Annotated in this window: 881 protein-coding genes, 8 tRNA genes, 3 rRNA genes, 2 other RNA genes, 33 pseudogenes, 4 riboswitches and 2 other annotated features (2 of these 933 only partly in view); of the genes and pseudogenes, 456 read left to right on the forward strand and 471 right to left on the reverse strand. The window is 62.9% G+C overall.

All coding sequences use genetic code 11. From position 1 onward, the window contains the following. The 31 genes from fusA to rplQ all read left to right on the forward strand — a co-directional run. A protein-coding gene (fusA, locus tag NQE15_RS02190; protein WP_265946095.1) for an elongation factor G crosses the window boundary here: on the forward strand, positions 1-1,453 show its 3' portion. It extends 641 nt beyond the left edge of the window; 1,453 of the gene's 2,094 nt are visible here — the last part of the coding sequence; the start codon falls outside the window, past its left edge; it ends in the stop codon at positions 1,451-1,453. A 21-nt stretch (positions 1,454-1,474) separates the two neighbouring features. After that, entirely contained in the window at positions 1,475-2,665 is a 1,191-nt protein-coding gene (gene tuf, locus NQE15_RS02195; protein WP_265946079.1) for an elongation factor Tu, read from the forward strand. Positions 2,666-2,728: 63 nt separating this feature from the next. Continuing rightward, positions 2,729-3,040 (forward strand): 30S ribosomal protein S10, encoded by a 312-nt coding sequence (gene rpsJ, locus NQE15_RS02200; protein ID WP_028994183.1) that lies wholly within the window; start codon positions 2,729-2,731, stop codon positions 3,038-3,040. Between the two features lie 110 nt (positions 3,041-3,150). Then, positions 3,151-3,789: a 50S ribosomal protein L3 gene (gene rplC / locus NQE15_RS02205; RefSeq protein ID WP_265946104.1), complete on the forward strand. Its 639-nt coding sequence runs from the start codon at positions 3,151-3,153 to the stop codon at positions 3,787-3,789. Positions 3,790-3,798: 9 nt separating this feature from the next. Continuing rightward, positions 3,799-4,422: a 50S ribosomal protein L4 gene (rplD, locus tag NQE15_RS02210; RefSeq protein WP_265946106.1), complete on the forward strand. Its 624-nt coding sequence runs from the start codon at positions 3,799-3,801 to the stop codon at positions 4,420-4,422. Beyond that, a complete protein-coding gene (gene rplW, locus NQE15_RS02215; protein ID WP_265946108.1) occupies positions 4,419-4,721 on the forward strand; it encodes a 50S ribosomal protein L23 in 303 nt (100 codons plus the stop codon). Before rplD ends, rplW begins: the two co-directional genes overlap by 4 nt. Next, positions 4,721-5,548, forward strand: a complete 828-nt coding sequence (rplB, locus tag NQE15_RS02220; protein ID WP_265946110.1) for a 50S ribosomal protein L2 — start codon at positions 4,721-4,723, stop codon at positions 5,546-5,548. Before rplW ends, rplB begins: the two co-directional genes overlap by 1 nt. A gap of 9 nt (positions 5,549-5,557) precedes the next feature. Continuing rightward, the gene (gene rpsS / locus NQE15_RS02225; protein ID WP_234086942.1) at positions 5,558-5,833 is read left to right on the forward strand and encodes a 30S ribosomal protein S19; all 276 of its coding nucleotides are present in this window, start codon (positions 5,558-5,560) and stop codon (positions 5,831-5,833) included. A 9-nt stretch (positions 5,834-5,842) separates the two neighbouring features. Then, positions 5,843-6,172 carry a 50S ribosomal protein L22 gene (gene rplV, locus NQE15_RS02230; RefSeq protein WP_168657806.1) on the forward strand — a complete coding sequence of 110 codons (330 nt, stop codon included), beginning with the start codon at positions 5,843-5,845 and terminating at the stop codon, positions 6,170-6,172. Between the two features lie 9 nt (positions 6,173-6,181). Then, positions 6,182-6,967 carry a 30S ribosomal protein S3 gene (gene rpsC / locus NQE15_RS02235; protein WP_265946117.1) on the forward strand — a complete coding sequence of 262 codons (786 nt, stop codon included), beginning with the start codon at positions 6,182-6,184 and terminating at the stop codon, positions 6,965-6,967. Position 6,968: 1 nt separating this feature from the next. Then, positions 6,969-7,382 (forward strand): 50S ribosomal protein L16, encoded by a 414-nt coding sequence (gene rplP, locus NQE15_RS02240; protein WP_265946119.1) that lies wholly within the window; start codon positions 6,969-6,971, stop codon positions 7,380-7,382. A gap of 2 nt (positions 7,383-7,384) precedes the next feature. After that, positions 7,385-7,579, forward strand: coding sequence for a 50S ribosomal protein L29 (gene rpmC, locus NQE15_RS02245; RefSeq protein WP_027456670.1), 195 nt, complete (start codon positions 7,385-7,387; stop codon positions 7,577-7,579). After that, the gene (gene rpsQ, locus NQE15_RS02250) at positions 7,576-7,842 is read left to right on the forward strand and encodes a 30S ribosomal protein S17 (protein WP_265946124.1); all 267 of its coding nucleotides are present in this window, start codon (positions 7,576-7,578) and stop codon (positions 7,840-7,842) included. Before rpmC ends, rpsQ begins: the two co-directional genes overlap by 4 nt. A gap of 157 nt (positions 7,843-7,999) precedes the next feature. Beyond that, complete coding sequence (gene rplN, locus NQE15_RS02255) at positions 8,000-8,368, forward strand: 50S ribosomal protein L14 (RefSeq protein WP_028994194.1); 369 nt, start codon at positions 8,000-8,002, stop codon at positions 8,366-8,368. A 7-nt stretch (positions 8,369-8,375) separates the two neighbouring features. Then, positions 8,376-8,696, forward strand: coding sequence for a 50S ribosomal protein L24 (gene rplX / locus NQE15_RS02260; RefSeq protein WP_265946127.1), 321 nt, complete (start codon positions 8,376-8,378; stop codon positions 8,694-8,696). A gap of 9 nt (positions 8,697-8,705) precedes the next feature. Then, a complete protein-coding gene (gene rplE, locus NQE15_RS02265) occupies positions 8,706-9,245 on the forward strand; it encodes a 50S ribosomal protein L5 (RefSeq protein ID WP_265946129.1) in 540 nt (179 codons plus the stop codon). A 7-nt stretch (positions 9,246-9,252) separates the two neighbouring features. Next, complete coding sequence (gene rpsN / locus NQE15_RS02270) at positions 9,253-9,558, forward strand: 30S ribosomal protein S14 (RefSeq protein ID WP_265946131.1); 306 nt, start codon at positions 9,253-9,255, stop codon at positions 9,556-9,558. Positions 9,559-9,573: 15 nt separating this feature from the next. Continuing rightward, positions 9,574-9,969, forward strand: a complete 396-nt coding sequence (gene rpsH / locus NQE15_RS02275; protein WP_153146755.1) for a 30S ribosomal protein S8 — start codon at positions 9,574-9,576, stop codon at positions 9,967-9,969. A 12-nt stretch (positions 9,970-9,981) separates the two neighbouring features. After that, positions 9,982-10,512, forward strand: a complete 531-nt coding sequence (gene rplF, locus NQE15_RS02280) for a 50S ribosomal protein L6 (RefSeq protein ID WP_265946134.1) — start codon at positions 9,982-9,984, stop codon at positions 10,510-10,512. Between the two features lie 9 nt (positions 10,513-10,521). Beyond that, a complete protein-coding gene (rplR, locus tag NQE15_RS02285) occupies positions 10,522-10,878 on the forward strand; it encodes a 50S ribosomal protein L18 (protein ID WP_265946136.1) in 357 nt (118 codons plus the stop codon). Between the two features lie 26 nt (positions 10,879-10,904). Then, entirely contained in the window at positions 10,905-11,432 is a 528-nt protein-coding gene (rpsE, locus tag NQE15_RS02290; protein WP_226418152.1) for a 30S ribosomal protein S5, read from the forward strand. Between the two features lie 3 nt (positions 11,433-11,435). Further along, entirely contained in the window at positions 11,436-11,618 is a 183-nt protein-coding gene (rpmD, locus tag NQE15_RS02295; protein WP_265946140.1) for a 50S ribosomal protein L30, read from the forward strand. Positions 11,619-11,621: 3 nt separating this feature from the next. After that, positions 11,622-12,056: a 50S ribosomal protein L15 gene (rplO, locus tag NQE15_RS02300; RefSeq protein ID WP_265946142.1), complete on the forward strand. Its 435-nt coding sequence runs from the start codon at positions 11,622-11,624 to the stop codon at positions 12,054-12,056. Positions 12,057-12,076: 20 nt separating this feature from the next. Further along, positions 12,077-13,399: a preprotein translocase subunit SecY gene (gene secY / locus NQE15_RS02305; RefSeq protein ID WP_265946143.1), complete on the forward strand. Its 1,323-nt coding sequence runs from the start codon at positions 12,077-12,079 to the stop codon at positions 13,397-13,399. Positions 13,400-13,406: 7 nt separating this feature from the next. Beyond that, positions 13,407-13,625: a translation initiation factor IF-1 gene (infA, locus tag NQE15_RS02310; protein ID WP_265946145.1), complete on the forward strand. Its 219-nt coding sequence runs from the start codon at positions 13,407-13,409 to the stop codon at positions 13,623-13,625. Positions 13,626-13,700: 75 nt separating this feature from the next. Continuing rightward, the gene (rpmJ, locus tag NQE15_RS02315) at positions 13,701-13,814 is read left to right on the forward strand and encodes a 50S ribosomal protein L36 (RefSeq protein ID WP_028994206.1); all 114 of its coding nucleotides are present in this window, start codon (positions 13,701-13,703) and stop codon (positions 13,812-13,814) included. Positions 13,815-13,865: 51 nt separating this feature from the next. Further along, positions 13,866-14,228 (forward strand): 30S ribosomal protein S13, encoded by a 363-nt coding sequence (rpsM, locus tag NQE15_RS02320; RefSeq protein ID WP_265946149.1) that lies wholly within the window; start codon positions 13,866-13,868, stop codon positions 14,226-14,228. Between the two features lie 12 nt (positions 14,229-14,240). Then, on the forward strand, positions 14,241-14,630 hold the full coding sequence (gene rpsK / locus NQE15_RS02325; protein ID WP_066880003.1) for a 30S ribosomal protein S11: 390 nt from the start codon (positions 14,241-14,243) through the stop codon (positions 14,628-14,630). 12 nt (positions 14,631-14,642) lie between these two features. Beyond that, entirely contained in the window at positions 14,643-15,272 is a 630-nt protein-coding gene (gene rpsD / locus NQE15_RS02330) for a 30S ribosomal protein S4 (RefSeq protein WP_265946153.1), read from the forward strand. Between the two features lie 24 nt (positions 15,273-15,296). Beyond that, complete coding sequence (locus NQE15_RS02335; protein WP_265946155.1) at positions 15,297-16,271, forward strand: DNA-directed RNA polymerase subunit alpha; 975 nt, start codon at positions 15,297-15,299, stop codon at positions 16,269-16,271. Positions 16,272-16,330: 59 nt separating this feature from the next. Next, complete coding sequence (gene rplQ / locus NQE15_RS02340; RefSeq protein ID WP_265946157.1) at positions 16,331-16,732, forward strand: 50S ribosomal protein L17; 402 nt, start codon at positions 16,331-16,333, stop codon at positions 16,730-16,732. A 142-nt stretch (positions 16,733-16,874) separates the two neighbouring features. Here rplQ and NQE15_RS02345 read toward each other — a convergent pair whose 3' ends face one another. The 9 genes from NQE15_RS02345 to NQE15_RS02385 all read right to left on the reverse strand — a co-directional run bounded on the left by NQE15_RS02345 (position 16,875) and on the right by NQE15_RS02385 (position 24,428). Beyond that, positions 16,875-17,090, reverse strand: coding sequence for a hypothetical protein (locus tag NQE15_RS02345; protein ID WP_265946160.1), 216 nt, complete (start codon positions 17,088-17,090; stop codon positions 16,875-16,877). Between the two features lie 68 nt (positions 17,091-17,158). Then, on the reverse strand, positions 17,159-17,671 hold the full coding sequence (locus tag NQE15_RS02350; protein WP_265946161.1) for a hypothetical protein: 513 nt from the start codon (positions 17,669-17,671) through the stop codon (positions 17,159-17,161). 140 nt (positions 17,672-17,811) lie between these two features. Further along, the gene (locus tag NQE15_RS02355; protein WP_265946163.1) at positions 17,812-18,540 is read right to left on the reverse strand and encodes an amino acid ABC transporter ATP-binding protein; all 729 of its coding nucleotides are present in this window, start codon (positions 18,538-18,540) and stop codon (positions 17,812-17,814) included. Beyond that, positions 18,537-19,211, reverse strand: coding sequence for an ABC transporter permease subunit (locus tag NQE15_RS02360; RefSeq protein WP_265946165.1), 675 nt, complete (start codon positions 19,209-19,211; stop codon positions 18,537-18,539). Before NQE15_RS02360 ends, NQE15_RS02355 begins: the two co-directional genes overlap by 4 nt. 2 nt (positions 19,212-19,213) lie before the next feature. Further along, a complete protein-coding gene (locus NQE15_RS02365) occupies positions 19,214-19,951 on the reverse strand; it encodes an amino acid ABC transporter permease (protein ID WP_265946167.1) in 738 nt (245 codons plus the stop codon). Positions 19,952-20,020: 69 nt separating this feature from the next. Then, complete coding sequence (locus NQE15_RS02370; RefSeq protein WP_323054943.1) at positions 20,021-20,917, reverse strand: glutamate/aspartate ABC transporter substrate-binding protein; 897 nt, start codon at positions 20,915-20,917, stop codon at positions 20,021-20,023. Between the two features lie 22 nt (positions 20,918-20,939). Continuing rightward, positions 20,940-21,497 carry a PP2C family protein-serine/threonine phosphatase gene (locus tag NQE15_RS02375; protein WP_323054977.1) on the reverse strand — a complete coding sequence of 186 codons (558 nt, stop codon included), beginning with the start codon at positions 21,495-21,497 and terminating at the stop codon, positions 20,940-20,942. Next, the gene (locus tag NQE15_RS02380) at positions 21,419-22,444 is read right to left on the reverse strand and encodes a response regulator (protein WP_265946169.1); all 1,026 of its coding nucleotides are present in this window, start codon (positions 22,442-22,444) and stop codon (positions 21,419-21,421) included. The genes NQE15_RS02375 and NQE15_RS02380 overlap by 79 nt, the downstream gene beginning before the upstream one ends. A 166-nt stretch (positions 22,445-22,610) precedes the next feature. Then, positions 22,611-24,428 (reverse strand): ABCB family ABC transporter ATP-binding protein/permease, encoded by a 1,818-nt coding sequence (locus NQE15_RS02385; protein WP_265946171.1) that lies wholly within the window; start codon positions 24,426-24,428, stop codon positions 22,611-22,613. Positions 24,429-24,528: 100 nt separating this feature from the next. Between NQE15_RS02385 and NQE15_RS02390 the strand changes: the two genes are divergently transcribed. From NQE15_RS02390 to NQE15_RS02405, 4 genes are read left to right on the forward strand one after another with little or no spacing between them, the layout of a single operon-like run. Next, complete coding sequence (locus NQE15_RS02390; protein WP_265946173.1) at positions 24,529-24,942, forward strand: acyl-CoA thioesterase; 414 nt, start codon at positions 24,529-24,531, stop codon at positions 24,940-24,942. Between the two features lie 45 nt (positions 24,943-24,987). Then, on the forward strand, positions 24,988-26,166 hold the full coding sequence (locus NQE15_RS02395; protein ID WP_265946175.1) for an OmpP1/FadL family transporter: 1,179 nt from the start codon (positions 24,988-24,990) through the stop codon (positions 26,164-26,166). A 10-nt stretch (positions 26,167-26,176) separates the two neighbouring features. Further along, entirely contained in the window at positions 26,177-26,677 is a 501-nt protein-coding gene (locus NQE15_RS02400) for a DUF2802 domain-containing protein (RefSeq protein WP_265946177.1), read from the forward strand. Positions 26,678-26,685: 8 nt separating this feature from the next. Beyond that, positions 26,686-27,447 (forward strand): SPOR domain-containing protein, encoded by a 762-nt coding sequence (locus NQE15_RS02405; protein WP_265946178.1) that lies wholly within the window; start codon positions 26,686-26,688, stop codon positions 27,445-27,447. Here the strand turns inward: NQE15_RS02405 and NQE15_RS02410 are convergent. Further along, on the reverse strand, positions 27,444-27,776 hold the full coding sequence (locus NQE15_RS02410) for a hypothetical protein (RefSeq protein WP_265946180.1): 333 nt from the start codon (positions 27,774-27,776) through the stop codon (positions 27,444-27,446). The genes NQE15_RS02405 and NQE15_RS02410 overlap by 4 nt on opposite strands. Positions 27,777-27,863: 87 nt before the next feature. Beyond that, the gene (locus NQE15_RS02415; RefSeq protein WP_265946182.1) at positions 27,864-28,193 is read right to left on the reverse strand and encodes a tetratricopeptide repeat protein; all 330 of its coding nucleotides are present in this window, start codon (positions 28,191-28,193) and stop codon (positions 27,864-27,866) included. 52 nt (positions 28,194-28,245) lie between these two features. On the opposite strand from NQE15_RS02415, the gene NQE15_RS02420 reads away from it, so the two are divergent. Together NQE15_RS02420 and recG are read left to right on the forward strand one after the other, a co-directional pair. Beyond that, the gene (locus NQE15_RS02420; RefSeq protein WP_265946185.1) at positions 28,246-28,626 is read left to right on the forward strand and encodes a RidA family protein; all 381 of its coding nucleotides are present in this window, start codon (positions 28,246-28,248) and stop codon (positions 28,624-28,626) included. Next, positions 28,626-30,676: pseudogene (gene recG / locus NQE15_RS02425) on the forward strand (ATP-dependent DNA helicase RecG). The gene NQE15_RS02420 and the pseudogene recG overlap by 1 nt, the downstream one beginning before the upstream one ends. 29 nt (positions 30,677-30,705) lie before the next feature. On the opposite strand, the gene NQE15_RS02430 reads toward recG, so the two are convergent. Further along, positions 30,706-31,170 (reverse strand): glycine zipper 2TM domain-containing protein, encoded by a 465-nt coding sequence (locus NQE15_RS02430; RefSeq protein WP_265946187.1) that lies wholly within the window; start codon positions 31,168-31,170, stop codon positions 30,706-30,708. A 77-nt stretch (positions 31,171-31,247) separates the two neighbouring features. Next, positions 31,248-32,036, reverse strand: coding sequence for an alpha/beta fold hydrolase (locus tag NQE15_RS02435; RefSeq protein ID WP_265946189.1), 789 nt, complete (start codon positions 32,034-32,036; stop codon positions 31,248-31,250). 333 nt (positions 32,037-32,369) lie between these two features. On the opposite strand from NQE15_RS02435, the gene NQE15_RS02440 reads away from it, so the two are divergent. Continuing rightward, positions 32,370-32,711: a hypothetical protein gene (locus NQE15_RS02440; RefSeq protein WP_265946191.1), complete on the forward strand. Its 342-nt coding sequence runs from the start codon at positions 32,370-32,372 to the stop codon at positions 32,709-32,711. A gap of 116 nt (positions 32,712-32,827) precedes the next feature. On the opposite strand, the gene NQE15_RS02445 is transcribed toward NQE15_RS02440, so the two are convergent. The 8 genes from NQE15_RS02445 to gspG all read right to left on the reverse strand — a co-directional run bounded on the left by NQE15_RS02445 (position 32,828) and on the right by gspG (position 40,077). Continuing rightward, a complete protein-coding gene (locus NQE15_RS02445; RefSeq protein ID WP_265946193.1) occupies positions 32,828-34,261 on the reverse strand; it encodes a choice-of-anchor I family protein in 1,434 nt (477 codons plus the stop codon). Between the two features lie 158 nt (positions 34,262-34,419). Continuing rightward, positions 34,420-34,923 (reverse strand): secretion system X translation initiation factor, encoded by a 504-nt coding sequence (locus tag NQE15_RS23770; RefSeq protein WP_323054944.1) that lies wholly within the window; start codon positions 34,921-34,923, stop codon positions 34,420-34,422. Next, positions 34,920-35,492, reverse strand: coding sequence for a GspMb/PilO family protein (locus NQE15_RS02455; RefSeq protein ID WP_265946195.1), 573 nt, complete (start codon positions 35,490-35,492; stop codon positions 34,920-34,922). Before NQE15_RS02455 ends, NQE15_RS23770 begins: the two co-directional genes overlap by 4 nt. Then, positions 35,474-36,004 carry a PilN domain-containing protein gene (locus tag NQE15_RS02460; protein WP_265946196.1) on the reverse strand — a complete coding sequence of 177 codons (531 nt, stop codon included), beginning with the start codon at positions 36,002-36,004 and terminating at the stop codon, positions 35,474-35,476. Before NQE15_RS02460 ends, NQE15_RS02455 begins: the two co-directional genes overlap by 19 nt. Then, positions 35,997-36,764 carry a hypothetical protein gene (locus tag NQE15_RS02465; RefSeq protein WP_265946199.1) on the reverse strand — a complete coding sequence of 256 codons (768 nt, stop codon included), beginning with the start codon at positions 36,762-36,764 and terminating at the stop codon, positions 35,997-35,999. The genes NQE15_RS02460 and NQE15_RS02465 overlap by 8 nt, the downstream gene beginning before the upstream one ends. 150 nt (positions 36,765-36,914) lie before the next feature. After that, positions 36,915-38,438: a GspE/PulE family protein gene (locus NQE15_RS02470; RefSeq protein ID WP_323054945.1), complete on the reverse strand. Its 1,524-nt coding sequence runs from the start codon at positions 38,436-38,438 to the stop codon at positions 36,915-36,917. 8 nt (positions 38,439-38,446) lie between these two features. Further along, positions 38,447-39,631: a type II secretion system F family protein gene (locus tag NQE15_RS02475; RefSeq protein ID WP_265946201.1), complete on the reverse strand. Its 1,185-nt coding sequence runs from the start codon at positions 39,629-39,631 to the stop codon at positions 38,447-38,449. A gap of 11 nt (positions 39,632-39,642) precedes the next feature. Then, entirely contained in the window at positions 39,643-40,077 is a 435-nt protein-coding gene (gene gspG, locus NQE15_RS02480) for a type II secretion system major pseudopilin GspG (protein ID WP_265946203.1), read from the reverse strand. A 114-nt stretch (positions 40,078-40,191) separates the two neighbouring features. Here gspG and NQE15_RS02485 point away from each other — a divergent pair, with 114 nt between their 5' ends. Further along, on the forward strand, positions 40,192-40,821 hold the full coding sequence (locus tag NQE15_RS02485; RefSeq protein ID WP_265946205.1) for a lytic transglycosylase domain-containing protein: 630 nt from the start codon (positions 40,192-40,194) through the stop codon (positions 40,819-40,821). Here NQE15_RS02485 and NQE15_RS02490 read toward each other — a convergent pair. Genes NQE15_RS02490 through NQE15_RS02505 form a run of 4 tightly spaced genes read right to left on the reverse strand, consistent with a single transcriptional unit; the run spans position 40,818 to position 44,129 of the window. Beyond that, complete coding sequence (locus tag NQE15_RS02490) at positions 40,818-41,321, reverse strand: type II secretion system protein (RefSeq protein WP_265946207.1); 504 nt, start codon at positions 41,319-41,321, stop codon at positions 40,818-40,820. The genes NQE15_RS02485 and NQE15_RS02490 overlap by 4 nt on opposite strands. Further along, the gene (locus NQE15_RS02495) at positions 41,315-41,695 is read right to left on the reverse strand and encodes a type IV pilin protein (protein WP_265946209.1); all 381 of its coding nucleotides are present in this window, start codon (positions 41,693-41,695) and stop codon (positions 41,315-41,317) included. Before NQE15_RS02495 ends, NQE15_RS02490 begins: the two co-directional genes overlap by 7 nt. A 2-nt stretch (positions 41,696-41,697) precedes the next feature. Then, positions 41,698-42,177: a type II secretion system protein gene (locus NQE15_RS02500; protein WP_265946211.1), complete on the reverse strand. Its 480-nt coding sequence runs from the start codon at positions 42,175-42,177 to the stop codon at positions 41,698-41,700. Continuing rightward, on the reverse strand, positions 42,177-44,129 hold the full coding sequence (locus tag NQE15_RS02505) for a secretin N-terminal domain-containing protein (protein ID WP_265946213.1): 1,953 nt from the start codon (positions 44,127-44,129) through the stop codon (positions 42,177-42,179). Before NQE15_RS02505 ends, NQE15_RS02500 begins: the two co-directional genes overlap by 1 nt. A 301-nt stretch (positions 44,130-44,430) precedes the next feature. Here NQE15_RS02505 and NQE15_RS02510 point away from each other — a divergent pair, with 301 nt between their 5' ends. The 6 genes from NQE15_RS02510 (at position 44,431) to NQE15_RS02535 (ending at position 51,977) form a co-directional block, all read left to right on the forward strand. After that, positions 44,431-45,786, forward strand: coding sequence for an alkaline phosphatase PhoX (locus NQE15_RS02510; protein ID WP_265946216.1), 1,356 nt, complete (start codon positions 44,431-44,433; stop codon positions 45,784-45,786). A 406-nt stretch (positions 45,787-46,192) separates the two neighbouring features. Next, positions 46,193-46,504, forward strand: a complete 312-nt coding sequence (locus NQE15_RS02515; RefSeq protein ID WP_265946218.1) for an ArsR/SmtB family transcription factor — start codon at positions 46,193-46,195, stop codon at positions 46,502-46,504. Beyond that, the gene (gene aas / locus NQE15_RS02520) at positions 46,504-48,645 is read left to right on the forward strand and encodes a bifunctional acyl-ACP--phospholipid O-acyltransferase/long-chain-fatty-acid--ACP ligase (protein ID WP_265946220.1); all 2,142 of its coding nucleotides are present in this window, start codon (positions 46,504-46,506) and stop codon (positions 48,643-48,645) included. Before NQE15_RS02515 ends, aas begins: the two co-directional genes overlap by 1 nt. Continuing rightward, a complete protein-coding gene (locus NQE15_RS02525) occupies positions 48,645-49,877 on the forward strand; it encodes an amidohydrolase family protein (protein ID WP_265946222.1) in 1,233 nt (410 codons plus the stop codon). Before aas ends, NQE15_RS02525 begins: the two co-directional genes overlap by 1 nt. A 139-nt stretch (positions 49,878-50,016) precedes the next feature. Continuing rightward, complete coding sequence (locus NQE15_RS02530) at positions 50,017-50,349, forward strand: hypothetical protein (RefSeq protein ID WP_265946224.1); 333 nt, start codon at positions 50,017-50,019, stop codon at positions 50,347-50,349. Positions 50,350-50,369: 20 nt separating this feature from the next. Then, positions 50,370-51,977, forward strand: a complete 1,608-nt coding sequence (locus tag NQE15_RS02535; RefSeq protein ID WP_265946226.1) for an MFS transporter — start codon at positions 50,370-50,372, stop codon at positions 51,975-51,977. Positions 51,978-52,575: 598 nt separating this feature from the next. Here NQE15_RS02535 and NQE15_RS02540 read toward each other — a convergent pair. The 5 genes from NQE15_RS02540 to NQE15_RS02560 all read right to left on the reverse strand — a co-directional run bounded on the left by NQE15_RS02540 (position 52,576) and on the right by NQE15_RS02560 (position 58,027). Then, positions 52,576-53,436, reverse strand: a complete 861-nt coding sequence (locus NQE15_RS02540; protein WP_265946228.1) for a ComEC/Rec2 family competence protein — start codon at positions 53,434-53,436, stop codon at positions 52,576-52,578. Next, positions 53,433-54,113, reverse strand: coding sequence for a hypothetical protein (locus tag NQE15_RS02545; RefSeq protein WP_265946230.1), 681 nt, complete (start codon positions 54,111-54,113; stop codon positions 53,433-53,435). The genes NQE15_RS02540 and NQE15_RS02545 overlap by 4 nt, the downstream gene beginning before the upstream one ends. 125 nt (positions 54,114-54,238) lie before the next feature. Further along, positions 54,239-54,973, reverse strand: coding sequence for a hypothetical protein (locus tag NQE15_RS02550; protein ID WP_265946232.1), 735 nt, complete (start codon positions 54,971-54,973; stop codon positions 54,239-54,241). A gap of 134 nt (positions 54,974-55,107) precedes the next feature. Then, positions 55,108-56,336 (reverse strand): IS3 family transposase gene (locus NQE15_RS02555; protein WP_265941681.1). Its coding sequence is split into 2 segments (ribosomal slippage): positions 55,108-56,048 and positions 56,048-56,336, totalling 1,230 coding nucleotides; the frame shifts between segments, so codons are not numbered across the junction. Then, positions 55,942-56,058 (reverse strand) — a sequence feature (AL1L pseudoknot). It overlaps the preceding gene by 117 nt. A gap of 1,265 nt (positions 56,337-57,601) precedes the next feature. After that, the gene (locus tag NQE15_RS02560; protein ID WP_265946234.1) at positions 57,602-58,027 is read right to left on the reverse strand and encodes a hypothetical protein; all 426 of its coding nucleotides are present in this window, start codon (positions 58,025-58,027) and stop codon (positions 57,602-57,604) included. A 147-nt stretch (positions 58,028-58,174) separates the two neighbouring features. Between NQE15_RS02560 and NQE15_RS02565 the strand changes: the two genes are divergently transcribed. After that, complete coding sequence (locus tag NQE15_RS02565) at positions 58,175-58,423, forward strand: helix-turn-helix domain-containing protein (protein WP_265946236.1); 249 nt, start codon at positions 58,175-58,177, stop codon at positions 58,421-58,423. 216 nt (positions 58,424-58,639) lie between these two features. Here NQE15_RS02565 and NQE15_RS02570 read toward each other — a convergent pair whose 3' ends face one another. From NQE15_RS02570 to NQE15_RS02595, 6 genes are read right to left on the reverse strand one after another with little or no spacing between them, the layout of a single operon-like run. Next, positions 58,640-60,898 (reverse strand): ATP-dependent DNA helicase, encoded by a 2,259-nt coding sequence (locus NQE15_RS02570; protein WP_265946238.1) that lies wholly within the window; start codon positions 60,896-60,898, stop codon positions 58,640-58,642. Beyond that, on the reverse strand, positions 60,895-61,326 hold the full coding sequence (locus NQE15_RS02575; RefSeq protein WP_265946240.1) for a VPA1267 family protein: 432 nt from the start codon (positions 61,324-61,326) through the stop codon (positions 60,895-60,897). Before NQE15_RS02575 ends, NQE15_RS02570 begins: the two co-directional genes overlap by 4 nt. Beyond that, entirely contained in the window at positions 61,326-61,805 is a 480-nt protein-coding gene (locus NQE15_RS02580) for a hypothetical protein (RefSeq protein WP_265946243.1), read from the reverse strand. The genes NQE15_RS02575 and NQE15_RS02580 overlap by 1 nt, the downstream gene beginning before the upstream one ends. Further along, a complete protein-coding gene (locus NQE15_RS02585; protein WP_265946245.1) occupies positions 61,799-63,865 on the reverse strand; it encodes a hypothetical protein in 2,067 nt (688 codons plus the stop codon). Before NQE15_RS02585 ends, NQE15_RS02580 begins: the two co-directional genes overlap by 7 nt. 3 nt (positions 63,866-63,868) lie before the next feature. Further along, positions 63,869-65,731: a hypothetical protein gene (locus NQE15_RS02590; RefSeq protein WP_265946247.1), complete on the reverse strand. Its 1,863-nt coding sequence runs from the start codon at positions 65,729-65,731 to the stop codon at positions 63,869-63,871. Continuing rightward, positions 65,728-67,065 carry a tyrosine-type recombinase/integrase gene (locus NQE15_RS02595; RefSeq protein ID WP_265946249.1) on the reverse strand — a complete coding sequence of 446 codons (1,338 nt, stop codon included), beginning with the start codon at positions 67,063-67,065 and terminating at the stop codon, positions 65,728-65,730. Before NQE15_RS02595 ends, NQE15_RS02590 begins: the two co-directional genes overlap by 4 nt. A 347-nt stretch (positions 67,066-67,412) precedes the next feature. Here NQE15_RS02595 and NQE15_RS02600 point away from each other — a divergent pair, with 347 nt between their 5' ends. Then, a complete protein-coding gene (locus NQE15_RS02600) occupies positions 67,413-69,140 on the forward strand; it encodes an MFS transporter (RefSeq protein ID WP_265946250.1) in 1,728 nt (575 codons plus the stop codon). A gap of 37 nt (positions 69,141-69,177) precedes the next feature. Here NQE15_RS02600 and NQE15_RS02605 read toward each other — a convergent pair whose 3' ends face one another. From NQE15_RS02605 to NQE15_RS02635, 7 genes are all read right to left on the reverse strand, one after another. Further along, on the reverse strand, positions 69,178-69,654 hold the full coding sequence (locus NQE15_RS02605) for a hypothetical protein (protein WP_265946252.1): 477 nt from the start codon (positions 69,652-69,654) through the stop codon (positions 69,178-69,180). 178 nt (positions 69,655-69,832) lie between these two features. Further along, complete coding sequence (locus NQE15_RS02610) at positions 69,833-71,824, reverse strand: cytochrome C (RefSeq protein ID WP_265946254.1); 1,992 nt, start codon at positions 71,822-71,824, stop codon at positions 69,833-69,835. A 129-nt stretch (positions 71,825-71,953) separates the two neighbouring features. Beyond that, on the reverse strand, positions 71,954-74,020 hold the full coding sequence (locus NQE15_RS02615) for an MtrB/PioB family decaheme-associated outer membrane protein (RefSeq protein WP_265946256.1): 2,067 nt from the start codon (positions 74,018-74,020) through the stop codon (positions 71,954-71,956). A gap of 19 nt (positions 74,021-74,039) precedes the next feature. After that, positions 74,040-74,981: a DmsE family decaheme c-type cytochrome gene (locus NQE15_RS02620; protein ID WP_265946258.1), complete on the reverse strand. Its 942-nt coding sequence runs from the start codon at positions 74,979-74,981 to the stop codon at positions 74,040-74,042. Positions 74,982-75,091: 110 nt separating this feature from the next. Beyond that, positions 75,092-75,442: a c-type cytochrome gene (locus NQE15_RS02625; RefSeq protein WP_265946260.1), complete on the reverse strand. Its 351-nt coding sequence runs from the start codon at positions 75,440-75,442 to the stop codon at positions 75,092-75,094. Positions 75,443-75,599: 157 nt separating this feature from the next. Beyond that, complete coding sequence (locus tag NQE15_RS02630; protein ID WP_265946262.1) at positions 75,600-76,250, reverse strand: response regulator transcription factor; 651 nt, start codon at positions 76,248-76,250, stop codon at positions 75,600-75,602. After that, the gene (locus NQE15_RS02635) at positions 76,219-78,306 is read right to left on the reverse strand and encodes a cache domain-containing protein (RefSeq protein ID WP_265946264.1); all 2,088 of its coding nucleotides are present in this window, start codon (positions 78,304-78,306) and stop codon (positions 76,219-76,221) included. Before NQE15_RS02635 ends, NQE15_RS02630 begins: the two co-directional genes overlap by 32 nt. Before the next feature lie 123 nt (positions 78,307-78,429). On the opposite strand from NQE15_RS02635, the gene ubiA reads away from it, so the two are divergent. The 6 genes from ubiA (at position 78,430) to NQE15_RS02665 (ending at position 83,557) form a co-directional block, all read left to right on the forward strand. Then, positions 78,430-79,305: a 4-hydroxybenzoate octaprenyltransferase gene (gene ubiA / locus NQE15_RS02640; protein WP_265946266.1), complete on the forward strand. Its 876-nt coding sequence runs from the start codon at positions 78,430-78,432 to the stop codon at positions 79,303-79,305. Next, a complete protein-coding gene (gene ubiD, locus NQE15_RS02645) occupies positions 79,302-80,765 on the forward strand; it encodes a 4-hydroxy-3-polyprenylbenzoate decarboxylase (protein ID WP_265946268.1) in 1,464 nt (487 codons plus the stop codon). The genes ubiA and ubiD overlap by 4 nt, the downstream gene beginning before the upstream one ends. Positions 80,766-80,795: 30 nt before the next feature. Beyond that, positions 80,796-80,985: riboswitch (cobalamin riboswitch) on the forward strand. Between the two features lie 84 nt (positions 80,986-81,069). Then, complete coding sequence (cbpA, locus tag NQE15_RS02650) at positions 81,070-81,225, forward strand: modified peptide precursor CbpA (RefSeq protein ID WP_265946270.1); 156 nt, start codon at positions 81,070-81,072, stop codon at positions 81,223-81,225. Then, positions 81,222-82,592 (forward strand): peptide-modifying radical SAM enzyme CbpB, encoded by a 1,371-nt coding sequence (cbpB, locus tag NQE15_RS02655; protein ID WP_265946272.1) that lies wholly within the window; start codon positions 81,222-81,224, stop codon positions 82,590-82,592. Before cbpA ends, cbpB begins: the two co-directional genes overlap by 4 nt. Before the next feature lie 24 nt (positions 82,593-82,616). Beyond that, on the forward strand, positions 82,617-83,141 hold the full coding sequence (locus tag NQE15_RS02660) for a GNAT family N-acetyltransferase (RefSeq protein ID WP_265946274.1): 525 nt from the start codon (positions 82,617-82,619) through the stop codon (positions 83,139-83,141). A gap of 8 nt (positions 83,142-83,149) precedes the next feature. Then, on the forward strand, positions 83,150-83,557 hold the full coding sequence (locus tag NQE15_RS02665) for a DUF4870 family protein (protein WP_265946276.1): 408 nt from the start codon (positions 83,150-83,152) through the stop codon (positions 83,555-83,557). Between the two features lie 4 nt (positions 83,558-83,561). Here the strand turns inward: NQE15_RS02665 and NQE15_RS02670 are convergent, their stop codons facing one another. The 3 genes from NQE15_RS02670 to NQE15_RS02680 form a co-directional block, all read right to left on the reverse strand. Next, positions 83,562-84,173 (reverse strand): YitT family protein, encoded by a 612-nt coding sequence (locus tag NQE15_RS02670; protein ID WP_265946278.1) that lies wholly within the window; start codon positions 84,171-84,173, stop codon positions 83,562-83,564. Next, entirely contained in the window at positions 84,170-85,633 is a 1,464-nt protein-coding gene (gene dacB / locus NQE15_RS02675; protein WP_265946280.1) for a D-alanyl-D-alanine carboxypeptidase/D-alanyl-D-alanine-endopeptidase, read from the reverse strand. The genes NQE15_RS02670 and dacB overlap by 4 nt, the downstream gene beginning before the upstream one ends. Before the next feature lie 153 nt (positions 85,634-85,786). Further along, complete coding sequence (locus NQE15_RS02680) at positions 85,787-87,871, reverse strand: methyl-accepting chemotaxis protein (RefSeq protein WP_265946282.1); 2,085 nt, start codon at positions 87,869-87,871, stop codon at positions 85,787-85,789. Positions 87,872-88,515: 644 nt separating this feature from the next. Here NQE15_RS02680 and NQE15_RS02685 point away from each other — a divergent pair. Further along, on the forward strand, positions 88,516-88,875 hold the full coding sequence (locus tag NQE15_RS02685; RefSeq protein WP_265946284.1) for a hypothetical protein: 360 nt from the start codon (positions 88,516-88,518) through the stop codon (positions 88,873-88,875). 198 nt (positions 88,876-89,073) lie between these two features. Here the strand turns inward: NQE15_RS02685 and NQE15_RS02690 are convergent, their stop codons facing one another. Then, a complete protein-coding gene (locus NQE15_RS02690; protein WP_265946286.1) occupies positions 89,074-89,655 on the reverse strand; it encodes a PEP-CTERM sorting domain-containing protein in 582 nt (193 codons plus the stop codon). Next, positions 89,640-90,044: a hypothetical protein gene (locus NQE15_RS02695; RefSeq protein ID WP_265946288.1), complete on the reverse strand. Its 405-nt coding sequence runs from the start codon at positions 90,042-90,044 to the stop codon at positions 89,640-89,642. The genes NQE15_RS02690 and NQE15_RS02695 overlap by 16 nt, the downstream gene beginning before the upstream one ends. Before the next feature lie 461 nt (positions 90,045-90,505). On the opposite strand from NQE15_RS02695, the gene NQE15_RS02700 reads away from it, so the two are divergent. From NQE15_RS02700 to tnpC (NQE15_RS02710), 3 genes are all read left to right on the forward strand, one after another. Continuing rightward, positions 90,506-90,880, forward strand: coding sequence for a transposase (locus tag NQE15_RS02700; RefSeq protein ID WP_265942633.1), 375 nt, complete (start codon positions 90,506-90,508; stop codon positions 90,878-90,880). Beyond that, positions 90,823-91,206, forward strand: a complete 384-nt coding sequence (gene tnpB / locus NQE15_RS02705) for an IS66 family insertion sequence element accessory protein TnpB (RefSeq protein ID WP_265942632.1) — start codon at positions 90,823-90,825, stop codon at positions 91,204-91,206. The genes NQE15_RS02700 and tnpB (NQE15_RS02705) overlap by 58 nt, the downstream gene beginning before the upstream one ends. A 62-nt stretch (positions 91,207-91,268) precedes the next feature. Continuing rightward, entirely contained in the window at positions 91,269-92,777 is a 1,509-nt protein-coding gene (gene tnpC / locus NQE15_RS02710) for an IS66 family transposase (protein WP_265950075.1), read from the forward strand. An 867-nt stretch (positions 92,778-93,644) separates the two neighbouring features. On the opposite strand, the pseudogene NQE15_RS02715 reads toward tnpC (NQE15_RS02710), so the two are convergent. The 7 genes and pseudogenes from NQE15_RS02715 to NQE15_RS02745 all read right to left on the reverse strand — a co-directional run. Then, positions 93,645-93,953, reverse strand: a pseudogene (locus tag NQE15_RS02715) (JAB domain-containing protein); the annotation flags it as partial. 293 nt (positions 93,954-94,246) lie between these two features. Continuing rightward, positions 94,247-94,549: a HigA family addiction module antitoxin gene (locus NQE15_RS02720; RefSeq protein ID WP_265946290.1), complete on the reverse strand. Its 303-nt coding sequence runs from the start codon at positions 94,547-94,549 to the stop codon at positions 94,247-94,249. Between the two features lie 10 nt (positions 94,550-94,559). Beyond that, positions 94,560-94,838 (reverse strand): type II toxin-antitoxin system RelE/ParE family toxin, encoded by a 279-nt coding sequence (locus tag NQE15_RS02725; RefSeq protein WP_265946292.1) that lies wholly within the window; start codon positions 94,836-94,838, stop codon positions 94,560-94,562. Between the two features lie 60 nt (positions 94,839-94,898). After that, positions 94,899-96,116, reverse strand: coding sequence for a tyrosine-type recombinase/integrase (locus tag NQE15_RS02730; RefSeq protein WP_265946294.1), 1,218 nt, complete (start codon positions 96,114-96,116; stop codon positions 94,899-94,901). Between the two features lie 44 nt (positions 96,117-96,160). Next, positions 96,161-96,502: pseudogene (locus tag NQE15_RS02735) on the reverse strand (IS66 family transposase); the annotation flags it as partial. Between the two features lie 791 nt (positions 96,503-97,293). Continuing rightward, a complete protein-coding gene (locus tag NQE15_RS02740; RefSeq protein ID WP_265946296.1) occupies positions 97,294-98,511 on the reverse strand; it encodes a tyrosine-type recombinase/integrase in 1,218 nt (405 codons plus the stop codon). Positions 98,512-98,677: 166 nt separating this feature from the next. Next, a tRNA-Ala gene (locus NQE15_RS02745) sits at positions 98,678-98,753 on the reverse strand. 129 nt (positions 98,754-98,882) lie between these two features. Between NQE15_RS02745 and NQE15_RS02750 the strand changes: the two genes are divergently transcribed. Beyond that, positions 98,883-99,218 carry a 4a-hydroxytetrahydrobiopterin dehydratase gene (locus NQE15_RS02750; RefSeq protein WP_265946297.1) on the forward strand — a complete coding sequence of 112 codons (336 nt, stop codon included), beginning with the start codon at positions 98,883-98,885 and terminating at the stop codon, positions 99,216-99,218. A gap of 5 nt (positions 99,219-99,223) precedes the next feature. Here the strand turns inward: NQE15_RS02750 and NQE15_RS23775 are convergent, their stop codons facing one another. The 8 genes from NQE15_RS23775 to NQE15_RS02780 all read right to left on the reverse strand — a co-directional run bounded on the left by NQE15_RS23775 (position 99,224) and on the right by NQE15_RS02780 (position 105,281). Next, positions 99,224-99,607, reverse strand: coding sequence for a Sua5 family C-terminal domain-containing protein (locus NQE15_RS23775; RefSeq protein WP_323054978.1), 384 nt, complete (start codon positions 99,605-99,607; stop codon positions 99,224-99,226). Next, on the reverse strand, positions 99,586-99,777 hold the full coding sequence (locus NQE15_RS23780) for an L-threonylcarbamoyladenylate synthase (RefSeq protein ID WP_323054979.1): 192 nt from the start codon (positions 99,775-99,777) through the stop codon (positions 99,586-99,588). Before NQE15_RS23780 ends, NQE15_RS23775 begins: the two co-directional genes overlap by 22 nt. Continuing rightward, positions 99,720-100,217, reverse strand: a complete 498-nt coding sequence (locus NQE15_RS23785) for an L-threonylcarbamoyladenylate synthase (protein ID WP_323054946.1) — start codon at positions 100,215-100,217, stop codon at positions 99,720-99,722. Before NQE15_RS23785 ends, NQE15_RS23780 begins: the two co-directional genes overlap by 58 nt. Next, on the reverse strand, positions 100,214-101,356 hold the full coding sequence (locus NQE15_RS02760; protein ID WP_265950094.1) for a 5-(carboxyamino)imidazole ribonucleotide synthase: 1,143 nt from the start codon (positions 101,354-101,356) through the stop codon (positions 100,214-100,216). Before NQE15_RS02760 ends, NQE15_RS23785 begins: the two co-directional genes overlap by 4 nt. Positions 101,357-101,373: 17 nt before the next feature. Next, on the reverse strand, positions 101,374-101,874 hold the full coding sequence (gene purE / locus NQE15_RS02765) for a 5-(carboxyamino)imidazole ribonucleotide mutase (protein ID WP_265946299.1): 501 nt from the start codon (positions 101,872-101,874) through the stop codon (positions 101,374-101,376). Next, positions 101,871-102,725 carry a bifunctional methylenetetrahydrofolate dehydrogenase/methenyltetrahydrofolate cyclohydrolase FolD gene (gene folD / locus NQE15_RS02770; RefSeq protein ID WP_265946301.1) on the reverse strand — a complete coding sequence of 285 codons (855 nt, stop codon included), beginning with the start codon at positions 102,723-102,725 and terminating at the stop codon, positions 101,871-101,873. The genes purE and folD overlap by 4 nt, the downstream gene beginning before the upstream one ends. 73 nt (positions 102,726-102,798) lie before the next feature. Next, entirely contained in the window at positions 102,799-103,410 is a 612-nt protein-coding gene (locus NQE15_RS02775; RefSeq protein WP_265946303.1) for an indolepyruvate oxidoreductase subunit beta, read from the reverse strand. Next, entirely contained in the window at positions 103,407-105,281 is a 1,875-nt protein-coding gene (locus NQE15_RS02780) for a thiamine pyrophosphate-dependent enzyme (RefSeq protein WP_265946305.1), read from the reverse strand. Before NQE15_RS02780 ends, NQE15_RS02775 begins: the two co-directional genes overlap by 4 nt. A gap of 291 nt (positions 105,282-105,572) precedes the next feature. Between NQE15_RS02780 and aceE the strand changes: the two genes are divergently transcribed. The 3 genes and pseudogenes from aceE (at position 105,573) to lpdA (ending at position 111,702) form a co-directional block, all read left to right on the forward strand. Then, the gene (gene aceE, locus NQE15_RS02785; RefSeq protein WP_265946307.1) at positions 105,573-108,257 is read left to right on the forward strand and encodes a pyruvate dehydrogenase (acetyl-transferring), homodimeric type; all 2,685 of its coding nucleotides are present in this window, start codon (positions 105,573-105,575) and stop codon (positions 108,255-108,257) included. Between the two features lie 15 nt (positions 108,258-108,272). After that, positions 108,273-109,908: pseudogene (gene aceF, locus NQE15_RS02790) on the forward strand (dihydrolipoyllysine-residue acetyltransferase). A gap of 12 nt (positions 109,909-109,920) precedes the next feature. Next, positions 109,921-111,702: a dihydrolipoyl dehydrogenase gene (gene lpdA, locus NQE15_RS02795; RefSeq protein ID WP_265946309.1), complete on the forward strand. Its 1,782-nt coding sequence runs from the start codon at positions 109,921-109,923 to the stop codon at positions 111,700-111,702. A 72-nt stretch (positions 111,703-111,774) separates the two neighbouring features. Here lpdA and NQE15_RS02800 read toward each other — a convergent pair whose 3' ends face one another. The 3 genes from NQE15_RS02800 to NQE15_RS02810 are packed head-to-tail and all read right to left on the reverse strand — an operon-like array spanning position 111,775 to position 113,647. Beyond that, on the reverse strand, positions 111,775-112,239 hold the full coding sequence (locus NQE15_RS02800) for a TssQ family T6SS-associated lipoprotein (RefSeq protein WP_265946311.1): 465 nt from the start codon (positions 112,237-112,239) through the stop codon (positions 111,775-111,777). Positions 112,240-112,250: 11 nt separating this feature from the next. Continuing rightward, complete coding sequence (locus tag NQE15_RS02805; RefSeq protein ID WP_265946313.1) at positions 112,251-112,487, reverse strand: PEGA domain-containing protein; 237 nt, start codon at positions 112,485-112,487, stop codon at positions 112,251-112,253. Positions 112,488-112,501: 14 nt separating this feature from the next. Further along, the gene (locus NQE15_RS02810) at positions 112,502-113,647 is read right to left on the reverse strand and encodes a serine/threonine-protein kinase (protein WP_265946315.1); all 1,146 of its coding nucleotides are present in this window, start codon (positions 113,645-113,647) and stop codon (positions 112,502-112,504) included. A gap of 98 nt (positions 113,648-113,745) precedes the next feature. On the opposite strand from NQE15_RS02810, the gene NQE15_RS02815 reads away from it, so the two are divergent. From NQE15_RS02815 to NQE15_RS02825, 3 genes are all read left to right on the forward strand, one after another. Beyond that, entirely contained in the window at positions 113,746-114,615 is an 870-nt protein-coding gene (locus NQE15_RS02815; RefSeq protein ID WP_265946317.1) for a PP2C family protein-serine/threonine phosphatase, read from the forward strand. 15 nt (positions 114,616-114,630) lie between these two features. Further along, on the forward strand, positions 114,631-115,329 hold the full coding sequence (locus tag NQE15_RS02820; protein WP_265946319.1) for an FHA domain-containing protein: 699 nt from the start codon (positions 114,631-114,633) through the stop codon (positions 115,327-115,329). Positions 115,330-115,450: 121 nt separating this feature from the next. Further along, positions 115,451-115,942, forward strand: coding sequence for a thioesterase family protein (locus NQE15_RS02825; RefSeq protein WP_265946321.1), 492 nt, complete (start codon positions 115,451-115,453; stop codon positions 115,940-115,942). A gap of 17 nt (positions 115,943-115,959) precedes the next feature. On the opposite strand, the gene ppk2 is transcribed toward NQE15_RS02825, so the two are convergent. Together ppk2 and NQE15_RS02835 are read right to left on the reverse strand one after the other, a co-directional pair. Next, positions 115,960-117,078, reverse strand: a complete 1,119-nt coding sequence (gene ppk2 / locus NQE15_RS02830; RefSeq protein WP_265946323.1) for a polyphosphate kinase 2 — start codon at positions 117,076-117,078, stop codon at positions 115,960-115,962. A gap of 86 nt (positions 117,079-117,164) precedes the next feature. Beyond that, positions 117,165-117,620: a SixA phosphatase family protein gene (locus NQE15_RS02835; RefSeq protein ID WP_265946325.1), complete on the reverse strand. Its 456-nt coding sequence runs from the start codon at positions 117,618-117,620 to the stop codon at positions 117,165-117,167. A 311-nt stretch (positions 117,621-117,931) separates the two neighbouring features. On the opposite strand from NQE15_RS02835, the gene NQE15_RS02840 reads away from it, so the two are divergent. The 9 genes from NQE15_RS02840 to NQE15_RS02880 all read left to right on the forward strand — a co-directional run bounded on the left by NQE15_RS02840 (position 117,932) and on the right by NQE15_RS02880 (position 131,314). After that, positions 117,932-118,891, forward strand: coding sequence for a TerC family protein (locus NQE15_RS02840; RefSeq protein ID WP_265946327.1), 960 nt, complete (start codon positions 117,932-117,934; stop codon positions 118,889-118,891). Between the two features lie 130 nt (positions 118,892-119,021). Continuing rightward, the gene (locus NQE15_RS02845; protein WP_265946329.1) at positions 119,022-119,606 is read left to right on the forward strand and encodes a CBS domain-containing protein; all 585 of its coding nucleotides are present in this window, start codon (positions 119,022-119,024) and stop codon (positions 119,604-119,606) included. 19 nt (positions 119,607-119,625) lie between these two features. Next, a complete protein-coding gene (locus NQE15_RS02850) occupies positions 119,626-121,026 on the forward strand; it encodes a sigma-54 interaction domain-containing protein (protein ID WP_265946331.1) in 1,401 nt (466 codons plus the stop codon). Positions 121,027-121,213: 187 nt separating this feature from the next. Continuing rightward, positions 121,214-122,611 (forward strand): GntP family permease, encoded by a 1,398-nt coding sequence (locus NQE15_RS02855; RefSeq protein ID WP_265946333.1) that lies wholly within the window; start codon positions 121,214-121,216, stop codon positions 122,609-122,611. Positions 122,612-122,639: 28 nt separating this feature from the next. After that, positions 122,640-124,643: an acyl CoA:acetate/3-ketoacid CoA transferase gene (locus tag NQE15_RS02860; protein ID WP_265946335.1), complete on the forward strand. Its 2,004-nt coding sequence runs from the start codon at positions 122,640-122,642 to the stop codon at positions 124,641-124,643. Between the two features lie 110 nt (positions 124,644-124,753). Further along, a complete protein-coding gene (locus NQE15_RS02865; RefSeq protein ID WP_265946337.1) occupies positions 124,754-125,887 on the forward strand; it encodes an efflux RND transporter periplasmic adaptor subunit in 1,134 nt (377 codons plus the stop codon). Next, positions 125,884-128,979, forward strand: a complete 3,096-nt coding sequence (locus NQE15_RS02870; RefSeq protein ID WP_323670666.1) for an efflux RND transporter permease subunit — start codon at positions 125,884-125,886, stop codon at positions 128,977-128,979. Before NQE15_RS02865 ends, NQE15_RS02870 begins: the two co-directional genes overlap by 4 nt. Positions 128,980-129,051: 72 nt before the next feature. Next, entirely contained in the window at positions 129,052-130,611 is a 1,560-nt protein-coding gene (locus NQE15_RS02875) for a hypothetical protein (RefSeq protein ID WP_265946339.1), read from the forward strand. Continuing rightward, positions 130,514-131,314 (forward strand): ATP-binding protein, encoded by an 801-nt coding sequence (locus NQE15_RS02880; RefSeq protein WP_265946340.1) that lies wholly within the window; start codon positions 130,514-130,516, stop codon positions 131,312-131,314. Before NQE15_RS02875 ends, NQE15_RS02880 begins: the two co-directional genes overlap by 98 nt. A 26-nt stretch (positions 131,315-131,340) precedes the next feature. On the opposite strand, the gene NQE15_RS02885 is transcribed toward NQE15_RS02880, so the two are convergent. From NQE15_RS02885 to NQE15_RS02895, 3 genes are read right to left on the reverse strand one after another with little or no spacing between them, the layout of a single operon-like run. Then, on the reverse strand, positions 131,341-134,988 hold the full coding sequence (locus NQE15_RS02885) for a translocation/assembly module TamB domain-containing protein (RefSeq protein ID WP_265946342.1): 3,648 nt from the start codon (positions 134,986-134,988) through the stop codon (positions 131,341-131,343). Between the two features lies 1 nt (position 134,989). Further along, positions 134,990-136,669 carry an autotransporter assembly complex protein TamA gene (locus NQE15_RS02890; RefSeq protein WP_265946344.1) on the reverse strand — a complete coding sequence of 560 codons (1,680 nt, stop codon included), beginning with the start codon at positions 136,667-136,669 and terminating at the stop codon, positions 134,990-134,992. Between the two features lie 9 nt (positions 136,670-136,678). Beyond that, complete coding sequence (locus tag NQE15_RS02895) at positions 136,679-138,751, reverse strand: site-specific recombinase (RefSeq protein WP_265946346.1); 2,073 nt, start codon at positions 138,749-138,751, stop codon at positions 136,679-136,681. 164 nt (positions 138,752-138,915) lie between these two features. On the opposite strand from NQE15_RS02895, the gene NQE15_RS02900 reads away from it, so the two are divergent. The 4 genes from NQE15_RS02900 (at position 138,916) to NQE15_RS02915 (ending at position 145,174) form a co-directional block, all read left to right on the forward strand. Further along, positions 138,916-139,578 carry an OmpA family protein gene (locus NQE15_RS02900; RefSeq protein WP_265946348.1) on the forward strand — a complete coding sequence of 221 codons (663 nt, stop codon included), beginning with the start codon at positions 138,916-138,918 and terminating at the stop codon, positions 139,576-139,578. A gap of 67 nt (positions 139,579-139,645) precedes the next feature. Further along, entirely contained in the window at positions 139,646-141,838 is a 2,193-nt protein-coding gene (locus tag NQE15_RS02905; RefSeq protein ID WP_265946350.1) for a patatin-like phospholipase family protein, read from the forward strand. A 58-nt stretch (positions 141,839-141,896) separates the two neighbouring features. Next, positions 141,897-142,475, forward strand: coding sequence for a ComEA family DNA-binding protein (locus tag NQE15_RS02910; protein WP_265946352.1), 579 nt, complete (start codon positions 141,897-141,899; stop codon positions 142,473-142,475). Positions 142,476-142,501: 26 nt separating this feature from the next. Further along, a complete protein-coding gene (locus NQE15_RS02915) occupies positions 142,502-145,174 on the forward strand; it encodes a PD-(D/E)XK nuclease family protein (RefSeq protein WP_265946354.1) in 2,673 nt (890 codons plus the stop codon). 36 nt (positions 145,175-145,210) lie between these two features. On the opposite strand, the gene NQE15_RS02920 is transcribed toward NQE15_RS02915, so the two are convergent. Further along, positions 145,211-146,323 (reverse strand): tetratricopeptide repeat protein, encoded by a 1,113-nt coding sequence (locus NQE15_RS02920; protein WP_265946356.1) that lies wholly within the window; start codon positions 146,321-146,323, stop codon positions 145,211-145,213. A 45-nt stretch (positions 146,324-146,368) separates the two neighbouring features. Beyond that, positions 146,369-147,220, reverse strand: coding sequence for a PEP-CTERM sorting domain-containing protein (locus tag NQE15_RS02925; RefSeq protein WP_265946358.1), 852 nt, complete (start codon positions 147,218-147,220; stop codon positions 146,369-146,371). Positions 147,221-147,564: 344 nt separating this feature from the next. Between NQE15_RS02925 and NQE15_RS02930 the strand changes: the two genes are divergently transcribed. The 6 genes from NQE15_RS02930 (at position 147,565) to NQE15_RS02955 (ending at position 157,612) form a co-directional block, all read left to right on the forward strand. After that, a complete protein-coding gene (locus NQE15_RS02930) occupies positions 147,565-147,720 on the forward strand; it encodes a hypothetical protein (RefSeq protein ID WP_265946360.1) in 156 nt (51 codons plus the stop codon). A 74-nt stretch (positions 147,721-147,794) separates the two neighbouring features. After that, entirely contained in the window at positions 147,795-148,673 is an 879-nt protein-coding gene (locus NQE15_RS02935) for an alpha/beta fold hydrolase (RefSeq protein ID WP_265946362.1), read from the forward strand. A gap of 28 nt (positions 148,674-148,701) precedes the next feature. Beyond that, positions 148,702-152,079: a UvrD-helicase domain-containing protein gene (locus tag NQE15_RS02940; protein ID WP_265946364.1), complete on the forward strand. Its 3,378-nt coding sequence runs from the start codon at positions 148,702-148,704 to the stop codon at positions 152,077-152,079. A 318-nt stretch (positions 152,080-152,397) separates the two neighbouring features. After that, a complete protein-coding gene (locus tag NQE15_RS02945) occupies positions 152,398-154,356 on the forward strand; it encodes a diguanylate cyclase (RefSeq protein WP_265946366.1) in 1,959 nt (652 codons plus the stop codon). 13 nt (positions 154,357-154,369) lie between these two features. Continuing rightward, positions 154,370-155,611, forward strand: coding sequence for a sensor histidine kinase (locus NQE15_RS02950; RefSeq protein ID WP_265946368.1), 1,242 nt, complete (start codon positions 154,370-154,372; stop codon positions 155,609-155,611). 87 nt (positions 155,612-155,698) lie between these two features. Further along, a complete protein-coding gene (locus NQE15_RS02955; protein WP_265946370.1) occupies positions 155,699-157,612 on the forward strand; it encodes an LTA synthase family protein in 1,914 nt (637 codons plus the stop codon). 6 nt (positions 157,613-157,618) lie between these two features. Here NQE15_RS02955 and NQE15_RS02960 read toward each other — a convergent pair whose 3' ends face one another. From NQE15_RS02960 to NQE15_RS02970, 3 genes are all read right to left on the reverse strand, one after another. Next, positions 157,619-157,990 carry a diacylglycerol kinase gene (locus NQE15_RS02960; RefSeq protein ID WP_265946372.1) on the reverse strand — a complete coding sequence of 124 codons (372 nt, stop codon included), beginning with the start codon at positions 157,988-157,990 and terminating at the stop codon, positions 157,619-157,621. Beyond that, a complete protein-coding gene (gene uvrA / locus NQE15_RS02965; protein WP_265946374.1) occupies positions 157,987-160,812 on the reverse strand; it encodes an excinuclease ABC subunit UvrA in 2,826 nt (941 codons plus the stop codon). The genes NQE15_RS02960 and uvrA overlap by 4 nt, the downstream gene beginning before the upstream one ends. Before the next feature lie 182 nt (positions 160,813-160,994). Next, on the reverse strand, positions 160,995-161,192 hold the full coding sequence (locus NQE15_RS02970) for a hypothetical protein (RefSeq protein WP_265946376.1): 198 nt from the start codon (positions 161,190-161,192) through the stop codon (positions 160,995-160,997). 235 nt (positions 161,193-161,427) lie between these two features. Between NQE15_RS02970 and NQE15_RS02975 the strand changes: the two genes are divergently transcribed. Beyond that, positions 161,428-162,615: an MFS transporter gene (locus NQE15_RS02975; RefSeq protein ID WP_265946378.1), complete on the forward strand. Its 1,188-nt coding sequence runs from the start codon at positions 161,428-161,430 to the stop codon at positions 162,613-162,615. Positions 162,616-162,626: 11 nt separating this feature from the next. After that, positions 162,627-163,088: a single-stranded DNA-binding protein gene (ssb, locus tag NQE15_RS02980; RefSeq protein ID WP_265946380.1), complete on the forward strand. Its 462-nt coding sequence runs from the start codon at positions 162,627-162,629 to the stop codon at positions 163,086-163,088. A gap of 85 nt (positions 163,089-163,173) precedes the next feature. On the opposite strand, the gene NQE15_RS02985 is transcribed toward ssb, so the two are convergent. Further along, complete coding sequence (locus tag NQE15_RS02985; protein WP_265946382.1) at positions 163,174-163,467, reverse strand: hypothetical protein; 294 nt, start codon at positions 163,465-163,467, stop codon at positions 163,174-163,176. A gap of 54 nt (positions 163,468-163,521) precedes the next feature. On the opposite strand from NQE15_RS02985, the gene NQE15_RS02990 reads away from it, so the two are divergent. The 21 genes and pseudogenes from NQE15_RS02990 to NQE15_RS23995 all read left to right on the forward strand — a co-directional run bounded on the left by NQE15_RS02990 (position 163,522) and on the right by NQE15_RS23995 (position 184,618). Continuing rightward, on the forward strand, positions 163,522-163,722 hold the full coding sequence (locus NQE15_RS02990; protein WP_265946383.1) for a hypothetical protein: 201 nt from the start codon (positions 163,522-163,524) through the stop codon (positions 163,720-163,722). A gap of 16 nt (positions 163,723-163,738) precedes the next feature. Further along, positions 163,739-164,881: a 6-bladed beta-propeller gene (locus tag NQE15_RS02995; RefSeq protein WP_265946384.1), complete on the forward strand. Its 1,143-nt coding sequence runs from the start codon at positions 163,739-163,741 to the stop codon at positions 164,879-164,881. Between the two features lie 145 nt (positions 164,882-165,026). Then, on the forward strand, positions 165,027-165,353 hold the full coding sequence (locus NQE15_RS03000) for a hypothetical protein (protein WP_265946385.1): 327 nt from the start codon (positions 165,027-165,029) through the stop codon (positions 165,351-165,353). Beyond that, complete coding sequence (locus tag NQE15_RS03005) at positions 165,341-166,666, forward strand: acyl-protein synthetase (protein ID WP_265946387.1); 1,326 nt, start codon at positions 165,341-165,343, stop codon at positions 166,664-166,666. The genes NQE15_RS03000 and NQE15_RS03005 overlap by 13 nt, the downstream gene beginning before the upstream one ends. A 46-nt stretch (positions 166,667-166,712) precedes the next feature. Then, a complete protein-coding gene (locus NQE15_RS03010; protein ID WP_265946389.1) occupies positions 166,713-168,143 on the forward strand; it encodes a B12-binding domain-containing radical SAM protein in 1,431 nt (476 codons plus the stop codon). A gap of 90 nt (positions 168,144-168,233) precedes the next feature. Next, on the forward strand, positions 168,234-168,698 hold the full coding sequence (locus tag NQE15_RS03015) for a CopD family protein (protein ID WP_265946391.1): 465 nt from the start codon (positions 168,234-168,236) through the stop codon (positions 168,696-168,698). A gap of 109 nt (positions 168,699-168,807) precedes the next feature. Then, positions 168,808-171,381 carry a cytochrome c3 family protein gene (locus NQE15_RS03020; RefSeq protein ID WP_265946394.1) on the forward strand — a complete coding sequence of 858 codons (2,574 nt, stop codon included), beginning with the start codon at positions 168,808-168,810 and terminating at the stop codon, positions 171,379-171,381. Continuing rightward, on the forward strand, positions 171,369-172,391 hold the full coding sequence (locus NQE15_RS03025; protein WP_265946396.1) for a hypothetical protein: 1,023 nt from the start codon (positions 171,369-171,371) through the stop codon (positions 172,389-172,391). Before NQE15_RS03020 ends, NQE15_RS03025 begins: the two co-directional genes overlap by 13 nt. Next, the gene (locus NQE15_RS03030) at positions 172,388-173,230 is read left to right on the forward strand and encodes a formylglycine-generating enzyme family protein (protein WP_265946398.1); all 843 of its coding nucleotides are present in this window, start codon (positions 172,388-172,390) and stop codon (positions 173,228-173,230) included. The genes NQE15_RS03025 and NQE15_RS03030 overlap by 4 nt, the downstream gene beginning before the upstream one ends. Continuing rightward, positions 173,227-174,195 (forward strand): formylglycine-generating enzyme family protein, encoded by a 969-nt coding sequence (locus NQE15_RS03035; protein ID WP_265946400.1) that lies wholly within the window; start codon positions 173,227-173,229, stop codon positions 174,193-174,195. Before NQE15_RS03030 ends, NQE15_RS03035 begins: the two co-directional genes overlap by 4 nt. Further along, positions 174,192-174,995, forward strand: a complete 804-nt coding sequence (locus NQE15_RS03040) for a tetratricopeptide repeat protein (protein ID WP_265946402.1) — start codon at positions 174,192-174,194, stop codon at positions 174,993-174,995. The genes NQE15_RS03035 and NQE15_RS03040 overlap by 4 nt, the downstream gene beginning before the upstream one ends. Beyond that, the gene (gene ccsA, locus NQE15_RS03045) at positions 174,992-175,813 is read left to right on the forward strand and encodes a cytochrome c biogenesis protein CcsA (protein WP_265946404.1); all 822 of its coding nucleotides are present in this window, start codon (positions 174,992-174,994) and stop codon (positions 175,811-175,813) included. The genes NQE15_RS03040 and ccsA overlap by 4 nt, the downstream gene beginning before the upstream one ends. 7 nt (positions 175,814-175,820) lie before the next feature. Next, positions 175,821-176,798 carry an AAA family ATPase gene (locus NQE15_RS03050; RefSeq protein WP_416336525.1) on the forward strand — a complete coding sequence of 326 codons (978 nt, stop codon included), beginning with the start codon at positions 175,821-175,823 and terminating at the stop codon, positions 176,796-176,798. After that, positions 176,795-177,748 carry a DUF58 domain-containing protein gene (locus NQE15_RS03055; RefSeq protein WP_265946408.1) on the forward strand — a complete coding sequence of 318 codons (954 nt, stop codon included), beginning with the start codon at positions 176,795-176,797 and terminating at the stop codon, positions 177,746-177,748. The genes NQE15_RS03050 and NQE15_RS03055 overlap by 4 nt, the downstream gene beginning before the upstream one ends. A gap of 31 nt (positions 177,749-177,779) precedes the next feature. Then, entirely contained in the window at positions 177,780-178,199 is a 420-nt protein-coding gene (locus tag NQE15_RS03060) for a DUF4381 domain-containing protein (protein WP_416336496.1), read from the forward strand. Positions 178,200-178,201: 2 nt separating this feature from the next. After that, positions 178,202-179,143: a VWA domain-containing protein gene (locus NQE15_RS03065; protein WP_265946412.1), complete on the forward strand. Its 942-nt coding sequence runs from the start codon at positions 178,202-178,204 to the stop codon at positions 179,141-179,143. Continuing rightward, entirely contained in the window at positions 179,144-180,616 is a 1,473-nt protein-coding gene (locus NQE15_RS03070) for a tetratricopeptide repeat protein (protein WP_265946414.1), read from the forward strand. 145 nt (positions 180,617-180,761) lie between these two features. Continuing rightward, on the forward strand, positions 180,762-181,565 hold the full coding sequence (locus tag NQE15_RS03075) for a hypothetical protein (protein ID WP_265946416.1): 804 nt from the start codon (positions 180,762-180,764) through the stop codon (positions 181,563-181,565). Positions 181,566-181,790: 225 nt separating this feature from the next. Next, positions 181,791-182,639: an HDOD domain-containing protein gene (locus tag NQE15_RS03080; RefSeq protein ID WP_265946418.1), complete on the forward strand. Its 849-nt coding sequence runs from the start codon at positions 181,791-181,793 to the stop codon at positions 182,637-182,639. 84 nt (positions 182,640-182,723) lie between these two features. Beyond that, positions 182,724-184,078: pseudogene (locus NQE15_RS03085) on the forward strand (potassium transporter Kup); the annotation flags it as partial. 75 nt (positions 184,079-184,153) lie between these two features. Continuing rightward, the gene (locus NQE15_RS23995; protein WP_416336526.1) at positions 184,154-184,618 is read left to right on the forward strand and encodes a KUP/HAK/KT family potassium transporter; all 465 of its coding nucleotides are present in this window, start codon (positions 184,154-184,156) and stop codon (positions 184,616-184,618) included. Positions 184,619-184,652: 34 nt separating this feature from the next. Here the strand turns inward: NQE15_RS23995 and NQE15_RS03090 are convergent, their stop codons facing one another. From NQE15_RS03090 to NQE15_RS03110, 5 genes and pseudogenes are all read right to left on the reverse strand, one after another. After that, the gene (locus NQE15_RS03090) at positions 184,653-184,850 is read right to left on the reverse strand and encodes a hypothetical protein (RefSeq protein ID WP_265946420.1); all 198 of its coding nucleotides are present in this window, start codon (positions 184,848-184,850) and stop codon (positions 184,653-184,655) included. A 106-nt stretch (positions 184,851-184,956) separates the two neighbouring features. After that, a complete protein-coding gene (locus NQE15_RS03095; RefSeq protein ID WP_265946422.1) occupies positions 184,957-185,268 on the reverse strand; it encodes a hypothetical protein in 312 nt (103 codons plus the stop codon). Positions 185,269-185,443: 175 nt separating this feature from the next. Next, a pseudogene (locus tag NQE15_RS03100) lies at positions 185,444-185,931 on the reverse strand (adenylyltransferase/cytidyltransferase family protein). A 39-nt stretch (positions 185,932-185,970) separates the two neighbouring features. Then, on the reverse strand, positions 185,971-187,575 hold the full coding sequence (locus tag NQE15_RS03105; RefSeq protein WP_265946426.1) for a sensor domain-containing diguanylate cyclase: 1,605 nt from the start codon (positions 187,573-187,575) through the stop codon (positions 185,971-185,973). A gap of 70 nt (positions 187,576-187,645) precedes the next feature. Then, positions 187,646-188,551: a MerR family transcriptional regulator gene (locus NQE15_RS03110; RefSeq protein WP_265946428.1), complete on the reverse strand. Its 906-nt coding sequence runs from the start codon at positions 188,549-188,551 to the stop codon at positions 187,646-187,648. A gap of 108 nt (positions 188,552-188,659) precedes the next feature. Between NQE15_RS03110 and NQE15_RS03115 the strand changes: the two genes are divergently transcribed. Genes NQE15_RS03115 through NQE15_RS03155 form a run of 9 tightly spaced genes read left to right on the forward strand, consistent with a single transcriptional unit; the run spans position 188,660 to position 195,991 of the window. Then, positions 188,660-189,217, forward strand: a complete 558-nt coding sequence (locus tag NQE15_RS03115) for a glutathione peroxidase (protein ID WP_265946430.1) — start codon at positions 188,660-188,662, stop codon at positions 189,215-189,217. Positions 189,218-189,249: 32 nt separating this feature from the next. Then, a complete protein-coding gene (locus NQE15_RS03120; protein WP_265946432.1) occupies positions 189,250-190,560 on the forward strand; it encodes an NAD(P)/FAD-dependent oxidoreductase in 1,311 nt (436 codons plus the stop codon). 5 nt (positions 190,561-190,565) lie between these two features. Continuing rightward, positions 190,566-191,327: a DUF1365 domain-containing protein gene (locus tag NQE15_RS03125; protein WP_265946434.1), complete on the forward strand. Its 762-nt coding sequence runs from the start codon at positions 190,566-190,568 to the stop codon at positions 191,325-191,327. Next, entirely contained in the window at positions 191,324-192,508 is a 1,185-nt protein-coding gene (locus NQE15_RS03130; protein WP_265946436.1) for an SAM-dependent methyltransferase, read from the forward strand. The genes NQE15_RS03125 and NQE15_RS03130 overlap by 4 nt, the downstream gene beginning before the upstream one ends. After that, positions 192,477-193,022, forward strand: coding sequence for a chalcone isomerase family protein (locus NQE15_RS03135; RefSeq protein ID WP_265946439.1), 546 nt, complete (start codon positions 192,477-192,479; stop codon positions 193,020-193,022). The genes NQE15_RS03130 and NQE15_RS03135 overlap by 32 nt, the downstream gene beginning before the upstream one ends. A gap of 31 nt (positions 193,023-193,053) precedes the next feature. Continuing rightward, positions 193,054-194,271 carry an MFS transporter gene (locus NQE15_RS03140; protein WP_265946440.1) on the forward strand — a complete coding sequence of 406 codons (1,218 nt, stop codon included), beginning with the start codon at positions 193,054-193,056 and terminating at the stop codon, positions 194,269-194,271. Between the two features lie 2 nt (positions 194,272-194,273). After that, positions 194,274-194,795 (forward strand): DUF3833 domain-containing protein, encoded by a 522-nt coding sequence (locus NQE15_RS03145; protein ID WP_265946442.1) that lies wholly within the window; start codon positions 194,274-194,276, stop codon positions 194,793-194,795. A gap of 10 nt (positions 194,796-194,805) precedes the next feature. Further along, entirely contained in the window at positions 194,806-195,567 is a 762-nt protein-coding gene (locus tag NQE15_RS03150; protein WP_265946443.1) for an SDR family NAD(P)-dependent oxidoreductase, read from the forward strand. 1 nt (position 195,568) lies between these two features. Beyond that, entirely contained in the window at positions 195,569-195,991 is a 423-nt protein-coding gene (locus tag NQE15_RS03155; protein WP_265946445.1) for a nuclear transport factor 2 family protein, read from the forward strand. Here NQE15_RS03155 and NQE15_RS03160 read toward each other — a convergent pair whose 3' ends face one another. The 7 genes from NQE15_RS03160 to NQE15_RS03190 all read right to left on the reverse strand — a co-directional run bounded on the left by NQE15_RS03160 (position 195,992) and on the right by NQE15_RS03190 (position 200,705). Next, on the reverse strand, positions 195,992-196,507 hold the full coding sequence (locus NQE15_RS03160; protein ID WP_265946447.1) for a DUF2242 domain-containing protein: 516 nt from the start codon (positions 196,505-196,507) through the stop codon (positions 195,992-195,994). Between the two features lie 64 nt (positions 196,508-196,571). Next, the gene (locus NQE15_RS03165) at positions 196,572-198,269 is read right to left on the reverse strand and encodes a potassium channel family protein (protein WP_265946449.1); all 1,698 of its coding nucleotides are present in this window, start codon (positions 198,267-198,269) and stop codon (positions 196,572-196,574) included. A gap of 9 nt (positions 198,270-198,278) precedes the next feature. After that, complete coding sequence (locus NQE15_RS03170) at positions 198,279-198,662, reverse strand: DUF6394 family protein (protein ID WP_265946451.1); 384 nt, start codon at positions 198,660-198,662, stop codon at positions 198,279-198,281. Between the two features lie 33 nt (positions 198,663-198,695). Next, the gene (locus NQE15_RS03175) at positions 198,696-199,364 is read right to left on the reverse strand and encodes a BON domain-containing protein (RefSeq protein ID WP_265946452.1); all 669 of its coding nucleotides are present in this window, start codon (positions 199,362-199,364) and stop codon (positions 198,696-198,698) included. Then, on the reverse strand, positions 199,364-199,954 hold the full coding sequence (locus NQE15_RS03180) for a phosphoheptose isomerase (protein WP_265950100.1): 591 nt from the start codon (positions 199,952-199,954) through the stop codon (positions 199,364-199,366). The genes NQE15_RS03175 and NQE15_RS03180 overlap by 1 nt, the downstream gene beginning before the upstream one ends. Positions 199,955-199,996: 42 nt before the next feature. Beyond that, positions 199,997-200,362, reverse strand: coding sequence for an HIRAN domain-containing protein (locus NQE15_RS03185; RefSeq protein WP_265946454.1), 366 nt, complete (start codon positions 200,360-200,362; stop codon positions 199,997-199,999). Next, entirely contained in the window at positions 200,340-200,705 is a 366-nt protein-coding gene (locus tag NQE15_RS03190) for a YraN family protein (RefSeq protein ID WP_416336497.1), read from the reverse strand. Before NQE15_RS03190 ends, NQE15_RS03185 begins: the two co-directional genes overlap by 23 nt. A gap of 7 nt (positions 200,706-200,712) precedes the next feature. Between NQE15_RS03190 and rsmI the strand changes: the two genes are divergently transcribed. Further along, positions 200,713-201,552, forward strand: coding sequence for a 16S rRNA (cytidine(1402)-2'-O)-methyltransferase (gene rsmI / locus NQE15_RS03195; RefSeq protein ID WP_265946456.1), 840 nt, complete (start codon positions 200,713-200,715; stop codon positions 201,550-201,552). Here rsmI and NQE15_RS03200 read toward each other — a convergent pair. Continuing rightward, positions 201,539-202,495, reverse strand: a complete 957-nt coding sequence (locus tag NQE15_RS03200; protein WP_265946458.1) for a hypothetical protein — start codon at positions 202,493-202,495, stop codon at positions 201,539-201,541. The genes rsmI and NQE15_RS03200 overlap by 14 nt on opposite strands. A 69-nt stretch (positions 202,496-202,564) precedes the next feature. Further along, positions 202,565-203,053 (reverse strand): GlcG/HbpS family heme-binding protein, encoded by a 489-nt coding sequence (locus NQE15_RS03205; protein ID WP_265946460.1) that lies wholly within the window; start codon positions 203,051-203,053, stop codon positions 202,565-202,567. 93 nt (positions 203,054-203,146) lie between these two features. Between NQE15_RS03205 and pyrC the strand changes: the two genes are divergently transcribed. The 3 genes from pyrC to NQE15_RS03220 are packed head-to-tail and all read left to right on the forward strand — an operon-like array spanning position 203,147 to position 205,401. Then, complete coding sequence (gene pyrC / locus NQE15_RS03210; protein ID WP_265946462.1) at positions 203,147-204,178, forward strand: dihydroorotase; 1,032 nt, start codon at positions 203,147-203,149, stop codon at positions 204,176-204,178. 10 nt (positions 204,179-204,188) lie between these two features. Beyond that, the gene (locus NQE15_RS03215) at positions 204,189-204,629 is read left to right on the forward strand and encodes a hypothetical protein (RefSeq protein ID WP_265946464.1); all 441 of its coding nucleotides are present in this window, start codon (positions 204,189-204,191) and stop codon (positions 204,627-204,629) included. Between the two features lie 7 nt (positions 204,630-204,636). Continuing rightward, entirely contained in the window at positions 204,637-205,401 is a 765-nt protein-coding gene (locus NQE15_RS03220) for a DUF3025 domain-containing protein (protein ID WP_265946466.1), read from the forward strand. Here the strand turns inward: NQE15_RS03220 and infA (NQE15_RS03225) are convergent. The 4 genes from infA (NQE15_RS03225) to NQE15_RS03240 form a co-directional block, all read right to left on the reverse strand. After that, complete coding sequence (gene infA, locus NQE15_RS03225) at positions 205,398-205,658, reverse strand: translation initiation factor IF-1 (RefSeq protein ID WP_265946468.1); 261 nt, start codon at positions 205,656-205,658, stop codon at positions 205,398-205,400. The genes NQE15_RS03220 and infA (NQE15_RS03225) overlap by 4 nt on opposite strands. A gap of 32 nt (positions 205,659-205,690) precedes the next feature. Beyond that, positions 205,691-206,569, reverse strand: coding sequence for a transglutaminase-like domain-containing protein (locus tag NQE15_RS03230; RefSeq protein WP_265946470.1), 879 nt, complete (start codon positions 206,567-206,569; stop codon positions 205,691-205,693). 289 nt (positions 206,570-206,858) lie between these two features. After that, the gene (leuA, locus tag NQE15_RS03235) at positions 206,859-208,553 is read right to left on the reverse strand and encodes a 2-isopropylmalate synthase (RefSeq protein ID WP_265946472.1); all 1,695 of its coding nucleotides are present in this window, start codon (positions 208,551-208,553) and stop codon (positions 206,859-206,861) included. A 147-nt stretch (positions 208,554-208,700) separates the two neighbouring features. Further along, on the reverse strand, positions 208,701-209,279 hold the full coding sequence (locus NQE15_RS03240; RefSeq protein WP_265946474.1) for a MarR family winged helix-turn-helix transcriptional regulator: 579 nt from the start codon (positions 209,277-209,279) through the stop codon (positions 208,701-208,703). Between the two features lie 120 nt (positions 209,280-209,399). On the opposite strand from NQE15_RS03240, the gene NQE15_RS03245 reads away from it, so the two are divergent. From NQE15_RS03245 to rnpB, 4 genes are all read left to right on the forward strand, one after another. Then, on the forward strand, positions 209,400-209,876 hold the full coding sequence (locus NQE15_RS03245; protein ID WP_265946476.1) for a cytochrome P460 family protein: 477 nt from the start codon (positions 209,400-209,402) through the stop codon (positions 209,874-209,876). A 93-nt stretch (positions 209,877-209,969) separates the two neighbouring features. Then, on the forward strand, positions 209,970-210,431 hold the full coding sequence (locus NQE15_RS03250) for an Lrp/AsnC family transcriptional regulator (protein ID WP_265946478.1): 462 nt from the start codon (positions 209,970-209,972) through the stop codon (positions 210,429-210,431). 119 nt (positions 210,432-210,550) lie between these two features. Further along, positions 210,551-212,641: a hybrid sensor histidine kinase/response regulator gene (locus NQE15_RS03255; protein WP_265946480.1), complete on the forward strand. Its 2,091-nt coding sequence runs from the start codon at positions 210,551-210,553 to the stop codon at positions 212,639-212,641. A 108-nt stretch (positions 212,642-212,749) separates the two neighbouring features. Then, an RNA gene (gene rnpB, locus NQE15_RS03260) (RNase P RNA component class A) lies at positions 212,750-213,132 on the forward strand. Between the two features lie 24 nt (positions 213,133-213,156). Here rnpB and NQE15_RS03265 read toward each other — a convergent pair. Next, a complete protein-coding gene (locus NQE15_RS03265) occupies positions 213,157-213,819 on the reverse strand; it encodes a hypothetical protein (RefSeq protein WP_265946482.1) in 663 nt (220 codons plus the stop codon). A 281-nt stretch (positions 213,820-214,100) separates the two neighbouring features. Here NQE15_RS03265 and NQE15_RS03270 point away from each other — a divergent pair, with 281 nt between their 5' ends. The 5 genes from NQE15_RS03270 (at position 214,101) to NQE15_RS03290 (ending at position 218,052) form a co-directional block, all read left to right on the forward strand. Next, the gene (locus tag NQE15_RS03270; protein WP_265946484.1) at positions 214,101-215,249 is read left to right on the forward strand and encodes a class I SAM-dependent methyltransferase; all 1,149 of its coding nucleotides are present in this window, start codon (positions 214,101-214,103) and stop codon (positions 215,247-215,249) included. 78 nt (positions 215,250-215,327) lie between these two features. After that, a complete protein-coding gene (locus NQE15_RS03275; RefSeq protein WP_265946486.1) occupies positions 215,328-215,714 on the forward strand; it encodes a hypothetical protein in 387 nt (128 codons plus the stop codon). A gap of 8 nt (positions 215,715-215,722) precedes the next feature. Continuing rightward, complete coding sequence (locus tag NQE15_RS03280; RefSeq protein ID WP_265946488.1) at positions 215,723-216,223, forward strand: RNA polymerase sigma factor; 501 nt, start codon at positions 215,723-215,725, stop codon at positions 216,221-216,223. Continuing rightward, positions 216,220-217,023, forward strand: coding sequence for an anti-sigma factor family protein (locus NQE15_RS03285; protein WP_265946490.1), 804 nt, complete (start codon positions 216,220-216,222; stop codon positions 217,021-217,023). Before NQE15_RS03280 ends, NQE15_RS03285 begins: the two co-directional genes overlap by 4 nt. Positions 217,024-217,050: 27 nt before the next feature. Then, complete coding sequence (locus tag NQE15_RS03290; protein ID WP_265946492.1) at positions 217,051-218,052, forward strand: catalase family peroxidase; 1,002 nt, start codon at positions 217,051-217,053, stop codon at positions 218,050-218,052. Between the two features lie 7 nt (positions 218,053-218,059). On the opposite strand, the gene NQE15_RS03295 is transcribed toward NQE15_RS03290, so the two are convergent. From NQE15_RS03295 to rpsU, 9 genes are all read right to left on the reverse strand, one after another. Continuing rightward, the gene (locus NQE15_RS03295; RefSeq protein ID WP_265946494.1) at positions 218,060-218,269 is read right to left on the reverse strand and encodes a hypothetical protein; all 210 of its coding nucleotides are present in this window, start codon (positions 218,267-218,269) and stop codon (positions 218,060-218,062) included. A 54-nt stretch (positions 218,270-218,323) separates the two neighbouring features. Then, on the reverse strand, positions 218,324-218,512 hold the full coding sequence (locus tag NQE15_RS03300) for a type II toxin-antitoxin system HicB family antitoxin (protein ID WP_265946497.1): 189 nt from the start codon (positions 218,510-218,512) through the stop codon (positions 218,324-218,326). Between the two features lie 3 nt (positions 218,513-218,515). Further along, on the reverse strand, positions 218,516-218,710 hold the full coding sequence (locus NQE15_RS03305) for a hypothetical protein (protein ID WP_265946499.1): 195 nt from the start codon (positions 218,708-218,710) through the stop codon (positions 218,516-218,518). Between the two features lie 164 nt (positions 218,711-218,874). Beyond that, on the reverse strand, positions 218,875-219,132 hold the full coding sequence (locus NQE15_RS03310; RefSeq protein ID WP_265946501.1) for a transcriptional regulator: 258 nt from the start codon (positions 219,130-219,132) through the stop codon (positions 218,875-218,877). A gap of 117 nt (positions 219,133-219,249) precedes the next feature. After that, positions 219,250-219,326, reverse strand: a tRNA-Ile gene (locus NQE15_RS03315). Between the two features lie 7 nt (positions 219,327-219,333). Further along, positions 219,334-221,304, reverse strand: coding sequence for an RNA polymerase sigma factor RpoD (rpoD, locus tag NQE15_RS03320; protein ID WP_416336498.1), 1,971 nt, complete (start codon positions 221,302-221,304; stop codon positions 219,334-219,336). Positions 221,305-221,350: 46 nt separating this feature from the next. Next, positions 221,351-223,087 (reverse strand): DNA primase, encoded by a 1,737-nt coding sequence (gene dnaG / locus NQE15_RS03325; protein WP_265946505.1) that lies wholly within the window; start codon positions 223,085-223,087, stop codon positions 221,351-221,353. Between the two features lie 12 nt (positions 223,088-223,099). Continuing rightward, positions 223,100-223,546: a GatB/YqeY domain-containing protein gene (locus NQE15_RS03330; protein WP_265946507.1), complete on the reverse strand. Its 447-nt coding sequence runs from the start codon at positions 223,544-223,546 to the stop codon at positions 223,100-223,102. A gap of 93 nt (positions 223,547-223,639) precedes the next feature. Then, positions 223,640-223,852, reverse strand: a complete 213-nt coding sequence (gene rpsU, locus NQE15_RS03335; protein WP_265946512.1) for a 30S ribosomal protein S21 — start codon at positions 223,850-223,852, stop codon at positions 223,640-223,642. 137 nt (positions 223,853-223,989) lie between these two features. Here rpsU and tsaD point away from each other — a divergent pair, with 137 nt between their 5' ends. Beyond that, on the forward strand, positions 223,990-225,021 hold the full coding sequence (gene tsaD / locus NQE15_RS03340; protein WP_265946514.1) for a tRNA (adenosine(37)-N6)-threonylcarbamoyltransferase complex transferase subunit TsaD: 1,032 nt from the start codon (positions 223,990-223,992) through the stop codon (positions 225,019-225,021). Positions 225,022-225,040: 19 nt separating this feature from the next. On the opposite strand, the gene NQE15_RS03345 is transcribed toward tsaD, so the two are convergent. Together NQE15_RS03345 and NQE15_RS03350 are read right to left on the reverse strand one after the other, a co-directional pair. Then, positions 225,041-225,328, reverse strand: coding sequence for a cupin domain-containing protein (locus tag NQE15_RS03345; RefSeq protein WP_265946516.1), 288 nt, complete (start codon positions 225,326-225,328; stop codon positions 225,041-225,043). 162 nt (positions 225,329-225,490) lie between these two features. Next, positions 225,491-226,117: a DUF3422 family protein gene (locus NQE15_RS03350; RefSeq protein WP_265946518.1), complete on the reverse strand. Its 627-nt coding sequence runs from the start codon at positions 226,115-226,117 to the stop codon at positions 225,491-225,493. Between NQE15_RS03350 and NQE15_RS03355 the strand changes: the two genes are divergently transcribed. Both NQE15_RS03355 and NQE15_RS03360 read left to right on the forward strand, forming a co-directional pair. Further along, positions 226,104-226,352, forward strand: a complete 249-nt coding sequence (locus NQE15_RS03355) for a hypothetical protein (RefSeq protein ID WP_265946520.1) — start codon at positions 226,104-226,106, stop codon at positions 226,350-226,352. The genes NQE15_RS03350 and NQE15_RS03355 overlap by 14 nt on opposite strands. Positions 226,353-226,379: 27 nt before the next feature. Continuing rightward, a complete protein-coding gene (locus tag NQE15_RS03360) occupies positions 226,380-226,961 on the forward strand; it encodes a sensor histidine kinase (RefSeq protein ID WP_265946522.1) in 582 nt (193 codons plus the stop codon). On the opposite strand, the gene plsY is transcribed toward NQE15_RS03360, so the two are convergent. Further along, on the reverse strand, positions 226,958-227,554 hold the full coding sequence (gene plsY / locus NQE15_RS03365; RefSeq protein WP_265946524.1) for a glycerol-3-phosphate 1-O-acyltransferase PlsY: 597 nt from the start codon (positions 227,552-227,554) through the stop codon (positions 226,958-226,960). The genes NQE15_RS03360 and plsY overlap by 4 nt on opposite strands. A gap of 75 nt (positions 227,555-227,629) precedes the next feature. Here plsY and NQE15_RS03370 point away from each other — a divergent pair, with 75 nt between their 5' ends. Next, complete coding sequence (locus NQE15_RS03370) at positions 227,630-227,980, forward strand: dihydroneopterin aldolase (RefSeq protein WP_265946526.1); 351 nt, start codon at positions 227,630-227,632, stop codon at positions 227,978-227,980. Here the strand turns inward: NQE15_RS03370 and NQE15_RS03375 are convergent. The 8 genes from NQE15_RS03375 to NQE15_RS03410 form a co-directional block, all read right to left on the reverse strand. Further along, positions 227,977-228,852, reverse strand: a complete 876-nt coding sequence (locus NQE15_RS03375; RefSeq protein ID WP_265946528.1) for a ZIP family metal transporter — start codon at positions 228,850-228,852, stop codon at positions 227,977-227,979. The two genes, NQE15_RS03370 and NQE15_RS03375, sit on opposite strands and share 4 nt — an antisense overlap. Before the next feature lie 91 nt (positions 228,853-228,943). Then, positions 228,944-229,435, reverse strand: coding sequence for a Cys-tRNA(Pro) deacylase (gene ybaK, locus NQE15_RS03380; protein ID WP_265946530.1), 492 nt, complete (start codon positions 229,433-229,435; stop codon positions 228,944-228,946). 41 nt (positions 229,436-229,476) lie between these two features. Then, the gene (locus NQE15_RS03385) at positions 229,477-229,713 is read right to left on the reverse strand and encodes a hypothetical protein (protein WP_265946532.1); all 237 of its coding nucleotides are present in this window, start codon (positions 229,711-229,713) and stop codon (positions 229,477-229,479) included. Positions 229,714-229,831: 118 nt separating this feature from the next. Further along, positions 229,832-230,737: a site-specific tyrosine recombinase XerD gene (gene xerD / locus NQE15_RS03390; RefSeq protein ID WP_265946534.1), complete on the reverse strand. Its 906-nt coding sequence runs from the start codon at positions 230,735-230,737 to the stop codon at positions 229,832-229,834. After that, complete coding sequence (locus tag NQE15_RS03395; protein WP_265946536.1) at positions 230,718-231,209, reverse strand: methylated-DNA--[protein]-cysteine S-methyltransferase; 492 nt, start codon at positions 231,207-231,209, stop codon at positions 230,718-230,720. The genes xerD and NQE15_RS03395 overlap by 20 nt, the downstream gene beginning before the upstream one ends. Before the next feature lie 32 nt (positions 231,210-231,241). Next, positions 231,242-232,417: an acyl-CoA dehydrogenase gene (locus NQE15_RS03400; protein ID WP_265946538.1), complete on the reverse strand. Its 1,176-nt coding sequence runs from the start codon at positions 232,415-232,417 to the stop codon at positions 231,242-231,244. Continuing rightward, positions 232,414-232,875, reverse strand: a complete 462-nt coding sequence (locus NQE15_RS03405; RefSeq protein ID WP_265946540.1) for a bacteriohemerythrin — start codon at positions 232,873-232,875, stop codon at positions 232,414-232,416. Before NQE15_RS03405 ends, NQE15_RS03400 begins: the two co-directional genes overlap by 4 nt. 37 nt (positions 232,876-232,912) lie before the next feature. Next, positions 232,913-234,169: a glutamate-5-semialdehyde dehydrogenase gene (locus tag NQE15_RS03410; RefSeq protein WP_265946542.1), complete on the reverse strand. Its 1,257-nt coding sequence runs from the start codon at positions 234,167-234,169 to the stop codon at positions 232,913-232,915. On the opposite strand from NQE15_RS03410, the gene NQE15_RS03415 reads away from it, so the two are divergent. Then, complete coding sequence (locus tag NQE15_RS03415; protein ID WP_265946544.1) at positions 234,168-234,521, forward strand: hypothetical protein; 354 nt, start codon at positions 234,168-234,170, stop codon at positions 234,519-234,521. The two genes, NQE15_RS03410 and NQE15_RS03415, sit on opposite strands and share 2 nt — an antisense overlap. A gap of 12 nt (positions 234,522-234,533) precedes the next feature. Here NQE15_RS03415 and NQE15_RS03420 read toward each other — a convergent pair whose 3' ends face one another. The 10 genes and pseudogenes from NQE15_RS03420 to NQE15_RS03465 form a co-directional block, all read right to left on the reverse strand. Continuing rightward, complete coding sequence (locus tag NQE15_RS03420) at positions 234,534-235,445, reverse strand: diguanylate cyclase domain-containing protein (protein ID WP_265946546.1); 912 nt, start codon at positions 235,443-235,445, stop codon at positions 234,534-234,536. Then, the gene (locus NQE15_RS03425) at positions 235,442-236,623 is read right to left on the reverse strand and encodes a response regulator (protein WP_416336527.1); all 1,182 of its coding nucleotides are present in this window, start codon (positions 236,621-236,623) and stop codon (positions 235,442-235,444) included. Before NQE15_RS03425 ends, NQE15_RS03420 begins: the two co-directional genes overlap by 4 nt. Next, a pseudogene (locus tag NQE15_RS03430) lies at positions 236,621-238,068 on the reverse strand (ATP-binding protein); the annotation flags it as partial. The gene NQE15_RS03425 and the pseudogene NQE15_RS03430, both read right to left, overlap by 3 nt. Continuing rightward, the gene (locus tag NQE15_RS03435; protein ID WP_265946550.1) at positions 238,065-238,598 is read right to left on the reverse strand and encodes a YfiR family protein; all 534 of its coding nucleotides are present in this window, start codon (positions 238,596-238,598) and stop codon (positions 238,065-238,067) included. The gene NQE15_RS03435 and the pseudogene NQE15_RS03430, both read right to left, overlap by 4 nt. A 6-nt stretch (positions 238,599-238,604) precedes the next feature. After that, positions 238,605-240,611 carry a TonB-dependent receptor plug domain-containing protein gene (locus tag NQE15_RS03440; protein WP_265946552.1) on the reverse strand — a complete coding sequence of 669 codons (2,007 nt, stop codon included), beginning with the start codon at positions 240,609-240,611 and terminating at the stop codon, positions 238,605-238,607. Beyond that, on the reverse strand, positions 240,605-240,799 hold the full coding sequence (locus NQE15_RS03445; RefSeq protein WP_265946554.1) for a hypothetical protein: 195 nt from the start codon (positions 240,797-240,799) through the stop codon (positions 240,605-240,607). The genes NQE15_RS03440 and NQE15_RS03445 overlap by 7 nt, the downstream gene beginning before the upstream one ends. Before the next feature lie 33 nt (positions 240,800-240,832). Next, positions 240,833-241,864, reverse strand: coding sequence for a DNA polymerase III subunit delta (gene holA / locus NQE15_RS03450; RefSeq protein ID WP_265946556.1), 1,032 nt, complete (start codon positions 241,862-241,864; stop codon positions 240,833-240,835). After that, entirely contained in the window at positions 241,864-242,388 is a 525-nt protein-coding gene (lptE, locus tag NQE15_RS03455; RefSeq protein ID WP_265946558.1) for an LPS assembly lipoprotein LptE, read from the reverse strand. The genes holA and lptE overlap by 1 nt, the downstream gene beginning before the upstream one ends. Positions 242,389-242,399: 11 nt before the next feature. Continuing rightward, positions 242,400-245,009, reverse strand: a complete 2,610-nt coding sequence (gene leuS, locus NQE15_RS03460) for a leucine--tRNA ligase (protein ID WP_265946561.1) — start codon at positions 245,007-245,009, stop codon at positions 242,400-242,402. Positions 245,010-245,236: 227 nt separating this feature from the next. Continuing rightward, the gene (locus NQE15_RS03465; protein WP_265946563.1) at positions 245,237-245,593 is read right to left on the reverse strand and encodes a hypothetical protein; all 357 of its coding nucleotides are present in this window, start codon (positions 245,591-245,593) and stop codon (positions 245,237-245,239) included. Between the two features lie 251 nt (positions 245,594-245,844). Between NQE15_RS03465 and NQE15_RS03470 the strand changes: the two genes are divergently transcribed. Next, positions 245,845-247,989: a UvrD-helicase domain-containing protein gene (locus tag NQE15_RS03470; protein ID WP_265946565.1), complete on the forward strand. Its 2,145-nt coding sequence runs from the start codon at positions 245,845-245,847 to the stop codon at positions 247,987-247,989. A 13-nt stretch (positions 247,990-248,002) separates the two neighbouring features. Here the strand turns inward: NQE15_RS03470 and eutC are convergent, their stop codons facing one another. Both eutC and NQE15_RS03480 read right to left on the reverse strand, forming a co-directional pair. After that, positions 248,003-248,794, reverse strand: a complete 792-nt coding sequence (gene eutC, locus NQE15_RS03475; RefSeq protein WP_265946567.1) for an ethanolamine ammonia-lyase subunit EutC — start codon at positions 248,792-248,794, stop codon at positions 248,003-248,005. Further along, positions 248,791-250,185: an ethanolamine ammonia-lyase subunit EutB gene (locus tag NQE15_RS03480; RefSeq protein WP_265946569.1), complete on the reverse strand. Its 1,395-nt coding sequence runs from the start codon at positions 250,183-250,185 to the stop codon at positions 248,791-248,793. Before NQE15_RS03480 ends, eutC begins: the two co-directional genes overlap by 4 nt. A 129-nt stretch (positions 250,186-250,314) precedes the next feature. Here NQE15_RS03480 and NQE15_RS03485 point away from each other — a divergent pair, with 129 nt between their 5' ends. The 3 genes from NQE15_RS03485 to NQE15_RS03495 are packed head-to-tail and all read left to right on the forward strand — an operon-like array spanning position 250,315 to position 253,231. Beyond that, positions 250,315-251,289 carry a quinone oxidoreductase family protein gene (locus NQE15_RS03485; protein WP_265946572.1) on the forward strand — a complete coding sequence of 325 codons (975 nt, stop codon included), beginning with the start codon at positions 250,315-250,317 and terminating at the stop codon, positions 251,287-251,289. Beyond that, the gene (locus NQE15_RS03490) at positions 251,286-252,608 is read left to right on the forward strand and encodes a TAXI family TRAP transporter solute-binding subunit (RefSeq protein WP_265946574.1); all 1,323 of its coding nucleotides are present in this window, start codon (positions 251,286-251,288) and stop codon (positions 252,606-252,608) included. The genes NQE15_RS03485 and NQE15_RS03490 overlap by 4 nt, the downstream gene beginning before the upstream one ends. Then, entirely contained in the window at positions 252,605-253,231 is a 627-nt protein-coding gene (locus NQE15_RS03495; protein ID WP_265946576.1) for a ParA family protein, read from the forward strand. The genes NQE15_RS03490 and NQE15_RS03495 overlap by 4 nt, the downstream gene beginning before the upstream one ends. Positions 253,232-253,241: 10 nt before the next feature. Here the strand turns inward: NQE15_RS03495 and NQE15_RS03500 are convergent, their stop codons facing one another. Continuing rightward, positions 253,242-254,444: a YbfB/YjiJ family MFS transporter gene (locus tag NQE15_RS03500; protein WP_265946578.1), complete on the reverse strand. Its 1,203-nt coding sequence runs from the start codon at positions 254,442-254,444 to the stop codon at positions 253,242-253,244. A gap of 99 nt (positions 254,445-254,543) precedes the next feature. On the opposite strand from NQE15_RS03500, the gene NQE15_RS03505 reads away from it, so the two are divergent. Beyond that, positions 254,544-255,401: a LysR family transcriptional regulator gene (locus NQE15_RS03505; protein WP_265946580.1), complete on the forward strand. Its 858-nt coding sequence runs from the start codon at positions 254,544-254,546 to the stop codon at positions 255,399-255,401. Between the two features lie 9 nt (positions 255,402-255,410). On the opposite strand, the gene NQE15_RS03510 is transcribed toward NQE15_RS03505, so the two are convergent. The 7 genes from NQE15_RS03510 to NQE15_RS03540 all read right to left on the reverse strand — a co-directional run bounded on the left by NQE15_RS03510 (position 255,411) and on the right by NQE15_RS03540 (position 265,184). Continuing rightward, on the reverse strand, positions 255,411-256,256 hold the full coding sequence (locus tag NQE15_RS03510; protein WP_265946582.1) for a DMT family transporter: 846 nt from the start codon (positions 256,254-256,256) through the stop codon (positions 255,411-255,413). A 182-nt stretch (positions 256,257-256,438) separates the two neighbouring features. Continuing rightward, a complete protein-coding gene (locus NQE15_RS03515; RefSeq protein WP_265946584.1) occupies positions 256,439-259,621 on the reverse strand; it encodes a type I restriction endonuclease subunit R in 3,183 nt (1,060 codons plus the stop codon). 106 nt (positions 259,622-259,727) lie between these two features. Further along, complete coding sequence (locus NQE15_RS03520; protein ID WP_265946586.1) at positions 259,728-260,783, reverse strand: ATP-binding protein; 1,056 nt, start codon at positions 260,781-260,783, stop codon at positions 259,728-259,730. After that, a complete protein-coding gene (locus NQE15_RS03525) occupies positions 260,780-261,136 on the reverse strand; it encodes a helix-turn-helix domain-containing protein (RefSeq protein WP_265946587.1) in 357 nt (118 codons plus the stop codon). The genes NQE15_RS03520 and NQE15_RS03525 overlap by 4 nt, the downstream gene beginning before the upstream one ends. A gap of 127 nt (positions 261,137-261,263) precedes the next feature. Continuing rightward, complete coding sequence (locus NQE15_RS03530) at positions 261,264-262,586, reverse strand: restriction endonuclease subunit S (RefSeq protein WP_265946589.1); 1,323 nt, start codon at positions 262,584-262,586, stop codon at positions 261,264-261,266. Then, complete coding sequence (locus tag NQE15_RS03535) at positions 262,576-264,165, reverse strand: type I restriction-modification system subunit M (protein WP_265946591.1); 1,590 nt, start codon at positions 264,163-264,165, stop codon at positions 262,576-262,578. Before NQE15_RS03535 ends, NQE15_RS03530 begins: the two co-directional genes overlap by 11 nt. Before the next feature lie 107 nt (positions 264,166-264,272). Next, entirely contained in the window at positions 264,273-265,184 is a 912-nt protein-coding gene (locus NQE15_RS03540; protein ID WP_265946593.1) for a LysR family transcriptional regulator, read from the reverse strand. A 105-nt stretch (positions 265,185-265,289) separates the two neighbouring features. Between NQE15_RS03540 and NQE15_RS03545 the strand changes: the two genes are divergently transcribed. Beyond that, complete coding sequence (locus NQE15_RS03545; RefSeq protein ID WP_265946595.1) at positions 265,290-265,844, forward strand: flavodoxin family protein; 555 nt, start codon at positions 265,290-265,292, stop codon at positions 265,842-265,844. A gap of 112 nt (positions 265,845-265,956) precedes the next feature. Further along, positions 265,957-266,760, forward strand: a complete 804-nt coding sequence (locus tag NQE15_RS03550) for a response regulator (protein ID WP_265946597.1) — start codon at positions 265,957-265,959, stop codon at positions 266,758-266,760. Here the strand turns inward: NQE15_RS03550 and NQE15_RS03555 are convergent. The 3 genes from NQE15_RS03555 to NQE15_RS03565 are packed head-to-tail and all read right to left on the reverse strand — an operon-like array spanning position 266,738 to position 270,023. After that, positions 266,738-267,286 carry a hypothetical protein gene (locus NQE15_RS03555; protein WP_265946599.1) on the reverse strand — a complete coding sequence of 183 codons (549 nt, stop codon included), beginning with the start codon at positions 267,284-267,286 and terminating at the stop codon, positions 266,738-266,740. The two genes, NQE15_RS03550 and NQE15_RS03555, sit on opposite strands and share 23 nt — an antisense overlap. Further along, positions 267,283-268,416 carry a sialidase family protein gene (locus tag NQE15_RS03560; RefSeq protein ID WP_265946601.1) on the reverse strand — a complete coding sequence of 378 codons (1,134 nt, stop codon included), beginning with the start codon at positions 268,414-268,416 and terminating at the stop codon, positions 267,283-267,285. The genes NQE15_RS03555 and NQE15_RS03560 overlap by 4 nt, the downstream gene beginning before the upstream one ends. Continuing rightward, entirely contained in the window at positions 268,413-270,023 is a 1,611-nt protein-coding gene (locus tag NQE15_RS03565; RefSeq protein WP_265946603.1) for an ArnT family glycosyltransferase, read from the reverse strand. The genes NQE15_RS03560 and NQE15_RS03565 overlap by 4 nt, the downstream gene beginning before the upstream one ends. 191 nt (positions 270,024-270,214) lie before the next feature. Here NQE15_RS03565 and NQE15_RS03570 point away from each other — a divergent pair, with 191 nt between their 5' ends. Then, a complete protein-coding gene (locus tag NQE15_RS03570) occupies positions 270,215-272,773 on the forward strand; it encodes a GGDEF domain-containing phosphodiesterase (protein WP_265946605.1) in 2,559 nt (852 codons plus the stop codon). On the opposite strand, the gene NQE15_RS03575 is transcribed toward NQE15_RS03570, so the two are convergent. Beyond that, positions 272,774-273,562, reverse strand: a complete 789-nt coding sequence (locus tag NQE15_RS03575) for an enoyl-CoA hydratase (RefSeq protein ID WP_265946607.1) — start codon at positions 273,560-273,562, stop codon at positions 272,774-272,776. A 107-nt stretch (positions 273,563-273,669) separates the two neighbouring features. Between NQE15_RS03575 and dnaE the strand changes: the two genes are divergently transcribed. Beyond that, entirely contained in the window at positions 273,670-277,113 is a 3,444-nt protein-coding gene (dnaE, locus tag NQE15_RS03580) for a DNA polymerase III subunit alpha (protein ID WP_265946609.1), read from the forward strand. A 21-nt stretch (positions 277,114-277,134) separates the two neighbouring features. Here the strand turns inward: dnaE and NQE15_RS03585 are convergent, their stop codons facing one another. The 4 genes and pseudogenes from NQE15_RS03585 to chrA all read right to left on the reverse strand — a co-directional run bounded on the left by NQE15_RS03585 (position 277,135) and on the right by chrA (position 281,637). Beyond that, positions 277,135-278,652: a methyl-accepting chemotaxis protein gene (locus tag NQE15_RS03585; RefSeq protein WP_323054947.1), complete on the reverse strand. Its 1,518-nt coding sequence runs from the start codon at positions 278,650-278,652 to the stop codon at positions 277,135-277,137. 124 nt (positions 278,653-278,776) lie between these two features. Then, complete coding sequence (locus tag NQE15_RS03590) at positions 278,777-279,364, reverse strand: response regulator (protein WP_265946611.1); 588 nt, start codon at positions 279,362-279,364, stop codon at positions 278,777-278,779. Between the two features lie 130 nt (positions 279,365-279,494). Beyond that, positions 279,495-280,094 (reverse strand): peroxiredoxin, encoded by a 600-nt coding sequence (locus NQE15_RS03595; RefSeq protein ID WP_265946614.1) that lies wholly within the window; start codon positions 280,092-280,094, stop codon positions 279,495-279,497. 179 nt (positions 280,095-280,273) lie between these two features. Then, positions 280,274-281,637, reverse strand: a pseudogene (chrA, locus tag NQE15_RS03600) (chromate efflux transporter). A 255-nt stretch (positions 281,638-281,892) separates the two neighbouring features. Here chrA and NQE15_RS03605 point away from each other — a divergent pair. The 9 genes and pseudogenes from NQE15_RS03605 to NQE15_RS03645 all read left to right on the forward strand — a co-directional run bounded on the left by NQE15_RS03605 (position 281,893) and on the right by NQE15_RS03645 (position 288,299). After that, entirely contained in the window at positions 281,893-282,507 is a 615-nt protein-coding gene (locus NQE15_RS03605; RefSeq protein WP_265946616.1) for a CDP-alcohol phosphatidyltransferase family protein, read from the forward strand. Between the two features lie 152 nt (positions 282,508-282,659). Then, a pseudogene (locus tag NQE15_RS03610) lies at positions 282,660-283,255 on the forward strand (alpha/beta fold hydrolase); the annotation flags it as partial. Positions 283,256-283,372: 117 nt separating this feature from the next. Further along, complete coding sequence (locus NQE15_RS03615) at positions 283,373-284,278, forward strand: class I SAM-dependent methyltransferase family protein (protein WP_265950109.1); 906 nt, start codon at positions 283,373-283,375, stop codon at positions 284,276-284,278. Further along, positions 284,275-285,075: a phosphatase PAP2 family protein gene (locus NQE15_RS03620; protein WP_265946618.1), complete on the forward strand. Its 801-nt coding sequence runs from the start codon at positions 284,275-284,277 to the stop codon at positions 285,073-285,075. The genes NQE15_RS03615 and NQE15_RS03620 overlap by 4 nt, the downstream gene beginning before the upstream one ends. Positions 285,076-285,146: 71 nt before the next feature. After that, positions 285,147-285,629, forward strand: coding sequence for a dual specificity protein phosphatase family protein (locus NQE15_RS03625; protein WP_265946620.1), 483 nt, complete (start codon positions 285,147-285,149; stop codon positions 285,627-285,629). Then, entirely contained in the window at positions 285,622-286,098 is a 477-nt protein-coding gene (locus tag NQE15_RS03630; protein ID WP_265946622.1) for a hypothetical protein, read from the forward strand. The genes NQE15_RS03625 and NQE15_RS03630 overlap by 8 nt, the downstream gene beginning before the upstream one ends. Further along, complete coding sequence (locus tag NQE15_RS03635; RefSeq protein ID WP_265946624.1) at positions 286,088-286,714, forward strand: lysophospholipid acyltransferase family protein; 627 nt, start codon at positions 286,088-286,090, stop codon at positions 286,712-286,714. The genes NQE15_RS03630 and NQE15_RS03635 overlap by 11 nt, the downstream gene beginning before the upstream one ends. A gap of 5 nt (positions 286,715-286,719) precedes the next feature. Then, complete coding sequence (locus NQE15_RS03640; protein ID WP_265946626.1) at positions 286,720-287,664, forward strand: phosphatidate cytidylyltransferase; 945 nt, start codon at positions 286,720-286,722, stop codon at positions 287,662-287,664. A 41-nt stretch (positions 287,665-287,705) separates the two neighbouring features. Continuing rightward, the gene (locus tag NQE15_RS03645) at positions 287,706-288,299 is read left to right on the forward strand and encodes a YybH family protein (RefSeq protein ID WP_265946628.1); all 594 of its coding nucleotides are present in this window, start codon (positions 287,706-287,708) and stop codon (positions 288,297-288,299) included. A gap of 3 nt (positions 288,300-288,302) precedes the next feature. Here the strand turns inward: NQE15_RS03645 and NQE15_RS03650 are convergent, their stop codons facing one another. Both NQE15_RS03650 and NQE15_RS03655 read right to left on the reverse strand, forming a co-directional pair. Beyond that, on the reverse strand, positions 288,303-288,644 hold the full coding sequence (locus tag NQE15_RS03650) for a zinc ribbon domain-containing protein YjdM (protein WP_265946630.1): 342 nt from the start codon (positions 288,642-288,644) through the stop codon (positions 288,303-288,305). Positions 288,645-288,657: 13 nt separating this feature from the next. Then, the gene (locus NQE15_RS03655; protein WP_265946632.1) at positions 288,658-290,349 is read right to left on the reverse strand and encodes a SulP family inorganic anion transporter; all 1,692 of its coding nucleotides are present in this window, start codon (positions 290,347-290,349) and stop codon (positions 288,658-288,660) included. 104 nt (positions 290,350-290,453) lie between these two features. On the opposite strand from NQE15_RS03655, the gene NQE15_RS03660 reads away from it, so the two are divergent. Next, entirely contained in the window at positions 290,454-290,648 is a 195-nt protein-coding gene (locus tag NQE15_RS03660; protein WP_265946634.1) for a CopG family transcriptional regulator, read from the forward strand. A gap of 1 nt (position 290,649) precedes the next feature. On the opposite strand, the gene NQE15_RS03665 is transcribed toward NQE15_RS03660, so the two are convergent. Further along, entirely contained in the window at positions 290,650-290,982 is a 333-nt protein-coding gene (locus tag NQE15_RS03665; RefSeq protein WP_265946637.1) for a hypothetical protein, read from the reverse strand. Between the two features lie 456 nt (positions 290,983-291,438). Continuing rightward, complete coding sequence (gene metG / locus NQE15_RS03670) at positions 291,439-293,529, reverse strand: methionine--tRNA ligase (RefSeq protein ID WP_265946639.1); 2,091 nt, start codon at positions 293,527-293,529, stop codon at positions 291,439-291,441. 184 nt (positions 293,530-293,713) lie between these two features. On the opposite strand from metG, the gene apbC reads away from it, so the two are divergent. From apbC to NQE15_RS03685, 3 genes are all read left to right on the forward strand, one after another. Beyond that, complete coding sequence (gene apbC / locus NQE15_RS03675) at positions 293,714-294,805, forward strand: iron-sulfur cluster carrier protein ApbC (RefSeq protein WP_265946641.1); 1,092 nt, start codon at positions 293,714-293,716, stop codon at positions 294,803-294,805. 72 nt (positions 294,806-294,877) lie between these two features. Next, entirely contained in the window at positions 294,878-295,444 is a 567-nt protein-coding gene (gene dcd, locus NQE15_RS03680; protein ID WP_265946643.1) for a dCTP deaminase, read from the forward strand. Positions 295,445-295,515: 71 nt separating this feature from the next. Next, positions 295,516-297,744 carry an arginine/lysine/ornithine decarboxylase gene (locus tag NQE15_RS03685; RefSeq protein WP_265946645.1) on the forward strand — a complete coding sequence of 743 codons (2,229 nt, stop codon included), beginning with the start codon at positions 295,516-295,518 and terminating at the stop codon, positions 297,742-297,744. 95 nt (positions 297,745-297,839) lie between these two features. On the opposite strand, the gene NQE15_RS03690 is transcribed toward NQE15_RS03685, so the two are convergent. The 8 genes and pseudogenes from NQE15_RS03690 to glgC all read right to left on the reverse strand — a co-directional run bounded on the left by NQE15_RS03690 (position 297,840) and on the right by glgC (position 308,857). Continuing rightward, entirely contained in the window at positions 297,840-298,331 is a 492-nt protein-coding gene (locus NQE15_RS03690) for a dihydrofolate reductase (RefSeq protein WP_265946647.1), read from the reverse strand. Between the two features lie 10 nt (positions 298,332-298,341). Next, on the reverse strand, positions 298,342-299,799 hold the full coding sequence (gene glgA / locus NQE15_RS03695; RefSeq protein ID WP_265946649.1) for a glycogen synthase GlgA: 1,458 nt from the start codon (positions 299,797-299,799) through the stop codon (positions 298,342-298,344). Beyond that, positions 299,796-301,379 (reverse strand): glucose-6-phosphate isomerase, encoded by a 1,584-nt coding sequence (pgi, locus tag NQE15_RS03700; protein WP_265946651.1) that lies wholly within the window; start codon positions 301,377-301,379, stop codon positions 299,796-299,798. Before pgi ends, glgA begins: the two co-directional genes overlap by 4 nt. Then, positions 301,376-303,955, reverse strand: coding sequence for an alpha-glucan family phosphorylase (gene glgP / locus NQE15_RS03705; protein ID WP_265946653.1), 2,580 nt, complete (start codon positions 303,953-303,955; stop codon positions 301,376-301,378). The genes pgi and glgP overlap by 4 nt, the downstream gene beginning before the upstream one ends. After that, positions 303,952-304,638 (reverse strand): alpha-amylase/4-alpha-glucanotransferase domain-containing protein, encoded by a 687-nt coding sequence (locus tag NQE15_RS03710; RefSeq protein WP_323054981.1) that lies wholly within the window; start codon positions 304,636-304,638, stop codon positions 303,952-303,954. The genes glgP and NQE15_RS03710 overlap by 4 nt, the downstream gene beginning before the upstream one ends. A 194-nt stretch (positions 304,639-304,832) precedes the next feature. Next, positions 304,833-305,933, reverse strand: a pseudogene (locus NQE15_RS03715) (alpha-amylase/4-alpha-glucanotransferase domain-containing protein); the annotation flags it as partial. Positions 305,934-305,940: 7 nt separating this feature from the next. After that, positions 305,941-307,596 carry a glycoside hydrolase family 57 protein gene (locus NQE15_RS03720; RefSeq protein ID WP_265946655.1) on the reverse strand — a complete coding sequence of 552 codons (1,656 nt, stop codon included), beginning with the start codon at positions 307,594-307,596 and terminating at the stop codon, positions 305,941-305,943. Next, entirely contained in the window at positions 307,589-308,857 is a 1,269-nt protein-coding gene (gene glgC, locus NQE15_RS03725; RefSeq protein ID WP_265946657.1) for a glucose-1-phosphate adenylyltransferase, read from the reverse strand. The genes NQE15_RS03720 and glgC overlap by 8 nt, the downstream gene beginning before the upstream one ends. A gap of 114 nt (positions 308,858-308,971) precedes the next feature. On the opposite strand from glgC, the gene glgB reads away from it, so the two are divergent. Both glgB and NQE15_RS03735 read left to right on the forward strand, forming a co-directional pair. Then, positions 308,972-310,837, forward strand: coding sequence for a 1,4-alpha-glucan branching protein GlgB (gene glgB / locus NQE15_RS03730; RefSeq protein WP_265946659.1), 1,866 nt, complete (start codon positions 308,972-308,974; stop codon positions 310,835-310,837). Positions 310,838-310,911: 74 nt separating this feature from the next. Further along, positions 310,912-311,376, forward strand: coding sequence for a tRNA (cytidine(34)-2'-O)-methyltransferase (locus NQE15_RS03735; protein WP_265946661.1), 465 nt, complete (start codon positions 310,912-310,914; stop codon positions 311,374-311,376). Here the strand turns inward: NQE15_RS03735 and NQE15_RS03740 are convergent. Genes NQE15_RS03740 through NQE15_RS03765 form a run of 6 tightly spaced genes read right to left on the reverse strand, consistent with a single transcriptional unit; the run spans position 311,373 to position 314,310 of the window. After that, entirely contained in the window at positions 311,373-312,362 is a 990-nt protein-coding gene (locus tag NQE15_RS03740; RefSeq protein WP_265946663.1) for an NAD(P)H-dependent glycerol-3-phosphate dehydrogenase, read from the reverse strand. The genes NQE15_RS03735 and NQE15_RS03740 overlap by 4 nt on opposite strands. Next, positions 312,359-312,805, reverse strand: coding sequence for an SH3 domain-containing protein (locus tag NQE15_RS03745; protein ID WP_265946665.1), 447 nt, complete (start codon positions 312,803-312,805; stop codon positions 312,359-312,361). Before NQE15_RS03745 ends, NQE15_RS03740 begins: the two co-directional genes overlap by 4 nt. A gap of 4 nt (positions 312,806-312,809) precedes the next feature. Continuing rightward, positions 312,810-313,274: a protein-export chaperone SecB gene (gene secB, locus NQE15_RS03750; protein WP_265946667.1), complete on the reverse strand. Its 465-nt coding sequence runs from the start codon at positions 313,272-313,274 to the stop codon at positions 312,810-312,812. Positions 313,275-313,301: 27 nt separating this feature from the next. Further along, positions 313,302-313,568 (reverse strand): glutaredoxin 3, encoded by a 267-nt coding sequence (gene grxC, locus NQE15_RS03755; protein WP_265946669.1) that lies wholly within the window; start codon positions 313,566-313,568, stop codon positions 313,302-313,304. Next, positions 313,565-313,990 carry a rhodanese-like domain-containing protein gene (locus tag NQE15_RS03760; RefSeq protein ID WP_265946671.1) on the reverse strand — a complete coding sequence of 142 codons (426 nt, stop codon included), beginning with the start codon at positions 313,988-313,990 and terminating at the stop codon, positions 313,565-313,567. Before NQE15_RS03760 ends, grxC begins: the two co-directional genes overlap by 4 nt. Further along, positions 313,990-314,310 (reverse strand): ArsR/SmtB family transcription factor, encoded by a 321-nt coding sequence (locus NQE15_RS03765; RefSeq protein WP_265946673.1) that lies wholly within the window; start codon positions 314,308-314,310, stop codon positions 313,990-313,992. The genes NQE15_RS03760 and NQE15_RS03765 overlap by 1 nt, the downstream gene beginning before the upstream one ends. A 45-nt stretch (positions 314,311-314,355) precedes the next feature. On the opposite strand from NQE15_RS03765, the gene NQE15_RS03770 reads away from it, so the two are divergent. From NQE15_RS03770 to NQE15_RS03790, 5 genes are all read left to right on the forward strand, one after another. Then, a complete protein-coding gene (locus tag NQE15_RS03770) occupies positions 314,356-315,618 on the forward strand; it encodes a murein hydrolase activator EnvC family protein (protein ID WP_265946675.1) in 1,263 nt (420 codons plus the stop codon). Beyond that, a complete protein-coding gene (locus tag NQE15_RS03775) occupies positions 315,522-315,818 on the forward strand; it encodes a murein hydrolase activator EnvC family protein (protein WP_265946677.1) in 297 nt (98 codons plus the stop codon). The genes NQE15_RS03770 and NQE15_RS03775 overlap by 97 nt, the downstream gene beginning before the upstream one ends. Continuing rightward, positions 315,815-317,242, forward strand: coding sequence for a S41 family peptidase (locus tag NQE15_RS03780; RefSeq protein WP_265946679.1), 1,428 nt, complete (start codon positions 315,815-315,817; stop codon positions 317,240-317,242). Before NQE15_RS03775 ends, NQE15_RS03780 begins: the two co-directional genes overlap by 4 nt. A gap of 20 nt (positions 317,243-317,262) precedes the next feature. Further along, the gene (locus NQE15_RS03785; RefSeq protein WP_265946681.1) at positions 317,263-317,664 is read left to right on the forward strand and encodes a hypothetical protein; all 402 of its coding nucleotides are present in this window, start codon (positions 317,263-317,265) and stop codon (positions 317,662-317,664) included. A gap of 69 nt (positions 317,665-317,733) precedes the next feature. Further along, positions 317,734-318,561 carry a HesA/MoeB/ThiF family protein gene (locus NQE15_RS03790; protein WP_265946683.1) on the forward strand — a complete coding sequence of 276 codons (828 nt, stop codon included), beginning with the start codon at positions 317,734-317,736 and terminating at the stop codon, positions 318,559-318,561. On the opposite strand, the gene ribD is transcribed toward NQE15_RS03790, so the two are convergent. From ribD to NQE15_RS03810, 4 genes are read right to left on the reverse strand one after another with little or no spacing between them, the layout of a single operon-like run. Beyond that, positions 318,476-319,564, reverse strand: a complete 1,089-nt coding sequence (ribD, locus tag NQE15_RS03795) for a bifunctional diaminohydroxyphosphoribosylaminopyrimidine deaminase/5-amino-6-(5-phosphoribosylamino)uracil reductase RibD (RefSeq protein WP_265946685.1) — start codon at positions 319,562-319,564, stop codon at positions 318,476-318,478. The genes NQE15_RS03790 and ribD overlap by 86 nt on opposite strands. Further along, the gene (gene nrdR, locus NQE15_RS03800) at positions 319,561-320,025 is read right to left on the reverse strand and encodes a transcriptional regulator NrdR (protein ID WP_265946687.1); all 465 of its coding nucleotides are present in this window, start codon (positions 320,023-320,025) and stop codon (positions 319,561-319,563) included. Before nrdR ends, ribD begins: the two co-directional genes overlap by 4 nt. Before the next feature lie 6 nt (positions 320,026-320,031). Further along, positions 320,032-321,282: a serine hydroxymethyltransferase gene (gene glyA, locus NQE15_RS03805; protein ID WP_265946689.1), complete on the reverse strand. Its 1,251-nt coding sequence runs from the start codon at positions 321,280-321,282 to the stop codon at positions 320,032-320,034. 39 nt (positions 321,283-321,321) lie between these two features. Next, the gene (locus NQE15_RS03810; protein ID WP_265946692.1) at positions 321,322-321,978 is read right to left on the reverse strand and encodes a histidine phosphatase family protein; all 657 of its coding nucleotides are present in this window, start codon (positions 321,976-321,978) and stop codon (positions 321,322-321,324) included. Positions 321,979-322,080: 102 nt separating this feature from the next. Between NQE15_RS03810 and NQE15_RS03815 the strand changes: the two genes are divergently transcribed. The 3 genes from NQE15_RS03815 (at position 322,081) to NQE15_RS03825 (ending at position 324,834) form a co-directional block, all read left to right on the forward strand. Continuing rightward, positions 322,081-322,674: a TRAP transporter small permease subunit gene (locus NQE15_RS03815; protein ID WP_265946694.1), complete on the forward strand. Its 594-nt coding sequence runs from the start codon at positions 322,081-322,083 to the stop codon at positions 322,672-322,674. Further along, positions 322,671-324,167, forward strand: coding sequence for a TRAP transporter large permease (locus NQE15_RS03820; protein WP_265950113.1), 1,497 nt, complete (start codon positions 322,671-322,673; stop codon positions 324,165-324,167). The genes NQE15_RS03815 and NQE15_RS03820 overlap by 4 nt, the downstream gene beginning before the upstream one ends. A 196-nt stretch (positions 324,168-324,363) precedes the next feature. Then, entirely contained in the window at positions 324,364-324,834 is a 471-nt protein-coding gene (locus NQE15_RS03825) for a Dps family protein (protein ID WP_265946695.1), read from the forward strand. Positions 324,835-324,901: 67 nt separating this feature from the next. On the opposite strand, the gene NQE15_RS03830 is transcribed toward NQE15_RS03825, so the two are convergent. The 3 genes from NQE15_RS03830 to pmbA form a co-directional block, all read right to left on the reverse strand. Next, on the reverse strand, positions 324,902-325,990 hold the full coding sequence (locus NQE15_RS03830) for a TRAP transporter substrate-binding protein (RefSeq protein ID WP_265946697.1): 1,089 nt from the start codon (positions 325,988-325,990) through the stop codon (positions 324,902-324,904). A 169-nt stretch (positions 325,991-326,159) separates the two neighbouring features. Continuing rightward, positions 326,160-327,248: a TRAP transporter substrate-binding protein gene (locus NQE15_RS03835; protein ID WP_265946699.1), complete on the reverse strand. Its 1,089-nt coding sequence runs from the start codon at positions 327,246-327,248 to the stop codon at positions 326,160-326,162. 167 nt (positions 327,249-327,415) lie between these two features. Continuing rightward, positions 327,416-328,759 carry a metalloprotease PmbA gene (pmbA, locus tag NQE15_RS03840; protein ID WP_265946701.1) on the reverse strand — a complete coding sequence of 448 codons (1,344 nt, stop codon included), beginning with the start codon at positions 328,757-328,759 and terminating at the stop codon, positions 327,416-327,418. Between the two features lie 69 nt (positions 328,760-328,828). Here pmbA and yjgA point away from each other — a divergent pair, with 69 nt between their 5' ends. After that, the gene (gene yjgA, locus NQE15_RS03845) at positions 328,829-329,353 is read left to right on the forward strand and encodes a ribosome biogenesis factor YjgA (protein WP_265946703.1); all 525 of its coding nucleotides are present in this window, start codon (positions 328,829-328,831) and stop codon (positions 329,351-329,353) included. After that, positions 329,340-329,930: a molybdopterin adenylyltransferase gene (gene mog / locus NQE15_RS03850; RefSeq protein ID WP_265946706.1), complete on the forward strand. Its 591-nt coding sequence runs from the start codon at positions 329,340-329,342 to the stop codon at positions 329,928-329,930. The genes yjgA and mog overlap by 14 nt, the downstream gene beginning before the upstream one ends. A gap of 38 nt (positions 329,931-329,968) precedes the next feature. On the opposite strand, the gene NQE15_RS03855 is transcribed toward mog, so the two are convergent. Both NQE15_RS03855 and NQE15_RS03860 read right to left on the reverse strand, forming a co-directional pair. Further along, a complete protein-coding gene (locus NQE15_RS03855; RefSeq protein ID WP_265946708.1) occupies positions 329,969-330,904 on the reverse strand; it encodes a hypothetical protein in 936 nt (311 codons plus the stop codon). Next, positions 330,838-331,503, reverse strand: coding sequence for a hypothetical protein (locus NQE15_RS03860; protein ID WP_265946710.1), 666 nt, complete (start codon positions 331,501-331,503; stop codon positions 330,838-330,840). Before NQE15_RS03860 ends, NQE15_RS03855 begins: the two co-directional genes overlap by 67 nt. Before the next feature lie 129 nt (positions 331,504-331,632). On the opposite strand from NQE15_RS03860, the gene NQE15_RS03865 reads away from it, so the two are divergent. The 3 genes from NQE15_RS03865 to NQE15_RS03875 are packed head-to-tail and all read left to right on the forward strand — an operon-like array spanning position 331,633 to position 333,359. Next, a complete protein-coding gene (locus NQE15_RS03865) occupies positions 331,633-332,427 on the forward strand; it encodes a thymidylate synthase (protein WP_265946712.1) in 795 nt (264 codons plus the stop codon). Positions 332,428-332,430: 3 nt separating this feature from the next. Further along, positions 332,431-333,186, forward strand: a complete 756-nt coding sequence (locus NQE15_RS03870) for a glucokinase (RefSeq protein WP_265946714.1) — start codon at positions 332,431-332,433, stop codon at positions 333,184-333,186. Next, a complete protein-coding gene (locus tag NQE15_RS03875; protein ID WP_265950116.1) occupies positions 333,090-333,359 on the forward strand; it encodes a glucokinase in 270 nt (89 codons plus the stop codon). Before NQE15_RS03870 ends, NQE15_RS03875 begins: the two co-directional genes overlap by 97 nt. Before the next feature lie 24 nt (positions 333,360-333,383). On the opposite strand, the gene NQE15_RS03880 is transcribed toward NQE15_RS03875, so the two are convergent. Continuing rightward, on the reverse strand, positions 333,384-334,079 hold the full coding sequence (locus NQE15_RS03880; RefSeq protein WP_265946716.1) for a ComF family protein: 696 nt from the start codon (positions 334,077-334,079) through the stop codon (positions 333,384-333,386). Between the two features lie 107 nt (positions 334,080-334,186). Here NQE15_RS03880 and bioB point away from each other — a divergent pair, with 107 nt between their 5' ends. Further along, positions 334,187-335,170 (forward strand): biotin synthase BioB, encoded by a 984-nt coding sequence (gene bioB / locus NQE15_RS03885; protein ID WP_265946718.1) that lies wholly within the window; start codon positions 334,187-334,189, stop codon positions 335,168-335,170. Then, positions 335,167-336,045 carry a methyltransferase domain-containing protein gene (locus tag NQE15_RS03890; RefSeq protein ID WP_265946720.1) on the forward strand — a complete coding sequence of 293 codons (879 nt, stop codon included), beginning with the start codon at positions 335,167-335,169 and terminating at the stop codon, positions 336,043-336,045. The genes bioB and NQE15_RS03890 overlap by 4 nt, the downstream gene beginning before the upstream one ends. On the opposite strand, the gene NQE15_RS03895 is transcribed toward NQE15_RS03890, so the two are convergent. The 4 genes from NQE15_RS03895 to NQE15_RS03910 form a co-directional block, all read right to left on the reverse strand. After that, a complete protein-coding gene (locus NQE15_RS03895; RefSeq protein ID WP_265946722.1) occupies positions 336,046-336,717 on the reverse strand; it encodes a sulfite oxidase heme-binding subunit YedZ in 672 nt (223 codons plus the stop codon). After that, positions 336,717-337,562, reverse strand: a complete 846-nt coding sequence (locus NQE15_RS03900) for an HDOD domain-containing protein (protein WP_265946724.1) — start codon at positions 337,560-337,562, stop codon at positions 336,717-336,719. Before NQE15_RS03900 ends, NQE15_RS03895 begins: the two co-directional genes overlap by 1 nt. Before the next feature lies 1 nt (position 337,563). After that, complete coding sequence (locus NQE15_RS03905; protein WP_265946726.1) at positions 337,564-337,998, reverse strand: CBS domain-containing protein; 435 nt, start codon at positions 337,996-337,998, stop codon at positions 337,564-337,566. 123 nt (positions 337,999-338,121) lie between these two features. Further along, positions 338,122-338,757: a c-type cytochrome gene (locus NQE15_RS03910; RefSeq protein WP_265946728.1), complete on the reverse strand. Its 636-nt coding sequence runs from the start codon at positions 338,755-338,757 to the stop codon at positions 338,122-338,124. A 107-nt stretch (positions 338,758-338,864) separates the two neighbouring features. Between NQE15_RS03910 and yihA the strand changes: the two are divergent. Together yihA and hemB are read left to right on the forward strand one after the other, a co-directional pair. Further along, a pseudogene (yihA, locus tag NQE15_RS03915) lies at positions 338,865-339,526 on the forward strand (ribosome biogenesis GTP-binding protein YihA/YsxC). Between the two features lie 135 nt (positions 339,527-339,661). Further along, on the forward strand, positions 339,662-340,663 hold the full coding sequence (gene hemB / locus NQE15_RS03920) for a porphobilinogen synthase (RefSeq protein WP_265946729.1): 1,002 nt from the start codon (positions 339,662-339,664) through the stop codon (positions 340,661-340,663). Between the two features lie 45 nt (positions 340,664-340,708). On the opposite strand, the gene slmA is transcribed toward hemB, so the two are convergent. From slmA to NQE15_RS03990, 14 genes and pseudogenes are all read right to left on the reverse strand, one after another. Continuing rightward, a complete protein-coding gene (slmA, locus tag NQE15_RS03925; protein ID WP_265946731.1) occupies positions 340,709-341,317 on the reverse strand; it encodes a nucleoid occlusion factor SlmA in 609 nt (202 codons plus the stop codon). Positions 341,318-341,354: 37 nt separating this feature from the next. Continuing rightward, complete coding sequence (locus NQE15_RS03930; protein WP_265946733.1) at positions 341,355-341,996, reverse strand: pyrimidine 5'-nucleotidase; 642 nt, start codon at positions 341,994-341,996, stop codon at positions 341,355-341,357. Continuing rightward, positions 341,997-342,884, reverse strand: coding sequence for an acetylglutamate kinase (gene argB, locus NQE15_RS03935; protein WP_265946736.1), 888 nt, complete (start codon positions 342,882-342,884; stop codon positions 341,997-341,999). 100 nt (positions 342,885-342,984) lie between these two features. Continuing rightward, positions 342,985-343,437 carry a dihydroneopterin triphosphate diphosphatase gene (nudB, locus tag NQE15_RS03940; protein ID WP_265946738.1) on the reverse strand — a complete coding sequence of 151 codons (453 nt, stop codon included), beginning with the start codon at positions 343,435-343,437 and terminating at the stop codon, positions 342,985-342,987. Continuing rightward, positions 343,434-343,913: a barstar family protein gene (locus tag NQE15_RS03945; RefSeq protein WP_265946740.1), complete on the reverse strand. Its 480-nt coding sequence runs from the start codon at positions 343,911-343,913 to the stop codon at positions 343,434-343,436. Before NQE15_RS03945 ends, nudB begins: the two co-directional genes overlap by 4 nt. Next, positions 343,876-344,232 (reverse strand): ribonuclease domain-containing protein, encoded by a 357-nt coding sequence (locus tag NQE15_RS03950; protein WP_265946742.1) that lies wholly within the window; start codon positions 344,230-344,232, stop codon positions 343,876-343,878. Before NQE15_RS03950 ends, NQE15_RS03945 begins: the two co-directional genes overlap by 38 nt. 6 nt (positions 344,233-344,238) lie before the next feature. After that, positions 344,239-346,044, reverse strand: coding sequence for an aspartate--tRNA ligase (aspS, locus tag NQE15_RS03955; RefSeq protein ID WP_265946744.1), 1,806 nt, complete (start codon positions 346,042-346,044; stop codon positions 344,239-344,241). A 17-nt stretch (positions 346,045-346,061) separates the two neighbouring features. Further along, positions 346,062-346,676: a DUF502 domain-containing protein gene (locus tag NQE15_RS03960; protein WP_265950120.1), complete on the reverse strand. Its 615-nt coding sequence runs from the start codon at positions 346,674-346,676 to the stop codon at positions 346,062-346,064. After that, positions 346,676-346,939 carry an FmdB family zinc ribbon protein gene (locus tag NQE15_RS03965; RefSeq protein ID WP_265946745.1) on the reverse strand — a complete coding sequence of 88 codons (264 nt, stop codon included), beginning with the start codon at positions 346,937-346,939 and terminating at the stop codon, positions 346,676-346,678. The genes NQE15_RS03960 and NQE15_RS03965 overlap by 1 nt, the downstream gene beginning before the upstream one ends. Positions 346,940-347,009: 70 nt before the next feature. Next, a complete protein-coding gene (locus NQE15_RS03970; protein WP_265946747.1) occupies positions 347,010-347,858 on the reverse strand; it encodes a prepilin peptidase in 849 nt (282 codons plus the stop codon). Beyond that, positions 347,858-349,084 carry a type II secretion system F family protein gene (locus NQE15_RS03975; protein ID WP_265946749.1) on the reverse strand — a complete coding sequence of 409 codons (1,227 nt, stop codon included), beginning with the start codon at positions 349,082-349,084 and terminating at the stop codon, positions 347,858-347,860. The genes NQE15_RS03970 and NQE15_RS03975 overlap by 1 nt, the downstream gene beginning before the upstream one ends. Before the next feature lie 15 nt (positions 349,085-349,099). Beyond that, a pseudogene (gene pilB, locus NQE15_RS03980) lies at positions 349,100-350,813 on the reverse strand (type IV-A pilus assembly ATPase PilB). Positions 350,814-350,889: 76 nt separating this feature from the next. After that, positions 350,890-352,161 carry an HlyC/CorC family transporter gene (locus NQE15_RS03985; RefSeq protein ID WP_265946751.1) on the reverse strand — a complete coding sequence of 424 codons (1,272 nt, stop codon included), beginning with the start codon at positions 352,159-352,161 and terminating at the stop codon, positions 350,890-350,892. Positions 352,162-352,164: 3 nt separating this feature from the next. Further along, positions 352,165-353,004: a cytochrome C assembly family protein gene (locus tag NQE15_RS03990; RefSeq protein WP_265946753.1), complete on the reverse strand. Its 840-nt coding sequence runs from the start codon at positions 353,002-353,004 to the stop codon at positions 352,165-352,167. A 29-nt stretch (positions 353,005-353,033) separates the two neighbouring features. On the opposite strand from NQE15_RS03990, the gene ffh reads away from it, so the two are divergent. Continuing rightward, the gene (ffh, locus tag NQE15_RS03995; protein ID WP_265946755.1) at positions 353,034-354,401 is read left to right on the forward strand and encodes a signal recognition particle protein; all 1,368 of its coding nucleotides are present in this window, start codon (positions 353,034-353,036) and stop codon (positions 354,399-354,401) included. On the opposite strand, the gene NQE15_RS04000 is transcribed toward ffh, so the two are convergent. Both NQE15_RS04000 and NQE15_RS04005 read right to left on the reverse strand, forming a co-directional pair. Beyond that, positions 354,402-355,013, reverse strand: coding sequence for a lytic transglycosylase domain-containing protein (locus NQE15_RS04000; RefSeq protein ID WP_265946757.1), 612 nt, complete (start codon positions 355,011-355,013; stop codon positions 354,402-354,404). It lies immediately after the preceding gene. After that, the gene (locus NQE15_RS04005; RefSeq protein WP_265946759.1) at positions 355,001-356,728 is read right to left on the reverse strand and encodes a proline--tRNA ligase; all 1,728 of its coding nucleotides are present in this window, start codon (positions 356,726-356,728) and stop codon (positions 355,001-355,003) included. The genes NQE15_RS04000 and NQE15_RS04005 overlap by 13 nt, the downstream gene beginning before the upstream one ends. A gap of 111 nt (positions 356,729-356,839) precedes the next feature. Here NQE15_RS04005 and NQE15_RS04010 point away from each other — a divergent pair, with 111 nt between their 5' ends. Genes NQE15_RS04010 through coq7 form a run of 3 tightly spaced genes read left to right on the forward strand, consistent with a single transcriptional unit; the run spans position 356,840 to position 358,530 of the window. Then, complete coding sequence (locus tag NQE15_RS04010; protein WP_265946761.1) at positions 356,840-357,379, forward strand: RNA pyrophosphohydrolase; 540 nt, start codon at positions 356,840-356,842, stop codon at positions 357,377-357,379. A 4-nt stretch (positions 357,380-357,383) separates the two neighbouring features. Further along, complete coding sequence (locus NQE15_RS04015; protein WP_265946763.1) at positions 357,384-357,902, forward strand: CNP1-like family protein; 519 nt, start codon at positions 357,384-357,386, stop codon at positions 357,900-357,902. 4 nt (positions 357,903-357,906) lie between these two features. After that, positions 357,907-358,530, forward strand: coding sequence for a 2-polyprenyl-3-methyl-6-methoxy-1,4-benzoquinone monooxygenase (coq7, locus tag NQE15_RS04020; RefSeq protein WP_265946764.1), 624 nt, complete (start codon positions 357,907-357,909; stop codon positions 358,528-358,530). Positions 358,531-358,545: 15 nt separating this feature from the next. Here coq7 and NQE15_RS04025 read toward each other — a convergent pair whose 3' ends face one another. Continuing rightward, on the reverse strand, positions 358,546-358,974 hold the full coding sequence (locus NQE15_RS04025) for an OsmC family protein (protein WP_265946765.1): 429 nt from the start codon (positions 358,972-358,974) through the stop codon (positions 358,546-358,548). 502 nt (positions 358,975-359,476) lie between these two features. On the opposite strand from NQE15_RS04025, the gene rplM reads away from it, so the two are divergent. The 10 genes from rplM (at position 359,477) to rrf (ending at position 368,285) form a co-directional block, all read left to right on the forward strand. Beyond that, positions 359,477-359,905 (forward strand): 50S ribosomal protein L13, encoded by a 429-nt coding sequence (gene rplM, locus NQE15_RS04030; protein ID WP_265946766.1) that lies wholly within the window; start codon positions 359,477-359,479, stop codon positions 359,903-359,905. A 9-nt stretch (positions 359,906-359,914) separates the two neighbouring features. After that, positions 359,915-360,307 carry a 30S ribosomal protein S9 gene (gene rpsI, locus NQE15_RS04035; protein ID WP_265946768.1) on the forward strand — a complete coding sequence of 131 codons (393 nt, stop codon included), beginning with the start codon at positions 359,915-359,917 and terminating at the stop codon, positions 360,305-360,307. Positions 360,308-360,500: 193 nt separating this feature from the next. Continuing rightward, positions 360,501-361,235, forward strand: a complete 735-nt coding sequence (locus tag NQE15_RS04040) for a DUF6776 family protein (protein ID WP_265946770.1) — start codon at positions 360,501-360,503, stop codon at positions 361,233-361,235. Positions 361,236-361,243: 8 nt separating this feature from the next. Next, the gene (locus tag NQE15_RS04045) at positions 361,244-361,642 is read left to right on the forward strand and encodes a bactofilin family protein (protein ID WP_265946772.1); all 399 of its coding nucleotides are present in this window, start codon (positions 361,244-361,246) and stop codon (positions 361,640-361,642) included. 64 nt (positions 361,643-361,706) lie between these two features. After that, on the forward strand, positions 361,707-362,057 hold the full coding sequence (gene erpA / locus NQE15_RS04050) for an iron-sulfur cluster insertion protein ErpA (RefSeq protein ID WP_265946774.1): 351 nt from the start codon (positions 361,707-361,709) through the stop codon (positions 362,055-362,057). 1,156 nt (positions 362,058-363,213) lie between these two features. Beyond that, positions 363,214-364,749 (forward strand): 16S ribosomal RNA (locus NQE15_RS04055). Positions 364,750-364,811: 62 nt separating this feature from the next. Next, a tRNA-Ile gene (locus NQE15_RS04060) sits at positions 364,812-364,888 on the forward strand. Positions 364,889-364,898: 10 nt separating this feature from the next. Continuing rightward, positions 364,899-364,974: transfer RNA gene (locus tag NQE15_RS04065), tRNA-Ala, on the forward strand. 210 nt (positions 364,975-365,184) lie between these two features. Continuing rightward, positions 365,185-368,066 (forward strand): 23S ribosomal RNA (locus tag NQE15_RS04070). Between the two features lie 106 nt (positions 368,067-368,172). Continuing rightward, a 5S ribosomal RNA gene (gene rrf, locus NQE15_RS04075) occupies positions 368,173-368,285 on the forward strand. Together the 16S, 23S and 5S rRNA genes with 2 tRNA genes alongside form the textbook arrangement of a ribosomal RNA operon. A 130-nt stretch (positions 368,286-368,415) precedes the next feature. Here rrf and tnpC (NQE15_RS04080) read toward each other — a convergent pair. The 3 genes from tnpC (NQE15_RS04080) to NQE15_RS04090 form a co-directional block, all read right to left on the reverse strand. Continuing rightward, entirely contained in the window at positions 368,416-369,924 is a 1,509-nt protein-coding gene (gene tnpC, locus NQE15_RS04080) for an IS66 family transposase (protein WP_265950075.1), read from the reverse strand. Between the two features lie 62 nt (positions 369,925-369,986). Then, on the reverse strand, positions 369,987-370,370 hold the full coding sequence (tnpB, locus tag NQE15_RS04085) for an IS66 family insertion sequence element accessory protein TnpB (RefSeq protein ID WP_265942632.1): 384 nt from the start codon (positions 370,368-370,370) through the stop codon (positions 369,987-369,989). Continuing rightward, positions 370,313-370,687, reverse strand: coding sequence for a transposase (locus NQE15_RS04090; RefSeq protein WP_265942633.1), 375 nt, complete (start codon positions 370,685-370,687; stop codon positions 370,313-370,315). The genes tnpB (NQE15_RS04085) and NQE15_RS04090 overlap by 58 nt, the downstream gene beginning before the upstream one ends. Before the next feature lie 285 nt (positions 370,688-370,972). Between NQE15_RS04090 and NQE15_RS04095 the strand changes: the two genes are divergently transcribed. Next, positions 370,973-371,218: a CDGSH iron-sulfur domain-containing protein gene (locus NQE15_RS04095; protein ID WP_265946776.1), complete on the forward strand. Its 246-nt coding sequence runs from the start codon at positions 370,973-370,975 to the stop codon at positions 371,216-371,218. Positions 371,219-371,291: 73 nt separating this feature from the next. Continuing rightward, positions 371,292-371,939, forward strand: coding sequence for a methyltransferase domain-containing protein (locus NQE15_RS04100; protein WP_265946778.1), 648 nt, complete (start codon positions 371,292-371,294; stop codon positions 371,937-371,939). Here NQE15_RS04100 and NQE15_RS04105 read toward each other — a convergent pair. Further along, positions 371,899-372,498 (reverse strand): ACP phosphodiesterase, encoded by a 600-nt coding sequence (locus tag NQE15_RS04105; protein ID WP_265946780.1) that lies wholly within the window; start codon positions 372,496-372,498, stop codon positions 371,899-371,901. The genes NQE15_RS04100 and NQE15_RS04105 overlap by 41 nt on opposite strands. 10 nt (positions 372,499-372,508) lie before the next feature. After that, a complete protein-coding gene (locus NQE15_RS04110) occupies positions 372,509-373,390 on the reverse strand; it encodes a pirin family protein (protein ID WP_265946782.1) in 882 nt (293 codons plus the stop codon). A gap of 197 nt (positions 373,391-373,587) precedes the next feature. Here NQE15_RS04110 and NQE15_RS04115 point away from each other — a divergent pair. The 3 genes from NQE15_RS04115 to NQE15_RS04125 all read left to right on the forward strand — a co-directional run bounded on the left by NQE15_RS04115 (position 373,588) and on the right by NQE15_RS04125 (position 377,218). Further along, a protein-coding gene (locus NQE15_RS04115) for an IS3 family transposase (protein WP_265946783.1) occupies positions 373,588-374,816 on the forward strand; the annotation gives its coding sequence in 2 pieces (ribosomal slippage) (positions 373,588-373,876 and positions 373,876-374,816; 1,230 coding nt in all). Next, positions 373,866-373,982, forward strand: a sequence feature (AL1L pseudoknot). It overlaps the preceding gene by 117 nt. 153 nt (positions 374,817-374,969) lie before the next feature. Beyond that, positions 374,970-376,466 carry a class I adenylate-forming enzyme family protein gene (locus tag NQE15_RS04120; protein ID WP_265946784.1) on the forward strand — a complete coding sequence of 499 codons (1,497 nt, stop codon included), beginning with the start codon at positions 374,970-374,972 and terminating at the stop codon, positions 376,464-376,466. Positions 376,467-376,567: 101 nt separating this feature from the next. After that, entirely contained in the window at positions 376,568-377,218 is a 651-nt protein-coding gene (locus tag NQE15_RS04125; protein ID WP_265946785.1) for a protocatechuate 3,4-dioxygenase, read from the forward strand. A 22-nt stretch (positions 377,219-377,240) separates the two neighbouring features. Here the strand turns inward: NQE15_RS04125 and NQE15_RS04130 are convergent, their stop codons facing one another. The 4 genes from NQE15_RS04130 to NQE15_RS04145 all read right to left on the reverse strand — a co-directional run bounded on the left by NQE15_RS04130 (position 377,241) and on the right by NQE15_RS04145 (position 379,773). Then, positions 377,241-377,804, reverse strand: a complete 564-nt coding sequence (locus NQE15_RS04130; RefSeq protein ID WP_265946786.1) for a DNA-3-methyladenine glycosylase I — start codon at positions 377,802-377,804, stop codon at positions 377,241-377,243. Positions 377,805-377,888: 84 nt separating this feature from the next. Next, positions 377,889-378,440: an NADPH-dependent FMN reductase gene (locus NQE15_RS04135; protein ID WP_265946787.1), complete on the reverse strand. Its 552-nt coding sequence runs from the start codon at positions 378,438-378,440 to the stop codon at positions 377,889-377,891. Continuing rightward, the gene (locus NQE15_RS04140; RefSeq protein WP_265946788.1) at positions 378,437-379,054 is read right to left on the reverse strand and encodes an exonuclease; all 618 of its coding nucleotides are present in this window, start codon (positions 379,052-379,054) and stop codon (positions 378,437-378,439) included. The genes NQE15_RS04135 and NQE15_RS04140 overlap by 4 nt, the downstream gene beginning before the upstream one ends. Further along, positions 379,051-379,773, reverse strand: coding sequence for an FAD-dependent oxidoreductase (locus NQE15_RS04145; RefSeq protein WP_265946789.1), 723 nt, complete (start codon positions 379,771-379,773; stop codon positions 379,051-379,053). The genes NQE15_RS04140 and NQE15_RS04145 overlap by 4 nt, the downstream gene beginning before the upstream one ends. Positions 379,774-380,079: 306 nt before the next feature. On the opposite strand from NQE15_RS04145, the gene pssA reads away from it, so the two are divergent. Beyond that, a complete protein-coding gene (gene pssA, locus NQE15_RS04150; RefSeq protein ID WP_265946790.1) occupies positions 380,080-380,706 on the forward strand; it encodes a CDP-diacylglycerol--serine O-phosphatidyltransferase in 627 nt (208 codons plus the stop codon). A gap of 23 nt (positions 380,707-380,729) precedes the next feature. Continuing rightward, positions 380,730-381,644 carry a tRNA glutamyl-Q(34) synthetase GluQRS gene (gluQRS, locus tag NQE15_RS04155; protein WP_265946791.1) on the forward strand — a complete coding sequence of 305 codons (915 nt, stop codon included), beginning with the start codon at positions 380,730-380,732 and terminating at the stop codon, positions 381,642-381,644. On the opposite strand, the gene clsB is transcribed toward gluQRS, so the two are convergent. From clsB to NQE15_RS04175, 4 genes are read right to left on the reverse strand one after another with little or no spacing between them, the layout of a single operon-like run. After that, positions 381,619-382,830: a cardiolipin synthase ClsB gene (gene clsB, locus NQE15_RS04160; protein ID WP_265946792.1), complete on the reverse strand. Its 1,212-nt coding sequence runs from the start codon at positions 382,828-382,830 to the stop codon at positions 381,619-381,621. The two genes, gluQRS and clsB, sit on opposite strands and share 26 nt — an antisense overlap. Continuing rightward, positions 382,820-383,578 (reverse strand): endonuclease/exonuclease/phosphatase family protein, encoded by a 759-nt coding sequence (locus NQE15_RS04165; protein WP_265946793.1) that lies wholly within the window; start codon positions 383,576-383,578, stop codon positions 382,820-382,822. Before NQE15_RS04165 ends, clsB begins: the two co-directional genes overlap by 11 nt. A gap of 6 nt (positions 383,579-383,584) precedes the next feature. Beyond that, a complete protein-coding gene (nadA, locus tag NQE15_RS04170) occupies positions 383,585-384,682 on the reverse strand; it encodes a quinolinate synthase NadA (protein ID WP_265946794.1) in 1,098 nt (365 codons plus the stop codon). A 43-nt stretch (positions 384,683-384,725) separates the two neighbouring features. Continuing rightward, positions 384,726-385,178, reverse strand: a complete 453-nt coding sequence (locus tag NQE15_RS04175) for a rhodanese-like domain-containing protein (RefSeq protein ID WP_265946795.1) — start codon at positions 385,176-385,178, stop codon at positions 384,726-384,728. A 47-nt stretch (positions 385,179-385,225) separates the two neighbouring features. Between NQE15_RS04175 and NQE15_RS04180 the strand changes: the two genes are divergently transcribed. The 3 genes from NQE15_RS04180 (at position 385,226) to NQE15_RS04190 (ending at position 388,559) form a co-directional block, all read left to right on the forward strand. Then, positions 385,226-386,398 (forward strand): cation diffusion facilitator family transporter, encoded by a 1,173-nt coding sequence (locus tag NQE15_RS04180; protein ID WP_265946796.1) that lies wholly within the window; start codon positions 385,226-385,228, stop codon positions 386,396-386,398. Positions 386,399-386,585: 187 nt separating this feature from the next. Next, positions 386,586-388,001, forward strand: a complete 1,416-nt coding sequence (gene glnA, locus NQE15_RS04185) for a type I glutamate--ammonia ligase (RefSeq protein ID WP_265946798.1) — start codon at positions 386,586-386,588, stop codon at positions 387,999-388,001. Between the two features lie 111 nt (positions 388,002-388,112). Next, positions 388,113-388,559 (forward strand): DUF4124 domain-containing protein, encoded by a 447-nt coding sequence (locus NQE15_RS04190; protein WP_265946801.1) that lies wholly within the window; start codon positions 388,113-388,115, stop codon positions 388,557-388,559. Between the two features lie 81 nt (positions 388,560-388,640). Here NQE15_RS04190 and NQE15_RS04195 read toward each other — a convergent pair whose 3' ends face one another. Next, complete coding sequence (locus tag NQE15_RS04195; protein WP_265946803.1) at positions 388,641-391,781, reverse strand: efflux RND transporter permease subunit; 3,141 nt, start codon at positions 391,779-391,781, stop codon at positions 388,641-388,643. Positions 391,782-391,784: 3 nt separating this feature from the next. After that, on the reverse strand, positions 391,785-392,873 hold the full coding sequence (locus NQE15_RS04200; RefSeq protein WP_265946805.1) for an efflux RND transporter periplasmic adaptor subunit: 1,089 nt from the start codon (positions 392,871-392,873) through the stop codon (positions 391,785-391,787). Positions 392,874-392,962: 89 nt separating this feature from the next. On the opposite strand from NQE15_RS04200, the gene glnL reads away from it, so the two are divergent. The 10 genes from glnL (at position 392,963) to NQE15_RS04250 (ending at position 403,716) form a co-directional block, all read left to right on the forward strand. Further along, a complete protein-coding gene (glnL, locus tag NQE15_RS04205) occupies positions 392,963-394,033 on the forward strand; it encodes a nitrogen regulation protein NR(II) (protein WP_265946807.1) in 1,071 nt (356 codons plus the stop codon). Positions 394,034-394,082: 49 nt separating this feature from the next. Beyond that, positions 394,083-395,495, forward strand: a complete 1,413-nt coding sequence (gene ntrC, locus NQE15_RS04210) for a nitrogen regulation protein NR(I) (protein ID WP_265946810.1) — start codon at positions 394,083-394,085, stop codon at positions 395,493-395,495. A 10-nt stretch (positions 395,496-395,505) separates the two neighbouring features. Next, entirely contained in the window at positions 395,506-396,324 is an 819-nt protein-coding gene (locus tag NQE15_RS04215; RefSeq protein ID WP_265946812.1) for a biotin--[acetyl-CoA-carboxylase] ligase, read from the forward strand. Then, the gene (locus NQE15_RS04220; RefSeq protein WP_265946814.1) at positions 396,321-397,037 is read left to right on the forward strand and encodes a type III pantothenate kinase; all 717 of its coding nucleotides are present in this window, start codon (positions 396,321-396,323) and stop codon (positions 397,035-397,037) included. Before NQE15_RS04215 ends, NQE15_RS04220 begins: the two co-directional genes overlap by 4 nt. A 161-nt stretch (positions 397,038-397,198) precedes the next feature. Beyond that, positions 397,199-397,600 (forward strand): DUF350 domain-containing protein, encoded by a 402-nt coding sequence (locus tag NQE15_RS04225; RefSeq protein WP_265946816.1) that lies wholly within the window; start codon positions 397,199-397,201, stop codon positions 397,598-397,600. An 18-nt stretch (positions 397,601-397,618) separates the two neighbouring features. Next, a complete protein-coding gene (locus NQE15_RS04230) occupies positions 397,619-398,653 on the forward strand; it encodes an SPFH domain-containing protein (RefSeq protein ID WP_265946818.1) in 1,035 nt (344 codons plus the stop codon). Between the two features lie 10 nt (positions 398,654-398,663). Continuing rightward, the gene (locus NQE15_RS04235; RefSeq protein WP_265946820.1) at positions 398,664-400,598 is read left to right on the forward strand and encodes a DUF4178 domain-containing protein; all 1,935 of its coding nucleotides are present in this window, start codon (positions 398,664-398,666) and stop codon (positions 400,596-400,598) included. After that, positions 400,598-400,741, forward strand: coding sequence for a hypothetical protein (locus NQE15_RS04240; RefSeq protein WP_265946822.1), 144 nt, complete (start codon positions 400,598-400,600; stop codon positions 400,739-400,741). The genes NQE15_RS04235 and NQE15_RS04240 overlap by 1 nt, the downstream gene beginning before the upstream one ends. 106 nt (positions 400,742-400,847) lie before the next feature. After that, positions 400,848-401,270, forward strand: a complete 423-nt coding sequence (locus NQE15_RS04245; RefSeq protein ID WP_265946824.1) for a hypothetical protein — start codon at positions 400,848-400,850, stop codon at positions 401,268-401,270. A gap of 397 nt (positions 401,271-401,667) precedes the next feature. Then, entirely contained in the window at positions 401,668-403,716 is a 2,049-nt protein-coding gene (locus NQE15_RS04250; protein ID WP_265946826.1) for a diguanylate cyclase, read from the forward strand. A gap of 83 nt (positions 403,717-403,799) precedes the next feature. Here NQE15_RS04250 and aroE read toward each other — a convergent pair whose 3' ends face one another. Together aroE and NQE15_RS04260 are read right to left on the reverse strand one after the other, a co-directional pair. After that, the gene (aroE, locus tag NQE15_RS04255; RefSeq protein ID WP_265946828.1) at positions 403,800-404,624 is read right to left on the reverse strand and encodes a shikimate dehydrogenase; all 825 of its coding nucleotides are present in this window, start codon (positions 404,622-404,624) and stop codon (positions 403,800-403,802) included. After that, positions 404,621-405,028: an energy transducer TonB gene (locus NQE15_RS04260; RefSeq protein WP_265946830.1), complete on the reverse strand. Its 408-nt coding sequence runs from the start codon at positions 405,026-405,028 to the stop codon at positions 404,621-404,623. Before NQE15_RS04260 ends, aroE begins: the two co-directional genes overlap by 4 nt. 116 nt (positions 405,029-405,144) lie before the next feature. Between NQE15_RS04260 and NQE15_RS04265 the strand changes: the two genes are divergently transcribed. Continuing rightward, entirely contained in the window at positions 405,145-405,441 is a 297-nt protein-coding gene (locus tag NQE15_RS04265) for a hypothetical protein (RefSeq protein ID WP_265946832.1), read from the forward strand. A 53-nt stretch (positions 405,442-405,494) separates the two neighbouring features. On the opposite strand, the gene NQE15_RS04270 is transcribed toward NQE15_RS04265, so the two are convergent. The 10 genes from NQE15_RS04270 to NQE15_RS04315 form a co-directional block, all read right to left on the reverse strand. Next, positions 405,495-407,396 carry a ribonuclease catalytic domain-containing protein gene (locus NQE15_RS04270; RefSeq protein ID WP_265946834.1) on the reverse strand — a complete coding sequence of 634 codons (1,902 nt, stop codon included), beginning with the start codon at positions 407,394-407,396 and terminating at the stop codon, positions 405,495-405,497. Between the two features lie 7 nt (positions 407,397-407,403). Then, positions 407,404-407,973 (reverse strand): YqiA/YcfP family alpha/beta fold hydrolase, encoded by a 570-nt coding sequence (locus tag NQE15_RS04275; protein WP_265946836.1) that lies wholly within the window; start codon positions 407,971-407,973, stop codon positions 407,404-407,406. Beyond that, positions 407,958-408,782, reverse strand: a complete 825-nt coding sequence (locus tag NQE15_RS04280) for an undecaprenyl-diphosphate phosphatase (RefSeq protein ID WP_265946838.1) — start codon at positions 408,780-408,782, stop codon at positions 407,958-407,960. The genes NQE15_RS04275 and NQE15_RS04280 overlap by 16 nt, the downstream gene beginning before the upstream one ends. Positions 408,783-408,815: 33 nt before the next feature. After that, positions 408,816-409,055 (reverse strand): YkgJ family cysteine cluster protein, encoded by a 240-nt coding sequence (locus NQE15_RS04285; RefSeq protein WP_265950122.1) that lies wholly within the window; start codon positions 409,053-409,055, stop codon positions 408,816-408,818. Positions 409,056-409,190: 135 nt separating this feature from the next. Continuing rightward, positions 409,191-409,733: a Spy/CpxP family protein refolding chaperone gene (locus NQE15_RS04290; protein WP_265946840.1), complete on the reverse strand. Its 543-nt coding sequence runs from the start codon at positions 409,731-409,733 to the stop codon at positions 409,191-409,193. 166 nt (positions 409,734-409,899) lie between these two features. Further along, the gene (locus tag NQE15_RS04295; RefSeq protein ID WP_265946842.1) at positions 409,900-411,108 is read right to left on the reverse strand and encodes an ABC transporter permease; all 1,209 of its coding nucleotides are present in this window, start codon (positions 411,106-411,108) and stop codon (positions 409,900-409,902) included. After that, complete coding sequence (locus tag NQE15_RS04300; RefSeq protein WP_323054948.1) at positions 411,105-411,803, reverse strand: ABC transporter ATP-binding protein; 699 nt, start codon at positions 411,801-411,803, stop codon at positions 411,105-411,107. Before NQE15_RS04300 ends, NQE15_RS04295 begins: the two co-directional genes overlap by 4 nt. Positions 411,804-411,912: 109 nt before the next feature. Further along, positions 411,913-413,214 carry an efflux RND transporter periplasmic adaptor subunit gene (locus NQE15_RS04305; RefSeq protein WP_265946844.1) on the reverse strand — a complete coding sequence of 434 codons (1,302 nt, stop codon included), beginning with the start codon at positions 413,212-413,214 and terminating at the stop codon, positions 411,913-411,915. Beyond that, on the reverse strand, positions 413,211-414,569 hold the full coding sequence (locus tag NQE15_RS04310; RefSeq protein ID WP_416336499.1) for an efflux transporter outer membrane subunit: 1,359 nt from the start codon (positions 414,567-414,569) through the stop codon (positions 413,211-413,213). The genes NQE15_RS04305 and NQE15_RS04310 overlap by 4 nt, the downstream gene beginning before the upstream one ends. Before the next feature lie 269 nt (positions 414,570-414,838). After that, positions 414,839-415,330 carry a Spy/CpxP family protein refolding chaperone gene (locus NQE15_RS04315; RefSeq protein ID WP_265946848.1) on the reverse strand — a complete coding sequence of 164 codons (492 nt, stop codon included), beginning with the start codon at positions 415,328-415,330 and terminating at the stop codon, positions 414,839-414,841. Between the two features lie 243 nt (positions 415,331-415,573). On the opposite strand from NQE15_RS04315, the gene NQE15_RS04320 reads away from it, so the two are divergent. After that, positions 415,574-416,062: a hypothetical protein gene (locus NQE15_RS04320; RefSeq protein WP_265946850.1), complete on the forward strand. Its 489-nt coding sequence runs from the start codon at positions 415,574-415,576 to the stop codon at positions 416,060-416,062. Beyond that, positions 416,035-416,685: a GSU2403 family nucleotidyltransferase fold protein gene (locus NQE15_RS04325; protein ID WP_265946852.1), complete on the forward strand. Its 651-nt coding sequence runs from the start codon at positions 416,035-416,037 to the stop codon at positions 416,683-416,685. Before NQE15_RS04320 ends, NQE15_RS04325 begins: the two co-directional genes overlap by 28 nt. A 67-nt stretch (positions 416,686-416,752) precedes the next feature. Here the strand turns inward: NQE15_RS04325 and thiC are convergent, their stop codons facing one another. Next, positions 416,753-418,669: a phosphomethylpyrimidine synthase ThiC gene (gene thiC / locus NQE15_RS04330; RefSeq protein ID WP_265946854.1), complete on the reverse strand. Its 1,917-nt coding sequence runs from the start codon at positions 418,667-418,669 to the stop codon at positions 416,753-416,755. A 57-nt stretch (positions 418,670-418,726) separates the two neighbouring features. After that, positions 418,727-418,822, reverse strand: a riboswitch (TPP riboswitch). A 122-nt stretch (positions 418,823-418,944) separates the two neighbouring features. Here thiC and NQE15_RS04335 point away from each other — a divergent pair. The 5 genes and pseudogenes from NQE15_RS04335 to NQE15_RS04355 all read left to right on the forward strand — a co-directional run bounded on the left by NQE15_RS04335 (position 418,945) and on the right by NQE15_RS04355 (position 423,448). Continuing rightward, positions 418,945-420,384: a carbonic anhydrase gene (locus NQE15_RS04335; protein WP_265946857.1), complete on the forward strand. Its 1,440-nt coding sequence runs from the start codon at positions 418,945-418,947 to the stop codon at positions 420,382-420,384. Positions 420,385-420,437: 53 nt separating this feature from the next. Beyond that, complete coding sequence (locus tag NQE15_RS04340; RefSeq protein ID WP_265946859.1) at positions 420,438-421,070, forward strand: TetR/AcrR family transcriptional regulator; 633 nt, start codon at positions 420,438-420,440, stop codon at positions 421,068-421,070. A 60-nt stretch (positions 421,071-421,130) separates the two neighbouring features. Further along, positions 421,131-421,783 (forward strand): annotated as a pseudogene (locus NQE15_RS04345) (protein-L-isoaspartate O-methyltransferase family protein). Beyond that, entirely contained in the window at positions 421,783-422,106 is a 324-nt protein-coding gene (locus tag NQE15_RS04350) for a rhodanese-like domain-containing protein (RefSeq protein ID WP_265946861.1), read from the forward strand. The pseudogene NQE15_RS04345 and the gene NQE15_RS04350 overlap by 1 nt, the downstream one beginning before the upstream one ends. Before the next feature lie 7 nt (positions 422,107-422,113). After that, entirely contained in the window at positions 422,114-423,448 is a 1,335-nt protein-coding gene (locus NQE15_RS04355) for a TolC family outer membrane protein (RefSeq protein WP_265946863.1), read from the forward strand. Here the strand turns inward: NQE15_RS04355 and waaA are convergent. Further along, positions 423,414-424,673 carry a lipid IV(A) 3-deoxy-D-manno-octulosonic acid transferase gene (gene waaA / locus NQE15_RS04360; protein WP_416336500.1) on the reverse strand — a complete coding sequence of 420 codons (1,260 nt, stop codon included), beginning with the start codon at positions 424,671-424,673 and terminating at the stop codon, positions 423,414-423,416. The two genes, NQE15_RS04355 and waaA, sit on opposite strands and share 35 nt — an antisense overlap. Then, entirely contained in the window at positions 424,673-425,611 is a 939-nt protein-coding gene (gene waaC / locus NQE15_RS04365) for a lipopolysaccharide heptosyltransferase I (RefSeq protein ID WP_265946865.1), read from the reverse strand. Before waaC ends, waaA begins: the two co-directional genes overlap by 1 nt. Before the next feature lie 55 nt (positions 425,612-425,666). Between waaC and NQE15_RS04370 the strand changes: the two genes are divergently transcribed. From NQE15_RS04370 to NQE15_RS04385, 4 genes are read left to right on the forward strand one after another with little or no spacing between them, the layout of a single operon-like run. Then, entirely contained in the window at positions 425,667-426,437 is a 771-nt protein-coding gene (locus tag NQE15_RS04370) for a glycosyltransferase family 2 protein (RefSeq protein ID WP_265946867.1), read from the forward strand. A gap of 31 nt (positions 426,438-426,468) precedes the next feature. Further along, positions 426,469-427,476 (forward strand): NAD-dependent epimerase, encoded by a 1,008-nt coding sequence (locus NQE15_RS04375; RefSeq protein ID WP_265946870.1) that lies wholly within the window; start codon positions 426,469-426,471, stop codon positions 427,474-427,476. Between the two features lie 9 nt (positions 427,477-427,485). Continuing rightward, the gene (gene glmS, locus NQE15_RS04380; protein ID WP_265946872.1) at positions 427,486-429,309 is read left to right on the forward strand and encodes a glutamine--fructose-6-phosphate transaminase (isomerizing); all 1,824 of its coding nucleotides are present in this window, start codon (positions 427,486-427,488) and stop codon (positions 429,307-429,309) included. Next, positions 429,309-430,139, forward strand: coding sequence for a symmetrical bis(5'-nucleosyl)-tetraphosphatase (locus NQE15_RS04385; RefSeq protein WP_265946874.1), 831 nt, complete (start codon positions 429,309-429,311; stop codon positions 430,137-430,139). The genes glmS and NQE15_RS04385 overlap by 1 nt, the downstream gene beginning before the upstream one ends. Positions 430,140-430,377: 238 nt before the next feature. Here NQE15_RS04385 and NQE15_RS24000 read toward each other — a convergent pair. From NQE15_RS24000 to NQE15_RS04435, 11 genes and pseudogenes are all read right to left on the reverse strand, one after another. Further along, positions 430,378-430,644: pseudogene (locus NQE15_RS24000) on the reverse strand (lysophospholipid acyltransferase family protein); the annotation flags it as partial. Between the two features lie 206 nt (positions 430,645-430,850). After that, complete coding sequence (locus tag NQE15_RS04395; RefSeq protein WP_265946876.1) at positions 430,851-431,609, reverse strand: GNAT family N-acetyltransferase; 759 nt, start codon at positions 431,607-431,609, stop codon at positions 430,851-430,853. Between the two features lie 80 nt (positions 431,610-431,689). Next, complete coding sequence (locus NQE15_RS04400; protein WP_265946878.1) at positions 431,690-432,139, reverse strand: glycine zipper 2TM domain-containing protein; 450 nt, start codon at positions 432,137-432,139, stop codon at positions 431,690-431,692. A 9-nt stretch (positions 432,140-432,148) separates the two neighbouring features. Then, entirely contained in the window at positions 432,149-433,084 is a 936-nt protein-coding gene (locus tag NQE15_RS04405) for a carbohydrate kinase family protein (protein ID WP_265946880.1), read from the reverse strand. Positions 433,085-433,090: 6 nt separating this feature from the next. Then, a complete protein-coding gene (locus NQE15_RS04410) occupies positions 433,091-433,651 on the reverse strand; it encodes a DUF3426 domain-containing protein (protein ID WP_265946882.1) in 561 nt (186 codons plus the stop codon). A gap of 407 nt (positions 433,652-434,058) precedes the next feature. Continuing rightward, positions 434,059-434,142 (reverse strand): annotated as a pseudogene (locus tag NQE15_RS24005) (zinc-ribbon domain-containing protein); the annotation flags it as partial. Continuing rightward, positions 434,118-435,008 (reverse strand): 50S ribosomal protein L11 methyltransferase, encoded by an 891-nt coding sequence (gene prmA / locus NQE15_RS04415; protein ID WP_265946884.1) that lies wholly within the window; start codon positions 435,006-435,008, stop codon positions 434,118-434,120. The gene prmA and the pseudogene NQE15_RS24005, both read right to left, overlap by 25 nt. 3 nt (positions 435,009-435,011) lie before the next feature. Then, positions 435,012-436,370, reverse strand: a complete 1,359-nt coding sequence (accC, locus tag NQE15_RS04420; protein ID WP_265946886.1) for an acetyl-CoA carboxylase biotin carboxylase subunit — start codon at positions 436,368-436,370, stop codon at positions 435,012-435,014. Between the two features lie 7 nt (positions 436,371-436,377). Continuing rightward, positions 436,378-436,821, reverse strand: coding sequence for an acetyl-CoA carboxylase biotin carboxyl carrier protein (gene accB / locus NQE15_RS04425; RefSeq protein ID WP_265946888.1), 444 nt, complete (start codon positions 436,819-436,821; stop codon positions 436,378-436,380). Between the two features lie 56 nt (positions 436,822-436,877). Further along, on the reverse strand, positions 436,878-437,357 hold the full coding sequence (gene aroQ / locus NQE15_RS04430; RefSeq protein ID WP_265946890.1) for a type II 3-dehydroquinate dehydratase: 480 nt from the start codon (positions 437,355-437,357) through the stop codon (positions 436,878-436,880). A gap of 39 nt (positions 437,358-437,396) precedes the next feature. Beyond that, positions 437,397-437,987: a hypothetical protein gene (locus NQE15_RS04435; RefSeq protein ID WP_265946892.1), complete on the reverse strand. Its 591-nt coding sequence runs from the start codon at positions 437,985-437,987 to the stop codon at positions 437,397-437,399. 50 nt (positions 437,988-438,037) lie between these two features. Between NQE15_RS04435 and mpl the strand changes: the two genes are divergently transcribed. Then, positions 438,038-439,384 carry a UDP-N-acetylmuramate:L-alanyl-gamma-D-glutamyl-meso-diaminopimelate ligase gene (mpl, locus tag NQE15_RS04440; RefSeq protein WP_265946894.1) on the forward strand — a complete coding sequence of 449 codons (1,347 nt, stop codon included), beginning with the start codon at positions 438,038-438,040 and terminating at the stop codon, positions 439,382-439,384. 64 nt (positions 439,385-439,448) lie between these two features. Here mpl and NQE15_RS04445 read toward each other — a convergent pair whose 3' ends face one another. Next, entirely contained in the window at positions 439,449-441,725 is a 2,277-nt protein-coding gene (locus NQE15_RS04445) for an NADP-dependent malic enzyme (protein WP_265946897.1), read from the reverse strand. Between the two features lie 195 nt (positions 441,726-441,920). On the opposite strand from NQE15_RS04445, the gene NQE15_RS04450 reads away from it, so the two are divergent. Both NQE15_RS04450 and NQE15_RS04455 read left to right on the forward strand, forming a co-directional pair. After that, complete coding sequence (locus NQE15_RS04450) at positions 441,921-442,718, forward strand: MFS transporter (RefSeq protein ID WP_265946899.1); 798 nt, start codon at positions 441,921-441,923, stop codon at positions 442,716-442,718. Positions 442,719-442,732: 14 nt separating this feature from the next. Further along, positions 442,733-443,167 (forward strand): MFS transporter, encoded by a 435-nt coding sequence (locus NQE15_RS04455; protein ID WP_265946901.1) that lies wholly within the window; start codon positions 442,733-442,735, stop codon positions 443,165-443,167. 9 nt (positions 443,168-443,176) lie between these two features. Here the strand turns inward: NQE15_RS04455 and NQE15_RS04460 are convergent, their stop codons facing one another. From NQE15_RS04460 to NQE15_RS04480, 5 genes are all read right to left on the reverse strand, one after another. Beyond that, complete coding sequence (locus NQE15_RS04460) at positions 443,177-445,207, reverse strand: TonB-dependent receptor (protein ID WP_265946903.1); 2,031 nt, start codon at positions 445,205-445,207, stop codon at positions 443,177-443,179. A 78-nt stretch (positions 445,208-445,285) separates the two neighbouring features. Then, the gene (locus NQE15_RS04465) at positions 445,286-446,095 is read right to left on the reverse strand and encodes a nickel transporter (RefSeq protein ID WP_265946905.1); all 810 of its coding nucleotides are present in this window, start codon (positions 446,093-446,095) and stop codon (positions 445,286-445,288) included. Between the two features lie 115 nt (positions 446,096-446,210). After that, the gene (locus NQE15_RS04470; protein ID WP_265946907.1) at positions 446,211-447,557 is read right to left on the reverse strand and encodes a PAS domain-containing sensor histidine kinase; all 1,347 of its coding nucleotides are present in this window, start codon (positions 447,555-447,557) and stop codon (positions 446,211-446,213) included. Then, entirely contained in the window at positions 447,532-447,996 is a 465-nt protein-coding gene (gene nikR / locus NQE15_RS04475) for a nickel-responsive transcriptional regulator NikR (protein WP_265946909.1), read from the reverse strand. Before nikR ends, NQE15_RS04470 begins: the two co-directional genes overlap by 26 nt. A gap of 74 nt (positions 447,997-448,070) precedes the next feature. Next, the gene (locus tag NQE15_RS04480) at positions 448,071-448,520 is read right to left on the reverse strand and encodes an Rrf2 family transcriptional regulator (protein ID WP_265946911.1); all 450 of its coding nucleotides are present in this window, start codon (positions 448,518-448,520) and stop codon (positions 448,071-448,073) included. A gap of 102 nt (positions 448,521-448,622) precedes the next feature. Between NQE15_RS04480 and ccoG the strand changes: the two genes are divergently transcribed. Beyond that, positions 448,623-450,032, forward strand: a complete 1,410-nt coding sequence (gene ccoG / locus NQE15_RS04485) for a cytochrome c oxidase accessory protein CcoG (RefSeq protein ID WP_265946913.1) — start codon at positions 448,623-448,625, stop codon at positions 450,030-450,032. A 125-nt stretch (positions 450,033-450,157) separates the two neighbouring features. Further along, complete coding sequence (locus NQE15_RS04490; RefSeq protein WP_265946915.1) at positions 450,158-451,123, forward strand: AAA family ATPase; 966 nt, start codon at positions 450,158-450,160, stop codon at positions 451,121-451,123. Between the two features lie 96 nt (positions 451,124-451,219). Here the strand turns inward: NQE15_RS04490 and NQE15_RS04495 are convergent, their stop codons facing one another. Continuing rightward, positions 451,220-451,471 carry a hypothetical protein gene (locus NQE15_RS04495; protein WP_265946918.1) on the reverse strand — a complete coding sequence of 84 codons (252 nt, stop codon included), beginning with the start codon at positions 451,469-451,471 and terminating at the stop codon, positions 451,220-451,222. Between the two features lie 220 nt (positions 451,472-451,691). On the opposite strand from NQE15_RS04495, the gene NQE15_RS04500 reads away from it, so the two are divergent. Beyond that, entirely contained in the window at positions 451,692-452,843 is a 1,152-nt protein-coding gene (locus tag NQE15_RS04500; protein WP_265946920.1) for a GNAT family N-acetyltransferase, read from the forward strand. An 18-nt stretch (positions 452,844-452,861) separates the two neighbouring features. Here NQE15_RS04500 and NQE15_RS04505 read toward each other — a convergent pair whose 3' ends face one another. Continuing rightward, positions 452,862-453,440 (reverse strand): SCO family protein, encoded by a 579-nt coding sequence (locus NQE15_RS04505; RefSeq protein WP_265946922.1) that lies wholly within the window; start codon positions 453,438-453,440, stop codon positions 452,862-452,864. Between the two features lie 77 nt (positions 453,441-453,517). Between NQE15_RS04505 and coxB (NQE15_RS04510) the strand changes: the two genes are divergently transcribed. The 5 genes from coxB (NQE15_RS04510) to NQE15_RS04530 are packed head-to-tail and all read left to right on the forward strand — an operon-like array spanning position 453,518 to position 457,978. Next, the gene (gene coxB, locus NQE15_RS04510) at positions 453,518-454,744 is read left to right on the forward strand and encodes a cytochrome c oxidase subunit II (RefSeq protein WP_265946924.1); all 1,227 of its coding nucleotides are present in this window, start codon (positions 453,518-453,520) and stop codon (positions 454,742-454,744) included. A gap of 10 nt (positions 454,745-454,754) precedes the next feature. Then, positions 454,755-456,359: a cytochrome c oxidase subunit I gene (gene ctaD / locus NQE15_RS04515; RefSeq protein WP_265946926.1), complete on the forward strand. Its 1,605-nt coding sequence runs from the start codon at positions 454,755-454,757 to the stop codon at positions 456,357-456,359. Continuing rightward, positions 456,356-456,493, forward strand: a complete 138-nt coding sequence (locus NQE15_RS04520; RefSeq protein WP_265946928.1) for a hypothetical protein — start codon at positions 456,356-456,358, stop codon at positions 456,491-456,493. Before ctaD (NQE15_RS04515) ends, NQE15_RS04520 begins: the two co-directional genes overlap by 4 nt. Before the next feature lie 4 nt (positions 456,494-456,497). Then, positions 456,498-457,109 carry a cytochrome c oxidase assembly protein gene (locus NQE15_RS04525; protein WP_265946930.1) on the forward strand — a complete coding sequence of 204 codons (612 nt, stop codon included), beginning with the start codon at positions 456,498-456,500 and terminating at the stop codon, positions 457,107-457,109. After that, entirely contained in the window at positions 457,106-457,978 is an 873-nt protein-coding gene (locus tag NQE15_RS04530) for a cytochrome c oxidase subunit 3 (protein WP_265946932.1), read from the forward strand. The genes NQE15_RS04525 and NQE15_RS04530 overlap by 4 nt, the downstream gene beginning before the upstream one ends. On the opposite strand, the gene NQE15_RS04535 is transcribed toward NQE15_RS04530, so the two are convergent. Continuing rightward, complete coding sequence (locus NQE15_RS04535) at positions 457,966-458,166, reverse strand: twin transmembrane helix small protein (RefSeq protein ID WP_265946935.1); 201 nt, start codon at positions 458,164-458,166, stop codon at positions 457,966-457,968. The two genes, NQE15_RS04530 and NQE15_RS04535, sit on opposite strands and share 13 nt — an antisense overlap. Before the next feature lie 79 nt (positions 458,167-458,245). Here NQE15_RS04535 and NQE15_RS04540 point away from each other — a divergent pair, with 79 nt between their 5' ends. From NQE15_RS04540 to NQE15_RS04585, 9 genes are all read left to right on the forward strand, one after another. Continuing rightward, positions 458,246-458,932 (forward strand): SURF1 family protein, encoded by a 687-nt coding sequence (locus tag NQE15_RS04540; protein WP_265946937.1) that lies wholly within the window; start codon positions 458,246-458,248, stop codon positions 458,930-458,932. Next, complete coding sequence (locus NQE15_RS04545) at positions 458,929-459,483, forward strand: hypothetical protein (protein WP_265946939.1); 555 nt, start codon at positions 458,929-458,931, stop codon at positions 459,481-459,483. The genes NQE15_RS04540 and NQE15_RS04545 overlap by 4 nt, the downstream gene beginning before the upstream one ends. 10 nt (positions 459,484-459,493) lie before the next feature. Continuing rightward, positions 459,494-460,390, forward strand: coding sequence for a heme o synthase (gene cyoE / locus NQE15_RS04550; protein WP_265946941.1), 897 nt, complete (start codon positions 459,494-459,496; stop codon positions 460,388-460,390). Positions 460,391-460,409: 19 nt separating this feature from the next. Continuing rightward, positions 460,410-461,465 (forward strand): COX15/CtaA family protein, encoded by a 1,056-nt coding sequence (locus tag NQE15_RS04555; RefSeq protein ID WP_265946943.1) that lies wholly within the window; start codon positions 460,410-460,412, stop codon positions 461,463-461,465. Between the two features lie 99 nt (positions 461,466-461,564). Next, entirely contained in the window at positions 461,565-462,368 is an 804-nt protein-coding gene (locus NQE15_RS04560) for a DUF2189 domain-containing protein (protein ID WP_265946945.1), read from the forward strand. A gap of 145 nt (positions 462,369-462,513) precedes the next feature. Next, positions 462,514-463,005, forward strand: coding sequence for a DUF2244 domain-containing protein (locus NQE15_RS04565; protein ID WP_265946947.1), 492 nt, complete (start codon positions 462,514-462,516; stop codon positions 463,003-463,005). 18 nt (positions 463,006-463,023) lie between these two features. Then, on the forward strand, positions 463,024-464,157 hold the full coding sequence (coxB, locus tag NQE15_RS04570) for a cytochrome c oxidase subunit II (protein WP_323054949.1): 1,134 nt from the start codon (positions 463,024-463,026) through the stop codon (positions 464,155-464,157). A gap of 18 nt (positions 464,158-464,175) precedes the next feature. Beyond that, on the forward strand, positions 464,176-465,747 hold the full coding sequence (ctaD, locus tag NQE15_RS04580) for a cytochrome c oxidase subunit I (protein WP_265946949.1): 1,572 nt from the start codon (positions 464,176-464,178) through the stop codon (positions 465,745-465,747). 14 nt (positions 465,748-465,761) lie between these two features. Next, complete coding sequence (locus tag NQE15_RS04585; RefSeq protein WP_265946951.1) at positions 465,762-466,592, forward strand: cytochrome c oxidase subunit 3; 831 nt, start codon at positions 465,762-465,764, stop codon at positions 466,590-466,592. Positions 466,593-466,824: 232 nt separating this feature from the next. On the opposite strand, the gene NQE15_RS04590 is transcribed toward NQE15_RS04585, so the two are convergent. Beyond that, positions 466,825-467,031: a heavy-metal-associated domain-containing protein gene (locus NQE15_RS04590; protein ID WP_265946954.1), complete on the reverse strand. Its 207-nt coding sequence runs from the start codon at positions 467,029-467,031 to the stop codon at positions 466,825-466,827. A 172-nt stretch (positions 467,032-467,203) separates the two neighbouring features. Between NQE15_RS04590 and NQE15_RS04595 the strand changes: the two genes are divergently transcribed. After that, positions 467,204-469,612 carry a heavy metal translocating P-type ATPase gene (locus tag NQE15_RS04595; RefSeq protein ID WP_265946956.1) on the forward strand — a complete coding sequence of 803 codons (2,409 nt, stop codon included), beginning with the start codon at positions 467,204-467,206 and terminating at the stop codon, positions 469,610-469,612. Positions 469,613-469,631: 19 nt separating this feature from the next. Then, positions 469,632-470,027 (forward strand): Cu(I)-responsive transcriptional regulator, encoded by a 396-nt coding sequence (gene cueR / locus NQE15_RS04600; protein ID WP_265946958.1) that lies wholly within the window; start codon positions 469,632-469,634, stop codon positions 470,025-470,027. Between the two features lie 96 nt (positions 470,028-470,123). Here the strand turns inward: cueR and NQE15_RS04605 are convergent, their stop codons facing one another. The 5 genes from NQE15_RS04605 to NQE15_RS04625 are packed head-to-tail and all read right to left on the reverse strand — an operon-like array spanning position 470,124 to position 476,106. Beyond that, the gene (locus NQE15_RS04605) at positions 470,124-470,507 is read right to left on the reverse strand and encodes a hypothetical protein (RefSeq protein ID WP_265946959.1); all 384 of its coding nucleotides are present in this window, start codon (positions 470,505-470,507) and stop codon (positions 470,124-470,126) included. Between the two features lie 43 nt (positions 470,508-470,550). Then, positions 470,551-471,972 carry a nickel-dependent hydrogenase large subunit gene (locus NQE15_RS04610; RefSeq protein WP_265946960.1) on the reverse strand — a complete coding sequence of 474 codons (1,422 nt, stop codon included), beginning with the start codon at positions 471,970-471,972 and terminating at the stop codon, positions 470,551-470,553. After that, positions 471,969-472,964: a HupU protein gene (locus tag NQE15_RS04615; protein WP_265946962.1), complete on the reverse strand. Its 996-nt coding sequence runs from the start codon at positions 472,962-472,964 to the stop codon at positions 471,969-471,971. The genes NQE15_RS04610 and NQE15_RS04615 overlap by 4 nt, the downstream gene beginning before the upstream one ends. Then, positions 472,961-474,433: a sigma-54-dependent transcriptional regulator gene (locus NQE15_RS04620; protein WP_265946964.1), complete on the reverse strand. Its 1,473-nt coding sequence runs from the start codon at positions 474,431-474,433 to the stop codon at positions 472,961-472,963. Before NQE15_RS04620 ends, NQE15_RS04615 begins: the two co-directional genes overlap by 4 nt. Then, on the reverse strand, positions 474,430-476,106 hold the full coding sequence (locus tag NQE15_RS04625; protein WP_265946966.1) for a hydrogenase maturation protein: 1,677 nt from the start codon (positions 476,104-476,106) through the stop codon (positions 474,430-474,432). The genes NQE15_RS04620 and NQE15_RS04625 overlap by 4 nt, the downstream gene beginning before the upstream one ends. A 173-nt stretch (positions 476,107-476,279) precedes the next feature. On the opposite strand from NQE15_RS04625, the gene NQE15_RS04630 reads away from it, so the two are divergent. Beyond that, positions 476,280-476,486 (forward strand): hypothetical protein, encoded by a 207-nt coding sequence (locus NQE15_RS04630; protein ID WP_265946968.1) that lies wholly within the window; start codon positions 476,280-476,282, stop codon positions 476,484-476,486. Here the strand turns inward: NQE15_RS04630 and hypE are convergent. From hypE to NQE15_RS04745, 23 genes and pseudogenes are all read right to left on the reverse strand, one after another. Next, complete coding sequence (gene hypE, locus NQE15_RS04635; RefSeq protein ID WP_265946970.1) at positions 476,483-477,535, reverse strand: hydrogenase expression/formation protein HypE; 1,053 nt, start codon at positions 477,533-477,535, stop codon at positions 476,483-476,485. The two genes, NQE15_RS04630 and hypE, sit on opposite strands and share 4 nt — an antisense overlap. Then, the gene (hypD, locus tag NQE15_RS04640) at positions 477,528-478,652 is read right to left on the reverse strand and encodes a hydrogenase formation protein HypD (RefSeq protein ID WP_265946972.1); all 1,125 of its coding nucleotides are present in this window, start codon (positions 478,650-478,652) and stop codon (positions 477,528-477,530) included. Before hypD ends, hypE begins: the two co-directional genes overlap by 8 nt. After that, entirely contained in the window at positions 478,652-478,891 is a 240-nt protein-coding gene (locus NQE15_RS04645; protein ID WP_265946974.1) for a HypC/HybG/HupF family hydrogenase formation chaperone, read from the reverse strand. Before NQE15_RS04645 ends, hypD begins: the two co-directional genes overlap by 1 nt. Next, positions 478,860-479,516 (reverse strand): [NiFe]-hydrogenase assembly chaperone HybE, encoded by a 657-nt coding sequence (gene hybE / locus NQE15_RS04650; protein ID WP_265946976.1) that lies wholly within the window; start codon positions 479,514-479,516, stop codon positions 478,860-478,862. Before hybE (NQE15_RS04650) ends, NQE15_RS04645 begins: the two co-directional genes overlap by 32 nt. Then, the gene (locus NQE15_RS04655) at positions 479,513-479,785 is read right to left on the reverse strand and encodes a HypC/HybG/HupF family hydrogenase formation chaperone (protein ID WP_265946978.1); all 273 of its coding nucleotides are present in this window, start codon (positions 479,783-479,785) and stop codon (positions 479,513-479,515) included. The genes hybE (NQE15_RS04650) and NQE15_RS04655 overlap by 4 nt, the downstream gene beginning before the upstream one ends. Then, the gene (locus NQE15_RS04660; protein WP_265946981.1) at positions 479,785-480,267 is read right to left on the reverse strand and encodes a HyaD/HybD family hydrogenase maturation endopeptidase; all 483 of its coding nucleotides are present in this window, start codon (positions 480,265-480,267) and stop codon (positions 479,785-479,787) included. Before NQE15_RS04660 ends, NQE15_RS04655 begins: the two co-directional genes overlap by 1 nt. Positions 480,268-480,347: 80 nt before the next feature. Continuing rightward, positions 480,348-482,060 carry a nickel-dependent hydrogenase large subunit gene (locus NQE15_RS04665; RefSeq protein ID WP_265946983.1) on the reverse strand — a complete coding sequence of 571 codons (1,713 nt, stop codon included), beginning with the start codon at positions 482,058-482,060 and terminating at the stop codon, positions 480,348-480,350. A 21-nt stretch (positions 482,061-482,081) separates the two neighbouring features. After that, the gene (hybB, locus tag NQE15_RS04670; protein WP_265946985.1) at positions 482,082-483,236 is read right to left on the reverse strand and encodes a Ni/Fe-hydrogenase cytochrome b subunit; all 1,155 of its coding nucleotides are present in this window, start codon (positions 483,234-483,236) and stop codon (positions 482,082-482,084) included. Between the two features lies 1 nt (position 483,237). Continuing rightward, on the reverse strand, positions 483,238-484,272 hold the full coding sequence (hybA, locus tag NQE15_RS04675; RefSeq protein ID WP_265946987.1) for a hydrogenase 2 operon protein HybA: 1,035 nt from the start codon (positions 484,270-484,272) through the stop codon (positions 483,238-483,240). Between the two features lies 1 nt (position 484,273). After that, the gene (locus NQE15_RS04680; RefSeq protein ID WP_265946990.1) at positions 484,274-485,458 is read right to left on the reverse strand and encodes a hydrogenase small subunit; all 1,185 of its coding nucleotides are present in this window, start codon (positions 485,456-485,458) and stop codon (positions 484,274-484,276) included. Between the two features lie 209 nt (positions 485,459-485,667). Further along, positions 485,668-487,953: a carbamoyltransferase HypF gene (gene hypF, locus NQE15_RS04685; protein ID WP_265946992.1), complete on the reverse strand. Its 2,286-nt coding sequence runs from the start codon at positions 487,951-487,953 to the stop codon at positions 485,668-485,670. Continuing rightward, positions 487,950-488,978, reverse strand: coding sequence for a hydrogenase nickel incorporation protein HypB (gene hypB, locus NQE15_RS04690; RefSeq protein ID WP_265946994.1), 1,029 nt, complete (start codon positions 488,976-488,978; stop codon positions 487,950-487,952). The genes hypF and hypB overlap by 4 nt, the downstream gene beginning before the upstream one ends. A gap of 20 nt (positions 488,979-488,998) precedes the next feature. Continuing rightward, a pseudogene (gene hypA, locus NQE15_RS04695) lies at positions 488,999-489,339 on the reverse strand (hydrogenase maturation nickel metallochaperone HypA). Then, entirely contained in the window at positions 489,332-490,228 is an 897-nt protein-coding gene (locus tag NQE15_RS04700) for a hypothetical protein (protein ID WP_265946996.1), read from the reverse strand. Before NQE15_RS04700 ends, hypA begins: the two are co-directional and overlap by 8 nt. Next, positions 490,225-490,692 (reverse strand): [NiFe]-hydrogenase assembly chaperone HybE, encoded by a 468-nt coding sequence (gene hybE / locus NQE15_RS04705; RefSeq protein ID WP_265946998.1) that lies wholly within the window; start codon positions 490,690-490,692, stop codon positions 490,225-490,227. The genes NQE15_RS04700 and hybE (NQE15_RS04705) overlap by 4 nt, the downstream gene beginning before the upstream one ends. Next, positions 490,689-490,886 carry a rubredoxin gene (locus tag NQE15_RS04710; RefSeq protein WP_265947000.1) on the reverse strand — a complete coding sequence of 66 codons (198 nt, stop codon included), beginning with the start codon at positions 490,884-490,886 and terminating at the stop codon, positions 490,689-490,691. Before NQE15_RS04710 ends, hybE (NQE15_RS04705) begins: the two co-directional genes overlap by 4 nt. Positions 490,887-490,895: 9 nt before the next feature. Further along, positions 490,896-491,756, reverse strand: coding sequence for a hydrogenase expression/formation protein (locus NQE15_RS04715; protein WP_265947002.1), 861 nt, complete (start codon positions 491,754-491,756; stop codon positions 490,896-490,898). Continuing rightward, positions 491,753-492,211, reverse strand: coding sequence for a hypothetical protein (locus NQE15_RS04720; RefSeq protein ID WP_265947004.1), 459 nt, complete (start codon positions 492,209-492,211; stop codon positions 491,753-491,755). Before NQE15_RS04720 ends, NQE15_RS04715 begins: the two co-directional genes overlap by 4 nt. Further along, the gene (hypC, locus tag NQE15_RS04725) at positions 492,208-492,510 is read right to left on the reverse strand and encodes a HypC/HybG/HupF family hydrogenase formation chaperone (RefSeq protein ID WP_265947006.1); all 303 of its coding nucleotides are present in this window, start codon (positions 492,508-492,510) and stop codon (positions 492,208-492,210) included. The genes NQE15_RS04720 and hypC overlap by 4 nt, the downstream gene beginning before the upstream one ends. Continuing rightward, entirely contained in the window at positions 492,510-493,124 is a 615-nt protein-coding gene (locus NQE15_RS04730; RefSeq protein WP_265947008.1) for a HyaD/HybD family hydrogenase maturation endopeptidase, read from the reverse strand. Before NQE15_RS04730 ends, hypC begins: the two co-directional genes overlap by 1 nt. A 64-nt stretch (positions 493,125-493,188) precedes the next feature. Continuing rightward, complete coding sequence (gene cybH / locus NQE15_RS04735) at positions 493,189-493,893, reverse strand: Ni/Fe-hydrogenase, b-type cytochrome subunit (protein WP_265947010.1); 705 nt, start codon at positions 493,891-493,893, stop codon at positions 493,189-493,191. Positions 493,894-493,903: 10 nt separating this feature from the next. Then, positions 493,904-495,700 carry a nickel-dependent hydrogenase large subunit gene (locus NQE15_RS04740; protein WP_265947012.1) on the reverse strand — a complete coding sequence of 599 codons (1,797 nt, stop codon included), beginning with the start codon at positions 495,698-495,700 and terminating at the stop codon, positions 493,904-493,906. Position 495,701: 1 nt separating this feature from the next. Beyond that, the gene (locus tag NQE15_RS04745; protein ID WP_265947014.1) at positions 495,702-496,793 is read right to left on the reverse strand and encodes a hydrogenase small subunit; all 1,092 of its coding nucleotides are present in this window, start codon (positions 496,791-496,793) and stop codon (positions 495,702-495,704) included. A 256-nt stretch (positions 496,794-497,049) separates the two neighbouring features. On the opposite strand from NQE15_RS04745, the gene NQE15_RS04750 reads away from it, so the two are divergent. Next, entirely contained in the window at positions 497,050-502,056 is a 5,007-nt protein-coding gene (locus NQE15_RS04750) for a PAS domain S-box protein (RefSeq protein WP_265947016.1), read from the forward strand. Positions 502,057-502,066: 10 nt separating this feature from the next. Here NQE15_RS04750 and NQE15_RS04755 read toward each other — a convergent pair whose 3' ends face one another. Both NQE15_RS04755 and NQE15_RS04760 read right to left on the reverse strand, forming a co-directional pair. Next, positions 502,067-503,464, reverse strand: a complete 1,398-nt coding sequence (locus NQE15_RS04755) for a HAMP domain-containing sensor histidine kinase (protein ID WP_265947018.1) — start codon at positions 503,462-503,464, stop codon at positions 502,067-502,069. Between the two features lie 3 nt (positions 503,465-503,467). Then, positions 503,468-504,154: a response regulator transcription factor gene (locus NQE15_RS04760; protein WP_265947020.1), complete on the reverse strand. Its 687-nt coding sequence runs from the start codon at positions 504,152-504,154 to the stop codon at positions 503,468-503,470. A gap of 475 nt (positions 504,155-504,629) precedes the next feature. On the opposite strand from NQE15_RS04760, the gene NQE15_RS04765 reads away from it, so the two are divergent. From NQE15_RS04765 to NQE15_RS04835, 15 genes and pseudogenes are all read left to right on the forward strand, one after another. After that, positions 504,630-504,971: a c-type cytochrome gene (locus NQE15_RS04765; protein ID WP_265947022.1), complete on the forward strand. Its 342-nt coding sequence runs from the start codon at positions 504,630-504,632 to the stop codon at positions 504,969-504,971. A 55-nt stretch (positions 504,972-505,026) separates the two neighbouring features. Then, positions 505,027-505,887 carry a cytochrome c3 family protein gene (locus NQE15_RS04770; RefSeq protein WP_265947023.1) on the forward strand — a complete coding sequence of 287 codons (861 nt, stop codon included), beginning with the start codon at positions 505,027-505,029 and terminating at the stop codon, positions 505,885-505,887. 11 nt (positions 505,888-505,898) lie between these two features. Further along, complete coding sequence (locus NQE15_RS04775; RefSeq protein ID WP_265947025.1) at positions 505,899-508,070, forward strand: MtrB/PioB family outer membrane beta-barrel protein; 2,172 nt, start codon at positions 505,899-505,901, stop codon at positions 508,068-508,070. A 99-nt stretch (positions 508,071-508,169) separates the two neighbouring features. Then, complete coding sequence (locus tag NQE15_RS04780; protein WP_265947027.1) at positions 508,170-510,155, forward strand: cytochrome b/b6 domain-containing protein; 1,986 nt, start codon at positions 508,170-508,172, stop codon at positions 510,153-510,155. Between the two features lie 138 nt (positions 510,156-510,293). Continuing rightward, a complete protein-coding gene (gene ccmA / locus NQE15_RS04785) occupies positions 510,294-510,902 on the forward strand; it encodes a cytochrome c biogenesis heme-transporting ATPase CcmA (RefSeq protein ID WP_265947029.1) in 609 nt (202 codons plus the stop codon). Next, positions 510,902-511,569 (forward strand): annotated as a pseudogene (gene ccmB / locus NQE15_RS04790) (heme exporter protein CcmB). The gene ccmA and the pseudogene ccmB overlap by 1 nt, the downstream one beginning before the upstream one ends. Next, positions 511,566-512,312, forward strand: coding sequence for a heme ABC transporter permease CcmC (ccmC, locus tag NQE15_RS04795; RefSeq protein ID WP_265947031.1), 747 nt, complete (start codon positions 511,566-511,568; stop codon positions 512,310-512,312). Before ccmB ends, ccmC begins: the two are co-directional and overlap by 4 nt. A gap of 70 nt (positions 512,313-512,382) precedes the next feature. After that, entirely contained in the window at positions 512,383-512,496 is a 114-nt protein-coding gene (locus tag NQE15_RS04800) for a hypothetical protein (RefSeq protein WP_265947033.1), read from the forward strand. Further along, a complete protein-coding gene (ccmE, locus tag NQE15_RS04805; protein ID WP_265947035.1) occupies positions 512,493-512,984 on the forward strand; it encodes a cytochrome c maturation protein CcmE in 492 nt (163 codons plus the stop codon). The genes NQE15_RS04800 and ccmE overlap by 4 nt, the downstream gene beginning before the upstream one ends. A 2-nt stretch (positions 512,985-512,986) precedes the next feature. After that, the gene (locus NQE15_RS04810) at positions 512,987-514,981 is read left to right on the forward strand and encodes a heme lyase CcmF/NrfE family subunit (RefSeq protein ID WP_265947037.1); all 1,995 of its coding nucleotides are present in this window, start codon (positions 512,987-512,989) and stop codon (positions 514,979-514,981) included. Further along, the gene (locus tag NQE15_RS04815; protein WP_265947039.1) at positions 514,978-515,562 is read left to right on the forward strand and encodes a DsbE family thiol:disulfide interchange protein; all 585 of its coding nucleotides are present in this window, start codon (positions 514,978-514,980) and stop codon (positions 515,560-515,562) included. The genes NQE15_RS04810 and NQE15_RS04815 overlap by 4 nt, the downstream gene beginning before the upstream one ends. Next, on the forward strand, positions 515,559-516,047 hold the full coding sequence (locus NQE15_RS04820; protein WP_265947041.1) for a cytochrome c-type biogenesis protein CcmH: 489 nt from the start codon (positions 515,559-515,561) through the stop codon (positions 516,045-516,047). The genes NQE15_RS04815 and NQE15_RS04820 overlap by 4 nt, the downstream gene beginning before the upstream one ends. Further along, positions 516,044-516,898 carry a c-type cytochrome biogenesis protein CcmI gene (gene ccmI / locus NQE15_RS04825; RefSeq protein ID WP_265947043.1) on the forward strand — a complete coding sequence of 285 codons (855 nt, stop codon included), beginning with the start codon at positions 516,044-516,046 and terminating at the stop codon, positions 516,896-516,898. The genes NQE15_RS04820 and ccmI overlap by 4 nt, the downstream gene beginning before the upstream one ends. A 4-nt stretch (positions 516,899-516,902) precedes the next feature. Continuing rightward, positions 516,903-517,382 (forward strand): ferredoxin-type protein NapF, encoded by a 480-nt coding sequence (gene napF / locus NQE15_RS04830; protein ID WP_265947046.1) that lies wholly within the window; start codon positions 516,903-516,905, stop codon positions 517,380-517,382. A 92-nt stretch (positions 517,383-517,474) separates the two neighbouring features. Beyond that, positions 517,475-518,407, forward strand: a complete 933-nt coding sequence (locus NQE15_RS04835; protein ID WP_265947048.1) for an exopolyphosphatase — start codon at positions 517,475-517,477, stop codon at positions 518,405-518,407. On the opposite strand, the gene NQE15_RS04840 is transcribed toward NQE15_RS04835, so the two are convergent. Continuing rightward, positions 518,408-518,674 (reverse strand): hypothetical protein, encoded by a 267-nt coding sequence (locus NQE15_RS04840; RefSeq protein ID WP_265947050.1) that lies wholly within the window; start codon positions 518,672-518,674, stop codon positions 518,408-518,410. A gap of 29 nt (positions 518,675-518,703) precedes the next feature. On the opposite strand from NQE15_RS04840, the gene NQE15_RS04845 reads away from it, so the two are divergent. After that, positions 518,704-520,239, forward strand: a complete 1,536-nt coding sequence (locus NQE15_RS04845) for a hypothetical protein (protein WP_265947052.1) — start codon at positions 518,704-518,706, stop codon at positions 520,237-520,239. A gap of 105 nt (positions 520,240-520,344) precedes the next feature. On the opposite strand, the gene accC (NQE15_RS04850) is transcribed toward NQE15_RS04845, so the two are convergent. Genes accC (NQE15_RS04850) through scpA form a run of 4 tightly spaced genes read right to left on the reverse strand, consistent with a single transcriptional unit; the run spans position 520,345 to position 527,107 of the window. Further along, complete coding sequence (accC, locus tag NQE15_RS04850) at positions 520,345-522,348, reverse strand: acetyl-CoA carboxylase biotin carboxylase subunit (RefSeq protein ID WP_265947053.1); 2,004 nt, start codon at positions 522,346-522,348, stop codon at positions 520,345-520,347. 21 nt (positions 522,349-522,369) lie between these two features. Further along, positions 522,370-523,905 (reverse strand): acyl-CoA carboxylase subunit beta, encoded by a 1,536-nt coding sequence (locus NQE15_RS04855; RefSeq protein ID WP_265947055.1) that lies wholly within the window; start codon positions 523,903-523,905, stop codon positions 522,370-522,372. A 33-nt stretch (positions 523,906-523,938) separates the two neighbouring features. Further along, a complete protein-coding gene (gene meaB / locus NQE15_RS04860; protein ID WP_265947057.1) occupies positions 523,939-524,949 on the reverse strand; it encodes a methylmalonyl Co-A mutase-associated GTPase MeaB in 1,011 nt (336 codons plus the stop codon). A gap of 7 nt (positions 524,950-524,956) precedes the next feature. Then, positions 524,957-527,107 carry a methylmalonyl-CoA mutase gene (scpA, locus tag NQE15_RS04865; RefSeq protein WP_265947059.1) on the reverse strand — a complete coding sequence of 717 codons (2,151 nt, stop codon included), beginning with the start codon at positions 527,105-527,107 and terminating at the stop codon, positions 524,957-524,959. Between the two features lie 160 nt (positions 527,108-527,267). Here scpA and NQE15_RS04870 point away from each other — a divergent pair, with 160 nt between their 5' ends. After that, positions 527,268-527,942, forward strand: a complete 675-nt coding sequence (locus NQE15_RS04870) for a GntR family transcriptional regulator (protein ID WP_265947061.1) — start codon at positions 527,268-527,270, stop codon at positions 527,940-527,942. 107 nt (positions 527,943-528,049) lie between these two features. On the opposite strand, the gene NQE15_RS04875 is transcribed toward NQE15_RS04870, so the two are convergent. Together NQE15_RS04875 and NQE15_RS04880 are read right to left on the reverse strand one after the other, a co-directional pair. Beyond that, a complete protein-coding gene (locus tag NQE15_RS04875) occupies positions 528,050-529,723 on the reverse strand; it encodes a cation acetate symporter (protein ID WP_265950133.1) in 1,674 nt (557 codons plus the stop codon). Next, positions 529,723-530,043: a DUF485 domain-containing protein gene (locus tag NQE15_RS04880; RefSeq protein WP_265947063.1), complete on the reverse strand. Its 321-nt coding sequence runs from the start codon at positions 530,041-530,043 to the stop codon at positions 529,723-529,725. The genes NQE15_RS04875 and NQE15_RS04880 overlap by 1 nt, the downstream gene beginning before the upstream one ends. 126 nt (positions 530,044-530,169) lie before the next feature. On the opposite strand from NQE15_RS04880, the gene NQE15_RS04885 reads away from it, so the two are divergent. Further along, positions 530,170-530,946, forward strand: coding sequence for an enoyl-CoA hydratase/isomerase family protein (locus NQE15_RS04885; protein WP_265947066.1), 777 nt, complete (start codon positions 530,170-530,172; stop codon positions 530,944-530,946). A gap of 21 nt (positions 530,947-530,967) precedes the next feature. Here NQE15_RS04885 and NQE15_RS04890 read toward each other — a convergent pair whose 3' ends face one another. The 11 genes and pseudogenes from NQE15_RS04890 to dctP form a co-directional block, all read right to left on the reverse strand. Continuing rightward, positions 530,968-531,768, reverse strand: coding sequence for a sulfite exporter TauE/SafE family protein (locus NQE15_RS04890; protein ID WP_265947068.1), 801 nt, complete (start codon positions 531,766-531,768; stop codon positions 530,968-530,970). A gap of 38 nt (positions 531,769-531,806) precedes the next feature. Further along, on the reverse strand, positions 531,807-532,724 hold the full coding sequence (gene mdcH / locus NQE15_RS04895; RefSeq protein WP_265947070.1) for a malonate decarboxylase subunit epsilon: 918 nt from the start codon (positions 532,722-532,724) through the stop codon (positions 531,807-531,809). Positions 532,725-532,726: 2 nt separating this feature from the next. Beyond that, positions 532,727-533,617, reverse strand: a complete 891-nt coding sequence (mdcB, locus tag NQE15_RS04900) for a triphosphoribosyl-dephospho-CoA synthase MdcB (protein WP_265947073.1) — start codon at positions 533,615-533,617, stop codon at positions 532,727-532,729. A 22-nt stretch (positions 533,618-533,639) separates the two neighbouring features. After that, complete coding sequence (mdcG, locus tag NQE15_RS04905; protein WP_265947075.1) at positions 533,640-534,305, reverse strand: malonate decarboxylase holo-[acyl-carrier-protein] synthase; 666 nt, start codon at positions 534,303-534,305, stop codon at positions 533,640-533,642. A 4-nt stretch (positions 534,306-534,309) separates the two neighbouring features. Then, positions 534,310-535,032: a biotin-independent malonate decarboxylase subunit gamma gene (mdcE, locus tag NQE15_RS04910; protein WP_265947077.1), complete on the reverse strand. Its 723-nt coding sequence runs from the start codon at positions 535,030-535,032 to the stop codon at positions 534,310-534,312. Then, the gene (locus NQE15_RS04915; protein WP_265947079.1) at positions 535,029-535,931 is read right to left on the reverse strand and encodes a biotin-independent malonate decarboxylase subunit beta; all 903 of its coding nucleotides are present in this window, start codon (positions 535,929-535,931) and stop codon (positions 535,029-535,031) included. Before NQE15_RS04915 ends, mdcE begins: the two co-directional genes overlap by 4 nt. Further along, the gene (mdcC, locus tag NQE15_RS04920) at positions 535,928-536,242 is read right to left on the reverse strand and encodes a malonate decarboxylase acyl carrier protein (RefSeq protein ID WP_265947081.1); all 315 of its coding nucleotides are present in this window, start codon (positions 536,240-536,242) and stop codon (positions 535,928-535,930) included. Before mdcC ends, NQE15_RS04915 begins: the two co-directional genes overlap by 4 nt. A gap of 5 nt (positions 536,243-536,247) precedes the next feature. Beyond that, a pseudogene (gene mdcA / locus NQE15_RS24010) lies at positions 536,248-537,911 on the reverse strand (malonate decarboxylase subunit alpha). 18 nt (positions 537,912-537,929) lie between these two features. Next, the gene (locus NQE15_RS04935; protein WP_265947085.1) at positions 537,930-539,270 is read right to left on the reverse strand and encodes a TRAP transporter large permease; all 1,341 of its coding nucleotides are present in this window, start codon (positions 539,268-539,270) and stop codon (positions 537,930-537,932) included. After that, the gene (locus NQE15_RS04940; RefSeq protein ID WP_265947087.1) at positions 539,267-539,851 is read right to left on the reverse strand and encodes a TRAP transporter small permease subunit; all 585 of its coding nucleotides are present in this window, start codon (positions 539,849-539,851) and stop codon (positions 539,267-539,269) included. Before NQE15_RS04940 ends, NQE15_RS04935 begins: the two co-directional genes overlap by 4 nt. A gap of 45 nt (positions 539,852-539,896) precedes the next feature. Then, a complete protein-coding gene (gene dctP / locus NQE15_RS04945; RefSeq protein ID WP_265947089.1) occupies positions 539,897-540,922 on the reverse strand; it encodes a TRAP transporter substrate-binding protein DctP in 1,026 nt (341 codons plus the stop codon). Positions 540,923-541,112: 190 nt separating this feature from the next. Between dctP and NQE15_RS04950 the strand changes: the two genes are divergently transcribed. Next, positions 541,113-541,799 carry a GntR family transcriptional regulator gene (locus tag NQE15_RS04950; RefSeq protein ID WP_265947091.1) on the forward strand — a complete coding sequence of 229 codons (687 nt, stop codon included), beginning with the start codon at positions 541,113-541,115 and terminating at the stop codon, positions 541,797-541,799. Positions 541,800-541,805: 6 nt separating this feature from the next. Here the strand turns inward: NQE15_RS04950 and NQE15_RS04955 are convergent, their stop codons facing one another. The 5 genes from NQE15_RS04955 to zapB form a co-directional block, all read right to left on the reverse strand. Next, positions 541,806-542,606: a sulfite exporter TauE/SafE family protein gene (locus tag NQE15_RS04955; protein ID WP_265947093.1), complete on the reverse strand. Its 801-nt coding sequence runs from the start codon at positions 542,604-542,606 to the stop codon at positions 541,806-541,808. Then, entirely contained in the window at positions 542,606-543,070 is a 465-nt protein-coding gene (locus tag NQE15_RS04960; RefSeq protein WP_265947095.1) for an EVE domain-containing protein, read from the reverse strand. The genes NQE15_RS04955 and NQE15_RS04960 overlap by 1 nt, the downstream gene beginning before the upstream one ends. A gap of 54 nt (positions 543,071-543,124) precedes the next feature. Then, a non-coding RNA gene (ssrS, locus tag NQE15_RS04965) (6S RNA) lies at positions 543,125-543,304 on the reverse strand. A gap of 34 nt (positions 543,305-543,338) precedes the next feature. Further along, a complete protein-coding gene (locus NQE15_RS04970; RefSeq protein ID WP_265947097.1) occupies positions 543,339-543,662 on the reverse strand; it encodes a cell division protein ZapA in 324 nt (107 codons plus the stop codon). 1 nt (position 543,663) lies between these two features. Then, positions 543,664-543,861 carry a cell division protein ZapB gene (gene zapB, locus NQE15_RS04975; RefSeq protein ID WP_265947099.1) on the reverse strand — a complete coding sequence of 66 codons (198 nt, stop codon included), beginning with the start codon at positions 543,859-543,861 and terminating at the stop codon, positions 543,664-543,666. 115 nt (positions 543,862-543,976) lie between these two features. Beyond that, positions 543,977-544,184: riboswitch (cobalamin riboswitch) on the forward strand. A gap of 108 nt (positions 544,185-544,292) precedes the next feature. Between zapB and NQE15_RS04980 the strand changes: the two genes are divergently transcribed. The 13 genes and pseudogenes from NQE15_RS04980 to NQE15_RS05035 all read left to right on the forward strand — a co-directional run bounded on the left by NQE15_RS04980 (position 544,293) and on the right by NQE15_RS05035 (position 559,653). Next, a complete protein-coding gene (locus NQE15_RS04980; RefSeq protein WP_265947101.1) occupies positions 544,293-546,149 on the forward strand; it encodes a TonB-dependent receptor domain-containing protein in 1,857 nt (618 codons plus the stop codon). 6 nt (positions 546,150-546,155) lie between these two features. Further along, positions 546,156-547,133 (forward strand): FecCD family ABC transporter permease, encoded by a 978-nt coding sequence (locus NQE15_RS04985; RefSeq protein ID WP_265947103.1) that lies wholly within the window; start codon positions 546,156-546,158, stop codon positions 547,131-547,133. Further along, positions 547,130-547,282 (forward strand): annotated as a pseudogene (locus NQE15_RS23795) (ATP-binding cassette domain-containing protein); the annotation flags it as partial. The gene NQE15_RS04985 and the pseudogene NQE15_RS23795, both read left to right, overlap by 4 nt. A gap of 50 nt (positions 547,283-547,332) precedes the next feature. Further along, positions 547,333-547,902, forward strand: a complete 570-nt coding sequence (locus tag NQE15_RS04990; protein ID WP_323054950.1) for an ABC transporter ATP-binding protein — start codon at positions 547,333-547,335, stop codon at positions 547,900-547,902. Positions 547,903-547,904: 2 nt separating this feature from the next. Continuing rightward, on the forward strand, positions 547,905-548,492 hold the full coding sequence (gene cobO, locus NQE15_RS04995; RefSeq protein ID WP_265947105.1) for a cob(I)yrinic acid a,c-diamide adenosyltransferase: 588 nt from the start codon (positions 547,905-547,907) through the stop codon (positions 548,490-548,492). A 10-nt stretch (positions 548,493-548,502) separates the two neighbouring features. Next, on the forward strand, positions 548,503-550,128 hold the full coding sequence (locus NQE15_RS05000; protein ID WP_265947107.1) for an adenosylcobinamide amidohydrolase: 1,626 nt from the start codon (positions 548,503-548,505) through the stop codon (positions 550,126-550,128). Continuing rightward, positions 550,125-554,462: a cobaltochelatase subunit CobN gene (locus NQE15_RS05005; protein ID WP_265947109.1), complete on the forward strand. Its 4,338-nt coding sequence runs from the start codon at positions 550,125-550,127 to the stop codon at positions 554,460-554,462. Before NQE15_RS05000 ends, NQE15_RS05005 begins: the two co-directional genes overlap by 4 nt. 16 nt (positions 554,463-554,478) lie before the next feature. Further along, positions 554,479-554,913 (forward strand): MotA/TolQ/ExbB proton channel family protein, encoded by a 435-nt coding sequence (locus NQE15_RS05010; protein ID WP_265947111.1) that lies wholly within the window; start codon positions 554,479-554,481, stop codon positions 554,911-554,913. Next, complete coding sequence (locus tag NQE15_RS05015; protein ID WP_265947113.1) at positions 554,910-555,239, forward strand: DUF2149 domain-containing protein; 330 nt, start codon at positions 554,910-554,912, stop codon at positions 555,237-555,239. The genes NQE15_RS05010 and NQE15_RS05015 overlap by 4 nt, the downstream gene beginning before the upstream one ends. Positions 555,240-555,253: 14 nt before the next feature. Next, entirely contained in the window at positions 555,254-556,840 is a 1,587-nt protein-coding gene (locus tag NQE15_RS05020; RefSeq protein WP_265947115.1) for a TonB-dependent receptor, read from the forward strand. Further along, positions 556,795-557,346: a TonB-dependent receptor domain-containing protein gene (locus NQE15_RS05025; RefSeq protein ID WP_265947117.1), complete on the forward strand. Its 552-nt coding sequence runs from the start codon at positions 556,795-556,797 to the stop codon at positions 557,344-557,346. The genes NQE15_RS05020 and NQE15_RS05025 overlap by 46 nt, the downstream gene beginning before the upstream one ends. Before the next feature lie 55 nt (positions 557,347-557,401). After that, entirely contained in the window at positions 557,402-558,682 is a 1,281-nt protein-coding gene (locus tag NQE15_RS05030) for a cobyrinate a,c-diamide synthase (RefSeq protein WP_265947119.1), read from the forward strand. A 101-nt stretch (positions 558,683-558,783) separates the two neighbouring features. After that, positions 558,784-559,653, forward strand: coding sequence for a Tim44 domain-containing protein (locus NQE15_RS05035; protein WP_265947121.1), 870 nt, complete (start codon positions 558,784-558,786; stop codon positions 559,651-559,653). Positions 559,654-559,710: 57 nt separating this feature from the next. Here NQE15_RS05035 and NQE15_RS05040 read toward each other — a convergent pair whose 3' ends face one another. Beyond that, on the reverse strand, positions 559,711-561,210 hold the full coding sequence (locus NQE15_RS05040; protein ID WP_265947125.1) for a protein adenylyltransferase SelO: 1,500 nt from the start codon (positions 561,208-561,210) through the stop codon (positions 559,711-559,713). Positions 561,211-561,511: 301 nt separating this feature from the next. Here NQE15_RS05040 and NQE15_RS05045 point away from each other — a divergent pair, with 301 nt between their 5' ends. Together NQE15_RS05045 and NQE15_RS05050 are read left to right on the forward strand one after the other, a co-directional pair. Next, positions 561,512-562,324 (forward strand): PEP-CTERM sorting domain-containing protein, encoded by an 813-nt coding sequence (locus NQE15_RS05045; protein WP_265947127.1) that lies wholly within the window; start codon positions 561,512-561,514, stop codon positions 562,322-562,324. Positions 562,325-562,514: 190 nt separating this feature from the next. Then, complete coding sequence (locus tag NQE15_RS05050; protein WP_265947129.1) at positions 562,515-562,736, forward strand: hypothetical protein; 222 nt, start codon at positions 562,515-562,517, stop codon at positions 562,734-562,736. On the opposite strand, the gene NQE15_RS05055 is transcribed toward NQE15_RS05050, so the two are convergent. Further along, positions 562,733-563,836 (reverse strand): YeeE/YedE family protein, encoded by a 1,104-nt coding sequence (locus NQE15_RS05055; RefSeq protein WP_265947131.1) that lies wholly within the window; start codon positions 563,834-563,836, stop codon positions 562,733-562,735. The two genes, NQE15_RS05050 and NQE15_RS05055, sit on opposite strands and share 4 nt — an antisense overlap. A gap of 2 nt (positions 563,837-563,838) precedes the next feature. Then, positions 563,839-564,516, reverse strand: coding sequence for a 7-cyano-7-deazaguanine synthase QueC (queC, locus tag NQE15_RS05060; protein WP_265947133.1), 678 nt, complete (start codon positions 564,514-564,516; stop codon positions 563,839-563,841). Positions 564,517-564,615: 99 nt separating this feature from the next. On the opposite strand from queC, the gene NQE15_RS05065 reads away from it, so the two are divergent. From NQE15_RS05065 to NQE15_RS05085, 5 genes are read left to right on the forward strand one after another with little or no spacing between them, the layout of a single operon-like run. Beyond that, positions 564,616-565,782 (forward strand): ABC transporter substrate-binding protein, encoded by a 1,167-nt coding sequence (locus tag NQE15_RS05065; RefSeq protein WP_265947135.1) that lies wholly within the window; start codon positions 564,616-564,618, stop codon positions 565,780-565,782. Beyond that, entirely contained in the window at positions 565,779-566,705 is a 927-nt protein-coding gene (locus NQE15_RS05070; RefSeq protein WP_265947137.1) for a branched-chain amino acid ABC transporter permease, read from the forward strand. The genes NQE15_RS05065 and NQE15_RS05070 overlap by 4 nt, the downstream gene beginning before the upstream one ends. Beyond that, entirely contained in the window at positions 566,705-567,652 is a 948-nt protein-coding gene (locus NQE15_RS05075) for a branched-chain amino acid ABC transporter permease (RefSeq protein WP_265947139.1), read from the forward strand. The genes NQE15_RS05070 and NQE15_RS05075 overlap by 1 nt, the downstream gene beginning before the upstream one ends. Further along, entirely contained in the window at positions 567,645-568,400 is a 756-nt protein-coding gene (locus NQE15_RS05080; protein WP_265947141.1) for an ABC transporter ATP-binding protein, read from the forward strand. The genes NQE15_RS05075 and NQE15_RS05080 overlap by 8 nt, the downstream gene beginning before the upstream one ends. Next, positions 568,397-569,107: an ABC transporter ATP-binding protein gene (locus NQE15_RS05085; RefSeq protein ID WP_265947143.1), complete on the forward strand. Its 711-nt coding sequence runs from the start codon at positions 568,397-568,399 to the stop codon at positions 569,105-569,107. Before NQE15_RS05080 ends, NQE15_RS05085 begins: the two co-directional genes overlap by 4 nt. A 118-nt stretch (positions 569,108-569,225) precedes the next feature. Here the strand turns inward: NQE15_RS05085 and NQE15_RS05090 are convergent, their stop codons facing one another. From NQE15_RS05090 to NQE15_RS05135, 11 genes are all read right to left on the reverse strand, one after another. Further along, a complete protein-coding gene (locus NQE15_RS05090; RefSeq protein ID WP_265947145.1) occupies positions 569,226-569,588 on the reverse strand; it encodes a PilZ domain-containing protein in 363 nt (120 codons plus the stop codon). 13 nt (positions 569,589-569,601) lie between these two features. Continuing rightward, positions 569,602-570,240, reverse strand: coding sequence for a 7-carboxy-7-deazaguanine synthase QueE (queE, locus tag NQE15_RS05095; protein WP_265947148.1), 639 nt, complete (start codon positions 570,238-570,240; stop codon positions 569,602-569,604). Continuing rightward, the gene (gene ybgF / locus NQE15_RS05100) at positions 570,241-570,990 is read right to left on the reverse strand and encodes a tol-pal system protein YbgF (RefSeq protein ID WP_265947150.1); all 750 of its coding nucleotides are present in this window, start codon (positions 570,988-570,990) and stop codon (positions 570,241-570,243) included. It lies immediately after the preceding gene. 2 nt (positions 570,991-570,992) lie between these two features. Next, positions 570,993-571,538: a peptidoglycan-associated lipoprotein Pal gene (gene pal, locus NQE15_RS05105; protein WP_265947152.1), complete on the reverse strand. Its 546-nt coding sequence runs from the start codon at positions 571,536-571,538 to the stop codon at positions 570,993-570,995. Positions 571,539-571,556: 18 nt separating this feature from the next. Beyond that, positions 571,557-572,828: a Tol-Pal system beta propeller repeat protein TolB gene (tolB, locus tag NQE15_RS05110; protein WP_265947154.1), complete on the reverse strand. Its 1,272-nt coding sequence runs from the start codon at positions 572,826-572,828 to the stop codon at positions 571,557-571,559. A 31-nt stretch (positions 572,829-572,859) separates the two neighbouring features. Continuing rightward, positions 572,860-573,069 (reverse strand): energy transducer TonB, encoded by a 210-nt coding sequence (locus tag NQE15_RS23800; RefSeq protein ID WP_323054983.1) that lies wholly within the window; start codon positions 573,067-573,069, stop codon positions 572,860-572,862. Continuing rightward, positions 572,997-573,629, reverse strand: coding sequence for a protein TolA (locus NQE15_RS05115; RefSeq protein ID WP_323055004.1), 633 nt, complete (start codon positions 573,627-573,629; stop codon positions 572,997-572,999). Before NQE15_RS05115 ends, NQE15_RS23800 begins: the two co-directional genes overlap by 73 nt. A gap of 6 nt (positions 573,630-573,635) precedes the next feature. After that, positions 573,636-574,037, reverse strand: coding sequence for a protein TolR (gene tolR, locus NQE15_RS05120; RefSeq protein ID WP_265947156.1), 402 nt, complete (start codon positions 574,035-574,037; stop codon positions 573,636-573,638). 3 nt (positions 574,038-574,040) lie between these two features. Beyond that, a complete protein-coding gene (tolQ, locus tag NQE15_RS05125; RefSeq protein ID WP_265947158.1) occupies positions 574,041-574,718 on the reverse strand; it encodes a protein TolQ in 678 nt (225 codons plus the stop codon). Beyond that, positions 574,715-575,137: a tol-pal system-associated acyl-CoA thioesterase gene (ybgC, locus tag NQE15_RS05130; protein ID WP_265947160.1), complete on the reverse strand. Its 423-nt coding sequence runs from the start codon at positions 575,135-575,137 to the stop codon at positions 574,715-574,717. The genes tolQ and ybgC overlap by 4 nt, the downstream gene beginning before the upstream one ends. A gap of 95 nt (positions 575,138-575,232) precedes the next feature. Continuing rightward, positions 575,233-575,844, reverse strand: a complete 612-nt coding sequence (locus NQE15_RS05135; RefSeq protein WP_265947161.1) for a c-type cytochrome — start codon at positions 575,842-575,844, stop codon at positions 575,233-575,235. 69 nt (positions 575,845-575,913) lie between these two features. Between NQE15_RS05135 and NQE15_RS05140 the strand changes: the two genes are divergently transcribed. Further along, complete coding sequence (locus NQE15_RS05140; protein ID WP_265947163.1) at positions 575,914-576,387, forward strand: c-type cytochrome; 474 nt, start codon at positions 575,914-575,916, stop codon at positions 576,385-576,387. A gap of 15 nt (positions 576,388-576,402) precedes the next feature. Here NQE15_RS05140 and ruvB read toward each other — a convergent pair whose 3' ends face one another. The 7 genes from ruvB to NQE15_RS05175 all read right to left on the reverse strand — a co-directional run bounded on the left by ruvB (position 576,403) and on the right by NQE15_RS05175 (position 581,892). Then, positions 576,403-577,458 carry a Holliday junction branch migration DNA helicase RuvB gene (ruvB, locus tag NQE15_RS05145; RefSeq protein WP_265947165.1) on the reverse strand — a complete coding sequence of 352 codons (1,056 nt, stop codon included), beginning with the start codon at positions 577,456-577,458 and terminating at the stop codon, positions 576,403-576,405. After that, complete coding sequence (locus NQE15_RS05150; RefSeq protein ID WP_265947167.1) at positions 577,455-578,510, reverse strand: AI-2E family transporter; 1,056 nt, start codon at positions 578,508-578,510, stop codon at positions 577,455-577,457. Before NQE15_RS05150 ends, ruvB begins: the two co-directional genes overlap by 4 nt. Beyond that, positions 578,510-579,088: a Holliday junction branch migration protein RuvA gene (gene ruvA, locus NQE15_RS05155; RefSeq protein ID WP_265947169.1), complete on the reverse strand. Its 579-nt coding sequence runs from the start codon at positions 579,086-579,088 to the stop codon at positions 578,510-578,512. The genes NQE15_RS05150 and ruvA overlap by 1 nt, the downstream gene beginning before the upstream one ends. Before the next feature lie 49 nt (positions 579,089-579,137). Then, the gene (ruvC, locus tag NQE15_RS05160) at positions 579,138-579,671 is read right to left on the reverse strand and encodes a crossover junction endodeoxyribonuclease RuvC (RefSeq protein ID WP_265947171.1); all 534 of its coding nucleotides are present in this window, start codon (positions 579,669-579,671) and stop codon (positions 579,138-579,140) included. Beyond that, positions 579,668-580,519, reverse strand: coding sequence for a DMT family transporter (locus NQE15_RS05165; RefSeq protein WP_265947173.1), 852 nt, complete (start codon positions 580,517-580,519; stop codon positions 579,668-579,670). Before NQE15_RS05165 ends, ruvC begins: the two co-directional genes overlap by 4 nt. A gap of 123 nt (positions 580,520-580,642) precedes the next feature. Further along, positions 580,643-581,056 carry a bacteriohemerythrin gene (locus NQE15_RS05170; RefSeq protein ID WP_265947175.1) on the reverse strand — a complete coding sequence of 138 codons (414 nt, stop codon included), beginning with the start codon at positions 581,054-581,056 and terminating at the stop codon, positions 580,643-580,645. A 110-nt stretch (positions 581,057-581,166) separates the two neighbouring features. Further along, entirely contained in the window at positions 581,167-581,892 is a 726-nt protein-coding gene (locus tag NQE15_RS05175; RefSeq protein WP_265947177.1) for a YebC/PmpR family DNA-binding transcriptional regulator, read from the reverse strand. Between the two features lie 175 nt (positions 581,893-582,067). On the opposite strand from NQE15_RS05175, the gene NQE15_RS05180 reads away from it, so the two are divergent. Both NQE15_RS05180 and NQE15_RS05185 read left to right on the forward strand, forming a co-directional pair. Beyond that, the gene (locus tag NQE15_RS05180; protein WP_265947179.1) at positions 582,068-583,696 is read left to right on the forward strand and encodes a helicase HerA-like domain-containing protein; all 1,629 of its coding nucleotides are present in this window, start codon (positions 582,068-582,070) and stop codon (positions 583,694-583,696) included. 55 nt (positions 583,697-583,751) lie between these two features. Next, entirely contained in the window at positions 583,752-584,336 is a 585-nt protein-coding gene (locus NQE15_RS05185; protein ID WP_265947181.1) for a hypothetical protein, read from the forward strand. A 1-nt stretch (position 584,337) separates the two neighbouring features. Here NQE15_RS05185 and NQE15_RS05190 read toward each other — a convergent pair whose 3' ends face one another. Beyond that, entirely contained in the window at positions 584,338-585,252 is a 915-nt protein-coding gene (locus tag NQE15_RS05190) for a serine aminopeptidase domain-containing protein (protein WP_265947183.1), read from the reverse strand. Beyond that, positions 585,249-585,506, reverse strand: coding sequence for a DUF2917 domain-containing protein (locus tag NQE15_RS05195; RefSeq protein WP_265947185.1), 258 nt, complete (start codon positions 585,504-585,506; stop codon positions 585,249-585,251). The genes NQE15_RS05190 and NQE15_RS05195 overlap by 4 nt, the downstream gene beginning before the upstream one ends. A 130-nt stretch (positions 585,507-585,636) precedes the next feature. Here NQE15_RS05195 and NQE15_RS23805 point away from each other — a divergent pair, with 130 nt between their 5' ends. The 6 genes from NQE15_RS23805 to NQE15_RS05220 all read left to right on the forward strand — a co-directional run bounded on the left by NQE15_RS23805 (position 585,637) and on the right by NQE15_RS05220 (position 591,403). Then, positions 585,637-586,218, forward strand: a complete 582-nt coding sequence (locus NQE15_RS23805) for a LysR family transcriptional regulator (RefSeq protein ID WP_323054951.1) — start codon at positions 585,637-585,639, stop codon at positions 586,216-586,218. 2 nt (positions 586,219-586,220) lie between these two features. Next, the gene (locus tag NQE15_RS23810) at positions 586,221-586,568 is read left to right on the forward strand and encodes a LysR substrate-binding domain-containing protein (protein ID WP_323054952.1); all 348 of its coding nucleotides are present in this window, start codon (positions 586,221-586,223) and stop codon (positions 586,566-586,568) included. A 2-nt stretch (positions 586,569-586,570) separates the two neighbouring features. Continuing rightward, on the forward strand, positions 586,571-587,440 hold the full coding sequence (locus tag NQE15_RS05205; protein ID WP_265947187.1) for a LysR substrate-binding domain-containing protein: 870 nt from the start codon (positions 586,571-586,573) through the stop codon (positions 587,438-587,440). A gap of 293 nt (positions 587,441-587,733) precedes the next feature. Further along, positions 587,734-588,276, forward strand: a complete 543-nt coding sequence (locus tag NQE15_RS05210; RefSeq protein ID WP_265947189.1) for a hypothetical protein — start codon at positions 587,734-587,736, stop codon at positions 588,274-588,276. A 37-nt stretch (positions 588,277-588,313) separates the two neighbouring features. Continuing rightward, positions 588,314-588,724: a hypothetical protein gene (locus NQE15_RS05215; RefSeq protein ID WP_265947191.1), complete on the forward strand. Its 411-nt coding sequence runs from the start codon at positions 588,314-588,316 to the stop codon at positions 588,722-588,724. Positions 588,725-589,066: 342 nt separating this feature from the next. Next, positions 589,067-591,403 carry a penicillin-binding protein 1A gene (locus tag NQE15_RS05220; RefSeq protein WP_265947193.1) on the forward strand — a complete coding sequence of 779 codons (2,337 nt, stop codon included), beginning with the start codon at positions 589,067-589,069 and terminating at the stop codon, positions 591,401-591,403. Positions 591,404-591,703: 300 nt separating this feature from the next. Here NQE15_RS05220 and NQE15_RS24015 read toward each other — a convergent pair. After that, a pseudogene (locus NQE15_RS24015) lies at positions 591,704-591,928 on the reverse strand (class I SAM-dependent methyltransferase); the annotation flags it as partial. Between the two features lie 973 nt (positions 591,929-592,901). Between NQE15_RS24015 and NQE15_RS05230 the strand changes: the two are divergent. The 5 genes from NQE15_RS05230 to NQE15_RS05250 all read left to right on the forward strand — a co-directional run bounded on the left by NQE15_RS05230 (position 592,902) and on the right by NQE15_RS05250 (position 597,099). Beyond that, positions 592,902-593,396, forward strand: a complete 495-nt coding sequence (locus tag NQE15_RS05230; protein WP_265947197.1) for a hypothetical protein — start codon at positions 592,902-592,904, stop codon at positions 593,394-593,396. 23 nt (positions 593,397-593,419) lie between these two features. Next, positions 593,420-593,977: an NUDIX hydrolase gene (locus NQE15_RS05235; protein WP_265947198.1), complete on the forward strand. Its 558-nt coding sequence runs from the start codon at positions 593,420-593,422 to the stop codon at positions 593,975-593,977. Between the two features lie 312 nt (positions 593,978-594,289). Next, positions 594,290-595,267, forward strand: coding sequence for a polysaccharide pyruvyl transferase family protein (locus NQE15_RS05240; RefSeq protein ID WP_265947200.1), 978 nt, complete (start codon positions 594,290-594,292; stop codon positions 595,265-595,267). A 297-nt stretch (positions 595,268-595,564) separates the two neighbouring features. Then, positions 595,565-596,479, forward strand: coding sequence for a branched-chain amino acid transaminase (locus NQE15_RS05245; protein WP_265947202.1), 915 nt, complete (start codon positions 595,565-595,567; stop codon positions 596,477-596,479). Positions 596,480-596,532: 53 nt separating this feature from the next. Then, positions 596,533-597,099, forward strand: a complete 567-nt coding sequence (locus NQE15_RS05250) for a Tll0287-like domain-containing protein (protein ID WP_265947204.1) — start codon at positions 596,533-596,535, stop codon at positions 597,097-597,099. Here the strand turns inward: NQE15_RS05250 and NQE15_RS05255 are convergent. Next, on the reverse strand, positions 597,083-597,745 hold the full coding sequence (locus NQE15_RS05255) for a LysR substrate-binding domain-containing protein (RefSeq protein ID WP_265947206.1): 663 nt from the start codon (positions 597,743-597,745) through the stop codon (positions 597,083-597,085). The two genes, NQE15_RS05250 and NQE15_RS05255, sit on opposite strands and share 17 nt — an antisense overlap. 113 nt (positions 597,746-597,858) lie before the next feature. Continuing rightward, positions 597,859-597,993: pseudogene (locus tag NQE15_RS05260) on the reverse strand (helix-turn-helix domain-containing protein); the annotation flags it as partial. Positions 597,994-598,153: 160 nt separating this feature from the next. On the opposite strand from NQE15_RS05260, the gene NQE15_RS05265 reads away from it, so the two are divergent. Further along, positions 598,154-599,068: a DMT family transporter gene (locus tag NQE15_RS05265; RefSeq protein ID WP_265947208.1), complete on the forward strand. Its 915-nt coding sequence runs from the start codon at positions 598,154-598,156 to the stop codon at positions 599,066-599,068. A 49-nt stretch (positions 599,069-599,117) separates the two neighbouring features. Here NQE15_RS05265 and NQE15_RS05270 read toward each other — a convergent pair whose 3' ends face one another. Continuing rightward, positions 599,118-600,212: a hypothetical protein gene (locus tag NQE15_RS05270; RefSeq protein ID WP_265947210.1), complete on the reverse strand. Its 1,095-nt coding sequence runs from the start codon at positions 600,210-600,212 to the stop codon at positions 599,118-599,120. A 143-nt stretch (positions 600,213-600,355) separates the two neighbouring features. Here NQE15_RS05270 and NQE15_RS05275 point away from each other — a divergent pair, with 143 nt between their 5' ends. The 4 genes and pseudogenes from NQE15_RS05275 (at position 600,356) to sugE (ending at position 603,109) form a co-directional block, all read left to right on the forward strand. Next, positions 600,356-600,745: a PTS sugar transporter subunit IIA gene (locus NQE15_RS05275; RefSeq protein WP_265947212.1), complete on the forward strand. Its 390-nt coding sequence runs from the start codon at positions 600,356-600,358 to the stop codon at positions 600,743-600,745. A gap of 1 nt (position 600,746) precedes the next feature. Beyond that, complete coding sequence (locus NQE15_RS05280) at positions 600,747-601,016, forward strand: HPr family phosphocarrier protein (protein WP_265947214.1); 270 nt, start codon at positions 600,747-600,749, stop codon at positions 601,014-601,016. Positions 601,017-601,020: 4 nt separating this feature from the next. Next, entirely contained in the window at positions 601,021-602,766 is a 1,746-nt protein-coding gene (gene ptsP, locus NQE15_RS05285; protein ID WP_265947216.1) for a phosphoenolpyruvate--protein phosphotransferase, read from the forward strand. A gap of 5 nt (positions 602,767-602,771) precedes the next feature. Then, positions 602,772-603,109: pseudogene (gene sugE / locus NQE15_RS05290) on the forward strand (quaternary ammonium compound efflux SMR transporter SugE). A gap of 1 nt (position 603,110) precedes the next feature. On the opposite strand, the gene mgtE reads toward sugE, so the two are convergent. The 3 genes from mgtE to NQE15_RS05305 form a co-directional block, all read right to left on the reverse strand. Next, positions 603,111-604,553, reverse strand: coding sequence for a magnesium transporter (gene mgtE / locus NQE15_RS05295; protein WP_265950138.1), 1,443 nt, complete (start codon positions 604,551-604,553; stop codon positions 603,111-603,113). Positions 604,554-604,644: 91 nt separating this feature from the next. Beyond that, positions 604,645-605,340 (reverse strand): monofunctional biosynthetic peptidoglycan transglycosylase, encoded by a 696-nt coding sequence (gene mtgA, locus NQE15_RS05300; protein WP_265947218.1) that lies wholly within the window; start codon positions 605,338-605,340, stop codon positions 604,645-604,647. Positions 605,341-605,391: 51 nt separating this feature from the next. Further along, positions 605,392-606,846 carry an NAD-dependent succinate-semialdehyde dehydrogenase gene (locus NQE15_RS05305; RefSeq protein ID WP_265947220.1) on the reverse strand — a complete coding sequence of 485 codons (1,455 nt, stop codon included), beginning with the start codon at positions 606,844-606,846 and terminating at the stop codon, positions 605,392-605,394. A 63-nt stretch (positions 606,847-606,909) separates the two neighbouring features. Between NQE15_RS05305 and NQE15_RS05310 the strand changes: the two genes are divergently transcribed. From NQE15_RS05310 to NQE15_RS05370, 13 genes are all read left to right on the forward strand, one after another. After that, positions 606,910-607,404, forward strand: coding sequence for a C40 family peptidase (locus NQE15_RS05310; RefSeq protein ID WP_265947222.1), 495 nt, complete (start codon positions 606,910-606,912; stop codon positions 607,402-607,404). Positions 607,405-607,461: 57 nt separating this feature from the next. After that, a tRNA-Arg gene (locus NQE15_RS05315) sits at positions 607,462-607,538 on the forward strand. A gap of 367 nt (positions 607,539-607,905) precedes the next feature. After that, the gene (gene pflA, locus NQE15_RS05320; RefSeq protein WP_265947224.1) at positions 607,906-608,688 is read left to right on the forward strand and encodes a pyruvate formate-lyase-activating protein; all 783 of its coding nucleotides are present in this window, start codon (positions 607,906-607,908) and stop codon (positions 608,686-608,688) included. Positions 608,689-608,943: 255 nt separating this feature from the next. Beyond that, positions 608,944-609,234, forward strand: coding sequence for a co-chaperone GroES (locus NQE15_RS05325; protein ID WP_168655118.1), 291 nt, complete (start codon positions 608,944-608,946; stop codon positions 609,232-609,234). Between the two features lie 39 nt (positions 609,235-609,273). Next, positions 609,274-610,926: a chaperonin GroEL gene (groL, locus tag NQE15_RS05330; RefSeq protein WP_265947228.1), complete on the forward strand. Its 1,653-nt coding sequence runs from the start codon at positions 609,274-609,276 to the stop codon at positions 610,924-610,926. Between the two features lie 236 nt (positions 610,927-611,162). Continuing rightward, positions 611,163-611,414, forward strand: coding sequence for a DUF485 domain-containing protein (locus tag NQE15_RS05335; protein WP_416336501.1), 252 nt, complete (start codon positions 611,163-611,165; stop codon positions 611,412-611,414). A 1-nt stretch (position 611,415) separates the two neighbouring features. Further along, positions 611,416-613,095, forward strand: coding sequence for a cation acetate symporter (locus NQE15_RS05340; RefSeq protein WP_265947232.1), 1,680 nt, complete (start codon positions 611,416-611,418; stop codon positions 613,093-613,095). A 321-nt stretch (positions 613,096-613,416) separates the two neighbouring features. Beyond that, entirely contained in the window at positions 613,417-614,088 is a 672-nt protein-coding gene (locus NQE15_RS05345) for a response regulator transcription factor (RefSeq protein WP_265947234.1), read from the forward strand. A 54-nt stretch (positions 614,089-614,142) separates the two neighbouring features. Beyond that, positions 614,143-615,573 carry a sensor histidine kinase N-terminal domain-containing protein gene (locus NQE15_RS05350; protein ID WP_265947236.1) on the forward strand — a complete coding sequence of 477 codons (1,431 nt, stop codon included), beginning with the start codon at positions 614,143-614,145 and terminating at the stop codon, positions 615,571-615,573. A gap of 82 nt (positions 615,574-615,655) precedes the next feature. Continuing rightward, a tRNA-Phe gene (locus NQE15_RS05355) sits at positions 615,656-615,731 on the forward strand. Beyond that, complete coding sequence (locus NQE15_RS05360) at positions 615,699-616,079, forward strand: hypothetical protein (protein WP_265947238.1); 381 nt, start codon at positions 615,699-615,701, stop codon at positions 616,077-616,079. The genes NQE15_RS05355 and NQE15_RS05360 overlap by 33 nt, the downstream gene beginning before the upstream one ends. Positions 616,080-616,222: 143 nt before the next feature. Continuing rightward, positions 616,223-616,411 carry a hypothetical protein gene (locus NQE15_RS05365; protein ID WP_265947240.1) on the forward strand — a complete coding sequence of 63 codons (189 nt, stop codon included), beginning with the start codon at positions 616,223-616,225 and terminating at the stop codon, positions 616,409-616,411. A gap of 85 nt (positions 616,412-616,496) precedes the next feature. Continuing rightward, entirely contained in the window at positions 616,497-617,300 is an 804-nt protein-coding gene (locus tag NQE15_RS05370) for a class I SAM-dependent methyltransferase (RefSeq protein WP_265947242.1), read from the forward strand. 13 nt (positions 617,301-617,313) lie between these two features. Here the strand turns inward: NQE15_RS05370 and NQE15_RS05375 are convergent, their stop codons facing one another. The 11 genes and pseudogenes from NQE15_RS05375 to NQE15_RS05425 form a co-directional block, all read right to left on the reverse strand. Next, on the reverse strand, positions 617,314-618,435 hold the full coding sequence (locus NQE15_RS05375) for a response regulator (protein WP_265947244.1): 1,122 nt from the start codon (positions 618,433-618,435) through the stop codon (positions 617,314-617,316). Further along, positions 618,432-621,815, reverse strand: a complete 3,384-nt coding sequence (locus tag NQE15_RS05380; RefSeq protein ID WP_265947246.1) for a hybrid sensor histidine kinase/response regulator — start codon at positions 621,813-621,815, stop codon at positions 618,432-618,434. Before NQE15_RS05380 ends, NQE15_RS05375 begins: the two co-directional genes overlap by 4 nt. Positions 621,816-621,829: 14 nt before the next feature. Further along, positions 621,830-622,810 (reverse strand): extracellular solute-binding protein, encoded by a 981-nt coding sequence (locus tag NQE15_RS05385; RefSeq protein ID WP_416336528.1) that lies wholly within the window; start codon positions 622,808-622,810, stop codon positions 621,830-621,832. Then, a pseudogene (locus NQE15_RS05390) lies at positions 622,735-623,310 on the reverse strand (extracellular solute-binding protein); the annotation flags it as partial. The gene NQE15_RS05385 and the pseudogene NQE15_RS05390, both read right to left, overlap by 76 nt. A gap of 86 nt (positions 623,311-623,396) precedes the next feature. Next, entirely contained in the window at positions 623,397-623,675 is a 279-nt protein-coding gene (locus NQE15_RS05395) for a type II toxin-antitoxin system HicA family toxin (RefSeq protein WP_265947248.1), read from the reverse strand. A gap of 55 nt (positions 623,676-623,730) precedes the next feature. Continuing rightward, complete coding sequence (locus NQE15_RS05400; RefSeq protein ID WP_265947250.1) at positions 623,731-624,225, reverse strand: phosphatidylglycerophosphatase A; 495 nt, start codon at positions 624,223-624,225, stop codon at positions 623,731-623,733. Further along, the gene (gene thiL / locus NQE15_RS05405; RefSeq protein WP_265947252.1) at positions 624,194-625,177 is read right to left on the reverse strand and encodes a thiamine-phosphate kinase; all 984 of its coding nucleotides are present in this window, start codon (positions 625,175-625,177) and stop codon (positions 624,194-624,196) included. Before thiL ends, NQE15_RS05400 begins: the two co-directional genes overlap by 32 nt. Positions 625,178-625,181: 4 nt before the next feature. After that, a complete protein-coding gene (gene nusB / locus NQE15_RS05410; RefSeq protein WP_265947255.1) occupies positions 625,182-625,670 on the reverse strand; it encodes a transcription antitermination factor NusB in 489 nt (162 codons plus the stop codon). Continuing rightward, complete coding sequence (ribH, locus tag NQE15_RS05415) at positions 625,667-626,140, reverse strand: 6,7-dimethyl-8-ribityllumazine synthase (protein ID WP_265947257.1); 474 nt, start codon at positions 626,138-626,140, stop codon at positions 625,667-625,669. The genes nusB and ribH overlap by 4 nt, the downstream gene beginning before the upstream one ends. Positions 626,141-626,143: 3 nt before the next feature. Next, the gene (ribBA, locus tag NQE15_RS05420) at positions 626,144-627,265 is read right to left on the reverse strand and encodes a bifunctional 3,4-dihydroxy-2-butanone-4-phosphate synthase/GTP cyclohydrolase II (RefSeq protein WP_265947259.1); all 1,122 of its coding nucleotides are present in this window, start codon (positions 627,263-627,265) and stop codon (positions 626,144-626,146) included. Between the two features lie 83 nt (positions 627,266-627,348). Then, complete coding sequence (locus NQE15_RS05425; protein WP_265947261.1) at positions 627,349-627,852, reverse strand: YceI family protein; 504 nt, start codon at positions 627,850-627,852, stop codon at positions 627,349-627,351. A 179-nt stretch (positions 627,853-628,031) separates the two neighbouring features. Between NQE15_RS05425 and NQE15_RS05430 the strand changes: the two genes are divergently transcribed. Next, a complete protein-coding gene (locus NQE15_RS05430) occupies positions 628,032-629,531 on the forward strand; it encodes a polyamine aminopropyltransferase (protein WP_416336502.1) in 1,500 nt (499 codons plus the stop codon). Here NQE15_RS05430 and NQE15_RS05435 read toward each other — a convergent pair. The 9 genes from NQE15_RS05435 to NQE15_RS05475 form a co-directional block, all read right to left on the reverse strand. Then, positions 629,521-631,269, reverse strand: a complete 1,749-nt coding sequence (locus NQE15_RS05435; RefSeq protein WP_265947265.1) for a putative bifunctional diguanylate cyclase/phosphodiesterase — start codon at positions 631,267-631,269, stop codon at positions 629,521-629,523. The two genes, NQE15_RS05430 and NQE15_RS05435, sit on opposite strands and share 11 nt — an antisense overlap. A gap of 7 nt (positions 631,270-631,276) precedes the next feature. Then, positions 631,277-632,368 carry a redox-regulated ATPase YchF gene (ychF, locus tag NQE15_RS05440; protein ID WP_265947267.1) on the reverse strand — a complete coding sequence of 364 codons (1,092 nt, stop codon included), beginning with the start codon at positions 632,366-632,368 and terminating at the stop codon, positions 631,277-631,279. A gap of 23 nt (positions 632,369-632,391) precedes the next feature. After that, the gene (pth, locus tag NQE15_RS05445; protein ID WP_265947269.1) at positions 632,392-632,970 is read right to left on the reverse strand and encodes an aminoacyl-tRNA hydrolase; all 579 of its coding nucleotides are present in this window, start codon (positions 632,968-632,970) and stop codon (positions 632,392-632,394) included. 69 nt (positions 632,971-633,039) lie between these two features. Next, positions 633,040-633,648 (reverse strand): 50S ribosomal protein L25/general stress protein Ctc, encoded by a 609-nt coding sequence (locus NQE15_RS05450; RefSeq protein ID WP_265947271.1) that lies wholly within the window; start codon positions 633,646-633,648, stop codon positions 633,040-633,042. A gap of 55 nt (positions 633,649-633,703) precedes the next feature. Beyond that, entirely contained in the window at positions 633,704-634,654 is a 951-nt protein-coding gene (locus NQE15_RS05455; RefSeq protein WP_265947273.1) for a ribose-phosphate pyrophosphokinase, read from the reverse strand. Between the two features lie 91 nt (positions 634,655-634,745). Continuing rightward, positions 634,746-634,822: transfer RNA gene (locus NQE15_RS05460), tRNA-Gln, on the reverse strand. Positions 634,823-634,900: 78 nt separating this feature from the next. Then, entirely contained in the window at positions 634,901-635,746 is an 846-nt protein-coding gene (gene ispE / locus NQE15_RS05465) for a 4-(cytidine 5'-diphospho)-2-C-methyl-D-erythritol kinase (RefSeq protein ID WP_265947274.1), read from the reverse strand. Next, positions 635,743-636,318, reverse strand: a complete 576-nt coding sequence (gene lolB, locus NQE15_RS05470) for a lipoprotein insertase outer membrane protein LolB (RefSeq protein ID WP_265947275.1) — start codon at positions 636,316-636,318, stop codon at positions 635,743-635,745. Before lolB ends, ispE begins: the two co-directional genes overlap by 4 nt. Next, the gene (locus NQE15_RS05475) at positions 636,315-638,030 is read right to left on the reverse strand and encodes a tetratricopeptide repeat protein (RefSeq protein WP_265947276.1); all 1,716 of its coding nucleotides are present in this window, start codon (positions 638,028-638,030) and stop codon (positions 636,315-636,317) included. The genes lolB and NQE15_RS05475 overlap by 4 nt, the downstream gene beginning before the upstream one ends. Before the next feature lie 88 nt (positions 638,031-638,118). On the opposite strand from NQE15_RS05475, the gene mutM reads away from it, so the two are divergent. Beyond that, positions 638,119-638,952, forward strand: a complete 834-nt coding sequence (gene mutM / locus NQE15_RS05480) for a bifunctional DNA-formamidopyrimidine glycosylase/DNA-(apurinic or apyrimidinic site) lyase (protein WP_265947278.1) — start codon at positions 638,119-638,121, stop codon at positions 638,950-638,952. Positions 638,953-639,018: 66 nt separating this feature from the next. Beyond that, positions 639,019-640,968 (forward strand): dynamin family protein, encoded by a 1,950-nt coding sequence (locus tag NQE15_RS05485; RefSeq protein ID WP_265947280.1) that lies wholly within the window; start codon positions 639,019-639,021, stop codon positions 640,966-640,968. A gap of 82 nt (positions 640,969-641,050) precedes the next feature. On the opposite strand, the gene NQE15_RS05490 is transcribed toward NQE15_RS05485, so the two are convergent. From NQE15_RS05490 to NQE15_RS05510, 5 genes and pseudogenes are all read right to left on the reverse strand, one after another. After that, positions 641,051-641,308, reverse strand: a complete 258-nt coding sequence (locus NQE15_RS05490) for a YfhL family 4Fe-4S dicluster ferredoxin (protein ID WP_265947282.1) — start codon at positions 641,306-641,308, stop codon at positions 641,051-641,053. 17 nt (positions 641,309-641,325) lie between these two features. Then, positions 641,326-641,820, reverse strand: coding sequence for a pantetheine-phosphate adenylyltransferase (gene coaD, locus NQE15_RS05495; protein ID WP_265947284.1), 495 nt, complete (start codon positions 641,818-641,820; stop codon positions 641,326-641,328). Then, positions 641,817-642,359 carry a 16S rRNA (guanine(966)-N(2))-methyltransferase RsmD gene (rsmD, locus tag NQE15_RS05500; protein ID WP_265947286.1) on the reverse strand — a complete coding sequence of 181 codons (543 nt, stop codon included), beginning with the start codon at positions 642,357-642,359 and terminating at the stop codon, positions 641,817-641,819. The genes coaD and rsmD overlap by 4 nt, the downstream gene beginning before the upstream one ends. Next, positions 642,356-643,683 (reverse strand): annotated as a pseudogene (locus NQE15_RS24020) (M16 family metallopeptidase). Before NQE15_RS24020 ends, rsmD begins: the two are co-directional and overlap by 4 nt. Continuing rightward, on the reverse strand, positions 643,683-645,035 hold the full coding sequence (locus tag NQE15_RS05510; protein ID WP_265947290.1) for a M16 family metallopeptidase: 1,353 nt from the start codon (positions 645,033-645,035) through the stop codon (positions 643,683-643,685). Before NQE15_RS05510 ends, NQE15_RS24020 begins: the two are co-directional and overlap by 1 nt. 114 nt (positions 645,036-645,149) lie before the next feature. Here NQE15_RS05510 and ftsY point away from each other — a divergent pair, with 114 nt between their 5' ends. The 5 genes from ftsY (at position 645,150) to NQE15_RS05535 (ending at position 650,167) form a co-directional block, all read left to right on the forward strand. Continuing rightward, positions 645,150-646,112, forward strand: a complete 963-nt coding sequence (gene ftsY / locus NQE15_RS05515) for a signal recognition particle-docking protein FtsY (protein ID WP_265947292.1) — start codon at positions 645,150-645,152, stop codon at positions 646,110-646,112. Then, positions 646,109-646,759 (forward strand): cell division ATP-binding protein FtsE, encoded by a 651-nt coding sequence (gene ftsE / locus NQE15_RS05520; protein ID WP_265947294.1) that lies wholly within the window; start codon positions 646,109-646,111, stop codon positions 646,757-646,759. The genes ftsY and ftsE overlap by 4 nt, the downstream gene beginning before the upstream one ends. Continuing rightward, positions 646,756-647,655 (forward strand): permease-like cell division protein FtsX, encoded by a 900-nt coding sequence (gene ftsX, locus NQE15_RS05525; protein ID WP_265947296.1) that lies wholly within the window; start codon positions 646,756-646,758, stop codon positions 647,653-647,655. Before ftsE ends, ftsX begins: the two co-directional genes overlap by 4 nt. A gap of 121 nt (positions 647,656-647,776) precedes the next feature. Further along, positions 647,777-649,270, forward strand: a complete 1,494-nt coding sequence (locus NQE15_RS05530; RefSeq protein ID WP_265947298.1) for an FAD-dependent oxidoreductase — start codon at positions 647,777-647,779, stop codon at positions 649,268-649,270. A 105-nt stretch (positions 649,271-649,375) separates the two neighbouring features. Then, a complete protein-coding gene (locus NQE15_RS05535) occupies positions 649,376-650,167 on the forward strand; it encodes a M48 family metalloprotease (RefSeq protein ID WP_265947300.1) in 792 nt (263 codons plus the stop codon). Positions 650,168-650,260: 93 nt separating this feature from the next. Here the strand turns inward: NQE15_RS05535 and NQE15_RS05540 are convergent, their stop codons facing one another. Together NQE15_RS05540 and NQE15_RS05545 are read right to left on the reverse strand one after the other, a co-directional pair. Beyond that, complete coding sequence (locus NQE15_RS05540) at positions 650,261-651,478, reverse strand: DUF1343 domain-containing protein (protein ID WP_265947301.1); 1,218 nt, start codon at positions 651,476-651,478, stop codon at positions 650,261-650,263. Next, complete coding sequence (locus NQE15_RS05545; protein ID WP_265947303.1) at positions 651,475-652,020, reverse strand: DOMON-like domain-containing protein; 546 nt, start codon at positions 652,018-652,020, stop codon at positions 651,475-651,477. Before NQE15_RS05545 ends, NQE15_RS05540 begins: the two co-directional genes overlap by 4 nt. A gap of 217 nt (positions 652,021-652,237) precedes the next feature. Between NQE15_RS05545 and NQE15_RS05550 the strand changes: the two genes are divergently transcribed. The 5 genes from NQE15_RS05550 to NQE15_RS05570 are packed head-to-tail and all read left to right on the forward strand — an operon-like array spanning position 652,238 to position 655,955. Beyond that, on the forward strand, positions 652,238-653,602 hold the full coding sequence (locus tag NQE15_RS05550) for a TrpB-like pyridoxal phosphate-dependent enzyme (RefSeq protein ID WP_265947305.1): 1,365 nt from the start codon (positions 652,238-652,240) through the stop codon (positions 653,600-653,602). Between the two features lie 3 nt (positions 653,603-653,605). Then, positions 653,606-654,310 (forward strand): SPOR domain-containing protein, encoded by a 705-nt coding sequence (locus NQE15_RS05555; protein WP_265947307.1) that lies wholly within the window; start codon positions 653,606-653,608, stop codon positions 654,308-654,310. Then, a complete protein-coding gene (coaE, locus tag NQE15_RS05560; protein WP_265947309.1) occupies positions 654,307-654,930 on the forward strand; it encodes a dephospho-CoA kinase in 624 nt (207 codons plus the stop codon). The genes NQE15_RS05555 and coaE overlap by 4 nt, the downstream gene beginning before the upstream one ends. A 60-nt stretch (positions 654,931-654,990) precedes the next feature. Continuing rightward, the gene (zapD, locus tag NQE15_RS05565) at positions 654,991-655,749 is read left to right on the forward strand and encodes a cell division protein ZapD (protein WP_265947311.1); all 759 of its coding nucleotides are present in this window, start codon (positions 654,991-654,993) and stop codon (positions 655,747-655,749) included. Next, complete coding sequence (locus tag NQE15_RS05570) at positions 655,749-655,955, forward strand: DNA gyrase inhibitor YacG (RefSeq protein ID WP_265947313.1); 207 nt, start codon at positions 655,749-655,751, stop codon at positions 655,953-655,955. The genes zapD and NQE15_RS05570 overlap by 1 nt, the downstream gene beginning before the upstream one ends. 1 nt (position 655,956) lies before the next feature. On the opposite strand, the gene NQE15_RS05575 is transcribed toward NQE15_RS05570, so the two are convergent. Both NQE15_RS05575 and NQE15_RS05580 read right to left on the reverse strand, forming a co-directional pair. After that, positions 655,957-656,901 carry a Nudix family hydrolase gene (locus tag NQE15_RS05575; RefSeq protein ID WP_265947315.1) on the reverse strand — a complete coding sequence of 315 codons (945 nt, stop codon included), beginning with the start codon at positions 656,899-656,901 and terminating at the stop codon, positions 655,957-655,959. Beyond that, entirely contained in the window at positions 656,901-657,788 is an 888-nt protein-coding gene (locus NQE15_RS05580) for an ATP-binding protein (protein ID WP_265947317.1), read from the reverse strand. Before NQE15_RS05580 ends, NQE15_RS05575 begins: the two co-directional genes overlap by 1 nt. 46 nt (positions 657,789-657,834) lie before the next feature. Between NQE15_RS05580 and NQE15_RS05585 the strand changes: the two genes are divergently transcribed. Further along, on the forward strand, positions 657,835-659,070 hold the full coding sequence (locus NQE15_RS05585; RefSeq protein ID WP_265947319.1) for a murein transglycosylase A: 1,236 nt from the start codon (positions 657,835-657,837) through the stop codon (positions 659,068-659,070). Positions 659,071-659,227: 157 nt separating this feature from the next. Beyond that, entirely contained in the window at positions 659,228-660,430 is a 1,203-nt protein-coding gene (locus NQE15_RS05590; RefSeq protein ID WP_265947321.1) for an ammonium transporter, read from the forward strand. 134 nt (positions 660,431-660,564) lie between these two features. On the opposite strand, the gene NQE15_RS05595 is transcribed toward NQE15_RS05590, so the two are convergent. Beyond that, a complete protein-coding gene (locus NQE15_RS05595; protein WP_265947323.1) occupies positions 660,565-661,044 on the reverse strand; it encodes a VOC family protein in 480 nt (159 codons plus the stop codon). Positions 661,045-661,144: 100 nt separating this feature from the next. Here NQE15_RS05595 and NQE15_RS05600 point away from each other — a divergent pair, with 100 nt between their 5' ends. Together NQE15_RS05600 and msrA are read left to right on the forward strand one after the other, a co-directional pair. Continuing rightward, a complete protein-coding gene (locus tag NQE15_RS05600) occupies positions 661,145-661,291 on the forward strand; it encodes a hypothetical protein (protein WP_265947325.1) in 147 nt (48 codons plus the stop codon). After that, entirely contained in the window at positions 661,291-661,809 is a 519-nt protein-coding gene (msrA, locus tag NQE15_RS05605; protein ID WP_265947327.1) for a peptide-methionine (S)-S-oxide reductase MsrA, read from the forward strand. Before NQE15_RS05600 ends, msrA begins: the two co-directional genes overlap by 1 nt. 114 nt (positions 661,810-661,923) lie before the next feature. On the opposite strand, the gene NQE15_RS05610 is transcribed toward msrA, so the two are convergent. Beyond that, positions 661,924-662,259: a hypothetical protein gene (locus NQE15_RS05610; protein WP_265947329.1), complete on the reverse strand. Its 336-nt coding sequence runs from the start codon at positions 662,257-662,259 to the stop codon at positions 661,924-661,926. Positions 662,260-662,414: 155 nt separating this feature from the next. Here NQE15_RS05610 and hflX point away from each other — a divergent pair, with 155 nt between their 5' ends. The 3 genes from hflX to NQE15_RS05625 all read left to right on the forward strand — a co-directional run bounded on the left by hflX (position 662,415) and on the right by NQE15_RS05625 (position 664,829). Beyond that, positions 662,415-663,749, forward strand: a complete 1,335-nt coding sequence (gene hflX, locus NQE15_RS05615; RefSeq protein WP_265947331.1) for a GTPase HflX — start codon at positions 662,415-662,417, stop codon at positions 663,747-663,749. A 5-nt stretch (positions 663,750-663,754) separates the two neighbouring features. Continuing rightward, positions 663,755-664,510 carry a pteridine reductase gene (locus tag NQE15_RS05620; RefSeq protein WP_265947333.1) on the forward strand — a complete coding sequence of 252 codons (756 nt, stop codon included), beginning with the start codon at positions 663,755-663,757 and terminating at the stop codon, positions 664,508-664,510. Positions 664,511-664,643: 133 nt separating this feature from the next. Beyond that, positions 664,644-664,829 (forward strand): hypothetical protein, encoded by a 186-nt coding sequence (locus tag NQE15_RS05625; RefSeq protein ID WP_265947335.1) that lies wholly within the window; start codon positions 664,644-664,646, stop codon positions 664,827-664,829. 116 nt (positions 664,830-664,945) lie between these two features. Here NQE15_RS05625 and NQE15_RS05630 read toward each other — a convergent pair whose 3' ends face one another. Beyond that, a complete protein-coding gene (locus tag NQE15_RS05630) occupies positions 664,946-665,554 on the reverse strand; it encodes an OmpA family protein (RefSeq protein WP_265947337.1) in 609 nt (202 codons plus the stop codon). A 191-nt stretch (positions 665,555-665,745) separates the two neighbouring features. Between NQE15_RS05630 and NQE15_RS05635 the strand changes: the two genes are divergently transcribed. The 8 genes and pseudogenes from NQE15_RS05635 to grxD all read left to right on the forward strand — a co-directional run bounded on the left by NQE15_RS05635 (position 665,746) and on the right by grxD (position 673,182). Further along, positions 665,746-666,744: a sulfate ABC transporter substrate-binding protein gene (locus tag NQE15_RS05635; protein WP_265947339.1), complete on the forward strand. Its 999-nt coding sequence runs from the start codon at positions 665,746-665,748 to the stop codon at positions 666,742-666,744. Then, a complete protein-coding gene (gene cysT, locus NQE15_RS05640) occupies positions 666,745-667,617 on the forward strand; it encodes a sulfate ABC transporter permease subunit CysT (RefSeq protein WP_265947341.1) in 873 nt (290 codons plus the stop codon). It begins immediately after the preceding gene. Continuing rightward, positions 667,614-668,476 (forward strand): annotated as a pseudogene (cysW, locus tag NQE15_RS05645) (sulfate ABC transporter permease subunit CysW). The gene cysT and the pseudogene cysW overlap by 4 nt, the downstream one beginning before the upstream one ends. Next, positions 668,476-669,543 carry a sulfate/molybdate ABC transporter ATP-binding protein gene (locus NQE15_RS05650; protein ID WP_265947343.1) on the forward strand — a complete coding sequence of 356 codons (1,068 nt, stop codon included), beginning with the start codon at positions 668,476-668,478 and terminating at the stop codon, positions 669,541-669,543. The pseudogene cysW and the gene NQE15_RS05650 overlap by 1 nt, the downstream one beginning before the upstream one ends. 72 nt (positions 669,544-669,615) lie before the next feature. After that, a complete protein-coding gene (gene hemA / locus NQE15_RS05655) occupies positions 669,616-670,866 on the forward strand; it encodes a glutamyl-tRNA reductase (RefSeq protein WP_265947345.1) in 1,251 nt (416 codons plus the stop codon). A gap of 82 nt (positions 670,867-670,948) precedes the next feature. Continuing rightward, positions 670,949-672,031 carry a peptide chain release factor 1 gene (prfA, locus tag NQE15_RS05660; RefSeq protein ID WP_265947347.1) on the forward strand — a complete coding sequence of 361 codons (1,083 nt, stop codon included), beginning with the start codon at positions 670,949-670,951 and terminating at the stop codon, positions 672,029-672,031. Positions 672,032-672,033: 2 nt separating this feature from the next. After that, entirely contained in the window at positions 672,034-672,846 is an 813-nt protein-coding gene (prmC, locus tag NQE15_RS05665) for a peptide chain release factor N(5)-glutamine methyltransferase (RefSeq protein ID WP_265947349.1), read from the forward strand. Between the two features lie 12 nt (positions 672,847-672,858). After that, positions 672,859-673,182, forward strand: coding sequence for a Grx4 family monothiol glutaredoxin (grxD, locus tag NQE15_RS05670; RefSeq protein ID WP_265947351.1), 324 nt, complete (start codon positions 672,859-672,861; stop codon positions 673,180-673,182). A 62-nt stretch (positions 673,183-673,244) separates the two neighbouring features. On the opposite strand, the gene NQE15_RS05675 is transcribed toward grxD, so the two are convergent. The 3 genes from NQE15_RS05675 to argH form a co-directional block, all read right to left on the reverse strand. Continuing rightward, complete coding sequence (locus tag NQE15_RS05675; RefSeq protein WP_265947353.1) at positions 673,245-673,592, reverse strand: carboxymuconolactone decarboxylase family protein; 348 nt, start codon at positions 673,590-673,592, stop codon at positions 673,245-673,247. Between the two features lie 72 nt (positions 673,593-673,664). Beyond that, positions 673,665-674,948: a serine/threonine-protein kinase gene (locus tag NQE15_RS05680; protein WP_265947355.1), complete on the reverse strand. Its 1,284-nt coding sequence runs from the start codon at positions 674,946-674,948 to the stop codon at positions 673,665-673,667. A gap of 3 nt (positions 674,949-674,951) precedes the next feature. Further along, the gene (gene argH / locus NQE15_RS05685) at positions 674,952-676,337 is read right to left on the reverse strand and encodes an argininosuccinate lyase (protein WP_265947358.1); all 1,386 of its coding nucleotides are present in this window, start codon (positions 676,335-676,337) and stop codon (positions 674,952-674,954) included. A 45-nt stretch (positions 676,338-676,382) separates the two neighbouring features. On the opposite strand from argH, the gene NQE15_RS05690 reads away from it, so the two are divergent. Beyond that, positions 676,383-677,396: a sensor histidine kinase gene (locus tag NQE15_RS05690; RefSeq protein ID WP_265947360.1), complete on the forward strand. Its 1,014-nt coding sequence runs from the start codon at positions 676,383-676,385 to the stop codon at positions 677,394-677,396. Then, on the forward strand, positions 677,375-678,151 hold the full coding sequence (locus tag NQE15_RS05695; RefSeq protein WP_265947361.1) for a LytR/AlgR family response regulator transcription factor: 777 nt from the start codon (positions 677,375-677,377) through the stop codon (positions 678,149-678,151). Before NQE15_RS05690 ends, NQE15_RS05695 begins: the two co-directional genes overlap by 22 nt. 6 nt (positions 678,152-678,157) lie before the next feature. Here the strand turns inward: NQE15_RS05695 and NQE15_RS05700 are convergent, their stop codons facing one another. The 5 genes from NQE15_RS05700 to NQE15_RS05720 all read right to left on the reverse strand — a co-directional run bounded on the left by NQE15_RS05700 (position 678,158) and on the right by NQE15_RS05720 (position 684,377). Continuing rightward, entirely contained in the window at positions 678,158-678,715 is a 558-nt protein-coding gene (locus NQE15_RS05700; protein ID WP_265947362.1) for a response regulator, read from the reverse strand. A gap of 160 nt (positions 678,716-678,875) precedes the next feature. After that, positions 678,876-681,479 (reverse strand): aminopeptidase N, encoded by a 2,604-nt coding sequence (gene pepN / locus NQE15_RS05705; protein WP_265947364.1) that lies wholly within the window; start codon positions 681,477-681,479, stop codon positions 678,876-678,878. Between the two features lie 208 nt (positions 681,480-681,687). Then, positions 681,688-682,677, reverse strand: coding sequence for a WD40 repeat domain-containing protein (locus NQE15_RS05710; protein WP_265947366.1), 990 nt, complete (start codon positions 682,675-682,677; stop codon positions 681,688-681,690). A gap of 196 nt (positions 682,678-682,873) precedes the next feature. Next, complete coding sequence (locus tag NQE15_RS05715) at positions 682,874-683,725, reverse strand: putative RNA methyltransferase (protein WP_265947368.1); 852 nt, start codon at positions 683,723-683,725, stop codon at positions 682,874-682,876. Between the two features lie 28 nt (positions 683,726-683,753). Continuing rightward, positions 683,754-684,377, reverse strand: a complete 624-nt coding sequence (locus NQE15_RS05720) for a methyltransferase domain-containing protein (RefSeq protein WP_265947370.1) — start codon at positions 684,375-684,377, stop codon at positions 683,754-683,756. A gap of 41 nt (positions 684,378-684,418) precedes the next feature. Here NQE15_RS05720 and hemC point away from each other — a divergent pair, with 41 nt between their 5' ends. From hemC to NQE15_RS05745, 5 genes are all read left to right on the forward strand, one after another. After that, on the forward strand, positions 684,419-685,354 hold the full coding sequence (gene hemC, locus NQE15_RS05725) for a hydroxymethylbilane synthase (protein WP_265947372.1): 936 nt from the start codon (positions 684,419-684,421) through the stop codon (positions 685,352-685,354). Next, on the forward strand, positions 685,351-686,133 hold the full coding sequence (locus NQE15_RS05730) for a uroporphyrinogen-III synthase (protein ID WP_265947374.1): 783 nt from the start codon (positions 685,351-685,353) through the stop codon (positions 686,131-686,133). Before hemC ends, NQE15_RS05730 begins: the two co-directional genes overlap by 4 nt. Before the next feature lie 80 nt (positions 686,134-686,213). Then, complete coding sequence (locus NQE15_RS05735) at positions 686,214-687,173, forward strand: uroporphyrinogen-III C-methyltransferase (protein ID WP_265947377.1); 960 nt, start codon at positions 686,214-686,216, stop codon at positions 687,171-687,173. Next, positions 687,170-688,354 (forward strand): heme biosynthesis protein HemY, encoded by a 1,185-nt coding sequence (locus tag NQE15_RS05740; RefSeq protein ID WP_265947378.1) that lies wholly within the window; start codon positions 687,170-687,172, stop codon positions 688,352-688,354. The genes NQE15_RS05735 and NQE15_RS05740 overlap by 4 nt, the downstream gene beginning before the upstream one ends. A gap of 55 nt (positions 688,355-688,409) precedes the next feature. Continuing rightward, positions 688,410-688,649, forward strand: a complete 240-nt coding sequence (locus NQE15_RS05745; protein WP_265947380.1) for a hypothetical protein — start codon at positions 688,410-688,412, stop codon at positions 688,647-688,649. Here NQE15_RS05745 and hemF read toward each other — a convergent pair whose 3' ends face one another. The 10 genes and pseudogenes from hemF to NQE15_RS05795 form a co-directional block, all read right to left on the reverse strand. Then, entirely contained in the window at positions 688,650-689,546 is an 897-nt protein-coding gene (gene hemF / locus NQE15_RS05750; RefSeq protein WP_265947382.1) for an oxygen-dependent coproporphyrinogen oxidase, read from the reverse strand. A 104-nt stretch (positions 689,547-689,650) separates the two neighbouring features. Next, positions 689,651-690,927, reverse strand: a pseudogene (gene purD / locus NQE15_RS05755) (phosphoribosylamine--glycine ligase). A gap of 97 nt (positions 690,928-691,024) precedes the next feature. After that, positions 691,025-692,616 (reverse strand): annotated as a pseudogene (gene purH / locus NQE15_RS05760) (bifunctional phosphoribosylaminoimidazolecarboxamide formyltransferase/IMP cyclohydrolase). 93 nt (positions 692,617-692,709) lie between these two features. Then, entirely contained in the window at positions 692,710-692,946 is a 237-nt protein-coding gene (locus NQE15_RS05765; protein WP_226417293.1) for a Fis family transcriptional regulator, read from the reverse strand. Then, positions 692,943-693,956, reverse strand: a complete 1,014-nt coding sequence (gene dusB / locus NQE15_RS05770) for a tRNA dihydrouridine synthase DusB (RefSeq protein ID WP_265947389.1) — start codon at positions 693,954-693,956, stop codon at positions 692,943-692,945. The genes NQE15_RS05765 and dusB overlap by 4 nt, the downstream gene beginning before the upstream one ends. Positions 693,957-694,024: 68 nt before the next feature. Then, complete coding sequence (locus NQE15_RS05775; RefSeq protein WP_265947391.1) at positions 694,025-694,903, reverse strand: 1,4-dihydroxy-2-naphthoate polyprenyltransferase; 879 nt, start codon at positions 694,901-694,903, stop codon at positions 694,025-694,027. Then, positions 694,900-696,045 carry an FAD-dependent monooxygenase gene (locus tag NQE15_RS05780; protein ID WP_265947393.1) on the reverse strand — a complete coding sequence of 382 codons (1,146 nt, stop codon included), beginning with the start codon at positions 696,043-696,045 and terminating at the stop codon, positions 694,900-694,902. Before NQE15_RS05780 ends, NQE15_RS05775 begins: the two co-directional genes overlap by 4 nt. Next, the gene (locus NQE15_RS05785) at positions 696,038-697,336 is read right to left on the reverse strand and encodes an aminopeptidase P N-terminal domain-containing protein (RefSeq protein ID WP_265947395.1); all 1,299 of its coding nucleotides are present in this window, start codon (positions 697,334-697,336) and stop codon (positions 696,038-696,040) included. The genes NQE15_RS05780 and NQE15_RS05785 overlap by 8 nt, the downstream gene beginning before the upstream one ends. Beyond that, a complete protein-coding gene (murU, locus tag NQE15_RS05790; RefSeq protein WP_265947397.1) occupies positions 697,333-698,019 on the reverse strand; it encodes an N-acetylmuramate alpha-1-phosphate uridylyltransferase MurU in 687 nt (228 codons plus the stop codon). The genes NQE15_RS05785 and murU overlap by 4 nt, the downstream gene beginning before the upstream one ends. 6 nt (positions 698,020-698,025) lie before the next feature. Continuing rightward, positions 698,026-699,051 carry an aminoglycoside phosphotransferase family protein gene (locus NQE15_RS05795; protein ID WP_265947399.1) on the reverse strand — a complete coding sequence of 342 codons (1,026 nt, stop codon included), beginning with the start codon at positions 699,049-699,051 and terminating at the stop codon, positions 698,026-698,028. Between the two features lie 91 nt (positions 699,052-699,142). Here NQE15_RS05795 and NQE15_RS05800 point away from each other — a divergent pair, with 91 nt between their 5' ends. The 4 genes from NQE15_RS05800 to rsmA are packed head-to-tail and all read left to right on the forward strand — an operon-like array spanning position 699,143 to position 704,740. Further along, positions 699,143-701,683 carry an LPS-assembly protein LptD gene (locus NQE15_RS05800; RefSeq protein ID WP_265947401.1) on the forward strand — a complete coding sequence of 847 codons (2,541 nt, stop codon included), beginning with the start codon at positions 699,143-699,145 and terminating at the stop codon, positions 701,681-701,683. A gap of 5 nt (positions 701,684-701,688) precedes the next feature. Next, positions 701,689-702,993, forward strand: a complete 1,305-nt coding sequence (locus tag NQE15_RS05805) for a peptidylprolyl isomerase (protein ID WP_265947403.1) — start codon at positions 701,689-701,691, stop codon at positions 702,991-702,993. Next, positions 702,993-703,976, forward strand: a complete 984-nt coding sequence (pdxA, locus tag NQE15_RS05810) for a 4-hydroxythreonine-4-phosphate dehydrogenase PdxA (protein WP_265947405.1) — start codon at positions 702,993-702,995, stop codon at positions 703,974-703,976. Before NQE15_RS05805 ends, pdxA begins: the two co-directional genes overlap by 1 nt. After that, positions 703,973-704,740 (forward strand): 16S rRNA (adenine(1518)-N(6)/adenine(1519)-N(6))-dimethyltransferase RsmA, encoded by a 768-nt coding sequence (gene rsmA, locus NQE15_RS05815; RefSeq protein WP_265947407.1) that lies wholly within the window; start codon positions 703,973-703,975, stop codon positions 704,738-704,740. The genes pdxA and rsmA overlap by 4 nt, the downstream gene beginning before the upstream one ends. A 55-nt stretch (positions 704,741-704,795) precedes the next feature. Here the strand turns inward: rsmA and NQE15_RS05820 are convergent, their stop codons facing one another. The 10 genes from NQE15_RS05820 to NQE15_RS05865 all read right to left on the reverse strand — a co-directional run bounded on the left by NQE15_RS05820 (position 704,796) and on the right by NQE15_RS05865 (position 715,477). After that, positions 704,796-704,987, reverse strand: a complete 192-nt coding sequence (locus NQE15_RS05820; protein WP_265947409.1) for a DUF2892 domain-containing protein — start codon at positions 704,985-704,987, stop codon at positions 704,796-704,798. Between the two features lie 73 nt (positions 704,988-705,060). Next, positions 705,061-705,759 carry a Crp/Fnr family transcriptional regulator gene (locus NQE15_RS05825; RefSeq protein WP_265947411.1) on the reverse strand — a complete coding sequence of 233 codons (699 nt, stop codon included), beginning with the start codon at positions 705,757-705,759 and terminating at the stop codon, positions 705,061-705,063. Positions 705,760-705,763: 4 nt separating this feature from the next. Beyond that, positions 705,764-706,528 (reverse strand): exodeoxyribonuclease III, encoded by a 765-nt coding sequence (xth, locus tag NQE15_RS05830; protein WP_265947413.1) that lies wholly within the window; start codon positions 706,526-706,528, stop codon positions 705,764-705,766. A gap of 83 nt (positions 706,529-706,611) precedes the next feature. After that, on the reverse strand, positions 706,612-707,115 hold the full coding sequence (locus tag NQE15_RS05835) for a glutaredoxin family protein (protein ID WP_265947415.1): 504 nt from the start codon (positions 707,113-707,115) through the stop codon (positions 706,612-706,614). A gap of 23 nt (positions 707,116-707,138) precedes the next feature. Beyond that, positions 707,139-709,193, reverse strand: coding sequence for a M3 family metallopeptidase (locus NQE15_RS05840; protein ID WP_265947417.1), 2,055 nt, complete (start codon positions 709,191-709,193; stop codon positions 707,139-707,141). 64 nt (positions 709,194-709,257) lie between these two features. Beyond that, positions 709,258-710,031 carry a DUF2189 domain-containing protein gene (locus tag NQE15_RS05845; RefSeq protein ID WP_265947419.1) on the reverse strand — a complete coding sequence of 258 codons (774 nt, stop codon included), beginning with the start codon at positions 710,029-710,031 and terminating at the stop codon, positions 709,258-709,260. A 71-nt stretch (positions 710,032-710,102) separates the two neighbouring features. Then, on the reverse strand, positions 710,103-711,035 hold the full coding sequence (locus NQE15_RS05850) for a phosphoribosylaminoimidazolesuccinocarboxamide synthase (RefSeq protein WP_265947421.1): 933 nt from the start codon (positions 711,033-711,035) through the stop codon (positions 710,103-710,105). A 36-nt stretch (positions 711,036-711,071) separates the two neighbouring features. After that, complete coding sequence (locus tag NQE15_RS05855) at positions 711,072-712,385, reverse strand: DUF3422 family protein (RefSeq protein ID WP_265947423.1); 1,314 nt, start codon at positions 712,383-712,385, stop codon at positions 711,072-711,074. 53 nt (positions 712,386-712,438) lie between these two features. After that, positions 712,439-713,395, reverse strand: a complete 957-nt coding sequence (locus tag NQE15_RS05860) for a LysR family transcriptional regulator (protein WP_265947425.1) — start codon at positions 713,393-713,395, stop codon at positions 712,439-712,441. 702 nt (positions 713,396-714,097) lie between these two features. Further along, the gene (locus NQE15_RS05865) at positions 714,098-715,477 is read right to left on the reverse strand and encodes a ribulose-bisphosphate carboxylase (RefSeq protein ID WP_265947427.1); all 1,380 of its coding nucleotides are present in this window, start codon (positions 715,475-715,477) and stop codon (positions 714,098-714,100) included. A gap of 262 nt (positions 715,478-715,739) precedes the next feature. On the opposite strand from NQE15_RS05865, the gene NQE15_RS05870 reads away from it, so the two are divergent. Further along, positions 715,740-716,750 (forward strand): hypothetical protein, encoded by a 1,011-nt coding sequence (locus NQE15_RS05870; RefSeq protein ID WP_265947429.1) that lies wholly within the window; start codon positions 715,740-715,742, stop codon positions 716,748-716,750. A 68-nt stretch (positions 716,751-716,818) separates the two neighbouring features. Here NQE15_RS05870 and NQE15_RS05875 read toward each other — a convergent pair whose 3' ends face one another. Next, positions 716,819-717,523 carry an HAD family hydrolase gene (locus tag NQE15_RS05875; protein WP_265947431.1) on the reverse strand — a complete coding sequence of 235 codons (705 nt, stop codon included), beginning with the start codon at positions 717,521-717,523 and terminating at the stop codon, positions 716,819-716,821. Positions 717,524-717,701: 178 nt separating this feature from the next. Here NQE15_RS05875 and NQE15_RS05880 point away from each other — a divergent pair, with 178 nt between their 5' ends. From NQE15_RS05880 to rpe (NQE15_RS05905), 6 genes are all read left to right on the forward strand, one after another. Beyond that, the gene (locus NQE15_RS05880) at positions 717,702-718,775 is read left to right on the forward strand and encodes a class 1 fructose-bisphosphatase (RefSeq protein ID WP_265947434.1); all 1,074 of its coding nucleotides are present in this window, start codon (positions 717,702-717,704) and stop codon (positions 718,773-718,775) included. A gap of 23 nt (positions 718,776-718,798) precedes the next feature. After that, the gene (locus NQE15_RS05885) at positions 718,799-719,671 is read left to right on the forward strand and encodes a phosphoribulokinase (protein ID WP_265947436.1); all 873 of its coding nucleotides are present in this window, start codon (positions 718,799-718,801) and stop codon (positions 719,669-719,671) included. Between the two features lie 21 nt (positions 719,672-719,692). After that, positions 719,693-721,729: a transketolase gene (gene tkt / locus NQE15_RS05890; RefSeq protein ID WP_265947439.1), complete on the forward strand. Its 2,037-nt coding sequence runs from the start codon at positions 719,693-719,695 to the stop codon at positions 721,727-721,729. A gap of 152 nt (positions 721,730-721,881) precedes the next feature. Then, positions 721,882-722,886 (forward strand): type I glyceraldehyde-3-phosphate dehydrogenase, encoded by a 1,005-nt coding sequence (gap, locus tag NQE15_RS05895; RefSeq protein WP_265947441.1) that lies wholly within the window; start codon positions 721,882-721,884, stop codon positions 722,884-722,886. Positions 722,887-722,896: 10 nt separating this feature from the next. Continuing rightward, positions 722,897-723,934, forward strand: a complete 1,038-nt coding sequence (fba, locus tag NQE15_RS05900) for a class II fructose-bisphosphate aldolase (protein WP_265947443.1) — start codon at positions 722,897-722,899, stop codon at positions 723,932-723,934. 85 nt (positions 723,935-724,019) lie between these two features. Then, positions 724,020-724,724, forward strand: a complete 705-nt coding sequence (gene rpe / locus NQE15_RS05905) for a ribulose-phosphate 3-epimerase (RefSeq protein WP_265947445.1) — start codon at positions 724,020-724,022, stop codon at positions 724,722-724,724. Between the two features lie 35 nt (positions 724,725-724,759). Here rpe (NQE15_RS05905) and NQE15_RS05910 read toward each other — a convergent pair whose 3' ends face one another. The 3 genes and pseudogenes from NQE15_RS05910 to NQE15_RS05920 all read right to left on the reverse strand — a co-directional run bounded on the left by NQE15_RS05910 (position 724,760) and on the right by NQE15_RS05920 (position 727,326). Beyond that, the gene (locus NQE15_RS05910; protein WP_265947447.1) at positions 724,760-725,347 is read right to left on the reverse strand and encodes a diheme cytochrome c-553; all 588 of its coding nucleotides are present in this window, start codon (positions 725,345-725,347) and stop codon (positions 724,760-724,762) included. 39 nt (positions 725,348-725,386) lie between these two features. After that, entirely contained in the window at positions 725,387-726,355 is a 969-nt protein-coding gene (locus tag NQE15_RS05915; protein WP_265947449.1) for an alpha-ketoacid dehydrogenase subunit beta, read from the reverse strand. 9 nt (positions 726,356-726,364) lie between these two features. Then, a pseudogene (locus tag NQE15_RS05920) lies at positions 726,365-727,326 on the reverse strand (thiamine pyrophosphate-dependent dehydrogenase E1 component subunit alpha). Positions 727,327-727,549: 223 nt separating this feature from the next. Here NQE15_RS05920 and NQE15_RS05925 point away from each other — a divergent pair. Beyond that, entirely contained in the window at positions 727,550-728,854 is a 1,305-nt protein-coding gene (locus tag NQE15_RS05925) for an HD-GYP domain-containing protein (RefSeq protein WP_265950143.1), read from the forward strand. Between the two features lie 12 nt (positions 728,855-728,866). On the opposite strand, the gene NQE15_RS05930 is transcribed toward NQE15_RS05925, so the two are convergent. The 12 genes from NQE15_RS05930 to NQE15_RS05985 all read right to left on the reverse strand — a co-directional run bounded on the left by NQE15_RS05930 (position 728,867) and on the right by NQE15_RS05985 (position 743,837). Continuing rightward, positions 728,867-730,204 carry a GAF domain-containing protein gene (locus tag NQE15_RS05930; protein WP_265947451.1) on the reverse strand — a complete coding sequence of 446 codons (1,338 nt, stop codon included), beginning with the start codon at positions 730,202-730,204 and terminating at the stop codon, positions 728,867-728,869. Continuing rightward, positions 730,201-730,710 carry a hypothetical protein gene (locus NQE15_RS05935; RefSeq protein WP_265947453.1) on the reverse strand — a complete coding sequence of 170 codons (510 nt, stop codon included), beginning with the start codon at positions 730,708-730,710 and terminating at the stop codon, positions 730,201-730,203. The genes NQE15_RS05930 and NQE15_RS05935 overlap by 4 nt, the downstream gene beginning before the upstream one ends. 118 nt (positions 730,711-730,828) lie before the next feature. Then, a complete protein-coding gene (gene fba, locus NQE15_RS05940) occupies positions 730,829-731,893 on the reverse strand; it encodes a class II fructose-bisphosphate aldolase (protein WP_265947455.1) in 1,065 nt (354 codons plus the stop codon). Positions 731,894-731,935: 42 nt separating this feature from the next. After that, positions 731,936-733,369, reverse strand: a complete 1,434-nt coding sequence (pyk, locus tag NQE15_RS05945; RefSeq protein ID WP_265947457.1) for a pyruvate kinase — start codon at positions 733,367-733,369, stop codon at positions 731,936-731,938. 83 nt (positions 733,370-733,452) lie between these two features. Then, the gene (locus NQE15_RS05950; RefSeq protein WP_265947459.1) at positions 733,453-734,637 is read right to left on the reverse strand and encodes a phosphoglycerate kinase; all 1,185 of its coding nucleotides are present in this window, start codon (positions 734,635-734,637) and stop codon (positions 733,453-733,455) included. Between the two features lie 19 nt (positions 734,638-734,656). Continuing rightward, positions 734,657-735,709: a type I glyceraldehyde-3-phosphate dehydrogenase gene (locus tag NQE15_RS05955; RefSeq protein WP_265947461.1), complete on the reverse strand. Its 1,053-nt coding sequence runs from the start codon at positions 735,707-735,709 to the stop codon at positions 734,657-734,659. Positions 735,710-735,777: 68 nt separating this feature from the next. Next, entirely contained in the window at positions 735,778-736,806 is a 1,029-nt protein-coding gene (gap, locus tag NQE15_RS05960; protein ID WP_265947463.1) for a type I glyceraldehyde-3-phosphate dehydrogenase, read from the reverse strand. A gap of 31 nt (positions 736,807-736,837) precedes the next feature. Then, entirely contained in the window at positions 736,838-738,844 is a 2,007-nt protein-coding gene (gene tkt, locus NQE15_RS05965; RefSeq protein WP_265947465.1) for a transketolase, read from the reverse strand. A 108-nt stretch (positions 738,845-738,952) separates the two neighbouring features. Then, a complete protein-coding gene (locus tag NQE15_RS05970) occupies positions 738,953-739,612 on the reverse strand; it encodes a hypothetical protein (protein ID WP_265947467.1) in 660 nt (219 codons plus the stop codon). 44 nt (positions 739,613-739,656) lie between these two features. Then, positions 739,657-740,670, reverse strand: a complete 1,014-nt coding sequence (locus NQE15_RS05975) for a class 1 fructose-bisphosphatase (RefSeq protein ID WP_265947469.1) — start codon at positions 740,668-740,670, stop codon at positions 739,657-739,659. A 33-nt stretch (positions 740,671-740,703) separates the two neighbouring features. Continuing rightward, positions 740,704-743,196 (reverse strand): EAL domain-containing protein, encoded by a 2,493-nt coding sequence (locus tag NQE15_RS05980; RefSeq protein ID WP_265947471.1) that lies wholly within the window; start codon positions 743,194-743,196, stop codon positions 740,704-740,706. Positions 743,197-743,270: 74 nt separating this feature from the next. Then, on the reverse strand, positions 743,271-743,837 hold the full coding sequence (locus NQE15_RS05985) for a thioredoxin family protein (protein WP_265947473.1): 567 nt from the start codon (positions 743,835-743,837) through the stop codon (positions 743,271-743,273). Positions 743,838-743,877: 40 nt separating this feature from the next. Here NQE15_RS05985 and NQE15_RS05990 point away from each other — a divergent pair, with 40 nt between their 5' ends. The 4 genes from NQE15_RS05990 to NQE15_RS06005 are packed head-to-tail and all read left to right on the forward strand — an operon-like array spanning position 743,878 to position 747,746. After that, positions 743,878-744,615: a 16S rRNA (uracil(1498)-N(3))-methyltransferase gene (locus tag NQE15_RS05990; protein WP_265947475.1), complete on the forward strand. Its 738-nt coding sequence runs from the start codon at positions 743,878-743,880 to the stop codon at positions 744,613-744,615. A 4-nt stretch (positions 744,616-744,619) separates the two neighbouring features. Further along, the gene (gene pap / locus NQE15_RS05995; protein ID WP_265947477.1) at positions 744,620-746,128 is read left to right on the forward strand and encodes a polyphosphate:AMP phosphotransferase; all 1,509 of its coding nucleotides are present in this window, start codon (positions 744,620-744,622) and stop codon (positions 746,126-746,128) included. Next, a complete protein-coding gene (gene argA, locus NQE15_RS06000; RefSeq protein ID WP_265947479.1) occupies positions 746,125-747,444 on the forward strand; it encodes an amino-acid N-acetyltransferase in 1,320 nt (439 codons plus the stop codon). The genes pap and argA overlap by 4 nt, the downstream gene beginning before the upstream one ends. 29 nt (positions 747,445-747,473) lie before the next feature. Beyond that, positions 747,474-747,746: an oxidative damage protection protein gene (locus NQE15_RS06005; RefSeq protein ID WP_265947481.1), complete on the forward strand. Its 273-nt coding sequence runs from the start codon at positions 747,474-747,476 to the stop codon at positions 747,744-747,746. A gap of 46 nt (positions 747,747-747,792) precedes the next feature. Here NQE15_RS06005 and NQE15_RS06010 read toward each other — a convergent pair whose 3' ends face one another. Next, positions 747,793-747,963 carry a hypothetical protein gene (locus NQE15_RS06010; protein WP_265947483.1) on the reverse strand — a complete coding sequence of 57 codons (171 nt, stop codon included), beginning with the start codon at positions 747,961-747,963 and terminating at the stop codon, positions 747,793-747,795. A 14-nt stretch (positions 747,964-747,977) separates the two neighbouring features. Beyond that, positions 747,978-749,936, reverse strand: coding sequence for a PhoX family protein (locus NQE15_RS06015; RefSeq protein WP_265947485.1), 1,959 nt, complete (start codon positions 749,934-749,936; stop codon positions 747,978-747,980). Between the two features lie 106 nt (positions 749,937-750,042). Here NQE15_RS06015 and NQE15_RS06020 point away from each other — a divergent pair, with 106 nt between their 5' ends. Beyond that, complete coding sequence (locus NQE15_RS06020; RefSeq protein WP_265947487.1) at positions 750,043-752,019, forward strand: methyl-accepting chemotaxis protein; 1,977 nt, start codon at positions 750,043-750,045, stop codon at positions 752,017-752,019. Between the two features lie 3 nt (positions 752,020-752,022). On the opposite strand, the gene NQE15_RS06025 is transcribed toward NQE15_RS06020, so the two are convergent. Then, the gene (locus NQE15_RS06025) at positions 752,023-752,262 is read right to left on the reverse strand and encodes a hypothetical protein (protein WP_265947489.1); all 240 of its coding nucleotides are present in this window, start codon (positions 752,260-752,262) and stop codon (positions 752,023-752,025) included. A 134-nt stretch (positions 752,263-752,396) separates the two neighbouring features. Between NQE15_RS06025 and NQE15_RS06030 the strand changes: the two genes are divergently transcribed. Beyond that, positions 752,397-754,232, forward strand: coding sequence for a GGDEF domain-containing protein (locus NQE15_RS06030; protein WP_265947491.1), 1,836 nt, complete (start codon positions 752,397-752,399; stop codon positions 754,230-754,232). A gap of 16 nt (positions 754,233-754,248) precedes the next feature. Here NQE15_RS06030 and NQE15_RS06035 read toward each other — a convergent pair whose 3' ends face one another. From NQE15_RS06035 to rpiA, 4 genes are all read right to left on the reverse strand, one after another. Next, a complete protein-coding gene (locus NQE15_RS06035; protein WP_265947493.1) occupies positions 754,249-755,262 on the reverse strand; it encodes a patatin-like phospholipase family protein in 1,014 nt (337 codons plus the stop codon). A 25-nt stretch (positions 755,263-755,287) separates the two neighbouring features. After that, entirely contained in the window at positions 755,288-756,067 is a 780-nt protein-coding gene (locus tag NQE15_RS06040) for a DUF4239 domain-containing protein (RefSeq protein ID WP_265947495.1), read from the reverse strand. Between the two features lie 156 nt (positions 756,068-756,223). After that, positions 756,224-756,412: a hypothetical protein gene (locus tag NQE15_RS06045; protein WP_265947497.1), complete on the reverse strand. Its 189-nt coding sequence runs from the start codon at positions 756,410-756,412 to the stop codon at positions 756,224-756,226. A gap of 64 nt (positions 756,413-756,476) precedes the next feature. Further along, positions 756,477-757,145, reverse strand: a complete 669-nt coding sequence (gene rpiA / locus NQE15_RS06050) for a ribose-5-phosphate isomerase RpiA (RefSeq protein ID WP_265947498.1) — start codon at positions 757,143-757,145, stop codon at positions 756,477-756,479. Between the two features lie 108 nt (positions 757,146-757,253). Between rpiA and NQE15_RS06055 the strand changes: the two genes are divergently transcribed. The 8 genes from NQE15_RS06055 (at position 757,254) to phoR (ending at position 764,418) form a co-directional block, all read left to right on the forward strand. Continuing rightward, positions 757,254-757,871, forward strand: coding sequence for a hypothetical protein (locus NQE15_RS06055; RefSeq protein ID WP_265947500.1), 618 nt, complete (start codon positions 757,254-757,256; stop codon positions 757,869-757,871). A gap of 96 nt (positions 757,872-757,967) precedes the next feature. Continuing rightward, positions 757,968-758,969: a PstS family phosphate ABC transporter substrate-binding protein gene (locus NQE15_RS06060; RefSeq protein WP_265947502.1), complete on the forward strand. Its 1,002-nt coding sequence runs from the start codon at positions 757,968-757,970 to the stop codon at positions 758,967-758,969. A gap of 93 nt (positions 758,970-759,062) precedes the next feature. Then, positions 759,063-759,998 (forward strand): phosphate ABC transporter permease subunit PstC, encoded by a 936-nt coding sequence (gene pstC / locus NQE15_RS06065; protein ID WP_265947504.1) that lies wholly within the window; start codon positions 759,063-759,065, stop codon positions 759,996-759,998. Continuing rightward, positions 759,998-760,930: a phosphate ABC transporter permease PstA gene (gene pstA, locus NQE15_RS06070; RefSeq protein ID WP_265947506.1), complete on the forward strand. Its 933-nt coding sequence runs from the start codon at positions 759,998-760,000 to the stop codon at positions 760,928-760,930. The genes pstC and pstA overlap by 1 nt, the downstream gene beginning before the upstream one ends. An 11-nt stretch (positions 760,931-760,941) precedes the next feature. After that, on the forward strand, positions 760,942-761,721 hold the full coding sequence (pstB, locus tag NQE15_RS06075; RefSeq protein WP_265947508.1) for a phosphate ABC transporter ATP-binding protein PstB: 780 nt from the start codon (positions 760,942-760,944) through the stop codon (positions 761,719-761,721). A gap of 14 nt (positions 761,722-761,735) precedes the next feature. After that, entirely contained in the window at positions 761,736-762,437 is a 702-nt protein-coding gene (phoU, locus tag NQE15_RS06080; RefSeq protein ID WP_265947510.1) for a phosphate signaling complex protein PhoU, read from the forward strand. Next, positions 762,434-763,120, forward strand: a complete 687-nt coding sequence (gene phoB / locus NQE15_RS06085) for a phosphate regulon transcriptional regulator PhoB (protein ID WP_265947512.1) — start codon at positions 762,434-762,436, stop codon at positions 763,118-763,120. The genes phoU and phoB overlap by 4 nt, the downstream gene beginning before the upstream one ends. A 5-nt stretch (positions 763,121-763,125) precedes the next feature. Beyond that, positions 763,126-764,418 carry a phosphate regulon sensor histidine kinase PhoR gene (gene phoR, locus NQE15_RS06090; RefSeq protein WP_265947514.1) on the forward strand — a complete coding sequence of 431 codons (1,293 nt, stop codon included), beginning with the start codon at positions 763,126-763,128 and terminating at the stop codon, positions 764,416-764,418. A gap of 33 nt (positions 764,419-764,451) precedes the next feature. Here phoR and purT read toward each other — a convergent pair whose 3' ends face one another. Further along, the gene (purT, locus tag NQE15_RS06095; protein WP_265947517.1) at positions 764,452-765,651 is read right to left on the reverse strand and encodes a formate-dependent phosphoribosylglycinamide formyltransferase; all 1,200 of its coding nucleotides are present in this window, start codon (positions 765,649-765,651) and stop codon (positions 764,452-764,454) included. A 147-nt stretch (positions 765,652-765,798) separates the two neighbouring features. On the opposite strand from purT, the gene NQE15_RS06100 reads away from it, so the two are divergent. The 6 genes and pseudogenes from NQE15_RS06100 to NQE15_RS06125 all read left to right on the forward strand — a co-directional run bounded on the left by NQE15_RS06100 (position 765,799) and on the right by NQE15_RS06125 (position 772,189). Beyond that, a complete protein-coding gene (locus tag NQE15_RS06100) occupies positions 765,799-766,638 on the forward strand; it encodes a phosphate/phosphite/phosphonate ABC transporter substrate-binding protein (protein ID WP_265947518.1) in 840 nt (279 codons plus the stop codon). Positions 766,639-766,706: 68 nt separating this feature from the next. After that, positions 766,707-768,869 (forward strand): annotated as a pseudogene (locus tag NQE15_RS24025) (EAL domain-containing protein); the annotation flags it as partial. 157 nt (positions 768,870-769,026) lie between these two features. Further along, positions 769,027-769,121: riboswitch (glycine riboswitch) on the forward strand. Between the two features lie 144 nt (positions 769,122-769,265). Next, a complete protein-coding gene (locus tag NQE15_RS06110) occupies positions 769,266-769,934 on the forward strand; it encodes a trimeric intracellular cation channel family protein (RefSeq protein WP_265947522.1) in 669 nt (222 codons plus the stop codon). 80 nt (positions 769,935-770,014) lie between these two features. Next, on the forward strand, positions 770,015-770,800 hold the full coding sequence (locus tag NQE15_RS06115) for a UDP-2,3-diacylglucosamine diphosphatase (protein ID WP_265947525.1): 786 nt from the start codon (positions 770,015-770,017) through the stop codon (positions 770,798-770,800). Next, complete coding sequence (locus NQE15_RS06120) at positions 770,801-771,982, forward strand: glycosyltransferase (RefSeq protein WP_265947527.1); 1,182 nt, start codon at positions 770,801-770,803, stop codon at positions 771,980-771,982. Positions 771,983-771,994: 12 nt separating this feature from the next. Beyond that, positions 771,995-772,189, forward strand: coding sequence for a hypothetical protein (locus NQE15_RS06125; protein ID WP_265947529.1), 195 nt, complete (start codon positions 771,995-771,997; stop codon positions 772,187-772,189). On the opposite strand, the gene NQE15_RS06130 is transcribed toward NQE15_RS06125, so the two are convergent. Further along, the gene (locus tag NQE15_RS06130; RefSeq protein ID WP_265947531.1) at positions 772,186-772,878 is read right to left on the reverse strand and encodes a hypothetical protein; all 693 of its coding nucleotides are present in this window, start codon (positions 772,876-772,878) and stop codon (positions 772,186-772,188) included. The two genes, NQE15_RS06125 and NQE15_RS06130, sit on opposite strands and share 4 nt — an antisense overlap. A 101-nt stretch (positions 772,879-772,979) precedes the next feature. Here NQE15_RS06130 and NQE15_RS06135 point away from each other — a divergent pair, with 101 nt between their 5' ends. Then, complete coding sequence (locus NQE15_RS06135) at positions 772,980-773,396, forward strand: diacylglycerol kinase (protein WP_265947533.1); 417 nt, start codon at positions 772,980-772,982, stop codon at positions 773,394-773,396. After that, positions 773,396-774,523, forward strand: coding sequence for a glycosyltransferase family 4 protein (locus NQE15_RS06140; RefSeq protein WP_265947535.1), 1,128 nt, complete (start codon positions 773,396-773,398; stop codon positions 774,521-774,523). Before NQE15_RS06135 ends, NQE15_RS06140 begins: the two co-directional genes overlap by 1 nt. A gap of 1 nt (position 774,524) precedes the next feature. On the opposite strand, the gene NQE15_RS06145 is transcribed toward NQE15_RS06140, so the two are convergent. From NQE15_RS06145 to glyQ, 8 genes are all read right to left on the reverse strand, one after another. Further along, positions 774,525-777,932, reverse strand: a complete 3,408-nt coding sequence (locus NQE15_RS06145; RefSeq protein ID WP_265947537.1) for a PAS domain S-box protein — start codon at positions 777,930-777,932, stop codon at positions 774,525-774,527. A 10-nt stretch (positions 777,933-777,942) separates the two neighbouring features. Next, the gene (locus NQE15_RS06150) at positions 777,943-778,731 is read right to left on the reverse strand and encodes a substrate-binding periplasmic protein (protein WP_265947539.1); all 789 of its coding nucleotides are present in this window, start codon (positions 778,729-778,731) and stop codon (positions 777,943-777,945) included. A gap of 89 nt (positions 778,732-778,820) precedes the next feature. Beyond that, a complete protein-coding gene (gene gloA / locus NQE15_RS06155) occupies positions 778,821-779,204 on the reverse strand; it encodes a lactoylglutathione lyase (protein WP_265947541.1) in 384 nt (127 codons plus the stop codon). A 16-nt stretch (positions 779,205-779,220) separates the two neighbouring features. Further along, positions 779,221-779,943 (reverse strand): M48 family metallopeptidase, encoded by a 723-nt coding sequence (locus NQE15_RS06160; RefSeq protein WP_265947543.1) that lies wholly within the window; start codon positions 779,941-779,943, stop codon positions 779,221-779,223. Continuing rightward, the gene (locus NQE15_RS06165; RefSeq protein ID WP_265947545.1) at positions 779,921-780,673 is read right to left on the reverse strand and encodes a lysophospholipid acyltransferase family protein; all 753 of its coding nucleotides are present in this window, start codon (positions 780,671-780,673) and stop codon (positions 779,921-779,923) included. The genes NQE15_RS06160 and NQE15_RS06165 overlap by 23 nt, the downstream gene beginning before the upstream one ends. Continuing rightward, a complete protein-coding gene (gene gmhB / locus NQE15_RS06170; protein WP_265947547.1) occupies positions 780,670-781,215 on the reverse strand; it encodes a D-glycero-beta-D-manno-heptose 1,7-bisphosphate 7-phosphatase in 546 nt (181 codons plus the stop codon). The genes NQE15_RS06165 and gmhB overlap by 4 nt, the downstream gene beginning before the upstream one ends. Next, positions 781,212-783,320 carry a glycine--tRNA ligase subunit beta gene (glyS, locus tag NQE15_RS06175; protein ID WP_265947549.1) on the reverse strand — a complete coding sequence of 703 codons (2,109 nt, stop codon included), beginning with the start codon at positions 783,318-783,320 and terminating at the stop codon, positions 781,212-781,214. Before glyS ends, gmhB begins: the two co-directional genes overlap by 4 nt. A 2-nt stretch (positions 783,321-783,322) precedes the next feature. Next, positions 783,323-784,255, reverse strand: a complete 933-nt coding sequence (gene glyQ / locus NQE15_RS06180) for a glycine--tRNA ligase subunit alpha (RefSeq protein ID WP_265947552.1) — start codon at positions 784,253-784,255, stop codon at positions 783,323-783,325. 375 nt (positions 784,256-784,630) lie between these two features. Here glyQ and NQE15_RS06185 point away from each other — a divergent pair, with 375 nt between their 5' ends. Next, the gene (locus NQE15_RS06185; RefSeq protein WP_265947554.1) at positions 784,631-785,323 is read left to right on the forward strand and encodes a transglycosylase SLT domain-containing protein; all 693 of its coding nucleotides are present in this window, start codon (positions 784,631-784,633) and stop codon (positions 785,321-785,323) included. Between the two features lie 134 nt (positions 785,324-785,457). After that, entirely contained in the window at positions 785,458-786,930 is a 1,473-nt protein-coding gene (locus tag NQE15_RS06190; protein WP_265947555.1) for a YiiX/YebB-like N1pC/P60 family cysteine hydrolase, read from the forward strand. Here the strand turns inward: NQE15_RS06190 and NQE15_RS06195 are convergent. From NQE15_RS06195 to miaB, 7 genes are read right to left on the reverse strand one after another with little or no spacing between them, the layout of a single operon-like run. Then, a complete protein-coding gene (locus NQE15_RS06195; protein WP_265947556.1) occupies positions 786,908-787,282 on the reverse strand; it encodes an apolipoprotein N-acyltransferase in 375 nt (124 codons plus the stop codon). The genes NQE15_RS06190 and NQE15_RS06195 overlap by 23 nt on opposite strands. Beyond that, a complete protein-coding gene (locus NQE15_RS06200) occupies positions 787,279-787,686 on the reverse strand; it encodes a nitrilase-related carbon-nitrogen hydrolase (RefSeq protein ID WP_265947558.1) in 408 nt (135 codons plus the stop codon). The genes NQE15_RS06195 and NQE15_RS06200 overlap by 4 nt, the downstream gene beginning before the upstream one ends. Before the next feature lie 23 nt (positions 787,687-787,709). Further along, positions 787,710-788,372 (reverse strand): hypothetical protein, encoded by a 663-nt coding sequence (locus tag NQE15_RS06205; RefSeq protein ID WP_265947560.1) that lies wholly within the window; start codon positions 788,370-788,372, stop codon positions 787,710-787,712. After that, positions 788,350-789,198 (reverse strand): HlyC/CorC family transporter, encoded by an 849-nt coding sequence (locus NQE15_RS06210; RefSeq protein ID WP_265947562.1) that lies wholly within the window; start codon positions 789,196-789,198, stop codon positions 788,350-788,352. Before NQE15_RS06210 ends, NQE15_RS06205 begins: the two co-directional genes overlap by 23 nt. A gap of 5 nt (positions 789,199-789,203) precedes the next feature. Further along, entirely contained in the window at positions 789,204-789,581 is a 378-nt protein-coding gene (ybeY, locus tag NQE15_RS06215) for an rRNA maturation RNase YbeY (protein ID WP_416336503.1), read from the reverse strand. Between the two features lie 55 nt (positions 789,582-789,636). Next, positions 789,637-790,626 carry a PhoH family protein gene (locus NQE15_RS06220; protein ID WP_265947566.1) on the reverse strand — a complete coding sequence of 330 codons (990 nt, stop codon included), beginning with the start codon at positions 790,624-790,626 and terminating at the stop codon, positions 789,637-789,639. Next, positions 790,607-791,944 (reverse strand): tRNA (N6-isopentenyl adenosine(37)-C2)-methylthiotransferase MiaB, encoded by a 1,338-nt coding sequence (gene miaB, locus NQE15_RS06225; protein ID WP_265947568.1) that lies wholly within the window; start codon positions 791,942-791,944, stop codon positions 790,607-790,609. Before miaB ends, NQE15_RS06220 begins: the two co-directional genes overlap by 20 nt. A gap of 132 nt (positions 791,945-792,076) precedes the next feature. Between miaB and NQE15_RS06230 the strand changes: the two genes are divergently transcribed. From NQE15_RS06230 to NQE15_RS06245, 4 genes are all read left to right on the forward strand, one after another. Further along, positions 792,077-792,153, forward strand: a tRNA-Met gene (locus NQE15_RS06230). Positions 792,154-792,369: 216 nt separating this feature from the next. Then, complete coding sequence (locus NQE15_RS06235; protein ID WP_265947570.1) at positions 792,370-793,086, forward strand: hypothetical protein; 717 nt, start codon at positions 792,370-792,372, stop codon at positions 793,084-793,086. Positions 793,087-793,360: 274 nt separating this feature from the next. Next, positions 793,361-794,475, forward strand: a protein-coding gene (locus tag NQE15_RS06240; protein WP_265950145.1) for an IS3 family transposase whose coding sequence is annotated in 2 segments (ribosomal slippage) — positions 793,361-793,607 and positions 793,607-794,475 — 1,116 coding nt in all. Because the reading frame shifts where the segments join, the coding sequence is not laid out codon by codon here. Between the two features lie 419 nt (positions 794,476-794,894). Then, complete coding sequence (locus tag NQE15_RS06245) at positions 794,895-795,152, forward strand: hypothetical protein (protein WP_265947572.1); 258 nt, start codon at positions 794,895-794,897, stop codon at positions 795,150-795,152. Between the two features lie 6 nt (positions 795,153-795,158). Here the strand turns inward: NQE15_RS06245 and gstA are convergent, their stop codons facing one another. From gstA to ahpC, 3 genes and pseudogenes are all read right to left on the reverse strand, one after another. Continuing rightward, complete coding sequence (gstA, locus tag NQE15_RS06250; protein WP_265947574.1) at positions 795,159-795,764, reverse strand: glutathione transferase GstA; 606 nt, start codon at positions 795,762-795,764, stop codon at positions 795,159-795,161. A gap of 97 nt (positions 795,765-795,861) precedes the next feature. Then, positions 795,862-797,406, reverse strand: a pseudogene (gene ahpF / locus NQE15_RS06255) (alkyl hydroperoxide reductase subunit F); the annotation flags it as partial. Between the two features lie 102 nt (positions 797,407-797,508). Then, positions 797,509-798,072, reverse strand: coding sequence for an alkyl hydroperoxide reductase subunit C (ahpC, locus tag NQE15_RS06260; protein WP_265947576.1), 564 nt, complete (start codon positions 798,070-798,072; stop codon positions 797,509-797,511). 298 nt (positions 798,073-798,370) lie between these two features. On the opposite strand from ahpC, the gene NQE15_RS06265 reads away from it, so the two are divergent. The 25 genes from NQE15_RS06265 to NQE15_RS06385 all read left to right on the forward strand — a co-directional run bounded on the left by NQE15_RS06265 (position 798,371) and on the right by NQE15_RS06385 (position 823,104). After that, on the forward strand, positions 798,371-798,628 hold the full coding sequence (locus NQE15_RS06265; RefSeq protein WP_265947578.1) for a chaperone NapD: 258 nt from the start codon (positions 798,371-798,373) through the stop codon (positions 798,626-798,628). After that, positions 798,625-801,138: a nitrate reductase catalytic subunit NapA gene (gene napA, locus NQE15_RS06270; protein ID WP_265947580.1), complete on the forward strand. Its 2,514-nt coding sequence runs from the start codon at positions 798,625-798,627 to the stop codon at positions 801,136-801,138. The genes NQE15_RS06265 and napA overlap by 4 nt, the downstream gene beginning before the upstream one ends. 73 nt (positions 801,139-801,211) lie before the next feature. After that, positions 801,212-801,655 (forward strand): nitrate reductase cytochrome c-type subunit, encoded by a 444-nt coding sequence (locus tag NQE15_RS06275; protein WP_265947582.1) that lies wholly within the window; start codon positions 801,212-801,214, stop codon positions 801,653-801,655. Then, on the forward strand, positions 801,655-802,293 hold the full coding sequence (locus tag NQE15_RS06280) for a NapC/NirT family cytochrome c (protein WP_265947584.1): 639 nt from the start codon (positions 801,655-801,657) through the stop codon (positions 802,291-802,293). The genes NQE15_RS06275 and NQE15_RS06280 overlap by 1 nt, the downstream gene beginning before the upstream one ends. Before the next feature lie 221 nt (positions 802,294-802,514). Further along, positions 802,515-802,814, forward strand: coding sequence for an HU family DNA-binding protein (locus NQE15_RS06285; protein ID WP_265947587.1), 300 nt, complete (start codon positions 802,515-802,517; stop codon positions 802,812-802,814). 55 nt (positions 802,815-802,869) lie between these two features. Then, entirely contained in the window at positions 802,870-803,211 is a 342-nt protein-coding gene (locus NQE15_RS06290) for a hypothetical protein (RefSeq protein WP_265947588.1), read from the forward strand. 40 nt (positions 803,212-803,251) lie between these two features. Further along, entirely contained in the window at positions 803,252-804,415 is a 1,164-nt protein-coding gene (locus tag NQE15_RS06295; protein WP_265947590.1) for a UbiH/UbiF family hydroxylase, read from the forward strand. Positions 804,416-804,424: 9 nt separating this feature from the next. After that, positions 804,425-805,123: a DsbC family protein gene (locus NQE15_RS06300; protein WP_265947592.1), complete on the forward strand. Its 699-nt coding sequence runs from the start codon at positions 804,425-804,427 to the stop codon at positions 805,121-805,123. A gap of 359 nt (positions 805,124-805,482) precedes the next feature. Continuing rightward, positions 805,483-805,929, forward strand: coding sequence for a division/cell wall cluster transcriptional repressor MraZ (gene mraZ, locus NQE15_RS06305; RefSeq protein ID WP_265947594.1), 447 nt, complete (start codon positions 805,483-805,485; stop codon positions 805,927-805,929). Further along, positions 805,926-806,852: a 16S rRNA (cytosine(1402)-N(4))-methyltransferase RsmH gene (gene rsmH, locus NQE15_RS06310; protein WP_265947596.1), complete on the forward strand. Its 927-nt coding sequence runs from the start codon at positions 805,926-805,928 to the stop codon at positions 806,850-806,852. The genes mraZ and rsmH overlap by 4 nt, the downstream gene beginning before the upstream one ends. Beyond that, on the forward strand, positions 806,852-807,142 hold the full coding sequence (ftsL, locus tag NQE15_RS06315) for a cell division protein FtsL (RefSeq protein WP_265947598.1): 291 nt from the start codon (positions 806,852-806,854) through the stop codon (positions 807,140-807,142). The genes rsmH and ftsL overlap by 1 nt, the downstream gene beginning before the upstream one ends. Beyond that, on the forward strand, positions 807,142-808,890 hold the full coding sequence (locus NQE15_RS06320) for a peptidoglycan D,D-transpeptidase FtsI family protein (RefSeq protein ID WP_265947599.1): 1,749 nt from the start codon (positions 807,142-807,144) through the stop codon (positions 808,888-808,890). Before ftsL ends, NQE15_RS06320 begins: the two co-directional genes overlap by 1 nt. After that, positions 808,887-810,368 (forward strand): UDP-N-acetylmuramoyl-L-alanyl-D-glutamate--2,6-diaminopimelate ligase, encoded by a 1,482-nt coding sequence (locus NQE15_RS06325; protein WP_265947601.1) that lies wholly within the window; start codon positions 808,887-808,889, stop codon positions 810,366-810,368. Before NQE15_RS06320 ends, NQE15_RS06325 begins: the two co-directional genes overlap by 4 nt. After that, complete coding sequence (locus NQE15_RS06330) at positions 810,365-811,735, forward strand: UDP-N-acetylmuramoyl-tripeptide--D-alanyl-D-alanine ligase (protein WP_265947603.1); 1,371 nt, start codon at positions 810,365-810,367, stop codon at positions 811,733-811,735. The genes NQE15_RS06325 and NQE15_RS06330 overlap by 4 nt, the downstream gene beginning before the upstream one ends. After that, the gene (mraY, locus tag NQE15_RS06335) at positions 811,735-812,838 is read left to right on the forward strand and encodes a phospho-N-acetylmuramoyl-pentapeptide-transferase (protein WP_265947605.1); all 1,104 of its coding nucleotides are present in this window, start codon (positions 811,735-811,737) and stop codon (positions 812,836-812,838) included. Before NQE15_RS06330 ends, mraY begins: the two co-directional genes overlap by 1 nt. Continuing rightward, positions 812,838-814,190 carry a UDP-N-acetylmuramoyl-L-alanine--D-glutamate ligase gene (gene murD, locus NQE15_RS06340; RefSeq protein ID WP_265947606.1) on the forward strand — a complete coding sequence of 451 codons (1,353 nt, stop codon included), beginning with the start codon at positions 812,838-812,840 and terminating at the stop codon, positions 814,188-814,190. The genes mraY and murD overlap by 1 nt, the downstream gene beginning before the upstream one ends. After that, positions 814,187-815,350 carry a putative lipid II flippase FtsW gene (ftsW, locus tag NQE15_RS06345; RefSeq protein ID WP_265947607.1) on the forward strand — a complete coding sequence of 388 codons (1,164 nt, stop codon included), beginning with the start codon at positions 814,187-814,189 and terminating at the stop codon, positions 815,348-815,350. Before murD ends, ftsW begins: the two co-directional genes overlap by 4 nt. After that, complete coding sequence (gene murG / locus NQE15_RS06350; RefSeq protein ID WP_265947609.1) at positions 815,347-816,405, forward strand: undecaprenyldiphospho-muramoylpentapeptide beta-N-acetylglucosaminyltransferase; 1,059 nt, start codon at positions 815,347-815,349, stop codon at positions 816,403-816,405. The genes ftsW and murG overlap by 4 nt, the downstream gene beginning before the upstream one ends. After that, complete coding sequence (gene murC, locus NQE15_RS06355) at positions 816,402-817,793, forward strand: UDP-N-acetylmuramate--L-alanine ligase (RefSeq protein WP_265947611.1); 1,392 nt, start codon at positions 816,402-816,404, stop codon at positions 817,791-817,793. The genes murG and murC overlap by 4 nt, the downstream gene beginning before the upstream one ends. Further along, a complete protein-coding gene (locus tag NQE15_RS06360) occupies positions 817,790-818,707 on the forward strand; it encodes a D-alanine--D-alanine ligase (RefSeq protein ID WP_265947613.1) in 918 nt (305 codons plus the stop codon). Before murC ends, NQE15_RS06360 begins: the two co-directional genes overlap by 4 nt. Positions 818,708-818,715: 8 nt before the next feature. Then, positions 818,716-819,456, forward strand: a complete 741-nt coding sequence (locus tag NQE15_RS06365; protein ID WP_265947615.1) for a cell division protein FtsQ/DivIB — start codon at positions 818,716-818,718, stop codon at positions 819,454-819,456. Between the two features lie 4 nt (positions 819,457-819,460). Continuing rightward, the gene (gene ftsA, locus NQE15_RS06370) at positions 819,461-820,690 is read left to right on the forward strand and encodes a cell division protein FtsA (protein WP_265947617.1); all 1,230 of its coding nucleotides are present in this window, start codon (positions 819,461-819,463) and stop codon (positions 820,688-820,690) included. A 35-nt stretch (positions 820,691-820,725) separates the two neighbouring features. Then, on the forward strand, positions 820,726-821,913 hold the full coding sequence (gene ftsZ / locus NQE15_RS06375; protein WP_265947619.1) for a cell division protein FtsZ: 1,188 nt from the start codon (positions 820,726-820,728) through the stop codon (positions 821,911-821,913). Positions 821,914-821,994: 81 nt separating this feature from the next. Beyond that, positions 821,995-822,909 carry a UDP-3-O-acyl-N-acetylglucosamine deacetylase gene (lpxC, locus tag NQE15_RS06380; protein WP_265947621.1) on the forward strand — a complete coding sequence of 305 codons (915 nt, stop codon included), beginning with the start codon at positions 821,995-821,997 and terminating at the stop codon, positions 822,907-822,909. A gap of 6 nt (positions 822,910-822,915) precedes the next feature. Continuing rightward, positions 822,916-823,104, forward strand: coding sequence for a hypothetical protein (locus NQE15_RS06385; RefSeq protein ID WP_265947623.1), 189 nt, complete (start codon positions 822,916-822,918; stop codon positions 823,102-823,104). Here the strand turns inward: NQE15_RS06385 and NQE15_RS06390 are convergent. Next, a complete protein-coding gene (locus NQE15_RS06390; RefSeq protein ID WP_265947625.1) occupies positions 823,091-823,588 on the reverse strand; it encodes a DciA family protein in 498 nt (165 codons plus the stop codon). The genes NQE15_RS06385 and NQE15_RS06390 overlap by 14 nt on opposite strands. Positions 823,589-823,703: 115 nt before the next feature. Between NQE15_RS06390 and NQE15_RS06395 the strand changes: the two genes are divergently transcribed. From NQE15_RS06395 to argJ, 3 genes are all read left to right on the forward strand, one after another. Next, a complete protein-coding gene (locus NQE15_RS06395) occupies positions 823,704-824,453 on the forward strand; it encodes a M23 family metallopeptidase (RefSeq protein ID WP_265947627.1) in 750 nt (249 codons plus the stop codon). A gap of 102 nt (positions 824,454-824,555) precedes the next feature. After that, positions 824,556-827,270 (forward strand): preprotein translocase subunit SecA, encoded by a 2,715-nt coding sequence (gene secA, locus NQE15_RS06400; protein WP_265950149.1) that lies wholly within the window; start codon positions 824,556-824,558, stop codon positions 827,268-827,270. 48 nt (positions 827,271-827,318) lie between these two features. Further along, complete coding sequence (gene argJ, locus NQE15_RS06405) at positions 827,319-828,545, forward strand: bifunctional glutamate N-acetyltransferase/amino-acid acetyltransferase ArgJ (RefSeq protein WP_265947629.1); 1,227 nt, start codon at positions 827,319-827,321, stop codon at positions 828,543-828,545. Between the two features lie 48 nt (positions 828,546-828,593). Here the strand turns inward: argJ and NQE15_RS06410 are convergent, their stop codons facing one another. After that, the gene (locus NQE15_RS06410) at positions 828,594-829,232 is read right to left on the reverse strand and encodes a c-type cytochrome (RefSeq protein WP_265947631.1); all 639 of its coding nucleotides are present in this window, start codon (positions 829,230-829,232) and stop codon (positions 828,594-828,596) included. 367 nt (positions 829,233-829,599) lie between these two features. Here NQE15_RS06410 and ydiK point away from each other — a divergent pair, with 367 nt between their 5' ends. Beyond that, positions 829,600-830,724 carry an AI-2E family transporter YdiK gene (ydiK, locus tag NQE15_RS06415; RefSeq protein WP_265947633.1) on the forward strand — a complete coding sequence of 375 codons (1,125 nt, stop codon included), beginning with the start codon at positions 829,600-829,602 and terminating at the stop codon, positions 830,722-830,724. Here the strand turns inward: ydiK and NQE15_RS06420 are convergent. Both NQE15_RS06420 and apaG read right to left on the reverse strand, forming a co-directional pair. Next, on the reverse strand, positions 830,680-831,225 hold the full coding sequence (locus tag NQE15_RS06420) for a class I SAM-dependent methyltransferase (RefSeq protein ID WP_265947635.1): 546 nt from the start codon (positions 831,223-831,225) through the stop codon (positions 830,680-830,682). The genes ydiK and NQE15_RS06420 overlap by 45 nt on opposite strands. Positions 831,226-831,269: 44 nt before the next feature. Next, positions 831,270-831,653, reverse strand: a complete 384-nt coding sequence (apaG, locus tag NQE15_RS06425) for a Co2+/Mg2+ efflux protein ApaG (protein ID WP_265947637.1) — start codon at positions 831,651-831,653, stop codon at positions 831,270-831,272. A gap of 36 nt (positions 831,654-831,689) precedes the next feature. Here apaG and rpe (NQE15_RS06430) point away from each other — a divergent pair, with 36 nt between their 5' ends. The 3 genes and pseudogenes from rpe (NQE15_RS06430) to trpE all read left to right on the forward strand — a co-directional run bounded on the left by rpe (NQE15_RS06430) (position 831,690) and on the right by trpE (position 834,668). Next, on the forward strand, positions 831,690-832,391 hold the full coding sequence (gene rpe / locus NQE15_RS06430) for a ribulose-phosphate 3-epimerase (RefSeq protein ID WP_265947639.1): 702 nt from the start codon (positions 831,690-831,692) through the stop codon (positions 832,389-832,391). Next, positions 832,391-833,071: a phosphoglycolate phosphatase gene (locus NQE15_RS06435; protein WP_265947641.1), complete on the forward strand. Its 681-nt coding sequence runs from the start codon at positions 832,391-832,393 to the stop codon at positions 833,069-833,071. Before rpe (NQE15_RS06430) ends, NQE15_RS06435 begins: the two co-directional genes overlap by 1 nt. 122 nt (positions 833,072-833,193) lie before the next feature. Further along, positions 833,194-834,668 (forward strand): annotated as a pseudogene (trpE, locus tag NQE15_RS06440) (anthranilate synthase component I). 74 nt (positions 834,669-834,742) lie between these two features. On the opposite strand, the gene NQE15_RS06445 reads toward trpE, so the two are convergent. After that, positions 834,743-835,885 (reverse strand): ABC transporter substrate-binding protein, encoded by a 1,143-nt coding sequence (locus NQE15_RS06445; RefSeq protein ID WP_265947643.1) that lies wholly within the window; start codon positions 835,883-835,885, stop codon positions 834,743-834,745. A gap of 155 nt (positions 835,886-836,040) precedes the next feature. On the opposite strand from NQE15_RS06445, the gene NQE15_RS06450 reads away from it, so the two are divergent. After that, positions 836,041-836,979: a nucleoside recognition domain-containing protein gene (locus NQE15_RS06450; RefSeq protein WP_265947645.1), complete on the forward strand. Its 939-nt coding sequence runs from the start codon at positions 836,041-836,043 to the stop codon at positions 836,977-836,979. Between the two features lie 6 nt (positions 836,980-836,985). On the opposite strand, the gene NQE15_RS06455 is transcribed toward NQE15_RS06450, so the two are convergent. Then, a complete protein-coding gene (locus NQE15_RS06455) occupies positions 836,986-837,300 on the reverse strand; it encodes a hypothetical protein (RefSeq protein ID WP_265947647.1) in 315 nt (104 codons plus the stop codon). Positions 837,301-837,366: 66 nt separating this feature from the next. Here NQE15_RS06455 and NQE15_RS06460 point away from each other — a divergent pair, with 66 nt between their 5' ends. Then, positions 837,367-837,492: a hypothetical protein gene (locus NQE15_RS06460; RefSeq protein ID WP_265947649.1), complete on the forward strand. Its 126-nt coding sequence runs from the start codon at positions 837,367-837,369 to the stop codon at positions 837,490-837,492. Between the two features lie 49 nt (positions 837,493-837,541). Here the strand turns inward: NQE15_RS06460 and NQE15_RS06465 are convergent, their stop codons facing one another. The 7 genes and pseudogenes from NQE15_RS06465 to NQE15_RS06495 all read right to left on the reverse strand — a co-directional run bounded on the left by NQE15_RS06465 (position 837,542) and on the right by NQE15_RS06495 (position 845,323). Then, positions 837,542-838,354: a M23 family metallopeptidase gene (locus tag NQE15_RS06465; protein ID WP_265947651.1), complete on the reverse strand. Its 813-nt coding sequence runs from the start codon at positions 838,352-838,354 to the stop codon at positions 837,542-837,544. After that, positions 838,351-839,144 (reverse strand): annotated as a pseudogene (locus NQE15_RS06470) (neutral zinc metallopeptidase). Before NQE15_RS06470 ends, NQE15_RS06465 begins: the two are co-directional and overlap by 4 nt. Positions 839,145-839,216: 72 nt before the next feature. Next, a complete protein-coding gene (pyrF, locus tag NQE15_RS06475) occupies positions 839,217-840,029 on the reverse strand; it encodes an orotidine-5'-phosphate decarboxylase (protein WP_265947653.1) in 813 nt (270 codons plus the stop codon). Continuing rightward, entirely contained in the window at positions 840,026-841,210 is a 1,185-nt protein-coding gene (locus tag NQE15_RS06480; protein ID WP_265947655.1) for a class I SAM-dependent methyltransferase, read from the reverse strand. Before NQE15_RS06480 ends, pyrF begins: the two co-directional genes overlap by 4 nt. 4 nt (positions 841,211-841,214) lie before the next feature. After that, a complete protein-coding gene (locus tag NQE15_RS06485; protein WP_265947657.1) occupies positions 841,215-841,799 on the reverse strand; it encodes a DUF924 family protein in 585 nt (194 codons plus the stop codon). Then, positions 841,799-843,598 (reverse strand): glutamine--tRNA ligase/YqeY domain fusion protein, encoded by a 1,800-nt coding sequence (locus tag NQE15_RS06490; protein ID WP_265947659.1) that lies wholly within the window; start codon positions 843,596-843,598, stop codon positions 841,799-841,801. Before NQE15_RS06490 ends, NQE15_RS06485 begins: the two co-directional genes overlap by 1 nt. A 96-nt stretch (positions 843,599-843,694) precedes the next feature. After that, positions 843,695-845,323 carry a methyl-accepting chemotaxis protein gene (locus NQE15_RS06495; protein ID WP_265947661.1) on the reverse strand — a complete coding sequence of 543 codons (1,629 nt, stop codon included), beginning with the start codon at positions 845,321-845,323 and terminating at the stop codon, positions 843,695-843,697. Between the two features lie 187 nt (positions 845,324-845,510). Here NQE15_RS06495 and crcB point away from each other — a divergent pair, with 187 nt between their 5' ends. Further along, complete coding sequence (crcB, locus tag NQE15_RS06500; protein WP_265947663.1) at positions 845,511-845,918, forward strand: fluoride efflux transporter CrcB; 408 nt, start codon at positions 845,511-845,513, stop codon at positions 845,916-845,918. 23 nt (positions 845,919-845,941) lie between these two features. Here crcB and NQE15_RS06505 read toward each other — a convergent pair whose 3' ends face one another. The 4 genes from NQE15_RS06505 to NQE15_RS06520 form a co-directional block, all read right to left on the reverse strand. Further along, a complete protein-coding gene (locus NQE15_RS06505; RefSeq protein ID WP_265947665.1) occupies positions 845,942-846,382 on the reverse strand; it encodes an ankyrin repeat domain-containing protein in 441 nt (146 codons plus the stop codon). After that, the gene (locus tag NQE15_RS06510; RefSeq protein ID WP_265947668.1) at positions 846,379-848,019 is read right to left on the reverse strand and encodes a nitroreductase family protein; all 1,641 of its coding nucleotides are present in this window, start codon (positions 848,017-848,019) and stop codon (positions 846,379-846,381) included. The genes NQE15_RS06505 and NQE15_RS06510 overlap by 4 nt, the downstream gene beginning before the upstream one ends. 92 nt (positions 848,020-848,111) lie before the next feature. After that, on the reverse strand, positions 848,112-848,375 hold the full coding sequence (locus NQE15_RS06515) for a hypothetical protein (RefSeq protein ID WP_265947670.1): 264 nt from the start codon (positions 848,373-848,375) through the stop codon (positions 848,112-848,114). A 105-nt stretch (positions 848,376-848,480) separates the two neighbouring features. Beyond that, the gene (locus NQE15_RS06520; protein WP_265947672.1) at positions 848,481-849,389 is read right to left on the reverse strand and encodes a LysR family transcriptional regulator; all 909 of its coding nucleotides are present in this window, start codon (positions 849,387-849,389) and stop codon (positions 848,481-848,483) included. 120 nt (positions 849,390-849,509) lie between these two features. Between NQE15_RS06520 and NQE15_RS06525 the strand changes: the two genes are divergently transcribed. Next, positions 849,510-849,797, forward strand: a complete 288-nt coding sequence (locus NQE15_RS06525) for a hypothetical protein (RefSeq protein WP_265947674.1) — start codon at positions 849,510-849,512, stop codon at positions 849,795-849,797. Between the two features lie 35 nt (positions 849,798-849,832). Here the strand turns inward: NQE15_RS06525 and NQE15_RS06530 are convergent, their stop codons facing one another. The 3 genes from NQE15_RS06530 to NQE15_RS06540 all read right to left on the reverse strand — a co-directional run bounded on the left by NQE15_RS06530 (position 849,833) and on the right by NQE15_RS06540 (position 851,850). Continuing rightward, the gene (locus NQE15_RS06530; protein WP_265947676.1) at positions 849,833-850,453 is read right to left on the reverse strand and encodes a DUF1294 domain-containing protein; all 621 of its coding nucleotides are present in this window, start codon (positions 850,451-850,453) and stop codon (positions 849,833-849,835) included. Positions 850,454-850,502: 49 nt separating this feature from the next. Further along, positions 850,503-851,120, reverse strand: coding sequence for a PAQR family membrane homeostasis protein TrhA (gene trhA / locus NQE15_RS06535; protein ID WP_265950153.1), 618 nt, complete (start codon positions 851,118-851,120; stop codon positions 850,503-850,505). A 76-nt stretch (positions 851,121-851,196) separates the two neighbouring features. After that, positions 851,197-851,850 (reverse strand): hypothetical protein, encoded by a 654-nt coding sequence (locus NQE15_RS06540; protein WP_265947678.1) that lies wholly within the window; start codon positions 851,848-851,850, stop codon positions 851,197-851,199. A gap of 6 nt (positions 851,851-851,856) precedes the next feature. On the opposite strand from NQE15_RS06540, the gene NQE15_RS06545 reads away from it, so the two are divergent. The 4 genes from NQE15_RS06545 (at position 851,857) to NQE15_RS06560 (ending at position 857,753) form a co-directional block, all read left to right on the forward strand. Further along, positions 851,857-852,030 (forward strand): hypothetical protein, encoded by a 174-nt coding sequence (locus NQE15_RS06545; protein ID WP_265947680.1) that lies wholly within the window; start codon positions 851,857-851,859, stop codon positions 852,028-852,030. A 278-nt stretch (positions 852,031-852,308) separates the two neighbouring features. Next, positions 852,309-856,265: an ATP-dependent RNA helicase HrpA gene (gene hrpA, locus NQE15_RS06550; RefSeq protein WP_416336504.1), complete on the forward strand. Its 3,957-nt coding sequence runs from the start codon at positions 852,309-852,311 to the stop codon at positions 856,263-856,265. Continuing rightward, positions 856,258-856,992 (forward strand): EI24 domain-containing protein, encoded by a 735-nt coding sequence (locus NQE15_RS06555; RefSeq protein ID WP_265947682.1) that lies wholly within the window; start codon positions 856,258-856,260, stop codon positions 856,990-856,992. The genes hrpA and NQE15_RS06555 overlap by 8 nt, the downstream gene beginning before the upstream one ends. Continuing rightward, positions 856,989-857,753, forward strand: a complete 765-nt coding sequence (locus tag NQE15_RS06560) for a competence/damage-inducible protein A (RefSeq protein ID WP_265947684.1) — start codon at positions 856,989-856,991, stop codon at positions 857,751-857,753. Before NQE15_RS06555 ends, NQE15_RS06560 begins: the two co-directional genes overlap by 4 nt. Positions 857,754-857,829: 76 nt before the next feature. On the opposite strand, the gene NQE15_RS06565 is transcribed toward NQE15_RS06560, so the two are convergent. The 6 genes from NQE15_RS06565 to NQE15_RS06590 all read right to left on the reverse strand — a co-directional run bounded on the left by NQE15_RS06565 (position 857,830) and on the right by NQE15_RS06590 (position 861,964). Beyond that, the gene (locus NQE15_RS06565; protein ID WP_265947686.1) at positions 857,830-858,393 is read right to left on the reverse strand and encodes a phasin family protein; all 564 of its coding nucleotides are present in this window, start codon (positions 858,391-858,393) and stop codon (positions 857,830-857,832) included. Between the two features lie 75 nt (positions 858,394-858,468). Continuing rightward, positions 858,469-859,023 carry a phasin family protein gene (locus tag NQE15_RS06570; protein ID WP_265947688.1) on the reverse strand — a complete coding sequence of 185 codons (555 nt, stop codon included), beginning with the start codon at positions 859,021-859,023 and terminating at the stop codon, positions 858,469-858,471. Positions 859,024-859,249: 226 nt separating this feature from the next. Then, complete coding sequence (gene lptA / locus NQE15_RS06575) at positions 859,250-859,864, reverse strand: lipopolysaccharide transport periplasmic protein LptA (RefSeq protein ID WP_265947690.1); 615 nt, start codon at positions 859,862-859,864, stop codon at positions 859,250-859,252. Continuing rightward, entirely contained in the window at positions 859,861-860,442 is a 582-nt protein-coding gene (gene lptC / locus NQE15_RS06580) for an LPS export ABC transporter periplasmic protein LptC (protein WP_265947692.1), read from the reverse strand. Before lptC ends, lptA begins: the two co-directional genes overlap by 4 nt. After that, on the reverse strand, positions 860,439-860,966 hold the full coding sequence (locus tag NQE15_RS06585; RefSeq protein ID WP_265947694.1) for a KdsC family phosphatase: 528 nt from the start codon (positions 860,964-860,966) through the stop codon (positions 860,439-860,441). Before NQE15_RS06585 ends, lptC begins: the two co-directional genes overlap by 4 nt. After that, positions 860,966-861,964 (reverse strand): KpsF/GutQ family sugar-phosphate isomerase, encoded by a 999-nt coding sequence (locus NQE15_RS06590; RefSeq protein WP_265947696.1) that lies wholly within the window; start codon positions 861,962-861,964, stop codon positions 860,966-860,968. Before NQE15_RS06590 ends, NQE15_RS06585 begins: the two co-directional genes overlap by 1 nt. Positions 861,965-862,061: 97 nt before the next feature. Here NQE15_RS06590 and NQE15_RS06595 point away from each other — a divergent pair, with 97 nt between their 5' ends. Beyond that, positions 862,062-863,978, forward strand: a complete 1,917-nt coding sequence (locus NQE15_RS06595; protein ID WP_416336529.1) for a cation:proton antiporter — start codon at positions 862,062-862,064, stop codon at positions 863,976-863,978. 42 nt (positions 863,979-864,020) lie between these two features. Here NQE15_RS06595 and NQE15_RS06600 read toward each other — a convergent pair whose 3' ends face one another. Continuing rightward, on the reverse strand, positions 864,021-864,704 hold the full coding sequence (locus NQE15_RS06600; protein WP_265947699.1) for a prepilin-type N-terminal cleavage/methylation domain-containing protein: 684 nt from the start codon (positions 864,702-864,704) through the stop codon (positions 864,021-864,023). 339 nt (positions 864,705-865,043) lie between these two features. Here NQE15_RS06600 and NQE15_RS06605 point away from each other — a divergent pair, with 339 nt between their 5' ends. Beyond that, on the forward strand, positions 865,044-866,516 hold the full coding sequence (locus NQE15_RS06605; protein WP_265947701.1) for a hypothetical protein: 1,473 nt from the start codon (positions 865,044-865,046) through the stop codon (positions 866,514-866,516). Here NQE15_RS06605 and NQE15_RS06610 read toward each other — a convergent pair. The 12 genes from NQE15_RS06610 to NQE15_RS06665 all read right to left on the reverse strand — a co-directional run bounded on the left by NQE15_RS06610 (position 866,494) and on the right by NQE15_RS06665 (position 880,915). Continuing rightward, on the reverse strand, positions 866,494-867,804 hold the full coding sequence (locus tag NQE15_RS06610) for an adenylate/guanylate cyclase domain-containing protein (RefSeq protein WP_265947703.1): 1,311 nt from the start codon (positions 867,802-867,804) through the stop codon (positions 866,494-866,496). The two genes, NQE15_RS06605 and NQE15_RS06610, sit on opposite strands and share 23 nt — an antisense overlap. Positions 867,805-867,888: 84 nt before the next feature. After that, entirely contained in the window at positions 867,889-868,608 is a 720-nt protein-coding gene (locus tag NQE15_RS06615; protein ID WP_265947705.1) for a type II secretion system protein, read from the reverse strand. Then, positions 868,584-869,477, reverse strand: coding sequence for a hypothetical protein (locus tag NQE15_RS06620; protein ID WP_265947707.1), 894 nt, complete (start codon positions 869,475-869,477; stop codon positions 868,584-868,586). The genes NQE15_RS06615 and NQE15_RS06620 overlap by 25 nt, the downstream gene beginning before the upstream one ends. Positions 869,478-869,515: 38 nt before the next feature. Continuing rightward, positions 869,516-869,884, reverse strand: a complete 369-nt coding sequence (locus tag NQE15_RS06625) for a hypothetical protein (protein ID WP_265947708.1) — start codon at positions 869,882-869,884, stop codon at positions 869,516-869,518. Next, the gene (locus NQE15_RS06630) at positions 869,881-870,483 is read right to left on the reverse strand and encodes a hypothetical protein (RefSeq protein WP_265947710.1); all 603 of its coding nucleotides are present in this window, start codon (positions 870,481-870,483) and stop codon (positions 869,881-869,883) included. The genes NQE15_RS06625 and NQE15_RS06630 overlap by 4 nt, the downstream gene beginning before the upstream one ends. After that, positions 870,480-871,994: a hypothetical protein gene (locus NQE15_RS06635; RefSeq protein WP_265947712.1), complete on the reverse strand. Its 1,515-nt coding sequence runs from the start codon at positions 871,992-871,994 to the stop codon at positions 870,480-870,482. Before NQE15_RS06635 ends, NQE15_RS06630 begins: the two co-directional genes overlap by 4 nt. Next, positions 871,991-873,190, reverse strand: a complete 1,200-nt coding sequence (locus NQE15_RS06640; protein ID WP_265947714.1) for a type II secretion system F family protein — start codon at positions 873,188-873,190, stop codon at positions 871,991-871,993. The genes NQE15_RS06635 and NQE15_RS06640 overlap by 4 nt, the downstream gene beginning before the upstream one ends. 2 nt (positions 873,191-873,192) lie before the next feature. Further along, the gene (locus NQE15_RS06645; protein ID WP_265947716.1) at positions 873,193-874,899 is read right to left on the reverse strand and encodes a GspE/PulE family protein; all 1,707 of its coding nucleotides are present in this window, start codon (positions 874,897-874,899) and stop codon (positions 873,193-873,195) included. Positions 874,900-874,906: 7 nt separating this feature from the next. Next, positions 874,907-875,620, reverse strand: coding sequence for a tetratricopeptide repeat protein (locus NQE15_RS06650; protein WP_265947718.1), 714 nt, complete (start codon positions 875,618-875,620; stop codon positions 874,907-874,909). 560 nt (positions 875,621-876,180) lie between these two features. Continuing rightward, complete coding sequence (locus NQE15_RS06655; protein WP_265947720.1) at positions 876,181-878,016, reverse strand: type II secretion system protein GspD; 1,836 nt, start codon at positions 878,014-878,016, stop codon at positions 876,181-876,183. 101 nt (positions 878,017-878,117) lie between these two features. Continuing rightward, positions 878,118-879,494: an ExeA family protein gene (locus tag NQE15_RS06660; protein ID WP_265947722.1), complete on the reverse strand. Its 1,377-nt coding sequence runs from the start codon at positions 879,492-879,494 to the stop codon at positions 878,118-878,120. Then, positions 879,491-880,915, reverse strand: a complete 1,425-nt coding sequence (locus NQE15_RS06665) for a sigma-54-dependent transcriptional regulator (RefSeq protein ID WP_265947724.1) — start codon at positions 880,913-880,915, stop codon at positions 879,491-879,493. The genes NQE15_RS06660 and NQE15_RS06665 overlap by 4 nt, the downstream gene beginning before the upstream one ends. 105 nt (positions 880,916-881,020) lie before the next feature. On the opposite strand from NQE15_RS06665, the gene NQE15_RS06670 reads away from it, so the two are divergent. The 17 genes and pseudogenes from NQE15_RS06670 to xdp1 all read left to right on the forward strand — a co-directional run bounded on the left by NQE15_RS06670 (position 881,021) and on the right by xdp1 (position 895,085). Further along, positions 881,021-881,833: an ABC transporter ATP-binding protein gene (locus NQE15_RS06670; protein ID WP_265947727.1), complete on the forward strand. Its 813-nt coding sequence runs from the start codon at positions 881,021-881,023 to the stop codon at positions 881,831-881,833. After that, positions 881,826-882,620, forward strand: a complete 795-nt coding sequence (gene mlaE, locus NQE15_RS06675) for a lipid asymmetry maintenance ABC transporter permease subunit MlaE (protein WP_265947729.1) — start codon at positions 881,826-881,828, stop codon at positions 882,618-882,620. The genes NQE15_RS06670 and mlaE overlap by 8 nt, the downstream gene beginning before the upstream one ends. Next, positions 882,617-883,087 (forward strand): outer membrane lipid asymmetry maintenance protein MlaD, encoded by a 471-nt coding sequence (mlaD, locus tag NQE15_RS06680; RefSeq protein ID WP_265947731.1) that lies wholly within the window; start codon positions 882,617-882,619, stop codon positions 883,085-883,087. Before mlaE ends, mlaD begins: the two co-directional genes overlap by 4 nt. Before the next feature lie 133 nt (positions 883,088-883,220). After that, complete coding sequence (locus NQE15_RS06685; RefSeq protein WP_265947733.1) at positions 883,221-883,808, forward strand: VacJ family lipoprotein; 588 nt, start codon at positions 883,221-883,223, stop codon at positions 883,806-883,808. Positions 883,809-883,826: 18 nt separating this feature from the next. After that, positions 883,827-884,450, forward strand: coding sequence for an MlaC/ttg2D family ABC transporter substrate-binding protein (locus NQE15_RS06690; RefSeq protein ID WP_265947735.1), 624 nt, complete (start codon positions 883,827-883,829; stop codon positions 884,448-884,450). Next, complete coding sequence (locus NQE15_RS06695) at positions 884,447-884,728, forward strand: STAS domain-containing protein (RefSeq protein ID WP_265947737.1); 282 nt, start codon at positions 884,447-884,449, stop codon at positions 884,726-884,728. The genes NQE15_RS06690 and NQE15_RS06695 overlap by 4 nt, the downstream gene beginning before the upstream one ends. A gap of 7 nt (positions 884,729-884,735) precedes the next feature. After that, a pseudogene (locus NQE15_RS06700) lies at positions 884,736-885,422 on the forward strand (ABC transporter ATP-binding protein); the annotation flags it as partial. 29 nt (positions 885,423-885,451) lie between these two features. Continuing rightward, entirely contained in the window at positions 885,452-886,204 is a 753-nt protein-coding gene (locus tag NQE15_RS06705) for an ABC transporter permease (RefSeq protein ID WP_265947739.1), read from the forward strand. A 4-nt stretch (positions 886,205-886,208) separates the two neighbouring features. Next, a complete protein-coding gene (locus tag NQE15_RS06710; RefSeq protein ID WP_265947741.1) occupies positions 886,209-886,454 on the forward strand; it encodes a BolA family protein in 246 nt (81 codons plus the stop codon). Beyond that, the gene (gene murA / locus NQE15_RS06715) at positions 886,447-887,700 is read left to right on the forward strand and encodes a UDP-N-acetylglucosamine 1-carboxyvinyltransferase (RefSeq protein WP_265947743.1); all 1,254 of its coding nucleotides are present in this window, start codon (positions 886,447-886,449) and stop codon (positions 887,698-887,700) included. Before NQE15_RS06710 ends, murA begins: the two co-directional genes overlap by 8 nt. A gap of 220 nt (positions 887,701-887,920) precedes the next feature. Further along, complete coding sequence (locus NQE15_RS06720; RefSeq protein WP_226442526.1) at positions 887,921-888,127, forward strand: cold-shock protein; 207 nt, start codon at positions 887,921-887,923, stop codon at positions 888,125-888,127. 131 nt (positions 888,128-888,258) lie between these two features. Further along, entirely contained in the window at positions 888,259-888,903 is a 645-nt protein-coding gene (gene hisG / locus NQE15_RS06725) for an ATP phosphoribosyltransferase (RefSeq protein WP_265947749.1), read from the forward strand. 5 nt (positions 888,904-888,908) lie between these two features. After that, positions 888,909-890,210 (forward strand): histidinol dehydrogenase, encoded by a 1,302-nt coding sequence (gene hisD, locus NQE15_RS06730; protein WP_265947751.1) that lies wholly within the window; start codon positions 888,909-888,911, stop codon positions 890,208-890,210. A gap of 13 nt (positions 890,211-890,223) precedes the next feature. After that, positions 890,224-890,787: a chromate transporter gene (locus tag NQE15_RS06735; protein ID WP_265947753.1), complete on the forward strand. Its 564-nt coding sequence runs from the start codon at positions 890,224-890,226 to the stop codon at positions 890,785-890,787. Beyond that, positions 890,784-891,305, forward strand: a complete 522-nt coding sequence (locus NQE15_RS06740) for a chromate transporter (protein ID WP_265947755.1) — start codon at positions 890,784-890,786, stop codon at positions 891,303-891,305. Before NQE15_RS06735 ends, NQE15_RS06740 begins: the two co-directional genes overlap by 4 nt. A 65-nt stretch (positions 891,306-891,370) precedes the next feature. Beyond that, a complete protein-coding gene (prsT, locus tag NQE15_RS06745; protein WP_265947756.1) occupies positions 891,371-894,193 on the forward strand; it encodes an XrtA/PEP-CTERM system TPR-repeat protein PrsT in 2,823 nt (940 codons plus the stop codon). A gap of 139 nt (positions 894,194-894,332) precedes the next feature. Then, complete coding sequence (gene xdp1, locus NQE15_RS06750) at positions 894,333-895,085, forward strand: exosortase-dependent surface protein XDP1 (RefSeq protein WP_265947757.1); 753 nt, start codon at positions 894,333-894,335, stop codon at positions 895,083-895,085. A gap of 94 nt (positions 895,086-895,179) precedes the next feature. Here the strand turns inward: xdp1 and hisC are convergent, their stop codons facing one another. Together hisC and NQE15_RS06760 are read right to left on the reverse strand one after the other, a co-directional pair. Beyond that, positions 895,180-896,250: a histidinol-phosphate transaminase gene (hisC, locus tag NQE15_RS06755; protein ID WP_265947759.1), complete on the reverse strand. Its 1,071-nt coding sequence runs from the start codon at positions 896,248-896,250 to the stop codon at positions 895,180-895,182. A gap of 37 nt (positions 896,251-896,287) precedes the next feature. Then, positions 896,288-898,888, reverse strand: coding sequence for a diguanylate cyclase domain-containing protein (locus tag NQE15_RS06760; protein WP_265947760.1), 2,601 nt, complete (start codon positions 898,886-898,888; stop codon positions 896,288-896,290). 130 nt (positions 898,889-899,018) lie between these two features. Here NQE15_RS06760 and hisB point away from each other — a divergent pair, with 130 nt between their 5' ends. The 7 genes in view from hisB to NQE15_RS06795 are tightly spaced (at most 35 nt apart) and all read left to right on the forward strand, a layout consistent with a single transcriptional unit that may run on beyond the window. Continuing rightward, positions 899,019-899,606 carry an imidazoleglycerol-phosphate dehydratase HisB gene (gene hisB, locus NQE15_RS06765; RefSeq protein WP_265947762.1) on the forward strand — a complete coding sequence of 196 codons (588 nt, stop codon included), beginning with the start codon at positions 899,019-899,021 and terminating at the stop codon, positions 899,604-899,606. Positions 899,607-899,629: 23 nt separating this feature from the next. After that, positions 899,630-900,235, forward strand: a complete 606-nt coding sequence (hisH, locus tag NQE15_RS06770) for an imidazole glycerol phosphate synthase subunit HisH (RefSeq protein WP_416336530.1) — start codon at positions 899,630-899,632, stop codon at positions 900,233-900,235. Positions 900,236-900,270: 35 nt separating this feature from the next. Continuing rightward, the gene (gene hisA / locus NQE15_RS06775; RefSeq protein WP_265947766.1) at positions 900,271-901,011 is read left to right on the forward strand and encodes a 1-(5-phosphoribosyl)-5-[(5-phosphoribosylamino)methylideneamino]imidazole-4-carboxamide isomerase; all 741 of its coding nucleotides are present in this window, start codon (positions 900,271-900,273) and stop codon (positions 901,009-901,011) included. Next, on the forward strand, positions 901,008-901,769 hold the full coding sequence (gene hisF / locus NQE15_RS06780) for an imidazole glycerol phosphate synthase subunit HisF (RefSeq protein ID WP_416336531.1): 762 nt from the start codon (positions 901,008-901,010) through the stop codon (positions 901,767-901,769). The genes hisA and hisF overlap by 4 nt, the downstream gene beginning before the upstream one ends. Continuing rightward, a complete protein-coding gene (gene hisI, locus NQE15_RS06785) occupies positions 901,766-902,167 on the forward strand; it encodes a phosphoribosyl-AMP cyclohydrolase (protein WP_265947770.1) in 402 nt (133 codons plus the stop codon). The genes hisF and hisI overlap by 4 nt, the downstream gene beginning before the upstream one ends. Continuing rightward, the gene (locus NQE15_RS06790; RefSeq protein WP_265947772.1) at positions 902,164-902,490 is read left to right on the forward strand and encodes a phosphoribosyl-ATP diphosphatase; all 327 of its coding nucleotides are present in this window, start codon (positions 902,164-902,166) and stop codon (positions 902,488-902,490) included. Before hisI ends, NQE15_RS06790 begins: the two co-directional genes overlap by 4 nt. Next, positions 902,487-902,551, forward strand: partial view of a histidine triad nucleotide-binding protein gene (locus tag NQE15_RS06795; RefSeq protein ID WP_265947774.1) — the 5' end (the start) only. 286 nt of this gene lie beyond the right edge of the window; only the first 65 of its 351 coding nucleotides appear in the window; it begins with the start codon at positions 902,487-902,489; its stop codon lies off the right edge, out of view. Before NQE15_RS06790 ends, NQE15_RS06795 begins: the two co-directional genes overlap by 4 nt.

A 902,551-nucleotide genomic window follows, 5' to 3' on the forward strand; every position in this document is an offset into this window, starting at 1 on the left:
TGCGCAAACCTGGCGCGAGCAGATGGTTGAGGCGGCTGCCGAAGCCTCCGAAGAGTTGATGAATCGCTACCTCGAAGAAGGTGAGCTGTCCGAAGCCGACATCATTCTTGGTCTGCGCACCCGTACCATTGCCTGTGAAATCCAGCCGATGCTGTGCGGTACCGCCTTCAAGAACAAGGGCGTGCAGAAGATGCTGGACGCGGTCATTGAGCTGCTGCCGTCGCCGGTTGATATTCCGCCGGTCAAGGGTATTCTCGAGAACGAATCCGAAGGCGAGCGTCGTGCCGCCGACGACGAGGCTTTCTCGGCTCTGGCTTTCAAGATCATGACCGATCCGTTCGTTGGTCAGCTGATCTTCTTCCGCGTCTATTCCGGTGTGATCAATTCTGGCGATACTGTTTACAACCCCGTCAAGGGTCGTAAGGAGCGTCTGGGTCGTATCCTGCAGATGCACGCCAACCAGCGTGAAGAAATCAAGGAAGTGCGCGCTGGTGACATCGCTGCTGCCGTGGGTCTGAAAGAGGCTACCACCGGTGATACGCTCTGTGATCCGCAAAAGGTCATCACCCTTGAGCGCATGATCTTCCCGGAGCCGGTGATTCACGTTGCTGTTGAACCGAAGACCAAGGCCGACCAGGAAAAGATGGGTCTGGCGCTCGGTCGTCTGGCTCAGGAAGATCCGTCCTTCCGCGTGCGCACTGACGAAGAATCCGGCCAAACCATTATTTCCGGTATGGGCGAATTGCACCTGGAAATTCTGGTTGACCGCATGCGCCGCGAATTCAACGTCGAGGCCACCGTTGGTGCACCGCAGGTTGCTTACCGCGAATGCATCAAGAAGTCGGTCGAGCAGGAAGGCAAGTTCGTCAAGCAATCCGGTGGTCGCGGTCAGTTCGGTCACGTCTGGCTCAAGATCGAGCCGAACGAAGCTGGCAAGGGCTACGAATTCATCGACGCCATCAAGGGCGGTGTCGTGCCGCGCGAATTCATTCCGGCGGTCGACAAGGGTCTGCGCGATGCGGTCACTAGCGGTGTGCTGGCTGGCTTCCCGGTTGTTGACGTCAAATTTACGCTGTTTGACGGCTCGTACCACGACGTTGACTCGAACGAAAACGCTTTCCGCATGGCTGCTTCGATGGCCTTCAAGGAAGGCATGAAGAAAGCCAGCCCGACTCTGCTTGAGCCAATGATGGCGGTCGAAGTCGAAACCCCGGAAGACTACATGGGTAATGTCATGGGCGACCTGTCTTCCCGTCGTGGCATCGTTCAGGGCATGGAAGACCAGGTTGGCGGCATCAAGCTGGTCAAGGCCGAAGTTCCGCTCTCCGAGATGTTTGGTTACTCGACTTCGCTGCGCTCGCTGTCGCAAGGTCGTGCCACCTACTCGATGGAATTCAAGCACTATACCGAGGCGCCGAAGAACGTCGCCGAGGCCGTCATCAACAAAAAGTAATACGTTATTGGAGAACCGATAATGGCAAAAGAGAAATTTGAACGTACGAAACCGCACGTCAACGTTGGCACGATTGGTCACGTTGACCATGGCAAGACGACGCTGACTGCTGCGATCACCACCGTGTTGTCCGCCAAGTTTGGTGGTTCGGCCAAGAAGTATGATGAAATTGACGCGGCGCCGGAAGAAAAGGCTCGTGGTATTACCATCAATACCGCCCACGTCGAATACGAAACCGCCAACCGTCACTACGCCCACGTTGACTGCCCGGGCCACGCCGACTACGTCAAGAACATGATTACCGGTGCCGCCCAGATGGACGGTGCTATTCTCGTCTGTTCCGCCGCTGACGGCCCAATGCCGCAGACCCGTGAGCACATCCTGCTGGCCCGTCAGGTCGGCGTGCCGTACGTGCTGGTGTACATGAACAAGTGCGACATGGTGGACGACGCCGAACTGCTCGAACTCGTCGAAATGGAACTGCGCGAACTGCTCTCCAAGTACGACTTCCCGGGCGACGACACCCCGATCATTCATGGCTCCGCCCTGAAGGCCCTCGAAGGTGACCAGTCCGAAATCGGCGAACCGTCGATCTTCCGTCTGGCCGATGCCCTGGATACCTACATCCCGAATCCCGAGCGCGCCATCGATCAGCCGTTCCTGATGCCGGTTGAAGACGTCTTCTCGATCTCCGGTCGCGGCACCGTCGTCACCGGTCGTGTCGAGCGCGGCATCGTCAAGGTGGGCGAAGAAATCGAAATCGTCGGTATCCGCCCGACCGTCAAGACCATCTGTACCGGTGTCGAAATGTTCCGCAAGCTGCTTGACCAAGGTCAGGCCGGCGACAACATCGGCGCCCTGCTGCGCGGCACCAAGCGTGAAGACGTCGAGCGCGGCCAAGTCCTGTGCAAGCCGGGTTCGGTCAAGCCGCACACCCACTTCACCTCGGAAGTGTACATCCTGTCCAAGGACGAAGGCGGTCGTCACACCCCGTTCTTCAACGGTTACCGTCCGCAGTTCTACTTCCGTACGACCGATGTGACCGGCTCCATCGATCTGCCGGAAGGCGTCGAGATGGTGATGCCGGGCGACAACATCGCCATGACCATCAAGCTGATCGCGCCGATCGCCATGGAAGAAGGTCTGCGCTTCGCCATCCGTGAAGGCGGTCGTACCGTCGGCGCCGGTGTCGTCGCCAAGATCATCGAGTAATTCGTTCTTTTTGAAAATCGGGGTGAAAGCGATTTCACCCCATCGCTCTTTGGAAGCCAAAAAATGCAAAGCCAAAAAATCCGTATCCGCCTCAAGGCCTTCGACTATCGCCTGATCGATCAATCCGCTCAGGAAATCGTCGAAACCGCCAAGCGTACCGGTGCTGTCGTCCGTGGTCCCGTACCGTTGCCGACCCGCAAGCAGCGTTTCGACATCCTGCGCTCGCCGCACGTCAACAAGGCTTCCCGTGATCAGTTGGAAATTCGTACCCATCTGCGTCTGATGGATATCGTCGATCCGACCGACAAGACCGTTGATGCGCTGATGAAGCTGGATCTGCCGGCTGGCGTCGACGTCGAAATCAAGTTGCAGTAATACAGTAATTGCGGATATAATCCGCGCCTTTCGGGGGTGGCCGGTGACGGCTGCCCATTTGTTGTTTTACATCGACCGGCCAATCGCAGCCGGCGGTGAGGAGAATAACCATGAGTCTAGGCCTTGTCGGTCGCAAGGTTGGCATGACTCGCATTTTTGCCGAGGATGGCGCGTCCATTCCGGTAACTGTGCTTGACGTGTCAAACAACCGCGTGACCCAAGTTAAAACGCCGGAGAACGATGGCTACGCAGCCATTCAAGTCTCTTACGGCAAGCGCCGTGCCTCGCGCGTTTCCAAGCCCCTGGCTGGCCATCTGGCCAAGGCAGGCGTGGAAGCCGGGCATGTCCTCAAGGAATTCCGTATCGAAGCTGATCAGCTTGCCTCTTTCAAGGCGGGCGATCAGGTTGCTGCCACCATTTTTGCCGAAGGGCAAAAAGTGGACGTCAGTGGCACCTCCATCGGTAAGGGTTTCCAGGGTGGTATCAAACGCCATAACTTCAGTTCCAACCGTGCATCCCACGGTAACTCGGTGTCGCACAATGCGCCGGGTTCCATCGGTATGGCACAGGATCCGGGTCGTGTTTTCCCGGGCAAGCGCATGGCGGGCCACCTCGGTGATGTCCAGTGCACGCTGCAAGGGCTGACGATCGTTCGCGTCGATGCTGAACGCCAACTGCTGTTGGTCAAGGGTGCCGTTCCGGGTGCCAAGGGTTCCGACGTCGTCGTGCGTCCGGCAGTCAAGGCTTAAGGGGGCGACATGGAACTTAAGGTTATTAACGAACAAGGTCAGGAAGCGGCCAAGCTGCAAGCTTCCGACGTGCTGTTCGGTCGCGATTTCAACGAAGCGCTGGTCCATCAGATCGTCGTCGCCTATCAGGCGAATGCGCGTTCTGGCGACAGTCAGCAGAAGGATCGCTCCGAAGTCCGTCACACCACCACCAAGCCGTGGCGTCAGAAGGGTACGGGTCGTGCCCGTGCCGGTAGCAATGGCAGCCCGTTGTGGCGTGGGGGCGGTCGGATTTTCCCGAATTCGCCGGAGCAAAACTACACCCAGAAGGTTAACAAGAAGATGTTCCGCGCCGGCATGGCCGCGATCCTCTCCGAGTTGGCTCGTCAAGACCGCATCGTCGTCATCGACGATCTGTCCATTGATGCCCCGAAGACCAAGCTGTTTTCGCAGAAGCTGAAGAACCTGGGTCTGGAAGGCAATCTTCTGGTTATTACGGATACGCTTACCGAGAATCTCTATCTCTCGTCGCGTAATCTGCCCAACGTCCTGGTGCTCGAGGCTCAGGAGGCCGATCCGGTTTCCCTGGTGCGCTTCGCCAAGGTTCTGGTCACCAAGAACGCCGTGGCCAAGTTCGAGGAGATGTGGGGATGAGTCAAGAACGTCTGCTGCAGGTGCTGCTGGCACCGCAAATCTCCGAAAAGGCGACTTACATTGCCGACAAGTACGAACAGGTGATCTTCCGCGTTGCAACCGATGCTACCAAGCCGGAAATCAAGGCTGCGGTTGAGCTGTTGTTCAAGGTGGAAGTTGAGTCCGTTCAGGTCGCCAACGTCAAGGGCAAGGTCAAGCGCTTCAAGGGCGCGACCGGTCGTCGCAAGGGCTGGAAAAAGGCATATGTCAGCCTGAAGCCGGGTCAGGAAATCAATTTTGTTGAAGGGGGGAATGCCTAATGGCACTCGTTAAAGTCAAGCCGACTTCCCCGGGCCGCCGTGCCGTCGTTCAGGTCGTCAATCCGAACCTGCACAAAGGCAAGCCGTTTGCAGCTCTGGTTGAAGCCAAGTCCGCAAACGCCGGTCGCAACAACAACGGTCGGATTACTGTCCGTCACCAGGGTGGTGGTCACAAGCAGTCCTATCGTGTCATCGATTTCAAACGCGACAAGGACGGTATTCCGGGCAAGGTCGAGCGTCTAGAATACGATCCGAACCGCACTGCGAACATTGCACTGGTGGTTTACGCCGATGGCGAGCGCCGCTACATCATCGCCAATAAGGGCATGGTAGTCGGTCAGCCGATCGTCTGCGGTGCTGAGGCACCGATCAAGCCGGGCAATGCCTTGCCGATCCGTAATATTCCGGTTGGTACGACCATCTGCTGTATTGAAATGTTGCCCGGTAAAGGTGCTCAAATGGCCCGCTCCGCGGGTGCTTCGGCCCAGTTGCTGGCTCGCGAAGGTACCTACGCGCAGATCCGTCTGCGCTCCGGTGAGGTTCGCCGCGTTCATGTCGAATGCCGCGCTACCATCGGTGAAGTGGGTAACGAAGAGCACAATCTGCGCAAGATCGGCAAAGCCGGTGCTCAACGCTGGCGTGGTATTCGCCCGACGGTTCGTGGTGTTGCCATGAACCCGGTCGATCACCCGCACGGTGGTGGCGAAGGCCGCACTGGCGAAGGCCGTGTGCCGGTTAACCCGTGGGGTCAGCCCACTAAGGGCTACCGCACCCGCAGCAACAAGCGCACGAACAGCATGATCGTTCAGCGCCGTCATAAGCGTTAAGGGTAGGAAATGGGACGTTCTCTCAAAAAGGGCCCGTTTGTTGATGCGTACCTGATCGACAAGGTCGAAGCAGTTCGCGCCACCAACGACAAGCGCCCGATCAAGACCTGGTCGCGTCGCTCGACGATCCTCCCCGAGTTTATCGGTCTGACGATCGCCGTACATAATGGCAAGCAGCATATTCCGGTGTTCGTCACCGAAAATATGGTCGGTCACAAGCTCGGCGAGTTTTCGCTGACCCGGACGTTCAAGGGTCACACCGCTGGCAAGAAGGCCAAGAAGTAAGGAGCTGACATGGAAACTCGTGCAAGTCTGCGAGGCGTACGCCTCTCTGCGCAAAAAGGTCGCCTGGTGGCTGACCTGGTGCGTGGCAAGCCGGTCGGTCAGGCTCTCAACATCCTGGCCTTCTCCCCGAAAAAGGGTGCCGGTATCGTCAAGAAAGTGCTGGAGTCGGCTATTGCCAACGCCGAGCACAACGACGGCGCCGATATCGACGAACTGAAGGTGAAAATCATCTACGTCGAAAAAGGCATGGTGCTCAAGCGCTTTACCGCGCGCGCCAAGGGTCGTGGCAATCGGATCGTTAAACCGACCTGTCACATTTATCTGACCGTTGGGAACTAAGGAAGAGCAATGGGACAGAAAATTCATCCGACTGGCTTCCGCCTGGCAGTCACCAAAAACTGGAGTTCGCGCTGGTACGCCAACAGCAAAGACTTCCCCGGCATGCTCAATGAAGATATCAAGGTTCGTGAATATCTGAAGCGCAAGCTGGCTCATGCTTCTGTTGGTCGTGTTCTGATCGAGCGTCCGGCCAAAAACGCCCGCGTCACCGTTTTCTCCGCCCGTCCGGGTGTGGTCATCGGCAAGAAGGGCGAAGACATCGAACAACTGCGTTCGGATCTTCAGCGCATCATGGGCGTTCCCGTCCATGTGTCGATCGAAGAAATCCGCAAGCCGGAAATCGATGCTCAGCTGATCGCCGATTCCATCGCCCAGCAACTGGAAAAGCGGATCATGTTCCGCCGTGCCATGAAGCGCGCAATGCAGAATGCGATGCGTCTTGGTGCCCAGGGTATCAAGGTGATGAGCGCCGGCCGTCTGAACGGTGCCGAAATCGCCCGTAGCGAGTGGTATCGCGAAGGCCGTGTGCCGCTTCATACGCTGCGTGCCGATATCGATTACGCAACCTCGGAAGCACTGACCACCTACGGCATTATCGGTATCAAGGTCTGGGTTTACAAGGGCGATATGCTGGATCGCAATGAGCAGCCGGAAGTTGTCGAGCCGCCTGCTGACGATCGTCGTCCGCGTCGTGCTCCGGGTAAGCCGGAGGGCGACAAGCCGCGTACTCGTACCGTCAAGAAGGCCGACGGTGCTGGTGATCCGGCAAAGCGTGCAAGAAAGGTAGGGGCCTAACATGCTGCAACCTAATCGTCGCAAGTACCGCAAGGAACAAAAGGGTCGCAACGAAGGTCTGGCTACCCGCGGCACCAAGGTGTCGTTCGGTGAGTGGGGCCTGAAGGCTACCGGTCGCGGCCGTCTGACGGCGCGTCAGATCGAAGCTGCCCGCCGTGCGATGACCCGCCACATCAAGCGTGGCGGTCGTATCTGGATCCGTATCTTCCCGGATAAGCCGATTTCCAAGAAGCCGGCCGAAGTTCGGATGGGTAACGGTAAGGGTAACCCGGAATATTGGGTCGCCGAGATCCAGCCGGGCAAGGTCCTCTATGAGATGGATGGTGTCAATGAAGCGCTGGCTCGCGAAGCCTTTGCGCTCGCAGCTGCCAAGCTGCCGATTGCCACCACCTTCGTGACTCGTCATCTGGGGTAATCATGAAAGCTAGCGAATTGAGAACCAAGAGCGTGGACGAGCTCAACAAGGAATTGCTGGACCTTCTTAAGGCCCAGTTCGGCTTGCGTATGCAGCTTGCTACCCAGCAACTGTCCAATACCAGCCAAATGTCCAAGGTGCGCCGCGACATCGCTCGCGTCCGCACGCTTATCCGTGAAAAGGCGGTGCAGCAATGAGCGAAACCACCAGCAACAAACGTACTCTGATCGGTCGCGTTGTCAGCGACAAGATGGAGAAGACGGTTACCGTCCTCGTCGAACGTAAGGTCAAGCACCCGATGTACGGCAAGGTGATGGTTCGTTCCAAGAAGTACCATGCCCATAACGATGGCAATACGGCAAAGGCTGGCGATCTCGTCGAGATCGTCGAAACCCGCCCGGTTTCCCGGACCAAGTCCTGGGCCGTGACCAGCGTTCTGGAAAAAGCGATCGTTGTATAACGAAAGTTCTGCAAATCGCTTGCGCTGTTAGTAAAGAAGCCGGTATAATCCGGCTTCTTTTTTGCAGCCGCCTATTCTGGGTGGCGAGCAAAGTTGTTCAACCCGTACGGGTTCCAAGACTGACCGCGTAAGCGGGTTAAGTTGGAGTTAATTTAAAATGATTCAGATGCAGACGACTCTGGACGTCGCCGATAACACCGGTGCTCGTTCAGTAATGTGTATCAAAGTGCTGGGTGGATCCAAGCGCCGTTATGCCGGCATTGGCGACATCATCAAGGTCAGCATCAAGGATGCTGCGCCGCGCGGTCGTGTCAAAAAAGGCGATGTCTATAACGCCGTGGTGGTTCGTACTGCCAAGGGTGTGCGTCGTCCGGATGGCTCGCTGGTTCGCTTTGATGGCAATGCCGCAGTTCTTCTCAACAACAAGCTCGAGCCGATCGGCACGCGCATCTTTGGCCCGGTGACCCGCGAACTGCGTACCGAGCGCTTCATGAAGATCGTGTCGCTGGCTCCTGAAGTGCTGTAAGGAACGCGTGATGGAAAAAATTCGCAAGGGCGACGAAGTCGTCGTTATTACCGGCAAAGATAAAGGCAAGCGCGGTTCCGTGCTGCGTCGTGTCGGTGAAGAGCATGTGATTGTCGAAGGTGTCAATCGTGCCAAGAAGCACGTCAAGCCGAACCCGGTCAAGGGTGTGGCGGGTGGCATCGTGGATAAGGACATGCCTATTCATCTCTCCAATGTTGCGCTGTTTAATCCCGCTAGCAAGAAGGCCGACCGCGTCGGTTTCAAGCAGCTGGAAGATGGCCGCAAGGTTCGCGTGTTCAAATCGAACGGCGAACTGGTGAACGCATAAGGGGCAGTCATGGCGCGTTTGCAACAGTTTTATAAAGAAACCGTAGTTGGCGAACTGTCTAAACAGTTTGGCTACAAGTCGGTCATGGAAGTGCCGCGTATCACCAAGATCACCCTGAATATGGGTGTCGGTGAAGCGGTTGCGGACAAGAAGGTTTTGGAAAACGCCGTTGGCGACATGCAGAAGATTGCAGGTCAGAAGCCGGTGACCACCAAGGCCCGCAAGTCAATCGCTGGCTTCAAGATTCGTGACGGTTACCCGATCGGCTGTATGGTCACCTTGCGTGGCCCCCGTATGTTCGAATTCCTCGATCGTCTGGTGACCGTGGCTCTGCCGCGTGTCCGTGACTTCCGCGGGATTTCCGGCAAGGGTTTCGACGGCCAGGGTAACTACAACATGGGCGTCAAAGAGCAGATCATTTTCCCGGAAATCGAGTACGACAAGATCGACGCTCTCCGGGGTATGAACATCAGCATCACCACGACCGCGAAGACCGATGCAGAAGCGAAAGCTCTGCTCGCCGCGTTCAAGTTCCCGTTCAAGAATTGAGGCAGTCATGGCAAAACTTGCTCTGATCAACCGTGAAGAAAAGCGCCGCAAGATGGTCGCGCAGTACGCCAAAAAGCGTGCGGCCCTGGAGGCGATATTCAATGACGCGAGCCTCTCTGACCAGGAGCGTTACGACGCCCGTCTGAAGCTGCAAGCTCTTCCGCGCAACTCCAGCCCGTCCCGTCTGCGCAATCGCTGCCAGCTGACCGGTCGTCCGCGTGGTGTTTTCCGTAAATTCGGTCTGTGCCGTAACAAGATCCGCGAACTCGCCTTCAACGGCGAAATCCCGGGTATTGTTAAAGCCAGCTGGTAAGAAGGAGATTCAGAAATGGCTATGAGCGATCCGATCGCGGACATGCTGACTCGCATCCGCAACGCCCAGCTCGCCGAAAAGGCGTCTGTCTCCATGCCCTCGTCCAAGCTCAAGGTGGCGATTGCCGCCGTGCTCAAGGACGAAGGTTACGTCGATGATTTCGCAGTTCGTGAGGCCGACGGCAAGCCGACCCTCGATATCGCGCTCAAGTATTACGCCGGGCGTCCGGTCATTGAGCGTATCGAGCGCGTCTCCAAGCCCGGTCTGCGTATCTACAAGGGCTGCGACGATATTCCCCGTGTCATGAATGGTCTTGGTGTCGCTATCGTGTCGACCCCCAAGGGCGTGATGACTGATCGCAAGGCTCGCGCCAGCAAGGTCGGCGGCGAAGTTCTTTGCATCGTGGCGTAAGGAGGGAATTCCATGTCTCGTATTGGTAAGAATCCCATTATCCTGCCGGCCGGTGTCGAAGTTTCGGTTGGTGCGCAGATCACCGTCAAGGGCCCGCTGGGTACCTTGAATGCAGCTGCCCATCCTGCTGTCACCGTCTCCGTCGAAGGTCAGAACGTCCAGGTTTCCAAGGTTGAAGGCGCTGCTAACGCTGCCGCCATGTGGGGCACCATGCGTGCCAACCTCAACAACATGGTGACCGGCGTTTCCAAGGGTTTCGAGAGAAAGCTGCAACTCGTTGGCGTGGGCTACCGTGCGCAGGCTCAGGGCGATACCCTGAATCTGTCGCTGGGTTTTTCCCACCCGGTTGCGCACAAGATGCCCGCTGGCGTGAAAGTCGAATGTCCGACCCAGACCGAAATCCTGATCAAGGGTTCGGACAAGCAGCAGGTCGGCCAGGTCGCCGCCGAAGTTCGTGCTTACCGCAAGCCGGAGCCCTACAAGGGCAAGGGTGTTCGGTACTCGGACGAAGTGGTGGTTATCAAGGAAACCAAGAAGAAGTAAGGGTGGCATATGTTTAACAGGAAAGAAGCGCGACTGCGCCGTGCCCGCCAAACCCGGGCCAAAATCGCCGAGCTCAAAGCTGTGCGCCTGTGCGTTAACCGCACGAACTGCCACATTTACGCCCAGATCATTTCGCCCTGTGGCGGCAAGGTTCTGGCTTCGGCTTCCACGCTGGAAACGGGTGTCCGCAATGACATCCCGAACGGCGGCAACAAGGCTGCGGCAACTAGCGTTGGCAAACTGATTGCTGAGCGCGCCAAGGCCGCCGGTATCGAGCAGGTTGCTTTCGATCGCTCCGGTCTCCAGTACCACGGTCGGGTTCAGGCGCTGGCGGAAGCCGCGCGTGAAGCTGGTCTGAAGTTCTGATCGCCGCGAAAGGACAAGGTTAGAAAATGGCTAAACCCGAAAGAAACAAGAAGCCGCAGCACGCTGAAGAGCGCGATGACGGCATGCGCGAGAAGATGGTCGCGGTCAACCGTGTCACCAAGGTGGTGAAGGGCGGCCGGATTCTCGGTTTCGCCGCTTTGACCGTCGTTGGTGACGGCGATGGCAGCATCGGCATGGGCAAGGGCAAGTCCCGCGAAGTGCCCGTAGCCGCCCAGAAGGCAATGGAAGAGGCGCGTCGTAAGATGGCCAAGGTCAGCCTGAAGAACGGTACCGTGCATCACACGGTGTTCGGCCGTCACGGTGCTACCACCGTGATGATCCAGCCGGCCCCGGAAGGTACCGGCATCATCGCTGGCGGTGCGATGCGCGCTGTCTTCGAAGTGGTCGGCGTCACCAACGTGGTCGCCAAGGCCCACGGCTCGACCAATCCCTACAACATCGTGCGTGCCACCATCGACGGCTTGTCGAAGGTGAATACGCCGGCCGAGATCGCCGCCAAGCGTGGTCTCTCGGTTGACCAGATTCTGGGGTAAGTCATGGCTGACAAGAAAATCAAAGTGAAGCTCGTCAAGAGCATCATCGGCACCAAGCAGGACCACCGTGCCACCGTGCGCGGCCTGGGCTTGCGCAAGCTGAACAGTACTTCTGAACTCGAAGATACGCCGGCAGTTCGCGGCATGATTCAAAAGGTTCAGTATCTCGTCAAGGTTGAGGGTTAAGCCATGCGTCTGAATACTATCAAGCCGGGTGAAGGCTCCAAGAAGGAACGTCGCCGCGTTGGTCGCGGCATCGGTTCCGGCCTTGGCAAGACTTGCGGCCGCGGCCACAAGGGTCAGAAGTCCCGTTCCGGCGGTTTCCACAAGGTCGGTTTCGAAGGCGGTCAAATGCCTTTGCAGCGTCGCCTGCCGAAGCGCGGCTTCAATTCGCTGACCCGCGCCCGCAACTACGAAGTTCGCCTGACCGATCTGGACCGCCTCCCGGTCGACGAAATCGATCTGCTGGCCTTGCAGGCTGCCGGTATCGTTCCGGGTGACGCACTGGCTGCCAAGGTGATTCTCTCTGGCGCAATTAGTCGCAAGGTCACCCTCAAGGGTGTCGGCGCGACCAAGGGCGCCAAGGCTGCGATCGAAGCAGCCGGTGGTTCGGTCGCTGAGTAAGAACAGGAAAGGTTAGAACGTTGGCTGCAAATCCCAATACCGTTGGCAAAGGTGGCAAGTTCGGCGATCTGAAGCGCCGTCTTTGGTTCCTGCTCGGTGCGCTGGTCGTCTATCGGATCGGTGCGCATATCCCGGTTCCCGGGATCGATCCCAACGTTCTTTCCGATCTGTTCAATTCGCAACAGGGCGGCATCCTGGGCATGTTCAACATGTTCTCGGGTGGTGCCTTGTCGCGATTTACGATTTTTGCATTGGGGATCATGCCGTACATTTCGGCCTCGATCATCATGCAACTGATGAGTGTGGCCAGTCCCCAACTTGAAGCCCTCAAGAAGGAAGGCGAAGCCGGCCGTCGCAAGATCACCCAGTACACCCGTTACGGCACCGTGGTTCTCGCTCTGTTCCAGGGAATCGGTATCGCCATTGCGCTCGAGGCGCAACCGGGTCTGGTCAACGATCCTGGCTTTATGTTCCGCCTGACAACGGTCTCGACCCTGCTGACCGGGACGATGTTCCTGATGTGGTTGGGCGAGCAGATCACCGAGCGGGGCTTGGGTAACGGCATCTCCATCATCATTTTCGCTGGTATCGCCGCAGGCTTGCCCAATGCAATCGGTGGCCTGCTGGAACTGGTGCGTACCGGTGCGATGCATCCGCTGACCGCTCTGGTGATATGTGTCCTCGTGGTCCTCGTTACGGCCTTTGTGGTCTTCGTGGAACGCGGCCAGCGCAAGATCCTGGTCAATTACGCCAAGCGCCAGGTTGGCAACAAGATTTACGGCGGGCAGAGTTCGCATCTGCCCCTGAAGTTGAATATGTCGGGCGTGATCCCGCCCATTTTCGCCTCCTCGATCATTCTGTTCCCTGCCACTGTGGCTGGCTGGTTCGGTTCCGGCGAGTCGATGCGCTGGTTGAAGGATGTCGCGGGTACCTTGTCGCCGGGGCAGCCGATTTACGTCATGTTCTACGCTGCCGCCATCGTATTCTTCTGTTTCTTCTATACCGCTTTGGTTTTCAATTCCAAGGAAACCGCCGATAACCTGAAGAAGAGCGGCGCGTTCGTGCCGGGTATTCGTCCCGGTGAACAAACGGCTCGTTATATTGACAAGATCCTGATGCGCCTGACGCTAGTCGGTGCTGCCTACATCACGATCGTCTGTCTGTTGCCCGAATTTCTGATTCTCAAGTGGAACGTTCCGTTCTACTTCGGTGGTACATCGCTATTGATTATCGTGGTCGTGACCATGGACTTCATGTCCCAGGTCCAGGCTTATGTCATGTCTCACCAGTATGAAAGTCTCTTGAAGAAAGCAAACTTCAAGGGAGCACCCATGATCAAATAAACCAGCCATGGCCAAGGAAGATTACATTGAAATGCAGGGGGAGGTGGTTGAGAACCTCCCGAATGCGACCTTCAAGGTCAAGCTGGAAAATGGACACATTGTTCACGGATTTATCTCCGGCAAGATGCGTATGCACTACATCCGCATCCTGCCTGGCGACAAGGTCACGGTGCAATTGACGCCATACGATTTAACCAAGGTACGGATCGTTTTCCGGGCCAAGTAAAAAGTTCTCTACGCAATAAACCGCAGGGCAAGGAAACACGGCTGCTTCCAAGCCCTCGCAGACGAGGAGTAAAACATGAAAGTTCAACCTTCAGTGAAGCGCGTTTGCCGCAACTGCAAAGTCATCCGTCGCAAGGGCGTGGTGCGCGTCATTTGCAAGGACCCGCGTCACAAGCAGCGCCAGGGTTGATTCCCTGTCGAGTCCGGCATTTGTTAATTTTAGAAATAGTGGAGTGATTCAATGGCCCGTATTGCAGGGGTAAACATTCCGAACCATCAGCATGCTGAGATCGCTCTGACTGCGATCTATGGCATCGGCCGTACCCGCGCACAGAAAATCTGTGACGCAGCCGGCGTTGGTCGTAGCGTCAAAATGAAAGATCTGTCCGACTCGGACATGGATCGTCTGCGTGACGAAGTGGGCAAGTTCACTGTTGAAGGTGACCTGCGCCGCGAAGTAACGATGAATATCAAGCGTCTGATGGACCTTGGTTGCTACCGTGGCCTGCGCCACCGCAAGGGCTTGCCCTGCCGTGGTCAGCGCACCCGTACCAATGCTCGTACTCGCAAGGGTCCGCGCAAGGCCATCGCTGGCAAGAAGTAATAGGGACAGAACATGGCAAAGACTGCTACCAAAGTTCGCAAAAAAGTTAAGAAGAACGTGGCCGAGGGCATTGCCCACATCCACGCTTCCTTCAATAACACCATCATTACCATTACCGACCGTCAGGGCAATGCGCTGTCCTGGGCAACGTCCGGTGGTGCCGGCTTCCGCGGTTCGCGTAAGTCCACCCCGTTCGCCGCTCAGGTTGCTGCTGAAGCTGCTGGCAAGGCGGCTCAGGAATGTGGCGTCAAGAATCTGGAAGTTCGCATCAAGGGCCCCGGCCCTGGTCGTGAATCCTCTGTCCGTGCGCTCAACGCGCTGGGCATGAAGATCACCGCGATTTCCGACGTGACGCCGGTGCCGCACAACGGCTGCCGTCCGCCCAAAAAGCGCCGCATCTAAGGAGAAAGACAAGTGGCTCGTAATCTCGATCCGAAATGCCGTCAGTGCCGCCGCGAAGGCGAGAAGCTGTTCCTGAAGGGCGAAAAGTGCTTTACCGACAAGTGTGCCATCGAGCGCCGCTCCTATGCTCCTGGCCAACACGGCCAGAAGTCTGGTGCCCGTCTCTCTGACTACGGCGTCCACCTGCGCGCCAAGCAGAAGATTCGTCGCGTCTATGGCGTGCTCGAAGGCCAATTCCGCAAGACGTTTGCCGAAGCTGACCGCCGCAAGGGCCAGACCGGTGAAAACCTGCTGCAATTGCTCGAGGCTCGCCTTGACTCCGTTGCTTACCGCATGGGTTTTGCCGCTTCCCGCGCCGAGTCCCGCCAGGTCGTCCGTCACAACGGCGTTCTGGTCAATGGCAAGCGCGTCAATATCCCCTCTTACCTTGTCAAGCCGGGCGATGTTGTCCAGCTGACCGATCGCGCCCGTGCTTCCCTGCGTTGCAAGGCCGCCCTCGAAGCCGCTGAGTCCCGTGGTTTCCCGGAATGGATCGCTGTCGACGTCAAGGAAGGCAAGGGCACGTTCAAGGCCATGCCGCAGCGTTCCGAGCTGCCGGCGACCCTGAACGAAGGCCTCGTCATCGAACTTTACTCGAAGTAACACTCAGGCAGAGGAATTTAGCCCATGCAAAGCAGTGGACTTCTGAAACCCCGCATTATTGATGTGCAGAGCGTTTCGCCGGTGCAAGCCAAGGTTGTCATGGAGCCGTTTGAACGCGGTTACGGGCATACCCTTGGCAATGCGCTGCGTCGCATCCTTCTGTCCTCGATGCCGGGTTATGCGCCGACCGAAGTCGGAATTGACGGAGTGCTCCATGAGTACTCCACCGTTGATGGCGTGCAGGAAGATGTCGTCGACATCCTCCTCAACCTCAAGGGCGTGGTCTTCAAGCTGCACGGCCGCGATGTCGTCAATCTGAATCTGGCCAAGGAAGGCGAAGGCGCCGTTCGTGCGGGCGACATCGAGTTGCCGCATGACGTCGAAATCATCAATCCGGAACATGTGATCGCTCACCTTTCTCCCGGCGGCAAGCTGGCCATGGAGATCAAGGTCGAAAAGGGTCGCGGCTATGTCCCGGGCAACGTGCGCAATCTGGGCGATGCCAAGACCATTGGCAAACTCGTTCTCGATGCCTCGTTCAGCCCGATTCGTCGCGTCGCCTATGCTGTTGAGAGCGCCCGCGTCGAACAGCGTACCGACCTCGACAAGCTGATCGTCGATATCGAAACCAACGGCGTCGTCGAGCCGGAGGAAGCCATCCGTTACGCTGCTCGCGTGCTGATGGAACAACTCTCCGTGTTCGCCGATCTCGAAGGTACCGCTCCTGTCGCCGAGGCTTCCAAGCCGGCCCAGGTCGATCCGGTTCTTCTCCGCCCGGTTGATGATCTCGAACTGACGGTTCGCTCTGCGAACTGCCTGAAGGCCAAGAACATCTACTACATCGGCGATCTGATTCAGCGTACCGAGAACGAGCTTCTCAAGACCCCGAACCTGGGTCGCAAGTCGCTGAACGAGATCAAGGAAGTGTTGGCCGCCCGCGGCCTGACGCTCGGCATGAAACTGGAAAATTGGCCGCCCGCCGGTCTGGACAAGGTCTAAACGACCTTGTTCGGTACGGGTAGTCAAGGGACGCCTGCAGAACATAGAAAGGATTAACCATGCGTCACCGCAATGGACTTCGCAAACTGAACCGCACCAGCAGCCATCGCCTGGCGATGCTGCGCAACATGACCGTTTCCCTGCTCAAGCACGAGGCCATCAAGACCACCGTGCCCAAGGCCAAGGAACTGCGCCGTGTTGTCGAACCGATGATCACCCTCGGCAAGACCCCGACGCTGGCTAACAAGCGTCTGGCCTTCGACCGCCTGCGCGACCGCGAAATCGTGGTCAAGCTGTTCGCCGAAATTGGCCCGCGCTACGCAACCCGCCCGGGCGGCTACCTTCGCATCCTGAAGTGTGGCTTCCGCGTTGGCGACAATGCGCCGATGGCTTTCGTCGAATTGGTTGATCGTCCGGAGCCGACCGAGGCTGTGGAAGTCGACGAAGAAGCCGCAGCCTAAGCTGCGTCGGATTCGCTGAAAAAAGGCCGGGATATCCCGGCCTTTTTCTTTTAGTGCGGGTGTTACTACGCAGCTGACCAATTGGCTTTAAAAGCAAAGAGTTAGAGCCTGTTTTCGGCAGCAAAATGAAATAGCCGCGGGACTACCGTCCTTGCCAGTGGTTGATTGGCTCAACCTGGGTTGGGTCTAGGCGGTCGTCGAATTTCTTGATGAGTGTGTCGCAGGCAGTTAGTTCGGCCTGGGCCTGGGCGAGCCTCACCTGGAGCTCGTCGACCAGCTGTTGGTAGCACTGGACGTCACGGGCTGCCCGGGCGCGGGTTTCGGCGAGGCCTTTGAGGTAGGACGGGGTTTTGCGCATGGCTTACCTGGGCAGGTTGTCTTCTTCCGAGCAATCCTCGAGTACAGGGTAGTCCTGGTCGACAGCGCCTACCGTAGGGAGGCCGGCGTGTGCAGCGAGGGCCTGCAGGTCAGCGGACGCCAGGTCTGGGGGAATCCATAGCCAGAGGCCTGCTTTGCCGATATTGGCAGAGGGTCGTGGATACGCTGGATGGACTTGGAGTTCGCGAGCTCTCTCAAGCGGGTGTTTATTGAGTTATGGACCCAGATTTTGCGTTGGCTGGGTATTGCGAAGATGAGGTTGAAGGTAGCTTGTAGGTACTGAGCGATTTCGGTAGTCGAGATTGGATGGGGGTAAGCCAGTGTGATTGCCTTGAGGATTGCTTGCCTGAAGGCGCCGCGTTTGCCGTAGCGACCTTGCCAGGCGTTGATTGGTTCGATTTGGCCGGGCTGAATCTGGTTATTGAGACTGGCGATGAGGTGGTCGCAGGAATCGCGTTCGTCCTGGGTTTTGGTGAGCTTGAGGGTAAGGCTTTCGATGAGGTGGGACAGCCGATTGGATTCGGCGTCGGCCCGGGCGCGGGTTTCGACCAGGCCTTTCATGAGAGGGGATAAGCGTTGCACGGGGTGGGCATCCTTGAAGGTTACCCGTCGTAAAGCGACCTCGGAATCCAAAATTTGCCCGAAAAAATGCCTCAGAGATTATTCCGAGGCATCTTGGGTCATCTGCGTAGTAACCCCCTTTAGTGCTGCAGGATTTTCGAAAGAAATTGCTGGGCGCGTTCCGAACGTGGGGTGCCGAAGAAATCCTCCTTGCCGGCATCCTCGACGATCTTTCCCTGGTCCATGAAGATCACCCGGTGGGCAACCTTACGCGCGAAGCCCATTTCATGGGTCACGCACATCATGGTCATACCCTCCTGGGCCAGTTCGACCATCACATCCAGCACTTCGTTGACCATTTCCGGGTCGAGGGCTGAGGTCGGCTCGTCGAATAGCATGCAGATCGGATCCATGGCCAAGGCGCGAGCGATTGCCACGCGTTGTTGCTGGCCGCCGGAAAGCTGACCAGGGTATTTGGCGGCTTGCGCCTTGAGACCGACACGGTCGAGCATTTTCATGCCGCGGGCAATCGCTTCTTCCTGGCTCCGGCCGAGAACCTTGGTCTGGGCGATGATCAGATTGTCGGTAATGCTCATGTGGGGGAAGAGCTCGAAGTTCTGGAAGACCATCCCGACGTGGGCCCGCAGCTTGGAGAGATTTGTCCGCGGATCGCCGATCGAAGTGCCATTGACAATGACTTCGCCGGCCTGAAAGGGCTCCAGGCCATTGACGCACTTGATCAGGGTCGATTTTCCCGAACCCGAGGGACCGCAAACCACGACGACCTCGCCTTTCTTGACACTGGTTGTACAGTCGGTCAGGACCTGAAATGGACCGTACCATTTCGAAATGTTGCGGATTTCGATCATTGGGAGAATCTCGCTTGCAGGCGCTTCACCAGCCGGGAGACAGAGAAGCAGATCACGAAATAGACGGCGCCGGCAAAGAGCAGCAGTTCGACCAGCCGACCATCCCGGTCACCGACCTTGTAGGCAGTGCCGAAAAAGTCGGAAAGACCGATCACGTAAACCAGCGAGGTGTCCTGGAACAGAATGATGGCTTGGGTCAGCAGCAGCGGCATCATGTTGCGGAAAGCCTGAGGTAGCACAATCAGGCGCATGGTTTGGCCATTGGTCAGACCGAGCGCCTGACCGGCGGCGACTTGCCCCTTGGGGACGCTCTGGATGCCGGCACGGATGATTTCCGAGTAGTAGGCCGCCTCGAACAGGGCGAAGGCGGTGAGCGCCGAGGCCAGACGGATGTCGCCGATGCCTTCGCCAAATACGGCCTTGATGGCTTGGGGGACGATCAAGTAAAACCACAGAATGACCATGACCAGCGGTACAGAGCGGAACAGATTGACGTAGGTGGCGGCCAGCGTAGCGAGCAGGCGATTGCCGCCAAGGCGGGCAATGGCAAGCAGCGTACCCCAGACGATACCAACCGTTATCGCCGTCAGCGTCACTTCCAGGGTGATCAGCATGCCCTTGACGAGCAGGGGCAGGGCACCGGGAATGGAAGTCCAGTCGAATTCGTACATGATCATTTGCTCCCGATATAGCCGGGCACCTGAACGTTACGTTCAAGGCGGCGCATCAGGAACATCACTGTCACGTTGATGATGACGTAGAGGACGGTGACGGCGATGAAAGCTTCATAGGGTTGCGCGGTGTAGTCGACCAGTTGCTGGGCCTGGCGCGAGAGCTCGATCAGGCCGATCGTGGTGGCGACCGCCGAGTTCTTGAATATGTTCAGGAACTCCGAAGTCAGCGGCGGCACGATGATCCGGTAGGCCATCGGCAAAAGCACGTGGCGATAAACCTGGGGCAGGGTGAATCCCATCGCCAGACCGGCATTCCTCTGTCCCGGCGGCAGCGAGTTGATGCCGGAGCGGACCTGTTCGGCGACGCGGGCGGCAGTGAACAGGCCGAGGCAGACCATGGCCGAGAGGAATTGCTGGGCCAGGGGATTCATCTGCTTGAACGCGTTTCCCCAAGTCGGCGGCAGCAGTTCGGGGAGGACGAAATACCAGATGAAGAGCTGGACGAGCAGCGGAATGTTGCGGAAGACCTCGACGTAGGCAGTTGCCAGACCGGCCAGCCAGCGATTGGGAACGGTGCGCAGGACACCGATGATCGAGCCAATCAACAAGGCAATAACCCAGGCGCTGAGGGATAGCATCACGGTCCATTGCAGCCCCTCGAACAGCCAGATGAGATAAGTGCCTTCGCCGGTTGCGCTTGGCTGAAGGAAAACCTGCCAGTTCCAGTTGTAGCCCATCGACCAGCCCTCCTTCAGCTTGTGGAGCCACTTGGCTCCACAAGCGCTTAGACCTCTGCTTTCGAAAAACTATTCAAAAGCCTTATCGTTCGGGGCTTTGTACAGCGCCTTCATTTCCTCCGACAGTGGCATGTTCAGATTCAGGCCCTTGGGCGGGATCGGCGCCATGAACCACTTGGCGTAGATCTTCTCGGCTTCGCCCGAGGTCATCGCCTTGGTCAGCGCCGCGTCGACCACCTTCTTGAAGCCCGGGTCGTCCTTGCGCAACATGCAGCCGTAGGCTTCCTTCGATTGCGCCGTGCCGACCACGGCCCAGTCGCCGGCTTTCTTGGCCTTGGCCATTTCGCCGAAGAGCAGCGCGTCATCCATCATGAAGGCGACGGCGCGGCCGGTTTCCAGGGTCAGGAAGGACTCGCCGTGATCCTTGGCCGAGATGATGCTCATGCCCATCTTCTTGTCTTCATTCATCTTGCGGATCAGGCGCTCGGAAGTGGTGCCGGCGGTGGTGACGACGTTCTTGCCGGCGAGGTCGGCGAAGTCGTTGATCCCGGAACCCTTCTTGGTCAGCAGCTTGGTGCCGATGACGAAGATAGTGGTCGAGAAGCCGACCTGCTTCTGGCGCTCGAGGTTGTTGGTGGTCGAGCCGCATTCGATATCGACGGTGCCGTTCTGGACCAGGGTGATGCGGTTGGCCGAAGTGACCGGCATCAGCTTGGTTTCGATCTTGGCCAGCTTGAGTTCGCTCTTGATGCCATCGACGACCTTCAGCATCAGTTCGTGCGAATAGCCGATGACCTGCTGCTTGTCATCGTAATAGGAGAAGGGAATCGAGGATTCGCGGTGGCCGAGGGTGATCGTGCCGGTGTCCTTGATCTTCTTCAAGGTGGCGGATTCCTGGGCGAAAGCCGGGGACGTACTGAAGACAGAGGCAATGATGACGGCGGAAGCGAGTTTCATGAAAGGCATTGTTTATCTCCTTTGTTGTCGTTCAAGGGCAATCAATAAGCATCAACGAGACATCGTCGCTGGCAACGCAGCCATCGAGGTGGCGAACGAGGGCGGCATCAATCTGCTGGAAGCGGTTGGCTGACGAGGTATTGGCTGCGGCCGCCGTGAGGCCTTCGACACCGAATTGCGCACCGTCCTTGTTTGTCGCCTCGAGCAGTCCGTCCGAACACAGTAATAGCTGTGTCTCGCTATCCCAGGTGAATTCAACCGGCTGGCATTCCATTTCCCGGCTGTCGATGATGCCCAGCGCCAAATTTTCCGAAGCGAAGATACGGGTGACGCGACCCCAACGGTCGAACATGAAAGCCTGGGGAGTTCCGCCGACCCAGATCGTACCCGAACGATTAGCTTCATCCAGGCAGAGCAGCGTGGCTGCAACAAAGCGACCGACCGGCATCGACTCTTTCAATTGCTGATTCAGTTCCTGGACAATTTCGCCGACTGAACCATTGAGTTTGGTCATCCGGTAAAAGAGAGCCAGTACCGGCAGGACGCTGATTGCCGCTGGCAGGCCGTGTCCGGTCGCATCGGCGAGCAGGGCATAGAAGCGCCCTTCGGGGAACGGGCGGCGGCGACAATGTCGCCGCTGAAGTTTTCGGCCGGAATCACCTTGTAACGGAGCCGCTCGTCTTTCAGGCCGCTGCGGTGCAACTGCTTCTCCATCAGGCGCATGGCGAGTTGCTGTTCGTTCTGCGTCTGCTCGAAATAGCCCTGAAGCTGGTGCGCGCTATCGCGCAGTTCTTTCTCGGCCTGGATGCGCTCGGAAATGTCGCGGATGACGCCGATCGACACCCGCTTGTTGTCGAGGTCGATCTGGGTAACTGAGATGGTTGCCGCGAAGCGCCGTCCGTCACGGTGTTGCGCTTCCACCTCTCGCTCCAGCCCGGTGTTGCCGGCGCCGACGTTGTGGGCCAGATCGGGGATCAGTGTCCGAATGTTCTGGCCGAGCAGTTTGCTGCTCGGCCAACCGAAGATCCGTTCGGCCGACCGGTTGGTCGAGGCGATCAGGCCCTGCTCGTCCATGGTTACGATGGCATCGGCCACGTTGTCTGAAATGGTCTGCAGCCGGCGCAGCGAATCGATCGAGGCCTGCTGCATGGCGAGCGAACGCTGCATCGAGCGCAACTTGGCTTCGAGAACGACGAAATTGATCGGTTTGGTCAGATAGTCGTCGGCACCGGCATCGAGTCCTTCGACCAGATTCTCGTCGCGGTTGAGTGCCGAGAGAAAGATGACCGGCGTCCACCGTTCCCGACTCATGGCCTTGATCCGCCGGGCCGCCTCGAAGCCGTCCATGATCGGCATCATGATGTCGAGCAGGATCAGGTCCGGTGCATCGCTTTGGAAGCGGCGGACGGCCTCGTCGCCATTTTCGGCGAGGATTACGTCATGACCGAGCTTCTTCAGGAATACCTGCAGGATGTGCAGGTTGGTGCGGTTGTCATCGACCGCCAATACCTTCATTTTGCTGGGCAGGGGAGTCATGATTTGCTGGGCGGCTGCTGACTGGCAGGGTCACGGTAAAGCATTGGCCGCCTCCGACATTGTGGTGGCAACAATCGTATCACGGTGTCGTATCGCGATGGACCGGCTGATCGCCTGGCCCAGAGCGCTGCCCGTCCGACATAGGCGAGGGAGGCAGTGACGAAAGTTATTCACTGGCGGCCACCATTTCGCGGTCTTCCTGCTGCTGCAGATTCCACATCCGGGCGTACTGGCCTTCGGCGGCGAGCAGGGCGGCATGGGGACCGCGCTCGATGATGTGGCCGTCGCTCATGACCAGGATTTCGTCGGCGTTCATTACCGTCGACAGGCGGTGGGCGATGACCAGCGTCGTGCGCCCGACGGCGGCCAGTTCGAGCTGGCCCTGGATGGAGCGCTCGGTGGCCGAGTCGAGGGCCGAGGTCGCCTCGTCGAAAATCAGTATCGGCGGATTCTTGAGCAGGGTCCGCGCGATGGCCACACGCTGCTTCTCGCCGCCTGAGAGCTTGAGGCCGCGCTCGCCGACACGGGTCTCGTATTTTTGCGGCAAGGATTCGATGAAATCGTGGAGCTGGGCGGCGCGCGCGGCGGCATAGACCTCCTCGCGGCTGGCATCCGGGCGGCCGTAATTGATGTTGTAGAAGATCGTGTCGTTGAACAGTACCGTGTCCTGCGGCACGATGCCGATTGCGGCGCGCAGGCTGGATTGTTTCAGGCTGCGCAGATCGAGTCCGTTGATGCGGATGCCGCCGCCGGTGACGTCGTAAAAGCGATAGAGCAGCCGGGAGAGCGTCGATTTGCCGGCCCCCGAGTGACCAACCACGGCGACCGTCTTGCCGGGTGCGATCGCGAAATCGACATTTTTCAGAATCTGCCGATCCGGGTCGTAGGCAAAATTGACGGCATCGAAATTGACTTGCAGCGGGCCGCTCGGCAGGTCGCGGGCATCCGGCGCATCGGCGATTTCGCGGTTTTCCTGGAGCAGCCTGAACATCCGTTCGATGTCGGTGAGCGCCTGGCGGATTTCGCGATAGACGACGCCGAGAAAGTTGAGCGGCATGTAGAGCTGGATCAGGAAGGCGTTGACTAGCACGAGATCGCCGATCGTCATCCGGCCATCGACGACGCCGTCGGCGGCACGCCACATCATCGCCGTGACGCCGAGGGCGATGATCGCCTGCTGGCCGAGGTTGAGGAAGGCCAGGGTGGTCTGGCTACGGGTTGCCGCCTCTTCCCATTTCAGCATCTGCTCGTCGTAGCGGCGGGCCTCCCAGCCTTCGTTGTTGAAGTATTTGACGGTTTCGTAATTGAGCAGGCTGTCCACGGCGCGGGTGTTGGCGGCCGAGTCGCTTTCGTTGACCGCCCGGCGGATGTCGATCCGCCAGTTGCTAACCTTGACGGTATAGACAATGTAGGCGACCAGCGATACCAAGGTGATCACGACAAAGCCGAGGTCGTACTTGACGAACAGGATGCCCAGCACCAGGCCGATTTCAACCAGCGTCGGCAGGATGGAATAAAGGGTGTAGGAAATCAGGCTGGAAATCGAGCGGCTGCCCCGTTCGATATCGCGCGAGACACCGCCGGTCTGGCGCTCGAGATGAAAGCGCAGGCTGAGCGCATGCAGATGGCTGAACACCTCCAGCGCGACCTGACGTACGGCGCGCTGGGTGACACGGGCGAAAAGGATCTCGCGTAACTCCGTGAATAGCGCTGTCGAGAAGCGCAGCATGCCGTAGAGGAGCAGCATCAGCACCGGCAGGGCCAGCAATTGCTGGGTGCCGGAAAGGCCGTCGATCATTTCTTTGAACACCAGCGGCACGCCGACATTGGCGATCTTGGCGCCAACCAGGCAGCCGAGTGCGGCGACGACGCGCAGCCGATAGCGCCAGAGGTAGGGGAAGAGCGTGCGTAAAGTCAGCCACAGATGGGTTTCGGCCAGCGGCTGTCCGGCGGGCGGTTTGGGGAGGGCGGTGGCGCGACGCATGGGGAGCCTGTTCTGGAGCGTTATTCGATGCGGGGCATCAGTATATGAAAAGCCGGCGCTTTCCGCGAAAATCGGGCTTTGATTTCAATGGGGACACATCATGGCTGCCGACCGCATCACGCTACCTTCTCGACACTCGACGCTGCGCGTTGTTCCCATGCCAGCCGATCTGAACCAGAACGGCGATGTGTTCGGCGGCTGGGTCATGGCCCAGGTCGACGTTGCCGGGGCGATTCCCGCCATGCGCCGGGCGCGTGGTCGGGTGGCGACGGTCTCGGTCAATTCCTTCCTGTTCAAGCAGCCGGTCTCGGTCGGCGACATCGTCAGCCTTTATGCCGAGATCGAGCGGGTCGGCCGAACCTCGGTCACTGTCAAGGTCGAGGTTTATGCCGAACGTAATTACAGCGATCCGATCATCGTCAAGGTGACCGAGGCCGAACTGACCTATGTCGCGATCGATGCCAACGGTAACAAGCGCGAGCTTCCTCCCGAAAACTCGGCTGAAATGGAATAAAATCACGCAGTTATCCAATTCGCCCGCCTTCGAGGGAATCAAGCAATGAAGAAAATGACCTTGCGTACCGTGCCTGCCCTGTTGCTGGTCGCCTTTTCAGGTGCCGCCCCGGGCGCTGCCTTCCAGCTCTGGGAGCAGAACGCCAGCGGGCTCGGCAATGCCTACGCGGGTTCGGCGGCCGTCGCCGACAACGCCAGCACGGTCTTCTTCAACCCGGCCGGCATGACGCAGCTGAAGGGTTTTCAGCTGTCGGCCGGCGTTGCCGGGGTGGGGCCGAGCTATGAATTTCGTAACGAGGGTTCGACCGGAACGGGTGGCAACGGCGGCAACGCCGGCAGTTGGGCGGCCGTGCCCAATGCCTACCTTTCCTGGCAGCTGGCGCCCAACCTCTTTCTGGGCTTCGGTGTTTCGGCGCCATTCGGCCTAGCGACCGAGTATGAGGACAGCAACTGGACCGGGCGTGTCCATTCGATCAAGTCGGAAATCAAGACCGTCAATTACAACCCGTCGATCGCCTATCGCCTGAACGACAAAGTGTCCCTCGGCGCCGGCCTCAACTATCAGACGATCGACGCCGAGCTGACCAGTTTCGGATCGCGTCTCAAGGGCGATGATGCGGCCTGGGGCTGGAATGCCGGCGCTCTGTTTACGCTCTCTCCGGCCATGCGGGTCGGCGTTTCCTATCGTTCGGCAATCGACTACACGCTCGAGGGCTCCGCCAATGGCGTGGTTCCGATCAGGGCTGACGTCAAGCTGCCCGATACCTTCATTCTCTCGGTCTGGCAGCAGGTTTCCGACCGCTGGGAAGCGATGGGCGATCTTTCCTACACGCGCTGGAACTCGCTCAAGACGCTGAATATCGTCAATCGCACTAGCGGCAAGCTGCTGACTTCCGAGTCCTTCAATTACGACAACTCCTGGCGTTTTGCCTGGGGGGCGGCCTATCAGGCCAACGATGCACTCAAGCTGAAATTCGGCATCGCCTATGACCGCACCCCGGTAAGCGATAACGATCGCTCGGCTCGTGTTCCGGATAATGACCGTGTCTGGTTCTCCGTTGGTGGCCAATGGAATACGGGAAGACTCGGCAAGCTTGATGCCGGATATTCCTATCTTTACGTCAAGGATCCCAGCATCGAGCAATCCAAGGCTGGAAACACCCTTCGCGGCCGGTACGATGTCAGCGCCCACATCGTGGGCGTGCAGTACTCGGTAGGATTCTAGGGATTTGGCGATGGAACTCGGCGGCATGACGTTGGGCTTGCGCGAAGGCGTGATCGTGCTGATTACGCTGGTAGCGGCCTACATCGTCTTTGTCCTGCTGCGAATGGTGCGCTTGCACAAGGGTACGACGCAGGTTGCAGCCCCGCTTGAGCGACCTGCCGCGCAGCCGGAAATGCCGGCTCCGTCAGCAACCGAGCCGGCTAGCGACGCCAATTGGGAAAAAACCTCGGTCGGGCTGGCCGACGAAATGCTGCGTCAGGGGCTGGAGCAGGAAGTCGCACAACTGCGTGACGAGGTCGACGCCATTCGGGGAGAATTGGCCGCCCTACGTCAGGATATGTTGCAGGAATTGGCGCATCTGCAGGCTGCGCAAGCGGTGTCGCCGATCTACGGCGATGCAATGCAGATGGCCGCCGCCGGCTACGATGCGGCCATGATCGCCGAACGCTGCGGCATTGCCCGCGCCGAGGCGGAACTGGTGGTGGCGCTGGCCAACAGTCAGGAGCGATGAGGCAGGCGATGACGGAAAAAACCGAAACACCGGGCGGCGAAGACGCCGGCGACTTGCGCGGCACGTTGATTAGGCGTTTGGCGGTGGCCGGCGTGCTGGTCGCCATTTTGCTCGGTGTCCTCGCCTTCTTCGACTACCTGTCCACGGCGCCCGAAGAGCCCGAGCAGCAGGTATTCACACAGCCGGTGCCGGTGGCGCCAAAGAAAGAGGTCTCACAGCCGGTCAAGCCAGCCGAGAATTTGCCGGAGCCGCCGGCCGAGGCCGCTCAGCCAGCAGTCGAGGCGCAACTGCCAGCAGTGGCTGAGGTCAGAAACGACACTGAGGCTGCACCGGAAAAACGGCCATTGCCATCGTCCACTACATCTGTCGCCAAGGTTTCGCCGACTGCGCCACAAATCGCTGCCCAAGTTCGTTCGCCGCGCGCCATACCCGAGGGCACGGCTTCACCAGTCGTTGCTCCGGATGCGCCACCAACATTGCCCAAGCCATCGGCGCGCGCGCCGGAAACGCGGGCGGCGCAGCCAGTTCCGGCACCGGTGGTGTCGCGCCTCTTCTCGGGTTTCCTGTTGCAGGCCGGCGTGTTTTCCAGTGCCCAGCGGGCTGAAGAGCTGCATGCCAAACTGACGCTAAGTGGCGTGCCCTCGACGCTCGAGACCCGGGTTCAGGTCGGACCGTTCCGAACGCGCCAGGAAGCTGAGGCTGCTCAGGCCAAACTCAAGGAACTCGGTATCGAGGCGATACTGGTACCACCCAAGGGCGGTCGGTCTTAAGGCATACCCGGCAGGCGCGGCAAGCCAAGGCTGCGCCGGACATCGCGATGGACCTGGGCCGGGCTGGGGATCGTCGCTTCCCGATGGCGTGGCTCGTCATAACGGCGCTCATTGCGGTAATGGCGGCTGCCGCGATCATCGTAGTAGCGCTGACCATAGCCGTTGTAATAGGGGTCGGGGTAGCCGTAGCGGTACGTTGGGTAGGTTTCGACGTAGACCGACGGCGCCCGATAACCCACTGCCTGTGGCGGCGCCACGACGCAAGCGCTCAAGCTGCCGAGCAGCGCAACGGCTAGAGTGAGGCGGATGAGTTTTTGCGAAAGGGTCATGGCGGAGTCCACTGTTTATGTACTCAATTAACGCACGGACTCCCGAATCCGCCTACCGTGATGCTGTGCCGCTTTTGTAACAAAAGGTTAGGGGAGTGCCAGTGCTTTTCGGATCCTCTTGGCGAATACCGCCATTTCCTTCGCCGCCTGAATGTCGCCTTTGCCCTCGGCAACCGTTATGCCTTGCTCGTAGGCCGTCAGGGCGCCGGCATGGTTGCCGGCTTCAGCCAGCGCCTTGCCGAGAGCCTTCCAGGCCGCAGAGTATTGCGGGTCGCGGGCGACTGCTTCCTGAAAGCAATTGCCGGCTTTGGCTGGATCGCCGGCTTTCTGGTATTCGTTGCCGAGAGAGAAGCGGAGCAGGGCGCCGTCGCGCGGGCCGCCGAGCATTTTTTCCAGGGATTCGATGCGTGGGTTCATGGGCTACCAAGGCTAAAATAGGGTTTTGCAATCCGGATACAGGAAGCTACTCATGGCCAAGACCATCATCTCCACGCCCAACGCCCCGGCCGCCATCGGCACTTATTCGCAGGCCGTGCGTGTCGGCGACACCGTTTACATGTCCGGGCAGATCGGGCTCGATCCGGCTTCGATGCAGATGGTAGACGGGATCGATGCACAAATCGTTCGCGTTTTCGAAAATCTGAAGGCGGTGGCCGAGGCGGCCGGCGGTTCGCTGGCCGATGTCGTCAAGCTCAATGTCTTCCTGACCGATTTGGCCAATTTCGCCAAGGTCAACGAGACGATGGCCCGTTATTTCAGCGAACCCTTCCCGGCGCGCGCCGCCGTCGGCGTCAAGGAACTGCCGCGCGGCGCGCTGGTCGAGGCCGATGCCGTGATGTCTATCGGCTGATGCCGACGGGCGGGGCGGCGGCCCCCGCGATAGCCGCCATTCGTGCCCCCGAAGCGCTGCGCAAGAAACTGGCGAAGATCGGCCTCCATAGCGAGGCCGATTTGCTGGTCCATCTGCCGCTGCGCTACGAGGACGAAACCCGCATCACGCCCGTGGCCAGTGCGCCGTGGGGTGAGCCGGTGTTGGTCGAGGTGGTGGTCAGTTCCTGCGAAATCCAGTTCCGGCCGCGCCGTCAGATGGTGGTGCGGGCGCTCGACGAGAGCGGCGAACTGACCATGCGCTTTTTCAGCTTCTACCCGAGCCAGCAGGCGGCGCTCAGCGCGGGTTCGAAGGTGCGGGCCTTTGGCGAAGTGCGTGGCGGCTTCTTCGGCGCCGAGATGGTGCACTCGCGCTTCCACAAGGTGCTCGGTGACGAACCGTTACCGACCGAACTGACGCCGGTCTATCCGACGACTGCCGGCCTGGCCAATTCGGCATTGCAGAAGCTTATCGGCCGCGCCCTGGCCAGCGGCGACCTCTCCGAAACGCTCGATGAAGAATTGCGCCAGCGCCTGAAACTGCCGGGCCTGGCGCGGAGCCTTCGCTTCCTGCATACGCCGCCGACCGGTACGGCACTCGAAACGCTGCATGCCCGCCATCATCCGGCCTGGCGGCGGGTCAAGTTCGACGAGGTGCTGGCCCAGCAGTTGTGCCTGCGCCGCGCCTATCTCGCACGGCGCGAGCAGGGGGCGCCGGTGCTGGTGGCGCAGGACGACCTCGGCGCCCGTTTGCTGGACAAGCTGCCGTTCGGCCTGACCGGCGCCCAACTCAGGGCGATGGCCGAAATTGCCGGCGACCTCGCCCAGCCCTACCCGATGCAGCGTCTGCTGCAGGGCGATGTCGGCGCCGGCAAGACCATCGTCGCCGCGCTGGCTGCCTGCCAGGCGATCTCGGCCGGCTGGCAGGCGGCTTTCATGGCGCCGACCGAAATCCTCGCCGAACAGCATTACCTGAAATTGCGCGACTGGCTGGAACCGCTCGGCGTGCGCGTCGCCTGGCTGTCGGGCAGCCTGAAGGCGGCGGCCAAGCGGGCGCAGCTGGCCAGCGCGGCGGCCGAGGCGCAATTGGTGGTCGGCACCCATGCCTTGATCCAGGATGCCGTCGATTTTGCGAAGCTCGGCCTGGCCATTGTCGACGAGCAGCACCGCTTCGGAGTCGCCCAGCGTCTGGCGCTGCGCAAGAAAGGGGTGAATCCGCATCAACTGATGATGTCGGCGACGCCGATCCCGCGCACGCTGGCCATGAGCTACTACGCCGATCTCGACGTTACCATGCTCGATGAACTGCCGCCCGGCAGGACGCCGATCAAGACCCGGCTGGTCGCCGATAGCCGGCGCGCTGACGTGGTCGGCTTCATTACCAAGCATGTCGAGGAAGGCCGGCAGGCCTACTGGGTCTGCCCTCTGATCGAGGAATCCGAAGCCCTGCAGTTGCAGACGGCGCAAGATACCCATGCCCAACTTTCGGAAGACTTGCCTAACCTGCGCATCGGGCTTGCCCATGGCCGCCTCAAGGCAGACGAGAAGCAGGCCGTGATGGCCGCCTTCACGGCCGGCGAGATCGACGTGCTGGTTGCCACCACGGTGATCGAGGTCGGCGTCGATGTGCCGAATGCCAGCCTGATGGTCATCGAACACGCCGAGCGCTTCGGCCTCTCGCAACTCCACCAGTTGCGCGGCCGGGTCGGGCGGGGGCACACGAGTCGAGCTGTGTGCTGATCTATGCCGGGCCACTGGGGGAGACTGCCCGCCAGCGCCTGAAAATCATCTTCGAGAACACCGACGGCTTCGAAATCGCCCGCCAGGATCTGCGCTTGCGCGGCCCCGGTGAATTCGTCGGCAGCCGGCAAAGCGGCGTGCCGCTGCTGCGCTATGCCGATCTGGAGCTGGATGCCGATCTGGTCGAGATGGCGCGGGAGGTGGCCGAGGAAATGCTGCTCAAGGCGCCGGCCCAGGCCGAGCGCCATTTGCAGCGCTGGCTCGGTTCGCGTGAGGAATTGCTCAAGTCCTGAGGCAAGTGCCAGTCGTTGCCTTGGTGATGCTAGTAGCGGCGAACGCTGCCGTTGTCGATGCGTACCCGGTCGCCGACCCGCAGGTCGACGAAGTCAGTCGGGTGCACGACGCTCTGATAGGCACCGTTTTCCATGCGGATGGTCAGGCGGTATTGATCGGCTTGGGGCTGCTGCATCTGCCTTTCCAGCTGATGGCCGACCAGGGCACCGCCGACCGCGCCGATCACGGTGGCTGCGGTATTGCCGTCGCCTTCGCCGACCTGGTGGCCGATCAATCCGCCGACCACGGCCCCGGCGACGGCACCGACGCCAATGCCTGCCTGCTCGGCACGAACCACGTCGATGGCGTATACCGTTCCGTAGCCCGGATAGAGATCATGGGAGTAGGCGGCTGGCGGGTAGTCGCGCTCCATGGACTGGTCGTAGAGCGGGACGCAGGCGCTGACCAGCAGTGCGCCAGCCAGTGCCGATCCAATTCTGTACGTTGCTTTCATGACGAGTCTCCTGTCAAAGCGCTCGCCGGTGGCGCGCAAGCTCATTGTGCGCCTGGCCGAGGACTCTTGACAGTGCTTTATGGCCTGCTGAACCAGTCCTCGATCAGGTGAGCCACTGCTGCCGGCTGGTCGTGGTGCAGCATGTGGTCGGCATCCTCGATCCAACGTTCCTCGACCGTGGCGAAACAGGCCTTGCGCGCCTCCCAGTCACCAGGGCGGGTGGCGTATTCGCGGACGACCCAGGACTGACGGCCGGCGACCCAGAGCACCGGGCAGATGATCTGTTTCCAGACTGCCATTGATTCTTCGAGGCGGAACAGATAGGGCGAGGTCGCCTTATGCCAAGGGTCGCCGTTCCAGATAACGCCATGCCGGCGCTCGCCGGTCTTGGTCTCGCCATCGCCGATGCGGGCCAGGTGCTTGGCCAGGAAGTCGGCACGTTCCGGGATCAGGAAGCGGTCGCTGTGCAGCAGGCGGCGGGCGAAAGCGGCGCGGTCGGCATAGGCGTGCATCCGCGGCGGTTGTTGCAAAGTACCCAGCCACTGTCGGTAGCGTTCGGGGGCCATTTCCGGCTGCGTCGGGGCGATGCCGAAACCTTCCAGCGAAATCACCTTGGCCACTCGCCCCGGCCGGATGCCGGCATAGAGGCAGGAAAGGATGCCGCCCATGCTGTGTCCGGCCAGTCTGACCTGACCTTCCGGGGCGTAATGGTCGACGATGGCCTCGAGGTCGCCGAGGTGCTCGGCGAAAAAGTAGGGCCGATTCAGCCAATCGGAAAGCCCGAAGCCGCGCCAGTCGGGGGCGATGACATTCCAGTCCTTCTGCAACTCATCGACGACGAACTGGAAGGAGGCCGAGACATCCATCCAGCCATGCAGCAGGAACAGCGTCGGGGCCTGGGGTTTGCCCAGCGGCGGATATGCAAGCGGACGGTTGGCAGGTCGAGATATTCGGAACGGGAGCGGCGCATTGGGGGGCTCTTGGTTTTCGGGGGTGATGGACGAGCGTGGGGTTCGCTGCCGATTGTAGCGTGCCGCTGGCGGCGGACCAGGCTGGACGGGTTAGCGAAACCGCTATTCGGCAATGCAAAATTTCGGACTCCCGCTGTACATCGCCCGGAATAATCTGCACAGTAACCCTGATGTTGAATAGCCAGCCGATTTTGAACAATGTCCCATCCGAACCACCTCCAAGCCGTCATGCAGAAGCTGTTGGCTGATCACGGCGAATATTATCCGCACCTTCTTGGGCAGCGGTTTCCCCATATCCTGAAACGGATAATCGCCTACTGGGGCAAGCCGGAAATGGACGGTTATCTCGACAGCTTGATGGCTCCGCCCCAAGCCGGCGCCAAAGGCTTTCCTCAGGAAGCGATTTTCGAGATCGTCGAGATCCAAGCGGTCCATCGCGCCATGTTTCGTTGTGAAAGCCCAGTCGCCAGTCCTCAGGCCGACAAAGCCCCCTTGCCCGACTCGCCCGCTCCATTGACCGGCGCGGAACATGAGGCGGCGATGGTTTTCGACCGCCTGCACCGCAGGTAGCTCGATGCTTTGGGGCATCATCGAATGGATCGCCCTCAACCGGTCGCGCCGCTAAAACGCTTTCGCCCTCCGGCCGCTTTGTGCCGAGGAGGGCGATTCAGCTTGTCGCCCGCCGCCTACTTGCGATTGATCAGGCGTTCGATCCGGTAGAGCGTCGTGGTGTTCGACACCTCGTTGGCGATGGCGAGGTAGAAATGGCCTCGAAAGTGGAAGGCGCTGAGTCCTTCCGGCGAGACGTCGCCGTCGGTGACGATCATGTCGACATAGCTCGTGCGGTAGGGATTGGTGACGTCGAACACCGCGACCGCGCTCTTGGTCGTCCGCTCGAGGCCGATAAAGGCATAGGTCCGGCCGGCGATGTCGAGGAGGGCGACGCCTTCCGGCTCGACCCCCTTGTCACGGCTGCGGCCATCGTCGTAGATGCCCAGTTCGGCCGCCTTCTTGTCAAGGATGTCGCCGCTGTCGTAGACCAGCTTGCCCTCTTCGTCGCGGATCGAGAAGGAGCGCGCGCCGGCGGCATGAAGGTCGCCGGGCGACGAGTCGGTGGCCGATACGCGTAGCTTGTCGAGGGGCGCGGTGGCGCCGAACTTGCCGGCGGCCTCGCGATCCTTGTCGTCCTCGCGGAAATCTCCTTCGTTGGCCATCACCAGATAGGTCTTGCCCTTCCATGTGTAGGCGGCGATTCCATCCGGCATGTAAAGGCCCTTGATCGGCGCCGAAATGAAGGAGACCACGCCGTCGTTCAGCGCGTCGATCTGGTTCCCGGGCAGGCCGAAATCCTTGGCGCCGAGGCCGATCACCCGGGTGAATTGGTTCGTCGTCAGGTCGAGAGCGCCGAGCGAGTTGGCTTCCTGGAGCGTCACATAGGCCTTGGTGCCGTCCTCGTTGACGGCAATGTATTCGGGTTCGAAATCCATCCCGGTGTCGCGCCGAAGCTTGCTGCCGGAGGTCGGGACGCCGCTCAGCGTCGCGGTTGCAGTCAGCGAACGGGTCGTCATGTCGATAATGCTGACGCTGCCGGCCGGATCAACGGCGGGCACAGCGAAGACGTAGGGCACCGAGGTGCCCTGGCGCGTCCCGTAGAGGCTGGGCGTCGCTTCGTTGGCGACGAGCAGGCGCGAGCCGTCCGGGGTGAAGGCCAGCATGTCGGGCAGGCTGCCGACCTGGATGACGTTCGTGCCCTGGCTCGGAGCGCGGGTCCTGGTGTCGTAGAGAAGGACGACGCCGGGTTCGGTGCGGTTGGCCGATTCGACGGCAAAGGCGGCGACGCCATGCTTGACGGCGACGCTGTTGACCGAACCGTAGGCCGTGGTGTCGATGTGTTCCAGCAATTCTCCGCTCAGCGCATCAAGCACGTCGATGCCGATGACGCCGGCCACCCACAGCGTGTTGGTACGCTGGTCGAAGGCCGGGATTTCCGACACCTGGCCAGGCGTCGCGCCATGCTTGTAGGTCCAGAGCTTGTTGAAGGAGAGCTCCGGGTTGGCCGCCAGCAGCGTGGTCGGCAGGAGGGCGGCTGCGATGGCCATGACGATTGCGGTCTTTTTCACGATTGCGTTTGCCTTGAGATAATGTCTAAGTGGGGGGCTGCGGCTTGCCGTCCGGGAAAACGCATGCTGCCTGGCAGCTTAAGACGATTCGATGACCGGAAGATGTCGCCGGGATGACGCATCGTGCCGGGCATCTCCCGACGGCGAGCCGGCGCGATCTAACCGGGGCCGGTGGCGAGCACCTGGCGCTCCTTCAGCGGCAGGTAGATGAAGACTACCTGGCCGGCGTCGCATGCCTCGACGGCATAGGTGCCGGCGATCACATCGCCGACCCGGATGATCCGGTTCTGTCCCTGGTGCTTCAGGAAAACGCGCCTTTCGTCCGCCTCGACCAGTTGCCCGAGGTATTCGAAGGGCAGGGGCGGCGCGCTCGGCTTGGCAGGTGGTGGCGGGGGCGGCGGGACATACCAGCTGCGGCTGCGGAATGGGTCGGGCGAGTCCGGCGGCGCGTCGGCGATCCCCTCGCGCGGCGCGGCCAGCGCCCGGGCCGGCAGTACGGTGGCGGCTGCATCCGTGACTGTGGGCGCGGCGACGGCCGTTTTCGCGCCTGCAGGTCGCGCCGGCTCGAGCGGCGCGTCGTCGACCAGGGCGGCCGCGCCCAGCGTGCCGAGCAGCAGTGAGCCGAGAATCAGCTGGCGCAACCTGATCGCGGACAGCTTCATCGCGTCTCCTGGCGACGTGAAAAGATGGCCAGGCGAAGCTGCGCATCGACCTGGCCGGCGCCGATGTTGTCGCGGCGCAGACTGACGTCCTCGATGGCGATGGCCGGGAATTCGGCGCGCAGCGCCGCCAGGTAGCGGCGCAGGTCGCGGTAGCCGCCCTGCACCGGCAGGGTCAGGACGTAGCGGTCGAACAGCTTTTCCTTGCCGGCGAGCAGCCGGTAGTCGCCCGTCGTCAGCTTGAGGCCACCCTCTGCGGCGAGTTCGAGCAGCCGGCCGAGATCTCCATGCAGGCGCGTTTCGTCGGAAAATCCCTCGATTTGGCCGAGGCGGGCCAGTTCCGGCGTCGCCTGGGCGAGCCGGCGATCGATCTGGGCGCGGCGGTTGTCCCGTTCACTTTCGGCGAGCCACGCTTCGGCAGCCTCGATCGCCGCGGCGCGCGCCGGCAGCACGAACAGATGCAGGACGACGGCTCCAAGCGCGAGGAGGGCACCGGCGACCAGCAGCCAGTCCGGATTGGCCAGGGCGAAGCGGGGGCGGACGAGCCACGCCTTCAGATCGGGCTGGACCACGTCGCGGCAATCTCGAAAGTAACGGGATGTTGCGGATCCTCAGCCTTGACCTTGTGCGAGAGCAGGCTGACCTTCGACAGCGGCGGGCGGCGCAATGCCTCGACGAAGCCTAGGGCGGCCTTGATGTCGCGCGCTTCGCCGGAGATCTGCAGTGACGCGCCGGCAACATTGGGCGTCAGCGCAAGCAGGGCGACATCCTCGGGCGTGGCCCGGTCGATGTGGCGGTAGAGTTCTTCCCAATCGACGCGGATCGCCGCGACGGCTTGCCGCAAGGCCTTTTCTTGGTCGCTCGGCAGGGCGGCGGCACGCCCGGCACTGGCGCTGGTCGCCAGCGCCAGCCGTTCGGCGCGGCGCTGGGCCGCCGCCTGCTGCGCCTGCAATTCGGCCAGCTGGGCGTGCTGGTCGCGCAGGTCGATCCCGGCATCGACGCAGAGCACTCCGGCGGCGAAAAGCAGCAGGAGCGGCAGAAGGCCCGGTCGGTGCGGCTGGAATTCCAGGCCGAGGTCAGGCATGCGCCCCTCCCTTCGCCAGCGAGGGACGGCACTCGACCCGCCAGTCGCCGATGGATTCCGGCCAGGCCTCGGGGCTGAAGACCGCCAGCCTTCGCCGTTCGATCAGACCGCTCTCGGTCGTCAGGATGCCGAGCAACTCGTCTGCCAGTCGCCCCGGCGCGGTGTCCGCCCGGTGGTTGCGGAGCAGGCGCAGGTTGCCGCCCTGCAGGCCGACCAGCGTCAGCCAGCCGGCCTCGGGGAAGGCGACGAAGCCGTCGTTCAGGTCGGCGCCTTCGTCCCGCAGCGCCTTGCCGAGGAGCGGCTGAATGCTGGCCAGGCGCAGACGGCGCTCGTTGGCGATCTGGCGCAAGCCGTCAAGAAAGTCCCTCGGAATGCCGGCGGCGAGACCGTTCATGCCGAAGCGCGGACGGTCGAGCGTGATCTCCAGCCGCTCAGCCTGATCGCCCAGGCTGTTGCGCAGTAGCGCGCGGGCCATGGCGAGCCGCGCCTTGTCGCCGAGCACGGCTTCGCTCCACGGGAGCAGCGCGTAACGGACGAAGGGATTGGCCACCGTCACCTGCAGACGGCAGTGCGGCGCAGCGTGTTCGGCGAGCAGCGCGGCGCTCGCCGTCAGGCCGGGCAGCCACGCCGCCTCGTCGCCGCCGGCCGCACGCACCGGGGCCGAGAAGCGTTCGTGCCGGCCGCGCCAGGAACGTCGTTCGAGCACCACGGCCTGCGGCGCGACGAGCAGGCTGAGTCGGTCAAGCCACGAAAGTGACACGGTTTGCCTCCTCCAGGCTTGTCACGCCGGCCTGCACGAGATCCAGCGCCGATTCGCGCAGCGAACGGGTGCCGCCGCGCCGGGCCGCTTCCTTCAGTTGCCGGATCGGCGCCCGGGCAAGGATCAGTTCGCGAATTTCATCGTTCAGCGTTAGCAGTTCGGCGATGGCACGCCGCCCCGGTAGCCTGTTCCCCGGCAGCTACCGCAGCCGACGGCCTGGCGGAAGCGCCAGTCGGCGACGGCGGCGGGCGCGATTGCGGCATGCTCCAGGCTGTGCTCGTCCGGCCTCGTCGGGCTGGCGCAGGCGGGGCAAAGGGTGCGGATCAGGCGCTGGGCGACGACGCCGTTCAGGGCCGAGACCAGGTTGTAAGGGTCCACCTCCATGTGCAAGAAGCGGCCGATGACGTCGAAGACGTTGTTGGCGTGCACCGTGGTGAATACCAGGTGCCCGGTCAGCGCAGCCTGGACGGCAATCTGGGCGGTTTCGGCGTCGCGTATCTCGCCGACCATGATCTTGTCCGGATCGTGGCGCAGGATGGAGCGCAGGCCGCGGGCGAAACCCATGCCCTTCCTTTCGTTGACCGGAATCTGCAGCACGCCGGCCAGCTGGTATTCGACCGGATCCTCAATGGTGACGATCTTGTCGTCGCCATGATTGATCTCGGACAGCGCCGCGTATAGCGTCGTCGTCTTGCCGCTGCCGGTCGGGCCGGTGACCAGCAACATGCCGTAGGGCTCGGCCGACAGGCGGCGGATGCGCTGCATGGTGTCGCTGTCGAAACCCATGACGTCCAGGCGCAGGCCGTCGAGATGATGACTCAGGGCCTGCTTGTCGAGGACGCGAAGCACCGCGTCCTCGCCCCAGATGCTTGGCATGATCGAGACCCGGATGTCGATGTCGCGCCCCTGCCAGCTGACCTTGAAGCGGCCGTCCTGCGGTATGCGTCGCTCGGCGATGTCGAGTTCCGACAGGACCTTGACGCGCGAGATCATCTGCTCGGCCGTGTCCCGGCCGTCGATCGTGCCGGCCAGGTTGAGCACGCCGTCGATCCGGTACTTGATCGCCAGGCCGCGCTGGTTGGCCTCGATATGGATGTCGCTGGCCCCGGCCTTCAGTCCGTCATGGAGCGTCGACCGGACGAGCCGGACGATATGGCTGCCTTCCTCGGAAATGCCCTGCAGCGAGAGATCTTCCGGGCGGTCGGCGCGGTGCTCGGCGGCGCGGTCGCCGCCGAAATTGCCGTCGAGCGCCCGGACGCGCGTTTCCTCGCGGGCCAGGTAGGCGGCGATCACCGATTCCGGGGCGAGCCGCCAGTCGATCCTACGCGTCAGCGGCAGCAAACCTTCCAGCCAGTCGCGAAGGGTCGCATCGAGGGGGTTCGGCGCGACCGCGAGGCAGTCCGGGCCGTTTTCGATGAGCAGGACCTGGCGCCGGTTGAATTCGGCGAACGACGCCAGCGAAAGGGCCAGCGCATGGTCCGGCAGATCGGCCAGGCGCACGCTGCGCAGACCGAAGAGCGCGGCGGTCAGTTCGGCGGCTTCCTGCTCGGCGACACCGAACGTCGCCTGCAGGCCGGCCATGACGGCCGGCAGTCCGCCCTGGGCGGCCAACTGGCGGGCGGCTTGGCGCAGCGCGTCGGGCTCAAAACGAATGGCATTGACGGGTGAATTCATCGCGTGTCCTATTGAAAATTCCCGGCTAGTTCGAAGATTGGCATGTAGAGCAGGAGCACGATGCCGCCGATGACGAGGCCGATGGCAGTCATCAGCAGCGGTTCGAAGAGGCGGCTGAAGGTGTCGACCAGACGGTTGATTTCCTCGTCGTAGAAGCTGGCGACCGATTCGAGCATCTGTCCCAGTTGGCCGCTCTTTTCGCCGACCGCGATCATCCGGCGGGCGATCGGCGTGCTCAGGCCGCCGCGGACGACGGCATCCGAGAAGGTCAAGCCCTGTTCGATGTCGTTGATCGCCCGCTGCAGGCCGATGCCGAGCGCTGCCGGAAGGATGTCGGCAACCATCAGCAGGGTCGAGCGAAGGGGGATGCCGGCGCGCAGCAGCATGCCGACGGTGCGGTAGAAGCGGGCCAGATAGACAATGCGCAGCCGTTCGCCGATGCCCGGCAGGCGCCAGACAAGCCGCCCCAGGAAGGCGCGTACCGACGCCAGGGAAAGGAGGCCGACGAGGCCGGCGGCGGCGAGCAGCCCGCCCAGGACGAGCCCGGTCGCCTGCCGGTTGACGAAGTCGCCCCAGGCGAAGAGCAGCGCCGACAAGCCTTCGGGCGCCCGGCCGCTGTCGGCGAAGACCAGCGCGAAGCGGGGGACGACGAAACCGAGCAGGAAAAAAGTGACGAGCAGGCCGACGGCGAGCAGGAGCAGCGGGTAGATCGCGGCGCTGAGCAGCTTTTTCCTCAAGTCGCGGAGCTTCTCGTCGAAGACCAGGTAGCGGCGCAGGGCTTCCGGCATGTCGCCGGTCTGTTCGCTGGCCTTGATGGTGGCGACGTAGAGATCGGGGAACAGCGCGGGAAAGCGGCGCAGCGCGGCGGACAGCGACTGGCCCTGGCGCAGGGCGGTGAGGAGGCCGGCCAGAACCTCGCTCGAGGCGCTGCCCTGGTCCTGTTCAACCAGTGTTTCGAGGCCTTCGACGACATTCAGGCCAGCTTCGAGCAGGGAGAGCAGCTGGCGCGTGAACAGCCCGAGCTGAAAGCGGCCGTGGCGCCCTGTCCGGTGCTTCGTGCCGAGCACCCGCGAGGAGACGACGATGGCGCCTTGCAGCGTCGGGGCCAGCGCCAGTTCGGCCGGCGAGTCGGCCGCCAGGCGCAGGCGCGTCACGCCCCGGGCGGGGAAGATCGCGACGACTTCGAACTCCATCCGGCCGTCCTTCACCAGTTGCCGATGTCGGCGGCTTCGCCTTCGCCGCCCGGCTTGCCATCCTTGCCCAGCGAGAGCAGGTCGAATTCGCCGTGTTCCCCGGGTTGCGCGTACTGGTAGGCATTGCCCCACGGGTCGGTCGGCAGGTCCTTGCGCAAATACGGGCCCTGCCAGCGGCTTTCGCTGGGCGGTCGGCGCATCAGTACGGCCAGACCGTTTTCGCTGCTGGGGTAGCGTCCGACATCCAGGCGGTACTGGTCGAGCGCCTTTTCCAGCGCGTCGATCTGGGCGCGCGCCGCCTTGATCTCTGATTTGCCGATCTGGGTGAAATACTTCGGTCCGACATAACCGGCCAGCAGGCCGATGATGACCATGACAACGAGCAGTTCGAGCAGCGTGAAGCCACGCTGGAAGGAGGGGGCAAGCTTGCGGAGGTGGGACGCCACGGGGTTCGGACAATCGGAAAAGGAGTCGTCGATGGTAGGGCGTCGGCGTTACAAAAAAATGACGATGGCGGCGTCAACTGGCTGTAACGGAAGAAAACTAAGCTGCCAGCCGTCATGCCCGCCAAATCCCGCCGTCTCCTCCTGATCCTCGCCATCGCCGCTGCACTCCCGGCTGGCGTTTCGGCCAGCGGCGCGATCTACGGCTTCGTGGACGAAAGCGGCGTGGAACACTTGACCAACATCCCGAACGACAGCCGCTACCGCCTGCTGCTGCGCGACCGCCTGGCGCCTGCGGCGGCGGCCCTCAAGGTGCCGCGCGGGGTGTTCGCGCTGCCCACGGAGCAGCGGCCGTTCGACGACGCGATACGCGCCGTCAGCCGCACTACCGGGGTCGATGCGGCGCTGCTCCATGCCGTCATCGCAGTCGAGTCGGGCTATCGCGACACGGCGGTATCGGCCAGGGGGGCGACCGGCCTGATGCAACTGATGCCGGCGACGGCCCGACGCTACGGACTGGAGAATGCGCGCGATCCGGCCGCCAACATTCGTGCCGGAGCCCGTTATCTGCGCGATCTGCTGGCCCTGTTCGACAACGACATCGAACTCGCCCTGGCCGGCTACAACGCCGGTGAAAACGCCGTGCTCAGGCATGGCTGGCGGATTCCTCCCTATGCCGAGACGCAGCGCTACGTACCCCTCGTGCTGGCCCATTACGAGCGCCTGAACGGCCTTGCTCGGCGCTAATCCGCTCGCTGGGCGGCAGCGCCGCGCCGGTTCGGCGTTCCTGCAGCGTGGATGAAGCGCCATTCCGAGTAGCGGCTGGCGCCCTCGAAGTCGGCCTGGTGCGTCGGGAAGTCGCCAAGCTTGATCGGCGTCTCGATGGCACTGCTGGCGACGCCGATGATGCGATCCTGGCGACGGATTTCCTGCCACTTGCCATCGCGGCTCATCGGATCCAGGTAAAGGCGGCGGAGATGCCGCACCGGCATCGGAAAGCGTGGGTCGAGGAGGAGGTCGGCGAGGCGGGGCGGATATTCCGGCGCGCCGGGCGAACGCTCGACATAGCTGGCGATTGCCCGACGATAGGCCTCGCCGGCGAAGAGGAGCTCCTTTTCCTTCTCGCGCCGGCTTTCCATTTGCCATAGCGCGCCGCTTCCGGCGAGCGCGATGGCGCCGATGGCGACGGCGAAGAGCAGGGCGAGGAAGGTCACGCCGCGCTGACGGCAGCGGGCGCCGGCTACCATGTCCGGTAATCGCTGCCGTTGCGCCCCTGGCCTTCGGCGCCACTCTGCACGTCCCAGACCCGGGCTTGGCCGGGTTCGTCGGGCGGTGGCACGATCACCCAGTTGGCGGCGCTTTCGGTGATCGGGTCGGGCGGTATCTTGCGCAGGTAGCGACGCGTCACGAGGTCATCCAGGGTTTCGGGATAGCGGCCGGTATCGGCCCGGAACTTGTCGATCGCGTCGCGCATCACGGCCAGCGACTCGCGCAGCGTCGCCTCGCGGGCCCGGTCGATATGCTCGAAGTAGCGCGGCACGGCGATGGTCAGCAGGGTGGCGATGACGGCCATGACGACCAGCAGTTCGATCAGCGTGAATCCGCCGGAAGCTTTGCCCATGCTCACCACTCCCGATAGGCGATGCCGTTGCTGCCGAGTCCGTCGGCGCGCGAATGGACATCGAAGATGTCGACGCCCTCCTGGGGGTTGTCCGGCGGGCTGGCATAACTGCGTTTTCCCCAGGTCTGCGCCGGCGTGGCCTCGACCGACGGGCTGAAAGGGTCGCGCGGCAGGCGGCGGAGGAAATAGATCTTGCCCCGGGCCGGATCCTGACGATTCTCGACGCCCATGACCAGGTCTTCCAGCCGGGCCGGATAGCCGCTTTCGTCGCTGCCCCGGGCAATCTTGCCATCCTCGACGGCGCGGCGGTAGGCGTCGATGGCGCCGCGAATTTCCCGCAGGGCGCTACGCAGTTCGGCCTCCTTCTGGCGCCGGGCGGTGGTTTCGAGCAAGGGCGAGGCGGCCATGGCGAGTACGCCGAGGATGGCCACTGTGACGACCAGTTCGATCAGGCTGAAGCCGCGCGACTTGCCGTGCGGCATCAGTCTTCCTCTTGTCGCTGCAGGCCGCTGGCTTGTCCGGCGGCGGTCGCCGGCGCATCGTCGTCCTCTCGCCCGGCGGGTGCCGAAGGCGCCGCGAAGCCGCCGGCGCCGCCGCGCGAACTCATCGACAGCGAGCGAGCCTCCGGCGTCCGCACGGTCATTGGCGCCGCGCCGACGGCGGCTTCGGTACCGGAGGCGAGATAGGGCTGGACGAATTCCGGCCGATGGATGTTGCGCACGATGCGCGGCGTGATCAGCAGGATAATCTCGGTCTTGATCGAGGTGTCGCGATGGCTGCCGAAGACCCTGCCGACCACCGGGATTTCGCCGAGGCCCGGCACATGGTTGGTGGTCTTGCGTTCCTCGTCGCTGATCAGGCCCGCCAGGACCTGCGTCTCGCCGTTCTTGAGGCGCAGGCTGGTGTTGGCGCTGCGGGTGCCGACCTGGTAGGCGAGGGAATTGGAAGGCCCCATGACTTCCTTGACGACACTGCTCACCTCGAGGCCGACCTTGATCGAGACTTCGTCGTCGAGGGTGACATTGGGCTCGACCTCGAGCTTGAGCCCGACATCGAGGTAGTTGACCGAGGCCGAGACGCCGACGTTGGCGGTCGAGGTCGTGGTGAACACCGGCAGCTTGTCACCGATATGGATCTTGGCCTTGTCGCGGTTCTTGACCCGGATGCGCGGATTGGCCAGGACGTTGGTGTCGGCGTTCTGGCCCTTGATGTTGAGCGTGAAGGCCGGGTTGGCGACGAAGCTGACCAGGCTGCCGAACTTGTCGAGCGGCACGAAGCCGGGCGACAGCGTACCGCCGGGCGTGACGTTGTTGAGGGTGGCGCCGTTGGCGTAGGTCTGGGTCGTGATTTCCTTCTGCAGGGCGCCATAGCCGATCGCATCCGGCCAGTCGACGCCGAACTCGTTCATCCGGCTGCGGCTGACCTCGAGCACCTCGACTTCGAGCATCACCTCGGGCTCGGCCAGGTCGAGCGAGTCGATCAGGCGTTCGACCAGCCGCATGGCGTCCGGCGTGTCCTTGACGACCAGCAGGTTGAGCTTTTCGTCGGCGAAGACGTCTTTGCTCTTGGCGACGGTCTTGACCAGGTTCTGAGCCTGCTTGACGTCGGTGTTGGTGAGGTAGAAGTTGCGCACCACCAACTCCTGGTATTCCTTGGCCTTGGCCGGCGTGTTCGGGTAGATCAGGAAGCTGTTGTCGCCGAGCTGGCGCTTTTCCAGCTGGTTGGTCGCCAGGATCAGGCGCAGGATGTCCTCGATCGGACTGTTACGTACGAACAGCGTGACCTTGAGGTCGGCCTTGATGTCCTTGTCGAGCACGAAGTTCAGGCCGGATGAGCGGGCCAGCATCTCGAACACCGATTTCAGGCCGGCGTCGCGAAATTCGAGGGCGACGGGTTTGGCCAGCGCGGCCCGCGAGGCCGGCGAGGACTGGCCGTTGTGCTCGACCTCGCGCTGCCGCTCGATCTCGTTGTCCAGGCGGCGGGCCTCGGCGTGTATCGGATCCTGCGCCCGGACCAGGCGGACCAGGCGTTCGGCGCCGAGCCGGTCGTTCTTGGCCAGCATCTGCGTCGCCTGCGCCAGCAACAGGGCGTTGCGCCGGTCCGGCCCGAGTTGTTCGAGACCCTGCAGGGCGCGGGTGTTGCGGCTGTCGAGGGCGAGGACGCGGCGATAGGCCGCCTCGGCCGCCGGGAACTGGCCGTTGCGGCGCCGGTTCTCGGCCTCGCGCAGATGCTCGTTGATCGTCTCGTCCTTGTTGCGCAGCAGGGCCGCCCTGATTTCCGCATCGCGCGGCTGCTCCCTGGCCGCCTGTTCGAGCGCGGCGATGCCTTCGTCGCGGCGTCCTTCGGCGATCGATGCCATGCCCTCCTTGAAGAGCTTGTTGCTGCAGCCGCCGAGCGTGACCGCCAGCAGCAGGAAATAGAATGATTTGCCCAAGTTGATAGATGTCCAGGTTCGGATGACGGGTGCGAATCGAAATCGACTCATGTTAAGCACCGGGCATTACAGCCCTGTTACGTTCCCGCTCGGCCGGTGACGCCGGCGATGTGTTCCGGCACTCCGAGCGGGGCATGCGGCGCACGATAATTCACATGGGTGAAATCCGGGCGTAATGACAAGACACTAAATTGCCGTCGTCCCATCCATCTGCAGACAAGAAACAGTCCCGATGGGATGTCGTCACGGCGAACGCCCGCCGCGCGGCTCCGATTTTCCCAATACACAAGGAACTCATTGCATGAAGCTCAATAGATTGGTTATCGCCCTCAGCCTGGCTTTCGTTGCGGCGCACGCCGTTGCCGATGCCAGCAATTTCGACCAGTTCACCCCGATGGTCGGCGACAACGTGCCTGGCTCCCTGCCGGAAGCGGCGCCGTTCAAGCTGGCCTCGCCGGAATTCAGCCAGATCAACATCGTGACGCGCGATCCCAGCCAGGCAAGCCGTTTCGACACGGGCAGCTACGACATGCACACGGTCAATGAAAACGGCCCGCAAGCCGGCCGTTTCCTGTTCTCCGTCTATGAAACCGGCCAGGCCGGCATTCAGCGCACCGACCTGCGCACCATGCAGACCACGACCATCTGGGCCAGCCCCGCCGTAGGCGCTCACGTCGCGTTCGACGCCTCGCGCTGGACCCCGTGGGGCAGCTTCCTGACCGGCGAGGAGTCCTGGAGCGATCCGGCCCAGACGCCGAGCCCGTACGGCCGCCTGTTCGAAGTGGTCAACCCGCTGGCCGATCCGGCCAATATCGTCATCAAGCATCGCGACATCCTGCCGCGCGTCTCGCACGAAGGTCTGGCCTTCGACAAGAAGAACAACCTCTATTTCATCGACGAGCGCAATGGCAGCCACATCTTCAAGTTCGTCTCGATGAACCCGAATGCGACCTCCGGCGACGAATACTTCGCCCAGGGCCAGACTTTCGTGCTGCGCGTCGGCGACGGCAAGACCAAGGAGGCGACCGGGCAGGCGGCCTGGATTCCGATCACCGATGCACACGGCTCGGCCCTTCCCGGCGCCATCACCGTCATCGACCCGAACGGCCTGAAGGCCATCGATGGCCGCGCCACGCCGAAGCTGCCAGCTTTCCTGGCGACGCCTTTCGACCGTCCGGAAGATCTGGAAATCAAGACGCTACGCAACGGCAAGCAGATGCTGTTCGTCGCCACGACGACCAACCACAAGGTGTTCTCGATCGACCTCAACAGCAACCTGGTCAAGCTCTTCGTCAGCCGCGACACGCCGGACATGGCCACGGGCAAGCCGGTCGGTGACCAGTTCACCGCTCCGGACAACCTGGCGATCGATGCCGACGGCAACATCTACATCGTCGAAGACCAGGATGGCGGCAAGCAGGACACCTGGTTCGCCAAGGACGAGGATAACGACGGCGTCGCCGAAGCTGTCGGCAAGTGGGCCAGCCTGGTCACCAAGGGAGCGGAAGGCACGGGTCTGTATTTCGATCCGTTCAAGCCGAATACCGCCTACATCAACGTCCAGCATCCGAGCAGCGGCGTCGATCGCACCATCATGATCACCGCCCCCTGCGTCAAGTCGGACAAGGGGCACCACTACGGCCAGAACCACAAATAAACCCGCGAGCGGGGCCTGAGCGCCCTGTTGGGCCAGCGCGCCGGGGCCGCGAGCCGGCCGGGATACCCTCCGTGATCGACACGGAGGGTATTTTTTATTTAAATTTCATGTTTGTCTGCAGCGTATGACGGCAACGTTCCCATTGATGTCGGACCGAGTCTCAGAAATGGACAACCTATATTCTTGTGGCTCATAGAGTCACAAGAATATAGGTTGAGTTGCAACTCAAACCCCCGATTAGCAGGATGTGACGGCCGTTTTCCCACCAATGATCCTGGGAAACCATCGTGGCGCAATGGATTGCTGTCTCAAGCTAAATTGCGAAAGTCTCTACTTAAGCTGCGGACGAGAAGTATTTTGAAAAAATGCTTGACGAGTACAAAACGATATAACTAAGATTATCGACATGAAAAATGATTACTCCCGCGCTTTGCCTGTCGAGTGGAAGGAAATGTCCCGCATCTTCGTCGCCTTGGGCGATGAGCACCGGCAACGCATTCTTCTGTTGTTCGAGCCCGGCGAACGGCTGAATGTCGGGCAGATTGCCGAAGTGTCCACGCTGGCCCGGTCGACCGTCTCGCACCATCTGAAAATTCTTCACGAATCCGGTGTGCTGGCCTCGGAGAAGCGCGGCAAGGAAGTCTGGTTCTGGATCAACCGCGATGCCATCGAAGCCACTCTCGGCAACGTTCTCGATTACCTGAAGGAAAATTCCTGATGCGCAAGCTATTGCGGCCGCTGTTGCGCGGCCTGGCCACGCTTTTGTTTCGTGTTGACGTCCAGTTGCGACAGGCGGATTTCTCGCATAAGCACCTGCTCATCGTCGCCAACCATGAATCCTTTCTCGACGGCCTGCTGATCGGCTTGTTCCTGCCGATCGATCCGGTCTTCGTAGTCCATACCGGCGTTGCCAACAACTTCTGGTTCCGCCTGCTGCTTTCGCAGGTCGATTACCTGGCGGTCGATCCGACCAGCCCGATGGCGATGAAGAAGGTGATCCGCCTGATCGAATCGGGTCGCCCGGTGGTGATCTTCCCCGAGGGACGAATTACCCAGACCGGCAGCCTGATGAAGGTTTACGACGGCCCGGCCTTCGTCGCCGCCAAGACCGGCGCGACGGTGATCCCGGTGCGCCTGGACGGTGCCTCGCGCTCGTACTTCTCACGGCTGTCCGGCAAGTACCCGAAGGAGATTTTCCCAAAGATCCGCCTGACGGTATTGCCGGAAAAGCATTTTCCGATGCCCGATGCCCCGACCGCCAAGCTGCGCCGCCGCAAGTCGGGCGAGGCGATGCGTCGGCTGATGCAGGAAATGATCTTCGCCTCGCGCCCGCAGCAGACGCTTTATGGTGCGCTGTGCGATGCCGCCGATATCTTCGGCCGCGGGCGCCGCCTGCTCGAAGACGTCAAGCAGATCGAGTATTCCTACAACGACCTGTTGAAGATGGCGATGATTCTTGGCCGGCAGATCGAGCGGGTTTCCGAACCCGGCGAGAAGGTCGGCCTGCTGCTGCCCAATCTGGTGCCGACGTTGGGTCTGATCTTCGGCATGAGTGCGCGCCGGCGCGTCCCGGCCATGCTCAACTACTCGGCCGGCACCGATGCCATGCAGGCGGCCTGTGATGCTGCGGAAATCCGCACGGTCGTTACCTCGCGCGCCTTCGTCGAGCAGGCCAAGCTGAGCGACAAGCTGGCCGGTCTGAATGGCGTGCAGCTGCTTTACCTCGAAGACATCCGCGAACAGATCGGCCTGGCCGACAAACTGTGGCTGATCGCCTATGCCATCCATTTCCCCAGGGCGTTCGAATTGGCGACTTCGCCGGAAGAGGCCGCCGTCGTGCTGTTTACCTCGGGTTCCGAAGGCAAGCCGAAGGGCGTCGTGCTGCCGCACCGCGCCATCCTCGCCAACATTGCGCAGATCCGGGCGGTGATCGACTTTTCGGTCGACGACAAGGTGCTCAATGCACTGCCCATCTTCCATTCCTTCGGCCTGACCGCCGGCGCCTTGCTGCCGGTGCTGACCGGGGCCAGCCTCTTTCTGTACCCGTCCCCGCTCCATTACCGGATCATCCCGGAACTGGCCTATGACCGGAACTGCACGGTACTTTTCGGAACCTCGACCTTCCTCGGCAATTACGCCAAGTTCGCCCATCCCTACGACTTCTATCGCCTGCGCTACGTCGTGGCCGGGGCCGAGAAGTTGTCCGAGGCCGTACGCAACCAGTGGTTCGAGAAATTCGGCGTGCGCATCTTCGAAGGCTACGGCGCCACCGAAACGGCGCCGGTGCTCGCGGTCAATACGCCGATGGCCTACCGGACCGGCACCGTCGGCAATCTGCTGCCCGGCATCGAACACCGCCTGCTGCCGGTGCCCGGCATCGCGGGCGGCGGCATCCTGCATGTGCGCGGGCCGAACGTGATGGCCGGCTATCTCAAGGCCGAGCAACCCGGCGTGCTGCAACCGCCGGCTTCCGACCTCGGCGAAGGCTGGTACGAGACCGGCGATGTGGTCGAATTCGACGACGATGGGTTCATGAAGATTGTCGGCCGGGTCAAGCGCTTCGCCAAGATCGCCGGCGAGATGGTCAGCCTGGAAGTGGTCGAGAAACTGGCCACCGCGACTTCGCCGGCCCTGGTGCACGCCGCGTCCAGCCAGCCCGACGCCGCCAAGGGCGAGGCGCTGGTGCTGTTCACCACCGATGGTGCATTGAGCCGGGAGCTGCTGGCCGCCAAGGCACGCGAACTCGGCGTCCCGGAACTGGCGGTGCCGCGCAAGATTCATCGGGTCGAAGCGCTGCCGCTGCTCGGCACCGGCAAGATCGACTACGTGACGCTGAAGCGTCTGGCCGAGGCGGTTTGATGAACGGTTCAATGTCCCGACGGCGCTTCCTTGGTCTGCTCGGCGGTACTGCCGCTTTGTCGGCCGCTGGCTGGAGCCTGGCCAGGCCGGCCGTGATCAATCCCTGCCGGGTCGCGATTCCGGCCGCGCTGATCGACAGCCCGTGGCTGCGCAAGGCTTGGGCCGGCATTGATCCGGCCCAGGTCTGGGACTGCCACGTGCATGTCGCGGGGCTCGGCGACGGCGGCAGCGGTATCGTCGTCGGGCCGCAACTGTCCTCAGCCTTGCATCCGCTGCACTATGCCCAGCGCTTGTTCTACATGAATGCCGGCTGTGCCCACGATGCTCCGGGCAAGGTCGATGCCGCCTACGCCGCCCGCCTGCTCAATCTGTGCGATGCCATGCCGGCCGGCTTCAAGGTCATGCTCTTCGCCTTCGAACAGTTTCACGACGAGACCGGCCGCGCGCACACGGAACGTACGGCGTTTTACGTGCCCGATGCTTGGGCGGCCAAGCTGGCCCGTGATTTTCCGGAGCGCTTCGAATGGGTGGCGTCGATCCATCCCTACCGGCGCGATGCGCTCCATGCCTTGCAGGCGGCCATCGCCAACGACGTCCGGGCCGTCAAATGGCTGCCGGCCGCGATGGGCATGGACCCGGCGTCAAGGCGCTGCGACGCCTTCTACCGGACGCTGGCCGCCAGCGGCGTGCCGTTGATCGTCCATTGCGGCGAGGAACAGGCGGTCAAGGGTGGTGACGCGCAGGCCTGGGGCAACCCGCTACGCCTGCGCCGGGCGCTCGATGCCGGGGTCAAGGTGGTGGTCGCGCATTGCGCTTCCCTTGGCGAAGATAGCGACGACGATGGTCGGTCGCGCCCGAGTTTCGACCTCTTCCTGAAACTCTGTGCCGAACCGCGTGCCAAGGGGCTGCTCTATGGCGACATCTCGGCGATCACCCAGCGCAACCGTAAGCCGGCCCTGATCCGTACCCTGCTCGAGCGCAACGACCTGCACGAGCGCCTGCTGCACGGCTCCGACTACCCGCTGCCCGGCATCCTGCCGCTGACTTCGCCGGCGACTCTGGCCCGGGCCGGCTTGCTGCCGGCGGGTGCGGTCGGCGATCTTGAGATAGTGCGCCAGCACAATCCGCTGCTGTTCGATTTCTCCCTGAAGCGCCTGTTGGCGTGGCAGGGCCATTCCTTTGCGCCGGCGGTCTTCCACACCCGCCGCGTTTTCGCTGCGAGTAAAGCATGAGCGGTCAGTTCGGACTCCTTAAAACCCGGCGTTTCGCCCCCTTCTTCGGGACGCAGTTCCTCGGCGCCTTCAACGACAACATATTCTTATGTCGGGTAAAACTGTTCTCGTTGTTCGGTGTGAGTGAGTGGAGAGCGGCATGAGCTCAGAACAAAATGTGCAAGGTATGGCGGCAAAGCGCTTAGTTGATGAAGGCAGCCGTCCAGCCGCCAAGTCACAGTTCGCTCTCCTTGGGCAACGGCGCTACGGCCCGTTTTTTCTCACCCAGTTAGCTGGTGCCTTCAACGACTCATTTCTGAAGCAACTGGCGATTCTGCTGGTGACATTTCACGCAGCTGAATACACCTCACTTTCTGGCGGCCTAGTCGCTAACCTTGCAGCCGGCTTGTTTATCCTGCCGTTTGTGTTGTTCTCGGCCTTTGCCGGGAAACTCGCAGACCGCTACGACAAGTCGATTGTTATTCGGGGGTAAAGATGGCGGAGGTGGGCATCATGTTAATTGCCTCCGCAGGTTTCTACATGAAGAGTTTGCCGCTGTTGCTGGCATCAATTTTCCTCATGGGCTGCCACTCGGCATTCTTCGGGCCAGCCAAATACTCGTTGCTGCCGTGCGTGCTAAGCAAAGATGAGCTAACCGGCGGGAATGGCCTTCTTGAGATGGGTACATTCCTGAGCATCCTTGGTGGAACCTTGGTTGCCGGTGTACTGGCTGCAGTAACAACCAATCCCTTATGGCTCTCGATTTCGCTTACCAGTGTTGCCTTATTGGGGCTCGCCTCTAGCTTGTTTGTCCCGGCAACAGGTGAGGCTGCGCCAAATCTGAAGTTGCACTTTAGTGTTGTCAGGGAAACTCTGGCGACTTTGAAGCTTGCACGCAACGAAGGCAAGGGCGTGTGGAACAGTCTATTGGCCATATCCTGGTTCTGGTTCATCGGTGCGGTGGTTCTCTCGCAGATTCCAGCCCTTGGTAAGGACCTGCTCCATGGTGATACTTCTGTCGTTACCATGCTTCTGGCGGTGTTCTCCATTGGCGTCGCCATCGGTTCGCTACTTTGCGAGCGTCTGTCTAATCATCAAGTTGAGATAGGGCTGGTGCCGGTCGGCTCGATTGGCTTGTCTATTTTCACAGCAGACCTCGCGTTTTCGGCTTCGGGCTTTTCCTCGACGGTCGCGGCATCGGGCAGTACAGAGGTACTGACCTGGCTGCAGTATCTGGCCTTATCTGGAAGTGTACGGGTCCTACTGGACATTGCGCTGGTTGGTGTCTTTGGTGGCTTGTTCATAGTGCCGTTGTATGCGTTTGTGCAGCTCCGGACGGCGGCAGAGCGGCAGTCGCAGGTAATAAGTGCGAATAACGTTCTGAACGCGGTCTTTATGGTCGGTGCTGCCGGAATGTCTGGCGTGTTGTTGGCGGCGGGAGTAGATGTGCCAGGCCTTATCCTTATTTGTGCTGGTCTTAATGCCTTGGTTGCAATCTATATCTACCGGACCGTACCTGAGTTCCTATGGAGATTCGTCAGCTGGGTGATTGTCCATTCAATCTATCGGGTGAAAACGACTGGCCACGAACACGTGCCTGAACAAGGGGCTGCCTTAATTGCGCCAAACCATGTTGCTTACGTTGATGCCTTGGTGTTGAGCGCCATTAGCCCGCGGCCTATCAGGTTCGTAATGGACGCCGCTATCTTCAAGGTGCCCGTGCTGTCTTGGCTGTTTAGACAGGTCAATGCGATTCCCATCGCCTCCGCTAAAGATGACCCGGAGACGCTGGCGAAGGGGCTGGAGGCAGTCCAAGCGGCTCTTGAGAATAGTGAATTGGTTTGCGTTTTCCCTGAGGGTTCTCTGACTCGTGATGGGGCGTTGGGTGCATTCAAGCCAGGTATTCGTAAGATGCTGGATAGGTGCCCTGTACCCGTTATTCCTGTTGGCCTTTCAGGGTTATGGGAGTCACCGTTTTCGCGAAATGGAACTTCCATTGCTAACCGCATATTCCGGTCGCGGCCTGGGCGTAAGGTCGTTGCAAACGTTGGGGCTCCAATGGGCGCAGATGTTTCGATAGCGGAGCTACAGGGTGCGGTACAGGGGTTGTTGAGCAAATGAGGTCAGGAGGGAACGTTCGTAGGGCAGGATGCTCTTATCGGGCCCCTGAACTTGTTTTTTTCGCGCCATCCTTAAGCGCAATAAATAGGGAGATGAATGGGGAGTTCTGAAGCTAAGTGCGCTGTCAGGTTCTGTCTATCGGGAGTCGGAGCACAAAACATTGCCGGTCGGGACTAGCCCTAATCCGCGTTCGGAGGTTCGAGCTGGGGACGTATTGTTCAGCAGGAAAAACACCTATGAGATGGTGGAACGGCAGCAGATATTCAATTTGCCAATGGACGGATGTTGCTTCCAGATTTGATTTTTCGCTCGAATATTGCCAATGCCAAACGGCTTCACTCGATTTATCAGTGGGGGGGCTGTCGATGCACTCAAAGCGAGAGCAAATCACAAAAACTTGCTAGCGGTTCGGCGGGCTTGATGCCGAATATTTCAAAAGCGCGGCTGGGCCACTTGGATGTTGAACTTCGCCACCGCCAAGGCGCACGCCGCCTTTGATGCCCTTCTGGCAAGGGCCTTTTCTTGACCTAAAGGGCTTCGGTCATCTGTGTAGTAACGACCTTAGATGGAAGTGAAATTATTTGGACGGACCCTCCTATCACCGCGCAAAGCAGTTGCTTCCATCGAACGAAAAGTAGAAGTGGTCGTCGCGGCGTGTGGTCAATACATATCGTGTTCCTTTTATTTCGCGGAAACCCTGCACCCCGAGCACCTTGGATTGGTAGTACGGAACGGTTTCTTGTGATTGATACTGTTTGGCGCTGTCAGAGATAATTATCAGCGAAGGGCGGCAACCGTACTCCTCGAACAGTTTTTTGCAGACACCGTTCTCTCGCCCGTGGTGTGGCGCCACCAGTACATTGATTTCTTTCATGAGGCTAGCAAACGGCTGGTATCGCAGTAAATTCTCAAATCCATCTCGCTCCATGTCCCCTGTAAATAGGAAGTTGTAGCCATGGATTGAAAGATGTGCCACAAGCGACAGGTTATTTTCTGTGTCCCAGTGTGGCCATGGGTTACAGAACCAAGACAGATTCAACCCGGGGATGCTGGGCGGCTCCTGCTTCGTTCCTTTGTCTCGTCTTTCGGAGAGACTGTTCACAATGACACGAATACCATTACCCATGCCATCCTCTGATTTGAGGTGTTCGATGGCTTCGGGCGGAACTGTCGGGTTGCCGAGTATGCACCCTACAGTGACGCCCTTCTCAACCATATTGGGGGCCCCGCTTACGTGGTCCTCATCGAAGTTCGTAACGATTAGCAGGTCAATGTGTGCAATACCGTTCTGAAGAAGATACTCTGCGGGATACCAAGGGGTACCTTTGTAGTTCGAAGAATGCCCGCAATCAATGAGCACGTACTTGTTGCCCTCAGGTGTTGGCAGGGTCAGCAGAGAGCAGGCCCCATGGTCAACATTAAAAAACTGAAGGAGCCCCTTATCTATGTCGATTTTCACGGCTTTTTCTCCAGCTCTTTGCTATAGGCGTAACTCGTAAAGACCTCGAGCGCAAAATGTCGAAAAAACTTCAAGTAACGTAGCGTCATACCTAGGCCGATGAAAAGTGCAATACGTGCCCAAAGTAGGTGCTCCTGAGGACCTTTAGGCTGCAGGTAGGAAGCGTAGAGGATGGCTGCATCTACAGCTCCGACTAGGGCAGTGTTGCGGCAAAAACCATATAGATTGAGAAAGTTGTCCATACGCGCAGCCACTGCTGGCGTTGCCCGACCAGCCGCATGTGCAGGCCAGAACAGTGCCTCTCCGGGCATACTGATGCCAACTTTTCCGCTCTTTTCCAGAACGGCCTTCTGTGTCGCTGGAGGCAGTGGTGCAAAATAGGCTGGCAGTAGGCCTTGAACCCATGGCCATGCCTTGTTCTGCCCGAATAACACGTTTCTAGGGTAGCCAAGTAGCTTGCCCACGAGGCCCCTCTCAAAGAGCCACGAAGATAAGCTGGCCACGAGTTGGCCCACCGTGTAAGCCAATGATATTGCGATAGCACTTTGAACCACGGTCCAACTGTCACGCATCAGCAGGTTCATCCCGGCGGCCTGGTCCACCGCAAAGAGAAGCATGAAGCCGGAACTCAGATAGGCCCAGAAGTCATAGCTGGTAAACGGAAATTTTTGGTCCATGCATTGCTCCGTTGCTTATCTTCATGATTACTGCAATTTGTTGTTCCGCTCGACCGAAAAGGAAGACCCCGGCTCGCCGAGTTGAGAGGCCCGGAATCACTTGTTGACTTGCTTCAACTCAATTTTCACAGTCTTTCCTCCCCCATCCGTATCTGCTCGCTGGAGCTTGGCGCGTGAGACATCATTTCTAAGTTCCACTTTGCCGTTTCATATCCATGCTGTTCCAAGAGGTCAAACGTGGCTTCGCTCAGTTGGCGAAGCGTGGTGCTGTAGTTTGCTGCCCGTTTCGCCTCATCGGCGGACAACCAGGCTTGATTCAGAAGCTTTTCCGCAAGCACTTCTCGACCCGCCTTAAATCGTTTGATTGACGACTCAGCGGCTGCGCCAATACCCACATAGGCCCCTGCCGTCGGGTGTTTCTTCAAGAAATTGACGAAAGCACGGACACGTAGAGCCCGACACTGGTCAAGCGCAATGTCAGCAATACGCTTAAATCGCCATGGATTTAACGGGTGTGGCATGCACTCACGAACAAGTGGTGCGCCACCGTCAGATACCAATATGTACGTCATGCCAGACGGCAGCGATTCATCTTCCTTTAGCGACTGCTGCCCTACATCGAATAAAGGCTCAATGCCCAGATTGTCGTAGAGGCCGCCATCGTAAAGATGCAAGCGGCTGAACGGGGGGGGATACGCCTCAGGCTTGGGGGCATTCCATTGCTTACGTTTCGTCCAATGAAATTTCTTTGTAGCGAGAGTCAGAGGACCAACGCCCCCCGGAAACGCAGCTGAGATAGCCATGGCGCTGGCAAGACCAAAATCGTCGACAGCGGCATAACCGAGTTCATAGTCCCCCATAGTCCCCTTCTTGAACCGGTAGCGACGCCCCGTCTCCCCAGTTGTGCAATTGATAGACCAAGCCGGAGTATCGCTAAGCCTGCTCAGTGAAGCGGTGAATCGCCCCGGTTTCCGTGGAGGCCGGTTGGTTTAAGTCAGGCCACGATGGCGGCCTGATCGGCGAGTTGCCTGTAGTAGTTTGCCTCAGCTTCTGCGGGGGGGATATAGCCAATCGGTTCAAGCAGCCTGTGGTGGTTAAACCAAGACACCCATTCCAGAGTTGCCAGCTCCACGGATTCCCTGGTTTTCCAAGGGGCGCGCCGGTGGATCATCTCCGCCTTGTACAAGCCATTAATCGTCTCGGCTAGCGCGTTGTCGTAGCTGTCGCCCTTGCTGCCGACTGATGGCTCAATCCCGGCTTCGGCCAGTCGCTCGCTGTAGCGGATCGAGACGTACTGCGAGCCCCTGTCCGAGTGGTGGATCAAGGCCTCGTCGGGACTCGGCTGACGGGCGTACAGCGCCTGTTCCAGCGCATCGAGCACGAAGTCCGTATGCATGGAACTGCTCACTCGCCAACCCACGATACGGCGGGCAAAAACGTCGATGACAAAAGCCACATATAACCAGCCTTGCCAGGTCGAGACATAGGTGAAGTCCGAGACCCACAACTGATTGGGACGGTCGGCCTTGAACTGTCGATTGACCCGATCCAGCGGGCAAGCCGCTTTGCTGTCGCTGATCGTGGTGCGCACCACCTTGCCGCGCATGACTCCGCGCAAACCTTGACGCCGCATGAGTCGCTCGACCGTACAACGGGCCACCGCGATGCCTTCGCGGTTCAGTTGCCGCCAGACCTTGTCGGCACCATAGACCTGCAGGTTGGCCTGCCAGACGCGCTTGATCTCGGGCACTAACACCTCGTCACGCCGCACTCTCTGACTGCGCTGTTCAGGATTGCGCCGCCGAGCGACATGACGCCGGTAGCCCGACGGGGCAATCTGCAATTGCCTGCAGATCGGCTCGACCCCGAAGGCAGCACGATGCTCGTCGACGAAAGACCTCAAGACTTGAATCGGCGGTCGAGCTCCGCCTGGGCGAAAAACGCGCTGGCAAGCTTGAGGATCTCGTTGGCTTTGCGCAGCTCTTTGACCTCGCGCTCCAGTTCCTTGACACGCTTCTGGTCCGCCGTGGTCGGCCCTTCGCGCTGGCCGGCATCTCGTTCGTGCTGACGCACCCAGGTCAGCAGCGTCTGCGGCGTGCAACCGATCTTGACCGCAATGGATTCAACGGCTGACCACAGCGACGGATGATCGGCACGGCTTTCGGCAACCATGCGCACGGCGCGCTCACGAAATTCGGGGGAGAACTTAACTGACTTCTTCATGGCTCTATCTTCTCAAGAGTTAGAGCCTCCACCAAACCCGGGGCGATTCAATGGTGACACGACCAAGTAGTCGCCGTATAGCAACCGGAAGTCTTCCAGAATGCCCGAAGAGCTGACAACCACGGCTGTATCGGGAGTCAAGAACTGAACCGAAAGCTGCTGGCCGTGGCTCTCCCACTCTCCGTCCAATTCATATTCAGTGACCAGCTCGATTCGGCGAACTGTGGATTTTATTGACGCCGGCATTATCGCGCATTCTTTTTTGGAGTCTGCTCATCCTACCGTATAGCAGGTAGGTCAGTCCTTGCGCTGCACCCACTCGGTCAGCGGGGCTCGCTCAGTTCTCAAGGCATTCTCGATGGCATCCGGATTACCATACCTACCGTCAAACCTCCGATGTGTCGACAGGCAGGTCTGGGTTGGTTATGCCCCATGAATTCTTTCGGCATCAGCTGACTATCTAGAGTCCTGCCGAAAGCCCAGCAATGCTCCAAATTCAGCCAGCCGATGAATATTGTGGGCATAAAGAAGCCCCGCATGCAGGGCTTCTATTTGTTTCAATCTCCGTTGGTGGCAGACCGGGGCGGCGCCTGCTGCCTGAGAAACTTCAGGCTCCGCTGCAGTCAATCGAAGCCTCCCAAAAGGAGTTGAATCAGGTGAAACTCGAACTATCCTGGAAATAACTAAAATTCATACTTCACATCCATAAGGTGCTGGTATTCGCCCTATTGATGCTTTGGTCTAAGCAACCCGATGAGACAGGAGGTGCCAGCCGCCTGTCCCATCGCTATTTATAGCAAAACAAAATCTGCTTTTCAACCAAATGGACCGGAGGATTGAGAGGCATAGCGTTTGTCACCTACCAACCTAGCAATAGCTTGATTTGGGAAACCATCCACTGTTGCTCCTCTACCGTAATGTCCCACTCCCCTGATTCCCCCTTCAGGGCTACCCCCTTCGCCATTCGCTCCAAAGTCGTTTGGTGAGACCACTCCGGATGTTCATCTGCTTTGCGCTGGCAATACGCCACGAGCTGTTGAACGAGGTCATAACAGTATTCGTAACGTAGAAGTAACTCCTCTTCTGTTAGGCCAACGATGTAGCGACCTTCGACCAAGCGGACAGCTAGCTTTGGCTGAACACCCGATACCGAACTTAGATTGGTGTCACGAGGGAAATTATCTGGAACTCTATTCATGATTGTCATGTTTCGAATGCGCACAAATGCCTTAGGAAGCAAACAAAGATTCACGCATTCGGCACGCTCATTTAAATGTCCATTTGGATGCGGAAATCATTGCTTTCGCTTGAGCTACCCCATAAGAAAGAATCGAAGCCGCCATACTTTGCACACCTTTTCGGTCCCCACGCGCAGTAATCGTTAGCTCAAGGTGCCCTGTTGAAGTCTGACAAAGATTGGCAGGTGCTACATCGATGCACTGCTCAATACAGTTCATCAAGAACGCTGCTTCCATGCCTAACGGTACCGCCTGAACGACAGTCACTGTATGAATGCATTCATCATTTTTCGCAAGTTGATTCTCAAGGATTTCAATAGCAGCAACCAACTCTTGCGAGGCAGTTGATTTTTTTGCCAGCATAAGAGCCGTAGCCAATTGCGTATGCCAATCCCCGTCATAAAAGAGATTGTGAAAACGATTTGGGCGATGCCCGAAGGGTTTGTGTTCCAAATCTCGCTCCTCAATGATTCCAGGCGAACCAGCCTCTGCCACTTAAAGGCATGCCCATTAGTTATGACCACTTTATGGTGGAACACTGCAGTGTGTAGATTCTAACAGGAATACGCCTGATACTCAGCCGAAAACCGGTGAGCAGGCATGACTCGAATTGAAGCTTTGGGAGTTGTAATACGGGACGCCCGTACGCGTAGGAGCATTTCGCAAGAGAAGTTAGCTGCATTTGCCAAACTTCATAGAAATGCGTTAGGTCGCATAGAACGTAGTGAGGTCGCGCTGAACCTCAATACACTTTGGCTTATCGCCGACGCAATGGGGGTGACCGCATCTGAACTCGTGCAAGAAGCAGAAATTTTGGCTGCAACTGACGAGCAAGCGAGCAGCGCATAGTCGCCAATGAGAAGAAATATATTGACCGAAATCGGATTCGGCTTCCCTTGATATTGCCTCCGCAGGTTGCGGTTGCCATCTCCACGTATTGGCAGAACCTTATTTCCAGTGAGCTTTGCTATGCATTAATGACCATATTAGGCACCACTCGAGTGGTGCCCCTTACTGCAAGCCCAAAAACCATGGATATGGCTAATTAAGGATGTTCGCTTGAAATCACGCGTTAAGGGCTTGTCTCAGTAGCCCTCCCAACCCCACGTGGCGATGATGCGCCTTGGGCAAGGCTTCGACTGCTCGGCGGGCCGCAGTGATGTCGCCGACCAGAAGGACTTGGGCTTGCGCGCGCGTGACTGCCGTATAGATGAGGGTCCGGTCGAGTAGGCGACTATCAGAAAGAGCCACGATGACCCGTGGCCACTGTGAGCCTTGACTCTTATGTACCGTAATTGCATAACCGAGAGCCAAATCGTCCAGCATCTCCTCCAGAATCGGTCGGCGCTCACCGTCGTCCCATTCCACCCAGCCAATTGCCTGACCAATCGGTTCACCTGCATCGTTGGTGACATGTCGAGGAGTTGCCTCGATTTCAACGATGCGTCCCAGCGAGCCATTCTGAATCCCTCGGGACCATAGGTTGCGGGTGCATAGAACAGGGTCTCCCAATCGAAATCCTGTATCAACAGCTTGGTCGAATTCGTCGTTCCATATCAGAAGCGGAGGTGCACCATCGGTCTGGTCGAGCTGGCAAATGCTATTCAAATAGTGGATGCCGTCGGGCCCGGAACGACGTGCCGCCAGGATTTGGGTGTCGTGCGGTGCATCTTGGTAGAGTTGGAGAACGGCATTCGCCAAGGGGTACACCTGTTCTCCGTCTCGCATGAACGTCCCGGTTTCTGTGGGGATAAACGCAATAGGGGCGCGCTCATCGTCGGTCAGTGCAGGCCAGGTGCCTCCTCGAATAGAAAGGGCGGCGGCAGCAATTTGTCCGCCATGTCGCTTCACTGTAGTCAGTTCGATACTGGGAATGGCTCGCTCAGCGACCAACGCATGCAAAACAAGGCCCGGGCCAACAGGCATGAGTTGCGCCGGGTCGCCGACCAGCACCAGCCGAACCTGTTCGGGAATTAGCTCACAAAGCCGATACATCGTGATGATATCGACCATGCTGGCTTCATCTACAACTACGACAGTCGGGCCATTTAGGTCATTCTCTGAGGTTTTCTGGATGAAGGATGCAAGGGTGTTTGCCGGGCGGTCAGTGGCTTCTTGGAGTCGCTTGGCAGCGCGACCGGCCAAGGCTATCTGGATTATCCGGATACCAGCCGCATCGTAGGTTTTGTATAAGGCTTTTAAGACGGTGGTCTTGCCCACGCCGGCGCCGCCAGTGATGAGCATCAACGGGTGCATTACTGCGCCAACGACAGCCGCACGTTGTTCATCATTCAGCGAGTAGCCTTCCTCTCCTTCAAAGTCGTGCAGTATTCCTTCTATCTGATAGCTGTCTAGCAATGGCGGCGCGGTGTAGGTCAATCGGTTCGCAAATGCTTTGGCGACTGCGGCTTCCATGACATAGGGCCCAATTGAATGGACGGTGTGGTCGGCGCTGACCAAGTAACTACCGTTGCTGAGTCCGGAGGCCAAAGCCTCCGCGACCAACGGGCGCCAGTGCAACCCCTTTGGTTGGCTACCCAAAACAGAAGCCAAGCGAACTGTCAGCATGGGTAAGGTTGCGACGGTGTGGCCGTCGCCAAATAAACGGTAGAGCGCTTCTTCAATTGCGGCTTGCAGCCTGCGTGGGTCATTCTCCGCAATGTGGAAATGTACTCGGGCAATCTTGTCAGTCTCTGCCCATCCAGAACAGAAGCTTAGCAGGCGATAAGGGTCCTGCTCGATGCTATCAGCCGTTTCTGGGCCGAAGAAAGCCAGCAACTTTCTGCCAATTGAGGCACTAAAACCGTAGGTTTGAAGCCACTGCAATGTTCGGGCATCACCATAGCTTTGCCAGGCTTCAACCACTTGGCGTGCGCTCTCTTGGCTGAGCACTGTGGTAAGCGCATTGATGTCGCTGGCGTCCAGTACGTCATACAATCGCTCCTGGAAGGTCTCCCATAAGCGCCGCGCCTTCACGCGGCCGATGCCCCGAAATGCTTCACAGTCGGCCATCAAGGTAATGACGTGCTCGCCGGAGGGTAGCGCGAGAAGGAGGGAGTCCGCTTCAATCTGCTCCTCCGTGACTCGGTAGCCATTGACCGTAATCTTGTTGGAGTGTTGATTCCCGGTGACGCGCCACCATTGGCCGACCTGGACGGCCGTGGCCCCTAGGAGGTTCCCTTTTGCGCGAACCACGTAATAACGCCGGGCATCTAGGACCTCGCCTGTCTCAGTAATCGGGGCTGCCGAGAAGATGCAGCCACCCAGCCCTGTCGGGTTCTGGCTTCGAATGCTGGTGACGCGCAGAAGCAGGTCTGGACTCAACGCGGTAGCCGTCCGGTCATTGAAAGTGCATCGCGCAACAGGGTGAATTTGCTGAGTTGGCGCTTCAATTCTTCAGTCTCGGCCCGCAGGCTGGCGTTCTCCTGCTCCATGCGTTTTAGCCGCTCAGAATCCAAGGCCGCCCTCAGATTTCCATGCTCGCGCATGGGTATTCCTGCCGAGAGTGATGGCTCGGCAGTAGGAGGGAGAACGCCTCTATTGCGTAGTTCCGCTTCTAGTTTATGAAGGGCTGCCTTGATGCGCGGGTTCTGGGCTAAGGCCGACTTGGAAAAGCCGCACTCCTTGGCGAGCTCGGTACGCGAGAGAACCCCACGGCTAGCCATGGCACGAAAGTCGTCATCGGTTTTGCCAGCGACCCAGTTGAAAAATGTGTTGGCATTCAACTCCGCCAACTGCTGACCGTTTGCCATCAGGGCTTAGTTGGAATTACGAAAATGTTGGTGGGCTTTCCCTTCTGTAAACGTTCGCTCTTCCGTTTTTGGTTGGATAACGCAGCATTCAGCTCCATAACTCGCGCAAGGAGAGTGGCATTTTGTGTTTGGGCGAGGGCCAGTTGCCTGCGTAGCTTGGCGGCTTCCTCTCGTCGCTTGGTCACGACGTCCTGCATTCGCGTAGGTGTGTCGGGGTTGCTCTTCAAGGCCATCACTCGGTCGCGGACATTCGGGTACCTGCAGCCTTTATGGCCAATCAACGTTCGGGAGTGCCCTGCCTCTTTAGCAACGCTCGTTACGGTGATACGTAGGGTGCCGCGTTTTGCGTGAGTCTGCAGTCCCTTGTCTTTGGGCTTACCAGATTGGAGGCGAGCAAAGGCATCAATGAAATGCTGTTCAATTTCATCCTCGGCGGGAACGCCGGTGCCCATTTTGTTTCTGATAGGAGTTTTCACCATTTTATTGGTGCTCCCGCGTCAGCAACCGGCACCCCGAGGGTATGCAGGATGGAGGCTGATTGCCGCATGCGTTCCCGAGCAACCGTGAATTCCTTAAAGTGGTCTTTGCCAGCAGCCTTCAGAATGCTCGCGTTTTTCTGGTAGCGGGCTTGCCAGAAATCGAGGTGCTCGTGGTCCACGGCGAAGCATTTGCAGCCGCTACACACAGTAGGGTTGCGCTGAGCATAGTTCGGCTCTCCCTTTATCCAAGGGTTAGTCTGTCCCATTGTGTGGCACCTTGATTCGCCCGGAGTTAGGCTCATGAAGCACTTTCCATGGTCAGCAAACCAGATTCGCAAATCGCCTTCGGTGACCCAGGCTTCCATTTTTTGAAAGGCAGTGCCGTCATCGCTGTTGCCAATGACGGCGCGAAGCTGCGCTCGATGCTCCCGAACGAGGTCCGCCATCCCACCGGCAATGACGGTGCTACTGTTGGCCTGTTCCAAGAGAAATTTTACGGTTCGTTGGCGACGGACCGATTCGATGCTATCGAGAAGCTCGGGGTCGTTGCCGATATAGCCTTCCTCGGTCATGGCCAAGGATATGTGTTTAAAGTGCTGGGAAATGGCCGGCAGCATGTTAGGGTCGGTTCGCAGGATATACAGCGCAAAAGTCTTGCGCCATTGGTGGGTTCGCATACCTTCGCCCGATTTGTATGGGGTGATGTCTATCGAGCCAGAAGCGGTACGCAAGATGTCGGGCAAGTCGGCCAGCCCACCGTAAGTCCCCACGAAGTTTTTCATCTGCTTGGCAATTTGCCGTCGCGTGGCGGGGCTGGTCATATCTAGTTGGCGTGACAAACTAAGTCTGCCTCCTGGTGTGACCAGCAGCCACGGTAGGTCGCTTCCTGTGCGCCAAGGTTCGAAGAGACGCTCCAGGCCCAGAAGTGCTGTGACCGCTGGTGGTAGATAGGAGGACCCCACCGGCCGCATCCCCAGCACCCAGTTCATCATTGAACCCTCGTGAATCTTGGTAACCTGGGAGTTCAGAAAGAACAGTTCGTTGAGCCCGGTTTTCGACTTTTGAATAGAGACACACGAGGGTAATCCGGTGGCCTCGTCGATGCCGCTTCGCAATGCTGCGACTTCACTAATTCGAATGCCGGTGGTGCCTTGTATTTGGGTCACGCAGGCCGATGAGGCGTGTCCAACCAAGGCCCGCACCGCGGCATCCAATCGTGTGCGTACCTCTCCAGTGCTTCTAGAGTAATCAGCTTCCGTGCCGAGGCGGTCTCGCCATGGCTCGCTTTCGCCAGGAATCACCGAGAATCGGAATTCGCTGAGCGCGGTCTCGACGGCTCGTACGCCAACGTCTTTCGACACTTCCAAGCTCAAATATAGGTCGCGCAGTCGAATGACGTCGTCAAGAGGTGTTCCCATCCAGCGCATGCACTGGCCGAGGACGCGCAAGGCCACGCAGTCGGGCAAAGGTTCAATCCAACCGTTTTCTATTGTTGCGGCCGTTTTGGCTACTTTGCAAATGCTGCCACCGTCATAGGGGCTCTCAGGCATTGGTGCGACATTCGCTTCGCTCAGTGCGGCCGATTGCCGATAGATGGTGCTGAGAATTTGCAGGGCAAACTGAAATGAACCCGATGCCACGTCCCCTGATTTCTTTGTCCGAAGCAGTCCTAACAAGTGGTCGTGAAATTCCCAGCTTGCTTCAGTATCTAGCTGAGAGAACGATTCATAACCGCTGACGGCCATCCAGCGGAGCAGCTTGCTGAGCTGTTGCCGAAAGCCGCCAGAGAGGGTTACTGGGTCAAATCCCTTTCCGGAGCGTGCATCTGTGAGTAAGGACCAAACGAGTTTCCGGCAATCTTCCAGTAGTGGGCTCCACTGAGGTGAAAGCAGTGTGCTATCGCCGTCCATGCGCAGGCTCCAGTCAAACATAGAGTCACGGTCAGGTAATCCGATTTTAATGTTGTCGAACCACCATTTATCGTCGTGCCATAGACTTCGGGACGAGACTTGTGCTAGTGCCCGTTCGGTATCAGGCAGTAAATGTAAGCGTGTACGCATGGGTTACTCCAAGTCGGGTAGGGGTGACAAAGTCAGCTCACTAGCGGCAGCCAGTACGCGAGGGTCATTAAATAGGAGGAGCCAGTAGTCATCCAGTCGTTGGGCGACGTGCGCCCAACAGTCAAGCCAGCGCTTTGGTGGTAACGTGGTCTGTGCCGCTATGACCGCAGCTCGCAACTGAATAGCGCGAGCTGCCGCGTAGGGAGATTGAGTATTGATGCAGGCCAGAGGGCAGCGTGGACACAAACCAAAAGCTTGGCAAAGCCTGCCGTCAATCTCGCTCGGCATCGGAGAGCTAAAAGGGTCTAGGCAGTAAAAGCCAGGTGTTGCACACCCTTTGTCGGCTTCAAATGGCTCCTTGCGAGGGTCGGGGGCAGCGCCTTCCGTGCGAACTAGTCGCTCCCGAGTCAACATGATGGTGGCAAGTGCCTCGTTGTTTCGCTTTCGCGCAGCATCCGAGGTGTAGTGGTCCAACAAAACTTGAGGAGAGCGCTGGCCACCTGCCGTTTGAACCGCCTTGAGGTTGCCTCCCGTCATTTCATGAATTTTGTCGAGAGACGTCGTGCGTAGTTGCGCGAGTGCCAAAGCAGAGATTCCATGCTCTTTGAGAAAGGCTGCTAATGATGCATACCAGAGTGTCGCTGCCTTAAGGGTGCCACCGTTATAATCCAAACTGCGCATTTGATTATCGTTGCCGGTGTCAGCGCTGCGAGTCAGCATTAAGAACAGGCGGTCCTGGTACTTTACGGGGGCAATAACCCGTATGGCTTTGGTCCACTCCGTGACAAACGAGACCGTGATATCTGGCCCGATGGGGTTGCCTAAGGCGAATGTGCGAACTTGTATTCGTCGGGCACGGCCTTTGTATGGACGGAGTCGGATACGTTTCCCGCCAAAATGGTCCGGATAGTCAATGTCTTTAAGGTTTAAACCCCGCAGGTCATCAGGATTGAATGCGGTTTGAAATGCCATGTGAATCACAAACGGGATAAGGTCTCGAGAAGATGGCGCGAGAGGGTGGCGAAGCTCGGTGAAGGTCATACCAAGTTTTCGATGGGCCAACCACAACTGTCGGTCGTTTTCCCGAATCCAGTCGGAATTTGGTATCCAAGTCTGATATCGGTTGGCATGTAGCCAGCGCCACTCATCCGGTGTTGTTGGTTCTTTTGTTGGGTTCGGCGGAGAGTCGTCCAGTGCATCCATGGCAGCCCAGGCAGCCTTAATTCTCCTCATGGTGTCCAGGACTTCGTCCTGAGACGCTAATAACAATTGCAGCAAGGTGTTGTCGTCGAGGACTTCTCGTGGCGTGGTTTTTCGTGAGCTACCGCCCCAGATGTGAGTCGGAATGCATATGCCTGGCGCCAACTGATGCTTCCAGATTTTCGAGGATGCAAGGATTTTCAGCGGGATACGTAGTGCGCTAAGTAACATGGTGCGCGTTGTCTGGCTAGCAGGAGTGCCATCGACAGTTTTCTGGTCGAGCCACCTGATGAATCCGTCAACCCAAGCCCTGTCGATGCTCATTAAATCCGACTCACCTTCCGGGGCAGTGAGCCTGAGATAGGCAAACAATCCCCGGTCCAGGTCGCCGATGCGACAAAATACGCTGTTGCTTGCGGCCTTCTTGGCGTACTCACAAAGGGCGTAGACAAATGCTTCAGAAATTTGCGGGTAGTCCAGCCAGTGTGAACAGTCCTTTTTCCACCCGTCCCCTACGAAATCAAGGGTAAGGTCAGTCTGCTTGATGCTTAGCTTTACCGAAGTGGGGCCTTGGGCCAGACCTAGCGGGATTACTTTTCGTTTTCCGTCCACGCCAAGCTGGGCGTAGCGGCTTGGCGTATTGTTGCTGTCTTTTTCATCGGTCATTTTGGCCTCATGTTGAGCATGTCAGTTAGGTATCCGGCGGCGCGGTCTGAAAGCTGCGCTTCAAACTCATTGGCGACTCGAAGGTAGGTGTTCATCGTTGTTTCCATGGACGCATGTCCAAGGCGAGCTTGAAGGTTTTTCCAGGGCTCTGGATTACCACTCTGCTTTTCGGCCATATAGCTCCAAACGGTGTAGGTGTGTCTCAAACAGTGCGGCGAGAACGCCGGTTCACGTTCTGTGTAGCATTGCTGTGTCTCGGGATTAACCTTCGTCACTGTTCGTAGGAGCCCGGCCGACTGTCCTTCGCCGGCGGCAGCGGCAATTACTGCCTGGCGAAACGCATCGTGAAAGCTTCCGTACTGGGCAGGCTTTCCCGCGTTATGGCCAGCTGCTGAGCTGTTCACAAACAGGGCTACAGGGTCGCGTCCTGTGATTACTCCTCTGCGGCGCCCCTCGGCAATATCGGCCTTCCGCTCGCGGTCGATGTACCAGTGCAGCCAGTTGAGGACGGCGTTGGGCAGCTCAACCTTGCGTGCTTTATTTCCTTTGCCAACGATTCGCAGGAGGGTCAGACCTGCCAGGTTGGCGGGGTCCTCAGGGCTTAGGTCCAGTATGCTGTGGATAGTCAATTGGGTCGGTTCGTCGGGCCTCATGCCGGTATGAAGACAAAGTTCAGCCCACAGCCGATTTCTGACTGGTCGTAGGTCATTTCTGTCTTGTCCTGGTAAGGGGCCAAGTGCTTGAGCTAGCAAGCGGTATTGGCGCTTATTAAAGGCGCGAACCTCATCGTCAATGGTTCCCTGTCCCTTAGGCATTATTTCGTTTCTTCGTGATGTCCGCTTTCTCCTGATATGAGAAAGCGAGTTCTGGTCTAACGCATGACGAACTTCAACTTCGATATCGCCAACATCGATTGCCGTAAGGCCTCGTGCATTAAAGTAGCGGTAAAACTCCTGCACCGTTCCAATGCGACGCTGAACGGTTTTGAGGGCATAAGGCTCATTGGTGCGAGGACTTACCAGTGTTTGCATTAATTCCACGTAGTTCTCAAGGTCATCGCGGTCCACTTGGTCCCAGGCTAAATTGAAGTGCGATAAATACTGATACCAGTCACGAAGGTCGTCGGCCTCTGCCAGAGCAGTATTCACCACGTAGCGTTTGCTGTGGTGTCGGTGCTGCGCCCACAGATACTGGAAAACAGGCTCAAGGACCTCCTGTGTGTCGCAAGCGACCAGGAAGGGGAAACCTGCAGGCAAGCGGGACTGCATAAGCTCTGCTTCGCTAAGTCCGGCAATGCTTTCCAGTGCTAAGGCGCGTACGACTGTGATGTTCATAGGGGGGCGAGCTGAAGGTTTTTTAGGGAACAGTAACTTGTCAAAAATGTTCTGTTGATGTATAATAAAGTCTTTACTATCAAAGAGTTACAGCTGATTATATTCCTTGTGGTTGTGTTTTTGAACGAATTTTTACCTGCGAAATGGATTAGCTGTTTTTCAGGAATGAACCGAGGTAGTCCTTGCTGTTAAGTGCAAACCACTGAGTTCACAGGTGAGGGCAGGAAGCCCTTTGTCACGCGGGGTTCCTCAGAGAACGGTTTACCTGTCGGATATAACTGTTCAAGAACGCCCTGGTTGTCCTGCTGACTTTTCAGGCGGCGCAGTGGACGACCCTGAAGCCGGAGTTGCTGGCCAATCTGGCGGCCGGCATCTTCATCCTGCCTTTCTTCCTATTCTCGGCAACGGCCGGGCAGCTGGCCGACAAGTACGACAAGGCGAAGTTGGCGCGGCTGGTCAAGGTGCTGGAGATGGCCATCATGGGCATCGCCGCCGCCGGTTTCGCGCTGCATAGCCTGCCGGTGCTGATGGGGGCGCTCTTCCTGCTTGGCCTCCACTCCACGCTGTTCGGGCCGGTCAAGTACGCGATCATCCCGCAGCATCTGCATACGGAGGAGCTGGTCGGCGGCAACGCGTTGATCGAGGCCGGCACCTTCGTCGCTATCCTGATCGGCACCCTGGCTGGCGGGCTGCTTGCCGGCTCGGTGGAACATCCGGCCTGGATCGCGGCTGGTGGTTTCATCGTCGCTTTCGCCGGCTATCTGACCAGCCGTGGCATCCCGCCCGCACCGGCCCCGGCTCCCGAACTGAAAGTCAGCCTCAACCCCCTGACCGAAACCTGGCGCAATATCAATTTCGCGCGCCAGAATCGCACGGTTTTCCTGTCTATCCTCGGTATCTCCTGGTTCTGGCTGTATGGGGCGTTGTTTCTGGCGCAATTTCCGGCATATGCCAAGAACGTTCTGGTCGGCGGCGAGTCGTCGGTGACGCTGTTACTCGCCACGTTCACGGTCGGTATCGGCATCGGCTCGATGCTCTGCGAGCGGATGTCGGGCAAGCACGTCGAAATCGGGCTAGTGCCCTTCGGCTCGATCGGCCTGACGCTGTTCGGACTGGATCTCTATTTCGCTTCGCCGGTCGGCCTGGTCGGCACGACGGCCCACTCACTCTCGGCGTTGCTCAGCCTGCCGTCGATCTGGCGCGTGCTGTTCGACCTGATGATGCTCGGCCTGTTCGGCGGCTTCTTCATCGTGCCGCTCTACGCGCTGGTGCAGTTGCGCAGTTCGCCGGCCCATCGGGCGCGGATCATTGCCGCCAACAATATCGTCAATGCGCTGTTCATGGTGGTCGGGGCGCTGGGAGCGGGTGCCGCACTGGGAGCGGGCCTGTCGATCCCGGCGTTGTTCGGTATCGCGGCGTTGTTGAATGCCGTCGTGGCGGTTTATATCTATGGCCTGGTGCCTGAGTTCCTGATCCGCTTCATGGCCTGGCTGCTGATCAAGGCGGCCTACCGGCTGCGCACGGAAGGGGCCGAGCATATTCCCGAAGAAGGGGCGGCGGTGCTGGTCTGCAACCATGTCAGTTTCGTCGACTCGCTGGTTGTCATGAGCGCCTCGCCGCGCCCGGTGCGCTTCGTGATGGACCATCGTATCTTCGGGCTGCCGCTGCTCAGCTACATCTTCCGCCACGGCCGGGCGATTCCCATCGCTTCTGCCAAGGAAGATCAGGTGCTGATGGAGAAGGCATTTGCCGAGGTTTCCGCGGCGCTGAAAAATGGCGAACTGGTAGCCATCTTTCCGGAGGGTGGATTGACGCCCGACGGTGAGTTGCAGACTTTCCGGCCGGGCATTGCCCGGATGCTCGAGAGCGATCCGGTACCGGTCGTGCCGATGGCCTTGACGGGGCTATGGGGAAGCTATTTCTCGCGGATCGATGGTGCTGTGATGAAGAAACCATTCCGCCGCGGACTGTTTTCGCGCATTGGCCTGCAGGTAGGCTCGGCCATGCCGCCCGAGGCGGCTACCCCGGCTGAATTGCAGAAGGTGGTACAGGTGCTGCGGGGCTCGGGCCGTTAGACCTGCGGCAGGAGCACTCCTGCCGCAGGCTCCTTAGTTAGTCCCGGCCGCGTCCACGACCGCGGTCATGATCGTGCTCATCGTGATTACGGCGGCGATCGTCGCCTCGATGATCACGGCGGTCATGCCGGTAATCATCCCGGCGGTCATCGCGGTCATAACCGCGACGGTGATCGTGACGCTCCCGGTAGCGTGGGGCATATTCATGGTTGTACCAGTCGTCACGGACAAAATAGACCCGTTCGCCACAGGCGCCGTACTGATGGCAGTGCTTGCGCCAGTGCTTGGCATGGCCGGGCGGGACACGCAGGTAGAGCGGCGGGCGACCGACCGGGCCGCGTTCGATGCGGATCGGCTGCGGGTAGAGCAGGACGGGAGGAGGGAAGCCGCCGATATCGAGGCGGCCATAGAAGCCTGGATGGCCGATATTGACCGAGACACCGACATCGGTGGCCAGGGCCGGGGTGCTGAGGGCGGCTGCAGTAATGGCAGCAGCGACTAAAAAGCGTTTCATGAATCGATTCCTTTTCGGGGTGGTTCCTAATTAACGAGATGTACCTGCATTCGCTGACGATTTGAGTGTAACAAAGCGTAAGGGCTTGCTTTCCTGAGGCAACATCCCGCGCCATGGCCCGACGAAAAAAACGGGGGAGGGGAAACTCCCCCTCCCCCGTTGATGACCAGTCGCTGGCTTAATGGCCGCCGAAGAAGCCGATCGCTACCAGAACTAGCAGCACCAACCCGACGGTGATCAGGGTCAGCCCGAGGATCACCGAGCCGACATGCATCTGCCTGGATGGCGCATCGACCAGATACTTCTCCAGTTCGCCGCTCTTCACCATCCGCTGATAGTGGGCTGGGTGTTCCTTGCGGAATTCCTCGATCGACTGGGTGCCGGTGAACATCACTACGTCTGGCGGCGGCAGCTTGTCCGGGCGGAAGTGATTGTTGAAGAAGTGCACCGTGAAGAGGAAGACGGCGGCGAGGAAGGCTTCTTCACCGTGGACCAGGGTCGCGACGTTGAATACCCAGCCCGGCAGGTAGGTCGCGGTAACGTGGGGGAAGGCCAGCATCAGGCCACTCCAGCCGATCACATTGACACCCCAGAAGACCGCCCAGTAGTCGAACTTCTCGAAGTAGGTCCAGCGATCGAACTGCGGTTTCGGACCCTTGCCGAAGAACCACTTGAACATGCCCCAGCAATCTGCGAGGTCCTTCCAGTTCGGGATCAGCGAATCCGGTCCGAACCAGCGGAAGTTCTTGTCGCGCAACAGTCGCTGCATCACATAGACAAAGTGGATGACGAAGATGCCGATGAAGAGCGCCGCGGCCACGCGGTGGATGATGCCGAGAATCTTCGGTCCGCCGACTGCGGCCGCGACAACCGGCGCCCAGCTACTGCCCGAGAACATCGCCGAGGTACCGGTGATGATCAGGGTCATGGTGACCAGGGCGAAGACCAGGTGGGCAACGCGCCAGCCCAACGGGAAGCGTTCGAAGTGCTTGCCGGACAGGCCGAGGGCTTCGGTGTCGACGCGGGCGACTGTCTTGTGGGCCTTGCGTTCCTGCCACTCGCGGTAATACCAGAGGCCGCAATGTGCCCAGAAGAAGGCGAAGACCCCGATCAGCAGGGCTACCATGAATTTGGTGGCGATCCACATCTGCGGATACTTCTCGAAGTCATGGCTGTTGGCATGCGGTCCGAAGGTGACGAAACCAGCGGTGGCCGTCACCATGCCCGGCTTCTTGTCGTTGTGGCACTGCTGGCAGGTCTTCAGGCGATTATTCACATGCACCTTGGAGGCCGGGTCATCGGCCCCCTTGATGTCGTGACTGCCATGGCAGCTCGAGCAGCGGGCGGTGTAGGTATAGCCCAGCTTGTTGACCTGACCGTGGTAGGTGTCGCGGTAGCTGTGCAGTTCTTCCTGGTGGCAATCGCCGCAGGCTTCGACATTCAGCAGCTTGAACGGATCGGACGAGGCGCCACGGATTTCATGGGTGGTATGGCAGTCCGAGCAGACGGCACCCTTGGGGTCCTCCTTGCCCATCGCCAGCTTGCCATGGGCCGAGCTTTCGTAGTCCTCGAGCTGTTCCTCGTGGCATTTCGCGCCACAGGTGTTGGGAATGGTCAGGCGCCATTGCTCGCGCTCGGGGGTGCCGCGCGTCGGCACCGCGAAGTCGTGGGTGGAATGGCAGTCGCTGCAGACCGCTTTCGGGCGCTCCGGATGGTCGGCATCGGGTCGCGCATGGAAGGAATTTTTGTAGGCGTCGATGTTCTGCGCCACGATGCCGAGGCGTTCCTTGCCGGCAGGATTGGCCTTGGCCTCATCCCACAACTTGGCATGGCAGGTAGCACAATCCGGCGGCACCGTGCCTTCGGATTTCTTGTGATTGGCCTGGCTGTCGACGATGTCGGTGTGGCAGTCTACGCACTGCACCTTGGCATGGACGCTCTTGCTGTGCTTGCCCTGAGCGACCGGGGCTAGCGCCCGCTTCTTGCCTTCGGCATCGGCCACCTGAATCTTTTTCTTCCTTGCATCGTGGCAGGTCAGGCATGTCGCGTTGTCGAGGGCCGCCGTCCGCTGGGTTGATGATTTTGCCGGCGATTCGAGCGCCAGAACCGTACCGGCCGCAAGGCAGGCAAGGCTGGCGAGAACTCTTGGAACAAAACTGGTTAATCGCATGATCTCCCAATCCTTTCTGTTGTTTTTTTTATTTTTATAAGATGATAAATCAATAACTTGGGGGAAAAAAAGGGGGCGGGTGATTCCCGGCCCCCTCCTAGGTAGTCAAGTCATTGTCTGCTGCAGCAATTACTGGAACTTGTAGATGTAGCGCAGGCCGGCGAACGTCGAATTCTGAGTCGGCGATGCCGTCACCGTAGTGCCGTCAATACCGGTACATGACGTATAACAGAAGGGCACTCCGCCAGCCGCACTCCAGCTCCAGTCGTCGGTCAGCCAACGTTCGTGGACCAGATCGAGGCGGATGTCAGCATTCTTGGCAACTGCGTAGATACCCTTGAACTTGATGCGGGTCAGTTTGTTCTCAATGTCGGGTACAGGTCGGAAGTTGGCAGTGAAGGTCGTGATACTGAGGTTCTGGTTGTGCTTGGTGACGCTGCGCAACCATTCCAGATCAGCACCAAAGCTAAATTTTGAAGTGATCTTGCCAAGCAGGCCCAGACCAATCGAATTGGTTACTTCCTCGAGATTTACCTTGTTGGCGGGCTGAATAGCAGCAGTTGGCGCAACATCCTGTGTTGAAGACATGTCTTCATGAGAGAGCCAGGCATTCAGTTTCCAGTCGTCGTTAAACGTGTAGCTGGCATCCAGTGAGGTCAGCCAGGCACTGCCTTCTTTGAGGCCCCAAGGTTGATTGTTACTTCCATAGTCATCGCGTGCGCCCTCTACCGCGAATTGGAGAGACAACTTATCGAGCGGTTCCCAATCGATCTTGGCACGAACCTTGTCCCGCTTGCGGTCGGCGATATGCATCGGCGAGATTCGGCTCTCATTCAAATCGCCGGTAGTGGCAAGGAGGGTTGTTGACCCGGTCCGGTCGCTATAAAGATAGGCAATGGACCCGTTCAGGTTGTCGTCGAAGGAACGGCGCAGCTGCAGACGGTAGGTCGTTTCATTAAGCTCGGTTCTGTAAGGAACCAGCCACTGCCCTCGCGAAGGTACGGATCGGTCCTGCGTGTAATAATCCATCCCAGCGGTGAGGCTGAAATTTTGCGGCAGGCGGTAAGTGCCTTCCAGCTTTCCAGAGGTCTTGGTAAAGGTGTGTGGCGTGTTGAAGCCGAGGTTGCCAGCGATGAACTGTGCCACCGGAGTCTTATCATTGACATCGTGGTAGCGCAGATTGGCATTGAGCGACAGTTTCGGCAGGGGCCGCGAACTAATGCCCAGTTGTACCAGTGTCGTATCAATCCGGCCATCAAGACTCGAAGGAGAGCCTGCCAAGGTTGGGGCCACTCTCCGGGTTGGGAACTGCTCGTCTTGTGTCGCCCGCGTGTAAGCTACCTTAAAAGTCCCACGAGTTGTCGGGGTGAAATTGTAGCCGCCGTCGATGAAGCCTTGATGTGCCTGATTGCTCAAAGGTTGAGACAAGTGGGTCAGAGCAGGAAGGGCCGGAGCCGCGACATTAGTGCCAAACGACACCAGGCCACCGTTATTCTGCTCGAACCAGCTACCGTAATAGCCGCCTGACAGTTGAAGTTTTGTCCCTGCGTATTGCAGTGTGGCTTCCAACTGACGAATCGTGTTATCGATCGGCTCAGCTAGGAAGCGCGGGCCGTCGCCCCCCCACTGACGCGTCCCTGTCTTTTCCTCATTCTTAAAATCGATCTTGAAATCGAGCCCTGGCAATAGATTCTTGTAGAACCCGCCGTTCAGCATTTCACGGACTGTCCCCAACTCAACTTGGCGTTTGGGGAAAGCAAGCGCTCCTGATCCGCTAACAATTTGGCGCGACGTTCCCAAACCCTGTAAACCGGTATTAAAGGTCCAAGGGTTGTCTCTTGGCGTCTTGTTGTACTCAAAGTAACCGCCGACATTGCCCTGGCGCAACACATCTATGCGCAATTCCCGATTTTCAAGTCCCAGGTTTTGGGCCTTTAGGGTGTACCAAGTGCCCGTGGCATCGTCTCGCTTGATGATATCAGCGTCGAGCAGGCCATAGACACCCTTTTCCCGCATGCCGTCATAGATGCCTTGCTGATGTCGATCACCAGACCAGTTGCCGATACCAAGCGAAACGCTGCTGTCCGGCTTGATCAATTCGTTAACCTCGGCCTCATCAGCCAGTGCAGGGCCAAAGGCCATCATCAATGCTGCAGACAGCGCCGTCAGCCGGAACGTTTGTTTAATCGTGCTCATGATTATCTTCCCCTCGTGATCATTTGCGGAAGCGGCCGGCGTTCGCAGTGTTTTCGGTACTGTTGCCACCGTGAATATTGGTATGGCAGTTAAGACAGCCACGCCCGACGGTGCCCAAATTCCCCGAACTCGTATTCGGGTTGGCAGGCAGGGCACCGACCTGACTGCGGTGGTGGTTGGTACCAGAATGGCAATCCTGACAGAGGAATGGGGGTCTGCTCTTGAGCAAATTGGCGATGGTCGTGCCATGCGGGTTATGGCAAATGCCACAGTCTTCGGATACCGGTTCATGGTTATGAATGAAGGGCCCGCGCTTTTCCATGTGGCAGGTGTAGCAAGTTTCGTTGGTGCTGGCCTTGATTAGCTGCTTGGGGTTGTCGCCATGAACGTTGTGGCACGACGAGCATGTCATCTTGCCTTCGACGATCGGGTGGTGCGAAGGCTTGTTGACCTGACTGCGCTGTTCCTTGTGGCAGGTGAAACAGGTTTCGGTCTGGGTCAGTTTGTCGCGTACCTTATCCTTGGCGGCGTGAACCTTGTGGCAGGAGCTACAGGCGACGTCCTGGGTGCCGTGGGCGCTGGTTTGCCAGCCGATGCGGGCACCGCCCTGGTGGCAGGTCAGACAGGAGCCATTACGCGCTTCAACGGGAGTGTCGGATTTTTTGCCGAACCAGCGATCGGGCTTGGGTGGCTTGCCGCTGCCCTTGTGGCTGAGGTGCTTTTCGCTTTCGCCGTGGCAATCGGTACAGGTCGGGGTGCGACCGTCGGCGACGGTGCCGTGCTTGGTCTTGCCGATGGCAAGTACCGAGGGTCTCAGATCAAGCATCGTCGGTTTGGTATCGTCGGCCTCGTCGTGACAGCCGGTGCACTTGGCATCGCCCTTCAGGATCAGGTCTTTGGGGGCTTCCTTGGCCGGAGCCTTGGGAGGGTCTGCAGCAAGTGCAGCCCCTGAGAAAAACATGCTGACGCATGCCGTCAACGCCAGTAATTGTCGTACTTTCATAGAACCCCCAGACTTTCCCCATGGTCGCGCCCAACGGAAGGTTGGGCACGGTGTTACACGTAATCGATTTACAGCGAGAGAATCCAATAAATCAGATTCTTGATTTCGGCCTGATCCTTGGTCTCAATGATCTTGTGGTCTTCTTCGGTGCCATCCTCAAGCTTGACCTTCGGCCCGGTGGTCATGTTCTTGTACATCTTCTGTTCGCCTTCGGCTTCCTTGCCCTTGTACTTGGCGGCGATCTTCTGGTACGAGGGGCCCTTTTTGGTCTTGTCGATGGCGTGGCATTTCAGGCAGTCATTCTTTTTGGCCAGCGCCTTGGCCGCTTCCGCGTCGACAGCGGCAGTGGCGCCTGTTGAAAAGGCAAGGAGGGCGGTCGAGGACAACACCAGTGTCAGGTGAGCAAGCTTGGTTTTCATTTTTTCCCCATTCTGAGAAATTTCGAGAGCCTCGTGCCCCCGGCCGATGTACTAGGCCAATTGGCCTAATTGTTCTCGGGCAGTCTATCCAGCAGCCATTCGCATCAACATCGGCGAAGGATTAAATTTGGTATAGGAAATTTCCTATTCCCGATTTTCAGAAATCGTTTGCTTCCGCCAGTTGGTGGGCTATCGCATAGCGAATGAGTTCGCCTGTGTTGGCCAGCTTCATCTTTTCCAGAATGTGCGTCTTGTGGGTGCTGATGGTCTTGACGCTCAAGGAGAGGCGGGCGCCGATCTCAGTCAGGCCAAGGCCGCTGACCAGCATGTTGAAAACCTGATATTCGCGGTCGGAAAGCTGGGTGTGGGGGAGGGGGCCATGGCTCGGGCGGATATCGCGGACCATCAATTCGGCGACCTTGTTGCTGACATGCACCCCGCCGCCAGCAATGCGGCGAATGGCGGAGATCAATACCTCGCTGTCACTTTCCTTGGTCAGGTAGCCGGAAGCGCCGGCATGCAAGGCGCGCACTGCGTATTGCTCCTCGTGGTGCATGCTGAGAATGAGAATCTGGAGCTCTGGTTTCTCTTCTTTGAGAATCTTGATCAGATCCAGGCCGCTGCGTCCGGGCATTGAAATATCAAGGATCACGACTCCCCAGTTGCGCTCGCGGACCCGCAGCAGGACCTCGTTGCCGTTGGCCGCCTCGCCCTCGACTGATATGTCCTCGGTGTCCGACAGGATCTGCTTCAGGCCGTGACGGATGATGGTGTGGTCATCCGCTAACAACACCTCGATTTTTTGCATTGTCATCCTCCGTTTTTTTTTCGAATGGTACTGTCGCTTCAACCAAGGTGCCACCGCCGGGTGTAGTGACTATGGAAAGGGTTCCATGCAAAATTTGTACCCTTTCGCGCATCCCGATCAGACCGATCCCGGAATGGCTTTGTTCCGCAAGCTGGAAGCCGCAACCGTTATCCCGGATGGAAAGAATCCATCGATCGTCAGCCAGCCGAAGATCGATCTGCACGTGGCTGGCCTGGGCATGGCGGGTGATGTTGGTCAGCGATTCCTGCAGGACGCGGAAAAGCGCCGTCGCAATCGGGCTTCCCTGCGGCAACTCGTCGTCAGGCAGGGTAAGGGTGATCGCCAGGCCGGTGCGGGCCGCTACCTGGTCGACGTACCAGCTGGCTGCCGCGGCGAGGCCGAGATCATCGAGGACCAGTGGTCTGAGTTCGGAGGAAATGCGCCGTACGGCCGAAATCGTCTGGTCGATCTGGCCTTTGATCGAACCGAGCCGGCCCGCCAGTTCGTCATTTTTCCCCGCTTGCCGGCTGCTCAGCCAGGAGACCTCCATCCGGATGCCGGTCAGGAACTGGCCGAGTTCATCGTGGATCTCGCGGGAAATCCGCGAGCGTTCTTCCTCGCGGACGTTTTCCAGGGCGGCCGACAGTTGGTGGAGTTGCCGGTTGCTTTCGAGCAAGGCCCGTTCGGCGCGCTGGCGTTCGGTCAGGTCGCGAAAGATCGCGGTGAGAAGAATCTCGCCATGAAATGTGGTGGTCGACAAACTCATTTCCACCGGGAATGCTTCCCCGTTCCGTAGCAACTCGACGCTGGCCATCAGAGCCAGGCCGGCCTCGGCACGCCAACCCTGTTCGAGATAGTCGAGGAGGCTGGCGCTTTGCGGCTGGCATTGGCAATGCAGCAGTAGTTGTTCGACATCGGCACCGATCGCCTGCTCGGCGTGGAGGCTGAACATCGTTTCCGCCCCGTGGTTGAAGAGCACGATCTTTTTTGCAGAGTCCACGATCACGATGGCATCCTCGACCGACTGGACGAGATGGCGCAGTTGCTCGTCGCTCGCCTTGAGAGCCGCCTCCAGGGCGCCCTTGCGCAGCAGGTTACGCACCATCAGCAAGGTGATCGTCAGAATGAAGAGCAGGCCACCGGTGACGCCGACGATGATCGGCCGGGAGATCCGTCGCCAGTTGGCCAGCGCTCTTTCCTGGTCGATGTTGACAGCGATGACCAGCGGATAGTCGGCGACTTTGCGAAAGGCCAGGTAGGTCGTTCCGGCAGCTGATTCCTCGCTGGTCTCGAGCAGGGTGCCAGCGGGTTTCTGCTGAAGGCCTGCCAGTACGCCGTCCGTGGCGACCCGTTTGCCGAGGGAATTTTCGTCGTGGGGTTTGCCGGTCAGGAGAATTCCATTCTCATTGAGCAGCCGAACCCGGGCGCCGAAATCGAGTGCGATATCGTTATAGAGCGATTCGAAATGGTCGATGCTGATCGAGGCGACGAGAATGCCGCGCAGTTTCCCCTGGGCATCGAGCAGGCGCATGCTCAGGTAGTAAGTCCACAGCCCGTCGATCCTGGCCTGTTCGGGCGGACTGATGAACTGGTCGCTGGTGCCTCCCTCGGCAAAATAGCGGTAGAAGCTGCGCTCCTTGACCGAGAGGTCGCGGATGAAGTCCGCGCGCGACGAGTTGACGCCGTAGCCGTCGCTGCTGATTACGAACAGCGAGCGCACTTGCGGCAGGCTGTCGGCCCGAGCCTTCAGCAACAGGTGGATCGGGAAACTGTCGAGTTCGAAATTGCGACCAATGTCATCCGAGATGCGCTCCCGGGTGCCGCGCATGGTCAGCGTGACCCCCTCGAAGGTACGGGCCGTTTGTTCGGCCAGAATGCGGCTCAGGCTGGCGATCTGGCCGCGCGCGGCACGCAGTTCCTGCTGGCGCAAGTCGGCCAGCAGGAAGGACGACGTGGCGGCGGTGGCCAGAATCATCACGGCCGCAAGCATCAGCACGGCGCTGGCCGACGCGTTGTGGCGGACGGCTTCCAGCAAACCGCGCAATCTATTGAGCATCCATATTCCTCGTTACTCTTGCACTTGATCGGGACTGCCAGCGACTGCACTTTACATGCCTGCGGCTCGTTGCGGCTAGCCACGTGCAGTTGGCCGCATCAGGCAGGGTAAAATCGCCGGACTATGAACTGGCACGCCCTCAAGGAAAAACTCGATCTCTATGAAAAGCTGATGCGGCTCGACAAGCCGATCGGCATCTTGCTGCTGCTTTGGCCGACCTTCTGGGCGCTCTGGCTTTCGGCGCTAGGCCAGCCGGACTGGACGGTGGTCTGGGTATTCGCGCTGGGCACCGTGCTGATGCGCTCGGCCGGCTGCGTCATCAACGACTATGCCGACCGCGATTTCGACAAGCACGTCGAGCGCACCAAAGAGCGTCCATTGACAGCCGGCAAGGTAACGACGAAGGAAGCGCTGTGGCTGTTCGCCGGATTGTCGCTGGCGGCGTTCGCGCTTGTCCTGATGTTGCGCAACAGCCTGGTGATCTGGCTCTCGGTGCCGGCGCTTTTCCTGGCGGCCAGTTATCCGTTTACCAAGCGCTTCTTCGCCATTCCCCAGGCCTATCTCGGCATCGCCTTCGGTTTCGGCATTCCGATGGCCTATGCCGCACATCTCGACCGCGTCCCGGCCGAAGCGTGGTGGCTGCTGCTCGCCAACGTCTTCTGGGCCGTTGCCTACGACACCGAGTACGCCATGGTCGATCGTGAGGATGACTTGAAGATCGGCATCAAGACCTCGGCGATCACCTTCGGGCGGTTCGACGTGGCGGCGGTGATGGCCTGCTATGCCGTTACCTTGGGCATCATCGGCGGGATCGGTTACTCGCGGCAACTCGGCTGGCCGTTCTACGCCGGTCTGGCCGCCGCCGCCGGCATCATGGCCGTGCACTACACCTGGATCCGTGGCCGCGAACGCATGCCCTGCTTCAAGGCCTTCCTCCACAACAATTACGTCGGCGCTGCGATTTTCGTCGGCATCGTCGTCAGCTACCTGATCCCATGAAATATCACGACCTCCGCGACTTCATGTCGCAGCTGGAAAAGACCGGCGAACTCAAGCGCGTCGGCGTCGAGGTCGATACCCGCCTCGAAATGACCGAAATCTGCGACCGCGTGCTGCGCGCCGGCGGGCCGGCCGTGCTGTTCGAGAAGCCCAAGGGGCACACGATTCCCGTGCTCGCCAACCTGTTCGGCACGCCCAAGCGGGTCGCGCTCGGCATGGGCGAGGAATCGGTGCAGGCGCTGCGCGAAGTCGGCAAGCTGCTCGCCTACCTCAAGGAACCGGAGCCGCCCAAGGGCCTGAAGGATGCCTGGGACAAGCTGCCGATCCTCAAGCAGGTCATGAACATGGCGCCGAAAACGGTGTCGAGTGCGCCCTGCCAGGAAATCGTCTGGGAGGGCAAGGACGTCGATCTCGCCAAACTGCCGATCCAGCACTGCTGGCCGGGCGACATTGCGCCGCTGATCACCTGGGGCCTGGTCGTCACCAAGGGCCCGCACAAGAACCGCCAGAATCTCGGTATCTACCGCCAGCAGGTGCTCGGCCCGAACAAGGTCATCATGCGCTGGCTGGCGCATCGCGGCGGGGCGCTGGATTTCCGTGATCACCAGCTGGCCAATCCCGGCCAGCCTTTCCCGGTGGCGGTGGTGCTCGGCTGCGACCCGGCGACCATTCTCGGCGCCGTGACGCCGGTGCCCGATTCGCTGTCGGAATACCAGTTCGCCGGCCTGCTGCGCGGCGGCAAGACCGAGCTGGTCAAATGCCTGGGTTCGGCGCTGCAAGTGCCGGCTTCGGCCGAAATCGTCCTCGAAGGCGTCATCCATCCCGGCGAGATGGCGCTCGAAGGCCCCTATGGCGACCATACCGGCTACTACAACGAGCAGGCCGAGTTCCCGGCGTTCACCATCGAGCGCATCACCATGCGCAAGAATCCGATCTACCACAGCACCTACACCGGCAAGCCGCCCGACGAGCCGGCCGTGTTGGGCGTCGCGCTCAATGAAGTGTTCGTGCCGCTCCTGCAGAAGCAGTATCCGGAAATCGTCGATTTCTACCTGCCGCCGGAAGGCTGTTCCTACCGGCTGGCTATCGTTAGCATCAAGAAGCAGTATCCCGGTCACGCCAAGCGCATCATGTTTGGCATCTGGTCCTTCCTGCGTCAGTTCATGTATACCAAGACGATCATCGTCGTGGACGACGACATCGACATCCGCGACTGGAAGGAAGTGGTCTGGGCGATGACGACGCGCATGGACGCCACACGCGACACGACGCTGGTCGACAACACGCCGATCGACTACCTCGACTTCGCTTCGCCGGTGGCTGGCCTCGGTTCCAAGATGGGGCTCGATGCCACCAACAAGTGGCCGGGCGAGACGACCCGTGAATGGGGGCGGCCGATCGTCATGGATGGCGACGTCAAGCAGCGGGTCGACACGATGTGGCAGGAACTAGGTCTTTAGGAAGCTTGACCGTTTCCGCGGCGTTTTGAGAGAATCCGCGCTCCTATCGGTATCGAGATACGGAACACGGTGCGAATCCGTGGCGGGCCCGCCGCTGTAACCGGGGACGAAGACTGCATGGTCGCCAGACCAGCCACTTGCGGGGCATACCGCGCAGGGAAGGCGCAGCGCTTCGGCTGATCCGGAAGCCAGAAGACGAATCGATGCCAATCTGGAGCCAAGGCAAGGGCTCCGGCTGACTGCATGCGAGAAGCGTGCGGTGAGCCGGAGCCCTTTTTGTTTTTGCATTCCCGAGGAGTGGAACATGACCCAAACCGTGACTTCAACCGTCAAAACCCCGCAAACGACTGAAAACCAGGCCGCCCCGGCCGTTCCGACCATCGCCGTGCGCAAGAGCTGCAACCCGGAAGGCATGGGCCTGTCGCACTATGTGCTGATGGACAAGAAGGCGGCCAAATGACCGCAGCGCTTCCCGCGGGAGCGCTGCGCGACCCGCATTTCCTGCCGGTGGATATCGGCCACGATATCTACGCCGCGGTAACCGATCCGGACACCGCCTTCTGGGCACTGGTCGACAAGAACAAGGTCGGCGAGGGGCTCGATCCGGCCACGCTCGCCGCCTATCGCGAAAAGGCCGAGGGTTTCCGGCAGGAACTGCATGCCCTGCGATTTGGCCTGAAGCCCTCCGGCGTCTATCTGAATCCGACCGAGCGCTGCAACCTCAACTGCACCTACTGCTACCTGCCCGATACCCAGCGCAGCGGCGGCAGCCACATGCCGGCCGTGACGCTGCTCGCCTCGCTGGGCAAGCTGCGCGACTACTTCCGTTCGGTGATGCCGGACGGCCGCAAGCCGCGCGCCATCTTCCACGGCGCCGAGCCGCTGATGAACCAGGCGGCGGTGTTCGAGGCGATCGATGCCTTCGGCGACGATTTCGTTTTTGGGCTGCAGACCAACGGCACGCTGCTCGACGATGCGGCGCTCGACTTCCTGACCTCGCGCAATGTCAGCATCGGCCTCTCGCTCGATGGCCCGGTCGCCGGGATCACTGACGCGACGCGCCGGACCTGGGGCGGCAAGAGTGTGCACGACAAGGTGTTGCGCACCATGGAAAAGCTGCGTGGCTACGGCTCGTGGAGCGTCATCACGACCTGCACGACCGAGAACCTGCCTTACCTGACGCGCATGGTCGAGTTGTTCCACGCCCATGAGGTGCCGACCTGCATGCTCAACACCGTGCGCTGCACCCTGCCCGGGGCGCGCGGCGTCAAGCCGGCCGACGGCGACATGGCCAAGGCCTTCTTCGCCGCCATGGACCGCACCCACGAGCTGTACCAGGAAACCGGCCGCAAGCTGATGGTGGCCAACTTCGCCAATATCCTGATCGGCATCCTGGCCCCGACGGCGCGCCGCCTGATGTGCGACATCTCGCCCTGTGGCGGTGGGCGTGCCTTCTTCGCGCTGGCCGCCGACGGCAGCCTTTATCCGTGCAGCGAGTTCATCGGCCTGCCCAATTTCCGGGGCGGCAACCTGCTGGTCGATGGCGTCGAGGCGGCTCTGGCCTCGACGGCCTTCCAGACGGTGACGACGCGCGATGTCGACAAGTTCAGCCCCTGTGGCGACTGCGCGATCCGTCATTTCTGTGGCTCGCCCTGTCCGGCCGAAGCCTTCGAGATGAACGGCGGCATGGACAAGATCGGCGCTTTCTGCGATTTCTACAAGGAACAGGTCAATTACGCTCTGCGCCTGATCGCCGACGGCAAGGCCGACGACTATCTGTGGGACGGCTGGGACGACGGGACGGAAACCGTTTTTGCGCTGAGTTGAAGAAATGCCGGAGGGCGTCTTAACATGACGCCCTCTGTCATTTTTCGGGCGCTGTTTGTCATGACCACCAATCTCGTCATTCGTGACACCAATCTCAACGAACCGCAGCACGCCGCAGCCTTCCTCGACCTGCTGGAACACTACGCTCGCGACCCGATGGGCGGCGGCGCCGGGCTTTCGGCTTATGCCAAAGACAATCTCGTGCGCGAACTCCGGGCCGTGCCCAGCTTCCATGGCGCGCTGGCCTTCGCCGGCGACGAGGCGGTCGGCCTGATCAACTGTTTCACCGGCTTTTCTACCTTCGCGGCCCGGCCCCTGCTCAATATCCACGACATCGTGACGCGCCGGGAACGCCGCGGCCGGGGCGTCGGCCAGGCGCTGCTGCAGTGGGCCGAACAACGTGCCCGCCAGCTTGGCTGTTGCAAGCTGACCCTGGAAGTGCTGTCCAACAATGCCCGCGCCATGGCATCCTACGAACGGGCCGGCTTCGCGCCCTATGTGCTCGACCCGGCTGCCGGCCAGGCCTTGTTTCTGCAAAAGAACCTCTAGGAGGTCGCATGCCAGCACCGCTTCCCGTTCCCGATCTGCACGGCGTGCGTCCGTCGCTGGTCCAGCTGACTCACGTCATCTATGGCCTGCATGCCCTGGCCGTGCTGATCGGCGTCACCTCAGCGGCGAGCGTGGCCGGCGGCTTCGTCTTCGGCCTGCCGTCGCTGATTGCCGTCTTCCTCAATTACCTGAAGCGCGGCGATGTCGCCGGTACCTGGCTGGAAAGCCACTTCCGCTGGCAGATCCGGACCTTCTGGTTCACTGCGCTGTGGCTGGTGGTCTATGGCCTGCTGATCATCACCATCATTGGCATTCCACTCGCCTGGATCCTGATCGCCCTGCTCGGGCTATGGGTCGGCTACCGCGTCGTGCGCGGCTGGGTGGCCCTGGCAGGTGTCCGGCCGGTCGGGTCCTGAGGCCTCAGATGCCTATGTAGCGGCCGGCCTTGTGGTTGACCGCGATCACCAGATTGAGGGCGAGCGCGCCGAGGATGGATAGCGCGATGCTCAGCGGATCGCGCACGAAGGCGGCGGCCGCCAGAATCATCAGATCGGCACCCATCTGAAGTTTGCCGGCTCGCCAGCCGCGGGTGTTCTGGAGGTGGATGACGAGGATGCCCAGACCACCCAGGCTGGCCTTGTGGCGGATCAGCATCAATAGCCCAACCCCGGCCAGGAAGCCGGCCATGATCGCCGCGAAGGCGCGGTCCAGCGACTGCAGCGCAATCAGCGAGGGCAGTATCTCAGTGTAGATGGCGAGCAGGCTGACCGCGATGAAGGTCTTGATGGTGAACGACCAGCCCATCGAGCGCACGGCCAGGAAATAGAAGGGCAGGTTGATGGCAAACAGCAGTAGGCTGATTGGCCAGTCGCTCAGGTAATGGATCAGGAAGGCGATGCCGACCGTGCCGCCGGTGAGCAGGCCGGCGTGACGAAAAAGCAGCACGGCGAAGGCGACGAAGAGCGGGGCGACGAGCAGGGCCTGGGCGTCCTCGAACAGCGTGTGGCGGACGGCCGCTTCCGGCTGGCTCATTCGCTCTCCAGCACGACGGACTTCTCGCCAACCCGGCGCTGGGCGACCCAGGCGATCAAGGCGTCGATCGCCGCGCTGCCGGCCTGGGCTCGTGGGTGGTTGATGAAGAAGGTGACCGCATAGCGCCGGCCCTGGGCATCGAGCGCATAGCCGGCGGCAGTCTTGACGCCGTCCAGCGTGCCGGTCTTGATGTGGGCGCGGCCGGTCGCCGCCGAGCCGTTCAGGCGCTTCTTCATCGTGCCGTCGATGCCGACGATCGGCATGCTCGAGATGAATTCGGGCATCACCGGGCTCTTCCAGGCGTCCTGCAGCAGGCGGTTCAGGCTGCTGGCGCTGATCCGTTCGCTGCGTGACAGGCCGGAACCATTGTCGAGCACCAGTTCGGCGAAACGCAGGTTGCGGGCAGCCAGCCAGTCGGCGACGCGCTGCCGGGCGCGTTCGGCGGTGGCCGGTGCCGTAGCTCCCACGAGGGTTTCCTGCGGGGCGCCGTTGCCCAAGGTCAGGAAAACCTGGCGGGCCATCACGTTGTTGCTGAACTTGTTGATGTCGCGCACGGCGTCGGCCAGCGGCGCCGACTCATGCTGGGCGAGCAGCTTGCTGCCGATGGCAACGCTGCCGCCGCGCACCTGCCCGGCCAGCGTGCCGCCGAGTTCCTGCCACAGGCTGCGGAGCAGGCCGGCAGCCTGGGCATCGGCCGGCAGCGGGGCGAGATTGAGCGTCTTCTCCCCGCACAGGGCACTGTAGCTGCCGCTCAGTTCCAGGCGCTGGCCGCCGTTTTCCGGAATCAGGTGGATGTCGATCAGGTCTTTCCAGTTGCTGCTACAGCCACCGTCGCCGCTGCGCAACTGGTTGTCGAGGCGCAGGTTGGTGCTCGGCGTTTCGAGCAGCACGCGCGGTCGGCCGTTGTCCGGCTGCAGAGTCAGGCGCAGGGCGCGGTAATTGATCAGCAGACCATCCGGGCCGACGTTGTAGGGGCGCATCGGCTTGTCGTCGAAAGCCCCGGGGTCGATTGCCGGAACATCGAAGACCGTGCGGTCGAGCACGACATCGCCGGCGATATGGGTGATGCCGCGTACCCGCAACTGGCGGAGCAGGGCCCACAGGTGTTCGATGGCGAAACGCGGATCGCCGCTGCCTTTCAGGTAGAGGTTGCCGTTCAACACGCCGTCAGCCGGCGCGGCCTCAATCCAGGCTGTGGTCTTCCAGGTAAAGGCCGGGCCGAGCAGGTCAAGTGCGGCGTAAGTGGTAAGCAGCTTCATCACCGAGGCCGGGTTCATCGCCTGCGTCGCGTTGTGGGCGACCAGCGGTGCTGGTGCATCGACCGGCTGGACGACGACGGCGACGCTGGTCGCAGGAATCTGCGCTACCTTCAGGGCGCTCAGCACCGTAGGCGGCAAGCCCTCAGCCAGCACGCCAAGCGAGAGGGCGAGCCCGAGCAGCAACGTGCCCAGGCGCTTCATGCGTTCAGTGCCGGGGCACCATTCCGGTCGCTCCGGCCATGGAAACAACGGCTGGCCCCAGGGGCGAAGGTTTCGGCAGCGGCCGGGTTGCGCGGGAGTGGGTGCATGGCAATGGAATGGGGGCCGGGAAGCCCCCATTCTACGTGGCCGGAATTATTTCCGGTAAAGCTCGAAGCCGGCGATCAGTGTGTCCAGGCGCCGGGCGGTTTCCAGCAAGTCGTCGGCGGCGTGCTTGGCGGCTTTGGCCGAGCTGGTGTTCTGGTCGATCAGGTCGGTGATCTGCTGCATGCTGCCGGCGACTTCTTCGCTGGCTACACCCTGCTGTCGGGCGGCATCGGAAATCTGCGCCGCCATCAGCGAGACCTGGCTCGATGAATGGGTGATCCCTTCCAGGCCGGCGACGCTCGCACGCAGCTTGCCGATGCCGGTTTCTACCTCGCTGGCCGCGAGATCCATGCTGGCCACGGCCTGGGCGGTAACCGACTGGATTTCACCGACAGTGTTGTTGATGTCGGCGGTCGAGGTTGTCGTTCGTTCGGCCAGCTTGCGCACTTCGTCGGCGACCACGGCGAAACCGCGCCCCTGTTCGCCGGCGCGGGCGGCCTCGATCGCCGCATTCAGGGCAAGCAGGTTGGTCTGGCTGGCGATGTCGGCAATGACCTTGGTAATGTCGCCGATCTTGGCGATCGAATGCTTGAGTTGGTCGATGGTCGAATTCGAGCTATGGACGGCTTCGACCACCCGCGTCGTGGCGGCCATGCTCTGGTTGATGTTGCTATTGCTCTGGCTGACCTGTTCCTGCGATTCGCGCGCGGCCGCAGCGGTGTCGTGGGCATTGGCGGCAACTTCCTGGACCGATTGGCTGAATTCCTCGGTGGCGGCGGCGACGCCTTCGACGCTGGCTTGTTGCTGGACGGATTGTTCGGCGACGCGGGCGAGCTGGGATTCGAGATCCCGGCAACGGGTGGCGATGGCGCTCGATGCCGTCTTGATGTCGTCGAGCATGACCTTGACGGTCGCCTGCATGGTCGCCAGGTTGCACAACAGCAGACCGGGTTCGTCGCGGCCGGAAACATCGATATCGTCGGTCAGCCGGCCTTCGGCGATCTGCTCGAAGTGGGCGATGGCTTTGCGGATCGGCCTGACGATGGCCGCGACAAGCAGGGCGCCGCCGATCAGCGCAATCAGCAGCGCGAAAACCAGGCAGCCGATGATGATGTTGCGGGTCGTCCGGTAGCGCTCTTCAGCGACCATGAAGTCGCTCTCGGCGCTGGCCGAGAACTCCTGGATCAGGGCTTCGCCATCGCGCCGCATTTCGGCAAACAGCGGGTTGATCTTGAGCAGCAGCACTTCGTTGGCCTGCTGGAACTTGTCCTCCTTGAGCAGTTCGCGGGCGACATTGACCCCCTCCTTGGAGAAGCGCTCGCGGGTGTCGCCGAACTTGGCGAGCAGTTCCTTTTCCTTGTCGCTGAGCGGCAGTTTCTTGAGTTCCTCGAGGCGGGCGTTAATTTCCTCGCGATTCTTCAATGTCGCCTCGATATGCAGGCTCAGCGAATGTTCATGCAGTTTCGAGTTCGGATTGGCCGGGTCGTGCTGCAGTCCGAGCATGATCTGCGAACGGTTGTCGGTGAGCAGCGCCATCATCCGGTTGGCCGCGTTCGAGGGCAGCAGTTTTTGCGTGAACATCTGCCCCAACTGCTGATCGGTTTCCGCCAGACCCTTGATGCCGGCCAGACCGATCAGGGTCATCAGTGCCAAAATGGCGGCAACGGCCATCCAGAGCCGGGTACGCAGCGACAAGGTGCGTTTGCCGGTGGCGGGCAGGGAGCCTTTCTGCCCCGCCGCCGCGTACATGGCCTCGGCGGTGGCCCGCTTTTCCCGGTCCGGGGATGTCCGTACCGACTGGAAGCCGGTGATCTGGCCATTCTTCCTGAGTGGGACGACGACGGCCTCGACCCAGTAAAAATCGCCATTTTTGCAGCGATTCTTGACCAGACCCTGCCACGGCAGGCCCGACTGGACGGTGCTCCACAAGTCGCGGAAGGCGGCTTCGGGCATGTCCGGGTGGCGTACGACGCTGTGATTCTGGCCAATCAGGTCGTCACGACTGAAGCCGCTGATGGCGACAAAGGCATCGTTGACGTAGGTGAGTACACCTGTGAGATCGGTTCGTGAAACCAGATAGGTGTCGGGTGGAAAGGGGACTTCTCTTTGGGTAACCGGCTGGTTGTTTTTCATGTTTTTGGTGGACTCGACGGGCGGCTGATGCGAGCGATTCTATAGGTTAAATCAGTGAATTTTCAGTTGCTTGGTGACTTCGGCAAAACGCCGAAGAGTCAATGCTGGAGCGGATTTTCAAATGTCATTCTGTCTATATTTCTATGGCATATGTCGATGGTGTGTTGTCCGGTGATTGGCACGCTCCGGCCGGCAAATAATTCAACGCGGCCACTCTCTAGCATCAGTGAAAAGGCCTGGATCACCAGGCCTTATTTTTCGCATCGTTTCCAGAGGCTGGAACGTGCGGATCGTTGGGGTTGCCGGGGGCTTACCGATAGCCTCGATGACCGTGGCGCCAGTGATGGCCGTGATGTCGGTAGTGGAAGTAGGGGGCCGGGATGGGAACCAGCGGGACGTAGGTCCGATCAGGCGGTCCGTAATACCCCGACGAATTGTAGGGCACGACCGCGCAGGCACCGAGGGCAGAAATCGCCAATCCGATTATGGCAAGACGGCGAACAGTTTGCAGATAGCGTTTCACGATCGTCTCCTTCCGATCAGGTCACGCCACGTAGACCCCGGCCAAACTCCGTTGTATCCGCCATTTACGATTTGTTACTCGGGAGTTCTTTGGCGAACACTACCGACCTCTGCATTTGTTGATGAAATCAGAACTTTTTCCCGAGCCTCCAGTCTTCTCGATTACGGGGCAGTTCAATGTGCGTAGAGTCAGTACGGTATTGAAAAAAGGGGGACACATGGCAAGCAGTAAACAGGAAGCGGGCGTCGGGCGGGAGTTGCGAAATGCCTGCGACAGACGAACCGGCGATGGAGAGCCACCTGCCGGATGGAGCGAGCGCCGGCGAAAAGTTGAACGTCGCATGCCAACGGTGAAAGAGGATGAAATCTCGCAGAGCGAATGGTTCAAGCGGATGGCGGCCTTCCTGGCCCAGAGAAAGGCGAAAAGGGAAGCCATCAGTCGAGCCTTCGAGTCACTCGGGAACTCGGAAAATATTGCCTGATGGGCAAGCTGCCTAGCGACATTTTCGGACTAGGCCATATTGTCCGGTGGACTCTTCGTCCATACGATCGGAATCTAGTGCTTGCAGCCATTTGTTGCTGACTGGTTGGTTGCAAAGCGCTTAGCAGGCACTGATGGGTGGCAATAAAAAGGGGATGCCACAGCATCCCCTTGATGTTCGCGCCTGGCGTTGTTGTGATTAGCCTTTTGCAGATGCCCTCAGGAAACGGCCAAACCCCATTCCGAGCAAAGCAAGCCCAAACAGTGCGAGAGTTGCAGGTTCGGGAACTTGGGTGGTAGTACAACCATTGGGTCCGACGCAAGCTGCGCCAATAAACAGGTTTTCAAAACCGTTGTTTAGATCCTGAAAGTCGACTCTTACCTGCATCTCGGTGAAGTCATCCGACCAGATCAGATCGTTTAGCGCCGCCGAGAAGATTGCGTATGACACATCGTTTTGGCCGATATTGTGCTCGAAGGTGTGGCTGTCTACTTCCGACCCATCACAAGCAACGATATCTGCTGGTTTCGCGAGCGCGAATTCTTTGCTGTAACACAGGGTTATCGGACCACCACTGAATACGTAATCGCCATGACCAAACGCGCTGGGCGACCCGGAGGCGGCATTGAATAATGTAAAGGTTTGAGGGCCGCCACTGCCGACCAGTGTGACTTGTGCCCAGGCCCAAAGGTCATTCGAACCCTGAGCTTTCTGCTGATTGTTATTGAAATAGGCTACCAAGTCGTGCTGAATGCCATCGAAGGTCAGGTAATCGCGCAATGCAGCCAGCGAGATGTTCCACGTCGGCCCCCCGTAGCGGTGGAGGTCGAATAATTACCTGTCGCGTTGCCGGCAAGATTGGGAAAGTCAAAACCATCCTGGACAGTTCCGGCCAAGCCCAAGTCCTGGTTGTTTTGGTTTCCGCCCGAGCCTGTGCCAATGACCAGCGCGTCCTGAATCGTGTTGGCCGTATTGAACATGTAGGCTGGTCCACTCATTGATGTCGACGCCCAGTCCAGGATAGGCATCGAATAGGAGGTGAAGTCTCCGTAGTTGTCTGAATACGGCAAGCCCGGTGCCGGGAAATTGAGTACCGGGACGGGGGCTGCGAAGACAGGCGAAACGGCCAATACGGTCGTTGCAATAATCAGAGATTTAAGCGTTTTCACGGCGGCACCTACTAGTTGGGGTTGCATGATTTATAGGCAGCACATTCCGCGCCAGATCTATTAATTGCATGAAATTATTGAGAATTGTTTTGATTTACTGGCCTTGGAACACGTGTCTGTAAAAATTCTCGACAATAATTAGCCTGATTGCCTCGCTCAAAGGCGGACTCAATTGGAGCAGCTATGCTTCGTTCGCTCGCAACACCATCGCCCATCGAGACCGGATCGGGAGTTTTCAATAGATATCCGGGTTAGTCCGTCATCCGTCGAATTTATCGGTCTGCGCAAACCCAACGGGAGAGGGAGTGGCATGGATGGCAAGGGCTACTGGCGCGGCAACGTCTTTGTCGAGCCTTCAAATCTGAGGCGGGTTATCTGTAAGCGCCCGGCGAACTCATCTGTGAATTGACGGCTTAGACCGTGAAGATAGTGTCCACTAAAAAAGATGGTGGACACGATCGATGGAAGTTAAGAAGCCGAGCCGCCGCAGGCGGACTCACCCCGAGGAGTTCAAGCAGGCAGTGATTGCTGCCTGTTGTGAGGCCGGCGCTTCAGTTGCCGGCATTGCGTTGGCCAATAGCGTCAATGCGAATCAGGTCCGTCGCTGGATGCGGGAACGGGGCATTGAGCCACCGAGCCGCAGCCTGCCGGCACGGTCGATTTCACCGGCGCGCGGCACAGAACCCGCCTTTGTGCCGGTACCGATGCCACCCATCGTCTCAAGCATCCCCGACATTCGGATCGAAGTTCGGCGTGGCAACACGGCGGTGAAGATTGAATGGCCTGGACAGGCGGCGAGCGATTGCGCCGCCTGGTTGCGAGATTGGCTACGGTGATTCGGGTCGATGCCCTGTGGTTATCGACCACGCCGCTGGATATGCGGGCGGGGACCGAGACGATCCTGGCCCGGGTCGTCTCGATGTTTGGCGAAGCCCGACCCCACCATGCCTATCTGTTTGCCAATCGCCGAGCCAACCGGATGAAAGTGCTGGTCCATGATGGATACGGTATCTGGCTAGCGAACCGTCGGCTCAATCAGGGGCGATTCTGCTGGCGGCACGGCAACAGCAGCGTCGAGCTCAGCCGGCCGCAGTTTGATGCACTCGTCCTCGGTCTGCCATGGGAACGACTGGCTGACGGCGGTGTGATCCGGATTGTTTGACGGTCCACCATTGGGGAAGTCCACGATGGTCAGATCGGGCGGCGGACGGCATCATGCCGGCCATGTCCTTGCCAACCCACCTCGACCAACTCAGCGCTGACGAACTGCGTCGCCTGCTGGTCGAGAAAGACCGCGAGTTGGACTGGCGCCAAGCCAAGATCGACAAACTCACGCATGAACTGGCGATGCACAAGCGCTGGCGCTTCGGGGTCAAGACCGAGCACTGGCCGGTCGAGCAGGCGCAACTATTCGAGGAAACCATCGATGCCGATCTGGCGGCGATGGAAGAAGAACTCGCACAACTGTCGCCGACGCCACCGAAGGCGAAAGGCCAGGCCAAACGCCAGCCGCTGCCGGCGAGTCTGCCGCGTGCCGACATTCATCATGAGCCTGAATCCACGGTCTGCCCTTGCGGCTGCACGATGAAGCGCATCGGCGAGGATGTGGCCGAGAAGCTCGATTACACGCCAGGCGTCTTCAGCGTCGAGCGCCACATTCGTGGCAAGTGGGTCTGCGGGCAGTGCGAAACGCTGATCCAGGCGCCTGTTCCGGCGCACGTTATCGACAAGGGTATTCCGACGACCGGCTTGCTCGCGCAGGTGCTGGTTGCCAAATACCTCGACCATCTGCCGCTCTATCGTCAGGAAGCGATCTTCGGTCGGGCCGGACTGGCCATTCCGCAATCGACACTCGCCCAGTGGGTAGGGAAATGCGGTGTGGCACTCCAGCCCCTGGTCGATGCCCTGAAGGATGAGATGCTCGGGCATCGGGTGCTGCATGCCGATGAAACGCCGGTGGCCATGCTTGATCCGGGGGCTGGCAAGACGCATCGAGCCTACCTCTGGTCCTACAGCATCGGCGCCTTCGAGCCGACCAAGGCGGTGATCTATGACTTTGCTGAAAGCCGTGCCGGCAGGCACGCCCAGGAATTCCTGGGTGACTGGCGCGGCACACTGATTTGCGATGATTACTCAGGCTACAAGGCACTGCTGGCCAATGGGTTGACTGAAGCCGGCTGCATGGCGCATGCCCGGCGCAAGTTCTTCGAGCTACACAGCCAGAAGCAGAGCCTGATCGCCGGCGAGGCACTGGATTGTTTCGGCAAACTCTATGGGGTCGAGCAGGAAGCTGCCGGATTCGACATCGATGAGCGACGACGAATTCGGGAGGCGAAAGCCCGACCGATTGCCGATGAATTGCATGCCTGGTTGACCCGGCAACGACAGGTGGTACCCAATGGCTCGGGGACCGCCAGGGCGATCGACTACAGCCTGAAACGCTGGGTGGCGCTGACGCATTACCTAACGGATGGCCAGGTGCCGATCGATAACAACTGGATCGAGAATCAGATCCGGCCGATCGCGCTCGGCCGCAAGAACTGGTTATTTGCCGGCAGCTTGCGCGCCGGCAAACGCGCCGCCGCGATCATGAGCCTGATCCAATCCGCCAAGCTCAATGGTCACGAGCCTTTGGCTTACCTGAAGGATGTCCTGACCCGCCTGCCGACCCAACCGGCAAGCCGCGTCGGCGACCTGCTGCCGCACCGCTGGCAACCTCAAATCACCGACTGACCTGAGTTCGCCGGGCGCTTACGGTTATCTCAAAGTTGATGACTCTTATCAGCCGCAAAAACCGGGCGGGTCAGCCATGTTCGATTCGATGCTTTGCATTGGAAAAAAACCACCAAAGAGCCCATAGTGACGTGGGTTTGAAGGATGCTGCAGATCTTCTAGCGACTTGTTTCTGGTGGCGGGAGTTGTCGAGTCATTGCTGAAAACTATTGCGCTGCAATGATCTATGTTCTCAATATTTATGAGTTGCCCCCAAAGTTACCCCCGTCCAAACGATACTGGACCGTTTGGTCAGGGTGTCGAGCGAGGAAATCAGGTGCGCACAAAAACGAGAAGCCCGCTCGCCCTTGCGGGTAGGAACGGGCCTGAATCGCTTGATTGAATTTATTGGGCGCTCACCAAGGTCATACTTTAACTAGCGCCATCGGCCTCACCGACTAGCCTGCATCGTGTAGCGAAAAGCCAATGATTCCGCACCAGATGACGATGCCATTAGCACTTCATCGCGGATAAAAGCTTTCATCCCGCAGGCACTTTCAGTCTAGGTTGCATTCGGAGAATTGCTAGCCCTGTTTCTATTTCAACAAACCGGCCAGTTGGGAAGCAAGGGCCCACTTTCCACGTAGCGGCATTGGCTTGGCCGAAACTCCGGCTGGACGAACAGACAACAAAAAACCCGCAGTGACGCGGGTTTGAAGGATGTTGCTGCTCTTCTTACGACTTGTTCCTGGTGGGACGGGCGCTAATCCAAAACTCAACCCCCGGCTTTCTTTCACCATCCTGGCTATGCGAAAAGACCTGAAAACGAGTCCCATCAGGAGCGGCTCCGGACAGCGGTGCCCATCTGCATCCATGCTGGTGCATCAAATCCAAAAACTTAGTCATGGCGGCTTCTGCTGCTTGCCGGCTGGCAATATCTTCGGCGCGGGAAGGTTCGGCCATCCCTGACGGATGGTTATGGGCAAGGATGCAGCCTGCTGCATTGTGAGCCAGCGCTGCCTTGACCACTTCACGCGGATAGACCGATGTTTGTGTGAGCGTGCCGGAAAACAAAGCGTCGAACGCGATAAGGCGGTTTTGTGCATCCAGCCAGATCACATGAAACTCTTCGTGCTCAAGGCTGGCCAGCTTCAGCTTGAGATAGAGCCTCACTGCTTCAGGGTTGCTCATGGCTTCAGTACGATAGACGGCGCTTTCCTCAAGAACCCTGATGGTGCAGTTCAACTGCACGGCGGGCGCTGGGTTCAAGGCGATGAATGCAGCTCGGCTGTTGGCTTGGTTCCAGAGTGCGGACAGCGCTCTTGGGCAGCCTGCCACGGCGTTTCGGCGGTGTGGCTGAATTGCTTGCGTTACTATGCACGGTAGCCATGGTTGCATCTCCTATAAAGGTGCTTCGTGGTTAGGATTGCCAGGGCGCTGCAACGCCCTGGCAACCCGCTTTGCCTGATTCCGTCAGGCGGCGGTGTGCTCTACGCTGCCTCTGGCAGTCGGTTTGCCGGGGCCACCTTGGGCGCCCCCGCCCGTCTGGCCTGCCAAAGGTCGTAACTCGTCTGCATCTTCAGCCAGACATCGGCCGGGGTGCTGGGTATCCACTGCTCAAGGCGAAGGGCCAGGTCTGGCGAGATGGGGGCGCGGCCGTTGATCACCCGTGAAAACTGCACCCGTGAAATGCCCAATTGGACTGCAGCCTCAGTCACGGTCAGGCCAAGGGCCGGCAGAACATCCTCCTTCAAGGTTTCGCCAGGGTGGGGCGGGTTGAACATCTGCGACATAGGCGGCCTCTCAGTGGTAATCCTGGTAATCAACAATCACGGCGTCGCCATTCTCGAAGGCAAAGGTCAGGCGCCAGTTTCCGTTCACCCAAACTGACCAATGGCCGGCGAGGTTGTGGGATAGCGGGTGAAGCTTCCAACCGGGAATGTCCATCTGTTCCGGGGTACTCACGGCGTCAAGCTGGGCAAGCTGACGGGCAAGCCGCTTGGCATGTGCCGGATTGATTCCAGCCTTGCTACCAGTCCGGAAGAAGTTTTCCAAACCCTTGTGTTGGAAGCTTTTAATCATTGGTTGTATCGTAGTTTGTTACACCAGAAGAAGCAAGCACCCTTTCGCGGATTGCCAACACTAGGCAGCACTGCCGTGCAGCGGTATGACTTCAGCCCCCGCCTTCAGCTTGTCAAGGTAGTCTGCCCAAAGCTGCATCATCGCCTTGCGTTCCTTCAGGAACTTGGTGCGGTTATAGGCAGTGCCCAAGGCATCCGAAACGGTGTGGGCGAGCTGGTGTTCAATGACTTCCGGCTTCTGGTGCAGTTCTTCATGCAGGATGGTGCGGGCCATTGCTCTAAATCCGTGCCCGGTGATTTCTTCCTTGGTGTCGTAGCCCAATCGCTGCAGGGCTGCATTGATGGTGCCATCACTCATTGAGCGGTCATTGCCCCGGGCGCCAGGAAACACAAACCGGCCATGCCCGGTCAGAGCGTGCAACTCTCGCAGGATCACCACGGCTTGCGAGGCGAGGGGAACCAGATGGTCGGATTTCGTTTTGGTGACGAAATATCCCCACTCCGCTCTATCAAGGTCAAAGCTTGTCCACTCGGCCCGGCGTAGCTCGCCAGGACGCACGAACAGCAGCGGGGCAAGGCGTAGGGTGCACTGCACGACAAACGTGCCGCTAAAGCCGTCTATGGCCCTCAGTAGCTCGGCAACCTTGGCGGGTTCGGTAATGCTGGCAAAGTTGCTCTCCTTGACCGGTGGCAGTGCGCCGCGAAGATCCGGGCAGGGGTCGCGTTCGGCCCGTCCGGTGGCGATGGCGTAGCGCATGACTTGAGAGATATTGCCCTTGGCCCGGTGGGCGGTGTCGAGCGTGCCGCGCTTCTCGATCCGGCGCAGGACTTCCAGAACGTTGGGGGCGGTTATCTCGGCAATGGCCTTGCCGCCCAGCCAGGGGAATACATCGTTTTCCAGTCGAGCGATGATCTTGTCGGCATGGCTGGCCGCCCAGGTGTCGCGGTGCTTGGCAAACCACTCACGGGCGATGACTTCAAAGGAGTTGGCCGAGCGTTCTACCTTCGCGGCCTTCTGCGCTTTTCGAGTCTCGCCAGGGTCGGCGCCATTCGCCAATAACTTGCGGGCCTCTTCCCGGCGCTCGCGGGCATCCTTCAGGCCGATATCGGGATAGATGCCGAGGGCCAGGCGCTTTTCCTTGCCATTGAATCGGTACTTGAACCTCCAAAGCTTGCCCCCTGCAGGCGACAACTCGAGATAAAGCCCGCCCCCATCAAACATGCGGACAGGCTTGGTGCCTGGTTTGGCTGTGCGGATTGCTGTGTCGGTTAGGGGCATTGGGGGCATCCTCTTGTTGCTCAGTAAGCCCCGGCGAACTCAGGTCAGTCGGTGATTTGAGGTTGCCAGCGGTGCGGCAGCAGGTCGCCGACGCGGCTTGCCGGTTGGGTCGGCAGGCGGGTCAGGACATCCTTCAGGTAAGCCAAAGGCTCGTGACCATTGAGCTTGGCGGATTGGATCAGGCTCATGATCGCGGCGGCGCGTTTGCCGGCGCGCAAGCTGCCGGCAAATAACCAGTTCTTGCGGCCGAGCGCGATCGGCCGGATCTGATTCTCGATCCAGTTGTTATCGATCGGCACCTGGCCATCCGTTAGGTAATGCGTCAGCGCCACCCAGCGTTTCAGGCTGTAGTCGATCGCCCTGGCGGTCCCCGAGCCATTGGGTATTGGCCAACGCAATGCCGGCAACTGAAGCGCCGGCCTCACAACAGGCAGCAATCACTGCCTGCTTGAACTCCTCGGGGTGAGTCCGCCTGCGGCGGCTCGGCTTCTTAACTTCCATCGATCGTGTCCACCATCTTTTTTAGTGGACACTAGCCTCAACCCCCCGTGGATACGATAAGTTGTATCTCAATCGCAATAGGTGCGAACAAACGAAACCGTGGGCTGTTGAGTTACTAGTGATGCTCGACCGAGTTTTTCTTAATTATTTTTGTTATGGTTGTTCTGCTAAGTTGAAAGATTTTGGCAGCTTCGGAATAGAGGCCCCGCCTCTTCTGGTTCCGCAGCTTTAGTTGTTCGTAGTACCAGCGGACAATTTCAGCATCTCGTTCCTCGACGTTTGACCACGTAGGGGCTGTCTCCTGTTGCTTTGGGAAACAGTCAGGTATGGGAATGGATTGAGAGGTGCACCACCGGCGGAATTCGTCGGTAGATACAAGAGCTGTTTCCAACTTGTCGCCCTGGGGTTTGTGATACATCGCGCCATTGTTTAGGGCTGCGCCGGCTAGGTAGCAGCGAGCGATAAATTCTTCGGGTGGTGTGGAGCAAGGGAGGTTAAATACCCAGCCTCTCGTTCGTTCTGGGTCGATGTTGCATGAAAGTGCAACTAGGACCCATAGCGGCGCAACAGGCAATTTTTGCCAAAGACTCCAGTTGGGGGGAGGGCAAGGCATTCGCATAGTTATGACGCGCCGAGGCCGCAATGGCTTTGACATATTCCGAAATCCTATGGTGCCTCAGGCAACGTTTGAGTGAAGCTGAACAATCTGCGCTCCAGTCTTAAGGTTGTCTAGATAGTCTGCCCATAGCTGCATCATCGTTTTTCGTTCCTTTAAGAACTTGGTGCGGTTGTAGGCAGTGCCTAAGGCGTCAGATACCGTGTGGGCCAATTGGTGCTCAATGACTTCTGGCTTTTGGTGCAATTCTTCATGCAGGATTGTTCGTGCCATTGCCCGGAAGCCATGCCCTGTAATTTCCGTCTTGGTGTCGTAACCCATCCGCCGCAAGGCGGCATTGATGGCAGCCTCGCTCATTGAACGGTCATTGCCGCGAGCGCTGGGAAACACAAACCGGCCATGCCCGGTTAGGGCATGCAATTCTCGCAGGATCGCCACGGCCTGAGAAGCAAGCGGGACCAGGTGGTCTGATTTCGTTTTTGTAACGAAATATCCCCACTCGGCTTTGTCAAGGTCAAAGCTTGCCCACTCGGCACGCCGTAGCTCGCCAGGGCGTACGAACAGGAGCGGGGCAAGGCGTAGGGCGCACTGCACGACAAACGTGCCGCTGAAGCTGTCTATGGCCCTCATAAGCTCGCCAACCTTTGCGGGTTCGGTAATGCTGGCAAAGTTTCTTTCGCTGACCGGTGGCAGTGCGCCGCGAAGATCGGGGCAGGGGTCACGTTCGGCCCGTCCGGTTGCGATGGCGTACCGCATGACCTGAGAGATATTGCCCTTGGCCCGGTGTGCGGTGTCCAGCGTTCCTCTCTTTTCGATTCGACGCAGTACTTCCAGAATGTTGGGGGCGGTTATCTCAGCGATGGCCTTGCCGCCTAGCCAGGGGAATACATCTTTAATCAGTCGGGCGATGATCTTGTCGGCATGGCTGGCCGCCCATGTGTTGCGGTGCTTGGCAAACCACTCGCGGGCGATGACTTCAAAAGAATTGGCTGCGCGCTCCACCTTGGCGGCTTTGGATGCCTTCTTGTGTTCGCTGGGATCAACGCCATCAGCCAACAGCTTGCGGGCAGCATCTCGCTTTAGGCGTGCATCCTTGAGGCCGACATCTGGATAGACACCAAATGCAAGCAGCTTCTCCTTGCCTTCATAGCGGTATTTGTGCCGCCAGTATTTCGAGCCATTGGTATGGACTAGAAGGAATAGCCCTTTTTCATCCTGCAGCTTGTAGGGCTTCGCGGCTGGCTTGGCATTGCGGACGGCAGTATCGCTGAGAGGCATTTGGGGGTATCTCCCTCGGTGGTATAACCATGTACCCCCGTTTTATACCCCCATGTACCCCCGGATTGCAATAAGCCTAATCGGATAGTATTGGACGAACAGGCAACAAAAAACCCGCATTGACGCGGGTTTGAAGGATGTTGCTGCTCTTCTTACGACTTGTTTCTGGTGGAGACGGGCGGGATCGAACCGCCGACCTATTGATTGCGAACCAATCGCTCTCCCAACTGAGCTACGCCCCCATTGGCAGCAATTCTATACCAGTCCATTTGCCATCTCAAAGTATGGCGCGATGCGTCGCGCTGGCTCTGGAACCTGATCATGGAAAAACACTCTTACCGGGACTGGCTAACCAAACGGAAGCAATCGCGATGAGCAGCTGTGAGATCGGGAACAAGCGTTGTCAGCCCTGCGAAGGCGGTATCCCGCCGCTGGAACCGTCAGCGGCGCAGGACTTGCTGCAATCTTTGACCGGTTGGGCCTTGGTGGCAGAGCGGCTGGAAAAGACTTTTGCTTTTGCCAATCACTACGAAACCATGGCATTCGTGAATGCGATCGCCTGGGTGTCGCACCGCGAGAATCATCACCCGGAGCTGACGGTCGGCTACAAGGATTGCCGGGTCGTCTACTGGACACACGCCATCGGCGGCCTGTCGGAAAACGATTTCATCTGCGCCGCCAAGTTGGAGCGTCTGCTCGAAATCTGAGTCGCTCAGCCCTGGCCGGCACCGGCCACGGCACGCCGCAGGCGGTCGGCAACAGCTGCCCAGTCCGGATCGTCGGGCAGGGCTTCGACGGCGATCAGCGCGAGCCCGGCGTGGTCCATGTCGCGCAGGGCGGCATACAGTTCGTGGGCATAGCCGACCGGGTTGGCCGGCAGCATGCGCCAAAGGTGCGGCATGCCGGCCTGCGGCGGCTGGCTGTGGCCGATGACGCCGCAGACATCACCCTTGTGGCGCTGGGCGTTGATGAAGTCGAGCAGCCGTTCGCGCGCGACCAGGCGCATCGGGGTTTGCGGCGCGTAATGGGCGGCCAGCGAACCGGAGACCCGCGGCGCGCCGCTGGCGGTCTCGATCAGCGGCTGGTGACCGAGCACGGCGGCGAGATGGGCGGGCGCGATGTGGCCGGGCGCAGTACGACGGGGTTGCCCCGCGAGCAGTCGACGATGGTCGATTCGATGCCGACCGTGCACGCGCCGCCATCGAGAATCAGCGGCACGCGATCGCCGAGTTCCTCGGCGACGTGGGCGGCGGTGGTCGGGCTGATGCGCCCGAAGCGATTGGCCGAGGGGCGGCGATGCCGGTGTGTTCGCCGCTGGCTGCGGCGAAGCGGCGGAGCAATTCGAGCGCCACCGGGTGGCCGGGGACGCGCAGGCCGACGGTATCCTGGCCGCCGGTGACGGCGTCGGGCACCCAGGCCTGTTTCTTCAGGATCAGCGTCAGCGGGCCGGGCCAGAAGGTCTCCATGAGCTCCCAAGCGACATCGGGCACGTCTTCAGCCCAGTGGTCGACCGCGTTGTGGCCGCCGAGATGGACGATCAGCGGATGATCGGCCGGCCGCCCCTTGGCGACAAAGATCTTGGCGACCGCGGCCGGGTTCGCGGCATCGGCACCGAGACCGTAGACGGTCTCGGTCGGGATCCCGACCAACTCGCCAGCGCGCAGCAGTTCGACGGCGCGGGCGTAATCCGCTACGGTCGGGATCATTCGTCCCTGATGCCGATGGCAGCGCGGGCGGCGAGGGCCGCATCCTGCACGCCGGCCGGGTCTTCGCCGATCACGGTGAAATGCCCCATCTTGCGCCCCGGGCGGGCGTGGTGCTTGCCGTAGAGGTGAAGCTTGAGGTTGGGCACGGCATGGAGCTTTGCCCACTCGGGTTCGCGATAGTATTCGCCGTCGTACCAGAGGTCGCCGAGCAGATTGACCATGACTGCCGCCGAGTGTGCGCGCGCTTCGCCGAGCGGCAGGCCGCAGAGGGCGCGCACCTGCTGTTCGAACTGGTCGGTGATGCAGGCGTCGATCGTGTAATGGCCGCTGTTGTGCGGGCGCGGTGCCATCTCGTTGACGATCAGCTGGCCGCGGCTGACGAAGAACTCGACGCCCATGGTGCCGATGTAGCCGAGTTTTTCGGCGATGCGGGCGGCGACATCCTCGGCGTCGCTCTTGACGCAGCCGGTGGTCCGTGCCGGCACGATGGAAACGTCGAGAATGCCCTTGGTGTGTTGGTTTTCGCCGGTCGGGAAGCATTGAACCTGGCCGTGCTCATCGCGGGCCAGCACCACCGACACTTCGTAGTCCAGCGTCAGGCGCTGTTCGAGAACGCAGTGCTCGCCCTTGAAGTGAGCGAAGGCGAGCAGCGCTTCCTCGCGATTGTTGACCGTGGCCTGGCCTTTGCCGTCGTAACCGAAGCGGGCGACTTTCAGGATGGCCGGGAACAGCGCGCTATCGGCGTTGCGGATGTCGTCTTCGCAGTGGATCGTGGCGAACGGGCCGTGCGGCAGCCCGTTGTCGCGCAGGAAGGACTTTTCGGCGATGCGGTTCTGGCAGACGGCGACGGCAGCCGCCGAGGGGCGCACCGGGACGAACTTGGCGAGGTAGTCCAGCGTATCGGCCGGGACGTTCTCGAATTCGGTGGTGATCGCCGCGCAGCCGTTGGCGAATTCGTCGAGGGCCGGGTAGTCGTCGTAGGCGACGCAGAAATGGCGCTCGGCGATCTGGCCGGCCGGGGAGTTCTTGTCCGGATCGAGTACCCAGACCTGGTAACCCATCTCGTGGGCGGCGGTGACGAAGAAGCGGCCCAACTGGCCGCCGCCGAGCATGCCCAGCGTTGCGGGCGGCAGGATCATGGTCGAGGCCATCGGGCTCAAACTTCCGGCAGCTTCATGGCCAGGACCTTTTCGGTCTGGGCCTGGCGGAAGGCCTGCAGGCGGGCATTCAGTTCCGGGTTGTCGTTGGCCAGCATGGCGACGGCGAACAGCGCCGCGTTGGCGGCGCCGGCCTCGCCGATGGCGAAGGTGGCGACTGGAATGCCCTTCGGCATCTGGACGATGGAGTGCAGCGAATCGACACCGGACAGGGCCTTGGACTGGACCGGCACGCCGAGCACCGGCACCGTGGTCTTGGCGGCCAGCATGCCCGGCAGGTGGGCGGCGCCGCCGGCCCCGGCGATGATCGCCTTGAGGCCGCGTTCGCCGGCCATCGCGGCGTAGTCGAAGAGCAGGTCGGGGGTGCGGTGGGCGGAAACGACGCGGGCCTCGAAGGGCACGCCGAAGTCCTTGAGGATAACGGCGGCGGCCTGCATGGTCGGCCAGTCGGAATCGGAGCCCATGACGACGCCGACGAGTGGTTGGTGGTGCGTGGTCATAATCCGGCCTTCCGTTCGGCGGCTTCGATGGTGTTGGCGAGCAGCATGGTGATGGTCATCGGGCCGACGCCACCCGGCACCGGGGTGATCTGGCCGGCGACTTCGGCGCAGCCGGCGAAATCGACGTCGCCGCAGAGCTTGCCGTCGGGCAGGCGGTTGATGCCGACGTCGATGACTACGGCGCCGGGCTTGACCATGTCGGCGGTGACGAAACGCGGCTTGCCGACGGCGGCGACCAGGATGTCGGCGCGCCGGGCGTGGCCGGCGAGGTCCTTGGTGCGCGAGTTGCAGACGGTGACCGTGGCGCCGGCATTGATCAGGAGCAGGGCCATGGGTTTGCCGACGATGTTGGAGCGGCCGATGACGACGGCTTCCTTGCCGGAGAGATCGACATTGCCCTTCTCGAACATCTTCATGACGCCGTAGGGCGTGCACGGGATGAAGCGCGGATTGCCCTGCGCCAGCGCGCCGACGTTCTCGGCATGGAAGCCGTCGACGTCCTTGTCGGTGGCAATTGCTTCGAGCACGGCTTCTTCATCGAAGTGTTTGGGCAGCGGCAGCTGGACCAGGATGCCGTGGATATTCGGATCGGCATTCAATTCGGCGATCTTGGCCAGCACCGTGGCCTGATCGACGGTCGCCTCGTAGGTGATCTTTTCGGAGTGCATGCCGATGGCCAGGCAGCCATTGACCTTGTTCTTCACGTAGACCTGGGAGGCCGGGTCTTCGCCAACCAGAATGACCACCAGGCCGGGGCGATGCCCCTTGGCGGTCAGGGCTTCCACGCGGGCCTTGAAACTCTGGCGCAGTTCTTCGGCCAGGGCCTTGCCGTCGATAATTCGTGCTGTCATCGTCGCATCCAACAGAAAAGAAAAGGGGAAAGGCGGCTGCCTTTCCCTTTGAATTGGCGACTATTTTACCAGATTACGCGGCGGCGGCCTCGGCTGCGCCAACGGCGACGCGTCCGGCTTCGAAGGCGCGGCGGTTCATGTCCACCATCTTCTCGCCTTTTTTCTCGAAACGCTTGAGTACGCAGGCGAGTAGGGTTTCGGCCGGGAAGGGCAGGTGATCGGCGATGGCGCCGAGCATCACGGTGTTGCCGAGGCGAATGTCGCCGAGTTCCTGGGCGATCGAGGTGGCGTCGAAGGCGACGACCTTGTTACCCGATTTCCTGATGTCCGCGAGCGGGTCTTCCGGGTAATCGAAGAGGCCGAGTTCGACGACTGGTGGCACCAGTTTAGCGGTATTCATCAGCGTGATGCCGCCCGGCTTCAGCATGTGCTGCCAGCGCATGGCTTCGGCCGACTCGAACCCGAGCAGCACGTCGGCGGTGCCCGGCGTGATCTGCGGCGACAGAACCCGCTGGCCGAAGCGCAGGTGCGACGAAACCACGCCGCCGCGCTGGGCCATGCCGGCGACTTCGGTCTTCTTGGCGTCGTGGCCCATGGCGATGGCGGCTTCGGCGAGGATTTCGGTCGCCGTCATGACGCCCTGGCCGCCGATGCCGACAACGAGAATGTTGGTGTTCGAACTCATGCGCAGGCCCCTCCCTTGATCAGCTGGATAGGCGAGGTCGGCACGTGGTGCACGATGGCCTTCGGCGCGCAGGGCTGGACGCACAGGCCGCAGCCGGTACACACCGAGGTTTCGATGCGCACGAAGGCGAGATCGACTTCCTTGCCGCTGGCCTTGACCTCCTTGCCACGGCGGGTGACGTGGATGGCCGGGCAGCCGACGTCGATGCAGTTGCCGCAGCCGGTGCACTTGTCGTCGATGACCTCGAAGGGTTTCAGCTTGTGGTAATCCTTGATCAGTACGCAGGGCTGGTCGGTGATGATGACCGAGACCTCAGGCACCTTGACCTCCTCGCGGATGGTCTTGAACAGCACCGGCAATTCGTAGGGATTGACTGTGTGGATGCGCTCTTCCTTGACGCCGAGCGCCGAGACCAGCTTGGCGAAGTCGATGCGCGGTGCATCGTCGCCGTAGATGTCGCGGCCGTTGCCCGGATTGTCCTGGCCGCCGGTCATGCCGACGGCGCGGTTGTCGAGGAGCAGGACGGTGACGTTGCCCTTGTTGTAGACCATGTCGAGCAGGCCCTGCATGCCCATGTGCAGGAAGGTCGAGTCGCCGATCACGGCGACGATGCGCTTGTCCTTGTCGGCCTCGCCGCGGCCCTTGTCCATGCCCAGCGCGACGCCCATCGAGGCGCCCATCGAGACGCAGGTGTCGAGCGCGTTCCACGGGTGTCCTGCCCCCAGCGTGTAGCAGCCGATGTCGCCCGATATGTTCAGGTTGCGGACCTGGGACAGCGTGTAATAGACGCCGAGGTGCGGGCAGGCCACGCACATGGTTGGTGGCCGCGGGAAAACCGGCAGCGGGGCGCGCGCCGTCATGGCCGGCACCGGCTCGCCGAGTAGCTTGGCGATGGCCGGTTTCAGCACGTTGGGTGACAGTTCGCCCTGCAAGGGCAGGATTTCCTTGCCGATGACCTGGATGCCCTGGGCCTTGAGTTCGGTTTCGATCAGCGGCTCGACTTCCTCGACGACGACGACCTGATCGACCAGTGCCGCGAGTTCGCGGCACTTTTCGAACGGCACCGGGCAGGAGAAGCCGAGCTTGAGCACTGGCGCGTCGGGGAAGGATTCCTTGACGTGCATGTAGGCCGGGCCGGAGGTGATGAAGCCGACGCGCTTGTCGCTGCCGTTTTCGATGAAATTGAGCGGCGAACTTTCGGCGATGGCACGCAGGTTGGCATCACGCTGGAACATCAGCGGAATGCGCTTGCCGGCGTTGCCCGGCACCATCACGAAGCGGCCGGGTTCCTTCTTGAAGCCGGCACCGGTATGGGCGACGCGCTCGCCGACTTCGACCAGCGACTTCACATGATTGATTCGGGTCGTCATGCGCAGGATGACCGGTACCTGGAACTGCTCGGACAGCTCGTAGGCGAGCTTGGTCATCGCATAGGCTTCCTGCGAGTCGGCCGGCTCGAATACCGGAACGTGCGCGAAACGGCCCCAGTAGCGGGAATCCTGCTCGTTCTGCGAGGAGGAGAGACCGACGTCGTCGGCGATGGCGATCACCAGGCCGCCGACCACGCCGGTCAGGGTTAGGGTCATCAGCGCGTCGGAGGCAACGTTCATGCCGACGTGCTTCATGCAGCAGAAGGCGCGCGAGCCGGCATAGGCGGCGCCGATGGCGACTTCCAGCGAAACCTTCTCATTGACCGACCATTCGGCGTAGAGGTCCGGGTAGGTCGAGATGACTTCCTGCATCTCGGTCGACGGCGTGCCCGGGTAGGCGGCGGCGACCTTGACGCCGGACTCCCAGACGGCGCGGGCCACGGCTTCGTTGCCGGACATGAGGTGCCGGCTGGCCGCCGGGGCTGGCATCACTGCTGCCATGGTTGCTCCTGTGATCAAGGCGAAAACCTTCGATTATAGAGGGGCTTTTGCTTGCCGACTTGATACAGAGCAAGTCGCTGTGCTTTTAAATTTTGTCTCACTTTCCCGCTAAAAATTTATCGGCTACGGGATATCCCCATATTGCACGATGCGAATATTGTTTTTGCAATGTGAAACTAGAAGTAAGGGAAATCTCGGGGCGCGGATTTACCAAATGCGTCCTGGAAAGCGGTACAGTTGTTTTGCTTCACATGGGCAAAACAGAATGAAAACCAACCTAGGAGACAAACCATGGCCGACCAACCGAACGCCCTGCCTGACCCCAACGACGTAGATCCGCAAGAGACCAAGGAATGGACTGATGCCCTCGATGGCGTCATCACCCAGGAAGGCGCCGAACGCGCCCATTACCTGATCGAAAAACTGATTGGTCAGGCCCGCGAAGACGGGATCGACATCCCCTATTCCGCCAATACCGAATACATCAACACCATCCCGGCTGACCGCCAGCCCAAGTACCCGGGCAACCCGGACCTGGAAATCAAGATCCACTCCTATATCCGCTGGAACGCCATGGCCATGGTCGTCCGCGCCAACAAGGACACCAACGTCGGCGGCCACATCGCCTCCTTCGCTTCCGCCGCCGCCCTCTACGACGTCGGTTTTTCGCATTTCTGGAAGAGCATCCATGACGAGTCCGGTGGCGACCTGATCTTCTTCCAGGGCCACTCGGTGCCGGGCGTTTATTCCCGCGCCTTCATGCTCGGTCGCCTGACCGAAGAGCAGATGGACAACTTCCGCCAGGAAACCGACGGCAAGGGCATCTCCTCCTACCCGCACCCCTGGCTGATGCCGGACTTCTGGCAGTTCCCGACCGTCTCCATGGGCCTCGGCCCGATCCAGGCCATCTATCAGGCCCGCTTCATGAAGTACCTGGCCTCGCGCGGCCTGATCGATGCCGCCAAGGCAGAAAAGCGCAAGGTCTGGGCCTTCCTCGGCGACGGCGAGACCGACGAGGTCGAATCGCTCGGCGCCATCGGCATGGCCGGCCGTGAAAAGCTGGACAACCTGATTTTCGTCATCAACTGCAACCTGCAGCGTCTCGACGGCCCGGTGCGCGGCAACGGCAAGATCATTCAGGAACTCGAATCCGAATTCCGCGGTGCCGGCTGGAACGTCATCAAGCTGATCTGGGGTACCCACTGGGATGCACTTTTCCAGCGCGACAAGAAGGGCATCCTCAAGAAGCGCATGATGGAACTCTGCGACGGCGAATATCAGACCTTCAAGGCCAAGAACGGCGCCTATGTCCGCGAGAACTTCTTCAATACGCCGGAACTGCGCGAGCTGGTTGCCGACTGGACCGACGACGAAGTCTGGGCGCTGAACCGCGGCGGTCACGACATCTTCAAGATTTTCGCCGCCTACAATGCGGCCGTCACCCACAAGGGCGCTCCGACCCTGATCCTGGCCAAGACCATCAAGGGCTTTGGCATGGGCCAGGCCGGCGAGGCGATGAATATCTCCCACCAGCAGAAGAAAATGGATATCGAGCAGATCGGTCGCTTCCGCGACCGTTTCGCCCTGCCGGTTCCTGACGACAAGCTCGAAGAGCTGCCCTACCTGACCTTCCCGGAAGATTCGGAAGAATACAAGTACATGCGCCAGCGCCGCATGGACCTCGGTGGCTTCCTGCCGCAGCGCCGCCGCAAGGCCGAACCGCTGGCTATTCCGCCGCTCGAGACCTTTGCCGCCCTGTTGAAGGCCTCCGGCGAAGGCCGCGAGTTGTCCACGACGATGGCCATCGTCCGCATCATGAACATGATGTTGAAGGACAAGAATGTCGGCAAGAACGTCGTGCCCATCGTGCCGGACGAATCGCGCACCTTTGGCATGGAAGGCATGTTCCGCTCGGTCGGTATCTGGAACCAGGAAGGCCAGAACTATGTGCCGGAAGACCACGACCAGCTGATGTTCTACAAGGAGTCGAAAACTGGCCAGGTGCTGCAGGAAGGCATCAACGAATCGGGCGCGATGAGCGACTGGATCGCTGCCGCCACCTCGTACTCCGTGCATAACGTGCAGACCATTCCGTTCTACATCTGCTACTCGATGTTCGGCATGCAGCGCGTTCTCGACCTCTGCTGGGCGGCTGGCGACCAACGCGCCCGCGGCTTCCTGATCGGCGGCACCGCCGGTCGCACGACCCTGAACGGCGAAGGTCTGCAGCACGAAGACGGTCACAGCCTGATCCTCTCCAACCTGATCCCGAACTGCGTCTCTTACGACCCGACTTTCCAGTACGAAGTCGCCGTCATCGCCCAGGACGGCATGCGCCGCATGCACGTCGAGCAGGAAGACGTCTTCTACTACATCACCGTGATGAACGAGAACTACGAGCACCCGGAAATGCCGGTGGGCGCCGAAGCCGACATCATCAAGGGGATGTACGCCTTCAAGAAGGGCGCCGATTCCACTGGCCCGCGCGTCCAGTTGCTCGGCTCCGGCACCATCTTCCGCGAAGTCATCGCCGCCGCCGACCTGCTCAAGAGCGACTGGGGCGTCGAGGCCGACATCTGGGGCTGCCCGAGCATGAACGAACTGGCCCGCAACGGTCTCGATGTCCAGCGCTGGAACATGCTGCACCCGCTGGAAGAGCCGAAGCTGTCGCATGTCGAAGAAAAGCTCAAGGATGCCAAGGGTCCGGTCATTGCTTCGACCGACTACATCAAGCTGTTCTCCGAGCAGATCCGTCCCTTCGTCAAGGCACCGTACGTCACGCTGGGCACCGATGGTTTCGGTCGTTCCGATACCCGCGAGAAGCTGCGTCACCATTTCGAGGTCGATCGTCACTGGGTGACGCTGGCTGCCCTCAAGGCGCTGGCCGACAACGGCGAAATCGGTCGCGAGAAGGTCGCTGCCGCCCTGGTCAAGTACAACCTTGACCCGAACAAACCCAACCCGATGTCGGTTTAATCAGGGAGAGACAACATGAGCCAAATCATTGAAGTCAAAGTCCCCGATATCGGCGATTTCTCCGAAGTGCCGGTCATCGAGCTGTACGTCAAGGTCGGCGACAGCATCAAGGTCGACGACGCGATCGCCACCCTCGAATCCGATAAGGCGACGATGGATGTGCCTTCCACGGTGGACGGTGTGGTCAAGGAAGTGCTGGTCCAGCTCGGTTCCAAGGTCGGCGAAGGCACGGTGCTGATCAAGGTCGAAAGCGGCGCCGCCGCGGCTGCTCCGGCCCCGCAGGCTGCGGCGCCCGCCCCGGCCCCGGTTGCCGCCGCTCCGGCAGCTGCCCCGCCGCCGGCGGTGGCGTGGTCGAGGTCAAGGTGCCGGATATCGGCGACTTCTCGGAAGTGCCGGTCATCGAGTTGTACGTCAAGGTTGGCGACAGCATCAAGGTTGACGATGCGATTGCTACCCTCGAATCCGACAAGGCGACGATGGACGTCCCGTCCACCGTGGCGGGTACGGTCAAGGAAGTGCTGGTCCAGCTCGGCTCCAAGGTCGGCGAAGGCACGGTCCTGATCAAGGTCGAAACCGGCGCCGGCGCTGCTGCCCCGCCGCCGCTCCGCAAGCTGCCGCCCCGGCATCGGCATCGGCACCTGCCGCTGCTCCGGCTGCCGTGCCCGCTACCGCTGCTGCTCCGGCGGCACCTTCCGCCCTGGCACCGGCCCTGCCGATCGGCAGCAAGGTGCACGCCTCGCCGTCGGTCCGCGCCTTTGCTCGCGAACTCGGCGTCGATCTGGCCAAGGTGCCGGCGACCGGTCCGAAAGGCCGCATCGTCAAGGAAGACCTCAGCAAGTACGTCAAGGGCGTGATGTCCGGCGCCATTTCCGGCCCGGTCGCCGCCGCTGCCGGCGGTGTCGTTGGCGGTGGCGTGCTCGATCTGCTGCCCTGGCCGAAGGTCGATTTCGCCAAGTTCGGCGAGATCGAGGTCAAGCCGCTGTCGCGCATCAAGAAGATTTCCGGCCAGAACCTGTCGCGCAACTGGGTCATGATCCCGGCCGTGACTTATCACGAAGACGCCGACATCACCGACATCGAAGCCTTCCGCGTCCTGCTCAACAAGGAAAACGAAAAGGGTGGCGGCGCCAAGCTGACCATGCTCGCTTTCCTGATGAAGGCCTGCGTCAAGGGCCTGCAGAAATTCCCGGAATTCAATTCCTCGCTCGATGGCGACAATCTGGTGTTGAAGAAGTATTTCAACATCGGTTTCGCGGCCGACACGCCGAATGGTCTGGTCGTCCCGGTGGTCAAGAATGTCGACAAGAAGTCGGTCTTCGAACTGGCGCAGGAATCCGGCGATCTGGCCAAGCAGGCGCGTGACGGCAAGCTCAAGCCGGCCGATATGTCCGGTGCCTGCTTCACGATCTCCAGCCTGGGCGGCATCGGCGGCACCTACTTCGCGCCGATCGTCAATGCGCCGGAAGTCGCCATCCTCGGCGTCAACAAGTCGGCCATGAAGCCGGTCTGGGACGGCAAGGCCTTCGTGCCGCGCCTCGTCCTGCCGCTGTCGCTGACCGCTGACCACCGCGTTATCGACGGCGCCCTGGCGACCCGCTTCAATGTCTATATCGCGCAACTGCTGGCCGACTTCCGTCGCGTCGCGCTGTAAAGGGGAATGACCATGAGCAATCTGGTAGAAGTCAAAGTCCCCGATATCGGCGATTTCGCCGAAGTGCCGATCATCGACCTTTTCGTCAAAGTCGGCGACAGCATCAAGGTCGATGACGCGATCTGCACGCTGGAATCCGACAAGGCGACGATGGATGTGCCGTCGCCGGTCGCCGGCGTGGTCAAGGAAGTACTCGTCGCGCTCGGCGCCAAGGTCGGTGAAGGTGCGTTGCTGATCAAGGTCGAAACGGGGGCGGCTGCCGGCGCCCCGGCACCAGCTCCGCAAGCCGCGGCGCCGGCCGCTGCGCCGGTGGCTGCAGCACCCGCCCCGGTCGCTGCCAGCCATGCCGGCGGTGCCGACCTCGAGTGCGAAATGCTCGTCCTCGGCGCCGGTCCCGGCGGCTACTCGGCGGCTTTCCGCTCGGCCGACCTCGGCATGAAGACCATCATCGTCGAGCGTTACGCGACGCTGGGCGGCGTCTGCCTGAACGTCGGCTGCATCCCGTCCAAGGCGCTGCTGCACGTCGCCGCGGTGATGGATGAAGCCAATCACATGGCCGATCTTGGCGTCAGCTTTGCCGCGCCGACCGTCGATATCGACAAGCTGCGTGCCCACAAGGACAAGGTGGTCGGCAAGCTGACCGGCGGTCTGGCCGGCATGGCCAAGGGCCGCAAGGTCGATATCGTGCGCGGTTACGGTTCCTTCCTCGATGCCAATCACATCGAGGTCGAGGAAACCACCGGCACGAGCCAGGAAAAGACCGGCGTTAAGAAGATCATCAAGTTCCAGAAGTGCATCATCGCCGCCGGTTCGGCCGCCGTGCATCTGCCCTTCATTCCGAAGGACCCGCGCATCGTCGATTCGACCGGGGCGCTCGAACTGCGCTTCGTGCCGAAGAAGATGCTGGTCATCGGCGGCGGCATCATCGGCCTCGAAATGGCCACTGTCTATTCGACGCTGGGCACCAAGGTCGATGTCGTCGAAATGCTCGATGCGTTGATGCAGGGGCCGGATCGCGATGCGGTCAAGGTCTGGGAAAAGCAGAACCTGTCGCGTTTCGACAAGATCATGCTGAAGACCAAGACGGTGGCCGTTGAAGCCAAGGACGACGGCCTGTGGGTCAAGTTCGAAGGTGAGGGCGCGCCGAATGCCGAAGCCGTGCGTTACGACATGATCCTGCAAGCCGCCGGCCGCTCGCCGAACGGCAAGAAGATCGCTGCCGAGAAGGCCGGCATCGCCGTCACCGACCGCGGTTTCATCAATGTCGATGCGCAGATGCGGACCAACGTGCCGCACATCTTTGCAATCGGCGATATCGTCGGCAATCCGATGCTCGCCCACAAGGCGGTCCATGAAGCCCACGTCGCGGCGGAAGTCGCGGCCGGCCACAAGGCGGCCTTCGACGCCCAGGTGATTCCCGGCGTCGCCTACACCCATCCGGAAGTGGCCTGGGTCGGCTACACCGAGGAGCAGGCCAAGAAGGAAGGGCGCAAGATCGAATCGGCCAAGTTCCCGTGGGCGGCCTCCGGGCGCGCCATCGCCAACGGCGCCGAGTACGGCTTCACCAAGCTGATCTTCGATGCCGAAACGCATCGCGTGATCGGCGGGGCGATTGTCGGCCCGAACGCCGGCGACATGATCGGCGAAGTCTGCCTGGCCATCGAAATGGGCTGCGATGCGGTTGATATCGGCAAAACCATCCATCCGCACCCGACGCTGGGCGAAACGATCGGCATGGCCGCCGAAGTGGCACACGGCTCCTGCACCGACGTGCCGCCGCCGCGCAAGAAGTAAGCGCCGACGGCAACGCTGGACAAGCAAAGGGCGACGGTCAGACCGTCGCCCTTTTTCGTTGTCAGCCGGCCTTTATTTCTTGGCCGGTTTGGTGGCCACCTTCAGCTTGCGGAAGACCGGTCCCCAGGTTGGGTGGCCGGCTTCGGCAGGACTTAGGTCGAAGGCCGGATCGGAGTCGAGCGCCTTGCGGAACTCGTCGCGGCACTGCCGTTCTCGCTTGCCGACGCAGTGCATGAAGGCCAGGTATTTATGGGCCTTGGCCCGGTTGGCCCGGCCCTCGAGGCCGAGCGCGAGGGCTGATTGCAACTGTCGGGCGGCGGTCTTGTAGGCGCCATTCTCATAGCTGTCGATGCCGCCGCTCAGTTCCTGTTGCGCCTTGTCGGGCTGGGCCGGCGCCGGGGCGGCGGCTTTCGGCGCTTCCCGGGATTCCTTGGCGGCCGGCGGCGCGTCGGGCTCCTTGTCCTTGGTCGTCGCGCAGGCGGACAACAGCATGGCAGCGATTAGGCTGACGAGATTACGGCGGCGGAGTGGTGACATCAGGTAAGCATTCATTCGAATTTGTGTTTGATTCGGAGGCTGGCATCAGTCGCCAGATCGACGTTGCGCAGGTAGGGGGGGAAGGCGCCGTTGCGGATTTCGACGCTATGTTTTCCTGCCGGCAGCAGGATTTCGTTGAGTGGCGGCGAGACGCCGGCCAACTTCCCGTCGACGTAAACTTCTCCCCAGGGCGCGATCGCCAGCCGAAGGCGCGCCTCGCCAGGTACCGGAGGCTGGATGGCCGCCACTGGGCCGCTTTCCGTTACCGTCGGGGGCGCCGCAAGCGCCGCACCTCCGGAGGGGCTTGCCGGGGGGCGGTGCTTGCCGCCACGGCGCTCGCCGCAGGTTTGGTCTCGACACTGGCCGGTGTCGATGGCGCGGTCGGTGGAGCTTCTGTCGGGCGCAGCAGCAGCCCACCCGCCAGCAGGGCCAGGCCGAGCAGCGGCAGGCCAAAACGTAGCGCAGGCGTAGACCAGGTCGGTGTCGTTTTCGTCGGCGGTGGTATGGTCCTGACCAGCGTCGTGGCATCGCCGGGGCCGCTCGCTGCAAGCGCGTTGTCGGCCAATTGTTTCTTCTGGGCCATTTTCGCGACGCGGCGATATTTGCGCAGGTCGGCTGCCATTTCGTTGGCATTCTGGTAGCGCTTGGCCGGTTCCTTGGCCATGGCGCGGGCGACGATGCGGTCGAAACCCTGCGGCAGCGTCGGGCAGTAGCTCGAGGGTAGGGGCGGCGCGCTGTTGAGGACCTGATAGAGGATGGCGTTCAGGTCGTCGCCGGAGAAAGCCGGGCGACCGACCAGCATTTCGTAGAGTACGGCGCCGAGCGAGAAGATGTCCGAACGGCCGTCGGCCTTCTGTCCGGTCACCTGTTCCGGCGACATGTATTTGGGCGAACCGAAGGCGGTACCGGCCACGGTGTTCGAACCACTGGGCATGCTGGCGACACCGAAGTCGGCGATCTTCACGGTGCCGTTGTCGAAGACCATGATATTGGCCGGCTTGATGTCGCGATGGACGACGCCGTTGGCGTGGGCGAAGGCCAGTCCGTCGGCGATCTGGGCCGCGATCTCGGCGCTGCGCTCGATCGGCAGGACGACGCCGGAATCGAGAATCTCGCGCAGACTGCGACCGTTCAGAAACTCCATGGCGATATAGGCCAGATCGTCGCTGCGGCCGACGTCGTGGATGGTCACGATATTCGGATGATTGAGTCGCCCGGCCGATTTGGCTTCGCAGTAGAAGCGCTCTTCGAAAGCCTCGGCCTCTTCGCGCGACAGACCGGCACAGCCCACCGTCTTGATGGCTACCGTGCGATCGAGCAGCGGATCGTGTGCCCGGTAAACGGTACCCATGGCGCCACGTCCGAGAATTCCGGTGATCTTGAAGCGGCCTAGTTGTTCAAGTGACATTAAGGGGCGGATGGAATCAATAAGAGAGCACGGCATAGTGCAAGAACAGTGCCTGATATTGGGTTCTCGGGGCGCGCCTGTCAAGAATGGAGGGTGTGATGTGCTATATTCTGCGCCGCCTGTTTTCCCTCTCCCTGCGGCAAATATTGAAATCTCAAGCCTATCGCCTCGACGTTGCCTGCCTGTCCGATTGCGGACGGGTTCGCACGCTCAATGAGGATGCCGTCGCCGTCGATGCCGACTACGGCATCGCCGTGGTAGCAGACGGTATTGGTGGGCATCGCGCCGGCGAAGTGGCCAGCCGGATGGCCATCGATATCGTAGTCGAGCGTCTGCGCAGCAAAGTGTCGCAGTTGCGCGCCGGCGCCCGGCAACCGACGCCGCTGCAGTTTGCCGAACAGATCATCGGCGAGGCGAACCGGGCGATCCACGCCGCGGCCCGCGAGCAGGCCGCACGCAACGGGATGGGTACGACGCTGGCCCTGGCGCTTCTTCACGAGCAGCGGGTGGCCTTGCTCCATGTCGGCGATTCGCGGATCTACCGCCTGCGCGACGGGCAGTTGCAGCTGCTGACGCGCGACGATTCACTGCTCCGTGACCAGATCGAGCTCGGCATGATTTCGGCCGAAGAGGCCGGCGAATCGCACAACCGTCATCTCGTGACGCGGGCGCTCGGCTCCGGCGAGCGCATTGCGGTGCATCTCAACGAAGAGGCCGTGTGCAGCGGCGATGTCTTCCTACTCTGTTCCGATGGCCTGAGCGATCTGGTCGAAGAGGCCGATATCGAACTCATCGTCGACTCACTGCAGACCAATCTGGCGGTAGCGGCCGGACATCTGGTCCAGCTCGCCAACGACAACGGCGGTTTCGACAACATCTCGGTTGCCCTCGTCCGTGTCCGCGATGGCGAGGCACCCGCCCCGAAGCAAGGCTGGCTTGCCCGCCTGTTCGGCCGGCTGGCTTCCTGAAGCGGAGATAGAACAGTGGCCAAGCTGGTATTGAGTCTGAACGGCAGCGTGCTGAATCAGTATTTCATCGACAAGCCCACCCTCAACATCGGGCGCGATGCCGGTAACGACATTGTCATCGGCGATCCGCTGCTCAGCCGTGTCCATGCCCGCATCGTCAGCGTCGGTGAGGATCACATCGTCGAGGATCTGCAGAGCAGCAACGGCACCCTGATCAACGGCAGCGCGCTCGGTCGGAAAATCCTCCATCATCGCGATGTCATAGGGTTGGGCAGTCATAGTCTGTGCTATCTGAACACGCGCATGGCCGGCGAAGTCGATCTTGAGCGCACCATGCTGATCCAGGCCCTGCCTCTCGCTGGCGGGGTGGCCGCCGTCGGGGCGGCCGATGCCGTGCCCGCCATCCGCGCCGCCCGGGCGTGGCTCCCGGTGGGCCGCGTCAAGGTGCTGGCCGGGACAGGGGCGCATGCGGTCGGCGACAGCGTTCGCCTGGAGCGCGTGGTGACGACTTTCGGCGTTCCCGGCGAGCAACTCGTGGTCATCGGCCGGCGTCCGCAGGGCTATTTCCTGACCCATGTCGAGGGTGCCAGGCTGCCCCGTATCAATCGCCGGGCGATCTCGACCGAACCGCATGCCCTGCACGACGGCGACCAGATCGAAGCCGCCGGTTATCACCTGGAATTCCGGCTCGAACCGCTGGCCGGGCGCGACTAGGGGGCCTTCCCGCCTAAGCTGGCCGACCGCGTAGACCGGCAAAGCCGGCGTCACCACGTCGCTTTAGACGCATCGGGTAGAATCCGGGCTCTCTTCGTCCCCCTCTTTGCCACCGGACAACATGACCACCCAGCACCAGCAGTCCCGCCGTTCCCCGGCCGAACAGGTTCGCCTCGAAGCGATGCTGCGCGATGTCTTCGAACATCGCCTGTGTTTCAACGAAGTACTTGGCTTGCGGGTGGTTTCGCTCGATCCGCAGGCGCCGCAACTGGCTTTCGACATGCGGCCGGAACTGATTGGCCATTACCTGCACGGTCGCTTGCATGGCGGCGTGATCGCGGCGGCGCTCGATACCGTCGGCGGCTTTGCCGTGACGGTGGCGATCGCCGAGAAGTTTTGCGGCGAGTCGACCGAGCAGGTCGGGCATCGTTTCGGCCGGATCGGCACCATCGACCTGCGCACCGACTTCCTGAGCCAGGGGATCGGCAGGCAATTCACCGCCACCGGGCGGGTCACCCGGCTTGGCGGTCGTATCGCCTCGGTGCAGATGACCCTGGAGAACGAAAGCGGACTGCTGATCGCGACTGGCGGCGGGGCCTACGTCGTCAGCTGAGGCTTTTCAACGCCCGGTCAGAGAATGGGCACCCCCTGGTGCTCGCCGCGCTCGAAGACGACGTTGGCGCGGCCGACGATCAGCGGGTCGAGATTGCCGATCCGTGTCGTGTCCTTGTTGCCGTAGGGCAGCTTGTGCAACACGTAGCGCATGGCGTTGAGCCGTGCCCGCTTCTTGCAGTTCGACTTGATCACCGTCCATGGCGCATCGGCGGTGTCGGTGTGGAAGAACATCGCCTCCTTGGCCTTGGTGTAATCGTTCCACTTGTCGAGCGAGGCCATGTCGATCGGTGACAGCTTCCACTGCTTCAGCGGATGCACCTTGCGTTCGCCAAAACGGCGGCGCTGCTCGTCGCGGCTGACCGAGAACCAGAACTTGATCAGGTGGGTGCCGTTGCGCGCCAGCATGCGCTCGAACTCCGGCGCCTGACGGACGAATTCGGAATACTCGAAGTCCGAGCAAAAGCCCATGACGCGCTCGACGCCGGCGCGGTTGTACCAGGAGCGGTCGAAGAGCACGATTTCGCCATTGGTCGGCAGGTGCTGCACGTAGCGCTGGAAATACCACTGGCCGCGCTCGATCTCGCTCGGCTTCTCCAGGGCGACGACGCGCGCCCCCCGCGGGTTCAGGTGTTCCATAAAACGCTTGATGGTGCCCCCCTTGCCGGCCGCGTCGCGGCCTTCGAAGAGGATCACCACCTTCTGCCCGGTTTCCTTGACCCAGGCCTGCAGCTTCAGCAGTTCGACCTGCAGCCGGTATTTCTGGCGCTCGTAATTGCGCCGTGTCATCAGGTTCTTGTAGGGGTAGCCGCCATTGCGCCAGTCCTTGGCCAGTTCGTCGTCGGGGTTGGCGGCCTGCTCGCCGGTCAGCATGCGTTGCTGTCTGAGCATGCCCTTGAGCAGGGCGAGCGACTCTTCGGGCGGCAGGCCCGAAATGACGTCGCGCATGGCGCCGAGCCGGGTTTCCCGGGCGGCATCGACGCGGCCCTGGACGGTGAAAGCTTCGATGCCAGGTGCCTTCAGGGTCGGGGCGATATCGCCGCTCGCCACCGGGCGGCGGCGCGGTTGCCGGGTGTTCGTTTTCTTGACGGTGGATGTATCCGCTGCGCTTGCCGCGGCTTTCTTGGTGCTGACCATGCCCTCTCTCCCTGCGCTGACGCGAATGGAGTCATTTCACGGCAAAGCCCGGGCAATGTCTAGCACCACGAAACCAACGGCTGGTGCTAGTCCAGCAACTCGACGGGGATCATCGCTCGCAGCACGGTCTGGGTTTCGTTGCGGCGAACCCGGTTGCTCAGCCACCACAGGGCGCCCTTCTTGATGCTCCATTCGGCCTCGTGACCGGAGAGGAGCAGCGAGGCGAGGCGGCCGAGCGAGGGCTGGTGGCCGACGATCAGCACCGAACCGGAGGCCTGCGGCCAGCCGGACGCCGCGATCAGTTCGGAAACGCAAGCCTCGGGGCCGATCTTGCGCTGGGTTTCGAAGGGCAGCTTGAGGGCCTCGGCCGTCTGCTGGGTGCGTACCGCGGGGCTGGCGATGATCCGCAGATCCTTCGGCTGATGGGCGCGGATCCAGGCAGCCATCGTCTGCGCCTGTTTCAGGCCGCGCTCGGTCAGCCGGCGCTTCAGGTCGTCGTCGCCGTCCTCGGCTTCGGCGTGGCGCCAGAGCAGCAAATCCATGGTCGTGTCTCTCTGAAAAAAGGCCGCATGATGGGCCGCAGAAATTACAACAACATTACAGCGCAGGCTTTTTTTCGGGGTCCAAAGTTGACAGCCATGGTCGGGTTTAATAGAGTCGATTCACCCAAGGGGGAGTAGCTCCCATCCGGATCGTCGTCACCACGAAGCCTCGGCTTCCGGCGACCGGGCAGCGCAACGGCGCTGCGAGCAAGACCTTTGCCGCAACGGCGAGGTCCCTTTTGACATTCCACGACTCTCGTCCATTGCAGAGCAGGCCGTTTGCTTTGTGGAATGCGTGAAAGGAACTTGGCATGGAAACCATAGGCAGTCCCGTGTTGTGGGCCGGCTTCACGGCCATCGTCGTACTCATGCTGGCGATCGACCTGTTCGTCGTTGGCGGCGGCCAGGAGCACCGTGTCAGCTTCCGCGAGGCCGCTATCTGGTCGGTGGTCTGGATCGCGCTGACCTTCGCTTTTGCCGGCGGCTTGTGGTGGCACCTCGATACCAGCCTCGGGCGGGCGATCGCCACCGACCGGGGGCTCGAATTCATCACCGGCTACCTGATCGAGAAAGCGCTGGCCGTCGATAACGTCTTCATCTGGCTGATTCTCTTCTCGTACTTCGCCGTGCCGGCCGAACTGCAGAAGCGGGTGCTGCTCTACGGCGTGCTCGGGGCAATCGTCATGCGCACCGTGATGATCTTTGCCGGCGCCTGGCTGATCAGCCAGTTCCACTGGATACTCTATCTCTTCGGCGCCTTCCTGCTGGTTACCGGGATCAAGATGTACTGGTTCGCCGACGAAAAACCGGATCTGGAAAACAACCGCCTGTTGCAGTGGTTGCGCGGCCGTCTGAACGTCACCACCGAGTTCGACGGCCAACGCTTCTTCACCCGGAAGAACGGCGTGCGCTACGCCACGCCGCTGTTCCTGGCGCTGGTGCTGGTCGAGGTTTCGGACCTGATTTTCGCGGTCGATTCGATACCGGCAATTTTTGCGATCACCACCGACCCCTTCATCGTCCTCACCTCGAACATCTTCGCGATCCTCGGACTGCGTGCCATGTACTTCCTGCTCGCTGGCGTCGCCGAGCGTTTCTCGCTGCTCAAGTACGGGCTGGCCATCGTGCTGATGTTCATCGGCGTCAAGATGCTGCTGATCGATGTCTACAAAATTCCGGTCGGTTTCTCACTGGCCGTCGTGGCGGTGATCATCGGCGCCTCGGTATGGGCTTCGCTGCGCAAGGAGCGGCGCGAGGGCGGTGGCGAATAAGGGTATTCCCGCGCCCTATTGCCAAGCGCCACAAATCGCCGAATACTGACCGTTGGGGCACGCCTCCACCACTTGTCGCGTTCCCCGCTCACGGCTGTATTTCAGAACAATGACCGGATGGAGACAAACCATGACCCTTTCAGCCAAGGTGCAAACGCACAAACTTTCCGCCAATTCCACACTGTGTGCCGCCGGCTACAACCTGATCGGCGCCGACTCGCCGGCGATCGAGGCGATGACCGACTTCACCCGGGTCAGTGTGGTGACCATCGCGGCCACCGCCACGCTGGACGCCGCCAATGCGCGGATGATTGCGCGCGGCGTCCGCCTGCTGCTGGTCAGCGCCCCGGATCACACGGTGGAAGGCCTGATCTCGGCGCGCGACGTGCTCGGCGAGCGGCCGATGCAGATCGCCCTGGCCCGCGGCGGCAAGCGCGAGGACCTGACCGTCCGCGACCTGATGGTGCCGGCTGCCCAGATCGACACGCTGTACTTCAACGAGGTGCTCAACGCCCGCGTCAGCGACATCCTGAAGGCGCTGAAGAAACAGGGGCGGCAGCACATCATGGTCGAGGACATCGATCCGGGTACCGGCCTGCCGCGCGTTCGCGGCATCTTCTCGGCAACCCAGATCGGCCGCCTGCTCGGCGTGCCGGTGCTCGGGTTCGACCTGCCGCAGACCTTTGCCGAAATCGAGGCGGCGCTGGCCCATTGATGCCCGGCGACCTGCTGCAATGAAGACGCCGGACGACCTGCGTCAACTGGCGACGCAATCCCTGCTCGCGCATTTCGCCGATCTCTGTGAAGGCGCGGTGATCGTCGACGCCCAGGCCAATGTCGTGTGGATGAACGACCGCTATCCGGAGCGTCTGCATATCGCCGATCCGGCGGCGGCGATCGGCCAGGCGATCGAGAACGTCATTCCGAACAGCCTGATGCGTCAGGTGGTCGACAGCGGCCGGCCGATCATGCTCGACATCATGGATTTCGGCGACGAATCCTTCGTCGTCACCCGCCTGCCGCTGCGCGACGAGCATGGAAAGGTGATCGGCGCCGTCGGCTTCATGCTCTACGACGACCCGCGCCACCTGGCGCCGGTCGTTTCTCGCTACCAGCGCCTGCGTTCCGATCTGGCCGAGGCCGAACGCAAACTGGCCGAAGCCCGGCAGACCAAGTACACCTTCTCCAGTTTCATCGGTGTCGCCGCGGCCAGCAACGAGGTCAAGCAGGCGGCCCGGCGCGCGGCGCGCACCGCCTCAGCGGTGCTGATCCTCGGCGAAACCGGCACCGGCAAGGAACTGCTGGCGCAGGCCATCCATGCCGCCAGCCCGCGGGCCAAGCGGGCCTTCGTCGCTGTCAATCTCGCTGCCGTGCCGGAAAACCTGCTCGAGGCGGAATTCTTCGGCGTCGCCCCCGGAGCCTTCACCGGCGCCGAGCGGCGCGGCCGCGACGGCAAGTTCAAGCTGGCCGATGGCGGTACGCTGTTCCTCGACGAAATCGGCGACATGCCGCTGGCCCTTCAAGCCAAGCTGTTGCGGACCCTGCAGGAAAAGGAGTTCGAAGCCGTCGGCTCCAATCGCTTGCAGACGGTGGATGTGCGGGTCATCGCGGCGACCAGCCGCAACCTGGAACAGATGGTTGCCGGCGGTAGCTTTCGCGCCGATCTCTATTACCGCCTGAACGTGATCACCCTGAATACCCCGCCCTTGCGCGCGCGACTGGACGATTTTCCGCTGCTCGCCGAGCATCTCGTCGACCAGATCTGCCGCCAGCAGGGGATCCCCGTGCATGGCGTTGCGCCGGCTGCCGTCGAGCGGCTGCGCCGGCATGACTGGCCGGGCAACGTACGTGAACTGTCGAACGTGCTGGAGCGCGCGCTGCTGATGTCGGACGGCGACGTGCTGGAAGCGGGCGATCTCGATCGTGTGATGCCGGTCGCCATGGTGCCGCCCGCCCTGGCCATCGTCGGCGGCGGCATGGCCGAAGCGGTCGCCCAGGCCGAGCGCGAGGCCATCCTCGTCGCGCTGCGCAACTGCCATGGCAACAAGGCACAGGCCGCCCGCACTCTCGGCATTTCCCGCGCCGCCCTCTACGAAAAGATTGCCGTGTTGGGTGTCCAGGCCAACGCCGCCTAGCACCACAAATTCAAAGGCTGGCACCAGTTGTCCGGCCGGCTGGACAGGGTGTCTGCCGGGGCAGACAGAAATTTCCGGAACGGGAGCAGGAATTCTGTCAGTTAACATATATATTCAATAACTTGAGCTGTGTGGCACGGGGCGTGCGATAGCGAAAGCGCCGCAATAAATCTTAATGGAGACAAAAGTGGACTTTCTCATCGTACTGGCCTCGCTGGCCTTCCTGATGTTCGTGGCCTATCGCGGCTACAGCGTCATCCTCTTCGCGCCGATTGCCGCCATGGGCGCCGTGCTCTTCATCGATCCGACGCTGGTCGCTCCGATGTTCACCGGCCTCTTCATGGACAAGATGGTCGGCTTCGTGAAGAATTTCTTCCCGGTCTTCCTGCTCGGTGCCGTGTTCGGCAAGGTCATCGAGCTGTCGGGCTTCTCGAAGGCGATCGTCGCCTCGGTGATCAAGATGATCGGCAGCGAGCGGGCGATGCTTTCGATCGTCCTCGTCTGCGCGATCCTCACCTATGGCGGGGTCTCGCTGTTTGTCGTGGTCTTCGCGGTCTATCCCTTCGCCGCCGAGATGTTCCGCCAGGGCGGCATTCCGAAGCGCCTGATTCCCGGCACCATCGCCCTCGGCGCCTTCACCTTCACGATGGATTCTCTGCCCGGCACGCCGCAGATCCAGAACATCATCCCGACCACTTTCTTCAAGACCGATATCTATGCGGCGCCGTGGCTCGGCCTGATCGGTGGCATCTTCATCCTGACCTGTGGCCTGATCTACCTCGAATGGTGCCGCCGGCGCGCGATGGCGGCTGGCGAAGGCTACGGCGACGGCCATATCAACGAGCCGGAAGCCTTCGAGCACGAGAAGCTGGCCCATCCGCTGATCGCCATTCTGCCGCTGATCATGGTCGGCGTCATGAACAAGGTGTTTACCACTGCCATTCCGCTGCTCTACGGCGAGCAGGTTTCCTTCATTCCGGCCATCATCGGCAAGGCGGCGCCGGTCGTCCAGCAGACCAAGGCGGTCGCCGCCATCTGGGCGGTCGAGGGGGCGCTGCTGGTCGGCATTGCCACCGTCTTCGTCTTCGCCTGGAAAACGGTGTTCGCCAAATTTGCCGAAGGCAGCAAAGGTGCCATCGGCGGGGCGCTGTTGGCGACCATGAACACCGCTTCCGAATACGGCTTCGGTGCCGTGATCGCTGCCTTGCCGGGATTCCTGGTTGTCGCCAACGCCCTGAGCTCGATTCCCAATCCGCTGATCAACGAAGCGATCACGGTTACCGCGCTGGCCGGCATTACCGGTTCCGCTTCCGGCGGCATGGGTATCGCGCTGGCGGCGATGGCCGAAACCTTCATCGCCAACGCCCAGGCGGCCGGCATTCCGCTCGAAGTCTTCCACCGCGTCGCCTCGATGGCTTCCGGCGGCATGGACACCCTGCCGCACAACGGTGCGGTGATCACGCTGCTCGCGGTGACCGGCCTGACGCACCGCCAGTCGTACAAGGACATCTTCGCCATCACCTGCATCAAGACGATGGCCGTGTTCGTGGTGATTGGCGTGTTCTACGCCACTGGTATCGTTTGATCATCCAATAATAACGAGGAGACTAAGCATGGCCCTTTCCCGTCACCCAATCGCCGCGTCGCTGCGCGCCTCCGATACCGGCAAGGTCGTTTCGGCGCGCGATGCCGTGCGCCTCATCAAGGATGGCGACACCGTCGCCACCGGCGGCTTCGTCGGCATCGGCTTTGCCGAAAACATTGCCATCGCGCTCGAACAGCGCTTTCTCGAAGGCGAGGAGGCGGATGTCCATGGCCTCGGCAGCCCGCGCAACCTGACCCTGGTCTATGCTGCCGGGCAGGGCGACGGCAAGGAGCGCGGCCTCAACCATTTCGGCCACGACGGCCTAGTGGCGCGGGTCATCGGCGGCCACTGGGGGCTCGTTCCCAAGCTGCAGCAACTGGCTGTCGCCAACCGGATCGAGGCCTACAACCTGCCGCAGGGGGTGATCACCCATATGTTCCGCGACATCGCGGCCGGCAAGCCGGGAACGATCACCCGGGTCGGCCTCGGCACCTTTGTCGATCCGCGCTTCGGCGGCGGCAAGCTCAACGAGATGACGACCAAGGAGGTCGTCCGTCTGATGGAGATCGACGGCGAGGAATACCTGTTCTACAAGGCCTTCCCGATCAATGTCGGAATCATCCGCGGGACGACGGCCGACCCCGACGGCAACATCACCATGGAGAAGGAGGCCCTGACCCTGGAAGCGCAGGCCATCGCGATGGCGGCACGCAATTCGGGCGGCATCGTCATCGTCCAGGTCGAACGCATCGCCGAGCGTGGCACGCTGAACCCCCGTCAGGTCAAAATTCCCGGCATCCTGGTCGATTGCGTCGTGGTCTCGGAGAAGCCCGAGTACCACATGCAGACCTTCAGCGAACAATACAGCCCGGCCTTCGCCGGCGAGATCAAGGTGCCGCTGTCTGCCATTGCCGCGATGCCGATGAGCGAACGCAAGATCATCGCCCGGCGGGCGGCGCTGGAATTGAAGGCCAACGCCGTGGTCAACCTCGGCATCGGCATGCCGGAAGGCGTCGCCACCGTCGCGGCCGAGGAACAGGTCATCGACCTGCTGACGCTGACCGCCGAACCTGGCGTCATCGGCGGTGTGCCGGCCGGCGGCCTGAGCTTCGGGGCGGCGACCAACGCCCAGGCGATCATCGACCAGCCCAGCCAGTTCGACTTCTACGACGGCGGCGGCCTCGACATCGCCTTCCTCGGGCTGGCCCAGGCCGACCGCATGGGCAACCTGAATGTTTCAAAGTTCGGCCCGCGTCTGGCCGGGGCCGGCGGCTTCATCAACATTTCGCAGAATGCCAAGAAGGTCGTCTTCGTCGGCACCTTTACCGCCGGTAATCTGGAGGTTGCGATCAACGAAGGCAAGCTGGTGATCCTCGAGGACGGCAAGGCGACCAAGTTCGTCGAGGAGGTCGAGCACCGCACCTTCAGCGGCTCGCAGGCCGCCAAGTGGGGCAAGAGCGTGCTCTACATCACCGAGCGCTGCGTCTTCAACCTGACCGCCGACGGCCTGGAGCTGATCGAGATTGCGCCGGGCGTCGACCTGCAGAAGGACATCCTCGAGCGCATGGATTTCAAGCCCATCATGCACGGCGAGCCGAAACTGATGGATGCCCGGATCTTCAGCGAGGAACCGATGAACATCCGCTCCGGCATGCTCGAGCGTCCGCTCGACGAACGGCTCTCCTACGATGCCGAACAGAACCTGTTCTTCGTCGATTTCGCCGGTCTCTCAGTGCGCAGCGACGGCGATCTGGCGCGTATTCTGGAGGCGGTCGAGAGCAAGCTGGCGCCGGTCGGCCACAAGGTCAACGCCATCGTCAATTACGACCGCTTCTCGATCCTGCCGGAACTGGTCGACGACTACATCGGCATCGTCAAGGGCATCATGGATCGCCACTATCACGACGTCACGCGTTACACCTCGAGCACTTTCGTACGTATGAAACTGGGCGAGGCGCTGGCCAAGCAGCAGATCGCGCCGCATATCTACGAGAGTGCCGACGAGGCCGAGGGGAACCTAAAGAAGGACTGATGACCAAAGAGTCATTAGTTGGCTGACATCCGCGGCGGCCACGGTATCATTCGCCGATTGCCGCCCCGCAGGGGGGCTTATTTCAGGTCGCGGTCGACACGGGTTCTTGCATGAAATTCATTTCTTCGGGTCCGCTCGCCGGGCGGAAAGCCCGCATCGGATTGGTGCTGGCTGCCCTGGTGGCAGCCGCTGCCTTCTTCTTTTCCGGTTCCGGGGCGCCCAAGCCGGCGGCGCCGAGCAAGGCAGCGGCCAAGCCGGCACTGACCGTCAGCCTGACCTCGCCCCAAGTTCTTGAATGGCCGCAGGTGCTGCCCGCCAACGGCAATGTCGTGGCCTGGCAAGAGGCGGTGATCGGGCCGGAGATCAGCAACTACCGGATTACCGAAGTCCGCGCCCAGGTCGGCGACACGGTGCAGAAAGGCCAGGTCCTGGCCCGCATCGCCAGCGACACCGTGGCCAGCGAACTGGCCGAGGCCTCGGCGGCGGTCGCCGAAGCGCAGGCCAGCGCCAGCGAGGCGCAGGGCAATGCCGCACGGGCGACGGAGCTCAAGGCCAAGGGCTTCTATAGTTCGCAACTCAATACCCAGTACCAGACCGCCCAGCACACGGCGGCAGCCCGCCTCGCCGCGGCCCGCGCCCGGCAGCAGGCGGCCGAGGTCAAGATGAGCAAGACCAATGTGCTGGCGCCGGATGACGGCGTGATCTCGGCGCGCAGCGCGACGGTCGGGTCGCTGACCCAGCCCGGGCAGGAGCTGTTCCGTCTGATTCGCGGCGGCCGCCTGGAATGGCGGGCCGAAGTGCCGTCGGCCGATCTGGCCAGCCTCAAGCCGGGCCTGGCTGCGATCCTGGTCAATCCCAACGGCCAGTCAGTCAAGGGCACGGTACGCGCCGTGGCGCCGAGCGTCGATCCGCAGACGCGCAACGGTCTGGTCTATGTCGATCTGCCGGCGACCGGTGCCGTGCGCGCCGGGATGTTCGCCCGTGGTGAATTCGAACTCGCGCAACGCCCGGCGCTGACCCTGCCGCAAACGGCAGTCGTGCTGCGCGAAGGTTTTGCCTATGTCTTCCGGCTGGAAGGTGCCGACCGCGTGCTGCAGACCAAGGTGATTCCGGGCCGCCGGGTCGGCGAGCGGATCGAGATCGTTTCCGGTCTGCCACCCGAGGCGCGCGTCGTCGAGAACGGCGCCGGCTTCCTGGCCGACGGTGATGTGGTGAAGGTCGTCGACAGCGGTCCCAAGCCGTGATCAACGTTTCGTCCTGGTCGATCCGGAACCCGACCCCGGCCATCCTGCTCTTCATCATGCTGACCCTGTTCGGCGTGATGTCCTTCAAGGCCATGAAGATCCAGCAGTTCATGGATATCGAGCTGCCGACGGTGACCGTCACCGCATCGCTGCCCGGCGCCGCGCCGGCCCAGATGGAAACCGAGGTGGCGCGCAAGATCGAGAATTCGGTCGCCACCTTGCAGGGCGTCAAGCACATCTACACCAAGGTCCAGGACGGGATGGCGATCGTTACCGTCGAATTCCGCCTCGAGAAGCCGACCCAGGAGGCGGTCGACGACGTCCGCGACGCCGTCTCGCGGATCCGCTCCGACCTGCCGGGTGACCTCAAGGACCCGGTGATCAGCAAGATGAACGTCGCCGGGGCGCCGATCCTGACCTATACCGTGGCTTCGAGCCGGATGGATGACGAGGCGCTGTCGTGGTTTGTCGACAACACGGTGGCCAAGGCCATCCTCAGCGTGCGCGGTGTCGGCGCCGTGGCCCGGGTCGGCGGCGTGACCCGCGAAGTCCATGTCGAGCTCGATCCGGCCCGGCTGCTCGCCCTGAACGCGACGGCGGCAGACATTTCGCGCCAATTGCGGCAGATCCAGCAGGAAGCCTCGGGCGGCCGCTCCGACGTCGGCGGCATCGAGCAGTCGGTGCGCACCATTGCCACGGTGCAGTCGGCGGCTGAGCTGGAGACTATGGACATCGTGCTCGGCGACGGCCGGCGCCTCCGCCTCGACCAGGTGGCGACGGTCAGCGACACGGTGGGCGAACAGCGCTCGGCGGCGCTCCTGAACGGCAAGCCGGTGGTCGGTTTCGAGATCACGCGCAGCCGGGGCGCCGGTGAAGTCGAGCTGGCGGTCAATGTGCGGGCGACGCTGGAAAAGCTGAAAGCCGACAACCCTGACATCACGATTACCGAAGCCTTCAATTTCGTCGATCCGGTCGAGGAGAATTTCACCGGTTCGATGACACTGCTGCTCGAAGGCGCGATCCTGGCGGTGATCGTCGTCTGGTTCTTCCTGCACGACTGGCGCGCCACCCTGGTCTCGGCCACCGCCTTGCCGCTGTCCATCGTCCCGGCCTTTGCCGTGATGTACCTGATGGGCTTCACGCTCAATGTCGTGACCCTGCTCTCGATGTCGCTGGTGATCGGCATATTGGTGGATGACGCCATCGTCGAAATCGAAAACATCATGCGCCATCTGCGCATGGGCAAGACGCCCTACCAGGCGGCCATGGAGGCGGCGGACGAGATCGGCCTGGCGGTCATCGCCACCACCTTCACGCTGATTGCCGTCTTCCTGCCGACCGCCTTCATGAGCGGCGTCGCCGGTAAATTCTTCGTCCAGTTCGGGTGGACGGCGGCGATTGCCGTTTTCTTCTCGCTGGTCGTGGCCCGCATGCTGACCCCGATGATGGCTGCCTATATCCTGAAACCGCCCAAGCGCGAACATCCCGAGCCGCGCTGGCTGGAGCGCTATGCCGGGGCGGCGGCGTGGTGCCTGAAACACCGGGTGCTGACCATGCTCGCGGCGGCCGTCTTCTTCGTCGGCTCCTTCGCCCTGGTGCCCCTGCTGCCGACCGGCTTTCTGCCGCCAGACGACCTGTCGCAGACCCAGGTCTATCTCTCGCTGGCGCCGGGCAGCACCTTCGAGGAGACGCGGGCGATGGCCGAAAAGGCGCGCCTCATCATCGAAAAGCATCCGCACGTCAAAATGGTCTATACCGCCATCGGCGGCGGCGCGGCCGGCAGCGATCCGTTTGCGCCGCGCGGCGCCGCCGAAGTGCGCAAGGCGACGCTGACCATCAACCTGACGCCGCGCAAGGAGCGTGGCGGTGTCACCAAGCAGAGCGTCGAGCGCGAGTTCCGCGAGGCGCTGGCCGAACTGCCCGGCGTCCAGGTCAAGGTCGGTTTCGGTGGCTCGAACGAGAAGTACGTGCTCGTGCTGGCCAGCGAGAACGGCCCGGTGCTGGCCGAACACGCCCGGCTGGTCGAGCGCGAACTGCGCACCATTCCCGGGGTCGGCAATGTCACGACGACGGCCAGCTTGGTCCGTCCGGAACTGGTCATTCGCCCCGATTTCGCCCGCATGGCCGACCTCGGCGTCACTTCGGCGGCGATCGCCGATACCCTGCGCATCGCCACTGCCGGTGACTACGACCAGAGTCTGGCCAAGCTGAATCTGGCCCAGCGCCAGGTGCCGATCGTCGTCAAGTTGCCGCCGGCGGCGCGCCAGGATCTGAGCCTGCTCGAACGGCTGACCGTGCCCGGCAAGCATGGCCCGGTGATGATCGCCAATGTCGCGGCACTGACCATCGCCGGCGGCCCGGCCGAAATCGATCGCTACGACCGGCTGCGCAACATCAATTTCGAGATCGAACTGAATCAGCAACCGCTCGGCGATGTCGAGAAGCAGGCGCTGGCACTGCCCAGCCTGACCAAGCTGCCGCCCGGCGTGCTGCAGACCACGATCGGCGACGCCGAGGCGATGGGCGAACTGTTCGCCAGTTTCAGCTTGGCCATGGCCACCGGCGTCCTCTGCATCTACATCGTGCTGGTCCTGCTCTTCAAGGATTTCGTCCAGCCGGTGACCATTCTTGCTGCCCTCGTTCTCTCGGTGCCCGGTGCCTTCCTGGCGCTGTTCGTGACCCAGACCGCGCTCTCGATGCCGTCGATGATCGGCCTGATCATGCTGATGGGCATCGCCACCAAGAACTCCATCCTGCTCATCGACTATGTGATTCTCGCCCGCCGCGAGCACGGACTCGACCGCTGGCATGCGCTGATCGATGCCTGCCGCAAGCGGGCCCGGCCGATCGTCATGACCACCGTGGCGATGGGCGCCGGCATGATGCCGATCGCGCTCGGCATCGGCACCGACCCCAGCTTCCGCGCCCCGATGGCGATTGTCGTGATCGGTGGCCTGATCACCTCGACCTTCCTCAGCCTGCTGGTAATTCCGGTGGTCTTCACCTATGTCGACGACCTGATCGGCAAAGTGCGCCAGGCTCTGGGTCTGCCGCCCCATCACGATCCGGCGGAGGTGCACACCGGCCCGTGAAGCAGGCGCCCCCGGCGCTATGACAAAGGTAGTAGAATCGCTGCAGAACAATACTTCACGATTGGGTACAGCGTGCCTTTGTCGGTAGGGCCTTCCAGCGCGGGCGGGGTTCACTCCCCGGCCGGTGCGATCACGGCGCCGCGGAATTTTCGCCGGCTGCTGATCGGGGGGCTGGTCTGCTCGAATATCCTGGTCTTCGTCCTCTCCGGCTATTCCTTGCTGCAAAGCCGGGAGCAGTACGAGGCGCGGGCCGAGATGCTGACCCAGAACATCGCCGGCGCGCTCGAACAAAGCGTCGCCGGCAGCATCGAAAAGCTCGATCTGGCGATGCTGACGGTGGCCGACGAACTCGAGCGACAACTGGCCGACCAGGGCATCGACGAGGCGGGGATGAGTGCTTTCCTCGCCCGCCAGCTGAGCCGGCTGCCCGAAGTCGAGGCGATCCGGGTGGCTGATGCCAGCGGCCTGGTCATTCTTGGCAAGGGGGTGGTCAAGGCGGAGCGCACCAGCTGGGCAGACCGCGAATATTTCGTCTATCTGCGCGATCACCCGGAGGGTGGGCTGCAGATTTCAAAACCGCGCGTCGGCCGCGTCGCCAGGCAGTTCATCATCGGCTTCGCCCGCCGCTACAACTATCCGGACGGCAGTTTCGCCGGCGTCGTTTCGGCCCCGATCGCGGTCGAACACTTTTCCCGGCTGCTGTCGCGCTTCGAGCTCGGGCCGCAGGGCGCGATCAACCTGCGCGATACCGATCTCGGGCTGATCGCCCGCTTTCCGGCCATCGCCGACCGGCCGGTCGGCCAGATCGGCAACAATACCGTATCACCCGATCTGCGCCGCCTGTTCGACTCTGGCGTGGTCTCTGCCACCTATCGCACCGCAGTCAGTGCCGACGGCTATCAACGGACCGCCACCTTCCGTCGTCTGGCTTCGGCGCCGATGATGGTACTGGTCGGTCTGGCCACCGACAGCTATCTGGCCAACTGGTGGTCGCAGGTCTACGAAACCCTGGCGATGGCGGGGGCCTTCCTCTTCATCTCCGTCGGCCTCGGCTGGTTCCTGCTGCGCCTGCAGGCGCGAGCCGAGCAGGCGGGGCAAAGCTTGAGCGATAGCGAGGCCTTTGTCGTCAGCGTCGTCGACTCCCTGCAGGAACAGCTCGTGGTGATCGATGGAGACGGTACGATCGTCGCCGTCAACGCCGCGTGGCGGCGCTTTGCGGCCGAGAACGGCGGGCCGGAAGCGGCCCCGGTTGCGCTCGGGGAAAACTACTTCGCCGCTTGTGCCGACGCTCGCCAGGTACCGGTTGGACCAGACACCGCCGGGATGCTGACCGGCATTCGCGCCGTTCTGGCCGGCCAGTTGCCCGAGTTCACCCTGGAGTACCCCTGCCATGCAGCGCCCGAGCCCGTTGGTTCGTCCTGCGTGTCCTGCCGCTCAAGGGGCGTCGCGGGGGGCGGTGCTGATTCACCAGAATGTCACCGAGCGGCACCGGGCAGCGGCCGAACTGGAGCAGTACCGCCTGCATCTGGAAAAAATGGTCGACCAGCGAACGGTCGCCCTCTCCATCGCCAAGGAAGCCGCCGAAACTGCCAACCGGGCCAAGGGCGCCTTCCTTGCCAACATGAGCCATGAACTGCGTACGCCGATGAACGCCATCATGGGCATGAGCGAGCTGGTCTTGCGCCATAGCACCGATCCCCGGCAGCGCGAGCAGTTGTCCAAGGTAGTCGAGGCAGCGCATCGGCTGCTCGGGATCATCAACGATATTCTGGATATTTCGCGGAGTGAGGCCGAGCGACTGAGTCTGGAAAGCGTCAATTTCCAGTTGGCCGATCTGCTCGACAACGTCGCCGCGCTGGCTGGCCAGAAGGCCGCCGACAAGCACCTGGCGCTGGTCTTCGATCTCCCTGCGGAACTGCGCGAGCGGCCGCTGGCTGGCGACTCGGTGCGCCTCGGGCAGATTCTCTCCAACCTGATCAACAACGCCGTCAAGTTCACCGCCAGCGGCGAAGTCAGGGTTCGCGTCGCGATCGCCGAAGAGAGCGCGACGACGCTGCTTCTGCGCTTTGAGGTGCGGGATACCGGCATCGGCATTTCGGGCGACGACCAGTTCCGACTGTTCGACACCTTCGCCCAGGTCGATGCCTCGTCGACCCGGGAATATGGCGGCGCCGGCCTCGGCCTGGCCCTGTGCAAACGCCTGGTGCAACTGATGGGGGGGCAGATCGGGGTGGACAGCCAGCTTGGTGCCGGCAGCACCTTCTGGTTTACCTGCCGGCTGCTCAAGGCCGAGTCTCCCGGAGCCGCGCCTTTGTCGCTAGGCGCCGCCCTGTAAGCCGCTGCTGGTCCCGGCGGATCGGCTCAGCGCGCGGGCGTCGACCGCCGCTCCCGGCCGAAGGTCAGCGTATAGAAGACGTCCAGTGCGTTGTCGCTGCCGGCGCGGCCGATCAGCGAAATCTGGCGGGTCAGGTTCACGGTCAGCTTGACGACACTCTCGGCCCGGCCCAGCGACTGCTCGTAGGAAAGCAGCGTATTGGCGCCGAGGCGTTTGCCGACGCTGAGGATCTGGTTGCCGGTCGTCGCGCTGCTGTCGAAGCTGCTGGCGGCGACCCGGCTGCCCGGCTGGCGGCCGCCGCTGCCGCCGATCTCGCCCTGGCGGACGCCGAATTCGTCGACCCGAAAGGTTTTTTTCAGCTGTTGGACGAGGTTGCCGGAGTCATTGCCGAGCAAGCCGCCGGCGGCCGAGAAGAGGACGGCGGCATCGCCGGCGCTCATGTTCTCCGAGCCGTGGCCGAGGACCAGCCAGGCGAGCTTTTCGGTATCCGGCAGTTCAGGATCGGAAATTAGCCTGACCAGCGGCCTTTGCACCGTGCCGCCGATCTGCACGCCGGGTTCGACGGCCAGTCCCTTGCGCACGGCGCGGACATCGAGGGCCGGATTGTCAAGCAGGCCCTGGAAGGTCAGGATGCCGCGCTCGATGCTCAGTTGCTGGCCATAGGCGTCGAAGCGGCCGTCGCGGGCACGGATGCTGCCGCTGGCCCGGGGCAGGTCGCGGCCGCTGGCGCGCAGCCGGAGGTCGCCGCTCAGGCGGCTGGAGAGGCCGGCGCCGTTGAACAGGAAGTTGCGGCCGAGGTCGGTGCTGAGGTCGAGATCCAGTTTCGGGCGCAGGCTGGCGCCGGCCTTGGCATCACCCGGGCGTTTGATGACCACGTCGTCGGAGAGCCGTGGCGCCCCGGCCGGGGCCAGTTGCCAGTAGCCGGCATCGACCGCGAGCTGGCCTTTGGCGCCCAGCGTGTCGCCCTGCCAACTGAGCCGGCCGCTGCCGGAAACGGCCACCCACTGGTCGGGCAACTGCCAGGCACCGAGGCGGTCGAGCTTGAAGTCGAGAAAGGCGTTGTCGGCGCCCCACGCGCTGTGGATCTGCATTTCGCCGGAAATTTCGAGATGTCCCGGGCGCTGCGTCAGGCTGGCGATTTCCTGGCGGCCGGCCAGGCGCAAGGGGCGGGGCATGGCCTGCAGCACGCTGTCGAAAGTGAGCTGGCGAACGCGCAGTCGGTTGTCGTCGAGGTCGATGGCAAGTTCGCCGCGGGTCAGATCGAGGCCTTGTTCAGGGCGGCGCAGGGCGAGCTGTTCGCCGCGGAAGCGGCCGCTGGAAACCGGTCGGGCCGGGGTGCCGGTCAATTTCAGCTCGCCGTTGAAGCGGCCGGCGCTTTGCCAGCCGTCGCCGATCAGTTCGGCCAGCCAGCCGAGATCGGCGATCGCCATTTGCAGCCGGCCCTGCCAGGGTGCCAGGCGGTCCACCGACCACGCCCCCTGCATGGCGGCGCTCAGTTCGCCATCGACTTGGCCGACGCGCGTCCCCCGGGCGCTCAGGCTGGCCCGCAAGTGCTGCGGGTCGGCGGCGGCCTGCAGCGTTGCCTGCCAGTCGAGCGGCTCGCCGGCCAGTTGGGCCGGGCCGAAGGACCAGGCGGCGGCGCCCAGGTTCAGCGGGGCGGGGGCGCTCAGGCGGAAGTTGCGGGCCTCGTCCTGGCCGTTCAGGCGGGCTTCGAGCAGCCGGCCGCGCCATTGCGGCACCGCTGCCTGCGGATCGATGCCGCCTTCGGCCGCCAGATTCAGCCGGGTCCGGTTGATCAGTTCGCCGCTGGCGCGCAGGCGGTGGGCCTGATTGCTGCCTTCGCCCTGGAGCCGCAGGCCCTTGGCCAGTGCCGGTTGCTCCGGCGTCGTCAGCTGGCCGATGGCGAGGTCGATGAGAAGCGGTGAGGCCGCGGCGCCACCGAGTTCCGCCTTCAGCGTCAGGTCGCTCAGGCGACCATGGCCGGGCCAGCCGAGTTTGGCCGCCTGCAACTGCGCCGTCAGTCGGGCTTGCCGGGTTCCCCCGCTGAGCCGGAGCTGGCCGCTGATGCCGCCTTCCAGACCGTAGGGCGCGAGTTGCGTGGCGTCGAGGTCGATGGCCAGGGTGTCGGCCGGATCGCCGAAGGCCCCCCGGGCGGTCAGCCGGTTGAGGCCGGCGCTCAGCGCGATGTCGGCGCGCGGTATGCGTGGCCAGTCGATGCGCAATTGCCCTTGTCCGGCCAGCGGCTGCCCAGCCAGCTGGCTGTCCTGCAGGCTGAACTCGCCATCGATAATCGGGCGCGGCGTCAGCTGGCCGCGGCTCTTGAAGCGGGCGTTGATCTGCGCCGCCGGCACCTTGGCAAAGCGGCTTGGGTCGAAACGGCTGAGTTCGCCTTCGGCGCTGAAGGCCATCGCCTTGGCCAGGCTGAGCTCGCCTTTGCCGGTCAGGCGGGCGTTGCCGGCGGCGATTTCCAGCCGGGGCACGGTGACCAGGCCGGCGGCATGGCCGGCTTCGGCGCGAAGGGCAAATTGGGGATCCTTGAGGTCGAGTTTGAGCGTTTGCCGCTGGGCATCGAGACTGGCCGACAGCGGGCCGTCAAGACGGGTCGGGCGCAGCGTCGAGACGAGCCGGGCGGCATCGAGACGGCGGGCGTTGAGGTCGAGCAGTAGCGTGCCGTTCTGCCAGCGGCCGTCGCCAGCGAGTTCACCGTTGCCGGGCAGGGTCGCGCGCAGGACAGTGAGGCGGGCGCTTTCGGCCTGCCAGTCGAGGCGGCCGCTGAGGCTGAGCAGCGGCAGGCGCTGGCGATCGAGGGGGCCGGGCCGGGCATTGTTTACGCTGAAGTGGCCGGCCACCCCGCTTCCTTGTGGGTCTAATTCGGCGCGCAGGCTCAGGCTGGCGGCCGGGGCGCCAGCGTGCCAGGCCGCCGGGTCGATGTCGTCGAGAGCGATGCGGGCGCTGGCGAAACTGGCCGGCGCGAATGGTGTGAGCAGCACTTCCGCCTGGCCGGTGATGCCCTGGTGAGCGCTCGCGGTCAGTGCGATGCTCGCGAGCGGGCCGGCCGCCGCCAGCGTCACCGCCAGGGGGCGTTCTTCGAGCTGGCCGGTCACTTCGAGGCTGGCGACCAGCGGTAGCGGAGCGCTGCCGCCCAGGGTCGCCTGGCCGGCGAGGCTGAGTTCGCCGAGGCGGGCCTGGAAATCGTTCAGTTGGTGCGTCTGGCCGTCGCTGCTCAGGCGCCCCGAGATTTCGCCGGTCACCAGGGCGCTGCCGTATTTCACCTGACCGAGGACGAGGTTGTGCACGGCCAGGGCCAGGGGCAGCGTCAGGTCGGTCGGTGCTGGTGAAGGCGGACTATCGGGGTTGCTCGAAATGTGCAGCCGGGTGATGCGCAGTTCGCCGACCTCCAGCCGTCCAGCGAGCAGGGCGGCCGGCGACCAGTCCAGTTCGACCTGTTCGGCACGCACTTGCAGATCGGGCGTTTCCCAGCGCAGGGCAGCGATGCGCAAAGGGCCGAGCAGGCGGCCGCCGTCTGCTTCGACATGCAGTTGCCCGCCACTGGCCCAGCCGGCCAGTTCGGCCGCCGTGCCCAGGCCGCTGCTGCTGGCGCTGAGCCAGAGCAGGCCGCCGGCCAGGCTGGCGAGCAAGGTGATGGTGGCGAGGAGGGCGGGGCGCAGTCGCATCTCAGAAGGGAATGGCCAGCGAGAAATGCAGGTGGATGTCGCCGGTGCGCTGGCCGTAAGCGAGGTCGACGCCGATCGGGCCGGCAGGGCTGCGCCAGCGGGCGCCGAGGCCGTAGCCGACGGCTAGTTTCACATCGGCCAGGTCGTCGACGGCGTCGCCGGCATCGACGAAGGCAGCGACGCCCCAGCTGTCGTCCAGCCAGTGCGTGACTTCGGCACTAGCGACGGCGAGATAGCGCCCGCCGACGGTCGCCGTGCCTTCCTTGATGCCGAGACTCTGGTAAGCGTAACCGCGGACCGAGCCGGCGCCGCCGCTGCGGAACAGGTAGTCCTGCGGAATGCGCTGCCGCGAATCGGCCAACGTGTAGCCGACTTCGCCGCGCAGGGTCAGTGTATCGACGCGGCCGAGCGGCACATATTGCTGCCAGCGCCCGTGCAGGCGGACGAAATTCTGGTCGGATAGCGCTGCCTTGGCGCCGCCGCCAATCTGGAGCTGGAGCACGGTGCCGTGGCGGGGATCGAGCAGGTTGTCGACCTTGCGCCAGGTCCAGGCGACATTGGGGACCAGGGCGCGGCTGGTCACCGGCAGGGCGCCGTCCGGCTCGCGGCGTTCTTCCTGCCAGTTCAGGGACAGGCGCTGCTCGATGCTGCCGCGCTGCTGCACGCTCTGGGCGCCGAAGGCGTAGCGCTCGGTCTTCAGTCCCTGGATGTCGTTGCCCTCGGCCATGAAGCCGACGCTATGCCGGCGGTTTTTGGCGTCGGGCGGCAGGAAGACGTCGGCGTAGGCGGTCTGCCGCTTCTGCTCCAGACGCAGGCCACTGTTCAGTTCCCAGGCCTGGTTGAAGAGATCGGGCGTCTGGTAATTGACTTCGACGCGGGCCCCGGTATTCGAGCTGGCGCCGGCGCCGAAGCCGACGCGATGGGGCTGGCGCTCGCGCAGCTTGACGATGACCGGGGCGCTGATCGTGCCGTCGCCGTCTTCGTCGATCGCCTCGGTATCCAGCCTGGCCTGTACCGAGGCGAAGTAGGGGGTGGCCTGCAGCGCGCTCTGCAGGGCGTTCAGGCGGTCTTCGCGGTAGGGATCGCCCGGCTGTACGACCCGGTTGTAGCGCGCGACCAGGTCGGGCGAATAGCTTTCGAGGCCTTCGATGCGCAAGGCACTGAAGCGGTAGCGCGGGCCTGCATCGTAGTGGGCGCTAAGGCGGGCGCGCCGGGTTTCGGTGTCGATCTCGGCCGTGCTGTCGACCAGCCTGGCGGCAGCGTGTTCAACCGCCAGCAGTTCGCCCAGCACCTGCTGCTTGGCGCTATTCCAGTCCTCCTGGCGAAAGGGCTGGCCGACCGGCAGGCGCCAGCCGGCGATCAGGGCGTCACGGGTCCCGGCGGCGAGCGGGCCGTCGATCACCAACGCCACCTCGCCGATCTGGGTGCGCGGGCCGGGGTCGAGTTTCAGGCGCAGATCGCTGGTACGGTCGGAAAACTCGAAGTGCGGCGAGAAATAGCCCTCGGTCGCCAGAATCTCGCTGAGCTGGCCTTCCAGCCGGTGCGGGTTGCCGGCCTCCTCGGGCAGGTAAGGGGCCAGCAGGTCGACGATTTCATCCGGCGCCTGCAACTGGACCTCACCGGCGCTCAATGAGCCGGCAATGGCGAGGAACAGCGAGGGCAGCAGGCGGCGGATCAGCACGCCGGAATTCTACCCGCCGGTCTCGGCTTTCGCCGCCGGGCGCGGCGGCAGCAGGAAGCTGCGCGGCTGCCGGCGGAGGCGCTGGCCGATGGCCTTGAGCAGCGGTCCCCAGTGTTCGAACTGGATGTTGCGGGCCTTGAGGGCGGTGCGCATGGCCAGCCAGAAGCTGACAGCGAGATTGGTCAGGCCGATCAGGGCGATGCCCAGCGCCCCCCAGAGGATGGCCGTGAGCGGCAGGGCAAACTGGAAGCCGTTGACCGCGTAACCGAGGTTGGCCGAGGCGAAGGCGATGTGCCGGATATCGAGCGGCAGGCCGAGGATGATGCCGATGACGCCGGTCGAGCCGAGCATGCAGCCGAACAGGAAATTGCCCATGATGCCGCCCAGCCGGTCCTGAATGTAGGTGCCGACCCGTCCGGCGCCTTCCTTGCCGGCCAGGCGCTGTAACCAGGGCAGACGGCCGAGGCGCGGCCCAATCTCGGCATAGGCCGCCCGGTTGTCGAAATAGCCGCTGATCAGGCCGGAGAGGAAGAGGTAGAAACCGGCGATGGCGGCATGAGGCAGTGCCCAGCCGACTACGTCGAGGTCGGCCAGCAGACGGACGCCTTTCTCGGGGGCAATGAGCGGGGTGCCGAACAACTGACTGAGACCGAAGCCGACGGCGAGGGCGACCGGCAGGGCGACCATGACGTTGCCGCCGATCGCCGCCAGCTGGCTGCGGCTGACCGCGGCGATGACGTCGACCATGCGTTCAAGATCGGCGCCACGCGTCGGCTTCAGGTCGCCGAGCAGGCCGGCCAGCGTCTGCGCCGTCATTGCCGGCTGCTTGGTGGCGACCGTCATGCCGAGCAGGTAGATGGTGACGAAGCCCAGGCCGTAGATCATGCTGAACAGGAAGGCCTCGACGAAGAGCGGGGCGTGCAGCCCGCCAACGAAAATCTTGAGCAGGGCCATGCCGGCGATCAACACCCCGGCGCCCGCTGCCGAGCGCCACATGCCGCGGTATTGGTCGGGCGTGTCACAGATGTAATGTTCGCCGGAGCGGGCGGCGTTTTCGGTGACGCGCACGGCAAGCAGGCGGGAGAGTTGCGCCATGTAGAAACGCAGGCTGTTGCGGCGATTTTCGGCGAGAAAGGCGGCGCGGGCGAACTCGGCCCAGGCGGCGAGCGCTTCGGCGCGGGTGGCTGCTTGCTGGCCGGCAGTCAGGATGGCGACCAGTTCGTGCAGGCGTTCCAGGCTCTGTTCGCTGCGCGTCAGGATATAAGTCAGATGGAGGCTGGTGCCGACGGTCAGGGCCCGCTTGCGGATGCGTTGCAGGGTATCGCGGCACTGGTCGGCGATGACCAGCAACTGGCTGCCGTCGTCAGCCTCTTGTCCAGCGTCGTCGAGCGTCGCCCGGAAGGCATTGACGAAATCCAGGGCTTCGGCGGACAGCGAGATGAAGCGTGGGGTGTGGTCGTCGAAGTCGGGCGCGGCGCGCATCAGTTCGCCCTCGACGCCGAGGCCGCTGACGCGGTGGGCGAGGAGCAGCACGGAGTCGAGAATCTGTTCCTGGATGCTGCGCCAGTCGATGCTGCGCAAGGCGTCGGCCGGGGCAATCAGGGCCCAGAAACGTTGCGAATGCCCGGCCGGAATCGCTTCCAGCCAGCGCCAGTCGTCGCTGCGGTCGTAGATGACATGCAGGCAGTCTTTCAGCCGGCGTTCGTCCGGGGCCTCGGGCAGCAGGCGATTGCCCAGGATGCGCCACCATTCCGAGAAGAAGCCGGTGCCGGGCAGAATACCGCTGTCAGTAAAGAAGGTAAGCAGGCGCCGGGTGGCGAGAAAATGCACGACATGGCCGCGAAAGGCAGCGCACAGGGCGGAGTCGTATTCGAGGCGGGAAAGCATGGCGGCATAGCGCTCGCTGGCCCCGTTCTCGCGCCGGTCCTGCGGGCGCAGAACGCCGACCAGATGGCGGATCAGTTCGAGGGCGTCGGCATCCGGATCGGTGAAGGCGGCCAGTGCGGCATCAATCTGTACTTCATCGGGGGCCGGCTTGCCGAGCAGCCAGTGGAAGACCCTGGCGATTCTTGTATTTGTCATTGCAACCTTTGCCTATGTTTCTGCCGCAATGGTAATTGACCGGCTGCCGGAACGCCGTGCCGCACTGTATATGGCGTGTGGTTGAATATTGACTATTCGTAATAGAATAGTTGCGTTTCGCCGTACAATAAACCACTTACATTTTTGACAGGGACCCGCCAATTATGAACATCGCCAAGAAATCTCTGCTTCTGGCACTGCTGGCCGGTATCGGCTTTGGTGCTACCGTTGCACAAGCTCAAGAACGCGTTTATGTGATTGACCAGCGCGACGTCGTCGCCAAGAGCGGCTTCGGTCTGTGCTGGCGTACCGGCTACTGGACCCCGGCTGCCGCCGCCAAGGACCCCGCTGGCTGCGAATGCGACAAGGACCTGCTGCCGAAGGAAGCCTGCGAAGCCAAGGGTGCCTCGACGACTGGCGCTCCTGCCGCGATCGGCCCGAAGCCGACTGGCGAGAAGATCACCGTCGCTGCTGACGCGCTGTTCGACTTCAACAAGGCTGTCCTGCGTCCGGAAGGCAAGGCCAAGCTCGACGAGCTGGTTTCCAAGGCCAAGGCCATCAAGCTCGAAGTCATCCTCGCTGTCGGCCACACCGACCGCATCGGTGGCGACGCCTACAACCAGAAGCTGTCCGAGAAGCGCGCTGCCGCAGTCAAGGAATACCTGGTTGCCAAGGGTATCGAAGCCAACCGCGTCTACACCGAAGGCAAGGGCGAGAAGCAGCCGGTAACCGGCAACAAGTGCAAGGGCACGGCCAAGACCAAGGCCCTGATCGACTGCCTGCAGCCGGATCGCCGCGTCGACATCGAAGTCATCGGCACCAAGTAAGCCGCCGACGCTTCAATGAAAAGCCCTGCTTCGGCAGGGCTTTTTTTGTGACTACCGGATTCACCCCATGCTCAATAACGTCCGTCTGTTTGGTGCCCTGATTCTGGCTGCGCTGGCCGTCGTTCCTGCCGTGCAGGCGGCCGAAGAAATCCGGCGGCCGCGTATCGGCCTGGTGCTCGGCGGTGGCGGGGCGCGCGGGGCGGCTCATATCGGCGTGCTCGAGGTGCTCGAGAAACTGCGCATCCCGGTCGATTGTGTGGCGGGGACCAGCATGGGGGCGCTGGTCGCTGGTTCATTCGCGGCCGGCATGAGTCCGGCCGTGATGCGCCAGAATCTGGCCCAGGCAGACTGGAACGACATGTTCATCGACAATCCCGAATACTCGGAGATGAACTATCGCAACAAGACCATCTCCCGCCGTTTCCTGCCGGGCTCGGAAAGCGGGGTCGGCACCGATGGCGTGAAGTACCAGTCGGCGGTGGTCGCCGGGCAGAAGATCAAGCTCTTCTTCAATCAGCTGGTGCGGGCCAACCAGGGCGAGCGCAACATCGAGGACTTGCCGCTGCCCCTGTCGATCATCGCCACCGACATCGGTTCCGGCGACAAGGTGGTCTTTCGCGACGGCCCGTTGACCACCGCGATGCGCGCCAGCATGTCGGTACCCGGGCTGATCGCACCGGTCGATCATCAGGGGCGCAAGCTGGTCGATGGCGGCCTGGTCGACAACCTGCCGATCGGCGAGGTGCGCGAGCGTTGCCGGGCCGACGTGGTGATCGCCGTCAATGTCGGCTCGCCGCTGCTCAAGCCGGAAGAGGTCGGTTCGCTGCTCACCGTGTCGGCGCAGATGGTCAATATTCTGACCGAGCAGAACGTCACCCGCTCGCTGGCGACCTTGAAGCCCGACGACATCTACATCAAGCCCGAACTCGACGCCATCGGCGCCGGCGATTTCGCCCGCCATGGCGAGACCGCCGACCGCGGCCGGGTGGCGGCCGAAGCGCTGGGCGCTCAACTGGCCCGCCTGGCAGTCGACGAACCGGCCTACGCCGCCTGGTGGAAGGGCATCGTCGTCACCAGCCGCGTCTCGCCGCGTATCGATGCAGTCGAGATCGTCGGGCTGGGGCGGGTCAATCCGGCCGTCGTCGAGCGGCACCTGCATGTCGAACCGGGGCAGACCATCCGGCCGAGCAACATCAATCGCGACCTGCTGCGCATGTATGGCGACGGCTATTACGAAAGCGTCGATTACACCGTACTTCGCCAGCGCGAGCGCAACATCCTGCGCGTCATGCCGGTCGAAAAGGCCTGGGGGCCGGACTACCTGCGCTTTGCCGTCAATCTCTACGCCGACAACAGCCAGGGCTCCTCATTCGGCCTGCGCCTTGGTTACCACAAGACCTGGCTGAACAGCCTGGGCGGTGAACTGCTGGTCACCGGCGATGTCGGTTCGACCAACCGCCTCGGCCTCAATCTTTACCAGCCGCTCGATACGTCCCAGCGCTTCTTCGTCGAAGGCACGACCGGCGTCGAGCAGACCCGCCTGAATGTCTTCGAAAACGATCGCCGCATCGCCCAGTACAAGGTCACCGAAACCGGTGCCGGCGTTTTCGTCGGCAGCAATATCGGGCTGCTCGGGCCGCTGCGCCTGGGCTGGGTCGAACGCCATCGCTTCTTCGAACTCGATATCGGCGACCCGTCGCTGCCCAAGGCCGACCAGAAGTTCGGCGGCTGGAAAGCCGCGCTCGATTTCGATCAGTTCGACCGCATGTATTTTCCGACCCGGGGCTGGGGCGTGCAGCTTTCCTACTTCGATTCGCCGCGCCTCGATTACTCGCGGGCCGATGTCGATTTGCTCGCCGCCTTCGCGCTCGGCGGCACCGTCTTCAATGCCCGGCTGCACTACACCGGCTCGCCGCGTGGTGTGCTGCCGGTCTACGATGCCGGCACCCTGGGCGGGTTCCTCAACATGACGGCCTTCGCCCAGAATCAGCTGATCGGCGACGACATCCGCTATGCCGGGCTGCGCACCGAGCAGATCATCGGCCGGCTGCCGCTCGGCCTGCGCGGCGACATGCGCCTCGGGCTGGCGCTGGAGGCGGCCCAGGTCAGCACGCGCTACACCGAGACCCAACGCAATGGCGTGCTCGATTCGACGGCACTCTATATCGGCGGCGAGACGCCGTTCGGACCGACTTATCTCGGTTTCGGCTACTCGACCAGCGGCGTCAGCAACCTCTTCCTGTCGATCGGCATCCCGTGAGGCAGCGGCTGGCGCTGGCGGGTGGCATACTGGTGCATCACTTCCAGCGGAGAACGCCATGCAATCACGCTTCCTGATGTTTTTTGCGGTCTGCCTGCTGTGGATGGGCACGGCGCTGGCCCAGGTCAATATCAATACCGCCAGCCAGGACGAACTGGATGGCTTGAAAGGCGTTGGCCCGACCAAGGCCAAGGCAATTGTGGAGTACCGGAAGAAAAATGGGCCGTTCAAATCGGTCGATGACCTGAATAACGTCAAAGGCTTCGGCCAAAAGGTCGTGGATAGTCTGCGCGCCGACGTCACCGTCGGCGCCGTGCCCCGTGCTCCGTCGGCGATTCCGGCTCCCGGCCGGAAGAGCGCCGAAGTGGCGCCGCCAGTGGTCGCTCCGACCAAACCCGTTGCCCCGGCTCGTCCCGCAGTGCCCGGTGCGGCTTCGGGCGTGAAGCCGCCGGCTCCGGTCGCAGTGCCGGCAGACAAATCTGCTTTGTCTGCGCCTGCTCCGGCCAGGCCGGCGCTGCCCGGGAAGGCCCCGGCCGAAGCCAGAGCGGCGGCGCCGTCAGCGCCGATCGCCAAACCGGCGGCTCCCGCCCGTCCCGCCGCCCCGGCCCGCCCGGCCCAGCCGGCAGCGGCCAACTGAGGCAAGGCGGCAGTATCGGAGCGGCCGTGAGCGATCACCTGTTTCTCTGCGCCACCACCCGCCTCGCCCAGATGCTGCGCGGCGAGATCCCCGCCGGCCAGACGGTCTGGCGGACCCGGCTGGCGCTGACTCTGGGCCAGTGGCTGGCGGCACTGGCTGACGAAGCCTTGCTCACCGGCATCGCCGATCTGCCGGCGGCGCTCGACCCCTTTGCCGAACGCCTGCTTTGGGAAAAGGTGATCGCCGGTTCGCTGACCGAGGCGGCGCCGCTCTTCGACATTCAAGGCATGGCGGCTTCGGCGGCCGAGGCGCACGCGCTGGCCGGCATCTGGAATATTCGGCCGGGCGGTAGCCAGCTGTCCGACGAGGCCCAACTCTTCCTCGGCTGGCAGGCCGAATTCGAGAAACGCTGCCGGGCCGGCGGCTGGGTCGACCAGGCCGGCCTGCACCGGCAGCTTGTCGGCCTGATCGCGGCCGGCCATTTCGCCTTGCCGGCGACGATCATCTTCGCCGGCTTCGATCGCCTGACGCCGCTCGAGCAGGGGCTGATCGCTGCCTTGACGGCACGGGGCATCGAGGTCGACCAGCGGCCGAACCGGATCGTCGACGCCGCTGCCCGCTACGTCCTGCCCTGCGCCGACAGCGAAGCCGAATGCGCCGCCGTCGCCGCCTGGGCCAAGGCCCATCTCGCGGCCAATCCGGCGGCCCGGCTCGGCATCGTCGCGCCCGACCTGGCGGGCGTGCGCGACCGCCTGGAATTCGGCCTCGACGACGCCCTGCACCCGGCCCTGCTCCGCCCCGATGCGGCCGAGGTGCCGCGCTGCTTCAACTTTTCGCTGGGCCGCGGCCTGGCCGACCTGCCGCTGATCCGCGTCGCCCTCGACCTGCTGGCCCTCGGCAGCGGGCGCGCCAAGGTCGAGCAGGGCCGCCTCTCCGAGCTTTTGCTGGCCGGCGGCTGGGCTGCCGCCGAGGCGGAAGCCGATGGCCGCGCCCGGCTCGATGTCGCGCTGCGCCGCGATCTGCCATATTTCACCACCCTGCCGGCCCTGATCCGGCTGGCCGGGCGCCTGGCCGAGGAACAGCCGCCGCTTTGCCCGCTGACGGTGGCGGCGCTCGAAGCCTTCATTGAAGCGATGAGCAGCCTGCCAAAAAGCCTGTGTCCCGGCGAATGGTCGGCGGTCTTCCGCCAGGCCCTGAAAGCCGCCGGCTGGCCCGGCGACCGGGCGTTGTCCAGCCACGAGTTCCAGGCCCGCCGGGCCTTCGGCGAAGTGCTCGACAGCTTCGGCCGCTTCGACGGCCTGCTCGGGGCCCTGTCGTTCAACGAAGCAGTGCGCCGCTTGTCGCAGCTTTGCCGCCAGCGCATCTTTCAGCCGGAAACCCGCGGCCGGCCGGCGATCCAGGTTCTCGGCGTGCTCGAAAGCGCCGGTCTCGGCTTCGATGCACTGTGGGTGATGGGCATGAATGACGATCTCTGGCCGCCGGCTCCGCGCCCCAACCCCCTGTTGCCGGCCGAACTGCTGCGTGCCGCCGGGGCGGCCCACGCCAGCGCCGAGGTCGAACTCGATTTCGCGACGCGGGTCCATGCCCGGCTATCGCTGGCTGCACCGGAAGTCACCTTCTCCTATGCCCAGGCCGATGGTAACCGCGTCTTGCGCCCGAGTCCGCTGATCGGCGGACTGCCGGTGCTGGCCGAGGCACCAGCGGCTGTTGGAAGCCTTGCCCGGCAACTGGCGCAGCAGGCGGCCAGCGCCGGCGAACAGCTCGCCGACGCCGCCGCCCCGCCGGTCGGCGAGGGCGAGAAGGTTTCTGGTGGCAGCTGGCTGCTGCGCGCCCAGGCGATCTGCCCGGCCTGGGCCTACTACCAGTTCCGGCTCGGCGCAGAGGCGATGGAGGCGCCGGTCGAAGGCCTCGACCCGGCAGCGCGCGGCACCCTGGTCCATGAAGCGCTGGAAGCCTTCTGGACCGCCGTGCATTCGTCGCAGGCGCTCGCCGCGCTGGGCGAGGCGGCGCGCCGGCAGGCCATCGCCGAGGCGGTGACCAAGGCCCTGCAGAGCTTCGAGCTCGATCGCCGGGTCACGCTGCCGGCCCGCTTCCGCGAACTCGAAGCGGCGCGCCTGGAAAAGCTGCTCGAGGTCTGGCTGGCGGTTGAAACGAAGCGCGGCGTCGATTTCGAGGTCATCGCCTGCGAACAGCCGGCCGAAGTCGAGATCGAGGGCATCAAGGTCAGGATGGTGGTGGACCGCATCGACCAGCTGGCCGACGGCCGCCAGGTCATCATCGACTACAAGACCGGTGCCGCCATTGACTACAAGAACTGGGCCGAAGCGCGCATCACCGAGCCGCAACTGCCGATCTACGCCGCGCTGGTCGCCGACGAGGTGACCGCCGTCGTCTTCGCCAAGGTCCTGCTCGACAAGCCGGCCTTCGCCGGCATTGCCGACGAAAAGGACATCCTGCCCGGCGTCCAGGGTGTCGGCGACGAGAAACAGAAAATTTTCGACCCAGCCGAATTCCCGGACTGGATCGCCGTCGTCATGCACTGGCGCGAACGTCTGCATGCGGTGGCGAAAGAAGTAAGGCAGGGGCAGGCCGGGGTGATGTTTGCCGACGAAAAGGCGCTGCTCTACTGCGAGGTCAAGCCCCTGTTGCGGCTGGCCGAGCGGCGGCGCTTGTTGGCCGAGGCGCAGGCGGGCGGGTAGGGTATCTCTGTATATACAGCTTTGGAGTGCGCAAAGTTACTCAGATTGCTGGCTCAGCAGATGATCAGTTCCAAGGGATCTTTCCCGTATTGCCCTCGAACGTATGTAAAGCGGCTCAGCAAGCGCGTGCTGGCCTTGTACGGTGTAAAGGGCCGCGAGGTTGGTCAGAATTGTCGCTAGTCCAGGATGGCTTGGGCCGAAAGTCTTCTCGTAGATTACCAAGGCACGGGTATATAGAGGCTCTGCCTGCATGAACTCTCCCTGGTTGCGGTAAAGCTCCGCGAGGTTGTTCAGACTGTTAGCCACATCGGGGTGATCCGGGCCGTAGGTCTTCTTGCGGATATCCAGCGAGCGTTTGTAGAGCGGTTCGGCCTGCCGGTACTGGCCCTGAGCCGTGTAGAGCGCCGCCAGGTTGTTCAGACTGGTAGCGACTGCCGGGTGGTCAGGACCCAGGGCTTTTTCATAGATCACCAGCGCCCGCTTGTAGAGTGGCAGCGATTGCTCATTCAAACCTTGGTTGCGATAAAGCTCGGCAAGGTTGTTCAAGCTATTGGCAACTGCAGGATGGTCAGGGCCGAAGGCCTTCTCATTGATCGCCAGCGCCCGCTTGTACCTGGGCTCGGCCTGAACATGCCGGCCACGGGTTCGATCAAGCTCGGCAAGATTGTTCAGGCTGTTCGCGACATCGGGGTGCTCCGGACCGAAAGCTTTTTCATTAATCGCCAGCGCCCCCTCATATAGCGGCTCAGCCAAGGCATACCGTCCTTGCGTGCGGTAAAGCAAGGCCAGATTGTTCATGTTCGCAGCGACAAAAGGATGGTCCGGACCGAGCGTCTTCTCATTGATTTCCAGGGCACGCTTGTATAGCGGCTCAGCTTGCGCGTACTTGCCCTGGGCTCGAAAGAGTATTGCGAGGTTATTCAGATTGTTGGCTACATCCGGATGATTTTGCCCGTAGTTCTGCTCGGTGAGGGCCAGCGCCTGCTTCGCCACGATAACGCCACGATCGTACTTCCCGGTTCGGTAAAGCTCGATGGTTTCCTGATTGAGCGACTGCAATTCAGGAGGAGCGTCCTCGCCGGCCATGACGGCAGGCAAGGTGAAGCAGGCATGGAGCATTAAAACGACACAGAGCTTGCTGAATTTCATCCTGCTTCCTCGCCTACATTTATTTTCGCAGAGGTCTTGCGATCTTCAGGCTGTCCGTTTCCGCTTAGCGCCTAGCCCTGCCAGTCCGAGAGCCAAAAGTGCCAGCGTCGCGGGTTCGGGTACTGTCGCGGCCAGTTCATCAATAACGAGAGCAGATGGGAAAGCAGCGAAATCTGTAGCAAGATCTGGCGAGGATGACTGAATCGGCAATCCTGTCGGTACGCCACCCGCGCGGTCCGAATTTGGCCCCAAGTCGACAGGGAGTGTGGCTAGTAACAATGCGCGCTGCAGATCCTCAATCAATTCTCCGGTCTCGCGATCGCTATTAGCCTGGTTGCTCGAGGGAGGGCGCTGATCCAGAGATGGATTCACTGTAATTCCAGGCCCAGTGGCGACAATCTGGAAGTCGTTCGGCGTGGGAATGTCCTCACAAAGTTCCCGGTCGAACGCCGCGCCAGGAGTATTGGCCTGCGCCATGGCGCAAAGATATTTCCTGACAAGCTCTCGGTTGTCGCGAGTGGGCGATCGCGGTGGCTTGCCAGTGTCTGGGGCAAACTCATTGATTGATGACGGGCGGGCCAACGCCTCCAGGCCGGGATTCCCTGCCAAGTGAAGTGCCTGCGCCAGCTGCATGACAGCAGCGCCTACTCCCTGCTGACTCCCTGTCATTGGATTAGCCATTCCTGCACTCGCAGGTGAGGCGTTAATAGCCGCGATTGCTTTAACACTGTCAGAGCGGCCATCAGACCCTTCCCGGAATTTTTGGGGATATAACGCTCTGATGACGCACCGCGTACCGTAAAACTTGCCAAATCCGAATCCAGCAAAGGCGAAGCCAAGGCCTGGGAGGCTCCAATAAGCAAACCAGTCACGGTCACTGAGAGGATTGAGATGCATTTTTGCGTTTTCATTGGGCTCACTCGTTTCCATGTTTTTGGGATGGGATATCCCGGCTATCTCGCGGAACCTCTCCTTCAGGAGTCGCGCTGATTGTCTAGTGTCACGAGGACGGACTCTGTACGCTGGCGCACACTGTTTAATTGCATGACCCGATGCTTCGCTCAGCGCTCTTCATCAAGGCTGGTGAGGCGACCAGAAACTCGCCGCCGCAGGGCTGAAAGAGAAAGCGCAAACACTGCTGGCGATTGCCTGGGAAAACCATTTCCGGAATCCACCGCCCTACGAAAAGTGGTCGCGGCATGACTCAGCGACTGCTTTTATCAAACTGTAAAATAGTCGGCATGAAGCGTTATCTGGATGATCTTGTTGCGGCTGATCTTCAGCGCAAAATGGCGTTGCTGACTGGCTTGCGCCAGGTCGGGAAGACGCCGCCGTGCCGGCAGTCGATGGCTGGTTTTCGGCAGGCGCAGCGGGGCCCGGACCGGAAACAGCCATGATGGCCGAGATGGCCAGATTTCTGGCTACCCTGCTTTTGTTGGCAGGAATCAATATCTGCCTGGCGGGAGAGCGTATGGAGAAAATCGTTACGACCGAGGATGGCCTGGCGCTGTGGTCGCAGTCTTTCGGCGAGCCCGGCAATCGGCCGGTCCTGCTGATCATGGGCGCGATGAATCAGGGCGTCATCTGGCCTGAGGCCTTTTGCCGGCAGCTGGCCGAGCGCGGTTATTTCGTGGTGCGTTACGATCACCGCGATACCGGGCTGTCGTCGACGGTGGACTATCAGGCGACGCCCTACCGGCTGAACGAACTGAGTGCCGACGCGCTTGCCGTGATGCGCGCTCATGGCATGCAGAAGACAGTCGTAATCGGCCTGTCGATGGGCGGTTACATTGCGCAACTGCTGGCCATCGAGCATCCCGAGCTGGTCGATCGGCTGGTGCTGATTTCCAGCACGGCCGACCAGCGGCCCTATATGGCGGCGACCATGGGGCAGAGTGTGGCCGGCTTCGACCTGCCCGGTCCCGGCACGGCATTGCTGGACTATATCCGGGCTGCGGCGGCCCAACCCGCGCGTACTGCGGCGGAGATCGAAAAATCCCTGCTCGACGGGTGGGCCGTAACTTACGGCGGCAGCCGGGCGTTTCCCCGCGAGCAGGTGACTGCCGCGCTGCATCTGGCCGCCAGTCGTGCTCCGGATCAACGCGCGGCCTTTCACCATGCGTGGGCGGTGGCCATGTCGCCTGACCGGCGGGAAGGCATCAAGCTCATCCGGGCGCCGACGCTGGTCATCCACGGCAAGTACGATAGCTGCCTGCCGCTGGCGCATGGCGAATACCTGGCCCGCAACATTCCCAAGGCACGCCTGGAGGTCTTCGACATGGGGCATTCCTTCATGGGGGCCTGGGACGACGAAATTCTCGCCAGCATCGTGGCGTTTCTCGGCGAATGATCGCTGCCACCCTTTACTCTGAAAGTTGATGATGACGCCAGCGGTCGACCGCCTCGAAGAAGACCAAACCGCCCGGGCACGCGCCCTGGAGGTCGCTTCTTTCATCGTCGAGGCACCAGCCGGGGCCGGCAAGACGGAGCTGTTGACCCAGCGTTACCTGCGTCTGCTGGCCGTGGTCGAGCACCCGGAAGAAGTACTGGCGCTGACTTTCACCAATAAGGCGGCGACCGAGATGCGCGACCGTATCCTGGGCAGCCTGGAACGGGCGGCTGGCGGTGAGTTGCCGGAGCAGGCGCACAAGAAGCTGACTTTCGATCTGGCGCAGCGGGTGCTGGCCCATGACCGCGAACGCGGCTGGAGCCTGCTCGGCCATCCCGGCCGCTTGCGCATCACGACGCTCGATGCGCTGTGCGCCGGGCTGGCCCGCCAGATGCCCTACCTCAGCCGCTTCGGGGCCCAGCCCGGGGTGACTGACGACGCCGAGGCGCACTACGCGACGGCGGCGCGCCGCACGCTGGAGATGGTCGAGGCCGGTACGGCCGATGCCGAGGTGGTGGCCGAGGCGCTGGCTTTCATGGACAACAACGCCGGCCGCCTGGAAAAGCTGCTGGTCGCCATGCTCGGCCGCCGCGACCAGTGGCTGCACCACGCGACGCGCATCGAAAGCGGCGCCATGAAGGCCGAGGTCGAGGCCGGTTTCGCGGCGCTGATCGAGCGCGATCTGGCGTCGGTCGCGGCGCTACTCGATGCCCGTACGCAATCGCTGTTGATGCCGCTGGCTCGTTTCGCGGCGGCCAACGTCCCGGAGGTGCTGGAACCGCTGCTCGACTGGACGGCGCCGTTGAGCGCCGATATTGCCGATCTGGTGCAATGGCAGGCGCTGGCCACCTTGCTGCTGACTGGGACCGGCACCCTGCGCAAGGCCTTGAACAAGAACATTGGTTTCCCGGCCGACAAGCAATGCAAGCCGCAAAAGGAGGCGATGGGCGAACTGCTCGCCGATCTGGCCGGCGTCGCCGGGCTCGAGGACCGGCTCGCCGTGCTCTGCGGCCTGCCTTGCCCGGAACTCAGCGAAGCCGAGTGGGCGACCGTCGAGTGCTTCTCGCGCCTGCTCCGGCTCGCCGCGGGGCAGCTTTGGCTGGCCTTCCAGGAAGCCGGCGAGGTCGATTTCATCGAGAGCGCCGCCCGCGCCGGCATGGCGCTGGGTGACGACGAGGCGCCGACCGATCTGGCCCAGGCACTCGATTACCGCATTCGCCACCTGCTGGTCGATGAATTCCAGGACACCAGCCCGACCCAGGTCGCCCTGCTCGAAAAGCTGACCCGCGGCTGGATGCCGGATGACGGGCGGACGCTGTTCGTGGTCGGCGATCCGATGCAGTCGATCTACCGCTTCCGCAAGGCCGATGTCGGCCTCTTCCTGCGCGTTCGCGAGCGCGGCATCGGCGACATCAAGCTCGGCCACTTACGCCTGTTCCGCAACAACCGCTCTTTTCCGGGTATCGTCGATTGGGTCAATAGCGCTTTCCCGAGTATCTTTCCGCCGGAAGATGGACCGGAAGCAGGCGCCGTGCGCTATGGCGAATCGGCCGCCACCCGGCCGCCGCATGTCGATAGCGGCGTCAGCGTGCATCCGTTGTTCGAATGCGAAGACGGCGACGCTGCCGAGGCCGAAGGGCGCTGCGTCCTCGACCTGATCCTCGCCGCCCGCCGCGACTATCCGGAGGAGCGCATCGCCGTGCTCGTCCGCGCCCGCAGCCATCTCGACGCACTGGTCGCCGAAATCCGCCGCAGCGCGCCCGGCCTGCGTTTCCAGGCGGTCGATATCGAAGGCCTGGACGGCCGCCAGCATGTCCAGGATCTGCTGATCCTGTTCCGCGCCCTGCATCACCGAGCCGACCGCGTGCACTGGCTGGCCCTCTTGCGCGCCCCGTGGTGCGGCCTGACCCTGGCCGACCTGCATGCCCTGGCCGCTGACGACAAGAAATCGACCATCTGGCAACTGATGCAGGACGAGGCCCGCCTCGCCCGGCTGTCCGCCGACGGCCAGGTGCGGCTCAAGCATGTCCGCGCCGTCGTCGGCCAAGCCTTCGCAGAGCGCGGCCGGCAGCACCCGCGGCGCTGGCTGGAAGGCGTCTGGCTGCTGCTCGGCGGCCCGCGCTGCCTGGAGGCGCCGGAGGCGCTAGCCGATGTCGAGGCTTTCTTCCATGTCGTCGACCAACTGGCCGCCGCCCGCAACCTGAGCGCCGACACCCTGGCCGCCCAGGCCGCCCAACTCTACGCGCCACCCGACCCACAGGGCGGCAGCGTGCAGATGATGACCGTCCACAAGTCCAAGGGCCTGGAGTTCGAAACCGTGATCCTGCCCGGCCTGCACCGCGCCACCGGCGGCAACGAGAGCAGCCTGCTGCTCTGGGACGAGGTGGCCGGCGCCGACGGCGAGGAACACCTGCTGGTCGCGCCGATCAAGGCCAAGGGGGCTGCTAACGGCGAGGCCAGCGCCTACGACTACCTGAAAAAGCTCGAAGGCGAGCGCAGCGGCCATGAAGATGAGCGTCTGCTTTACGTCGCCGCCACCCGCGCCATTCGCCGCCTGCACCTGGTCGGCGTCGCCACCCCCGATACCAACAAGGACGATGGCCTGAAGGCGCCGGCCAACGGCACGCTGTTGAAACTCCTCTGGCCAGGCGTGGCACGGCCGGTCTTTGCGGCGGCGCTGGGTGAAACGGTAGATTCGTCCGTTCGTACGGCCGGCATCGATCCGGCGACCTTCGTGCCGCCGCTGCTGCGGCTGCGTCAGGTCGGTGTTGCGGATGCCTTGGCGAAGCTTCCGGCCGATTTGCGGCCGGCCGACAATGCCCTCGACCTCGCTGCCGAGGAAAGTGGCCTGGCTCTGGAAGCCTCGGTCGGCACGCTGGTGCACCGCTGCCTGGAGCTGATCGCCAAACAAGGCCTGGCCGAGTGGCCGGGCGAGCGGGTGGCGGGTTTGCTGGCGCCTTGGCGGCGCTGGCTGCTGGCTCAGGGCCATGGCGCAAGCGAGGCCGAGAGCGGGGCGGCGGAGGCGGTGGCGGCGGTACGCACCGCGCTGGCCGCCGAATCCGGACGCTGGGTGCTGGCCGATCATCCGCAGGCCGGGGCCGAGCAGGCCTGGAGCAGCCGCGACGGCGATCTTGCGCTCAATCACGTGATCGATCGTACCTTCGTGGCCGACGGTTGCCGCTGGATCATCGATTACAAGACCGTGCGCCTGCCGGAAACCGAGCTCGCCCGGCGGGCCGAAAGCTACCGGCCGCAGCTGGCGCGTTATGCCAGCCTGTTCCGGGACGATCCCCTGCCGCTGCGTCTGGCCATCTATTTCCCGCTGCAAGGCCGGCTGCTCGAACTGGCCGCTGCGGAGGGGCGATGAGCAGTGTTCCGGCAAACTTTGCGACCGCTGCGGTCAATGATCGGGCGCTGCGCATGGCGGTGCGCGAGAACGCGCCGACCTGGGGGAAAGACAAATTGATGCCGCCCTCGACCGGATCAAGCGCAATGGGACGTATGATCACATCAACTCCAAGTTTCTGCCTTTCCGGGTCAATTGATGCAAAGCCTGCAGCGGCTTCTCCTTCCGTTCTTCGTTTTCCTTGCTTCGGCCCTGGCGCTCGGTGCGCTTCGGGGCGACGGCTCCTGCCACCTCGTCCGGCGGCATTTTCCGTTTAGCCTGGACTGAGGGCGGCGAGGCATGATGGGATCATTGAACGGTTTCAAGGGCATTCGGGCCGGCCATGCCTTCGCCCTGCTGGCGGTGGTCTTCGTGCTCAGTTTCGGGGCGCTGGTCGCCTTGATCGCCCTCGACCAGCAGCGCGTGGTCGATGCGACGGCACGCCTGCAGGAACAGACGGTGCCCGAAATCATCCGTTTCCAGCGCCTGGCGCGCAATCTGGAACAACTGCGCCAGGAAGGCGAACGGGTCTTCGCAGCGATCAATCCGCAGGCGCGCCAGCAATCGATGTTCATAGTCACCCTGGTGGCCAGCCATCCGAGCATTCTCGAGCATCATGAGGCGGCGGAGGTGGCACGCCAGACCGAGCGCTTCCTGGCCGAGGTCGTGCGCCAGTCGGCCAGCGACGACAAAATCTTCGCCGCCAGTTTCGATGAGTGGCAGCGTCTGGCGGCCCGCCTCGGCCTGCTGGTCGACGATGTCTCGATCCAGGGCATCAATCTGGCGACCAACGATCTGGGTGACGTCTCGGCGGCGATCCAGCTGGCCCGCGTCAAGCTGACCGTGGCCCTGCTCGTCGTCGGCCTGTTTTTGCTCCTTTTCCTGGTGCTGCTGCGGGCGCATCTGATTCATCCGCTGCAACGCATCGACAAGGCGCTGTCGAATCTCGGTGTCGATCGCCCGGCACCGGAGTTCAAAGTCTCGGCAATGGCTGAAATCCAGGCGGTCGAGGACGCCATCGGCGAGCTGCACGCCTCGCTGATCCAGAACGAGGAGGCCCGCCAGGCCCTGGAAACCCTCGCCAACAAGGACGGCCTGACCGGTCTGACCAATCGCCGCCACTTCATGCAACTGGCCGAGGTCGAGATCCAGCGCGCCCAGCGCTATCGGCGGTCGGTCACGGTCGGTATGGCCGATCTCGATTTCTTCAAGAAACTCAACGATACCTATGGTCATGCCGCCGGTGACACGGTGCTCCGTGATTTTGCCGGGTTGATGAGGGTAACGCTGCGCCAGTCGGACCTGATGTGCCGTTACGGCGGCGAGGAATTCGCTTTCGTCTTTCCGGAAAGCACTGTGGAGGAGGCGGCCCAACTGGCTGAACGCTTCCGGGTCGCCTGCGCCGACTACGATATCAGCCTGGTCGATGGCCGGGTGGTGCGGGTGACCATGAGCATGGGGCTGGCCGATGCCAGCGACTGCCCGCTTGAAATTGCCCTCAACCGGGCCGACGAAGCCCTTTACGAGGCCAAGCGCCAGGGCCGCAACCGTGTTGTCGCGGCCGGGGGCCGGTGGTCGGCGAGTAGGCTCATGCATATCCTGATTGTCGAAGACGACCGCTTGATCGCCGAGAATCTCTATGACTTCCTCGAGGGCTGCGGTCATCAATGCGATTTCGCGACCACGCTGGCCGCTGCCCGTTCCCTGCTCGAGCGGGGCGGGGTCGATGCCCTGATCCTCGATCGCAATCTGCCCGACGGCGACGGCGCGACCCTGGCCCGCCAGTTGCGCGGCGCTGGCAATGCCCTGCCGATCCTGATGCTGACGGCCAGGGATGCGCTCGACGACAAGCTGGCCGGCTTCGATGCCGGGGCCGACGATTACCTGGCCAAACCCTTCGCCCTGAAAGAAGTCCAGGCCCGTCTGCTGGCTCTGCAGCGGCGCCATACGACGCGCGGTGACAACGGGCCATTGACCCTCGGGGCTATGAGCTACGACCCTTCGGCCCAGGAGATCCGGCTCGACGGGCGGTTGCTCGAATTGCCGCCCAAGGCCATCCGCCTGCTGGCCGTCATGCTGCCTCATCCCAATCGCCTGTTCGCCCGCCGCGAGCTGGAAATCGCCATTTGGGGCCACGAGCAGGAGTCGAGCGACAACCTACGCAGCGTGCTACATACCGTGCGCAAGGTGGTCGGTGAGGGGGCTGGCATCGAAGTGCGTACTGTCCATGGCCTCGGGTACAAGCTTGTCGCTGCCTGAACGACCGCCCGGCATGCGCTTCCGCGTTGCGGCCTCGCTCGCGGCGCTGGTCCTGCTGGTCATTCTCGTGCAGTCGGGGTCGATGGTCCTGCTGCTCCACGAGAAGGAAGAGGAATTCATCGAGAAGCAGCTCGGCGATCAGATCGAGCACAGCATGGCGCTCTTTCGCCGCTCGCCCGAGGCGACGCTGCCCAGCACGCCGGCCATGTGGCTGTACCGGGTCGGCCAGGGCGAACCCGGCGACGAGGTGCCGCCGATGTTCCGCGGCTTGGCGGTCGGCAACCACGAGGTCTATCTGGGCAGCAAGGAGTACCACGTCGCCGTCCGCGAGGACGAGAGGGCTCGTTATATCCTGGCTTACGACGTCGAGGATCACGAATCGCGGCTGGACAACCTGATGCTGGTTACCGTCAGCGCCGCGCTGGCGCTCGCCCTGCTCACCCTGGTCGCCGGCTATGTGCTGGCCGGCCGGCTGACCGGACGCCTGGAGCGGCTGGTCGGGCGTGTCGAGCAGGAAGCGCCGGGGCCGCTGGCCGAGGCCGGGATGGAACGCGAACTGTTGGCCCTGGCCGAAGCCCTGGAGAAATACCGCGAGCGCCAGCGCCTGACGCTCGAGCAGGAACGCGCCTTTGCAGCCAACCTGTCGCACGAACTGCGCACGCCGCTGACCGGCATCCGGACCGATGCCGAGATGCTGGCCGCGCTGCCCGATATGCCCGAGGCGGCCGTGCGGCGCGGCCGGCGCATCATGGCCAGCGTAGACCACATCAACCGGCTGGCCAGCAGCCTGTTGTTGCTGGCCCGCGAAGCCAAGCCGGCCCAACTGGAAGAAATCCGCCTGCAACCAATGATCGAGTCGGTCTGGGCGTCGCTGCTGCTGATTTCGCCGAAGCCGGTTGCCTTGCATCTGGAAATTCCCGCTGGCAGCACGCTCCACGCCGACCCGACGCTCTTCGAACTGGTTCTGCGCAATGTCCTGGATAACGCCCTGCGCTACAGCGAGACGGGCGAGGTCGTCTGCCGCCTGAGCGATAGTCGCCTGACCGTCCGCGATACCGGGCCGGGCTTCGCCGAAGGCGATCTGGAGCGGGTTTTCGACCGCTTCTTCGTCGGTCGGCGGGGTGTACACGGCCTGGGCCTGGCCCTGGTGCGCCACGTGTGTACGGCGAGCGGCTGGCGGGTCAGTGCCCGTAACGCCTCTGGCGGCGGTGGCGAAATCACCCTCGATTTCGGCCAGAGCCTGCTCCGCTCTTAGTCACCTCACAATTTCCTCACAATCCGCTCACGGATTCCTCACGCCCTGACCTCTAGATTACCCGGCAACTTTTATGGGTGATCGACGATGAAGCGTCTTGATGGATCGAATGGCAATGCCTTGCATGTATGGGGGCTGACCGCTGCCCTGGCCTTGGGCGTATTTCTGTTGACCCGCATCGTCCTGCTCGGGCATGCGCTGATGTTCGGCGGACAGACCGTCGACAGCTTGCTTCCCGCCCTCGGGCTCGGTTTTCTGCGTGACATCCCGGCCGCTGCCGTGGTCGCTTCACCATGGCTGCTCTTCGAACTGCTGTTCAGCATGAAGTGGCGCGATCGCCTGCGCTGGCCGCTGTTCGCCATCTACGTCTTCACGCTGCTCTTCGTCGCGGTTTCGGAAGGCATCTTCTGGGACGAGTTCAGTGTCCGCTTCAATTTCATCGCCCTCGACTACCTGGTTTTCACCACCGAGGTGATCGGCAACATCAAGGAGTCCTATCCGGTCGGCCAGATCGTCGGCGCGCTCGCCGCCCTGACCCTGCTCGTCGTCTGGAGCCTGCGCCGTCCCTTGCAGAAAGCCGTGGCTGCAGGCAGCACCGCCAGCCGCAAGGCGCAATGGGCCTGGGCGCTGGGTCTGCTGGTCACGGTCTGGGTGGCCGCCTACAAGATGACGCCGCCCGAGTTTTCGACCAATACCTACGCCAACGAACTGGCCGACAACGGCTGGCGCAGCTTCCTCTGGGCGGCCCGCCAGAACAAGCTGAATTACCGCCAGTTCTATGCCACCCGGCCGGATGGCGAAGTAATGACCGACCTCCAGCGCCTCTCCGGTCATGACCTGGTGACGGCCAGCCATCAGGCGGTGCGCAAGGTAGCCTTCAAGCCGGGCAAACAGCCCAATGTCGTCGTCGTCATGATGGAGAGCATGTCGGCCGAGTACATGGCAACTTTCGGCAACGACGAGTGGCTGACCCCCAATCTCGACCGTCTGGCCAAGGAAGGCATGCTGTTTACCCGGCTCTACGCCGCCGGTACCCGTACCGTGCGCGGCCTGGAGGCGCTCTCCGCTGCCTTGCCGCCGCTGCCCGGCAAATCCGTCGTGCGCTGGCCCGACATCACCAATCTGAACACGCTTGGCGCATCGCTGGCGGCACGGGGCTGGGCGCCGCACTTCCTGTACGGCGGCTACGGCATGTTCGACAACATGAACGGCTATTTCGGCGCCCAGGGCTACCAGGTCACCGATCGTACCGGGTTCAAGGACGGTCTGGTCGAGTTCGAGAACGTCTGGGGCGTCGCCGACGAGCACCTGTTCGACCAAGTGCTGATCGAGATGGACAAGGAAGCCGCGGCCGGCCGGCCCTTCTTCGGCCACGTGATGACCGCCTCCAACCATATTCCCTTCACCTATCCAGCGGGCCGCATCGACATCCCGTCACCCGGCAAGCGGGCGGGCGGCGTCAAGTACGCCGACTATGCGGTCGGCCGTTTCATCGAGATGGCCAAGCAGAAACCTTGGTTCGACAACACCATCTTCCTGTTCGTGGCCGACCACTGCGCGAGCAGTTCGGGCAAGGCGAAGATCCCGGTGCATCGTTACCATATCCCGGCCATCGTCTATGCGCCGAAGATAATTTCAGCCCAGCGTGTCGATACGCTGGCCAGCCAGATCGACCTGGCGCCGACCCTGCTCGCCATGCTCGGACTCGAAGGTGACGATCACTTCGTCGGCCGCGACATCCTGCGCATGCCGCCGGAAGAGGGCCGGGCGCTGCTTTCCACCTACCAGAATCTCGGATACCTGAAGGGCGATGTGATGACCGTGCTGCAACCCAAGCGCAAGATCGAAACCTTCCGGATCAGCAACGGCGGCAAGGAAGCGCAGCCGATGGCGACCGATCCGAAGCTGGCCGAAGAGGCGATCGCCTACTTCCAGGGTGCGGCGCTGCTGATGGACCGCCACGGCGATGGCCGCCAGCCGAAGAGCGCCGGCGGCGGTTGAGGCCGTCTAGGGCCAGAGCACGCAGGCCCAGATCGCGGCGGCGTTGAGCAGGCTGAGCAGCACGGCGGCGCTGCCCATGTCCTTGGCGCGCTTGGCCAGTTCGTGCTTTTCCGGCGAGGCCTTGTCGACCACCGCTTCGAGCGCCGAATTGAGGATCTCGACGATCAGGATCAGCACGATGCTGCCGATCAGCAGGGCGCGGTCGATACCGGTCTTGCCCAGATAAAAGGCCAGCGGAATGGCGATTGCGGCAAGCAGCACTTCCTCGCGAAAGGCGGCCTCGTTCTTCCAGGCGGCGGCCAGCCCGTCGCGCGAGTAGCCCAGCGCATTCCACAGCCGGACCAGCCCGGTTTTTCCCTTGAATTCGGCAGCGCTCACGCTTTTTTCTCCAGTAGCGGTTTGAGGAAGCGGCCGGTATGGCTGGTCTTGCACTTGGCGACGGTCTCCGGCGTGCCGGCGACCAGGATGCGGCCGCCGCCGTCGCCGCCTTCCGGCCCGAGATCGACCAGCCAGTCGGCAGTCTTGATGACGTCGAGGTTGTGCTCGATGACGACCACCGTGTTGCCGTGTTCGGCGAGGCGTTGGAGCACGGTGAGCAGCATCTCGATATCCTGGAAATGCAGACCGGTGGTCGGCTCGTCGAGGATGTACAGGGTGCGACCGGTGTCGCGCTTGGACAGTTCGAGGGCGAGCTTGACGCGCTGCGCCTCGCCGCCGGACAGCGTGGTGGCGCTCTGGCCGAGCGTGATGTAGCTGAGGCCGACATCGACCAGGGTCTGCAGCTTGCGTGCCACGATGGGTACGGCATCGTAGAACTCGCGGGCCTGCTCGACGGTCATCCCGAGAATGTCGTGAATGTTCTTGCCCTTGTACTGGATTTCCAGGGTCTCACGGTTGTAGCGCTTGCCGTGGCAGACATCGCAGGGCACGTAGATGTCGGGCAGGAAGTGCATCTCGACCTTGATCATGCCGTCGCCCTGGCAGGCTTCGCAGCGGCCGCCCTTGACGTTGAAACTGAAGCGACCCGGGCCGTAGCCGCGGGCGCGCGATTCCGGGACCTGCGCGAAGTATTCGCGGATCGGCGTCAGCAGGCCGGTGTAGGTCGCCGGGTTGGAGCGCGGTGTGCGGCCGATCGGCGCCTGGTCGACGTTGATCACCTTGTCGAACAGGTCGAGGCCGACGATTTCCTTGTGCGGCGCCGGCTCCGTGGTCGAGCCGTAGAGGTGGCGGGCGGCGGCGGCGTACAGCGTGTCGTTGATCAGGGTCGACTTGCCCGAGCCGGAAACGCCGGTGATGCAGGTCAGCAGGCCGACCGGCAGTTCGAGCGTGACGTCCTTGAGGTTGTTGCCGTAGGCGCCGACGACCAGCAGCTGCTTGTCCGGGTTGGGCGGCCGGCGTTTCTTGGGGGCCGAGATCGACTTGCGGCCGGACAGGTAATCGCCGGTCATCGAGGCCGGGTTGGCGGCGACTTCGGCCGGCGTCCCTTCGGCGACGACGTAGCCGCCGTGCAGGCCGGCGCCGGGGCCGATATCGACGACGTAATCGGCCGAACGGATGGCGTCCTCGTCATGCTCGACGACGAGCACCGAGTTGCCCATGTCGCGCAGGTTTCTCAGCGTTTGCAGCAGGCGCTCGTTGTCGCGCTGGTGGAGGCCGATCGAGGGCTCGTCGAGGACGTACATGACGCCGGTAAGGCCGGAGCCGATCTGCGAGGCCAGCCGGATGCGCTGCGACTCGCCGCCGGACAGCGTTTCGGCGCTGCGCTCCAGGCACAGGTAGTCGAGTCCGACGTTGATCAGGAAGGAGAGGCGGGCGGTGATTTCCTTGAGGATCTTGTCCGCGACCTGCGCCTTGTTGCCGGTCAGAGTCAGGCAGTTGAAGTAATTGCGCGCCTCGCCCAGCGGCAGGCGGCTGATTTCGTGCAGGGTCTTGACGCCGACCCGGACATGCCGGGCCTCGGTGCGCAGGCGGGTGCCGTTGCAGGTCGGGCAGGTCGAGTTGCTGATGTACTTGGCCAGTTCCTCGCGCACCGCCTGCGAATCGCTGCCCCGGTAACGGCGTTCGAGGTTGGGGATGATCCCCTCGAAGCTGTGGCTGCGGTCGAAGCGCGTGCCTTTTTCGTTGAGGTAGCGGAAATTGATTTCGGTGCGGCCCGAGCCGTAGAGGATCAATTGCTGGAATTCCTCGGGCAGTTCGCTCCACGGCGTATCGACCGAGAAACCGTAATGGGCGGCCAGCGACTCGATGATCTGGAAATAGAACTGGTTCTTCTTGTCCCAGCCACGGATCGCGCCGTTGGCCAGCGAAGCGCCCGGGTTGGTGACCACCCGCTTGGGATCGAAGAACTGGATGACCCCGAGGCCGTCGCATTTCGGACAGGCGCCCATCGGGTTGTTGAAGGAAAACAGCCGCGGTTCCAGTTCCTGCAGGGCGTAGGAGCAGACCGGGCAGGCGAACTTGGCGGAGAACATGTGTTCCGTGGCGCTATCCATTTCCAGCGCGATGGCCCGGCCATCGGCATGGCGCAGCGCCGTTTCGAACGATTCCGCCAGGCGCTGGCGCATGTCGTCGCGCACCTTGAGGCGGTCGACCACGACATCGACGCTGTGCTTCTGCGACTTGTTGAGCTTGGGCGCGGCATCCAGTTCGTAGACCGTGCCGTCGACCCGGACCCGGGCGAAGCCCTGGGCACGTAGTTCGGCGAAGAGGTCGAGCTGCTCGCCCTTGCGGTTGGCTACCACCGGGGCCAGGATCATGAGCTTGGTTTCGCCCGGCAGGGCCAGCACATGATCGACCATCTGCGACACCGTCTGGGCTTCCAGCGGCTGATTGTGGTCCGGGCAATAGGGCGTGCCGGCGCGGGCGAAGAGCAGGCGCAGGTAATCATGTATTTCGGTGACCGTGCCGACCGTCGAGCGCGGATTGTGCGAAGTCGCCTTCTGCTCGATCGAAATCGCCGGGCTCAAGCCCTCGATCAGGTCGACATCGGGCTTCTCCATCAATTGCAGGAACTGCCGGGCGTAGGCCGACAGCGACTCGACGTAACGGCGCTGGCCCTCGGCGTACAAGGTGTCGAAGGCCAGCGAGGACTTGCCGGAGCCGGACAGCCCGGTGATCACGATGAGCTGGTTGCGCGGCAGATCAAGGTTGATGTTCTTTAAATTGTGGGTGCGCGCGCCGCGAATGCGGATGGTTTCCATCGCTGTTCTGCTGGGGATTGGAGAGGGCAAACTATACGCAAAACCAAGCGTACTTGCACGAATGACTGTATGAAAACACAGTTTTCAGTGCGGCGATGCCGGTTGAATTATTCTGGCGCTGACAATGTTTTCCTAGGCGGCGGGATGTTTGTCCCGCCGACCGCTTGAAGGGGGCTACGCGATCAGGCGGGGGTGAGGGCGTTCGCCTTGGTGAACATGTCCCATTCTTCAGGGTCGAGTTCGAGATCCATCGGATCGCCTTCAACATCGACCTTGACGAGAAAGAAGCCTTCGGCATCTTTGTATTCGTTGATAGTGCTAACCGTCACGGCGGGAAAGCCGTTGCTGGACTTCCAGATGCCTAATGCGGGTGTGGCCATGGTGATTTCTCCTGGGCGGGTGGGGAAAACAGATTCGCTGCATCAGTCAGCTAGATATTGAAGTCGGGTTATTAGTTCCGGGATTTTTGGGTCATGAATTGCCGCCCTCCTACCCTTGTGGTTTCCTAGTACCGATCGTTCTGGGGCCGCATGGGCATATCACCAAACCTGCTAATATTCCTGCTTCGCTGCGATGCAACAAAAACCATAAATAATGTCTACCCCAACTGACCGCATGAGCCCCGAAGAACGCCGCGCCGGCGCTTCACTGGCTTCCATCTTCGCCCTGCGCATGCTCGGGCTTTTCCTGATCCTGCCGGTGTTTTCGGTCTATGCGAAGACCCTGCCAGGGGGTGACAACCTGGCGCTGGTCGGTCTGGCGCTCGGGGCCTACGGCCTGACCCAGGCCTTTTTCCAGATTCCCTACGGCATCGCCTCCGACCTCTGGGGGCGCAAGCTGGTCATCGTCATCGGCCTGGTGATCTTCGCTGTCGGCAGTTTCGTCGCGGCCTGGGCGCCGGACATGCACTGGATCATCGTCGGCCGTGTCCTGCAGGGGGCGGGGGCGATTTCGGCGGCGGTGACCGCGCTGGCCGCCGACCTCACGCGCGAGGAGCACCGGACCAAGGTGATGGCGATGATCGGCTCGTCGATCGGCCTGGTCTTCGCACTGTCGCTGGTCGGTTCGCCGCTGCTCTACGGCTGGATCGGCATGGGCGGGCTGTTCAGCCTGACCGGGATTCTCGCCCTGCTGGCCATCGTGCTGCTGGCCAAGGCCGTGCCCTCGGCGCCGGCGCCGCTCGGGCGCAAGCCACTGAACCTGCGCCAGGTATTGCTGGACGCCGACCTGCTGCGCCTGAACCTGGGCATTGGCATGCTGCACATGGTGCAGATGGCGATGTTCGTCGTGCTGCCGCATGCGCTGGTCAATCACGGCGGGCTCGAAGCGACGGCCCACTGGAAAGTCTATCTGCCGGCGGTGCTGGTCTCGTTTGCGATCATGGTGCCGGCGATCATCGCCGCCGAGCGTAAAGACAAGATGCGGCAGATCTTCTGCGGCGCCGTCGCGCTGCTGGTCGTCGTCCAGCTCGGCCTGCTCTTTTTCGGCCAGAGCCTGTGGACTCTGGCGCTCTGGTTGCTGCTCTTTTTCGTGGCTTTCAACATCCTCGAAGCGACGCTACCGTCGCTGGTTTCGCGCACTGCGCCGCCTGCCGCCAAGGGCGCGGCCCTGGGCGTTTACAACACGACTCAGGCCATCGGCCTGTTCATCGGCGGCGCGGCCGGGGGATATATTGCGCAGCATTTCGGCGATAATGCGGTTTTTGCCGCCGGTGCCGGGCTGATGGTGCTCTGGCTGGTGGTGGCGATCTCGATGAATTTTCCGCAACGGCGAACAGCCGCCAGCGTGGGTCAAACAGCTTAGAGGACATTTTCATGGCATCGGTTAACAAGGCAATCATCGTCGGTAATCTGGGCAAGGACCCGGAGGTTCGTTACACCGCCAGCGGCGAGGCGATGTGCAACATCACGGTGGCGACCAGCGAAAACTGGAAGGACAAGGCAACCGGCGAGAAGAAGGAACTGACGGAATGGCATCGCATTTCATTTTTCGGCAAGCTCGCCGAAATCTGCGGTCAATATCTGAAGAAGGGCTCGCAGGTCTATGTCGAAGGCAGCATTCGCACCCGTAAATGGACCGACAAGGATGGCCAGGAGCGCTACACCACCGAGATTCGCGGCGATGAAATGAAGATGCTGGGCTCGCGCCAGGGCATGGGCGCACCGGCCGGTGGCGGCGGCGGTTACGATAGCGAACCGACCGACTACGCGCCGGCCCCGGCCAAGAACAAGCCGAAGCCCTCGTTCGACGATCTGGGCGACGATATCCCATTCTGAAATATACCTAAGTAGTAGACGTAAACAAACCCAGACAGGTTCATAGCCTGTCCGGGTTTTTTATTGCCTGGCGCGGGCCGTGGGGCTAGCTCCGGGGTTCCGTGCAGGCGTGGCCGAAGGCGGATTTCATGATCGTTTCCGGCAGATGCTGGGCGGCGCTCTGCGCTGATCCGGCGGCCGATATTCCGGCGATTTCGTCGCCGGCTTCGCCCAGCAGGTTGATTCGCTCGATTTCCATGGTTGTCGTGGGGCATGAGAAGCGGACAAAAAGGTGGGCGGTCTTTACCTGATGGAAGCTGTGGAAGGAGCGCGGCCGGGGAAACTCGACGCGCAGGCGGGCAGCTTGCAGCCCGGTCTGGTCGGCGGCTGGTGTCCGCATCAGAAACCACTGGCTCCCGTGGCGGTCGTGAGCGAGTGCAATCGAATTTTCGGCATGGACCGACTCGAAAAAGGACAACAGGCAAGCAAGCAGAAAAAAATTCTGGACAGAAAACATCATCTCCCCCCGGAGAAAAGAAAAAGCGAAGCCCCCTGGCGGCTTCGTCAGAGCATGATGGTCAGCAATAACCATGCCGATGATGTGGTTTCAGTGGCTTGGATATTGCTTGGTGCCACGGGTTTTGCGCCCCCTTGAGCAATCTGCAGTCAAAGTGAACCCGATTTCAACAAAATTATGTGCGGCGACGCGCAGTGCCTGCCTTGCTGTCCTGGCGGCGGTTCTGCTGACCGGATGCGCCGGCGAAGAGATCGTCCGCGGGCGGCTGGACTACGATCTGCGTCCGGTCGAGGCGAGGCGCCAGATCAACTGGCCCGGGCCACCCGAGACGCCGCGTTTTCGCTATGTCGGGGAGCTGGTAGGCGAGCCCAATTTCGTGGACATCAGCGACCAGAACACCAGTCTCCTGCTGCGCTCGGCAATCCTGGTCGGAAAATGGGTGGCCGGCCTGCTCTCGGTCAATGAAAAACTGCTGCTGCATCGTCCGATGCATGGGGCTTCGGATGCTGCGGGCCGGGTGCTGGTCGTCGACGCCGGACGCAATGCGATCCTGGTTTTTGAACCGCAGGCCGAGGAAGCAAAAAAAGGCGAAGGCGAACTGCTGGTGTGGACGCAGGCCGAGGAGTGGGTGTCGTTTCAGTCACCGATCGCGCTGGCCTTCGCGTGGAAGGGCCAGCTGGCCGTTTCCGACGCCAAGTTGAAGACCGTCTATCTCCTCGACGGCAAAGGGCTGCCCGTCGGCAAGCTCGGCACCGGCTTGCTCGAACGGCCGACCGGCGTGGCGTTCGACGCCGCCCGGGGCGATCTCTACGTGGCCGATACCGAGGCCAGCAACGTCAAGGTGTTTGGCGAAGATGGCGCCTTGCGCAGAACCATCGGCAGCCCCGGCAGCGGCCCCGGCGAATTCAACGCACCCACCCATCTGGCGTTTGCGGGCGGCAGCTTGTATGTCAGCGATGCCTTGAACAATCGCATCCAGGTCTTCAGCCCCGAGGGCAATTTCCTGCGTGCCACGGGCGAGGCCGGGGTCCATGTCGGCCAGCTGAGTCGTCCGAAAGGCGTGGCCTTCAGCGCCGAGAACAAACTGGCCTATGTCGTCGAGTCCTACTTTGCCCATCTGCTGGTCTACGACCAGCAAGGGCAGTTCTTGCTGGGTATCGATGGCTCCGGATTGCCCACGGGAAAATTCATGCTGCCGGCGGGCGTCTGGCTGGGAAGCGACGGCAAAGTTTTCGTGGCCGACATGTACAACAACCGCGTGGTGGTTTTTGAATATTTGGCGGCTCAGAACAACTGAACCGCAATCGAGGATTTTCCCAAGTATTGGACTCTTCCGGCATGAGCCTCTCGATTTTGAGAGGGAATCCGTGCCGGTCAGAACCGAATGGCGTCAATTTTGCCTCGCGCACCGCGCGGGCTTCACTAAAAAATAGGAGCAACGAATGAAACCCTGGCTCATCCTGATCAATGACTTCTGCCACGACCTGTTCACCGGCTTGTGGTTCGGCAGTTTTCTGACCCTTGCCATCTTGCGCGGCAAGGTTGGCGACGCAGCCCTGCTCGGCGAGCTGACCGATACCTTCTTCTGGCTCTGTCTGGGTTCGCTGGGCGCGATCATCATGACCGGGGTCTTCCGCTTCTTCTATTACCGGAACTGGGACAGTGCCGAGATGGCGGGCATCAAGAAGCGTCTGCTCAAGGTCAAGCATGCCATCCTCGGCTCGTCGATGCTGCTCGGTACCGGGCTGGTCATCGCGTGGGCGCTGTGAGCGGCGCGGCATCGGCGCCGGAGATCGCCCGGCGCGTGCAGGCCATGCTGGCCGCGGGCGTCGATGGCGCCGGCGATGGCTTCGAGGCCCTGGCCCTGGATATCTTCGCCCTGCAATACGCCGGCAACGCGCCGTACCGCGCCTATTGCGATGCGATCGGCATCGTTCCGGACCAGGTCGGCGCCTGGCAGGACATCCCGGCCTTTCCGTGCGAGAGCTTCAAGAAGGAATTGGTCACCTCCTTCCCGTTCGACCAGGCAGTCATGGCGCAGCTCACCGGCGGCACCACGGCCATCGTCCGCGGCCAGATCTTCCGCGACGAAATCGGCCGCCAGCTGGTTCTGGAAGCCAATCGCGTGATGACCGAGGCCTACCTTTTCCCGGATTTCGCCCAGAACCAGCGCTGTCGCGTGCTGATTCTCGCGCCCAGCCCGGAAATGGCGCCATCCATGGGCATGGCGATCGGCATGGAAGAGACGCGCCGGCATTTCGGCACCGAAGACAGCTGTTTTCTGCTCAACCATGGCGGCATCGACATCGCCCAACTGGTCAAGGCGCTGGCCCAGGCCGAAGCCACGGGAGTACCGATCGCGATGATCGGCTCGACCTCGGCCTTCGTGTTCTTCTTCAATGCCTGCAAGAAGAAGGGCATTTCCTTCCATCTGCCGCAGGGCAGCCGGATCGGCGACGGCGGGGGCTACCGCGGCCGCTTCGGCGAACTGAGCCAGGAGGATTACTGGCAACTGGCCTGGGAAGTCCTGGGCATCCCTTATTCACACTGCGTCAACGTGCTGGGCATGGCCGAAAGCGCCACCAATTTCTTCGACGACAGCCTGCGGCGCGCGTTCAAGGGGCTGCCGACCCGCAAGCGCCTGCGTCCCTGCCCGCCGTGGACGCGGACCGTCGCGGTCAGTGCCGAGGATCTGCGGCCGCTGCCGCCCGGGGAGATCGGCCTGTTGCGCCATTACGATCTGGTCAATCTGCCCACCGTGCTCGCTGTGCAGACTGACAACCTCGGCTACACCGATGCCCAAGGCAATTTCCAGATCGTCGGCCGCGCCCAGCAGGACAAGGCGACCGGCAAGGTGTCGGCCGTCCCCAGTGAGCGCACCGTCGGGCCGATGGGTGACAAGCCGATCCTCCGCTTCCTCGAAGCCTATGTGAATTTTTCCATCCGCTTCAAGTCGGGCTGGCTCAAGGCGCGCACGCCGCTGGTGCCGCCGGCGTGCCCGTGCGGCGAGTTGGCCGATGCAATGATCGAAGAAACCGATGCGGGCGCCCTTGGCGGGGCAGTCTTGGCAGGAAAACCATGAAGAAAATACTTTTTGTCGCCCCCCGTACCACTGCTGGGGCGTCCAGGTGATCGGCACCTGGCCCCCGCTACAGATCGCCTATCTGGCCGGAGTTGCCCTCGAGGCCGGCTACGAAGCGCGCGTCTTCGACGCCATGAACAAGAACCTGACGTTCGACGACGTCCGCGCCGAGATCGAACGCTACCGGCCTGACGTCGTGCTCTCGATGGACTACCTGCCGGTGTCCGGGGCGATCAGCACGGCGACGGTGCCCGCGGCGCTCAAGACCCTGGCCATCGCCAAGGAAGTCGATCCGGGAATCGTGACCATCATCGCCGGACCGCACCCGACCTTCCTGTTCAAGGAGATCCTCAGCGATCCGATCAGCCCGCCGGATTTCGTGCTGCGCGGCGAGTCGGAAGCGACGCTGCGCGAACTGCTGCGCCACTATCCCGACGGCGACTGGCGCAGCCTCGACGGCATCGCCTATCGCGACGGCCAATTGCCGGTGTCAACGCGCCTGCGCGCCCACATCGACGACCTCGATACCCTGGCTCCGGCCTGGCATCTGCTCGACTGGGAGGACTACCACTACAACATCGAACCCTGGGGCCGGATGGGGTCGATCCTGACCACGCGCGGCTGCATGATGCAGTGTTCCTTCTGCTCGCACCGCGTCTTCTGGCGTGGCGACTGGCGGGTGCGTGACCCGGCCAAGGTGATCGAGGAAATCCGCCATCTGGTCGACACCTACCAGGTCGAGTTCATCACCCTGATCGACCCCTACCCGACCAAGGACCGCGAACGCTGGGAGCGCCAGCTCGACCTGCTGATCGAGGCGAAGATCAACGTCCGCCTGCTGATGGAGACGCGCGTCGAGGACATCATCCGCGATGCCGACCTGCTGCATAAATACCGCGACGCCGGCATCATCCACATGTACCTGGGGGCGGAGAGCAGCTCCGACACCACGCTCAACAGCCTGAACAAAGGCACCAACGTCGACCAGAACAAACTCGCCATCGACCTCTTGCGCGAGCACGGCATCATGACCGAAGCCTCGTTCATGATCGGTTTCCCCGAGGAGACCTTCGAGAGCGTCGACAAGACCATCTCCGAGGCCGTGCGGCTCAATCCGGATATCGCGGTCTTCCCGCTGATCACGCCGATGCCGTTCACGCCGCTCTACAAGCAGATGAAGGATCGCATCCGGGTCTTCGATTACGCCAAATACAACCTGATGACGCCGATCATCGAGCCCTACGCCATGACGCTCGAGCAGGTCAGCGGCGAACTCGCCCGCTGCTACATGACCTTCTACGGCCAGAAGATGAAGGAAGTGCTGGCTCTCGAGGATGGCTTCAAGCGGCGCTACATGCTCAGCGCCTTCAAGGCGATGATGAAGGACTTCCACAAGCATTTCGATTTTGGCGGCAAGGCCATCCCGCACGATATGCCGGGCCTGCACGAGCTGAAGCAGGCGGTCGACGCGACCTGAATCCCGTGCCCTCGTGCCGGGGGCTTTCCTGAGGTTGAGAAGTTTCATGTCGCTTGTGTTGATTCGCCAGAGCTGCGGAGCCTGCCCCGAATGCTGTCTTTGATTGCCGGTTTTTACCCATGGCTCAAGGCCTTGCATGTCGTTTGCGTGATCCTCTGGGTCGGGCCGCAGCTGGTGCTGGGATTGCTGGTTCTCGCCTTGCGCCATCGGCAGACCACGAATCCTTCCCGGGACGACGAATTCGTTTCCCGGCTGGGATTTCTGGTCAATGGGCTGCTCAATGTCGCCATGCTGGGGGCTTTTCTGTTCGGCACGCTGATGGCTTGCGCCATCTGGGCCCAGGGTGGGGCGCTGCCGGGCTGGTTGTGGTCGAAAATTGGCCTTGTTTTTGCTTTGTCCACGCTTCACGGTTTGCTCTTCAGGCAGTTCCGGCACGCCATGCGTGACCAGACCATTTGGGGCTCGCGCCGCTTCGACCTCGTTCAAGCATTGGGTCTGGGCGCGACGCTGGCCATCGTGCTGCTCGTAGTCGTCAAGCCGACAGGGAATGGATAAGTCAATCCGACGTGAGTCGAGGATAACAACAATGAATGTGCTAGCCGCTTGGTCGATGCGATCTCTTGGGAGTCGCCTGCTTGACGCGCCCTCCCTTATGGCGTCGAGCATGCGGGTTCTCGTGCTGGCGCTGGTCGGGTTGTTGGCGGTCGCCGCGACGCAGGTCGCCGCGGCGCCGGTATCCAATATTCGGATGACCAAGCACAATCTGTCCAAGGACGGCGGTCAAACGGTGCGGGCCAATGCCACGCCGACTGCCGGGCAGTCCACCACGGACCAGATTTGCGTCTTCTGCCATACGCCGCACGCCGCTAGTTCGGGGAAGTCGCCGCTATGGAACCGGGCGACCAGTGCGGCCTCGACCTATACCGGCTACACCTCGCTGTCGATGGATGCCGATGGCGGCGCCTTCCAGACCGACAATACCAAGGGCCGCCCCGCCGGCGCCTCCCTGCTGTGCCTCTCGTGCCATGACGGCACAATCGCGCTGGGCAACCTCAACGTGCTCAACGGCCGGACGCCGGTCATCATCGACATGGTCGGCGGCACCGCCGACGACAAGATGCCCACCGGTAGCGGGACCACCACCGGGTTCACCCGGGTCATCGGCGCCGACCTGAGCAACGACCACCCGATCTCGGTCACCTACAACAACGCGCTGGCTTCGGCGGACAAGGAGCTGCGCCCGATGAACGCCAGCCAGCAGCACCCGATTTCCGGCCAAATCGGCTCGATACTCGGTATCCGCAGCCCCGGTTACAAGCCCCTGTTGCCCCTGGCGCCGACCGGCACCGCCGGCGCCGGCCAGGTGCAGTGCTCGACCTGCCACGATCCGCACCTCTACGATTCAGCCGACCCCAACCGCAAGTTCCTGCGCGCCAACCGCCTGCAGGTGACGGCACCGACCGGCGGCGCCTTCAGTGAGGCGAATGACATCATTTGCCTGGCTTGTCATGACAAGATGGGCACCGAGTGGTCCAATTCGGCCCATGCCAACACCTCCACGGCGAGCTACGCCTACACGGGTGCCGCCACGACCCAGCGCCAGTTCGCGGCCGGCACCCCGGTCTGGAAGGCGGCCTGCCTGAACTGCCATGACACCCACACGGTCGCCGGCGCCCGCCGCCTGCTGCGCGAAGGGACGACCAGCACGGCGACGCCGAAAGCCGGCGGCAAGTCGGCGATCGAGGAAACCTGCTACCAGTGCCATACGGCCTACAACGCGACCACGCCGCCGAACGTCCTGACCCAGTCGGGCACCCTCACCGCGACCACCGGTGTGCCCAATATCAAGTCGGAATTCGGCCGCCCGGTTCGCATGCCGATCAAGGACGCTGACCAGGGGGGCGGTGGCAACACGACCGAAGTCCATGACATTTCCGATGCCGATTTTTCGGAAACGCGTGAAAAACTGGGTCTGCTCGACAAGAAAAACCGGCATGTGGAATGCACCGACTGCCACAACCCCCACCGCGTGATCCGCAATACCAAGATCGACGGTTCCGGGGTCACCACGCAGCGTACCCATGTCGCCGGCGGCTCGGCCGGTTCCTACACCGTGGAATCCGACGGCAATGTCGCCTCCGGCGTATTGCGCGGCGCCTGGGGGGTCGAGCCGGTCGATGCCCTTCTCAACGGTATTACCGACTGGCCGGAAGCGCCGACCAACTACGAAGTCAAAAAAGGGGTCACGGGAACCGGTACGGCGCGATCGTCGACCTGGCTGACGCGGGAATACCAGCTGTGCTTCAAGTGCCACTCAACTTACAGCAATACCGCCGGCTCTTTCCCGACGCTGGGCCACACCGGCGGCACCCCGAGCGGCACCAACGGCATGACGACCTACACCAACGTGGCCGCCGAATTCGCCGTCAATGCCACCGATCCGCCGAGCACCGGCACCGACCAAGGCGAAAAGGGCGAGGGATCGAACAGCCCCGAGGATTCGGCAAGCATCGAGCCGATCGGCTCCTATCCGGGCAATGCCACGACCAGCAACATGACGGCGACGACCAACGTCAACCATCGCTCCTGGCACCCGGTACGCTGGCCGACCGGCCGCAGCCGCGACGAACGGCGCATGCAGGCCACCGGCGGCAACTTCCGGGCGCCTTTCGGCACCCGGGTCGGCACGCAGACCATGCATTGTTCGGATTGCCACGGCAACGCGACATCGTGGACACAGGGTACGGGCCCCAAGCTGGATCAAGTCCAGGGGCCGCACGGTTCAGAAGACTACTTCCTGCTCAAAGGCAGCTGGTCGTCCAGCACCTCGATCAGCAGCCCGGGATTCTGCGGCAACTGCCATAACCCGAGCGCTTCGTCGGGCAGCGGAGACGACTATGCCGGTTCCAGCGGCTTCAACAACTCCGGCGAGGATGGCGGCGGCGGGCACGGCAACGAGCACGGTGGCAAAGCCTGCGTCAAGTGCCACGTCGCCGTGCCGCACGGCTGGCGGAACAAGGCTTTCCTGGTCAACCTGAATTGCGTGGGCAGGGAGGCCGGCGCCACCTATACGGGCTGCATGAATTTCAGCGACAACTCGGCGACGGTCGCCCCCTACTATCAGGGTGCGACGCTGCGGGTCAAGACCTGGCCGGCCAGCGGCAACTGGTCGGCGAACAAATGCGGCAAAGGCAGCAGTACAGCTCGCGACTGGATGCGCTCGGTATGCGACAACTGACGCTGGCCAGGCGCTGGCCGTTCGCGGCAGGCCTTGTTCCGGGACGGTCGGCCAGCGGCCTGCTGGCGGCGCTGGCATCGCCCAAATGGATGCTCGCCTTCTTCGTCTTCGCGGCGATCAGCGCCGTCGTCTCGATGGAGCACCCGGACTGGGTCACGCCGGTCTGGATGCTGCCCCTGGGCATCTTCTGCCTGTCGCTGCTCGCCGCGATGGCGACCAATCCCCGCCTGCGCAGCGATCTGCCGCTGCTCGGCCTGCATCTCGGCCTCTTTGCGATGATCGTGCTGTTTGCCGCGGCGCGCCTGACCTATCTCGACGGCCATGTCTCGCTGGAGCGCGGCCAGTCCTTCAACGGCAAGCTCGATATCGCCGAGCAGGGCCCCTGGCACTTCGGCAAGCTGGCGCAACTGCGCTTCGCCAACGACGGCTTCGAGGAAACCTTTCGCCCCGGCGAACGCTGGGAGGTCACCGCCAACCGCGTCCACTGGTGGAACGACACCGGTCAGCGGCAGAGTGCCAGCATCGGCGAAGCGCGCCCGTTGCTCATGAGTGGCTACCGTATCTACACCACCTTCAACCGCGGGTTCAGCGTGCACTTTCAATGGGAAAACGCCGCCGGCGAAGTGGAACTCGGCAACGTCCAGTTGCGTCCGGGGGAGCATGACCTGGCCAACGAATGGCGGCTGCCGAACGGCTTCAAGGTCTGGGCCATGCTGCAACCGCAGGAAAGCCTGCAGATCCGGCCCGGTGAAAGCCGCCGCAATCTCGGTGTCGGTACCCTCGGGCATCGCCTGGTTATCCGCCATGGCGAACAGCGCCATGTGATCGCCCGCGGCGAGAGCCTCGAGTTGCCGGGTGGCCGTCTGACCTATCGCAAGCTGGATACCTGGATGGGCTATCGGCTGGTTTTCGATCCAACCGTCCATTGGCTGGGCGCCGCCGGACTGTTCTCGGTGCTGTGCATGGTCGTGTACTACGGACGTCTGTTCATCAGAAAGCGCACAACATGAAAGCTTCGCGGTCGACCGCCAATTTTCTGCGTTTCGCCCTGGGGGCGGCCAGCCTGCTCCCCGCCCTGGCCTGGGCCAACGGAGCCACCTGGACGGAGCCCCGGACAGGCATGGCGTTTACGCGGATGGCCAAGGGCTGCTACGCGATGGGCGTCGCCGACGACCAGCCGGCGCGCGAGGAAGGCTATATCTATGCTCGCCGGGTGGCCAACGAAATGCCGGCGCACGAGGTCTGTCTCGACGAATTCTGGATCGGCCGCTTCGAAGTCACGGAAGCCCAGTGGCAAACCCTGATCGGGACGCCGCGGCGCCCGGTCGGCCCCGGGCATCCGGTGACCGGCATCAGCTGGCAGGAGGCGCAGACTTTTGCCCGGCGGCTGAGCGAGATTTCGGACAAGGGCGACCAGTTCCGACTGCCGACCGAAGCCGAATGGGAATACGCCTGCCGCGCCGGCGAGCCGGCCTCGAGTGGCCCCCCCTATACCGACGAAATCGCCGGCAAGGCCTGGTTCTCGTTTCATTATGAAAAGAAGACCGGCGAGCGCCATGCCAGCGTGCATCCGGTCGGCACCCGCCAGGCCAATGCCGCCGGCCTGCACGACATGCTCGGCAATGCCTGGGAGTGGGTGCAGGACAGCTACCGGGACGATGCTTATCGCCTGCATGCCCGGCGTAACCCCGTGATCGAACAGGACGGCGCCGCCCGCGCTATCCGGGGCGGCGGTTTCCGCACTGCCCGCCACTTCATCCGTTGCGCCGCCCGCGCCTGGCAGGACGGCGCCACCCAGACCGACACCATTGGCTTTCGCCTGGTGCGTATCCCGCGAGGTGAGAAATGATGCGCCGGCTGTTTGCCCTCATCTCGCTGCTCTTCGGTCTGGCATTCGCTCCGACATGGGCGGCGAGCGATCCGGACGCCGATCTGCCCAAGGAGATCGTCGCCAACGGTGTCGAGTTCATGCTGGTTCCCGGCGGCTGGTTCCACTACGCGGTCTATGGCGCCCAGATGCGTGACGGCAAGCTGCGCTATCGGCCGCGGCGGGAGATCAAGGTCTGGGCCGATACCATGTACATCGGCAAGTTCGAAGCGCGGGCCCGCGACTTCACCCGCTTCATGAATTCCGGCGAAGCCCGCCATGCCCGCCAGTATTACCCGCCGCCCAACGCCTTGTCGGACGCCTACGGGGCCTATGACGGCTGCTCGGTCCGGGTCGACGAGCAGGGCAGTTTCTTCGAACGCTTCCCGGACAACAACCTGCCGGCGACCAATCTGTCCTGGGACCTGGCCCACGAATTCGCGGCCTGGATGGGCTTCCGCCTGCCGACCGACGCCGAGTGGGTGCATGCCTTCCGGGGCGACGACAAGCGGCTCTATCCCTGGGGTGACGAGTTTCCGGACGACACCCACGCCGTCTTCCAGGAGGGCGCCACGGCATGCAATGTCTTCCCGGTCGACAGCAACCCCAAGGGCCGCTCGCCCTACGGCGTCTATAACATGGCCGGCAACGCCTTCGAATACGTGGCCGACTGGACCAACGACCTCTACGAAGGCACGCTTGAGGACGGCGCGCGCAATCCCCATGCCGCCGAGCCTTTCGCGTCGCCCAAGCTCGAATTCGAAACCCATGGGCAGCTACGCGGCGGGCGCTGGGCTTCCGGGCCCTATCAGCTGGCGATGACCGGCAACCGCCAGACCCAGCGCCACGACGATGGCTTCATCTGCTACGGCACGCGCTTCGCGCTCAGCGTCGACCAGGCCCGCGCCTATCTGGCGGACGGCAAGGCGCGGGCCGTCACGCCGTGAGCATCGCTTCGCCCGCAGACCAGCCGCCCGCTCGCCGGCGCCGCGACCGCCGCCCGCTCGCCGTCGTTCTCACCGTGCTTGCCGTGGTCGGCTTCGGATATGCCTTCCAGCACATGCCCGCCAACAGCGTCGTGGCCGATCCGGCCGCCGCCAACATCGAGCAACTGGCGGCCAGCATTGGCGAGCGCCAGGAGGTCGACATTCCGGTCCCGGTCGAGGAACAGGTCGATCCGGCGCTTCCCGATTCGCCGGATATCCGCCACAAGCTCAAGGAAGCCAGCGACCTGATCCGCGCCAAGCGCTACGACGATGCGATCCGCCATCTCAATCAGTCGCGCGCGCAGTTGAAGGACGTCCCGCAAACCTACCTGGTCCTCGGCCGGGCGCTGGAAGGCCGGCGCGACTACAGCACGGCCCGCGATTTCTACAACGCGGCCCTCAACAAGAATCCAGCCTTGGCGGACGCCCACTGGGGCTACGCCACGACTTCGGAAAGTCTTGGCGATCTGCCGTCGGCACTGGGCGCGATGCGCAGCTACCTGCATACCGAGTCCGACGCCGATCCCTTCCGCAAGCGCATCGCCCAGGCTCGCTCCGCCATCTGGGAGTGGGAATCCCGTCTCGGTCGCGGCGCCTGGGGGGCGAGCAAGGGGATTCCGGCGGGCTTCACCGCCGCCGAACTGAAGCGCGACGGCCGCGGCGTCGCCATCAAGATGCCGATCGGCGGCGGCGAAAACCCGGCCGGCGTGACCGCCTACGAAATCAAATCTGCAGACAAGAAGGAAATCTACAAGCGATGAGCCTGCTCGACATTGAACTGCTGTCCTTCTGGAGTGCCCTGGTCGGCTATTCCGTGGCGACGGCCATCGCCCTCTGGGCACTGGTTTTCGGCAAGCGCCCCGAGCGCACGCTGATGGGCCTGATCCTGCTCGCCTTCCTGTTGCATAGCTGCGCCATCGGCGCCCGCTGGATTCGCATCGACCATCTGCCGGTCGGCAATACCTTCGAAATGCTCTCGGCCAATATCTGGGGCCTGATGGCGGCGGTCACCATCGGCTACTGGCGCTTGCCACGGATGCGCGCCTTCGCCGCCATCGTGCTGCCGGTCGTGATGATAATGATGGCCTGGATGCTGCTACTGCAGCGGGCCGATTCGTCGCTACCGCCGACTTACCATACGGTCTGGCTGTTCATCCACATCGGGTTCATCAAGCTCTTCCTCGGCTGCGCCTTCATCGCGCTCGGCATCGCCGGAATCATCCTGCTGCGCGCCGCCGGCGTCGGCACGGCACGCCTGGCGCGGATGCCCGAGGACGAAGCCCTGGACCGCACCGCCTACCGCTGCATGGGGCTGGCACTGATCTTCGACACCCTGGGCATCATGGCCGGCGCCATCTGGGCCCAGGACGCCTGGGGCCGCTACTGGTCCTGGGACCACCTGGAGATCTGGTCCCTGCTGACCTGGCTGTCGATCGGCCTGACCCTGCACGTGCGCAAGCCCTTCAACACCTCGCCGCGGACCAACGCCTTGCTCGTGGTGGGCACCTGGCTGGTGGCCTTCTTTACCTTTTTCGGCATTCCCTTCGTCTCGACCGCGCTGCATAAAGGGATGATCTGACGTGCCGCTGTCCCCGCTCGCCGAGCGTTTCCATGCCCTGCTGGCCGCTCTCAACGCGGCGGTGCTCGGTCAGGCCGTACTCTGCGAACGCCTGCTGATCGCACTGCTCGCCGAAGGGCATGTCCTGCTCGAAGGCCCGCCGGGAATGGCCAAGACCCGGGCGGTCAAGATCCTGGCCGGCCTGCTCGACGCCTCCTTCCAGCGCGTGCAATTCACCCCGGACCTGCTGCCGGCCGACCTCACAGGAACCGACATCTTCAATCCGCAGACCGGAGCTTTCCGTTTCGAGCCCGGTCCGTTGTTCCATCAGCTGATCCTCGCCGACGAGATCAACCGGGCGCCCGCCAAGGTTCAGTCGGCCCTGCTCGAAGCGATGGCCGAACGGCAGATTTCGGTCGGCCGCACGACCTATCGCCTGCCCGATCCCTTCCTGGTCATGGCGACCCAGAATCCGCTCGAGCACGAAGGTACCTACGCCTTGCCGGAAGCCCAGCTCGACCGCTTCATGCTGCATGTGCGTATCGACTACCCGGATCTCGCGACCGAAAAGGCGATCCTGGCGCTGGTACGGGCCGAAGCCCTGGGCGAGCGCCCGCCAGCGCCGGTTCCGAACCCCGCCCAAACCATGCGCTGCGAGGAGATTCTGGCTGCCCGGCGCGAAGTCCTGGGCGTCTATCTGGCGCCCGAGGTTGAAAACTATCTGCTGCGCCTGGTGGCCGGCACCCGGCCCGGAGGGCAAACGCTCCCGGCGCTGCGTGGGATGCTGCGCTTCGGTGCCAGCCCGCGGGCGGCGATCGCGCTCGAGCGTGGTGCTCAGGCCAAGGCCTGGCTGGCTGGTCGGGATTTCGTCACTCCGGCCGACATCCAGGCGCTGGCGCCCGATGTGCTGCGCCACCGGATCGGCGTTTCCTACGAGGGCGAAGCCAATGGCATGGCTGCCGAGGATATCGTCCAGGCGCTGCTCGACCAAATCGATCGGCCATGACGCAGCCGTCCCCCGATCGGCAGCCGGCGCCGGGCGAGGGTGTCGTGGTTCGGCTCGCCGAACTGATCGCCCTCCGGCAGACGGCGGTCAGGTCGCCGCCGCCGCTCGCCAGCCGCTCGCTGCCCGGCGGGGCGACACCGCAGCGGCTGGGCATCAATAGCCAGGGCCTGGCCTATCTGGGCTCCCGGCCGCACCAGAACGGCGACGACCGCCGCGCCGTCGACTGGCGGCAGAGCGCCCGCCGGGGCCGCCTGTATACGAAGCAGTTCGCCGAAGAGCACGAGCGGCCGATACAGTTTCTGGTCGATATGGGCGCCAGCATGCGCTTCGGCACACGGGTTGCGTTCAAGTCGGTGGTGGCCGCCCGCATCGCCGGCCATCTCGCCTGGCGCTTCGCGGCCGCCGGCGAGCGGGTGGGCGGGTTGGCCTGGACCGGTCGTGCCCGGCCGGAACTCGACGCCCGCCATGAGAAACACGGGTTGCTGCCACTGCTCAAGCTGTTCGCGGATGCTTCCGCGGAGGCGCCCGCTACCGCTCCGGGTCTCGACTGGCCCTTGCATCGGCTGGCCCAAAAACCGGGCCTGGCCGCCACCGTCGTGATCAGCGATTTCGCCGGGCTGAGCGCCGAAGCCGAAGGCAGTCTGCGGATCTGCGCCCGGCGCAACCATCTGATCCTGATCCACGTCCATGACCCGTTCGAGCAGAATCCGCCCCCCGGCATCTATCGCCTCAACGATGGCCGGGACAGCGTGACGCTCGATCTGCACGCCGGCCCGACACGCGACGCGTTCGTCGCCCGCTTCGCGGCCTGCAGCGAACGTTTGCGCCACCTGGCGCAAGCTGTCCGGGCCGACTATTTGCCCATTGCGACCAATGCCGACCTGCCTGCTACGCTGCAGGGCGCCTGGCGCCGTTTTCCCGGTCAAGGCCGTGCCCGCGCCCGGGATTGAGCAGCTCCGCGACATCCACCCGCCGCCCCTGATGGCAGCGTGGGAGGCGCTCGGCGCGTGGTCGCCGCTGTTGCTGGCCGGCCTTGCCGCGGCGGGCGTCGCCTGGTGGCTGCTTCGCCGCCACCGGTGCCGGCCATCGGTGGTTGCCCGGCGCCTGACCCTGGCGCAGCTGCGAGCCGCGCAGGAGCGCCATGCCCGTGATGGCGACGCGGTGCGCTATGCCCGCGAGCTCGATGCGCTGCTGCGCCGGGAAGCGCTGCGCCGTTATCCCGACGCCAACCTTCGGCGCCTGACCGGGGACGACTGGCTTGCCTTTCTCGACCGCACCGGCGGCACGGATGCCTTCTTCTGCGGCCCCGGGCGCTGCCTGGCGACCCTGCCTTACCAGCGCGACGGGCGCCTGGAGTCGGCCGCGGTCGCCGCGCTCGTCGCCCGCTGGCTGGCGCATTGAGCATGCCCGTATTGGCCTGGCCGCTGGCACTGCTCCTGCTGCCCTTGCCGTGGCTGGCCGCCCGCTGGTTGCCCCTGGCGGAAGCCGGGCCGGCGCTGCGCCTGCCGGGGCGGCCCTTCCTTCAGGGCAGCAGGTACTTCGCCGCGACCGGGCGCCGGCCGGGCGGGGTGGCGGTCCTGGTCTGGCTCTGCCTGGTCGTTGCCCTGGCCCGTCCGCTGTGGCCGGAGGTGGTGCCGACGGAGGCCGGCCCGGCGCCCTCCGACCTGCTGCTGGTCCTCGATGTTTCGGCCAGCATGGACGCCGAGGACCTGCTGCTGCACGGCCGGCCGGCCTCGCGCCTGACGGTGGCCAAGGCGATCGCCGCCGAACTGGTGCACAGTCTGGGCCCCGGCCGGGCAGGCCTGGTCGTCTTTGGCAGCGCGGCGCACGTGCACACGCCGCTGACCCGCGACAAGGCGGCGCTGCTTGACGGCCTGGCGGCACTCCAGAGCGGACTGGCCGGTCGCGGCTCCGCGCTCGACGATGCCATCGTCCTGGCCGCCGAGCGTCTGGCCGGGACGAGCGCTGGCCGGCAGTCGATGCTCGTTCTGAGCGATGGCGCGGCCCGGCCCGGCGGGAAAGCCGTCGCCGGCAATGTCGGCGGCGTCGCGCCCGGCGACCTCAAAATCCATGCCTTGCTGGTCGCCGGCCGCCGCCCGGCCAGCGGGTCCGGCGAAGCTGATTCGGCGAGCCTGCAAGCCCTGGCCGAACGGAGCGCCGGGTCCTTCGCCCGCGTCGCCGACGGCGACGGACTCCGCGCCTTTCTGCAGGGTATCCGGCAGGCGGCCGGCCCCGGGAGGCCGCCGGCGACCCGCTGGCGCGAACTCTATCCCTGGCCGCTGGCCCTGGCCCTGGTGCTGTCCGTCGGCCTGGGGCTTGATCGCATCCGGCGGCGGGGCGGCTAAGTGGCCGATCTCTCGTTCGCCCGCCCCTTGTGGTGGCTCGCGCTGTTGCCGCTGGCCGCGTGCTGGTGGGTGATCTGGTCCAGCGGCCGGCCGGGCGCCGGGCGCTGGCGGGGTGTCGTCGATGCCCACTTGCTGCCGCATGTCGTGATCGAGCGGGAACGTTCCGGCCATCACGCCAGCCGGCTCGCCTTGCTGGCGCTGGCCTGGCTGACGGCAGTGGCGGCGCTGGCCGGTCCGCAGCTCGGCCAGCCCGCCGCCCAGAAGAGGGCAGGGGAGCGGGCGCTGGTTCTGCTGATCGAGATTCCCGAGGCCACCGGGCTGGCCGGCGATGTCCGCCGCAACTGGGAAAGCGTTAGGCAAGATGCGCTGGCCCTGCTGAGGCTACTGCCCGGCCACGAGACGGCGGTCGTGCTGTATTCCCGCCACCCCTTCCTGCTGGTGCCGCCGACGGCCGACCGCGCGAGCACGGAACATCTGCTGCAGGGCCTGAGCCCGGGTTTGCTGCCGGCCTATGGCGCGCGCCCCGAGCGGGCTCTGGGGATGGCGGACGAGGTTCTGCGGCGAAACGGTTTTGAGCAGGCGGATATCGTCTGGCTGACGGCCGGCGACATCGCGTCCGCCAACGGCGCCGTGCCGCCCGTCGAGGGCCGCGTCGCGGTGCTTTTTTACGGCAGTGACGGGCAACTGGCCGCCCGACTCCAGCGCCATGCCGAGAGCACGGGGGGCTTTTTTCATAGTCCGGCCAGCGGCCGCGCCCTCGCCACGCTTCCCGAGCTGCGGCCGTGGCTGGCATCGGCGGCCCCTGCGCCGCCGGCCGGCGAGACGCTGCCGTTCGAACTGGGGCCAGTCCTGATCGCCCTGATCCTGCCGCTGGCGCTATTCGCTTTCCGGCCGGGCGTGCTGCCCGTCGTCTTCGCCGTCGCTTTGAGTTGCGGGCTGCTCAGCCCCCCCGAGGCCCTGGCGGACGATGCCCGCCCGGTCTGGAGCGACCGGCTGCTGGCGGTGGCCCCCTTGGTCGATCCCTGCTGGCGGGCCGTGGCCCACTATCGGCTGGCGCGTTACCGCGAGGCGGCCGCGTTATGGCGCGACTGCCCGGGCGCCGATGCGGCGTTCAACCGTGGCAATGCGCTGGCCCGGGCCGGCCAGTTCGATGAGGCGATCCTCGCTTACGACCAGGCGCTGGCGCTGCGCGCCGACGATGCCGATTTCCGGTTCAATCGCGGCCTCGTCCAGGGGCTGCTCAAACCGCCCCCGCCACCACCACCTCCTCCAAAAACGGGGCGGGGTGCCACCCGGCCGGTGTCGCCCGACCATGCGGAAACGCCATCCGCCGATCCCGGCCCGGTGCCGCCGTCTGACGCCAGGCGCTTCGCCGAGCGGCCGACACGCGCGGTGCCCGAGACCGAGCAGGATTTCTGGCGGCGTCTGATCGAACTCCAGGCGCCGCGCCGAAAACCGCAAGCGGACAACTAGCGGGCGTTCGGGTCTAATGCCGGGCAATGAGATGAATTCTGGAAATGCCTTTGTGTCCCTTTCTAACTTTTGCGGTGAGCCGTCGGCTTTTTGTGCCGGTCCGCGCGGCTGAACTTCGTCGGTTTTCCTCGGCAGGGTCTTGCTGATGGCTCCGGCAAGGCGTGCCTTGCTCTGGGCGCTGCTGCTTTCGCTGCTGCTGCATGCGGCGTTCCTGCTCGTCCCCCAGCGCGAGCCGGCGGCCAGTCGCCCGGCTGCCACGCGCCTGGAAGCCAGTCTCGGACTACGCCTCCAGGTGGCAGAGCCGACGCCGGCGCTGGCGCCGAAAAAGGCCGCGCCTGGCAAGGCCGCCAAGCCGGCGCGGTCGCGCATCCTCAGCGTCGACAAGTCCGGCGGGCCGGCGGTCGCGGCCGGTCGGCAGTGGTCGGCCGCCGAGAAGGCGGAAATGGACAGTTTTCTCGATGAACTGGCTGGCCAGGCCAAGGCCGTGCCGAAGCCGACGCTGGCCCAGCGCTCGCTGGCGATGGCCCGGGAACAGGGTCGGCAGATGGCGCAACAGGACGAAGCGGGCAGCGCCACCCTGGAGCGCCGGCCGAATGGCCCGCCGGTCGATCCGTTCAGCCTGGAAGCCTATATCGACGGCCTGGTCCGACGTCTCAACCGCAGTGCCGGCTTCGTCAGAAACGACCCGCGGAGCAAGGGCGTGCGCCCGGCGGCGGTTCAGTTCCGGCTCAATCCCGATGGCAGCCTGAAGTCTTTCGTCGTGCTCAATGCCGGCGATCAGGCCGATGAAATTGCCTTCATCAAGGCCGTCGTCGAGCGGGCCATCCCGTTTTCGCCGTTTCCGCCCGATATCGACCGGGCGGCACGCTCCCTGGGGGTGGTCATCTGTATCCAGCCCGGTAGCGGCAGCGGCTTCGGCTTCAGCCGGACGACGGGCCGCGGCTGCTGATTCGGGCGCCGTCCGGCGAATTGCACGCGGACCGCGCGCCGCCGGCCGGGTAGGCTAAAATGACCGGGTTTGTTCCACAAGCTGCCGTGTCTTGCGCAGCCGTCCCCCGCCTGTTTCAGCAAAGGCGTGATTGCCCGGGATGGCTCCGGTTGGCCGGGGCTTTACCATTTTTACGACGATACTTCCGGCATTGCCCCGATTGAGCGGCGCACATAGGACAAGAATATGGCCAACGCAGTTACCTTCAAGGTTCTCGAAGACATCGCCAAGGATCTTTCAGGCGACGAAATTTCCTTCCCGACCTTTCTCGACATTACCTTCCAGGTGCGGACGGCGCTTCGCGATCCCAACCTCAATGTCGAGCAACTGGCCAAGCTGGTGGGAGCCGAGCCGCTGATGAGCACCAAGATCATCCGGATGTCCAATTCGGTGGCGCTCAACCCGTCCGGGCGCGAGATTGCCGACGTCAAGAGCGCCATCGTCCGGGTCGGCATGGAGGCGGTGCGCACGGTATCGTTTGCCGTGGCCATGGAGCAATTGCTGCAGTCGAAACAGATGCACGCTTTCGATGACATCTCGAAGAAGCTCTGGGACCATACCTCGCACGTCGCCGCCCTGTGTCGCGTCCTGGCCCGCCGGATCGCCAAGATCAACGGCGACGAGGCGATGTTCGCCGGCCTGGTGCACGATCTCGGCGTCTTCTATCTGATGTCGCGCGCCGCCAATTTCCCCGAACTGGTCAATGACAAGGTCGAACTGCACGCGCTGTTGGTCGGCTGGCACGACAGTATCGGTCATGCCCTGCTCTCGGCGCTGGGGTCGCCGGAGTCGGTTCTGGTTGCCGTGCAGGAGCATGAAACCGACCGCGAGATCACAGCGCTGAAGTCCTTGTCCGACGTGCTCTACGTCGCCAACAAGATTGCCAATCGCAGTTCGAGCTGGCGCGATCCGGAACTCGATGGCGCCGTCGATACGTCGATGCTGGACGACATTTTCGATGCCGAAACGCTGAACGAAATCATCGAAGAGTCGGAAGAAGAGGTTCAGTCGCTGAAGGCGGCGCTGGGCGGTTGATGGTGAACGGCCGCCGGGGGCAGGCGGCGTGACGTTTCAGTTGCTTAGAGCGGATTTGAAACCGCCGGCGATTCAGGGATCTTCATGAACAGCACTCAGCATCATTCCGGGAATGTGACCGGCAAGCGCCTGGCCGTCCTGGCGCTGGCGGCCCTCGGCGTCGTCTACGGCGACATCGGGACCAGCCCGCTTTATGCGGTCAAGGAAGTCTTCGCCGGCAATCATCCGATCCCGGTGACCGAGGCCAATATCTTCGGCGCCCTGTCGCTGTTCTTCTGGGCGCTGATCATCGTCGTCTCGGTCAAGTACGTCAGCTTCATCATGCGCGCCGACAACCGCGGCGAGGGCGGGATCATGGCGCTGATCGCCCTGGCGCTGCATGATGCGCAGGGCAAGCCGCTGCAAATGAAGCTGATCATGGTGGTGGGCATTCTCGGGGCGGCGATGTTCTACGGCGATGGCATGGTGACCCGGCGATCTCGGTGCTTTCGGCCGTCGAGGGGCTGGAGGTGGCGACCCCAGCGTTCAAGCCCTACGTCATTCCGGTGACGATGATCGTGCTGTTCCTGCTCTTTTTCGTCCAGCGTCACGGCACCGCCGTCGTTGGTGCCGCCTTCGGGCCGGTGATGCTGGTCTGGTTCAGCACGCTGGCCGTGCTCGGCGTCTCCAACATCGTCGAGCATCCGGTCATCCTGACTGCGCTCAACCCGCTCTACGGTCTAGAGTTCCTGTTCGCCAACAAAGCGATGGCGCTGGTCGCGATGGGTAATGTCGTGCTTGCCGTGACCGGCGCCGAGGCGCTCTATGCCGACATGGGCCACTTCGGGCGCAAGCCGATCTCGCGCGCCTGGTTCCTGTTCGTGCTGCCGGCCCTGGTCCTCAATTATTTCGGCCAGGGGGCGCTGATCCTCGCCAATCCGGCCGAGGCGGCCAGTCCCTTCTTTCATTCCGCCCCGGAATGGGCGCTTTATCCGCTGATCGGGCTGGCCACGCTGGCCACCGTGATCGCCTCGCAGGCCGTCATCTCCGGTGCCTTTTCGGTCACCCGGCAGGCCATGCAGCTCGGTTTCGTGCCGCGCATGGAGGTCCAGCACACCTCCGACCGCGAGGCCGGCCAGATCTACCTGCCGGCGGTCAACTGGGGTCTGATGCTGGCGGTGATGATCCTCGTCCTCGGCTTCAAGTCGTCGAACAATCTGGCGGCGGCCTATGGCATCGCAGTGACCGGCGACATGGTGATCACCTCCATTCTCGCTACCGTGGTCGTTGCCAAGAGCTGGAAATGGGGCTGGTGGCGGGCCTCGGCGCTATTCGCCTGTTTCCTCTCGGTCGAGCTCGTCTTCCTCGCCGCCAATGTCCTGAAGATCCCCGATGGTGGCTGGTTCCCGCTGGTCGCCGGGATGGCCATCTTCATTCTGATGACGACTTGGAAGCGCGGCCGACAGTTGCTCTCCGAGCGTCTGCAGGGCGAGCGCCTGGAACTGACGATGTTTCTGGACTCGCTGGCGAGCTCGATGCCGACCCGGGTCTTCGGCACCTCGGTCTTTCTCAATGCCGACCCCAAGGGCGTGCCGCATGCGCTGCTCCACAACCTGATGCACAACAAGGTAGTGCATGAGCGGGTCGTTCTGCTTTCGGTCCAGTTTTTTGACGTGCCCTACGTGCCGGATATTGACCGTGTCGAAGTGCGCGAGCTGAAGGAGAACTTCTGGAGCGTGACCATCCACTACGGCTTCAAGGACGAACCCAACGTGCCGGGTGCGCTCGAACGTTGTGCGGTGTTCGGTCTGGAATTCAGTCCGCTGGAAACCTCGTACTTCATCGGCCGTGAGACTTTGATTCCCCGCCTCGGCTCAGACATGGCCTTCTGGCGCGAAAAGATATTCGTCGCCATGTTCCGCAACGCGGGTTCGGCAACTGCCTTCTTCCAGATTCCCAGCAACCGGGTGGTGGAACTCGGGACCCAGGTCGTACTCTAGTGCCAGCCTTTGCCTTTGTGGTATTAGGCCGGAATCAGGCTTTCCCGTCGCGGGCGAGGGTGCGCAGAAGACTTTCCGCGAGCGCCTTGGGAGCGCGGCCGCCGAGTTGGGTGCTGGTGCCGCCCTTGGCGGTCGAGACCACCAGGATCATGCCGGCAACCCAATAGTTGCCGTTGTAGGTTCGGCCATCGATTTCGCAGCTTACCTGGTCGTGTTGTTGTCGATAATTCATGTTTCATCTCGTGTCAGGGTTGGGCGAGGGTAGGACGGCTGACCATCTTCCCCCGACCGGTTTTTGTAAGGCCCTGGGGAGTGGGGCGCTGCTTCTGGTTAGTCGTTCATGCAGCGACCCGGTTCAACAGAAGTGCAAGTTGCGGATAGAAACCCAGTCGACTGACCTCAATGCGATGGGTGATTTGCTTGGCAATGGCCACCTCCCGTGCCGCAGCCGAGTGCTCCACCAGGTCAGGGAAGGCTTTGTCGGGGTCTACCAGCGCAAAGATCCTTACCAGAACGTTGCCACAAGCCTTGTAGTAGGCCGGGTCAAGTTGGCAGAATTTGGCGCCGGAATCGCAGGCGTCGAGATAGGCCGCCGACGTGGTTGCCGTGGCTTCCAGAGCCTGAAGCGTGATCCGATTGAAGCTGAACATGGCAGCGCTCCTTTCAAAAGCTTGAGGAATGCATCGACTCCTACGCTAGAGGAACACCATCAACCTGTCAGCGAAGTATTTCACGAAGTAGCGAAATGTGAGCGGCTTATTTTCGGACGCCCGGACAATGCGCAATCGGTTCAGGCAACCCAAGGCGCCCGCCGGCGCCTTTTTATTACAGCTTGCGGATCTTTTCGAGCAGCGCCGTCGTCGATTTCTGGTGGATGAAGGGGATGGAGTGCACCGTTCCCCCCAGCTCCGTACTTCGCTGCAGCCGACGATCTTGTCGACCGGCCAGTCGCCGCCCTTGACCAGAATTTCCGGCCGGCATTCGAGGATGCGCTGGAGCGGGGTGTCTTCGTCGAACCAGGTGACCAGGGCTACGCAGCCGAGCGCGGCCATCACGGCGAGGCGGTCTTCCAGCCGATTGACCGGGCGGTCGTCGCCCTTGCCCAGGCGCTTGACCGAGGCATCGCTGTTCAGCGCCACGACCATGCTGGTGCCCAGCGCCGCGGCCTGGGCCAGATAGGTGACGTGGCCGCGATGCAGGATGTCGAAGCAGCCGTTGGTGAACACCAGCGGGCGGGCAATTTCCGCAGTTCTGGCCGCCAGTTCGGCGGGCGGGCAGATTTTCGATTCGAAGTTGGGGGCGGCGTAGGTCATGTCAGGCGTCGATAAGGAAACAGGCGGGCATTTTAGTGCCTATTTCGTGATGGGCGGCTCTTGGCTCCGGACGGGCACATTTTCGCCGGCTGGTGTGAAAACCAGGACCGTGTTGCGTCCTTGCTCCTTGGCTCCGTACATGGCCTGATCGGCGCGCTTCAGCAGGTCGTGCAGACTTTCGCCATGGGTCGGGCAGAGCGCAATGCCGATGCTGCACGAGATGGTGATCGGCCCGGCATCGGTGGCGATCGGCTCGGCCAGGGCTACCAGCAGCTTTTCCGCGACGCCGGTCGCCGCTGTGCTATCCGGGATGTTGCCCAGCAGCGCGACGAATTCGTCGCCGCCCTGGCGGGCCACCGTGTCGCCGGCACGCAGCCCGCCGACCAGGCGGCGTCCGCTGGCGACCAGTACCTGATCGCCGATTTCATGGCCGAAACGATCGTTAACTTCCTTGAAATGGTCGAGATCGATCAGCAGAAGGGCAAAGGGAAGGCCGTTGCGCTGCCCGTGCTGAAAGGTCTTTTCGAAGCGATCGATGAACAGGAAACGGTTGGGCAGGTCGGTCAGCAGGTCGTGCGTGGCAAGGTAGGCGGCGCGCTCGTGCTCCAGCGCCGCCCGATCGAGGGCCCGATAATGGCGAATGGTCAGCCAGGGAACCAGACACAGGGCGCCGCCGAGCAGCACAAGCATGGTCAGCATTTCCGGATTGAGCAATTCGATCCAGAGCAGCTGGCGCTCAAAGCGCATGGTCATCGGTTGCGAGGCGCTGGCCAGCTCGATCTTTCGCGAAAAGCCGGGCAGGAACCATTGGTCCAGCTTGCTTGCGGTCAGGCCGGGTTGTTCGAAGAGCAGGCTTTCCGGCTTGGCTGGCGAGGCAATGAAGGCGGTGAAGCGCATCGACGATTGATCGGCCTCCGCGTCAAAGCGGGGAAAAAGTGCCTGCGCCTTGATCACCAGCATGGCGGTCATCGTGCTGCCAAAGAAATTGGGTTCCGAAGAAGGCGTGCCGCTTGGCCGAATGACCTGTTGCAACAGGATGTAGGCACGGCCGCCTTCGTAAAGATTGAAGACCGGCGAGCTGGTGGGTATGCCGCTACGCTGGGCGAGGGCCAGGGAAGAGGCCAGGTAATCGACCGTTTCCAGGCGCAGGCCATAGATCGCCTGCGTCTCCGCCAGCGATGGATGCATGAACAGGATGGGCCAGGTCTCTTCGGCGGGTGTGGCGGGCGTGCCCGGGGCGGGCTGGCGTCCGGTCATGTCGGCGAAGTTCTTCAACCTGAAATCGGTACGCCACCGTTCCTGCAGGGATGCCTCGAAGGCGGCTTCCTCGGCAAGCGGCACCTTGCGGGCCACTTCCATCATGTAGATGTGGGGATAGGCTGCGGTGGCCGATGCGGCATAGCGAGCGGCCGATTCCCTGTCGCCGCGATCGACCGCCTGCAGGAAGGCAGAAAAGCCGGCGAGCACGGCTTCGTTGGTATCGAGTTTGTTCTTGAGGTCGCCGACCACGTGCCTGACTTCGTCGTCGAACTGTCGTTCGCGGCGGTCGAGCTGTGCCGCAATGACGAGGCTGGCGGTAAACAGGATGGCACCCAGCCATGCGGCAAGCAGGAACAAGAGAGTCGGGCGGATGCGGGAGGGCATTGGTTTTGTTCCATGGAGCCCAATGAGTCCAATCTCTCATTAGCGCGCGATTTGACAATAACGAAATGTACTATGGATGAGCCGCCCGCCAAGCGGTCAACGCCTGGACGGCATCGTCCAGCGATGACATGAGATCGACGCCTTCCAGGCGAGCGACCCGGGCGACACCGCCGCCGCCGACCCAGAGTGCCACATTCGGCGGCAGCACCAGACGGAGCTGTTGCAGCAGGCCGGGAATCTGCCGTTGCGGGAAAGCGACCGAAAAGGAGAGGGCGACCACGTCGGCCTGGTGGGCGATGGCAGCGCGGCCGATTTCGAGCAGCGGCATCTGGGTGCCGAGCGGGATGCACTCGGCGCCTTCGAGGGCGAACAGGGTTTCGACCATCAGCAGGCCGAGCACGTGCTGCTCGTCCGGCACGCTGGTCAGCAGGACGCGCGGGCTGCGGCTGCCGCCGGGCAGGGCGGCGATAGCCTGGCGCAGCAGGCGCTTGGTCAGCTCCGTGAACAGATGTTCCTCGAAGACTTCGACGCTGCCGTCCTCCCAGGCTTCGCCGACGCGGCGGGTCAGCGGCGCGACGGTGTCCTGGACAAAACGCTGCAAGCCCTGGCGGGCCAGGCGCTGCTGCAGGGCTTGCTGGTAGCCGGCCGCGTCGTGCTGCTTGATCAGCGCGAGCAGTTCATCCAGTGCCTCGCTGGCGCCGTGATCGCCGCTCGCTATGGGCTTAGGCCGGCGCGGGGCGAGGGCGCTCAATTCGGCCGTCGGCATCGCGATCAGCTTGCCCGGCCGGTGTCCCATGTCCATCAGGCGCTTGATCAGGCGCAGGCGATCCACCTGCTCGGCCGGATAGCTGCGTTCGCCGTTGCCATCGCGCTCCGGCACCGGAAAGCCGTAGCGGCGTTCCCACATGCGCAAGACATCCTTGGAGAGCCCGGTGTCGCGTTCGACGGCAGCAATGCTGAAGTTTGGGGTATTCATGTTTGTCCTAAACAAAAGTTAGACAAAGTGTTGACAAGCGCTAATTTGATGTCTATCTTACGAACAAACGCCAAGTTTGTCTAGGACAAATAAACAAAGGAGCTGAACATGATGGCTGCACTGAAACGCTGGGTCGGTATCACCGGATTGCTGCTGATCGGTGTGTTGCCGGTGACTGCCAAGGCCGAGTGCCCGGCCTTGCTCGACCACAGCTTTCCCGGCCTGGTCGATGGCAAGCCGCAATCGCTTTGCCAGTATCAGGGCAAGGTCGTCCTGGTCGTCAATACCGCCAGCTTCTGCGGCTTCACCTTCCAGTACGAAGGCTTGGAGAAGCTCCATGCCCGTCTCAAGGACCGGGGCCTGGTCGTGCTCGGCTTCCCGTCGAACGATTTCGGAGAGCAGGAGCCGGGCAACGACAAGGAAATCGCCGACTTCTGCCGCCTGACCTACGGCGTCGAGTTCCCGATGCTGGGCAAGACGGTGGTCAAGGGCAGCAACGCCAATCCCTTCTATCGGCGGTTGGCCGAGATTACCGACAGCCGGCCGCAATGGAATTTCCACAAGTACCTGATCAATCGCGATGCGACCCAAGTTCTGGCTTTTGACAGCTTCACCAGGCCGGACGACAAGAAGCTGCTGAGCAAGATCGACGAATTCCTCAAATAAGCCCCATGCCCCAACCCCAAGGAGCCATCCTCATGCATGCGAAACAACGAATAGCCGTCGTCGGTGCCGGCATCTCCGGACTGGCCAGCGCCTGGCTGCTCGGCCGCCACCACGACGTCACGCTGTTCGAGGCCGGCAGTTACCTCGGCGGCCATACCAACACCGTCGATGTCGAACTGGAAGGCCGGACGCATCCGGTCGATACCGGCTTCCTGGTCTTCAACGAAAAGACCTACCCGAACCTGATCGCGATGTTCGCGCTGCTCGGTGTCGATAGCGTCGAAACCGAGATGTCCTTCGCCGTCAGCCTGGAAAATCCCGACCTTGAATGGGCCGGCAGCAGCCTGGCGACGGTTTTCGGGCAGAAGCGCAATCTGCTGCGTCGCCCTTTCTGGGCGATGCTCTCCGACATCCTGCGCTTCAACCGCGAAAGCACCGCCTGGCTGGCCAGTCACCCGAACCAGCCGCGCAGCCTGAACGATTTCCTGGTCGCCGGCCGCTATTCGAGCGCCTTTGCCGACTGGTACCTGCTGCCGATGGCCGCCGCCATCTGGTCCTGCCCGACCGGCCAGATGCGCGACATGCCGCTTGCCACCTTCATCCGCTTCTGCCAGAACCACGGCCTGCTGCAGGTCTTCGACCGCCCCATGTGGCGGACGGTGGCTGGCGGCGGCCGCGCCTATGTCGCCAAGATCGCGGCGCAACTCGACGATATCCGGCTGTCCTGCCCGGTCAGCGCCGTGAGCCGCGAGGCTGGCGGCCTGCGGGTCAGCCATGGCGGCGGCAGCGAGCATTTCGATCAGGTCGTAATGGCCTGCCACAGCGACCAGACGCTGGCGATCCTCGGCGGCTCGGCGAGCGCCGCCCAGCGCGACGTACTGGCGGCGATCCGCTACCAGCCCAACCGCGCCGTGCTGCACACCGATCGCGCCCTGCTGCCGCGCGACGAAAAGCTGTGGTCGGCCTGGAATTACTTTTCCGGCTCGGGAGAGCCAGGCGCCCAGCCGGTCGGCGTCTCCTACCTGATCAACAAGCTGCAGCCGCTGCCCTTCAAGACGCCGGTCGTCGTGACCCTGAACCCGGCGCGCGAACCGGACCCGGCCAGGGTGTTGGCCGAGTTCGACTACGCCCACCCGATCTTCGATGGCCCGGCGATCGCCGCCCAGCAGCGCCTGGCGTCGCTGCAAGGCGAGAACGGCATCTGGCTGGCCGGCGCCTGGGGCAGCTACGGCTTCCACGAGGACGGACTGAAGTCCGCCCTGCGCGTCGTCAACGGCCTGGGCATCCGCGCCCCCTGGCAGGACGCGGCCGCCGCCATCGTGCCCACTCTGGAAGAAGCCTGAACGCCATGCCCGCCTTGCCCCGCCTGTTGATCGGCCACGTCATGCACCGCCGCCTGCGGCCGGCGATCAACGCCTTCGTCTATCCGGTCTTCTTCATCCAGTTGCCGCTGTCCGACCTGGCGGCGGCCAGGCGCCCGCTCTTCTCGATCGACCGTGCCAACCTGCTCAGCTTCCATCAGCAGGACCACGGCCCGCGCGACGGCAGTCCGCTCCTGCCCTGGATTCAGGGTCTGCTCCGCGAGCGCGGCCTGGCGGCCGATGGCGAGATAGTGCTGCAGTGCTTTCCACGCGTCCTCGGCTACGTCTTCAACCCGGTCAGCTTCTGGTTCTGCCACGACCGGGCCGGCCAGTTGATGGCCATCCTGGCCGAAGTCAGCAACACCTTCGGCGGCCGCCACGTCTACCTGCTGCACAACCCGGATGGCGCCCCGCTGCGCGATGGCCAGGTACTGGCGGCGGACAAGGCCTTTCACGTTTCCCCGTTCAACGACATCGAAGGCGGCTACCGTTTCCGTTTCCACCTGCAGCGCAACTGCCCGGTGATGCGCATCGACTATGGCGATGCCGAAGGCGACGTGCTGCTGACTTCGATTGCCGGCAAGCCGCGCGCCTGGTCCACCGCGACCCTGCTCGGTGCCTTCCTGCGCATGCCTTTCCTCACCGCCGGCGTGATCTTCCGTATCCACTGGCAGGCCCTGAAGCTCTGGCTCAAGGGCGTGCCCTTCCGTGGCGCTCACCCAACCCCTCTCCAGGAATCGACCAAATGAACAACACCATGATTCTGCGCGGCGCCGACCATCTGGCCCGCGATACCCGGCTCGTCTGCGCACTGCTCGAAAAGCTGCAGGGCGGCATGCTCGAAGTCCGCCTGCCCGACGGCTCCAGCCAGCTCTTCGGTGAAGGCGAGCATGGCGTCAGCCTGCAGGTGCACGACGAAGCGATGTTCGGCCAGGTGCTGGCCAAGGGCGACATCGGACTGGCCGAGGCCTACCTCGACGGCCACTGGGATTCGCCGGACATTACCGGCCTGCTGACGCTGCTCGCTCGCAACCGCGAGGTGCTCAAGAAAGCAGTCTATGGTTCGTGGCGCAACCTGCTGGCGGCGCGTGTCCGCCACTGGCTGAACGGCAACAGCAAGGCCGGCAGCAAGCGCAACATCATGGCCCATTACGACCTCGGCAACGATTTCTACCAGCTCTGGCTCGACCCCTCGATGAGCTATTCGAGTGCGCTCTACCGGGCCGTCGACAATGGCGGGCTGGAAACTGCGCAGCGGGCGAAATATCGCCGCATCCTGCGCAAGCTGAAGGCTGCGCCGGGGCAGCGGGTGCTCGAGATCGGCTGCGGCTGGGGCGGCTTCGCCGAGCTGGCAGTCGAGGAGGGCTTGCAGGTCACCGGCCTGACGCTGTCGCCGGCCCAGCTGGAATGGGCAAAACAACGCGTGCCGCAGGCCGACCTGCGGCTGCAGGACTATCGCGATACCGACGAGCAGTTCGATCATGTCGTTTCGATCGAGATGTTCGAGGCAGTCGGCGAGCGCTGGTGGCCAACCTACTTCAAGACCCTCGCCCGGGCGCTGAAGCCGGGGGGCAGGGCCGTGGTGCAGAGCATCACGATCCGCGACGACCTGTTCGGCGACTACCGCAAGGGCACCGACTTCATCCAGCAGTACGTCTTCCCCGGCGGCATGCTGCCGTCGCGCTCCGCCTTCCGTGCTGCCGCTGCGAAACAGGGCCTGAATGTCCATGCTGAATTCGCCTTTGGCCTCGATTACGCGCGCACCCTGGCCGAATGGCGCCATGCCTTCGATGCCAAGTGGCCGCAGATTGCCGCGCTTGGCTTCGACGAACATTTCCGTCGTCTCTGGCGCCTCTACCTCTGCTATTGCGAGGCCGGCTTCCTGGCCGGGAACATCGATGTCGTGCATTTTGAACTCGCCCATCGCTGACCTGGCGGCGCCCGCCTCGTCCCGGCGGCGCCGGCTCGTGCTGGCCCTGCTCTCCGCCCCGTTTGCCGCCTTCGCCGCGGCCGATCCGACGGCCGGCCTGACGCGCTGGGGCAGTGGCGAATTCCGGCGTTTCGGCTTTCTCGTCTATGAAGCGGTGCTGTGGGCCGGCGACGACCCGATCCGGCCGCCGCTGGCGCTCAAGCTGACCTACAAGCGCAATATCACCGGCAAGGACATTGCCGACGCCAGCGTCAATGAAATCCGCAATCTCGGCGGTGTCGATGAAGGCCGGCTCAAGTTGTGGGGCGAGCTGATGGGGCGGATATTTCCCGATGTTCGCCCGGGCGATCACATCGTCGGACTCTACCTGCCGGAGGGGGCGCGCTTCTTCCACAACAACCGGCTGATCGGGGTCATCGGCGAGCCCGAGTTCGCTCGCGCCTTCTTCGCCATCTGGCTCGATCCGAAAACCAGCGCGCCGGCCTTGCGGGCGGCGCTGTTGCGGCGCTCGTGATGGCCAGGACGAAGCACCGCGAGGGCTCGCCATGACCACGCCGAACGTCCTCGCCTACGGCCTGCTCGGGCTGCCGCTGGCCTTTGCCGCGCTGCCGATCTACGTCCATGTCCCGCGCTACTACGCCGAGGTGGCCGGCATGCCTTTGGCGCTGCTCGGCGCCATCCTGCTCGGTGCCCGCCTGCTCGATGCCGGCATCGACCCCTGGCTGGGCTGGCTGGCCGACCGCGTGGCGCGGCGACGCATGGTGGCGCTGGCCTTGCTGCCCTTCGCGGTCGGTTTCGTCGCGCTGCTCAATCCGCCTGCCGATCACGTGGCGCTCTGGTTGCTCGCCGCGCTGGCCCTGACTTATCTCGGCTTTTCGGCGGCCACCGTCGCCTACCAGGCCTGGGGGGCGGACCTCGGCAACGATTCCGCGCTGCGCACCCGGCTGACCGCAGCGCGTGAGGGTTTCGGCCTGCTCGGTGTGGTCTTCGCCGCCGGTTTGCCGGCCTTGCTCGCCGCCGATCTCAGCGATGGTATCGCCCGCCTGAGCTGGGTGCTGCCGCCGCTGCTGCTGATCGCGGCCGCCACCACCTTTGCCCGGGTTGGTGCCGGGCAGCCGCTGCAGGCGCCGCGCCAGCCCTTGCTGCCCAGCCTGCGCCGGGTCTTCGCCGATCTTGCCTTTCGGCGTCTGCTGCTGGTTTTCGTTGCCAATGGTATTGCCGCCGCCTTGCCGGCGACGCTGTTCCTGTTCTTCGTGGCCGATGTGCTGGGCCTTGAAAAAGTCAGCGGCCCGCTACTCGCCGTTTATTTCATCGCCGGGGCTGCCTCGTTGCCGCTCTGGGTCCGGCTCTCGGCGCGTTTCGGGCGCGTTTTGGCCTGGCTGGGGGCAATGACGCTGGCGATTTTTGCCTTCGCCGGGGCCAGCCTGCTCGGTAACGGCGATCTGTGGCCGTTCGCCATCATCTGCGTTGCGTCCGGGCTGGCGCTTGGCGCCGACCTGGCGCTGCCTGCCGCCATTGCCGCCGACCTCGGCGAACGCCAGGGGCAGGCCGGGGCCTGCTTCGGCGTCTGGAACTTCATTGCCAAACTCAATCTGGCGCTCGCCGCCGGCTTGTCCCTGCCTCTGCTCGGCGCCCTCGGCTATGTGCCGGGCAGCGGTGCCGGGCTGCCTGCGCTGAGCTTTGCCTACGCGCTACTGCCGCTCGCCTTCAAGGCGCTGGCGGCCTTTCTGTTGTGGCGCTGGCGCCACTCCCTGGAGATCTGACCATGAAACTCTTGCTTGCCGCTGCGTTTACCCTCGGCTTGTCCGCCTGCAGCACGACCGGGATCGAGCAATACCGCGGCGAACAGCCGGCGCTCGACCTCAAGACCTACCTCAACGGCCGGCTCGACGCCTGGGGCGTCTTTCAGGGACGTTCGGGTGAGGTCAAGAAACGCTTCCACGTGGTGATCGATGCCCGGTGGACGGGCGATACCGGTGTTCTCGACGAGAACTTCAAGTGGTCCGACGGCACTACCTCGCGCCGCGTCTGGACCCTGAAGCAGCAGGCCGACGGCAGCTTCCGCGGCACGGCCGAAGATGTGGTCGGCGAGGCGATCGGCGAAGTCGCCGGCAATGCCCTGCGCTGGCGCTATGTGCTGGCCCTGCCGGTGGACGGCAAGGTCTACAACGTCGATTTCGACGACTGGATGTTCCTGATGGACGACCGGGTGATGATCAACCGTTCCTACATGAGCAAGTGGGGCTTCAACCTCGGCGAAGTGACGCTGACTTTCGTCAAGCGCTAGGCCGGCGGCCATGTCCCTCAACCCGAAAATCACCGACTGGCAGGGCAAGCGCGTCTGGCTGGTCGGCGCCTCGGCCGGCATTGGCGCCGCGCTGGCCGGCGAACTGGCGCGCCGCGGTGCCCGGCTTGCCCTCTCGGCCCGTAACGCCGAGCGCTTGCATGCCCTGGGCATTGCCGAAGCGCTGCTCCTGCCCTGCGATGCCACCGACAATGCCGGCCTCGCCGCTGCCCGCGCCGCCCTGCTCGCCGCCTGGGGCGGCGTCGATCTGGTGATCTACCTGGCCGGCGATTATGTGCCCATGCGGGCCGACAACTTCGACCTGGCGACCGCGGAAAAAGTGGTGACCATCAATTTCAACGCCGCCATGCGCCTGACCGACTGCGTCCTGCCCGACTTGCGGGCCGGCGGCGGCATCGTCTTCGTCGCCAGTGTCGCCGGCTATCGCGGCCTACCCAAGGCGCTGTGCTATGGGCCAGGCAAGGCGGCGCTCATCCATTTCGCCGAGTGCCTGCACCTCGATCTGGCGCCCCGGGGGATCGGCGTCTGGGTGGTCAATCCGGGCTTCGTCGCCACCCGCTTGACGGCCCGGAACGATTTCACGATGCCCGCCCTCCTGACGCCGGAGCAAGCCGCGCTGGCCCTGGTCGATGGCTTGCAGGGCGGCGGTTTCGAAATCCATTTTCCGAAGCGCTTCACGCGGCTGATGAAATTCTTCGCGCTCTTGCCCGAGAGCTGGTATTTCCCGCTGATTCGCCGCTTCACGGGGGGCTGAGATGGGACTCGATGCACTGATCCGCTTTTACCAGGAGCTATCGCCCGAGGGCGTAGAACGCTTCGCCGAGTTTTACAGCGCCGACGCCTATTTCAAGGACCCATTCAACGAGGTGCGCGGCATTCCGGCCATTCAGCGGATTTTCAGCCACATGTTCGGGCAGGTCGCCGAGCCGCGCTTCGTCATCACCGAACGAGTGGCCGATCCGGGTGGCGCCATGCTGGTCTGGGAGTTCTCCTACCGCGTCCGGCTGTGGGGCAAGGGCGAGACCCAGGTCATGCGCGGCGTCTCGCATCTCAGGTTCGATGCCGAGGGCAAGGTCGAATACCACCGCGACTACTGGGATACCGCCGAGGAGCTCTACATGAAGCTGCCGGTACTGGGCTGGGTGATGCGCGGCCTGCGCCGGGTGCTGGCCGCCTGATCAGCTATCGAGCGACTTGATCAGCTCGAACAGGCGCTGGTAGAAATCGGGCGAAGTCACCGTCTCCTCACCGACCTTGACCAGGGTGTCCTTGTCGATCGCCCAGGGCAGGGAAACCGAGCCGAAGGCGGCGACGCTGACCCCGGCGCTGCTACCCTTGGACTTCATCTCGAACTGGGTCTCCAGGCCGGTGGCGTAGATCACCGAGCCCAGGCTGCTCGGCAGGCAGACCAGGGTGATCGAGAGGCGGTTGGCTTCATCGACCTTGGGGCGGAAATATTTCTCGCCCCGGATGTTGTGCAGCTTGGCATCGTCGATCTGATAGCCCTGGCTCAACAGGGCGCGTTTGCCGATTTCGCAGGCGGCGTCCGGTTCGCGGTTGCTGTAGTACTGAAACGGCGAATCGCTCTGGAAGGTTTCGCTCTGATAGGAGCGCGAGTTCTTCGTCGTATTGCAGGCGCCAAGCGTCAGGGCGAGCAGGGCGGCCAGGGCGAATGATGGAGGATTGCGCGACATAAAACGGGGTGGGGCTTTCATCGGTGCCAATTTAAGCAGTTTGGCCGCCAGATTACCAGCCGGGTCAGTCCGCCGGCGCGCGGCCTTTGCGCAGGCGCTGCCACAGCCAGCTTCCCGAGTCGTCGCGTCCCCACAGTACATATTCCAGTTCGTTGACATTGCGGACGGTGAGTTCGAGATTTCGGCGCGCCGATAGCGGGCCGGCCAGTAGCACCTGATCGCCGGCGGCAAGGTGGAAATTGTCATGGGGGAGCAGGAAATAGTCGTCGGCGCGCTCGATCAATAGGGCAACCGCAGTCAGCGGCTGGCTGCGGTCGGTGCCATCGCGCAGCAATTCGCCGAGTTTGAAGGCCTGGCGGTGCATCAACGTTTGCCAGGCGGCTGGCGCTTCGGAAGCGTTCAGGCGAATACCCCAGACCGTCGGGGTCAGTCCATCGCAAAGCCCTTGCAGGCGCTCGACCAGTTGTTTGCACCAGCTCTCGTCGCGATTGCGCAGGCGCTCGAGAAAGCCGGCGAGCAGCGGCGTGGTTAGGATGGCGATGCTTTCCTGGGCGACGATATGGCTCGGCACCATCGAGAAATCACCCTTGAAGGCCTCGAACAGCGGGGTGTTCGCGGTGTGGTTCTGGCGCGTGACGACATATAGGCGCGGGTTGAGTTCGGCCGCCGTGACGGCGATCGAGAGGTTATTCACGTCATTGTCGCTGCCGGCGATGATGCCCGAGGCGCTTTTGATTCCGGCCTCGAGCAGGGTACGGGCTTCGGTGCCGTCGCCGGCAATGTTCTGGTCGGCGGCAGTAGAGTTGGGGTCGATGATGGTCAGCGTGATGCCGGTCGGCCGCAGGCGGTCGGCCACCGCCTGGCCGAAGCGCCCGTAGCCGCAGAGTATCCAGTGGCCGGCCGGGGGGCGGTGCGATTCGGGAATCGGCGTTTCCGGCAAGCTGGTCAGCAGTTCGATCAGGCGGAAGCGTTCCGGCGCGGCGACGGCCAGCGACAAGTGTTCGGCAAAGCGTTCAAAGGGGTTGATGATGTGATCGGTGCCGAACGAGGCCATGTTGGCCTTGACCGCCGGCGAGCGGGCCCGCGCGATGACCGGGATGGCAGGGTTGAGCAGGCGGACCGCGATGGCAATGGCAAGGTTGCTTTGCTCGTCGTTGGTGACGGCCAGCACGCCCCGGCATTTCGGGTGCTTGAGACCGGCCAGGAGCAGGGTTTCGGGCTGGCGGGCATCGGTGGCGAGGGCCGGGGTATCGGTCTTGAAATCCTGGAGGTCGAGTTCCTGGACGCGCAATTCTTCCTTTTCGAGCACGACGAAGGCCTGACCGACGCGATCGAAGTTCCTGGCGATCAGGTTGCCGGTTTCGCCGCAGCCGCAGATCAGATAGAACGGTTCCTTCAGGATGCGGACGCGACGGGCGAAACGGTTGGTGGTCAGCGTGTTCTGGAAACCCTTGTCCTGGAGCAGGGCGATCAACGTGACCACCGAGTAGGACCAGCTGATGACGGTCAGGTAGATGCAGATGGTCACCCACAGACGCTGGGCGTCGGAGAATGCGTTGGGGATTTCGCCGAAGCCGATCGTCGTTGCGGTGTAACTGATGAAATAGAAGGCGTGAAAGAAACTGAGCGGCGGCGTGGCCTGGCCTGCCGCATCGATCCCGGGGACCAGGGTCAGGCCGATAACCGAGATCGCGTAAATGACGATCAGGACGATGATCGGCGCCCGCATGCGCCGCAGGACGAGGAAGAAGGCGCTATTCACGCGTCGCCCCTAGCGGCGAAGCATCACGGTTTCAATGATCAGGATGACGACCGAGACGATGTTGGCGACCAGCGCCCCGCCGGAGAGCGAGACGACGCTGGAGGTGACATGCACTGTCATGCCGACGCCGGTGATGTGCTCGGCAACGCCCCAGGTGATGGCGGCGGCGATCAGTTGCAGGTCGGCGACCAGGCTGGTGGACAGATGGATGGCGCCGATCTGGGTGCGGTCGCCGAACTTGAGGGCGGTGGCAATCAGGCTGACGACCAGCGCCGCGGCCAGTTCGTAGATGTTGTGCAGTTCCGGCCGGCCGATGTCGCCGATGAAGAAGCCGAAATTGAGGGTGGCGGCGAGGACGATGAAAAAACCGAAAATGACTTTTTCCAGATTCATGGTCCTCTCCCCGTTTACATGATTTCTGCCAGCTTAACGCGTTTCGACCGGTGCCGTCTGCGGCGGCGCGTTGCGGGCGCCGCCCGGGGCGCTGGTGTCGATGCGGCGGGTGTCACTTTCGGAGACCACTTCCATGATGGTGACGACACGGCGGACACCGTCGGTGGTGCGGGCGACCGCAACGGCAACCTTGGCTTCGCGGTCATTGACGATGCCCATCAGGTAGGCGACGCCATTTTCGGTGACGACCTTGATATGGTTGGCCGAGAGCTGGTTGGAGTCGACCAGGCGAGCCTTGAGCTTGGAGGTGATGTAGCTGTCGTTGGTACGGTTGCCGAGCGGCGAGGTCGGGGCAATATTGAGTTCGTTGAAGACTTCGCGCACGCCTTCGAGCTGGCGAGTCTGTTCGCCGATCAGGGTCTTGGCTTCTTCATTCGGCACTTCGCCGGTGATCAGCACGCGGCGGTTGTAGGCCGTGAAATTGAGGTGCGAGAAAGCCTTGTACTTTTCCGGGACCCGTTGCATGGCCTTCCACTCGGTCGTCTCGTCGTCGGTCTGAACACCGGTGGACCGGCGGTCGTGGGCGGTCATCACGCCCATTGCGGCGGCCCCGCCGATGACGGCGGCTTCGATGCAGCCCTGGAGCATGGGCAGGGCGACGATAAGGGTGGCGGCAGCAAGCGTCAGTTTGGTTTTTTGCATCATTCGACTCCCAATAAAAGTGCATCGATGCCATCGCACAAGCAATGGATGACGAGAAGGTGAGTTTCCTGAATGCGCGCCGTCCGGTCGGCCGGCACGCAGAGATGGATGTCGTCGTCCCGGAGCATTTCGCCGATCTGGCCGCCGCCCTTGCCGGTCAGCGCGACGACGCGCATGTCGCCCTCGTGCGCTGCCTTGATCGCTTCGATGACGTTGGCCGAATTGCCCGAGGTCGAGATGGCGAGCAGAACGTCGCCGGCGTGGCCGAGGCCGCGCACCTGCTTCGAGAAGATGTAATTGAAACCATAGTCGTTGCCGACCGCGGTCAGGATCGAGCTGTCGGTGGTCAGTGCGACGGCAGCCAGTTCCTGGCGCTCCGCCTCGAAACGGCCGATCAGCTCGGCGGCAAAGTGCTGCGCGTCGCCGGCCGAGCCGCCGTTGCCGCAGGCGAGAATCTTGCCGCCGCTGATCAGGCTGTTGAACAGGGTCTCAATGGCGGCGGCGATCGGGGCCGCCATCAGCTCGGCGGCATTCAGCTTGGTGTGGGCGCTGTCTTCGAACTGCTGGGCGACGCGGGCAATCAGGTCCATGTTTTTCAGGGGCTTGGAGGCTGGTAATCGCGGCATTCTACCTCAGAGGTCGAGGAAGACTTCGAACGCCACCCGCCGCCACGGGTTTTTGTTGTCGCTCAAGGACGACACGCGGGCGCTCAGCTTGTCGCCGGCATCCATAGCCGCCGCCACCGCCCGGTTTTCGGCGCGTGGCACATAACCCAACTGGTGACCGCGCCATTCGACCCGGATGGCATGGCGGTCGTGGCGGTTGTCCGGTTCGCGGATCAGTACGAGCCGATCGCCAACCTGGATCTCACCCCAGAATTCGCCGAGGGCGTAATACTGGCTGCCGGCCAGCGGCGAATTCTGAATCAGCAGGCGCACGCTGTCGGCCTGCGCCACGGCTAGCCAGCAGGCGAGGCTAATCGTCAGCAGCAAACGCATTCCGGATCCATTCCAGTTGCCCACCGTAGATCAGTACGCAGTCGAAACGGCAGTCGCAATCCGCCTTGCCGGCCAGATAATGGCGCGCCGCGAGTACGATGCGCCGCCGCTTGGGTGCCGTGATGCTCGCTCCGGCCCCGCCGAAATCGTTGCGGCTGCGCTGGCGCACCTCGACGAAGACCAGGGTCCTGCCGTCGCGGCAAATCAGGTCGATCTCGCCGCCGCGGACGCGAAAGTTGCGCTCGATCACGCGTAGTCCACCGCCTTCGAGATGGCGGGCGGCCAGCGCCTCGGCTTCGCGGCCGCGCGTGGTGGTGGTATCGTCGGTCTTTGCTTGCATCATCAGAAAAATGACAGAAGAATTCGCTGCATTGTATGTCGTCCCGACGCCGCTCGGGAACATGGCCGATCTCACCCGGCGCGCCGAGGAAATTTTGCGCAGCGTGCCCTGGGTCGCCGCCGAAGATACCCGGCACAGCGGCCCGCTGCTCAAGCATCTCGGTTCCTCGGCGCGGACCTTGCCGGCCCATCAGCACAACGAACACGAAGCCGCCGCCCGCATCGTCGAGCGCCTGCAGGCCGGCGAAGCCGTGGCCCTGATTTCCGATGCCGGCACCCCGGGCATTTCCGATCCCGGCGCCCGTGTCGTCGCCGCCGTTCGCGCCGCCGGCTGCAAGGTCGTGCCGCTGCCCGGCCCCTGCGCCGCAACCACCGCGCTATCCGGTTCCGGCCTGCTCGACGAGCATTTCCTGTTCTACGGCTTCCTGCCGAGCAAGGGCGGTCAGCGCCGACAGGTACTCGAGGAACTGCGCGAGCATCCCTACGCCCTGGTCTTCTACGAGGCGCCGCATCGTGTACTGGAAACCGTCGCCGATCTCGCCGCCGTGGTCGGCGAGCGAACCCTGGTCATCGGCCGCGAACTCACCAAAATGTTCGAAAGCATCCACAGCTGTCCGCTCGGCGAAGCGCTGGAATGGCTGAAAGGCGACCCCAACCGCCAGCGCGGCGAATTCGTGTTGATGGTTTCCGGGGCACCGAAAGATGCCGACGACGGCGAGGGTGAACGCGTCCTCAAGCTGTTGCTGGCCGAGAAGTTGCCGGTGAAACAGGCTGCCAAGCTGGCAGCGGCGATTACCGGGGCGGCGAAGAATGCGCTCTACGAACGGGCGCTGGCCCTCAAGCAGGACTAGCCGGTTGGTTTGAGCGCTTGCTCCGGGCCGGGTCGCCGAGGCCGAATTCAGCCTGCAGCGCGGGTTTGTTCTCGCCGATGTAGGCCATGGCACGGCCGAGATTGTCCAGCCGGTTCTTGATGAAGTTGCCGTCGGTATTCAGCAGTTCGGCCGACCTCGCGAAATTGGCGCTGAATTCCTGCACGGCGAGGATGGCACCTTCCTTGTTGCTGGTCAGCGTGGCGTCGAGCCGGGCACTGTCGACCGTCGCCAGCCGGCTGACCGGATCGACGGTCAAGCCGAGATCGCCCAGGCCGTGTACCCCCTGCCGCGCCCCATTGAAGATGCTGCCGATGCTTTGCGCCAGTTCGTGACGGGCAACCTGGGCAGCCTGGACATCGGCGAGGACGCCACCGTCCTGCATCGCCGCATCGAAGCGCCGGACCCAGTCGTTGTACTGCTCGGCGAAGGTCTGCAACTGCGCCTTGATGTTGGCGTTGGAGCTGGCGTTGGTGATCCCGTTGAGGCTCCGGGCATTCTGCTGCATGTCGGCGACGGCGGAGCGCATCTGGCTAAGCTCCGCAAACTGTGCCTCGAACGCGACCTCCTGGGTATTGATGAAACTCATCATCTGGTAGGCCGGTTCGGGGGCGAACAGAGCATTGTTGCGGCCGGTAGGCGACAGGCCGGCGATGGCTTGCTCCGCAGTCGGCGAAGTCGGCCGGGTTGCTGCCGCGTTCAGGGTGGTCAGCAACGCATCCACGCCGCTTGCACGGTCCTTCGTCCCGGTCGCAAAGGCCGAGTTGATCAACGAACCCAAGGTCTGCGTCTGGAAGCCGGCAACCTGCAAGGCGATCTCCGAATATGAGCCGCCCGCCCTGGCTGTCGCCGCTTGATCGCGCTTGCCGCCCAGGTTGGCGAGAACCTGGTTGAGATTCACATTCGTGATATTGCTGACTGCCATTGGGTGCTCCAAAGTCTTGGGTTCGCAGGCGGGAGCCTTGATGAAAGCTCCCGCCCGGCACTGCCTGTCTTACTTGACCGCGTCGGCACCGGCCTGCGCGACCTGCGCATCCTGTTTCGACGTGCCGCCGGAAACACCGATGGCCCCGACCATCTTGCCACCGGCGACGATCGGTACGGCGCCTTCGAGGACGCCGGCATCGCCGGTCAGGTTGAGCAGCCGGAGGTTCTCGCCGCCCTGGCCGATCAGCTCCTGGAAGGCCTTGGTCGGACGACGGAAGGCGATAGCACCGCGTGCCTTTTCCTGGGAGACGTAGACCGATCCGTAAGCCGTGTTCTCCAGTCGTTGGAGCAGGACCAGATGGCCGCCCGGGTCGACCACCGCGATGACGACATTCCAGTTGTTCTTCATCGCCTCCGCTTCGGCGGCGGCCATCGCTTTTTTGGCCTGTTCGAGCGATAGCGGAGCGCCGTAGGGGGTGGCCTGAGCCCAGGCCTGACCGGCGCCGAACAGCAGGGTGGCGCTCAAGAGTAGAGCGCGCGTACGTGACATGGTCATGGTGTCTCCTTGTTTTTGTTGGGGGAACCGCCTTTGTATCTTAGACCACCATTCGCGCGCTGTTAAAATTGCGCGAAACACTCGAGAGACGTCATGCAAATTACCCTGACCCGCCCCGACGACTGGCATCTTCACCTGCGCGACGGCGAAGCGCTGGCTTCCGTGCTGGCCCATACCGCCCGCCAGTTTGCCCGGGCCATCGTCATGCCCAACCTCAAGCCGCCGGTGACCACCGTCGACCAGGCCGCCGCCTATTGCGACCGCATCGTCGCCGCCCTGCCGGCCGGGGCATCGTTCGAGCCGCTGATGACGCTTTACCTGACCGACAATACCCCGCCCAGCGAAGTCGCCAAGGCCGCCGCCTCCGGCTTCGTCAAGGCGGTCAAGCTCTACCCGGCCGGCGCGACGACCAATTCCGACGCCGGCCTGACCGATGTCGCCAAAGCCTACGCCACGCTGGCCGAAATGGAGCGTCTCGGGCTGCCGCTGCTGGTCCATGGCGAGGTGACCGATCCGGCGGTCGACCTCTTCGACCGTGAAAAGGTCTTCATCGACACTGTGCTGCTGCCGCTGATCCAGCGTTTCCCGAAACTCAAGGTGGTCATGGAACACATCACCACCCGGGACGCGGCCGAATTCGTTGCCACGGCCCCGGCCAATGTTGCCGCCACGGTCACCGCCCACCACCTGCTCTACAACCGCAACGCCATCTTCCAGGGCGGCGTGCGCCCGCACTGGTACTGCCTGCCGGTGCTCAAGCGCGAAACGCATCGCCAGGCGCTGGTCGCGGCGGCGGTTTCCGGCAATCCCAAGTTCTTCCTCGGCACCGATTCGGCGCCGCACGCCAAACTGACCAAGGAAGCGGCCTGCGGTTGCGCCGGCTGCTATACCGCCTACGCCGCGCTCGAACTGTATGCCGAAGCCTTTGAACAGGCCGGTGCACTCGACAAGCTGGAAGCCTTCGCCAGCTTCCACGGCCCGGACTGGTACGGCCTGCCGCGCAATGCCGGCAAGGTGACGCTGGTCAAGGAAAACTGGATGGTTCCGGCCGATTACCCCTATATCAGCAGCGACAGCATCGTCCCCTTACGGGCCGGTGAAACGCTTTCCTGGAAAATGCTCTGAGGAATTCCCCATGCGTCTGCACCATCTGATCTTGCCGCTGCTTGCGGCGCCGCTGCTCACCGCTTGCGTTAACGACGGCGCGACCTACGAGATCGACGGCACCCGCGAGCATGTTTTGTCGCTGATCCGCGAACAGCCCTATTTCTGGGATAGCAAGGTCGAGTTGTTCATGGTGGTCTCCCGGATGCCGGCCTGCATGCGCCGGCACAGCCTCGGGCCGGGTACGGCCAAGACCCGGGTCGAGGTCTATCAGGTGCCGTCGGGAGCCTTCATTATCAAGGCTGGCAAGCGTTTGTACGCGACCGAGACGCAGACCTGCGAGAGCTTCGTCAAGATGGACAGCGAGCCGGTGGAAGGCATGGGCAAATTGATGGGGATTTTCCGCGCCAAGAACGGCGAGCTGGTCTTCGTCAAGGAAGAGGTTCCGGGGCCGGCCGACGCCGAGGAGTAATCGCCGCTTGCCCTACGCCTCGCCCTTGTTCGAGCCGCTGCGGCCGTGGCTGCGGCAGTTGCCGGCGTACCCCGACAGTTGTGCGCTGGCCGAACTGGCCGAGCGCCACCCGATTCATACCGCCAGCGGTCAGCAACTGCGTTTCGTGTCGCCGCAGCTGGACGGCCTGGCCTACGAGTGCCGGATCTGGGAAAGCGGCGCGGTCGAAACCCGGCCTGACAACTGGCACGATTTCTTCAATGCCCTGGTCTGGCTGAGCTTCCCGCGCGCCAAGGTCGTGGTCAACGCCTGCCATGGACGGGCGATGACTCCCGATGGCAAGGCGCGGGGCAGCGTGCGCGATGCCCTGACCCATTTCGACGAATGCGGCATCGTCGTTCTGTCGTCAAAGCCCGTGCTGCTCGACTTGCTCCGCGACTTTCAGTGGAAGGCGCTGTTCGTCGAGCGCCGGGCCGAGGTCGAGCGCAGCATGCGCTTCGTCATTTTCGGGCATGCCACCTACGAAGCCCTGCTCAAGCCGTTTCGTGGCCTGACGGCCAAGGCGGTGCTGCATGAGGTAAGCGAGGCGTGGCTTCGGATGCCTTACGCCGAGCAGATGGCGGCGGTCGACGGGCTGGTGGCCGCCGATCTGGGCAGCGGTCGTTACAAGCGACCGCGCGATTTTCAGCCTCTGCCCGTGCTCGGCATCCCCGGCGTGACACCGGAGAATGAGGACCCTGCCTATTACGACGATACCTGGCAGTTTCGCCCGGGTCGTCGGATACGCGCTTAGTAGCGGCGGCGTTGCTGCGGTGCCGGACCGCCGCGGTTCTCGATGTGGCGGAAGGTGATGCGGCCCTTCGATAGGTCGTAGGGCGAGAGTTCGAGCGTGACCTTGTCGCCGACCAGGATACGGATGTGGTTCTTCTTCATCTTGCCGGAGGTGTAGGCGATCAGTTCGTGACCGTTTTCCAGCGTGACGCGAAAGCGGGTATCGGGGAGGACGTCGTTCACGACGCCTTGCATTTCAAGTAGCTCTTCTTTTGCCAAGGATGTTTGCTCCTGCGTATGGGGGTGAAAGTTTAGATGGCGTTGAGCGCCGCATCGGTGGACAGGGCTTCCGTCCGGTGGTGCGGCAACTCCCAGGGGCGGCCGGCTTCCGTGATGGCGCTGACCGTAATGACTGGCGGCGGCGAAGTGACGCTGCCGAAAATGGTGGCATAAGAGACGTCGGCCGCGTCGCGGCCGGTGCCCATGCGCACGAAGCCCATCGGGATCGCTGTGCCGGACGGGTCGAACAGGTACCAGCGGTGATCGAGAAAGACTTCGACGTAGGCGTGGAAGTCGGTCGGACCGAGCGCCGGGTCGGCGCCGTAGTCGATACCGGTGGTGAAGCGCGCCGGAATGCTCAGAGCGCGGCAGATGGCGATCATCAGGTGGGCGAAGTCGCGGCAGACGCCGACGCGGTCGGTCAGCGTATCGAGCGCCGAGGTGTTCGAGTTGCTGGTGTTGGAACGGAAGGCGACCTGTTTGCGCACCCAGTCCTGGATCGCTTCGACGCGGCGGTAGCCTTTCGGCAGGTGGCCGAATTCGTTCATCGCCAGCACGCCGAGGCGATCGGACTGGCAGTACCGGCTCGGGTAGATGTAGGTCAGCGCCGACAGCGGCAGCTTGGCGACCGGCGTTTCGCCGATGGTGTCGGGCGCACCGACGTGATGGTCGATATCGACCGTCGCCTGGTAATTGACATGCAGCGGCCCGGGGCCGGCGGTCAGGCGCAGATAGCGGGCAAGGGTCAGCGGGTTGGTCTGGATCGTGGTCAGCACCGGCTGGCTGATCTGCAATTGCTCGCTGATGACCAACTGGCTGGCAGTCTGGGCGGCGTGGATGTTGAAAACAAAATCGGTGCCCGGATAAAGGAGTTCGTAATGGAGGTCGATTGCGAACTGGATGCGAACCATGTATTTCCCAAGTTGCGACCGCCGCTCGTCCAGGCAAGTCCCGGCGCGATCAGGCGATCAATGTAACGGCGTTTGCGACGGGAAATGATTAGTTCGGCGTGCCGGGTGTTCGCTGGGCGAAGAAGCGGCAGAGGGAAAACATTTACGCGGGGCAGAACGACAGAATTGTTGCCGTGTGGCGCAACAACCTCTGCATCTTACGCGGGCAACCCGGCGTGGCAAGGGAAGTGCCGAAAATGGCCGGATATTCAATCCCTTGCCTGCATTCAGGCAAGGGATTTCCGGGCCCTCAGGCCGCCTGGTGGAGCGCTTCGCGCATCTGCCCGGCGCCGAGACGGTTGATGCCGCTGATCAGCGCCTTGATCGAGGCGGTGACGATATTGCCGTCGATGCCGACGCCGTAGCATTCGCCACTGTTCTTGCCGGCGATTTCCATGAAGGCGCAGGCGCGGGCGTTGCCGTCCTCGCCGACCGGCACCATCGAGCGCTCCTCATAGCTGCGCACCTGGATGGCGATGCCGGCGCTGTGCAGGGCGTGCACCGCCGCATTGATCGGGCCGTTGCCTTCGCCGGTCAGGAGATGCGGCTGGCCGTCGATTTCGATGTTCAGCCGGATGCCCTGGGCGCTGCCGTGCTCGTAAAGATGATGTTCGCGGTAGCGCACCGGCACCGTGGTGTCGATGTAGGTCCGGGCGAACAGGCCCCATATATCCTCGGCACTGACTTCGCCGCCATGGGTGTCGGTGTGCTGCTGGACGACGTTGGAGAACTCGACCTGCAAGCGTCGTGGCATGACCACGCCGTGCTCGGTTTCCATCAAGTAGGCGATGCCGCCCTTGCCGGACTGGCTGTTCACCCTGATCACTGAGTCGTAGCTGCGGCCGACGTCGGCCGGGTCGATCGGGAGATAGGGCACCGTCCATTGCTCATCCGCCTTTTGAGCGGCAAACCCCTTCTTGATGGCATCCTGGTGGGAGCCGGAGAAGGCCGTGAATACGAGATCCCCGACGTATGGATGGCGTGGGTGGATCGGGAGCTGGGTGCAGTGTTCGAAGGTGCGGGCGACGGCGTTGATATCCGAAAAGTCGAGTTGCGGATCGACGCCTTGGGTATGCATGTTGAGGGCGAGGGTGACGAGGTCGACGTTGCCGGTGCGCTCGCCGTTGCCGAAGAGACAGCCCTCGACGCGGTCGGCGCCGGCCATGAGGCCGAGTTCGGCGGCGGCGACGGCCGTGCCGCGGTCGTTGTGTGGGTGGAGGCTGATGATGACGCTGTCGCGACGGGCGAGGTGGCGGTGCATCCACTCGATCTGGTCGGCGTAGATGTTCGGGGTGGCGATCTCGACCGTGGTCGGGAGGTTGAGGATGACCTTGCGCTCGGGTGTCGCGCCCCAGGCGGCAGTTACCGCATCGCAGACTTCGAGGGCGAAGTCGAGTTCGGTGGCGGTGAACAGTTCTGGGCTGTATTCGAGGGTGATCCGGGTTTCCGGCATCGCGTCGGCGAGCTGGCGGATGAGCTTGACCGCGTCGACCGCCATGCTGACGACTTCCTCCTTGCTCATGCCGAAGACGTTGTCGCGGAAGGTCTTGCAGGTTGCGTTATAGACGTGAACGATGGCCTGCCGGGCTCCCTGGAGCGATTCGAAGGTGCGGCGGATGAGGTTTTCGCGGGCCTGGGTGAGGACTTCGATGGTGACGTCGTCGGGAATGTGGCCGCCATCGATCAGGCCGCGCACGAAGTCGAATTCAGTCTGCGAGGCGGAGGGGAAGGCGATCTCGATTTCCTTGAAGCCGACGGCGCAGAGGGTCTTGAACATGCGCATCTTCTTCTCGCCGTTCATCGGCTCGAACAACGCCTGGTTGCCGTCGCGGAGATCGGTGCTCATCCAGACCGGCGGCTGGGTTATGGTGCGGCTCGGCCACTGCCGGTCGACAAGCTGGACCGGCGGGAAGGCGTGGTACTTGGCGGCGGGGTTCTGCGTCATGGCGCTGCTCCTGAAGGCTGGATTCGATGGGAGCAGTTTACGGAAAACGAGGCGGCAGGTGCTTGCGTTTTGTGACCATAAATGGCCAAATTAAGCAATAAACTGCTTTGTTTGTCATTTTTGTAGAAATAATATGTCTCGCGGCATTTATCGCTGAGATGGACCTGCCGGCGGCAAGCTGTGTTCGCGGCAAATGTGCTGGCTGTCGTCATCGGACAAGGCTTCGCCAGTCAGGCCGCACTGGTGGGTCGGCTGACCGGGGCGAAAATGGCGGCAGCTGTGACAGACCCCGAAGGTCTTGCCGTGGCGCGCCTGCTGCCACGCGCCCAGCAACCGGGAAAGGGCTGTCGCTGCGCCTTGCTGTTGGTTGGCGCCGAGGGCCTGACAGGCTTCCGCCCAGGCATCGTCCATGGCCTGGCCGAGTCGTTCTCGTCCCGCTGCCGTCAGCGTCAACCTGACGATGCGTCGATCAGCCTCGTCGGCGCAGCGGGTGATCAAGCTGCGCTCCTCGAGGACCTTCAGGCTTTGCGAAACGGTGCCCTTGGTCAGGCCGAGGTATTCGGTCAGTCCCTGCTGCGTATTGCTATAGCGATTGGCGTCACGCAGATAGCTCAGGATGGTCAACTGGACCGGTAGCAACCCGGCGCCGACGGCGGCTTGGCGTTGTTCGTTGGCGACGGCGCGGGCGAGGGCAGCGAGAAGTTGGGGAAGCAGGGTGGCGTTCATGTCTTTATGGTAGCGATACGAAACCATCTTGACAAATTTAAGTTTCGATTCGAAACTTAAATCGTCGCCGCATGCGTGTGATTGGCGGCACCCGTTTCGACAACCCCACAGGAGATCATCATGCGAATTCTGAAAAGTCTGGCCCTGATAGCCTTCGCCGCCGCGACCGTGTTGCCCGCACAAGCGGGCGATGTCGCCTATCCAAACGGCTTTCGCCAGTGGCAGCACGTCAAATCGATGGTGCTGAAGCCCGGGCATCCGCTCTACGATGCCGTCGGCGGCATGCATCACATCTACGCCAACGCCAAGGCCGAGAAGGGCTACAAGGCCGGGCGTTTTGCCGATGGCTCGGTCATCGTTTTCGATCTCTTCGAGGCCGTCGACAAGGACAACGCGGTCGCCGAAGGTGGCCGCAAGGCCGTCGTCGTGATGGCCAAGAACAGCAAGCAATACAAGGCCAACGATGGTTGGGGCTATGAAGTCTTCGATGCCAAAATGAAGAAGGGTAGTCTCGATGCCAAGGGCCAGGCCGACTGCCATGCCTGCCATCGAGCACAGAAGGGTCAGGACTTCGTGTTCAGCGCCTGGCGTGAATGATACTGGCGGCGTTGCGCCGGTGTGTGGCATAAACTTGCGGGGCAGGTGGAAAGGCAGCAAGATGGCTGCCTTTCTTTATCTCTCGCCAGCGCCATGGAACTCGATCGTTACGACCGGCAAATTCTCGCCGTGCTGCAACAGGATGGCCGGATCAGCAACCAGGATCTGGCGGACCGCATCGGCCTCTCACCATCGCCCTGTCTGCGCCGGGTGCGGGCACTGGAAGAATCCGGCCTGATCGCCGGCTACCGGGCACTGCTCGACGCCAAGAAACTCGGCCTGTCGCTGATGGCGCTGATCGGTATCTCGATGGACCAGCACACGCCGGAACGCTTCGCCAATCTGGAAGCCAGCATTTCGGAAATTCCGGAAATCCTCGAATGCCTGCTGATCACCGGTCAGCAGTCGGACTACCAGCTCAAGGTCGTGGTCAGGGACATGGATGCCTATCAGGACCTGCTGCTCAACAAGATCACCCGGATCCAGGGCGTCACCGGCGTGCATACCAGTTTTGTCCTCAGGAAGGTAGTTGACCGCAGCAGCTTGCCTGTTTGAGGGGGGCTTTTCATGAACGCAGCCAAGGCTGGCTAGGCAGGGTCAGATTACTTCTATAGAGTGGGCTGAATCAAAAGCCGGCGGAAATTAATACTATGGTGGCGGCAACTGTCGTATCGATGAGACGTTACCTCTTCGTCCTCGTCGGGGTAGTGGCTTTGGCGCTGACCGGTATGCTTGGCATCACGCTCTATTCCGATTATCAGAGTGTACTAGCCCAGGAGCAGGGGCGGCTTGCAACACTCACCAAATTGATTGCCGACAATGCGGCCGGTGTTCTGGAACGCAATCGTGGTCGCTTGACTCGACTGGGAAAGCGACCGGCCATTCGGGCCATGGATATGGGCAGTTGTGACCCGATATTGGTCGATTTTGTTGAATTGTTCCCGGAGTTCGCCAATCTGACGACGATTGATCTCAACGGTCTCGCACCCTGTTCCGGGGTGCCTCAACCCGGGGGGAAGCCGGTCTCCGTGGCGAAAACAGAGTGGTTCAAGCGGGCATTGGTCGAGAAGAGATTCCTCGTCGGCAACCCGTTTATCGGCCCCATTACCGGTCGGCTAGTGTCGGTACTTATCGAGCCGGTATGGGATGATCGACACGAGTTGCTTGGTTTTCTCGGCCTGCCCCTTGATCTCGAGCGCTTTAGTCTGAACATTCCGAGTGAGTCGCTGCCGGAGGGAACGCGCTTTGGCCTTCTGTCTGCCGACGGAACATTGATCTGGCGCAATACCGACCCGGAGAAACTGATCGGCAAACGAATTGCCGATTTGCCGGGGCCGCAGCGGGCGCTACAGGTCAGGGATGGTCAATACGAGTCGCTTGGGACGGATGGGGTAAAGCGCTATACGGCCGTTGCTTCAGTTTCCCCCGCTAACTGGGTGGCGTTCATGAGTGTGCCGACAGCGACGATCACCGGCAAGGTCATGCAATCGGCGCTACGGAACGGGCTGCTTGGCGCGGTTGCCATGGTTGCCTTGGGTTTTCTTCTGGCCTACCTGTTCCGGCGGATCAATCAGGTCGAAGAGGATTTGCTGCAGGCCCGGGATGCGGCCGAGGCGGCATCCCGGGCCAAGAGCATTTTCCTGTCCAATATGAGCCACGAGTTGCGCACGCCGATGAACGGCATCATTGGCATGACTGAACTCGCGTTGAGGCATGCGAGCGATCCGAAACTCATTGATCAGCTAGGCAAGGTAAGCAAGGCCTCGCATCACCTGCTGCATCTGATCAACGACATTCTCGATATTTCGAAAATCGAGGCCGGGCGCCTGACGCTGGAGCGGGTTAGTTTCAGGCTGGGCGAAGTACTGGAAAATCTGGTTAGTCTGATCGAACATCGGGTTCGGGAAAAAGGGTTGACCCTGCATGTCAATCCGGCACCAGCGCTTGCGCAGCTATCGCTTCTTGGCGATTCGTTTCGGCTGGGGCAGGTATTGCTGAATTTGACCGGCAACGCGGTCAAATTTACGGAAAACGGATCGGTTAGGGTGCGAGTTTTTCTGGCAGAAGATGGTCCGGTGGATGTGCTGCTTCGGTTCGAGGTCCAGGATACCGGTATCGGGATTAGTGAGGAAAACCAGCAGCGCCTGTTTAGTGCCTTCGAGCAGGCTGACGGCTCGATGACCCGCCAGTATGGCGGTACTGGCCTGGGTCTGGCCATCAGCAAAAGCTTGACGCAAATGATGGGGGGAGAAATCGGTATCGACAGTGTCCTGGGCGAAGGAAGTACCTTTTGGTTTACCGCCCGTCTGAGCAAAGTCAATGAGGCTGCTACCGCACCCCCGACTTTCGACAACGATACTGCCGAAATGCGGATCAGGGCGCGTTATGCCGGTTCTCGTATCCTTCTTGCCGAAGACGAGCCGATCAATCAGGAGGTGTCGCGGGGGCTGCTGGAGGATGTTGGTCTTCGGGTCGATCTGGCCGAGGATGGTCAGCAGGCTGTTGCGCTGGCTCGACACAATCCCTATGCCCTGATCCTGATGGATATGCAGATGCCGGTCATGAATGGGATTGAGGCAACACGGCTGATTCGTCTGTTGCCAACTCATTCCCATACCCCCATCCTTGCGCTGACTGCTAACGCATTTGGCGAGGACAGGCAGGTTTGCTTCGATGCCGGCATGAGTGACCACATCGCCAAGCCGGTCGATCCGGAAAAGTTGTTCAAGACCTTGCTGACTTGGCTGGAAAAGCCGGGGTTCTGACTGATCGTCTGCATTGCAGGTGCCGCAGGTTCGCTCAGTGGGGTTGCATCGACGCAAGCCCCACCCTTTTCCCGCCAATTGCGACTCACCGCGTATAATCTGCCCCGGAAAGTCGGCCAGGCAATCGCTGGATACGCAAGTATCGGGAGGAAAGTCCGGGCTCCATTGGGCAGGATGCCAGTTAACGACTGGGTGCTATAAGTCGCAAGACCCAAGGCAACGGAAAGTGCAACAGAAAATAAACCGCCGATGGCCCCGCAAGGGGATCAGGTAAGGGCGAAACGGCGAGGTAAGAGCTCACCGCGCTGGCGGTAACGTTCAGCGGCATGGCAAACCCCATCCGGAGCAAGACCAAATAGGGAAGCGTTAGGCGTGGCCCGCGCTGCTTCCGGGTAGGTTGCTTGAGCCTGTCGGTGACGGCAGGCCTAGAGGAATGATTGCCGAACCCCGCAAGGGGGGAACAGAACCCGGCTTATCGGCCGGCTTTCCACTCTGTTTAAGGGGCCGTCCCCCGCCTATTTGCTCGGGGCAACTGCGGGCGCCATACCCTGCCATTCTTCGGCGATCAGCCATTTGCCTTCCTGGCGAACCAGGCGCAGGATTTTCGGCTGAGCGGTTTCGCGGTAGCTGCCTGCTGCGTAGTCCTGCAGGAAGGCCAGCCTCAATTGCCGTTCGTCGATGCGTTCAACATTGATTTCCCGTACCTCGATCTTGATGGACGGGCGGCTGGCCAGGTTCTTGCGGCGGGCCGCGGCCCAGTCGGCGCGCTTCTGGCCGTCGGCCGGCGTGAAGTTGGGGCTGTAGAAACTGAGGTAGGCGTCGCCGTCGCGGCTCGACCAGGCGTGTCGCCAGGACTCAAGCAGCTTGCGCGCCTGATCCTCGTCGCTGTTGACCATGGGGGCGGGTTCGCTAGTGGCCGGCGCGGCGGCTTCGGCCACCGGCGCTTGCGGGGCCACTGGTGGCGCAACGGGGACTGGCGCGGCGTTGATGATTTGCGTCCGGGTTGGTTCGTTCTCCGGCTGGCCGCCGATGGCCAGCCACATCGCACCGGCGCCGGCCAAGGCAGAAACCAGCGCCGTGGCGAGGAGGGTGGCTGCTGGCGTGGTTCGCGGGGCGGCGCTCGGGGAAACGCTTGTCGCTTGGGCCGCAGGCGGCTCCGCAGCTGGGCTTTCCCCCATCGCCGTTTGCAATTGTTCCAGGCGCCGAGCCAATGCTCGGTCGTAGTCCCGTCGACCAAGGTTCTTTCTTTCCCTGGCCGGTTCCGGCGCCCTGTGGCCCGGCGCGCTGGGGCGAAGCGACTCATCGCGGACTCGATGACGCTGGTAATGTCGGGGGCAGTCGGATTGTTCACGGATTTTCCTCTGGCATGGCAGCTGGGTAGCCGCGCAGTCTAGCGTGCAGAAAACCTCGGGGCATGACCAGGATCAATGTCGGTGCGTCTTCTCCCCTACAATGCCGCATGAACTCGACTACCTACCCAACAATTCATTGGTCTGAGAATGGCGCGCCGCACGCCGCACGCTGGCGTTCCGAGGCGGCCGTCCCGCCACATCGCAGCGTCGTCGTTGCCGATGATCGGCTGGGAGCCGACGCCGCCTACCGCCATGCCAAGGAAGGTATCGCCATGCTCTGGCGTGGTGACTGGCAGAATGCGCGCAATCTGCTGCAAGCGCTGAGCCGGCGGGCCGATCGCCAGCCGCGGGCGGGCAGCGAGGTGAAGCCGGCGACACCGGCCTTGGCTTTCGAGCAGCATCGCCGCAATCAGGGGCGGCGTGCCGCCCTGCTCGGCCTGCTGCTGGTGCCGTTGAAGGCCGACTACAGCGTGCCGCTACGGCGCGCCCAAGATGTCCGACAGGCCTGTCTGGAAGCCTATGGTCAGGCGGAAGAGGATTCGGTGGTCTCGCTGCGCGAATTGCTGGCCGTGGTCAGCGCCTATGAGTGGCGCAAGAAGGGCATTCCGGTGCCGGCCGTCGAGGGCCGCATCTATCCGCATTACGGGGTGTTCTCGCCGGTGCGCGGCGAATATGTCGATCTGGTGGCCAAGGCGCCGTTGCCAGCGGCTTGCGATCTTGCTTTCGACATCGGTACCGGGTCCGGCATCCTGGCCGCGGTGCTTGCCCGCCGCGGCATCAAGCGGGTGGTGGCGACCGACCAGGACAGCCGGGCCCTGGCCTGCGCTGGCGAAAACATCCAGCGGCTCGGTCTGGCGAGCACAGTCGACATCGTCAAGACTGATCTATTTCCCGATGGCCGGGCGCCCCTGGTCGTCTGCAATCCGCCCTGGGTGCCGGCACAGCCCAGTTCTCCGATTGAATACGCCATCTACGACCCGGATTCGCGCATGCTGCGTGGCTTCCTGGCTGGGCTGGCGGCGCATCTGGCTCCGGGTGGCGAGGGCTGGCTGATCATCTCCGACCTCGCCGAACATCTCGGCCTGCGCTCGCGTGACGAACTGCTGGGCTGGATCGCAGTGGCGGGGCTGACCGTGCTCGGCCGCATCGATACCCGGCCGCAACACCCCAAGGCCAGCGACCGCAGCGATCCGCTGCACGCGGCGCGGGCGGCCGAGGTGACCTCGCTGTGGCGACTGGGGGCGGTCGGCGAATAAATTTAGCAGGCGGCGGAATAATGCCGGTCAGATTTCCGTATATCCAGGTGAAGCACCCCAAAACCAACGGAGATAATCATGAAAAAAGCCAACCTGGTACTCGCTCTACTTCTGTCCGCCACCCTGGCCGCATGTTCCGGCGCCGGTTCCCGTCCCGCTGCCCCTGCCATGGTCTCGAACGGCATGCTTACCGGCAGCAACGGCATGACCCTCTACGTCTTCGACAAGGATGCCACCGGCAGCGGCAAGAGCGCCTGCAACGGCCCCTGCGCCACCAACTGGCCGCCGCTGTTCGCGATGGATGGCGACATGGCGAGCGGCGACTACAGCGTGATCAGCCGCGACGACGGTAAGAAGCAGTGGGCCCTGAAGGGCAAGCCGCTGTACTACTGGGTCAAGGACCAGAAGCCGGGCGATACGACCGGTGACGGGTTCAATAATGTTTGGCACGTCGCGAAGCCTTAAGGCCTGACGTGGACAGCGCCGCGATCCTGACCGAGTTGCCCCGCTTGCGCCGTTATGCGCGGGCGATGGTCGGCGATCGCGCGGCGGCCGACGACCTGGTGCAGGACACGCTCGAACGCGCCTGGTCGCGCTTCGCCCAGTGGCGGCCGGGCAGCGATCTGCGCGCCTGGCTGTTCGGCATCATGCATAACCTGCGCGTCGATCAATTGCGCCGTCCCGGCCTGAAGACACTGCCCATGGATGATGAAGAATTCGAGGTGCCGACCCGCGCCACGCAAACCGACCGACTGGAAGTCAGCGATCTGGAGTCGGCCCTGGCCCGCTTGCCGGAAGAGCAGCGTGCCGTGCTGCTGCTCGTTGCGCTCGAGGAAATGAGCTATGACGAAGTCGCTTCCACGCTGGGCATTCCGGTCGGAACCGTGATGTCCCGTCTGTCGCGCGGCCGGGAGCGCTTGCGGCTGATCCTCGAAGCCCGCCAGCCACCGAGCAACCTGCGAGTCGTGCGATGAACACCCATTCCATCACCGAAGCAGACCTCCACGCCTACGTCGACGGCCGCCTGCCGGAAAGCCGGTGGGGCGAAATCGAAGCCTATCTGGCGGTGCATCCCGATGAAGCCGAGCGCCTGCAGGCTTATCGCGAACAGAAAGCTGCCTTGCGCACCCTGTTCGATCCGGTGCTCGACGAGCCCTTGCCGGCCGCCATGCGCGAACTGGCCGAGCTGCCGCCGGCCGGCGCCGGTGCGCCGCATCGCCCCTTACTTACGCGCTGGTCGCTGCAGCGCATCGCCGCCAGCTTGGTCATCGCCATGCTCGGCGGCGCCGCCGGCTGGCTCGGCCACGGCCAATATCAGGCCAGCGAGCGGCTGGCCCAGGTCGTCCCCTTGTCACGCCAGGCGGCGGTGGCCCATGTCGTCTATAGCCCCGATCTGCGTCGCCCGGTCGAGGTCACGGCCGAACAGGAGGATCAGCTGGTCAAGTGGCTGAGCAAGCGGCTCGGTACGCCGGTCAGCCCGCCGAAGCTGGGGGCGATCGGCTACGAACTGGTCGGTGGCCGTCTATTGCCTGGTAACAGCGGCCCGGTCGCCCAGTTCATGTACCAGGAAGGCAGCGGCCAGCGCCTGACCCTCTACGTGAGCACCGAAAATACGGTTCGCCGCGATACTGGGTTCCGCTTTGCCCGCGAAGGCGAGATCAATGTCTTCTACTGGGTGGACGGCAAGTTCGGCTATGCCCTGTCCGGAAGCATCGCCAAGGGCGAACTGGCCAAGGTGGCGACGGCGGCCTACGACCAGCTCGAACGCAAGTAAGCCCCCAACCCCGATCGGAGTACCTCCATGCAAAAGAAAAATTTGCCGCACTATGCGTTTGCCAGCCTTGTCCTCATTGCCCTTCCTTTGCCCCCGGCGCTGGCTGCGGAAGTCGACGCCGTCCAGGTCGTCGGCGCCATCGAAGGGGTCTTCGGCGTCAATCCCGGCGAGCGGCGCAATCACACCAAGGGCACCTGCGCCGTCGGCGAGTTCGTCGGAACCAAGGAGGCGGCGGTCTACTCGCGTTCCAAACTGTTCGCCGGCAAACCGGTGCCGGTCGTCGCCCGCTTCTCGCTGGCCGGCGGCAACCCCAAGGCGCCGGATACCGCCAAAAGCGTGCGCGGCATGGCATTGCAGTTCAAATTGCCCGGTGGCCAGCTGCACCAGATGGCGATGCTCAATACCCCGATGTTCGGCGCCGCTCGCCCGAAAACCTTTCTCGACCTGATGCTGGCCTTGAAGCCCGACCCGGCAACCGGCAAGCCCGACCCGGAGAAGATGAAGGCCTTCAAGGAAAGCCATCCGGATAGCCTGGCGCAGAGCCAGCACCTAGCCAGCAACAATCCGCCGGCGAGCTATGCCAACAGTGCTTATTGGGGCATCCATACCTTCAAGTTCATCGACCGCAAGGGCAAGGTGACCCCGGTCCGCTGGCAGTTCGTGCCGCAGGATGGTGAGAAGCGGTTGAGCGACGAGGAGTTGAAGAGCGCCGGCGCCAATTTCCTGGAGGCGGCGCTGATCGAGCGTACGACGCAGGGGGCGGTGCGCTGGGACATGATGGTTAGCATCGGGCAGCTGGGTGATCCAGAAGACGATCCGACCCTGCCGTGGCCGGCCGAACGTAAGCAGTTCAAGGCCGGCACGCTATCAATCAGCCGTGCGTTGGCGCAGAAAGGTGCGGCTTGCGAAGCGATCAACTATGACCCCCTGGTGATGGCTGACGGCATTGCGCCAAGCAACGATCCGGTACTGAAATTCCGTTCGTCGGCCTATGCCGTGTCATTCGGCAAGCGGGCCGCGGGGCAATAGCGCTGCCTCAATCGAACAGGTCGGGCTGCGGCCGGGCCAGGTTTTCGCGCTTGACCGTGAAGCGCACATTGACGCCTTTCTTGCCGACGGCTTCAACCACCATCCGGCCGGCCACCGCTTCGGCCAGCACCCGCACCGTGCGCGTGTTGGCTCGCGTCCGGCCGAGGTAAGTGGCGATGGCTCCGGGAGCCGGTATCCATTTGGGCATATGCGGCATGATAGTAATTTGCGCGCGCGCTGTCATCGGCGGGGCGGGGGCGGACTGGCTGAGCTATTCGGCGTCGCGCTCTGCCCAGTCCAATCGGGCCTCCGGATTGGCGAAGTAGCAATCGAGCGCTTCCTGCAGGTTGGCGACGGCTTCGTCCCTGGTCAGCCCGTCAGATGAAATGTCCAGCTCGATACAGCGCGCGATGAAAACGTCGCCCTCTTCCTCGACCGTGTAGTTGAGTGTGGTTGCCATGCTTCAATTCCGTAGAAGTTTCTTGCAGGCCGAATCCTCGAACGGCCCCTTGATGATTACCCAGCCGTTACCCGGCGAGGTTTGGGCGCAGATGTCGTAGTCGGCGTCTCGACTGTGCCATTTGTACCAGGGGGCCGGGCCGGCCCATAGGTTGGCGGAGCACAGTGCCAGCGCCGTGATGAACGCAACTTTCTTCATGGTCTCACCTGATGGTCGGCAAATTTTTGCCTTGATCGCCAGCCTGCTCGGGCTTAATTACTGGAGTGTGCGCCAGCCGCCTTGGGAAAAGGGGGGCTGGCGGGGGCACAGTCCGCCGAAGGATTCGGGGGGGCGCTGGAGGCGCCCCAAGCCGGTGTCGTCGACTATTGCTTGGTTTTTACGCCGGGTTTGCGACCCGGGGCTGCCGATGGCATGTAGCCGGCGGCGCGGCAGAAGAAGCCTTCGATAGGCTGACCATTCTTGAACGTGGTCATGCTGCACATCGAGATTTGTTTCTGCGATGCCAGGTCGGATAGCGTGACGCGAACATCCGGCAGGGCGATGCCGGTCTTGGCCGCGATCTCCGAATCCATTAGCTGCCCGTGTTTTTTCAGATGCAAGAGGATGGAGTCGGTGTGCATGTCTGGTGCCTCGCTAGTAACTGAAAAATGGTTTGCTGCATTGCTTCATGGAAAGTGGTTGCATGAAGCGGTTAAAGCAGTCAGCCCCGGCTCGTGTCCGGGGCTAAATGCAATTTGTGGTGGGCCTGCACGGACTTGAACCGTGGACCAAAGGATTATGAGTCCTCTGCTCTAACCAACTGAGCTACAGGCCCGAAAGCTTTAGCTGCCGCTGGTGTCGATGAAACTGCGCAACTTGTCGGAACGGCTCGGGTGACGCAGCTTGCGCAGGGCTTTGGCTTCGATCTGGCGGATGCGTTCGCGGGTGACGTCGAATTGCTTGCCGACTTCTTCCAGGGTGTGGTCGGTGTTCATTTCGATGCCGAAACGCATGCGCAGGACCTTGGCTTCCCGGGTCGTCAGGGTGTCAAGGATTTCCTTGGTGACGCCGCGCAGGCTTGAATACATCGCCGCATCGGCCGGGGCCAGGGTGCCTTGATCTTCGATGAAGTCGCCGAGGTGGGAGTCGTCGTCGTCGCCGATCGGAGTTTCCATGGAGATCGGCTCCTTGGAAATCTTCATGATCTTGCGGATCTTATCCTCGGGCATGTCCATCTTCTTGGCCAGCGTCGCGGGATCCGGTTCGGCGCCGGTTTCCTGCAGGATCTGGCGGCTGATCCGGTTCATCTTGTTGATCGTCTCGATCATGTGCACCGGGATGCGGATGGTCCGCGCCTGGTCGGCGATGGAGCGGGTGATGGCCTGGCGGATCCACCACGTGGCGTAGGTCGAGAACTTGTAGCCGCGGCGGTATTCGAATTTGTCCACGGCCTTCATCAGGCCGATGTTGCCTTCCTGGATCAGGTCGAGGAACTGCAGGCCGCGGTTGGTGTATTTCTTGGCGATCGAGATGACCAGGCGCAGGTTGGCTTCGGTCATTTCGCGCTTGGCGCGACGGGCCTTGGCTTCGCCGGTGGACATCTGCTTGTTGATGTCCTTGAGTTCCTTCAGCGAAATGCCGATGCGGTCCTGGAGGGCGAGCAGCTTCTTCTGCTGTTCCTTGATGTCCGGCGCGGTGCGGGTCAGGATGGCGACGTAGGTCTTGGGGGCAGAAGCGATTTCGCCGTCGACCCAGTCGATATTGACTTCATTGCCCGGGAAGGACTGGATGAAGTGCGGGCGCGGCATCTTGACGCGATCGACACAGAGTTGCTGAATCTTGCGTTCCGAGCCACGGACCTGCTCGACCATGCCGCGCACGCTGTCGCACAGGCGTTCGATCGAGCGCGAGGTGAAGCGGATGTTCATCAGCTCCTCGGAGATCTCCTGTTGCAGCTTGAGGTAGGTCTTGTCCTGCGAGCCCTTGCTCGACAACGCCTTCTGCATCTTGGCATGGAGGGCGCGGATGATCTTGAAGCGCTCCAGGGCGTCGACCTTGAGTTGCAGCAGGGAGGCGGAAACGGCGCCAGCGCCGCCATCCTCTTCCTCGGCCTCGTCGTCTTCCTCTTCTTCTTCCTCTTCCGGTACTTCGGGAGCCGGTTCGGCAACGACGGCATTGGGGTCGATCAGACCATCGACCAGTTCGTCGATGCGCATTTCGTCGGCTTCGACCTTGGCGGCAGATTCGAGAATGTCGGCAATCGTCGTCGGGCAGGCGGAGATGGCCTGCACCATGTGCTTGAGGCCTTCTTCGATGCGCTTGGCGATTTCGATTTCGCCTTCGCGGGTGAGCAGTTCGACCGAACCCATTTCGCGCATGTACATGCGGACCGGGTCGGTGGTGCGGCCGAATTCCGAATCGACCGAGGAAAGTGCTTGTTCGGCTTGGGCTTCGACTTCTTCGTCATCCGCCGGGGTGGCGGCCGTGTCCGACATCAACAGGTCTTCGGCAGCCGGGGCTTCGTCGAAAACCTGGATGCTCATTTCGCTGAACGTCGAAATGATGGCTTCGATACTTTCCGCGTCGACCACGTCATCCGGCAGGTGGTCGTTGATTTCGGCGTAGGTCAGGTAACCGCGTTCCTTGCCGAGCTTGATCAGGCTCTTGAGGCGCGTCTTGCGCGCCTCGGCGTCGAGCGGTTCCGGGGTTTCTGCCATTGCCCCCTCGAGCAGCGCCTTTTCGGCAGCCTTCTCCTTGGCTTTGCTGATGCGAGCCTTCGGGGCTTCCTTAGCGGTGTCTTTTGCCTTAGCCATGAACACGTTCCATGTAATTGGAGAAAACCATAAATTATACCACAACTTAGCTACGATTTGAGCCCGCGGAGAGGAGCTGTATATAGGTTTGCTTCTCTGCCGCACTCAGGCCGGCAACGCCGAATTGTTGGGCTTTGGCCTGGAGATCGGCGAAGAGCCGTTTCTGTTCGCCGCCCCGCAGTTTTTCCAGGGTGTCGCGAAATTCTTCCTCTGCTTCCGCTTCGTCAAATTGCTGGCCGAGAAGTTCCGAAGCTGCATTCTCGATCATCGTCTCTTCGGGCAGGCCGCGCAGTTGCTCGCGCAGCATGGCGTAGCTGGCGGCCTCGTGATGGGCGGTGACCAGTTGATGCAGGCGGATCAGCGCCGGCCGCTCCGGGGTGTCGGGGAGCAGATCGGGTGGTAACTGGCTGGCCAGTTGCGGCTTGTGGAGCACGATGCGCAGCAGGTTGCGGGTCAGCGACGGTGCGGTGCGCTTGGCCTTGGGCGGGGCGGGCGGCGTGTAGGACTTCAGTTCGCAGAGGCGTTCGACTTCGGGCTGGGCGAAACCGCTGGCCTCGGCCAGGCGCTTGACCAGTTGCAGGCGAAGCAGCGGGGTCGGCAGCTTCAAGAGCAGCGGCTTGGCTTCATAGATCAGCTGGGCCTTGCCTTCGGAACTGGTCAGGTCGCAGCGCTGGGCCAGCTCGCGCAGCAGGAAGTCGGAGAGCGGCATGGCCTGGGCGACCAGGCGGTCGAACTCGGCCTTGCCGTGGGCGCGGATGTAGCTGTCCGGGTCGTCCTCCTGGGGCAGGAAGATGAAACCGAGGCGCTTGTTGTCGGCCAGCGCCTCCAGCGAGTTTTCCAGGGCGCGCCAGGCGGCCTTGCGGCCGGCATTGTCGCCGTCGAAGCAGAAGACGATGCGGTCGACCTGACGCAGTAGCTTGGTCACGTGGGTCGCCGTGGTCGCCGTGCCGAGCGTCGCCACCGCATTGCCGACGCCGTTCTGGGAGAGCGCGATGACGTCCATGTAGCCTTCGGTGACGATCGCGGTGTCGGTGTCGCGCAGCGCCTGGCGGGCCTGCGGCAGGCCGAACAGCTCGCGGCCTTTTTCGAAAAGCGGTGTTTCCGGCGAGTTCAGGTATTTCGGTTCGCCCTGGTCGATGATCCGCCCGCCGAAAGCGATGATGTCGCCCTTGGGGTTGATGATCGGGATCATCAGCCGGTCGCGGAAGCGGTCGTAGCGGCGGCCGGCCTCGTTCTCGATGACCAGGCCGGCGACCTTGAGTTCGTCGGCGTTGTAATTCGGGAAAACGGCTTGCAGGTTCTGCCAGCCGTCCGGCGCGTAGCCGATGCCGAAACGGGCGGCGACCTCGCCGGACAGACCGCGTTTCTTGCAGTACTCGATGGCGCGCGGCGAAGCCTTGAGCTGGTCCTTGTAGTACTGGGCGGCGCGGCCCATGACGTCGATCAGGGTCCGGGTCTGGCCGGGCTTCTCGTCATTGACGCTGCGTCCTTCGCTTTCCGGCACCTGCATGCCGGCGCGGCCGGCCAGTTCCTTGACGGCATCGACGAAGCCGACGCCCTGGTATTCCATGACGAAGCCGATCGCCGTGCCGTGGGCGCCGCAGCCGAAGCAGTGGTAGAACTGCTTGGTCGGGCTGACCGTGAAGGACGGCGATTTCTCGTTGTGGAAGGGGCAGCAGGCGGCGTAGTTGGCCCCGGCTTTTTTGAGCGGCACATAGGTGTCCACCAAGTCGACGATGTCGACCCGGGCCAGCAGATCCTGAATGAAGGAATCCGGAATCACGTGCCGACTCCCTTAGGCGGTCAGGGCAGCCTTGACCAGCTTCGAGACCTCGCCCATGTCGGCCTTGCCGGCCAGCCGGGGCTTGAGGACGGCCATCAGCTTGCCCATGTCTGCCGGGCCTTTGGCGCCGGTTTCGGCGACGGCGGCGGCGACGGCGGCAGCTGTTTCTTCGGCGCTCATCTTTTCCGGCAGGTAGGCGGCCAGCACGGCAATTTCGAACTTCTCGGCCTCCGCCAGTTCCTGGCGGCCGGCGGCTTCGTACTGGGTGACGCTGTCCTTGCGCTGCTTGGTCAGCTTTTCGACGACGGCGACGACGGCGGCGTCGTCGAGTTCGACGCGCTCATCGACTTCCTTTTGTTTGACCGCGGCGAGCAGCAGACGGATGGCCGAGAGCTTGGCCGATTCCTTGGCCTTCATGGCCGTTTTCATGTCTTCGGTGATGCGTGCTTTGAGGCTCATGGTGCGCTTCTTCAGGAAATGATTGCCGGAAAAAAGACAAAGCCGCCGGCTTTTGAGGGCGGGCGGCTCTTGGGACGACGAAAACTTACTGGATTAGTAAAGTTTCGGCGGCAGGGTCAGGCTACGGAGGCGCTTGTGCTGACGTTTGACAGCAGCGGCAGCCTTACGCTTGCGCTCGGCGGTGGGCTTTTCGTAAAACTCACGGGCGCGCAGCTCGGTCAGGAGGCCCGTCTTCTCGACAGTACGCTTGAAGCGGCGAATCGCCACCTCGAACGGCTCGTTTTCCTTGACACGAATGTTCGGCATATAAATCACCCCCTTCCGTTAGGCGCCTGCCAGGTCAAGTAATCGGCAGTGCGCGCAAAAATTGTTCCGCAGGTTTGCGGGTAGCCGAGCAGTATATTCAAAAAACCTTGTTGTTCCAAGTGTTAAAATGCGCGCCGATGTTGATCCTGGGTATCGAATCCTCCTGCGACGAAACCGGTATCGCGCTCTACGACAGCGCGGAAGGCCTGTTGGCGCACGCCCTGCATTCGCAGGTCGCGATGCATGCCGAGTACGGCGGTGTGGTGCCCGAACTCGCCTCGCGCGATCATATCCGGCGCGTCGTGCCCCTGCTCCGCGAGGCCGTGGGCCGCGCCGGACGCCGGCTGGACGAGGTCGACGCCGTGGCTTACACGCGGGGGCCGGGCCTGGCCGGGGCGCTGCTGGTCGGCTGCGCCTTCGCCGAGGCCCTGGCCCTGGCGCTGGACAAGCCGACGATCCCGGTCCATCACCTCGAAGGGCATCTGCTCTCCCCGCTGCTGTCGCGCGATCCGCCGAGCTTTCCCTTTGTCGCGCTGCTGGTTTCCGGCGGCCATACCCAGTTGATGCGGGTGACCGGGGTCGGCGAATACGAACTGCTCGGCGAAACCCTGGACGACGCGGCCGGCGAGGCTTTCGACAAGAGCGCCAAGCTGCTCGGCCTGCCCTATCCCGGCGGCGCCCTGCTGTCGCAACTGGCCGAACAAGGGACGCCGGGCATCTATGAACTGCCGCGCCCGATGCAGCATTCCGGCGACCTCAATTTCAGTTTCTCCGGCCTGAAGACGGCCGTCCTGACCCTGGTTCGCGAACAGGATCAACCGTTGACCGAAACCTTCAAGGCCGATGCGGCGCGCGCCTTCCAGGAGGCGATCGTCGAGGTGCTGGTCAAGAAATCCCTGAAGGCGCTGAAGCAGACCGGCCTCAAGCAACTGGTGGTGGCCGGAGGCGTCGGCGCCAACAAACAGTTGCGGGCGACGCTGGACGACGAGGCGAGGCGCAAGCGTTTCCGCGTCTATTACCCGGAACTCGAATTCTGTACCGACAACGGCGCGATGATTGCTCTCGCCGGTTGCCTGCGCCTGCAGGCCGGTTCGCCGTCCAAGCCGGCCGGGGAGTTTGCCGTGCAGCCGCGCTGGCCGTTGATGGATATTTCCGGCAACGGGGCCTGATCCTCCTTTGGCGGCAGACTCAGTTGCGCCGTGCCACCCAATAGGTAGCACCAACCTCCCCGTAGCGTTCGGCATGCGGCACCTCGCGGTCCAGCGCAAAGTGATCGCCGGTCCGTAAATGTTGCGTCGCGTCGCCGACGGTCAGCCACATTTCGCCCTGTACGACGATGGCCTTCAGCGCAAACGGATGGGTGTGGGTGTCGAGCACCGTCCGCGGCGGCCATTGCCGTTCCAGCACTTCGTCAAAGCCTGCGCTCAGGGCCTGGGCGGTGAATTGCTCGAGGGTGGCGAATTCCGGGTGGTTCATGGCGGTTCCTCCTGGCCGATCAATGGCGGTCGGGGCGTGCCGCCAGGATTTCGACATAGGAAGCCCAAACGGGTTCGTCCTCGATTAACTGTCGGATGAGTCTTGAAATCATCGTGTTCTCCTTGACTGAAGGTTGGTCAGTTTTGACCCGATGTGCCTAGTCTAGGATTTGGTAGTCGATTGCTCCAATCGATTGCTTGTATCTTGGCGATTTTGTTTGGCTATCGGATGCGGCTGGTGCAGCCGTCGATGCAGGCGGCGGATGCCCAGCCAGGTCGCGGCGGCGACCAGCGCCAGCAGCAGGCCGATGATCTGGTCGACCGGCAGGTCCAGACCCCAGCCCTTGAGGGCCTTCAGCGCATAGGCGGCGAGTCCGATGCCGTAATAGGAGATGGCCACTACCGACAGGCCTTCGACCGCCTGCTGCAATTGCAGTTGCCGGCGGGCGCTGCGGCTCAGGCTTTCGAGCACGCTCTGGCTCTGCCGTTCCTGGGCCAGATTGACGCGGGTGCGCAGCATGTCGTTCGAGCGGTTGATCCGGGTGGCCAGCGCCTCCTGGCGGGCGGCGACCGAAACGCAGGTGTCCATGGCTGGGGCCAGCCGGCGTTCCATGAATTCGCCGATGGTCGGCACGCCTTCGATGCGCCGTTCGCGCAACTCGCCGATCCGGGCGCCAACGATGCGGTAATAGGCCTGGGCCGCGCTGAAGCGGTATGCGACCGAAAGCGAGGTCGTCGTCGACATCCTGCTCGTCGTCGTTGCCCTGGCCGTCGCGTTGTTCGCGACCATGATTGCCGTGCAGCCGATCGACAACCTCGGGCAGGCGATTCGCGAACGGCCGGACGACGATCTGACGCCGATCGATGCGGTCGGCGTGCCGCACGAGGTCAAGCCGCTGGTTGATGCGATCAACCTGCACATGGAGCGCATCGGCGCCATGCTCGAGGCGCGGCGCCGCTTTATCACCGATGCCGCGCACCAGTTGCGGACGCCGCTCGCCGTGCTCAACACGCAGGCCGAGTAGGCGCTGCGCCAGCAGTCCGAGGCTGAAATGCGACCGGCCATCGAGGCGCTGCACCATAGCCTGGGCAGTGCCATCCGGCTGACCAACCAGTTGCTGTCGCTGTCGCGCGCCGAACCGATCAATGGCCTGATGGTGGCCCGGCAGCCGGTCGATATCGTCGCCGTGGCGCGCGACATGGTGGTCGAACTGCTGCCGTTGGCCGAGCGCAAGGAGATCGATCTCGGCTTCGAGGGCGGGGCAGTGCCGCTGGTCGTCGCCGGGCATCCGGTGTTGCTGCGCGAACTGGTCGCCAATCTGGTCGACAATGCGCTGCGTTACACGCCGGAAGGCGGCATTGTCACCGTGGCGGTGGATTTGGCGCCGGAAGCGGCGTCCATGACGAGAATCCGGGTGGTCGACAACGGGCCGGGCATTCCTGCCCAGTTCCGGGAACAGGTTTTTCTGCGCTTTTTCCGCCTCGATGGCGGCGATTACACGGGGAGCGGTCTGGGGCTGTCGATCGTTCGCGAAATCGTCCTCGGCCATGACGGCGAGATCTCGTTGGCGGATGCGCCCGGCGGTGGCCTGCTGGTCGAGGTCCGCCTTCCTCTGGTTGCGGGGGCGGCCTAAGCCTTTTTCTTGCTGCCGATCTTCGATTCCTGGCCGGCCAGCAGCCGCTGGATATTCACCCAATGCTTGCCGACCAGTGCCATGGCGAGGATGCCGACGATCAGGATCTGGCCGCCGGCGCCGTGCATCAGCGCCGAGAACACCGGTGCCATGGCCGCGGCGAGGACGGCCGCCAGCGACGAGTAGCGGAAGGCGAAGGCGACGAATATCCAGGTGGCGAGCACGGCCAGGCCGAGCCCGAGGTCGAGCGCGATGAGCACGCCGGCCGCCGTGGCGACGCCCTTGCCGCCCTTGAATTTGAGGAAGATCGGGTAGAGGTGGCCGAAGAATACAGCCAATGCGACGAGACCGACCACTGTGCTGCTGAAGGCCATCTGCTGCGCGGTGAACACGGCCACCCAGCCCTTCAGCGCGTCGCCGATCAGGGTGAATAGCGCCGCCTTCTTGTTGCCGCTGCGCAGGACATTGGTCGCGCCCGGATTGCCCGAGCCGTAGGTGCGCGGATCGGCCAGACCGAAGAGGCGCGAGGCGATCATGGCAAAGGGAACGGAGCCGAGCAGGTAGGCGGCAACTAGGGCAAGGGCGGTTTGCATGGTCGGGGAGGTGGGGTTGGGTCGCTGGGGTACAATCGCGGCAAATTTTACACCGCCAAGACTTCCGGGCCCCGAATGGACATCATTTTCATCGACGAACTACGCGCAGAGACCTGGATAGGCATCTATCCGCGTGAAAAGGCCATGCCGCAGACGGTCGAGATTTCACTGCAAATCGGGGTCTCGACTGCGTCGGCCGGAGCCAGTGACGACATCCGCGACACGGTCGATTACGCGGTGGTCGTCGAGCGCCTGCGCGGCGACCTGTCGACCAGCCATTTCAACCTGCTCGAAGCCCTGGCCGAGCATGTCGCAACCTATCTGCTCGAAACCTTCGCCGTGCACTGGGTCCGTGTCTCGGTCGCCAAGCTCGGCATGATGCCGGGCGTCAAGCGCGTCGGCGTGATCATCGAGCGTTCGGTCTAGAACACGGCGGCCAATGCCGCCATCAAGGCAAAACCGCTGGCCAGGCCGGCCGTCCCGGCCGCTTCGCTGCCCGGTTTGTGCGAGGCCGGAATCAATTCGTGACTAACCACCCAGAGCATTGCCCCGGCCGCTGCTGCCAGGGCGAGCGGCAGGGCGCCGCCGGCCAGCGTGCTGGCGATGACCCCGAACAGGCCGCCGACAGGCTCGACGAGGCCAGTGCCGAGAGCGATCCAGGCGGCACGCCAGGGGGCGGCTCCGAGCGCCAACATGGCGCTGGCGACGATCCAACCTTCCGGAATATTCTGCAAGGCAATGCCGAACGTCATGCCGTGGTCGGCGCCCGAGGCCGCGGCGACGCCGACGGCGAGGCCTTCCGGTACGTTGTGCAGGGCGATCGCGGCGACCACCAGGCCGACCCGCGGCATGGCCCGACTGCCGTCGATCGTCTCGACATGGGCGTGGGCGGTGCGCCGATCCATCTGCTGCATCGCCGCCACGCCAGCCATGAAGGCGAGGGCGGTGAGTGGGCCGAGCAGCCCGGGTACGGTGCTGGCGGCAACCGTCTGCACGGCCGGCACGAGCAGCGAGAAGAGGCTGGCCGCGAGCATCATGCCGCCGGCCAGGCCGAGCATCGGCGCCATCAGCTTTTCTAATGGCCGGCGGAGGAAGAGGATGGGCAAGGCGCCGAGACCGGTGGCGAGGCCTGCCAGCAGGCTGGCTTCGAGGCCGCGGGCGGCCATCGGATGGGCGCTCAGCCAGTGCGCCGATTGCTCGATGGCGAAGGTGATGGCGACGATCGCCATCAAGATGCCGGCCCCCAGCTTGGCTTGGGCTGTGGGCTTGGCGTAGTGATGAATGACCAGTTGCGTCATGGCTGCTCTCCTTCGGGTTGAGAGCAACTTTATCCGCCGCTGATGTATAGCTCCAATCGATTGAATAAATTAGATCGATTGTTAAATGTAATTACGCCTGATTGGCAACTTCAACGGTTTTCGGCTGCAGCACCCGCAGCAGGTCGTGCGGATGGATGCCAACCAGGTAGCCGCGCCGGCCGCCGTTGATGTAAATCAGTGACTGGTCGAGGATGGTCTTTTCGAGATAGATCGGCATCGCCTTTTTGGTGCCAAACGGGCTGGTGCCGCCGACCAGGAAGCCGGTGTGGCGGTTGGCGACTTCCGGCTTGCAGGGCTCAACGCGCTTGCAGCCGATCTGGCGGGCGAGTTCCTTGGCAGATACTTTGCAGTCGCCATGCATCAGCACGATCAGTGGCTTGGCGTTCTCGTCCTCGAAGATCAGTGTCTTGACGACGGCGTGTTCGTCGACATTCAGTTCGCGGGCAGAAACCTTGGTGCCGCCGTGCTCTTCGTAGGCATAGAGATGGCTGGAGAAAGCGATCTTGTGCGACTTCAGAAACTTTGTCGCCTGTGTTTCGGGGGCGTTTTCGATTTTGCTCATATTGGATCAAGAGTGTGGCACACGACAACGGCCCGTGCCGTTCAGGGGCGCGGCGGGCGGAGCGGGCGAGGTAGGCCGGGCGGGACGGGAGCACGATAGGGGCGGTAATAGCCCCGATGGACGCGTTTGGATGGCCGATAGCCCGGCGCGGCGGGCGGTCGATGCAGGCGGGTGGCCCCAGGGCCGGGCAGGTGGCCGGGGCCGGGCAGGGCTTCGGCGACGGGAATGGAGAGGAACAAGGCGGCAGCGGTGAGCAGGGTGGCGGCTGGGAGTTTCATGATTTCACCTCGGTCGTGGAAGGCGAGCATGGGGCAGGGGGGAAGATTATCACCGGCACTGTGTTTGCCAGCAAAGACTGCTAGAAAGTTCCGGCGGCGATGAAAGAATTTCCTGGCACTAGCCGCGTGGATGATGGATCGCGTGCAGGCTCTTCAGGCGCTCGCGGGCGACGTGGGTGTAGATCTGGGTGGTCGAAATGTCGGCATGGCCGAGCAAGAGCTGGACGACGCGGAGATCGGCGCCGTGGTTCAGGAGATGGGTGGCGAAGGCGTGGCGCAGCACGTGTGGCGACAGCTTTTCCGGGGCGATGCCGGCGATCGTCGCGTAGCGCTTGATCAATTGCCAGAAGGCCTGGCGGGTCATGGCGCCGCCGCGGGCGGTGACGAACAGGGCGTCACTTTGCTGTCCCTTGAGAATTTCCGGGCGCGCTTCGTCGAGATAGCGTTTGAGCCAGTCGATGGCCTGTTCGCCGAGCGGCACCAGGCGTTCCTTGCTGCCCTTGCCGAGGGCGCGCAGCACGCCTTCGTTGAAGCCGATCTCGTGCAGTTTCAGATTGACCAGTTCGGAGACGCGCAGGCCGGTGGCGTAAATGGTTTCAAGCATGGCGCGGTCGCGAAGGCCGAGCGGGGTGTCGATGTCCGGGGCGTTGAGCAGGCTGTCGACCTGCTTTTCCGAGGTCACCTTGGGCAGGCGCGAGGGCCGGGCCGGGTTGGCCAGCTTCAGCGTCGGATCGGCGACGATGCGGCCGCGCCCGAGTTGCCAGCGGTAGAAGCGGCGCAGGGTCGACAGGTAACGCGATTGCGAGGTGGCGCGGGTGTGGCGCGAAAGGTGGGCGATGAAGGCGGTCAGCGTCGTTTCGCGAATGTCGAGCAGCGGCTCGTGGCCGTTGTCGGCCAGCCAGAGAGAGAGCCGGCCGAGGTCGGAGCGGTAGCTGTCGAGCGTTGCCTTGGCCAGGCCGTCTTCCAGCCACAGGGCGTCGCAGAAATTGTCGATCTCGGCGAGGTCAGCGGGGCGCAGCGGCAAAATCGCAGCCTTCGTGGCTGAGCAGCCAGCGCTTGATGTCGAGCATGAAGCCGTCGCCGTGCTGGCTGAAGCCGCCCAGCCCGCCGCCGCTGGCGACGACGCGGTGACAGGGCACGACCAGCGGATAGGGATTGCGGCCGCAGGCCTGGCCGACGGCACGTGGCGCGTTGCGGATGTTTTTCGCAACCTGGCCGTAGGTCAGGGTCTGGCCGGGCGGGATGCGGGCGATTTCGGCCCACACCCGGCGCTGGAAGAAAGTGCCGGCGGGGCGCAGCGGCAGGCCGAAAGCGAAGGCCGGATCGGCCAGGTAGGCCTCGATCTGGCGCACCGTCTCGGCCGCCAGACGGTTGCCCGGCGCCTGGGCCGCCTGTGGGGCGAGGTATTCGATGGCGCTGACTTCGTCGTTGTCGCAACGGATGCCGAGGGCGAAGCCGGGAGCGGCGACGATGGCCTGGTAGTGCGGTTCGCTCATGCTTCCTCCCGGGAAATGGCGTGCGCCGGAAATCAGAAAGCGGAAATCCCGGTCTGCGCCCGGCCGAGGATCAGGGCATGGATGTCGTGGGTGCCTTCGTAGGTATTCACCACTTCGAGATTGACCAGGTGGCGGATGACGCCGAATTCGTCCGAAATACCGTTGCCGCCCAGCATGTCGCGCGCCGTGCGGGCGATATCGAGGGCCTTGCCGCAGGAATTGCGCTTCATCAGCGAGGTGATCTCCGGCGTTGCGCTGCCGTCGTCCTTCATCCGGCCGAGGCGCAGCACGCCCTGGATGCCGAGGGTGATTTCGGTCTGCATGTCGGCCAGCTTCTTCTGAACCAGCTGGTTGGCGGCCAGCGGGCGGTCGAACTGCTTGCGATCCAGCGTGTATTGGCGCGCCGTGTGCCAGCAGAACTCGGCGGCGCCGAGGGCGCCCCAGGCGATGCCGTAGCGCGCCGAGTCGAGACAGGTGAACGGGCCTTTGAGGCCGGCGACGTTGGGCAACAGGTTTTCATGCGGTACGAAAACCTCGTCCATGACGATCTCGCCGGTGATCGAGGTACGCAGGCCGACCTTGCCGTGGATAACCGGCGCCGTCAGGCCGGCCATGTCTTTTTCGAGGATGAAGCCGCGGATGACGCCCTCGTCGTCCTTGGCCCAGACCACGAAGACGTCGGCGATCGGGGCATTGGTGATCCACATCTTGCTGCCTGACAGTTTCCAGCCGCCGGGCACGCTGCGCGCGCGGCTGGCCATGCTCGCCGGGTCGGAGCCGGAATTTGGCTCGGTCAGGCCGAAGCAGCCGATCAGCTTGCCGCTGCCCAGTTTGGGCAGGTATTTCTGGCGCTGTTCCTCGGAGCCGAAGCGGTAGATCGGAACCATGACCAGCGAGGACTGGACGCTCATCATCGAGCGGTAGCCCGAATCGACGCGCTCGATTTCGCGGGCGACCAGGCCGTAGGAGACGTAGTTCAGGCCGGCGCCGCCGTAGGCCGGCGGCAGCATGCAGCCGAGCAGGCCCATTTCGCCCATTTCGCGGAAGATGGCCGGGTCGGTGTGTTCGTGCCGGAAGGCGTCGCGCACCCGCGGTGCCAGCTTCTTCTGCGCGAAGTCGTGGGCGGCGTCGCGCACCAGGCGCTCGTCGGCGGCCAGCTGCGAGTCGAGCAGTAGCGGGTCCGGCCAGTTGAAGGCAGCGCGGCTCATCGGCCGAAAAAGCGCCGGAACCAGCCGGCGGTTTCCTGCTTTTCTTCCTTTTCCTTGATCACACCCTGCATGTTGGCTTTGACCGCACCGACGTAGTCGGCGTCGTCGCGCTTGATGTGATTGACCAGCCAGCGGGCGAGCATGGCATGCAATTCCTCGGAAACGTCGTCGCCGAGTTGCATGCGTTCCTGGTATTCCGCGACCTTGCGGGTAAACAGTTCATGCACTTTCTTGTGCGGCTTGCAGTACTGGTAGCCGGCCTCTTCCTGCAGGCTTTCCTCGAAGGCGAAATGCGACAGCGTGTAGTCCACGCAGTCGTTGATCACCTCCCGGATTTTCTTCTTGTCCTTCATGACCTGGGCGGCTTCCAGGTCGTTGATGAAATCGACGATCCGGCGGTGTTGCTGATCGATGACGTCGATGCCGGTATCCAGCTCATGGCTCCAGGTAATGGTCATGCTGTTTTTCTCCCCAATACTGATTTGATGAAGCGTTTCAGCCGCGCGCGTGGCCGTCGCCGAGCACCACCCATTTCTGGCTGGTCAGTCCTTCCAGTCCGACCGGGCCACGGGCGTGGATCTTGTCGGTCGAAATGCCGATCTCGGCGCCCAGGCCGTACTCGAAGCCGTCAGCGAAGCGCGTCGAGGCGTTGATCATGACCGAGGCCGAATCGACTTCGCGCAGGAAGCGCATGGCCTTCGGGTGGTTGTCGGTGACGATCGCTTCGCTGTGATGCGACGAGTACTTGTTGATGTGCGCGATGGCTTCGTCGATGTCGGCGACGACCTTGACCGAAATGATCGGCGCCAGGTATTCGGTGTAGTAATCCTCTTCCGTGGCGGCGACGGCATTCGGCACCAGGGCCAACGTTTCGGCGCAGCCGCGGATCTCGACGCCCTTGCCGGTCAGCATGTGGGCGATCGGCGGCAGCAGCATGGCGGCGACCGAGCGGTCGACCAACAGCGACTCGGCGGTGTTGCAGGTGCCGTAGCGCTGGGTCTTGGCGTTCTCGACGATCTTCAGCGCCTTGTTCGGATCGGCTTCCTCTTCCAGATAGACGTGGCAGTTGCCATCGAGGTGCTGGATCATCGGCACCCGCGATTCGGCCAACAGGCGGGCGATCAGGCCCTTGCCGCCGCGCGGCACGATGACGTCGACGAATTCGCGCATGGTGATCAGTTCGCCGACCGCGGCACGGTCGGTGGTGTCGATGACCTGCACCGATTCGGCGGGCAGGCCGGCGGCGCGCAGTCCTTCCTGGACCAGCGCGGCGATCGCGCGGTTCGAGCGGATGGCTTCCGAGCCGCCGCGCAGGATCGCGGCGTTGCCGGACTTCAGGCAGAGTGCGGCGGCGTCGGCGGTGACGTTCGGGCGGGCTTCGTAAATGATGCCGATGACGCCGAGCGGGACACGCATCTTGCCGACCTGGATACCCGACGGGCGATACTTGATGTCGGTCATTTCACCGATCAGGTCGGGCAGTTTGGCGACTTGCTCGACCCCTTCGGCCATGCTGTCCACACCTTTCTCCGAGAGCGTCAGGCGGTCGAGCATCGCGGTTTCCAGGCCGGCGGCGCGGGCGGCGGCCAGATCTTCCTGGTTGGCGGCGACCAGGGCTGCCTTCTCGCGGCGGATGGCGGCGGCGATGTGCAGCAGCGCGGCGTTCTTTTCCGCCGTCGAGGCGCTCGCCAGGCGGCGCGAGGCGGCACGGGCCTGGCGGCCGACGCTCTGCATGTAGTCCTTGATATCCATGGTTTTTTCAGGTGTGGCAAAAGTCACGATTATAGCCAGCAAAATTACAGGGAACTTCCGGAAGCGGGTAAACTCTTATCCGCAACGACAACAAGGCTTTTCCATCGAGGACATGATGGCCGAAAAACTAATATTGCCGACCGAAGTCAAGGTTTGTGCAACTTGCAGCTACTGGGATGGTGAACGTCAGGTCGATTCCGACATGAAACTGGTCGTGGTCGCCCAATCGTGCCGTGGACATTGCCTGGTTCAGGATGTTGAGAAACCGGGGCTGCACGACGTGCGCAAGGAACATTCCTGCATCTGGGAAGATCTCGAGCCGGACCAAGAGGCTGACGAGAAGGCTGCCTAAGGCAGCCTGACTTCAGCTCGCGGCGTAGCGCCAGAAGGCGCGGTTTCTGCCTTCTGCCTTGGCCGCATAAAGTGCGGCATCGGCTTCCTGAAAGAATTTCGGGTCGACCTGCCCGCCATTCGGGGTAAGGGTCATGCCACCCAGGCTGATCGTGACGTGCCGGCTGACCGGTGAGGTCGGATGGGGCAGTTGCAGGGCTTCGATGCCGGCCCGAACATCGTTTCCGACATGGGCAGCGGCTTGGGCGTCGGTATTCGGCAGCAAGAGCACGAACTCCTCACCACCGTAGCGGGCGACCAGGTCGCCGGGGCGGTTTACATGCCCACGCAAGGTCTGCGCTATGCGGTGCAGGGTGCGATCCCCTTCGGCGTGGCCGAGATGGTCGTTATAGGCCTTGAAGTGGTCGACGTCGATAATCGCCAGCGACAGCGGGCTACCGCTGCGGGCGCAGCGCCGCCACTCGTTTTCCAGCGCCTCATCGTAACGCCGCCGGTTGGCAATCTCGGTCAGGCTATCGATCATCGCCAGATTTTCCAGCAGATGGCGTTGGTGGATGGATTGCAGATGGTTGCGCACCCGCTTGCGGACTATTGAGGGGTGAAAAGGCTTGGTGATGTAGTCGACGGCGTCGAGGTCGAGTCCGCGTTCCTCGTCGGCCGGTGAATCAAGGGCGGAAATGAAGATGACCGGAATCTGCCGGGTCGCGTCGTCGCCCTTCAGGGCCTGGATGACTTGGTAGCCGCTCATGTCGGGCATCAGGACGTCGAGCAGGATCAGGTCCGGGCGCTGCTCGCGGGCCCGCTCCAGCGCCTGGGTGCCGCTCTTGGCGAGGATGACCCGGCAGTCGTTGTTGAGCAGTTCGGCTAGCAGCGAGCGGTTCTGTTTCTCGTCATCGACGACCAGCACGGTCTGGCCGGCATTCATGTCGCCTGCTCCAGCAACCTATTGCGCAACTGCTGCAATTTCTCCAGCGCCAGTTCGTATTCGACGTCGTCGATCAGTGCACTCATTTCGCGCAAAAGTGTTTGTTCTTGTTCAGTCATTTCCGGAGCGCCGGCCAGGTCCTTGCTCAGGCCCTCGCACAGTTGTTCGCTGCGTGCGTCGGCCCGTTTCAGGCTGGCTGCCAACTGGTCGAGCCGGGATGCCAGCATCTCGTCGGTGATCGTCCGCTCGGGTTCGTTGGCAGAGGTTAGCGGAGGCAATCCGGCAAGTCCATCCATGACCTGATTCAGCTCATGTTCGCCAGCGGCAAGCAAGGCTTCCGGCATCGTCTGGTCGGCCGTTTCGGTCAAGGCCTGTTCGATCTGGCGGGCAGTTTCGGCCAGCTCGCGGATACCCAGCGAAGCGGCCACCGACTTGATCGAGTGCGCCAGGCGGCGTGCCTCGAGGCGCCTGGTTTCGGCCAGCGCGGCACGGATGCGGGCCATGGTGTCCGAGAAATCGCGGCGGAAGGCGTACAGCGATTTCAGGTAAAGCTCGGGGCGGAACATGTGCAACTCGAGCCCTGCGGCGCAATCGATACCGGCCAGTTCGGGCCAGTCGGCCGGCAGGGCGGTCCGTGTCTGGGGCGCGCCGGGCAGGGCTGGCGGGGTGGCGATCGGCGGTAGCCAGTGGCTCAGCGTTGCGTAAAGAACTCGCGGAATGATTGGCTTGGTCAAATGCTCGTTCATGCCGGCCGCCAGCGTCTGTTGCTGATCCTCGGCAGTGGCATGGGCGGTCATCGCGATGACCGGCAGATGGCGCAGGCGGGGAATGGCGCGAATCGCCCGGGTGGCAGTCAGGCCATCCATGACCGGCATCTGGATGTCCATCAGGACTAGCCGGAAGTCTTCCTTCTGCAGCAGATCGAGTGCTTCCTGGCCCTGGGTGGCGACGCCGACGCTGAGGCCGACGCGCTGGAGCAGCGCGACGGCGATGGTGCGGTTGATCGCGATGTCCTCGACGACCAGCACGCGCTCGCCCGCCCAGTGTGGTACCCGGGTAGGCGGTGCCACTTCGGCCGGGAGCGTGATGGCATTGGCGGCGGGGAGGCCGAAGACGATGTCGAAGCGGAAAAGACTGCCGACGCCCGGTGTGCTTTCGAGTTTGATCTCGCCGCCCATCAGTTCGACCAGCTGGCGGCAGATGGCGAGGCCGAGGCCAGTGCCGCCGAAACGTCGGGTAATGCTGCTGTCGGCTTGGGCGAAGGGCGTAAACAGGTGTTCCAGGTGTTCGGGGGGATGCCGATGCCGGTGTCGCGGACGGCGAAATTCAGCCGGATGCGATTTTCCGGCAAGGCTTCTGGCTGACCGACGCTGACCTCGATTTCGCCATGGGCGGTGAACTTGACCGCATTGCCGACCAGATTGATCAGAATCTGGCCGAGGCGCAGGGCGTCGCCGAGCAGCACCGGCGGTACTTCATCGCTATTGACGAAACGCAGGTTGACGCCGAGTGCGCGAGCGCGGGCGCCGAACAGGCTACCGACGGTCTGGAAGACCCTCTCCAGTTCGAACGGCATGTGCTCGAGCTTGAGCCCGCCGGCTTCAATCTTCGAGAAGTCCAGAATGTCGTTGATGATGCCGAGCAGGGCATCCGCCGACTGCATGACCTGTTCCATGTATTCCCGCTGCTGGGGGGCGAGCGGGGTTTCGAGCAGCATGTGGCTGAGCCCGGTGATGGCGTTCATCGGGGTCCGGATTTCGTGGCTCATCCGGGCCAGAAAGTCGGATTTTGCCCGATTCGCCTGGCCGGCTTCGGCCATCGCTTCGCGCAGGGCGCGGGTGCGCACACCGACCATCGCTTCCAGGCTTTCGCGATAGGCCGACAATTCGTTGTCGCGGGCCTGCAGGGTGTCGAGCATCCGGTTGAAGGCGTGGCTGACACTGCCGATCTCGTCGCGGCTGGCGATCGCCAGGCGTTCGTCGAGCCGGGCGTCGCGCGACACCCGGTTGGCCAGTTGGTCGAGATTCTCTAGCGGCGCGGTGATCCGCCCGACGACGTAACGACTGAGCAGCAGCGAGACGGCAAGGGCGATCAGCAGCAGGACCAGGGTTTCGCTCATCGTCTGCCGCATGGTCCGGCGGTATTGCTCGAGCGAGACCAGCAGCTCGATATGGCCGCTCGATCCGGCCTGCTCCATGAGCTGGATCGGTTCGCGAATCAGCAGTTGGTCATCCAGGAACAGGGGGCTTTGCCCACCTGCCGGGAAGGTGGCGGGTAGCTCCGGGGTGCGCTGGTAATCGGCCATCGCCTGGCCGTTGTCGAGCACGATACGGCCGGCTTGGACGGCCGGATTGATGGCCAGCGAGGAAAGCAGGCGGTCGGCTTCGCGCCTGTCGAGGAAGGCGACGGCGGCCTGCGAATTGGTCGCCAGCAGGCGGGCCTGGGCGGCCATCGACTCCGCCCACTGGGCTTGCAGCAGCTGCTTCTGCTGCACATAGACGAGCAGAAAAACCAGGCCGACGACGATCAGCAGGAAGGAAAACGAGATCGCCACCAGCTTGTTGCGGATGGTCGGCTCGGGCATCGGGAAGGCATCGCGCAGGCGCTGGAACAGCGGGCTCATGGCTCGATGACCCGGGCCAGCCGCAGTAGCTGGGCGTTGAATTCGAATCCCTTCTTCTGGGCTGTGCGGCGATTGATCACGATGCCGACCCGCTCGCCCTCGAGCGGCAATTCGATCATCCCGCCGGAACGCGCAAAACCGGGGATGTCGGAGACCGTGACCAGTTGTCGGGGCGCGGCACGCTCCAGCCAGCTGGCCAGATTGGCGGCTTCGCTACGCGGAATGAAGATCATCTGGCAGGCCGCGATATCGGCGGGGGCAAGCTGGATTTCAGCGCTGCCACTACTCAGGTTGAGCTGGGCCAGGGCATTGCCGAATGGATTCTTGCCGACCACGCAGAGACTCATCGGCTTTGGCGCGGGCTTGTCGGCCGGCCAGTAGACGAATTGCGACAGTCGGTAGTAAAGCACCGCCTTCAGGGTGTATTCGGTTGCCTCTTCGGCTTGCGTCGTGGCTGGCAGGGCGAGCGCCAGCCAGAAGGCGGCGAGTGCCGCCCGGCCATGAGCGCGGAGGAGGTGCCAGTTCTGCATGCCGGGTCAGAAACGGTATTCGAGGGTGCCCATATAGGTCCGCGGCTGTTGCGGAACCGCTTGCAGGACGGTACTTGCCGACGAGGTGTGGGCGGCGTAATAGCGTTCGTCGAACAGGTTGTAGATGTCGAAGTACAGCGACAGACGCTCGCCGGCCAGCTTGTGCACGCCGAAGTGCAGGCTGGCGACGGTATAGGCGTCGGTTTTCTTGATCCGGTCGTTCTGGGCGCGGTTGATCGCGCCGGTCGTCGTCTGGTCGATCCATTGCAGGCGCGGCGTGATGGTCAGCCAGTCCTGGTAGCGCAGGGTGACGCCGAGCTTGACCTTGTTGGCGGCAATATTGACCTGCTGCAATTCGGGGCCGTCCTCGGTTTCCCGGACGGTGCCCTTGACGTAGCTGTAGCTGCCCCAGAAATCGGCATTCCAGGGGCCGCCCAGATGGAACTGCCACTGCGGGATGAGGTCGATGCCGGAGTACTCGTCCTGGCCGCTGTTCTGTTTCGATTCGGTCAGGGTCAGCGTCGTGCCCGGGATGTACTGGACGGGCGTCGGGTCGGTACGGGTGATGATGACGCGGTCGACCCGGGTCCGGTAGGCGTTGGTGATCAGGTTGAATTTGCGGGTTGGTCGCCAGTCCCAGGTCAGCGACAGGGTCTTCGACTTTTCCGGCTCGAGGTTGCGGTTCGGGGCGCGGAACAGGCCACTCGGATTGCCGGCGCCATTGAAGCTGCCGAAGGCGCTGTAGCTTTCCTCCGGCGACGGGGCGCGGAAGGCTTCGCCGTAGAGTAGCTTCAGGTAGTTGCCGGTGGCCGGCTGCCAGGTGATGCCGAGCCGCGGATTGAAGCTGCTGCCGTAGGTCGAGTACCAGTCCTCACGGGCGCCGATCATCGTCGATAGCGTCGGGGTCCATTGCGCCTGCCATTGCAGGTAGCCGGACCAGCTGTAATAGCGGGCGTCGAAGATCTGCAGCGGCAGATTGGTGTTCGAGTAGGTCATGCCCTGGCTTTGCGGCCCTTTCGACGTGTCATAGGGGCGCGGCAGGTCGGGCGTCTCGATGGCGTAATAGTCCCGGTAGCCGAGGCCGGCGAGCAGGGTGTGGCGTTCGGCGACCTGCCAGTTCAGGTTTTGCTCGATGCCGCGCCGGCGGGCGTAGGAATAGTCATAACCGTGGTTTTCGAAGTTGGTGATCGAGTTGATGTAGCGCGACTTCGGGTCGGTCTCGTAAGTCGAATGATCGACCACCAGTTCGCCCTTGAGCGAAGGAGTGAGTGCGAAGCGGTACTTGCCGTACCAGGTGTCGATCGTCGTGTCCCAGTAGGCGTCGGACTGGTAGTAGACCGCTGCCGGCTTGTCGCCGGTGCTGGTCAGGCTGCGGAAATTGTTGCGATAGAAGCCGACCGTCAGGTCGTCCTGGTAGTCGAGCCGGAAATACTGGCTCCGGCTGCTGATGTCGCCGACGTAGTCTTCGCGCTGGGCGGCCGGGCGGACGACCGTGTTGCCGACTTTGGCATCCACTTTCGGGTAATCCGGGTAGTACTTGTCGAGCCGGGCGCGGTCGCTTTCTTGGTAGTGGGCGCTGGCGGTCAGCGTGATTCCGAAGCCGGGCGAGCCGCTGGCCAGGAAGTTGCCTTCGAGCGAACCGAAATTGCCGATACCGGCTGAAATCTTCCCAGCCAGGGCGTCGCCCGGCTTCTCGGTGATGATGTTGATGACCCCGGCGAAGGCATCGGCACCATAAAGCGCGGCGGCTGGGCCATAGAGCACTTCGACCTGCTTGGCGAAGTAAAGCGCGAAGTTTTCGGCGATCGGAATTTTGCCGCCGGCCGGGTGGTCGATGCGGACGCCGTCGAGCAGGATCAGCAGCTTGTTGTTGCTGACATTGCCCTGAAAGGCAAAATTGTTGAATTGCGAGGAGCGCGTGCCGCGCTGGAAGTCCACGCCCGGCAGATCTTCGAGCAGGTCGGCGAGGTTCTTGTAGCGGCGGTCACGCATCTGCTCGCGGGTGATCACCATGATGTGAGCGGGGTCTGCTCACGTCCTTCCTGGCGGCGGGAGGCGGTGACGACCGGTGTGGCGATCAGTTCTTCCAGCGATAGCGGCAGCAGGGTGGCAACGTTGTCGGCCGCCCACAGGGCGGTGGGACTGGCGCCGAGCGCGGCCGCAACCGCGAGCGTGCTCAGGCTCGGGCGAAATGTCTGCATGGTTACCCCCCGGTCGTGCTTTTTTTGTTGGCTTCAGCGCATGGCGTCGGTCCGCAGCGGCTTGGTCGGGCAAAGCCGCAGGCCGAGGCGGAGAAATTCTTCCCAGATATTACCTTGTCCGATGCCTTTGGCCAGGCGGTCGATTTTTCCGGCGTGGTGCAGCGCGGCTTCCAGGGTCGAACCCGACAGGCGCTGCAGGGCCTTTTTGACCGGATTGGCGCGCGGCCCCCAGACTTTGGCATCCTTGAGCAGCGTGTCGAGCGAGCGGCCGCTGTCCATGCCGTTGCGGATCACGGTCAGGGCGCGGATTTCCTCGCTCATCGCCCACAGCACCAGCGGCGGTGCTTCGCCTTCCTGCATCAGGCCGTCCAGGGTCCGTGTCAGGCGGCCGATGTCACCGGCGAGCAGGGCTTCGCGCAGGCCGTCGATGTCGTAGCGGGCGACATTGAGCACGGCGTCGCGCACCTGCTCCATATTGAGCTGGCCGGTCGGGTAAAGCAGGCCGAGTTTCTGGATTTCCTGGTGGGCGGCGAGCAGATTGCCTTCGACCCGCTCGGCGATGAATTTCAGGCTTTCCAAATCGGCGCTTTGCTGCTGGCGGCGCAGGCGGCCGGCGATCCAGCCCGGCAGCTCGGCCAGCGGCGGGGCCATTAGCTTGATGGCGACGCCAGCATTGACCAGCGCCGTGAACCAGACGGCCTTTTCCTCGCGCCAGTCGAGCTCGGGCAGGGTGATCAGCAACAGGTTGTCCGGCGAGAGGTGCTGGCACCATTGCTGCAGCGCGGCGCTGCCTTCCTTGCCCGGCTTGCCGGTCGGGATGCGCAGGTCGATCAGCTTCTTGTCGCCAAACAGGGACATGTTGCCGCCGGCGGCCAGCAATTCGCCCCAGTCGAACTGCGGCAGCACGGTCAGCACTTCGCGTTCGCTGTAGCCCTGTTGCCTGGCCTTGAGTCGGATGGTGTCGGCCGCTTCGATGACCAGCAAGGGCTCGTCGCCGTACAGCACATAAAGCGGGCGCAACTCGCGTTCGAGATGCGCCGGCAGCTGTTCGCCCTTGAGCAGCATTACTCTTCGTCTTGCAGGTCGGGGTTGCGCGGCTTGATGATGGCCAGCCGACGCATGATCTGATTGACCAGGTCATTGTTCATGTCGCGCCAAAGCAGACCTTCTTCCAGATCCTTGGCGAGGACGTTCGAATCGTCGAAGGTGATGTCGCGGGAGAGGGCGATTTCGTTGGGCAGGACGATCACCTGGCCCTTGGCGTTGACCACCTGGAAGCGATAGGTCAGCTGCAGGCGGTATTCCCGCACCCGGCCCTGGGCGTTGACGCTGAGAATGGTCTTCTGCCGGCTGTCGGCGAGTTGCTGGAAAACGGCTTCGGCCCGTGTCGCCTCATCGACGATTTCGGTGCTGCCCGCAGCGTTGATATAGCGTTCAAGCCAGATGCGAACATCGGCCGTTTCCGGCAACGCGATATTCATCGTCTTGTACGGCAGGTTGCCGCTGAGCGTCCCGCGCAGCTGGAAGCCGCAGCCGGCCAGAATGGCGGCGAAAAGCACGGCGAGCAAAAGCCTTAACGGGACGCGCATGGTGGAGTTCCTTAAACGACGATATTGACCAGGCGGCCCGGCACGACAACGACCTTCTTCGCCGGCTTGCCTTCCATGAACTTCTGCGCATCTTCGTTGGCCAATGCGGCCGCCTCGATGCTCGCCTTGTCGGCCTCGGCGGCGACGCGAATCGAGCCGCGCAGCTTGCCGTTGACCTGGATCATCAGCTCGATTTCGTCCTGCTTGAGGGCGGCCGGATCGGCCTTGGGGAAGGCCTGGACCCCGGCATCCTGGCCCGGCTTCAGCTCGGCGTAGAGCGCCTGGCCGATGTGCGGGACAATCGGGAAGAGCAGCAGGGCGATACTTTCCAGGGTTTCCTGGGCCAGCGCGCGGCCGGCGGCATCCTTGAGATCGCACTTGTCGAAGGCGTTGAGCAGTTCCATGACGGCGGCGATGGCGGTGTTGAACTGCTTGCGCCGGCCGTAATCGTCGGCGACCTTGCCCATGGTCTGGTGCAGCTTGCGGCGGAGGTCGGCCTGGGCTGAACTCAAGCCGTCATTGCCGGTGCAGGCGACGACCAGGCCGGCCTGCACATGGTCGTAAGTGGTCTTCCACAAGCGGCGCAGGAAGCGGTAGGCGCCTTCGACGCCGGCATCCGACCATTCCAGCGACTGGTCGGGCGGCGAGGCGAACATGATGAACAGGCGGGCGGTGTCGGCGCCGTACTGGTCGATCAGGGCCTGCGGGTCGACGCCGTTGTTCTTCGACTTCGACATCTTTTCGGTGCCGCCGATGACTACGGGCAGGCCGTCGGCCTTCAGCGTGGCGCCGGTCGGGCGGCCTTTTTCGTCGGTCACGACATCGACGTCGGCCGGGTTGATCCACAGCTTCTTGCCGCCGTCGAGGTCGCGGTAGAAAGTCGGGGCGACGACCATGCCCTGGGTCAGCAGGTTGGCGAAAGGTTCGCCGAGGTCGCCGATCAGGCCGACGTCGCGCATCAGCTTGGTGAAGAAGCGCGAGTAGAGCAAATGCAGGATGGCGTGTTCGATACCGCCGATGTACTGGTCGATGCCGCCCTTGCACCAGTAGGCGACGCGCTCGTCGACCATGGCCGTGGCGTTGTCGGGGCAGGCGTAGCGCAGGAAGTACCAGGACGACTCGAAGAAAGTGTCCATGGTGTCGGTTTCGCGGCGGGCTTCACCGCCGCACTTCGGGCACTTGCACTCGTAGAACTCGGGCATCCGGGCCAGCGGCGAGCCGGCGCCGGTGATCTCGACGTTCTCCGGGAGGACGACCGGCAGTTGGTCGTCGGGTACCGGCACATCGCCGCAGGAGGCGCAATGGATGATCGGAATCGGGCAGCCCCAGTAGCGCTGGCGGGAAATACCCCAGTCGCGCAGGCGGAACTGCACCTTCTTGTCGCCCAAGCCCTTGGCAGCCAAGTCTGCGGCAATCGCGTCGACGGCGGCTTCGTAGCCGAGGCCGTCGTACTTGCCGGAATTGACCAGCTTGCCCTTGACCTTGTCGGCATACGACTCGGCCCAGGCCTGGTCGCTGAAGCTCTCGCCCTCAACGGCGACGACCTGCTTGATCGGTAGCTTGTATTTCAGGGCAAAGGCGAAATCGCGTTCGTCGTGCGCCGGCACGGCCATCACCGCACCGTCGCCGTAGCTCATCAGCACATAGTTGCCGACCCAGACTTCGACCTGTTCGCCGGTCAGCGGATGGGTCACGAAGATGCCGGTCGGCAGGCCCTTCTTTTCCATCGTGGCGATGTCGGCTTCCGCGACGCCGCCCTTCTTGCATTCCTCGATGAAGGCGGCCAGTTCCGGGTTGTTGGCGGCGGCACGGGTGGCCAGCGGATGTTCGGCGGCGACGGCGACGAAGGTGACGCCCATGATGGTGTCGGCGCGGGTGGTGAACACCCACAGCTTTTCGTCGGCATTGTCGGCCAGCGGGAAGGCGAAGCGGACGCCGGTGCTCTTGCCGATCCAGTTCTTCTGCATCAGACGGACCTGCTCGGGCCAGCCCGGCAGGTTGTCGAGCTCAGACAGCAATTCCTCGGCGTAGGCGGTGATCTTCATGTAGTACATGGGGATCTCGCGCTTTTCGATCAGCGCGCCGGAACGCCAGCCACGGCCGTCGATGACCTGCTCGTTGGCGAGCACGGTGTGGTCGACAGGGTCCCAGTTTACGGTGCCGAGTTTCTTGTAAACCATGCCATTTTTATAAAGGCGGGTGAACAGCCATTGTTCCCAGCGGTAGTACTCGGGCGTGCAGGTGGCGAATTCGCGTTGCCAGTCGATGGCGAAGCCCAGCGACTTGAGCTGCGAACGCATGTAATCGATGTTGGAATAGGTCCACCCGGCCGGCGGTACGTTGTTTTGCAGCGCAGCATTCTCGGCCGGCATGCCGAAAGCGTCCCAGCCCATGGGCTGCAGCACGTTGTAGCCCTGCATCTTGTGGAAACGCGAGAGCACGTCGCCGATGGTGTAGTTGCGCACGTGGCCCATGTGCAGCTTGCCCGACGGGTACGGGAACATCGACAGGCAGTAGTACTTGGGCTTGGTGGTGTCTTCGACGGCGCGGGCGGCGCCGGTCTGGTCCCAGTGGCTCTGGGCGGCGCGTTCGATGTCGGCCGGGGTGTATTTGTCCTGCATGGGCTTTCGCTGAAAAATCATGAGATAAGCCCGGAATTATACCGGCTCGCGCTCACCGGCGGAGGCGGGCGAACGGGCGATAGAGGATTTTCCGTCGCTGACGGAGGCGCCTGATGGCGGACCAGGCGATGCGCCGGAGTTGCTGACCGGAAATGGCGCAGGGAGCTGCCGACCAGTCGTGGCGGGACCTGCACGCCCCGCCACGGAAAGTGGTCGGACTTACCCGGTCAGGCTGCTATTTTTTTTTGCGCGGCCATGCTCTGCCAGGTGTTCTGCCAGTAGCGATAGGTGTTCTGGGCGGCCATCATCGAGAGCAGCGACATCCGGCTCTGGTGGTGCCACATCCAGGACAGGCGCGGGGCCGGGCTCAGGGTGTATTCAGGCGTGCCGCCGACTTCGTCCTCGACGATGGCCAGGAAGCGCTCGACGGCGAGGCCCCAGTAATTCGAGCCTTCGGCCTTGCCGCAGAGAAATTCGGCTTCGGAAAGGGCGCGGCGCCAGAGCTTGAGGGCGAGTTCGTCGCTGATGCCAGCCTTCCGGGCAATCCAGGGAAGGATTTTTGGTGCGTTCATGCTGTTGTTCATGCTATTACTCCTTGTGCTGCGTGGTGGTGCCACTCCTGAACTTCGACTGCCTTGTGGGCAGCAAAGTTTTGTGCACTGCAATATATTTTTGTTTAAGTATACTTCTGGCTTTCTCGCTGGGTGTAACCAATTGTTGCAGCTGTTATGTTGCGTTGCACAATTGCAACAGATTGGTCAGACCACTGAACGATGTGGCTTTTTGTGGGTGGGAATACTACGCCTTTAGTAATAACTTTTCAGCGAAATTTTTAATGTCCGACCTCCTTTTTAATTTGAATTCGCCGCAATTGCAGGCGGTGACGTTGCCTCCAGTCCATGCCCTGATTCTGGCCGGCGCCGGCAGCGGCAAGACGCGGGTGCTGACGACGCGTATCGCCTGGCTGATGTCGACCGGGCAGGTCGGGCCGCATGGCCTGCTGGCCGTGACTTTCACCAACAAGGCGGCCAAGGAAATGACGGCGAGGCTGTCGGCTCTGGTCCCGATCAACACCCGCGGCATGTGGATCGGCACCTTCCACGGCCTGTGCAACCGGCTGCTCCGCGCCCACTACCGCGAGGCCGGCCTGCCGCAGACTTTCCAGATTCTCGACACGGCCGACCAGCTGGCCATGGTCAAGCGCCTGCTGAAGAACTTGAACGTCGACGACGAGAAATACCCGCCGCGCGAGCTCTGCCATTTCATCAATGCCCACAAGGAGCAGGGCGTGCGCGCGGCCCAGGCCGAGGTCTACGACAATTACACGCAGAAGCGCGTCGAGCTCTACGCCGAGTATGAGAACCAGTGCAACCGTGAGGGCGTCGTCGATTTCGCCGAACTGCTGCTGCGCTGCTTCGAACTGCTGCAACGCAACGAGCCGCTGCGCAAGCATTACCAGGAGCGCTTCCGCTACATCCTGGTCGATGAATTCCAGGACACCAACAAGCTGCAGTACGCCTGGCTGCAACTGCTGGCCGGCGGCGGCGCCAAGGTCTTCGCGGTCGGCGACGACGACCAGAGCATCTATGCCTTCCGCGGCGCCGAGGTCGGCAACATGCGCGATTTCGAGCGCGACTACGCCGGCGACAACATCATCCGCCTGGAACAGAATTACCGCTCGCACGGCAACATCCTGGCTGCCGCCAATGCGCTGATCAAGAACAACCGCGAGCGTCTCGGCAAGAATCTGTGGACCGATGCCGGCGACGGCGAGCCGATCCGCGCCTTCGAGGCCTATTCGGATATCGACGAGGCGCGTTTCATCGTCGAGGAAATCCGCGAACTGGTCCGCGACGGCGTGGCGCCGACCCAGATCGCGCTGCTCTACCGCTCCAATGCTCAGTCGCGAGTGCTCGAAAACGAGCTGTTCACCAAGAACGTGCCCTACAAGGTCTATGGCGGCCTGCGCTTCTTCGAGCGTCAGGAAATCAAGCACGCCCTGGCCTACCTGCGCCTGTTGGGCAATCCGGACGACGACACGGCCTTCCTGCGCGTCGTCAATTTCCCGACCCGCGGCATCGGCGCCCGCTCGCTGGAAAACCTGCAGGCCACGGCCCACCAGTGCAACAGCAGCCTGTACAACGCCGCCGCCTCGCTGACCGGCAAGGCCGGGCAGACGGTCGGCGCCTTTGTCCGGCTGATCGAGGCTTTGCGCGTCGAGACCGAGGGCCTGCCGCTGCCCGAGATGGTCGAGCACGTCATCGAGAAATCCGGCCTGGCCCAGCATTACCGGACCGAGAAGGAAGGCCAGGACCGCCTGGAGAACCTCGACGAACTGATCAACGCCGCCGCCACCTTCGTCGACGACGAGGGCGCCATCGGCGAGGGCGGCGCCCTGGTCTCCTTCCTGACCCTCGCCTCGCTGGAAGCCGGCGAGCATCAGGCCGGCGAGGGCCAGGAAGCGGTCCAGCTGATGTCGGTGCATGCCGCCAAGGGACTGGAATTCGACGTCGTCTTCATCACCGGCCTCGAGCAGGGCCTGTTCCCGCACGACAACTCGGTCAATCAGGGGCGCGAAGGCCTGGAAGAAGAGCGTCGGCTGATGTACGTCGCGGTCACCCGCGCCCGCCAGCGCCTCTACGTGACCTGTGCCCAGACCCGGATGCTGCACGGCCAGACCCGCTACTGCGTGCCGTCGAGTTTCCTCGAGGAAATTCCCGAGCACCTGCTGAAGAAACTCAACAAGAAGAGCGAGTCGGCGCCTGCCGTGCCGGCCTACGGCTCGTTCGGCGGTGGTTATGCCGAGCCGGCAAGCGGCGGTCTGCGCGTCGGCCAGTCGGTCGAACACGCCAAGTTCGGGCTCGGGGTCATCGTCGCCACCGAAGGGCGCGGCGCCGAGGCCCGCGTCCAGGTCAATTTCGGCGGTGGGGCGGGCATGAAGTGGCTGGCTCTCGAATACGCCAAGCTGACGCCGGTCTGAGCCGTCGTCACGGTTAATCCGGCGGCGCCAGTGGCGCCGCGCCGGGCAAAGCCTCCAGGCTGCTGTCGTCCTTGAGGGCGAGGCCGGAGCGACCTAGGCGGCGGGCGCCGTCGAGCAGGTAGGTGAGCTTGCGGGCGGCTACAGCGTAAGACAGGCCTTCCGGGCGGACATTGGATATGCAGTTGCGGTCGGCGTCGGTCAGGCCGGGCCGCGGGCGATGGGTCAGGTAGATGCCCAGGCTGTCCGGCGAACTCAAGCCCGGCCGCTCGCCGATCAGGATGACGACGGTGGCGGCGCCCAAGGCCTCGCCGATGGCGTCGCCGAGGGCAACCCGCGCCTGTTCGGCGATCACCACCGGCGCGATCGACCAGCCGGGCAGCTGGCCGAGGGTGGCGTGCAGCAAGGGTAGGGCGTGCCGGGCGACGGCCAGCGACGACAGGCCGTCGGCAATGACGAAAACCAGGTCGGGCGCGGTGGCTGGCGCCGCCTTTTCCAGTGTGGCCAGACTGTCCGGCGTCAATTGCCGGCCGAGGTCGGGCCGACGCAGATAGGTGGCGCGGTCCGCCGCCTGGCTATGAACCGCGAGGTGGGCCAGGCCGACGGCGTCCAGCGCCGTGGCGAGGGCGGCGCCATCGAGCGGCAAATGCACGGCATCGCGGGCCAGCGCATGGGCCAGGCCGAATTCGAGCAGGGCCGAGGTCGGCAGGCTGTCGCCGCTGCGGCCGAGGGCGATGCGGGCGGCGGTATGACGGCGCAGGGCGCTCCAGGGATCGGGCGTGCCGGGCACGGAACGCCGCGCCGTCATTTCGAAGCCCCGAGTTCGCCGGCCAGTTGCAGCAGCGCCTGGCCCGCCGCCGGCAAGGCCAGTTCGCCGTGGGCGTCGGTCAGCCCCATGCCGGCCAGCCAGTCCTCGAATTCGGGGGCGCGCTTGAGGCCCAGGCTGCGGCGCAGGTAGAGCGCGTCGTGGAAGGAGGTGCTCTGGTAATTGAGCATGATGTCGTCGGCGCCGGGCACGCCCATGATGAAATTGACGCCGGCCACGCCAAGCAGCGTCAGCAGCGTGTCCATGTCGTCCTGGTCGGCCTCGGCGTGGTTGGTGTAGCAGATGTCGCAGCCCATCGGCAGGCCGAGCAGCTTGCCGCAGAAATGGTCCTCGAGCCCGGCGCGGATGATCTGCTTGCCGTCGTAGAGGTATTCCGGGCCGATGAAGCCGACCACGGTGTTGACCAGCAGCGGCTCGAAAGCGCGCGCCACGGCGTAGGCCCGGGCCTCCATGGTCTGCTGGTCGACCTGCCAATGGCCGTTGGCGGAGAGTGAGCTGCCCTGGCCGGTTTCGAAATACATCAGGTTGTCGCCGAGCGTGCCGCGCTGCAGCGATTGCGCCGCGGCGCGCGCTTCGCGAAGCAGGGCGAGATCGATGCCGAAACTGCGGTTGGCCAGTTCGCTGCCGGCGATGGACTGGAACACGAGATCGACCGGCGCCCCGGTCTCGATGGCGCGGATCGTATTGGTGACATGGGTCAGCACGCAGCTCTGGGTCGGGATGGCGTAGCGTTGGCGCAGCTCGTCGAGCTGCTCGAGAAGCCCGCGGATGGCCGGCAGGTTGTCGCCGGCCGGGTTGATGCCGATCACCGCGTCGCCGCAGCCGTAGAACAGGCCGTCGAGCACGGCGGCGGCGATGCCCTTGGCGTCGTCGGTCGGGTGGTTCGGCTGCAGGCGGACGGCGAGCCGTCCGGGCAGGCCCAGGGTGTTGCGAAAGCGGGTGACGACCCGGCACTTGCGGGCGGCCAGGATCAGGTCCTGGTTGCGCATCAGCTTGCTGACCGCGGCGACCATTTCCGGCGTCAGGCCGGGGCGCAGGGCGCTCAGTGCGGCTTCGTCGGCCGCTGCGGCGAGTAGCCAGTCGCGGAATTCGCCGACCGTCAGATGGGCGACCGGCGCGAAGGCTGTGGCATCGTGGGTATCGACGATCAGGCGGGTGACTTCGTCGGCCTCGTAGGGGACGACGGCTTCGTTGAGAAAGTGACGGAGTGGCAGATCGGCCAGCGCCAGGCGGGCGGCCATCCGCTCGTGTTCGCTGGCCGCCGCGACCCCGGCCAGGCAGTCGCCGGAACGGGCCGGACTGGCCTTGGCGAGCAGGCTGCGCAGGTCGGGAAACTGATGGCGAAAGCCGCCGACGGTGGCTGTGTGATTCATTTCTGCCCTTTCGCTGCCGGCGTCCGGTTTTCCGGCCCGCTATCGACCTGCCGGGTCGCGGTGGATTGGAATCATGCCCTGATGATACGCTCGGTGTTTTCCCGAGCAATTATTCTAGAGGAGAGCCCCATGACCCACGCCATTCGCATTCACCAGACCGGCGGCCCGGAAGTCCTGCGCTGGGAGGAAGTTGACGTTCCGGCTCCCGCCGCCGGCGAAGCCCGGGTCCGTCATCATGCCGTCGGCCTCAATTTCATCGACACCTACCACCGCACCGGGCTCTACCCGCTACCGCTGCCGGCCGGGATCGGCCTCGAGGGCGCCGGCGTCGTCGAGGCGGTGGGCGAGGGGGTGACCGAAGTCAAGATCGGCGACCGCGTCGCCTATGCCGGCGGCCCGGTCGGTGCCTATGCCGAAGTGCGCAACATCCCTTCACATCGCCTGCTCAAGCTGCCTGATACCATCGGTTTCAACACCGCGGCCGCGATGATGCTGCAGGGCCTGACCGCCGCCTATCTGCTGCGCAAGACCTACCGCGTGCAGCCCGGCGATGCGGTGCTGATCCATGCCGCGGCCGGCGGCGTCGGCCTGATCGCCTGCCAGTGGGCCAAGGCGCTGGGGGCGACGGTGATCGGCACGGTCGGCTCGGAAGCCAAGGCCGTGCTGGCCAGGGCGCATGGTTGCGATCATGTGATCAACTATTCGACCGAGAACTTCAGCCAGCGCGTCCGCGAAATCACCGGCGGCGAAGGCGTGCCGGTGGTCTATGACGGCGTCGGCAAGGATACCTTCATGGGCTCGCTCGACAGCCTGCGCCCGCTCGGCATGCTGGTCACCTACGGTAACGCTTCCGGGCCGGTGCCGCCGTTCGACCTCTTGCTGCTCTCGCAGAAGGGCTCGCTCTTCGTCACCCGCCCGACCATCATGCATTACACGGCCAAGCGCGCCGATCTTGAAGCGCTCGGCGGCGAACTGTTCGGTGTCGTGCCCTCCGGCCAGGTGCGCATCGAAGTCAACCAGACCTATCCGCTGGCCGACGCCGCCCAGGCCCACCGCGACCTCGAGGCGCGCAAGACGACCGGTTCCACCATCCTCCTCCCATGATGGCTCGCTTCAAGGCCGGACTGCTCTCGCTGCGCGACCTGTTCGCCACCGCCTGGTGGATCGTCCTGATCGTCGGCATCGGTTTCGTCGTCGCCTACCAGTTCGTGCAGCCGGCGCCGCCCAGCCACATCGTCATCACGACTGGCGGCGAAAGCGGTGCCTACTACCAGTTCGCCCAGCGCTACGCGGCGATCCTCGCCCGCTCCGGGGTGACGCTGGAGGTCAGGGCCTCGGCCGGTTCGCTGGAGAACCTCGAGCGCCTGAAAAAGGACGAAGCGCAGGTCGGCTTCGTTCAGGGCGGGGTCATCGAGGCGAAGGATGACGAAGAAGCCGAGGATAGCGGCCTCCTGTCGCTGGGTAGCATGTTCTACGAACCGGTCTGGGTCTTCTATCGCGGCGATAAGACGCTGACCCGGCTGACCGACCTGCGCGGCAAGCGCATCGCCATCGGCCAGGAAGGCTCGGGGGTCCGCCAACTGGCGCAGCAACTGCTGGCCGCCAACGAGCTTGAAGCCGATGCCAGCCTGCTGCCGCTGGCCGGCCTCAAGGCCGCCGAGGAACTGCAGCAGGGGCGGATCGACGCCGCCTTCATCATCGCCGCCGAGAAGGCGCCGGTGGTCCAGGTGCTGCTCCGCTCGCCGGGCATCAAGGTCATGAGTTTCGCCCAGTCCGGCGCCTACCAGCGGCGCTTCCCCTTCCTGACCAAGCTCACCTTCCCGCACGGCGTCGCCGATCTGGTCCGCGATTTTCCGCCGGAAGACATCAAGGTCCTGGCCCCGACCGCCAACCTGATCGTCCGCGACGATCTGCATCCGGCGCTGCAGACCCTGCTCCTCCAGGCGACCAGCGAAGTCCACGGCAAGACCGGCTTTTTCCAGGATGCCGGCGAATTCCCGTCCTACAAGGATCCGATGCTGCCCTTGTCGCCCGAGGCGGCGCGCTACTTCAAGTCGGGCTCGCCCTTTCTGCAGCGCTACCTGCCGTTCTGGCTGGCGGTGCTGATCGACCGCCTGATCGTATTGCTGGTGCCGATCATTGCCCTGCTCATTCCGCTGCTCAAGGTGGCGCCGGCGATCTACACTTGGCGCGTGCGTTCCAAGGTCTTCCGCTGCTACGGCGAGCTGAAGTTCCTCGAAGACGACCTCAAGAACCATTTCGAAGCGGCCAAGCTGGCCGACTACCGTAGCCGGCTCGATGCCATCGACGAGGAGGCCAGCTTGCTGCACGTGCCGCTCGGCTTTACCGATCTGGTCTATACGCTGCGCGAGCACATCAATCTGGTGCAGCATATCCTCGACAAACGGGAGAAGTTGGGATGAAAGCCTTTCTCGTCGCCAACCCCAAGGGCGGCTCCGGCAAGAGCACGCTGGCCACCAACCTGGCCGGCTACTTTGCTTCCAAACGCCACGACGTGATGCTCGGCGACATCGACCGCCAGCAGTCCTCGCGCGAATGGCTAGCCATCCGGCCCTTCGCGCTGCCCAGCATCGATACCTGGGAGATCGGCGCCGACAACATTTCCCGCCCGCCCAAGGGTACCTCGCATGTCGTGCTCGATACCCCGGCCGGCCTGCACGGCAAGCTGCTGGAGAAAGTGCTCAAGCTGTCGACGCGGGTCATCGTGCCGGTTCAGCCGTCGATGTTCGACATGCTGGCGACGCGTCACTTCCTGACCGAACTGCTCTCCGAAAAGGCTGTGCGCAAGGGCAAGGCCGATGTCGCGGTGATCGGCATGCGGGTCGATGCCCGGACCCGCGCCGCCGCAGAGCTGGAGCGCTTCTTCGCGACTTTCGACCTGCCGGTGCTGACTTATCTGCGCGACACGCAGACCTACGTCCAGGCCACCGCCGCCGGCATGACCCTGTTCGACCTGCCGCCCTCGCGCGCCGAGCGCGACCTCGAGCAGTGGCGGGCGATCATCGAGTGGGCCGAGGCGGGATAGTTCCGGCTGCTCAGGCCTGCGGGCAGGCCTGAAACGCGGCCCGGGCGTCGCGCTTTTCGACCGCTTTCAGGGCCAGCAGCAAGACGGTGCCGACCACCATAACCCCGGCCGCGACATAAAGCCCTGCCGCGTAACTGCCCTGGCCGGCGGCCAGCCAGCCGGTGATCGCCGGACCGATGATCTGCGCGGCGCCGTAGGAGAGCGTCATCTTGCCCATCATCTTGGCCGGGCGGGTCGGGTAGTAGCGGCCGGCCATGGTCAGCACCAGGCTGACCATGCCGATGAAGGTGCCACCGAAGAGCAGCGCCCCGATCAGGGTCGCAAACAGGCCGCCGACCACCACTGGCAGCAGCATGCCGATGATCTGCAGCACGGCGGCCAGGATCAGGGCGTTGAGGTCGCCGGTCTTGCGGGCGATCAGGTCCCAGTTGAAACAGGCAGGCGCGGCGCCGATGCCGATCGCCAGGAAGGCCAGGTTGCCCTGGCCGGCCAGGCCCGGCAATTGATTGACGATGGCGACGATGAAGGTGGCGCTGATTACGTAGCCGAAGCCGGCGCAGAAATAGGCAGCCATGAAGAGTCGCATGAAGAGCGGGCTGGGCGGGTTGTCGGTCATCACCTGCCCGCTCTTGGTGACGCCGCTGGTATCCGGCGCCGGCAGCCAGCTGAGGGCGGGAATCAGCAGCAGGGCGCCGATGGCGGTGAAGGCGAACCACTGCTCGCGCCAGTCCAGCCAATGGCTCATCAGGCCGACCGCAGCGGCGCAGCCGGCGATGCCGATGCCGATGCCGGCGAAGTGGATGCCCAGTTCGCTGCGGTGATTGTGGCGGATCAGCCAGTTGAGGATCAGGCCGGTGCCGAGCAGCATGCCGGCGGCGCTGGACAGCCCGGCGACGAAGCGCGACAGCGCCCAGACCGTGAGGTCGGTGCTCAGGCCCATGACCACGGTACTAAGCACGGCGACCACCATACCGATCCGGTAGAGCTTGTCCTTCAAGACGAGGTCGCTGATCAGCGAGGCGATCAGGGCGCCGCTCAGGTAGCCGGCGTAATTCAGCGCCGCCAGCCAGCCGGCTTCGGCGATGCCCAGCCCGGCCTGCTGCTGCATCAGCGGCAGCAGCGGGGTGTAGGAAAAGCGGGCGACGCCGAGCACCAGGATCAGGCTGAAAATGCCGGCGCTCAACACCTTGAGGCGTTCTCTCTGTTGGCTCATGACGAGCTCCTTTTGCTTTGATGGACAGACGATATCTGCGGTAAGCTATCTGATCAAGTGAATTGTCGAGAACAATCAATTCTGTTTTGGAGATATGAAATGGAACTCGTCGCCCTGCGTACCTTCCAGGCGGTGGTCGAAGAAGGCGGCATCCTCGCCGCCTCGCGCAAGTTGAACACTGTCCAGTCCAACGTCACCGGCCGCATTCGCCGGCTCGAGGATGAGTTGGGCACCGAACTCTTCTTCCGCAAGGGGCGCGGGCTGGAACTGGCGCCCTCGGGCCGCGTGCTGCTCGACTATGCGCGCCGCATGTTGCTGCTCGAGCGCCAGACCAGCGCCGCGGTCCGCCAGGTCGGCGAAAGCGTCGGCGAACTGCGTATCGGGGCGATGGAAACTTTTGCCGCCCTCTACCTGCCGACGGCCCTGAAGGCCGTGCGCGTCGGGCATCCGCGCCTCGAGCTGCGGGTGTCGACCGGAACCAGTAGCAAGCTGGCCGACCAGGTGCTGGCCCACAAGCTCGACTGCGCTTTCGTCGCCGGGCCGGTCGTCCATCCCGATCTGTGCTTCGACGAACTGGCGGTCGAGGAACTGGTGCAGATTTCGGCCGTCGGCAGCAACCCGGTCGAGCAACCGCTGATCCTGTTTCGCGAAGGCTGCGCCTACCGCACCCGGGCCCTGGCCTGGCAGCGCGCCACCGGCCACGCGGTGGCTGATGCCATGGAGTTCGGGACGCTGGAAGGCATTCTCGGCTGCGTCGCGGTCGGCCTCGGCTGGACCCTGATGCCGCGCCGGGTGGTCGAGCAGTCGGCGCATGCCGGCGAGTTGGTGGTGGTCGGCGTGCCCGACGAAATCGGCCGCGTGCCGACCGGCATGATTTCCCTGCGCGACGGGCCGCCGATGGGGGCGCTGAAAACCCTGGCCGAAGCGATTTCGGCGGCGGCCCGGCGGGCGGGCTGAGCCGGGCGTTTACTTCGCGGTTTTGCGGGCGGTGATCACCAGCGTGATGCCACCGAGGACGGCGACAGCGGCCAGGACCAGGCGCGGCGTGATCGCCTCGTCGAGAAAAACGCTGCCGCCGAGCGCCGCGATCACCGGCACGCTGAGTTGCACGGTTGCCGCGCTGGTCGCGCGCAATCCCGGCAGGGCGCTGTACCACACCGCGTAACCGAGGCCGGAGGCGAGCGCCCCGGAGGCGATGGCATAGCCCAGGCCGACGACATCCATGGCGGCCTGCGGCAGCATGATCAGGCTGAGCGCCGCGACAAACGGCAGGGCGCGGATGAAGTTGCCGGCCGTGCTGGCAGTCGCGTCGGTGCTGCCGCGGCCGCGCAGCGAATAGACGCCCCAGGCGATACCGGCGACGATCATCAGCAGCGAACCGGCGAGCGGCGGGGCGGACAGTCCGGGCAGCAGCAGGCCGACCAGCCCGGCTCCGGCGAGGATCACGCCGGCTGCCGGAACGACGCCGAGGCGTTCGCCACGCCACAGGCCGTAGCCGATCATGGTCGCCTGCACGGCGCCGAACAGCAGCAGGGCGCCGGCCGCCGCCGGCAAGCTGAGGTAGGCGAAGGAGAAACCGGCGGCATAGGTAAACAGCGCGAATGCCGAGCGCCAGCTACCGTGTCGGACGATCCCGCCGGCGCGCAGATGGACGATCAGGCCGAGCATCAGCGCGCCGGCCGCCAGCCGTACCAGGGTGAAGCTGGCTGCGTCGATGTGTCCGCCGCGGAGCGCGATGCGGCAGAGCAGCGAATTGGCGGCAAAGGCGATCATCGCCACCATCGTCAGCAGCACGACCGTTGTCTTGTTCATGGGGGTTTATCCGTGAGGGGGGGGGCTGGCGGATGCCGAACAACAGCGGGTTGGGCGATCCGGCCGACTGCATCATACGCAATCGATTTATTGACTGACAACTGCGGGCGATGTGAAATCGATGGCGGCCATGGGAGCGATTAAATGGCGCCGAGCGTGCTACGCAGGCGGTTTGGAATTTACTACGCCATCCATGCTTCGCCCAGGGCCTGCATCTGCCGCAACACCAACTCCACTGCCGCGTCCTGCTGGTCGGGCGGGTACTTGTACTTGCGCAGGATACGTTTCACCATCAGGCGCAGCTTGGCCCGCACGCTCTCCCGGGCCGACCAGTCCACGCTGAGGTTTTGGCGCAGGTTCTCGGTCAGTTCGTGAGCGATCTTCTTCAGGGTTTCATCGGACAGTTCGCGAACCGCCGATTCATTGTCGACCAAGGCATCGTAGAAACGCACTTCATCGTCGGTCAGCCCCAGTTCCTCGCCACGGTTGGCGGCCGCCCGGAACTTCCTGGCCATCTCGATCAACTCTTCGATGACCTGGGCCGTTTCGATGGCCCGGTTCTGGTAGCGCTTGATGACGTTGGCGAGCAGTTCAGAAAACTTCTTTTCCTGCACCACGTTGCCGGCAAAGCGGGTCTTGATTTCGCCTTCCAGCAAGCGCTCCAGCAACTCGACCGCCAGATTCCGCTCCGGCAGGTTGCGCACGTCGGCCAGGAATTCGTCATCGAGGATGCCGATGTTCGGCTTGTCCAGCCCCACCGCATCGAAGACATCGACCACTTCTTCGGAGACTACCGCCGAACCGATGATCTGGCGGATCGCCAGTTCGCGCTCCTCGTCACTACGTTTCTGCGCACTGAGTTCCCGCTTGGTCAAAATGACTTTCACCGCCTGGAAGAAAGCCAACTCTTCACGCACCGCCTTGGCTTCATCCAGCGTGCAGCACAGCGTGAAGGCCTTGCTCATGGCCAGCGCCGTGTCGGCAAAGCGCTTCTTGCCGTCTTTCAGCCCCAGCACATGGTTGGCAGCACCCGCCAGCCGTTTGTGGCCGGCGCACAGGAAATCGCTGTAGTCGAAGCCATGCAGCAGGCCGCGCAGGATGTCGAGTTTCTCTGCCAGTACGGCGTAGGCTTCGGCGGCATCCACCGTCGGCCGGCCGCGTCCGTTGCTGTTGGTGTACTCCCGCAAGGCGCTTTTCAGCTCGTTGGCGATGCCGATGTAGTCCACCACCAGCCCGCCCTGCTTGTCCTTGAACACCCGATTGACCCGAGCGATAGCCTGCATCAGGTTGTGGCTCTTCATCGGCTTGTCGACGTAGAGCGTATGGACACAGGGCGCGTCGAAGCCGGTCAGCCACATATCGCGCACGATGACGATGCTTAACGGATCGGCCGGGTCCTTGAAGCGCTTCTCCAGCCGCTTCTTGATCTGAGCACTGTAGATATGCGGCCGTAGCAGCGCCTTGTCGCTGGCCGAACCGGTCATCACGATCTTGATGGCGCCCTTTTCCGGGTCGGCATCGTGCCATTCCGGCCGTAGCTTGACGATCTCGTTGTAGAGATGGACGCAGATCTCGCGGCTCATGGCGACGACCATCGCCTTGCCGCTCTGCGCCTGGTTGCGTTCCTCGAAGTGGGCGACCAGATCACCAGCCACGCTGGCAATGCGCGGCTCGGCGCCGACCACCTTTTCCAGCGCCGCCCATTTGCTCTTCAGTTGCGCCTTCTGGCTGTCTTCCTCGTCCTCGGCCAGCTCGTCGACCTCATCGTCGATCTGCGGCAGCTCTTCCTGCTTCAGCGACAGCTTGGCCAGGCGCGACTCGAAGTAAATGGCGACCGTCGCCCCGTCTTCCTTGGCCTGCTGCATGTCGTAAACGTGGATGTAATCGCCGAACACGGCGCGGGTGTCGCGGTCCTCGGACGATACCGGCGTACCGGTGAAGGCAACGAAGGTGGCATTGGGCAGGGCGTCGCGCAAATGCTGGGCATAGCCGACCTGATACCGCGCCCCATACTCGGCCAGCGGTTCGGCCACGCGTAGTTGATGGTCATCATTGGTGGCCACGTTATGCCCGGGTAACACGTTCATGTAACGTTCAATGGGCGCCTTAACAGTTTTCAGCTTGGCCTCGAAACCGTACTGCGTCCGGTGCGCCTCGTCGGCAATCACCACGATGTTGCTGCGCTCGGAAAGAACCGGGAAGCTGTCCTCATCCTCGCCCGGCATGAATTTCTGAATGGTGGCGAACACAATGCCGCCAGATGGTCGGTTGCCCAGTTTGGCGCGCAAGTCCTGCCGGGTGTTGGCTTGCACCGGCTGCTCGCGCAACAAATCCTGGGCCAGCGAAAACACCCCGAACAACTGCCCATCCAGATCGTTGCGGTCGGTGATGACGACGATGGTCGGGTTCTCCATCGCCGTTTCCTGCATCACCCGTGCGGCGAAGCAGGTCATGGTGATGCTCTTGCCGCTGCCCTGCGTATGCCAGACAACGCCGCCCTTGTGCGTGCCACCGGGGCGCGAAGCCACCACCACCTGGTTGATCGCCGCCCGCACCGCATGGAACTGGTGATAACCGGCAATCTTCTTGGCCAGCCCGCAGTCATCCTCGAACAGCACAAAGAAGCGCAGGTAATCGAGCAGTTGCGCCGGCGCCAGAACGCCGCGAATCAGCGTTTCCAGCTCGTTGAACTGACCCAGCGGATCGAGCGTCAGGCCATCGATCGTCCGCCACTGCATGAAACGCTCGGCATTGCTGGACAGCGAACCCAGCCGCGCCTCGCTACCGTCCGAAATGACCAGCAGCTCGTTGTACTGGAACACATCGGGGATCTGTTCCTTGTAGGTCTGGATCTGGTCGTAGGCTTTCCAGATATCGGCCTTCTCGTCGGCAGGATTCTTCAGCTCCAGCAGCACCAGCGGCAGTCCGTTCACGAACAGGATCACATCCGGCCGGCGGGTGTGGTGCGGGCCTTTGATGGAGAACTGATTGACCGCCAGCCAGCGGTTCTTGGCTGGATTGCTCCAGTCGATCAGGCGAACGAAATCACCGCGCGTTTCGCCCTCTTTCTGGTATTCCACCGGCACGCCGCCAACCAGCAATTTGTGGAAATGGCGATTCGCCGAAAGCAAAGCCGGGATGCCGAGATCAAGCACCTGCTTCAAGGCATCTTCTCGGGCGGCAGTCGGGATGTCCGGGTTTAGCCGGTGGATGGCTTCGCGCAGACGAAACGGCAGCAGCACCTGCTGATAACTGGCGCGTTCGGCGCTATCGCCATCCGGGGCGATGTCCGGACCGAAGAGCGTGTCGTAGCCGGCGTCGGTCAGCCAGCCCAGCGCTTCCTGTTCGAGTTGCTCTTCAGTCATGCTCAAAACACCCATCGTCGATTTGCGTTTAAACACTTAACGCATTGATTTTTAATGAACGCCATGCAGGAGAACTTCTGAAGAAGGTTTTGCGTTTAAGCACCCGTTAAGCCCAGAACGGCAGGTAACGGGCATAGCGAGTCGACGACGTTTCTGACTCGTCAGGTTTGATCAGCCCGGCATCCTTTGTGGCCCCAATGACTTGAGAAGCAATAGCCGCTTTCGATTCAGGCAGGCGGAAGCGTTCACGCAAGCTTTGGTTCGACATTCGCTGGTTGCTGACGTACTTCAAGCAGCAATGCTGATAACAGGCCCGGGTACGGTCGGCCTTGCTCATCTCGGCAAAATCCTGATGCGCAAATAGCACCGCTGTCGTACGGGTATCGCCAATTCTGAAATCCGGCGCAGGCAGTTGAAAAACCTCGGCAGCACTTACAACCTTGTCGATGCCACTACCTTTTTCCTCGCAAATCCCCATGCGGCGCATCAACTCAGCCAACCGTTCATTGCGTGAGCGGTATTCGTCGATGAATCGTTCGACCTTGATCGGGGGAAGCCCCGGATTCGAAACCTCCAAACGGTCGGAATACATCTCGATCATGACCGATCCACCGGTTGCCAAAAAATCTTGATGCACCAGCCCATTGGCGATCAACTCCCGAATCGCCTGACGGGGAAACATCTTGACCTCTTCACGCACCACCTGTTCGACAAATCTGTTTTGAGGCGCCGAAGAGTGGACAAAATCGATCAGGTTTTCAAAACCAACGGCGTATCCCTTGGCCCCCAACTTGTCTTCGCGGGTATTCAATTTGTTGGGGCCGTCGTAAATCACAACCCGAGGTGCTTTTCTCGCCAGTTCGGGCGGGAAGGCATCCAGTCGTTTCGCAAGCAAAATGGCCGCAAGATTCGAGATGGACCATCCCCCGATACGACTCTCAATCAGGCGTTCCTGCTGCAACCGCGCTAACACCCCATCTCGGCTGGTCGGGTAAGGCAAGTTCATCAACTCGAAGAACGACTGCGTGTCGAGCAACGCCACCACGTCATCGGCGGATGCATTTTCCTTGGCAAGTTGCTCAAACCAGTCTGCCTGCCCCTCGGCAAAAATGCGTTTCAGAAAATCAGGCGTCATCGTAACCAGCTCTTCGCCGGCCCTCATCCAATAAGCCCCTTCGTATGCAAGTGGTGTTCCCACCGGGCGCGGGGAATCTCAAAAACAAGCACCCTGCCATCAGGATGCCCGAGTTCCGTGATTTCAACCCGGAACCTTAAGGACTCAAGAATCTTGCCCTTGATATCTCCAATATTCTGGTAGGACTGCGTTCCAACAACTCGGCGAGGGGGTTTGTCGCTTACCCCAAAAACCAGAAAGCCCCCACCTTCGTTCGCCAAAGCAGCGCAATAGCGCATGAGCTTTGTCATATCGAACTGCTGCTTGGCTTCCTTGAATTCCAGATGCTCGTCTTCTGGCACCCCTGCCAGCCAGCGATTGAGAGTCTCCATCGAGATCATTTGAAGCCCCCCGAAGTCGATTTGTATAGAAAGTTCGTATTTTTATACATGTTGCGGCCGACATGTATAGAAAACCCCGGAATTACCAAGGAATGCTGCGACAAGCCCCTAAACGAAACACGTCTGATCATGAACCCACCTCTTCAAGCATCGCCTCGGCCTCCGGCAGGCGCAACTGGCCGGAGATCAGGCGGGGAAGCAGGGTGTCGCGGAGGGTGGCGAGGGTTTGGGTTTGTTTTTCGTTTTCGAACACACGCTCATGAATCGGTGCGACCGTTTCATTAAAGAGGTCGAGTGCAGCCTTGTCAGGACGAATTACATGCAGGCGCTTCATGTCAGCTACGGTGACGTGGCCTAGCCCGGTCGTTTGCTTGTTGCGCGCCAGTTCGGCAAACACTGGGCGAAGGTGTTTTAGCATTTGCAGGACAAACGAACGCTCTTTAGCAGCATGAGGTATCACACGAAAAATATGTTGATTCAGCCATGCTTGACTGTGCTGCCAGACAAAGCTATCTATTGATGTGTCCGGGTTGCCCGACCATGAGAACAAAATATCGCCTGTCTCTATGCGATATTTCTCAGGCATCGCAACGTCAGAGTACGCAGTCTGCGACGTCACTCCAGATTTAAGCTCCGCAATCTTGATAATTGGCAAACCACGGCGCTCTGAATTCGGCTCAAAAGCCTTGTAAGCAGCGCCATTGATATACGTCGCCCAGTCGTATATCGGACAAGTTCCCCAACCCTTCGGCACCAAGCCCAGTTCCGATTCCTCGAAGCTGTAAGGAAAGAGCGCGGCGGTGGCTTCGTCCATGCCTTCCGGGGCGCGGCCTTGTTGTTTGGCGTGGACGGGGTCGAAATCGACAAACCACGATTTGAACAGCGCCTGAGCGATGGCTTCGAGCGTGGCATTGGTTTCGCCCAGGAGGGCGATGCGGTCGTCGAGACAGCACAGAAAATGAACGATTCGCTCTTGCTCAGCAATACTTGGTACAGGTGTCGGAATTTTCTCGACTACCGCTCGTGGTGCGATGTTTAGCTGAACAGCTCCTTGCGAAGCATTCACAAGTTCAGATTTTCCTTGCGGCGACAATAAAAAGTAGTAGAGAAATCGCGGCAGGAGAACATCGTCCTTGGGTCGAAGTATCAACAGAGCTTGGCTGATGAGTCCAAGCGGATGCCCTTCCTCTATTACCGAAATCCGACCAACGGTTCCAGAGCAGCTAACGATCAAATCGTTCTGTTTAACTGCAAATCTCTTCAGCTCGTTGAACTTCTCTTGATCAACAAAAAACCGAAAATTACGATGCCCGTCAATTGCCTGCTGCTGTTCATAAACAGGTATTCCTTCTGTTTTTAATTCTTGTCGTTTAAGAGCAGAACCAAATGGGCCTCGGATATAGCCTTTATCGGATAACAGGCTACCGAGCGGAGCTGAATCAAAACTCATACCCCAGCCCCCCCAACTTCTGCCGGATCAAGGTCTCTAGTTCCGCCCCTTTCGCCATCTGCTCGCCCAGCTTCTCGGTGAGCTTTTGCATCTTGTCGGCGAAGGCTTCGTCGTCGTCCTCGACCTCTTCGGCACCGACATAGCGGCCCGGTGTCAGGACATGGCCGTGTTCGGCGATTTCGGCCAGCTTGACGCTGCGGCAGTAGCCGGGAATGTCGGTGTAGGCGGCCGGTGCGCCATTCGTTCCTTCGACAGGCTCAGGACGAACGGAAGGGATTTCGCGCCAGGCGGCGACGGTGCCGGCGATGCGGGCGATGACCTCATCGGTGAATTCCGTTTGCACCCGGCTGATCATGCTGCCCAGCTTGCGGGCGTCGATGAACAGCACTTCACCCTGGCGGGTTTGCTTCTGCCGGGCGAGGAACCACAGGCAGGCTGGAATCTGGGTGTTGAAGAAGAGTTGGCCGGGCAAGGCGATCATCACTTCGACCACGTCGGCGTCGACCATGGCGCGGCGGATGTCGCCTTCGCTGTTCTGGCTGGAACTCATCGAGCCGTTGGCGAGCACGATGCCGGCGCGGCCGCTGGGCTTGAGGTGGTAGAGCATATGCTGCAGCCAGGCGTAGTTGGCGTTGCCGGCCGGCGGCTGGCCGTATTCCCAGCGCGGGTCGCCGGTCAGGCTGGCGTGCCACCAGTCGCTGATGTTGAACGGCGGGTTGGCCAGAATGAAATCGGCGCGCAAATCCGGGTGCTGGTTGCGGGTGAAGGTGTCGCCGGGTTCGCGGCCGAGGTTGAAGTCGATGCCGCGAATGGCCAGGTTCATGGCGGCGAGGCGCCAGGTGGTGGGGTTGGATTCCTGGCCGTAGATGGAGACATCGCCGATCTTGCCGCCGTGCGCTTCGATGAATTTCTCGGATTGCACGAACATGCCGCCGGAGCCGCAGCAGGGGTCGTAAACCTTGCCGTGGTGCGGTGCGAGCACGGCAACCAAGGTCTTGACGATGCTGGCCGGCGTGTAGAACTGGCCGCCCTTCTTGCCTTCGGCGCTGGCGAACTGGCCGAGGAAGTATTCATAGACCTGGCCGAGCACGTCGCGGGCCTGGCCCGGTTCGTCGCCGAAGCCGATGGTGGACACCAGATCGACCAGTTCGCCGAGCTTGCCGTCCGGCAACTGGGCGCGGGCGTAGCGTTTGTCGAGGATGCCCTTGAGCTTGGGGTTTTCGACTTCGATGATAGTCAGCGCATCATCAATGCGTTTGCCGATGTCCGGCTGCTTGGCAGCGGCGCGGATGGCTTCCCAGCGAGCCGATTCCGGCACCCAGAAGACGTTGACCTCGCGGTAGTAGTCGCGGTCTTCCAGTTCGGCGGCGAGCAGTTCGTCATCGCAATCGTGCAGGAAATAGTCGTCGGACTCGTCGGCGAAACGCCGGGTCAGTTCGGTTCGGCGGGCGGCGAAGGTGTCGGAAACGTATTTGACGAAGATCAGGCCGAGGACCAGATGCTTGTATTCGGCCGCGTCCATGTTGGCGCGCAGCTTGTCGGCGGTGGCCCAGAGGGTTTTCTTGATGTCGTCGAGCATGGGTAGTGGTTGTTTTCTGATGCGCCGGCTGAGCCGGCGGGTTTGTCGAGAAGCGGCATTATGCGTGCTATGCCGGGGCGGGCCAATTCGGGGGCGGGCTGAGGGGGTCAAAGCCCTTCGGTCAGCGCCGCGATCTCTTCCGGCTTTTCCAGCTCGGCGAGAAACCATTCCAGCGCCTTGCCGACCTGCCGGGTGCGCCAGGCCAGGTGCAGCGGCATGGCCGGGCGCGGATCGGCGATCTGCTTTTCGACCAGCCTGCCGGCGGCGATTTCCGGGGCGGCCAGCCAGTGGGGCAGGTGGCCGATGCCGAGGCCGGCGACCTGGGCGCTGGCTTTGGCGCGGATGTCGGGGACGCGCAGCGTGTCCTGGCCTTCGAGCAGGCCGACGCTGCGGGCATCGAGTTCCTGGGAGGTGTCGGCGATCACGATGGCGCGGTGGCGCAGCAATTCGCTGCTCGGGATGGTGCCTTCCCAGGCGGTCAGCGGGTGGCCGGGGGCGATGGCGAAGATGAAACGGCTGTGGCTGCAGAGCAGCCGGGACGACATGCCACTGCGCGCCGGCATGTCGCCAGGGGCGCCGATCACGAAATCGGCGCGGCCGGTGGCCAGCGCATCCCAGCAGCCGCCGAGCACTTCATAGGTGAGTCGGACCTGGGTGCCGCAGCCGACGGCGTAGAAACGGTCGAGTAGCGGGTAGAGGCGCTCGACCGGAATGATGGCGTCGAGCGCGATGCGCAATTCCGACTCCCAGCCGCTGGCGATGCGCCGGACCCGGCGCTCCAACTCGTCGGCGGCGCGCAGCAGATGGCGGCCGTCGGCGAGCAGGGTCTGGCCGGCGGCGCTGAGCGTCGCCTTGCGCCCGGTGCGGATGAAGAGCTGGGCGTCGAGATCGCTTTCCAGTTTTGCGACGGCATGGGAGAGCGCCGAGGGCACGCGATGCAGCGCCGTGGCGGCGGCGGTGAAGCTGCCGTGGCGGTCGATGGCATCGAGGATGGCGAGCAGGTCGAGGGAGATTTTCATGTGAATTTATTTGAACGATACGGCCAAAATTATTCGCTGGTTATGGCTGAACGGTACGCCTACCATGACAACTAAGCAATGTCGCAAATTCACAAGGAAATCGCCATGACTCAAGTTGTCGTCGTTTATCACTCCGGCTACGGCCATACCCAACGCGTTGCCCAACAGGTGGCGGCCGGCGCCAATGGTGAACTGCTCGCCATCGATGTCGAGGGCAACCTGCCGGAAGAGGGCTGGAACAAGCTGGCCGCCGCCGACGCCATCGTTTTCGGCACGCCGACCTACATGGGCGGCCCGAGCTGGCAGTTCAAGAAATTCGCCGATGCCTCGTCCAAGGCCTGGTACACCCGCGCCTGGCAGGACAAGGTGTTCGGCGGCTTCACCAACAGCGCCAGCCCGGTCGGCGACAAGGGCGCCACCCTGATCCAGTTGCAGACCCTGGCGTCGCAGCACGGCGGGATCTGGGCCAGTCTCGGCCTGTTGCCGAGCAATACCAAGGGCGCGACGCGCAACGACATCAATAATCTCGGCGGTTCGGTCGGCCTGCTCGTGCAGTCGCCGTCGGATGCCAGCGTCGACGAAATCCCCCAGGGCGATCTCGATACCGCCCACAGTTACGGTCGACGGGTCGCCGAAGTCGCCGCCAAGCTGCGCAGCTAGTGCCAGCTTTTGCCTTTGTGGCGCTAAACCGCCACGCCTAGGCCATTCGGGGCTGCCGGAGGGGTGCCCGCACTGCTATAGTGAAGCATTCCCGCCCTTCCGGAGCGCCGCAATGGCCATTACCATTTCCCTGGCGGACCTTTCGGTCCTGCTTGTCGAGCCCTCCCACATGCAGGCCGGGCTGGTGACCAAGATGTTGCGCAACCAAGGCGTGCGTCACATCCAGGTGCTCGATACCGCCGGCGATGCCCTGGCGGCGATGACCAACGCGCGGCTCGACGGCCTGGTCGTGATCAGCAGCCTCTACCTGCCGGACATGGCGGGGACCGAACTGGTGACCGCGATGCGCGACGACGAGGCGCTCGAAGCGGTGCCCTTCATCCTGATCTCCAGCGAAACCCGGCCACAGGTGCTCGAACCGGTGCGCCAGTCCGGGGCGTGCAGCATCGTCACCAAGCCCTTCACTGAGCAGCAGTTGTCGCGCGCGCTATTCGCCGCCGCTGACTACCTGAATCCGCCGGCCGACGTCGATCTCGCCGAAGTCGAGGGCATGCGCGTGCTGATCGTCGATGACAGCCTGGCTTCGCGCCACCACCTGCGGCGCCTGCTCGAGGAACTGGGCATCGAAAAGATTACCGAAGCCATCGATGGCAAACAGGCGGTGTCCCTGCTCGAACAGACGATGTTCGATCTGGTGATCACCGACTACAACATGCCGGAAATGGATGGCCGCGAACTGACCGAATACATCCGCACCCAGAGCTGGCAGGCCGAAGTGCCGGTGCTGATGGTGACCAGCGAGCAGAACATGGGCCGCCTGGCGGCGGTCGAGCGGGCCGGCGTTTCGGCGATCTGCGACAAGCCCTTCGAGGCCGGCAGCATCCGCCGTCTGATCAGCGAAGCCTTGACGCGATAAGGCGGAGCGCCCAGCGCCGGCCGACGATGACCAGGGCGAGCAGGACGAGCAGCGGATCGAACAGCACATCCCAGAGGTTGGCGAAGACGCCGCTGGCGTAGCCGGCGAGGTCGACGGCGAGGATCAGCAGCCAGGCATCGTGCCGGCGCCACCAGAGCACGGCGGCCACCGGCACCAGTGCGGCAAGCAGGGCGGCCGGCTGATAACCCAGCGCATAGGGATCGAAAGCCGCCGCGCCGAGAGCGGTCGCATAGAACGGAATGGCGAAGGCGAGCAGGCCGAGCGCCGGGCGATGGCCGAGGGGCGACGGTGTCTTGTTGGCCAGTTGCAGGATGGCGAGCTGGAGCAGGGTCAGCGACGGGGTGCCGAAAATACCGTGCATGACCGGCGCGATGCCGGCGAGCAGGGCCAGCGTGGTGGCCGCCAGTGCGGCGCGGGCGCGCAGTTCACCAAGCGGCAGCAGGGCGACGAAGGCGCCGAAAATCAGGCCGTGGGCGAGGATGCCGTAAGCCGACTGGGCGTTCACGGCTGCCCCCCGTCGAGCCAGGCTTCGCTGAAGCTGGCGACCTTGATCCCTTCGCGGCGCCAGGTGTAGGCGACATGAATCCGGCCGTCGCGGCCGAGCAGCAGGGCCGGGTAGGAGAATTCGGCGCCGCCGTCGGCGGCGGCTTCGATGCTGCGGCTGGCTTGCCAGGTCCGGCCTTCGTCGGCCGAAATCCACAGGAGCAGGGCCTCGCGGCCGTGCGGCGGGTTGCCGGCGAGGAGCAGGCGGCCACTCTTCAGGCGGAGCAGGGCGACCGAGGAATTTGGGTTGGGAATCGGCAAGGCTTCGCCGGCTCCCCAGTTCAGTCCGCCATTGTCCGTCGTCGCCACCTGGACCTGGCCCGGGCCAGGCCCGGCATCGCGTAGCAGGGCCAGGGCGCGTTGCTCGTCGAGGGCGACGACGGCCGGTTGCAGCGTGCGGACCGGATGGATCATCCGCGTCTTGTCGACAATCTGTCCAGTCGGCGACAGGCGCAGCCATTCGCCGTGCTTGGCGATGAATTCGTGATAGACCGGCAGCCCGAGTCCGCCGTCGGCCAGCGGCAGGGGCTGCGTGCGAACCAGGGTGCTGATGTTGGCGAAGGGCGAGGTTTGCAGTTTGGTCGGCTTGGTCCACGACTGGCCGCCATCGGTCGACACGCTGTGGTTGATCGAACTGCCGGCCCAGCCGCCGATGCTGACGCTGACATACCACAGGTGCAGCCAGCTACCCTCGACATGAAGCACCGGATTGCCGACCTTGCGGACATGGGCGAAGACGCCGCCGGCGGTGCTTTCGCGATTGGCGATCGGTTGCGGCTGGCTCCAGCCGTCCCTGCCCTGAGTGCTGAACCAGATCGCGACATCGGCCGCGCCTTCGCGGCTGCCGGCAAACCAGGCGGCGGCGAGCCGGCCATCTTGCAACTGGGCGAGTGTCGCGGCATGCGCCGATTCGGCCGCCTGCGGCAGCATCTGCGCCGCGAACAGGGCGGGCAGGGCCGAGGCGGCCGCGGCCGGCGGTGGCACGAAGGCTGGCGCGGCCGGGTTCGGGGCGCGCCAGAAGGCGGCCCCCAGGGCGGCGACGAAGAGCGCCGGCGCCAGCCAGCGCGGCAGTTTTTGCGGCAGCGCGATCATGATTGGGGTTTCACTGTAAACCAGCGCACCGTGGTCAGCAGGGGCGCCAGCGAACGGCTGGCGAAGGCGGCCTGCCAGTCCGCCGTGGTCGCGCCGACGCGGGCGAAACGCAGGCCGGAACCGTGGGTGGCCAGTGTCCGGTAGCTGCCACTCTCGGTCGCGACATAGCCGGCGGCGGCGAGTTCGGAGTGGAAGCGGGCCAGGTCCTTGTCCTCGAGGAATACCGCGGTCTGGCCGGCGGCGATTGCGGCCAGCTCGAACTTGTCGAGTTGCGCGTAATGGCGGTGCGTCTGCGCCGAGAGGATGGGCAGCATCGCCGGTTGCGGGCCGTCGAACATGGCGACCGGCTGGCGGCGGCCGAGTTCGACCACCGCAGCCGGCACGGTATTGACGCCGAGAGCCGGGAACACGCCCCAGAGCAGCGCGATCCAGAAGATGGCCGGGGCAGCCAGGGTGTGGACGAGGTCGCGTTCGCGCCACCAGGCCCAGGCCAGGTAGGCGCCGGGCAGCAGCAGCCAGTACCAGCCGCCGAGCCCGAACCAGGCGGCAAAGCCGGCCAGCCCGCCGCCGAGCAGCAGGGCGAGCAGGGCGCCGAGGCGGAAGGGCCAGCGCACCGCGACCTGCGGCAGGGCGAGGGCGAGAAAGATGGCGAGCGGGGCCAGCGAACCGATCAGGTAGCGGTCGAAACTCTTGATGAACAGGAAGGGCAGGAAGCTGGCCAGGAACCAGACCAGGGCCAGCCGCGTCAGGGCCGGGCCGCGGCGCTGCTGCCAGACGGCGACCGCAAAGACGAAGACCCAGGGCAGTGCGATGTTGAGCAGGCCGAGCAGGATGCCGGGCGAGAGCTTGAAGAACTGTCGCGATTCCAGTTCGTCGGCCAGCATCAGGTTGGCGGCTTCCGGGTACAGGGCGCGGACGATGAAGAACCAGGGCAGAGCAAGCGCCGCCCAGAGCAGGGCGTGGCCGAGCAGTGCCGGCAGTTGCGGGCGCAACTCGCGCAGCCGCAGTTTGCGGCCGAAGAGCAAGGCCAGGCAGCCGCCGCCGAAAACCAGGGCGACGATCGGCCCCTTGGTCAGGAAACCGGCAGCGAGCAGCAGTGTGGTCGCGGTCAGCCAGCGGCTGCGGCGCGCCTCGAGCCAGATCAGGAAGGTCCAGAAGGCGGCCGTGGACAGCGCCGCTACCGGCACGTCGAGCATGAAACGGCGGCCCTCGGTCGCCATGCCGAGGCAGCCGAGCAAAATACCGCCGGCGACCCAGGCGGTTTGCTGATTACCGGACAGGCGGCGGGCGATGCCGGCGGTCGCGACGACGAACAGGGCGGCGAAGAGGACGCCGGCGAAGCGGGCGCTGAGCAGCGAGATGCCGAAGGTTTCGAATGTGGCGCGGCCGACCCAGTAGAGCAGCGGCGGCTTGCGGATGCGCGGGGCGCCGTCGAGGAAGGGCACCAGCCAGTGATTGCCCTCGATCATTTCCATCGGCGTGCGCAGGCCGAGGAAAAACTCGTCCTTGCCGCTCAGGCCGGTCGCTTCCCAGATGCCGGGGACGAGCACGGCGAGCGCGAGCAGAAACAGCAGCAGGGTCTGGCGGGCGGGCGAGGGGGCGAACATGGGGCGGGATTTTACCCCGCCTTTCCAGCTGCCCGGTCAGGACTTTGCCGGCAGCGGGGCCGGGTGAATGGGGGCCGCGCTGCACCGCTGTCGAGTGCCGGCCAATTCCTCGGCTTGCCCCGGCAAATGGGGGTTTTCGGCTTCCGGATTTGGCGAAATAGGTCATAATCCGGCGCATAGGGGAGATAAAAATGCGAATAAGATATTTTGTCTTTGGCGCCTCGGCGATTGTCGCTGCGCTGTTCTTCGGTGGTGCCTACTGGTCGCTCGACCGGGTCTTCGACAACGTGGTCCGGGCCAATGCCGCCCGCACCTCGGAGGCGACGACCCGCATTGCCTTCGCCTCGATGTACGAGATCATGAGCCAGGGCTGGCGGCGCAGCCAGGCCGACGCCTTTCTCAAGGCGATGGCCGAGTCCGGCAAGGGTAGCGGCCTGACCGTACAGATCTACCGTGGGCCGGTGGTCGAGGCGCTCTACGACAAGATCGAGCAGCCGCCGATCGACGCCGATCTCGATATCGTGCTGGCCAGTGGCCAACCCTTCCGGCTCGACACCAGCGACTACGCACGCCACATCTACCCGCTGCTCGCCGAGCAGCGCTGCCTGGGTTGCCACAGCAATGCCGCGGTCGGCACTGTGCTCGGCGCGGTCGAAGTGCGCCAGGAATACGCCAGCCTGCTGGCCGACGCCCGCCGCGACCTGATGCTGGCCCTGGCCGCCATCCTGCCGGTGGCCCTGCTGCTGGCGCTGGGCGCCGTCTGGTGGGTGAGCCGGCGGATCGAGCGCTCGGTCGAGGCGCTGCAGCAGGATTTCGACCAGGTCAATGCGGTCGGCGACCTGCGCAAGATCACGCTGGCCGAACACGACCTCGGCTTTGTCGAATTGAACCAGCTGGTCGGCGCGCTCGGCCGCCTGCTCGACAAGCTGCGCTCGATCGCCGTTGACAAGGACATCCTGACTTTCGAGATTGGCCTGCTCGAGAAATTCGTCATCACCTCCGACGTCGTCCGCGACTGGCGCGAGTATGTCGGGCGCCTGCTGACCGACATCAACGGCGTGCTGCCGGCCCACATGCTGTTCTCCATCTTCAAGATCGACGACGAACTGTTCGATCTGGAAATCTTCTGGCGCGGTCCGGTGACACCGCAAACCAAGGCCATGATGGAGCGCTATATCCGCCAGGAGCTCTCCGGCCTGGCCTCGTTCTCGGATCTCGGCGAGTGCAACATCTACCACCATGTCGCCAACTCGCAGGGTGAGGCCATCGAACTCTCGGAAGACGAGGTGGCGGTGCGCGTCAAGTCCTTCTTCGTCGACCTGCCGAAGATCGGCGGCATCGTCGGCATCGGCGTGCACGCCAACATGCTGGACGACGAAACCCGCTACCTGGTCATGGAAAGCGTGCTATCCACGCTGCTCAATGTCGTCGGCTCGGTCAAGGCGATCTACAAATACACCCGCGACCTCGAGTACTACGCGACCCGCGATCCGCTGACCGATCTCTTCAACCAGCGCGTCTTCTGGGAACTGACCTCCTACGAGGTTGGCCGGGCTCAGCGCCACGGCTACAGCTTCGGCCTGTTGCTGATCGATCTCGACAACTTCAAGCTGGTCAATGACAACTACGGCCACACGGTCGGCGACAGCTATCTGCAACGCTTGGCCCGCCAGGTCCAGGGCGCGCTGCGCGATGGCGATATCTTGGCTCGTTACGGCGGCGACGAGTTCGTTGCGGTACTGCCCGAGGCTGATGCCGACGCTGTGGCGATGGTCGCCGAACGGGTCCGTCAGGCCATCGTCGCGCTCGAAGTGGCAACCCCGGACGCGGTCCGCATCCGCGGTACGGCCTCGATCGGGCTCGCCGTCTATCCCGAACATGCCGACAATGCCAAGGATCTGCTGCTCTTTGCCGACAACATGATGTACCGCGCCAAGGCGGCCGGCAAAGGCCAGGTCGCGGTGCCGACCCAGGAGGACGTGGTCGCGGTTTTCCGCGATATCTCGCAGAAAAGCGTCATGGTCCTCGATGCCATCGAGGCGCGCCGCATCGTGCCCTTCTTCCAGCCGATTCTCGATGTCGCCAGCAAACGCATCGTCGCCTACGAAGTCCTCTCGCGCATCGAACTCGATGGCGAGATCATCCGCGCCGACGAGTTCGTCGAAATCGCCGAGAAGATGGGGGTCATCCATCGCCTCGACATGCTGGTCCTCGAGCAGGCACTGGTCGCGCTGGCGGCTCAGGGGCATCAGGGCGAAGTCTTCGTCAACCTTTCGCCGCGTGCCCTGATCTTCAACGAATTTGCCCGCGACCTGCGGCGCATCATCGCCGCCAGCGGAATTTCCCCGGAGCGGGTCGTCTTCGAGATCACTGAGCGCGACACCGTCAAGAACCTCGCCCTGCTCGAACGCTTCCTCAACGACCTCAAGGCCGATGGCTTCAAGCTGGCGATTGACGATTTCGGCTCGGGCTTCTCGTCCTTCCACTACCTGCGCCGCTTCCCGATCGACTATCTGAAGATCGAGGGCGATTTCATCGCTAACATGCTGCACAGCGACAAGGATCACACCTTCGTCACCAGCATCCGGTCACTGGCGCGGGAAATGGGCATCACTGTGGTCGCTGAATACGTCGAATCGGCGGAGGTCCTGCGCGAACTCGAGCGACTCGAGGTGCACCGCGCCCAGGGCTACTACATCGGCCGACCGGCGCGCGACCTGCTGCCGGTCGACTGGCAGCCGGCCGGGTGATCAGCAGCCCTTGTAGACCGGCTGGCGTTTCTGCATGAAAGCGTCGATGCCTTCGCCGGCATCCTCGCTCATCATGTTGCAGGCCATGACTTCGCCAGCGTAGTCGTAGGCTTCGCCGAGACCCATTTCCAGCTGCTTGTAGAACATGCCCTTGCCGATGCGCACGGCGACGGCGCTCTTGGCCAGGATGCTGCCGGCCAGGCGCTCGATCTCGGCGTCCAGGGCATCGGCCGGGACGACGCGGTTGACCAGGCCCTTGGCCTTGGCTTCCATGGCGTCGATGAATTCGCCGGTGAGCAGCATTTCGAGCGCCGCCTTGCGCCCGAGGTTGCGGGCCAGGCCGACGGCCGGCGTCGAGCAGAAAAGACCGACATTGATCCCGGAGACGGCGAATTTGGCGACATCGGCCGCCACCGCCAGATCGCACATCGAAACCAGCTGGCAGCCGGCGGCGGTGGCGATGCCATGGACGCGGGCGATCACCGGCTGCGGCATGCGAGTGATGGTCAGCATCAGCTCGCCGCACTGCTTGAACAGCGCCTGCATGAATTCTTTGCTGTGGTTGGCGCGCATTTCCTTGAGGTCGTGGCCGGCGCAGAAGGCCTTGCCGGCGCCGGCGATGACCACGACGCGGACGCTTTCGCTGGCGGCGATGGCGTCGAGTTCGGCCTTGATCGCACTGAGCATGTCCTTGGACAGCGAATTGAACTGGCCCGGGCGGTTCAGGGTCAGGGTGGTCAGGCCGTCTGCGCGGTCGTGGCGCAGGACGAGGGGCTCTTCGCTACTCATGGTGTCTCTCCGGTTTTGAATTATTCGAAACCGCTAATCTAGCCGATGGCTGGGCAAAATGTAATCGCGCTTCGAGGGCCATGCCCCGGCGCGGTAAAATTGCGCCCATGACTTCCCCGCGCTACGTCCACCTCCGCCTCCATTCCGAATACTCCGTGACCGACGGCATCGTCCGCGTCGGCGATGCCGTCAAGCGCGCCGCCGGCGACGGCATGCCAGCGCTGGCCCTGACCGATCTCGGCAATCTGTTCGGCCTCGTCAAGTTCTATTCCGGGGCGCGTGGCAAGGGGGTCAAGCCGGTGGCCGGGGCCGATGTCTGGATCACCAACCCGGAGTCGCCCGACGATGCCTATCGCCTGCTGCTGCTGGTCCGCAACCGGGCCGGTTACCAGCAGTTATGCGAGCTGCTGAGCAAGGCCTATCTGGTCGAAGGCCGGCGCGACCGTGCCGAGATTCGCCGCGAGTGGTTCGCCGAAATCGGCAGCGACGGCCTGATCGCGCTCTCTGGCGCCCATCTCGGCGATGTCGGGGAGGCCCTGATCAACGGTAATTTCGAGCTGGCAGGCGAACGGGCCAAGGCCTGGGAAGCGATCTTTCCCGGCGCCTTCTATTTGGAAGTGCAGCGCTACGGTCAGCCGCAGCAGGAGGCCATCGTCCACCAGACCGCCGACCTCGCCGGCGAACTCGGCCTGCCGCTGGTCGCCACCCACCCGATCCAGTTCATGACCCGCGACGACTTCCGGGCCCACGAGGCGCGGGTCTGCATTGCCGAAGGTTATGTGCTGGGCGACAGCCGGCGGCCGAAAATCTACACCGAAGAACAGTATTTCAAGACCCAGGCCGAGATGGCCGAGCTCTTTGCCGACCTGCCGGAAGCCCTGGAAAACTCGCTGGAAATTGCCCGGCGCTGCAATATCGAACTGACCCTGGGCAAGAACTTCCTGCCCAACTTCCCGATTCCGCCCGGCATGACGATCGACGAATTCCTCGTCGCCGAAGCCAAGGCCGGTCTGGAAATCCGCCTGGCGCAGCTTTACCCGGACCCGGAGGAGCGCCTCAAGCGCCGGCCCGAGTACGACGAGCGCATGGTTTTCGAGTGCAACACCATCGTCCAGATGGGCTTCCCCGGCTACTTCCTGATCGTGGCCGACTTCATCAAGTGGGCCAAGGCCAACGGCGTGCCGGTTGGGCCGGGGCGGGGCTCGGGTGCCGGCTCGCTGGTCGCCTATAGCCTGATGATTACCGACCTCGATCCGCTGGCCTACGCCCTGCTGTTCGAGCGCTTCCTCAATCCGGAGCGGGTGTCGATGCCCGACTTCGACGTCGACTTCTGCCAGGACAACCGCTGGCGCGTCATCGAGTACGTCCGCCAGCACTACGGCGAGGACGCGGTCAGCCAGATCGCCACCTTCGGTACGATGTCCTCGAAGGCGGTGATCCGCGACGTTGGCCGGGTGTTCGGCTTGCCCTACTCGATGTGCGACCGCATTTCCAAGCTCATCCCGATCGTCCAGAACAAGCCGGTGTCGCTGGCCGAGGCCCTGGAGCAGGAGCCACAGCTCAAGGAGATGATGGAAGGCGACGGCGATGGTGAAACCATCCGCGAGCTGTTCGATCTGGCCGGCCGCCTCGAGGACTTGACGCGCAACGTCGGCATGCACGCCGGCGGCGTGCTGATCGCGCCGGGCAAGATCACCGAGTTCTGCCCGATCTACCAGGCGACGGGCAGCGATGCGTCGACCGTCTCGCAATTCGACAAGGACGACGTCGAGAAGGTCGGCCTGGTCAAGTTCGACTTCCTTGGCCTGCGCAATCTGACGATTATCGAGCTCGCCGTCGAGTACATCCGCCGCATGACCGGCGAGAAACTCGACCTGATGAGCCTCGGCTTCACCGATCCGGCCGCCTACCAGATTCTCAAGGACGCCAATACGACGGCGATCTTCCAGGTCGAATCGGAGGGCATGAAGAAGCTCCTGAAGAAGCTGGCGCCCGACCGTTTCGAAGACATCATCGCTGTGCTCGCCCTCTACCGTCCCGGCCCGCTCGGCTCCGGGATGGTCGACGACTTCATCCTGCGCAAGAAGGGCCAGCAGAAGATCGACTATTTCCACCCCGACCTGACCGCCTGCCTGTCGCCGACCTACGGCGTCATCGTGTACCAGGAACAGGTGATGCAGATTTCGCAAATTATCGGCGGCTACACGCTGGGTGGCGCCGACATGCTGCGCCGGGCGATGGGCAAGAAGAAGCCCGAGGAAATGGCCAAGCACCGCGAGACGATCGCCGCCGGCGCCAAGGAAAAGGGCTACGACCCGGCGCTCGCCGAGCAGTTGTTCGACCTGATGACCAAGTTTGCGGAATACGGCTTCAACAAGTCGCACACCGCCGCCTACGCCGTCGTCACCTATCACACCGCCTGGCTCAAGGCGCACCACTGCGCGGCCTTCATGGCGGCGACCATGTCGTCCGACATGGACAACACCGATTCGGTGAAGATTTTCTACGAGGACACCGTCGCCAACAAGGTCAAGGTGCTCGGCCCCGACGTCAATGCCTCGAATTACCGTTTCGAGCCGGTCGATCGCAAGACCATCCGCTACGGCCTGGGGGCGGTCAAGGGCACCGGCGAACAGGCGGTCAACGACATCCTGCGGGCGCGCGAAGCCGGCGGGCCGTTCAAGGACCTGTTCGATTTCTGTCAGCGCTGCGACAAGCGCATGGTCAATCGGCGGACCACCGAGGCGCTGATCAAGGCAGGAGCTTTCGACAGCATCGATGCCGACCGCCACAAGCTGCTGGCCTCGGTCGGCATCGCCATGGAATTTGCCGATCACGCCGAGCGCAATGCCATGCAGTCCAGCCTGTTCGATGTCGGGCCGGCCGCCGAGGAGCATGCGCCGCAGTACATCCCGGTCAAGCCCTGGGACGAGAAGACGCAGTTGATGCAGGAAAAGACGGCGCTCGGCTTCTTCTTCTCCGGCCATCCGTACAACACCTACAAGAAGGAACTGGCGCGCTTCGTCAAACGGCCGCTCAACCAGTTGCAGCCGGCCAAGGAACTGACGATGCTGGCCGGCGTGGTGGTCGGCGTGCGCGCAATGATGACCCGGCGCGGCAAGATGCTCTTCGTCCAGCTTGACGACGGGACCGGAATGATCGAAGTCTCGGTCTTCAACGAACTGTTTGAAGCCGAGCGGGCCAAGATCGTCACCGACGAGGTGCTGATTATTGAAGGCAAGGTCCGGTTCGACGAGTTTTCCGGCAGCAACAGCGTCGCTGCTGACAAACTGATGACGCTGGGAGAAGCGCGGGCGCGGTTTTCCCGGCATCTGCTGTTGAAAATGAACGGCAACTCCGATGCCCAGAAACTGAAAAGCCTGCTGGTGCCGTTTGCCCCTGGTCCGGCGCCGGTCCGCCTGCGCTACCGGAACGCCACGGCCGAGTGCGAAATCGCGCTCGGCGAGGCGCTCAGGGTCAAGCTCGACGACGAACTGCTCGACGCCCTGCGCGGCTGGCTACAGCCGGAAAACGTCGAGATCGTCTTTTAGCGGCGGGTGGTTGGCGGTTGGCTAAACGACCAGTTCGGTCTTGAAGCCGATGCGCACCGCACCCCAATGCCGGCCGCCGATGACGACGGGCATCGACAGGTCGTTGAGGATTTCGCCGGTATCGCGGACGTAAGTCTGGAATAGCGAGGACTGTTGGTTTTTCGCCAGTTTCAGGCCGACCGGGTCGTTGAAGATGCGCTTGTGGCGGCACTTGGCGAGGTCGACCACGGGATCGCCGCTCGGCGGATTGGAGAATGCCCCGTTGTGCGCCGGAGCATAGCCATTGCTGTCGACAGCCAGCGAATAGGTCAGGCCCGGCACCTCGCGCAGCAGGTCGTCGTAGAGACGGGTCAACTCGGCATCGCACTGTCCGTCGTAGGCCGTGGTGTAGCGTTTCGGGTTGGAACCGGGAATGTCCTTGTAGGCCTGGTCGAAGACGTTGAGGCCGCGATCGGCCATTTTCTGCAGGATGCCGGCAACGTTGTCGCGGAAGCCAGCGCACTTGTCGTGCAGGGTGTCGAACATGCTGTTGCCGGTGCGGAAATCGGCCAGCGTGCATTGCAGGTTTTCAGTCGATTCGCGCAAGGTCTTGGCCGAATCCAGGCACTGTTTCATGCGTCCGGAAATGTCGGTCGAGTGATTGCGGATTTCGGTGACTTCGCTGTGGATGGTCTGATTGCTGTCGCGCAGATTGGCAATGGCCCCGGCGATCGTAGAAAGCTGCTCGGTGGTGCGCTTGAAATCGCCGACCATGGTCGTCAGGTCGGCCGCCGAGGTTTCGATGTAGCCGTTGGCCTTGGTTACTTCGCTGACGATGGTTTGCGTCTTGGCCGAGGTGTCGGCGACCAGGTTGATCATCGACTGGGTGTTCTGGCCGATGACCTGGGTGGCCTTCTTGACCTTTTCGGCCAGCTTGCGCACCTCGTCGGCGACCACGGCGAAACCGCGCCCGGCTTCGCCGGCGCGTGCCGCTTCAATCGCGGCATTGAGCGCCAGCAGGTTGGTTTGGTCGGAGATGTCGTTGATCAGCGAGACGATCTCGTTGATCTTCATCGAGCTAGTGTGCAACTCACCGACCGTCGAGGAGAAATGCTCGATGTGCTGGTTGGTCGAGCGCATCGTGCTGGCCACCGTTTCCATCTGTTCCAGCGAGCGTTCGGCAAGGTCCAGATTGTTCTTGGTGGAGGTCTGGATGGCGTCCGAGTTGGTCGCCACTTCGCCGACCGCCTGATTGACTCGATTGCTCGAATCGAAGATCTCGCTGGCCAGCACTTCCTGGCGGCGTACCGCGTCGCCAGTCAGTTGCACCATGTGATTCATCCGGGCGGCGTCGGCGGCGATGCTGACGCTGCGTTCCCGGGCGTGGGAAATCAGTCCGCGAACGCGGCTGAAGAAGCGATTGATATTGCCGGAAATCCTGCCCGGCGCGTCGCTGCCGGCGACGCCGACGACATGCGAGAGATCGGCCTTGCCATCGGCAATGGCGGCGATATCGCTGTCGATCTTGTTGAGTGCGGCACTATTGCCGAAAAACCCCATGTCATCCTCCCTGTTTTAATTGTTGTGCCTGGCTGCCGGCAACCGAAAACAGTAGTGCATCATACGCCCCTGATTGCCGCGCGGTGGCACGAATCGAGGCGATGCGCCGGTCGGTTAAATGGCTTTATTGCGGCCGCTGGCGTGCCGCGACGCGTCCGAGCAGAAAACCCTTGATTTCGTGGAAGGGGATCGGTTTGCCGAAGACGGTCACGTCGGGCGGCAGGCCCCGTTTCCGGATTTCCTCGCGGTCGATGGCGCTGACGACGATGATGTCCATCCGCGACAGATCGGGATTGGCTCGTAGGCGGCGAATCATCTCGAAGCCGTCCATGCCGGGCATCATAAGGTCGGCGATCAGCACGTCGGGCGGGCGTTGCCCGACCTGGAGCAAGCCTTCGAAACCGTTGTCGACGATGCGCAGCTTGAGCGGCATATTCCAGCCTTCCATGGTCAGCTGGTAGTGTAATTGCAGGGTCGGGTCGTCTTCGGTAATCAGAATGTCCAGCGGGTTGCTGGGTTCCTGGGGGCCGGGCGAGTGGTTCTTGCGCCGGGCGAGCAGCAGGTCGACCGAGGTCGCGGGAATGCGGCGATGGCCGCCGGCGGTTTTCCAGGCTTCAAGGGCGCCGCTTTCCACCATGTTTTGCACGGTGCCAAGGGAAACTCCCAGACGCAGAGCGGCTTGCCGGGTACTGAGGAATTCTGTGTCTGCCATGGTGGGTTTCGATTGGTGCAAGTACAGCAAATTCTAGCGGTTAACGCCCGGGAGTTACAGGCGAAAGTCCCGAAAGCCATGATGCTTTCGGGATTCGTCAAACTGTGACCAGCGGGCGCGCTTTCTCTTATTACAGCTTCTTGGCGTTCTTGGCCAGGTAGGCGGCAACACCTTCGGTGCTGGCGGTCATGCCGGGCTTGCCCTTGTTCCAGCCGGCCGGACAGACTTCACCGTGTTCTTCGAAGAATTGCAGGGCGTCGACCATGCGCAGCATTTCGTCGATATTGCGGCCGAGCGGCAGCATGTTGACCACCTGGTGCATGACGACGCCAGTCTTGTCGATCAGGAAGGAACCGCGCAGGGCAACGCCGGCGGCTTCGAGTTCGACGTCGTAGGCGCGGCAGATGTCGTGCTTGACGTCGGCGACCAGCGGGTAGCCAACCTGGCCGATGCCGCCGTCCTTGATCGCGGTATTCTTCCAGGCCAGGTGGGTGAACTGGGAATCGATTGAGACGCCGATGACTTCGACGCCACGCTGCTTGAACTCTTCCAGGCGATGATCGAACGCGATCAGTTCGGAGGGGCAAACGAAGGTGAAGTCGAGCGGATAGAAGAACAGGACAACCGGTTTGCCCTTGAAATCGGAGAGCTTCAGTTCCTTGATTTCGTTGTTGCCAAAAACGGCGGTGGCGGTGAAATCCGGGGCTTGCTTGCCAACGAGAACGGCCATGGGGAACTCCTTATGATGATTGTTTGGGGGAAACTTGAAATTTAGCGAAGGGGGGATGCCATGTCAAACGAGCATTTGATGAGCCTTGCCCGGATTGGGTCAGCTCCGGCTGGCCTGGAAAGCAGCTGGCGCCGGCATGGCTGCGCCGTGAAAAAAATGGGTGAGACAGGTCGTCCGCGTCAGGCGACCACAGCCTTGAGGGCCAGGCCGATTACCGCGCTGGCCACGATGACATGGATCACCTGCATCTTGTAGCGGAAGAGCGCGATCGCGGCGGCCAGCGCGATGACGGCCGAGAGACCGTCGAAACTGCCGGCAAAGCCCTGCGGCCAGAAGACGTGATAGGCAAAAAACAGCGCCAGATTGAGGATGACGCCGACCACGGCGGCCGTGATGGCGGTGAGCGGAGCAGTGAATTTGAGGTCGTTGTGGGTGGTTTCGATCAGCGGCGCGCCGGCCAGGATGAAAAGGAATGAGGGCAGGAAGGTGAACCAGGTGACCAGGGCGGCCGCTAGCACGCCGGCCAGGAACAGGCTATCCGGCCCGAAGATCGCCTGTCCGTAGGCGCCGACGAAGCCGACGAAGGCGACGACCATGATCAGTGGTCCCGGTGTCGTTTCGCCGAGAGCCAGGCCGTCGATCATCTGGATCGGGGTCAGCCAGCCATATTGCCCGACTGCGCCCTGATAAACGTAGGGCAGCACGGCATAGGCGCCGCCGAAGGTGAGCAGGGCGGCCTTGGTGAAGAACCAGCCCATCCGGGTCAAGGTGTGATCCCAACCATGGACGGCGGTCAGCAGCCCCATCGGGATCAGCCAAAGCAGGGCGCCGACAACGGCGACCCGGAGCAGCCTCTGCCAGGTGAACAGGGCATGCGGCGGGGTCGGGGTGTCGTCGTCGATCAGGGCGCGGCCAAACGACGAGGCGGCCTGGCCATGGCCGCCGCCGGCGGCGAAGCGCCCGGGGCGAGCCGTCCGCCGAAGTAGCCGATCAGGGCGGCGGCGGCGACGATGGCCGGGAAAGGCACGTCGAAGGCAAAGATGGCGACGAAGGCGGCGCCGGCGATCGCCCACAGGGCGCCGTTCTTCAGTGCGCGGGAGCCAATGCGGTGGGTGGCCTGGACGACGATGGCGGTGACCGCGGGCTTGATCCCGAAGAACAGTCCGGCAACCAGCGGCGCCTCGCCGAAGGCGACATAGACCCAGGACAGCGCGATCAGGATGAACAGCGAGGGCAGCACGAACAGGGTGCCGGCGACGATGCCGCCCGCGGTTCGGTGCATCAGCCAGCCGATGTAGGTGGCCAGTTGCTGGGCTTCCGGGCCGGGCAGCACCATGCAGTAGTTCAGGGCATGGAGAAAGCGCCGTTCAGACAGCCAGCGCCGGTTCTCGACCAGTTCCTGATGCATCAGCGAAATCTGCCCGGCCGGGCCGCCGAAGCTAATGAAGCCGAGCTTGAGCCAGAAACGGAAGGCTTCCCAGAACGGCACCCGGGCCGGGGTGGCGTCCGGTGACTCGGTCACGGTGGCGGTAGGGCGGTTCATGACGACGCTGTCGCTTTCTGAGGGGGGCTGTCGGTTCGCGAACCGGACGGCGCGCGGCTGCAAAGTCGTAAGGATGCCAGAAGCGCGCTTGCCGGACGCAAGTTGCTGAACGAGCAGATCAGCTTGCCGGCGGCCCCCAGGTGCGGCAGTGCTTCGTACGCTCGGTTCATCGCCCGCAAGGGGCGGATTTCCAATGCCGATGTCCTTGCGTTTGGCATGCTATAGTCAGTCCCGGCCATTGTTCCCGTCGCTTTGATGATCAGCATCTATCAGCTCAAACCGCGCTTTCAATCATTACTTCGCCCTCTGGTCAGGCAACTGGCGGCGGCGGGCGTCACCGCCAACGCGATCACCCTGCTGGCCATGGCGATCTCCTGCGCGCTGGGCGGCGTGCTGCTCGGCGCGACCGCGCCGTCACTGTTCCTGCTCCTGCCCCTGTGGATGTTTCTGCGCATGGCGTTCAACGCGGTAGATGGCATGCTGGCCCGCGAACACGGCCAGCAGACCCGCCTCGGGGCCTATCTCAACGAACTCAGCGATGTCGTTTCCGATGCCGCCCTGTATTTGCCCTTCGTTGCCGTTGCCCCCTTCGGCTGGGCCAGCGTCGGGGCGGTGATCTTCCTTTCCAGCCTCTCGGAAATGACCGGAGCGCTGGCGCCGATGGTCGGTGCGCCGCGCGCCTACGACGGCCCGATGGGCAAGAGCGACCGGGCGCTCGTCTTCGGCGGGCTGGGCTTGTGGCTGGGCCTGGCGGGCAGCCTGCCGGCGTGGGCGGTCTGGCTGATGCCGGCGGTGTCGGCGCTGATCCTCCTGAATATTGTCAACCGTATCCGCAGTGGCTTGCAGCAGGCCGCTGACCTTTCTTCCTGAGGGTTCAAGATGACCATTCCCCGCCAGGCAAGCGAACACACTTTTTCCACCCACGACAATGTCGAGTTGTTCTATCGCCACTGGCCAGCGACCGGGCCGAGCGGCGCGGCGCTGTTCTGCTCTTCCATCGCGGTCACGAGCATTCGGCGCGGATGGCCCATCTGGTGGACGAACTGGATTTGCCGGGTTTCGACTTCTTCGCCTGGGATGCCCGGGTCATGGCCATTCGCCCGGGGAGCGCGGCTATTCGCCCGGGTTCGCGACCTCGGTGCGCGATGTGCAGACTTTTGTCGATCATCTCGCTGCTGTCCACGGCCTTGCCGAGGAAGATCTGGCCATCGTCGCGCAAAGCGTCGGCGCCGTCCTGATCTCCACCTGGGCCCACGACTACGCACCGCGGATTCGCTGCCAGGTGCTCGCTTCGCCGGCTTTCAAGGTCAAGCTCTACGTGCCGCTGGCCCGGCCGGGCTTGCGCCTGATACAGCGCCTGCGCGGCAATTTCTTCGTCAATAGTTACGTCAAGGCCAAGTTCCTGACCCACGATCCGGCCCGCCAGTCGTCGTACAACAACGACCCGCTGATCAGTCGGCCGATCTCGGTCAATATCCTGCTCGATCTGTATGCGGCTGCCGAGCGGGTGGTCGCCGATGCCCAGGCGATCACCGTCCCCACCCAGTTGCTGATCTCGGGCGCCGACTGGGTGGTGCATCACGCCCCACAGCACGAGTTCTTCGAGCGCCTCGGCGCGCCGGTCAAGGAGAAGCATGTCCTTGACGGCTTCTACCACGACACGCTGGGCGAACTGGATCGCCAGCGGGCCACCGCCCCGGCCCGGCGTTTCATTCTCGAGGCTTTTGCCCAGCCCGTGCAACGCCCCGACCTCAACGACGCCGACCGCCGCGGGGCGACTCACGACGAGTCGCTGGCCCTGGCCCGGCCGCTGTCGCTGCTCAGCCCCCGCGGCCTGTACTGGGCGGCGACCCGCTTCGGCATGAAGATCGGCGGCCTGCTCTCGGCCGGCGTGCGCCTCGGCCACGCCACCGGCTTCGATTCGGGCAGCACGCTCGATTACATCTACCGCAATACGCCGACCGGACGCGGGCTGCTCGGCCGGATGATCGACAGTAACTACCTGAACGCCATCGGCTGGCGCGGCATCCGTCAGCGCAAGCTGCATATCGAGGAATTGCTGCGCCGGGCAATGGATGTCCGGCATGGCGAGCAAGGCGATATCCATGTCATGGATATTGCCGCCGGTCACGGGCGTTACGTGTTGGAGGCTTTGGAGCAGTACCCGCATCGGCCGGCCTCGATCCTGCTGCGCGATTTCAGCGATCTGAACGTGCGGGCAGGCGCGGCGTTGATCGAACAAAAGGGGCTGGCCGGCATCGCCCGCTTTGTCCCCGGCGACGCCTTCGATGCCGCCTCGCTGGCGGCGGTGACACCGAAGCCCACGATCGGCATCGTCTCCGGGCTTTATGAACTGTTTCCGGAAAACGATGCGGTACGCCGCTCCTTGGCCGGGCTGGCGGCCGCCGTCGAACCGGGCGGCTTTCTGTTGTACACCGGGCAACCCTGGCATCCGCAACTCGAACTGATCGCCCGCGCGCTGACCAGCCATCGGCAAGGGCAAGCCTGGGTCATGCGTCGCCGGACCCAGGCCGAAATGGATCAGCTGGTGGCCGAGGCGGGGTTTGAAAAAATCGAGCAGCGGATCGATCAGTGGGGCATTTTCACGGTCTCGCTGGCCCGTCGCCGCGCCAGCGCATGAACGAAAGCGCGGCGACTGCACTGGTCGCGCCGGCGACATCGGCGGAGGCCCTGCCCTGGCGACGCGGTGTCGTCTGGCTGCTCTTTCTCGGTCCCTTCTTCTTTCTTTCCTACGGCTTCGCCAACTGGTGGGCGGCAACCCAGGCCGTTCCCGGCATCATGCTGTTCGACTGGGAGCGCCATATCCCGTTTGTGCCGTGGACCATCGTCCCCTACTGGTCGATTGATCTGCTCTACGGTCTATCTTTTCTGCTCTGCCGCAGCTGCCGGGCGGTCGATACGCATGCCCTGCGTCTGCTGACGGCGCAACTAATCTGCATCAGCTGCTTCATCGTTTTTCCGCTGCACTTCAGTTTTCAACGACCGGCCACGAGCGGTCTGTTCGGCACGATGTTCGATGTCCTGGCCGGTTTTGACCAGCCTTTCAATCAGGCCCCGTCCTTGCACATCGCGCTGCTGGTCGTTCTCTGGGTGCGGTTTGCCGAAGCCAGCCGCGGTTTCTGGCGTCTGCTGACGCATGGCTGGGCGGGGCTGATTGGGCTCTCGGTGTTGACCACCTACCAGCATCACTTCTTCGATGTGCCGACCGGGGCGCTGGTCGGTTTGCTCTGCCTCTGGCTGTGGCCGGATGACGCGCTCGCCAGGCCGCGGCGGTGGTCTTTCACTCCGTCCCCGGCGCGCCGCCGGATCGCCGGGCTTACCTGGCGGCGGCGCTGCTCTGCATTGCTGCGGGCTCGATCGGCGGATTCGCCTGGTGGCTGCTCTGGCCGGCCGTCGCCCTTGGCCTGGTCGGCCTGATCTATCTTGCCTTGGGGGCGGCCGGCTTCCAGAAGCGGGAAGCTCGTCTCAGCCTTGCCAGTAGCTGGCTGTTGGCGCCTTACCTTGCCGCCGCCTGGCTCAATTCGCGGCTATGGACGTCGCGCCAGCCGGCTCCGGTGCAGGTTGCCGATGGTGTCTGGCTGGGTCGCATGCAGACCCGGCGTGAGATGGCAACGGGGAGATTCGCCGGCCTGCTCGATTTGACGGCGGAGTTGCCGGCGCCACAGGGGGGCTGGTCCTATCTCAATCGGCCTTGGCTGGATCTTGTGCCGCCAACGAGCGCGGAGCTGGTTCTGGCCGCCGATGCCATCGACACGCTACGTCGGCAAGGCCCGTTGCTGGTCTGTTGCGCCCTCGGCTACTCGCGCAGTGCCGCGGCGGTCGCCGCCTGGCTGCTGCGGACCGGCCGGGCAGGCGGGATCGACGAAGCCGTTCAGCTGATCGCGGCCTGCCGTCCGCCGGTCGTACTCGGAGCGGCGCATCGCGCGGCTTTGCAGGGGGCACTAGCCGATCCGAAGGCGGCGCATGGCTGAGCCGAGTGCCGGGCAGCGGGCCAGCCTGACGGCACTTTGGCTCGACGGGGGGCGGAGCCTGGACCGGCTCAGCACGGCCTTGACGCTTTTGGCATTGGCAGCGGCGCTGTGGAGCGGGGGCAACGGGGTGGCGCAGTTCATTTTGTTGTTGGGGGTGTTCCTGGGCGGCCTGGAAAATATTTACGCTCTGCGCGTCGCCTTCGATCAACGCATCTTTGCCGCCTGGGCCGGGCAGTGGCCGGTAACGGAAAGCTTCGCGCCGGATGTCGCCCTGGCCGAATTCGACCAGGCATTGCTGCGCATGCATCTGCGTCCGGCCACGGCGCTGGCCGCGCGCAGCCTCGATGAACGGATTGCCGGGGCCTGCGCCTTGCTGCGCAAACAGGGGCTCTGTCTGGCCTGCCAGTTCTTTGTCTTGCTTACCGCTGCCAGCCTCAAGCTGATCGGGCTTTTCGGTCATGGCCTTTGAACACTTAACGGCTGCCGCCATCTGTGCCTTCGCCAAGGCGGTGACCGGGGTGCGTGCGCTGTGGCGCGGCAGTTCGCCGACTGCCCGGCAGCGCATCTACTTCGCCAACCACACCAGCCACGGCGATTTCGTCCTGATCTGGGCAGCCCTGCCTGGCGCATTGCGCGGCCGGACGCGGCCGGTGGCTCGGGCCGATTACTGGCAGCGCGGTGCATGGCGCCGCTTCATCGTTGAACGGGTTTTTCGCGGCGTGCTGATTGCCCCGGCCGCCGGTCGTCACCATGCCTTCAATCCGCTCGAACAGATGAACGCGGCGCTGGCCGAGGGCGATTCGCTGATCGTTTTCCCCGAAGGCACCCGCAACCCCGGCGTGGGACTCCTGCCCTTCAAGAGCGGTCTCTACCATTTGGCCCGGGCCCATCCCGAGGTCGAGTTCATTCCGGTCTGGATCGAAAATCTGGGGCGGGTGATGCCCAAGGGGGCCTTGATTCCGATTCCGCTGTTATGCACACTGTGTTTCGGTCAGGCCCTCGAAATCCGGCCTGACGAGAGCAAGCCCGACTTTCTCGAACGCGCCCGGGCAAGCATGCTGGCGCTGGCCCCTCCCGGCGACTAGAAACGATGAATCCTCAGGAAACGCTCATTTCGGTGTTCGGCGGCGTTTTCGCCCTGCTGCTGGTCGCCAGCGGCATCGGCGCGGCGCTCAAATTCCGCCTCGCGCCGGGCCAGGTCAGTGCCACGATCGACAACCTGAACGCCCGCATCAAGGCATGGTGGGCGATGATCGGCCTGCTCGCCCTGGCTTTCTGGGTCGGGCCGCTGGGCATCATCCTGTTGTTCGCCTTCATTTCTTTTCAGTGCCTGCGCGAGTTCATCTCGCTGACCCATACCCGGCGCGGCGATCACCAGGCGCTGGTCTGGTGTTTCTTCTTCTTTCTGCCGGTGCAGTATTTTCTGATCGCCTCCAACTGGTATGGCCTGTTTTCCATCCTGATCCCGGTCTACGCCTTCCTGCTGCTGCCGATTGCCGCCACTTTGGGCAGCGATACTACCCGTTTTCTCGAACGCGCCGCCAAGATGCAATGGGGCCTGATGATCGGCGTCTATTGCCTGTCGCACGTGCCGGCGTTGATGACGCTGGAAATCCCCGGCTACGAAGGGCGCAATGCGCTGCTGATCGCTTTTCTGGTGCTGACCGTGCAGTCCAGCGACGTCTTCCAGTATGTATGGGGGAAACTGCTCGGCAAGCGCAAGATCCTGCCCGCGATCTCGCCCTCGAAGACCCTGGAGGGGCTAATCGGCGGGGTCCTGACCTCGACCGCGGTCGGCGCTGCCCTATGGTGGATCACGCCGTTCAACCCCTGGCAGGCGGCTCTGATCGCCCTGACCATCAACATGATGGGCTTTTTCGGCGGCCTGGTCCTCTCGGCGATCAAGCGCGACCGCGGGGTCAAGGACTGGGGCAGCATGATCGAGGGTCATGGCGGCATGCTCGACCGGGTCGATTCGATCAGCTTTTCGGCGCCGATTTTCTTTCACATCGTCCGTTACTGGTGGGTTCCCTGAGCCGGCCCCTTATCCACAACACCCTTCCGAAAGGACAAAGCATGCGAAATTCCCTCCTGGTCTTTCTGCTGAGCCTGGTGCTCGGTACCTCTCTGGCTTTTGGCGAAGACGAGCGCGCCGCTGATCGCCAGCAATTGCTGGGCATCCTCGGCGACATCGAGCACGGCATCAACGATGCCAATATCGAACTGATGGTCAGGCATATCGACGACAAAGCCGTCGTCACCTGGCTCAATGCCGAAGTCTCGCAAGGTCCGGATGGCGTGCGTGCCTACTTCAAGCGCATGGTCGGCAGCGGGCCGGATACCGTGCTCAGCAAGTATCAGACGCACCCGAAGATCAGCCAGCCGGCGATATTCTACGGTGACGTGGCGGTGGCTAACGGGACGACCGAAGACGAGTTCACGCCGCACCGCCGTTCCGTTTTCAACTTCAGTTCGCGGTGGACGGCGAGCCTGCGCAAGGTCGACGGGCAATGGAAGATCATCGCCCTCAATCTGTCCACGAATACCTTCAACAATGCGCTGATCAGCGAACTCGAACGCTTTGCCCTGCTCACCGGTGTCGGCGGCTTGCTGGGCGGCCTGTTGCTGGCCGCCGCCTGGGCTTATTTCCGGCGCCGCCGCCCGGTGTGAGGACTAGGCCTTCTTGACGAACTCCGACTTCAGTTGCATTGCGCCGATGCCGTCGATCTTGCAGTCGATGTCGTGGTCGCCATCGACCAGGCGGATGTTCTTGACCTTGGTGCCGACCTTGACGACCGATGACGAGCCCTTGATCTTCAGGTCCTTGATCACCGTGACGCTGTCGCCGTCCTGAAGCAGGTTGCCGTTGGCGTCCTTCCAGACTCGCGCCTGCTCGGTGTTGGCGGCCGCCGCATCCTGACTCCATTCATGCGCGCACTCCGGGCAGACGAACATGTTGCCCTGCTCGTAGGTGTATTCGGAGCTGCATTGGGGGCATTTGGGCAAATCGCTCATGGTGTTTTCCTTTTCAGTAATCTTCTTCAGAGTTGCCCATCAGGTTGGGCAGCAGGATATAGGCGCGCTTGAGGGCCGAGGAGAGGTCGGGGCAGACGTTGTCGTCGCCCAGGTGATCGACGAAGCCGGAGCGATAGAGCAGCGAACCGGGTTGTGAATTGAGACCGCAGACGAGCAGCGTACAGCCGCGCTTGTGCAGCTTGTCAAGCAGGTTTTCCAGGCCCTCGAGGCCGGTGGTGTCGAGCTGGATCAGTTGCGTCATGTCGAGGATGACGACTTCCGGGTGGCCGGCCGCCGGGTCGAGTAATACTTCGAGTTTGTTCACGGCACCGAAGAACAGCGAGCCGAACAACTGCCAGGCGGCAACGCGCATCGTGCCGTCCGGGTAGAGGAATTGCGGCTCGCTGGCTTCTTCGCGCAGATGCCGGCGTTCGACGCGGGTCAGTTCCGACATTCGGTAGATGAAGAACAGGCTGGCCAGCACCATGCCCAGTTCGACGGCGATGGTCAGGTCGAAGACGACAGTGACGAAAAAGGTGGCGAGCAGGATGACCCGGTAGTTGTAGGAGAAACGGCGCAACTTCTTGAATTCGTGCCATTCGCCCATATTGATGGCGACCACCATGACGATCGCCGACAGCGTGGCGAGCGGCACGTAGGAAGCGAGCGGGGCGGCGATCAGGACGATGCCAAGCAGGACGAGGGCATGGATGATGCCGGCGATCGGCGTGCGGCCACCGGACTTGACGTTGGTTGTCGTGCGGGCGATGGCGCCGGTCGCTGCAAAACCGCCGAAGAGCGGGGCGGCGATATTGGCCAAGCCCTGAGCGACCAGCTCCTGGTTGGGGTCGTGGCGGTCGTCGATCTGGCCGTCGGCGACGCGGGCCGAGAGCAGCGACTCGATGGCGCCGAGCAGGGCGATGGTGATGGCCGGCGGGATCAGCTTGCCGAAATCGTGGATCGACAGGTCGGGCAGGCCGAAATTGGGCAGTTCCTGCGGAATGCCGTTGAAGCGGCTGCCGATGGTTTCGACCGGCAGGTCGAACAGGAAGGCGGCCAGGGTGCCGATCAGCAACACGGCGAGCGGTCCGGGGGCGCGGCGCAGTACGGCAATGCGCTGGGCCAGTCGATTGTAGGAGAGCAGGAAAACGAAACAGGCGGTAGCCAGGGCCAGGGTCGGCAGATCGACGGTGTGGGCGTTGGCGGCCAGGGTCTGGATGCGGTGAAAGAATTCGGCCGGCAGGTTGTCGATTTTCAGGCCGAAGAAGTCCTTGATCTGGGCGAGGAAGATGACGACGGCGATGCCGTTGGTGAAGCCGATGACGACGGTGATCGGGATGAAACGGATCAGTTGCCCCAACCGTGCCAGGCCCATGGCGAGCAGAAAAATGCCGGCGAGAATGGTCGCCCCCATCAGGTTGGCGAAGCCGTGCATGGCGACGATGCCGTACACGATGGGGATGAAGGCGCCGGTCGGGCCGCCGATCTGCACCCGCGAGCCGCCGAACGCCGAGGTGATCAGGCCGGCGACGATTGCGGTCCAGATGCCGGCGGCCGGCGAGCACCCCGAGGCGATGGCGAAGGCCATGGCGAGCGGCAGGGCGAGGACGCCGACCGTGATCCCCGAAGCCAGATCCTTGCCGAATTGCGCCCGGTTGTAGCCTGGCAGACAATCCAGCAGCTTGGGGTGGAAGGCGATTTTCATGGCATGCGCTCGAAGGGTAAGCGCAGGATTATATGAGCGCCCAATGATTGGTCAATGTTAATCGTATGTTAACATCGTGAGATTCGTATTAAAAAGAGAATCCCATGGAGAACCGCACTGCGCGCCTGACCATCCTGATCGATCCACGCAAGAAGAAGATCTTCGAGGAAATCTGCGCCGCCAATGATCTGACGCCCTCGCAGGTTGTGCGCCGCCTGGTTCGTCAGTACATCATCGACAATGCCGGCAACCGCGAGTTGCCGGAGTGGCTGAAGGCGGCCGGCAAGAGCGCCGAATAATTCAGTCCTGCCCGGCCTCGGGGGTCTTCCGCACCTTGTCCGGGTGGTGGGCTGCGATGTAGGCATCGTAGCGCCCCTGCATTTCCGGTGCCTGTTTGGCGATTTCGCGCAGGATGCGGGCGACCGCCCAGATCATGACGACCGCACCACCGGCCGTGCAGGCCACGGCTTCAACGGCCGACGCCGGAAAGTTGGTGAGGATCGCCCCCTTGCCAGCGGCAAACCAGCTGGCGCCAATGCCGACGCAGGACAGTCCGAAAACATCGACCAACGCATAGAGAAAAATCGGTCCGGTCAGGCGCGGCCGGGGCGGGCGTAGTGGCGAATTGAACATGGCTGGCGGTCGTCCGTGATATGGGGCGGTTATTTTGCGGTAGGTAGCAGCGTAATGCGCAACCCGTGAATCTAATCTTGTAAAAGACTTGACAAAGGGAATGTCAAGACTACGACTTATGCACAGTGGCCGAGTTGACATTGGCGGGGTTCGTGTGCCGCTATGCCGGATTTGACATATCTGGCTGTATTTTATTAATTGCTTTTAAATCAGTTGGTTAGAAGTGCGCTCAGTTTTCGGGCGGGGTAAGGAAAAGCCTTGTGGCACCGTGACTTAGCGTAAGGCTCCACGATTCATTCACAGACTTATCCACAGATTTTGTGGATAGATTGAAAAGAGCAAAGTCAGGGGTGGCATTGGGGTGTTAACTTAAAGTGTTACATGAGGTTTGTTGCGGTTTTGTTGCAGCGCAACAAGGAATGGCCCGCTCGGCGAGCCATTCCGTTCGGCATCGATTTATTTAACTCGCATTCCTGGTTGAGCGCCGGAATCGGGCGCGAGCAGGAAGAGGCCCGGTGTTTTTCCATCCGTATCGGAAGCGGCCAGCACCATGCCTTCGGACAACCCAAATTTCATCTTCCGCGGTGCCAGATTGGCGACCATCACGGTCAGGCGGCCGATCAGCTGGGCTGGATCATAGGCCGCCTTGATGCCGGCGAAGACATTGCGTGTTCGCTCGTCGCCGATGTCCAGCGTCAGGCGAACCAGCTTGTCGGCGCCTTCGACGTGCTCGGCATTGGCGATGCGCGCGATGCGCAGGTCGACCTTCATGAAGTCGTCGATCGTGCACAGCGGCCCGGCAGCGACTTCGGCGCTGGCTTCCTTCTGCTGATGCTCGGCGTGGCGTTGCGGCGATTGCGCCTCGGGGGCGGGGGCCAGCGACTCCTTGTTGGCTTCGACCAGCTTTTCGATCAGCTTGGGATCGACGCGGGTCATCAGGTGCGCGTAGGCGTTGATGCCATGGCCGGCGGCGAGCAGACTTTGGGCGTCGGTCCAGGCCAGGGGCGCGATGTTCAGGAAGGTTTCGACCTTGCCGGCGAGCACCGGCAGGATCGGCTTCAGGAGCACGGTAAGCAGGCGGAAGAGGTTCAGGGCATTCGAACAGGCGGCATGCAGTTCGACTTCCTTGCCTTCCTGCTTGGCCAGTTCCCAGGGCTTGACGCTATCGACGTACTGGTTGGCGGCGTCGGTCAGGGCCATGATTTCGCGCATCGCCTTGGCGAATTCGCGGGCTTCGTAGAGTTCGGCGATGCGCGGTGCGGCTTCCTGGATGGCCTTGATCGCCGGCAGGTCGGCGGCAGCCGGGGCGAGCTGGCCGTTGAAGCGCTTGGCGATGAAGCCGGCCGAACGGCTGGCGATATTGACGTATTTGCCGACCAGGTCGGAATTGACCCGGGCGCCGAAATCTTCCAGGTTGAGGTCGATGTCTTCCATGGTCGCCGACAGCTTGGCGGCGTAGTAGTAACGCAGCCATTCCGGGTTCAGACCGGTATCGAGGTAGCTTTGGGCGGTGATGAAGGTGCCGCGCGACTTTGACATTTTTGCGCCGTCCACGGTCAGGAAACCGTGGGCGAATATCTTGGTCGGCGTGCGGTAGCCGGCATGGGCCAGTTCGGCCGGCCAGAACAGGGCGTGGAAGTAGAGGATGTCCTTGCCGATGAAGTGATAGAGCTCGGTCGTCGAATCCGGCTTGAAGTATTCGTCGAAGTCCAGGCCGTTCTTGTTACAGAGGTTCTTGAAGGAGCCCATGTAGCCGATCGGGGCGTCGAGCCAGACGTAGAAGTACTTGCCCGGGGCATCGGGGATTTCGAAACCGAAATACGGCGCGTCGCGCGAAATGTCCCAGTCGGTCAGCTTGTTCTCGCCGGGGGCGCCCAGCCATTCCTGCATCTTGTTGGCGGCTTCCGCCTGCAGCACGCCGTTGTCGCGGCAGGTGTACTGGCGCAGGAAAGCCTCGCAGCGCGGGTCGGAGAGTTTGAAGAAGTAGTGCTCGGAAGTGCGCAGTTCCGGCTTGGCGCCGGAGACCGCCGAATAGGGCTCGATCAGGTCGGTCGGCGCGTAGGCGGCGCCGCAGACTTCGCAGTTGTCGCCGTACTGGTCCTTGGCATGACATTTCGGGCATTCGCCCTTGATGAAGCGATCGGGCAGGAACAGTTGCTTGACCGGGTCGTAATACTGCTCGATGGTCCGCGTCTCGATCAGGCCGGCCGCCTTGAGCTTGCCGTAGATGTCATTGGCGCAGTCGCGGGTTTCGTCGGAATGGGTGCTGTAGAAATTGTCGAAACCGACGCCGAAGCCGGCGAAATCGCGGGCATGTTCGCCATGGACGCGGGTGATCAATTGTTCCGGCGTGATCCCTTCCTTCTCGGCGCGCAGCATGATCGGCGTGCCATGCGTGTCGTCGGCGCAGACGTACCAGCATTCGTTGCCGGCCATTTTCTGGAAGCGCACCCAGATGTCGGTCTGGATGTATTCGACCAGATGGCCGAGGTGAATGGCGCCGTTGGCATAGGGCAGGGCAGAGGTGACGAGGATTTTGCGCGGCATGGGAGAGGGCGGGCTGAAAAATAAAGCGCAATTTTACCGCGAGCGACCGGAGCGCGCCGTTGTTAGCGAATTGCGCAATAATCGCGTGACCGGCCGGCAAGGCTGAACAAGCCAAACCCCTTGCGCTATACTGGACGAAATCGCTCGGGTATTCCCGACTGTGCCATCCCAACCCGGAGTTTTCATGAGTCTTACAGAACAGCAGATCAAGACCGCTCTCAGCGCTGCGGTCGACCACAATACAGGCAAGGATTTCGTTAGCGGCAAGGCAGTGAAGAACGTCAAAATCGATGGCGACGACATCGCCTTCGACGTCGAACTCGGTTATCCGGCGAAAACGCAGATCGATGGCATCCGTAAGCAGGTGATCGCCGCCGTGCGCACCCTGCCCGGTGTCGGCAACGTCTCGGCCAATGTCTATTCCAAGGTGGTCGCCCACTCGGTGCAACTGGGCGTCAAGCTGCTGCCCGGTGTCAAGAACATCATCGCCATTGCCTCCGGCAAGGGTGGTGTGGGAAAAAGCACGACCGCCGTTAACCTCGCTCTGGCTCTGGTCCAGGAAGGGGCCAGCGTCGGCATCCTCGACGCCGACATCTATGGTCCGTCGCAGCCGCAGATGCTTGGCCTGGCCGGCCAGCAGCCTGAATCCAAGGACGGCAACAGCATGGAGCCGCTCGAGGCTTACGGCCTGCAGGCGATGTCGATCGGTTTCATGGTCGATGTCGAAACGCCGATGGTCTGGCGCGGCCCGATGGTCGCCCAGGCGCTCGACCAGTTGCTCGGCCAGACCAACTGGCGCGATCTCGATTATTTGATCGTCGACATGCCGCCGGGCACCGGCGACATCCAGCTCTCCCTGACCCAGAAAGTGCCGGTGACCGGGGCGGTGATCGTCACCACGCCGCAGGACATCGCCTTGATCGATGCGCGCAAGGGTCTGAAGATGTTCGAGAAGGTCAATGTCCCGATTCTCGGCATCATCGAAAACATGAGCATCCATATCTGCTCGAATTGCGGCCACGAGGAGCACATCTTCGGTACCGGCGGCGGTGAGAAGATGTGTGCCGATTACGGCGTCGAATTCCTTGGTAGCCTGCCCCTGGAAATGGCGATCCGAGAGATGGCCGACGGCGGCAAGCCGACCGTGGTCGGTGCCCCGGATTCGCGGACCGCCGAGATCTACCGCAGCATCGCTCGCCGTGTCGCGGTCAAGATTGCCGAGAAGGCCAAGGACATGACCTCGAAATTCCCCAATATCGTCGTACAAAACACGTGATTTTGTAGACATTTTGGCAGGCAAAGGCGGGTAAAATCCCGCCTTTGCTTTTTGTAGCGCGGACGAGAAGAAATGGCCATCAAATCAGACAAATGGATACGCCGCATGGCGGCAGAGCACGGCATGATCGAGCCGTTTTCGCCGGACCTCGTGCGCGAGGAGAATGGCCAAAAGATCGTTTCCTACGGCACCTCGAGCTACGGCTACGATATCCGCTGTGCCCGCGAGTTCAAGGTGTTTACCAATATCAACTCGACCGTCGTCGATCCGAAGAATTTCGATCCGAAGTCCTTCGTCGAGATCGAGTCCGACGTCTGCATCATTCCGCCGAATTCCTTCGCGCTGGCCCGGACCATGGAATACTTCCGCATTCCGCGTTCAGTGCTGACCGTCTGCCTGGGCAAATCGACCTATGCCCGCTGCGGGATCATCGTCAATGTCACTCCGTTCGAGCCGGAATGGGAAGGCCATGTCACCCTGGAGTTCTCGAACACGACACCGCTGCCGGCCAAAATCTACGCCGGTGAAGGCTGCGCTCAAGTGCTGTTCTTCGAGTCCGATGAAGTCTGCGAGACCTCGTACAAGGATCGTGGTGGCAAGTACCAGGGGCAGGAAGGCGTTACCCTGCCCAAAATCTGACGCCAGTCCGTAACGAAACCGTCTTATTCTGTGACCCGCTGCGGCGGGTCGCCGCTTTTTAAGGATTCACCATGCGCTTCCACTTCCCCGTCATCATCATCGACGAAGACTTCCGCTCGGAGAATACCTCCGGCCTTGGCATCCGGGCACTCGCCGAAGCCATCGAGAAGGAAGGTCTGGAAGTGCTCGGCGTCACCAGTTACGGCGACCTGACCTCGTTTGCCCAGCAGCAGAGCCGGGCTTCGGCCTTCATCCTGTCGATCGACGACGAGGAACTGGCGATGGAGCCGGAAGAGACGCTGGCCGAGCTGCGCGCCTTCGTCAAGGAAATCCGCAACCGCAATGCCGAGATTCCCATCTTCCTGCATGGCGAAACCCGTACCTCGCGCCACATCCCGAACGACGTGTTGCGCGAACTGCACGGCTTCATCCACATGTTCGAGGACACGCCGGAATTCATCGCCCGCAACGTCAAGCGCGAAGCCCGGGCCTATCTCGATTCGCTGCCCCCGCCGTTCTTCCGGGCGCTGGTCCATTACGCCGCCGACGGTTCGTATTCCTGGCACTGCCCCGGCCACTCGGGCGGCGTTGCCTTCCTGAAGTCGCCCGTCGGCCAAATGTTCCACCAGTTCTTTGGCGAGAACATGCTGCGCGCCGACGTCTGCAACGCCGTCGAGGAACTCGGTCAGCTGCTCGACCACACCGGCCCGGTCGCCGCTTCGGAGCGCAACGCGGCGCGCATCTTCAATTCCGACCACCTGTATTTTGTGACCAACGGCACGTCTACGTCGAACAAGATCGTCTGGCACTCGACCGTCGCGCCGAACGACATCGTCGTGGTCGACCGCAACTGCCACAAGTCCATTCTGCACGCCATCATGATGACCGGGGCCATTCCGGTCTTCCTGATGCCGACGCGCAACAATTTCGGCATCATCGGCCCGATCCCGAAAAGCGAATTCGCCTGGGAAAGCATCCAGAAGAAGATCGCCGCCAACCCCTTCATCACCGACAAGACGGCCAAGCCGCGCGTGCTGACCATCACCCAGTCGACGTATGACGGCATCCTCTACAACGTCGAGGACATCAAGCAGGAACTGGACGGCAAGATCGACACCCTGCACTTCGACGAAGCCTGGCTGCCGCACGCCGCCTTCCACGACTTCTACGGCGACTACCACGCCATCGGCGCTGACCGGCCGCGCTGCAAGGAGTCGATGATTTTCTCGACCCAATCGACGCACAAGCTGCTGGCCGGTCTGAGCCAGGCCTCGCAGATTCTGGTCCAGGATGCCGAGAACCAGAAGCTCGACCGCGACATCTTCAACGAAGCCTATTTGATGCACACCTCGACTTCGCCGCAATACTCGATCATCGCCTCCTGCGATGTGGCGGCGGCGATGATGGAAGAACCGGCCGGTACGGCGCTGGTCGAGGAATCGATTGCCGAAGCACTCGATTTCCGCCGCGCCATGCGCAAGGTGGACGAGGAGTGGGGCGTCGACTGGTGGTTCAAGGTCTGGGGGCCGGACGACCTCTCCGAAGAAGGTATCGAGGAACGTGAAGCGTGGATGCTCAAGCCGGGCGAGCGCTGGCACGGTTTCAACAACCTGGCCGACGGCTTCAACATGCTCGATCCGATCAAGGCGACGATCATCACCCCGGGCCTCGACGTCGATGGCGATTTTGCCGACGAATTCGGCATCCCGGCCGCCATCGTCACCAAGTACCTGGCCGAGCATGGCGTTATCGTCGAGAAGTGCGGCCTGTACAGCTTCTTCATCATGTTCACCATCGGCATCACCAAGGGCCGCTGGAACACGCTGGTCACCGCGCTGCAGCAATTCAAGGACGATTACGACAAGAACCATCCGCTGTGGAAGGTGCTGCCTGAGTTCGTCCAGAAGAACCCGCGCTACGAGCGTGTCGGGTTGCGCGACCTGTGTACGCAGATCCACAGCGTCTACAAGCAGAACGACGTCGCCCGCCTGACCACCGAGATGTACCTGTCGGACATGGTGCCGGCGATGCGCCCGGCCGATGCTTTCGCCAAGATGGCGCACCGCGAGATCGAACGGGTGCCGGTCGATGAGCTCGAAGGCCGCGTCACCGCCGTGCTGCTTACCCCCTATCCGCCGGGCATTCCGTTGCTGATTCCGGGCGAGCGCTTCAATCGGACCATCTGTAACTACCTGAAATTCGCCCGCGAATTCAATGCCGCCTTCCCCGGCTTCGAGACCGATGTCCATGGTCTGGTCAAGGGTGGGGACGGTCGGTATTACGTCGACTGCGTCCTCTAAGCCGCGATCAACGCCCGGTCGGGGGGGCTGCCCCCGATGTCGGTCGGACCTTCCGGTGACCTGAGGCGCTAGTGCCAGCCTCTGGGTCTGTGGTGCTAGTCCCGGCGATAGCTCAGAAAGGCGCCAGTCATGCCTGTGCTGCTGGTGAACCTCCGACGGTCGACGATTTGCCACTCGCTTGCAGCAAAGGCCGGAAACCAGGCGTCGCCTTCGGGCTCGAGGTCGACTTCGGTCAGTTCCATCTGCGTCGCGAAGGGCAGCGCCTGGCTGTAGATTTCCGCGCCGCCGATCACGAAAACCTTCTCGCCGCTGGCCAGCAGGGCCAACCCGGCTTCCAGGGAGCCGGCCGTTTCGGCTCCCGCGGCGACATAGCCGGTCTGCCGGGAGATCACGATATTGCGCCGGCCGGGCAAGGGACGGAAGCGCGGCGGCAGCGATTCCCAGGTCTTGCGGCCCATCAGCACCGTGTGGCCTTGGGTTAGCGCCTTGAAGTGCGCCATGTCTTCCGGAATGTTCCAGATCAGCTGGTTGTCGCGGCCGATCACGCGATTTTTGGCGACGGCGGCGATGAGAACGATGTCGGACATGGCGGTTCTTTCAGTGCGCGGCGGCGATGGCGTCGCGGTAGAGCTCGATGTATTGGCCGGCCGCCGATTTCCACGAGAAATCACGGCGCATCCCGTTCTGCTGCAGGCGCAGCCAGATGCGCTTGTCCTGCCAGGTCCGGGCGACGCGTTCTAGGGTCTCGCCGAGGGCGTTGGGCGTCAGGTCGGCGACGACGAAACCGTTGGCGGTCTTGTCGGCCAGCGTCGCGGCAGTGGTGTCGACCACCGTGTCGGCCAGGCCGCCGGTGGCGCGGACCAGCGGCGGTGTGCCATAGCGCAGGCTGTACATTTGGTTGAGGCCGCAGGGCTCGAAACGGGAGGGCATCAGGAAGCAGTCGGCACCGGCCTCGATGCGGTGGGCCAGGCCTTCGTCGAATTTCAGACGGACGGCGATCTGTCCGGGAAAACGCTCGGCGAGCGCCATGAAGCCGGCTTCCATCGCCTTGTCGCCGCTGCCGAGCAGGGCGAGCTGGGCGGGCAGGGCGGTCAGTCCGGCGCCGATGTCGAGCAGCAGGTCGAGGCCCTTCTGTTCGGTCAGCCGGCTGACGACGCCGAACAGCGGGCGGTCCGCTGCTTCCGCCAGGCCCAGCTCGCGTTGCAAGGCGAGCTTGTTGGCGCGCTTGGCGGCGAGCCGATTGGCGGCGTAGCCCTGGACCAGGGCGGGGTCGGCGGCCGGGTTCCAGATGTCGGTGTCGATGCCGTTGAGGATGCCCCGCAGATCGTCGCGCCGGTGGCGAAGCAACGGGGCCAGTCCATAGCCGAAACTGTCGTCCTGGATTTCGCGGGCATAGGTCGGGCTCACCGTCGAAATCCGCGTCGCCAGTTGCAGGCCGGCTTTGAGAAAGGAGAGCTGGCCGTGGTATTCGACGCCGTCGAAACGCCAGGCGCTATCCGGCAGGTCCAGCGCGCCTAGCATGGCCGCCTCAAAGCAGCCCGGGAAGGCGATGTTGTGCACGGTCACGACACTGGCTGCCCCGCCTTCGTAATGCAGCCAGGCGGGGGCGAGGGCGGTTTGCCAGTCGTTGCAGTGCACGACGTCGACGCGCCAAAGCAGTGGCGAGGCGGGCTGGCCGAGCAGCGCGGCGACGCGTGACAGCAGGCCGAAACGGCGCCCGTTGTCCGGCCAGTCGTGGCCGTCAGCGGCAAGATAGGGGTTGCCCGGACGTTCGTACAATTCGGGACAATCGAGCAGCAGCAAGGGCAAACCGCCGCTGTCGGCGGCGAGCAGGCGAGCGGTGGGTAAGCCCGGGGCGAGCGCCGGAATGGCGGCAACCACCGGCGCTCCGGGGAAGGCCTCCTTGAGCGCCGGATAGGCAGGCAACAGTACGCGAATGTCATGTCCGGCCCGGCGCAGGGCGGCCGGCAGGGCGGCGGCGACATCGCCCAGGCCGCCGGTCTTGACCCAGGGCGCCATTTCCGAGGTAGCGAAGAGGATGGCCAGCGGGTTCATCGCTGTTTCAGCGCCGCCAGCAGGCCGCGGGTCGAGGCGTCGAACAGGCTGCTGTCGCCATCGCTCCCGATCAGTGGTGTGAGTTGCGCCGCCAGCTGCTTGCCGAGCTCGACTCCCCATTGGTCGAAGGAGTTGATGTTCCACAGCACGCCCAGGCAGAAAACCTTGTGTTCGAACAGGGCGAGCAACTGGCCGAGCGAATAGGGTGTCAGGGCTGGCAGCAGCAGGGTGGTCGACGGCTGGTTGCCGGGAAAGACCTTGTACGGCACCAGTTTGTCCGGCACGCCGGCGGCGCGCGCCTCGTCGGCGGTCTGTCCGAAGGCGAGGGCGGCCGACTGGGCCAGGCAGTTGGCGAGCAGCGAGCCATGGTGGCCGGGGAGCGGAAAATCCGCCTCGCGCAGGGCGATGAAATCACAAGGAATGACCTGGCCGCCCTGGTGAAACAGCTGATAGAAAGAGTGTTGGCCATTGGTGCCGGCCTCGCCCCAGATGATCGGGCTGGTCGCGACGCCGACCGGCTCGCCCTGGCGGTTGACCTGCTTGCCGTTGCTTTCCATTTCCAGCTGTTGCAGATAGGCCGGCAACAGGGCCAGCGACTGGCTGTAGGGCAGCATGGCGGCGGTCGAGGCGCCGAGGAAGTCGGTATTCCACAGGCTGAGCAGGGCCAGGGTGAGCGGCAGGTTTTCGCTGGCCGGGGCCTCGAAGAAGTGCTTATCCATCGCCCGCGCGCCTTCCTGCAGGCGGGAAAAGTGTTTCCAGCCGATGGCCAGGGCGAGCGACAGCCCGATCGCCGACCACAGCGAGAAGCGGCCGCCGACCCAGCTCCAGAATTCGAAGACGTTGTCGGCGGTGATGCCGAATTCGCGGGTCCGTTCGAGGTCGCTCGAAATGGCGACGAAATGCCCGGCCACGGCGCTTTCCCGGCCCGCCGCGGCGAGCAGCCAGGCGCGGGCGGTACGGGCGTTGATCAGGGTCTCCAGTGTTGTGAAGGTCTTGCTGGCGACGATGAACAGGGTCGTGCGCGGATTGAGCCGGGCGAGCAGCGGAGCGATGTCGGCGCCATCGACATTGGAAATGAAATGGACGGCGAGGTTCGGTTGCTGGTGGGCGGCCAGGGCCTGGGTGGCCATGCGTGGCCCGAGGTCGGAGCCGCCGATGCCGATATTGACGACATCGGTGATGCGTTCGCCGGAATAGCCACGCCGACGCCCGCTATGGACGCTTTCGCAAAACGCCTGCATGCGTTCGAGCACGGCGTGCACTTCGGCCGGCGCCTGGTCGCCGGCACGCAGCGCCATGTGACGGACGGCGCGGTCTTCGGTGTGATTGATCACCTCGCCGGCCAGCATTTTCTGCTTCCAGCCGTCGAGGTCGGCGGCGGCGGCCAGCCCATGCAACAGGCGCAGCGTTTCGCCATCGAGCCGCTGTTTCGAGAAGTCGAGCAGCAGGCCGTCGCGGTGCAGCGAGAAGCGCTCGAAGCGCGCCGGGTCGGCGGCGAACAGCTGGCGCAGATGCTGGGGCCGCATGGCCGCGGCATGGGCGGCCAGGGCCTGCCATTGAGGGGAGTCGATAAGCATCATAACCAGACCATGAGGCCCGTTTCAAAGGGGTGGATCAGCGAGGGATGGGTCGGGAAGATGCGGATGCGATATTCCAGCTTGCCGCACAGTTCCGGGGTCAGTTCGAGGTTGAAGAGCGCTTCGCCGTGGGCGGTGCCGCCCGCGCAGTGCAGCGCATAGTGGCGAACGCCACGGCCGATATTGCCATCGTGTCCGGAGCGGCCGAACAGCGCTTCGACGGTAACGTCCGCGGCCTGCAGGCCGTTGAGCTGGACGGCGACTTCGATGTGCAGCGCGCCGCCGAAGGTCAGCCGGCGCTCGGGGGAATCGAGGCGATGCAGGCGGACGCCGGGCCAGGCGGCGCGGACCCGGGATTTCCACTGGGCAACTTCGCCGGCCAGCGCGAAATCGTCGGCGGCATAGCGCCGGCCGTGCGCGGCGGCCGGGGCATAGAGCTTCCTGATGTACTCGTTGAGCATGCGGGTGACATTGAAGCGCGGCGCGATGGTGGCGATCGACTGCTTGGCCATCGCCACCCATTCCGGCGAATAGCCCATTGGCCCGGTGCGGTAATAGGTCGGGATGACTTGGTCCTGAAGCAGTTCGTAGAGCGTGCGGGCTTCCTCGGCGTCGCGCCGGACCTCGTCGAGGTGGCTGGAGGCGGGTTTGATTGCCCAGCCGTTGGCGACTTCGCCGCGGTCTTCGCCGTCGTCATAACCTTCACCCCACCAGCCATCGAGCACCGAGAGGTTGAGCGCGCCGTTCATCGCCGCCTTCATGCCCGAGGTCCCGGAGGCTTCGAGCGGATAAATCGGATTGTTGAGCCAGACATCGACGCCGGCAACCAGCGAGCGCGACAAATGCAGGTCGTAGCCTTCGACGAGCAGGATACGCCCCTCGAACTCGGGCAGCTTGGCCATCTGGGCGATCTTGCGGATGATCTCCTGGCCTGGCTGGTCGGCCGGGTGGGCCTTGCCGGCGAAGAGGAAGAGCACCGGGCGCTCGGCCTGGCAGATGATTTCGCGCAGCCAGGCCGGGTCCTGGAAGAGCAGGGCGGCGCGCTTGTAGGTCGCGAAGCGGCGGGCGAAACCGATGGTCAGGACATTCGGGTTGTCGGGATCGGCGAACTTGAGCAGACGATCGAGATGGGAGGGCGAACCCTGGTTGCGATGGTGCTGTTCCCGGATGCGCTCGCGGACCAGTTTCAGCAGCTTGGCCTTCAGTTGCTGGCGGACGCTCCAGAAGGTGGCGTCGGGGATTTCCGCGATACCCGCCCAGTTGGCGGCCTCGGTGTGGCGCTCCTGCCAGCCGATGCCGAGATAGCGTTCGAAGGTTTCGAACCACTCGGGAGCGAGGAAGGTCGGCAGATGGACGCCATTGGTCACGTAGTCCATCGGATTCTCGGCGGGCAGGATCTGCGGCCACAGGTAGCGGCAGATGTCGGCCGAGACGTCGCCGTGGATGCGCGAGACGCCGTTGTGATGGCGCGAGCCGCGCAGGGCCAAGGCCGTCATGTTGAAGTCGGTCTTGCCGGGTTCGGCGCCGAGCGCCATCAACTGGTCGCAGGACATGCCGAGGTCGTGGCACCAGCCGGAAAAGTAATGGCGAATCATTTCCTCGGGGAAGTGATCGTGGCCAGCCGGCACCGGCGTGTGCGTCGTGAACACGACGTTGGCGGCCACCGCTTCGAGCGCGGCGGCATAGGTCTTGCCGTTCTGGATCAGGCTGCGCATGCGCTCCAGGATCAGGAAAGCGGCATGGCCTTCGTTGACGTGCCAGACCGTCGGCTTAAGGCCGAGTATGGCGAGCGCCCGGACGCCGCCAACGCCGAGCAGGATTTCCTGTTCGATGCGGGTCGTCTTGTCGCCGCCGTAGAGGCGGTGGGTGATTTCGCGGTCGCGCTCGGAGTTCTGCGGCAGCCAGGTGTCGAGCAGGATCAGCCGGACATGGCCGACCTTTACCTCCCAGACCTTGGCCTGGATGGTCCGTTCGGGAAACTCGACCGGCACCAGCACCTCCTGGCCATTGCCGTCGAGGATGGGCGAAATGGGCAGATCGTCGAAGTCGGAATCGTTGTAGATGGCCTGCTGATGGCCGTCGGCGCTGAGCTTTTGCTGGAAATAGCCCTGCCGGTAAAGCAGGCCGATGCCGATGAAAGGCAGGCCGAGGTCGCTCGCCGCCTTGCAGTGGTCGCCGGCCAGAATGCCCAGGCCGCCGGAGTAGATGGGCAGGCTTTCGTGGAAACCGAATTCGGCGCAGAAGTAGGCGATCAGGTCGTCTTCCTTGAACGGACGGCCATGCACGTGTGCCATGTTGGGCATCTGATGGTAGCTGTCGTAAGCGGAAACGACCCGGTTCAGGGCGCCGAGGAAAACCGGGTTCTCGGCGGTGGCTTCGAGGCGCTTCTGGTCAGCGCGCTTGAGGAATGCCTTGGGGTTGTGGTTGGTCACCGTCCACAGCGGGTGGGAGAGACTGGCGAAGAGGCCCTGGGTCGGGCGGTCCCAGCTGTACCACAGATTGTTGGCGAGCTCTTCGAGGCGGGCCAGACGCTCCGGAATCTGCGGATTGACTTCGATCTGGTAGATGGTTCCGGTCATGGTTGGGCAGGTTCTATGGTCAGTTGGAGTTGCAGCGTGCTGCGGTCGGCGGGAATGATCCAGGCGAAGCGGATTTCGACCGCCTGCATGATTTTCTCAAAGCCGGCTTCGGATTGGGAGACTGTCTGCAGGGCTTGGGCAACTATTTCCGCCGGCATCGAGGTTTGCAGTTCGATCCGGCCGCCCAGTACGCCATCTTCGAGCACCAGCCAAGTGGCGGCGGGCAGTGCCAGCGGCTGGCCGAAGCCGCCGGCAATGCTGCCGTCGGCCAGCACGTAGCGGCCGAGAAAACCATCGCAACTGGGCATCGCCAGATTGAGGCTGGTCGTGAAGCGCTGCCCGGCCAGCCCGTCGAATTGCCAGGAAACGACGACCCCCGAGCCGTTAACGGCCAGGGTCTTGTGCACCCCGGGGCGGTCGAAACACAGTTCGGGAGAGGGGGCAGCGCGGCTGTAGTCGGCGAGGCCGACGCCGTCGAGCTGGTCGAGCCACAGGGCGCGTGGCAGGAGGTCGGGAACGATGTCCTCGGCGGCGATCGGCTGCTTGCAGCGGACGATGTCGTGGGCCGAGGCGATGCCGTCACCGGCATGCGGGCTCGGGCCGTCGCCGATCCTGTCGTGATAGTGCTCGTGGTTGCGGCGCAGGGTGTCGCCGAAATTGTGGCCGAGCCGGTAGCTGACCAGTTCATGGGGGCGGCCAGGCCGTCGGCGCGGACGACCAGTTGCAGTTCGCGGCTCAGGGCGAAGATCTCGTCATGGCCATCCAGGTCGAGGTCGCGGACCTCGATCGGCGGCCGCGGCGCCAGAGCGTCGAGTCCGGCTTCCAGGGCGACGATGTTTTGCCACACGGCGCGCCGCAGATGGGGCAGGTAGAGGCCGCCAAACAGGCCGTGCCAGTAGGCGTCGTTGGCTTGGGCGCGGTAGAGGTCGGCGGTCAGGGCGGGCGGTGGCGGTGCCAGTTCGTGGAGGCGTGCCGACAGCGCCTGCATCCGCTTGTGCATCCAGTTGGCTTCCGGATAGCGGGTCAGGAAATTGCGCCAGATACCGCCGCGCAGGAAAGGGCGGTGCTGCTCGGCGCGCCCGGCCGCTTTTTCGCTGGCGAGCAGGTTCGAATAGATGCCGGCCGCCGGCATCGGCAGCGTCCATTCGTTCATTTCGCTGTACGAGGTGGTGGGCAGATAGACGATGCCGCGCGTCGCCGCCCGGGCATGAAAGTCGGCATAGGTGGCGGTGCGGATCAGCGGACTGGCCAGCACGCCTTCGATCAGCGCCTTGAGCCAGCCGCGGTTATAGACCCAGTCATAGGTCTCGGGCCAGATGCCGAATTTTTCGATGTCGTCGAAATAGATGGCGGCCGCCTGGCCCTGTTCTGCGAGGTTTTCAAGATAGCCGATGACATCGGGGGCCGGCGAGAAGGGCAGGCGGTAGCGCAAGGCTTCGGAGATCGGGAAAAGGTCGAGCCGGGTGCCGCTTTCCTCGGTGCTGAAGAAGCCGTCGAGTTCGGCTGCCGCCTTGCCGGTGCAGAAGAAATGGTAGTCGTCGACGGTGACGTAGCGGATGCCGGTTTCGGCCAGTGCCGGGACGACGGCCGATTCCCAGACGCGCTCGGTCAGCCAGGCGCCGCTCGGCCGGACGCCGGTCCACGCGGCCAGCTTGTCGTTCAGGGTGCGCAGCTGGCCGACCCGGTCGCGGTGCGGAATGGCGGCGAGCACCGGTTCGGTGTCGCCCGAGCTGAACAGTTCGACCTGGCCGCGTTTGACCATGGTGGCGAGCAGTTCCATGTCGGCCGGGTGACGTTCGCGCAGCCAGTCGAGCAGCCAGCCGGAAAAGTGCGCCGCGAAGCGGAAGTCCGGGTAGGCGTGCAAGGTTTCCAGGAAGGGCTTGTAGCAGCGCTGGTGGGCGTCCTCGATGACTTCGGGGAAGTTACCGACGGGCTGGTGGGCATGGACGCCAAGCAGCAGGGTGATGGGGTGCGTCATGATTGGCCTAGTTGGCGCGGCGCATGGTGCCGCCGCTTTCAGGTTCGCCGCCGCCTTTGCTGATCGGGTGGTCGAGGCTGGCCGAGTGGGGCAGATGGAGCAGGCGGTAGAGGGCCTTGAGGTTTTCGCGGAACAGGCTGTCAAAACTGGCGACCGACTGCGGCGAGTTGTAGTCGCCAAGCCACCAGAACCAGTCGGAGCTTTCGCAATTGGCAAGGCGGCGCCGGACTTCGGCAGACTCGGCCGGGCTCAGCCGGCCGCTGTCGAGGGCGCGGTCAGCGCACTGTTTCAGCTCGCAGAGCATTTCCCAGGCGCGGTTTTTGTCCGGGTGGCCGATCCAGGTTGAGAGCGTGCCGTACACCCAGCTGCCGGCGATCAGCTTGGGTAGGCGCGGGCTGCGCCCGTGGTGGGCAACGGCGGCTTCGGAGAGGGTGACGGTGCGGATGGCCTGGTTTTTCTCCAGCGCGCCATAGAGGTCGGTGAAGAAATACCAGCCGTTGTAGGGGTAGTACTCCCAGGCGTTTTCGCCGTCGAGAAAGACCGGGATCAGGTTGTCTGCATTCTGCAGGTGGATGGACTTGAGTTCGGTCATGAAGTGCTGGGCGGCATCGCGGCCGTGCCATTTGGCGTACTCGAAGCCGATCAGGTCGGACAGCCGTTCGTTGCGGAAGAACAGCGTCAGATTGCCTGGAGTGTCTTCAGGGACCAGCCACGGCGTCGTGGTCCGCGCCTCGTTGCCGGCCGAGTGCTTGAGAACGCCATGGCTGCTCGCCGTCCAGGCGAAGCCGGCTTCGGCGATCTGCTTCAGGACGGCGGTCGACAGGGCGCCTTCGGCCGGCCACAGGCCGCTGGCTGGCCGGCCGAAGCGGCGGCTATGACTGGCCTGGGCGGCCGCAATGTGCTCGGCCAGCCGCGAGCGGCCACCGGGATATTCGGGGGCGGCGGGGAGCGGACAGTCGGGCAGGGCTTCGCGGGCGGAGTGGAAGTCGAGCAGCAGGGGGGCGAGCGGATGGCTGGCCGGCGTGCAGCTCAGTTCGATCTGGCCGCTGTCGGCCAGGGCGCGGTAACGCGGAATCAGGCCGCTGAGCGCGGCGCCCAGTTCGTCGAGCAGGGCCTGGCGCTCGGCCGCCGAGAAATTGTCGCCCTTGGCCATCAGGTCGGGGATTACCTGGCCGCCGCGGCGCAGGCTTTCGCCGCTCCAGGCCAGCAGGTACCAGGTCGCGAGGTCGCCATAAAAGGTGCCGGACAGGTAGCTCAGGCCGTGCCCGTCATGGTTGCGCAGGTGGCTTGCCAGGTCGCGCAGGCGGCGGTAGGGGGCGAAAGGTTCGAGCATGGTCGGCTCGTGGCAGCGAAAACCCATGTCGAGCAGCCAGCCGCGGTCGTCGGCGGTAAGCTGGTCAGGGTCCGCCTGGCTGGCGATGCGCAGCAGTGGGTCACGCCATTTTCTGCTGGTGAACTGTTCGGTGTAATCCTCGATCTGGTCGAGCAGTACCGGCACGAAATTGACCGTGCAGCGGATGCTCGGATGGCGCTCGAGATGCGCCGCCATGTCGGTGTAGTCCTTGATGGCATGCAGGAAGACCCAGGGCAGCAGGAACTCACCGCTGTCCGGGTGGCGGTAGTCCGGCTGGTGCATGTGCCAGAGGAAGGCGAGGTCAGCCATGGCCGGTCGCTGCCGCACCCTGACCGAGCATTTCGGCGGTGACCAGGGTGATGCCCTTGGGGCTGACGTGGAAGCGTTTGCGGTCTTCGTCCGGATCGACGCCGATCACCATGCCCGGTGGAATCCGGCACTGCTTGTCGACGACACAGCGCCTGAGCACGGCGTGGCGGCCGATATCGACCCCGGGCAGGATTACCGAGTCCTCGACCCGTGCCCAGCTATGGACATTGACGCTGGTAAAGAGCAACGAGCGTTTGACGCTGGCACCGGAGATGATGCAGCCGCCAGCGATCAGCGAATCGATGGCGGTGCCGCGGCGGTCCTCGTCGTCGAAGACGAACTTGGCCGGCGGCATCTGCTCCTGATAGGTCCAGATCGGCCAGTCACGGTCGTAGAGGTTGAGCTCGGGCGTAACCTTGGTCATTTCCATGTTCGCCTCCCAATAAGCGTCGATGGTGCCGACGTCACGCCAGTAGGGCTTGTGATTCTCGCTGCCGACGCAGGAGTCGGCGAAACGGTGGGCGAAGACACGGTGGCGGGAGACGATGTGGGGAATGATGTCCTTGCCGAAATCGCGGCTCGAACCCGGGGTCAGGGCGTCGCGCTGCAACTGCTCGAAGAGGAATTCGGCGTTGAAGATGTAGATGCCCATCGAGGCCAGGGCGCGCTCCGGCTGGCCGGGGATGGCTGGCGGCTGCTGCGGCTTCTCGACGAAATCAACGACCCGGTCATGTTCGTCCACACCCATCACGCCGAATTCGCGGGCGTCGGCCAGTGGTACGTCGATGCAGGCGACGCTCATGTCGGCCTGCTGTTTGACGTGGAAGGCCAGCATGCGGCCATAGTCCATCTTGTAAATGTGGTCGCCGGCGACGACCAGCACGTGTTCCGGATGGTAGCGGCGGAGGAAGTGCAGGTTCTGGAAGACGGCATCGGCGGTGCCCTGGTACCACTGGTTTTCGTCGATCTGCTGCTGGGCCGGCAGGAGCTGGATGAATTCGTCGAAACGGCCGTCGAGAAAGCTCCAGCCGCGCTGGACGTGGCGGATCAGGCTGTGCGCCTTGTACTGCGTGGCGACGCCGATCTTGCGGATGCCGGAATTGACGCAGTTCGAGAGTGCAAAATCGAGAATCCGGAACTTGCCGGCGAAGGGCACGGCGGGCTTCGAACGGAAGTCGGTCAGCTGCATCAGGCGGGTGCCGCGGCCACCGGCCAGGATGATGGCGAAGGTATTGCGGGTCAGCTGGCTGATGAAACGCATGTCGGTCTGCTCACGTAACTCGCAGTAGGGCTGATGGGGACAGCTCGGGGTAAGGGGCATAGCGGACCTCCCTGGTCACTGTTTTGACTTATGATACTGCGGTAGGGGGACCCGATGCAGCATTCCGAAGCGCTATACCTGTTCAACGAAGGCCGCAACGTTCAGGCTTACCGGCTGCTCGGGGCGCATCCGGACGCCGCTGGCACGGTGTTTCGCGTCTGGGCGCCCAATGCCTCGCAGGTTGCGGTGCTCGGCGACTTCAACGGCTGGCGGGGCGATGCCCACCGCATGTCTGCCCTGGGGGCCTCCGGCGTCTGGGAACTGCGGGTGCCGGAGGCAGCGCCGCACAGCCTGTATCGTTTCGCGATCACCAATCGCGCCAGCGGCGAGGTTCTGGTTAAGTCCGACCCCTACGCCCGCGGCTTCGAGTTGCGGCCGGGTTCCGCCGCCTATGTCGTGCCGCCGGCCGGCCATTCCTGGGGCGACGCCGCATGGCTGGAAAAGCGCGCCGCCTGGGACTGGCAGCATGCGCCGCTCAATATCTATGAAGTTCATGCCGGATCCTGGATGCGCCATCTCGACGGCCGGCCCTACCTCTGGCGCGAACTGGCCGAACGCCTGATTCCCTACGCCGTCGACCACGGCTACACGCATCTCGAACTGCTGCCGGTCACCGAGCACCCGCTCGACGAATCCTGGGGCTACCAGACCACGGGCTATTTCGCGCCGACCGCGCGCTACGGCTCGGCCGACGACCTGCGCTTCTTCATCGACGCCTGTCACCAGGCCGGCCTCGGCGTGCTGCTCGACTGGGTGCCCGGTCACTTCCCGCAGGATCAGTGGGCGCTCGCCCGCTACGACGGTACCGCCCTCTATGAGCATGAAGATCCGCGTCTCGGCTTGCATGCCGACTGGGGAACGCACATTTTCAATTACGGGCGGCACGAGGTCAGGAGCTTCCTGCTGTCCTCGGCCCACTGGTGGCTGGCCGAATTCCACTTCGACGGACTGCGCGTCGATGCCGTGGCTTCGATGCTCTACCTCGACTACTCACGCAAGGCCGGCGAGTGGCTGCCCAATCCCTACGGCGGGCGGGAGAACCTCGACGCCATCGAATTCCTGAAGGCGCTGAATGCCATGGTCCATGGCGAGTTTCCCGGTGCCCTGACGATCGCCGAGGAATCCACGGCCTGGCCGATGGTGTCGCGGCCGACCTATGTCGGCGGCCTTGGTTTCTCGATGAAATGGAACATGGGCTGGATGAACGACAGCCTGCGTTACTTCCACCGCGATCCGATCTACCGGCGCTGGCATCACGACGAACTGACCTTCGGCCAGATGTACGCCTATAGCGAAAACTACGTGCTGCCTTTCTCGCATGACGAAGTCGTGCATGGCAAGGGCTCGCTGCTCGGCAAGATGCCGGGCGATACCTGGCAACGCCACGCCAACCTGCGCCTGCTGCTGGCCTGGCAGGCGCTGATGCCGGGCAAGAAGCTGTGTTTCATGGGCGATGAATTCGGCCAGGCGGGCGAATGGTCGGAAGCCCGCGAGCTCGACTGGGGCCTGCTCAACGCTCCGGCCCATGGTGGCGTGCACCGCCTGTCCGGCGATCTGAATCGCCTCTATCGCGACCATCCGGCGCTGCACAGCCAGGATTTCGAGAGTTGCGGCTTCGAGTGGATCGATTGCCACGACAGTGAGCATTCGGTGCTCTGCTGGCTGCGCTGGGGGCGCGACGGCAGCTTCGTTGTCGTCGCCCTCAACTTCACCCCGACGCCGCAGACCGCCTACCGGATCGGCGTGCCGCAGGCTGGCCGCTATAGCGAAATCCTCAATACCGACTCGGCCTATTACGGCGGCAGCAACCTCGGCAATGGCGGGGCGATCGAGGCCAGCGCCGGCGAATGGATGCGCCGCCCGGCCAATCTGGCGATTACCCTGCCGCCGTTGGCCGCCGTGGTCTTGGGAAAAGCCTGATCCTGGCCGACAATGGCGGGCTCAGCCCACGCCGCGCTCCCGATTAACCGCAAACCTTTCGCCGCACCTTGCCCATGTTCGCCGTCGTCCTCTATCAGCCCGAAATTCCGCCCAATACCGGCAATATCATCCGTCTGTGCGCCAACACCGGCGCCGAACTGCACCTCGTCGAGCCGCTCGGTTTCGATCTCAACGACAAGGCGCTGCGCCGCGCCGGGCTGGATTATCACGAGTATGCGCGGCTCCATCGCCATGTCGACTGGGCCGCCTGCCGGGCCGCGCTGGCCGGGCGACGTCTGTTCGCGATGACCACCAAGGGGCAGAGTAGCCCGTACACGACGGCATTTCAGGATAACGACGGGTTCGTCTTCGGCTGCGAAACCCGCGGCCTGCCGCCGGAGATGCTCGGCGAGTTCCCGGCAGAATGCCGCCTGCGCCTGCCGATGCGCGAAGGGCAGCGCAGCCTGAACCTGTCCAATGCGGCAGCGGTGACGGTATTCGAAGCCTGGCGGCAAATCGGCTTCGCTGGGGCGCTTTAGGCGACTTCTTCCTTCGGGTCGCGCGCCATCAATTGCTCGACCGCCTCCGCCGCATTCAGGCGGCCGTCGAGGACCGCCGCCACGGCTGCACTGATCGGCATGTCGACGCCCAGTTGGCGGGCCAGGCGATCGACTTCGCGCGCCGTGTAGACCCCTTCGGCAACGTGGCCGAGCTCTTCCAGAATCTGCGGCAGCAACTTGTTTTCGGCCAAGGCCAGGCCGACCCGGCGGTTGCGCGAAAGGTCGCCGGTACAGGTCAGGATCAGGTCGCCCATGCCGGCCAGACCCATGAAGGTCTCGCGCTGGGCGCCGAGCGCCAGGCCGAGGCGGGCGATTTCGGCGAGGCCGCGCGTCATCAGCGCGGCCCGCGAATTGAGGCCGAGGCCCAGGCCGTCGCAGGTGCCGGTGGCGATGGCCAGAACGTTCTTGACCGCGCCGCCGACTTCGACGCCGATCAGGTCGTCATTGGCGTAGATGCGCAGGCGGGTTGAATGCAGTTGCCGCGCTGTCTCTCGCCCGAAGGCCGGGTTGTTGGCGGCCAGCGCGATCGCCGTCGGCTTGCCAGCCGCGACCTCTTCAGCAAAGCTCGGTCCGGAGAGCGCGCCGCAGACGGCCTGCGGGCCGAGTACTTCGCTGACCACCTGATGCGGCAGCTTGCCGCTGCCGGCTTCGAAGCCCTTGCACACCCAGAGGATGGGCAGCGTCACGCCGAGGGCTTTGAGGTTTTCGACGGTCGGCCGCAGCCCGGCAATCGGGGTCGCGACGACGAGCAGTTCGGCCGTGCCGACCGCGGCCGCGAAGTCGGTGCTGATGGCGACCGATTCGGGTAGCTGGTAGCCAGGGAAAAAGCGATGGTTTTCCCGCGTCTGACGCAGATCGTCGGCGACGTCCGTTTCGCGCGACCACAGCGTGACCTGGTGCTTGCCGGCGAAGGCGATGGCCAGCGCGGTTCCCCAGGCGCCGGCCCCAAGCAGCGTGATGTTCATAGGCCCCAGACCTGCGTCGAGCGTACGTAGCCGCTGGGCCCGTCGCGATGCTTTACCTTGGCCCAGCCCGGGGCGGCGGCTTCGACGAAGTCGACCGCCACCCACTTGTCGAGTTCGGCCAGCACAGGCGCTTCCGGCTTGTCCGACTGGCGCAGCTCGGCGCGCGCCGCGGTGACCACCAGGGTCCGCCGTTCGGCCAGGTGGCGCGCCTCGATCCAGGCCAGCGTGCCTTCGGCGTCGCGAACCTTGTACCAGCCCTCGAGGCGGACCACGACCTCGACTGGGGTCTGCGCCTTGATCAGGTAGAGCTTCTTGCCCTTCTGCGACGGGGCGTCATAAAGAATGGCCGCCGGGGCATCGACCGAACGGTAGTCGATGGCCAGCGCCGTACCGGTCGAGCCGACCAGCGACAGGGCGAGAAGCGTCCGGAGCCACATGGTCATACCATTACTGAATGGTCGCTTCGCTGGGGGCAGCGGTCGCTTCCTGTTCCTGCAGGCGCTGCATGTACATGGCCTCGAAATTGACCGGCTGCAGCACGATCGGCTGGAAGCCGGCACGGGTCACGGCGTCGGAGACGGTTTCGCGGGCATAGGGGAAGAGGATGTTCGGGCAGGCGACGGCGATCAGCGGCTCGATCTGTTCCTGCGGCACATTGACGATACGGAAGATGCCGGCCTGACCGACCTCGACCAGGAACACGGTCTTGTCGGCCAGCTTGGCGGTCACGGTGACGGTGAGCACGACTTCGAAGACGCCTTCGCCAACGGTGCGGCCGCCGGAGTTGAGCTGGATCTCGACCTGCGGCGCTTCACGCTCGAGGAAGATTTCCGGGGCGTTCGGCACTTCGACCGAGAGATCCTTGACGTAGAGCTTTTCGATACCGAAGACGACTTGTTCGTTCTGTTCCATGGTTTTCTTTCAGAGAGTTAAACGTTTTCAGGCCTGGCCATCGAGCAGCGACAGCAGTTGGCCGGCCGCATCGAGAGCATAGAGATCGTCGCAGCCGCCGACATGGGTGTCGCCGATATAGATTTGCGGTACGGTGCGGCGCTGGGTCTTCTGCATCATTTCGTCGCGCCGGTCGGGGTCGAGATCGATCCGGATTTCCTCGATGGTCTCGACGCCGCGCGCCTTCAGCAGTTGCTTGGCGCGAATGCAGAACGGGCAGACCGCCGTGGTGTACATCAGTACGCGGGCGCTCATTTCTTGCGCGTGCCCTTCTTGATCGGGTAGCCGGCGCCCACCCAGGCGTCGACGCCGCCGGCCAGGCTGTAAAGCTTGGTGAAGCCCTGCTTTTTCAGCTCGGCCGTGGCCTTGCCGGAGCGCATGCCGGAAGCGCAGCAGACGATGATCGGCTTGTCCTTGAACTTGTCCAGTTCGCCGACGCGCTCGGCCAGCTTGCTGGTCGGGATGTTCCTGGCTTCCGGCAGATGGCCGCCGGCAAACTCGTCTGCCTCACGGACATCGACGATGTGGGCATCTTCGCGATTGATCAGCAGCGTCGCCTCGACCGGGCTGACATTGTTGCCGGCCGGCCGCATGAACAGGGGCCAGAGCAGGCCAAGACCACTGGTCACGACAATCGAAATCAGCAGGATATTCTGGTTGATGAACTCCATCGGCATTACTTTGACCCTTCTCCACAAAAAACTTCGCGCATCATGCCGACGAGCTGCAGGGTGCGCTGGTCGCCCACCCGGTAAAAAACACGATTGGCATCCTTGCGGGTGAGCAGCACGCCTTTTTCGCGCAGGATGGCCAGATGTTGGGAAATGTTGCTCTGCGAGGTGCCGACCGCTTCGACGATATCCTGGACGCAGGCCTCCTGATCGCCGAGCACGCAGAGAATCTTGAGGCGCAGCGGATGGGCGATCGATTTGAGCGCCCGGGCCGCCAGCTCAATATGCTCCTGCTTTTCGATCAGACTGAAGGATGGGGTTTCCAAGTTAAAACCTCGTTATCGGTGAATGGATCATTATAAAATAAGGCCTTGCGTTTCGCCGACCATAATCTATATCAATCCGTGATGGCTCATCAAAAAGACCGCTCTGCCGCGCCCGCTCCAGAGCCATTGTCCGGGGCCGTGCGGGATCGGTTTGGACCGGGTCGGATACGCTTCGTTCCAGCGCGGACGGCGGCGTTGTTTGCCGCCGTTTTCCTTTGCAGCGCGCAGCTTGAAGCACGGCAGCCGGCAGCCACGCCGAAGGCTCAGGCCGCGACGCCATCCCCGGATATTGCCGAGAAGCAGGCTGATCTCGGCGAATTACGCAACCGCATCGAATCGCTGCGTAAGGATTTGCATGCCAGCGAGGAGACCCGGGCCGACGCCGCCGACCGCCTGCGCGAGTCGGAGCGCCAGATATCGCGACTGCAACGCGAACTGCACGAATTGTCGGATCAGCAGGGACGCTTGCAGAGGAACCTGAAAAATCTCGAAACTCAGGCCCAGGAGTTGGGTGCGACGCTCGACCAGCAACAGGCGCAATTGGAAAAACTGCTCTACCGGCAGTATCTGCGCGGCTCGCCGGATTCGCTGCAGTTGATCCTGAATGGCGACGATCCCAGCCAGGTGGCGCGCGACCTGCACTATCTGTCGGCCATCGCCCTGACCCGGGCCGAACTGATGGGTGAAATCCATGCCACCCTAGCCAAGAAGAAAGCGCTCGCCGCCGACGCCAAGGAGCGGAGCGCCGAGTTGGCCGAGGTCGAGGCGGAACAGCAGAAACGGCATGCCGAATTGCAGAGGCAGCGTGTGGAGCACAAGGCACTGTTCGCTGAGATTTCCAGCAAGGTCAAGTCCCAGCGCAAGGAAATCGGCAATCTCCAGCAAAACGAAAAGCGCCTGACGCAACTGATCGATCGGTTGTCGAAAATTCTCGCAGCCCAGGCCGCGCGCGCGGCGGAGGCGGCGCGGCAGGCGGAAGTCGCACGGCAGAAAGCCAGGACGCGTCCGGCGCCCGAAGACAAGGAAGTGCCGCGCCAGCCGGCTAGTGTCGAACCGTCCCGGCCAAAAGCGGTCGAAGTGGAGAACCGCTACGAGCCGGTTGCCAACGACGGCAGCTTCGCCCGGCAGAAGGGAAGTCTGCGCCTGCCAATACGTGGTGCGGTGTCCGGCCGCTTTGGTTCGCCCCGCGAGGGGGCGGCACATGGCGCGGCTTGTTCATCAGGGCGGCCAGCGGAAGTGAGGTCAGGTCGATTGCCGGAGGGCGGGTGGTGTTTGCAGACTGGATGCGGGGTTTTGGCAATCTGCTGATCGTCGATCATGGCAATGGCTATCTGTCGATCTACGGTAACAATGATTCGCTGCTCAGACAGGTCGGCCAGGCCGTCAAGGGCGGGGAAACCATCGCCACGGTTGGCAACAGCGGGGGTAATCCGGAATCCGGTTTATACTTTGAACTCCGCCACCAGGGGCAACCGATCGACCCGATGAAATGGGCCAATTTGAAATGAGCAAAGCAAAAACCATCAGTTTGACATTGGGCGGTTTCGTCGCCGGCGCACTTATCAGCCTGCATATCCCGGCGCTGGCCGACAAGGAAGTGAAGCCCGGTCTGCCGATCGATGAGCTGCGGACGTTTGCCGAGGTCTATAGCGCCATCAAGCAGGGCTATGTCGAGCCGGTCGAAGACAAAAAAATGATCACCAATGCCATTTCCGGCATGCTGTCCAATCTCGATCCGCACTCTGCCTATCTCGACGCTGATTCCTTCAAGGATCTCCAGGTCGGAACGCAAGGCGAATTCGGTGGCCTCGGCATCGAGGTCGGTATGGAAGACGGTCTGGTCAAGGTCGTGTCGCCGATCGAGGATACCCCGGCCTACCGCGCCGGCGTCAAGGCCGGCGACCTGATCTTCAAGCTCGACGAAACGCCGGTCAAGGGGCTGACGCTGTCCGACGCCGTCAAGAAGATGCGTGGCAAGCCGAAGACCCCGATCAAACTGACGATCCTGCGCAAGGGCGAAAGCAAGCCGCTGGAAATCACCCTGATTCGCGAAGTCATCAAGGTGCAAAGCGTCAAGTCAAAATTGATCGAGCCTGGCTATGGCTGGATTCGCGTTACCCAGTTCCAGGAAAACACCGTTGTCGAATTGGCCAGGCATTTGGGCGCTCTCTACAAGGATGGCAACCTGCGTGGCCTGGTCCTTGACCTGCGTAATGATCCGGGCGGGCTGCTCAATGGCGCAATTGGTGTTTCTGCCGCCTTTCTGCCGCCGGATGTCAAGGTCGTGTCGACCGATGGTCGCACCGAGGATGCCAAGCAGGAATTTCTAGCCCGGCCGCGCGATTACCTGCGCGGCACCAAGGAAGATCCGTTGCGTACGCTGCCGGTCGATGTCAAGAAGGTGCCGATGGTGGTGCTGGTCAATACCGGTTCTGCCTCAGCCTCGGAAATCGTTGCTGGTGCGCTGCAGGACTACAAGCGCGCCGTCATTATGGGCACCCAGACCTTTGGCAAGGGATCGGTCCAGTCGGTCCTGCCCTTGCCCGGCAATACCGCGATCAAGCTGACCACCGCCCGTTACTACACGCCGGAAGGGCGCTCGATCCAGGCCAAGGGCATCGTTCCCGACATCGTCGTCGAGGAAACGGCCAATGGCAGTACGGCCAATGTGGCCCGTATTCGCGAGGCGGATCTCGATCGCCACTTGAGCAATGACCGTGACAAGGAAGCGGCCAAGGAATCCGCCAAGCCGGAGATGAAGCCGCATGGCAAGGTAGTACCCGCCAAGCCGGGCAAGGACAAAAATGGCAAGGAAGAGGCGGAAGATGAAATGCCGCAGCGTCTGGAGTACGCCAGCAAGGCGGACTACCAGTTCCAGCAGGCGATGAATCTTCTCAAGGGTCTGCAGATCATGCAGAATAAGACCCAATAGTCGACCCTTCGGGAGGGATGATGACTGACGCAGACCTCAAGAAGAAACGGGAAATCCTTTTCGCTAAATTCCCGCCCGGGCAGGTGCCCGAGGCGGCGGATGACTTGCAGCGACTGGACGAAGTCGAGATTGAGCTTAAATACGAAAAGCGCTCACTCGGCGTCGCCTACGACCTGCAGGAGCACACCCTGCAAGAGCTCGACGAGCATCTGGTCGACAAGGGCTACCACCTCGACAATACGCTGTTGAGCAAGCTGACTCGGGCGTTGATCTATTACGTCGAGGAAACCCAGTTGCACAACCTCGGCGCGCCGGAAAAGCGGATCAAGCGTTCTGCTCAGGAAGCCTACGTCAATGCCTGGGAGCAGCATCCCCATGGCGATCACGACGACACCCCGCCGGAGTGGCGGGAATACAAATAGTTATTAGTCGATAGTCGCTAGTTGTTGACTACAGCTACTACGGATTAAGGACTAACTGCTAGCGACTCTATGACTGACGAGCAACTACTCCGCTACAGCCGCCATATCCTCCTTGATGCGCTCGGTATCGAAGGTCAGTCGCGCATTCTGGCCAGCCATGCGCTGGTTATCGGGGCTGGCGGACTGGGTTCGCCGGCGGCGCTTTATCTGGCTTCGGCCGGGGTCGGCAAGATGACCCTGGTCGATGACGACACCGTTGATTTCACCAATCTGCAACGACAGGTTCTCCATACCCAGGCCCGCGTCGGCATGGCCAAGGCAGAGTCCGGCCGGCAGGCGCTGGGCGCCATCAATTCCGAGATCGAGATCATCCCGCTGCAGCAGCGGCTGTCGGGCGTAGCGCTCGACGCGTTGGTCGCCACCGCCGATATCGTGCTCGACTGCTCCGACAATTTTGCCACCCGCCACGCCATCAACCGCGCCTGCGTGCATCACAAGAAACCGCTGGTCTCAGGGGCTGCGATCCGTTTCGACGGTCAGATCAGTGTCTATGATCTGCGCCGCGACGACTCGCCGTGCTACCACTGCCTGTTTCCGGAAAGCGACGAAGTCGAGGAAGTCCGCTGTGCGGTGATGGGCGTTTTCGCGCCGCTGACCGGCATTATCGGCACGATGCAGGCGGCCGAGGCGCTCAAGCTGGCGGCTGGGATCGGCGAATCCCTGACCGGTCGGCTACTGCTGCTAGATGCACTGGATATGGAATGGCGCACCGTGAAGTTCCGCAAGGACGCCGGTTGCGCCGTGTGCGGCCCTACAGCGGCCGGGCAAGTACCCGGATATCTACCCCGATCTGGCGAAGGTCGCGAATCTGAAGGCGCTGCTTGCCGTCCAGACTAGCCAGTTCCGGCAGGTTGAACAGGCCGTTGGCTGCGTGGCCGATCAGGCAGGGTGCCAGGTAAAGCAGCAGTTCATCAACCAGCCCCTCGCGCAGTAGGGAACCGTTGAGCTTGAACCCGGCTTCGGCATGGACCTCGTTGATGCCGCGCCGGCCGAGTTCGGCGAGCAGGTCTTTTAATTCCACCTTGCCCTGGGCGTTGGGCAGAATTAGCACTTCGGCGCCGGCCTTGGTTAGGGCGGCCTTGCGCTTGGCATCGTCGACTGCGCCGGCGATCAGCACCGGTCCGCCATCCAGGATGTGGGCGGCGAGCGGCGTTTCCAGCTTGCTGTCAACCACGACGCGCAACGGCTGACGCGGCGTCTGCACGTCGCGGACGTTCAGTTGCGGGTCGTCGTCGCGCACCGTGCCGATGCCGGTCAGGATGGCGCAGGCCCGGGCCCGCCAGCGATGACCGTCGCGCCGCGCCTCGGGGCCGGTGATCCACTGGCTGACACCGTTGCTCAGGGCCGTCTTGCCGTCCAGGCTGGCCGCCGCTTTCAGGCGCAGCCAGGGGCGGCCACGGGTCATCCGCGAAACGAAGCCGATATTCAGTTCGCGCGCCTCATTTTCCAGCAAGCCGCTGGCCGTTTCGATCCCGGCGGCCTGGAGCAGGGCCAGCCCTTGGCCGGCGACCAACGGGTTGGGGTCGGTCATCGCGGCGACGACGCGGCTGACCCCGGCTGCAATAAGGGCATCGGCGCAGGGCGGGGTCCGGCCGTGGTGGCTGCACGGTTCGAGCGTGACATAGGCGGTCGCGCCGCGGGCCTTGGGGCCGGCGGCGCGCAGGGCATGGACTTCGGCATGCGGTTCGCCGGCCTTCTCGTGCCAGCCTTCGCCGACGATCCAGCCGTCACGGACCAGTACGCAGCCGACCCGCGGGTTGGGCGAGGTCGTCCATAGGCCGTTCTCGGCCAGTTGCAGGGCGCGGGCCATCATGCCGTGGTCTACGGCGGTAAAGCTCATTTTTTCTTCGGGCTGGGAGAAACTTCGCGGATGGCCCGGGAGAAGGCATCCACATCTTCGAAGTTGCGGTACACCGAAGCGAAGCGGATGTAGGCCACCTTGTCGAGCTTCTTCAGTTCGCGCATGACCAGTTCTCCCAGTTGCTGGGTGCTGACTTCGCGTTCGCCGGCCGAGAGCAGGATTTCCTCGATGTCGGCGACCGCGGCATCGACCGATTCGATCGCTACCGGCCGCTTGCGCAGCGCCAGTTCGAGGCTGGCGCGCAGCTTACCGCGACTGAATTCGGTGCGCAGGCCGTTTTTCTTGACCACCTGCGGCAGCTGAATTTCCGCCCGCTCGTAGGTGGTGAAGCGCTTGTCGCAGGCATTGCACTTTCTGCGGCGACGAACGACGTCGCCTTCGTCATTGAGACGGGTATCGGCGACGGCCGTATCTTCTGCACCGCAGAAAGGACATTTCACGGGCGCTTAGTCTCCGTAGACCGGGAATTTCTTGCACAGGGTGGAAACCTTGGCGCGCACGGTGGCGGCTACGGCTTCGTCGTTAGGTGCGTCCAGCACGTCGGCCACCAGATGGGCGACCATCTCGGCTTCGATCTCGGTGAAGCCACGGGTCGTCATTGCTGGCGAGCCGATACGGATGCCGGAGGTGACGAAAGGCTTCTGCGGATCGTTCGGGATGCCGTTCTTGTTGACCGTGATGTGGGCGCGACCGAGTGCTGCCTCGGCTTCCTTGCCGGTGATGTTCTTGGCGCGCAGGTCAAGCAGGAAGACGTGGCTTTCAGTGCGCCCGGAGACGACGCGCAGGCCGCGCTCTTCCGACAGCACGCGGGCCATGACGCGGGCGTTGTCGATGACCTGTTCCTGGTAATTGCGGAAACCCGGGGTCGCTGCTTCCTTGAAGGCCACGGCCTTGGCGGCGATCACGTGCTCCAACGGGCCGCCTTGCAGGCCGGGGAAGATGGCGGAATTGATCGCCTTCTCGTGTTCGGCCTTCATCAGGATGATGCCGCCGCGCGGGCCGCGCAGGGTCTTGTGCGTGGTCGAGGTCACGACATCGGCGAAAGGCACCGGGTTCGGGTAGAAGCCGGCGGCAATCAGGCCGGCGTAGTGGGCCATGTCCACCCAGAAAATGGCGCCGATTTCCTTGGCGACCTTGGCAAAGCGTTCGAAATCGATGCGCAGCGAATAGGCCGAGGCACCGGCGACGATCAGGCGCGGCTTGTGCTCGCGGGCCAGCGCTTCCATCTTGTCGTAGTCGATCGCTTCGTTGGCATCGAGGCCGTAGGACACGACGTTGAACCACTTGCCGGACATATTGAGCGGCATGCCGTGGGTCAGGTGGCCGCCTTCGGCCAGGCTCATGCCCATGATCGTGTCGCCCGGCTTGCAGAAAGCCATCAGCACGGCCTGGTTGGCCTGCGAGCCGGAGTTCGGCTGGACGTTGGCGGCATCGGCGCCGAAGAGTTTCTTCAGACGGTCGATGGCCAGTTGTTCGACGACGTCGACGTGCTCGCAGCCACCGTAGTAACGCTTGCCGGGATAGCCTTCGGCGTACTTGTTGGTGAGCTGGGAGCCCTGGGCTTCCATGACGGCCTTGCTCACGTAGTTTTCCGAGGCGATCAGTTCGATATGGTCTTCCTGACGCTGGACCTCGGCCTGCATGGCTTGCCAGAGTTCAGGATCGATTTTTGCCAGGGTGTCTTTCGCGGAAAACATGGGGAATGCCTCAAGCCATTGAAAAGGGCGCAAATTTTATCACGATGGGAGTTCGTCAAGGGCGCCGGGTTCGAGGTGCGCGGTTTCGCCCCAGGTTTCCAGTTGCCAGCGCCCGTTGTCGACGGCAATCCAGTTCAGGCCGGCATTGGGAATCAGGAAGTCGCGTGGCGTTTCCAGGCTGTTGCCGCGGACAAAGCGGTTGATGATGTCGAGCACGCCACCGTGCAGCACCACCGCCACATTCTGCCCGGGGTGCGCCGCGGCGATCGCCTGCAACCGGCTGGTGACGCGGGCGAACATAGCCTTCAGACTCTCGCCATCTTCGAAGGCGTAGTCGGCATTGCGCCCCTCAAAGGCAGCGTAGCCGTCCGGGTGCTTCGTCTTGGCTTCGTCGTAGGTCAGGCCCTCGAAAACGCCGTAGCGGCGCTCGCGCATTTCCGGCGCGGCGTTCGGGGTCAGACCGAGTGCTGCGCCAATGGCCTGCGCCGTCGCCCAGGCGCGCTTGAGGTCGCTGCTATAGAGGGCGACAATGCCGGCCCCCTTGAGCCAGCGGCCGGCAGCTTCGGCCTGGCGCAGGCCAATTTCGTTGAGACCGATGTCGATTTGCCCCTGAATACGGCGCGCCGCATTCCACTCGGTTTCGCCGTGGCGCACCAGGCAGATGCGTGTCGGACGGGTTGTAGGGATTTCCACCATGGTTTGCCTAAGACCTTCGCTGTAAATTTGCGCACTGGGATTTTCAATTAACCCCGGCCACTATTAGAAGTCGGGAATTTTATCAACCGAGGAGGACTTTCCGTGACCCTTCTGCTTAAGCTCTCGAAGCTGATCGACTGGCTTACCGAGCGAGTCGGCAAAGGCGCGTTCTGGCTGGTGCTGCTGATGACCATCATCAGTTCCGCCAACGCCGTGGTGCGCTTCATCTTCAACTACAGTTCGAACGGCCTGCTGGAAATCCAGTGGTACCTGTTTGCCGCTGTTTTCCTGCTCTGTGCGCCCTATACGCTGCAGAAGAACGAGCATGTCCGCATCGACGTGCTCTCCGGCAAGCTGTCGCCGCGCGGGCTCGCGGTCATCGACATCATCGGCACGTTGTTCTTCCTGCTGCCGATGGTGGTACTGGTGCTCTGGCTGTCGATGCCGCTGATCGCCGAGTCGTACCGGATCAATGAAATGTCGGCCAATGCCGGCGGCCTGATCCGCTGGCCGGTCAAGATCCTGCTGCCGATCGGCTTCACGCTGCTCGCCCTGCAGGGCGTCTCCGAACTGATCAAGCGCATCGCCTTCCTGGCCGGGATGATTTCCGATCCCAACAGCAAGGAGAGGGGGCCGACGCCCGAAGAGGAACTGGCTGCCGCCATCGCTGCCGCCAAAGCCAAGGAGGGCAAATAATGGAATGGGTCATTGCCAATATGGCGCCGCTGATGTTTGGCGCCCTTGTTCTCTTCCTGCTCCTCGGCTACCCGGTCGCCTTCGCGCTGGCCGCCAATGGCATCGTTTTCGGCCTGATCGGCATTGAACTCGGACTGCTCACGCCGGCCCTGTTCCAGGCGCTGCCCGAGCGCATCTTCGGCATCATGGCCAACGACACGCTGCTCGCCATCCCCTTCTTTACCTTCATGGGGCTAGTGCTTGAACGATCGGGCATGGCCGAGGATCTGCTCGACACCATCGGTCAGCTGTTCGGCCCGATGCGCGGTGGTCTGGCCTACGCAGTCATCTTCGTCGGCGCCCTGCTTGCCGCGACGACCGGCGTGGTGGCAGCCTCGGTGATCTCGATGGGCCTGATCTCGCTGCCCATCATGCTCCGCTACGGCTACGACAAGCGGCTGGCGGCCGGCGTCATCGCTGCTTCCGGAACGCTGGCCCAGATCATTCCGCCGTCGCTGGTGCTGATCATCATGGCCGATCAGCTCGGCAAGTCGGTCGGTGACATGTACGAAGGCGCGATGATTCCCGGCCTGGTGCTGACATCGTTGTATGTCGGCTATGTCGTTCTGCTCAGCATTATCAAGCCGAATGCCTGCCCGGCTCTGCCGCTGGAAGCCCGCTCGCTGCGCGGCTTCAAACTGATGCTGCGCGTGCTAACGACCCTGGTCCCGCCGCTGGTCCTGATCTTCCTGGTCCTCGGCACGATTTTCCTCGGTATTGCAACGCCGACTGAAGGCGGCGCCATGGGGGCTGCCGGCGCGATGATCCTCGCACTGGCCCGCAAACGGATCACCCTCAAGCTGCTCCGGCAGGCCATGGAAACCACCGGCAAGCTGTCGTCCTTCGTGGTCTTCATCCTAGTCGGTTCGACGGTGTTCGGTCTGGTCTTCCGCGGTGTCAATGGTGACCTCTGGGTCGAACACCTGCTGCTCGGTCTGCCCGGTGGCCAGGTCGGCTTCCTGATCGTGGTCAACATCCTGGTCTTCGTGCTCGCCTTCTTCCTCGACTTCTTCGAGTTGTCCTTCATCATCGTGCCGCTGCTGGCGCCGGTGGCGGACAAGTTGGGCATCGACCTGGTCTGGTTCGGCGTGCTGCTGGCGGTCAATATGCAGACCTCCTTCATGCATCCGCCATTTGGCTTCGCGCTCTTCTACCTGCGTTCGGTGGCGCCGGCCTCTGTCAAGACGACGGATATCTACTGGGGGGCCATACCCTTCGTCTGTATCCAGATCATCATGGTTGCTCTGATCATCATCTTCCCGAACATCGTCAGCTACGGCGACGAGGCCCAGAAGGCACAGGCCCAGATGGAGCGCGATGGCACGGCGCCGCCGGCGGTCGATCTCGATACACTGATGAAGCAGGGCGACGCAGACAGCGATGCCGAGAACAAGCAGAAGGAAGACGACACCGCGGCCAATCTGCTGAAAAACCTGGGTGGCGACAACAAGTAAGCGCTAGCTGGGTTCACTACAGTCAAGAAGGCGGGGTTTCGACCCCGCCTTTTTCATTGATAGCTGTCGCCTATGCCCGATATCGGGACAAACCATTGGCATCGCCGGGTTGGTCGCGGCACAATAGCCGCATCACATAAGCGGCTGGCCTGCGGGCTGGCTTTTCCAGTTCGATCACAGAAGAATGGAGTTCACCATGACGATGGATATTGGCATCAGCAAGAAGGAACGGGAGAAAATTGCCGAGGGCTTGTCTCGCCTGCTGGCCGACTCGTTCACCCTCTATCTGAAGACCCACAACTTCCACTGGAACGTGACCGGTCCGATGTTCAACACCCTGCACGTGATGTTCATGGACCAATACACCGAGTTGTGGAATGCGCTGGATCTGATTGCCGAGCGCATTCGCGCGCTGGGTGTTCCGGCACCGGCGACCTATCGGGAATTTGCCAAGCTGACGGTGATCAAGGAAAGCGAAGGCACGCCCAATGCCACCGAGATGCTCAAGCAACTGCTGGCCGGCCAGGAGGCCGTGGTCAAGACGGCGCGCGGCATCTTCCCGGTGGTGGACAAGGCCGGCGACGAGCCGACGGCCGACCTGCTGACCCAGCGCATGCAGATCCATGAAAAGAATGCCTGGATGCTGCGCAGCATGCTCGACGCCTGATCCTGAAGGATTTCAGGCAACAAAAAACCCGCGAATTTCGCGGGTTTTTTGTTGCAGGGCCGAAGCCTTATTTGTGCGACTGCAGGAAGCTGTCCATGCGGGCCTCGGCCACACTGAACCAGGCGTTCTGGGTTTTCCGGTATTTTTCGTACTCGGTGTAAATTTTCTTGAAGGCCGGATTCTTACCGGCCTCGTCGGCATACAGTTCCTGAGCGGCCTTGTAGGCGGCTTCCATCACATCCTTCGGGTAAGCCTGCAGCTTGACGCCGGCCTGCAGCAGCTTGGAAAGGGCGGCCGGGTTTTTGTGGTCGTACTCGGCCAACATCGTGACGTTGGCCTCGTAGGCGGCGGCCTGGAAGGCCTCCTGGTATTCCTTCGGCAGCTTGTCCCATTCCTTCTTGTTCACGAAGAAGTGGATGACCGGGCCCGGTTCCCACCAGCCCGGATAGTAGTAGTTCTTGGCAACCTTGAAGAAGCCCAGTTTTTCGTCGTCGTACGGGCCGACCCACTCGGCGGCGTCGATGGTGCCCTTTTCCAGTGCCGGGTAGATGTCGCCACCGGCGATCTGTTGCGGAACGGCGCCCAGTGCAGCGAAAACATTGCCGCCGAGGCCGGCGATCCGGATTTTCAGACCCTTGACGTCATCCAGGCCCTTGATTTCCTTGCGGAACCAGCCGCCCATCTGGGTGCCGGTATTGCCGCCAGCGAAGGAGACAACGTTGTAGTTGGCATAAAACTCGTCGAGCAGCTTCTGGCCGCCGCCGTAGTAGATCCAGGCATTCATCTGGCGGGCATTCATGCCGAAGGGGACCGAGGTTCCGAAGCCGAAGGTCTTGTCCTTGCCGACGTAGTAGTAGGAGCAGGTATGGCAGACTTCAACCGTGCCTTGCTGCACTGCATCCAAAGCCTGCAGGCCGGGAACGATTTCGCCGCCCGGGAAAACGCGGATGTCGAACTTGCCGCCGGTCATTGCGCGCAGGCGATTGGCCAGCACGTCAGCGCCGCCGTAGATGGTGTCCAGGCTCTTCGGGAAGCTGGATGTCAGGCGCCATTTGACGACCGGGCCGGATTGGGCGATGGCCGGGGCGGCGATAGTGGCTGCTGCGCCGGCAGCGGCACCGACGGATGCTTTTTTCAGAAAATCACGACGTTGCATATTGTCTCCTCCAGTAGTGATCGGGTCGTCATCAGTGACGATTGGACCATTCTTCACCAATAAATAAATTTTTGCGAGTGGTGGAAAACCCTAATCCCCAGCAAGGCAGGGGCCTGCAACAAAAACGGGGTGCCGTGGCACCCCGTTACTTCGCTGCACTCCGACTCGTCTAACGCTGGGCTTGCATGAACTGGTCCATGGGCATTTCAGCGACCGAGAACCAGGCGCGCTGCGTCTTGGCGTACTTCCCATAGGATTCATAAATCTTCTTGAATGCCGGATTCTTGGCCGCCTCGTCGCTGTAGATCTGCTGCGCTGCCTTGTAGGCAGCTGTCATGATCTCTTTCGAGAAGGTGCGCAACTTGACCCCGTTCTGCAGCAATTTGGACAGTGCGATCGGGTTCTTGTGGTCGTACTCGGCGAGCATCGTGACATTGGCCTCGTAGGCGGCTACCTTGAAGGCCGACTGGTATTCCTTGGGCAGTTTGTCCCATTCCTTCTTATTGACGAAGAACTGCAGGCAGGTACCCGGCTCCCACCAGCCCGGACCGTAGTAGTTCTTGGCCACTTTATGGAAACCGAGTTTTTCGTCGTCGTAGGGACCGATCCATTCTGCGGCGTCAATCGTCCCCTTTTCCAGGGCCGGGTAGATGTCGCCTGCCGCAATCTGTTGCGGGACCAGGCCCAGTTCCGAGAATACTGCGCCACCCAGGCCGCCGATCCGCATCTTGATGCCCTTGAGGTCGGTCACCGTGTTGACTTCCTTACGCCACCAGCCGGCCATCTGGGTGCCGGTGTTGCCGCCGGCGAAAGAGATGAAATTGTAGTTGGCGTAGAACTCGTCAACCAGTTCCTGGCCCCCGCCGTAGTACATCCAGGCATTGGTCTGGCGGGCATTCATGCCAAAGGGCAAGGCCGTGCCGAAAGCAAAGGTACGATCCTTGCCGACGTAGTAGAAGGAGGCGGTATGGCAGCACTCGACTGTGCCTTGCTGTACGGCATCCATAGCCTGCAGGCCGGGAACGATTTCGCCGCCGGGAAAGACGCGAATGTCGAACTTGCCACCCGTCAATTCGCGCAGACGATTGGCCAGTACGTCGGCGCCACCGTAAATCGTATCCAGGCTCTTCGGAAAGCTGGAGGTCAGGCGCCATTTGACGACCGGGCCTGACTGGGCGATGGCGGGAGCTGCCAGGGTGGTGGCCGCGCCGGCGGCCGCGCCGACGGAGGCTTTTTTCAGGAAATCGCGACGTTGCATTTTGTCCCCTAGAAAGGAAATGTTTGAGGTCTGTGAACTGCCGGCCGCATTCTAGGGAGCAACGAAAAAATTACGATTAGTGAAATCCCGCTTAGGAAAAACCCTTGGTTTTAGTGTGGAGATTGTCTGTTCCAGGCCGAATCCGGCCTGGAGCGAGCTATACCAGCTCAGTCGCCGGCGACGGTCATCCGGTCGACCAGGATCGAGCCTGTCTGCTTGGAACCCCGCACCTGGACATCGTTGCCGACGGCGACGATGCCGGACAGCATGGCCTTAAGGTTGCCGGCGATGGTGATTTCCTCGACCGGGTAGGCAATCTTGCCGTTTTCCACCCAGTAGCCGGCGGCGCCCCGCGAGTAATCGCCAGTCACGTAATTGATGCCATGGCCAAGCAGTTCGGTGAGGAACAGGCCGCGCCCCATGCGCGCCAGCAGGCCGTCGAGGTCGAGCTCGCCGGGCTGGATGATCAGGTTGTGGCTACCGCCGGCATTGCCGGTGGTCTGCATGCCGAGCTTGCGGGCCGAGTAGGTGCTGAGGAAATAGCCTTGCAGGATGCCGTCGGTGACGATATCCCGGTCGCGGGTGGCGACGCCGTCGCTGTCGAAGGAGGCACTGCCCAGCCCGCACTTGATGTGCGGCCGCTCGCAAATTTGGACGAATTCCGGCATCACGCGCTTGCCGAGGTGGTCGAGCAGAAACGATGACTTGCGATAGAGCGCGCCGCCGCTGGCCGCATGGACCAGGCTGCCGAGCAGGCCGGCGGCGAGCGGCGCTTCGAACAGCACCGGGAACTCGCCGGTCTTTACCTTGCGTCCGCCGAGCCGGGCGACGGCGCGTTCGGCGGCAATGCGGCCGACGCGCAACGGGTCGTCGAGCCGGGTGGCGTCGCGATGGGTGGTGTACCAGTCGTCGCGTTGCATCGCATCCTGCTCGCCGGCGATCACCGAACAGGAAATGTAGTGGCGGGAAGTCGGGTAGCCGCCCATGAAGCCCAGGCTATTAGCCGAGACGAACTGGGCCTGTTGGGTCGAAATCGAGGCGCCTTCGGAATTGCTGATTTTCGGGCTGGCATCGAAAGCCGCCTGCTCGCAGCGGCGGGCGGTTTCGATCGCCTCTTCGACCGAGAGCGCCCAGGGGTGGAACAGGTCGAGGTCCAGGCTGTCCTTGGCCATCAGTGCTGCGTCGGCCAGACCGGCACAGTCGTCCTCGGCCGTGAAGCGGGCAATATTGAGCGCCGCTTCGACGGTTTCGCGCAGAGCCTGGGCCGAAAAGTCGGAGGTGCTGGCGTAGCCCTTGCGCTGGCCGGAATAGATGGTGATGCCGACGCCCTTGTCGCGATTGAACTCGATGGTCTCGACCTCGTCGCAACGCACGCCGACCGACTGGCCGAAGCCTTCAGAAACATCGACCTCGCAGGCCGTGGCGCCATTGTCGCGGGCATGTTTGAGGACATCCTCGGCCAGTTGCTGCAGCGTGGCAAAGGGGTAGGAAAAAGCGGCAGTTGCTGGCATGAAGGCGGCGTCGATTCGGGAAAGTCGCTATCATAGCAGCCCTATATTGCCAGTCCCCGATCGCGCCCCATGCAAGAAGAAGATTTCACCGAGAATACCGGCCGTCCCTCCAAGACCAAGAAGAAGCAGGCCATGCACGAATTGCAGGATCTCGGCGCCGAACTGGTCGAGCTGTCCACCGGCCAGCTGAAGCGGATCAATCTGCCGGAGAATATTTACGAGGCGGTGCGCGAATGCCAGAAGATCACCGCCCACGGCGCCCGCCGGCGGCAGATCATGTATCTCGGCAAGCTGATGCGAAGCACCGACGAGGAGCCGATCCGCGCCGGCCTGGCCCTGATCCGTGGCGAGTCCTCGGCCGAAACGGCTCGCCTGCACCGGTTGGAACGCTTCCGCACTCGCCTCCTCGAAGACGAGTCGGTGCTCGCCGAAATTTCCGCACTGTGGCCCAGCGTCGATCTTCAGCACCTGCGCCAGTTGCGGCGCAATGCCTTGAAGGAGCAGGAAAACAACAAGCCGCCGAAGAATTTCCGGGCTATTTTTCAGGTGCTGCAGGAGCTCGATAAAGAGGGAGGCGTCCATGTCGCAGAATGAAGAGCTGGTCATCGGCCTGGTTTCGATCAGTGACCGTGCCTCGAGCGGCGTCTATGAAGACAAGGGCATCCCGGCTTTGCAGGAATGGCTGGCCTGTGCGCTGAGTTCGCCCTGGCGGGTTGAAACCCGGCTGATCGCCGACGACCAGCCGACCATCGAGCAAACCCTGATTGAACTGGTTGATATCGCCAAGTGCGATCTGGTTCTGACCACCGGCGGCACCGGCCCGGCTTTGCGCGACGTTACGCCGGAAGCCACGCTGGCCGTGGCCGACAAGGAAATGCCGGGCTTCGGCGAGGAAATGCGACGGATCAGCCTGAACTTCGTGCCGACCGCCATCCTCTCGCGCCAGGTCGCGGTGATCCGCAAGCAGACGCTGATCATCAATTTGCCCGGTCAGCCGAAATCGATCAAGGAAACGCTGGAAGGCGTCCGCGATGCCGAGGGCAAGGTCACACACGTCGGCATCTTTGCTGCAGTGCCCTATTGCATTGATCTGATCGGCGGCCCCTATGCCGAGACCAACGAGGCGGTGATCAAGGCCTTCCGACCGAAAACCGCCATTCGTCCCAAATAGTCCGCAATGCTTGGTGCCAGCCTTTGCCTTTGTGGTGCCTAGCCGATGACCGCCTGGCGATAGCGTGCCAGTTCGAAGTCGGTCGTCTGCTCCAGCAAGGCCACCGGGGTCAGGGCATAGCGTTTTTCCTGTACGCCATATTCAAGCGTTTCGCGCAGGTCGAAACTGGCTGGCGGCAGGACGATGTGTACCTCGCCTGCCGCGCAACCTTCCTCAATGATCAGGGCTGGAACGCCGGGTAGCGCGGCATAACTGGAGGCCGCCCGTGGCTTGACTTCGACGGCCAGCGCCTGGCGGGCCAGGGTCTCGATGCCGGCACGGGCATTGCTCTCGGTTACCCGGTGGTAGCGGCGGACAATGCCGAGTAGCCAGTTTTCGCCGCCTTCAGGCTGCATTGCCACCAAGGCACCGACCTTCAGCCAGTCGGCCGGCATGTCGCTGACCACGGCGCCAAAGCCACCGCGGCTGACGTTTTCGGCGACCCAGCTTTCCATCTGCAGGCCCGCCGGCTTGCCGCCGAATTCACCGGAAAATGCCACATAGGCATTGACCAGGCCATTGAGCACCGCCATCCGATGCTTGACGCGGTGCCGGTCATGCTTGCGCTGCGGCGGCACCGGGGCCAGATAAACCGCGAGATGGCGCACCACCGGGATCAGCGTCTTCGGGTAATACTGCCCGCCGAGATTGATATCGGCGGGAATGTCGCCGCCACGCTCGAGCGTGTTCAACAGGTTCCGGATTGCTTCATGAGCCGGGCCGGGCTTGAAGTAACGCTGCGACGGCAGTGCCCGGCTGGGCATCCTGGCCAGGCGTAGCGGTGCCTGGGCGAGCTTGAGGTCGACCCAGTAGACGCTGTCGTGCTGCGGCTCGTCGGTGAACACGAAGCCTGGCAGGAAGTGTTCGATCAGGCGTTCGGCGAGTTCGATTTCCAGCGGCAGCAGGCTGTCCATCGAGGCGGCCTGAAAGACCATGACCTTCTGATACTCCTGGGACGGCGAACTGACGCCGACCTGCCCCCGAACTGCAGCGACTTACCCGCCACACCGGCCTCTTCGGCCGTCAGCAGCGCCCTGCCCAGGCGTTGCCAGAGCAGATTGGACGAGGGGCCATAGTGAAACTGGTCCCATTTGATAAGGGCACCGATCGCGGCCAGCAGGCGGGTGCAAATGAAGGGCTGCGCTGCTTTCAGTTGTTCTGCCGGCCGTCCCTTGTCGCCCTGGCTGGCCAAGCTGCGTTCATAAGCTTCGGCGAGCAGGGTCCAGAAACCGTAATTGATCGACCACAGGCGTTTTTCATCGGCCCGGGTCAGGCGGGCGGTGTGCAGGTAATCCTTGGTCAGGCGCCGAACGTGGGGCTGGGCGGCCTCGTCCAGCTGGCGGGCCGCTTCTTGAAAGCGGTCGACCGGAATGTCATCAGCTGCCAGCAGCGACTCCAGCCAGCCGACGATTTCATCGAGCGACTTGAAGGCATTGTCCTTGGGTAATTCGGCAATGATCTTTTTCAGTTCGCGCGGCTCGGCCAGGGGGTGTCCCTCTTTTTGTCCGAACAGGCTTCCCATTTTTTTCAGCATTATTGTCTCCCTCAAAGCCAGACCAGCGCGCAGTTTAGCCGCTGTGCCGCGGTTTGGGCATGGGCGGCACCCGTTCCTCCCGGAAACCGGCAATGTAGAATCGTGTTTTTGATCGAATGGCAGGCTCCCATGCAGCAATACCTCGACCTGATGCGCCATGTGCTGGAAAACGGCAATGACAAATCCGACCGTACCGGCACCGGTACGCGCTCCGTTTTCGGCTGGCAGATGCGCTTCGACCTGAGCCGGGGCTTTCCGATGGTGACCACCAAGAAGCTGCATCTCAAGTCCATCGTCCATGAACTGCTGTGGTTCCTGCAGGGCGATACCAACATCGCCTACCTCAAGGCAAACGGCGTCCGCATCTGGGACGAATGGGCCGACGAGAATGGCGACCTCGGCCCGGTCTACGGCAAGCAGTGGCGGCGCTGGGAAACGCCGGACGGCCGCGTCATCGACCAGATCGCCCAGCTGGTCCACAGCCTGAAGAACAACCCTGATTCGCGCCGCCATATCGTCTCCGCCTGGAACCCGGGCGACGTCGATAGCATGGCGTTGCCACCCTGTCATTGCCTGTTCCAGTTCTATGTCGCCGATGGCAAGCTGTCTTGCCAGCTCTACCAGCGCAGCGCCGACATCTTCCTCGGCGTGCCATTCAATATCGCCTCCTATGCGCTGCTGACGCTGATGCTGGCGCAGGTCTGCGGTTATCAGCCGGGGGAATTCATCCATACCTTCGGCGATGCGCATATTTACGCCAATCACTTCGAGCAGGCCCGCCTGCAGCTCTCCCGCGAAACACGCCCGCTGCCGACGCTGTGGATCAACCCGGAAGTAACCGACCTACTAGCTTTCCGCTTCGAGGATTTCCGTCTCGACGCCTATGATCCGCACCCCCATATCGCCGCCCCGGTCGCGGTGTAAGCGATGATTCTCGGCGGCGACCTCGGCGGCACCAAGACGCTGCTGGCGCTTGCCGAACGCCAGAACGGCGGGCTGCGCATCGTGCGCCAGCAACGCTATGCCAGTGCCGACTACCCGAATTTCGACGATCTGCTCGCCGATTTCCTGGTCGGCGCTCCGCCCATCGCCAGTGCCTGTTTCGGCCTCGCCGGCCCGACCGATGGACGAACCGCCCAACTCACCTATCTCCCCTGGCGGCTGTCCAGTGCGGCGCTGCGCCGGCGCTTCGGGATCGGTCGGGTGGTGCTGACCAACGATTTTGCGGCAACCGCCCATGGCCTGGCGCTGGTCGATCCAACGCAGATCATTACCCTGCACGCAGGCCAGCCGGTCGTCCACGCGCCACGGGTCATCGTTGGGGCCGGCACTGGGCTCGGCGTCGCCGGCCTGGTCTGGGGCGGCAAGCGTTATCGCGTCATCCCCGGCGAAGGCGGGCACCTCGGTTTCTCGCCGCAAACGTCGGAGCAGGGCGAGCTGTGGCGCTGGCTGCTCGACATGAAGGGTCGGGTGACCACCGAAGATATCGTCTCCGGCGCCGGCTTGGCGCGGATTTACGCCTTTCTTGGTGGTCCGCCGCTGCCCCGGCGGCGATCGGCCAGGCGGCGCTGGCCGCGACCGACCCGCTGGCCGGGCAGGCGCTGCAACTCTGGTCGAGTTGTTATGGAGCCTTCGCCGGCGATCTTGCCCTGCACTGGTTGGCCCGGGGCGGCGTCTATTTGACCGGCGGCATTGCCGCCAAGCTGATGCCGCAGGGCGACGTCACTCCCTTCGTTGCCGCCTTTCTAGCCAAGCGTGAGCACGCGCCACTGGTGGCTAACATGCCGGTCCGTCTGGTCATCGATGAAAATATCGGCTTACTGGGGGCGCTGGCGGTGGCAGACGGAGCGCGCTAATCGGCGAACTGGCGGCAGGGGCAGTCAGTGTTTCAGGGCGCGGGCCGCGACGGCGACGGTAACCCTGGAGGCCCCATGCAACTTGAGAACACGGGCTGCTTCGTTGACGGTCGAGCCGGTGGTCATCACATCGTCGATCAGCAGGATTTGCCTGCCGCTGAAGTCGGTGCTGCATTCAAAAGCGCCACGCACATTGCGCTGGCGCTCCTTGAGCGGGAGATCGGCCTGCGGTGGCGTGGCGCGGGTGCGCTGGAGGCTGCTGCAGTCGAGGTTGTAAGCCAGCCGCTGGCTGAGAATGCGGGCAATTTCGACCGATTGATTGAAGCCGCGTTCGCGCAGGCGCTCGTCGTGCAGGGGGAGGGCGACGACCAATTCGTCACCCTTGGGCAGACAAGCGGCGAGCCGGTCGGCCAGCCAGCCGGCGACCGCCAGCTGGTGGCCGTATTTCAAGGCATGAATGATGCGGTCGATCGGGAAGTCGTAGCGAAAAGCCGCCACTGTTCGATCGAAATGGGGCGGAGTCTTCAGGCAGGCGCCGCAGCGTTCGCCATGCGTGGTCTGTTCGGCACATTGCGGGCATTGCGCCGGCGGCAGTGCTGGCAGGTCGCTCGCGCAGGCCGGACAAAGAAGGGCATCCCGGCTGTCAGCGCCGCAGAGCAGGCAACTGCCGGGCAGCAGTGACGCCAGCCAGTTGCGGGCGAGTTGTTTTATGGGAAGCACAAAGGCCTGGGGTAAAATTGACAGCCTAGTATACGTGCTCGATAATTCATAATTACCGACGCGATCCGTGTCTGATTTCTCTCGAATTTTCTCAAGCAAGGCCTCCCATGCACGCTAGCACTCTCGCCGCCGTCCCTTCCATTCCTCAGACCGCAACCACCCGCCGCTGGTCGGTGGCCGAGGTGCTCGCGCTCTATGAACTACCGTTGATGGATCTGATCTGGCAAGCGCAAGGCGTACACCGCGAACACTTCGATCCGAACGCCATTCAACGCTCGACGCTGCTTTCGGTCAAGACCGGCGGCTGTTCCGAGGATTGCAGCTATTGTTCGCAGTCGGCCCGCTACGACACCGATACCGAACGCGAACGCCTGATGCCGCTCGACGAAGTGGTCGCCGCCGCCAAGGCTGCCAAGGACAAGGGCGCTTCCCGCTTCTGCATGGGCGCCGCCTGGAAGGGGCCGAAGGACAACGATCTCGATCGCGTGCTGGACATGGTGCGCGAGGTCAAGGCGCTTGGCATGCAGACCTGCGTCACGCTCGGCATGCTCAAGGATGGCCAGGCCGAGAAGCTGAAGGATGCCGGCCTCGACTACTACAATCACAATCTCGATACCGACAAGGAATTCTACGGTCAGGTCATCAAATCCCACACCCACGACGACCGCCTCGATACCTTGGATCAGGTGCGCGACGCCGGCATCAACGTCTGCTCGGGCGGCATCATCGGCATGGGCGAGTCGCGCAAGAACCGCGCCGCGCTGATCGTCCAGTTGGCCAATCTGCCGCAGCCGCCGGAGTCGGTGCCGATCAACAACCTGGTGCCGATCCCCGGTACCCCGCTGGCTGACAATCCGCGCCTCGACCCGTTCGAGTTTGTGCGCACCATTGCCGCCGCCCGCATCACCATGCCGAAATCCTGGGTCCGCCTGTCGGCCGGCCGTCAGGAGATGAGCGACGAGTTGCAGGCGCTGTGCTTCCTGGCCGGCGCCAACTCGATGTTCTACGGCGACCATCTGCTGACTACCAGCAACCCGGAAGTCGATCGTGACGACGCGCTGTTTGCCCGTCTGGGTGTGAAACCGGTTTGAGTGCAGGCTTTGTCGACCGGCAGCAGGTCGGTCGACGGTTTTCCAAGGTCGCGGCGAGCTATGGCGAGGCGGATTTCTTCGTCCGCGAGGTCGACCGCCGGATGCAGGAGCGGCTCGATTACGTCAAGATCGAGCCCAAGCGCATCCTCGATCTGGGTTGCAGCCGGGGCGGCAGCTTTCCCGGCCTGGCGGCGCGTTATCCCGCCGCCGAGCTGATCGGACTGGATGTGGCGCCGGCCATGCTCGACACCGGCCATGTGTCACGCGCCGGCTGGCAGCGCTGGCTCGGCCTGGGCAAGGCATCCGGTCCGCAACGCCTGGCTGCCGATGCGGCGAAGCTGCCGCTAAAAGCGAAGTCGGCGGCACTGGTCTGGTCGAACCTGCTGCTGCACTGGCTGGACGATCCCTTGCCGGCCCTCGCCGAGGCCCATCGTGTCCTCGAAGTCGGCGGCCTGCTGATGTTCTCGACGCTGGGGCCGGATTCCCTGAAGGAACTGCGTACCGCCTTTAGCGACGGCTACGCCCACACCCAGCGGTTTATCGACATGCACGATCTGGGCGATATGCTGGTCGGCTGCGGCTTCGCCGACCCGGTGATGGACATGGAAGTCATCACGCTGACTTACGACGATCTCGATGCGCTGTTCGCCGAATTGCGCGCCGCCGGTTCCGGCTGTGCGATGAAGGCACGGCGGCACGGATTGACCGGTCGCGGTTCGCTGGCCGGGGCGCGGGCGGCCTATGAAACGATGCGCCGAGATGGCAAGCTGCCGGTGACCTTCGAGGTGGTCTATGGCCACGCCTGGAAGACCGAAGCCAAGCAGACCCCTGACGGCCGGGCCATCGTCCGTTTCGATCCGCCGCGTCGCAAGTGATCAGTCCGGCTTGCGTTTGAAGTATTTGAGCGGCTTGGCGGCCGCGAAGCGCGGCACCGGAATGGCCTTGCTGCGGCGCTCCCGGACCCGCCAACCGAGCAGCAGACCGAGCGCCAGCGCATAGGCAACCGGCCAGAGCAGGGCGGTGTCTTCGGCGATGGACAGCCAGAGGTAATGGATGGCGGCGAGGATGCCGGCCAAGTAAGCATTGCGATGCAGTTCCTGCCATTTACGCCCGCCCAAGTGGCGAAGTGCCCACTGGTTCGAGGTGGCGGCAAGCGGGATCAGCAACAGCAAGGCGGCAAAACCGGCGCTGACGTAGGGTTGTTCGAAGATGTCGCGGGCGATGTCGTCCACCGCAAAGCCATGTTCGAAGCCGATGAAGGCCAGGAAGTGCAGGGTGGCGTAGAAAAAACAGAACAGCCCGAGCATGCGGCGCAGTCGCAATAGCCAGTGCAGCTGGGTGATCGCCCGCAACGGCGTGATGCAGAGGGTGACCAGCAGCAGGTTGAAAGTCCAGGTGCCGGTCCAGCGCTGCACGAAGGCGACCGGCTCGGGGCCGAAATCGCCGGTCCAGACGGCCCAGAGCAGTCGCTCGAAGGGCAGCAGGCAGATCAGGAAAAGTCCGGCTTTTATCCGAGATAGCTGCCTGGCTTCGGGTTGCCAGGTCATCAGGCGGACAGAGCTGCCTTGAGGTCTTGGATGTCTTCTTCGGCCTCGCTCAGGATATCGATGTAACGTTCGCGCTGGCTGTTCATCAGCTCGATGTTGGTGGAGTTGATGTCGCCCGGCAGGAAAATTTCCGGGGTGACGGCAAGCAGGTTGGCGAAGTAAAGCACGTCACCGACCGAGCAGGGGGTTTCGATGTTTTTCAGATGGTCGTGATCCTGGACCGCGGCGACGACGCTTTCCGGCAAGCCAAGGATGTGAAGCAGGCTCTCGCCTATGCTTTCATGCCAGCCGCTGATCAGTTCGATCATGGCCGGCTCATTGTCGCGGTATTCCTCGTATGAGGCCGCCCGGAAGAGCAGGTAGAAAATACCGATATCGTGTACCAGGCCGGCCAGCATGGCTTCATCGGGATTGATGCGGCCGAGGTGGCGAGCCAGTACGCGGGCGATGGCCGCCACCCGGATCGAGTGTTCCCAGGCTTGGTGGGCGATATCATCGTAGGCGGCCAGATTCTTCGACTTCAGCATCTGGTCCATGGCCACGGCTAGCGAGGTGGTGCGCACGGCTTCAAAGCCAAGCCGGCTGATGGCCGTGGCGAGGTCGGTAATCTTCCGGCCGGATGGGTTGTAGCTGACCGAATTGGCCAGGCGCAACAGCTTGCTCGAGATCAGCGGTTCAATGCCCACCACCTGAACGACGCGTTCCAGGTTGGCGAGTGGGTCTTTCAGCGTATTCCTGACAAGAATCGCCGCATCCATGCAGGTCGGGAAATTGACATCCCCCGACAGGTCACGGGCGATGTCTTCAAGAATGCGAAAATGAATTCGCGAGTCGTTGGCAAGCATCTTAGCCGGCGATGTAGCGTTCCAGTTCGTCGATCAGAAACTGCTGCGAACTGATCGTTTCCTTGACCAGGTCGCCGATGGAAATCATGCCGACGACGCTGCCATCGTCGGTTAGTACCGGCAGATGGCGGAAATGCTTGTCCGTCATCAGAGCCATACATTCGTCCAGTGTCGTGCCCGGTGTGACGTAGGCCACCCGGTCACTCATGATTTCGCTGACCGTGGTTTCCTTGGAACTCTTTCCTTGCAGGATGATCTTCCGAGCATAGTCGCGCTCGGAAAACATACCGACCAATTGTTCGCCATCAAGCACCAGCAGGGCACCAACGTCGTGCTGAGCCATGATGGTCAGCGCATGGAATACCGTATCGCGAGGAGCAACGACGGCAAGCGGACGACCAGTTTTGGCCGCCAGTAACTGTTTGAGCGTCTTCATGGGGGAGTCTCCTTTATAGGATGAGCTTGTTGTTAGGGCAGTCTATCCCGCCGGGCTAGGGCTGCCAAGTGGCCAAAAAACAAAAAAGGCAGCCGAAGCTGCCTTTTTCAAATTGCCTTCTGATCAGCGCAGGCCTGCCGCAAATTCGGCAACCGCAGCGATTTCGACATCGGAAAGCTTGCCGGCGATATCGCGCATCATCTTGGCCGGATCGTTGGCGCGTTCGCCAGCGCGGAAGGTCTTCAGCTGCAATTCGGTGTATTCCGGGAACTGGCCAGCCAGACGCGGATACTGGGCCGGCAGGCCGGCGCCGGCCGGGCCGTGGCAACCGGCACAGGCAGGAACACCCTTCTTGAAATCACCTTGACGCCAAAGTTTCTGGCCCAGGGCAATCTTGGCCTGATCCTTGGCGGCAGCCGGAGTCTGTTTCTGGCTGGCGAACCAAGCGGCGACGTTCTTCATGTCGTCGTCGGAAAGGGCGGCAACCATGCCGGCCATGATCGGACTGTTACGGGCGGCCGGCTTGTCGCCTGCGGCCTTGAAATTGGTCAGTTGCTTGTAAATATATTCTTCGACCTGTCCGGCCAGGTTCGGGTTGGCGGAGACGGGGCTGTTGCCATCGGCGCCATGGCAGGCGACACAGATGGTTTCGGCGATGATTTTGCCCTTGGCAGGATCAGCCTTGCCCTTGGCTTCTTCAGATGCATGAGCGATGAAACTGGTGGCAAGAAGGATTGCCATTGCCGTGGTGCGAATCATTTACGAGCTCCTTGTACGCGTTTGTGGGCGCTTTGGCCGGAACGGAGGTTACAAACCTGCTATTCTATATCAGTTCACCGCCCCTTGGCGGGTCTTCCGAGTTTTTTATGCCACTGTTCCAACAGGCGGTTTTTCTGACAACCGTCGCCAATCTCCGAGATTTACCCCAGGATTCAGTCCGCGAAGTTGCCTTTGCCGGGCGTTCGAACGCGGGAAAATCTTCCGCCATCAATACCCTCGCCGGGCGGGTTCGGCTGGCTTATGTCAGCAAGACGCCGGGGCGCACGCAGCACTTGAATTATTTCACGCTGGCCGACGGCAAATATTTCGTCGATCTGCCCGGTTACGGTTATGCCAAGGCGCCGGAGGCGATCCGCTCACAGTGGGAGGGGCTGATCGGCCCCTATCTCAGCAAGCGGGATCAATTGGCCGGGCTGGTGGTCATTATGGACATTCGTCGGCCGATGACCGACCTCGATTTGAAACTGATCGACTGGTTCCGGCCGACCGGGCGGCCGATCCATATCCTGCTCTCCAAGGCCGACAAGCTGAGTCGCCAGGAGCAGACCAAAGCCCTGCGTTCGGTCAAGGCCGAAGTGGCGACCTGGGGCGATGCCGAACTCTATTCCGTACAGCTTTTCTCCAGCCTGAAGAAGGCCGGCGTCGAGGAGGCCGAGGGCGTATTGGCCGGCTGGCTGGATATCGAAATCAAGAAAAAGGAAAACAAAGGGCCCCGGATAAGGGGGGTCCGGGGGCCAAAATGCCTTAACGTGGTCAAGGCACCCGCTCAGGGAGGTGAAGCGGGAGATAGCGCGTGCCATCTGCAGACTGTGACGCGGGTCAAAGCCTAAAGTTCCGCCCGAGTCTAAAATTTTTCGCGACGATTTTGATTGAGGTTTGAAGCATGAGTTCTGTCGGACGTTTTCCTGCAACCCGCATGCGCCGGATGCGGCGCGACGATTTTTCCCGCCGCCTGATGCGCGAGTCCGTGCTTACAGTCGATGACTTCATTTACCCGGTTTTCGTGCTCGAAGGTGAAGGACGCATCGAGAAAGTGGCTTCGATGCCCGGCGTCGAGCGCCAGTCGCTCGATGTCCTGCTGAAAACAGCCGAACGGGCGGCCAGATTGGGTGTTCCGGCATTGGCGCTGTTCCCGGTGGTCGATGCCTCGCTGAAATCATTAGGGGCGGAAGAAGCCTATAACGCCAGTGGTCTGGTGCCACGTGTGGTTAGGGCGCTGAAGCGCGAGTTTCCGGAACTCGGGGTGATCACCGATGTCGCGCTCGACCCCTATACCAGCCACGGTCAGGATGGCCTGATCGACGAAACCGGCTATGTGCTCAACGATGAGACGCTGGAAGTGCTGGCCAAACAGGCGCTTTGCCATGCCGAGGCCGGGGCCGACGTGGTCGCGCCGTCCGACATGATGGATGGCCGGATCGGCCGGATTCGCGCTGAATTGAACGAAGCCGGACAGATTTACACCCGGATTCTGGCCTACTCGGCCAAGTATGCCTCGGCCTTCTACGGCCCCTTCCGCGACGCGGTGGGTTCGGCCGGTAATCTCGGCAAGGGTAACAAATACACCTATCAGATGGACCCGGCCAATACCGACGAGGCGCTGAAGGAAGTGGCGCTCGACCTCGAGGAAGGCGCCGACATGGTCATGGTCAAGCCGGGCATGCCGTATCTGGATATCGTGCGGCGGGTCAAGGACGAGTTCAAGGTGCCGACCTATGCCTACCAGGTCAGCGGCGAGTACGCGATGCTCAAGGCGGCGGCGCAGAACGGCTGGCTGGACGAGAAGGCTTGTGTCTTGGAAAGTTTGCTGGCCTTCAAGCGGGCCGGGGCCGATGGCATCCTGACCTACTTCGCGCTTGATGCGGCGGAGTATCTGAAGGGCTGATTCAGCAGTACCAGCAACTAGGGCGGCTGCGGCCGCCCTAGTTCGTTAACCGCCCGGTGCGCCGGACTGCGACAGGCAGGCGAAGTAGAGCATCGGCCATTGCTGTTGCCACTGGGTCAGCGGTTCGCGGCTGAAGCCGCTACGGGCGTACTGCTCCCAGCGACCGACGACATAGCAGCGCAACAGGTTGGCGAGGGCGCCGAAATCGGCGTCGGCCTTGAGGTTTTCCTGGGTCGCAGCAATTCTCAGCGCCTGCTTGAGGGAAGCTTCGATCTTGTCGAGCAGGGCATTGATGCGGGCTTGCAGGCGTTCATGCTCATTGACCAGGGCGTCGCCGATCAGGACACGGGTCATGCCGCGGTTTTTCTGGGCAAACCGCAGCAACATCCCGATCACCAGTTCGACCTGCTTGAGGCCCTGGCTTTCATCCGAGCTGATCTGGTTGATGACGCCAAACAGGCTTTGCTCGATGAATTCGATCAAGCCTTCGAACATCTGGGCCTTGCTGGCGAAGTGCCGGTAAAGCGCGGCTTCCGAGCAGCCGAGTTTGGCGGCGAGGGCTGCCGTGGTGATCTTCTCCCCTTTCGGCGTCTCCAGCATGCCGGCCAGGGTTTGCAGGATCTGCAGGCGACGTTCGCCCGGTTTCGTTGCCATGCTTGCCCCCTCGCGATTTATGATCATTGCCTGAAAATTATAATCGACCGCAACGCTCCGGAAGTTGTAGAACCGATTTGATTTTCACGTCGACGTAAGGCGAGCGCCGTAAGCCAGCACTTACCCACACCGTCTTCATGCCGAGCTTTTTTGCGGTTACCAGATTGGGCAGGCTGTCCTCGACCATGATGCAGCGCTTCGGATCGAGATGCTCGGCCCGGAGTAGGGCGAGGAAGCCGGCCAGCATCGGCTTGGGGCGAAAACGCAGGTTCTCGACCGAGTACACCGCTGAAAAGCAGTTGCCGAGACCGGTCAACTCAAGAATGGCCTCGGTGTAGTGGTGCGGCGCGTTCGAGAAAATTATTTTTCGGCCGGGCAGTCGGCGCAAAGTGTGCAAGGTAGCCTTCTGAAAGACCACCATGCGCTTCAGGTCGGGGAACTGGTGCGTTTCCCGGAGAAAATGCCGGGGGTCGGTACCGTGGTGACGCATCAGGCCGAGCAGCGTGGCACCGTAACGTACCCAGTAGTCCTGGCGAAGAAGGGTGGCAGCCTGTTCGTCGAGCCCCAAGTGCTGCTCGATGTACTGGCGCATCGAGCGGTTGATGTGGGGAAAAATGTGCGGAGACGCGTTGTGGAGGGTGTTGTCGAGATCAAACAACCAGACGCGTCCCGCCTTCATTTAGTGCGACTTGATCATCGTGCCGACGCCATGGTCGGTCAGGATTTCTAGCAGTAGGGCGTGTTCGACGCGGCCGTCGATGATGTGCACGCCCTTGACGCCGTTGCGGGCAGCATCGAGCGCCGAGCCGATCTTGGGCAGCATGCCGCCGGATAGCGTGCCGTCCTCGACCATTTCGTCGATCTGCTTGGGCGTGATGCCGGTGATCAACTGGCCGTCCTTGTCGAGCACGCCAGGGGTGTTGGTGAGCAGGACCAGTTTTTCAGCCTTGAGGACTTCGGCAATCTTGCCGGCGACGACGTCGGCGTTGATGTTGTAGGTCTCGCCATCCTTGCCAACGCCGATCGGGGCGATGACTGGGATGAAGGCGCCTTTGTCGAGGTGGTCGATCAGCGACGGGTCGATCGAGGTGATCTGGCCGACCTGGCCGACGTCGATCAGGTCGCCCGGGTTATCCTTGTCTTCCAGCATCAGCTTCTTGGCGCGAATGAAATTGCCGTCCTTGCCGGTCAGGCCGACGGCTTTGCCGCCGTGCTGGTTGATCAGATTGACGATGTCCTTGTTGACCTGGCCGCCGAGGACCATTTCGACGACTTCCATGGTTTCGGCGTCGGTGACACGCATGCCCTGGATGAATTCGCCTTTCTTGCCGACGCGGGCCAGCAGGCTCTCGATCTGCGGGCCGCCGCCATGCACGACGACGATATTGAAGCCGACCAGTTCGAGCAACACCACGTCACGGGCGAAACAGTTCTTCAGGTGTTCGTCGGTCATCGCATTGCCGCCATATTTGACGACGATGGTCTTGCCGTGGAAACGCTTGATGTAGGGCAGGGCTTCGGCCAGAACGGCGGCCTTGATGCCGGGGGTGAGATTTTCGAGACTCATGGCATGCTCCGAAGGGAATCGCCGCGGATTGTACAAAGAAAAAGGCACGAACGGGGTCGGCCCGGCCACGCCAAATGGCTCTTCTGCCGGATTTTGGGGGTCAGGGCCGCCGATGTAAGCGTTCCGGAAGCATCAGAATGGCGTCCCGGTTGGTCCACGAAAAACAGCGCTCGGCGGCGGCGCGCCAAGGCATCCAGGTCCAGTCGCGATGTTCGTCGGGGGCTGGGGTGATTTCAATGCAATGCGGCACTTGCAGGGCGAAGAGATGTTCGAGATTGTGCGTGACCCCCGGGGCGTAGCGGTGGCGCCACTCGGCGAATATTTCAAAATTGTTGGTGAGCCGCCAGTCGTCGAGGCGATAGAGTCGGGTATCGATGCCGGTTTCTTCGCCAACCTCGCGGCGGGCGGTGTCGATCAACTGTTCGTCGTCCTCGCGGCTGCCGGTCACGGATTGCCAGAAACTGGGATGTGCCGCGCGCTCCAGCAACAGGATATCGAGGGCCGGCGTATAGATGACGACGAGTACCGAAACCGCCTGCTTGTAGCCGCTCATGCCTCTGGTAGTGCGGCGACTCCCCGGGCTGGGGTGTCGAGAAATATCCAGCACGGGTTGTTTGTTTCACGGCGGGCTTCGGCCACCGCCTGAAAGACCTCGATCAGCGTCGAGAAATTCTCGGACTCGGCTTGCTGCAGGCTGTCGGTTCCATTCAGCAACAAGACCAATGACTGGCCGGCTTGCCCGTCCGGATCGGTCAGGCAATCGAAAAGGGCATCGAAATTGGCGCCGTACCAGGTCGGGAAATGCAGGATGGTGCCAATTTGGCGAAGCGATTCCGCTACTTTCCGACAGGCAGCAAGGTCCACTACGAAGACTGGTTTTCCAAGGTGGGCGGCTGTTTGTTCCAGTTCGGCGCGGTGAGTCGGTGGCAGGTAAAAAATGCCGGAATGGGCGGCTAATTTCAAGTGTTTCTCGTACATGCCTGGCGCCTCGCTATGGCCGAATTCGCCGGAAAGACCGGTAATGATCATCGGTGTAGTAGAACTCGTCTTCACGGCCGGCGACGATGCGCCGCGGTCCGCGATCACGCCGCCAAGGGCTCTTCACCGTATATTCGCGGTAATAGCCGCGCGCCCGAAGCGGCAGACGCTTTTCGAAATTGCCGAAAACGATGCCGTCACGGTCGTAGGGGAAAGGGCCGCCGTCCTTGATTAGCGCCAGGGTCTGCCGGGCTTCTCGCGGTAAATCGGCGACTGCGACCCAGTCGACGGCGGCATCGTTGCCAGCAAACCCGAAAGCGCTTCCGATTGCCAGCCAAAGGACAATCAGGAAGCGCAGCGAGTATTGCATGGCAGTTTAGGCCGGGCCGCCGACTTCGACCTGGGTTTCAACCTTCTGGCGCAGGCGGATGTGCAGTTCGCGCAGTTGCTTCTCGTCGACGCCAGAGGGGGCATCGGTGAGCAGGCATTGGGCGCGCTGGGTCTTCGGGAAGGCAATGACGTCGCGGATCGACTCGGCACCCGTCATCATGGTGACGATGCGGTCCAGGCCGAAGGCCAGACCACCGTGCGGTGGGGCACCGTACTTGAGGGCATCGAGCAGGAAGCCGAACTTGGCCTGTTGTTCTTCCGGGCCGATGTTGAGGGCCTGGAAGACAGTTTCCTGAACTTCGGCGCGGTGGATACGGACCGAGCCGCCGCCGATTTCCCAGCCGTTCAGCGCCAAGTCGTAGGCCTTGGCCAGACACTTGCCCGGATCGGTCTTGAGTAGGGCAACGTGTTCGTCCTTCGGGCTGGTGAAGGGGTGGTGGCAGGCGGTCCACCGCTTGTCTTCCTCGTCGTATTCGAACATCGGGAAATCGACTACCCACAGCGGCTCCCAAGCCTTGCCATTGACGAAGCCCTTTTCGTGGCCGATTTTGGTGCGCAGGGCGCCCAGCGCGTCGTTGACCACCTTGGTCTTGTCGGCACCGAAGAAAATCAGGTCGCCGGATTGGGCGCCAGTGCGCTCGACGATGGTCTTCAGGGCGGCTTCGTGCAGGTTCTTGACGATCGGGCTTTGCAGGCCGGTTTCGTTGAGCTGTGTGACGTCATTGATCTTGATGTAGGCCAGGCCCTTGGCACCGTAAATGCTGACGAACTTGGTGTATTCGTCGATTTCACCACGGGTCAGCGTAGCTCCACCGGGAATGCGCATGGCGGCGACGCGGCCATTTTCACTGTTGGCGACACCTGCGAAGACCTTGAAGGAGACATCCTTGACGGCATCGGTAACTTCGGTGAGTTCCAAAGTAACACGCAGGTCCGGCTTGTCGGAACCGAAGCGGTTCATCGCTTCGGCGTAGGTCATGCGGGGGAAGGGGGCTGGCAGGTCGACGTCGATTGCATCCTTGAAGACATAACGGATCAGCTTTTCGATCAGCGCGGTGATGTCATCCTCGGTCATGAACGAGGTTTCGATATCGACCTGGGTGAATTCGGGTTGGCGATCGGCGCGCAGATCTTCGTCGCGGAAGCATTTGACGATCTGGTAATAGCGATCGTAACCGGCGACCATCAACAGTTGCTTGAAGAGTTGCGGCGATTGCGGCAGGGCAAAGAACTGACCCGGATGAACGCGCGACGGCACCAGATAGTCACGGGCGCCTTCCGGCGTGGACTTGGTCAGCATCGGCGTCTCGATGTCGATGAAGCCATTGTCGTCGAGGAAGCGACGGAAGGCGCGCGCCGTCTTGTAACGCAGCATCATGTTGTTCTGCATCTGCGGGCGGCGCAGGTCAATGACGCGGTGCAGCAGGCGGACGTTTTCGGAGAGATTGTCTTCGTCGAGTTGGAAGGGCGGCGTGACCGACGGGTTCAGGACTTCGATCTCGTGGCAGAGAATTTCGATCTCGCCGGAAGCCAGGTTGGCGTTGGTCGTGCCGGCCGGGCGCGGACGTACCTTGCCGGTAATCTTCAGGCAGAATTCATTGCGGACGGATTCGGCGATCTTGAAGGTATCGGCCCGATCGGGGTCGCACACCACCTGTGCCAGGCCTTCGCGGTCGCGCAGGTCGATGAAGATGATGCCGCCGTGGTCGCGCCGACGGTGGGCCCAGCCGCACAGGGTGACGATTTGCCCGTCAAGGGCTGCATTGAGTTGTCCGCAATAATGGGTACGCATGAAGCTTTCCGTTTGATTCAGGTATTGGTAATGACGCGCGGGTGCGGCGGCGGGGCCACGACACCCATCGAAATGATGTACTTGAGGGCTTCGTCGACCGTCATGTCTAGTTCGATCACGTCCTTGGCTGCCATCATCAGGAAAAAGCCTGAAGTCGGGTTGGGGGTGGTCGGGACATAGACGCTGACGTATTCGCCTTCGAGGTGATTGACCAAGTCGCCACCCGGTTGCCCGGTTTGAAAGGCAATGGTCCAACTGCCGTGGCGCGGATACTGGACGAGCAGCGCCTTGCGGAAAGCATTCCCGTTGGGGGCGAACAGGGTGTCGGAAACCTGCTTGACGCTTTTGTAGACCGAGTTGACGACGGGGATGCGGGAAAGCAGCTTGTCCCACCAGACGACCAGTTTCTGGCCGATAAAGTTGGCGGCAAGTAGTCCGGTCAGGAGGATCATGGCCAGGGTCAGCAGCGCGCCAACACCGGGAATCGTGAATCCGAAGAGGTTTTGCGGGTGTATGGTCGCTGGCAGCAGGCGCAGGGATTGATCCAGCGTGCTGACGATCAGCGACAGCACCCAGCCAGTGATGACCAGAGGCACCCAGATCAGGAGCCCGGTGATGAAGTAGCGTTTGATCAGTTGGCCGCGCACGGAGTGCATGCTCCCGAACCACCCTGGCACGGCGGCGCGCTGTCAGCCTTCGGGGCGGGCTTGCCGCCGCCCTTGAAATCAGTGGCGTACCAGCCATTCCCCTTGAGCTGAAAGCCGGCAGCGGAGAGCAGCTTGTTGTAGCTTTCCTTGCCGCAGGACGGGCAGGTGGTGAGCTGCGGGTCGCTCATCTTTTGCAGATGCTCTTTCTGGGAACCGCAGGAGTCGCAGCGATATTCGTAAATCGGCATGGGAGTCCTCCAAAACCTTGAATTATAACCGAGAGTCAGGATTGGTTATATCTGGGCGGAGCGCCCAATTTCAAGCGATCAGGCCAAGATAGCTACGCGTGATCTGTTGCCCCCAGAACAGGGCGATGATGCCGGCGGCCGCGAGGTAGGGGCCAAAGGGAATAGGGACGTTCCGACCGTGACGGGCGGTAACGATCAGGGTGATGCCAACTGCCGCGCCAACGATCGAAGAGAGCAGGATGATGGCTGGCAGCATCTGCCAGCCAAGCCAGGCGCCAAGTGCCGCCAGCAACTTGAAGTCGCCATAACCCATGCCTTCCTTGCCGGTGGCCAGCTTGAATAGCCAGAACACCGACCACAAGGCGAGGTAACCGGCCATGGCACCGATGACGGCAGTCGGCAGGTCGCTGTAGGTGGAGAAAAGATTGAACCCCAGTCCGAGCCAGAGCAGGGGTAGGGTGATGGCGTCGGGAAGCAGTTGGGTGTCGAGGTCGATGACTGCAAGTGCAATTAGTGACCAGACGAGCAGCAGTGCGCCAACGGCTTGCGTAGAGGGGCCAAAATGCCAGGCGGTATAAGCGGAGAGCAGGCCGGTAGCAATCTCGATTAGTGGGTAGCGCAGGGAGATCGAGGTGCCACAACCTGAGCATCGGCCTTTCAGCAGCAGATAGCTGATGACTGGGATGTTCTCCAGCGCCGTGATCTGGTGTCCACAGGAGGGGCAGCGGGAGCGTGGTCTGGCCAAAGAAAGCGGTGCTGCGGCAGGTACGGTTTCGCCCCGCAGGTCTGCACACTGGGCATGCCATTCCTGTTCCATCATCTTCGGCAGGCGATGGATCACCACATTGAGGAAGCTGCCGACGCATAGACCGAGCAGCCCAGCCATGGCAGCCAGGCCGCCCAGTGATTCAAGAGGCATCAAACAACAGATCCCAGTTTGAAGATTGGTAGATACATGGAGACCACCATTCCGCCGATAAGCGTGCCAAGAACGACCATGATCAATGGTTCCATCAGGCTCGACATGGCCTCGACAGCATCATCAACTTCTGCTTCGAAAAAGTCGGCGACCTTGGAGAGCATGGAGTCCAGAGCGCCCGATTCCTCGCCGATGGCAACCATCTGGGTCACCATATTAGGGAAGAGATTAACGTTCTGCATCGAGATGGTAAGGCTGGTGCCAGTCGACACCTCGCTTTGAATCTGTTTGGTGGCGACCTTGTAGACGTGGTTGCCAGCTGCGCCGCCGACGGAATCGAGGGACTCGACCAGCGGCACCCCAGCCGCGAACATGGTGGCCAGAGTGCGTGTCCAGCGGGCGATCACGGATTTGCGAATGATGTCGCCGAAGATCGGCATACGAAGAAGGAGGCGGTCCATGAACATCTGGACCTTTTCCGAACGTCGCCAGCTTTCAAAGAAGGCATAGAGCCCGCCACCGATTGCCCCGAAAATCGCCCACCAATATGCTACAAAGAAATCAGAGATGGCCATGACGAACAGGGTTGGGGCTGGCAGATCGGCACCGAAGCTCTTGAAGACTTCTTTGAAGGCCGGAATCACGAAGATCATGATCACCGCGGTGATTACGAAGGCGACGACGATCACCGCGATCGGGTAGAACAGGGCCGATTTGATCTTGCTCTTGATGGCAATGATCTTTTCTTTGTAAGTGGCCAAACGGTCAAGCAGTGTGTCGAGAATACCGGCCTGTTCGCCGGCGGCTACCAAGTTGCAATACAGTGCATCGAATTGCAGCGGGAATTTGCGGAACGCCTGAGAGAGCGAACTACCGGTTTCGACATCCGCCTTAATATCGAGCAACAACTTGCCGACCGCGGGATTGGAGTGGCCCCTGCCGACAATATCGAAGGCCTGCAACAGCGGCACGCCGGACTTCATCATGGTCGCCAGTTGACGGGTAAAGAGGGCGATATCCTTGTCGGTAATCTTGCCGCCGGTCTTGAAGCGAACTTTCTTGACTTTGGTATTGGTAATGCCTTGGCGGCGCAGTGTAGTTTGGACTACAGATTCGCTGGCTGCACGGAGTTCGCCGCGAACAGTCTTGCCGTCCTTGTTTCGGCCTTCCCACAGGAAAGCGGTTTCCTTGACGGCCGATGACCTCGATTTTGCGGCGGTAGCCATATGTCTTCCTTCCCCTTATACGTTGGTCGTGCTCAAAACCTCGTCAAGCGAGGTGACGCCCTGTTTTACTTTGAGCAAGCCGGACTCGCGCAAATCCTTGACGCCTTCGGCCTTGGCCTGGAGTGCAAGATCAAGCGAATTGGCACCGCTCATGATCAGGCGCTGCATGGCTTCGGAAATCGGCATGACTTGATAGATGCCGACGCGTCCCTTGAAGCCACTCCCCTTGCAGCGGTCGCAACCGCCTGGGCCATAGAGTGTCCATGAACCGTCGAGATCATCGTCTTTGTACCCGGCGTCAATCAGCGCCTGAGTTGGTACAGTAATCGGCTTTTTGCAGTTGCACAGGCGTCGCGCCAGACGTTGTGCCGTGATCAACTGAATGCTGGAGGCAATGTTGAAGGTCGGGACGCCCATGTTCATCAAGCGGGTAAGGGTTTGCGGAGCATCGTTGGTGTGTAGCGTCGACAACACCATGTGACCCGTTTGCGCTGCCTTGATGGCGATCTCGGCTGTTTCCAGGTCGCGGATTTCGCCAACCATGATGATGTCCGGATCCTGGCGGAGAAAGGCTTTCAGGGCGACCGGGAAGGTTAGTCCGGCGCGGTCATCGACATTGACCTGATTGACCCCCGGCAGATTGATTTCTGCGGGATCTTCGGCTGTCGAGATGTTAACTCCGTCCTTGTTCAGAATGTTCAGGCAGGTGTAGAGCGATACCGTTTTGCCGGAACCAGTTGGGCCGGTAACAAGAACCATGCCGTATGGCCGATTCACGGCATCGAGCAGGGCAGCTTTCTGCGCCGGTTCATAGCCCAGTGCTTCGATGCCCAAGGTAGCCGAGGTTGGGTCGAGAATACGCAGCACGATTTTTTCACCCTGGAGGGTGGGGAGGGTGCTGACACGGAAGTCGATGGCGCGACTCTTGGAGAGAACCAGACGCATTCGCCCGTCCTGCGGAACGCGCTTCTCGGCAATATTCAATCGCGAGATCACTTTGATCCGCGAGGCGACTTTTTCCTTGATGGCGAGAGGGGGGTTGCCACTTCCCGCAAGATGCCGTCAACCCGGAAACGAATGCGGTAGAACTTCTCGTACGGCTCGAAATGGATGTCCGACGCCCCGTCGTTGATGGCATCGAGCAACATTTTTTGAATGAATTTGACGACCGGAGCGTCGTCGATATCCTGCCCGGCCGCTTCATCAGCCTTTGAGGCCGACTCCTCGTCCAGAAAGTCGAGATTGATGTCGTCGCTGGCCAGATTCTTGAGCGTATCGGCCGCCGATTCGGAATACTTGGCGACCAAAGGGCCAGCTTTGGATGCTCGACGACGATCGGGTCGACCGCCAAGCCCGTTTGAAATCGGATTTCATCCAGGGCGCGCAAATTGGTGGGGTCAGCAATCGCCACCGAGAGCCGGTTGCCGCGCTTGTTGAGCGGGATGACCTTGTGGGTCGAAATCAGCTTGCGATCAATCGCATTCTCGGGGATATGCGTTTCGTCGAAAGCGGCGAGGTCGAGCAATGGATAACCAAAGGTATCGGAAACAAAGCGCGCGATATCGATCGCCGATGCCTTCTGGCTTGCGATGATCTGCTCGATCAGGGAAATCTTGGCATTGCTGGCTTGGGAGAGCAATTGCTCCGCCTCCGCCTCCTTGAGCTGTCCGGCCTGAACCAGTGCACGCGCCAGGCCGCTTAGTGGAGGGTTTTGAGGGGTCGCTGCCATCGAATAGTGTCGAATGCCGATTAGATCGCCCGATGATGCTACGCAGGCGGGGGTTTGTAAAGGTTGTCCGGTCGCTCTAGGCTGGCTCAGGGCGGTAAATGCGAACGGTGATCACGCTGCGATCCTGGGTCTGCAACACCTCAACCGCTACACCATTCAGTTTGATACTCAGGCCTGATTCGGGAATGTCCTGGAAATGCTCCAGAATTAGCCCATTAATGGTTTTTGGTCCCTCTAATGGAAAGTCGAGGCCGAGCATGCGGTTTATCTCGCGCAAGGGGCGCGACCCTTCGACGATCGCATCACCATTCGGAGACCAGTGTAGGGTGTGCCCGAGGCCAGGGAGAGAGGTCGTGAAGTCCCCGACAAATTCCTCGATGATATCTTCCAGGGTTAGCAAGCCGAGAATTTCGCCGTATTCGTCCACAACGAAGCCGACTCTCTGCCGGTTCTCTTGGAAAAAAGCTAGCTGCGAAAAAATAGCCGTGCCGGCAGGTATGTAGTACGGCGGCTGAAGCTGTGACATCAGCGCGGCTTCGTCGAATTCCGGGTCGCCAATGCTGGCCAACAGACGCCGCACCGGTAATATGCCAACCAGCTGGTCAAGTGATTCACGGCAGACCGGGAGGCGGCTATGGTGGCTGGTCGCGAGTTGGGTTCGTACTTCTGTCCAGGGCAGATCGAGATCGAGGATTTCGATATTGCCCCGAGGGGTCATCACGTCTTCGACCGTAATGTTGTTGAGTTCGAACAGGCTGGAGAGGATGGCATGGTGCTTTTTCGGGATGACGTGCGAGGATTCAAGTACTAGGCTGCGCAGTTCTTCGGGTGAGAGTTGCGTGGCTTCGCTGGCCGGGGTCTGCGCCAGTCGGAACAGGCGAAGCAGGGCGCTGGCAAATAGATTGATGAACCAGACGGCGGGATAGAACAGGCGAAGCAGGGGGGTCAGTAAATGGCCAAGGACGACGGCCAGGCGGTCAGCGTAGGTGGCCCCAATGATTTTCGGCGTGATTTCGGAAAAAACCAGAATGGCAAACGTAACGGCTAACGTCCCGACGCCGAGAGCCCATTTTTCTTCGCCGAATAACTCAATGGCAATGACGCTGACCAGGGTTGCTGCGGCTGAATTGACCAGATTGTTGCCGAGCAGGATGACGCCCAGCATTTTGTCTGTCTGGTTGAGCAAGGCAAGCGCTTTTTCGGCGCCGCAGTGACCGGATTGGGCGAGATGGCGCAAACGGAAGCGATTGGACGCCATCATCGCGGTCTCGCTGAGCGAGAAAAAAGCAGACATCGCCAGCAGCACGACCAGTGCTGCCAGCATTGCTGTCAAGGGGACTTCATCCACGAATCAGAGTCGCCCAAGGATTACTTCTGCGACAAAGCGGCTACCGATATAGGCCAGGATTAGCAATGCAAAACCGGCCAGCGTCCAGTGCAGTGCCCGCTTGCCGCGCCAGCCCCAGGCGTGGCGCCCAACCAGCAGCGTCGCAAAGATTCCCCAGGAAGCAAAAGCAAACAGGGTCTTGTGATCGAGCGTAAGAGGTTTGCCGAACAGGGCTTCCGAAAACAGCAGGCCACTACCGACGGTTAGGGTCAAGAGTGCAAAACCGATCAACAACATCCGGAAGAGCAGTGATTCCATGGTTAACAGCGGAGGCAGGCTCGACAGGCTGCGCTTAAGTGAGTGCTTGTGCAGTGCGCTCTCGGTAAACCCCATGAAAATGGCGTGAAGTGCGGAAAGGGTCAGCAGGCTGTAGGCCAGCATGGCGGCAAGAAAATGGAGCTTGAACCCTGTGGCGCTGGCATGGGCGACCAGATGGACTTGCGGGAAGATGACGGGTAGTAACGTACAAATGGCCGCCAGCGGGAGGACCATGGGCTGCATGCCCTCCATGCGCGACATGAAACTTTCCAGCCAGTAGATCAGTACGGCGAGCCACATCATTAGCGACAGGGCGAAGCTGAACGAGAAGCGCATGCCGACTTCGGTAAATAGTCCGCCATATAGGCCAAAGGCGTGAATGACGAGGGCCAGTGCGATTAATGCGCGCTCCCAGCCTTGCATGGGGCAGGCGACGCACTGATTTTCGCGCTCGCGCCAGCGGGTGTTCCAGAAATGGAAACCCAGGGCACCATATATCAGGGCGGCGAGAACGTGGGGCAGAAGCTGAATTACAATGTCGACCATCCCTGAATTCTACTAGAAGCCCATTTGACATGCTCGATAACCTGACTACCCGCCTTGCCCGCGTCATGAAGACGCTGAAGGGTGAGGCTCGCCTGACTGAAACCAACATCGCCGACGCATTGCGCGAGGTTCGTATGGCTTTGCTCGAGGCTGACGTCGCCTTGCCGGTGGTCAAGGAGTTCATTGCCGCCGTCAAGGAAAAGGCGGTTGGTGAGCAGGTAATTGGTTCACTAAGTCCTGGTCAGGCATTGATTGGCGTGGTGCATGCGGAGCTGACCAAAATCATGGGCGATGCCCATGAGGGGATCAATTTCAACACGCAACCACCGGCCATCGTGTTGATGGCCGGTTTGCAGGGGGCGGGCAAGACGACAACGGTCGGCAAGCTGGCCAAGTTTCTTAAAGAAAACTTCAAGAAGAAAGTCTTGGTTGTTTCCTGCGACGTCTATCGGCCGGCCGCAATCGAGCAGTTGAAGTCGGTCGCTGCCCAGGCTGCTGTCGATTTCTTCCCGTCGACGGTCGGCGAAAAGCCGGAGGCCATTGCGCTGGCCGCCGTGGATTGGGCCAAGCGGCACTACCACGATGTGCTGCTGGTCGATACGGCGGGGCGTCTCGCCATCGACGAAGAAATGATGGCCGAAATCAAGCGCCTGCACTCGACCATCAACCCGATTGAAACGCTGTTCGTGGTCGATGCCATGCTTGGCCAGGACGCGGTCAATACGGCCAAGGCGTTCAACGAGGCGCTGCCGCTGACCGGCGTCGTGCTGACCAAGCTCGATGGCGATGCGCGTGGCGGTGCCGCACTGTCGGTGCGCCATGTCACTGGCAAGCCGATCAAGTTTGCCGGGGTTGGAGAAAAACTGAGCGGGCTGGAAGCCTTCCACCCGGAGCGGATGGCATCACGCATCCTGGGGATGGGCGACGTGTTGTCCCTGATCGAGGATGCCCGGAAAGGCCTGGATGAAGAGAAGGCGGTTGCTTTTGCCAAGAAGCTCAAGTCCGGCAAGGGCTTCGATCTCAACGATTTCAAGGAGCAGATGGCCCAGATGCGCAGCATGGGCGGCCTGACCGCCTTGATGGACAAGATGCCGGCGCAAATCGCGCAGGCCGCCGGGCAGTTGCCGGCCGGGGCCGAGCAAAAGATGGTGGGGCGAGTCGAAGGTATCATCAATTCGATGACCCCGGTCGAACGTGCCAAGCCCGAGTTGATCAAGGCCAGCCGCAAGCGCCGGATCGCCACCGGGGCCGGCGTACAGGTTCAGGAGGTCAATCGCCTGCTCAACCAGTTCGAGCAAATGCAGAAGATGATGAAGCAGTTTTCCAAGGGCGGCATCGGCAAGTTGATGCGCGGCATGAAGGGAATGCTGCCCGGTATGGGCGGCATGGGGCGCTGATCAGCGCTCGGCTTTGGCCAGGCTGGCTGGCTTGTCGTAACCCCACTGGTTTTGCCAGGCAGCGCGGACCATGTTGGGGTATTCGGCTTTTCCCAGGCTTCCGTTATAGCGACCGAGGGCGCGAAACAAGTCGCCTTTCTCAATGTCCAGGTAATGGCGCAGGATGGTACAGCCGTAGCGCAGATTGGTTCGCAGGTCGAACAGCGAGTCATCCGGGAGTCCGATCACCTTGACCCAGAACGGCATTACCTGCATGTAGCCACGAGCCCCGGCCGACGAGACGGCGTATTTTCGGAAGCCGGATTCGACCTGCATCAGGCCGAGTACCAATTGCGGGTCGAGGCCGGCGCGCGTTGCCTCGTAATGCGCGCTGCGCAGCAGATCAATGCGGTACTCACGATTCGGGATGCGTTTTTCCAGGCGTCGTGACATTTCGCCCAGCCAGTCGGCAGCTTCAAGCGGCGTCTTGAACGAACTGACGGCTGGCCGCGAGTCCGAGACCGCCTTGTGCAGGGCTGCCCGGACGCTGGCGGACATCGGTTCGTATTTCTGGGCGCCGGCATGGACTGTCGACGCGCCGCACAACAACAGGGCCGCGATCAGGCGGCGCACAACTTCCTCTTCAAGGTCTCGAGGATGCCGCCCTGAGCGACCATCGTCGCTTCGGCGTCTAGTCGGGCCTTGTATTCGACTTGGCCTTCATTCAGGCCGCGCTCGCCAATGACTACGCGATGCGGAATGCCGATCAGCTCCATGTCGGCAAACATGACGCCGGGGCGCTCGTTGCGATCGTCCAGAAGGGCGTCGATTCCGCTCGCTTTAAGTTCGGAGTACAGTTGGTCGGCTGCCATCTTGACCGCCGGGCTCTTGTGGTAGCCCATGGGGACGATGCAAACGCTAAAAGGCGCAATGGCGGCTGGCAGGATAATGCCCTTGTCGTCATTTCCCTGCTCGATGGCGGCACCGACGATACGCGAGACGCCGATGCCGTAGCAGCCCATCTCCATGATCTGGCTTTTGCCCTTTTCGTCTAGATAGGCGCAATTCAGAGCGGCAGCGTACTTCTGACGTAGCTGGAAAATGTGCCCGACCTCGATGCCGCGCAGGATATCGAGCTTGCCCTTGCCGTCCGGCGACGGGTCGCCGGCGACGACGTTGCGCAGATCAGCGACTTCCGGTTCAGGCAGGTCGCGGCCAAAGTTGACCCCGCTCAGGTGGAACCCCGGCTCGTTGGCGCCGCAGACAAAATCGCCCATGGCGGCAACCGCGCGGTCGGCAAAGACGGCCACCTTGTTGCTGATCGCAACCGGGCCAATGTAGCCCGGTTTGCAGCCCAGATATTCCTCAACCTCTGCTTCCGTGGCAAAACGGAACGGGTTGAGTGCGGCGATCTTGCTTGCCTTGATTTCGTTCAGTTCGTGGTCGCCGCGCAGCAAGAGCAGGGCGAATTTCGTGCTGCCATCCTCTTTCTCGCTGATCACAGCAATCGATTTGACGATTCTGTCCAGATTGATGCCTAGAAAATCGGCAACGTCGGCGCAGGCCGTCTTGCCGGGGGTGGCGACCTTTTTCAGCGATCCACCTGCTGCCGCGCGGGGAGTTGATGGGGCGACCGCCTCAGCCAGTTCGACATTGGCGGCGTAATCGGAATCTGGGCAGTAAGCAATGTCATCCTCGCCGGAGTCGGCCAGGACGTGGAATTCATGTGAGCCCGTGCCGCCAATCGAGCCGGTGTCAGCGGCAACAGCCCGGAATTTCAGCCCCAGGCGGGTGAAAATGCGGCTGTACGTCGCATACATAGTGCCGTATTCGCGTTGCAGGTCTTCGAATGAAGCATGAAAGGAGTAGCCGTCCTTCATCAGGAATTCGCGGCCACGCATTACGCCGAAACGGGGGCGAATTTCATCGCGGAACTTGGTTTGAATCTGGTAGAGATGGATCGGCAGCTGACGGTAACTCTTGACGTCGCGACGCACGGCGTCGGTGATGACCTCCTCGTGCGTCGGGCCGATGACGAACTCGCGCTGGTGGCGGTCCTTGAAGCGCAGTAGTTCCGGGCCGTATTGCTCCCAGCGGCCGGACTCCTGCCACAACTCGGCCGGTTGCACGGCGGGCATCAGCAGTTCCAGTGCGCCGGCGTTGTTCATCTCGTCGCGAACGATGCTCTCTACCTTGCGCAGGACGCGCAACCCAAGCGGCATCCATGTATAGATACCAGCGGCGGTTCGCTTGATGTAGCCGGCGCGGAGCATCAATTTTTGACTGATAACTTCGGCGTCGGCCGGGGCTTCCTTGAGTGTGGTAAAAAAGAACTGCGAAGTGCGCATGGGATGCTCTTGAATTCGTTGCAAAAAGGAGATTTTACACGCAGGCTGTGCTTTGCACCCAGACCGGCTTTGTGAAAGAATTGGGGTAACTTTTAATTTTGCAGGAATTCTATGCTCGACCGTGAAGGCTATCGCCCGAACGTCGGCATTATTCTTTGTAACGCCAAAAACGAGGTTTTCTGGGGTAAACGCATACGGGAGCATTCTTGGCAGTTTCCACAAGGTGGCATCAAGCGCGGCGAATCGCCGGAAGAGGCCATGTATCGTGAACTGTATGAAGAGGTCGGGCTCCTGCCTGAGCACGTGCGTATTCTCGGGCGAACCAAGGGCTGGTTGCGTTACGAAGTGCCGACACACTGGATCAAGCGCGAATGGCGCGGATCCTACAAAGGTCAGAAGCAGATCTGGTTCCTGTTACGCCTGGTTGGGCGTGACAGCGATGTCAGTTTGCGAGCGACCAGCAAGCCCGAATTCGACGCGTGGCGCTGGAACGACTACTGGATCCCATTTGATGCGGTAATTGAGTTTAAGCGCGGGGTCTATGAGCAGGCGCTGAATGAGTTGGTTCGCTTTCTCGATCTGGATCGGCGAGGAAAGATTCGCCATGCAGTCCCGGGGGGCGAGAATCCAGCCCCGTCCAATGAGGAGTGAACGGATGAGTCCGTTGCGCAAGTTTGCCGGTCTGCTTGGTTTTTTTGTTTTCGTTGGAAACGCGCAAGCGGATTTTGAAGAAGACTATGAAACCAAGCAGTGGCAGGAGTTGGAGGTTCAGCTGCCTGCGGCACCGAGGGCTGACGGACTGCGCTCGTTCTACGTTAGCGCTGCGAGTGACAACCAGTTTTTGATCGATCAGGCAACGCTTTCGGTTGGCAGTGATGGCGTGGTTCGTTATGTGCTTGTCGTTCTGACCCCGGGAGGGGGGCGAAATGTCACGTTCGAAGGCATGCGCTGCGCAACACGTGAACGCCGCATCTATGCCTCGGGCCGGCGCGACGGGATGTGGTCGAAATCGCGCAATAACGAGTGGTCGCGGATTCAGGATGTTTATGCCAATCGACATCATGCGGCGCTGTTTCTTGAATATTTCTGCCCCGGCGGTGTCATTGTCCGTGATGCGGCGGAAGCCGTCGATGCCTTGCGGCGTGGCGGTCATCCGGATAACAAGCCTTGGTGAGTCCATGTCCATCGATCAGGTAGTTGTCGAAATTGACCTTGCGCTCCGAACGCTCTTCGCTCCGGCGCGCAGTGTTCGCGCAACTCCTGGTGCAGATTGTCCTGAGGTCGCGTTCAATGACAGGCAACGTCGTCATGTCGCTGGCCTGATGCGCGTAAACCATTGTGGAGAGATTTGCGCTCAGGCTCTTTATCAGGGGCAGTCACTCACTTCTCGCGACCCAGCTACCTCGGAGGCCTTGCGAGTTGCCGCTAATGAGGAAACTGAACACTTAGCCTGGACGGAGCGGCGTATCGTGGAGCTGGGTGGGCGCAAGAGTGTGTTGAACCCCTTGTTGTACATTGGGGCGTTGGGTTTCGGATTGGCAGCCGGAGCCCTTGGGGATAGATGGAACCTGGGTTTTCTGGCCGAAACCGAACGGCAGGTTGAGGCTCATCTGGATGGGCATTTGCGCACCCTTCCTGACGAAGATGGCAGGTCTAGGGCAATTGTCGATCAGATGCGCCTGGATGAAATAGCCCATGCAGAAATGGCCATTCGGTATGGCGCGGCCGAACTTCCGCTTGCGGTGAAGCTTGCCATGAAAGTGGCGGCAAAGGTCATGACCAAGGCCGCCTATCACGTATAGATGGCCTGAGGCGCTTCAGGCTTCCTCAATGATCTCGAAGTCGTGAGTGATATCGGCAGTTTTGCCGAGCATGATCGATGCAGAGCAGTATTTGTCTTTCGAGAGTTCAATGGCACGCGCCACGGCTTCCGGCTTGAGGTTTTGTCCTTTCACGCGATAGTGAAAGTGGATGTGGGTGAATATCTTAGGGTCTGATTCGGCACGCTCGGCCTTGAGGCTGACATCGCAGGCGCTGACAACGTGTCGTCCCTTCTTTAGAATCAGAACAACATCGAAAGCTGTGCAGCCGCCTGTGCCCGCCAAAACCATCTCCATTGGGCGTGCTCCTAGGTTTCTGCCGCCGGCTTCCGGTGCGCCATCCATTACGACTGCGTGGCCGCTACCCGTCTCCGCAACAAACGACATTCCCGCATCATTTCCCATCCACCTAACCGTACATTCCATTCATTGTCTCCCAGAAAGTGCGGTAATTTTAGCGGATATCTCTTCTCGGATGAGTCGGCGCGTGAATTGTTGCGATGCAGCATATGTTTGCGCTTGCTTGGGGCAAATTTCTACGTTTTGGTTGGTTATATATTCTGATATAGATCTAATTTTTACTTATTTAGTAGTTATTAAACATTGTATTAAGTTGCATCCAAAAAATAGATCGCCTAATAACAATATATATTGTGCGTCGCACAAATAGTTCTTGCTCGGGGGGGCTGGGTCGTGGATAATGTGAAGTGTAGGAACTGAAGTAACTTTACAGCGATGGGTTCTCCAGTTCAGATTTGTCTCCTCCACCCTCCTCCTTTGGTGTGGATTTAACGCGGCTCAGCGAGCCGCGTTTTTTTTGTTTGTTTGCGGCGGAGAGTGTTAAAAGCCATTGACACCCCTAGAGAAGTTCAACTAGAATCCGCGCCTTTCTCCAATCTGCGCCCAAATTTTTCAGGACGGCACACACATGAAAACGTTTTCCGCCAAGCCACATGAGGTGAAGCGCGAGTGGTTTGTGGTAGACGCCACAGACAAGGTGCTCGGCCGCCTCGCTACCGAAATTGCCCGCCGTCTGCGTGGCAAGCACAAGGCTATCTACACCCCGCACGTTGATACCGGCGATTTCATCGTCGTCACCAATGTCGAAAAGCTCACCGTGACCGGTAACAAGGCCGAAGATAAAAAATACTTCCGCCACTCCGGTTATCCGGGCGGTATCTACGAAACCAACTTCAAGAAGATGCAGCAGCGTTTCCCGGGGCGTGCCCTCGAAACCGCCGTCAAGGGCATGTTGCCGAAGGGGCCGCTGGGTTACGCGATGCTCAAGAAGCTGAAGTGCTACGCTGGCGAACAGCATCCTCACACTGCCCAGCAGCCCAAGGCTCTGGAAATCTAAGGGATCATCATGGCTGAAAGTTATTTCTACGGTACCGGTCGTCGCAAGAGCGCCGTTGCTCGTGTCTTCATGAAGCGTGGCTCCGGTGCCATCGTCGTCAATGGTAAGCCGATTGACCAGTTCTTCTCTCGTGAAACCGGCCGCATGATTGTGCGCCAGCCGTTGGAGCTGGTTGAGCAACTGACTGGTTTCGATATCAAGGTCAATGTTATTGGCGGCGGTGAGTCAGGCCAAGCCGGTGCTGTTCGTCATGGTATCACCCGCGCCCTGATTGAATACGACGCTGCCCTGAAGCCGGCACTCTCGAAGGCTGGCTTCGTGACGCGTGATGCTCGTGAAGTCGAACGTAAAAAAGTTGGCTTCCACAAGGCGCGTCGTCGCAAGCAGTTCTCCAAGCGTTAAGTCGTTTGGTACCGGAAAAAGCCGCCTATGGGCGGCTTTTTTGTTTAGCGATTTGCGTATTATTCGGCCTCAAATTTAGGCTTCGTTAAAGGTGGCTCCTTCTATCCGGGGCTATATTCAGCTTGCGCAAGCTACACTAAACAGACTCTCCGGAACATAAACCTGTTGTTTGGCAAGGAAATGCGATGGTGCTATGTCAACTCCCGCGGTTAGCCTAAGATTTAGAAAACTCCGGCATCGTTTTGGAATTGCCGCACCAAGGCTGGTGGTGCGTAGCCATGTGCCATGGCCGTGGGTCGCACTGCCTGGTTTGTTGCTGCTAATGTTGGTCGTTGCGGTCGTCTGGTTGGTCATGCAGCGAAACGAGGCCGGTGAGATGGGGCATGAGGTACAGACGCTTCGTCAGCAATTGCAGGCGCACGATGAAGAGTTGGGCGTGCTTCGGGTAACTGCTGGTACGCGCCAGAATGCGGTTAGCATCGAGCGCGCCACACAGCAGCAATTGCTGGCTAGGATTCAGTATCTTGAACGCGAGAATGGTGCACTAAAAGAAGACATTATGCTCTTCGAGCGCCTGATCCCCATGATTGGCGAGGATGCTGTAGTCCGCATCGAGAATTTTCGTGTCATTCACGATGGTGGTGGGCGATATCGTTACCGCATCTTGCTGGCTTTTAAACCAGATCGGCAAAACCCAGAGTTTCGCGGGCGCTTGCAGTTGGCAGTGGGTTTTACGCTTGGGGGCAAGGAGCGGCAGGTGTTGTTTCCGGATAAGCGAGGCGTGGCGGAAGAGTATCGGTTGGAGATGAGGCACTTCTTGCGTCGCGAGGGGGTTTTCGAATTGCCGCCAACTGGCCAGATCAAGGCCGTTGAGGCGCAAGTTCTGCAGGGTGATACACTAAAGTCAAAGCGGTTAGCACAACTTTAGGAGGGTTTATGTTCGGCAAAAAAAACGATAGCAAGCCTCAGGGGCGAATCGATAGCCTGATTGGTGCAGGAACCCGAGTTGAAGGCAGCATCCGTTTTTCCGGTGGTTTGCGGATTGACGGAGAGGTGTCTGGAAGTGTTGAAGCGACGGAAGGGGCGTCTTCGACGTTGGTTTTGAGTGAGCATGCCCGCGTGGAAGGTGGAATTAGCGTGGCTCATCTTGTTAGCAACGGTACCGTTGTCGGTTCGGTAAGCGTCAGCGAATCGCTGGAAATGCAATCGAAGGCGCGCATTGTTGGCGACGTGGACTATGCCATGATTGAAATGCATCAAGGAGCGGTCATTGAGGGGCGCTTGGTGCATCAGGGGGCCAAATCGGTGGAACTAAAACTCGCTGCCTCAAACTAATGCAATTGACCGCGATCACACGGACTCGCATAATCTCGCACCAATTTTGTCAGGAGCTTCTTCTATGAACGCCGTAACCGAAATGACCTCCCCTCTTCTTTTTACCGATAGCGCGGCAAGCAAGGTCAGGGAATTGATCGAAGAAGAAGGTAATCCTGGATTGAAGCTGCGAGTATTCGTGACTGGTGGTGGTTGCTCCGGTTTTCAGTACGGGTTTACTTTCGATGAGGAAGTCAATGAAGACGACACTACTCTGGAAAAAAATGGAGTGACCTTGCTGATTGATCCGATGAGCTATCAGTACTTGGTTGGTGCAGAGATCGATTATTCAGAGGGGCTTGAGGGATCTCAGTTTGTCATTCGCAACCCGAATGCAACCTCTACCTGTGGTTGCGGGTCATCCTTTTCGGCTTGAGTGATTGGGTTGATGTCTGTTTGCCGGATTGGCCGGCTTGTATGCTGGCATGCAAAAACGCCCGACCTGACTCGTCGGGCGTTTTCAATCGCGGTGTGAAATGTTGCCTATCGGTTTGTGGGTGGGGGCGGATTGACTGATTGTGCACGGTGCTTGGTGTGGCTGTCGGGCTGGAGCAGGAGTTCATGGCTTGAGAATGTACTTGACTCGTTTTTACGCGAATAGGTATTGCTAAGCGGGCACAAGTAGGCAACCGCTCTTGTGAGTGGGTAGCGAAATGGGTTTTGCGCAGTTGGACGGAAGTTCGGTCCTCTTAAGTGAACCGGCTGTGGTTAATGCTTTCACCGGCGGCTTCGGCTTGAAGTAAGCCCTGTCCAGTGTTTTTCCGCCAAGCGTGGAAGCGAGCGACAGAGATTCTAGGTGTGGGTATGTTGACTCAGTGCTTCTTTGGTCGCGGTCGCAGTCTCGTAGTTGTACAGGTTGATTGATTTCCAGGGGCGATCAGTGCGGGTGCTATTTTGTCAGCCTAGTCCAACACTGCGTTCAGACTAACGAAGGTATGACACATCGGGATGGGGTGTGCGCCTCGCCCAGGCTTGATTCGGATGGTCGGTGGTAGTGTTGCGCAGAATAAGCGCGCTAGCGAACGGATAGTTCGTGTGGAGTTCACCTATCTTGCCATCCATCCAAGTGCGCTCGGGTATTGCCTGCTGGCCAATCTTTGCAGGTGAATCCTTCTGGTTGGTAGGTGTTTGCGATTATTTTTCAGCTGACCTGGCGATCTTGACGGCGGCTGCCTAAATAATTTTCTCTAAGAGTGTTGACCGTCGTTTTTGAATCTATATAATGCGCACCTCTTCTGCAGCGGCGGGGTTTTCCGGCGGTTGGGGGAGAGGAAGAAAAGAGAAGAAGTTGGGTGTAAAAGCTTGACGAGATGTTGGAAGTGATTCATAATCTCGCTTCTCTGCTGCTGACGGATTTAACGAGACGGCGCGGCGAGTGATCTTTAACAATTTGAACAACCGATAGGTGTGGGTGCCTTGATGCTAGCGATGCAAATCGCAAAAAAGTATTAAAGGCAATCACACGGATGGAGAGATCCATCGAGGTAGAAGTTAAATTCTACCGTCAGTGAATTGTGAGTATTAGTTGGATTGAACTGAAGAGTTTGATCCTGGCTCAGATTGAACGCTGGCGGCATGCCTTACACATGCAAGTCGAACGGCAGCGGACCTTCGGGTGCCGGCGAGTGGCGAACGGGTGAGTAATGTATCGGAACGTACCTTTCAGTGGGGGATAACGTAGCGAAAGTTACGCTAATACCGCATATTCTGTGAGCAGGAAAGCAGGGGATCGCAAGACCTTGCGCTGATTGAGCGGCCGATATCAGATTAGCTAGTTGGTGAGGTAAAGGCTCACCAAGGCGACGATCTGTAGCGGGTCTGAGAGGATGATCCGCCACACTGGAACTGAGACACGGTCCAGACTCCTACGGGAGGCAGCAGTGGGGAATTTTGGACAATGGGGGCAACCCTGATCCAGCCATGCCGCGTGAGTGAAGAAGGCCTTCGGGTTGTAAAGCTCTTTCGGCCGGGAAGAAATCGCATGGGTTAATACCCTGTGCGGATGACGGTACCGGCATAAGAAGCACCGGCTAACTACGTGCCAGCAGCCGCGGTAATACGTAGGGTGCGAGCGTTAATCGGAATTACTGGGCGTAAAGCGTGCGCAGGCGGTTTTTTAAGACAGGCGTGAAATCCCCGGGCTCAACCTGGGAACTGCGCTTGTGACTGGAAGGCTAGAGTACGGCAGAGGGGGGTGGAATTCCACGTGTAGCAGTGAAATGCGTAGAGATGTGGAGGAACACCAATGGCGAAGGCAGCCCCCTGGGTCGATACTGACGCTCATGCACGAAAGCGTGGGTAGCAAACAGGATTAGATACCCTGGTAGTCCACGCCCTAAACGATGTCAACTAGGTGTTGGGAGGGTAAAACCTTTTAGTACCGGAGCTAACGCGTGAAGTTGACCGCCTGGGGAGTACGGCCGCAAGGTTAAAACTCAAAGGAATTGACGGGGACCCGCACAAGCGGTGGATGATGTGGATTAATTCGATGCAACGCGAAAAACCTTACCTACCCTTGACATGTCCAGGAGCCTGAAGAGATTTGGGTGTGCCCGAAAGGGAACTGGAACACAGGTGCTGCATGGCTGTCGTCAGCTCGTGTCGTGAGATGTTGGGTTAAGTCCCGCAACGAGCGCAACCCTTGTCGTTAATTGCCATCATTTAGTTGGGCACTTTAACGAGACTGCCGGTGACAAACCGGAGGAAGGTGGGGATGACGTCAAGTCCTCATGGCCCTTATGGGTAGGGCTTCACACGTCATACAATGGTCGGTACAGAGGGTTGCCAAGCCGCGAGGTGGAGCCAATCCCAGAAAGCCGATCGTAGTCCGGATCGTAGGCTGCAACTCGCCTGCGTGAAGTCGGAATCGCTAGTAATCGCGGATCAGCATGTCGCGGTGAATACGTTCCCGGGTCTTGTACACACCGCCCGTCACACCATGGGAGCGGGTTCCGCCAGAAGTAGGTAGCCTAACCGCAAGGGGGGCGCTTACCACGGCGGGGTTCGTGACTGGGGTGAAGTCGTAACAAGGTAGCCGTAGGGGAACCTGCGGCTGGATCACCTCCTTTCTAGAGAAAGCATCTCTGGCACCCACAACCTATCGGTTGTTCAAAGAGTAGCAAACAGACGAGGGTCTGTAGCTCAGTCGGTTAGAGCACCGTCTTGATAAGGCGGGGGTCGTTGGTTCGATTCCAACCAGACCCACCACGTCACAAACGGGGGATTAGCTCAGCTGGGAGAGCACCTGCTTTGCAAGCAGGGGGTCAACGGTTCGATCCCGTTATCCTCCACCAGAATCTAAAGATAAGCTGATTGTTTATCTTTAGCTTTTGAGGAATCAATTGCTACGCTCTTTAACAAAACGGAAGAAGGTTGTGTTGCAGCGCTGATGAGGCGTTGGCAACACGTTGTGATTGCATCTGTCTTCATTTCTTTGCCGGAATGAGACAGCACAAATATGAGTTTGCCTGTAGCCACTCTCTTAGGAGAGTACAAGGTTATAGGATCAAGCGACTAAGTGCATGTGGTGGATGCCTTGGCGATCACAGGCGATGAAGGACGTGCAAGCCTGCGAAAAGCGGGGGGAGCTGGCAATGAAGCTTTGATCCCCCGATGTCCGAATGGGGAAACCCACTCAGCAATGAGTATCCCACACTGAATACATAGGTGTGGGAGGCGAACCCGGTGAACTGAAACATCTAAGTAGCCGGAGGAAAATAAATCAACCGAGATTCCCCAAGTAGTGGCGAGCGAACGGGGAGCAGCCTGCTAGTGATAGCGGAGACGTTAATGGAACGGAATGGAAAGTCCGGCCGTAGTGGGTGATAGCCCCGTACATGAAAACGACTCTGTGGTACTAAGTTAGCGAAAAGTAGGGCGGGGCACGTGAAACCTTGTCTGAACATGGGGGGACCATCCTCCAAGGCTAAATACTCGTGATCGACCGATAGTGAACTAGTACCGTGAGGGAAAGGCGAAAAGAACCCCGGGAGGGGAGTGAAATAGATCCTGAAACCGCATGCATACAAACAGTGGGAGCCGACTTGTTCGGTGACTGCGTACCTTTTGTATAATGGGTCAGCGACTTACGTTGTGTTGCGAGCTTAACCGAATAGGGGAGGCGTAGCGAAAGCGAGTCTGATAAGGGCGTTTAGTAGCACGGCGTAGACCCGAAACCGGATGATCTATCCATGGCCAGGATGAAGGTGCCGTAACAGGTACTGGAGGTCCGAACCCACTAATGTTGAAAAATTAGGGGATGAGCTGTGGATAGGGGTGAAAGGCTAAACAAATCCGGAAATAGCTGGTTCTCCCCGAAAACTATTTAGGTAGTGCCTCATGTATCACTTGCGGGGGTAAAGCACTGTTATGGCTAGGGGGTCATCGCGACTTACCAAACCATGGCAAACTCTGAATACCGCAAAGTGCGAGCATGGGAGACAGACAGTGGGTGCTAACGTCCATTGTCAAGAGGGAAACAACCCAGACCGCCAGCTAAGGTCCCCAAGACACAGTTAAGTGGGAAACGAAGTGGGAAGGCATAGACAGCTAGGAAGTTGGCTTAGAAGCAGCCATCCTTTAAAGAAAGCGTAATAGCTCACTAGTCGAGTCGTCCTGCGCGGAAGATGTAACGGGGCTCAAACTGTGCACCGAAGCTGCGGATATCCGTAAGGATATGGTAGGGGAGCGTTCTGTAGGTCTGTGAAGGTGTCTTGTAAAGGATGCTGGAGATATCAGAAGTGCGAATGCTGACATGAGTAGCGATAAAGGGAGTGAAAAGCTCCCTCGCCGAAAGCCCAAGGTTTCCTACGCAACGTTCATCGGCGTAGGGTGAGTCGGCCCCTAAGGCGAGGCAGAAATGCGTAGTCGATGGGAAACAGGTCAATATTCCTGTACCGATTCTAGATGCGATGTGGGGACGGAGAAGGTTAGGTCAGCCATCTGTTGGAATAGGTGGTTTAAGCGTGTAGGCGTGCCCCTTAGGCAAATCCGGGGGGCTAAGCTGAGGCGTGATGACGAGGCACTACGGTGCTGAAGTGATTGATACCAAGCTTCCAGGAAAAGCCACTAAGCTTCAGTCTAGAATTGACCGTACCGCAAACCGACACAGGTGGGCAGGATGAAAATTCTAAGGCGCTTGAGAGAACTCAGGAGAAGGAACTCGGCAAATTAACACCGTAACTTCGGGAGAAGGTGTGCCCCGGTAGGTTGTAGAGCCTCGCGCTCGAAGGCCGATGGGGTTGCAGTGAAATGGTGGCTGCGACTGTTTAATAAAAACACAGCACTCTGCAAACACGAAAGTGGACGTATAGGGTGTGACGCCTGCCCGGTGCCGGAAGGTTAATTGATGGGGTGCAAGCTCTTGATCGAAGCCCCGGTAAACGGCGGCCGTAACTATAACGGTCCTAAGGTAGCGAAATTCCTTGTCGGGTAAGTTCCGACCTGCACGAATGGCGTAACGATGGCCACACTGTCTCCTCCTGAGACTCAGCGAAGTTGAAATGTTTGTGAAGATGCAATCTCCCCGCGGCAAGACGGAAAGACCCCATGAACCTTTACTGTAGCTTTGCATTGGACTTTGAATCGGTCTGTGTAGGATAGGTGGGAGGCTGTGAAACCGGGACGCTAGTTTCGGTGGAGCCAACCTTGAAATACCACCCTGATTTATTTGAGGTTCTAACCTTGATCCGTGAATCCGGATCGGGGACCGTGCATGGTGGGCAGTTTGACTGGGGCGGTCTCCTCCCAAAAGGTAACGGAGGAGTACGAAGGTACGCTTAGGACGGTCGGACATCGTCCATAAAGTGCAATGGCAAAAGCGTGCTTGACTGCGAGACCCACAAGTCGAGCAGGTGCGAAAGCAGGTCATAGTGATCCGGTGGTTCTGTATGGAAGGGCCATCGCTCAACGGATAAAAGGTACTCTGGGGATAACAGGCTGATACCGCCCAAGAGTTCATATCGACGGCGGTGTTTGGCACCTCGATGTCGGCTCATCTCATCCTGGGGCTGTAGCCGGTCCCAAGGGTATGGCTGTTCGCCATTTAAAGAGGTACGTGAGCTGGGTTTAAAACGTCGTGAGACAGTTTGGTCCCTATCTGCCGTGGGCGCTGGAAATTTGAAGGGGGCTGCTCCTAGTACGAGAGGACCGGAGTGGACGAACCTCTGGTGTACCGGTTATGACGCCAGTCGTATCGCCGGGTAGCTATGTTCGGAAGAGATAAACGCTGAAAGCATCTAAGCGTGAAACTCGCCTTAAGATGAGATTTCCCGGAGTCTTGAACTCCTTAAAGGGTCGTCGAAGACCACGACGTTGATAGGTCAGGTGTGGAAGCGCAGTAATGCGTTAAGCTAACTGATACTAATTGCCCGTACGGCTTGATCCTATAACCTTGTAATACACTGCAAACTCATAATCGCAGTCACAACAAACAACCTTCTATCCCCGTTTTGCGTTTGGCGCGGTTACTCGCGACAAACATACAAGTTACGTCTGGCGGACATAGCCTTCTGGTACCACCCCTTCCCTTCCCGAACAGGACCGTGAAACAGTTGAGCGCCAATGATAGTGAGCTTCCGCTCGCGAAAGTAGGTCACCGCCAGACTCCCCATACAAACCCCCTTCAGCTCCAACTGAAGGGGGTTTCTGCGTCTACAACGAAAAATTTGATCGAAATCTGAGCTAAGCGCCCGTAAGCCCCCGGCGAACTCAGGTAAGCGCCCGGCGAACTCAGGTCAGTCGGTGATTTGAGGTTGCCAGCGGTGCGGCAGCAGGTCGCCGACGCGGCTTGCCGGTTGGGTCGGCAGGCGGGTCAGGACATCCTTCAGGTAAGCCAAAGGCTCGTGACCATTGAGCTTGGCGGATTGGATCAGGCTCATGATCGCGGCGGCGCGTTTGCCGGCGCGCAAGCTGCCGGCAAATAACCAGTTCTTGCGGCCGAGCGCGATCGGCCGGATCTGATTCTCGATCCAGTTGTTATCGATCGGCACCTGGCCATCCGTTAGGTAATGCGTCAGCGCCACCCAGCGTTTCAGGCTGTAGTCGATCGCCCTGGCGGTCCCCGAGCCATTGGGTACCACCTGTCGTTGCCGGGTCAACCAGGCATGCAATTCATCGGCAATCGGTCGGGCTTTCGCCTCCCGAATTCGTCGTCGCTCATCGATGTCGAATCCGGCAGCTTCCTGCTCGACCCCATAGAGTTTGCCGAAACAATCCAGTGCCTCGCCGGCGATCAGGCTCTGCTTCTGGCTGTGTAGCTCGAAGAACTTGCGCCGGGCATGCGCCATGCAGCCGGCTTCAGTCAACCCATTGGCCAGCAGTGCCTTGTAGCCTGAGTAATCATCGCAAATCAGTGTGCCGCGCCAGTCACCCAGGAATTCCTGGGCGTGCCTGCCGGCACGGCTTTCAGCAAAGTCATAGATCACCGCCTTGGTCGGCTCGAAGGCGCCGATGCTGTAGGACCAGAGGTAGGCTCGATGCGTCTTGCCAGCCCCCGGATCAAGCATGGCCACCGGCGTTTCATCGGCATGCAGCACCCGATGCCCGAGCATCTCATCCTTCAGGGCATCGACCAGGGGCTGGAGTGCCACACCGCATTTCCCTACCCACTGGGCGAGTGTCGATTGCGGAATGGCCAGTCCGGCCCGACCGAAGATCGCTTCCTGACGATAGAGCGGCAGATGGTCGAGGTATTTGGCAACCAGCACCTGCGCGAGCAAGCCGGTCGTCGGAATACCCTTGTCGATAACGTGCGCCGGAACAGGCGCCTGGATCAGCGTTTCGCACTGCCCGCAGACCCACTTGCCACGAATGTGGCGCTCGACGCTGAAGACGCCTGGCGTGTAATCGAGCTTCTCGGCCACATCCTCGCCGATGCGCTTCATCGTGCAGCCGCAAGGGCAGACCGTGGATTCAGGCTCATGATGAATGTCGGCACGCGGCAGACTCGCCGGCAGCGGCTGGCGTTTGGCCTGGCCTTTCGCCTTCGGTGGCGTCGGCGACAGTTGTGCGAGTTCTTCTTCCATCGCCGCCAGATCGGCATCGATGGTTTCCTCGAATAGTTGCGCCTGCTCGACCGGCCAGTGCTCGGTCTTGACCCCGAAGCGCCAGCGCTTGTGCATCGCCAGTTCATGCGTGAGTTTGTCGATCTTGGCTTGGCGCCAGTCCAACTCGCGGTCTTTCTCGACCAGCAGGCGACGCAGTTCGTCAGCGCTGAGTTGGTCGAGGTGGGTTGGCAAGGACATGGCCGGCATGATGCCGTCCGCCGCCCGATCTGACCATCGTGGACTTCCCCAATGGTGGACCGTCAAACAATCCGGATCACACCGCCGTCAGCCAGTCGTTCCCATGGCAGACCGAGGACGAGTGCATCAAACTGCGGCCGGCTGAGCTCGACGCTGCTGTTGCCGTGCCGCCAGCAGAATCGCCCCTGATTGAGCCGACGGTTCGCTAGCCAGATACCGTATCCATCATGGACCAGCACTTTCATCCGGTTGGCTCGGCGATTGGCAAACAGATAGGCATGGTGGGGTCGGGCTTCGCCAAACATCGAGACGACCCGGGCCAGGATCGTCTCGGTCCCCGCCCGCATATCCAGCGGCGTGGTCGATAACCACAGGGCATCGACCCGAATCACCGTAGCCAATCTCGCAACCAGGCGGCGCAATCGCTCGCCGCCTGTCCAGGCCATTCAATCTTCACCGCCGTGTTGCCACGCCGAACTTCGATCCGAATGTCGGGGATGCTTGAGACGATGGGTGGCATCGGTACCGGCACAAAGGCGGGTTCTGTGCCGCGCGCCGGTGAAATCGACCGTGCCGGCAGGCTGCGGCTCGGTGGCTCAATGCCCCGTTCCCGCATCCAGCGACGGACCTGATTCGCATTGACGCTATTGGCCAACGCAATGCCGGCAACTGAAGCGCCGGCCTCACAACAGGCAGCAATCACTGCCTGCTTGAACTCCTCGGGGTGAGTCCGCCTGCGGCGGCTCGGCTTCTTAACTTCCATCGATCGTGTCCACCATCTTTTTTAGTGGACACTATCTTCACGGTCTAAGCCGTCAATTCACAGATGAGTTCGCCGGGCGCTTACAAGCGCCCGGCAAAGTGATCCTCTTTTCGACTCGATAGCCAAGCAAGGATGGAGGCGTCTGTTGCGAGATTGGCAACATTGCATTGCGATTGGCTGGCTATTTAATGCCAATCAATGCGATTACATTGGCGAGGCTTCCTGCTGGAAGCGCACCGGCGATCCCGCCGCTGTCTCAATGAACTTCATTACAGGAATAACTTAATGTCCGAATCCCAAGCCGTCGTCGCCCAGAAAGCCCCCTACGCCGTTGATGTTGAAGCCGGCAAGAGCTACTGGTTCTGCTCCTGTGGCAAGAGCGCCAGCCAGCCGTTCTGCGACGGCAAGCATAAGGGCAGCGCTTTCGCGCCGAAGGAATTCAAGGCCGAACAATCTGAAACTGTCTATTTCTGCGGCTGCAAGCACAGCAGCAACGGCATGACCTGCGACGGTAGCCACCAGAAGCTGTAATCCTGCCCAGCCGCCGGCGGCCTCGCCAGCGGCTTCTCTTTCCCGCTCGCTGCGGATAGCCCGGATCGACCGCATGAATCACGTTACCGTCGGCAAAATCAATTCCTTTCTCGCCGCGCACTGCGGAATGCTTCCCGCGGGGCCGGTGCTTTTCCTGGGCGTCGGTGACGGCACGGAGATTGTCCATCTGGCAGCCCGAGGGCATGCGGTCACCGCCTTCGAGTCCGATGCCGGAGCCCTTGCCCACGCTAGCGCTCTGGCTGCAGCGGCCGGAGTCAGGGTGCAATGGAGCTATCGTGAGCGCAGCCTTTGGCGTCTCGGCTTCGAACAATGGGCGGGCATCGTCGCGCTCTTTCCCGCCTGGCCGACCGCCGAGCGAAGGCGCCTGCTGGCCGCCGTGCCGAATGCGCTGCAGCCGGGTGGCAGCCTGCTCTTCGAAGGCTTCGCCGAAGGCACGGGCGGCCCGCTCTCGCTTGATGACGACGAGCTGGACCCGGCAGATGTCAGGGCCGAACTCGAAATCCTGCATCTGGCGCGCTTTGCCACCATGTCGCGGCCGGTCCGTTCGGATGCCGGCGAGCTGCAGCCGACCTGGGTACTGCAAGTGGTCGGCACCCATCTCGAGGCCGCCGGCGATGCCGAGGAATGCAATCAGCCGCCCGCCCCGCGCCTCGTCGCGGTCAAGACCGGGCGTTCCCGGCAGAAGCGAGCCACTGCCTGACGAAATGCTGCGCATCGGGCAGCCAGGCCCGGAAATCGTCGGCGAAGCCGGCCGGGTCGGCGAGAAACTCCTGTTCCCCGCCGGCCAGCGGATTCGGTTGCCGGGCCCGGCGTGACATGCGCTCGAGAACGTCGGCAATGCCCGCCAGCTCGCTGTAGCTGAGTAGCCAGTCTTCACGGGCCATCAGGGTCATGGCCGGGCGGGCCGACTCCGGTAGCTCGTCGAGACGGACCGCGATCGCGCCATAGACCTTGGCACAGTAGGTGTCGAGCGCGACGTCGTGGCGGGCCGCCCAGTCGCGGGCCAGCAGATGGTCGTAAAAGATATCGACCAGCACGCCGGCATAGCGCCGGCGCCCCGGCGACATCCGCGTCCGGCTGCTCTGGAAGGCCGGGTGGGTTTCGGCAAACATGTCGATCGCCCGGTGCAGGGCGACGCCACGGGACAGATCAATGGGCAGCGCGCCGGGCAAGGGGCCCTTGATCCAGTCGCCGATCACGCCGCCGACCATCAGGGCGGGCGCTTCGTCGGCGAGAAAGGCATGGGCGAGAAAGTTCATCGGCGTGCGTTCAATAGCCGGCCCAAGGCAGCGGCGGGGCGAGCAGGCGGCGACCGCCGTCGCCCGTCACCGGCCCGAAACGCGGACCACCGGCGGCCCACTCCCCTTGCGCCTCGGCGATCGCTTGCTTGCTGAACCCGACATAGTTCCACCACATCAGCACCGGCTCGCCGAACGGCTGGCCGCCCAGCAACAGCAGCCGGGTGCCGGCCGCCATCTCGATGGTGATGCCCTCGCCGCCGCTGCCCAGGTAGGCGAATTCGTCAGTGACGAAGCGCTCCTCGCCGATCCGGATTTCGCCTTCGAGCAGCAGGATGCCGTACTCGAAAGCCGGTTCCAGCGGCAGTTTGAGTTGAGCACCACGGACGCTATGGGCGTCGACGCCGACCAGCGGCGTGCGGAAATCCCCGGCCATCGTCCGTCCGGCAAAACTGCCGGCGACCAGCGTGAACGTGCAGCCGCCGTCGTCCCAGCGCGGCAGGTCGGGGTAGTGCGCAAAGGCCGGCGCGCAGTTGGCATGGTCGGCCGGCAGGGCGATCCACAGTTGCGCTGCGTGTAGCCTTTGCCCCGTGCTCACCGAGTCTTCGGTATGGACGACGCCGCGGCCCGCCGTCATCAGGTTGACCTGTCCCGGCCGGATGATCTGTTCGTTGCCCAAGCTGTCGCGGTGCAGCACCCCGCCTTCGATCAGCCAGGTGAAGGTCTGCAGGCCGATATGCGGATGGGCGCCGACGTGCATGCCCTGGCCGGGGCCGAACTTGACCGGCCCCAGGTGATCGAGAAAGCACCAGGCACCGACCATGCGCCGCTGGCGGCTGGGCAGGGCGCGCACCACCATCATGCCGTCACCGATGTCGGAAGCGCGCCCTGCGATACGTTGAATCTGGCTCATTAGATTTCCTCCTGCTGGGTCGGGGTGACTGACGCTACCGTTTTCACCATAGCACCCCGGCGGTTCGCTACAAAAGCCTCAAAGAACGCCGGCCAGCCGGGAAACGAGCTTCGAACACGATAATTTATCCGCTCGACATGGCAGAACTGAATCGCCCCGGGTTTGGTGGAGGCTCTAACTCTTGAGAAGATAGAGCCATGAAGAAGTCAGTTAAGTTCTCCCCCGAATTTCGTGAGCGCGCCGTGCGCATGGTTGCCGAAAGCCGTGCCGATCATCCGTCGCAGTGGTCAGCCGTTGAATCCATTGCGGTCAAGATCGGTTGCACGCCGCAGACGCTGCTGACCTGGGTGCGTCAGCACGAACGAGATGCCGGCCAGCGCGAAGGGCCGACCACGGCGGACCAGAAGCGTGTCAAGGAACTGGAGCGCGAGGTCAAAGAGCTGCGCAAAGCCAACGAGATCCTCAAGCTTGCCAGCGCGTTTTTCGCCCAGGCGGAGCTCGACCGCCGATTCAAGTCTTGAGGTCTTTCGTCGACGAGCATCGTGCTGCCTTCGGGGTCGAGCCGATCTGCAGGCAATTGCAGATTGCCCCGTCGGGCTACCGGCGTCATGTCGCTCGGCGGCGCAATCCTGAACAGCGCAGTCAGAGAGTGCGGCGTGACGAGGTGTTAGTGCCCGAGATCAAGCGCGTCTGGCAGGCCAACCTGCAGGTCTATGGTGCCGACAAGGTCTGGCGGCAACTGAACCGCGAAGGCATCGCGGTGGCCCGTTGTACGGTCGAGCGACTCATGCGGCGTCAAGGTTTGCGCGGAGTCATGCGCGGCAAGGTGGTGCGCACCACGATCAGCGACAGCAAAGCGGCTTGCCCGCTGGATCGGGTCAATCGACAGTTCAAGGCCGACCGTCCCAATCAGTTGTGGGTCTCGGACTTCACCTATGTCTCGACCTGGCAAGGCTGGTTATATGTGGCTTTTGTCATCGACGTTTTTGCCCGCCGTATCGTGGGTTGGCGAGTGAGCAGTTCCATGCATACGGACTTCGTGCTCGATGCGCTGGAACAGGCGCTGTACGCCCGCCAGCCGAGTCCCGACGAGGCCTTGATCCACCACTCGGACAGGGGCTCGCAGTACGTCTCGATCCGCTACAGCGAGCGACTGGCCGAAGCCGGGATTGAGCCATCAGTCGGCAGCAAGGGCGACAGCTACGACAACGCGCTAGCCGAGACGATTAATGGCTTGTACAAGGCGGAGATGATCCACCGGCGCGCCCCTTGGAAAACCAGGGAATCCGTGGAGCTGGCAACTCTGGAATGGGTGTCTTGGTTTAACCACCACAGGCTGCTTGAACCGATTGGCTATATCCCCCCCGCAGAAGCTGAGGCAAACTACTACAGGCAACTCGCCGATCAGGCCGCCATCGTGGCCTGACTTAAACCAACCGGCCTCCACGGAAACCGGGGCGATTCAGATGGCTGCATGCATGGTGGGCTGGGCGCATTCGCCGTTCGGTCGTTTTGACCACGAGGATCTCGAATCGCTGATCGTCCACGTGAATTACGTCAGCATCCTGGAGGCAGCTCGATGAACATTGCCCAACTGCTGCTACGCAGCGCGACCGTCTATCCGGAGCGCCCAGCCATCCTGCACGGCGCGCAGGTGCTCTACGACTACCGGACTTTCGCCAAGCGTGCCGCGGCCATCGCCGGCGGCCTGCGCGATCGCGGCTACCTGGCCGGCGACCGGGTTGCCGTGTTCATGACCAACTGCCCCGAGTATCTCGAAGTGCTTTACGGCACCTGGTGGGCCGGCCTGGTGGCGGTGCCGGTCAATGCCAAGCTGCATCCGCGCGAACTGGCCTTCGTGCTCGCTGACGCCGAAGCCTGCTGCCTGTTCGTCAGTGCCGATCTGGCTGGCGAAACCGGGCCACTGGTCGGCAGCCTGCTGCTGGTCACGCCGGGCACGGCGGATTACGCAGAGCTGCTGGGCGCGGCGCCGCTGGCCCTGCAGCCGCGCGCTCCGGACGATGTCGCCTGGCTGTTCTATACCTCGGGCACCACCGGCCAGCCGAAGGGGGTCATGGAAACCCACCGCAACCTGCTCGGCATGACGAGCTGCTATTTCAGCGATGTCGATCCGGTCGATCCGGATGACGCTATCCTCTATGCCGCGCCGATATCGCACGGCGCCGGTCTCTACAACTTCGCCCATGTGCTGAAGGCGGCGCGCCATGTCGTGCCGGTTTCCGGTGGCTTCGATCCGGCCGAGCTGTGCGAGCTGGCCGAGAGCGTCGGCCGCCTGTCCTTCTTCGCCGCCCCGACCATGGTCCGCCGTCTGGTCGAGCATGTCGCCACCAGCGGCGCCGATCCGCGCGGCTTCAAGACCATCGTCTACGGCGGCGGGCCGATGTATGTCGAAGATATCCGCCGTGGTCTCGACGTGCTGGGCAATCGCTTCGTCCAGATCTATGGCCAGGGCGAATGTCCGATGACGATCACCGCCTTGTCGCGCGAGCAACTGGCCGACCGCGCCCATCCGCGCTGGGCCGAGCGCATCGCTTCGGTCGGCGTCGCCCAGTCGCTGGTCGAGGTCCGCGTCGCCGATGCCGACGGCAACGCGCTCCCGGTCGGCGAAACCGGCGAGATCCTGGTCCGCGGCGAGATCGTCATGGCCGGCTACTGGCGCAACCCGGAAGCCACCGCCAAAACCCTGCGCGACGGCTGGTTGTGGACCGGCGACCTCGGCAGTCTCGATGCCGACGGCTTCCTGACGCTGCGCGACCGCTCCAAGGACGTGATCATTTCTGGCGGCTCGAACATCTATCCGCGCGAAGTCGAAGAAACGCTGCTCAAGCATCCGGCGGTCCGCGAAGTGGCGGTCGTCGGCTGCCGCGATGCCGAGTGGGGCGAAGTCGTCGTCGCCTTCGTCGTCGGCGCCGATGTCAGCAGCGCCGAACTCGACGCGCTGTGCCTTGAGCAGATCGCCCGCTTCAAGCGCCCCAAGGAATACCACTTCGTCGACGAGCTGCCGAAAAACAACTACGGCAAGGTGCTGAAGACCGAATTGCGGCAACGCCTGTAAGAAGAAGGAAAGTTCCGGCCAGCATTCCCGACGCTTGTCGCGCCCGCAAGGCCGGAACTTCGCCCCGCCTTTGGCCTCGAATCAGGCAAAGGAGCGTTCCGATGCGACCTGTCCTTCCCCCTTCTACGATGACCTCCCACGGGCTGCGGCGCCGGCAGGCGGTTACGGCCGTTCTGGTGGCGCCGGCGCTGTGCCTGGTTTCGCCGCTCCAAGCGGCGTCCGGTCTGCGCCCGACTCCGGCCCAGACCGAGGGGCCGTTCTACCCGCTGGTCTTGCCGCAGGATGCCGACTATGACTTGCTGCGCAACGGCGCCTTGAGTTATCCCGAGGGGCAGCCGGTCTGGCTCGCCGGCACGGTCAGCGACCTCGCCGGGCGGCCGGTGGTCGGCGCCCAGGTCGAGATCTGGCAATGTGACCATGGCGGGCACTACCACCACCCCGGGGACGGCGACCGGGCCGACCGCCGCTTCCAGGGTTTCGGCCGGGTCACGGTGGCGGCAGACGGCGGCTACCGTTTCCGCGCCATACGCCCGTTCCCCTACAGCGGGCGCACCCCGCACATCCATCTCAAGGTCAGGCTGGGCGCCCGTGAGTTACTGACCACACAGATCTACGTCGCCGGCGACCCGGGCAATCCGCGCGACTTCCTGTGGCGCAGCCTGGGCGTTGCCGAGCGCGATGCCCTGACCGTGACTTTCGCGCCGGGCGCCGAGGGCTTGCAGGCCCGTTTTCCGATCGTCGTCGCAGCCTGACGAAGGGCTGGCCGGCGCCGGCTTATTGCTGGCAGGCGAGATGCCGTGGGCAGCTCGTCAGATGGTCGTTGACCATGCCGGTCGACTGCATCAGCGCATAGCAAATGGTCGATCCGACGAACTTGAATCCGGCGCCGATCAGGGTCTTGCTCATCGCGTCCGACTGCGGCGTCCTGGCCGGCACTTCGCTCAGCGCAGTCCGCTGATTAACGATCGGCACGCCATTGACGAATTGCCAGAGAAAATCGCTGAGCGACCGGCCGCCGGCGGTCAGCGCCAGGCAGGCCTTGGCGTTGTGGATGGCAGCGGCCACCTTGGCCCGGTTGCGGACGATCCCGGGGTCGGTGAGCAGGGCGGCAACTTTCGCGTCGTCATAGCGGGCGATCAGCGCCGGGTCGAAGCTGTCGAAGGCGCGCCGATAGTTTTCCCGTTTCTTGAGAATCGTCGACCACGACAAGCCGGCCTGCGCACCCTCGAGGATCAGCAACTCGAACAGGGCGCGATCGTCGCGCAGCGGTACGCCCCATTCGGTATCGTGGTATTCGCGGTAAAGGTCGAAGCCTTCGCTCCAGGGGCAACGTTCCATCGCAATCGGCTCAATGCACAATGTTGCAGTCTACCGCCATGACCGGTTTCGGGAAAAGGCGGGGTTTTCACCCCGGTCCGGCTTTCAGGCGGCGTGATGCTTGATCCAGGCAACGTATTGGGTCATCCAGGCCTGCAGAAAGTCACGGCTGCTGGCGCCGATATTCCCGGCCTCGTCGAACAGGCCATCCTTGACCTGGATGAAGGCCTCGGGTTGCCCCATGGTCGGCATGTCGAGATAGGCCAAGACATTGCGCAGCTGTTGCTGGGCGATGGCGGTTCCGATGGTGCCGACCGAGGCGCCGAGGACGCCGGCCGGCTTGCCGGCCCAGGCGCTCTGGCCATAGGGGCGCGAGGCATGGTCGATGGCATTTTTGAGGACGCCGGGCATCCCCCGGTTGTATTCGGCGGTGACGAAAAGCAGACCATGCGCGGCCTTGATCTCGTTCTTCAGGCGCTTGACCGACTCGGCCTGATTGGCGTCGTCGTCCTGGTTGTAGAGCGGCAAGTCGCCGATTTCCAGCTGTTTGAACGAGAACTCCGGCGGTGCCAGTTTGGCGATGGCAGTCGCTAGTTTACGGTTGAAGGAATCCTTGCGCAGACTTCCGACAATGACGGCTATCTGATATTGGCTCATGGTGGTCTCCGGTCGTTAATGGTGATTGGAACGTCGTGATGCGTGTTGGCTTTCAGCATGTTGCAGAACAGCCGACCCTGCTCGATGGCATCGTCGAGCGCGATGTGGGTATGGGGTGCCGGGTCGAACCAGGCGGCCGGCATCGACTGCTTGCCGCAGGCGCGGTAGGGCTTGCGGAGCAGCGCCATGGCATAGGTCTTGATGTCGATCACCGAAAAGCCGAAAGGATTGTCCCCGGCGAATTCGACGAGATACCAATGGACGAAGGGGAAATCGAAAGCCGCCGGATAGGCGACGAAAACCGGGTTGCCGGGCAGCGCACGGAGCCAGGCGACATAGCGCCGGATGGCGAGTGCTGGTGCTTCGAGGTTCTCCCGACAGGCTGCCCAGGCTTCCGGCTGGGTTGCCCACCAGGCGGCGGTCGTCGGGTTGGGCTGGGCGCCGGGCAGGGTTTCCAGGTTGGCCGAAAAGCTGGCCAGCAATTGCTTGTCGGCGGTATAGGCTGCCGAACCCAGGCTCAGTATGGAATGTCGGCCGACGCACGGACCATCGGTTTCGATATCCGTGCTGACGTAGATTTCGTGCACGGGTGCCATGGTCGATTGTGCGGTCAATAGCCGTAAAACTCCTCACTGCGGATGTCGTCATCGTCGATGTCGGCCTGGTTCAGGGTCTGGCGCATGCTCTCGACCATGGCCGGCGGCCCGGCCAGGTAGAAGATTGGCGCCACCAGCTCATGGCCGACCTGGTGTACCAAGGCTTCATCGATCGGGCCGCTGCGTCCCGCCCACGACTGGCTGGACTTGCTCATCTGGGTCATGGTCGCGAGCAGGCGGAAGCGTTTGTTCTGCTCTTCGAGGCCTTGCAGTTCGGCAAGAAATGCGGCGTCCTCCGGGCGGTGGTTGGAATAGAGCAGGAGCAGTTGCTGCGGCAACTGGTCGTGTGCGGCCTGGCGCAGGATGCTGACGAACGGGGTGATGCCGATCCCTCCGGCGACCATCACTGCTGGCCGGGTGCGGTTGTTGTGCAGGGTGAGTGATCCGGACGGGCCTTCGAAGAGGATCGGCGCACCGATCGGCAGGGATTTCAAGGTCCGCTTGAAGGCGCTGTCGCGCATCCGGGTGGCGATCGTCAGGCGCTCCTCGAACGGCGCACTGGCAATGGAAAACGTATGACGCGTGCTGTCGGCGTCAGTGCCAGGCGGATTAATGAGTACGAGATCGATTGCCTGGCCGGGCTTGAAAATGAAGCCGGCGGGTTTGGCCAGATCGAAGGCCATCGTGCCTTCGGCGATCGCGCGGTGGTCTTCGAGTCTTGTGTCGTAGATGCGCATTGGATTACCCCCGTCGGCCAGCAGTTCTGAGTGAAACTTCCTGCCTCTTCCTGCATAGACGCCGGGGCGCGAGGTTTGGTTCAGCGTCCGTGGCACCAACCGACGATTGTTGAAAGCTTGGGACGAACTGTAGTTTGTGCGATTAAGATATGCCCGATACGTCGCCCGCACGGTACGCCAGCGCACAAAGGAAAATGGCGCATCGGCGTACCGTTCAGGAATCGCCTCTCCCCGTGCTGTCGAGTCCGGGGCCGGCGTTTCGACCGGCGACTGAACCGCTGGAATCCTTACCCCGATCGGCTTCCCATGACGACACCCGGAAAACCCAAACCCTTTTCGATGATTCGCGAATTTCATCTCGCCGACTGGTTCACGCTCGGCAATGCCATCTGCGGCATCGGTGCACTGTTCTCGATCATGACCTACCTGCAGCTCGGCGATATCCGGCATATCTACTTCGCCTGCGGCCTGCTGCTCGCCGCCCTGGTCTTTGACGTACTGGACGGCCGGATCGCCCGCTGGCGGCAAAAGACATCGGCGATGGGCCGCGAACTCGACTCGCTGGCCGACGTCATTTCATTCGGCGTCGCGCCGGCCGTACTCGGCTACGCCCTGGGGATGAGTGGCCTCTACGACCGGATCATCCTCGGCTATTTCGTCGCCTGCGGCGTCTCCCGCCTGGCCCGCTACAACGTCACCGCCGAGGAGCTTTCCGGCGGCGGCGACAAGGTGAAGTATTTCGAAGGAACGCCGATTCCGACTTCGCTGCTTCTCGTCGGGGTGTTGTTTGTCGCGGCATGGATGGATGCCGTCGGCGAGACGATCTGGTTTGGCGTAGCGACGCTGGCTGGCTTCAAGCTTCATCCGCTGGCGCTGATGTTCGCGCTCTCCGGCTCGCTGATGATCAGCCGGATCCGCATTCCGAAGTTCTGAACCGCCCGCGCCCTTTGCGCCTGATGCCAGAGCGAATCTACCGCGGCCGCTTCGCGCCTTCGCCGAGCGGGCCGTTGCATTTCGGCTCCCTGGTCGCCGCCGTCGGCAGCTATCTCGACGCCCGTAGCCAGGGCGGCGAGTGGCTCGTGCGCATGGAAGACGTCGATACGCCGCGCAACGTGCCGGGGGCGGCGGAGGACATTCTCGCCACACTGGAAGCCTTCGGCTTTGAGTGGGATGGCCCGGTGCTCTGGCAGAGCCGGCGCCACGCGGCCTACGGCGAGGCGTTGGCCCGGCTGCAGGCGGCCGGCTTGGCTTATGGCTGCGCCTGTTCGCGCAAGGAAATTGCCGATTCGGCCAGCCGGCCGGCGATCGACGGTGGCCTTGCCTACCCGGGTACCTGCCGCCATGGTCTGCCGGTCGGGCGTAGCGTGCGGGCCTGGCGGCTGCGCGTCGGCGACGACGAAACTGCTTTCACTGATCGTCTGCAGGGGCGGCTCGTCCAGCAACTGGAGCGCGACGTCGGCGACTTCGTGCTGTTGCGGGCCGATGGCCTGTTCGCCTATCAATTGGCGGTGACCGTCGACGACGAGTTCCAGGGCATCACCGACATCGTGCGCGGCGCCGATCTGCTCGCTTCGACGCCGCGCCAGATCTGGCTGCAGCGCTGCCTGGGCTTTGCCGAACCGCGTTACGCCCATCTGCCGGTGGCGAGCAACGCGGCCGGCGAAAAACTCTCCAAGCAGACGCTGGCGCCGGCCCTCGATCCGACGCAGGCTGCGGCGGAGCTGGTCCGCGCCCTGCGCTTTCTCGGTCAGCCGGCGCCGGATGCACTGGCCCAGGCGCTGGTGGCCGAAGTCTGGGCCTGGGCCCGGGAGCACTGGCGCTTTGCCGCGATTCCGCGGCGGGCGTCTATTCCGCTGGCGATTCCGGGCTGAGTCCCGGGGTTTCCTCGTCGGCCCGCCAGTGCTTCGGGCCGTAGCCGGTCAGGCCGACCATCAGGCGCACCAGGCCGTAACTCAGCCAGCGCATGAAATGCGAGTGCCAGGGCTGGCTGGAGAGGTCGGCATCGCGCATTTCGCGGGCGCCGCCGGCCATCGCGTCGTGGATGCTGGCCCGTAGTTCGCCAGCGAATACGCCATCGTTCACCACCAGATTGGCCTCCTTGGCGAGCAACAGGCTGAACGGGTCGATGTTGGAGGAGCCGACCGTCGCCCACTGGCCGTCGATTACCGCCACCTTGGCGTGCATGAAGCTCTTCTCGTATTCGAAAATGCGGATGCCGATGTCCAGCGCCGCAGCGTAGAGGGCCTGGGTCGCAAAACGCAGCATCGGGTGGTCGGTCTTGCCCTGGAGCAGGATGGTGATCTTCACCCCGCGCCTGGCTGCGGCCTGCAGGGCGCGGGCGAAGCGGACGCCGGGCAGGAAGTAGGCATTGGCGATCAGGATTTCCTCGCGCGCCGCGTCGATCGCCTCGATGTAGGCATGCAGGATGTCGTTGCGATGCCGGATGTTGTCGCGGATCAGTAGGGTCGCCGCCTGATTGCCGGCATCCTCGCGCAGCGGACGGATGTGCGGGGCAAGCCGGAAGCGGCGCTTGAAATTGACCCAGGAGACGATTTCCCACATCCGGCGGACGGCATGATGGACTTGCCAGACGGTCGGCCCTTCGAGGCGCACGGCGTAGTCGTAGCGCGGGCACATCTCGGCCGGCGCGTTGTGGTCGTCGACGATGTTGATGCCGCCGACGAAGGCGATCGCGGCATCGATGACGACCAGCTTGCGATGCAGCCGGCGCAGCCGGTGGCGCCGCATATGAAAGCGTCCGATTTCCGGGCGGTAGAGCATGGCGCGAACGCCGGCGGTGGTCAGCCGGGGCAGGAAATCGGTATTGAAATTGCGGCCGCCGAAGCCGTCGACGGTGACATTGACCTGGACGCCGCGCGCCGCGGCGCGACAGAGGGCACTGGTGACTTCGTGGCCGATCTCGTCGTCGGCGAAGATGTAGCTCTCGAGATAGATTTCGATGCTGGCCGCTTCGATGGCAGCCAGCAGCGCCGGAAAATACTGCTCCCCTGAATTGAGCAGGGTCAGCCGATTGCCCGGCAGAAACTCAGTTGCCATTCCGGAGAAGATGGGCCGAGAGCGCGGCGTGATCGGAAATTTTCGACCACGGCGGGCCGAAATGCACTTCCGTGCGTCGCACGTCGAAGCCGCGCACGTAGATGCGATCGAGCCGGAACATCGGCATCGCGGCCGGGAAGCTGCGCACCGGCGAGCAGCCAGGCGCGGTAAATACTTCGCGCATGCCGAGGCTCTGTTCGAGCAGCTTGCCGGCGCGGTTGCTCCAGTCGTTGAAGTCGCCGGCGATGATCAGCGGGGCCATTGGATCGTCCATACCATTCAGGTAGTCGGCTAGCGCCGCCAGTTGCTTGCGCCGTGAATAGCCGAAGAGCGACAGGTGGGCGCACACGCAATGCGCCGGCGGGCCGTCCGGCAGTTCGATCCGGCAATGCAGCAGACCGCGCTTCTCGAACTGCAGGTGGGTGACGTCCTGGTTGTGCGTGTGCAGGATTGGGAATCGCGACAGGATCGCGTTGCCATGGTGGCCATGGTCATAGAGCATGTTGCGGCCATAGGCTGCAGCCTGCCAGAAATCTTCGGCGAGGAATTCGTGCTGTGCCGAATTCGGCCAGTTGGCATGATTTTCAGCGTGCAGGAGGTGCAGACCCTGCACCTCCTGGAGAAAGACGATGTCCGGGTTGAGCAGGCGCAGACGCTCGCGCAGCTCATGCACCATCATCCGCCGGTTGAATTGCGAAAAGCCCTTGTGAATGTTGAAGGTCGTGACATGCAGGGCGGGCTTGTTCATGGCCGGTCAGGAAATCGCCAGCATGCGGTCGAGCGCCAGCTTGGCGAGTTTGGCCTCGTGTTCCGGCACGCTGATTTGATTGACCACCTTGCCCTCGACCAGGTTTTCCAGCGTCCATGCCAGATGCTGTGGATCGATGCGTTGCATCGTCGAGCACATGCAGACGGTGGTCGCCATGAACTGGACGATCTTGCCCTGCGGCAGCACTTCCTTGGCCAGGCGGTCGACCAGGTTGAGTTCGGTGCCGACCAGCCAACGCGTGCCGGCCGGCCCTTCCTTGATGGTCTTGACGATGTGTTCGGTCGAGCCGACGTAGTCGGAGGCGGCGCAGACCTCGAAATTGCATTCCGGGTGGGCGATGACTTTGCCCTCCGGGTACTTGGCGCGGAAGGCGTCGATGTGCGATTTCTGGAACATCTGGTGCACCGAGCAGTGGCCCTTCCAGAGCAGGATTTTGGCTTTCTTGATTTGCGCCGGAGTCAGGCCGCCGAGTTCGAGATCGGGGTCCCAGACCACCATCTCGTCCATCGTGATGCCCATGTTGTGGCCGGTCCACCGGCCGAGATGCTGGTCGGGGAAAAACAGCACCTTGGGCCGGCGTTCGAAGGCCCACTTGGCGATGGTGCCGGCATTCGACGAGGTGCAGACGATACCGCCGTGCCCGCCGCAGAAGGCTTTCAGGTCGGCCGCCGAATTGATGTAGGTGACCGGGGTGACTTCTTCCTCGGCATTCAGCACCTCGTTCAGCTCGCGCCAGCAACGTTCGACCTTGGCCAGGTTGGCCATGTCCGCCATCGAGCAGCCGGCCGCGAGGTCGGGCAGGATGGCCTTCTGGTGCGGGGCGGTCATGATGTCGGCGACTTCGGCCATGAAGTGCACGCCGCAGAAGATGACGAATTCCGAATCGGTCTGCGAAGCCAGCTTGGAGAGCTTCAGCGAATCGCCGGTCAGGTCGGCATGTTGGTAGATGTCGGCGCGCTGGTAGTGGTGGCAAAGAATGACGGCCTGCTTGCCGAGCTTGGCGCGGGCGACACGAATCCGCTCTTGGCAGGCTTCGTCGGAAAGCGTGTTGAAGGGGTCGAAGGCGATGGTGGCGGTTTGCATGTTGTTACTCTGAAAGACGGGCGCTGCGGCCCGATGGTTCCGATTATCCCTGATGCCAGGGCAGGCCGGCATGACGCCAGCCGCCGATCTTGTTGCGCTGGCCCTGGGCGTCCTTGTCACCTTCGAAACCTTCGAGGATGTTGTAGCAGTCGCTGTAACCGGCTTCGGTCGCGGTGGTGGCCGCGGCGATCGACCGCGCGCCGCTGCGGCAGAGAAACATGACCAGCGCTTGAGGATCGACCTGGCGTTGCAGTTCGGCGACGAAGTTCGGGTTACGGACGCCGCCCGGGTACTGGTTCCATTCGATCTCGACGGCATTCGGGACGCGGCCCACCCAGTCCCATTCGGCCCGGGTCCGGACATCGACGATTTTGGCGCCGGGAGCCAGGCGGAGCAACTCCGCGGCCTCCTGCGGCGTCAGTTCGCCCTTGTAGGGGCGTTCCAGAGCACGGCCACGGGCCTGGGCCAGGGTGAGGATTTCGGTAAGCTTTCCCATAATGAATGGCTGCTAGAATCAGGGCCCACCAGTATAGGGCAGAGCTCATGGAAAGCGGACATCCCCAGCAGATACCGGCGTCGCCGGCCGAGCGCGCGGCCGAGGCGCAGCGCGCGACCTGGGTCAGCGTGGTGGTCAACCTGGTATTGACGGTGGCTCAGATCATCATCGGCTGGCTGGCCCATTCGCAGTCGCTGGTCGCCCATGGCGTGCATTCGTTCTCCGACCTGCTCTCCGATTTCCTGGTGATCTACGCCAGTCGGCAGAGCGCACATCCCGCCGACCAACAGCATCCCTATGGCCATGCCCGGGTCGAAACGGCGGCGACGCTGGTTCTCGGCGCCTCGCTGACCCTGATCGGCGGCGGCATCCTCTGGCAGTCCGGCCTGCGTCTGCAGCACATCGAGGTCTTGCCCGCGGTCGAGTTCTCGGCGTTTTGGGCCGCCGTGGCGACGGTAATTGCCAAGGAAGGCCTGTATCGCTATCTGATCCGGGTCGCCGAACGCCAGCGTTCCCAGTTGCTGACGGCCAATGCACTGCACACCCGCGCCGACGCGGCTTCGGCCCTGGTCGTCGTGGTCGGGATCGGCGGCGCGCTGCTCGGCTGGTCCTTCCTCGACCTGCTGGCGGCGGCGCTGATGGGTTTCATGATTTTGCGCATGGGCGCCCAGTTGGCCTGGGGGGCGATCAAGGAACTGATCGACACCGGGCTTGATGCGACGCAGGTTGAGGCGATCCGCAAGAGCCTGCTGGCGACGCCGGGGGTGATCGACCTGCATCAGTTGCGGACCCGGCGCATGGCCCATCAGGTTCTGGTCGATGCGCATGTTCAGGTCGATGCGCGGATCAGCGTCTCGGAAGGGCACCGCATCGCCGAGTCGGCGCGCGCCCGCGTCCTGCGCGAGCATCCCGCGGTGCTCGATGTGTTGGTCCATATCGATCCCGAAGATGACCTCGATCCCGATGTGGCGGTCTTTCGCTTGCCCGGCCGCGACGCCCTGCTCAAGGAACTGACACCGGTGCTCTCGGAATTACCGACGCCGGAGAAGGTGGTGCTTCACTATCTGAACGGCGGCGTTGAAATCGAGGTTTTCCTCGATCACGCCTTTTTCGCGAATGGTGACGCCTTGCGTCGGGCCGAGCTGAAAGTGGCCGAGCGCCTGAAGTCGCACCCAGCCATCCGTGCAGTATCTCTGAATTGTCTGGTTGCACCACATTAGTGCGTGCTTGGGTGGTTTTGCACTATATTGGTGCTGGAAAATCTTGCCAAATCCCGCATCTCCTTGTGGCAAAATACAAAGTTAAGTCGTCGGCCTTTGGCATGCTTTCTGCTAAACCCAGCGCGTTACGAAATTTTTATTGTCGCCGGACCAACCGGCAACTTGTTTTCTTAGGAGACCTACGCTCATGGCAACCCCGCAAGACGTAATCAATCTGATCAAGGAAAACGACGCCAAGTTCGTCGATTTCCGCTTTACCGACACCCGTGGCAAAGAGCAGCACGTCACCGTGCCGGTCTCCGCTTTCAGCGAAGACAAGTTCGAAAACGGCCACGCCTTCGACGGCTCCTCCATCGCCGGCTGGAAGGGCATTCAAGCCTCCGACATGCAGCTGAATCCGGATCCGGCCACCGCCTACATCGATCCGTTCTTCGACGAAACCACCGTCGTCCTGACCTGTGACGTCGTCGATCCCGCCGACGGTCGTGGCTACGACCGCGACCCGCGCTCCATCGCCAAGCGCGCCGAAGCCTACCTGAAGTCCTCCGGCGTCGGCGACACCGCCTACTTCGGTCCGGAACCCGAATTCTTCATCTTCGACGGCGTCGAGTGGAATGTCGACATGTCGGGCTGCCACCTGAAGATCCATTCCGCCGAAGCGGCCTGGAATTCCGGTGAAAAGAACGAAGGTAGCGGCGCCACCGGCCACCGTCCGGGCGTCAAGGGCGGCTACTTCCCAGTTCCCCCGGTCGACAGCCTGCACGACATCCGTTCCGCCATGGTCCTGACCCTGGAAGCCATCGGCTGCCCGGTTGAAGTTCATCACCACGAAGTGGCGAACGCCGGCCAATGCGAAATTGGCACCGTGTTCAACACTCTGGTCAAGCGCGCTGACCAAACCCAGCAGCTGAAGTACGTGGTGCACAATGTGGCCCATCAGTACGGCAAGACCGCGACCTTCATGCCGAAGCCGATCGTTGGCGACAACGGTTCGGGCATGCACGTGCACCAGTCGATCTGGAAGGACGGCAAGAACCTGTTTGCCGGTGACGGCTATGCCGGCCTGTCCGAAACCGCCCTCTTCTACATCGGCGGCATCATCAAGCACGCCAAGGCCCTGAACGCCATCACCAACCCGGGTACCAACTCCTACAAGCGTCTGGTCCCGCACTACGAAGCCCCGGTCAAGCTGGCCTACTCCGCCAAGAACCGTTCGGCTTCCATCCGCATTCCGTACGTCGCCTCGACCAAGGCTCGTCGTATCGAGACCCGCTTCCCGGATCCGATTGCCAATCCGTACCTGTGCTTCTCGGCCCTGCTGATGGCTGGTCTGGACGGCATTCAGAACAAGATCCACCCGGGCGACCCGGCTGACAAGAACTTGTATGATCTGCCGCCGGAAGAAGACGCGCTGATCCCGACTGTCTGTGCCTCGCTGGAAGAAGCCTTGGCCAACCTGGATAAGGATCGCGAATTCCTGACCCGTGGCGGTGTCTTCTCCAACGACTGGATCGATGCCTTCATCGCCTTGAAGATGGAAGAAGTGAACAAGATCCGCATGACCACCCATCCGGTGGAATTCGATCTGTACTACTCCTGCTGATCACAGAGCGTCAGTCAAAAAAGGGCGGGTTTTCCCGCCCTTTTTTTGTTCACCTTTTGGCTGGCTGGCCGTTAACCCAGTACACTGAACCGGTTACAAGGATTGATCACGATGACTCGCAACGCCTTTGTCTTGCTGCTTGCCGCGCTGGCCATGCCGGCTACGGCACAGACCATTTACAAATGCATCGACGCCAATGGGGGGACGCTGATTTCCAATGCGCGCGTCGACAAGAATTGCAGGGCGGTCGTCAGCAGTCCGGAAACCAGTGTGCCGGCTCCCCGGGCCAGGCCGGCCGGAGCAGTGGCCAATCCGACGCCTTCAGGTTTCCCGAGGGTTCAGGAAGATACGCAGCGGGCACGCGATGGCGATCGCCGCCACATCCTCGAGCAGGAACTGGCAGGCGAGCAGCGTAGTCTGGAACAGGCGCGCAAGGATTTTGCGGAACAGGAAGCCCTGCGTGGCAGCCCTGAGCGCCTGGCGCCCTATCGTGACCGTGTCGGACAACACGAGCGCAACATCCAGGCGATCCAGAAAGAACTGGGCAATCTGCGTTAGTTGCTAGTCATTAGTTGTTAGTAGAGTTTGAGGGCGCCACGGCGCCCTTTGCTTTTGCCAAAAACTAGCGACTAATAGCTATCAACTGGCTTTCACCTTGTACCAGGCGGCGTAGAGGGCCGGCAGGAAGAGCAGGGTGAAGGCGGTGGCGACGATCAGGCCACCCATGATGGCGACCGCCATCGGTCCGAAGAAATCGTTGCGCGACAATGGGATCATGGCCAGCACGGCCGCCGCCGCGGTCAGCACGATGGGCCGGAAGCGGCGCACGGTCGATTCGACAATGGCTTCCCGCCGCGGCTTGCCGGCGGCGATGTCCTGTTCGATCTGGTCGACCAGGATCACCGAGTTGCGCATGATCATGCCGAACAGCGCAATGCTGCCGAGCAGGGCCATGAAGCCGAAAGGCTGGCGGAAGACGAGCAGGAACAACGCGATGCCGATAATCCCGAGCGGTGCCGTGAGCAGCACCATGACCACCCGCGACAGGCTCTGCAGCTGGATCATCAGGACGGTGACGACGACCAGCAGGAAGATCGGAATGCCTGCCATCACCGAGCTCGAGCCCTTGGCCGATTCTTCGACCGAGCCGCCGGTAACGATCCGGTAGCCGGTCGGCAAGGCAGCCTGGATGGCGCCGATTTCGGGGGCGAGGCGATCGACGATGGCGGCCGGCTGGGTCTTGCCATACAGATTGCCGCGCACGGTGATGGTCGGCAGGCGATCGCGCCGCCAGATCAGGCCTGGCTCGAAGCCGTGCTTGAAGCGGCCGATCTGGCTCAGCGGCACGCTCTTGCCACTGTGAGTCGGGACCGCCAGATCGGGCAGCGCGCTGAGATGCGCCCGCTCCTCGCGGTCGCCGCGCAGCACGACATCGATGGTCTTCTCGCCTTCGCGGAAACTGGTCACCGTGTAACCGTTCAGCGACATGTTGAGCAGCGCCGCCAGATCCTGGCTGGAAACGCCAAGCAGGCGGGCCTTGTCCTGGTCGATCTCGATCTCGATGGCCTTCGAAAGCTCGCTCCAGTCGAAATTGACGTTGGAGACCTCCGGATTGTGGCGCATGACATCGGCGACCTGGGCCGCGGCCTGGCGCAGGGTCGCCAGATCCTCGCCGGAGACGCGGTACTGGATCGGATAGCCGACCGGCGGCCCGTTCTCGATGCGACTGATATTGCCCCGGGCGTTGAAGCCGCCCTTCTCGAACAGCTCGATCAGCCGGCCGCGCAGGGCTTCGCGGGCCTCGACGCTGCGCGTCAGGATGACGAACTGGCTGAGGTTGCTGGCCGGCAGTTGCTGGTCGAGGCCGAGGTAGTAGCGCGGCGAACCGGAGCCGACAAAGGTGATGTAGTGCTCGAACTGGTCGAATTTGGCCTGGTCCAGGGCTAGCCATTCTTCCAGGCGCTTGGCTTCGGCATCGCTGGCGTTGAGCGAAGCGCCCTCGGGCAGGCGCAGTTCGACATTCAGCTCGAGGCGTGTCGAGTTCGGGAAGAACTGCTTCTGCACCTTGCTCATGCCGACGATGGCCAGGGCGAAGAGGGCCACGGTAATGACGATGATCAGCCAGCGCCGGGTCACGCACCAGCCGACCAGTCGGCGGAAGCGGCTATAGAACGGTGTGCCATAGACGTCGTGGTCCTCGCCGTGGGCAACGCCGCCCAGGCCGAGCCGGGCCAGTAGCGTGGCCAGACGCGGCAGGCGGCGTTCGATCAGTCCCGCCGGGCGCGGTGCGCGCGGGTTGGGCAGCAGCTTGTAGCCGAGCCAGGGAATGGCAACCACGGCGGCCAGCCAGGAAATGAGCAGGGCCATGGCATTGATCTGGAAGAAGGCGAAGGCGTACTCGCCGGTCGACGACTTGGCGAGCGCGATCGGGATGAAGCCGGCGACGGTGACCAGCGTGCCGGAGAGCATCGGTCCGGCCGTGCTGGTATAGGCGAAGGAGGCGGCGCGGGTCCGTTCCCAGCCCTGTTCCATCTTCACCCACATCATCTCTACGGCGATGATCGCATCGTCCACCAGCAGGCCGAGGGCGAGCACCAGGGCACCGAGCGAGACCTTGTGCAGGCCGACGTTGAACAGGTTCATGGCGAGGAAGGTGGCGGCCAGCACGAGCGGGATCGAAATGGCGACGACCATGCCGGTCCGGATGCCGAGGCTGATGAAGGTGACGAGCAGGACGACGATCACCGCTTCCGCCAGCGACTGCACGAAAGCCTGCACCGAGCGCTTGACGGCGGTCGGCTGGCTGGTCGAGGTGGCGATCTCGACGCCGAGCGGCAGCGTAGCGTTGAGCAGGGCGATCCGCGTATCGAGCGCCTTGCCGAGGACGATGACGTCGCCGCCCTTGGCCATCGAGACGCCGATCGCCAGCGCCCTCTGGCCGCCGAAACGGACCCGGGTGCCCGGCGGGTCCATCGTGCCGCGCTTGACGGTGGCGATGTCGCCCAGCCGGAAACTGCGGCCGCCGGCGCGGATCGGCGTATCGGCCACGGCCTGCACCGTATCGAAGGCGCCGCCCGGGCGAATCTGAATGCGTTCGCTCGCCGTCTCGAAAAAGCCGGCGCCGGCCACCGCGTTCTGCTGGCTCAGCGCCTGGACGATAGTGCTCTGGTCGATGCCGAGCGTCGCCAGCTTGGCGTTCGAGAGTTCGACGAAAATCTTCTCGTCCTGGACGCCGAAAATGTCGACCTTGCCGACATGCGGTACGCGCAGCAACTCGTCGCGGATGCGCTCGGCGGTGTCCTTGAGTTGCGGATAATCGAGACCCTCGGCGGTCAGCGCGAAGATGTTGCCGTAGACGTCGCCGTATTCATCGTTGAAGAACGGCCCCTGGACACCGGCCGGCAGAGTGTGGCGAATGTCGCCGATCTTCTTGCGTACCTGGTAATAGACATCCGGCACCATGGCCGGCGGCGTGCTGTCCTTGGCGAAGAAGAGCACGGTCGATTCGCCGGGGCGGGTGTAGCTGGAAACGCGGTCGATGAAGGGCGTTTCCTGGAGTTTCTTTTCGATCTTGTCGGTCAGTTGCTGCTGCATCTGCAGCGCCGTCGCGCCCGGCCAGAAGCTGCGGACGACCATGACCTTGAACGTGAAGGGCGGGTCCTCGGCCTGGTTCAGCCGGCCGTAGGCGACAATGCCCATGAGCGCGATGGCGAACAGGAAATAGCCGACCAGCGTCCGGTGGTGCAGGGTCCAGTCGGACAGGTTGAAACGCTGGCTCACGGCTTAACGCTGCCCGGCAGGCGGCGTGACGGGGCGGGCGTCGACCGCCTGGCCGACGACCAGGCGGGCAGCGCCGGCGACGACAACCAGTTCGCCGGCTTGCAGTCCGGCGGCGACGACGGCGCCATCTTCCTGGAAGCGGCTCAGGCGGATCGGTCGCGGATTGGCCTTGCCTTCGGCGACCACCCAGACCAGCGGGCCGTTGCCCTGGTCGACGACGGCAGCCAGCGGGACGAGCAGGGCGGCCTCGCCGGCGGCATCGAGAAAGACGCGGGCGGTCATGCCGAGGCGGACTTCCGGCGGCGGGTCGAGCAGGCGGATGCGGGCGGCGTAGGTCCGGGTGGCCGGATCGGCGGCCGGAGAAAGTTCGCGCAGTTCGCCGCGCAGGCGGACTTCGGGGTTGGCCCAGAGGCCGACGCTCAGCGCTTTGGCCGCCTTCAGTTCGGCGATGCGGCTTTCGGCGACGGCGATCGCGACTTCCTTCTCTTCCGGTCGGGCCAGACGGAAAACGGCCTGGCCGGCACTGACCACCTGGCCGGCGTCGGCCAGCACGGCGGTGACGACGGCCGGAAATTCGCTACTCAGCGTGCCGTAGGCGGCCTGGTTGCCACTGATCCGGCTTTGCGAGCGGGCCTGTTCGAGACGGGCGCGGGCACTGTTGGCGGCATTGTCCTTGGCTTCGAAAGCGGCTTGGCTGACGAATTTTTTCGCCAGCAAGCCGGCGTAGCGCTCGCGCTCGGCGCTGGCCGTGGCCAGGTCGCTCTCGGCGCCTGCCAACTGGGCGCGTGCGGCCGTGGCTGCCAGTTCGAGATCGGCCGGGTCGAGCCGGGCCAAAGGCTGGCCGGGCTTAATCTCGGCGCCGGCGTCGACCAGGCGGGCGGCCAGCTTGCCGCCGACCCTGAAGGCCAGATCGAGTTCGTGGCGGGCGCGAATCTCACCAGTGTAGGTGGCGGTGCCGACAGCCAACGGTGCCACCGCCTGGACGAGGACCGCACGGCTGGCCAGCGGGGGCGGTGCCTCGCCCTGGCATCCGGCGAACAGCAGGGCCAGACCGCACAGCAGGGTAATCGGAAACGGGGTGGTCTTGGACATGGGGCGGGCCGAAGGCTGGACCAAGCATCATAATGAACGATCGGTCAGTAACGCAAGTTGTCCAGATGGCCTAGACCCAAATCGCTACAATGGCAGCCATGAATGTCACCCACGCTTCCTTCTCCGGCCTCGATCTGCTGGCCTCGGCGGTGCTGCTGCTGGACGACGGGCAGCTCATCCGCTACATCAATCCGGCCGGCGAGAACCTGTTGGCGGTCAGCGGCCAGTCGGTGGTCGGCAAGACCCTGGCCGTGGTCTGCACCTGTTCGACAACCTTGCAGGCGGCGCTCGATAACGGACTGAACAACAATTGGGGCTATACCGGCCAGAACATCCAGTTGAAGCGCAGCGATGGCGAAACCCTGCACTTGAACTGCACGGTGACGCCGTTGCGCCCGGAGATTGCGGGCGGCATGCGCCTGCTGCTCGAATTGCAGCCGATTGAGCACCATCTGGCGGCGACCCGCGAAGAGCGCCTGATCGAGCAGCAGCAGGCCAGTCGCGAACTGATCCGCAACCTGGCCCATGAAATCAAGAATCCACTGGGCGGCATCCGCGGCGCGGCACAGTTGCTCGAACATGAACTGGCCAATCCCTCGCTCAAGGAATACACCCAGGTCATCATCAAGGAAGCCGACCGCCTGCAGGACCTGATGCAGCGCCTGCTGACGCCGCACCGGGCGATGCTGCCGACGACGGTCAATATCCACGAAATTCTCGAACGGGTGCGCAGCCTGCTGACCGCCGAGTTTCCCGGTTCGCTCGAAATCCGGCGCGACTACGATACCAGTCTGCCGGAACTGATCGGCGACCGCGAGCAACTTATCCAGGCAGTGCTGAATATCGCCCGCAATGCCGCGCAGGCGATGAACGGCGAAGGCGAGATCATCCTGCGCACGCGCTCTTTGCGTCAGGTGACGCTGGCCAAGAAGCGCTACCGGTTGGCCATGGAAATCAAGGTGATCGACAACGGTCCGGGCATTTCCGACGATATCCACGAACGCATGTTCTATCCGCTGGTTTCCGGGCGTGACGGCGGCACTGGCCTGGGCCTGACCATCGCCCAGAATTTCATCCAGCACCACCACGGCACCATCGACTGCTCGAGTCGTCCCGGCAATACCGTTTTCACCTTGCGCCTGCCGGTCGAGCAGGCCTGAGTCTTGCTAGACTCTTGGCCATACTAACGACTAGATGAGCCAAAAAAATATGAAACCGGTCTGGATCGTGGACGACGATCGCTCAATCCGCTGGGTTCTGGAAAAGACCCTGTCCCGTGAGGGCATCCCCTTCAAGAGTTTCGCCTCGGCGACCGAGGCCATTTCCCAGCTCGAACAGGGTATCGAGCCGCCACAGGTCCTGATGTCGGACATCCGCATGCCCGGCCAGTCGGGCTTGGTGCTGCTGCAGGAGGTCAAAACGCGTTTTCCGTCGGTGCCGGTCATCATCATGACTGCCTATTCCGATCTGGAAAGCGCCGTCGCCGCTTTCCAGGGCGGCGCCTTCGAATACCTGCCCAAGCCCTTCGACGTCGATCAGGCCGTCGAGCTGATCCGGCGGGCCATCGATGAATCAATGCACCAGAGTGGTGCGCTGGAAGAAGAGGGCCTGGTCCCCGAAATCCTCGGTCAGGCGCCGGCGATGCAGGAAGTCTTCCGCGCCATCGGTCGTCTTGCGCTGTCGCATGCGACCGTGCTGATCAACGGCGAGTCCGGTTCCGGCAAGGAACTCGTGGCGCGAGCCCTGCACCGCCATAGCCCGCGTTCCGACAAACCCTTCATCGCGATCAACACGGCGGCGATTCCGAAGGATCTGCTCGAATCCGAACTCTTCGGTCACGAACGCGGTGCCTTCACCGGCGCTCAGGCTCAGCGCCGCGGTCGCTTCGAGCAGGCCGAAAGCGGCACGCTGTTCCTCGACGAAATTGGCGACATGCCCTCCGAACTGCAGACCCGCCTGTTGCGCGTGCTGTCCGATGGCCACTTCTATCGCGTCGGCGGCCACTCGCCGATCAAGGCCAATGTCCGGGTCATCGCGGCGACCCACCAGAACCTGGAAACCCGGGTCAAGGAAGGCCTGTTCCGCGAAGATCTGTTCCATCGCCTGAACGTCATCCGCATTCGCCTGCCCTCGCTGCGCGAGCGGCGCGAGGACATTCCGCTGCTCACCAAGCATTTTCTGCAAAAGAGCGCCCGCGAACTCGGTGTCGAAACCAAGCGCCTGTCGGAAGCCGCGCTGAAGTACCTGAGCGGCCTCGACTTCCAGGGCAATGTCCGGCAACTGGAAAATCTCTGTCACTGGCTGACCGTGATGGCCCCCGGCCAGCAGGTCGAAATCGGCGATCTGCCGGGCGAACTGCGCGAATCGACGCCGGTCACCCTGGCCACCGACTGGGAGGGCGCCCTCGAAGACGAGGTCGACCGCCTGCTGGCGCGCGGCGTGCCCGATGTTCATGGCGTCCTGGCGCAGACTTTCGAGCGCATCCTGATCACCCGGGCGCTGGCCCATACCGGCGGCCGCCGGATCGAGGCGGCGCATGCGCTGGGGATCGGCCGCAACACGATTACCCGCAAGATTGCCGAACTCGGCATCGACGGCGGCAAGGAGCTGGCGGCGGAGTAAAATCCGCGGCATGCCCCTGATCGATCTTGTCTTGCTCAAAGCCCGGCTGGGCGAACTGGCCGGCCGTTTTGACGTTGATGCGCTGGACGAATGCGATTCGACCAGCAGCGAACTGATGCGTCGCGCCGACCGTGGCGCTCCGGCGGGTAGCGTGGTGGTCGCCGACCGGCAGAGTGCCGGCCGTGGCCGGCGCGGCCGGCAATGGCTGTCGGCCCCAGAAGCGAGTCTGACCTTCTCCCTGCTTTGGCGCTTTACCGGACCGCTGTCGCGCCTGAGCGGCCTCTCGCTGGCGGTCGGTGTCGCTCTGGCGCGCGGACTGGAAAGCCTCGGCGCCCAGGGCGTTGGCCTGAAGTGGCCGAACGACGTGCTGCTTGACCAGGATGGGCGGCAGGCCAAGCTGGCCGGCGTGCTGGTCGAGCTGGCCTCCGACCGGCGCGGCACGCAGGCGATTATCGGCATCGGCCTCAACCTGCTGCCGCCAGCCGAAGAATTGCCTTTCCCGGCAGCCGGCCTGAGCCAGGCCTGCTATCGCTTGCCGGAGCGCCATGCCGTGCTGGCGGCGCTCCTGTGCGAGTTGGCCGAGACACTTGAGCGCTTTGCCGGCGACGGTTTTGGCGGGCTCAAGGCCGACTGGCAGCAGCGTCATGTCTGGCAGGGGCAGCAAGTCCAGCTTCTCGACGAGGCGGCATCACCAGTGCTCGGCACCTGTCTGGGCGCGGACGATGATGGTGCCCTGTTGCTCGAAACTGCCGCCGGGGTCGAACGCATTCTGGCAGGCGATGTCAGCCTGCGCCCCGCAGGAAGTACTCTTGGCGGGCGCCCGGCATGATCGTCTGTCTGGATAGCGGTAATACCCGCATCAAATGGGGGGTGCATGACGGCGAGCGCTGGCTGGCCCAGGGCGCAGTCGACCACGCGGGCAGTGGCGAACTGGCGGCCCTGCCGACGACCTGGCCGCAGCCGGACAAAGTGCTGCTCGCCAACGTCGCGGGCAACGATGTAGCGACCCGCATCCGCGAACAGTTGGCTGACTGGCAATCCGTATTCCGGGAAGTCAAGGCCGAGGCCAAACGCGGCGGCGTGACCAATCGCTATCAAAATCCGGGACAACTCGGGGTGGACCGCTGGTGCGCGCTGATTGGCGCCCGCAGCCTGACCCGTATGGCCTGCATCGTGGTCATGGCGGGGACGGCGACGACGATCGACACGCTCGACGCCGACGGCAATTTTCTCGGCGGCCTGATTCTCCCGGGTAGCCCGCTGATGCGGCGCGCCCTCGCCCGCGACACGGCCGGCCTGCCGCTGGCCGCGGGACAATACGCCGAATATCCGCGCTGTACCGACGATGCAATCGTCAGCGGCGCCATCGAGGCCCAGGCCGGGGCGATTGAACGGGCTTTCCGTCGCCTGGCCGACCGGCGCACCCAATGCCTGATCTCCGGCGGTGATGCCCAGGTTCTGGCGGACTGTCTTTCGATTCCGCATGCCTTGATCCCGAATCTTCCGCTGGAAGGCTTGAAAGTACTGGGCTGCGACGACTGAGCAGGCTTGGATACGATGCCCAAGCATCGTATTCCGGCTATTTTCGTGCCCTGGCGATGGCGCCCGAAGCATTCATCGCCTGCTATCGGGCCCGCCATGCTTGAATTTGCCAGGGCGCGGGGCGACAATCCGACGCTGTCATACGCCATCCGGGATATCGCATGTTCGATCCGGTACTCAATAGCCTGCCGGCCTTCGCCAGTTTTTTCGTGACCGCGCTGGTCTTGCTCGCAGCCTTTCTTGCCCTCTACATTTTCATCACGCCCTACAGCGAACTGGCGCTGATCCGCGCCGGCAACGAGGCGGCGGCGGTCAGCCTGGGCGGGGCGGTGATCGGTTTCGCGCTGCCGATCGCCGTGTCGGTCGCAATCAGCCACAACCTGTACTCGATGATTGGCTGGGGGCTGGTCGCCTGCGTCGTGCAGTTGCTGACCTTTACCACGGCGCGCCTGGCGCTGCCGACCATCAACCACAATATTCCCCAGGGCAAGCTGGCTTCGGGGATTTTTCTCGCATCGCTCTCGATCGGCGTCGGCATCCTGAACGCCGGTTGCATCGCCTGATCACTCAAGGAGGTAGCCATGGCCCTGATGGACTTCATCAAGAAACAGTTTATCGACATCCTGCAATGGACAGAGGAGGGCGACGGCACGCTGGCCTGGCGCTTCCCGATGCAGGAAATGGAAATCCAGAACGGCGCCAGTCTGACCGTACGCGATTCGCAACTGGCCCTTTTCGTCAATGAAGGCACGGTCGCCGATGTCTTCGCGCCGGGCATGTACAAGCTGACGACGCAGACGCTGCCGGTCCTGACCTATCTGAAGAACTGGGACAAGCTGTTCGAGTCCCCGTTCAAGTCCGACCTCTACTTCTTCTCGACGCGGATCCAGCTCGACCAGAAATGGGGCACGCCGAACCCGATCACCATCCGCGACAAGGAATTCGGCGTCGTCCGCATGCGCGCGTTCGGCATCTACAGCTATCACCTCTCCGACGCCAAGACCTTCTACCAGAAGATCTCCGGTACCCGCGACAGCTATGGCCGCGAGGAGCTGGAAGGCCAGCTGCGCAACACCATGGTCGCCGGGATGACCGACCTCTTTGGCGAATCCGGCGTTGCCTTCATCGACATGGCGGCCAACCAGGACGAGTTCGGCAAGGCGATGTTCGCCAAGATGCAGCCGATGTTCGCCGATTTCGGCCTGACCCTCGATTCGCTGGTCGTCCAGAACATCTCGCTGCCGGAGGAATTGCAAAAGATTCTCGACCAGCGGATCGGCATGAACATGATCGGCGACATGGGCCGCTACACCCAGTACCAGGTTGCCAATGCAATTCCTGAGGCGGCCAAGAACGAGGGCGGCATGGCTGGCATGGGCGTCGGCCTCGGCGCCGGGGTCGGTTTCGGCCAGGTCATGGGGCAGGCGATGGCTTCCGCCATGACGCCGGCCACGGGCGCCCCGGCAGCAGCCGTACCGGCACCGAGCGTCGCCCCGGTCTCGGCCGACGAGGTCGTCGCCACCCTGGAAAAACTGCATGGGCTGGTCGAAAAGGGCATCCTGACCAAAGAAGAGTTCGAGGCCAAGAAAGCCGAGCTGCTCAAGAAGCTGACCTGACCGGCAGCCTGTGGCGCTGACTGCCTCCTGCCCCTCCTGCGGCGCGCCGGTTGTCTTCCAATCGGCGTCGTCGATCTTTGCCGTCTGCGAATACTGCCAGAGCACCCTGGTCCGTCACGACCAGGCGCTCGAAGACATCGGCAAGATGGCGGCCCTGGTCGAGGATCGTTCGCCGCTCCAGTTGGGCAGCGAGGGCAGTTACAAAGGTGTCCATTTCGCTCTGATCGGGCGCATCCAGATCAAGTACAGCCAGGGTATCTGGAACGAGTGGCACCTGCTGTTCGACGACATGCGCACCGGCTGGCTGTCGGAAGCCGCCGGCGAGTATGTGCTCACTTTTGCGCAATTCGTTCCGGATCGCCTGCCGCCCTTCGATGAGCTGACAATCGGTCAGCGCTTCGTGCTGGCCAGCCAGACGTGGACGGTGAGCAATATCGAGAACGCCGAGTGCGTGGCCGGTCAGGGCGAATTGCCGTTCAAGGTCGGCGGCGGCTATCCGGTGGCCGCGGTCGATCTGCGCAACGGCGCCAATTTCGCGACCCTCGACTACTCCGAAACGCCGCCGCTGTTGTTCGTCGGCCAGGCCGTCGATTTCAGGTCGCTGAAAATGGCCAACCTGCGCCAGGGCATGCCGATCCCGACGGCCAGCGTTGCGGCCCAGGTTTTCCGCTGCCCGAGCTGCGGCGCGCCAATGTCGGCGCGTTCCAGGGACATCCTGGCGGTCGGCTGCGCCAGTTGTGGCGCCGTGGTCGATACCGCCGACGAGAGCTACAAGCTGTTGTCGAAGGCGCTCGGTCAGCGCGACGAGCAATATCAGCCGCGCTTGGCGCTGGGCAGCAAGGGAACGCTGGAAGGCAAGCCGGCCGAAGTGATCGGCTTCCTGGTCAAGCAATGCAAGGTGGACGGCATCGCCTACGACTGGCGCGAATACCTGCTGGCCGGCGGGCACGGAACCTACCGCTGGCTGACCGAGTACAACGGTCACTGGAACATCGCCGACGTGCTGCCCAATCCGCCGAACAGCAGCGGGGCGATGGAACTGTCCGACGTGCGCTGGAGCGGGCAGGCGTTCAAGCATTTTTCGACGACCCCGGCGGCCGAAGTGATCCAGGTCGCCGGCGAATTTACCTGGCGTGTCCGCCGTGGTGAAACCAGCCGCGTGGTCGATTACGTCGCGCCGCCCTTGATGCTGTCGCGCGAGTCGACGGCCAAGGACCTGAGCTGGTCGCAAGGCCTGTATGTCGCCCCGGCGGTGATCGCCGAAGCCTTTAAGTTGCCGGATGGCCGCCTGCCCGAACCGATCGGCGTTTACGCCAACCAGCCCAATCCCTGGGAAGCCACCCACCAGCGGGTCTGCAAGCTGTTCTGGAAACTGGCTCTGCTCGCCGTGCTGCTACAGCTTTTCTTCGCCTTCGTGTCGGGCGGTAAGTCCCTGCTCCGTCAGGAGCTCGCCTTTTCGTCGCAGATGGCCGAGGAAACCCTGGTCACCCGGGAGTTCGAAGTGCGCGACAAGCCGCGCAAGATCACGGTGCGCAACACGACGACCCTCGACAACAACTGGATCGGCCTCGACCTGCTGTTGGTTAACAAGGCGACCGGCAACGCCTGGCCGGCGGCACGCGAACTGGCCTTCTACCAGGGCTATGACGACGGTCACTGGACCGAGGGCAGCAACGAGGACGAGGTGGTTTTCCTCGATGTGCCGCCGGGTACCTACTATCTGAGTGTGGATCCCGACCTGGCGCCGGAAAAGCCGGTGCCGGTGCGCGATACCGTCGAGGTCTTCAGTGGCGGCGCCGGCTGGAGCAATTTTGTGATGGTGCTGCTCTTCTTGGTCATCTTCCCGGTTTTCACGCGCCTGCGCCATGCTGCTTTCGAGGCCGGGCGCTGGGCGGAGAGCGACCACGCCCCGGTTAGCAGCGACGATGCGGATGAGGACGACTGATGTTCAAGCACTTTAATCTCGCCGCCGGCATCCTCGCCCTCGCCCTGTTCGGCTACGCCCAGCACCAGGGCTGGAACCTGTTCGACAACGTGGCTAACCCTGGCGGCCGCTCAGGGGGCAGCAGCCGGATTTATCACAAGTGATTCCGCGCCCGCTTCCGGGCTGAGTCGCCAGCATTCAGCGAACGCGCGCCGCTCGCCGCCTGCGCTACAATCGCGGCCGTTTTCCAATGCGGCAAGCCGTCGAATCATGAAGCACCTCAGTCTCACCGATCATCCGTATTTCGCGCTCTTGCTCGTCTGGCGGGCCGTGCTCGGCCTCTTTGCGCTGGACGCCGTCTTCGAGAAGCCCTTTGCCGCAATGCTGATGTCGCTCGGCGTCCTTGGCGTCTTTCTTCTGGCCGGTGAACTCGCCTACAAGGCCAAGCTTCGTTTTGATCAGGAACGCCTGCGCCAGGAGCGCGATCGCGAGCTTCGCGAACGCCGTGCCGAGGAGGCCAGGTTGCGACTTGAAGCGGCTCGGGCTCAGCAGGTGGCGAGCGCGCGCAAAGGTTTCGGCCTCGATGACGATAACGAGGCGCCGCCTTTGCCAGTCATCGAAACGTCGGATGGCGTGCTCGGTACATTGTCGGCAAAAGACTTCGCGCTTGCCCTGAACGAAGCTAAGATCTAGTTGTTCAGGGAGTCGAGGTTCGAGGTCGGGCCGCACAAAAACGCAAGTGGCCTGACACGGCGGAATCTTGTGGTTTCGCCTCCACGAGGCGACTTCCGCGCTGCTAGAGCAAAGGCTGAAAAGTGTACCGGGTAGTAACGAAGCGCATTGACTATCGCGGCAAGCGGATCATCGAACATGGTCCCTGGTTCGTGTCTCACCATGATGCGGAGTATTGGGCCGACATTCTCCGTGACTGCGGCTATCACTCCGAAGTCCAAAGTCAGCACGGGGGCGGCGAGGCGCATGCCAACGAGGACAGTCAACTGCGCGATGCCTTGTCGAGCATGGCCTAGGCAAAGAAAAAACCGCTCACCGCCCTGTTTCACCAGCTGTCGCTTGTGGCGATAATGCCGCCATGCGCCCGCTTTCCCTCCTATTTCCGATTTTGCTGCTGTTTTTTTCCTCGGCCCACGCCCTGGAAAAAGTCAGCGTGCAACTGAACTGGAAACACCAGTTCCAGTTTGCCGGCTACTACGCCGCGATCGAGAAGGGCTACTTCCGCGACGCGGGCTTCGAGGTCGAGCTGCGCGAGTTGCCCGACGGCAGCGATCCGATTGCTGCAGTGCTCAAGGGCGAGGCGAACTACGGGGTGGCGGCCTCCGAACTGGCGCTGCAACGGGCCCAGGGCAAGCCGCTGGTGGCGCTGGCGGTGATCGTCCAGAACTCGCCGCTGGTCCTGCTCGCCAATCGCCGGAAAATCCCCAGCATTGACGCCCTCAACGAACGCCGGATCATGCTCCTGCCCCATGAAGCCGAACTGGTGGCCTATCTGAAACGCGAAGGGGTCGAGCGCTACACCCCGGTGCCGCACAGTTTTCAAGCCGACGATCTGATTGCCGGGCGGGTCGACGCCATCTCGGGCTACTCGACTGACGAGCCCTTCGTGCTGCGCCAGCAGAACTTCCCCTATCTGGCCTTTACGCCCAAGGCGGCGGGGATCAATTTCTACGGCGATACGCTATTCACCCTTGAGAATGGCGTCAAAGCCAATCCGGATGCGGTTCGCGCCTTTCGCGCCGCGGTGCTACGCGGCTGGGCCTACGCCATAGCCCAGCCCGACGAGATCGCCGAGTTGATTCTCAAACGCTATTCGACCCGGCACAGCAAAGCGCACTTGCTGTTCGAAGCCGTGGAACTGAAGCGCCTGATGCAGCCCGATCTGGTCGAAATCGGGCAGATGTCGGCCGCCCGCTGGCAGCAGATCGGGCAGACCTATGCCGAGTTGGGGATGTTGCCGGCTGGCTTTTCGCTCGACGGCCTGGTGTTCGATGCCGAAGTGCGCCAACTGCCCGGCTGGCTGCTGCCATTGCTGGTCATTGCCTCCCTGGTGTTCGCGCTGATGGTGGTCACGGCGGCCTATTTCGCCCGCCTCAATCTCCGGCTGACCAAGGAAATCGGCAACCGTCATGCCGTCGAAGCCGCCCTTCGGGGCAGCGAAGAACGTTACCGCCGGCTGGCCGAGCAGAGCAAGGACGTGATCTGGACCCTCGATCTGGCCAGCATGCGCTTCACCTATGTCAGCCCAGCGGTTCAACAGGTGCGCGGCTTCACGCCCGATGAGGTCATGCAGCAATCGCTCGAAGATGCACTGAGTCCGGCTTCCTATCGCCATGTCATGGGGGTGCTGGCGGAGCATCTGCAACGCCTGGCCGCCGGCGACCAGACAGCGTTGTCGGCGATGGCCGAGGTCGAGCAGCCGCACAAGGATGGCGGCACGGTCTACTCGGAAGTGGTGGCCAGCTTCCTGCTCGACGACGAAGGGCGGCCGACGACCATCCTCGGCATTGCCCGCGACGATTCCGGACGGCGGGCGGCCGAGGCCCAGTTGCGGGCCGCCAACGAGCGCCTGCGCCAGCAGTTGCAGGAGATCGAGCAACTACAGGGGGCGCTGCAGGAGCAGGCGATTCGCGACAGCCTGACCGGTTGCTTCAATCGCCGCTACCTTGATGAAACGCTCGAACGCGAACTGCCGCGGGCGCGCCGTGAAGGCTACCCGCTGGCCCTGCTGATTCTCGACCTCGATTACTTCAAGCAGATCAACGACACCTACGGTCACCAGGCGGGCGACGAGGTGCTGCGCGAACTGGCCAGCCATCTCCGTGCCGACATCCGCCACGAAGACATCCTCTGCCGCTATGGCGGCGAGGAATTCGTCATCCTGATGCCGCGCATGCCGCTGTCCGTGGCGGCCGAGCGGGCCGAGCGCTGGCGCCAGGCGATCGCCGAGATCCGCGTGCGCTTCGGGTCTTTTGAACTGCGCTTTACCAGTTCAGCCGGGGTGGCGGCTTATCCCGATCACGCCCGGATGCCGGACGATCTGATGCACTGTGCCGATCTCGCGCTATATTCCGCGAAGAATGAGGGACGGAACCGCGTCGTCGTCTATACGCCGCCCGCCCGCTAGTACCATGAATTCAAAGGCTGGCACTAGTCGGCGGGAGTAAAGGGTGCGGCAGTCGTCGCCGGGCGGGACGTCGGGTTCCGCGCTCAGGCGGCCAGCGTGCGCCGCAGATCGGCCAGCACGCGGCCGGTTTCGGGGCGCACGCCACGCCAGACCAGAAAGGCTTCCGCGGCCTGTTCGACCAGCATGCCCAGACCATCGGCGCAGCGGGTCGCACCTTGTTCGCGCGCCTGGCTCAGGAAGGGCGTTTCGCCCTTGCCATACATCATGTCGTAAGCCAGGCTGTCGCCGGCGAACAGACCGGGCGGCAGCGCCAGGCTGGCGCCGGCGAGGCTGGCGGAGGTGGCATTGATCACCAGGTCGAAGCGGCGGCCGGCGGTGTCGGCGAAACTTCCAGCCTCGACCGTCGCCAGATCGGCAAAGCCATGCGCCAGCGCGACGGCCTTGTCGGCGCTGCGATTGGCGATGAACAGCGCGGCCGGCTTGCCGGCTAGCAGCGGGGCGATCACGCCGCGCGCGGCGCCGCCGGCGCCAAGCAGCAGAATACGCTGGCCAGTCAGCGGGCAATTCAGGTTGCGGGTCAGATCGCCGACCAGACCGGCGCCGTCGGTGTTGTCGCCGAGGATTTCGCCGGCCTTGAAGGCCAGCGTATTGACTGCCCCGGCCCGTGCCGCCCGCTCGCTCAAGCGGCTGCTCAGGCGAAAGGCTTCTTCCTTGAAGGGGACGGTGATGTTGGCCCCCTTGCCGCCGGCGGCGACAAAATCGGCAATTGCCTGCGTGAAACCGTCGATCGGCGCCAGGCGGGCTTCATAGCGCAACGGCTGGCCGGTGGCGGCGGCGAAGGCGGCGTGGATGGCCGGTGATTTGGAGTGGGCAATCGGGTTGCCGAAGACGGCGTAAAGATCGGTCATTTCGCGGAGAGCTGGTCGCCCTGGGTGAAATTCCAGGTACGGGTAATTTCGAGGACGTCGGTGTCGCGCCGGATGTCCGGCGGGAAGGGCGAGTAGGGCGAAGCCATCTGGACGATGCGGCGGGCCGAATCGTCGAGCACCTTGTAGCCGGAGGAACGGTTGATGTCGATGCGGGTGACGCTGCCGTCGGCCGTGATCGAGACGGTCAGCACCAGCGAGCCATAGAGCTTGCCACGAGCCGCCTCGGGATAGTTCAGGGTGCCGATGCGTTCGATTTTCTGCCGCCAGTCCTCGATGTACTGGGCGAAGCGATATTCCTCGGTGCGCGCCCCGATGAACTTCTTGCGCGGCCGCTTGCTGTATTCGTCGGTCGTTTTGTTGATTTCACCTTCGAGACGCGCCATCGCGCGCGCCGACTCGAGCAGGTCGAGGCCGGAGACGCTGGGGCCGGCGTCGGCTGTTCGCTGGCGCTCGGGCTGGAGGAAACGCTGCGCAGGCTCTTGGCCTGGGTCAGCATCTTGTGCTGGGCGGCTTCCAGCTCCTGTACCCGGCGCTGCATCTGCTGCAGGTCGTCGCCTGTCGTCTGTTGCGAGGTCGGTGGCAAGGGCGTCTTGGCCCGCCGGTTTTCATCGGTGTTGCCGCCGCCGTCGAGATTCGACTGGGCCAGCGCCTGGGCATCGCGCGGCTTCGTGGCCGACTTGGCATTGACCAGGATGATGTCGAGGGCCTTTTCGCGCATTGCGTTCGAGGCGTCGGGGAACTGGAAGTGCAGCGTCAGCAGCAGGGCGTGCGCCAGCAGCGACAAGCCGACTGCTAGCCAGAAAGGCCGGTTGTCCGCCGGTGCCACTTGCCAGGCCAGGGTTGCCGCAGTCACTGCTCTTCCTCCTCGATGACCTCCGCCGGATTGCTTTCGCCGAGCAGGCTCAGGAAGCGGCAGCTGATTTCCGGGCTGAGGAGGTCCAGGGTTTCAACGGCCAGGTGCACGCGTTGCGCCGGCGGTAGATCGCCAGGCAGTGAAGGGACGCGGAGCAGCACCGGCAGGTGGTCGAGCTTGACCAGTTGTTCGCGGCGCACGGTCGCATCGATCTCGGTGATGCCGTGCTGCTGCAGCCAGCGCAGGCACCAGTAACGCTCCATCAGACGCTGGAAATCGGCGTAGGCGGCGTAGGTCGTTTCGAAATCGCGCATCGCACCGAACAATTCGGCCGATTTCTGCGCGAAGGCCGGTGTCTCGCCCTTCAGGCAGGCGATCAGTTGCCATTGATTGACCAGGTCGCAATAACGGCGCAGCGGCGAGGTCATCCAGGCGTATTGCGGCACGCCGAGGCCTTCATGCGGTAGCGGCGAGGTCGTCATCCGCACCTTGCCCTGGGTCTGGGCGCGGTATAGGCAGGCGACGTTCTTTTCGGCGAGCAGGCCGCCCCAGGTCGAGTTGGCGACGATCATCAGCTCGGCGACCAGCTTGTCGAGCGGGCTGCCGCGTTTGCGTTCGCTGATCTCGACCGTACAGGCATCGGGGTCGGCGAGATCGCCATCGATCGCGAAGTTGTAGTCGTTGATGCCCTGCATCGCAGACGGCTTGCCGCGCCGACCTTCGCAGGCGTTGGCGAAGTGCCAGAGGTGGAGCAGTTCGTCCTTGAACGGCTGGTCGGGCAACGGGCCGCCGATGGTTTCGGCGTTGAACCAGGGCTCGATTTCGTGGTGGCGCAGGTTGGCGGCGATATGCACCATTTCCAGCCGCGATTCGTGGCTGAGGATTTCCAGCGCGTCGTTGACCGTCAAGTAGAGTGAGACGGCCGGGCAATCGACGCCGCCGGCCAGCGTGTAGTTCTGGACCACGGCGTCGGGCAGCATGGTGATCTTGTTGCCCGGCATGTAGACGGTGGACAGCCGGGCGCGGGCGACGCCGTCGAGCGGCGAGCTGTGTTCGATGGCCAGACCGGGGGCGGCGATGTGGATGCCGATGCGCGAGCCGATGCCGGGCAGTTTGACGACCGACAGGGCATCGTCGATTTCGGTGGTGTGGGCATCGTCGATCGAGAAGGCGCGGACGTCGGCGCGCGGCAGGTCGCGCGGCAGCTTCGGCGCGTCGAGCGCCGGGAAGGCGGTGCCTTTCGGGAACTGCTCGTGCAGGAAGCGGCGGTAATGCAGGAAGTAGGCCGACTTGATGGCGCCGCACTTGAAGAGCAGCTGGGCGGCGCTGAGTCCGGTGGCGGCACAGGCCGTCTCGAAAGCCTTGGTTTCGGACTTGTTGCGGTCCGGCGCGTAGAGTAGGGCGTCGGTCAGGGCGCCGATTTCCGGCGGCAGGCGGAATTCCTTCAGTTCGCCAATCCAGCCTTCCATCGCGAGCGCTTGCTGACGCTTCTTTTCAAGGCTGGCCAGAGCAGCTGCGAGAATGTCGGGAGGTGCCTTGCGGAAGCGGCCCTTGCCTTTGCGGTGGAAGTAGACGGGCGCGGCGTGCAGGGCAAGCAGCACCGCCGTCGCTTCGCCCGGGGCGGGTTCGTGTCCGTAGTAATCACGGGCAAAATCAAGAAACGAAAATTCGCCATCGTTTACGCACTCCCACAGGAAATCCGGTTCGATCTCTTCGGCCAGCGGCGCCGACTGTTCCAGCAAGGCCGCCGCCGAGGGCTTCTCGAAACGCAACAACACCGTAGCGGCCTTGATCTTGCTCCGCTTGCCGGTGGGCATTTCGACCTGCAACGAGCTGTCGTTGTCGGCCATGATGCTGCCGGCCTTGAAGCCGCCATCTTCTTCAAACAATACATTCATCGATGGATTATAACCCGGCAAATTCAATGAGTTGCGGCACGAAGTCGGGAAACTTCGTGAAGCTGTGATCGCCGCCCGCCAGCACGGTTTGCCGGCAGCCGGCGTAGAAATCCCGGGCCTGGCGGAAATCCAGCACTTCGTCGCCTTCTTCGAGCAGCAGCCAGTAACGTTCTGGCGTCGGTCGGGCGACCTGGGCCTTGAGTTGGGCGGCGTGGGCTGCGCTGAAGGTGAAGCGTTCGCCGCTGTGGAAATTGGCGTGATCGCCGACGAAGTCGGCCAGATCCAGACGGTCGACGACCGCGGGATTGATCAGCACCGCCTTCAGGTCGTACTTCTCCGCCAGATGGTTGGCGTAATGACCGCCCAGCGAGCTGCCGACCAGGGTCACCCGGCCGCCGGCGGCCTCGATCAGGCGGCTGGCGCCGGCGACCGCTTCATCCGGGACAGGAGACAGTTGTGGGCAGGTGAAATGCCCGGCTAGTCCGCGCCGCGCCATTTCCTCGGCGAGCAGCCGCGATTTCCACGACGCCGGCGAGGAGCAGAAGCCGTGCAGGTAAAGGATCAGGCCGCGGTCCATTGCACCCAGCCGAAGTGGGCGGTCAATAACACGACGATGCCGAAGACGATGCGATACCAGGCGAAGGGCGTGAAGTCATGGCTGGAAATGAAGCGCAGCAGCCAGCGCACGCAGAGGAAGGCCGAGACGAAGGCGGAAATGAAACCGACCACCCACATGCCGAGATCGTCGGCATTGAGCAGGGCGCGCTCCTTGTAGAGCTGATAGACGGTGGCCGCACCCAGGGTCGGGATGGCCAGGAAGAAGGAAAACTCGGTCGCCGCCTTGCGCGACAGGCCGAAGAGCAGGCCGCCGATGATCGTCGCACCGGAACGCGAGGTGCCGGGAATCAGCGCCACCGCCTGGGCGAAACCCATTTTCAGGGCATCGAGCAGGGTCATTTCCTCGACTGTCTGGACGCGGATGGTGTGCTCGCGCTTCTCGGCCCAGAGGATGACGAAGGCGCCGAGAATGAAGGTGGTGGCCACGGCAATCGGGTTGAACAGGTTGGCCTTGATCGCCTTGCCGAAGGCCAGGCCGAGGATGGCCAGCGGCAGGAAGGCGACGAACAGGTTAAGGATGAATTTCTGCGCCGCCTTGTCGCTGAAGGCGCCACGCGCCACGACCAGCAGTCGCTCGCGGTATTCCCAGACCACGGCCAGGATGGCGCCGGACTGGATGACAATTTCGAACAGCTTGCCGCGATCGTCGTTGAAATCGAGCAGGTCGCCGGCCAGGATCAGGTGGCCGGTCGACGAAATCGGCAGGAATTCGGTCAGACCCTCGACGATGCCGAGAATGAGGGCCTTGAGGAGCAGGATCGGATCCATGGAACGCAGCCTTTATTGGGAGGCCGCATTCTACTATCCCGGTCGGGTCAGCGCTTCGAGATCGGTCAGCCAGCGCAAAGCCTGCTCGCGCGAATCGCCGCACATTTCGGCGGACGGCTGCAGGCCGGCGCAGCAAGCGGGGCGTTCCGGCTGGCCGAAGATCGTGCAGCGCAGGGTGCTATCGAGGTGACGGCAAGGCACGCCGGCCGGCTTGTTGAGCGATGAAATCGACGGCGCGATGCAGCAGGCGCCGCAGTTGGCTCGACATTCCAGTGCTGCGGGAAGCTTCGTTTGAGACATGCGCCATTGTCGCAGATCAGGCTTCCGCGCCCAGAGCCGCTTGTTGCGGTCGTCCGCAAAAATGGCAAAAAAACGGGCGGCACCGGCCGCCCGTTGGTAGCGATCGGATCAACGCGTCGCCGGAACCCGGTCTTCACCTCCCATGCCGCGCGGACCATCACCACGATGGCGCGGCGACCCTCCGGCGGGCTTCATCTCGGCCAGTTGCTTGCGCTGTTCCGGGGTCAGCACTTCGAATACCTGACGATCGCCCTTGGCCCGCGCCAGCGACATTTCCGCCATCGCCTTCGCCGCCTCGTCGGCCAAACCGCGCGCCTTGGCTTCGCTGTAATCCGGCGCCGCCGTCAGCGCCCGCAGATCGCCCTCGGCCTTGCGTAGCACCTTCGCCTTGTCGCGCATTACCGGCGCCTGGGCGTGCATGATCTCGAAAACCTTGTCCTGCTGGGGCTCGGTCAGATTCAGGGCGCGCAGATGCCGCGGCATCATGTTGCCCCCCATCGCCTGGTGACCCGAGCCGCCTTGCGTCTCGAAACCGCAGTCGCCACGACCGCCGTGCTTGCCGCCAAATGCCGACGCCGACAGCGGAATGGCCAAAGCCACGCTGGCGGCAATCAGGAAACGCTTGATATTGGTGTGGGGAGTGGTTTTCATCTCTTCATCCTTCAGTTCAGATTGGCCGGCCCGAGCGGGCCAAGCGACAGGACGAATACTCCCCCAAGACCCCGTTAAGGGGGGTTACCGGGCGGTAAATGAAAGTAAATGGCGTAACAGGAAGAAAAGCCGCTGGCGCAGGCGATGAAAACCGGGGACAGCTCGGTCACTCATGTCGCAGCGCCTCGATCGGATCAAGTTGCGCCGCCCGGCGCGCCGGCATATAGCCGAAAATCACCCCGATCGCTGCCGAGAAGCCAAAGGCCGTCAGGTTGATGGCCGGGTTGAACAGGAAAGGTATGTGCATCAGCGACGATAGCCCGAGGCAGGCGACAAAAGCCAGCGCCACGCCGACCAGCCCGCCGCAGGCGGAGAGCACCACGGCTTCGATCAGGAATTGCCAGAGCACCTCGTTTTCCAGCGCGCCGATGGCCAGCCGGATGCCGATTTCGCGGGTCCGTTCGGTGACCGAAACGAGCATGATGTTCATGATGCCGATGCCGCCGACGAGCAGGCTGACAGCGGCCACCGCGCCAAGCAGCGCGGTCATCGTGCCGATGGTGCCGGAGAGCGTTTCGGCGATCTGCTTGGTGTCCATCACGTTGAAATTGTCGTCGGCGTTCTCGGCCAGCTTGCGGCGTTCGCGCAACAGGCTGCGCAATTGGGCGATGGCGACGGTCGCGTCGGTGCCGTCCTTGAGCGAGACCATGACATTGCCGATGTCGAGCGAGCCGGTCAGCCGGCGTTGCGTCGTGCGCAGCGGCATCAGCACCGTGTCGTCCTGATCCTGGCCCATGCCGCCCTGGCCCTTGGCGACGAGCAGGCCGATCACCTCGCAGTCGAAGGTCTTGACGCGGATGCTGCTGCCGACTGGATTGCCGGCGCCAAACAGCTCCTTTTTGACGGTATTGCCGATCACGCAAACGGCCTTGCCGGCGCGCTCCTCGTCGTCGGTGAATTGCCGCCCGGCGGCGATTTTCCAGTTGCCGGCAATGAAGTAGTCGTTGCTCGTTCCGCTCACCGTCGACGACCAGTTCTGCGTCCCGGCGACCAGCGTTACGGGGCTGCCGACGACGGGTGCCACGACCTTGAGGCCATTGACCTGTTGCTGGATGGCCTCGATGTCGGCGATCTTGAATTTCGGCGCGCCGGCACTGTCGCGCCCCGGGCCAAGGCGCTGGCCGGGCATGACCATGAGCAGGTTGCTGCCGAGGCTGGCAATCTGGTCGGAAACTATTTTCGTTGCGCCGTTGCCCAGCGTCACCATGGTGATCACCGCGCCGACGCCGATGACGATGCCGAGCACAGTCAGAAAGGAGCGCAGCAGGTTGCGGCGGATCTCGCGCAGGGCGAGCAGGAGTGCGTTCAGGATCATGCCGCCTCCGTCGCGCTATCGCTGTCCACGAGGCCGTCGACAAAATGCACGATGCGCCGCGCGTAGCGCGCCATGTCCGGCTCGTGGGTGACCATGATGATGGTGATGCCTTGTTCGCTATTCAGCCGCCCGAGCAATTCCATGATCTCGTGGCTGCGCTTGCTGTCGAGGTTGCCGGTCGGCTCGTCGGCGAGCAGGACGAGCGGGTTGGTGACGATGGCGCGGGCGATGGCGACACGCTGCTGCTGGCCGCCGGAAAGCTCGGCCGGGGTGTGCGTTTCCCAGCCGTCGAGGCCGACTTTGGCGAGTGCGGCGCGGGCCGCAGCGTGGCGCACTTCGGCCGGCTCGCCGCGATAGAGCAGCGGCAGCTCGACGTTCTCCTGCGCCGAGGTTCGCGCCAGCAAATTGAACCCTTGAAAGACAAAGCCCAGACATTGCCGACGCAGCAGGGCCCGCTGGTTGCGGTCGAGTTGCTCGACGTTGATGCCCTGAAACCGGTATTCGCCCGAGGTCGGCGTATCGAGGCAGCCGAGCAGGTTCATCGCCGTCGATTTGCCGGAACCGCTCGGCCCCATGACCGCCACGAATTCACCGGCCGCTATGCTCAGATCGACGCCGCCCAGCGCCTGAAAAGCAGTCTGGCCTGCGCCGTAGGTCTTGGTGATACCACGCAGTTCGATCAAGGGCGCGCTCACGGTAGCCTCGCCGAAATTTCGATTTTGGCCGTTTTTTCTCCCCCAAGGGGACGTCCTTCGGGGCGCGGTTGAGCCTGGGGCCAGCCTTTGCCTCTATGGCCGTAGCAACTCACTTTTTCGCCGCCTGATAGTCGGAAATCACCGCCATGCCAGCCTTCAGCTCGCCACCCAGCACCTCGGTAAGGCGCCCGTTGCTGACGCCGGTTTTCACCGCCACCGCCTGCGGCTGGCCATCGACCAGCACCCAGACCTGCCCGTCGCCACTGCCCTTGGCCGCAGCCGGGCGATTCTTCGGCGCCTCCGGTGGCGGGCCGGGCATCAGGCGGGCGACCAAGCCGCGCTCTTTCGCCGCCGCCCCCTCGCCCGGTGGCGTGAAACGCAGCGCCGCGTTGGGCACCAGCAGCACCTTGTCGCGGCTGGCCGTGACGATAGTAGCCGTCGCCGTCATGCCCGGCCGCAGCGCGAGATCGTCGTTATTGACCCGCAAGATGGTCTTGTACGTCACCACGTTATCGGTCGTCGTCGAGCCCAGCCCGACACGCTGGATGCTCGCCGGAAACTGGCGCCCCGGCCAGGCCGACACCGTGAAGCTCGCCGTCTGCCCGGTTTTGACATTGCCGACATCGGCCTCATCGACCTTGACCTGCAACTCCATTTTGGCCAGATCCTCGGCAAGCACAAAGAGCACCGGCGTCGTCATCGCCGCCACCACGGTCTGGCCCGGCTCCACCTTGCGGGTCAGCACGACGCCATCAACCGGCGAACGGATGGTCGCCTTGCCGAGATTGGTTTCATCCGTTTTCGCCGTCGCCCGCGCCTGAACCACCTCGGCCCGGGCGCTGGCCAAACTAGCGATGGCCCGTTGCCGCGCCGCATCGGCCGTCTCCAGCTCGGTCTTGGCCGGCACCTTGCCGCCGGAAAGTTCGGCGACCTGGCGCATGCGATTCAGCGACGCCGTCGTTTCAGCCACCGTCGCCTGCGCCAGCGCCACCGAAGCCTCCGCCGCCGCCACCGCAGCCTGCGATTTGGCCACGGCGTCCTTCAACTTGGCGGTATCGAGTTGGGCCAACAACTGGCCTTTCTTGACCACGTCGTTTTCCTGCACCAGCACGCTGGACAGGGTGCCGGAAAGCTCGGAGCCGACATCGACCGACTTGGTCGGCTGCAGGGTGCCGCTGGCCGAGGCAGTGACCAGCAGGTTGCCGACAGCCGCCTCCTCGGTCAGGTATTGCCCGGCCGGCTGGCCGTTGCCGCCGGACAAAGCGACCAACAGCGCGACCACGACGGCAATGCCGCCACCGATCAGCCACAGCCGCCGCCGGCCGGTGCCCTGGTTGGCATTCTTGCTGAGCAGCGCAACGAGCGCCGCCGACGAGGTATCCGTGCTTTGGGTATCCGTAGTTTTTGTCATGTTCGATCACTTTCATGGGCCGACCAACCGCCGCCGAGCGCCTTGTAGAGCTGGATCAGCGTGGTCAGCACAGCCGACTGGGCGGTGGCCAGCGAATCCTCGGCCGTCAATTGGGTGCGCTGGGTTTCCAGCACTTTCTGGAAGTCGGCGAGGCCGGCTTCGTACATCTGTCGGCTCAATGTCGCCGCGTTGCGCGCCGAAGCGGCCGCCGCCTCGCGGGCGACCACCCGGTCGCGGGCCTGCGCGTGGGTGGTCAGCGCATTTTCGACCTCTTCCAGCGCGGTCAGCACGGCGCTCTCGTAGGCCACCAGCGCCGCTTCCTGCACCGCCGTCTGCAAATCCACGGCGCTGCGCAGCTTGCCGCCGTCAAACAGCATGGCCGCAAGCGAACCGCTCGCTGCGCGCACCAAGCTGGCGCTGCTGCCCAGCGCGCCGAGGCTGTAAGCCTGCCAGCCGAAAGAGCCACCCAGCGACAGGCTGGGAAAGCGCGCCGCCTGCCGCTGCCCGATGCGCGCCGTTTCCGCCGCCAGCGTGCGCTCGGCGACGATCAGATCAGGCCGCTGGCGCAGCACATCGGTCGGGATGCCGGTGGCCACCGTCGGCGGCACCACCGGCCTGGATTGCGCGGCGAGCAATTGTTCATGCAGGGCGCCGGGTTGCTGACCGAGCAAGGTCGCCAGCCGGTTTTCCGCCGCCGCCAGCCCGACCTCAAGGTCCGGCATGCTGGCCCGCGTTTGCTCGCGGTTGGTCCGCGCTTGCTCGACATCGGCGCTACTGGCCAGACCGGCCTGCTCGCGCCATTCGGTGATCTGCGCCGTTTCGGTCTGGCTGGCCAGATTGGACCGGGCAATCGCCAGCCGCAACTGGTAGGCGCGCCACTCAACGTAGTTCTGCGCCACCTCGGCGACCAGCGAAACGCGGACGTTTTCCAGACTGGACGCGCTCGCCGCCAGATCGGCGCTGGCCGCCTCGACCGCCCGGCGCGTGCCGCCGAAAAGATCGAGCTCCCAACTGGCGTCGAAACCGGCGTCGTACAACGTGCGCGTCGGCAGGGCGTTGACGGCCGTGGCGTTCTTCGTCCGGCTGGCACCTGTCGACGCCGACACTTGCGGAAAATATCCGCTCACCGCCTGCGCCCGACTGGCCCGCGCCTGCCGCAAACGAGCCTGCGCCGCCTTGAGGTCGAGGCTGCCGGATTGGGCGGTGGCGATCAGTTCATCCAGCGCCGGATCGCCCAGCTGCTGCCACCAGGTACTTTGCGATTTTGGGCTGTTTTTCCGGCTGACCGTAGCATTGCCATTTGCCGGCACCGGATCCCGCTCATCCGGCTTCGCCGCCAGCCAGCGGCCCGGCATGGCCCACCCGGGCGCCTGATAATCCGGCCTGACCGAAGGCAGGCCGGAACAGGCACTCAGCGAGCCAACAGCCAATAAAACGGCAAGCGACAGGCGGCAACTTGGCCCTATTGAAAACGACATGAAATTCATCCGGACATTCTCACTGCCTGCGGTCTTCACAGGTGTTAAACGATGTAAAAGGCCCGCCGCGACCTCAATTTCAGCCGGGGCGGGCAAGGGGGTAGGTCGCGTGGCTGCTGCCCTTCAAGCAGCAGCCGGAACTTTGATTAACGGCCGGGTGGCGGACGATGCTCGCCATTGAGCCCGTCCATTGGTGCTTTGCCGGTGGCCTTCAGCTTGGCCAGTTGGCTGCGCTGCTCGGCGGTCAGCACCGCATAAACCTGGCGCTCGGCCATGGCTCGGGCCAGCGACAGGTCAGCCGTCGCCCTAGCCGCGCTATCCGACAACTCGCGCGCCTTCGGCTCGGTATATTCAGTCGAAAGAATCAGCTTGCGCAGCGACTCCTCGGCATGGCGCGCCGCCTTCACCTTCTCGCGCATGGCCGGCGCCTGCCCGTCCATGATCTCGAAAACCCAGTCGTGTTGCGCCTCGCTCAAATTCAACTGGCGCAAATACTGCGGCATCTTCACCCGCTCGATGGCCGGCCCGACACCGCAACTGCCAGCCCGGTGGCCAACCCCCAAGGCCGCCAACGGCACGACCAGCGAAATCGTCGCCGCCACCAGAAAACGCTTCAAACTCAATTTGGGGAAATTCACGTTCAGTCCTTTGACTTCAAGCTTCGGGTGAGGCCCGACGACAGGACGAATCTTCCCCCTCGACACGGTTAAGGCGGGTTAGCGGGCTGTAAATGAACGTAAATTGGGCGACAGAAGAATACAACTCGCAGGTAAGGGGGCTGCGGTCGGCCGGGCCAGAAGCGGTCTGTTTGCATGCCATGTAATTGGCCCGTACTCATCGGATTGGAACAATGGAAACTACCGCTTTAATTTGCAATTTCATTGGGTAAAAACTCCGTTGCCGAGCTTACAATTACCCAACAACAATCCATTTTATTGGGTAATGCCAAAATGAAATCGACCTTGTTTCGCGACCACGAACTGGCCTTCCGCACGCAGTACGCGGAAATCAAGGAAAGAACTCTGGCGGCCGGTCCTTTACTGCCCGGCACCCCGGGTTCTCTGTATTTGCGCACGGGAACCGGTCATGCGTACTGGTATCGCGTCTTCTACCCGGCGCCCGGCAAGCAGTCGGAAACCCTGATTTGCAAAGACGGTGACGACGACATCCTTCAGACCACGAAGGCGCAGATGGCGTTTTGCGGGTGGGCGGCCGCACAGGTGTCGGCCTTGCGCAAGCTGGGCTTTCAGGTGGCGGACAAATCGGTCGCCCGCGTCCTGGTTGAATTGCACAACCGGGGGCTTTCGAGGCTGGATTGGTACTCGTCGGCACGCTGGGTTACATGGCATGGCTCAACGAACTGGGCGTGATCGCCATCAGCGCGCGGACGCTGGATATCGATCTGGCGCGCCGGCAACAACTCAAGCTGGCGGCCACCCTGTCGTTTCTGCCGACCATGCAGGCCACGGGACTGCCTTTCGTGCCGGTTCCCGGACTGCCCTCCAGCGCGCCGTCGACTTCGGTGAAGCTGCCCGGCATTCAGGGCTTGCGGGTCGATGTGCTGGCGCCGGGTGAGCAGTTGGGCGCCATCGTGCGCATCCCGGAATTGCAGTGGGCGGCGCAGGCGGTGCCCTATTACGACTATTTGCTGGAAGCGCCCGAACCCGGCGCGATGCTGGCCGGCGGGCATTGCATCCCGGTACGCCTGCCGCAAGCCGCCCGTCTGGTCTGGCACAAGCTTTATTCCAGCACGCAGCGCCATGGCTTCCCGGAAAAAGCGGCCAAGGACCAGCAACAGGCGCTGGTTCTCGCGGCGGCGCTGGTGGAGCTTGATCCGGCTGCGTTGCAGGATGCCTTTGCCGCGGCTCCGGTTTCCATGACGGCATGGATCAAGCCGCTCCATACCGTTTTGCTCAGGAAAGCCGGGGGGCACGAAATGCTTATGGAAATTCTGCGCGAGTGCCTTGCCGGCTCCGACGGCGCATCGGCGTAACAACTAATAAATGCAAAAAGGCGACTGCGCCAGTCGCCTTTTTGCTTCTTATCCCCGGTTGACCGTGTCAGACCTTGCTATAAACCTCAGCCCCGGCCTTCACAAACTCCACCGACTTCACTTCCATCCCCTTCTCCAGCGCCGCTGATTCATCCAAGCCTTGCTGCGCGGCAAACTCCCTCACTTCCTGCGTGATTTTCATCGAGCAGAAATGCGGGCCGCACATCGAGCAGAAGTGGGCGACCTTGGCCGATTCCTTGGGCAGGGTTTCGTCGTGGAATTCGCGCGCCTTGTCCGGATCGAGGCCGAGGTTGAACTGGTCGTCCCAGCGGAATTCGAAGCGTGCCTTGGACAGCGCGTTGTCGCGGATCTGCGCGCCGGGGTGGCCCTTGGCGAGGTCGGCGGCGTGGGCAGCGAGCTTGTAGGTGATGATGCCGACCTTGACGTCGTCCTTGTCGGGCAGGCCGAGGTGTTCCTTGGGCGTGACATAGCAGAGCATGGCGGTGCCGTACCAGCCGATCATCGCGGCGCCGATGCCGCTGGTGATGTGGTCGTAGCCCGGCGCGATGTCGGTGGTCAGGGGGCCAAGGGTGTAGAACGGGGCTTCGTCACAGTATTCGAGCTGCAGGTCCATGTTCTCCTTGATCATGTGCATCGGCACATGGCCGGGGCCTTCGATCATGACCTGCACGTCGTGCTTCCAGGCGATCTGGGTCAGTTCGCCGAGGGTCTTCAGTTCGCCGAGCTGGGCTTCGTCGTTGGCATCGTAGATCGAGCCGGGACGCAGGCCGTCGCCGAGGCTGAAGGCGACGTCGTAGGCCTTCATGATTTCGCAGATTTCCTCGAAGTGGGTGTAGAGGAAGCTTTCCTTGTGATGGGCCAGGCACCACTTGGCCATGATCGAGCCGCCACGGCTGACGATGCCGGTCATCCGGTTGGCGGTCAGCGGCACGTAGCGGAGCAGCACGCCGGCGTGAATGGTGAAATAGTCGACGCCTTGTTCAGCCTGTTCGATCAGCGTGTCGCGGAAGATTTCCCAAGTCAGGTCTTCGGCCTTGCCGTTGACCTTTTCCAGCGCCTGATAGATTGGCACGGTGCCGATGGCGACCGGGCTGTTGCGGATGATCCATTCACGGGTTTCGTGAATGTTCTTGCCGGTGGACAGGTCCATCACGGTGTCGCCGCCCCAGCGGATCGACCAGGTCATTTTCTCTACTTCTTCCTGAATGCTGGAGCCGAGCGCCGAGTTGCCGATGTTGGCGTTGATCTTGGTGAGGAAGTTGCGGCCGATGATCATCGGCTCGGATTCCGGGTGATTGATGTTGTTGGGAATGATGGCGCGGCCGCGGGCGATTTCGCTGCGCACGAATTCCGGGGTGATTTCTTCCGGGATCGAGGCGCCGAAGTTCTGGCCCGGGTGCTGGCGGCCGAGCAGGGCAGCCAGCTTGTTGCCCATCGGGCCGGAGGCTTTGAGGCCTTCGATATAGGCGCGGCGATTGTTGTTTTCGCGGATGGCGACGTATTCCATCTCGGGCGTGATGATGCCTTGCCGGGCGTAGTGCATCTGGCTGACATTCTTGCCAGCCTTGGCGCGCAGCGGCTTCCTGTGCAGGCCGGGGAAGCGCAGCTCGTCGAGCGCCTTGTCTTCGGCACGAATGCGGCCGAATTCGGAAGTCAGACCGGGCAGTTCCTCGACATCGCCGCGCTCGGCGATCCACTGGGCGCGCAGGGCCGGCAGACCGGAACGGATGTCAATCTTGATGGCGGGGTCGGAGTAAGGGCCCGAACAGTCGTAAACGTAGATCGGCGGATTCTTCTCGCCACCGAAAGCGGTGTCGGTATCGGATTGCGAGATTTCACGCATCGGCACCCGAATGTCCGGACGCGAACCTTCGACATAGATCTTGCGGGAATTGGGCAGCGACTGGACTGCGGCCTCGTCAACATGGGCGTTGGCGGCGAGGAATTGTTCTTTGACGTTCATGGGTGCTCCTTGCGTGTATGCAGCGGGGTAAGACGGGCAAGGAGCGATCTGGTTCCACAGCAGCGGAGTTCGTTTCCCTACGACGGCATGACCCGGTCAGGTTCGAAGGGTTTTTCTCAGCCCGCGCGTTGCCGGGCACCCCTAACGAGTGGCTGCAAGTTACTGGAAACACAGGCAAAATGCAAGAAATGTGATTCCGCGCTCAAGATTTCCCGAAAATGGTCGAAATAGTGTTGTCAAGCCGTGGAATTCAAAGAAGAACCAAGGGATACGAAATGCGCCTGCTCACCATCGCCGCCCTGTTGGCAACACTCCCTATTGCCGCCACGGCCGCGCCTACCTGGCAAACTATTTCGTCCGAACCCGGCAAGCGCATCGAACTCGACCGCACCAGCATCAAGCGTGATGGCACCACGGTCCAGGCGCAGGGGCGCATCGTTCTTGAAAAGGAATTGGTCGATATCCGTTCCGGGGCCGGCTATCGGGTGATCGAGGCTTTGACCCGTTACGACTGTGCATCGCGCAATGCCGTCACGCTTCGCCGGATTTTCAAGAAGAACGAAACCCAAATCGTCCGCGAGGAAGAGCTGAAAGGGACCGATCTGCCGGTACGCAGTGGCACGCTGGACGACAAGGTGCTGCGCGAGGTCTGCCGGCCACCCAAGGAGAGCCTGGCCGATCTGGCGCAGAAGGCCAACGAGGCGGCCGGGCAGTTGAAGGAAGCCAACGAGGCGCTGCTCAAGAAGGAAATGGCCAAGGCGCAAAAGCCTGGCGCCGTAAAGGCCAGCGATGCCGGGCAGGGCGCGACGCCGGGCAAGGATGAGGAAAAGAGTTCCATTCCGTCGATAAAACCCAATCTACGGGCGGCGGTCGAACCACCCAAGGCACCACCTCCCCCGCCGGCGGAAAAGGTGGTGGCGCCCTTGAAATCGTCGATGGCCGTGGTGCGCACTACGCCTTCTCCGAAACCCAGGCGTCCGGCGCGATCCGAAGGCTATATGCTGGAACTGACACACTCCGAGGCTGTCCTGCAGCACGCCAGCATTCAGTGGGACTATGAGGGGATGGGCAGTCCGGACAACTGGTCCAAACTCGATCCGCGAAACGTCGCCTGCGCCACCGGCCAACGCCAGTCGCCGATCGACATTCGCGACGGCATCAAGGTTGATGTCGAACCGATCAAGTTCAACTACCGTCCCTCGACCTTCCGCATCGTCGATAACGGCCATACGGTGCAGGTCGTCGTCGCCGACAGTTCGATCAGCCTGACCGGCAAATCTTACGAACTGGTCGAGCTCCACTTCCATCGGCCGTCCGAAGAAAAGATCAACGGTCAGCGCTTCGACATGGTGGCCCATATGGTGCATAAGGCCGATGACGGGCAGTTGGCCATCGTTGCCGTGCTGCTCGAAGGGGGCAACGAGAATCCCTTTATCCAGACCTTGTGGAACAACCTGCCACTTGAGAAGCATCTCTCGGTTTCCCCGCCGGTCCCGGTCATCAATCCGGCGAGTCTGTTGCCCGCTTCGCCGAATTACTACACCTACATGGGGTCGCGGACGATACCGCCCTGTACCGAAGGTGTGCTGTGGCTGGTCATGAAGCAACCGGTTGCGGTTTCGCAGGATCAGATCAATATCTTCTCGCGGCTCTATAGGAACAATGCCCGGCCGATCCAGCCGACGGCGGGGCGGCTGATCAAAGAGGGTCGTTGACCGGCGACGAAGCGCGATGGTAGCTTAATGACCAAACAGTCATTAAGCTACCCATGTCTTTCAGTCCTCCGCCTCGCAAACGTCGCAAGGAAGCGCGCCCCTCGGAACTCACCGCCGCTGCACTCGGGCTGTTCGTCGAAAAAGGCTTTGCCGCCACCCGCCTGGAGGATATCGCGGCCCGTGCCGGCGTATCCAAGGGCACGCTCTATCTGTATTTCGATAGTAAGGAAGCTCTCTTCAAGGCGGTCATCCAGGAAGGGATCATTCCCGTAGTGGCCGAGAACGAGGCCATCGCCGCCCAGCATGCGGGTTCCGCCTTCGACCTCTTGGAAAAGCTGCTCGCTCACTGGTGGGAGAAAATCGGCCAGAACGAACTGGCCGGCATCCCCAAGCTGATGGTGGCCGAAGCCAGGAATTTTCCCGAGGTTGCCCAGTACTACTACGAAAACGTGATCCAGCGTGTCCACGCCCTGATCGGCAGCACTCTCGAGAGCGGCATGGCGACGGGCGAGTTCCGGCGCATGGATGTCAAAACCACGATCGATGTGATCATCGCGCCCATCCTGATGCTGGTCATCTGGCGCTTCTCGATGGCCTGCTGCCAGAGCGGCGAAGGCGACTCGCAGCTCTATCTGAGAATACACATGGACCTGCTGCGTCAGGGCTTGTGCACGACTCAGGTATAATTTTATTTTGTCGGAATCAATATATTAGCTTGTGCTAATATTTAGTCTGCGGAGACCCAAATGAATATCGAGCAAGCGCGCTTCAACATGATCGAACAACAGATCCGGCCCTGGGAGGTTCTGGATCCGCAGGTTCTCGACCTGCTCTTCGTCGTCAAGCGCGAGGATTTCACGCCCCCGGCCTATCGCAATCTGGCTTTCGCCGATCTGGAAGTGCCGCTCGGTAGCGGTCAGGTCATGCTGGCCCCGAAGATTGAGGCCAAGATGTTGCAGGAACTCGGTATCAAGAAGACCGACAAGATTCTCGAAATCGGCACCGGCAGCGGTTATATGGCCGCCCTGCTGGCCGCTCGTGCCGATCATGTCGTCACCGTCGAATGCCGTCCGGAACTGGCCGCGATTGCCAAAGAGAACCTGGCGCGCGCCGGGTAAGCAATGTCACCGTCGAAATCGGCGATGGCGCCAATGGTTGGGCCGCCCGCGGTCCCTACGACGCCATCGTGGTTTCCGGTTCGGTTCCGGTCTTGCCCGATGCCCTGCTCAAGCAACTGCGGGTCGGCGGACGTCTGGCCGTCATCGTCGGCGAAGCGCCGGTCATGGAAGCGCAACTGGTGACCTGTACCGCCGAAGGCGTCTTCAATACCGTCAACCTGTTCGAGACGGTCGTTCCCCCGCTCGACGGCATCGCTGCCCGGAGCAGCTTCGCGCTCTGATGCAACAGCTAAGTGCACCTCAACTCGCGCAATGGCTGGCCGACGACAGCCGGCCGGCTCCTGTGCTGCTCGATGTCCGCGAACCTTGGGAATTCGAGCTGTGCCACCTGGACGGTGCGCAGCACATGCCAATGCATCTGGTGCCGGTGCGCTTTGGCGAACTGAATCCCGATCAGGACATCGTGGTCATCTGCCACCACGGCGCGCGCAGCATGCAGGTTGGGATGTTCCTCGAAAGCCGGGGCTTTGCCGCCATCAACAATCTGGCGGGCGGCGTCGAAGCCTGGGCGACCGAGGTTGATCCCGCCATGCGTCGTTATTGAGGAAGACATGAAAAAGCTTGCCTGGCTGATGGCTTATCCCTTGCTCGCGTCACCGCTATTTGCGGCTGACCTGATGCAGGTTTATCGCGAGGCCCAGGACAACGACTCGACCTATGCTGCAGCCCGTGCCACGCTCGATGCCGGGCGCGAACGCATGCCACAAGGCCGGGCTGGGCTGCTGCCGAGTCTGACGCTGTCGGGCAATACGGTGTGGAACGACAATACCTTGGATTCGCGCAGCCAGACTCTGCCGCCGAACCTCAAGAATCAGCGTTACAACTCGAATGGCTATCAGGTCACGCTGTCGCAGCCGCTTTTCCGCTGGCAGAACTGGGTGACCTACGATCAGTCAAAAATGCAGGTGGCGCAAGCCGAGGGTAATTTTGCCCAGGTCCGGCAGGATTTGATCCTGCGCGTCGCCCAAGCCTATTTCGATGTGCTGTACGCCAACGAAAGCCTGGTCGCGGTCCGTGCCAACAAGGCGGCCATCGCACAGCAACTGGAATCGGCCAAGAAGAATTTTGAGGTCGGTACGGCGACCATCACCGACAGCCATGAAGCGCAGGCCCGCTATGACCTCGCCCTGGCCCAGGAAATCGCCGCCGAAAGCGATTACGAAATCAAGCGCCGTGCCCTGCAGTCCATTCTGGGTAAGGAGCCGGGCGTCCTGGCCGGTTTGCGCAAGGAGGCCGAACTGTCGCCGCCCGACCCGTCCAGCATGGGCGCCTGGGTTGCCGCCGCCGAAAAAGACAGTATCACGGTGCAGATTCAGCAGTTGGTAGCCGACATCGCGGCGCGCGAAGTCGACAAGCAGCGCGCCGGACACTATCCGACCGTGGACCTCGTGGCGAATTATGGTCACTCGAAATCCTTTGCCTCGACGCTGGGCATGCTCGACACCGATTATCAGAATGTCGGCGTCCAGCTCAATATCCCGCTCTTCCAGGGCGGGCTGGTGGTTTCCCGCGAACGCGAAGCAGCGGCCAACCGGACGGCAGCCCAATCGAATCTCGAAACCGCCCGGCGCGGAGCCGCGCTGGCCAGCCAGCAGTCTTATCTCGGGGTGGCCAGCGGACTGGCCCAGGTCCGGGCCCTGAAAGCCGCGCTGATCTCGTCGCAGTCGGCCCTGGAGTCAAACAAGCTGGGTTATGAAGTCGGCGTCCGCATCAACATCGATGTATTGAATGCTGAAAACCAGGTCTACGTGACCCGCCGCGATCTGGCCAAGGCCACCTACGATACGCTGATGGCACAGTTGCGGCTGAAGGCTGCCGTGGGGGCTCTGGGTGAGGAAGACGTCGCCCGGATCAACGCCCTGCTCGATCCGACCAACGCGCAATAAGGTCCAGCGTCCGCTGTGCCGCACCCCGGTGCGCCGCAGCAAATTGCCCGGTTGCCTGGCGCATGCTCGCCAGCCCGGTTTTTTCCCCGAGCAGTTCGTTAACCGCTGCCCCCAATGCGGCAGGGCTGTCGACGCGGCGCGCGGCGCCGGCCGCGATGGCATCCTCGGTGGCCTGCAGGAAATTAAAGGTATGCGGGCCAACCAGCACCGGGCAGTCGCAGGCGGCGGCCTCGATCAGGTTCTGGCCGCCTAGCGGCAGCAGGCTGCCGCCAATGAAGGCGAGATCGGCCAGCGTAAAGTAGGCGGCCATTTCGCCCATGCTGTCGCCTAGCCAGACCTCGGTGTCGGCCGCCGGCAGACCGGTGCTGCGGCGAACCGTTTTCAGATCGTGCTGCCGCAACAAGGCAGCAACCTCGTCAAAGCGTTGCGGGTGGCGGGGGACCAGCACCAGCAGCGCGTCAGCGACTTTTACTTCGCGCCAGGCCTCGAGGATCAGCATTTCCTCGCCTTCGCGGGTACTGGCGGCGAGCCAGACGGGGCGCTGGCCGATAACCGCCCGCCATTGCCGGCCAAGCTCGATCTGCTCATCGGCCGGGGTGACATCGAATTTCAGATTGCCTGAGACTTCCACCATTGCTGCGCCCCGCTCTGAAATCCTTTCGGCGTCGCCGGCGGTCTGGGCGGCAACGCCGCTGAGCGCGGCGAAGGCCGGCCGGACCAAGGCGTCGAGCTTGCCGTAGCCGCGGGCCGAACGCGCCGACAGGCGGGCGTTGGCCAGCATTACAGACACCCGGCGGCTGCGGGCGGCAGCTAGCAGATTGGGCCAGATTTCGGTTTCCATCAGGACGCCGAAAGCCGGCGCGAAATGCCGAAAGAAGCGATCTGTCGCCCCCGGGTAATCGTAGGGCAGGTAGGCCTGAATGACTCGTTCGCCATAGACCTGGCGGCCGGCGCCACGACCGGTCGGGGTCATGCCGGTGAGCAGGATGCGATGCTCCGGCCAGCGCACCAGCAGGCCTTCGATCAGGGGTTGGGCGGCTCGCGTTTCGCCGACCGAGACGGCATGCACCCAGATCAGCCTGTCCGGCGCCGGCTGGCCGTAAAAACCGTAGCGTTCGCCCAGGTGCTGCAGGTACTCGGGCTGGCGGCGGGCGCGCCAGAGCAGGCGCAGCCAGATCAGCGGGGTGGCGAGGTAGAGAAACAGCGAATAGAGCAGCCGGGCCATCAGTCGAGGACGGCCTGTAATTCCGCGAGTACGACCTGCGGGCTGGGCGTCTGGGCCTTGCCGCCGAGATTGCGGTAGAAGCCGGCGCCGAGCACCCCGGTCAGGCCGGGGTCGGTTGCCGTATATAGCGCGACGGTCGGCACCTTGAGCCCGACGGCGAGATGGGTCAGCCCGGTATCAACGCCGATTGCCGCCGTGCTGCCGGCCAGCAGAGCGGCCAATTGCGGAATGTTCATCGGCGGGGCGGCAATGGCGCCTGGAATCGCCGCGGCAAGCCGTGTTGCCCGCTCGCGTTCGATACTGCTGCCGCCCGGCAGGACCGCCGTGTAACCTTGGCCGCGCAGCTGCTGGCCGAGGGTCTGCCAGTACGCTTCCGGCCACAGCTTGTCGTCGCGGCTGGTCGCGGTCAGGAAAACTACATAGCGGGCGGCGGGCAGCCAGTCGAAACTGGCCGGCGTGGCAGCAATGCCGTAGTCGGGGGCGTTCTCAAGCCGATAGCCCAGCGCCGCAGCTGCCAGCTGGCGATTGCGGGCGACGGCATGCTGCTCCTTGGCGATACTGAAATGCCGGTCGTAAAAGCGGGCGGCGATCGGCTCCCGTGCCGAGTCGGCGGCGTAACCGCTGAGCGGACCGCGCGCCTGGCGGGCGAGCACAGCGCTTTTCAACAAGCCCTGGGTGTCGACGATCGCATCGTAGCTGCTGGCGCGAACGATCTGCCGAAAGCGCCCGATCTCCCGCCAGGTGGCGACGCTGAACAGCTGTTTCCGCCAGCGGCGAAGGGCGACCGGGATGATCTGCCCGACGCCGGGGTGCAGGCGCGGTATGGCCGCAAAGCTTTCCTCGACGCACCAGTCGATAAGGGCATTGGGAAAATGCCGTTTGATGTCGCTAACCACGGGCAAGTTGTGGATAACGTCGCCGAGCGAGGAAGTTTTCACAATCAGGATGCGCATCGGCGGATAAAATGGCGACTTTTCGAAGCCGCAATTATAAATGCCCGCCTCGCGCCAGCCGCTCTCCGTTGCCATCATCACGCTCAATGCGGTGTCCCAGTTGGAGGCCTGCCTGGAAAGCGTGCGTTTTGCCGAGGAGATCGTCGTCGTCGACTCGGGCAGCAGCGACGGCACGCAGGCGCTCGCCGAGCGTTGCGGGGCGCGCGTGATTCAGCAGGAATGGCTGGGTTTCGGGCCGCAAAAGCAGTTTGCAGTGGAGGCCGCCAGCCACGACTGGGTGCTCTGCCTCGATGCCGACGAGCGCGTCACACCGGCCTTGCAGGCGGCCATCGAGAACGCGCTGGGCAGCCCGGCGAGCGGGGCCTTTCGTTTTCCGCGCTGCAACCGCTTCCTTGGCCGTTATCTGAAACACGGCGAAGGCTATCCGGACTGGAGTCTGCGCCTGTTCGACCGCCGTCAGGCGCGCTGGTCCGACGATGCGGTGCATGAAAAAGTCGAGGCCGATGGCGCGGTCGGCGAGTTGCAGGCTGATCTGCTGCACGATTCGGCCGAGTCGCTGGCCAGCTATCTGACCAAGCAGAACCGCTACACCACGCTGGCTGCCGAGATGGCGCTGGCCGCCGGCAAGCGGGCGAGTTTCGGGCGCATCGCCCTGAGCCCGGTGATCCGCTTCGTCAAGTTCTACGTCGTCCGTCAGGGCTTCCGCGATGGCCTGCCCGGCCTGATCCATATCGCCATCGGCTGTTTCAACAGCATGATGAAATATTCCAAAATGCTGGAGCGTCAGAATGCAAATGCTGCGCTGCGGTAAAATCCAGACTTTCGTGCAAAGGGCCTAACTCGTGAAAATTCTCGTCACCGGCGCTGCCGGCTTTATCGGTATGACCACCTCGTTGCGCCTGCTGGCCCGGGGCGACGAAGTCGTCGGCCTCGACAATATGAACGACTATTACGAAGTCAGCCTCAAGGAGAGCCGGCTGGCCCGCCTGGCCGCGCTGCCCGGCTTCCGCTTCGTCAAGCTCGACGTCGGCGACCGCGCCGGTATGGAAAAGCTCTTTGCCGAAGAGAGGTTCGACAAGGTGATCCATTTGGCGGCCCAGGCTGGCGTTCGCTATTCGCTGCAGAATCCCCACGCCTACATCGACAGCAACCTGGTCGGCTTCACCAATATCCTCGAAGGCTGCCGCCACAACCGGGTGGCGCATCTGGTGTACGCCTCGAGTTCCAGCGTCTATGGTGGCAACACCAAGATGCCCTTCTCGGAGCACGACAGCGTCGACCACCCGGTCAGCCTCTACGCCGCGACCAAGAAAGCCAATGAGCTGATGGCGCATACCTACAGCCACCTCTTCGGCCTGCCGACCACCGGCCTGCGCTTCTTTACGGTCTATGGCCCGTGGGGCCGGCCGGACATGGCGCTCTTCCTGTTTACCAAGGCCATCCTCGAAGGCCGGCCGATCGATGTCTTCAACCACGGCAACATGCGGCGCGACTTCACCTACGTCGACGATATCGTCGAAGGCGTGATCCGGGTGCTGGATCGTACCGCCGAAGCCAACCCGGCCTACGTGCCGGACGAGGCCGACCCGGCAACCAGCAATGCCCCCTACCGCGTCTTCAATATCGGCAACAACAACCCGGTGCAATTGCTTGACTTCATCGGCGCCATCGAGAGTGCCCTCGGCCAGAAGGCGGAAAAGCGCCTGCTGCCCTTGCAGGATGGCGATGTGCCGGCGACCTACGCCAACACCGATTTGCTCAACGACTGGGTCGGCTTCGTCCCGGGTACTACTGTCCAGGAAGGCGTCAATCGCTTTATCGCCTGGTATCGCGATTACTACAAGGTTTAAGGATCAGCTATGTGCGGCATCGTCGCGGCAGCAGCCGGCAGCAACATCGTTCCCGTTCTCGTCGAAGGCCTGAAGAAGCTCGAATACCGCGGCTACGACTCGGCCGGGCTGGCGGTGATCGGGGCCACCCAAATCGAGCGCGTCCGTTCGGTCGGCCGCGTCGCCGAACTCGAAGCTGCCTCGACCGGCACCCACGCCGTCACCGGCATCGCCCACACGCGCTGGGCGACGCATGGCGTACCGTGCGAACGCAACGCCCATCCGCATGTCTCCGGCAGCATTGCCGTGGTTCATAACGGCATCATCGAGAACTATGAAGGCCTGCGCAGCGAACTCAGCGCCCAGGGTTACGTCTTCACCTCCGAAACCGATACCGAAAGCATTGCCCATCTGATCGAAGCGACGCTGAAGCGCGAGCCGGATCTGTTCACGGCCGTGCAAATCGTCTGCCGCCGTCTGGTCGGCGCCTACGCCATTGCCGTCATCGACCATCACCAGCCGGGTAAGGTCGTCGTCGCCCGCGAAGGTTCGCCGCTGCTGCTCGGCGTCAGCGAGACCGGCAACTACGCCGCTTCCGATGCCTCGGCCCTGCTCCAGGTCACCCGCAACATGGTCTATCTGGAAAATGGCGATATCGCCGAACTGACCGCCACCTCGGTCAAGATCGCCCGCCTCGACGGGACGCCGGTCGAGCGGCCAGTGCATGTTTCCCAGCTTTCCGCCGCGGCCGTCGAACTCGGCAACTACCAGCACTACATGCAGAAGGAAATCTTCGAGCAGCCGGAAGCGCTGGCCAATACGCTGGAAATCGTCGGTGGCAGCAAAACCATCCAGCCCGGTATTTTCGGCGCCGAAGCCGGACACTTGCTGGAAGATGTCGACTCGATCCTCATTCTAGCCTGCGGCACCAGTAGCCACTCGGGCTATACCGCCCGCTACTGGCTCGAAGCCATTGCCGGCGTGCCGTGCACGGTCGAGATCGCCAGCGAATACCGCTACCGGACCTCGGTTCCGAATCCCCGCCAGTTGATCGTCGCCATCTCGCAATCCGGCGAAACGGCCGACACGCTGGCCGCCTTGCGTCACGCCAAAGCGCTCGGACAAAACAAGACGCTGGCCATCTGCAATGTGCCGGAATCGGCCATCGTCCGCGAATGCGCGCTGCGCTTTATCACCCGGGCCGGCCCGGAAATTGGCGTCGCCTCGACCAAGGCCTTCACCACCCAGCTCGCCGCCCTCTTCGTGCTGACCCTGGTCATGGCCAAGATCAAGCAGCGCCTGACAGCGGCTCAGGAAACTGCCTTTCTGGAGCAACTGCGCCACCTGCCGGTGGCCGTTCACAAGGTGCTTGAACTTGAAGGTGAGATCAAGCGCTGGGCTCAGCGCTTCGCCGACAAGCGCCATGCGCTCTTCCTCGGCCGCGGCCGGCATTATCCGATCGCCCTCGAAGGTGCGCTCAAACTCAAGGAAATCTCCTACATCCACGCCGAAGCCTACCCGGCCGGCGAACTGAAGCACGGCCCGCTGGCGCTGGTGGACAGCGACATGCCGGTGATCTCGATCGCCCCCAACGACCAGTTGCTCGACAAGCTGAAGTCCAACCTCCGGGAAGTTCAGGCTCGCGGCGGAGAGCTCTACGTCTTCGCCGATGCGGACTCGGAAATAGCCGAATCGGAAGGCGTACATATCCTGCGTCTGCCGGAGCACTACGGCGAACTGTCGCCCATCCTGCATGTGATTCCGCTGCAGTTGCTGTCGTACCACGCGGCGCTGGTCAAGGGAACCGACGTCGACAAACCGCGCAACCTCGCGAAGTCGGTGACCGTCGAATAATGGCGACCTACGCCATCGGTGACATCCAGGGTTGTTACGATTCCCTGCGCCGTTTGCTCGACCTTTGCGCCTTCGACCCGGCCGCCGACCGCCTCTGGCTGGTCGGCGACCTGGTCAATCGCGGGCCGCATTCGCTGGAAACGCTGCGCCTGATCAAATCACTGGGGCCGGCAGCGGTGACCGTGCTCGGTAATCACGACCTCTATCTGTTGATGGTGGCCGAGGGCGGCGCCAAGTTTCGCGGCAAGGACGACACTATCCAGGCCATTCTCGACGCTCCGGATTGTGCCGAACTGCTCGCCTGGCTGCGTTGCCAGCCGCTGTGTTTTACCGAGGGCAACTACTGCCTGGTCCATGCCGGCCTGCTGCCGCAATGGACGGCAGCCCAGGCCCGGGAACTGTCGTGTGAAGTGGAGGCTGCGCTGCAGGGGCCGGATTATCGCGAATTTATTCTTAACCTGTGGGGCAGCGAACCGGCCGGCTGGTCGGACGACCTGACGGGCTGGCCACGTTTGCGGGTGATCGTCAATGCGATGACCCGGATGCGCTTCTGCACGCTGGCCGGGACCATGGAATTCAAGGTCAAGGGCAAGCTGGCCAATGCACCGGCCGGCCATCTGCCCTGGTTCGACCTGCCGAATCGGCAGAGTGCTGACGCTGTGCTGGTCACCGGCCACTGGTCGGCCCTCGGCCTGAAGATCACGCCGAATCTGCTGGCACTGGATTCCGGTTGCCTGTGGGGCGGCCATCTGACGGCATTCCGCCTGGAAGACCGGCAGCTTTTTCAGGTGGATTGCTCGGCTGGGGAAGCCCAGCCGCTAGAGCGATAGCCTCGCGCGCCGCCGCGGCAACCTGGCGCCGGTCTTCGCCGTTCAGGCCACGTAGCGGCGTAGTGACCAGCCGGGCAATCAAACGCTTGCGGCCGAGAATCGCCCGCGTGCATTGGCCCATCGAAATACTCCCGTCGTAACGCGGCGCCAGGCTGCGCTGGCCGTCGAGTTCCCAGTAGGAGATCCCGACCGGCAGTACCGGTCGGCCCGCCGCCAACGCCGGCTGGATCAGGGCTGCATGGAAATGCAGCAAATGCGTGCCATCGGTCGTCGTGCCCTCGGGAAAGACGGCCACATATTTCCCCTGGTCCAATACTTTAGCGACCTGCTGATTGATGATCCGGGCATGGCCGCGGCTGCCGCGGCGCAGGAAGATCGTGTCGTTCTTCGCTGCCAGCCAGCCGATCAGGGGCCAGTGCCGCACCTCTTCCTTGGAAACGAAGGCGGCTGGCAGTACCGAGTTGATGACGTAGATATCGATCCACGAGATATGGTTGGCAACCACCAGCGCGCCGGGTACCGTATGGGTCAGGTCGGCTTCGACCTCGACGCCGAGCGTATCGAGCAGCGCGATCGCCCAGCTGGATTTCAGGCGGCGGCGTACGGCCTCGCCGCAAACCGGAAAAACGCAAAGGACGACCAAAGCCCCGCTGGCGATCAGCAGGGCCAGGCGAAACAGCCGGAAGGCGCGAATCAGGAAAGTGGTTTCGTTCAGTCTGCTTGTCCCAGGTAATGTTTGGCGTAACGGTTGGCGACCTTGGCCATCGGCAACAGGATGGGCAGGTCGGCTGTATTGAAATCGGGATCCCAGGCCGGTTCGCCGCAAATCCAGGCGCCAGCCCGCAGATAGCCCTTGATCAGCGGCGGCGTTTCGGCCGGCTGGTCGCTCTGGAGTGCGGCCAGCGGTAGCGGGCAGCGCGGGAAGACGCGGTATTCGGCCGGCCCGAGGTGCTCGGCCAGGCGATTATACAAGCTGGCGGCGGCATGCCCGCCGTCGGCCATGCTGATCGAGGCGCAGCCCATCAGGTAGTCGTAACTACCCTCCGACATATACTCGGCGAGGCCTGCCCAGAGCAGGGTGATCGTCGCCCCGGTGCGGTAGTCGGGATGGACGCAGGAGCGGCCAATCTCGACCAGGCGGGAGCGCAGATGCTGCAGACGCGTCAGGTCGAATTCGTTTTCGGAGTAGTAGCCGATCTGCCGGGCGTTTTCCGGGGACAGAATGCGGTAGGTGCCGACAATCTCGCCGCTCTGCGTATCGCGGACGACAAGATGCGTGCAATACGGGTCGTAAATGTCGTGATCGACGCCCGGCGTGCGGCTCGGCAGATTGGCCCCCATTTCGCCGGCAAAGACGCGGTAGCGCAGGCGCTGGGCTTCGAGAATGTCGCTCTGGGTGCGGGCGAAGCCGACCGCCAGGCTCGGGCGTTTGGCGCGGCGTTGTGCGGCGCCGCTCTGTAGTTCTTCCATGCTGTTCTCCGTCGTGGTGATGGAGAACAGTCTGGAAGCCCGGCATTACAGGGCTATTGCAGGCGTTTTACGCCGCCATTTCAACGCGTGACCCGGGTTTCGCCACCGGTGGACAGCAGACGGACGCGATCGCCCGGACGAAACTCGGCGGCGTCGCCTTCCTGGACTATCGCCAGAAACTGGCCGTTATCCAGTTTGACGGTGATCTCCAGAGCCTGGCGGCGGGTGACGCCTTCCTCGATCGCGGCACCGGCCAGTCCGCCGGCGACGGCGCCGATCACCGCAGTCACCGCCGAGCCCTGGCCGTGGCCCAGGGTGCTGCCGGCGATGCCACCGACCGCCGCGCCAGCCATTGGCCCGACGGCCGATTTGGTGCCCTCCATGGTGACCGGGCGCACCGATTCGACGATTCCCATGCGGATGGTCTGCTCGCGACGGGCCTGATCGCGGCTATAGACGTCGCCGGATTTGCTGCTCGCGCAGCCGGCCAGCAAGGCTGCGGCGATCAGTAAAAAGGATAGTGTTTTCATGGTTGGCAATTACCAGGGCAGGGATCCGAAGGCGCGCTGATAGCGGGCGGCGATTTCTTCACGGCTCGGCTGGTGGTTCTGGCCGCCGCGGTGGGCGATCTTGATGGCGCCCATCACTGCTGCCAGGCGGCCGGTGGCCAGCCAGTCGAAGCCGTTGGCGATGCCGTAGAGCAGGCCGGAGCGGTAGGCATCGCCGCAACCGGTCGGGTCGAGAATGTCGTCGGCCGGGACGCAGGGGATATCGTAACGCTGACCAGCGGCCCGGATTTCCGAGCCCTCGCCGCCCTTGGTGACGATCAGGGCCTTGACCTCGTCGGCCAGCTGGTCGAGGCTGCGGCCGGTGCGGTCGCAAAGCAGTTTGGCCTCGTAGTCGTTGAAGCAGGCATAGTCGGCCAGGCGCATGAAGTCGAGCAGTTCGTCGCCGTTGAACATCGGCAGACCCTGGCCCGGATCGAAGACGAAGGGGACGCCGGCTGTCGCGAAATCGCGGGCGTGCTGCATCATGCCTTCGCGCCCGTCCGGGGCGACGATGCCGAGTTTGGCCGATGGCGCGTGCTCAACCTTGTTGAGGTGGGAAAAGCTCATGGCGCCGGGATGGAAGGCGGTGATCTGGTTGTCGTCGAGATCGGTGGTGATGAAGGCCTGCGCCGTGAAGCCGCCAGGGACGTGGCGGACGTGGGTGCGCGGCAGGCCGAGCTTGTCCAGGCGTTCGAGATAGGGGGCGGCATCGTCACCGACGGTGGCCATGATCAGCGGCTCGCCGCCGAGCAACATCAGGTTGTAGGCGATATTGCCGGCACAGCCGCCGAACTCGCGGCGCATTTCCGGCACCAGGAAAGCGACGTTCAGAATGTGAATCTGTTCGGGCAGGATGTGGTTCTTGAAGCGGTCCGGGAAGACCATGATGTTGTCGAAAGCCAGCGAACCGCAGATAAGTGTCGTCATGTTGAGTCAGGGATAGAAAATGTAAAGTCGGTAGCCGGCGGCGCCGATGTCGCGGGCTTCGATCCACAGGCGAACGGCGACTTCGCCGTTGGCCGGGAAAGCCTCCGGACTGATCGCCGGTGGCAGGTAGTCGGTGGCGTTCATTACCCGGCGCGAGACCACGGTATCGCTGGTGTCGGTCAGGGTCAGTTCCAGGGCAGGCCAAGCTTGGGCGTAGTTTGCCCGGTTGTGCAGCGTCGCATTCAAAACGAACAGGCCGCGGGCGTTATCGGATTGCAGGTCGGAGGTGTCGATGGCCACCAGGTCGACATTGCGTGGCATGGGGATATCGATGGCGGCCAACTCGAACAGTCTGGCCGCATCCGGCAGGCGTAGTACGACCTCGCTCCGGAAGTAATAGAGCAGTTGGCCGGAGAGGGCCAAAAGCAGCAAGGTGGCGACCAGGACAAAGGGCCACACGGCATGCCTGGGCGATTCGCCGGCAAAGCCGCCGGGGCCGGCGGCAGCCAGCGTTCCCGCCGCCCAGCGGTTGTAGCCCGGCGTATCACTGAATTCGCGGGCGGCCACCAGGCCGGCTTCGCGTGCGGCGAGGGTCGACTCCTCGAGTGTTTCAGGGGGCTTTCGATAGCTGCTTCGGGTGTGGCCTCGGTGGCCTCGGTCTCCGGCACGGATTCGGCGACGGTCTCGTCGTGGGCCTCGTGCAGCGTTGCCTCGGTGGCTGTTTCGAGCGGCGCGGATTCAAATTGTTCGACGGGTGGATCAACGACTTCAGCAGGGGGCGAAGCGAGTGTTGGGCTGTCGTCGGCGCGGCTGGGATCGTCGGCTATTAGTTGCCTGACCGGTTCGGATGCAAGCTTGACTTCAACTGCTTCGGCGGTCTCATGCTCGGTCGGTGTGAGCCCCTCCGGCAGGAATTCGTCAAAGGCATTGAAAATGCGCGAACACTGACCGCAACGGACCTTGCCAGCCTTCAGGCGCAGCTGCTCGGACGTGACACGAAAGATCGTGCCACAGTCCGGGCATCGTGTCCGCATCAGGGCTTGGACCCGGCTAGGCATACCCAGTCCTCGCGCACGTCGGCCACCTGGAGGGGCAACCACTGAGCGTAAATGCCAATGATTTCCTCGGCCTGCTCACGCAGGATGCCGGACAGCGCGAGACGTCCGCCGGAGCGCACGTGGGCGCAAATGGCGGGAGCAAGAACACGGAGCGGATTGGAGAGGATGTTGGCCACGACAACATCATACTCGCCGGCGACCGGCTCTGCCGAGTCGGCAAACAGCGCGCTGACGCCATTGCGCTCGGCATTGGCGCGCGCCGCGTCGACCGCCAGGGGGTCGATGTCGACGCCAGCCACTCGGCCGGCTCCCAGGCGCGCCGCGGCAATCGCCAGAATGCCCGAGCCACAGCCGTAATCGAGTACCGTGCAGTCAGCGGAAACGTTGCGTTCCAGCCACTCGAGACAGAGGCGGGTGGTCGGGTGCGAGCCAGTGCCAAAGGCCATGCCGGGGTCGAGAATCAAATTGACGGCCGAGGGGTCGGGCGATTCGTGCCAGGACGGCACGATCCACAGCCGTTCGGAAACGCGGATCGGATCGAATTGCGACTGGGTCAGTTGCACCCAATTTTGTTCCGCGACTTGATCAATGGTAAAGACCGGCGTCTCGCCGAGGCCGATGGCTGCCGCCGCGGCGCCCAGCAGAGCTGCCGCATCGGCATCGGGTTCGAGCAGGGTGACGACGCGCGAATGCGTCCACCCCGGTGAATTGACCGAACCCGGCTCGCCGAACTGCGGTTGCTCGTCCGGCGTGCCGGCATCGGCATCCTCGATCGAGGCCGAGAGGGCCCCGGCTTCGAGCAAGGCATCGCACAGCGGTTCGGCGTGCGCTACATCGGTCAGGAAGCTGACACTTTGCCAACTCATCGCTTAGCGCTTCACTTCGCCCTTGTCGGCGAGCTTTTGTTCGAGGTAGTGAATACTGGTGCCGCCCTCGACGAAACGGGCATCCTGCATCAGTTCCTGGTGGAGCGGGATATTGGTCTTAATGCCCTGAACGCTCATCTCGGACAGCGCGATGCGCATGCGGCGGATGGCCTGTTCGCGGGTATCGCCGTAGGCGATGACCTTGGCGACCATCGAGTCGTAGTGCGACGGCACGGTGTAGCCCTGATAGATGTGCGAGTCGACACGGATGCCGGGGCCGCCGGGCGGGTGGTAGAAATCGATCTTGCCGGGACAGGGCACGAACGTGAAGGGATCTTCAGCGTTGATGCGGCATTCGATGGCATGGCCGCGGAAAACGATGTCCTTCTGCTTGTAGCGCAGCTTCTCGCCGGCAGCGACGCGAATCTGCTCCTGGACGATATCGACCCCGGTGATCATTTCGGTAACCGGATGCTCGACCTGAACGCGGGTGTTCATTTCGATGAAATAGAACTCGTTGTTTTCGTAGAGGAACTCGAACGTGCCAGCGCCACGGTAACCGATCTTGCGACAGGCTTCGGCACAGCGTTCGCCGATCCGGTTGATCAGGCGGGCCGGAATATGCGGGGCCGGCGCCTCTTCGATGACTTTCTGGTGGCGACGCTGCATCGAGCAGTCGCGCTCGCCGAGATAAATCGCGTTCTTGTATTCGTCGGCCATGACCTGGATTTCCACATGGCGCGGATTTTCCAGATATTTCTCCATGTAGACCGCCGGATTGCCGAAGAAGCTTCCGGCTTCCTGGCGGGTCATCGCCACGGCATTGACCAACGCGGCTTCGGTATGCACGACACGCATGCCGCGGCCACCACCGCCGCCGGCCGCCTTGATGATCACCGGGTAGCCGACGGCGCGCGCGATTTTGACGATTTCCTTCGGATCTTCCGGCAATTCGCCTTCCGAACCTGGGACGCAGGGCACCATGGCTTCCTTCATCGCGTTCTTGGCCGATACCTTGTCGCCCATCAGGCGAATGGTTTCGGCGCGCGGACCGATGAAGACGAAACCGGAAGTCTCGACACGCTCGGCGAAGTCGGCGTTTTCGGAAAGGAAACCGTAGCCCGGGTGAATGGCCTGGGCATCGGTGACTTCCGCGGCCGAAATGATCGCCGGGACGTTCAGGTAGCTCAGCGTCGATGATGCCGGACCGATGCAGACCGACTCGTCGGCCAGCTTGACGTATTTTGCCTCGCGGTCGGCCTCGGAGTGCACTACCACGGTCTTGATGCCAAGTTCGCGGCAGGCGCGCTGAATGCGCAGGGCGATCTCGCCGCGATTCGCGATTAGAACCTTTTCGAACATGGCCATATTAGCCAATCACAAATAGCGGTTCGCCAAACTCGACCGGTTCGCCATTGTCGAGCAGGATGGCCTTGACCACGCCGGAAGCGTCGGCCTCGATCTCGTTGAGCAGCTTCATGGCTTCGATGATGCACAGGGTTTCGCCTTGCTTGACGGACTGACCGATCTGCACGAAGGCTTCGGCGCCCGGCGATGGCGAACGGTAGAAGGTGCCGACCATCGGCGATTTGACGACATGGCCTTCCGGTAGTTCGTCGTCGAGATCGACCGCCGAAACCGACGGTGCGGCAGCGGGCATCGGGGGCGGCGCAGCGTAATACTGCTGCGGCGCAGCGACCGTGCCGTAATGCTTGGCGATGCGTACTTTTTCTTCGCCTTCGGTGACTTCCAGTTCCGAAATGCCGGATTCCTGTACGAGGTCGATGAGTTTCTTGAGTTTACGCAAATCCATGGATGACTCCCTTCTGTATTGCACCGCAGAGGCGCAAGCGCCCGGCCGAAGCCGGACTATTCAATATTGAGTTTGTTAAGCAGGTATTCAAGGGCCAGCCGATAGCCCTCGTGACCCAGTCCGCAGATGACGCCGATGGCCAGGTCGGAAAAGTAGGAGTGCTGCCGGAAAGGCTCCCGGGCATGCACATTGGAGAGATGCACTTCGACAAAGGGAATCGCCACTGCCGCCAGGGCATCGCGCAAGGCCACGCTGGTATGCGTGTAGGCCGCCGGATTGATGATGATCGCGCGCACACCCTGTTCGCGAGCGGCGTGAATGCGCTCGATCAGCGCACCTTCGTGGTTGCTCTGGAAGGCCTCGAGATCAACACCGACGTTTTCGGCCATGCGGGCCAACGCCATGTTGATGTCCGCCAAGGTCATTCGACCGTAATGTTCGGGTTCTCGGGTGCCAAGCAGGTTCAGATTCGGGCCATGCACCACCAGGATGCGAGCCTTTTCGACCGGCTTGGAAGCTGTTTTTCGCTTCGTCATAGCAGCAAGTTTGCCGCAAATCGCAGCACGTTGTCTAGTCTATTCCGAAATCAAGGCCTGTAGGGCATCGGCTCGGATGCGCTCGCGCGGCCGCCCGTCGCGATGCTTCAGGCTCACCCTTTCAAGATGCGGCGGCATGATAACAAGGTTTGCATCGACTGTATCGGTTTCCATGACCAGCACCGCCTCGACCCGTTCGTTGCGCGGTTCGACATGCTCGATGTCGATGCCGCGATTGAGCAGGAAAATCTCGACCTCCTTGGCGCTGTCGGCAAACAGCAGGATGTCGATGTGCGAATGCTCGCCGGCGGTACCATCGAGCACCGAACCGGTCAGGTAGGGGTTGAAGTCGGCCAGCAGTTTCAGCAGATCGAGCGCCGAGTGGCGCATGGCGGCCAGCATCTCGACGTGCTCCTCGCCTTGGTAGAGAGTCCGGTAGGCGCGCAGCTCGGCTTCGACTTCGGCGTTGTCGGGCAGGGCGACATGCTCGGTCAGTCCGAGCTGGCGGGCGGCCTTGCGTTTGGCGAGGTGATAGTCGGTGATGCCGTCTTCCGCCATCAGGCGGGCAGCGGCGCTGGCAATGCTGGCCCGGGCGCTGGCGCTCGGGCGGGGCCGTTCATGGCGGGGCATGGGGGCTCGATCAGGGTAAAATCGCCCCCATTCTAACGGGTCTATGTGACATGCACATTCATATTCTGGGTATCTGCGGCACCTTCATGGGTGGCGTTGCGCAACTTGCGGTTGCTTCCGGTCACAAGGTCACGGGGTGCGATGCCAACGTCTATCCGCCGATGAGCGACCAGTTGTGGGCTGCCGGGGTCGATTTGATCGAAGGCTTCGAGATCGGCCAGCTGGCGCTGAAACCCGATGTCTTCGTGGTCGGCAATGCCATCTCGCGTGGAAATCCCTTGCTCGAAGCCATTCTCGACCAGGGGCTGGCCTACGTTTCGGGGCCGCAGTGGCTGGCCGAGCATGTTCTGCAGGGGCGCTGGGTGCTCGGCGTGGCCGGCACTCACGGCAAGACGACGACGGCTTCGATGCTGGCCTGGATACTGGAAGACGCAAACATGCAACCGGGCTTCCTGATCGGCGGCGTGCCCCTGAATTTCGGGGTCTCGGCGCGGCTGGGCGGCACTCCATTCTTCGTCATCGAGGCCGATGAATACGATACAGCCTTCTGCGACAAGCGCTCCAAGTTCGTTCATTACAAGCCGCGGACCGTGGTGCTGAATAACCTGGAATTCGATCACGCCGACATCTTCGCTGATCTGGGTGCCATCGAGACGCAATTCCATCATCTGGTGCGTACCCTGCCGGCGTCCGGGCTGATCGTCTCCAATGCCGGCGAAGCCAGCCTGGAGCGCGTGCTGCAACGCGGTTGCTGGACGCCGGTCGAACGTTTCAACGACCCGGCCGGCTATCGGGTCGGCGGTGACGACGCCAGTGGCGAACTGGTGCTGCATGGGGCTCAGGGCGAGATCGGGCGTGCCAGCTGGGCCTTGTCCGGTGAGCATAACCGGGCCAATGCCTGCGCGGCCCTGCTGGCTGCCCGCCATGTCGGCGTGCCGCTGGACAAGGGGCTGGAGGCGCTCGCCCGCTTCGTCAACGTCAAGCGGCGGATGGAGGTGCGTGGCGAAGTCCGCGGCGTCACGGTGTACGACGATTTTGCCCATCATCCGACGGCGATCGCCACCACGGTGGCCGGCTTGCGCCGCAAGGTCGGCGCGGCGCGCATCCTGGCGGTGCTCGAACCGCGTTCGAACACGATGAAGCTGGGCACCATGAAAAGCCAGCTTCCGGCCAGCCTGGCCGAGGTCGATACCGCCTTCTGCTACTCGGCCAATCTCGGTTGGGATGCCCGGGAGGCGCTGGCGCCGATGGGCGAAAAAGCGGTCGTTGGCGACAATCTAGACGAACTTGTCGCCAAGATCGTGGCCAATGCCCGCACCGGAGACCACGTGCTGGTGATGAGCAACGGCGGTTTCGGCGGTATCCACGGCAAATTGCTGGCCGCGCTCGCTCAATAAGCCCGCGCCACCAATAAAAACGGCTGCCTCGTGAGGCAGCCGTTTTTGCTTGGCCAATACCGGCTTAGCGTTCCATCGACTCGACCACGGCCAGCGCTGTCATGTTGACCAGGCGGCGCACGGTCGCCGTCGAGGTCAGGACATGTACCGGGCGGGCGGCACCGAGTAAGATGGGGCCGATGGTGACGCCTTCGCCACCGGTCATCTTGAGCAGGTTGTAGGAAATGTTGGCGGCGTCGATGTTGGGCATCACCAGCAGATTGGCTTCGCCCTTGAGGGCGGAGTCCGGGTTGGCTTCGCGGCGGATGCCTTCGTGCAGTGCGGCATCGCCATGCATTTCGCCATCGACTTCCAGTTCGCCGGCCGACATCGCGGAAACCAGGCCGGCGGCGGCGCTCATCTTGCGGGCCGACTCGGAACTGCCGGAACCGAAGTTCGAATGCGAGAGCAGCGCAACCTTCGGATGGCTGCCGAAACGCTTGACCTGCTCGGCGGCCATCAGCGTCATTTCGGCGATTTCCTCAGCGGTCGGGTTCTCGTTTACATGCGTGTCGCAGATGAACAGTGAGCGGCCCGGCAGCATCAGGTAGTTCATCGCGGCCAGTGTGCTGACCCCGGGGCGCTTGCCGATGACCTGGCTGATTACGCCCAAGTGGTGGCTGAACTGGCCGGTCATGCCGCAAATCATGCCGTCGGCGTAACCGAGCTTGAGCAGCATGGCGCCGATCAGCGTTGGTTTGCGGCGCATGTTTTCCTTGGCTATAGCCGGCGTTACACCGCGGCGCGCCATCAGCTTGTGATAGGCGGTCCAGCATTCGCGATAGCGCTCGTCGGATTCCGGATTGACGATGTCGAAATCGGCACCCGGACGAATCCGCAGGTTGGCCTTTTCCAGTCGATGCTCGATCACTGCCGGGCGGCCGATCAGGGTCGGGCGGGCGAACTTTTCCTCGATCACGACCTGGGCGGCGCGCAGCACGCGCTCGTCCTCGCCCTCGGCGAAGATGATGCGCTTGCCCTTGGCCTGGCGGGCGGCCTGGAAGATGGCGCGCATGCCGACGCCGGTGTGATAGACGAACTCGGACAACTTGGCGCGGTAGGCGGCCCAGTCGGTGATCGGTCGGGTGGCGACGCCGGAGTCCATGGCGGCCTGGGCGACGGCCGGGGCGATCTTGACGATCAGGCGCGGGTCGAACGGTTTTGGAATCAGGTATTCCGGTCCGAAAGACAGATCGGCACCCGGATAGGCCATGGCCACTTCGTCGGTGACTTCGGCTTCAGCCAGTTCGGCGATGGCGCGCACGCTGGCCATCTTCATTTCTTCGGTGATGCGCGTCGCGCCGACATCGAGGGCGCCGCGGAAGATGAAGGGGAAGCACAGCACGTTGTTGACCTGGTTCACATAGTCGGAACGGCCGGTGGCAATGATGGCGTCCGGGCGGACTTCCTTGACCAGTTCGGGCATGATTTCCGGGGTCGGGTTGGCCAGAGCGAAGACCATTGGCTTCTCGGCCATGCTCTTGACCATGTCCTGTTTGACCACGCCAGCGGCCGACAGGCCGAGGAAAATATCGGCGCCAACCATGGCATCGGCCAGCGTCCGCTTGTCGGTGTTCTGGGCATAGCGGGCCTTGGTCTCGTCCATGCTGCCCGGGCGACCGACGTAGATGACTCCCTTGGAGTCGCAAATGGTGATGTTCTCGCGCTTGACGCCGAGATCGCACCACAGGTTAACGCATGAAATGGCGGCTGCGCCGGCGCCGGAGACGACGACCTTGACCTCGTCGATCTTCTTGTCGACGACCTTCAGGCCGTTGAGCATGGCGGCGCCGGAAATGATCGCGGTGCCGTGCTGGTCGTCGTGGAAGACCGGGATGTTCATCCGCTCCTTGAGCTTCTGCTCGATGTAGAAGCACTCCGGGGCCTTGATGTCCTCGAGGTTGATGCCGCCGAGCGTCGGCTCCATGGCGGCGATCATGTCGATCAGCTTGTCCGGGTCGTTCTCGGCTAGTTCGATGTCGAAGACGTCGATGCCGGCGAACTTCTTGAACAGGCAGCCCTTGCCTTCCATGACCGGCTTGGCGGCGAGCGGGCCGATGTTGCCGAGGCCGAGCACGGCAGTGCCGTTGGTGATGACGCCGACCAGGTTGGCACGCGAGGTCATTTCGGCGGCCATGGCCGGATCTTCGACGATCAGGTCGCAGGCGGCGGCGACGCCGGGCGAGTAGGCCAGGGCGAGGTCGCGCTGGTTGGTCAGGCCCTTGGTCGGGCGGACCGAAATTTTGCCGGGGGTTGGCCAGCGATGGTATTCGAGGGCGGCTTCGCGCAGATCCTTTTCCACGGGTTCTCCTGGGGGTTTTGTCTGTTAGGGAAAACCCCGTAGGGTACTCCAAAGCTTTATCGGCGGCAAAGCATAGACAGGGCTTGGCGGGCTGCCGGGAGGCCGTCCGTCGTGCCGGGCACCAACCAGAAATCCATTGAATCGCAAGGGGCAGACTGTCACGATAGCGGCCATCAAACGATGAGGCCGCGCAGGATGAACGACGGACGCTGGTTATTGCTGCTCTGCCTGTCGCGGATGGGCTTTGCTGTCATCAATACCGTCTATGCCGCCCTGATTCCCGTGCTGCGTCCGGACTGGGGGATGTCGGCCGCGCAGGCTGGCTCGGTGCAATCGGCCTGGCATGGCGGCTATATCGTTTCACTGGTCGTCGCCAGCCTGCTGGCCGGGCGCTTTGGTGCCAAGCGCACCTTTCTCGGCATGGGCTATGCGGCCTGTGCCACTGCCTTGCTCTTTGCGCTGGGCGCCCATGACTTCGAGTCCGCCTTTCTGCTTTACGGCTTGGCCGGCCTCTGCGCCGGCGGCTCCTATGTGCCGGGACTGACCCTGATCGCCGAGCGTTTCCACAGCACCAGCCGGGGCCGGGCGATGGGTGCCTATATTGCAGCGGCCTCGCTCGGCTATGCGCTGGGTCTGCCCGGTGCCGCCGGCCTGGCGCTGCACATAGCTGGCTGGGGTATCACGGCCGGCTTTCTGCTGGCCGCAGTGGCGGCACTACTCGGCCTGGCGGTCGCGACCTGGACCTTGCGGCGCAGCGAGAATGTGCTGATCCCGGCGGCCGACCGCGGGCCGGTGGCATCCTGGGCTTCGCTATGCTGGCTATGGCGGAACCGGCCGGCCCGTTTCGTGATCCTCGGCTATACCTTTCATGCTTGGGAACTGCTCGGCATGTGGGCCTGGCTGCCGGCCTTCCTCAGCGTGGCGGCCAGCCAGCACGGCGATGGGGCCTGGCCGGGCAGTGGCGCGCTGGCCGGGCGGCCCTGGCGGCGCTGACCCATCTGGTCAGCATGGCGGGTAGCCTGGCCGGCGGTGTGTGGTCCGATCGCTGGGGGCGCAGCCGGGTCATTCTCGCCCTGTCGCTGCTCAGCATCGCCTGTTCGCTGTTGTTCGGCTGGTTGCTGCCGGCGCCGCTGTGGATTCTCGTGGTACTCGCCGCCCTCTTCAATTTCTCCGCAGTCGGCGATTCGGCGATCTATTCGGCGGCACTGACCGAGCGGGTGCCGCAGCAGCATCTGGCCACTGCCTATGCCCTGCGCTCCATCCTCGGCTTCGGCATGGGGGCGCTCAGCCCCTGGCTGTTCGGCCTCTTGCTCGATTTGCCGGGGAATGCGCCAGTGGTTTCCTGGGGCCTGGCGTGGACGGGTCTCGGGCTGGTCGCCCTGGTCGGACCCTACCTGAGCTGGCGCCTGCTGCGCACACTGACCGTTGAAGATCGGCGTTGATCGCCCCGTTCAGAAGCGGTGTGAAAGGCTGAGCCGCAGGCTGCGCGGTTCGGTCGGATGGACGTGGCGGTCAGAGACCGGTGAACTCTCGCTGGTCAGCTGCGATTCGTACCAGTATTCGATGTCATTCACCCTGCGGTCGAACAGGTTGTAAACATCCAGTGCCAGTTGGGTTTGCGGGCTCAAACGATAGCCCAGGCGCAGATTGGTCAGGGCCGAGGCTGGCGAACGAACCGAATTGTCCTTGATCAGCGGCCGCGGCCCGAAGTAGCGCAGGCGCAGGGCGCCGAACCAGGGGCCGAGGCGGTCGACGCTGAGGCCGAGATTGGCCGTCGCGGCGACGGCGCCGGGAATGTGCTTGCCGGCTGGATCGGCGTTGCGGAAGCGGGCATGCGACCAGGCGAGATCGGCGTCCAGCGCCAGCCAGTCGTTCAGGGCATGGAAATTGGTCCATTCGACCCCTCGGCGACGGGATGGGCGCGAAGGCTCGGTGGTGCCGGCATCGCCGACGAAGAGCAGCTCGGAAGCGGCGTCGAGTTGCCAGAGGGCAAGCGTCGACTGCCAGCCGGGCAGGATTTCCGAGCGCAGGCCGATTTCTTGGCCCTTGGTGCGGACTAGCGGCTTGACCCGGTCGACGACGGCGCCGCTGCCCGGGGCGCGGGTGATCGTCGTGCCCCGCGCGTCGTTGGAGTGAAAGCCGTGGCCGTAGTTGAGGTAGAGCTCAGTGCTCTGCCAGGGGCTGAAGACCAGGGATAGCTTGGGTGTCAGCATCTGGTCGCCGGCACTGCCGGAATTGGTGGCGAGGCTGGAGTCGACCGTGAAATCGTAGGCGTCGCCGCGCAGGCCTTGGATCGAACGCAACCACGAGGTCCAGCGGATTTCATTCTGCGCCCAGAGCGCCAGGCTGCGCTGGCTCACCTTGTCCTCGCGCACGGTGGCCAGCGTGTCGCGCCAACTGGTGGCGTAAAGTCCGACCGGGCTCAGGCGATCAATGCGCCCCTGCAGGCCGACGGTATTGGCGACCTCGAATCCTCCCCAGTGGCCGTAGATGGTCTGGGCCAGTGCAAAACCGCTGGCCTGCCGGCGTTCGCTCTGTTTGAACTGGTCGCCGCGGGCGCAGTTGCCGTTAGTCGCGAAGTCGTTCAGGCAATACTGAAAGTTAGACCACAGGTCGAGACCAGAGCGCAGCCACCAGATGCTGGCCTTGCTCTGGCTATGGTCGCCGCGTTGGGTCCACTCGCCGGCCAGGCTGTAGCGGAAGGTCTGGCCGCCGGTCGTCGGATCGAGCGTACCAAAGCGGTCGACGGAACCGTTGTCGATGGCGCGCTGGGCGATCTGGTCGGTCGAGGTCCATCGTCCGCGGTAGGCCATGCCGGTCACCGACCAGCCGTCGTAGCGCGTCCCCTGGCTGTAGCGCAGGACACCGTTCAGCTTGCGATAGTTCTCATCGACCTGCCAGGGGCCGTCGTTGTGAAACACCTCCAGGCCATAGAGCAGCTTGCCCCCGCCGAGCACCGGCGAAGCAGCGAGCAGGCTGCGGGCGTAGCCGCGCTGGCCCAGTGTCAACTCGGCCAATGTGCCGTCGAGCTTGCGGAAGTAGTCAATGTGGGCCGTACCGGCCGACGAGAAATCGCCCTCCTCGGCGTAGTACGGCCCCTTGCGGTAAGTGATGCGGTCGACCAGTTCGGGAATCAGGAAATTGAGGTCGGTATAGCCCTGGCCATGGGCATGGCTTGGCATGTTCACGGGCACACCCCCGACCCAGGTCGCGAAATCGGTGCCGTGGTCGAGATTGAAGCCGCGCAGGAAGTACTGGTTGGCCTTGCCGTCGCCGGCGTGCTGGGTGACGATCAGGCCGGGCACCATTTCCAGCGCCTCGCCGGGACGCAGGAGGGGCACCGCCGCCAGCCGCTGGCTGGAGACGACGCCCTCGCTACCGGCGGTGGCGATGCCTTCGAGGTTTTCCGCCTGGGCGCGGACTTCGACGGTCGACAGTTCGACCACATCGTGGGCCAGGGCGCTGGCCGCGACCACCAGCATGTATGAACTAAATAGTTTTGTTCTTACGCGCATCGTCAAAAAAAGCCGATTGCCCGGCTATCTTTCTGCTTGAAGGTTCTACGCCAGCGCCGGCCGGCGCGTCAGGCGCAGTGCGGCGACGAAACTGAGGGCGATGATCGCCACCAGCGTAAAGCCGAAAAGCAGTTCCTTGCCCTCGCTCCAGGCATCGACCGCCGGCGACAGCAGCTTGGCGGCGCCGAAGGCGGCGACCAGCAGGCTGATCCCGGAGACGACCAGGCCCATGACGCGGGAGGCGACCAGTGCCACCTGATCGGCGCGGGCGATCAGGCGGGCGATCCACAGGCCGTTGATGCCGTCGGTCAGCAACATGCCGAGCATGAAGAGCAGGGCGAGGATCAGGGCATGTTCCCAACCGCCGAACTGGGTGGCGGTCAGCGCGAAGAAGGCGGCCTGGGAGAGGGTGTCGAAGGACAGGGCGAAGAGGGCGCCGACCACGGCGACCAGCGCCGGGTGCGAGACGTGGCGCAGGTTGCCGAGCAGGCGGCCCTTGAGGCCGACCGGCTGGACTATTTCATCCGGGCCGGCGCGCAGCACGGCGGCCAGATTCAGGCTGCCGAGGGCGAGCAGGAAGGCGATGGAAATCACCGCGCCGAGCGTTCCGAACCAGGCCGGTACTTCCCACTGCCCGGCGATCGCCGAAACGCCCAGCGCAATCGCCATCACCACGGCGCCGTGGCCAAGCGAGAACAGGGTGCCGCAGTAGCGTGCCAGGGCCGGGCGGCAGCGGGCGTTGTAGCGGGTCAAACCGTCGATGGTCGCCAGGTGGTCGGCGTCGAAACCGTGCTTCATACCGAGCACGAAAGTCAGGATCAGCAGCGACAGCCAGTCAGTGGGCAGCGTTTCCATGGGCGACCTGTATGAATGTTTGGATAATCTTCATACAAGTTGCGTGCCAAGACAATAAGTCATTGTTCGCATTGCTTTCCGGTAATCGGCGGCGCCGCCAACAGGTGGAAAGTGATTAGCGGCTTTCCACCGGCAGTGAAAGAATGAATTCCGCTCCGCCGCCCGGCAGATTGGCCGCTTCCAGCTTGCCGCCATGGCGTTCGACGATGCCGTAGCTGATCGACAGACCGAGGCCGGTGCCTTGCCCGACCGGCTTGGTGGTGAAGAAAGGCTCGAACAGGCGGCTCAGATGCGCGGCCGGGATGCCCGGCCCGCTGTCGATAAAATGCAGGCAGACCATGCCCTGATCGACGCTGCCGGAAATTTTCAGCTTGGCCACGGGTTGATTGAGCGTCGCATCGCAGGCGTTCTGCACGAGGTTCATCACCACCTGCTGCAACTGGCCGGAAGAGCCGGTGCACACCAGACCGGGCGGCAGATCGACGTCGACCGCGAAACGCGCGGCGGCACTTTGCACTACCCAGCGCACCGAGCGTTCGACCACCTCGTTCAGGCTGACCTGCTCGGGCGTCATCTTGTCTACCGCCGAGAAGCGTTTCAGGGCATCGACGATGTCGCGCGTCCGCTCGGCGCCCTCGATCATGCCGTCGATCAGGTGCGGCATGTCGGCGACGATGCGGTCGATGCGCAGATCATCGCGCATGGCCTTGAGCGCGGCGTCGTCGGCGGCATCGCTGGCATGCACGGTGTTGAGATAGCCCTCGAGGCGTTGCGCATAGCGCTTCAGCGACAGTACGTTGCCGAGCACGAAGCTGATCGGATTGTTCAATTCGTGGGCGACGCCGGCCACCAGGCGACCCAGCGAGACCATCTTTTCGGCGTGCAGCAGCTGGCTTTGCGTGCGCTTCAGGTCGTCGTGCGCCTGGCGCAGCGCCGAGTAGGCGCGGCGGAGTTCGCCGACCGGGCGGCCGGTGACCACCATGCCCATCAGCTTGCCGGTCGGCGACAGACGGGGTGTGCAATTCATCGACACCGGCACCGTCGAGCCGTCGCCGGCACGCAGGAAGAATTCGCAGTCATGCACACCTTCGCGGCCGAAGCGGGCGAAGACCTCGCGCGCCTTGGCACGTTCGACATCGTCGGCAAACAGGTCGAAGACTGGGGTCTTTTCGAGCGCCTTGGCTTCCTGGCCGGAGAAATGGCAGAGCGAGGTGTTTACTTCCTCGATATTCCCGTTGCGGTCGCAGACGATCAGGATGTCCGACATCGAGGCCAGCACGCTCTCGATGAACTGGTGCGAATCCTCAAGCGCGGCGTTCTTCTCCTCGAGCGCTACTTCGTACTGGAGGAGGTCGTTGTAGACCTCGTCCATCTTCTGGATGACCTCGATCCAGGCCTGCTCGCCGAGGCCGTCGGCGGTCGCCCCGAGCGGGCTGTTAGCGGGCGGGACGGTAGTGGACATGGGCTTCGCCATGTTCGTCGTGGGCATGGTGGCGCTCGGCTTCGAGGGCGATCACGTTGAGCTTGCCGTGGCGAACGCCGCGCTCGGCGATCAGGGTATTGGCAAATTGCCGGACGTCGGCGGTCGAGCCCTTGAGGATCACCGATTCCAGACAATTTTCGTGATCGAGGTGGCTGTGCATGGCGGCCACCGTCAGGTCGTGGTGGTCGTGTTGCAGGCCGGTCAGGCGCTCGGCCAGTTCACGTTCGTGGTGGTTGTAAACATAGGAGAGATTGGCGACGCAATGGCCGGCCGGCGGATCGCGCTGGCGGTCGCCCTCGATCGCCCCGCGGATCAGGTCGCGCACCGCCTCCGAGCGGTTGCTGTAGCCGCGGGCCGCGATCAGTTCGTCGAACTGCCGGGCCAGCGATTCGTCCAGTGAAATGGTAAAGCGTTCCATCGATCCGGCTCCTTGCGAAAACGCCTGCCACAATGCCGCCATTCGCGGCGGCGTGCAACCGCTGGCAGTGACGTTCAGGCCGTCTGCGCCGCCCGGCGCACGGGAATCATTTTTGTCAGGTCGCCGGGGCTCTGCAACAGATCTGCCAGCGTGTAGCTGTCGAGCACCTTGAACATCGCGGCCAGAGCCTCATCGAGAATCGGCGGCAGGCGACAGGCGGCATGAATCTGGCAACTGGCGCCGGTGGAAAAGCACTCGACCAGCGCCCAGTCGGTTTCCGTCTGGCGAATCACTTCGCCGAGCGGAATTTGCGCGGCCGGTTTGCCGAGCCGGATGCCGCCGCCCTTGCCGCGCACGGTCTCGACGTAGCCGAGGCGGCCGAGCTGATGCACGACCTTGGTCAGGTGATTGACCGAAATGCCATAAGCGCCGCCGATCTCGGCAATCGTCGCCAGGCGCCCGGCATGGACGCCGAGGTACATCAGTACGCGCAGGCTGTAATCGGAAAAGCTGCTCAGTCGCATCAGACAAATTCCCAGGATTGCGTTGGATGGAGATTCATTGATACCATAAGCTGCACAAAATATACATCTTAACAAGGCACGGCGAAAGACCCCAACGGCGTCATGGTAAAACAATCCCCAGCGAAGCGGGTCATCGAGATCAAACCGGTGACCGATCCCAACGCCAAAGTCTATCCGCGCTCGATCAGCGGCCGCTTCCAGAGCTGGCGGGTCATTTTTGTCTGGCTGACCCAGATCGTCTATTACGGGCTCTGCTGGCTGCCCTGGAATGACCGCCAGGCGGTCCTCTTCGATCTAGAACAGCGGCGCGTCTATTTCTTCGATCTCGTCCTCTGGCCGCAAGATGCAATCTATCTGACCCTGTTGCTGCTGCTTTCGGCGCTGGCGCTGTTTCTGTTCACCGCCGTCGCCGGGCGCCTGTGGTGCGGCTATGCCTGCCCGCAGACGGTCTATACCGAGATCTTCCTGTGGGTGGAAAAGCTGATCGAAGGCGACCGTCCGCAGCGCATCAAGCTCGATGCCGCGCCCAACTCGCCGCGCAAGCTGGGCAAGAAAACCCTGAAGCATGGCATCTGGCTGCTGATTTCAATGTGGACCGGCCTGACCTTCGTCGGCTACTTCACGCCGATCCGCGACCTGCTTGCCAGCATCGGCCTCGGCACCATCGGCGCCTGGGAAATCTTCTGGGTGCTGTTCTACGGCTTTGCGACCTACGGCATGGCGGGCTTCCTGCGCGAGCACATGTGCAAGTACATCTGCCCCTACGCCCAGTTCCAGTTCGTGATGTTCGACCGCGACACCCTGATCATCGCCTACGACACCGAACGCGGCGACCCGCGCGGCAGCCGCCCGAAGAAGATGGCCGATCACCGTGCGGCCGGTCTCGGCGACTGCATCGACTGCGGCATCTGCGTCCAGGTCTGCCCGACCGGCATCGACATCCGCGACGGCCTGCAGCTCGAATGTATCGGCTGTGCCGCCTGCATCGATGCCTGCGACCAGGTCATGGACAAGATGAGCTACCCGCGCGGCCTGATCCGCTACTCCACCGAGAATGCCGTCGAAAACCACTACCAGCGGCCGGAGATCATTCGGCGTGCCATGCGCTTCCGCGTTCTGGTCTACCTTGTCGCATTCCTGACACTCAGCGGCGTCACCGCCTGGTCGTTGGCCACCAAGGTGCCGCTCAAGGTCGGCGTCCAGAAGGATCGCACCGTGCTCTTTCGCGAAAGCGACGACGGCGCTATCGAGAACAGCTTCCAGATGCACCTGACCAATGCCAGCGAGCAGCCACGGACCTTCCGCGTCGTGGTTGCCGGCATCCCCGGCATCCGCCTGCATGGCGCGAGCACGGCCAGCGTGGAAGGGGCGGCAATGCAGGACATCTCGCTCAACGTCCGGGTCGATCCGGGCAGCGTCGCCAGCGGTTCGCACCCGATTACCTTTGCGATCGTCGATCAGGACAACCCAATGACCCGGGTCGAACACAAGGCGACTTTCTGGATGCCCTGATCGCTTCCTCCTGTGAGCTGCCGAATTCTGGAACGAGAAATGCTTGGTTGGTGTCGTACTGCTGCTATCAACCTTTTGCATTCGAGATCCGTTAAGGACTCATGCAGGTCAAGGAGGAAGTCATCATGGCACACCACGACATCCGACTCTCGGTCGCTGAAGAGCGCACCATCTACCACGTGGGCGACATCGAGCGCGCCATGGAGGACGCGGCGGGCAACCGCAACGAAGCCCTGGCCAGCTACTACGAAAAGATGAAGCAGCGCGGCGGCGGGCGTTTCCTGGTCCGTCCGAACGGGGCCGACATGATCGACGACCTCTACGATAGCTGCCCCAACTTCGGGGAAGTCATCGACGACCTGAAGAAATACATCGCCCTGTCGGTGGCCGGCAACGAGCCGATGAGCTTCACGCCCATCCTGCTGCTCGGCGAACCGGGCATCGGCAAGACCCATTTCGCCCGCGAACTGGCGGCTCAGCTTGGTACCGGCCATGAATTCATCTCGATGAGTTCGCTGACCGCCGGCTGGGTGCTGTCCGGCGCCTCGTCGCAGTGGAGCAACGCCAAGCCGGGCAAAGTGGCGCACACTTTGGTGCATGGCGACTACGCCAACCCCATTGTGGTGCTCGACGAAGTCGACAAGGCTGGTGGCGATTCGCGCTACGACCCGATGGGCTCGCTCTACAGCCTGCTCGAGAAAGATACGGCGCGCGCTTTCAAGGACGAGTTCATCGACATCGACATCGACGCCTCGCACATCCTGTGGGTGACCACGGCCAACGACGAACGCTCGATTCCCGAGCCGATCCTGAACCGCATGAATGTCTACGAGGTGCCGCGCCCCGACCACGATGCAGCGATCAGCATCGCCGCCGCGCTCTACCGCGACATCGTCGGCCAGCACGACTGGGGCTTTCCGCCCGAAGCCGACGAAGCGGTGCTCGAACGCCTCGGCTCATTGCCGCCGCGCGATATGAAGAAGCGGCTGATGGCCGCCTTCGGCACCGCCAAGCTGGAAGGACGGAACTATCTTGAAGCACGCGATTTCGAGGTCAGCCGGATGGGGCGTAGCCGGAAAATCGGCTTCTGAAAATGGAAACCCCGGCGGGGCTGGCGCCGCGCCGGGGTTTCGTTGCCCTCCCTGAGCAATGTTGTCAGCCTCGGGGCTGACCACGTAATTCAATAGTCAAGCGGCAATCGCGACCGATCCGGGATCCTGCTTGAGGCGCCGCAATTCGGCGCAAAGGGCAACTTGCTGACCCGCGGTGATCATGCGCTGACCGGCGTGCCATTCAAACTGGACTGCGCTGGCCTGCACCCCGGCATGCGCCAGCAAGGCGGCCATGGCATGCAAATCCGACTGCTCGATATGGCGACCATCACTCAAGGTCGCAACGAATTCATTCTTGAAAAAAGCTACCGTTGCACAAGTTGTCATGGCAACACCTCCTGGCTGCATAAGTTACCGCGATGCTCGTCAGATTGCCTGTGGTCTATTGCACACTTGTTACGAAAATTTTGAACGGGCGATCAGAGAACACAGGCTTTACTATAGTCGAGCGCTTGCCCGGCATCACTCGATATTATACGGATATGACATATCGATCGAGCTGGCCGGAACCAAATCCCGTCTGATGATCTTTCCCCCAAGGCCTGTCGTGATACCCGCCATCTCTGTTGCCGCTGCAGCCCTCTCGCCAGAAATAGCGCGTACCGACTGGGAGCGCCTGGCGCCGGCGGGTCATCCGTTTCTCAATGCCGACTTTTTCGCCATCCTCGAAGGTCATCAGACCGCCGGGCCAGCCAACGGCTGGCAGGCCCGACACTGGCTGGCCAGGGATGGCGACGGGTGCGTCGTCGGCATCCTGCCTGGCTACCTGAAGGCCAATTCGCATGGCGATTTTGTCCGCGACTGGTCGTGGGCTGCGGCCTACCAACAACTCGGGAAGCACTATTTTCCCAAACTGCTGAGTGGCGTGCCGCACACGCCGGCCGCCGGCCCGCGCCTGCTGGTCGGCGATGGCGACCCGGCCGGCCTGGTCCGGCAGCGCCTGATCGAAGCAGTCAAGGCCGAAGTCGCGGCACGGCAGCTTTCGTCATGGCACGTTGCCCTGCCGGCGGCCGCCGATGTCGACCTGTTCGCCGCCCACGGACTGCTGGTCAGCCATGATGTGCAGTTCCATTGGCGGAACCGGGGTTACGGCGATTTTGACCAGTACCTGGCGGCCTTCCCGTCGGAAAAGCGGCGCAAGGTCAAAGCGGAACGGCGCAAGGTTGCGGACAGCGGACTCCGCATCGAGGTCCGCCATGGCGACGAAGTCGACCCGGCCGAATGGCCGCGGCTCCATCGGCTGTATGCGTCGACCTTCGACAAGTACGGCAACCATGCCGCCTTCTCGCCGGCCTGCTTTGCCGATCTGGCGGCGGCGCTGGGGCGGCGCATGGTGCTCTTCATCGCCCGGCAAGCCGACGATCCGGTGGCGATCGCGATCTGTTTTCGCAGTGCCGACACCTTGTACGGCCGCTACTGGGGCTGCGCCGGCAATTACCCCGGCCTGCACTTCGAGCTCTGCATGTATCAGGGCATCGCTTATTGTCTGGAGCACGGCCTCGCGACCTTCGAGCCCGGCGCCGGCGGCGAGCACAAGGTGGCGCGCGGCTTCGGGCCGACCATCGTCCATTCCTGCCACTGGATCGCCGATGAGCGGATGCGTCAACTGATCGGCCAGCATCTAGCGCGCCAGCAGGCGCATGTCATCGCCTACGCCGACGAAGCCGCGACCCACCTGCCATTCCGCCCGGCCGGCTGACGGCGGCCCGCCTGCCCCTCAGCCGCGCAACAGCTGGCGGAGATCGGCGGCAACATCCTCGACGCTGGCCGTATCCTTGACGTAGAGCCGCAAGCGGCCGTCCGGGTCGAAGACATAGGCGCCCGACGAGTGGTCAAGGACGTAGCCCAGCTCGCCGCCGACCTCCTTGCGAGCGCTGAAGACGCGGAATTCATCGGTCACCGCCTTGATCTGCCCGGCATCGCCGCGCAGGCCGAGGAAAGAGGGGTGGAACCAGGGAACGAAAGTCTTCAGCCGTTCGGTACTGTCCCGTTCCGGGTCGAGGGTGACGAACAGCACCTGGACCCGCCCGGCGTCATCGCCCAGGCTCTGCATCACCGAGGCCAGCCGGGCCAGCGTGGTCGGGCAGATGTCGGGACAGGAGGTGTAGCCGAAAAAAATGACGACCGCCTTGCCGCGGAAGTCCGCCAGCGAGCGCAACTGGCCATGGTGATCGCTCAAGGTCAGTTCGCGGCCGAAAGTGGCGCCGGTCAGGTCGGTATTGCGGAAGGCCACCGGCTCCCGACCGCAGGCGGCAAGCAGGGTACAGGCGAGGGCGAGAAAGCGGCGGCGGGACATTGGAATAATTTTTCTGAACTATTTCAGGAACATCGATTCTCAGGCTTGGGGCGGTTCTCACAAGGGGAGGGAACAGGATGGCGAGTCGTACGCTTATTACTCCGGCAACGAAGCACGCGGCCTCGGGCTTTCATGCCCGTTTACGTGCCCGATTGCCCGGCCTGCGCCATTCCGCACTGACCCTGTTGCTCCCGGGCGCTGCCAGCGCCGAATACAAGTTCAACTTCCCTGAGCCGGTGACGCCGATCGCCCGCGAAACGCTGCATATCCACAACGAGTTCATGCTGATCATCACCGTGCTGTTCGTGGTGGTGTTCGCGATCATGATCTACTCGATGATCAAGCACCGGAAAAGCGTCGGCCACCAGCCGGCCAAATTTGCCGGACCGCGCGGAGCGCTGCAGTGGTTCTGGTCGCTGATCCCCTTCGCCATCCTGCTCTTCATCGACTTCGTGCTGATGGGCGTCCCGGCGGTGCAGGCGATCATCAACATGGAAGATACCCAGACCAAGGCCGACATGGTGCTCAAGGTCACCGGCATGCAGTGGAAGTGGCAGTACGAATACCCGGAGGCCGGGGTCAAGTTCATCAGCACCATGTCCACGCCGCGCGAGCAGATTGCCAATGCCGAAGCCAAGGGCGAGCACTATCTGCTCGAGGTCGACAAGCCTGTGGTGCTGCCGGTCGGCAAGAAGGTGCGCATCCTGCTGACCTCGACCGATGTCATCCACACCTGGTGGGTGCCGCAGTTCGGCGTCAAACGCGATGCCGTGCCCGGCTTCCTGCGCGAAACCTGGGTACTGATCGAAAAACCTGGCATCTATCGTGGCCAATGCGCCGAACTGTGCGGCAAGGATCACGGCTTCATGCCGGTGGTCGTCCAGGCAGTTCCCGAGCCCGAGTATCTGGCCTGGCTCGAGGAGCAGAAGCTTGCGGCCAAGGCGGCGGCAGGCGGCGCCGACCGGACGTGGAGCCGCGACGAACTGGTCGCCGAAGGCAAGGTGGCCTACGAGAAACACTGCGTTGCCTGCCACCAGGCCGAAGGCCAGGGTCTGCCGCCGGCTTTCCCGGCGCTGGCCGGCAGCAAGATCGTCAGTGGGCCGCTGCTCGACGCCAACGGCAAGATCATCCAAGACAGCCACGTTGACCGGGTGCTCAACGGCAAGGCCGGCACCGCCATGCAGGCCTTCCGCAATACGCTGTCCGATGTCGAGCTGGCGGCGGTGATCACCTACGAACGCAACAGTTTCGGCAACCACAAGGGCGACATGATCCAGCCCGCCCAGATCAAGTCCCTGCGCTAGGAGGCGAGCGATGAGTACAGCCAGCACCGATTCCGCCGAACACGCCGCCCACGCCGTCGGGCATCATCCGACGGGTTTGCTGCGCTGGCTGACGACGACCAATCACAAGGACATCGGCACGATGTACCTGACCTTCTCGCTGCTGATGTTCTTCGTCGGTGGCCTGATGATCCTCGCCGTGCGCGCCGAACTGTTCTCGCCCGGCCTGCAGCTGATGCAGCCCGAGTTCTTCAACCAGCTGATCGGGGTGCACGCGCTGGTGATGATTTTCGCGGCGCTGATGCCGGCCGCCACCGGCTTCGCCAACTGGATGCTGCCGCTGATGATCGGCGCCCCCGACATGGCCCTGCCGCGGCTCAACAACTGGGGCTTCTGGCTGCTGCCGCCGGCCGCCATCCTGCTGACGTTGCCGTTCACCCTGGCCCTGTTCGGCATCGGCGACGGCGCCATCGCCACCGGCTGGACCTTCTACGCGCCGCTCTCGGTGCAGGGCGGCATGGGCGTCGATTTCGCCATCCTCGCCGTACACATCCTCGGCATCTCGTCGATCATGGGCTCGATCAACATCATCGTCACCATCTTCAACATGCGGGCGCCGGGCATGACCATGATGAAGCTGCCGCTCTTCGCCTGGGGCTGGCTGATCACCGCCTTCCTGCTGATCGCCACCTTGCCGGTGCTGGCCGGCGCGGTGACCATGCTGCTCACCGACCGCCATTTCGGCACCCACTTCTTCGATGCCGCGGGCGGCGGCGACCCCATCCTCTTCCAGCACCTGTTCTGGTTCTTCGGCCACCCCGAGGTGTACATCCTGCTGCTGCCGGTTTGGGGCCTGATGCCGCACGTGCTGTCGACCTTCTCGCGCAAGCCGGCCTACGGCTACAAGGCGCAGGTCTACAGCTTCATTGCCATCGGCCTGCTCTCGGTCGTGGTCTGGGCCCACCACTTCTTCACCGCCGGCATGCCGGTGCCGGCGCTGATCTACTTCATGTTCAGCACCATGGCCATTTCCCTGCCGCTGGCCGTGCTCTTCTTTTGCTGGATCGCCACCATGTGGAAGGGCTCGATGAGCTTCGAGACGCCGATGCTGTTCGCCGTCGGCTTTATCGTCCTCTTCGGCATCGCCGGGCTGACCGGGCTGATCCTCGCCGACGTCGCGGCCGACGCCCAGTACCACCACAGCTATTTCGTCGTCGCCCACTTCCATTACGCGCTGTTCGCCGGCGGCATCATGGGCGTGATGACCGGCGTCTATTACTGGCTGCCCAAATGGACCGGCCACATGTACAACGAGAAACTCGGCAAGCTGCATTTCTGGCTGACCGTGGTTTCCTTCAACCTGACCTTCATTCCCCAATTTTTCCTCGGCCTGGCCGGCATGCCGCGGCGCATTCCGGACTACGCGCTGCAATTCGCCGAATTCAATGCGATCTCGACCTTGGGCGCCTTCGTCCTCGGTATCAGCCAGTTGCTCTTTGCCTGGAACATCTGGTGTTGTGTCAGGGGCGGCCCAAAGGTCGAGAACCAAGTCTGGGAGGGGGCGGAAGGGCTGGAATGGGAACTCGCCTCGCCGCCGCCGCACCATAGCTGGGAAACCCAGCCCCTGATCAAGTGAGCGAGGAGCCCATGGCCCCGGCCTTCTCCGACCCCGACCTCGAACGCCGCCGCGCCGCTTCCCGGCGGCTCGGCTGGGTGCTCGGCATCGTCGTGCTGGCGCTCTACCTGATCGGGCTGTTCATCAAGCGCTGAGATCATGGACCAGGCCGCGCCACCTCCTGCCAGCCACAAGCGCCTGATCGGCCGGCTGCTGCTGATGGTGGCCGGCGCCTTCGCCTTTGCCTTCGCGCTGGTTCCGCTCTACAACGTGCTGTGCGAGGCGACCGGCTTCAACGGCAAGACGGCAGGCCAGGGCAAGATTCTCAACGGTTTCGGCGTCGGCGGCCTGAAGACGGCGGCCGCCCCGGCCGCGAAAGTTGATGTCGGGCGCCGCATCCGCGTCGAATTCACCGGCACCGTGATGCCCGGCCTGCCCTGGGACATGCGACCGCTGACCCTGAGCCTGGAGGTGCATCCGGGCGAACTGCAGCAGGTCAGCTACCTGGTGCGCAATACCTCGGACCGGCGGATTACCGGCCAGGCCGTGCCCAGCGTCTCGCCCGGCCAGGCCGCACAGCATTTCGAGAAGATCGAGTGCTTCTGTTTTTCGCAGCAGACGCTGGGGCCGGGTGAGTCGATGGAATTGCCGCTGGCTTTTATCGTCAAACCGGAAGTCGATCGCGACATCAGCCAGATCACTCTGTCCTACGCCTTTTTCGGCGTCGACGGACAACGCCAGACACTGACCCGGAGCGGGGAGGCCCCATGAAAACAAACAGCGCCCAAGTTGCCATGCAGGAAGAGTATTTCGTGCCGCAACCCAGCCTCTACCCGGTGATCCTCTCCGGCGGCATGTTCCTGCTCGCCCTCGGCTTCATCGCCATGATCAACGGGGCAGCCTTCGGCAAGTGGATCATGCTCGGCGGCACGGCGGTCATCCTCTACGTGCTGTTCGGCTGGTTCGGGCGGGTGATCGGCGAATCGCAGGGCGGCGCCTACCGCGAGTGGGAGGATCGCTCCTTCCGCTACGGCATGGTCTGGTTCATCGCCACCGAAGTGATGTTCTTCGCCGCCTTCTTCGCCTCCCTGTTCTACGTCCGGGTCATCTCGGTGCCCGACTTGGGCGGCATGGTCGGCGCCCATGGCACCAGCCTGTGGCCGGAGTTTTCCGGCACCTGGCCGAGTGCCGGGCCGCAAGGCCCGGCCTTCACGCCGATGGGGGCGTGGGGCATCCCGGCGCTGAATACCGCCCTGCTGCTCAGTTCCGGGGCTACGCTGACCTGGGCGCACTGGGGCATGCTGCGCAACAACCGCCGCCAGCTGACGCTCGGGCTGGCCGCGACGGTCCTGCTCGGCAGCCTCTTCCTCGGCTTCCAGGCCTACGAATATCACCATGCCTACAGCGAGCTCGGTCTGACCATGGGGGCCGGCGCCTATGGCGCGACCTTCTTCATGCTGACCGGTTTTCACGGCTTTCACGTGACCCTGGGCACGATCATGCTGGCGGTCATCCTGCTGCGCAGCCTGCGCGGCCATTTCGATGCCGAGCGCCACTTCGCCTTCGAGGCGGTGGCCTGGTACTGGCACTTCGTGGACGTCGTCTGGCTGCTGCTCTTCGTCTTCGTTTATTGGGTATAGCCGGGAATGAGACCGAAGCGGAACCCGGCGAGCAGCACCAGGAACAGTGCGATCGACAGGCCGATGCGCCAAGTCAGCATCTTTGCCGTGCGCTGGCTGTCGCCGCGATCCCGATAGAGAAAGAAGAGACTGGAAAACAGGCTGCCGACTATGGCCAACAACAGCAAAACCACCAGCGCTCTGAGCATCGACGAGTCTCCCGACAGGCTTTCGTCGGTGCAGTATGCGCGTCGTCCGGGACGGCAGGCAAGGTCTAGCCGGCGACAAGTGGCGATCCTCGGCGGCCTGCTGCTGGCGCTGCTGCTGCCCGCCTTCATTTCCCTCGGTCTGTGGCAATGGCGCAAGGCTGAAGCCAAGACCCAGCTGCAAAGCGAACTCGACACGCGGAGCCAGGATGCCGCCATTGCCATGCCGACGACACCGGTCGACGGCGAGGTGCTGCGCTACCGCCGGGTCATCCTGCGCGGCACTTTCGATGCCGGCCGCCAGGTCCTGCTCGACAATCAGGTGCATCAGGAGCGGGCCGGCTATCACGTCATCACGCCGCTGCGCATCGCCGGCTCGAACCTGCACGTGCTGGTCAATCGCGGCTGGCTGCCCGCCCCGGCCGATCACCAGGTGGTGCCCGTTGCCGAGGTGCCGGCCGGCGAAGTCGAATTGAGCGGCATCGCGGTGCTGCCCGCCAAGCGCTTCTTTAATCTCGCCGCGCAGCCGACCAGTGGCTGGGCGCCGGTCTGGCAGAACCTCGATCTCGAGCGCTTCCGGCAGTCGGTTGCCTACCCGCTGCAGCCGGTCATCGTCCAGCTCGACGCCGCTTCGCCGGGCGGCTACGTCCGCCAGTGGCGGCGCCTCGATGAACGGGCCGACCGCCACCGCAGCTACGCCCTGCAATGGTTCGGCTTTGCCGCGACCAGCCTCGGCATCTGGGGCTATTTCCTGGTGCGCCGGCCATGAGCGACACCGTCATCCCCACCACCGGCCACGCTCCCGGCCGCGGTCGCGGCACGCTGTTGCTGATCGTCGGCCTGCTCATGCTGCCCTTCATTATCGGCGGCGCCCTCTATGTCGGCGGCTGGCAGCCGAGCCGCACCGTGCATCATGGGCACCTGCTGCAGCCGCCCCGGGCGCTGCCGGCGGCGGTGCTCGACGCCTCCGCCGAACTGCGCGGCAAATGGCTGCTCCTGCTCGAGGTTCGCGGCGCCTGCACGGCCGAATGCGCCGGCCGCCTCGACGAGATGCGCCGCATCCAGGTCGCGCTCTACAAGAACATGGGCCGCCTGCGCCGCGTCGTCATCACCGACCAGCCGGACGACCCGCAACTAGCCGCCTTGCGCCAGGCCCAGCCTGATCTGCTGGTCATCGTCGCGCCGCCGAGCGGAAGCGCCGATCCCCTGCTGCTGGCCGACCCGCAAGGACAACTGATCATGACTTACCCACCCGACGCCACCGCCCAGGGCGTGCGCGCCGATCTCGAACGTCTGCTCAAATTCGCCTGGACCGGCTAGGAGAATCGCCATGCATACCGTCGCCGCCCCCACCCTGAGCTTCGGCCAACGCCTGGCCGCCTTTTCCCACCTCTGCAAACCGCGGGTCAACAGCCTGATCGTGTTTACGGCGATGATCGGCATGTTCCTCGCGACGCCGGGCTTTCCGCCGCTGCTCCGCTTCCTGGTCGCCTCCCTCGGCATTGCGCTGGTCTCCTTCGCCGCCGCCGCACTGAACTGCCTGGTCGAGCGCACCATCGACGCCAAGATGGCGCGCACCAGCTGGCGGGCCACGGCGCGCGGCGACATCTCGCCGCTGGAAACCGTGACCCTGGCCACGCTGCTCGGCGCCGCCGGCCTCTGGCTGCTGCACGCCTACATCAACGACCTGACCATGTGGCTGACCCTGGCCACCTTCGTCGGCTACACGGTGATCTACACGCTGCTCCTGAAGCCGGCGACGCCGATGAACATCGTCATCGGCGGCGCCTCGGGGGCGATGCCGCCGCTCCTCGGGTGGACGGCGATGACCGGCCAGGTTTCGGCCGAACCGCTGGTCCTGTTCCTGATCATCTTCCTGTGGACGCCACCCCATTTCTGGTCGCTGGCCTGCTACCGGCGCGACGACTACGCCCGCTCCGGCCTGCCGATGCTGCCGGTGACGCACGGCATCGCGTTCACCTGCCAGCACATCCTCTGGTACACGCTGATGCTCGCCGCCGCCAGCCTGATCCCGGTGTCGCTCGGCATGAGCGGAACCTTCTACCTGATCGCCATCAGCCTGCTCGATCTCGTCTTCCTCGGCTATGCCATCGCGTTGTGCCGCAATTACAGCGACGCCCTGGCCAAGCGCTGCTTCCGCTACTCCATCCTCTACCTGACCCTGCTTTTCGCCGCGCTGTTCGCCGATCGCCTGGTCGTCTTCTAGATTTTTCCAGCCCACCGCCATGCGCCTCTACCGCCGCCTGCTGCTCGTCGCCACGCTGCTCGCTTTCGCCGTGATCGCGCTCGGCGCCTACGTCCGGCTCTCCGACGCCGGCCTCGGCTGCCCCGATTGGCCGGGCTGCTATGGCCATTGGCTGGGCGTGCCCGATGCTGCACACGAACAGCTGGCGGCACAGCAGGCCTACCCCGGAAAGCCCGTCGACAGCGCCAAGGCCTGGAAGGAAATGGTTCATCGCTACTTCGCGGGCACCCTCGGGCTGCTGATTCTCGCGCTGTGCCTGCTTTCCTGGCGCTCGGAACTCCGCCGCCGGCAATCGCCGGCGCTGCCGACGCTGCTGCTGGTCATCGTTGGCATTCAGGCGGCGCTCGGCATGTGGACGGTCACCCTGCTGCTCAAGCCGCTGATCGTCACCTTGCATCTGCTGGGCGGCATGGCGACCCTTTCGCTGCTCGTCGGCCTCGCCTTGAGCAACAGCCAGACCCCGCCCAGCCTTGCGCCCGGCCCGGGTGCGCGCTGGCTGGCCGCTGGCGCCCTGCTTGCCGTCCTCGTCCAGATCGCGCTCGGCGGCTGGGTCAGCAGCAATTACGCGGCCCTGGCCTGCCCGGACTTTCCGCTGTGCCAGGGGCAATGGCGGCCGGTCATGGAATTCGGCCAGGCCTTCAGCCTGCACCGCGAACTCGGGCAGACCGCCGCCGGTGAGTTGTTACCTTTCGAAGCCCTGACCGCCATTCACTGGACGCACCGCCTGGGCGCCCTCGCCGTTGCCGTGCTTGCCGGCGCCCTAGCCGTGGTCTTGCGCCGGACTGGCGAGCGGCGCTGGCGGAACTGGGGCGGCGTCTTGCTCTGCCTGCTGCTGGCGCAAATCGCGCTCGGGATGGCCAACGTGCTGCTCGCGCTGCCGCTGGGTCTTGCGGTCGCCCATAACCTCGGCGCCGCCGTCCTGCTGACCGTGCTGCTGAGCATCAATATCCGGCTGCGGCCCGCTGGCCAGCGCCTGGCGCCGGCCAGCGGGCCGCAGCATCGCGGTCTTCACGAATACTGCAAGCCTTCGCCCTAGGGGCAGGTCCGGCTCCCAGGGCATTCGTCGGGCCGCCGCAAAACTTCGGCGGCCCTGCGTGGTCAACAACTCAACCCATGCCAATGCAGGAGGTTTGCCATGAGCGAGAACACACATGGTCCGGCGACCGTCGATGCCTTTCCCGAGATCCGCCACGTCGGTTTCGATGCTCCCGCCCGCTGGCTGCGCGCGGGATGGGGTGACCTGCGCCAGGCCGGGGGCGCCAGCCTCTTCTACGGCACCTGTTTCGCCGTCGGCGGCTGGTTGATGCAGGTCGTCTTCGCTCATGCCTATGCCTTGTTCGCCGGCATGGTCACCGGCTTCCTGCTGGTCGCACCGGTCCTCGCCATGGGGCTTTACGACCTCAGCCGGCGCATCGAGCGCGGCGAAGCGCCCCGTCTGGCGCCGACCCTGACCGCCTGGCGCGCCAACCTGGCCAACGTCGGCGTCCTCGCCGCCGTGCTGGCCGTCGTCTTCCTGGTCTGGGCTCGGGCTTCGATGGTGATCTTCGCGATGTTCTTCGATTCTGCCGGCTTGCCGTCTTTTGCGGAAATCGTGCATGCCATTGTCGCTTTCGAGCAGCCGGAATTTGCCCTGGTCTATTTCATGGTCGGCGGCTTCTTCGCGCTGTTCGTCTTCGCCATCTGCGTTGTTGCCGTGCCGCTGATGCTCGATCGGGGAACCGATGCCGTGACCTCCGGCATCGCCAGCCTCGGCGCCTGTGCCCGCAATCCGGGTCCGATGCTGTTGTGGGCCGCCTGTATCGCAGTCTTGGTGGCGATCGGGATGGCGACCCGGTTTCTTGGCCTGATCGTCATCATGCCGCTGCTCGGGCATGCCACCTGGCACGCTTACCGCGAACTGACGGTCCCTGCGTCGCCGCGTGTTGATCGGAGTTCATAAGCCATCTGCCAGGTCCGGGAACTTGGGCCGGGAATTCCATTCAAAGCAGTATGAAATTGCAATACCAGTGCCTCGTCTGATGACATCGAATTAAATGGGAGGATGAGGGGCGGGCGGGGTGTTTTGACCTGCAGAACTTGCCGGGATGAACGCCATGGTGGAGTTTGTCGGCGTAGCCGACCCTGTATCCCCGTTCTCCGTTACCGCACGGCCGAATTCCGTGGTCGGCAAGCCCGGCTTGCTGATCTCGATGGCCATCCTGGTGCCGGCCTGTTCGGTAACCGGCCTGGCTTTCATGGTGATCGGTGCCTGGCCGGTGACCATTTTCATGGGCCTGCACATCCTGGCGGTGCTCATCGCTTTCGTCTATGTCGAGCGCCATACCAGCGATTTCGAACGCCTGACCCTGGCCAACGATCGCCTGATTCTCGACACCCATACGCTGGACGGCGACCAGCATCTCGAATTCAACGGCTACTGGGTCCAGGTCGACCTGCAGACCTCGGCTGTCGGTAGCAACAGTCTCTGCCTGCGTTCCCAAGGCAAGGAAGTCCGCTTTGGGCGCCTGATGTCCGATGGCGAGCGCCTGGCCGTCAGCCGGGAACTCGGCCGGCGCCTGGCCCGGCTCAGACTTTGAAGCGAAGGGAGGGAGGACATGGGATATCCATCGCGTTGGGCGAGCTACAGGGGTTTAGCGCTGCTGGCCGCGGCGACGGCGACGCCGGTGGTTGCGGAATACGGCATCAACCTCGCCCCTCCAGCCACCGGTATCGCGCAACAGATCTACGACCTGCATACCCTGGTGCTGTGGATCTGCTTTGGCATCTTCCTGGTGGTGTTCGTGCCGATGTTCTACGCCATCTGGCAGCACCGGAAATCGCGTGGTTACGCGGCCCACCCGTTCCATGAACACCCGCTGCTGGAAATCGCCTGGACGGCAGCGCCGGCTGTGATCCTGGTCGCGATGGCGATTCCGACCACCAAGGTCGTGCTCGCCATGAAGGACACCGGGGCATCGGACATTTCGATCAAGGTCACCGGCCGGCAATGGAAATGGGAATACGAATACCTCGGCCAGGACCTGAAATTCATCAGTAACAGCGCCACCCCGCAGGCTCAGATCGACAACCAGGCAGCGAAAGGCGAGCACTACCTGCTCGAGGTGGACCGCCCGCTGGTCGTGCCGACCGGCCAGAAGGTGCGCCTGGTGTTTACCGCCGAGGATGTCATCCATTCGTGGTGGGTACCGGCTCTCGGCGTCAAGCAGGATGCCGTGCCCGGCTTCATCCGCGACGCCTGGTTCAAGGTCGACAAGCCCGGCACCTACCGTGGTCAGTGCGCCGAGTTGTGCGGGGTCGGGCATGCCTTCATGCCGATCGTCGTCGAAGCCGTCCCGCCGGCCCAATACGCGGCCTGGATCGCCGACCAGAAAACCCAGCTGGCCGCAGCGCAAAGTAGCGCCCAGAAGGAATTCGCGCTGGCCGATCTGGTCGCCCAGGGCGAAAAGGTCTATGCCGCCAACTGTGCCGCCTGCCACCAGGCAAACGGCGCCGGCATCCCGGGGACTTTTCCGGCCCTGGCCGGCTCGCCGCTCGTCACTGGTCCGCCGGCCGCCCATCTGGCGCTGGTCTTCAACGGCAAGTCGGGAACGGCCATGCAGGCTTTCGGCAAGCAATTGTCGGATCTGGAAATCGCCGCCGTCGTTACGTATGAGCGCAACAGCTGGAGCAACAAGATCGGCGACGCTGTGCAGCCAAGCGAAGTCAGCGCCTTGCGTTCGGGCAAGTAGAACAAAGGAGAAAGCGCCATGGAAGACGTCCTGCATGCGCCCCACCACGAGGCCCACCCGAGCGGCCTGATGCGCTGGGTCACGACCACCAACCACAAGGACATCGGCACGCTCTACCTGTGGTTTTCGCTGGCGATGTTCATGTTCGCCGGCTCGCTGGCCATGCTGATCCGTGCCGAACTGTTCCAGCCCGGTCTGCAGGTGGTCAATCCCGCGGTCTTCAACCAGCTGACCGCCATGCACGGCCTGATCATGATCTTCGGGGCGATCATGCCGGCCTTCGTCGGCTTCGCCAACTGGCAGGTGCCGCTGATGATCGGCGCTCCGGACATGGCCTTTCCGCGCCTCAATAACTGGAGCTTCTGGCTGCTGCCGGTGGCCGCGACGCTCATGCTGAGCTCGTTCTTCGTGCCCGGCGGGGCGATGGCGGCGGGGTGGACGATGTACCCGCCGCTCTTCATGCAAGGGGGCATTTCCTACGACATGACCATCCTCGCCATCCACATCCTCGGGCTATCGTCGATCATGGGGGCGATCAACATCATCGTCACCATCCTCAACCTGCGGGCGCCAGGCATGACGCTGATGAAAATGCCGCTCTTCGTCTGGACCTGGCTGATCACCGCCTACCTGCTGGTCGCCGTGATGCCGGTGCTGGCTTCCGTGATCACCATGCTGCTCACCGACCGCCACTTCGGCACCCATTTCTTCGACGCAGGCGGCGGCGGCGACCCGGTGATGTTCCAGCACATCTTCTGGTTCTTCGGCCACCCCGAGGTGTACATCATGATCCTGCCGGCCTTCGGCATCATCTCGACGATCATCCCGACCTTCGCCCGCAAGAAGCTGTTCGGCTACACCTCGATGGTCTGGGCGGTCGGCTCGATCGCCTTGCTGTCGTTCATCGTCTGGGCGCACCACATGTTCACCACCGGCATGCCGGTCACCGGCCAGCTGTTCTTCATGTATTCGACGATGCTCATCGCCATCCCGACCGGGGTCAAGGTCTTCAACTGGGTGGCAACGCTGTGGCGCGGCTCGCTGACTTTCGAGACACCGATGCTGTTCGCCATCGCCGTCGTCTGCCTGTTCACCATCGGCGGTTTTTCCGGTGTGGTCCTGGCCCTGGTGCCGGTGGATATCCAGCTGCAGGACACCTACTACGTCGTCGCCCATTTCCACTACGTGCTGTTTTCCGGCGCGGCGATGAGCATCATGGGCGGCATCTACTACTGGCTGCCCAAGTGGACCGGCCATATGTACGACGAAACCCTGGGCAAGTGGCACTTCTGGCTGACCGCCATTGCCTTTAACGTCACCTTCTTCCCGATGCACTTCCTCGGCCTGGCCGGCATGCCCCGGCGCATCCCCGACTACGCCCTGCAGTTCGCCGACTTCAACCTGATCGCCAGCCTCGGCGCCTTCGTCCTTGGGGTCGCCCAACTGCTCTTCATGTACACGGTGATCAAGTGCATCCGCGGCGGCCGGACGGCCGGCGACAAGCCCTGGGATGGCGCCGATACCCTGGAATGGACGCTGCCTTCGCCACCGCCCTACCACTCCTTCAACACGCCGCCGCGCGTCGACTAGGCGAGGAGAAGACCATGACCGAACATGCCTCCGGCTACTACGTACCGCCTCCGTCCCACTGGCCGATCGTCGGTTCCTTCGCCCTGCTCGGGCTGGCCAGCGGCTTCATTCTGCTCCTCGCCAAAGTGGCCGCCGGCCCCTGGGTCATGGCCTTGGGGGCGGGGCTGCTGATCTTCATGCTGATCGGCTGGTTCGGCAGCGTCATCCGCGAGAACCAGGCCGGCCTGCTCGAAGGCCAGGTTGATGGCTCGTTTCGCTGGGGCATGGTGTGGTTCATCTTTTCCGAGGTGATGTTCTTTGCCGGCTTTTTCGGCGCGCTGTTCTACGCTCGCAACATCGCCGTGCCCGGGCTGGCCGAAGCGCAACTCCTCTGGCCCGGCTACGCCGGCACCTGGCCGACTGCCGGCCCGGCCCTGACCGATCCCTTCACGCCGATGGCGGCCTGGGGCATCCCGGCCATCAACACCCTGATCCTGCTTTCCTCCGGCGCCACCATCACCTGGGCGCACTGGGGCATGAAGCTGGAGCGCCGTGGGCAGCTGAAAGCCGGACTGCTGCTGACCATCGCCCTCGGCCTCGTGTTCATGTCCCTGCAGATCTATGAATACGGCGAAGCCGCCTTCACCATCCGCACCGGCATCTACGGCGCCACCTTCTTCATGCTCACCGGCTTCCACGGCCTGCACGTCACCCTCGGCGCCATCATGCTGGCCGTCATCACCGGCCGCGTCTTCGCCGGCCATTTCAGCAGCCACCACCACTTCGGTTTCGAAGCCGTGGCCTGGTACTGGCACTTCGTGGATGTGGTGTGGCTGATGCTGTTCGTGTTTGTTTATTGGCTGTAGGCAGCGGTCGCGTGAGCATCGCATGAGGCTAATGCACGGTACTCACGACTATTAGGGAGGTTTCTGTATTCCGGTTTCTGGACAAACAGAGCAGTGGAGCGGGGCAAAGCTGCCTAGGACAGCGCTTCGAATGAGATGTAGGGCATGAAGACTCCGTTGGCTGAAAATCGGTTGAAGTGACGAGAGCTATGAATATAGGCCCTGCTGTCGTGCCAGTCGAACTGGTTAGGAACTACGCCTCGACGGGTGTTGGCGTATATCCCGCTTCCGCGATTGCATCTCGGATGTCTTCGATAGTGGATTGCGTCGAAACGACCGAAACTAAGCGGCGCTCAAGGTCGACCGTGACCTTGGATTCGTCGTCAATGGCTTTCAATGCTTTGTTGATGAGACCAGCGCAGTGGCCGCAGGTCATGTCATTTACGTGAAAAGTAATCATGGTGTTGCTCCTGGTGAGTGGTGCCGTATGTCGGCAATCACAACTCTGGGCCTTCCTACAATGGCAAGGTCAAGCAAATAAACACCGTCAAATAAGTCGCACAAAACTCCTTGACCTTCCCACGCTTGGAAGGTTCAGCATGGGTTTACCGGCAACCCTAAAGGAGATTCAAATGGCCCCCTCGTCTGTTTCCAGTTCTGCGCTTGAGTTAAAACTTGGTATCGGTGGGATGAGCTGCGCATCCTGTGTATCCCGCGTCGAAAAGGCGCTCAAGCAACTTAGTGGTGTGACTGAAGTCAGCGTAAATCTGGCGACAGAGGAGGCATCTTTGAAAACGATGCCCGAAGTCCCAGCTGTTGAACTGGCGGAAGCCGTTCGCAAAGCCGGATACGAAGTCATGACTCAATCCGTTGAGCTACAGATTGACGGTATGAGCTGCGCCTCCTGTGTCGGCCGGGTCGAAAAAGCCTTGTTCAAGGTACCAGGTGTACTGAACGCCTCAGTGAATCTGGCAACGGAAAAAGCAACGGTCGAGGTGCTATCCAGCGTTACGTTCGCCACCTTGGCGGCAGCCATCGGGAAAGCGGGTTACAACACCAAGCCGGTGGCAGGGCAACAACCTAAAGCTGCCCCAAGTCTTATCCCCGAGTGGTGGCCCGTTGCCGCAAGCGCATTACTGACGCTCCCTTTGGTGGCTCCGATGCTGCTCCAACTCATTGGCGTTGATTGGATGCTCAATGGCTGGGTGCAGTTGGCGTTGGCGACACCGGTTCAATTCTTGTTGGGCTGGCGTTTCTATCGGGCCGGGTGGAAGGCGGTCAAGGCACGCGCTGGCAATATGGATTTGCTGGTTTCCTTGGGCACCAGCGCGGCATATGGGCTCTCGGTCTATCTGCTTATTCAGAGCGGCGGAGGTCATGCTCACCACCTCTACTTTGAAGCCTCGGCAGCCGTCATTACACTTGTCCTGCTGGGCAAGTGGCTAGAGACTCGGGCGAAACGACAGACCGCCGATGCCATCAGGGCCCTGAATGCGCTCCGCCCAACCATTGCACGTGTACTGGTCGACGGCCATGAAGTTTCAACGCCGGTTGAGCAGATTGCGATTGGCGACCTGGTCGTGGTCCGTCCTGGCGAACGTATCTCGGTGGATGGCAATATCGTTAGTGGGCAAAGCGATGTGGACGAGGCGCTTATCACCGGTGAAAGCCTGCCCGTTTCCAAGAGTGTTGGCGACAAGGTGACCGGTGGGTCGGTCAACGGTGAAGGCCTGTTGCACGTTCGAACGGGCGCTATAGGCGCCGAAACAACGCTCGCTCGCATCATTCGCATGGTTGAATCTGCCCAGGCAGCCAAGGCCCCTATCCAACGCGTGGTGGACCAGGTAAGCGCTGTATTCGTCCCCGTGGTATTGGTTGTTGCACTGCTCACCTTTGGGGGCTGGATGGCGTACTCGGGGAACTGGGAAACGGCGTTAATCAACGCGGTCGCAGTCCTCGTCATCGCGTGTCCGTGCGCCTTGGGCTTGGCTACGCCAACGGCCATCATGGCCGGAACAGGAGTTGCCGCTCGCCAGGGCATCCTCATCAAGGATGCCGAGGCACTTGAAATCGCGCACTCGGTGACTGTGGTGGCCTTCGACAAAACCGGCACCCTCACCGAAGGGAAACCATCCCTGGTCAGCATTGAGCCCGTTCAGGGCGTCTCGACCGAAGAGGTGCTGCGGATTGCAGGCGCGCTTCAGAAAACCAGCGAGCACCCGTTGGCCCATGCCGTTCTGGAGAAGGTCCGTGAACGCAAAATTGCCGTATCGGAGGTCAGTGATGCCAAAGCATTGCCCGGGCGAGGCATTCAAGCTCGGGTGGATGGGCAGTTGATGCTCCTGGGGAGCACCCGGCTGATGCAGGAAAACCTTGTTAATCCGGGACAACTTGGCATCCGTGCCGCTGCCCTTGAAAGTGAGGGGAAAACCATTTCGTGGCTGCTACGTCAGCGCGATACCTCATCTGAATTAGTCGGGCTTCTTGCCTTCGGCGACACCATCAAGCCATCCTCATATCAGGCGATAAACCGACTGCGCGAACTGGGCATCAAAACCGTCATGCTGACGGGGGACAACCAGGGAAGTGCCAATGCGGTGGCAAAGGAGCTGGGCATTGATGAGGTCCGCGCTGAGTTGCTGCCTGGTGACAAGGCAGCCATCGTCCAGGAGCTTCGCGGCCAGGGACACGTGGTCGCCATGGTGGGGGATGGACTCAATGATGCACCCAGCTTGGTGGCCGCCGACGTTGGACTGAGCATGTCGACGGGTACCGACGTCGCCATGGAGGCCGCAGGTATCACCCTGATGCGTGGCGACCCACGTCTCGTCGCCGACTCCTTTGATGTTTCGCGTCGGACCTACAGCAAAATCAAGCAGGGTCTATTCTGGGCATTTGCCTACAACGTACTGGGCATCCCTTTGGCAGCCCTGGGCATGCTTAATCCGGTGGTGGCCGGTGCTGCGATGGCTTTTAGTAGTGTTAGTGTGGTTACCAATGCACTGCTCCTTCGCCGTTGGCGGGGTGCTGCGAGCGAATGAGCATCGACAGGAGAGCGAGATGAATATCGGCGAAGCAGCCAAGGCATCAGGTGTGTCGGCCAAGATGATTCGGCATTACGAAAGTGTCGGGTTGTTGCCCCCGGCGAGCCGTACGGATGCTGGCTATCGTCAGTATGGCGAGAAAGACCTACGAACCTTGCAGTTCATCCGACGTTCGCGTGACCTCGGGTTCTCGATTGAGGAGATTCGAGGCCTGGTTAGCCTCTGGCAAGACCGGACACGCCCAAGTCGTGAGGTTAAGACACTAGCCAAGCAGCATCTGGACTTCCTGGACAGGAAGCTGGAGGAACTGCAATCGATGAAGCATGCCTTGGCGCACCTCGTCAGTTGCTGCCATGGCGACGAGCGGCCGGATTGCCCAATTCTGGAGAGCCTTGCAGGAAAGGAGACCTGAGATGGCTGTGACCGGGTCCTCCAGGAGCAGGCCTGATTTTTGGGAGACAAAATCCACCCAATGGTTCTTGGTGTCAAAAAACGCCCCGAATTTGCTTCAGACCTTGACGAACAAGGTCACCAGCGGATGCTCGCCGACCTGGCAACTCCAATGACCATGAACCTTGGGGTCAAAGGTCGTGCCTACGGGCAACAGGTCGGCCGAGTAAAAGTGATCGCCGGCCTTGAAGTTGCGACTGCTGCCGTCTTGCAGGCCGATCTTCATTTCGCCACTGAGTACGAATAGCCACTGTTCATCGGTGGTGCAGTGGAACTGGCTACGAAAGCCCACCGGACTTTGGCGAAATTGGCAGCCGCTTACTGGCAATACCGACGACAGCATCGCCTGGGGCGATCCCTCGGTCAGCGGAACTTGTTCCTCCCGGAATTTTGCATAGCCATCGGTGTCGGTGTAGAGGGTCACTTTCGTGAAAGTGGGCATGTTGGGTCTCCGGCTTAATTAGTTGGTTACAAGGCTTGCCGAGCTAGTGAACGGTACACACCATGCACGGATCGAACGAGCGCACCACGTGCTGCACGGTCGGCAGGGTACCGTCGCCGGCCGGCAGTCCGACCAGGGCTTGTTCGAGCGGGCCGGGCTGGTTTTCGCGGTCGCGCGGCGAGAAGTTCCAGGTGGTCGGGGCGATGATCTGGTAGCGCTCGATGTGGCCGCGTTTGACGCTGAGCCAGTGGCCGAGGCTGCCACGGGCGGCTTCGACGAGGCCGATGCCTTCGCCGGATTCGGGCAGCGGGGCCGGCAGGCAGAAGGGATCGCCGGGCACGAGGTCGCGCACCCATTGCTCCATGGCCGGCAGGACGCCGGCCAGTTCGATCATGCGGGCGACGACACGGGCGGTGACGCTGGCGCCGTGGCGCTCGACCAGGTCGCGGGCCAGCCGGTTGCCGGCCACCACCTGGCGGGCCAGGGCGCCGGTTTCGACGACCTGCCCGGCGTAGCGCGGCGACTTGCACCAGGTGTAGGCGCCCGCCTTCTCGGCATTGACGACGGTTTCGCCGCGGGCGGGGGGCAGCGGCTCGCTGTCGGCCAGCCAGGCGTGGCGGGTGTCTTCGGTGATCTTCGTGGCGTCGAGCTTCGCCGGCGGCGCATCGGGTTGCCAGAGGCCACTGGCGAACAGGCCGTAGGCACCATAGGACAGGAAGCGGTCGGCGGCGCGGCCGGTGCGTTCCAGCGCGAGATCGCCGGCGGCGTGCAGGAAGAGCGGGAAATCGGCGTTGCGCCCGGCCGCCCAGGCCAGCAGGGCTTGTTCGGAATCCAGCGCGCTAAAGGCTTCCAGCGTATCGCCGAGCAGGACGTTCTCGAGAAAGGCGCGGAATTCGCGGAGCAGGGCGAGGACGCGGATGCGCTCGGCCGGCGTCATCGCCTTGGTGCTGCCGCCGGGTTGCAGGGCCAGGGTGTGCGGCCAGCGCCCGGCCAGGAAGCCGATCAGGTTGAAGAAGCGGGCCCGGGCCTGGAGCACGTCGCCGGCTGCCTTGCCCTTGACGGCCATGAAACGCGCCGCCACCGGGGCGTACCAGTCACGCCCGGCATAGACCGAGCGGGCGAAATCCGGCATGAAGAAGAGGTAGAAATGGGTCAGGTGGTCGGCCAGGTTCTCGGTCGCCTGGATCAGGCGCTGGGCGAGGAGGCCGTTGGGCGGCGGCGTGATGCCGGCCAGGTCGGCGAGCGCGGTGGCTGCGGCGGCCGACTGGGCGACCGAGCAGATGCCGCAAATGCGCGGCACGATGGTCAGCGCATCTTCCGGCAGGCGGCCGATCAGCACTTGCTCGAAGCCGCGAAAGAGCGGCGAATTGACCTGGGCGGAGACGACGTGGCCTCCCTCGACCTCGAGATTGACCTCGAGGTCGCCTTCGACGCGATTGAAGGGGCCGAGCTGGATGCGCTTCACTTGACGCCCTTCTTGACCGTCGGCCGGACGACCGGGTGGTCGACCACCGAGTTGTCGCGCACCCGTTTCGGGGTCGCCGACTTGGAGAGCGCGGCGAGCGCGACGAACCAGGCCTTGGGCATGTCGGTCGGCAGGCCGATCGGGATGCCGGCGACCTTGGGGGTCTGCTGGAAAGCATGGCCGGGCGATTCGAAACCCGGTTCGGTACAGGCGATGCAGGCGAAGCCGCCGCGCAGGCAGGAGCCGCTGCCGTTCCAGGGCCGCAGGTTGCAGTCGGCGTGGGCCTGCGTGCCCTTGCAGCCGAGGTTTTCCATGAGGCAGCCGAGGTCGGAATGCTTCTGCGCGCTGGCCTTGAATTCGTAGAACTCGTTGCGGGCGCAGCCGTGGTGCACCAGCTGGTCGGCGTAGAGCAGGGGACGGCCGAATTCGTCGAGATCGCTGGCGTTCAGGCCTTCCAGCGCCAGCTTTTCCAGGGTGTCGACGACCCAGCCGGGATGCGTCGGGCAACCGGCGATATTGACCACCGGCAGCCCGCCGCTGGACTGGAAGGCGGCGCCGAGCAGGCCGCCCGGCGTGTCGGTGTCGTATTGCAGGCCGCAGGCTTCCAGCGGGTTGCCCGGCGTGCTGGCCGAGAGGCCGCCGTAGGCCGTGCAGGAACCGATGGCGAACACCCAGCGGGCCTGGCGGGCGAGGCGTTCGACCCATTCGGTGAGCGGCCGGCCATCGCCGGCCATCAGGTGGAACTTGCCGCTGCCGTTCGGGCCGCGCAGCATGGCGCCCTCGACGCAGAGCACGTCGAAGGCCAGGCGACCAGCGGCGCACTCTTCGAGAATGGCCAGCGCTTCTTCGCCGCTTTCGAGCGCGAGGGCCGGGTGCCAGAGGAACTCGATGCCGGCATCGCGCAATTCGTCGAACAGGGGGCGCGGCGCGGCGCACAGCATGGACTGGGTGCAGCCGCCGCAGCCGGCACTTTGCAGCCAGAGAACTTTCATTCCGCGGTTTCCAGGCCGTAGCGGACCAGCTTGGCGCGCAGGCCGACGCGCGACAGGCCGAGTTCGCGGGCAGCCCGCGACTTGTTGCCGCGGTGGCGCAGCATGGCCTGTTGCAGCACCCTCTGTTCAAGCTGTTCCATGCGTTCGCGCAGGCCACCTGACAGCCCATCGACGACGCTTTCGTGCGCGCTCGCCACGGCCACCGCCTTGGCGCCGAGCAGGCGCGGCGACAACAGATCGGCGTCGAGCTTGGCCGTGTCGGCCAGCGCCACCATGCGCAGGATCTCGTTCTGCAATTCGCGGACATTCCCGGGCCACTGGTAGGCGGCCAGTCCAGCCAGCGCCTCGTCGCTGAAACCGTCGATCGCCTTGTCGAGCGAGCGGGCGCTGCTCTCGAGCAGGCGCCGGGCGAGCAGCGGCAGGTCCATCGGCCGTTCGCGCAAGGGCGGGACATGCAAAGAGATGGTCGCCAGCCGGTAATAGAGATCCTCGCGGAAGCGCCCGGTGCGGACGTCTTCCTCGAGGTCGCGGTTGGTGGCGGCGATCACCCGGACATCGACATTGACCGACCGGCTGCTGCCCAGCGGGCGGAACTCGCCTTCCTGCAAGGCGCGCAACAGCTTGACCTGGAAAGCCGGGCTGGTCTCGCCGATTTCGTCGAGGAACAGCGTGCCGCCGTCGGCCTGCTGGAAGAGGCCGACCCGGTCCTCGACGGCGCCAGTGAAGGCGCCGCGCTTGTAGCCGAAAAGTTCGGATTCGAGAAGGCTGTCGGGCAGGGCGCCGCAGTTTTCGGTGATGAAAGGCTTGTCGGCGCGCCGGCTTTCATAGTGAATGGCACGCGCGAACATTTCCTTGCCGGTGCCCGATTCGCCGGTCACCATGACCGACAGGTCGTAGGGGGCGACGCGGTGGACCAGCGCGCAGACCACTTCGAGCGGGCTGCCCGGGGCGCGGATCAGGGCGCCCAGGCCGAAACTGGTCCAGGCCTTTTCCTGTTTGGTCTCGACGCGTTTTTTGAGCACCGGCTCGGCCGTGCGCAGGTCGAGCGACAGGCGCTGGTTCTCCTGTTGCAAGCGCCAGACTTCGGCGGCGCGTTGCAGGGTCAGCAGGAGCTGTTCCGGTTGCCAGGGCTTGAGCAGGTATTGCCAGATGCCGGCCTCGTTGACGCCGGTGATGATGTCCTCGGCGTCGGTATAGCCGGACAGGATGATGCGCACCATGTCCGGCCAGCGCAGGCGGACATCCTTCAGGAACTCGACGCCGGTGGTGCCGGGCATGCGCTGGTCGCAGAGCACGATGCGGATAGCGGCGCTTGGCTGCTCGCGTTCGAGGATGTCCATTCCTTCCCGCGCACTGGAGGCGCAGAACACCTCGAAATCCTCCTCCAGCGTGCGGCGCAGGGCTTCCTGCGAACGCACCTCGTCATCGACGACGAGTACGGCGGGCAGGCGGCGCAGGCTGGGGGTCATGTCGGTACTTTCCAGTCGAGATCACGGTGGCGGGCGAGATGACGCGGCGTCCACGAATGCGGCGAGTGGGAGACGAAATGATAGCGCGCGACGTGATACGAGGGATCGAAACCGTAGAAATTGCGGCGCATTTCCTGCAACTCCTCGGCCCGGTAATCGGCCAGCGGCTTGGTCGCCTCGTCGGCGGCGCGTTTGGCCCGCTTGGCGGCCAGTTGTGCCTCGATATCCGGGGCAGCGGCCAGTTCGGCGGCACGGCGTGCGACATCGACCGCGAAGCCCGGTCCCGGCAGGCAGGCGTCGTAGAAGCCGAGACGGACCGCCTCCGGCGCCGTCATCGGCAGCCGGTGGCGCATGATGGCCTGCGCGCCATCCGGGCCGACGCGGGGCGGCAGCAGGTAGGTCCAGAATTCCGAGCCGTAGAGGTTGCCCATGTTCTTATAGTGCGGATTGAGCATCGCCCCGTCGCGGACCCAGACGAAATCGGCGGCGCGCGCCAGGAAGCAGCCGCCGGCCCCGGCATTGCCGCCGACGGCGGCCACCGTCAATTGCGTTTCGCAGCGCAGGATGGCCTCGGCCAGATCGTCGATGGCGTTGATGTTGGCCCAGGACTCGTCGGCCGGGCTGTCGGCGGCCTCGATGGTGTTCAGGTGGATGCCGTTCGACCAGAAATCGCCGCCGCCGCGCAGCACGATGACCGTGGTCGGCCGCGCCGTCGCCCACCGGAAGGCCTCGCCCAGTCGCCGGCATTGCGCCGTGCTCATTGCGCCGTTGTAGAACTCGAAGGACAGGAAGCCGACGCCGCCGGCTTCTTCGTAGGCGATGTCCTGCCAGGTCGGCGCCGGCGCTTTCCAGCAATCGGCGAGCGGCAGTTCGGGGAGTTCGTCCGCTTCGGGAAAGGCCAGCGTCGCCGGCAGCTTCAGGCCACCGGTGCGCCGGACATGGCCAAGCCACACGGCGCCGTCGGCGGTGGCCCGCAGGATGGCCGTTTCGCGCCGGCCGAGCAGGCTGCCCGGCGCGCCTTTGAGCCTGGCTTCCGGCCAGGCGTCGAACAAATGGCAAGGCTGGCCGAACAACTCACCGGCGATGCCGGGCAGGCCATCGGCCGCGTTCAGTTTGGCCAGTACCGATGCCGTTGTTTCGTGCTGCCAGTCGATGGCACGGTCGCTTTGCTTGATCGGTGCATGCGCCTGGCCCGGCATGCGTTCCGGCACGAAATTCTGGCTGGCGAAGCGCTCGACGGCGGTCAGCACCGCCTTGACCGCAGCTTCGGTGACTTCGTTGCGATAGATCGAGGATTTCTTGGCCGCCCGCAATGAAAAGTTGGCTGCGGCCCAGACCGGGCCCGCATCCATCTCGGCTTCCGCTTGCAGAACCGTGACCCCCCAGTTCGCAACGCTGTTCTGGATGGCCCAGTCCAGCGCCGAAGGGCCGCGGTCGCCGACGATGCCGGGATGAACGATCAGGCAGCAGTGCCGCGACCAGATCGCGCCAGGAATCGCCCGTTTGAGGAAGGGGGCGATGATCAGATCCGGACGAAAACGCTCTACCGCCTCCACCGCGACCGAGTCGGCAATGTCGAATTCGATGCTGAGTTGATGCCCACGCCCGCTCAGTTCGCAGAAAAGGCGCTGGGTGAGGCTATTGAAACTGTGTGTAAAGAACAATATTCGCATTTGTACAAATCTTTACAAATCATTCCAGTGGAATAACCCTATGGACAGAGCGGGTTTGGGGTGAGGTCTTTGTCATATTGGGCAACTCTATAACTTTCGCCATATTTTTCAATCGCTTGCCTTTGCCTACGATGCGCTGCAACAAAAAAGAGCATTTCAGGAGGTTTGGCAACATGCACACTCAACGCAAGCAAGCAACGACCCGGGCATCTCGTCCGGCCCGGGCTCCGCGGCCCGAATACACGGCGGCGGTTCGCTATCTGGATGGGCGTCGCGACATCTTCCGGGTGCGCAACGCCGACGACATCGCCGACGCGCGCGCCGTGGTAATCGCCGAACTGGGCGAAGTGCAGAGCCTGGTCATCGCCCTGCGTCCTTAACATATCCGCGGCAACTGCTCGCCGGACAGCCAGTCCACGATCCGCTTGCCGCCGAATCCGGTGGTCATCTGGACAAAATGGTGCGCATCTTCGTGCACCGTGCCGATCACGGCAGCAGCGCCGCCCAGTGGGTGCGCCCGCATTGCGGCGAGCAGCTTTTCGGCATCCTGTTGGGCGCAGATGGCGACCAGTTTGCCTTCGTTGGCAACATAGAGCGGGTCCAGGCCGAGAAATTCGCAGGCCGCGTTGACCGCCGGTTTCACCGGCAGCGCCTTTTCCTGCAGCATCATGCCGACGCCCGACTGCTGGGCGATCTCGTTCAGCGTCGTGGCCAGCCCGCCGCGGGTCGGGTCGCGCAACACGTGAATCTCCGCGCCGCTGTCGCGCATGGCGGCAATCAGGCCGTGCAGCGCCGCGGTGTCGGAGACGATGGGCGATTCGAAGCCGAGGCTTTCGCGCACCGCCATGATCGCCATGCCGTGATCGCCGAGCGTGCCCGAAACCAGGATCGCATCGCCCGGCTGCGCGTTGCGCCCGGAGAGCTCCTTGCCCGGTGCCACGACGCCGACGCCGGTGGTCGTGATGAACACCCCGTCACCCTTGCCGCGCTCGACGACCTTGGTGTCGCCGGTCACGATCGGCACCCCGGCTTCTTTCGCCGCTTTGGCCATGCTCTGTACGATCAGCGCCAGATCGGCGAGTTTGAAGCCTTCTTCGAGGATGAAGCCGGCGGAAAGCCAGAGCGGGGTCGCCCCCATCACCGCCACGTCGTTGATCGTGCCGTGCACCGAGAGACAGCCGATGTCGCCGCCGGGAAAGAACAGCGGCGAGACCACGTGGCTGTCGGTGGCCATCACCAGCCGTCCGGCGCCGGGCGCCGGCAGGAGCGCGCCGTCGTCGCCCTGGGCCAGGTATTCGTTGCCGAGATGCCTGGCGAACAACTCCTCGATCAGTTGCGCCATGGCCCGGCCGCCCGAGCCGTGCGCCATGTCGACCTGGCCGTGCTTGATATCGAGGGGCCGGACATAGCCTTTGCGAACTTCAGACATCCTTGTAGCGTCCATAAGTGTAGTGGGCGGCGCAGGCGCCTTCGGAACTGACCATGCAGGAGCCGATCGGGTTTTCCGGCGTACAGACCGTGCCGAACAGCTTGCAGTCCTGCGGCCGCTTGACGCCGCGCAGGATGGCGCCGCATTCGCAGGCCTTGTGATCCGGCACCGGCTGGTAATCGAGCGGGAAGCGTTTTTCGGCGTCAAATTCGGCGAACTGGCTGCGAATGCGCAGCGCCGAGTAGGGCAGTATGTTCAAACCGCGCCATTCGAAATTCTTGCGCATTTCGAAGACCTCGGCGACCAGTTGCTGCGCCTTCTTGTTGCCGTCGCGGTCGACGGCGCGCGAAAACTCGTTCTCGACCTCGGCACGGCCTTCATTGACCTGGCGGATCAGCATGCGGATCGCCTGCATGACGTCGAGCGGCTCGAAACCGGCGATGACCACCGGCTTCCTATATTCCTCGGCGAAGAATTCGTAGGGCCGGCTGCCGATGATGGTCGACACGTGGGCCGGGCCGATGAAACCGTCGAGCGGCACGGTACCCCACTGGCGCACTTCCGGCGATTCGAGGATGCTCGAAATGGCCGAGGGGGTCAGCACGTGGCAGCAGAGCACCGAGAAATTCTTCAGGCCGAGCGTGGCGGCCTGCTTGATCGCTACGGCAGTGGGCGGGGTCGTCGTCTCGAAGCCGATGGCGAAGAAGACGACCTGTTTGTCGGGGTTTTTCTGGGCCAGTGCTACGGCATCGGCGCTCGAATACACCATGCGGATGTCGCCGCCACGGGCTTTCGCCTTCAACAACGACAGGCTGTCGGAAGCCGGTACACGCAGGCAGTCGCCGTAGGTGCATAGCGTGACGCCATTTTCCAGCGCCAGCCGGATGGCCTGGTCGACGCGGCCGATGGGCAGCACGCAAACCGGGCAGCCCGGGCCGTGGATCATTTTGACGTTGTCGGGCAGCAGGTCGGAGACGCCGTAGCGCGAGATGGCGTGGGTGTGGCCGCCGCAGAATTCCATGAAATGGTAGCGCCGCTCGGGATTCGCCTCGCGGCGGATGGCCTCGGCCAGTCCCCTGGCGACTTCGCCATCGCGGAATTCGTCGATGTATTTCATCAATGAACGGCGGAAGGGGCGTCGAGCTGGCCGAGTTCGGCGAATAGCGCCAGGGTCTTGGCCGCCTCTTCCGGGTCGAGCTTGTTCAGGGCGTAGCCGACATGGACGATGACGTAGTCGCCGACCACGACGTTGTCGACCAGGGCCAGCGAAATTTCCTTTTTGACGCCGGCCAGATCGACCACGGCTAGGTCGTCGGAGCGCAATTCAACGATGCGCGCGGGTATCGCCAGACACATCAGCGCACCTCCTTGTTGAGAGCCTTGCATTCTGCTGCAAAGAAGCTATCCCCCGCAATCGGCACCTTAGTGACCACCTGGCCGGCGACCAGCCAGGCGTCGGAAGAAGCCGCGGCGGGGATTCTCGGCCGGCGCTTCCGGGCGGGAGCCGCGGCTGGCGCCGGGGCGGTGCCGGCAGGGCAAACACCGAGCGCAGCGCATCGAGCGCCGCCTGGCGCGCCGTCGCCATGTCGGCGATGGCGGTGACCGGGGCGATCAGCGGGCAGTATTGATAGGGGCCGATTGCTGGGTCGTTGTCGGCAATGAACTGCAAGGTACCGCAGGGCAGTTCGAGAAAGCGCCGCTGGCCGGCCGGAATGTCGCCCCACAACTGGCCGCCGCCGGAAAGCAAGAAAAGATTCAGGAACCACGGCGTGACGACGACGCCCAGCCAGTCGCCCTCGTGGCGGATGAAACCGAGCGCCTCGACGGCGAGCGCCGGATTGACGAAGGGCAGGTCATGCATCTGGGTTTGCCAGATCTGGCGGAAGTGGGCTTCGAGAAAGGCCGTCGGGTCGCTGTCGCGGGCAATGGCAGCGCGCACCGGGGGCGGGGCCAGGGCGGGCTTGCGGATGGTCTCGCTCATCTTGCTGGCAAATCCTGGAAATAAGCTTCCGCTGCATAATCGCCTTCCAGCGAGGCGGCCAGCGCGCTCAGCGCCTCCTCGATCAGCGCCAGTTGTTCCGGCTCGACCACTTCCCGGGCCAGGCCCAGGGAAGTCAGGACCCAGGTGCCGACCGGCTGGGCGCCGAGCAGCATCATGTTGATCCGCTCACGGCGCTCGCCGCGTTCGACCCAGGCAAAATCACCTTCGCCCTCCCAGGACACAACCTGCATTGGAATGGACAGGCACATTAGGGGCGCGCCTCGACGACCAGCCCGTGCTCACGCAACTCGGCGACGGTCAGGTCGACCAGTTCAGGCACGCGGACGGCGACCGCCGGGGTTAGTTCCATGCCGAGTGACATCGAAGCCGGCTCGATACCGACGATGACGGTCGCCCGCGGCGCCTTCCCGGTAAATTCCAGGCTGGCCAGGACGTCGGAGAGCCCGATCTGATGCGGCGACAGCTTGGTCTTGAAAAAGACCGGCACGGCATCGCCCTTGATCACGACATGGGTCGCCGGCGGCGAGCCGCTGCGCACGCAATCGACGACGACCAGCAGATCGAGATCTTCCAGTTGTTCGAGCATTTCCATGGCGCAGGTGCCGCCATCGATCACTTCGACATCGGGCGGCAGGAGAAAGGCCTTCTCCAATGCCTCGATGACATGCACCCCAACCCCCTCGTCGGAAAGCAGGGTGTTGCCGATACCGAGAACTACGGTTTTAGTCATTGGATGTTAGGAGTTAGCTGCTAGTTAAAAACAAACTTGGGGCGCCAAGGCGCCCCAAGTTTACTCGATCTTCGATCCTACTAAGCCGCCGTCACCGTGACGACCGGCCGGCTTTCCTGATCGACGACATGCACGGCGCAGGCCAGGCAGGGGTCGAAGGAATGCACCGTGCGCAGCACTTCGAGCGGCTTCTCGGGATCGGCCACCGGGTTGTCGAGCAGGCAGGCCTCGTAGGCGCCGGGCTGATCCTTCTCGTTGCGCGGCGCGGCATTCCAGGTGGTGGGGACGACGCACTGGTAGTTCTTGATCTTGCCGTCCTCGATCACCACCCAGTGCGACAGCACGCCGCGCGGCGCTTCGTGGAAGCCGACGCCGACCTGCTCGCCCTTGGGGAAGGTCGGCTTGTTGAAGGTCTTGAGATCGCCCTTGGCCATGTTGGCGAGCAGCAGATCCCACTGTTTGGCAAGCTCATCCGACTGCACGGCACAGCCGACGGCGCGCGCCGCATGGCGGCCGATGGTCGAGTGCATGGCCTCCAGCCCGACCTTGGTGCCGGCGATCGCCGACACCTTGTCGAGCGCCGCCGTGGCATAGAGCTTGGTCGGCTCGTGGCCGGCGGCCAGCATGTTGAGGACGCGGGCCAACGGGCCGACCTGCATCGGCTTGCCGTAGAAGGTCGGCGACTTCAGCCAGCTGTATTTGCCGTCATCCTGGAAGTCGGTGTAATTCGGCTGGGTCTCGCCCTTGTAGGGATGCAGCGACTTGTCGTTGCCGTCCTTGTAGTCGTACCAGGAGTGCTTTATCGCCTCGGAGACGCCGTCGGTGAAATACTTGTCGTTGAAGTTGGTGATCGGCTTGTAGCTCTCCAGCTTGCCGTCCGCAATATAGCCGCCGGGCAGTGCAAACTGCGTGCCCTTGCCGTCGAGCGGGATGTCCGGCACGCACAGGTAGTCGGTGATGCCGCGGCCGACCGTGGTCCAGTCGGCGTAGAAGGCGCCGATCGCGGCGACGTCGGGCAGATAGACGTTCTTGACGAAATCGTCGAGCTTGCCTATCCATTCCTTGACCGCCAGCAGGCGCTCGATGGTCAGCACCGACTGCGAGTCGACCGACAGCGCGTTGGCGACGCCGCCGACCGCGACGTTCTGGATGTGCGGCGACTTGGAACCGAGCACGGCGACGATCTTGCTGGCGTAGCGCTGCACTTCCAGGGCCTGCAGGTAATGCACGACGGCCATCAGGTTGACCTCAGGCGTCAGCTTCATCGCCGGGTGGCCCCAGTAGCCGTTGGTGAAGATGCCGAGCTGGCCGGTGCCGACGAAGCCGGTCAGCTTTTCCTGCACCTTCTTGAACTCGGCCTTGCTGTTGCCGTTCCAGTTGGACAGGCTTTGCGCCAGCGAGGCGGATTTTTCCGGATCGGCCTTCAGGGCAGAGACCACGTCCACCCAGTCGAGGGCCGAGAGGTGGTAGAAATGCACGATATGGTCATGGATGGCGTGGGCCAGCATGATCATGTTGCGGATGTACTGGGCGTTGACCGGGATTTCCAGCTGCAGCGCATTCTCGACGGCACGCACCGAGGCCATGGCATGGACCGTGGTGCACACGCCGCAGATGCGCTGGGTGATCGCCCAGGCGTCGCGCGGGTCGCGGCCGATCAGGATGTTCTCGACGCCGCGCCACATCTGGCCGGAGGCCCAGGCCTTCTTGACGCGGCCGCCGTCCACTTCGACGTCGACGCGCAGGTGGCCCTCGATGCGGGTGACCGGGTCAATGGTGACTCGTTTGGACATGTTTTTCTCCTATCCCTGAATTCAGTGGGCGGCTTCTTCGCGCGGCAGCACGGGGAAGCGGCGGGTGATGATGATGTAGCCGAGGACCTCGGTGGCGAACATGCCGAGGGTGACCAGCATTTCGGCGATGCTCGGGAAGTAGTTCCAGCCCGGACCGGTGTCGTAACCGATCAGGAAGCCGTTGACGCGCAGGAAGACGCCGCCGAGCATGATCGCGACACCGGCCAGGAACAGCCGGGCCGGATTGCGCCGGGCGTCTGCCGAGCCGATCAGCGCAAAGGGCAGTGCAAAGAGGATCATCTCGATCCAGAAGACCAGCGCTTCCAGGCTCGGACTGAAGGCATGGCCCAGCGCGCCGCGTACGACGAGGTCGGCGATGCGGACTACCAGATAGACGGCCAGGATGCCGAGCATGATCTTGGCCATCGGCTGCAGCAGGTGCACTTCGATCTGCCGGCGGTAGGCCGAGGAGGCGACACAGGATTCGAAGAGCACGACGCCGTAACCGATGACGATGGCGGTCAGCAGGTAGAGCAGCGGCACGACCGGCGTCTGCCACAGCGGATTGACCTGGCTGCCCATGACAACCAGCATGGTGCCCAGCGAGGACTGGTGCATCATCGGCAGCAGGGTGCCGAGGGCGATGAAGAAGAACAGTGCCTTGTTCAACTTCTTCTTGGCATCGCGCAGGCCCCACTTCTCCATGAACACCGGCGAGAACTCGATCCACATCACCAGCACGTAGGCCGTAATGCAGACCGCCACCTCGAACATTACCGAGTTCGGGTTGGCGTAGGTCGGCCACAGGATGTGCCAGAAATTCCAGTAGCGGCCGAGGTCGAAAAGCACCCCGATGCCGGCCAGCGTATAGCCGAACAGGCTGGCCAGCAGCGCCGGCCGGACCAGTGGGTGGTATTCGCCCTTGTTGAAAATGTAGACCAGCATGGCGACCGAGAAACCGCCGCAGGCGAAGGCCGAGCCGATGACGACATCGAAGACGACCCAGATGCCCCACGGGTAACCATCGTTGAGGTTGGTTACGGCGCCCAGTCCGAAGATGAAGCGGGTGATCAGGATGGCGATCATTACAGCGATCAGGATCCCGCAGACGAAAGTGGCAGTGTTGAACAGCTTGCCGCCGACCGGCGCCGGTACTGCATGTTGATGGCTGCTCATCTCATTCCCCTCCTTGCGCCGGTTCGTCGTCGGGCACCACGTTGCGCCGGGCCACCCAGGTCAGCCCGGCGAGCACGGCAATCGGCATGAGCAGGCCGCCATACAGCGTGTGCTGGATGGTTTCCGAGGTCGCGGCCGAGGAGCGCGGCGGCAGATTGGGCATGCCGAGCTTCTCGAAATTGACCGCCGAGAGCTTGAGCACCTGGGTGCCGCCGTACTCGGTTTCGCCATAGACGTGATTGATGTAGTTGCCGACCTGGGCTTCGTAGCCCTGGTCGAGCGGCCCCTTCCATTTGGCGGCATCTTCCGGGGTTTCGCCTTTGGCCGGCAGGCGACCGCGCGGTACCGTTGTCCACGCGCCGGGCTTCAGCGCCAGGCGGCGCTTGGCCTCGGCCAGCAGGTCCTCGGTGCGGCCGAACAGCGTCGCCCCGGTCGGGCAGACCTCGGCGCAGGCCGAGTAGTGGCCGTCCTTGGCGCGGTGCCGGCACAACTCGCACTTGCCGATCTTGCCGGTCGGCGAATCGTACTGGTACTTGGGAATGCCGAACGGGCAGGCGGCGACGCAGTAACGGCAGCCGATGCAGGCATCGGCGTCGTAGCCGACGACGCCGGTCACCGGGTCTTTCTGCATGGCCGAGACCGGGCAGGCCGAAACGCAGGACGGGTCGGCGCAGTGCATGCACGAGGTCTTCATGAAGGAGAAGCCGTTTTCTTCGGCGTCCTTGGCCTGCATCGTGCCGTTGCGGTACATCTTGATCAGGTTGAAGGTGTGGCCCGAGGTGTCGAGCGGGGTGTCCCACAACTTGTCCATGGCCGTGAACTCGGCCGGGTTGTCGTTGGCCCGCTTGCAGGCCGCGACACAGGCCTGACAACCGACGCAGAGGGTTGCGTCGTAGAGCAGGCCGAGGCCTTCCGGCGGGCGTTGCAAGGTGTCGCGGGCGCCGGCCGTTTCCGGGACGACGGCAGCGGCCGCCACGGCCCCACCGGCCAGGCAGCCCTTGAGGAAGTTGCGCCGCGAGTTTTTGTCGGGTGTCATCTCAGACCTCCGTCGATTCGCTGGCCTTGCTGCCGTCCTTCTTGGCCTTCTCCAGTTCCTCGGCCTGGTGCGACAGGCCGAGATTCTTCGTCACCATCACCCCGGCGCCGGCTGCGGCACCGGCTACGGCGGCCAGCACAGCGGCGGCGCCGAGCGAGGCGCCGATGCCCTTTTCCTCGACGATGCGGGGCAGGAAGGCGCTGGGTTCGATATTCTTCATCTTGGACAGGGCGTGGATCGGCTTGGCGAAACCGATGCCCTGCTCGGTGCAGCCGATGCAGGGATGGCCGCAGGCCACCGGCCAGGTGCCGGCGCCGGCGTCGCCGAACATGATGACCGAGCAGTTGGCGTAGGTTTCCGGGCCCTTGCAGCCCAGCTTGTAGAGGCAGTGGCCCTTGCGGTGGCCCTCGTCGCCGAATTCCATGGCGAAGCGGCCGGCGTCGAAGTGGGCGCGGCGCTCGCAGTTTTCGTGGATCAGCCGCGAGTAGGCGAACTTCGGGCGGCCTAGGTGATCGACCGCCGGCAGCGCGCCGAAGGTCAGGAAGTGCACCACCGTCGACAGGAAGTTGTAGGGGTTGGGCGGGCAGCCGGGAATGGTTACCACCGGCTTGCCGAGCACCTGGCCGACGCTGGAGGCGCCGGTCGGATTGGGATCGGTCGATGGCATGCCGCCCCAGGAGGCGCAGGAGCCGATGGCGATCACCGCCGCGGCGTCGGCGGCGCATTCCTTGAGCAATTCGATGGCCGTCTTGCCGCCGATCTTGCAATAGATGCCGCCGTCGCGGGTCGGAATCGCCCCTTCGACGACCAGGATGTACTTGCCCTTGTGTTGCTCCATCGCCGATTTGCGCGCCGCCTCGACCTGATGGCCGGCCGCGGCAAACAGCGTCTCGTGGTAGTCGAGCGAAATGACGTCGAGGATCAGCTTTTCCAGCGTCGGATGCTCGGCGCGCAGCATCGATTCGGTGCACCCGGTGCATTCCTGGAAGTGCAGCCAGATGACGCTCGGCCGCTGTTTGGTCGCCACCGCTTCGGCGACGGCCGCGTCGGCACCCTGCGGTAGGCCCAGGGTGGTCGCCAGGGCGGCGCAGAATTGCAGAAACTCGCGGCGCGTCATCGACAGACGCTCCGCGGCCGCCAGGATGCGCGGATCACTCTCCAGCGAGATCAGTTGTTGCTTGGCCATTTCTCCTCCGTTTTCCTCTGATGTCGGGCGTTGGCCGACCAGGTCTCTCTATTGGGGAGTTGGCGTTTTTTCTAATATTAGCAACTAGCGAGCCAGAAACGATTGTTGTTTATATCCAGCAGCTTAGAGAGATTTCTGGGGAAAAGTGGCGCGTCGGATTGGAATCTGACTTTCCATTTTTGGCAAATAATGGAAAGTTGCTTGCCAGCCTAAGAACTAGGGATTCGGGCTGGCCTGGCGTGCGACCCAGGCCTGGCCCAGGGCCAGGCCGCCATCGTTGGCCGGGCCTGCCGGGCTTCGAGCAGGGTTAGGCCGGCGCTTTCGAGCGGCCGCCGGAGGGCGGCCATCAATATCGCGTTCATCGCGCAGCCGCCGCCGACGGCGATCTGCGTCAGGTTTTCGCGATGAGCGGCGTCAATCAGCCATTCGGCCAGTCCGGCAGCCAGCGTGGCATGGAACTGGGCGGCGCCGAGGGCGGTGTCCTGGCAGGTCAGCAGGCCGGTGAGCAGCGCCGTGAAGTCGAGAACAGCTCCTTTGTCCACTATCTGGTAGCCGCCGGGCAATGGCGCGGTCGGTCCGTGGCGGGCGGCCAGGCCTTCCAGTTCCATCGCCGCCTGGCCTTCGTAGTGCGCCAGGTCGCTGACCCCTAGCAGGCCGGCGGCGGCGTCGAACCAGCGGCCGAGGCTGCTGGTATGCGGGCTGCGCAGCTGGCGCTCGAGCATCAGCAGCAGAGGCGTCGCCTCGCGTTCGGGATAATGCTGTTTCAACCAGCCTCCGACCCGGTAATCCATCCCCGCGCCATGCAGGGCCGATACCGCCATCCGCCAGGGTTCGCGGGCGGCGCGATCGCCGCCGGGCAGGGCCAGGGTTTTCAGGTGGCCGAGGCGCTGGCAGTCGGCCCCCTCGACGCGCAGCAGTTCGCCGCCCCACAGGCCGCCGTCCGGCCCGAGGCCGACGCCGTCGATGGCCAGGCCGAGCACCGGCTCGGCGATCTGGTGTTCGGCGCAGATCGCCGCAATATGGGCATGATGGTGGGCAACCGCCAGCGCCGGGACGCCGAGCTCGGTTGCCAGGCGCAAGGCCAGTTGCGTCGAGGCGTAATCGGGGTGGAGGTCGTGGGCGATCAGTTCGGGCCTGACGTCGAGGATGCTCAGCAGGTGACCGACCGTTTCTTCGAGAAAGCCGATGGCCGCCGCATTGTCGAGGCCGCCGACGTGCTGCGAGAGGAAGGCTTCGCGATCCTTCAGCACGCACACCGTGTTCTTTAGATGGCCGCCCAGCGCCAGCACGCGCGGCCCGCCCCGGGCCAGCGCAATCGGCACCGGCACGTAGCCGCGGGCTCGCCGGATCAGGGCTGGCCCGGCGCGGACCACCGAGTCGTCGCAGCGCACGACAATCTCGCGGTCGTGCACCAGGAAAGCGTCGGCGATACCAGCCAGGCGTTCGAGCGCCTCGTCGTTGGCGATGACCAGCGGTTCGCCATGCGGGTTGGCGCTGGTCATGACCAGCAGTAGGTCGCTGGGGGCCGCGAGCCAGTCGGTGCCGGCCGGCTGGCCGGCGGCTTCGTGCCAGAGCAGGAGGTGGAGCGGCGTCGTCGGCAGCATGGCGCCGAGCCAGGCCAAGCCGGGGGCTACGTCGGGCAGTTCGGCGTCGGCCTTGGAGCACAGTACGATGGGTGCGGCGCTGCTCTGCAACAGGGCCTGTTCCGTCGGGCCGACCTGCGCGAAGTCGACGAGCGAGGCGGCGTTCAGCGCCATCACCGCGAAGGGCTTTTCCTCGCGTTGCTTGCGTTCGCGCAGTTCGGCGACGGCGGCCGCATTGCGGGCATCGCAGGCGAGATGGAATCCGCCCAGCCCCTTGATCGCAACGATGCTGCCGGCGCGCAGCCGGCGCAGGCTTTCAGCGATCGGATCGCCGGCGATGGGGGCGCCGCCCGCATCGAGCAGGCTCAGTTGCGGGCCGCAAGCCGGGCAGCAGGTGGTTTCGGCATGAAACCGGCGGTCGGCCGGCGCCTGGTATTCAGCGGCGCACGGCGCGCACAGCGGAAAGCTCGCCAGGCTGGTTTGCGCCCGGTCGTAAGGAATGCTTCGGCTGACCGTAAAGCGCGGACCGCAGTGCGTACAGGTCGTGAAGGCGTAGCGCCAGCGGCGGTTGTGCGGGGTGCAGAGGTCGGCGATGCAGTCCGGGCAGAGCGCGGCGTCGGGGCCGATGGCGGTCGTCACGTCGCCGGCAATGCTCTCCAGGATGGCGAAGCCCTGCTCACCGACCTCGGTGTCGACCGACTCGATGCCGTCGATGCGGGCCAGCGGCGGTGCTTCCTTGGGCAGGCGGGCGAGAAACTCGCCCAGTCGGTTGCCGCCGATGGCGATGCTGACGCCGGCCCCGTCATTGCGGATCCAGCCGTTCAGTCCGAGTTCGTTGGCCAGGCGCCAGACGTAGGGACGAAAACCGACGCCCTGGACAAGGCCGCGAACGCGGATCTGCCGGCCGGTCATTTTGTCGCCTGCATCTGCTCCATCTGGCGCTCCAGTTCGGCAACCCGTTGCTTCAGCGCGGCGACAGTTTCGGAGCGCTGACCGCGCTGCGCTTCGAGACCGGCTTCAATATACGAGACCCAGGCCGAGAGGCCGTCGCCCTTGGTCGCCGAGACCCGGAAAATGGTCAGGTGCGGATTGACCCGGCGCGCATTGGCTTCGGCCAGGTCGGCGTCGAATTCGAGGTAGGGCAGCAGGTCGCACTTGTTGAGCAGCATGACGTCGGCGGCACGGAACATGTCCGGATACTTGAGTGGCTTGTCCTCGCCTTCGGTGACCGAGAGGATGGCAACCTTGTGGTGCTCGCCGAGATCGAAGGCGGCCGGGCAGACCAGGTTGCCGACGTTCTCGATCAGGAACAGCGAGTCGTCTTCCGGCTTCAGGCGTTGCAGGGCCTGGCCGACCATGTGGCCGTCGAGGTGGCAGCCCTTGCCGGTGTTGATCTGCAAGGCGGCAACGCCGGTGGCGCGGATGCGCTCGGCGTCGTTCGAGGTCTGCTGGTCGCCTTCGACGACGGCGATCGCCACCTTGTCCTTCAAAAGTTCGATGGTCCGGACAAGCAGCGTGGTCTTGCCGGAGCCCGGGCTGGACACCAGGTTCAGAGCGAAGATGCCGCGCTCGTCGAACCAGCGGCGATTGGCGACGGCATAGGTGTTGTTCTTGGCGAGGATGTCCTGCTCGATCTGCACCATGCGCGACTGGCTTATCCCCGGGGCATGGGCGCGGGCCGGGCCGGTACCGTAATCGAGATCGCCGCCGACGCCGTGCTCGTGGTGCGACGCGCCATGGTCGTGAGCATGTTCGCCGGCATGATCGTGGGGGTGGCTGTGTTCGCTGCCATCTGCGTGGGGGTGCGAATGGGCATGCTCGCTGCCATGGTCGTGCGAGTGACTATGCAACGTTCCATCCGCATGAACGTGGGTGTGTTCGTGCCCGCCTTCCTCGATTTTCACTTCTCCTGCTCCACAACCGCAAACCGTACACATCGTCCCGTCTCCTATTCGACTTACTCGATTTCGATTTCCTTGACCCGCATGTCGGTGCCGCCGGTCGGTTGCACCTGGTAGCTGCCGCACCGCGGACAGGCGCCAAAGCTTTCGCTCATCGGCACCGTCTCGGCGCAGGGCATGCACCAGCCGACCCCGGCACATCGATGATTTCCAGGGCGGCGCCCTGGGCGATGCTGCCGTGTGTCACGGCCTCAAAGCAGAATTTCAGCGCCTCCGGTTCGACCGATGAGAGGCGCCCGATTTCCAGAACCACCAGCTTAACCCGCTGTGCATTTTCACGCTGCGCCGTTTCCTCGACCAGTTGCAGCACGCCCTCGGCGAGCGACATTTCATGCATGGTTGAGCTCCACGAGATGCGGCAGGCAGGGGTCGAGGGTCAGGATGGCCCGCTCGAGCGCCAGCCGTGCTTCCTCGGGCGAGGCAAAGTGCTGCCCGGCGAGCAGGGCAGCAAGGGCGGCGGGGTTGGCGAAAAAATCGTCGGTCGGGGCGGTGATCCGGTAATTCAGGATATGCCCGTCGACGACATGGACAGCATGGGTCAGCACGCCCCGTGCCGTCAGCGTCTGACCGACGCCCCAGCCGTCGGCGCCGGCTGCGCTGATCGGGTAGGGCGCGCCGCCGGCCAGTGCCGCTGCCGCCCGATCCGCCTCGGCCAGCCGTGAGCGATAGGCCGCCGCGACCGAAGTCGGCAGATGCATGGCTGGCGGATGATCGAGCGTGCCCTGCCAATAGGCCAGCCAAGGCTCGGGCGCCAAGCGTTGCGGGACTGAACTCTCCGGGGGGGAGCCATCGTTCAACTTTTCCAGGCATTGCCTGCCCAGGCGGTGCACCGTTTCGAGCAGTTTTTGCGTTTCGAGCACCCGGTTCGGGCCGTGCCGCGCTGCCCGCCAGGTGACGAAGGCGTCCTGGGCAGTCGGCAGTCCGAGCGCCGTCGGCCAGTCGAGCAGCAAGCGCCAGAAATTCTCATGCAGCATTTCGGTCCACAACTCGGCGTCGTCGACCGGGCGGCGCGCCTCGCCTTCCGCCGCCGCCACCGCCGCCTGGGCGACGGCGCGCTGGGCGTGGGCGCACAGCGTGTAGAGGTAGGGCACGGTCTTGACCACCGCATCCGGAATCTGGCCGAAGAACAGCCGGGTGACCGGCGGCCGCTGCAGGTCGACCGCGATGTTCTTCAGGACACCCTCGCTGAACAGGGCGCGAACGGTCAGCAGGCCGGCCGAAGTCATCCGCGCAACCCGAGAAAGGCGCGCCGGGTCGGCGCTGCGGCGGCCGCCGGCGGGGCCAGCGGTTCGGCGAACAGGGCATGCGCCGTGGCCAGCGCGGTCAGCTGCGCGGCTTCATGGGTGGCGAATTCAAGGGCCGGCGAGAACAGCGAGCAGAGGTGGTAAGTGCCCAGGCTGTCTTCCTGGGCCACGATGAATTCGTAGTCGCCGGAAGGGAAGCGCCAGTCATGCTTGCTGCAGGCAGCAAGTATCGGCCAGCCGTCTTGCTGTCCGGGCAGAACGAGCAGATTGATCGCCCACGGTGTGATCATCAGGCCGGCCCAGTGACCTTCGCTCATGCGGCGAAAACCGAGCGCCTCGACTTCGAGGGCCCCGTTGCAGATCGGCACGTCGGCCATCCGGGTGCCAGCGATGTTCGCGAAGACGGTCACCAGTTGCGGCGACGGGTCAGCGGTCCAGAACCTCACTCGGTCACCATGAATTTGTGAGGCGGCGCATCGCAGCCTGGGCAACACCAATCCTCCGGCAGATCGGCAAAGGCCGTGCCGGGCGTAATGCCACGCATGTCGTCGCCGATGGCCGGGTCGTACACCCACCAGCAGATGCCGCACTCCAGGCGGTCACCGGGTTTGACGTCGAGAAAGGAACCTTCGAAACGCATTCCTCCAGCCTATACAGGCTCGGCCATCATGTCGAGATATTCGCGCAGGCGCTCCAGCGAATCGCTGAAATCTTCGTCGGCAGCCAGCGCCACGTCGGGCATGCCGACGATTTCGATCGAATTGAGGATCAGCGTGTCCATGCTGTTGAAGTATTGCACCCACCAGACATTCCGCAGTCGCGTGCTGGTGATCCGGCAGTTGCCGTAGCCGCGCGACAGGATCGAGACCTCGCGATGGCCGAGCCAGCCATACAGCGTGTCGAGATCGGCATCGCTGACCGGGAGCAGGGTCAGATTGATGACGTGGGCGGCCGCGCCGGGTTGCCAGGCAGTGGCCTGCAGGCGTATCTCCTCGACCAGCGCCTGGGCGTTCATGCAGCCGGCCGGGTAGTCCGGGGCGGGCAGCTCGCCGGCCGCCGTCTGCAACATGGCTTCGGTCAGCACCGCGGGAATGGTCCCGGTTTCCAGGCGGTCGAGGACGAAGCGGCCGTCGTCGGCCACTTCCAGGACGCGCCACAGGCCGGCAAAAGCCGTCTCCTGGACGCGCCAGTGACGCGGTGCCGTGGTGAAGGCGCTGACTTCGCCGAAGCCGAGCGACTGGTTGATGACCTCGCGCACGTGGGGCGTCAGGGCCAGCAGGTCGAGTCCGGCGCCGCCGGTGAAGCCGGCCTGTGCCAGGTGCTCGCCGAAAGCGGCGAGCAGTTCGCCGGCTGCGGCTACCGCCTCGGGCGCGACATTGTCCGGCAGGCGCGGCGCCGCGAAGGTTTCCATGCGCGGCATGGGCATGTATTCCGGGGCATCGTCGCCCTGCGAGCCGGGGCCCATGGCGACGACCGAAATCGGGAAGGGACGCAGCGTGGACGGGTTCATGCGCAGGCTCCTGAGGTATTTTCGGCGCGGACCGGAATGCCGATCGGCATGGGCTGGGCCGGGCCATCGAGCAGGCGCGCCACTTCGCTCTGATATTCGCGCCAGTCGCGGATGCCGTTCAGGCCGCCGAGATATTGGCCGTCGCGCAGGAAGACGACGGCCGGGGCGCGGGCAACGCCGAATTTCTGCATCAGCCCGGCGGCAGTGTCGGGACCAGCCACCCAACGGGCAACTTCGGTGCCGAGCGGCTTCAGGGCCTCGGGCAGGATGACGCAGGCGTCGAGCACTTCCAGGTTGCGTTGCGGGTCTTCGGTCAGCAGCAGGGCGATCAGGCCGCCCGGAAATTCCTGGTCGTTGCCGACGACCCGCTGAAAACCGTGCTTCTGCTGCAGTCGGCCAATGGCGGTTTCCAGGCGGTCGAGCGAAGTCGGTCCGGGGGCAAGTTGCAGGCTCATGATTGTTCCGTTCGCAAGAATTCGGGGAGTTGGGGTTCGCGGTCGAGGTCGGCGAAGAAGGCCGTGAAATCGGTGGCGCCGTTCTGGGCGGCGTCGAGTGCAGCCAGTGCGGCATCGATCGCCGCGGCGCGTTCGGCCGTAATCACCTCGTGGGCGGCATCGAGGAAAGTCAGCAGCCAGGTGCCGACGGCTTGCCGGCCGACCAGGCTGAGGCCGACCCGCACTTCGCCGTTGCGGCCCTGGCAGCGGGCGAAGTGCTCGCCGCATTCCAGTACCTGAACCGGGATGCCGAGGCACATCAGATCGCCTCCAAATTCAGGAAACGGGCGTCGCCCAGCCGATAGGCCTGGTCGGCCGGCGGTCGTTCGCCTTCGTAGAGCGCCAAGGCCAGCGCCGGGTTGTTGATGCCTTCCGTCTTGCCCTGGCGCACCACCGGTGTCGCACCCCAGCGTTCGAGCCAGCTCAGGGCGAGCTCCAGCGCCGGGGCGATCTGTGCCTTGACCACGTCGCGCAGGCTGCCGCCGTAGTCTTCCAGCTCTTCCGGCTGGACGCCGATCAGTACCAGTTCGGTCGGCAGCTTGTTGGTCAGCTCGGCCGCCATCAGCACTTCCTGAAAACCGGTCTGGTGCAGGCTCATCTTTTTGGCGCCCATGAAGCGCGGTACCTGATCGCCGATCACTTCGCGCAGCTTGCCCGCCGGGTCGCCGTAATCGACGGCATCGAAGACCAGCAGGCAGTCGGCTTCCTGGACGTAGGGCAGCAGATAAAGGCCCTGCGTGCCGCCATCCATCAGTTCAACCTGGGGCGGAAATTCCCAATCGGCGTTCAGCGCCTCGACGCAGCGGACGCCGAAGCCTTCATCGGCCCACAGGATGTTGCCGATGCCGAGTACCAGTATGCGTTTGCTATTCATTGTGATCGCCTGAAAAAAACGCCCCAGGTACGGCTGTACGCCGGGGCCAACGCAAGGAAAACCTTTAGTCCTTGAACATCCGCCAGCCGCTGATCATCGTCGAGATCAGCGACTGCCGGCTCATGATGTCCTCGCGGATCGCCGCGTAGACATGCACCAGCACGAAAGTCATCATGATCCACATGCCCAGCCGGTGCAGGTTATGGACCTGCATCGAGCCGCCCAGCGCCGGGATCACCCAGCCGAACAGGCTGTCCTGCCAACTGCCCAGGCCGGCCCCTTCGCTGTACAGCGCGAAACCGGTGAACAGCATGCCGACGGCGAGCACCGTGAAGAAAAAGAACATCATCAATTGCGCCATTGGATTGTGGCCAACGTACTTCTTCGGGGTCTTTTCGAGGAACAGATACCAGCGCAACTCGAAGAAGACTTCGTTCCACCACGCCTTGTTGGTAATTGGCAGCTTGAAGATTTGCTTGGCGTGGTGGTTGCCGACGAAAGCCCAGTAAATGCGCCCGAGCAGGCCGACGGCGAAGATGTAGGCGGCGGCGAAATGGGCGAAACGGATATAGCCCATCAGGAAGTTGGCCGAGGCCTCGCCGGGCTGGGTGGGCAACGGCTGGCCGATGAAATAGCCGGTCACCGCCAGGACCACCATGGCCAGGGCATTGACCCAGTGCCACAGGCGGACCGGCGCTTCGTAGACATAGATCGAACGGACCTGTTTGCCGTGCCGTTCGGCTTCCAGCATGTCCTGTTGAGATAGCATGGCAGTCTCCTTAGCGGACTTTCACCGACGTCATTTCCTGGCCGTCCGGGCTCATCACGTGCGTCGAGCAGGCCAGGCAGGGATCGAAGGAATGCAGCGTGCGCAGGATTTCCAGCGGTTCGTCGGCCTTGGCCACCGGGGTGTCCATCAGCGAGGCCTCGAAGGCGCCGATCTGCCCCTTGTGGTCGCGCGGACCGCCGTTCCAGGTGGTCGGTACGACGCACTGGTAGTTGTCGATCTTGGTGTCCTTGATCCTGATCCAGTGGCCGAGCGCACCGCGCGGGGCTTCGGTGAAGCCAGCCCCCTTGGCCTCCTTCGGCCAGGTCGACGGTTCCCATTTGGCGATGTTGGCGGTGTTGAGGTCGCCGGTCTTCAGGTTGGCCATCAGCTTGTCGAACTGCTGGCTCTGCAGCTTGACGCAGTAGGCCGTCTCCAGGCCGCGCGCGGCGGTCCGGCCGAGGGTCGAGAACAGCGCGGTGACCGGCACGTCGAGCTTCTTCAGCGCGCCGTCGACCAGGGCATGGATTTCCGGGTACTGCTTCGGTTGCAGGTAGCCGAGCACCATGCGCGGCAGGCAGCCGACTTCCATGGCGTGGCCGCGCCAGCGCGGCGCCTTGATCCACGAATACTTGGCGCCTTCGTCGAGTTCCTTGATGTTGGTCTTGGTGCCTTTGGTGTTCGGGCCGAGGACGAAGCTCGGCTCGGTGACGCCGTCGAAGGGGTGCAGGCCCTTGGTTTCGTCCGGGTACTTGTACCAGGAGTGGGCGACGAATTCCTGAATCTGCTCCGGGTCGTTGAGATCGACGGGATGGATCTCGTCGAGCTTGCCATTGATGATCGCGCCGCGCGGCAGCAGCAGGTTGCCGGCCGAGTAGTCGTTGGCCTTCTGCGGGATGTCGCCATAGGACATCAGGTTCTTCGACGACAGGCCGCCGCCGTACAGCCAGCCCTTGTAGAAGGAGCCGATGGCCAGCAGGTCGGGGATGTAGACCTGTTCGACGAAATCGGTGCAGCGGTCGATGATGCTCTTGACGAGATTCAGGCGTTCCATGTTGATGGCGCCGACCGCCCCCGTGCCTTCCATATTGATGGCGCAGGGCACGCCGCCGACCAGCCAGTTCGGGTGCGGGTTCTTGCCGCCGAAGATGGTGTGCACCTTGACGATTTCCTTCTGGAAATCGAGCGCTTCGAGATAGTGGGCGACCGCCATCAGGTTGGCTTCCGGCGGCAGCTTGTAGGCCGGATTGCCCCAGTAGCCGTTCATGAAGGGGCCGAGCTGACCGGAGTCGACGAACTTCTTCAGGCGGTTCTGGATGTCGCGGAAATAGCCGGGCGACGACAGCGGCCAGCTGGAAATGCTCTGGGCCAGCGTCGAGGTCGCTTTCGGATCGGCCTTCAGCGCCGAGACCACATCGACCCAGTCGAGCGCGTGCAGGTGGTAGAAATGCACCAGATGGTCGTGAACGTAGAGGTTCAGCTGCATCAGGTTGCGGATGGTGTTGGCGTTTTCCGGAATCTGGATGTTCAGCGCATCCTCGACAGCGCGCACCGAAGTCAGCGCGTGGGTGCCGGTACAGACGCCGCAGATGCGCTCGGTGAAGGCCCAGGCGTCGCGCGGGTCGCGGCCCTTGAGGATGACTTCGAGGCCGCGCCACATGGTGCCGGTGGACACGGCGTTGCGGATCACGTTGTTGTCATCAAGGTTCACTTCCACCCGCAGGTGGCCCTCGATGCGGCAGACCGGGTCGACGACGACGCGCTTGCCGGAGTTATCAACCTTGAAGCCTTGGGTTTCGTAGGCAGCCATCTTATTTTTCCCCCTTCTGTTCTTCAGCCTCGCCAGCCTTCTGGCGGGCGCGGGCCAGTGCCGTCACGGCGGCATGTGCAGCAATCGCGGCGCCAACGGTGCCGGCGGCGGTCTTGCCGATGGTGTCGGCATTGGCTTCGACGCCGAAGGCCTTGATGTCGGTGACGCGGTCGTAGAAGCTGCCCTTGTCCCAGAAACCTTCCTCGGAGCAGCCGATACAGCCATGGCCGGACTGCACCGGCCAGCTGACGCCGCCGTTCCAGCGCATCGAGGAGCAGGCGTTGTAGGTGGTCGGGCCCTTGCAGCCCATCTTGTAGAGGCAGTAACCCTTGCGCGAACCCTCGTCGTCCCAGGCTTCGGCAAACTGGCCGGCATCGAAATGGCCACGGCGATAGCACTTGTCGTGGATGCGCTGGCCGTAGAACATCTTCGGCCGGCCCTGACGGTCGAGTTCGGGAATCCGGTCGAAGGTCAGCATGTAGGTGACGACGCCGGTCATGACTTCGGCGATCGGCGGGCAGCCCGGCACGTTGATGATCGGCTTGCCGGAAATCACCTTGTGCACCGGCGTGGCGCGGGTCGGGTTCGGCTTGGCGGCCTGGACGCAGCCGTAGGAGGCGCAGGCCCCCCAGCTGATCACGGCCTTGGCATCGGCGCAGGTTTCCTTCAAGACTTCGACGAAGGGGCGGCCGCCGTGGATGCAGAACATGCCGTCCTCGTTGAGCGGCGGATTGCCTTCAACGGCAACGATGTAGTTGCCCTTGTATTTCTTCTTGACCTCTTCGATGATCGCCTCGGCCTGGTGGCCGGCGGCGGCCATCAGCGTGTCGTCGTAGTCGAGGGAAAGCATCGAGAGCACGACATCCTTGGTCAGCGGGTGCGCCGAGCGGATGAAGGATTCGGAGCAACAAGTGCACTCCAGGCCGTGCAGCCAGATCACCGGCGTCCGCGCCTTGGTTTCCAGCGCGTGGGCGATGCGCGGCGCGGCGGCACTGCCCAGCCCGAGCGAGGTGGCGGTCAGGCTGCAGAACTTCAGGAAGCTGCGCCGGGTGATCCCCTGGCGGCGCAGCACTTCGTAAAATGTCTCGGTCACGTTCGATCCCCCGTTGTGGTGTCGTGTTGCGTGAGGCCATAACGCAAAGCCCATGCCACGGCTCACCGATTGGAAAGATATTGATATAAATCAAAGGATTTTTCGGACCAGCGGCGATCGACGGACGGACCTTGTTCGTTGGTTGCGGTGGCAAGTTGGCTGCCATACTGGAAATTGCGCTTACAGATGGTCGATGGCCCAAAGATAAGACTCGGGCAATTAGTCGAAATCCTCGCTCAGGCCCTAAAATTATGGGATGACAGCGCACCGAATCATCGATCTGATCCCCTGCCAGAGCGGCCATCTCCACCCCGATGCGTCGTTGGCCGAGGCCGCCACCCTGATGATCGAAAAGCGGATCTCGTCGGTGATCGTCGTCGATGGCGACCGCGCCGTCGGTATCGTCACCGAAGGCGACATGCTGCATGCGATGCGCGAACACCGCGCCGTCGATGTGTCGATCGCTGCCGTGATGACGGCGCCCGTCCACAGCGTCAAGGGCAGCGTCGATTTTCGCCTGGCCTATCGCGAAGCGGCCCGCCTGGGCATCCGCCATATCGTCGTCACAGACGAAAGTGGCCTGCCGGTGGGCGTCGCCAGCGAATCCGATTTTCGCCACCATCTCGGGCCGGATTTCTTTCGTCATCTGCATGATGTCGATTCGCAGATGGACCGGCTGTTCCCGCGTCTGCCGCCCGATGCCTCGCTGGACAGCGCGCTGTCCGCCATGGAAGCAGTGCGCGCGACATGCGCCGTCATCGTTGCCGACCGCAAACCGCTGGGTATCCTGACCGAGCGCGATGTCGTCCGTCTCTTCCTGAATGCCGCCGACAATCCGCCGCTGTCCTCGGTGATGACCCAGCCGGCGATCACGATCGGCGAGGAATGCTCGCTGGCAGAAGCCGCCGCCACGATGACCGCGTGCGGTATCCGCCATCTGGTGGTGGTCGATCGCAGTGGCCATGCCGTCGGCCTGCTCTCCGAACACACGTTGATGCGGCCGCTCGAAATCGATCTGGTCGACGATATGCTGGCCGAGCGTCAGGCACTGACCCAGTCGCGCGATGCGGCCTTGCGCCATACGAAACGCAGCGAACTGTACCAGCGCGCCCTGCTCGACAATTTTCCCTTCCTGGTCTGGCTGAAGGACACCGAATCCCGTTATCTCGAGGTCAATCGCAGCTTCAGCAACGCGGTCGGGGGGAAGTCAGCCGCCGACCTGATCGGCAAGACCGACACTGATTTTTTCCCGCCGGATCTTGCCGGGCACTACCGTAGCGATGATGCGCTGGTCATGGCCAGCCGCCAGGACAAGGTCATCGTCGAGCCCATCCTGATCAATCGGCAGCCCGTCTGGCACGAAACCTACAAGGCGCCGGTCATTGGTGAGGACGGCCAGTTGCTCGGTACGGTCGGCTTTGCCCAGGACATCTCCGCCAAGAAGCGCTCCGAAGAGGGCATGCTGCTGCGCAATGCTGCGCTCTCCGGCCTGATCCGCGGCGATGGCCTGGTCGGCGTCTTCGAACTGATCGCCCTTTCGGTCGAGGCCGAAATGCCGGACTGGATGTGTGCCATCCTGCTCGCCGAGGAAGACGGCAAATATCTGAACTGCACCGCCGCTCCGCGCCTGCCGGAGGAATTCGTCGCTGCCGCCAACGGCGTGCCCATCGCCGAAGGGGTGGGTTCGTGCGGAACGGCCGCCGCCTTGCGCGAGCGCGTCGTCGTCGAAGACGTCTTCCAGCACCCGCACTGGTCCGCCTTTCACGACCTAGCCCGGAACTGCGGTTTTGCCGCCTGTTGGGCCGAACCGATACTCGGCCCGGCCGGCGAGTTGCTGGGCATCTTCGCCGCCTATCACCAGACCCCGGCCCGGCCGCGCGATGACGATCTGGCTCAAATGAACCAGGCCAGCCAGCTGGCCGGGCTGGTCATCGCCCACCAGCGCAGCGCCACCCGCCTGGAGCGCAGCCTGGAAACTTTCCGCGGCATCTTCGACAGCGTCAGCGAAGCGCTGTTCATCCAGTCCGAAGACGGTAGCTTCCTGGACGTCAATCGCGGTGCCGAACAGATTACCGGTCATCCGCGGAGCGCCTTGATTGGTCGTCATTACGCGGACTTCGGCGCGCCCGGCCTCAACGATCAGGCCAGGGCAGACCAGCAGCAGGCGGCCGCCTTCGCCGGCACGCCGCAGATTTTCGAATACTGGGCCGAGGATGCGGTCGGTCGCGTCCTGCCGATCGAGGTCCGGCTGCATCCTGGGGATTACTTCGGGCGGCGGGTAGTGATTGCCTCCATTTTTGATATTACCGAGCGCAGGAATGCCGCGCTCCAGCTCGAAGTCGAGCATGATCTGGCCCAGGCCCTGGCCAGTGGTCTGCCGCGCGAAGCAGTGTTCGGCGTCATTCTGCGTGCCGCCATGCGTTTCCATGAGTTCGATGCCGGCAGTGTCCATGCCCTGCACCCGGACGGTGGCTACCGGCTGGTCACCCAGTCCGGGTTATCGCCCGAATTCGTCGCCGGGAGCGGCGACTACGCTGCCGACAGTGCGCGTGCCGCCCTCGTTCGGGCCGGTCAGGTGGTCTGTAGTTGCAGCTCGGCTCACAGCGAATGCAGTTCCTGCCTGCTCGACGAAAATCCAGCGTTGCTTGATGAAGGCTTGCGCTGCCTGGCCGTTCTACCCTTGGTCGTCGCCGGGCAGAGCGTTGCCTTCCTGCAACTCGGCGGGCACCGGACGACCCAGGTTTCATCGACCACGATGCAGGCGCTGGCAACGCTCGCTCGCCACTTCGCCCAGACCCTGGTGCGTCTTGGCGAACAGGAGGAGGCGCAACGCCAGCAGCAGAACCTCAGTGGTCTGTTCGATGCGGTGGACGATTTCATCTTCATCGTCGACCCTTCCGGACACATCGTGCATCACAACCAGGCCGTCGCCGAGGTGCTGGGTTATGGGCCAAGCGCCCTGCTCGGGGTGCCGGTGGTGAACATTCATCCGGAAGATACTCGTGCCACGGCCCGCCAGCTGGTCGCCGAGATTCTCGCAGGTGGCCGGTCGACGTGCTCGCTGCCCATTCAGCGCGCCAACGGCGAAATCGTGATGGTCGAGACGCGCGCCGTTTCTGGCTCGTGGAACGGCCAGCCGGCTTTTTTCGGGATTGCGCAGGACATCAGCGAGCGCCTGATCGCCGAGGAACGCCAGAAACTGGCGGCCAGCGTCTTCGACAATGCCCACGAGGGCATCATGATCACCGATCCGCGCGGCTGGATCATCGAAGTCAACGCCACCTTCACCGAACTGACCGGCTACACGCGGGACGAGGCGGTCGGCCAGTCGGCCGACCTGCTCAAGTCCGGCCATCACGAACCGGGTGTCTACGACGCGATGTGGCGCACCATTCGCGATGTCGGCTACTGGCGCGGCGAGGTCTGGAACCGGAAAAAATCCGGCGAGATTTTCGTCGAACTGCTGACCATTTCGACGGTCCGCAACCGCAACGGCCAGATTTCGCAATTCGTCGGCATCTTTTCCGATATCACGCTGCTCAAAGAGCACCAGCAGCGTCTCGAACACCTGGCGCATTTCGATGCCCTGACCCAGTTGCCCAACCGCATGCTGCTCGGCGACCGCATGCAGACCGCGATGGCCCAGACCGAACGCAGCGGCAAGGTGCTGGCCGTCTGTTATCTCGATCTCGACGGCTTCAAGCCGGTCAATGACCTCTACGGCCATGCGATCGGCGATCGCCTGCTGGTCGAAGTGGCGCAGCGCCTGAAGACCTGCGTCCGGGCAGGCGATACGGTGTCGCGCCTGGGCGGCGACGAGTTCGTGCTGCTCTTCTCCGGGCTCGACAGTGTGCACGAATGCGATAACGCCATCGGTCGCGTGATTTCGAAGCTGACCCATCCTTTCCAGATCGATGGCCACCTGATCTCGATTTCGGCCAGCATCGGCGTCACCTTGTTCCCGAACGATGGCGCCGACTCGGATACGCTGCTCCGCCATGCCGATCAGGCGATGTATGCCGCCAAGCAGGCTGGGCGCAATCGCTTCCACCTGTTCGACCCGGAAGGCGACCGCCGCGCCCGGGTGCGCCGGGAGGAGTTGAGCCGTCTCCGCGAAGGGCTGGCGCGCGGCGAGTTCGCGCTCTACTACCAGCCCAAGGTCAATATGCGCGAAGGTAGCGTGATCGGTGCCGAAGCGCTGATCCGCTGGCAACATCCAGAGTTGGGCCTGCTGCCGCCCGGCCAGTTCCTGCCGGCGATCGAGGGCAGCGAACTAGCCATCGAGCTCGGCGACTGGGTCATCCGGGAAGCGCTGCAGCAGATGGCGCAGTGGCTTGCCGAGGGCCTGGACATGGCGGTCAGCGTCAATATCGCCGGCAACCATCTGCAAAGCCCCGGCTTCGCCCTGCGCCTGGGCGAACTGCTGGCGGGCTTTCCGCAGGTTTCACCGGCCCGGCTCGAACTCGAGATTCTTGAAACGGCGGCCCTCGAAGACATTGCGCTGGCTGCCGAGATTTTTGCCGAGTGCCGGCAACTGGGCGTCAGCTTCGCGCTCGACGACTTCGGTACCGGCTATTCCTCGCTCACCTACTTCCGCCGTTTACCGGCCGACATCCTGAAAATCGATCAGTCCTTCGTCCGCGACATGCTCGACGACCCGGACGATCTGGCCATTGTCGAGGGGGTCATCGGTCTGACTCAGGCCTTCAAACGCAAGGTGATCGCCGAGGGGGTGGAAAGTGTCGAGCATGGCCTGGTTTTGCTGCTGCTTGGCTGTGACGTGGCGCAGGGTTTCGGCATCGCCCACCCGATGCCAGCCGCGGCGTTGCCGGCATGGGTCGGCCAGTTCCGGCCCGATGAGTTGTGGGGTTCGGCGACCGCCTTCCGCTGGTCGCGCGAGGATCTGCCGATGCTGATCGCCGAGGTCGAGCACACGCGCTGGAAGAAGAAGCTTTACGCCTACCTCGAGGACAGCACGCTCAGTCCGCCGGCTGGCGACCATCGCAGTTGCCGCTTCGGACGCTGGTACTACAGCCCGGAAAGCCGTCACTACGCCGGCGTCGAAGGCTATATCGCGCTCGAAAATACCCATGCCCGACTTCACCAGATCGGCGACGAACTGATCGCCGCCCATCTCCAACGGGAAACCGCCCGCGTCAATCAGTTGCGGCTGGCGCTGGAGGAGGTCAGCGGCGAACTGATTGGCCACCTGCAACAGATCCAGGTCGAAACGCTGATCGCCGGTCAGAAGAGCAAGCGCTAGGCCGGCATTCTCAGTCACCGTTTTCGAGGGTTGTAATGGGCAGGCGCATGCTGATGCACAGACCGCCACCTTCGATGTTTTTCGCACTTACCTGTCCGCCGTGGGCCTCGATCGCATGGCGGGCGATCGATAGTCCAAGACCGTAACCCCTTGCCTTGTCGCCGCGGCGTCCCCGGACGAAGGGTTCGAACAGGGTTTCGAGTTCATCGTCGGGGACGCCGGGTCCGCCGTCGGCAACACTGACCGTGACCTGGCCAGGCTCGGCAACGCCGAGTGCGATGCTGACCGCCGAACCTTCCGGGGTGTGCAGGATGGCGTTGCGAATCACGTTCTCGACGGCGCTCCGCAACAATTCGCTGCGCCCGGCAATCAGGACGTCGCCGGTGGCCTGCAAATCGATTTTTCGGCCACTCTTGCCGGTCTCGAAGCGCGCGTCATCGACGATGTCCACCAGTAGTTCGACGAGGTCGAAACACTCCTCGTCGGGGAGTGCGGCGACGGATTTCAGTCGTGAAAGGGTCAGGGTTTCGCCCAGGGTTTTGTCCAGGCGCTCGATTTCGTAAGCGATCCGGTCGAGCATTTCCCCGGTCTTTGCCGGGGTCTGGCGGGCCAGTTCCAAGGCAATCTGCATGCGTGCGAGGGGGGAGCGCAATTCGTGCGAAACGTCATGAAGAAGCCGGGTCTTCTCCTCGATGGTGCTTTGCAGGCGGCTGGCCATGTCATCGAAGTCCCGCCCGAGATCGGCAATTTCATCGCGTCGTCGGCCGATCAGTCCGCCGACACGGGTGTCCAGATCACCGGCAGCGAACCGCCGGTTGGCCAGATGGAGATGGCGGATCGGGCGATACAGGTACCAGGTGAAGCCAGCCGCGAATAGCAGGCTGACCAGCGCCATGGCCATGACCTCGACACTGGAGGATTCGGCATAGCGATAGACGTGCTGATGTGGCGCGACGGCGGGCAGCATCATGAGCGGCACGAAAAGCGTAAGGTCTTCACCGTTGGCCGTCGCTACCTGCTGAACGGACTTTGCCGCGGGGTTCTTCGCCAGCATGGCCCGGGCCTGGGCGAGCGCCGTTGCCGGGACCGGGCGCTCGAGAATATCCCGGCCCAGGGCATCGACCACCAGTACCGGCAGTTCCCGCTTGCCCGACCACTCCATCAATAGCTGGCGCGCCCCCTCGGTATCGGCGTGGCGCAGAGTGGTTGCAAGCAGTGTGGTGGCTAGTTCGGCGCGAAAACCGATCGACAGTTCGGGGGATTGGCGAAGTTCCGACTGGAACATCGCGTCGACGACAAAATCCACGCAAAAGGTAATGGCGGCGATGGCCAGCCAGAGCGACAAAAAAATCTTCCAGAATAGCCGGCTCGGCACCGGCCAGCCGAGCAGGGCTTGCAGTCTTTTCACGGTTTATGCCCGCAGCAACTGATAGCCAATCCCGTGAATGGTCTGGATCGGTGGCCGGCCGTCGTCGAATTTTCCGAGTTTGCGCCGCAGGTTGCTGACATGCATGTCGAGGCTGCGGTCGTAGCGGGCCGGGGTCCGGCCCAGTACGCGGTTGGCGAGCTCCGCCTTGGTAACGATCTGTCCGGCATGCTCGTATAGAACCTCAAGGACGTTGAACTCGGTACTGGTCAATTGCAGCGCCTCGCCACGCCAACGGGCCACGCGTTTTGCCGAGGACAAGGAGAGGGTTTCGCCAGCGGCCACTTCGGCTGACCGGGCTTCCTGCTTGCCTCCGCTACGGCGCAGGACAGCACGCAGGCGCGCCGCCAGTTCGCGCGGGTTGCAGGGCTTCGGCAGGTAATCGTCGGCCCCCAGTTCAAGTCCGATGATGCGGTCCAGGTCATCGCCCTTGGCGGTCAGCATCAGAACCGGCAATTCGCCGTGCCGACGGATGTGGCGGAGTACTTCGATGCCGCTGATGCCCGGCATCATGACGTCGAGCAGGACCAGATCGAAATTGCCGCTGGTCGCCTCGCGGCATCCGGTCTCGCCATCATGGACGGCGGACACTGCCATGCCTTCGCCGCCCAGATACTCGATCAGCATGTGACAGAAGGCCTGGTCGTCGTCAACCAGCAAGATTTGCGGCAAGCGTATTTCCAAAACAGCATTCTCCGAAGCGATGGTCGAAGCTTACTGTAAAGCACCCGTGATCAGCGGGGCATTCGACACCGGCAAAAGGCGGAATTTTCAATACTTTACATTTGCTGAGCAATGTAAATACCGCAGTCTTTTTGTCGGGTTTGTTGCCGAACCCTGCCGGCGACCAGGGTGCCCCCGGCTATATACCAATTGGTATCTGTTTTGTGCTTTGTAAACAATGCCATACGCGAAGTGTTTTTGAACGACCTGGGCGCTGCCGAAGGAACCGCTGAAGGGTGCCTTGATCGACCGCGTTTGCGCCGAACGATGTCCATGAATGGTGTAGGGGCAAGCCGGGTAAAGAATTGTCAGCTTCCCCCTGGTGGCAGTCGGGCGGTTCATTGACCGTGTCGGCCGCAAAGCGGAATCTTGCCTCCCAAATATCGACTCGGAATTTTCCGTAGCTGCTTCAGGGGGAACTCAAATGAACAAAAAGACCTATTTTCTGCTGTCCGGATCCTTGATCCTGGCGCTGGCCGGCAGCGGCAATCTCCATGCCGCGATCGACGATGCCGATGCCGAGAAATTGCTCAAGGACAGCAAGTGCCTGAAATGCCATGACGTCGAGAAAACCAAGAAAGGCAAGCCCTACAAGAAGATCGCCGCCGAATACAAAGGCAAGGCGAATGCCATGGCCGAGTTGACCAAGCATGTCACGGAACCGAATCAGGTCGAGGTTGAAGGCGAAAAGGTCGATCACGGCACCGTCAAGACACGCGACGCCGCAAGAATTACCAATCTGATCGAGTGGATATTGGCCCGCTGAGGTTTGGCAAGTCAGGGGTTACAAAAGTAAGGCAAGAAAGCACGGGGGTTTGGTCATGAAACGTTTTATTGGAATTGCAGCGGTATTACTGGGGACACTGCTGTCCGCCCCCATCATCGCGGCACCTGCCGCAAAATCTGCTCCGGTTGGGGCGGCGTGCGTCAGCTGCCACGAAGCTGAAACCAAGGCTCACGCCTATCACGGCGACTGCGTCAGCTGCCATACGAGCGCGGCGGATCACGCCAAGGTCGAAGAAGCGCGCGAAAACGCCACAGCCAAGACCGCCAAACCCAAGAGTGTTTTGGCCGGTCTGCCGGAATCGAAGCAATGTCTGACCTGTCACGAGACCGATAGAAAGCGCACACACTTCGCCTTTGCCGAGCACAACAAGGCCGGCGTCCAATGTAACGACTGTCACGGCAACCACACCGACAAGGTCAAAAAGCTGAATGCATCCCAGCTCAAGGGTGGCAAAACTACGGCTCTGTGTGCAACCTGCCACCAGGACGTACTGGCCAAGTTCAACATGCCTTCGCATCATCCCGTCAAGGAAGGCGGCGCCACCTGCACCGGCTGCCATGACCCGCATGCATCCAAGCAAGCCACGCTGGGTGCGGTCACCGAGCAATGCACATCCTGCCATCAGGCTGTTCGTGGCCCCCACGTCTTCGAGCATGCACCGGTCGTCGAAGGTTGCACCACCTGCCATGATCCCCACGGCGCGCCTAATCGCAAGCTGCAAACCATCGCCCAGCCAATGCAGTGCCTGCAATGTCACTCAATTGCCGGCAACCGGCATGGCCTGGGTGGCACCTCCAGCAACGTCGCACCAATCTCCGGTTCCGTTCTGCGCGATTGCGTCAGTTGCCACAGCGCCATCCACGGCAGCTCAACTGACCAGCATCTGAGATTCTGAGGGGAAACATCATGCATGCGAAATCACAGAAGAAAGTCCTGGCCCTCGCCATTGCCGGCCTGTTTGCCTCGCCCTTGTACGCTGCCGAAGCAGTTTCTGAAGGAATGGCCATCATCGGGGAAGTGACCGCCAAGCTCTTTGCCTTCGATTATTTCAAGGGCGCCGACGCAAGCCGTACCCAGTTTCTGGAGCGCTACAACTACCAGAAAGGCATCGGCGACGACAATCGCTCTGGCGCCTATCTCGATCTGGATCTCGATATTGTCGCTAACAATGGTCAGCGCAATGTCTTCGTTCTGAAGCGCGACAGTTTCGGCGAGTACAACCAACGCAATATCCTAAAAGCCAACACTGACCTGTTCGGGGTTACCGGCTACTACAACAATTTCCGCTCCTCCACTGCCGGACTGGGGTTTCTTTACAGCCCGGGACAAATTCCGAGCGGTGGTGTGGATACGACTTACGGAGCAGCATCTCAGACTGGCTTTGTCAGGCAATTCAACAACGACTCGCTTGGGCAAAGTGTTTTCAAGGTTGACCGTCAAACTTACGGTATTGGTGTCGATCTGAAACCTGAAGTGCTTGGCAAGAAGCTCAACGCTTCGCTGGAATACGACGGCTACGCCCGGGACGGCAATCGTTTTGCCACTTACGTGCTGGGAAACGGTGACCTGACAGGTGGCAACGCCAATAAGCGGCCGCTCCGCTGGCGCGGCTTCGATGCCCCGATCGATGAAAAAATGAACCGCTACACCTTCAGCCTGAATGGCTCGCCGGGCGGATTCAATCTGGGCTACGAAGGCCGCCTAGAAAAGTTCGAAAGTAGCCGAAACTTCACGATTGGCGATTTCGGTGCTCAGATTACCGCTCAAGATGCAACTGTCGCGCCCACCAATGCTGCTGTCGCACGCCGTCCTATTCAGTACGCTCCGGACAGCACTCTCATTTCCAACAATTTCCGTTTTGCCAAGAGCTTCGGGGCCACTTCTGTTGCTGCCGGCTATGGCCTATCTGTGCTTGATCAGGATTCGTTCTCGCAACAACAGCAGTTTGTCGGCTACAGCACCGGAAAAATCACCACCAACAGTGCCTATGCCAGCGTCAGCAGCAATATCATCAGTGGCGTTGGTCTGGATGGCTTTATCCGCTACAACCATCGTAAAAACAATTCGGACTTTCCGGTTGCCGGGCTGATCACGCCGACAGCTACTGAAGGTCTTGATGTCCGGATCAACCAGATTGAAGCCTTGAGCTATGGCATCTCTGCCACCATACGGCCCGGCTTCCTGAAATCGACGGCGACTCTTGGCTGGAAACATGAAGACAAGGATCGCGACCTGACCTGGAGTCAGTGGGGTGGTGGTGTAGTCTCGATCAACCAGGCGCAGACCCTCTACCGTAACGACACCCGCGTCGACGAGCTTTTCCTGAAGTGGGTCGCCCGACCGATGCCGGGGCTCATCGTGCGCGTCACGCCTTCCTACGCCCTGGCCAACAGCACCGGCTTGGTAACTGAACCCGAAAGGGCTCTCAATCTGAAAACCCAGCTGAGCTATACGACTACCAAGGGCATTCAGACAAGCGGTTACTACAATTACAAGCGCGCAGAAAACGGCAAAAACGCCTTTACCAGCAGCGCCGCAGGTGGTGCCCTGGGCGCGTCGGTTCAACAGGAGACCGAGAAAACGCTCCAATCGGCAGGCGTTTCGGTGAACGTGCCGGTCAGCGAATGGATCAATACCTACGCCAGTTTCTCGTGGCTTCAGGATAATTTCTCCAGCTACCTGATGCGTAATGACGCTCGTCGCTATGACGCGCCAACGGCAGCCATCAATTTTCTGGCGATCGACCGGCCAAACTACAAGATCGACAGCTATGTCGTCTCACTGGGTGGCGACTGGCAGGTCAGCGATCCGCTACGCTTGAATGCCGGTTATACCTGGACCCAATCGAAGGGCGATACGGCTTCCGGTTACGTCGGTACGCAACTGGCCGCCGGCAACAGCATCGACGGCGTGATCAACAGCAACGTTCATACGCTGACCCTTGGCGTGGACTACGAGTTGAAAAAGCGGATGAAACTGCGAGGCACCTATGTCTATGACTACTACACCGACAACGCCTACACAGCCCTGACCGGGGCTTATCAAGGCCTTATGGTTGGTGTTTCGCTGGGCTTTTGATGCCCCCGACCGCCTTGTTCGCGAGGCGGTCTTCGAAGACTGACAGTTTCCATCAAGGCACGAGCGAATTCCTCGTGCCTTTTTCTTGAGGCGTAAGCCATGCTTAGCACCAAATCCCTCCGCCCGCTGCTTGGCGGATTCCTCTTGAGTGTTGCCCTGTTTTCAGGGGCGGCTGGCGCCACGCCGGCCGCTAGCGACAAACTCGACAATGCAACCTGTCTTTCCTGCCACGACGGAAAGAAAGGCAAGTTGGAAGTCGATGGGGCAGACGGCGAAAAACGTGCCTTGCTATCGGTTCGCGACGCTGCTTTCGGCAAGAGTGTGCATGCAAAAATGGAATGTATCGCTTGCCACAGCGACATCAAGGACAATAAGGCGCCGCACGAAAAAAGCGGGCCGGCGGCAAAAGTTGACTGCGTCCAGTGTCACACCGAGCTCTGGGAAAATGCCCGGAAAGAGGGTAGGGCTACCGAAAAGCCGCGCCTGGGCCTGATCGTAGAAAATATTGAAGCCCACAAGAAATCCTTTCATGGCCGAGCCAACGAGGATGACCCGTCGCGAATCAACGCCGCCTGCGACCAGTGCCACGATACGCATAGCTTCAATATCCCCACAAAGGACAGCCCGGACTATGCCGAATGGCGACTGACCACCCCCAAGGTCTGCGCCAATAGCTGTCACGAGGAGCAACTCGAAGAATATGCAGCCTCGGCACATGGAGCGGCGGTACTGGACAAGGGGGATGCCAAGGCTGCTGTCTGCGTCGATTGCCATACCAGCCACGCCATCGGTGCCACTGCAGCATCTCCAGTCAGGCTGGCAATTACCGAGCGTTGCGGCAACTGCCATGAAGCAAACCTGAAGAGCTACCGGGCAACCTATCACGGCCAAGTTGGTGCTCTGGGGCACGCCTACACGGCCAAGTGTTTCGACTGTCACGGCAGCCACGGTATTCTCAAGGCTGACAACGAGGACTCATCGATTCACCCGAACAATCTGCTGGAAACCTGCCAGAAGTGCCACACCGACAAGAAGCCCGGGATGCGGACGGCGACCGCCGGCTTCGTCAGCTTCGGGCCCCACGCCCATGGTGGTGATTTCAAGAAATACCCCGAAATGTGGATTGCCACGAAATTCATGGTCGGTCTGCTGATCTTCGTCTTTGCCTTCTTTTGGGCGCATTCCGGCCTCTGGTATTACCGTGAATGGAAGGACCGCAAGCAGGGCAAACGCGCCGTTCATGTCAAGACCGAGGGCCTCGATCTCGACGAAACCAAACATTTCAAGCGCTTCCCCTGGGGGTGGCGTATCGCTCACCTGGCCTTTGCCCTGGTCACGATGACTCTGGTGCTGACCGGAACTTCCGCCCTCTTTGCTGAAAGCAGCTGGGCGCCGGTTGTTTCGAACGCCTTGGGCGGACCGCGGCAGCTCGGCCTGATTCATCGCATTGCCGCGGCACTGTTTGTTGGAATCTTCCTGATCCACTTCGTCTATGTCATGCAGAAGCTGTTGCGCGACAAGACTTTCCGCTGGTTTGGCCCGGATTCGCTGATTCCGAATTGGAAGGACTTGGCCGACTGCTGGGGCATGTTCAAGTGGTTCTTCGGCAAGGGGCCGCGGCCACAGTTCGACCGCTGGGCCTACTTCGAGAAGTTCGACTACTGGGCCGTCTTCTGGGGGGTGAACATCATCGGCTGGAGCGGCCTGATGCTGGCTTTTCCGCATATCACGGCGACTTACCTGCCGGGCTGGGTGTTCAACGTCGGGACGCTGGTTCACGGCGAGGAGGCTTTCCTGGCCGCCGTCTTCCTGTTCACTGTGCATTTCTTTAACAATCATTTCCGTCCGGACAAGCTGCCGCCACCGGATATCGTGATGTTCACCGGCACGCAGTCGATCGAGGAATTCCGCCACGACCACCCGGCCCAGTACCAGCGCCTGGTTGATGCTGGCGAACTGGAGAAGTATCTGGTCGATGCCCCGTCGGCGCCGCTGGCCCTGGGTTCGAAGATTCTCGGACTGGTCCTGATTGCCGCCGGCCTGATTTTGCTGGCACTGGTCAGCATAGGCTTCTTCGGCGGCTAGGCAGGCTCCTAGGCACACCAAGGGGAGGGATGCGTCCCTCCCCTTTATTTTGCGGCTGTATTTGTTTGATTCCGCTCAATCTGCCGGTACACTGGCGCGTTCATAATTTGCCGCTGAATTAATTCGGTTTTTTCCCTGATGCTCGAAGCTGACAATCTGGAATGCGTGCGTGGCGAGCGCCGCCTGTTCAAGGGCCTCGGCTTTCGGCTGGAGGCTGGCGAATTGCTCTACCTGCAAGGCAAGAACGGCGCCGGCAAGACCAGCCTGTTGCGCATGCTGATCGGCCTGCTGCCGCCGGAAGCTGGCGAAATTCGCTGGAAGGGCAAATCGATCAAGTCCGACGAGTTTCGCGCCGACCTCTGCTATCTCGGGCATTTGAACGCCATCAAGGAAGAATTGACGCCGCTGGAAAACCTGCTCGCTGCCGCCCGTCTGGCCGAGGAGGATCTCTCCGAGGACGATGCCATCGATGCGCTGGAACAGGTCGGACTGGCCGGCCGTGAGGATCTCGCCTGCAAATATCTCTCGCAAGGCCAGAAGCGACGGGTCGCCCTGGCCCGCCTGGTCAAGGAAAAACGCCCTTTGTGGATACTCGATGAACCCTTCGTTGCGCTCGACGTGGCGGCGGTGGACTGGTTGGCCGGTATCATTTCCGGCCATCTGCAACGCGGCGGTCTGGCCGTGATGACGACCCACCAGCTGGTTACCATTCCGGCCGGCAAGGTCCGCGAATTGCGGCTCTCCTGATGTTCAAGATCGTTACCGCGGTAATCGGCCGCGATCTCAAACTGGCCATGCGGCGGCAGGCGGACATCGTCTCGGCGCTGTTCTTCTTCGTCATCGTGGTCAGCCTGTTTCCGCTCGGCATCGGGCCGGAACCCGATCTGTTGCGCAAGCTGGCGCCCGGTGTGCTCTGGGTCGCGGCGCTGCTTGCCACCATGCTCTCGCTGCCCAGGCTGTTCGCCGACGACCATCGCGACGGCACGCTGGAGCAACTGGCGCTGGCCCCGCATCCGCTCGGCCTGGTGGTGACTGGGAAGGTGATCGCTCACTGGCTGGTCTCCGGTCTGCCGCTGGCGCTGATCGCACCGGTGCTCGGCATCCAGTTCGATCTCTCGGCCGATGCCCTGCTCGTGCTGACCGGCGCCATCCTGCTTGGCACTCCGGCGCTGTCCGGCATCGGCGCCATCGGCGCCGCGCTGACCCTCGGTCTGCGCGGCGGCGGCGTACTGCTCTCGCTGCTCGTATTGCCGCTCTACATACCGGTGCTAATATTCGGCGCTGGCGCAGTGGATGCGACGGTGTCCGGTCTCGGGGGGAAGGGCACCTGTCGCTGCTCGCCGCCCTGACTTTTGCCTCACTTGGCTTTGCCCCTTGGGCATCGGCCGCTGCCTTGAAGATTGCCCTCGAATGAAAGACCGCTTCAATCTTTACCGCTTTGCCTCGCCGGCGACGTTCTACCCCCTGGCCGGTGCGATGATTCCTTATTTCGTCGCCGTTTCGGTTGTCTTCGGTCTCGCCGGGCTGTGGCTCGGCATGCTGGTGGCGCCGACCGACTTTCAGCAGGGTGAGGGCTACCGGATCATCTTCATCCACGTCCCGGCGTCCTGGATGTCGATGTTCATCTACTTGGTGATGGCCTTCTGGGCCGCCATCGGCCTCGCCTTCAACACCCGTCTGTCGGGCATGATGGCCCAGGCCCTGGCCCCGACCGGCGCGCTGATGGCCTTCCTCTCGCTGTGGACCGGTGCCTTGTGGGGCAAACCGATGTGGGGTGCCTGGTGGGTCTGGGATGCCCGGCTGACCTCCGAACTGATCCTGCTTTTCCTCTATATCGGCTACATGGCGCTGACCGCGGCGATCGACGATGCCCGCCGCGCCGACAAGGCTGGGGCGCTGTTGCTGCTGGTCGGCGTCGTCAACATCCCGATCATCTATTTCTCGGTGAAATGGTGGAACACCCTGCACCAGGGCTCCAGCATCAACCTGACCAAGTCCTCGATGGCGACCACGATGCTCTGGGGCATGCTGCTGATGGCGATGTGTTTCTGGATGTATTCGATTGCCGTGGCCTTGATGCGGGCGCGTACCATCATGCTCGAACGCGAGCGCAACAACGACTGGGTCAAGGCCGTGCTGGCCGGAGGTGAAAAATGATCCACTGGAACAGTTTTTCCGATTTCCTCGCCATGGGGGGTACGGTCTATACGTCTGGGGCTCCTTTGGCATGACCGCCCTGATCATGCTTATTGAACCGATTGCCGTTGCGCGCAATCGAAAGATCACCATTGCACGTCTCAAACGCCAGTTGCGCGCTGAAAACAGGAACACTACTGAATGAAATCCCGTCACAAGAAACTCGCCCTGATCGGTGGCGCCCTGGTCATCTTCGGCATCATTGTTTGGCTTGTGCTGAATGCGCTGAACAGCAATATCGCGTTGTTTAAGTCGCCCACCGAGGTGGCATCGGGCCAGTATCCGAAGAATCAAGTCTTCCGCATCGGTGGTCTGGTCAAGGAAAGCAGCCTGGCCCGCGAGGCCGACGGCGTGACCGTCCGTTTTGTCGTTACCGACAACGAAAAGGACGTCACGGTGAACTACAAGGGCATCCTTCCTGACTTGTTCAAGGAAGGGAAGGGCGTTGTTGCCCAGGGCAAGCTGACCACTGAAGGCACCTTCATTGCCAACGAGGTATTGGCCAAGCACGACGAAAACTACATGCCGCCGGAGGCCGCTCAGGCCGTCGGCGACGCTCACGCCCGGGCGGCCGAAAAGAAGGCCGCGGCTGAAGCGGCCGGTACCCCGCCCAAACCCGGCACGAGCTACTGATCATGATCCCCGAACTCGGCAATTTCGCGCTGATCCTCGCCGCATTGGTGGCACTGGTGCTCGGCACGCTGCCCTTGCTCGGCGCCCACAAGAACCGTATGGCCTGGGTCGCTGTGGCCCGCCCTGCGACCTCGGCACTGGCGCTGTTGGTAACTTTCTCCTTTGCTTGCCTGACCCACGCTTTCGTCAATAATGACTTCTCGGTGGTCTATGTCGCCCAGCACTCGAATTCGCTGCTGCCGCTGCAATACCGTGTCGCCGCCGTCTGGGGCGGCCATGAGGGCTCGTTGCTGTTGTGGATGCTGATGCTGACCTGGTGGGCCTTCGCTGTCCGCATGTTGTCGCGACAACTGCCGGAAACCATGGTCGCCCGGGTGCTCGGCACGCTCGGCCTGGTCGCCTTCGGCTTCCTGCTTTTCATCCTGATCACCTCCAACCCCTTCGAGCGCCTGTTGCCGGCAGCCGCTGAAGGCCGTGACCTGAATCCGCTGTTGCAGGACTTCGGGTTGATCATCCACCCCCCCTTGCTCTACATGGGCTACGTCGGTTTCTCGGTGGCCTTTGCCTTCGCCATTGCGGCGCTGCTCTCCGGCCAGTTGGATGCCGCCTGGGCGCGCTGGTCGCGGCCATGGACGACCGCCGCCTGGTGCTTCCTGACCCTGGGCATCGCCATGGGCTCATGGTGGGCTTATTACGAACTGGGCTGGGGCGGCTGGTGGTTCTGGGATCCGGTCGAAAACGCTTCCTTCATGCCCTGGCTGGTTGGCACGGCGCTGGTGCACTCGCTGGCGGTCACTGAAAAGCGCGGCAGCTTCAAGAACTGGACGGTCCTGCTAGCGATTACCGCCTTCTCGCTGTCGCTGCTCGGTACCTTCCTGGTGCGTTCTGGCGTACTGACCTCGGTGCATGCATTCGCTACCGATCCGACTCGCGGCATCTTCATTCTGGTCTTCCTTGTCGCCGTGATTGGCAGTTCGCTAGCGCTCTTCGCCTGGCGGGCCCCCAAGGTCGGCCTGGGCGGGCGTTTTGCGCTGATTTCGCGCGAATCGATGCTGCTCACCAATAACGTGCTGCTCGCCGTCGCCTGCGCCACGGTGCTGCTTGGCACGCTCTATCCACTGCTGATCGATGCGCTGGCGCTGGGCAAGATCTCGGTCGGTCCGCCGTATTTCAACGCGGTATTCGTGCCGGTGATGACGCCCTTGCTCTTCCTGATGGGCATTGGCCCCTTCGCCCACTGGAAGGATGCGTCGATTCCGGAAATCCTGCGTACCGTGCGCTGGGCTTTCGCTGCCGCCATCGTGGTTGCCATCGTCGTGCCGCTGCTCTACGGCACCTGGTCGCCGCTGACCGCCCTCGGTTTGCTGGCCGCGGCGTGGATCGTGCTGGCCGGGGCAATCAATTTTGTCGGGCGCGTGCAGAGCACCCGCGCCGGACAATCCTTCCTGAAGGCGGCGCTCAAGCAGCCGCGCAGCTTCTTCGGCATGCACGTGGCGCACTTCGGGATCGCCGTCTTTGTCGTCGGCGTCACCATGGTAAGCAGCTTCCAGGATGAAAAAGACATCAAGATGGCTCGCGGCGACAGCGTCGATGTCGCCGGCTACCACTTCACCTTCAACGGCGTGAAGACGGTGCAAGGGCCGAACTACGTGGCGGCGCAGGGCGACTTCGATCTGGCGATCAATGGCAAGTTCCAACGCAAGATGAACCCCGAGAAGCGCAACTACCATTCGTCGCAGATGCCAATGACCGAAGCCGCGATCGATGCCGGCTTCCTGCGCGACGTCTATGTTTCGCTCGGTGAACCGATCGACCGCGCGCGGCCGGAAGGCGAGTGGGCGGTGCGCGTCTATTACAAACCCTTTGTCGACTGGATCTGGGGCGGTTGCCTGCTGATGGCACTCGGTGGCCTGCTCGCCATCCTCGACCGGCGCTACCGCGTCAAATCCCGCGCCGCTTCGGCAGTCAATATCCCGGCTGGAACTCAACAAGCATGAACCGTTATTTCTGGATTCTTGGCGGCTTTGCCGCCCTCGTCGTTTTGCTCGCCGTCGGCCTGGGCCTCAATCCGCGCGACGTGCCGTCGCCGCTGGTCGGCAAGCCGGCCCCGGCCTTCAACCTGAACGTGTTGGCAACGCCGGACACGACCCTGGGGCCGAAGGACATGCAGGGCAAGGTCTGGCTGCTCAACGTCTGGTCTTCGTGGTGTGTTTCCTGCCGTGCCGAACACCCGGTGCTGGTCGATTTCTCGCGGAAATCGGACGTCCCGCTGATTGGCCTCAATTACAAAGAAGTGCGCGGTGACGGCGAATTCGATATCAGCAAGATGGCGCCTGAAGACGAGAAGAAACTGGCCTTCCAGCGAGCCAACCGCTGGCTGGCCCAGCATGGTGATCCCTACAAGCTGACCGTGATGGACCTCGATGGCCGGGTCGGCATCGACTACGGCGTCTATGGTGTGCCCGAGACCTACGTCATCGACAAGGGCGGCATCATCCGCATGAAGCATACCGGCCCGATTTCGCCGGACGTGCTCGCCAAGAAGATCATGCCGCTGGTCGCGGAGCTGAGCAAATGAGCTTTCGCGCACTGATCCTGGCCGGCGTGCTGATTTGTTTACCCGGCGTTCCCTCCGTCCTCGCCTCGCCGGCCAGCGAGGCGGCACTGGCGGCGGACCCGGTCGCCGAGAAGCGCCTGCAGAAGCTCTCCGAAGAGTTGCGCTGCCTGGTCTGCCAGAACCAGACGATTGCCGACTCCAATGCCGAGCTGGCCCAGGATCTGCGCCGCGAAATCCGCGGCATGCTCAAGGAAGGCAAGACGGACAAGGAGATCATCGATTTCATGGTCGTCCGCTATGGCGATTTCGTCCTCTACCGGCCACCGGTCAAGGGCGTCACGCTGCTGCTCTGGGGCGGGCCGCTCGCCTTGATGCTGTTCGGTATCTTCGCATTGCTGCGCTACCTGCGCCGTCGTGCCACCCGTATCAATGCCGAAGACCATCCGCTCTCGGCCGATGAAGCCAGTCGCGTCGACGCGCTGCTCAAGGAAGCTGAACCCAAATGACCGTGTTTGCCATTATTGCCACCCTGTTGATCGTGGTGGTCAGTGCCTTTGTTTTGCCGCCTCTCTGGCTTGGTCTGCGCGCTCCCGATGGGCAGGCTGACCGCAAGGAGATTAATCTGGCCATATTCCGTGACCAGTTGGCCGATCTGGAACGCGAAAAAGCTGACGGCACCCTGAGCGAGGCCGATTTCGAGCAGGCACGGCGCGAACTGCAGCGTCGCTTGCTCGAAGAGGTCGAGCCCGCCGATGCATCCGGCGCGGCACAGGCCGGCTACGGCCCGAGTCGCAAGATGGCGATTGTCATTCTGATGCTGCTGCCACCGCTGGCCTTGGTCGGGTACAGCGTTCTCGGCGACCCGAAGGCGCTCGATCCGACCTCGACGCCGGCCGTCGAGCAGGCAAAAGTCACCCCTGAACAGATCAATGGCATGGTCGAGCAACTGGCAGCAAAGATGCAGGCCAATCCGGACGATATGCAGGGATGGCTGATGCTGGCGCGCTCCTACAAGGCGCTCGGCCGTTTTGAAGAAGCCGTGCAAGCGTATGGCAAGGCCGAAAAAGTCGTCAATGAGACGCCGGATCTGCTGGCCAGCTATGCCGAAGCCGTCGCCATGGCCGGTGGCAGTGGCTTGCTCGGCAAACCCCAGCAACTGGTCGAGAAGGCACTGACAATCGATCCCAACCATGGCCACAGTCTTTTCCTGGGCGGTGCGGCGGCGATGGAGGCTGGTGACAACAAGAAAGGCATCGCCTACTGGGAAAAATTGCTGCCGCAGGTCGAGCCGGGATCGGAAATCGAGCAGATGCTGAAGAGCGGCATCGACAAGATGAAGCAGGAAAAACAGGGCTGATCCGATGGTCGATGCCAGCCGCCGGGGCTTCTTGCGCGGTCGGCCCCGGCCGCAGGCCGAGATTCGCCCGCCCTGGGCGCTGCCTGAAGAGGGCTTTATCGACCGCTGTACGCGCTGCAATGACTGCCTGAAAGCCTGTCCGCAAAAAATTCTCGTGATCGGCGACGGTGGCTACCCGACCGTCGATTTCAGCCACGCCGAATGCACCTTTTGCGGTGACTGTGTCGCCGCCTGCCAACCCAGAGCCTTGATGCGTCTCGATAACGCCGCCTTGCCCTGGCAGCGCAAAGCCTTCATCAGCGACGCCTGTCTGGCTCGCCAGGGCGTCGAGTGCCGCATTTGCGGCGACTTCTGCGATGTCCGGGCGATTCGGTTTATGCCGCGCCTAGGCGGCAGCCCTTTACCCGAAATCGACAGCGAACTCTGCACCGGCTGCGGGGCTTGTGTCGCGCCCTGCCCAAGTCGGGCGATTGCCATTCGCTGATCGGCATCTCCGGCGCTTTTCCCCGGCAACGGCGGCGGCCTTGTGCTTTAATTTGCCCTTGCTACCCGACCCGCCTACCGGAGACAAATAAAATGACCCAACAGAAATTCCGCCTCGTCACGCGCAGTGATTTCGACGGCCTGGTCTGTGCCGTGCTGCTCAACGAACTGGACCTGATCGACGACATCAAGTTCGTCCATCCGAAAGACATGCAGGACGGCAAGATCGACATCACCGAACGCGACATCACGACCAATCTGCCCTACGTCGCCGCCGCCCACCTCGCCTTCGATCACCACCTCTCGGAGACCATCCGCAATACCGGCGAGCGCAAGAACCACATCATCGAGCCCGATGCCCCTTCGGCGGCTCGCGTCGTCTACAACTACTACGGTGGCAAGCAGGTTTTTCCGACCATCGCCGACGACATGATGGACGCCGTCGACAAGAGCGATTCGGCGCAGTTCAGCCGCGACGAAATCCTCAATCCGAGCGGCTGGGTACTGCTCAATTACCTGATGGACGCGCGTACCGGCCTCGGTCGTTTTCGCGAATTCCGGATCAGCAACTACACGCTGATGATGGATCTGATCAAATACTGCCGCAATCACAACATCGACGAGATTCTGGCCTTGCCGGATGTCAGTGAGCGGGTCGAGCTCTATTTCGAGCAGTCCGAGAAAGCCAGGGATCAGATTCTGCGCTGCAGTACGGTGCTCAAGAATCTGGTGGTACTCGACCTGCGCCAGGAAGAAACCATCTGGGCGACCAACCGCTTCATGATCTACGCCTTGTTTCCGCAGACCAACATTTCCATTCACGTGCTGTGGGGCGTCCAGAAACAGAATACCGTCTTCGCCACCGGCAAGTCGATTCTCGATCGTGGCAGCCGGACCAATGTCGGCGAACTGATGCTGCAGTACGGTGGCGGCGGCCATCAGGCCGCGGGCACCTGTCAGGTCGACAACGAGCAGGCGGCGGCCACCCTGGCCGCATTGACCGCCCGGATCAACCAGGACGGCTGATTACTGCTTGGCCTTGGGGGCGGGCGGCGAGAGCGGCGGCGGCGAAAAGCCCTGTTCGATCATTTCCGCCTCCAGTTTGATACGCAGGACGAGCAGGCCTTGCAGGTTCTCGCGTGCCTTGTCTGCCACCCAACCGTCGTGGTGGTTGCGCAAACAGGCGTCGATTTCGTAACGGTTGCCCGGATCGACGCCGCAAATCGCGGCATAACGGCGAATCTCGTGATCCAGATCGGCCAGTTCGCGCTCATAATGTTCAAATCCGCTCATGGTTGGAGCATACCCTCGAAGGAGCCTCCATGCACTGGCTAAACCTGCCCGAACCCCGCAAGAATATTGCCCTGGCCTTTCAGGACGTCGCCTCGGCTCGCATCTGGCTGGCCAATCAGCCCCAGGCCCAGGCGCTGCACATGCTGGCCGCCCTGCGCACGCAGATCGAAGCGATCGATAGTGCCGGCCTGGCCCCAAGCTTGGCCGTCGAGCTGCTCAATCTGCTGCGGCGTGCGGCGGTGCCGGCCCAGGCGGCGATCGAGCCGCGCTATTTCCGCAAGGCCCTGCCGCTACCGGAAGAAGATGAGCGTAGTTTCGAGGTCGCCCAGCAGTTATGGACCCGGCTCGGCATCGCCTATATGCGGCTGACGCCGCATTTTCCGCCGGCCGAGAAAGGCCTGCCGCTGAATCGGGCGGCCTGTGCCCTGCGCATGGCGCAATATTGTCACTTCCAGGCAGCCCGCCAGTCTCCGGCGCTGCTCGACCACCTCTTGTTCGGCGTGCTGGCCCAGGCGGCCAGCAACAAGCTGCTGCGCGAGCCGCTGGCCGACCCGGATTTTCCGCATCTTGGCGACTCCAACATCGCCGGCCATCTGGCATGGGCCTTTCTGCTCCGGCTGATCGACCCCTATCGCCTGACCGCCACCCAGCTGATCGTCGCCAACCGGGCGATCAGTCGCTGGCGCGAGCTGACGTCCTTCCTGGTTGCCCCGGACAGCGATCCGAAAGCCAGGAATGTCGATCTCGCCCCGCTCTACGGCGGTCCTCTGCCGGAAGGAGTGCCCTGCTGGCTTGAGGTACGCTCGGTCATCCGCAAGATTCGTCAGCGCATTGAGTCATTGACTGCCGGGCAGTCTCCCGAGTCCCTGAAGCTTGGCCGGGAACTGTCGGCGTCTGCCTGCAGCCGCCTGCTCAAGGAGGTCGAGGCCAGCCTGCGCTCCCAGCAGCGCGAAAGCTCAACCGAAATCGGTGAAATCGAGATCGCCTTCGGTGGCGAGCATGCCTATGCCGTGATCAAAGGCGAGTTCCTCAACCCGGTCGGAAATCTGGATGCAAGTAGTGCTTCGCTTGCGCATCAGCGCATGGCCTTGTTCGGTTTCGATCGGCTTTCCCAGATGCCGACAGCCGTCAAGAAGCTGAACGTGCCTGGGGAAATTTGGACCATGGTCGACGGGATGGCTGTTCGCGCTGCCGACCAGGAGGGCGCGCGACGGCTGGCGCCCTGCCTGATCGCCTCCAGTGCAAAGGGCATGCCCCGCCTGGGGGTTCTCTTCGGACTACAAATGACCGCGGCCAATGCCCTGGTCGCCGGCCTCCACTGGTACGACGAACAGGTCGAAGCGGGCTACCTGAAGCGTCTGGCACCGCATGACCAGCGCGCCCCCAAGGTTCCGGCTTTCGTGCTCCGCACCGATGATGCGATTTCGCTGATTCTTCCGGCCAGCGCGGCGACCCGACTCGAGTTTGGGCTAGCGCTGGAGGGAACATCGCTCGAACATCTGGTCCCGACCGAGGTTCTCGAGCGAGGGGTCGATTTCGTTCGCTATGCTTGCCGGCGGGCCTAACACCACGAATTCAAGGGCTGGCACCAGCGGCAAGAAAAAGGCCCGTCCGGGGACGGGCCTTGCATGGACGATGCACCGCCGGCCGTCAGCGACGGCCGGGTACCATCATTCGAACTCGATGATGATCTGATCCACCGTCAGGCTTTCGCCAGCGGCGGCGGAAACCTTCTTGACCTTGCAATCCTGATCGGCCTTGAGGATGTTTTCCATCTTCATGGCTTCGATCACGGCCAGCTTTTCGCCGGCCTTCACTTCCTGTCCGACCTTGACCGCGACTTCACGGAGCAGGCCCGGCATCGGCGACAGCAGGAACTTGGAGAGGTCGGGGGCCAGCTTCTCGGGCATCAGCGCCAGCAGTTCTGCAGCGCGGGCGCTCATCACCATGAAGTCGGCACGGGTGCCCCAGTGGAACAGGGAGTACTTGGTCTTATGGCGCTCCACTTGCAGCGTGAATTCCTCGCCGTTGCAGGTGCCGTTGAACAGCGACTCGCCCAGCTTCCAGTCGGAGAGGATCTCGTACTTTTCGCCCTTGTATTCGACGTGATAGCCGCCGGGGATCGGACGGGCAATGACCGTATGATTCTCGTTGCCGTTCGGGTTCAACCGAACGACGCACCACTGATCGCTGACGATGCGCTCGTGACCCTGCAACTGGCCGGTGATCGAGGCGGAACGGTCGGTGAAGGCGCGATAGACGTAAGCAGCCACCGAAACCAGCAACGCCGGATCATCGTGCGGCACCATCGAGGCATCGAAGCCCTTCGGATACTCTTCGGCGATGAAACCGGTGTTGAAGTTGCCGGACTGGAAGCGCGGATGCTGCATCAGCGCGGCCTGGAACGGAATGTTCGACGAGATGCCGCGGATCACGAAGCCGTTCAGCGCATCGCGCATCCGGGAAATCGCCTGCTCGCGGGTGGCACCGTGCACAATCAGCTTGGCGATCATCGAGTCGTAGTACATCGAGATCTCACCGCCGTCGTAGACACCGGTATCGACGCGGACCTGACCTGGGATTTCCTTGGGCGGCTGGAACTTGACCAGACGGCCTGTGGAGGGCAGGAAGCCGCGGAACGGGTCTTCAGCGTTGATCCGGCATTCCATGGCCCAGCCGTTGATGCCGACATCGGCCTGGCTGATCGGCAGCTTTTCGCCGTAGGCGACACGGATCATCTGCTCGACCAGATCGAGGCCGGTGATCAGCTCGGTGACTGGGTGTTCGACCTGCAGACGGGTATTCATTTCCAGGAAGTAGAACTCCTTGGTCGCGCCGCTGACGACAAACTCTACCGTACCGGCCGACTCGTAATTCACCGCCCGGGCCAAGGCCACGGCCTGTTCGCCCATCGCCTTGCGCATCTCGGGATCGACGAAGGGGCTCGGCGCTTCTTCGATGACCTTCTGGTGACGACGCTGGATCGAGCAGTCGCGCTCGTTCAGGTAGACGTAGTTGCCGTGCGAGTCGCCCAGCACCTGGATCTCGATGTGGCGCGGCTCGAGCACGTACTTCTCGATGAAAACGCGGTCGTCGCCAAAGGAGTTGCGCGCCTCGTTGACGCAGGAGGAGAAGCCCTCATGCGCTTCGGCATCGTTGAAGGCGACGCGCAGACCCTTGCCGCCGCCGCCGGCCGAGGCCTTGATCATTACCGGATAGCCGATGTTCTTCGCGATCGCGACAGCTTCGTCCGGACCGGCGATGGCATCGTTATAACCAGGGATGGTGTTGACCTTGGCCGCGATGGCCAGTTTCTTGGACTCGATCTTGTCGCCCATCTTGGCCACCGAGTAATGCTTGGGGCCAATGAACTTGATGCCTTCTTCTTCCAGCCGGCGCGAGAACGTGGCGTTCTCGGACAGGAAGCCGTAGCCCGGGTGGACAGCCTCGGCGCCGGTCTGCTTGCAGGCGGCGATGATCTTGTCCATGACCAGGTAGGACTCTTTCGAGGCGGCCGGGCCGATGCAGACGGCTTCGTCAGCCAGGTCGACGTGCAGCGCATCCTTGTCGGCTTCGGAATAGACGGCAACCGTCAGGATGCCCATCTGGCGGGCGGTCTTGATGACGCGGCAGGCGATTTCGCCGCGGTTGGCAATCAGAATTTTCTTGAACATGTTTCTATTTCTCCCTGACGCTTACAGCGGAATATTGCCGTGCTTGCGCCACGGATTTTCCAGTTTCTTGTCGCGCAGCATGGCCAGCGAGCGGGCAATGCGCTTGCGGGTGGCGTGCGGCATGATGACGTCGTCGATGAAGCCACGGGCGCCGGCCACGAACGGGTTGGCGAACTTGGTCTTGTATTCGGCTTCGCGCTCGGCCAGCTTTTCCGGATCGTTCTTTTCCTCGCGGAAAATGATCTCGACGGCACCCTTCGGTCCCATGACCGCGATTTCAGCCGACGGCCAGGCGAGGTTGACGTCGCCGCGCAGGTGCTTGGACGACATCACGTCGTAGGCACCGCCGTAGGCCTTGCGGGTGATCACGGTGACCTTCGGTACGGTGCATTCGGCGTAGGCGTAGAGCAACTTGGCGCCGTGCTTGATGATGCCGCCGTATTCCTGCGTGGTGCCCGGCATGAAGCCCGGGACATCGACGAAGGTGACGACCGGAATATTGAAGGCATCGCAGAAGCGGACAAAACGGGCGGCCTTGATCGAGGACTTGATGTCCAGGCAGCCGGCCAGCACCAGCGGCTGGTTGGCGACGATGCCGACCGGATGGCCGTCGACGCGGCCGAAACCGATGATGATGTTCTTGGCGTAGTCGGCCTGCAGTTCAAAGAAGTCGTTGTCGTCGACGACCTTGATCAGCAGTTCCTTCATGTCATACGGCTTGTTGGCGTTGTCCGGGACCAGCGTGTCCAGCGAGTAGTCCATGCGGTCGACCGGATCGTTGGTCGGCGTGACCGGTGGCTTTTCGCGGTTGTTGGCCGGCAGGAAATTCATGAAGCGACGCAGCATGGACAGGGCTTCGACGTCGTTCTCGAAAGCCAGGTCGGCAACGCCGGACTTGCTGGTGTGGGTCACGGCACCGCCCAGTTCTTCGGCAGTCACATCCTCGTGGGTCACGGTCTTGACGACTTCCGGACCAGTCACGAACATGTAGGAAGAGTCCTTGACCATGAAGATGAAGTCGGTCATCGATGGCGAATACACCGCGCCGCCGGCGCAGGGGCCCATGATCATCGAGATCTGCGGCACGACGCCGGAAGCCATCACGTTGCGCTGGAAGACGTCGGCGTAGCCGCCGAGGGAAGCGACGCCCTCCTGAATGCGGGCGCCGCCCGAGTCGTTGAGGCCGATCACCGGGGCGCCGACCTTCATCGCCTGGTCCATGACCTTGCAGATCTTTTCGGCATGGGTTTCCGACAGCGAACCGCCGAAGACCGTGAAGTCCTGCGAGAAGACAAATACCAGCCGGCCGTTGACCGTGCCGTAGCCGATCACCACGCCGTCGCCCGGCGTCTTTTCGGACTGATCCATGCCGAAGTCGGTGCAGCGGTGCTCCTTGAACATGTCCCATTCCTCGAAGGAATTGGGGTCGAGCAACAGCTCGATGCGTTCGCGGGCAGTCAGCTTGCCCTTCTTGTGCTGGCTGTCGATGCGCTTCTGGCCACCGCCGAGGCGGGCCAGTTCACGCTTTTTTTCCAGCTGGCGGATGATGTCGTGCATAGAAAACTCCCTAAATGGATCGGGTGATTTGAATCAGTGTTTCAGATAGCCGAGCAGGGCATACGCGGCGGCAGCCGGGGTCGTATGACCCTCCTCGACGGAGCGGGTGAAGGCAGGCAGGTTTTCCTGCACTTGCGGGTGATGACGGAAGTACTGACGCAGCCCGGAGTCGATCAGTTGCCACATCCACGATAGTGACTGGTGCTGGCGCTTGGCTTCGAATTCGCCGGTCGGCTTCAAGGCCGCCTGATATTTCTCGATCTGTTCCCAGAACTCGGCAATGCCTTCCTTGTGCAGCGCCGACAGCGCAATGACCGGCGGCGCCCAGTTGGGCGAAGCCGGACGCAGCATGTGCAGCGCATTGCGCCATTGGGCACGGACGACGGCGGTCGCCTGGCGGTCGATATCGGCCTTGTTGATGACCACCAGGTCGGCAATCTCGACGATGCCCTTTTTGATCGCCTGCAAGTCGTCGCCGGCATTCGGCAACTGCAGCAGGCAGAACATGTCGACCATGCCGGCGACGGTCGTTTCCGACTGGCCGACGCCGACCGTCTCGATGATGATCACATCGTAGCCGGAGGCTTCGCAAAGCAGCATCGCCTCGCGCGTCTTCTCGGCGACGCCGCCCAGCGAACCGGCCGACGGGCTGGGCCGGATGAAGGCTTCCACGCGCTGGCTCAATAGTTCCATGCGCGTCTTGTCGCCGAGGATCGAGCCGCCGGACACCGACGATGATGGATCGACGGCGAGCACGGCGAGTTTCTTGCCTTGCTCGATCAGCCAGATACCGAGCGCCTCGATGAAAGTCGACTTGCCAGCGCCCGGGACGCCGGAAATGCCGATGCGGATGGCGTTTCCGGTTTTCGGCAGGAGCGCGGTCAGCACCTGCTGGGCGCGCTGCTGGTGATCATCGCGGGTCGACTCGATCAGCGTGATGGCCTTGGCCAGCGCACGGCGCTGACCGGCCAGCACGCCGTCGACCAGCGACTGGTCGGCAGCGGACAAAATATTGGCACGCACGGGAGCTTCGCCCAGATTCATGCAGCGCTTAGCCGCGCGCCTTGCGGATTTCTTCCAGAACCTTGATGGCCGAATCCTCGATCCGGGTACCCGGTCCGAAGATGGCCTTGGCCCCGGCATTGAACAGGTAGTCGTAGTCCTGTGCCGGGATGACGCCGCCGGCGAAGACGATGATGTCGTCGGCGCCCTGGGCCTTCAACGAATTGACCAGTTCCGGCAGCAGGGTCTTGTGACCGGCGGCTAGCGAGGAGACGCCGATCGCATGCACGTCGTTCTCGATGGCTTGGCGGGCTGCTTCTTCCGGGGTCTGGAAGAGCGGTCCCATGTCGATGTCGAAGCCGAGGTCGGCATAGGCTGTAGCTACCACCTTGGCGCCACGGTCATGGCCATCCTGGCCCAGCTTGGCGATCATGATGCGCGGACGGCGACCTTCTTCTTCGGCGAACTTGGCGACGTCGGCCTTGATCTTTTCCCAGCTTTCCTGTCCTTCCACAACGCCTCCGTATACCCCTGAAATGGTCTGGTTATTGGCACGGAAACGACCGAAAATCTTCTCCAACGCATCGGACACTTCGCCAACCGTGGCGCGCAGGCGCATGGCCTTGACGGTCAGGTCGAGCAGGTTGCCTTCGCCGCTTTCGGCGGCCTTGGTCAGGGCTTCCAGCGCAGCGTTGACCGCAACACTGTCGCGCGTCGCACGAATCTGCTTGAGACGGGCAATCTGCGACTCGCGAACGGCATGGTTGTCGATATCGAGGATGTCGATGGCGTCTTCCTTGGCCAGCTTGTATTTATTGACGCCGACGATGACGTCCTTCCCGGAGTCGATGCGCGCCTGCTTGTCGGCGGCGCAGGTTTCGACCTGCATCTTGGCCCAGCCGGACTCGACGGCCTTGGTCATGCCGCCCATCGCCTCGATTTCCTGGATGATGCCCCAGGCCTTGTCGGCCATGTCCTGGGTCAGCTTTTCCATCATGTAAGAACCGGCCCAGGGATCGACGACGTTGGTGATATGGGTTTCTTCCTGGATGATCAGCTGCGTGTTGCGGGCAATGCGCGACGAGAACTCGGTCGGCAGCGCAATGGCTTCGTCCAGCGCGTTGGTATGCAGCGACTGGGTGCCGCCGAACACGGCCGCCATCGCTTCGATGGTGGTGCGCACAACGTTGTTGTACGGATCCTGCTCGGTCAGTGACCAGCCGGACGTCTGGCTGTGCGTGCGCAGCATCTTGGACTTCGGGCTCTTGGCGTTGAAGCTGGTCATGATGCGATCCCACAACAGCCGGCCGGCGCGCATCTTGGCGATTTCAAGGTAGAAATTCATGCCGACGGCCCAGAAGAAGGACAAACGACCAGCGAAGGTATCGACATCCATGCCGGAAGCAACGCCGGTACGCACGTATTCCATGCCGTCGGCCAGCGTGAAGGCCAGTTCGATCGCCTGGTTGGCGCCGGCTTCCTGGATGTGATAACCGGAAATCGAGATCGAGTTGAACTTCGGCATGTGCTGTGCCGTGTAGCCGAAAATGTCGGCGATGATCTTCATCGACGGCTTGGGCGGATAAATATAGGTATTCCGCACCATGAATTCTTTGAGGATGTCGTTCTGGATGGTGCCGGACAGCTTGTCCTGCGACACGCCCTGCTCTTCGGCGGCAACGATGTAGCCGGCGAGAATCGGCAACACGGCGCCGTTCATGGTCATCGAGACGGAAATCTTGTCGAGCGGGATGCTGTCGAAGAGGATCTTCATGTCCTCGACGGAGTCAATCGCCACGCCGGCTTTGCCGACGTCGCCGGTCACACGGGCGTTGTCCGAGTCGTAACCGCGGTGCGTCGCCAGGTCGAAGGCGACGGAAACACCCTGGCCGCCAGCGGCGAGGGCCTTGCGGTAGAAGGCGTTGGAGGCTTCGGCAGTGGAGAAACCGGCGTACTGGCGGATGGTCCACGGCTTGACGGCGTACATCGTCGGCTGCGGGCCGCGCAGATAGGGCGCGAAGCCGGGCAGGGTGTCGGCGAACTCGAGGCCTGCGACATCGGCCTTGGTGTATAGCGCCTTGACGGCCAGACCTTCCGGGGTGTTCCACACCAGATTCCCGATATCACCGCCCGGTGACTGTTTGGCGGCCGCCTTCTCCCAAGCATCCAGGTTATTGGAATCAAAGAATTTTTCCGACATGACACCCCTCTCGCTGATTCGATTTTTTCAGGCTTATGATGCAGAATTCAAAATTCTACGCTTTGCAGCCTAGCTTGACATACCAAACCTCGCATAATACTGTATCCATAATTATGGACGCAAGTCGGCTAAGCACCGGTTTGCTCATTCACACCACACCATGAACATGAACCGCATTGCACCTACCGCGCTTTACCAGGAAGTGGCCGAGCGCCTGCGCCAGCGCATCTTCAACCACGAACTGACCCCCGGTACCTGGATCGACGAGCAGAAACTCGCCGAGCAGTACGGCATTTCCCGCACGCCGCTGCGCGAAGCGCTCAAGGTGCTGGCTTCGGAAGGCGTGGTTGAACTGAAACCGCGGCGTGGCTGCTACGTCACCGAGATTTCCCGTCAGGACATGGACGACATCTTCCCGCTGATGGCCATGCTCGAAGGTCGATGTGCGCTGGAAGCGGTGCGCCGGGCCAAACTGGCTGACATCCGGGCCTTGAAGGCGATCCACGAAAGGTTGGAGGTGGCGGCCAAGGAGGGGCGGATCGATGCCTTTTTCGAGGCCAACCAGGAGTTCCACCGGCTGATTCAGGAACTGGCCAACAATCGCTGGCTGCTGTCGGTGATCCAGGATCTGCGTAAAGTCCTGAAGCTGTCGCGCCTGCACTCGCTTTCCTTGGAGGGCCGGTTGCAGCAGTCGCTCGAAGAGCACCGCGTGATCATGGCGGCGTTCGAGGCTAACGATCCTGAAAAAGCCGAGAAGCACATGCAGGACCACCTGCTCTCCAGCCGCCAGGCGCTGGCCCGTCAGTACGACAGCAACACCGGCAAGGCTGCCTGACGGTAGTTTGAATGGCCGGCGGGGCCCCGCTCGCCACTGCGCTGACGACTCAGAATAAAAAAACCCCGACAACTTGCGCTGTCGGGGTTTTTCAATGGCGGGGCGAGTTAGTGACTGCTCGCGCCGGATGCGCCGAAGCCTGTTTGAGCCCGGACGTACTGATCTTCAAAAGCCTCGATTTCCTTGCCAGCGCGCACGCTGCTGTCGCTCTTCGAGAAGATGTAGGCGAGCAGGAAGGCAATCGGCATCGCGAACAGTGCCGGCTGGGTGTAAGGGAAGAGCGGTGCCGGATTGTGCAGCACATCGACCCACACCGACTTCGAGAAGACCACGAAGAGCACAGCCGAAACCAGGCCGCCGTAGCCGCCGAACAGCGCGCCGCGGGTGGTCAGGCCTTTCCAGTACATGGAGAGGATGAGCACCGGGAAGTTGGCTGCCGCCGCCACACCGAAGGCCAGGCCGACCATGAAGGCGATGTTCTGCTTCTCGAACAGGATGCCGAGCACGATGGCGACGAAGCCGAGGCAGATCGTGGCGATCCGCGAGACGCGGATTTCGGTGGCTTCCGAAGCCTGCCCCTTCATGATGACGCGAGCGTAGATGTCGTGCGAGATGGCCGAAGCGCCGGCCAGGGCCAGACCGGAGACGACGGCCAGGATGGTCGCGAAAGCCACGGCAGCCAGGAAACCGAGCAGCATGTTGCCGCCGACCGCCTTGGCCAGATGCATGGCGACCATGTTGCCGCCGCCGATCAGCTTGCCACCGACCGTGCCGCCCTCGAAGAACTCGGGGTTCTGGCCGACGATCAGGATGCCGCACAAGCCCATGATGAAGATCACGTTGAAGAAGTAGGCGACGAAACCGGAGGCGTAAAGCACGGACTTGCGGGCTTCCTTGGCGTCGGTGACGGTGAAGAAGCGCATCAGGATGTGCGGCAGGCCGGCGGTGCCGAACATCAGGCCGAGACCGAGCGAGATCGCGGTCACTGGATCGGCCAGCAGGCTGCCCGGCGACATCAGCTTGTCGCCCAGCTTGTGCACGGCCGTGGCTTTTTCCAGCAAGGTCTGGAAGGAGAAGCCAAACTGGCTGAAAGCCAGAATCATGACCAGCGTGCCACCGGCGAGCAGCATGCAGGCCTTGATGATCTGCACCCAGGTTGTGGCGACCATGCCGCCGAAGGTGACGTAGACCATCATCAGGATGCCGACGGCGAAGATCGCGATGTTGTAGTCGAGACCGAAGAGCAGCTTGATCAACTGGCCGGCACCGACCATCTGGGCGATCAGGTAGAAGCAGACCACGGTCAGCGAGGAGATCGCGGCCATGGTGCGCACCTTACCCTGGTCGAGGCGATAGGCGGTGATGTCGGAGAAGGTGAACTTGCCGAGATTGCGCAGGCGTTCGGCCATCAGGAACAGAATGATCGGCCAGCCGGCGAAGAAGGCCAGCATGTAGATGTAGCCGTCGTAGCCCTGGGTGTAGACCATGGCGGTCAGGCCGAGCAGGGTGGCGGCCGACATGTAGTCGCCGGCGATCGCCAAGCCGTTCTGGAAGCCGGTGATGCCGCCGCCGGCGGTGTAGAAGTCGGCGGTCGACTTGGTGCGGCTGGCCGCCCAGTAGGTAATGCCCATCGTCATCGCGACGAAGAGGCAGAACATGATGATGGCGTGCCAGTTGGTCGCCGATTTTTCCATGGCGCCTTCGACCGGCGGGCCGGCATAGGCCATCGCGGCGATCGCGAACAGGCCGAGAGCAGTAGTGAGATGAGTCAGGCGGCGCATCATTTGTTCTCCTTCCAGGCTTCCTTGACGATTTCCTGCGTCAGGGCGTCGAATTCCGTATTGGCACGCTTGACATAAACCGCGGTCAGCACCCAGAAGAAAACGAACATGAAAAATTCGACAGCGACCCCCACTGTCAGCATCGAACCTTCACTGACCGGCTGGCCAAGTGATGCCGGATTAAAGGCCACCACCATCACAAAGCCGTAGAACATGGTTAAAACAATAAAAGCCAGGATCCAGGCAAAACGTCCCCGTCTGCTGACGAGATCCTGGAATTTCGGGTTGGCTCGCATCCGCTCATACATCGCGCTGCTCATGGCATATCCTCCCTAATTAATAATTACCGTAGATCGGCGGGCAGTATTCTATCTTATAGAAGACTGATTTCAGTTGATTTGCATCATCCGAACCTATAATTCCACACCTCACATAGGACGCAGCACATGAGTAAAGTCATCCTTTCCCGCGCCGGTGAAGTCGCCACGCTGACCCTCGACAACCCCGGCAAGCTCAATGCAATCGATCTCGGTATGTGGCAGCAACTGGCTGAAAATATGGCGAAAATTTCCGCCGATCGCGACCTTCGCTGTGTCGTCGTGCGCGGTGCCGGCAACGAGGCTTTCGCCGCCGGTGGCGATCTTGAAGAGTTCGTGACCGGCCGCGCGACGCTCGAACAGGCCCTGCATTACCACGGTCAGGTGGCCGCCGCGCTGAATGCCATCGCCGACTGTCCGCATCCGACTGTTGCCCTGATCCAGGGCGCCTGCATCGGTGGCGGGCTGGAGATTGCCGGCGTCTGCGACCTGCGGATCAGCGGCGAGAGCGCCCGTTTCGGGGCGCCGATCAACAAGCTCGGCTTTTCGATGTACCCCGGTGAAATGGAAGGCCTGCTCAAGCTGGCCGGCCCGGCCGTGATCAAGGAAATCCTGCTCGAAGGGCGCATCCTGACCGCCACCGAGGCCTATGAAAAAGGCCTGCTGACCCGCGTCGTGCCCGATGCCCAGGTCGAGGACGAAGCCTACGCCACGGCCCGCCGTATTGGTGGCGGCGCGCCGCTGGTCGCCGGCTGGCACAAGCAGTGGATCCGCCGGCTGCAGAGCGGTCGGCCGCTCAACGACGAGGAAAAGGCCGCCTCCTTCGCCTTCCTCGACACCGAGGACTACAAAGAAGGTTTGGCCGCCTTCCTGGAAAAGCGCAAGCCGGTCTTCAAGGCGCGCTAAGTTGTCGCCGGCTCAACTGCCCTACAGGCTCCACAGCATCCTGGCCGAGAGCACGAGCAACAGGCCGGCAAAGATCCGCTTCAGGACCTGGATCGGCAGGCGGTGGGCGAGCCGGGCGCCGAACTGGGGGGTCAGTACGCTGGTCAGCAGGATGACGCCGAGCGCCGGCAGATAGACGAAACCCAGGCTGCCCGCCGGCAGTTCGGCATGACCCCAGCCATTCCAGATGTAGCCGACGGTGCCGCCGAGCGCGATCGGCAGGCCGACCGCCGCCGAGGTGCCGATCGCCCGGTGCGGGCGGACATTGCACCAGATCAGGTAGGGCACGGTCAGCGCCCCGCCGCCCATCGCCGCCAGGCTCGCCACCCCGCCGATAACGATGCCGGTCAGGCCCAGTCCGCCGCGTCCAGGCAGGCTGCGGCTCGGTGCCGGGCGCAGGTTGGCGATCATCTGGATGGCGACCAGGAGCATGAAGCCGACGAAGAAGATGGCCAGCGCCTGCGACGAAATGCGGCCGGCCAGCTGGGTGCCGAGCAGCGTGCCGAGCAGGATGCCCGGTGTCAGGTCGCGGACCACCGGCCAGAGCACGGCCTGATGGGCGTGATGGGCGCGCAGGCTGGACAGCGAGGTGAACAGGATGGTCGCCATCGAGGTGCCGAGCGCCAGATGCAGCACTTCGCGGGCGGGAAAGCCCTGGCCGGCGAACAGCACGGTCAGGATGGGCACGACGACCACGCCACCGCCGACCCCGAGCAGGCCGGCAAAGAAACCGGCAGCGGCGCCGGTCAGCAGATAGGCGACCAGCGCTTCGCCGGGAATCACCGCGTGTCTCTCATCGGAATATTCGAAAAGTCTGAATTCTATCGGCGGTCGGTCTGAAGCCAGGCGACGATGCCATCGACGCTGCGAAAATCGTCGGCGGCGCGGGCCGGAATCTCCGGTGCGAACTCGTTGAACAACCGGGTCAGGGCATTGCCGGGGCCGATTTCGAGCACGACGTCGGGCTGCAGTTCGACGATGGCCTGCTGGCAGGCCGCCCAGTCGAGCCGCGTGCAGATCTGGCGGGCCAACGCCGCGCCAGCGGCGGCGACGCTACGGGCCGGCGTCGCATCAATGGCGCTGAGTACTGGCACGGGCAGGCGGCCATCGGGCAGGGCGGCCAGGCGTTCCCCGAAAGCGGCCGCCGCCTTGGCCAGCAGCGGCGTATGCGACGGGGTGCGGACCGCAAGATGGACCAGGCGGCTGGCCCCTGCTGCCGCGAATGCCGCGGCGGCGGCGTCGATGCCGGCCCGCGGCCCAGCGACCACCAGATGGCGCGGTGCATTGCGGATGGCGACGGCGAGACCGGCTTCGGCGGCCAGGGTTTCGACCCTTGGGTCATCGAGGCCGAGCACGGCGAGCATGCCGTGCTCGCCGGGCGCTGCGCCGTCCATCAGGCGGGCGCGTTCGACGGTCAGGGCCAGTCCGCTCGCTGCCGGGAAAACGCCGGCCACGCAGCAGGCCGCCATTTCGCCCAGCGAATAGCCGGCGACGCAGATCGGGCGCGGCAATTTCTCCCGCAACTGCTCCCAGAGCAGCATCTGCTGGGCGAAGATCAGGGGCTGGGCGATGGCGTTCCGGGCCAGGATTTCCGATGCCGGGGCGGCGCCTTCCTCGGCGAGGTCGGGCAAGGCGGCCAACAAGGCTTCACGCAGCGGGCCGCCGAGGCCGGCCCTGACTTGTTGCCAGTGGGCCGGGCCTTGTCCGCCCTGGCCGCTGAAGAGGAGGGCGAGGCGCATGCTCAGGCCAGGCCGTCGAGCTCGGCGAGAAACAGGGTCACGCCGAGCAGGTCGGCGGTGCCGCCGGGACTAAGCCGGCGGTCGACGAATTCGCGATCGATGGCGGCGGCGTGCGTCCGCCAGTCGGCGGCGAAGATGCCGCCCGCCGCGAGAAAGCCGGCCGCCGCCCGGTGCGCCTGGGCGAGCCCGGCCGGTCCGCCGCGCCAGAGCAGGTTGGTGTCGTCCAGTTCGGCCATCAGCGCGAACAGGGCCTGGACGGCAGCCAACTCGCCATCGCCGGTCGCCGCCAGTGTCGCCCGGTAGGCCGGCAGCCCGATTTCGCGCGCCGCCGGAAAGCCGCTGGCCGCCTCCTGGCGGGCGCCGCCCGAGCCATAACGGCGGGCGACGACCAGTCCGTGGCTGGGGGGGGCCGAGTCGGGCAGCACATCGGCCGAGGTCAGGATTTCGCGTCCCCAAAGCGCCTCGACGGCCGAGCAGGCCGACTCGGCCCCGACGGGCCGTCCGGCGCCGAGCAGCGCACCGCTCGCCGCGCAGAGCAGGCCGAGGTTGAAGATCGCGCCGCGATGCGTATTGACCCCGCCGGTCGCGGCCAGCATGGCCGACTCGGCGGCGATGCCCAGGGTCTGCAAAGGCGCGAAGCCGGGGGCGGAGCGGCCGCCGGCGGTGATCGCCGGAAAATAGGGGCGCAGCGCATTCAGGCTGCGCAGGAAAGTGCGGAAGTCCATATCGCGATGGCTGCCGTTGCCTTCCGGGGTGACCAGTCCCGGCTTGGGATGCAGTTCGACTTCGCGGTACAGGCTGCGGATGGCGAGGCGACCGATCAGCGCGTCGCCGGGCGCCGGGCTGGCGTCGGGCAGGAGACAGACCGGGCGGGCGGGCAGCGGATTCGGCATGTTCATTCTCCTTGGCAGCGGCTCAGGCGGCCAGTGCGGCCGGGGCCAGCCCGGCGAGCAGCGTATTCAACGGCTTCAGGGTGACCTCGCATTCGCCCTTGACCAGGACCGTCCTGGCACGCGTCGGCTGGCCGGCCAGTTCGGCCCAGGCGACGGCGTCGCCGTTCGGGAAGCGTAGTTCGCCATCCAGCCGGCAAGGGAGATGAGCCGCAGTGCTGGAGAGGGCGGTGAGCGCCAATTCGTACTGCTCGCGATCGGCGACATCGCAAATCAGGTCGATGTCCGATTCGGCATGGCGGTAGCTGTCGCCGCTCAAGGTTTCCCACGCCAGCGAGCCATAGACCCCGAGCCGGGCGCCGCTGCCCTGGATCGCGGTCGCCAGGGCGAGCAGGCCTTGCCCGGTCGACGGTGCCAGTCGTGGCGCGCAGCGTTCGACGCTCAGCGGCGGGCGAATGTCGATGATCTGGCCAGCTTCGACCTGGATGGTCAGGCGTTTGCGCGCTTGGTGTAGCGGCAGGGCCAGGCCCAGGCAGAGCGGCCCACCGCCGTCCGGCTGGCGGGCAGCGACCAGTGGCCGACCCCGGGCGATCCATTGCCGGGCGGCCAGCCAGAAGGGGCTGCCCGCTTCGGCGCAGGGTGTCGTGAAGGTCGTCTCCGGGTGCAGATAAACCAGGTCGTGGCGGCGCATCGCGTCAGGCGCCGATCACTGCGTTGTCGACGGCTTGGGCAATGCCCGCCGCCAGTTGGCGGCCGTCCCGCGCCAGACCGCTGGCCATGCGTTGGTCGCTGGCCGAGGCGCTCTGGCAGGCCGCGGTCAGCGCGGCTTCCAGCAAGGCGGCCGATGGTGCCGGCCAGATTGCCTCGATGCCGCCCATGCGCCGATAGCTCTCGGCGCCCGGCGCGAAGATCGGCGAACTGGCCGCCAGTTCGACCAGGCGTTCATGGGCGATCTTGGTCACCCGTGCCATGGCGCGCAGGTCCATGACTCGGACCTGGGCGTCGGCCAGCGCATAGGCCTGGTCGGCCATCAGGCCGAAGGAGAGGAAGCCGCCGCTGACCGCGTTGGCGGTGACCAGACTGAGCGAGGGGTGGCCCTGGCGGCGGGCGAGGTCGACGCAAGCGGCGAGATGGGCCAGCGAGCCGTTCAGACAAAGCAGTTCCTGGCTGCGCGACAAGGCCTGGCCGCTGGTGTCGACCAGGAAGACCAGAGGCCGGTCGGGATGCTGCTCGATGGTGTCGAGGATGAAACCGGCCAGGGCCAGCGCCATGGCGTGGTCGATAGCCGCCGCATCGGTGGTGCCGAGCACGGCGACCGTACCCTGCGCGGTCTGCGCCTGGCCGGTAATCACCTGGTTGGCCACGGCCACGGTATGGCCGGCCGGGAACAGGGCGTCGAGAATGTCGTTGAGGCTCATGTCGGCAATCCTTCTTTCAAGGCGACCAGGCTGTCGCGGTCGAGCATCGGCACGGCGTCGGGGTCGGCGACGCCGAGCGCGGCCCAGACCTGCAAGCCGTCGCGATAGGTGGCGTAGGCGGCCAGCCGGGTTTCCAGGCGGTGCTGGGTGGCGCGTAAATTGGCTAGCGTCGGTGCCGGTTCCCGCCAGGCGGCGAGCAATTCCACCGTGCCGGCCCGGAAGGCCGGGATGTCATCCTCGACCAGCGCCGCGCAATCGCCCATCAGGTAACGGTGCTTGCCGCCGGTAACGCGCCAGACCAGCGCCCGGTCCTTCGAATCAAATTCCTCGACACCGGCCACCGTCTCGATGACCTCGGGGCCGGAGAGGGCCAGCCGGCCCTCTTCGGAAATCAGGATGGCCGAACAGAGCTTGGCGACAATACCCATGCCGCCAAAGGCGCCGCAACTGCCGCCGATCAGCGCCAGCACGGGCACGCCGGCGGCGCGGGCGTCGAGCACGGCGCGCATGATTTCGGAAATGGCGATCAGGCCGGCATTGGCTTCGTGCAGCCGGACCCCGCCTGAGTCGATGAGCAGCAGCACGGCGGCCGGTTTTTCGAGGATCGCCCGCCGCAACAGGCCGACGATCTTGGCGCCGTGGATTTCGCCGACGGCGCCGCCCATGAACTGGCCTTCCTGCGCCGCGATCAAAACGGCTTGGCCGGCCAGACGGCCGCAGCCGACGACTACGCCGTCGTCGAAGGCGCCGGGCAGGTCGAGCTGGGCGAGGTGGGGGCTGGGCTGCGACTCGGCCGGCGGCAGGATTTCGCGGAAACTGCCGGCATCGAGCAGGCCGGCAATGCGGTGGCGGGCCGTGGCTTCGAACCAGCTATGGCGGGCAGCGAGCGACGGCGTCATTGCGCACCTCCCCGGTATTCGGCCAGGGCCTGGGCCAGCCGCAGGCTGACGACGGCCGGGGTGGCGCCCATGTCGTTGATGGCGATAGCCGTGCCGCCGGCCGGGTGGGTGGCGGCAAAGCTGCCGAGCACGGCTCGCCAGGTCTCGCCGAAACCGCGCGCCGAGGTCTTGATGCGGACGGCGCAGGCGGCCGGCTGGTCGCCTGCCTTGACCAGGATTTCCAGGTTGCCGGAGCCGACCACGCCGCACAGGGCAGGATCGGCGGCCCGCAAAACGGGTGCGGAGTCGAAACGAAAGTCGAGTGTTTCCATGGCGGTCACCAGTTACGGAAGCGGGAAGGGGGCGCGTAGAGGCCGCCCGACCAGCGCACCAGATCCTTGACGGAACGGGCAGCGAGCAGGTCGCGCGTCGCCATGCGTGGGTCGATGCCGAGGTCTTCGGGACGGCGGATGATGCCGCGGTCACGCAGGTTTTCGACCATCACCTTGTCGCGGGCCATGCCGACCGGCGTGAAGCCGGCGACACCGCGGATCGCCTGCTCGCGCTCTTCCGGGCTACGGCAGAGCAGCAGGTTGGCGATGCCTTCCTCGGTCACGATATGGCTGACGTCGTCGCCGTAGATCATGATTGGCGGCAGTTCGGCGCCCATCGACTTCTGCAGCTTCCAGGCATCGAGTTCCTCGACGAAGACTGGTGCCATGTGCTCGCGGAAGGTTTCGACCATCTGGACGACCAGCTTGCGGCCGCGGATGGCGTTCGGCCCGTAGGCCTCGCGCCCGGCTTTCAGCCAGGCCGGGCTGGCGTGGCGCCGACCGTGCGGATCGGAACCCATGTTCGGCGCGCCGCCGAAGCCGGTGATGCGGCCCAGCGTCGCCGTCGAACTGTTGCCAGCCATGTCCATCTGCAAGGTCGAACCGATGAACATGTCGCAGGCGTAGAGGCCTGCCGTTTGGGAAAACGCCCGGTTGGAACGCATGCTGCCATCGGCGCCGGTGAAGAAGACGTCGGAACGGGCCGAGATGTAGGCGTCCATGCCGACTTCCGAACCGAAGCAATGCACCGATTCGACGAAACCGGACTCGATCGCCGGAATCAGTGTCGGGTGCGGATTCAAGGCCCAGTGCGTGCAGATCTTGCCCTTCAGACCGAGATCGGCGGCGTAGGTCGGCAGCAACAGCTCAATCGCCGCGGTGTCGAAGCCGATGCCATGGTTCAGGCGGGTGACGCCATACTCGGCGTAGATGCCCTTGATCGCCATCATCGCCATCAAGACTTGGACTTCGGTGATCTGCGCCGGATCGCGGGTGAATAGCGGCTCGATGTAGTTCGGCTTCGGGCGAGCACGGTGAAATCGACCCAGTCGGCCGGCACGTCGACACGTGGCAGCTTGTCGAGGCGCTCATTGACCTGGGCGATCACGATGCCACCCTTGAAGGCGGTCGCCTCGACAATGGCCGGCGTGTCTTCAGTATTCGGCCCGAGGTAGAGATTGCCCTCGGCATCCGCCGCCTGCGCCGCGATCAACGCCACATTCGGCGTCAGATCCATGAAGTAGCGGCCGAACAGTTCGAGATAGGTATGAATCGCCCCGATCTCAATGCGCTGTTCCTGGACCAGTTTGGCCAGTCGGGCGCCTTGCGGGCCGCTGAAAGAAAAGTCGAGGCGGTTTGCCAGGCCGCGCTCGAAAAGGTCCACATGGCTCGGGAGAGCCAGGACTGACTGGACCATACTGAGGTGATTGATGCGTTCCGGGCTGCAGTCAGCCAGGGACTCGGACAGGAAATCGGCCTGCTTCTGGTTGTTGCCTTCGAGACAGACGCGGTCGCCCGGCTGGATCACGGCTTCAAGCAGGTCGATGATACGGTCGACCGGGATTTCTTTGCCGTTTTTGCCAGCCAGGCCGAGGCTCGCCGCCCGCTCAAGGCGGCGACCACGGCTCTGGCGCAGAGTGTCCCAGTCACGCGGGAGTGGTGCGTTCATGATCGTCTTTCCGCCGACTCAGGAACCGCTGTACTGCGACGGCAGCCAGGTGGCGATTTCCGGGAAGATACAGAGCAGAACGATGCCGAGCGCCATCAGCAGCAGGAAGGGGACGGTGCCCCACATGATTTCCTTGAGCTTGATGTCGGGTGCGATACCGCTGATCACGAACAGGTTGAGGCCAACCGGCGGGTGAATCAGGCCCATTTCCATGAGGATGGTCATGATCACGCCGAACCAGATCAGATCGATACCCAGGGCGTTCAGCGCCGGCAGGATGATAGGCGTGACCATCAGGATGATGGCGACCGGCGGCAGGAAGAAGCCGAGCACGATGAGCAGAATATTGACCCAGAAGAAGAAGGCCCATTTGCTCAGTTCCAGCGAAATCATCCAGGCAGCAGCCGACTGGGTGATGTGCAGATAGCTCATGACATAGGTGTAGAGGAAGGACATCGCGATGATCAGCATGATCATCGACGACTCACGTGCCGTGCCGGAGAGGATGACCTTGAGGTCGCTCCAGCGCCAGCAGCCGTAGATCGCCATGACCATAAGCAGCGCACCGAATGCACCGATGCCGGCGACTTCCGAAGGCGTTGCCCAGCCGCCGTAGAGGGCGACCATGACGATGATGATCAGGCCAAGGAAGGGAGCGAGGCGAGGCAGCGTTTCGAGGCGCTGTTTCCAGCTGAACGACTCTTCCGCCGGCATGGCGATGCCGGTCGAACGATTGGCCGAAATTTTCTCGTTCTTTTCCGCCCAGGATTTGTACACCACCCAGATCGAGAACATCGCCGTCAGCATCAAGCCAGGACCAACACCGGCCATGAATAGCTTGCCGATCGATTGCTCGGTGGCCAGACCATAGAGAATCAAGGTCAGCGACGGTGGAATCAGGATGCCCAGCGTGCCGCCGGCAGCGATCAGGCCAGTCGCCAGGCGCTCGGAATAGCCGCGTTTGCGCATTTCCGGAATGCCCGAGGAACCGATCGCCGAGCAGGTCGCCGGCGAGGAACCGCACATTGCGGCAAACACCGAGCAGGCCAAGGTGTTGGCCAGGCCGAGGCCGCCCGGCACCTTGTACAGCCAGCGGTTCAGCGAGTTGTAGAGATCGGCGCCAGCGCGTGATTTGCCGATCGCCGCGCCCATCATGATGAAGAGCGGAATGGTCAGCAGCGTAAAGCTGTTCAACTCGGAAAAGATGGTTTCAGCGATGATCGACAGCTGCGCCACTGGCATGAAAAAGTACATGAAAATCAGGGCGACCGAGCCAACGGCAAAGGCAATCGGCATCCCGGAAAAGAGGAATACGAAAGTGGCGGCCGCGTAGAGCAGGCCCAAGGTTCCGACGCTCATTTGCGATCTCCTTCGTCGTCATGCTGGATGCGCTCAATCGCCACCTGGATGGCGGCATTGTGCTGCGGCGGTGGGTGATGCGAGCGCATCGCTTCGGGCAGCGAATCCTCGATGAACTGGACAAAAATCTGCAGGGTCAGCGAGGTCATGCCGACTGCCATGGTGGCAAAGACCGGCCACATCTTCGGCGCCCAGGAGGTGTCGCTCATCCGGCCTTCGTCCCAGGCTTCGTAGAACAGGTGCCAACAATTCCAGGCAATGAAGGCGCAAAACAGGAAGGACAACAGATCGGAAAACGCCATCCGCCACTGGGTCCAGCTTGGCGGCGTGATTTCGTCGAGAATCTCGATCGTCACGTGACCACGGTTGAGCTGGGTATGAGCAGCTGCCAGAAAGCTGGAGGCGATCAGTAAATAGATGCAAAACTCGATTTCCCAGTCGGTCGGCCAGGCAAAGAAATAACGGACCGCGACTTCAAAAACGAGAACGCAGGTAGCGATGACGATCAGAAAGGCCGACAGGTAACCCGTCGCAATATTGAAGGCCTTGACCGCTCGGCTGATGAAATATCCGGGGCTCATGATTCACCTTTAAGAAGGATGGGCCGGGCTATGCCCGGCCGGGGGTTACTTGACCGACAGCGCCATGTCGAGCAGGGCGCGACCATCCTTGATGTTCTCGGCGAAATCCTTGAAAGCGGTCTGTTCGGCGACGCCGCGCCAGGCCATGAAGGCTTTGTCATCCATGTCGACCACCTTGGCTCCGGCTTTGGCGAATACGTCGGCCATCCGTTGATCGTCCTTCTTGGCTTCCTCGACGCCAAACTTCTCCAGACTGGCACCGACTTCGCTGATGATCTTCTGTTGTTCCGGGGTCAGCGAGTCATAGAGGCCCTTGGAAATCAGCAGCGGCTCGAACATGAACCAGAAGCTCTTGTTGCGGGCCGTGGTCACGTACTTGCTGAACTCCTGCAGACGGAAACTGATCAGCGAAGTGCTGGAAGTCAGGGCTGCATCGAGCACGCCGGATTGCATTGCACTGTAGATTTCCGAGGACGGCATGCCGGTCACTGCAGCTCCGGCGCCCTTCAACATCTGATCCATTTCCTTGCTGCCGCCGCGGAATTTCAGGCCCTTGGCGTCGTCGGGAACGACCACCGTTTTCTTGGTCGAGGCAATTCCGCCGGCCTGCCAGACCCAGGTGAGGATCTTGATGTTCTTGTCGGCCAGGATGCGGTCCAGTTCCTTGCCGATCGGTGCCGTCTTCCAGCGCATGCCCTGCTCGTAGCTGCTGACCAGGGTCGGCATCAGGGTCAGGTTGACTGCCGGAATCTCGCCGCCGCCATAGGCCAGCGGCACCAGGCTCATGTCGAGCGCACTCTTGCGCAGGGCGCCGATCTGACTGTTGGTCTTCATCAGCGAACTACCCGGATAGATCTCGAACTTCAGACTGCCCTTGGACTGCTTTTCGACTTCGGCAGCAAAGCGGCGGACCAGGCGATCGCGAAAATCGCCATCCTCGGTGGTGGCGGCCGGGAACTGATGCGAAATCTTGATGACGCGCGGCGCCTGGGCGTGAGCCGAGGGTAGGGCACAGGTCAAAGCGGCGGCGGCAATAGCCAGCGTAAGGTGGCGCTTGGTCTTGCTGATCATGGATGTCTCCTCCAGAGTTAATCATGCACGGACGGTGAAACCTCACTGGCTGGCTTATCCTGATTTCAGGAATACCGCACTGTTGTTTGTGTTCAAAAATCACCGTTGTGTATACAAGATAGACATTCATTGAATACTGGTCAACTAATTTCGTATAATTTAATCATTGCTACCTGCTGGAGCCTGGACCATGAGCAGCCCTGCTGAAATTCCCGCCACCACCCGCCAGTCAGAACGCCTCGGCGAACTGATCGAGGAACGCATCGTCACCGGCGTCTATCCGCCCGGGACGCGGCTCGACGAACAGGAGCTGGCCGATACTTTTGGCGTCTCGCGGACACCGGTGCGCGAGGCACTGATCCAGCTCTCTTCGGTCGGGCTGATCGAAATCAAGCCGCGGCGCGGCGCGACGGTGCCCGAGGTCGGGGCTGACCGGGTTTGCGAAATGTTTGAGGTGATGGCCGAGCTGGAGGCGATGTGCGGCCGGCTGGCCGCCCGCCGGATCACGGCGGATGAGCAAATGACGCTGCAAGAGGCGCATCGCGCCTGCGAAGCGGCGCGCGATGCCAATACGCCGGATATCTATTACCAGCTCAACGAGGTTTTCCACCGGCGCATCTACGCAGCCAGCCACAACGGTTTCCTGGTCGAGCAGGCGACTGCGCTGCATCGCCGGCTGCGCCCCTATCGGCGGCTACAGTTGCGGGTCCGCAACCGGATGGCGACTTCGTTCAACGAGCATCAGGCCATCGTCGACGCCATCGTCAAGGGCGACAGCGATCTCGCTGCGGCCCAGTTGCGCGCCCATGTGACGGTTCAGGGAGAGCGTTTCGCCGATCTGGTCGCGACGCTGCGCGATTTCAATGCCGGCGCCTGAGCGGCTTCAGCCGATCAGGCTGTAGAGCATCTTGCTGGCGAGCAGGGCGAGAAAGACGCCGAAGGCGCGCTTGAGTTTCTTAACCGGCAACTTGTGGGCCAGCCGGGCACCGACCGGCGCCATCAGGATGCTCATCACGACGATGCCGACAAAGGCCGGCAGATAGATGTAGCCCAGCGTGTAGGCCGGCAGCCCGGTGTCGTTCCAGCCGGCGACGATGTAGCCGATGGCACCGGCGACGGCAATCGGAAAACCCAGGGCCGACGAGGTGCCGACCGCCGAATGGATGGCGACGTTGCAGAACAGCATGAAGGGCACTGACAGAAAGCCGCCACCGGCCGCGACCAGGCTCGAAACTCCACCGATCACGCCGCCGGCGCTAAACAGCCCGAGCGGGCCGGGCAACTGGCGGTGGGCGTGCGGCTTGAAGTCGAGGATCATCTGGAGTGAGGCGTAATAGACGATGACGACGAAAATCGCCGTCATCGGGCCGGTCGGTACCTGGCCGGCGACCAGTGAGCCGCCGAAGGTGCCGAGCACCAGTCCGGGCGCCATGCTGCGCACGATCTCCCAGCGCACTGCGCCATGCGCATGATGGGCGCGCATGCTGGAAATCGAGGTGAAGACGATGGTCGCCATCGAGGTGCCGAGCGCCAGGTGCATGACGTGTTCCGACGGAAAACCCTGGGCGACGAACAGCATGTACATGAAGGGCACCAGGGTCAGGCCGCCGCCGACGCCGAACAAGCCGGCCACGAAGCCGCCGAATATCCCGAGCAGGGGATAGGTCAACCACCAGAGAGTCATCAGTTTTTCGCCAGAAGCCGGGTTATGCAAGCCCATTCTTCGGCTGTCACCGGCGTGATCGACAGCCGGTTGCCGCGGGCCAGGAGGCGCATGGTAGCAAGTTCCGGGGTTTGCCGCAGTTCGGCCAGCGGCAGGTAGCGCGTCTTCTCTACGAAGCGGACGTCGCGCAGCAGCCAGCGTGGCTCTTCCGGTCTCGACTTGGGGTCGAAATAGTGGCTGTCAGGGACGAACTGGGTGTCGTCCGGGTAGGGCTCGGAGCAGATCTCGCAAATGCCGGCGATGCCCGGAACGGCGCAGCCCGAGTGGTAGAACAGCGCCCGGTCGCCGATCCGCATGCTGTCGCGCATGAAGTTGCGCGCCTGGTAATTGCGCACGCCAAACCAAGGAAGGGTCTGCCCGGGGGCGGCTGCGAGGTCGTCGATCGAGACCTCGGCGGGCTCGGATTTCATCAGCCAGTAGTGCATGTCGTGGTTTCGGAAATGAAAACAGGTGGCAGAAAATCTGCCACCTGTTGAAGGTAGGCCCCCGCAAGTGCCGTCAGGCCGGCATCCTGAACCTGGGTCCAGAGTGGTCGCTTTCCCGTTGTATCAGGAACGCCTGGCTAGAGGCACTCACAACAACAACTTTACGGTCGGCAACCGATGCCAATTAGCATTGGTTCAAGGAATATATGGCCTAAACAAACACCGCAGGGGACGCTCGGCGGGCGGCACCGGGATCAGCAGTGGCGGACTAGATGTCCAGTTGCTGCTGGGGTGCAAGCACGGTATCTATCCGTGCTCCCATGGCACCGATTCTACGCTTTGCGTCGGAAGTATCAACCGCTTCGGAGAATGTTTCTGACGGCCCGGAAAGGTGTTCGTGGGCGATGTTCAGCGCGGCCATCACGGCGACGCGCTCGGCGATGGTGTTCTTGGTGCGCTGGGCGATTTCGCGCATCTTGCCGTCGACCAGATCGACCGCGGCGAGCAGGGCGTCGCGTTCTTCCGGCGTGCAGGCGACGCGGTATTCGCGGCCCATGATCTTGACATCGAGGAAATTCGGTTCGGTGCTCATCTCAGGCCTCCTCGGGCAGCTTGTCGACCAGGCCTTCGAGCCGCTCGCGGGCCGCGGTCATCGTCTGCCGCAGGTGAAGGCGTTCGGCTTCGGCCGCCGCCATCTGATTCTTCAGCACCTCGTTCTCGGCGCGCAACTGGTGCACCAGGGCAACTGCCTGTTCGATCTTCGCTTCAAGCGCTTCGAGTTCCGTATTCATGGGCCGCACTATAGTTGGGAAAATGCCGCATGGTCAAGGACTAAGCCTTTATTCTCAAAGTGGTTTATTGGAAGCGCTCAGGATTTTTCTGATGCGGCGCAACAACGATGCATGTAGAATTCGCGCCGTGTCAGGTGCTGTGCGAGGTTTCTCCAAGCGCAGTTAAACGGGAAAGCGGTGCGTCTCGCAAGAGACAAATCCGCTGCTGCCCCCGCAACGGTAAGCAAGTGCGGGCGCGTCAGAATGCCACTGGGTGACAACCTGGGAAGGCGACGCGCCAAGACTTGCGAGCCCGGATACCGGCCTGGAACACAAGCGGAAGTGCCACGGGGCTGTGGTGCCGGTCGTGTGACCTGTCTTTCCTCCCCCATTGCGCTTCCTTGTCCATGCTATTCCGGCATGCGGGGACGCCCGCCGGGAAAGGAAGATCCATGTATCCACGTTTCAAGCCGCTGGCCGCGCTGCTGCCACTCGTTTTCGCAACCCCGTCGCAAGCCGACACCCCGCTGCTGGTCGCCAGTCTCGACCCGGTGATGGTCACTGCCACCCGCCAGGAGATGCGCAGCTCGGAATTGCTCTCCGACGTCACCGTCGTCGAAAGCGAAGAACTGAAGCAGGCCGGCAATTCCACGCTGGGCGAAATCCTGTCGCGCCAGCCCGGCATCGAGTTCTACTCGCAGGGCAGCAATGGGGCGACCGGCAGCGTCTTCATGCGCGGCACGAGTAGCGGCCATACGCTGGTTCTGGTCGATGGCATGCGCGTCGGTTCGGCCTCGCTGGGGCAGATGTCCTCGTGGTCGCGCATTCCGGCCAGCCAGATCGAACGCATCGAAATCCTGCGCGGTCCGGCCTCCTCGTTGTACGGCAGCGATGCGATCGGCGGCGTGATCCAGATTTTCACGCGCACCGGCAAGGGTCCGTTCCAGGTCAATGCCGAAGCCGGCATCGGTTCCTACAACACTTCGACGCTCACTGCCGGTTTTTCGGGCAGTCAGGCCGACTGGCGTTATTCGCTGAATGCCTCGAGCTATCGGACCGACGGCTTCAACAGCATCAAGAATCCCGCAAACAGTGCCTACAACAAGGATCGCGACGGCTTCGAGAACCAGAGCCTGAGCGGCAGCCTGGGCTATACCCTGGCCAAGGGCCACGAGGTCGGCGCCAGCTTCTTCTACAGCGACGGCGAAAGCCAGTACGACAGCGGTACGACCAAGACAGCGGCCGCCAAGGACTACCGCAACCTGCTGGCGGTCAGCAATTTCTCCACCTATCTGAAGAATGCCTTCACCAGCAACTGGACCAGCACGCTGCGCGCCGGCCATAGCACCGACGATTCGAAGAACACCACCAACGGCGTGCAGAACTCCTTGTTCCGCACTGACCAGGAACAATACGCCTGGCAGAACGACATCCGGACCGCGGTCGGCAATTTTCTGCTCGGCATCGAGCGTCTGGACCAGTCGGTTACCGGCACCGGCAATTTTCGCGTCACCGAGCGCACCGTCGATTCGGCGCTGGTCGGCTGGAACGGCAGTTATCTGGCGCATCGCCTGCAGGCCAACCTGCGTTACGACAACAATTCGCAGTTCGGTGACAAGGCCACCGGTTCCGTAGCCTATGGCTACCGCCTGAATTCGAACTGGCGGGCCAATGTAGGCTACGGCACGGCTTTCAAGGCACCGTCGTTCAACGATCTGTATTTTCCGAAGTCTGGCAAGTTTATCGGCAACCCTGACCTGCTACCGGAGTCATCACGCAATCGCGAGGCCTCTGTGCATTACGAGTCCGGCTTGCATCACGTCTCCTTGACGTGGTTCTTGAATAGCGTCGAGAACCTGATCGTCTGGCCGAGTACCGGAGCTACGATCACGCCGGCGAATGTCAGCAATGCCCGCATCGAGGGTGCAACGCTAGCCTACGAGGGGCAGTTTGCCGGTTTCGACCTGCTTGCCAACTATAACTATCTCGACCCACGCGATACCGATACCAGTCGCCAACTGCCACGACGGGCCAGCAATTATGGAACGGTTTCGATTGGCCAGCAGATTGGGGCCTGGGAGTGGCGCGTTGAACAGTTTGCTAGCGACCGCCGTTTCAGCGACGATAAAAATTTGCTGAAACTGCATGGTTACTCGCTGACCAATCTCTACGGTGCCTACAATTTTGGCCAGAACTGGTCGGTCTTCGCCCGGATCAACAACCTGTTTGACCGCAACTACGAAGTCGTCGCCGACTTCGCCACCCCCGGCACCAACGCCTTCGTCGGCGTCCGCTACAGCCCGAAGTAAGCCGCCATGCCGACCCGCCGCCGCGCTTTCCTGATTCTGCTCAGCCTCGGCCTGCTGGCTGCGGCCAGTTTCGGGCTGGCGCTGACGGTGGGTAGCTACAAGGTGGCGCCGGCCGATGTACTGGCCGCCTTGCTCGGCCATGAGGGTGGCGCCGGCGATGTCGTGCTGCAACTGCGCCTGCCGCGGGCGCTAGCCGGCTTTGCCTGCGGCGGGCTGCTGGCACTGGCCGGAGCGCTGATGCAGGTCCTGCTCCGTAATCCGCTGGCCGATCCCTATGTGCTGGGTATTTCCGGTGGCGCCGGCGTGGGGGCGATGTTCGGTATTTTACTCAGCCTGCCGGTGATCGGTATCGACGGGCTGGCTTTCCTTGGCGCACTCGGCGCCATGTTGCTGGTGTTCGGGCTGGCGCATGGTGACGGCAGCTGGACGCAGACCCGCCTGCTGCTCACCGGTGTCATCGTCGCCGCCGGCTGCGGCGCGCTGGTCGCGCTGATGCTGGCCATCGCGCCGGAGCACAAGCTGCGTGGCATGTTGTTCTGGCTGATGGGCGACCTCGGCCAGAGCGGCCAGTGGTGGCCGCCCGTCGCCGCATTGGGCGTCGCCCTGATTTTTGCCATGCCCTTCGCCCGCGAACTGAACTTGCTGGCGCGCGGCCTGATGCAGGCGCAGGCCCTGGGCGTGGCGGTCAACCGGCTGCGCTACGCGATCTATCTGCTTGCTTCGCTGGCCACCGCCGCCTCGGTGACGACGGCCGGCTCGATCGGCTTCGTCGGCCTCGTCGTGCCGCACCTGGTGCGGTTGACCACCGGCAACGACCAGCGCCTGCTATTGCCGGCCTCGGTGCTGGCCGGTGGTTCGCTGCTCGTGCTGGCCGATACGCTGGCCCGCACCATCATCGCGCCGCAGCAGTTGCCGGTCGGCGTGCTGACGGCGCTGATCGGTGTCCCGGTTTTCCTCTTCCTGTTATCCAGGCAGCCGAAATGAGCCGGCCCTTGCTCGAAGCCCGGCAACTGGTCGTCGAAGTCGGCGGGCGTTGCGTCGTCGACCGCCTTGACGTGGCCGTCACCGCCGGCGAACGGCTGGCCATCCTCGGTCGCAACGGCGCTGGCAAATCGACGTTGTTGTCGACGCTGGCCGGTTTGCGTCCGGCGGCGGGCGGCGCCGTGCTGCTCGACGGCGAGGATTGCGCCCTGCTGCATCCGCGCCAGGCGGCCTTGCGCCGGCCTGGCTGGGGCAGTTCCAGGCCGATCCCTTTGGCTCGACGGTGCTCGAAACCGCAATCACCGGCCGCCACCCGCACCTCGGGCGCTGGGACTGGGAAAGCACGCGCGACGGCGAACTGGCGCGCGCCGCCTTGCAGGCCGTCGGCTTGCAGGGCATGGAGGCGCGGCAGATCCACACGCTCTCCGGCGGCGAACGCCAGCGCCTGGCGATCGCCACGCTGCTGACCCAGGCGGCGCCGCTCTACCTGCTCGACGAACCGCTGTCCCACCTCGACCTCAATCATCAAATGGCGGTGCTCGACCTGTTTGCCGGCACCGCGCGCGAGGGGGGCGCCGGCGTCGTCATGGTCCTGCACGACCCGGCTCTGGCCCACCGCTTCTGCGACCGTGCCCTGCTGCTGTACGGCGACGGTTGCACCGAAAGCGGCCCGGTCGACAGCATTTTGACGGCTGCCAAGCTGTCCGAACTCTACGGCTATGGCCTGCGGCAGATCGAAGATCGCGGCCATCGCTGCTTCATTCCGGAGTAAATATGATTTCCCACGAACAACGCATGCAGAAAAAGAAGGCCGTCATCGACGGCAAGATCGCCGGGGCGCAGGAAGAGCGCGGCGTGCTGGTGATCAATACCGGCAACGGCAAAGGCAAGTCCTCGGCCGCCTTCGGCGTCGTCGCCCGCGCCCTCGGTCACGGCCTCAAGGTCGGCGTCGTGCAGTTCGTCAAGGGGCGTTCGGACACCGGCGAAGAAGCCTTTTTCCGGCAGCAGCCGAATGTCGCCTGGCACGTTGGCGGCGAAGGCTTTACCTGGGAAACCCAGGACAAGGAGCGCGACGCCCGGGCGGCACAGCACGCCTGGAGTGTCGCCTGCGAACACCTGGTCAACCCGGAAATCGGACTCGTCGTGCTCGACGAAATGACCTATGCCTTCAAGTACGGCTGGCTGGAACTCGACGAAGTCATCGCCAAGCTGCTGGCACGTCCGCACATGCAGCACGTCATCATCACCGGCCGCGCCGCACCGCAGTCCCTGCGCGACGTTGCCGACACGGTCAGCGACATCGGAATGGAGAAGCACGCCTTCCAGAGCGGCGTCAAGGCCATGCCCGGCCTCGAGTTCTGAGCCCGGACCGATGACGATCCTCTGCCGTTTCGCCTGCCTGCTGCTCCTTTCGGCTGCCGCCTGGGCGGCGGAAGCCGATGTCCTGTCCAGTATCCCGGCCAATATTCGGGCCGAGGCGCAGATCGTCCGCAGCGAGCGCGACGGGTACTGGGAAAAAGTGCTGCTGGTCAGTTTTCCCGAAGCGCGGCGGACGCTGTCGACCTCCGGTGGCTTGCTCGACGCGCGGGCGGCGCTGAACCATGCCGGCCACCCGCTGCTCTGGCAAAAGGTCGGCATGCGCTTCATGGGCCAGGATGGCCGGGGCGGCAAGGCTTATGCCGCACATGTCCACGAAAACATGGCCAAGCTATTGCATCTGGACAAGTCGGCGGTCGCCCGGATGTCCACGGCGGCCGACATGGACAACCTGGCGATCGTCACCAAGAGCTACGGCCCGCTGACCGTCACCGTGCTGGCGACAGCCGGTGCCAAGACCAATGCCATCCGCACCGGCGTGGACGAAGGGCGCTATATCGAGGACGAACTGCCGGCCGGCACGATCAACATCATAGTGCTGACCAATATCCGGCTGACCGACGCCGCGCTGGCGCGCGCCTTGATTACCGTGACCGAAGGCAAGACGGCTGCCTTGCAGGATTTGAAAGTCCCGAGCACCTACACACCAGACGTGCAGGCGACGGGCACCGGTACCGACAGCATCATCGTCGTCTCCGGCACCATGGGGCCACAGGCTAGTTATACCGGCGGCCACAGCCGGATCGGCGAACTGATCGGCAAGGCCAGCTACGAAGCGGTGCTCGAAGCGCTCGGCAAGCAGAACGGCTTTTTCCTAGCGGGAGCCAAGCGTTTTGCGGCAGGTCCGGAAGCGCCGGCCAAGGCCCTGGATGCCCTGCGCATCGCCCTGCTTCATCTCGATGCCGTGCCCGGCGATGTCGCCGGCAACCGCGCCCGCATCGAGGCCGGCATCGCCGAGGCGGCCGGCCAGGGCGCCGACTGGATCATGACGCCGGAACTGGCCGAAACCGGCTACAACTTCGCGAGCCGCATCGGCACCGGCTGGATCGAGCCCTTTCCCGATGCCTGGATGAGCTCGCTGGCGGCGGTCGCCCGCGACAACCGGGTGGCGCTCTTCGTCGGCTTTGCCGAGCGCGATGGAAAGACTGGCAAATTCCATAATAGCGTCGCGGTGATCGACCGTGCCGGCGTGATCCAGGGCGCCTACCGCAAGCAGCGGGTACATGGCGGCGCCGAAAGCTGGTCCACGCCCGGCGCCGGCGGCGCCCCCTTCATGGTCGATGGCATTCCGGTTGGCCTACTGATCTGCGCCGACACTTACAAGCCGGAACCGGCCGCTGACTATCGCCGGCAAGGCGCCGCCATCCTGCTCGCCCCGGCCAACTGGCCGCCGGTCGACGCCATGGGGCCGGGTGATCTCTGGGAGCGGCGCAGCCGCGAAACCGGCCTGCCGCTGATCGTCAACAACCGTACCGGGCGTGAGCCGGAACTCGATTTCTCGCGTGGCGAAAGCGTCGTCGCGGCCGGCGGCGAGCGGCTGTTCTCGTTCAGCTCCAGTCAGAGCCGCCTGTTTTATGTCGATTGGGATCGCGCTCAAGGCTTCAGCCAGCCTGCCCGATGAGCCGGATGGGAGTCGTGCGCCGCCTGGTCGGCCTGCTGGCGCTTGCCATGCCGCTGCTGGCGCAGGCGGCGACCCTGTTCGGGGTCGTCACCGAGCGCGCCGCACCGACCGCCATCGAAGCGGCGCACCGCCATCTGGCCGGGCATCCGAACGACCGCATCCTGCTGCGCACGCCGGCCCAGATGATGGCGGCCAGCGACCGACAACTTGGCCAGTGGCTCGGCCAGGCTGACAGCGTGCTCGCCGTTTCGGTTTTCGGCGACCCGGCGCGCCGGCTGAAGGATGTGCTGGCACGGCACGCCAAGGCGCAGACGTCCATCCTGGCGATGAACGGCGAAGCCAGCCTGAACCTGATGAGCCGCGACGCGAGCGGCAACCTTAATCATTTCCCGGCCGAAACCCTGCGCCTGCTCGCCGCCGAGGAGCCGCCCGCCACCGCCCTGGCCGCCGCCGAGGCGCTGCCGACGGCCCGCCGCTGGCTGGCGGCGCGCCGCCTCTGGCAGGCCGGCGGGACGGAAAACACGGCCGCGCTGTTCGGCCATCTGCTCGACCCACGGACGAGCCTGCCGGCGGCCAAACCGGAGCCCCGGCTGCGCCTGCGCGTCGGTGAGCGGGAATTGAGCGACGCGGTGGCCTGGGGGCAGGCCGCCAGCCTCGGGCTGACGGCGGTGCCGACCGTGGTCGTCCTCGATCTTGCCAACATGGATGGCAGTGCCCCGGCCGCCCTCTGTCAGCGCATCAACCAGCAAGGCCTGCCCTGTGTGCAAGTGCTGAGCCGCTGGGGCGGCGCCTCGCGCCAGGCGCTGGAACGGCTGCCCGAACTGATTGCCCCGGCCCGGCCGGCGGCGCTGGTCGTGCTGCAGGATTTCGTCGTCGGCGCCGCCGAAGGGCGCGAGGCGGTGACCGAAGCCTTCAAGAAAATCGACGTGCCGGTGTTCAAGGCCATCCGCCTGAGCGAGCGTTTGGCGACGCAATGGCGGCTGTCGCCGGACGGCCTGCCGGCCGACTCGGTGCAGTACCGCGTCGCTCTGCCCGAGTTGCAGGGCATCGGCCAGCCGATCGTCGTCTCGGCACTCGGCAAGGCCCAGCCCGACCGCATGACCGGCATCGAGAGCCGGCCGCCGGTCACGCTGGCCGCCGAAGTCGACCGTCTGGCAGCCCGTATCGGCCGCTGGCTGACCTTGCGCGCCAAGGCCAACCGCGACAAGCGGATCGCCGTCATCTATTACAACCACCCGCCGGGCCGGCAGAACATCGGTGCCGACAATCTCGACGTGCCGGCTTCGCTGTTCGACATGTTGCAGGCGCTGAAGGCGGCCGGCTACGAGGTCGGCGAGCTGCCGGCCTCGCCCGAAGCGCTGCTCGACCGGATCATGGCGCACGGCGTCAATCTGCCGGAAGACCGCGCCGCGCTGCGCGAATTGAGCGCTGCGGTCGACGGGGTCAAGGCTGCCGACTACGCCCGCTGGTTTGCGACATTGCCGGCGCGGGTGCAGGGTGAAATGACCGATGGTCCGCTCGGCCGCCTGCTCGCCGAAGTACTGGAAGCCGAGCAGGCCAACGAAAAGGCGGTCGGCCGCAAACGCGTCGATGCCGTGCTCAAGGAACTGCATCACCTGGTCGAGGGCGCCGACCATCCGAAACGCCAGGCGGCGATCCGCGACCTCAAGGCTTTGGAAGAAGGCTATCTCGCCTGCCTGGCCGATAGGCCCACCCGCCGTTGCGCCACGCAGGCCCCGCTCAGCCGCCGGCTGACCGGCTACGGCATCGAAGGCCTCAAAGGCTGGGGCGCCGCGCCGGGTAAGGTGATGGTCGAAGGCGGCCGGCTGCTGGTGCCGGGCATGACTTTCGGCAACGTCTTCATCGGCCCGCAGCCGCCGCGCGGCTGGGAAGTCGACGAGGAACTGCTGCATGCCAACACCAGCGTCACGCCGCCGCACCAGTACCTGGCCTTCTACCACTGGCTGCGCGACCGCTTCCGGGCCGATGCTGTGGTCCATGTCGGTCGCCATTCGACCTACGAATTCCTGCCCGGCAAGGCCGTCGGCCTGGCCGCCGACGACTACCCGAGCCTGATCGCCGCCGATCTGCCCGGCATCTACCCCTACATTGTCGATGGCGTCGGCGAAGGCACGCAGGCCAAGCGCCGTGGCCTGGCCGTGATGGTCGACCACCTGACCCCGCCGCTCGCCGCGACGCCGCTCTACGACCAGCTGCTGGCCTTGCGCCAGGTGGTCGAGAGCTTCGAGGCGGCCTCCAGCGAATCGCTCAAGGCCCAGGCGGCGCGGACCATGCGCGAGCAGGTCGTGGCCCTCAACCTCAAGGCCGAGCTCGAAGCCTCGATGGCCGACGTGCTGGCGGTGCGCGGCATCGGTTTCGAGGCAGCCGACGACGACCTGCTGGCGCACGAAGTCGGCCATTACCTGACCAAACTGCAGGAAAAGTTCATGCCCTACGGTCTGCACATTTTCGGCCGCAACTGGAGCCAGCAAGCGCTGGACCTGATGCTCGATTCGATGAAGAAGGGCGGCATCGACGATCCGGCCATTTCCGCCAAACTCGCCGATTCGCCGCGCCTCGAAATGATTGGCCTGCTGGCCGGGCTGGACGGCCGCTACATCCCGCCGGGCAAGGGCAACGACCCGCTGCGCTCGCCGGAATCGCTGCCCACCGGCCGCAATTTCCACGCCGTCGATGGCGACATCCTGCCGACCCGGGTCGGCTACCAACTTGGCGAAAAGCTGGCCGCGAAATCGGTGGCGCACGCCCCGAAGGAAGTCCCCTTGGGGGAGAGCAAATCGGATAAAGGCTCCGAAGGCGTCATCCTCTGGGCCTCGGATGCCGTGCGCGACGAAGGCGTCATGGTCGCCTTCGCGCTGGCCATGATGGGCGCGGAGCCGGTGTGGAACGCCCGCGGCATCGTCACCGACGTCCGCCTCAAGCCCGGCGCCGTGCGGCGCGACGTGATCGTCACCACCTCGGGCCTGTTCCGCGATCTCTACCCCAACCTCAACAACCTGATCGACCGCGCCGGCCGCCTGGCGCTGGCCGCCTCCGCCGCCGGCCTGGCCGAACGGCGACCGGAACTCAAGGAGGCGCTGGCCGCCGCCCTTGGCCCGGTATCGACCGCCCAGTGGGGCAGCGAGCCGGTCGGCGACAACCGCGTCGCCCGCGAATGGCAGAACCGCCTCGCCGCCCTCGAACAATCCGGCATGCCACGCCAGGAGGCCGGGCGCGCCGCCGCCCAGCGCATTTTTGGCGATGCGCCGGGCGCCTACGGCACCGGCGTCAATCGGCTGACCGAGCGCTCCGGCGCCTGGCGCGAACGTGACGAAATCGGCCGCGCCTACCGCAACCGCATGGGCCACGCCTACGGCCTCGACGAATCCGGCGAAGCCAGTCACGCCGCCTTCGACTCGGCGCTCGACGGTATCGCCCGCACCTATCACGGCCGGGCCAGCAACCTCTACGGTCTGCTCGACAACAACGACGCCTTCGACTACCTGGGCGGCCTGTCGCTAGCCATCGAAGGCCGTACCGGCCAGCCGCCGGAAGCCATGATCCTGCAGCATGCCGAACCGGGCCGGGCCGATGTCGAGCCGCTGACCACGGCGCTGCTCGGCGAACTGCGTGGCCGCTTCCTCAACCCCGCCTGGCTGAAGCCGCTGATGGGCCACGGCTACGCCGGGGCGCGGACGATGGGCACCGAATTCCTCGAAAACCTCTGGGGCTGGCAGGTAACTCGCCCCGACCTGGTCAAGAACTGGGCCTGGGACGAGGTCAAGGCGGTCTATTTCGACGATTCGCAAAAGCTCGGCCTACCCGCTTTCCTCGGCCAGGGCCACAACGCCCACGTCAAGGCGCACATGCTGGCGATTTTCATGGTCGCCGCCGAAAAGGGCTTCTGGAAAGCTGACGCCGCCACCATCAAGCAGATGGGCGGCGAACTGGCCCGCCTGGTCGCCAAGAACGGCCTGCCCGGCAGCGGCCACACGGCTCCCAATCACCCGATGTGGCAATGGCTGGCCCCGCAGCTCGACGCCGCCGAAGCCCTGGCCCTGGGTGTGACGCTGGCCAAGGCGCGCGGTGAAGTCGTTGCGGCAGCCCCAGCGGTCCGGGCAACCGCTACGGCCAATGCCCAATCGCCGGCAAATACCGGCGAACCCGCCGCTGCCCCGCCGGCGCCCGAAGCCGCCCCGCGCTATTACGAACTGACCGAACCCCCAGCGCCGGCGAGCGATCTCGTCGGCCGCACCCTCAACCTGCTCGGCCTGTTGGCCGCCAGCCTCGCCCTGTTCACGCTCGGCCTGTGGCGCGGCCGGCAGACCGCGTAACCCCTAGGAGTCCCTGATGACCGACCCGCACTCTTTCGCCTGGCTGCACGATGCCGTCACCTGGCTGCTCACCCCGGCCCTCGCCGCCTTGCTGCTGGCCTGCGCTATCGCGCTGATCGAGGCCGGCCTCGCCGTCGGCGAGCGCCTCTCCGGCCTCGCCCGGCTACAGGCCGCCGGCGACGTGGCGCGAGTCCAGGCCGTCGCCCGCCACCGGCTGGAGCGCGCCGACCTGCTCGCCCGCATCCCGCCCATGCTCGGCCTGATGGCCACCATCATCCCGCTCGGACCCGGTCTCGCCGCCCTCGGCAAGGGCGATCCGGCACAACTGGCCAGCGCCGTCACCGTCGCCTTCGACGCCACCGTGCTCGGCCTGGTCGCCGGTATCGCCGGCCTAGTCATCGGCAAGCTGCGCCGCCGCTGGTACGAAGAAGTGCTGGAGAACATGGAATGAGCGAGTTGCAAGCCCGTAAACGGCTGCGCCTCTACTCGAAGCTCGACGCCCGCTTCGACGACCGCGACGAGGACCCTCGCGCCAGCCTGGTCAACCTGGTCGATGTCATGCTGGTCTTCGCCTGCGGCCTGCTCGCCGCGCTGGCGGCCGGCACGCAGCAGGCCCTGAAAGCCCCGAAGCCGGTCGAAAAAGGCCAGCAGATCGAACGCCCGGCCAGCGGCATCACGCAGAACGGCAGCGGCTACGACCGGGTCGGCGAGGTGTTTCGCGATCCGAAGACCGGGAAACTGGTCCTGATCGAACCGGCCGCCCAGCCGGCACAGTAATTATTTTTTCAGCCATGAAGCACGCCTTATATCTCACGGCCACCCTCGTCGCCGTGCTTGCCAGCTCCGGTAGCGCCCAGGCCGCCGGCATCCCGACCCTCCAGGAAGTCACCGTCAACAGTGGCGCCCAAGACCTGACCGGCGTCGCCGACTCGGCGACCGAAGGTACTGTCACCGCCAAGCAACTGGCCAACCGCCCGCTGCTGCGCCCGGCCGAAGTGCTCGAAACCGTGCCCGGCATGATCGTCACCCAGCATTCCGGCGACGGCAAGGCCAACCAGTATTTCCTGCGCGGCTTCAACCTCGACCATGGCAGCGACTTCTCGACCCACCTGATGGGGATGCCCGTCAACATGGTCAGTCACGCCCATGGCCAGGGCTACATGGACCTCAATTTCTTGATTCCCGAGCTGGTCGCCGGCATCAAGTACCGCAAGGGTGTCTACGCGGCGGAGGACGGCGATTTCGCGACCACCGGCAGCGCCCGCATCGACTATCTACGCTGGCTCGACAAGAGCTTTGTGGATATCGGCCTCGGTCAGCACCACTACCGCCGCCTACTCGCCGCCGGTGGCCATAGCCAGGGCGACCTCAACCTGCTCGGCGCCCTTGAGGTGGCCGGCAACGACGGTCCGTGGGATCAGCCGGAGAATCTGGAAAAATTCAACGGTGTACTGCGTCTGACCTCGGGCACCGCCGCCAACGGCTTCGCGCTGACCGGCATGGCCTACCAGGCCGACTGGACGGCCACCGAACATGTGCCGGAACGCGCCATCACCAACGGCGAAATCGGCCGCTATGGCGCGTTGTCCGCTAACGATGGCGGCCATACCCACCGCTACAGCCTGTCCGGCGACTGGGCGAAAACCACCGAGGGCGGGGCCGGCAAGACCAACCTCTATGTCATCGACTACGGCCTGAACCTGTTCTCGGCGCCTTCCGGCTTCATCAGCGGCGCGCAGGGCGACCAGCATGAGCAGGCCGACCAGCGCACGCTCTGGGGCGGCCAGGCCAGCCAGAGCTGGCTTCTCGGCCCGGCCTGGCGGGACACCGAGCTCACGGCCGGCCTGCAACTGCGCCACGACCGGATCGGCAAGGTCGGCCTGTACACCACCGAAAACCGTCGCCGTACCGGCATCGTGCGCGAAGACCGCATCGAGGAAACCGCCATCGCCGCGCTCTTCGAGGCGCGCACGCAATGGACCGGCTGGCTGCGTACCAGCCTCGGCCTGCGCCGCGACCAGATTCGCGCCCAGGCCACCGCGCTGGCCGGCCAGTTCAACCTGGACAACGGCGGCTCGGCCAGCGCCGGGCAGACCAGCCCCAAGCTCGGTGTCGTCTTCGGTCCCTTCCAATTGCTCGGCCAAACCGAGTTCTACGCCAACTGGGGCCATGGCTTCCATAGCAACGATGCGCGTGGCGCCACGGCGCGCACCAATCCGCAGGACGGCTCGGCGGCCAAAGCCGTGCCGCTGATCGTCAAGGCCCGGGCAGCGAACTCGGCCTGCGGGTGGCGCCGCTGCGCGGCTGGAACAGCAGCCTGGCGGTCTGGCAGATGGAACTGGCTTCGGAACTGGTCTTCATCGGCGACGAAGGGGTGACCGAGCCGAAAGGTGCCTCGCGCCGCCATGGTCTTGAATGGTCGAACTACATCACGCCGGCCGACGGCTGGATCGTCGATGCCGACCTCGCCTGGTCGCAGGCCCGCTTCCGGGACGCCAACCCGGACAACGGCGGGCGCCACGTACCGAACGCCATCCCGCTGACCGCCTCGCTCGGCCTCACGGCCGACCACGGCGGCCCGTGGTTCGGCGGCCTGCGCCTGCGCTACCTCGGAGCCTACGCGCTGGAAGAAACCGCCCAGCAGAAATCGACGGCCTTATGGATGGCCAATCTGAAAGCCGGCTACCGGGTCAGCCCCAAGTTACAGCTGACGCTGGACGTGCTCAACCTGTTCGACCGCAAGGCCAACGACATCGAATACTGGGGTGGCGCCTGCACGCGCGGCGAAACGCTCGGTGGCACCTGCGGCGGCGGCATCGACGGCCGCCTGGTCCACCCGCTGGAACCGCGCACCGTTCGCCTCGGCCTGCGCGCCAGCTTCTGAGCCGGCGCCGGCCCGGCTATCATCCCTCCCGCCAACGACAACCGAAACCACATCCATGCCCAGTTGCCCCGCGCTTCTTATTGCCGCCCCGGCCTCCGGCCAGGGCAAGACTACCGTCACCGCCGCGCTGGCTCGCCTGCATGCCCGCCAGGGGCGGCGCGTCACCGTCTTCAAGTGCGGTCCGGATTTTCTCGACCCGCAGATCCACGCCTTCGCCAGCGGCCGACCCTGCCAGAACCTGGATCTCGGCATGTGCGGCGAGGCCGACGCCCAGTGGCGCTTGGCCCGCGCCGCGGCCGACTCCGACCTCATTCTGGTCGAAGGCGTCATGGGCCTGTTCGACGGCACGCCCTCCGCGGCCGATATCGCACAGCGCTTCGGCATTCCGGTCATGGCCCTGATCGACGCCGGGGCGATGGCCCAGACCTTCGGTGCCGTCGCCCACGGTCTGGCGACCTACCGGCCCGGCCTGCCCTTTGCCGGCGTGCTCGCCAACCGGGTGGGCAGCGCCCGCCATACCGAGATGCTGCGCGACAGCCTGTCGCCCGGCATGGGCTGGTTCGGCGCCCTGCCGAAAAGCGGCGACAGCCTGCCTGAACGCCACCTCGGGCTGCTGCAGGCGGCCGAGATCACTGATCTCGCGGCTCGCCTCGACAAGCTGGCCGATGCGCTGGCCGCCAGCGCCAGTGTCGATCTGCCACCGGCCGTCGAATTCGCCGAAGAGCCACCACAGGCCGTCGAAGCGCGGCTCGCCGGCCGGCGCATCGCCATCGCCCGTGACGCGGCCTATGGCTTCATCTATCCGGCCAACCTGGAAACCCTCAAGGACCTCGGCGCCGAACTGCACTTCTTCTCGCCGGTGGCCGGCGACCCGCTGCCCGACTGCGATGCGGTCTGGCTGCCCGGCGGCTACCCGGAATTGCACGCCGCCGCGCTGTCTGCCAACCAGCCGCTATGGACGGCGCTGCTCGCCCATGTCGATGCCGGCAAGCCGTTGCTCGCCGAATGCGGCGGCATGATGAGCCTGTTCGAAGAAGTCGTGGACAAGACCGGCCAGAGCCACCGCTTCGCCGGCCTGCTACCCGGCCGTTCGGTGATGCAGCAGCGCCTGGCGGCGCTCGGTACGCAGTTCGTCGAGCTTCCGGAAGGCCGCCTGGCCGGTCACACTTTTCATTACTCGAAGAGCGAAACGCCCTTGAACCCGCTCGTGCGCTCCATGACGCCCGACGGCCGGGCCGGCGAGGCGGTCTTTCGCCGCCAGCGGCTGACCGCCTCCTACGTCCATTTGTACTTCCCATCCAATCCCGCCGCCATCGGCGAACTGCTCGGTCCCTGATGCTTCGATTTTTTGGGATCAAGTATGCGGACTAATCTTGTTTTTGTAGTCGACGCGGTGCTGTAGACTACGTAGCGTAACTTTCATACATGGAGACACAGATGAAAAACTTTGCCCTGATGGCTGCCGCGCTGGTGCTCGGCTTTACGCTGAGCGTCGGCGATGCCGAAGCCAAGCGCCTGGGTGGCGGCACTTCGTCCGGCATGCAACGCCAGTCGGTCACCCCGAGTACCCCGCCGTCGGCCGTCAAGCAGGCGCCGACCGCTGCCCCGGCCGCCGCCCCTGCAGCTCAACCCAAGCGCTCCTGGATGGGACCGCTGGCCGGTCTCGCTGCTGGTCTCGGTCTGGCCGCCCTGGCCTCGCACTTCGGCTTCGGTGAAGAGATGGCCAACATGCTGATGATCGGTCTGCTGATCATGGCCGTGGTCATGGTGATCGGCTTCGTGATGCGCAAGAAAGCGGCGGCCAGCCAGCAAGGCGGCATGCAGTACGCCGGCGCCGGCCTCGGTGGCAAGCAGCCGCCGCAGCCGGAATTCACCCCGGCCGGCGGTTCTGCCTACGCTCCGGCAGCCGCAGCTGCTGCCACGGCCGCTTCGATCCCGGCCGGCTTCGATGTCGAAGCCTTCGTGCGCAACGCCAAGGTCAATTTCATTCGCCTGCAGGCCGCCAACGATGCCGGCAATCTGGACGATATCCGCGAGTTCACGACGCCCGAAATGTTTGGTGAAATCAAGCTGGCGATGGCCGAGCGCGGTACTGTTGCCCAGGAAACCGATGTCGTTCAGCTCAATGCCGAGGTTCTCGACGTTGCCGAGGAAGCCAGCCGCTACGTGGTCAGCATCCGCTTCCACGGCCTGATCCGCGAGGAAAAGGATGCCGTGGCTGGGCCGTTCGATGAAATCTGGAACATGACCAAGCCGACCGACGGCAGCCGCGGCTGGACACTGGCCGGGATTCAGCAGGTCCAGTAAGCAGTACTTTTCGTAATTCAGTAAAGCCGGCGAGGGCGACCCCGCCGGCTTTTTTCGTTAACTGGAGCAGCTGACTTCCAGGCCGCTCGCCCAATCCGGCGGCAGCGCAGCGTAGTCCTCGAACTCGGGCTGCTCGGCGTAAGGATTGCGCAGGCAGGTGAGCAGGCGCCGGACCTCGGAAAAGTCCTTCTCTTTCGCCTGGCGGATAGCCTTTTCGGCCAGCCAATTGCGCAGCACGTATTTCGGGTTGGCGGCGAGCATGGCCGCCTGGCGCTCGGCGTCGTCCCATGGGGTTTGTGCCAGGCGGGCGCGCCAGGTGGCGAGCCAGGCATCGCAGGCAGTACGGTCGACGAAAAGGTCGCGCAGCGCGGCATCGGTTTTTGCCGAATCCCTACCGTCGATCTCCGCCGGCAATCGGGACAGGGTGCGGAAGAACAGCGTGAAGTCCGGCCGGTGCTGTTGCAGCAGGCCGAAGGTCTGGCCGATGAAGGTCTCGTTGTCGTCGAGCGCCTCGCGCAGGCCGAGCTTGGCGCACATCAGGCGTTCGAAGGCGGCTTCGAAGGCCGTGCCGTAGGTGTCGTCGATCGCCTCGCGCGCCTGTTTCGGGCTCTTGATCAGCGGCAGGAAAGCTTCGGCCAGGCAGTAAAGATTCCACTGCGCGACATGCGGCTGGTTGCGGTAGGTATAGCGGCCCTGATGGTCGGAATGGTTGCAGATGTGGCCGGCGTCAAAAGCTTCCATGAAACCGAAGGGGCCGTAGTCCAGCGTCAGGCCGAGGATGGACATGTTGTCGGTATTCATCACGCCGTGCATGAAGCCGACCGCCATCCAGTGGGCCATAAGCTCCCCGGTGCGGCGCGAGACGTCGCGCAGCAGGGCGTCGTAGGGATTCGCCGCTTCCCGGCATTCGGGGCGGAAGGTGTCGATGACGTAATCGGCCAGTTGCTGCAATTCCAGCCCGCGGTCGCGCGAGGCCCAGTGCTCGAAGGAACCGAAGCGGACGAAGCCGGGGGCGACGCGGGTGACGACGGCTGCCGTCTCGGTTTCCTCGCGGCGGATCGGTACATCGGCGCCGATCACGCACAACGCCCGGGTGGTCGGTATGCCGAGGCCGGCCATCGCTTCGGAACAGAGGAATTCGCGGATCGACGAGCGCAGTACGGCGCGGCCGTCGGCGCCGCGCGAGTAGGGCGTGCGGCCCGCGCCCTTGAGCTGGATTTCCCAATGACCGCGCTCGTTGCGCAGGCCGCCCAGGAGGTGCGCCCGGCCGTCGCCCAGTTGCCCGGCCCAGATGCCGAACTGGTGGCCGGAATAGACCGCGGCGAGCGGGTCGGAGCCCGGCAGGATGCGGTTGCCGGCGAATATTTCGGGAAACTCGGGGTGCTGCAACAACTCGGGTGACAAGCCGAGCAGTCCGGCCACCTCATCGCTGATGCCGACGACATAGGGTTCGGGCAGCGGCAGCGGGTTGAGGCGGGTGTAGAAGACTTCGGGCAGGGCGGCAAAACTATTGTCGAAGTCGGGCAGTTCGAGGGGCGGGAATTCCGGGGCGTTCATCGGCGTTTTGTCGGGTTTCTGGCGAGAGATTCGGGTTCTACTGGCCGGCAGCAAATGGCATGCCGGCATGTCCGATGGTCAGAACACCAAATTGGCCGATGGTTCGCGACGCCAGAAGTTTCCGGCAGCCATGGCCAGCGCACGGAAAGTTACTCCTAAAAATATGGCAAATATGGTTTCGTGAGTTTTTTCACAGTCACAGTTGTCGATTTTCTTTACATCGTCAATTTCAATCGATTCGATTTATGGTTTAAGTTATTGTTAATTAGTATTTATTTATAATTGGCTAGTTTATTGCTTGGTGTTATTCGATAACAACTTTGATAAATATGGAATTGCAATCATGCTTAAAGCCTTAGCCTTCGGAACGCTTCTCGCCGTATCCACTCTCGTCAGCGCACACGTCGTGGTGGCGACCGACAATTTCGATACCTACGCCAGCGGTAATCTGAATCTGCAGAATGGCGGCAGCGGCTGGGCCGGCGGTTGGTCGGCGGGATCGGGCGCCGAGTCGGTGGTCAATCAGTCGGGCGATAACTGGCTAGCTTTCACCGGCAACAACAATACGGCTGCTACCCGCACACTTTCCTCGGCGCAAACCGACAAGGTCATCGTCGATTTCAACTTTCAGTATTCCGGCACGCTCAACGACAACGACTTTCTTGCCATCTGGTTCGGCTCGTCGATCGGACCCAATATCGGTCTCAAGGCAAATTGCGGTACCGGGAACTGTACCAATGACCTGTTCGCCCGTACCACCGGAAGCGCTGGCAGCTTCGCGCCGGGAAGCGATCTGGCTAGCAACACCAGTTATCACATCGCTGCCTACCTCTACAAATCACTGGCAAACAGTTCTTTTGATCGGATCGCTCTGTGGGTCAATCCGACGGCCGGCGAAATGGCTTCGCTCACCGGTTGGGATACCCTGTACTCGGGCGCATCCGGCCTTACTTCATTCACTGCCATCGGTGTCCGCACGGCCAACCTCGATGCCGGCGACAGCATAAAGATCGACGATCTCCGCATCCAGACGATCCCGGAGCCGGGCTCCCTTGCCCTGCTGGGCGTGGCGATGATGGGGCTCGCTGCAGTCCGCCGGAAATTCAGTAAATAGACAGGTGGTCAGCACATCGAAAAAGCCGCGACACGATTCGCGGCTTTTTTTCGCCGGCGGCATGGCCGGCTTTCCAAGCGTCATTCCGGCAGCCTCTCAGGACCCGGCAGTGAGGATGCGGTAGCGACCGCCAGTTTCAAGTCACGGGCAGGGCGACTAGAATGTCCTCCCGTTTCCGCCGCTCCTAACCATGTCTCGCCGTTACCCCCTGTCCTTCCTCCTCCTCACCGCTCTCGCCATCCTCTGCCTGATCCCCGGCGTGCTCAGCGTGGCCGGATTCGGTGCGGTGATTCATCCCGTGCTTGACGATCCGATGGCCGGGTTGGCGTTCATCGTTTCCGCCGTCGCCCTGATTGGTTCCGGCGCTTTTCCGCTTGTGATCGAAAAACTCAAGGAAAACGAGGAGGTCTAGGCTTCCCGCATCAGTCGCCAGTACTGGAATTTCAGCGTCGCGGCAGCGCCGGCGACGATAGCCAGGAAGGTGAGGATGGAACCCAGGGCCAGCGTCGAGAACCCGGTGATGCCCTGGCCGACGGTGCAGCCCATGGCGACGACGCCGCCGAAACCCATCAGCGCCGCGCCGAGCAGATGGCTGGCGGTGTCTTCGACGCTGGCGAAACCTTCCCAACGGAAATTCCCGGTGAGCAGCGCCCAGGCGCCGGATCCGGCGATGACGCCGAGCAGCGAGGCGATCCCGAAAGTCAGCTTGCGGCTGGTATCGGACCACAGCATCAGTAGTTCCAGCGCGTAGGCCTGCGGCGCGACGAAAGTCAGCGATTCCATGCGCCCGCTATTGGTGGCGAGGAAGGCTTCTTCCAGCGTGTCCGGGTGTTCGGCGAGATAGCCGAGGTGGCCGCTGACGTACCAGGCAGCGACCACCGTCAGCCCGATGCCGAGGCCGCCGAGCAGGTTGTCGAAGGTCCAGAAATCGCGGTTGAGCAGACAGAAGGCAGTCAGCCCGCCGCCGATGGCGAGCACGGCGAGCCCGAAGGCGGTCTGCGGCTCCAGGCCGGCTGCGGTGAGTAGGGCCGGCAGGTCCTGTCCACCGGGGAAGGTGAGGGCCGCCTTTTCCAGGACATTGACGCGAAAGGCGCCGAACACGCCGCGCAGGGTCATGTAGGCGACCAGACCGAGGACCAGGAAGACCACCACGGATTTGAGGTTGCCGGCGCCGATGCGGATCAGCGTCTTCGAGCCGCAGCCGGAGGCGAGCACCATGCCGATGCCGAAGCAGAGGCCGCCGACCAGGTAGGACAGCCAGGTGAAATTGGGCGTCCGGTAGATCGACTTGCCGAGGTCGATCAGCCCGGCCGCATGCAGCGTCGCCGAGCCGAGGATGGCGACGCCGATGGCCAGCAGCCACATGCGCATGCGACTCCAGTCGCCCATGTTGACGATGTCGGATACCGCGCCCATGGTGCAGAAATGCGTTTTCTGGCCGATCGCCCCGAAGGCGAAAGAGACGGCGAAGGCCAGCCAGAGGACGGTAGTCGACTGCGCGGCAAGGTCCATGCTCAGGCCCGGTAGATCGTCGGGTCGGGCAGGCCGGCGGCGGCGAAGCCTTCGGCGCGCAGGCGGCAGGAATCGCAGACCCCGCAGGCGCGGCCCTGTTCGTCGGCCTGGTAGCAGGAGACGGTCAGCCCGTAGTCCACGCCCAGCGCGGCGCCGGTGCGGATGATCTCGGCTTTGGAAAGATCAATCAGCGGCGCGTGGATGGCCAGCTTGACGCCCTCGACACCGGCCCTGGTGGCCAGATTGGCCATCTTTTCGAAAGCCGCCAAGTACTCCGGCCGGCAATCCGGGTAGCCGGAATAGTCGACGGCATTGATCCCGACGAAAATGTCGCGGCTACCAAGTACTTCGGCCCAGGCCAGGGCCAGCGACAGCATGATGGTGTTGCGGGCCGGCACGTAGGTGACCGGAATGCCCGGCTGGACGCCATCGACCGGGACGTCGATCTTGGCGTCGGTCAGCGCCGAACCGCCGAACTGGGCGAGGCAGAGATTGAGCACGCGATGCTCGACGGCGCCGAGGGCCTTGACCACCCGTTCGGCAGCCTGCAGTTCGGCGCAGTGGCGCTGGCCGTAATTGAACGACAGGCAATAACAGTCAAAACCCTGGCTGCGGGCAATGGCGAGGCAAGTGGCGGAATCGAGTCCACCGGAAAGGAGAACGACGGCTGGCTTCATCATGGGGCGCGAATATACCTGAAATTCGACCGGCTTTGACCCGGTATCTGCTTGTTCCTGCGCTACAATTTGCCGCTTTCCATTGTCCTGCCGGAGATTTCGATGATGCCTCGCCTGTCCGCCCTCGCCGCCGCGCTGATGCTTGCCGGTTCCGCTCACGCCGCCGATCAGATCAAGGTCGGCCTGGTGTCCACGCTGTCCGGTCCGGGCGCCGGCCTGGGGGTCGATATCCGCGACGGTTTCAACCTGGCGATGAAGCATCTGAGCGGCAAACTCGGCGGCCTGCCGGCCGAGGTGCTGATTGCCGACGACCAGCAGAGCCCGGATGTCGCCAAGCAGACCGCCGACAAGTTCCTGAAGAAGGACAAGGTCGATTTCATGACCGGCATCGTCTTCTCCAACATCATGCTCGCCGTCGGCCCGACCGTCTTCGAGAACAAGACCTTCTACATCTCGGCCAATGCCGGCCCCTCGCAGTACGCCGGGGAGCAATGCAATCCTTACTTCTTCAACGTCGCCTGGCAGAACGACAACCTCCACGAGGCAGTCGGCAAGGTGGTGCAGGACAAGGGGTTCAAGAACGTCGTGATCGTCACCCCGAACTACCCAGGCGGCAAGGATGCGGTCTCCGGCTTCAAGCGTTACTACAAGGGCAAGGTCGCCGACGAGGTGTATACCAAGCTCGGCCAGCTCGACTACGCCGCCGAACTGGCGCAGATCCGCGCCCTGAAACCGGATGCACTGTTTTTCTTCCTGCCCGGCGGCATGGGTATCAACTTCGTCAAGCAGTTCGTCGCCGCCGGCTTGTCGCGCGACACGCAGCTGTTCGCCCCCGGCTTCTCGGCCGACGAAGACGTGATCAAGGCGGTCGGCGCGCCGATGATGGGCATGTTCAACTCCTCGCACTGGGCACACGACATGGAAAATGCCGAAAACAAGCGTTTCGTCGCCGATTTCCAAAAGGAATACAACCGTCTGCCGTCGCTCTATGCCTCGCAGGGCTACGATGCAGCGCTGATGATGGACGCTGCCGTGCGCGACGTGAAAGGCAAGGTCGACGACAAGGCGGCATTGCAGAAGGCACTCGAAGCCAAACGCTTCAAGTCGGTACGCGGCGACTTTAGGTTCAACAGCAACCACTACCCGGTACAGAACTACTACTTGCGCGCCATCGGCAAGGATGCGCAGGGCCGGGTGACCAACAAGACCATGGGCACCATCTTCACGAATCACGCTGACGCTTATGTAAGTCAGTGCAAGATGAAGTGACCCAGCTGGTTCTCGAGCAGGCCCTCAACGGCCTGCAGTTCGGGCTCATGCTGTTCCTGCTCGCCGCCGGGCTGACGCTGGTTTTCGGCATCATGGACTGCATCAACCTGGCGCATGGCTCGCTGTACATGGTCGGGGCCTACCTGGTCGCCGCCGCGGCGCAGGCCGCCGATTCATTCTGGATCGGGCTGGGCGCCGGGGTGGCCGGTACCGCGCTGCTCGGCCTGCTGCTCGAACTCTCCCTGTTTCGCCAGCTCTACAAACGCGACCACCTGTCGCAGGTGCTCGCCACTTTCGCACTGATCCTGATCGCCAACGAGGCGGTACGCATGATCTGGGGCGCACAGCCGGTGCTGCTCAATCCGCCGGAGGCGCTGGCCGGCCCGGTCGAGTTTGCACTCTTCGGCGGCGACTTCTTCTACCCAGCCTACCGGCTGGTTATCATCGCTTTCGGCCTGGCCGTCGCCGGGCTGCTCTACCTGCTCGTCGCCAAGAGCCGGGTCGGCATGTGGGTGCGGGCCGGGGCCTCGAACCGGGAAATGACCGAAGCCCTGGGCATCAACGTGCGCGGCCTGTTCACCGCCGTCTTCGTCTTCGGCGCGGCGCTCTGCGCCCTGGCCGGCGGCCTGCTCGGGCCGCTGCTGGCGGTCCAGGTCGGGATGGGTGAGAGCGTGCTGATCGTCGCTTTCGTGGTCATCATCATCGGCGGCATCGGCTCGATCCGCGGTGCCCTGGTCGGCAGCCTGATCGTCGGTACCGTCGATACCCTGGGCCGGGCGCTGCTGCCGACCCTGCTGCGCGCCATCCTGCCGGCTGACGTGGCGTCGACCCTCGGTCCGGCGCTGGCCTCGATCCTGATCTACCTGCTCATGGCCGGCATCCTGTTCTTCAAGCCGCAAGGCCTGTTCCCGGCGCGCGCCTGATGGCCTTCTATCGTCCCGCGCCCTGGCAGAAGCCGCTCGCCGTCGTGCTGCTCTTGGCCCTGCTCGCCTTGCCATCGGTACTGACCGCCTTCGGCCAGGAGTTCTACATCGGCTTTGCCACCCGAGTCCTGATCTTCGCGCTGGCCGCTTCCAGCCTCAACCTCGTGCTCGGCTTCGGCGGCATGTTTTCGCTCGGTCACGCCGCCTTCTTCGGGGCTGGCGCCTATGCGGCGGCGATCTGCCAGGGCAGCGGCATCGGCGAGGCGCTCTTGGCCTTGCCGCTCGCCATGCTCGCCGCCGGCCTGTTTGCGCTGCTGGTCGGGGCGATCAGCCTGCGCACGCGCGGCGTTTATTTCATCATGATCACTCTGGCCTTCGCCCAGATGGCCTACTATCTGTTTATCTCGGCGCGCGCCTGGGGCGGCGACGACGGCCTGCCGCTGGCCGGGCGGATGACCCTGGGTGGCCTCAGCCTGTCCAGCGACAGCGCGCTGTTCTACGTCGCGCTTGGTTGCCTGGCGCTGGCCATCGGCTTTCTCGGCCGCTTGGCCGACGCCCGTTTCGGCCGAGTGATCCAGGCCATCCGCGAAAACGAGACGCGCATGGAAGCGCTCGGCTATCCGGTCTTCCGCTACCGCCTGATCTGTTTCGCGCTGGGCGGCGCCCTGGCCGGTCTGGCCGGCGCGCTGCTCGCCAACCTGACCGGGCTGGCCAGCCCCAACCTGCTGCAATGGACGCAGTCCGGCACGCTGCTGGTCATGGTCATCATCGGCGGTGTCGGCTACCTCTATGGCGGCGTGGTCGGGGCGGTGGTGCTGCTTGGCCTCGAGGAAGTGCTGTCTGGCTTCACGCTGCACTGGCATATCGGCCTCGGCCTGCTGCTGCTTGGCATCGTGCTCTTTGCCCCGAAGGGCGTTGCTGCGCTGTTCGGCAAGCCGCATGGCTGACGCGCTGCTCGAAGTCCGCCGGTTGTCGCGCCGCTTTGCCGCGGTCGACGCGCTGCAGGGCGTCGATTTCAGCGTCGAGGCCGGCGAGGTGCATGCCCTGATCGGACCCAACGGCGCCGGCAAGACGACCTTCATTCACCACGTTTCCGGGGCGCTGCAGCCGGACTCAGGCAGCGTCTATTTTGCCGGCCGCGACGTCACCCGGCTGAGCATGCACCAGCGGGTCGCCGCCGGCATGGCGCGCTCCTATCAGATCACCAACGTCTTCCTCGGCCTCTCGGCGCTCGACAACGTGGCGCTGGCCGTGCAGGGGCGGGCCGATGCCGGCAGTAGTTTCCGCTTCTGGCGGCCGGTGAAGAGCGAAACGACGCTGTTTGATGAGGCGCAGGGCTATCTCGAGCAGGTCGGCCTGCAATCCAAGGCCGACATCGTGGCCGGCAATTTGTCGCACGGCGAGCAGCGGGCGCTGGAACTGGCCATGGCGCTGGCGACGAAGCCGCAATTGTTGCTCCTCGACGAACCGATGGCCGGCACCGGCCCCGAGGAGTCGGCGCGGATGATCGAACTGATCGAGCATCTCGCCCGCCACGTCACCATTCTGTTGGTCGAGCACGACATGGCGGCGGTCTTCCGACTGGCAGACCGCATCTCGGTGCTGGTCAACGGCCGGCTGATCTGTACCGGCACGCCGGATGACGTGAAAAACGATGCCGGCGTACGCCGTGCCTATCTCGGGGACCACGCTTGAGCACCCTGCTCGAAGTCAGCGGCCTGGAAGTCGCCTATGGGCCGAGCCAGGTGCTGTTCGGCCTTGATCTGGCGATGGAAGAAGGCGCGGCGGCCACCCTGCTCGGCCGCAACGGCATGGGCAAGACGACGACGCTGCGCGCGATCTGCGGTTTGCAGCCGGTCAAGGCCGGGACCATCCGTTTCGCCGGCGAACGCATCGACGGCTGGCGGCCGGATCGCATCGGCCGGGCCGGCATCGCGCTGGTGCCGGAAGGCCGGCAGTGCTTTCCCAACCTGACCGTCGACGAGCATCTGGTGGCTTTTTTCGCCAACCGTCGTGGCGTCGGCACGCCATGGACGCCGGCCCGCGTCTACGAACTCTTTCCTCGCCTATGCGAACGCCGGCGCAACCTCGGCAACCAACTCTCGGGCGGCGAACAGCAGATGCTGGCTATCGGCCGCGCCCTGGTCACCAACCCGCGCCTGCTGATTCTCGACGAAGCCACCGAGGGCCTCGCCCCGCTGGTCCGCGACGAGATATGGGTCTGCCTGGCCCGCTTGCGGGCGGCCGGGCAAAGCATCCTGGTCATCGACAAATACGTCGAAAAGCTGATTGCCCTGGCCGACCAGCACACCATCGTCGAACGAGGCCAGGTGGTTTGGCGCGGGACGTCGACCGAGCTGGCCGCCGATCACGGCATCTGGCACCGCTATCTGGGAATCTAGTACCACTAAGGCAAACGCTTGCACTAGGGTGGCGGCAATGGCGGCCTGAGCAGGTTCTGCTCGAAGGCCGCGAAAGGCATCAGCCTGGGCGGTGGTGATGCCGTGAATGATGAAGCGGTCAGGGTTTGGTCAAAAGGGAGATTTCGCGTTCGAGCAGGGCTTCGTCGCCAAGATTCAGTGCAACCAGGCGACGCAGATGCGTCACACTGTCGAGGTCGATCTCGCGGCAGGCCAGCCCGTAGTAGCTGCCCTGATGATGGACGATGGTGCTTTCCATGCGGATACTCGACGCAGCGTCGGCCAGCTGGATTTCCAGGGCACAGTTGCTGCCGACGGTGACGAACAGTTCGTCTTGCGGGCGGATCAGAGCGCCTTTCAGCGACAGGTCGACGACTTCGACCACAAATTCGCCATTCGGGAGAAAAACACGCGCTTCGGTCTTGAATGGAATGCGAGTGAACTGGCGGCGATTTTGCGTCATGGTTGTCCCCTGTTTATTTTCCCTTCATGTTACCCCAAAGCAGTTTGTGCAACTGCATCTGGAAGCGCACGTTCAGGCCGTCTTCGAGAATCCAGCTTGCGAGGTCGGCAGCTTCGACGAGCCCTTGGGCTGGAGAAAGGAGAACCGGGCACAAGGCATCCAGCCGGTGCTGGTGCAATACGTCGCGCGCCCATTCGTAATCGGCCCGCGAGGCGATGACGATCTTGATTTCGTCGCGCGGGTTCAGGAACTTCAGGTTTTCCCAGCGGTTCCTGGCCGACTCGGCGGAATCCGGGGCCTTGAGGTCCATGATCCGCGATACTCGCGGATCGACGGCGGCGATGTCGAGGGCGCCCGAGGTTTCCAGCGAAACGTCGTAACCGGCGTCGCACAGGGCACTCAGCAGGGGCTGGCATTCCTTCTGGGCGAGCGGCTCGCCACCGGTGACGCAGACCTGGCGGGCGGGATATTTCGCGACCTCGGCCAGGATCGACTCGATGCTGGCCGACTCACCACCGGTGAAACTGTAGGTCGTGTCGCACCAGACGCAACGTAGCGGGCAGCCGGTCAGGCGGATAAAGACCGTCGGCAAGCCGACGCGCGAGGCCTCTCCCTGCAGGGAGAAGAAAATTTCGGTGAGGCGCAAGGCCAATTACTTCTTCTTCAGGCGCGTTTTGGCGGATTCGGCAGCCGGCGAGGTCGGGTACTTGGCGATCACCGTTTCCAGCGAGCGCTTGACGCCGGTCGGGTTGCCCAGTTCCTGCTGGCAGGTGGCGATCGCCAGCCAGGCATCGGGCGCCTTGGCACTGTCGGCGTACTTGGTGGTGACCACGCTCTGCGCCTCGATCGCCTTGGTGCAGTTGTGCTGGGCGTACCAGGCATTGCCCAGCCAGTACTGGGCATTGGGGGCCAGCGAACTGTCCGGGTATTTCTGGACGAATCCGCCGAAACTGGCGGCGGCTTCCTTGTATTTTGCTGCCTTGAACTGGTTCAGGGCGGCTTCGTATTCCTGGCCTTCGCGGGCCGGTTCGCCCGCTGGTTTTGCATTGGCAGGCGTGCCGTTGCCGGCCGGATCGCTCGAGGCGGTGGCGGCAGGTGGCGTTTCATACTTGCGCAGGCGCGAGTCGAGGTCGAGATAGAAATCCTGCTGGCGCTTCTTGGCGGTTTCCAGCTCGTAATTCAGGGTTTCGACCTGGCCCCGCAGGCGGGCGATTTCTTCGGCCTGGCGCTGGATCTGGCTGGCCAGATCCAGCTGGGCCTTGGCTTGCTGGTCGAATCGCGCCTCGGTCTTGATCTTCAGATCGGTAACCTGGCGACGCGCTTCTTCGTCGTCGAAAACGCCGGCCTGGGCCTGTACGGCGCCCAGGGCGGCAATCAGAAGGGCGATTCGAACCGGGCGCATGCTTAGAACTCGCCGCGACCGTCGGCAGCCTTGTAGAGGATGTCGGCGCGACGGTTTTCAGACCAGGCGCTTTCGTCGTGACCGGCATTCTTCGGCTTTTCTTCGCCGAGGCTGACCGATTCGACCTGCTCTTCCTTGGCGCCGAGCAGAACCAGCGAACGCTTCACGGCGTCCGAGCGCTTCTGGCCGAGCGACAGGTTGTATTCACGGCTGCCGCGCTCGTCGGTATTGCCCTGGAGCAGAACCTTGAAGCCACGGTTGGCGACCAGGTACTTGGCGTGGGCGGCAACCAGATCCTGGTAGTCGGCCTTGATGTCGTACTTGTCGAGATCGAAGTAGATGCTGCGCTGGGCCAGCTTGCTCTTCGGGTCGGTCAGTTCGCGCGGCAGGCCGTTGGCATCGACGCCGCCGGCAACGACCGGAGCAACCCCGGTGCTGCTGCCGCTACTGCGCGATTCGACGGGGGCGCCGCCTTCGTCGGGAATCGGGGTGGAACTACAACCCAGGATAAGGGCGGACAGCAGGGCGGGAATAAGCAGTTTGTTCATGGAGTTCTCCGGTGAGGATTATTTGAAAAACGGACCCCAGGCCGGTTCGCGCACATCACCTGCGGCGACCGAGAGGCGTTGTTTGATCCTGCCATCGCTGGAAACAGCCGACAGTACGCCGCGCCCGCCGATTTCGGTGGCGATCAGGATCATGCGGCTATTGGGTGCGAAACTGGGGGATTCGTCCTTGTTCGAGTCGGTCAGCACCTGAACCTGGCGGCTGGCCAGATCCATTGCGGTGAGCTGGAAGCGGCCTTCGCGGCGGCTGATGAAGGCGAGGGTCTTGCCGTCGGCCGAGGGGCGCGGCGAAACGTTGTAGCTGCCTTCAAAGGAAACGCGCTGAACATCGCCGCCACCGGCGCCCATCCGATAGATTTGCGGGCTGCCGCCGCGGTCGGAGGTAAAATAGATACTGCCGTCGGGAGCGTAGCGCGGTTCGGTGTCGATGCCCGACGAGTTGGTCAGGCGTTGCGGTCCGCCGCTGCCATCGGCATTGACGACATAAATCTGGGAATTGCCGTCCTTGGACATGACAACGGCCAGCCGGCGACCATCGGGCGACCAGGCTGGCGCCGAATTCGAGCCTTTCTGGTTGGCGACGATGTGGCGCTGGCCAGTCGCCAGCGAATGGACATAAACGATCGGCTTCTTCTTCTCGAAGGAGACATAGGCCAGCTTGCTGCCATCCGGCGACCAGGCCGGCGAGATGATCGGTTCGGTCGAGGTCAGCGCAGTGGCGGCACCTTGGCCATCGGCATCGGCAATCTGTAACAGGAACTGGCCGCGGTTTTTGACGACGTAGGCGATCCGGGTGGAGAAGACGCCCTTTTCACCGGTCAGCTTTTCGTAGATGTAATCGGCGATGCGGTGACCGGCGGCACGCAGTTGCTCGTTGCTGGTCACGTAAGCGGCACCGCCCAGGGAAACTGCTTTTTGCGTGTCGTAAATGCGGAAGCGGGCTTCCATCCGTCCATCCGGGCTGCGCGCCAGGCTGCCGGCGGCCAGTGCGTCGGCGCCCCGGCCTTTCCAGTCGGCGTGATTGATCGGGGAATTCTCGTCGAGAGCGACGCCGGTCGTGTCGACCAGCTTGAACAGGCCGCTGCGCTCGAGGTCGGAACGCACCGTCGCGGTGACGATGCGCGACGCCGCGCCATCGCCGACGAAATCGGCGATCGCCACCGGGATCCGGTTGGCCCCGGCGCCGGTAATCTCGATCGAAAGCTGAGCCTGGGCGAGACTTGCTGTCAACAGGGCCAACGTCAGGAAAATGCGGCGTGAAATGCTGGGCATTGGGTTCATTTTCATAAGGTTTCGCGCGATTTTACTCTTCAAACGGCTTGTACTTGATTTCCAGCGAGCGTTGGAACAATGACGGGTCATCCGGCTTCGGCAAAGGCGAGGATTTCAGGATCGCGCGCTCAATGGCGGTATCCAGTGCGGCATTGCCACTGGAGCGTTTCAGCTTGACGGCGAGAACCTCACCGGAAGGCAATTGACTGACTTCGAAGATTGCCTCGGGGTTCCCCTGAATGCTGGGGGCAGCACGATGTTGCCACGTACCTTGCCGCGTATCTTGCTGGCGTAGTCGGCCATTCCTCGCTTGCTGGCGGAGGCCCGCTGTTCGGCCTCGGCTGCAGCGGCCATCCGGGCCTGCGTACTGGCGGTGGAGCGCTGTTTTTCTTCGCGTTCGAGCATTTCTTTGAACGGGTCGACCCGGGGCTCGGGTTTCTTCGGTTCGGGTTTTGGTTCCGGTTTTTTCGGTTCCGGCTTGGGCGGCTCGGGTTTCTTCGGTTCCGGCTTTTTTTCCTGCTTGATCGCAATGTCCGGTTTTTTGGGCGGGGGTGGTTCGGGCTTCGGTTCGACCTTGGGAATCGGTTTCGGCTCCGGCTTCACTTCCGGTGGAGGGGGCGGCGGCGGAACGTAGGTTGCCGGGGTTGGTTGGGCCGACCACAGTTCGACCTCCATCACTTCCGGCTTGCTGCTTTTCCATTGCACGCCGAGGAAGAGGAATACCAGCAGCCCGACGTGCACCAGGATGGTGAAGGTCAGTGCGTATTTCTTGCCGGGTTCTTCGCGAATTTGGTCGATCATGGATCGTTACTTGGCGGCGGTTTCCAGGCCGACTTTCTGGAATCCGGCGCGTTTGGCTTCGTCCAGCACTTCGATGACATTCTTGTAGGGCGCTTCCTTGTCGCCGGCGATCAGGATGGGCATCTTGTCGTCGGCTTCCTTCAGGCTGACCAGCTGACTCTTCAGCTCTTTGAGACCCTTGATCTTTTTCTCCTTGCCGTCGACATCGAAGATCGACAGCGCGCCGTCTTCCTTGACTTGCACCTTGACGTACTTGTCCGGCTTCTGCGGCGCCGTTCCTGCCGCCGGCAGATCCACCGAGCCGGTGGTCATCATCGGCGTCGCCACCATGAAGATGACGAGCAGCACGAGCATGACGTCGATGTAGGGGACGACGTTGATTTCGTTTTTCAGGCGGCGTTGGCGCATGGCTTAACGCATCTGCCGTTGCAGGATGTTGGAGAACTCTTCCATGAACGACTCGTAGCGCGTCGCCAGGCGGTCGATATCGTGCGAGAAGCGGTTGTAGGCGAGGACCGCGGGAATTGCCGCGAACAGGCCGATGGCGGTGGCGACCAGCGCCTCGGCGATGCCCGGGGCGACCGAAGCGAGGGTCGCCTGGCCGACGTTGGAGAGGCCGCGGAAGGCATGCATGATGCCCCAGACGGTGCCGAACAGGCCGATGTACGGGCTGACCGAGCCGACCGAGGCGAGGAAGGCGAGGTGGGCTTCCAGCGCATCCATTTCGCGCTGGTAGGTGGCGCGCATGGCGCGGCGCGAGCCGTCGACAATGTCCTTGGGGTCAAGGTTCTTCTGGCCCTTGAGCTTGGTGAATTCGCGGAAGCCGGCCTCGAAGATACGCTCCATGGAGCCGGCATGGTGGCGGTCGTTGACCGCGCTGTTGAAGAGGTTATTGAGGTCGCCACCGGACCAGAAATCGCGCTCGAAGGTCTCGGTTTTGGTGCGCGCCAGGCGCACCGAGAACCACTTCATGAAAATGTAGTACCAGGACATGAAGGAGACACCGGCCAGCAGGAGCATCACGGCCTGAACGACGGCGCTGGCTTCGAGAATCAGATGGAAGATGGAAAGGTCCTGAGTGACGTTCATTTAAGCGTTTCCAGTTTGCTGTGCAGGAATTCGGGAATGGCGGAGGGCGTCATGGTGGCCATGTTGACGCAGGCGATCTCGACGGTGCCGGTGACCAGTTCTTCGTCGCCGCGGCGGACGTGCTGGCGGAAGACAACGCGGACGCGGGTCAGTTTTTCGACTTCGAGACCGACCGTCAGCTCGTCGTCGAGGCGGGCGGGCTTCAGGTATTCGCAACTCGCCTTGCGGGCGACGAAGCCGATCCCGGCATCGGCCGCCAGTTGCGACTGGTCATGCCCGGCAAAGCGCATCCACTCGGTACGGCAACGTTCGAAGAACTTCAGGTAATTGGCGTAGTAAACAACCCCGCCGGCGTCCGTATCCTCGTAATAAACCCGAACGGGGATCGAGAAGGCGTTGGGCTTTGGCTCAAATTTCATCGCGGAATTTTACCTTGCAATGCAGCATTATTCTGTAACGGTATGTTTCTGAGCCCATCGTCGGCGAACTAGTACCATAAAGGCAAAGGCTGGTACTAGCGGCGTTGTTTCTTCTTGATCACCGGCTTGGCCTCTGCGTACTGTTCCTGGCTGGCAAAAAAGTGGGCAGCGGCGTCGAGGTCGTCGCTGCTCAGGCCCTTGAATGCTTCGTCCTGCAGGAAGCCGAACTTGCGCTTGCCGCTGACGAACAGGCGGGTCTGCGCCAGCATGTAATCGAGCGACTGGGCAGCCATCAGGGGGGCGTCCTTGTCGGCTTCCCGTCCGTTGTCGGGGTGGCATTCGGCGCAGCGGTTGCGATAAACCTCCTCGCCGCGGGCCTGCTTGGCCGGATCGACTTCCTGTTTTGGGCGAATGGCGCGAATCCCGGCGTAATGCCCGGCGATAACGGCAAGATCGCTGCTCGATAGTTCGGCTGGGATGTGAGTGGCAACAGTGGTCGGCAGGCGCCCTTTCTGCAGCTTGCCGATGGCGTCGGCAAGGTAGGCTTCCAGTTGTCCGTTGAGGTGCGGCAGGCCGGGGCCGGTAGCCAGGCCGTCGCTGCCGTGGCAACGGGAGCAATGCTGTTCGACAAGCGCAGCAGCGTCGGCAGCGAGGGCAGGGGCGCCGGCCAGACAAAGCAGGGAAATCAGAATTTGACGGAATTTCATGGAATCTCCGGGGGCGAACTCGTGGCAGAATTGACAATTAGCCATCGCATTTTACCGGAGAGGACAATGATGACCGGAGCCCGAAGCCTCCTTCTATCGGTCTTTGCCGCCATCGGCCTGCAACTGCCCGCCCCAGCCTCCGCGCAAGCGACCCGCTACGAAGAGCCGATCCGTTATCGTCAGGCGGTGATGACCCTGGTCAAGCGCCATTACGACCAGGTTTCAGGAATGGTCAAGGGCAAGCTGCCGTTCAATCGCGAGGAGCTGAATCGCCATGCCGCCTATCTCGAGATGCTGTCGCGGGTCAGCCTGGATGGCTTCGTCGCCGGATCGCACGAGGGCAACACCAAGGCCCGTCCCGAAATCTGGAAGGAATGGGCGCGCTATCGCGGGCTCAACGAGAAGTTCCAGGCCGAAACGACACGCCTCAAGGAGATTGCTCGTGCTGGCTCGCCGGATGCGGTCAAGGCAGTTGTCGCCGATCTGACCAAAGTCTGCAAGAGCTGCCACGACGATTTCAAGGATTCGTCCGTCGGCAGCTGAGCCGCTGGCGCCGGCTCAGGAATCGGCGAGCAGGTCGCGGACGACGGCGCTGTTCGGTTCGGCCAGTCCGAGGTGGCGGTAGATGGCCGGCGTCGCGATGCGGCCGCGCAGGGTGCGTTGCAGGTAGCCTTGCTGGATCAGGTAGGGTTCGAGCACGTCCTCGATCGTGTCGCGTGCCTCGCCGATCGCCGCTGCCAGATTGTCCACGCCGACCGGGCCGCCGCCGAACTTGTCGATCACCGCCGAGAGCAGCTTGCGGTCCATGATGTCGAGCCCGGCCGCGTCGACGTCGAGCATGGCCAGTGCCGCGTCAGCCACCGGGCTGGTGATCCGGCCGTCGGCCTTGACCTCGGCGTAGTCGCGGACCCGGCGCAGCAGGCGGTTGGCGATTCGCGGCGTGCCGCGCGAGCGCTTGGCGATCTCCAGGGCGCCAGCGGCATCGATCGGTGCGTTGAGCAGCGTCGCCGAGCGGCTGACGATGCTTTGCAGTTCCTCGGCGTTATAGAACTCGAGGCGGGCGACGATGCCGAAGCGGTCGCGCAACGGGTTGGTCAGCATGCCGGCCCGGGTCGTCGCGCCGACCAGCGTGAATGGCGGCAGATCGAGCTTGACCGAACGGGCGGCCGGGCCTTCGCCGATCATGATGTCGATCTGGAAGTCTTCCAGTGCCGGGTAGAGGATTTCCTCGACGACCGGACTCAGGCGGTGGATTTCGTCGATGAACAGCACGTCGTGCGGTTCGAGATTGGTCAGGATGGCGGCCAGATCGCCGGCGCGTTCGAGCACCGGGCCGGAAGTCGAGCGCAGGTTGACGCCCATTTCGGCGGCGACGATATGGGCCAGCGTCGTCTTACCCAGGCCGGGCGGGCCGAAGAGCAGCACGTGGTCGAGCGAATCGCCGCGGTTGCGGGCGGCCTGGATGAAGATTTCCAGTTGTTCGCGAATCTTGACCTGGCCGGTGTAGTCGGCCAGGCGCTTGGGGCGCAGGGCGCGTTCGAGCGCCTCTTCCTGAACGGATTTGGCCTGCGGTGCGATGATTCGCTCAGCTACCAGCTTGTCGGTCTCGATCATGTCGATTTTTCCTCGCGCGTCCAGCGGCTGAGCAGCATGTGGCCGAGGGCGAGCAGCACCGGGCCGAGAAAGATGCCGATGAAGCCGAAGACCAGTACGCCACCGAGCACGCCGAGGCCGATCAGCAGAATCGAAATGCCGGCGCCGCGGGAGATCAGAATCGGTTTGACGAAATTGTCGATGCTGCTGATGACGAAAAGCCCGTAGAGCACCATGAAGATCGCCCAGCCTGTCTGCTCCTGACCCCACAGCCAGGCGGCGGCACCGCCCCAGATCAGCGGCGGCCCGATCGGGATCATCGACAGGAAAAAGATCGCAAAGCCGAGCAGCATGGCGCCCGGTACGCCAGCAATCAGAAAGCCGATCATCGCCACCGTGCCCTGGGCGGCGGCGGTGCCGACAATGCCGAGCATGACGCCGACCACGGTGTCGCGTGTCTTGTCGAGGATTTCCTCGCCCAGTTCGCCGCCCAGCTTGCGGGCGCCGACATAGAGTGCGTGGCTGACTTTCGCCCCGTCGCGATATAGAAAGAAGATCACGAACAGCACCAGCGCCAACTGCAGCAGGCCGTTGGCGGCAATCCCGCCGAGCGCCAGGGCGAATTGGCGGAGCGGGGCGACCATTTGCTTGAGCAGATCATTCAGTTCGTCCCGGTTGCTGGCGACCTGGTGCCAGAAGTGATCGATTTCCGTCCCGATGAAGGGCAGGCCGCTGAGCCAGGCCGGTGGGTCGAGCAGCAAGCCCTGCTCGACATAGGGCTTGGCGAAGTCGAGCAGCTTGTCGGCGCCGTTGGCCAGCGAAGCGGCCAGGAAAACCATCGGCAACAGCATGATCAGCACCAGCAGCAGGGTCATCAGCGTCGCGCCGAGGGCGTCACGCCCGCCGAGCCGGGGCAGCAGCTTTTCCGAATAATAAGGCCAGGTGCAGGCCCAGACCACGAAGGCGAAGAGCACGGCGCCGATGAAAGGCAGCAGCACGGCGATACAGCCGACGATCAGCAGCACCACCAGCGCGATCTGCGCCAGCCGGCGGGGATTCTCTTCGGAGAACATCACGCTTTCGACAGCATCTTGAGGGCCTGGCGGATGCCGTCCGAAGTCCCGATGTCGGGCGGCAGCTGTTTCATCGCGGCCGCGGCTTCCTTCTCGTTGTAGCCGAGGGCGAGCAGGGCATTGGCGATGTCGTGCTTGGCGTCGTCGGCGACTGCATGCAGCGATACGCCGGTGGTTTCGGCGAGCTTGCCCTTGAGTTCGAGCAGCAGGCGCTCGGCCGTCTTCTTGCCGATGCCGGGAATCTTGATCAGGCGGCCGAGTTCCTGTTGCGCCACGGCTGCCGCGAGATCGCCGACCGAGAGGCCGGAGAGCACCGACAACGCCGTGCGGGCGCCGATCCCGGAGACCTTCAGCAACTGGCGGAAGGCAAAGCGTTCGCCTTCGCTGAGGAAGCCATACAGATAGTGCCCGTCTTCGCGCACCGCAAAATGGGTCAGCAATTTGGTCTTCTCGCCCGCCGCTGGCAGGTTGTAGAAGGTGCTCATCGGGACATCGATTTCATAACCGACACCATTCACATCGAGCACGATCTGTGGGGGATTCTTTTCGGCGAGGATGCCGGTCAGTCTTCCGATCATTTCGGGGCAATCTCTTTCTGGAAAAAGTACTGTATTTTCACACAGGGCCTCATCCTATCAGTCGCCCGCCGCGAACGCGATAGCCGGCGGTCGCCAAGGCCCCCAAACCCTGCCCGCCATGGGCGTGGCAAATGGCGCAGGCCAGGGCGTCGGCGGCATCGGCGGTCGGCGCGCCGGTCAGGCTCAAGAGTCTGACCACCATGTGCTGGACCTGTTCCTTGGCCGCCTTGCCCTGGCCAACTACCGCTTGCTTGACCTGCAGCGCCGTGTATTCGGCGACCGGCAGGTCGGCATGAACCAGCGCGCTGAGCGCCGCGCCGCGGGCCTGGCCGAGCAGCAAGGTCGATTGCGGATTGACGTTCACAAAGACCTTTTCCACCGCCGCCTGGTTCGGCTGATAGGTGGCGATCACCTCGCTGATTCCGGCGAACAGCGTCTTGATGCGTTCCGGCAGCGACTGCTTGTCGTTCGACTTGATGCAGCCGCTGGCGACGTAGAGTAACTGGTTGCCGTGCTTCTCGATGACCCCAAAGCCGGTCACGCGCAGACCAGGGTCGATGCCGAGGATGCGCGGGGCGCTCATTTCGAGCGCGCCACGAGATAGACGCCGCTGACGGCCAGCAACATGCCGAATCCGGCAACCAGGCTCAATTGTTCGCCGAACATCAGCCAGGCGATCACCGCCGTTGACAGTGGCGTCAGGTAAAAGAGGCTGGCGACGTTAACCGCACTGCCGCCGCGGATCAGCAGGTTCAACAGGCTGATTGCCCCGATCGAGAGAACCAGCACCAGCCAGCCCAGGGCAAAGACGAAATCGCCGGTCCATTCGATGCGAAAGTCTTCGAACAGGGTGACGGCGATGGCAGTCAGCACGGCGGTCGGCACGAACTGGATGACCGACCCGGTGCGCAGGTCGAACTGGGCACAGAAACGCTTCTGGTAAAGCGTGCCGGCGGTAATGCCGAGCAGGGCGACGAGGGCGGGAATCAGCATCGGCCCCAGTCCGGCATCGCCGAACTTCCCGGAAACGACCAGCCCGACCCCGACGAAACCGAGGGCCAGGCCGCCCCACTGCCGGCCGCTGACTTTTTCACCGAGCAGCCAGCCGGCACCGAGCGCCGTCAGCAAGGGCTGCATGCCGACGACCAGGGCTGTTACGCCGGCTGGCAGGCCATGCTTGATGGCGACAAAGACGCCGCCGAGGTAGATGGCATGCACGAGCACGCCGGAGACGCCGATATGCAGCCACTGCCGCGGCGCTTTCGGCCATGGAGCCCGCGTCGCCAGCGCGATCGCCGTCATCAGCCCGATCACCAGGCCGTAGCGGGTGAGCAGGAAGGACAGCGGCTCGGCATAGGGCAGGCCGTACTTGGCGCCGATGAAACCGGTGCTCCACAGGAAGACGAAGAAGAAGGGGTAGAGTTGCGGCACGGGGCTTTCCAGGGCAAGGCGACGGGCTGCCCGGCGGGGCGGACGCTAGATGAACGGCGGTGGTGGAAACAACGAAGCCCGTTGGCTGCACGGGCTTCAGTGGGGCTGGCCGGCCAGGATGCATCAGGAGCCGGGAGCGGCGTTGATGTCGAGCAACTGGGCGGCGAAGGGTTGGTCTTCCTCGCGGATGTGGCGTTCGAACCAGATTTCCAGGTAACGCAGAAAACTGAAAACGTCGCGCTGTCCGCTGAGTACCACGCTGGCCCAGCCGGTCAGAGTGGTCAAGGTGTCATTGTGCGCCTTGGTATGGTCCGAGAACTCGATCCGGGTTGCCTGAGCGATGCGCTCTTCGGTTTTGAAATGCTCGCGCAGATAGCCCAGCAATTCTTCCACCACCGTCCGGGGCAGTTCGTTTTGCTCGACGCAGAGAAACTTCAGGTTCTCGATGCGGTAGAAAATGCCTTCATGCTGCGCATCGACTTCAGGAATTCCCAGAATCAACAGTTCGGGCAGCAGGCCGCGGGAGGAAATGTCCATGTCGTTCGTTACATCCTGTTCGGCGGGTGGCGTGAATGCCAATGTCCCATCCCGGCAGTGTAGAAGAGCGGCCCGGGTTTTCCAAGCCGCTCTGCAGGTGGCAGATCGACTTACTCGTCCATTACCGCCGTCGTGTAGATCTCCTGGACATCGTCCAGGTTCTCCAGCGCGTCGAGCAGTTTCTGCATCCGGACGGCATCCTCGCCGGTGAATTCGTTTTCGCTTTCCGGCTTCATCGTGACTTCACCGAATTCCGGCTTGAAGCCGGCGGCTTCGAGGGCGTCCTTGACGGTGATGAAGTCGGCCGGCCCGGTGATCACTTCGATCGAGCCGTCGTCGTTGGTATTCACGTCCTCGGCACCGGCCTCGATGGCGGCATCCATCAGTGCCGCCTCGTCGGTGCCCGGGGCGAAGATCATCTGGCCGCAATGCTTGAACTGGAAGACCACGGAACCTTCGGTGCCCATGTTGCCGCCGTACTTGTTGAAAGCGTGGCGGACTTCGGCGACGGTGCGGGTCTTGTTGTCGGTCAGGCAGTCGACCATGATCGCCGCGCCGCCGATCCCGTAGCCTTCGTAGCGGATCTCGACGTAATCGACGCCTTCAAGTTCGCCGGTGCCCTTCTTGATGGCGGTGTCGATCTTGTCCTTGGGCATGTTGACGCCTTTGGCCTTATCCACCGCGACGCGCAGGCGCGGGTTGAAGCCGGCGTCGCCGCCGCCCATCTTGGCGGCAACGGTGATTTCCTTGGCGATCTTGGAGAAGGCGGCGCCGCGCTTCTCGTCCTGGCGACCCTTGCGATGCTGGATATTGGCCCATTTACTATGTCCGGCCATAGCGATTACCTTTCGGGAGAGATATCTGAATGTCGAAAGGCGCGATTTTACTCGACCCGGCAACGCAGGGGAAAAGCTTCCGACTGAATGCCTCTTGGCCTGGATGGTCAAACCGGTTAAAAATGACGTTTGCCCGAGCTTTACTTACCCAATTTCCTATATCGAGCCCCAGACCATGAGCGAACCTCTCTATCTAGCCAAATCCGAAGAGGGCTACCCGGCCCTGCTGCCGCAGATGGCCAACCGCCACGGCCTGATCACCGGCGCCACCGGCACCGGCAAGACGGTGACCCTGCAGTCGATGGCCGAACGGCTCTCCTTCGCCGGCGTGCCGGTCTTCATGGCCGACGTCAAGGGCGACCTCTCGGGCATGGGCGCCGCCGGCACGCCCTCGGAAAAGCTGCTCAAGCGGATCGCCGATCTTGGCCTCGACGGTTTCGCCCCCTACGCCAATCCGGTCGCCTTCTGGGATGTCTTCGGTGAAGGCGGGGTACCGATCCGCGCTACGGTTTCCGACATGGGCCCGCTGCTCCTGTCGCGCCTGCTCAACCTCAACGACACCCAAGGCGGCGTCTTGCAACTGGTCTTCAAGATTGCCGACGACCAGGGGCTGCTGCTGCTCGACCTCAAGGACCTGCGTGCCATGGTCCAGCACGTCGGCGACAACGCCAAGGATTTCACCACCGAATACGGCAACGTCGCCGCCGCCTCGATCGGCGCCATCCAGCGCGGCCTGCTGACGCTGGAAGAGCAGGGCGGTGACATCTTCTTCGGCGAGCCGATGCTCGACATCCACGACCTGATGAAGGTCGACGAGAACGGGCGCGGCGTCATCAACGTGCTGTCCGCCGAGAAACTGATCCACGCCCCGGCGCTGTATTCCACCTTCCTGCTCTGGCTGCTCGCCGAACTGTTCGAGCAGTTGCCGGAAGCCGGCGACCTCGACAAGCCCAAGCTGGTCTTCTTCTTTGACGAAGCGCATTTGTTGTTCAGCGATGCGCCGCAGGCGCTGACCGACAAGGTCGAGCAGGTCGTCCGCCTGATCCGCTCGAAGGGCGTCGGCGTCTATTTCGTCACCCAGAACCCGCTCGACGTCCCGGAAAAGATCCTCGGCCAGCTCGGCAACCGCGTTCAGCACGCGCTGCGCGCCTTCACGCCGCGTGACCAGAAGGCCGTGCAGGCGGCGGCGCAAACCATGCGCGCCAACCCCAAGTTCGACGCCGCGACGGCGATCACCGAACTCGGCGTCGGCGAGGCGCTGGTTTCCTTCCTCGACGAAAAGGGCCGTCCCGCCGTCGTCGAGCGCAGCATGATCTTCCCGCCCGCTTCGCGTCTCGGGCCGCTGAGCGCCGAAGAGCGCCAGGCGATCATCCAGGCCTCGTCGCTGCTCGCCACCTATGGCCAGACCGTCGACCGCGAATCGGCCTACGAACTCCTGCGCGGCAAGCCGGCGGCAAGGCAACCGGCACCGGGCGCCATTCCCGCGCCGCCGGCCGGCAGCGGTGGCCTGAATGCCAACGACTGGGGCAATAGCTCCGGGCAGCAGGCCACGCCCCGTCCCGCACCGGCGCCGCAGCCGCGGCAAAGCGAGCCGGCAGCTCAGGAAAGTGCGGGGGGCGGCATCCTGGGCAGCCTTGGCGATCTACTCGGCGGCAGCACCGGGCCGCGCGGCGGCCGTCGCGAAGGCATACTGGAAGCCGCCGCCAAGAGCGCGGCGCGCGGCATGGCCAGTACCGTCGGCCGCTCGGTCGGGCAACAAATCCTGCGTGGTGTCCTGGGCTCGATCCTCGGCGGGCGTCGCTGACCCTGGCTATGAACTCCCGTTCTGCCCCCGCCATCTGAGTAGCCATTGGCAAGCCATGCCCGGCGACCGTCCGACCAGCATCTTCGGTTACATCGAGCGCTCGCAGAAACGAGGCTATGCCTCGTTTTTCGAGTGGCCGCTGGATCGCAATCTGGCCGAACTGGGCGTCGTCAATTACCTGGTCGCCTCCATGGAAGCGGACCGCCAGACTCTGTTCGAGAACATCCAGAGTCGCGGCCGGGGCAACGACCCACCGGATTGCGAAGCGACCGATCACGAAGGCCGGCGCGTCGCCATCGAAGTCACCGAACTGGTCGATCCCAAGGGTATCGCCAACTACCAGGCGGGGCGCATCGGCGAATGGGCGGTGTGGTCCCGGGACAGCTTCCTGGCCGGCATTACGGATCGTCTGGCCGCCAAGGCCAAGCGCACCGGGGCTTTGAAGGACGGCCCCTACCCGGGTGGCTACGCGGTGGTGATCTTCACCGACGAGCCGCATTTGAATCAGGCCGCCGTCAATTCCTATCTCAAGGGCCATCGCTTCCCGGCCTTCGACGGCCTGGCGATGGCCTTTCTGCTCCTCGGTTACGATCCCGCCATCAAGCGTTGCCCGTGGTTTCGCTTGCGGCTAGCCGACTAGCTCAGCCCTGCCCGGGCGCCAGCGTCTCCAGCGGTATCCGCGATTGCTCGCCATCGCGCAGCCAGGCCAGCGACTCCTGCCACAGGGTGTCGCGGAAGCGGCTGTTGAAATAGCCGAAGTGACCGATCGCCGGGCTGCCGATGCTGTCCGGCGATATCCGCACATGCTGGCGTGGCGCGTTGCGGTAATAGGCGAGTAGCCGGTGCAGGGCGGCCGGCGTGCCGAAGGGGTCGTCGTGCAGGCCGATGGCGAGCAGTTCGCCGCGCATTTCCGGAAAGTGGCGCAGCGGATCGTCGCCGGCCAGACGTTGGTGCCGATAGGCCTGCTCCAGCGAAGCCGGGCGCCGCGCCCACTCGTAAGCGGCGCCGGCCGGCAGGTCCTCGTGCCAGCCCAGGCGGCGCGCCGGGAAATAGCCGCAAAGCGCAGTCAGCGCCGGCATCAGCAAATGCCAGCGCAGCCACATCAGGGCCTTGCCCGGCCCGTAGTCGCGCCAGTAGGCATACTGGGCGCCCACCGTCAGCGCCCGCTCGACCCGGCCGGCCGCTGGTGCCAGGCCGAGCAGCAGGCCGCCGATGCTGTGGCCGACGACGCGCAGCGGCCGCCCGGGAAAGAAACGCTGCGCCTGACGCAGGGCGGCATCGCAGTCGTAGCGTCCCCAGTCGAGCTTGGTGATCTGCCGCCAGCGGCGCAGGCTACCCTGGCGCGAGGCGCCGATGCCGCGGTAGTCGTAGGTCAGCACGGCCATGCCGTGTTCGGCCAGGAAGGCGGCATAGCGATGGTAGTACTCGGCCTTGACTGCGGTTGCCGGGTTGATCACGACCACCGCCTCGGTCGGCCCGACAGAGGGCCAGAGGTGGGCGGCCAGCCGGTAACCGTCGGCGGCGACCAGGACCAGCGCCTGCGGCCGCTCGTTCATGCCCGGCTCCCGGCCGTGGTGCAGAAGCAGAGGCGGGCGCCGGCCAGCGTCGACAGCGCGACCTCGATGCCCGGGCGCAGCGGCCATTGGTCGCCAGCCTGCAGGATGCTGTCCTCGGGGCTGCCGCTTTCGGTCAGCCAGACTTCGCCGGCCTCGCACACCAGGCGACCGGTGCCGGTGACGACCAGGGTTTCGCGGCGCTGCAACTGTACATACAGCGGTGTCGTGTTGGCGGCTTGCAGGATCGGGAACATTTTCCTATCCTCCATTAATGAGATTTATACATGCCGGAATAGCCCGGCGCTCAGCCTCACTCTATGAACAGACGGCTGTTTCGACAAACGGAATATCAGCATCAATGACATGCATTGAACGCATAAATCCATGAGCATCGACCTGCGTCGCCTGCCCCCGCTCGACCACCTCCGCGGCTTCGTCGCCGCCGCCCGCCATGCCAGCTTCACCAAGGCCGGTGCCGCGCTGTTCCTGAGCCAGTCGGCGATCAGCCGGCAGGTCCAGGCGCTGGAGGCGCAGCTCGGCACGCCGCTCTTCCGGCGCAGCACGCGGCGTCTGCACCTGACGCCGGCCGGCGAAACCCTCTACCGGGCCGCGCTCGACGCCTTCACCGTACTCGACGAGGCCGTGCGCGAGATTGCCGCGCCGCGCCATCGTCCCGGCGTGACCCTGTCGACTTCGATCGGCTTCGCCGCCCTTTGGCTGGTCCCCCGCCTCGCCGGCTTCCAGGCCGTGCACCCGGAAATTGGTGTCCGCCTTTCCGCCGAAAACCGCGTCGTCGACCTCGAACTCGACGATGTCGATCTCGCCATCCGCTACTGCGCCCCGGCCGATGCCCCGGCCGGCAGCCGCCGGTTGTTTGTCGAAGCCCTGCTGCCGGTCATCGGCCCGGCCTGCATGCCCGTCTGCCGGCGGTCGCCGGCCTCGACCGCGACACCCTGGGCCAGCTGACCTTGCTCGCCTTCGAGGACGACACGGCCACGGCCGAACCCCGCCTGGGCTGGGAGGCCTGGCTCAAGCCGCTCGGCCTCGCCGCCAGCGACGCCCGCGGCTGCCTGCAATTCAACCACTACGATCAATGCATCGCCGCGGCGCTGGCCGGGCAGGGCGTCGCTCTCGGCCGCGAGCCGCTGATTCGCGACCACCTCGCCGACGGCCGCCTGATCGCCCTGGCACCGCCCCGCCCGGAGCCGGAACGCGCTTACTATCTGCTGGCTGGCCCGAGTGCCGACCGAGCGGCCGTCGCCGCCTTCACCGCCTGGCTGCTCGGCCAGACCGACGCCGCCCCGACCCAGGAATAAGCATGCGCGACCTGCCGCCGCTCCATACCCTGCCCGCCTTCGAGGCCGCCGCCCGCCTCGGCAGCTTCCTCGCCGCCGCCGAAGCCCTGCACCTGACGCCCTCGGCGATCAGCCACCGCATCCGCCTGCTCGAAGATCACCTCGGCCAGCCCCTGTTCGAACGCCGCCATCGGGCCGTCGTCCTCACCGCCAGCGGGCGCCGCTATCTGGCCGTGGTCCGCGACATGCTGTGGCGGCTCGACGAGGCCAGCGGCCTGCTGCGCGCCCCGCAGCGCGAACGGCTGCGCATCTCGGCGGCACCGGCGCTGGCCAGCAAGTGGCTGGTCGGCCGCGTCGCCGCCTATCAGGATACTCATCCCGATATCGAATTCACCCTCGGCACCGCCACCGGCCTCGCACCGCTGCTCGCCGGCGAAGCCGACATCGGCCTGCGCTACGGCGAGGAGGAATGGCCCGGCCTGCTCGCCTGGAAGCTGTTCGAGGAGCGCGTCTTCCCGGTCTGCAGCCCGGCCCTGGCGGCCGGGCTGGCCAGCCCGCAGGACCTCGACCACCGCCGCCTGCTGCGCCACCCGCTGCTCTCCTGGCAGCGCTGGTTCGCCGCCGCCGGCGTCAGCCACCCCGAACCGTCGATCGGCCCGCTCTACGAGGACGCGCTGCTGATGCTCGAAGCTGCCGTCGCCGGCCACGGCGTGGCCCTGATGGCCGGCTCGCTGGCCGCGCCCTATCTGGCGGAAGGCCGCCTGGTCCGCCCCTTCGCGCAGGATTGCGCCGACCGCTGCTTCTACGTCGTCGCCCCGCCGGCCATCCAGGACCGGCCGGCGGCGATGGCCTTCATCCGCTGGCTTGTCCGTGGCGCGCACGACGTGATTTAGGGCGGCCGGGGACGGCGAGCCATCGGCAGCGCCCGGTCGATTTGCTGACGGATGGCGGGCGCCTATCCGCTCGACATGACGGATACCCTTCGTTATGCTGGCCCGATTCCGGCGCACCGCTCGTCACAGCGCCGCGCCGTGTTTCAGCGCCGGCTATCCTCGGCAATAATTTATCAACCCGTGGGGGGCGCCAGTCTGGGCGGCCGTCTTTGACTGATGTGCCAGCCAAGATAGAGAGCGTGTTGCCAGAATGTGTGGCGTATTTGCGGTCTACTTCACGTTGGGCTTGAGTCATGAACTGGCAACTGATTACCGATTCCGAAATGTCGAACTTGACAGTGTCGCAGCGCTTCTTCGAATACGCCATAGCGTATCGAAACGCCGCCTCGGCAATGTGCAACTCTATGGTGGAGACCCAAAGTTTGCGGACCTGGCCAAATGCGAATGTTGTCTTGCTGTTGGCAGCGCATTCGACCGAACTCTTCTTGAAGGGGGCCATATTGGCCCGTGATCCATCGGCGAAAATTGAGCATCACTTTCTTGATTCACTAGGTACCGAATACAAGCGCCTGTTCTCGGAATCGCAGTTTGATTGGGAAATTCCATTTAGAACCGAGTGGGGTGATTTGTCTGAAGCCGAGATTCAAGCGGCACGAAAGACTTCACCGGTTCCAAGCATGCTCTACAGATACCCTGTGTCAAAAGGCGGAAAAGAGTGGAACGGTGCTTTTGGCTTTGAAGCAGGTTCTTTCATGGAGGTTCTGGATCAAGTGGATCGAGACTTTCAAAGAATTATGGGGCATATCGCCCAACCCTCAGTTCCAGCGGATGCCTAACGGCGCCGCTGAACAATAACGTTAGGCACCTATGGTGATGTTCCGCTATCTCGCCGCAACCGCGATCACGTTGGGAATGGGGGGTTACGTGTTGGCCGATGGCTCAATAGCCTTCGCCGCAAAGAGCGAGTACCAACGGTGCCTTCGGGAAACAGAGCGTGCTAGAAAGGAATGCACATTCGGCGGTTGCGGAAATATCTTGGGCTCCTGCTATGAACGTGAAATCACCGTTATCGAGACCGACAGCGAAAAACTCACGCAATCTCTACAGTCGAAGAAATGTGCATTGCAAGCAATTCAGTTGAGTACCAACTTCGCGACCCTCCAAGAAGCAAACTCGAAAATCGATGCGCTGAGTGGCTCATGGTCAGAATTTGACCTCAGAGTAAGAACTTCTCTACTCAAGAATCACGCGTTGCATCTTCTTGCAAAGGAATGCGGTGCCTAACCACTCGGCCAACCGGACCACCGAGAAGCTGCGCTTCTCGCTTCCCTCCGCGCTGCGCGCTTCGGTGGCCGGTTACCTCAAACGTGATGCTTTTGTCTGCCGCAGCAAATCTCACTGCTGGTTGTTGCGAGGAGCGCAAGCAGTCATTTAGGTCCACAGGGTGGACGTGAGCGTCAGTTGATAGGCGCTGGCTGTCGGCATTTCGCGATTGATAACCACCAACCCGGCGCTTCCCGGCGCCGTCGTTGCGGCTAAACTGCGCCTTTCGGCGACTGGCTTGCCAGCGCCTTCCACTGCCCGGCTCGGCGTCAGACCGGGCCAAGCCTCAGCCAGGACCCGTACGTGAGCTTCTTCTCGACCGCCGTCAGTTTTCTTGCCTTGCCCTTTGCCGCAGCCAGTTACCGCAACGACCTGCGGCGAACGCTCATCGCGGCGAGCGCCGATGTCGTCCTGGTGCTGTTTGTGCTGGTCGGCGCCATGCTCGCCACCGTCCTGCCCAGCCTGCCGGCATTCGATGTCGTTACCGACTATCGGCCCAAGATCCCCTTGCGGATTTATACGGCCGATGGCGCGCTGCTCGGGGAGTTCGGCGATGAGCACCGGGACTTCACGCCGATCAAGGAGATTCCCCCGGTCTTGAAGGAGGCGCTGTTGGCGATCGAGGATGCACGCTTCTACGAGCATGGCGGCGTCGATTACCGCGGGGTTGCGCGGGCGCTGGTGGCCGACCTGACCGGCGGTTTTCGTCAGGGTGCCTCGACGATCACCATGCAGGTGGCGCGCACTTTCTTCCTCTCGCAGGAAAAAACCGTGAAGCGCAAATTGACCGAAGTCGTGCTGGCCTACCGCATCGAATCGGCCTTGAGCAAGGACCAGATCCTCGAGCTCTACATGAACCAGATCTACCTCGGCCAGCGCACGCACGGCTTTGCCAGCGCCGCCCGCACCTATTTCAAGAAGCGCCTCCCGGAGCTGACCCTGGCCGAAGCGGCTATGCTGGCTGGCATCCCGCAAAACCCGGCCAAGCACAATCCGGCAGTCAATCCGGTACGGGCCAAGGCCCGCCAGGAGCTTGTCCTGAAGCGCATGTTGCACCTGGGCAAGATCACCCCGGCGCAATTTGATGAGGCCGTCGGCCAGGCGCTCAAGATCGGCCACAGCCTGCAGTTCGAGGCCCATGCCGACCACGTCGCCGAGATGGTGCGCCAGGAGCTCTATGCGCAATACAAGGGCGAGGTCTACACCCAGGGCTTCAATGTCTATACCACGCTCGACAAGGCCGAGCAGAACGCAGCCTACGACTCGGTCCGGCGCAATGTGCTGGCCTACGACCAGCGTCATGGCTACCGCGGGCCGGAAGGTTTTGTCGAGCTGCCGGACGATCCCGACGAACAGGAGGATGCCATCGACCGGGCCCTGGCCAAGCATCCCGGCAGCGACAACCTGATCGCGGCCGTCGTCACCGAAGTCTCCGCCAAGCGCGTACGCGCCGAACCGGCCTCCGGCGACACGCTGGAAATCAAGGGCGACGGGCTGCGCTTTGCCGCCCGCGCCCTGCAGGCGAACGCCAAAATGGATATCAAGATTCGGGTCGGTTCGGTGATCCGCGTCAGCCAGGACGCCAAGGGCCGGTGGTCGATCGCGCAGATGCCGGAAGTCGATGCCGCTTTCGTCGCCTTGAACGCCGAGGATGGTTCTTACCGGGCCCTGGTCGGCGGCTTCGACTTTGCGCGCAATCAGTTCAACCATGTCACCAGCGCCTGGCGCCAGCCGGGGTCGAGCATCAAGCCCTTCGTCTATTCGGCCGCACTGGAAAAGGGCTTTTCACCGGCCACCTTGATGAACGATGCGCCGCTCTCGCTGCCCGGCGGCGAAGGCGGCCAGCCCTGGGAGCCCCGCAACGACGACGGCTTCGATGGCCCGATCAGCCTGCGCGAGGCCCTGGCCCGCTCCAAGAACGTCGTCGCGGTCCGCCTGCTGCAAGCCATCTCGCCGCAATATGCGCGCGACTATCTGCAACGCTTCGGTTTCGATGCCGCCAAACATCCGGCCAATCTGACCATGGTCCTGGGTAGCGGCTCGGTCACCCCGCTGCAGATGGCCGACGCCTACGCGGTGTTCGCCAACGGTGGGTACAAGGTCACTCCCTGGCTGATCCAGAAGGTCACCGATGCCCGCGGCACCGTGCTGTGGGAGGCACCACCGCCGTCAGCCAGGCAGCAAGAGCAACGGGCCATCGACCCCCGCAACGCCTTCATCATCGACAGCATGCTGCGCGAGGTGGTCAGAAGCGGTACTGGCGCCCTGGCGAGCCAGCGCCTGGGACGCAACGACCTGGCCGGCAAGACCGGCACCACCAGCGACGCGGTCGATGGCTGGTTTGCCGGCTACTCCGGGAACGTCGTGGCCGTTTCGTGGATGGGGCACGACCAGCCCAAATCGCTGGGTGGCCGTGAATTTGGCGCGACCCTGGCGCTACCGATCTGGATCGACTACATGCGCCAGGCCCTGTCCGGCAAGCCGCCCAGCGAAAGAAAGCCGCCGCCCGGCGTCTCCAACGTCGACGGGGACTGGCTTTACGATGAATTCAAGGGCGACGACGGGGTCAAGGCCCTGGATGTCGAAGTGTCGCCGCTCAAATCCATTTTCGACACCATACGGAAGATGTTCGGCGGCTGAGTCCGGAAGCGTTTCAGGCGGTGCGCGGCTGACCGGGGTTGCGGGCCTGGTCGGACCGCTTGCGCCAGACGCTGGCCAGCCAGGGCTGTTGCGCCAGCGGCAAGCCGGCCGGGCGATAGTAGTGCTCCAACTCCAGAAACCCGGCCGTTTCGAGAAAACCGCGCCATGCCGCGAGGTCGTGAAAGACCCCGTATCGCCCCTGACTCCAGCCTTCCTCGTTATTCCCCGGGGATTCGAGGTGAACAGGACACCCTCCGGGCGGAGCGCAGCATGCAACTCGCTCAGCACGCCCGGCAACGCCTGGCGCGGCACATGGAATAGCGAAGCGTTGGCGAAGATGCCGTCGAAGTGGCCGGCGGGCAGCTGCAGGGCGAGGAAATCCTGCTCCCACACTGAGCAGCCGCTGTGCTCACGCGCCATGGCAACGAGTTGCGGCGAGCCGTCGAGGCCAACCGCCTCATGCCCCAAGGCGCGGAATGCCGCCAGATCACGCCCGGACCGCAGCCGAAATCGAGAATGTGCCACGGCAGCGCGCCGCGCATGTGGCGCAGCAGCGCCTCAATGTTCTGCTTCACATCGTGGTCGCGCGTCCCTTCCCAAAACTCCGCAGCACGCACGTTGTAGTGGGCGAGGGTCTTCGCGCTGATCTCACTCAGGTCTTCAAGCCGTGATGTCATCGCCTTCCTTCGCTGGCTGGTTGAAGGTAAGTGGCGTGTGGTTTGAGGCACCTCCAGGCGCTCGCCGGTGTCGTTTGACCGGAAGATTGACGATTCGTTTTGTGTCCTCGGTTCGGAGCGGCTGATCCAACTGAGCGCCAGCAGTCTAAATCTTCGCGTCAGTAGATCATCTGGGGCTGTATGACGTGCCTGATCGTCACGCGCTCCGGTCATCCGGCTTTTCCTGGAGCAGAAAAAGCGCCGAATGATCGAAATCAGGAAGCCTTAGTGGCTGAAGTCGGTCAGGAGTGGTGGCCCCCGAAAAAATCGCTCCGTAGCGGACACTGGCGCTGCCCGCATGATTACTGATTGATAAGGAGGTTCGAACGGGATAATCTCCATGTCATTAAAGGCCTTGGAGGTGATTCTGTCGGTCCGTAGTATTAGCAATAACCCAGACGTTTCTGCGTCTGAATAACCGTTAGATTTCTTCAGGGCGGTAGTCACTCACACATGCTTACATTGAGCGGAGTTAGCATATGAAAAATAGATTTGTGCTCCGAAACTCAGTATTAGCTTATTAAAAGCACCAGAATTATTGCCAGTGCATAGACTCAATGGTGGAACTGGGACAAGCCACGAATTCAATATTCACTAGTTTGTGGAGAGCCTGATGTTCGCCTTCCTGTAGGCACCTACATGTTTGGATACGAACCAACATGTGTTTCTCCAATTAGCGATACGGAAGCAGTAATTTCCCCTGAAATCTAACATCTCAATCCGCCGAATCTGGCAAAAGCCGCGCAGTCCTGTGATTTACAACGTCATCTACAAGAAAAACCATGATCCGCTACTCATATAAACTTTACCTCTACGCTGTGTCGACTATTACGCTCATCGGGTCAACCTGTTGGTTCGTGTCTGATCCTTCCTGGGAGCCGGGATTGGCTTCATTCACGGCACTCTGTGCCTGCATAGCATCATTTGTAGGCATCCTTAATGATCAGTTTAATTTTGGGGAATCTCAACGGATATCAAAAATTTCGTCCGGTAAGGATTTTGAATTGATTTCCACCGAGGTGCAAAGCGCGCTTTTTTCATTTACAGATCTGAAAAGCAATCCAAAAAATGACGTGGAACGAATTCTTATTGGTGCATATGGCGTCCTATTCAGGAGGCTGAAACTTCTGTCTATTACAAGTAATGGCGATTTGAAGGCTGTGTCCGATCGGGCCGAAGCATTCCTAAAAAGTATTGCATTTACAGCAAAAGCGGATGTGCAATTTTGTGGAGATTGGAAGGCCGAGGGAGCCAGAACAATCGTGCAATTGGCTTAGGAAAAACTCTAGAAAATATTGAATTGTTTAGGGTTGAAGAATCGGGTGGCACTGCCAAGGCAGAGCCCGTTCGTAAAGCTACCAGCTCCTTGATTTTGATTAAGGCGAGACGAGGTGGGGAACCGGTATTTCTGTTGCGTTGGTCGGATGCCTGGGGCGGGTACTATTGGTTCGTCGGTGGCATTCAAGAACTAAATGAGTCGGCTGATGAATGTGCGGTGCGTGAATTAAATGAGGAGCTTTCAGTATCCACGAAGTGCATTAGAAGTATGACAAAACTATTGAGTGTTCCGGATCGAAGGATTTCGTCAAGGATGCGCGTTTTTACAGAGTACTTTTATAACGTTTACTCCGTGGCTTTGGATGATGATGGAACTTGTTCTGCATTGTTAATAGCTGAGCCAGTTATCCAGAAAACTATAAAAGGCGGACATCCTTATAATCAGCGATGCAAGTGGCACACTTGGGCTGAAATTAAGTCTTCTGTTAGTTTGATGAAGGATGCTGGAGCGGTTGTTCAAGCTATAGAGGCTTATGGCGTGGACAGAATTCCCTTGAGCATCACTGATGATGTCATATGAGTGATGCGCAACTTAATGGCTAACCGGTTGCTCGAGCCGACTGCCCGTTGGCAAGCCTCCGTCAGCATTCCCAATGCTAAGTATTTTTGCTATGGGCAGGGTCATGCCGTAGAAAAATCAATTGAGCCAATAGCTATTTGGTCGAGTGACGTCTGATTGAGCAGCCCAGCACGAGGCGGTCCATATGTCCAATCTAGGATGGTTTTGGTATTCAGCCAAGCCGAGTGCAATGGCGCAGGGGAAGGGATGGTGCGAACGCATGGAGGCTAGGCTTTGTCGTTCGCTGTAACGCATTATGCTGCAAGGCGCGACGTGAATCGGCCCATCGTCTTCTTCGGCGCCTTTGATCGCCACAATTTTGGCGACATCCTGCTCGGGCATGTCGCCGCCGCCGAATGCGAGGCCGGCGAAGGGACGTTTGCCGGACTAGCCGCTCGTGACCTGACGGCTTGGGGTGGGCAGCGCATTGCGGCGCTCGACTCATGGCCGGTGCCGCTGAACCTGATCCACGTCGGCGGGGAGTTGCTCGACTGCTACGCGGCTCAGGCCGCTTATATGCTGGATGAGCCGGGGTTGTGCTGGCGGCGGCAGGCGCCTTACGTGGTGGCCCGGCACGAACTGCCCACTGGTTCGGTTGTCGAGTTCCGGGCGGTCGGTGGCGTTGGGCTGGACGAGCGCGATGTCGGTTTCCGCGCCGAGGTCTTGGCTGCGTTGGCGGAGGCCGGGAGTGTCAGCGTGCGCGAGCGGACGACGCAGGCGCTGTTGCGCGCCGCCGGGATCGATGCCCCGTTGGTGCCGGACCCGGTGACCCGGATTGGCGAACGCTTCGGGGCGCGCATCCGGGCGCGGATTCGGCGTCGCGATCCCTATCTCGCCGTCCAGTTTGCCGCCGAGTGCGCAGACGATGCAACGCTGGCGGCGTTCGCCCGTGGCCTCGAGCGTCTTGGCCTACCCGTCGTGCTCTTCCGGGCCGGGGCCGCGCTGTGGCACGACGCGCTCGAACCCTATCGCCGCCTGGCGGCGCGTTCAGTGCTGCCGATGGAAATATTCGTGTCGCTCGATGTCTGGGACATTTGCGCCCTGATTGCAGGCAGCCGCGGCTATGTCGGGACCAGTCTGCACGGTCGCCTGGTCGCCGAAGCCTTCGCCGTGCCGGCGCTCAGTCTCGAACGCGAAGCGGGGGCGGCCAGGAAGCTGCGCGCCTATCTGGCTACTTGGTCGCCGGGCTGCGTGCCGCTGGCGCCGGAGGTTTTCGCCGATGGTGGCTTCATCTTCCCGCCGTCGCGCTGAGCAGAGCGCGGCGAACCCGCCCGGCTGCGAGCGCTGGCCGGCCAGGCGATGTTGGATGCGCCATGCCGCCGGTTCGCGTCCGGCCAACGGCGAGTATTACGCATGAATTTAATTCAATCGACAGCTCGTCAATTCGTTTGAAGCCGCATCAAGCCGCCGGCATTCTTTCCTCACCGCCATCCTCCGCCTGACGCCCGCCTACCCGGCACCGGCCACCACGGACCCCGCCGCGCCCACACCTTGGCGCGCTCTGCCGACCGGTTCGCCGGTCGATTTCAGGATTTCGAGGAGAACATCATGCAAGACCGCGACGGTTTCATCTGGCTCGACGGCCAGTGGCTGCCCTGGCGCGATGCCAAGGTGCACGTGCTGACCCATACCCTGCATTACGGTTACGGTTGTTTCGAAGGCCTGCGCGCTTACGAAACGGCCGACGGGCCGGCCATCTTCCGGCTTGACGAGCATTTGCGACGGCTCGAGGATTCGGCCCACATTCTCGCCATCGACCTGCCTTTCGACCGGGCGACGCTGGCCGCCGCCTGCCGTGAGGCGGTCAGCAGCAACGGCCTGAGCGCGGCCTACATCCGGCCGCTGGTCTTTCTCGGCGCCGAGAAGCTCGGCGTCGATCCGGCCGGGGCGGCGACGCATGTCATGGTCGCCGCCTGGTCGTGGGGCGCCTATCTCGGCGGCAAGGCGCTGGATGAGGGGATTCGCGTTCGCGTCTCGTCCTATGCCCGGCATCACCCCAACGTCCAGATGTGCCGGGCCAAGGCCATTTCGACCTATGCGAACTCCATCCTCGCCGTCCGCGAGGCGAGGCGCGACGGCTACGACGAGGCGCTGCTGCTCGACACCGACGGCTATGTCGCCGAAGGTTCCAGCGAGAACATCTTCGTCGTGCGCGATGGCGAACTGCTGCAGCCGGAAACCACCTCGGCGCTCGACGGCATCACCCGGCGCACGGTTTGCGCGCTGGCCGCCGATCTCGGGCTGGCCGTGCGCAGCAAGCGGATCACGCGCGACGAGCTGTATTGCGCCGACGAAATCTTCCTGAGCGGGACGGCGGCCGAGATCACCCCAGTGGTCGAGGTCGATCGCCGGCGCATCGGCAGCGGCCGGCCGGGGGCGCTGACCCGCCGGTTGCAGCAGGCCTTCTTCGCTTGCGTGCGCGGCGAGCTGCCGGAACGCCGGGGATGGCTGACGGCGGTTTGAGGAGGCGGCCAAGCAGCGTAACATTAGCGTTTTCTAATTTAATTGGAGTCCCCATGAAAACCTTCCTTCCCGTTGCATTGCTGCTCGCCGCCTTGCCGGCACTGGCCCAGGATCTTGCCGCGCTGACCGCCGACACCAAAAAGACCGTCCTGCCAGTCGTCCCCAAGGTGGTCGCCGCCATGCAGGAAGCCGTCGCCGAGAAGGGCGTGGCGGGGGCCATCCCGGTCTGCAAGGAGACGGCGCCGCAACTGATCAAGGCCAAGCGCGCCGAGACCGGCTGGGACATTCGCCGCGTCAGCCTGAAGACGCGCAATGCCGAGCGCGCCACGCCGGACTTGTGGGAGGCTCGCCAACTGGCCGATTTCAATATCCGCGCCGCCAATGGCGAAAAGCCGGAGACGCTGGAAAAGAGCGAGATCGTACAGATCGGCGGCAAGCCGGTGTTGCGCTACATGAAAGCGTTGCCAGTCGCCGATGTCTGCCTGAAATGCCACGGCCCGGTCGACGGCATGGAAGCCGGCCTGTCGGCCAAGCTGGCCGAAAGCTACCCGCACGATCAGGCGACCGGCTATGTCAAGGGCCAGATTCGCGGCGCGCTGACGGTCAAGCGCCCGCTGTAATGGCGCCGCCCTTGCCGGCCAGATGGTCGAAGAGGGCGGCAGCGGCCGGGCCGAGTGCGGCGCGCGAGCGGATGCACAGTTGCAGGTCGCGCGGCGCCCAGTCGTCGGTGATGTGCACGATCGCCAGTCCACGGCCCGGGCTTACCGAAGAGAGCGGCACCATGCCGATCCCGACGTCGGCCGTCACCATCCGGCAGACGGCATTGAAGCTGCGGACCTGGATGCGGACATCGAGCTGCCCACCGAGCCGGGCGGCAGCATTCATCATGAAGGTGTGAATGGCGCTGCCAGCGTGCAGGCAGACGAAGGGTTCGGCCAGCACTTCGGCAAAGGCCACCGTTTCACGCCCCGCCAGGGGGTGCCCGGCGGGGACGATGAGCACTAGCCGGTCGCGCCGGTAGGGCTGGGTTTGCAGTCCGGCCAGCCCGGGGCCGGCGGCGACGACGCCGATTTCCACCTGCCCGGCCGCCACCGCCTGAATGATCGCCGGGCTGGGTTGTTCCTCGAGGCAGAGCCGGATGCGCGGATGGTCGCGCAGGAAATCGCCGAGGTCTTCCGGCAGAAAACAGTTGATCGCATTGGTGTTGGCGAACACCGTGACCTGGCTGAGCACGCGGCTGGCGTAGGGGGCGAGGTCGGCATGCATCTGTTCGAGCTGGGCGAAAACCTGGCGGGCGTGGCGGAGCAGGGATTCGCCGGCCGGGTCGGGGTCAGGCCGCGGTGGTGGCGGGTGAATAGCGGCGTGCCGAGCCCCGCCTCGAGCTGGGTCAGGCGGTGGCTGGCCGACGACGGGGCGAGATGGATCTGGGCCGCGGCGCGGGTCAGGCTGCCGTTGTCGGCAATCGCCGCCACCAGTCGCAGGTCGGGAAGGTCGTAGACCATGGTTTCGTCCATAACGAATGCTGGCTTTGAATAATACCAATTGCCAAGCCGCTGTGTGGCGTATTCAATAGCATCTCGACGCCCACTGGACGGTCATGTCCGGTCCGGGTAGTGGGTAATCCCGGTCGGCTTTGCCATGTAAATCGTTTGTTTAAATCGAATGCCCCGCCGCATGACCGAAAAACACAATTACCGCCTGGGTTTCTGGCTCGCCATCGGCGCCGCGTTCGGCTTTTCGGCCAAGGCGATTTTTGTCAAGCTGGCCTATCTCGTGCCGGCGGCCGGCGCCGGGCTGTCGCCGGTCGATGCCGTCACCTTGCTCGCCCTGCGCATGGCGTTCGCCGCACCGGCATTCGGGATTGCGGCGCTGAGGACGCGCAGCGCAGCCAGCCTGAGTGGGCGGCAATGGGCCGCCCTGGTCGTGGTCGGGCTGGCCGGTTACTACGGCGCCAGCATTCTCGACTTCTGGGGTCTGATGTTCATTTCCGCCGGCCTCGAGCGGCTGATCCTGTACACCTATCCGACCTTGACCGTACTGCTTGGTGTGGTGTTTTTTGCCAAGCAACTGACCAGCCGCGAGATTCTCGCCTTGGTCCTGACCTACGCCGGCATCGCCGCCGCCTTCGCCCACGATCTCAACCTGGCGAGCGACACCTCCGCGGTGTGGACCGGAGCGGCCCTGGTCTTCGCGTCGAGCCTCTCGTACGCCGTCTATCTCGCTGGCGGTGGGCAACTGATCGCCCGTCTGGGCAGCGGGCGGTTCACGGCGCTGGCCATGGCGGTCGCCACCGGCGCGACCTTCCTGCACTACCTGGTGGCCCGGCCGTGGGACGAGGTCTTGCGGCAGCCATGGCCGATCTATGCCCTGGCCGCCGGCATGGCCCTGGTGTCGACGGTCATTCCGGTCTTCATGCAATCGGCGGCGATCAAGGCCATCGGGGCCGGCCGCGCCTCGATGGTCGGCATGATCGGGCCGCTGCTCACCATCCTGCTCGGCTGGCTGGTGCTGGATGAAAGCCTGTCGCTCTGGCAGCTTGTCGGCTCGGGTTTTGTGGTGCTCGGGGTGATCCTGATCGGTCGTCGCTGAGCGGCCGTGCAGCCCGGTTGGCGACCGAGTGCAGCGCAACGGGGCGGGATCAGACGCGTTCTTCGACCGCGCGCACCCGTGCCGTCGGCGAAACAGCTTCGGGGAACTCGGCAGCCAGTTTGGCCGGATCGATCAGCGGGGTCGGCGCGACAAAATCGCTGAGGCGCACCGAGGCGATCAGCGCAGCATAGACCGGATCGAGCTGAAGATCGGCGCTTCGTGTGACCGAGTTGGCCAGCAGATTCTGCAGCGCGATGGTGGCGGCCGAAGCGCGGCGATCGGCCGCCTGCGTGTCGGCACTGGCGTCTGCCGCCGCTGCGCTCGGGGCGGGGGCGGCTGCAGGCACGACGGTGTTGGTCGGCACGGCGGTTTCCGGTGCGGTAGTGGCCGCTGTCGTGGTGCCTGGCGGCGTGGTGGGGGTGGCCGCCAGCAACTCGTCTAGCGTCGCCACGGGCGCTGCGGGCGTCAGTTCGAACAGGGTGTTCTGATCGAGCGCCGCAGTTGTCGTGGCCGCCACCTGCGCCAACCGGGCCTCGGCCAGCGAGGCATCGGCGGCCTGGCTTTCGAAGCTGTTCAGTTGTGCGCTCAGGGCGTCAATGGCCTGATCGAGCAGGCCCTGGGTGCCGACCGGGTCGGCCGTGCTGGCGGCATCGAGAATCTGCTGGTCGATGCTCAGCAGCGGAGCGCCGGTGGTCGGTGAGGGCGCGGTCTGGATGCCGATGCCGAGCAGGCTGTCGAAGTCCGAACTGGCGGCGGTGAGGGCGGTCGCCGCCACTTCGTTGAGCGTCGGGGAGAGCGGCGCCGCCGGCAAGGCGTCGGGTGCCGTAACGAACAGGGTTTGCAGACCGGCAACGTTGTCCTGCAAGGCGTTGAAGCTGGCGACCAGGCGCTGGGCTGCGGCTTGGGCGCTCTCCGGCGTAGCTGGATCAGTGGTTTGCGGGGCGCTCAGCTGGTTTTCCGTGGTCGCGACGGCGGATAGCAACTGGCCGGTAATGGAGAGGTCGACCAGGCTCGAGAAGCTGCTCGCCGTTGCCGGGCTGGTGGTCGTCGACACGACAATCGGGGTCGGCGAACTCAGCAGCGGAAATGCCACCGGGGCGACGGTGGAAAAGCCGATGGGCGGAACGGAAATTGATATGGCCAAGGTTGATCCTCCAAGGCTTGAAGCCTCGTTGAATCTTTGGACAACGGAGCGGAGCCGTGGGTTCAGTGCGTGCCTCGAGCGGCAGCGCAATTCCCATCGTTAGCCGAAGATGATATGCCGCGCTTCGGGTTAGAATCGGGCGCATGATCGGAATCCTACTCATCACCCATGGCAGCTACGGCGAGGCACTCGTGCAGAACGCCTGTCATGTGCTGAACAAGCGCCCGGTTCAACTCAATCAGCTCGGCGTCGCCGCCCAGGACGATCCGCTCGACCTGATGCCGCTGGCGCGTCAGATGCTTGGTCTGGTCGACAACGGCAAGGGCGTCCTGGTGCTCACCGACATCTTCGGTGCCAGTCCGGCCAACCTCGCCCACAAACTGCTCGACCCTGGTCGCATCGAAGGCCTGACCGGCGTCAATCTGCCCATGCTGCTGCGTGCCCTGACCTATCGCGAAAAGGGGATGGAAGTCCTGCTCCAGCGCGCCAGGGATGGCGGACGCGATGGCGTTTTCAACATGCTGGACCACTGAAATGCTGACCAGAGACACCGAAATCATCAACAAACTGGGCCTGCATGCCCGGGCCTCGGCCAAGCTGACCCAGCTTGCCGCCAAATACAAGTGCGAGGTCTGGATGTCCAAGGGGGCGCGGCGCATCAACGCCAAGAGCATCATGGGCGTGATGATGCTGGCCGCCGGCAAGGGTTCCAAAATCACCGTCGAAACCGATGGCGCGGACGAGGCAGAGGCGATGGACGCCCTGCTCGCGCTGATCGCCGACTGTTTTGGCGAAGGCGAGTAGCTACATGAGCTTTACCCTTCACGGTCGGGGTGTTTCGGGAGGGATCGCCATCGGGCGGGCCTTGCTGATGTCGCACGCGACGCTGGAGGTGTCGCACCTGACCGTTGCGCCGCGCATGGTCGACAAGGAGATTGCCCGTTTCGATGCCGCGGTGAGGGTCGTCAAGGAAGAGCTGGAAGCCATGAAGGGCGCGACCGAGCATGCGCCGGCCGAACTCTCGGCCTTCATCGACATCCACACCATGTTCCTGGAGGACCCGGAACTGATCGACAAGCCGCGCGAGATCATCCGCGAGCGGCGATGCAATGCCGAATGGGCGCTGGTCCAGCAGATGGAGCACTTGGTCCGCCAGTTCGAACAGTTCGACGACGTCTACCTGCGCGAGCGCAAGCTCGATGTCCGCCAGGTCGTCGAGCGCGTCATCAAGGAACTGCTCGGCCATCCCAGCCGCGCCGTGATGCGCGCCGGCAAGGGGGTCAAGGAAGAGCAGCTGATCGTGGTCGCCCACGACCTGTCGCCGGCCGACGTCATTACCTTCAAGGAACACCGCTTCGCTTCCTTCATCACCGACGTTGGCGGTGCCACCTCGCATACGGCGATCTTGGCGCGCAGCATGGCGATCCCCTCGGTGGTCGGCATGGAAAATGCCCGCTCGCTGATCCGCGACGGCGAGCTGCTGATCGTCGATGGCCAGCGCGGCGTCGTCATCGTCAATCCCGACCCGCGTGTGCTGGATGAATACAAGCTCCGCAAGAACCAGATCGAGCTTGAGGAAACCAAGCTCAAGCGCCTGAAGACGGCCAAGTCGCAGACCATCGACGGCGTCCAGGTGCAGCTGTTCGCCAATATCGAACTGCCCGGTGACATCCCCGAAGCCCTGGAAGGCGGAGCCGAAGGCGTTGGCCTGTTCCGCACCGAATTTCTCTTCCTCGACCGCGGCGACATGCCCGACGAGCGCGAGCAGTACGAGGCCTACAAGCGGGTGGTCAAGGGCATGGCTGGACGGCCGGTGACCATTCGCACCTTCGATCTCGGCAACGACAAGGACCTGCGTCCCGATTCCAGCTTCGGCGACCGCGTCAAGACCAATCCGGCCCTCGGCCGGCGGGCCATCCGCCTGTCGCTGGCCGAGCCGCAGATGTTCCAGACGCAGTTGCGGGCCATCCTGCGTGCCTCGAAATACGGGCCGATCAAGCTCTTGATCCCGATGCTCGCCCATGCCCACGAGATCGACCAGACGCTGGCCGCGCTGGAGCAGGCCAAATCCAGCCTGCGCGGCGAGAAGATCACCTTCGACGAGAACATCGAGGTCGGCGGCATGATCGAAATCCCGGCCGCCGCGCTGGCTATCGGCCTTTTCCTGCGTCGGCTCGATTTCCTCTCGATCGGCACCAACGACCTGATCCAGTACACGCTGGCCATCGACCGTTCCGACGAACAGGTGTCCTCGCTCTACGACCCGCTGCACCCGGCGGTGCTGATGCTGCTCGCCCACACCATTACCAGTGCCGAGAAGGTTGGAGTCCCGGTCTCGGTGTGCGGCGAAATGGCCGGCGACCCCAAGCTGACCCGCCTCTTCCTCGGCATGGGGCTGCGCATCTTCTCGATGCATCCGTCGCAGATCCTCAAGGTCAAGAACCGGGTCCTCAAGGCCGATGTCAGCGATATTGCCCCCACCGTCCGCCGCATGCTGCGCCTCGAAGAGCCGGGCAAGCTGCGCGAGGCGCTGGAAAAGCTCAACGCTTCCTGAGTGCCATGACGACCGGTAGCGCCTGGTTCGTATTGTTCATCGCCGGCCTCTGCGAAATCGGCTGGGCGGTCGGGCTCAAATATACCGCGGGCTTCAGCCGCTTGTGGCCGTCGGTTGCCACGCTGGTGGCGATGGCGGCCAGCGTCGTGCTGCTCGCCTGGTCGTTGAAGGTGCTGCCGCTGGGCACTGCCTATGCGGTGTGGACCGGGATCGGCGCGGTCGGCACGGCGATTCTCGGCATCTTCCTGTTCGGGAGTCGCGGGAAGTGGCGCGCCTGGTCAGCATCGGGCTGATCGTCGCCGGTATTGTCGGGCTCAAGCTGCTGACCCCGGACAGCCACTGAGTTACATCAGGAACAGCGTTGCCAGCCCGAGGAAGATGAAGAAGCCGCCGGAGTCGGTCAGGGCAGTGATCATCACCGAGCCGCCGATGGCCGGATCGGCGCCGAATTTCTGACGGAGCAGCGGGATGCCGACGCCGGCCGAGGCGGCGAGCAGCAGGTTCAGGGTCATCGCCGCCGTCATCACGATACCGAGTTTGAAGCTGCCGTAGAGCCACCAGGCGGCGATGCCAAGCAGGCCGCCCCAGATCAGGCCGTTGATGCTGGCGACGCCGAGTTCCTTGCGCAGCAGGCGGCGCATGGCGTCCGGTTGGACCTGGCCCATGGCGATGGCGCGGACGATCATGGTGATCGTCTGGTTGCCCGAGTTGCCGCCGATGCCGGCGACGATCGGCATCAGCGCGGCAAGCGCCACCAGCTTTTCGATCGAATCCTCGAAGGCGCCGATGACGCGGGAGGCGACGAAGGCGGTGACCAGATTGACGGCCAGCCAGGCCCAGCGGTTTTTCACCGAGTCCCAGACCGAGGCGAAAATGTCTTCTTCCTCGCGCAGACCGGCCTGAGCCAATTGCTCGTGCTCGGCTTCTTCGCGGATGTAGTCCACCACCTCGTTGACCGTCACACGGCCGACCAGCTTGCCCGCCGGATCGACCACCGGGGCCGACACCAGGTCGTAGCGTTCGAAGGCCTTGGCGGCCTCGTCGGCCAGATCGTCAGGTTCGAGTTCGACAAAATCGGTCTGCATCAGGGCACCGACTTCGACCTCGATCTCGTTGACCAGCAGGATATTCAGCGGCAGCACGCCTTTGAGGCGCTCGTCGCGGTCGATCACGAACAGCTGGTCGGTGTGGTCGGGCAGTTCGTCGAAGCGGCGCAGGTAGCGGAGCACGACTTCGAGGGTGACGTCCTCGCGCACGGTGACCATGTCGAAGTCCATGATCGAGCCGACCGAGTCTTCCGGGTAGGACATCGCGGCGCGCAGTTGCTCGCGTTCCTCGACCGAGAGGCCGCGGAAGACATCGTCGATAACGCCCTGCGGCAAGTCGGGGGCGAGGTCGGCCAGCTCGTCGGCGTCGAGCGTCTCGGCGGCGGCGACCAGCTCGGTGCGCTCCATCGAGTCGATCAGGGTCTCGCGGACGGCATCCGAGACTTCGAGCAGGATCTCGCCTTCGCGCTCGGCTTTGACCAGGTCCCAGGCGATTAGACGTTCGTCGAGCGGCAGCGCCTCGAGGATGTAGGCGATGTCGGCCGGGTGCATCGGCTCCAGCTTGTGCTGGAGTTCGTGCAGATGCTGCTTGTGGACGATCTCCTCGACCACGTCGTGGCGCGGCCCCTCCTGCCGGTGCACCAGTTCCTCGACCAGCTTGTGCCGGGCGAGCAGGGTCTGCACCTCGGCGAGGCGCTCCTGCAAGTCGTCGGTGTCGGTCAGCTGGGCTTCTTCGCTCATGGTGCGGTGCCGCAAAAGGTCAGCCATTTTAGCATCCGCCGCATGTCAGGGCTTTGACAAAATCGCCGCTTGAAGCAACCCGGAACGCGGTTTACGGAACCTCGGTCCCCGGCATGCGGCCGAGGATGATCGCCGTCTTGCGACCGAGGCCGGCGGCGCCGCGATTGCGGTCGTAGTAACGCGGGTTCGGCACCATCCCGGCCAGGCGCGCCGCCTGCTCGGGGCCGAGCTGGGCGGCGCCGATGTTGTAGTAATGGCGGGCGGCTGCCTCGGCGCCGAAAACGCCGTTACCCCACTCGATCACGTTCAGGTAGACCTCGAGAATCCGCCGTTTGCTCCACAGGTTTTCCAGCATCAGCGTGATGATCGCTTCCTCGGCCTTGCGCACATATGACTTGGTCGGCGTCAGGAAAAGGTTTTTCGCCAATTGCTGACTGATGGTCGAACCGCCGGCCGCGAAGCGTTTCCGTTTCTGGTTCTTTTCCATGGCTTTCTGCATGCCTTCCCAGTCGAAGCCTTCATGATCGACGAACTTGGCGTCTTCGGCCGCGACGATGGCGCGTTTCAGGTGGATGGAAATCCGCTCGTAGGGTACCCACTGTTTCTTCAACTGGGCATCCGGTTTCTTTTCTCGTAACTCGCCGAGGCGGATTTCCATGAAGCGCGTCGTGCCCGGGTTGCCCCAGCCCCAGAACAGCACCCAGCCGAGCAGCCAGAGCTGCCAGGCGAGAAAAAGCCCGAGCAGGCCGAGCAGGGCCCATTTGACGTAGTGGCCGACGATTCTCATCGGGACAACTGGGGCGCCGGCCGCCTAGTACCACAAGGACAAAGGCAGGCACTAGCCATTGATGTCGAAGCAGAGGTATTTGACTTCCAGGTATTCCTCAATGCCGTAGGCCGAACCTTCGCGCCCGATGCCGGACTGCTTGATGCCGCCGAAGGGGGCGACCTCGTTCGAAATCAGGCCGGTATTGATGCCGACCATGCCGTATTCCAGCGCCTCGCTGACTCGCCAGCAGCGGCCGATGTCGCGGCTGAAGAAATAGGCGGCCAAGCCGAATTCGGTATCGTTGGCCATCGCGATGGCCTGCTGCTCGGTGTCGAAGCGGAAGAGCGGGGCGACCGGACCGAAGGTTTCCTCGCGCGCCACCTTCATCTCGGTCGTGACATCGGCCAGCACGGTCGGCTGGTAGAAGTTGCCACCCAGGGCGTGGCGGGCGCCGCCGCTGAGCACGCGGGCGCCCTTGCTCAGTGCATCGGCGACATGGGCCTCGACCTTGGCCAGGCCGGCGGCGTTGATCAGCGGCCCCTGGGTGACACCGGCCTCGGTGCCGGGGCCGACCTTGAGGCTGCGGCTCTTTTCGGCCAGCTTGGCAGCGAATTCCTCGTAGATGCCCGACTGCACCAGGAAGCGGTTGGCGCAGACGCAGGTCTGGCCGGTGTTGCGGTACTTGGCGGTGATCGCGCCATCGACTGCGGCATCGACATCGGCGTCGTCGAAGACGATGAAGGGGGCGTTGCCGCCCAGTTCGAGTGACAGCTTTTTGACAGTCGGAGCGCTCTGCGCCATCAGCAGGCGGCCGACGGCGGTCGAACCGGTGAAGGAGAGCTTGCGGACGATCGGGCTGGCGGTCAGTTCGCCGCCGATGGCCTGCGGGTTGCCGGTCACGACGTTGAAGACGCCGGCCGGGAATCCTGCCTGTTCGGCCAGGGCGGCCAGGGCCAGCGCGGTTAATGGCGTCGCCTCGGCCGGCTTGACGACCACCGGGCAGCCGGCGGCGAGCGCCGGGGCCACCTTGCGGGTGATCATCGCGAGCGGGAAATTCCACGGCGTGATCGCGGCGCAGACGCCGATCGGCTGCTTGATGACCACCAGGCGCTTGTCGGCGGTCGGGCTGGGGATGCTTTCACCGTAAGTGCGCTTGCCTTCCTCGGCGAACCATTCGACGAAGGAGGCGCCGTAAATCACTTCGCCGCGAGCCTCGGCCAGCGGCTTGCCGCCTTCGGCGGTGATCAATTGGGCGAGATCGTCGGCGTTGTCGAGAATCAGCTTGAACCAGGTCAGCAGCAACTGGCCGCGCTGTTTGGCGGTCAGCGCCCGCCAGGCCGGCCAGGCCGCCTCGGCTGCCGCGATGGCGCGCCGGGTTTCGGCGGCGCCGCAGCGCGGGACTTCGGCCAGTAAATCGCCGGTGGCCGGGTCGAGTACCGCCAGTACGGCCTTGTCGTCGGCCGCGATCCATTGCCCGCCAATCAGGTTGGCGGTGCGCAGCAATTGCCTGTTCTGTAGATTCATGGTCTTGAAAAATCTCGAAAAAACGGTAAGTTGCGAATTGTTCGATGAAAACACTTTAACTAAATGCGACTTTCGGTTCTGATCCCCATTTCCTTCGCGGCCTTGTTGCTGGCGGCCTGTAGCGGCCCGGCAACCCGGCCGCCGGCGGAAACTATAGCGCATGCCCCGGCGACGGTCAGCGAGAAAGGCAACGAGGTGGCGCTCTACGCCCTGGGCCTGATCGATACCGACTACAAATTCGGTGGCAAGAACCCGGAAGCCGGTCTCGATTGCAGCGGCATGGTCAGCTATATCTATGGCAAGGTCGCCGGTCTGAAGGTGCAGGGCAGTGCCGCCGACATCGCGCGCAATGGCCGGCCGATCGGACGCGCCGCTTTGCGACCGGGCGATCTGGTATTTTTCAATACCCGCAACCGGGCCTACTCGCATGTCGGCATCTATCTCGGCGACGCCCGCTTTATCCACGCTCCGTCGACCAACGGCAAGGTGCGCATCGACCATTTGAACGACCGCTACTACGCGCAGCGTTTCGAGGCGGCCCGTACCTTCTTCGACTAAGCTTTCGGGATCGCCATGGACGCCAGTCCCGGCTGAGGGTAGAATGCGGCCTCCCAAGCGCCCGTAGCTCAGCTGGATAGAGTACTGCCCTCCGAAGGCAGGGGTCGGACGTTCGAATCGTCTCGGGCGCGCCAAACACAGATGAAGCTGGGCACTTTCGCCATGAAAGTGCCCATTTTTATTTCCGGATGTTATGTCCGGTGCGGTAGCCAACAGCATCGTTTCATGGCGGCTTTTGCCAGCCCGATTCCCGGGGGGCAATGGCCGCATGTACAGGCGGTTGCTAGTCTCAACGCGCTCGGAAGCTCTTTCTGGTTGTCGCGCTGAGCGTTTTGTCAGAAAAATGGTCTACCTCGGCGAGCGCTGCGCAAAGCATCTTGTAGTTGGCTATAACGAATTGGTATTTCGAGTCTGCGTATGTATTTCACCCCCTTAACCGATTGCTCCGAAAATCCCTGTCGGCCCGGCATCCGAGGGCTGGCGAGGACGAACGACTTTGCCATGCAGCTTGCTGATTCTCAACCCGTTGCCGTGCCTCCGTCGTGGGCAGAGTCCGGGGATCTCGAGGGCTGGGTGCACGCCACCGAAGCCTTCTGTGTTTCTCAGGGGCCGGGTATCCGCTACGTGCTGACCCTGTCCGGTTGCCCGCTCCGTTGTCAGTATTGCCATTCGCCGGACACCTGGTTCCGGCACGAAGGTGCCCCGGCGCTGGTGACCGATGTGCTGGCCGACATTGCGCGGCGCAAAGGGGTGTTGCGAGGGCGCGGGGGCGTTACCTTGAGCGGCGGCGAACCGTTGATGCAGGCCAAGTTCTGCAAAACCATCCTGCAAGGTTGCAAGGCGATGGGCTTGCACACCGCGCTGGATACCTCGGGTTACTTTGGTGACTTTGCCGACGACGAATTGCTGGCCGAAGTCGATCTTGTGCTGCTCGATATCAAAACGATTTCGGAGGAGCGCTATCGCGATCTGACAGGTGTCGAACTCGAACCAACGCTCCGCTTTGCCAACGTCCTGGCCGCCTTGAACAAGGCAGTATGGCTTAGGTTCGTGCTGGTTCCGGGGGTAACCGACGACCTTGAGGATGTCGGGCGCCTGGCCAAATTTGCGGCACAGTTGGGAAATATCGAACGCGTCGAAGTTTTGCCCTTTGGCAAGCAGGGCGAGCACAAGTGGCGCGATCGCGGCCTGGACTATCGGTTGGCAGGCATCAAGCCGCCAGCGGAGGAATTGCTCGAGCAGGTGCGCAATCTGTTTCGCGCCGAAGGCCTGGCGGTGGTTTGAGGCTCGGCAGCGCATGCTGCTTTCGGAGCTTGCAGGGTGGCCGTTAAAGGGCCTTGCCCGAGTTCGGTGGTGTGCGCCGAAATATATCGAACTGAAAATTTCATCGCTGAGACTTGAAATCGCCAAGTGCCGCCCCTATTATTAGCACTCAACGGAGACGAGTGCTAATTCGCCGCCCGCTCCGATCCCGGGAAGTGCAAAGCGCTAACCGGCCAATTTCCACCATGTTGAAACTCAATATCAGGAGTCAGCTCTATGAATATCCGTCCTTTGCACGACCGAGTGATCGTCAAGCGCGTTGAAGCCGAGCGTACCACCGCTTCCGGCATCGTCATCCCCGATTCCGCTGGCGAAAAGCCGGATCAGGGCGAAGTTCTGGCCGTCGGCCCGGGCAAGCGTGACGACAGCGGCAAGCTGAACGCGCCGGACGTCAAGGTTGGCGACCGTGTCCTGTTCGGCAAGTATGCCGGCCAGGCTGTCAAGGTCGATGGCCAGGAAGTCCTGGTCATGCGTGAAGAAGACATCATGGGCGTGCTGGTTGCTTAAGCGCCGCGTCTACTAACTTACAGAATTCAGGAGAAATAAATGGCAGCTAAAGAAGTCAAATTCGGTGATTCCGCCCGTGCACGCATGGTCGAAGGCATCAACATCCTGGCTGATGCGGTCAAGGTCACCCTCGGTCCCAAGGGCCGCAATGTCGTGCTCGAGCGCTCCTTCGGCGGCCCGACCGTCACCAAGGACGGCGTTTCCGTCGCCAAGGAAATCGAACTGAAGGACAAGTTCGCCAACATGGGCGCCCAGATGGTTAAGGAAGTCGCTTCCAAGACCTCCGACATCGCCGGTGACGGCACCACTACCGCCACCGTGCTGGCCCAGTCGATCGTCCGCGAAGGCATGAAGTTCGTTGCCGCCGGCATGAACCCGATGGACCTGAAGCGCGGCATCGACAAGGCAGTCGTCGCTACCATCGCCGAACTGCAGGCTTTCTCGAAGCCCTGTACGACCACCAAGGAAATCGCCCAGGTTGGTTCAATCTCCGCCAACTCCGATTCCGACATCGGCGAAATCATCGCTAATGCCATGGAAAAGGTCGGCAAAGAAGGCGTCATCACCGTTGAAGACGGCAAGTCCCTGGCCAACGAACTCGACGTCGTCGAAGGCATGCAGTTCGACCGCGGCTACCTGTCCCCGTACTTCATCAACAACGGCGACAAGCAGCAAGCCCTGCTCGAAAACCCGTTCGTCCTGCTCTTCGACAAGAAGATCTCCAACATCCGCGACCTGCTGCCGATTCTGGAACAAGTCGCCAAGGCCGGCCGTCCGCTGCTGATCATCGCTGAAGATGTCGATGGCGAAGCCCTGGCAACCCTGGTCGTGAACAACATCCGCGGCATCCTGAAGACCGTTGCCGTCAAGGCCCCGGGCTTCGGCGACCGTCGCAAGGCCATGTTGGAAGACATCGCCATCCTGACCGGCGGCACCGTGATTGCCGAGGAAACCGGCCTGACGCTGGAAAAGGCTGTCCTGAAGGATCTGGGCCAGGCCAAGCGTATCGAAGTCGCCAAGGAAAACACCACGATCATCGACGGCGCCGGCGAAGCTGCTGCCATCGAAGCCCGCGTCAAGCAGATCCGCGTCCAGATCGAGGAAGCGACCTCCGATTACGACAAGGAAAAGCTCCAGGAACGTGTGGCCAAGCTGGCTGGCGGCGTTGCCGTGATCAAGGTTGGTGCTGCCACCGAAGTCGAAATGAAGGAAAAGAAGGCCCGCGTTGAAGACGCCCTGCACGCTACCCGCGCTGCCGTGGAAGAAGGCATCGTCGCCGGCGGCGGCGTTGCCCTGATCCGCGCCCGTGCTGCCGTTGGCAAGCTCAAGGGTGACAACCACGACCAGGACGCCGGTATCAAGATCGTCCTGCGCGCCATGGAGCAGCCGCTCCGTGAAATCGTCGCCAATGCCGGTGACGAGCCGTCTGTCGTGGTCGACAAGGTCCAGCGTGGCAAGGGTAACTACGGTTACAACGCTTCCACCGGCGAGTACGGCGACATGGTCGAAATGGGCGTGCTGGATCCGACCAAGGTCACCCGCACCGCTCTGCAGAACGCCGCCTCCGTGGCCGGCCTGATGCTGACCACCGAGTGCATGGTTGCCGAACTGGCTGAAGACAAGCCGGCCGGCGGCATGCCCGACATGAGCGGCATGGGCGGTATGGGCGGCATGGGCGGCATGGGGATGTAATTCCCGCCTTCCAGCTGCACTGTCAGTAAAAAGCCCCGCCTCGTGCGGGGCTTTTTTATTGCAGATCAAGGAAATCATTAAACCTTTTGTAACGCTCTGTAAGTTGCTTGTAAGAACGCCTCTCTAAATTACGCTCCGCAGCAATGCCTCTATAAACACAAAGTCTGAGGAGCAAATCAATGCAAAACGTTTTGGATAGGGTTACAGCAAACCCGAAATTCCTGGAGTTTGTTGCCATGCGCAGCAAGTACTCCATCATCATGGCCATCGTCAGTGCCGCCGCTTACTACGGCTTTATCCTGCTGGTCGCTTTCGACAAGGAATTCCTGGCCAAGAAGATCGGCGAGGGTTACACGATGAGTGTCGGCGTGCCGATCGGCGTCGCGGTCATCGTCTTCACCATCCTGCTGACCTGGATCTACGTTCGTCGGGCCAACACCGAGTTCGATTCGATCAACGAAGCCCTGATCAAGGAGGCACAGAAGTAAGATGAATAAATTCACCAAAATCCTCGCCGGTCTCCTGGCGCTGGCCGTTGCCGGTGGCGCCATCGCCGCTGGTGCCGACCTTGGCAATACCCAAAAGCAGGCCACCAACTGGACGGCCATCGTCATGTTTGCCATCTTCGTCGGCGGAACGCTCTACATCACCAAGTGGGCTGCTTCCAAGACCAAGTCGGCTGCCGACTTCTACACCGGCGGCGGTGGTATCACCGGCTTCCAGAACGGCCTGGCAATTGCCGGCGACTACATGTCTGCCGCGTCCTTCCTGGGTATTTCCGGTCTCGTTTTCGCCAACGGCTTCGACGGCCTGATCTTCTCGATCGGCTGGCTGGTCGGCTGGCCGGTCATCACCTTCCTGATGGCCGAGCGTCTGCGCAACCTGGGCAAGTTCACGTTCGCTGACGTGGCTTCCTATCGTTTCGCCCAGACCCCGGTCCGCATCTTCGCGGCTTCCGCTTCTCTGGTCATCGTTGCCTTCTACATGATTGCGCAGATGGTCGGTGCCGGTCAGCTGATCAAGGTGCTTTTCGGCATGGAATACCTCTACGCCGAAATCCTGGTCGGTTCCGTGATGATGATGTACGTGCTGTTCGGCGGCATGACGGCAACCACCTGGGTGCAGATCATCAAGGCCTGCATGCTCCTCGGCGGTGCCACCTTCATGGCAGTCTCGGTTCTGCTGCAATTCGGCTTCTCGCCGGAAGCGCTGTTCACCAAGGCTGTTGAAGTGCACTCCAAGGGTGATGCTCTGATGTCGCCGGGCGCCCTGATCAAGGATCCGATCTCTGCTATCTCCGTCGGTATGGCCCTGATGTTCGGTACCGCTGGTCTGCCGCACATCCTGATGCGCTTCTTCACCGTGCCGAACGCCAAGGAAGCCCGCAAGTCGGTTGCCTGGGCGACCACCTGGATCGGTTACTTCTACATCCTGACCTTCATCATCGGTTTCGGCGCCATCACCAACCTGGTTCAGAATCCGGGCGACTTCTACGTCGGCGGCGAACTGGCCAAGGGTCTGAAGGGCGGCGGCAACATGGCTGCTGTGCATCTGGCCAAGGCTGTCGGTGGTGACTTGTTCCTCGGCTTCATCTCGGCCGTGGCTTTCGCAACGATTCTGGCTGTGGTTGCTGGTCTGACTCTGTCCGGCGCTTCTGCCGTGTCCCATGACCTGTACGCTTCCGTGTTCAACAAAGGCTGCTCTTCCGAACAGGAATTGCGCGTCTCCAAGATCACGACCGTCTGTCTGGGTGTCCTGGCTGTGGTTCTCGGTATCGCCTTCGAGAAGGAAAACGTCGCCTACATGGTGATGCTGGCCTTCGTTATCGCCTGCTCCTCCAACTTCCCGGTGCTCTTCATGTCCGTGCTGTGGAAGAACTGCACGACCAAGGGCGCTGTCGTCGGCGGCTTCGTCGGTCTGGCTTCTGCCGTGATCCTGACGATTGGTTCTGCCAGCGTCTGGGAAGCAGTTATCGGCAACCCGAAGGGCTCCGCCTGGTTCCCGTACAACTCGGCTGCCATCTTCTCGATGACCGCTGCCTTCGTGACCATCTGGCTGGTGTCCATCCTGGACAACTCCGAACAGGCCAAGAAGGAACGTGCTCTGTACCCGTCGCAGCAACTGCGCTCGGAAACCGGTCTGGGTGCCTCCGGCGCCTCTGGCCACTAATCGACAAAACACCGTCGCAAAAAAGCCCGGGTTTCGACCTGGGCTTTTTTTCGTCTACGTGTTTGGTGATTTGATTCCCTGAGCATCAGCCTTCCGGAATCGTGGACGTGCTGGTGCACTGCGGAAATTGCAGTGGGTTTTATTTGTTAGACTAGCGGACTTGAGGGGAAAAAACGGTAGGGGGTTGCCCAGTGCAGGATCGGGCGACCCCCTGAGTCCCGGCTGACGCCATGGACTCCAAAGACCATAAAAGGAGAACAGCCCGCGCAGGATATTGCAGCAGGCTTACAAAAATCTTACGTCGCTTGGATAATCCGATAAATGCGCATTCTCATCGCTGAAGACGACGCCATCATTGCTGATGGACTGGCCCGTTCACTGCGTCAGGCAGGATATGCCGTCGACTGGGCACCGAACGGCCTGGAGGCCGACACTGCCCTGATGACGGTTTCTTACGACTTGCTGATCCTCGATCTCGGCCTGCCGAAATTGCCTGGGCTCGAGGTCCTCAAGCGCCTGCGTTCCCGCAGTTCGCAAACCCCGGTGCTGATCCTGACCGCGCTCGATGGCACCGGCGACCGCGTCAAAGGGCTGGATCTCGGGGCCGACGACTACATGGTCAAGCCCTTCGAGCTGGCCGAACTGGAAGCACGGGTTCGCGCCCTGACCCGGCGCTCGGCCGGAACTACGCCAACCATTCTGTGCGGCTTGCTGACCTATGATCAGGTCGGTCGGGTGGCGCAGATCCAGGGGCAGCCCCTCGATCTTTCGGCACGTGAGATCGGGCTGCTCGAAATCCTGCTTGCCCGCATGGGGCGTCTGGTCAGCAAGGATCAACTGGTCGACCATTTGTGTGGCTGGGGTGAAGAGGTTAGTCACAATGCCATCGAAGTCTATGTGCACCGTCTGCGCAAGAAGCTGGAGCCGGGGGGCGTGAAGATTGCCACCGTGCGCGGCCTGGGTTATTGCCTTGAACGACCGCAAGGCGAGTAGTCTGTCCTCACCTTCTTCCGAAACCGAGCGTTCGCTATTTGGCGAAATTCTCGATTGGATGCTGGCCCCCTGCTTTTTGTCTGGCCGCTGAGCATTGCTTTTACCCACTATTTCGCCAACAACGTAGCGAACTTTCCCTACGACCAAGCCCTGCGCGAGCATGTCGCGGCGATCGCCCGCCAGGTCAAGCTGGTCAATGGCAAACCGCTGCTCACCCTTCCGGCATCGGCCCGGGCGCTGCTCCGCGCCGATGAAACCGATAGCGTCTATTTCCATGTCGTGACCCGCGACGGCAAGTTCCTCGCCGGCGACCGCGATCTCCCGATTCCGGAACAATTTGTGGAAAAGGAAGTCATTCCTGGCGAAATCTATCTGCGTGACGCCGAGTTCAATGGTCAGGACCTGCGTTTCGCTTACACCTATCTTGCGGAGCCACAGTTGCCGAAAGCGGCCTGGGTCGTCGTCGAGGTCGCCGAGACCACCGAGAAACGCAACCAGCTGGCCAACAAGATCGTCGCCAGTGTCATCCTGCCGCAGTTCATCATCATTCCGCTCGCCGTCATGCTCGTCTGGTTCGGCCTCTCGCGTGGTTTGCGGCCGCTGACCCGTCTGCGCAAGACCATCGAGACGCGTGATCCCGGCGATCTCTCGCCAATTGCCACGCGCCGCGTACCGGAGGAGTTGGAGCCGCTGGTCGAGGCCTTCAACGAAATGCTCGAGCGGATGAAGAAGAACGTCGAAGCGCAGCAGCGTTTCGTCGCCGATGCCGCGCACCAGATGCGGACGCCGCTGACCGGCCTGAAAACCCAGGCCCAGTTCGCCATTCGCGAGCGCGACCCGGAAGCCTTGCGCCATGCCCTGCGCCAGATCGCCACCGGCGTCGATCGCGCCGGCCGCCTGGTCAACCAGTTGCTGACTTTGGCCCGCACCGAAGGCGGTAGCGAACCGGCGCAACAGAAACACGAACCGCTCGATCTCGCGCTGTTGATCCGCGAAGTGATCGAGGGGTGGGTGATGGTCGCGATCGAAAAAGGCATCGACCTTGGCTACGAATCGGAGGGGCCGGCGATGATCACCGGTAATGCCTTCCTGCTCCGCGAGCTGGCCAAGAACCTGATCGACAACGGGCTGCGCTATACCCCGCCGGGGGGGCACGTGACCTGCCGGATACTGGCCAATGCGGCGACCGTCGTCTTCGAGGTCGAGGATGACGGGGTCGGGATTACCGAAGAGCAGTCCGAACTGGTCTTCGAGCGTTTCTATCGCGTCGATGATGCGACCACCGAGGGCAGCGGTCTCGGTCTCGCCATCGTTCAGGAAATTGCCATGCAGCACGACTCGAAGGCCAGTCTGCACCCCAATCCGCGCGGCCAGGGGGCGGTGGCGCGGGTCGTTTTCGCCGCCTGGCGGCCACCGCCGCCGCCACCGCCGCCGCCGGACGACTATTCCGAGCTCTATCGGCAGTCGCCGCCGATCGGTCCATGAGTGACTTTCCGCCGGAATGCCTCTTTATGTCTCAATCCTGTTGCGGAGTGGTGTCGACATCGCTATAATGCGCCCTCCTTTTGGCCAATTAGCTCAGTTGGTAGAGCAGCGGATTGAAAATCCGCGTGTCCGTGGTTCGATTCCGCGATTGGCCACCAGAATATATCCTTGAATTTCAAGGAAAAACGCCAACCACCCGTGGTTGGCGTTTTGCATTGCGGAATCTGATCGCGTTCCGTTATTATCCTGCTGTACGTGCAACGTCCAGTACCACCGTTCCCGCAGTTTCATCCGCCGATATGGCGACTAGAGGAGGCCTCTTGGCCAAACCAAACTACCAGTTCGAAAAGCGCCAGAGAGATCTCGCCAAGAAAAACAAACAGGAAGAAAAACGTCGCCAGAAGTTGGCTGGGAAGCCTGGCGATAATAGCGAGTCGGCGGACGCCGCGGCGGAATCCGAGGCTGTCATGCCGGCGGCAGGTACTACTGGCGTTGGGACTCCCTGACGCGGCAATGCCATTTCTACTGACCTCCGCTTGCCTCGGACGTCAGGCGGACGGTTTGGTCTGAGGAGAGGCATATCCGTTCCACTCGCGCAACTGCCGCAGTAGCCCGCCTCAACCGGCGGGCCGAAGGGCATCGCTATTTGATGGTAATCACCAGTTCAGGCCTGTTCACCTTGCGCGAGCAACTTGAATCCGGGCTCCAGGAACTGACTGCGCCCCTGGATCTGGATGCCTTCGTGCGCTTCGTTGATGCGCAGGGGCCGCAAGAGGTCAAGCGAATTTCAAAGTACGATGCGGCTTTTGCCAAGCAGCTAGTCAAAAAAACATCATGACACTCCGGCATTGGTGGCTCTTTCAGCCATCAATGCGGCGGCCACCGGTACATCCGGTCCGGCCAGAATCAAACAGGTAGAACCCGTGGCCGACCAGACCAAGGCAATCATCCGCATCGAAGCGTTGGCGCCGGAGTTTTCCGACGCGGCATGCGCGTTGGCGGACGAACTTCATCTGCCGCTAGCCGGCGAATCCGAATTTGTTCTACAACTGGGTGCCGATGGCCTGCAACTGCAGGAACTCGGGGTCGGAGCGGCCGGGCCGGTGCGGGTCGATTTTGTCGACGGGGCCTTGGCTCACCGCCGTCAGCAAGGGGGCGGCAATGGCCAGATGATTGCCAAGGCGGTCGGCATCCAGCCGGGTATCCGGCCGCTGATTCTCGATGCAACAGCCGGTTTGGGGCGCGATGCCTTCGTGCTGGCGCAACTGGGCTGCGCGGTCACGCTGATAGAACGTCAGCCCTTGATTGGCGCCTTGCTGGCGGATGGCCTGCGGCGCGCCCGGCTCGATGCGGAGGTCGGGCCGATCATGGCGCGCATGCAGTTGCTGTCCGGCGACGCCATTGAACTGATGACGGCCTGGTCGGGCGATCCGCCGCAGGTCATCTATCTGGACCCGATGTTCCCCCACCGCGACAAGAGTTCGCTGGTCAAGAAGGAGATGCGACTATTTCGCCCCTTGGTCGGTGACGACGACGACGCCCCCGAACTCCTGAAGGCGGCGCTGGCGCTGGCCAGCCACCGGGTCGTCGTCAAGCGGCCGCGCAAGGCCCCGGCCATCGCCGGTCAGGCGCCGGGGTATGTACTGGAGGGGAAATCCAGCCGCTTCGACATTTATCCGAAAAAGGCACTGAAGCCCAAGCCGGGCCCGCTCGCGACGATTGAGTGAAGCTGGACCCGGCTCAATGGGGGTCGGCGAAGCGATGGGCGATATCGGCGAATTCGCTGTGCAGGCCGAGAAACACCTCGACCAGGGAAGGATCGAAGTGCTGCCCCTGTTCGGAAGAGATAATCTCCATCGCCTCATCGACGGCCAGCGATTCCTTGTACACGCGTTTGCTGGTCAGCGCATCGAAGACGTCGGCCAGGGCCATGATGCGGGCGGCCAGCGGAATGGCTTCGCCTTGCAGTCGATCCGGATAGCCGTTGCCATCCCAGCGTTCGTGATGGGAGCGGGCAATCTGCCGGGCGACATCTAGGAATGCCAGCGGCGTGCCATCGTTGGGGTAGATCGAATGATCGGCATCCCTGACCCGTTGCATGGCAGCCGCGATCGAGTCGGCGCCGATCCGGCTGTGGGTCTTCATGATCTCGAATTCTTCAGGAGTGAAACGCCCGGGCTTGAGCAGAATGTGATCGGGGATGCCGACTTTTCCGATGTCATGCAGGGGGGCGGCGCGGACGATCAGCTTGAGCTGATCGTCGGGCAGGATGGCTTGATAGCGGGGATGGTCGCGCAAGGCATCGGCCAGGATCTGGACGTAAGCCTGGGTGCGATAGAGATGGTTCCCCGTATCGGAATCACGCGTCTCGGCAAGGATGGCAAGGGCGTGCAGGCTGGCGTTCTGGGTCAGTTCGTTGTCATGCATGCGGTGGGCAACTTCGGATTCGAGGAAGGCGTTTTGGTCCTTCAGCCAATCCTTGGCACGCTTGTTTTCGAGCTGGGTCCGGACACGTGCCAGAACGACCAGCGGCTTGATTGGTTTGGTGATGTAATCCGCAGCGCCCAGTTCCAGGCCCATCTCTTCGTCGGTCGCGCCATCCTTTGCGGTGACGAAGATGATTGGTATTTCCCGGGTCAGCGGGTTTTCCTTGAGGCGGGCGAGAACCTGGTAGCCGTCCATCTCGGGCATCATCACATCGAGCAGTATCAGGTCGGGACGGGGGGCGGAGAGTGCCGCCCGCAGGGCTTTTTCACCGGAGTTGGCGACTTTGACCCGGTAGTGGTTCTCGAGAAGTTCGCCGAGAATCGCCAGATTTTCGGCCTGGTCATCGACGACGAGCACGGTATGGGCGACCGTCATTTTTCCTGCCTCAAGCGGGCCAGCGCTTCGTCGTAGCGAAACTGGTTGATTTCCAGACCCACTGCATCAGCCATGGGCTGTCCCAGGGCTCCGGAGAGGGCCTGATGGTGCTGTTCAAAGTAGCGGCGTGCTGCCATGTCTGCCGTTTCGAGAAGAAATTGAAGCCGTTGGACGATCTGCTGCGGCGCGGGCTGCTCGGACTGAAGCGACCCCGTCAGTCCGCTCGCGGGGGCTGCCGGTTTGATTGCCCGAATCGCCTCGATCAGGCGGGGCAGTTCGTCCGACAGGCGGATCAGGAGATCGTCGCTGGCTTGGCCGGCCCTCTGCTTGATCGCCAGCTCGAGGTCGGCAGCCAGTTGGCGAATTTCCATGGCTCCTATGTTACTCGCGCTACCTTTGAGCGTGTGAGCGATTCGTTCCGCTTCGGGGTAGTGCTGTTGGGCCAGGTGGCTGCGCAACTGCTCCACCGTCTCGGCCTGACTTTCGGCGAACAGGCGGAGGACGCGCTGGTAGGAGGCCGCTTTGCCAGAGACGATCTTCAAGCCGGCGGCAGCGTCGAGCCCCTTGATTGCGATCGGTTCGGCGACTGGTGAAGAGGTTATTTCCTGGGCCGCGCTCGGGGCGCTGGCAAGCATGCGCTCGTCTGTGACACAGGCGTTGGCCGGCAACCACTTGAGCAGCGCATCGATCAAGGTTTTGGGATCGACCGGCTTGGCCACATGGTCGTTCATGCCGGCGGCCAGGCAAGCCTGGCGATCCTCGGCAAAGGCATTGGCAGTCATCGCCAGAATCGGCACCTGCCCGCCGTTCGGCAGGCGGCGGATTTCCCGGCTGGCGGTCAGGCCGTCCATGCGCGGCATCTGGATATCCATCAGGATCAGGTCATAGCTGGTCGAACGGGCCATGTCCAGGGCCATCTGGCCATCCTCGGCGAGATCGACGACGAGGCCGGCATCGTGCAGCAATTCCAGAGCGACCTCCTGATTGACTACATTGTCTTCGACCAGCAGGATGTGCCGTCCCTTGATCCGGCTGGGGTCGGGCAATTCGGTGGCCGCCGGGTGGGGGGCGGGAACGTGTGTGCCGGTGATGATCTCGGCAACGGTGTCGTACAAACTGGACGGCGTGATCGGTTTGGCCAGCACGCCGTCGATGCTCCCGCGCTGCAAGAGGTCCGGCGCGACCTCAAAGCCGGGGGCGGTGGTCAGAATGATTTTCGGGGGCGGGGGGGCGACCGACTGACGAATGCGATCGGCGGTATGCATACATTCGAGGCCGGGCATCCGGGCGTCGACCAGTATCAGGTTGAACGGGGCATTGGCGGTCCCGGCCGCGGCGATCGTCGTCAGGGCCGTCTCGGCGTCGGCGGCGGTTGCCGCCTGCATGCCGAAGCTTTGCAGAACCCGGCAGGTGGCGTCGCGGGCAGCCGCCAGGTCGTCGATCACCAGCGCCCGCAGATTGGCGGTCGGCAGTCGAGCTGGCGGCGTCTCATCCACGGCCCGCTGTAGCGGAACGTTCAGCCAGAAGGTGCTGCCCTGGCCGAGCTGGCTGTCGACACCAACCGTGCCGCCGAGCAAGCTGCCGAGGCGCTTGCAGATGGCCAGGCCGAGCCCGGTGCCGCCGAACTTGCGGGTGGTCGAGGTATCGGCCTGTTCGAAAGCCTGGAACAGTCGGGCCTGCTGTTCATCACTGAGTCCAATCCCGGTATCGGCGATTTCAAAGCGGACCGCCAAGCGATCACCATCCTGGGCGAGCAGTCTGGCCCGACAGACGATATTGCCGCGTTCGGTAAATTTGACCGCATTACTGGCGAAATTGACCAGAACCTGGCCCAGCCGGACTGGATCACCGCGCAGTAACGGTGGCAGCTTGGGGTCGATATCGATGACGATTTCGAGCCCTTTTTCAGCCGCCTTGCCGCCCACCAAATCGTGCAGGTTGGTGAATACCTGCTCCAGTGCGAAATCGGAGGATTCGATAGTCAGTTTTCCGGCTTCGATCTTCGAAAAGTCGAGCACGTCGTTGATGATACTCAACAGGTGCTGTGCCGACTGGGTGACCTTGTCGAGCTGGCTGATCTGGCGCTGCACGACGGCATCGCGGCGGATCAGATAGGTCAGGCCGACGATGGCATTCAACGGGGTTCGAATCTCATGGCTCATGTTCGCCAGGAAGGCGCTCTTCGCCTGGTTGGCCTCTTCGGCGGCGGCCTTGGCCTCGGCGAGTTCGGTGGTGCGGGCCGAGACCAGCTCTTCGAGATGGTTGCGGTGGCGGATTAGTTCGGTCTGAACCTTGCGATGTTCGGTAATGTCGTGGGCCAGACCGAGGACGCCGATCAGCCGGCCGTCGCTGGCGCGCATCGGGGTCTTGGTCGTTTCGAACAGCCCCCGGTAGCCGTCGGCCTTGAAGGTCAGCCATTCCTCGTTGACCGAGGATTGATTGGCTTCGGCCGCCTGGCGATCATGGCGGCGGAAGAAGTCGGCGGTCTCCCGATCGACGAAATCGTAATCGGTCTTGCCGACGATGGCACTTTCGGGGGCTCCGTACAGCCGCTCGAACTGGGGATTGCAGGTCAGATAGACGCCCTCCGGATCCTTCAGCCAGATTAGTGACGGAATGGTCGACACCAGGGTTCGCAGTTGGGTGCGTTCAAACTCCAGTTCGCCCAGCGTATTTTTCAGATTGTCCTGAATGCCGAGCAATTGCTGTTCGGTACGCCGGATCAGGTAGAACATCGCGGCCGCGAAGAGGGTCAGGGCCAGGAAGCTGAGCAGCGGCACCGAGATCAGCAAGTTCTTGGTGCGCTGCAACTGGCCTTCGCTTTCCTGGCGAATCCGGGCATCCAGGGCGTAGAGATCGTCGAGCAGGAAATCCTGGCGTTGCTGCAGGAAGTCGATCGCATTCACCAGCGTGCGCACCGCGACGTAGTATTCACCGCTTTCGTTGGCATTCAAGCCCTCGCCGAAACGGCGCAGCAAGGACTTCTCCATCAGGTTGCCTTCGCTGAACAGCGAATTGTCGAGCTGGCGCTCGATGTCGTCGATTTCGCCGCGGATCAAATGCCAGTCTGAGGGCAGGGCTTCGACTTCGACCGGTACCGCCTGGGTCAGATCACCCAGCCGTCGTTCGAAATCGCTGACTGACTTTTCCCAGCGTCCGCGCTGCTTGATCAACTCCGGCGTCGAGAGCAGGCGTTCGGTGTGGTATTTCAGAGCCAGCACCGATTTGTAGGCATCGTCCACCGTGCGTTGGCGGGCGACGACGGCGCTGTAGTCGAAGACCAGGTAGGCAACGGTGGCGCCGCTGATCAGGGCGCCGAGGATGAGCAAGCCGAAGCCATACAGCGAGAGGGTCCGGATGCTGAGTTGGCTGAAGCGCACGGCGGGCTGGTGTCTTAATGGCCGAGGTTGAGGGAGGCCTTGTAGTAGGAGATCTGCTTTTCCCGACCCAGCCGGTCCGTGATCTTTTCCCACTCCGCAGCGGCCTGGTCGAGCGCCTTCTGGGGCTTCAATTCCCCGCTGACCGCCTTGTGGACATAATCGTCGAATACCTTGTAGTACTCGCCGGCGCCGGGAATCGTGATGTCGTAGACGACGTTGGGATTGGATAGCGAGGTGGTGATTTCATCGAGATAGGCCTTGGCCGAATCGGTCGAGAAGCCCGACTGGTTCCACGAGGCCGGGTCGGCAAAGTGCGAGCGCCGGGACGGGTTGACGGCCGTGCCGCTGAGCGCGGTGAATTTCTTGGTCAGCTCTTTCGCGGTCATGTGCGAAGCGAACTCGAAGGCCAGTGCCTTGTGCTTCGAGGCCTTGCTGACAAAGAAGGTCCAGTTGCCGCTGATCGAGGAGACCTGGTTCGGTTGCTTGTCCCAGTGGCCGGTCGTCGCGTTGAATACTTCGCGGCTGCCCGGGATCTGGCTGTAGCCGATCTTGTCCTTGATCACTGAAGCCGGCGAATTGACGGCATGCACCCCCATGTCGGCCCAGTCGATGGCCATCGCGGTCTGTCCTGAAACAAAGCTGTTGCGCACGTCGTGGCCGGCGAAATTGGCCATGCCGGGTGGGCCAAACTTCATGGTGTCGATCCAGATCGCCAGCGCACGAGCGAAGCCCGGATTGTTGATGCGCGGCTTGAGTGTCTCAGGATCGAAGTAGTAGGCCGGATCGTCGGGGTGTTTGGCGTGGGCGGCGGCCTGGGCGAAAAACTGCAGCATCGAGATATCGCCGACGACGCGGTTGCCGGCGATTCCGTAGTCGGCCTTGCCGTCCCCGCTCCAGTCCCAGCCGGTGAAGAACTCGGCGATGTCGCGATATTCCTGCCAGGTGGCGGGGGGGCCAAGTCGTATTTGTATTTCTTCTTGAAGCGCGCCTGATATTCCGGGTTGGCGAACAGGTCCTTGCGGTAGTAAAGATTGATGCAGTCGCCGTCATACGGCATGCCGTAGGCCACCTTGTTCCAGGAGAGCACGGTGTTACGGTAGATCGGCAGGACATCGTCCCAGTCCAGTTTGGTCTTGATCGCCTCGGGGACCGGTTCGATATGGTTGCCGCCGAGCAGGGTACCGCTCCACATCGAAATGGCGACATAAATATCGAAATTGGCCTCGGGCGACTTCAGCGATTGATCGATCTTCTCGATGGTTTCGTTCCAGCCCGGTGTCAGGACACGGACCTTGGCGCCGGTGCGCGCCTCGAAACTCTCCACTTCGTCGAGGATAGGCCCGCGAATCAGCCGGGCGTCGAGCTTGGGGACAATGACCGAGATCGACTGACCTTCGAAGGGGCGGCTGATCGGTCTGGACGGGGCCTCGACGGGTTTTTCTCCGCAAGCCGCGAGCAATGCCAGGGTAATGACAGCCAGGCCAAAGCGTTTCATGATCGCTCCCTATTTGATGCCCGTTATTTTTTTGAAGTTATAGGGGCATTATAGGCTGCAGTAGGTCTTGCGGGAGATGACCTGGCTCAGCTGTCGCCAGCCTCGTAGGTCGATAGCGTCACCCCGGCATGAGCGAGAACGTCGCGTATCGCCTTGATGTCGTTCTTGCTGCAGGTACTGCTGTTGTGGGGATGGTGCAGAAAGGCCTCGACCTTGTTCAGCGTGATCTTGAAGCGGGCGCCGTGCGACGGTTCGATTTCGGCGCCGAGGTGGTTGAGTAGCGATTCGACTTCGCGCCAGTGGATATTGGCCGACGGGGGATCCTGGAAGATGCTGCGCATCAGGTGGGCGTGCTTGTGGCTCATGGTGAAGCTCCCGGCAGGTTAGGCCCGTATATTTTATGCCTGTGGCGCAGCGCCGTCAGGCTAAAACGAACTTCAACAGGGCCAGGGCGAGCAGGGTATAGCCGGCCGCCACCAGGTCGTCGGCCATCACGCCGAAGCCGTTCTTGACGTGTTGATCGAAATAGCGGGCCGGTTGCGGCTTGGTGATGTCGAAGTAACGGAACAGCGCGAAGGCGCTGAGCTGCCAGTAGAAGGCGTCGGGGGTGAGCAGCAGGACCAGCCAGAACGGCACGATCTCGTCCCAGACGATGCTGCCGTGGTCGGGATCACCGATGGCCCGGCCGGTGACGTCGATGACCCAGATGCCGAGCAGGTAGGCGCCGCCCAGAAAGGCGAGCAGGCCGAAATCCGAGAACCAGGGGCGGAAGTAGTAGAAGGTGACCCACGCGAACAGCGTGCCGACCGTGCCCGGAGCCCATTGCGACAGGCCGCTGCCGCATCCCAGGGCGAGGAAGTGCGCCGGGTGGGCGAAGAGGAATTTAAGGCTGGGCGGCTTGCTCAAAGTGGTCATAACCGTGGTGCGCGAATTCGACCGGCTTGTCGTCCGGGTCGAGGACGGTGACCTGGCTGGCCGGGCCGGCGACGATGTCGCCGATGCACCACAGCGGCAGTTCGAGTCGGGCGGCAATCTGGCCGATGGCGAGATGTTGGGCGAATGGTGCCGTGAAGCAGAGCTCGTAGTCGTCGCCGCCGGCCAGCTGGCATTCCAGCGCCAGGCGGCGGAGGTCGGCGTCGTAGCTCGGGCCTTTGGGCAGGTGCGGCAACTGGACCAGTTTGACGGCAGCGGCGCATCCGGAACGTTCGGCGATATGGCCGAGGTCGGCCAGCAGGCCGTCGGAAACGTCGATCGCCGCTGTGGCGACACCGAGCAGGGCCTGGCCGAGGGCGACCCGCGGCCGCGGCTTTTCGAGGGCGCCGATGCACAGGCGCGGCCACGGTTCGGGCAGTTGGATCTTGCCCTGCAGCTGGGCGAGGCCGAGGCTGGCCAGGCCGGGGCGGCCGGAGACCCAGATCTGGTCGCCGACTTTGGCGCCGTCGCGGCGTAGCGCCTGGCCGGGCTGCACTTCGCCCATGGCGGTGATGCACAGGTTGAGCGGCCCCTTGGTGGTGTCGCCACCGACCACGTCGACGCCGTATTCGTTGGCGCAGGCGAAGAAACCGTCGGCGAAGCGGGCGATCCAGGCTTCGTCGGCCGCCGGCATGGCGCCGGCCAGGGTCACCCAGCGCGGCGTGGCGCCCATTGCGGCGAGGTCGGAAAGATTGACGGCGAGCGCCTTCCAGCCCAGATTCTTGGGATCGGTGTCGGGCAGGAAGTGGGTGCCGGCGACCAGCATGTCGGTGGTCACGGCGAGTTGCATGCCCGGTGTCGGCTGGAGCAGGGCGCAATCGTCGCCGGGGCCGAGCACGGCCGAGGGGGTCGGCCGGGTGAAATACTTGTCGATCAGCGCAAACTCACCGGCCATCGGCTCAGCGGGCCTTCTTCTTGGCGGCGACCTCGTCGGCGCGGGTGACGGCAGCAATCTTGTCGAGCACGCCATTGACGTACTTGTGGCCATCGGTACCGCCGAAGGACTTGGCCAGTTCGATGGCTTCGTTGATGATCACGCGGTAGGGGGTTTCCGGATGATTGTTCATCTCGAAGGCGCCCATCAGCAGCACGCAGGCTTCGATCGGCGACAGTTCGCTGAACGGGCGGTCGAGATGGGCCGTCACTTGCGAAACCAGCGGCTCGCGCTGGCCGATGACGCCGCGCAGCGTGCCGACGAAGAACTCGCGGTCGGCCTTGGCGAAGCCTTCCATTTCCGGGGCGTAGGCTTCGATGGCGGCCTCGTCGGCACCGCCGACGCGCCACTGGTAGAGGCCTTGCAGCACGAATTCGCGAGCCCGGCGGCGGGCCGATTTGGGCGGTGCCTTAGGCTCTTCGGGGTGCTCGGTGTCGCTGAGGAACGTGGTCATTGGTTGAGTGCTTTCTGGAGATTGGCCATCTCGACGGCAGCCTGGGCGCAGTCGGCGCCCTTCGGTTGCATGCGGACTTCGGCCTGTTCGTCGGTTTCGCAGGTCAGGATACCGTTGGCGATCGGGACGCCGGTATCGAGCTGGACTTCCATGATGGCGCGGCAGGAATCGTTGGAGACGACTTCGAAATGATAGGTCTCGCCGCGGATCACCGCACCGAGCGCGACCAGCGCGTCGAAGCTGCCGCTCTGCGCCATGGTCTGCAGGACGAGCGGAATTTCCAGGGCGCCGGGAACATTGGCGATGGTCATGTCGGCATCGGCGACGCCCAGGCGCTTGAGTTCATCGACGCAGGCCGAGAGCAGCCCTTCGCAGATCGGCAGGTTGAAGCGGCTCATCACGATGCCGACTTTGAGACCGGCGCCGTTGAGGTTGTTGTCGAATTCGAAAATATTGTCGAAGCGGGACATGGCTTAGAGCTCCGCAGGAGAGGTGACGAAACCGGTGACTTCGAGGTCGAAGCCGGTCATGGAGGGCATCTTGCGCGGGCTGGAGAGCAGGCGCATCTTGGAGACACCGAGGTCGCGCAGGATCTGGGCGCCGATGCCGTAGGTGCGCGGGTCCCACTTCTGCTGAACGCGCGGTGAGTTTGCGTTAACCTCGCCGGTCAGGCGGGTGAGCAGGGCTTCGCCGTCTTCCGGGCGGTGCATGAGGACGATCACGCCGTGGCCGTTCTTGGCCAGCGCCGCCTGCGCCTCGTCGATCGAGAAGGATTGCTGCTTGCTGCCCGGGTCGAGGAAGTCGAGTACCGACAGCGGCTCATGGACGCGGACCAGGGTTTCGCCACCGGCCGGGATCGTGCCCTTGACCAGGGCCAGGTGGGTGGCGCCGCCGGAACGGTCGACATAGGCGTGCAGTGCAAATTCGCCGTGGGCGGTACTGATCGTCTTGGTGGTGACGCGCTCGACCAGGGTTTCCGAGGCGGCACGGTAGTGGATCAGGTCGGCAATGGTGCCGATCTTCAGCGCGTGTTCCTTGGCGAAGTCGAGCAGTTCGGGCAGGCGGGCCATCGTGCCGTCGTCGTTCATGATTTCGCAGATCACCGAGGACGGCTCGAGGCCGGCCATGCCGGCCAGGTCACAGCCGGCTTCGGTATGCCCGGCGCGAACCAGGACGCCGCCTTCGCGGGCGGTGATCGGGAAGACGTGGCCGGGCTGCACGATATCGTCGGCGGTCGACGCCTTGTTCACAGCAACCTGAATGGTACGGGCGCGGTCGGCGGCGGAAATGCCGGTGGTGACGCCCTCGGCGGCCTCGATCGAGACCGTAAAGGCGGTGCCGTATTGGGTCTTGTTGTTGCGTGCCATCTGGACCAGGCCGAGCTTCTTGCAGCGGGCCTCGGTCAGCGTCAGGCAGACCAGACCACGGCCGAACTTGGCCATGAAATTGATCGCTTCCGGCGTGATGTGTTCGGCGGCCATGACGAGGTCGCCCTCGTTCTCACGGTCTTCTTCATCGACCAGGATGACCATGCGGCCAGCCTTCAGCTCGGCGACAATTTCAGCGGTGGTGGCAATGGCGGGATGGGGGGGCATGGGGTTCCGAAAACGGCAAAAATGAGGGGTGCTATTTTCGCAGAAACAGGCGATTAGCGGGCGGCTTTAGTGCGCGGGCGCGCTCAGGGTAAGTAGGCTTCGACCTGGATGCGCAGGCGGACTTCGTCGCCGACGAAAGGCAGGCCGTTGCTTAGTCCGAAGTCCGAGCGGCGCAGGCTGCCCTGGGCATCGGCGCCGCAAACCCGCTTGCGGCTGGCCAGGTTGAGGCCGCACTTGAAGCGGCTGATTTCCAGGCGCAAGGGCTTGAGGACGCCGAGCATGACCAGCGTTCCTTCGACGGCGACCAGCTTGTCCTGTTCGAAGACGAAGCGCTGGCTGCGGAACAGCAGGTCGGGGAAGTCGCCGGCATTGAACCAGTCGGCGCCGCGCAACACTTCGTCGCGCGCGGCAAGGCCGGTATCGAGCGAGGCGACATCGATCCGGATGTCGACCTTGCCGCTGCGTGCTTCCGGATCGAATTCGAGGCTGCCCGAACTGCGGTTGAACTGGCCGCGCTGGGTCGAGAAGCCGAGATGGTCGATCTCGAAGCTGGCGTAGGTGTGCTCGGGATCGATTGCATATTCCAAGGCCGCCACCGGAAGGGCAAGGCTGGCAAAACAGGCGATGAGAAAGGCTTTGAATGGCACGGTCGGTGCTCGGCAGGGCGAAAGATGCTGACGGGAAGTCCAATTATGACCGCGTCAGGCATCGGCCGTTCCCGAATGCAGGCAAAATGTCGGGCAGTCCGCTTACAGCTGCCACCGCCATGCGCCACGCCCTCCTCTTCTCAGTCTTCGTCATTGCCTCCTGCGGCCTGGCCTATGAGCTGATTGCCGGTGCCCTGTCGTCCTACCTGCTCGGCGACTCGGTGACGCAGTTCTCGACGGTGATCGGCACCTATCTGTTCGCGATGGGCGCCGGATCATGGCTGTCGAAATACATCACGCGCGACCTGATCGGCCGCTTCATCCAGATCGAACTGATGGTCGGCCTGCTCGGCGGCTTTTCGGCGATCGGCCTGTTCCTGGTCTTTACCTGGCTGGCTGGGCCGTTCAAGCTGGTGCTCTATCTGGCGGTATTCGCGGTCGGGGTACTGGTCGGCCTGGAAATCCCGCTGGTCATGCGCATCCTGAAGCGCGAACTGGCCTTCAAGGACCTGGTGTCGCAGGTGCTGACTTTCGATTACCTTGGGGCCCTGGCGGTTTCCATCCTCTTTCCGCTGGTCCTCGCGCCGCAGATCGGCATGGTCCGCACTGGCCTGCTCTTCGGTGTCCTCAATGTCGCCGTGGCGCTGTGGGCGCTGCACCTGTTCCGCGACCAGTTGCCAGGCCGGCGCTGGCTGGCCGTCCAGTCATGGACGGTGTTCGGCTTGCTGACGGCGGGCTTTGCCGGTGCCGGACAGCTGATGACGCTGGCCGAAGCCCATCTCTACGCTGACGAGATCGTCTATGCCGAGACCACTCCCTATCAGCGTATCGTCGTCACGCGCTGGCGCGACGATCTGCGGCTCTTCCTGAACAACAACCTGCAGTTTTCGTCACACGACGAATACCGTTACCACGAAGCCCTGGTCCATCCCGGGCTGGCCAGCCTGCCCGGTGCCAAGCGGGTGCTGGTGCTGGGCGGCGGCGACGGTCTGGCGGTGCGCGAAATTCTTAAATATCCGAATGTCGAGGCGGTGACCCTGGTCGACCTCGATCCGGCGATGACCGGACTGTTCGCGAGCGCGCCGCAACTGGTCGCCCTGAATGACGGGGCGCTCAAATCGGAACGGGTTCGCGTCGTCAATGCCGACGCGCTGCAATGGCTCGAGGACAGCCGTGAATTCTTCGACTTCATCGTCATCGACTTTCCCGATCCGGCCAATTTCGCGCTCGGCAAGCTCTATACCTCGGCCTTCTACCGCCTGCTCGAAAAGCGGCTGTCGGCACGCGGCTTGATCGTCGTCCAGTCGACTTCGCCGCTCTATGCCCGGCAGTCCTTCTGGTGCGTGGTGACGACCCTGGAAGACGTCGGCTTCAAGACAGCGCCCTATCATGCGCTGGTGCCGTCGTTCGGCGAATGGGGCTTCATCATTGCCGGTCGCCAGGTGTTTGTGCCGGCAGCGCCGGCCATGCCGCCGACCCGCTTCCTGACTCCGGAGACGCTGCCCGGACTGTTCAGTTTCCCGGCCGATATGGCGCGCCTGCCGGTCGAGGTCAACCGGCTGAACAACCAGGTTCTGGTGCGCTACTTCGAGGCCGAGTGGCGCAAGGTCATTCGCTGAGCGGCGGCTGCGCCCGCAGGTAGGCGATCAGGGCGTCGAAGGGCAGCGGCTTGCTGTAGAGGTAGCCCTGTAGGTAGTCGCAGCCGAGCCGTGACAGGAACTCGCTCTGCATCTGGGTTTCGACGCCTTCGGCGACCAGTTCCAGCCCGAGGTTGTGGCCCAGGGCAATGATGGCGGCGCAGATCGAGGCGTCGTTGGCATCGGTTTCGATGTCGCTGACGAAGGAGCGGTCGAGTTTCAGGCGCTTGATCGGCAGGTGTTTCAGGTAGGCCAATGAGGAGTGGCCGGTGCCGAAATCGTCGATCGCCAGCTTGATGCCCATGCCGGCCAGTTGATCGAGAATGTTCAGCGTGACGTCCGGATTTTGCATCGCCGTGCTCTCGGTGATTTCCAGTTCGATGGCGTCAGGTTCCAGTTCGTAGCAGGCGAGGGCGCCGCGGACGAGGAGCAGCAGGTTTTCATGGCGCAACTGCTGGGCCGAGATGTTGATCGCGACGCGAATGCCATGGATGTCGAGCAGTCGCATTTCGTGGATCAGGCGGCAGCATTCCCAGACGACCCAGTCGCCCAGTGGCTGGATGAGGCCGGTTTCCTCGGCGATCGGGATGAAGCGCAGTGGCGAGATGGCGCCCAGAATGGGCGATTTCCAGCGCAGCAGCGCCTCGAGTCCGACGACACGGCCGGTTTTGGCCGCGATCTGGGGTTGCAGGTGCAGCGAGAACTGGCAGGTTTCGGGCAGTCCGATCGAAGCCATTGCCTGGCGCAGCGCGTTTTCCATCTGCAGCCGTTCGCCGGCCGCTTCGTTCATCCGGCTGGCGTAGAACTGGTAGTTGTTGCGCCCGGCATTCTTGGCGTGATACATCGCCGAATCGGCATTGCGCAGCAAGATGCCGGGATCCCCGCCATCGCTCGGAAAGACGCTGATGCCGATGCTCGGTGTCGTGTACAGCTGGTGCTCGTTGACCCGGTAGTTCTCGGCCAGGGCAACCTGAATCTTGTCGGCGACGCGGGCGGCGGTCAGCGGCCCTTCGATTTCCGGCAGGACGACGACGAACTCGTCACCCCCCAGACGGGCAACCAGGTCGCTGGTGCGGACCGATTCGCGCAGGCGTACAGCAACCTGCTGCAGCAGCGAGTCGCCGACATGGTGGCCGAGGGTGTCGTTGATGTTCTTGAAATTGTCGAGGTCGATCAGCATCAGCGCCAACTTGCGCTTGTCCCGGGTACAGATGCGCAGCGCGTGTGCCAGTTGGGCCTCGAAGGCCAGCCGGTTGGGCAGGTGGGTCAGGGCGTCGTGATAGGCGAGCTGGGCGAGACGGTCGGCCGCCTGCTTGCTGGCGCTGATGTCGGTGAAGTTGGCGACGTAGTTCCGGACCTGGCCGTTGGCGTCGCGCAGTACGGAAATGCACAGCCACTTCGGATAGAGGCTGCCATCCTTGCGCTTGTCCCAGATTTCACCTTCCCAGAAGTCGTATTGGGAGATGCCTTCCCACATCGCGGCATAGAATTCCGGCCCGGCATTGCCCGAGGCCAGGATGCTCGGGTTCTGGCCGAGGGCTTCGCTGGCCGAGTAGCCGGTCAGCCGGGTGAAGGCGGCATTGACCGCGATGATCTGGTTTTTCCCATCGGAAACCAGCACGGCCTCGTGACTCTGTTCGTAGGCGCGCCACAACACCTCCAGCGACAGTTTTGGGCTGTCGTCGGCAACGTCTGCCGGGCCGGAGGTGTCGGACGTCATGCGCTGCTTAGACGTTGAACAGGAAGTTCAGGACGTCGCCATCCTTGACCACGTATTCCTTGCCTTCGGCGCGCATCTTGCCGGCTTCCTTGGCTCCGGCCTCGCCCTTGTAGGCGATGAAGTCGTCGAAAGCGATGGTCTGGGCACGGATGAAGCCGCGCTCAAAGTCGGTGTGGATGACGCCGGCAGCTTGCGGCGCGGTGTCGCCCTGATGGATGGTCCAGGCGCGGACTTCCTTGACGCCGGCGGTGAAGTAGGTGGCCAGGCCGAGTAGCTTGTAACCGGCGTGGATCAGGCGGTCGAGGCCGGGTTCTTCGAGGCCGAGGTCAGCTAGGAACATCTGCTTTTCTTCATCTTCAAGATCGGCGATTTCGGCTTCGATGGCAGCACAGACGGAAACGACTTCGGCCTTCTCGGTCGCGGCATGGGCGCGCACGGCATCGAGGAAGGGGTTGTTCTCGAAGCCGCTCTCGGCGACGTTGGCGACGTAGAGCACGGGCTTGGCGGTAATCAGGCAGAAGGGCTTGAGCAGCGCCAGCTCTTCCTTGGAGAAGTCGAGGCCGCGCACCGCCTTGGCCTGGTCGAGCTGGGCGAAACACTTCTCGAGCACGGCAACCAGGATCTTGGCTTCCTTGTCGCCGGAGCTGGCCGGGCGGCGGTAGCGGTTGAGCGCCTTTTCGACGGTCGCCATGTCGGCCAGCGCCAGTTCGGTATCGATGACTTCGATGTCGCGCAGCGGATCGACGCCACCCGAGACGTGAATCACGTTGTCGTCGGCGAAGCAGCGCACGACATGCACGACGGCATCGGTTTCGCGGATATTGGCCAGGAACTGGTTGCCCAGGCCTTCACCCTTCGAGGCTCCGGCGACCAGGCCGGCAATGTCGACGAATTCGACGATGGCGTACTGCATGCGCTGCGGCTTGACGATCTCGGCGAGCTGGCCCATCCGCTTGTCCGGCACTTCGACGATGCCGACATTGGGCTCGATGGTGCAGAACGGATAGTTTTCAGCCGCGATGCCCGACTTGGTCAGGGCGTTGAAGAGGGTGGATTTGCCGACGTTGGGCAGGCCGACGATGCCGCATTTCAAAGACATGGATTTTCCTAAGGTTTTGCCAACTAAACGGCTTTGCCGTGCAACTGTTGTTGGGCGCCGGCAAAGTCGCCGGCGGCAAGTTTGGGCCAGGCCAGCAGGCTGCGGGCGAGGGCGTGTTCGATGTCCGGCAGTTCTTCCTTGCGCGGCTGGTGCAGGACAAAATCGACGACCTGTTGCGCCAGGCCCAGCGTGCGCGGGTGGCCGATGCCGAGGCGCAGGCGCCAGAAATCCGGCGTGCCGAGCTTGGCCTGGATGTCCTTGAGGCCGTTGTGGCCGCCGTTGCCGCCACCCTGCTTCAAGCGGATGCCGCCCGGTGGCAGGTCGAGTTCGTCATGGATGACGAGAATCTCTTGTACAGGAATCTTGTAGAAATTGGCCAGTGCCGCAACGGCCTGGCCGGAGCGGTTCATGAAAGTGGTCGGTTGCAATAGCCAGGTTTCACCGGCGCGCGCCGCCCGACCGAAGAACTTGGCCTGCGGTGCGAGGGCAACTTTCAGCTTGTCGGCCAGCTGGTCGACAAACCAGAAGCCGACGTTGTGTCGGGTCGCTTCGTATTCCGGTCCGGGGTTGCCGAGGCCGACGATCAGGCGCGGTGGGTTCATGGCTATAAGTGCGAAAAAGCCGCCGGCGGCAATTTGCCAGCGGCGGCCAGTACAGCGGGATGCCGGAAATTACTCGGCAGCAGCTTCGCCTTCGGCGGCTTCTTCGGACGAGCCGCCCTTGCCGACGATACCGACGACGACGGAGTCGTCAGCGGTGTGGTGCACCAGCTTGACGCCCTTCGGCAGCTTGAGCTGGGAGAGGTGGATGCTGTCGCCAATCTTCAGGGCGCTGAGGTCGACTTCGATGAACTCGGGCAGATCCTTGGCCAAACACTGGACATCGACTTCGGTCGTGACGTGGTTGACCAGGCCGCCATTGAGCTTGACGCCCGGAGCGACTTCTTCGTTGACGAAGTGCAGGGGTACCTTGACGTGCAGTTCGTGGGTGGCGTCAACGCGCTGGAAATCGACGTGCAGGACGAGCGGCTTGTAGGCGTGCACTTGCGTATCGCGCAGCAGAACCGCTTGCTTCTTGCCGTCGAGAACCAGAGTGATGATGGTGGAGTGGAAGGCTTCCTTCTTCAACTTCAGCAGCAGGTCGTTGTGTTCCACTTCGATCGATTGCGGGGCGGCTTCGCCACCGTAGACAATACCCGGCACATTACCGGCGCGACGCAGGCGGCGGCTCGCACCCGTTCCCTGCAACGTACGCGCTTGGGCGATCAGTTCAAATGTCATTGTGTTACTCCAGAGTGTTTCCCGGTCCGCGACCAGAACGGGAAGGTTAAAAAACTTAGTCGATGAACAGCGAGGAGACGGAATCGTCGTTGCTGATCCGGCGAATGGTTTCGGCCATGATTTCGGCCACGGAAAGCTGGCGGATGCGCGTCGAGGCAGCGGCATCGTCGCGCAGCGGAATGGTGTCGGTGACGACCAGGGCATCGAGGTCGGAGGTGTTCACTCGCTCGACGGCCGGACCGGACAGGACCGGATGGGTACAGTAGGCGACGACCTTCTTGGCACCGTTGGCCTTCAGGGCGGTAGCAGCCTTGCACAGGGTGCCGGCGGTGTCGACCATGTCGTCCATGATGATGCAGGTGCGGCCGTCGACTTCACCGATGATGTTCATCACTTCGGAGACATTGGCCTTCGGACGGCGCTTGTCGATGATCGCCAGGTCGCATTCGAGGCGCTTGGCCAGCGAGCGGGCGCGAACGACGCCGCCGTGGTCGGGCGAAACGACCAGCGGATTTTCGTAATTCTGCTTGCGGATGTCGTCGAGCAGGATGGGCAGGGCGTAGATGTTATCGACCGGAATGTCGAAAAAGCCCTGGATCTGTTCGGCGTGGAGGTCCATGGTCAGCACGCGGTCGACGCCGGAGGCGGCGAGCATGTTGGCGACCAGTTTGGCGGCGATGGGCACGCGCGAGGAGCGCGAACGGCGGTCCTGGCGGGCATAGCCGAAATAGGGGATGGCGGCGGTGATGCGACCAGCTGAAGCGCGCTTCAGCGAATCGACCATGACCAGCAGTTCCATCAGATTGTCGTTGCAGGGCGCGCAGGTGGATTGCAGCACGAAGATGTCGCGACCGCGCACGTGCTCCTGCAATTCGACACTGACTTCGCCGTCGGAGAAACGGCCGACGTTGGCTCGCCCAAGGTCAACATTGAGTTGGGATGCAACGTCTACCGCCAGTTTCGGGTTGGCGTTGCCGGTGAAGACCATCAAGCTGTTGTAGGCCATTTCGACATTCCTCGGGGCTGTATATGCAGAATGCGCACTTTGCCCGCCACAATGAAAATCGGGCAGGCTTGTGACCTGCCCGAAGGAAGCTTGGCTGGGGAAGAAGGATTCGAACCTTCGAATGCCGGAATCAAAATCCGGTGCCTTGACCAACTTGGCGACTCCCCAGCGGGTTCGTATGCACGGGTTCGCGTGCAAGCGAGGCGCGGATATTACACAACTCGTGACCTGGCGTCCAGCTTTTTGTCAAAAATTTGCCATTGGGTGCTCGGCCAGGCCGTCGGCAACCCAGCCACTCATGCCGACCGGAAGCTGTCCAAGAACCTCTTCCGCGTCGGCCCGTGTCGAAAAGCTGGCAAAGACGCAGGCGCCCGAGCCAGTCATCATCGCTTGCGGTGCGCGCTGTTTCAGCCAGTTCAGGTGCTCGGCGACCAGAGGGAAGCGCGTGCAGGCGACCGGTTCGAGATCGTTGTGGCCGACGCCGGGCTGCCAGTCGGCCGGAGTGATGGCCAGCGTGTCGCGTTTGAGTTCCGGGGCGCCGAAGATGGCCGCGGTTGGTACGTGCACCGGCGGGTGCAAGACCAAGTAGCTTGCGGCCGGTAGTTCCAGATCGGTGAATGACTCGCCAACGCCCTCGGCAAAGGTGTTGTGACCATGGACGAAGACCGGCACGTCGGCGCCTAGGGTGAGGCCGAGTTTCTCCAGGGCGCTCCGGCTCAGGCCGGTCTGCCACAAATGATTGAGAGCGAGCAGCACGGTGGCGGCGTCGGAACTGCCGCCGCCCAGTCCGCCGCCCATCGGCAGTTGTTTGTCGAGATGAATGGTGGCGCCTTGCCGGCAACCGGTGGCCTGCTGCAGCAGGCGGGCGGCGCGGACGGTGAGGTCGGTTTCCGGCGGGACGCCGGGGATCGGCTGAGCCAGTAAGATTTCGGCGTCGTTGCGCGGTGTGAAACGAAGCTGGTCGGCGCGGCTGATGAAACGGAAGACCGTTTGCAATAAGTGATAGCCGTCGGCGCGGCGCCCGACGACGTGTAGAAAGAGGTTCAGTTTGGCCGGCGCCGGCCAGCTGCTATCCCAGTTCCAGGCCCTCACGGCTGGTCCTTCCATTCCTCGATGCGCAGCCGCAGTTCAATTTCGCCGTCGCGGCTCAGGGTGACGCGGGCCGGCAGAGCGGTACTGGTCTCGTCCTCGTAGCCATAGTCCACCTGCCAACCGGCTTCGCGCAGTCGACTCGGACGGTTGTGGACATCATTGACGATCTGCGCCCGGCCGCTTGAGCGACCCAGCAGCCAGGCTGGCATCTGGGTGACGGGCAGGCGCTGACCGGTGACCTCTTCCATCAGCGCATCGGCGTCGGACGATTCGCGGGTTGCGCCGTCGGCGGTTTTCAGGCGGGACAAGCCTGGTGTCGTTTCGATCTCGGCCAGGCCGTAGCCGAGTGGGCTGGATACCAGAACGCGGTTGTCGCCGCTCTTGTAGATCCACGACAGGCGGCCGCCGGAACTTTGCGGGGCCTGGTCGGGCAGCGTGACGCGTAGCGCAAAGCGGGCCTCCAGCGCGAAGTCGCGCAGCTGGTCGCGGCCTGGCAGCGCTGCCGGAGGCAGGCTGGTGCAGCCGGCGGCGAGCAGGGTGCCGGCAAGGATGGCGGTAAAACGCAAGCTCAAGGCAGCAGCTTCTTGATGGCAGCAGCGAGTACTTCGTTTTCCGGGTGATCCTTGGCTGCACTTCTCAGCAGGCGACTGGCGTCGTCCTTGCGGCCCATGGTCCACATGACTTCGCCGAGGTGAGCAGCGATTTCGGGGTCAGCCCTGAGCTTGTAGGCTTTTTCCAGAGTCTTCAGAGCGGCGTCGAGTTTGCCCTGGCGATAGAGCACCCAGCCCAGGCTATCGGTGATGAAGGGGTCGTCGGGCAACTGGCGCAATGCCTTGGCGATCATTTCCTCGGCTTCAGTCAGCCGGACATTGCGTTCGGCGAAGGAATAGCCGAGGGCGTTCAGGGCGTGGGCATGATCGGGTTTCAGTTTGATCAGATGGGCGAGATGGGTTTCGAGGATTTCCGGCTTGCCGATGCGCTCGGCGGTCAGTGCCGTTTCGTAGAGCAGTTCGGGGTTGTCCGGGTGGCTGGTGAGCGCGGTCTCGAGAACGATATAGGCATCGTTCAGGCGTCCGGCTTCGCGCAGCAACTGGGCTTCGGCCAGGATCAACTGGGCACGTTCCGCTTCCGTGCCGCCGCGCGTGCTGTGCAGCAGTTCGCGCGCTTCTTCAAGCTTGCCCTGTTGGAGCAGGATCTGCGCGGTGCGCGAACGGGCAGCAATATATTGTTCGCCGGCTGTGACCTGGCGGTAGTGCTCGAGGGCGGCTTCCGGTTTTTTCTGTTCCTGGTCGAGCTGGCCGAGGAAGAAGTGTACGGTGCTCTTGTCCGGGAAATCGGTTTTCAGCAGCCGTTCGAGCTGGGCGCGCCCGGTTTCGGCATCGCCATGTTGCAGGGCGAGCATGGCTACCGGGTAGATGACTTCTGGGTTGTCCGGGTTTTCCTTGATCAGGTGGTCGAAATGCTTGCGCGACTCGTCGAACTGTTTGTCGCTGATCAGCAGGCGGGCCAGCATTAGTCGGGCATCCCGGGCTCCGGGATAGCGGCCGACGAAATCGTTCAGGCTGTCGATCGCGGTCGGATTCGACTGCCGGGCCTGGAGTTGGGCGCGAGCAAGGGCGGCGGCCTCCCAGTCGGGGCGCAGTTGCAGCGCCTTTTCGGTTTCCGAGAGGGCGCGCAGGTTGTCGCCGGCGGCTGAGGCCGCCTGAGCCATGGCGTAGTGCGCTTCTGGCAGGCCATCGTACGGTGTGGCGACGCGATCGACCAGTTTCTGCACGGCTTGTTTGTCGGTGTGCTTGGCCAGCGTGCGGTTCAGTTGCAGCAGGTTAGTGGCGAGATTGGCCTTGTCCTGTTCGAGCAGGCTCGCTAGTTGGGGGGCCAGGTCGTCCAGACGGTTGGTCACGACGAGCAGCGATGATTGTGTCTGTCGCGCTTTGGTCGAGTCCGGCTCGACTTCGAGCCAGATCCGGCTGAGTTCGAGGGCGCGGTCATATTGGCGGGCGAAGGCGGCAACCTCGGTGGCCCGGGACAGCACCTTCGGGTCGCGGGTGCGCAGGGCGAGGTCGCTCCAGGCGTCGACACCGAGCTTGATCTCGCCGCGCTGCAGGGCGAACTCGCCGAGCAGCGACTGGAAAACGGTACGCGCCAGGATGTTCTCGGAGGAGGCTTGTGTCGTGGCCCGCTTGGCTGCCGCCTTGGCGGGGGGCTCGCCGGCGGCCTGGCTGAGGCCGGCATGGGTCAGACCCAGAGCCAGGGATAGGGCGGCGGCGATGAACTTCGGGAACATGGTCAGCTTTCAGTCGGGGATGCGTCTTTGAACGCATAGAATCGCATAAGTTTGCGATGGTATTTGGGATTGGTTGGAGGAACAAGCGATGCCGGAATTGCCGGAAGTCGAAGTATGTCGGCGCGGCCTGCGGCCGGAACTGGAAGGAGTCATCATTGAGGGCGTTGTCTGCCGCGTCCCGAAGCTGCGCCAGGATATTCCGCCCGAACTGGGGGGGCTGCTACCGGGCTGCCGTGTGCTGGCGGTTCGCCGGCGCGGCAAGTACCTGCTGCTCGATTGCTGGAAGGAAGAGGTCGAAGGTTGTCTGATCATCCATCTCGGCATGTCTGGCAACCTGCGCTTTGTGCCGCACCATCTGCCGCCGGCCAAACACGATCACTTCGATCTGGTGCTGGCCGGACAGACCCTGCGCTTCGGCGACCCGCGCCGCTTCGGCGTCATCGCCTGGCAGCCGGGGCCGCCGGCGGCGGCCGAGCAACATCCGCTGCTGGTCAGCCAGGGCGTCGAGCCGTTGTCCGAAGCGTTCACGGCCGACTGGCTGCACGCTGCCGTCAGTCGGCGGAGCGCCCCGATCAAGCCGGTCCTGATGGACAGTCATCTGCTGGTTGGGGTCGGCAACATCTATGCCTCGGAGAGCCTGTTCCGCGCCGGCATCTCGCCTTTGCGGGCGGCTAACCGGATCAGTCGGGCGCGCTATGCGCTGCTCGTGCCGGCCATCCGCGAAACCCTGGCGGATGCGATTGCGGCCGGGGGGAGCAGTATCCGCGATTATGTTCATAGCGACGGCGGGGCGGGCTGCTTTCAGATTCAGGCCGCTGTCTATGACCGTGCCGGGCAACCCTGTCTGCGCTGTGGCGGCGTGGTCCGGCAGATTCGCCAGGCTGGGCGGAGTACCTATTATTGCCCTCTCTGCCAGCATTAATTGGCGGGTCCAAGCCCCTGTTTCTATGCTAAATTGAAAGCTCTGTACGTATCCATGGTGCATGATATGTCGCTTGCCAATCAATTTGCCGCCTACACCGCCTGGCGTTCGCGCCTTTCCTCGCATATTGCGGAATTTCAGGAATGGCTCTCCCAGAACGAGTTGTCGGACGCCCAGACCGATCTGCGCCTCGCCCAGTTGCTCGAGCGCCTGCGCGAAGACCGCCTGAACGTGGCTTTCGTCGCCGAGTTCTCGCGCGGCAAGTCGGAACTGATCAACGCGATTTTCTTCGCCGAATACGGCAACCGCATGCTGCCCTCGTCGGCTGGCCGGACGACCATGTGTCCGACCGAGCTGTTGTTCGAGGAAAACAAGTTGCCCTGCATCGAACTGTTGCCGATTCAGACGCGCGCTTCGAACTCCAGTGTGACCGAATACAAGCGCTTTCCCGACGAGTGGACGGTCGTCAATCTCGATATCGAGTCGCCGGAAGCGATGCAGGATGCCCTTCGCCATGTCAGCGAGACGACCCGGGTAACGCCGGAGGACGCGGCGCGTCTCGGCTTCGAGCTTGGTAAGGGCGAGATCGATTTCTACAAGGTGGGTGACGACGGCCTGGTCGAGGTGCCGCAATGGCGCCACGCCATCATCAATTTCCCGCACCCGCTGCTCAAGCAGGGGCTGATCATTCTCGACACCCCGGGTTTGAACGCCATCGGTGCCGAGCCGGAACTGACCTTGTCGTTGCTGCCCAATGCGCACGCCGTGCTCTTCATCCTCGGTGCCGATACCGGGGTGACCCAGTCCGACATGGCGATCTGGAAGGAACATATCTGTGCCGGCGGCACGGCCAAGCGCGGCCGCATGGTGGTGCTCAACAAGATCGACGGCCAGTGGGACGAGTTGAAGACGGCCGACGAAATCGATGCCGAAATCCGCAAGCAGGTAGAGTCCAGCGCCGGTATTCTCGGCCTGCCGGCCAGCCAGGTCTTTCCGGTCTCGGCCCAGAAGGGGCTGGTTGCCAAGATCAACGGCGACCACGATCTGCTCGAAAGGAGCCGGCTGCCGCTACTCGAATCGGCATTGTCTGTGGAACTGATCCCGGCCAAGCGCGACATCGTCTGCGACAACACGGAAAGCGAGTTCGGCGATGTCAGCCTGCGCGTGCGCGGCCTGCTCGAATCCCGCCTCGCCGGCCTGCGCGAGCAACTGACCGAACTGACCGAACTGCGTGGCAAGAACAAGGGCGTGGTCGAATACATGATGGGCAAGGTCCGGGCCGAGAAGGACGAGTTCGAATCCGGCCTGCAGCGCTACTACGCTGTGCGCAGCGTGTTTTCGACCCTGACCAACAAGTTGTTCGGCCATCTTGGCCTCGATACCTTGCGTCAGCTCACCCACGAAACCCGCGAAGCGATGCTCGAAGCGGCTTTTTCGAAAACGCTGTCGGAGGCGATGGGGCGCTTTTTCGGACGTTCGCACGATGCGCTCAACAAGTCGAACGACGAGATCAAGGAAATTTTGGCAATGATGGAAGCCGTGTACAAACGGTTTGCCGTCGAACATGGTTTGAAACTCGGTTCGCCAACGGCTTTCTCCCTACTCCGTTACGAAAAGGAGCTTGACCGCCTGCAGGCCTGGTGCGACTCGCATCTGAACACCATGGTTAGCCTGCTGACGCACGACAAGCGCAACATCACGCAGAAATTCTTCGAGGAAGTGGCGGTCCAGGTGCGGCGTGCCTTCGAGCATGCCAACAAGGATGCCGAAGTCTGGCTGCGGGCGATCATGGCGCCGATGGAGACCCAGGTCCGCGAGCACCAGATCCAGTTGAAGCGTCGCCTGGAAAGCATCAAGCGTATCCATCAGGCGACCGACACATTGGAAGATCGCATTGCGGAACTGGAGAGCGTCGAGAAAAACCTTCTGGAGCAGATCCAGTCGCTAGAGGAGGTGGCCAGTAGGGTTCGGGAAATGCTGCTGCCGCTCGAAACGGAACAGTTGCAGGCGGCCTGAGCTGCCCGCCAGAGGGCTTTTTTGAGTTGTAAACGGCAAAAAACCCGCGAAATTCGCGGGTTTTTTATTGGGCAGTGAAAACTCAGGGGCGCTTGTTGCCGGTGAGTTTTTCGTACTTGACCCACAGCACGTCTTCGGTTTCGACATGGTTCGGGTCTTTCGGAATGCAATCTACCGGACAGACCTGCACGCATTGCGGTTCGTCGTAGTGGCCGACGCATTCGGTGCACTTGTTGGGGTCGATCTGATAGATCTCTTCGCCTTGGGAAATGGCCTCGTTCGGGCATTCCGGTTCGCACACGTCGCAGTTGATGCATTCGTCGGTAATAATCAGAGACATAGCTGTTCCTCTCTCGGTTAAGCTGTGGTTTTCGCCCGCAGGCGCTTTTGGACACAAGGTTGCACAAATTTGCTGACATCGCCGCCCAGGCGCGCAATTTCGCGCACCATCGTGGCGGAGATGAACATGTACTGTTCGCCCGGGGTTAGAAACACGGTTTCGACCTCGGGATAGACGCTACGGTTCATTCCCGCCATCTGAAATTCGTATTCGAAGTCGGAGACGGCCCGCAGTCCTCGGACGACCACCTTGGCGCCTTGCTCATGGACGAAGTTCATGAGCAAGGTATTGAAGCCGACGATTTCGACATTCTTGACGTCGCCGAGGATTTCCTGGGCCATTTCGACGCGCTCGGCTAGCGAGAAGCGCGGTTGCTTGGACGGGCTTTCGGCGATCGCCAGGATCAGCTTGTCGAACAGGCTGGCGGCTCGGCGCACAAGGTCTTCATGGCCGAGGGTGATCGGGTCGAAAGTGCCCGGATAGATCGCCACGCGATGATTGAGTTTGTTCAAGCTGATGGCCGCCGCAACAAGTGAAAGTGGACTTCGCCCGCCTTGCCATGGCGCTCCGTGCGCCAATCGCCTAGCGATTCGATTTCATGCTCGGCCTCGACGTAGATCGCCCCGTCTTCATTCAGCACGCCGGGAAGAAGTGGCTCCAGGCGGGAAATCCAGCCTTTGTTATAGGGTGGATCGAGGAAGACAAGATCGAATTTCGCCTTGGGCGAGGCCAAATATTGTATCGCATCTGCGCGGATGATCTCGATTTCGCGCGGATTTTGCAGTATTTCGGCGTTTTCCTGCAGTGCGGCCAGCACTTTGGGTGCCTGTTCAATCATCACGACGCGGGTGGCACCGCGCGAGGCGGCCTCGAAGCCGAGGGCGCCGCTGCCGGCGAAGAGGTCGAGGCAATGCCAGCCGTCCAGTTCCTGGCCCAGCCAGTTGAACAGCGTTTCGCGGACGCGGTCGGGGGTCGGGCGCAGGCCTTCGCTGTCCGGAAACTTCAGGACGCGTCGGCGATACTGGCCGCCAATGATGCGGACCGAGTTCAATCGGCAGCGACCGTCACGGTAATCAGGCCATCCTTCCGAACATGGCGGGCAAAGGCTTGTCTGATGGCATCGGCGGTCACCGCCTGTACCTTGGTCTGGTACTGATCGAGGTAATCGAGCGGCAGGCCGTAGAAGCCAATCGCCGCGGTGTTGTCGAGCAGCTTCTTGTTGCTGTCCAGACGCAGCGGGAAACTGCCGGTCAGATTGGCTTTGGCGGCAGTCAACTCGTCCGCCGTCGGGCCATCCTTCAGGAAGCCGTCGAGCACTTCGCTGGCCACCTTGATCGCCTCCCCGGCTTGCGAACGCTTGGTCTGCAAGCCGATCTGGAAGGGGCCGGCCTGACGCAGGGGGGCGACGTAGCTGTAGACACTGTAGGCGTAGCCGCGCTTGTCGCGAACTTCCTTGATCAGGCGCGAGACGAAGCCGCCGCCGCCCAGGGTGTAGTTGCCGACCAGCAGTGGGAAGTAGTCCGGGTTGCCGCGCTCGATGGCGGGCAGGCCGAGATAGATGTGCGCCTGGCTGGCTGGGTGAGGGAGCCTGGTGATGCCGGCCTTGGGCATCTCGGGGGGCTCGGTAGCACTGCGGCCTGGCCCTTGGGCAGGCCGGCCGCGAGGCCCTCGGCGATCTTCTCGGCGTCGGCCCGCGAAATGTCGCCGACCAGCGTGATGCTGGCGTTGGCCGGGTTGTAGTAGCGGCCATGGAAGGCGACGAGGTCATCGCGATTCAGCGTCGCGACGCTGTCCGGGGTGGCCTGCCGGCCGTACGGGTGGTTTGGGTACATGGCCGCCCAGAAGGCCTTGCCGGCGATGCTGTCCGGCCGGGTCATGGCTTCCTTGAGACCGGCAATGGTGCGGGCCTTTTCGCGTTCCAGGATGGCCGCTTCGAACCGGGGCTTGTGGAGCACGCTGCGCAGGATATCGAGCGCCGGTTCCTGTTTGTCCTTGGCCGAAAGGGTGCGCAGGGTCACGCTGGCGCGATCGGTATCGGCGCTGCCGCCAAGATTGGCGCCGATGTCGGCCAGCTGTTCGGCAATCGCGGTCTCGTCGCGGCTTCCGGCGCCGAGATCGAGGGCGGCCAGGGTCAGCGCGGCGAGGCCGGATTTGCCGGCCGGGTCGAACATCGAGCCGGCGGCGAAGTCGACCTGGACGTCGAGCATCGGCAGGACGCGGCTGGCGACGAAATAGACGCGGGCGCCGGATGGCGATACCCAGTGCTCAATCTTGGCCCCGGCCAGCGCACTTTGCGCGATCAACAGGGCGGTTATTGCGGTCAGCAGCTTTTTCATGGTGTTTTTCTGGTGCCAGCTTTGGGTTTCATGGAACATCAATGGCGGGTGGCGGCGGCCGACCGGCGTGGTTTGCCGTCGAGCGGCTGCGGATCGAGTACGCCGACGGTCAGCGTGTCGTCGGTGAGATATTTCCTGGCGACGCCCTGTACTTCGGCGGCGGTGACCTTCTGCAGTTTTTCCAGCATGCGGTTCAGCTTGCGGTAGGAAAGGCCGACCGATTCGATCTGGCCGATTTCCATCGCCTGACCGAACATCGAATCGAGCTTGAAGACCTGGCTGGCCAGCAATTGCGCCTTGGCGCGCCGGAGTTCGGCTTCGCTGACGCCGTCCTTCTGAATCAGGGCAATCTCGGTGCGCAGGGCAGCTTCGAGATCGGCCGCGGTCTTGCCTTCGGACGGGCTGCCATGCAGATAGAACATGCCCGGGCCGCGGGCCGTAGCATCATAGTCGATGCCGATGGCCAGCGCGATCTTGTCTTCGCGCACCAGTTTCTTGTTGAAGCGGGCGGCATCGTGGCCGTCGAGAATGCTGCTCAGAATGTCCAGCGCGTAGGGTTCGCTGTCGGTGTCGATATCGCGCAGGATGGGTGCCTTGTAACCCATGATCAGCACCGGCAGTTCGGCCGGCGCCTTGACGGTGACCCGGCGGGGGCCTTCCTGGGCCGGCTCGATCGGCTGCTTGCGGGCAGGCAGGGCGCGGCCCGCGAGCGGACCGTAATGTTTCTCGGCAAGGGCGAACACCACCTGATGATCGACATCGCCGGTGATGACGACATAGGCGTTGTTCGGCACGTACCAAGTGTCGTACCAGGCTTTGGCGTCGGCGGCGGTCATCGTTTCCAGGTCGTTCATCCAGCCGATGATCGGCCGGCGATAGGGGTGGGCCTGGAAGGCAGCGGCGTTCATCTGCTCGAAAAGCTTGGCCTGCGGATTGTCGTCGGTGCGCATGCGGCGCTCTTCCATGACGACCTTGATCTCCTGGGCGAATTCCGTGGCCCCGACGTTCAAATGGCGCATACGGTCGGCTTCGAGACGCATCATTTCGTCCAGCTTCTCCTTTGGCACCTGCTGGAAATAGGCCGTGTAGTCGCGGCTGGTGAAGGCGTTGTCACGGCCACCGGCTGCGGCGACCAGGCGATTGAATTCGCCGGGCCCGACGCTCGGCGTACCCTTGAACATCATGTGCTCCAGAACGTGGGCGACGCCCGAGGCACCATCGACCTCGTCCATGGCGCCGATGCGGTACCAGACCATCTGGACGGCGGTCGGGGCGCGGCGGTCTTCCTTGACGATGATCCGCAGGCCGTTCTTCAGCGTCGTTTCGTAGGGATTGGCGTGGGCCACGGTCAACAGCCAGGGGGCGAGCAAAAAGGGAATGAGGTGTCGCATGCGCATTGGGGGGGTGGTCTTTCTGCTAGAATTCGTGCCTGATTTTGCATCAATCCGGCGGCATCTTAACGGCTTGCCGCCCAACTGTCAGCTTGGCTTGAGACCTCTTTCCCCATGTTCAGTTTCCTGAAAAAATCCGCCTCCGATCCGAAAGCGGAAGCGCCTGCTGCGCCTTCCTGGCGCGAACGCCTGTTCAAGGGGCTGGCCAAGACCCGCGCCCAGTGGGGGGGCAAGCTAAAGTCGATCTTCTCGCGCGGCAAGGTTGACGACGAGTTGCTGGAAGAGCTGGAGTCGCTGCTGTTGACCAGCGATTGCGGCATCGAGGCAACCCAGCATCTGCTCGACGAGCTGAAGAAAGCCGCCAAGCGCGACAAGCTGGATACGCCGGAAGCCATCCAGAAAGCGCTGGCCGATGCCCTGCTCGAAACCCTGCAGCCGCTTGAACAGCCGCTCGATGTCAGCGGCCACAAGCCTTACGTGATCATGATTGCCGGGGTCAACGGGGCTGGTAAGACGACCTCGATCGGCAAGCTGGCCAAGTATTTCCAGGATCAGGGCAAGAGCGTACTGCTCGCCGCCGGCGATACCTTCCGTGCCGCCGCCCGCGAGCAGCTGGAAACCTGGGGGCAACGCAACAACGTGACGGTCATTGCGCAGGACAACGGCGATCCGGCGGCGGTGGTCTTCGACGCCATCTCGGCCGCCAAGGCACGCGGCATCGATATCGTGCTGGCCGATACCGCTGGTCGTCTGCCGACCCAGTTGCACCTGATGGAAGAAATCGCCAAGGTGCGCCGCGTCATCAAGAAGGTCGCCCCGAGCGGTCCGCACGAAACGCTGCTCGTCCTCGACGCCAACATCGGCCAGAACGCGCTGCAGCAGGTCAAGGCCTTCGACAAGGCGATTCACGTTACCGGCCTGGTCCTGACCAAGCTCGACGGCACGGCCAAGGGCGGCGTCGTCACCGCCATCGCCCGCCAGTGCCCGAAGCCGATCCGCTTCATCGGGGTCGGCGAGCAGATCGACGACCTGCGTCCCTTCTCCGCCAAAGATTTCGTCGACGCCCTGTTTGAATGATTGTCGCCAGCAACCTGAGCAAGCGCTACCCGGGCGGTTATGAGGCCGTCAAGGAAGTCGATTTTTCCATCGAAGCCGGCCAGATGGTCTTCATCACCGGCCACTCCGGCGCCGGCAAGACGACGCTGGTCAAGCTGATCGCCTCGCTCGAGCGCCCGACTGCCGGCAGTCTGGTGGTCAATGGCCAGAATCTGGCGGCGCTGCGGCGCAGTGCCATCCCTTATTTGCGGCGCAACCTCGGCCTGGTTTTCCAGGACCAGCGCCTGCTCTTCGATCGCAGCGTGCTCGACAATGTGCTGCTCCCACTGCAGATCGTCGGCCTGCCCCGCCGCGAGGCCATCCGGCGCGCCCAGGCGGCGCTCGACAAGGTCGGCCTGCTGGCTCGTGAAAAGGCCCGGCCGATCGCCCTTTCCGGCGGCGAGCAACAACGCCTGGCGATCGCCCGCGCCGTAGTCAATCGGCCGACCGTGCTGCTCGCCGACGAGCCGACGGGCAATCTCGATGCCGAATCGGCGGCGGAGATCCTGGAAATCTTCGCTGATTTCCATCGCGTCGGCGTGACGGTGGTGGTCGCCACCCACGACCAGAACTGGATCGAACGCTATCACCCGAATGTCTTGCGCCTCGATCACGGGAGGCTGGTATGAACGCCTGGTTCGGTCACCATCGCGCAGCCGTCGGGTCCGCCGTTCGTCGCCTGTGGTCGACGCCGCTCAACACGCTGCTTTCCCTGCTGGTCATCGGTATCGCGCTGACCCTGCCGGGTTTCGGTTATGTCGTGCTCGACAATTTGCGCGACCTCGGGCGCAACGCCTCGGGCGTGCAGCAGATCAGCCTGTTCATGAATCTGGATGTCGGCAAGAAGGACGTCGGAGAGATCGAAGGCCGACTGCGGGCGGCAGCGACCGGCAAGTGGCGCTTCGTGCCCAAGGAAGAGGCCCTGAAACGGATGCAGAAGAGCGAGGGCATGGCGGAGATCGTCGCCAGCCTGCCGCGCAATCCCTTGCCCGACGCCTTCATCGTCGAACCGAGCAATACCGAGCCCGAGGCCCTGGAAATCCTGCGCAAGGAAATCGCCGGCTGGCCCAAGGTCGCCCATGTTCAGCTCGATTCGGCCTGGGTCAAGCGCTTCGACGCTTTTCTCAAGCTCGGCAAGCTGGCCTTGTCGATGCTGGCCGGGCTCTTCGCCGCCGGCCTGGTCGCCGTCACCTTCAACACCATCCGCCTGCAGGTCATGGCCCAGACGGCTGAAATCGAGGTGGCGCGGATGATCGGCGCGACTGATTCCTTCATTCGCCGCCCGTTCTATTATTTCGGCGCGCTCCAGGGCGGCCTCGGCGGGCTGCTCGCCGCGGGACTGGTGCTCAGCGGACTACGCCTGCTGGCCGCTCCGGTAGGCGATCTGGCAACGCTTTACGGAGCCAGTTTCAGCCTGCATACGCCGGGTGTCGGCGAAGTGGCGGCGCTCGCCGGCATAGGGGCCTTGCTCGGCTGGCTGGGGGCGCAACTGTCGGTCAGCCTGTCGCTCCGGAAGTTTGACTAGTCACAGAGACCTGGCGCCCGGCCTCAACCGGCGCGAGTTTCTTTGTGCCGTCGGCGCGGCGGCCATCGCCGGATGTGGGCCCGTCGGAAAACCACCTCTGCCGCCGGGGGAATTGCTCGGCATGTCATTGGCGCGGGGGCATCGCCTGCGCGACGGCGGTTTCCCAGCACCCTCCGAGGTCCGCAAGACCGGCGTGCTGGTCGTCGGCGGAGGTATTTCCGGCCTTTCGGCCGCCTGGCAACTCGCCAAGGCGGGCGTCGACGATTTCCTGGTGCTCGAAATGGAAAGCGAAGCCGGTGGCAATTCGCGCGCCGGCCACAGCGAGTTGGTTGCTTATCCGTGGGGTGCCCACTATCTGCCACTGCCGACGCCTGAGGCGAACTGGGTGCGTGAACTGCTCGGCGAACTGGGCGTCTTGCAGGGCGACCCGGGTGCCGACCGGCCGGTGTATGAGGAAAGATGTCTCTGCGCCACCCCGCAGGAACGGGTCTATCGCAACGGATTGTGGGAAGAGGGCATGCTGCCGCAACGCGGGATCGATGCCGCGGAACGCGATCAGCAGCGCCGTTTCCACGAACGCATGAATGACCTGAAGCGGGCCACGGGGCGCGATGGCCGGCGCGTCTTCGCGATCCCCATGGAGCTCTCCAGCCGCGACCCCGAGTGGCTGGCCCTGGACCGGATTTCCTTCGCGCAGTGGCTGAGCGACAACGGTTTCACCATGCCGACCGTGCACTGGCTGGCCAACTATGCCTGTCGCGACGATTACGGCATGGCGCATGAACAGACCTCAGCCTGGGCCGGCCTGCACTATTTCGCCTGCCGCAATGGCGAGGCCGCCAACGCCGCCAGCGACACCGTGCTCACCGCACCGGAGGGCAATGCCTGGCTGGCACGAGGGCTGGCCCGCCGGGCCGCCGGGCGGATTCTGACCGACGCGCTGGTCTGGCGTATCGAGGAAGGCAAGCACGGGGTCACGGTCGATGCCATGCTCGGCGACAAGTCGGTGCGCTTCGCGGCGCGGCAGTTGATCTGGGCCGCCCCGGCTTTCGTCCTGCCCCGGGTCTGGCCGGCGATGCCGGCCGAACTGCGGGCGGCCGCCCGGGGCGGCGACTACGCGCCCTGGCTGACCGCCAACCTGCATTTGTCCGATTTCCCCGAGGAGCGCCACGGGGCACCGCCAGCCTGGGACAACGTGCTTTACCACAGTGCCGGTCTCGGTTACGTGGTGGCGACCCAGCAACTGATCCGGCGTCGGCTGAGCGGGACCGTTTTTACCTGGTACCGTGCCCTGCACGATGTGCCGCCGGCCGAGGGGCGCCGCCTGTTGCTGACGACGCCGCGCGAGGTATGGGCCGAGGGGGTTCTGACCGAGCTGGAAGGGATTCATCCCGATATTCGGCGCCTGACCACGCGCCTCGACGTCTTCCGCAATGCGCATGCCATGCGCCGCCCGGTGCCGGGCAGCCTGTGGGGCGGGCCGCGTCAACTGCTGGCCGGCTATCGCAGTCGGCATCTGACGCTGGCGCATGCCGACCTCTCGGGATTTTCCCTGTTCGAGGAAGCGCAATACCGTGGGGTGATCGCCGCTGAACGCGTCATGTTATCCATTTGAGTTAATGACATTGGCTTGACCGTGAGGCTTTGATGCTGCATAGTGCCCGCCTTTCGGCGCCTTCTTTGGGCCCGGCAAACCGCTCAACCAAGATGGGGAATGATGATGCGAAAAGGATTTGATATTGGCTCGAAGGCATCCGCGCTGGCCGTTTCTTTCGGTTTCTTGCTGGCTGCCTGTGGTGGCAACGGTGGGACCGGAGTGACCGCCGACAACGTTTCCGGTTTGACGGCGGCCGGTGCCTCGGCACTGAAAGCGGCAACCTTGAACGATGCCGATGTCAAGGAGCTTTCCGACAAGTCATGCGCCTCGCTCGATGCATCATCCAAAATCGCTGCACCGAAAAGCAAGGAAGCACTGCGCCTGGCCAAGATCGTCAAGGGCATGCCGGCGACCGTCAATGGGGTGGCGATCAACTACAAGGTCTATGTCACCAAGGACGTCAATGCCTGGGCCATGAACAACGGCTGCGTGCGGGTTTACTCCGGCCTGCTCGGGCTGATGAACGACGACGAGGTGCGGGCGGTGGTCGGCCATGAAATCGGTCACGTTGCCCTCGGCCATTCCAAGGCGACGATGCAAACCGCTTATGCCGCATCGGCTGCCCGCCAGGTGGCTGCTTCCGCCGGGAATTCGGCAGTTGCCGCGATCAGCCAGTCGCAACTGGGCGAACTCGCCGAAAAGCTGGTCAATGCACAATTCTCCCAGGTTCAGGAGAGCGCTGCGGATGACCATGCCTACGACGTGCTAAAGGGCGGCAAGTTCAAGCTCAACGGTTTGGTGACGGCCTTCGAGAAGCTGGCCAAGCTCGGCGATAACAGCAGCATGTTCAGCTCGCATCCGCCGTCCAGCGAACGGGCCCAGCGCATGCGCGAGAAAATTGCCGCCAAGAAGTAAGCGAATTTCTGCCGCCTGATCAGGCGGTTCGGGAGCGACAAAGGAGCCGGCGTTTGCCGGCTCTTTCATGTCAGTTTGCCGTATGTCGGTTCTTCAGCGATAAAGCAAAAAATCCGCCCGCGTTGCCTCCCAGGCCTGTTCGTCAGTTGTCGTCAGGGCGTCGAGCTCTTCGGGCCGGGCTCTCGGGTCGTCCACCCATTCCCGCAGCAACGGCGAGCCGTTGATCAGGTCGATGGCCAGCCGGTCATGTTCGTATTCGTAGGCAAAGTCGCGCCACAGCGGGTAATCCGGGGCAAGGCGGCGGATCGCCTTGAAGGCCAGGGCCTGCAGGCGCCAGGGGCGGAAGGCGGCATGCTCGTAGTGCGGCGCCTCGGCATGGATCTGTATGCCGTTGCACAACCGGCCGGCATGTTTGTGGAAGGTCGGCTCGAACCAGATGTTGCGCAGCTTGCAGCCGGTCAGCCAGTCTGGGGCTAACGACTGCATCTCTTCGAGGATGGCGCACGCGTCGAGATCCGGTGCGCCGAACAGCTCCAGCGGCCGGGTCGTGCCACGGCCCTCGGAAAGCGTACAGCCTTCGAGCAGCACCGTGCCGGCATAGGCCCGGGCCATCGCCAGGTTGGGGGCGTTCGGGCTGGGGTTGATCCAGGTTCGTTCGCCGAGCGGCCAACCGTGGCCGGGGGCGGCTTCCGGCTGCCAGCCCTGCATGGTGACGACCTGGCAATCGACATCGAGCTTTAACGTGGCGATGAACCACTGCGCCAGTTCGCCCATGGTCAGGCCGTGGCGCATCGGCAGCGGACCGGCGCCGACGAAGCTTTCCCAGCCTTCGCGCAGGGTCAGGCCCTCGACCGGCCGGCCAGCCGGGTTCGGGCGGTCAAGCACCCAGACCGCTTTGCCATGCCGGGCGGCGGCTTCGAGCACATAGCGCAGTGTCGTGATGAAAGTGTAGATGCGGCAACCGAGGTCTTGCAGGTCGACCAGTAGCACGTCGAAGCTGTCCATCATCGCATCGGTGGGCCGGCGCACCTCGCCGTACAGGCTGAAGACGGGGATGCCGAGTTGCGGGTCGAGGAAGTCAGGCGATTCGACCATGTTGTCCTGCTTGTCGCCGCGCAAGCCATGCTGCGGACCGAAGGCAGCGCTCAGCTTGATCTCCGGGACCGCCGCCAGGGCGTCGAGCGTATGGCCGAGGTCGGCGGTGACCGAGGCCGGGTGGGCGAGCAGGGCGATGCGCCGGCCGGCCAGCGGGCGGCGCAGGGCGGGGTCGGCGATAAACCGGTCGATACCGAATTGAAGGTGCGAGGTCATGGGGTTTCGAGTTGCAGAGTGAAACTGGATCGGAGGTGGAAGTCAGGAGCAGGGCCGCCGTGGCTGAGCGCCCAGTAGCTCCTGCTCCCGTCGCTGCCTTCGATGACCGCGCTCAGGCCGACGTGCAGCATGGCCGCGGTTGGCAGGAGGGCGCGGGCGATTGTCGCGTCGAGTTGGAAACCATCGGGCAGTAGGCGGAAGGTGCTGAGGGGAGCGAGCGGTGCCTGGAAGCGCTCGTCGCGGCCGCGGTAATCGGTGAAGCGGTAGGCTGCCCACTGGCCGGAAGGCGAGAAATTGAATTCCCGATAGTCGGTGCCGCTGTCGCTGGCGATGAAGGCTTCGCAGCAGGTGTGCTGCCACAGGCCGTCGGTCGCCGTTGCCGGCGAGGGCGGCGGGATGATGAAGTCGTGTGGGTCGCCAGTCAGGCGAAAGTTCAGCGCCAGGCCGTTGGCCGAATAGTCAGCGGCAACCGCAAGCGCGATGATCCCGCTGGCTGCTGAGGCCGGGTGGCAGACGAGTGCGTTCAGGTGACGGCCGGACACGGCGATATTTTCCGGGAGTTGTGCAGGGCCGTAGTTTAGCTGCCCTGGGGGGCGCCGGCCAAACGGCTGCTGCCTAACCGGCGGGGTGCTGCGCCGGCTGGGGCGCTGCGCCAACCGGTAGCTGCCGGTAGTTCCCCAAACCGCCTGACATGGCAAGGCATGGCGTTTTGGTTTAAGTTACCGCCTTTGCCAAAAATGCTTGTAGGGATATAAGAAAATGACACCGCTGCGCATCAATCTGGAACAGGAAGAAATCCCCACCCACTGGTACAACGTCGTCGCCGACATGCCCAATCCGCCATCGCCGCCGCTCGGGCCGGATGGCCAGCCGGTGCCGCCGGAGGCGATGGGGGCAATCTTCCCGGGGCCGATTCTTGAACAGGAAATGTCGGCCGAGCGCTGGATCGCCATCCCCGAAGAAGTCCGCCAGATCTACGCCCTGTGGCGCCCGGCGCCGCTCTGCCGGGCCTTGCGTCTGGAACAGGCCCTCGGTACGCCGGCCAAGATATTCTACAAATACGAAGGCGTCTCGCCGGCCGGTTCGCACAAGCCGAACTCTGCCGTGCCGCAGGCTTTCTACAACAAGCTGGCCGGCACCAAAAAGCTGACTACCGAAACCGGCGCCGGCCAGTGGGGCTCGTCGATCGCCTTCGCCGGCCAGATGTTCGGCCTGCCGGTGCGCGTCTTCATGGTCAAGGTCAGCTATGAGCAGAAGCCTTTCCGCCGCTCGATGATGCAGACCTGGGGCGCCGATGTCTTCTCCAGCCCGACCAACCTGACCAATGCCGGGCGCGCCGCGCTGGCCGCCGACCCCAATAACCAGGGCTCGCTCGGCCTGGCGATTTCCGAAGCCGTCGAGGAAGCAGCCGCCGATCCCGGTACCTGCTACACGCTGGGCTCGGTACTCAACCACGTGCTGCTGCACCAGACGGTGATCGGCCTCGAGGCCAAGAAGCAGTTCGACAAGATCGGCCTCTACCCCGATGTGATCTTCGGGCCTTGCGGCGGGGGCTCCAGCTTTGGCGGCATCGCCTTCCCCTTTCTCGCCGACAAAGCCGCCGGCGACAAGCGGGCGACCAACCTGCGCTGCGTCGCCGTCGAGCCGACTTCCTGCCCGACCCTGACCAAGGGCCATTACGCCTACGATTACGGTGACGTGTCTGGCTATACGCCGATCATGAAAATGTACACGCTGGGTCATGACTTCATGCCGCCCGGCATTCATGCCGGCGGTCTGCGCTACCACGGCGATTCGCCGCTCGTCTCGCAATTGCTGAATGAAGGCCGGATCGAGGCGCTGGCCGTGCCACAGGTCGCGACCTTCGATGCCGGCGTCCAGTTTGCGCGGGCCGAGGGCATCATTCCGGCGCCGGAGTCCTGCCATGCCATTCGCGCCGCCATCGACGAAGCGCTCAGGTGCAAGGCGACCGGCGAGCCGAAGACCATCCTGTTCAGCCTGACCGGTCACGGCCACTTCGACATGGCTTCCTACGACAAGTATTTCGCCGGTCAGCTGGAAGACTTCGATTACCCGGCCGAGGCGATCGCCGAGTCGCTGAAACATCTGCCCAAGGTCGGCTGATCCGTGAAAACGCTTGTTTTCCTGCTGGTCCTCGCCAACTTGCTGTTCTATGCCTTCAGCGCCGGCTACTTCGGCCGGCCGGACAACCCGGATGCCGTGCGCGTCGAGAAGCAGGTGCTGCCCGAGCGCATGCGCATCGTTTCGCGCGGCGAGGCCCCAGCCAGTCCCGCCAAAGCGGTGGAGCCGGTCAAGCCGGAGGTTGTCGCCGAGGCGCCCAGGGCCGAGCCGGTGACCAAGGTTGAGGAGCCGGCAGCGGTTTGTCTGGCCTGGGAACATCTGCCGCCAGTGGATGCCGAGCGGGTCGCTTCCCTGGTCTCGAGCAAGTTTGCCGAGTTCAAGGTGGTTCGTCGGGTGGTGGCCAGCGAAGGCAATGGCTGGGGGGTATTCGTTCCGCCCCTGGCGGGCAAGGCCGATGCCGAAAGAAAGGCGACGGAACTGCGTCAGCTCGGCGTGACGGACTATTTCATCGTTCAGGACGGCCCCATTCGCAACGCCATTTCGCTGGGCATCTTCTCCAGCGAGAAGGGGGCGCAGGAGCGGCTGGCCGAGCTCAAGGAGAAGGGCGTGCGCTCGGCGCGCGTGATGCCCCGCCCGGGCAAGGACAGCACAGTCAATGTTCAGGCAACCGGGCCGGCCTCATCCAAGGAGGCCCTGCTCGCGGCGATCGGCAAGGCCGTGCCGAAGTCAGACGTTGTGGGCTGCAAGTGAGCGATTTTGTTGTCGGCCTGACCGGTGGCATCGGCAGCGGCAAAAGCACGGTGGCCGAGCTCTTTGTCGAGTTTGGCGCAGTGCTGGTCGATACCGACGCCATCGCCCATGAGCTGACGGGGCCCGGTGGCGCGGCAATGCCGGCGCTGCGGGCCGAGTTCGGGGCGGCGATTGCCGGCGCCGATGGCGCGCTGGATCGGGCTGCGATGCGGCAGCGGGTTTTTGCCGATCCGGCGGCGAGGGAAAGGCTGGAGGCGATCCTGCATCCGCTGATTCGCCGCTTGTCCGATGAGCGCTGCCGGGCAGCTTGCTCGCCCTATGTCATCCTGGCGGTTCCCCTGCTGGTCGAGTCCGGCGCTTATCGCGAACGCTGCGACCGGATTGTCGTGGTCGATTGTCCGGAAAGCCTGCAGATCCAGCGGGTTATGACCCGCAACGGCTTGTCGGCAGCCGAGGTCGAAGCCATCATGGCCGCCCAGGCCAGCCGTCAGCAACGACTTGCCGTGGCCGATGATGTTGTGCTCAATGACGCCGATTTTTCCCGGTTGCGCGACCAGGTTCAGGAGCTGCATCGAAAGTATCTACTACTTTTAGCTGAAATACCTAAAGCAAGCTGTTGAGATTTGCACGCAAATAGCTCAAAATCCACACAATTTTCCGTTTCTTCGGACACTGGCCGCGTGATAACTTACGAATACCCGTTCAACGAACGCATCCGCACGCTGCTGCGTCTGGAGGATCTGTTCGAAAAAACGGCGCATTTCGCTCAGGGCGATGGCCAGCTCGAGCACCACACGGCGCTCGTCACGATGTTCGAAATCCTTGAGGTGGCCGGTCGCGCCGACCTTAAGATGGACCTCATCCAGGAACTCGAACGGCAGCGCCAGACCTTGCTGGCCTATCGCAACAATCCCGATATTTCGGAGGAGGCGCTCTCCGGCGCACTCTACGAAATTGAACAATCATCGGCGGCGTTGCTTGGCATGACCGGCAAGATCGGCCAATACATGCGCGACAACGACTGGCTGATGGGTATCAAGAGCCGGGCGGCGATTCCCGGTGGGGTCTGCGAATTCGATCTGCCGTCTTATCACTGGTGGCTGCACCGCGATCCTGAAATGCGTCGCGAGGCACTGGCGGGATGGACCAAGCCGCTGATGCCGCTACGCGACGCGGCAGCCATCGTGCTGCGCCTGCTGCGCTCAAGCGGCCGGCCGAAGAGCTACACGGCGCCGAACGGCCAGTTTCAGCTCAACCTTGGCGGGACCGCGGCCCAGATGGTGCGCGTGACGCTCGATATCGACGAGCCGGCAATTCCCGAAGTCAGCGCCAACAAGTATTTTCTCAACATCCGCTTCACCAAGCCGCCGACCAGCGAACTCAAGGCGCGGGGCTGCGAGCGCGATGTCGCCTTCGACCTGACCTTCTGCAATCTCTGATGGCCGAGAACAAGGTTCGCAAGGTTCGTTGCCCGCAGTGTGGCGGCGAATCGCTGTGGTCGCCGGAGAATCCGTGGCGGCCGTTCTGTTCCGAACGCTGCAAGCAGATCGATCTCGGTTGCTGGGCCAGCGACTCGTACCGGATTCCGGTGCAGACGCAGCCGGGCGAAGTGGACGGCGAACTGCCCGACTCGCCGGAATCCTGAGTTACCAGCCGCGCATCAGCGCGATACCGTGGGCGCCGTGTCGTTGCGCTGCGGCCAACATCTCCAGCTTCATGCCGCCCAGGGCGAACACCGGCAGCGTATTGCCCTGCACTTGGCGCTCGAACTCCACCCAGCCCAGGCCATCCGATTCCGGGTGGGTCGGCGTCGGCAGGACCGCTCCGAGCAGCGCGTAGTCCAGTCCCAGTTCGCCGGCCCGGGCGATTTCCGCGGCGCTGTGGCAGGAGGCACCGAGCCAGGTGAATTCGGGACGGCTGGTGCAGCTGGCCAGCCGGCCAGCAGATAGGTGCAGGCCATCGGCACCGACTTGGCGGGCGATTTCTTCATCGTCATTGATGACCACCAGCGCCCCATGATCGTGGGCGAGGCGGACAACGGCCTCGGCGAAGCGCAAACGTTGCGCCGGCGGACAGCCTTTGTCGCGGACCTGGATCAGACGCAGGCCGGCCTCCAGGGCTTGTTCCAGGCGTTCGAGCTGGCGCTCGGCGCCCTCGGCTTCGGCCATCGTGATCGCCATCGCGGTCGGCATGGCCAGCGCCTTGAGAATCGGATCGTTGGCCGGCAGGATGGGGGCGACGCTGGCGGCGGCGCCGCACTGCTGCCAGGCGACCGCCGAATGCTCGAGCGGGGCGGTGATGCCGATCTCGCCCTCCCAGGCCGTAACCCGCCAGAAATTGAGGCGCACCGTGGCGTGCGGGTAGGTGAATTGACGGGTCAGCCACGGCGAGCAGGCGGTGACGGTGATCCCGAGTTCTTCCTGCAATTCGCGAATCAGCGCGGCGCGCACCGTTTCGCCGGGCTCTACCTTGCCGCCGGGGAATTCCCAGTAGCCGGCGTAGACCTTGCCCTCCGGGCGCTGGGCGAGCACGAATTCCCGGCCGTCCGCCCGCAACATCACGGCTGCAGCGACTTCGACGATAGTGCTCATCAGCCGGTCTTCTTCGTTGTCTTCTGCTGGCCGGCCAGGTCGCGGGCGAATTGCCAGGCGACGCGACCGGAGCGCGAGCCGCGGCTCAGTGCCCAGTTCAGCGCATCGCGTTCGCAGGCGGCGATTACCTTGTCGCTGACGCCAAGGTAGCGTAGCCAGTGATTGACGATGTTCAGATAGTCGTCCTGGCTGAAGGGGTAGAAGGAGATCCACAGGCCGAAGCGTTCGGAAAGCGAGATTTTCTCCTCGGTCGCTTCGCCGGGGTGGATCTCGTCGTCGACGCGTTTTGTTTCCAGATTCTCCGAAAAATACTCCGGCATCAAATGGCGGCGGTTCGAGGTGGCATAAATCAGCACGTTGTCGGGCGGTGCCGCGACCGAGCCGTCGAGAACTGATTTCAGAGCTTTGTAGGCGGTTTCGCCGGCCTCGAAGGACAGGTCGTCGCAGAAGATGATGAAACGTTCCGGCCGGCCTTCGATGAGATCGACGATGTCCGGCAGGTCGACCAGATCCTCCTTGTCGACCTCGATCAGGCGCAGGCCCTGGGCGGCGTATTCATTGAGCACCGCCTTGACCAGCGACGACTTGCCGGAACCGCGCGAACCGGTCAGCAGCACGTTGTTGGCGGTCTTGCCGGCGACGAACTGGCGCGTGTTGGCGGTGATGCGTTCCTTCTGGTCGTCGATGTTGTTGAGATCGGCGAGGCGGATCGGATGCGGGTGGCGCACGGCCTGCAGCCAGCCGCGCTCGTGGCTCTTGCGCCAGCGGAAGGCGATCGCCGCCGCCCAGTCGAGCGCCGGGGGCGGCGGCGGCAGGGTGGCCGCAAAGCGCTCGAGGGTGGCCTCGGCACGGGCAAGCAGGCGTTCGAACTGAAGGGGATCGGTCATCGGGGCAGGTATACTTTGGGCGAAGCCCCGAACTCTATCGAAACCCATGCCAAAAATCCAAGCCGCTTTCCTTCTTGCCCTCAGCTTGCTGGCCGGCTGCTCGACGGTCCCGCGCAGCGAACCGTCGCTGGCAGCCTGCGCGCCCTGCGCGGCCTGCCCCAGTTGTCCGCCGGTGCAGGCAGCCGCCACGCCGCCGGTTTTTTCGCGCAGCCTGCTGCCGGGCACCTGGGCCGACTTGCCAGGCTGGGCTGAAGACGACCACGCCGCCGCCTGGCCGGCCTTTCTGCTGTCTTGCCGCGGCATGGCCAGCAAACCCCATGGCCCGGCCTGGAAGCGGGTCTGTGATCTGGCGCGGGCGAGCGATGGCAAGGCGGGCCACAATGCGCGACGCTTCTTCGAGCAAAATCTGCAGCCCTATGCCGTCGCCGCTGGCGATGCCCTTGCTCAGGGCGCCACATCGCCGGCGGCCAGCGGGATGATCACCGGCTATTACGAGCCGCTGCTGCGCGGCAGCCGCAACCGCGTCAAGGGCTTCGAACAGCCGGTGCGGGGCGTCCCCGACGATTTGCTGACCATCGACCTGTCGGCGGTTTTCCCCGAACTCAAGGACAAGCGCGTGCGCGGCCGCCTGGAGGGCAACAAGGTTGTCCCTTACTGGTCGCGGGCCGAAATCGGCGCCCGCGGCGATGCCTTGCCGAGCAAGACGCTGCTTTACGTAGACGATGCAGTCGAGTTGTTCTTTCTCCAGGTCCAGGGCTCGGGGCGCGTCAAGCTCAAAGATGGCAGCACGGTGCGCCTGAATTACGCCGATCAGAACGGCCATCCCTATCAGTCGATTGGCCGGCTCCTGGTCGAACGCGGTGAACTGAAGCTGGAAGAGGCCTCGATGCAGGGCATCCAGGCCTGGGCGCGGGCCAACCCGGCACGGCTGGATGAGCTGCTCAATGCCAATCCAAGCTATGTCTTCTTCCGCGAAGCGCCAAGCGGCAACGATGGTCCGATCGGCGCGCTGGGCGTGCCCTTGACGGCCGAGCGGAGCATTGCCGTCGATCCGCGTTCGGTGCCGCTGGGCGTTCCGGTCTTTCTGGCAACCACCCGGCCCAACTCGGCGCAGCCGATGAATCGCCTGGTCATGGCCCAGGATACCGGCGGGGCGATCAAGGGGGCGGTGCGCGCCGACTTTTTCTGGGGCTTCGGCAAGGCTGCCGGTGAGCAAGCCGGACGCATGAAACAGAGCGGCCGCCTGTGGGTTCTGCTGCCCCCCGAGGCCGCCCCGAAATAAGGCATGGTTGCACCGATAGTGAGCGCGTGGTTCGTTTTTCGCACCAAACAGGTGCTGTTTTTCGCGGAATGCAATTTGCAACGCACTGATTTGTAACATCTTTGATGCACTGGAATGGTGCTTGCTTTTCACCCCGGATTCTTTGTCTGGGGGTTTCATGGAAACAGTTCAATCCGGCAGCAATGTGCTGTTCATCCTGCTTGGTGCCATCATGGTGCTGGCTATGCATGCAGGTTTCGCCTTTCTCGAGGTCGGTACCGTTCGTAAGAAGAGCCAGGTTAATGCCCTGGTCAAGATCCTGACCGATTTCGGCATGTCGACCATTGCCTATTTTTTCATCGGTTACAGCATCGCCTACGGCGTCAATTTCTTCTCCGGCGTCGAGACGCTGATGGAGAAGAACGGCTACGAGCTGACCAAATTCTTCTTCCTGCTGACTTTCGCCGCCGCCATTCCGGCCATCATCTCGGGCGGCATTGCCGAGCGCGCCAAGTTCAATCCGCAGTTGATCGCCACCTTCCTGCTGGTCGGTTTCGTCTATCCCTTCTATGAGGGCATTGCCTGGAACCAGGCGTTCGGCATTCAGGCCTGGTTGAAGGCGAGCTTCGGCGCCGAATTCCACGATTTCGCCGGTTCCGTCGTGGTGCATGCCATGGGCGGCTGGATCGCGCTGCCCGCCGTGCTCCTGCTCGGTGCGCGTTACGGACGCTACACCAAGGATGGTCGGATGTCGGCGCATCCGCCCTCATCGATTCCTTTCCTGGCGCTGGGGGCGTGGATACTGACCGTCGGCTGGTTCGGCTTCAATGTTATGAGCGCGCAGACGCTGGACAAGATTTCCGGTCTGGTGGCCCTCAATTCGTTGATGGCCATGGTCGGCGGTACCCTGGTGGCGCTGGTCGTCGGCAAGAACGACCCGGGCTTCGTGCACAACGGTCCGCTCGCCGGCCTGGTCGCCGTCTGCGCCGGTTCCGACCTGATGCACCCGATCGGGGCGCTGGCAGTCGGCGGTATCGCGGGCGGTCTGTTCGTCGTGATGTTCACCCTGACCCAGAACCGCTGGAAGATCGACGACGTGCTCGGCGTCTGGCCGCTGCATGGCCTCTGCGGCGCCTGGGGTGGGATTGCCGCGGGCATCTTCGGCAGCACGGCACTCGGCGGGGCGGGTGGCGTCTCCCTGATGTCGCAATTGATCATGACCGGGCTGGCCATCGTGGTCGCCCTGGCCGGCAGCCTGCTCGTCTATGGCAGCCTGAAAGCCGTCATCGGTCTGCGTCTGGGCCAGGAGGAAGAATACGAAGGCGCCGACCTCAGCATCCACAAGATCACTTCAACACCGGAGCGCGAACCGAACTGGTAACAGTGATCAGAAACAATTAAGTCTGTCGGACTGTAGTTATTGGAGAGGCCCGGCGATTGCCGGGCCTCTATTTTTGAACTTTGTTCGGCCAGCGCCGCCGTTCGCAGCCGGCAGAAAAGGACGATCGATGAGCGTCAGCCGAGCCGGGCCGCTTCGATCGCAGTGATGTCGATCTTCCCCATCTGCATCATCGCCTCGAAAGCGCGCTTGGCCGCCGCGCGATCGGGGTCGGTGATCGCGGCAGTAAGGGCGCGTGGCGTGATCTGCCACGACAGGCCCCACTTGTCCTTGCACCAGCCGCATGCGCTTTCCTGGCCACCGTTTCGGACAATTGCATTCCACAAACGGTCGGTTTCGGCCTGGTCGTCAGTCGCGACCTGGAAGGAGAAAGCCTCGTTGTGCTTGAATTCCGGCCCCCCGTTCAGGCCGATACAAGGGAGGCCGATAACGCTGAACTCGACCACCAAGACATCGCCCTGCTTGCCAGCGGGATAGTCGCCAGGCGCGCGATGGATCGTTCCCACCGCGCTGTCTGGAAATGTCTCGGCATAGAATTGTGCGGCTTCTACTGCAGTGCCGTTGAACCAGAGGCAAATCGTGTTCTTGCTGACCATTTTGGTTCTCCGATAGATGAAGGACATGGCTCAAACCATGAAGACCGCCCGATTTCTTGGGTAATTAACCGCTTGTGGCCGTGTGCACGGATTGGGAATCATGCCAGCCAGCGGTCAAACGGTTCAGCAGTTTGACCGCTGGCTGGCGCTTAAATTTCAGCTTGTTCCTGCGTTACGCTTTATCCCGCTCGACCTGATGGAAGCCGAGGGCTATGGTGAGTACATTGAACAAGTGGAGGTTTGGTAATGGCTAATCCTGAACGCGCAGTCCTTGCCGGCGGATGCTTCTGGGGTATGCAGGAGCTGATTCGTCGCCTGCCGGGCGTCCTCGCCACCCGTGTCGGTTACACCGGCGGCGAAGTGCCTCACGCTACCTATCGCAACCACGGCAGACATGCGGAGGGGATCGAAATAGTGTTCGATCCCGACCGGCTGAGCTACCGACAGTTATTGGAATATTTCTTCCAGATCCACAATCCCTCGACGCGCGACCGCCAGGGCAACGACAGCGGACCGTCCTATCGCTCGGCAATCTTCTATGTCGACGATCGCCAGCGACAGGTCGCGCTCGATACCATTGCCGACGTCAATGCGTCCGGACTCTGGCCCGGCGAGGTGGTGACCGAGGTCGAACCGGCCGGCGATTTCTGGGAGGCCGAGCCCGAGCACCAGGATTATCTCGAACGCCATCCCGGCGGCTACACCTGCCACTTTCCCCGTGCCAACTGGATTCTCCCGCGACGAGGCGCGAAAGCAGAGGGGTAGCTGTACAACACACCTGCAGGGATGGTCACGAAAATCCGTGACCATCGCTATCTGCCTCATCTGAGGGCTTGCGGAGTCCCGTAAAGCCTGCAGTCCAAGCAGAATCAGCCTGGATCAAGCTTTCGCGTCGTGGGCGGCGCTCAGTTTTTCCGACACGAACTCGCCCCGGGACGTCGAGTTGTTTTCCTGGTTGTTCGCCGCGCACCAGGCAAAGAACTCTTCGGGAACGATCTGGCATTCAAGGGCGAGAACGCCCGAGCGCTGGAAGTTTCGGCGCGCGGCAACGGCCATCGTTTTCCATTTTGTGAATGACTCCTCGAAACATTCGGGGTCGGTGGCCGTGGCCTTGACCTGGCTCCAGGTTTCCTCGGTGTACCAAGTGACGCCGATGACCAGCGACTGGCTGCGGCGTTTTGCTTTCAAGCTTTGGTATAGCGTCGGTTTTCTCATATTCAAGTGGGGGCGGGAATTAGCAAGGCGTCTGGCGGTGTTTGTCCGGACGTACCGACCTTGTGTCGGGTACGGGTAGCGATGGCCATTATCGCTTGTGCATTGCATTGGCGGGTACTATCCGTTTTTGTTCATCGAAGAGAAGCAATTTCCGCATGCAAATAGAAGTTAATGAGAAGCCCAAGTACGCCGTGGTGGCGGCCGTGCAATTGCCGAGCGTCAGCGATATCGAGTTCGAGGCGTCGCTGGCCGAGTTGCGCGAGCTGGCTAAGACACTGGGCTTCGAAGTCGTCCGCACCTTCATCCAGAAACGCGCCGGCTTCGATACGACGGCTTACCTGGGCGTCGGCAAGCGCCAGGAAATCCACCACTTCGTGAACAACGAAGCTGGTTATGTGGAAACCGCCAGCGCCGGCCCGTGCGAGATCGATGCCATTCTCGTTGACCACGAGATTTCACCGTCGCAGGCGCGCAATCTCGAAGTCGAGGTCGGCTGCGAGGTCATGGACCGCACCATGGTCATCCTCGAAATTTTTCACCGCAATGCGCGTTCCCGCGCCGCCAAGGCGCAGGTCGAAATCGCCCGTCTCGGCTACATGGCGCCGCGCCTGCGCGAGGCGGCCAAGCTGGCCGGGCCGCAGGGGCGGCAGCGCAGCGGCGTCGGCGGCCGCGGGGCGGGCGAGTCGGCCACCGAACTGGATCGCCGCAAGATCCGCGACCGGATCGCCGAACTGCAACTGGAAATCGTCGCCATGGACGCCGAGCGCCAGACGCAGCGCGCCCGCCGCCAGGAGCGCCAGGGCCTGGCCAGCGTCGCGCTGGTCGGCTACACCAATGCTGGCAAGTCCACGCTGATGCGGGCGCTGACCGGCAGCGAGGTGCTGGTCGCCAACAAGCTGTTCGCGACGCTCGACACCACCGTGCGCACCCTCTACCCGGAAAGCGTGCCGCGTGTGCTGGTCAGCGACACAGTCGGTTTCATCAAGAACCTGCCACACGGCCTCGTCGCCTCCTTCAAGTCCACGCTCGACGAAGCGCTCGACGCCGCGCTGCTGCTTCATGTCATCGATGCCAGCGACCCCGGCTTCGAACGCCAGCTCGAGGTTACCGACAAGGTGCTGGCCGAGATCGCGGCCGATGGCGTGCCCCGCCTGCGCGTCTTCAACAAGATCGATTACGTCGGCGATGAGACGGCCCAGGCAGAATGCGAAGCGGCGCTGCGGGCGCAGTATCCGGATTGTGTCGTGATGAGCGCCCGCCGGCCGGAGGATGTTGCCCGGCTGCACCAGACGATCGTCGCGTTTTTTCAGCGGGATCTGGTCGAGACTGAGCTCTTTCTGCCCTGGTCGGCCCAGCAACTGCGCGGCGAACTTTACGCCAGGTGCCAGGTGCTGGCGGAGCGCGCCGACGGTGATGGTGCCTTCTTCCATATCCGCGGCGAGGCGGGTACCGTGGCCAGCCTGCGCCAGCAGTTTGGCGAGGCGCGCTGACGATCATGAGCCAGCCGACCGTTCTTGTTACCGGGGCCAGTCGTCGCGTCGGTGCCGCCATTGTGCGCGAACTGCACCAGGCGGGCCTGAACGTGGCCATCCACTACCGGCACTCGGCAGCGCCCGCGGCGGCACTGGCCGATGAATTGAATGCCTTGCGCCCGGCTTCGGCGGCGATCTTCGCAGCCGATCTCGACTGCCTGGAAGACATTCCCGGGCTGGTCGATGCCGTCATCTCCCGCTTTGGCGGCTTGTTTGCCCTGGTTAACAATGCCTCCACCTTCTTCCCGACGCCGGTCGGCAGTGTCGACGCGGCGATCTGGGACAATCTCCTGAGTTCCAATCTGCGGGCTCCGTTCTTCCTCGCTCAGGCTGCCGCTCCCCACCTCAAGGCAAGCGGCGGGAGCATCGTCAATATCACCGACATTCATGCCGAGCGGCCGCTCGCCGGCTTCCCGGTCTATTGCGCCGCCAAGGGCGGGCTGCTCAATCTGACGCGGGCGCTGGCCATCGAACTGGCTCCGGCGATCAGAGCCAACGCGGTGGCGCCAGGGGCGATCGACTGGCCGGAAGACCGTGCGGCCTTTTCGCCGAAAGAACAGGCAGCGATCGTCGAGCACACGCTATTGAAGCGGGTGGGCACGCCCCGCGACGTAGCGCGGGCAGTCAAGTTCCTGATCCTCGATGCGCCTTACGTGACGGGCCAGGTTCTCAACATCGATGGCGGCAGGAGCGCGCATCTTTCTTCTCCCGACAAATAATTGGCTTCTGCCAGTTTCTTGCCGGTTGTGAGGTATTTCACTGCCTGCTGTCTGGCCCTGGCGTAAATTGACTGCATCCAGGGAAAGAACATTCCTTAGATGGAAGCGACGTAATTTGGTGACGAGGGATGTCATGCGCAGGATCAACGAACAACGCTCGAATGCCGATCGGCGGGCCACCGAAATCGGACCGCCGGACGGTTGGCGCGAGCGGCGCAAGACGGTCGAGCGGCGGCGGCCCGAGGTTCAGGAAATTCCGTTTTCCGAATGGCTTTCGCACTTGCCCGGCAAGCTGGTCAAGGAAACTCACGAAGCGTGACCTGATCGCTCAGTCATCTCGAAAAGCAGAAGGCCTCGCCATTGGGCGAGGCCTTCTGCTTTTCAGTCTCTTGGTGGGGCAAGGATTTGGCGGTCCGGCCCGTGTAGTGGAAGACCTTAGTCTTCCTTTTCGTAGACCACGTCAGCGCGCCGGTTTTCGGCCCAGGATTCCTCGTCGTGGCCCTTCAGCTTGGGCTTGTCTTCTCCTAGCGTTTTAATGACGACCTGCTTTTTCGGCGCGCCATGGCCGATCATCGTGTTGCGGACCGTCTCGGCCCGCTTCAGGCCGAGTTGGCGATTGAAGTCGCTGCTGCCGCGCTCGTCGGCATTGCCTTCAATGCGGACGCGGGCCTTCGGGTTGGCGACCAGATAGCGAGCGTGAGCGCGCAGGGCGGGATCGTAGTCGGCCTTCATGCCGGCGCTGTTGTAGTCGAAATAGACGCTGCGCTGCGTGCGCAGGCCGGTCTGATCCATTCTGATCGACGACTCGGGTGCGGTGGGGGGGGCGTCCTTTGCCGGCAGGTTGTTCTGGCTGGGCTGGCTGGTTGTCGCGGGTTGAGTTTCGCTTTGCAGTTCCGCCGGGACCGGTTGGCCGAGCAGGCCTGGATGCACCTTGAGCGGGCCGCTCTGCGAGATATGCTTGCTCGGCGGGAGGTCTTCCTTCATCGCGGCACAGGCGGCGAGCAGGGAGGAAAGAAGGAGGGTGACTGGCAGGGAGGCGCGCATCTGGGCAATTTCGGCGGCGTGGAGAATGTCGAATGATAGCCGCTCGATGAATTGGCGAACAGGGTTGAATATTCTCGGGAGGGGTCGGAGTCGTATTTTTATGCTGGAATGCGATAATCAAATGCTAATTTTGTCTTTGTGGTTATAAATGATTCGGCTAAATTGCCCATCGTCATTCGATGAGGTGAGCCATGTCCCAATTCCGCAAATCAATTTCCGGCCTTCTGCTGGCCCTGGTGGCCAGCGCCGCCCTGGCCGATGCCACGCTGCTCAATACGTCCTATGACGTTGCCCGCGATGTCTACAAGGATTACAACCCGCTGTTCCAGAAGTACTGGAAGGCGAAGGCGGGTGAAAGTATCGAACTGAAGCAGTCGCACGGTGGTTCCACCAAGCAGGTGCGCGCCGTCGCCGATGGCCTGGAAGCAGATGTGGTGACCATGAATCAGGCCAACGACATCGAGTTCCTGGCCGAAAAAGGGCTAGTCGCCAAGGACTGGACCAAGAAATTCCCGAACAACGCCTCGCCCTATACCTCGACCATGGTCTTCATTGTCCGCAAGGGTAATCCGAAGGGCATCAAGGACTGGTCCGACGTTGCCGCCACGGGCGTCCAGATGATCATTCCGCACCCGAAAAACACCGGCAACGGCCGCAACACCTATTTGTCGGCCTGGGCCTGGGCGCTCAAGCAGCCGGGCGGCAACGACAAGACAGCGCAGGAATTCCTCGGCAAGCTGCTCAAGAACGCCCCGCTGTTCGCCGCTGGCGGCCGCGATGCGACGACGACCTTCATGCAGCGCCGGATGGGCGATGTGTTGATCACCTTCGAATCCGAAGCCGAGATGATCGCCAAGGAATTCGGCAAGGGCGAGTTCGAGGTGGTCTATCCCAGCCTGACCATGCAGACCGAGTTTCCGGTGGCGCTGGTCGAGAAGGTGGTGGACAAGAAGGGCACCCGCAAGCAGGCCCAGGCTTACCTCGAATACCTGTGGTCCAAGGAAGGTCAGGAGAATGCCGCGCAGAACTACCTGCGGCCGCGCGACCCGGAAATCCTCAAGAAGTACGCCGCGTCTTTCCCGCCGGTCAAGACCTTTACCGTCGATGAAGTGTTCGGTGGTGCCAACAAGGCCTTCGCCACGCACTTCAAGGATGGCGGCAGCTTCGACCAGATCTACGTGCAGAAATAAATGGCGGCAAAAACCCACCGCGTGTTGCCCGGCTTCGGTCTGGCGCTGGGCTACACGCTGGTCTATCTCTCGCTGTTGATCCTGCTGCCCCTGGGCGGCATGGTCTTGAAGGCGTCCGAACTCGGCTTCGGGCAGATCATCGACATCGCCCTCGGCGAGCGCTCGCTGGCCGCCTTTCGCGTGACCTTCGGCGCCTCGCTGCTGGCGGCGACGATCAATGCCTTCTTCGGCCTGATCGTGGCCTGGGTCCTGGTGCGCTATCCCTTCCCCGGCAAGCGCTTTGTCGATGCCCTGGTCGATCTGCCTTTCGCGCTGCCGACCGCGGTCGCCGGCATCACGCTGGCCACGCTCTATGCCGGCAACGGCTGGCTCGGCCGCTACCTCGAACCGCTCGGCTTGAAGATCGCCTATACGCCGTGGGGCATCGTCGTTGCCCTGACCTTCATCACGCTGCCCTTCGTCGTCCGCACCCTGCAGCCGGTGATCGAGGACATCGAGACCGAAGTCGAGGAGGCTGCCGCCTCGCTCGGCGCTTCGCGCTGGCAGACCTTCGTCAAGGTCATTTTTCCGGCCATCTTCCCGGCCCTGCTCACCGGCTTCGCGCTGGCCTTCGCCCGCGCCGTCGGCGAGTACGGCTCGGTGATCTTCATTGCCGGCAACCTGCCGCTGATTTCGGAAATCACCCCCTTGCTGATCATTTCCAAGCTCGAGCAATACGATGTGCTGGGCGCCACGGCGCTGGCCGTGGTCATGCTCGCCCTGTCCTTCATGTTGCTGCTGGCGGTCAATGTCCTGCAGTGGTGGACGGCCAATCGCCACAAGAACAGCGAGCCGCTCGAAGTCGCCGCGGCCAAGGCTGGAGCCGCCTCATGAAATCGACCCGGGCCACCCAGGAGCCGCGCTGGGTTCGTTACAGCCTGCTGACTATCGGCCTCGGCTTCCTGTTCTTCTTCCTCGGCTTGCCGCTGCTCGCCGTCTTCGTCGAGGCCCTGGCCCAGGGCGTGCCGGTCTATCTCGAAGCGCTCAAGGAGCCGGAAACCGCCTCGGCGATCTGGCTGACCATAGTCATCGCGCTCGCCGTGCTGCCCTTCAATATCCTGTTCGGCGTCGCCGCCGCCTGGGCCATCGCCAAATTCGAGTTCAAGGGCAAGAGCCTCTTGATCACGCTGATCGACCTGCCGTTCGCGGTCAGCCCGGTGGTCGCCGGCCTGATCTTCATCCTGCTTTTCGGTTCGCAGGGTACTTTCGGCGCCTTCCTTGCCGAACACGACCTCAAGATCATCTTCGCTGTGCCGGGCATGATCCTCGCCACGTTGTTCATCACCTTCCCCTTCATCGCCCGCGAACTGATACCGCTCATGCAGGCGCAGGGCAAGGATGAGGAAGAGGCCGCGGTATCGCTCGGCGCCTCGGGTTGGCGATGTTCATGCGCGTCACCCTGCCCAACATCAAGTGGGGCCTGCTCTACGGGGTGATCCTGTCGAATGCCCGGGCGATGGGCGAGTTCGGCGCGGTGTCGGTGGTTTCCGGCCACATCCGCGGCGAGACCAACACCCTGCCGCTGCACGTCGAGATCCTCTACAACGAATACAACGCCATCGGCGCCTTTGCCGCAGCTTCCATCCTCGCCCTGTTGGCCCTGGTCACGCTGGTCGCCAAGACCGTCGTCGAATGGCGCATGAAGAAGGAAACCGAAATGCTGAATACCGTGCTGGCGCCGGAGAAAACCTGATGAGCATCGAAATCCGCAACATCTCCAAGCGCTTCGGCAATTTCGTCGCGCTCGACAACATCAACCTCGACATCCCGACCGGCGAACTGGTCGCCCTGCTCGGCCCCTCGGGCTGCGGCAAGACGACGCTGCTGCGGATCATCGCCGGTATGGAAAGCGCCGACGGCGGCGAGGTCCTGTTCTCGGGAGAAGATGCTACCCACCTGCATGCCCGCGAGCGCGAAGTCGGCTTCGTCTTCCAGCATTACGCCCTGTTTCGCCACATGACGGTGTTCGAGAACGTCGCCTTCGGCCTGCGCGTCAAGCCGCGCAAGGAGCGGCCGTCGGACGCCGAGATCAAGCGCCGGGTCATGGAACTGCTCGGCCTGGTCCAGCTCGACTGGCTGGCCGACCGCTATCCGTCGCAGCTGTCCGGCGGCCAGCGCCAGCGCATCGCCCTGGCCCGGGCGCTCGCCGTCGAGCCGAAAGTGCTGCTGCTCGACGAACCCTTCGGCGCCCTCGACACCAAGGTGCGCAAGGAACTGCGCCGCTGGCTGCGCCGCCTGCACGACGACATGCACATCTCCAGTGTCTTCGTGACTCACGACCAGGAAGAGGCGCTCGAAGTCGCCGACCGCGTGGTCGTCATGAACCACGGCAAGATCGAGCAGATCGGCTCGCCGGACGAGGTCTATTCCAGCCCGGCCTCGCCCTTTGTCTATCAATTCCTGGGCAATGTGAACGTTTTTCACAGCCGGCAGCAGGGCGCCTATGCCGAGGTCGAGCGCGGCGCGGCGGCCGAGAAGGCGATGGCCTTCGTCCGCCCTCACGATATCGACATCACCCATCAGCCGAGCGATGAAGGGCTGCAGGCCACGGTGCAGCATGTCCATCCGATCGGTCCGGTGGTGCGCATCGAGTTGCTGCACGGCAGCGAAATCATCGAGGTCGAGCTGTCGCGCGAGCGGCACGAGGCGCTGCAGCTGGCGGCCGGCCAATGCGTCTGGTTCCGGCCGCGCCAGATGAAAGTGTTCGGCGCCGACGCCGAGCCCCTGTCGGCACCCGAAAAGCAGGCGTTTTTGTTCTGATCCTGCGCAAGGGAGGCCTCCGGGGGCGGGTGCTATAATCGGCCCCCATTTCGTGCACGCCAGCCCAATCCGGTGATCTTTACCCTCGGCATCAACCATCACTCCGCACCGCTCGCCATTCGTGAGCGGGTGGCGTTCAATGCCGACAAACTGCATCACGCCCTGGCCGACCTGACCCACAGCCAGCCGGTCAAGGAAGTGGCGATCCTCTCGACCTGCAACCGCACCGAAATCTACTGCTCGGCCGAAACGCCAGAAGTGGTGATCGACTGGCTGGCCCGCTACCACCAGCTCGAACGCAGCGAATTCGCGCCCTACCTCTACACCCACGACCAGCCGGAAGCGATCCGCCACGCCTTCCGCGTCGCCAGCGGCCTCGATTCGATGGTTATCGGCGAGCCGCAGATTCTCGGCCAGATGAAGGACGCCGTGCGCGTCGCCGAAGAGAGCGGCACGCTCGGCACGCAACTGCACAAGCTCTTCCAGCGCTCCTTCTCGGTCGCCAAGGAAGTGCGCAGCACGACGGCGATCGGCGCCAACATCGTCTCGATGGCGGCGGCCGGGGTGCATCTGGCCGAGCGCATTTTCGAGTCGCTGGAGACCCAGCGCATCCTGTTCATCGGCGCCGGCGAAATGATCGAACTGTGCGCCGCCCATTTTTGCGCTCGCCAGCCGAAGCAGGTCACCATCGCCAACCGCACGCTGGAACGCGGCCGGGCACTGGCCGAGCGCTTCAACGGCACGGCCATTCGCCTCGATGAACTGGGCGAGCACCTAGCGCAGAACGATATCGTGGTTTCCTGCACGGCCAGTCCGTTGCCCATCATCGGGCTCGGCATGGTCGAGCGGGCGGTCAAGGCGCGCCGGCATCGGCCGATGTTCATGGTCGACCTGGCGGTGCCGCGCGATATCGAAGAAGAAGTCGGTGAGCTGGACGATGTCTTCCTGTACACGGTCGACGATCTGGCCCAGGTCGTCGAAAGCGGCATGGAGTCGCGGCAGGCGGCCGTGGTCGAGGCCGAGGACATCATTGCCACCCGGGTGCACGATTTTCTCGGTTGGCTGCAGGCGCGCGAGGTCGTGCCGGTCATCCGTTCGCTGCGCGATTCGGCCGAACGCATGCGCCGGCATGAGCTTGAGCACGCTGTCAAGCTGCTGGCCAAGGGCGAGGCGCCGGAAAAGGTGCTTGATCACCTGTCGCACCGCCTGACCAATAAATTGCTGCACGCCCCGACCCAGGCACTGAATCAGGCCGAAGGCGGCGAACGCAGCGAACTGCAGTCCGCGGTCAGCCGGCTCTTCCACCTGCATTCAAACGACTGAGCGGCAGTCGTGCGCCGCCGGCAAGCGGCGTTCTCGGGTACCATTACGCCCCCCTGAACCATTTAGCTGACCGGCTCCCGAAATGAAATCGAGCATCCGCCAAAAACTGGTATTGCTGGTCGATCGCCTCGACGAGATCGATCGCATGTTGTCGGCGCCGGGCACGGCCAACGACATGGACCAGTTCCGCAAGCTGTCGCGCGAACGCTCCGAAATCGAGCCGGTCATCGTCCAGTTCAATGCCTTTCGCCTGGCTGAAAACGATCTGGCCGAAGCCGAAGCGATGCGCGACGATCCGGAAATGCGCGATTTCGCCGAAGAGGAAATCGCCAGCGCCAAGGCGCGCCTGCCCGAACTCGAAATCGAATTGCAGAAGCTGTTGTTGCCGAAGGACCCCAACGACGAGCGCAGCGTGCTGCTCGAAATTCGTGCCGGGACTGGCGGCGACGAGTCGGCACTGTTCGCCGGCGATCTTTTCCGCATGTATTCGCGCTACGCCGAGCGCCAGCGCTGGCAGGTCGAAGTGATGTCGGCCAGCGAGTCCGAACTTGGCGGTTATCGCGAAATCATTTGCCGGATCGGCGGCAACGGCGCCTATTCCCGGCTCAAGTTCGAATCCGGCGGCCATCGGGTGCAGCGCGTGCCGGAAACCGAAACCCAGGGCCGCATCCATACCTCGGCCTGTACCGTGGCGATCATGCCGGAAGTCGATGAGGTCGAGGACGTCAACCTCAATCCGGCCGACCTGCGCATCGATACCTTCCGCGCCTCCGGGGCCGGCGGGCAACACATCAACAAAACCGACTCGGCGGTGCGCATCACGCATATCCCGACCGGCATCGTCGCCGAATGCCAGGATGGCCGCTCGCAGCATGCCAACAAGGCATCGGCGATGAAGGTGCTGGCGGCACGCATCAAGGACGTCCAGGTCCGCGCCCAGCAGGCCCATATCTCGAGCACCCGCAAGAGCCTGATCGGCTCCGGCGACCGTTCCGAGCGCATCCGTACCTACAACTTCCCGCAGGGCCGGATTACCGATCACCGCATCAACCTGACGCTGTACAAGATCGCCGCGATCATGGACGGCGACATGGACGAACTGCTCGGCGCGCTGGCCGCCGAACACCAGGCCGACCTGCTGGCCGAACTGGCCGAGCAGAACTGAGCATGACCCTGGGCGAGGCGCTGGCCGCAGCCAGGCAGCGGATCGACCGGCTCGACGCCCGCCTGCTGCTGCAATATGCCACCGGCTTCAGCCATGCCGACCTGCTGGCGCGGCCGGAAACGCCGATTATCGCGCCGGCTTACACGCAGTTTTCAGAATGGGTCGAGCGCCGCGCCGCCGGCGAGCCGCTGGCCTACCTGGTCGGCGAGGCCGAGTTCCGCGGCCAGGTTTTTCAGGTGTCGCCGGCGGTATTGATCCCGCGGCCGGAAACCGAGGTTCTGATCGATCTGGCCCTGGAAAAGCTGCGTGGTCTGAGTACGCCGAGAGTGCTCGATCTCGGTACCGGCTCAGGCATCGTCGCCATCTCGCTGGCCCTGGAGTGTCCGGCGGCCGAGGTGGTGGCGGTCGATATTTCGCCGGAAGCAGTGACCGTCGCCCGCAACAACGCCGGGCGTCTGGGGGCGGCGGTCGATTTCCGCACTAGCGACTGGTATGCAAACCTGGCCGGCGAGCATTTCGATCTGATCGCCTCCAACCCGCCCTACGTTGCCGGCGGCGACCCGCATCTGGCGCTCGACGGCCTGCCCTACGAGCCGCAACTGGCGCTGACCGATGGCGCCGACGGCCTAGACTGCATCCGGCGCATCGTGGCCACTGCGGCGGCGCACCTGAATCCGGGCGGCTGGCTGCTCTTTGAGCACGGCTACGATCAGGGCGAGGCGAGCCGGAACTTATTGGCTGCAGCCGGGTTCAAAGAAACATTCACTCATCCCGACCTGGCCGGCACCGACCGTGTTTCAGGCGCTTATCTGTAATCTGGAGAAACCATGTCTGACGTGCAGCAACGCATCCGCGAAACCGTGACCAACAATCCTGTCGTCCTTTACATGAAGGGCGATGCCCGTTTTCCGCAATGCGGGTTCTCCGCCACTGCGGTGCAGATTCTCAAGGTCTGTGGGGTCAATGAATTCGTCACGGTCAATGTGCTGGCCGACGAGGAAATCCGCAATGGCGTCAAGGAATACGCCAACTGGCCGACCATCCCCCAGCTTTACATCAAGGGTGAGTTTGTCGGCGGTTGCGACATCATGAAAGAGATGTACCAGGCCGGAGAACTGCAGAAGCTGCTTGAAGGCATTGCCCAGGCCTGACCGGTTTTGCCGACAACAAAAAGCCCGCCTCTTCCGGCGGGCTTTTTGTTGTCGGCTGCCGCTTACAGGGCGGCCGTGAATTCCTCGTAGGCGCGGACCGCTTCGGCGGCATACATCAGGGCCGGGCCGCCGCCCATGTACACGCAGACGCCCAGGGTTTCCATCAGTTGTTCGCGGGTTACGCCGAGACGGATCAGGGCCTTGACGTGGTAGCCCAGGCAACCGTCGCAGCGCTGGGTGACGCCGATGGCCAAGGCCAGCAACTCCTTGTCCAGTTCGCTGAGGGCGCCGGCTTTCATCGCGTTGCTGCTCAGGGCGCCGAAGCCCTGCATGGTGTCCGGGATTTCCTTGCGAAGCGTACCCAGGGCCTTGGACAGATCGCCGGTGATGGTGCGGAAGGATTTGCTCATGCCGGATTCCTTGTTAATTATATAAGCGAATGCTTATTATAGTTCCCGGCGAGCCAGCCTGGCAAATCCGCTTCAGAGCCCGGCCAGACGCTGGTTGGCGAGGGCCAGGCGGCTGGCGAGGACTTGCACAAAGCCTTGGTAAAAGTGCATGCGGCAGGTTTCCGAGGCCTGCAGTAGGGCTTCGCCGCGGACCGTGACGATGTCGGCACTGCTCAGGGCCACGACATCGGCGCCGCGGATCGGCGGGTTCTGGCGGCTGATCAGTGCCATTTCGCCGAAACAGTCGCCCTTGACCAGAATATTCAAGGTCTTGCCGCCCTTGCACACCTTGAGTTGTCCTTCGGCCAGGAAACAGAAGAAATCGCCGGGTTCGCCGTCGTGCATGATGAAGCTGCCGGGGTCAGCGCGCCGCCACTCCGAAAAACGCATCACTTCCCAGATCTCGACATCGCTGAAATCGGCAAAGAACGGGAGGGCGCGCAGGATGTCGTATTTTTCGGTATCGACGAATTCGGCCCGGGTCTGCTGCAATTGACGCTGGCGCACCACCCGGGCGAGATCCTGGGCGAAGGCTTCCCAGGTCTGGTAGCGGGTGGCGCTGTCCTTGGCCATCGCCTTGCCGACGATGGCGTCGAGCGCTGGCGGCAGGCCGGTGCGCAGTGCCGAAGGCTTCGGGGCCTCGCTGTGGATGATCTGATAGACCATGTTGAACTGGTTGTCGGCCTCGAAGGGCAGGCGGCCGGTGAGCAACTGGAACATCACGACGCCGAGCGAATAGATGTCCGTGCGGTGGTCGAGCGGCGATTCCAGCACCTGCTCGGGCGACATGTAGGCCGGCGAGCCGATGCCGGAAACCTGGGTACGCTCGTTATGACCGTTGGTGATGGCCGCCCCGAAGTCGGAAATCTTGATGTCGGTCTCACCGACCAGCAGGATGTTGGCCGGCTTGATGTCGCGGTGGGTGATGCCCAGACGGTGCGCGAAATTGAGCGCCCGGGTACATTTGAAAATCATCTCGACGACACGGTTCACCGCTAGCAGGCGCGAGGGCTGGACATAGGCTTCCAGCGTGCCGCCGGCGACGTATTCCATGACGATGTAGCAGAGTTTTTCGGCGACCACCGCATCGTAGATCTGCACGATGTGCGGGTGATTCAACTTGCCGACCAGCGATGCCTCGTTCAGGAAGAGGTGGGTGTAGAGCTTGCCTTTCTTGGGGTCGTTCAACACCTCGGGGGAGGCGACCTTGATCGCCACGTCGCGCTGGGCGAAGGGGTCGTGAGCCAGGTAGACCGTACTGCTCGCCCCTTCGCCAAGCTTCCTGATCAGCTCGTACTTGCCGAGCTTCCTAATCATTTTTTAGAGGCGGTTACGGGCCCGGGCGATGGCGGCGCGGACCTGTTCAGGGGCGGTGCCACCGATGTGGTTGCGCGAAGCCAGCGAGCCTTCGACGGTCAGGACGGCGAAGACGTCGGCTTCGACCTGCGGGCAGAAGGCCTGCAATTCGGCCAGGGAGAGTTGCGGCAGATCGACACCCTTCTGCTCGGCGGCCTTGACGGCATGGCCGACGGCTTCGTGCGCGTCGCGGAAGGGCAAGCCCTTCTTGACCAGGTAGTCGGCGAGGTCGGTGGCCGTGGCGAAACCTTGGGTCAGCGCGGCTTTCATGGCTTCCGGGCGAACCGTGATGCCACAGGCCATGTCGGCAAAGATGCGCAAGGTGTCGGTCACCGTATCGACGGCGTCGAACAACGGTTCCTTGTCTTCCTGGTTGTCCTTGTTGTAGGCCAAGGGCTGCGATTTCATCAGGGTCAAGAGGCTCATCAACTGGCCATAGACGCGGCCGGTCTTGCCGCGCGCCAGTTCCGGCACATCCGGGTTCTTCTTCTGCGGCATGATCGAGGAGCCGGTGCAGAAGCGGTCGGCGATCTGGATGAAGCCGACGCGCGGGCTCATCCACAGCACCAGTTCTTCCGAGAGGCGGCTGATGTGCATCATCAAGAGCGAACAGGCGGCAGTGAATTCGATGGCGAAATCGCGGTCGGACACGGCATCCAGCGAGTTTTCGCAGACGCCGTCGAAGCCCAGTTCGGCGGCAACGAATTCGCGGTCGATCGGGTAAGTCGTGCCGGCCAGGGCGGCGGCGCCGAGCGGCAGGCGGTTGGTGCGTTTGCGGGCATCGGCGAAACGCTCGGCATCGCGGCCGAACATTTCGAAATAGGCCAGCACGTGGTGCCCAAAGGTGACCGGCTGGGCAACCTGCATGTGCGTGAAGCCGGGCATCGGCGTCGCGGCTTCCTTGTCGGCCAGGTCAACCAGCGCGCTGCGGAAGGCCTTGATCAGGACCAGAATGTCATCGATCGCATCGCGCAAGTAGAGGCGGATGTCGGTGGCGACCTGGTCGTTGCGCGAACGGCCGGTGTGCAGGCGCTTGCCGGCATCGCCGACGAGCGCGGTAAGGCGTTTTTCGATATTCAGGTGCACGTCTTCGAGGTCAAGTGACCATTCGAACTGGCCCGCTTCGATTTCCGCGGTGACGATGGCCATGCCGCGCTCGATGTCAGCCAGGTCGGCAGCGGCGATGATGCCCTGCTTGGCGAGCATCCTGGCGTGGGCCAGCGAACCGCGGATGTCCTGGCGCCACATGCGCTGGTCGAAATCGACCGAAGCGGTGTAACGTTTGACGAGATCGGAAACCGGTTCTGAGAAACGGCCGGCCCAAGTGTATTGCGTGGCGTTGGAAGTCATGACTGTGGTCTAGAATGGGGCGGTTAAGCGAAAAACGCGTCGAGAATGACAAGTATACGGCACTTTCCTGCGACTCACCCCTTGCCCGACTGGCGCAATTTCGGGGTGATGCTCCGTGTCCTGCTCGGCGTCAATCTCCTGGCCTTGCTCGCCGCGCTGGTCCAAGTTCCCGACTTGCCAGCCTTGCCGGGGCGTTACGTCGAGCTGACCGCCGTTGTCGAGCCCTGGTTGCTGATCTACCTGGGCTTGTTGTCCATCCTGCGCAATGCCTTGTGGCGCTTGCCGCTACGCCTCGGGCAGGGGCTGGTTCTGGCGCTTGCCGGTGGGCTGGCCTTCGGCCTCCATGCCTACTGGCAGTCGCTGATGCCCGGCGATTCCGGCAGCCCTTGGCGTGCTGCCGTGCTGGCTACTGCGATCGCAGCGGCCTTGCTCGGCTACTTCGAACTGCGCTCGGGGGCCTTCTCGCCTGCCCAGGCGGAGGCGCGGCTGGCTGCGCTGAACGCCCGCATCCGGCCGCACTTCCTGTTCAATTCGCTGAATGCCGTGCTTTCGTTGATCCGGGCCCGACCGCAGCAGGCCGAAGAAGCATTGGAGTCATTGTCCGACCTGTTCCGGGCGGCGATGCGCGATCCCGGCGAACTGGTCAGCCTGTCAGATGAAATTGAGCTCGGCAAACAATACCTGGATTTGGAACGGCTGCGCCTCGGCGAGCGGCTGGCGGTCGACTGGCAAATCGGGATAGTTCCCCTGGATTTGCCGATCCCGCCGCTGATGTTGCAGCCGCTGCTGGAGAATGCCGTCTATCACGGCATCGAGCCGGCACCCGAAGGCGGGACTGTGCGTATCGCCATCGCCCAGCGTGACGAAGTGCTGAGCATTTCGATCACCAATCCGACTACAGCTCATTACCACCGTGCAGCCGGTAACCAGATCGCCGTCGCCAATCTCCGCGAGCGCCTGGCCTTGTATTACGATCTCGAGGCCAGGCTCGAGATCAATGCCGGCGAGCAGCTTTACGAGGTCCGCATTTCACTGCCATGCCCAAAGAAAATCCCCTGAAAATCCTGCTGGTCGATGACGAGCCGCTGGCTCGGGAGCGCCTGCGCGCCCTGCTCGCCGATATCGCCATGCAGTTGCCGAGCGAAGTCGTCGGAGAGGCTGGCAACGGCGTGCAGGCCCTAGCTTTTTTGCGTGAACATCCGGTCGATGTCGTGTTGGTCGATATTCGCATGCCGGGCATGGATGGCATCGAGCTGGTCGGTCATCTCGGTGCTTGCGAAAAACCGCCGGCGGTCATTTTCACGACGGCCTACGACAATTATGCGGTGCAGGCTTTCGATCTCAACGCGGTCGACTATCTACTCAAGCCGGTGCGCACCCAGCGCCTGTTGGTCGCCTTGCAGAAGGCGCGCGGTGCGCAGCCGCCCGATGCCGAAATGCTCGCCGGCATCGGCCGCGCGGTGCGCGGCGGCGGGCGGACCCACCTCTCCTGCCATGAGCGCGGCCGCCTGCTGCTGGTTCCGGTGGCGGAGGTGCTCTACTTCAAGGCCGACCTCAAGTACGTCACGGCCCGTACCGTCGAGCGCGAATTCCTGCTCGACGAGGCGCTGACCCATCTCGAGGGCGAGTTTGCCGACCGTTTCATCCGTCTGCACCGGGCGGTCCTGGTTGCCAAGAACGCGCTGGCCGGTTTCGAGAAGGCAGCCGACGACGATGCCGATGCCTACGGCTGGGCGCTGCTGCGCGGGGTGACGGACAAGCTGCCGGTCAGTCGCCGCCAATGGGGCGCGGCCAAGGCGGCCCTGGTCAGCTGAAGCGGGTTAGCCGCCGGCTACAGCCTGCAGTATGGGTTCAACTATGCGCGAGGCGGCGCGGCGCGGCACGAAATGGTCATCGAGCAGGCGCTCGATCCGGAAAAACACTTCGTGGCGCGAGAAGGGCTTTTTCATGAAATCGTCGGCACCGATCCGGGTGCCGAAAAACTGTTCCATGGCCTGCTCGTTGCCGCTCATCATGATCACCGGAATGTCGCGGGTCCGCGGATCGCGGCGAATCGCGCGCAGGGCTGCGAAGCCGTTCATGCCGGGGAGCATGATGTCGAGAAAGATCAGTTCCGGGCGGTGGTGCTGTAGCTGGGTCAGGCCGCTCTCCGCGTCCAGCGCTTCGAGCGTCTCGTAACCCGCCGAGCGCAGGAATTTCCTGAGGACGGTGACGATGGTCTTGGAGTCATCGATGATCAGTACCTGGGTGCCTTCGCGGGCATTGACCCGCTGCCGGGTCCGGCGTTCGCCGGCCGCGAGTTCGGGTAATGCCTCGGGGTGGGGTAGCGACGGCTCTTCTCGTCTGAATAGCGCCCTGAGTTGTTCCAGTATGCCCACGACTACTCCCTTCAATAGATCGATCGCACGCTTCGGGTCCCGTGTCGAGCCGAATCTTGCGGCGACACGGCGTCCGAAATTGCGCTATGTCTTTCTATTTTAGGATGCTAATTGCATTTAACCGTGGCTATTTGACCTGTGTTGAGAAATATTTCCGCTTTTACGTTGATTCTTGTCCGAGAACTTTCGAAATCACCTCGAAAACGTCACCAGACAGCCCGGGTTGCCGGCGGATCATTTCCAGGGCTTGGCGCGCTGCCGTCTGGCGGTTGGCGTCGAATTTCTTCCAGCGGTCGAAGCAGCGCGCCAGCCGCGAGGCGACTTGCGGATTGAGCGGATCGAGCTCGATGATCCGTTCGGCCAGGAAGGCATAACCGCTTCCGTCGGCGGCGTTGAAGCGGACAAGGTTGGCGCCGAAGTTGCGGAGCAGCGAATAGACCTTGTTCGGATTGGTGATATCGAAGGCCGGGTGGGCGGTGAGCTTCTTGACCGTGGCCAGCGTGCTCGGCAGGCGGCTGCCGGACTGGGCGACCAGCCATTTGTCGACGACCAGCGCTTCGTGCTGCCAGCGCTGGTAGAAATCGGCGAGCGCCGGTTCGCGTTCCGGGCAGTCGGTCTGGGCCAGTGCGGCGAGCGCGGCGAACTGGTCGGTCATGTTGTCGGCGCTGTCGAATTGCCGAACGGCCAGTTGGCGTGCGGATTCCGTGTTCAGCTCGAGCAGGTAGCCGAGGCAGGTGTTGCGCAGGGCGCGGCGGCCGGCTTCCGCGCTGCTCGGGCTATAGGCTGCGCTGGCGGCGAGCGCGGCATAGACGCCGGCGAACTCGGCTGCCAGCTGTTCGGCCAAGTGCCGGCGCAGGGCATTGCGCGCGGCATGCAGGGCATCCGGATCGATTTCGGCGAGGGCCTCGGCCAGGGTCGATTCGCCGGGCAGGGTCAGGGCTTCGGCGACGAAGGCAGCGCCGCGTTGGTTGTGGGTGTGCAGCAGACGGCGCGCCGCATCGACGAAACCGGCCGGCCAGGCCGGTTCGCGGCCGGTGGCGATCGCTGCCGTGGCTTCGAGAATCAGTTGCGAGGCCAGGCGCTGGCCGGCCTCCCAGGCGTTGAAGGCATCGCTCTCGAAGGCCAGCAGGTGGGTCAGCTGCTGCGGGCTGTAGGCGAAATCGAGCACGACCGGGGCCGAAAAGTCACGCAGCAGCGAGGGCACGGGTTCGGCGCCAATGTCTTCGAAGGCAAAGGCCTGCGTGGTCTCCGTGAGCAGCAGGGTCTGTTCGCTGCCGGGCAGGATGTTTCCGGTCGCATCGAACAGCGCGACGCGGATCGGGATCAGGTAGGGCTGCCGGTCGCTGGCCCGCGGGTTGCTCTGGCTGAAACTCAGCGTGTAGCGGCGGGCCGGCGCATCGTAACGGGCGGTCGCCGCAACCTGCGGCGTGCCGGGCTGGGCATACCAGCGCATGAATTGCGTGAAGTCGAAACCCGAGGCGGCGGCCATCGCGGCGACGAAATCCTCGCAGGTCACGGCCTGGCCGTCGTGGCGGCGGAAGTATTCGTCCATGCCCTTTCGGAAGCCGTCGCGGCCGATCAGCGTCTGGATCATGCGGACGACTTCGGCGCCCTTTTCGTAGACGGTCGCCGTGTAGAAATTGTTGATCTCGACGAAGGAAGCCGGGCGCACCGGATGCGCCATCGGGCCGGAATCCTCGGGGAACTGCGCAGCACGCAGGCCGCGCACCTCGCGGATACGGGCCGTTGACTGGTCGTGCAGATCGGCGCCGAATTCCTGGTCGCGGAAGACGGTCAGGCCTTCCTTCAGCGAGAGCTGGAACCAGTCGCGGCAGGTGACGCGGTTGCCGGTCCAGTTGTGAAAATACTCATGGGCGACGACGCGGTCGATGTTCTCGAAATCGACGTCGGTCGCCACGTCGGAGCGGGCCAGCACGTACTTGGTGTTGAAGATGTTGAGGCCCTTGTTCTCCATGGCCCCCATGTTGAAGTCGCCGACGGCGACGATCATGTAATGCTCGAGGTCGCATTCCAGGCCGAAACGCTGTTCGTCCCAGCGCATCGATTTCTGCAGCGCCGCCATGGCATGCGGGCACTGGTCGAGCTTGCCCGGCTCGACGTAGATGGCGAGCTGCACCGTGCGTCCGGAGGCGGTCTGGAAAGTGTCGAACAGGCCGTCGAGCTTGCCGGCGACGACGGCGAACAGATAGGCCGGTTTCTTGAAGGGGTCGGCCCAGCGCGCCCAGTGGCGGCCATTCGGCTCGTCGCCCGAGGCGACCGGGTTGCCGTTGGCGAGCAGCACCGGGTAAGTCGCCTGGTCGGCATGGAGCGTCACCGTATAGGTCGCCATGACGTCCGGGCGGTCGAGGAACCAGGTGATGCGGCGGAAACCCTGTGCCTCGCACTGCGTGAAATAGCCGTCCTTGGAACGGTAGAGGCCGGAAAGGCGGGTGTTCTTGTCGGGCTGGATGCGGACCACGGTGCGCAGCGTGAAGGCTGCCGGCACGTCGGCGATGGTCAGCGTGCTGTCGCTCTGCGCGAACGGGACGCTGGCGCCGTCGAGCGTCACGCTCAAAGTTTCCAGCTCGTCGCCATCGAGTACCAGCGGCTGGCCGGCGCTGGCCGGATTGCGTCGCATCGCCAGGGTGGCGGTGACGGTGGTGCCGCCGGGTTCGATGTTGAAATCGAGATCGACGGTGTCGACCAGGTAGGCGGGCGGGGTGTAGTCCTTCAGATAAACGGTTTGGGGGGTATCGGTTTTCATTGTTTTGACGGAGCTGGGGGGGAAGCCACCGATGATACGTCAAACTTGGTTTAGCCAATTTTCTGGGGCGTGTGGCGCGCTTGCTTTCAAGCCTTTTGAGAGGCTCACAGAGGGGCTACTTCGTGCCCTTTGCGGACATAGCCAGATTTGGAAAGTGGTCATTCAGGAACGCGCGAGGTCGCCTGCAACGAAGTGTCAGGGACCGGTCTCACTTCAATGAAGCGCGGTAAATAGTTCCATCCTTACCTCCAACAAAAACAGACGTACCGGTTCGAGATACCTCTAGCGATACGATTTCCGTTGGCACGGGCTGCTCCTTAATGAGTTTTCCCGTGCCTACGTCCCATGTAAGTAGTCGCTTGTCCTGTCCTCCGGATACAACTTGCTTTCCGTCTGGCGAGATCCGTATTGCTCTGATGTCCATGGTATGTCCGGTCATTCGCCTAAGTTCAAGGCCAGTACTAAGTTCCCACACCAGCAGCGTCTTTCGATCAATGCCATACGAAACCGCAAGGTTGTTGCTAATTGCCATAGCGAGTGGCCCGCCCTTGTAAGCTTTGCCTTGAATGATCGACAACTGCTTGCACGTTGATAAGTCCCACGTTCGGATGCTTTGATCCTGGCTTGCGGAGATGGCATTCTTTCCGTCATTGAAGAAGTTCACGGTCGTCAACGCGTACATGCGTTCATGCCCGTTCAATTGGCATATCGATTTTCCCGTAGCGCGATTCCACAGAATCAGTGCGCCGCCCTGTCCCGCAGAAAGAATGCGATCACCTCGCGGCGAGACTGAAACGACATTGACTCCCCAGGGATGTTCTACAAGCCTGCGTTCGCTATTTAACTCCCTCAAATTCCAAATCTCGACGGCTTTGTCTAAGCCACCAGAAACAGCAAATGCTCCGTCGGGAGCGAATTTCACATCAAAGGCCGCGTAGAGATTGGCAACGTGATGTGCGTTGAAGTGCGCCAGTTCCTTCTTGGATGGGACGTCCCAAAATCGAATTCCATCGCTATCGCTTGCGGATAGAGCCTTCGTTTCATCCGGCGAGAGCGCGATTGCCATAACCCAGGCTGTATGGCCACGCAAAACTGGGACTACATCGTCTGCCGCAAACAAGGATTGTGAAATAGCAACCAACGCCACAATTAGTAGCGATGTGCGGACGTTTACACCAAAGATTCGGATGGCGGCCATTTCAAGATTCCTAACGACGCTGTGGAAAAATCGTGTTCATACCGCCATCGTGCCTTAAACCATATGGAATAACAAACTAACCATTTGTCACGAATGGCAGCTATGGAGCGATTTCTTGAGTGCATGGAAATGGCCGGGTGTTGCCGGTCGCATTCTCCGTTTTGCCCCCCCTCCAGCGAATGCTGCCTTTCTGGAATCAGCGCTTGGCCTCCAGCCCAAAACGCGTCAGGCGCACGTCCACGGTGACCGACAGCGCGGTCAGTGCTGCCGCCTTGGCCCGGCCCTCGGCGCTGGCGCGGTAGAGGTGCGGGGTCATGGCCAGCAGGTCGGCGATCTGTTCCGCGCCGCTGAGGTCCAGCAGGTAGCGGACGGTTTCGGTGGCCAGGACCGTGAAGCCTTCTGGTGCTTGGGCCTCGATCGTGCGTTCCGGCTTCAGCGTGGGATAGATGATTTCGCGCAGTTCGCGCAGGTGGTCCGGTCCGGCATCGACTTGCAGCAGTTGGCCGTCCGCTTTCAGGACGCGGGCGAACTCGGCATAGACCGGGAAACCGAACATGCACAGGATGCGGTCGAGCGTGCCGGGCAGCACCGGCAGGTTGGCGTTGCTGCCGACGACCCAGTTGGGCCGCGGGTCCTGTTTCGCGGCGGATAGTACTGCCCACTTCGAAATGTCCAGGCCGAGCAGGGCCAGGGTTTGTCCGGCACCGGCTGCGGCGGCCAGCTGGCGCAGGTAGTAGCCTTCGCCACAGCCGGCGTCGAGGCAGCGGGGCGTAGCGCCGGGCGGCAGATCGACCAGTACGGCGCGGCTGACGGCGGCGGCAATCGGCTGGTAAGCGCCGGCATTGAGGAATCGCCGGCGGGCGGCGACCATTTCCTTGCTGTCGCCGGGATCGCGCGAGCGCTTTTGCTGCACCGGCAGCAAGTGGGTATAGCCTTGGCTGGCAATATCGAAACTATGGCCGGCGGCGCAGCGCCAAGTCGGGCCGTTGCGGTGCAGCGGCGCCCCGTCGAGCGGGCAGGCCAGGGCTTGAAAAGGAATGATGTTCATCGATGAGGCGGTTCGGATTAGGGGGCGTTCAGCGGCGTTGCCAGACCTGCCAGCGTTCGTGCCCGGCGAAGACCGGGATCGAGTCGCCGACTGCAATGTCTTCGAGACGCACGAAGTTCGGGGCCAGCAGTTCATCCAGTTGTTCCGGCAGGATGCCGAAGGGCGGGCCTTTGGGCTTGTCGCAAACGAAGAAGTAGCCGGCGAGCCGGGCGCCGGAGGGGAGCAGTTCGGCGATGCGCCGGCCCCAGTCGGCCCACAGCTTGCGCGGCAGGGCGCAGAGGAAGGCGCGCTCGTAGATCAGGGCGTAGGGGGTGGCGGGGTTAAAGGTGAAAAAGTCGGCGCAGACGAGGTCTACCTTGGCATCCCCCAGCACCGCGCGGGCGGTGGCGACGGCGGCCGGTGCGAAATCGAGGGCGGTGACCGGCCAGCCCCGTTCGGCCAGATGGCGGGCCTCCCAGGCGCTGCCGCAGCCGGGGATCAGGGTGTTGAAGGGGGCAGGTTGGGCGGCGATGAAAGCGGCAAAGGCCTCCGGCACTTTTCCCGCATCCCACGGCGTGACGCCTTCGGCAAAGCGCTTGCTCCAGAAGTCCGGGTGTTCTGGGCGCTGCTCGGGCGGCTTGATCTGGGTCGAAGAGGGCGACTGGTCGCTCATGCTAAGATTGCCCTCCTTGAAAACTCTGCTGTCTGCCGCTCATGTCCGCTCCGTCCAAGATCGTTATCGCCTCCCGCGAATCCCGCCTCGCCATGTGGCAGGCTGTTCATGTTCAAGGCCGACTGGCGAGTCTAAATCCGGGGGCGGAGGTTGTCATTCTCGGCATGACGACCAAAGGCGACCAGATCCTCGACCGCCCGCTCGCCGAAATCGGCGGCAAGGGTCTGTTCATCAAGGAACTGGAAGTCGCGATGCAGGAAGGCAAGGCCCACCTCGCCGTGCATTCGATGAAGGACGTGCCGATGGTGATGCCGGAAGGCTTCGTGCTGGCCGCCATCTCGGCCCGCGAAAATCCGCGCGACGCCTTCGTCTCGAACAAGTATGCCGGGCTCGACGACCTGCCGGCCGGGGCCGTGGTCGGTACTTCCAGCCTGCGCCGCGAATCCATCCTGCGCGCCAAGTATCCGCAACTGGTCATCAAGAGCCTGCGCGGCAATCTCGATACCCGCCTGAAGAAGCTCGATGCCGGCGAGTACGATGCGATCATCCTCGCTGCCGCCGGCCTGATCCGCCTCGGCCTGGAAAACCGCATCAAGGCGGTGCTCACCGCTGAACAGTCGCTGCCCGCTCCCGGCCAGGGCGCGCTCGGCATCGAACTGATCGATGGCGCGGCTGACATGGCCGACGTCGTTGCGCCCTTGAATGACCCGGAAACTGCCCACTGCGTCAAGGCCGAACGCGCCTTCTCGCGCGCCCTGGGCGGCAGCTGCCAGGTGCCGCTCGGCGGCTACGCGATCATCGACAACGGCCAGCTCTGGTTGCGCGGTTTCGTCGCCACCGCAGACGGCAAGGAAATGGTCAGCGCCGAACTGCGCGGCGACCCGGCCGACGACGAAGCGCTCGGCCGGCAACTGGCCGAACAACTACGCGCCCAAGGCGCCGACGCCATCCTGGAAAAGCTCGCCCACTGCAAATGAGCCAGACCGGCCCGCTTGCCGGCCGCACCATCGTCGTCACCCGGCCGCTGGCCCAGGCCGGGCCGCTGGCCCAGGCCATCGAAGCAGCCGGCGGCAAGCCGCTGATTTTCCCGCTGCTCGAGATTTTCCCGGCTTCGGACCCGCAGCCGCTGGCTGCGGCCGTCGACCGATTGGGCGACTATGCGCTGGCGGTCTTCATCAGTCCGAATGCGGTAGACCATGCATTGCCGGCCATTCTGGCGCGCGGAGCATGGCCGGCAAGTTTGCAGCCCGCCGCGGTCGGCCAGGGGACCGTGAAGGCGTTGTTGGCGCACGGCGTCGCCGGCTGCATCGCGCCGACCGAGCGCTTCGATTCGGAAACCCTGCTCGCCTTGCCGGCATTGGCAAAAGAAGCCGTCGTCGGCCAACGGGTCGCCATCTTTCGCGGCGACGGCGGGCGCGAGCTGCTGGCCGACACCTTGCGTGAGCGCGGGGCGACTGTGGATTGCATCACCTGCTACCGCCGCTCGGGCCCTTCCGATGGCGTGGCGCCCCTGCTGCGCGCCTGGCGCGCCGGGCAATTGGATGCCCTGACCGTTTCGAGCAGCGAAGGCCTGCGCCATCTGCTTGATCTGCTTGACGGCGAGGGGCGCGATTTCCTGCGCAAGACGCCGCTTTTCGTCCCCCATGCCCGGATTGCGGACAACGCAGCGGCATTGGGTTTGAGCAACATTATCCTGAGCGGGGCAGCCGACGCTGGCATCATGGCCGCCTTACTTGCTTATAATTGGCCGGCATGATGCCTGATAACGATAATTCCTCTCCCCCGATCGTGACCCCAACGCCTACTCCGACCAGCGCTGCCTGGCGAAATCCCTGGTTGTTCATTGCACTCGCCGCCCTCGTTTTGGCCGGCTGGCAATGGCTGGAAACCCGACAGCAACTGGCTGGCATGCAGGATCAGGTGGCTCGCCGCCTGGCCGCGGCCGAGGCCAGCGCCACGGAAGAACTCGGCGCCCGCAAACAGTTGCTGGCCCAGGTCGACGACCTGCAGGCCAAGCTCGGTGCGCTCGAAGGCAAGCTGGCCGAATTCCAGGGGCAGAGCGAATCGATGCAGGCTCTTTACCAGGATCTGACGCGCAGCCGCGAGGAAGCGATCCTGCTCGAAGTCGAGCAGGCCATTACGCTGGCCGGGCAACAACTGCAACTGGCGGGCAACGTGCCGGTCGCCGTGCTCGCCTTGCAGTCGGCCGATGCCCGGTTGGCCCGCCTCGACCGGCCGCAGTATCTGCCGCTGCGCAAGGCGCTGGCCAAGGATCTGGCCAGACTGAACGCGCTACCCTTCGTCGACGTGCCGGGCGTTAGCCTGCGTCTCGAACAGGTGGTGGCCGGCATCGACAAGCTGCCGCTGGCCGCCTACGATCGGCCGCTCGGCCAGGCCAAGCCGGCACCCGCCGGCGGAATGCTGCCCTGGTGGCAGCGCACTGGCGGCGAGATCTGGCAGGAAGTCAAAGGTCTGGTTCGCATTCAGCGCTTCGACCGCGAAGAGGCGGTCCTGCTGGCGCCCGGTCAGAATTTTTTCCTGCGAGAGAACCTCAAGCTGCGCCTGCTCAACGCCCGTCTGGCCCTGCTCTCGCGCGATCAATGGACTTTTCGCAACGAGTTGAAGGTCACCCAGGACTGGCTGCGCCGTCATTTCGTCGCCGATGACAAGCTTGTCCAGTCGGTCCAGACGACGCTGGGCCAGATGATGGCCACCGAGATCAACGTCGAGTTGCCTAACCTGAACGACAGCCAGATGGCGCTGCGCGCTGTCCGTAGCGTCAAGGAAAAGCGGTGAGGGGCCTGTTCTGGGTTCTGGCGCTGTTTGCGCTGGCGGTGGCCGTTGCCCTCGGGGCACGGCTCAACGACGGCTATGTGTTGCTGGTTTTTCCGCCTTGGCGTGCCGAGATTTCGCTGAATCTGTTCCTGCTCGCCCTAGCCGCGCTGTTCGTCACGCTTTATGTCCTGTTGCGTGGGCTGGCGCTGACTTTCGGTCTGCCGCAGCGCGTGCGCCAGTATCGCGCCGGACGGCAGCGCGAACAGGCCAGCCTGGTCTTTCAGGATGCCGTGCGCCTGCTCTTCGAGGGGCGCTTCGGCCAGGCCCTGAAGAAAGCGACCGAGGCCCATGCCGCCGGTACGGCGCCCGGGCTTTCTGCGCTGATCGCGGCGCGGGCCGCGCAGCGCATGCGCGAAGGGCAAAAGCAGCAGGGCTGGATGGCGCGCGCCAAGATCGACGATCCGCGGACCGAAGCGGCGACCCTGATGCTGGAAGCCGAAATGATGAACGAGGCGCGTCGTTTCGACGAGGCGCTGGCAGCGCTCGAAAAGCTGCAGGACAAGCAGGGTCGCCATATTGCCGCGCTGCGTCTGGAACTGCGGGCCCGTCAGGGCTTGGGTGACTGGGACGGTGTCTTGAAACTGGCACGCCAGTTGGCTAAGCGCGACGCCCTGCCGGGCGAGGTGATCGGCGAAATTCGAACTCAGGCCCACCTTGGGAACATTGCCAGGCGGACCTCCGATCAGGGCCAACTGACTTCCTATCTGCGCACCGTGCCGGAAGAAGAGCGCGGCCGGCGGGTTGTTCTCGCCGGGGTGCGAGCCTTGGTTGCGCAAGGCGCTGAGGCTGAGGCGCAGAAGTTGATCGAGGCGGTTCTCGATGCCGCGGACAATGGCGAGTGGCAACCCGAGCTGGTGGCCATCTATGGTCGCTTGAGCGGTGGCGCGCAGACGGCGCGTATCGCCAAGTGCGAAGCCTGGCTGCGCCGGCATCCCGACGATGCCCGTTTGCTCAAGGCACTGGGCCGGATGTGCCTGCGCCAGCGCCTGTGGGGCAAGGCGCAAAGCTACCTGGAAGCATCTCTGGCCGTCGAGCCGACGCCGGAAGCGCATCTTGAACTGGCGCGCCTGTGCGATCAGCTCGAGCGTCCGGAGGAGGCCAACAAACATTATCGGGCCAGTGCCTTGCTGGATATGCACTAGTGGCAGCCTTCGGGGTTGTGGCACCAGGCCTTGGCCAAAAGCAGCGGAGGGGAAAATGCTGACTATCGACATGCGCAAGATCTACAACTTCTATCCTGTCGAGCCGGCACCAGATCCCGCTGCGCTGCCGACCGGCGGCGATCTCTACTACGAATGCCTGGAATGCTCCGCTGTCGTCAATTCGGTGCCGCATATCAAGGCCGCCTGCATTTGCGGCAACCTGGCGGGCAGCGGCGGTAAGCTGACCGTGGGCAACCCGGCGCGGGTCCGGGTGGTCAGGGGTAAGCTGAAGTAATCAAACCCAGTCGGTCGGCTTGAGGAAAACCTCGTAAAGCTCGGCTTCCGGCGTGCCGGCTTCCGGCTGCCAGTCATAGCGCCATTTGACGATCGGCGGCAGCGACATCAGGATCGATTCGGTACGCCCGCCCGACTGCAGGCCGAACAGCGTGCCGCGATCCCAGACCAGATTGAATTCGACATAGCGCCCCCGGCGATAGGCCTGGAAGTCGCGTTCGCGTTCGCCGTAGGGTGTGTCGCGGTGTTTGGCGAGGAGCGGCAGGTAGGCCTGGGTGAAGGCATTGCCGACCGCCCGGGTCAGGCTGAAGCAGCGTTCGAAGCCGCCTTCGTTGAGATCGTCGAAAAAGATGCCGCCGACGCCGCGCGGTTCCTTGCGGTGCTTCAGGAAAAAATACTCGTCGCACCATTTCTTGTATTCGGCATGAACCCCGTCGCCGAACGGGCTTAGTGCATCCTTGCAGGTCTGATGGAAATGGATGACATCGTCGCGCTGGCCGTAATAGGGCGTCAGGTCCATGCCGCCGCCGAACCACCAGACATCCTCCTCGCCGGTCTTGCTGGCGACGAAGCAGCGGACATTCATGTGGGCGGTCGGGCAGTAGGGGTTGCGCGGATGCAGGACCAGCGAGACGCCCATTGCTTCCCAGGCGCGGCCGGCGAGTTGCGGGCGGACGGCGGTGGCCGAAACCGGCAGCGAGGTACCGGTGACGTGCGAGAAATTGACGCCGCCGCGCTCGAAGAAATCACCTTCCTCGATTAGTCGAGAAATGCCGCCGCCGCCTTCCGGGCGATCCCAGCTGTCGGTACGAAAGGGCTGGCCGTCGAAGGCTTCCAGCTCGGCGACGATGCGGCTTTGCAAGCCGGTGAAGAAATTCTTTAGGCGGGTGGTGTCCATGCAGTCTCCAGAAATGAAAAACGGGCGGCTCATCTACGAAAATGAGCCGCCCGTCTGAGTGGGGTGCGCCGAATTGGTTCAGCGGCTGATTGCGCGTTGGCCGCTCATCGTGCTATCGCACGATGTCCAATGTCCTTGCGGAACTGCATGCCTTCGAAGTGGAGCTGAACGGCCGATTCGTAGGCCAGTTTCTGGGCCAGTTTGACATTCTCGCCGAGCGCCGTGACGCAGAGCACGCGACCTCCGCTGGTCACCACCTTGCTGTCCAGCGTCGCCGTGCCGGCATGGAAGACGTGAGCATCTTCCCCGAAGCTGTTGCCGTTCGGCAGGCCGGTAATCAGGTCGCCCTTGCGTGGGGTGTCCGGGTAGTTGGCTGCAGCCAGCACGACGCCGAGTGCGACGCGGCGGTCCCATTCGGCCTCGACCTGATCGAGCGTGCCGTCGATGCCGTGTTCAAGCAGATCCACGAAATCAGATTTCAGACGCATCAGGATCGGCTGGGTTTCAGGGTCGCCCATGCGGCAGTTGAATTCCAGCGTCTTCAGCGAGCCGTCCTTGCCGATCATCAGGCCGGCGTAGAGAAAACCGGTGAAGGGAATGCCGTCGGCCGCCATGCCACGCACCGTCGGCAGGATGATTTCGCGCATGGCCTTGGCGTGCACTTCCGGGGTGACGCACGGGGCGGGGGAGTAGGCGCCCATGCCGCCGGTGTTCGGGCCCTGGTCGCCGTCGAAAATGCGCTTGTGGTCCTGGCTGGATGCCAGGGCGAGCACGTTCTTGCCGTCGACCATGACGATGAAGCTGGCCTCCTCGCCATCGAGGAAGTCCTCGATGACGACGCGGGCGCCAGCATCGCCGAGCTTGTTGCCGGACAGCATGTCGTCGATCGCGGCGTGGGCTTCCTCAAGATTCATCGCGACAACGACGCCTTTGCCGGCGGCCAGGCCGTCGGCCTTGATAACGATCGGCGCGCCTTGCCGGTCAATGTAAGCATGGGCTGCGGCGGTGTCCGAGAAGGTCTCGAAACCGGCGGTCGGGATGTTGTGGCGGGCCATGAAGCGCTTGGCGAAATCCTTCGAGGATTCGAGCTGGGCGGCTTCCTTCGTTGGGCCGAATATCTTCAGGCCGCGGGTCCGGAAGACATTGACCACGCCTGCCGCCAGCGGGGCCTCGGGCCGACCACGGTGAGGTGGATCTTGTTCTGCTCGGCGAAATCAGCCAGGGCTTCCGGATCGGTGAGGTTGATGTTTTCCAGCTCATGCTCGCGCGCCGTACCGGCGTTGCCGGGGGCGACGTATACCTTTTGCAGGCCGGGCGTCTTGGCCAGGCGCCAGGCCATGGCGTGCTCGCGGCCGCCGGAACCGATTACCAGTAGTTTCATGGTTGATCTTTTCTCGAAGAGTCTTGTTGCTGTTGCGCCATCGTCCCCGCATTGGCGGGAACGATGTATTTTGCTTGCTTAATGCAAAGCGATCAAATCAATGGCGGAAGTGGCGGGCGCCGGTGAAGACCATGGCCAGTCCGTGCTCGTCGGCGGCGGCGATGACTTCCTCGTCGCGCATCGATCCGCCCGGCTGGATGACGGCCTTGGCGCCGGCCGCGGCCAGCACATCGACGCCGTCGCGGAACGGGAAGAAGGCATCGGAAGCCACGACCGAGCCGTTCAGGTCAAGGCCGGCATGCTGTGCCTTAATGCTGGCGATCTTGGTCGAATCGACGCGGCTCATCTGGCCGGCGCCGACGCCGAGCGTCATGCCACCGCCGCAGAAGACGATGGCATTCGATTTCACGAACTTGGCGACGCGTTCGGCGAACAGCAGGTCTTCGATCTGCTGCGCAGTCGGCTGGACCTTGGTGACGATCTTCAGGCCGGATGCCTGCGCCGTGAAGTTGTCGGCCGTCTGGACCAGCAGGCCGCCACCGACGCGCTTGTATTCCAGCGTATTCAGCTCACGGGAAATCGGCACGATCAGGACGCGCAGGTTCTGCTTGGCGGCCAGCGCAGCCTTGGCTTCGGCAGTGAAGGCCGGGCGATCAGCACTTCGACGAAGTGCTTGCGCTCGCTCATGGCATTGACGACGTCGAGGCCGACTTCGCCGTTGAAGGCGATGATGCCGCCAAAGGCCGAGGTCGAGTCGGTCTTGAAAGCCTTTTCATAGGCGCCGAGCAGCGTGCCGTCGATGGCGACGCCGCAGGGGTTGGCGTGCTTGACGATGACGCAGGCCGGGACGTCGAAGGTCTTGACGCATTCCCAGGCGGCATCGGAGTCGCCGATGTTGTTGTAGGACAGTTCCTTGCCCTGCAACTGGGTATAAGCGGCGATGCTGCCAGCGACCGGGTTGGTGTCGCGGTAGAAGGCGGCGCTCTGGTGCGAGTTCTCACCGTAGCGCAGGGTTTCGACGCGGTCGAAGGCGAGTTGCAGCTTGGTCGGGAAGATGGCCGGGACCGGTGCGGCGTCGGCCGGCTTGGCTTCGGCACCCTCATCGAGGCCGGTCAGCCAGTTGGCGATCATGCTGTCGTAGCGGGCGGTGTGCGTGAAGGCCTTCTTGGCCAGACCGAAGCGGGTGGCCAGTTGCAGGGCGCCAGCGTTGGCCTGCATTTCAGCGAGCAGCGGGGCGTAGTCTTCCGGATCTGTGACGATGGCGACGCCGGCGTAGTTCTTGGCCGAGGAGCGGACCATGGCCGGACCGCCGATGTCGATATTCTCGATGGCGTCTTCCAGCGTAACGCCGGCCTTGGCGATGGTCGCGGCGAACGGGTAGAGGTTCACGCAGACGAGGTCGATGGTCGGGATGCCGTGGGCTTCGATGGTCGCCAAATGTTCCGGCAGGTCGCGGCGGGCAAGGATGCCGCCATGCACCTTCGGGTGCAGGGTCTTGACGCGGCCATCGAGCATTTCCGGGAAGCCGGTGTAGTCGCCGATTTCGGTGACGGTCAGGCCGGCATCGCGCAGCATCTTGGCGGTGCCGCCGGTGGACAGCAGCTTGACGCCCTGGGCGGCAAGGCCCTGAGCGAATTCAAGAACGCCGGTTTTGTCGGAAACGGAAATCAGTGCTTGCTTGATGGTCATGGTTTGGGTCGAGCTATTGGGAATTAGGTGTTGGCGACTTGGATCGAACGGTCAGGATCGGCGGCCGGAAACTGGCGGCGCGATCCGCGATCCTCAAAGCAACTGGTGTTCGGTCAGTTTCTTGCGCAGCGTATTGCGGTTGATGCCCAGCATGTCGGAAGCCAGCGTCTGGTTGCCGCCCGCCTTGGCGAGAACGACCTCCAGCATTGGCTTTTCGACGCTCTTGAGTACCATGTCATAGATTGCGCAGGGTTTTTCGCCATCGAGATCGCGAAAATATTGCTCGAGTGCCCCCAGCACGCAAGCGGAAATATCTTGTTGTTGGCTCATGCTGCCAACGCCTCCTCTATGTATTTTAAGTGTTGATGTTCTGCCGCCAGACGACAGAAGAAGTCGTTCACTGCCTGCATCTGTTGGTCGATGCTGGGCAGGGCGTTCATTTCCTTGCGAAATGCCGCCGAGCCAACCAGTCCTTTGGTGTACCAGGAAATGTGCTTGCGGGCGACCTTGAAACCCGTTTCCGGGCCGTAAAACGCATAGAGGTCCTCGAGATGCGCCAGCAGGATGCTGTGAATCTCGGTGACCTCGGCCGGCGGCAGATGCTCGCCGGTTTTCAGGTAGTGCTCGATTTCGCGGAACAGCCAGGGGCGGCCCTGGGCGGCGCGGCCGATCATGATGCCGTCGGCCCCGGTGACGTCGAGCACGTGTTTGGCTTTTTCCGGCGTCGTGATGTCGCCGTTGGCGATCACCGGAATCCGGATCAGCGTCTTGACCATGGCGATGGTGTCGTACTCGGCTTCGCCGGTGTATTGCTGGCAACGCGTCCGGCCGTGGATGGCAACAGCACGGATGCCGGCAGCCTCGGCGATGCGCGCGATGGTCGGCGCGTTGCGGTTGGCCAGATTCCAGCCGGTGCGGAATTTCAGGGTGACCGGGGTGTCGGGCACGGCACCGACGACGGCGTCGAGAATCTTGCCGACCAGTTCTTCGTCCTGCATCAGGGCGGAACCGGCCATCACGTTACAGACCTTCTTGGCCGGGCAGCCCATGTTGATATCGATGATCTGGGCGCCGTTGTCGACGTTGTGCTTGGCGGCCTCGGCCATCATCTTGGGGTCGGCGCCGGCGATCTGCACCGAGATCGGCGCGACTTCGCCCGTGTGATTGGCCCGGCGCAACGTCTTGGCGCTGCCGTAGAGCAGCGAATTGGAGGTGACCATCTCGGAAACCGCCAGGCCGGCGCCCAGCTTCTTGCACAGCTGGCGGAACGGACGATCGGTAACCCCGGCCATCGGCGCGACGAACAGATTGTTGCGAAGCTGGAAACCGGCGAAATCCATAGACGTAGACAGGGCTGGGCAAGACTGGGAAGCCGCGCATTTTACCCCAGTCGGCGCCTAAAAAATAGTCAAATCGTGAAGGCGAGAGAGAGCAGCAGGGCGAAGGCCAGTTGCAGGCCGGCGGTCGCGGCCAGGATGGCGTTGAAGACCCGGCCCGGCGGATTCTGCTGGAAGCGCCGGATCAGGCCGATGGCCAGCGGCAGCGCGAGAAGGGGCAGGGCGGCCGGCCAGCCGAGACGGCCGAGCAGCGGGAGCAGAAGGAAAGGTGCGAGAATTTCTGCACTATAGAACAGCCGGGTGGCCGGCCGGCCGAGGCGGACGGCCAGGGTGTTCTTGCCGTTGGCGGCATCGCCGTCGAGGTCGCGATAGTTGTTGACGGTGATCACGGCGGCGGCGTGGATGCCGACCAGCGTCGCGGCGATCAGCGCCGCCGGTCCGAAGCTCAGCGTTTGCAGGTAGTAGCTGCCGCCGACGGCGACCAGCCCGAAGAAGACAAAGACGAAGAGCTCGCCGAGCGGACCATAGGCGATTGGCTTCGGCCCGCCGGTATAGGCCCAGCCGGCAGCCAGCGAGGCGAGGCCGATGACGACGATCGGCCAGCCGCCATGGCGGACGAGATAGATGCCGCAGGCGAAGGCCAGCGCGAAGGCGAGCCAGGCACCGGCCCTGACCTGGCTGGCGCTGAGCCAGCCCTCCGCGGTGGCGCGCTGGGGGCCGAGGCGGCCGGGGGTATCGGTGCCGCGCAGGAAGTCGCCGACGTCGTTGAAGAGGTTGGTGCCGATCTGGATGAAGGCGGCGCCGAGCGCGGCGGCGAGTAGTGGCAACCACAACAGATGGCCGCTGTCGTGCCAGGCGGCGGCGGTGCCGACCAGCACCGGCGACAGCGAGACCGACAGGGTTTTCGGCCGGCAAGCGAGAAACCAGGCGCCCAGGCGTCCGGGTTTCACGGCCAAGCGCGGGCGCCCCAGATCATGCGCTTGGCGACAAAGTGACGGGCCGGCGGGCAAAGGTCGAGCGCCAGCAGGCCGAGGCCGCGGGCGATCTTCAGCGGTCCGAAGTCGTTCGAGAAGCTGCGGACGATGCCGTCGGTAAAGAAGGCGCTGCCCTGGCGGTCGAGGCGGCGGCTGGCGGCGTAGCGCTTCAGGCTGGCCGGGGCGATGCCATCGGCGAGCAGGGTTTCGGCCAGTTGCCAGGCGTCGCGGATGCCGAGGTTGAAGCCCTGGCCGGAAACCGGGTGCAGGGTCTGGGCGGTGTTGCCGATCCAGACTTCACGCCCTTTTGCCAGCGTCTCGCGCATGCGTAGCGCCAGCGGGAAGCGGCTGCGCGGGCCGGGCTTGGCGAAGCTCAGGCGCTGGCCGAACTGGGCCTGCAGGGCGGCGGTGAAGGCGGTGTCGTCGAGCACCATCACGGCGTCGGCCTTGGCCGGCGGCAGCGTGAACACGATCGAGTATTCGTCGCCGAGCGGCAGCAGGGCGAGCGGACCGTCGGGCGTGAAACGCTCCCAGGCGCGCCGGCCGTGGCCGGGCGTCGGCGTGATTTCGGCGATCACCGCGTGCTGCGCGTAATCGCTTACCTTGACGCCCGGATCGTCGCCCGGCGTGCCTTCGGCATGCACCAACAGTTTTGTTTCGATCCGGCGGGTTTGGCCGTCGTGACGCAGCGTGACCGTGACCTGATCGGCGGCCGGCGCGATGTCGAGAATCTCGATGCTGTCGCGCCGGGCATCGGCCGCCAGGCGGGCGGCCAGGGCAGCAGCGAGGTCGCGGTAGCGGACGACGTAGCCGAGGGCTGGCAGATCGTAGTCGGCGTGGTTGAGCACGGTGCGGCCGAAGCCGTCCTTCTGTGAGACATGAATGGTTTCGATCGGCGTTGCGGCGCGCGTCGGCCAGGCCTGGAGCTGTTCCAGCAACTGGCGGGCGCCGTAGGACAGGGCGAGGGCGCGCGGGTCGGCCTGCTGGGCGTCTGTCGAACGGCGGTCGAGCAGCAGCGATTGCTGCCGACCGGCAGCGAGCGCCAGGTGCAGCGTCATGCCGACCGGGCCGGCACCGAGAATCAAAACGTCGACCGGCTCGACCACCGGCTCAGTCATGACGCATTACTTCCTCGATCTCGGCGACGGTTTTGGGGGCCGTGGTGTAGACATGGCAGCCCTCCGCGGTGACCCGCACGTCGTCCTCGATGCGGATGCCGATGCCGGCCAGGGCGGGCGGGATGTCGTCGGCCGGGCGGATGTAGAGGCCGGGTTCGACGGTCAACGTCATGCCGGGGACCAGTTTCGCCCATTCGTCGCCGACCTTGTACTCGCCGGCATCGTGCACGTCGAGGCCGAGCCAGTGGCCGGTGCGGTGCATGTAGAAGCGCTTGTAGTCGCCCTTTGCGATCAGGTTGTCGCGGTCGCCGGCGAGCAGCTTGAGGTCGATCAGGCCCTGGGTCAGGACTTGCACCGCGGCATCGTGGCCTTCCATGAAGTGGCGGCCGGGAGCGGTGGCGGCGATGGCGGCGGTCTGGGCGGCCAGCACGATTTCGTAGACGTCCCGTTGCGCCGCATTGAAGCGGCCATTGACCGGGAAGGTCCGGGTGATGTCGGCGGCGTAGCCGGCGACTTCGCAGCCGGCGTCGATCAGGACCAGGGTGTGGTCGTTGAGCACCTTGTCGTTGGCGACGTAGTGCAGCACGCAGGCATTGGCGCCGCCGGCGACGATCGGCGTGTAGGCGTGGGCGTCGGCGCCGCGTTTGCGGAATTCGTAGCTCAGTTCGGCTTCCAGTTCGTACTCGGCGACGCCGGGGCGACAGGCGTGCATGGCGCGGGCGTGGCCGGCACTGGCAATGTCGGCGGAGCGTTGCTGGATGTCGGCCTCGGCGGCATCCTTGACCAGGCGCATGGCGTCGAGCTCAAAGCGCAGGTCGTGGATGGCGCGCGGCGCCCGCTTGCCGGCCCGGGTCTGGGTGCGGACTTCGTTCAGGGCCTTGGCGATCCGGGCGTCCCATTCGGCGTCGTGGCCGACGGCGTGCCACAGTGTGTCGCGGTCGACCAGGAATTCGGCCAGTTTCTTGTCGAGCTGCTCGATCGGGTAGGCGGCATCGAAGCCGAAAGCGGTCTTGGCGGCTTTCGGACCGTAGCGGTAGCCGTCCCAGATTTCCCGCTCTTCATGTTTTTCGCGGCAGAAGAGGATGGCTTTGGGTTTTTTGCCGCCGATCAGGACGACCACGGCTTCCGGTTCGGGGAAGCCAGTCAGGTACCAGAAGTAGCTGTCGAAGCGATAGAGGTGGTGGGCGTCGCGGTTGCGGATAACTTCCGGCGCCGTCGGTACGATGGCGACGCCGTCGCCGATGGTTTGCAGCAGGCGCCGGCGGCGGGCGATGAAGTGGGCGTGGCTCATGAATTCCTCAGTTCCTGGTCGCGCAGTTGTTGGTCCAACTCGGCCAGGCGTTGTGGTGTTCCTACGTCGACCCAGCGGCAGGCATGACGTTCCCCGGTCAGGGTGCCGGCGGCGATCGCGGCGTCGAGTAGGGGGCGGAGTTTCATCACGGTTCCCGGTGCGATGCCGGCAAAGAAGCTCGGCGAAAAGACGCCAATACCGGCGTAGGTCAGCGTTTGCCCACTGCTGGCGTAAGTGACGCGCTCGCCGTCCAGGCTGAAATCGCCGCCGGCATGGTGGGCCGGGTTTTCGACCATCACCAGATGGGCGATTTTCCCCTCCAACTGTCGGGCACGATTGAAATCCCAGTCGCAATAGATGTCGCCGTTGACCACCAGAAAGGGCTGGTCGCCGAGCAGCGGCAGCGCCGTGGCGATGCCGCCGGCGGTTTCCAGGGCGCCCGGCGGTTCGGGCGAGTAGGCGATGTGCAGGCCCCATGGCGAACCGTTGCCGAGGGTCGCTTCGATCTGCGCGCCGAGATGGGCGTGGTTGATGACCACGTCGCGGAAACCGGCCGCCGCCAGCCGTTCCAGATGCCAGGCGATCAGCGGCTTGCCGCCGGCCATGAGCAGCGGCTTGGGGGTGTGGTCGGTCAGCGGGCGCATGCGTTCGCCGCGGCCGGCGGCGAGAATCATCGCTTTCATCGGGAATTATTTGTGGCGATAACCGATTTGCTGGGTGTTGCCTTCCAGCGTGTCGAGCAGATTGAGCAGCGGCTTCAACTGGAGGTAGCGGGCGGCGGTCTTGCGGGCGTAGTTCATGAAACGCGGCAGGTCGTCGACGTACTTGTCCTTGCCATCGCGGTATTTCAGGCGGCAGAAGATGCCGAGCACCTTGAGATGGCGCTGCAGGCCCATCAATTCGTAGTCGCGCCAGAAATCGCCGAAGTCGGCGCGCACCGGCAGGCCGGCGGCGCGCGCCTTTTCCCAGTAGCGGACGACCCAGTCGATTTCCTGTTCCTCATCCCAGGAAATGAAGGCGTCGCGGAACAGCGAGACCACGTCGTAGGAAATCGGGCCGAGTACGGCGTCCTGGAAGTCGATGATGCCCGGCGTCAGGCGGGGTTCGTTTTCAACCACCATCAGGTTGCGCGGCATGAAGTCGCGGTGGGTGTACACCTTGGGTTGGGCCAGCGCGCTGTTGATCAGAAACTTGAAGGTTCGGTCGAGCATGGCTTTTTCGTCATCGCTCAACTGATAACCGAGGTGGCGGCCGACGAACCATTCCGGGAAGAGATCCAGTTCGCGGCGCAGCAGCGTGGCATCGTAGGGTGGCAGGGTGCTCGCCTTGGATGAAAGTTGCCACTTGACCAGGACGTCGAGCACCGGGCGAATCAGCAGATCGGCCAGGCTGAGGTCGGCGTTCAGGGCGTCGAGATAGCCGATGCGGCCGAGGTCGGTGAGGACCAGGAAGCCGTTGTCGAGATCCTGGTCGAGGATGCGCGGCGCCGCCAGATCGGCCTTGGCGAGCAGGCCGGCGACGTGAATGAAGGGTTTGCAGTCCTCTTTTTCTGGCGGCGCGTCCATCAGGATGCGCGTGCCGCCATCCGGCCAGGTCAGCCGAAAATAGCGGCGGAAGCTGGCATCGGCCGAGGCCGGTGTGATCCGGACGGACTGGCCGGGGAAGCGACTGGCAACCCAGTCGGTAACAAGTTGGTCGCGCGGCGTGGCTTGCATAAGCGGGCAGGGTTCGGTTCGTTGTAAAATGGCGCGATTTTAACACTCGGGCATCGGCCGTTCCGGTCCCCAACCTTCACTGATCGCCTTGATGCCCGGTTTTTCCCGCCGTCCGCTTGCCGTTTTCATCTGTTGCATGTTTGCCGGCATGCAGGCGAGCCATGCCGCTAGCGATTCGCTGCGTCTGGCGGCGCCGAATGGCGATGCCAACAATGCCCCGCTCGTTGATGTTCCTGCTGCAGCGGTTCTGCTGGCAGCTAACGATACGCCAGTCGACCTGCGGGTCGAGCGCAAATTCAATGTCCTCGGCAAGAAGCGGGTGCCGCTGGTGCCGGGTGTTGGCATCGAGCATCCCGTGGACTTGAAGAAGGACGACAACTACCCGATGTTCCTGGTCGCCGATTCGATCGAAGGTCGGGCTGGTGAAGTGACCGAGGCCGAAGGCAATGTCGAGCTGCGCAAGGCCGGCTCCTTGCTCTTTGCCGACAAGCTGACCTATCGGCTGCTCGAAGATGAGGTCGAGGCGACCGGCAATGTCCGGCTGTTGCAGGAAGGGACCGAGGTCGAGACCCCGCACCTGCGCATGAAACTCACCGAGCAGATCGGTTTTGCCGAACAGGCCGACTACCACATCGTCAAGGATGTGGCGAGCAAGTTCTACCGCCAGCACCAGACGGTGGTCACGGTGGCGAGCAGCAATGCCGTGTCGACTGGGGCGCCGATGATGCTCAATGTGCCGAACAGCTATGGCCTGCCGACCACTTCGCCACCGCGGCGGCCCTCGGAGGCGAGCGGTCATGCCGAGCGCACCGATTTCGAGGGTGAGAACCAGATCCAACTGACCGATGCGACCTACTCGACTTGCAAGCCGGGGCAGACCGACTGGTATCTGCGGGCCGCCGAAATGCATCTTGATTATGACCGGGAGGTCGCCGACGCCAGCCATGCCTCGCTGTGGTTCATGGGGGCGCCGATTTTTTATTCGCCGGTCGCTTCGTTTTCCCTGAACCGCCAACGCCATTCGGGTTTCCTGAATCCGTACTATTCCGTGTCGACGCGGAACGGCCTGGATTTCACCGTCCCTTATTACTGGGCCATCGCACCTAATTACGAGGCCACGCTGTATCCGCGTTACATGGCCAAGCGCGGCTTCCAGGTGGGGGGCGAAGTACAGTATCTCGATCATAATTTCCGCGGCACAACCCGCGCCGAGTACTTGCCGAATGACGAACTCTACGGCAGCCGGCGTTACGCCTATAACATCCAGCACCAGCACATTCTGGGGCGGGGAGCTTCGGCGGCGGTACTCTGGCAAGGGGTTTCCGACGACCTCTACTGGGAGGATATGTCGTCCCGCCTGCTGCAGACCTCGCAGACCCAGTTGCCGAAACAGCTGACCCTAGCCTACACGCCATTCTCCTGGTTGCAGACCAACATGCAGTTATTGCGCTATCAGACTCTGCAGCCCGATCCGGACAACCCGATCGCCCGCCCGTACTTTCTCGAGCCGCAAATCAATATCGTCGGCTACAAGCCAAACGTGCTGAAAACCGATCTCAGCCTGCTCGGCCAGTATTCGCGCTTTACGCACCCGGACAAAGTTTCGGGCGACCGCTTCGTCCTCTATCCGCAGGTCGCGTTGCCGATTGTGCACCCGGCCTTCCAGATCACCCCGAAGTTTGGCGTCCACATGACGCAGTACGGGCTCGAACAGCAAGCGGTCGGAGAACCGACCAGCATTTCCCGGACCCTGCCGGTCTTCACCCTCGATTCGACAGTGGTTTTCGAGCGCGAAAGCCGCTGGCTGGACTCCGACTATATCCAGACCCTGGAGCCGCGGCTTTACTATGTGAATATCCCCTACAAGGACCAGAGCAAGATACCGGTCTTCGATGCCGGTCTCTCCGACTTCAACTTTGCGCAGATCTTCGCCGAGAACCGCTACAGCGGCCTGGATCGCATCAACGACGCCAACCAGCTGACGGCCGCCGTGACGACGCGTTTCCTCGATGCCAATACCGGTGTCGAGCGCTTCAAGGCGATGCTCGGCCAGCGCTATTATTTCAAGCCGCAACGGGTGACCATTCCGGGAGAGACTGCCCGCAACGCCGATTTCTCCAATCTGGTTGCGGCGGTCAATGGCCTGGTCCTGCCCAAGACCTATGCCGACGCCGCTTGGGAATACAACTACAAAGACGGCGCCAGCGAGCGTTTCTCGGTCGGTGCCCGCTTTCAGCCCGAACTGGGCAAGGTGCTGAGCGCCAGCTACCGTTACACGCGCGACCCATTGACCAATCAGGGGACGGTGGACCAGATCGACATCGCCGGTCAGTGGCCGCTTTCGGCCAAGTGGTATGCTGTCGGCCGCTACAATTACTCGCTGCGCGATGCGCAATTGCTCGAAGCCATCGCTGGTGTCGAATACAACGCCGGGTGCTGGGCCTTGCGCGTGGTTGGCCAGCGCCTCGAGGCGCTTTCCGGGACACCCAACACCTCGGTCTTCGTCCAACTCGAACTCAACGATTTCGCCAGTATCGGCTCCAACCCGCTGGGCCTGCTCCGGCGCAGCATTCCGGGTTACGGCAAAACCAACGAACTGCCCGTCAGCGGCAGCCTGCTCACCACACCATGATCTCCATGCCCAAACTTATTCGTCTGTTTGCCCTGATTTGTTGTCTGGGCGCCATTGCCGCCACCACGCTGCCGGCTGGCGCAGCGGAGCCGATCGAAGCTGACCGCATTGTCGCCGTCGTCGGCAGCGAAGTGGTGACTTACCATGAGCTGCGCAATCGCCTGGAGTCGGCGCTCAAGCAACTGCAAAAGCAGGGCACTCCGCTGCCGCCCCAGGACGTGCTTGAGCGTCAGATGCTGGAGCGTGTCATCATGGACCAGGTGCAGTTGCTGTACGCCCGCGAATCCGGCCTGCGTATCGATGACAGCCAGCTTGACCAGGCCATCGGCCGGATTGCCGCCGGCAACAAGCTGAGCCCGGCCCAGTTCCGCGAGGCGCTGGAAAAGGATGGCATTCAATACGCCAAATTTCGCGAGGAAATCCGCAACGAAATGACCATGGTTCGCTTGCGCGAACGGGAAGTGGACAGCAAGCTGGTCATTTCCGATGGCGAGATCGACAACTATCTGGCCAATCAGGCCGCGACCGGTGGCGGCGAAGAATACCAGCTCGCCCACATCCTCCTGCGCGCGCCCGAATCGGCCAGTCCCGAGCAACTCCAAAAACTCCGCGTGCGTGGCGAGCAGGCCCTGCAACGGGCCCGGGCAGGCGAAAACTTTGCCGAGCTGACCGCGGCTTTTTCCGATGCGCCCGATGCCTTGCAGGGTGGCAGCCTCGGCTGGCGGATGCTCGACCGGATGCCTTCGATCTACGCCGAGGTGGCGGCCAAACTGCAGTTGGGTGAAACCAGCGAGTTGCTACGCTCCTCGGCCGGTTTTCATATCGTCAAGCTGTTCGCCAAGCGCGGCGGCAGCGCCCCGGCTTCGGTGCAGCAGACGCATGCCCGCCATATCCTGTTGCGCATCAACGAGGTGGTTTCCGAATCGGAAGCCCGGCGCAAGATGGAGAATGTCCGTGAGCGCATCGTCAATGGCGTCGATTTCGCCGAACAGGCCCGTCTCTATTCCCAGGACGGCTCGGCCTCCAAGGGCGGCGATCTCGGCTGGCTGAATCCGGGCGACACCGTACCCGAATTTGAGCGGGCGATGGATGCCCTGAAGCCCAATGAACTCAGCCAGGTCGTCCAGTCGCCCTTCGGCATGCACCTGATCCAGGTTGTCGAGCGCCGCGAGCGCGATGTCTCGGCCGAGCGCCAGCGGGCCGTTGCCCGCCAGGCACTGCGCGAACGCAAGCTCGACGAGGCCTATCAGGACTGGCTGCGGCAGTTGCGCGACCGGACCTACGTCGAAAACCGCCTCGAAGAGAAATAATGCCCCCGATCATTGCGGTGACCAGCGGCGAGCCGGCCGGCATTGGTCCGGAACTCTGTCTGCGCCTGGCCGAGTACGTCGGCGATGTCCGCCCGGTCATTCTCGGAGACTGCAATCTGCTTGCCGAACGGGCAGCCGCTCTCGGGCTCAAGCTAGCTCTGCGTGACTACGTCCCGAACGGGGCCTCCAAGAATGGTGTTCTCGATGTGCTGCATATCCCGCTGGCCAAGCCTTCGATCGCCGGACAGTTGAATGTCGCCAACGGTGCCTATGTGCTGGCCCTGCTCGATCGCGCGCTGGCCGGTTGCCAATCGGGCGAATTCGCGGCGATGGCGACAGCGCCAGTGCACAAGGGCGTCATCAACGAAGGCGGTGTCCATTTCACCGGCCACACCGAATATCTCGCCGACAAAACTGCCACGCCGCTGGTCGTCATGATGCTCGCCGGCAATACCGAGCGCGGACCGCTGCGCGTCGCCCTGGTCACCACGCACCTGCCTTTGAAGGACGTACCGGCGGCGATCACTGCCGACGTGCTGGAAAAAACCCTGCGCATCCTGCATGCCGACCTGCAGCAGAAATACGGGCTGACCAGCCCGCGCATACTGGTCGCCGGCCTCAACCCACACGCCGGTGAGGGCGGTTATCTCGGCCGTGAGGAAATCGAGGTCATCTCGCCGGTACTGGAAAAACTGCGCGCCGAGGGCATGCGCCTCTCTGGGCCACATCCCGCCGACACCATGTTTACGCCGCCGGTCCTGGCCCAGGGCGACGCCGTGCTCGCCATGTACCACGACCAGGGGCTGACGGCACTCAAGTACGCCACCTTCGGGCATGGCATCAATGTCACGCTCGGCCTGCCCATTATCCGCACCTCGGTCGATCACGGTACGGCGCTGGAGCTGGCCGGCAGTGGCCGGGCCGATCCCGGCAGTCTGTTTGAAGCGGTCGCCGAAGCGGCCAGAATGGCGGTGCAGCAATGAAAGGCCATGTCGCACGCAAGCGCTTCGGGCAGAATTTCCTGGTCGATGGCGGCATCATTGCGGCCATCGTTTCGGCGATTGACCCGCAGCGCAGTGATACCGTCGTCGAAATTGGCCCCGGCCTGGGGGCGATCACTGAACCGCTGATGGCCCGCCTTGATCATCTGCACGTCGTCGAGATCGACCGCGATCTGATCGCTCGCCTGAAAAAGCAGCATGCGCCCGAGCGCATGACCATCCATGAAGGCGATGCACTGGCTTTCGATTTCGCCAGCATCGGCAGCGGCCTGCGCCTGGTCGGCAACCTGCCCTACAACATCTCGACGCCGCTGCTTTTCCATCTGGCGGAATACGTCGGTGTCGTGCACGACATGCACTTCATGCTGCAGAAGGAAGTCGTCGAGCGCATGGTGGCGGTTCCCGGCGAATCCGATTTCGGTCGCCTGTCGGTGATGCTGCAATACCGCTTTCATCTCGAATGGCTGATCGATGTCCCGCCCGAGAGCTTCGATCCGTCGCCCAAGGTCCAGTCGGCCGTGGTCCGGTTGATCCCGAAGGATGTGTCCGAACTCGAAGCGAAGAGCCAGCAAAAGCTTTCGCAGGTCGTGCAGGCAGCCTTCTCACAGCGTCGCAAGATGTTGCGCAACACGCTCAAGGGCGTGTTGAACGATGCCGGCTTTGCCGAGCTTGGCATCCTGCCGACCTGCCGCGCCGAAGATATTCCCGTCGCAGACTACGTCCGCATCGCCAACTACCTGACGTAAGTCAAGTTGACATAGAAAAACCCGCCGCGGCGGGTTTTTCAACTGCTCCGAAGAATTACTTCTTCAGCGGGCAGGTGCTCAGGCCGAGCATCGGGTAAAGCGGGCACCAGCCCATCAGGCCGGTGGCGAGCGGGACGATGCCGATATAGCCCCAGACCGGCAGCAGGCCGGCTACGGTGGCGCCGATCAGGCTAGCGCCAACGATAATGCGCAAAATTTTGTCGATACCGCCAACATTGCTTTTCATGATGAGATCTCCGTCGAGTAGTGGGTACGGCGATCACTTTAGCCAGCGTTGGTGACGCAGTATGTAACCTGTGTCACACAGAAGCTATTTTTTGCAGCCCGTTACGATCGATGATGGTCAGTTGTTCCCGGCCGAGGCTCACCAGACCCTGAGCGGCGAAGCCCTTGAGCAGGCGGCTGACGATTTCGCGAACGCTGCCCAGTTCGTCGGCCAGTTGCTGATGGGTGACAAAGAGTACGTCATCCTGGCGGGCCATCAGCAGTTTGGCCAGGCGCTGGTCGAGGCGGGCAAAAGCGACTTCCTCGACCAGTTGCATCAGTTCCCCGATGCGCTCGGCGAACAGATGGAAAATGAAATCGCGGAAGGCCGGGTATTCGAACATCAGCCGTGAGAAGGTCGGCAAGGGCAGAATGGTCAGCGTCAGCGGCGTTTCGGCGATGCCGCGCGCGTTGTAATCGGTGTGACCGAGCAGGCAACTTGACGAGATGATGCAGGAGCCCCCGGGCGTGACGCGATAGAGCATCAGTTCGCGCCCGCTCGCTGCCAGCTTGACGACCTTGATGCTGCCTTCGAGCAGCAGGGGAAAGCCTTGGCAGGGCTGGTGCTCGGCGAAGACCTGGCTGCCAGCCGGCAGGTGCATCACGGCTTGCGGCGAGAGCAAGGGGGCCAACTGCTCGGCCGTCAGACCGGCCAGTGCCGGATACAAACCGCGGATTTTTTGCGGATCGACCGTGTTTGCCGGCAAGCGCCCCTGTGGTGCTGCGTCCGTCATGGCGTCAACTCAACGTGGCCCAAACCGGCGCGTGGTCGGAAGGGCGTTCGCGCTTGCGCGGGGCGCGGTCGATGCCGGCCGCCGTGCACCGTTCAGCAAGCGCCGGCGAGAGCAGGATGTGATCGATCCGCAGTCCCTGGTTTTTCTGGAAGCCGAGCATCCGGTAATCCCACCACGAGAAGGTCTTTTCCGGTTGGTCGAAGAGCCGGAAGCTGTCTTCCAGCCCCAGGCCGCACAGGCGCTGGAAAGCGGCGCGCTCGGGTTCGGATACCAGAATGCAGCCGGCCCAGGCCACGGGGTCATGAACGTCGCGGTCGTCGGGGGCGATGTTGTAGTCGCCGCACAGGGCCAGCTTGGGATGGGCCGCCAGTTCCTCTTCCAGCCACTCGGCCAGGGCATCGAGCCAGCGCAGTTTGTAGTCGTATTTGTCACTACCGACGGCCTGGCCGTTGGGCATATAGGCGCAGACGATACGGGTGTCGCCGACCGTGCCGGTGATCAGCCGCTTCTGTTCGTCGGGGAAGTGCGGGTTGCCGCAGACGACATCGCTGATCGGCTGGCGGGCCAGCAAGGCGACCCCGTTATAGGTCTTCTGGCCGGAAAAGGCGACCTGATAGCCGGCGGCCTCGATCTCGGCGCGCGGGAAATTCTGGTCTTCCAGCTTCAATTCCTGCAGACACACCGCGTCCGGCTGTTGTTCGGCAAGCCAGTCGAGCAGGTGAGGAAGGCGGACCTTCAGCGAATTGACGTTCCAGCTGGCGATTTTCATGGCGGGGGATGCGATCGGGGGACACGCCATTTTGCCACAGCCATGGTCTTCGGCCGCTTGCCGATGGCCACGGCGGGTAAGGGTCAGTTGGCTTTTTCGGCAGGTTGCAGGCCACCCGATGGTTTACTGCCGAATGGTGCGCTTTTCGGGTAGCCCGCAAGGTCAAGCAGATTGTTGTAGGCGCCGGCTTCAAAGCCCCGCTGGGTCTGTTTGCCGACGCTCAGCGAGGGCACGAAGACGTCGCCGACCAACTGCTTCAACTCGTTGGCATCTTCCGCCTTTTGCAGCATTTTTTCGGTGAAGGGTACGCCCCGCTTGTTGAGCAGATCCCGGGCCTGGACGCACTCGGTGGTGCAATCGGCGGCGGTGTATAGCGTCACCGGAAAGTTTTCCCTGGCCTTGCGCGTCGCGAAAGGCAGGTCATCGCTACTCTCGGCTTTCTCTCCGACCCTGGACAAAGCTTTGGCCTTGCCAGGGGGCGGGGTGTCGGAAATGATGATGCGGCCGCTAGGGTCGATCCAGCGATAGGCCTGGGCAGCGGCCTGGAGGCTGGTCAGCGCCAAGCAAAGCATGAGCAGAAAACGCATTTTCTTCTCCATCGGGAGGTTGCTTACGCCGCAATCATACCGCTATGCCGGAGCAGTGCGTCGACACTGGGTTCGCGGCCGCGGAAGGCCTTGAAGGAGTCGATGGCTGGACGCGAGCCGCCGACCGCGAGGATCTCGTCGAGGAAGCGCCGGCCGGTCGTGGCGTCGAACGGATCGCCGGCTTCCTCGAAGGCGGCATAGGCATCGGCCGACAGCACTTCCGCCCACTTGTAGCTGAAATAGCCGGCGCCGTAACCGCCGCCGAAAATGTGCGAGAAGCTGTTCGGGAAGCGGTGCCATTCCGGCGGGATGAGCACGGCGACTTCCTTGCGCACTTCGCCCAGCAGGTCCATCACGCTGTGCGGACCGGCCGGGTCGAAGCCGGCGTGCAGCAGCATGTCGAACAGCGAGAACTCGATCTGGCGCACCGCCATCATGCCGCTTTGGAAATTCTTGGCAGCCAGCATCTTGTCGAACAGTTCGCGCGGCAGGTGGGCGCCGCTATCGACATGGGCGGTCATGCCTTCGACGACCTCCCACTCCCAGCAATAGTTTTCCATGAACTGCGAAGGTAGCTCGACGGCATCCCACTCGACGCCATGGATGCCGGAAACGCCGAGTTCCTCGCCGCGGGTCAGCAGATGGTGCAGGCCGTGGCCGGTTTCGTGGAAGAGCGTGGTGACTTCGTCGTGGGTGAAGGTGGCGGGCTTGTCGCCGACCGGGCGCGAGAAGTTGCAGTTCAGGTAGGCGATCGGCTTCTGAATGCCGCCGGTGGTACGCCGCCGGGAGCGGGCTTCGTCCATCCAGGCGCCGCCGCGCTTGGTTTCGCGGGCGTAGAGATCGAGGTAGAACTGGCCGACCAGATCGCCGGCCGGGGATTCCAGCCGGTAGAAACGGACGTCCTCGTGCCAGACCGGCGCGCTGTCCGGCTTGACCTTGACGTTGAACAGGCTCTCGATGACCTTGAACAGGCCGCCCAGCACTTTGGGTTCGGTGAAGTACTGCTTCACTTCCTGTTCCGAGAAGGCATAGCGCTTCTGCAACAGCTTTTCCGAAACGTAGGCGGCATCCCAGGGCTGGAAATCGGCGAGGCCGAGTTCGTCCTTGGCGAAGGCGCGCAGTTCGGCGATGTCCTTGGCGGCGAAGGGTTTGGCCTTGGCCGCCAGTTCGCGCAGGAAGGCGAGTACTTGTTCCGGCGTATCGGCCATCTTGGGCGCGAGCGAGACTTCGGCGAAATTCTTGTAGCCGAGCATCTGTGCATCTTCGCGGCGCAGTTCCAGCATGCGCTGGATGATCGGCGTGTTGTCCCATTCCGGCTTGCTCGAGCCGTCGTGGAATTCGGCGGCGCGGGTGGCGTAGGCGCGGTACATTCGGGCGCGCAGTTCGCGGTTGTCGGCGTACTGCATGACCGGGCCGTAGGAGGGAGCGTGCAGGCTGAAGCGCCAGCCGGCGACGCCGGCCTTTTCGGCGGCGGTGCGGGCGGCTTCGATGGCGTCGGCGGGCAGACCGGAAAGCAGCGCTTCGTCGGTGATCACTTCGGCGAAGGCGTTGGTGGCATCGAGCACGTTTTCCGAGAACTTGGCGGAGAGTTGCGACAACTCCTCCATGATCGCCTGGAAGCGCGGTTTCTGATCTTCCGGCAATTCGGCGCCGCTCAGGCGGAAGTCGCGCACCTCGTTGTCGACGACCTTCTTCTGTTCGACGGAGAGGGTGGCGTATTCGGCGCTGGCGCGCAGCGCCTTGTATTTCTCGAACAGCTTCAGGTTCTGACCGAGTTCGGCGTAGAAGCGCGAGACCTCGGGCAGCATCTCGTTGTAGGCCTCGCGCCAGGCCGGCACGTCGTTGACCGAGTGCAGGTGGCCAACGATGCCCCAGGCTCGACCGAAGGGTTCCAGGCCATCGGCCAGCGCCCCGGCAAAATCCCGCCAGGTGGCCGGGGTGGCGTCGGCGGTCAGACGCTCGACCAACTCGCGGCCGGCGATTAACAGCGATTCGATGGCCGGTTTGACATGTTCCGGTTGAACGGTGTCGAAACGTGGCAGGTCGGAGAAGTCGAGCAGGGGATTGACGGTCGTCATTTTTATATTCCGGGCAAGAAAAACGGGCGGTCCAGGCCGCCCGTTGGATCTGGGGGCATAACCCTCATTCTACAAGCTCTCGGTAGGCATGCCACGAGGCGTGGCCGAGGATTGGCATGATCAGGATCAGACCGAACAACAAAGTGGCAAATCCGGTCAGCGTCAGCGTGACGATCAGCGCCGCCCACAGCAGGAGTGGCCCGGCATTGGCAATGCAGGCATCGAGGCTGGTCATCATCGCCGTGACGATGTCGCTGTCGCGGTCGAGCATCATCGGTACCGCGACCACGGCCAGCGCGAAGACGACCAAGGCCAGCAGCGCGCCCAAGGCGAACCAGACGACGACGAAGGCACCATGTTCGCCGCTGAGGACGACCTCCTTGAGAAAGGCGCCGCTGTCGAGGTCGCTGCTCGCACCGAGCAGGGCAAAGGCGACGGCTGAAAAGCGCTCCCAGAGAATGGCGGTTAGTCCGAGGAAGAGGCCGAAAAAAGCCAGCGACTGGCCGCTGCGCCGGAAGCAGCGGAGCGAGTCGATGAACATGATCTTCTCGCCCCTGGCGGTGCGCCGGCTCAATTCGTAGAGTCCGGCGGCCAGTAGCGGGGCAACCAGAAAGAAGCCGGAAATCGCGACGCTGACCAGATGGGGATGGCGAATGATCGACAGCAGGATCAGGTCGCCAGCAAGAGCGAATAGCGTTCCGTAGGCTAGCGAGGGCAGAGGATTGGCTTGCAGATCACGCCAACCGGACTGCAACCAGAAGAAAGGCCGCTTCCAGCTGATCTGGCGAATGGTCGGCAAGGACGCGCCGGCTTGGCGAAAATTCTGGATTGGTCTCATTGCAGCCTCCCGACAGCGGTGCGGACCAATCTTGGACCCGGCCATGGCGGCCGGGTTCCTTTGTTAGCTGCTTACAGCGTCTTGCCGGTCAGCCGCTCGTAGGCCTCGATGTACTTGGCGCTGGTGCGGGCGATGACATCGGCCGGCAGCTTGGGGCCGGGCGCCTTCTTGCCCCAGTCCAGGGTTTCCAGGTAGTCGCGGACGAACTGCTTGTCGTAGGACGGCGGGTTCTTGCCTTCCTCGTACTGGTCGGCCGGCCAGAAACGCGAGGAGTCCGGGGTCAGGGCCTCGTCGATCAGGTGCAGGGTGCCGGCGGCGTCGATGCCGAACTCGAACTTGGTGTCGGCGATGATGATGCCGCGGCCCTTGGCGTAGGCGCAGGCTTCTTCGTAGAGGCGGATGGCGGCGATGCGGGCTTCATCGGCCAGTTGGGCGCCGTTCTTGCCGGTGCCAGCCAGGGCTTCGGCCAGGTCGGCAGCACAGTTGGCCTGGGCGACGGCGAAGGAGACGTTTTCGTCATGATCGCCGACGGCAGCCTTGGTCGCCGGCGTGAAGATCGGGGCAGGCAGTTTCTGCGCCATTTTCAGGCCGGTGGGCAGGGCGATGCCGCAGATGGCGCCGGTTTCCTGGTAGTCCTTCCAGCCCGAACCGATCACGTACCCGCGAACCACCGCCTCGATCGGCAGCGGCCGCAGGCGCTTGACGACGACGGCGCGGCCGCGGACCTGCTCGCGCTCGTTCTCGGCGACGACGGATTCGGGATCGATGCCGGTCAGCTGGTTGGGCACGATGTGGCCGAGCTTCGCGAACCAGAAATCGGCGACGGCGGTCAGCACTTCGCCCTTGCGCGGAATCGGGTCGGGCAGGATGACGTCGAAGGCCGACAGGCGGTCGGTGGTGACGATCAGCAGCTTGTCGGCGTCTACGGCGTAGATGTCGCGGACCTTGCCCTTGGAGAGCAGCGGCAGGCTGGTGATGGACGACTGGTAAAGAGGAGTGGTCACGGCAATGATCCCGAAAGCAAAGGGGTGGATTATAAATTAATGCGCGCCACCTTCTTCGGCGGTGAGCTTTTTGCGCATGCGATGGGTGCCCCAGGCGACGACCCCGGCGATCACCGGAATCGAAATGGCGGTGAGGACGTCAGGCGAGAGATGGTGCAGATCCTTGGTGCCCTTGGCCAGGTATTGCACCAGTTGCGAGCCGTAATAGGTGAGCACGACTACCGACAGGCCTTCGACGGTTTCCTGCAGACGCAGTTGCAGCCGGGCGCGGCGGTTCATCTGCGAGAGCAGTTCCTGGTTCTGGCGCTCGAGTTCGATATCGACCCGGGTGCGCAGCAACTGGCTGTTGCGGGCGACGCGGCCGGACAGTTCCTCCTGGCGGCGGCTGATCGCCTCGCAGGTCGCCATCGCCGGCACCAGCCGGCGCTGCATGAATTCGTCGATGGTCGGCAGGCCGGGGATGCGGATTTCACGCAGTTCGGCGATGCGCTGGGCGACCAGGCCGTGGTAGGCGTTGGCCGCGCCGAAGCGGAAGGTGGTGCGGGCGACCGAGTGTTCGACCTCGGCGGCGAGTTTGGAGAGGGTGGCCAGCACCATGCGTTCGTCTTCCGGCGAGTGGGCCTGACCGATGTTGTCCATCAGCTCGGCCAGCTTCTTCTCGGCGCCGAACAGCCAGCCGCTGACTTCCTTGGCGACCGGCAGGCCGAGCAGCGCCATCATCCGGTAGGTCTCGATCTCGACCAGGCGCTGCACGGTGCGCCCGGCCTGGCGCTGGGTCATGCCGGCATCGAGCACGAGGAAACGCGAGAAGCCGTTGTCGATCTTGAAGTCGGTGAACACCCAGGCGTTGCCGTCGGCGATCTGCGAAGCGACCATCTGGCGGCCGCTCGGGTTGAGCTTGGCGAGCACTGATTCCGGGCTCAGTTCAGTCGTCGGGCGCAGCTCGACATGGGTGGCGACGATCAGCTTGCCGGGAATCGCCGCCAGCCAGTCCGGGTGCACGGCGTCGAAGGCGGTGGCGTCCGGATCGAGCGTCTCGCCGGCAGGCAGCGGGCGGAAGAAGGTGTAGGTCGAAAACTCGGTATGCATCTCCCAGCGCAGCCGGAAGGAGCCGGCATCGATCATCTGGTGCGCCTCGGAGCTTTCGATGGCGTTGCAGACCTGCGACTGGGTCAGCCGCGTCAGGTTGGCGCGTTCCTCGTCGACGTGGCTGCGGGCGCGCTTGAACACCAGTTGCGAGACGAGCAGCGGCCCCTGCAATGGAGTCGGCGGGCGGGCGTGGAACTCGTTGTTGAGGCGTTGCCGCAGCGGATGTTCTTCCAGTTCGGCAATCGTGAATCGCGGGTGCATGGCAGATGAGGACGGGGTTGGTTGGCGCGGAACGGCTGCGCGGATTCTAGCATTCAGGCGCTGGCGGCTTCGCTCCGCCGCAGGTAGCGGTCGAATTCCTGCGTCAAACCGGGGGCGGCGTGCTCGAGCAGGAAACTGCGGAACTTCTGGCCGGCCGGCAGCAGGCGTTTGCTGTTCATGTGCACGACATACCAGGTGCGCTCGATCGGCGTGCCGATCACGTCGAGCAAGCTGATTTCGCTGGTCTTCAGCTCCAGCGGCAGGGTATGCAGCGAGAGCAGGCTGACGCCCATGCCGGCCATCACCGCCTGCTTGATCGTTTCGTTGCTGCCCATGCTGATCGTGCGGGCCGGCGTGAACAGGTGGTTCTTGAACATTTCCTCGGCGACCCGCCGCGAGCCCGAGCCTTCCTCGCGCAAGAGGAAGGTTTCCTGCCGCAATTCGTGCATGTCGAAGCGCCGGGCCTCGCGCAGCGGATGGTCGGCCGGCGCGATCAGCACGTAGGGGTGGCTGGCCATCGGCTCGGCATGGGCATCGATCTCGACCGGGATGCGGCCCATGACGGCGAGGTCGATGGCGTTGTCCTGCAGTTTCTGGAGCAGCGCCTCGCGGTTACCGACGGTGAACTGCACCTCGACCCCGGGATGGTCCTGCGAAAACTTGGCGAGCAGCTTGGGCATGAAGTATTTGGCGGTACTGACCAGGCCGACCGACAACTGGCCGACCTCGGCACCGAGCAGGCCCTGCAGGTTGGCCTCGGCATCCTTGATTTCGCCGAGCACGCGCAGCGCGTGGTGGACCAGCATCTCGCCAGCCTCGGTCAGCGCGACGCCGCGCCCCATGCGCTCGAACAGCGGCAGGCCGACGTTTTCCTCGAGTTGCTTCAACTGCATCGAAATCGCCGGCGGCGTTAGGTGCAATTCCTCGGCGGCACGGGCATAGCTCAGGTGGCGGGCGGCGACCACGAAGATCTGCAACTGGCGTAGGGTTAGGGTGCGGATGAAGTTCATGTTCAGGGGGGCTTCGATTTGGTGGGGGTTTGGTAAGTTTTAGTTTAACGCTGTTGGGTGGTTAATTGGCTTGGGTTTCCGCCTTGCTGGCGGGCGTACTTTCTTTTGTGTGGCCAAAAGAAAGTAGCCAAAGAAAAGGCCACCCCTGGGTCGGTGCCGGGCTACGCCCGGTTCCCTGCGCTACTCGAAACGCCGGGCGGCTGCGGAACTCGGGGCTGCGCCCCTCAAACAGTCCTCGCCGACTGCCCCCGGCGCTTCTGCGTTGCTCGGCACCTCTCAAGGGGCCCGGAAAAACGAGCCGTGGTGAAACGGTGGCACGGTCATTCCCGCGCAGGCGGGAATCCATGTATGAGACTGGACTCCCGCCTATGCGGGAGTGACGGTTGGCCCGGGATGTTTTTGACTTCGGGTCCCCGTGTGGAGCGCCGAGCAACGGAGCTGCTGGCGGAGAAAGGGCGAGGACTGTCTGAGGCCCGTAGGGCCGAGTTCCGCAGCCCCCGCCAGTAGCGAGTAGCGCAGGGGAGTCGGCGCAGCCGACCGCGTAACCCGGGGTCGCCTTCTTTTTGGCTACTTTTTCTTGGCGAAGCAAGAAAAAGTACGCCCGCCAACAAGGCGGAACCCCAAGCTCATCAACAGGAAAATAACCATGATTAACGGGCGGTACCGCTCTTGCCTAACCAGCTACCGCCCCACCGAGAACGGTTACGCCGCCGGCCGCAACTTATGCCGCCACCCCGGATAAAGCTTGTCCGCATCCTGCGGGAACGACTCGAAGGCCCGCGCAAATTCGTAATGATCACGCGCCCAATCCACCGGATCGGCCCCGGCCTTCCAGCAGTCGTAGGCCTGGCGCAGCGAGCGAGCCCCGGCCGCCGGCGAATCGATGTGGCCGTAGGCGCCGCCGCCGGCCGTGTTGATCACGTTGCCGTGGCCGAGGTTGTCGAAGAAACCCGGCAGGCGCAGGGCGTTCATGCCCCCCGAGATGATCGGCGTCGTCGGCCGCATGCCGTACCACTCCTGGTGGTAGGCCGGGCCGCTATAGCTGTCGCGCTCGATGATGTAGGCGCAGGCGCGGTCGTCCTTGTCGCCTTCCATCTTGCCGTAGCCCATGGTCCCGACATGGATGCCGGAAGCGCCCTGCAGGCGGCTCATCTTGGCCAGCACGTAGGCGGTGTAGCCGCGCTTCGAGGAGGGCGAGGTGACGGCGCCGTGGCCGGCGCGGTGGTAATGCAGGTACTGGTTGGGGTACTGCCGGCGGGCGGTGGTGATCATGCCCGGGCCGCCGACATAGCCATCGACCAGGAAAGCCAGCTTGTCGGCATCGGGGCCGAAGGCGGCGAGGGCGAAATCGGCGCGGGCGCACATCTCGTAATGGTCGTCGGCCGTGATGTTCATCGAGAACAGCTTGGCCTCGCCGGTTTCGTCCATTGCCCGTTTCATCGCGTCATAGACCAGCGGGATGGTTTTGCGCAGCGGTGCGAAGGTCTGGTTGCCCTGCGGCTCGTCGTTCTTGATGAAATCGCCGCCCAGCCAGAACTGGTAGGCGGCCTCGGCGAAGGGTTCGGGGCGCAGGCCGAGCTTGGGCTTGATGATGGTGCCGGAGATATAGCCGCCGTCCTTGACCGGCCGGCCGAGGATGCGCCACAGCGTGCTGATGTCCGTCGCCGGCCCGTCGAACAGCTCGATGGCGCGGCGCGGCATGTGGAAGTCGTACATCTTGGCATGCTCGATGTCGCCCATGCCCTGGTTGTTGCCGATGGTCAGCGTCAGGAAGGAGGCCATCATCATCCGGCCATCGGTGATGTTGCGGTCGAAGAGGTCGAGCGGGTAGGCGATGCGCATGTCCTCGCTGGCCTCGTCGATTTGGTAAACCAGCGCATCGACGCCCTTGGTGAAATCGTCAGTGGTGCACACCTCGACATTGGTCCCGGTCGAGGACTCGGCGGCGAAGTGGGCGGCAGCCTCGAGGTAGCCGTGGCCGGGCTTCGGTTTCATCTTGTAGGCGCACAGAATGTGGCGGCCGCCGGCGATCAGGTCGGCTTCCTTCAGGCTCAGGTCGGCGTAACGCTTGCTTTGGTCCATCGTGTCTCTCCTTTGGTGTGCGGAAGGCGTGCTGCGATGGAGTGAATGCTAGGGGGCGTTATAGGTAAATAAAAGTCAAAGATTTTTATTGGATTAGTCAGCTATCGATTATCGATGGCTTGCTCCAATTGGTGACTCAGGTGGCCGGGTTCGAGAAGAAGGAGGTTGATATTCCATATGGTTCTGGGCACGATGTTGGGATCAATAAATGGCCTCAACCTCTGCGGCTGCCCTACCCAAAATTACTGTGCAGTAACTGTATATGGTCAAATTTTTCGCGCTTCTTCTCGCTGCTATCGGATTCTTAATGCTTGGATTAGGGCTAGCCCTGATGCACGAGCATCCCGCTATGTTGGCGCTCGGGGTTGCCGGAGCCGCCATAACCTATTTTGCTTACTCTATGAATAGGGGGCGCGAGAAATCTCTTATAGCGCAGCATGACAAAGAAATAGTGCGTCGGAGCGAGGCTCTAGCGAAGACTCCTTGGGAAAATGGAAAATCCCTGGAGGTAAGAACCGGCAGTGCCAAGTTTTTGATTGCATTGCTAATGCTCGCCGCAAGCGTTTTGTTTGCTTACTCTTCAGCATCCGCAACTGAACCCAGATGGGGAGTGTTTGTGGGAAGCGTCTTGTTCTCCGCTGTCGTGCTATTTTCTGTAGTTCGATTACTGCCCGGCATGGCGAAACCGGCACTAGTGCTCAGCAACCGAGGTTTCCAAACTCCATTGCACGGAACTGTTCCATGGCGTGAGGTTGACGGAATAAATCTTCAACAGATCGCGCTGCGAGGCAGCACAACCAATACTCTGAATTTTCGAGTTGAAAACTATGCCGAAGGCGCTGACTGCATTCACTGGACGGAGCGGTTATTGGCGGTTTTTGGACTTGGCGTTCTAAAACGCAAAGTCGTCGTCGTCTTGTTGAATGGTGCAAGCGAAAAGCCGGAGACTGTTTACGCAATCGCAAGGTTCCTTTGGCAACAAAATACAGGCATGAACCATGAGTGGAACCCGATGTTCTCGAATGAGTTCAATCAGGCAGCGCGGCGAGTTCATGAGTTTAGGAATCGTTACAAAGACCCAGATGCATCCGCTGCAGGCCTGCTCAGTGAACCGGACAAGGCACTTAAGGAATTGGAACAATTTCGTCAGGACATGGACACCGTAAACTCGGAACGACGGCGCACCATAAGCAAAATCAATTGGATGGTGGCACTCAGCATATTGGGCATTGTTGCCACATTTCTTTGGCCTGTAGTGAAGCGGCATATTTAGCTGATGGGCCGCTTCCCAGAAGGCTGGTCCGTCAGTTCAGGGCACGAAGTGCCCTTTCCGCCCGAAACCTAGACATTCCGTGCTTCATTTGGCCAGCCAAACCCCTCCAGGCCCGCCAACACCTGAAGCGCCCCCCGAAAATCCTGCCCTGCCGTGTATTCGCTGACCGTGACCACGGTCGGTATCCCCGCGCCCAGGGCGGCGCGCAGGCCGTTGGCTGAATCTTCGATGGCGAGGCAGGCGCCGCCCGGCAGGCCGAGTCGTGCGAGTACCCAGTGGTAGATATCCGGCGCCGGCTTCTTGGCCGGCACGACGTCGCCGGCGCCGATTACCTCAAACCACTCCGCTGAGTCCGGGGCCAGGCTGGCGCGGAGCAGGGCGGCGACGTTTTCCGGCGAGGTGGTGGTGGCGATCGCCAGCCGGATGCCGGCCCGCCGGGCGGCGGCGATCAGTTCGGCAACGCCGGGGCGCAGCGGCAGTTTCCCTTGCTCGACCCGGCGGACGTAGTGCGCCGTCTTGGCGGCGTGCAGCTTTTTCATCAGATCATCGAAGTCAGGCCGCGCCGCGATGGCCGGGGCCTGGCGTTCGGCATAGTGGCGGATACGCTCCTTGCCGCCGGTGATGTCGAGCAGGCGGCCGTAGCTTTCGGCGTCCCAGTGCCAGTCCAGGGCGTGCTCGGCAAAGGCCTGGTTGAAAGCCGGGCGGTGGCCGTCGCGCTCGGTTTCGGCCAGCGTGCCATCGACATCGAAGATGATTGCCTGGGGGCGTTTCATGCCAAAAACGATAGCCGCCTGCCGGGGCGGGCGCCAGTCAGGATTGCTGAAGTCGATCTTAAGTGGATTTCGTATTAAGCAATCTATTAACCACTCAGTAAAAAACACTGACTATTGCTTAATTAATAATAGTCTTATCTTTACGTTCATCGCGGTAAGGCTATCGACAGGAGTCATCATGCAATTCGGACGCACCACGCTTTCCAAATTCGTCATCGAGCAAGCCCGGCTGCAGAACAGCGAGCTCGGTGCCCTGCTCATCGACGTCGCCGCCGCGGTCAAGACGATTTCCGCAATGGTCGGCAAGGGGGCGCTGGGCGGCAACCTCGGCGCGCTGGACAGCACCAATGTCCAGGGCGAGGTCCAGAAGAAGCTCGACGTGCTGACCAACGAGGCAATCCTGCGCCATTGCGAGTGGGGCGGCCAGCTGGCCGGCATGGCTTCCGAGGAGATGGACGAGCCCTATGCCATCCCCAACGAATACCCGCGCGGCCGCTACCTGCTGGTTTTCGATCCGCTGGACGGCTCCTCGAACAGCGACGTCAATGTCTCGGTCGGCACCATCTTCTCGATCTTCGCCCGGCCGACTGCCGGCGACGCCCAGCCCGGCGACTACCTGCGCCCCGGCTGCGAACAACTGGCCGCCGGCTACGCCATCTACGGCCCATCGACGATGATGGTGCTGACCCTCGGCAATGGCACGCACGGCTTCACGCTGGACCGCGAGAACGGCAATTTCATCCTGACCCACCCGGATATCCGGGTTCCGGAAGAGACCACCGAATTCGCCATCAACAGCTCGAACGAGCGTTTCTGGGAGCCGCCGGTGCAGCGCTACGTCAGCGAGTGCAAGGCCGGCAAGACCGGTGTCCGCGCCACCGACTTCAACATGCGCTGGATCGCCTCGATGGTTGCCGAGGTGCACCGCATCCTGATCCGTGGCGGCATCTTCATGTATCCCAAGGACAGCAAGGACCCGAGCAAGCCCGGGCGGCTGCGCCTGCTCTACGAAGCCAACCCGATGGCGATGCTGATCGAGCAGGCCGGCGGGGCGGCCAGTACCGGCCGCCAGCGCATCCTCGACGTGCAGCCGGAGGCCCTGCACCAGCGCGTGCCGGTGATCCTCGGTTCGAAAAATGAAGTGGAGCGCCTGGAGCGCTACCACCGCGATTACGACAATGGCAGCGACCGCCCCTTCGTTTCGCCGCTGTTCGCCGAACGCTCGCTGTTCCGCGACGAATCGCACGCCTGAATTCACAGTTAAGGGAGAGAGTCATGTCCGTCAAACACCCGATCATCGCCATCACCGGCTCGTCCGGCGCCGGCACCAGCACGGTAATGCAGAGCTTTCAGCACATCTTCCGCCGCGAGCAGTTGAAGGCGCAGATCGTCGAGGGCGATTCCTTCCACCGCTACGACCGGCTGGCCATGCGCGCCGAAATGAAAGCCCAGGAAGAGGCGGGCAACCGCAACTTCAGCCACTTCGGCCCGGAAGCCAACCTGCTCAAGGAGCTGCAGCAACTCTTCGTCAGCTACGGCCAGCACGGCGGCGGCCAGGTCCGAAAATACCTGCACGATGCCGGCGAGGCCGAGCCTTTCGGCCAGGAGCCGGGCACCTTCACGCCCTGGCAGGACATCAGCGAAGCCACCGACCTGATGTTCTACGAAGGGCTGCACGGCGCTTATGCCGATGAGACCATCGACATCGCCAAACAGGTCGATCTCTGCATCGGCGTCGTCCCCACCATCAATCTGGAGTGGATCCAGAAGCTGCACCGCGACCAGAAAATGCGCGGCTATTCGCAGGAGGCGGTGACCGACACCATCCTGCGCCGCATGCCGGACTACGTCAGCCACCTCTGCCCGCAGTTCTCGCGCACCCACGTCAATTTCCAGCGCGTGCCGATCGTCGATACCTCTAACCCCTTCATCGCCCGCGACATCCCGAGCGCCGACGAAAGCATGGTGGTGATCCGCTTCGCCAACCCGAAGGGCATCGACTTCCAGTATCTGGTCAGCATCCTGCACGGCGGCATGATGACCCGCCCGAACACGCTGGTCGTGCCCGGCGGCAAGATGGGCCTCGCCATGCAGATGATCTTCACGCCGATGATCCTGCGCCTGATGGACCAGAAGCGCCGCGCCTGACCAAAGAACAAGGAGAGAGACATGAGTGAACCGATTTCCCGCCGCGAGCTGGCCAACGCCGTCCGCTTCCTCGCCATCGATGCGGTCGAAAAAGCCAAGTCCGGCCACCCCGGCGCCCCGATGGGCATGGCCGACATCGCCGAAGTGCTGTGGCGCGACCACCTGAAACACAACCCGGCCAATCCGGCCTGGGGAGACCGCGACCGCTTCGTGCTCTCGAACGGCCACGCCTCGATGCTGCTCTATGCGTTGCTCCACCTGACCGGCTACGACCTGCCGCTGAGCGAACTGAAAAACTTCCGCCAACTCGGCAGCAAGACCGCCGGCCATCCGGAAGTCGGCCATACGCCGGGCGTCGAGACCACCACCGGGCCGCTCGGCCAGGGCCTGGCCAACGCGGTCGGCATGGCGCTCGCTGAGAAGCTGCTGGCCCAGCAGTTCAACCGCCCCGGTTTTCCCGTGGTCGATCACCGGACCTGGGTCTTCCTTGGCGACGGCTGCCTGATGGAAGGCATCAGCCATGAGGCCTGCTCGCTGGCCGGCGTCTGGGGGCTGGACAAGCTGGTCTGCTTCTACGACGACAACGGCATCTCGATCGACGGCCATGTCGAGGGCTGGTTCCGCGACGACACGGTAGCCCGTTTCCGGGCCTACGGTTGGAACGTCATCGGCCCGCTCAACGGCCACAACAGCCGCGCCATCGAAGAGGCCATCGCGACCGCCAGGCAGGGCAACGGCCAGCCGACGCTGATCGTCTGCCGGACCACGATCGGCTGGGGCGCGCCGCACAAGGCCGGCTCGCATGACGTACATGGCGCCCCGCTCGGTGCCGACGAGAGTGCGGCTACCCGCAGTGCCCTCGGCTGGCCCTACGGCGCTTTCGAGGTGCCCGAAGCCATCCGTCAGGCCTGGGATGGCCGCACTGCCGGCGCCGCCGCCGAAGCCGGCTGGAACGACCTGTTCGCCCGCTACCGCGCCAGCTTCCCGGAACTGGCCGGCGAATACGAACGGCGCATGGCGGGCGGCCTGCCGAGCGACTGGGCCGACATCCGCCGCCGCCTGGTCGACCGCGCCAGCGACCGCCAGGGTGCCATCGCCACCCGCAAATCCTCGCAAAACTGCCTCGACCTGCTGGTCGAACGGGTTCCCGAACTGCTCGGCGGCTCGGCGGACCTCACCGGCTCCAACCTGACCGCCGGCAAGACCAGCCGCGCCTGGCACAACACGCCGCCCGAGGAGGTGCCCAACTACCTGTCCTACGGCGTGCGCGAATTCGGCATGGCGGCGATCATCAACGGCGTCGCCCTGCATCGCGGCCTCGTCCCCTACGCCGGCACTTTTGCCGTCTTCTCCGACTACGCCCGCAACGCCATCCGGATGAGCGCCCTGATGCAGCAGCGCGTCGTTCATGTCCTGACCCACGACTCGATCGGCCTCGGCGAGGACGGCCCGACTCACCAGCCGATCGAGCACGCCGCCAGCCTGCGCCTGATTCCCGGCCTCGACCTCTGGCGGCCGTGCGACGAGCTGGAAACCGCCGTCGCCTGGACCCTGGCTCTGGAGCGCCAGGACGGCCCCTCGGCCCTGATGCTGTCGCGCCAGAACCTGCCGCAATACAGCGCGATGGCCGGCAAGGCCGACGACATTAGGCGCGGCGGCTACATCCTGGCCGAAGGCGACGGCCCGCTGCAGGCGGTGATCATCGCCACCGGCTCGGAAGTCGCGCTCGCCATGCAGGCCCAGGCCGAACTCAAGGCCCAGGGCGTCGCCGTGCGCGTCGTCTCGATGCCCTGCACGCAGCGTTTCGACCGCCAGCCGGTGGCCTGGAAGAAACAGGTGCTGCCGAGCGATGTCTGCCGCATCGCCATCGAAGCCGGCCATCCCGATCTCTGGCACAAGTACGTCGGGCTCGACGGCGAGGTGCTGGGCATCGCGTCCTTCGGCGCCTCGGGGCCGGCTGCCGCGCTCTACGAGCACTTCGGCCTGACCGCCGGACATCTGGTGCAGACGGTACTGCGCACCATCGCCAGCTCGGGCGGCAACGACGGCGACTTTTAACTAACGGACTTCCGTCATCCCCGTGCCAACGGGGATCCAGCACCAAAGGCATGGATTCCCGCACCCCAAGGGTACTTCCTTCGGGGCGCCTGCGCGGGAATGACGGGGCCCCTTTGCCCAAAGAATTCATCATCAAATCAGGAGACAACACCATGCCTATACGGGTGGCAATCAACGGCTTCGGCCGTATCGGACGCATGGCCTTCCGGGCCATCGCCCGGGAGGCGGAGTTCGCGGACCTCGAGATCGTCGGCATCAACGATCTGCTGGCCCCGGACTATCTCGCCTACATGCTTAAATACGACTCGGTGCATGGCAATTTCGCCGGCGAGGTTGCGGTCGACGGCGATCATCTGCTCGTCGATGGCCGGCGGATCCGGCTCAGCGCCGTCAAGGACCCGGCCGAGCTGAGGTGGGACGAGGTCGGGGCCGACGTCGTGATCGAGGCGACCGGGTTGTTCCTTACCCAGGACAGCTGCCGCAAACACCTCGTCGCCGGCGCCCGTAAGGTCGTCCAGTCGGCGCCGGCCAAGGACGAGACGCCGATGTTCGTCTATGGCGTCAATCACCAGAAGTACGCCGGTGAAGCCATCGTCTCGGCCGCCTCGTGCACGACCAATTGCCTGGCGCCGGTGGCCAAGGTGCTGCATGACCGCTTCGGCATCCGGCGCGGCCTGATGAGCACAGTGCATGCCGCCACCGCCACCCAGAAGACGGTCGACGGCCCGTCCGGCAAGGACTGGCGCGGCGGGCGCGGCATCCTGGAAAACATCATCCCGTCCTCGACCGGCGCCGCCAAGGCGGTCGGCAAGGTCATTCCGGAACTCGCCGGCAAGCTGACCGGCATGGCCTTCCGGGTGCCGACTTCCGACGTTTCGGTTGTCGACCTGACCGTCGAGCTGCGCCAGGAAGCATCCTACGCCGACATCTGCCAGGCGATGCGGGAAGCCGCCGCCGGCGGCCTCAAGGGCGTGCTCGGCTACACCGACGACAAGGTCGTGTCGACCGACTTCCGCGGCTGCCGGATGCCCTCGGTCTTCGACGCCGGGGCCGGCATCGCGCTCGACCCGACCTTCGTCAAGGTCGTCGCCTGGTACGACAACGAGTACGGCTACACCTGCAACCTGCTGCGCTTCCTGCAGCACGTCGCCGACTGAAAGGACCTCCATGGCTCTGATTTCCCTGCGCCAGCTGCTCGACCACGCGGCCGAACACAGCTACGGCCTGCCCGCCTTCAACGTCAATAACCTGGAGCAGATCCAGGCCATCATGCAGGCCGCCGCGGCCTGCGACAGCCCGGTCATCCTGCAGGCCTCGGCCGGGGCGCGCAATTACGCCGGCGAGCCTTTTCTCAGGAAGCTGGTCGAGGCCGCCATCGAACAGTATCCGGACATTCCGGTCTGCCTGCACCAGGACCACGGCACCTCGCCGGCCGTCTGCCAGCAATCGATGCGCAGCGGCTTCTCGAGCGTCATGATGGACGGCTCGCTGGGCCCAGACGGCAAGACGCCGGCCAGTTACGCCTACAACGTCCTGGTGACCAGCAAGGTGGTCGAGATGGCTCACGCCATCGGCGTTTCGGTCGAAGGCGAACTCGGCTGCCTGGGCTCGCTGGAAACCGGCGAGGCGGGCGAGGAAGACGGCATCGGCGCCGCCGGCAAGCTCGACCATGCGCAACTGCTGACCGATCCCGACGAGGCCGCCGACTTCGTCGCCCGGACCGGCGTCGATGCGCTGGCCATCGCCATCGGCACCAGCCACGGCGCCTACAAGTTCACCCGGCCGCCGACCGGGGAGATCCTCGCCATCGACCGCATCAAGGCCATCCATGCCCGCATCCCGGATACCCATCTGGTGATGCACGGCTCGTCGTCGGTGCCGCAGGAATGGCTGGCGGTCATCCGCCAGTACGGCGGGCGGATCAAGGAAACCTATGGCGTGCCGGTCGCGGAGATCGTCGAGGGCATCCGCCACGGCGTGCGCAAGGTCAATATCGACACCGACATCCGGCTGGCGATGACCGGCGCCATGCGCCAGGCGATGGCCGAGAAGCCCGAGGAATTCGATCCGCGCGCTTTCCTGAAGGCGGCGGTAGTGGCCGCCCGCGACCTCTGCAAACTGCGCTTCGAGGCTTTCGGTGCGGCCGGGCAGGCCAGCCGGATCAAGCCGCTGGCGCTCGACAAAATGGTGGCGCGCTACCGCTAGCGCGTCACGCAAGCAGCTTCACTCTGCGAGCTTGCGTCGTTTTCGGCCCCGCTTGTCGGGGCCATTTTTTGCGATGGAGAAGCCCATGAGCCAAGCCGATTTCATCATCGCGCCGAGCATCCTTTCCGCCAACTTCGCCAAGCTCGGCGAGGAGGTGGCCAATGTCATCGCGTCCGGCGCCGACTGGATCCACTTCGACGTGATGGACAACCACTACGTCCCCAACCTGACCATCGGGCCGCTGGTTTGCGAGGCGATCCGGCCGTGCACGACGGCCCCGATCGACGTCCACCTGATGGTCAAGCCGGTGGATCGCATCATTCCCGATTTCGCCAAGGCCGGCGCCAACATCATCACCTTCCACCCGGAAGCCGCCGAGCACGTGGACCGCAGCCTGGCGCTGATCCGCGATGCCGGCTGCCAAGGCGGCCTGGTCTTCAACCCTGCGACGCCGCTCGATTACCTGGACTACGTGCTCGACAAGGTCGACGTCGTGCTGTTGATGAGCGTCAATCCCGGCTTCGGCGGCCAGAAATTCATTCCCGGCACGCTGGCCAAGGCCCGCCAGGCGCGGGCCAAACTCGACGCCTATGAAAAGGACAGCGGCCGGCGTATCCGTCTCGAGATCGACGGTGGCGTGAACGTCGCCAACATTGCCGGCATCGCCCGCGCCGGCGTCGATGCCTTCGTCGCCGGCTCCGCCGTCTACGGTGCCGGCCAGGACAGCGACCCGCATCGCTACGATTCGATCATCGGCGCCCTGCGTCGGGCGCTGCGCGAAGCGTTGTGATGCGGGCCGGCCAAGCGCGCGCGCCGCGCCGCGGCTCAGGAGGGTTTGCGCCCGGCTGCCGTCTGTGCCGTATTGCTGGGCGGTGGCGTGTAGTCGGGGACCTTGTTCTTGACCGCCGGCTGGGCCATCAGGTAGGCATAAACGGCGCGCAAGTCCTTCTCCGGCAGCGCGGACAGGGCTTGCCAGGGCATCGGCGGCAGGATCGGGCGGGCGACCCCGACATGCTTGCCGGTGCGCATGGCCTGGATGAAGTCGCGCTGCGTCCAGGCCCCGATGCCAGTTTCGCGGTCGGGCGTCAGATTGGCGGAGTAGGTCATGCCCCAGGGGCCGACGAAGGCGGTCATCGTCGCCGAGCCGGCCCAGTTCCATTCGGCGGCCAGCTTGGGCGGGGGCGGCAGTTGCAGGGTTTCCGGGTGGCCGGAGAGGCCGCGCGCAAGGTCCTTTTCCGGGCCGTTCGGCCCCATCTTGAACGGCGTGTGGCAATCCATGCAGCCGCCGACGCCGACCAGCAGGGCGCCGCGCTTGACGAGGGCGTCCCGGCCTTCGGCCTGGGCAGGTGTTTGGAAAAGGGTGCAGGCGAGGGCGGCTGCGGTGAGGGTGATCTGTTTGAGGTTGGGATGCATTGTGATGACTCCGTTGTTATCGATGTGAGAGCTTGAAAATCAGGCGGTTTGCAGGTTGCACAGCCGCGCCGCGGCCGCGGCGATGGCTTCGGCCTGGGGCACGAAAGCCTGTTCCAGCGGGTAGCTGGCGGCGACCGGGGCATCCGGCCCGCCGAGGCGGACGATCGGTGCTTTGAGGGCGGCAAAGGCTTCTTCGGCGACCACGGCGGCGATCTCGGCACCGACGCCGCACAGGCGGTTGGCCTCATGGACGACGACCAGGCGCCCGGTCTTGTGCACCGAGGCGAGTACGGTGGCGGTGTCCAGCGGCTTCAGGCTGCGCAGGTCGATGACTTCGGCGGCGATGCCCTGGGCGGCCAAGCTGTCTGCCGCCTGCAGGCAGTGGTGCACGGTCTTGCCGTAGGAGACCAGGGTCACGTCGCGTCCGTCGCGGACGATGGTAGCCTGGCCCAGCGGCACCACCGTCTCCTCGGCCGGCACCTCGCCGGGCTGGTAGAGGAGGCCGATGTCGAGGAAGAAGAGCACCGGGTTGTCGTCGCGGATCGCCGCCTTGAGCAGGCCCTTGGCATCGGCCGGGGTGCTCGGCATGACCACCTTGAGACCGGGGCTGTGCACGAACCAGGCCTCGACGTTGTGGTTGTGCTGGGCGCCGACGCCCCAGCCGGCGCCGGTCATGGCGAGGGTGACGAGGGGGAAGGAAAACTGGCCGCCGGACATGTAGCGCAGCTTGCCGGCGCTATTCACCAGTTCGTCCATGGCGTAGCAGAGGAAGGGCGCGAAGAGCAGGTCGATGACCGGGCGCAGGCCGCTGCCGGCGGCGCCGACCGCCGTGCCGGCGATGATGCCTTCGGCGAGCGGCGTGTTGCGAACGCGGCGGGCGCCGAATTCTTCGACCAGGTCGTGGCGTTTGGTGGCGATGCCTTCGCCGAAGGCGATGACATTGCGGTCGCGGCGCATTTCCTCGGTGAGGGCGGCGCCGACGGCATCGTAAAGGGTCAGGGTAGGCATGCGGGTTCCTCAGGCGTAAACGTCGCGGGTCAGATCGGCCGCGGCGGGGTAGGGGGAGGCGTCGGCAAACGCCTGGGCCACGGCGATCCGGCTGGCCACCTTGTCGGCCAGGCGGGCGGCGCCGGCCGCGCTCAGGCTGCCGTCGGCGAGCAGGCGCTCGCGGTAGCCGGCAAGCGGGTCGCGGGCGAGCCAGGCGGCATGCTCGGCGGGGTCCACGTAGGCCTGGTCGTCCGGCTCGAAATGACCCCGGCTGCGGTAGGTATAGGTTTCCAGCAGGTAGGGGCGGCCGCTGTCGCGGACCGCCGCGACAGCGGTTTGGGCGGCGGCGAGCACGGCGTCGACGTCGTTGCCGTCTACCGTGCGGGCGGCAATGCCGTAGCCGGCTGCCCAGTCGGACACGTGGTCGTGGTTCATGGCTTCGCGGCGATGGACGAAGGCCTGCCACTGGTTGTTCTCGCAGACGTAGAGGATGGGCAGGTTCCACAGTGCGGCGAGGTTCAGCGATTCGTGGAAGCTGCCTTCGCAGGCGGCGCCGTCGCCGAAGAAGCAGACAACGATGCCCGGCTTGCCGAGCATGGTCTGCGCCAGGGCGACGCCGGGGCGAGCGAGAGCTCGGCGCCGACGATGGTCGAAGTGAGGACGACGCCGAGTTCCTTGACCGAAATGTGCAGCGAACCGCTGCGCCCCTTGCAGTAGCCGTCGCGGCGGCCCATGACTTCGGCCAACAGGCGGCCGGGGTCGGCGCCGCGGGCGAGCAGGTGGCCGGCGCTGCGGTGGTTGGTGAGGATCAGGTCATCGCCGGCGAGAGCGTTGACGACGCCGACGGCGGCGGCTTCCTGGCCGACCGAGGTGCAGGTGCCAGGCACCTTGCCGGCGCTGCTGCCGGCGACGATGGCTTCCTCGTAGGCACGGACGAGCAGCATCTGCTCGAAGAGGGCGATGCGGTCGATCGCGGGGTGTTCTGAGTTCATCGAAACTCCTGTTCGGTGGCTGGTGATCCCAGTCTAGGCGGCGGAAAAATGGCCGCAAGATGGCTGGCCGCTGCTTAAGAATCTTTTAAGAAGCCTTGAGCAAAGATTTAAGAAAGCCTGGCCGGAACCCGGTTTTTGGCCCGCGCCGCGGGGGCGGGGCGTGCCCCGCGCGCCGCTCTGCCGCATAATCGAACCAAGTCCATTAAAGAGGTTCTGATTGAACATGTTGGCAAGCGACGACCTACGCCAGCCACGGCCCGGCGAAATCGGCATCGATGCGGCGCAATTGCGTCCCGGCGTCTATGTCCGCCTGCCCGTGCCGTGGATGGAGCACCAGTTCATGTTCGGTGCTTTCGTCATCGCCGACGATGACCAAGTGCGCCAGATCAAGGCCTTGAACCTGGCGCAGCTCTATTGCGATCCGACGCGCAGCCGGGTGCCGCCGCTGCCCAAGCCGGCCGTGGCGCCTCCCCCCGACCCGGTCGACCTGGCCGAGCAGGCGCGTCTGGCTGCCGTCAAGGCGACGCAGATGGCCGAGAAGATGGAACGCGCCAAGGTGATGAGCGAGTTGCGCGGGCGCCTCGACAAGGCGCAGAAGCATTACATCGGTTCGGCGCTGGCAATCGGCAGCGCCTTCAAGACCTTCGAGTCGCGGCCCGAGGAGAGCGTCCGCCAGGTCACCCAGGTCAGCGAGTTGTCGGTGACGGCGCTGCTCGCCGACCCCGACAGCGCGATCGTGCTGATCGCCGAAAAGGCTCAGGCCGACGGCAATGCCGCCCATTCACTGTCGGTCATGACGCTCGCCCTGCTGCTCGGCAAGCAAGCTCGGCTGCCCGGCGAAGCCCTCTGCGCGCTTGGCATCGCCGCCCTGCTCCACGACATCGGCAAGTTGACGATCAGCTCGTCGATCCTGCGCAATGCGGCCCGCAACAAGCACGAGGAGGCGGTCTATCAGAGCCATTGCCGGGCCGGCTACGAAGCCGCCCAGCGTTCCGGCCGCCTGGCGCAGCCGATCCTGGCCGCCATCCTGTCGCACCATGAACGGATCGACGGCAGCGGCTATCCGGATCGCCTGGTCGATAAGGACATCCCGGTCGCCGCCCGGGTGGTCGCCATCGCCAACCGTTTCGACAACCTGGCCAACCCGATCGACCCGCGCCGCGCCCTGTCGCCTTCGGAGGCCCTGGCCACGATGTGGAGCAAGGAGAAGGCGCATTTCGACACCGTGTTGTTGCAGCTTTTCATCCGCGCCATGGGCGTCTATCCGCCCGGCTCCATCGTTCAATTGAGCGACGGCCGGGTCGGCGCGGTGGTCGCCTCGGCCACCACCGACCATCCGCTCTGCCCCCAGGTCATGATCTACGCGCCGGAAGTGCCGCGCCGGCAGGCGATCATCGTCGATCTGGCCGGCAATGAGGCGTTGCGGATCGAGCGTCCGCTCCGGCTGCAGGAACGCCCCGACGACGAACTCGATTACCTGCTGCCGCGCCGCAAGCTGAACTGGTTCCACGCGAGCGAAACGCCTTAGTAGCTTCCTGCCTTACCCCGTGGTCAGTTGCAGGGGGCGCGCGACGTGCAGGGCAAAGCGGCCGCGCCCGGTCTTGGCCAGGCCGATGCCGGCGTCGCGTTCGGCCAGCCGGCGCTGGAGCAGCACCAGTCGGGCTTCCAGGTTGTCGCTGACCCCGGGCAGGCGGAGCCGGGTGTCGAGCCGCAATTCCTTGTTGGTGAAGCTGCTCCGCCCGCGCTCGACGAAATCTCTGAGCAGCGCCCAGAGGATGGCGCCGGCGACGCCCTTGATCAGGTATTCGTCGCCCAGGAAGACGCTGTCGTTGGCGGCGAAGTGGCGGACCACCAGCGGCGGCCCGGCCGGTGCGGGGGCGCTGCTCTCGGCCGCCGGCGGCTCTTCGGCCAGTTCTTCGGCCTGCTGGTGGTGATGGATGGCGAGGCCGAGCTGGCCGGCGAAGGCGACCAGCGCATCCTCGTCGTCGTAGCCGAAATGCAGGTCGGCTACGCTTTCGACGTAAAGCACGCCGAGCAGGCGGTCGAAGACGGTGATCGGAACTGCCAGCTGGCTGGCCGCGTCGGGCAGGCCGGGGAGCGGAATGGCCGTCTCCAGCGTATCGCCGTGGCCGTCGGCGGCGATCCGTTCGCGTACGGTGCGGCCGTAGGTGTACTCGCTGGTCATGAAGCCGATGCGGATCGGCGTTCGTTCACGGGCGCTGATGCCGATCACCCCGGCCCCGACCGGGATTTCCGAACCGATGCCGGACTCCGGGTAGCCGCAGCTGGCCAGGGTATAGAGCCGGCCGCGTCCTTCGTCGTGCATCAGCAGCATGACGTGGTCGATGCCGAATTCGCTGCCCAGGCAGGCCAGGGCGGTTTCGAGCAGGCATTCCAGCGTCGTGCAGCCGGCCAGGCGCTGACTGGCCCGGCGCAGCGCAGTCAGGTAATTGACCGGGGGCGGCGGCGGCGCCACGGTCGTTCCCGGCACCTGCTCGATGGTCAGCACGCGGTAGATATCCGAACCGAGCAGGTGAAAGACGCCGCTCATCCCGGTATGCGAAGCGATGCCGGCGAGCTTGGCCTTCATCTGCTCGAACAGCGGGCCGCTGGTTTCGGTGCGCAGGTAGCGCAGGGTCAGCCGGTACTGGGCGCCGGTCAGGTGGCTGGTGAGCAGCAGGCGGACTGGCGAATCGGCCAGGATGTTCTGCCGGGTGCGGTTGAAGAACTGGTAGGAGAGGGCAACATGCTCGTTGTCGATGAACTGGACTTGCGAGAGGTAGGCCAGGTTGGGCATGCCGGCCGTGTCGCAGGTGGCGATGTGCCCGGGAATGATGCCTTCCAGGCATTCACGGATGGTTTCCAGACGTACGCTCATGACGATCCGGCGATCGGTTCGCCGGCTTTCGGGCCGGGGGTTTGCGAAAAGGCGGCCGAAGGCGAATAGACCACGGTCACCAGATCTTCCGTCGCGCAGGCGAAGACCGCACGCACCACCGCTTCGGTCATGCCGAGCGGCAGAACCTCGCGAACGAAGTCGGTGATGTGGGCCTCGATGATCGGCAGGTCGCCGGCTTCAAAGGGCAGGATCCGGGCATCGACGCCTTTCAGCTGCAGCGTGCGGTTGCTGCTCGGCAGGCTGAAGACATTGGCCACCCGGCCACTGGCCCGGATGTGGTCGAGCAGGTCGGTCGCTTGCGAGCGCTGGATGAAGATGCCAATTTGCCGTCCGCCGTCGATCAGCTTGCAGCCCATTCCCCGGCTCATGCTCGGCAGGCGATCGCTGCCGCAGGCAGCCAGGCTGATGCTGACTCCGGTCAGGATGAAAGCGGCGTTGTCGCTATCCAGCATGGGTATCGAGGATGAGGGGAAAGCACCGATCATATCGCCATCGCCGCCGGGATAAAAGGTGTGGGTCGCCGGCCGCATCCGGCAAATTCATGGACCCCAAAAAGCGACAGCCGCCTGGCGGCGGCTGTCGTAACTCGCGGCGTGGGCCGTGTTACCTGACGATCTGGTTGAGCTCGCCCTTGGCGTAACGCTCGGCCATCTTTTCCAGCGGAATGGCCTTGATCTTGCTCGCCTGGCCGGCGCAGCCGAAGGCTTCGAAGCGGGCCAGGCAGATCTTCTTGGCGGCTTCGCGGGCCGGCTTCAGGTAGTCGCGCGGGTCGAACTTGGTGGGGTTCTCGACCAGGTAGCGGCGCACGGCGCCGGTCATCGCCAGGCGGATGTCGGTGTCGATATTGATCTTGCGCACGCCGTGGGCGATACCCTTGACGATTTCCTCGACCGGCACGCCGTAGGTTTCCTTCATGTCGCCGCCGAATTCGCGGATTTCGGCGAGTAGTTCCTGCGGCACCGACGACGAGCCATGCATCACCAGGTGGGTGTTCGGGATGCGGGCGTGGATTTCCTTGATGCGGTCGATGGCCAGGATGTCGCCGGTCGGCTTCTTGGTGAACTTGTAGGCGCCGTGGCTGGTGCCGATGGCGATGGCCAGCGCGTCGCAGTTGGTCTGCTTGACGAAGTCGGCGGCCTGGTCGACGTCGGTCAGCAGCTGTTCGCGGGTCATGTGGCCGTCGGCGCCGTGGCCGTCTTCCTTGTCGCCCTTCATGGTTTCCAGCGAACCGAGGACGCCGAGTTCGGCTTCGACCGAGACGCCGATGGCGTGGGCGAACTTGACCGTTTCCTTGGATACGGCGACGTTGTAGTCGTAGGAGGCGACAGTCTTGCCATCAGCTTCCAGCGAGCCGTCCATCATCACGGACGTAAAGCCGGAACGGATCGCCGACATGCAGACGGCCGGGCTCTGGCCATGGTCCTGGTGCATGACGATGGGCAGGTGCGGATAGGCTTCGAGGGCGGCCAGGATCTGGTGGCGCAGGAAGGGCTCGCCGGCGTATTTGCGGGCGCCGGCCGAGGCCTGCATGATGACCGGGGCATCGATCTGGCTGGCTGCTTCGCAGATGGCCCAGACCTGTTCCATATTGTTGACGTTGAAAGCGGGCAGACCGTAGCCGTTTTCGGCGGCGTGGTCGAGCAGTTGGCGCATGGAGACGAGCGGCATGGGAACTCCTGTTCGGTAACGTGTTTAGCTAATCGGCTTATTTTAAAGGATTTGATGATCGCCGACCCGGACGATCTTCAGGGTATTGGTGCCGCCGGTGGAGCCGATTGGTTCGCCGATGGTCAGCGCGATGAGGTCGCCCTTTTGTACGACACCGCGATCGATCAGGAGTTGCTCGGCTTCGGCCAGCAGGAGGTCGCGGTCGGTGTGCTGCTGCTTCATCGGTAGCGGGCAGACGCCGCGGTAGAGCACCATGTGGCCGACCGACTCGGCATCCGGGGTCAGTGCGTAGATCGGCACGCCGCAGTTCAGGCGGCTCATCCAGAGCGCGGTCGAGCCGGACTGGGTGAGAGCGGCGATGGCCTTGACCTTGAGGTGATGCGCCGTCCAGATCGCGGCCATGGCGATCGACTGGTCGATGCGGGTGAATACGCGGTCGAGAAATTCGCGGTCGAGCGTGACTTCCGCCGAGCGCTCGGCTTCGACGCAGATGCGGCCCATCGATTCGACGGTCTCGACCGGGTACTTGCCGGCCGCGGTTTCGGCCGAGAGCATCACGGCATCGGTGCCGTCGAGCACGGCGTTGGCGACGTCGGAGACTTCGGCGCGGGTCGGCACCGGCGACTGGATCATCGATTCCATCATCTGCGTCGCAGTGATGGTCAGCTTGTTCTTGTCGCGCGCCATGCGGATCATCCGCTTTTGCAGAGCCGGCACCGTGGCATCGCCGACTTCGACGGCGAGGTCGCCGCGCGCCACCATGATGCCGTCGGAGGCGTCGAGGATTTCCGCCAGATTGGTGATCGCCTCGACCCGCTCGATCTTGGCGATCAGTACCGCCGAGCTTCCGGCGGCGCGCAACAGCTGGCGCGCCATGTACATGTCGGCGGCACTTTTCGGGAAGGAAACGGCGACGAAATCGACGCCGATCTGCGCCGCCGTCTTGATGTCGTCCATGTCCTTGGCGGTCAGCGCCGGTGCGGTCAGTCCGCCGCCCTGGCGATTGATCCCCTTGTTGTTGGAGAGCTCACCGCCGACCAGCACGCGGGTGTGGATTTCATGACCGCGCACGCCTTCGACGACCAGCTTGAGGCGGCCGTCGTCGAGCAGCAGGATGTCGCCGACAATGACATCCTTGGGCAGATCCTTGTAGTCGAGGCCGACACGTTCCTGGTCGCCGAGCGCGCACTGGGCATCGAGGATGAAGTTTTCGCCGATGACCAGCGTGATCTTGCCGGTCGCGAACTTGCCGACGCGGATTTTCGGCCCCTGCAGGTCGCCGAGAATGCCGACCGTGCGCCCGTACTTGGCCGCCGCGGCACGGATGCCGTCGGCCCGCGCCTTGTGGTCTTCGGCTGTGCCGTGGGAAAAGTTCATGCGCACCACATCGACCCCGGCCTGTACCAGGCGTTCCTGAACTTCCGGTGACGATGAGGCGGGACCCAGCGTGGCAACGATCTTGGTGTGACGCAACATCTCTTGTCTCTTCCCGTTATTTGATTTCTTTTTGACTGGCGTGTTCAAAAGCAGACCGCAACATTGCGGTCTGCTTTTCCAACTTACTTCGCGGCACGTTCCTCGAGCACGGCGATGGCCGGCAGGGTCTTGCCTTCGAGGAATTCCAGGAAGGCACCACCGCCGGTGGAGATGTAGCCGACGTCGTCATGGATGTGGAACTTGGCGATGGCGGCCAGGGTGTCGCCGCCGCCGGCGATCGAGAAGGCTTCGGAGTGGGCAATGGCGGAGGCCATCATCTTGGTGCCGCCGGCGAACTGCGGCAGTTCGAAGACGCCGACCGGGCCATTCCAGACGATGGTGCCGGCGTTGGCGATGATTTCGGCAAACTTGGCCGCCGTCTTCGGGCCGACGTCAAGAATACGGTCGTTGGCGTGCACGTCTTCGACGGCAATCTTGTTGGCGCGGGCCAGGGCCGAGACTTCATCGGCGACGACGACGTCGGTCGGCAGCGGCACTTCGGCACCACGCTCCTTCATGATGTCCATGATGGCGTGCGCTTCCTTGACCAGGTCCGGTTCGGCCAGCGAGTGGCCGATGCGCTTGCCGTCGGCGAGCAGGAAGGTGTTGGCGATGCCGCCGCCGACGATCAGCTGGTCGACCTTGCTGGCCAACGACTTGAGGATGGTCAGCTTGGAGGAGACCTTGGAGCCGCCGACGATGGCGACCAGCGGGCGCTTCGGCTCGTGCAGGGCCTTGGACAAGGCGTCGATCTCGGCGCCCATCAGGATGCCGGCGCAGGCCACCGGGGCGTATTTGGCAATGCCGTGGGTGGTCGCTTCGGCGCGGTGGGCGGTGCCGAAGGCGTCATTGACGTAGATGTCGCAGAGCTTGGCCATCTTCTGGGCCAGTTCGTCGTTGTTCTTCTTCTCGCCCTTGTTGACGCGACAGTTTTCGAGCAGCACGACTTCGCCCGGCTTGACTTCGAAGCCGCCGTCCACCCAGTCCGTGATCAGGCGGACCGAGGTGTGCAGCATCTGGCCGAGGCGGACGGCGACCGGCATCAGGCTGTCTTCGTGGTGCAGTTCGCCTTCGGTCGGGCGGCCGAGGTGCGAGGTGACCATCACTGCCGCACCCTTTTCCAGGCAGTACTTGATCGACGGCAGCGAGGCGCGGATGCGGGTATCTTCGGTGATGTTGCCGGCTTCGTCCTGCGGCACGTTCAAGTCGGCGCGGATGAAGACGCGCTTGCCGGAGACGTCGAGGTCGGTGAGTTTGTTGACGTTCATGGGTTCCTCCTGAGGATTATTAAATGACGGATTCTTGCGTCCAGCGTTGTGACCAGTAGTCGGCCACTTCTAGCATGCGGTTGGCAAAGCCCCATTCGTTGTCAAACCAGACGAACAGGTTTACCAAATGGGTGCCGGCGGTCCGCGTCTGGCTGCCATCGACGATGGCCGAATGCGGGTCGTGGTTGAAATCGATCGAGGCGTGTGCCTCTTCGGAGTAGGCGATCAGTTTTTTCAGCGGACCGCCGGCGGCTTCGGCGAGCAGGCGGTTGATGCTGGGCGCCGAGACCGGGCGCTGGGTGCTGATAGTCAGGTCGATGGCCGAGACGTTCAGGGTCGGGACGCGGATCGCCTTGGCCTGGACGCGCCCGCCCAGTTGCGGCAGCAGGCGTTCGACGCCGCGGGCCAGCCCGGTCGACACCGGGATGATCGACTGCATCGCCGAGCGTGTGCGGCGCAGGTCGTCGTGGTGATAGCCGTCGATCAGCGGCTGGTCGTTCATGACCGAATGCAGGGTAGTGAGCAGCACCTGCTCGATGCCGATCTCGCGGTCGAGCAGCGAAAGGACGGGAACGATGGCATTGGTCGTGCAGGAAGCGGCCGAGACCAGGCGCTCGTTGCCGCTCAGGCTGTGCTGGTTGATGCCATTGACGATGGTCGCATCGACGTCCTCGCCACCGGCCCCGGGGTGCGAGAGCAGCAGGCGCGGGCAACCGGCAGCGATGAAACGGCTGAGCTCGGCGCGGCTGCCGTAGGCGCCGGAACATTCGACCAGCAGGTCGATGCCCTGGCCTCGCCAGTCGACCGCTTCCGGCTGGCGGGCATGGCTGACCGCGATGCGCTGGCCGTCGATCAGCAGGCTGTTGTCGCCGATCTCGACTCGGCCGGGAAAACGGCCGTGTGTCGAATCGTAGCGCGACAGATAGGCGATGCTCTCGAGATTGGCCGGCTCGTTGATGGCAACGACCTGCAGACGGTGATCCGCCGGGTTCTCCAGCAGCGCCCGCAGAAAACAGCGGCCGATCCGGCCGTAGCCGTTGATGGCAAGACGCAGGGGAGAGTTTTTGGGCACGGTTCCGATGGCTTTTCTGCGGGGTGAAACAAAAGGGGCCTTGCGGCCCCCTTTTTGCAACAAACAGCTTACTTGGCGTTCATCCAGGCGCGGGCAGCGTCCAGCATACGGCAGGAGTAGCCCCATTCGTTGTCGTACCAGGCCAGGACCTTGACCAGCGTGCTGCCATCTTCGCCCTTGATGACGCGGGTCTGCGTCGCATCGAAGGTCGAGGAAACGGTGGTGTGGTTGAAGTCGGAGGAGACCAGCGGCTCGTTGTTGACGTCGAGGATGCCCTTGAGCGGACCGTTGGCGGCGGCGGTCATCAAGGCGTTGATTTCTTCCTTGGTGGTGGCGCGCTCGGCGGTGAAGGTCAGGTCGACCAGTGAGACGTTGATGGTCGGCACGCGCAGCGCAAAACCATCGACCTTGCCAACCAGTTGCGGCAGCACGAGACCGACTGCCTTGGCAGCGCCGGTCTTGGTCGGGATTATGTTGGCGGCGGCGGCACGGGCACGGCGCAGGTCCTTGTGGCGGACGTCGACGGTGACCTGGTCGTTGGTGTAGGCGTGGATGGTGGTCATCAGGCCCTGCTTGATGCCGATCGCGTCGGACAGGATCTTGGCGACCGGGGCCAGGCAATTGGTTGTGCACGAGGCGTTGGAGACGACGGTCATGTCGGCCTTCAACGCACCTTCATTGACACCGACGACGATGGTGGTGTCGACATCATCGCCGCCCGGGGCGGAAATCAGCACGCGCTTGGCGCCCTGTTCGAGCAGCGCGCCGGCCTTTACCTTGGAGGTGTAGGCACCGGTGCATTCGAGCAGAATGTCGACGCCGTGGTCGGCCCAGTTGATGTCCTTCGGGTTCTTGGTCGAGTAGAAGGCGATCTTCTTGCCGTCAACGATGATGCAGTTCTCACCTTCGGTCTCGACGCTGGTGCGGAAACGACCGTGCGTGGTGTCGTACTTCAGCAGATGGGCGTTGGTGGCCAGGTCGCCGGCCGCGTTGATGGCGACGACGTCGAACTCGTTCTGCAGACCCTGCTCGTAAATGGCGCGCAGTGTGCAGCGTCCGATACGACCGAAACCGTTGATTGCAACCTTGATAGCCATGAAGCCTCTCCTCTGGAAAAAACCGTAAAAATCAGGACAAAAGTTCTTTTGCCGTCTTGACGACGTTGCCGACGGTGAACCCGAACAATTCAAAGAGCTGGCCGGCCGGTGCCGACTCGCCGAAATGGTCGAGACCGATCACGGCGCCGTGCAGGCCGACATACTTGCGCCAGAAGTCGGGATGCGCAGCTTCGATGGCGATGCGGGTCTTGCAGGCGCCGACCACGGATTTCCTGTACTCCTCACTCTGCCGGTCGAAGACGTTGGTGCAGGGCATCGAGACGACGCGTGTCGCGATGCCTTCGCCGGCCAGCGCGGCCTGGGCGTCGAGCGCCAGCTTGATTTCGGAGCCGGTAGCGATGAAGGTGATCCGCGGTTCGCCGACGCAGTCGGAGAGCACGTAGCCGCCCTTGGCGATGTCGGCATCGGCAACCTTCTGCGTCACGGTCGGCAGGTTCTGGCGGGACAGGGCGAGCAGGCTGGGGCCGGTGGTCCGTTCGATGGCCGCCGTCCAGGCGATGGCCGTTTCGGTGGCATCGGCCGGGCGCCAGACGTCGAGGTTGGGAATGATGCGCAGGCTGGGGATGTGCTCGACCGGCTGGTGGGTCGGGCCGTCTTCGCCGAGGCCGATCGAGTCATGGGTATAGACCATGATCTGGCGTTGCTTCATGAGCGCCGCCATGCGGATGGCGTTGCGGGCGTAATCCGAGAAGACCAGGAAGGTGGCGGTGTAGGGAATCAGGCCGCCATGCAGGGCGAGGCCGTTGGCAATCGCTGTCATGCCGAATTCGCGGACGCCGTAGTAGCAGTAGTTGCCGCCTTCTGTGCGGGTGACGCCCTTGCTGCCCTTGACGAAGGTCAGGTTGGAGCCGGCCAGGTCGGCCGAGCCGCCGAAGACTTCCGGTACCGCCGGGACCAGCGCGGCGATGGCGTTCTGCGAAGCCTTGCGGCTGGCGATGTTTTCGGCTTTCTCGCGGCAGGCAGCGATGTAGGTCGCCTTGGTCGCTGCCCAGTCGGCCGGCAGTTGGCGCTGCATGACGCGGCGCTCGAACTCGCCGGCTTCGGCCGGGAAGGTGGCTTGGTAGGCCTTGAAGCGGGTGGTCCAGTTTTCCTCGAAGGTGGCGCCGCGCGGCTTGCCGTTCCAGGCGGCGTACACGTCGCCCGGAATTTCGAAGGGCGCGTGGTTCCAGCCGATGTAGGCGCGGGCGGCGGCGATTTCGTCCTTGCCGAGCGGGGCTCCGTGGCAATCGTGGCTGCCCTGCTTGTTCGGGGCACCCATGCCGATGGTGGTCTTGCAGCAGATCAGGCTCGGTTTGTCGGTGACCGCCTTGGCGGCGAGCAGCGCGCGTTCGATGGCTTCGCTGTCATGGCCATCGACATCGGCGACGACATGCCAGCCGTAAGCTGCGAAACGCTTTGGCGTGTTGTCGGTGAACCAGCCTTCGACGTGACCGTCGATGGAAATGCCGTTGTCGTCCCAGAAGGCGATCAGCTTGCCCAGGCCGAGGGTGCCGGCCAGCGAGCAGGCTTCATGGGAAATGCCTTCCATCAGGCAGCCGTCGCCGAGGAAAGCGTAGGTGTGGTGATTGACGATTTCGTGGCCGGGCTTGTTGAACTCGGCGGCCAGCACCTTTTCGGCCAGTGCGAAGCCGACGGCGTTGCTGATGCCCTGGCCGAGCGGGCCGGTCGTCGTTTCGATACCGGCGGTGTAGCCGAATTCCGGGTGGCCCGGCGTCTTGGCGTGGAGCTGGCGGAAATTCTTCAGGTCGTCGATCGACAGGTCGTAGCCGGTCAGATGGAGCAGGGCGTAGACCAGCATCGAGCCATGGCCGTTCGACATCACGAAACGGTCGCGGTCGGGCCAGTGCGGGTTGGCCGGATTGTGACGCAGGTGGCGACGCCAGAGCACTTCGGCAATTTCGGCCATCCCCATCGGGGCGCCGGGATGCCCGGAATTGGCCTGCTGCACGGCATCCATGGCCAGGGCGCGGATGGCGCCGGTCAGGGGTGAAAACTTGGGAGGGTTGCTGACGCTCATGATCCGGAATTCCAGCCTGCTGAAAAGGTGAAATTATCCGGGAAAAGGGCCCTTTTGGGTAGGGCGAAGTTGGCATCCGGCAGGTAAAAAGCCTGCCGGAGTACCCAGTTACATCTTCGGGTCGTAATTGATCATCATCAGCACGCCACGGCCACCACCCCAGCTACCGCCGGTGTAGGAAACGCTGCCCTGGCCGCGATAGACGACCTCGTAGCGGTAACGGTCAGTACCGTAATAGAAAGGAATGAAGGCCTTGCCGGTGGGCATGGTGCGTACGTCGTTGCTGGTGCCGCCGAGGATGCGTTCGACTTCCGGTTGTTCCATGCCGATCTGCAGCTTGGCCCATTTGCTGCCCGGCGGGATGTTGCCGTAAACCTCACCCTCGAAGGTGCCGTCGCGCGACTTGACGATGCGCGGCTTACTGGCTTCGGCCGGTTTCTCGGCCTCCTTGGTGGGGGCCGGTTCGGCAGCCTTGGTCGCGGTGGCGGCGGTCTTCGGTTTGGCCGGCTCGCAATCGACGGCTTCCGGTTCGGTCTTGGTGGTGGTCTTGGTCGAGGTCGTCTTTTTGGTGGTCTTGGTCTTGGACTTTGCAGTGGTCTTCTTGGTCGTCGATTCGGGCGGGCATTCCGGCTTGCTGGCTACCGGGGCCGCGGCAGGGGCTGGTGTGGCGGCTGCTGCGGGTGTGCTGTCGGGCTTGGTTTCCTTGCTGGCACAGCCGGCGCCGACGGCGGCGACGGCGACGATGAGGGCGAGGGTAGGCAGATGCATGGCGGAATTCCTCCGGGGCGTGGATGGGGTCAATTTACATCAATTCAGGCGGCATGATATCCGGCGACGCGTTCGACCTCGTTCTTCGAACCGAGGATGACCGGCACGCGCTGGTGCAGCCGCTCCGGCACGATGTCGAGAATGCGCTGGCGACCAGTGGTGGCGGCGCCGCCGGCCTGTTCGACCAGCATTGCCATCGGGTTGGCTTCGTACATCAGGCGCAGCTTGCCGCCCTGTTGGCGGACCTTCTCGTCCATCGGGTACATGAAGATGCCGCCGCGGGTCATGATGCGATGCACGTCGGCCACCATCGAGGCCACCCAGCGCATGTTGTAGTCCTTGCCGAGGGGGCCTTCCTTGCCCGCCTGCATTTCGCCGACATAGCGCTGGACCGGCGCTTCCCAGAAGCGCTGGTTGGCCATGTTGATGGCGAATTCCTTGGTCTCGGCTGGAATCTGCACCTGGTCCTGGGTCAGGATGAAGACGCCCTGTTCGCGGTCGAGGGTGAAGACGGCGACGCCGTCGCCGACGGTCAGCACGAGCAGCGTGGTCGGGCCATAGACGGCATAGCCGGCGGCGACCTGGGCGGTACCCGGTTGCAGGAAGGCGGCTTCGGCGGCGGCCGGGGTCGATAGATCGGCGCCTTCCGGGCACTTGAGCACCGAGAAAATGGTGCCGATCGAGACATTGACGTCGATGTTTGAGGAGCCGTCGAGCGGGTCGAAAGTCAGCAGGTACTCGCCCTTGGGGAAACGGTGCGGCACCAGGTGGGGCAGGTCCATTTCCTCGGAGGCCATGGCCGCCAGGTGGCCACCCCATTCGTTGGCTTCGAGCAGGATTTCATTGGACAGTACGTCGAGCTTCTTCTGCGCTTCGCCCTGCACGTTGTCGCTGCCGGCTTCGCCGAGCACGCCGCCCAGGCCGCCCTTGCCGATGGCGATCGAAATCGCCTGGCAGGCGCGGGAGACGATTTCGATCAGGAATTTCAGGTCGGCGGTGATGACGCCTTTGTTGCGTTGTTCTTCGGTGAGATAGCGGGCCAGCGTGCGCTCTGCCATGGCGGGTTCCTGCAGTGAACGAAAGCGCGAATTTTAACCCGGCACTTCGCAGGCGTGCAGAAAGGCAAAGGCGGCGGCGCTGCTCAGCGGCTTGCTGAACAAATAGCCCTGGACTTCGTCGCAACCGTTGGTGCGCAGCAGTTCGAGCTGGTCTTCGGTCTCCACCCCTTCGGCGATGACGTTGAGGCCCAGCGAATGGGCCAGCGCGATGGTGCCGAAGGCGATGGCGCGGTCGTTGAGGTCGTGTTCGATATCGGCGACGAAGGAGCGGTCGATCTTCAGGTGGTCGATCGGGAACAGCTTGAGGTAGGCCAGCGAGGAATAGCCGGTGCCGAAATCGTCGATCGCCAGCGAGACGCCCATGCGCCCGAGGCGCTCGAGAATGAGCACGGCCTCTTCCGGGTTTTCCATCACCGAACTTTCAGTGATCTCCAGTTCCAGCAATTCGGGCGGCAGGCCGGACTCGGCGAGCACGCCGGCCACCGTCTCGCAGAAGTCGCGGCGCCGCAACTGGCGGGCCGAGACATTGACTGCCATGCGGATCGGCGTCAGGCCGGCGTCGATCCAGTGCTTCATCTCACGGCAGGCATTGAGCAGCACCCATTCGCCGATCTCGACGATGATGCCGCTCTCCTCGGCGACCGGGATGAAGCGGTCCGGGGCGATCATGCCGTCGGTCGGGTGATGCCAGCGGACCAGCGCCTCGACCCCGGTCGGCTGCCGGCGGTCGGCGCGGAACTGGGGCTGGAAACAGAGCGCCAGTTCGTTGCGGGCGATGGCGTGGCGCAGCTTGCGCTCGATATCGAGGCGCTCGGCGGTGACCCGGTTCATGTCGGCGGCGAAGAACTGGAAATTGTTCCGGCCGGCCGCCTTGGCGTGATACATCGCGGTGTCGGCATTTTTCAGGATGCTGTCGCCGTCCGGGCCGTCGTCCGGGAAGATGCTGATGCCGATCGACGGGCTGGTGTGCAGTTCGTGGCCCTCGGCCTCGATTGCCGTTGACAGCGTCGCGACGATCTTGCTGGCGACGATGGCGGCGTCCGACGGCGAGTTGATGCCGGGCAGAATGACGACGAACTCGTCGCCGCCGAGGCGGGCGACGAAGTCGGTTTCGCGGACGACGCTGGACAGCCGGCAGGCGACTTCGCGCAGCATTTCGTCGCCGACCTGGTGGCCAAGCGTGTCGTTGATGATCTTGAAGCGGTCGAGATCGATGAACATGATCGCGATGCTCCACTGGTGGCGGCGCGCCTCGGGCAGCAACTGGGCGAGGCGCATGAGCAGCGCGAGGCGGTTGGGCAGGCCGGTCAGCGCGTCGTGCTGGGCGATATGCCGCATCCGTTCCTCGGTCTGCCGGCGTTCGGTGATATCGGCGAGAATCCAGATGTAGTGGGCCGCCATCCCACTGTGCGGGTCGTCGACGCGGGTGACGCGGATGCCGGCCGGGAAATCGCCACCATTCTTCTTGGTGATTTCCAGCTCGCCGTTCCACGAGCCGCGCCGGGCAATACCTTCCTGGAAGACTTCGGGCGTTTCTTCCTTGGGCAGATTGATCAGTCCGAAAACCGTATGGCCGAGCAGCTCGAAGGGCTCGTAGCCGGTCATCTGGCTGGTCGCCGGATTGATCGAGAGAATGCGGTGGGCGTCGTCGGTGAAGATGATGCCGGCCGGCGTGTGGGTGAACACCTTTTGCGCCAGTTGGTCACGCTCGGCGCTGGTGCGGCGCTCGGTGACGTCGGTGTAGATGGTGACAAAGCCGCCGTCGGCCAGGGGGACGCCGCGGATGTCCAGGGTTCGGCCATTCGGCCGGGTGCGCTCGATATGGTGGTGCGTCGGTTTCCTGGCGCGCGCCAGCAATTCGCCGACAATGGTTTCCGGATCGCCCGGGCCGTATTCGCCACGCTCGGCATTGAAGCGAAAGATGCTCTCCAGGGTGACCGGTCCCTGATCAATCAGCGTCGGCGGCAGGTCGAGCAGGCGGAGCAGTTCCTGGTTGTGGAGGATCAGTTGCTGATCCTTGTCGAACAGGCTGACTGCGCTCGGGATGCTCTCGATCACCGTCTGCAGCAAGTCGTGCTGGGCGCGCAGGGCTTCTTCGGCCGCCTTGCGCTCGGTGATGTCGGTGTAGGTAGTGATGAAACCGGTCAGTTGGCCGTCGATGAAGAGCGGTTCGCCCTGGACGAGATGGGTGCGGCCGCTGGGCCGGGTGCGTTCGAAGCTATGGGCCTCGAATTTTTCGGCTAGTTCGGTTTTCCGGCGAACATGCGTATCGACATCGCCGGGCCCGTATTCGCCGCGCAGTGCCGGGATGCGGATCAGGTCGGAAAAATGAACCCCGTCGTATACCGCCTCGGCCGGCAGATTCAGAACCTCAAGGAAGCCGTCGTTCCAGACCCGCAGGCGCAGATTTTCGTCGAAGACACTGATGCCTTGCGGCATGCTGGACAGCACCGCCTTCAGGTAGGCGTGCTGGCGCCGGGTTTCGCCGTTTGATGCAGAGGTGTCCAAGGGTTCCAAAATGGCCATTTAACGCGTTGTACAGTGGTAAATGATAGCCCATGCCCCAGGCCGGAAAATGAGGTGGCGCAAGTTTTTGGCTATTACGCGGCGGTGTCGCCCCGCCACTTGATCGAGCAACCGATCGAGGCGATCTGGGCGGTGGGTCCATGGCCGCTGGCGGCGATTTCGCGCATCGCCTCGAACAGCTCGCGGGGGGCGTCGGGCGGGCCGGGGTTGCGCCCGGAGGCGTCGAGCCGGCCGCGATATTGCAGCTCCAGGCGGGCGTTGTAGCCGAAGAAATCCGGCGTGCACACCGCACCATAGGCGCGGGCGACCTGCTGGCTTTCGTCGTAGAGATAGGGAAAGGGGAAGGCCAGTTCGGCGGCCCATTGTTGCATCTTGTCGGGCGCGTCTTCCGGGTAGTCGGCGACATCATTGCTCATGATCGCGACGCAGCCGATGCCGTGGCCGGCCAGTTCGCGGCAGTCGCGCAGCAGGCGGTCGATGATCGCCTTGACGAAGGGGCAATGATTGCAGATGAACATCACCAGCAAACCATTGGGGCCACGGCAACTGGCCAGCGAATGGCGCCTGCCATCGGTGCCAGGCAGGTCGAAATCGATCGCCGGCTGGCCAAAATTACATACAGGCGGGTTTAATGCGACCATCTGTTCCCCTCCAAAAGGCATTTCGCCCATAATAGCATCGATGAATCTGCACCGTTTTTACTGCCGAGAAGCCCTTGCACCGGGCGCCCATGTCGAATTGCCCGAACCGGTGGCGCGCCACGCGGTGCGCGTCCTGCGCCTGCCGCCCGGGGCGCCGATGGTGCTCTTCGACGGGCGCGGCGGCGAATACCCGGCGCGCATCGAACGCATCGAGCGCGACCGCGTGCTGGCCGAGCTCGGCGCCTGGCAGGATGTCGAACGCGAGTCGCCGCTGGCGATCACCCTGGTACAGGCCCTGCAGGTTGGCGAGAAAATGGATTTCACCATCCAGAAGGCCGTCGAGCTCGGCGTCCGCGACATCGTGCCGGTCGAAAGCCGGCGCAGTGTCATGCGCCTGGCCGGCGAGCGCGCCGCCAAGCGGGTGGCCCACTGGCAGGGCGTCGCTGCCGCGGCCTGCGAACAATGCGGGCGCAATCAGGTGCCGCTGGTCGCGCCGCTGGAGAAGCTGGAAAACTGGCTGGCGCGCCCGACCCACGCCGCCTTGCGCCTGATGCTGGCGCCGGATGCCGAACAGACGCTGGTCGAGATTCCGCCGGCTGGAGAAGTGCAACTGTTGATCGGGTCGGAAGGGGGACTCGATCCGCAGGAGGTGATCGCGGCGACGCAGGCCGGTTTTCGGGCGGTCCGCCTGGGGCCGCGCGTGCTGCGCACGGAAACGGCGGGTCTGGCTGCGCTGGCGGCCATGCAGGCCATCTGGGGTGATTTCAGGGAGGGGTAGAACAATGTTCGAATCAGCTGAGCTGGGCCACAAGATCGACAAGGAAACCTTCAAGAAAGAGGTGCCGAAACTGCGCGCCGCCCTGCTTGATGTGCAGTACGACATGCTGGAGAAGAAGGAATTTCCGGTCGTCATCCTGATCAGCGGTGTCGATGGCAGCGGCAAGGGCGAAACCATCAACTTGCTCTACTCGTGGATGGACCCGCGCCATATCTCGACGCTGGCCTTTTCCGCCCCGACTGACGAAGAGCTGGCCCGCCCCTACATGTGGCGCTACTGGCGTGCCCTGCCGCCGCGCGGCAAGGTCGGCATCTTCGCCGGTTCCTGGTATTCGCAGCCGATTACCGACCGCATCACTGGCCATATGCGCCGTTCCGAAATGGACGAGCGCCTCGACGACATCAATCGTTTCGAGGCCATGCTGGTCAATGAGGGGGCGCTGGTCCTCAAGTTCTGGTTCCACCTTTCGAAGGACGGCCAGAAGACGCGGCTCAAGGCCCTGGAAAAGGATCCGCGCACAGCCTGGCGGGTGACCAAGGAAAGCTACGACCGCCTGAAGACCTACGGCAAGTTGCAGGAAGTCGCCGGCCATGTGCTGCGCGTCAGCAATACGGCGCATGCGCCGTGGATCATCGTCGAGGGCACCGACGACGAATACCGCTCACTGACCGTCGGCCGCATCGTACTCGACGCCATGCAGCGCCGCCTGCAGCAGGAAGGTCGGCAGCAGGTGCCGGTGGCGCCGCCGATCGTCCATACCATCGACCAGAAGAACGTGCTCAGTGCCCTCGACCTCAAGCTGAAACTGGACAAGAAGGCCTACGAGACGCAACTGGCCAAGTACCAGGCCCGGCTCTCGGAACTGGTGCGCGATCCGCGCTTCGTCGGCAAGCGCTCGCTGGTCATGGTCTTCGAAGGGGCGGACGCGGCCGGCAAGGGCGGCAGCATCCGCCGCATCGGGTCGGCGATGGATGCCCGGCAATACCAGATCGTGCCGATCGCCGCGCCGACCGAGGAAGAACGGGCGCAACCGTATTTGTGGCGTTTCTGGCGCCACCTGCCACGCCTTGGCCGGGCCGCGATCTTCGACCGCTCCTGGTACGGTCGCGTGCTCGTCGAACGGGTCGAGGGCTTCTGCTCCGAGGCCGACTGGCTGCGCGCCTATGCCGAGATCAACGACTTCGAGCACCAGATGGTCGATGCCGGTGCCATCGTCGTCAAATTCTGGCTGCAGATCAGCGCCGACGAGCAGTTGCGTCGTTTCAAGGAGCGCCAGGACACCGAGTTCAAGCGCTTCAAGATCACCGAAGAGGACTGGCGCAACCGCGAGAAATGGGATCAGTACGTCTCCGCCGTCTGCGACATGGTCGACCGCACGTCAACCGGGCTGGCGCCCTGGACGTTGGTTGAGGCCAACGACAAGAACTACGCCCGGGTCAAGGTGCTGAAAACGGTGTGCGAGCGCCTGGAAAGCGCCTTGAAGGACGACGACGGAAAATACGGCGACAAATGAGCGATACCCCTTACGACGAACACTTCGTTTCCTGGTTCCGGGCGGTCACGCCCTACATCAACGCCTTCCGCGGCAAGACCTTCGTCATTGCCTTCGGCGGCAAGGCGGTGGCCAGCGAGTTCGCCAAGACGCTGGCCTACGATGTCAATCTGCTGGTCAGCCTGGGCATCCGCCTGGTGCTGGTGCATGGGGCGCGACCGCAGATCGAGGAAGAGCTGCTCGAGAAGAATCTGGAGTCGATCTACCACCGCGGCTACCGGGTGACCGACGCGGCGGCACTCGATTGCGTGCTCGACGCGGTGGGCAGCGTCTATCTCGAAATCGAGGCCATGCTCTCGCAGGGCCTGCCCAACACGCCGATGGCCAATAGCCGGATTCGCGTGATCGGCGGCAATTTCATCACCGGCCAGCCGATCGGCGTCCTCGACGGCATCGACATGCAGTACGCCGGCAAGGTGCGCAAGGTCGACGCCGAGGGCATCAATGCCCAGCTCGGCCTCGGCAACATCGTCCTGCTCAACTGCGAAGGGCCGTCGCCGACCGGCGAAATCTTCAACCTGCAGATGGAAGAGGCGGCCGAGGCCGTGGCCGTGGCGATCCGCGCCGACAAGCTGGTCTATCTGACCGACAGCCGCGGGGTGACCGACAAGGAAGGTGAACTGCTCGACGCGATGACCGCCGACGAGGTGGACAAGACGCTGAGCGGCGGCGAGTGGCTGTCGCCCGACATCCGCCGCTACCTGCCGTGCACCGTGCGGGCGACGCGGGCCGGCGTTGGCCGCGTACACCTGATCAGCTACGAGCATGACGGCGCCCTGCTGCGCGAGTTGTTCACCCACGACGGGGTGGGCACCGTGGTCACCCGCGAATCGCTGGAAAACATCCGCGAGGCCAAGCCCGACGACATCGCCGCCCTGATCGCATTGATCGAGCCGATGGAGCAGGAGGGCATCCTGGTGCATCGGCCGCGCGAACTGCTCGAACGCGAAATCGAGCATTTCTCGATCATGCTCCACGACAACATCATCGTCGGCTGTGCGGCGCTCTATCCGCACTCCGAGGAAGAGGCCGAACTTGCCTGTCTGGCCGTGTCGCCCGACCAGCGCGAATGGGGTTACGGCGAGCAGCTCATGAAGCGCATCGAGAAACGCGCCAAGAAAATGGGCATCAAGCGCCTCTTCGTGCTGACCACGCGCACCGAGCACTGGTTCGTCGAACGCGGCTTCAAGCTGGTCAGCGTGGACGACCTGCCGGCCAAGAAGCGCGACATGTACAACTATCAGCGGCGTTCGAAAGTTCTGTTCAAGACTTTATAATCTGCCGCATCAACCCCCTGGAGTTTCACATGGCACGTACCGTCAATTGCATCAAACTCGGCCGCGAGGCCGAAGGCCTGGATTTCCCGCCCTATCCGGGCGAGCTCGGCAAGCGCATTTTCGAATCGGTCTCGAAAGAGGCCTGGCAGCAGTGGATCAAGATGCAGACCATGCTGATCAACGAAAACCGCCTGAACCTGGTCGATGCGCGGCACCGCAAGTATCTGGCCGAGCAGGTTGAAAAGCATTTCTTCGGCGACGGCGCCGACCAGATCCAGGGTTACGTTCCCCCCAAGCCCTGATCCGGAAAAACCTCAACGAAGACCCGCTACGGCGGGTCTTCGCTTTTCAGGCCATCTTGTTCAGCGCAAAGAGCAGCAGTGCGCTGCCCGGAATGGCCGCGATGGCCAGGCGAAAGCTCGTGCGGCGCAGGCCTTCCCCGAGTTCCTCGATGAACTGCTCCATGCCATCGAACAACTCGGGAAAGGCGGCGATGTCGCTGCGACCGGTTTTTTCCATGGCAGTCTCCAAAGTCAGGTGGTAATCGGCTGGCCGTCGGGGCGGGTGATTGCGAGAGTGGCCGAACGCGGCCGCCCGCCGACGGCTTCCGGGAACTGGCTGGCCGGCCAGGCCGAGATCGCGGTCGGCCGAGCCGGGTCGGAACGTTCGCTGGTGCCTTCGCCGGGATGCTGGATATTGACGAAAAGTGTTTTGCCATCCGGCGTGGTCGTCATGCCGGTCAGTTCGCAGCCTTTCGGGCCGGTCAGGAAGCGGCGGGTTTCGCCGCTCCGCACATCGGCGACCAGCATCTGGTTGTTGCCGAGGCGGGCGTAGTCGCCCTGGTTCAGGACGCTGGTCGAGACGTCGGTCTGGATCCACAGCCGCCCGGCCCGGTCGAACCACAGGCCGTCCGGGCTGCCGTAGGCATCGCCCTTGATGGTACCGCGCTGGCCTGCGCTGGCATGCTGTGGGTCGCCGGTCAAGGCGAAGATGTCCCAGTCGAAGGTATTGGCCGCCGCATCCTGGCGACTTTCGCGCCAGCGCACGATATGGCCGAAGACGTTATCGGGGCGCGGGTTCGCGGCGTTCAGGCCGGCTCCGGCCGGGGTCCCGCGCTGGCTGTTGTTGGTCAGCGTGACATAGACCTCGCGACTCTGCGGATGCACCGCGATCCATTCCGGTCGGTCCATCTTGGTGGCGCCGGCGAGGTCGGCGGCCTGCCGGCAGCGGATCGCCACATCGCCCTGGTTGCTGAAGCCGTATTCGGGAGTCAGCGCCCCATTCGGATATTTTTCGCCGTGGCGCAGTGGCAGCCAGCGGCCTTTGCCATCGTCGCCAAAGCGGGCGACGTAGAGCGTGCCATGGTCGAGCAGGGTGGCAGTGTCGCTCTGCCCGGCGATGTAACGGTCGCGCGAGACGAACTTGTAGATGTATTCGAAACGCTCGTCGTCGCCCATATAGACGACGACCCGGCCGTCGCGGGCGAGGGTGACGGTGGCCCCCTCGTGCTTGAAGCGGCCGAGCGCGGTGCGTTTGACCGGCGCCGCCTGCGGGTTCCAGGGATCGATCTCGACCACCCAGCCGAAGCGGTTGGCTTCGTTCGGGTGGCGCGCCAGATCGAAGCGCTCGTCGAATTCGTGCCAACGGTAGCCGGCCGTCTTGCCGCTGATGCCGTAGCGCATCTGATCGGCGCTCGGCGTCGTCGGGGCCTTGAAGTAGCCGTTGAAATTCTCTTCGCAAGTCAGGTAGGTGCCCCAGGGCGTGACGCCCATCGCGCAGTTGTTCAGCGTGCCGAGCGCGAATTCGCCCCAGCGGTCGGTGGCGGTCAGCATCGCCGGGTGGGCGCGGGCCGGGCCGCTGATCCGGCACGGCGTATCGGCCGTGATCCGGCGCGCCCAGCGCGAGGGGCGGACGACCTGCCAGCCGTCCTTGGCGCGGCGCACTTCGATCACCGAAACGCCTGTCGCCGCCTTCGACTTGGCGACCTTCTCGGCACTCCAGTCAGCCATGCCGCCGACGTGGAGCAGGCCGTCGTCGGTGTATTCGTGATTGATGCAGATCAGGCCGTGCGTCGAGGAAGCATTGCCGCGTTCGACGAAAGGGAAGAAGTGCATGCCGTCGTGATGCATGCCGGCCTGCTGCAACTGCTCGGCGGCGCTGTCGGCGGCGTCGGCTCTGGCGCGCGGCCCGTCGGACACCGGATCGCCCCAGGCGTAGAGCAGCTGGGCGGCAAAGCCGCTGGCCAGGCGAACTTCGTCGGCGGTGGACGCGCTCAGCGTGGCGAAGTCGGGGAGCCGGCCGGCGGCCAGGGCGGGGAGCGGGAGGCCGACCGCGGCCAGCGCCCCGCCTCCGGCGGTCAGTACGGCGGCGGCGAGCAGGCGGCGGCGAAACGGATCGGCCAGGTTGTCCGGTGTCGGGTTGGCGATGGAGTCGGCAGCGGGTTCGAAGCAGGAATTCGGCATGGCGGTCCACGGGTAGTCGGTTGCCGGCAACTATCGCCAGCCATTGTTGCAGGAGCATGACGACGGCTTGTCACAGTAGCTTAACGAGCCCGCCCTATCGTGTCGCACTCCTTCTCCTGTCTCAGGTAGCGTTGTGTTGAAAAACGGATATGAATTTCTTCTTGGCCGCCTCGGCTTTCGCGGCTTCTTCGTCACCATCGGCCTGGTCTTTACCCTGGCCTTTCTGGCGGTCGCACTGCCGCATCTGCTCTTGCGCTGGGAAGCCAGGCAGGCCGCCGAGGCGCGTCTCGAAGCGATCCGCCTGAGCGAACCAGCGCGCCAATTGCTGCGTGAATTGCGTCAGCACCGGGCCCGGCTGTTCTTTGCCGGCGCCGGCGATGCCCAGGCGGCCACCGACTTGCCGGCCAGGATGCCCGAGCTTGCCGCCGTCCAGGATGGCGGCGACAAGCTGCGCGAACTGCTCGCCATCAGCCCGGAAGACAGCGCCGGACGCAAGCGGATGCAGTGGTTCGCCGCTTTCAGCGAGGCGAGCGATGGCCTGCAGCAGCAGATCACCGAGCGCCTGGGCAGTGCCGGCGGCATGCCGGGCGACGGCCATTTGCCGGTTCTGGCAGGAATCTGGATCAACGACTTGCCGCTCCTCACCGAGTCGCTTGCCCGCCTGCATGTGCTGGCCGGCGTCGCGGTGCGCGAAGGCATGGTCGCCGAGCGCCTGCGCCCCGAGCTGTCGGCTTCGATTGCCGTGGCGGCCCATGCACTGGCCAAGCTGCAACGGGAAATCGAGCCGCTGGCCGGCGCCGCGCCGGCCCTTGTTGACCTGCAGGCGCGCGTCGTCACCCTCGGCGAGCAATTCGAACTGATCCGCACGTTGGCCTATGGGTTGGCGCTGAGCAATACCGTGTATTCCACCGCCGAGGTCGAGAGCGCCATCGGCCAGCCCCTGACGCAGGCCGAGGAGATCGCGCAGCACAGCGAGCGGGCCGTGTTGGCCGCGCTCGGCGATGAACTGGAACGGGCCCGCTTCGACCTCTTGATGACGCTGCTGGTGATCGCCGGCAGCATGCTGCTTTCCTGCGGCGGCCTGTATCTGGCGTATTCCCGCCTGGCCTCGAGCATCGAACTGCTGGCCCGCGGCGCGCAGCAACTGGCGACCGGCGATCTGGCAGTGGCGATCGAACTGTCCGGCCAGGACGAATTGCAGCGGATCGCCGAATCGCTGCGCGCGGTACGCGACGGCATGCGTTCGCTGGTCGGCGAAATCGTCGCCAGTGCCCAGGCGCTGACCGCCGGCTCGCTTGCCTTCGCCCAGGCGGCCGGGGCCTCGGCTGAGCGGGCGCGGCAGCAGCAGGGCGATACCGCGCATGTCGTCAAGGCGGTTGAGGAGGCCGGACGCCAGGTCGCCGAGATCGCCCAGGCCGCCGGCGAGGGCGATGCCGTGGCCCGCAGCTCCGACCACCTGGCCAGTTCCGGCCTGGCTTCGGTCAGCCTGGCCAAACAGGTTCTCGAAGCCATGAACACCGACATCGGACTGGCGACAGCCTGTCTGGAACGCATGGAGATGGAGACGCGGCAAGTCTCGTCGGTGGTCGCGGTGATCGCCGGGATCGCCGAACAGACCAACCTGCTGGCACTCAATGCCGCCATCGAGGCGGCGCGGGCCGGCGAAAGCGGCCGCGGTTTTGCCGTGGTCGCCGACGAAGTGCGCAAGCTGGCAGAACGGACGGCGCAGAGCACCAAGGAAATCGGCCAGATGATCGGCCGCATGCAGGGTATTGCCGGCGAAACGGCGGTCGCCGTGCGCACGGCGGCCAGCCATGTGGCGAGCAGCAACGAAAGTGCCGGGGAGGCGGCCGCGGCGATGAGCCGGGTTCGGGATCAGGCGCGCCAGGTCGAGTCGGCCAGCACGCGGATCACGACGGCCCTGGTGACCCACCGCCGCGAGGCTGAGCGCATCGAGACACTGGTCGCCGGCATCGCCAGTCTGTCGCTGGAAAACGGCGAGGCCCTGCTCGGCGCTGCGCATTCGGCGCGCTCGCTGGAGAGCCTGGCCGCCGATTTGCGGCGGGCGATCGGGCGCTTCAGGCTGGCCGGAGCCGCATACAGTCCGGCCTGAAACTCAGGGGTGCAGCGGCCACTCGTGGCGCTGCTGCACTGTGCGCTCGGCAATACGGCGCGAATCCTCGCGATTGATCGCCGTTTGTTGCTGGCCGAAGGCGTCGCGTTCCTGGCGGGCACGGGCGGCGGCTTCAATGCTGCGGATGCAGCGCCAGCGCTCGCCATGGCTGGTCTTGAAGGGCCGCATCTGGTCCTTGGGGTGATGCACGCGGCAGCAGTAGCAGAAAACCATTTCAGTCATTTCAACCTCGGGGGAAAAGGAACCGACCTTGGCTACAAGCATGATAGGCCTCTATTGCAGGGTGATGACATTTATTTCAGGGCGTCACGGCAGTGAAATGTTTGCTTCCTAAACTGAAGGCCCTCTTTCTGTAGATGAATGTGATGCTTGTTGCGATGGATGTCGAAGCTGCCGAGTTGTGCCGGATCATGGCCGAAGGGCTGCTCTATCCAGTTTTTCAGCCGATCATGGATTTCCGCGTGCGGGCCATTCTCGGTTACGAGGCCCTGATCCGCGGCCCGGCGGACAGTGCCCTGCATCGTCCCGATCAGCTGTTCGCTGCCGCCGCCCGCAGCGGCGTCGCGCTCGATCTCGAACACGCCTGCCGCGAGGCCAGTCTGCGCGCCTTTGCCGCCCAGCGTCTGGCCGGCCGCTTGTTCCTGAACGTCACGCCGGGGTGTCTGCTCGATCACAAAATGATGAACGGCCACACCCGCGCCCTGCTCGCCGAGCTGGGCATCACGCCCAACCGCATCGTCATCGAATTGACCGAGAACCAGCAGATTACCGATCTGCCGGGCATCCACGAAGCCTTGCTGCACTATCGTGGGCGCGGGTTCCAGATCGCCATCGACGACCTCGGCGAAGGCTTCGCCAATCTGCGCATGTGGTCTGAGCTGCGCCCGGAATTCGTCAAGATCGACAAGCACTTCGTGCATGGCATCGCCGACGACCGCATCAAGTTCCATTTCGTGCGGGCGATGCAGGATCTGGCGGAAATCTGCAACGCCTCGCTGGTCGCCGAAGGCATCGAACGAGGCGACGATTTCACCTGCATCCGCGACATGGGCATCGCCTGCGGTCAGGGGTTTTTCATTGCGCGTCCCGAGACCCACCCGGTGCGCGTGTTGCCGGCCGGCATCGTGGCCGCCCTCGGACAGCAACGCCTGTCGCTGTCGCCGATGATGGGCGGCATGCCGACGGCGCGCACGCTGCTGCGGCCGATCGCGCCGGTGCCCGAGGATGCGACCAATGCGATGGTCATCGACCGCTTCGAGGCCGATCCGGAACTCGACGTGCTGCCGGTGGTGCACGAAGGTCAGCCGATCGGCATGATCAACCGCCACAGCATGATCGACCGCTTCGCCCGGCCCTTCCGCAAGGAACTGTTCGGGCGCAAGCCTTGCGAAATGTTCATGGACCACGCGCCGCTGGTCGTCGATCAGCATGCCACCATCCAGGAGCTGGCGCTGATGCTGGCGCTGGCCCCCAAGCATTACCTGTTCGACGGCTTCATCGTGACCGGCGATGGCTCCTACCTCGGGGTCGGCAGCAGCCACGACCTGATGGCGACGATCACCGAGATGCAGATCAGTGCGGCGCGCTACGCCAATCCGCTGACCCAGCTGCCCGGCAACGTGCCGATCAACGAGCACATCGACCGCATGCTGACGGCCGGCAGCAGCTTTGTCGCGGCCTATGTCGATATCGACAATTTCAAGCCTTACAACGATGCCTTCGGCTACCGGCGGGGCGATGACGTGATCCAGACGCTGGGCCGGCTGATCGGCGACATTGCCGACGAACGCCAGGATTTCGTCGGCCACATCGGCGGCGACGACTTCTTCGTGATCTTCCAGAGCGCCGACTGGGAAATGCGCTGCTGGCAGCTGGTCAGCGCCTTCGCCGAAGCCATGAACGCGCTGCTCAGCCCCGAGGAGCGGGCGCACGGCGGCTACATGGCGGAAAACCGGCGCGGGGAGCTGAGCTTTCAGGTTCTGCCGACGCTATCGGTCGGGGTGGTGCGCATCGGTCCCGGCGACTTCGAATCGCACCGCGAGGTGGCGGCCGCCGCCTCGGTGGCCAAGAAGCAGGCCAAGAAGAAATCGCGCGATCCGGCCAGCGAGTCGCTCGGCGGCAGCGTTTTTGTCGAGCGACGCCGCCCGGCCTCGGGGGAAGGAATGAACGTGCTGGCACGCGCCCTGAATTGAAGGGGCGCGGGGGGTTCTAGTAAAACAGGCGGGCGAGGTCGAGCGTCGAGGCCCGCCCGACCGTCGGGCCCTGATTGCGCAGCCAGTCCTGGCCATGTTCCCGGCCGCTCTCGTGCAGTCGCTCGAAAAAGGGCAGATTGACCGCCAGTTTGCTCTCGGGTGGCAGCGTCTGCAGCAACTCGTCGGCGGTGACAGCGTGAAAGCGGATGGCGCCGATCCGTTTTTCGAAGCGGCTGGTCTGCAGCCAGCGCGGCAGCCAGCGCGAGTGGGGTTCCTGTTCGATCTGGTCGCGGACGTGGGCGAACATTCGCATCTCGCGCAGGAAGGTCGCGTTGAAGGCCAGTTCGCGTAGGCGCAGCTTGATGTCGGAGGCCGATTCCGGGGTTTCGGCATAGTGCAGCGGGGTGAGCAGGACGAGCAGGATGTCGCCGGTGGTGCACTCGTAAAAGAGCGGGAAAACCGCCGGATTGGCGCTGTAACCGCCATCCCAGTAAGGCTCACCGTCGATCAAGATGCTCCGGTGGATGGTCGGCAGGCAGGCCGAGGCGAGCAGGGCGTCGATCGACAGTTCGGGGTTGCGGAAAATGCGCAGCTTGCCCGAATTGGCGTGGGTCGCGGCGATGAAGACCTTGATCGGGCTATGGCGCTGGAGGGCGGCGAAGTCGATCTGCGCGGTGATGATGTCGCGCAATGGATTGAGGTCAAAGGGGTTGAGTTGCTCCGGCGACAGATGGTCGGTCCATTGCAGCATCAGCTTCAGGCCCGGCGCCATGGTGCTGCCGTCGCCGCCCTGCTGGAAGGGCGAGCTTTCGGCGACTGCGGTCCAGAAGCGGCGCAGCGCGGCGCGCGCCCCTTCCTTGCCACCGTCCATCAGGCCCTGGGCCAGGCAGATGGCGTTCATCGCCCCTGCGCTGGTGCCGCTGACCCCTTCAACGTCGAACCGTCCGTCTTCGAGCAGGGCATCGAGTACGCCCCAAGTGAAGGCGCCGTGAGCGCCACCACCTTGCAGCGCGAGATTGATTCCGGGCATCTTCGTTTCTCCTGTTGCCTTGAGTCTAACCGGGCAAGTCGGCAATGGCTTCGATAATCGGGCCTGGGGTGACTGCGGTCGGGTGCTGGAAGGGGTTGCCCTGGACCAGCACGATGGCCGCCGTCGGGGCGGCGGCAAAGGCGAAGAGGAGGACGGCGAGCAAGGCGGCGCGCGGCTTGTCGAGATGGACGACGGCGACCGAAAGCAGAGTCAGGAAACCGAGAAAGGCCATGCCCAGCCATTTCAGCGGATTGACGTGGGTCTGGCTGAGGCCGATGCGCAGATCGCGTTCGTCGCGGATTTCGACGGCCTTGCGCAACATCAGCGCCTGGACGTTGTCGCCAGCGCTGTTCGCCACCGCCTTGCCGGCGAGCAGGGTAAGCAGCGCATCGGCCAGACGGGCGACTTCCGGGCTCGATCGGCGGGCGGCCAGCATCGGCCATTCGTCGGCGCTGGCCCGGCCGTAGGCGACGAGCGTCGTGCGCAGTTCGTCACGCAGGGGTTTGGCCAGTTGTTCGGAAAGGACCGCGATACTACGCAGCGAGTCGGCCTCCTTGAATACCGCGTTCATCGCCCGATCGTGGGCGCTCCAGGTGTCGTTGGCGAGAAAGGCCAGGGTCAGGCCGAAGAGGACGCCGATGATGTTGATGAAGGGCGGCGCGACCCCCTGCCAGGCAGCCATTTGCCCGGCCCAGCGCGGGCGCTGCATGATGCGGTGGACGGCGATGACGGCGAGAAAGGTGCCGACCACGGCCAACGCGGCATAGCCGTAGTGGTCGTAGGTCTGCCAGTCGTTGGGGAGCATGGTCGTCTTGTCCGTTCGTTGTTTTCCCGGGATTTCGGACACAGTCTGGGATATCGCCCATCCCATCGTCAATTGCTAATCGCATTGTGTGGCGGACAAAAAAAGCCCGGCGACGCCGGGCAAAATGGAGAGAGTTTTTTTGGTGGAGCGCCGGGTTCAGCCCATGGCCGGCCGGTAGATGCCGGTCGGGAACCGGAGCAGGGGGGCGACAAAGGGAATCTCGCGGAGGTGGGCCGGCGGCTCCGAAAAGCCGAGGTCGGCGGCGAAATAGGCGGAAGAAAGGCTGAGCAGGTTGCTCAGGATGTGATCGCCAGTCGGGGCGATCAGTAGCGGTCTCAAGGACATCGGAGGCTCACGGCAGCTGGTGGAATAGCCGCAGCTTAGCGCTCCGATGTGACAGCCATATGAATTAGCGGATGGTTTTGACGCCTTCGCTGGTGCCGAGTAGCAGGAGGTTGGCCGGACGCAGCGCGAACAGGCCGTTGGTGACGACGCCGGTGATCTGGTTGATCTGCGCTTCCAGGCCCTTGGGGTCGGTGATGGCGAGGCCCTTGACGTCGAGGATCAGGTTGCCGTTGTCGGTCACGAAGCCTTCGCGCAGCACCGGGGTGCCGCCCAGTTTGGCCAGTTCGCGGGCGACGTGGGCGCGGGCCATGGGGATGACTTCGACCGGCAGCGGGAACTTGCCCATGGTGTCGACCAGCTTCGAGCCGTCGCAAATGCAGACGAAGGTGTCGGCCACGGCGGCGACGATCTTCTCGCGCGTCAGCGCGCCGCCGCCGCCCTTGATCATGTTGAGGCCGGCGTCGATCTCGTCGGCGCCATCGACATAGACCGGGATGTGCTCGACGTCGTTGAGATCGAACACGGCAATGCCGTGGTCTTCCAGGCGCTTGCGGGTGGCCTCGGAGCTGGCGACGGCGCCCTTGTACCTGTCCTTGAGCGGGGCCAGCGCATCGATGAAGAAATTGGCCGTCGAGCCGGTGCCGACGCCGATGATGCTGCCGGACGGTGCGTTGGCCGCCACGTAATCGGCGGCAGCCTGGGCTACGGCCTGCTTGAGTTCGTCCTGGGTCATGGGGATGCTCCTGAATGGGGATGGGCGCATTTTACCCTGTCAAAAAAGTTTAACTTTGGCGCTGCGCCAAATCGCTAAACTGCGCATACCGTTTACAGGGAGAAGATGATGACCGTACAAAAAAAGAGAAGCCCCGCTGCCAAACCCGCGGCCAAGCCGGTCGCCAAGGCTGACGCGGCACCGAAGCCGGCGCCGAAGCTGATTCCGCGTACAGCACCGAAAGCAGCGGTCAAGACGCCGGAAGTACCGGTTACGCCAGCACCGCCGGTCGTCGAGCCGAAGGTGGCGCCAGCCGCTGCAGCCAAGGTCGCGACGCCGGCGACTGCTGCCGCAACAGCCAAGGCGCGTCCGCCGCGCAAGCCGTCGCGGGTCGATGAGACTGTTGCCAAGCACCAGGCCGCGCTCGCCGATGCGTTGGTCAAGGCGCAAGCCATCAAGTACGACCAGCCGAAAGTCATGCAGCCGGCCAAAAAGGCGGACAAGCCGGCCAAGGTCAGGAAGGCCAAGCTGGTCCGCGACAGCTTCGCGATGCCGGAAGCCGAGTACGCCAGGATCGGTGAACTCAAGAAGCGGCTGGCGGCGCTCGGGGCCGAGGCCAAGAAGAGCGAGCTGCTGCGCGGCGGCATCGCCGTGCTGGCGGCCTTGAACGACGCCGAACTGAAGGCGGTGATGGGGCGTGTCGAGCGGATCAAGACCGGCCGCCCGAATAAGGACGCCAAAAAGTAAGCAGCAGTCGCGATTGTTACAGCCCGTCATTTGGCTGTAACAATCGCCGGGTAATCTGCACTTGTTGTCATTCCCAACTGTGTGCAGGAGTTACCCATGTTCAAGCAATCCAAGCTCGTTTCCGCCCTGGCTGTGGCCGGCGTCGCCCTTTTTGGCGCCTCGGCAGTTCAGGCGCAGGTCGTCAAGATCGACGGTTCCTCCACTGTCTACCCGATCACCGAAGCGGTCGCCGAAGAATTCCAGAAAGCCAAGAAGAACGCCATCAAGGTGACGGTCGGCATTTCCGGTACCGGCGGCGGCTTCAAGAAGTTCTGCCGCGGCGAAACCGATATTTCCAACGCCTCGCGCCCGATCCTGAAAAAGGAAATGGATGCCTGCAAGGAAACCGGCGTCCAGTACGTCGAACTACCGGTCGCCTTCGATGCGCTGACCGTGGTCACCAACCCGAAGAACGCCTTCCTCAAGCAGATCACCGTCGATGAACTGAAGCTGATGTGGGAACCGGCCGCCCAGGGCAAGATCACCAAGTGGAACCAGGTCAATCCGGCCTGGCCCGATGCGCCGATCAAGCTGTTCGGCGCCGGCGCCGATTCCGGCACCTTCGACTATTTCACCGAAGCCGTGGTCGGCAAGGCCAAGTCCTCGCGCGGCGATTACACCGCTTCCGAAGACGACAACGTGCTGGTCCAGGGCGTCTCCCGCGACGTCAATGCCATCGGCTATTTCGGCTATGCCTATTACGCCGAGAACACCGCCAAGCTGAAGGCCGTGCCGATCGTCGAGAAGGCTGGCAAGCCGGCCGTCCTGCCCTCCGAAGAGAGCGTCCTGAAGGGCACCTACCAGCCGCTGTCGCGCCCGATCTTCATCTATGTCAATGCCAAGTCGCTCGACAAGCCCGAAGTCAAGGAATTCCTCGAGTACTACATGAAGGACGGCGCCAAGCTGACCAAGGAAGTTAAGTACGTGCCGCTGCCGGCCAAGGCCTACACGGTCAATCTCGAGCACATCGCCAAGAAGAAGCTCGGCACCGTGTTCGGCGGTACCGCCGAGGTCGGCATCACCATCGAAGAGCTGCAAAAGCGCGAAGCCAAGATCTGATCGTTCAACAAAAACAGCTTTCGCTCAAAAAGCCTGGTTCCTGACGGGGCCGGGCTTTTATCATAGGGAATTCTTCAAGTGAATTCACAAGCCATGTCTGCAAACAACACTTCTGGCCTGCATCGGGTCAGTGATCGTCTGGCTTACAACGCCATGCGCCACTGGAAGGAGCGCCTGATCGAGGCGATCCTGCTGGCCGCCGCTGCCGTTTCCGTCCTGACGACCCTGGGCATCGTCTATGTCCTGGTTTCCGAGTCGGTCGCCTTCTTCTCGCAGGTCAGCATCGTCGATTTTCTGACCGACACCCAATGGACGCCGCTCTTCGACGACGCCCACTTCGGGATCATGGTGCTTGTTTCCGGCACTCTGGTTTCCTCTCTTGTCGCCCTGCTGGTGGCGATCCCGATGGGCACCATCATCGCCATCTACCTGTCCGAATTCGCCGACTCGCGCGTCCGTGAGGCGGCCAAGCCGATTCTCGAACTGCTGGGCGGCATCCCGACCATCGTTTTCGGCTACTTCGCCCTGCTCGTCGTGACCCCGCTGCTGCAGATGATCTTTCCGGAACTGCCGGGCTTCTCGCTGCTCTCCGCCGGCCTGGTGATGGGAATCATGATCGTCCCCTACATCGCATCGCTGTCCGAAGATGCCATGCGCGCCGTGCCGATGAGCATGCGCGAAGGCGCCTATGCGATGGGTTCGACCAAGCTCTACACGGCGGTTCACGTCGTCGTTCCGGCCGCCGTATCGGGCCTGGCCGCTTCCTACATCCTGGGCATTTCCCGTGCCGTCGGCGAGACGATGATTCTCGCCGTCGCCGCCGGCATGCAGCCCAACCTGACCTGGAACCCGATGGAACCGGCCGCCACCATCACCTCCTACATCGTGCAGGTGGCACTGGGCGACCTGCCGCACGGCTCGATCGGCTACCAGACCATCTTCGCCGCCGGCCTGACCCTGTTGCTGATCACCCTGGTCTTCAACATCCTCGGCCAGTGGCTGCGCGCCAAATACCGCGAGGCCTACTGATGAAACCGCTGACCACCGAAGAAATCCGCGCCGTCATCGCGCGCGGCAAGCTCAAGGACAACATCTTCAAGGCGACCGGGATTTTCTGCCTGTCGCTGGCCCTGATCGTGATCGTGGCCTTGATCGCCGACATGGTGATCAAGGGTTCAGAGCGCTTCACGCTCGACTTTTTCCTCAATTTCGCCTCGCGCCGGGCGACGCAGGCCGGCATCCTCTCGGCCTGGGTCGGCTCGCTGCTGGTCATGCTGGTCACGGCGCTGGCAGCCGTCCCGCTCGGCGTCGCCGCCGGGCTGTACCTCGAGGAATACGCCAAGCGCAACTGGCTGACCAACGTCATCGAGATCAACATCAGCAACCTGGCGGCGGTGCCTTCCATCGTCTATGGCCTGCTGGCGCTCGGCATCTTCGTCTATCAGTTCGGTTTCGGGCAGAGCATCCTCTCCGCCGGTCTGACCCTGGCCCTGCTGATCCTGCCGATCATCATCGTGTCGACCCGCGAAGCGATCCGCGCCATTCCGGCGATGATCCGCGAAGGCTCGATGGCGGTCGGCGCGACGCGCTGGCAGACCTGCCGCTACCACATCATCCCCTACGCCATGCCCGGCATCCTGACCGGCGTCATCATCGGCCTCGCCCGGGCGATCGGTGAAACGGCACCGATCATCACCATTGGTGCCCTGACCTTCATCGCCTTCCTGCCGCCGGCGCCGATGTCTACGCTCGGCGACGGTTCGACTGCCGGTCTCTTCGACTGGGTGATGGCGCCCTTCACGGTGATGCCGATCCAGATCTTCAACTGGACCTCGCGCCCCGACCCGGCCTTCGAAGTCAACGCCGCCGCCGCCGGCTTCGTGCTGATGGCCATGGTCCTCTCGATGAACGCCGTCGCCATCTACCTGCGCTACAAGATGCGCAAGAACATCAAGTGGTAAAAGGAATAAACATGCAAATTCACGACAACCCGACGCTCAAGGCCGAAGCCCGCAACCTGAACTTCTTTTATGGCGAGGCCAAGGCGCTCAAGAACATCAACATGCCGATCTACGACAAGAAGGTGACCGCTCTGATCGGTCCTTCCGGTTGTGGCAAATCGACCTACCTGCGCAGCTTCAACCGCATGCATGACCTCTACCCGGGCAACCGCTACGAGGGCGAGATCCGTTTCTTCCCGGACAACACCAACCTGCTGTCGCCGGAAGTCGATCCGATCGAAGTCCGGATGCGCATTGGCATGGTCTTCCAGAAGCCGAACCCGTTCCCCAAGTCGATCTACGAGAACGTCGCCTACGGCCTGCGCGTGCGCGGCGAAAGCAACCGCCGCGTGCTCGATGACAAGGTCGAGCACGCCCTGCGCGGCGCGGCGATCTGGGATGAGGTCAAGGACCGCCTGCAGGAACTGGCCTCCAATCTGTCCGGCGGTCAGCAACAGCGCCTGTGCATCGCCCGCGCCCTGGCTACCGACCCCGAACTGCTGCTCTTCGACGAGCCGACTTCGGCCCTCGACCCGATCGCCACGGCGGCCATCGAGGAACTGGTGCACGAACTGAAGAAGCGCGTCACCATCCTGATCGTCACCCACAACATGCAGCAGGCGGCCCGGGTTTCCGACTACACCGCCTACATGTTCCTCGGCGAAATGATCGAGTTCGGCAAGACCGACGAGATTTTTATCAAGCCGCAGGATAAACGGACCGAGGATTACATCACCGGCCGCATGGGCTAACGAGGAGAATGACAATGAACGAAAGCCAACACCTATCCAGCCAGTTCGACGAAGACCTCAGCCGCCTGCGCACCCACGTCCTGCAAATGGGCGGGATGGTCGAAACCCAGGTCTCCGCCGCCATCGACGCCTATACCACTGGCGAAGTGGCGAGCGTCAAATCGATCGTCGAGACCGACCGCAAGGTCAATGAGCTCGAGAAGGCGATCGACGACGACTGCGCCCACATCATCGCCAAGCGTCAGCCGACCGCCTCCGACCTGCGCTTGGTGCTCGGCATCAGCAAGATCGTCACCGACCTCGAACGGGCCGGCGACGAGGCCAAGAAGATCGCCAAGGGCGTCCGTCGCATCTACGAAGGCGGCCACATGCCGTCGCAGTACGGCGTCGGCATCCGCCACCTGGCCGAAGCGGCGCTGGTCATGGTGCGCCAGGCGCTCGATGCCTTTGCCCGCCTCGATACCGAACTGGCCAAGAGCGTCATCCGTGCCGATACCGATGTCGATACCGAGTTCAAGTCGATCATCCGCCAGCTGATCACCCACATGATGGAAGACCCGCGCACCATCACCACCTCGATCGACATCATCTCGATCGCCCGCGCCATCGAACGGATTGGCGATCACGCCAAGAACGTCTCGGAGCAGGTGATCTACGTCGTCGAAGGCCGCGACATCCGCCATACCAAGGAGATCACCAAGGAGGCCGGCAAGTGACACCGACGATTCTGGTCGTCGAGGACGAACCGGCAATCCAGGAACTGGTCACTATCAACCTCAAGCACGCCGGCTTTCTGGTCGCCCGCGCCGGCAGTGCGGAAGAGGCCGAGTCGGCCATCCGCGCCGCGCTGCCCGACCTGGTGGTGCTCGACTGGATGCTGCCCGGCCAGTCAGGCGTCGCGCTCGCCAAGAAAATCCGCGCCGACGAGCGCAGCCGCGAATTGCCGATCATCATGCTGACCGCCCGCGTTCATGAAGAAGACAAGGTGCAGGGGCTGGAAGCCGGGGCTGACGATTACGTCACCAAGCCCTTCTCGCCCAAGGAGCTGGTCGCCCGCGTCCGTGCCGTGCTGCGTCGCCGCGCCCCGCACCTGGCCGGCGAAGCGGTCGAGGTCGGCGATCTGGCGCTCAACCCGGCGACCCACCGCGTGCTCGCCGGCGGCCAGCCGATCGAACTGGGACCGACCGAATTCCGCCTGCTCTTCTTCTTCATGACCCATGCCGAGCGCGTCTATACCCGCGCCCAGTTGCTCGATGAAGTATGGGGCGACCATGTCTTCATCGAGGAACGCACGGTCGATGTCCATATCCGCCGCCTGCGCGCCGCCCTGGAGAGCTCGGGCCATCACGAGCGGGTTGAGACCGTGCGTGGCACCGGCTATCGCTTCCGCGGAGCCTGAACGCGGTGTCCGAACAGCTGATCCGGGCGGTCCTGATCGCCCTGCTCGCCGCACTCTTTGCCTTGCCGGTCGGATATTTCGTGGCCCCCTGGATGGGTTGGGCCATTTTCTGCGCCGGCCTCGGCTTGCAGATGGTCTTTCATTTCCGCAATTTCACCCGTCTCGACCAATGGTCGAAGGCGCCGGTCGTCGACAGCAGCCTGGAAGGCGAGGGCGCCTGGGACGGCATCTTCGGCCGGCTCTACCGCCATGAAAAGGATCTGCGCAACCAGATCGCGGTCCGCGACGAGGAAATTTCCCGGGTCATCGCCGCCGTTCAGGCGCTGACCGACGGCGTCGTCTCGCTCGACCTGAACAACCAGATCGTTTTCTGCAACACCACGGCGGAAGCGCAACTCGGCCTCGTCCTGCGCGTCGATCAGGGTCAGCCCATCGTCAATCTGGTGCGCCAACCCGAGTTCGTCGCCTACCTGGACGCCGAAGATTTCTCGCGGCCGCTGACCCTGCGCTCGGAGCGCAGCGAGGATCGCGTGCTCTCGATCTACGTCATTCCCTATGCCGGCAACCGGCGGCTGATGCAGATCAAGGACGTGACGCAGACCGACCGCCTCGACCGCATGCGCCGCGATTTCGTGGCCAACGTCTCGCACGAGTTGCGCACGCCGCTGACCGTGCTCGCCGGTTTTCTCGAAACCCTGCAGGAAATCGAGCTCGACCGTGAGGAGCGTGATCGCTATCTGACGATGATGGCCGAACAGTCCAAGCGCATGGAATCGATCGTCCAGGATCTGCTGACCCTGTCCTCCATCGAGTCGGCGCCGCCGCCGGCCAACGAAGTGGTCGACATGGCGAATCTGATCGACAAGCTGCGCCGCGACGCCGAGGCGCTCTCGGCCGGCCGCCATCGCGTCGTCGTCGAAACCGAGGGGCACAGCGACCTGCGCGGCTCGGAGCCGGAGCTGGTCAGCGCTTTCGGCAATCTGGTGGCCAATGCGGTGCGCTATACGCCGGCCGGCGGTACCGTTTCGATCAGCTGGAAGACTTCGCCCCAAGGCGCCGAATTCGCGGTGCAGGATACCGGCATCGGCATCGACGCCAAGCACATTCCGCGGCTGACCGAACGCTTCTACCGCGTCGACCGCGGGCGTTCGCGCGATGCCGGCGGCACCGGCCTCGGCCTGGCCATCGTCAAGCATTCGCTGAACCGCCACCAGGCGCAACTCAACATCAGGAGCACGCCGGGGGTGGGCAGCCGTTTCGCCTGCAGCTTTCCGGCCAGCCGCGTGGCCGGGGCCTGAGCAACCGGTTCAATCCGGCTCGGGCTTTGCCGTTCAGCCGGCGACCGGCTTCACTTTGCTCGCCGCCAGCTTGGCGCGTTCCCGGGCCTGCTCCACGCAGTCGCCATTGGCGATGGCGACGCCCATGCGGCGCTTCTTGAAGGATTCCGGCTTGCCGAACAGGCGGAGGTCGGTGCGTGGGACGGCCAGCGCCTGCTCGATGCCTTCGAAGGCGATCCCGGCCGCCTCCATGCCGCCGTAAATGACGGCCGAGGCGCCCGCCTCGCGCAGGGCCGTGTCGACCGGCAAGCCGAGAATGGCGCGGGCGTGCAGTTCGAATTCGGAGAAGCGCTGCGAGCACAGCGTGACCAGTCCGGTGTCGTGGGGCCGCGGACTGACTTCGGAGAAACAGACCATGTCGCCCTTGACGAACAATTCGACGCCGAACAGGCCACGGCCGCCGAGATTGCCGGTGACGGCGGCGGCGATGCTCTGGGCGCGCTCCAGCGCAACCGGCGACATCGGATGCGGTTGCCAGGATTCGACATAGTCGCCGGCGACCTGGATGTGGCCGATCGGGTCGCAGAAATAGGTCTGGACGACGCCGTTCTCGTCGCGGGCGCGCACGGTGAGCAAGGTGATTTCGTAATCGAACTCGACGAAACCCTCGACGATGACCCGCCCCTGGTTGACCCGGCCGCCGCTGGCTGCGGTGTCCCAGGCCGCCTGCACGTCCTGGGGTCCCTTGAGCAGCGACTGACCCTTGCCGGAAGACGACATCACCGGCTTGACGATGCACGGATAGCCGATGTCGCTGTCGATCGCCATCTGCAGTTCGCGCAGCGAGTCGGCGAAGCGGTAGGGCGAGGTCGGCAGGCCGAGGGTCTCGGCCGCCAGCCGGCGGATACCTTCGCGGTTCATCGTCAGCTTGGTGGCGCGGGCGGTCGGGATGACCTCGGCCAGACCTTCGGCTTCGATCCTGACCAGCATGTCGGTGGCGATGGCTTCGATTTCCGGCACGATCAGGTGCGGTTTTTCCAGTTCGACCAGGCGGTGCAGGGCGGCGCCGTCGGTCATCGAAATAACGTGGGAACGGTGGGCGACCTGGTGGCCGGGCGCATTTTCATAGCGGTCGACGGCGATCACTTCGACGCCGAGGCGTTGCAAGGCGATGATCACCTCCTTGCCGAGTTCGCCGGCGCCGAGAAGCATGACGCGCAGGGCGCCGGGGGAAAGCGGGGTGCCGATTTTCATGAGGACTCCTGAAGTGTCCAAGCCGGTTGCACAAGCGATGGTGTTGCCGTACCGCGTCGAGCGGCCCACTTAATTAAGATTGGGTAGGCAGGGGGGCGCTATCTCGCTACAATGAAATAACATTATAACTAAAGTGGTATCACCACCGTGCTCAGGACATTCCTCGGCTACGGGCTGTGGCTGGTCAGTCTGCTGGTCGCCGCGCCCGCCGCTGGACAAGAGGTCGCTCCGCTGCGTCTTGCCGTGCATCCTTACGCCAGCACGCTGGCCCTGATCAATACCCATCGGCCGTTGCAACAATACTTGGCGGCTCGCTTGGGCCGGCCCGTCGAGTTCTACACGGCGCCCAATTTCGACGGTTTTGTCGATGCGCTGCTCGCCGGCAGCTACGACATCGCGATCAGTCCGCCGCATTTTGCCGTGATGGCGATGGACAAGGACTACGTGCCGCTGGTGCATTACCGGTCGCGACTGGAACCGCTACTGGTCGTCCGTTCGGCCAGCCCGATTCGTCAGCCGGCGGATTTTCGCGGCAAGCAGATTGCAATGGCCGACCGGACATCTTTCATTCGTCTGGTTGCGGTCAAGTGGCTGGCCGACAACGGCCTGATTGCCGGTCGCGACTACCAGATCGTCGAACGTCCGAGTCACGGCGCGACGGTAGCAGCCACTGCGGCCGGCGAGGTAGATGCCGGTCTGGCGACCGCAACGGCGCTCAAACAGTTGCCGTCCGACCTCCAGCAGCAGGTGCGCATCATCAATACCGGGCAGCGCTTTCCGCATCTGTTCACGATGGCGCATCGCCGACTCGGCGAGCCATTGATTGCGCGGCTGAAGAGCGCGCTGCTCGCCTTCCCGGAGACCGACGAAGGTCGGCAGTTCATGGAAAAAAGCGCCTATCTCGGCTATGAGGCGATTTCCGCTGAAGAAATCAGCGTCATGAAACCCTATGTCGAGACTTACCGGCGGATGGACGACCGTCGCTGATGGCGTTGTCCTTCAAACGATCCCTGCGCTTTCGCCTGCTCTTTGTCAGCCTGCTGATCGTGGCCGTGATGCTGGCGGTCCTGGTCGGCAACAGTGCCCGCCTGATCAGCCAGCACCTGACGCACCAGGCCGAAGTCCGCATCCAGGCCATCGAGCTGGCCTACAAGACGGCACTGGCGGTGCCGCTGGCCTCCCGCGACTATCCGACCCTGCGCGACATTCTCGAGGGCTGGAAAGGGGCCGAGGATATCCGCTATCTCGCGGTCGCCGACAACCAGGGGAAGGTGCTGGTCGCCGTCGGCTGGGATCCGGCCAAGCCCCTGCCCGAGCCGTCGGCCCTCAGTGCCGGCAGCGAGGTCATCCATGTCGCTTTCCCGGTCGAATACCAGGGGGCGTATTACGGGCGCGTGCACTACGGACTTTCCTCTGACTTCCTGCGCGATGCCCGGGCAGCGCTGTTCAAGCAGAGCGTCAGCATCGCCCTGATCGAATTGAGCCTCACCTTCCTGTTGCTGCTGCTTACCGGCTACTGGCTGACCCGTGGCTTCTCGGCGCTGACCCACGCCAGCGAGCGGATCGGCCAGGGCGATTACGCGGTTCGGGTGGCGCTCCACGGCGACGATGAAATCACGGCCGTCGGCCGCAGCTTCAATGCCATGGCGGCCGGCGTCGAGGAGCGGATTGGACAGCTCGCCGAGAGCGAACAGCGTTTCCGCGCCATCGCCGACTATACCTATGGCTGGGAGAGCTGGTTCGGTGCGGATGGTCACTTGCGCTGGGTAAATCCGGCGGTCGAGCGGATGACCGGCTACGCCGTACGCGATTGCATGGCGATGGCGGATTTCCCGTTGCCACTGGTGCATCCCGCCGACCGCGACCTGCTGCGCCGCCACCAGGAACAGGCGCTGGCCGGGCGGACCGGACAGGATCTCGAGTTCCGGGTGCTGACCCGCGACGGCCGCAGCTTGTGGGTAGCGATGGCCTGGCAGCCGATCTTCGGCAACCAGGGCGAGAGCCTCGGTTATCGGGCGAGTATCCGCGACATCTCGCTGCAACACAGTGCCAACGAAGAACTGCTTTACGCAGCGGCGCACGATGCGCTGACCGGACTGAACAATCGCCGCGCCTTCGAAGACGAGCTGGCCCGCGAACTGGCCGCCTTCGGCTCGGCCAGCGGGCCGCTGATTGTTTTTTACATCGACCTCGACCAGTTCAAGGTGATCAACGACAGCTGTGGTCACTCGGCTGGTGACGCCTTCCTGCAGCATCTGGCACGCCTCATGGAGGCGCGCTTCTCGTTCGGCTTCCTGGCCCGCCTGGGCGGCGACGAATTCGGCATGATCCTGGCCGGCATCGAGCTCGATGAAGCCGAGCGCCGTGCCCAGCACATCATCGACGACATCCGGACCCTGCCTTTTGTCTGGGAAGGGCGTTCCTTCCGGATCGGCGCCAGTATCGGCATCGCCGTCGCCTCGCCGCAGATCGCCAGTGGCACCGACCTGCTGATCGCCGCCGATACCGCCTGTTACGCCGCCAAGGAGCGCGGCCGCAATCGTGCCCAGGTCTTCATCCCGGACGATCAGTACTTCCGCGAGCGCAAGGCGGATTTCCTCTCGTTGACGCAAATTTCGGACGCCCTGGCGCGCAACCGGCTGCTGCTTTACGGTCAGCGTATCGTGCCGCTGCACGACGGCGTCGAGCCTTATGCCGAAGTGCTGGTTCGCATGCATGGCGACGATGGCAGCATCATCCCGCCCGGCCGCTTCATTCCGGCCGCCGAGCGCTACGGCATGATGCCGCTGATCGATCGCTGGGTGATCGACGCCACCTGTGCCCGGATCGCCGCCTGGCAGGCCGAGGGGCTGAGCGCGCCGCGCCTGCACATCAACCTTTCCGGCCTGACGCTCGCCGATCCCGGTCTCGAGGAATATATCGAGTTCGTCTTCCGCGAGTATGGCATCCAGCCGCAGCGGGTCGGCTTCGAGATCACCGAAAGCTGCGCCATCGCCCAGCTCGACATGGCGCTCGGCTTCATCGAGTTCTGCCGAGAGATCGGCTGCGAACTGGCGCTTGACGATTTCGGCAGCGGCCTGTCGAGCTTCGCTTACCTGAAGCGTTTCAAGGTGCACTCGTTGAAAATCGACGGCATGTTCGTCAAGAATGCCGATAACGACGGCGACGACCGGGCGGTGATCGAAACCATCGTTCGTCTGGCCCAGCACAAGAAGCTGCATACGGTGGCCGAATTCGTCGGTAGCCAGGCCGTGCTCGATACTGTGCGCGCCCTGGGGCGGACTACGGCCAGGGCTTCCATCTGCACGTGCCGGAGCCCCTGGATAACCTGGTGCGTCTGGCGATTGACAAGCAATCCTCCGGCTTACGATAATCCAGGCATCTGCGGGAGAGAGAGTCCTGGATTTCCGGACTCCGCCGAAGGCGCAAACTCCCATAATCGCTCAGGCATGCTGAACCGCAGAAATGATTCGCCGGCTGGAGAGAAGTTGCCTTGGCAACTCACCGAAGGGGCAGGCTCGTAACGGGCTGAAACTCTCAGGTAAAAGGACAGGGGGAGAGGCGTCGCAGAAGCACTCGATTCGAGTCTTCTGATCTTTGACGGAGTCCTCCCGATGTTAGAAAGTCTCGCCCTCGTTTTTCAGCCCCTCGCCACTAAGCAATTCGACCTGCTGCTGGTCGTCTATCTTGTCGCCATCGCCGCCGAAGCCATGTCCGGTGCGCTGGCGGCAGGACGTCGCAACATGGACATCTTCGGGGTGGCCGTGATTGCATTCGTTACCGCTCTTGGCGGTGGAACGATCCGCGATGTGGTCCTCGGCAACTTCCCGATCGGCTGGACGCAACATCCCGAATACGTCTATCTCGTGATCCTGGCAGGTTTGGCGACTACCTTGCTGGCCAGGTTCATGCACCACATGAAAGGCCTCTTCCTGATGCTGGATGCGATGGGCCTGGTTGCCTTCTCGCTGATCGGCTGCAATGTCGCCCTGCAACTGGATTACCCGGTGGTCGTCGTCATCATGGCCGGCATGCTGACCGGGATCTGCGGCGGCATCCTGCGCGACGTGTTGTGCAACCAGGTGCCGGTGGTTTTCTGCCGCGAGCTTTATGCCAGCGTCTCGCTCTTCGTTTGCGCACTTTTTCTTGCATTGCGGTCATTCGGCATCGATGCCGACCTCAATACGCTGGTCTGTTTCATCGTCGGCTTCGGATTTCGCATGCTGGCGCTGCGGTTTGGTTGGAAGCTTCCAACTTTTTCCTACCAGCAGCGATGGGATTAGTGCCAGTGATTTGACCTCCTGTAACCGTCCGGTCATCCGGGCGTCACGAACCCTTCATTGGCGGCCGCTATCCTGCGGTCATGCCCAAGGTCAGATCAGTTTTTCTCTCCGACATCCACCTCGGCACGCGGGCGTGCCAGGCGGATCGCCTGCTCGATTTCCTGCGTGAATACCCGGCCGAACAGACCTATCTGATCGGCGACATCATCGATTTCTGGGCGATGAGCCGCAGCATCCACTGGTCGCCGGCCCAGAACACGGTGGTTCAGAAGCTGCTGCGCCGGGCCCGTCACGGTGATCGCGTCGTCTTCATCCCCGGTAACCATGACGAGGCGCTGCGCGACTATTGCGGCATCGTTTTCGGCGATGTCGAGGTAGTCGACGAACTGATTCACGAAACGGCCGACGGCCGGCGCTTCCTGCTCATTCATGGCGACGTTTTCGATCAGGTGACGCGCCACCACCGCTGGGTGGCGGTGCTCGGCGACAAGGCCTACGACCTGCTGGTCCGCCTCAATCTGCTGCTCTCTTGGGGGCGGCGCAAGCTCGGGCTGTCCGGCTACTGGTCGCTGGCCGGCTACGCCAAGCGCAAGGTCAAGACGGCGCTGAATTTCATCTTCGATTTCGAGGATTCGGCCATTCACCATGCCCGCGAGCGCGGCCTGGATGGCGTCATCTGCGGCCACATCCACTGGGCCACGATCCGCGAGATCGATGGCCTGAGCTACGTCAATTGCGGCGACTGGGTAGATTCCTGCACCGCCATCGTCGAACACTTCGACGGCCGTCTCGAACTGGTCGCCTGGGGCATGCGCAGCATGGTTCCGGCGCTGTCGGCGCCGGTCGTATTACATGCCGAGGTCTGAATGCGTGTCCTGATGGTATCCGATGTCTATTTCCCCAGGGTCAATGGCGTCTCGACCTCGATCGAGACCTTCCGGCGGACGCTGGCCGGGCACGGCATCGAGGTCCGCCTGGTCGTCCCGCGCTATGGCGACGAGCCCGAGGAGGCCGGGGTCGTGCGCGTCGCCGGGCGACCGGTGCCCGGCGACCGCGAGGATCGCCTGGTAGGCTGGCGTGCCATGCATCGCGCCGTGCTCGAAGCGGCGCGAGACTGCGATCTGATCCACATCCAGACGCCCTTCATCGCCCACTATGCCGGGCTCAAGGCGGCGCGCCGCCTCGGCCTGCCGGTGGTGGCGACCTACCACACGCTGTTCGAGGAGTATCTCCAGCACTACGCACCCCTGCTGCCCACCGGGTGGCTCAAGGAGCAGGCGCGGGCCTTCTCGCGTCGCCAGTGCAATGCCCTCGACAGCGTGATCGTGCCGTCGACGGCGATGCGCCAGCGCCTCGATGCCTATGGCGTGAGCGTGCCGCTGCACGTCCTGCCGACCGGCATTCCGACCAGCCGTTTTGCCGGTGGCAACGGCCCAGCCTTCCGTTATCGCCACGGCATCCTGTCGACCCGGCCGGTGGCGCTGTTCGTCGGCCGCGTGGCGCACGAGAAGAACATCGGTTTCCTGCTCGAGGCCTTGACCCATGCCCGCCAGGCCCGGCCCGACCTGCTCTTCGTGGTCGCCGGCGAAGGTCCGGCGATGGCCGATCTGGCCGCCCAGGTCAAGGCGCTCGGGCTGCGCGATGCCGTCCAGTTCATCGGCTACCTCGACCGCAGCAGCGAACTGCCCGACTGTTACGCGGCGGCCGACGTCTTCATTTTCGCCTCGCGCACCGAGACCCAGGGCCTGGTGCTGCTCGAAGCGATGGCGGCCGGCCTGCCGGTGATCGCGCTGTCCGAAATGGGGACGACCGACATCCTGGCGCCGGCGCGCGGGGCAATTTCGCCGCCGGCCGAGGTGCGGGCCTTCGGCGCGGCGCTTGCCGACTTTCTGAATCGGCCCACGGCCTGGCGGCACTTGCGGCGGGAAGCCGCGGCCTATGCCGGGGAATGGTCGGATGGCGCAATGGCGGCTCGCCTGGCCGGGCTCTATCGCAAGCTGGCGGGCCGGGAAAATGTTGCGCCAGTTCCAACAGTCGCCGCGGCGTGATTAAAATGCGGCATGACCGAACGCCTCGAACCGACCTGTAGCCATTGCCGTTACTTCCAGATGCAGGACGCTCAGAACGGCACCTGCCACCGCTTTCCGCCGGTTTTTGCCGGCGAAAGCTCGCCGCGGGAAACGCATCATTGGCGTTTTCCCGCCGTCAGCCCATTCGCGTGGTGCGGCGAATTCCAGCCCCTACCGCAACGCTAGAACAGTTTTGGCGAGATCAGCCGCAGTCCGATCGAAAACCAGTGCTGGTCGGCGATCTGGCCGATCTGGCTGCCATAGGTGGTGTCGACCTGCAGGTGACCGGGCAGTACCCAGTAGCGCAGACCCATCTGGAACAGGGCACTGCCCTTGTCCTGGCCGAAGCTCTCGGCAATCACATAGAGCCGGTCGGTGGTCTGCAACTCGCCGCCGACGCCCCAGGTCAGCCGGCCTTGCCGGGTCTCGCGCTCGTGCACGTGGCCGAGGTTGGTATGGACGACCAGCCGGTCATCGGCCACAGAGAAGCTGAGCGGAATGTAAAAATAGGGTGATCCCGACTGGCCGCTGCCGGGTTGGGTGGCGTAGCCGGCGGCCAGGCCGACGCCCCAGCCGTTGGTTTCAAGCGGCTTGAACAGCGTCTTGCCCTGGACGACCAGGGCGCCGCTCTCCTGATTGCCGTTGGCGTAAGCCAGGGCGCCGCCCAGCGTTATTTCGAAATTGCCGCCCGGATTGCAGGCCGGCAAGGCCCAATATTCGCGCTGGTAGTCATGGAGGTGCAGCCAGGACTCGACCTGGCAGGCACCGGCATCGGTCAGCCGGGCATCGTCGGTGGTCATCGGGCGGGCCGCCTGGGCTGAGGGGGTCAGCATCCCGAGCAGGGCGAACAGCAGGGCGGTGGGATGAATTTTCATGGGCGCGCAATACTAGTCGGCAATTCTGACAATTGGGTGACATCGGCTGTCATCAAAGCTTAGCGCAGGCTGATTACCGTGAGCACTTTCACGGAGATCGCATGCACGAACCCTCGCCGCCCGAACTCGGCCTCGACCCGGCCCATGAGTCGCCCTTCAAGGGCAAGACCGGCCTGCGCCGGGTCTGGAATGCCTTCAACTACTCGATCGCCGGCCTGCAGGCTGCCTATCTCTGCGAGGATGCCTTTCGCCAGGAGGTCCGCCTCGCCGCCCTGCTGATCCCGGCCGCCCTGCTGTTGCCGGTGCCCTGGCTGGGGCGCGGCCTGATGATCGCCAGCGTGCTGCTGGTGCTGGTCGTCGAACTGCTCAACTCGGCCATCGAAGCGGTGGTCGACCGGGTCAGCCTGGAAAACCATCGCCTGGCCAAACGCGCCAAGGATATCGGCAGCGCCGCAGTCCTCGTCTCGCTGCTGATCGTGTTCGTCGTCTGGGGTGGCGTCCTGCTGGAGACTTTCTGATGTCGCTCGCTATCGCCTTCGTCACCGAAACCTTTCCGCCCGAGGTCAATGGCGTGGCAATGACGGTCGGCCGGCTGGTCGGCGGCATGCGCGAACGCGGCCACCGAGTCAGTGTCGTCCGCCCCCGTCAGGGCGAGGCCGATGTCGGCAGCGCGCACGAGTTTCCGGTCCCCGGCCTGCCGCTGCCCGGCTATCCGGGCCTGCGCTTCGGCCTGCCGGCCGGTCGCCAGCTGGTGCGGCGCTGGCGCTTGCAGCGCCCCGATCTAGTCCATGTCGTGACCGAAGGGCCGCTCGGCTGGTCGGCGGTCAGTGCCGCCCGCCAGCTTGGCATTCCGGTGACTTCCGGCTTCCATACCAATTTCGACCGCTACAGCGTGCATTACGGACTGGGCTGGCTGCGCTCGGCGGTCGCCACCTACCTGCGCACCCTGCACCGGCGGACGCGGGCGACCCTGGTGCCGACCGCGGCGCTGGCTGCCGACCTGGCCGGCGCCGGGCTGAGCGGGGTGCGGGTGGTCGGGCGCGGCGTCGATACCGGCCTCTTCGACCCGGCCCGTCGCTCGCCGCAACTGCGCGCCGCGTGGGGCGTACCCGAGGGTGGCTTGGCCTGCCTCTATGTCGGCCGCCTGGCGCCGGAAAAAAACCTGGCGTTGGTCGAGAAAAGTTTTGCCGCGATCCGCAGCGTTTGTCCGGCCGCCCGCATGATCTGGGTCGGCGACGGCCCGGCCGCCATCCGGCTGCGCGCGGCGCATTCCGATCACCATTTCGCTGGGGTGCGGCTGGCTGACGATCTGGCGGCGCATTACGCCAGCGCCGACCTCTTTCTCTTTCCCAGCCTCAGCGAAACCTATGGCAATGTGGTTGCCGAAGCCATGGCCAGCGGCCTGCCGGTGCTTGCCTACCGCAGCGCGGCGGCGGCCGAACTGATCTGCGACGGGGCCAATGGCCAACTGGTGGCCCCCGGCGACGAAGCCAGCTATCTCATGGCCGCCTGCGAGCTGGCGGCCGGTGGGCGGGGGCGGCTGCCCGAACTGGCCATGGCGGCCCGCGAGGCTATGCTGCCGCGCAACTGGGCACTGGTTGTCGAACGCTTCGAGACGGTCGCCCGCGAGGCGATCCTGGCCTGACTCAGCCTCTGTTTGCCCAGCGGCCGAGCACCGCGACGATCGCCTCGCGCGAGAAGGGCTTGGCCAGATAGTCGTCCATGCCGGCGGCCAGGCATTGCTCGCGGTCGCCCTGCATGGCGTTGGCGGTAATCGCGATTACCGGCAGGCGGGCGACTGCGGCGCCCGCCTCGCCGGCGCGCAGGCGGCGGGTGGCCTCGAAGCCGTCCATCACCGGCATTTGGCAATCCATCAGCACCATCTCGAAGGGCGCGGCGAGCAGCTGCTTGAGCGCCTCCTCGCCATTGACGGCAATGCTCACCTGGCAGCCCATTTTTTTCAGGATCGCCGCTGCTACCTGCTGGTTCACCCGATTGTCCTCGACCAGCAGGATGCGCAGGCCGGGCGGGATTGCACCGTCGGCGTCCACCGACGGCGGCGTTTCCGGCACCGGGCTGCGGACGGTGGCGAACGGAATCTGGAAGCGGAAGACGCTGCCGCTACCCGGGCTGGACTCGACCGTGATCCGGCCGCCCATCAGTTCGACCAGGCGCTTGCAGATCGAGAGGCCGAGGCCGGTGCCGCCGAACTGGCGGGTGGTTGAGGCATCGCCCTGGAAGAAGGGCGAGAAGAGGTTGGCGACGACGGCCGGCTCCATGCCGATGCCGGTATCGCGGATCGTGAAGCTGACCTGGACCCGGTCGGCGCTGGGTTTGCTGGTGATCTCGATATGGACGCTGCCGGCATGGGTGAACTTCAGGGCATTGCCGACCAGGTTAAGCAGGATCTGGCGCAGCCGGCCGGGATCGCCGAGCAGATGAGCTGGCAGATCGGGGGCGCAGGCGCTGGTCAGCGCGATGTCCTTGAGGTCGGCCTGGTGCCTGAGCAGGACGATGATTTCGGCGAGCAGGGCGGCCGGCGAAAAGACGATGGACTCGAGTTCGAGGCGGCCGGCCTCGACCTTGGAGAAGTCGAGAATGTCGTTGATCAGGCTGAGCAGGCCATCGGCGCTGTGGCGGATGGTGCTGGCGAAATCCCGCTGTTCGGCGCTCAGGGGGCTGCCGAGCAGCAGATCGGTCATGCCGATCACACCGTTCATCGGGGTCCGGATTTCGTGGCTCATGTTGGCCAGGAAGCTGCTCTTCGCCTGGCTTGCCGCCTCGGCAGCCCGCCGCGCCTCGTCGAGCTGCTCGAGGGCATGCATGCGCTCGAGGAAGGCCCCGGCCCAGCGCGCCAGCATGCGGACGAATTCGAGGTCGGAGGGGTCGAAGTCGTGATCGCGACCGGTGGTCGAGGAAAAGTTGATGGTCCCGAAGACCTCTCCGTTCACGTGGATTGGCGCCCCCAGGTAGGCCGCCAGATTGAATTCGCGGAAGCAGGGATGGAGCTGGAATTCGGAGGTCGCAGCATTGGGGATGGCAAGCAGTTCGCCCAGCTCGAGGGTGGTACTGCAATAGGTGATGCCCAGTTCGATTCGTTCATGATCGACCAGGGTTTGCGCCGGCGATACCTGGACCTCGATCTCGTAAGAGCCGGCCGTCCGGTCGATATGGCTGACGATGCCGTATTCGAGATGGAGGTGGTCGACGGCGACCTGTAAGGCGGCGCGCAGGGTCTCGCGCGGTTCGAGCGCGGTCAGCGCGACAATATCGTTGAGAGCGCGCAGGGCGGCCAGTTGGCGATGCAGCTGGATGGCCTGCAGGCGCTGTTCAGTGATGTCGAGTTTGACCGCAACATAGTGGGTGATCTGGCCGTTGTTTTCGCGGATCGGGGCGATGATGGCGCGTTCGTGATAGCTCGAGCCATCCTTGCGCAGGTTGAAGAACTCGCCTTCCCAGATCCCGCCGGCGGTCAGCGTTTGCCACATCGCGGCATAGGTTTCCTTGGGCGTCAGCCCGGACTGCAGGAAGCGCGGGTTCTGGCCGATCACTTCCTCCGGGGCGTAGCCCGTGGTGCGGAAAAATTGCGGATTGACGTATTCGATGGCCGGTTCGAGATTGGTGATCACGATGCTTGTCGGGCTTTGCTCGACGGCCTGCGACAGGCGGCGGATCAGACTGTCGCGGCGACGTTCCGCGGAAACGTCCTCGAACACCCCGACATAATTGATCAGCTTGCCCTTGCTGTCGCGGACGACGGAAATGGTCAGCCATTCCTCGATCAGGCTCGAATCCTTGCGCCGATTGACGATTTCGCCGCGCCAGAGGTCGTTGGCCTCGAGCTCGCGCCACATCGCCTTGTAAAAATCGGCATCGTGCAGGCCGGAGGCGAACAGGTTGGGATTCCGTCCAATCAACTCGGCGCTGCGGTAGCCAGTGACTTCTTCCAGGCGTGGATTGACCGCCACCACGCGACGTTCGGCATCGGTGATGATGACGCCGTTGGTGCTGTGTTCGAAGACCCGCGCCGCGAGTTGCCGTTCTTTCTGCATCTGCGCCTCGGCGCGCAGTCCGTTGCGGACGCGGGCGATCAGCAGGCTGCTCAGCAGCAACAGGACAAACAGGGCGAGGCCGACGGTGCTCAGGGTCTGGCGGGTCTCGGCCTGCCATTTGGCGAGCGCCTTGTCGCGGTCGACATGGACCATGACGAAGAGCGGGTAGCTGCGCGAGGTACGGAAAGCCGTCAGCATCGGACGCTGGCGCTCGTGGTCGTCGGCGATGCTGCCGATTTCCTCGTCCTGCACGGTCCGTAGCTGGGCGCTGTCGATATGCCGGGTGCCTGGGGCCAGATCGTCGCGCGACGAGAGCACGATCCGCCCGTCGTAGCTGATGACCTCGACCAGGGTCAGGTCCGGGTCGATGTGGCGGGCGAAATGATTCAGGAAATAGTCCGGGTTGAGGCTGGCCAGCAGCTTCAGGCGCTGACCATTGACGGCTTGTTCGCGGACGACCGGGACGAAGCTGGCGGCGTCGGGAGGAATGGCCTGCTCCGCCGTCGACGGCTGGCCGTCTGCAATGTCGTGGCCCGACCAGGCTGGGCCGAGGCGCAGGAAATTGCCGGCCGAGAGTCCTTCCGGTCGGGGCTGGAATTCGTCGGTCACGATGGTCTTGCCGAGATTGGCCGGATTGGAGCTGGCGAACAGGCGCCCGTCGTGGTCGGCGACCGACAGCGAGCGCAGGAAGAACAGGCGGCGCTGGACCTGCTCCAGCTGGCTGGTGGCCTGTTCCGGAGTGACCGGCGCGCTTTGTCCGTGAGGCAGGAAATCGATCGCCTCCGGCAGGCTCTGCAGGGTCAGGTTGGTCAGGTTCAGCGTCTGGGTCAGTTGGTCCTCGAAGACGCGGGCCTGCGCTTCAGCTTCCTGCAGATGACGGGCCAGGGTTTCCTGGCGCAGGCTGTAGATGTTCGAGAGGGTGCCGGCGACGACTGAGACGACGAGCAGGATCTGCAGGCCGATCAGCAGTTTGGTGAAGCCCCGGGCCGGACGATTCGCCACCGGCTGGCGCTCAGTCGAGGACGGCAATGGTCAGCAGGCCGTGGCGCTCGGCGGCGGCTTTCAGCTCGCCGTTGCGCTTGACCCCGGCGACGAACTGCTCGACGCGGGCATGCCAGCGATCGTCACCGGGGCGCATGGCATAGGCGTAGGGAGTGATGTGGTAGGTGGCGTCGGGCTTGACCAGGCGGGCCCAGTCGGTGGTCTTCAGCATCCGCTGGCTGTAGGGGAAGTCGGTCATGAAGACGTCGGCGCGGCCGGATTCGACTTCCTGCTCGCGGGCATGCGGCGTGTCGAGCACGCGCAGGGTGCCAGCTTTCAGCTTTCCCTTCATCACCGGCTCATGCAAGGTGCCCTTGGCGACCGCGACCACTGTCCCGGCCTTGTCGATGTCGCTCCATGTCCTGATGCGCCGGCTGCTCTTGGTGGTGATGGCGTAGATGTCGCTGGCCAGATGGGGCTTGGTGAAACGCAGCTTTTCCTGTCGTTGTGGCGTGATGCCGATGGCGAACATGGCGATGTCGCAGCGGTCTTCGCTGACATCGGCGATCAGCCGGGCAAACGAGCTGTCGACAAATTCGACGCGGGCGCCGAGGTCGCGGCCGAGGGCCCTGGCCATGTCGATGTCGATGCCGGAGAGTTGCTGGGTCTTCGGGTCGCGATAGCTGATGCCGAAATAGTCGGGCCAGATGCAGACGCGCACGGCCTGGCTGGCGGCGATATGATCGAGAACACTTTCTTCGCCGCTGGCTGCCAGCGGAATGGCGAGGAGCGACAGGGCGAGCAGTGTCAGGCGCGGCATGGTATCCCTTAGGACTTCGGCGATAATTTTTGGCCGCGAGTGTAACAAACCCCGCCGCGAAGCACACGCTTTCGGCGGCGGGGCGGGGGCTAATGGCGCTGGATCAGTTCGATCTTGTAGCCGTCGGGGTCTTCGACGAAGGCGATGATCGTGTTGCCATGCTTCATGGGTCCGGCTTCGCGCACCACCTTGCCTCCGCGCTGACGGATTTCGGCACAGGCCGCCGCCGCATCCGGCACTGCCAGTGCGATATGGCCGTAGCCGTTGCCGAGATCGTAGCTGGCGGTATCCCAGTTGTGGGTCAGTTCGAGCACGGCGCCTTCGCTTTCCGGGCCGTAGCCGACGAAGGCCAGCGTGAAGCGGCCATCCGGGTAATCCTGGCGGCGCAGCAACTGCATGCCGAGGACTTCGCTGTAGAAGGCGATGGAGCGGTCGAGGTTGCCGACCCGGATCATGGTGTGCAGGATGCGCATGCTGTTTTCCTTGGCGTTATTTGAGTTGGGGAATCTGCCGGCCGTGGTGGCGCAGTTCCAGGCGTCGCGCCCGCCATTCCGGGCAGAGTTGTTCCACGACAGACCAGAAGCGTGGGCTGTGGTTCATTTCCTTGAGGTGGGCCAGTTCGTGGGCAACGACGTAGTCGATGACTGGCAGCGGCATGTGGATCAGCCGCCAGTTCAGCGAAATGCCGCCATGGTGGCTGCAACTGCCCCAGCGCGTGCGGGCGGCCGACAGGCGCAAGGGCGGGGCGACGACGCCGAGGCGTGGCGCGTAATGGGCGAGCCGTTCGGCGAACAGGGCGCGGGCTTTCTCGCGCAGGGCTTTTTCCAGCAATTGATTGGCGTCGGTGGTCGCCGAGGGCCAGAGGTGCAGCCGGTCGCCGGCGAACTGCCAGCGGGCGCGGCCGAGCGGAGTGACGGTTATGGTCAGCGCCTGGCCGAGCAGCGGGACCGTGCAGCCGTCGCTGACTTCAAGTCGGGCCGGAGCTGGGCGCTCCTGCCAGGCGGCCAGCTTGTCGAGCACCCACTGGCCGTGCTGGCGGATCAGGCTTTCGATGTCGCCGTGGCGGGCGCGCAGCGGAGCTCCGACGCGCAGTCCGCGATGATCGATCGCCAGACCGATGGTGCGGCGCTGGCTGCGTCGCAACTGGTAGGCGATCTCGCGGCCGGCGAGGGCGATGCGGTGGCTGGCTTCAGGTGGCGTTGAGCTGGGCATCCGAATAGCGGTGCGGCGAAATGCGGTGCATCTCGCCTTCGATCCATTCCTCGGCGCGGCGATTGACCTCGGCTTCGGAAAAACCGGTGGCGTCGAAGGCGGGGCCGATGCTGACGGTGATGGTGCCGGGTTTCTTCAAGAAGGCCTGGCGCGGCCAGAGTTCGCCGGCGTTATGGGCGATCGGCACGACCTTGCATCCGACGTGGGTCGCCAGGTAGGCGCCGCCTGGCTTGTAGCGCTTCTTCTGGCCGACCGGCACGCGCGTGCCTTCCGGGAAGATGATGACGTAGAAGCCTTGCTGCAGGCGCTCGCGGCCCTGGGTGACGACCTGGTCGAGGGCATCCTTGCCGGCGGCGCGGTCGATCGAGATCATCTTCATCGCAGCCAGCCCCCAGCCGATCAGCGGTACACGCAGCAGTTCCTTTTTCAGCACGAAAACGCAGTAGGCGCCGTTCGGCACATAGTCCTGCAAGGTCATCGTTTCCCAGGCCGACTGGTGCTTGGCGAGAATGACACAAGGTTCTTTCGGCATGTTTTCCTGGCCGATCACCCGGGGGCGGATGCCGAGCAGAATCTCGACGCCGGCCTGGATGCCGAGGCGCCACAGCTTGCCGGCGCGATAGCCCCAGAGGCCGCGCAGGAGCAGGGCGGCGACGACGACCAGCGGCGCGGTGAGGACGGACCAGGCGAGCGCCCAGGCCATGAACAGCGTCGAGCGAATGTGAGTCATGCCTTGCCCTTTGTGAGTATCCAGTCGACGGCCTGGGCAAGATCGGCAAATTCCCGGGTGCCCTCGGGCAGATTGCCTTCTTTTTTAGTCTTCTCGCCCTTGCCGGTCAGCACCAGAATGGGCTTGCAGCCGACGGCGGCGCCGGCCTGCAAGTCGCGCAACGAGTCGCCGATGGCCGGCACGCCAACCAGGTCGATATTCAGGGTTTGCGAAATCCGCTTGAACATGCCGGGTTTGGGCTTGCGGCATTCGCAGGCCGAATCCGCCGCATGCGGGCAATAGAAGATGGCGTCGATCCGGGCGCCAACCGCGAACAAGGCCTTGTGCATCTTTTCGTGGATATGGTTCAGCGTATCCATGTCGAACAGGCCGCGTCCGACGCCGGACTGGTTGGTCGCCACGACCACGCGATAGCCGGCCTGGTTGAGGCGTGCGATCGCTTCCAGGCTGCCGGGAATCGGCTTCCATTCGGCCGGGCTCTTGATGAACTGGGCGGAATCGAAGTTGATCACGCCGTCGCGGTCGAGGATGACGAGTTTCATGCCGAGAGCTTCGAGAGATCGGCGACGCGGTTCATCGCCGCATGCAGGTGGGCGAGCAGGCCGAGGCGGTTGGCGCGCAGGGCTGGATCGTCGGCATTGACCATGACGCCGTCGAAGAAGGCATCGACCGGGGCGCGCAGCGCGGCCAGGGCCTGCAGCGATTCCGTGTAGTCGCCGGTTACGAAGGCGGCGTCGGCCAGCGGTACGACATCGACCAGCGCGGCATGCAGCGCGACTTCGGCGGTTTCCTTAAGCAGGGCATGTTCGACATTGGCTTCGACGCTGCCTTCGACCTTCTTCAGAATGTTGCCGACTCGCTTGTTGGCGGCGGCCAGTGCGGCGGCTTCGGGCAGCGCCGAGAAGGCGCGCACGGCAGCCAGGCGCTTCGGGATGTCGCCCAGGCGCTGCGGCCGTTGCGATACGACGGCATCGACTTCCTGAGCCGTGTAGCCCTGCTCGCGCAGGCTGCCGGCCAGGCGGTCGTAGACGAAGTCGGCCAAAGCGTCGATGTTGAGCTGGAAGCCTTCGATGCCGTTGAACTGCGCAAAGACGCTGTTGAGCAGCTTGTCGATCGGCAGGTCGAGATTGCCTTCGGCGAGCATGCGGATGACGCCCAGCGCGTGGCGGCGCAGGGCGAATGGGTCGCGGTCGCCGGTCGGAATCTGGCCGATGCCGAACATGCCGACCAGTGTTTCCAGCTTGTCGGCCAGTGCGACGACGGTGCCAACCATGCCGCGCGGTAGCGAATCGCCGGCAAAGCGCGGTTTGTAATGGTCTTCGACGGCATCGGCGACGTCGGCGGCGAGGCCGTCATGCAGCGCGTAGTAGCGGCCCATGATGCCTTGCAGTTCCGGGAACTCGCCGACCATGTCGGTCAGCAGGTCGGCCTTGGCCAGCACGGCAGCCTGTTCGGAATGCTGGGTCAAGGCACCGCCGCCAAGGCTGTCGGCGATGCGGCGGGCAATCGCGGCAACGCGCGTGACGCGCTCGCCCTGGGTGCCCAGCTTGTTGTGATAGACGACCTTGGCCAGGCCGGCAACGCGCGATTCCAGCGATTTCTTGCGATCCTGATCGAAGAAGAACTTGGCGTCAGCCAGGCGCGGCCGGACGACGCGCTCGTTGCCGCCGATCACGGCGCTCGGGTCGGCCGGGCTGATGTTGCTGACAACCAGGAACTGGTTGGTCAGCTTGCCGGCTGCGTCGAGCAGCGGGAAGTATTTCTGGTTGGCCTTCATGGTCAGGATCAGGCATTCCTGCGGCACGGCGAGGAATTCCGCTTCAAACTCGCCGATCAGCACGTTCGGGCGTTCGACCAGGGCGGTGACCTCGTCGAGCAGGGCATCGTCGTCGATCGGCTTGCCGCCGGCCCGGGCGGCGGCAACGGCTAGTTGGCGGGCGATTTCGGCGCGGCGCTCGGCGAAGGAGGCGATCACGGCGCCATCGGTCGCCAGCTTGGCGGCGTACTCGTCGGCGTTGTCAAACCTCACCGGATCAACGGCGGCTTCAAAGCGGTGGCCGTGCGTCTCGCGGCCGGAAGTCAGGCCGAGGACCGCGAGCGGCACGATGTCGCTGCCGTGCAGGGCAACCAGGCCATGCGCCGGACGGACGAAATTGACGCTGCTCCAGCCGTCCTGCAACTGGTAGGTCATGACTTTCGGGATAGGCAGCGCGGCGAGCGCGGCTTCCAGCGCCTTCTGCAGGCCTTCGGCCAGCGTCGCGCCCTTGGCCAGGCTTTCGTAGAACAGCACGTCGGCCTTGCCGTCGTTTTCGCGACGCAGGCCGGGCACGGCCGAGGCGTCGGCGCCGAGGGCGGCCAGCTTCTTGAGCAGCGCCGGCGTGGCGTTGCCGGCGGCGTCGAGGCCGACGGCGACCGGCATCAGCTTCTGGACGACCGGCTTGTCGGCGGCGACAGCGGCGACCGCGGTGACGTGGGCGGCCAGGCGGCGCGGCGAAGCGTAGGCGGTAACCGTGGCCCCGGCGGCGGCCAGGCCGGAATTTTTCAGCGAAGTCGCGAGGCTCTGGGCAAAGACCTCGCCCAGCTTCTTCAGCGCCTTGGGCGGCAGTTCCTCGACGAACAGTTCAACGAGCAGATTCTTGGCAGTCATCTTCAGGCGGCTTTCTTTTCAATCTGGGCGAGGACTTCGGCGGCCCATTCTTTGGGCGCCATCGGGAAACCGAGGCGGGCGCGGCTGTCGAGGTAGGCTTGGGCCACGGCGCGCGCCAGGTTGCGGATGCGGCCGATGTAGGCGGCGCGCTCGGTGACCGAGATGGCGCCGCGGGCGTCGAGCAAGTTGAAGGTGTGGGCGGCTTTCAGCACCTGTTCATAGGCGGGCAGCGCCAGCTGGGCGCCCATCAGGTGCTGGGCTTGTTTCTCGTGGGCGGTGAAGGCGGTGAACAGGAAGTCGGCGTCGGAATGCTCGAAGTTGTAAGCCGACTGCTCGACTTCGTTCTGGTGATAGACGTCGCCGTAGGTCAGGCCCGGCGTCCAGGTCAGGTCGAAGACGTTCTCGACGCCCTGCAGGTACATGGCCAGGCGCTCCAGGCCGTAGGTGATTTCGCCGGTGATCGGCTTGCAGTCGATACCGCCGACCTGCTGGAAATAGGTGAATTGCGTCACTTCCATGCCGTTCATCCAGACTTCCCAACCCAAGCCCCAGGCGCCCAGCGTCGGATTTTCCCAGTCGTCCTCGACGAAGCGGACGTCGTTCTTCTTGAGGTCGAAGCCGAGGGCTTCGAGGGAACCAAGATACAACTCCAGAATATTGTCCGGTGCCGGTTTCAACACCACCTGGTACTGGTAGTAGTGCTGCATGCGGTTCGGGTTTTCGCCGTAGCGGCCGTCCTTGGGGCGGCGCGAGGGCTGGACGTAGGCGGCTTTCCACGGCTCGGGGCCGATGGCGCGCAGGAAGGTGGCGGTATGGCTGGTGCCGGCGCCGACTTCCATGTCGTAGGGCTGGAGCAGGGCGCAGCCCTTGTCGCTCCAATATTGCTGCAAGCGCAGGATGATTTCCTGGAAGCTGGGTTTCTGGCTGGTGGTCATCGGGCGCACTCGGAATGACGGAAAGCCTTGAATTTTACTTGCTTTTGCCCGGATTCGGCACAGGGCTTCCCGGACGCTTGCGCGGCGGGAAAAGACTTCCGTGCGCTGCCTTTTGCCTGCCCTAAAAGAACGGAATATGTTGTTGCGGCGCAACGCTTTGGCTGTGGCGGCTTCCCCTGTGATTTGACAAAACACAAACAAATCAATAGACTGCGATTTATGTTGCGGTGCAGCATCGGTCTTGGATGGTGTCGAACCTGACGCCGTGCGGGATTCGGGCCACTTGTCCAGGTAGCTCGACCGATGTCGTATCCCCCTGTAACCGTTCGCTGGTGGAGATGTTTTTTCACCAGTGGCAACAGTGAAGGAGGTCTCATGTCCACTACGACTTTTCTCCCACCCGCGATGTTGCGGGTTTCAACAGTAGCCTACGCCCTGCTCCAGAAGTTTCTGATGGTTGCAGGCCTGATTTTTGTCATGGGCCTCATTGGCCTGCAGACCGGCAGCCTCAGCTTGCCTGATGGCCTGAAGTCGCTGATGCCCTCGGCCGAAGCGGCCAGCGTCGAAGACGAAGTTCCCGCCTCGCCGGTCGAAGAAGCCGTCGCGGCAGCGCTGAATCCGCGGATGCGCGGTGCGCTCGACTATGTATCCCGGCGTTACCGCGTTTCCACCGATGCCTTGCAGCCTATATTTGCAACCGCAGAAGTGGTGGGGCGTGAATTGCACCTCGACCCCCTGCTTATCATCGCCGTGATCGGTGTCGAGTCCGGCTTCAATCCCTTCTCCCAAAGCGTTTTCGGCGCCCAGGGCCTGATGCAGGTTGTGCCGCGCTTCCATAAGGACAAGCTGCCCGAAGAGGCCGACCAGGCCGCCTTCCTCGATCCTGTGACAAATGTCCAGATTGGCGCCAAGGTGCTCAAGGAGTCGATCCGCCGCTTCGGCGGCTTGGAAGATGGCTTGCAGCAGTTTGGCGGCGCGATGAACGATCCCGATCGCCGCTATTCCAGCAAGGTGCTGGCCGAAAAGCAGCGCCTGGAAACGGCTGTGCAGCGCCTGCGCACGACCTGAGCGCCGTTTTGCCAGGCGGCGCGGCCGCCTTCTTTGCCGGATCGAATATCGCGTTGTAATATCGCGCCACAAATTTTGTGGGGCCGGTGATGAAAAACAGCTGCTGCGCTTGGGGTCTGGCGGGACTTGTCGCCATGTCGGGGGCGTCCGCGCTGGCCGACGAAGTTCGGAGTCCTTCTCCCGCCGCAGCGGCGAGCCATGTCTGTTCCGGGGAAATGCGCAGCACCTATGCGCAGGCCGATATGGCGAACCGGGTCAAGGCCTACCAGGTGCTGACCGAAGAGGCGCTGAGCCTGCGCGAACAGGCCATCGCCTTTTTGCACGAACTCAAGGACAAGGACAGTCGCGGGGAGCCGCTCTCGGGTGGCGATCTGAAACACCTGAACCAGGGGGCGGCCGCGCTGTTCGCCCAGCGCCGGTCGCTGCTGGCGGCCGCTGCCGAATACGAGTGCTGGCTCGACGACCCGGTACCCGCCGATCCGGCGGCAGCTCGCGCCCAGGCCACCGGCATTGCGATGTCGCTGTCGGCCGCCCTGATTCTCTATGACAACTATTTGACCGTGGTCGGCCTCTACCGGGCGACGCCATTCCTGCGCCAGCATTTGAACCGCAAGGACGCGGGCTTTGCCATTCCGCCGGGCGAGTTGAATCGAATTTCCGTCTCCTTCAGTTCGGCGATCAATCGCGCCCGCGTGCGTCGCGGTTTGAACTGGCACGGCACCTACGGGCGCATCCTGAGCGAGTCGGACAATCAGGGCGAGCGCTACCTGGCCGCCCTGATCGAGCAGAGTCCTTCACTCAACATGGTGCGTCGCCTGCGGCCGATCGGCTATGCCGAGAATCTGATGGGGTTTTTCGGTGTGCTCTCGATCGATACCCTGAATCAACTGAAGAACGAGGGCATCAATTTTTCCAGCATGGTGTTTGGCAATGCGGTCGGCCTGGTCGAAACCCGCCGCGGCAAGCTGGATGGCAATCCGCAGCTGGTCGAGAAGGTCGTCGGCACCCTGCGGGCCGGCGACATCCTGCTCGAGAAGACGCCGTTTCGGCTGACCGATGCCTTCATTCCCGGGCATTGGGGTCATGCCGCCGTCTGGGTGGGCAATGAGCGCGAATTGCGCGAGCTGGGCATCTGGGAGCATCCCGTCGTCCGGCCGCATCAGGCGCGCATTCGCGATGGCCGCGGGGTGATTGAGGCGCTGCGCGCCGGGGTCAAGATGAACACCCTGACGCACTTTCTGAATGTCGACGATCTGGCCGTGCTGCGCCGCGAGGCGGCCAATCCGGAGCAGCAGGTCGAGGTCATCCTGCAGGCCTTGCGCCAGGTCGGCAAGGCCTACGATTTCAATTTCGATGTCGAATCGACCGACCGCATCGTCTGCTCGGAACTGGTTTATCACGCCTACGGCGATATCCGCTGGCCGACGGCGCGCCATCTCGGACGGGCGACGGTCAGCCCGGACAACATCGCGGTGCTGGCGACCGGCGATGGCCCGTTGAGCGTATCGCTGCTCTATCACGATGGCCGCGAGGTGGCGGCCGATTCGCGCCGCTACATCTCGGCGCTGGTCAAGCCCGAAGTGGTCAAGGTCGCGCGCGGCGGATAGCGACCAGGATCAGCAGGGCGATCAGCCCGAGCGCCGGCCAGTTGCCGAAGCGGGCATAGGGCGTCATACCCTGATGGGCGCGGATCTCGGCTTTCAGGACGCCCTGGGTGAAGGGCGGCAGGCTGGCCTGCAGCGAGCCGTCGGCGGCGATGACGGCGGTCATCCCGGTATTGGTCGCCCGCAACATCGGGCGGCCGGTTTCAATGGCGCGCAGGCGGGCAATCTGCAGGTGCTGCGGCTGGGCCAGAGAACGGCCGAACCAGGCAGTATTCGAGATGTTGGCGAGAATTCCGGCGCGGGGCAGGGCACGAATGATTTCCTCGCCGAAAACGTCCTCGTAACAGATGTTCACCGCCACCTGCTGGCCGGCCACGGCAAGCGGGCCTGCACATCCGGGCCGCGCGAAAACGCCGACATCGGGATGCTGGCCAGATTCATGAACCACGAGAAGCCGGGCGGAATGATTTCGCCGAACGGCACCAGGTGGGTCTTGCTGTAAACCTGGAGCGGCGAGCTGCCGAGGCTGACCGCGCTGTTCCAGTAGCGCTCGCCGTCGCCGGTCAGCGTGCCGAGGATGAGGTCGCCGCCATGCGCCTGGGCCGCGGCTTTCAAGGCATTGATGTAGACCGGTGGCAACTGGTCGAAAAAGGCCGGGATCGCGGTTTCCGGCAGCACGGTGAGCTGCGCCGGATTCGCTTCGACCAGTTCGCGGTAAAGATCCAGCGTGCGGATGAAGGTCTCCGGGCGGAATTTCATTTCCTGCGGGATATTGCCCTGGATCAGCGCGACGCTGACCGGGCGCCGACCGGGCTGGTCCAGGCTACCTGCAGTAGGCCGTAGCCGATTGCCGTGCTCGCCGCTACAAAGGCCAGGCCGACCCGCCAGCGCAAGAGCAGGGCGCCGGCCAGGGCGACCAGCAGCGACAGGCCGTGCACGCCGAGCAGCGGGGCGAAGCCGGCCAGCGGGCTGGGCGGCGCCTGCGAGTAGCCGACGGCGAGCCAGGGAAAGCCGGTGAAAATCCAGCTTCTGAGCCAGTCGGCAGCGGCGATCAGGGCGGCGAAGAAAAGCGCCTGCTGCCACCACGCCGCCGGCTGCCAGCGCTTGAAGAGCCCGCCGGCGAGCATCGGAAAGAGCGCCATGACGGCACAGAACAGGAAGGCGGCGATGCCGGCCAGCCACCACGGCATGCCGCCGAAGACCGAGAGGCTGACATAAACCCAGGACACGCCGCAGAGAAAGAAGCCGAGGCCGAAGGCGAGCCCGGTCAGCGCCGCCTGACGGGGCGAGCCGGCCTCGCGCAGCAGAGCGAATAGGCCGAGCCAGACAAGCGGCGCCAGCCAGAACAGGCCAAAGGGGGCAAAGCACAGGACACCGCAGGCCCCGATCAGCGAGGCGACGACGAAGCGCGCTGCCTGGTGCCTAGACAGCAGTCTCTTCAGCACCTTCGGGCTTGGTGAGGGGCGAAACGAGCAGGGTGTACAGGCGGCGGCTGTCGGCGCGCAGGACCTGGAAGCGGACGCCGTCGATATCGACGACTTCGTTGCGCTTCGGCACGCGACCGAGGTGGCGCAGAATCAGGCCGCCGACGGTATCGAATTCGTCGTCGGAAAATTTCGTGGTGAAGGCTTCGTTGAAGTCCTCGATTTCGGTGCGCGCCTTGACGCGGTAACGGCCGGTCGAATCTTGGCGGATGTTGTCGTGGGCCTCGTCGAAGTCGTATTCGTCCTCGATGTCGCCGACGATCTGTTCGAGCACGTCTTCGATGGTGACCAGGCCGGCAACGCCGCCGTATTCATTGACGACGATCGCCATGTGGTTGCGCGAAACGCGGAATTCGCGGAGCAGCACATTGAGGCGCTTCGATTCCGGGATGAAGACGGCCGGCCGCAGCCAGTCGCGCAGTTCGAAACTCTTTTCGGTGTGAATGCGCAGCAGATCCTTGGCGAGCAGGATGCCGAGGACATTGTCGCGGTCGCCGTCGACCACCGGAAAACGCGAGTGGGCGGCTTCGATGACGAAGGGCAGGATCTCGCTCATCGGGTCGTCGATGTCGATGACATCCATCTGGGCCCGCGGAATCATCACGTCGGTGACGCGGGTGTCGGAGGCGGCGAGCGCCCCTTCGATGATGGTCAGCGCATCGGCGTCCATCAGGTTGCGCTCGTAGGCCGAGTGCAGGATTTCAAGCAGTTGCTCGCGGTCTTCAGGCTCGCGCAGCAGTAGGGACGTCAGCCGTTCGATGAAACTCGGTTTACTCTCACTGTCCATAATGTCTATTCCGCAGGGTTGCCCAAATAAGGGTCGGGGTAACCGAGTGCGGCAAGAATCTCCCTTTCTTCATTTTCCATGGCTTCGGCATCTTCGTCGTTGTCATGATCCCAGCCTTGCAAATGCAGCATACCATGCACCGTCAGGTGGGCGTAATGCGCCGCCAGCGGCTTGTTCTGTTCGTTCGCCTCGCGCGCCACGACGCTCGGGCAGATCACCAGATCGCCCATCACGACCGGTTCGCTATCGTAGGGAAAGGACAGCACGTTGGTTGCGTAGTCCTTGCCGCGATACTCCTTGTTCAGCGCCTGGCCTTCGTCGGCCTCGACCAAGCGGATGGCGATCTCGCCGCCGCCGACCAGCGCGGCGCGGGCCCAGCGCACGAAATCCGCCCGCAAGGGTAGACCTTCGCGGTTACAGGCGTATTGCACGGATAGGTTAAGGCGTTTGCTTGGTGTGGGATTCATAGGCGGCGACGATGCGGGCGACCAGCGGGTGGCGCACGACGTCTTCTTTTTGGAATTCGGTAAAGGCCAGGCCGCGCACATCCTTGAGGATGTCGCGCGCTTCGCGCAGGCCGCTCTTTTGCCCCTTGGGCAGGTCGACCTGGGTCAGGTCGCCGGTGACCACAGCCTTGGCGCCGATGCCGATGCGGGTTAGGAACATCTTCATCTGCTCGGGCGTCGTGTTCTGCGCTTCGTCGAGGATGATGAAGGCGTGGTTCAGCGTCCGGCCGCGCATGAAGGCCAGGGGCGCGATCTCGATGGCGTGCTTTTCGTAGAGCTTGCTGACCCGGTCGTGGCCCATCAGATCGTACAGGGCGTCGTAGAGCGGGCGCAGGTAAGGATCGATCTTCTGGGTCAAGTCGCCGGGCAGGAAACCGAGGCGCTCGCCGGCTTCGACCGCGGGGCGGGTCAGGATGATGCGTTCGACCGTGTCGCGCTCGAAGGCATCGACCGCGCTGGCCACCGCGAGATAGGTCTTGCCGGTACCGGCCGGGCCGATGCCGAAGGTGATGTCGTGTTCCTGGATCGCCTTCAGGTAGGCCACCTGGCGCGGCGTGCGGCCGTGCAGTTCGGTCTTGCGGGTAACCAGTTGCGGGCCGTCGGTAATGCCGCCCGGCGAGATGCGGCGGACCGGGGCATTGGTCAGTTCGATCAGGCCGAGCTGGATTTCATCGACCGACAGCGACTGATGCGCCATGCCGTAGAAGTGACGAATGGCATCGGCCGTCAGCTGGGCTTTTTCACCGACGATCGAGAAGCGCTCGTTGCGGCGGCGGATGATGACATCGAAGCCGGTTTCGATCTGCCGGATGTTCTCGTCGAGCGGGCCGCAGAGATTGGCGAGCAGCGTGTTGTCGACCGGCGCCAGCGAGATATCGACCGGTTTGCTCTTCGGCGCGGGCCTAGTCTTCGCGGATGACAATCTCGCCCCTCAGGCTATGGGCCAGTGCCGATGTGATGCGGACATCGACGAAGGTGTTGATCAGCCGCGGGTTGCCAACAAAGTTGACGATGCGGTTGTTGTCGGTGCGTCCGGCCAGTTCGTGCACATCCTTCTTCGAGGTGCCCTCGACCAGTACGCGCTGGACGCTTCCGACCATGGCCTGGCTGATCACCTGGGCCTGTTCGTCGATGCGCTTTTGCAGGCGGCTCAGGCGGGCCGATTTGACGGCGGCCGGCGTCGAATCGTCGAGTTCCAGGGCCGGCGTGCCCGGCCGCGGGCTATAGACGAAGGAGAACGAGTTGTCGAAGCCGACCTCGTCGATCAGCTTCATGGTCTTTTCGAAATCGTCGTCGCTTTCGCCGGGGAAGCCGACGATGAAGTCCGTGGACAGCGAAATGTCGGGCCGCGCCGCGCGCAGCTTGCGGATGATCGACTTGTATTCGAGCGTCGTGTAGCCGCGCTTCATCGCCGCCAGCACGCGGTCGGAGCCGGCCTGGACCGGCAGGTGCAGATGCGAGACCAGCTTCGGCACCGTGGCGTAGGTATCGATCAGGCGCTGCGACATTTCGCGCGGATGCGAGGTCGTGTAGCGGATGCGCTCGACGCCGGGAACTTCGGCGATGTACTCGATCAACATCGCCAGGTCAGCCTTCTCGTCGGTGCCCGGCATGTCGCCGCGATAGGCATTGACGTTCTGGCCGAGCAGCGTGACCTCGACGACGCCATTGGCGGCCAGGCCGGCGACTTCGGTCAGCACGTCCTCGAACGGCCGCGACACTTCGCCGCCGCGGGTGTAGGGCACGATGCAGAATGTGCAGAACTTGGAGCAGCCTTCCATGATCGAGACGAACGCCGAGGCACCTTTGACTTCGGCCGGCGGCATGGCGTCGAACTTCTCGATTTCCGGGAAGGAGACGTCGACCGCAGCCTTGCCCTTGGCTTTGCGCTCGGCAATTAGTTGCGGCAGGCGATGCAGGGTCTGCGGGCCGAAGACGATATCGACGTAAGGGGCGCGGGCGACGATGGCATCGCCTTCCTGGCTGGCGACGCAACCGCCGACGCCGATCACCAGATTGGGATTCAGTTGTTTCAGGTGCCGGACCCGGCCCAGATCGTGGAAGACCTTCTCCTGCGCCTTTTCGCGCACCGAGCAGGTATTGAACAGGATGATGTCGGCCTCTTCGGGGTTCTCGGTCCTGACAATTGTTTCGGAAGCATTGAGCACATCGGCCATCTTGTCCGAATCGTACTCATTCATCTGGCACCCGAAAGTGCGGATGAATAATTTCTTGGGCATGGGTAAATTACTTTGCAAATCAGGGGTTGCCGGTTCGGCAACGGGGCCGCCGGAAAGGTGTTCATTATAACCGAGCGCAAATGCCTTGACCGGAGAAAGCTCGGCAAACTATAATCCGCGCCCTCAAAGCGTGGTGATGTAGCTCAGTTGGTTAGAGCGGTGGATTCATAACCCACAGGTCGGCAGTTCAATTCTGCCCATCACCACCACCAGTACATGGAAACGGCCAACCCAAGCGGGTTGGCCGTTTTTGTTTCTGGTCCATTTCTGGTCCAAATTTGGCAGTGGTAGGCCCTCCATATGCTCGGCCTTGAGGTCTTTCCTCCGATTAGATGATCGGGGTAAGCAGAGTGCCGGCCATGTCACCCGCGTAGAGTTGATGTACGATCCTCTCACCAAATTCTCTCAGCTCCACATGCAGCCTTATGGCAACCACACTGCTTTTTGTCGATGCGGATAACCAAGCACCGATCCTTGCCACAACGCTAACCCGGTTTCTGAAAACTATCGGGCGTGAGTCCGCCAAAGCCATCGTCGCTGGCAACGGTGTAGGAGATCGTGTTAGAAACTGGGAGTTGGCTCTCAAGGAGGCCCGTCCGGACATCGAAGTGGCATGCCATGTGGCGCCGCCCCGCAAACAGTCCGCCGATGTTCGCTTGATGTTTGAGCTTGCACCGTTCTATCACGGACAGCCAGACTCAGCCGTGCTGCTGGTGATCTTTTCTCGCGACGACCTGCTAGTGGCGGCAGCCGAGTGCTTGGTGCAGAAGGGGCACAACGCCATGGTCGTGGTGGGGTCGTCCTCTAATGGCACATCCTTGGTCACTGACGTACCAGTGGTGGTCTTACCATCACCTCAAGTCGCTGCCGCACAAGTAGCGCCAGCGCCTATACACGACGTCGCTACAGCGCGCCCTGCCAATCAATCAGACACCAAACCCGATAACGCTGTTGTTACAACAGCAATCACTAAAATTCGGCAGCAACTTAAACCCAACAAGCAGGGAGGCTATGCTGCTTCTGCGGTCGGGCAGGTGCTTGCACAGCTTGGTCACGACAAGGCAAATCGAACCAAGATCGTTAAACAGATTCCGAATTTGAAGGAGGTCGGGACAGGCCCCGAGAAGCGACTGATCTTCTGAACTGTCTTTGCCAGGGGCAATAAATAGTCCGGTGTAATCTGTTGCTTCTTTATCCCCATTTCTATCTTTAGATTACCCGGTCAGAAAAAAGCCCCGCTGTCACGGCGGGGCTTCAGATCAATCTGTTTCAGGCGTTGGCGGATCGGGAATGAATATTTTCGAAGTATCCAGCCCGTCGAACAGGATCACCAGCCGGGGAACAGCGGCGGCCGCCCGTGGTGTACGGGGCACGAAGTTGTCGAATACATCCCCCTTGGTGCCGTTCCGGACGTCATTGATCGTGACAGGCAACCCGATCATCGGCTTTTTGCAGCAGGCAGAAGTTGGCATACCGATCAAGGAACTGTGTCGGCAGCATGGCTTCAGTGATGCCTCGTTCTACAACTGGCGAGCGAAGTTTGGCGGCATGACGGTTCCGGACGCCAAGCGCCTGAAAGAGCTGGAAGCCGAGAACGGCAAGCTCAAGCGGCTACTGGCGGAATCGATCCTCGATGCCGAGGCACTCAAGGCCGCTTTAGGCCGAAAACGCTGAGCCCCCGGCAAAAGCGTGAGGTAGTCATGGTGATGCAGGAATCGACAGCGATTTCCGAGCGCCGTGCCTGCCTGCTGGTGGGTTTATCGCGCACGGTCCTGCATTACGAATCGAAAGTGCAGCCAGAGAACGAGCAATTACAGGCAAGGCTGGTTGAACTGGCCGGCGAGCGCCGCCGGTTCGGCTATCGCCGTCTGCATGCCTTGGTTCGCCGTGAGGGGGTTCAGGCCAATCACAAGCGTATCTATCGCCTCTACAGCGATGCCGGGCTGTCGGTTCGGCGCCGCAAGAAGCGACATGGTGTAGCCGTTGAGCGGCAGGCGCTGGAATTGCCGTCCTCACCGAACCAGGTCTGGTCGATGGATTTTGTCAGTGACGCATTGGCCAATGGCCGCCGGATCAAGGTGCTGACCATCGTCGATGACTTCAGCAAGGAGGCCATCGATCTCGCCGTTGATTTCGGAATATCAGGACATTACGTGACCCGTGTGCTCGATCAGGCGGCTCGTTTCAGGGGCTATCCCAAGGCGATCCGGACTGACCAGGGGCCAGAATTCACTGGCAAGGCATTAGACCAATGGGCCTACCAGCACGGCGTGCAGCTCAAGCTGATCCAGGCGGGCAAACCGACGCAGAATGCGTTCATCGAGAGCTTCAATGGCCGGTTCCGGGATGAGTGCCTGAACGACCATTGGTTTACGAGCCTGCCCCAGGCTCGTATCCTGATTGCCGCTTGGCGCCGAGACTACAACCAGCATCGGCCGCATAGCTCACTGGACTACCTGACGCCGGCAGAGTTTGCGGCCAAGCATCGATCCAGTGATCCCGATGATTCTGTCGGGAAAGGATGTCTTTAGAAGTGCAAACCAAGGACTTTTACTAAAACGCCCTTGGCACTAAATCCGGGGGCACCTCAAGCCAGGACCGGGCGGCGTCTGGTCCAGTTCTGGTCCGGGCGCGCCTGTAGCTTCAATGATGCGCTCCCTTGGGCAGGTTTCAGTGCTTAAAATTTTTCGGCGGGAAAACCCTTCCGGAAATCTTGTCGGCCAAGGTGGCGGGCTGCTATCAAGCGCGCCCTAATCAGTGGAAAAAAGTATTGTGTAAGGTTTTCATAACCCACAGGTCGGCAGTTCAATTCTGCCCATCACCACCAGAAACACGGGAACCCGCTGATTCGTCAGCGGGTTTTTCCGTTTACGCCGGCGGAAATGGCATGCTGTCGCGAACCATTCGCCATTTGCTGCCCTCTGACGATCACTGACAGGAGATTGCTGAAATGAAGAATGTGACGGTTACGATCAAGCTCGAAATGGAAGTCCCGGACGATTGGGAACTGGCGAAGACCTCGGATGGCATCGATATCCTGAGCATGGGAAACGGTCAGTATCTGGACCTTACCTTCGAGCCGATGGTGACGGATGATATCGAGGGCACCTGGACGAATGAGGTCGACGAGGGCTTTATGGACGCACTGATGGATATGGTTGTTTCCGAAGACGTCGCCTACACGCTGACGGTGCCGCCAGCGCACTGAGCGTTCTCAGGCCAGGCCTTCACTTTTCAGTGCAGCCTGTACGGCCGGCCGGGCTCCGACGCGGGCGTGATAGACGGCCACGTTGGGCCAGCGGGCGAGATCGAGCTTGACGAATTTTGTCCAGTTCAGGACGGTGAACAGATAGGCGTCGGCGACGCTGAAGTTTTCACCGAGCAGGTATGATTTGCCGGCCAGCTGGGTATTTACGTAGTCCAGGCGGCGCTCCAGGTTGCCCAAGGCGGCAGCCTTCCAGTCGTCGCTGCTGGCGGGATTGAAGAAGGGGCTGAAGGAGCGGTGCAGCTCGGTGCCAATGAAGGTCAGCCAGCTTTGCAGACGATAGCGTTCCAGCGTGCCGTTGGCCGGGGCCAGTTTCTTTTCCGGCACCTGATCGGCCAGATACTGGACGATGGCCGGCCCTTCGGTCAGCACCTCGCCGCTGTCCAGTTGCAGGGCGGGCACATAACCCTTGGGATTGATTGCCCAGTAGTCGGCGCCGCTGGCCGTGACCTTGGTCTTGAGATCGACGGCTTCGGTTTCGTAGGGCAGGCCGGACTCTTCGAGCACGATGTGCGGCGACAGGGAACAAGCGCCGGCTTTCAGAAATAGTTTCATGAGCGTCTCCTTGGCTGTAATTGTTAACTCCGGCAGCAGCCGGAGTTAACTTCAGAGGCAAGGATATGCCAAAAGGTTCCAGCTTGGCTTCAGGCCGGGCCGAGCTCCTGATCAGGTGGTCGAAGGCGCTCAGCGAGGCCGTGGCGCCGGCGCCCATGGCGATGATGATCTGCTTGTAAGGCACCGTCGTGCAGTCGCCGGCCGCGAACACGCCGGGCACCGAGGTCTGGCCCTTGGCGTCGATCTCGATCTCGCCGCGTTGAGACAATTCAAGTGTGCCTTTCAGCCAATCGGTGTTGGGCAACAGGCCGATCTGCACGAAGATGCCTTCGAGGTCGATGCGCTTGACCGCGTCGGTATTGCGCTCCTTGTAGAGCAGACCGTCGACCTTCTCGCCATTGCCGCTGACTTCGGTGGTCAGGGCGCTGGTGATCACCGTCACGTTCGGCAGGCTGGCCAGCTTGCGCTGCAGCACGGCATCGGCGCGCAGCTTGCTGTCGAATTCGAGGAGCGTGACATGGCCGACGATGCCGGCCAGATCGATCGCCGCCTCGACGCCCGAGTTGCCGCCGCCGATCACCGCGACGCGCTTGCCCTTGAACAGCGGGCCGTCGCAGTGCGGGCAGTAGGCGACACCTTTGCCGCGGTATTCCTGCTCGCCGGGCACGTTCATTTCGCGCCAGCGGGCACCGGTGGCCAGAATCACTGACTTGCTCTTCACCGTCGCGCCGTTTTCCAGTTGCACCTCGATCAGGTCGCCGGGAATCAGTCTGGCGGCGCGTTGCAGATTCATGACGTCGACCTCGTAATCCTTGACGTGCTCCTCTAGGCCCATGACCAGCTTCGGGCCATCGGTGGCCTTCACCGAGATGAAATTCTCGATGGCCAGCGTGTCCATGACCTGGCCGCCGAAACGCTCCGCCATAAGGCCGGTGCGGATGCCCTTGCGGGCTGCGTAGATGGCGGCCGAAGCGCCGGCCGGTCCGCCGCCGACGACCAGCACGTCATAGGCTTCCTTGGCATTGATTTTTTCGGCATCGCGGGCGGCGGCGCCGGTGTCGAGCTTGGCGATAATTTCCTCGATCGTCATCCGACCAGCGCCGAACTCGGCGTCATTCAGGAAAACGGTCGGCACGGCCATGATCTTGCGACGCTCGACTTCGCCCTGGAACATCGCGCCGTCGATCATCGTGCTGGTCACACCAGGGTTGAGCACAGCCATCAGGTTCAGGGCCTGCACGACGTCCGGGCAGTTGTGGCAGGACAGCGAGATGAAGGTCTCGAACCGGAAGCTGCCGGGCAGGGCCTTGATCTGTGCGATGACTTCGGCGTCTACCTTGGGCGGATGGCCGCCGGTCTGCAGCAGGGCGAGAACCAGCGAGGTGAATTCGTGGCCCATCGGGATGCCGGCAAAGTGGATGCGCGGCGTTTCGCCGGGCAGGCCGATAGCAAAAGAGGGGCGCAACGTGGCGCTACCGTTTTCGCGCAGGCTGACCTGGCTCGAGAGTGCGGCGATGTCGACCAGCAGGCCGCGCATTTCCTCGGCCTTGGCGCTGTCGTCGAGCGAGGCGACCAGTTCGATCGGGCGTTGCAGCTTTTCGAGGTAGGCCTTGAGTTGCGTTTTGATGTTGGCGTCAAGCATGTCTTGCTCCCGGTTCAGAATTTCATTGGAAAGCCGGAGAGGGCCGGCTTTGCGTTGAAATCCTCGCCGCTCCGGGCGGGAGCGACGGGGTTCAGCGTTGCCTTAGATCTTGCCGACCAGGTCCAGCGACGGGGCCAGGGTGGCGTCGCCTTCCTGCCACTTGGCCGGGCAGACTTCACCGGGGTGGGAGGCTACGTACTGGGCTGCCTTGATCTTGCGCAGCAGTTCGGAAGCGTCGCGGCCGATGCCCAGGTCGTGAATCTCGGCGACCTTGATTTCGCCTTCAGGATTGACCACGAAGGTGCCGCGCAGGGCCAGGCCTTCTTCCTCGATCATCACGTCGAAGTTGCGGGTGATGGCGCCGGTCGGGTCGCCGATCATCGGGTAGGTGATCTTCTTGATGGTGTCGGAGGTGTCGTGCCAGGCCTTGTGGGTGAAGTGGGTGTCGGTCGACACGGAGTACACCTCGACACCGATTTTCTTGAACTCCGGATAGACGTCGGCCATGTCGCCGAGTTCGGTGGGGCAAACGAAGGTGAAGTCGGCGGGGTAGAAGAAGAAGACGGACCACTTGCCCTTGAGGTCGGCTTCGGAAACGGGAACGAACTTGCCGTTGTGAAAAGCGGTTGCCTTGAACGGTTTGATTTGGGAATTGATGATCGACATCTGGGTTTCTCCTGGTGGTTAGAAATTGAACACAACGCCATATTAAGTATCGCTGCCTAATTGGACCAATTGATTGAACAAATAAACAGAATAGAGATTGGCTATTCTGTCATTGCGTCCAGGAAGCTGGCTCCCTATCACCTAGTTACAAAGAACTAGCCATCTCCTCTCATTCGAACTAGGTGCCTCCTGTCAGCGGTATCTGCTTGATACAAATCAAGTCTTTGGGGGGTAGGATGCGGATCATTGCCATCCATAGCAGCTCTTGACTGCAAATCGTCCAGGAGGATCAGGCCGGATGAATATCTCCAGTGCCATTTTGTACATAGCTCCAGCACGCCTCGAGGAGGCCTGTGCCGCGTTGCTCCAGTTGCCGGGGGTGGAGATTCATGCCCGTACCCCGGAAGGTAAGGTGGTCGTCACGCTGGAAGACGACGATACGAATTCGGCTGCGGACAGTTACGTGGCTTTGCATGGTCTTCCCGGCGTCGCATCGGTAGCCATGGTTTATCAATATAGCGGCGACGAGTCAGATACCGAGGAGGTAGAGGCGTGAAGCTCAATCGACGGGATTTCATCAAGGCCAACGCAGCAGCAGCGGCCATTTCGGCAGCCGGCTTGCCGGCGGCCAGCGCAGTGGCAGCACCGCAGAAGGACGAAATTCGCTGGGACAAGGCGCCCTGCCGCTTTTGCGGCACCGGCTGCAGCGTGCTGGTCGGTACCCAGGACGGCCGCGTCGTGGCCACCCAAGGCGACCCGGATGCGCCGGTCAATCGCGGTCTGAACTGCATCAAGGGCTATTTCCTCTCCAAGATCATGTACGGCAGCGACCGCCTGAAGACGCCGCTGTTGCGCATGAAGGATGGCAAGTACGACAAGAACGGCGATTTTTCGCCGATTTCCTGGAAACAGGCCTTCGACATCATGGAAGAGAAGGCCAAGGCGACCTTGAAGGCCAAGGGGCCGAACGGCCTGGCGATGTTCGGATCCGGCCAATGGACGGTCTGGGAGGGCTACGCTGCCGCCAAGCTGATGAAGGCCGGCTTCCGCACCAACAATCTCGATCCCAATGCCCGCCACTGCATGGCCTCGGCTGTTGCCGGGTTTATGCGCACCTTCGGCATCGACGAGCCGATGGGCTGCTACGACGACATCGAGCATGGCGACGCCTTCGTGCTCTGGGGCTCGAACATGGCCGAGATGCATCCGATTCTCTGGACGCGGATCACCGACCGCAAGCTGTCCTCAAAGAACGTCAAGGTTGCCGTGCTCTCGACTTTCGAGCACCGCTCCTACGAGCTGGCCGACATCCCGATGATCTTCACGCCGCAGACGGATCTGGCGATCCTCAATTACATCGCCAACTACATCATCCAGAACGGAAAGGTGAATCAGGCTTTCGTCGACAAGAACATCAATTTCAAGAAGAGCGCCACCGACATCGGTTATGGCCTGCGCCCGACGCATGCCCTGGAAAAGGATGCGACCAGCAATGGTTATCCTGGTGCCGACGGCAAGCCGAAGGGCGATACCGGCAAGTCCGAAGCGATCACCTTCGAGGAATACAAGAAATTCGTCGCCGACTACACAGTCGAGAAGGTTTCCAAGCTGTCTGGCGTCGCCCAGAAGGACCTCAAGGCGCTGGCCGAGCTCTATGCCGATCCGAAGATCAAGGTCGTCTCGTTCTGGACCATGGGCTTCAACCAGCATACCCGTGGCACCTGGGCCAACAACCTCGTCTATAACATCCACCTGCTGACCGGCAAGATTTCCGAGCCAGGCAACAGCCCGTTCTCGCTGACCGGCCAGCCGTCTGCCTGCGGCACGGCGCGCGAAGTCGGTACCTTCTCGCATCGTCTGCCGGCCGACATGGTCGTCACCAATCCCGAGCACCGCAAGCACACCGAAGAGCTGTGGGGGCTGCCGGAAGGCACCATCCCCGACAAGGTCGGTTTCCACGCGGTGGCCATGGCGCGGGCGCTGAAGGACGGCAAGGTCAATTTCTACTGGCAGCAGTGCAACAACAACATGCAGGCCGGTCCCAACATCAACGAGGAGCTCTATCCGGGCTGGCGCAAGCCGGAGAACTTCATCGTCGTCTCCGACCCCTACCCGACAGTTTCGGCAATGGCAGCCGACCTTATCCTGCCGACCGCGATGTGGGTCGAGAAGGAAGGCGCCTACGGCAATGCCGAGCGCCGCACGCAGTTCTGGCGGCAGCAGGTCAAGGCGCCGGGCGAGGCACGTTCCGACCTCTGGCAGCTGATCGAGTTCGCCAAGCGCTTCAAGATGGAGGAAGTCTGGCCGGAAGAACTGCTGGCCAAGGCGCCGAAGCTCAAGGGCAAGACGATGTATGACGCGCTGTTCGCCAACGGCGTGGTTAACAAGTTCAAGGCCACGGAAATCCAGCCCGGCTTCGACAACGACGAAGCCAAGCTCCTCGGTTTCTACGCGCAGAAGGGGTTGTTCGAGGAATACGCCGCCTTCGGTCGCGGCCACGGCCATGACCTGGCGCCGTTCGAAACCTATCACCAGGCTCGCGGCCTGCGCTGGCCGGTAGTTGGGGGCAAGGAAACGCTATGGCGCTTCCGCGAAGGCTACGATCCTTACGTCAAGAAGGGCGAGGGCGTAAAGTTCTACGGCCACAAGGACGGCAAGGCAGTGATCTTCGCGCTGCCTTACCAGCCGGCTGCCGAGGTTCCGGATAAGGATTTCGACCTTTGGATGTCCACCGGTCGCGTCCTTGAGCACTGGCACACCGGCACCATGACTCGCCGCGTCCCCGAACTCTACAAGGCTTTCCCGGATGCCGTGGTGTTCATGCATCCGGACGACGCCAAGGCGCGTGGACTGCAGCGTGGCATGGAGGTCAAGGTGGCTTCGCGCCGTGGCGAAATTCAGTTGCGTGTCGAAACTCGCGGTCGCAACAAGCCGCCGCGCGGCCTAGTCTTTATTCCGTTCTTCGACGCTGGCCGCCTGGTCAATAAGTTGACGCTGGATGCGACCTGCCCGATTTCGAAAGAAACCGATTACAAGAAGTGTGCCGTCAAGGTGACACGGGCCTGACGCCGCGCAGTGCCAAACAAATGAACGAATAAGCGGCCGGAGCAATCCGGCCGTCCATCGGAGGTAAGAAACCATGAAATTTATCCCTGCTCTGGTGCTGGCGGCCGCTGTACTCCTCTCGGGAGTGAGTGGCGTCGGCGCGCAGGAAAAACTGGTCAACGAAATCGGTAACGTGACAATCGAGGGGAATTCGAAGGTCGACATGTTCCGGCCTGAAAAGGATCAGGAAACCATTCCCCGGAATTTCCAGAAACAGCCGCCGTTGATCCCGCACAGCATCAAGGGTTACAACATTACTCAGAACTTCAACAAGTGTATGGATTGTCACTCCAAGGAACGCGCCGATGAAACCGGAGCGACCAAGGTTGCCAAATCGCACTATCTGGATCGCGAAGACAAGAAACAATCCAATATCTCGCCGCGCCGCTACTTCTGCATGCAATGCCATGTGCCGCAGTTCGATGCCAAGCCGCTCGTTGCCAATACCTATAAACCGGCTGCCAAAAAGGGGGAATGATGAGTCTCGAAAAATTTGTGCCCGCCTGGGTCAAGCGCATCGGCCTGGTTACGGCGTTGCTGCTGTTCGTCGCCGGCGTCGTCTTCTGGGGGGGCTTCAATTGGGCGCTGGAGGCTACCAACAAGGAGGCTTTCTGTATTTCCTGCCACGAGATGGAGGAAAACGTCTTCCGCGAATATCAGAACACCGTGCATTACACCAACCGCACCGGGGTTCGTGCGACCTGCCCGGACTGCCATGTGCCCAAGGAATGGGGGCCGAAGATGATCCGCAAGATCCAGGCGTCCAACGAGGTGTTCCACAAGATACTCGGTACCATCGATACGCCGGAGAAGTTCAACGCCAAACGCGGCCAGCTTGCCCAGAACGAATGGAAGCGGATGAAGGCGAACGACTCGCAGGAGTGCCGCAACTGCCACCGCTACGACTACATGGACTATACCGAGCAGGGCAACCGTGCGGCCCGCATGCACCCGGTGGCTTTCACCGAGGGCAAGACCTGTATCGACTGCCACAAGGGCATCGCGCACCAGTTGCCAGCGATCGACCAGCATATTGGCAAGCAGAATGAAGGTGCGCCGGCTATTTCACATGGCGAGAAGGCGGCCGAGGCGGCAGCGTCCGACGAGAAGAAGTAAGCCTATTTCCGTAGCATGAACATGCCCCGGCCTCTGGCCGGGGTTCTCTTTTCTGGATTGCCCCGCGCAGCGCCATGCGAAAAACCACAAAATTTCTTGCAAGGCGCATGAATAAAGCCTTTCCGGGGCAACACATATTCAAAAAGGTGTGCTACTTTTACCGTGCTGCCGTTCCAACGGCCAGTTTTCTTAATCAAACTCAGGTAACAGGAGGCACTTAGATGAATAAATCCGAGCTGGTCGAAGTTGCTGCAAAAGAAGCTGGTATTACCAAGGCTGCTGCCGACAAGGCTCTGTCAGCCATCATTGGGGCGGTCGTCAAGACGGTTACCCTGGGGGAGTCTGTCACGCTCGTTGGTTTCGGCACATTCAAGTCCGCGAAGCGCGCCGCGCGCACCGGCAAGAACCCAAAAACCGGCGCCACGTTGAAGATTCCGGCGACCACCGTGCCGAAATTCACCGCTGGTACTGCCTTCAAGGCCTCCGTGGCCGCCAAGAAGTCCGCTGCCAAAAAGAAATAATTTGGCTTACTCTATGCGGGGTCCGTGCATAGCGGGCTCCGCTTTTTAATTTGCGATGAACACCTCGAACCCCGAAACCCCGCCTGAAAATCCGCCCGTTGTGGCTCCGCCCAACGACAATCGTCGACGCCTGCGTGACTTGTTGTCCATTCCGGAGCGTGATCGCACCGATGAACAATGGGATGAGATCATCGAGCTGGAAATCCAGCTGGCACCCGGCAACCGTATTTCCGGAAACGAGCCGAGCGGCACGCCTGGTCGCGGTCCCATGTCCCACGGCAAGCCCGGGGGCGGTGGCGGTGCCGGACAGCCGCAGAAGAAGCATCGTCCGCGCACCAACAACAATAACCGTCGTCCGCGCCAGAACAAGCCGCCCACCGGCGGAAATCCCGCCTGATCGTTTTGTTTGATTTCGTTGAGGCGGCATAATTGCCGTTATGCAACAATTTGACCTGATCATCGTCGGTGGCGGACTGGCCGGCGCCAGTCTGGCCACGGCCTTGCGCGACACCCGATTGCGCATCGCCCTGGTGGATAACCAGCCGCCGCGGGCCGCCGCAGGCTGGGACGCGCGAATCTACGCGATCAGTCCGGTAAACGCTGCTTTCCTCGAAGCGATCGGCGCCTGGAAACATCTCGATGCGAGCCGTATGGCGCCCATCCGGGCCATGCAGATTGCCGGTGACGCGGGCGGAGCGCTGGCGTTTTCGGCCTTCGATACCGGAGTTTCGGAGCTCGGCTGGATCATCGAGTCGTCATTGATGGCGTGCGAACTGTGGGAGAGCGCCAAGCGCCAGGGTAACCTGACTCTGTTCTGCCCGGCCAGTCCGGCCCAGCTCGAGTTTCGTCACGATGCGGCGATTCTGCAGTTGGGCGACGGCACCGTGCTTTCCGCCAAGCTGCTGGTCGGGGCCGATGGTCGCGATTCCTGGGTCCGCCAGGCGGCGGGCTTGGCGGCGATCAATACGCCCTACGGCGAAAAAGGCGTGGTTGCCAATTTTTCGACCGAAAAGCCGCATCGCAATATTGCCTATCAGTGGTTTCGCGACGACGGGGTGCTGGCCTATCTGCCGCTGCCCGGGAACCGCATATCCATCGTCTGGTCCACTCCGGATGAAAACGCCGATGCACTGTGCGCCTTGGCGCCGGAACAGTTGTGCGATCGGGTGGCCGAGGCCGGATCCCGTATCCTGGGCGGGCTTGAGTTGCTGACGCCGGCAGTTGCCTTTCCGTTGCGCCTGATGCGGGTGCCGCAGACGGTGGCGCCGCGTCTGGCGCTGGTGGGCGACGCCGGGCACGGCATTCATCCGCTGTCGGGGCACGGGATCAATCTCGGTTTTCAGGATGCGAAGGAACTCGCTGCCCTGCTTGCAGCCACCCAGCCATGGCAGGATATCGGCGACGAACGCCTGTTGCAGCGCTATCAGCGGGCGCGCAAGGAAGAAACGTTCTTGATGCAGACCACGACGGACGGCCTGCGCCGTCTGTTTCGGGAAGCGACGCCCGGCCTGCGCACCATTCGTAATATGGGTCTGAATCTGACCAATGGTCTGCCCTTCATAAAAAATGTCCTGGTGCGCTACGCACTGGGTGCCCTTTAGGAGAATTGCATGTTGAGAAAACTGTTGCCGCTTGTGCTGCTGACATTGACCGGTGCGGCTGCGGCCGACGAGGCGGATGTCAAGAAGGCGATGGAGGCCAAGCTCGGCGCCAAGGTCGAGAGTGTGACCAAGGCCGGCTATCTCGGCTTGTATGAAGTGTTCTCCGAGGGCAATATCGTCTACACCGACGAAAAGGCAACCGCGTTCATCGTTGGTCCGCTGATCGATGGCAAGACCATGAAGAACGTCACCGAAGAGCGCATGCGCAAACTGACCGCGATCAAGTTCGGCGACCTGCCGCTGGAAAGGGCCATCAAGCAGGTGCGCGGCGACGGCAAGCGCGTGCTGGCAACCTTCGAGGACCCCAATTGCGGTTACTGCAAACGGCTGGCTAAGGATATCCAGAAACTGGAGAACGTCACGATCTACACCTTCCTCTATCCCATTCTCTCAGAAGACTCGGTACGCAAGTCGAAGCAGATCTGGTGCTCGGCCGATCGTGCCAGAGCCTGGAACGACTGGATGGTCGATGGCAAGGCGCCGGCTGGCAAGGAAGACTGCGATACCTCGGCGGTCGGCAAAAATCAGGAGTACGGCCGCAAACTGAACATCTCAGGCACACCGACGATGTTCTTCGGCGATGGCGAACGGGTGCCCGGAGCCATGCCGCTCGCCCGAATCGAGCAGAAACTTGGTCAGGTCCGGTAAACCGGCCGGCGTTTCGCAATAACAGGGCAGCTTCGGCTGCCCTTGTCGTTTCCGGGATCGGCTTCCGGAGGCCGGATCGAGCCCAAAACACCCTCGGTCGTGGGTGAAGAAAATACCACGATGGCATGCCGGTGGCGGCTCCCCACAAATCCACATAACTCCTTATAAGTCACTTTAAGTGTCCATTTGGTCGCCTTTGATTTTTAAGGAAAAATTTTCTCAAAAATCACAATAGCAACGATCTGTAAGTCCTTGTTGTGTAAGTAGAAATTACAAATTCCTCTATTGACTGTGGGGTGTTGATGTTCTAAAGTGGGAAAACGTGTTGAAAAGTGGGTAAACGAGGAGCGAGACGAGGGATGTTCGAAGGGGCGACTGCGCTGAGTCTAGATGCCAAGGGGCGTCTTGCCATACCGGCAAGGCACCGCGAGCCCCTGCTCGCCGCCGCCGAAGGCTCGCTCGTGCTGACCGCGCACCCGCATCGCTGCCTGCTGCTTTATCCCTCGCCGGCCTGGCAGCCGATTCGCGACCAGATTCTCAAGGCTTCCAGCCTCGATACCCGCGCCGCCTCGATCAAGCGCGTCCTGGTCGGTAACGCCCGTACGGAAGAGCTCGATTCGGCCGGCCGCATCCTGGTCGCCCCGGAGCTGCGCGAGTACGCCCATCTGGAAAAGACGGTCTACCTGGTCGGAATGGGCAGCCATTTCGAAATCTGGAGCGAGGCCGGCTGGAAACAGCAGAACGATCTGGCAGCGGAGGCGCTTTCCGGCGATCTGCCGCCGGGCTTTGGAGATCTGGTGCTGTGACCCAGGGTGGCACCCACGTCACGGTGCTGCTCGAAGAGGCGGTTCAAGCGCTGGCGATCAAGGCCGAAGGTGCCTATATGGATGCCACCTTCGGTCGCGGCGGCCACAGCCGGCTGATCCTTTCCGTGCTCAACGAGAAGGGCCGCCTGGTCGCTCTCGACCGCGATCCGCAGGCGATCGCCGCGGGGGCGACGATCAACGATTCCCGGTTTCAACTGGTCCATCGCGCCTTCGGCGAAATTGCCGAGGCGGCAGAAGAGGCTGGCGTGCGGGAGATCGATGGAATTCTGTTTGATGTAGGGGTGTCGTCGCCGCAAATCGACGACGGGGGGCGCGGCTTCAGCTTTCGCCACGATGCGCCGCTCGACATGCGGATGGATGTGACGCAGGGCGAGACGGCGGCCGAGTGGCTGGCGCGGGCCGATATAAGGGACATTACGGAGGTCATTAGAAACTATGGCGAAGAACGGTTTGCTTTCCAGATTGCAAAGAAGGTTGTGGCTGCTCGGCTCGAACAACCTATTGTCACAACAGCTCAGTTCGCGGCCCTCGTACGCGAGACCGTGCGCACCCGTGAGCCAGGGCAGGACCCGGCGACGCGCAGCTTTCAAGCTCTACGGATTCATATCAATCAAGAGCTCCGCCAGCTGGAGATAGCCCTGCCGCAGGCACTTGAGCTGCTCAAGCCGGGCGGGCGGCTGGTCGTGATCTGCTTTCATTCGCTGGAAGACCGTATCGTCAAGAACTTCATGCGCTCCCAGGCCAACGCCGACGATCTGCCCAAGGGCCTGCCCTTGCGTGCGGACCAGTTGCCAAAGCCCAAGCTGCGCCTGATCGGCAAGCAACTAAAGCCGTCGGCGGCGGAAGTCGCTGCCAATCCGCGGGCGCGCAGTGCCGTGATGCGTGTGGCTGAAAAACTGTAATGGTCCGTTTCAACATGATCCTCCTGCTGATTGTCGTGATTTGCGCGCTTGGTGTGGTGACCTCCCAGCACCGCGCGCGCAAGCTCTTTCAGGCCCTGGAAGGGGAGCAGGAGCGGGCACGTCAGCTCGACGTCGAATATGGCCAGTTGCAGCTTGAAATGTCGACCTGGGCCACCCATCCGCGGATCGAGAAGATCGCCCGCGACCGCCTGCACATGGTGACGCCCGATGCGATCGGCCGTGTCGTGCCGCCATCCGTCCCGGGCCCGCTCAAAAAGGCGGGCCACTGATGGTCGTTCGCCGCCGCCCGCAACGAGGCCATCGCTTTACGGAAAGCCCGGTGCTGCAACTGGCGCTGCAGGGCTGGCGTTCGCGCACGGTCGGCCTGTTGTTAATGGTGGCGTTTCTGGCCCTGGTGGCGCGCGGCTTCTATCTGCAAGTGATCAATAACGATTTCCTGCAAGAGAAGGGCGACTCGCGCTATCGCCGCGACATCGAAGTCTCCGCCTCGCGGGGCAAGATTACCGACCGCAATGGCGACATGCTGGCCGTGTCTACACCGATGAAGTCGATCTGGGCCATTCCCGGCGATGCGCGGACCATGGACGCACCGCAGAAGCGGCAACTCGCCGCCCTCCTCGAAATGAGTGTGCGCGAACTTGACGGCAAGATCGCCTCGGACAAGACCTTCGTCTTCGTTAAGCGCCAAGTGCCGCCGGAGACGGCCGACCGCATCGCGGCGCTGAAGCTGCCTGGCGTGCATAACGAAAAGGAATACCGCCGCTATTACCCGACCGGCGACATGACGGCCCATATCGTCGGCTTTACCGGCGTGGACGACAAGGGTCTGGAGGGGGTCGAACTGGCCTTCCAGCAGAGCCTGCTCGGCCGTCCCGGGGCGCGGACCGTGATTCGCGACCGGCGCGGCAATATCGTCGAGGACGTCGGGGCTTTGAAGCCGCCGCAGGATGGCAAGGAAATCCGCCTCGCCCTCGATTCCAAGATCCAGTATCTGGCCTACAGCCATCTGAAGGCAGCAGTCGAAAGTAACAAAGCCAAGGCTGGTGGTGCCATCGTGATCGACACCCGCAACGGCGAAATCCTGGCACTGGCCAACTGGCCGACTTATAACCCGAACAATCGCCAGCATCTCTCAGGAGCCCAGCTGCGCAACCGGGCAATCACCGACACCTTCGAACCGGGGTCGGTGATGAAGCCGTTTACAGCAGCCTTGGCACTGGAAAGGGGCAAGGTGCGCTTCGATACCATAATCAATTGTGCGCCGGGGCGACTGACCATCGGCAGCGCGACCATCTCCGATGCCCACCCGCATGGCGCGCTGACCGTGGCCCAGGTCATCCAGAAATCCTCCAACGTCGGCACGGCCAAGATCGCCCTCGGCTTCCCGCCGCAGGAAATGTGGGAAATGTTCGACAGCGTCGGCTTCGGCCAGATGCCCAACCTCGGCTTTCCGGGCGAGGTCAATGGCCGCCTGCGGCCCTGGAAAAACTGGCGCCCGATCGAGCAGGCAACGATGTCCTACGGTCACGGCATTGCCGTCAGCCTGGTTCAACTGGCGCGGGCCTACACGGTCTTCGCACACGATGGCGAGCTGATGCCGCTGTCGCTGATTCGCCTCGAAGACGCACCGGTACGTGGAGTCCGCGTCTTCTCGCCGCAGACCTCGCGCGAAGTGCGGGCGATGCTCGAAATGGCCGTCCAGCCGGAAGGTACGGCGCCGAAAGCGCGGGTTCCCGGCTATCGGGTCGGCGGCAAGACCGGTACCGCCTACAAGATTGAAGGCGGGGTCTATGCCCGCAAGTACATTGCCTCGTTTGTCGGTATCGCGCCGATCAGCGATCCGCGCCTGGTCGTCGCCGTGATGATCGACGAGCCGACCGGCGGCGCCCACTACGGCGGCGATGTCGCCGGTCCGGCCTTCTCGCAGATTACCGGTGGCGCCCTGCGCACCCTGGGTATCGTGCCGGATGCGCCGATCCAGGTGGCTGAGGCAGCGCTGGGGAAGGGCAGCTTGTGAGCACACCACGCGAAATTCTCGACCGTCTCGCCGCGCTCGGCATCGAACAGAGTGGTGTCGCCGACGACAGTCGCCAGGTCCAGGCCGGCGATCTCTTCCTCGCCTACCCCGGTGATCTGGCCGATGGTCGCCGTTATATCGGCGATGCCATTGCCCGCGGGGCGGTAGCCGTAGCCTGGCAACCGGGTGGCGAATTCGCCTGGAATGCCGGCTGGCAAGTTCCCAACCTGGCGGTCGACGCCCTGCGTCCTCTGGCCGGGCCGCTCGCCCATGCCGTCTATGGCCACCCCAGCGAAGGCCTGTCGCTGATCGCGATCACCGGGACCAATGGCAAGACGACGATCAGTCAGTGCATTGCCAGCGCCTATCCGAAACCCTGCGCCATCATCGGCACTTTGGGCGCCGGCTTTCCGGATGGTCTGGTCGATACCGGTTTCACGACCCCGGAAGCGACGACCCTGATGCGCTACCTCGCCCGCTTCCGCGCCGAGCACGCAGTCGCCTGCGCCCTCGAGGCCAGTTCGATCGGCATCCAGGAAGGCCGGCTGAACGGGGCGCGCGTCGATGTCGCGGTATTCACCAACATCACCCGCGACCACCTCGACTATCACGGCACAATGGATGCCTATGCCGCCGCCAAGGCCAGGCTCTTCGCCTGGCCGCGGCTGCGCACGGCGATCATCAACTTGGACGATGAATTCGGCCTGAAACTGGTGCGCGAGACGACCGCCATGCGTGTGCTGGGCTATGCTATCGGCGAGCCGCGCCGCGATTTTCCGGCCCATGTCCGCGCCGAAAACTTGGTCGATACCCCTTTCGGCCAGCGTTTCACCCTGATTCTGCCGAATGGCCGGGGCACGGTCGATACCGGGCTGGTCGGCCGCTACAACATCTCCAACCTGCTCGCCGTCGCTGCCGTCCTGCACGATGCTGGCGTCTCGGTCCAGGAAGTCGTGCGCCGCCTCTCCGAACTGACCCCGCCGCCCGGCCGCATGGAGCGTGTCGGCGGGAATGGCGAACCGCTTGTCGTCGTCGATTACTCGCATACGCCGGATGCGCTGGACAATGCGCTGACCGCCCTGCGCGATGTCGTCACCCCGCGTGGCGGTCGCCTGTGCGTCGTCTTCGGTTGCGGCGGCGATCGCGACAAGGGCAAGCGTCCGCTGATGGGCGGCGTCGCCGAGCAGAAGGCCGACCGCGTGCTGGTGACCAGCGACAACCCGCGCAGCGAAGTGCCGCAGGCCATCATTGACGACATCCTGGCTGGCATGACGCATGCCGAAGTCGAAGTCGACCGGGCCGTGGCCATCCGCCGGGCGGTATGCGAAGCCGATGCCCGCGATGTGATCCTGCTTGCCGGCAAAGGCCACGAAACCTATCAAGAGGTGAGCGGCGTCCGCACCCCATTTTCCGATATCGAGCAGGCGCAGGCCGCGTTGGCCCTGCGTCGCTCCGCACAGGAGGGAAAGGCCGTATGAACTGGCTGCTCTCGCAAGTTGCTGTAGCGGTCGATGGCCGCCTGACCGGCCCGGACCTCGCCGTGTCCGGTGTCTCCACCGATACCCGAGGTATCGGCCCCGGGCAGTTGTTCATCGCCTTGCGCGGTGAGCGTTTCGATGCCCACGATTTTCTTGCCCCGGCTGTGGCCAGCGGCGCCGCAGCTCTGATGGTGGCCGATGAAAGCAAGCTGCCGGCGGGTGTCACGGCCGTCATCGTCGACGATACGCGACTCGCACTCGGCCGCCTCGCCGCCGCCTGGCGGCGCAGTTTCCAGTTGCCGGTGATCGCCGTCACCGGCTCCAACGGCAAGACGACGACCAAGGAAATGATCGCCGTCATCCTCAAGGCCCAGTTTGGCGATGATGTGCTGGCGACGCGCGGCAACTTCAACAACGACATCGGTCTGCCGCTCACCCTGCTCGGCCTGCATGCCGGGCACCGGGCCGCGGTGATCGAAATGGGTATGAATCATCCGGGCGAGATCGGCTATCTGGCTCCGATCGGCGCGCCAACCGTGGCGCTGGTCACCAACGCCCAACGCGCCCACCTCGAAGGGATGGGCGACCTCGATGAAGTTGCCCGCGAAAAGGGCAGCATCTTTGGCGGCTTGGACGCCAACGGCATCGCAGTCGTCAATGCCGATGATTGCTACGCCGAGGCCTGGCGCGAAATGGCCGCTCCGCATGCGGTTTGCACTTTCGGGGTCGATCAGGCCGCCGACGTTTACGGCAAGGTGCATCAACATGGCCTGGAAACCGCCCTCGAATTGAGCGCCCCGGCGGGCTCGGCGAGCATCCGTCTGCGCATTGCTGGTCGCCACAACGCCCGTAATGCGGTAGCCGCCGCCGCCGCCTGTCTCGCCGCCGGTCTGCCGTTGACCGCAGTGATCGCCGGGCTGGAAAGCTTCGCCGGCGTCAAGGGCCGTCTGCAACGGCGCGCCGGCAACAAGGGTGCCGAAATTCTGGACGACACCTACAACGCCAATCCGGACTCGGTCCGCGCCGGAATCGACGTGCTCGCCGCCACCATCGGCCGCAAGCTGCTGGTCCTCGGCGACATGGGTGAAATCGGCGAGGCCAGCGGCCAGTATCACGATGAAATCGGCGGCTATGCCAAGAGCCAAGGCATCGATCGCCTGTTCGCCCTGGGCGACGCCGCGCAGCAGGCGGTGCGCAACTTCGGTGAGGGGGCCAAGCATTACTGCAATGTCGAAAAACTGATTGCCGCCGTCGACAAGGAACTCGGTCCGGATACCACGGTGCTGGTCAAGGGGTCGCGCTTCATGAAAATGGAACGGGTGGCGGATGCCCTGGCCGTGGCGGCCACCCCCGAGGAGAAAAACTGATGCTGCTGGCGTTGACCCAATGGCTCGCCCAGGACGTGCGCTTTTTCAACGTCTTCAATTACATCACCCTGCGCACCGTGCTCGCCGCGATGACCGCGCTGCTGATTTCCTTCGCCGCCGGGCCGGGCGTGATCCGCTGGCTGGCGGCCAAGAAGATCGGCCAGGCGGTGCGCGCCGACGGCCCGCAGACCCACCTCGTGAAGTCTGGCACGCCGACCATGGGCGGCGTGCTGATCCTGATCGCTATCGCCATCACGACCCTGCTCTGGGGCGACCTGACCAATAAATACGTGTGGACCGTGCTCGTCGTGACCCTCGGCTACGGCATCGTCGGCTGGTACGACGACTGGAAGAAAGTCGTCTACCGCGATCCGAAAGGCCTGTCGGCCAAGTGGAAGTATTTCTGGCAGTCGGTGCTCGGCATCGGCGCCGCGCTGTTCCTCGCCTTCTCGGCCAAGTCCGGCGCCGAAACCCAGCTCATCGTGCCCTTCTTCAAGACGGTCGCCTATCCCTTGGGCATCATCGGCTTCATCACGCTGACGTATTTCGTGATCGTCGGCACCAGCAATGCGGTTAATTTGACCGACGGCCTCGACGGCCTGGCGATCATGCCAACCGTCATGATCGCCTCGGCCTTTGCGCTGTTCGCCTACGTCACCGGCCACGCGGTCTATGCCAAATATCTGCTGATTCCCTACGTGCCGGGGGCTGGGGAACTCTGCATCCTGCTCGGCGCGATCGCCGGGGCCGGGCTCGGCTTCCTGTGGTTCAACGCCTATCCGGCCGAAGTCTTCATGGGCGATGTCGGCGCCCTGGCTCTCGGCGCGGCGCTCGGTACCGTGGCGGTGATCATTCGCCAGGAAATCGTGCTGTTGATCATGGGCGGCGTCTTCGTCGTCGAAACCCTGTCGGTCATGCTGCAAGTCAGCTGGTTCAAATACACCAAGAAAAAATACGGCGAGGGCCGGCGCATCCTGCGCATGGCGCCGCTGCATCACCACTTCGAACAAACCGGCTGGAAGGAGACGCAGGTCGTCGTCCGCTTCTGGATCATCACCATCATGCTCGTGCTGGTCGGGCTTTCGTCGTTGAAATTGCGCTGATGGAACTCAAGGGAAAACGCGTTCTGGTCGTCGGGCTCGGTGAGTCCGGGCTGGCGATGGCCAAGTGGCTGCATCGTCAGGGCGCGTTCGTCCGCGTTGCCGATTCGCGCGCCAACCCGCCGAACCTGCCGGCACTGGCCGCCGTCGCGCCGCAGGCGGAGGTCATCGCCGGGCCGTTCGCCGCCGCCACTTTTGCCGGCCTTGACCTGATCGCCCTGTCGCCGGGCGTGCCCAAGGCAACACCCGAGATCGCCGCCGCCGGTGTGCCGGTGATTTCCGAAATCGAATTGTTCGCCGCCGGCGTGCGCGACCAAGCGCCCGCTTCGCAGCTCATCGCCATCACCGGCAGCAACGGCAAGACGACTACTACGGCCTTGACCGCTCACCTGCTAAACGGCGCCGGCGTGCCGGCCATTGCCTGCGGCAACATCTCGCCGTCGGCCCTCGATGCCCTGATGGATGCCCAGGATGCTGGCGCCTTGCCCGAGGTATGGGTGGTCGAACTGTCGAGTTTCCAGCTTGAAACGACGCACCACCTGAATGCCAGGGCGGCGACCGTGCTCAATGTTTCGGAAGACCACCTCGACCGTTACGACGGCAGCCTGGCTAATTACGCTGCCGCCAAATCCCGCGTCTTCCAGGGCAAGGGCATCATGGTGCTGAATCGCGACGACGATTGGTCGATGGCCAATGGCCGTTGCGGGCGGACGCTAGTCACTTTCGGCCTGAATCCGGCACCGCGCGGCGTCGATTACGGCTATGCCGACGGTGCCATCTGGCGCGGCAAGGAAAAGCTCGTCGGGCTGGCTGACCTGAAACTGTCCGGCCTGCACAATGCCGCCAACGCGATGGCCGCGCTCGCTCTCTGTGAAGCGGTCGGCGTTGAAGCGGCCCGCCTGATCGGTCCGCTGAAGGCTTTCGCCGGTCTGCCGCACCGTGTCGAAACCGTGGCCGAAATCTCCGGTGTCCTTTACGTCGACGATTCGAAGGGCACCAATGTCGGCGCCACGCTGGCCGCCATCGAAGGTATGGGTCGCAAGGTCGCTATCGTCCTCGGCGGCGACGGCAAAGGCCAGGATTTCTCGCCGCTCAAGCCGGCACTGGAAAAGCATGGTCGTGCCGTGGCCCTGATCGGCCGCGACGCCGCCGCCATCGGCATGGCCCTCGAAGGCAGCGGTGTCCCGACCCGGATTCTCGGCGACATGGACGCCGCCGTGCGCTGGCTGACCGCCCAGGCCATGGCCGGCGATTGCGTGCTGCTTTCCCCGGCCTGCGCCAGCCTCGACATGTACCGCAACTACGCGCATCGGGCCGAGGCCTTCATCGACGCGGTGAAGGGCTTGTCGTCATGATGATCGGCGCCCTCGACACCCCGCGTCGCCAGGTGGCCGAGATCGACTACGCCCTGCTGTGGAGCGTCTTGATCCTGCTCTTCGCCGGGCTGGTGATGGTCTATTCGGCCTCGATCGCAACTGCCGAGGGCGGGCGCTTCACCGGCCACCAGCCGGCCTACTACCTGGTCCGCCATGGCATTTTCCTGTGTATCGGCCTGGTCGCGGCCGCCGTTGCCTTCCAGGTGCCCCTGTCGCTATGGCAGAAAAATGCGCCTTACCTGTTCATGATCGGGGTCGTGCTGCTCGCCATCGTGCTTATCCCCGGCATCGGCCGTGACGTCAATGGCGCCCGCCGTTGGCTGCCGCTCGGCTTTGCCAATCTGCAGCCGTCGGAACTGATGAAGCTGTTCGCCGCGCTTTACGCCGCCGATTACACCGTGCGCAAGATCAACGTCATGCACGACCTGAAACAGGCCTTCCTGCCGATGTTCGGCGCGATGGCCATCGTCGGCATGCTGCTCCTCAAGGAGCCGGACTTCGGCGCCTTCGTCGTCATCATCTCGATCTCGATCGGCATTCTTTTCCTTGGTGGCTTGAAGGCGCGGCTGTTCGCCCTGCTCGTCATTGGCCTGTTGATTGCCTTCGCCTTGCTGATCATCGTCTCGCCTTACCGGCGCGATCGCATCTTCGGTTTCATGGACCCCTGGGCCGATGCCTTCGGGCGTGGCTACCAGCTCTCGCATTCGCTGATCGCCTTTGGACGTGGCGAACTGTTCGGGGTCGGCCTCGGTGGCAGCCTCGAGAAGCTGTTCTACTTGCCCGAGGCGCATACCGACTTCCTGCTTGCCGTGATCGCCGAGGAACTTGGCTTTTTCGGCGTGCTGGCAGTGATCGGGCTGTTCGCGCTGGTCGTCCAGCGGGCCTTCGCCATCGGCCGCCAGTGCGTCCAGCTCGATCGCCTGTATCCGGCGCTGGTCGCCATGGGGCTCGGCATCTGGATCGGCGTTCAGTCCTTCATCAATATGGGCGTCAATATGGGCCTGCTGCCGACCAAGGGCCTGACTCTGCCGCTGATGAGCTTCGGCGGCTCGGGCATTCTCGCCAACTGCGTGGCGATGGCGATCCTTTTGCGGGTTGACTGGGAGAACCGGCAACTCATGAGAGGCGGAAAACTATGAGCAAGACCATCATGATCATGGCCGGCGGTACCGGCGGCCACATCTTCCCGGCGCTGGCCGTTGCCGACAAGATGCGCCAGCGCAGCTGGAACGTCGTCTGGCTGGGTAATCCGGATGGCATGGAGGCCCGCCTGGTGCCGCAGCACGGCTATCAAATGGTCTGGCTGAAATTCAGCGCCTTGCGCGGCAAGGGTATCCTCAGGAAGCTGCTGCTGCCCTTCAACCTGTTGCGCGGCTTCTGGCAGGCGCAAAAGGTCATCCGCCAGGTGCGGCCCGATGTCGTGCTCGGTATGGGCGGCTACATCACCTTTCCGGGCGGCATGATGGCCTCGCTGCTCAACAAGCCACTAGTCATCCACGAACAGAATTCGGTGGCCGGGCTGGCCAACCGTGTGCTGGCCAGCGTTGCCGACCGCATCGTGAGTGGCTTCCCAGATGTCCTGAATAAGGGCATTTGGGCCGGCAACCCGGTACGGGATGAGATTGCACGCATCGCTCCGCCGGCCGAGCGTTTTGCCGAACGGACAGGCGCACTCCGTCTGCTGGTCATCGGCGGCAGTCTGGGGGCGCAGGCGCTGAACGAAGTGGTGCCGCAAGGCCTCGCCATGCTGGGCGAAAGCGATCAGCCGCAAATCGTCCACCAAGCCGGCGAAAAGCATCTCGAGGCGCTCAAGGCAGCCTATGCGGCAGTCGGCGTCCAGGCTCACTGCGTTTCCTTCATCGAGGACATGGCCGGGGCCTACGAATGGGCCGATCTGGTGATCTGCCGGGCCGGCGCCCTGACCGTGGCCGAACTGGCGGCGGCCGGCGTGGCCAGCATCCTGGTGCCTTTCCCGCATGCGGTCGATGACCACCAGACCGGCAATGCCAAATTCCTGGTCAATGTCGGCGGCGCCTTCCTGCTGCCGCAATCCGAATTGACCCCGGAGAGCATTGCGTTGATCCGCAACTACAGCCGCAGCCAGCTGCTGGAAATGGCCGAAAAGGCTCGCAGCCTGGCCAAACCCGATGCCACCGAAGAAGTGGCGAATATTTGTGCGGAGAGCGCGAAATGAAACACAAGGTCAAACACATCCACTTCGTCGGCGTCGGCGGCTCGGGCATGAGCGGCATCGCCGAAGTGCTGGCCCACCTTGGCTATACGGTCAGCGGATCCGATATTGCGGCCAGCGCGACGACCCGGCGCCTTGAAGGCGAGGGCATCCGGGTGGTGATTGGACATGCCGCGGAAAACATTCGGGGCGCCCAGGCGGTGGTCGTATCGACGGCGGTCAAGGCCGACAACCCGGAAGTTGCCGCCGCCCGCGAGAGCAAGATTCCGGTCGTGCCGCGCGCCCAGATGCTGGCCGAGCTGATGCGCCTCAAGCGTGGCATCGCCATCGCCGGCACCCATGGCAAGACGACAACGACCAGCCTGGTGGCCACCATCCTGGCCGAAGGCGGCATCGATCCGACCTTCGTCATCGGCGGCCGGCTCAATGCGGCTGGGGCCAACGCCCGCTTGGGCAGCGGCGAGTTCCTGGTGGCCGAGGCCGACGAATCGGATGCCTCCTTCCTGTTCCTGTCGCCGGTTCTTTCGGTGGTCACCAACATCGACGCCGACCACATGGAAACCTACGGTCACGACTTCGAGCGCCTCAAGGGCGCTTTCGTCGAATTCCTGAACCGCCTGCCGTTCTACGGCGTCGCCGTGCTTTGCGCCGACGATCCGAACGTGCGCGCCATCATGCCGCAGGTCGCCAAGCAGATCGTTACCTACGGTCTGACGCCGGGCTGCAATTTCTACGCCGAAAACGTCGTCGCCGCTGACGGCCAGATGCGTTTCGACTGCGTGCGGGTCAATGGCACGACCAGCCGCCTGTCGATCACGCTCAACACGCCGGGTCTGCACAACGTGCTCAACGCACTGGCGGCAATCGCCGTCGCCACCGAGTTGCAAGTCGCCGACGCAGCCATCATCAAGGCGCTCGCCGAGTTCAAGGGCGTCGGTCGGCGCTTCCAGCGCTACGGCGAAGTCGCCCTGCCGGCCGGCGGCAGCTTCACGCTGGTCGACGACTACGGCCATCACCCGGTCGAGATGGCGGCAACCCTGGCCGCCGCCCGCGGCGCCTTCCCTGGCCGCCGCCTGGTGCTGGCCTTCCAGCCGCACCGCTACACGCGGACGCGCGACTGTTTCGAAGATTTCGTCAAGGTGCTGTCCACGACCGACGTGCTGCTGCTGGCCGAAATCTACGCCGCCGGCGAAGCGCCGATCGTCGCCGCCGACGGCCGTTCGCTGGCCCGCGCCTTGCGCGTCGCCGGCAAGGTCGAGCCGGTGTTCGTCGAAGATATCGCGGCCATGCCGCAAACGATCATGGATGTCGCCCGCGACGGCGACGTGGTGTTGTGCATGGGCGCCGGCTCGATCGGCGCCGTTCCGGGCAAGGTGGTGGAGTTCAAATGAGCGGTTTCGGCAAAGTTGCAGTTCTTTTCGGCGGCACCTCCGCCGAGCGCGAGGTTTCCCTGAACAGTGGTTCGCGGGTGCTGGCCGCGCTGCAGGGCCAGGGCATCGACGCCCACCCCTTCGATCCGGCCACCCAGCCTCTCGACGCGTTGAAAGGCTATGACCGCGCTTTCATCGCGTTGCACGGTCGTCATGGCGAGGACGGCACCATCCAGGGCGCGCTGGAAGTCATGCACATTCCCTACACCGGTTCCGGCGTGCTGGCCTCGGCGCTGGCCATGGACAAGTTCCGCACCAAGCTGATGTGGCAGGCGGCCGGGCTGCCGATCCCCGACTACGCGCTACTCAATGCCGATTCGGATTTCGCCGATATCGAGGAAGAACTCGGCCTGCCGATTTTCGTCAAGCCGGCGCATGAAGGGTCGTCGATCGGCATCAGCAAGGTCAAGGAGCGCGACACGCTGCACCTCGCCTATGCCGAAGCCGCCAAGTACGACCCGCTGGTTATCGCCGAGAAGGGCGTGATGGGTGGCGAATACACGGTCGGCATCATCGGCCGCGGCGACGACATGGTGGCCTTGCCGATCATCAAGATCGAACCGGCAACCGACTGGTACGACTACGAAGCCAAATACAACCGCGACGACACGCGCTACCAGTGTCCCTGCGGCTTGCCTGAGGCCAAGGAGGTGGAAATCCGTAGGGGTGCCCTGGAAGCCTTCCGCATCCTCGGCGGACGCGGCTGGGGGCGGGTCGATTTCCTGATGGACGAGGCCGGCAATCACTATTTCCTGGAAGTAAACACCGCTCCGGGCATGACCGATCATTCGCTGGTGCCGATGGCGGCGCGGGTCAGCGGCATGGACTACCCGACGCTTGTGCGCCGCGTGCTCGAACTGGCCGCCAACGACTGAGCCGATGAATGTGGAACAAACCGCACCTTTTGAACGCGCTCGCCGACCTGCTGATGCTGGTTGCCGGTGCTGCGTTGCTGGCCGCCGCGGCGGTCTGGCTGGTGCGCGTGCCATCGTTGCCGGTGCGCCAGGTGGTGTTTGCCGAGCCATTGCTCCATACGCGGCGCCTGGAAGTCGAACAAATTCTGCCTTCGGCGTTGAAGGGGAACTTCTTCAGCCTGAACCTGGAAACCGTGCGCAGTACGCTGGAAAGACTGCCCTGGGTGCGCAAGGTCAATGTCCGGCGCATCTGGCCGGCCAAGCTCGAGGTCCGGGTCGAGGAACACAAGCCGGTGGCGCGCTGGGGCGAGGGCCGTGGCGAACTGGTCAACAGCTACGGCGAGGTCTTCGCGGTGCTGGCCGGGGCCGAGGAAATGGCGACCTTGCCGCTGTTGTACGGACCGCAGGGCACGGCCAACGAGGTCCTGAAGCGTTATGGCGAGTTGGTGGGTTCGTTCGCGGCAGTCGGCGAAAAGCCGGTGCAGGTGATCCTGTCGCCGCGTCTGGCCTGGCAGTTGAAGCTCGAGAGCGGGATGTTGTTGAACATGGGGCGGGAGCAGCCGAAAGCGCCGGTGGGCGTGCGTCTGCAGCGATTTATCGAGGTTTATCCGGAAACCGTCGCCAACCGGGCTGTACGTCCGGCCGTGGTGGATTTGCGGTATCCGAACGGCTTTGCGATGCGAGTCGCGAGCGAGGGGAAGGGAAAGTAGGCATATGAGCAGGGATAACAAGGATCTGGTCGTCGGGCTGGACATCGGGACGTCGAAAATCGTCGCGCTGGTCGCCGAGATCAACCAGGAAGGCCATCTGAACGTGATCGGCATGGGCTCGCAGGACTCGCGCGGCCTCAAGAAGGGGGTCGTGGTCAATATCGAGGACACGGTGCACACGATCAGCCGCGTCATCCAGGAAGTCGAGCTGATGGCCGACTGCAAGGTGCGCGACGTCTACACCGGGATCGCTGGCAGCCACATCAAGAGCTTCAACTCGAACGGCATGGTCGCCATCAAGGACAAGGAAGTGACGACCAGCGACGTCGAGCGGGTCATCGAAACGGCCAAGGCGATGCCGATTCCGGCCGATCAGGAAATCCTGCACATCCTGACCCAGGAATTCGTCATCGACGGCCAGGACGGTATCCGCGAGCCGATCGGCATGAGCGGCATGCGCCTCGAAGTCAAGACCCATATCGTCACTGGCGCCATTTCGGCGGCCCAGAACATCGTCAAGTGCGTGCGTCGTTGCGGCCTCGAGGTCAATGACCTCGTGCTGCAACCGCTGGCCTCCAGCTACGCCGTCCTGTCCGAGGACGAGAAGGATCTCGGCGTCTGCCTGATCGACATCGGCGGCGGCACGACCGACATCGCGGTGTGGACCCAGGGCGCCATCCGCCACACCTCGGTGATTCCGATCGCCGGCGACCAGGTCACCAACGACATCGCCATGGCGCTGCGCACGCCGACCCGCGAGGCCGAGGACATCAAGTGCAAGTACGGCTGCGCCCTGTCGCAACTCGCCGATGTTGCCGAAAACCTCGATGTGGCGGGCGTTGACGACCGGCCGAGCCGCAAACTCTCGCGCCGGGCGCTGGCCGACGTCATCCAGCCGCGAGTCGAGGAACTCTACGAGCTGATCCAGAACGAACTGCGCCGCGCCGGCTTCGAGGAAGTGCTGTCTTCGGGCGTCGTGCTGACCGGTGGGGCCAGCGTCATGCCGGGTATGGTCGAGCTGGGCGAGGAAATTTTTCATATGCCGGTGCGCCTCGGCAACCCGAAATACAGCGGCAGCCTGGCCGATGTCGTGCAAAGCCCACGGTTTTCGACGTCCTACGGCCTGTTGCTCGAAGCCCAGGCCCAGCGCAAGCGCGGCCAGAACATTCAGGAAAAGCAGGGTTTCAAGGATGTCTTCGAAGGCATGAAATCCTGGTTTGCCAAGAATTTTTGATTTGTTATTGAACAGTTTTTTCAGAGGAGGTAGTCATGTTTGAAATCATCGAGAAAGACGAGGAAACCGGCACCATCATCAAGGTGTTCGGGGTTGGTGGTGCCGGCGGCAATGCCATCGAGCACATGATTCGCGAAGGTGTTAACGGTGTCGAATTCATCGCCGCCAATACCGATGCCCAGGCCCTGAGCCGCAATGCGGCGTCGAGCAAGCTGTCGCTCGGTAAGACCGGGCTGGGTGCCGGCGCCAAGCCGGAAAAGGGCCAGGAAGCTGCCCAGGAACACCGCGACGAAATTCGCGCCAGCCTGGAAGGCGCCCACATGGCCTTCATCACGGCCGGCATGGGTGGCGGCACGGGTACCGGCGCCGCTCCGGTGGTTGCCGAGATCGCCCGTGAAATGGGTATCCTGACCGTCGGCGTGGTTACCAAGCCGTTCAGTTTCGAAGGCAACAAGCGGATGAAGTCGGCCGAAGCCGGCATCGCTGAATTTTCCAAGCACGTCGATTCGCTGATCGTCATCCTCAACGACAAGCTTATGGAAGTCATGGGCGACGACGCCGATGTCGACGATTGCTTCAAGGCGGCTGACGATGTGCTGAAAAACGCCGTCGGCGGCATTGCCGAAATCATTACCTACCCGGGCCTGGTCAACGTCGACTTCGAAGACGTGCGCACCGTAATGGGCGAAATGGGCCGCGCCATGATGGGTTCCGCCGCCGCCGCCGGCCTCGACCGCGCCCGGATCGCGGCCGAACAGGCCGTCGCCTCGCCGCTGCTCGAAGGCGTCAACCTGTCCGGCGCCAAGGGCGTGCTGGTCAACATCACGGCCGCCAAGGGCGGACTGAAGATGAAGGAAGTCAACGAAGTGATGAACACCGTCAAGGCCTTCGCAGCCGAAGACGCCCACATCATTTTCGGCGCCGTGTACGACGAACTGATGGGCGACGCCCTGCGCGTTACCGTGGTCGCCACCGGCCTCGGCCAAGCGGCTGCTGCGCGCGGTCGCCAGACCTTCGAAGTCATCAACACGCCCGTGCTGCAAGCCCAGGCAACGGGTACGCATGACGCGGTGGCCTTCAGCAACGGCCCGGGCATCGACTTCAACCAGCTGGAAATTCCGGCGGTGATGCGCAACAAGCGCAACGTGACGGTCGAAGCGCTGGCCAACAGTGGCGTGGATCGTTACGACATTCCGGCTTTCCTGCGTAAACAGGCGGATTGATGTAACAAAACTCTCTCTGAAAAAGGGTGGCGTCACGTTGTGTTACAATGTGGTGCCTTCCCCAATCAATCAAGCACTTACATGCTCAAGCAACGCACGCTCAAGACTGTCATCCGCGCCTCCGGCGTTGGCCTGCATGGTGGCGTCAAGGTCAATATGGCCCTGCGTCCGGCCGCTCCGGATACCGGTATCGTCTTCCGTCGCGTCGATCTGCCGGAACCGGTTGATATTCCCGCTGCCGCCTTCATGGTCGGCGACACCCGCATGTGCTCCTGTCTGGAAAAGGACGGAGTCAAGGTTGGCACTATCGAACACCTGATGTCGGCTTTTGCCGGCCTCGGCATCGACAACGCCTGGGTCGATCTGGATGCGCCGGAAGTACCCATCCTCGACGGCTCCGCGTCGCCCTTCGTTTTCCTGATCCAGTCGGCCGGGATCGAAGAACAGAACGCCGCCAAAAAATTCATTCGCGTCACCCAGCCGATCGAAGTCCGCGACGGCGACAAATGGGCGCGTTTCGAACCCTACGACGGCTATCGCCTGACTTTTTCCATCGTCTTCAATCATCCTGCGATCGACAAGTCGGCGCAAAAGGCCGAAATCGATTTCGCCGAACAGTCCTACACCCGTGAAGTGGCGCGCGCCCGCACCTTTGGCTTCATGCAGGAAGTCGAATACCTGCGCGAAAACGGCCTCGCCCTCGGCGGCGGGCTGGAAAACGCCATCGTCCTCGACGAATTCCGCGTCCTCAATCAGGACGGCCTGCGCTACGGCGACGAGTTCGTCAAACACAAGATTCTCGACGCGGTCGGCGACCTTTACCTGCTCGGCCACCCGCTGCTCGCCGCCTACTCCTCGCACAAGGGCGGCCACGCCATGAACAATCAGCTCGCCCGCGAACTGCTCGAGCACCCGGAGTCCTGGGAACTGGTGACCTTCGAAAAAGCCGAGAATGCACCGGCCGGCGTCATTCGCTGGCTGAATCAGCCGGCCTAAGCCGATATGTGGCTGCTGCGCCTGCTGGCAGTCCTCTTGGTGATTACCGTTGGCGTTGGTGTCGTGCTTTATGCCTTGACCGGCAAGCGCAGCTATCTGGCTTTTAGCTGGCGTCTCTTCCGTTATGGAATCGTCTTCGCGCTACTTGTTTTCGCCCTGATGTTCGTCGAGCGCCTGGCCATTATTCCCTGGTAGCGGCGCGCTGCAACAGGGTTTCCAGCGCATCCCGCAAGGCGCCTTGAGGCAGGTTGTCGGAAGTTGCGCGCAGGACGCCGCAAGCCTTTGCAGAAAGCGGCTTCTGGGTTGAACTCGTTGATTGGTAAGGAATTTGCCGGGGTTGTACTTTTACCTCCATGACGTTACACTCCGCACCGCCTTTCGATAACTCGTCGCACAAGCGCTGACTCATCTGGCGAATCTTGGCGGCGACCGCGCCGTTGTCGGCGTGGATAACGACTCTCCCCGATTTGTAGTTGGCAACACATGCCGCGTGGCGAAGTCCCGCCGGGGCAATCGCTTCGAAGCGCCGTGAAAGCTTGAGCAAGAGCCGCGCATGCACCATCAGTCGGCCGGTGGCGGCGTCGCTGTCGAGATATTGCTCAGGCACTTTGTACATTGGAGGTTCCGTGCAGATTATTCTGGTCTCGCGCCACATGAAGGCGGCGCGAACAATCACCATTATGCCTCGGCACATACTGTTGGCGCTCGCGGTCTTTTTTGCGATGGTCCTGTCGACTTCTGCGGTTTTTTCCTGGCTGTCGGTCCAGTTTCGTTTGCCGCTCGTCGAAAATCTGATGTTTTCGATTCAACAGCGTGAGTCGCAAAAGATTCAGGATTACGTCAGCGCCAACCTGCAGTTGATGGCGACGCGCTTGGGTGAATTGCAGGCCAAGGTCCTGCAGCTCGACAGCCTCGGCGAACGGGTCTCCGGCTTGGCCGGCGAAAAGGCAGCAGCCCGTCCGAGCACGCTCGCCGGGCAGGGCGGGCCGTACTTGCCGGCACCGATGACGGCAGGCGAATTGCAGCGGGAAATTGAACGCCTGGCGACGGCCATCGATTACCGCTCCGACGAGTTGGCGGTTATCGAGTCGCGCCTGCTCGAAAAGCGGGTCAAGGGGCGCCTGTTGCCAACGACGCTGCCGGTCAAGGATGCGGCATTCGGTTCCCCCTTTGGTCACCGCAACGATCCGATTGCCGGTTTGCGGGCGATGCATGAAGGCATCGACTTCGTCGCCGAAACCGGCACGCCCATCGCGGCGGCGGCGGACGGCGTGGTGCTGGTCGCGGAGCATCATCCCGAATTCGGCAACATGATCGACATCGACCACGGCGACGGGCTGACTTCGCGTTATGCCCACATGTCGCGCCTCAACGTCAAGGCCGGGACGTTGGTCAAGCGTGGGCAGGAAATCGGGGCTGTTGGCAGCACCGGACGCTCGACCGGCGCGCATCTTCATTTCGAGGTCCGTATGCTCGGTGTGGCCCAGAATCCGGCGCTGTTCCTAAAGCAGGGTGCCGGCTACGCCCAGTTCAAACGGCACTGAGCGCCAAGCGTCGACTCCTTGATCTAGGTCGTCCTCGTCGTATCGGGCCGGCATGCTAGAATCCGCGCTTTGCCGCGCCCTGCGCCACCCTATTCCAAAGCGATGATTTCCGGCCTACTCAAAAAGATTTTCGGCAGCCGCAACGACCGGCTGATCAAGCAATACTCCCAGACCATCAAGCGCATCAACGCGCTCGAGCCGTCTCTCCTGGGCTTGAGCGACGAGCAGTTGCGCGCCAAGACCGACGAGTTCCGGCAGCGTCATGCCAACGGCGAGTCGCTTGATGACCTGCTGCCCGAGGCCTTCGCGGTTGTCCGCGAAGCCGGCAAGCGCGAATTGGGCATGCGCCATTTCGACATGCAGTTGGTCGGCGGCATGGTGCTGCATTACGGCAAGATCGCCGAAATGCGCACCGGCGAGGGCAAGACCCTGGTCGCCACGCTGCCCTCCTACCTGAATGCGATTTCCGGCAAGGGCGTGCATGTCATCACGGTCAACGACTACCTGGCCAGCCGCGATGCGGAATGGATGGGACGCCTGCACCGCTTCCTCGGCCTGAGCGTCGGTGTGAACCTGTCGCAGATGGATCATGAGGCCAAACAGGCGGCTTACGCCGCCGACATCACCTACGGCACCAACAACGAGTTCGGCTTCGATTACCTGCGCGACAACATGGTCTATTCGGCCGGCGAGCGGGTCCAGCGCAGCCTGAACTACGCCATCGTCGACGAAGTGGACTCGATCCTGATCGACGAGGCGCGCACACCTCTGATCATTTCCGGCCAGGCCGAAGACCACACCGATCTCTACCTGCGCATGAAGGACGTCGTGCCCAAGCTGACTCGCGCCGCCGAAGAGAATGGCGAAGGCGATTACTGGGTTGACGAGAAGGGCCATCAAGTCCATCTCGCCGAAGCCGGCTACGAGCATGCCGAGCAATTACTAGCCGAACACGGTCTGCTCAAGGAAGGCACCAGCCTTTACGAGTCGGCCAATATTTCGCTGATGCATCACCTGAATGCCGCCCTGCGCGCCCTGACGCTGTTCCAGAAGGACCAGCAGTACGTCGTCCAGAACGGCGAAGTGATCATTGTCGACGAATTCACCGGCCGCCTGATGGCCGGTCGCCGTTGGTCGGATGGCCTGCACCAGGCGGTCGAAGCCAAGGAAGGCGTGCAGATCCAGGCCGAGAACCAGACCCTGGCTTCGATCACCTTCCAGAACTACTTCCGGATGTACGGCAAGCTGTCCGGCATGACCGGCACGGCCGATACCGAAGCCTATGAGTTCCAGCAGATCTACGGTCTCGAAACCGTCGTCATCCCGACCCATCGGCCGATGGTCCGCAAGGACATGAACGACCTGGTCTTCAAGACGGCCGACGAGAAGCACGCGGCGATCATCGCCGACATCAAGGATTGCGCCAAACGCGGCCAGCCGGTGCTGGTCGGCACGACCTCGATCGAAGCCTCAGAACTGCTCTCCGGCCTGCTCGACAAGGAACAGTTGCCGCACTCGGTGCTCAATGCCAAGCAGCATGCCCGCGAAGCGGAGATCGTCATCGAAGCCGGTCGGCCGGGGCAGATCACCATCGCCACCAATATGGCCGGTCGCGGTACCGACATCGTGCTCGGCGGCAGCATCGAGAAGGCAACCTCCGCTATCAAGCACGACGAGTCGCTGCCCGAAGCCGAGCGCGAGGCGCAGATTGCCGCCATGCGCGAGGAATGGCAGAGGCTGCACAACCAGGTGTTGGAGGCCGGTGGCCTGCACATCATCGGTTCCGAACGCCACGAGTCGCGCCGGATCGACAACCAGTTGCGCGGTCGTGCCGGTCGTCAGGGCGATGCCGGTTCTTCGCGCTTCTATCTGTCGCTTGACGATCCCTTGTTGCGCATCTTCGCCGGCGAGCGCCTGCGCGCCATCATGGACAAGCTGAAAATGCCGGAAGGCGAAGCGATCGAGCATCCGCTCGTCACTCGCTCCCTGGAGTCGGCTCAGCGCAAGGTCGAGGCTCGCAACTTCGACATCCGCAAGCAATTGCTGGAATACGATGACGTTTCCAACGACCAGCGCAAGGTGATCTACCAGCAGCGCAACGAACTGCTGGAGTCTGACGATATTTCGGAAACTATCACCGCCATGCGCCAAGGCGTCATTGCCGAGATTTTCCGGACCTATGTGCCGGCCGAATCGGTCGAGGAGCAGTGGGACATGGAGGGCTTGGAACGCGCCCTGCAGTCCGAATTGCAGATCGTCGCCCCGGTTGCCCAGTGGTTCAAGGATGAACCGACGCTGTCCGACGAGGAAATCCTTGCCCGAATCGTGCAGGGGGCCGACGAAACCTATCAGGCCAAGGTCGATCTGGTCGGTGCCGAGAATTTCCACCAGTTTGAGCGCAACGTCATGCTGCAGAGCCTCGATACTAGCTGGCGCGAACACCTCTCGGCGCTGGATCATCTGCGCCAGGGCATCCATCTGCGTGGTTACGCCCAGAAGAACCCGAAGCAGGAATACAAGCGCGAAGCCTTCGAACTGTTCGAGGGCCTGCTCGATCGCGTACGCAAGGACGTGACTGGCGTCGTGTACACCGTGCAGATCCGCTCCCAGGAAGACGTCGAAGAAACGGCACCGCATGCCGAGGTGCAGAACGTCCAGTACCAGCACGCCGATTACGACGAAGCGCTGGGTGCTGGCGAGGCGGCGGAAGCCGAGCCCCGACAGCCGGCTCAGTCCGGTCCGAAGGTCGGGCGCAACGACCTCTGCCCTTGTGGCAGCGGCAAGAAATACAAGCACTGCCACGGAAAACTGTCCTGATCCCCCAAGGCACCCGCGAGGTGCCTTGATGCTTTTGGAGCTACACGAATGCCTGTCAATTACGCCACCCCAGCCGCCGATCAACTGTTTCCGGTCGCCGGCGTTCGCCTCGGTGTCGCCGAAGCCGAGATTCGCAAGAAGAACCGCCGCGACCTGACGCTGGTCGCGCTCGATGCCGGCTGCACGGTCGCCGGCGTATTCACGCAGAACCGTTTCTGCGCAGCGCCGGTGCAGCTCTGCCGCCAACATTTGGCGAATGGCAAGGAAATCCGGGCTCTGGTCATCAATACTGGCATTGCCAATGCCGGTACCGGCGGGCCCGGCCGGCAGGCGGCGCAAGCCAGCTGCGAAGCGGTGGCAGGCCTGTTCGATGTGGCTGCCGATCAGGTTCTGCCATTTTCGACCGGTGTCATCCTCGAGCCGCTACCTGTCGATCGCATCAAAGCTGGGCTGCCGGCCGCTTTGGTCGATCTCAAGGCTGACAACTGGTATGCCGCGGCGCACGGCATCATGACCACCGATACCGTGGCCAAGGCGGCTTCGCGGCGGCTTCAGGTGGCCGGCAAGACGGTGACCATCACCGGCGTCTCGAAAGGCGCCGGCATGATCAAGCCGAACATGGCGACCATGCTCGGCTTCCTGGCCACCGATGCCGGGATCGCCCAGCCGCTGCTCGACCAACTGGTAAAGGAGGCAGCGGATGCTTCCTTCAACTGCATCACGGTCGATGGCGATACCTCAACCAACGATTCCTACGTGATGATCGCCTCTGGCCAGTCCGGAGCCAGTTTTGCCAGCGAAGCTGATGCCGGATGGGTCGAGGTCAAGGCGGCGATCATCGCCGTCTCGGTCGAACTGGCCCAGGCCATCGTGCGCGATGGCGAAGGCGCCACCAAATTCATCACGGTGGCTGTCGAAGGCGGCAAGTCGATTGCCGAGTGTCGTCAGGTCGGCTATGCCATCGGCCATTCGCCGCTGGTCAAGACTGCTTTCTTTGCTTCCGACCCCAATCTCGGCCGCATCCTGGCGGCGGTCGGTTACGCCGGCATCGGCGATCTCGACGTCGATGGCGTCAGGGTCTGGCTGGATGATGTGCTGGTCGCCGAAAACGGCGGCCGGGCGGCAGTCTACAAGGAAGAGGACGGGGCGCGGGTGATGGCGCAGGCCGAAATCACCGTGCGCGTCGACCTTGGGCGCGGTGCGGCTGCGGCGAAGGTCTACACCTGCGATTTTTCCTACGATTACGTCAAGATCAACGCCGACTACCGTTCGTAGTCGGCGTTCAGAGGGGCGCGCCAGATTGGCTGGCGGCCCCAGCCCGGCTTATTTCTTGGGCTTGGCGATCTGGTTGACCATATGGACAACCGCCGACTTCATTTCGGCATCGCTGAGGTCGGCCATGCCACCCCGGGCCGGCATCGCATTGTGGCCGCTGATCGCGGACTTCACGAGGGGATCGATCCCGCCTTTCAGGCGTGGTGTCCAGGCTTCGACATCACCCATTTTCGGCGCGCCTTCCTTGCCGGCGGCGTGACAGTCCTGGCAGCGGCTGGCGACGATCTGGGCGCCGGTCTTACGCTGCGGCGCGGCATAAGTCTTATCGGTGTCGGTGGCATGTCCGCCGCTGACCATGTAGGCGACGGCACGGCTCATTTCGACGTCGGATAGATTGGCCTGGCCGCCGTGCGCCGGCATGTTGCGCACACCGGTGATTGCGTTCTGGGTCAGGTTGGAGAGACCTTTGGAGGCCCGCTTGGACCATTCAGCCCGATCGCCAATCTTGGGGGCGCCATCCTTGCCCTCGGCGTGACAGCCGACGCAAACTGATTCGACCACCTGCTTGCCGCTGCGCTCGGCTGCCAGGGCTGTCGCTGTTGACGCGGCTGCGACGAACAAAAGCGCAATGGCTTTTAGGGAAAATGTTGAGTGCCAGCCGTGCCGGCTACCGATGTTATTTCGCATGATTATTCCTTAATTCTCGAAATTGTTTTTTTCCAGTCCCTCTGTTGCCTGGGGGCTCGAAGCTCGAGTATTGCCATGTCATCGCGGTTGGCTTGCGTTTTCATCACGATGCAGCCCCCACGGCAGGATAGCACCGAGCCGATGAAAATGGGAAAAACGACAATGGAGAATGCGGCAGATGGTCGAGTTTTGGATCGTTGCTCCTCATCCGGCCGAGGTGAAAAGTGGGTGGACCCTTTTGGCGGAACCTCCGTGGCGTGCGTGCTAGACTTGCCTAGTCGAATGCGCAATGGATAGGCAATGAAAAGAGCCAGCGGACTGTCCCGGGTTTTCCGGTTGAATCTGGGCTCATCCCGGAGCATGCCTCATGACTGATATTCGCCGCGATCTGACCCGGACTACCCTGGCCATTCTCTGCATTCTAGGCCTGATCGGCCTCTCTCTCTGGGTCTTGCGCCCGTTTCTGGCGGCGACGGTGTGGGCGACGATGATCGTTGTCGCGACCTGGCCGCTGCTGCTCTCGCTCGAGGCGCGCTTTGGCCAGCGCCGTGCCCCGGCCGTCGCCGTGATGAGCCTGGCCATGTTGTTGCTGTTGGTCTTGCCGCTGTTGCTGGCAATCGACACCATCGCCGATCATTCCGGGCAATTGACCGAGGCGGCGCGCAACGTGGCGGCCAATGGCCTGCCCCTGCCGCCGGACTGGGTGGCGTCACTGCCACTGCTTGGCGAGAAACTGGCCATGCTGTGGACGCAACTGGCGGCCAGCGGCGCGGCTGGTATTTTGGCCAAAGTTACGCCCTATGCCGCCGATACCGGCAAGTGGGTCCTGGCGCAGGTCGGTGGCCTGGGCGGCATGCTGATCCAGTTCCTGCTGGTCGTTACCATCGCCGCCATTCTCTATTCCGGCGGTGAGGTTGGCGCCCGGATGGCGCAGCGCTTCGGTCGCCGGCTGGCCGGCGAGCGCGGCGAAAATTCGATCATCCTGGCCGGCCAGGCGATTCGCGGCGTGGCGCTGGGGGTCGGGGTCACCGCCATCGTCCAGACTGTGCTCGGCGGTATTGGCCTAGCGATCGCCGGGGTGCCCTTCGCCTCCCTGTTATCGGCGGTCATGCTGATGCTCTGCATCGCCCAGGTCGGCCCGAGCCTGATCCTGTTTCCGGCGGTCGGCTGGATGTACTGGATGGGCGACAACGGCTGGGCGACCTTCCTGCTGATCTGGAGTGTGGTCGTCGCCACGCTCGATAATTTCCTGCGCCCGATGCTGATCAAGAGAGGCGCCGACCTGCCGCTGCTGCTGATTTTCGCCGGCGTCATCGGCGGCATGCTGAGTTTCGGCCTGATCGGCATCTTCGTCGGGCCGGTGGTGCTGGCCGTGACCTATACGCTGATGCTGGCCTGGATCGAGGATGCCTTGGGCAAGGACGAAGAGCCGGTCGCCGAGCCGGTGCTAGAGGCGGCGCAGGCGGATCATCCGGAACCACCCGCCGGCTAGCGCCGCCTGGTCGAATTCCAGCGCTAGTTCGGGTACTTCGGCGAGTAGGTCTTCGAAGACGACGTCGATGCGGGTCGCCACCCGGCGGGCCAGCGGATTGGCCAGTCGCCGCAACAAGGCCGGCTGGCCGCGGCGGAGAAACTTGTCGAAAACCAGGGCCTGGCCGCCGGGGCGCAAAATGCGTGCGATTTCGGCCAAACAATGAGCCGGCTCGGGGACGACCGCCAGAATCAGGTGCAGCACGGCGCCGTCGAAGCTGGCGTCGGCAAAAGGCAGTTGCTGGGCATCGCCCTGTACCGCCGCGAAGTCGATATCGCCGACCCGCGGCCGGGCTCTACTCAGCATGGCCCGATTGAGGTCGAGCCCGACGTAACGGTGCTGTGGCGGCAGATGCGGCAGATCGAGACCGGTGCCGACGCCGGCCAGCAGGACGCGCCCAGGCTTCTGCGGCAGCGCGGCCAAACTGCGCTGGCGGGCAGCCCGCGTGACCCGGGCAATCACCGCGTCGTAGAACGGGGCGATTAGCGTATAGGTCTGCTTGAGGCTCAGTGCAGTACTCGTGGCATGGCCAGCGTGAACTCGGGGATTTCGGCCTCGAAGTGTGTGCCGTCCTCGGCCACCATCTGGTAAGTGCCCTTCATCGTGCCGACCGGGGTATTCAGCTGTGAGCCGCTGGAGTACTGAAAGCTCTCGCCGGGCTTGAGCAGCGGCTGCTTGCCGACGACGCCGAGGCCGCGCACCTCCTGCACTTCGTTGTGGGCGTCGGTGATGACCCAGTGGCGCGAAACCAGCTGGGCCGGCACTTCGCCGATATTGGTGATGATGATGGTGTAAGCGAAAAGGTAGCGGTTCTCTTCCGGGTCGGACTGGTCGGGAATGAATTGCGCTACCGGCTGGATTTCGATTCGATACTTGTTGGAGTCGGGCATGGGATAATTTCGTCTGTTTTTGTTCAGGGAAGCATCATGTCAGTCAAAGATTTCATCATCGCACCGAGCATTCTTTCAGCCAACTTTGCCAAACTCGGCGAAGAGGTGGCCAATGTCATCGCTTCCGGTGCCGACTGGATTCACTTCGACGTGATGGACAACCATTATGTTCCCAATTTGACCATCGGGCCGCTGGTTTGTGAGGCGATCCGGCCATGCACGAGGGCGCCGATTGACGTCCATCTGATGGTCAAGCCGGTGGATCGCATCATTCCCGATTTTGCCAAGGCCGGCGCCAATATCATCACCTTCCACCCGGAGGCTTCCGAGCACGTCGACCGCAGCCTGGCGCTGATCCGCGATGCTGGTTGCCTGGGCGGCCTGGTCTTCAACCCGGCGACGCCACTCGACTACCTGGACTACGTGCTCGACAAGATCGACGTCGTGCTGCTGATGAGCGTCAACCCCGGCTTCGGCGGCCAGAAGTTCATACCAGGCACGCTGGCCAAGGCTCGCCAAGCGCGCGCCAAGCTGGACGCCTACGAGAAGGAAAGCGGCCGGCGCATCCGTTTGGAAATCGATGGCGGCGTGAATCCAGCCAACATCGCCGAAATCGCCCGTGCCGGAGTCGATGCCTTCGTCGCCGGTTCCGCTGTCTATGGGGCAGGCAAGGACAGCGACCCGCATCGCTACGATTCGATCATCGGCGCCCTGCGCAGCGAACTGGGCAAAGTCTGATGCATTTTCAATCCGTTACCTTCGACCTCGACGGCACGCTGCTCGACACCATCGCCGACCTCGCCGAGGCTTGCCGCCTGATGCTCGAAGAAATCGGCGCCCCGCCGCGCACCCATGCCGAAGTGCACAGCTTCGTCGGCAAGGGCATGGCAGTTCTCGTCGAGCGCTGCCTGACCCATGAGCACCCGCCCTCGGCTGAACGCCTGCACGAAGCCATCGAGTCCTTCAAGCGCCATTACGCAGTGGTCAATGGTCGCTTCACCCAGATCTACCCAGGGGTGATCGACGGTCTCAAGGCATGGCGGGCGAGTGGCCTGAAAATGGGCGTCGTTACCAACAAGCCGGGGATGTTCACCGAGGCCCTGCTCGAGCGCATGGGGATGACCAGCTACTTCGATGTCATCGTCTCCGGCGACACGACGGCGCACAAGAAGCCGCATCCCGAACCAATCCTGCATGCCTGCCGCTTGTTCGACGTGCGGCCGGACCGCAATCTGCATATCGGTGATTCGAAAAACGACATCCAGGCCGCTCATGCCGCCGGCTGTCCGGCATTCGCCGTGCCCTACGGCTACAACGAAGGCGAGCCGGTGGACAGTGCAGAATGCGATGCGCTAGTATCCAGTCTCCTTGTTGCCTACCAACAAGCACTTACTTTCAAAGACCTCAAGCACAAATGACGACACAGCGACTCTGGAACGAATGGCAAGGCTGGCGCCCCTGGCGTCGGTAATTCCTTTCCGCTTTTGCGCCTGAACGGCGCACCCAGACCGCAATACCCTGTCATTTTTGAGGCATCCCCATGACTGAAATCGAATTCAACGCGCTTGCCGCGCAAGGCTACAACCGTATTCCTGTTACCCTGGAAACGTTTGCCGATCTCGACACGCCGCTGTCGATCTACCTCAAGCTGGCCAACGGCCCTACACCTATCTGCTCGAATCGGTGCAGGGTGGCGAACGCTTCGGCCGCTATTCGATCATCGGCCTCGCCGCCTCGACGCGGATCATCGTCAATGGCCACCAGGTGCTGGTGCTGACCGGCAACCGCATCGCCGAGCGCGAAGACGACACCAATCCGCTCGACTTCATCGGCAAGTTCATGGAGCGCTTCCGCGCCCCGCCCAGCGCCGGCCTGCCGCGCTTCTGCGGCGGCCTGGTCGGCTGTTTCGGCTACGATACGGTGCGCTACGTTGAAACCAAGCTGACCCGCACCCACAAGCCGGACGACATCGGTACGCCGGACATCGGCCTGCTGCTCTCCGAAGAAATCGCCGTCGTCGACAACCTGTCCGGCAAGCTGACCCTGATCGTCTATGCCGAACCCGGTTTTCCCGGTGCCTACCAGAAAGCGAGGGCCCGGCTCAAGGAATTGCTCGGCAAACTGCGCACCGCCGTCACCATTCCGAGCGAACAGCCGGTCTACTCCGAAGCCGCCGTCTCCACTTTCGGCGAAGCGGCCTTCAAGCAGGCCGTGCTCAAGGCCAAGGACTACATCACCGAAGGCGACGTCATGCAGGTCGTGCTCTCGCAGCGTATGACCAAGCCCTTCCAGGCCAGCCCGATGGCGCTCTACCGGACGCTGCGCAGCCTGAATCCGTCGCCCTACATGTTCTACTTCGATTTCGAGGATTTTCATGTCGTCGGCGCTTCGCCGGAGATTCTGGTCCGCCTCGAAGGCGACCGTGTCACGGTCCGCCCGATCGCCGGCACCCGCAAGCGCGGCGCGACGCCGGAAGAAGATGCCGCCCTGGCCGCCGAACTGCTGGCCGACGAGAAGGAGCGTGCCGAGCACACCCAACTGCTCGACCTCGGCCGCAACGACTGCGGCCGCGTCGCCAAGGTCGGTACCGTCAAGCTGACCGAGAACATGATCGTCGAGCGCTACTCGCACGTCATGCATATCGTCTCCAACGTCGAAGGCCGGCTGCAGGCCGGGCTGGATGCCCTCGACGTGCTCAAGGCGACCTTCCCTGCTGGTACGGTGTCCGGCGCGCCGAAGGTGCGGGCCATGGAAATCATCGACGAGCTGGAACCGGTCAAGCGCGGCATCTACGCCGGAGCCGTCGGCTACCTCGGCTTCCATGGCGACATGGATCTGGCAATCGCTATCCGTACCGCCGTGGTCAAGGACAAGCGCCTCTACGTTCAGGCCGGCGCCGGTATCGTTGCCGATTCCGATCCCAGTTCGGAATGGACCGAAACCCAGAACAAGGCCCGCGCCGTGCTGCGCGCTGCCGAATTGGCCGAGCAGGGGCTCGATACGCGGATAGACTGAGTGCGTCGCCACCCAAGTGAAAACCGCCCGGAACCGGGCGGTTTTTTATTGCACTGAGGAAACGCTGCCCCTGATTATTCGGCCTCCAGCTTCCAGACACCATCCTTCAGTTGCATCATGACCCGTCCGCGACGGTCGAAACCGGAGTGGTCCTCGGGCGTCATCGTGTAAACACCCTGGGTTCCGACCAGTTCCTTGATATTTTCGAGCGCATCGCGCAGCGCGCTGCGGAATTCCGGCGTGCCCGGTTTGGCTTTCTTCGCCGCTTCGGGAATGGCTTTCTGGAGCAGCAGGCCGGCATCGTAGACGTTGGCGCCGAAGGTCGCCGGCTTGTTGCCGTAGAGTTTTTCGTAGGCGGCGATATAGTCCTGGGCGACCTTCTTTGACGGATTGCTGTTCGCCACCTCGTCGAGCACGATCATCGCCCCGGCCGCCATCAGCGCGCCCTCGACCTTCTTGCCGCCAAGGCGGATGAAGTCCGGAGTCGCCGCCCCGTGCGTCTGGTAGATGCGGCCCTTGTAGCCCTGATCGATCAGGGTCGCGTGCGGCAGCACGGCCGGGCCGCCGGTGCCGGCGACGAGCACGGCATCGGGGCGGGCGGCGACCAGCTTGAGGCTCTGGCCGGTCACCGACTGGTCGGTGCGCAGGTAGCGTTCGCTTGCGACCAGCTGAATCCCGGCCTGCCTGGTCTGGGCAGTGATTTCCTTGAGCCAGGATTCACCATAGGGGTCGTTGTAGCCGATGAATCCGAGGGTCTTGACCCCGCTTTTCTTCATGTGGGCGATCAGGGCGTCGGCGATCAGGCTGTCGTTCTGGGTTGTCTTGTAAACCCAGCGCTTCCTGTCGTCCATCGGCAGTACCACGGCCGGCGTGCCGACCGGCGCCAGCATCGGCAGCCCGGCTTCGGCGACGAAGGGCAGGATGCCCATGGCGCTGGGCGAACCGGTCGGGCCGATCAGGGCGTCGATATTCTGTTCGGCCAGCAGTTTCTTGACCAACTGCACGGTCTGCGTCGCGTCCGAGGCATCGTCGTAATGAATGTAGTCGACGCTCAGGTTGCCGATCTTGCGCGGCAGCAGGGCAACCGTGTTCTTCTGCGGAATGCCGACGACGGCGGTCGGGCCGGTCGCCGAATAGACGACGCCGACCTTGACCTGGGCGACGGCGGCGAATGAAAGAAGGGAAAGGAGCAGGGCGCTCGGCAGGCGAAGCTTCATGCAGGATCTCCGGACGACAGGTGGGCAAAGAGAATGGCGTCATGATACGGCAGGGCCAGCAAGATTCCGCACCACCAAGGGATGTCGATGATTGACCGGCAACCGGGCAAGCAACATACTCGCAGCCGATTCCCGCCAACCTCGACCAGCCGCTTATGGAAATCCTGATCGACATCATCCTGAAGTCCGGGCGCTCCGCCATCGAGCTCGCATTGTTCGTCCTGCTGCCGGTCATGATCGTGATGCTGTCGCTGATGCGCCTGCTCGAGGCGCGCGGCGTGCTCGACTGGGTGGTCGGCCATCTGGCGCCGCTGCTCAAGCCTTTCGGGCTGACCGGGCTAGGCGTCTTCGCGGCCCTGCAGATCAACTTCGTCAGCTTCGCGGCGCCGATGGCGACACTGACCATGATGGAGCAGCGCGGCGCCTCGGACCGCCATCTGGCGGCGACGCTGGCCATGGTCTTCGCGATGGCCCAGGCCAACGCGGCTTTTCCGATGCTGACGATGGGCCTCGATTTCACGACGACGCTGGTGTTCTCGCTGATCGGCGGCCTGGTCGCCGCGGCGGCGACCTATCATCTCTTTGGCCGGGGGCTCTCCGATCAGGAAGACAAGCTCGATGAAACGCTGAATCACCCGGTGGCCGAGAGCGCCAAGGGCGTGCTCGATGTCATCAACCGGGCCGGGGCGGAGGCCTTCAAAATCGCGGTCGGCGCCATGCCGATGCTGGTCCTGTCGCTGGTCGTCGTCATGGCCCTCAAGCGCTTCGGCGCCATCGACCTGCTGACCGTCTGGCTGACACCGCTGCTGGCGATGGTATCGATCGACCCGGTGCTGATCCTGCCCACCCTGACCAAGTACCTGGCCGGCGGCACGGCGATGATGGGGGTCATCGACGACATGCGGCGGGCTGGTCAGATCAGCGTCGAACTGCTCAACGCCAGCGCCGGTTTCCTGATTTCGCCCTTCGATATTCCCGGTGTGGCCGTGCTGATCTCGGCCGGACGACGGGTGGCCGCAGTGTGGAAACCGGCGGCACTTGGCGCCTGCCTCGGCATTGCAGTCCGCACCGCCGGGCATGTGCTGGTCGGCTGAAGCCGGTCAGCCGGTTTCGGCCGAGCAGTCGCAACCTTGGCCCGCCGCGATCCAGCGGGCGAACAGCCGGCTCGCCAGCTTCTCGCCCGGCGTCGGCAGCCAGCCGAGGAAATGCCCGGGGCGGGTGAGCAGGCCGCAGTGGTAACGGGTCTCCGCCGCCGACCATGCCAGCGCCGGGCAGGGGCCGGTTTTTTGCAGGAAGCACAGGCGCGCCGCCGGGCAGGTTTCCAGCATGCAGCAGACGCCGCAGCCGTTGCAGGCCAAGCCCGCGGCGGGCTTGTCAGGGGCGTCGCGGTGGAGGTGGATGGTTTGTTCGTGCACGCCCGAATATTGAACCAAGGCCGGAAAAAATGCTCGAAACGCAGTGACCGAACTCAGGAGCTATCGATGAAGAAACTGCTATCCGTTCTGCTGGCCACCCTGTTCGCCGTGGGCAGCGTTTCCGCAATTGCTTGCGGTGACAAGGCGAAAGACGAAAAACAGATGAGCACACCGGCGAAGCCGAAGATGTGAGCTTGCTTCGCGTGTATGAGAAAGGCAGCCCCGGCTGCCTTTCTTGCGTTTACGGCCGGACCAGGAACAGCTCGGGATCGACAGGCGTGTTGTTGAGGATCACTGCCCAGTGCAGGTGCGGTCCGGTGGCGCGGCCGGTGGCGCCGACGGCACCGAGGGTTTCGCCCTGGCGGACGGGCTGCCCAGCGCGGACATCGAGACGTGAGAGGTGCATGTAGGCGGTGACCAGGCCCTGGCCGTGGTCGATGAAGACCGTGTTGCCGTTGAAGAAGTAATCGCCGGTATTGGCAACCACGCCAGCGGCCGGCGCCTTGACCGGCGCCCCGCTGCCGGCGGCGACATCGAGGCCGGCATGTGGGTTGCGCGGCAGGCCGTTGAAAATGCGGCGCAGGCCGAAGCGGGACGACAGCGGACCGCTGGCCGGCAGGCGGAAGTCGGTGGCCGGGGCGGCGGCCGAGAAGCGGCGCTTGATCGCTTCGGTGATTTCCTTTTCCCGCGCGATGCGGGCGAGGTCGTCGGGGTTGGGTTCGACCTTGCGCTGGTCCTTGATGGTCAGCCGCTGTTCCGGGTAATTCTTGATGCCGACCGCGACGCTGCGGGTGGTGGTGCTGCCGGCGCTGGTCACGGCAATTTCCAGCTCGCCGGGCAGGGTGTCGAGCGGGATGCCGAGCAGCACGAACCAGCGGCCATGGTCGCCGACCACGGTGAGCGCTTGGTCGCCCCAGCGGGCAGTCGGCGCCGGCTGGCTGGCCGGGCCGAGATCGACGACGGCAACGCCGCCGGGCACCGGCGCATTCCTGGGCAGGGCCAGGGCGTTGCTGCAGAGGATGCCGAGCAGCAGGGCGCCGCTCAGGCGAATCAAAGCTGGGCAGCCTTGAAGGTGTTGCACTGGTTCATGTCGCCGCTCTCGAAGCCGCGCTTGAACCAGCGCACGCGCTGGGCCGAACTACCGTGGGTGAAGCTTTCCGGCACGATGCGGCCCTGGGTCTGCTGTTGCAGGCGGTCATCGCCGATCGCGGTGGCGGCATTGAGGGCGGCTTCAAGGTCGCCCGGTTCGAGGACTTTTTTCATGGTGTCCGTGCGCTTGCCCCAGACCCCGGCCAGGCAGTCGGCCTGCAGTTCCATGCGCACCGACAGCGCATTGGCTTCGACCTTGCCGGCTCGTTGCCGGGCCTGGTGCACCTTGTCGGCGATGCCGAGCAGGTTCTGCACGTGATGGCCGACTTCGTGGGCGATGACGTAGGCCTGGGCGAATTCGCCGGGGCGTGAAAACGCTCCTTCAGCTCGCGGTAGAAGGCGAGATCGATGTACACCTTTTGATCGCCCGGGCAGTAGAACGGCCCCATGGCGGTCTGGCCGGTGCCGCAGGCGGTTGGCGTGGCGCCGGTGAACAGGACCAGTTTCGGGACTTGGTACTGCTGGCCGTTCTGGCGGAAGGTGTCGGTCCACACGTCCTCGGTCGAGGCCAGCACCTTCGAGACGAAACGGGCGTTCTCGTCGTTGGCCGGCGGCTTTTGGGCGGTCGGGGCGCTGTGCTGGGCGAGCGGCGTCTGTTCGATGACGCCGAGCAGGGTTAGCGGATTGATGCCGGTAAAGTAGCTGACGACCAGGGCCAGGATGACGCCGCCAATGCCGACGCCACCAGCGCCGATCCCCCGCCGCCGCCCCGGCGGTCCTCGATATTGTCGCTTTCGCGATGGTCGTCGAAGCGCATGGCGATTCCTTTAGCGGTAAAGGTTGATGGTGTCGCGGGTTTCCTGCGCCACCTTGCGGGCCGCAGCGGCGAAGTTAGCGTCCTTGCCGGCGAACAGGATGGCACGCGAGGAATTGATCATCAGGCCGGTGCCGTTGTCAGTACGGCCGGCGCGGACGGTGGCTTCGATGTCGCCGCCCTGGGCGCCGATGCCCGGCACGAGCAGCGGGATGTCGCCGACGATCTCGCGGACGCGGGCGATCTCGGCCGGGAAGGTGGCGCCGACGACCAGGGCGCACTGGCCGTTGCGGTTCCACTCGCTGGCGACCAGGCGGGCAACGCGCTCATAGAGTTTTTCGCCGCCGACATCGAGAAATTGCAGGTCGCTGCCGCCGGAATTGGAGGTGCGGCAAAGCAGGATGACGCCCTTGTTCGGGTAAGCCAGGTAGGGATCGACCGAATCGCGGCCCATGTACGGATTTACGGTGACGGCGTCGGCCTGGTAGCGCTCGAAGGCCTCAATGGCGTACTGCTCGGCGGTCGAGCCGATGTCGCCGCGCTTGGCGTCGAGAATGACCGGGATGCCCGGGTGCTTGGCGTGGATGTGGGCGATCAGCGCTTCGAGCTGGTCTTCGGCGCGGCGGGCGGCGAAGTAGGCGATCTGTGGCTTGAAGGCACAGACCAGGTCGGCCGTGGCATCGACGATGGCGGTGCAGAATTCGAGAATGGCATCGTCGCGGCCCTTGAGGTGCGCGGGGAATTTGGCCGGGTCGGGGTCGAGGCCGACGCAGAGCAGGGAGTTGTTCTTGCGCCAGGCGGCGACGAGCATTTGGGTGAAGGTCATGCGACGTCCTTGGACTTGTCAGACGGGAGGTAACGGGAGAATTTTTCCGGCAGCAGGCAGGTCTGCAGGCTGCGCTGGGTGAACAGGAAGCGGCCGTCGCAGATGAAGCCGAGCTGCTGCCAGTCGACTTCCTTGTTCAGCATCATGGTGCATTCGATCAGGTCGCGCCGGGCAATCCGCGGGTTCTTCGGAAACAGCGCCAGGATGGAGCCGTCGAAGCTGTGGCAGTCGTGCAGGAAGAAAGGTTCCGCCTTGCGCGTCCGGCCATTGACGTAGATCCGTGGCAGCTCGTTGATCGGGAAGGCGCGGCCCCACTGCCACCAGTTGCTTTCGTCGAACTTCCTGACGCGGCGCTCGAGCAGTTCGGCCTTGTGCTTGTCGAGGTGCGGGTGCTTGATGCCATAGAGCATGCGGCGAGTTTCGCCGGTTTCGGCGGTTTTCGAATAGACGAATTCCATGTTGCCCTTGGCGTGGGCGTAGATGTGGTCGGCCCCGGAAACGGCGCCGACCTTGACCGTGAACACGTCGGCGAAGCGGACGCAGTGGTCGTCGCGCAGGAACATCAACTGGCCGTCGGCTTCGACGAAGCGCCGGCCATCGGCCATCAAGCGGTCCAGGCGGCCCTTTTCGAAACGGAAGATGGCGCAGTTCGGGGTGTGCTCGCCAAAGACCCGGACATCGCCGGTTTCGTAAAAGTGCGTGATGCTGCCCTGCTCGTAAAGCCAGGCGTTGAGCTTCTTGGCGGCGGTCAGCTTGATGAACTCGCGCGGCACGATGAAGACCAGCTCGCCGCCCGGTTTCAGGTGGCGGATGCACTTTTCGATGAAGAACAGGAAGAGGTTGCTGCGCCCGTCGAAGAGTTCGGATTTCAGTTTCTGGCGGGTGGTCGTGGCCACGTCCTGAAAACGCACATAGGGCGGGTTGCCGATGATGCTGTCGAACTGCTCGCCGAGCGGGTAATCGAAAAAGTCGCGGATCTCGGCACCGGGCGGCGCGACCCGCGGGTCGATCTCGATGCCGACGCAATCGGCCTGCTTTGCCTTCAGCTTGCGAAAGAAGGCGCCATCGCCGGCCGAGGGTTCGAGGGTCCGGCCGGTGTTCTGGCAGAGGTCGAGCATGAAGGCCACCACATTGGGTGGCGTGAACACCTGGCCGAGTTGGGCGACGTCGCGGGCGGACACGGGATCAGAAACCGCTGCCCGGCTGAGCGAGGTAAATCGTCTCTTCGGGTGTGGAGGGCCGGCCGAGGGCGGCGTTGCGATGCGGGAAGCGGCCGAAACGGGCGATCACCTCCTGGTGACGGCGGGCGTAATCGAGGAAACCGTCGTTGCCGGGTTGCTCGGCCGCCAGCGCGGCGAACAGGGCAACCGAGCGTTCCTGGTCGGCCAGCGCTTCGCTGTGTTCGAGCGGCAGATAGACGAAGACTTTTTCGACAGCGCTCAGCTGTTTGTCCCAGCCCTGGGCGAGCGCCCGTTCGGCGAGCGAGCGGGCCTCGGCGTCACCGGCAAACATTCGGGCCTCGCCACGGAAGAGGTTGCGTGGGAACTGGTCGAGCAGGATGAGCCGGGCGAGCAGGCCGGGCGGCGTATCCGCCCACTCGGTCAGGCGGCCGGCCAGCGCCGCCTCGACGTCGGGCAGGAAGCGGCTGCGGATGGCTTCATCGAAAGCGGCATCCTTGCGAAACCATTCATTTCGCGGCTGGCCGTAGCCGGGTTCGCCGGGACGGCCGAACCAGAAGGCGAGGATGTCCGCCGCTGCCGTGCCGCTCATCAGCCGGCCTTGCCCCAGGAGTCCTTCAGCGTGACGGCGCGGTTGAACACCGGCTTGCCGTCATGCGAATCGACGCGGTCGGCCACGAAATAACCGTGGCGCTCGAACTGGAAGCGCTCTTCCGGTTTTGCGTCGCGCAGACAGGGTTCGAGCTGGGCGGTGATCGTCTGCCGGGAATCCGGGTTGAGGTCGTCGAGGAAATCGCGTTCCAGGTCCGGGGCATCGCCTTCGCGTCGGGCACCGGGGGCGGGCACCTTGAACAGGCGCTCGTAGAGGCGGATTTCGGCGGCGTAGGAGTGGGCGGCCGAGACCCAGTGCAGATTGCCCTTGACCTTGACGCTGTCGGCGCCCGGCGTGCCGGACTTGGTGTCGGGCAGGTAGTTGCAATGCACGGCGATAACCTTGCCGTTGGCGTCCTTGTCGAAGCCGGTGCACTCGACGATGTAGCCGTATTTGAGGCGCGCCTTATTGCCCGGGAACAGGCGGCGGAAGCCCTTGCTCGGCACTTCCATGAAGTCCTCGCCCTCGATCCACAGTTCGCGGCTGAAAGGAATGCTGCGCTGGCCGAGTTCCGGGTGCAGCGGGTGGTTGGGGGCGAAGCATTCTTCAACCTGCCCCTCGGGGTAGTTGTCGATAATCAGCTTGACCGGGTCGAGCACGGCAATGCGGCGCTGGTCGGATTCGTTCATGACTTCGCGCATGGCATCCTCGAACAGCACGTAGTCGATCAGCGAGTCATGCTTGGAGACGCCGATGCGTTCGGCAAACAGGCGGAAACCTTCGGCCGAGTAGCCGCGGCGGCGGGCGCCGACCAGGGTCGGCATGCGCGGGTCATCCCAGCCTTGCACGTGTTTTTCCTCGACCAGCTGAATGAGTTTCCGCTTGGAGAGCACGACATAGGTCAGGTTGAGCCGCGAGAACTCGATCTGCTGCGGCAGTGGCCGCTGCAGCAAACCGCCTTCGGCCAGCCGTTCGAGGAGCCAGTCGTAGAACGGCCGTTGGTCTTCGAATTCCAGCGTGCAGATCGAGTGCGTGATGTTTTCCAGCGCGTCCTCGATCGGGTGGGCGAAGGTGTACATCGGGTAGACGCACCACTTGTCGCCGGTGTTGTGATGCGTGGCGTGGCGAATGCGGTAGATCGCCGGGTCGCGCAGGTTGATGTTGGGTGCCGCCATGTCGATCTTGGCGCGCAGGATGTGCGTGCCGTCGGCGAATTCGCCGGCTTGCATGCGCTTGAAGAGATCCATGTTCTCGGCGGCGCTGCGGGCGCGGAAAGGCGAATCCTTGCCAGGTTGGGTCAGCGTGCCGCGATTGGCGCGCATCTCGTCTGCCGACTGGCTGTCGACGTAGGCGTGGCCGGCCGAGATCAGGTATTCGGCGAACTGGGCCATCCAGTCGAAATAGTTGGAAGCCTGGTAGAGATTGTTTTCGCCATCTTTTTCCCAGGAGCAGCCCAGCCACTTGACCGCGTCGATGATCGAATCGACGTATTCCTGCTCTTCCTTCTCCGGATTAGTGTCGTCGAAGCGCAGGTGGCAGCGGCCACCGTACTGCTCGGCGAGGCCGAAGTTGAGCAGGATGGACTTGGCGTGGCCGAAGTGCAGGTAGCCGTTCGGCTCGGGCGGGAAACGGGTGCGGATCTTGGCGGCGTCGAGCGGTGCGGCGGCGTGGTCGGCGGCGGTGCCTGGCTGGCCGGCCCAGTGGCGCTGGGCGTGCTTGCCGGCAGCAAGGTCGGCTTCGACGATATTCCTGATGAAATTGGCGGCGGGGGCGACTTCGGGTTTATTCGGGCTGCTCACGGGGGAACCTCTGTAATCGATCCCGCCATTTTAACCGGCGCAGCCCGCCAGCCGCCAAAATTCGCCGCGCTAGTGCCGTCGGAACAAAGGGCGGCACTAGACGCGGAAGCGCTCCGTCGCGGCCTTCAGCGATTGCGCCGTAGCGAGCAGGGATTGTGCCGCCTGGGCGGTGATCTTCATGCTCTGTCCGGTGTCTTCGACCTGATTGGCAATCCGTTCCACCTGCTGGGCGAGGGACGTGCTGGCCTCGCTCTGTTCGCGCGTCGAGGCGGCGACATCGCGGACCAGACTCTGGGCCGAGCGCGAACCTTCGGCGATGCGGTGCAGCTGTTCGCTTGTCTCGCTGGCGGCGGCCGTGGCCTTCTCAGCTTCCGGCAGCGCAGCATCCATGGCCTTGGCGGCATTCAGGGTTTCGCTCTGGATACGGTCCACGACGCCGGAAATTTCCAGCGTGGCTTTTTCCGTTCGCTCGGCCAGGACGCGTACTTCGTCGGCGACCACCGCGAAGCCGCGCCCCTGTTCTCCGGCACGCGCCGCCTCGATGGCGGCGTTGAGGGCGAGCAGATTGGTCTGCCCGGCAATATCCTTGATGACCGAGGCGATGCGTGCGACTTCCTGGGTATTGGCCGAAAGACTGCGTACCTTGTCGGCGGCATTGGCGACCGTCCCCGCCATGCTCGCGATGTTGCTGGCGACCATTTCAACGCTTTTTTCGCCCTGCTCCGCCAGGTCAGCGGCATTGCTGGCATAGCGTGCGGTTTCGGTGGCGTTGGCGGAGACATGGGTGATCGAAACGGTAAGTTCCTCCATTGCGGCGGCCATCGTCTGGGTGGCATCGGTTTCGGATGACGCTGCCTCCGCCACCTTGCTTGAAGTATCCGAAATTTCCCGTGCCGAATTGGCTACCTGGCCGGCGTTACGGGCGATTTCTTCCATCATCCGGCGCAGCGACTGAACCAGATGATTCAGCTCGCCGAGCAGGCTGGCCGGATTCCTGGTGTCCATGGAAACCGTCAGGTCGCCGGCCGCGACCTTGCTCATGGTGGCGACGGCAAGCGCCGGTTCGCCGCCGATTTGAGCCAGGATCGAGCGGGCAACCCACCAGGCGACGGCGCCGACGACTAGCAGGACGAAAACAATGACGAAGGCCGCGCTACGCAACTGCTGATAGAAAACGGTATCGAGATCGTCAATGTAGAGGCCGGTGCCGATGACCCAATCCCAGGGCTGAAAATGCTGGAGGAGGTGCAGTTTGGGCACCTGGACGTCGCTGCCGGGTTTGGGGGTCAGGGTTTCGACATAGCCGGTCTTGTCGAGGGCCGCCTTGAGCATGTTGCGGATGGTGTAGGCGCCGCTCTTGTCCTGGCGGTCCCAGTGACTCTTGCCAACGTATTCGGGGCGGACCGGGTGCATGACGCCCATGCCCTTGCTGTCATAGGTGTAGAAATACTCTTCACCGAGATAGCGCATGCCGCGCAAAGCATCTTTGGCGAGTTTTTGCGCATCTTCCCGGCTTAGCTCGCCCTTGGCTTCCTTGGTCTGAAAAACCTTGACCGTATTGATGGCAATATCGACGGCAGCCTGCAGCGTTGCCTTGCGGTCTTCCAGTAATTGGCTGCGCAGATGGAGAATCTGGAAAGCACCGAGCAAAACCAGACCGAGCAAGGCGATCAGCACCGATAGGGTCAAGCGCGCTTTCAGCCCACTGAAATTGAAAAGTTCCATTTTTGTCTCCCGACGGTCGCTAGCCTATGGCCGTAGCTGATTATGTATTTCTAATACTTCAGAATATTGCAGCACCAACGGCCTGTCCAACTTTTAATGGGTGCTGGTCTGCGCTTCTCAATTGTTGCGATGCGCTGTTTGCTGGCCGGAATGGCAAAGTAATGCTGAGTCGCTACAATGCAGCACCATGTCCGCTCTGCATAACCTCACGTTTCTCAATTTCCTGGCTATTGGCACCGGTGCGGCCATCGGGGCCTGGGTGCGCTGGCTGCTCGGGTTGGCGCTGAATCCGCTGTTTGTCACGCTGCCGCTCGGTACGCTGGCCGCCAATCTGATGGGGGGCTATCTGGTCGGCGTGGCGGTGGGCCTGTTTCACATCAACACCCATTTTCCGCTCGCCTGGAAACTGTTCGCCATCACCGGCTTTCTCGGTGGCCTGACGACCTTTTCCACCTTTTCGGCCGAAGTCGTCGAACGCCTGCTTGCCGGCCAGCCGGCATGGGCGATCGGGCTGGCTTCGGTGCACTTGGCCGGGTCGCTGACGGCGACCTATCTCGGCTTGCTCACCGTCGGTGCGACGCGCATCTGGTCCTAGTACCAGCCGTTGCTTTTGTGGAGCTAGGCGGCCTGGCGCAGCAGCTTAAGGCAGTCCAGCGACGCCGCCAGGTCGAGCGCGCTGAAGTTGTCGAAATTCTTCAGTTTCGGGTCGGCGCCCTTCTCCAGCAGTAGTTTGACCAGGTCGGGCTTGCTGTTCGACGAAACGTACATCAGGCAGGTCGCACCGTTGCCATTCTGGCGGTCGATATCGATGCCGGCCGCGATCAGGCGCTCGACGATGGCGTGGCTGCCGTTGTAGCAGGCAAGCCAGAGGGCGTTGCAGCCGTCAGCGTTGACCACCCCGAGATCGACCTTAAGGGCCAACAGTTCCTCCATGATCTCCAGGCTTCCCTCTTTGGCGGCGCGCATCAGCGGGGTGAAGCGGCCGTCGGCCTGCGTGGCGGAGAGATCATCGGCCGGGAAGCCGTGTTCGGCAAGAAAGGCAAGGAGTCGGGGGCTCATGAATCGTCCTCGTGGCGTTGGGGGTAGGGCGGCCCGGTTTCGATCCGGGAATCGGTGATCGGTGTACCGACCGTGAAGTGATAGACGCTTTGCCAGCGGTCGCCGGCCAGTCCAAAAACCTCGTGCACGGGGTCGTCGAAATAGCAGCCGATGCCCGTGCCGCGCACGCCAGCGGCCTCTGCCTCGAGATAAAGCGCCTGGCCGAGCAGTCCGGCTTCGCGCAGCAGTTGGCGATAACCGTGGCCGCTGGCGGTGGCATCCGCGAACTCGCCGAGCATGCCGAGCGAAAAGGCGCTGGTCGCGGCGATGTCCTGATGGCAGGACACAGAGCGGGCTGTGCGCTGTAATTCCTGCAGATCCATTTCGGCAAGCAGGATCAGGCCGAGGTGAGCGGGGCAATCGGGGGCAAAGTCGACCACCCGGCGCTGGTCGGGAAAACGCTCGCCGATGGCGGTCGGTAACTCGGCAGCGGCGCCGGGCGTGCGGGGTAGTAGATAGAGTCCTCTCGGCAAACCATCAACGCGCAGCACGAAGAGCAGCAGATGGATGCGGCTCCGCGATTCCTGGGCTGTCCACGGCGCTTGTGCACGCGGCAACAGTGCGTCAAGCATTCGGTAGAGGGCGGTGCTGGGCAGCGTCTGGCGCGGATCGAAGCGCTGGGCGCTGCGGCGCTGGCGGATCAGTTCGGCGGCCCCGGCCGCCGTTGGGTGGGCGGGCAGTGGCACCCGCGTCGCAAAGCTTGGGGGTTCCGAGCAGCTGGCTGGATCGCGGCTGGCGGCTGCGGCCTGGTCAATGGCCGGCCAGCGATAGCCTGGTACGTCGTCAATCCTGCTTGGTTTGCCCTGCCATTCGGCGTCGTCCAGCCAGTTGGCAAGTGTCGTCGGGGCGGGTGGCGGATGCAGCCCGGGGGCGCGTATGGCGAGCAGGATTTCCGGCTCTTCCAGTTCCGTAAAAGCGTAGCGCGAGGAGGGGAAGTCATCCGTGCGGTCCAGTCCGAGGCAGTGGGCCAGCGCGTCGGCGGTACTGGCGAGCGGTACGACTTCCCAGCCGAGCAGGGCGGCGGAGTAGGACAGGGCGCCGATGGCATGGCCGACATCGAGCTGGCAGTAGCGAAAGGCGCGCTCGCCGTACTTCCAGGCTTCGCGCCACATGACGCTGGACAGGCCGACGGCCAGCCACGGGCCGCCCTCCTTGGCCGGGTATCGGGCGCGGCCTTCTAGAACATGGGTTTCCGGGTCGTAGTGATGCAAGCCATCGGCGACGCCCGGTACGTTACCGACGAGGACATAGGCTTCGACCGGATGCAGGTTGCCGGACGACGGGTTGCAGCGCAGCGCCCAGCGGCTCGGGCCCCAGCTTTTCCAGGCGGAGACCCCGAACGCGAGTTCGAGTAGCGCGCCGAGGCTATGCGCGTCTGGGGCGATCGGGGCGGCAGGCGGTTCGCTGAGCAGGGCGTAGGGGCGTTCGTAGCGGTCGGCGCTCAACGGCAGTTCAAGAAGCGGCGCACCGGAGTAATGGCGGAAGGGCGCCGGCTGGGCCTCCCAGTCGAGCTGTCCGGGGCCTTCGGCATAGGCTGCGAAGCGGTGCTTGGTGCGGGCGTGGTAGGCACGCACGACATCTGGTGAGGTATCCGACACGGGGGCTGCTGTAGCGTGGAGTTGGTTGGAGGCTGGGTTAAGAAGTGCCGCGAGTCAATAGCCTGGAGTCGGGACAAGAGGGTCGGGTGCGCTCAAGGCTCGCTCGCCTTTTCGATCTGTTCCGGGGTCAGGCCGACCTGGGTGATCAGGCTGCCTTCGCTGGTATTCCACCAGACCACGACCCAGCTCGTGCCATCGGGATCGATGCGTTCGACTTCACAGCGCGAGCCGATCATGTTCATGAACATGTCCAGATCATCCTCGTCGAGGTCGGGGTCGGGCGTGATGTCAAGAATACGGACCAGATCGCCCGGGGCGACGCTTTGGCCCTTGCAGTCGGTGGTGGTGGCGTTCATGGCGGACTCCGTTGGGTGTCGGGTTGAGGCGCCTTGTCGGGAAGTCGACAAGGCAAACCGATATATCAAGAGACTCGCAACTGGCGTGCCAGCGCTCCGGCCCGATTAACGGCTTTGCCGCCAGGGGGTATGGCCGAATTCGTCGACCAGGAAATCGACCATTGCCCGGACCTTGGGGGCGAGATGGCGGCCGCTCGGGTAGGTCACGAAGAGCGGCACCGGCTCGACGTGGTGCCAGTCGGTCAGGATCGGCACCAGGGCGCCGCGGCGGATGGCCTCGCCGACGATGACGTCGGTCAGCCGGGTGATGCCGACGCCGGCTACGGCCAGCTGGAGCACGGTTTCGGCATTGTTGGCGACGACGTTGCCGGCGATATGGACGACGCGGATGCCGTCGTCGGTGTCGAAGGGCCAGCGGCGCAGGGCGGGCAGAGTGGTAATCCACAGGCAGTTGTGGCGCTGCAGGTCGTCCGGCGTGCGCGGCGTGCCGAAGCGGTCGAGGTAGGAGGGCGCGGCGCAGATTACCCGTTCAAGATTGCAGATCCGCCGCGCTACGGTTGATGAGTCATCCAGTGCGCCGATGCGCAGGGCCAGGTCGTAATGCTCGTCGCCAGGGGCGGGCGGCTGATCCTTGATGGCGACTTCGAGCTCGATGTCGCGGTACTTTTCCAGGAAGCGCGGAATAGCCGGCGTCAGCTGGTGCATGCCGAAAGCCGAGCCGCAGTGCATGCGCAACAGGCCGCGCGGATGGGTGCCGGCCTCGGCGACCTCGGCCTCGGCTTCTTCCATCGCCGTCAGGATCGGGCGCGCCCGGTTGAAAAAGGCCTCGCCTTCGGTAGTCAGCTGCAGGCGGCGGGTGGTCCGGGTCAGCAGGCGGGTGCCCAGGCGATCTTCGAGTCGGGTGACCAGCTTGGAGAGGGCTGACGGGGTCAGGCCCATTTCCCGGGCAGCGGCCGAGAAGCCGCCGGTTTCCACGGCACGAACAAAAGCGGTCATCTGTGCAGCGCGATCCATGACTTGATTATGGATGAAAATTCACAAATGTTTTGCCAATTGTCTGGATTGTTCTTCGCTGCGACGGCAATTAAAGTTCGATCCGTGCAATGTTGCATCGCAGCAGATAAGGAATACATCATGGCCCCCATCGACATTCCCACCATCGAACGTCAAGCCCGCGCCCTGCGCGCCCAGGAAATCCAGCGTCTGCAAGGGCTGTTTGCGGAACGTCTGAGTCTCTACATGGTACTGCTTGGCACCAGCCTGCTTTCCGGGCTCGAAGTACTGGCCGATGTCCTGCGCCCGGTGTTCTCATGGAACCCCCAGGATGGTTCCGCCAAGCCTCATCGCTCAGTGCTCGCCAAATTGAATCGCGGCGTCCGCGCCTTGTTTTCCTGGAATCCGCAGAGCCGTCATCACTGCTGAGCGGCTTCGCTCGGACTTCCTTCGGGCGCCCTTCTTCAGGTGACGCCGAGCAGCGCTTTCAGAGCGCTGGCTCCGGCCGGCCTCGACAACAGGGCGAGTGCGCCGCAGTTCAGCAGCACGGTTGCCCAGAAGACCACCTGAAACGACATCTTGCTCGATTTGTGGCGCAGCCGGTTCTGGGCGACCAGCGCCCCTGGCCAGCCGCCGATCAGGGCGAGCAGGTGCAGCGTATTTTCCTTGGTGCGCCAGCGGTCGTTGCGGGCCGCGGATTTGTCGGCCGCGTAGGCGATGAAGGCCGCGAGGCTGGCGCCGACGTAAAGGCCAAGGACGGCGAGCGGCAGCTTGCCGGTCAGCGCCGACACTGCGACAAAGGCGAGAAAAATCCCGGCGATGGCCAGCGGCAGCCGGCTTGACCCGTTGGCCTTCGCGGCGCGCATTTTTTGCGGGCTACCGACAAAATCAATCTGCGTCGCCTGCAGACGCCCTCTGGCATCGCGAACCTGTTCGTAGGTAACGATCTGGCCAGCCTCCGGCCGGCGCTGGCGCTTGGCGAATGACCTGATGTGGGCGAAGATTTCCGGGCCGCCCAGGTTGGGGGTGATGAAGCCGAATCCCTGATCGTCTTTCCAGGTGGTGATCTTTCCTTGGTGGCGCATGGTCGTACTGTAGGTCTCGAATTGACAGGCGGATGTCATTGTCGGCGATTCAGACGACGTAGAACAGAATCGCGATGAAATGGGCCAGGCTGCCAGCGATCACGAACAGGTGCCAGATGCCGTGCCAGTGGCGGTAACGCTCATCGAAGGCGAAGAAGACGATGCCCGCGGTGTAGAAGATGCCGCCCGCCGCCAGCCACAGGAAGCCGGGTAGGCCGAGGCTGGCGAGCAGCGGCTTGATGGCGACGATGACGATCCAGCCCATCACGCCGTAGATGACCAGGGACAGCACCCGCGCCTTCGAGCGTGGCTTGATTTCCTGCAGCATGCCGATGGCGGCCAGAGTCCAGACGATGCCGAACAGCCACCAGCCCCAGGGGCCGCGCAGGCTGATCAGGCAGAAGGGGGTATAACTGCCGGCGATCAGCAGATAGATCGAGAGATGGTCGAGCTTGCGCAGGATGTCCTTCAGGTGACCGCGCACGCTGTGGTAGATGGTCGAAATGCTGTACAGCATGACCAGCGTCGCGCCGTAGACGGACATGCTGAACACCTTCCAGCCATCGCCGCTGGCGATGGCCAGGACCAGCAGCCAGACGGCACCGCTCAGGGCGAGCAGGGCGCCGATCAGGTGTGTCCAGGCGTTGAAGCGTTCTCCGTGGTAGATGGCCTAGCCCTCCGTCAACTGGGCGATGCCCTCGAACGTACTCAGACCATGCGATGTATCGCGGGTTCGCCGAACTTCAGAATAGACGGGCCAGATGGCTTGGCAAGTCGCGCTCGCTGACGAAGGTCAGGTCGTACATGGCAGTCAGCCCCTTCGCATGCTCATCGCTGAGGCCGGTGATGCACATCACGAAATTCCGGCCATTGAGTCCGAGGCGCTTGCGCAGGGTCAGATACTTGTCGATGTTCTGGCGGAACTCGCCAGTCTTGCATTCGATGCAGATCGGGATGTTGCCATCGATCAGCATGAACACATCGAGTTCGTAGCTCTCATCGTTTTGCAGGGTAATGCTCAGGTTACGGGCGCAGGAGAAACGTTTATTTCGTTCCTTCGCGTATTCCAGGCAAGCCATCAGGGCAAACCATTCGAGCCATTCGCCGTTGAAGAATTCGCGGATGGCCGGCGCTGTTTGCAGGATCAGCCGGACATTGTTTTCCGGTCGGTTATGGAAGCACTTGGCGACGAAGGAGAAGTCGTAGAGCTGCTGGCAGAACGCTGAAATGGCTTTGGCGTCCTCCGGCGATTTCTTGTCGAGGTGGATCGTGGTGCTCGAATACTCTTTCTGCTGCGCCCAGCGCAGGCGTTCCAGTACTTCCTTGAGGACCGGCAGATTGCGTCCGATCTGTACGGCGACTTCATCAAAAAAGCCGGTGGTGTCCACGCCGCGCATATTGGCTTGAATCTTGATCTGCTTGCGGGTGAACCAGTCGTGGATCGGGCCGTGCTGCTGTTCGGAAGCCAGATGGTCGGTGTTGAAAAGGTCGATGCCGTCGGGCAGGGAAGCAGCCGGGCGGTGCCTGGCTTGGCGACTGGACTATTCGCCGCGTTGAGACGGATCACTTCGCGCTGAGCGGTAAAATACTTGTCGAGCAGCTTTTCGATGAAGAACAGCGTGTTATAGACCGCGGCCGGACTGTTGCATTTCGGGCAGGCGATGGTCTCGCCGATCTGGCCATCCGGTTGCTCTTGCAGGAGGTAGCACTTGTTGCAGCGGATGATTGCCATGGCCGGGTGGGATGTCTTTGATATGCGGCGAGTATAAACGACGGTTACGCCAGGGGGGGGGCGGTGGCAAAGCCTGGTGCGGGGCTTTTCGGGATAATGCGCGCCTGATTGACGCCGAATACCATGACCCAAACCAGCCACCGAAACTCTCGCCGTTCCAGCCCGAAATTTCTCGGACTTTGCTTGGCGGCCGACCTTCCCCGGTTGCGCGCGCTGGCGCGCCAGATGGAACAGGGCGACGATGTGCGACGGGCCAAGGCGCAAGCGGATTTCGCCCTGCTGCTCGAGAAATCCAAGGCAGCGTCCGATGCGCGGCGTGCCCGCCTGCCGAAACCGGAATTCCAGGCCGATCTGCCGGTCAATGAACGGCGGGCCGAGATTGCCGAGCTGATCGAGAAGCACCAAGTGGTCATCGTTTGCGGCGAGACCGGTTCGGGCAAGACGACGCAGTTGCCGAAAATCTGTCTCGAACTGGGGCGCGGTGCGACTGGTCTGATCGGCCACACCCAGCCCCGCCGGCTGGCCGCCCGCTCGGTCGCCACAAGGCTGGCCCAGGAACTCAAAACCCAGGTCGGGGCCGGGGTCGGCGTCAAGATTCGCTTCCAGGACCGCTCCAGCCCGGAGAGCTGGGTCAAGCTGATGACCGACGGCATCCTGCTCGCCGAAAGCCAGTCCGATCCCTATCTGAATGCCTACGACACGATCATCATCGACGAGGCGCACGAGCGCAGCCTGAACATCGATTTCCTGCTCGGCTACCTCAAGCAACTGCTGCCCAAGCGCCCCGATCTGAAGCTCATCATCACCTCGGCGACCATCGATGCCGAGCGCTTCTCGCAGCACTTCGGCGGCGCCCCGGTGATCGAAGTGTCGGGGCGCCTCTACCCGGTCGAGGTGCGCTACCGGCCGGTCGAGGATCTGGAGAAGAAGGACGACGAGCGCGATCTCTACGACGCCATCGTCGATGCCGCCGACGAACTGTCGCGCCTGGGCAGCGGCGACATCCTGGTCTTCCTGCCCGGCGAACGGGAAATCCGCGAAGCGGCCGAAGCCTTGCGCAAGCACGCCCTGGCCCGGCCCGGCCTGTCGTCTACGGCGCACGCCCCGGAAATCCTGCCCCTCTTCTCGCGCCTCTCGGCCGGCGAGCAGGACCGCATCTTCAAGCCCTCCGGCAACCAGCGACGCATCGTGCTCGCCACCAACGTCGCCGAAACCTCGCTGACCGTGCCCGGCATTCGCTACGTGATCGACACCGGCCTGGCCCGGGTTAAGCGCTACTCCTACCGCAACAAGGTCGAGCAGCTGCAGATCGAAAAAGTGTCGCAGGCCGCGGCTCGCCAGCGCGCTGGGCGTTGCGGCCGGGTGGCGGCCGGCGTCTGCGTTCGGCTCTACGACGAGCTCGACTTCAACGCCCGGCCGCCCTTCACCGACCCGGAAATTCTGCGTTCCTCGCTGGCTGGCGTCATCCTGCGCATGAAGTCGCTGCGCCTGACTGATGTCGAGAGCTTCCCCTTCCTCGAGCCGCCGCCGGCCAAGGCGATTGCCGACGGCTATGCGTTGCTGCAGGAACTCGGCGCGCTCGACGACGACAATGTCCTGACGCCGATCGGCCAGTCGCTGGCCAAGCTGCCGCTCGACCCGCGCATCGGCCGCATGCTGGTCGCGGCGCGCGACCTCGGCTGCCTCAAGGAAGTCATGGTCATCGCCGCCGGCCTCTCCGCCCAGGACCCCCGCGAGCGGCCGCAGGAGCGCCAGCAGGCGGCCGACGAGAAACACAAGCTGTTCGTCGACGAGAAGTCGGAATTCCTCTCCTGGTGGAAACTGTGGAACTGGTTCCAGAATGCCGTCGAACACAAGAAATCGAACAAGCAGCTGGTCGATACCTGCCATGCCCATTTCCTGTCCTACCTGCGCCTGCGCGAATGGCGCGAGGTGCATGGCCAGTTGCACGCGATGGTCGCCGAGCTGGGCTGGAAGGAAAGCGACATCCCCGGCACCTACGAGGCCATCCATCAGGCGCTGCTCGCCGGCCTCCTGGGCAATCTCGGCTGCAAGGCCGACGAGTCCGGCTATTACCTCGGCGCGCGCGGCATCCGCTTCCTGATCCATCCCTCCTCGCCGCTGCAGAAGAAGGCCGGCAAATGGCTCATGGCAGCCGAAATCACCGAGACCACCCGCCTCTTCGGTCGCTGCGTCGCCCGCATCGAGCCCGACTGGCTGGAGAAAGTGGGCGCTCACCTCATCAAGCGCAGCTACTTCGACGCGCACTGGGAAAAGAAGTCGATGCAGGTCGCCGGCTGGGAGCGGACGACGCTCTACGGCGTGGTTATCAACCCCAAGCGGCGCATCCATTACGGCCCGCTGGCTCCGGCCGAGTCGCGGGAGATCTTCATCCGCCAGGGCCTGGTCGGCGAGGAAATCGACGACGCCTATGCCAAGCGCTGGCCCTTCTTTCAGCACAACCAGAAGCTGATCCGCGAGATCGAGCATCTCGAACACAAGCAGCGCCGCCAGGACGTGCTGGTCGATGACGAGCTGATCTACGCCTTCTACGACCAGCTGATTCCCGAGGGCATCCACAACGGCGCCACTTTCGACCACTGGCGCAAGGAGGCCGAGCGCGAGAGGCCGAAGCTGCTCTATCTGGCCAAGGATGACCTGATGCGGCACTCGGCGGCCGGCATCACGACCGAGGCCTTTCCGCACCACCTGAAGGTCGGCGGCATCGATTACGGGCTGGCCTACCATTTCGAGCCGGGTTCGCCGCGCGACGGCGTGACGCTGACCCTGCCGCTGGCCCAGTTGAACCAGATTCCCGCCGGGCGCATGGAATGGCTGGTGCCGGGGCTGCTCAAGGAAAAGCTGGTGCAGTTGATCAAGACGCTGCCGCAGCGCATTCGCGCCAAGCTGGTGCCGGTGCCCGAGTTCGTCGAGGAATTCATCGCCGCCACGGCCGGTAACGACAAGAAGATGGGCCTCGGGCTGATTCCGCCGCTGATCGACTACATCCTGACCGCCCGTGGCCTGAACGCCCGCGGCTGGGCGGTGACGCCGGACGCCTTCCGACCCGACGCGCTGCCGTTGCATTTTTCGATGAACTACAAGCTGATCGACGAGCATGGCCGCCAGCTCGACATGAACCGCAGTCTGGTCCAGTTGCGCGCCGACTGGGGCAAGGAGGCCAAGCAGGAGTTCGCCGAACTGCACGAAACGCCTTCCGAATTCACCAACCTCACCGACTGGACCTTCGGCGAACTGCCGGAACTTATGGAAGTGCCGGTCGCCGGTCAGACGGTGATCGGCTACCCGGCGCTGACCGACGAGGGCGAGACGGTCAGCCTCAAGGTCTTCGATTCGGCCGAGGAAGCGGCGGCAGGACATCGGGCCGGCCTGCTGCGCCTGTTCATGCTGCAGTTCCGCGACCAGGTGAAGTACTTCGACAAGAACGTTCCGGGCCTGACCCAGATGGCCATGCAGTACATGGCGCTGGGCAGCAGCGACGATTTGAAGCGCCAACTGATCGCCCTGACCTTCGAGCGCGCCTGCCTGACCGAGCCGCTGCCGACGACGCCGGCCGCCTTCAAGAGCCGCTGCGGCGACAGCAAGGCGCGGCTCGGCCTGATCATGCAGGAAATCTGCCGCATGGTCGGTGCCGTGCTTACTGAATGGCAGGCGGTGGGCAAGAAGCTGCCGGCCTTCAAGGCGCATGCGGCGGCGCTGCAGGACATCGAGGCCCAGGTCAAACGCCTGATGGGCAAGAACTTCGTTGCGGAAACGCCGTTCGAGCGGCTGCAGCACTACCCGCGCTATTTCAAGGGCATCGTCGTCCGCCTCGACAAGCTGAAGGCCAACCCGGCGCGCGACGCGCAGCTGATGGCCGAATACGCGCCGCTGTGGACCAACTACGAGCGGCGCTTCCTGCAACTGGCCAAGCAGGGCGCCAGCGATCCGCAGATCGAGCAGTTCCGCTGGCTATTGGAAGAACTGCGGATCAGCCTGTTCGCGCAGGAGTTGCGGACGCCGGTGCCGGTTTCGGTCAAACGGCTGCAGAAACAGTGGGAAGGAATTCAACATGGGTGACGTGATGCTGGCGCTGATGCGCACTTTCGGCAGCCTGAGGAACGGCCGGGTCTGGCTCTACGTGCTGACCCCGGCCCTGTTTTCGCTGCTGCTGACCATAGCTCTGGCGGTCTGGGCGCTGGGTGCGGTCGTTCAACAATTGATGGGCTATCCGCCGATGACCTGGCTGGCCGGCTGGGGTCTGCTCTGGCTGGCGACGATCCTGGCCTACCTCGGCGGCTGGATGGCAATTTTCGCGGTTGCCTACCTGTGCGCCTCGCTGCTGGCCGCCATCGTCATCATGCCGCTGATGCTCAAGCACCTGTCGGCCGGCGAGTATCGCGATGTGGTGCCGATGGGTAAGGATAGCTTCGTCGCGGCGGCGCTCAACAGCTTGCTGGCCTCGCTCATCTTCATCATCGCCTGGCTGCTGACCGTTCCCTTGTGGCTGATTCCCGGCTTCTCGCTGCTGATTCCGCTGCTGCTCATGGGCTGGCTGAACCGCCGGACCTTCGCCTACGATGCGCTGTCGATGCATGCCACGGCCGAGGAATGGCGCGGCATCCGGCAGGGCAACAAGACGCCGCTGTTCATGCTCGGCCTGACCATGGCGCTGTTCGCCCACATCCCGCTGCTCGGCCTGCTGGTGCCGGCGCTGGCGGCGCTATCATTCGTTCATTACGGGCTCGAAGCCCTGCGCCGCTCGCGCGGCGGCGCCATCGTCACCATCGAGGGGGAACGCATATGAGCCGAAGCTTTGGCGCCATCATCATCGGCGACGAGATACTGTCCGGCAAACGCCAGGACAAGCACTTCGCGAAGATTGCCGAACTGCTCGGCGCCCGTGGCTTGCGCCTTTCCTGGGTCGAATATCTGGGCGACGATCGCGAACGCCTGGCCGTCACTTTCAAACGTACGATGGCCGCCGGTGATGTCGTCTTCTCCTGCGGCGGCATCGGCAACACCCCGGACGACCATACCCGGCAGGCGGTGGCTGCTGCCCTCGGTGTCGGATTGGAACTGCATCCCGAAGGCTATGAGGAACTGAAGGTGCGTTTCGCAGGCGAGGAAATCACCGACCAGCGCCGGCAACTGGTCACCTTCCCGGCCGGCGCTCAAATCGTGCCCAACCCGTTCAACCGGATACCGGGCTTCATGGCCAACGAGCATTACTTCGTGCCAGGCTTTCCACAAATGGCGCACCCGATGATCGAATGGGCGCTCGATACCTTCTATCGCGAGCTATTCAAACCGGTCGACGGCGTGGTCGAAAAGGCCTTTCTGCTGACCGGTCCGACAGCCTACGAAAGTGCCTTGCTCGACCTCATGGAGCGCATCGTCAAGGATTACCCGACACTGCGTCTGTTCTCGCTGCCCTCGTTGGTCGGCAAGGAGCGCAAGCATCTGGAGTTGGGCGTCGAGGGGGCGCCGGTCTTGGTCGACGAGGCGATGGCGGAGATTCGGAACGAGGTCGAGCGGCGCGGCATTGCCTGGACCTGGCGACCCTGAGCGGCATTCCGCAAATACAGGCGTAAAAAAACCCGCGAGCAATTCGCGGGTTCTTATGGCTGGAAGCCGGCAGGTATTATTTGCTGGCCTTCTTGGCGGCAGCGGCGGTTGCGCTCTTGGCCGGGGCGGCAACCTTGGTCGCGGCCTGCATGTTGGCTTCGGCGATGTCGGACAGCTGCTTGGCCATCGAATTCATCTGGTCGAAAGCCTTGGTCGAGGCGCCGAGCATGGACTGCATCGTGGCGGCGAAGACGTCGCCACCGACCGGCGCAGAGGCCTTGGCCTTGTTGACGGCGCTTTGGGCATTCTTGGTGAAGCTGCTGTACTGCGCTTCCATCACCGAGGTGATTTCCTTCTGCATTTCGGCGACCAGATCGTAGACGCTGCGCGAGTAGTCAACGATCTTCTCAACGCCCGGTTTGGCCAGTTCGCTGTTCAGCTTGGCGACTTCGTTGACGTCCTTGGCCGACAACAGTTGCTGGGTGCTGGCCACCGTGTTGTTGAAAAACTCGCGGGAGGCGGCCATGTTGAGGGCTGTTAGGCGCTCGACGCCGTTGAAGGCGGTGCGCAGCAGGGCCATCATCACTTCGGCATTGGCTTTTTGGGCGGCGGTCAGTTGTTCGATATTCGAGTTGCTCATCATCTTCTCCAGTGTATTTTTGGTGGTCCGGATGCAACAAAGCCCCCGCCGTCAGGCGGGGGCTTTACTTGCGAATTACTTGGACTTCTTGGCGGCGGTGCCGACAGCCTTGACCGTGGCGTTGGTCGCGGCGGCGACGTTGGCTTCGGTGATTTCGGCAACTTGCTTGGCAGCCTTGTTCAGGTTGTCGAAAGCGGAGTTGGCGGCGGCGATGGCGGACTTGACGGCAGCAACGGCAACATCAGAACCGGCCGGAGCGGACTTGGCAGCCTTGTCCAGCAGATCGGCGACTTGCTTCTGGAAACCACCGAATTGACCTTCCAGGGTCTTGGACAGCTCTTCCTGAGCCTGGGCGGAGATTTCATAGACGGAACGCGAGTAGGCAACAGCCTTTTCGACATTCGGCTGGGCCAGGGAAGCCTGGATGGACAGGGCTTCTTGCACGTCCTTGGCGCCGAGCAGGGCCTTGGTGCCGGAAACGGAATCTTCCAGAACGGAACGGGCGGTGTTCAGGTTCAGGGCGGCAATGCGCTCGGCGGACGACAGGGCGGCGTTGGCCAGCGACAGCAGGGAATCGACAGCGGTCTTGTTGGCGGAAGCGAGTTGTTCGGTGTTGGCGAAGTAAGTCATGGGTAATCTCCTAAATTGAGGAACAGGCTAAACAGTTGAACCGTTGCAGCGCTTTTTGAGACATGTTGCACCGCACCATGGATTCAATTATAGGAGTGATTGTTGTAATGTCAACAATTATTTTGTGCAGTGCACAAAAAAACATAACACGCTGAAATGTATATGTTTTATTAATCTTTTAGGTACTTGTATCTGGCGATTTTTGTGCATGCGGAAAGGCTATGCACTAGGGCTGTGCATTGGGGGCGCTCAGTCCGCCAGCCCCTCTGAGGTCGAGTCGCTCGCCCCGTCCGGCCGGGCGCTCGGGCTCGTTGCCAGTGCTCTTTGGCTGGATGACGGCCCGTACGCGAGGTGGCGGGGCTTTTGCATCGCGAGTTTCGCCGGCGGTAACCAGGTATTTTTCGCTGATCGCGTCGTACCAGATGTAGTCGCCCTTGACCTGATCTTCGCCGCTCTTGACCCAGGCCCGGTGGAACAGTTCGGCAATTTCGCTGTTGCTGTTGTATTCGATGCGCTCGGCTTCGCCTTCCATGTACTCGTCCTTGCCTTCGCGCTTCTGGCGGAAGCGAGCCAGGCCATCCTTGCCGCCAAAGGCGGTTCCCTTCTGGAAGCCGTACTTGTCCTCGGTGACGACGATGCGGGCGGCCTTGAGCGTCATGGTGCCCTTGGTGATCACGACATCGCCTTCGAGAATCTGGATTTTCTTGGCGTCGTCGATCGAGATCCGGTTGGCTTCGAGCAGCATCGGTTTGTCGCGATCAGCCCGTTCGGCGAATGCCGGCTGGGTGGCGAGAAGGGCGACGGAAAGCACGAGGGGAAACGCGGTGGGGCGGATGATCATGGCTTTGTCCTGGGGCGGATGTACAGGCCGGTCACCTGCGATTGCAGAACTAGAGTGGAGGTGTTGTTGTCGAGATGCGCACCGACCCCCTTGATCCAGGATTGTCCCTGGGTGATCTCGACCGGACTGCTGGTAAAGGCGATGCCGACATCCGGCTGGGCAGTGAGGTCGGGCATCCGGGCAACCATTTCCGGGCGGTCGGGGGTTGCGGCGCGGGTGGCCGAGACGTCGTCCCACAAGTAGACAGTTTCACCCTTGGCGGTGACCTTGGCGTGTTTGGCGGTCAGCGTCACCGGCGCAGCATCGGGGCGATAGCTGATCAGGACCGGAGACTGGAGTTCGGACGAATCGTCGTCCGGGTAATGCACCAGGTAGGGGGCGGTCAGGCGATATTTCACATTGCCGGTGTCGTCAAAACGGCGAACCACAAAATTTTCAGCAATCGCGTCCGGGTCGTGGCGTGCCTTGCCGTCGTGTTTCGAATCGCCGATATCGACCGCTTTCTGCAGCCAGAAACTGAGCCCGGCCAGCAGTGCGAGCAGGATGATCGGGAAAAGTTGGCTGGGCCAGTGCTTCATGGCGCGTCGAGGTAGGGAGCGAAGGCCGCGTCGAGCTTGCCCTGTGCCACCAGAATGAATTCGATCGCTTCGCGCACGGCGCCGTGACCGCCGGCGGCGTCCGTGATGGCGTGGGCGTATTCCTTGACGATCGGGCGGGCGTTGGCCGGAGCAATTGCCAGGCCGCATTGCGTCATGACCGGCAGGTCGATGACGTCATCGCCCATGAAGGCGCAGTCATGCCAGTGCAGGCCGAGTTTTTCCAGCAGGCCGGCGACGGCGGCACGCTTGTTGGCCACCCCTTGGTAAACATGTTCGATCCCGAGGTCGGCGGCACGGGCGGCGACCACGCCGGAAGTGCGGCCGGTCACGATGGCCAGTTCGATCCCGGCCCGTTGCATGAATTTCAGGCCGAGGCCATCCTGGACGTTGAAGGTCTTCAGTTCGCCGCCATCGTCGGTGTAGTGCAGGCCGCCATCGGTCATCACGCCGTCGATGTCGAAGGCGACGAGTTTGATGCGGGTGGCGCGGGTTTTGGCGTCCATCAGATAACCTTGGCAGTAAACAGATCGTGCATGTTGAGAGCGCCCACCAGCCGGCCGTCCGGGGCGACGACGAGGAGGGCGTTGATGCGCAGGCGCTCCATCATTTCGACTGCTTCGACCGCCAGGCGTTCGGGGCCGATGGTACGCGGGGTCGGGTGCATCACCGAGGCGATTTCGCCTTGCCGCAGGTCGATGCGTTTTTCGAAGGCGCGGCGCAGGTCGCCATCGGTGAAGATGCCGAGCGCCTTGCCGGCGGGATTGGTGATGGCGACCAGGCCAAGGCCGCCGCGCGACATGGCGACGACGGCGTCGGTGATGCCGGTTTCGGGCGGCACGGCCGGCACCTTGTCGAGCGGACGCATGACATCGCTGACGTGGGTCAGCAGACGGCGTCCGAGCGAACCGCCGGGATGAGAGCGGGCGAAATCCTCCGGGCCGAAACCACGGGCATCGAGCAGGGCCACGGCCAAGGCATCGCCCAGGGCTAGGGCGGCGGTGGTGCTGGCGGTCGGGGCCAGATTGTGCGGGCAGGCCTCCTGGGCGACGCCGGCGTCGAGATGAACGTCGGCTTCGCGAGCCAGCGTCGAGGTCGGCACGCCGGTCATTGCAATCAGGCGCGCCCCTTGACGCTTGATCAGCGGCACGATGCGCAACAACTCCTCCGACTCGCCGGAGTTGGACAGGGCGAGCAGGACGTCGTCACGGGTGATCATGCCGAGGTCGCCGTGGCTGGCTTCGGCCGGGTGGACGAAGTAGGCCGGGGTGCCGGTGCTGGCCATTGTCGCCGCGATCTTGCGGGCGATATGGCCGGATTTGCCCATGCCGCTGACGATCAGTCGGCCGTGACTGTTCAGGATCAGTTCGACGGCGACGGCAAATTCGCCGTCAAGCCGGTTTTTCAGGGCGTCTACCGCTGCCGCCTCGATGCTCAGTGTCTGGCGGCCCAGCTCCAGAGCGCGTTCCGGGGAGTAACGAGAGGCAGAAGAGCTTGGGTTCATGGGAGGGCTGCGGTTATGATGCCCGAAGTATACCTGAATCGCGAAAAGCCCCTTGAGCGCACTGTCTCTCGTCCTTCTCCTGCTGGGTGCCTCGGTGATGGCTGTGGTCATCTTCCGGCGCTTCAATTTGCCGCCGGTGCTTGGCTATCTGTTCGTCGGCAGCGTCATCGGTCCGCACGCGCTCAATTTGATGAACGACATGCATCAGGCGGAGTATCTCGCCGAATTCGGTGTCGTTTTCCTGATGTTTTCGATCGGCTTGGAGTTCTCGCTGCCCAAGCTCTATTCGATGAAGCGCATCGTCTTCGGGCTTGGCTTGCTGCAGGTGCTGATCAGCCTGGTGCTGATCGCATTGTTGGTCGTCGGGCTGGGCATCAGCTGGCAATTAGGCATTGCGTTGGGCGGGGTTCTCGCCATGTCCTCCACCGCCGTGTTGACCAAGTTGCTAGCCGAACGCATGCAGCTCGATTCGGCGCACGGGCGCGAGATCATGGGCGTGTTGCTGTTCCAGGATCTGGCGGTGGTGCCCTTGCTGGTCATCATCCCGTCGCTGACCCAGCCTCCGGAAAAGCTGGCCATGCTGCTCGGTATCGCCTTGCTCAAGGCGGTAGTCGTGCTGGCCGTGATCCTGGTCTTCGGCCAGAAGCTGATGCGCAAGTGGTTTCACTTTGTGGCCCGGGCCAAGTCATCCGAAGTTTTCATTCTTAACGTGCTGTTGATCACGCTCGGCCTCGCCGCCCTGACCGAGCTGGCCGGTTTGTCTCTGGCACTGGGGGCTTTCGTGGCCGGCATGCTGATTTCGGAAACGGAATTCCGTTTGCAGGTCGAGGAGGACATCAAGCCTTTTCGCGATGTTCTAATGGGTTTGTTTTTTGTCACCATCGGCGTCAAGCTCGACATGCATCTGCTGGTCGGCCTGTGGTGGCAGGTGCTGAGCGTGCTGGCAGTTCTGCTGGTGCTCAAAGGAAGTGTGGTCGGGCTGCTCTCCTGGCGGCTCGGTTCGTCGCCCGGCAATGCGATCCGCTCGGCGCTCTGGCTTTGTGCTGGCGGCGAGTTCGGTTTCGTGCTGCTCGGCGAAATCAGCCACATGCCGAAGGCCATCGAGCAGGTCGTCCTGACCGCGCTGGTGCTCTCGATGCTGATCGCACCCTTCATCGTTCAATATAGCGAAAAGCTGGTCATGCGTTTCGTGGCCAGCGAATGGCTGATGCGTTCCATGTACCTGACCCAGATTGCCGCGCAGTCGATGGGCACCGAAAAGCACGCCATCCTCTGCGGCTTCGGGCGCAATGGCCAGTATCTGGCGCGTTTTCTTGGTCAGGAGGGGGTCAATTACATCGCCCTCGACCTCGACCCGGATCGTATCCGGGAGGCGGCGGCAGGCGGCGAAAACGTTGTCTTCGGCGATGTCGGGCGCAAGGAAAGTTTGATGGCTGCCGGGCTAATGCGGGCAAGTGTGGTCATTGTCACGGTCAGCGATACCCAGCTATCCGAAAAAGTGCTGCATCACGTGCAATCCCTGCGGCCCGACTTGCCGGTAGTGGTGCGTACGGCCGATGAGCGCGACATGGAGCGCCTGCGTCAGGCGGGGGCGACCGAGGTTGTCCCCGAGGCGCTCGAAGCCAGTCTGATGTTGGCTTCGCATGCCCTGGTGCTGCTCGGGGTGCCGATTAACCGCGTGCTCAAGCGTATTCGCCAGACGCGCTCGCAACGTTACAGCCTGTTGCGAGGCTTCTATCGCGGTATCACTGATCGCGATCGCGACGACGATGAGGATCACCAGCAGCCACGCCTGCATTCGGTGCTTCTCGCCACCGGCGCCGCCGCCATTGGTCAGACGCTCGACGATCTCAATCTGGATGAGTTGGGCTGCGAGGTCAGCGCCATCCGGCGACGTGGCATCCGTGCCGTCGAACCGGCGCCGGAAACCCGGCTGGAAGAAGGCGATGTGGTTGTCGTGCTGGGCGAGCCAGAGGCGGTTTCAGCAGCCGAGGAAAGGCTGTTGCAGAATTGAAAAAGCCCGCTGAGGCGGGCTTGGGTGTGTAACGAAGTGGGGTTACAGGCTGGCGCAGACGATGTATTGCTGCCCATCGACAATGTTGGCTGTAAGTGTAGGTTGCGCTCCTCGAGCTGATCCGTTTGGTACGGCCTGAACAGAGCCGCCCGCAGTGTTGCCATCATCCATTGTGGTATCTATCTGCCGGACATAGCGACCAAGGATGCCATCCGAGCAAACATAAACGGAACCGCGCATGCCGGCGATAAACGGCGCGGCTACACCGGCAGCGTTAATTCCGCTCTCGACGCCAACAATGCCGCCATCGGCGTTACGGTAGCGATAGTTTGGGTCCGCCAAAACTGTTGAGCCAGTGGCCAAGTTGGCAAGACGGACGTGCTGCCAGAATACGAAGGTTTCCGAGGTGTTAGCGGCGGCATTCCAGTCGCCGTCGATCCGCCCATTGTTTTGTGCGCAACCGGCTCCGGCTTGGCATGCGGTCGCCACGTTGACGCCGAAAGCGTCATTGAGTTGGAGTTGGCTCTGGTCGCCCGGGAAATTCCTGAATCGGTCTTGGTAACCGTAGATCAATGCCGAGGCGGTACGGAAATCGCCAACCATGTTCTTTACCTTGGCGCTATTGATCAACTCCTGGCCCTTCAGCACCCCACCGAGCAGCAGGCCGATAATGACCAGCACAATGGCAATTTCGACGAGGGTGAAGCCTTTTTGATGGCTTTTCATGGCATGCTCCGATTGAGTATCTGTAACGAAATAAAAGCAAATTTTGCGCCATTCAAAAAAGCGAAAATTTCTGCTTTTTTTCAGTGTCTTGGCTAATAAGTGTCGAAAACTGGACGATTTGTTTCTGAAATGAACACTGAACTGAGACCGGGGTTGACGGCGCGGGTGGCTGACTGGTCACATTTTCTGCTGGCCGCGCATTTGCTGATGCTCCATGTGCTGGCCTTTGGCGGTTGGAAAATTCCGGCTGTCCGCCTGCTCTGGGTGGTTGCTCTCGGGCTGTTTTTGCTCTGGCAGCCTTTCGTCGCTGGCGAGCGGCGGATCAGTATCGGTCAGGGGATGGCCCTGTTCGCGGCGGTTCTCGCCTCGACCTGGTTTCTCGGCCCATGGTTGCTGTTGATCTGGTGCGGCGCACTCGCCGCATCGATCGGCGGCCGGGTGTTGTGGACCGAACGACCTGGCGAGCGGACCGGTTATCTGCTCGCCTTCGGTTACCTGGTGGGGCTTACAGTATTCGGCATGGTGCCGGAGATCTCGCCGAAGGTCGTTCTCGAACCGCTGCCACGCGAGTTGTTTTCCCAACTCATGCCGCTGATTCTGCCGCTGCTGCTGGTTTTTCCGGCCCGGACGCCGCAGCGGCGGGCGGGTGATGCCTTCGACATGTTTTACGGCATGCTGGTTTTTCTGGTGCTTGCCGTTTTCGTGCTGGGGGCCTTGGCCTACATGCTGGTTGGCGAGGTCAGTTATGTGGAGTCGTTGTTCAAGACGTCATTGACCGTGGCCATTGCCTTGCTGGTCGTGGCCTGGGCCTGGAATCCGCGTGCCGGGTTCTCCGGGGTGGGTTCGGCCATGTCGCGCTATCTGCTGTCGGTGGGGATGCCGCTCGAGCAATGGCTGGTGCAACTATCGGAAGAAAGTGAGAAGGAGCCCGATCCCGCACGCTTTCTTGGTGCCGCCATGGTCCGCCTGCAGAGCATGCCATGGATAACCGGTAGCTCGTGGGAGGCGACAGGGGAAGGCGGCCTGTCGGGCGAGCGAACTGCGCACAGTCACGTCTATCAGGCGGCAGAGTGTTCGCTTGTGCTCTACTTCCGTCTACCGCCATCGCCGTCGATGCGCTGGCATGTGGAATGGCTGCTCCGACTGGCCGCCGAGTTTTATCTGGTCAAACGCCAGGCGCATCAGTTGCAGCGCATGGGTTATCTCAAGGCAGTCTATGAAACCGGGTCGCGCGTGACACACGATGTGAAGAACCTGTTGCAGTCGATGCAAGTGCTTTGCTATGCGGCGGCCCAACCGGGTAATCCAGCCGAACTGGCGGGCCTGCTTGGCCGCCAGTTGCCACAGATCACCGAGCGCCTGAAAGTGACGCTGGAAAAATTGCAGTCACCGCAGCCGGAAAGCGGCGAGCAGGTACGGGCGAGCCAGTGGTGGAATGAGCTACTGGAACGCTATGCCGACGTCGGGCTGAACTGGTCGGGGCAGCCGTCTGCAGACGCGATGTTGCCGCGCAGCCTCTTCGACAGCGTGGTCGAGAACCTGATTCAGAACGCCTTGGCAAAACGTCAGCGGCAGCCGGGATTGGCGATTACCGTAAGTTTCTCTGCCGATAGATTGACGGTGGCCGATGACGGCAGCCCGGTTGCCCCCGAGATTGTCGCCGCACTCTTACGTGAGCCGGTTAGTTCCGAAGATGGCCTCGGCATCGGCCTCTATCACGCCGCAAAGCAGGCCGAAGCCAGCGGGTATTGCCTTGAGCTGACGGCAAATTTGCCGGGGCAGGTCGCATTCAGTTTGTCCGTTCGCCACTGAGCGGTGCGTCGTTGGCGCCGGCTTCATTGCGCGGACCGATCAGGCGATAGACCACCGTGTTGCCTTTGCCCTTGAGGTAGATCGTCTGCGGTTCGTGAAATTCAAAGTGCTCGGCCAGTCGGCGGTGGGTGGTTTCGTCGACTTGAATCATGCCGGGGACGCCTTCGCTGGTGATCCGGCTGGCCAGGTTGACGGTGTCGCCCCACAGGTCGTAAATGAACTTCTTCTTGCCGACCACGCCGGCGACGATCGGCCCGGTGCCGATGCCGATCCGTACTTCGAGATGCATATTGTTGATCGCAAAGTCACGATGCAGAAGCTCGCGCATGGCGAGGGCCAGCTCGGTAATCGATTTCGAATAATTGGTCAGTTCGTTGTTGAGCCCGCCGGCAACCATGTAGGCGTCGCCGATGGTCTTGATCTTTTCCACACCATGCTGCTCGGCCAGTTCGTCGAAGGATGAAAAAATCCGGTTGAGCATCGCGAAAACCTGTTGCGGGGACAGGCCCTCGGCAATCTTGGTGAAATTGACGATGTCAACAAACATTACGGTGACGTCGGCAAAGCCGTCGGCGATGGTCTGCTTGTCATGCTTGAGGCGCTCGGCGACCGGGCCGGGCAGGATGTTGAGTAGCAGGCGTTCGGAGCGCTCCTGTTCTTCCAGCAGCAGCTGGTGGGTCGCTTCCAGGCTGGCCTGGGCCTTGGCTTTCTCCTGTACCGAGTAGCGCAGCAGGATGTAGACAATGCTCGAAATGGCGGCGAAGTTCAGGGCGAAGAAGAAGACGCTGGTCCGGGTTGCCACCTTGGGCACCGATGCAGCCATGCTGTCCGCCAGGAAATAGTCGAAGAAGCCGGAAAGTGCCGTCAGAAAAATATAGGCGATAAACCAGGCGATCGATTCGCGGGGGCCGAAGAAGAGCACCGCTCCGATCGGAGCCAGCAAGCCCCACAGGCTGGTACCGCTGGCCGTGATGAAGTTGCCGATGCTCCATTGCACCGCGAAGGGCGCGAACAGGAAAAGGGCGAGCTGCGAGTAGCGGAAGAAATCGAAATTGCCGCTACGGAAGAAAAATAGCAGGTTGCAGACCAACAGGATCTGGAAGACGAACGGTGGCGTCGCCGAAAACTGTGGACCCATCTGGCCGTATAGAAATAACCAGAGCATCGAGCCCAGGCAGACCAGGCCGGTGGCGAAGATCAGCAGCGATTTCTTCAGACGTGTCTCGGCATCATCGTCCGGATGGATGCCGGCATTGCGCATGGAGAATAGGAAGGGCTGCTGGCTCATGGGGTGGTTACGTCGTTTTCATAACGGCGGCATGGCCGAGTGTGGCAGTGGCGATGGTGCAGGTCAATACGCCAAGGCTATGACCTAGGGGAGGCGGCCGGCCGCGATCAGGCGGTTGTAGAGGATGTTGGGCGAGAGCCAGATGACGAGATCGTCAAATTCATTGGCACCGGGTGACGTAGGCGTATGGGAGACGAAATCATCGTTGCCGTTTGAGTTTTCCAGTTCGTCGGCGCTAGTTGCTGCTGGGTTGGCCGCTCCCCCAGAGTTGATCGCGCCAAACCCATTTGCTCCATGCGAGAGAATGACGACGGGTATCTGATTGGCGATGACGTTCGGGCAAGCAGGGGCGCAGGCTCGCAGTGAGGCGGCAGGAGTATTGATGGCTATGCCGACGCCATTGTCCGAGAATCGCCTGTCCACTCGGTAGCGAAACCGGTTTCCCCATGCGTCTTCGCGCCCAAGGCCAAGGTTGAGCCAGGGAAGTGTTCCTTCAGCGTTCGTTGCCGCAGCGGCGCAAGCGGTTCCTACGCGATTTTCGGCGCCATCGTTGTCAGTGTCTGGGCATGGCAGGAAGGGGTGGCCATCCGCGGCGATGTGTGTCGCGGCAAAGCCGAGCAGCGCCTCCTGAATTTCTTTAAGCTTCTGACGTGTGTCTTGGTTATTGCGTAGATCGATTTGTGACGACAAGGTCATCATTAGACCTCCTGCCAGCAGGGAAATGATAATAAGCACAATGGCCAGTTCAATAAGCGAGAAACCACGGCAATATGCTCGGTTTACAGGCAGGGTAGTGCTGGGCATGGGGCGACTTTCAAGGTTGAACTGCCAATGCTTATCTGAACGCTATTTGCCGTGAGGCGAGTGTAATTAACCAGGGCTGGCCAGCCGTTAATACCTAGCCAAACATCAAGGAACAGAGCATTGTATGGAAGTTTGCCGGTGGTTACATTGAGATCGGCCCATCCATCGTTGTCGCCATCGGCCCATGGGAAAGGAGTACCGTAGGCACGCAAGCCCTTGTTGGGGAAGTATGGTGCTTGGTCATCAGGGCCGCGAATTTCTCCTAGAATTCGACGGCTAACCGCGAAAAACAATTCGGTTTTTGTAAGGGCAATGGTTTTGTCATTGAATGCCAAGGTCAATGGACCGCTTGCAAATTTAGCGTCACCGTCGGCATTGCTGCCATCGAGATAGTCGCCTATCTGGTTGCTTGGCCTACCGTTCTGGCCGGGAAGTGGCGAGCCTGGGGCGATTATGATAGCGGCGACGCTCGGTATTGAGTCCAGGTTGAGTGTTGCAGGGGTATTGGAATTGATGGGCGAGGCAGAAGGGTGGTCACGTAGCGACGGTGAGAGCGCATACCAGAGCAGTTCCCCGCTAGAGTCCCGCAAATCGCTTGTTTTGAGGGTCTTGTAAGGTAAGCGTCCAATATAGGCGGGGCAATTGTTTCCCACAAAAGACTCCGCCACTCCGTCGCCATTTGTGTCTGGACACGGGAGGCTTCCGGGCCGGTTATCGTCACTGGCGGCTCGTCCAACGAGTGCTTCCTTGGCCTCTGCCAATGCGTCTTCCGTTCTTGCATTGAGCGCGAGGCGTGCGGTGTCGCTGCTCCAGGAGGTTATGAAAATTGTAGCGCTTAGGCCAAGCACGATGAACAGGAGGAGGAGCAACGAGACTCCATTCTGCGAGTTCCTGGTCGTTGCTATCCTCATGGCGTTCGTGCCGGTTTGACGACAATCCTTCCGCTCCCCAGTACGCTTTGATGTTCCCCCGTTCCCGGATGAAAAGTGTCGCCGACAGGTATACGGGGGGCTGGCGTCGTTTCGGTCCCCTGGACTTCACCGTTGATCCAGCGGGTGTTGCGGCCGCTGCTGCGCCGAACTTCGCCGTTGATGGTCTGGCTGCCCTGCTGGTCCATCGTCCCCGCATTGACACCTGGATTTAGGAGCCGCTGGCGGTTGAGTTCGGCCCTTTGCTGCGGGGTGAAGAACAACCTTCCGAGCGCTTCCTGCTCAGCCCAAGCGGTATTCTGGCCAATCATCAGCAGTGACAGAAGAAAGAGGTGCCGAGGTTTCATTTGTTTCCGCTCGAGCGACGGATGGTGATCCATTGCAATTCGCACTCGGCAGCCAGTTGAGGCTGTGCCGCGCGCCCTTCGCCAGAATTGGCGAGCGGTGAAAGTTTGCAACTGCGGACGAGGACGAGTGCCTTGGCCTCACGTCTGACCCGGGCCAGGAAATTGAGCAGGTCTTCTTCGTGGAGTAACCGGAGTTGCAGGCGCATGGGGCTGGCGAAGTAAGCATAGGCGACCCCGTTGACGTTTTCCAGAGTCTTTTGGACGCCGATTTCGTAGCTCATGCCGGGGAGTCGCATGTCGTTCTGGATCTGGCGCAGCATTTCGGTCCAGTCGAGGCGCTTCTCCTCGCCGATCACGCCGGCGCTTTGCATCTGCTGGAAAATCTGGGCCCTTTCCTTGAGTTCCTGTTCTTCGGTACGCACCTGGCGCAGGCGTTGTTCAATCTGGGTTTTGCGGCTGTCGGCGGTATTGCGCTCAAGTGCGGCCCGTTCCGCATCGCGTACGCTCCACCAGCCGATCAGGCCGGCCAGAATGAGCAGGACGAAGGCCCCGAGCAGGGGCAGGCGAAGTTTGACGAGATCGCGGCGGACGAATTTCATGGCCCGATCTTTCGGATAATTTCGACGGCAAACTGGCGGGGCTTGGCGTTGTCTTCCTCGCTGTCGCCGCCGCGCAGGGCGCGCCCGGATTCCATATCGAAGGGCTGTTGCAGAATATTCACGGCGCAGGCCGGATCGCTGCGCAGAATTTCGGCGAACTGCTCGAAGCTGGCAAGGATTTGCCGGGGGCTGGCATTGCCCGATACCCGGATCGCGCCACGGACGGTGGTGACCTCATCGCTGCCATCGATGCTTGCCGTCTTGCTCACGCCAGCGGCGCTGATTTTCCACTCTAGTCCTTCCAGCGTCACGCCCGGCATCTGGTTCAGCGCAAGGCTGAGATGACGGTAGGCCTGGTCGGGCAGGCGCTGCTGGCGACTGAGGTCGGCATGGCGCGATGTCAGCCGGCGCAGGGTTTCGTTGTCGATACCCAGTTGCGGGAAAGTGGCCGAGATTTCCTGATAGCGCCAGTTGAGGTCGGCTTCGCTGAGTTTCAGCGCCTCCGCTTCGGTGCGCAGGGTGTGGGCGGTGTAGGTTTCCCTGGCCGCGAAGAGCAGGCTGCCGAGCAGGGCGATCAGGCCGACGGCGACGATGCCCTGGCGAATCTGCGAGAGCCGAAAGTCATGGCGGTGTGTTTCGCCGGCGAACTGTTGCCTGGGGGGATTCGTGGCCAGTAGATGAAGAAACAGGAAATCGCTGCGATTGTCTTCCGGTGGCGTGTGCAAACCGAGTTTTTCGGCTGCTGCCTGGTTGTCGATGATGGCATAGGTCAGGTGGCCATGATCCGGACAGGCTTTCTCGATGGCCGGGATGGCCGGCGGGGAGGCGACGATAAAGACGGGCAGGGATTCGTCGCGCCCGACCAGGCGCTGGCCGACCAGGTATTGGTGCAGCTTGCCGGCTTCGGCGGCGAGAGCGCTGGCGATGCCGGCGATGCTGCTGTCGGTAACCGGGGCCATCCGGGAAAAGATGGTTTGGCCATCGACCAGGAAGCTCTCGCGAATCGAATGGTCCTGCGTGCTCAGCAATAGGCAGCGACTGGCCGGTTGGCCGAGCTGTTTCAGCAGTTGCCCGCCGAGCTGGGCGACGGTATACAGGCCGGTCAGCGGGGCTTCGGCGCTGTTGATGCGCTGCAGCCAGGGCTCGACATGCGCCGGATTGGTCAGCGCCGAGATCAGCAGCTTTTCGTTTTTGCGGCGGATTTTTTCGAAGCCTAGCGAAAACGCGGTGGCCAGTGGGGTGCCAAGAAAGTGCTGGCCGATCCGGCGGGCGATCAGCGCCTGGCGGTCGCGGCCCTGCAGGAAGGGAATGGTTTCGAGGACATGGCCTTCTTCGGCGATATTGGCGAGCACTGAAAAATGGCTACGCCGATGATTCGCGAGATAGGTCGCGAATTGGGCCAGGCCTTCGTCGCCGTTCTCGAACACGCCCTCGGCTAGCAGGCGGCCATGCCGCCAGGCATAAGCCGTGAGACGGTGGGTGTTGAGATAGAGCAGGCGGCGGGCGTTCACGTTTTGATCTTGCTGATGACGTCGTAGATGGGGCCGAGGACTGACAGCATAATCCAGCCGAGCAGGGCGCCCATGAAAAGTGTCAGCATCGGCTCGATCAGGGCTTGCGCCTTGCTAACCGATTCCTTGACGTCGCGGGTGTAGAAGTAGCTGACGTTGAGAAGGGCCTTGTCGAGGCCGCCGGTGTTTTCGCCAACCCGCAACATGCGCACGATGAGCGGCGGAAACAGCCCGACATCGTGGAAGGCGGCGGCGACATTGCGCCCCTCGCGGATCGACTGTTCGACCCGTTGCAGGGCCTGGCGGACGACCCGGTTGCCGACGATGTCCTGGGTGGTGCGGATCGATTCGAGAATCGGGATGCCGGAGGCGTAGAGCATCGCGAAGGTATTGGCAAAACGCGACAGGATGATCTTCTTGAGGATCGGGCCGACCACCGGCAGGCGCAGCTTGAAGCCGTCGAGGCGCAGCCGGGCCATGGGGTCGGTGCGGATCAGGAACTGAATGATGGCAAAGGCGACGACGGGGGCGAGCAGGAAGAGGTACCAGAAATTGACCAGCAGGTCGGAGAAGAAGAACAGAACCTGGGTCTGCAGCGGCAGCACCTGCCCCATGTTCTTCACGAAGAGCTTGAGCTGCGGCACCATGTAGATCATCAGGAAGAAAGTGGCGGCGAGCACGACGGTGGCGACAAAAGCCGGGTACATCAGCAGTTTCTTGGTGTGCGAGGCCAGTTCGTCCTCCCACTTCAGCGATTCGGTCAGGCTGACCAGCACTTCCGGCAACTGGCCGCTCGACTCGCCGGCTCGCACCAGGTTGACGAAGACCTGGCTGAAGACGTCGGTATGGATGCCCATCGCCTGCGACAGCGTCTGGCCGCCTTCGATGTTTTCGATCAAAACGGCGATCACCTCGCGGAAACGTGGGTGCTCGATCGAGTCGCGCAGGTCGGTCAGCCCGTCGAGGATGGGCACGCCGGCGCGGGCTAGCTGTTCGAGGTGAAAGCAGAAATTGATCAGTTCCGGGCGCGGTATGCCGCGAGTTCCGAACAGGGAACGGTGCTCCACCAGATTGCCGGTGACCAGATCGAGATCCATGCGCTTGAGGCGCATTTCGAGATCGACCAGATTGATCGCATCAAGCCGGCCGTAGGCCATTCTTCCCTCGGCGCTGACTGCCTTGTAGTCGAAAAGCATGGCTACATCCGGTCGGTCAGGTCGACGACGCGAGCCAGCTCTTCCAGCGAAGTCGTTCCATTGAGCACGCGGCGCAGGCCGTCGTCGGCCAGGGTAATGAAGCCCTGGGCCAGTGCGCGGCTGCGGATTTCATAGGTCGTCGCCCGGCGGGCGATCAGTTCGTCGAGGCCGGCGTCGATGCGCAGCAGTTCCATGATCGCGACCCGGCCGCGATAGCCCTGGAAATCGCAGAGTTCGCAGCCGGTCGGCCGGAACAGTACCGGGCGCGAACCTTCGGCCAGCGGGCCGAGCAGGCGGGCCTCGTGCGGTTCAGCATGGTAGGGCGACTTGCAGTGCTCGCAGAGGCGGCGGATCAAGCGCTGGGCGATGATGCCGATGATGTTGCCGGCCATGATGTCGGGCAGCACGCCGATATCGAGCAGGCGGGGCACGGCGCCGATTGCCGAGTTGGTGTGCAGGGTCGTATAGACCTGATGGCCGGTCATCGAGGCGCGGAAGGCCATTTCGGCGGTTTCGGCATCGCGGACTTCGCCGACCAGGATGACGTCCGGGTCCTGGCGCATCATCGAGCGGATGCCGTTGGCGAAATCGAGCTTGGCGTTCTCGGCGACCGAGGTCTGGCGGACCAGGGTCATCGGGTATTCGACCGGGTCTTCGAGGGTCATGATGTGGATACCCTCGGCGTTGATGTGGTTGAGCACCGAGTAGAGCGTCGTCGTCTTGCCGCTGCCGGTCGGGCCGGTGACCAGGATGATGCCCTCTGGTCGGGAGATCATCAGCTTCAACTGGTGCAGGTGCTCCTCGGCGAGGCCAAGGTTTTCCAGCGGCACGATGCCTTTCTGGCGGTCGAGAATGCGCAGCACGATGTTCTCGCCATGGATGGTCGGCTGGCTGGCGACGCGAAAATCGACGGGACGCCCTGAGACTGAAAGGCTGATGCGGCCGTCCTGCGGGGCGCGCATCTCGGCGATGTTCATGCCGGACAGCACCTTGATGCGGACCGTCATTGCCGGCCAGTAGGACTTATGCAGGGCGCGGATCTGGCGCAGCATGCCGTCGATCCGGTAGCGGATGCGCAGGAAATTGGCTTCCGGCTCGAAGTGGATGTCGGAGGCCTCGCGCTTGACGGCATCGGTGAGGATCGAGTCGATCAGCCGGACGACCGGCTGGCTGTATTCGTCGGCGGTCGTCGACAGGCTTTTCCAGTCGATCTCGCCGGTTTCGATTTCATGCAGGATGCCGTCGATCGACAACTCGTGGCCGTAATACTGGTCAATGGCGCGGTCGATCTCGGACTCGCCGGCGAGCAGCGTCTCGATCTCGGCTCCGTCCTCGAGCAGCGTGCGTACGCGGTCGAGGCCGACGATATCGTTGATGTCCGAAATGGCCAGCGTCAGCCGCCGGCTTAGCCGGTCATAGTCGAGCGGCAACAGGTGATAGCGCTTGGCCAGGTCACGCGGCACCAGCTTCAGGGCCTGCGGGTCGATGACGGCGTGCGTCAGGTCAATACTCTGCTTGCCCAGGCTTTCGGATAGCGCCTGGCGCAGCGTGGCTTCGGTGACAAACCCGAGCGAGACCAGCAACTTGCCGATTGGCTGGTTCTGCTTCATCTGCTCGAGCAGCGCGATGCGTAACTGGTCTTCCGAGAGGATGCCCTCGGCGATCAGGATCTGGCCCAGCGGGCGGTGCTGCAATATCGAGGTGCTCATCGCTGCCTTAGGGCTGCCGCCCGGGCTGGAGTTCGGCCAGGCGCTTCCTGACCTGCTCGCGGTCGAAGGCCGCCGGCCGTCTTTCCGCCGCTTCGAGGGCCAGGCGGTAATGCTGGGCGGCGGGCTTGCCTTGCCGGATATGGTCGAGACTGACGGCCAGGTTGAACAGGTAGTCCGGATTGTCGCCTTCACCGGCAACCGCATTGAAATAGGACTGCTGTGCTTCGGACCAGCGTTGCTGGCGGGCGTACAGGTTGCCAAGCGCGAAATTGAGCGGCGCCGATTCGGGCTGGCCGGCAAGCAGGGTCTTCAGCCGACTTTCGGTTGTTTGCGGATCGGCCCCGGCGACAGCCCCGTTCAACACTGCCGCCTGGACGGCCGGGTCGCTCGGGTTGGCAACCAGCGCCCGCTGATGCCAGCCTTCAGCGTCGGACGGGCGCCCCTGGCGTTGGGCGATGGCGCCCAGAGCGAGCAAGGCGTCGATATTGTTGGGGTCGCGTTGGAGTGCCTGCTCGAAATCGCGGCGGGCGAACTCCAGGTCGTTGCGTTGAATATTGGCGTGGCCGCGCAGCAGATTGGCATCCGGCTCGGGGCGGGTCCGCGTCAGGCGTATCGGCGACGTATCGGCGACCGCTTCGCGTTCGGTGGGGCGGGCGCGCGGCGGGCGGGGTGGGGGCGGCGCGAACTGCGGCGTTTCCGCAACTACTGGGGCTGCAGCCATCGCTTCTCCAGACGGGCTGGGGGTCGGTGCCTGGTAGGAAGGTGCGGCCAAAACCGTAGGGCTGGGGGCTGGGGCTGAGGTAACCGGCGGCCGTGACCCGGTTGGGGTCAAGGCGTTGTTGTTCATGCCTTGCAACTGGTACCAGACATAAGCCCCAATCGCGATGCCGGCGATGCCCAGGGTGCCCATTGCCAGCCAGAGTGGTCCCTTCGATGGCGGAATGGAGTGCTTGGCGGCGAAGGCGTTGCGTACGGCGGCACGGCTATCCGGCTTGGGTGCCTCCACGATGGCGGGGCTGGCTGCGGGGGCGTCGGGCGAGGCCGGGGCGGTTCGCCCGCTTGCGCGGCCTTGGCTAGATCGGCGTCTACGGCGTCAAGGTGTTTGGCCAAGTCTGGAAGCGGGCTGGTGGCGACCTTTGGTGCATCGGCGGCAACTGGTTCCAGACTCAAGGACTCGCCGGAGGGCAGATTGGCATCGCGCCCGGCGAGCGCCCGGGCGGCTTCCTGTTTGCTCGATTCGGCCCGTTTCAGGGCATCCATCAACAGGCTCATTCCCGACCCTCAGCGACTCGGCACAATATTGAACGGTTGCGCTTCGTTCGGTTGCTTGAAGAAGCTGTCGCCAGGCAGGAAAGCGCGCATGCCGGCGTAGTCACCATCCAGACTGGCGTCCTTGATGACAACCGGGCGTATGAAAATAACCAATTCGGATTTTTTTGTTGCATTGTCGCGCTTGGTTACTAGTTCGCCAGCCAGTGGGATTTGGCCGAGCAGAGGCATGCGTCCAGTGCTGTAGTCAATTCGATCTTCCATCAAACCGCCAAGAACAGCGATGTCGCCACTGCCTACACGCATTACGGATTCAATTTCTCTAGTACGGATTTGGGGCACGAAATTTGGAACATAGGGCTGACCAGTCACACGAAGATTTGGGTTGGGGTCTTCCTTTAGGTCGACGATGCCCGAGATGGTTGGCCTTACGTTGAGAATTACAACGTCGTTGTCGCTAACCTGTGGAGTCACTGACATGACCAAGCCAACAGAAACAGACTGTGGTGTAGTAGTGGTGCTTGTAACGGGTTGGCCACCTGATACGTTTGACGGGGTTAGGTCCGATTTGACACTGAAATACACAAAATTCTCAACAACCTTTAGCAGCGCGGTTTGGTTGTTAAGTACTGACAGACGAGGACTGGAGAGAACCTTTGCTGTTCCAAACGATTGAAGAAGGTCTACTGCAGCAACTAAGTTCAAAGGCTTGTCTAGTTGCTTTAGTATTAACCCGAAAGCAGAGTTTGCTGTGTCGGTAATGCTACTGCCTGCCGGGCGGGTGACCGAGAATCCTGATCCGCTGGCTCTGAAACGGCTCCAATCAATTCCTTGCTTATAACCATCGGACAACTCCACCTCGACTATGGTCGTCTCGATCAGTACCTGGCGCCTTGCCGAGTGGATCACTCGATCGATGAACTCCTGAATCCTTTCATGTTGCCGGCCGGTGGCTCGCACGGTGATGACACCACTTTCCGCATTCACTATGACCGAAGCTGCCTCGCGGAAGGTGTTGCGGTGTACGACGGTGTTGCCGATTGCTTGACTGTTCGAACCCGGGGTCGGGTAAGCCTGGAGGGCGTTGGCGATGGCCTGTGCCGCGCGCTGGCCGCTACCTTGTGGAAGGGCGGCGGTACCGGTGGCGCTCTGAGTGGTGGTCTGTTCGACAACGGTTTCGCTTGAGCCTTCTGGAAAAATTTTGTCAGTTTCGCGCAGGATGTCCTTGATGTTCCTTTCCAGCGATTCCCAGAACTGATTTTTCGAGGCATTTTCGATGCGGGTGCTGGAGACATTGCCCCCGGCGTTGCCGGATCCACTACTAGCACCGCTCGCGCCCGGCACGCCGGTGGCAATCTGGGTGTTGGTCGAGACAGTACCAATGACATTCCGCGAAATATTCACGTAATCGACCTTGTAGTGCTTCAGGAAGGGCGAATCGGGCATTACAGCCAGATTCGGGCCGTCGAGTTCGAAGCGCATATCAACCTGCTTCCCGATCCGGGTCAGCAGTTGCGGCAGGGTCTGATCAATGGCGTTCAGCGAAACGACGCCGGTGATGCCAGGGTGGATGTCGACATTGACCTTGGCATCCCGGGCAAGCGCGAACAGGAGGTCGCGCACCTGAACGTTGTTGACGACGACGCTGTAGGTTTCGGCCTTGGGGGTGGCCTGCGGCTTGGGCAAAGCCAGGGATTGCTGCACTGGGGCTGGAATGCTGCCGGTCGACGTTGCCGGCGGGGTGTTCTCGGAACTGATGTGCCCCTTCAAGGGTTCGCGCTGAGCGGGGGCCGCGCAGGCGGCTAGCAACAGGGAGAGCAGCGTCGCGCTGATAAAACCGATTTTCATCGGGCTTTGCCTTGTTTGTACGGATTAATCACATATTTCTGAATAGCTAAATGATGCTAGCACGTAATTTGTGAAGGCGTCATGGTTTGCCGGCGCCAAGCCTAGTGCAGTCGGCTGACTTGGCGTGGGAAGGGTTGGGCCGCTTTGATCGATTCGGGCAGAGCGAGCATGGCGGCGGCGGCGGCTTCGCGCGTCGGGTAGTCGCCATAGATCACGCCAACCCGGTCGTTGCCGGACAAGCTGGAGCGATAGGCGCGAAGTTCGGCCGGGTCGAGTACCTGGGCTGCGCGCGCCAGGAAACCCTCGATTTCACCGGTGTGTGAGGCTTCGGTGGCTAGCAGCTGGATGAAATAGTGCTGGCGCGGCGCACTTTCTATCCAGCTGTCGTATTGGGCGAAGTGCTGGCGGGTCAGTTGGCCAAACCGAATGTTGGCAGGCGCTTCGGCGTTGCTGGATGCAACAGGGCGTAAAGGCGGGAAGGTCTTGGCAACAGGCTTGTCGGTGGCTGATTCGAGCGCTGGGCGGGGTTTCTCGCTGATGGCGGGGGCGGGCTGGCCGCTGAGCGAGCCGAGATTGAAGGCGCCGAGGAGCAGTAATGCAACGACGCCGCTGCCGACGATCCCCAGGAGCAGTTGTTTGGCCTTGAATGGCGCTGGCTGGCGGAGCGGGGTGAAACGGGCGTCGTGCGCGGCGATTCGAATTTCGGCGCTATCGACCTGGTGGCTGCCGCTCGAGTAAGCGGCGAGCAGGGACTTGTCGGCCAGGATGTTGATGCGTCGGGAGAGGCCTTCGGAGAGGTTGGCAATCTGTTTGACGGCGGCGTCGGTGAAGGGGTTGGGGCCGTGATAACCGGCGGCGCGCAGGCGGAATTCGATGTAGCTGGCAACGTCGTCCTGCTTGAGCGGGGCCAGGTTGAAATGCTGGGTGATCCGTTCGCGCAACTGGCGCATATCGTTGGCGGACAGTCGTTCATCCAGTTCGGGCTGGGCAAAGAGAGCGATCTGCAGCAGCTTGTTGGCCTTCGATTCCAGATTGGAGAGCAGGCGGATTTCTTCGAGCGACTCGGCCGGCATGGCGTGGGCTTCGTCGATCAGCATGACGACTCGCTTGCCGGCAGCGTAGCGTTCAATCAGTGCGTCCTGGAGGGCACGGGTCAGCGAATGGGTGGCCTTGCCGTCGGTTGGGACGCCAAGCTCGTCGGCGATGGCGCCGAGAATTTCCTGACGGGAGAGCGAGGGATTCGCCAGGTAGAGCGTTTCGACATTGGCCGGCAGTCGTTCGAGCAGCATGCGGCAGAGCATGGTCTTGCCGCTGCCGACTTCACCGGTGACCTTGACGATGCCTTCGTCCTGGGTAATGGCGTAGATCAGGGCATCGAGCGTTGGGCCACGGTTGGCGCCGGAGAAAAAGAAATCGGTATGCGGGGTGATGCGGAACGGCGGTTCGCGCAGTCCGAAGTGTTCAAGGTAAAGGCTCACTGACGGCTCCAGCCTTCCATGCGGTTGTAGAGCGTCGTGCGATTGATGCCCAGGCGGCGCGCCGCCTGGCTCATGTTGCCGGCGCTGAGTTCGATGGCGGCCTCGATATAGGCGCGTTCCCAGAGCTCCAGGGTGGCGTCGAGGTTCAGGCGGGCGGCGTTCTGCAAATGTTTGCGGGCGGCCTGGCGGGCGTGTTCCAGATCGTCTGCGGCGAGTCCTCCGGCCTCTGTCGATGGGCTGTCGACGACGTCGCTGGCCTCGAATTCGGCTAGCAGTTGCTCCGGTGAAATGGCCTGGCCGGCATGGCGGGTGGTGAGCCGGATGACGATATTGCGCAGTTCGCGAACATTGCCGGGAAACGCGTAATCGAGCCAGATCGCTTCCGCCGCCGGCGTCAGTGTGAAAGCCGGCAGATTGGCCTGGCTAGCATAGATTCTGCGGAAGTGGTCGAGCAGCAGCAGGCGGTCGGCGCCGGTTTCGCGCAGCGGCGGGACGGCCACAGTGAATACCGACAGGCGATGGAAAAGATCGGCCCGGAAGCGCCCGGCCCGAATTTCCTGGCGCAGGTCGCGGTTGGTCGCAGCGATGACTCGGGCCCGGGAAATCCGGGTCTGCGTTTCGCCGACCCGCTGGTATTCGCCATTCTCGAGGACGCGCAGCAGCTTGGGCTGAAGTTCGAGGGGCAGTTCGCCGATTTCGTCGAGAAACAGGGTGCCGGCATCGGCATCTTCAAAGTAGCCGGTCTTGGCTGTGTTGGCACCGGTAAAGGCGCCTTTGGCGTAGCCGAACAGCGTCGGTTCGAGCAAGGTCGGCGAAATGGCGGCGCAATTCAGGGCGAGGAAGGGTTTCTGGCGGCGTTCGGTCAGGCGGTGCAGGTAATGGCTGGCAGCGATGTCCTTGCCGCTGCCCGATTCGCCTTCGATCAGCACGGGAAAGCCGAGATTGGCATATTGCCCGAGTTGCAGTCGCAGACGCTGCATCGGCAGGCTGTCGCCGATCAAGCCTTCGCCTGAGGCGCCGCGTCGGTTGCCGGTGAAACTCAGGGTTTGGCGGAGAAGTGTCGCCAGGCGACCCGGGTCACAGGGTTTGCCGACGAAATCCACAGCTCCCAGGGTGCGCGCATGGCGGGCATTGTCTTCATCGTTCTGGCCGGAGAGCACGATGATTTTCATTTCGGGGGAAAGTGCCAGCAGGTCGCTGATCAGGGCAAAACCTTCATCCGGTCGGTGCGGGAACGGTGGTAGTCCGAGGTCGACCAGGGCCAGTTGCGGGGCTTGGCGCAATTGGCCGAGCAAGGTCATGGCATGCGGACGGGAATGGCTGGTGACGACATCGAACTCTTGTGCGAAAGCGAAGCTGAGCGATTCGGTAATTAGCGCATCGTCATCGACAATCAGCAGAAGAGGCTTGGCAGCAGACAAGGACGCAACATTCCATATGAAATTTGTTCGATTATAGCCTCGCTACTTCCGGGCGTTGGCAGGCGCTTCTGATAAAATCGCCCGACTTTTTCCAAGGAAAGCGCTTTGCCCGAAGACAATCTGGTCGATATCGAAGACCTCCACTTCAACTATGACGGTCGACCCGTGCTTCAGGGAATCAACATGAAGATTCCGCGCGGCAAAGTGGTGGCCATCATGGGGGGGTCCGGCTGCGGCAAGACAACCTTGCTGCGCTGCATCGGCGGCCAGTTGCGACCAAGCGCCGGGCGCGTCCGCCTGGAACAGCACCGGGTCTGCGAAATGTCGCATGACGAGCTGTATCGGCTGCGCCGCAAGATGGGCATGCTCTTCCAGTTCGGTGCCTTGTTTACCGACATGTCGGTGTTCGATAACGTGGCTTTCCCGATCCGTGAGCACACGGATCTGTCGGAAGAAATGATCCGCGATCTCGTCCTGATGAAGCTTGAGGCAGTCGGGCTGCGTGGTGCGCGTGGCCTGATGCCGGGAGAGTTGTCCGGCGGCATGGCGCGGCGGGTGGCGCTGGCCCGTGCCGTAGCACTCGACCCGATGCTGGTCATGTACGATGAGCCGTTCACCGGTCTCGACCCGATTGCTCTGGGGGTCATCGGTCAATTGATCCGCAAATTGAACGATGCGCTGGGGGCGACCTCGATCATGGTCACTCACGATGTCCAGGAGTCGCTGCTCATCGTCGATTACATCTATTTCCTGAATGGCGGACAGGTGGTGGCCGAGGGTACTCCAGATGAAATTCGGGCGTCCAAGGATCCATTCGTGCACCAGTTCGTTCATGCCAAGGTCGATGGGCCGGTGCATTTCGACTATCCAGCGCCGTCGGTGCGCCAGGAATTTCTGAGCGGGGTGCCGAATGCTTAACCCGGTCTCCCTTGTGCGTAAACTCGGTCACGCGATGGTCGAGCGCATCTGGCGCCTGGGCTTCGCGGCGCGCTTCATGGCCGCAGTTATTCTTTATTCCGGGGCTTCGTTTCGCCGTTTGCCGCTGACCTTGCGCGAGGTCTATGTCAGCGGTGTCCTCTCGCTGTTGATCATTCTGGTCTCCGGCCTGTTTGTCGGCATGGTGCTCGGCCTCCAGGGCTACGAAACGCTGCAGCGTTTCGGGTCGACCGAGGCGCTCGGCATCATGGTGGCCCTCTCGCTGACCCGGGAATTGGGCCCGGTGGTCGCCGGGCTGTTGTTCGCCTCGCGCGCAGGCTCTTCGGTGACCGCCGAAATCGGCCTGATGAAGGCCACCGAGCAGTTGAAGGCAATGGACATGATGGCGGTCAATCCGATTGCCCGTGTCGTCGCGCCGCGCTTCTGGGGCGGTGTGATTTCGATGCCGCTACTGGCGGCGCTTTTTTCATCGATGGGCGTCCTCGGTGGCTGGCTGGTCGGCGTCGTTTTCATCGGGGTCGATGATGGTGCCTTCTGGTCGCAGATGCAGGCTGGCGTCGATTTTCGCTACGACATCGTCAACGGTGTCATCAAGAGTTTTGTTTTTGGCATCGCGGTTTCGCTGATCGCCGTTTTCGAAGGCTACGATTCGGTGCCCACAGCCGAAGGTGTCTCACGGGCGATTACCCGCACCGTAGTGACCTCCGCGCTGACCATTCTGGCGCTGGATTTCGTTCTGACTTCGTTCATGTTCCGGGGAACTTCATGAACCGTACCGTTCTCGACCTCTGGGTCGGCTTCTTTGTTGCTATTGGCATTGCCGCGCTATTGTTTCTGGCACTCAAGGTCGGCAACCTTTCGTCGGCGCACCTGTCCGAAACCTACGTGCTCCAAGCCAAGTTTGATAACATCGGGGGCCTGAAAGTGCGCGGTCCGGTGAAGAGTGCCGGCGTGGTGGTCGGCCGGATCGCCGATATCCGGTTTGATCCGGTGAGCTACGAAGCGGTGGTCACCTTACATGTTGACGGCCGTTACCAATTCCCGAAAGACACGTTCGCATCGATCTACACGGCAGGATTGCTTGGCGAACAATACGTCGGTCTCGATGTGGGCGGCGACGAGAAAATGTTGAAGGCAGGCGATACGATCGCCAAGACACAGTCGGCCGTGGTTCTGGAAAAAATGATTAGCCAGTTTCTATTCAGCAAGGCTGCAGACGGACAGGATACAAAATGACTTTGATGCTCGGTGCCTCGGGGGGGCTGTGTGGCGCAAGCTTTGTGCTTGTGGCCTGCTGGTGCTCGGGCTTTCCGGATCAGTAATGGCGGAGGGAAACCCCCGCGACCCATATGAAGGTTTCAATCGCTCCATGTTCGCCGTCAACGAGGTGGTAGACACTTATGCGGCAAAGCCGGTTGCTCAGGTGTACGACAAGGCGGTGCCCTTGCCGGTCAAGGCGGGGGTTGGCAACTTCTTCGGCAACGTCGGCGATTTGTGGATTGGAGTCAACGGGGCGCTGCAGGGAAAGTTTGGCGACGCCGGCATCGATTTTGGGCGACTGCTGATCAATTCGACGGTAGGTATCTTCGGACTGTTCGATGTGGCCAGCGAACTGGGACTCGAAAAGCACGAAGAGGATTTTGGTCAGACACTGGCCATCTGGGGGATCAGCGACGGAGGCTATCTGTTCTGGCCGATCATCGGGCCCCGCTCTGTCCGCGATACAGCCGGCTGGGGGGTTGATACCACGGTCGATCCGGTTGGTTTCGTTTATCCGATCGCCAGTCGCAACGGGCTTCGTGCCCTGCGCTTCGTCGATATCCGGGCCAGTCTGCTGCCTGCCGACAAGGTGGTTGAAGAAGCGGCGCTCGATAAATATGCCTATATTCGCGACGCTTATCTGCAGCGTCGCCGTAACCAGATTTTTGATGGCCGCCCGCCGCGGCTCGATGACTGACCTGACTGAAAATTGACGATGAAAAAGCTTCTTTCCTTCTTTCTTGCTGCGTTTGTTGCTTCCTCTGTTATCGCCCAGGAGGCGCCGGACGCGTTGATTCAGCATGTGACAGAAGATGTACTGGATATCATCCGTAAGGACAAGGAGATCCAGAATGGCAATACCAACAAGGTGATCGAGCTGGTCGACAAAAAAGTGTTGCCGCATTTCAACTTTTCGCACATGACGGCGCTGGCCGTTGGCAAAGACTGGCGGAAAGCTACGCCGCAGCAACAGCAGCAACTGACAGCAGAGTTCAAGACATTGCTGGTGCGTACCTACTCCAACGCGCTGACCAGCTACAAAAACCAGAAAGTTGTCTACAAGCCGTTCAAGATGAATCCCGGGGATAGCGATGTGCTTGTCCGCACTGAGGTTATTCAGCCGGGCAGCAAGCCGGTGCAACTTGATTACAGCCTGGAAAAGCTTGACGCCGGCTGGAAGGTTTACGATGTGGTCGTTGCCGGCATCAGTCTGGTGACCAATTATCGCGACCAGTTTGGCCAGGAAATTCGCAATGCTGGGATTGATGGCCTGATTGCCTCGGTTGCCGCCAAGAACAAGTCGCTGGAAGCCAATCTGGCCAAGGCCGACAAAAAATGATCGAACGTGAAGGCGGGCGCCTTGCCGTTAAGGTGCCGCTGACTATGGCCAATGCGCGCGGCTTGCTGGAAGCAGGTCGGGTTGCTTTGCAGCCGGGTGAGCAGGTTTTTGATTTCTCGGCAGTCAACGAAGCCGATTCGTCGGCTATCGCGGTGATGCTCGGTTGGCTGCGTGCCGCAGAGCCATCCAATTCGACGGTCAAGTTTGCCCATATCCCGGCGGGTGTGCGCTCGCTGGCCGAGCTCTACGGCGTTACAGAACTTCTTCCCCTGGCTTGAGGGGAGCATGGCTGCTGCTGTTTCCATCGTTGACGTCGTCAAGCATTTTGGTTCGCTTCAGGCACTGGCTGGTGTTTCCCTGGAGATACAAGCTGGTGAGTTTTTCGGATTGTTGGGGCCGAACGGTGCCGGCAAGACGACGCTGATTTCGTCGCTGGCAGGGCTCGTTCGACCGGATTCGGGCAGCCTGAAGGTGCTTGGTCACGATGTAATCAAGGATTTTCGCCAGGCCCGCCGCCTGCTCGGTGTCGTCCCGCAAGAACTGGTGTTCGATCCCTTCTTCAACGTCCGCGAGACCTTGCAGATCCAGTCCGGCTATTTCGGTATCCGCAAGAACGACGACTGGATCGACGAAATTCTCGAAAACCTCGATCTGACCAGCAAGGCCAACGTCAACATGCGGCGGCTGTCGGGCGGCATGAAACGCCGCGTGCTGGTCGCTCAGGCACTGGTGCACAAGCCGCCGGTCATCGTGCTCGATGAGCCAACGGCCGGCGTCGATGTCGAACTGCGGCAGGGTCTGTGGCAGTTTGTGCGTCGTCTGAACGGCGAGGGCCATACCATCATCCTGACCACGCATTACCTCGAAGAGGCCGAAGCACTGTGCGGCCGGATTGCGCTGATGAAGCAGGGGCGCGTCATTTCGCTCGATACGACGGCTAATCTGATGGCGGGCTATCCCGGAGCGTCTCTGGAAGAGGTCTTTGTCCGGACGATGAATCGATGATCGGTTTCTGGACGCTTTTCTACAAGGAGTTGCTGCGCTTCTGGAAGGTTGCCTTCCAGACCGTGGCGGCGCCGGTGTTGACGGCCTTGCTCTACCTGATGATTTTTGGCCATGTGCTCGAAGACCATGTCCTGGTCCATGGAGTGCGTTACACCAGCTTTCTGATCCCGGGGCTGGTGATGATGCAGGTCTTGCAGAATGCTTTCGCCAACTCGTCGTCCAGCCTGATTCAGGCCAAGATCACCGGTTCCATCGTGTTCGTGCTCTTGCCGCCCATTCCCTACAGCGCCTTCTTCGCCGCCTATGTCTTGGCGGCAATGGTCCGTGGACTGATGGTCGGTGTCGGCGTCCTCCTGGCGACGCTCTGGTTTGCCGAGTTGAAAGTGGTGGCGCCGTTGTGGATTTTTGTTTTTGCCCTGTTGAGCGGGGCGCTCTTCGGGGCGCTCGGCATGATTGCTGGTATCTGGGTCGAGAAGTTCGATCAGTTGGCTGCCTTCCAGAACTTTCTGATCATGCCGTTGACTATGCTTTCAGGAGTTTTCTACTCGATTTACTCGCTGCCGGCGTTCTGGCAGAGTCTGTCGCATTACAATCCCGTCTTTTACATGATTGACGGCTTTCGTTATGGCTTTTTCGGTGTCTCCGACGTGGCGCCAGAATTTAGCTTGGTAGTCGTTTTTGCCTGCTTTGCGGTCGTCTCCTTATTGACGCTGAATCTGCTCAAGCGCGGCTGGAAATTAAGGACCTGAACCCATGATGCACCCCGATCAAATCAAAGAACTCATTCTCGCCGGCATGGCCTGCGAGCATCTCGCCCTCGATGGCGACGGCCAGCATTTCGAAGCGCTCGTGGTCAGCGCCGAATTTATCGGCAAAAGCCGCGTCCAGCGCCAGCAGCGCGTTTATCAGACCCTCAAGGAAAAGCTTGCGACCGGGGAGTTGCATGCCCTTTCCTTCAAAACCCTGACCCCGGAAGAATGGAGCGCCCAGCGTGGATAAGTTGTTGATTCAGGGCGGTAGCGCTCTTTCCGGCGAAGTTGCCATTTCCGGTGCTAAGAATGCGGCGCTGCCGATTCTCTGTGCCTCGCTGCTCACGGCCGAACCGCTGCATTTGACCAATGTGCCGCATCTCAACGATATTTCGACGATGCTGCGCCTGCTCGGCGACATGGGCGTCGGCGTGACGATGGATGGCGTCGATGGCCTGGTGCTCAATGGCAGCGGACTGAACAATCCGGTGGCTTCCTACGAGATGGTTAAGACCATGCGCGCCTCGATTCTGGTGCTCGGGCCGCTGGTTGCCCGCTGTGGCGAAGCGCGCGTATCGCTGCCCGGCGGCTGCGCCATCGGCGCCCGTCCGGTCGATCAGCACATCAAGGGCTTGCAGGCCATGGGCGCCGAGATCAAGGTCGAGCAGGGCTACGTCCATGCCAAGGCGACCCGTCTGAAGGGGGCGCGCATCTGTACCGACATGGTGACCGTGACTGGCACCGAGAACCTGATGATGGCGGCCTGTCTGGCCGATGGCGAAACGATTATCGAAAATGCCGCTCGCGAGCCCGAGGTGGTTGACCTGGCCAATTGCCTGGTCAGCATGGGCGCCCGTATCTCCGGCGCCGGCACTGACGTCATTCGTATTCAGGGTGCCGAGAAGCTGCACGGGGCAACCCATGCCATCATGCCGGACCGCATCGAAACCGGTACCTATCTGTGCGCAGCTGCCGCCACCGGCGGCAACATCCGTCTGTTGAAAACCTCCGCTGCCTACCTCGATACCGTGGTCGACAAGCTGATGGATGCCGGCTGCGAGGTCACTGTCGAGCGCGATGCCATCCGGTTGCAGGCGCCGCAGCGCCTGAAGGCAGTCAGCCTGCGCACCGCGCCCTATCCCGCATTTCCGACCGACATGCAGGCCCAGTTCATGGCGATCAATTGCATTGCCGACGGCGTGGCGACTATCCGTGAAACCATTTTTGAAAACCGCTTTATGCACGTCAATGAATTGATGCGCCTCGGCGCCAACATTCAGATCGAAGGCAACAACGCCATCGTGCGCGGGGTTGATCGCCTGGAGGGGGCGACCGTCATGGCGACCGACTTGCGGGCTTCGGCTTCGCTGGTCATTGCCGGTCTGGTGGCCCAAGGCGAAACGCTGATCGATCGTATCTACCACCTGGATCGTGGCTACGAGCGGATCGAGGAGAAGCTGGCGAAGCTCGGAGCGAGTGTCAGGCGGGTCCACTAAGGCGGGTCGTTTCGGCATTGAATCGCTTAGCTCAAGACCTTGCTCCGCAGAAAAGCGAAAATAATGCTTTGCAGAATTGAAACAGTGCTCCATACTGCGCGTTCGGGATTTCCAGGCAGTGTTTTGTTCCTGCGCCGTACTCCGGTTTGTCAGCTCCTCGGTCTTGGTTCTCGTATTGTTTGGGCGTAAGCCTGTTAAATTTTTTCCAAGGAAGCTATAAATGGCAACTGGTACCGTTAAGTGGTTCAACGACTCCAAAGGTTTTGGTTTTATCTCCCCGTCTGAAGGTGGTGAAGATCTCTTCGCTCACTTCTCTGCCATCCAAGGCAACGGTTTCAAGACTCTGGCCGAAAACCAGAAGGTGACTTTCGATATCGTCACCGGCCCGAAGGGCAAGCAGGCTGCAAACATCCGCCCGGCTGAATAAGTCCGGCGTCGCCTGTATCAAGAAAAGCCCGGTTTTCCGGGCTTTTTTGCGTTTACGCCCAGCGTTTTGCGGTGTTCATGGCTGTCCCCCGGCTTTGCGGTAAAATCGTGCTTTTATAACGAGAATTCCCCGTGAACGGCATTACCATCGCCCTTTCCAAGGGCCGCATTTTCGACGAGACCCTGCCGTTATTGGCTGCCGCCGGGATCGTTCCGAGCGAAAACCCGGAAACCTCGCGCAAGCTGATCATTGAGACCAACAAGCCAGATGTGCGTGTCGTCATCGTGCGTGCCACCGACGTCCCGACCTATGTCCAGTATGGAGCCGCCGATCTTGGCGTGGCCGGAAAGGATGTATTGATCGAGCACGGCGGCGAAGGGCTTTATTCTCCGCTCGACCTGAAGATCGCCAAGTGCCGGATGATGGTTGCCGTGCCCGAGGGTTTTGACTATCAGAATGCGGTGCGCCAGGGCAATCGTCTGAAGGTCGCCTCCAAGTACACCAAGACGGCACGGGAACACTTCGCCGCCAAGGGGGTCCATATCGACCTGATCAAGCTTTACGGCTCGATGGAACTGGCGCCGCTGGCCGGCCTGGCGGATGCCATCGTCGACCTGGTGTCGACTGGCGGTACGCTGAAGGCCAACAAGTTGCTCGCGGTCGAGCATGTCGCCGACATTTCAAGCCGCCTGGTGGTCAATCAGGCCTCGCTCAAGGTCAAGCGCGACACCCTGCAACCGATTATTGACGCCTTTGCCCGGGCGGTGGAGAAGTAACCCTTATGGTCGCGATCAAACGACTGGCGACGGTCGACGCCGATTTCTCGGCAAAAATGGATGCTCTACTTGCTTTTGAGGCAGCGCAGGACGAAGGCATCGAACGCACGGTGATCGGCATCCTGGCTGATATCAAGGCGCGCGGCGATGCCGCGGTGGTCGAGTACACCAACAGGTTCGACCGCTTGGCGGTCAATGGCATGGCCGATCTCGAGTTGACCAAGGCGGAAATGCAGAAGGCGCTCGATGGCCTGCCGGCCGTGCAGCGCCAGGCGCTGGAAGCGGCCGCCCAGCGCGTTCGCATCTATCACGAGAAGCAGAAGCTGGAAGGCTGGCGCTATACCGAAGCCGACGGCACCATGCTCGGTCAGATGATTACGCCGCTCGACCGCGTCGGTCTCTACGTGCCGGGCGGCAAGGCGGCTTACCCCTCCTCGGTGCTCATGAACGCGATTCCGGCCAAGGTGGCTGGCGTCAAGGAACTGATCATGGTGGTGCCGACGCCCGGCGGCGAGCACAACCAGTTGGTGCTGGCGGCAGCCTGCCTGGCTGGCGTCGACCGCGTATTTACCATTGGTGGCGCACAAGCCGTCGGGGCGCTGGCTTACGGCACGCAGACCGTGCCGCAGGTCGACAAGATCGTCGGTCCTGGCAATGCCTATGTCGCCTGCGCCAAGCGTCGGGTGTTCGGCATCGTCGGCATCGACATGGTGGCCGGTCCTTCGGAAATCCTGGTCGTCGCCGACGGCAGCAGCGATCCGGACTGGGTGGCGATGGACCTCTTCTCGCAGGCCGAACACGACGAACTGGCGCAATCGATTCTGATCTGTACCGACGCTGCTTTTATCGATCGCGTTCAGGCCAGCATCGAAAAGCTGTTGCCGACTATGCCGCGCCGTGCGGTCATCGAAACCTCGCTGACCGACCGGGGCGCGCTGATTCACGTCCGCGATCTCGAAGAAGCCTGCGCCATCGCCAACCGCGTTGCACCGGAACACCTCGAGTTGGCGCTGGCCGATCCCGATCCATGGGTCGAAAAAATTCACCACGCTGGGGCCATCTTCATCGGTCACTACACCTCGGAATCGCTTGGCGACTACTGTGCCGGCCCGAACCACGTGCTGCCGACTTCCGGTAGCGCGCGCTTCTCATCGCCACTCGGCGTCTATGACTTCCAGAAACGGACCAGCCTGATCAAGGTCTCGAAGGCTGGCGCGCAGACGCTGGGGCGCATCGCCTCGACGCTGGCTCACGGCGAAGGTTTGCCGGCCCACGCCAAGTCGGCCGAGTTCCGGCTGGAAAATTAAGCCGGAAACGATATTGAACGCAGCCCTTCCCGAATCGCCAAGCCGCCCGGATCTCCGGGCGCTTTTTTTGGGATTTTCCTCGGTTGGCCTCTCCGGATTCGGCGGCGTCCTGCCGTTTGCCCGGCGCATGCTGGTCGAGGAAAAATACTGGATGACGGCCGAGGAGTTCAATGCCCAACTTGGGCTTTGCCAGTTCTTGCCCGGGCCGAATGTCGTCAACCTGGCGGTTGTCGTCGGCAAGCGTTACCAGGGGTTATCCGGCGCCATCGTCGCGCCGCTCGGCTTGCTGGCCGGACCGTTTGCCATTGTCTTGTTGCTGGCGCTCTTTTACGACCGCTACGGTGGCTTGCCCATGGTCCAGTCGATGTTGCGCGGCATTGCCGCCGTCGGCTGCGGCCTGCTTTTCGCGATGGCTTGGCGCATGGGTGCGGCCCTCAAGGAGAAGCCTGTTTTCCTGCCTTTTACGGCCTTGAACGTGGCCGCCATCGCCTGGCTACGCTGGCCTATGCCGTTCGTGATGATTGCCGGTCTGGCCGTCTCCGGCGGCATTGCTTACTGGCGCCTGGGGCGGAAATGAGCGCCGCACTCGAGCTCTTTCTCGAGTTCGCGCTGCTTTCCTTCGTCGCCTTCGGCGGGGCTACGGCCCTGCTGCCGGAAATGCACCGCGTTGTCGTCGAAAATCATCACTGGCTCGACGACACGACTTTTACCCACCTCTATGCCATTGCCCAGGCTGCACCGGGGCCGAATGTGCTGGTCGTCACCTTGATCGGTTGGGAAATTGCCGGCCTGGCGGGGGCCTTGGCGACGACGCTGGCCATGTGTCTGCCGATGAGCGTGCTCATCTACCTGCTGATCGACCGTTGGGAGAGTTTTTCTGGCAAGCGCTGGCAGAAAGCAGTCAGCATTGGCGTTGCGCCACTGGCGGTTGGCCTGGTTTTTTCCGGCGCGACGCTGATCGCGCAGGCGGCGGGTTTCGGCTGGGCGGCATGGGGCCTGGTCGCGGCGACGGTCGTCGTCAATTTGCGGAGCAAGGCGCATCCGCTGTGGCTGATCGGTATCGGGGCGGCGCTGGGTTCGTTGGGCTTGCTTTAATACCTAGCAGAAACCGTTAGCAATCTCACGGAGATTGTGTGGGTCATTGGCTACACTGGCTCGACATGTCCTCGTCCTTAATTAATATGCGCGCCATTCGCTATCTGGGATTCACCCTGGCGGTTTCTGCTGCTTTTTCGGGAGCGGCAATCGGGTCCGATCCGAAAGCGTCCCTTTACTACGAAGATGCGCTGAAGCGTTTTGATAATCAGGATTCCGCCGGGGCGGTGATTCAGCTCAAGAACGCCATCCAGCAGGACCGGACGATGCTCGCTGCCCAGGTGCTGTTGGGCAAGGCGCTGCTCATGGAAGGTGATCCGATCGGTGCCGAGGTCGCCTTCGAGGAGGCGCTTAATTTGGGGGTGGATCGCAGCGAGGTCATTCTCCCGCTTGGGCAGGTCTTTCTGATGCAGGGAAAGTTTGATTCCTTGATTCAGCGCCTTGCCCCGTCGGGGCTTTCCGGCGGGCTGCGCCGCGATGTCCTGCTGCTTCGAGCCAAGGCGTATGCCGCGAAAGGAAATAATCAGCAGGCCGAACGCAGTCTGGAGGAGGCCAGAGGAGTCGATCCGCGATCGGCGAAGGTGCGGGCGGCCCAGGGGGCGTTGATGCTTCTTCAGGGGCGTGTCGCCGATGCCGCGCGCCTGGTTGATGAAGTCATGACAATTGCTCCGGATGATTCGTCATCGTGGGAGTTCAAGGCGTCTGTCCTGCACGCGAAGGGAGATGCCAGTGCAGCGCTTGCAGCCTATGCTCAGGTGATGCACCTCAGTTCGCGCAACGTCGACGCTCGTATCGCGCGTGCCAGCTTGCTGATCGATCAGGGGCAATTGGACGATGCGTCGCGCGATGTCGCGGATATCTTGAAGATATTTCCCAAGGATCCCCGGGGTGCCTACTTTCAAGCATTGATTGCCGGTCGGAAAGGTGATGCGGCAACGGCGCAGGAAGCGTTGAAGCGTGTCGTCAATCTGCTTGATCCGGTGCCGATGGCGGTTCTCGGGGCCAATAAGCAGATGTTGATGATGTTGTCTCTGGCCCATTTCAGTCTGGGCAATCAGGAAAAGGCGATTGCCAGTCTCGGAGAGTTCCTGCGTCGTTATCCTGGTGATGTGGGGGCGGCAAAACTGCTGGCCAGCATATATCTGCAAAAGGGGCAAACCAGCAAGGTCATCTCCATTCTGGAACCACTCAAGGCCGGCAATCCCCAAGATGCCAGACTATTCTCGCTGTTGGCGGCGGCCAACATGACGGAAGGGCGTTATGCCCAGGCGAGTCGCTTGCTCGAGGAGTCGCTCAGGTTGTCAGGCCCCGGGGCCGCCGATATCCGTACTGATTTTGGTCTTAGTCTTCTGGGAGAGGGGCGCAGTGATCTCGGTCTCGAACATCTCCAGCAGGCGTTTGCCAAGGATCCGAGTCAGACGCGAGCGGGGGTCGCTCTCGCGACCTTGCTGATGCGCAAAGGGCAGTCTGCGAAGGCGGTGGAGGTGGCTGAAACGTTAGTCAAGGCTCAGCCCAACGATCTGCTTGCCCTGAATTTGCTGGGTGGCATCAAGGGGGCGGCTGGTGATCTTGCCGGGAGCCGAAGAGCCTACGAGCGCACTCTCCAGGCTGCGCCCGGGCATGTGCCGGCGATATTGAACATCGCCAAGCTGGATGTGGCGGAAGGCAAGCCGGAAGCGGCGCGCATGCGGTTGAATGCGCTGCTTAAGGCATCGCCAAAAAATACAGATGCCATGTTTGAGCTGGCGCAATTGGAAGAGCGCATCGGCAACGCGGCAGAAGCCATCCGGTGGCTGGAAAAAGCGCGCGTCTTTCCAAGTGGGGCGATGCGGGCTGGCTTGTACCTGATTGATCTCTATCTCCGGCAACGGAGTTTCGACCATGCGCTTTCCGTTGCCAAGGATGTCAATCTGAAAGCCAACGGCGACCTTGTTGCGCGATCTGCCTTGGTGCGAGCCCAGATGGCCATCGGGGATCTTGCCGAGGCGCGCCGAACGCTTGCCGAGATGACACGCTTTGCCAACTTTGATGCCGAGGCCCAACTGAATATTGCGCGCATGCAGCGCGCTGCCGGAAATGATCCCGGCGCGTTGTATAGCCTTGAAAAGGCTATTGCCGGGACACCGGGCTACCTGCCGGCACTTCTCATGATGGCCGAGATCGAGATTGCTCAAAAAGACTACGCCAAGGCGGAAGCACGAATCAAGTCATTGCAGCAGCAGCGGCCAAATGATGTCGCGGTTGCCGGTCTGCAAGGTGATCTGCTGATGGCCCGCGGGCAGTATCCGGCAGCCGCCAACGTCTATCGGCTGCTGCTTGGCAAGACGGGGGCGGAGGGCGTTATCATGCGCCTGTACCGGGCCTACGAATTGTCTGGTGAGCGTGGGCGGGGGCTGAAGGCTCTTGAAGAATGGACGAAAACACATCCGAACGACTTGATGGCTTTACGTATGCTGGGCGACGGGTATCTGTCGGCGGATGATCCTGCCGGGGCGAGGCGGACCTATGGGCGGTCGTTGTCGGTCCGGCCGGACGATCCGCTGGTCCTGAATAATTTGGCACAGGCCTTGTTGCGGCAAGGCGATCGAACGGCCCTGGATACTGCGGAGCGGGCCTACCGGCTTTCCGATCGAGACGCGACGGTGATCGATACCCTCGGTTGGGTGCTGGTTTCCCAAGGGCGGTTCGAACGGGGCGTGGGGTTGCTCCGCGACGCCCGCTTGCGAGATCCGGAAAGTCGGGAAATTCGCTACCACCTCGCGCACGCCTTGGTCAAAATGGGGCGCTTACCGGAGGCGCGCGATGAGTTGCGTAGTGCCCTCCGGGATGAAGCTCCCTTTGAGGGGGTGGTGGCCGCGAGAAAATTGCAATTGGAAATTGGCAAATAGCATGTCGGGCTCTTTTACAGTATTGTTGTTTGTGCCGACTGGTAGATGATTAGTTGTTTGATTTATTGTGATAATTTTTATGGGTATGAGAGTTGCTTTAATTTCAGTATCCGTGGTTTTGGAATATTTGGGAGGCAAAATGAAAAACAGAATTAGTGTATCCATGCTGACCCTTGGTCTTGCTCTGTTGGCGAGCGCAGGGTCTGGTTGGGCTACCACCTCTGTTCTCAACAGCACAGTTGATGCCTTGAGCGTGACTGGGTATTCCAATACCGGGACCGGTGGTGCGTTGCAGACGAAAACACTCACCTGGTATTCGGGCAGTGGCTATGGCGTGAACAGTGGTGGCGAAACCTCTCCCCAGCATTCGCTTGACAACGTGGGCTACAAGGAAGCTTTGTTGCTGAATTTCGGTGCCAGCACACAGTTGAACTCGGTAAAAATCGGCTGGAAGTACAACGATGCCGATATTACGGTGCTTGCCTGGAAGCCTCTGGATTACATGAATCCGGCGATCAGCAATGTCACAGGGCCGACCTTTGGCGCGAGCACGAAGTATTCCGATCTGATCGGATTGGGCTGGAGTCTGGTCGGAAACTACTCGAACCTGGTGACGACCTCGGAAAAGTCAGTCAATGTCACCAGTCCGGTGTCGTCCAGTTTCTGGCTGGTAATGGCCTACAACAGCGCGTTTAGTGGCCAGCAGGCATCGGATGTTTCGGCCAGGGGGTTTGTGGCAGACACCTCGCCGGATTACGGCAAGTTCTACTCGGTGTCGTACTCTTCCGGAACCAAAACACAGACCGAGGTTTCCGAACCCTCGACCGCATTGTTGCTCGGCGCGGCGATGTTCGGTTTTGTCGGGTGGCGCTCGCGCAAGCGGGCGGCATAAGAAGAATTCATTCCCGGCATCAGGACCGAAGGCGCTTGCCTTCGGTCTTTTTGTGACCTTGCAATGCAAACCCGCCATCCGGCGGGTTTTTTGTTCAGGTGAGGATGCTACGTAGCGAACTGGTAAGCGCTTCGCATTCGGTATCGGTGCCGACAGTAATGCGCAGGAACTGGTCTATGCGCGGTAGTTTGAAGTGGCGGACGATGATGCTTCTTTCACGCAAGGCATTGGCCAGTTTCACTGCATCGTGTCGGGGGTGGCGGGCAAAGATAAAGTTGGCGACCGAAGGCAAGACTTCGAAGCCCTGCGCCTGGAGTTCTGCGGTCAGGACGTCGCGGGTGGCAATGACTGCCCGGCGGCATTGCTCGAAATGGGTCTCGTCCTCGATCGCGGCAACAGCACCGACGATGGCCAGGCGGTCCAGGGGGTAGGAATTGAAGCTGTTCTTGACCCGCTCCAGGGCCTCGATCAGCGCCGGATGGCCGACGGCGAAACCGACGCGTAGGCCGGCCAGCGAGCGGGACTTGGATAGCGTGTGGATGACCAGCAAGTTGTCATATCGGCCGACGAGGCTGATTGCCGTTTCGCCACCAAAATCGATATAGGCTTCATCGACGACGATGACCGAATCCGGGTTGGCCTTGACGATCTGCTCGACGGCATCGAGGGCCAGCGCACGGCCTGTCGGGGCGTTCGGGTTGGGGAAAATGATGCCACCATTGGCCCGGTTCTGGTAATCGGCCGGGTCGATGCTGAAATCCTCGGCCAGCGGTACGGTGTGGTAATCCACACCATACAGGCCACAGTAGACCGGGTAAAAGCTGTAAGTGATGTCAGGAAACAGGATTGCCTGTTCGTGCTTCAACAGTGCCATGAAAACATGCGCCAGAACCTCGTCGGAGCCGTTGCCGACAAAGACATGTTGTGGAGTCAGGGCATGCCGTCTGGCGACCGCTGCTTTCAGGAGGTCGGCATTCGGGTCGGGGTAGAGGCGCAGGCGCGCCGCGTCGTCGCCAAGTTCCGCCTGAATCGCCGCATATACTTTGGGCGAGGGCGGGTAAGGATTCTCGTTGGTGTTGAGCTTGATCAGATTGGCCAGCTTGGGTTGCTCGCCGGGGATGTAGGGGGTCAGGCCGCCGACGACGGCACTCCAGAACTTGCTCATGGGGATGGTTCAGGCGTGAGGGGGATCGGCCCAAATTCTAGCATGGGTCGGCGCGCGGAGCCGCCGGGCTGAACAGGCGAATGGTGCGGCGGCCGTCAGTCTTAGCGCGATACATGGCGGCATCGCCATGTTCGAGCAGCGTTTCAACCGACAACCCATGTTCCGGATAAAGGGCAATACCGATGCTGGCTGCGATCTCGACCGTCGCCTGGTCGAGGCGGAAAGGCTGGCAGAGACTGTCGAGGACTTTTTCGGCTACTCGTAATGCCGCTTCGCGCTGGGTCAGCGTCGGCAGAAGGACGAGAAACTCGTCACCGCCGATGCGGGCGACAGTATCTTCGTCACGAATGCAGTTGCCGATACGGCGGGCCACCTGGCGCAGCAGTTCATCGCCAGCTTGGTGGCCATAGGTGTCATTGACCGGCTTGAAGCGGTCGAGGTCGATATACAGCAGTCCAGCCTGGCTTCCGCGTCGGGCTGCTTGGGCGATGGCTTGTTGCAGGCGGTCGTGGACCAGGACACGGTTGGGAAGGTCGGTCAGCGCGTCGTAATTGGCCTGATGCCAGACTTCCTGTTCCTGCCGTTTTTTAACGGTAATGTCCGAGAACAGGCCGACATAGCGCCGAATCTTGTGGTCGGTCTCGCGAATGACGGCGATTTTGAGCCAGCCCACGTAGGTCGAGCCATCGCGCCGCCGATTGATGATTTCACCCTCCCAGCGATTCAGTTGCTCAAGGGTCTTGTACATGGCCTGGTAATACTGCGGGTCGTGGTGGCCGGAGGCGAGAAAGCCCGGGTTGCGGCCGAGTACTTCCGCCGGCGGATAGCCGGTGATGTCCGAAAAGGCCGGGTTCACGGTGACGATCCGATTTTGTGCATCACACACCATGATGCCCTCGGTGGTTGATTCGAAGACCGATTGGGCAATCTGGTGGGAGGCTTCGAGTTCGATCAGACGGGAGACGTCAACTGCGGCTATCACTTCGCCGCCAGGCTCGCCATTTGCGCCAGCGGGGAGCGGCCGGGCGCTGACCGCGATCCAGCGCAGAGGCTTGTTTTTCCGTTCGATGGCATAGAGTTCGTTGGTGAAAACAGGTTCCCTGCGGATGGCGCGCATGCCGGGAAAGTCCTCCGTCGGAACCTTGCGGCCATCGGCGTAAAGCATGGTGTGGCGACGCTCCTGTAAGGCCTGTTCGTCGACATCGAAGACGTTCAGCGCCGCTTCGTTCCACTGCACGATCCGGCCGTCCGGGGCGACGATCAGGAGGCCGTCGGGTAGCGCGGCAAAAATGCTGCGCAGCCGTGTTTCGCTTTCCGCAAGCTGGTTTTCCAGCTGACGGCGGAGGCTGATGTCGTGGATGATCGAATGTAGCAAGGCGCGCCCGTCCAGCTCAACCGGGGCCGAATAGACCTCGACTTGACGGGTTTCGGCATTGGCTAGTCGGTGCGGGAAATTGAAATACTGTCGCCGTTCGCTGCCGGCCATCGCCATCTCGGCCTTGATCTCATCGGGCTGGAGTTGATTGATGTCGCCAATGTGCAGGCGAGTGAACTGTTCGCGCGAGTAGCCATAAAAATGGCAGGCGGCCGGATTGGCATCGACGATCTGGCCGTCTTCCGGATCGATGATCAGCTGAATTGAAGCATTTTTTTCGAACAGGTGACGATACAGGGTGGCGCTCTTCAGTGCGGCTGCCTGTTCCTTCTCCAGGCGGACGATGAAAAAGGCCAGCGTGCAGGCCAGCAATAGCACGACGGCAGTGCCCGAAGCGTTGCGGAAGTGGCCGGCCATGATTTCGCGCTCGACCGGTTCCAGGAAGTCGCTGTCGGCGATTCCTGCAGTGATGATTAGCGGGTAATGGGCAACGCCTTGCCAGGCGAAACTGCGTTGTACCGGCTCGTGCGAGGCGAGCGAGCGGAAGGTGCCGTAACTGGGCGAGTTTTCCCTGAGAAATGGGCGATCGGCACGTACCGCCTTGCCCATGTAGTCGTTCAGCTTCGGTGTCCGGCTCAGGTAAGTGCCGTCGGCACGGAAAATCGCGATGACGTCGTTGTCGCCCAATTCGAATCGGGCCAGTTGTCGAGACAGGAATTCGGGAGAAATGGAGACGACCACGACGCCTTTGAATTGCCCTTTCTCCTCAATGCGCCGGGCCAACTGGATCGACCAGTTGTTGGAGCGTCGGCCAAAGACCGGCGCGCTGACGAAAAGTTGGTCGCTAAAGCCGGGTTGCTGATGGATTTTGAAATGCTCGCGGTCACCGAGAAATACATTCCCGGGGTTGCCCAGGCTGGAATAGGCCAGTACGCCGGCCTGGTCGATGACACCTACCTGAAGGATCAGGCCGTCCGGCTGAAAGCGCATGGCGCGCTGTACGGCAGCGTCAAACTCTCCGGGATGAACAACGTAATCGTGGCGCAGATCCTCCAGGGTGGTGTCAATGCTGCGGATCAAGGCTTCGGTTTGTCCGGCGCCGGCGATGGCAAGCCGGCTGGCCGTCTGCATGGCCTGGGCCATCGTTTTTTCGTGCAGTTCGGCCGTTGAGGAGAGCAGTTGCCACCAATAGAGGCAAATGCTGAGCGCCGTCGTGCCCAGCAAGACGATGGCAATGCTTGTAAATCGACTGATCTTGACCATGCACGCCCCTCTAAGCTTGGAGCTTAGCACTAAAGTGGTAGGTGGATTCCGTTCCGAGAGGCTGGCCGGAGCGTCCTGTCCGACGGTCGGAGTGGTATCATCGGCCGGTCAAAACCAATCCGTTCGCACCATGCGGCAAGCCGAAATCACTCGCAATACGCTGGAGACGCAAATCACCGTGCGCCTCGATCTCGATGGCACCGGTCAGGGCAAGTTCGCCACCGGGGTGCCATTCCTCGATCACATGCTCGACCAGATTGCCCGTCACGGTCTGATCGACCTCGATGTGCAGGCCAAAGGCGACCTCCACATCGATGCCCACCACACGGTCGAAGATATCGGAATTACCGTCGGGAAGGCGCTGGCCAAGGCGTGGGGCGACAAGAAGGGCCTGACCCGTTATGGTCATAGCTACGTTCCGCTCGACGAGGCATTGTCGCGGGTGGTCATCGATCTCTCCGGCCGCCCGGGGCTGGAACTCAATGTCGAGTTCACGCGGGCGATGATCGGCCAGTTCGATGTCGATCTGATCAGCGAATTCTTCCACGGCTTGGTCAATCATGCCGGAGTGACCTTGCATATCGACAACCTGCGCGGCAAGAATGCCCACCACCAGGCCGAGACCATTTTCAAGGCCTTTGGCCGCGCCCTGCGCATGGCGGTAACCCCCGATCCGCGCATGGCCGGGGTCATGCCCTCGACGAAAGGCACGCTGTGAGCATCGCCGTCATCGATTACGGCATGGGCAACCTGCGCTCCGTGTCGAAAGCCCTGGAGCATGTTGCCGGCGGCAAGCAGATTATCGTCACCGCCGACCCGGCCGTGGTGGCGGCCGCCGAGCGCGTGGTTTTTCCCGGTCAGGGTGCCATGCCCGACTGCATGCGCGAGCTCGATGCCCGCGGTCTGCGTCCGGCGGTGCTGGCAGCGGCGAAGGACAAACCCTTTCTCGGCATTTGCATCGGTCTGCAAATGCTTTTCGAGCATAGCGAAGAAGGCAATGTCGCCGGTCTTGGAGTGTTCGCCGGAGAGGTCAAGCGCTTTCCGGACGCCCGCATGGTCGGTGTCGACGGCCAGCGCCTGAAAGTTCCCCACATGGGGTGGAATTGCTTGCAACAGAAGCCGCATGCGCTGTGGGCCAAGATCGCCGACGGGGCGCGCTTCTACTTCGTGCATAGCTATTGTGTGCAGCCGGCCGATTCCTCGGTCGTGACTGGCACTGCGGAATATGGCATCCCCTTTACCTGTGCTGTGGGGCGGGATAATATCTTCGCCGTCCAGTTCCACCCCGAGAAGAGCGCCCAGGACGGTCTGCAGCTTTTGAAAAATTTCGTCGAGTGGCGTCCGTAAGACGATGTCTTCCGTTTAATTCTCATCCAAATCCCATGCTGATTATTCCTGCCATTGATCTGAAGGACGGCCAGTGCGTGCGTCTGAAACAAGGCCTGATGGAACAGGCCACCGTCTTTTCCGACAGTCCGGCCGAAATGGCCCGCCACTGGCTGGAGAAGGGCGCACGGCGCCTGCATCTGGTCGACTTGAACGGGGCTTTTGCCGGCAAGCCGAAAAACGAATCGGCGATCAAGGCGATCCTCAAGGTCGTCGGCGACGATATCCCGGTGCAACTCGGTGGCGGTATTCGCGATCTCGATACTATCGAACGTTGCCTCGATGATGGCATCTCCTACGTCATCATCGGTACGGCAGCGGTCAAGAATCCCGGCTTTCTGCATGATGCCTGCACGGCTTTCCCCGGGCACATCATCGTCGGACTCGATGCCAAGGACGGTAAGGTGGCAACCGATGGTTGGTCCAAGCTGACCGGCCACGATGTCGTCGATCTGGGTAAGAAATACGAGGATTACGGCGTCGAGTCGATTATCTACACCGATATCGGCCGTGACGGCATGCTCTCCGGGATCAATATCGAAGCCACAGTGCGCCTGGCGCAAGCCCTGACCATCCCGGTGATCGCCTCCGGCGGCCTTTCCAACCTCGATGACATCAAGGCGCTGTGCGCCGTCGAGCGCGAGGGCGTGATTGGAACCATCGCCGGGCGTGCGGTTTACGACGGTTCTCTCGACTTCCAGGCTGCGCAGAAAATGGCCGACGAGCTGGGCGCCTGATGCTTGCCAAACGGATCATTCCCTGTCTCGATGTCACGGCGGGCCGCGTTGTCAAAGGGACCAACTTTGTCGACCTGCGCGATGCCGGCGATCCGATCGAGATCGCCCGCCGTTACGACGAGCAGGGCGCCGATGAGGTGACTTTTCTCGACATCACGGCATCCAGCGACCAGCGCGACATCATTCTGCACATCGTCGAAGCCTGTGCCGAGCAGGTCTTCATTCCGCTGACCGTCGGTGGCGGCGTGCGCAAGGTCGAGGATGTCCGTCGCCTGCTCAATGCCGGCGCCGACAAGGTGTCGATGAATACGGCGGCGGTCAATGATCCCGATCTGGTCTTCAATGCCTCCAGCAAGGTGGGTTCGCAGTGCATCGTGGTGGCCATCGATGCCAAGCAGGTCGCACCGGGCAAGTGGCACGTCTTTACCCATGGCGGTCGCAACGATACTGGGCTGGATGCGGTCGATTGGGCGAAAAAGGTCGCGGGTCTCGGTGCTGGTGAAATCCTGTTGACCAGCATGGATCGCGACGGCACCAAGAATGGCTTCGATCTGGCGCTGACCCGGGCTGTCTCCGATGCCGTCACGATTCCGGTTATCGCATCCGGCGGGGTTGGCAATTTGCAGCACTTGGCCGATGGCGTGACCGAAGGTAGGGCCGATGCGGTACTGGCTGCCTCGATCTTCCATTTCGGGGAATACACCGTCCGTCAGGCCAAGGAGTTCATGGCCAGCCGGGGCATTGAAGTCCGTTTGTGAGCGATCTCGACAATTCCCTGAGCTGGCTGGCGGCATTGAAATGGGATGCCGAAGGCATGATTCCGGCCATTGCCCAGGATGCGAGTGGACGGGTGGTCATGTTCGCTTACATGAATCGCGAGTCCCTGCTGGAAACGGTCCGCTGCGGCAACGCGGTATACTGGTCGCGGTCGCGCCAGCGCCTTTGGCGCAAGGGTGAGGAGTCTGGCCACTTTCAGAAGGTCAGGTCGATCCGCACCGATTGCGATGGTGACGTGCTGTTGCTGGCGATTGAACAAGTGGGCGGCATTGCCTGTCACACGGGACGTGAAAGCTGCTTTTTCAACGAACTGCAGGGGGAACTCTGGGTTCCCGCCGATCCGGTTTTGAAAGATCCTAAGGAAATTTACGCAAAATGAGCACGCATGACATCCTGCACCGTCTCTCGGAGACGCTCGCCTCCCGCCGGAATGCCGACCCGGAGAAGTCCTATACAGCCAAGCTGTTCTCCGAAGGTCCGGATTCCATCCTGAAGAAGATCGGTGAGGAATGCGCCGAACTGATCATGGCTGGCAAGGAAGGCAAGCGCCTGAAGGTGGTTTGGGAGTCGACCGACGTCATCTATCACGTGCTGGTGCTGCTTGCCTTTTACGGCCTGAGCATTGAGGACGTTTCCCAGGAAATGCGTCGGCGTGAGGGTATTTCCGGTATTGACGAGAAGGCGTCACGGGGTACAAAGTGAGCGACTGCATTTTCTGCAAGATCGTCGACGGTAGAATCCCGGCCGGAAAAATCTATGAAGA

Origin of the sequence: Dechloromonas sp. A34 (assembly GCF_026261605.1) — a bacterium.
Lineage (GTDB): Bacteria > Pseudomonadota > Gammaproteobacteria > Burkholderiales > Rhodocyclaceae > Azonexus.

Coding starts and splice junctions, on each gene's coding strand:
- rplC (WP_265946104.1), top strand. CDS start 3,151: ATGAGTCTAGGCCTTGTCGGTCGCAAGGTTGGCATGACTCGCATTTTT.
- NQE15_RS03015 (WP_265946391.1), top strand. CDS start 168,234: ATGCTGTCTTTGATTGCCGGTTTTTACCCATGGCTCAAGGCCTTGCAT.
- NQE15_RS04025 (WP_265946765.1), bottom strand. CDS start 358,974: ATGGAATGTACGGTTAGGTGGATGGGAAATGATGCGGGAATGTCGTTT.
- NQE15_RS05005 (WP_265947109.1), top strand. CDS start 550,125: ATGAGCCGGATGGGAGTCGTGCGCCGCCTGGTCGGCCTGCTGGCGCTT.
- NQE15_RS03090 (WP_265946420.1), bottom strand. CDS start 184,850: ATGAATTATCGACAACAACACGACCAGGTAAGCTGCGAAATCGATGGC.
- tkt (WP_265947439.1), top strand. CDS start 719,693: ATGAGTGAACCGATTTCCCGCCGCGAGCTGGCCAACGCCGTCCGCTTC.
- rsmI (WP_265946456.1), top strand. CDS start 200,713: ATGACAGAAGAATTCGCTGCATTGTATGTCGTCCCGACGCCGCTCGGG.
- NQE15_RS03290 (WP_265946492.1), top strand. CDS start 217,051: ATGCAAAAGAAAAATTTGCCGCACTATGCGTTTGCCAGCCTTGTCCTC.
- hemB (WP_265946729.1), top strand. CDS start 339,662: ATGAGTTCTGTCGGACGTTTTCCTGCAACCCGCATGCGCCGGATGCGG.
- mraY (WP_265947605.1), top strand. CDS start 811,735: ATGCTGCTGGCGTTGACCCAATGGCTCGCCCAGGACGTGCGCTTTTTC.
- NQE15_RS03020 (WP_265946394.1), top strand. CDS start 168,808: ATGCGGGTTCTCGTGCTGGCGCTGGTCGGGTTGTTGGCGGTCGCCGCG.
- NQE15_RS04280 (WP_265946838.1), bottom strand. CDS start 408,782: ATGGATCCGATCCTGCTCCTCAAGGCCCTCATTCTCGGCATCGTCGAG.
- NQE15_RS03720 (WP_265946655.1), bottom strand. CDS start 307,596: ATGGCTGACCTCGCCTTCCTCTGGCACATGCACCAGCCGGACTACCGC.
- NQE15_RS02500 (WP_265946211.1), bottom strand. CDS start 42,177: ATGCCGCACGGCAAGTCGCGCGGCTTCAGCCTGATCGAACTGGTCGTC.
- pap (WP_265947477.1), top strand. CDS start 744,620: ATGTTCGAATCAGCTGAGCTGGGCCACAAGATCGACAAGGAAACCTTC.
- cbpB (WP_265946272.1), top strand. CDS start 81,222: ATGACCGCAGCGCTTCCCGCGGGAGCGCTGCGCGACCCGCATTTCCTG.
- tnpB (WP_265942632.1), top strand. CDS start 90,823: ATGGCCTGGACAGGCGGCGAGCGATTGCGCCGCCTGGTTGCGAGATTG.
- NQE15_RS06645 (WP_265947716.1), bottom strand. CDS start 874,899: ATGAGCACCTCGATATTGCAGCACCGCCCGCTGGGCCAGATCCTGATC.
- rpmJ (WP_028994206.1), top strand. CDS start 13,701: ATGAAAGTTCAACCTTCAGTGAAGCGCGTTTGCCGCAACTGCAAAGTC.
- NQE15_RS05020 (WP_265947115.1), top strand. CDS start 555,254: ATGAAGCACGCCTTATATCTCACGGCCACCCTCGTCGCCGTGCTTGCC.
- NQE15_RS04465 (WP_265946905.1), bottom strand. CDS start 446,095: ATGGAAACGCTGCCCACTGACTGGCTGTCGCTGCTGATCCTGACTTTC.
- NQE15_RS02730 (WP_265946294.1), bottom strand. CDS start 96,116: ATGCCCCTAACCGACACAGCAATCCGCACAGCCAAACCAGGCACCAAG.
- coq7 (WP_265946764.1), top strand. CDS start 357,907: ATGTCCATCGATCAGGTAGTTGTCGAAATTGACCTTGCGCTCCGAACG.
- ptsP (WP_265947216.1), top strand. CDS start 601,021: ATGAGCTTTACCCTTCACGGTCGGGGTGTTTCGGGAGGGATCGCCATC.
- NQE15_RS02775 (WP_265946303.1), bottom strand. CDS start 103,410: ATGAGTTCGAACACCAACATTCTCGTTGTCGGCATCGGCGGCCAGGGC.
- NQE15_RS02850 (WP_265946331.1), top strand. CDS start 119,626: ATGAAGACGCCGGACGACCTGCGTCAACTGGCGACGCAATCCCTGCTC.
- NQE15_RS06030 (WP_265947491.1), top strand. CDS start 752,397: ATGAATGTGATGCTTGTTGCGATGGATGTCGAAGCTGCCGAGTTGTGC.
- NQE15_RS05795 (WP_265947399.1), bottom strand. CDS start 699,051: ATGCAAGCCACGCCGCGCGACCAACTTGTTACCGACTGGGTTGCCAGT.
- NQE15_RS06690 (WP_265947735.1), top strand. CDS start 883,827: ATGAAAAAGCTTCTTTCCTTCTTTCTTGCTGCGTTTGTTGCTTCCTCT.
- NQE15_RS04980 (WP_265947101.1), top strand. CDS start 544,293: ATGTATCCACGTTTCAAGCCGCTGGCCGCGCTGCTGCCACTCGTTTTC.
- NQE15_RS05930 (WP_265947451.1), bottom strand. CDS start 730,204: ATGAGCGTACGTCTGGAAACCATCCGTGAATGCCTGGAAGGCATCATT.
- NQE15_RS04460 (WP_265946903.1), bottom strand. CDS start 445,207: ATGCTGGTGGTCGCGGCCAGCGCCCTGGCCCACGATGTGGTCGAACTG.
- NQE15_RS04090 (WP_265942633.1), bottom strand. CDS start 370,687: ATGGAAGTTAAGAAGCCGAGCCGCCGCAGGCGGACTCACCCCGAGGAG.
- NQE15_RS05745 (WP_265947380.1), top strand. CDS start 688,410: ATGCTGACTATCGACATGCGCAAGATCTACAACTTCTATCCTGTCGAG.
- NQE15_RS02750 (WP_265946297.1), top strand. CDS start 98,883: ATGAGCAGCTGTGAGATCGGGAACAAGCGTTGTCAGCCCTGCGAAGGC.
- NQE15_RS04305 (WP_265946844.1), bottom strand. CDS start 413,214: ATGACAAAAACTACGGATACCCAAAGCACGGATACCTCGTCGGCGGCG.
- ftsW (WP_265947607.1), top strand. CDS start 814,187: ATGATGATCGGCGCCCTCGACACCCCGCGTCGCCAGGTGGCCGAGATC.
- NQE15_RS02430 (WP_265946187.1), bottom strand. CDS start 31,170: ATGAAAGCAACGTACAGAATTGGATCGGCACTGGCTGGCGCACTGCTG.
- NQE15_RS02970 (WP_265946376.1), bottom strand. CDS start 161,192: ATGGCCACACCCGCATTAGGCATCTGGAAGTCCAGCAACGGCTTTCCC.
- murG (WP_265947609.1), top strand. CDS start 815,347: ATGAGCAAGACCATCATGATCATGGCCGGCGGTACCGGCGGCCACATC.
- NQE15_RS05785 (WP_265947395.1), bottom strand. CDS start 697,336: ATGAGCCACGCCCACTTCATCGCCCGCCGCCGGCGCCTGCTGCAAACC.
- NQE15_RS04450 (WP_265946899.1), top strand. CDS start 441,921: ATGAACGACGGACGCTGGTTATTGCTGCTCTGCCTGTCGCGGATGGGC.
- NQE15_RS05450 (WP_265947271.1), bottom strand. CDS start 633,648: ATGACATTTGAACTGATCGCCCAAGCGCGTACGTTGCAGGGAACGGGT.
- NQE15_RS04720 (WP_265947004.1), bottom strand. CDS start 492,211: ATGAGCCTGCAACTTGCCCCCGGACCGACTTCGCTCGACCGCCTGGAA.
- murU (WP_265947397.1), bottom strand. CDS start 698,019: ATGAAAGCGATGATTCTCGCCGCCGGCCGCGGCGAACGCATGCGCCCG.
- NQE15_RS02630 (WP_265946262.1), bottom strand. CDS start 76,250: ATGCAAAAAATCGAGGTGTTGTTAGCGGATGACCACACCATCATCCGT.
- ftsL (WP_265947598.1), top strand. CDS start 806,852: ATGGTCCGTTTCAACATGATCCTCCTGCTGATTGTCGTGATTTGCGCG.
- zapB (WP_265947099.1), bottom strand. CDS start 543,861: ATGAATACGGAACTCGAAGCGCTTGAAGCGAAGATCGAACAGGCAGTT.
- NQE15_RS05635 (WP_265947339.1), top strand. CDS start 665,746: ATGTCCCAATTCCGCAAATCAATTTCCGGCCTTCTGCTGGCCCTGGTG.
- NQE15_RS02490 (WP_265946207.1), bottom strand. CDS start 41,321: ATGGTAGCCGGCGCCCGCTGCCGTCAGCGCGGCGTGACCTTCCTCGCC.
- NQE15_RS02840 (WP_265946327.1), top strand. CDS start 117,932: ATGGAAACCATAGGCAGTCCCGTGTTGTGGGCCGGCTTCACGGCCATC.
- NQE15_RS02990 (WP_265946383.1), top strand. CDS start 163,522: ATGGACCGACTCGAAAAAGGACAACAGGCAAGCAAGCAGAAAAAAATT.
- NQE15_RS05215 (WP_265947191.1), top strand. CDS start 588,314: ATGTTCCGCTATCTCGCCGCAACCGCGATCACGTTGGGAATGGGGGGT.
- NQE15_RS03080 (WP_265946418.1), top strand. CDS start 181,791: ATGGCCAACGCAGTTACCTTCAAGGTTCTCGAAGACATCGCCAAGGAT.
- NQE15_RS05715 (WP_265947368.1), bottom strand. CDS start 683,725: ATGAACATCATTCCTTTTCAAGCCCTGGCCTGCCCGCTCGACGGGGCG.
- NQE15_RS03175 (WP_265946452.1), bottom strand. CDS start 199,364: ATGCAAAAAACCAAACTGACGCTTGCTGCCGCCACCCTTATCGTCGCC.
- NQE15_RS03150 (WP_265946443.1), top strand. CDS start 194,806: ATGTCCCTCAACCCGAAAATCACCGACTGGCAGGGCAAGCGCGTCTGG.
- NQE15_RS03540 (WP_265946593.1), bottom strand. CDS start 265,184: ATGAAAATCTCCCTCGACCTGCTCGCCATCCTCGATGCCATCGACCGC.
- dnaE (WP_265946609.1), top strand. CDS start 273,670: ATGACTTCCCCGCGCTACGTCCACCTCCGCCTCCATTCCGAATACTCC.
- NQE15_RS06530 (WP_265947676.1), bottom strand. CDS start 850,453: ATGCGCCACCAAGGAAAGATCACCACCTGGAAAGACGATCAGGGATTC.
- NQE15_RS03895 (WP_265946722.1), bottom strand. CDS start 336,717: ATGACCTGGCAACCCGAAGCCAGGCAGCTATCTCGGATAAAAGCCGGA.
- lptC (WP_265947692.1), bottom strand. CDS start 860,442: ATGAAGCACTGGCCCAGCCAACTTTTCCCGATCATCCTGCTCGCACTG.
- purT (WP_265947517.1), bottom strand. CDS start 765,651: ATGAAAATCGGCACCCCGCTTTCCCCCGGCGCCCTGCGCGTCATGCTT.
- glmS (WP_265946872.1), top strand. CDS start 427,486: ATGTGCGGCATCGTCGCGGCAGCAGCCGGCAGCAACATCGTTCCCGTT.
- NQE15_RS04660 (WP_265946981.1), bottom strand. CDS start 480,267: ATGACTAAAACCGTAGTTCTCGGTATCGGCAACACCCTGCTTTCCGAC.
- tnpC (WP_265950075.1), bottom strand. CDS start 369,924: ATGTCCTTGCCAACCCACCTCGACCAACTCAGCGCTGACGAACTGCGT.
- NQE15_RS04495 (WP_265946918.1), bottom strand. CDS start 451,471: ATGACAACTTGTGCAACGGTAGCTTTTTTCAAGAATGAATTCGTTGCG.
- NQE15_RS05090 (WP_265947145.1), bottom strand. CDS start 569,588: ATGACGCAAAATCGCCGCCAGTTCACTCGCATTCCATTCAAGACCGAA.
- NQE15_RS06185 (WP_265947554.1), top strand. CDS start 784,631: ATGTCCACTACGACTTTTCTCCCACCCGCGATGTTGCGGGTTTCAACA.
- NQE15_RS06285 (WP_265947587.1), top strand. CDS start 802,515: ATGAATAAATCCGAGCTGGTCGAAGTTGCTGCAAAAGAAGCTGGTATT.
- NQE15_RS02860 (WP_265946335.1), top strand. CDS start 122,640: ATGGCCCTTTCCCGTCACCCAATCGCCGCGTCGCTGCGCGCCTCCGAT.
- NQE15_RS03660 (WP_265946634.1), top strand. CDS start 290,454: ATGGAGAACCGCACTGCGCGCCTGACCATCCTGATCGATCCACGCAAG.
- rplD (WP_265946106.1), top strand. CDS start 3,799: ATGGAACTTAAGGTTATTAACGAACAAGGTCAGGAAGCGGCCAAGCTG.
- NQE15_RS05140 (WP_265947163.1), top strand. CDS start 575,914: ATGACCGGAGCCCGAAGCCTCCTTCTATCGGTCTTTGCCGCCATCGGC.
- NQE15_RS05035 (WP_265947121.1), top strand. CDS start 558,784: ATGAAAAACTTTGCCCTGATGGCTGCCGCGCTGGTGCTCGGCTTTACG.
- NQE15_RS05205 (WP_265947187.1), top strand. CDS start 586,571: ATGCGCGACCTGCCGCCGCTCCATACCCTGCCCGCCTTCGAGGCCGCC.
- glgA (WP_265946649.1), bottom strand. CDS start 299,799: ATGAACCCGCTGGCCATCCTCTTCGCTACCTCGGAAATGGCGCCCTGG.
- NQE15_RS03930 (WP_265946733.1), bottom strand. CDS start 341,996: ATGAAGGCGGGACGCGTCTGGTTGTTTGATCTCGACAACACCCTCCAC.
- coxB (WP_265946924.1), top strand. CDS start 453,518: ATGGCGAGTCGTACGCTTATTACTCCGGCAACGAAGCACGCGGCCTCG.
- NQE15_RS03760 (WP_265946671.1), bottom strand. CDS start 313,990: ATGCCGATGGAGTTCATCAACCAGAATATCCTGCTGATTTCGATTGTC.
- NQE15_RS04820 (WP_265947041.1), top strand. CDS start 515,559: ATGAGCTTTCGCGCACTGATCCTGGCCGGCGTGCTGATTTGTTTACCC.
- ychF (WP_265947267.1), bottom strand. CDS start 632,368: ATGTCTTTGAAATGCGGCATCGTCGGCCTGCCCAACGTCGGCAAATCC.
- NQE15_RS04350 (WP_265946861.1), top strand. CDS start 421,783: ATGCAACAGCTAAGTGCACCTCAACTCGCGCAATGGCTGGCCGACGAC.
- NQE15_RS02350 (WP_265946161.1), bottom strand. CDS start 17,671: ATGAAAGGCCTGGTCGAAACCCGCGCCCGGGCCGACGCCGAATCCAAT.
- NQE15_RS03345 (WP_265946516.1), bottom strand. CDS start 225,328: ATGAACCACCCGGAATTCGCCACCCTCGAGCAATTCACCGCCCAGGCC.
- NQE15_RS03385 (WP_265946532.1), bottom strand. CDS start 229,713: ATGAAACTCCCAGCCGCCACCCTGCTCACCGCTGCCGCCTTGTTCCTC.
- NQE15_RS03400 (WP_265946538.1), bottom strand. CDS start 232,417: ATGAGCCGCGCTGCCTTCAACTGGCCGGACCCGCTACTGCTCGACTCG.
- NQE15_RS06595 (WP_416336529.1), top strand. CDS start 862,062: ATGGCTGTGGTCATCTTCCGGCGCTTCAATTTGCCGCCGGTGCTTGGC.
- NQE15_RS03060 (WP_416336496.1), top strand. CDS start 177,780: ATGGCAGCGTGGGAGGCGCTCGGCGCGTGGTCGCCGCTGTTGCTGGCC.
- NQE15_RS02440 (WP_265946191.1), top strand. CDS start 32,370: ATGCAGAAGCTGTTGGCTGATCACGGCGAATATTATCCGCACCTTCTT.
- NQE15_RS03490 (WP_265946574.1), top strand. CDS start 251,286: ATGATGGCTCGCTTCAAGGCCGGACTGCTCTCGCTGCGCGACCTGTTC.
- NQE15_RS05860 (WP_265947425.1), bottom strand. CDS start 713,395: ATGAACTTCATCCGCACCCTAACCCTACGCCAGTTGCAGATCTTCGTG.
- ftsA (WP_265947617.1), top strand. CDS start 819,461: ATGAGCAGGGATAACAAGGATCTGGTCGTCGGGCTGGACATCGGGACG.
- lptA (WP_265947690.1), bottom strand. CDS start 859,864: ATGATCATCCGCCCCACCGCGTTTCCCCTCGTGCTTTCCGTCGCCCTT.
- NQE15_RS02910 (WP_265946352.1), top strand. CDS start 141,897: ATGCAATCACGCTTCCTGATGTTTTTTGCGGTCTGCCTGCTGTGGATG.
- NQE15_RS06525 (WP_265947674.1), top strand. CDS start 849,510: ATGGCCCCCATCGACATTCCCACCATCGAACGTCAAGCCCGCGCCCTG.
- NQE15_RS06200 (WP_265947558.1), bottom strand. CDS start 787,686: ATGAAATTCCGCCCGGAGACCTTCATCCGCACGCTGGATCTTTACCGC.
- NQE15_RS05255 (WP_265947206.1), bottom strand. CDS start 597,745: ATGCATGCCGACCTCGCCCCCTACGCCAGCCGCGTGCTCAGCCAGGTC.
- NQE15_RS04200 (WP_265946805.1), bottom strand. CDS start 392,873: ATGTCCAAGACCACCCCGTTTCCGATTACCCTGCTGTGCGGTCTGGCC.
- hflX (WP_265947331.1), top strand. CDS start 662,415: ATGCAAATAGAAGTTAATGAGAAGCCCAAGTACGCCGTGGTGGCGGCC.
- NQE15_RS02620 (WP_265946258.1), bottom strand. CDS start 74,981: ATGTTTTTCTCAGGGGCTGCACTTGCTGCAGACCCTCCCAAGGCTCCG.
- coxB (WP_323054949.1), top strand. CDS start 463,024: ATGGGATATCCATCGCGTTGGGCGAGCTACAGGGGTTTAGCGCTGCTG.
- rpsM (WP_265946149.1), top strand. CDS start 13,866: ATGGCCCGTATTGCAGGGGTAAACATTCCGAACCATCAGCATGCTGAG.
- NQE15_RS03950 (WP_265946742.1), bottom strand. CDS start 344,232: ATGCAATACTCGCTGCGCTTCCTGATTGTCCTTTGGCTGGCAATCGGA.
- NQE15_RS05765 (WP_226417293.1), bottom strand. CDS start 692,946: ATGAGCCAACAACAAGATATTTCCGCTTGCGTGCTGGGGGCACTCGAG.
- NQE15_RS03620 (WP_265946618.1), top strand. CDS start 284,275: ATGAACGAAAGCGCGGCGACTGCACTGGTCGCGCCGGCGACATCGGCG.
- bioB (WP_265946718.1), top strand. CDS start 334,187: ATGCACGCTAGCACTCTCGCCGCCGTCCCTTCCATTCCTCAGACCGCA.
- NQE15_RS05575 (WP_265947315.1), bottom strand. CDS start 656,901: ATGAGCACTATCGTCGAAGTCGCTGCAGCCGTGATGTTGCGGGCGGAC.
- cobO (WP_265947105.1), top strand. CDS start 547,905: ATGATTTCCCACGAACAACGCATGCAGAAAAAGAAGGCCGTCATCGAC.
- NQE15_RS02780 (WP_265946305.1), bottom strand. CDS start 105,281: ATGGCAGCAGTGATGCCAGCCCCGGCGGCCAGCCGGCACCTCATGTCC.
- NQE15_RS04260 (WP_265946830.1), bottom strand. CDS start 405,028: ATGGCGCGTCTCGAAGGTGAAATCAACAAAACGACCGACGAATACAGC.
- NQE15_RS03360 (WP_265946522.1), top strand. CDS start 226,380: ATGCGACCGGCCATCGAGGCGCTGCACCATAGCCTGGGCAGTGCCATC.
- NQE15_RS03300 (WP_265946497.1), bottom strand. CDS start 218,512: ATGGCAACCACACTCAACTACACGGTCGAGGAAGAGGGCGACGTTTTC.
- NQE15_RS02585 (WP_265946245.1), bottom strand. CDS start 63,865: ATGCGTACACGCTTACATTTACTGCCTGATACCGAACGGGCACTAGCA.
- NQE15_RS05695 (WP_265947361.1), top strand. CDS start 677,375: ATGCCCAAAGAAAATCCCCTGAAAATCCTGCTGGTCGATGACGAGCCG.
- rplQ (WP_265946157.1), top strand. CDS start 16,331: ATGCGTCACCGCAATGGACTTCGCAAACTGAACCGCACCAGCAGCCAT.
- NQE15_RS02825 (WP_265946321.1), top strand. CDS start 115,451: ATGACCACCCAGCACCAGCAGTCCCGCCGTTCCCCGGCCGAACAGGTT.
- NQE15_RS03825 (WP_265946695.1), top strand. CDS start 324,364: ATGACGATGGATATTGGCATCAGCAAGAAGGAACGGGAGAAAATTGCC.
- folD (WP_265946301.1), bottom strand. CDS start 102,725: ATGACAGCACGAATTATCGACGGCAAGGCCCTGGCCGAAGAACTGCGC.
- purE (WP_265946299.1), bottom strand. CDS start 101,874: ATGACCACGCACCACCAACCACTCGTCGGCGTCGTCATGGGCTCCGAT.
- NQE15_RS03650 (WP_265946630.1), bottom strand. CDS start 288,644: ATGAGCGATTTGCCCAAATGCCCCCAATGCAGCTCCGAATACACCTAC.
- glyS (WP_265947549.1), bottom strand. CDS start 783,320: ATGACTGCCAAGAATCTGCTCGTTGAACTGTTCGTCGAGGAACTGCCG.
- NQE15_RS05610 (WP_265947329.1), bottom strand. CDS start 662,259: ATGAGAAAACCGACGCTATACCAAAGCTTGAAAGCAAAACGCCGCAGC.
- NQE15_RS03275 (WP_265946486.1), top strand. CDS start 215,328: ATGAAAAAAGCCAACCTGGTACTCGCTCTACTTCTGTCCGCCACCCTG.
- cysT (WP_265947341.1), top strand. CDS start 666,745: ATGGCGGCAAAAACCCACCGCGTGTTGCCCGGCTTCGGTCTGGCGCTG.
- rpsK (WP_066880003.1), top strand. CDS start 14,241: ATGGCAAAGACTGCTACCAAAGTTCGCAAAAAAGTTAAGAAGAACGTG.
- NQE15_RS05915 (WP_265947449.1), bottom strand. CDS start 726,355: ATGCCTACCCTGACCCTTTACGATGCCGTCGGCGCCGCCCTCACCGAG.
- NQE15_RS06245 (WP_265947572.1), top strand. CDS start 794,895: ATGAAGAATGTGACGGTTACGATCAAGCTCGAAATGGAAGTCCCGGAC.
- NQE15_RS03515 (WP_265946584.1), bottom strand. CDS start 259,621: ATGACTGAAGAGCAACTCGAACAGGAAGCGCTGGGCTGGCTGACCGAC.
- NQE15_RS06740 (WP_265947755.1), top strand. CDS start 890,784: ATGAGCGCCGCACTCGAGCTCTTTCTCGAGTTCGCGCTGCTTTCCTTC.
- NQE15_RS06560 (WP_265947684.1), top strand. CDS start 856,989: ATGAGCCGAAGCTTTGGCGCCATCATCATCGGCGACGAGATACTGTCC.
- lpdA (WP_265946309.1), top strand. CDS start 109,921: ATGAGCAATCTGGTAGAAGTCAAAGTCCCCGATATCGGCGATTTCGCC.
- erpA (WP_265946774.1), top strand. CDS start 361,707: ATGAACGCCGTAACCGAAATGACCTCCCCTCTTCTTTTTACCGATAGC.
- ybgC (WP_265947160.1), bottom strand. CDS start 575,137: ATGAAATTTGAGCCAAAGCCCAACGCCTTCTCGATCCCCGTTCGGGTT.
- ubiD (WP_265946268.1), top strand. CDS start 79,302: ATGAAATATCACGACCTCCGCGACTTCATGTCGCAGCTGGAAAAGACC.
- NQE15_RS04935 (WP_265947085.1), bottom strand. CDS start 539,270: ATGAGCGTCGGAACCTTGGGCCTGCTCTACGCGGCCGCCACTTTCGTA.
- NQE15_RS23785 (WP_323054946.1), bottom strand. CDS start 100,217: ATGATCCCGACCGTAGCGGATTACGCCCGCGCCGTCGAACTGCTGCGC.
- NQE15_RS05720 (WP_265947370.1), bottom strand. CDS start 684,377: ATGAGCGACCAGTCGCCCTCTTCGACCCAGATCAAGCCGCCCGAGCAG.
- NQE15_RS02410 (WP_265946180.1), bottom strand. CDS start 27,776: ATGACCCTTTCGCAAAAACTCATCCGCCTCACTCTAGCCGTTGCGCTG.
- cueR (WP_265946958.1), top strand. CDS start 469,632: ATGAATATCGGCGAAGCAGCCAAGGCATCAGGTGTGTCGGCCAAGATG.
- NQE15_RS04490 (WP_265946915.1), top strand. CDS start 450,158: ATGGCACACCACGACATCCGACTCTCGGTCGCTGAAGAGCGCACCATC.
- NQE15_RS04770 (WP_265947023.1), top strand. CDS start 505,027: ATGAAACGTTTTATTGGAATTGCAGCGGTATTACTGGGGACACTGCTG.
- argB (WP_265946736.1), bottom strand. CDS start 342,884: ATGAGTCTCGAAAATCTCACCCCCGGCATCAAGGCCGCCGTTCTGGCC.
- NQE15_RS04715 (WP_265947002.1), bottom strand. CDS start 491,756: ATGAACCCGTCCACGCTGCGTCCCTTCCCGATTTCGGTCGTCGCCATG.
- NQE15_RS03375 (WP_265946528.1), bottom strand. CDS start 228,852: ATGACGCAACTGGTCATTCATCACTACGCCAAGCCCACAGCCCAAGCC.
- NQE15_RS03905 (WP_265946726.1), bottom strand. CDS start 337,998: ATGAAGACGCTCAAACAGTTACTGGCGGCCAAAACTGGTCGTCCGCTT.
- NQE15_RS04335 (WP_265946857.1), top strand. CDS start 418,945: ATGCGCCTGCTCACCATCGCCGCCCTGTTGGCAACACTCCCTATTGCC.
- NQE15_RS02740 (WP_265946296.1), bottom strand. CDS start 98,511: ATGCCTCTCAGCGATACTGCCGTCCGCAATGCCAAGCCAGCCGCGAAG.
- NQE15_RS05910 (WP_265947447.1), bottom strand. CDS start 725,347: ATGCATCCCAACCTCAAACAGATCACCCTCACCGCAGCCGCCCTCGCC.
- NQE15_RS05000 (WP_265947107.1), top strand. CDS start 548,503: ATGACGATCCTCTGCCGTTTCGCCTGCCTGCTGCTCCTTTCGGCTGCC.
- NQE15_RS04970 (WP_265947097.1), bottom strand. CDS start 543,662: ATGAGCACCGAACCGAATTTCCTCGATGTCAAGATCATGGGCCGCGAA.
- NQE15_RS04885 (WP_265947066.1), top strand. CDS start 530,170: ATGAGTAAAGTCATCCTTTCCCGCGCCGGTGAAGTCGCCACGCTGACC.
- fba (WP_265947455.1), bottom strand. CDS start 731,893: ATGCCGCTCGTCTCCATGCGCCAACTGCTCGACCACGCCGCCGAAAAC.
- NQE15_RS03410 (WP_265946542.1), bottom strand. CDS start 234,169: ATGGATATCAAGGACTACATGCAGAGCGTCGGCCGCCAGGCCCGTGCC.
- NQE15_RS05950 (WP_265947459.1), bottom strand. CDS start 734,637: ATGAACGTCAACAAACTCACCGACCTCGACGTCTCCGGCAAGCGCGTC.
- NQE15_RS04765 (WP_265947022.1), top strand. CDS start 504,630: ATGAACAAAAAGACCTATTTTCTGCTGTCCGGATCCTTGATCCTGGCG.
- rpsI (WP_265946768.1), top strand. CDS start 359,915: ATGGCTGAAAGTTATTTCTACGGTACCGGTCGTCGCAAGAGCGCCGTT.
- NQE15_RS06125 (WP_265947529.1), top strand. CDS start 771,995: ATGACCGAACGCCTCGAACCGACCTGTAGCCATTGCCGTTACTTCCAG.
- NQE15_RS06320 (WP_265947599.1), top strand. CDS start 807,142: ATGGTCGTTCGCCGCCGCCCGCAACGAGGCCATCGCTTTACGGAAAGC.
- NQE15_RS05180 (WP_265947179.1), top strand. CDS start 582,068: ATGAGCGAACCTCTCTATCTAGCCAAATCCGAAGAGGGCTACCCGGCC.
- mdcH (WP_265947070.1), bottom strand. CDS start 532,724: ATGCGCCTCGCCCTCCTCTTCAGCGGCCAGGGCGGACAAGGCCCGGCC.
- NQE15_RS06115 (WP_265947525.1), top strand. CDS start 770,015: ATGCCCAAGGTCAGATCAGTTTTTCTCTCCGACATCCACCTCGGCACG.
- NQE15_RS05625 (WP_265947335.1), top strand. CDS start 664,644: ATGCGCAGGATCAACGAACAACGCTCGAATGCCGATCGGCGGGCCACC.
- NQE15_RS02845 (WP_265946329.1), top strand. CDS start 119,022: ATGACCCTTTCAGCCAAGGTGCAAACGCACAAACTTTCCGCCAATTCC.
- NQE15_RS05065 (WP_265947135.1), top strand. CDS start 564,616: ATGATGCCTCGCCTGTCCGCCCTCGCCGCCGCGCTGATGCTTGCCGGT.
- NQE15_RS04810 (WP_265947037.1), top strand. CDS start 512,987: ATGATCCCCGAACTCGGCAATTTCGCGCTGATCCTCGCCGCATTGGTG.
- NQE15_RS03810 (WP_265946692.1), bottom strand. CDS start 321,978: ATGGTGGAAATCCCTACAACCCGTCCGACACGCATCTGCCTGGTGCGC.
- pepN (WP_265947364.1), bottom strand. CDS start 681,479: ATGAAAACCGATACCCCCCAAACCGTTTATCTGAAGGACTACACCCCG.
- NQE15_RS06555 (WP_265947682.1), top strand. CDS start 856,258: ATGGGTGACGTGATGCTGGCGCTGATGCGCACTTTCGGCAGCCTGAGG.
- tolR (WP_265947156.1), bottom strand. CDS start 574,037: ATGCGCCAACGCCGCCTGAAAAACGAAATCAACGTCGTCCCCTACATC.
- NQE15_RS05925 (WP_265950143.1), top strand. CDS start 727,550: ATGTTGGCAAGCGACGACCTACGCCAGCCACGGCCCGGCGAAATCGGC.
- NQE15_RS03530 (WP_265946589.1), bottom strand. CDS start 262,586: ATGAGTTTTGATTCAGCTCCGCTCGGTAGCCTGTTATCCGATAAAGGC.
- NQE15_RS05825 (WP_265947411.1), bottom strand. CDS start 705,759: ATGACGGACGCAGCACCACAGGGGCGCTTGCCGGCAAACACGGTCGAT.
- NQE15_RS03520 (WP_265946586.1), bottom strand. CDS start 260,783: ATGAGGGCCGGCGAAGAGCTGGTTACGATGACGCCTGATTTTCTGAAA.
- NQE15_RS04400 (WP_265946878.1), bottom strand. CDS start 432,139: ATGAAAACACTATCCTTTTTACTGATCGCCGCAGCCTTGCTGGCCGGC.
- ppk2 (WP_265946323.1), bottom strand. CDS start 117,078: ATGGTCAGCACCAAGAAAGCCGCGGCAAGCGCAGCGGATACATCCACC.
- pyrF (WP_265947653.1), bottom strand. CDS start 840,029: ATGACCTTCACCCAAATGCTCGTCGCCGCCTGGCGCAAGAACAACTCC.
- NQE15_RS06110 (WP_265947522.1), top strand. CDS start 769,266: ATGTTAGAAAGTCTCGCCCTCGTTTTTCAGCCCCTCGCCACTAAGCAA.
- NQE15_RS02590 (WP_265946247.1), bottom strand. CDS start 65,731: ATGACCGATGAAAAAGACAGCAACAATACGCCAAGCCGCTACGCCCAG.
- NQE15_RS03190 (WP_416336497.1), bottom strand. CDS start 200,705: ATGATGCAAGCAAAGACCGACGATACCACCACCACGCGCGGCCGCGAA.
- NQE15_RS03250 (WP_265946478.1), top strand. CDS start 209,970: ATGGAACTCGATCGTTACGACCGGCAAATTCTCGCCGTGCTGCAACAG.
- NQE15_RS23770 (WP_323054944.1), bottom strand. CDS start 34,923: ATGAAGCTGTCCGCGATCAGGTTGCGCCAGCTGATTCTCGGCTCACTG.
- NQE15_RS04620 (WP_265946964.1), bottom strand. CDS start 474,433: ATGACCCCCAGCCTGCGCCGCCTGCCCGCCGTACTCGTCGTCGATGAC.
- NQE15_RS04470 (WP_265946907.1), bottom strand. CDS start 447,557: ATGTCCACTACCGTCCCGCCCGCTAACAGCCCGCTCGGGGCGACCGCC.
- NQE15_RS02810 (WP_265946315.1), bottom strand. CDS start 113,647: ATGTCACTTGAACAACTAGGCCGCTTCAAGATCACCGGAATTCTCGGA.
- mtgA (WP_265947218.1), bottom strand. CDS start 605,340: ATGAGAATCGTCGGCCACTACGTCAAATGGGCCCTGCTCGGCCTGCTC.
- NQE15_RS06760 (WP_265947760.1), bottom strand. CDS start 898,888: ATGGTCAAGATCAGTCGATTTACAAGCATTGCCATCGTCTTGCTGGGC.
- NQE15_RS04045 (WP_265946772.1), top strand. CDS start 361,244: ATGTTCGGCAAAAAAAACGATAGCAAGCCTCAGGGGCGAATCGATAGC.
- NQE15_RS02700 (WP_265942633.1), top strand. CDS start 90,506: ATGGAAGTTAAGAAGCCGAGCCGCCGCAGGCGGACTCACCCCGAGGAG.
- nudB (WP_265946738.1), bottom strand. CDS start 343,437: ATGAGCGGCTACAAGCAGGCGGTTTCGGTACTCGTCGTCATCTATACG.
- NQE15_RS06410 (WP_265947631.1), bottom strand. CDS start 829,232: ATGCGAAATAACATCGGTAGCCGGCACGGCTGGCACTCAACATTTTCC.
- NQE15_RS05675 (WP_265947353.1), bottom strand. CDS start 673,592: ATGAGCAAATCCTTCCGCACCATCACCGGCGATCTGTCCAAGGCCCTG.
- NQE15_RS05855 (WP_265947423.1), bottom strand. CDS start 712,385: ATGCACCCGCGATTCACGATTGCCGAACTGGAAGAACATCCGCTGCGG.
- NQE15_RS05030 (WP_265947119.1), top strand. CDS start 557,402: ATGCCCAGTTGCCCCGCGCTTCTTATTGCCGCCCCGGCCTCCGGCCAG.
- NQE15_RS04985 (WP_265947103.1), top strand. CDS start 546,156: ATGCCGACCCGCCGCCGCGCTTTCCTGATTCTGCTCAGCCTCGGCCTG.
- NQE15_RS06655 (WP_265947720.1), bottom strand. CDS start 878,016: ATGAAAATCGGTTTTATCAGCGCGACGCTGCTCTCCCTGTTGCTAGCC.
- NQE15_RS02660 (WP_265946274.1), top strand. CDS start 82,617: ATGACGCCCTCTGTCATTTTTCGGGCGCTGTTTGTCATGACCACCAAT.
- NQE15_RS05345 (WP_265947234.1), top strand. CDS start 613,417: ATGCGCATTCTCATCGCTGAAGACGACGCCATCATTGCTGATGGACTG.
- NQE15_RS06130 (WP_265947531.1), bottom strand. CDS start 772,878: ATGAAAATTCATCCCACCGCCCTGCTGTTCGCCCTGCTCGGGATGCTG.
- cbpA (WP_265946270.1), top strand. CDS start 81,070: ATGACCCAAACCGTGACTTCAACCGTCAAAACCCCGCAAACGACTGAA.
- hisH (WP_416336530.1), top strand. CDS start 899,630: ATGGGCAACCTGCGCTCCGTGTCGAAAGCCCTGGAGCATGTTGCCGGC.
- NQE15_RS02365 (WP_265946167.1), bottom strand. CDS start 19,951: ATGGGCTACAACTGGAACTGGCAGGTTTTCCTTCAGCCAAGCGCAACC.
- NQE15_RS06585 (WP_265947694.1), bottom strand. CDS start 860,966: ATGGACGCCAAAACCCGCGCCACCCGCATCAAACTCGTCGCCTTCGAC.
- NQE15_RS02615 (WP_265946256.1), bottom strand. CDS start 74,020: ATGAGCACGATTAAACAAACGTTCCGGCTGACGGCGCTGTCTGCAGCA.
- hypF (WP_265946992.1), bottom strand. CDS start 487,953: ATGACCGGCCGGCAGATCCGCGTTCGCGGCCTTGTCCAGGGCGTCGGT.
- NQE15_RS03370 (WP_265946526.1), top strand. CDS start 227,630: ATGGACATCATTTTCATCGACGAACTACGCGCAGAGACCTGGATAGGC.
- NQE15_RS04555 (WP_265946943.1), top strand. CDS start 460,410: ATGCGCCTCTACCGCCGCCTGCTGCTCGTCGCCACGCTGCTCGCTTTC.
- NQE15_RS03535 (WP_265946591.1), bottom strand. CDS start 264,165: ATGCTCGACGACATCAAGAAAACCCTCTGGGCCACCGCCGACAAGCTG.
- waaA (WP_416336500.1), bottom strand. CDS start 424,673: ATGGCCCGGCTGCTCTATTCGCTGTTTCTCTACCTCGCCACCCCGCTG.
- prmC (WP_265947349.1), top strand. CDS start 672,034: ATGACCCTGGGCGAGGCGCTGGCCGCAGCCAGGCAGCGGATCGACCGG.
- NQE15_RS04480 (WP_265946911.1), bottom strand. CDS start 448,520: ATGCGACTGAGCAGCTTTTCCGATTACAGCCTGCGCGTACTGATGTAC.
- NQE15_RS04680 (WP_265946990.1), bottom strand. CDS start 485,458: ATGGCCAAGCAACAACTGATCTCGCTGGAGAGTGATCCGCGCATCCTG.
- NQE15_RS04645 (WP_265946974.1), bottom strand. CDS start 478,891: ATGTGTCTGGCGATACCCGCGCGCATCGTTGAATTGCGCTCCGACGAC.
- NQE15_RS02815 (WP_265946317.1), top strand. CDS start 113,746: ATGTGCTATATTCTGCGCCGCCTGTTTTCCCTCTCCCTGCGGCAAATA.
- rpiA (WP_265947498.1), bottom strand. CDS start 757,145: ATGACCCAGGACGAACTCAAGCAGGCCGTAGCCCAGGCTGCCGCCGAT.
- NQE15_RS03000 (WP_265946385.1), top strand. CDS start 165,027: ATGAAACCCTGGCTCATCCTGATCAATGACTTCTGCCACGACCTGTTC.
- NQE15_RS02595 (WP_265946249.1), bottom strand. CDS start 67,065: ATGAACATCACAGTCGTACGCGCCTTAGCACTGGAAAGCATTGCCGGA.
- NQE15_RS06610 (WP_265947703.1), bottom strand. CDS start 867,804: ATGAGCCAGCAGCCCTTCCTATTCTCCATGCGCAATGCCGGCATCCAT.
- NQE15_RS02420 (WP_265946185.1), top strand. CDS start 28,246: ATGGCCAAGACCATCATCTCCACGCCCAACGCCCCGGCCGCCATCGGC.
- NQE15_RS05075 (WP_265947139.1), top strand. CDS start 566,705: ATGGCCTTCTATCGTCCCGCGCCCTGGCAGAAGCCGCTCGCCGTCGTG.
- NQE15_RS05805 (WP_265947403.1), top strand. CDS start 701,689: ATGCCCAAACTTATTCGTCTGTTTGCCCTGATTTGTTGTCTGGGCGCC.
- NQE15_RS02610 (WP_265946254.1), bottom strand. CDS start 71,824: ATGCGATTAACCAGTTTTGTTCCAAGAGTTCTCGCCAGCCTTGCCTGC.
- NQE15_RS02405 (WP_265946178.1), top strand. CDS start 26,686: ATGACGGAAAAAACCGAAACACCGGGCGGCGAAGACGCCGGCGACTTG.
- NQE15_RS04395 (WP_265946876.1), bottom strand. CDS start 431,609: ATGGAAGAACTACAGAGCGGCGCCGCACAACGCCGCGCCAAACGCCCG.
- NQE15_RS05730 (WP_265947374.1), top strand. CDS start 685,351: ATGAGCCAGACCGGCCCGCTTGCCGGCCGCACCATCGTCGTCACCCGG.
- ftsX (WP_265947296.1), top strand. CDS start 646,756: ATGAACGCCTGGTTCGGTCACCATCGCGCAGCCGTCGGGTCCGCCGTT.
- NQE15_RS06140 (WP_265947535.1), top strand. CDS start 773,396: ATGTCGCTCGCTATCGCCTTCGTCACCGAAACCTTTCCGCCCGAGGTC.
- NQE15_RS03185 (WP_265946454.1), bottom strand. CDS start 200,362: ATGCGTTTGCTGCTGACGATTAGCCTCGCCTGCTGGCTAGCCGTGGCG.
- rplM (WP_265946766.1), top strand. CDS start 359,477: ATGAAAACGTTTTCCGCCAAGCCACATGAGGTGAAGCGCGAGTGGTTT.
- ftsY (WP_265947292.1), top strand. CDS start 645,150: ATGTTCAGTTTCCTGAAAAAATCCGCCTCCGATCCGAAAGCGGAAGCG.
- NQE15_RS05115 (WP_323055004.1), bottom strand. CDS start 573,629: ATGATCGACCAAATTCGCGAAGAACCCGGCAAGAAATACGCACTGACC.
- NQE15_RS04525 (WP_265946930.1), top strand. CDS start 456,498: ATGGACCAGGCCGCGCCACCTCCTGCCAGCCACAAGCGCCTGATCGGC.
- NQE15_RS03440 (WP_265946552.1), bottom strand. CDS start 240,611: ATGGTGATCACCCGCGAGCAGATGCGTGACCGCCGCTACAAGAACCTC.
- prsT (WP_265947756.1), top strand. CDS start 891,371: ATGTCCTCGTCCTTAATTAATATGCGCGCCATTCGCTATCTGGGATTC.
- NQE15_RS05040 (WP_265947125.1), bottom strand. CDS start 561,210: ATGAACGCCCCGGAATTCCCGCCCCTCGAACTGCCCGACTTCGACAAT.
- NQE15_RS05455 (WP_265947273.1), bottom strand. CDS start 634,654: ATGGCCTACAACAGCTTGATGGTCTTCACCGGCAACGCCAACCCGAAA.
- dusB (WP_265947389.1), bottom strand. CDS start 693,956: ATGGATTTCGCCGGTTTCCAGCTTCGCAACAATCTGTTCGTCGCGCCG.
- NQE15_RS04355 (WP_265946863.1), top strand. CDS start 422,114: ATGAAAAAGCTTGCCTGGCTGATGGCTTATCCCTTGCTCGCGTCACCG.
- NQE15_RS03480 (WP_265946569.1), bottom strand. CDS start 250,185: ATGAATCACACAGCCACCGTCGGCGGCTTTCGCCATCAGTTTCCCGAC.
- NQE15_RS05975 (WP_265947469.1), bottom strand. CDS start 740,670: ATGGCAGAGCGCACGCTGGCCCGCTATCTCACCGAAGAACAACGCAAC.
- NQE15_RS06055 (WP_265947500.1), top strand. CDS start 757,254: ATGACCGTACAAAAAAAGAGAAGCCCCGCTGCCAAACCCGCGGCCAAG.
- NQE15_RS04245 (WP_265946824.1), top strand. CDS start 400,848: ATGAAGCACCTCAGTCTCACCGATCATCCGTATTTCGCGCTCTTGCTC.
- NQE15_RS23995 (WP_416336526.1), top strand. CDS start 184,154: ATGCCGACCCGGGTCTTCGGCACCTCGGTCTTTCTCAATGCCGACCCC.
- gmhB (WP_265947547.1), bottom strand. CDS start 781,215: ATGAAACTCGTCATCCTCGACCGCGACGGCGTGATCAACTTCGATTCC.
- NQE15_RS03570 (WP_265946605.1), top strand. CDS start 270,215: ATGCGAATAAGATATTTTGTCTTTGGCGCCTCGGCGATTGTCGCTGCG.
- mlaE (WP_265947729.1), top strand. CDS start 881,826: ATGCTTAACCCGGTCTCCCTTGTGCGTAAACTCGGTCACGCGATGGTC.
- pstC (WP_265947504.1), top strand. CDS start 759,063: ATGTCTGCAAACAACACTTCTGGCCTGCATCGGGTCAGTGATCGTCTG.
- ffh (WP_265946755.1), top strand. CDS start 353,034: ATGCTCGATAACCTGACTACCCGCCTTGCCCGCGTCATGAAGACGCTG.
- NQE15_RS03970 (WP_265946747.1), bottom strand. CDS start 347,858: ATGCCTCTTGAATCACTGGGCGGCCTGGCTGCCATGGCTGGGCTGCTC.
- rpmD (WP_265946140.1), top strand. CDS start 11,436: ATGGCTGACAAGAAAATCAAAGTGAAGCTCGTCAAGAGCATCATCGGC.
- NQE15_RS04385 (WP_265946874.1), top strand. CDS start 429,309: ATGGCGACCTACGCCATCGGTGACATCCAGGGTTGTTACGATTCCCTG.
- NQE15_RS02905 (WP_265946350.1), top strand. CDS start 139,646: ATGCTCAATAACGTCCGTCTGTTTGGTGCCCTGATTCTGGCTGCGCTG.
- NQE15_RS05430 (WP_416336502.1), top strand. CDS start 628,032: ATGCGCCACGCCCTCCTCTTCTCAGTCTTCGTCATTGCCTCCTGCGGC.
- pyk (WP_265947457.1), bottom strand. CDS start 733,369: ATGTTGCGTCACACCAAGATCGTTGCCACGCTGGGTCCCGCCTCATCG.
- NQE15_RS05310 (WP_265947222.1), top strand. CDS start 606,910: ATGCGACTTTCGGTTCTGATCCCCATTTCCTTCGCGGCCTTGTTGCTG.
- NQE15_RS02415 (WP_265946182.1), bottom strand. CDS start 28,193: ATGAACCCACGCATCGAATCCCTGGAAAAAATGCTCGGCGGCCCGCGC.
- NQE15_RS03740 (WP_265946663.1), bottom strand. CDS start 312,362: ATGAACATCACGCTGCTTGGGGCCGGCGCCTGGGGAACCGCGCTGGCC.
- NQE15_RS02720 (WP_265946290.1), bottom strand. CDS start 94,549: ATGTCGCAGATGTTCAACCCGCCCCACCCTGGCGAAACCTTGAAGGAG.
- rpsJ (WP_028994183.1), top strand. CDS start 2,729: ATGCAAAGCCAAAAAATCCGTATCCGCCTCAAGGCCTTCGACTATCGC.
- NQE15_RS03630 (WP_265946622.1), top strand. CDS start 285,622: ATGGCTGAGCCGAGTGCCGGGCAGCGGGCCAGCCTGACGGCACTTTGG.
- NQE15_RS05325 (WP_168655118.1), top strand. CDS start 608,944: ATGAATATCCGTCCTTTGCACGACCGAGTGATCGTCAAGCGCGTTGAA.
- NQE15_RS04250 (WP_265946826.1), top strand. CDS start 401,668: ATGCGCCCGCTTTCCCTCCTATTTCCGATTTTGCTGCTGTTTTTTTCC.
- NQE15_RS06330 (WP_265947603.1), top strand. CDS start 810,365: ATGAACTGGCTGCTCTCGCAAGTTGCTGTAGCGGTCGATGGCCGCCTG.
- NQE15_RS03665 (WP_265946637.1), bottom strand. CDS start 290,982: ATGTTCAATTCGCCACTACGCCCGCCCCGGCCGCGCCTGACCGGACCG.
- NQE15_RS05840 (WP_265947417.1), bottom strand. CDS start 709,193: ATGACGACCGTCAATCCCCTGCTCGACTTCTCCGACCTGCCACGTTTC.
- NQE15_RS03685 (WP_265946645.1), top strand. CDS start 295,516: ATGCGCTTCCACTTCCCCGTCATCATCATCGACGAAGACTTCCGCTCG.
- NQE15_RS02885 (WP_265946342.1), bottom strand. CDS start 134,988: ATGCGACTGCGCCCCGCCCTCCTCGCCACCATCACCTTGCTCGCCAGC.
- NQE15_RS06460 (WP_265947649.1), top strand. CDS start 837,367: ATGAAGAAACTGCTATCCGTTCTGCTGGCCACCCTGTTCGCCGTGGGC.
- NQE15_RS04855 (WP_265947055.1), bottom strand. CDS start 523,905: ATGCACGACATCATCCGCCAGCTGGAAAAAAAGCGTGAACTGGCCCGC.
- NQE15_RS05340 (WP_265947232.1), top strand. CDS start 611,416: ATGAATAAATTCACCAAAATCCTCGCCGGTCTCCTGGCGCTGGCCGTT.
- ntrC (WP_265946810.1), top strand. CDS start 394,083: ATGAAACCGGTCTGGATCGTGGACGACGATCGCTCAATCCGCTGGGTT.
- NQE15_RS03965 (WP_265946745.1), bottom strand. CDS start 346,939: ATGCCGATTTACGAATATCGCTGCGACTCCTGCGGTTCCCAGAAAGAG.
- NQE15_RS05230 (WP_265947197.1), top strand. CDS start 592,902: ATGATCCGCTACTCATATAAACTTTACCTCTACGCTGTGTCGACTATT.
- NQE15_RS05630 (WP_265947337.1), bottom strand. CDS start 665,554: ATGCGCGCCTCCCTGCCAGTCACCCTCCTTCTTTCCTCCCTGCTCGCC.
- NQE15_RS06005 (WP_265947481.1), top strand. CDS start 747,474: ATGGCACGTACCGTCAATTGCATCAAACTCGGCCGCGAGGCCGAAGGC.
- mdcB (WP_265947073.1), bottom strand. CDS start 533,617: ATGCCGAATCCGCTGCCCGCCCGCCCGGTCTGTCTCCTGCCCGACGCC.
- NQE15_RS03505 (WP_265946580.1), top strand. CDS start 254,544: ATGGAACTCGTCGCCCTGCGTACCTTCCAGGCGGTGGTCGAAGAAGGC.
- NQE15_RS03945 (WP_265946740.1), bottom strand. CDS start 343,913: ATGATCATTACCGGTCTTTCCGGCGAATTCGGCCATAGCGAGGCGCCA.
- NQE15_RS03180 (WP_265950100.1), bottom strand. CDS start 199,954: ATGGACCTGATTGCCCGCGTCGCCCAGCAGTTCGAAGACAGCGCCCAC.
- NQE15_RS02930 (WP_265946360.1), top strand. CDS start 147,565: ATGAAGCGTTATCTGGATGATCTTGTTGCGGCTGATCTTCAGCGCAAA.
- NQE15_RS05710 (WP_265947366.1), bottom strand. CDS start 682,677: ATGGCCGCCATCCGAATCTTTGGTGTAAACGTCCGCACATCGCTACTA.
- mraZ (WP_265947594.1), top strand. CDS start 805,483: ATGTTCGAAGGGGCGACTGCGCTGAGTCTAGATGCCAAGGGGCGTCTT.
- apbC (WP_265946641.1), top strand. CDS start 293,714: ATGAGTCTTACAGAACAGCAGATCAAGACCGCTCTCAGCGCTGCGGTC.
- NQE15_RS03140 (WP_265946440.1), top strand. CDS start 193,054: ATGACCACGCCGAACGTCCTCGCCTACGGCCTGCTCGGGCTGCCGCTG.
- rpe (WP_265947639.1), top strand. CDS start 831,690: ATGTCAGTCAAAGATTTCATCATCGCACCGAGCATTCTTTCAGCCAAC.
- cybH (WP_265947010.1), bottom strand. CDS start 493,893: ATGCTATCTCAACAGGACATGCTGGAAGCCGAACGGCACGGCAAACAG.
- NQE15_RS03785 (WP_265946681.1), top strand. CDS start 317,263: ATGACTGACGCAGACCTCAAGAAGAAACGGGAAATCCTTTTCGCTAAA.
- NQE15_RS02475 (WP_265946201.1), bottom strand. CDS start 39,631: ATGGAGTTCGAAGTCGTCGCGATCTTCCCCGCCCGGGGCGTGACGCGC.
- hisA (WP_265947766.1), top strand. CDS start 900,271: ATGCTGATTATTCCTGCCATTGATCTGAAGGACGGCCAGTGCGTGCGT.
- murD (WP_265947606.1), top strand. CDS start 812,838: ATGGAACTCAAGGGAAAACGCGTTCTGGTCGTCGGGCTCGGTGAGTCC.
- accC (WP_265946886.1), bottom strand. CDS start 436,370: ATGTTCGAAAAGGTTCTAATCGCGAATCGCGGCGAGATCGCCCTGCGC.
- argJ (WP_265947629.1), top strand. CDS start 827,319: ATGCCTGTCAATTACGCCACCCCAGCCGCCGATCAACTGTTTCCGGTC.
- pssA (WP_265946790.1), top strand. CDS start 380,080: ATGACGACACCCGGAAAACCCAAACCCTTTTCGATGATTCGCGAATTT.
- NQE15_RS06120 (WP_265947527.1), top strand. CDS start 770,801: ATGCGTGTCCTGATGGTATCCGATGTCTATTTCCCCAGGGTCAATGGC.
- NQE15_RS06160 (WP_265947543.1), bottom strand. CDS start 779,943: ATGCCCAGCTCAACGCCACCTGAAGCCAGCCACCGCATCGCCCTCGCC.
- dctP (WP_265947089.1), bottom strand. CDS start 540,922: ATGATCAGCAAGACCAAGCGCCACCTTACGCTGGCTATTGCCGCCGCC.
- tkt (WP_265947465.1), bottom strand. CDS start 738,844: ATGAGCGTCAGCAACCCTCCCAAGTTTTCACCCCTGACCGGCGCCATC.
- NQE15_RS03170 (WP_265946451.1), bottom strand. CDS start 198,662: ATGAATCTGGAAAAAGTCATTTTCGGTTTTTTCATCGTCCTCGCCGCC.
- NQE15_RS03735 (WP_265946661.1), top strand. CDS start 310,912: ATGTTCGCCGTCGTCCTCTATCAGCCCGAAATTCCGCCCAATACCGGC.
- tnpB (WP_265942632.1), bottom strand. CDS start 370,370: ATGGCCTGGACAGGCGGCGAGCGATTGCGCCGCCTGGTTGCGAGATTG.
- NQE15_RS04370 (WP_265946867.1), top strand. CDS start 425,667: ATGCCCGCCTCGCGCCAGCCGCTCTCCGTTGCCATCATCACGCTCAAT.
- NQE15_RS04095 (WP_265946776.1), top strand. CDS start 370,973: ATGTCCGAATCCCAAGCCGTCGTCGCCCAGAAAGCCCCCTACGCCGTT.
- NQE15_RS06540 (WP_265947678.1), bottom strand. CDS start 851,850: ATGCGCGGCGTGGACACCACCGGCTTTTTTGATGAAGTCGCCGTACAG.
- thiC (WP_265946854.1), bottom strand. CDS start 418,669: ATGAACGTCAAAGAACAATTCCTCGCCGCCAACGCCCATGTTGACGAG.
- NQE15_RS03690 (WP_265946647.1), bottom strand. CDS start 298,331: ATGTCCGACATCGTTCTCATCGCCGCCGTCGCCAAAAATCGCGTGATC.
- NQE15_RS05835 (WP_265947415.1), bottom strand. CDS start 707,115: ATGCGTTTTCTGCTCATGCTTTGCTTGGCGCTGACCAGCCTCCAGGCC.
- NQE15_RS05015 (WP_265947113.1), top strand. CDS start 554,910: ATGAGCGAGTTGCAAGCCCGTAAACGGCTGCGCCTCTACTCGAAGCTC.
- NQE15_RS06165 (WP_265947545.1), bottom strand. CDS start 780,673: ATGACTCACATTCGCTCGACGCTGTTCATGGCCTGGGCGCTCGCCTGG.
- NQE15_RS02635 (WP_265946264.1), bottom strand. CDS start 78,306: ATGCTCAATAGATTGCGCGGTTTGCTGGAAGCCGTCCGCCACAACGCG.
- NQE15_RS06395 (WP_265947627.1), top strand. CDS start 823,704: ATGTTTTCGATTCAACAGCGTGAGTCGCAAAAGATTCAGGATTACGTC.
- NQE15_RS04165 (WP_265946793.1), bottom strand. CDS start 383,578: ATGAACAAGCCCGCCCTGCATGTCACGACCTTCAACATTCACAAGGGC.
- tolQ (WP_265947158.1), bottom strand. CDS start 574,718: ATGAACGTCACTCAGGACCTTTCCATCTTCCATCTGATTCTCGAAGCC.
- NQE15_RS03790 (WP_265946683.1), top strand. CDS start 317,734: ATGACTGACGAGCAACTACTCCGCTACAGCCGCCATATCCTCCTTGAT.
- NQE15_RS03645 (WP_265946628.1), top strand. CDS start 287,706: ATGCGAAATTCCCTCCTGGTCTTTCTGCTGAGCCTGGTGCTCGGTACC.
- NQE15_RS05845 (WP_265947419.1), bottom strand. CDS start 710,031: ATGAGACCAATCCAGAATTTTCGCCAAGCCGGCGCGTCCTTGCCGACC.
- NQE15_RS06705 (WP_265947739.1), top strand. CDS start 885,452: ATGATCGGTTTCTGGACGCTTTTCTACAAGGAGTTGCTGCGCTTCTGG.
- NQE15_RS03405 (WP_265946540.1), bottom strand. CDS start 232,875: ATGACCATTACCTGGAGCCATGAGCTGGATACCGGCATCGACGTCATC.
- gap (WP_265947441.1), top strand. CDS start 721,882: ATGCCTATACGGGTGGCAATCAACGGCTTCGGCCGTATCGGACGCATG.
- NQE15_RS02895 (WP_265946346.1), bottom strand. CDS start 138,751: ATGACAAATACAAGAATCGCCAGGGTCTTCCACTGGCTGCTCGGCAAG.
- NQE15_RS03155 (WP_265946445.1), top strand. CDS start 195,569: ATGGGACTCGATGCACTGATCCGCTTTTACCAGGAGCTATCGCCCGAG.
- NQE15_RS02530 (WP_265946224.1), top strand. CDS start 50,017: ATGAGCTCAGAACAAAATGTGCAAGGTATGGCGGCAAAGCGCTTAGTT.
- NQE15_RS05190 (WP_265947183.1), bottom strand. CDS start 585,252: ATGAACGAGCGGCCGCAGGCGCTGGTCCTGGTCGCCGCCGACGGTTAC.
- ahpC (WP_265947576.1), bottom strand. CDS start 798,072: ATGTCGATCATCAATTCCCAAATCAAACCGTTCAAGGCAACCGCTTTT.
- NQE15_RS03395 (WP_265946536.1), bottom strand. CDS start 231,209: ATGAGCGAACCGCACTACCAGGCCATCGTCGCCGCTCCCGGCTTCGCC.
- slmA (WP_265946731.1), bottom strand. CDS start 341,317: ATGGCAACGAAACCGGGCGAACGTCGCCTGCAGATCCTGCAAACCCTG.
- NQE15_RS23805 (WP_323054951.1), top strand. CDS start 585,637: ATGAGCATCGACCTGCGTCGCCTGCCCCCGCTCGACCACCTCCGCGGC.
- argH (WP_265947358.1), bottom strand. CDS start 676,337: ATGACTTCCAACGCCACGCAATACACTTGGGCCGGCCGTTTCTCAGAA.
- NQE15_RS04845 (WP_265947052.1), top strand. CDS start 518,704: ATGCACTGGCTAAACCTGCCCGAACCCCGCAAGAATATTGCCCTGGCC.
- glnL (WP_265946807.1), top strand. CDS start 392,963: ATGGCAGCCATGAATGTCACCCACGCTTCCTTCTCCGGCCTCGATCTG.
- NQE15_RS04750 (WP_265947016.1), top strand. CDS start 497,050: ATGACAGCGCACCGAATCATCGATCTGATCCCCTGCCAGAGCGGCCAT.
- leuA (WP_265946472.1), bottom strand. CDS start 208,553: ATGACGCAGAACCCCGCCGCCAAGTACCACGCCTTCCCGCCGGTCCAG.
- NQE15_RS05595 (WP_265947323.1), bottom strand. CDS start 661,044: ATGGTCAGCAAGAACACGATTTGCCTCTGGTTCAACGGCACTGCAGTA.
- NQE15_RS06605 (WP_265947701.1), top strand. CDS start 865,044: ATGGCCCTGTTCGCGGCGGTTCTCGCCTCGACCTGGTTTCTCGGCCCA.
- NQE15_RS03425 (WP_416336527.1), bottom strand. CDS start 236,623: ATGGGCGGCGAGATCAAACTCGAAAGCACACCGGGCGTCGGCAGTCTT.
- NQE15_RS04225 (WP_265946816.1), top strand. CDS start 397,199: ATGTTCGATCCGGTACTCAATAGCCTGCCGGCCTTCGCCAGTTTTTTC.
- NQE15_RS05275 (WP_265947212.1), top strand. CDS start 600,356: ATGATCGGAATCCTACTCATCACCCATGGCAGCTACGGCGAGGCACTC.
- NQE15_RS02390 (WP_265946173.1), top strand. CDS start 24,529: ATGGCTGCCGACCGCATCACGCTACCTTCTCGACACTCGACGCTGCGC.
- NQE15_RS04700 (WP_265946996.1), bottom strand. CDS start 490,228: ATGACTTCGGCCGGCCTGCTGACCGTTCGCGCCCTGTTCAGCGAGGGT.
- NQE15_RS05185 (WP_265947181.1), top strand. CDS start 583,752: ATGCCCGGCGACCGTCCGACCAGCATCTTCGGTTACATCGAGCGCTCG.
- NQE15_RS05875 (WP_265947431.1), bottom strand. CDS start 717,523: ATGAAACGCCCCCAGGCAATCATCTTCGATGTCGATGGCACGCTGGCC.
- NQE15_RS05375 (WP_265947244.1), bottom strand. CDS start 618,435: ATGACGGTCGCCCATACCGTGCTCGTCGTCGATGACCAGGCCGAAAAT.
- hemC (WP_265947372.1), top strand. CDS start 684,419: ATGTCCGCTCCGTCCAAGATCGTTATCGCCTCCCGCGAATCCCGCCTC.
- NQE15_RS02575 (WP_265946240.1), bottom strand. CDS start 61,326: ATGGCAAACGGTCAGCAGTTGGCGGAGTTGAATGCCAACACATTTTTC.
- NQE15_RS02800 (WP_265946311.1), bottom strand. CDS start 112,239: ATGTCACCACTCCGCCGCCGTAATCTCGTCAGCCTAATCGCTGCCATG.
- NQE15_RS02345 (WP_265946160.1), bottom strand. CDS start 17,090: ATGCGCAAAACCCCGTCCTACCTCAAAGGCCTCGCCGAAACCCGCGCC.
- NQE15_RS06590 (WP_265947696.1), bottom strand. CDS start 861,964: ATGAACCCAAGCTCTTCTGCCTCTCGTTACTCCCCGGAACGCGCTCTG.
- NQE15_RS03605 (WP_265946616.1), top strand. CDS start 281,893: ATGATCAGCATCTATCAGCTCAAACCGCGCTTTCAATCATTACTTCGC.
- NQE15_RS04565 (WP_265946947.1), top strand. CDS start 462,514: ATGAACGCCATGGTGGAGTTTGTCGGCGTAGCCGACCCTGTATCCCCG.
- NQE15_RS04625 (WP_265946966.1), bottom strand. CDS start 476,106: ATGCGAATATTGTTCTTTACACACAGTTTCAATAGCCTCACCCAGCGC.
- NQE15_RS02685 (WP_265946284.1), top strand. CDS start 88,516: ATGAAATCAGAACTTTTTCCCGAGCCTCCAGTCTTCTCGATTACGGGG.
- NQE15_RS02435 (WP_265946189.1), bottom strand. CDS start 32,036: ATGGATGTCTCGGCCTCCTTCCAGTTCGTCGTCGATGAGTTGCAGAAG.
- NQE15_RS06625 (WP_265947708.1), bottom strand. CDS start 869,884: ATGAAACCTCGGCACCTCTTTCTTCTGTCACTGCTGATGATTGGCCAG.
- pyrC (WP_265946462.1), top strand. CDS start 203,147: ATGCAAATTACCCTGACCCGCCCCGACGACTGGCATCTTCACCTGCGC.
- NQE15_RS02985 (WP_265946382.1), bottom strand. CDS start 163,467: ATGCGGACACCAGCCGCCGACCAGACCGGGCTGCAAGCTGCCCGCCTG.
- NQE15_RS06685 (WP_265947733.1), top strand. CDS start 883,221: ATGTTCGCCGTCAACGAGGTGGTAGACACTTATGCGGCAAAGCCGGTT.
- NQE15_RS03415 (WP_265946544.1), top strand. CDS start 234,168: ATGGTTTTTTCAGGTGTGGCAAAAGTCACGATTATAGCCAGCAAAATT.
- scpA (WP_265947059.1), bottom strand. CDS start 527,107: ATGTCGGAAAAATTCTTTGATTCCAATAACCTGGATGCTTGGGAGAAG.
- NQE15_RS05990 (WP_265947475.1), top strand. CDS start 743,878: ATGAATCTGCACCGTTTTTACTGCCGAGAAGCCCTTGCACCGGGCGCC.
- rplB (WP_265946110.1), top strand. CDS start 4,721: ATGGCACTCGTTAAAGTCAAGCCGACTTCCCCGGGCCGCCGTGCCGTC.
- NQE15_RS06275 (WP_265947582.1), top strand. CDS start 801,212: ATGAAATTTATCCCTGCTCTGGTGCTGGCGGCCGCTGTACTCCTCTCG.
- NQE15_RS02940 (WP_265946364.1), top strand. CDS start 148,702: ATGATGACGCCAGCGGTCGACCGCCTCGAAGAAGACCAAACCGCCCGG.
- nadA (WP_265946794.1), bottom strand. CDS start 384,682: ATGCAAACCGCCACCATCGCCTTCGACCCCTTCAACACGCTTTCCGAC.
- NQE15_RS06390 (WP_265947625.1), bottom strand. CDS start 823,588: ATGGTGATTGTTCGCGCCGCCTTCATGTGGCGCGAGACCAGAATAATC.
- NQE15_RS03135 (WP_265946439.1), top strand. CDS start 192,477: ATGTCGTGCATTTTGAACTCGCCCATCGCTGACCTGGCGGCGCCCGCC.
- NQE15_RS03245 (WP_265946476.1), top strand. CDS start 209,400: ATGCGAATTCTGAAAAGTCTGGCCCTGATAGCCTTCGCCGCCGCGACC.
- hybB (WP_265946985.1), bottom strand. CDS start 483,236: ATGAGCAGCCATCAACATGCAGTACCGGCGCCGGTCGGCGGCAAGCTG.
- NQE15_RS03590 (WP_265946611.1), bottom strand. CDS start 279,364: ATGGCAGACACAGAATTCCTCAGTACCCGGCAAGCCGCTCTGCGTCTG.
- NQE15_RS04230 (WP_265946818.1), top strand. CDS start 397,619: ATGGCCCTGATGGACTTCATCAAGAAACAGTTTATCGACATCCTGCAA.
- NQE15_RS06495 (WP_265947661.1), bottom strand. CDS start 845,323: ATGGAACTTTTCAATTTCAGTGGGCTGAAAGCGCGCTTGACCCTATCG.
- NQE15_RS03350 (WP_265946518.1), bottom strand. CDS start 226,117: ATGGTCGCGAACAACGCGACGGCCAGGGCAACGACGACGAGCAGGATG.
- NQE15_RS02335 (WP_265946155.1), top strand. CDS start 15,297: ATGCAAAGCAGTGGACTTCTGAAACCCCGCATTATTGATGTGCAGAGC.
- NQE15_RS06280 (WP_265947584.1), top strand. CDS start 801,655: ATGAGTCTCGAAAAATTTGTGCCCGCCTGGGTCAAGCGCATCGGCCTG.
- NQE15_RS06630 (WP_265947710.1), bottom strand. CDS start 870,483: ATGAAATTCGTCCGCCGCGATCTCGTCAAACTTCGCCTGCCCCTGCTC.
- NQE15_RS03500 (WP_265946578.1), bottom strand. CDS start 254,444: ATGAGCCAACAGAGAGAACGCCTCAAGGTGTTGAGCGCCGGCATTTTC.
- xdp1 (WP_265947757.1), top strand. CDS start 894,333: ATGAAAAACAGAATTAGTGTATCCATGCTGACCCTTGGTCTTGCTCTG.
- rpsH (WP_153146755.1), top strand. CDS start 9,574: ATGGCTATGAGCGATCCGATCGCGGACATGCTGACTCGCATCCGCAAC.
- NQE15_RS03030 (WP_265946398.1), top strand. CDS start 172,388: ATGAAAGCTTCGCGGTCGACCGCCAATTTTCTGCGTTTCGCCCTGGGG.
- glgC (WP_265946657.1), bottom strand. CDS start 308,857: ATGCGTTTCATCAGCCAGCTGACCCGCAATACCTTCGCCATCATCCTG.
- NQE15_RS04710 (WP_265947000.1), bottom strand. CDS start 490,886: ATGCGTTTCGAAGGTTCCTTTCTCGACGTCAAACCCGGTGACCGCCTG.
- NQE15_RS04955 (WP_265947093.1), bottom strand. CDS start 542,606: ATGACTCTCTGGTGGTTGACCTATCCCCTGCTCGGGATATTCGGCGGC.
- lpxC (WP_265947621.1), top strand. CDS start 821,995: ATGCTCAAGCAACGCACGCTCAAGACTGTCATCCGCGCCTCCGGCGTT.
- ubiA (WP_265946266.1), top strand. CDS start 78,430: ATGAACTGGCACGCCCTCAAGGAAAAACTCGATCTCTATGAAAAGCTG.
- aspS (WP_265946744.1), bottom strand. CDS start 346,044: ATGCGTACCCATTATTGCGGACAACTCAATGCAGCCCTTGACGGGCAA.
- NQE15_RS03745 (WP_265946665.1), bottom strand. CDS start 312,805: ATGACCATGTGGCTCCGGACGCTTCTCGCCCTGTCGCTGGTCGGCTCG.
- NQE15_RS05170 (WP_265947175.1), bottom strand. CDS start 581,056: ATGGACATTTCCTCCCGCGGCCTGCTGCCCGAACTGTTGATTCTGGGA.
- NQE15_RS04325 (WP_265946852.1), top strand. CDS start 416,035: ATGGCATGGCTCAACGAACTGGGCGTGATCGCCATCAGCGCGCGGACG.
- NQE15_RS04120 (WP_265946784.1), top strand. CDS start 374,970: ATGAACATTGCCCAACTGCTGCTACGCAGCGCGACCGTCTATCCGGAG.
- NQE15_RS05780 (WP_265947393.1), bottom strand. CDS start 696,045: ATGACTGAGCCGGTGGTCGAGCCGGTCGACGTTTTGATTCTCGGTGCC.
- NQE15_RS02360 (WP_265946165.1), bottom strand. CDS start 19,211: ATGTACGAATTCGACTGGACTTCCATTCCCGGTGCCCTGCCCCTGCTC.
- tsaD (WP_265946514.1), top strand. CDS start 223,990: ATGTTGATCCTGGGTATCGAATCCTCCTGCGACGAAACCGGTATCGCG.
- NQE15_RS05590 (WP_265947321.1), top strand. CDS start 659,228: ATGGAAACAGTTCAATCCGGCAGCAATGTGCTGTTCATCCTGCTTGGT.
- NQE15_RS04560 (WP_265946945.1), top strand. CDS start 461,565: ATGAGCGAGAACACACATGGTCCGGCGACCGTCGATGCCTTTCCCGAG.
- NQE15_RS05885 (WP_265947436.1), top strand. CDS start 718,799: ATGTCCGTCAAACACCCGATCATCGCCATCACCGGCTCGTCCGGCGCC.
- NQE15_RS04435 (WP_265946892.1), bottom strand. CDS start 437,987: ATGCCCCGCCATGAACGGCCCCGCCCGAGCGCCAGCGCCCGGGCCAGC.
- pmbA (WP_265946701.1), bottom strand. CDS start 328,759: ATGCCAGCAACTGCCGCTTTTTCCTACCCCTTTGCCACGCTGCAGCAA.
- rpsC (WP_265946117.1), top strand. CDS start 6,182: ATGGGACAGAAAATTCATCCGACTGGCTTCCGCCTGGCAGTCACCAAA.
- mog (WP_265946706.1), top strand. CDS start 329,340: ATGTCGCAGAATGAAGAGCTGGTCATCGGCCTGGTTTCGATCAGTGAC.
- NQE15_RS03295 (WP_265946494.1), bottom strand. CDS start 218,269: ATGCCGCATATGCCCAAATGGATACCGGCTCCCGGAGCCATCGCCACT.
- ribBA (WP_265947259.1), bottom strand. CDS start 627,265: ATGCCCCCCCATCCCGCCATTGCCACCACCGCTGAAATTGTCGCCGAG.
- rpe (WP_265947445.1), top strand. CDS start 724,020: ATGAGCCAAGCCGATTTCATCATCGCGCCGAGCATCCTTTCCGCCAAC.
- NQE15_RS05540 (WP_265947301.1), bottom strand. CDS start 651,478: ATGACCTCGCACCTTCAATTCGGTATCGACCGGTTTATCGCCGACCCC.
- NQE15_RS03270 (WP_265946484.1), top strand. CDS start 214,101: ATGAACTCGACTACCTACCCAACAATTCATTGGTCTGAGAATGGCGCG.
- NQE15_RS02945 (WP_265946366.1), top strand. CDS start 152,398: ATGATGGGATCATTGAACGGTTTCAAGGGCATTCGGGCCGGCCATGCC.
- NQE15_RS03525 (WP_265946587.1), bottom strand. CDS start 261,136: ATGATCTCGATGGAGACTCTCAATCGCTGGCTGGCAGGGGTGCCAGAA.
- NQE15_RS05195 (WP_265947185.1), bottom strand. CDS start 585,506: ATGTTCCCGATCCTGCAAGCCGCCAACACGACACCGCTGTATGTACAG.
- NQE15_RS04270 (WP_265946834.1), bottom strand. CDS start 407,396: ATGAATGTATTGTTTGAAGAAGATGGCGGCTTCAAGGCCGGCAGCATC.
- NQE15_RS04740 (WP_265947012.1), bottom strand. CDS start 495,700: ATGGCTGCCTACGAAACCCAAGGCTTCAAGGTTGATAACTCCGGCAAG.
- NQE15_RS03230 (WP_265946470.1), bottom strand. CDS start 206,569: ATGGTTCGCATCCAGTTCGCAATCGACCTCCATTACGAACTCCTTTAT.
- NQE15_RS06040 (WP_265947495.1), bottom strand. CDS start 756,067: ATGCTCCCCAACGACTGGCAGACCTACGACCACTACGGCTATGCCGCG.
- NQE15_RS02380 (WP_265946169.1), bottom strand. CDS start 22,444: ATGACTCCCCTGCCCAGCAAAATGAAGGTATTGGCGGTCGATGACAAC.
- NQE15_RS03055 (WP_265946408.1), top strand. CDS start 176,795: ATGACGCAGCCGTCCCCCGATCGGCAGCCGGCGCCGGGCGAGGGTGTC.
- cyoE (WP_265946941.1), top strand. CDS start 459,494: ATGCATACCGTCGCCGCCCCCACCCTGAGCTTCGGCCAACGCCTGGCC.
- mutM (WP_265947278.1), top strand. CDS start 638,119: ATGCCGGAATTGCCGGAAGTCGAAGTATGTCGGCGCGGCCTGCGGCCG.
- NQE15_RS04615 (WP_265946962.1), bottom strand. CDS start 472,964: ATGAAAGTTCTCTGGCTGCAAAGTGCCGGCTGCGGCGGCTGCACCCAG.
- rplV (WP_168657806.1), top strand. CDS start 5,843: ATGGAAACTCGTGCAAGTCTGCGAGGCGTACGCCTCTCTGCGCAAAAA.
- rplO (WP_265946142.1), top strand. CDS start 11,622: ATGCGTCTGAATACTATCAAGCCGGGTGAAGGCTCCAAGAAGGAACGT.
- NQE15_RS04950 (WP_265947091.1), top strand. CDS start 541,113: ATGAGCAGCCCTGCTGAAATTCCCGCCACCACCCGCCAGTCAGAACGC.
- NQE15_RS05210 (WP_265947189.1), top strand. CDS start 587,734: ATGAACTGGCAACTGATTACCGATTCCGAAATGTCGAACTTGACAGTG.
- hypC (WP_265947006.1), bottom strand. CDS start 492,510: ATGTGCCTCGGCATCCCGGTTCAGGTACTGGAATGCGGCGAGCACTTC.
- NQE15_RS02485 (WP_265946205.1), top strand. CDS start 40,192: ATGCCCGCCAAATCCCGCCGTCTCCTCCTGATCCTCGCCATCGCCGCT.
- grxD (WP_265947351.1), top strand. CDS start 672,859: ATGTCTGACGTGCAGCAACGCATCCGCGAAACCGTGACCAACAATCCT.
- NQE15_RS06790 (WP_265947772.1), top strand. CDS start 902,164: ATGAGCACGCATGACATCCTGCACCGTCTCTCGGAGACGCTCGCCTCC.
- NQE15_RS04040 (WP_265946770.1), top strand. CDS start 360,501: ATGTCAACTCCCGCGGTTAGCCTAAGATTTAGAAAACTCCGGCATCGT.
- dcd (WP_265946643.1), top strand. CDS start 294,878: ATGGCCATCAAATCAGACAAATGGATACGCCGCATGGCGGCAGAGCAC.
- hypE (WP_265946970.1), bottom strand. CDS start 477,535: ATGTCTGAAGTTCGCAAAGGCTATGTCCGGCCCCTCGATATCAAGCAC.
- NQE15_RS03110 (WP_265946428.1), bottom strand. CDS start 188,551: ATGAATACCCCAAACTTCAGCATTGCTGCCGTCGAACGCGACACCGGG.
- pth (WP_265947269.1), bottom strand. CDS start 632,970: ATGAACCCACCGCGCCTGATCGTCGGCCTCGGCAACCCCGGACCGGAA.
- apaG (WP_265947637.1), bottom strand. CDS start 831,653: ATGCCCGACTCCAACAAGTATCGAATCGAAATCCAGCCGGTAGCGCAA.
- NQE15_RS04940 (WP_265947087.1), bottom strand. CDS start 539,851: ATGAGCCCCGGATATTTCATCAGCCGAGCGGTCAAGGCCTTCAATATT.
- ssb (WP_265946380.1), top strand. CDS start 162,627: ATGGCATCGGTTAACAAGGCAATCATCGTCGGTAATCTGGGCAAGGAC.
- NQE15_RS05865 (WP_265947427.1), bottom strand. CDS start 715,477: ATGGACCAAAGCAAGCGTTACGCCGACCTGAGCCTGAAGGAAGCCGAC.
- NQE15_RS03305 (WP_265946499.1), bottom strand. CDS start 218,710: ATGAAGAAAGTTGCGTTCATCACGGCGCTGGCACTGTGCTCCGCCAAC.
- NQE15_RS02470 (WP_323054945.1), bottom strand. CDS start 38,438: ATGAATTCACCCGTCAATGCCATTCGTTTTGAGCCCGACGCGCTGCGC.
- xth (WP_265947413.1), bottom strand. CDS start 706,528: ATGAAAATCGCCAGCTGGAACGTCAATTCGCTGAAGGTCCGCCTTCCT.
- NQE15_RS05820 (WP_265947409.1), bottom strand. CDS start 704,987: ATGAAAAGCAATGTTGGCGGTATCGACAAAATTTTGCGCATTATCGTT.
- holA (WP_265946556.1), bottom strand. CDS start 241,864: ATGCTGCTCAAGGGCGAACAGCTGCCGGCGCATCTCGAACGCGAGTTG.
- NQE15_RS05580 (WP_265947317.1), bottom strand. CDS start 657,788: ATGACCGATCCCCTTCAGTTCGAACGCCTGCTTGCCCGTGCCGAGGCC.
- NQE15_RS04880 (WP_265947063.1), bottom strand. CDS start 530,043: ATGAGCAGCGCGATGTATGAGCGGATGCGAGCCAACCCGAAATTCCAG.
- NQE15_RS04960 (WP_265947095.1), bottom strand. CDS start 543,070: ATGCACTACTGGCTGATGAAATCCGAGCCCGCCGAGGTCTCGATCGAC.
- secA (WP_265950149.1), top strand. CDS start 824,556: ATGATTTCCGGCCTACTCAAAAAGATTTTCGGCAGCCGCAACGACCGG.
- ydiK (WP_265947633.1), top strand. CDS start 829,600: ATGACTGATATTCGCCGCGATCTGACCCGGACTACCCTGGCCATTCTC.
- NQE15_RS03125 (WP_265946434.1), top strand. CDS start 190,566: ATGCCCGCCTTGCCCCGCCTGTTGATCGGCCACGTCATGCACCGCCGC.
- ccmA (WP_265947029.1), top strand. CDS start 510,294: ATGCTCGAAGCTGACAATCTGGAATGCGTGCGTGGCGAGCGCCGCCTG.
- NQE15_RS02355 (WP_265946163.1), bottom strand. CDS start 18,540: ATGATCGAAATCCGCAACATTTCGAAATGGTACGGTCCATTTCAGGTC.
- NQE15_RS03550 (WP_265946597.1), top strand. CDS start 265,957: ATGGCCATTACCATTTCCCTGGCGGACCTTTCGGTCCTGCTTGTCGAG.
- NQE15_RS04405 (WP_265946880.1), bottom strand. CDS start 433,084: ATGACGACACTTATCTGCGGTTCGCTGGCTTTCGACAACATCATGGTC.
- miaB (WP_265947568.1), bottom strand. CDS start 791,944: ATGCCCAAGAAATTATTCATCCGCACTTTCGGGTGCCAGATGAATGAG.
- NQE15_RS02665 (WP_265946276.1), top strand. CDS start 83,150: ATGCCAGCACCGCTTCCCGTTCCCGATCTGCACGGCGTGCGTCCGTCG.
- hypD (WP_265946972.1), bottom strand. CDS start 478,652: ATGAAATACATCGACGAATTCCGCGATGGCGAAGTCGCCAGGGGACTG.
- rplN (WP_028994194.1), top strand. CDS start 8,000: ATGATTCAGATGCAGACGACTCTGGACGTCGCCGATAACACCGGTGCT.
- NQE15_RS04015 (WP_265946763.1), top strand. CDS start 357,384: ATGAGTCCGTTGCGCAAGTTTGCCGGTCTGCTTGGTTTTTTTGTTTTC.
- NQE15_RS06150 (WP_265947539.1), bottom strand. CDS start 778,731: ATGCCGCGCCTGACACTGCTCGCCCTGTCGCTCCTCGCCATTCCGCTG.
- ruvB (WP_265947165.1), bottom strand. CDS start 577,458: ATGATCGAGACCGACAAGCTGGTAGCTGAGCGAATCATCGCACCGCAG.
- NQE15_RS05150 (WP_265947167.1), bottom strand. CDS start 578,510: ATGTTCTCCGAAGAGAATCCCCGCCGGCTGGCGCAGATCGCGCTGGTG.
- tuf (WP_265946079.1), top strand. CDS start 1,475: ATGGCAAAAGAGAAATTTGAACGTACGAAACCGCACGTCAACGTTGGC.
- NQE15_RS04310 (WP_416336499.1), bottom strand. CDS start 414,569: ATGCCGGGCCGCTGGCTGGCGGCGAAGCCGGATGAGCGGGATCCGGTG.
- infA (WP_265946145.1), top strand. CDS start 13,407: ATGGCCAAGGAAGATTACATTGAAATGCAGGGGGAGGTGGTTGAGAAC.
- accC (WP_265947053.1), bottom strand. CDS start 522,348: ATGTTCAAGAAAATTCTGATTGCCAACCGCGGCGAAATCGCCTGCCGC.
- NQE15_RS03635 (WP_265946624.1), top strand. CDS start 286,088: ATGGCCTTTGAACACTTAACGGCTGCCGCCATCTGTGCCTTCGCCAAG.
- NQE15_RS05600 (WP_265947325.1), top strand. CDS start 661,145: ATGCCAGCCAGCGGTCAAACGGTTCAGCAGTTTGACCGCTGGCTGGCG.
- glgP (WP_265946653.1), bottom strand. CDS start 303,955: ATGACCGGAACCATCTACCAGATCGAAGTCAATCCGCAGATTCCGGAG.
- NQE15_RS05970 (WP_265947467.1), bottom strand. CDS start 739,612: ATGCATCTGCCTACCCTCGCCCTCATCGTCGCCGTCGCCGCCGTCGGC.
- mpl (WP_265946894.1), top strand. CDS start 438,038: ATGCACATTCATATTCTGGGTATCTGCGGCACCTTCATGGGTGGCGTT.
- NQE15_RS05395 (WP_265947248.1), bottom strand. CDS start 623,675: ATGAGCCACAAGCACGCCCACCTGATGCGCAGCATCTTCCAGGATCCC.
- NQE15_RS03975 (WP_265946749.1), bottom strand. CDS start 349,084: ATGGCTACCGCCGCAAAATCGAGGTCATCGGCCGTCAAGGAAACCGCT.
- NQE15_RS02680 (WP_265946282.1), bottom strand. CDS start 87,871: ATGAAAAACAACCAGCCGGTTACCCAAAGAGAAGTCCCCTTTCCACCC.
- NQE15_RS03860 (WP_265946710.1), bottom strand. CDS start 331,503: ATGCTGAAAAAAATGGGAAGCCTGTTCGGACAAAAAGAGGGACACCCC.
- meaB (WP_265947057.1), bottom strand. CDS start 524,949: ATGAATCTGGGCGAAGCTCCCGTGCGTGCCAATATTTTGTCCGCTGCC.
- NQE15_RS05690 (WP_265947360.1), top strand. CDS start 676,383: ATGACAAGTATACGGCACTTTCCTGCGACTCACCCCTTGCCCGACTGG.
- ftsZ (WP_265947619.1), top strand. CDS start 820,726: ATGTTTGAAATCATCGAGAAAGACGAGGAAACCGGCACCATCATCAAG.
- NQE15_RS02835 (WP_265946325.1), bottom strand. CDS start 117,620: ATGGATTTGCTGCTCTGGCGCCACGCCGAAGCCGAGGACGGCGACGAC.
- NQE15_RS03640 (WP_265946626.1), top strand. CDS start 286,720: ATGAATCCTCAGGAAACGCTCATTTCGGTGTTCGGCGGCGTTTTCGCC.
- gap (WP_265947463.1), bottom strand. CDS start 736,806: ATGGCTATCAAGGTTGCAATCAACGGTTTCGGTCGTATCGGACGCTGC.
- NQE15_RS04190 (WP_265946801.1), top strand. CDS start 388,113: ATGACTCGCAACGCCTTTGTCTTGCTGCTTGCCGCGCTGGCCATGCCG.
- NQE15_RS02550 (WP_265946232.1), bottom strand. CDS start 54,973: ATGGGGGACTATGAACTCGGTTATGCCGCTGTCGACGATTTTGGTCTT.
- glnA (WP_265946798.1), top strand. CDS start 386,586: ATGGCAACCCCGCAAGACGTAATCAATCTGATCAAGGAAAACGACGCC.
- NQE15_RS04630 (WP_265946968.1), top strand. CDS start 476,280: ATGCACACTCAACGCAAGCAAGCAACGACCCGGGCATCTCGTCCGGCC.
- NQE15_RS04145 (WP_265946789.1), bottom strand. CDS start 379,773: ATGCGCATCTACGACACAAGACTCGAAGACCACCGCGCGATCGCCGAA.
- NQE15_RS05485 (WP_265947280.1), top strand. CDS start 639,019: ATGTCGCTTGCCAATCAATTTGCCGCCTACACCGCCTGGCGTTCGCGC.
- NQE15_RS02865 (WP_265946337.1), top strand. CDS start 124,754: ATGAAATTCATTTCTTCGGGTCCGCTCGCCGGGCGGAAAGCCCGCATC.
- NQE15_RS05400 (WP_265947250.1), bottom strand. CDS start 624,225: ATGACCACTTTGAGCAAGCCGCCCAGCCTTAAATTCCTCTTCGCCCAC.
- NQE15_RS03065 (WP_265946412.1), top strand. CDS start 178,202: ATGCCCGTATTGGCCTGGCCGCTGGCACTGCTCCTGCTGCCCTTGCCG.
- NQE15_RS04590 (WP_265946954.1), bottom strand. CDS start 467,031: ATGATTACTTTTCACGTAAATGACATGACCTGCGGCCACTGCGCTGGT.
- NQE15_RS05550 (WP_265947305.1), top strand. CDS start 652,238: ATGACACCGCTGCGCATCAATCTGGAACAGGAAGAAATCCCCACCCAC.
- rpsS (WP_234086942.1), top strand. CDS start 5,558: ATGGGACGTTCTCTCAAAAAGGGCCCGTTTGTTGATGCGTACCTGATC.
- NQE15_RS03780 (WP_265946679.1), top strand. CDS start 315,815: ATGAGCAAAGCAAAAACCATCAGTTTGACATTGGGCGGTTTCGTCGCC.
- NQE15_RS03545 (WP_265946595.1), top strand. CDS start 265,290: ATGACTCAAGTTGTCGTCGTTTATCACTCCGGCTACGGCCATACCCAA.
- NQE15_RS04815 (WP_265947039.1), top strand. CDS start 514,978: ATGAACCGTTATTTCTGGATTCTTGGCGGCTTTGCCGCCCTCGTCGTT.
- NQE15_RS05800 (WP_265947401.1), top strand. CDS start 699,143: ATGCCCGGTTTTTCCCGCCGTCCGCTTGCCGTTTTCATCTGTTGCATG.
- tnpC (WP_265950075.1), top strand. CDS start 91,269: ATGTCCTTGCCAACCCACCTCGACCAACTCAGCGCTGACGAACTGCGT.
- NQE15_RS03215 (WP_265946464.1), top strand. CDS start 204,189: ATGCGTCTGCACCATCTGATCTTGCCGCTGCTTGCGGCGCCGCTGCTC.
- ybaK (WP_265946530.1), bottom strand. CDS start 229,435: ATGAGCAAAATCGAAAACGCCCCCGAAACACAGGCGACAAAGTTTCTG.
- ccmC (WP_265947031.1), top strand. CDS start 511,566: ATGAAAGACCGCTTCAATCTTTACCGCTTTGCCTCGCCGGCGACGTTC.
- NQE15_RS04835 (WP_265947048.1), top strand. CDS start 517,475: ATGACCCAACAGAAATTCCGCCTCGTCACGCGCAGTGATTTCGACGGC.
- NQE15_RS04290 (WP_265946840.1), bottom strand. CDS start 409,733: ATGAAAACCACTCCCCACACCAATATCAAGCGTTTCCTGATTGCCGCC.
- NQE15_RS06485 (WP_265947657.1), bottom strand. CDS start 841,799: ATGAGCGGCACGGCAGCGGCGGACATCCTCGCCTTCTGGTTCGGCCGT.
- ccmI (WP_265947043.1), top strand. CDS start 516,044: ATGACCGTGTTTGCCATTATTGCCACCCTGTTGATCGTGGTGGTCAGT.
- glyQ (WP_265947552.1), bottom strand. CDS start 784,255: ATGACCACCAGCCAGAAACCCAGCTTCCAGGAAATCATCCTGCGCTTG.
- glyA (WP_265946689.1), bottom strand. CDS start 321,282: ATGTTTTCCGCGAAAGACACCCTGGCAAAAATCGATCCTGAACTCTGG.
- groL (WP_265947228.1), top strand. CDS start 609,274: ATGGCAGCTAAAGAAGTCAAATTCGGTGATTCCGCCCGTGCACGCATG.
- gloA (WP_265947541.1), bottom strand. CDS start 779,204: ATGCGCATCCTGCACACCATGATCCGGGTCGGCAACCTCGACCGCTCC.
- NQE15_RS03145 (WP_265946442.1), top strand. CDS start 194,274: ATGAAACTCTTGCTTGCCGCTGCGTTTACCCTCGGCTTGTCCGCCTGC.
- NQE15_RS03510 (WP_265946582.1), bottom strand. CDS start 256,256: ATGAACAAGACAACGGTCGTGCTGCTGACGATGGTGGCGATGATCGCC.
- napF (WP_265947046.1), top strand. CDS start 516,903: ATGGTCGATGCCAGCCGCCGGGGCTTCTTGCGCGGTCGGCCCCGGCCG.
- NQE15_RS06060 (WP_265947502.1), top strand. CDS start 757,968: ATGTTCAAGCAATCCAAGCTCGTTTCCGCCCTGGCTGTGGCCGGCGTC.
- NQE15_RS06435 (WP_265947641.1), top strand. CDS start 832,391: ATGCATTTTCAATCCGTTACCTTCGACCTCGACGGCACGCTGCTCGAC.
- NQE15_RS03655 (WP_265946632.1), bottom strand. CDS start 290,349: ATGAAAATCGCCTTCCACCCCAAGCTGCTGGATTGTCTGCCAGGCTAC.
- NQE15_RS03120 (WP_265946432.1), top strand. CDS start 189,250: ATGCATGCGAAACAACGAATAGCCGTCGTCGGTGCCGGCATCTCCGGA.
- eutC (WP_265946567.1), bottom strand. CDS start 248,794: ATGACGGCGCGGCGTTCCGTGCCCGGCACGCCCGATCCCTGGAGCGCC.
- NQE15_RS02565 (WP_265946236.1), top strand. CDS start 58,175: ATGACTCGAATTGAAGCTTTGGGAGTTGTAATACGGGACGCCCGTACG.
- NQE15_RS04175 (WP_265946795.1), bottom strand. CDS start 385,178: ATGGGAAAGCTTACCGAAATCCTCACCCTGGCCCAGGCCCGTGGCCGT.
- NQE15_RS03115 (WP_265946430.1), top strand. CDS start 188,660: ATGATGGCTGCACTGAAACGCTGGGTCGGTATCACCGGATTGCTGCTG.
- NQE15_RS04135 (WP_265946787.1), bottom strand. CDS start 378,440: ATGAGCCAATATCAGATAGCCGTCATTGTCGGAAGTCTGCGCAAGGAT.
- NQE15_RS03855 (WP_265946708.1), bottom strand. CDS start 330,904: ATGGTCTTTCAGGCCGCCTCGATGGACAGCCTGCTGCCGCTGGAAATC.
- NQE15_RS06720 (WP_226442526.1), top strand. CDS start 887,921: ATGGCAACTGGTACCGTTAAGTGGTTCAACGACTCCAAAGGTTTTGGT.
- NQE15_RS02935 (WP_265946362.1), top strand. CDS start 147,795: ATGGAGAAAATCGTTACGACCGAGGATGGCCTGGCGCTGTGGTCGCAG.
- NQE15_RS04240 (WP_265946822.1), top strand. CDS start 400,598: ATGTTCAAGCACTTTAATCTCGCCGCCGGCATCCTCGCCCTCGCCCTG.
- hisB (WP_265947762.1), top strand. CDS start 899,019: ATGCGGCAAGCCGAAATCACTCGCAATACGCTGGAGACGCAAATCACC.
- pdxA (WP_265947405.1), top strand. CDS start 702,993: ATGCCCCCGATCATTGCGGTGACCAGCGGCGAGCCGGCCGGCATTGGT.
- NQE15_RS04220 (WP_265946814.1), top strand. CDS start 396,321: ATGATCGTCTGTCTGGATAGCGGTAATACCCGCATCAAATGGGGGGTG.
- NQE15_RS06640 (WP_265947714.1), bottom strand. CDS start 873,190: ATGCTTTTCGACTACAAGGCAGTCAGCGCCGAGGGAAGAATGGCCTAC.
- NQE15_RS03865 (WP_265946712.1), top strand. CDS start 331,633: ATGCAGCAATACCTCGACCTGATGCGCCATGTGCTGGAAAACGGCAAT.
- NQE15_RS04110 (WP_265946782.1), bottom strand. CDS start 373,390: ATGAGCCAGATTCAACGTATCGCAGGGCGCGCTTCCGACATCGGTGAC.
- msrA (WP_265947327.1), top strand. CDS start 661,291: ATGGCTAATCCTGAACGCGCAGTCCTTGCCGGCGGATGCTTCTGGGGT.
- NQE15_RS02510 (WP_265946216.1), top strand. CDS start 44,431: ATGAAGCTCAATAGATTGGTTATCGCCCTCAGCCTGGCTTTCGTTGCG.
- NQE15_RS04840 (WP_265947050.1), bottom strand. CDS start 518,674: ATGAGCGGATTTGAACATTATGAGCGCGAACTGGCCGATCTGGATCAC.
- NQE15_RS02605 (WP_265946252.1), bottom strand. CDS start 69,654: ATGAAACGCTTTTTAGTCGCTGCTGCCATTACTGCAGCCGCCCTCAGC.
- ruvA (WP_265947169.1), bottom strand. CDS start 579,088: ATGATCGGAAGACTGACCGGCATCCTCGCCGAAAAGAATCCCCCACAG.
- NQE15_RS06135 (WP_265947533.1), top strand. CDS start 772,980: ATGCACGAACCCTCGCCGCCCGAACTCGGCCTCGACCCGGCCCATGAG.
- NQE15_RS02400 (WP_265946177.1), top strand. CDS start 26,177: ATGGAACTCGGCGGCATGACGTTGGGCTTGCGCGAAGGCGTGATCGTG.
- NQE15_RS02395 (WP_265946175.1), top strand. CDS start 24,988: ATGAAGAAAATGACCTTGCGTACCGTGCCTGCCCTGTTGCTGGTCGCC.
- NQE15_RS03095 (WP_265946422.1), bottom strand. CDS start 185,268: ATGTTCAGCTTCAATCGGATCACGCTTCAGGCTCTGGAAGCCACGGCA.
- NQE15_RS04340 (WP_265946859.1), top strand. CDS start 420,438: ATGTCTTTCAGTCCTCCGCCTCGCAAACGTCGCAAGGAAGCGCGCCCC.
- NQE15_RS06450 (WP_265947645.1), top strand. CDS start 836,041: ATGGAAATCCTGATCGACATCATCCTGAAGTCCGGGCGCTCCGCCATC.
- NQE15_RS02955 (WP_265946370.1), top strand. CDS start 155,699: ATGAAGCGTCTTGATGGATCGAATGGCAATGCCTTGCATGTATGGGGG.
- NQE15_RS04010 (WP_265946761.1), top strand. CDS start 356,840: ATGCTCGACCGTGAAGGCTATCGCCCGAACGTCGGCATTATTCTTTGT.
- NQE15_RS05025 (WP_265947117.1), top strand. CDS start 556,795: ATGGAACTGGCTTCGGAACTGGTCTTCATCGGCGACGAAGGGGTGACC.
- hybA (WP_265946987.1), bottom strand. CDS start 484,272: ATGACACCCGACAAAAACTCGCGGCGCAACTTCCTCAAGGGCTGCCTG.
- NQE15_RS06445 (WP_265947643.1), bottom strand. CDS start 835,885: ATGAAGCTTCGCCTGCCGAGCGCCCTGCTCCTTTCCCTTCTTTCATTC.
- aas (WP_265946220.1), top strand. CDS start 46,504: ATGCGCAAGCTATTGCGGCCGCTGTTGCGCGGCCTGGCCACGCTTTTG.
- hisD (WP_265947751.1), top strand. CDS start 888,909: ATGGTCGCGATCAAACGACTGGCGACGGTCGACGCCGATTTCTCGGCA.
- NQE15_RS02725 (WP_265946292.1), bottom strand. CDS start 94,838: ATGATTAAAAGCTTCCAACACAAGGGTTTGGAAAACTTCTTCCGGACT.
- NQE15_RS06265 (WP_265947578.1), top strand. CDS start 798,371: ATGAATATCTCCAGTGCCATTTTGTACATAGCTCCAGCACGCCTCGAG.
- NQE15_RS05985 (WP_265947473.1), bottom strand. CDS start 743,837: ATGGTCGCATTAAACCCGCCTGTATGTAATTTTGGCCAGCCGGCGATC.
- NQE15_RS04875 (WP_265950133.1), bottom strand. CDS start 529,723: ATGCGCCGCCTGACTCATCTCACTACTGCTCTCGGCCTGTTCGCGATC.
- NQE15_RS03445 (WP_265946554.1), bottom strand. CDS start 240,799: ATGCAGACATTTCGCCCGAGCCTGAGCACGCTCGCGGTTGCGGCCGCG.
- NQE15_RS06385 (WP_265947623.1), top strand. CDS start 822,916: ATGTGGCTGCTGCGCCTGCTGGCAGTCCTCTTGGTGATTACCGTTGGC.
- nikR (WP_265946909.1), bottom strand. CDS start 447,996: ATGGAACGCTTTACCATTTCACTGGACGAATCGCTGGCCCGGCAGTTC.
- NQE15_RS04180 (WP_265946796.1), top strand. CDS start 385,226: ATGGAAAGCGGACATCCCCAGCAGATACCGGCGTCGCCGGCCGAGCGC.
- mlaD (WP_265947731.1), top strand. CDS start 882,617: ATGAACCGTACCGTTCTCGACCTCTGGGTCGGCTTCTTTGTTGCTATT.
- yjgA (WP_265946703.1), top strand. CDS start 328,829: ATGCAAGAAGAAGATTTCACCGAGAATACCGGCCGTCCCTCCAAGACC.
- NQE15_RS06565 (WP_265947686.1), bottom strand. CDS start 858,393: ATGAGCAACTCGAATATCGAACAACTGACCGCCGCCCAAAAAGCCAAT.
- NQE15_RS06300 (WP_265947592.1), top strand. CDS start 804,425: ATGTTGAGAAAACTGTTGCCGCTTGTGCTGCTGACATTGACCGGTGCG.
- NQE15_RS05010 (WP_265947111.1), top strand. CDS start 554,479: ATGACCGACCCGCACTCTTTCGCCTGGCTGCACGATGCCGTCACCTGG.
- NQE15_RS03465 (WP_265946563.1), bottom strand. CDS start 245,593: ATGAACAACAGCATGAACGCACCAAAAATCCTTCCCTGGATTGCCCGG.
- gluQRS (WP_265946791.1), top strand. CDS start 380,730: ATGCCAGAGCGAATCTACCGCGGCCGCTTCGCGCCTTCGCCGAGCGGG.
- NQE15_RS05435 (WP_265947265.1), bottom strand. CDS start 631,269: ATGACGTCCGACACCTCCGGCCCGGCAGACGTTGCCGACGACAGCCCA.
- NQE15_RS06505 (WP_265947665.1), bottom strand. CDS start 846,382: ATGAGCCCCCGACTCCTTGCCTTTCTTGCCGAACACGGCTTCCCGGCC.
- NQE15_RS05935 (WP_265947453.1), bottom strand. CDS start 730,710: ATGATCGGTGCTTTCCCCTCATCCTCGATACCCATGCTGGATAGCGAC.
- NQE15_RS04100 (WP_265946778.1), top strand. CDS start 371,292: ATGAATCACGTTACCGTCGGCAAAATCAATTCCTTTCTCGCCGCGCAC.
- glgB (WP_265946659.1), top strand. CDS start 308,972: ATGCAGCATTCCGAAGCGCTATACCTGTTCAACGAAGGCCGCAACGTT.
- murC (WP_265947611.1), top strand. CDS start 816,402: ATGAAACACAAGGTCAAACACATCCACTTCGTCGGCGTCGGCGGCTCG.
- ccsA (WP_265946404.1), top strand. CDS start 174,992: ATGAGCCTGCTCGACATTGAACTGCTGTCCTTCTGGAGTGCCCTGGTC.
- NQE15_RS04545 (WP_265946939.1), top strand. CDS start 458,929: ATGAGCGACACCGTCATCCCCACCACCGGCCACGCTCCCGGCCGCGGT.
- NQE15_RS02625 (WP_265946260.1), bottom strand. CDS start 75,442: ATGAAAACCAAGCTTGCTCACCTGACACTGGTGTTGTCCTCGACCGCC.
- NQE15_RS05650 (WP_265947343.1), top strand. CDS start 668,476: ATGAGCATCGAAATCCGCAACATCTCCAAGCGCTTCGGCAATTTCGTC.
- NQE15_RS03900 (WP_265946724.1), bottom strand. CDS start 337,562: ATGCTTGCCAACGACTCGCGAATTCATTTTCGCATTCTTGAAGACATC.
- NQE15_RS03560 (WP_265946601.1), bottom strand. CDS start 268,416: ATGATCGCGCTGCCGCAAAAACTGCCGCGCTGGCTGGCGCCGGCGCTC.
- NQE15_RS02370 (WP_323054943.1), bottom strand. CDS start 20,917: ATGCCTTTCATGAAACTCGCTTCCGCCGTCATCATTGCCTCTGTCTTC.
- NQE15_RS04535 (WP_265946935.1), bottom strand. CDS start 458,166: ATGCTCAGAGCGCTGGTGGTTTTGCTGTTGTTGGCCATAGTCGGCAGC.
- leuS (WP_265946561.1), bottom strand. CDS start 245,009: ATGCAGGACAAATACACCCCGGCCGACATCGAACGCGCCGCCCAGAGC.
- NQE15_RS02460 (WP_265946196.1), bottom strand. CDS start 36,004: ATGCCTGACCTCGGCCTGGAATTCCAGCCGCACCGACCGGGCCTTCTG.
- pstB (WP_265947508.1), top strand. CDS start 760,942: ATGCAAATTCACGACAACCCGACGCTCAAGGCCGAAGCCCGCAACCTG.
- NQE15_RS05135 (WP_265947161.1), bottom strand. CDS start 575,844: ATGAAATTCCGTCAAATTCTGATTTCCCTGCTTTGTCTGGCCGGCGCC.
- nusB (WP_265947255.1), bottom strand. CDS start 625,670: ATGACCACGTTCCTCAGCGACACCGAGCACCCCGAAGAGCCTAAGGCA.
- NQE15_RS03485 (WP_265946572.1), top strand. CDS start 250,315: ATGACCCACGCCATTCGCATTCACCAGACCGGCGGCCCGGAAGTCCTG.
- NQE15_RS06290 (WP_265947588.1), top strand. CDS start 802,870: ATGAACACCTCGAACCCCGAAACCCCGCCTGAAAATCCGCCCGTTGTG.
- NQE15_RS06190 (WP_265947555.1), top strand. CDS start 785,458: ATGTCGGGGGCGTCCGCGCTGGCCGACGAAGTTCGGAGTCCTTCTCCC.
- gstA (WP_265947574.1), bottom strand. CDS start 795,764: ATGAAACTATTTCTGAAAGCCGGCGCTTGTTCCCTGTCGCCGCACATC.
- NQE15_RS02545 (WP_265946230.1), bottom strand. CDS start 54,113: ATGGACCAAAAATTTCCGTTTACCAGCTATGACTTCTGGGCCTATCTG.
- NQE15_RS03470 (WP_265946565.1), top strand. CDS start 245,845: ATGTCCGACCTCCTTTTTAATTTGAATTCGCCGCAATTGCAGGCGGTG.
- ctaD (WP_265946949.1), top strand. CDS start 464,176: ATGGAAGACGTCCTGCATGCGCCCCACCACGAGGCCCACCCGAGCGGC.
- NQE15_RS05585 (WP_265947319.1), top strand. CDS start 657,835: ATGCCAAAAATCCAAGCCGCTTTCCTTCTTGCCCTCAGCTTGCTGGCC.
- fba (WP_265947443.1), top strand. CDS start 722,897: ATGGCTCTGATTTCCCTGCGCCAGCTGCTCGACCACGCGGCCGAACAC.
- NQE15_RS06210 (WP_265947562.1), bottom strand. CDS start 789,198: ATGGACAGTGAGAGTAAACCGAGTTTCATCGAACGGCTGACGTCCCTA.
- NQE15_RS02515 (WP_265946218.1), top strand. CDS start 46,193: ATGAAAAATGATTACTCCCGCGCTTTGCCTGTCGAGTGGAAGGAAATG.
- NQE15_RS05265 (WP_265947208.1), top strand. CDS start 598,154: ATGACCGAAAAACACAATTACCGCCTGGGTTTCTGGCTCGCCATCGGC.
- NQE15_RS03595 (WP_265946614.1), bottom strand. CDS start 280,094: ATGGCCGTTCTCGTTGGCAAGCAAGCCCCGGATTTCACCGCCACCGCC.
- rplP (WP_265946119.1), top strand. CDS start 6,969: ATGCTGCAACCTAATCGTCGCAAGTACCGCAAGGAACAAAAGGGTCGC.
- NQE15_RS03130 (WP_265946436.1), top strand. CDS start 191,324: ATGAACAACACCATGATTCTGCGCGGCGCCGACCATCTGGCCCGCGAT.
- pflA (WP_265947224.1), top strand. CDS start 607,906: ATGCAGCTTGCTGATTCTCAACCCGTTGCCGTGCCTCCGTCGTGGGCA.
- NQE15_RS04215 (WP_265946812.1), top strand. CDS start 395,506: ATGCCCCTGATCGATCTTGTCTTGCTCAAAGCCCGGCTGGGCGAACTG.
- NQE15_RS03495 (WP_265946576.1), top strand. CDS start 252,605: ATGAAAGCCTTTCTCGTCGCCAACCCCAAGGGCGGCTCCGGCAAGAGC.
- aroE (WP_265946828.1), bottom strand. CDS start 404,624: ATGACCGATCTTTACGCCGTCTTCGGCAACCCGATTGCCCACTCCAAA.
- ftsE (WP_265947294.1), top strand. CDS start 646,109: ATGATTGTCGCCAGCAACCTGAGCAAGCGCTACCCGGGCGGTTATGAG.
- NQE15_RS05535 (WP_265947300.1), top strand. CDS start 649,376: ATGCGAAAAGGATTTGATATTGGCTCGAAGGCATCCGCGCTGGCCGTT.
- NQE15_RS04505 (WP_265946922.1), bottom strand. CDS start 453,440: ATGTCCCGCCGCCGCTTTCTCGCCCTCGCCTGTACCCTGCTTGCCGCC.
- rplW (WP_265946108.1), top strand. CDS start 4,419: ATGAGTCAAGAACGTCTGCTGCAGGTGCTGCTGGCACCGCAAATCTCC.
- NQE15_RS05620 (WP_265947333.1), top strand. CDS start 663,755: ATGAGCCAGCCGACCGTTCTTGTTACCGGGGCCAGTCGTCGCGTCGGT.
- NQE15_RS03435 (WP_265946550.1), bottom strand. CDS start 238,598: ATGCAGAACTGGCACCTCCTCCGCGCTCATGGCCGGGCGGCACTCGCC.
- mdcG (WP_265947075.1), bottom strand. CDS start 534,305: ATGCGCCGCCACGACCTGGTTTATCTGCACCCGGAGACGACCTTCACG.
- NQE15_RS03105 (WP_265946426.1), bottom strand. CDS start 187,575: ATGCCCTCCCGCATCCGCCCGACTCTCTTGTTCCTGCTTGCCGCATGG.
- NQE15_RS05280 (WP_265947214.1), top strand. CDS start 600,747: ATGCTGACCAGAGACACCGAAATCATCAACAAACTGGGCCTGCATGCC.
- NQE15_RS03565 (WP_265946603.1), bottom strand. CDS start 270,023: ATGTTCGCCCCCTCGCCCGCCCGCCAGACCCTGCTGCTGTTTCTGCTC.
- NQE15_RS04595 (WP_265946956.1), top strand. CDS start 467,204: ATGGCCCCCTCGTCTGTTTCCAGTTCTGCGCTTGAGTTAAAACTTGGT.
- NQE15_RS02950 (WP_265946368.1), top strand. CDS start 154,370: ATGCGCTTCCGCGTTGCGGCCTCGCTCGCGGCGCTGGTCCTGCTGGTC.
- prfA (WP_265947347.1), top strand. CDS start 670,949: ATGAAATCGAGCATCCGCCAAAAACTGGTATTGCTGGTCGATCGCCTC.
- NQE15_RS04005 (WP_265946759.1), bottom strand. CDS start 356,728: ATGCGCACTTCGCAGTTCTTTTTTACCACACTCAAGGAAGCCCCGGCC.
- NQE15_RS04295 (WP_265946842.1), bottom strand. CDS start 411,108: ATGATCCTGAACGCACTCCTGCTCGCCCTGCGCGAGATCCGCCGCAAC.
- phoU (WP_265947510.1), top strand. CDS start 761,736: ATGAACGAAAGCCAACACCTATCCAGCCAGTTCGACGAAGACCTCAGC.
- NQE15_RS02580 (WP_265946243.1), bottom strand. CDS start 61,805: ATGGTGAAAACTCCTATCAGAAACAAAATGGGCACCGGCGTTCCCGCC.
- NQE15_RS06025 (WP_265947489.1), bottom strand. CDS start 752,262: ATGACTGAAATGGTTTTCTGCTACTGCTGCCGCGTGCATCACCCCAAG.
- NQE15_RS03990 (WP_265946753.1), bottom strand. CDS start 353,004: ATGGTCGACATTGTAATTCAGCTTCTGCCCCACGTTCTCGCCGCCCTG.
- NQE15_RS03870 (WP_265946714.1), top strand. CDS start 332,431: ATGATTCTCGGCGGCGACCTCGGCGGCACCAAGACGCTGCTGGCGCTT.
- queC (WP_265947133.1), bottom strand. CDS start 564,516: ATGATGAAGCCAGCCGTCGTTCTCCTTTCCGGTGGACTCGATTCCGCC.
- NQE15_RS05475 (WP_265947276.1), bottom strand. CDS start 638,030: ATGTTCCCGAAGTTCATCGCCGCCGCCCTATCCCTGGCTCTGGGTCTG.
- NQE15_RS02525 (WP_265946222.1), top strand. CDS start 48,645: ATGAACGGTTCAATGTCCCGACGGCGCTTCCTTGGTCTGCTCGGCGGT.
- NQE15_RS04780 (WP_265947027.1), top strand. CDS start 508,170: ATGCTTAGCACCAAATCCCTCCGCCCGCTGCTTGGCGGATTCCTCTTG.
- NQE15_RS04655 (WP_265946978.1), bottom strand. CDS start 479,785: ATGTGCCTGTCCATTCCAATGCAGGTTGTGTCCTGGGAGGGCGAAGGT.
- pal (WP_265947152.1), bottom strand. CDS start 571,538: ATGAACAAACTGCTTATTCCCGCCCTGCTGTCCGCCCTTATCCTGGGT.
- NQE15_RS06570 (WP_265947688.1), bottom strand. CDS start 859,023: ATGACTTACTTCGCCAACACCGAACAACTCGCTTCCGCCAACAAGACC.
- NQE15_RS05510 (WP_265947290.1), bottom strand. CDS start 645,035: ATGCGACACCTCATTCCCTTTTTGCTCGCCCCCTGGCTGTTGACCGTG.
- NQE15_RS05335 (WP_416336501.1), top strand. CDS start 611,163: ATGCGCAGCAAGTACTCCATCATCATGGCCATCGTCAGTGCCGCCGCT.
- NQE15_RS05680 (WP_265947355.1), bottom strand. CDS start 674,948: ATGATTAGGAAGCTCGGCAAGTACGAGCTGATCAGGAAGCTTGGCGAA.
- NQE15_RS06365 (WP_265947615.1), top strand. CDS start 818,716: ATGTGGAACAAACCGCACCTTTTGAACGCGCTCGCCGACCTGCTGATG.
- NQE15_RS02920 (WP_265946356.1), bottom strand. CDS start 146,323: ATGAAATTCAGCAAGCTCTGTGTCGTTTTAATGCTCCATGCCTGCTTC.
- NQE15_RS03240 (WP_265946474.1), bottom strand. CDS start 209,279: ATGAACGCCACCCTGCTTCCCCAACTTCTCGCTGCCCTCGCCCGCGCC.
- NQE15_RS04105 (WP_265946780.1), bottom strand. CDS start 372,498: ATGAACTTTCTCGCCCATGCCTTTCTCGCCGACGAAGCGCCCGCCCTG.
- rpsN (WP_265946131.1), top strand. CDS start 9,253: ATGGCAAAACTTGCTCTGATCAACCGTGAAGAAAAGCGCCGCAAGATG.
- NQE15_RS03585 (WP_323054947.1), bottom strand. CDS start 278,652: ATGGGGTTTTTCGGCAATAGTGCCGCACTCAACAAGATCGACAGCGAT.
- NQE15_RS05365 (WP_265947240.1), top strand. CDS start 616,223: ATGGTAATCACCAGTTCAGGCCTGTTCACCTTGCGCGAGCAACTTGAA.
- rplF (WP_265946134.1), top strand. CDS start 9,982: ATGTCTCGTATTGGTAAGAATCCCATTATCCTGCCGGCCGGTGTCGAA.
- NQE15_RS03205 (WP_265946460.1), bottom strand. CDS start 203,053: ATGACCATGTCACGTACGCGCGCTCTACTCTTGAGCGCCACCCTGCTG.
- ribH (WP_265947257.1), bottom strand. CDS start 626,140: ATGTCCCGCTTCGACAATATTTTCGAATTCGACAACAACCTCAACGGC.
- NQE15_RS03025 (WP_265946396.1), top strand. CDS start 171,369: ATGCGACAACTGACGCTGGCCAGGCGCTGGCCGTTCGCGGCAGGCCTT.
- NQE15_RS04605 (WP_265946959.1), bottom strand. CDS start 470,507: ATGCCCACTTTCACGAAAGTGACCCTCTACACCGACACCGATGGCTAT.
- prmA (WP_265946884.1), bottom strand. CDS start 435,008: ATGAGTTGGCAAAGTGTCAGCTTCCTGACCGATGTAGCGCACGCCGAA.
- accB (WP_265946888.1), bottom strand. CDS start 436,821: ATGGATTTGCGTAAACTCAAGAAACTCATCGACCTCGTACAGGAATCC.
- NQE15_RS05175 (WP_265947177.1), bottom strand. CDS start 581,892: ATGGCCGGACATAGTAAATGGGCCAATATCCAGCATCGCAAGGGTCGC.
- pgi (WP_265946651.1), bottom strand. CDS start 301,379: ATGATGCTTATCGACTCCCCTCAATGGCAGGCCCTGGCCGCCCATGCC.
- NQE15_RS04775 (WP_265947025.1), top strand. CDS start 505,899: ATGCATGCGAAATCACAGAAGAAAGTCCTGGCCCTCGCCATTGCCGGC.
- ruvC (WP_265947171.1), bottom strand. CDS start 579,671: ATGAGCGCCCCGCGCATCCTCGGCATCGACCCTGGTCTGCGCGTGACC.
- dacB (WP_265946280.1), bottom strand. CDS start 85,633: ATGAAGCGCCTGGGCACGTTGCTGCTCGGGCTCGCCCTCTCGCTTGGC.
- NQE15_RS03265 (WP_265946482.1), bottom strand. CDS start 213,819: ATGGGGGAAAGCCCAGCTGCGGAGCCGCCTGCGGCCCAAGCGACAAGC.
- NQE15_RS03835 (WP_265946699.1), bottom strand. CDS start 327,248: ATGCAACGTCGCGATTTCCTGAAAAAAGCCTCCGTCGGCGCGGCCGCC.
- clsB (WP_265946792.1), bottom strand. CDS start 382,830: ATGGCAACTGAGTTTCTGCCGGGCAATCGGCTGACCCTGCTCAATTCA.
- NQE15_RS04870 (WP_265947061.1), top strand. CDS start 527,268: ATGAACATGAACCGCATTGCACCTACCGCGCTTTACCAGGAAGTGGCC.
- NQE15_RS03160 (WP_265946447.1), bottom strand. CDS start 196,507: ATGTCGCGCAATCCTCCATCATTCGCCCTGGCCGCCCTGCTCGCCCTG.
- aroQ (WP_265946890.1), bottom strand. CDS start 437,357: ATGACGAAGCGAAAAACAGCTTCCAAGCCGGTCGAAAAGGCTCGCATC.
- rpmC (WP_027456670.1), top strand. CDS start 7,385: ATGAAAGCTAGCGAATTGAGAACCAAGAGCGTGGACGAGCTCAACAAG.
- NQE15_RS06710 (WP_265947741.1), top strand. CDS start 886,209: ATGATGCACCCCGATCAAATCAAAGAACTCATTCTCGCCGGCATGGCC.
- hisC (WP_265947759.1), bottom strand. CDS start 896,250: ATGAGCAAGTTCTGGAGTGCCGTCGTCGGCGGCCTGACCCCCTACATC.
- rsmA (WP_265947407.1), top strand. CDS start 703,973: ATGAAAGGCCATGTCGCACGCAAGCGCTTCGGGCAGAATTTCCTGGTC.
- NQE15_RS05050 (WP_265947129.1), top strand. CDS start 562,515: ATGTCTCGCCGTTACCCCCTGTCCTTCCTCCTCCTCACCGCTCTCGCC.
- hrpA (WP_416336504.1), top strand. CDS start 852,309: ATGACCCAAACCAGCCACCGAAACTCTCGCCGTTCCAGCCCGAAATTT.
- NQE15_RS02385 (WP_265946171.1), bottom strand. CDS start 24,428: ATGCGTCGCGCCACCGCCCTCCCCAAACCGCCCGCCGGACAGCCGCTG.
- NQE15_RS06045 (WP_265947497.1), bottom strand. CDS start 756,412: ATGTCCTTGAGACCGCTACTGATCGCCCCGACTGGCGATCACATCCTG.
- mdcE (WP_265947077.1), bottom strand. CDS start 535,032: ATGAGCCTCAACGACATTCTCGACGCCCTGTTCCCGGCCGGCCATACC.
- NQE15_RS06295 (WP_265947590.1), top strand. CDS start 803,252: ATGCAACAATTTGACCTGATCATCGTCGGTGGCGGACTGGCCGGCGCC.
- rpsE (WP_226418152.1), top strand. CDS start 10,905: ATGGCTAAACCCGAAAGAAACAAGAAGCCGCAGCACGCTGAAGAGCGC.
- NQE15_RS05250 (WP_265947204.1), top strand. CDS start 596,533: ATGAAAACCTTCCTTCCCGTTGCATTGCTGCTCGCCGCCTTGCCGGCA.
- NQE15_RS04585 (WP_265946951.1), top strand. CDS start 465,762: ATGACCGAACATGCCTCCGGCTACTACGTACCGCCTCCGTCCCACTGG.
- argA (WP_265947479.1), top strand. CDS start 746,125: ATGAGCGATACCCCTTACGACGAACACTTCGTTTCCTGGTTCCGGGCG.
- NQE15_RS06650 (WP_265947718.1), bottom strand. CDS start 875,620: ATGGCTGCAGCCCCAGTAGTTGCGGAAACGCCGCAGTTCGCGCCGCCC.
- lptE (WP_265946558.1), bottom strand. CDS start 242,388: ATGCGCGTCCCGTTAAGGCTTTTGCTCGCCGTGCTTTTCGCCGCCATT.
- NQE15_RS03075 (WP_265946416.1), top strand. CDS start 180,762: ATGGCTCCGGCAAGGCGTGCCTTGCTCTGGGCGCTGCTGCTTTCGCTG.
- NQE15_RS05980 (WP_265947471.1), bottom strand. CDS start 743,196: ATGGCCATTTTGGAACCCTTGGACACCTCTGCATCAAACGGCGAAACC.
- grxC (WP_265946669.1), bottom strand. CDS start 313,568: ATGAGCGCCCGCGTACTGATGTACACCACGGCGGTCTGCCCGTTCTGC.
- NQE15_RS06615 (WP_265947705.1), bottom strand. CDS start 868,608: ATGCCCAGCACTACCCTGCCTGTAAACCGAGCATATTGCCGTGGTTTC.
- NQE15_RS03255 (WP_265946480.1), top strand. CDS start 210,551: ATGAGACGTTACCTCTTCGTCCTCGTCGGGGTAGTGGCTTTGGCGCTG.
- NQE15_RS03310 (WP_265946501.1), bottom strand. CDS start 219,132: ATGCACACCGACTCCATCCTCTTGCATCTGAAAAAACACGGGCAGCTA.
- hemF (WP_265947382.1), bottom strand. CDS start 689,546: ATGGACACCACCCGCCTAAAGAATTTCTTCACCGGCTTGCAAAGCCGC.
- NQE15_RS04455 (WP_265946901.1), top strand. CDS start 442,733: ATGGCGGGTAGCCTGGCCGGCGGTGTGTGGTCCGATCGCTGGGGGCGC.
- NQE15_RS03420 (WP_265946546.1), bottom strand. CDS start 235,445: ATGAATGCCGGCCAGACCGTGCTGGTCGTCGATGACGAGAAACAGAAC.
- NQE15_RS05305 (WP_265947220.1), bottom strand. CDS start 606,846: ATGAATCTACAGAACAGGCAATTGCTGCGCACCGCCAACCTGATTGGC.
- metG (WP_265946639.1), bottom strand. CDS start 293,529: ATGCCGCGCAAAATCCTCGTCACCTCTGCCCTGCCCTATGCCAACGGC.
- NQE15_RS02535 (WP_265946226.1), top strand. CDS start 50,370: ATGTTAATTGCCTCCGCAGGTTTCTACATGAAGAGTTTGCCGCTGTTG.
- pstA (WP_265947506.1), top strand. CDS start 759,998: ATGAAACCGCTGACCACCGAAGAAATCCGCGCCGTCATCGCGCGCGGC.
- rpsQ (WP_265946124.1), top strand. CDS start 7,576: ATGAGCGAAACCACCAGCAACAAACGTACTCTGATCGGTCGCGTTGTC.
- crcB (WP_265947663.1), top strand. CDS start 845,511: ATGTCCGCTCTGCATAACCTCACGTTTCTCAATTTCCTGGCTATTGGC.
- aceE (WP_265946307.1), top strand. CDS start 105,573: ATGGCCGACCAACCGAACGCCCTGCCTGACCCCAACGACGTAGATCCG.
- NQE15_RS04915 (WP_265947079.1), bottom strand. CDS start 535,931: ATGACGCCGTCGCTCGCTGCCCGCCATAGCTGGTTCGAAGCCACGGCC.
- NQE15_RS02925 (WP_265946358.1), bottom strand. CDS start 147,220: ATGCATCTCAATCCTCTCAGTGACCGTGACTGGTTTGCTTATTGGAGC.
- mgtE (WP_265950138.1), bottom strand. CDS start 604,553: ATGAGCGAAGAAGCCCAGCTGACCGACACCGACGACTTGCAGGAGCGC.
- rpoD (WP_416336498.1), bottom strand. CDS start 221,304: ATGGCTAAGGCAAAAGACACCGCTAAGGAAGCCCCGAAGGCTCGCATC.
- NQE15_RS04275 (WP_265946836.1), bottom strand. CDS start 407,973: ATGGACCGCGGCCTGATCCTTTACCTGCACGGCTTCTGCTCCTCGCCG.
- hypB (WP_265946994.1), bottom strand. CDS start 488,978: ATGTGTACGGTTTGCGGTTGTGGAGCAGGAGAAGTGAAAATCGAGGAA.
- NQE15_RS06035 (WP_265947493.1), bottom strand. CDS start 755,262: ATGCCCGGAATCAATCTCGCGCTGCAAGGTGGTGGCGCTCACGGCGCC.
- uvrA (WP_265946374.1), bottom strand. CDS start 160,812: ATGGAAACCATCCGCATTCGCGGCGCGCGCACCCACAATTTAAAGAAC.
- NQE15_RS02880 (WP_265946340.1), top strand. CDS start 130,514: ATGGTCGACCAGCGAACGGTCGCCCTCTCCATCGCCAAGGAAGCCGCC.
- NQE15_RS05570 (WP_265947313.1), top strand. CDS start 655,749: ATGGCCGAGAACAAGGTTCGCAAGGTTCGTTGCCCGCAGTGTGGCGGC.
- NQE15_RS02760 (WP_265950094.1), bottom strand. CDS start 101,356: ATGATCCTGCCGCCCGCAACGCTGGGCATGCTCGGCGGCGGCCAGTTG.
- NQE15_RS06695 (WP_265947737.1), top strand. CDS start 884,447: ATGATCGAACGTGAAGGCGGGCGCCTTGCCGTTAAGGTGCCGCTGACT.
- NQE15_RS05880 (WP_265947434.1), top strand. CDS start 717,702: ATGCAATTCGGACGCACCACGCTTTCCAAATTCGTCATCGAGCAAGCC.
- NQE15_RS04730 (WP_265947008.1), bottom strand. CDS start 493,124: ATGAATAGCAAACGCATACTGGTACTCGGCATCGGCAACATCCTGTGG.
- NQE15_RS02495 (WP_265946209.1), bottom strand. CDS start 41,695: ATGGGCAAAGCTTCCGGCGGATTCACGCTGATCGAACTGCTGGTCGTC.
- NQE15_RS04800 (WP_265947033.1), top strand. CDS start 512,383: ATGACCGCCCTGATCATGCTTATTGAACCGATTGCCGTTGCGCGCAAT.
- thiL (WP_265947252.1), bottom strand. CDS start 625,177: ATGGCCGGTGAGTTTGCGCTGATCGACAAGTATTTCACCCGGCCGACC.
- NQE15_RS03830 (WP_265946697.1), bottom strand. CDS start 325,990: ATGCAACGTCGTGATTTTCTGAAAAAAGCATCCGTCGGTGCCGCTGCC.
- NQE15_RS03910 (WP_265946728.1), bottom strand. CDS start 338,757: ATGATTCGCACCACGGCAATGGCAATCCTTCTTGCCACCAGTTTCATC.
- NQE15_RS04130 (WP_265946786.1), bottom strand. CDS start 377,804: ATGGAACGTTGCCCCTGGAGCGAAGGCTTCGACCTTTACCGCGAATAC.
- hybE (WP_265946976.1), bottom strand. CDS start 479,516: ATGAGCGAGACCATCCGCAAGCCCGCCCTGGCCCCGCCCCCGGTGCGC.
- NQE15_RS04530 (WP_265946932.1), top strand. CDS start 457,106: ATGAAAACAAACAGCGCCCAAGTTGCCATGCAGGAAGAGTATTTCGTG.
- NQE15_RS03285 (WP_265946490.1), top strand. CDS start 216,220: ATGAACACCCATTCCATCACCGAAGCAGACCTCCACGCCTACGTCGAC.
- tolB (WP_265947154.1), bottom strand. CDS start 572,828: ATGCCCAGCATTTCACGCCGCATTTTCCTGACGTTGGCCCTGTTGACA.
- ccoG (WP_265946913.1), top strand. CDS start 448,623: ATGGTAAAACAATCCCCAGCGAAGCGGGTCATCGAGATCAAACCGGTG.
- plsY (WP_265946524.1), bottom strand. CDS start 227,554: ATGCAAACCGCCCTTGCCCTAGTTGCCGCCTACCTGCTCGGCTCCGTT.
- NQE15_RS06360 (WP_265947613.1), top strand. CDS start 817,790: ATGAGCGGTTTCGGCAAAGTTGCAGTTCTTTTCGGCGGCACCTCCGCC.
- ccmE (WP_265947035.1), top strand. CDS start 512,493: ATGAAATCCCGTCACAAGAAACTCGCCCTGATCGGTGGCGCCCTGGTC.
- NQE15_RS03575 (WP_265946607.1), bottom strand. CDS start 273,562: ATGAGTAGCGAAGAGCCCCTCGTCCTGCGCCACGACCGCGCAGACGGC.
- NQE15_RS05245 (WP_265947202.1), top strand. CDS start 595,565: ATGCAAGACCGCGACGGTTTCATCTGGCTCGACGGCCAGTGGCTGCCC.
- NQE15_RS06600 (WP_265947699.1), bottom strand. CDS start 864,704: ATGAAAAGCCATCAAAAAGGCTTCACCCTCGTCGAAATTGCCATTGTG.
- NQE15_RS02670 (WP_265946278.1), bottom strand. CDS start 84,173: ATGAGCCAGCCGGAAGCGGCCGTCCGCCACACGCTGTTCGAGGACGCC.
- ribD (WP_265946685.1), bottom strand. CDS start 319,564: ATGAGCTTTACCGCCGTAGACCACGGCATGATGGCCCGCGCCCTGCAA.
- rpsU (WP_265946512.1), bottom strand. CDS start 223,852: ATGCCGAACATTCGTGTCAAGGAAAACGAGCCGTTCGAGGTGGCGATT.
- NQE15_RS06520 (WP_265947672.1), bottom strand. CDS start 849,389: ATGGATCGCGCTGCACAGATGACCGCTTTTGTTCGTGCCGTGGAAACC.
- NQE15_RS05490 (WP_265947282.1), bottom strand. CDS start 641,308: ATGTCTCTGATTATTACCGACGAATGCATCAACTGCGACGTGTGCGAA.
- NQE15_RS05080 (WP_265947141.1), top strand. CDS start 567,645: ATGGCTGACGCGCTGCTCGAAGTCCGCCGGTTGTCGCGCCGCTTTGCC.
- NQE15_RS06235 (WP_265947570.1), top strand. CDS start 792,370: ATGGCAACCACACTGCTTTTTGTCGATGCGGATAACCAAGCACCGATC.
- NQE15_RS06010 (WP_265947483.1), bottom strand. CDS start 747,963: ATGGAAAAAACCGGTCGCAGCGACATCGCCGCCTTTCCCGAGTTGTTC.
- ybgF (WP_265947150.1), bottom strand. CDS start 570,990: ATGCGCCCGGTTCGAATCGCCCTTCTGATTGCCGCCCTGGGCGCCGTA.
- NQE15_RS05055 (WP_265947131.1), bottom strand. CDS start 563,836: ATGGACCTTGCCGCGCAGTCGACTACCGTCCTCTGGCTGGCCTTCGCC.
- NQE15_RS04665 (WP_265946983.1), bottom strand. CDS start 482,060: ATGTCCAAACGAGTCACCATTGACCCGGTCACCCGCATCGAGGGCCAC.
- NQE15_RS03200 (WP_265946458.1), bottom strand. CDS start 202,495: ATGGCAGTCAGCAATATCACGAATGTGAATCTCAACCAGGTTCTCGCC.
- NQE15_RS04125 (WP_265946785.1), top strand. CDS start 376,568: ATGCGACCTGTCCTTCCCCCTTCTACGATGACCTCCCACGGGCTGCGG.
- NQE15_RS02900 (WP_265946348.1), top strand. CDS start 138,916: ATGAACATCGCCAAGAAATCTCTGCTTCTGGCACTGCTGGCCGGTATC.
- NQE15_RS02975 (WP_265946378.1), top strand. CDS start 161,428: ATGAGCCCCGAAGAACGCCGCGCCGGCGCTTCACTGGCTTCCATCTTC.
- NQE15_RS05530 (WP_265947298.1), top strand. CDS start 647,777: ATGTCATTGGCGCGGGGGCATCGCCTGCGCGACGGCGGTTTCCCAGCA.
- rplE (WP_265946129.1), top strand. CDS start 8,706: ATGGCGCGTTTGCAACAGTTTTATAAAGAAACCGTAGTTGGCGAACTG.
- rplR (WP_265946136.1), top strand. CDS start 10,522: ATGTTTAACAGGAAAGAAGCGCGACTGCGCCGTGCCCGCCAAACCCGG.
- secB (WP_265946667.1), bottom strand. CDS start 313,274: ATGGAACAGAACGAACAAGTCGTCTTCGGTATCGAAAAGCTCTACGTC.
- ctaD (WP_265946926.1), top strand. CDS start 454,755: ATGAGTACAGCCAGCACCGATTCCGCCGAACACGCCGCCCACGCCGTC.
- NQE15_RS05870 (WP_265947429.1), top strand. CDS start 715,740: ATGGTCAAATTTTTCGCGCTTCTTCTCGCTGCTATCGGATTCTTAATG.
- mdcC (WP_265947081.1), bottom strand. CDS start 536,242: ATGGAAACACTCGACTTTCGTTTCGACTCCGCACCCGTTTTGCGGGCC.
- NQE15_RS03330 (WP_265946507.1), bottom strand. CDS start 223,546: ATGAGCCTCAAAGCACGCATCACCGAAGACATGAAAACGGCCATGAAG.
- NQE15_RS03035 (WP_265946400.1), top strand. CDS start 173,227: ATGATGCGCCGGCTGTTTGCCCTCATCTCGCTGCTCTTCGGTCTGGCA.
- NQE15_RS06515 (WP_265947670.1), bottom strand. CDS start 848,375: ATGAACGCCACCACCACCGACTGCAAGGGCCAAAGCGTCGCCCCGGGC.